The sequence below is a fragment of the Variovorax sp. EBFNA2 genome, assembly GCF_033802765.1.
GTDB lineage: Bacteria > Pseudomonadota > Gammaproteobacteria > Burkholderiales > Burkholderiaceae_C > Variovorax > Variovorax paradoxus_H.
This window is the reverse complement of the sequence record NZ_CP138496.1, coordinates 3,167,705-4,060,146: the sequence shown is the minus strand read 5'-3', so window position 1 is coordinate 4,060,146 and position 892,442 is coordinate 3,167,705. Positions and strand designations below refer to the sequence as shown.

Genomic DNA, 892,442 nt, shown 5'->3' with positions numbered 1-892,442 from the left:
GTGTTCTGCTTCTTCGAGCTGTTCCCGCACCATCCCGTGGGCGTGTCCGAGGTGCACCTGATCCTGGGCACCACGCTGATGCTCCTGTTCGGGCTTGCGCCCGCGGCCATTGGCCTGGCGGGCGGGTTGCTCATCCAGAGCCTGTTCTTCGCACCGCCCGATCTGCCCCAGTACGGCATGAACGTCACGACCTTGCTCGTGCCGCTGTTCGCCACCGCCGCGCTGGCACGCCGCATCATTCCCGCGAACATGGCCTATGTGGACATCAGCTACCAGCAGGCTTTCAAGCTGTCGGTGGCCTACCAGGGCGGCATCGTGGTGTGGGTCGGCTTCTGGGCGCTCTACGGCCGCGGCACCGGCCTCGAGAACATCAGCCAGATCGCCAGCTTCGGCGCGGCCTACATGACCGTCGTGCTGATCGAGCCGCTGGTCGACCTGGGCGTGCTGGCTGCGGCCAAGGCCTGGCGCCGCCTGCAGGGCACGGCCCTCGTCGAGCGCCGCCTGTACAGCGCCGTCTGATTCGCGCCCATCTGAAGAGGGGGCGCCGCTCGCCGGCGCCCGGTTCCCTGTGCGCCCTCGGCGCCTGAAAGCATCCATTCCATGACATCCAACAGCAACGCCAAGATCCCCGTCACCATCGTCACGGGCTTCCTCGGCAGCGGCAAGACCACGCTGCTGCGCCACATCCTCGGCAATGCCGAGGGCCGCCGCATCGCGGTGGTGGTCAACGAGTTCGGCGAACTCGGCATCGACGGCGACATCCTGCGCGGTTGCGGCATCGGCTGCGACGATGAAGGCAACGAGCGCGAAGGCGCGCTCTACGAGCTGGCCAACGGCTGCGTCTGCTGCACCGTGCAGGAGGAGTTCCTGCCCGTGATGCTGCAGCTGGCCGAACGCCGCGGCGACATCGATGCGGTGATCATCGAAACCTCGGGCCTGGCGCTGCCCAAGCCGCTGGTGCAGGCCTTCCAGTGGCCCGACATCGCGAACATCTTCACCGTCGATTCGGTGGTGACGGTGGTCGATGGCCCCGCCGCCGCGTCGGGCCAGTTCGCCGCGAACCCCGCGCAGGTCGACGTGCAACGCCGCGCCGACCCCAACCTCGACCACGAGTCGCCGCTGCATGAGCTGTTCGAAGACCAGCTCTCGGCCGCCGACCTCGTGGTGCTCAACAAGACCGACCTGATGGACGCCGCCGCGCGCGCGCAGGTCGAGGCGCTGGTGCGCGAGGAGCTGCCGCCCGAGGTGAAGATCGTCGGCGCCACCGAAGGCAAGCTGCCGCTCGCGCTGCTGCTGGGCCAGGGCCGCGCCGCCGAAAGCACCATCCACCTGCGCGAGAGCCACCACGACCACGAGGAAGACCACGACCACGACGAGTTCGACTCGATCGTGATCGAGCTGCCGCCCGTGGACCGCGACCAGCTCATCGCCGTGCTGACCACGCTGGTCGAGCAACACACCATCTACCGCGTGAAGGGCTTCGTCGCCGTGCCGAACAAGCCGATGCGCCTGCTGGTGCAAGGTGTGGGTCGCCGCTTCGACCACCACTTCGACCGCCGCTGGCGCGACGGCGAAGCACAGCGCACGCGGCTCGTGTTCATCGGCGAAGACCTCGACGAGGCCGCGCTGCGCACGGCGCTCGAAGGCGTGGCCGCCGTGCCCGCCTGATCAACGCATGCACCTGCTGAGCACCCAGCCCGGACGCTTCGTCGAGGACGATCCGAGCGTCGTCACCCGGCTCGACCAGACGCCGGGCGACATCGTGGTGCTCAGCTCGGCCGACACCACGCTCGCGCTGCTCGCCGCCGCGCGCACGGCGCTGGCGGCCACCGACCCCGGCTACCCGTCGCTGCGGCTGGCCAATCTCATGCACCTGCGCCAGCCGGCGTCGCTCGACCTGTACGTCGACGAGGTGCTGCGGCATGCGCGCGTGGTGGTGGTCGATCACCTGGGGGCCGAATCGGCCTGGGCCTACGGGCTGCAGCAGCTCGAGAAGCTCGCCAAGCGCCAGGGCCAGCAGCTCGCGATGTTCTCGGGCGACCTGCAGGAAGACGAAGACCTGCTCGCGCGCGGCACCGCGGCGCGCGGCGTGAGCCGGCAGCTCTGGCAGTACCTGCGCTCGGGCGGCGCGGGCAACGCGGCGCAGTTCCTGCGCGCGGTGGCCTTCCATGGCCTGGGCCATGGCGAGGCGCCGTTGCCGCCGCGCAGCCTGCCGCAGGTGGCGCTGCATGTGCCCGGTGGCATCGACGCGACGCACACGGTTGTGGGCATCGACGACCTGCGGGCCGGCTGGCATGCGGATGCGCCCGTGGTGGCGCTGGTGTTCTATCGCTCGCACCTGCTGTCGGGCAACACCGAGGCCTTCGATGCGCTGGCCGTCGCGTTGCATGCCGAAGGACTGAACCCGCTGCCCGTGGCGCTCGATTCGCTGAAAGACCCGCTGTGCCTCTCCGCACTGCGCGCGTTGTGCATCGCGCACGACGTGCAGCTGGTGCTCAACACCACGGCGTTCGCTGCGTTGGGGCAGGGCGCTTCGGACGAGAGCGGTGAGCCCCCGGCGCTGGCCGGCGATGCGCCCGTGCTGCAGGTGATCGTGAGCGGCGGCAACCGCGAAGATTGGCTGGCTGACAGCCAGGGCCTGCGCCCGCGCGACATCGCGATGCAGATCGCCCTGCCCGAGATGGACGGCCGCATCATCACGCGCGCCGTGAGCTTCAAGGGCCTGTCGCACCGCTGCGAACTCACGCAGACCGAGGTGGTGGGCTACCGGCCCGAGCCTGATCGCATCGCCTTCGTGGCCGAGCTGGCGCGTCGCTGGTGCCGGCTGCGCAGCCTGCGCGCCGACGAGAAGCGCGTCGCGCTGATCCTGGCGAACTACCCCGGCAGCGAAGGCCGCATCGGCAGCGGCGTGGGGCTGGACACACCGGCCTCGGTGATGGCCATCCTGCGCACGATGCAGGCCGAGGGCTACACGCTCGACGCACTGCCCGCGAACGGCGACGCGCTGATGCGCACGCTGCAGGAAGGCATCGCCAACGACTCCGCCCAATGGGCCGCGCGGCCCGCGTGGCAGAGCTACGCGCTCGCCGACTACCGCACTCGACTCGCGGCGCTGCCCGAGGGCATGGCCGCCGCCATCGAAGCGCAATGGGGCCCGCCCGAGCACGACCCGATGCTGCGCCAAGGCCGCTTCATGATCGCCGGGCTGCGGCTGGGTCGCGTGTTCGTGGGCATCCAGCCGGCGCGTGCGCTCGGGCCACTGGGCCTGGCCGACTACGCGAGTTACCACGACGCCGAGCTGGTGCCGCCGCACAGTTATCTCGCGTTCTACTTCTGGCTGCGCGATGTGTTCGCCATCGACGCGGTCGTCCACGTCGGCAAGCACGGCAATCTCGAATGGCTGCCGGGCAAGAGCCTGGCGCTGTCGGCCACCTGCTGGCCCGACGCGATCCTCGGGCCGCTGCCCAACGTGTATCCCTTCATCGTCAACGACCCCGGCGAGGGCGCGCAGGCCAAGCGCCGCACGCAGGCCGTGATCGTCGACCACCTGATGCCGCCGCTCACGCGCGCCGAGAACCACGGCCCACTGCAGGACCTGGAGCGGCAGGTCGACGAGTACTACGACGCGCTGCTGGTCGACGCGCGCCGCGCCAAGGTGCTGCGCGCTCAGATCCTTACGACCGTGCGCGCTCAGCACCTCGTCGAAGAACTGGGCATGCCGGGCGCGGAAGACGATGCCGTGCTCGCGCGCGTCGATGCGTACCTGTGCGAGCTGAAAGAAACCCAGATCCGCGACGGCCTGCATGTGTTCGGCGACTCGCCGCGCGCGCGGCTGCGGCGCGACACGCTGCTCGCGCTCGCGCGCTACCCGGCCGGCGACGGCGCGGGCGAGAACGCCGGGCTGCTCGGCGCGCTCGCGGCCGACCTGTTGCCGGGCGAAGCCTTCGACCCGCTCGACATCGACGCGGCGAAGCCCTGGCAGGGCGCGCGGCCCGCGCTGCTGGCGGCCGTGAGCGACGAGGCGTGGCGCCACCAGGGCGACACCCGCGAGCGGCTGGAGCTGCTGGCCCAGCAGCTGCTCGAAGCGGAAGCCTGTCCGCCCGATCTGCCGCGCACCGCTGCCGTGATGGGTCGCATCGAACGCCACCTCGCACCCGCGCTCGATGCGTGCGGCGGGGAAGAACTGCGTCAGCTGTCGCGTGCACTGCAAGGCCGCTTCGTGCCGCCGGGCCCGAGCGGATCGCCTTCGCGCGGTCGGCCCGACGTGTTGCCGACCGGGCGCAACTTCTACGCGGTCGACACGCGCGCCATCCCCACGCCCACGGCCTGGATGCTGGGGCTCAAATCCGCCGCGCAGCTGGTCGAACGCCATCTGCAGGAGCACGGCGACTACCCGGTCGCGCTGGGCCTGTCGGTGTGGGGCACCGCCACCATGCGCACCGGCGGCGACGATCTGGCGCAGGCCTTCGCGCTCATCGGCGTGCGCCCCAAGTGGGCGCCGGGCAGCCAGCGCGTGGTCGATTTCGAGGTGCTGCCCACGGTCGGCATCGGGCGTCCGCGCATCGACGTCACGCTGCGCATCTCGGGTTTCTTCCGCGATGCCTTTCCCAACGCCGTGCAGATGTTCGACGCCGCCGTGCAGGCCGTGGCCGCGCAGGAAGACGAAGACGCCGAGCGCAACCCGATCCGCGCACGCATCCTGCGCGAGGCCGCGGCGCTCGAAGCGCAGGGCGTGGCGCCCGGTGAGGCGCGCATGCAGGCCGGCTGGCGCGTGTTCGGCTCCGCGCCCGGCAGCTACGGCTCGGGGCTGCAGCCGCTGTTCGACCACGGCGATTGGCAGACCGACGACGACCTGTCGAGGGCCTACGTCGGCGGCAGCGCCCACGCCTACGGGCAGGGCAGCGACGGCGTGCCTGCGGGCGATGCGCTGGTGCGCCGACTGCGCACGATGAACGTCGTGCTGCAGAACCAGGACAGCCGCGAGCACGACCTGCTCGACTCCAACGACTACTACCAGTTCCAGGGCGGCATGGCCGCCGCCGTGCGCCACCTGAGCGGACAGCAACCGGCGATGTACCACGGCGACCACGGCAACCCGCAGGCGCCGCGCGTGCGCACGCTGAAGGAAGAAATCAGCCGCGTGATCCGTTCGCGCGTGGTCAACCCCAAGTGGATCGACGGCGTGAAGCGCCACGGCTACAAGGGCGCCTTCGAGATGGCCGCCACGGTTGACTACCTCTTCGGCTTCGACGCCACCGCGCGCGTGGTGGGCGACCACCAGTACGCGATGGTGGCCGACGCCTACGTGCTCGACGAGGCCACCCGCGACTTCGTGACCGCGCACAATCCGCGCGCGCTGCAGGACATGCTCAACCGCTTGCTCGAAGCCATGCAGCGCGGCCTCTGGCAGTCGCCCGGCGACTACAAGAACCAATTGGAAAACCTGTTGCTCGACCACGAGCAGCAGATGGAAGGAAGCCCCCGATGACCACAGCCGCCCCGATGCCGGTGCCGTTCCCTTTTGCCGCGATTGCCGGCCAGCCGCAGCTGCGCCAGGCGCTGCTGCTGGCCGCGGTCGATCCCGCGCTGGGCGGCGTGCTCATCGAAGGTCCGCGCGGCACCGCCAAGACCACGGCCGCGCGCGCGCTGGCCGAGCTGCTGCCCGGCGCGCCCTTCGTCACGTTGCCGCTGGGCGCGAGCCTCGAAAGCCTCGTGGGCACGCTCGACCTCGGGCAGGCGCTGGCCGGCCACGAACTCAGGTTCGCGCCGGGCCTGCTGGCGCGCGCGCACGGCGGCGTGCTGTACGTCGATGAAATCAACCTGCTACCCGACGCGTTGATCGACTCGCTGCTCGATGCGGCGGCCAGCGGCGTCAACGTGGTGGAGCGCGACGGCATCTCGCACCGGCATGCCGCGCGCTTCGTGCTGGTCGGCACCATGAACCCGGAAGAGGGCACCTTGCGACCGCAGCTGCTCGACCGCTTCGGCCTGTGCGTGCGGCTGCGCAACCTGCAGGATGCGGCCGAGCGGCAGGCCATCGTGCGGGCACGGCTGGCTTTCGATGCCGATCCGCAGGGCTTTCGTGCGGCGCATGCGGATGAAGAAGCTGCGCTCGCTGCTGCGCTGGCGCGTGCGCGCGGCCTTGTGTCAGACGCTGCGGCACTGTCGTATGGCGATGCGGTGCACGAAGCCGTCGGCGCGCTGTGCATCGCGGCCGGCGTGGACGGCCTGCGTGCCGACCTCGTGATGCTGCGGTCCGCACGCGCGCTCGCGGCGTGGGAAGGTGCGGCATCGATCACTGATGACCATGTGCAGCGCGTCGCCGAGGCGGTGCTGCTGCATAGGCGCCATCCAGCGGCCGAGGCGGCGGCGGAACCCCCGATGCCATCGCCTGGCCGCAACCCGGCAGATGCACCCGCGCGCGGTGCGGGCGACGGCGACTGGGGCGCCATGCCGCCCGAGCCCGTCGGCATCGAGCGCGTGAAGCCGCTGCGTCCGCTGATCTCCACTCAGCAGGCCGTCCCAAAAAAAGCCTGAGCCTCCGGGACGCCGCACCCGCTGGCGCACGCCAGGGTGACCGGAGGCAGGGCACGCAACGGGACGCATGGCACGGCGCCGCCGCGCCCGGCACCGCCTTCGACTGGCCGCGCACGCTCGTCGCGCGCGGCGCCGATCGATTGAGCGCCGCGCACCTGCGCCATCGCCCACAAGAGGCGCGCAGCGGCACGCTGCACTGCTTCCTGCTCGACTGCTCGGCTTCGATGCGCCACGACGGCCAGCTGGCGCGCGCCAAGGGTCAGCTGCTCGCGCTGATGCAGGAGGCCTACCAGCGGCGCGACCAGGTGGCGTTGCTGTGCTTTGCCGGCGACGTGGTCGAGCTGCGCTTGCCGCCGCGCCGTGCGAGCGCCTGGAACGACGACTGGGTCGCGCCCATCGCGGCTGGCGGCGGCACGCCGTTGGCGCTGGGCGTGCAACGCGCGCAGCAACTGCTGGCGAAGCACGAGACCCGCCAGCGCTGGCTCTGGCTGCTGACCGACGGCCGCAGCAACGAAAGCCCCACGCGCCCCGCGGCGGCGGACGTCGCCTGCGTGATGGACTTCGAGCGCGCCCGCACGCCGCTGCACCGGGCCCGGCAATTGGCGGCGCAGTGGGATGCGCGCTACCTCAGCGCCTGAATCACAGGTGCGACCTTGGCCGACCGGAACGGCTGCGATCTGAAGGGGTGAAGGCCTGTTCCGTCGGGGAGTTCAGGTACCGTACGGCATGCGTCCGAAACCCCGTCTCCTGGCCCTTGCGTTGACCCTGGCAATGCCCATCGCCTCTGCACAAGCCGAACCCCCCGCACAGCCGTTGAATGCCGAAAACTGCGTGGCGCAAGAAGCGGTGCTCGAGCGCGACATGGCCCTGGCCCGTTCGCGCGGCCAGATGCTGCGCCGGCGCGAGCTGGCCGACACCCTGAGCGCGCTGCAGCTTCGCTGCCAGGCGCTGGCGCCGCTGAGCCGCGAAGCGCGCATCGAGAAGCTGGAACAAGAGATCCGCACGCTGCGCACCGAACTCGAACGCGCCGAGGCGCAACTGCGCAGCGTGAAGAGCGAGTCGCCCTGAGCCTGGGCGACTGAGGCGGCGTCACCAGGGCAGCTCGTTGAGCGGCCTGCGCGGGTCTGAAACGGCCGGCGCCACATCGGTCGCGGTGGCCGACCCGTCTTTCTCCGCCACAGCCTCCACCGGCGCCAGCATCGTCCCGCGGCAGTTCGGCGAGCCGCAGTGGCAGGGGTACTTCGAGGGTGGCGAGCCGTCGTCCGCCGTGAGCGAGTAGTCGATGAACAGTTCGTCGCCGGCCTCCACCGCCTCCATCGTCTGGAACCGCAGCACCATCTCGCCCGCCTCGTCGAACTCCTCGACTGCTTCGCAGTTCGGCTCGCAGGAATGGTTGAGGTGGCGCGTGGCGTTGCCGCCCTTGGCGCCGTCGATGGTTTCGCCGGTCGTCAACGTGAACAGGTAGGTGAGCTGGTCGTCCCAGACCTTGGCCGCGACTTCCTGCTTGGTGTAGCGGCGGCCTTCGTAGAGGCCGAGGAAGGCTTCGGCCGGCAGGTCGCGCGTGGCGAAGGCGCCGAGGCCGTGCACGCCGCTGGGGCCCACGCGGATGAACGGGGTGGACGAGGTTCGCTTGTGGGGCTTCATGAACGGACGGGGCGCGAGGAGTCGGAAGAGGAATCGGAAGAGGTGGGCTGGAGTGTCGCGGTCATCTCGATCTGGCGGATGACAAGCGTGGCGCCGCGTGCGGTCAGCGCGCGGTGCATCGGGCTGCCCTCGGGCTCGTCGACCAGCCGCCAGCGTGCGCCGGGGCGCGCCTGGGCGAGCGCGTCGAGCAGCGCATGGGCCGAGGCCTCGTCGGGCGCGGCGGCATCGAGCAGCGTGTTCAGCGGCAGCGGTGTGGGCAGAAGGACGGCGTAGCCGCCCGTTGCGGTCCCCAGCGCGAGGGCACCGTCGTGCGCCAGCGCACCTTGCACGGTCGGCCACTCGCGGCGCCAGGTCGGGCGCGAGAGGGCGGTGCAGGCCGCATGCACAGCGGCGAGCGTGCCGGTGTCGGGCGTCGTCGGGTTCGCGGCATTGGCGGGAGATTCGAAGCTGCCTTCGAGCACCTCGAGCGTGCGAACTTCAACGAAACCCGCCTGCTCATAAAGCTGCCGCGCCGGGTTCTGTTCGATGACTTCGAGCTGCACCTGCGCGATGCCGGCCGCCGACAGGTCGCGCAGCTGCGCCTCGATGAGCTGCTTGGCCAGCCCCCGGCGCCGCTGCGCGCTCGCGATGCCGAAGCCCGCGAGATAGGCACGCGGCCCGCGCCGGCCGACGAGCGAGAGGCCGCAGGCGTCGCCATCGACGACGATCACGCGCGAGAGTGCGAGGTCGGCTTCGGCGCGCCGCACATGGCGCTCGAACATCGCGCGGTCGAACGCGATCGGCACGAAGTAGTCCTCGTAGGAACGGTTCCAGAGCGCGGTGAGTTCGTCGGTGCCGAAGTGGGCGGCGGGAACGATGTCGAGGTTCATGGGGTGGATGGGCAAGTCAGTTGCGCGGCGCATCCAGCGACGCAAGGCAATTCACGATGGCATCGGCCGCCTCGTCGAGCCGCGGGCCGGGCCGCATCATCAGGTCGAAGCGCGCCGAGGCAAAGCTGCAGACGCGTCCGCGCTGGATGGCCGACATGGCCGACCAGCCGGGCCGCGAAGCCATGGCCGAGATTTCGCCGAGGGCCGAGACCATCAGCACGTCGGGGTTGGCGCGCACCACGAACTCGGGGTTCATCTTGGGGAAGGGGCCGAGCGAGCCCGGCACCGCATTGGCCAGGCCCAGGCGCGCCAGCGTCTCGCCGATGAAGGAGCTTTCGCTCGCCGCCGCCACGCCGCCATGCACCTCGAAGTACACGCGCCGCCCCTGCCAGTTCAGCGGCACGCGGGCGCGGGCTGCGTTCAGGCGGGTATCGAGGGTGCGCCAGAAGGCCTCGCCCGCCCCCGGCTTGCCGGTGGCGCGGGCCACCGTTTCCATCACGCGGCGCATGTCGGCATGGGTCTTGGCGTCGAGCGCCAGCACCTTGATGCCCAGGCGCTCCAGCGTCTCGGCGGCGCGGCTGCGCGGGCGCAGCAGCACGAGGTCGGGCTTGAGCGCGACGATGCGCTCGATGTTCGCGTCGTCCATGCCGCCCACCTGCGGCAGGCCCTTCACCGCCGCCGGCCAGTTGGCGTGGCGGTCGATGCCCACGAGCCGGTCGCAGGCGTCGAGCGCGCAGACCGTTTCGGTGAGCGAGGGCATCAGCGAGACGATGCGTTTGGCGGGCGCCTGCAGCTCGAGCACGCGGCCGCGGTCGTCTTCCAGGCGGATGGTGCCCGCGTGCGCCGCCGGGCCCAGGCCCAGTGCCACGAAGGCCGCGGCCCGGGCGATGTGGCGGGCGGCGGTTGAAAAGGGTTGGCGCTGGGGCAGGGCGTGGGAAGTCATCGGGGCGGGCGGAAGCAGCCCGCTATTGTCGCGGCGTCTGCATCCGCAGCAGCCGCGCCGCTTCTTCCGCACGCGCGTCGTCCACCTCGCGCAGCACATTGCTGAGATCCACGGGGCCGGTCTCGCGCACGAAGGTGCCCGTGAGCTCGGTTTCCGGCCGCAGCAGGCCGCGCTCGTAGAGCTGCCAGATCTCGTCGCCGTAGTGCGTCTTCAGCAGCGCGGGCGCGTACTGTCCGAAGAAGTTGCGCAGGTTCTCCACGTCGCGCAGCAGCATGCGCTTGGCGTGGTTGTTGCCGGCTGCGTCGACCGCCTGCGGCAGATCGATGATGACCGGGCCGTCTTCGGCCAGCAGCACGTTGAACTCCGACAGGTCGCCGTGCACGATGCCCGCGCAGAGCATGCGCATCACTTCCTTGAGCAGGCTGGCGTGGTGCAGCAGCGCGTCTTCGGGCGAGAAGGCCACGTCGTTCAGGCGCGGGGCGGCGTCGCCATGGGCGTCGGTCACCAGGTCCATCAGCAGCACGCCTTCGAGAAAGTTGTGCGGCGTGGGCACGCGCACGCCGGCCGCGGCGAGGCGGTAGAGCGCATCGACCTCGGCGCTCTGCCAGATGGCCTCGGTGACCTGGCGGCCGAACTTCGTGCCCTTGGCCATGGCGCGCGCTTCGCGCGTGTTCTTCACGCGGCGGTTCTCGGTGTAGTCGACGGCCTGGCGGAAGCTGCGCTTGTCGGCTTCCTTGTAGATCTTGGCGCAGCGGGTTTCGTCGCCGCAGCGCACGACGTAGACCATGGCTTCCTTGCCGCTCATGAGCTGGCGCACGACGCTGTCGATCAGGCCCTCGTCGACGAGGGATTGCAGTCTGGGGGGTGTCTTCATGCGTGCGCCTCCGGCACAGCCAGGGGGTGGGTCGAGAGGAAGGCCCTCAGGCTTTCCGTGCCGATCTGGTAGACCGCATCATGCCTGTGCGCGGCGAAGCCGAGCCGGCGGTTGATGGCGAGCATGGGCGCGTTGGCCTCTGCGTTGGTGGTGACGGCCATCACCACCTCGGGGTGCCGCTCGCGCACGAGCTGCAACATGATCGCCTTCACGCCCTTGGCCAGGCCCTTGCCACGCCAATGGCGGGCAACCCCGGTGAGGCGCTGGAACATGCGGTCGGGGTACAGCTGGTTCCAGCTGGCGTCGCACACGGCGGCCACCTCGTCGTTGGCGTCGCGCAGCAGCACGAGAAAGTGCTCACCACCGCGGCGGTCGATTTCGGCGTACCAGGCGTGAAAGCCTTCGAGCTCGAAGCGCATCGGCGCGCGTTCGAGCGCGCTGGTGGGCGCGTCTTCGAGCAGCGCGGACAGCGGCGCCATCAGCGTGGCCAACCGATCGAAGGGCACGCGGCCGGCGTGGATCTCGAGGCGCAGCCCGTGCGCGGGTGCGAGGGCATCGGCGCGCCAGCGGGCGAGCGCCGCCCAGTCGAGGCTGTCGAAGGCCATGCGGTTCTCGATGCTGCGGTGCTTCTCGGTCGCACCGATGGCTGCGAGAAACGCCCGGCCTTCCGGCAGGTGGGCCTTGAAGGTCGCGGTGGTGGGGTCGCGGGCCTCCATCAGCGCCAGAAGCCGGTGCAGCAAGGTGCTGGCCACGCCCTGGCGCTGGTGCGATCGCAGCACGCCGCCCCACACGTCGATGAAAGGCGCGAAGGTCGCGTAGTCGGGCGAGCCTTCGCGGCGCACGCCCATGTTGAGGCTGCCGACGATGCGCCCCTGCGCGTCTCGCGCGAGCACGCGATGCACCACGTGCAGCGGCGTGTGCTGTTGCACGTTCTGCTGGGTGTGGGCGTCTGCGGGCTGCGGCTCGCCCGGAAAGTCTTCGTCGTGGCGCTGGCGCCAGTAGGCCAGCGCCTGCGTCCATTCTTCAGCGGACGCCTGCTGCGGATCGAAAGAAAAAGTCGTGAACTGCCGCGCATCGGCGGCACGGGTTTCAAGCATGGTGAGCCTTGATTCGAAAAGGGAACTAACCGCACGCGGCACTTAGGTGCCGGCGTGGCGTTGTCTGAATCGGACGGCGTGTCGCGGCAGAACACCGCGAGGGTCGAACGGGCTGGCTGGTGGTGCCTTCAGCGGCACCTGGGGCGCGGAAAGCGCTTCAGCAGCAGTTCGGATGCGACCCGGCAAACCGTACGGGGGCGGGAGAGTGAATAGCAGTGTCTTCCATCGCGCACCTCCAGTCCGGTTTGTTGATCGAGGCGTCGAATGTAGCGAGGTTCGCACGGTCTGTGAAGTGCAGCGCGCCTGCGGCAGAATCCAAAAAAACCAACAGGGGATGCCATGAATCCGAAGAAGATCTTCGACGCGGCGAGCGAAGCCGATGTCGACACGGTGCGCGCGTGCATCGAGGCCGGGGCCGACCTGGCCGCCGTCAACAAGCAAGGCTTCACCGCACTGCAGTGCGCCGCGATGGGCACGAACGAGGCGGAGCTCGAACCGATCCTTGCCGTGCTGCAACTGCTGCTCGACGCCGGCAGCCCGCTCGAATACGCCGGCACCGACAGCCGCACCGCGCTGTACCTCGCGGCCGAGTTCTCGCCGACCACAGAGCCCGTGCAACTGCTCATCGATGCGGGCGCGAACCCCGACGTGAGCGACAGCCACGGCAACCACATCACGGAGAACGCGATGGAGGAAGAGGTCGCCGAGTTGCTGTCGCGCATCACCGGCCACGCGCTGCCCGAGCCGCCGCCGCCCGAACCCGACCCGGTGAAGATGAGCACCGCGCAGTGGCGCGCGGCCGAAGCGCGCATCGCCGAGGTGTTCGACGCGCTGACGCAAGCTGGCCTGGTCGCACTGCAGGATGCGGGCGACACGCAGTCCGATGGCTTCTCCGATTGCTCCGAAGCGTTCCGCGAGCGCGGCGGCAAGAAGGCCGGCGTGCACGGCTTCTGCTTCTACACACGGCAGGACCAGAACCGCGCCAAGCGCACGAGCCAGCTCTCGCTCGCGTTCTGGGGCGCGCCCGAAGGCGGCGATGCCGACATGCAGCGCGTCGGCGAACTCGTGGTCGGCGAGTTCCGCAACGCGGGCTTCGAGGTGCGCTGGAACGGCGCGTCGTCGATGCGGCCTGAAGTCGATCTGCGCGCCTGAGCCTCAGCCCAACGCCGCGCGCAACCGCGTGGCGAGCTGTCGCGCCTGGGTCGGCGTGGCAACGTTGGTGAAACCCATCAGCAGTCCTTGGCCGTCGAAGGCCGCTGTCCCCCGGGCCGACAGCGGCTGGCAGTTCAGGCCGGCCTCTTGCGCGCGACGGGCCAGCACGAGGTCGCTCTCGGTGCGCGCATCGAAGCGCGCAATCAGATGCATGCCGCCAGCCTGCAGATCGATGCGCACGCCGTCGCCGAAAGCCTTCTGCAATGCCTCGACCAGCAGGGCGCGTCGGCGCGCATAGAGCAGGCGCATCTTCTTCAGGTGGCGCGAGAAATGCCCGTCACGCATGAAGTCAGCCACCGTGGCCTGCGTGATCTGCGGGCAGCCGTTGGAGGCGATGCGCGCCGCCTCCTCGAAGCGCGCACGCAGCGATTCGGGCACCACCAGGTAGCCCAGCGCCAGCCCGGGATACAGCACCTTCGAGAAGCTGCCCGCGTACAGCACGCGGTCGTGCCCGTCGAGGCTCTTGAGCGCGGGCAGCGGCGCGCCGGCGTAGCGGTACTCGCCGTCGTAGTCGTCTTCGACGATCCAGGCCTTGGCGCGCGAGGCCCATTCGAGCAGCTGCAGCCGGCGCGCCAGCGACATCGACACGCCCAGCGGCGCCTGGTGCGAGGGCGTGACGATCGCCATGCGCGCCTTCGGCAAGTGGCGCACGCCCCGCGCGACGACCAGCCCTTCGTCGTCCACCGGCACGGGCACCACGCGCTGGCCGGCGCTGCGCAGCACGTCGTGTGTGGGGGCGAAGCCGGGGTCTTCGGTCCACACGCGATCGTCCTTCGCGAGCAGCGTGCGCGCCACGAGCGCGAGCGACGCGCGGTAGCCGCCGGTGACGAAGACCTGCGCGGGCTGGCAAGCCACGCCGCGCGACACCAGCAGGTAGGCCGCGATGGTCTCGCGCAGCGGCGCGTAGCCCGCGGGGTCGCCATAGAACAGGTCGGCCGCACCCATGGCGCGCGCGCGGCGGGCGACCAGGCGCGCCCAGAGCTTGCGCGGAAAGGCATCGAGTGCAGGGATGCCGAGTTGCAGCGGGGGCGGGGCGATCGGTCCGGCCAGTGCAGGCCCCTCGACGACGGGGCGCGAGCCGGCGCGCACGGCGCGCTGCACCGGCAGCGACGGCGACACCACCGTGCCCGCCTGCCCCTGAGCAGAAAAATAGCCTTCGCCCGCGAGCTGGCTGTAGGCCGCCTCGACCGTGCCGCGCGCCACGCCCAGTTCGCCCGCCAGGCTGCGTGCCGACGCCACGCGGTCGCCGGGGCGGAGCACGCCGCGCTCGATCGCCGTGCGAAAGCGCTCGTAGACCTGGCGGTGCAGCGGGGTCAACGTCGAGCGGTCGATGCCGGGGAGGGCATTGCTTGGTGGGTTGATCATGGCCCAGTAATTCTGACGATTCTTGGTTCTTTCGTCTGGTGCATCGAAATCCTAAGCTCGTGGCTTCGAACAGCCAGCAGGAAAGAAGGACACGCCATGGGCGAGAAGGTATTCGTGGCGGGCGCGACCGGGGCCGTGGGCTCCGCGCTGATCCCGCTGTTGATCGAGGCCGGCCACGCGGTGTACGGCGGCACCCGCCGTGCCGATCGCGCGGCGGTACTGGAGGCGCGCGGTGTGACACCGGTCGTCGTCGATGTGTTCGACGCGCAGGCCTTGCGCGACGCGTTGGTGCGCATCGCGCCCACGGTCGTCATCCACCAGCTCACCGATTTGCCGCAGGACCTGAACCCGGCGCTCATGGCCGAGGCGGTGGTGCGCAATGCGCGTGTGCGCATCGAGGGCACGCGGCACCTCGTCGCGGCGGCGCTGGCGGCCGGTGCGAAGCAGGTGATTGCGCAGAGCATCGCCTGGGCCTATGCACCCGGACCGACGCCGCACACCGAAGCGGATCCGCTCGACCTCGGGGCCGAAGGCGGTCGCCGCATCAGCATCGACGGCGTGGTGGCGCTGGAGCGCAGCGTGCGCGGTGCCGTCGGGCTCACGGGAACGGTGCTGCGCTATGGGCAACTCTATGGGCCCGGCACGTCGAATGCGGCACCCAAGGGCGCGAGCCCGGTGCATGTCGAGGCCGCGGCCTGGGCCGCGTTGCTCGCGATGCGGCATGCGCGCGGCGGCGTCTTCAACATTGCAGAGGGCAGCCCCGAGGTCAGCAGCGAGAAGGCCAAGCGCGAGCTGGGCTGGCATGCGGCGCTGCGGCGGTCGCAGGAGGTGGCGTCATGAAGGCCGTGCGTCTGTCTCACACACCGTCGATCCTTGCTGGGCTGTCGCTGGTGCTCGCCGCCAGTTGGGCGCTGATGCCGCGCACGGGCCAGCAGGAGGCCGTGCAGTGGTTCTCCGATGTGTGCAGTTCGGTGGCGCGGCCAATGTTCGCGTCCGCGCCGGTGCCCGCGGGCTCGGAAGCGACGGCGCGGCCGGCCACGCAGGTCAAGGTGCTGTCGTGCGAGGCACTGCCGAATGTGCCCGGCAAGTCGGTGACGACGGTGCTGGTCGACTTTCCGCCGCTGGCCTATTCGCCGGCGCATCGGCATCCGGGCTCGGTGACGGCGATCATTCTCGAAGGCACCATCCGCTCGCAACTGGGCGGCGGCCCCGTGGGCACCTTCCAGAGCGGAGAGACCTTCTTCGAGCCGCCCAACACGCTGCACATGTTCGCGGAGAACCCCGACCCGGTGAAGCCCGCGAAGCTGATGGCGGTGTTCGTCACCGACACCAACTGCGGACCGCTGCTGCTGCCGCCCTGATCGGCCTCGCATCGCGCGCGATTAAAGTCCGGCGATGACCTTGACCTATGCCTACCTCGCTGTCGCGATCGTCGTCGAAGTGCTCGCGACCAGCTTTCTCAAGGCCTCGGACAGCTTCACGAAACTCTGGCCCAGTGTGGCCACGGTGGTGGGCTACGCGGTGTCGTTCTACTTTCTCTCGCTCGCGCTGCGTGTGCTGCCCACCGGTATCGCCTACGCGATCTGGTCGGGCGTGGGCATCGTGCTGATTTCGGTGGTGAGCTGGCTCTGGTTCGGCCAGACGCTCGACGCACCGGCCATCCTCGGGCTGGGGCTGATTATCGCGGGCGTGGTGGTGGTCAACGTGTTCTCGAAGTCGGTGGGGCACTGACCTGGGGGTTGAGGCTCCGGCGCGCCGCATTGTTTCCGTTTCGGGAACGCCGTGGTTCCTTTTGCCGCGGGTTTTTACCTAGATATCGCCGCACAATTCATCTCACGGACCGGCCCCCAAGCAGATCCGGATGAACAGGCCCCGAGCGAGTTGGCCGCCCTTCAAAAAAGAGGGACGGTGACCCACCCAAGACCGGTTCAACCCCTCCAAGTCAAACACTTGAACCACTGAACTGAATTGAAGAAGGAAACCGACATGACCGCCTCCAAGCTCCTCTCCGCCGTTGCTGTTGCCCTGATGGCCGTTGCCGGCGCCGCCCACGCTGAAACCTACGAAGGCGTGCATCGCCTGACCTCGGCCGCCAGCCGCGCCGATGTCGCCGCAGAAGCCGTGGTGGCCGCACGCAGCGCCAACCCCTACGCTACCGGCGCCGATGCAGGCCCCGCCCAGGTGTTCGTTTCGACCGTGAGCCGCGACGCCGTCCGCGCCCAGGCCGTGGTCGCTGCGCGCAGTGAGAACCCCTACAGCGAAGCCGTGACCTCCCGCGTGGCCCCGGTGCTGGCCAGCGGCCTGGACCGCGCCTCGGTGCGTGCCGAAGCCCGCGCCGCTGCACGCGGTGACGCACTGCCGCTGTAATTGATGGGTATCAGGCGCGCGCACCTTGCCCCATGGCGAGGTGTCAGCGGGTCAGAGAAAGAAAAACCGGCCTTGCGAAAGCAAGGGCCGGTTTTTTCACGAACGGGGTGAAGCCGTCGTCAGAAGCAGCGTTCTTCGATCGTGCCCACGCGGTCCGGATAGAAGGCCACGTAGTCCTTGATCGGTGCGACCGATTCGTAGGGCGACTCGTAGGTCCACACCGCATTCACTGAGCGTTCGCCGCCGGCCGGAATGCTGTAGTAGGCGCACTCGCCCTTGTACGGGCAGTAGGTTGCGTGCGCGGTGCGCTCCAGCAGCGACATGCGAACGTCCTTGCGCGGGAGGTAGTGCACCGTGCCGAAATGCGATTCGCGCAATGTCAGCGCATCGCGCGAGTCGGCAATCACATGCCCTCCCACGGACACCACCACGCGCATCGGATTCGGCGTGATGGCGATCGCATGGTCGGGGCCCGGAATCTTGACGGTGCGTTCTGGCGTGGCGAACATGGACAAGCTCCTTCGGACGAATCGGCGGATGCGCATCTTGCTGCGTTGTCGCGACGATTTGAAGTCTCCTGCAAATCCACCTGTTCTCGGCGTGGTTAAAGGCGGCCGCGTTCGGAAACCAAAGTTTCAGATTCGCTGCTTTTGCGGTGTACCCCGAAGCCTGCGCGCCCCGGCGCGATGTGTTCGCGCAGCGTTAGTGCGGGAATTTCGTAGTCGCCGCCGTTCTGCGGGCGGAACGGAATCGGGTCGGTGGTCCACAGCGTATCGAGCCGCTCGCCCAGCTCGCCGGTGATGCGCTCATAGGCTGCGGCATCGACCTTGTCCGTGCGGTGCACCACGAACGGCGGCAGCACGTCGAAGCCCGGGTAGTAGAGGATGCCGTGGTGAATGGGAAACAGCAGCTCGTCCATCGGCCCATTGATGCCGCGGGGGGTGTAGTGTGAGGCCCAGCCGCCGGTCGTCACCACCAGCATCGCGCGCTTGCCGGCCAGCGTGCCTTCGCCGAAGCGATCGCCCCAGTGTGTGTCTGAATGTTCGCCCACGCCGTAGGCAAAGCCATAGGCGTAGATACGCTCGATCCAGCCCTTGAGGATGGCGGGCATCGAGTACCACCACAGCGGGAACTGCAGGATCACCGCGTCGGCCCACAGCAGCTTCTCTTGCTCTGCGGCGATGTCCGCGGTCTGCGTGCCGCCCTCGAAAGCCTGCAGTGAATCGCGCACGGGGTCGAAGGGCGCGGTGGTGTCGCGCGCCGGAAAGTCGTCGGCGTCGAGCGCGGGCTTCCAGCGCATCGCGTACAGGTCGGACACGCGCACGGAGTGGCCCGCACGGGTGAGGCGTTCGACCATGAAGCGATGGAGCGAGCCGTTCAGCGAGGCGGCTTCGGGATGGGCAATGACCAGCAGGATGTTCACGGTGTGATGAGGTTCGAGTGAAGATGCCCTCAGGTTAGGAGCCGTGGCGCTATATTGGAAATGAATAGTTTGAATGCCAGGTATCGCCATGAACAATTTCAACCGCCTCGACCTCAACCTGCTGGTCACGCTCGACACCTTGCTGGCCGAGCGCAACGTGACCCGCGCGGCCGAGCGCCTGAACCTTTCGCAGCCCTCGGTGAGCGTGCAGCTCGCCAAGCTGCGCGAGCTCTTCAACGACCCGCTGCTCGTGCCCGCGCAACGCGGCATGCGGCCCACCGCGCGCGCCGACGAACTGCGCGAGCCGCTGCGCGAAGCCCTCGCGTCGCTGGGCCGCGCGCTGGCGCCCAGCCAGCCCTTCGACCCCGCGCAGGCCACCACCACCTGGCGCGTGGCCGCGGCCGACTACGCCGAGTCGGCCATCCTGCTGCCGGCGCTGGCCGGGCTGCGTGAGGCCGCACCGAACACCCGGCTCGCCGTGGTCGAGGCCGTGCCGACGCGCATGGCGCGCCAGCTCGAGCAGGCGGAGATCGACCTGTTCTTTCACACCAGCGTCGGCGCGCCGCCCGGCCTGCACCGGCGCGTGCTGTTCCACGAGCGCTATGTGCTGGCCGGCCGGGCAGGGCACCCGCGTCTGAAGCACCGGCCCACGCTCGCGCAGTTCTGTGCGCTGGAGCATGTGGTGGTGTCGCTGGGCGGCGGCGGCTTTGTCGGCCCCACCGACGAGGCGCTGGCGGCGCAGGGCCTCACGCGGCGCGTGGCGCTGTCGGTGCCGCACTTCCTGTTCATGATGTCCGTGCTCGCCAGCACCGACATGGTCGCGATGCTGCCCGAGCGCCTGGCGCGCGGCGCGCCGGGGCTGCGCGTGGTGGAGGCGCCGCTGGAGGTGCCGGGCTACGAGATGGCGATGCTGTGGCACGAGCGGCGGCATCGCGACCCGGGGCATCGGTGGCTGCGGGAGCAGATTGCGGGGAGCTTGTAGATGCTTTCGCAGGCGCCGCCCTTCGCGTGCGTCGGCTTTTCGGAATGACGCAAGAGAACTTGCTGCCGCGGGCGTACAGTCGAACCGCAGCCCTGTCGGAGCGCTACACGAATGGAGGTCGAAGATGGCCCAGCATGCAATTACCGCGGTTCACTTCACGGACGGGAAGATGGATCTCGTCGCCATTCACCCGGTCGTGGAGAAGGAGTTCGGTTCGACAGAGTTTTCCCTTGGCACGGCACAGCGAATCAGCGTCGGCGACTGCGTCAAGCTCATTGCTGCCGGCGAGGAGGTCTGCCTTGCCCGGCGCACCGAAAGCCACGGCTGGGACATCATCTGCGACGTGAGGCTCTTGCCGGGCGGGACCGAACTCACCGGCGTCGACATCGTGGATCGTCCCAACGACGCCTTGCAGCACCTTCCTGCGTGGGACTAGTGGGGTGCCCCGCAAATGGCTGTGCACCAGAAGTTGCCTTCCGTATCCTTTTGCCGTGTTCGGTGACGCGCGGCCGTTCCATCAGGTGTGCATGAAGCAGCGCGTCGTCGCCATCATCCGCACGTTCTTCGTCGCGTTGACCGAGGGCGTGTGCAAGAGGCGCAGGTCCATCAGGAAGACGTCGCCTGCGCGCCCCGACATCTCGACGAGGCCGATGCCCAGCGGGTGAAGTTGCTGCTTCAGGTCGCCGGTCGTCTTCAGCACCTGCCGCAGCGCCGAAGCCGAAGGCCATCCCGGCGTGCCGACGCGATGCGAGCCGGCCAGCGCCAGGGTCGCGCCGCCGCCCGGCGCCACATCGTCGATCAGGAAGAAGGCCTGGATGCCCGGTAGGGGATCTTGCGGTGATGCCGAGACGTCGACATGCCAGTTCAAGCCTGTGAAGGTCGAAGCGCCTTGAAGAGGCGGCGAGAGCAGAAGCTGCGTGTCCTGGATGGCTGTGGGCGCGCGCCCGCCGAGTTGGGTGACGCAGTCGATCAGCAGCGGCGTCACCAGCGCTTCATGCACGCCGGGCACCTTGACGAGCGCAGACAGCTTGCCGATCTGCTGGAAGAGCGGGAATTTCTGCAGCGAGCTCGACAGGCCCTTGCCGCCAGGCAAGGCCTTCAGTCGCTTGATCTCATCGTGCAACTTCTGCCGCAGGCCCGCGATCTGTTTCTGCGGATGGAAGCCTTCCAGCCGCACGTAGCCTTTGTCGATGAAGAAGTCGGCCTGGGTTGGTTGCATTGCAAGAAACTGCCGCGCGCTCTGTCCACGCAGTCGCATCGGGTTGGAGTTCATGACGAGAAGATTTTCCACGCTTTGGCGGCGCAAGAAAGAGGGGCACGCCGACCGCATGCCCCTTTCCCACCTTCACAGCTTCGGCGTGTACTTCACCGTGAACAGCACATTGCGCGGATCGCCGTAGTTGTTGTTCCCGTTGGTCTCGTTGTAGGCCGGGATGTAGTAGCGCTTGTCGAAGATGTTGTTGATGTTGACGGCCAGTGCCACCTCCGGCGTCAGCTGGTAGGCCAGGCGCGCGCTCCACACCGCGAAGCCGGGCACCTTGTACGTGCGGTCGTAGCCCAGCGTGTGGCTCTGGATGCTGAAGCCGCCGCCCACGCTGAGCCGGCTCCAGTCGCCGGGCAGTTGGTAGTTGCTCCACACGCGCAGCATGTGCTTGGGCGTCCACTGGCCGAAGACCTGGCCCTTGTTGTCGGGGTCTTCGAGGAACTTGGTGGTGTTGTAGGTGTAGCCGGCAGTGAGCTGCAGGCGCGGCGCGACCTCGCCGCTGACCTCGGCTTCGAAGCCCTGGCTGCGCACCTTGCCCGACGACTTGGAGCAGTACCAGCCGTCGCAGGCAAAGCCGCCGTCGCGGTCGGTCACGGCGCGGTTGGTGTGGTCGTAGCGGAACACGGCCAGCGAGGTGTTCAGGCGGCCGTCCATCAGCTCGCCCTTCAGACCCACCTCGTAGTTGCTGCCGATGATGGGCTTGAGCCCTTCACCCGAGACGGTGCGTTCGGTCTGCGGCTCGAACACGTCGGTGTAGCTCGCGTAGGCCGACCATTGCTTGTTGAGCGCGAACACGAGGCCGACGTATGGCGTCACTTCGGCCGACGTGCTGACGGTGCTTGTGAAGCCCGCGGACTGGCTCGCGTAGAGGTAGTCGTACCAGCTCAGGCGCGCGCCGACGATGGCCGTGAGCGGCTCGGCGAGCTTGGCCCGCCAGCTGCCGTAGATGCCCTTTTGCCGCACGTCGTAGTGCGTGTGGCTCTTCGTGCCGCCGGCGGCCAGGATGGTGTCGTAGCTCTGCGCCGGGCGGTTGTGGTCGATGGCGAAGATGTTGCCGCCGCCGCTGAACCGGCGCGCATACCGGTCGGTCGACACAAACTTCGAGTAGTTGGCGCCGAGGGTCACGTCGTGTTCCATCGACAGCGCATCGAAGCGCCCGCGCAGGTAGACGTCGAAGCCCTGCTTGCGCGAATCGAAGCGGGTGCGCAATCAACGCGGGCCAACTGCGCACATCGAACTCGAATCCAAACGGCACCTGCGCTCCCAAGCCTTCCTCGAAGATCAGCTGCTTCTGAAGGCTGTTGGTGGCCGTCAATTCCACCTGCGTGATGTCCTCGGTTCTGAGTGCCATCAGGCCGTCCAGTCGGAAGTCGTAGACGTACTGAATCAGGACCAGTTCTGACGAGACCGCCAACACGAAGCCTTGGATTTGCGAATCGTCGATGCCCGTCCGGTAGATCGAGACGAGATCACGGTCCTCCAAATGCTGTTCGAGTTGCTGCTTCTGGGGTGTCATTGAGGAGCGGTAGGGCCAGTGTTACTTCTTCGCAAGAAATGCGGCAACCAACGCATTCGCATGCCCATGACCTATCTTGTGCTGGGTCTTGAGTTGGCTCACAAGCTCCATGTGCTTCAGAGGGCCAGCAGCCTGAAGAATGTCCATCCAATGCGAAATCGGCTGGCCGTAGTTCTTCTCGATGGAGGGGAAGTACGAGGCGGGTCCTTTTACCTTGGCGGTCTCGGTCATGAGCGGCTCTTTCGTAGGTTGGGAGTGCGATTCGTGCAAAGCCCGAAGAAAAAATCAGCGATGGTAAAGCGATGAATCGCCGCGAGGCTCTGAACTCAGTTCGTAGTCCGCCGCATGCGGAACTCGCCGCCTGCGTACAACACCAGCGCGATCACCTGGCCATTGGCAGCGCGTTCAAACTACAGTTGGATGCGCGCGTTCTTCACCAGCCCGGCGGCCAGTTCGTCTTCAACGACGAAGAAGGAAAAGTTCGTAGTCACTTGCGTACTCGTCGCCGCTAAACGCTTTGCAAGCTCCAATAGATTTCGGTTTCGGGAGCGCACACGAAACCTTCCAGGGTGGGATGTCGGGCAAGGCGTTCGACGTTCGGCCTCGACGAGCAAAAAATTGTGAAGTGGCTGTCCCAATGGACAGTCCAGAGGTTGGCCTTGTCTGGGGTGAACACACTTCCGCTCGTGAGCGCGACCTTGGCGCTTGCTGGTTTTAGATCGTCGATCCAGCAGAGCTTGCGTTCAGTGCAGAACTCGTCACCCACCCAAAGCCATTCCTGCGCGAGCGACTGTATGAACGACAGGACCGGATCCTGAATCAACTCTGGAAAAAGACCTTCAACAGGGGCAAGCAATCTGTGCTGGCTCAGCGAATTCGCTAGTACGTCGGCAAGTTCCTCGTCGGCAAAGTCCTTTCTCAGGCCGCCGATCATTGTCCTCAGTGCCACATCGATTGACGCGATCGAAGGAAATCCACAGAGGTCACGCACCTGCGACCACCGGACTGATTCAAATGTTTGGCAAAGCTCGTCCGCACTCCAGTCTTCCCGCGCGGCATTGGTCAGGTCGAACGTGGTCGACTTGGGACGCATGAACGGACTAAGAAGCACATAGGCGGCTTCAAATGCACCGTCGTAGAAGGGTAAGACGGGGCCTTCCAGTGGGCAAATGGCGTATCGGTCTGGATCGGGAAACACGCGTTGATTCATGGGCTCAGTCTAGAGCGGTCGGACCTGCCCGGTTGTGGCCGAACGGTGCTCAGGTCTATGAGCGGCGGATAGCTCAGCCGCTCACAGTCAAGCCATCTTTCCCACGGAAGATGGCTGCCAGTGCGTCCTCAACACTCTGTCGGCTCCAGTTTCCTGGCAGAAACTCGATCTCATATTTCGAGTGACCGTCGAGTAACGAAGCCGCCTGCGTACTCAGCGTTCCGTCGTCACGGCATGTTCGTCGAACTGGAGGCTCGTGCAGGCGGCTCGGCGATACTTCCGGGCAACTTCGATACTTCGCTCCGACCAAACAAATGCGATTACTTGCAACTGTCAGTGCCTCGGTAAAGAGCGGTTCCTACGATGGAATGGCATACATCTACTGCCACGACCCGAAGCAGGACTATTGTTTCTCGCTAGCTCGTAGAGTCGACTCCAGTGACATCGAAGTGATGGTTGTTGACCAGGTAGTACATCGTGTCGACCAGTTGGAGGTTGCCCTTCATGCGTCTGGCCTCGTCGCAACTTCACGATGCCGCCGCACAACCTTCCGGCTTGAACACCCGCGTGGTCGAACCCGGAAACTTCTCAAGCTTGGCAGCCGGCCGCGACGGGCGCGGAAGCAACTCTCCGCCGCAGTTCGGGCACGTGCCTGCGAGACGCCCGCTCGCGCACTCGCTGCAGAACGTGCACTCGAAAGAACAGATGCGGGCATCGGCTGAATCCGGCGGCAAGTCTCGGTTGCAGCATTCACACCCGGGGCGCATTTGGAGCATGGCGAAACCTCTGAGAGAGTTTTGTCGCTTGAGCTTAAACGAAGGCCATGTGGCCGATGACGGAAGTCAGTCCGTCGATCCGATGGGGCCGAGCGTGACCGTCGACCAGCCTCATCGAGATCGAGCGGCTGACCAACGAACCAAAAAGCAATGCGTGTCGTTGGAGCTCTCGTGCACAAACCCATGACGCCCGTAGAGCGCTCCCACCGGGTTCCACTTCAGATGCTCCAGTCGCACCGCTTGGTGGTCCCGGTCACCTTGCTCCAACACGTGACGAAGCACCGCTGAACCAATGCCCGCGCGCTGAAAGGCCGGCAAGACGTAGAAATCGCCAATCCGGCGGTGACCATCGACCTCCCATGTGGCGATCGTGCCGACCGGCGTTGCACCTTTGAGAATGACCGACCACGGGCGCTCTCGCCATCTGCTCAGATGCAGGTTCCGCTGGAAGTCGTCATCCCATCCCCATCGCGCAGCAATGTAGGGGCCGAGTGCCTGTCGCTTGGTATCGAACGCAAACTCGCAATCCGAGTCGAGGGCGGCGCGCAGAGTTGGGTTCATTGAAGCTCGCTGGTTCCCATTCACAGACGGATGCCGCGACGCATGCGGTTCAAGCGGCTGCTCATCATCCACGCAACCACCGGCCCGATCACCATGCCAGCCAGGCAGCTCCACAAAACGACATGGCTCCTGAGTTCCAGCAGCCACGTGAGAACCGGGTACTGAGCGCTCACGGCCTCCGAGAAGCTCCACCAATACGAGGCGCCGCGTCCGGGTCCCGTTCGATGTTTAGTGCCGTCGAGCCAGTAGGCGGCAAGCGGTGCGAGGCCCAGATAGGCAAACATCGCCGCCCAGGGGCCGAGCACGATGGCGCCCAGAAAGGCATCGACGAAACGGGACCGCATCGATCTACCGCTCACGCACTCGCCGCCAGATCAAGTCCGCCGCCTCACCCGCACTCACAAGCGCCGAATCAACCACCAAGCGCTCCGTGCCCCAAGCCTCGTAGTCATGCCGAAGCACAGCCTCCCAGCTCGGCAACGCAAAGCCCGCAATGTCGGCCTCCCGGCTCTCCACGCGTCGGCGGTGTTCCGCAACGTCAGAGCACACGACTTCAACCTCCACCAGATGCGATGACGTCTCCGTCGCCACGGCACGCCACGCTTCACGCGTGACCGACAGCGGGTTGACGCAATCAGCAACGACGGACATGCCGAGTGAGAGGTTGAACCGAGCCAGTGCGTACGCGACGACATAGCCCGCCGGGCCCACGTCTTCAGCGTTTTCACTCGCAGTCTTCAGCGCGTGTTCGATAGCGTCGATGCGCAGGTACACCGAAGGAACACGCGCCACGAGTTCGCGCGCGATGGTGGTCTTGCCTGTGCCGGGCAGTCCGCTCAGGGCAATCAGCGTTCGATGCTTGGGTTCTCCGATCACGCTCGACCATCCTTCTTTTTGCGCGTCACTGAATCCACTTCATCCGGCGCACTCAACGCATAAAACTCATGCAACTTCGCCGCCAGCATCTGCTTGTCTGGCAGCTGCGTCTGGTATTGCGCCACCAACGCAGGCGAGAGTGTGCGGCTCAGCGCGTACTCCACCACCTCGCTGTCCTTGCTGGCGCACAGCAGCAGGCCGATGGCCGGGTTCTCGTGCGGCTTCTTCACATCGCGGTCCAGGGCTTCCAGGTAGAAGTTCAGCTTGCCCAGATGCTCGGGTTCGAAGGCGGTGACCTTCAACTCGATGGCCACCAGGCAGTTCAGGCCACGATGGAAGAACAGCAGGTCCAACGCAAAGTCTTGTGCGCCCACCTGCACCGGGTATTCGCTGCCGATGTAGCAGAAGTCCCGCCCCAGCTCGGTCAGGAACCGGCCCAGGTTCATCAAGAGGCTGCGGTGCAGCTCGGCCTCGGAGTGCGGGTCTGGCAGGGCCAGAAAGTCCAGCAGGTAGGCGTCCTTGAAGTGCTGCGCAGCCTGCGGCTGTATTTCTCTCAACGCTGTTGAGACTTTGGGCGGGTGGAGCACGGCGCGCTCGAACAGGCCGCTGTCGATCTGCCGCGCCACTTCACGCACCTGCCAGCCTTGCTGCGCCGTCATGCGCAGGTAGAACTCGCGTTCCTCCTCGCGCTTGGTGCGACTGAGAATGTGCAAATGCGAGGACCACGGAATTTCTCTCAACAGTGTTGAGAGTTTTGACCCCGGCGGATACGCCTGAAAAAACTGCCGCATGCGCCACAGGTTCTGGGCTGAAAAGCCGCGCCGGCCTGGCTCCCGCTGGGCGATGTAGGCCGCCAGTTGCTCCACGGTTCCCTTGGCCCAGCCATCGGCTTCGATGCGTTGATGCAGATACTGGCCAATGCGCCAATAGAGCTCGATCACTTCGGCGTTGACCACCTTGGCCACGCGCTGCCGCGCCCCCTGGATCAACTGGACCACCTCGCCGAAGGCGGCCTCTGAACTCGCGGCCACCGCGCGGCGCGTTGGCTTGGTCGTCTTGCTCATGCCTTCGAGCCCATCAGCAGTCCATCGAGCGGGCCGTCGGCTGCCAGGATGAAGGAGGCAATCTTGTGGTGGGTGGCTTGATCCATTTTTAGATTCTCTCGCAGCCCGGGGAGCGCTTCTCGGGGCAAGAGGTGGCGGACGGCCAAGCGAAATGGCGCATGGCTGCACGTGCGCCGTCCCCTTTTTGCCATCGCCCGCATCACCCCTGCGCAGCTCTCCCCACCTCACACGCCTGAAACAACCCCATCGCATCGCGCGCCAACTCCGCCGCAATCCACAGCACGTTGTCCAGATGCTCCGGCCCCGCGTCTTCGAACCATCGGTTGCCGTCGCCGTGGCAGCACCACAGCAGCGAATTCAGTTGCGCGAGTTTGTTTTCGAGGAGGTCCGACGGGGTGGGCCCGCAGGCGGTGTCGGGGGATGCCGGCGTGCGAGGCCGGGCTATAGTTGAAGTAGCCATTTGGTGTGCTCTCTTTCCAAAGTGTGTGCACGTCATGTGGTTAGACGGTCAGGGTGTGTCAGCACCCTGGCCGTCGCCTTTTCTGCCTCGCGTTCGCACCGATGCGCGTTGCCGCATCGATAGCCCGCCGCGAGGCGAAGCGGTCCTGCCTTCCTTGCCCCACATAGAAGGGCGTCGGGTGACAGGGGCATCCACTGTAGAGAAGCGCGGCACCCGCTGGTGGACCGAATGCGCCAGTAAGTCTCGAATCGCGCGGATAAGTGACGTGGCGGGCAGAAAGAGAAGAGCAGGGCGCCGTCAGATCAGCGGCACGGTCGCTTCCTTCAGCACACGCAGCACGAAGTGCGATTTGCTGTGGCGAATGCCGGGGATCTTGTAGAGCTTCTCGCGCAGCAGCCGCTCGTAGTCGCGCGTGTCGCGCACGGCGATGCGGATGTAGTAGTCGTAGTCGCCCGACACGAGGTAGGCCTCCTGGATCTCGGGAATGGTGGCGAGGGTGCGGCCGAAGTCGTACAGGGTTTCGTCGGTGTGGCTCTCGAGCGTGACCTGCACGATGACCGAGTCGTGGTACCCCAGCTTGGCCGGGTCGATGTCGACGGTGTAGCGCTTGATGACGCCCGAGGCCTCGAGTTTCTTGATGCGCGTCCAGCAGCTGGTGGGCGACAGGCCGACCTCGTTGCCGATCTCCTGCAGGGTCTTGCGCGAGTCGAGCAGCAGCACCCGCAAGATCGCCAGATCGGTCTTGTCGAAAGATCCTTCGCTGTCTGACGATGTTTGGCGATTGGTTTTCATGTTTCGAGCTTAAACAGCCAAAAGAAAGAAGCAAATTTTGCCTCAAGAGCGGAAGAATTGACGGCATGCGACTGCTCGACCTTCCCCCCACATCCTCGCCCTCCCTCTCGCCGGCCCTGCCCGAGATCGAGACCCCACCCCGCGTGCGCAACGGCGCCGAAGCGCTGCTCGACACGCTGGTCGCGTGCGGCGTCGACACGATCTTCGGCTACCCCGGTGGCGCGGCGCTGCCGCTGTACGACGCGCTGCACGGCGAACCCCGGCTGCGCCATGTGCTGGTGCGCCACGAACAGGCGGCGGTGCATGCGGCCGAGGGCTATGCGCGCAGCACGGGCCGCGTGGGCGTGGTGCTGGTCACGTCGGGGCCGGGCGTGGGCAACACGATCACGGGGCTGCTCGACGCCATGAGCGATTCGGTGCCGGTGCTGTGCATCAGCGGGCAGGTGGCGACGGCGGTGATCGGCACGCAGGCTTTCCAGGAAAGCGATGCGCTGGGCATGTCGCGCCCGGTGACCAAGTGGAACCGCCAGGTGCGCGCGGCCGACGACGTGCCCGCGCTGGTGCGCCGCGCGCTCGACATCGCCACCACCGGCCGTCCGGGCCCAGTGCTGCTCGACGTGCCGAAGGACATCCAGTTGATGCGCCTCACGCACGGCAGCGCGCCGACACCGCTGCGCGCGTTGCGCACGGGCCGCGCGCCGCTGCCGCCGCGGGCGATGCTGCAGCGCGCCGCAGACCTGATCTCGACCGCGCGCCGGCCGGTGCTCTATGGCGGCGGCGGGCTCATCAACTCGGGGCCGGCGGCCTGCGAGGCGTTCACGCAACTCGTGCACCGGCTGCACGCGCCGTGCACGCTCACGCTGATGGGGCTGGGCGCGTTCCCCGCGTCCGACCCGAAGTTCGTCGGCATGCTGGGCATGCACGGCATGCTCGAAGCCAACCTCGCGATGCACGAGGCCGACCTGGTGGTGTGCGTGGGCGCGCGCTTCGACGACCGCGTGACGGGCAAGCTCGACGAGTTCTGTCCGCACGCCCGCAAGATCCACATCGACATCGACCCCGGCAGCATCAACAAGGTGGTGCACGTCGACGTGCCGATGGTGGGCGACTGCGGCGCCATCGTCGAAGCGCTGCTGGGGCTGCTGCCTGAAGAGTTTGCGCCCGAGCGGCTGGCGCCGTGGTGGGCGCGCATCGAGCGCTGGCGCGCCGAAGACTGCCTGGCCTTCACGCCGTCGACCGAAGAAATCCTGCCGCAGCACCTCATGTCGTCGCTGCAGCGGGCCATCGCGGGGCGTGATGCGATCGTCTCGACCGACGTGGGCCAGCATCAGATGTGGGCCGCGCAATACCTGCGCTTCGACAGCCCGCGCCACTGGCTCACCTCGGGCGGCGCCGGCACCATGGGTTATGGGCTGCCCGCAGCCATCGGCGCACAGATCGCGCACCCCGACGCGCTCACGGTGTGCGTGAGCGGTGACGCGTCGGTGCTGATGAACATCCAGGAGCTGTCGACTGCCATGCAGCACGGCACGGCGGTGAAGCTGGTGCTGAGCAACAACGGCTACATGGGCATGGTGCGCCAGTGGCAGGAGTTGAACCACGGCAACCGCCTGAGCCACAGCTGGAACGAGGCGCTGCCTGACTTCGTGGCGCTGGCCAAGGCCTTCGGCTGGGGGGCGCGGCGGGTGTCCGATCCGGCGGAGCTGGAAGAGGCGCTGGCCGAATGCCTGGAGAGCAAGGGGCCGTTCTTTCTCGACGTGCAGGTGGCGGCGCAGGAGAACTGTTTTCCGATGATGCCGTCGGGGTGTGGGCACCACCGGGTGATGTTGGGGAAGGATCGGTGGTATGAGGAGAAGGCTCAGGCCTGAGCTTGCGCCTGCGCTTTGCGGAAGGCGCCGGGCGGCGCGCCGAAATGGCTGCTGAACGCCCGGTTGAAGTGGCTCGCGTCGCCGAAGCCGTGGCGGTAGGCGATCTCGGCCACGCTCAGGTGGGCCAGTTGGCGGTTGGCCAGCTCGTGCTTTGCGCGTTCCAGCCGGCGCGCCTTGAGGTACGCGCCGTAGCGGGTGTGGCGTTGCTCGAACAGGCGGTGCACCAGCCGGCGCGAGATGCCCAGCGCCTTCGACACGCCATCGACCGACAGTTCGGGGTCGCCCAGATGCGCTTCGACGAATGCAGCGAGCTGCTGCCAGCGGTCGCGTTCGCGGTGTTGGCCGGCCGTGGCGTTGTTGTCGATCGATTCGCAGTAGGTAGCGGCCAGCAGCGAGACGAAAGACTGCTCCGAAAAATAGGCCTGCGCTGGCGCCAGCTGGGCCGGTCCCGGAAACACCTGTGCCATGTGCGTGCGAGCGGCCTCGGCCAGCCGTGAATCCGGTTGCGCGATGGCAGCGACGAAGCGCTCGTGCAGGTCGGTGTAGATGCCGAAGAAGCGCTCGGACGGCACGCGCAACATCACGAGCTTGCCGGGCGTGGCCAGCGTGCAGGTGGACGGCTGCCGTGTGGTGCGGAAGGTGATGTCGCCGGGGCGAAAGGGCAGCTGCCGGCCGCCCTGCTCGACGCTGCCTTCGCCTTCGACGGCAATCATGGCCAGCACATCGCCGGCGCCGTGGGGGGCCGCGTGCGTGTCGTCGTGGCGCACCTCGAGCGGAGTGGACGTGAAGCTGATGGCAACGCCGCCGCCCACGAGGCGGCAGGCCTCCAGGCTCATGCGCGGATTGTGGTCCTGCACGCGCAGCGCACCGGGATAAACCAGCGAGTCGAGCGCACTGGAATAGCCCTGAACGTCGCCCGGATAGAACGGGCGGAAACGGGGCGCAAGGCTCAGGTCGGGTGCCGTGTCGTGGTGCATGGGTGGGGCTCTTGCCGTGTTGCCGTAGTGCCCGCACGCTTCGTGCCAAGCGGGGGCAGTCTAGGGCGGCGAGCGCAGCGCATGCATCGAGACTTTCCACTACCGCCCAGGCAGGCGGTCGACACCGTTGTCACGCGGTTGGCGCGCAGGGTCAATGCGCGTGCACCCACGCGCAAGAGGAAACCGCCGCGTGCTTCCTACAGTGGCCGCCATCCGTCCATGTACAGGAGCCATCGCGTGAGAGACAAGAATCCAGACACCCACGACACCACCCCCGCGCCGTCGTTCGACGGCCTCAGCTACGGCCGATGGAGCGAGGCCGAGAAGCTCGCACTGAGCTGCCGCATCCTCGCGAAGGAAGGGCACTCCGAGACCTTGGCAGGTCAGATCACGGTGCGCCAGAGCGACGGCACGTTCCTGACGACGCCGCTGGCGCATGCTTTCGGCGAGATCCGCGCGCAATCGGTCATGCGAATCGACGATTCGCTGCGCGTGCTCGAAGGCCGGGGCGTGCCCAACCCGGCCGTACGCTTTCACCTGTGGGTCTACAAGCGACGGCCCGACGTGAACTGCGTGATCCACACGCACCCGCCGTATATCTCGGCGCTGTCGATGACCGGCGAGCCGCTGCAGGTTGCGCACATGGACGCCACGCCGTTCTTCGACGATTGCGCCTTCCTGGCCGAATGGCCCGGCCTGCCGATCGCCGACGTCGAGGGCGACCTCATCTCTGCCGCGCTGGGCAGCAAGCGCTGCGTGCTGCTCGCAAACCACGGTTTCCTGGCGGCCACGCCGACCATCGAGGAGTCGCTCTACCTGTCGGTGTTGATCGAGCGCGCGGCTCGCAACCAACTGATCGCGCAAGCAGCCTACGGCCGGTTGAAGCCGGTTGATCCGGTGCTGGCGAAGGAGTCGCACGACTTCCTGCTGCAGCGGAGCATCGTCAACGCCAGCTTCGCGATGTTCGCGCGGCAGATCACCGGGGAGCAGCCATGAGCAGCATCGCCTCGCCCGTCGCGGGCACCGTCGCCAAGCCGCACCCGAGCGTGTGGAAGATCGGCGTGGCCACCATGGTCGGCACGGCCATCGAGGCCTTCGACTTCCTGGCCTACGGCACCGCCGCGGCGCTGGTGTTCAACAAGCTCTTCTTCCCCCACTTCGACCCCACCGTGGGCACGCTGGCCGCCTTCGGCACTTTTGCTAGCGGCATGCTGGCGCGCCCGATCGGCGGCATCGTCTTCGGGCACTACGGCGACCGGCTGGGCCGCAAGTCGATGCTCACGCTGAGCCTTCTGCTGATGGGCATCTGCACGGTGCTGATCGGGCTGCTGCCCACCTACGAGTCGATCGGGCTGTGGGCCGCCGTGCTGCTGGTGCTGCTGCGCATCGGGCAGGGCCTGTCGTTCGGCGGCGAGCTCGGCGGCGCGATGCTGATGGCGGTGGAGCACGCGCCGCCCAAGTGGAAGTCGCTGGTCGGGAGCATGCCGCAGATGGGCGCCCCCATCGGGGTGCTGCTGTCGTCGGGGGCCTTCGCACTGGTCACACAGCTGCCCGAGGACAGCTTCCTGAGCTGGGGCTGGCGCCTGCCGTTCCTGGCCAGTGCGGTGTTGATCGTGCTGGGCGTGTTCATTCGCATGAAGGTAGACGAGTCGCCGGAGTTCGTGCAGGTCAAGATGCGCCAGAAGACGGCGGTGCTGCCGGCGCGCGAGGTGCTGGTGGCGCACTGGCGTCCGCTGCTGCTGACCATCGGAGGAAAGCTGGCGGAGGTCACGCTGATCTACACGATCCTGGTGTTCTCCATCTCGTACGCGACCACGCGGCTGGGGTTCTCGCGGGCGGACGCGCTGCATGCGCTGATCGTCGGCTCGGGGGTCATGGTCTTTACCATTCCGGCCAGCGGCTGGCTCGCGGACAAGGTGGGCGCGCGGCGGCTCTACGTGTTCGGCGGCGTGCTGCTGGCGGCGATGGCCGTGCCGCTCTTCCAGGCGATCGGCAGCGGCTCGCTCACGGCCTACACCGTGGCGATGGTGGTGGCATTGGGGCTGAACTACGCGCTGATGTTCGCGCCGCAGTCCAACCTCTACGCGGCGCAGTTTCCGCCGGAGCTGCGCTACTCAGGCCTGTCGATCGGCATCCAGTTTGCGGCGGCGATCGGCGGCGGGCTGGCACCGATCATCGCGGCCACGCTGGTGGCGACCTATTCGAGCATCGTGCCCGTGGGCATCTATGTGGCGGTGCTGGGCGTGCTGGCCGCAGTCTCCTCGTACCTGATGCGCCCCACGTCGAACGAGTGAGCGCGGCGGGTGCTCAGGAGTGCCCGTCCACCCGCATCTGGAACAGGAAGTAGGGCGGAATGCACGCCCCGCGTCCTTCCGGCTGCCCCTCCGCCTGCGCGCAGATGTAGTCCTCGCGACAAGGCTTCTGCGCCGAGCAACTGCGCAGATTCCCCGGTCGCGTGTGCTTGCTCAGGCAATCGCCAAACGGCTGCTTCGCCGCCAGACACTGATTGAAGTCGCTAAGGATGGCGATGCCCCCGCAGGTGCCGTTCGGGTCTTTCGGATCGCAGCGGCCCGAGCACATGCCCCCAGGAAAGCCGACTGATGTCTTCTCGCAGACCGAATCCGCGCCCTCGCAAGTCGTGGCTGCGGTGCGCGGCAGTTTCTGCGCGCGATCACGCCACGGGTCGGCCGATGCGGTGATGCGCGTGGGCTCGCAGCTCGCACCCACGGTGGCCTTTTCGGGCGCGGCGTTCTCGTCGTCCGGCGAGGCCAGCGGGCGGAACGGGTCAGGCACGGGCGTTGTCAGCGCGGCCTTCACATAGCGTTCGCGTCGCGCCAACTCATCCTGCAGATGCGGCGAGTGCGGCAGCGCGAGGGCGTTGCCGGTCGTGAAGGTGCGCGAGGCGCCGCGCCGGTCCAGGCCCAGCAGGTGAAAGCCCGCGACCGCGCGGCTCTGGTGGCAACCTGCGCAGCTCAGGTCGTCGAGCCGGCGCAGAACGGCCTGCGGTGACTGCAGCGTGCGGCTGCCGGGCACGGGCTGCCAGTCGCCGGGCGCGAACAACTGTTCGAAGGGGCGGTTCGCCAGGCGCTCGAGCCCACGCGGCGCGACGGAGACAGACTCGGTCGCCAGAAAACGATCAGGGATGCGCACGGTGGCGCTGTCGAGCGCGCGCAGCGTGTCGGGCTGCTGCAGCCATTGCAGCAGCGCCTTGCGCAGCGGCACGTCGGCCTTGAGCTTCGCGATATCGGGTGTGTTCTCCAACGGGCCTGCGTCGAAGCGCTGCGCGCCCGCGTTCCAGCGGAAGGCGCGCAGCAGGTACTCGGCATGGCCGCCGAGGTCGGGCCGCACGGCCGAGGGCCAGCGCACGCTCTGCAGGTTGGTCGTCACCTGCGCGATGCGGGCTTGTGCAAGCTGCTGCGGCGCAAGCGGGCCGTCGGCCGACACGAGCCAGCGGCCAAGGGCTTCGTCCTTCATGGCTGCCTGCGGCGGTTGCCAGCGCCGTGCGGCGCTGGCGCAGCTGCCGTCGGCATCGGGCGCATCGCCGCGCAGCTCGACGGCGACGGTCATCGGCAGGCGCGACTGCATCGCGGCCGAGCGGTACGCCAGCCGGTACACGAGCCGTGTCTCGCCACAGGCGCCGGGCTGGAAGGGGCGGCGGTCCATGCGATTGGCGACGCCGACCAGTTCGAAGAAAGCGTCGGGGCTGGCAAGCCAGCGCGCGTCGAAGATCCGGTGCGGGTAGCGTGCGATGCCGACGCCGGCTTGCGGGTCGCGGCGCTGCAGGGCGGCGAGGCTGCCCTTCAGTGGATCGGCGATCGATTGCCAGGCCGGCGAGCGCACGAGCGCTTGATTGGTGGCGATGCCGCTCGCAGCGACGGGCACGTTGAACCAGCGGCCGAAGCCGGCGCCGGATTTCTCGGCGGCCTGCAGCGCGACGGGCGAGGTGACGAGCAGCACCGGGTCGGCGGCATGGGCGAAGGAGGACGCGAGCGCGAGGCCGGCGATCAGGAGGTGAAGTAGGCGTGGCACGCGCACGATTGTGCCGCCGCGAATCAGCTCACCAGCATCTGCTGCCGCATGAGCCCCGGCCACGGCAACGCCCTGCGGATCGCCCCACCGTTCCAGCGCTTCACGCAAACACTTTCTCGCGCGGACGGGAGACAGCTTCGTCCAGCGACGCGAGCGGCCGTGGCGTGGCCGCCAGCAGCGCCCGCGTGTACGCATGGCTCGGCTGGTCGAACACGGCGTCGCGCGGGCCTTGCTCGACGATGCGGCCGCGCTCCATCACGACGACGCGGTCGGCGATCTGCTCGACGGCCGCGAGGTCGTGGCTGATGAACAGGCACGCAAAGCCGTGGTGCGCCTGCAGGCTCTGAAAGAGGCGCAGCACCTGCGCCTGGATGGTCATGTCGAGCGCAGACACGGGCTCGTCGGCCACCACGAACGCGGGCCGGCGCACCAGCGCACGCGCAATCGCCACGCGCTGGCGCTGGCCGCCCGAAAGCTCGTGCGGGTAGCGCGCGCCCAGGCCGTCCAGGCCCACTTCGTCAAGCGTCTCGTGCACGCGCTTCAGGCGCGCGGCAGCATCGAGCGCGGGCAGGTGGCGCAGCGGCTCGGCCACGATCTCCTGCACGCGCATGCGCGGGTCGAGCGACGAGAACGGGTCTTGAAACACCAGCTGGCAGGCGAGCCGGAAGCGGTGCAGCGCGGCGCGGTCGGCGCTGCGCACGTCGTCGCCGCGAAACAGAATCTGCCCCGCGCGCGACGGCGCGAGCCGCAGGATGGCGCGGCCCAGCGTGGTCTTGCCCGAGCCGCTGCCGCCCACCAGCGCGACCATCTCGCCGGGGTGGATGTCCAGGTCGAGCTGGTCGATGACCTGCACCGGCGCATGGCGCTTGAAGAAGCCCGCGCGCGGGCCGGGGTAGCTCACGCACAGGCCCCGCACCTGCACCAGCGGCTGCTGCTGCATGGACTGGGCCGGCTTCGCGGCCTGGCGGCGCGGCAGGGCATCGACCAGCTTGCGCGTGTAGGGCTGCTTCGGGTCGACGAGGATGGCGGGCACGTCGCCCGTCTCCACCATCCGGCCTTTTTCGAGCACGATGGCGCGCTGCGCATAGCGCCCGACCAGGCCGAGGTTGTGTGTGATGAGCAGCACGGCCGTGCCCTGGTCTTTCGCGAGGCCGACCATGAGGTCGAGCACTTCGCGCTGGCTCAGCGTGTCGAGCGCGGTGGTCGGCTCGTCGGCAATCAGCAGGCGTGGCTTGAGCAGCATCACGCTGGCCAGCATGATGCGCTGGCGCATGCCGCCCGAAAATTCGTGCGGGTAGGCGTGCATGCAGCGCTCGGGGTCGGCGATCTGCACGCGGCGCAGCATGTCGAGGCAGCGCGCGCGAATCTCGGCGGCCGACAGCTGGGTGTGCATGCGCAGGCCCTCCGCCATCTGCTCGCCGATGCGGTGCACCGGGTTGAGCGAGACCATCGGCTCCTGGAACACCATGCCGATGCCGGGCCCGCGGATGGGGCGCATGGCTTTCACGTCGCGCGTGCTCAGGTCTTCGCCATCGAACACGATCTGCCCGCCGCTTTGCGCGATGCCGGGCGGCAGCAGCTGCAGGATGGCGCGCGCGGCCATGGTCTTGCCGCTGCCCGATTCGCCGACCACGGCAAGGAACTCGCCGGGGCGCACGTCGAACGAGAGGTCGTGCACCAGCGTCTGCGCGCCGCCGTGCAGGTCGATCTTCAGGTGCCGCACCGAAAGCACGGGCGCTGTGGAAGAGGAGGAATGGGTCATGACTTCTCCGTGCGCGGATCGAGCCGGTCGCGCAGCGATTCGCCCAAGAGGTTGATGCCCAGCAGCGTGAGCGCGATGCACAGGCCCGGCACCAGGCACAGCCACACGGCCGAGGCCATGTAGGGGCGTGCGCTGGAGAGCATGTTGCCCCAGGTGGGCGCGGGCGGCGGCACGCCCAGGCCGAGGAAGCTCAGGGCGCTTTCCGACAGCAGCACCCAGCCGAACATGCTGGTGGCCAGCACGGCGACGGGCGCCACGCAGTTGGGCAGGATGTGGCGCCACATGGTGTAGATCTCGCCGTTGCCGATCATTCGCGAGGCCTCGACGTACTCGCGCTCGCGCAGCGACAGCACGGTGCCGCGCACCACGCGCACCACCGAGGGCGCATAGGCCATGCTCAGCGCGAGCACGATGCCCCACTGGTTGGCGCCCACGATCACCATCACGCCCAGCGCCAGCAGCAGGCCCGGAAAGGCCAGCAGCGTGTCGTTGAAGGCCATGAGCACGCGGTCGGTCCAGCCGCGCACGAAGCCGGCGACCACGCCCACCACGAGGCCGATGGCGGTGGCCAGCGCCACCGTGAGCAGCGCGATGAGGCAGCTGGTGGAGGCCGCGCGCATGGCGCGGCTGGCCACGTCGCGCCCGAACTCGTCGGTGCCCAGCCAGTGCGCCATCGACGGCGGCTGCAGCTTGCCGCGCAGGTCGATGCCCAGCGGGTTGTAGGGCGTCCACAGCGCGGCCACCAGTGCCAGCACCAGCAGCACGCCGATGAGCACGCCGCCCACGAGGGTATGGGTCTTGATCTTTTTCACTGCACCGACACCCGGGGATCGAAGAGGGGATAGCACATGTCCACGATCAGGTTGATGACCACGTAGATGCAGGCCGTGAACAGCAGGCAGCCCTGCAGCACCGGGTAGTCGCGCGCGAAGATCGAATCGATCATCAGGCGACCCAGGCCGGGCAGGGTGAACACCGTTTCGAGCACCGCGATGCCGCTCAGCAGATGGCCCAGGATGAGGCCGATCATGGTGAGCGTGGGGTTGAAGGCGTTGGGCAGCACGTGGCGGCGCAGCACCTGCGACTCGGGCACGCCCTTGGCGCGCGCATGCGTCACGTATTCGAGCCGCAGCACTTCGATGGTGCTGGCGCGCGACATGCGCGTGAGCACGCCGGTCTCGACCAGCACCAGCGTGACGATCGGCAAGATCACGTAGAGCAGGCCCTGCGAGAAGTCTTCCGACATGGGCACGTAGCCCACCACCGGCAGCCAGTGCAGGTACTGGCCGAAGAACATCAGCAGCAGCAGGCCGAGCCAGAAGCTCGGCACCGACAGCATCAGCGTGGCCGCGCCGATGATGGCGAGGTCGGTCGGCCGGTCCTTGCGCCAGGCGGCGATAAGGCCGGCGGGCACGGCGATCAGCGAGGCCAGCGCCACGGCGGTGAGCACGATGACGGCACTTACGTGAAAGCGCTCCCAGATCAGCGGCAGCACGGCCAGGCCGTTGGTGGTCGACACGCCCAGGTCGCCGGCGAGCGCCTGGCGCAGCCACACGAAGTACTGGGTGACCAGGGGTTGGTCGAGCCCCATCTGCTGGCGTGCGAGTTCGAGCTGCGCGGGGTCGGCGCCTTCGCCGAGCATGAGCTGCACCGGGTCGCCCGGAATCAGCCGCATGAGCGTGAAGACGGCAATCGACACCAGCAGCAGCGTCGGGACCGTCATGGCGATCCGGCGCAAGAGGTAGGCAAGCATGGCGGCGGCGCCCCGTCAGCCGCGCGCGTCGAGCCGGACGTTCCAGAACCGCGGCTTGGCCGGCGCCCAGCCCTTGAAGCCGGTCACGCTCTTGCGCATGGCGGTGGCGTCGCTGGCGTTGAAGAGCACGACCATCGGCACGTCCTGCAGCATCTGCTTGTGCATCTCGTCGAACAGCACCTGGCGGCGCGCCTTGTCGCGCGAGACCATGCTCTCGGTGAGCCGGGTCTGCGCGGCGGGGTTGTCCCACACCTTGCGCGGCTGCGCGGCCTTGTCGCCGGACACCATCTCGTAGTTGAGCGAGGGGTCGATGCGCGCCGAGTAGATGAAGGCCATGCTCTGGTACTGGCCCTTGGTGTAGCGGTCGAGCTGCGTGGCCCAGTCGAGCACTTCGAGTTCGACGTTGATGCCGGCCTCGGAGGCCATGGCCTGTACCAGCACGGCGGCCGAGTACAGCGCCTCGTAGCGCTTGTTGGCGACGAGCTTGATCGGCTGGCCGCGGTAGCCGGCTTCGGCCAGCAGCTTCTTCGCACCGGCGATGTCGCGCTTGTAGCCGCCGGCCTGCACGGCGCTGTAGAACGGGCTGGACGAAGGCACGACCGAGTTGTTGACAGCCGACAGGCCCTCGGTGACCGTCTTGGCGATTTCGGGCGTGTCGAGCGCCAAGGCCAGTGCACGGCGGATGCGCACGTCTTTCAGCAGCGGGTCGGTGGTCTGCAGCAGCAGCGCCACCATGGTCATCACCGGCGTGGTGTCGACGCGCACGTCACTGCGACCGCGCATCTCGACCACGTCGGCAGGGCTGGGGCTGATGAAGGCATCGATGCCGCCGCTGTAGAGCGCCGCCTTGGCCGCGGCCGAGTCGGGAATGACGACGAAGCGCAGGTTCTCGATCTCGGCCTTCTTGCCGCCCGTGAGGCCGTCGCGCGCTTCGGGGCGCGCGCTGTAGCCGTCGAAGCGCGTGAGCTCGATGTACTGGCCGCGCTTCCACTCCTTGATCTTGTAGGGGCCGGTGCCCACGGGCTCCTTCCACTGGCCGTCGGCGCCGAGCGAACTGCGATGCACGATGGCGGCGCCACCGCAGTCGGGGCGCGCCATCATCGTGAGAAACAGCGCGCTCGGGCGCTCGATCTTGAAGACCACGGTCTTCGGCGTGGGCGCTTCCACCGCGAGCACCTTGGTCATGCCCTTGCCGTCGAACTCGGGCAGGCAGCGCCAGCCGCTGTTGGGCTTGAGGTAGCGCTGCCAGCTCCACACCACGTCGTCGGCGGTGAGCACCGCGCCGTTCTGGAGCTTCACGCCGTCGCGCAGCGTGAAGGTGTAGGTCAGGCCGTCGGCCGAGGTGTCGACCTTGCTCGCGAGCATCGGGCCGACCGAGGTGTCTTCGCGCAGCGCGACCAGGCCTTCGACGACGTGGATGAGCACGTTGTCGGTGTTGTCGTCGCGGTTGCCGCCGGGGTCGGTGGAGCGGATGTCGGAGTTGATCTGGATCCGCATCGTCTGGCCGGCACCGACGGGCGCTTGGGCAAAGGCCGCGCTGGCAGCCAGGCCGAGGCCGAGGGCCAGCGCGGCAGCGGCGCGCGCAGCGGGAGGGAGGGACGGGGGCGTGGGCAGGTTCATGGCAACACTCCTGGCGATGGCTGGGCGGGGCGGGCGGATCAGAGGGAATACTCGGTGAAGCGGTGCGCCTTGAAGGGCGCCGGCGCGATGCGCATCTTTCGTGCCGCCGGGTCCATGACGATGGTCGCCACGGTGGCCGATGAGGCACCGCCGGGGCCCGCGCTCGGGCTGCGGCACACGGCGCGCGGCGCGCCGAAGCGGTCTTGCAGCGCATCGAGCACGTCCTGTTCGGTGAGCAGGCCCACGGCGCGCTTGTTGTGCAGCGCCTCGGTCACGCGGCGGTCGCGGTAGAGCGAATCGGGCGTGGTCTCCAGGCTGCGGTCGACCACGCGCGCCAGCGCCGCCGGGGTCTTGAAGTGGTTGGCGTGCACCAGGATGCCGCCTTCGGGCTGCTGCCAGAACACCTGCTCGGGGCAGGTCTCCAGGCTCACGGCCTCGCCTTCGGCGTGCGTGATGATCATGTTGTTGGAGATCGAGCGCGCGCTGCGGCACACCACGCCCAGTGCGTTGGCGTACAGCGTCGACTGCAGGATACCGCGGCGAATGAGCGCCAGCGGCACGCCTTGCTGCTTGCCGTCGTTGTCGGCCTTGATGAAGTTGCCGGTGACGGCGATGCCCGCGCTGTTGAGGCCCGCGCGTGCCAGCGTGCCGGCCTCGGCGAAGGTGAGCATGGCCGGGCCTTCGTCGGGCTGGATGCGCAGCACCACACCGAGTTCGAGGCTCTCGACGCGCCAGTCCCAGTTCTGCGCGTGGATGAGCTTGCCGTCGCGCGCGGCCGAGGGCATGACGACCACGCCGGTGCAGCCGTCGGGCGGCTCGGTGGCTTCGAGCTGCTGGAAGGCGTAGAGCATTTCGCTGCGCGCGTTGAGCGCCACGATGTCTTCGGCCGGCACGCCCGCGCCTTCGGCCACGCCCTCGATCTCGCGCAGCATGCCGGCGTCGAAAGCTTCGACCATCGGCATGAAGCGGCGTGCCAGCGCGCGCGTGCGCTCCCAGCTCAGGCCCACGCGCTCGAACGCGGCGCGGTAGGTGCGCAGGCTCAGGTCGATGCGGTCGCCGGCGGCGCGGCCGTACTGGCGCCCGCGCTGCTGTGCGTCGCCTTCGATGTCGTAGAGGGGGAACGATTCGATGTCCATGGTGTGTCTGGTCTCCGGGGCTTGTCTTGTCGGTGCAGCGTGAGGGACTCAGGCTGCGATGTCGGTGGCTTGTGCGGTCTGCGCGATGGCGGCGCGCAGGCTGTCGATGATCTGGTCGATGTGCCGGCGCTCCAGCGTGAACGGCGGCGACAGCGCAATGGTGTCGCCCACCGAGCGCACCAGCACGCCGCTTTGGTCCAGGCAATGTTGCGCCACGGCCTGCGCATGCGTGCCGGGGCCCGAGGCCCAGCCTTGCAGCTCGACGCCGGCCAGCAGGCCGACGTTGCGCACGTCGATCACGCCCGGCAGGCCGCGCAGGCTGTGCAGGCCGTCTTCGAAATAGGGCGACAGTTCGGCGGCGCGGGCGATGAGGCCGTCTTCGGTGTAGGCGTCGAGCGTGGCCAGGGCGGCGGCGCAGGCCAGCGGATGGCCCGAGTAGGTGTAGCCGTGCGAGAGCTCGACCGCGCTCACGCTGCCGTGCATGAAGGCGTCGTGCACCGCGCCGCGCATGAGCACGGCGCCCATCGGCACGGCGCCGTTGGTCAGGCCCTTGGCGGTGGTGATGAGGTCGGGCGTCACGCCGAACAGGTCGGACGCGAAGTTGCTGCCCACGCGCCCGAAGCCGGTGATGACCTCGTCGAAGATCAGCAGGATGCCGTGCTTGTCGCAGATGTCGCGCAGGCGCTTCAGGTAGCCGCGCGGCGGCGGCAGCACGCCGGTGGAGCCGGCCACGGGCTCGACGATCACGGCGGCGATGGTGGAGGCGTCGTGCAGCGAGACCAGCGCTTCGAGCGCGTCGGCCTTGTCGATGCCGTGCGCCGGCTCGCCGCGCGAGAAGGCGTTGCGCGCCAGGTCGAGCGTGTGCGGCAGGTGGTCCACGCCGTTGAGCAGCGGTCCGAAGGTGCTGCGCTGGCGCCCGATGCCGCCCACCGAGATGCCGCCGAAGCCCACGCCGTGGTACGAGCGCTCGCGCCCGATGAGGCGGTAGCGGCCCGCGTCGCCGCGCGCCCGGTGGTAGGCCACGGCGATCTTCAGCGCGGTGTCGACCGACTCCGAACCCGAGTTGGTGAAGAACACGTGGTCCATGCCGGCCGGCGCCATCTGCGTGAGGCGCTGAGCCAGCGTGAAGGCGGCGGGGTGGCCGATCTGGAAGTTGGAGGCGTAGTCGAGCACGTCGATCTGCGCCTTCATCGCCGCGCTGACCCGCGGGTTGCGGTGCCCGGCGTTCACGCACCACAGGCCGGCAATGGCGTCGAGCACGCGGCGGCCATCGGCCAGGTCGTAGTACAGGCCCTCGCTGCCGACGATGAGGCGCGGCGCTTGCTTGAACTTGCGGTTGGGCGTGAAGGGCATCCAGAACGCGTCGAGCGAACCGGGTGGCGTTGTCAGGGTATCGGCGGAAGCCACGATGTTTTTCTCCTTGGGAAACGACCCGTCGTCCGGGTCGGCGTGGGGCCGATCTTGAAATCCAAATTGTATTTTTGGCGCGGGATGTACATGGTTTTTTTGGCCCAAAAATACAAAACACCCGCGATGATTGGCACCCAGCCCGTGTTTCCGGAGACCCATGGATGGCCCCGCAGCAGCAGATGCCGATGCAGACGCAGATGGACAACAAGTCGGTCCCGCCGCTCACCCAGCGCGTGAGCCGCTACATCCTCGACCAGGCCCTGGCCGGCGGCTACGAGAACGGCCGCCACATGACGGAGACCGACCTCGCGGGCCGGCTCGGCATTTCGCGCACGCCGGTGCGCGCCGCGCTGCGCCTCTTGCACGAGCGTACGCTGCTGGCGCATGTGCCCAACCGCGGCTACACGCTGGTGGCCGACCGCGAGGCGCTCGACCGTGCGCGCCGCGAGATGCCGGAAGACGAAGAGAAAACGCTCTACTACCGCGTGCTGCGCGACCGCCTCGCGGGCAAGCTGCCGACGCGCGTCAACGAGCTCGAGTTGGCCCAGACCTACGGCGTGCCGCGCCCGCTGCTGCGCAACGTGATGACCACGCTGCTGCAGGACGGCGTGCTGCGCGGTCGCCACTACCAGCGCTGGGAGTTCACCGAAACCCTCGACTCGGTCGAGAGCGAGCGCGAGAGCTACCGCTTTCGCTTGGTGGTCGAATGCGCGTCGCTGCGCGAGCCCGGCTTCAAGGTCGAGCACGAGCGGCTGCTGGCCTGCCGCGAACAACAGCAGAGCTTGCTCGCGCACGCCTCGCGCCATTCGTGGATGGAGTTCTTCGAGGCCAACGCACAGTTCCACGAGCTGCTGGCCAGCGCATCGGGCAACCGCTTCATCCTCGATGCGGTGAAGCAGCAGAACCGGCTGCGCCGCATCTCCGATCTGTCGGACTACCCGCTGGTGAACATCGACCTGCTGCGCAAGTCGTGCCGCGAGCACCTGCAGATCCTCGATGCGGTCGAGGAGAACAAGCTCGAAGTCGCCGCCAAGCACATGCACGCCCACCTGAGCCGTGCCAGCGACATCCTGGAGCGCCGCGTGATGGGCGACCTGGATGCGCTCGGCGAATGAGCCACGACGCCCTCATGACCACCCACGAAACGACGGCGCCCGATGCCGCGCTGGCCGACGGCTGGCGCGATGGTGGCGGTGGAGTTTCGCAATCCGTCCGGAGCGGTTGTTGAAGAAGGGCTGGGGCTTGCTGGCCGAGTCGATTCGCGCGGCCAGCGCGTAGTCGTTCAGCGACGCGTCTGGATGCCGAGCGTGCGGCAGAAGTCGTAGAAGTCTTCGAGCTGCAGCGACTTGTCGAACACCGCATCGACGCCCGCCGACAGCGCACCTTCACGCACTTCGGAGGTCGCGTGATTCATGAAGACCACCGTGCGTTGCACGGGCGACTTGCGTTCCTTCAGATGGTTGGCCACCGTCAGGCCGTTGCCCTTCGCGAGGAACACATCAATCACGGCGGCGTCCCACGCATCGGGGTTCGAGTCGAGCCAGTCGATGGCTTCGTCGGAGGTGCTGGCAGTGGCAACGACTTCGCATCCGGAGAATTCCCGCAGTCCATCGGTCAGGGTGGTGGCGATCAGGGGGTTGTCTTCTATGAGGTAGATGCGGGTCATCGGTGCGGAGCCTGGAAATGAAATGCGTGGCCTGTGTGCGCGGGGCGCCTCTGCCAAGCCGCCCCATTGTCTCGACACGGCGGCGGCGCGGAGTCGGACAACGCCGCCACATGGTGTCCCCCGTGCCCACGACACGCAGGTTTGTGCAGCGCATCACTGGCGTACAAGACGCGGGCGCGGGCGGTGCCTATCGTGCGGGGCTTCTTGGACTCCGCTACGACAGGTTGTTCGATGTCGCTTTCCTCCTGGTCTTCTTTCGCTGCGCCCTTCACCGCTTCGGGCCGCAGCGCGCTCGTGCAGGCGCCGCCGTGGCACTACGCCGGGTGGCTGGTCAATGTGGGTTTTTCGTTCGATGCCGCACGCGGCGCGGCGCTGGTGCCGCCGGACGTCGGCGTGGCGACGGGCCATGGCTGCGTGCATTTCGCCGACTGGCAATCCTGCGGCGACCACGGGCGCGAAATGCTCGACCCGGTGTACGCGCAGTACCGCGAGACCATCGTGGTGCTCGAGATCGAACCGGCGCGCGGCGACACGTCGAGCCGCTGCTTCTACTGCCCGCTCATCTACGTCGACCAGGACATCTCGATGCTGCGCGGCTGGCTGCAGGGCTGGCCCAAGAAGATCGGCCAGACCTGGCTCACGCGCAGCCTGCCGTTGATCCATCCGGCCGCCGCACCGATGGCGGCCGGCAGCCAGCTCGGCGCGAGCCTCAGCGTGAAAGAGCGGCGGCTGGTGGATGCCACGGTCACGTTGTCGGGCGAGGCGAGCGGGCCGCTCGGCTTCCTGGCCGCGCCCACCATCGGCGCCATCGGCTGGCCCGACCTGACACAAGCAGGCAGCGTCGCCGTGCCGCGCTACCTGCGCGCCGACATCATCGACCGCGTCGAAACAGGCTGGGTGCAAGGCGAGGCCACGCTGCGTTTCCACGAGCACCCGGTCGAAGAACTCGCGCTGCTCGGCCCCGTGCAGGCGACACAGGCCAGCGCGGGCTGGATGGGCCTCACGGTGCGCGGCGCGATCGCGGTGTGACGAGGGCGCTGCCCCAGGCGGGCGGCTGCGCTACCCTCGGCGGGCCATGACGTTTCCCGCCCCGACGACCTCGCACGTGATCGGCCTGCCGCTGAGCGACGGCACGCCGGTCGAGGTGATGTTCGCGGGCGATCCCAAGGCGCACTTCGCGCTGCATTGGCACGCCGAGTGGAGCGTGGGCGCGATCCTCGAAGGCCGCTGCGAGTTCGTCTGCGCGGGCGCGCCCCGGTCGGCACAAGCGGGTGAGCTGGTGCTGATGCCGCCGTTCGCGCTGCACACGGCCGGCGTGAGCGCCCAAGGCTTTCTCATGGTGATGCTGTACGTGCCGCACGCCTGGGTGGCGGCGCGCAGGGGCTGGCCGGCGGACCGGCGCGGGTCGCTGCGGCAGGACGTCTGGCGCGACGAAGCGACCGTCGATGCGCTCGCGCAGGCGGCGTCGGTGGCCGACGGTGCGCGGGTCGGCGATCTGCTCGACCCCATCTTCCACACACAGACGACCGACCCGCTCGTGGCGGTCGCGCGCGCCGCGGGCGATGCGCGCGTCGAAGCCGTGTGCGACCTGCTCGCGACCGAAGACGCCTGCCGCATCGAACCCGCATCGCTGGCCGAACGACTCGGCGTGTCGCGCGAGCACTTCCATCGCCTGTTCCGCGCGGCGGTCGGCATGGCGCCGGCCCAGTACGCGCGGCTGGCGCGCATCGCCCGCGCCAAGGTGCTGCTGCGCGAAGGCCACGGGCCGGCCGAGGTGGCGGCGCAATGCGGCTTTGCCGACCAGGCGCATTTCTCGCGCTGGTTCCGCCGATGCTTCGGCGTGACGCCGGGGAACTACCGGGCGAGCGGCTCGCCAAAAACCGTCGCGTGAGAAACTACGCCCCCGAGCGAGCGCCCCGCGTATGAACGACAAGTCCTTGAATCTGAAAGAAAAAATCATCTCCGTCGCGCCCATGATGGACTGGACCGACAGGCATTGCCGCGTCTTCCACCGCCTCATGACGCGCCATGCGCTGCTCTACACGGAGATGGTGACCACCGGCGCGCTGATCCACGGCGACGTGCCGCGCCACCTGCGTTTTCATGCCGAGGAACACCCCGTGGCGTTGCAGCTCGGCGGCAGCGAGCCGAACGACCTCGCGCATTGCGCGAAGCTCGGTGAGGAGTGGGGCTACGACGAGATCAACCTGAACTGCGGCTGCCCTAGCGAGCGCGTGCAGCGCGGCGCTTTCGGGGCCTGCCTCATGAACGAGCCGCAGCTGGTGGCCGATTGCGTGAAGGCGATGGTCGACGTGGTCGATGTGCCGGTCACGGTGAAGCACCGCATCGGCATCGACAAGATCGAGAGCTACGAGTTCGTGCGCGACTTTGTCGGCGCGGTGAGCGAGGCGGGCTGCGGCACGTTCATCGTGCACGCGCGCAACGCCTGGCTGCAGGGCCTGAGCCCGAAGCAGAACCGCGAGATTCCGCCGCTGCGCTACGCGCTGGTGCACCGCCTGAAGCACGACTTTCCGGCGCTGCAGTTTTCGATCAATGGTGGCATCGCCACCAACGCCCAGGTGCACGAGCACCTGCGGCTGCTCGACGGCGCCATGATCGGCCGCGAGGCGTACCACAACCCCTGGTGGCTGGCCGAGTGGGACGCCGAGTTCTACGGCGAGGCCCCGCAGACGCTCACGCGCGAAGACATCGAGGCGCAGATGTGCGACTACATGGTCCGCGAGGCGACCGAACACGGCACGAACTGGTGGTCGATCGCGCGCCACATGCTGGGCCTGCGCAACGGACTGCCCGGCGCGCGCCGCTGGCGCCAGGTCTGGAGCGACCATCGCCTGAAGACCCGCCCGCCGCACGAAGTGATGGCGCTGGCGCACGAACCCGTCGCCGCCCAAGCCGCCTGATCTTCTTCGCCGTTGCTCCCGACTTTGTAGACAGTCAACACAATTGAGTGAAGTTGACGTGCGATGAAATACAGTTTCATGACAATGCAACAACAAGTGTGATCCAAGCACGTGTTTTTGCTCAAGAATAAGACGGTCAGGGAAACAAGAAAAAGGTTCTGTCTTATGAGTGAAGCTGTGGGCGGCAAGGAAGAAGTCAGTGCGCTTGCCAGGGGGTTGTCGTTGCTGAAGGTCATCGGGATGTCAGCGGCACCCGTCGGAAACCGGGAACTGGCCGACACCACCGGCATCCCGAAGGCCACGGTGTCGCGCCTCACGGCGACGCTGGTCGGTGCGGGGTACCTGCGGCAGTCGCAGGACAGCGAGCGCTTCAGCCTGGGGCCGGTGCTGCTCGACATGAGCAGCCGCTACCTGCGCAATTTCGACCTGAGGTCGTTGGCGCGTCCGCACCTCAGCAACCTGGCCGAGCTGTCGGGCGCCAGCATCCACATGGCGGTGCGCGACGACCTCGACATGCTGGTCATCGATTCATTGCGGCCGCGCTCGGCGCTCATCAGCTCCCGCATCGACGTCGGCTCGCGCATGTCGATCGCCACCTCGGCTTCCGGCCGCGCCTACATCGGCGCCTTGCCCGGGCCTGAGCAGTCGGCATTGCTGGAGCAGATCCGGCTCGAAACCGGCGAGAACTGGCACACCATCGAGCCGCGCCTCATCGCCAGCCTCGAAGAGCACGCCCGCCTGGGCTACTGCACCTCTTTTGGCGAATGGAACCCCCAGATCCACGCCCTGGGCTTCGCGCTCGCAGGCCCGCGCGGCGAGCGTTACGGCGTCAGCTGCGGCGGCCCCGCCTACCTGCTGCCGAGGGAGACCATGCTGACCCGCGTCGCCCCCCGCATGCTGGAAATCGCCCACCGCATAGCCACCGAAGCCGGCACCCTCACTCTGGATTGAACGAGGCCGCGCCGCAGGCGCAGGCCCTCTCGTGGGACGCCGCGGAACCGGCTCTGCCGGGCCGCAGGCGTCGCCCCCGGAAGGGGGTTGGCGAAGCGACACGAAGTGCGCGCAGCCTGGGGGCGAGCCTTATACAGCGGCTTCGAGGCCGTTGAGGAAGTGCTCGCGCATGCGCGCCATGGCGGTGGCGGCGTCGCGCGCCTCGATGGCCGCCATCACCGCGCGGTGCTCCGCGAGCGATTCGGCAATGCGCCCCGCCTTCAGCAGCGAGTTGTGGCGATTCAGCTTCATCACCTTGCGCAGGTCGGCCACCATCTGGTCGCGCCATTTGTTGTTGGCAATGGCCAGCAGGCTCATGTGGAAGCGCTCGTTCACCGCAAAGAAGTGCTCGCGGTCTTCCTTGCCGGGGGCGGCGGCGGCTTCCAGCTCGGCGTGCAGCGCCTTCAGCTCGGCGCGCTGGTCGTCGGTGGCGCGCTCGGCCACCACGCCGGCGGCGTCGCTTTCGAGCAGCGAGAGCAGGTGGTACACATCGGCCAAATCTTGTTCCGACACCTCGGTGACGTACGCACCGCGGCGCACCTTCATCGTCACCAGCCCTTCGGCGGCCAGCACCTTCAACGCCTCGCGCAGGGGCGTGCGGCTGATGCCGTATTCCTCGGCCAGCTTGAGTTCGTCGATCCAGCTGCCGGGCTCCAGCTCGCGGCGGAAAATTCGCTGGCGCAGGAGCTCGGCCACCTCTTCATAGAGGGCGCGGGGGGTCAGGGTGACGGCGGACATGGGCTGCACTGTACTTCAAAAAATGCGTTTGAATTAATAATTACGGATGGGTTAGACTCGCGAACGGCTTGCAAATCCGTGCAAGCGTCCTTGCGAATCCCGTCAGACCACCGCCTGGAGCGGCGCCTTCCATGAGCAGCAGCACACCCGAACCCACCTACAAGCCGGCCGATCTCGACGCCTGGGCCAAGTCCGCCGCCAAGTCGGCGCCCGGCGGCGACGTGAATGCGCTGAACTGGATCACGCCTGACGGCATCAGCGTGAAGCCGCTGTACACCGCGGCCGACCTGCAAGGCCTGAAGTACACCGACACGCTGCCCGGCTTCGAGCCCTACCTGCGCGGCCCGCAGGCCACCATGTACGCGGTGCGCCCCTGGACCATCCGCCAGTACGCCGGCTTCTCGACCGCCGAAGAATCGAACGCGTTCTACCGCAAGGCGCTGGCCGCCGGCGGGCAGGGCGTGAGCGTGGCCTTCGACCTGGCCACCCACCGCGGCTACGACAGCGACCATCCGCGCGTGACCGGCGACGTCGGCAAGGCCGGCGTGGCGATCGATTCGGTCGAGGACATGAAGATCCTGTTCGACCAGATCCCGCTCGACAAGGTCTCCGTGTCGATGACGATGAACGGCGCGGTGCTGCCGGTGCTGGCGGGCTACGTGGTCGCGGCCGAAGAGCAGGGCGTGGCGCAAGACCAGCTGAGCGGAACCATCCAGAACGACATCCTCAAGGAGTTCATGGTCCGCAACACGTACATCTTTCCGCCGGCGCCGAGCATGCGGATCATTGGCGACATCATCGAGTACACGGCGCAGAAGATGCCGAAGTTCAACTCGATCAGCATCAGCGGCTATCACATGCAGGAAGCCGGCGCCAACCAGGCGCTGGAGCTTGCGTTCACGCTGGCCGACGGCAAGGAATACGTGAAGACCGCGCTGGCCAAGGGCCTCGACGTCGACGGCTTTGCCGGGCGCCTGAGCTTCTTCTGGGCCATCGGCATGAACTTCTATCTTGAAGTGGCGAAGATGCGCGCGGCGCGTCTGCTGTGGTGCCGCATCATGAAGGAGTTCAACCCCAAGAACCCCAAGAGCCTGATGCTGCGCACGCACTGCCAGACCTCGGGCTGGAGCCTCACCGAGCAGGACCCGTACAACAACGTGGTGCGCACGACCATCGAGGCGATGGCCGCGGTGTTCGGCGGCACGCAGTCGCTGCACACCAACGCGCTCGACGAAGCCATTGCGCTGCCCACCGAGTTCAGCTCGCGCATCGCGCGCAACACGCAGCTCATCATCCAGGAAGAGACGCACATCACGAACGTGATCGACCCCTGGGCCGGCAGCTACATGATGGAAAAGCTCACGCAGGACATGGCCGACGCCGCCTGGACCATCATCGAAGAGGTCGAGGCCATGGGCGGCATGACCAAGGCTGTCGACAGCGGCTGGGCCAAGCTCAAGATCGAAGCCGCCGCCGCCGAGAAGCAGGCGCGCATCGATTCGGGCAAGGACGTGATCGTCGGCGTCAACAAGTACAAGCTCAAGACCGAAGACGCGATCGACAGCCTGTCGATCGACAACGTCAAGGTGCGCGACCAGCAGGTGGCGCGCCTGCAGAGCATTCGCGCCTCGCGCGACAACGCCAAGGTGCAGGCCACGCTCGACGCGCTCACCGAAGCCGCCGAAAACAACACCGGCAACCTGCTAGCACTGAGCATCGACGCGGTGCGTGCGCGCGCCACCGTCGGCGAGATTTCCGACGCCCTCGAAAAATCATTCGGCCGCCATCGCGCCGACACGCAAAAGGTGACCGGTGTGTACGCTGCCGCCTATGACTCGGCCGAAGGCTGGGAAACGCTCAAGACCGAGATCAACGCCTTTGCTGAAGCACAAGGCCGCCGTCCGCGCGTGATGATTTCCAAGCTTGGGCAAGACGGGCATGACCGCGGCGCGAAGGTGGTTGCCACCGCGTTCGCCGATCTGGGCTTCGACGTCGACATGGGCCCGCTGTTCCAGACGCCCGAAGAGTGCGCGCGCCAGGCCATCGAGAACGACGTGCATGCCGTGGGGGTGAGCACGCTCGCCGCGGGCCACAAGACGCTGGTGCCGGCCATCATCGAAGAGCTGCGCAAGCAGGGCGCGGACGACATCATCGTCTTCGTCGGCGGCGTGATTCCGCGCCAGGACTACGACTTCCTCTACGAAGCCGGCGTGAAGGGCATCTACGGCCCGGGCACGCCCATTCCGGCCAGCGCCAAGGACGTGCTGGAGCAGATCCGCGCGGCCGTCGCCGCCTGACCGGTCGAGGTACATCGTGGGCGATCTTCTGCCACGGCTGTCCCTGCAGCCGGTGGACTCCAATGACTTCGAGGACATGCTGGCCCTGCGCATCGATGCGATGCGCCCGAGCCTGGAGCGTGTCGGCCGTTTCGATGCCGCGCGTTCGCGCGAACGCCTGAGCGCGGGCTTCGTGGTGCCCTTCATGCACCACATCGTGCTCGACGGCAGCCAGCGTGTGGGCTTCGTCACGCTCAAGCCCGAAGGCGCCGATGCCTTGCGGCTCGATCACCTCTACCTGCGCACCGGCTTCCAGGGCCTGGGCATCGGCGAATGGGTGATCGACTGGGCGCAGGCCCAGGCGCGCGAACAGCGCCGCGACATCAAGCTCACCGCGCTCGTGCAGAGCGACGCCAACCGCTTCTACCTGCGCCACGGCTTCGTGCTTGAGGGCGAAGAGGGCGTCGACCTGCACTACCGCTGGCGCTGCACGGAACTGGCCTGCGGATGAGCGGCACGGTTCAGACCCTCGAACGCGCCATTGCCGCGACCGACGGCATGGTGCAGCGGCGTGCCATCGCCAAGGCGATCACGCTGCTCGAATCGACGCGCACCGACCACCGCGCACAGGCCGACGAGCTGCTCACGGCGCTGCTGCCGCGCACCGGCCAGTCGTTCCGCCTGGGCATCTCGGGCGTGCCCGGCGTGGGCAAGTCGACCTTCATCGAAACGCTGGGCCTGCTGCTGATCGGCAAGGGCCACCGCGTGGCCGTGCTCACCATCGACCCGTCGTCCACCGTGTCGGGCGGCTCCATCCTCGGCGACAAGACGCGCATGGAGCGCCTGTCGGTGCACGAGCGCGCCTACATCCGGCCCAGCCCCTCGAGCGGCACGCTCGGCGGCGTGGCCGAGAAGACGCGCGAGGCCATGCTGGTCTGCGAGGCCGCGGGCTACGACATCGTCATCGTCGAGACCGTCGGCGTGGGCCAGAGCGAAACGGCCGTGGCCGGCATGACCGACATGTTCGTGCTGCTGCAGCTGCCCAACGCGGGCGACGACCTGCAGGCGATCAAGAAGGGCGTGATGGAGCTGGCCGACCTGGTCGCCATCAACAAGGCCGACATCGACCGCGACGCCGCCACGCGCGCGCAGGCCCAGATCACTTCCGCGCTGCGCCTCTTCGGCCACCAGGGCAACCCCGACCACGCGCACGCGGTGCACGACGCCCACAGCGGCGTGGAGCGCCGCTTCTGGCTGCCCAAGGTGCTGCAGCTGAGCGCACTGGCAGGCACCGGCGTCGACGCCTTCTGGGACGCTGTGCTCGAATTCAAGACGCTGCAGACCGCCAACGGCAAGCTCGCGAAGCGCCGCGAAAAACAGGCGACCGCGTGGATGTGGGAACGCATCGACGCCGGGCTCAAGCAGGCGTTTCGCCAGCATGCGCAGGTGCGCGAGCTGCTGCCGCTGCTCACGCAGCAGGTGGCGCAGGGCAGCCTGCCGGCCTCGACGGCGGCGCGCCAGCTGCTCGCGGCGGCAGCCATCACCGCCCGGGTGTGACACCTCGGCCCCCACAAGACTCTCCCAGCAATCCAGAACCACAGCTTCGGAAGCACACACCATGCAAGAACTGATCGAACAACTCGAAAAGAAGCGCGCCCAGGCGCGACTCGGCGGCGGGCAGAAGCGCATCGACGCGCAGCACGCCAAGGGCAAGCTCACGGCGCGCGAACGCATCGAGCTGCTGCTCGACGACGGCACGTTTGAAGAATGGGACATGTTCGTCGAGCACCGCTCGGTCGACTTCGGCATGGCCGAACAGAAGATCCCCGGCGACGGCGTGGTCACGGGCTACGGCATGATCAACGGCCGCCTCGTGTTCGTGTTCAGCCAGGACTTCACGGTCTTCGGCGGCGCGCTCAGCGAAGCCCACGCCGAAAAAATCTGCAAGGTGATGGACCAGGCCATGAAGGTCGGCGCACCGGTCATCGGCCTGAACGATTCGGGCGGCGCCCGCATCCAGGAAGGCGTGGCGTCGCTGGGCGGCTATGCCGACGTGTTCCAGCGCAACGTGATGGCCTCGGGCGTGGTGCCGCAGATCAGCATGATCATGGGCCCCTGCGCCGGCGGCGCCGTGTATTCGCCCGCCATGACCGACTTCATCTTCATGGTGAAGGACAGCAGCTACATGTTCGTCACCGGCCCCGAGGTGGTGAAGACCGTGACGCACGAGAGCGTGACGGCCGAGGAACTCGGCGGCGCCATCACCCACACCACGCGCAGCGGCGTGGCCGACATGGCGTTCGAGAACGACGTCGAGGCGCTGATGATGCTGCGCCGCCTGTACAACTACCTGCCGCTGAACAACCGCGAGAAGCCGCCGGTGCGCCTGGGCAACGACGGCCAGGGTGATCCGGCCGACCGGCCCGACTACTCGCTGGACACGCTGGTGCCCGACAACCCGAACAAGCCCTACGACATCAAGGAACTGATCCTGAAGGTGGTGGACGACGGCGACTTCTTCGAGCTGCAGCCCGACTACGCGAAGAACATCGTGATCGGCTTCGCGCGCATGGAAGGCCAGACCATCGGCATCGTGGCCAACCAGCCGCTGGTGCTGGCGGGCTGCCTGGACATCAAGAGCAGCATCAAGGCCGCGCGCTTCGTGCGCTTCTGCGATGCCTTCAACATTCCGGTCGTCACCTTCGTCGACGTGCCCGGTTTCATGCCCGGCACCGGCCAGGAGTACGGCGGCATCATCAAGCACGGCGCCAAGCTGCTCTATGCGTACGCCGAGTGCACGGTGCCGAAGATCACCGTCATCACGCGCAAGGCCTACGGCGGCGCGTACGACGTGATGGCCTCCAAGCACCTGCGCGGCGACGTCAACCTGGCCTGGCCGCGCGCCGAGATCGCGGTGATGGGTGCGAAGGGCGCGGTGGAAATCATCTTCCGCGAAGACAAGAACGATCCCGAGAAGCTCGCCGCCCGAGAGGCCGAGTACAAGGCCCGCTTTGCGAACCCGTACGTGGCCGGCGCGCGTGGCTACATCGACGACGTGATCCTGCCGCACGAAACGCGCAAGCGCATCTGCCGCTCGCTCGTGATGCTGCGCGAGAAGAAGCTCGAGAACCCGTGGCGCAAGCACGGCAACATCCCCCTGTGAGCGCGGAGAAGAACATGTTCAAGAAGATCCTGATTGCCAACCGCGGCGACCAGCCGCGAAGCGGCGCAGCGACGAAGTCAAATTGCATGGCACGCGCAGCGTGCGGCGGTTTCACCGCGGAGACCACAAATGTTTAAGAAGATCCTGATTGCGAACCGCGGTGAAATCGCCTGCCGTGTGATCCAGACCGCCAAGAAGATGGGCATCCTCACGGTGGCCGTCTACTCCGATGCCGACAAGGAAGCCCGCCACGTCGAGCTGGCCGACGAGGCCGTGCACATCGGTGCCGCGCCCAGCCGTGAGAGCTATCTGCAGGCCGACCGCATCATCGCGGCCTGCAAGCAGACGGGCGCCGAGGCCGTGCACCCGGGCTACGGCTTCCTGTCGGAGAACGAAGCCTTTGCGCGCAAGGTCGAGGAAGAGGGCATTGCCTTCATCGGCCCGAAGCACTATTCGATCGCAGCGATGGGCGACAAGATCGCCTCGAAGAAGCTCGCGAACGAAGCCCAGGTCAACACGATCCCCGGCTGGAACGACGCCATCGAGACGGCCGAGCGCGCCGTCGAGATCGCGAAGGACATCGGCTACCCCGTGATGATCAAGGCCTCGGCCGGCGGCGGTGGCAAGGGCCTGCGCGTGGCCTTTAACGACAAGGAAGCTTTCGAGGGCTTCACCTCGTGCCGCAACGAAGCGCGCAATTCTTTCGGCGATGACCGCGTGTTCATCGAGAAGTTCGTCGAGGAGCCGCGCCACATCGAGATCCAGGTGCTGGGCGATTCGCACGGCAACGTCATTTACCTGAACGAGCGCGAGTGCTCCATTCAGCGGCGCCACCAGAAGGTGATCGAGGAGGCGCCGTCGCCCTTCATCACCGACGCCACGCGCAAGGCGATGGGCGAGCAGGCGGTGCAATTGGCCAAGGCCGTGAAGTACCAGAGCGCGGGCACGGTGGAGTTCGTGGTCGGCAAGGACCAGAGCTTCTACTTCCTGGAGATGAACACGCGCCTGCAGGTGGAGCACCCGGTGACCGAGTGCATCACCGGCCTGGACCTGGTCGAGCTGATGATCCGCGTGGCGGCCGGCGAGAAGCTGCCGCTGGCGCAGGCCGACGTGAAGCGCGACGGCTGGGCCATCGAGTGCCGCATCAACGCCGAAGACCCGTTCCGCAACTTCCTGCCGTCGACGGGCCGCCTGGTGAAGTTCCAGCCGCCGGCCGAGAGCATGTTCGCGAGCGACACCGGCCACCTGCACGGCGTGCGCGTGGACACCGGCGTGTACGACGGCGGCGAGATCCCGATGTACTACGACTCGATGATCGCCAAGCTCATCGTGCACGGCAAGGACCGCACCGAGGCCATCGCGCTCATGCGCGAAGCGCTCAACGGCTTCGTGATCCGCGGCATCAGCAGCAACATCCCGTTCCAGGCGGCGCTGCTGGCACATCCGAAGTTCGTGGCGGGCGATTTCAACACCGGCTTTATCGCCGAGCACTACGGCAAGGGCTTCCATGCGGAAGACGTGCCGCACGCCGATCCGTCGTTCCTGGTGGCGCTGGCCGCCTTCGTCAACCGCCGCTACCGCGCGCGCGCCTCGGGCATCACCGGGCAGCTCGCGGGCCACGGCGTGAAGGTGGGCGAGAAATTCGTGGTGGTCGAGCTGGGCCCTGAAGGCAAGCACGTGCACCACGCGGTGTCGGTGAGCGACTTCCAGGGCAAGACCGGCGCCAGCAGCGTCACGGTGGGCGACAAGCGCTACCAGATCGACAGTGCATTCGCGCTGGGCGCGGCGCGCGTGCAGGGCACCGTCAACGGCAAGCCGTTCACGGCGCAGGTGGAGCGCGGCGCGGGCAAGAACCCGCTGGCACTGCGCGTGTCGCATGACGGCACGCAGATCGAGGCCATGGTGCTGTCGCCGCTGGGCGCGCGCCTGCTCGAGCTGATGCCTTACAAGGCACCGCCCGACCTCAGCAAGTTCCTGATGTCGCCGATGCCGGGCCTGCTGGTCGAGGTGGCGGTGCAGCCGGGGCAGCAGGTCCAGGCCGGCGAGAAGCTGGCCGTGATCGAGGCCATGAAGATGGAAAACGTGCTGTTCGCCGCGCAGGATGGCGTGGTGGGCAAGATCTCGGCGGCCAAGGGCGAATCGCTCGCCGTCGACCAAATCATTCTGGAGTTCAACTGATGGGTGCCAACGACCTGCAACAGGCAGCAATCACGCTGCACCGCCCGGCCAAGGCCGTAACGACGCCCCAGGGCCCCTGGTCCGTCGAGGCGATCCAGGCGCTGCTCGACAAGCCTTTCATGGAACTGCTGTTCGAGGCGCAGACCGTGCACCGCCGGCATTTCCCCGAAGGCGACATCGAGCTGGCCACGCTGCTGTCGGTGAAGACCGGCGGCTGCCCCGAGAACTGCGGCTACTGCCCGCAGTCGGCCGAGTTCGACACTGGCGTGAAGGCGCAGAAGCTCATGGAGGTCGACGAGGTGGTGCGCGCCGCGCAGGCCGCCAAGGACGCCGGCGCCACGCGCTTCTGCATGGGCGCCGCCTGGCGCGCGCCCAAGGACCGCGACGTCGAGAAGGTGGCGGTGCTGGTCGAGGCCGTGAAGGGCCTGGGCCTGCAGACGTGCGCCACGCTCGGCATGCTGGAGCCGCACCACGCGCAGCAGCTCAAGGCGGCCGGCCTGGACTACTACAACCACAACCTGGACACCGCGCCCGAGTACTACACCGACGTGGTCGACACGCGCACCTACCAGGACCGCCTGGACACGCTGGCGGCTGTGCGCAGCGCCGGCATCAGCGTGTGCTGCGGCGGCATCGTGGGCATGGGCGAGCAGCCGGTGCACCGCGCCGGGCTGATCGCGCAGCTCGCCAACATGGACCCGTACCCGGAGTCGGTGCCGATCAACAGCCTGGTGCGCGTGCCCGGCACGCCGCTGGCCGACTCGGAGCCGGTCGATCCCTTCGACTTCGTGCGCATGATCGCCGTGGCGCGCATCACCATGCCGACCGCGCGCGTGCGCCTGTCGGCCGGCCGCCAGCAGATGGGCGAGGCGGTGCAGGCCCTGTGCTTCATGGCCGGCGCCAACTCGATCTTCTACGGCGACAAGCTGCTCGTTACCGGCAACCCCGACGCCGATGCCGACGTGCAGCTGCTGCGCAAGCTCGGCCTGCGCTCGCACCGCACGCAGGAGCAGGCGGCACAAGAAGGCGGCTGCGCATGACCACGCCGCGTCCCTTCAAGGTGCTGGGCATCCAGCAGATCGCCATCGGCGGCCCCGACAAGCTGCGGCTGCAGAAGCTGTGGGTCGACATGCTGGGGCTCGAGGTGACGGGCACTTTCCGCAGCGAGCGCGAGAACGTCGACGAAGACATCTGCGCCATCGGCAGCGGCCCGTTCAAGGTCGAGGTCGACCTGATGCAGCCGCTCGACCCCGAGAAGAAGCCGGCGGTGCACACCACGCCGCTGAATCACGTCGGCCTGTGGATCGACGACCTGCCGAAGGCCGTCGAATGGCTCACGGCGCAGGGCGTGCGCTTTGCGCCGGGCGGCATCCGCACGGGCGCGGCGGGTTTCGACATCTGCTTTTTGCACCCCAAGGCCAACGACGAGTTCCCGATTTCGGGCGAGGGCGTGCTGGTCGAGATGGTGCAGGCGCCGCCCGAGGTGGTGACGGCCTTCAACGCGCTCGCCGCTACGCGCTGAGCGCTTTGCGCATCGGCGGCTTCACGTCGGCGCGTTGCGGCGGCAGCATCGGCTGGTGCTCGCGCGCCGGGTTCAGGATGATCGAGGTCGCGGTCTCGGTCAGGATGCAGAACTTGGCGAGCACTGCGTCGAGGTGCGGCACGTCGATCACCGCGATCTCGAGGATCCAGCTGTCCTCGCCGGTCACGTTGTAGGCATTGACGCACTCGGGCGTTTCCTGCACCAGCTTCACCACGAGGTCGTAGTCGGCCCGCCCGACGCGGATGATCCCGCGGATGCCGTAGCCCAGCCGCGTGAGGTTCACGGTGGCGCGGTAGCCGGTGATGACGCCGGCGGCTTCCAGCTTCTTCACGCGCTCGGTCACGGCCGGCTGGCTCAGGTGCACGCGACGGCCCAGCTCGGCCATGCTCAGGCGGGCGTCGGCCTGCAGTTCGGCCAGGATGCGGGTGTCATGGGCGTCCAGCGTGGGGGTCAAGGTGAAGTCCATGGAAGTCCTTTAAATCGACGGTGCGGTGCGAGCAGAACCATGAAATTCGCATGGCTGCCGGCGGGTGGCTTTCATACCATGACAGCCACCACATACCAAGAAGAGACACCCTCGCCATGTCGACACTCGCACCGTCCGCACCACCTGTGCCGCCCGCGCCTGCTTCTTCACGCCCCCGGCTGACGCCGCTGCTCTGGCTCTGCCTGGCCGCCACCTGGGTGGTCTGGGGCTCGACCTACCTGGCCATCAAGTACGCGCTGATCAGCTTTCCGCCGTTCCTGCAGATGGGCTCGCGCTTCCTGGTCGCGGGCGTGCTGCTGGCCGCATGGATGCGTTGGCGCGGCACGCCCTGGCCGACGCGCCTGCAGTGGCGCAATGCGCTGGTCGTCGGCGCGCTGATGCTCGGCGGCGGCATGGGCGGCACGGCGTTGGCCGAGGTGTCGATCGGCTCGGGGCTGGTGGTGGCGTTCATCGCCGTCATTCCATTGCTCATCGCGCTGCTGAACCTGATCTGGGGCGTGAAGCCCGCGCGGCTCGAAGCGGCGGGCATTGCGCTCGGGCTGGCCGGCGTGCTGATGCTCACGCAGGGCAGCGGCTTCAAGGCCTCGCCCGAGGGGCTGATCGCGATCTGCGTGGCCTGCGTGTGCTGGTCGCTCGGCAGCGTGCTGAGCCAGCGCAGCCTGCCGCTGGCGCCCGGCGCGATGGGCTTCGCGAGCGAGATGCTGTGCGGCGGCGTGGTGCTGATGGTGCTGGCCGCGGTGTCGGGCGAAACGATGAGCTGGCCGCCGCAGCCCGTGGCGCTGGGGGCGTGGGTCTACCTCGTGGTGTTCGGCTCGCTGATTGCCTTCAACGCCTACATGGTGCTGCTCGCGCAGGCGCCGGCCGGGCTGGCGGCGAGCTACACCTTTGTCAATCCGGTGATCGCGATGCTGCTGGGCGTGTGGATCGCCCACGAGACGGTCACGCGCTTCGAGTGGTACGCCGTGGGCGTGGTGCTGGCGGGCGTGCTGCTGTTGCTCTTCAAGCGCCCGCAGAAGGGCTGAGTTCGATAGGGCTCAGGTCGGGCGGCGCCAGAAGGCGAGGGTGGCGGCAAGCAGCCACATGCCGACGGCGCAGCTGCGGTTGAGCACCTTGAGGCCGCGGCGCGAGAGCCAGCGCACGGCCTGCGTGCCGGCGCCGGCATAGGCCAGCATCACGCAGGTGTCGAGCACCACGAAGATCGCGCCCAGCACGAGGTACTGCATACCCTGGGGCTTGGCGGTGTCGATGAACTGCGGCAGGAAGGCGGCGAAGAACAGCACCGTCTTCGGATTCGACAGCGCCACCATCAGGCTGCGCACGAGGGCGATGCGGCCATGCGGACGGACCTCGATGGCCGACTTGGCCAGCGCGGTGCCCAAGTCGGTCGCTTCGCTGCGCCACAGCTTGATGCCGAGCCACACCAGGTAGGCCACGCCCGCGACGCGGATCGCGTTGAAGAGCCATTCCGAGGCCGCGAGCAGCGAGCCCAGTCCGAGCGCCACGACCGCGATCAGCGAGACGCTGCCCAGCGATGCGCCCGCGATGCCCCAGCTGGCCCGTCGCATGCCGCCGTCAATGCCGTTGGACAGCGCCAGCAGCATGGTCGGGCCGGGAATCACCGCCAGGGCGAGCGAGGCGACGGCATAGACCAGCAAGGTGTCGAGGGTCATGGTTTCGTGGCGCGTTGTTCGGCGGCGGCGCGGGCGCGTGCCAGCGCGGCTTCGACGATGGAGCGCTTGCGCGTGTCGGCGGCTTGCGGTTCGGCGGCGGCGGGCGCCGGTTCGGCCTCGCGCTTCGCGGTGTCGCGGTGTTGGGCATGCAGCTTGTAGCGTTGCAGTGCGGCCTCGGCCTGCGCCTGCGACCACGCCTGCCAGCCACTGCGGCCTGGTGTCTCGACTTCGAGTGAGATGCAATCGACCGGGCAGACCGGAATGCACAGCTCGCATCCCGTGCAGTGCGCCTCGATCACTGTGTGCATGCGCTTGTTGATGCCGATGATCGCGTCGGTCGGGCAGGCATCGAGGCAGAGCGTGCAGCCGATGCACCAGGCTTCGTCGATGACCGCCATGGCGCGCGGGCCTTCGGTGCCGAACTGCGGATCGAGTGGTTGTGCGGGGCGGCCCGTGAGCAGCGCGAGGCGCTCGATGCCCTCGGCGCCGCCCGGCGGGCACTGGTTGATGTCGGCCTCGCCGTCGGCGATGGCCTGCGCGTAGCCCGCGCAATCGGGGTAGCCGCACCGTGTGCACTGCGTTTGAGGCAGTGCGTCGTTGATGCGTGCGGCCAGCCCGTTCACGGTGGGTGATGCGCGCGGCTCAGCGCGCGGCGCTGGCGCGGGGCTTCTTCTTTGCGGCCGGCGCCTTCGTGGCGGCCGGCACGGCCTTCACGGCAACCGCCTTCTTGGCGGCGACCGGCGTCTTGCGGGCCGCAGCGGTTGCCACGGCCTTCAGCTTCTGGCCCGGCTTGACGCGGTCTTCGGCCGGCAGCGCTTCGCGCGCACCGGCGCGGCGCTGGGGCTCGTCGCTGGCGGCGATGAAGTTGCGCACCTTCGGGTAGACGAGGTCGCGCCAGCGGCGTCCGCTGAAGATGCCGTAGTGGCCCGCGCCCTTGACCTCGTAGTGCTCGCGCTTGGCATCGGCGATGCCGGTGCACAGGCTGTGCGCGGCCTGGGTCTGGCCCGAGCCGGAGATGTCGTCCAGTTCGCCTTCGACGGTGAGCAGGGCGGTGGCGTGGATGTCCTGCGGACGCACGCGCTCCACCTGGCCGGCGGGGTTCTTCACGTCCCACGTGCCGTTGACCAGGTCGAAGTCCTGGAAGACGGTGCGGATGGTCTCGAGGTAGTAGTCCGCGTCCATGTCGAGCACGGCGTTGTACTCGTCGTAGAACTTGCGGTGGGCTTCGGCGCTGGCGTCGTCACCCTTGATCAGGTCCTTGAAGTAGTCGTAGTGGCTGGTGGCGTGGCGATCGGGGTTCATGGCCACGAAGCCCGTGTGCTGCAGGAAGCCCGGGTAGACCTTGCGGCCCGCGCCCGGGAAGCCTTGCGGCACGCGGTAGATCACGTTGTTCTCGAACCACTCGAAGCTCTTGTTGGTCGCGAGGTTGTTGACCGCCGTGGGCGATTTGCGCGCGTCGATGGGGCCGCCCATCATGGTCATCGTGAGGGGCAGCGCCTCGCCGCGGCTGGCCATGAGCGACACGGCGGCGAGCACGGGCACGGTGGGCTGGCACACGCTCACCACGTGGCAGTTGCCGTACTCGGCCTGCAGGCGGCGGATGAACTCCTGCACGTAGTTGATGTAGTCGTCGAGGTGGAACTCGCCTTCGGACAGCGGCACCAGGCGCGCGTTCTTCCAGTCGGTGATGTAGACCTTGTGGTCCTGCAGCATGGTGCGCACGGTGTCGCGCAGCAGCGTGGCGTAGTGGCCCGACAGCGGCGCCACGATCAGCACCACGGGCTGGCTCTTGAGCGTCTTGAGAATGTGCGGTTCGTCGGTGAAGCGCTTGAAGCGGCGCAGTTCGCAGAAAGGCTTGTCGAGCTCGACGGCCTCCTGGATGACGACGTCTTCGCCTTCGACCTTGACGGACTTGATGTTGAACTCGGGCTTCTCGTAGTCCTTGCCCAGCCGGTACATCAGGTCATAGCCGGCGGCCATGCGCTGTGCCATCGGCAGTTGGCTCCAGACGGCGCCAGGGCCGTAGAGCTTGGAGGCGGCCTGGGCGAAGTCCGAAAAGGGCTCCATCAGGGAACGCTGGGCTTCGTAGAGTTGATAGAGCATCGCGGGTCTTTGAGTGGATGTTGCAGTGCAATATATCAGTGCATTTGCCGCGGCGCAGGGGGCCGAACCCTAGCCCGGAGCGGGCTGGATTCGCCTTCTGTGGCCGAATGTGAACGAATCGTCAAAAAGTCGATTCACTCACACCCGGTTGTCACCTAGATGACCTTCGCAATCGACGCGCAGACGTAGTCGATGTTCTTGCTGTTGAGCGCGGCGACGCACATGCGGCCGGTGTCGGTGCCGTACACGCCGAACTCGTTGCGCAGGCGAACCATCTGGTCCTTGGAGAGGCCCGAGTAGCTGAACATGCCGATCTGGGTGGTGATGAAGCTCATGTCTTCCTTCACGCCGGCGGCCTTCAGGCCGTCGACCAGCTTCTGGCGCATGGCCTTGATGCGCACGCGCATCTCGCCCAGCTCTTTTTCCCACAGGGTGCGCAGCTCGGGGGTGCCGAGCACCGCGGCCACCACGGCGCCGCCGTGGATCGGCGGGTTGCTGTAGTTGGTGCGGATGGCGATCTTGAGTTGCGACAGCACGCGGCCGGCTTCTTCCTTGCTCTCGCACAGCACCGACAGGGCACCGACGCGCTCGCCGTACAGGCTGAAGCTCTTGGAGAACGAGGTCGAGACGAAGAAGGTCAGGCCGGCGTCGACGAACTTGGCAACGGCTGCGCCGTCTTCCTTCAGGCCGTAGCCGAAGCCCTGGTAGGCCATGTCGAGGAAGGGCACGAGGCCCTTGGCCTTGACGGCGGCGACTACCTGGTCCCACTGCTCGGGCGTGATGTCGTAGCCGGTCGGGTTGTGGCAGCAGGCGTGCAGCACGACGATGGTGCCGGCCGGCGCTGCGTTCAGGGCGGCCAGCATGCCGTCGAAGTTGATGCCGCGCTGGGCGGCATCGTAGTAGGGGTAGCTTTCGACGGTGAAGCCGGCGTTGGTGAACAGCGCGCGGTGGTTTTCCCAGCTCGGGTCGCTGATCAGCACCGTGGCGTTGGGGTTGAGCTTCTTGAGGAAGTCGGCGCCGACCTTCAGGCCGCCGGTACCGCCGATGGCCTGGATGGTGGCCACGCGGCCCGAGGTGACGGGTTCGCTGTCGGTGCCGAAGACCAGGCCCTTGACGGCGTTGTCGTAGGCCACGATGCCGTCGATCGGCAGGTAGCCGCGGGCCGAGGGGGCCTTCATCATGTTCTGCTCTGCGGCCTGCACGCATTGGAGCAGGGGCAGCTTGCCGTTGTCGTCGTAATACACGCCGACGCCGAGATTGACCTTGAGGGGGTTGGTGTCGGCTGCAAATTGCTCGTTGAGGCCGAGGATCGGGTCGCGCGGCGCCATTTCGACCGCGGTGAACATAGACATGGAAAGGTCCTTTGGGATGAAAGCTTCGCTGGCAACCGGAGGAGGCTTTATCCTTTCCGGTTGCCTTGAATTTTACCGGCGCCACGCCACCTGTCGGGAACAGCCATGCCAGAGAACACCGAAGCCATAGCAGACCTGAAGAAAGTCGACCCGATCGGGCCGGCCAAACCCGGCGAATTCATCCGCTACCCCGGCTCGCCGTTCGAGCTGTTCCAGCCCTATCCGCCGGCGGGCGACCAGCCCAAGGCGATCGAGGGGCTGGTGGCGGGCGTGCTCGACGGCGAGGTGTACCAGACCCTGCTGGGCGTGACGGGCTCGGGCAAGACCTTCACCATGGCCAACGTGATCGCCCGGCTGGGCCGTCCGGCCATCGTGTTCGCGCCCAACAAGACGCTGGCGGCGCAGCTTTACAGCGAATTCCGCGAGTTCTTCCCGAAGAACGCCGTCGAGTATTTCGTGAGCTATTACGACTACTACCAGCCCGAGGCCTACGTGCCGCAGCGCGACCTGTTCATCGAGAAGGACTCGTCGATCAACGAGCACATCGAGCAGATGCGCCTGTCGGCCACCAAGAGCGTGCTGGAGCGGCGCGACACGGTCATCGTGGCCACGGTGAGCGCCATCTACGGCATCGGCACGCCCGAGGACTACATGGAGATGCGGCTGATTGCCCGCGTCGGCGACAAGGTCGGCCAGCGCGACCTGATCTCGCGGCTCATTCGCATGCAGTACACGCGCAACGAGCAGGACTTTGCGCGGGGCACGTTCCGGGTGCGCGGCGACACGATCGACGTGTTTCCGGCCGAGCACAGCGAGCTGGCGATCCGCTTCGAGCTGTTCGACGACGAGATCGAGTCGCTGCAGCTGTTCGACCCGCTCACCGGGCGCATCCGCCAGAAGGTGCCGCGATTCACGGTGTACCCGTCGAGCCACTACGTGACTCCGCGCGACAAGGTGCTGGCGGCGGTGGAAACCATCAAGATCGAGCTGGCCGGCCGGCTCAAGGAGCTGACCGGCTCCGGCAAGCTGGTCGAGGCGCAGCGGCTGGAGCAGCGCACGCGTTTCGACCTCGAAATGCTGGCCGAAATCGGCCACTGCAAGGGCATCGAGAACTACACGCGGCACCTCTCGGGCGCGGAGCCCGGCGACCCGCCGGCCACGCTCACCGACTACATGCCGAAGGACTCGTTGATGTTCCTTGACGAGAGCCATCAGATGATGGGCCAGCTCAGCGCCATGTACAACGGCGACCGGGCGCGCAAGGTCACGCTGGTTGAGTACGGCTTTCGCCTGCCGAGCGCGCTGGACAACCGGCCGCTCAAGCTCGAGGAGTTCGAAAAGCGGGTGCGCCAATGCATCTTCGTGTCGGCCACGCCCGCGCAGTACGAAAAAGACCACGCCGGCAACGTCGTCGAGCAGCTGGTGCGGCCCACCGGGTTGATCGACCCCGAAGTCGAGGTGCGTCCCGCCACGCACCAGGTCGACGACGTGCTGGGCGAGATCCGCATCCGCGTCGAGAAGAACGAGCGCGTGCTGATCACCACGCTGACCAAGCGCATGGCCGAACAGCTCACCGACTACCTGGGCGACAACGGCGTGAAGGTGCGCTACCTGCACAGCGACGTCGACACGGTCGAGCGGGTCGAAATCCTGCGCGACCTGCGCCTGGGCGCCTTCGACGTGCTGGTGGGCATCAACCTGCTGCGCGAAGGGCTGGACATTCCCGAGGTGTCGCTGGTGGCGATCCTCGACGCCGACAAGGAAGGTTTCCTGCGTGCCGAGCGTTCGCTGATCCAGACCATCGGCCGGGCGGCGCGCAACCTGAACGGCAAGGCCATCCTCTACGCCGACCGGATGACCGAGTCGATGAAGAAGGCTATCGGCGAAACCGAGCGCCGCCGCACCCGGCAGATCGCCCACAACGAGGCGAACGGCATCACGCCGCGCAGCATCGTGAAGCAGGTGCGCGACCTGATCGACGGCGTTTACAGCGAGAAGACCGGCAAGGAAATGGCCAAGCTCGACCTGGAACGCGCCAAGGTCGAGGACATGAGCGAGAAAGACATCGCGCGGGAAATCAAGCGCCTCGAAAAGCAGATGCTGGAGCACGCCCGCAACCTCGAATTCGAGAAAGCGGCCCGGGTGCGCGACCAGTTGGCGCTGCTGCGCGAGCAGGCATTCGGGGCATCGGGCGGCGACAACATTCCGGGGCTGGCGGCCTGATTTTGGCTAGGTCATAAGTTCGCTTTCTTCAAGCGAGCCGCGCTGGGGTTTACCCGAGCAGAACTCAGGGGCTTCTGCTATACTTGACCGAAATACTCAACAACAAAGAACTTCGCGATGAAGGACCGACTCCTACCGACTGGTTCACCAGCGTCAGGGGCGGGCAGGGCGGAGACGAAGTCACCGCGGCCCAAGGCTGTGGTGTCATTTCAACGGTAAGCACTTGAAGGAGCTTGCGATGCGTCTCACTACCAAAGGCCGTTTTGCGGTCACAGCAATGATCGATCTGGCGTTGCGTCAGAACACCGGTCCGGTCACGCTGGCTGCGATCAGCCAGCGGCAGCAGATTTCGCTGTCGTACCTCGAACAGCTGTTCGGCAAACTGCGCCGCCACGAGCTGGTCGAGTCGACCCGCGGCCCCGGCGGCGGCTACAGCCTCGGACGCAAGGCGGCAGACATCACGGTCGCCGACATCATCGTGTCCGTCGACGAGCCGATCGATGCCACGCAGTGCGGCGGCAAGGAAAACTGCCTCGGTGAGCAGGGTCGCTGCATGACACACGAACTCTGGGCCTCGCTGAACCAGCGCATGGTCGAGTTCCTCGACTCCGTCACGCTGCAGAAGCTGGTCGACGACCAGATCGCCAAGGGCGTGCAGATCGAGAACAAGCCGGTCGTCAAGCGCGCCATCTCGGCCCAGCCGGTGGTCAAACCCATTCGCGTGAATGCGCCGAATTCGGTCTTCGCTCTCGGCAACGTCTTCGCGAAGTCCTGACCTGATGAGTCCGGCGGTGCCCGCGGGCATCGCCTGAGTTTGCCCCGATCCCAGAACACAACCCCCACGCCAGCCCGAGCCAGCCATGGACGTCACTCCTCATTTCCCGATCTATCTCGATTACGGCGCCACCACGCCGGCCGACCCGCGTGTGGTCGACGCCATGATTCCCTGGTTGCGCGAACACTTCGGCAACCCGGCATCGCGCAGCCACGCCTGGGGCTGGGAAGCCGAAGAAGCGGTCGAAAAGGCGCGCGGCCAGGTCGCCGAGCTCATCAATGCCGACCCGCGTGAAATCGTCTGGTCGTCGGGCGCCACCGAGTCGATCAACCTGGCCCTCAAGGGCGCGGCCCAGTTCTACAAGGGCAAGGGCAAGCACCTGATCACCCTGAAGACCGAGCACAAGGCCGTGCTCGACACCATGCGCGAACTCGAGCGCCAGGGTTTCGAAGTGACCTACCTCGACGTCGAGGAAAACGGCCTCGTCGATCTGGAGAAGTTCAAGGCGGCCATCCGTCCCGACACCATCCTGGCCAGCGTGCTGTTCGTGAACAACGAAATCGGCGTGATCCAGGACGTGGTTGCGCTGGGCAACGTCTGCCGCGAAAAGGGCGTGATCTTCCACGTCGACGCGGCCCAGGCCACCGGCAAGGTCGAGATCGACATCACGACGCTGCCCATCGATCTGATGAGCCTTGCCTCGCACAAGACCTACGGCCCCAAGGGCATCGGCGCCCTGTACGTGCGTCGCAAGCCGCGCATCCGCCTGGAAGCGCAGATGCACGGCGGTGGCCACGAGCGCGGCATGCGTTCGGGCACGCTGCCCACGCACCAGATCGTCGGCATGGGCGAGGCCTATCGCATCGCCAAGCTCGAGATGAAGGACGACATCGCTCATGCGGCGCGCCTGCAGAAGCGCCTGCTCGACGGCCTGAAGGATGTCGAACAGGTCTTCATCAACGGCGACCTCGAGCGCCGCGTGCCGCACAACCTGAACATGAGCTTCAACTACGTCGAAGGCGAGTCGCTGATCATGGGCATCAAGGGCCTGGCGGTGTCGTCGGGTTCGGCTTGCACCTCGGCCAGCCTGGAGCCCAGCTATGTGCTGCGCGCCCTGGGCCGCAGCGACGAGCTGGCCCACAGCAGCCTGCGCATGACCATCGGCCGTTTCACGACCGAAGAAGAAATCGACTACGCCATCTCGACCATCAAGCACAACGTCGCCAAGCTGCGCGAGCTGAGCCCCCTGTGGGAGATGTTCAAGGACGGCGTCGACATCAGCACGATCCAGTGGTCGGCCCACTGACCCAGGCCAGCCCACGGCTCCACGATTGAACAAAGTTTGAGAGGTACACCATGGCATATTCTTCCAAGGTCATCGACCACTACGAAAATCCCCGCAACGTCGGCTCCTTCGAAAAGGGCGACGACTCGGTAGGCACCGGCATGGTCGGCGCACCGGCTTGCGGCGACGTGATGAAGCTGCAGATCAAGGTCAATCCCGAAACCGGTGTGATTGAAGACGCGCGCTTCAAGACCTACGGCTGCGGTTCGGCCATCGCTTCCTCGTCGCTCGTGACCGAATGGGTCAAGGGCAAGACGCTCGACGAAGCTGCGGCCCTCAAGAACGCGCAAATCGCCGAAGAACTGGCGCTGCCGCCGGTCAAGATCCACTGCTCGATCCTCGCGGAAGACGCCATCAAGGCGGCCGTGAGCGACTACAAGGCGAAGCACGGCGTGAAGACCGAGTCGACCGCCGAAGCTGCTGTTCACTGAGATGGCCGTCACGCTGACCGAAGCCGCTGCGCGCCACGTCACCCGCTACCTCGGCAAACGGGGCAAGGGCGTGGGCGTGCGGCTGGGCGTGAAGACCACCGGCTGCTCGGGCCTGGCCTACAAGCTCGAGTACGTCGACGAGTTCACGCCTGAAGACGTGGTGTTCGAAGACCACGGCGTGAAGGTGCTGGTCGACCCGAAGAGCCTGGCCTACATCGACGGCACGCAGCTCGACTTCGTGCGCGAAGGCCTGAACGAGGGCTTCAAGTTCATCAATCCGAACGAACGCGACCGTTGCGGCTGCGGCGAAAGTTTTCGCATCTGATGCGTCGTCGCTGACTGCGACCACAGCCGCCACCATGTCATGTGCTGGCGGCTTTTTATTGCCATGAACCTCAACGACACCGACTTCCAATTGTTCGCCGTCCCGGCAACTTTCGCGCAGGACCGCGCCGTGCTCGACGCGCGCTGGAAGGAACTGCAGCGCGAGGTGCATCCGGACCGCTTTGCCGCGCAAGGCGCCGCGGCGCAGCGCGTGGCCATGCAGTGGTCGGTGCGCATCAATGAGGCCTACCAGCGGCTCAAGGACCCGATCCGTCGCGCGAGCTATCTCTGCGAACTCAACGGCGCACCGCTGAATGCGGAGAACAACACAGCGATGCCGGGTGCCTTTCTCATGCAGCAGATGGAATGGCGCGAAGCGCTCGACGACGCCTGCGACATCGCCGCCGTCGAGGTGCTGCAAGCGGACGTCGAAAGCACCCGCGCCCGCGCACTCTCGTCGCTCGACTGGCTGATCGACGAGAAGGGCGACTACCCCGGTGCCGTTCAGCAAGTGAGAGCCCTCATGTTCATTGAGCGCTTCGGCGAGGACGTCGAAAAAAAATTCGATCAGTTGGGACAATAAGCCCTTATGGCTCTTCTTCAGATTTCCGAACCCGGCCAGGCGCCCGACCCGCACCAGCGCCGCATCGCCGTGGGCATCGACCTGGGCACCACGCATTCGCTGGTGGCCTCGGTGCGCAACGGCGTGGCCGAATGCCTGCCCGACGACCAGGGCCGCGTGCTGCTGCCCTCGGCCGTGCGCTACCTCGACGGCGACCGCCGCCAGATCGGCTTCGATGCCGTGGCCGCGCGCGCACAGGACCCCGCCAACACCATTACGTCGGTCAAGCGGCTCATGGGCCGCGGCCTGGCCGACATCGCGAACCGCGAGGCCATGTCGTACCGCATCGGCGGTGACGACGGCGGCATGGTCAAGGTGCAGACCTCGGCCGGCGAGAAGTCGCCCGTCGAGATCAGCGCCGAGATCCTGGCCACGCTGCGCTACCGCGCCGAAGACACCTTCGACGACGAGCTCTACGGCGCGGTCATCACCGTGCCGGCGTACTTCGACGAAGGCCAGCGCCAGGCGACCAAGGATGCGGCGCAACTCGCGGGCTTGAACGTGCTGCGCCTGATCAGCGAGCCGACCGCCGCAGCCATTGCCTACGGCCTCGATAACGCGAGCGAAGGCGTCTACGCGGTCTATGACCTCGGTGGTGGCACCTTCGACATCTCGATTCTTCGGCTCACGCAAGGCGTGTTCGAGGTGATCGCGACAGGTGGCGACTCGGCCCTCGGCGGCGACGACTACGACCACGCCATCGCCGACTTCGTGCTCGCGCAGACCGATCGACAAGCTGGCAACGACAACGACCGCGCGGCACTGCTCGTGGCCGCGCGCGCCGCGAAAGAAGCACTGACCGACGCCGAGTCTGTCCTCTTCAGCGCCGCGCTCACAGGCGGCAATGTCGAGTTCACGCTGACCCGCGCGCAATTCTTTGCTGCCACGCGGGCACTCACCGACCGCACACTCGCCGCCGTGCGCAAGGCCCTGCGCGATGCGAAGCTCAAGCCCGAAGACCTGCAGGGCATCGTGCTCGTCGGCGGCTCCACGCGCATGCCGCAGATCCGCAGCGCCGTGGCCGAGCATTTCGGTCGCGAGCCGCTGATCAACCTGAACCCTGACGAGGTCGTGGCGCTCGGCGCCGCGATCCAGGCCAACCAGTTGGCCGGCAACAACGGCGCGGGTGAGCTGCTGCTGCTCGACGTGATCCCGCTGTCGCTCGGCATCGAGACGATGGGCGGCCTGGTCGAGCGCATCGTGCCGCGCAACCAGACCATCCCGACCGCGATGGCGCAGGACTTCACGACCTACCAGGACGGCCAGACGGCGCTGGCGCTGCACGTGGTGCAGGGCGAGCGCGACCTCGTGTCCGACTGCCGCAGCCTCGCACGCTTCACGCTGCGCGGCATTCCGCCGATGGCGGCCGGCGCAGCACGCATCCGCGTCACGTTCACCGTCGACGCCGACGGCCTGCTGAGCGTGAGCGCCAAGGAGCAGGGCAGCGGTGTCGAGGCCAGCGTGGCGGTCAAGCCCTCGTACGGCCTGTCGGACGACCAGATCGCGACCATGCTGCAGGAGAGCTTCTCCACCGCCCAGCAGGACATGCAGGCCCGCGCGCTGGTCGAGTCGCGCGTCGATGCCGATCGCATGCTGCTGGCCACGCAGAGTGCGCTCGATGCCGACGGCGACCTGCTGAGCAGCGAAGAACGCGCTGTCATCGACGCCTCGATGGCGCGGCTGCGCGAAACAGCCAAGAGCAGCAACGAAGCCGCGGCCATCGAAGCCGCCACCAAGGCGCTGGCCAACGACACCGAAGCCTTCGCCGCCCAGCGCATGAACGCGGGCATTGCGCGCGCGCTCGCAGGCCGCAAGGTCGAATCCCTGTAGACAGAACAATTTCATGCCCACGATCAAGATCTACCCGCATCCCGAGTACTGCCCGCAAGGCGCCGAGATCACCGCGCCCGCCGGCACCTCGATCTGCGAGGCCCTGCTCGACAACGACATCAACATCGAGCACGCCTGCGAGATGAGCTGCGCCTGCACCACCTGCCACGTGATCGTGCGCGCGGGCCTCGACTCGTTGAACGAAGCCGAAGAAGGCGAAGAAGACCTGCTCGACCGTGCCTGGGGCCTCGAGCCGCAGTCGCGCCTGAGCTGCCAGACCATCCTGGCGCAGGACAATGTGACGATCGAGATTCCCAAGTACACGATCAACCACGCCAAGGAAAACCACTGATGTCACGTCAGATCGTTCTTGATACGGAAACCACGGGCCTGTCTGCAGAGAACGGCGACCGCGTCATCGAGCTGGGCTGCGTGGAGCTGTTCGCGCGCAAGCTCACCGGCAACGACCTGCACATCTACTTCAACCCGGAGCGCGAGAGCCACGAAGACGCGCTCAAGGTCCACGGCCTGACCACCGACTTCCTGCGCGACAAGCCGAAGTTCGCCACGCTGGCCAAGGACATCGTCGAGTACCTGCGCGATGCCGAGCTGATCATCCACAACGCGGCCTTCGACGTCGGCTTTCTCAACAAGGAATTCGAGCGCGCCGGCCTGCCGCCGCTCAGGACCTTCGTGAGCGAAGTGACCGACACGCTGGCCATGGCCAAGCTGGTCTACCCTGGCAAGCGCAACTCGCTCGACGCCTTGTGCGACCGCTTCGGTGTCGACCGCTCGAACCGCACCTTCCACGGCGCCAAGCTCGACGCGCAGCTGCTTGCCGACGTGTACATCAATCTCACGCGCGGGCAGGATGCGCTGCTGATCGATGTGGCCTCGAACGAGCCTGCCCAAGGCATGACGGTCGTGGCGGTCGACCTGAGCCAGTTCGAGCTGCCGGTGATCGCGGCGGCCGAGCATGAACTCGCCGCGCACGAGGCGGTGTTGTCGCAACTCGACAAATCCAGCGGTGGAAAAACGGTGTTCCGCCAAAACGCTTGAAAAGCTGTGGCATAATCTGAGGCTTCGCACAGCGCGAAACGTGTTCAAGACACTGAACTCAAAAGCAGTGTCTCAGGGCGGTTAGCTCAGGGGTAGAGCACAGCATTCACACTGCTGGGGTCGGAGGTTCGAAACCTCCACCGCCCACCAATCAGACCTACGACAAACGGCACCTTCGGGTGCCGTTTTCGTTTGTCCTGTGCAATCGCAGTGCCATTCTGAACGGGCCCGCCGCGCGGCCAGCGCACTCCGGTGCGCTCAGAAGGAGTGGCCTTCGCGGTTGCGCCGCAGGTCGGCCTCCACCATCATCGTGCACAGTTCCTCCAGCGTCGTGCGGGGCTCCCAGCCCAACGTCTTCCTGGCATGCGACGCATCGCCGATGAGCAGTTCCACTTCCGCCGGGCGATAGAACTTGGGATCGATCTTCACGAGGACCTTGCCGGTCTTGCGGTCGATGGCGACTTCTTCCTGTCCCACCCCTTCGAACTGCAGCTCGCAGTCCGCGGCCCTGAACGCCATGTCGACGAACTCCCGCACGGTTTCCGCGCGCTGGGTGGCCAGCACATAGTTGTCGGGTTTGTCGGCCTGCAGCATGCGCCACATGCCGTCGACGTACTCCTTCGCATAGCCCCAGTCGCGCTTGGCGTCCAGGTTGCCCAGCGTGAGCACGTCGAGCTTGCCGAGCCTGATCTTCGCCGCCGCGTCGGTGATCTTGCGCGTCACGAATTCGCGGCCGCGCAACGGGCTCTCGTGATTGAAGAGGATGCCGCAGCAACCGAAGATGCCGTAGCTCTCGCGGTAGTTCATCGTCATCCAGTGGGCGAAGAGCTTGGAGACGCCGTACGGGCTGCGCGGGTAGAAGGGCGTGTCTTCCTTCTGCGGAACGGCCTGGACCTTGCCGAACATCTCCGAGGTCGATGCCTGGTAGTACTTGATCTTGCGGTTCGTCAGGCGAATCGCTTCGAGCAGGTGAAGGGTGCCCAGGCCGTTGATGTTCGTGGTGGCTTCGGGCTGGTTGAAGCTCGCGCCCACGAAGCTCTGCGCCGCCAGGTTGTAGATCTCGTCGGGCTCCGCGTCCCTGAGGAGCGTGAGCGAACTGCCCAGGTCCGTCAGGTCGTACTCCACCAGATGAAGCTCCGGATGGTCCTGGATGCCGAGCGACTCGATGCGCCAGAAGTTCACCGAACTGGTTCGGCGAAAGGTCCCGTAGACGGTGTAGCCCTTGCCCAGCAGCAGCTCGGCCAGGTACGCCCCGTCTTGTCCGGTTATGCCAGTGACGACAGCACGTTTTTTCATGGCTTCAGTCAGGTGAGGTGAGATGAGATGAGGGACGGCTCAGGCCGGCGCATCGACGCCGCGTTCGACCGCAAGCGGTACAGCAGATGGCATCGCGAGCGCGTCGCGCTTCTCGGCCGCGGGACAGCGGCCGTAGGTATCGTCGAAACGAACGATGTCGTCTTCGCCGAGGTAGCTGCCGGTCTGCACCTCGATCACTTCCAGCAGGGTCTTGCCGGGGTTTTCGAGCCGGTGGATGGTGCCCGAGGGCAGGTAGATCGACTCGTTCTCCCGCACCAGCAGCACTTCGCCGCCGCGCGTGGCCTTGGCAGTGCCCTTGACGACGATCCAGTGCTCGGCGCGGTGGTGGTGCATCTGCAGCGACAGCTTGCCGCCGGGCTTGACGGTCAGGTGCTTCACCTGGAAGCGCTCGCCCGTGTCGATGCTGTCGTAGGCGCCCCAGGGCCGCACCACGCGGCGATGCTCGGTGGCTTCGACCGTGCCTTCGCGTGCCAGCATGCGCACCACCTCGGCCACCTGTTCGGCGCAGTCCGCACCTGCGACCAGCACCGCGTCCGGCGTGTCCACGATGATCAGGTCCTCGGTGCCGAGCGCCACCACCGGCCGATGCGGCGCGTGGACAAAGGTGTTGCGCGAGTTCAGCACGCTTCCCGCGCCGCTCACGCGGTTGCCCGCCTCGTCGGCCGGGTGCAGTTGGGCCACCGCGTTCCAGCTGCCCACGTCGCTCCAGGCGCCCTCGAAGCGCACCACCGCGACGTCGGCGTGCTTCTCGAGCACCGCGTAGTCGATGCTCTCGCTGCGGCAGCCTTCGAAGGCTTCGGGGTCCAGGCGCACGAAGCTGCCATCGACCGATACTGCGGCGGTCGCGCGTTCGCAGGTGGCGAGGATGTCGGGCGCATGCGTGCGCAGTGCCTCGACCAGCGTGCGGGCCTGGACCAGGAAGATGCCCGCGTTCCAGCAGTAGTTGCCCTGCAGGATCAGCGTTGCGGCCACCGCCGCCGTCGGCTTTTCGACGAAGCGCGCCACGGCGTGGCTGGCGCCATGGCCCGTGGCCCCGGCCGCCTCGATGTACCCGTAGGCGGTGCTCGGAAAACTGGGCGCCACGCCGAAGGTGACGATCCGGCCGGCCAGGGCCGCTTCCACGCCGCTGCGCATCGTGGCCTCGAACAGCGCCACGTCGGGAATGTGGTGGTCCGCGGGCGCAAAGAGCAGCAGGTCGTCGGGGTCGGCCAGCAGGGCCGCCGCGGCCATGGCGGCGGCCGTGTTGCGGGGCACGGGCTCGAGGATCTGGCGGCCCAGCGTGTGCGCGTTCTCGATCGCTTCGCGCACCAGGAACCGGTGCTCTTCCGACGCCACGCAGGTGATCGTCCGGTTCAGCGTCGCGAGCCGTTCGAGCGTGAGGTGCAGCAGGCTCTTGGTGCCCACGAGCGGCGCGAACTGCTTGGGAAACGCCTTGCGCGACAGCGGCCACAGCCGCGTGCCGCTGCCGCCGCACAGGACCACGGGATGGATGGTGGGGGTGTTCATGGGGACCAGCCTTTGTGCAGGGGGTGATGGATCGGATCGCTTCGAAGGCGTGTCGCCCGGTTCAGATGAGGCCGGTGTGAACGGCGAAGTTCACGGCCTGGGCGCGCGAATGCACGTGCAGCTTCTTGTAGATGCTCTTGATGTGCACGTTGACCGTCTGGCCGGTGATGCCGAGCCTGGCGCCGATCTCCGCGGAGACGCAGCCCGACGCGACGTGGCGAAGGACCTGGCTCTCGCGCGGCGTCAGCGTGGCCCCGTGCGGCGGCGACGCGCCGCCGAAGGGCTGCTGTTGCTGCTGCTCGCGGGGCTGGTGGTTCAGTCGGTGCAGCAGGCGCCGCGCCAGCCGCGGCGTGATGACGGCGCCGCCGTTCACCACGTGCAGCACCGCATCGGCAAAGCTCTGCAGCCAGGCGTTCTTCAGCAGATAGCCCGTGGCGCCCAGCTCGAAGGCGCGCAGCACGTGCGCATCGTCCTCGAGCGCGGAGATGACGATGATCTCGCCGTTGCCATGCTGACGGCGCGCCTCGGCGATCAGCTCGAAGCCCATGCCGTCGCTCAGGCGCAGGTCGACCATCAGCACGTCGAACGCGTGCGTGGCCAGCAGCTTGCGTCCCTCGCGGATGCTGTCCGCCTGGCCTTCGAGCTGGATGCGCAGGTCCGACAGCAGCTCCTGGGCGATCACACGGCGCATGTACTCGTCGTCGTCGATGAGCAGCACGCGCACCGGCGATTTTTCCTGGCCCGTCAGGAAGTCGGGCCACAGCCTGGCGGCGGGCGCGCACACGGGGGTGGCGGTGCCCTGGTGGCGCGGCGGCATCACGGCGGAGGCGGGGTCGCCAGAAGAAACGAGCGTGTGATCAGCCATGGTCTTGCCCCGGTTGGAGTGGGTGAGGAAGGGACGCCGGCGCAGTGCCATCGGCGGTGCGGACCGGGAAGTCCGGCACCGGCCCGTCGAAGCCGCGTGGGTTCGCCAGCTGCCACCGCCAGCTGTCGGCGCACATCTGGTCCAGGCTTCGCTGCGCGCGCCAGCCGAGCCGGTCCTGGGCATGCTGCACGTCCGCCCAGTAGGCCGCGGCATCGCCGGGACGGCGCGCCCCGATGTGCACCGCGATGCGGTGTCCGCACGCGCGTTCGAACGCCGCAATCACGTCGAGCACCGACGCGCCCTGGCCCGTGCCCAGGTTCACCGTGAGCAGGCCCCGATGCAGCGCCGCGTACCGCAGGGCCGCCACATGGCCCTCGGCCACGTCCATCACATGCACGTAGTCGCGCACCCCCGTGCCGTCGTGCGTCTCGTAGTCGTTGCCGTGCACGACGACGTGCCCGCGCTCGCCCACCGCGACCTGCGAGACGTACGGCACGAGGTTGTCGGGCGGCCCCTGGGGGTGTTCGCCCAGCAGGCCGCTCTCGTGCGCGCCGATGGGGTTGAAGAAGCGCAGGCACGCGATGCCCCAGCGGGGATCGGAGCGCGAGAGGTCCGCGAGCATGCGCTCCACCATCACCTTGGAGCGCCCGTAGGGATTGACGGCCGCGTACGACGCGCTCTCCCGTATCGGCGAGCGCGCGATGTCGCCGTAGACCGTGGCCGAAGACGAGAAGATCAGCGTGCGCACGCCGGCGCGCGCCATGGCACGCGCCAGTGCGAGGCTGCCCGCCACGTTGACGTCGTAGTAGCCGAGCGGGTCGCTCACCGAGCGGCTGACCGCCTTCAGCCCCGCGAGATGCAGCACCGCGTCGACCCCGTGCTCGGCGAACACGCGGTCGAGCACCGCCGCGTCGCGCACGTCGCCGCGCACGAGCTGCGGCTGCACGCCGCAGATGCGTCCCACGCGCTCCAGCGAACGCGGGTCGCTGTTGACCAGCGTGTCCAGCACCACCGGCAGGAAGCCGGCCGCGATCAACGCCACGCAGGCGTGGCTTCCGACGAAGCCCGCGCCACCCGTCACGAGAATCTTTGAATGGGTCATGGTTGGGACTCGCGCAAGGGGGACGGCGTTGTCGTGCCTCGGTCTGCCACGCAGCGAACCAGCGCTTGCTCGAAGCGCGACAGGATCGCGTCCTGGTCGAGCTCCGCCTGCGCGAACGCACGGCCCGCCGCACCGAGCGTTTCGCGCAGGACCGGCGACACCGCGAGCTGCGCGATGGCGTCGGCCAGCACGGCCGCATCGCCCGGTGGCACCACGAGGCCGCGGCCCGCCACCGCGTTGCCGAGTTCGGTGCCGGGGTGCGCGGTGGCGATCACGGCTTTGCCGCTCGCGAACATGCCGGCCAGCTTCGAGGGCATCACGAGGTCCGCGGCATCGGCGCGCTGGGGCAGCACGTGGATGTCGGCCATGCCCAGCAACTCGTTGAGCCGCTCGGCGGGCTGCAGGTCCAGAAAGTGCACGCGGTCCAGGCCGGCACAGGCCGACATCAGCGGGCCGCGGCTGGGGCCGTTGCCGCAGATGACGAAGTGGATGTTCGGCCGGCCGGCGAGCAGGCCTGCCGCTTCGGCCAGCAGCTCGATGCCCTGCTTGGTGCCCAGGCTGCCCGCATAGAGCACGACCACGGCCTCGGGCGCAATGCCCAGTTCGGCCCGGTACCCGCCGTCCGCAACGGGCACAGGATGGATGGCCGAGATGTCCACCCAGTTCGGAAAGAACACCAGCCGGCCTTCGTCGACGCCCTTGCTTCTGGCCTTCTCCATCATGGCTGCGGAGATGGTCGACACGCGGTCGAACCGCGTCAGCAGCCATCGCTCGATCGACTGCGCGAGGCGCCGCACGACCGCACCGCGCAGGTGGCCCAGGCTGAATGCCGCATCGACTTCATGGTCCTGGATGTGCAGCCACGACCGGATGCCGAGCATCTTCGCGAAGCACAGCACTGCAGGCGCGCAGAACAGCGGCGGTTCCACGACGAACACGAGGTCGGGCTTCCAGCGCGCCTGCGCCAGCAGCAGCGGCAGGCTCGACAGCATGAATGAGACCAGGTGCGCCACGCGCGCCAGCGCACGCGGCTGCGCGGGCACCCAGGTGGGCGCGCGCCAGACCGTGAGGCTGTTGTGTTCGGTCTTGCGATAGGCCCAGGCCGAATGTCCCTCGAACACCGCCCAGTGCGGAAAGAAAGGCGGCGCCGCGATCACGCGCACATCGTGGCCCTTGGCCTGGAGCCAGTCGGCCATCTCGCCGGAGTACTTGCCGATGCCGGCCAGCTCGGGCGCGAAGTTCATCGAGTACAGCAGGATCTTCACGGCGACCTCTCAGTGACCGGGCGCAGCAGGCGCACGATCGGAAAGAAGCCGAACAGCGCGCGCATGCGCAGCTCGTACAGCAGGAAGTCGGAGACGAAGGCAATGAAGAAGACGTAGTGCGGCTTGTCCGGAAAGAGCGAGATCACGACGCCGTACGAGGCCATGCGCAGTGCGAACTCCAGCAGCGTCCACCATCCGAGCGAGCCCATCGTGGCGTTGAGCGAGAGCATCATTTCGTGATGGACCGTGTAGGTCCTCAGCAGGAAGTACGGCGCAATGCACACGAAGATGTCGCGCGCCTCGGGGCCGAGCTTCAGCAGCGGCGCGGCCACCGCCAGCAGGCCTGCCAGCCCCACGAAGAGCACGCAGCCGAGCAGGAACGAATGCCGCGCCAGCCGCAGCTTTTCGGTCGTGAGGTTGGCTGCGTTGGCGTCCAGCATCGCCGGCGTCTTCGTGACGAGAAAGGCCTGCACGAACTGCGAAGGCGCCTCCGCAAGAAGAAAGGCCAGCTTGAACGCGCCCACGTAGCCCAGCGGCATGAAGAGCGCCACGAGCAGCAGGTCCGACTTGCGCAGCAGGAATGTCAGCAGCGCATACACCGTGGCGCTGGCCTGCGACGCGAGCGCCAGCACGGGCGGCCCGGCCGGCGGCGATGCGCCGTTCGCCGGCAGCACGATGGCCGCGCCCACGAGCAGCAAGGCCAGCAGGTTGATGGCGAGCAGGTGCGCCACGCCGATCTCCAGACCGAGCACCGCGAGCGCCGCCACGCCCAGCACCAGAACGGTCGCGCGCACGCCCGACTCCAGGTTGAGCAGGCCCGCATGGCCCAGGCCCCGGCTGAACGACAGGCGCAGGCTGTTGAAGGCGAAGACCGCGAGCGACAACACGATCAGCACGAAGGGCGCGCCGGCCACCGGCAGGCGCTGTGCACCCACGACGCCGGCTGCGAGCAGCGCGGCCAGCGGAAGCCCGATCGCCAGCGTGCGCACCAGGTCGCCGCGGGTCACCCGGGGCGGCACGCTCGCGGCATTGCGCGAGAACAGCAGCGCGCTTCCCAGCGTGCCCACGACCAGCGCTACTTCCAGCACCGACTGGTAGATGGAGTACTCGCCGAAGCGCGCAGGCGCCACCTGGGCCGCGATGAGAAAGATCGCCAGGAAACCCGAAAGGTACACGTACAGCCGCGACGCAAGCGCTCCCAGGCCGAAGCGCTGCGCAAGGCGCACGCCGGGCAGCGCGAACGAGGTGCCTGCGGCCGGCTTCATGGCGTGCTCCCGTCCGCGGGGTGCTTCGCCGCCGGCGCGTGCGCCAAGCCCAGGCTGTCGGCCATGCGCCGCGCGCGCGAGGCGACGCGGTGCGCGCGGTTCTTCGCCCTGCGCGCCATCTGCAGGGCCCAGGTCAGCACCGCGACCGTGTACACCCGGCGACGCAGCGCGGGCTGCATCGCCATCTTGGCGGCGCCCTGGAAGTGCAGCGCGAGCACGCGCACCGTTTCGCCCGCCGGCGTCTGCAGGCAGGGCTGGCCGTCGACGAAGGCCAGGCGCTTGGCGCCGCCACGCACGCGGAACTCGCGCACGAAGTGGTTGGTGCCGCCGTTGACGTTGTGGTCGATCACCTGGCCGTCGAGCATGCGGTTGATCGGCACGGTGTTGCCCGTGGCCTGCGCCCACAGGTACAGCAGCGTCATGTCGGACACCCCGCCGCGCACGCTGCGGGCCGCGAAGCGCTCGGCAATGTCGCGCAGCTGGTGCAGGCCCGCGGGCGTGCTGTACATCTGCATGAGGCAGGCGACGAAGTCGCGCAGGCCGCCCGCTGTCCAGTAGCTCACGTGCGGCGAGATCTGGCAGGGGTTCCAGCCGTCCGTGGGCAGGATGCCGGAGCCGGAAAAGTCGGCGGTGCCCACCAGGCGCGCAATGTGCGCGCCGACGCCGCGAAACAGCAGCACGTCGCTGTCGATCAGCACGAAGGCGCGGCAGTCGGGGTGCGCCGCCAGATGGTTGGCCAGCAGAAAGTAGCGCCGGAAGCAGATCTTCTCGAACGCCGGCGTGTTGCTCGACAGGTGAACGTAGGCCTGGCAGAAGCGTTCGTACGCCGGCCCGGCGTCGGTGTCCGACAGAACGACCAGGTGCTCCGCCGCCATGGCCGCGGATTCGCAGCACAGGCGCAGGGCCTTGTTCTGGCGGTCTTCCACAACGATGAAGGGGAGAGCTTGGTCCATGGTCGGCGGGGTTTTCGCGATACGTGTCAGGGCCGCGGCGCGGTCGCGCTGCGTACCAGCGCGACGTGGGCGGGAATAAAGCGGAAGTCGGCGTCCAGCGGCATGTCGAGCGTGAGCATTCCGCCCCGGGCGTTGGCGTCGCCGATCCAGCCGCGCAGCTGCGCCGCCGAGAAACGCGGCGCGCTCGGCTGGGCCCACGAAGCGCCCAGCGGCGTCAGCACATGCAGCCGGAGTTCGGAGGGCGGCGAGGCCAGGCGCGCGGTGGGCTGCAGGTACTCGCCCGCCATGAGGTTCTGGCACGGCGCGCTCTTGAGGGCGAAGCGCGCCGCCCCCTCGCCGGCATTGAAGGCCAGCCATCGGGTCGGGGCACCGCTGCGTGCGGCCGCGCAGAGCCTGTTCCAGCCGAGCGGCGCCATGCCCGTCGTGTTGTAGACACCGTCGAACCACCAGCCCGTGGCCAGCGCGCCGTAGTGCTGCGACCAGCTCTCGACCACGGCCGACCAGGCGGTGATGAAGCGCGGCGGCGGCGGCAGCTGTTCGGACACGTCGCCCAGGCAGTCCATCAGGTAGGGGTCGCCTTGCGGCGCGCGGAACGGCAGGTAGAGGATCAGCGCGATGCCGTGGCGCCGCAGCGCGCGGCCGATCTCCAGCGGCAGGTCGCGCGGCGAACGGTGCGCGGCGCTGCGCGGGCACAGCGCTTCGAGCGCGGCATTCGGCGCGATGAACTGGCCGTTGTTCTGGCCGAGCGTCAGGATGAGGTGGTGGGCGCGCATCTCGGCGAGCGCGGCGGCGAAGGCCTCGACGTCGAAGCGTCCGATGCCGGCGATGGACTGCTTGTCGGGCAGGTAATGCACCATCACGCCGAAGCCCTGCGTGCCCTGCGCGTGGGGCGCATCCGGCGGAGCCGGCCGCGTCGCGACGGCCAGCCCCGCCCACGCGACCAGCCCGAGCGCCAGCACTGCAAGCGCGCGAAGAAGGGGCAGGGCGCGGTTCGTCATGACGTGGCCTGCGCCAGCGAAGCGGCGTTGCGCTTCAACGTGAAGTAGCTCGCGGCCACCGCGCCCGGCGTGCAGGCCCGCGAGAGCGACCAGGTGGGGCGTGCGCGCTCGTGGTGGGCCAGGTAGCGCTCGATGCCGCCGAGGCCGCCGAATTCGTTGCCGATGAAGAACGCGTAGCCCGCGAAGAGCTCCCGGTGCACCGGCAGGTCCGAGAGCAGCAGCGGCACGCCCAGCGTGGCCGCCTCCGCGGCCGACAGGTTGAAGCCCTCGAAGGTGGACAGCGAGATGAAGGCGGTCGCTCCCTGGTACAGACGCAGGAGTTCTCCCCGCGACACCAGCCCCCGATGGCGCACGCAGGCGCGGAACGCGGGCGCCATGGCCGAGACCATGCGTTCGACCTCGCGCGCGCCGTTGCCCGTGATGTCCAGGTAGTCGACCAGGCCCTGGCGCTTCATGCGCACGAAGAGCTTCAGGATGCCCTCGAAGTTCTTGTGCGGGTAGTAGTGGTACGCGGCGATCAGGTAGCGCCCGCCGGGCGCGATCAGGCTGCCGGCGCTATGGGCGACGGCGCCCGCATCCACGGGATTGAAGATCACCGCGGCGTGCGCGCAGCGCGTGAAGTGCCGCTCGAAATCCTGCTGGCTGCTGCGGCTGATGAAGACCACGTCGGCGGCGCTGCGCGCGAGGCGGTGCAGGTTCCAGTCGAGCCACAGGCGCTTGAGCAGCGTGAAGTACTGCGGGTACGACTTGTACTGCACGTCGTGCACCACCACGATCGAATCCCGATGGCGGCCGAAGGGCGCCAGCAGCGAGAAAGGCAGGAAGTAGTTCGGGAACAGCGAGTACACCCGCTCCCCGCGCAGCCACCCGAGCGCCAGGTGGACGTTGTAGAGCAGCGTGTCGAGGATGAAGCGGCTGATCTTCAGCCGCCGTGCCGCCGCGTAGAGGCGCGGATGGCGCTCGCTGATCGGCTGCACGTGGTGCTCCGGTGCGCCGCGCATGCTCTGCAGCAGCACCTCGGACACGTTCAGCACCCCGCCCGCCGACGCGTTGAGCCGGATGGTGTCGTAGAAGAGATAGGTGGCCATGGTCGCTCCCGTTTGCGTGCGTTCTCATGCCGTCGGCAGGCCGGCGCGTGCCGGGCCTGTCGGTGGTGTGGGGCGGGCTGCCGGTCTGCGGAACCCCGACGCGAGGCTGCCGGCGACGACGGCCGCGACCAGCCCCGAGACGGCGAACGGTCCCCAGCCGAGGATCGGCCCGCGCAAAAAGGGCACGTAGGCGGCCAGCAGCACCAGTGCGCAGAGGTAGCCGGTCGTCAGCGTGCGCTGCGGGTCGATGGCCTTGTCGACGAAGCGAAAGCCCGCCGAGACCGCGAAGCCCAGCAGCACCGGGCCCGCCAGGCCGAAGTCGAAGTACGCGGTGGTGAAGGGCGGCAGCGACAGGTTGCTCTGCGAGAAGTTGCCCAGCACGGCCGGCCAGCCGAGCGGGTCGAACTCCGGGAACATCTTCAGCTCGCGCGGCAGGACGAAGGAAAAGGCCGAGAGCAGGTAGCGCCCGTAGCCGAGATCGGGGGAAGGCGCACGCTCCAGGATGCCCGCGACGACGAACATCGCATCGAAGTCCAGGCTGAAGGGGTAGGTCGCCAGCTCCGCCCCCCACATGGCGTCCCGCGAGATCAGGTTCAGCACCGGGCCCAGGCCGGCAATGGCGCCGAAGATCACGCCGGCGAGCGTCCACCGGTGGCTGCGCCCCAGGGCATGGATGAGCAGCGGCAGCAGCCCGATCAGGATCACCTGCCGCGCCGTGTTGACCGGGTTCGCGGCGAAGGCGGCCAGCGCGAAGGCAAGGCCCGCGGCGCACCAGGCCCGCAGCGTGCGCTGGCGCAGGGCGTGGATCGCGAGCACCACGAAGCACATCAGCACCACGAGCTTGGGCATCGTGGAATAGACGATGTACTGGACCGGCGTGCTCTCTTCTCCCCCCAGCGTGCCGCGCGCCACGAAGTTCATGTCGGTATGAAGGAAGAGCGCGGCGAACGCCACCTCCAGGCAGCCCAGCAGCAGGAAGGGGTGGGCGACGCCGGCGGCGCGCGCGCGCTGCGCCGGCCAGGGCGCGGCCGTCGGCGCGGGCAGGCCCAGCCGAGCGGCTTCCACCCCGGCCATGTACAGCAGCACGAGCATCAGTGCCTGCGTGTGCGCGGCCGGCCCGACGATGCCGACCTCCCAGAAGTCGACATCGGCCGCAATCTGCATCGCCGGGGCCAGCGAGAAGTAGACGAGAACCACCGTGTAGTGAAGCAGCAGGAACACGCTGCCGCCGGCGGCGCCCAGCATCGACAACTGCACCAGCGCCAGCACGCACACGACCCCGTAACCCCAGACGGGATCGATGAGCCCGCACAGCGCGGCGCAGACGATGCCGGACCAGAAGACGAGGGTTCTCATGGCAGGGTCCGGTTCTTCAGGCGTGCGCGGCCTCGGCGGCGGTCCGGGGGATCGCCTGGTAGTCCGCATAGGTGCGGCGCAGGCCTTCGGCCAGCGGCACCGTCGCGCGCCACCCGAAGCTGGCCGCGCGCGACACGTCCAGCAGCTTGCGCGGGGCGCCGTCGGGCTGTGCCAGGTCGTAGCGGATGCTGCCCTCGTAGCCCACGACCTCACGGATGTGCTCCACCAGCTCGGCGATCGAGACGTCCTCGCCCGTTCCGAGATTGATGTGGCCGCGCATCGGGTCGGTGTGCTGGTCGTAGGCGGCGCGCGACAGGTTCATCACGTCCAGGCAGCCCTCGACCATGTCGTCCACGTACAGGAACTCGCGCCGCGCCCGGCCGCTGCCCCAGATCAGCACGCTCGGCGTGCGGCTGATCTTGGCCAGGTGAAAGCGCTGGATCAGCGCGGGCACCACGTGGCTGTTCTCCAGGTGGTAGTTGTCGCCGGGGCCGTAGAGGTTGCTCGGCATCACGCTGCGGAAGTCGACGCCGTGCGTGGCGCCGTACTGCCGGTTGTAGCTCTCGCAGAGCTTGATGCCCGCGATCTTGGCGATCGCGTAGGGCTCGTTGGTGGGCTCGAGCTTGCCGGTGAGCAGGGCGTCTTCGCGGATCGGCTGGTCGGCCAGCCGCGGGTAGATGCAGCTCGAGCCGAGGAACAGCAGCCGCTTGATGTTGGCCAGAAAGGCCTGGTGCGTGAGGTTCGCCGCGATCAGCAGGTTCTCGTAGATGAACTGCGCGGGGTAGGTCATGTTGGCGTGGATGCCGCCGACCTTCGCCGCCGCCACGTAGACCTGGTCGACGGGCTCGCTCGCGAAGAAGCGCGCAACGGCCGCCTGGTCGAGCAGGTCGAGCTCGGCGTGGCTGCGCGTGACGACGTCGTGGCCCAGCTCGCGCAGGCGCCTCGTGAGCGTCTGGCCCACCATCCCGCGATGACCGGCAACATAGATTCGCATGGCGTTCTTTCAGTGAAGGAGGGGGTGAGCTCGGGTCTCAGCGCGAACCGCGCGCTCCGAGCACGACACGGAAGGTCTTCAGCAGGATCACGAGGTCGCGCAGCAGCGAGAGCGTGGCGACGTACTCGGCGTCCATGGCCGCGCGGCGGCGGTAGCTCACTTCGTTGCGCCCGCTGATCTGCCACAGGCCGGTGATGCCCGGGCGCACGGCGCAGTAGTACGCCCAGTAGGGTCCGTACAGTTCCTTCTGGGCAAACATGCACGGGCGCGGGCCGACCATGCTCATGTCGCCCTTGAGCACGTTCCAGAACTGCGGGAATTCGTCGATGCTGTAGCGGCGCAGGAAGGCACCGAAGCGCGTGATGCGCGGGTCGTGTTCGAGCTTCTGGAACTTCTCCCATTCGCGCCGGGCCGCGTCGTTCTCGCGCAGGTGCCGCGCCAGCACGGCATCGGCGTTGGGCGCCATGGTGCGGAACTTGTAGAAGCGGAAGATCCGTCCGTTGCGGCCGTAGCGCGGCTGCACGTAGATGGCCGGGGCGCCCGAGGTCAGCAGCACGCCGACGGCGATCAGCGCGTAGGCCCAACCCAGGAACAGGAAGAAGGCGCCCGCCAGGACGATGTCCATCGTGCGCTTGGCAACCTGCAGGAGCCGCGAGCCGCCCACCGGCACGGGGCGGGCGGCGGTACGCTGCGGCGTGCGTGACAGGTGCGTGCTCATGATGTCGCGCGCTCCGGTTCGGCGTGGGCGGTGTGCCCCAGCGCGGGCGGATAGATGTTCGGCGGCAGGCGGTGGGGGCCGTAGTCGTAGCCGTAGGCGCTGTGGCGTTGCCGCGCGTCCTGCGCGTTGAGCACCACGCCGTGGAACGACGCGCCCACGTGCGCCAGCCGCTTCGCACTCTCCACCAGGTCGCCCAGCTCGCTGTCGCCGGCGCGGGCCACGAGCATCAGCGTGCCCATGTCCGGCGCCATCGCCACGGTCTCGGTCGCCAGCAGGATGGGCGGTGCATCGACGACCACGGCGTCGTAGAGCGCCGAGAGGGTTTCCAGCAAGCGCGTGAACGCGCTGGCGCCCAGCATCGTGGCGGGATCGAGCGGCAGCTTGCCGGTGGTGATCACGTCCAGGTGCGGCAGCACCTGCACGTGAACCGCCTGTGCGAGCGTGCAGGTGCCGGCGATCAGCTCCGACAGGCCGGCGGCGGGCTTCAGCCCGAACTGGCTCGCCACGGTGCCGCGGCGCATGTCGGCATCGATCAGCAGCACGCGCTTGCCCGAGGTCGCCAGCACGGCCGAGAAATTCGTCGACAGGAAGGTCTTGCCCGCGCCCGGCGTCGCGCTGGTCAGCAGGATGCGGTTGTTCGGTGCCGCGGCCGTCAGGAAGCCCAGCGTGGTGCGCAGCCTGCGCACGCCTTCGAGCGCCGGGTCGTCCGGGTGCTGGGCCGCCAGCAGCTTCAGCCCGGGCCGGCCCTGGCGGATGGCGCGATCGAGCGCGCCTTGCCGCGTGCTGAGCGCGATCGTGCTGTAGACGTTCAGGCCCGTGCGCATCTCGATCTCGTCGGGGGTGGCGACCGTGTTCTTGAGCACCTTGCGCAGGATCGCGATGAGCGCGCCCAGGAACAGCCCCACGACCAGCGCCAGCGCCATCACGATCACCGCCTTGGGCCGCACCGGCTTCTCCGGCGACAGCGCCTGGTCGAGCACGCGCACGTTGCCGATGCGGCCTTCGCGGGCCAGGCGCATCTGCAGTGAGCTGTTCAGGAGCGATGCGTAGAGCTCGGTGTTGACCTTGATGTCGCGCTGCATGCGCAGCGAGTTCTGCTGCAGCATCGGCATGCGGCGGATGCGGGTGTCCACGCCGCCCAGCTCCCTGCGCAACGAGGCGATCTGCGCGTCGAGCGTGATCAGCATCGGGTGCGCGCTGGTGAAGCGGCTCGCCAGGTCGAGGCGCTTCTGGCGCGCGTCGAGCAGCTTGGCCTGCAGGTCGACGTTCTGCGACAGCGCGTTGCGCGCCTCGTCGTCCAGGCTGATGGTTCCGTTCTGGTTGCGGTACTGGTTGTAGGCCTCTTCGGACTGTTCCAGCTGCTGCTTGAACTTGGGCAGCTCGGTGCCCAGAAAGTCCAGCGTGCGCTCGGCCTGCGCGGTCTTCTGGTCGATGTTCTGGCGCATGTACAGGCGCGCCACCTCGTTGAGCAGGTTCGCCAGATGGGCGCGGTCGTCGGTCTGCCAGCTCACATCGATCACGCTGGACTGCTTGCCCTTCTCGATCACGCGCAGCTCGCGCTGCAGCTCGAGCATGGTGAGCTGCGTGGAATGCCGCGTCAGCTCGAAGGCGCCGCCGGGCCGGGCGTCGAACGAGGCCACCAGCAGGTGGACCGTGCCGCCGGGCACCGAGCTGTCCAGCGGCACGCCGGCCTGGCCCTGCAGCGGCGTGTCGAGGTCGGGGTGCGTCAGGGTGTATTTGCCGTCGGTGCCGGCAGTCAGCAGGAACTTCTTGCCCTCGAGGGCCGGCGGCACGTCCATCTGCGCGACCGCGATCTGCTCGGTGCCCGACACATAGCCGCGCAGGCCGAAGAAGCCCGGCGTGGACAGCGTCTTCGAATGCCGCGCCATGAAGGCGCCCACGACCGGGATGTAGTGCGGCCGCGCCTCGATGAACAGCTTGGTGTTGTCGATCGCCTGGCCGAGCACCAGCCGCGACTTCAGGATCTCGGCCTCGCCCGAGGTCGGCGTCTTCACGCCCACGCCGTTGACCGCGGCATCGCCCGCGCCGGCGGGCGCACGGTCGGCATCCTCGAGCTGGATCAGCACGTTGGCTTCGTACACCCGCGGCCCGAAGAGCGCGTAGCCCGCGCCCAGCACCAGCACCACGGCAGTCACCGAGGCGATCAGCCACCGGTTGTCCAGCAGCAGGTCGACGTGCTCCTTGAACCGCGAGTGGGCGCGCTCGGGTTCCGGGCTGAAAGGAGCGGGAAGCGGGGGGTACCAACGCGCATTCATGGGCTTCACCTTCTTGTTCGTTTTCGGGCCGGGGCGCCGTGCGGCTTACCTGCTGCGGGCGGTGTCGCGCGCGAGGTTGACCACCTGGGCGGCGGGAAGAATCAGGTTGGCGACCCGGTTCCACGAGACCAGCGGCACGCGGTCGACGTAGACCACGTCGCGCGGCTTCAGCTCGAAGCGGTCGGCCAGCGCGAGCGCGGTCGGGTTCTTCGCGTTCAGGCTGAAGATCTGCGGCGCGTCGGACGTCTGCGGCGAGTTGCGGATCACGTAGATCTGTCCGGGGTCGGCCGAGAACAGGTCGGGCCCGCCCGCATCGCCGAGGGCCTCGTTCAGGCTCATGCGGCCGTTGCGCATCAGCAGCGCCGAGGGCCGCACGATCTCGCCCATCACGTAGATGCGGCTGTCGTCCCGGCTGCCGACGTACACGACGTCCCCGTTGCGCAGCGGAATGTTGTTGGCGTCGGCGCCGAAGCGCTTGAGCTGCAGCATGTCGATGGCCACCGTGCGCTCGCCGCGCGTGAGCATCACCTGCGAACGGTCGCCCACGGCGGTGATGCTGCCCGCGCGGTTGAGTGCCTCGGACAGCGTCATCGGGATGTCCGTGAAGATCTGCAGACCCGGCGTGCGCACCTCGCCCTCGACATAGGCGCGCTGGCTGCGGAACGACTGGATGCGCACGCTGACCAGGGGCGCCTTGATGATCTTGCCGATGCGGTTCGCGATCAGCTCCGACGCGCCGCTCTCGGTCAGCCCCTGCAGCCGGGTGCGGCCGATGTAGGGAAAGCTGATCTCTCCCGCGGCATCGACGATGAAGCCCGGCGCCACGGTGACGCCGGTCGGGTCGCTCTGCTGCGCGATCACCGCGCCCAGGTTGGGCTGCAGCTCGGGGTTGTTGTAGACGGTGATGCCCACCACGTCTCCCGGCCCGATGGTGTAGGCCGAGGGCCGGCCGAACAACGCCTTCACCTCGGGCGGGAGGCCCGTGTTCAGGGCGAGCTGCGCGCGGATCAGCTCCGGCGTGATGGCCTCCACCCGACCGGTGCCGCCGGCTGTGCCGTTGCCCGATTGCAGCGGGCCCGGCGTGCCGAAGCCGGGCGCGCAGCCGCACAACCCGAGCGACAGCAGCAGCGCCATGGCGCGCGACCGGAAGCGGCCACCGGGCAGGGCGCGGGCGCCCTCGGTGGCGAGGAGGCGCTCGCCGCGCGGATTCGCTGGGGTGACGGTTTTCATGAGTCTCTCCTTGGCTTCGGTTGTTGTTTCAAGGCGCGGCCAGCGTGGCCGCCATGGCGCGCGGGGTGCCTGCCGCCGGGCGGCCCTTCCGCTCGGGGCCGGGGGTGGCCAGGCAGTGCGCGGCGACCCAGTCGCCGACGGATTGCAGAAAGAGCTGCTGGCCCTTCACCGTGCAGACGGTGTGGTCCACCTCGCGCATGAACTCGTACTGCAGGCCCTGCATGAACGGTTCACGGCGCAGGGCGCCGAGCTGGTCGCGGTCGCGGTCGCACACGTGCAGCGATCCCGAGTACAGGAGCTGCACCGCCACCTCGCGTTCGACCAGCCGCTTCATCGTGGCTTCGAACCAGAGCGCATTGACGTTGGGCGGTCGCCGGTCCACGAAGTAGCCCGGCAGCGCCTGGGTGGCCGTGTTGCCCGGCAGATGCCGCAGCACCCAGCGCCGTGCCTTGCCCGGGAACGACGGGTGCAGCGGCGCCGCGAGCGCACGGCGCACCGTGAGCTCCCAGCGCGTGCGCCGCTGGGGAAAGGCAAAGCCGTCGAACAGCGAGAGCGCCACCATGCGCGCGTCCACCGCGGCCGCCGACATGGCGTGCTCCACGCCCGAGCACATGGCCACGGTCACGAACTGGCCGACGCCCAGCATGCGCTGCGCGACATCCATGGCGGCCTGCAGGCTGTGCACGGCGCGCGTCTGCAGGTCGGGCCCGGTGTCCAGCGCGTCGCTGTCGCCGATGCCGCCCAGGTCGAAGCGCAGGCTGCTCACGCCGCGCGCGGCGAGCACGTGCGCCAGCTTCACGTTGATGCGGCGCGGCCCGACGCGGTGGTTCGCGCCCATGTTGAACATCAGGCAGGCGACGGGCGCCGGCACCCGCTGCGCGGGGACGGTGAGCATGCCCATCAGTGCGTTGCCGGGGCCGAAGCACACCGGGGTTTGCGTCAGGTCACTCATGGATGGCTCCCTGCAGGCGGCTGAGCGCATCGGCCGGGACCATCGCGCTGTGCGGATAGGGGTCGGACGTCCAGTCCAGCGGATGGCTCAGGTAGGCCAGGCGCACCGGCATGTGGCGCGACTGCTGCTCGGCCGCCCATTGCGCGGTGGGCGTGTCGTCGGGCGGGGCCAGCACCAGGGTCTCGTGCAGCGCGGTGAGCGGCAGCGATTGCGGTGTGAGGGCGCGCAGCTGCGCCTGCAGCGCCGGCGAGAGACGCACGCCGAGCGCTTCTTCTGGCAGCGCGTCCGGCTCCCGCTCGAGGCTGCGGCGCCACGACAGGTCGGGGATGCAGAAGGTCGTGTCGATCGCCGCGACATGCCGCTCGCGCAGCAGGCGCGCATAGCCCTGGCCGTCGATCACCGGCTCCCAGAGCACCAGCCGCGCCGGATCGCACAGCCCGTTGCGTGCGGCCAGCACGGCCAGTGTGGCGCCCAGCCGCGCGCCGATCCACACGATGGCGGCGTCGGGCGCGTGCCGCCGCAACTCCTCGTGCGCGGCGCACAGGTCGCGGCGCCAGCCGTCGAGTTCGCCTTCGCTCTCGTCGCCCGGCGAGTCGCCGGAGCCGTAGAAGTCGAAGCGCAGGGTGGCGACGCCGGCGCGCGCGAGGCGTTCGGCCAGCACCTTGAAGAAGCGATGGGTGCGCAGGCCCTCCTGCCCGAAGGGCGGGCACAGCAGCACCGCGGTGTGTTCGCCGCGGTCTTCGTCGGGGGCGTGGAACAGGCCGAAGACCTGGCGCGAGGCCGGTCCGAACATGAGCGGCGTGAAGAGGGTCATGCGACACCCCCTGCGCATCGCGCGTCGGCCATTCCCCTGAGCGCGCTCAGGGAGGGCATGGGACCCATGGGACCGCCCTCGAAGCCGGCCCCCGAGGCCTGGACGCGGGCTTCGGTGTGGCGCCATTCGGCGAGCGAGCCCACGCTGTCCGCCCGCGCGGGTGCCGGCCCCAGCACCAGCACCAGCGTGCGGCCGGCCACCGGCAGCTCGACGCTGCGGCAGTCCGGCGCCAGGCCCACCTCGAAGCTTTGCGACGACACCAGCAGGCCCACGCCGATGGCCTTCAGGCAGGCTTCCTTGCGGGTCCAGCAGGTCAGGAAGGCGCGGTCGCGTTCGTGCGCGGGCAGGGCGGCCAGTGCCTCCTGCTCGCGCCGTGTGAAATGCGCCGCCGCGAGGGATGCCGCATCCGGCACCGGGCGCAGCAGCTCGACATCGGCGCCCAAGGGCCCGCGCCCGCCGATGGCGATCAAGGCCAGGCCCTGGCTGTGGCTCAGCGAAAACTGGGTGCGCGGATGGCCCGCGAGCGACGGCTTGCCGAAGGCGCCGGTGGTCAGTGCCAGCGCGGCGTGCGGCAGGCCGGTGTGGTCGCACAGCGCCTGGCGCAGCGCGACATGGGCCGCCTCGAAGCGCTGCCGGTCGACGGGAAACCGCAGGCGCCCGGCGCGCGCGCGCTCGTCGTCCGACAGGACCCGGGCGGCCAGGGCGTCGGTGAAGTTGTCCAGGTCGACGTACCGGCAGACCGGTGCGTCGATGGTCAGTGCGCTGGCGGCGCTGGTCATGGTCACCCCTTGCGCAGCCAGCTGCCGAGTGCGCCGAGCAGCCCGCCGCGCTGCGCATGCACGGCCGTGCCTGCGGCCAGGTCGGCGAGGTCCGAGGGCACGCCGTGCGGGGTGCCGTGCGCCGAAGAGGCGATCTGCCCGAGGTTCTCGAACAGGTAGCGACGCGGCTCCACGCGGTGCCCCAGCGTCTGCGCGGCCTGCTGCACGGCGCGCAGCACCAGCAGCGAGTCGCCGCCGAGGTCGAAGAAGTTGTCGCTGGCGCGGATCTCGTCGACGTCGATGCCGATCACGTCGGCCCAGATCTGCGCGAGTTGTGCGTGCTCGGGGCTGAGCAGGCCCCGCTTCGCCTCGCGCGCGTCGCTGTCGCTGTCATCGACCGGCGCGCTCTTGTCCGTATCTTCGGCTGCCAGCTTGCGCAGATAGCGCGCGCTGGGCGAGCCTTCGGTGCTGGCGATTTCCGCGAGCGTGGCCTCCGGATGGTCGGCGACGCGGGCCAGCACTTCGAGATAACGCTCGCGCAGCTGGGCGCCGGTCTCGCGCAGGTACACGTCGGCGTTGTAGAGCAGCGCGCCTTCCAGGCCGTGCGGCTTGTCCATCAGCCACACGCCGATGTCGTCGGTGGCGCCGTGCTGCATCACGTGCACCTGGCGGGTCTGCAGGCTGCCGACGGTGCGCGCGCGTTCGCGTGCGTCCTGGAACGAGAACATCGCCTGGTAGGGCCCGGCGTGCTTGATCTGCCCCGCATAGCCGGGCTCGGCCATCAGGCGCTCGAAAGGCACCTGCTGGTGGTTCATCATCGACAGCAGCTCCTGCTTCACGTAGCGCATGAAGTCGGGCAGCGGCAGCGCCATGTCGACCGCGAGCGAGACCGGCAGCACGTTGTTGAAGAAGCCCATGACGTCTTCGGTCTCGGCCTGCTGGCGACCGCGCACCGGGTTCGCGATGACGATGGCGTCGTTGCCGGTCGCCTGGGCCATGGTCAGCGCATAGATGCCGAAGGTCAGCATGCTGAGCGTGACGTCCATGTCGCGCGCCACCTCGCGCAGCCGCTGCGTGCTCTGCAGGTCGATGTGGATCCAGTGCGCGCCGCCTTGGCCGCTCTTGCCCGCGCGGCGCGGCATGTCGGTCCGGGGCGGCCGCACGGCTTTGGCGCCCGCGAGCCGGCCGCGCCAGAACGCGAGCTGCTCCTCGCAAGCAGGCTCGGTCAGCCACTTCTCCAGCCACTCGGCATAGTCGCCGTGGGTGGTGGCGAGCGCGGGCAGGTTATGGGGGCGGCCGCGTTCGGCGGCGTCGTAGAACGCGCCCAGCTCGCGCTGCATCAGGTCGAAGGACCAGCCGTCCCAGATCAGGTGGTGCGGCACGAACAGGAAGACGTGCTCGTTGTCGTCGAGCTGGAACAGGGTCGCGCGCATCATCGGCGCGCTGTGGATGTCGATCGGCTGGTCTGCCAGCACCTGCATCTGCTCGGCCAGCTCGGCCTCGCGCTGGTCAGCGGGCAGGCCGCGCAGGTCGACCCGCGGCAAGGTGAATTCCACCGACGCCGCGATCGACTGGATCGGCCGGCCGCTGTCCTCGTCGAAGCCGATGCACGTGCGCAGCGAGGGCTGGCGGCGGATCATCTCGCGCAGTGCGCCTTCGAAGCGCGCCGCGTCCAGCTTGCCGGTGAGCCGCTGCGCCGAGGGGGCGTTGTAGACCGAGCGGCCCGTGTACAGCTGCTCCATGAAGCGGATGCGTTCCTGCGAGGGCGTGAGCGGCGCGCTGCGGCGATCGGGGTGGCAGGCAATGGGCGCCTGCAGGCCGACGCCCGCGCCCTGCAGGGCCTCGATGACCGCGGCCAGCTTCTCGGCCGTGGGCGCCTCGAACAGCGAGCGCAGTGGCAGCGTGACCTGGAACTCGCGGCTCAGCAGCGTGGTGAGCCGCGCGGCCAGCAGCGAGTGGCCGCCCATGGTGAAGAAGTTGTCGTGCATGTCCAGGCCGGGCAGGCTCAGCACCTTCTCCATGATCGCGAGCACCTGGCGCTCGTGCGCGTTGCGCGGACCGGCGCCGCGCCGCACTTCGTCGCGTGCCACCGCCTGCGGCGGCGGCAGCGAGACGCGGTCGACCTTGCCGTTGGGCAGCGTCGGCAGGGCGTCGAGCGTCACCACGTGCTGCGGCAGCATGAAGGCCGGCAGGTGCTTGCGCAGGTGCACCATCAGCGCATCGAGGTCGAAGCCGGCGCCCGGCACCAGCGCCAGGTAGGCCACCAGGCGCACGTCGCCGGGGGTGTCCTCGCGGGCCACGACCACGCTGCGCGAGACGCCGGCGACTTCGCAGCAGCGCACCTCGATCTCGCCGGGCTCGATGCGGTAGCCGCGCACCTTCACCTGGAAGTCGAGCCGGCCGAGGTGGTCGAGCAGCCCGTCGTTGCGCCAGCGGCCGCGGTCGCCGGAGCGGTAGACCTTCTTCGTGGTGCCGAAGATGCGCACCGTGACGAAGCGCTCGGCAGTCAGCGCGGGGCGGTCGAGGTAGCCCAGCGCGACGCCTTCGCCCGCGATGCAGATTTCGCCGGGCACGCCGATCGGGCACGGTTGCAGGTCGGCATCGAGGATCCAGATCTCGGTGTTGTCGACGGGCCTGCCGATCGACACGCCGCGCGAAGCGATCTCTTCGGGGCGCACATGCCAGGCCGTGGAGTACACGGTGGTCTCGGTCGGGCCGTAGCCGTTCCACAGCCCTTCCATGCGCTCGCACAGCGCCAGCGCCATGCTTGGGCGCAGCGCCTCGCCGCCGGTCCAGCCGCGGAAGCCGGGCGTGCCGCCGGCCCACTGGGCATCGAGCAGCAGCTGCCACATGCCGGGCGTGGCCTGCAGCAGCGTGATCTGTTCGTCGTCGAGCGCCTGCGAGAGGCGGTTGCCGTCCATGGCGACCTCGCGCTGCACCATCACGAGCTCGGCGCCCGTTGCCAGCGGCAGCAGCAGGTCGGGCACGGCCATGTCGAACGACAGCGTGGTGACGGCGGCGATGCGGTCGGACGGGCCGACGCCCGATTCGCGCTGCATCCACTGCAGCAGGTGCGCCACGCCCCGGTGGTGCGCAATGACGCCCTTGGGCAGGCCGGTCGAGCCGGAGGTGTAGATCACATAGGCGGCGTCTTCGGAGCCCGGGTCGTCGCTGCTCGGCGGCAGGGCGTCGCCCGACAGGTGGCGCCAGGCGGTGTCGCGATCGATCTCGAAGATCCGCTGCTCGGCGTCGGCGCGCCAGTCGCGAGGCGCCACCGCGATGTCGGACGAGGTCAGCATCAGGCTGAGGGTGGCGTCGCTGGCGTAGTGGTCCAGCCGCGCCTGCGGAAACGCGGTGTCCAGCGGCACGTAGGACGCGCCCGCCTTGAGGATGCCCAGCATCGCGACGACCATCTCCAGGCTGCGCTCGAGGCACAGCCCCACGCGTTGGCCGCGGCCCACGCCGCGCGCGCGCAACGCACGCGCCAGGCGGTTGGACAGCGCATCGAGTTCGCCGTAGCTGCAGCTGCGCGCACCGTCGCGCACCGCCGGGCGGTGGGGCTGCAGCGGCACGCGCGCCACGAAGCCGGCATGCGCCAGCGGCGCGCCGCGCAGCGGCACGCGCGCGGGCTGCAGCGCCAGCAGCGCGCGCGCGGCGCCGGCCGACAGCACCTCGAGCCCGCCGATGGTTTCGTCGGGCTTGTGCGCGGCCGACTGCAGCACGCACTCGAACATGTCGAGCCAGCGCTCCACGCTCACGTCGTCGAACAGGTCGGTGTTGTATTGCGCCTCGATCTGCAGGCTGCCGGCGTGCGGGCGCAGGTTCACGAAGAGTTCGAAGTTCTCGTAGCGGCGGGCGATGGTGTCCTGCACCACGTCCAGCGTGGTGAACGCCTGCGCGCTGCTCGCCACGTCGGGGTCCACGTTGAAGGCCACGCTCACCAGCGGCAGCCGGCTCGGGTCGCGCACGAGCGACAACTGGCCCAGCAACGCGCCATAGGTGAGGGCCTGGTGGTCGAAGGCGTCGAGCACGGCGGTGCTGCATTCGTCCATCAGCGCGTCGAAGCGCGTGGCGGCATGCACGGCGATGCGCAGCGGCAGCAGGTTCACGCAATGGCCGACGAGGCCGGGCACGTCGTGCGCGAGCTGGCCCGAGGTCGGGATGCCGACGACGATGTCTTCCTGGCCCGTGAGGCGGTGCAGCGTCGCGATGAAGCCGCTGAACAGGCCCGTGAACAGGCTGACGCCGGCCTTGGTGCTCGCGGTGCGCACGGCGCCGACCACGCGCCGGTCGAGCAGGCGTTCGGCGCGGCGCGAGTTGAAGGTGCGGGCGGCCGGGCGGGGGCGGTCCAGCGGCAGGTCGAGCACCGGCTGCGTGGTGCCGGAAAAGCGCGCCAGCCAGTAGTCGATGTGCGCCTGCATGTCGGGGCTCGCGGCGGCGACGGCTTCCTCGGCGGCGAAGTCCGCGAACAGCGGCGCGGCCTTGAGCTTCAGCCCGGTGCCGGTTTCTTCGGCATAGAGATGGCCCAGCTGCTCGGTGATGACCGCCCACGACCAGCCGTCGCAGACCACGTGGTGCGCCGACATCACGAGTTCGTGCTCGGCATCGCCCAGGCGGTACAGCACCGCCCGGAACAGCGGACCGTGTTCGAGCGAGAACGGCGTGCACACCGCCTCGGCGTGGGCCGCGCCCAGCGCCTGCGTGAGGGCTTCCGGCGCCAGCCCGCCCAGGTCCTGCCGGACCAGGTGGTTCCCGCCGGCGGGGCTGACCAGCATGAAGGTGCCGTCCGGCGAGATCGTGGCGCGCAGCGCCTGGTGGCGCTCGAGCAGGCGGTCGGTGGCGCGCGCCAGGGCCGTGCCGTCGAGCATGCCGCGCAGGCGCAGCACGACCGATTCGTTGTAGGCCATCGAGGCCTCGGTGCTCATCGTGGCGCCGAGCCAGATTTCGCGTTGCGATTCGGTCGTCGGAATGATGCATTCGACGAGGCCACCACTCGCGGTGGGCTTGAGTGCGGCGTTCATGCTGCGGCCTTTCCGTTGATGAGGCGCTCGTGCGAGGCGGCGTCTTCGGGTACGTGCCAGAACGGCCGGCCGTCGCTGTCGCGGGCCAGCACGCTGCCGTCTTCGACGGGCTTGCGCGCATCGAAGCGGGTGGGGGCGGGAGCGCGGCGCGGAAGGAAGCCGGACTCCTGCATCTCGGCGACCGATTCCTTGAAGGCGCTCTGAATGAAAGCGATGTCCTCGGCGCTGTGCGCGCTCGTGAGGAAGCACGGGAAGTTGTCCAGGATGTGCACGCCGCGGCTGCGCATCATGGCGAACAGCAGGTCCTGCAGCGGGTGGTCTTCGAGCCAGCTCACGCGCCACAGCGACGAGAAATGACGGATCGCGAGCGGCGCGCCGACCTCCTCGCACCAGCCCGAGAGTTCCGCGGCCATGGCGGTCGTGCTGGCGTTGAGCCCGGCCTGCAGCGCGGGCCCGGCCTCCTTCAGGTGCATGAGCGAGGCCTTGGCCGCGGCGAGCGCGAGCGGATGGCGCACGAAGGTGCCGGCGAAGTAGGTGACGCCGACGCCCGGGATCGAGTCGTCGCCGTACTGCCAGGCGCCGCCGTCGAGCGCGTCCATGAACTCGCGCTTGCCGGCGATCACGCCGACCGGGAAGCCGCCGCCGATCACCTTGCCGTAGGTGGCGAGGTCGGCGCGCACGCCGAACAGTTCCTGCGCGCCGCCCAGCGCGGTGCGAAAGCCGGTGATGACCTCGTCGAAGATGAGGCAGCAGCCGTTCTTCGCGGTGATGTCGCGCACGTCGTGCAGGAACTCGCGCGGCTGGAAGTCGGGGCGGCGGCTTTGCACCGGCTCGACCAGCACGGCCGCCAGGTCTGCGGCGTTGTCGCGGATGAAGGCGAGCGCCTCGGGCGTGCCGTAGTCGAGCACGCGGATGTCGCCGAACATGCCGCTCATCACGCCGGGCGCGGCCGACAGGCCCTTGCCGCCCTTGCCGGCGCGCACCAGCACTTCGTCGAAGGTGCCGTGGTAGGAGCCCGTGAAGGCCACCACCGTGCTGCGTCCGGTGACGGTGCGCGCGATGCGCAGCGCCGCCATCACGGCTTCGGAGCCGGTGTTGCACAGGCCGGCGCGCTCGCTGCCCGTGAGTTCGCAGATGAGGCGGGTCACGTCGGCCGCAAGCGGATGCTGCGGCCCGATCTCGTAGCCCGCATCGAGCTGGGCCCGCACGGCGTCCTGCACGAAATCGGGTTGCCAGCCGAACAGGTTCAGCCCGAAGCCGTTGAGTGCGTCGACGTACGCGTTGCCGTCGATGTCCCACATCTTCGAGCCCTTGGAGCGCTCGATCACGATCTGGTAGGTGATCTCCTTGGTCAGCGGGCGAAAGCCGTTGACCACGCGCGGGTCCGCCATGTGGGCGCGGTTCTCCTCGGTGAAGCGCTTGCTCTTCTGCGTGCGTTCGACATAGCGCCGCACGAAGGTGGCCAGCCGCGCCTTCTGCCGCGCGCTGGGTTCGGCGCTGCGCTGGGTGTGGATGCGGGCGATGGCGCCGAAGGCCTTGTTGACGTCGTAGCGCAGCGGTGCCTCCGTGGGCTGTGGCTGTGGCTGCGCGACGGGCACGGCCTCTGCCACCACGGGCAGCGCTGCCGCCACCGGAACGGCGGCGCCGGACAGGAGCGCGAGCTGCTGGCGCATCAGTTCCATCTGCTGCGCGATCACCTGGTTCAGCAGGCCGGTGGGCTGCGGGAGCCCTTGCGATGGGGCTTGCATGGCGGTTTGCACCACAGGTGTCGCAGGCACGTCGGCCGTGACGGGCGCGGCCACCGGCTCGGCCTCGGGCGGCAGGCTCTGCAGCAGGTATGCGGCCAGCGCGTCGAAGCTGCGGTAGGTTTCCATGAGCTGGCGGAAGCTCAGCTCGACCTTGAAGCGCTTCTTGATCTGCGTGGCGGCCTGGGTCAGCGTGAGCGAGTCCATGCCGATCTCGCCGAACGGGGCGTGGCCCTCGGCCTGCGCCATGTCGATGCCCGAGATGTCTTCGAACAGGGCTCGCAATCGGGCGTCGACCGACGCCGCGCGCGACGCATCGGGCGGCTGGGGAGAAGGCTGGGGCAGGTGAGGCGAGGGCGCGGCAGCGGTCACGATCGGCTCCAATGAAACAGGCAGGACAGACAGAAGGGGCAGGACAGGCGCAAGGGCGGGCGACACCGGCGCGGCAGGCGCGATGTCGACCCACAGACGCTTGCGTTCGAACGGGTAGGTGGGAAGGCACACGCGCCGGGCTCCGGCGCGCGGTGCGAGCAGGGCGAGGTCGACCTCGGCGCCGCAGGTCCACAGGCGCGCGGCGGCGAGGCGCAGGGTCCGGGTTTCGTCGGCCGGTTCGCCGTGCAGCAGCGACACCGCCACGGCGCCGGCCTTCGATGCCGGGGCAAGGCCTGGCAGGCGGTGCTGGCGCACGAGAGCGGCCAGCGTGTTGCGGGGACCGACTTCCACGAAGACCGGATGGGTGGCGTCGCCCGCCGCGTTCTGCAGGGCCGGCGAGAAGCGCACGGTGCCGCGCAGGTGCTGCGCCCAGTAGGCCGGGCTCGTGGCCTCTGCGCTTTCGAGCAGGCGGCCGGTGAACGTGGAGTAGATCGGGATCTGCGGCGCGTGCAGCGCCACCTGGCGCACGAGCGCTTCGAAGGGCGCCACGGCGGCGTCCATCATGGCGGAGTGAAAGGCGTGCGAGGTCTGCAGCAGCCGGCAGGCGACGCCCTCGGCTTCGAGCGCGGCCTGCAGTTCGGCGATGGCCTCGGACGGACCGGCGGCCACGCAGGCGCCGGGTGCGTTCTCCGCGGCGAGCGAGAGCTGGGGCGAGGCCGCGAGCCGAGGGGCCAGCGCCTCCGCGCCGAGCCGCACCGACAGCATGACCCCGGCGGGCTGTGCCTGCATGAGCGCGCCGCGGCGGGCGATGAGCCGGGCGGCATCTTCCAGCCGCATCACGCCGGCGATCACGGCCGCGACGAACTCGCCGACGCTGTGGCCGATGAGCGCGTGCGGACGCAGGCCCAGCGACAGCAGCCGCCGTGCGAGCGCGTACTCAAGCGTGAAGAGCGCGGGCTGCGTGACGGCCGTCGGCGCGAGCGCCTGCGGGTCGGCGGCGAACATGCGCTCGCGCAGGTCGAAGTCCAGTGCGCCGTCGAAGGCGCGCAAGGCGTTGTCGAACGCGGCCGCGAACACCGGGTCGCCGGCATGCAGCGCGCGGCCCATGCCCGGGTACTGCGCACCCTGGCCCGGGAACATCAGCACGGGCTGCGGCGCGCGCTCGGCGATCCGGTCGCTCACGCGCCACGCCGCGTTCTCCGAGCGCAGGGCCTCGATGGCCTGCGCCGCATCGCCGGCCACCACGGCGCGGCGGAAGGCATGGGCCTTGCGGCCGACGCACAGGGTGAACGCCGCGTCGCCGAGGCCCAGCCCGGGCTGTTCTTCCAGGTGCGTCGCCAGCTGCTGCGCCGCGACCGCCAGGGCGGCCTCCGAGCGGGCCGACAGCGCCAGCACATGGACGCCCGGCTGCATGGCGCGCAGCGGCTGCGCCGGCGCTTCCTCGAGCACGACGTGCGCATTGGTGCCCCCGACACCGAAGGCGCTGACCCCCGCGCGGCGCGGCAGGTCGGCCCGTGGCCACGGCTGCAGCTGGTTGCTGACGTGGAACGGCGTGCGCGCAAAGTCGATCGCCGGGTTCGGTGCCGTGAAATGCGCGGTGGGCGGAATCAGTTCGTGGTGCAGCGCCAGCGCCGTCTTGATGAGGCCGGCGGCGCCCGCGGCCGTGACCATGTGGCCCACGTTGCTCTTGAGCGAGCCCAGCGTGCAGTAGCCGCGCGCGTCGGTGTGCTCGGCGTATGCAACGGCCAGCGCCTCGACCTCGACCGGGTCGCCCATCGGCGTGGCGGTGCCGTGCGCTTCCACGTACGAAATGCTGCGTGCGTCCACGTCCGCCGCAGCCAGCGCGGCGCGGATCACCGCGGCCTGGCCGTCCACGCTGGGCGCCGTGAAGCTGGCCTTGGCGCCGCCGTCGTTGTTGACGCAGGCGCTGCGCAGCACGGCATAGATGGTGTCGCCGTCGGCCTGCGCGTCGGACAGCCGCTTGAGCAGCACCACGGCCGCACCGTCGCTGAACACGGTGCCCTTGGCCTGCGCGTCGAAGCTGCGCGTGTGGCCGTCGGGCGAGAGCATCGAGCCCTCGTTGTAGAGGTAGCCGCTGCGCGGCGGGCAGGTGACCGACGCGCCGCCCGCGAGCGCCATGTAGCACTGGCCCGTGCGCAGCGCGTGAAAGGCCTGGGCGATGGCGACCAGCGAGGTCGAGCAGGCGGTGTTGACGCTCACGGCCGGCCCGCGCAGGTTGAGCCGGTTGGCCACGCGGGTGGTGATGTAGTCCTTCTCGTTGGCCAGCATCACCTGGAACTCGCCGACGGCCTCCACGAGGTCGGGCCGCGAGGCCACGTGGCGCTGGAAGTAGGTGGCGTTGTACGTGCCCGCATACACGCCCACGGGGCCCGGCGCTTCGTCGGGCACGTAGCCCGCGCGCTCCAGGCACTCCCAGCAGATCTCGAGGAACACGCGATGCTGCGGATCCATGAGCGCGGCTTCCTTCGGGCCGAGGCCGAAGAAGGCGGCATCGAAGCCCTCGATGCCGTCGATCACGCCGCGTGCCCGCACATAGGCCGGATCGCGGCGCAGCGACTCGCTGACGCCGGCGTCCAGGCTCGCGTCGTCGAAGAAGCTGACGGTGTCGCGCCCGGCCACGAGGTTGTCCCAGAACTGCTCCACGTCGCCCGCGCCGGGGAAGCGGCCGGCGGTGGCGATGAGGGCGATCGGTTCCGGGGCGTCGGCGGCGGCGCGGGCAACGTCTTTTCGCACGGGCAGGGGCTGCAGAACCGGCGATGTCTCCTGGGCCGGCTGCAACTGCGCCGCGATGGCGCCGGGCGTCGGATGGCGGAAGAACAGGTTGGTCGACAGCGGCGGCGCGCCCTCGCGCTGCAGGTCTGCGAGCACCTGCAGCACGAGCAGCGAACTGCCGCCCAGGTCGAAGAAGTTGTCGTTGCGCCCGGCCGTGTCGATGCCCAGCGCGCGCGCGAAGGCGTCGCACACCTGCTGCTCGAGCGCGTCGCGCGCGGCCTCGAAAGGCTGCGCGAGTTCGGGGCGCTCGGCGGCCGGCTCGGGCAAGGCATTGCGGTCGAGCTTGCCGTTGGGCGTGACGGGGAGTTGCGCAAGCCACACCTGCGCCGACGGAAGCATCACCGCGGGCAGGCGGGCCGCCAGGTGCGCGCGCAGCGTGTCCCACGCGAGCTTCTGCGTGCGTGCGACGAGGTAGGCGACCAGGCGCAGCTGGCCGTCGCGACCGGGCCGCGCGACCACGGCGCAGGACTGCACGGCGGGATGCGCAAGGATCGCGGCCTCGACCTCGCCGGTCTCGATGCGGTGGCCATGGATCTTGACCTGGCCATCGATGCGGCCGATGAACTCGAGGGTGCCGTCGGGCAGCCAGCGGGCGAGGTCGCCGGTGCGGTAGAGCCGGTCGCCGGGCGCGCCGAACGGGTCGGGCACGAAGCGCGCGGCCGTGAGTTCGGGTTGCCCCAGGTACCCGCGGGCCAGGCCGTGCCCGCCGATGCACAGCTCGCCCACGAGTCCGCTGGGCAGCAGGGCCAGCGTCGGGCTCAGCACGCGCAGCACGGTGTCCTTGATCGGACGCCCGAGCGGCACCGAGCGCAGGCCCGCCGCGATGGCGGCGCGCTCGATGCGATGGGTGGTCGCGAAGGTCGTGCACTCGGTCGGTCCGTAGCCGTTGCTGAGCGTGAGCCCGGGGAGGGCGTCGAGCGCGCGCTGCACATGGGGTACCGACAGCGCCTCGCCACCCGTGAAGAGGTGCGCCAGGCCCGCGAGGTGCTGCGGATCGCCGTCGACCACGGCGTTGAAGAGCGAGGCCGTGAGCCAGGCGGTGTGCACCTCGTGGCGGGCGATGGTGCGTGCGAGGCCGGCGCCGGTGGGTACCCCTTCGTCGTGGATTACGCAGCGCCCGCCGTTCAGCAACGGTCCCCAGACTTCGAGCGTCGAGGCGTCGAAGGCGAGCGGCGCCGCGTGCAGCATCGCGCGCCCGGGTGCGAGTTCGATGTAGTCGACATCGACCACCAGCCGCAGGACGGCGCGATGGCTGATCTCGATGCCCTTGGGTACGCCGGTCGAACCCGAGGTGTACATGAGGTACGCCAGCGATTCGCCGTCGAGGGCCGGCGGCGTCCACGGTGCAAGGTCCGCGGGGTCTTCGTCAGGCCCGTCGATGCGTACGGCGGCGCGGTTGGCCGGCACGAGAGAGGCGAGCGCATCGGTCGTCACCACCCGGGTCACGCCGGCCTGGTCGAACATGGTGGCGATCCGTTCGGGCGGGAAGTCGGTCGGCACGGGCACATAGGCCGCGCCGGCCTTGAGGATGCCGAGCATGGCGACGATGGCAGCCATCGACCGCTCGAACACCATCCCGACGTTGTCGCCCGCCCGCACGCCCGATTGCTGCAGGCGCCGTGCGAGCCGGTCGCTGCGCGCGTCGAGCTCGCCGTAGCGCATGGCTTCGTCGCTTTCCACCAGCGCCACCGCGTCGGGCGTGGCCGCGGCCCGGCGACGGAACACGGCAGGCACCGTGAGCGACAGGTCGGGCGCGGCGGGCGGTGTGGTCCATGCAGTGAGCTGGTCGTCGCGGTCGGCGTCGGGCAGGGCGCGGATGGTGTCGAGCGCTGCGTCGGGGCGCGCCAGCAGATCGGCAGCGGTGTCGGCGATGGCGGCGAGCAGGCGGGTGGCGCAGGGCGCGTCCATCAGGCGCGCGTCGACGTCCAGATGCAGGCTCGCGGGCAGTTCCGTGCGGGCGTCGAGCCGCAGGTGCCGCAGGTGCGGCAGGGTTTCCGAAGTGCGCTGCATGGCGCGCCGGTCGAGGTCGAACTGGGCCAGCCACGCGCCTGCGGTGGCGGACGCCGGCACTGGCAGGGCCGTGCCCAGCCAGTGCGATTGCAGCAGCACCCAGGCGCCCACGAACAACGTGTCGGGCAGGTGCCCCGTGGCACCCAGCGACGCCAGCCAGCGCTGCGCGAAGCCGGCGTCGAGGGCCAGCGAGACGCCGAGCCGTTCGCCCGCTGCCGCGCGCGCAGGCGGCGAGACGAAAAGATCGCCCAGCGTGGTCTCCGAAGCCATGGTGACTTCCGGTGACGAAGCAATGTGGGTTTCCATGCAATTGCCCGGCTGCAGACTGTGAGTGAAAAAACAATTAATTCGATCGAATTGAATTCAATTGAAAATTGGCCCTGGTTTGTCGCGATCCTAGGAACTTGAGGGAGCGATCGTTGGGGTCTTTTCTCTTTGTTTACATCTGGACATACATATTTCTGAATAGAACTACCTAAATCGTGACGTTTGAGGTACCACGGCCATTGGTCATGGGCGGTTTGTCACCCACTTGTGGAGTCGCGGCGACAGGTCGGTTCGAAACCTCGGCCACGTTTCGCTGGTAAGGCGCTTCTGTTGAAAGTCCGAGTTGCTACATTTTTTCTGTTCAAACCGCGCATTCAAGCCAAAACTTGACGGTTGTTCGGAGATTTTTCGCAAAATGAGTCAAGTTGGATGGCGGTGGCATTCAAGATGCCGACGACTCAAATGGGGTAGATATTTTTCTCCAACGGAAAATTTGATCTGGCTTTCAATTCGTTTTTGATCTATTCATCAATTCGCGTGAAGCCACGAAAATTCGACGAACCTGTTACTTGGTTGCGTTGGATTGTTCAAAAAAAGCAATATCCCGAAGTCACGGGAGAGGGTTTCAATTGAGGTGATGTCAATTGATCTCGAGGAATGAATGGCTACAGAAAATGGGGTACTTTCCCCTCTGTCAGCACACGGAACGCCCGAATACCCCGTGACTGCTTCCGACGGAATTCAGGAAAGCAGCCGCGTTGCGGACCTGGGCATTGATCCCGTTTGATTTCTTTCGCGTGGGCCGGAGGGCCCGGGCGGGCCCGGGATATCGACGCCGCGGGCCCCGCCATTCCGTCCGGAATTCGCCGCCGGACGGTGGCGGCCGTGTTTTGCGGAGGCGGATTTTTCAGGTCGAACGGTCTGCTTTTTTCGACGCCGATGTGCCGCGCGATGCACGACCAGACCCCACACGCAGCGGCCACCGGAACGCGCCCGCCGCCATCGCTGTGGCCGGCACGGTCTCGGGCAGGCGCTTTGTCACGCGCGCAGGCGCGCCAGGGCAGGGCGCATGGCTCCCTCTCAAAAGGGCGCTTCGCTCATGTGCGAAGCCAGGGCGATTCCTAGAATGGCCCTGCGATGCATCGTGAAAAGGGAGTCTTCTCGTTGAAGTGTTGAAGTGTTGAAGTGTTGAAGTGTTGAAGTGTTGAAGGGGAGCCTGAGCGGAGGGCTGCTGTCGGTGCGCACCGACGACGCCTTCCGCCGTGGGCTGCTTGCAGGCGCGTGAGAACGCGCTAGAACGACGAGATCGAACGAAGGAGTGCAGCCATGGCCACCCAACCCGATCTTCCGTCTCCGATCACGCCCGACCTGCCGGTCGAGCCCGACGAAGGGCCGGAGCACGCGCCCGACGAGCCCACCGATCCCGAGCCGCCGCCCAGCGCGAGGTGAGACCAGCGCCTGTTGCGCCTCTTGCTCCGCTCGCGCCGCGCTAAGCTCGCGCGATGGATGAAGTCGATTGCGCCGTCATCGGCGCTGGCGTGGTGGGTCTGGCCGTGGCGCGCGCGTTGGCGCTCGCGGGCCGGGAGGTGTGGGTGCTGGAGTCCGAAGGGGCGATCGGCACCGGAACGAGTTCCCGCAACAGCGAGGTGATTCACGCGGGCATCTACTACCCGCAGGGGTCGTTGAAGGCCACGCTGTGCGTGGAAGGCCGCGACGCTCTCTATGGCTACGCGCAGGCGCGCGGCGTGCCGCACCACCGCTGCGGCAAGCTCATCGTGGCGACGTCCGCCGAACAGGTGAGCCAACTCGACGTGATCCGCGCCAAGGCCGCGGCCAACGGCGTGGACGACCTGGTCCTGCTCACCGCGCAGCAAGCCCTCGCGATGGAACCGCAACTGCATTGCGTTGCGGCGCTGCATTCACCGAGCACGGGCATCGTCGACAGCCACGCGCTCATGCTGAGCCTGCTCGGCGACCTCGAGAACGCGGGCGGCATTCTGGCGCTCAGGTCGCCCATCGCGCGTGCCGAATGCGTGGACGGCGCGGTCGTGCTGATCGCCGCCGATGGTACGGCCCTGCGCTGCCGCACCGTGGTCAACGCCGCAGGACTGGGCGCACCGGCGTTGGCACGCCGCTTCGAAGGCATGCCGGCATCGGCGGTGCCGCGCGAGCACTTCGCCAAGGGCAGCTACTTCACGCTCGCGGGCCGCGCGCCTTTCGGCCGGCTCATCTATCCCGTGCCGGAGCCCGGCGGGCTCGGCGTGCACCTGACGCTCGACCTCGGCGGCCAGGCCAAGTTCGGGCCCGACGTGCAGTGGGTCGAGAGCGTCGACGATCTCGTGGTCGATCCGGCGCGCGGCGATCGCTTCTACGACGAGGTGCGCAGGTACTGGCCGGCATTGCCCGACGGTGCGTTGATTGCCGGCTATGCGGGCATGCGCCCGAAGATCTCGGGGCCGGACGAGCCCGCGGCCGACTTCATGATTTCGGGGCCGGCGTCGCATGGGGTGCCGGGGCTGGTCCATCTCTTCGGCATCGAGTCACCGGGCCTCACCAGTTCCCTGGCCATCGGACGGCATGTCGCGCAGTTGCTCGCCGAGGCCTGATCGCACGCGCTCGGCACAACTGAGCACATCTCTGTCGCGCATGAGGGGCTTTCGAGCCTGTAACATGACAGCACGCCATATGCTGGCGTGAAGCCGCCGGCGCGGTGCCGGTGTCATCACGGAGGAAAGATTCCAATGAGTGCATCCAACAATCTTGAAGCAGCAGCCGAAGACATCGCAAGCGACGTGCGCGGCGTGCTGGCCAGCAAGGACCTGGACTCGGTTCCCCACATCAAGGCGCTGCGCCAACGCATCGACACCAAGCTCGCCATTGCGCGCGAACTGGCTTCCGAAAAGAGCAAGCTGGCCGCCAAGAAGGCGCGCCAGGCGGCCACCGCGACCAACACCTACGCCCACGACGAACCTTGGCAGGTTGCCGGTGCTGCACTGGCCGTCGGCGTGCTGGTGGGCCTGTTGCTTGGCCGCCGCTGAGCGTCACCGCACCGGCCTGAGCGCGCACCGTCGTCCGTTCATTCGCCGTTGCCACGCTGACGTGGCCGGTGAGGGCGGAGGCGGCGCATGAAACTGCTGTCCCTGTTCGGGCTCGATGCCCGCATCCGCCGGTTGCGCATCGCCGCGGCCGAAGGTGCGCTGGCGGCCGAGGACCGGGTGCAGTTGCTGCGCATGGCCTGGGAGGACGAGAAGCAGCGCCTGAAGCTGACCCTGGTCCTGATCGTCGCCGTGCTGGGGTTGACCACCGTTGCGGTGGCGCTGCTCTCGATGGCGGTGGTCGTGCACTACTGGGACACGCCGTACCGCGTCACCGCCGCCTGGGTGGTGGCCGGTGTCTGGACGGTGCTGTGGCTGGCGGCCGCCATCGGCCTGATGCGCAGCCTGAGCAACGCCTCCAGCAGTTTCATTCCGACCTTTCAGGAGTTCGAGCGCGACTGGGCCTGGGTCCAGGACCGTTTCAACCTCGGCAAGGACCCGGAGCTGGATGACGAGGCGCCGCGTCCGCCGCGCCCCGCCACGCGCGAAGAGCTGCTGGCCCGCATGGAGCGTCAGCGTGAACGCATCGCCACCCTGCAGGGCGGTCGCGACACGCAACCGGCTTCGGGCGAGCCGGTCAACGAATCGCCTGCGGCCACGGCGTTGCGCCTTGCGCGCGAACACCCGGTGGCCGTCGGCGTCGCTGCTGCTGCGGCGGTGGCGGTGATTCGCCCGAAGCGGCTGTTGCGCTGGGCCACGGTCATTGCGCCCGTGCTCTGGCGCATGCGCCGCGGCTGAGGCGACAAGAAGAACCGGCTCAGGCCTTGCGGCGGTCCTGCTGCAGCGCCTGGGCCGTTTCGCGGACCAGCCCGGGGCCGCGATAGATCAGGCCGGTGTAGATCTGCACCACGTCCGCGCCTGCGGCGATCTTGGCCTTGGCATCCGCCGCACTCAGGATGCCGCCCACCCCGATGATCGGAAAGTCCTTGCCCAGTGCCGCGCGCAGTTGCGCGATCACCCGGTTGCTGGCTTCGCGCACCGGTGCGCCCGAGAGGCCGCCGGCTTCCTGCGCGTGCGGCAGGCCCGCCACCGCGTCGCGCGCGAGCGTGGTGTTGGTGGCGATCACGCCGTCCATGCCGTGGCGCTGCAGCGTGGCGGCGATCACCGCGACCTGGGCGTCGTCGAGATCGGGTGCGATCTTCACGAACAGCGGCGCGCGCTTGCCGTGGCGCGTGGCCAGTGCCTCGCGCCGTTCGGCCACGGCGCCCAGCAGGGCGTCGAGGGCTTCGTCGCTCTGCAGCGAGCGCAGGTTGGCCGTGTTGGGGCTGGAGATGTTGATCGTCACGTAGTCCGCGTGCGGGTAGACACCGTCCAGGCAGGCCAGGTAGTCGTCGACCGCGCGTTCGATCGGCGTGGCCGCGTTCTTGCCGATGTTCAGGCCCAGCAGCATGGGCGACTTGCCGCCGCCCGCCTGCTTGCGGAAGCGCGCCTTCTGCACGTTGGCGAGGAAGGCATCGAGCCCTTCGTTGTTGAAGCCGAGCCGGTTGATCAGCGCGTCGCGCTGCGGCAGGCGGAACATGCGCGGCTTCGGGTTGCCGGGCTGGCCCTTGGGCGTGACCGTGCCGACCTCGACGAAACCGAAGCCCATGGCCGCGAAGGCGTCGATGCAGCGCGCGTTCTTGTCCAGCCCGGCGGCCAGGCCGACGCGGTTGGGGAAATTCAGGCCTGCGAGCTGGATGGGGTCTTCGACGCGCGTCGCGGCGTAGGCGCAGGCCAGTGGCGTGTTCTGGGTGCGGGCCAGCCCGTCGAGGGTGATTTCATGGGCGTGCTCGGGATCGAAACCGAACAGAAAAGGGCGGGCCAGGCCATAGAGCGAAGAGGGCAGCAGCAGGGGCATCGGATAATTCTCGACTTCAATGAGCCAAGGATTCTCCGCGATGACCGCACCCACCTCCCCAAGCCCTCTTTCCCAGGATGAACTCAAGGCCCAGGTCGGCCTTGCCGCGCTGGCCTACGTGGTCAAGGGCGAGATCGTCGGCGTGGGCACCGGCTCCACGGTCAACAAGTTCATCGACGCGCTGGCCACGATCAAGGACGAGATCAAGGGCGCCGTCTCCAGTTCGGTCGCGTCCACCGAGCGCCTGCGCGCGCTGGGCATCCCGGTGTTCGACAGCAACGAGGTGGAAGAGCTGGCCGTCTACATCGACGGCGCCGACGAGATCGACCACCAGGGCTTCATGGTGAAGGGCGGCGGCGCGGCGCTGACGCGCGAGAAGATCGTCGCGGCGCAGTCGAAGCGCTTCGTCTGCATTGCCGACGCTTCCAAGCTGGTCGAGACGCTCGGCGACTTTCCGCTGCCGGTGGAAGTGATCCCGATGGCGGTGCGCCGCGTGATGCGCCAGTTCGCCAGCCTGGGCGGCATTGCCCAGGTGCGCGAGAAAGACGGCCTGCCGCTGGTGACCGACAACGGCCAGCACATCGTCGACGTGACCGGCCTGCGGATCACCGACCCGCGCGCCTTCGAGTCCGAAGTGAGCCAGTGGCCCGGCGTGGTGACGGTGGGGGTCTTCGCCCATCAGAAGGCCAACGTGTGCCTGCTGGGCACGGCGTCGGGCGTGAAGACGATGCAGTTCGCCGGCTGACCGGCGGCGATGCAAAACGGGGGCCAAGGCCCCCGTCATTTTTTAGAACTTGATGCCGGCCGGGTTGCTCGGGCCCGGTGCGTTCGAAGGCGGAGCCGGCGCGGGGTTCGGGGGCTGCAGCGGCGTGTCGGCTGCACGGGGCGCTGCTGCCGCCGGGGCTTGCTGCGCGACGAGTGGGCGTGCGGCAGGCGGGCGGTAGCCGGCGGGCAGGCTGTTGCTCTTGGGGTAACCGGCTGCATCGAGGTAGCGCGACCATTCCACATCCGAGAAGCCCTTGAGCTGCTGCGACCCGACCGTCAGCAGCGGCAGCGCGTTCTGTCCACTCAGGCGCTGCAGGGCCTCGACGTCCTCGTTGCTCTTGATGGTGCGTTCCTCGAACGGAATGCCGCGCGTAGTGAGCAGCGTGCGCGCCTCGTTGCAGGGGCCGCAGCTTTCGCCGCTGTACAGCGTGACGGGGTAGCGCTGCGCCACCTGACGCAGTTCATACGGAAGCCCGCTGTTGGCCGGTGCATTGACGCCGGCCGGTTGCGGCCCGCCCGTCGGCGCGTTGGTGACGACGGGGGGCTGATCCGAAAACGTGACCTTGCCGTTCTTGTCGACCTGGCGGTAGACCGGCTGCGCCAGCACGCTGGCAGCAGCCGAAAGCAGCAAGACGGCCAGGCCGATCAGGCGGCGCGAGGGGAGTTTGTAAAAAGTCGGATACATCCTCCCGAGTATCGCAAGCTTCCGCGCCGTATCAAGCGGGCTGGGCCTGCGCCATGCCCTGATGTCGCAGCAGCGCATCAAGCTGCGGCTCGCGGCCGCGGAAGGCCTTGAACGAATCCATCGCGCTGCGGCTGCCGCCGGCCTCGAGGATGGCCTGGCGGTACTTGCGGCCAGTCTCGATGTTCGGCTCGCCGTTGGCGCCCACGGTTTCCTCGAAGGCCGCGTAGGCGTCGGCGCTCAGCACCTCGGCCCACTTGTAGCTGTAGTAGCCGGCCGCGTAGCCGCCCGAGAAGATGTGGCTGAAGGTGTTCGGCGTGCGGCTGAACGGCGGCGAGGGCATCACGGCCACTTCGGCGCGCACCTTGCCGAGCAGCGTCATCACGGCGCCCGTCGGGGCGGCGGCGGCCTGGTGTTCGGTGTGCAGCAGCATGTCGAACAGCGAGAACTCGATCTGGCGCAGCGTCTGCAGCCCGCTCTGGAAGTTCTTGGCGGCGGTCATCTTGTCGAACAGCGCGCGCGGCAGCGGCTCGCCGGTGTCGACGTGGGCCGTCATGTGGGTGAGCACGTCCCACTCCCAGCAGAAATTTTCCATGAACTGGCTCGGCAGCTCGACCGCGTCCCACTCGACGCCGCTGATGCCCGACACGTCGCGCTCGTTCACCTGCGTGAGCATGTGGTGCAGGCCGTGACCGAACTCATGGAAGAGGGTGGTCACGTCGTCGTGCGTGAGCAGCGGCGGCTTGCCGTCGACGCCGCTGGCGAAGTTGCAGACCAGCTGCGCGACCGGCGTCTGCAGCACGCCGTCGTCGGGGCGCAGCCAGCGGGCGCGCACGTCGTCCATCCAGGCGCCGCCGCGCTTGGCGGCGCGGGCGGAGGGGTCGAGGTAGAACTGGCCGACCTTCTGGCCGGCGCGTTCGATGCGGTAGAACTCGACGCTCGGGTGCCAGGTGGGGGCGCTGTCGCGACGGATCGACACTTCGAACAGCGTCTCGACGATCTTGAACAGGCCCGCCATCACCTTCGGCGCCGGGAAGTACTGCTTCACCTCCTGCTCGCTGAAGGCGTAGCGCGCTTCCTTGAGTTTTTCGCCGACATAGGTCCAGTCCCAGGCCTGCGGATCGACAAGGTTCAGTTGCTCGGCAGCGAAGGCGCGCAGGTCGGCGAGGTCGCGCTCGCCGTAGGGCTTGGCCTTGGCGGCGAGGTCGCGCAGGAACTTGACGACCTGCTCGGGCGATTCGGCCATCTTGGGCACGACCGAGAGTTCGCCGAAGTTCTTGTAGCCCAGCAGCTTCGATTCTTCTTCGCGCAGCGCGAGGATCTCGGTGATGAGCGCGGTGTTGTCGAACTTCGGATCGCCGAGTTCGCTGGCGCGCGTGACGTAGGCGCGGTAAAGCGTTTCGCGCAGCGCGCTGCTCTTGGCGAACTGCATCACCGGCAGGTAGCACGGCATCTTGAGCGTGAGCTTGTAGCCTTGCTTGCCTTCAGCCTCGGCGGCCGCGCGTGCGGCGCTCACCACGTCTTCGGGCACGCCGTCGAGTTCACCCAGCTGCGCGTAGTGCGCGAAGGCGTCGGTGGCGTCGAGTGCGTTCTCGCTGAACTTCTGGCTCAGCTCGGCCTGGCGTTCCTGGATGTCGGCAAAGCGCTGCTTGGCCTCGCCCTGCAGCTCGGCGCCGCCGAGCACGAAGTTGCGCACCGCGTTCTTGTGCGCCTGGCGCTGCTCGGGGTTGAGCGTGGCCGGATCGATGGCCTTGTACTTGGCGTACAGGCGCTCATCGGAACCCAGGCGGGTCCAGAAGGCGGTGACGCGCGGCATGGCCTCGTTGTAGGCGGCACGCAGTTCGGGCGTATCGGCCACGGCGTTGAGGTGGCCGACGGCGCCCCAGGCGCGGCTGAAGCGTTCGGAGGCCACGTCGAGCACCTTGGAGATCGCGAGCCAGTCGGCCGGGAACTCGGGCGCGGTCACCGTCTGCAGCGCAGCCTCGGCCTCGGCCAGCAGCGTGTCGACTGCGGGCGACACATGTTCGGGCGTGATGCGGTCGAACAGCGGGAGGTCGGTGAAGTCGAGGAGGGGGTTGTTCGTCATGGCCATGGAAATTACTTGGCGGCGCGTTCGGCCGCTTCAAGGGTGTTGACCAAAAGCATGGCGCGCGTCATCGGGCCGACGCCGCCGGGCACGGGGGTGATCCAGCCGGCCACTTCCTTCACGCCGTCGAAATCGACGTCGCCGGCCAGCTTGCCGTCCGCCTTGCGGTTCATGCCCACGTCGATGACGACCGCGCCGGGCTTGACCATGTCGGCCGTCAGCAGGTCGAGCTTGCCCACGGCAGCGACGATCACGTCGGCCTGGCGCGTGATGGCGCCCAGGTCTTGCGTGGCGCTGTGGCAGATGGTCACGGTGGCGCTTTGGGCGAGCAGCATCATGGCCATCGGCTTGCCGACGATGTTGCTGCGGCCAATGACGACGGCGTGCTTGCCGCGCAGGTCGTAGCCGATCGATTCGAGCATCTTCATGCAGCCGTGCGGCGTGCAGGGCCAGAAGCCGGGGGCGCCGGTCATCAGCGCGCCGGCACTGGCCACGTGGAAGCCGTCGACGTCCTTGGCGGGCGAGATGGTCTCGATGACCTTCTGGCTGTCCATGTGCTTCGGCAGCGGCAGCTGCACCAGAATGCCGTGCACCTTCGGGTCGTCGTTGAGGGCGCGGATGCGCGCCAGCAGGTCGGCCTCGCTCAGGTCGGCGGGGTAGGTCTCGAGCGTGGCCTGCAAGCCGGTCTCGGTGCTGTCGTTAACCTTGTGCTTGGTGTAGACCTGGCTCGCCGGATCGCTGCCCACCAGGATGATGGACAAGGCCGGGTTCACGCCGCGGGCCTTCAACGCAGCGGTGCGGCCGGACACCTCGGCGCGGATGGTTTTGGCGAGGGCGTTGCCGTCAATCAGTTGGGCGGTCATCGGTTTTGATTTTCCAAGTAAAAACGCCCGCTTGCGCAGGCGTGGGGAAGGTGCGTGGCTATCGGAGGGATAGCTGCAGCTCAGGAGGCCTTGGCCGCGGGGGCCGCTTGCCCGAGCGCAATCTTGAGCAGATCGGCCACGGTGTTGGCGTTGAGCTTTTCCATGATGTTGGCGCGGTGCGCCTCCACCGTCTTGATGCTGATGCCCAGGTCGTCGGCGATCTGCTTGTTCAGGCGGCCGGCGACGATGCGCTCGAGCACCTGGGCCTCGCGCCCCGTGAGCTTGGACAGCAGCGCATCGCGGCTGGCCGACTGCTGGTGCTGCGTGAAGGCGCCGCGTGCGTGTTCGAGCATGCGCTCGACCAGCGACACGAGTTCTTCGTCGTTGAAGGGCTTCTGGATGAAATCCATGGCGCCCTTCTTCATGCTGTCGACCGCCATCGGCACGTCGCCGTGGCCGGTGATGACCACGATCGGCAACGGAGAACGCCGTTCGATCAGTCGATCCTGCAATTCGAGGCCGGTCATGCCGGCCATGCGGATATCGACGATCAGACAGGCGACTTCGCGCGGGTCGTATCGGGAGAGAAAGGATTCGGCGGACTCGAAACAGCGGACTCTGTAGTCCTTGCCTTCGAGCAGCCATTGCAGTGAATCGCGGACGGCTTCGTCGTCATCGACGACATAGACCGTGCCCTTCTTCGGAATCAAACTCATGCAGGTACCTTTGCCTCGTCGCTTGCTACGGAACTGATAGCGTCCAACACCGGAATCCAGAAGGAAAAACGGCATCCGATCACATCCGGGCCATTGTAGATGTTCTCCGCCTGCATCCGGCCGCGGTGCGACTCGACGATGGTGCGGCACAAATTGAGCCCGATGCCCATGCCCTCGGGCTTGGTGGAGAAGAAGGCCTCGTAGAGCCGGTCCATCACTTCCGGCGAGAGGCCCTTGCCCGTGTCCTGCACCGAGAACTCGATGGCATTCTGCCCCTCGATCACCTTGGGCAGCACGCGCAGCTCGACGCTGCGGCGTGCCAGCGGGCGGTCGGCGATGTCGATGGATTCGGCCGCGTTCTTCAGCAGGTTGACCATCACCTGCTCGATGAGGATCGGGTCGACGCGCACCACCGGCAGCCGCGCGGCCACGTAGTGGTTCAGGCGCACGTTGCGCCGACGCAGTTCGATGCCCGCGAGTTCGACCGCCTCGCTCACCATGGTGGCGACGTCGGCCGGCGTGCGGTTGGGCTCGCTGCGCTTCACGAAGGAGCGGATGCGCTGGATGATCTGGCCCGCGCGCTGCGCCTGCTTCGAGGTTTTTTCGAGTGCGGCGAGCAGGGCGTCGTTGTCGATCGTCTGCCCCTTGATGCGCGACATCATCCCGTTGCAGTAGTTGGCGATGGCCGTGAGCGGCTGGTTGAGTTCGTGCGCCACGCTGGAGGCCATTTCGCCCATGGTGATCAGGCGGCTTGCGGCCTGGGCCTTGTCGGCCTGTGCGGCGGCTTGCTCTTCGGCATCGCGGCGCGGCGTGATGTCGGTGGCAATCACCAGCTGTGCCAGTCGACCGTCGACCCAGGTCAGGTAGCGCGAGCGCACCTCGAGCCACTTGCCCAGGTGCGGCACGAAGATCTCGTTGTTCGCGGTCTGGGCGGCGGTGAGTGTGTCGATCGGCAGGCCGGCGTAGGGGTCGACGTCGTCCAGGCCCTCGTCGTGCGCATTCGACGGCGGCACGCCAGCCTGCGCCACCATGCCCAGGTGGCCCACGGTGTCGGAGCCGAACCACAGGCGGTACAGCTTGTTGGCGAACAGCAGTTCTTCGCTGCCGATGGGCGCCACCGACACGGCGGCGTCAAGTGCTTCGAGGACGGTGGTGAAGCGTTCGTACGAGGCGGACAGCTGCTCGCGAATGCGCGTCGGCTCGGTGATGTCGGTCATCGACGTCATCCAGCCGGTCTGGTGGCCGCGCGCGTCGATGAGCGGCGACACATACAGGCGCGCATTGAAGACGCTGCCGTTCTTGCGCTTCACGCGCACCTGGAAGCCGCCGGGCAGGGCGCGGCCGTGCAGTTCTTCTTCGAGGCGCTCGTTCATCACCTCGCGGTCGGATTCGAGCCAGTATGGGAAGGGCGGCGTCTGGCCGACCAGCTCGTCTTCGCTCCAGCCCGTCATGGCGCAGAACGCGGCGTTCACGTAGGTGATGCGGCCTTGCAGATCGAGCACGCGCATGCCGGTCAGCATGGAGTTTTCCATCGCGCGGCGGAAGTTGGTTTCGGCCACCAGCCGCTGCTGCGCCTGCAGTCGGCGCCGCGTGTGGCGCCAGGTGCCGATCAGCATCCAGCTGGTCATCACGCTGAGGGCGCACACAAGCCAGAAGAGCCCGTTGCCCACCACGCCCTGCGAGGTGCGGTAGGCCTGCGCGCGCAGCATCAGCGCATTGCCCACGGGCGACACCGGCACTTCGTATTCGTTGGTGGCTTCGGTCCAGGGCAGCAGGCGGGTGCCGCTGTTCTTCAGCGGCGTGGTGTTGCCGGCGATCACGTTGCCCTTGGCGTCGAGCAGCGAGACGGCGTAGCGCGCCTGCACTTCGGAAGGCATGCCGTAGCGCAGCAGGCCGTCGATGGAGAACTCGCCGAGCACGACGCCCGCGAACAGGCCCTGGTCGAACAGCGGAATGTGCAGCTGCAGCATCGCGGCGGGCTCGCCGCCGGCCACGGGTTGCGAGTACACCGGCTGGCGCAGCTCGCGCGCCAGTGCGTAGTTGCTTTCGATGTCGCCGGGGCGCAGCACGTCGCCGATCAGGTGCTGCTGCGCCGGGTGGACGCTCGGTGCGGCATAGCCGGCCTTGAAGCGGCGGCGGTCGTCGATCCAGCTGATGGTCTGCAGCTCGGGGAACTGGCTCACCAGCGACTCGGCACGGCTCGTGAATTCGACGGGGTCGATCTCGCGGTTGGAGGCATCGCGTGCGATGCGCATCAGCTGTTCCTGGCGCTCCAGCAAGCGCAGGCGCATGCGCTGCTGGGCGTACTCGACGTCGCGTCGCACCGACTCCTGTTCGCGCTCGACTTCTTCAGTACGCAGGTACCAGAACGCGGACACGATGGCCGCGAGAAACAACAGCACGGCCGCCATCGGCGCGAGCATCGCGACGGCGTCCTGCAGCACGGGCGTCTGCTTGCGCCACCACGTGCGCCACCAAGACAGCGGCGAGGCTTTGACGGCACTGCGGGCGACCGCGAGCGGGGAGGAAAGGGGCATGCGCGGAGTTTAGGGGATGGCCCTCCCGGCGAAGAGGCCCTGCCAGAGACGTGCTTCATCGATATTTCATAATAAGAAATCAACAAGCACTATTTGAAATAGGGAAACTTCTATGCGAAACTCCGGCGCGCTCGGTGCCCAGCGCACTAAATTACAGCCACAGCCCTAAAAGGAGAGACAAGCATGTCGGCAAATCCCGAGAACCTGTTCGGCTCGGCCGCAAACGATGCGGACGCCCAGGAAACGCGTGAATGGATGGATGCGCTGTCTTCCGTCATCCAGAGCGAAGGGCCCGAGCGGGCGCACTTCCTGCTCGAACAACTGCTCGAACATGCGCGCCAGAACAGCGTCGACATGCCGTTCTCGGCCAACACCGGCTACGTGAACACCATCGAGCCCGGCGTGGAGGCTCGCAGCCCCGGCAACCTCGAGATCGAACAGCGCCTGCGCGCCTACATGCGCTGGAACGCCATGGCGATGGTCGTCAAGGCCAACCGCATCCACCCGCCCGAAGGCGGCGACCTGGGCGGCCACATCGGCTCCTTTGCCTCGCTGGCCAGCATGTTCGGCGCCGGCTTCAACCACTTCTGGCGCGCCGAGAGCGAAAACCACGGCGGCGACCTGCTGTACATCCAGGGCCACGTGTCGCCCGGCATCTACGCCCGCGCCTACCTGGAAGGCCGCCTCTCCGAAGACCAGCTGCTCAACTTCCGCCAGGAAGTAGACGGCAAGGGCCTGTCGAGCTACCCGCATCCCAAGCTGATGCCCGAGTTCTGGCAGTTCCCCACGGTGTCGATGGGCCTGGGCCCGCTGATGGCGATCTACCAGGCGCGCTTCCTGAAGTACCTGCATGCCCGCGGCATCGCCGACACCGAGAACCGCAAGGTATGGGTGTTCTGCGGCGACGGCGAAATGGACGAAGTCGAATCGCTCGGCGCCATCGGCCTGGCCGCGCGCGAGAACCTCGACAACCTGATCTTCGTCATCAACTGCAACCTGCAGCGCCTGGACGGCCCGGTGCGCGGCAACGGCAAGATCATCCAGGAGCTCGAAGGCGAGTTCCGCGGCGCCAACTGGAACGTCATCAAGCTGATCTGGGGCAAGGGCTGGGACGCCCTGCTCGAGAAGGACCATGACGGCGCGCTGCGCAAGATCATGATGGAGTGCAACGACGGCGACTACCAGTCGTTCAAGGCCAACGACGGCGCCTACGTGCGCAAGAACTTCTTCGGCCGCGATCCGCGCACGCTGAAGATGGTCGAGCACCTGACCGACGACGAGGTCTGGAACCTGCAGCGCGGCGGCCACGATTCGCAGAAGGTGTACGCCGCCTTCCACGCCGCCCAGAACCACAAGCGCCAGCCCACCGTGCTGCTCGTCAAGACCGTCAAGGGCTTCGGCATGGGCAAGATCGGCGAAGGCAAGAACACGGTCCACCAGACCAAGAAGCTCGGCGACGAGGACATCAAGGCCTTCCGCGACCGCTTCAACATTCCGATTCCCGACAGCCAGATCGCCGAGCTGCCGTTCTACAAGCCGGCGGACGACACGCCCGAAATGCGTTACCTGCACGAGCGCCGCAAGGCCCTCGGCGGCTACCTGCCGCACCGTCGCACCAAGGCCGACGAGAGCTTCACGGTGCCCTCGCTCGACGTCTTCAAGTCGGTGATGGAGCCCACGGCCGAAGGCCGCGAGATATCGACCACGCAAGCCTACGTGCGCTTTCTCACGCAGCTGCTGCGCGACAAGGCCCTGGGCCCGCGCGTCGTGCCCATCCTGGTGGACGAGGCCCGCACCTTCGGCATGGAAGGCCTGTTCCGCCAGATCGGCATCTACAACCCGCACGGTCAGCAGTACACCCCGGTCGATAAAGACCAAGTCATGTACTACAAGGAAGACAAGGCCGGCCAGATCCTGCAAGAGGGCATCAACGAAGCCGGCGGCATGTCCAGCTGGATCGCGGCGGCCACGTCGTACAGCACCAACAACCGCATCATGGTGCCGTTCTATGTGTACTACTCGATGTTCGGCTTCCAGCGCATCGGCGACCTGGCCTGGGCGGCCGGCGACATGCAGGCCCGCGGCTTCCTGCTGGGCGGCACCTCGGGACGCACCACGCTGAACGGCGAAGGCCTGCAGCACGAAGACGGCCACAGCCACATCCTGGCCAACACCATCCCGAACTGCGTGAGCTACGACCCGACCTTCGCACACGAAGTCGGCGTGATCCTGCACCACGGCTTGAAGCGCATGGTCGAGAAGCAGGACAACGTCTATTACTACCTGACGCTGCTCAACGAAAACTACGCGATGCCCGGCCTGCAGCCCGGCACCGAAGAGCAGATCATCAAGGGCATGTACCTGTCCAAGCAGGGCCCGGTGGTCAAGGCCGCCAAGGGCGCCAAAGAAGCGCCGACCGTGCAACTGCTGGGCAGCGGCACCATCCTGCGCGAGAGCTTTGCCGCGCAAGAGCTGCTCGAGAAAGAGTGGGGCGTGTCGGCTTCGGTGTGGAGCTGCCCGAGCTTCAACGAACTGACCCGCGACGGCCAGGACGCCGACCGCTGGAACCTGCTGCATCCCGACCAGACGCCGCGCGTGCCCTTCGTGGCCGAGCAGCTCGGTGCCACGACCGGCCCGGTGGTCGCGTCGACCGACTACATGAAGGCCTACGCCGAGCAGATCCGTCCGTTCGTGCCGAAGGGCCGTACCTACAAGGTGCTGGGCACCGACGGTTTCGGTCGCAGCGACTTCCGCGCCAAGCTGCGCGAGCACTTTGAAATCAATCGTCACTACATCGTGGTGGCTGCGCTCAAGGCACTGAGCGAAGATGGCACCGTGCCGGTGGCCAAGGTGGTGGAAGCGATCAAGAAGTACGGCATCAATGTCGACAAGGTCAACCCGCTCTACGCTTGAACATCAACAACCAACGAACGAACGGCGCCTGACGGCGGGAGACAACGATATGGCAGCAGTGGAAGTGAAAGTGCCCGACATCGGCGACTTCGATGAAGTCGCGGTGATCGAGGTGCTCGTGAAGGTGGGCGACACGGTCAAGGCCGAGCAGTCGCTCATCACGGTCGAATCGGACAAGGCGTCGATGGAAATCCCGTCGTCCACGGCCGGTGTGGTCAAGGAAATCAAGATCGCCGTGGGCGACAAGGTCAAGCAAGGCTCGGTGGTGCTGGTGGTCGAGGCCGAGGGCGCGGCTGCCGCCGCTCCGGCACCGGCCGCTGCGCCTGCTGCAGCGGCACCCGCTCCGGCGGCTGCGGCGTCTGCGCCCGCAGCAGCCGCACCGGCTGCTGCCTCGGGCCCGGTCGAAATCAAGGTGCCGGACATCGGCGACTTCAAGGACGTCGCGGTCATCGAACTGCTCGTGAAGGTGGGTGACACCATCGCCGCCGAGCAGTCGCTGATCACGGTCGAGTCGGACAAGGCCTCGATGGAAATCCCGTCGTCGGGCGCCGGCGTGCTGAAGGAGCTCAAGGTCAAGGTCGGCGACACCGTCAACATCGGCGACCTGATCGCGGTGCTCGAAGGCGCCGCAGGTGCTGCCCCCGCGCCCGCATCGGCGCCCGCGCCGGCACAGGCCGCGGCTGCCGCGCCCGCCGCTGCAACCGCCAGCGCACCTGCGCCGGCGGCCGCCGCACCGGCAACGGCCGCGCCGGCCCACCAGCCGACGTCTGCCCCCACCGGCAGCCTGCCGCACGCCTCGCCCTCGGTGCGCAAGTTCGCACGTGAACTCGGCGTGCCGCTCGAAGAGGTCAAGGGTTCCGGCCTCAAGGGCCGCATCACGCAGGACGACGTCCAGAACTTCACCAAGGCCGTGATGAGCGGCGCGGCCAGCACCAAGGCCTCGGCAGCCAAGGCGCCGGCAGGTGGCGGTGACGGTGCGGCACTGGGCCTCATTCCGTGGCCGAAGGTCGACTTCACGAAGTTCGGCACGGTCGAGCGCAAGGACCTGTCGCGCATCAAGAAGCTCAGCGGCGCGAACCTGCACCGCAACTGGGTGATGATTCCGCACGTCACCAACAACGACGAAGCCGACATCACCGAGCTCGAAGCCTTCCGCGTCTCCACCAACAAGGAGAACGAGAAGTCGGGCATCAAGGTCACGATGCTGGCCTTCGTGATCAAGGCGGTGGTCGCGGCGCTGAAGAAATTCCCCGACTTCAACGCCAGCCTGGACGGCGACCAGCTCGTCTACAAGCAGTACTACAACATCGGCTTCGCAGCCGACACGCCCAACGGGCTCGTGGTGCCGGTGCTGAAAGATGCCGACAAGAAGGGCATCCTGCAGATCAGCGCCGAGATGGGCGAACTCGCCAAGAAGGCGCGCGACGGCAAGCTCGGTTCGGCCGACATGCAGGGCGGCTGCATGTCGATCAGCTCGCTCGGCGGCATCGGCGGCACGCACTTCACGCCCATCATCAACGCCCCCGAAGTGGCCATCCTCGGCCTCTCCAAGGGCCAGATGAAGCCGGTGTGGGACGGCAAGCAGTTCGTGCCGCGTCTCACGCTGCCGCTGTCGCTGTCGTACGACCACCGCGTGATCGACGGCGCCCTGGCTGCGCGTTTCAACGCCTACCTGGGGCAAGTGCTCGCAGACTACCGCCGCATCCTGCTATGACCACGGTTGTGGCCGTCCGCAAAGGCGGCCAGGTCACGATGGCGGCGGATTCGCTGGTGACCTTCGGCGACACGCGCATGTCGCACAACGCCGAAGCCAACCAGAAAATCTTCACCGTCGAGGATGCCGCCGGCCAGAGCCTGTTTGCAGTGGCCGGCGCCGCGGCGCACTTCCTGGCGCTGCAGCACGCGCTGGCTGCGCAGGATCGCGAGAAGCTGTTGTTCGGCAGCAAGCACGAGATCTTCCGCACCTTCACGATGCTGCATCCGGTGCTCAAGGACTCGTTCTTCATGCAGACCAAGGAAGACGAGCACGAGCCCTACGAGTCGAGCCAGTTCACGATGCTGCTGGCCAACCCGAGCGGCATCTACGGCATCTACAGCTACCGCGAGGTGTTCGAGTTCAAGCAGTACTGGGCCATCGGCTCGGGACGCAGCTTCGCGCTCGGCGCCATGCACGCGGCCTATGACAACAAGTCGCGCACCGCGCGCGACGTGGCGGAAGCGGGCATCGCCGCCGCCTGCGAATTCGATCGCAATTCGGCCCTGCCGGCCGACGTTCTCACACTCAAACTGAAAGTGTCCAAATGAGCGAACAACACATCAAGGTGCCGGACATCGGCGACTTCGACGAAGTCGCGGTGATCGAGGTGCTGGTCAACGTCGGCGACACGGTCAAGGCCGAGCAGTCGCTCATCACGGTCGAATCGGACAAGGCCTCGATGGAAATTCCGTCCTCGGCAGCCGGCGTGGTGAAGTCGCTGGCCGTGAAGGTCGGCGACAAGGTCAAGCAAGGTTCGGTGGTGCTGACGCTCGAAGTCGACGGGGCCGCCGCGCCTGCGCCGGCTGCCGCAGCACCCGCACCTGCGGCGGCCGCTGCACCCGCGCCCAAGGCGGTTGCGCCGGCTCCGGCCGCAGCGGCGCCCGTGGCGGCGTCCAGCTACGGCGGCAAGGTCGATGTCGAATGCGACGTGGTCGTGCTCGGCGCCGGCCCCGGCGGCTACTCGGCCGCCTTCCGCGCGGCCGACCTCGGGCTGAAGGTCGTGCTGATCGAACGCTACGCCACGCTCGGCGGCGTGTGCCTGAACGTCGGCTGCATTCCGTCGAAGGCGCTGCTGCATGTGGCGTCCGTCATGGACGAGGTGAAGCACTTCGCCGACCTCGGGGTGAGCTTCGCAGCACCCACCGTCGACCGCGCCAAGCTGCTCGGCCACAAGAACAAGGTGGTGGGCAAGCTCACCGGCGGTCTCACGGCCATGGCGAAGATGCGCAAGGTGACGGTGCTTCGCGGCGTCGGCAACTTCATCGACCCGTACCACCTGGAAGTCGAAGAAACCTCGGGCACGAGCTGGGACACCACCGGCAAGAAGCAGACCGTCAAGTTCCGCAACGCGATCATCGCGGCCGGTTCGCAGTCGGTGAGCCTGCCCTTCATGCCGAAGGACCCGCGCGTGGTCGACTCGACCGGCGCGCTCGAGATGGGCACCGACCCCAAGCGCATGCTGGTGCTGGGCGGCGGCATCATCGGCCTCGAAATGGGCACCGTGTATTCCACGCTCGGCGCGCGCCTCGATGTGGTCGAAATGCTCGACGGCCTGATGCAGGGCGCCGACCGCGACCTCGTGAAGGTCTGGCAGAAGATGAACGCGCCGCGCTTCGACAACATCATGCTCAAGACCAAGACGGTCGGCGCTGAAGCCACGAAAGAAGGCATCAAGGTCACCTTCGAGGGCGAGAACGCGCCGAAGGAGCCGCAGGTGTACGACCTCGTGCTGCAGGCCGTGGGCCGCAGTCCGAACGGCAAGAAGATCGGCGCCGAGAAGGCCGGCATCGCGGTGAGCGACCGCGGCTTCATTCCGGTCGACATCCAGATGCGCACCAACGTGCCGCATATCTTCGCTATCGGCGACATCGTGGGCCAACCCATGCTGGCGCACAAGGCGGTGCACGAGGCGCATGTGGCGGCCGAAGTGATTGCCGGAGAGCAGAAGGGCGACAAGGAACTGTCCAGCGCCGCCTTCAATGCCCGCGTGATCCCGAGCGTGGCCTACACCGACCCTGAAGTGGCGTGGGTGGGCCTCACGGAAGACCAGGCCAAGGCCGAAGGCATCAAGGTCAAGAAGGGCCACTTCCCGTGGACCGCGTCGGGCCGCGCGATCGCCAACGGCCGCGACGAAGGTTTCACCAAGCTGCTGTTCGACGCCCGTCCTGAAGGTGGGCACCGCATCCTGGGTGGCGGCATCGTCGGCACGCACGCCGGCGACATGATCGGCGAGATCGCGCTGGCCATCGAAATGGGCGCAGACGAGATCGACATCGGCAAGACCATCCACCCGCACCCGACGCTGGGCGAAAGCATCGGCATGGCGGCGGAAGTGGCGCACGGCACCTGTACCGACCTGCCGCCGGCGAAGAAGGCGGCCTGATCGAAAGGCGCCACCGCGCCTTTCGATCGCCCACAAAAAATCCCGCCGCGGCGGGATTTTTTTCGTCCTGGATTCGGGGAAATCGAATCAGTCGCTGGCGTTGGCCATGGCCGCAGCCTTGACCTCGTCGCCCTGGCCGCTGAGCACGCGGCGGGCGCCGTCGAAGCGACGCTGCCAGTAGCTGCCGTTCATGTCTTCCACACGGACCTGGGCGCCGGAGCGGGGCGAGTGGATGAACTTGCCTTCGCCGACGTAGATGCCGACGTGGCTGAAGGTGCGGCGCATGGTGTTGAAGAACACGAGGTCGCCGGGCTTGAGCTGGCTGCGATCGATCTTCTCGGTGGCGGCGGCCTGCTCTTCGGCGCGGCGCGGGAGCATGTGGCCCACCGTCTGGTTGTACATGGCGCGAACGAAGCCGCTGCAGTCGAAACCGGATTCTGCGGTGTTGCCGCCGCGGCGGTAGGGGACGCCCAAGAAACCGATGGCGGTCACCACCAAGTCGGAAGTGCGCTCTGTGACGGTTTGGCGAACCTGCTTGAGCTGCCCGATGATGCCTTTGTCGGCCAGCATTCGTGCCAACTCGTCATCGGTCTTTTCCTGTTGAGGGGCCGCATGAACAGCGACGGCAAATAGGAGGGACGCGGGTAGGACGAAAAAACGCATGGCGCGTAGGATATTGATGACGCGCAGTTATGTCAATTTAATCTGAATTGTTGAATGCGTGCGTAAACCATTGATTTACATGAGTTTTTTCGATCCGGCGGAAGAAAAAATGTAACGGTGAACGTTTATGCGGCATAAGGATTCGAATGTAAACGACTCGGCTGATATGACTTCGCAGTCTTAAAAGTCGACATGTATGTTCCATTTGTTGTCAAGATGTCCTCAAATTCAGGAAATCTTCATGAACTTGCGAAATTTCTCCTTTCGCCGCTCCCTGGGAAGCCTCGTGGTGCTCGCAGGCTGCACCCTGGCTGTCACGGCCTTGGCGCAGGTGCGAACCGAAACCGTCGCCTCCGGTCTTGAGAACCCTTGGGGCGTCGCCTTCCTGCCGGAGGGCCGTTTCGTGGTCACCGAGAAGTCGGGTCGCCTGCGGCTGGTGGCGGCAGACGGCAAGCTGGGCGCACCGATCCAGGGCCTGCCGCCCGTCGCGGCGGGCGGGCAGGGCGGGCTGCTCGATGTGCTGGCCGACAGCGGCTTCGCGCAGAACCGCACCCTGTACTTCTGCTATTCGGAACCAGAGGCTTCCGGCGGATCGGCCAACAGCACCGCGCTCGCACGCGCCCGCCTGTCGGCCGATGGCACGAAGCTGGAGGCGCTGAAGGTCATCTTCAGCCAGAAGCCCAAGGTCGCGAGCCGCGCGCATTTCGGCTGTCGCATCGTCGAGACCCGCGACGGCCATCTCTTTCTCACGCTCGGCGACCGCTTCAGCCGCAAGGAAGACGCGCAGACGCTCGACAACCACCACGGCAAGATGGTGCGCATCGCCAAGGACGGCAGCGTGCCCAAAGACAACCCCTTCGTCGGCAAGGCGGGCGCGCTGCCCGAGATCTGGAGCTACGGTCACCGCAACGGGCAAGGCGCGGCCCTCGCGCCCGATGGCCGCTTCTGGATGACGGAGCACGGCCCGCAGGGCGGCGACGAGATCAACATCCCGCGCGCCGGCGTCAACCACGGCTGGCCGGTGATCACCTATGGCGAGAACTACGGCGGCGGCAAGATCGGCGAGGGCATCACCCGCAAGGACGGCATGGAACAGCCGCTGCATTACTGGGTGCCGTCGATCGCGCCCTCGGGCATGGCCTTCCTGACCAGCGACCGCTACGGCGCCGCTTGGAAGGGCAACCTGTTCGTGGGCTCGCTGAAGTTCGGGTATCTCGACCGCATCGAGCTGAAGGACGACAAGGTCGTCGCCGAGCACAAGCTGCTGGCGGACGGCCGGGCCCGCATCCGCGACGTGAAGCAGGGGCCGGATGGGCTGCTCTACGTGCTCACCGACGAGTCGGACGGCAAGCTGCTGCGCCTGCGTCCGAACTGAAGGCTCAGCCGGGGCAACCCGGCAACGGGAGCGTCGGCAGCAGGCGGCGCCAGAGCCGCCGCCATTCGGGCCAGTCGTGTCCTCCGTCGGTCGTGACCACGCGTTCCACCGGCAGCGCGCCCGCCAGCAACCGGTGGCTGAAGGCAAAGCGGTCGTCGAGCGCGTAGCCCAGGTACAGCGGCGGTCGGTCGCCGAACGTGCGGGTGTGGCCGACATAGCCGCGCAGCCATTGCCAGAGCTGCGTTTCGCTGGGCGTGCGCGGGTCGCTGCCTGGCGGCGCGTCGAGCGGTCCGCGCCAGCGCGACAGGCCGCCGGCATTGGCGATGTCCTGGCTCAGCACGCGTTCGCCCAGATACGGCGCCAGCACGACCAGGCCGGCAAGGTCGCCGGGGTGCGTCTGGGCGTACAGCAGCCCGCCGAAACCGCCGACCGAGATGCCCGCGATCCAGATCGCCTTGTAGCCCTGGCGGCGCGCCGGCGCGATCACTTCCCGTTCCAGCCGTTCGAGGATGGTCCTGTCGTGGTAGTAGCCCATGTGGGCGTCGACGCGCAGCGTGTCGACCGCGAGTCGGTTCTCGTTCAGTGCGTCGATGAAGCCTTCGCGCACGAACTCCTCGGGCGTCGAGTACGCGCCGGGCAGCAGCACGATCAGCGTGTCGGCGTTTCGGCTGCAGCTGCTTTTTTCCAGCGTGGTGGCCATTGGCGTCTCGGCCGCACGCAACCCGCCGCAGCTGGCGAGCAGCAGCAGCGAGGCGGCGCCGAAGAGCAGGGCGAGGTGGCGGCGCAGGAGTGACAAGGTCTGCATCCGCCGGAGTCTAGGCCCGCGATGTCTTCGTCGGCAGGTCGACCATCACGGGTTGCTCGGGCACGGTGCAGCCGGTGTCGCAGCATTTGCCGGGCTGGCGGTTCTTCGTGATGGCGCGTGCCGGGTCGTGCGGCGCGGCGGCCGGCGTGCCGTCGGCCGCGATGCCGCGTTCGAGCAAACGCTCGACCAGTTCGACCTTCGAGCCCACCGGGTAGTTGCGCCAGATCTCCTGCTTCATCGCCGCAGGCGAGCCGCCGCCGTGCAGGCTGATCACGCTGTACCAACCGCCCTGGTAACCGGCCGTGAGGTCTTCGATGAAGCGGGCTGTCTCGATGCGCTGTTCGTAGGGAATGGCGGGGTTGGCGCGCAGCACGTCCGACAGCCGCGCCGCGGTCTCGGGGTTGTGGTCTTCGTCGGGGCCGGGCAGGGTGACGATGAGGCCGCCGCTCACGTAGTGCGCGATGCGGTGCATGTCGTAGATTTTGGTGGCGAGCAGCAGCTTGCCGATGTTGCTGAACACCGGGTCGGGCATGAAGACCTCGCAGTGGTCGTCGACCTTGCCGTAGACGCTGGCCGCCACGCCGCAGGCAAAGAAGCCCTCGGTGATGGTGATGAGTTCGACCATCTGCTCGCGCAGGTGGCTCTCCTTGCCGGGGTCGAAGCCGTTGGCCTCGCACATCAGCGCGCCGGCGCCGATCAGCAGGTCGCCGAAGCCGGCGCGGGCCGCGATGCAGCTGTGGCGGTGGTGCGTGGCGTAGCTGTAGGTCAGGTGGCCCGAGTGTTCCCACTCGCCCGCATAGAAGACGCGCTCCCACGGCACGAACACGCGGTCGAACATGCACACGCCGGTGCTCTGGCCGTACTTGCGGCTGAAGAGGGCGTCGCCGTGCTCGAGCTTCTCGCCGGGCCGCCCGGCCGGCCGCGCGACGATGGTGAGCCCGGGCGCATCGAGCGGCACGGCGCAGCAGACGGCGAAGTCGGCGTCTTCCTTGCCCATGTTGCGACAGGGCATGACCAGCAGTTCGTGCACATAGGGCGCGCCGGTCACGATGGCCTTGGTGCCCGAGATGACGATGCCGCGCGCGTTGCGCTCGACCACGTGCAGGTAGCTGTCGACGTTCGCCTGTTCGTGCGGCCGGCGGCTGCGGTCGCCCTTGGCGTCGGTCATGGCGACGCCCAGGGTCAGGTCCTGGTCCTGGATGCGGTGCAGGTAGTCGTGGAAGCGGGCCGTGTGTTCGGTGCTGCCGCGCGCGTCGTCGATGCGCGCCGACACCTGGGCGATGGCGTTGAGCGCGTCGTGCGTCAGGTAGCGCTGGGCGCAGCCGGTTTCCTGGCACACGAGCCGCACGGCCTCGAGCTTGTTCAGCAGGTCGCCCGAACTCGTGTTGATGTGCGAGAGCCGGTTCACCCGCTTGCCGCTGGTGTGCTGCACGGCGGTCATGAGCGGCGCGTACCCGGACTTCAGCGCGTGGTCGTAGGTGAGGGCGATGGCGTTGATGCCGGGCTGGAAGGCGGGCTCGTCGGCCACGCTGGCAACGCGGCGACCGTCGACGAACACAGTGGGCGTGTAGCGCCGCAGCGATTCACGGTAGTCGGCGCCGGACATCAAGAGGGCGTCGGAAGGCGGGGCATTCATGGGGGTTGTCTCCAGGGGCTCGTGGGGATCTTTTTCTGACCGTTGGCTTGAAGATTTAAACATTGTTCAATTTTTAGATCAACGTTTGAAAAATTGATCGGCGAACGGGTCGAGAGCTATAGTCCCGCCTATGCACGCCAAGCTCCAACGCCGCCAGACCCTCACCGACGCCCGCCGCGCCCTGGTGCTCGACGCCGCCCGCACGGTGTTCGCGGAGGCCGGCATCGAGGGCGCGAGCATCCGTGAAATCGCCAGGAAAGCCGGCTACACGCCGGGCGCCATCTATTCGTACTTCGAGAGCAAGGAGGCGATCTACGCGGCCTTGCTCGACGAGTCGCTGCTGCGCCTGCAGGCCGCCGTGGCCGAGGTGGCGGTGTCCGAGAGCCGTCCCGACCAGACCCTGGCCGCCAAGGCCCAGGCCTGGTTCGACTTCTACGCGGCGAACCCGCGCGACCTCGACCTCGGCTTCTATCTGGTGCACGGCATGCGTCCCCGGGGACTGACGCACGCGCTCGACCACGAACTGAACGACCGCCTCTACGACGCCCTGCGTCCCTGCGAAGAGGCGCTGCTGGCGTTGGGCCTCGATGCCGACCTCGCGCTGCAGGAGAACACGGCGTTGTTTGCGCACGGCGTCGGCCTGCTGCTGATGCAGCACACGGGGCGCATCCGCATGTTCAAGCAGTCGGCCGATGCGCTGTTCAAGACCTACCTCGCGCAGCTGGTGCAGCGGTCGAGCCCTCCAGCAACAGCGGAAGACGCAGTGAAACCCGCTCTTTTCGGTGGTACGGTTCAGCCCAGTTCAACCGATACCTGAAAGAAGAAGTCCATGCTGCTCGACGCCACGCAATCCCAACTCGTCCTGGTCGATTACCAGGCGCGGCTGATGCCGGCGATCTTCGAAGGCGAAGCGGCGGCGCGCAATGCAGCACGCCTGGGCCAGATGGCGCAGTGGGTCGACGTGCCGGTCTGGGGCACGGAGCAGAACCCGTCCAAGCTGGGCGAGAACCTGCCCGAGATCCGTGCCTTCTGCCGCAAGACGCTGGCCAAGATGCATTTCAGCGGCGTGGAAGAGGGGCTCGGCGAATGGCTGCGCCCGCCCGCCAAGGCAGCGCCGCAGGGCAACGCCCGCAGCCTGCCCAAGCACCTGCAGAAGCCCCCGGCCGAAGCCGAAGAGCGCAATACCATCGTGATCGCCGGCTGCGAAGCCCATGTCTGCCTGCTGCAGACCGCGCTCGACCTGCTCGAGGACGAGTTCGACGTGTGGGTCGTCACCGATGCCTGCAGCTCGCGCACCGAGCGCAACCGCGACGCCGCCTTCGACCGGCTGGCCGGCGCGGGCGCCGAGCTCGTGACCACCGAGATGGTCGGCTTCGAGTGGCTGCGCACCGCCGAGCACCCGGCGTTTCGCGATCTGCAGGCGCTGATTCGCTGAATCTCTACGGAAGGGCGGCCCGGCAACCGGGTGCCGCCCGGATTGCCGCGGCTGTCAGCTTCCAGCAAGATCGACTCCCATAATTATGAATTCAGTTTCGGCGCCGCCCCGAAATGGAATCCATAAAACAGGAGACAGATCCCGATGAGCCGCTATGAAGAGTTCTACCGCCAGTCCGTCGATGCGCCCGAGGCCTTCTGGGCCGAGCAGGCGAAGCTGATCGACTGGCACACGCCCGCGCAGCAGATCCTCGACGCCAGCCAGCCGCCGTTCGCGCGCTGGTTCGTCGGCGGCACCACCAACCTGTGTCACAACGCCGTCGACCGGCACCTGGCCACGCGGGGCGACCAGCCGGCGCTGATCTTCGTGTCGACCGAAACCGGCGTCGAAAAAAGCTACAGCTTCACCGAGCTGCACGCCGAGGTGCAGCGCACTGCCGCCAGCCTCGTCGAACTGGGCGTGGGCAAGGGCGACCGCGTGCTCATCTACATGCCGATGATTCCCGAGGCCGCCTTCGCGATGCTGGCCTGCGCGCGCATCGGCGCCATCCACTGCGTGGTGTTCGGCGGTTTCGCCAGCGGCTCGCTGGCCACCCGCATCGAGGACGCCGAACCCAAGGTGGTCGTGAGCGCGGACGCAGGGTCGCGCGGCGGCAAGGTCATCGCGTACAAGCCGCTGCTCGACGAAGCCATCCGCCTGTCGAAGTACAAGCCTGAAGCCGTGCTGCTGGCCGACCGCAGCCTGGCGCCGATGGACCTGGTCGCCGGCCGCGACCATCTGGCCGGCGAACTGAGGCAAAGGCACCTCGATGCACAGGTGCCCTGCACCTGGCTGGCATCGACGGACATCAGCTACACGATCTACACGAGCGGCACGACCGGCAAGCCCAAGGGCGTGCAGCGCGACGTGGGCGGCTACGCCGTGGCGCTGGCCGCGAGCATGAAGCACATCTTCGACGGCCGCCCCGGCGAAACCTACTTTTCGACCAGCGACATCGGCTGGGTGGTGGGCCACAGCTACATCGTCTACGGTCCGCTGATCGCGGGCATGGCGACGATCATGTACGAGGGCCTGCCGACGCAGGGCATCGACCAGCAACCCGACGGCGGCATCTGGTGGCGCCTGGTCGAGAAGTACAAGGTGACGGTGATGTTCAGCGCGCCCACCGCGGTGCGTGTGCTCAAGAAGCAAGACCCGGCGCTGCTCAAGAAGTACGACCTGTCGACCCTGCGCGCGCTGTTCCTGGCCGGCGAACCGCTGGACGAACCGACCGCGCGCTGGATCAGCGACGGCCTGGGCGTGCCGATCATCGACAACTACTGGCAGACCGAATCGGGCTGGCCGATGATCACCATCGCCAATGGCGTGGAAGCCAAGCCCAGCAAGTTCGGCAGCCCGGGCGTGCCGATGTACGGCTACCGCATCAAGATCCTGCACGAGTCGACCGGCGAGGAACTCACCGGCGCGAACGAGAAGGGCGTGGTCGTGGTCGAGGGCCCGACGCCACCGGGTTTCATGCAGACCATATGGAAGGACGACGCACGCTTCGTCAACACCTACTGGAAGAGCGTGCCGGGCAAGATGGTCTATTCGACCTTCGACTGGGGCATCCGCGATGCCGACGGCTACTTCTACATCCTGGGTCGTACCGACGACGTGATCAACGTCGCCGGCCACCGCCTGGGCACCCGCGAGATCGAAGAGAGCATCTCGGGCCACGCCAACGTGGCCGAGGTGGCGGTGGTCGGCGTGGCCGACACGCTCAAGGGGCAGGTGGCGATGGCCTTCGTCGTGCCGAAAGACGGCCTGGCCGTGACCGACGCCGACGCGGCGCTCCAGCTCGAGGGCGAGATCATGAAGGTCGTAGCCGACCAGCTCGGCGCCCTGGCGCGGCCCGCGCGCGTGCGCTTCGTGAGCGGCCTGCCCAAGACCCGCAGCGGCAAGCTGCTGCGCCGCGCCATCCAGGCCGTGTGCGAGCAGCGCGACCCGGGCGACCTGACCACCATCGACGATCCGGCCACGCTGCAGCAGATCAAGCAGTTGCTGTCCGCCACCTGACCGACGCCGTGAACCGGGGCCGGGTTGCGGGCCTTGCGTAGCAGCGTTCAGCCGTCATATGGTTGACGTGGCACAATGCCAAGGTACTCAGGCCCTTCCCCAGCCACAGTCGCATCCGCCAATCGGTCCAGCCGTGTCGCGGAAGGTTTCTTAACCAGCTAGTGCTTCCTCCAGGGAAGCGAAGGTCAGCGGAATATGAGCGATTCTTCTACGCCCACGGCGTACACCGCCTATCAAGGCAACACCTACCTCTTCGGCGGCAATGCGCCCTATGTCGAGGAGATGTACGAAAACTACCTTTCCAATCCCGGCAGCGTTCCTGACAACTGGCGCACGTATTTCGACGCCCTGCAGAACGTTCCCGCCGCCGACGGCACGAGCGCCCGCGACGTCCCCCACCTGCCGGTCATCAACGCCTTTGCCGAACTGGCAAAGCAGGGCACGACCAAGGTCGTGCAGGCCAGCGGTGCCGACTCCGAACTCGGCCGCAAGCGCACCGCCGTCCAGCAGCTGATTGCCGCCTACCGCAATGTCGGCGCCCGCTGGGCCGACCTTGACCCGCTCAAGCGCGCCGAGCGTCCCGCCATTCCGGAACTCGAGCCCTCGTTCTACGGCTTCACCGACGCCGACCTCGAGACGGTGTTCAACACCAGCAACACCTTCTTCGGCAAAGAGACCATGTCGCTGCGCGACCTGCTCAATGCGCTGCGTGAAACGTACTGCGGCACGATGGGTGCCGAGTACATGTACACCACCGACCAGAACCACAAGCGCTGGTGGCAGCAGAAGCTCGAAAGCGCCCGCACGAACCCCAAGCTCAGCGCCGAGCAGAAGAAGCACGTGCTGAACCGCCTGACGGCCGCTGAAGGCCTCGAGCGCTTCCTGCACACCAAGTACGTCGGCCAGAAGCGCTTCTCGCTCGAAGGCGGCGAGAGCTTCATCGTCTCGATGGACGAGCTGATCAACCAGGCCGGCATCAAGGGCGTGCAGGAGATCGTGATCGGCATGGCCCACCGCGGCCGCCTGAACGTGCTCGTGAACTCGCTGGGCAAGATGCCCGCCGACCTGTTCGCCGAGTTCGACCACACCGCTCCCGAAGACCTGCCCTCCGGCGACGTCAAGTACCACCAGGGCTTCAGCTCGGACGTGACCACCCCCGGCGGCCCGGTCCACCTGAGCCTGGCGTTCAACCCCTCGCACCTGGAAATCGTGAACCCCGTGGTCGAAGGCTCGGTGCGCGCCCGCATGGACCGCCGCGGCGATCCGCTGGGCAAGCAGGTGCTGCCCGTGATCGTTCACGGCGACGCCGCCTTCGCAGGCCAGGGCGTCGTGATGGAAACGCTGGCGCTGGCCGAGACCCGTGGTTATTCCACCGGCGGCACGGTGCACATCGTCATCAACAACCAGATTGGCTTCACCACCAGCGACCCGCGCGACAGCCGCTCGACGCTGTACTGCTCGGACATCGTCAAGATGATCGAAGCGCCGGTGCTGCACGTGAACGGCGACGATCCCGAAGCCGTGGTGCTCGCCACCCAGTTCGCTCTCGACTTCCGCATGGAATTCCAGAAGGACGTGGTCGTCGACATCATCTGCTTCCGCAAGCTGGGCCACAACGAGCAGGACACGCCTTCGCTCACCCAGCCGCTGATGTACAAGAAGATCGCCCAGCACCCCGGCACGCGCAAGCTGTACGCCGACAAGCTGGCCGCGCAAGGCCTGGGCGACACGCTCGGCGACGACATGGTCAAGGCGCAGCGCGCCGCCTTCGACGAAGGCAAGAACACCGTCGACCCCGTGCTCACCAACTTCAAGAGCAAGTACGCCGTCGACTGGAGCCCGTACCTCAACAAGAAGTGGACCGACGCTGGCGACACCGCCATTCCGACCACCGAGTGGAAGCGTCTGGCCGAGAAGATCACGACGCCGCCCGAAGGCTTCACCGTGCACCCGCTCGTCAAGAAGGTGCTGGACGACCGCGCCGCCATGGGCCGCGGCGACGTGAACGTCGACTGGGGCATGGGCGAGCACATGGCGTTCGCCTCGCTCGTGGCCAGCGGCTATCCGGTGCGTCTGTCGGGTGAAGACTGCGGGCGCGGCACGTTCACGCACCGCCACGCCGTGCTGCACGACCAGAACCGCGAGAAGTTCGACACCGGCACCTACACGCCGCTGCAGAACGTGGCCGAGAACCAGGCCCCGTTCGTCGTCATCGACTCGATCCTGTCCGAAGAAGCCGTGCTGGCCTTCGAATACGGCTACGCCTCGAACGACCCCAACACGCTCGTCATCTGGGAAGCCCAGTTCGGCGACTTCGTGAACGGCGCGCAAGTGGTGATCGACCAGTTCATCGCCTCGGGCGAAGTGAAGTGGGGCCGCGTCAACGGCATCACGTTGATGCTGCCGCACGGCTACGAAGGCCAGGGTCCCGAGCACAGCTCGGCCCGCCTGGAGCGCTTCATGCAGCTGAGCGCCGACACCAACATGCAGGTGGTGCAGCCCACCACGGCCAGCCAGATCTTCCACATCCTGCGCCGCCAGATGGTGCGCAACCTGCGCAAGCCGCTGATCATCCTCACGCCCAAGTCGCTGCTGCGCAACAAGGACGCGACCTCGCCGCTGTCCGAGTTCACCAAGGGCAGCTTCCAGACTGTCATTCCCGACAGCAAGGGCCTGAAGGCCGAGAAGGTCAAGCGCCTGATCGCCTGCTCGGGCAAGGTCTACTACGACCTCGCCAAGAAGCGCGAAGAGCAGGGCAACGACGACGTGGCGATCATCCGCGTCGAGCAGCTGTACCCGTTCCCGCACAAGGCCTTCGCCGCCGAGGTCAAGAAGTACCCCAACCTCGTGGACATCGTGTGGTGCCAGGACGAGCCGCAGAACCAGGGCGCCTGGTTCTTCGTGCAGCACTACATCCACGAAAACATGCAGGACGGCCAGAAGCTCGGCTACTCCGGCCGTGCCGCTTCGGCATCGCCTGCAGTCGGTTACTCGCACCTGCACCAGGAGCAGCAGAAGGCGCTGGTCGATGGCGCATTTGGCAAGCTCAAGGGCTTCGTGCTGACCAAGTAAGAACCGCCCCTTTTCACACGAACACCCTCAAGAACAAAACGGAGCTCACTCCAAATGTCTATCGTAGAAGTCAAAGTCCCCCAGCTTTCCGAATCCGTGGCCGAAGCCACCATGCTCACCTGGAAGAAGAAAGCCGGCGAAGCCGTCGCCGTCGATGAAATCCTGATCGAGATCGAAACCGACAAGGTCGTGCTCGAAGTGCCGGCTCCCTCGGCCGGCGTGCTGGTCGAGATCATCCAGCCCGACGGCGCCACCGTGGTCGCCGAGCAGTTGATCGCCAAGATCGACACCGACGGCAAGGCCGCCGCCGCAGCGCCCGCTGCTGCAGCTGCTGCCCCCGCCGCCGCACCGGCCGCTGTTGCGCCCGCAGCGGCAGCCGCCGCCACCGGTGGTTCGAAGTCCGACGTCGCCATGCCCGCCGCTGCCAAGCTGCTGGCCGACAACAACCTGAAGACCAGCGACGTGGCCGGCACGGGCAAAGATGGCCGCGTGACCAAGGGCGACGTGCTCGGCGCGGTTGCTGCCGGCGCCAAGCCAGCCGCCGCCATCGCCGCACCGGCTGCCAAGCCCGCGCTGCAACAGGTGGCCGCGCCTGCCGCGCCTGACCTGGGCGAGCGCCCGGAACAGCGCGTGCCGATGAGCCGCCTGCGCGCCCGCATCGCCGAGCGCCTGCTGCAATCGCAATCGACCAACGCCATCCTCACGACCTTCAACGAAGTGAACATGGCCCCGGTCATGGACCTGCGCAAGAAGTTCCAGGACGCGTTCACCAAGGAACACGGCGTGAAGCTCGGCTTCATGAGCTTCTTCGTGAAGGCCGCGGTGCATGCGCTGAAGAAGTACCCGGTGATCAACGCCTCGGTCGACGGCAACGACATCCTGTACCACGGCTACTTCGACATCGGCATCGCCGTCGGTTCGCCGCGCGGCCTGGTGGTGCCCATCCTGCGCAATGCCGACCAGATGAGCTTTGCCGACATCGAGAAGAAGATCGCCGAGTACGGCAAGAAGGCCCAAGACGGCAAGCTGGGCATTGAAGAAATGACCGGCGGCACGTTCTCCATCTCGAACGGCGGCACCTTCGGTTCGATGCTCTCGACCCCGATCATCAACCCGCCCCAGTCGGCCATCCTCGGCGTGCACGCCACCAAGGACCGCGCCGTGGTCGAAAACGGCCAGATCGTCGTTCGCCCGATGAACTACCTCGCCATGAGCTACGACCACCGCATCATCGACGGCCGCGAAGCCGTGCTGGGCCTGGTCGCCATGAAGGAAGCGCTGGAAGATCCGTCGCGCCTGTTGTTCGACATCTGATCCGGGGAGCAAGACACAGATGGCAAACAAGCAATTCGACGTCGTCGTTATCGGCGGCGGTCCTGGCGGCTACATCGCGGCAATCCGCGCTGCGCAGCTCGGCTTCAACGTGGCCTGCATCGACGAGTGGAAGAACGGCAAGGGCGGCCCCGCACCGGGCGGCACCTGCACCAACGTCGGCTGCATCCCGTCGAAGGCGCTGCTGCAATCGTCGGAGCACTTCGAGCAGGCCGGCCACCACTTTGCGGACCACGGCATCAAGGTCGAAGGCCTCGGCCTCGACGTCGAGAAGATGCTGGCCCGCAAGGACCAGGTCGTGAAGCAGAACAACGACGGCATCCTGTACCTGTTCAAGAAGAACAAGATCAGCTTCTTCCATGGCCGTGGTTCGTTCGTGAAGGCGGACGAAGCCGGCTACGAGATCAAGGTGACGGGCGCCGCTGAAGAATCGATCAGCGGCAAGCACATCATCCTGGCCACGGGCTCCAACGCCCGCGCGCTGCCGGGCACGCCGTTCGACGAGGAAAACATCCTCTCGAACGACGGTGCGCTGCGCATCGGCGCCGTGCCGAAGAAGCTGGGCCTGATCGGCTCGGGCGTCATCGGCCTCGAAATGGGCTCGGTGTGGCGCCGCCTCGGTGCCGAAGTCACGGTGCTCGAAGCACTGCCGACTTTCCTGGGCGCCGTGGACGAGCAGATCGCCAAGGAAGCCAAGAAGGCCTTCGACAAGCAGAAGCTGAAGATCGAACTCGGCGTCAAGGTCGGCGAGATCAAGTCGTCGAAGAAGGGCGTGAGCGTCGCCTGGACCAACGCCAAGGGCGAAGCCCAGACGCTGGAAGTCGACAAGCTGATCGTCTCGATCGGTCGCGTGCCCAACACCATCGGCCTGAACGCCGAAGCCGTGGGCCTGAAGCTCGACGAGCGCGGCGCCATCGCCGTGGACGACGACTGCAAGACCAGCCTGCCCAACGTGTGGGCGATCGGCGACGTGGTGCGCGGCCCGATGCTGGCGCACAAGGCCGAGGAAGAAGGCGTGGCCGTGGCGGAGCGCATCGCGGGCCAGCATGGCCACGTGAACTTCAACACCGTGCCGTGGGTGATCTACACCAGCCCCGAGATCGCATGGGTCGGCCAGACCGAGCAGCAGCTCAAGGCCGCGGGCCGCGCCTACAAGGCCGGCACCTTCCCGTTCCTGGCGAACGGCCGCGCACGCGCGCTGGGCGACACGACCGGCATGGTCAAGTTCCTGGCCGATGCCACCACCGACGAGATCCTGGGCGTGCACATCGTGGGTCCGCAGGCCAGCGAGCTGATCTCCGAAGCCGTGGTGGCCATGGAGTTCAAGGCGAGCGCCGAAGACATCGCGCGCATCTGCCATGCGCACCCGTCGCTGTCGGAAGCCACGAAGGAAGCGGCCCTGGCCGTGGACAAGCGCACGCTCAACTTCTGATCTCCGGTTCTTGAGCGAACCCGGCCCCGATCGACCCTCGCGGGGCGGTCGGGGTTCTCCATTTTTGAAGCGATCCGATCCCTTGAGCGTCAAACAGGCTTACGAAGCGGAACTCGCGGTACGCGGGTTCAAGAGCGATCCCGCACAACTCGCGGCCGTCGAGGCGCTCGACCGTTGCGCCACCGAGTGGGGCGAGTACAAGGCCCGGCGCTCCAACGCGCTGAAGAAGCTCATCAACCGGCCGGAGCTGCCGCGCGGCGTTTACATGTATGGCGGCGTGGGGCGCGGCAAGAGCTTCCTGATGGACCTGTTCTTCAATGCCGTGCCGCTGCGGCGCAAGACGCGCCTGCACTTCCACGAGTTCATGCGCGAAGTGCACCGCGAGCTGCGCGACCTGCAGGGCACCGTGAACCCGCTCGACGAGCTGGGACTGCGCATCTCCAAGCGCTACAAGCTGATCTGCTTCGACGAGTTCCACGTGGCGGATATCACCGACGCGATGATCCTGCACCGGCTGCTCGTGTCGCTGTTCGACAACGGCGTGGGCTTTGTCACCACCTCGAACTTCAAGCCCGACGACCTGTACCCGGGCGGCCTGCACCGCGACCGCATCCTGCCCGCCATTGCACTGCTCAACCAGAAGCTCGAAGTTCTGAGCGTGGACAACGGCACCGACTACCGGCGCCGCACGCTGGAGCAGCTGCGCATGTACCTCACGCCGAACGACGCGGCGGCCGAGAAGGAATTGCGCCACGCCTTCGACAAGCTGGCCGAGACGGCCGACGAAAACCCGATCCTGCACATCGAGCAGCGCGAGATCCGCGCGCGGCGCAAGGCCGGCGGCGTGGTGTGGTTCGACTTCAAGACGCTGTGCGGCGGGCCGCGCTCGCAGAACGACTACCTGGAAATCGCGAGCCAGTTCCACACCGTGCTGCTGTCCGACGTGCCGCACATGCCCGTGCGCATGGCCTCGGAAGCACGCCGTTTCACCTGGCTGGTCGATGTCTTGTACGACCGGCGCTGCAAGCTCATCATGTCGGCTGAGGTTCCGCCCGAGGCGTTGTACACGGAGGGCCCGCTGGCGCACGAGTTTCCGCGCACGGTGTCCCGGCTCACCGAAATGCAGTCGAGCGAATTCCTCGCCCTGGAACGCCGCATCGTCGACACCCGACTCACATGAAAAAAACCGCTCTTGCCCTGTTCCTGGCGTTGGTCAGCCTGCCGCTCTGGGCCCAGTCCAATGCGGCCTCGGGCAGCGCCGACCTCGAAGCCGAACGCAGCCGCCTGGCCACTGAACGCGAGGCCATCGAGTCGCGCTACGCGAAGGAGCGCGCGGCCTGCTACAAGAAATTCGCGGTCGAAGACTGCCTGCGCGAAAGCCGCAGCCGCCGTCGCAAGGAAACCGACCACATCAAGCGGCAGGAAACCGCGATCAACGACATCCAGCGCCAGCGCAGCGGCGCCGCCGAGCTGCAGAAGCTCGACCAGAAGGCCGCCAATCAGCGCCCACAGGATTCGCGCGAACAGCGCGAGAAGTCGCAAGAAGACCAGAAGGCGCGCGAACAGCGTGCCGCCGATCACGCGGCAAGCCGCGCCGCGACGGCGGCCGACGCGGACGCGCGCCAGCGCCAGTTCAAGGACAAGCAGAAGGCCCATGCCGACGAGCAGGCCAAGGCGGCGCAGCGCCGCGCCGAAGCGCCGGCCGCGACCACGCGCTTCGAAGAAAAGCAAAGGCGGGCGGCGGAACACCGCGCCAACCGCGAACGCCAGAACGCCGAGCGCACCAAGCCGCGCGGTGCGCCGTTGCCGCCAGCACCGGCGCCCTGACAAAGGGCGGGGGCGCTCAGGCCGCCGCAGGCAGCGGGTCGAGCTTGAGCACCGCGATCGAGATGTTGTCGCCCGTGCCGCGTGCGCGGCGCCGGGCTTCCCCCACGAGAATTTCGACCGCATCGCGCGGGGGCTGCGCGTACAGCACGCTGGCCAGCTCTTCCGGCGAGAAGTAGTGCCAGAGCCCGTCGCTGCACGCCATCAGCAGATCGCCCGGCTGCAGCTTGGGAATGTGGTGCGGATCGACGGGCGGCGGCGTGGTCGTCATGCCCAGGCAGCCCAGCAGGATGTTGCCTTGCGGATGGATGTTGGCCTCGGCCTCGCTGATCTGGCCGCGATCGACCAGCGCCTGCACATACGAATGGTCGCGCGTGCGCTTGACCAGCGCGCCGTCGTTGAAGTGATAGATGCGCGAGTCGCCTGCGTGGATCCACGCGCAGTCGCCCTGGGGCGTCATGAGGAAGGCGGCCAGCGTGCTGTGCGGCTCCTGCTCGCTGGACAGCGCCGTGAGCTTGATGACCGTGTGGGCGTCTTCGAGCAGCTGGCGCAGCACGACAGCAGGGTCGTCGCGCTCGGGGCTGAAACGGGTGAAGAGCTGGCGCGCGGTCATCAGCACCTGGTCGGACGCCTTGCGCCCGCCGCTGCGCCCGCCCATGCCGTCGGCGATGACGCCGAGCACGCAGCCCGGCGTGCGCGGATGGCTCATCAACAGCACCTGGTCCTGCTGGTAGGGGCGGTCCCCCTTGTGGAGGCCGGTGGCTGCGGCGAGTCGAAAGCCTTGGGTCATGAGCGCTGGGGCGCCAGAGGCGCGCTTTCTGTCTTCTCTGGGGTTCGTGTCAGGACGTATTATCGAATGAACACGCGCGGCCCCATGCGGCACGCGCACCCCCACCGTTGGACTCCAATCTTCATTCCCTTTCCCGTCAGCTGATCGAGCTGCGCATGGCGCATGCCGACCTCGACGCCACCATCGACCGGCTCTCGGAAGACAGTGCGCCGCCCGACGAATTGCTGATGCGCCGCCTGAAAAAACGCCGCCTCGCCCTGCGCGACCAGATCGCCCGGCTCGAGAACGCGCTCGACCCGAAAGAGCCGGCGTGACGTCGCCGCTCGAAAACCAGGTGCGCGACGCGTTCGCGCAGGACGGGGTGCTGTCGCAGGCCGCCGAGCAGTTCCGCGAGCGCGGCGGCCAGACCGAGATGGCCATGGCCGTGGCCCGCACCATCTCCGACGGCGGCATCCTCGTGGTCGAGGCCGGCACCGGCGTGGGCAAGACTTTTTCGTACCTCGTGCCCGCGCTGCTGAGCGGCGAGCGCGTGCTGCTCTCGACCGCCACCAAGACCCTGCAGGACCAGCTGTTCGGCCGCGACCTGCCGCGCCTCGTCGAAGCCTTCGCACTGCCGATACGCACGGCGCTGCTGAAAGGGCGGGGCAGCTACCTGTGCCTGCACCGGCTCGACATGGCGCGCCACGACGCTTCGCTGCCCGAGCGCGGCAGCCTGCGCACGCTGGCAAAGATCGAGCAGTGGTCGAAAGCCACGCGCACCGGCGACTTGGCTGAGCTGCCGGGGCTCGACGAACGTTCGCCGTTGATCCCGCTGATCACTTCCACGCGCGAGAACTGCCTGGGCGCGCAGTGCCCGCAGTTCAAGTCATGCCACGTCAACCTGGCGCGGCGCGAGGCGCTGGCGGCCGACATCGTGGTCATCAACCACCATCTGTTCTTTGCCGACCTCGCGGTGCGCGAGACCGGCATGGCTGAGTTGCTGCCGACCGTGAGCGTCGTCGTGTTCGACGAGGCGCACCAGCTCAACGAAACCGGCGTGCAGTTCCTCGGCGCGCAGCTCGGCAGTGGACAGGCGCTCGACTTTGCGCGCGACATGCTCGGCGCGGGCCTGCAGCATGCGCGTGGGCTGGTCGACTGGCAGCAGTTGGTGGCGGGCGTCGAACGCGCGGCGCGCGAACTGCGCCTGGTGGTCGGCAAGCAGTGGCCGGGCGCCAAGCTGCGCTGGATCGGCCCTGCACCCGAGGGCGTGAATGCCGAGGCCTGGCAGGGCGCGCTCGACGACTTGCAAGACGCCTTCGTACAGGCCGCCGACGGGCTGGACACGGTGAGCGAAATCTCGCCCGACTTCGTGCGCCTGCACGAGCGCGCGCGCCAGCTCGCCAAGCGCACCGCGCGTTTCGCGCAACCCTGCGAACTCGACTCGGTGCGCTGGGTCGACGTGGGTACGCAGCTGCGCCTGATCGAGTCGCCGCTCGACATCGCCGATGCGATGCGCAAACGGGTGCTCAAGCTGGCCGACGAGCCTGTGGAGTCCGACTTGCCATACGGGAATGAGGGCGATGACGACGAAGACCCCGAGCACGGCGCGGTCCCGCCGCCACCGCAGGAAGACAGCCGCCGCGCCTGGGTGTTCACCTCCGCCACGTTGGGCGACGACCCCACGCTGCGCTGGTTCACCGAGCCCTGCGGCCTGCGCGACGCCGAAGTGCTGCGCGTCCAGAGCCCGTTCGACTACGCCTCGCAGGCAGCGATCTACGTGCCGCGGGCTTTTCCGAAGCCCAACGATCCCACGCACAGCCAGCAGGTGGCCAAGCTGGCCGCGCATGGCGCTGCCGAACTTGGCGGTCGCACGCTGGTGCTGACCACCACGCTGCGCGCGCTGCGCACCATCGGTGATGCGATGCGTCAGCAGTTCGAACTGCTCCAGACGGAGGCGCGGCCCGAGGTGCTGGTGCAGGGCGAGCTGCCCAAGCGCGTGCTCATGGACCGCTTCCGCGAAGGCGCGAGCAACGGGCGCGCGGGCTGCGTGCTGGTCGCGTCGGCGTCGTTCTGGGAAGGCTTCGATGCGCCGGGCGACGCGCTGCAGTTCGTGGTGATCGACAAGCTGCCGTTCCCGCCGCCCAACGACCCCTTGGTGGAGGCGCGTTCGCAGCGGCTCGAAGCGCAGGGGCGCAGCTCGTTCAGCGATTACTCGCTGCCCGAAGCGGCCGTGGCGTTGAAACAGGGAGCGGGGCGCCTCATTCGCCGAGAAACCGACAGCGGCGTGCTCGCGATCTGCGACACGCGCCTCGTGGCGATGGGCTATGGCCGGCGGCTGCTGGCGGCGTTGCCGCCGATGCGCCGGCTGGAAACCGAAGCGGATTTCGAGAGCGCGATCGACGCGCTCAAGAAACCCGACTGAGATCTACCTAACGGGTCGGCTGGCTCTGGGTTACCAGAGCTTCCACCACGGGTCGTCCTTGCCCTTGAAGCCGTTGGCCAGGTAGGAACTCTTCGGGTAGTTGGTGGTCAGCACGCGCTGCGCATCGTCGCGCAGGTCCTTCATGCCGAGCGCGTCGTACGACTTCACCATGATGTACAGGGCTTCTTCGAGCGCCGGCACTTCGCGGTAGTCGGCCAGCGCGATCTGTGCCCGGTTGATCGCCGCCAGGTAGGCGCCGCGCGAGTAGTAGTAGCGGGCCACGTGAACCTCGTACTGCGCGAGCGAGTTCACGATGTAGTTCATGCGCTGCCGCGCGTCGGGCGCGTAGCGCGACTCGGGGAAGCGCGTCACGAGGTCGCGGAAGGACTCGAACGATTCCTTGGCGGCCTTCTGGTCGCGCTCCGACAGGTCCTGGCGCGTCAGGAACGCGAACATGCCCAGGTCGTCGTTGAAGTTGATCACGCCCTTCAGGTAGAGCGCGTAGTCGAACGCCGGGCTGGCCGGGTGCAGCTTCATGAAGCGGTCGAGCGTGGCGATGGCGTTGGCTTTTTCGCCTGCCTTGTGCTGGGCGTAGGCCTTCTCGAGCTGGGCCTGTTGGGCCAGCGGCGTGCCGGCGGCACGGCCTTCGAGCTTCTCGTACAGCGGCACTGCCTTGTCGTAGGCGCCGGAGCCGACTTCGTCCTTGGCTTCCGAGTAGATGCGGTTGGGGCTCCAGTTCGCGGTCTTGTCTTCCTTGGTGGTGGAACCACAGCCGGCGACGAGAAGGGCCGCCGCGCTGAGCGCGATCCAGGCAGGGACCGATAATTTGGCGCGAAACATCACATACGGCTTTCGTGAAACAGTTGCCCTCAATTATATCGACCGACCCCCTGACCGATCCTCCGGAAGGGCCTGAAGCTGAAGAGGGCGCCGATCTCGCGGAGCCGAGCGAGCTGCGGCCCTTCGCCATCGACCAGGCGCAGCATGGCCAGCGGCTCGATCGCGCGCTGGCCGCCCTGGTGCCGGAGTTTTCGCGCAGTTACCTTCAGCAACTCATCGAGGCCGGCGCCGTCGAGCTGCAAGGGCGCACGCTCACCAAGGTGTCTGCCACGGTGCGCGTCGGGCAGGCGGGGCGCATCGAGTTGCGGCCCACGCCTCAGAGCCAGGCCTTCCGGCCCGAGGCGATGGACCTGGTCACCGTCCATGAAGACGAGCACCTGCGGATCATCGACAAGCCGGCCGGCCTGGTGGTGCACCCGGCGCCCGGCCACTGGAGCGGCACGCTGCTGAACGGACTGCTGGCGCTCGACCCGAAGGCCGTGCTGCTGCCGCGCGCGGGCATCGTGCACCGCCTCGACCGCGACACCAGCGGCCTGATGGTGGTGGCGCGCACGCGGGCCGCGATGGACGCCATGGTGGCGCTGATCGCCGCGCGCGACGTGAAGCGGCAGTACCTGGCGATGGGGCACAAGGCTTGGGAAGGCGCGGCGGCCCGGCAGGTCGATGCGCCAATCGGCCGCGATCCGCGCAACCGGCTGCGCATGGCCGTGGTCGACCTGGAGCGCCACGCGGGCAAGACGGCACGCACGCTGATCGAGCGGCTCGACAGCCACACCGACGGCTGCGCGGTGCGCTGCACGCTCGAAACCGGTCGCACCCACCAGATCCGCGTGCACATGGCGTCGATCGGTCATCCGCTGGTCGGCGACGCGTTGTATGGCGGCGCCCCCGCAGTGGGCCTGTCGCGGCAGGCGCTGCATGCGTTCCGGCTGGCGTTTGTGCATCCCGTCACGCAGCAGGTGATGGAGTTCCGCTCGCCGCCGCCGCCCGATCTGGCCCAGGCTTTGCAGACCTGGGGGCTGGATTACAATCGCGCCTGACGGCCCGAGGGCCGCGCCGGCCACCCGATGCCGGCCTTGCGTTGCACTCGCCGCGTGCCGGCAACGCCTACCCCTTCCATCCATCTGAACAAGCGTCGCCAGGCGCCTTTTTCCGGATAACGCGAACCATGAATACGGCGGATGCCAAGCGCATTCTCGAAACCGCCTTGATCTGTTCGAGCCAGCCGCTGCCGGTGCGCGACATGCGCGTGCTGTTCGACGACGAGCTGGGCGTGGACACCATCAAGGTGCTGTTGCTCGAACTGCAGGAAGACTGGGCGCAACGCGGCCTGGAGCTGGTGAGCGTCGGCAGCGGCTGGCGTTTCCAGAGCCGGCCCGAGATGCGCGACGCCCTCGATCGCCTACATCCCGAGAAGCCGCCGCGCTACACGCGCGCCGCCCTCGAGACCTTGGCCATCATTGCCTACCGGCAGCCGGCCACGCGCGGCGACATGGAAGACATCCGCGGCGTCACGATCAACTCGCTGATCCTCAAGCAGCTCGAAGACCGCGGCTGGGTCGAGGTGATCGGCCACCGCGAAACGGTCGGCCGGCCCGCGCTCTACGCGACGACCCGCCAGTTTCTCGACGACCTTGGGCTGGCCTCGCTGGACCAGTTGCCGCTGGTGGAAACGCCCGCGCAGCAGGCGGCGCTGGTCGATGCACTGCAGCAGGCCTCGGGCGACCAGCCGGGACTGCCGATGGATGTCGACGCGGCGGAAGACGCCGTGGCCGAATCCGCAGACGCCGCCGTGCGCGTGGCCGAAGAGGGCGTGCAGCCCGAACTCGACATGGTCGATGCGCCGCCCGAGTCGGCTGAGCTGGCCGAGGTCGTTTCGACCGATGCGGCGGAGTTTGCCGAAGAGGTGGTGGCGATCACCGAGGGCGACGAAGCCGTCGAGCCCGTAGATGAAGCGCCCCAGGCGTCCGAGCCAGAAGCCGGCAAGTTGCCCGCCGACCCCGAAGGGGCCATCGCGCCCGAAGAACCCCCATCCGACGTCCCGTCCCCCGCAGCGGACGAGGCCGATCCCCACGATCCCCACGCTGTTTCTCCCGGAAAAACCCCATGAGCTCATCCGACACCGACGACGCAGCGAAGCTGCCGGTCGAACCCGAAGTCAAGAAGCGGAAGCGGACAGCCACGCCCAAGCAGGCGACGGAAGTTGCGGTTGAATCCGTGGTTGCGCCCGCAGAGGCAGCAGGGGCCGAGGCCGAAGCAGCGCCGAAGAAGCCGCGTGCGCCCCGCAAGAAGAAGGCGGTCGAGGTTCCGGCTGCCGATGAGCAATTGCAGAGTGCGGCGGAAGTCGCTCCTGCGGCCGAAGCTCCCGCGGCGGTGGAGCCCGATGTGGCGCCCGTGGTTGCCAAAGCCGCGACGGCCGACGAAGACGAGCCCGCACCGGTCGAAACGAAGCGTCCCCAGGCGTCCGATCAGGACGACGACCGCGCGGACGATGACGAGGAAGACGAGGAAGACGAGCCCGACGAAGAGGAAGACGACCTCGACCGTGCCCGTCGCGCCGCCGAGCGCGAGCAGCGCAATGCGCTGCCGCCCGAGCCGATCCGTTTCTCCGACGTCATTTCGGGCCAGTTCGATGCCGACGAAGAGAGCCCCGAGGTGCCGCCGCTCAAGCGCGTGCTGCTGCCCGAAGCCGATTCGCCCAAGCTGCACAAGGTGCTGGCGCAGGCCGGTCTGGGTTCGCGCCTCGAGATGGAGCAGCTGATCCTGCAGGGCCGCATCTCGGTCAACAACGAGCCGGCCCACATCGGCCAGCGCATCCAGTACGGCGACCAGGTCAAGATCAACGGCAAGCCGATCCGCTACCGCATCGCACCGCCGCCGCCGCGCGTGATCGCGTACCACAAGCCTGTGGGCGAGGTCGTCACGCACGACGACCCGCAGAACCGCCCGACGGTGTTCCGCAAGCTCCCGCGTCTGCAGCAGGGCAAGTGGCAATCGGTCGGCCGGCTCGACCTGAACACCGAAGGCCTGCTGCTGTTCAGCAGCTCCGGCGATCTGGCCAACCAGCTCATGCACCCGCGCTTCGGCCTGGAGCGTGAGTACGCGGTGCGCGTGCTGGGCGCGCTCACCGCCGAAGAAAAGAAAAAGCTGATCGAAGGCGTGCGCCTGGAAGACGGCATGGCGCAGTTCGGCACCATCGAAGACGGCGGCGGCGAAGGCTCCAACTGCTGGTACCGCGTGACCATTTCCGAAGGCCGCAACCGCGAAGTGCGTCGCCTGTTCGAGTCGGTGGGCCACGCGGTCAGCCGGCTCATCCGCATCCGCTACGGCGCGATGGTGCTGCCGCGCGGTCTCAAGCGCGGTGCCTGGATGGAGCTCGATGAGCGCGATATTCAAGCGCTGTTCCAGGCCTCCGGCGGTGCGCAGGCGCGCCCGGCCGGTCCGTCGCAGCAACGTGGCCCCGGTGGTCCGGAGGGCGGCGGTCGCAACGGCCGGAACAAGAAGCGCCGTGGCAACAACAACAACCGAAACGGCAACAACGTCGGCGGCATGGGCGGCGGTCAGCCGCGTGAAGCACGCGGCGAAGCACCGATCCCGAGCCCGTTGGGCGACGGTCGTCCGCCGCGCGGCGAGCGCGGAGGACGCGGTGGCCCGAACCGGGGCGGCGGCAACGGCGGTCCGCCGCAGCAACAAGGGCGCCGCGGCAACGCAGGCCCCGGCAACCGCCAGGGCGGCCAGGGGCAAGGGCAGGGCGGCGGTGGCAATCGGGCGCCAGGTGGCGGCGCTGCGAACCAGCCCGATCCGATGAAGACGTCGGTCGGCTACATCGGTGCCGACAGCTTCTCGCGCCAGCGCAAGGAACAGCGCGGTGGTCCGGGACGTCGCGGCGGTGGTGGGGGCTCGCAAGGCGGTGGCGGCTTCGGTGGCCCGGCCGGCAGCCGCCGCCGCGGACGCTGAAAACCAGCCGTCGCAGCGCGGCCTTTCGCGGGGTTTTCACCAATCCCGCAGGTCGCGCCGGTTAAAATCAGAGGCTTTGTCGACGGGCCGCGAAACAAATTCGCTGCAGTTGTGACAAAACACTTCAAAATCAAAGCTCAGGAAGCATTTCAATGGCTATCGAACGTACCCTTTCCATCATCAAGCCCGACGCCGTCGCCAAGAACGTCATCGGCAAGATCGTCTCCCGCTTCGAGGCTGCCGGCCTCAAGGTTGTCGCTGCCAAGCTGGTTCACCTGTCGCGCAACGAAGCCGAACAGTTCTACTCGGTGCACAAGGAGCGTCCCTTCTTCAAGGACCTCGTCGAGTTCATGATCTCGGGCCCCGTGTTCGTGCAAGCACTCGAAGGCGAGAACGCCATCGCCAAGAACCGTGACCTGATGGGCGCCACGGACCCGAAGAAGGCAGCCGCCGGCACCATCCGCGCCGACTTCGCCGACAGCATCGACGCCAACGCCGTTCACGGCTCGGACGCGCCCGAAACGGCTGCCGCCGAAGTCGCTTTCTTCTTCGCCGGCCTCAACGTCTACGCACGCTGAAGCCGTTTCTCGCCTGAATTCATGACCACAGCCAATCTGCTCGAATTCGATCTCGACGGGCTGGCTGCGTTCTGCGAAAAACTCGGCGAGAAAAAATTCCGCGCCACGCAGCTGTTTCGCTGGATCCACCAGCGTGGCGCCGCCGACTTCACCCAGATGACCGATCTGGCGAAGTCGCTGCGCGAGAAACTCGCGACCACCGCGCGCGTGGAGGCCCTGTCGGTCCTCACGCAGCATGAATCCAAGGACGGCACGATCAAGTGGCTGTTCGACGTCGGCGGCGGTGATGCGGTCGAGGCCGTGTTCATTCCCGAAGACGATCGCGGCACGCTGTGCGTGTCGTCGCAGGCCGGTTGCGCCGTGGGCTGCCGCTTTTGCTCGACCGGGCATCAGGGCTTCAGCCGCAACCTCACCACGGGCGAAATCGTCGCCCAGCTCTGGTTCGCCGAGCACTTCCTGCGCAAGCACCTCAAGCGCAACGAGCGCGTCATCTCCAACGTGGTGATGATGGGCATGGGCGAGCCGCTGCAGAACTACTCGGCGCTGGTGCCCGCATTGCGCACCATGCTCGATGACAACGCCTACGGGCTGTCGCGCCGCCGTGTCACGGTGTCGACTTCCGGCGTGGTGCCGATGATCGACCGCCTGGGTGCCGATTGCGCCGTGGCCATGGCCGTCTCGCTGCATGCGCCCAACGATGCGCTGCGCGACGACCTCGTGCCGCTCAACCGCAAGTACCCGATCGCCGAACTGCTCGAGGCCTGCAAGCGCTACCTCGTGCATGCGCCGCGCGATTTCATCACCTTCGAATACTGCATGCTCGACGGCGTCAACGACCAGCCCGAGCACGCGCGTCAGCTGATCGAGCTCGTGCGCAAGCACGACGTCTCGTGCAAGTTCAACCTGATTCCGTTCAACCCGTTTCCTGCGTCGGGCCTGCTGCGCTCGCCGCAACCGCGTGTGCTGGCCTTTGCCCGCACGTTGAGCGAAGCGGGCCTCGTGACCACCGTGCGCAAAACGCGCGGTGACGACATCGACGCCGCCTGCGGACAACTCGCCGGCGACGTGAAGGATCGCACCCGTGCGGCCGAGCGCATGGCCCAGCGCCGTGCGGAGGTGGCCGAGCGCCCCGTCGTGCTGCACCCTCGCGCCAAGACCCCCAAAACAACCGTTCCCCAGGAGCATTGACGCAATGAGCATGGCCTTACCGACGACGACCGCGAGCGTGCAGCGAGTGCTGAGCGCAGGAATCGCGAGCGTCGCCGTGGCGCTTCTTCTCGCGGGCTGCGTCAACACGCGAACCACCACCACCGGGCTTGTCGGCAGCGGAGCCGACAGTGGCGCCCCTGTCGTGACCCACACCGACGAAAACAACCGCCGACGCGCCCGCCTGCGGATGGAGCTGGCTGCCGGTTACTTCGAACAGGGCCAGACCTCGGTTGCCCTCGAAGAACTCAAGCAGGTGCTGGCCATCGATCCGGGTTACGCCGATGCCTACAACCTGCGCGGGCTGGTCTACATGCGGCTCGAGGACGCGGCCCAGGCGGAAGACAGCTTCCGCCGCGCGGTCGCGATCAATCCGCGCGACGCCAACACGCGCCACAACTACGGCTGGTTGCTGTGCCAGCAGAACCGCTACGGCGACGCCGCGCAGCAGTTCGCCGCGGCACTGGCCGTGCCCAGCTATGCCGACCGCGCCAAGACGCTCATGACCCAGGGGGTTTGCGAGCTCAAGGCCGGCCAGCGGCAGCAAGCTGAACGCAGCCTGCTGCAGGCCTACGAACTCGACGCCGGCAATCCGGTGATCGGCTTCAACCTGGCCTCGGTGCTGGCGCAGCGCGAAGAGTGGTCGCGCGCGCAGTTCTACGCTCGACGTGTCAACAACAGCCCGTCGGCCAATGCCGAGACGCTCTGGCTGGGCGTCAAGATCGAACGGAAGCTCAACAACCGTGAGGCTGTCGCGCAGCTGGGCGGTCAACTGCAACGACGTTTCCCTCAATCGCGGGAGGCAATGGCGTACGAGCGCGGGAATTTCAATGACTGAACGGGTTTCGGAGTTCGGGACGTCCGCGGCACTGCCGCTGGCAGAGGCCGACGTCGCGGAAAAAACGGCCGGCGACATGCTGCGCGAAGCGCGCGAAGCACATGGCCTGCACATCGAGATGGTGGCCGCGGCGCTCAAGGTGCCGCCGCAAAAGCTGCTCGCGCTTGAAGCCAACGACATCGCCTCGCTGCCCGACCCCGTCTTTGCGCGGGCCCTCGCCAGCAGCGTGTGCCGCGCACTGCGCGTCGATCCGGCGCCGGTGCTCGCCAAGCTGCCGGGCGCCCAGCGCGCACCGCTGGCCGAAACCAATCGGACGCTGAACGCCCGTGTGGTCTCCGACACGCCGCGCTGGAACGGTGGGCGCTCCGGCGGCCTGCCGTCGCGCGCGCTGCTGACGGTCGTGGTGCTGCTGCTGATCGGCGCCGGCGTGCTGTTCTGGATGCCGCAATCGGCGTTTGACCAGATCGGCGCTTCCGTTGGCCGACTGACGGCGAAGAACGAGGCCGAGACCATGCCGCCTCCCGATCAGGGCGGGGTCTCGGAGCCTGTGCCGACGCAGGCCGTGGCCCCGACCGGTCCGGTGGATGCCGCACCGGCTGCTGGTGTCCTGGCCGCCGTGCCGGCCGTCCCGGCCTCTGCGCCCCTGGCGGCGGTCGCCAACACCAGCACCGCGATCAGCCAGCAGCTCGTCTTCGTGGCGCGCGAGGAATGCTGGGTCACCGTCACCGAGGCCGGCGGCAAGCAGTTGCTGCGCCGCAGCCTGCAGGTCGGCGAAACCGTCGGGCTGTCGGGCACGCTGCCGCTGTCCGTGGTGGTGGGGCGTGCATCGGCGGTCGATGTGCAGGTGAACGGAAAGCCCTACGATCTGAAGCCTGTCACCCGCGGAGGCGGCGTGGCGCGTTTCGAGGTGAAATCGTGACAACCGACTGCACTCCCCAACCCATTGAATCGGCCGCGCCCAAGGCGCGCCGCTCGCGCCAGGCCAGTGTGGTCTGGGGACCGCGCACGGTCACGGTGGGGGGCGACGCGCCCACGCGCGTGCAATCGATGACCAACACCGACACGGTCGATGCCATCGGCACCGCGATCCAGGTCAAGGAGCTCGCCATTGCGGGTTCCGAGATGGTCCGCATCACCGTCAACACGCCCGAAGCCGCCGCGCAGGTGCCCTACATCCGCGAGCAGCTCGACCGCATGGGCATCGACGTGCCGCTGATCGGCGACTTCCATTACAACGGCCACCGCCTGCTCACCGACTATCCGGCCTGCGCCGAGGCGCTGAGCAAGTACCGCATCAACCCCGGCAACGTGGGCAAGGGCGACAAGAAGGACAAGCAGTTCGGCCAGATGATCGACGCGGCCATGCGCTGGAACAAGCCGGTGCGCATCGGCGTGAACTGGGGCAGCCTCGACCAGGAACTGCTCGCCAGCCTGATGGACACCAACAGCCAGCGCGCCACGCCCTGGGACGCCAAGCAGGTGATGTACGAGGCGCTGATCACCTCGGCCATCGAATCCGCCAAGCTGGCCGAGTCGATGGGCATGGCCGGCAACCAGGTCATCCTGTCGTGCAAGGTGAGCGGCGTTCAAGACCTGATTTCGGTGTACCGCGAACTCGCGCGGCGCTGCGACAACCCGCTGCACCTGGGTCTGACCGAAGCCGGCATGGGCACCAAGGGCACGGTGGCCTCGGCCACGGCGCTGTCGATCCTGCTGCAGGAGGGCATCGGCGACACGATTCGCGTGTCGCTCACGCCGCAGCCGGGCGAGTCGCGCACGCAGGAAGTGCTGATCGCCAACGAAATTCTTCAGGCCCTGGGCCTGCGCGTGTTCGTGCCCAGCGTCACGGCCTGCCCGGGCTGCGGCCGCACCACGAGCACCACGTTTCAAGAGCTGGCCAAGCAGATCGACGACTACCTGCGCCTGCAGATGCCGGTCTGGCGCAAGAAGTACCCGGGCGTCGAGACGCTGAAGGTGGCCGTCATGGGCTGCATCGTCAACGGTCCCGGCGAGAGCAAGCACGCCGACATCGGCATCAGCCTGCCCGGTACCGGCGAAGCGCCTGCGGCGCCGGTCTTCATCGACGGCGAAAAGGCCCTCACGCTGCGCGGCGACAATATCGCCAACGAGTTCCACCAGCTCGTCGAAACCTACATCGAAAAGCGCTTCGGCAGCGATCACGCTGTCCTGGCCTGACACCTCCGCAGACTCATGGCTGAAAAACTGAATGCCGTCAAAGGCATGAACGACATATTGCCGCCCGAATCGGCGCGCTGGGAGTGGCTCGAAGCCACCGTGCGCGACCTGATGGGGCGCTATGCGTACCGCAACGTCCGCACCCCGATCCTGGAGCACACGGCGCTGTTCGTGCGCGGCATCGGCGAGGTGACGGACATCGTCGAGAAGGAGATGTACGCCTTCGAAGACCGCTCGGACAAGCATGGGCAGTCGGAGCATCTGGCGATGCGGCCGGAGAATACGGCCGGCCTCGTGCGCGCCGTGATCGAGCACAACATGCTCTACGAAGGACCCAAGCGCCTTTGGTACATCGGCCCGATGTTCCGTCGCGAAAAGCCGCAGCGCGGGCGCTTCCGCCAGTTCCATCAGATCGGCGCCGAGGCGCTCGGCTTCGCCGGCCCCGATGTCGATGCCGAATTGATCCTGCTGGCCACCGCGCTGTGGAAGGCCATCGGCCTGACCGACGTGCGCCTGGAGCTCAACAGCCTGGGCCAGCCCGCCGAGCGCGCGCTGCACCGCGCGCAGCTCATCGCCCACTTCGAGCAGCACGCCGACAAGCTCGACGAGGACGGCAAGCGCCGTCTGCACAGCAACCCGCTGCGCATCCTCGACACGAAGAATCCGGCGATGAAAGAGGTGGTCGAGTCGGCGCCGAAGCTGATCGATTTCCTCGGCGCCGAATCGCTGGCGCACTTCGAGGGGCTGCAGGCCATCCTCAAGGCCAATGACATCGCCTTCACGATCAACCCGCGCCTCGTGCGCGGTCTCGACTACTACAACCTCACGGTATTCGAGTTCGTGACCGACCGCCTCGGCGCGCAGGGCACGGTGTGCGCTGGCGGCCGCTACGACGACCTCATCGCGCAGATCGGCGGCAAGCCGGCGCCCGCGGTGGGCTGGGCCATCGGCGTCGAGCGCGTGCTCGACCTGCTGAAAGAGCAGGGCGCCGAAGTGCCCGCGCCGGTGCCCGACGTCTATGCCATCGTGCCCGACGCCGCCTCGATGCCTGTCGTGCTGCGCGCCTTGCAGCAACTGCGCGAGACCGGCGTGCGCGTGCAGATGCACGCCAGCACGGCCGAAGGCTTGGCGAGCTTCAAGGCACAGATGCGAAAGGCGGACGCCAGTGGCGCCGCCTACGCCCTGATCTTCGGCGCCGATGAACTTGCGCGCGGTGAAGTGACTCTCAAGGCCTTGCGCGACGCCAGCGTCGCGCAGTCCGCCCGTTCACTTGCTGAAGTGACCACCTGGGCCGCCACCCTACAATCGCCGGCTCCCAACCTCTGACAGCGCATGGCCACCCATCTCGACCTCGAAGAACAGGAACAGCTCGACCAGCTCAAGCATTTCTGGAACACCTACGGCACCCTGATCACTTGGGCCGTGCTGCTCGTCGCCGGCGCCTTCGTGGCCTGGAACGGTTGGCAGTACTACCAGCGCACCAAGGCAGCCCAGGCCGCGGCCCTTTATGACGAGGTCGAGCGCAGCACGCAGTCCGGCGACGTCGAGCGCATCCAGCGCGTGATGACCGACATGAAGGAACGCTTCGCGGGCACCGCCTACGCGCAGCAGGCCGGCCTGCTGGTCGCCAAGACGCTGTTCGACAAGGGCAATGCCGACGGCTCGCGTGCAGCGCTGGGCTGGGTCGCGCAGAACGCCGTCGACCCGGGCTACCAGGCCATCGCCAAGCTGCGTCTCGCGGCCGAACTGCTCGATGCCAAGTCCTACGACGACGCGCTCAAGCAACTCGACGGCAAGGTGCCGACCGAATTCGAACCGCTGGTGGCCGACCGCAAGGGCGACATCTACATGGCGCAAGGCAAGCGCGACGAGGCGCAGGCCGAGTACCGCAAGGCCTGGACCGGCCTCGGCGCGGGCTCGGACTACCGCCGACTGGTCGAGATCAAGCTCAACGCGGTCGGTGTCGACCCGAAGACCCTGGCGCCGACCGTCACCGTGACGCCCGCCGTCCCCAAGAACTCCTGATCGCACACCTCCATGAATTTCAAGCGTTTCATGCCTGAATCGACCGCCCTGCGTGCGGGTTCTGCTCTTGTTCTGGTCGCGCTGCTGGCCGCCTGCTCGGGCTCCGGCAAGCCCAAGCCCGCCGAGTTGCCGGCCAACCCGTCCCTGATGGGCGTGCGCCAGGCCTGGAACGTGCGGATTCCAGGCGTCGAATTCCCGCTCACCGCCGATGTCAGCGGTGACATCGTGACCGTGGCAGGCAGCGACGGCACGGTCGTCGCCATCGACGCCCGCGCCGGTCGCGAAACCTGGCGCGCCAGCGCCGGTGCGCCGCTGGCGGCCGGTGTCGGCAGCGACGGTTCGCTGACGGCCGTGGTCACCACCAACAACGAAGTGGTCGCCATCGAAAACGGCAAGGTGCTGTGGAAGCAGCGCCTGTCGGCCCAGGCCTTCACCGCACCGCTGGTGGCCGGCCGCCGCGTCTTCGTACAGACCGCCGACCGCAGCGTCAGTGCCTGGGACGGCCAGAGCGGCCGCCGCCTGTGGCAACAGCAGCGCCCGGGCGAAAACCTCGTGCTGCGCAAGTCGGGCGTGCTGATCGCAGTCGGTGACACGCTGGTTGCCGGTCTGGGCGGCCGACTCGTCGGCATGAACCCCGGCAACGGCAGCTCGCGCTGGGAAGCCCCCATCGCCGCGCCGCGCGGCACCAACGACGTGGAACGCCTGGTCGACCTGACCGGCAGCGTGAGCCGTTACGGCGACACGGTCTGCGCGCGCGCCTACTACGCGAGCGTCGGCTGCGTCGACACCCTGCGCGGGCAGCTGCTCTGGAGCAAGCCGGCCTCGGGTGCCGACGGCGTGAGCGGCGACGAGCGCTTTCTCTATGGCACTGAATCCGACGGCAGCGTCACCGCCTGGCGCCGCGCCGACGGCGAACGCGCCTGGCAGATGAGCCGCCTGAAGAACCGCGAACTGACCGCGCCGCTGGCCGTGGGCCGTTCGCTGATCATCGGCGAGAGCACCGGCACGCTGCACTTCGTGTCGCGCGAAGACGGTGCGCTGCTGAATCGCGTCACGCCCGATGGTTCGGCCATCACCGTGACGCCGGTCCTGGCCGGCAACACGGTGGTTGTCGTGACCGCCAAGGGCGGCGTCTTCGGTTACCGCCCTGAATAATCATTTTTTGTCTTTCTCTTACTTCCAAGGCCCGACCATGAAAACCGCGCCATCGAAAGGCCGGCCATGAAGCCGGTCGTGGCCCTGGTCGGCCGTCCCAACGTCGGCAAGTCGACGCTCTTCAACCGCCTGACCCAGACGCGCGACGCCATCGTCGCCGACTTCGCCGGCCTCACGCGCGACCGCCATTACGGCAACGGCCGCCTGGGCAAGCACGAGTTCATCGTGATCGACACCGGTGGTTTCGAGCCCGATGCCGGCAGCGGCATCTACAAGGAAATGGCCAAGCAGACGCGGCAGGCCGTGGCCGAGGCCGACGTCGTGATCTTCGTGGTCGATGCCCGCGAAGGTCTCTCGGCGCAAGACCACGACATCGCCAACGAGCTGCGCCGGCTGGGCAAACCCTGCGTGCTGGCGGCCAACAAGGCCGAAGGCATGCACGACGGCACCAAGCTGGTCGACTTCTACGAGCTGGGCTTCGGCGACGTGCACGGCGTGTCCGCGGCGCACGGGCAGGGCATGCGCGACCTGGTCGAACTGGCGCTCGAGCCGCTGAATCTGCCCGACCCGGACGACGAGGAAGACGAAGACGACGTCAACAAGCCGATCAAGCTCGCAGTGGCTGGCCGTCCCAACGTCGGCAAGTCCACACTGATCAACACCTGGCTCGGCGAAGAACGCCTGGTGGCGTTCGACATGCCGGGCACGACGCGCGACGCCATCTCGGTGCCGTTCGAGCGCAACGGGCAGCGCTTCGAGCTGATCGACACCGCCGGCCTGCGCCGCAAGGGCAAGGTGTTCGAGGCGATCGAGAAGTTCTCGGTGGTCAAGACGCTGCAGGCCATCGAGTCGGCCAACGTGGTGCTGCTGTTGCTCGACGCCACGCAGGGCGTGACCGACCAGGACGCGCACATTGCCGGCTACATCCTCGAAAGCGGACGTGCCGTGGTGATCGCCATCAACAAGTGGGACGCGGTCGACAGCTACCAGCGCGAGCAGATCCAGCGGCAAATCGAAACCCGGTTGCCGTTCCTGAAATTCGCGTCATTGCATTTCATATCGGCCATCAAGCGCCAGGGCCTCGGCCCGGTGTGGCAGGCCATTGCCCAGGCCCACAAGTCGGCCACGCGCAAGATGTCGACGCCGGTGCTGACGCGCCTGCTGCTGGAGGCGGTGCAATTCCAAGCGCCCCAACGCGGTGGCATGTACCGACCCAAGCTGCGCTATGCGCACCAAGGCGGCATGAATCCGCCCGTGATCATCATTCACGGCAATTCGCTGGAGCACGTGACCGACGCTTACAAGCGTTTCCTGGAAGGGCGTTTCCGCAAGGAATTCGACCTCGTGGGCACGCCCTTGCGGATCCAGTTCAAAAGCTCGCAAAATCCGTTTGCGGACAAGGACAAGTAGGGGAGCTTGGCCGCCGATGGCAGCCGATGAGCCGCAGCAGGAGTGGAAGTTCCGTCTTTTGAGAACCGTTATTTTCTCAAGGCTTTTGACCCCGATTGCTGCGGCGCAGAAACCCTGTGTTAAGGTCATCTCTCCAACAACTACTCTTGAACACGGAGAATATCGTGAGCAATAAAGGGCAACTTCTGCAAGACCCGTTTCTGAACACCTTGCGTCGCGAGCATGTGCCGGTTTCCATTTATTTGGTGAACGGCATCAAGCTGCAAGGCCAGATCGAGTCCTTCGATCAATACGTCGTGTTGCTCCGCAATACAGTGACGCAAATGGTCTACAAGCACGCCATTTCCACCATCGTGCCGGGTCGTGCCGTCAACTTCTCGGCCAACGAGAACGACGACGCCGCCGCCTGATCGCGCGGAGCGCGGCGGCAACCCCGCCGCGCTTTTTCCTTATTCTGATTCCGCTTGTCTGATTCGATCCCCCGCCAGGAAGGCGCCGCCGTTCTCGTCGGCGTCGATTTCGGGCTGCCCCATTTCGACAGCGAGCTCGAAGAACTCGGCCTGCTCGCACAAACCGCGGGCCTCACGCCTGTCGCCCGCCTGGCCTGCAAGCGCAAGGCGCCCGATGCGGCGCTTTTCGTCGGCAGCGGCAAGGCCGAAGAGATCAAGGAGCTTGCCGCCATGCACCGGGCGAGCGAGGTCATCTTCGACCAGTCGCTGAGCCCTGCGCAGCAGCGCAACCTCGAACGCCAGCTCGATGTCGCGGTCTACGACCGCACCTTCCTCATCCTCGAAATCTTCGCCCAGCGCGCCCGTTCGCACGAAGGCAAGCTTCAGGTCGAGCTGGCTCGTCTGCAGTACCTGAGCACGCGGCTGGTCCGTCGCTGGTCCCACCTGGAGCGCCAGACCGGCGGTGCAGGTGTGCGCGGCGGCCCCGGCGAAAAGCAGATCGAGCTCGACCGCCGAATGATCAACGAGTCGATCAAGCGCACGCGCGAGCGCCTGGCCAAGGTGCAGAAGCAGCGCAGCACGCAGCGCCGGCAGCGCGAGCGCCGCGAGACCTTCAACATCTCGCTCGTCGGCTACACCAACGCGGGCAAGTCGTCGATCTTCAATGCGATGGTCAAGGCCCGCGCCTATGCGGCCGACCAGCTGTTCGCCACGCTCGACACCACCACCCGCAATCTCTATCTGGGCGATGCACGCCGGCAGGTGTCGATCTCCGACACGGTGGGCTTCATCCGCGACCTGCCGCACGGCCTGGTCGATGCGTTCAAGGCCACCTTGCAGGAGGCGGTCGATGCCGACCTGCTGCTGCACGTGATCGACGCCTCCAACCCGCACTATCCCGAGCAGATGGCCGAGGTGCAATCGGTGCTGCAGGACATCGGCGCGGGCGACGTGCCGCAATTGCTGGTGTTCAACAAGCTCGACGCCCTTGAAAGCGCGCAACATCCGCTGCATCTGCAGGACGAGATGGAAATCGACGGCGTGCAGGTTCCCCGCATCTTCCTCAGCGCCAAGACCGGTGAGGGCCTGCCGTTGCTGCGGGCCGAGCTGGCCCGGCGGTCGGGTTCCGTCGCCGATACGATGACCCCTGAGGCGGACGCTGAATTGCACGATGCGGCCCCTTGATTGGGCACAATCCCGCCACTGACACGAGAACGAAGCGAATGAATGCAAAGCCAGCGCGGAGAGGGTTTCTGGGCATGTTCAACCTGAACGATGGCCGATGGGGTCGCGGCGACGAGCCGTCCTCCAACGGCGACCGCCCGGCCGGCAACCGGCCACCCGATGCCGACCCCCCCGGCGCCCCGATCCCGCCGCCTTCGAGCGGCAACCAGAACAACAACGGCAACGGCAATCGCCCGCGCGGCCAAGGCCCCAACCAGGGCCCGCCCGACCTCGACGAACTCTGGCGCGATCTCAATCGCAAGCTCGGTGGTTTCTTCGGCGGCGGCAAGGGTGGCGGCAACCGCCCCAATGGCACCGGCGGCGGTGGCGGCAACGGCTACAAGCCCGACATGAAGAATGCCGGTTTCGGCATCGGCCTCGTGGCCGCAGTGGCGGTCCTGATCTGGCTCGGCACCGGCTTCTTCATCGTGAACGAAGGCCAGCAGGCCGTGGTCACGCAGTTCGGTCGCTACAAGTCGACGGTGAATGCCGGCTTCAACTGGCGCCTGCCGTACCCCATTCAACGCCACGAAGTGGTGGTGACCACGCAGATCCGCTCGACCGACGTGGGCCGCGACGCCATCGTGCGTTCCACGGGCCTGCGCGAATCGGCCATGCTGACCGAAGACGAGAACATCGTCGAAATCAAGTTCGCCGTGCAGTACCGCCTGAGCGACGCGCGCGCCTGGCTCTACGAGAGCAAGTCGCCCGCTGAAACCATCGTGCAGGTGGCTGAAAGCTCCGTGCGCGAAGTGGTCGGCAAGATGAAGATGGATGCAGCGCTCGCCGAAGAGCGCGACCAGATCGCACCCCGCGTGCGCGCACTGATGCAGACCATCCTCGACCGCTACAAGGTCGGTGTCGAAGTTGTCGGCATCAACCTGCAGCAGGGCGGCGTGCGTCCGCCCGAGCAGGTGCAGGCCGCCTTCGACGACGTGCTCAAGGCCGGCCAGGAGCGCGAACGCGCCAAGAACGACGCCGAGGCTTACGCCAACAACGTCGTGCCGCTGGCCACCGGTACCTCGTCGCGCCTGAAGGAAGAATCCGAGGCCTACAAGGCGCGGATCGTCGCGCAGGCACAGGGTGACGCGGGTCGCTTCAGCTCGGTGCTGACCGAGTACCAGAAGGCACCGCAGGTGACGCGCGACCGCATGTACACCGACGCCATGCAACAGATCTACGCCAGCACGACCAAGGTGCTGGTCGACAGCAAGCAGGGCTCCAACCTGCTGTACCTGCCGCTCGACAAGCTGATGCAGCAAGGCGGTGGCAACGCGGCCACGCCTGTGGACGCCGCCAGCCCCAGCGTGGCCGGCACCGCACCGGCCCAGTCGTCGGTGATCCCGGTGGCTCCCGCCACCACCGACGTGCGCGCCCGTGACGGCCGCTCGCGTGACCGCGACGTGCGCTGAGAAAGGCCCGGAACAACATGAACAGAATCGGTTTCATCGCCACCTCGGTCCTCGTCCTGCTCGTGCTGCTGAGCTCGACCCTCTTCGTGGTCGACCAGCGCCAGTTCGGCGTGGTCTATGCCCTCGGCCAGATCAAGCAGGTCATCACCGAGCCCGGCCTCAACTTCAAGCTGCCGCCGCCGTTCCAGAACGTGTCGTACATCGACAAGCGCCTGCTGACGCTCTCCAGCCTCGACACCGAGCCCATGCTCACCGCTGAAAAGCAACGCGTGGTGATCGACTGGTACGTGCGCTGGCGCATTTCCGACCCGCAGGCCTACATCCGCAACGTCGGTCTCGACGAGAACGCGGGCGCCATGCAGCTGAACCGCGTGGTGCGCAACGCCTTCCAGGAAAACATCAACAAGCGCACCGTGCGCGACCTGATCTCCGTGCGCCGCGAGGCCCTGATGGCCGACGTGCAGCGCGAAGTGCTGGCCGTCGTGAAGGGCGCCAAGCCCTGGGGCGTCGACGTGGTCGACGTGCGCATCACCCGCGTCGATTACGTGGAAGCCATCACCGAATCGGTCTACCGCCGCATGGAAGCCGAGCGCAAGCGCGTGGCCAACGAGCTGCGCTCCACCGGCACGGCCGAAGGCGAAAAGATCCGCGCCGATGCCGACCGCCAGCGCGAAGTGATCGTGGCCAATGCCTACCGCGACGCCCAGAAGATCAAGGGCGAGGGCGATGCCCAGGCTGCCGCGACCTACAGCGAGGCCTTCGGCCGCGATCCGCAGTTCGCCCAGTTCTATCGCAGCCTCGAGGCCTACAAGCAGAGCTTCAACAAGAAGAGCGACGTGATGGTGCTCGACCCGTCCTCGGACTTCTTCCGCGCCATGCAGAGCTCCGGCTCGGGCGGCGCGGCGCGCAAGTAGCAAGTAACAACGGGTCTTCCGTTTCTCTGCTTTCCTGTCTGGAGCCGTGAGCGCCGACACCTTCTGGAGCGCGTTGGCGCTGGTCCTGGTGATCGAAGGCATCCTGCCTTTCGTCTCGCCGGGCGGGTGGCGGCGCGGCTTCAGCCAACTGCTGCAGCTGCGCGACGGCCAGCTGCGTTTCTTCGGTCTTTGTAGCATCCTGCTGGGTTTGGCATTGCTCTGGGTACTGGGGTAGCGCAGGCCCGGTAGAATCCCGGTTTAACCACGCCCCCGATCCCCATGTCCGCCTGGGTCCTCCCGGATCACATTGCCGATGTGCTGCCTTCCGAGGCGCGCCACATCGAAGAACTTCGACGCCAGCTGCTCGATACCGCCCGTGGCTATGGCTACGAGCTGGTGATGCCGCCGCTGCTCGAGCACCTGGAGTCGCTGCTTTCGGGCACCGGCGAGGCGCTCGACCTCCAAACCTTCAAGCTTGTCGACCAGCTCTCCGGCCGCAGCATGGGCCTTCGCGCCGACACCACCCCCCAGGTGGCGCGCATCGACGCCCACCTGCTGAACCGTGATGGCGTGGCCCGGCTGTGCTACTGCGGCCCGGTGGTCCATACCCGACCCGACCGCCCGCATGCCACCCGCGAGCCGCTGCAGTTCGGTGCCGAAATCTACGGCCACGCCGGCCTCGAAGCCGACACCGAAACCCTGCTGCTGGCGCTCGACTGCCTCGACGCCGCCGGCCTGCGCGACGGCGTGATCGTCGACTTGGCCGACGCCCGCATCGTGCGCGCGCTGTTCGCCGGCGTGCCGGTCGATGCCGCCGCGATCGCCCGCGTGCACGCCGCACTGGCCGCCAAGGACGCGAGCGAGCTGCAGGCGCTCACCCAGGATTTTCCCGCTGCGTCACGCGACGGCCTGCGCGCCCTCGTGGGCCTGTACGGTGACGTCGCCGTGCTCGACGAGGCCGCCAAGGCCCTGAAGAACACGCCCGCCGTGACCACAGCGCTGGCCGATCTGAAGCAGCTCGCCGCCGGGCTGAATGGCCTGAACGGCACGGCAGGGCGCCAGATCAGCTTCGACCTGGCCGACCTGCGCGGCTACGCCTACTACAGCGGCATGCGTTTCGGCATCTACGTGCCGGGCGCGGCCGATTCGCTGGTGCGCGGTGGCCGCTACGACGAGGTAGGCGCCGTGTTCGGCCGCAACCGTCCGGCCGTCGGCTTCAGCCTCGATGTGCGCGAACTCGTCGGCGTGCTGCCGGCGCGTCCGCTGCGCGCTGCCATCCGTGCGCCCTGGAGCGACGCGGCCGGCCTGCGTCAGGCGATTGCCCAATTGCGCAAGGCCGGCGAAACGGTAGTCTGCGTGCTGCCCGGCCACGGCAGCGAAATCGATGAATTCCATTGCGACCGCGAGCTCGTCGAGCAGGCCGGCCAATGGAATGTCCGAGCGATCTGAATTTTTGAAGCAATGGAACGAGCATGAGCGTAACCACCGGAAGAAACGTGGTCGTCGTCGGGACCCAATGGGGCGACGAAGGCAAGGGCAAGCTGGTTGACTGGCTGACGGAAAGCGCCCAGGGCGTGGTCCGTTTCCAGGGCGGCCACAACGCGGGCCACACGCTGGTCATCAACGGCGTGAAGACCGCGCTGCACCTGATCCCGAGCGGCATCATGCGGCCCGGCGTCAAGTGCTACATCGGCAACGGCGTGGTGCTGTCGGCGGCCAAGCTCTTCGAGGAAATCGAGGGCCTGGAAAAAGCCGGCGTCGAGGTGCGTTCGCGCCTGCGCATCAGCGAGGCCTGCCCGCTGATCCTGCCGTTCCACGCCGCGCTGGACATCGCGCGCGAGGCCTACCGTGAAAAGGGCGGCATCGAAAAGATCGGCACCACCGGTCGCGGCATCGGCCCGGCCTACGAAGACAAGATCGCGCGCCGCGCGCTGCGCGTGCAGGACCTGAAGCACCCCGAGCGCTTCGCGGCCAAGCTGCGCGTGCTGCTCGAGCTGCACAACCACGTGCTGACCCAGGTGCTGGGTGCGCCCGCCATCGACTACGACACGGTGTTCGACGAGGCCATGCGCCACGCTGCGCTGCTCAAGCCCATGATGGCCGACGTGTCGCGCGAGCTGAACGACGCCCACAAGGCCGGCGCCAACCTGCTGTTCGAAGGCGCACAGGGCACGCTGCTCGACGTCGATCACGGCACCTACCCGTACGTCACCTCGAGCAACTGCGTGGCCGGCAACGCCGCTGCCGGTTCGGGCGTAGGCCCGGGCATGCTGCACTACGTGCTCGGCATCACCAAGGCCTACTGCACCCGCGTGGGCGGCGGTCCGTTCCCCACCGAACTCGATTGGGCCACGCCGGGCACCCCCGGCTATCACATGAGCACCGTGGGCGCCGAAAAGGGCGTGACCACCGGCCGCAGCCGCCGTTGCGGCTGGTTCGACGCCGCGCTGCTCAAGCGCTCGGCGCAGGTCAACGGCCTGTCGGGCCTGTGCATCACCAAGCTCGACGTGCTCGACGGCCTCGAGAAGCTGGAGCTGTGCACCGGCTACGAGCTCGACGGCGAAATCACCGACATCCTGCCGATGGGCGCCGACGAAATCGAGCGCTGCACGCCGATCTACGAAACCCTCGAAGGTTGGACCGAGAGCACCGTCGGTGTCACGCAGCACGACAAGCTGCCGGTCAATGCGCGCCTGTACCTGCAGCGCATCGAGCAGATCACCGGCGTGCCGATCCACATGGTGTCGACCAGCCCCGATCGCGATCACACGATCATGATGCGCCACCCTTACCTCGCAGACTGAACAGGAACGAACCAGACCATGTTGACCGAAGACGGCAAGCATCTCTACGTCAGCTACGACGAGTACCACAACCTGATCGAGAAGCTCGCGATCAAGGTGCACCAGTCGGGCTGGGAGTTCGACACCATCCTGTGCCTGGCGCGTGGCGGCATGCGTCCGGGCGATGTGCTCTCGCGCATCTTCGACAAGCCGCTGGCGATCATGTCGACCAGCTCCTACCGCGCCGACGCTGGCACGGTCCAGGGCCATCTCGACATCGCCCGCTTCATCACGACCCCCAAGGGCGAGATCGCCGGCAAGGTGCTGCTGGTGGACGACCTGGCCGATTCGGGCCACACGCTGCACGCCGTGATGGACATGCTGCGCAACAACTACAAGCCGATCACCGAGTTGCGCAGCGCGGTCATCTGGACCAAGGCAATGTCGACCTTCACGCCCGACTACTCGGTCGAGTTCCTGGCCACCAACCCGTGGATCCACCAGCCCTTCGAGGGCTACGACTCGCTCGGCGCCGAGAAGCTGATCGAGAAGTGGTCGGTCTGACGACCGGCCCTGGCACCACCGGCCGGCGCGCTCAACTGCTGCCGCCGCCGGGGGTGTCGAACATCGCGGTGTAGCGCCGCTGCATTTCCTCCGGCGTCACCTTCTCGATGCTGTGACCCACGTTCCACCGGTGACCGAACGGGTCGCGGAAGACGCCGGAACGCTCCCCATAGAACTGATCCTGCGGTGCCATGTCCAGCGTGGCCCCCGCGGCGACCGCGCGCGCAACCAGCGCGTCGGCGTCGTCCACGTGCAGGTGCAGCGTCACGGCGCTGCCGCCGAGCGCCTTGGGCGAGCGGATGTTGAACTCGGCGAACTCGTCCGAGATCATCAGGATCGCGCCGTTGTGAAAGTCCAGCTCGACGTGCCCGATGCGGCCGCTGGGCTCGGTCAGTCGAAAGATTTCCTTCACTTCGAACACGTGGCAATAGAAGTCGACGGCGGCGGCGGCGTTGTCGACGCAGAGGTACGGAAACAGCTCGTGGATGGCCATAACGGGACCTGCCTTTCTTTCTTGAATCGGGTGTTGAAACGGGGACCGTGGCGCCGATTCTGCGCAGCCCCGGCGCTAGCGTCTTGAAGGAATTTGACCTGCCGCACGGAGGGCCGGCACATGGCGTGGCGACGCAGCGCCGGTCTGTCGCCAGGCCTGCGGCGAGAGGCCGGCCAGCGCGGAGAACTCGCGGCTCAGGTGCGCCTGATCGCTGTAGCCCGCGACGAGCGCGATGTCGGCCCAGGCGCGCGCGGGATCGTCGGCGGCCAACGCCAGCACGCGGTCGAAGCGCATCACGCGGGCGTATTCCTTGGGCGCAAGCCCGATTGACGCACGGAACAGCGCAATGAAGCGCCGATGGCTGTAGCCGCTGTGCGCCACCAGCGTGGCGATCGATGCGGGCGTGTCGTGGCTCATCTGTCCGAGCGAGGCGGCCACGGCGGGGTGCAGGCCGCGCGGGCTGGTGCGGGGCAGGGCGGCGGCGGTCAGGCGCTGGGTCAGCAAGGCTTCGAACACGTCCAATTGCCGGGCTGGGTCGTCGGACGATGCATACAGCTGTTCGAGCGCATCACCGGTCTGGCGTTCGCCCCACAGCGCGTCGAGTGGGATGTGGCGGCCGCTCAGGGCGTCTTCAGGCGCGCCCAGCAGCAGGCGTGCGGCACCGGGGTGCAATTGCGCGCCGACCGAGCGTGTCGCCACCGACACATCGCGCAGGTAGAAAGCGGCGCGTGCACCGCCGACGATCGCGTAGCCGACCGTGTGGCCGCGCAGGTCGCGTGTGTCGTCGAAGAGTCGCAGCGGCGGCCCTGAAAGCCGGAAGACGAGGTGCATGCCGCCCGTGGGCAGCACGTGTTCGCGCGCGCCGGTGCGTGTTGGGGGTTCGCCCTCGGGCGCCGAGGCCCACAGCAGCCGCAGGAAGGGCCGCAAATGAGGGGACGGGGGCCGCGTCAGCTGCATGGCGCGACGGGCCCCGGAAAGGGCGGGCGGGTGACCATCGGCGCATTGTGCGCCGACGGGCCGCTTCGCCCGGGCTGCTTACTTGCTCGTTGCGAGGCGCTTCTGGATGTTGGCTGCGCGGTCGCCGGAGGCCGGGTGCGAGCTGAGCATCGAGCTCTTGCCGCCGTCGAGCTTGGCCAGTTTCTGGAACGCGGTGACGAGGCCTTCGCGCTTGAGCTTCTGCGTGGTCAGCAGGTCGAAGGCGTAGTTGTCGGAGTCGGTTTCCTGCGATTGCGAGAACTGCGCGTTGACCAGCTTCTCGGCGAAGTCGCCGATCTGCGAGGACGACAGCTGCGTGATCGCCGCATTGCCGGTGGCGCCGGCGATGCCGCGCGCGGCCGACACGGCGTAGGCGGTCTGCATGGCCTTCTTGCTGTGGCCCAGGGCGACGTGGCCGATCTCGTGGCCGATGATTCCGCGCAGCTCGTCATCGTTCATGAGGTCCATGAGGCCGCTGTAGACGCGGATGCAGCCGTTGCCCATGGCCCAGGCATTCACGTCCTTCGTGAGGTAGACCTTGTAGCTGGCGGGCTGGCCGCCGATGGTGGTCGGCAGGCCCTGGCGCACGCGCTCCAGGCGCTTGCTGTAGGCATCGGTCGCGGGGGCGACCTTGGAGCTCTTGTCGAGTTCGGCACACGACTGGTTGGCCAGTGCCTGCACGTCGCCGTCGGTGAGCGACATGGCCTTGAAGGCGCTGCCGCCCGCGCCCGCGAGCGCGTTCGAATCCAGGTTCTTCATGCCGCCGCAGGCGGACAGGGCCGCAGCGGCCGTGAGGGTGATGAGCAGATGACGCATTGAGAAAATCCTCCCTTTATTTTCGGAGCCCGAACTCTATCCGCAATGCGCGGGCGATCCGGCCAAGGCCGTCGATATCGCACGGAGAATGTCACGGCCGTCGAGGGTTCCTTGAGGGGCGCTAGCATCTGCACATGAGCAAGCCTTCCACGACCCTGATCCACCATCCCTACACGCCGCCGGCCGCCTTCGCCGCGCCGCAGCCCGGCGTATTCAAGGCCTCGACCGTGTTCTTCGCCGACGTTGCTGCCATGCGCGCGCGCGACTGGAAGACCAAGGCCGGCTACACCTACGGCCTGCACGGTACGCCCACCACCTTCACGCTCGAAGAACGCCTGGCCACGCTCGAAGGCGGCACTGAATGCCTGCTCGTGCCGAGCGGGCTGGCCGCGATCTCGCTGGTCTCGTTCGCGTTCCTGAAGACCGGCGACGAGGTGCTGATTCCCGACAACGCCTACGGCCCCAACAAGGCGCTGGCCACTGGCGAGCTCGCGAACTTCGGCATCACGCACCGCCTGTACGACGCGATGAATCCGTCCGACCTGGAGGCCAAGCTCTCGCACCGCACACGGCTGGTGTGGCTCGAAGCGGCGGGTTCGGTGACGATGGAATTCCCCAACCTGCCGGCGCTCGCCGAGGTCTGCCGCGAGCGCGGCGTGATGACCGCGCTCGACAACACCTGGGGCGCGGGCCTGGCCTTCGCGCCCTTCGATTTCAACGGCACGGGGCAGGGCGTCGACGTGTCGGTGCACGCGCTCACCAAGTACCCGAGCGGCGGCGGCGATGTGCTCATGGGCAGCGTCGTCACGCGCGACGAGCGCCTGCACCGCGCGCTCAAGCTCACCCACATGCGCATGGGCTTCGGCATCGGCGTGGGCGACGTCGAAACTCTGCTGCGCTCGCTGCCGAGCATGGCGCTGCGCTTCGGCGCGCACGACCGCGCGGCGCGCGAGTTGGCTGGCTGGCTCAACGGCTGCGAAGAGATCGCGCAGGTGCTGCATCCCGCGCTGGAAGACTCACCGGGCCACGCCAACTGGCGCGCGCTGTGCGGCGCCACCGACCTCGCCGCGGGTCTGTTCTCGGTGGTGTTCGACGAGCGCTTCAGCACCGAGCAGGTCGACCGCTTCTGCGACAGCCTCAAGCTCTTCCGCCTCGGTTATTCGTGGGGCGGCCCGATCAGCCTCGTCGTGCCCTACGACATCGGTTTGATGCGCGACGCCAGCGTCGCCCGCTGGCCGTACAAGGGCACCCTGGTGCGTTTCTCGGTCGGCCTGGAAGACGTGGACGACCTGCGTGCCGACCTGCAACAGGCATTGCTGCAGATGTAAGCAAAGCGCCGGGCCCGGGCCGTCGCCGGGCTGGGGGTGCACCGTTATCGCTTACAGTAGGCCGAATCGCAGTCACCCTGACTGCCTCGCCTGAAGGAAAAGCAGTGGCAACACCCAATTACGGCTACGAGAAGCGTCAGAAAGAGCTGGCCAAGAAGAAGAAGAAGGAAGAAAAGCTTCGAGAGAAGGCGAACCGCAAGCTCAGCCCGAGCAGCGACGGACTGGCGCCCGGAGATCCGGAGACCGACGTGGCGTCGCTCGAGCGCGATCCCCCCACGGTGCCCGAGCTGCCGACCAAGAACGGGTGATTGCCCGTTTCCCGCACCCCCGGACATAGAAAAGCCGCAGCAGGCGAAGGCCTGCTGCGGCTTTTTCTTTGGTCGCGCGAGGGCGCGTTATTTGGGCAGCAGCTTGCGCAGCTCCGGCCAGACGTTGTCCAGGATCTGCGGCTGCGCCGCGGCGGTCGGGTGGATGCGATCGGCCTGGAACAGCGTCATGGCGTCGGGCGCATCGGCCACGCCCTTGAGCAGGAACGGCACCAGCGCCGACTTGGTCGTGCCCGCCACTTTGGCAAACACCGCCTCGAAGCGCCGCGTGTAGTCGCCGCCGTAGTTCGGCGGCACCTGGATGCCGACAATCAGCACCCGCGCGCCCGCGGCCTGCGCGGCCTTGGTGATCTGCAGCAGGTTGTCTTCGGTGTTCGAGAGCGGCAGGCCGCGCAGGGCGTCGTTGGCGCCGAGCTCCAGCACCACGTGGCTGGGCTTGTGCTGTGCCAGCAGGGCCGGGAAGCGGGCGCGCCCGCCGGAGCTGGTGTCGCCGCTGATGCTGGCGTTGACCACCGAGGCTGCGATCTTCTGCTGCGCAAGCCTTTTTTCCAGCAAGGGTACCCAGCCTTCGCCGCGCTTGAGGCCGTACTCTGCGCTCAGCGAATCTCCGAGCACGAGGATCACCGGCTTGCCGGTCGATGCCGCCTGCGCCTGGGCCGCAGCACCCGACCATGTCCCCGCGCTGCCGAGCGCGGCGGTGGTCAAGATAAAGTCACGTCGATTCAAAACGAAAAGCCTTTCATGTCCCAACCTCCGTCTGATGCCATTGTCGCCGTCGAGCATGTCTTCAAGTCCGTCACCGACTCGGCCGGCACGCTGGACATTCTGCAGGACATCCATTTCACCCTGGGCGCGCGGGAAACCGCCGCCATCGTCGGCGCCTCGGGCTCCGGCAAGAGCACCTTGCTGTCGATCATTGCCGGACTCGACACGCCCACGCGCGGCACCGTGAAGCTTGCGGGCGACGACATCTTCGCCATCGACGAGGACGAGCGCGCCGCGCTGCGCGCTCAGCGCGTGGGCTTCGTGTTCCAGAGCTTCCAGTTGCTGGGCAACCTGAGCGCCCTCGAAAACGTCATGCTGCCGCTGGAACTGGCCAACCGCAAGGACGCGCGCAAGGCCGCCACCGAGATGCTGGGCCGCGTCGGCCTGGGCCAGCGCCTGGGCCACTACCCCAAGGTGCTGTCGGGCGGCGAGCAGCAGCGCGTGGCGCTGGCGCGGGCCTTCGTGGTCCAGCCGGCCCTGCTGCTGGCCGACGAGCCCACCGGCAGCCTCGACTTCGCGACCGGCGAGCAGGTCATGAAGCTGATGTTCGACCTGAACCGCGAACTGGGAACCACGCTGGTGCTGGTCACGCACGACCGCAGCATCGCCTCGCAGTGCGAGCGGCGCATCACCATCGAGGCCGGGCGCGTGGCGCTCAACGAAAAAACACCCGAATCGACGGTCGCGCAGGCGGCCTGAGCCAGCAAGAAGACAGCGCCCGGCCCCCGCGGCGCTCGCCCTGAACACAGAGGATAGTTCATGACCCAGCTTCCCCCCGAAGCCATTGCCGCGCTGGAGCGCGGCAACCTGATCGAGGCCATCAAGATCGTGCGCGATCGCACCGGCATGGACCTCAAGTCGTCCAAGGAAGCCGTCGAGCGCTATGCCAACAGTGGCGCGCTCATCACCGGCGCGCCGGCCGATTGGCAGGAAGGCGACTGGGGCCGGGGCGAGGCGGCCGCCGAGACGGGCAACGGCATGCAGGGCAACGGCCCCGCCGCGGTGCCGGCGGCCGCACTCGCAGCCCTGGCGCGGGGCCAGAAGGTCGAGGCCGTGCGCCTCACGCGCGAGGCCACCGGCCTGGGCCTGGCCGAAGCCAAGCAACTCGTCGAGGCGCACCAGAACCCTGCCGTGGGCGACTTCGGGCACTTGCCGTCGAGCGCGGCGGTGAACCCGATGGCCGAGCCGGGCCGGGTGACGGGCGGCGGCTTCAAGTGGCTGCCGGTGATCGTCGTGCTGCTGATTGCGGCCGCGGCGTGGTCGTATTTCAAGGGCGCCTGAGCGCATGATCGTTCCCCAGTTCTGGGCCGAAGGCCGCATCCAGGAGCGTGTGGGCAGCCAGCAGTTCACCGTGCGCCGTTTCGGTTGGTCCGACGACAGCCCGTTGGCCGCACAGGCCCATGCTGACCAGCGCACCCGCGAGGCGTTCGACCGCATCGTGGTGGGCGGCGAAAAACTGGAGCGCCGCGAGCGCAAGCTGGCCTACAACGGCGCCAACGGCATGCCGATCCGCGAGGAGATCGTCGAACGCCAGGGCGACGCCGTCGTCACCCGCAACGGCTACGGCGCGCGCTGCCTCAACACGCCCGACGTGCTGTTCGTCGATGTCGACTTCGACGGCCCAGGCTCACGCGGCAGCGCACGCGGGTTGACGGTGATCGGCGCGGCATTCATCGGTTCGCTGGTCGCGGGCTACGCCACGCGCTCGGCGATGGCCGGCGTGGCCGCCTTCATGCTGGTGGCGGCCTTCGGCTTCTGGCGCGCCCACAAAGAGGGTCTGCCCGCGGTCGAGGACAAGAGCGATCCGCTGGCGGGTGCCCGTGCGCGTGTCGAGCGCTTCATCCACCAGCATCCCGACTGGCACCTGCGCCTGTACCGCACGCCGGCCGGCCTGCGCGTGCTGGCGATGCACGATGTCTTCGCACCGTCCGACGCCGCCGTGACCGACGCGTTCCAGACGCTGGGCGCCGACAAGGTCTACGCGCGCATGTGCCGCAACCAGAACTGCTTTCGCGCCCGCCTGAGCGCCAAGCCCTGGCGCGTCGGCATCGGCGAGCACCTGAAGCCTCAGCCGGGCGTCTGGCCGGTGTCGCCCGACCGGCTGCCCGCCCGCGATGCCTGGGTGGCGCGCTACGAAAAGGCCGCCGAGGGGTATGCCGCCTGCCAGTACCTGGGGAGCGTGGGCAACACGCTGAAGGTGCACATGAACGCCCTGGTGGTGCAGGAACTGCACGACGAACGCACCCGCGCGAACAGCGGATTGCCGCTGGCGTGAGGGCGAAGGCGTCGCGCCCTTGATAATCGGGGCATGTCTTCCCCTAAAGTGATCTTCGGCTTCCATGCCGTGGGCGTGCGCATCAAGACCGCGCCGAAATCGGTGCTCGAGGTTCTGTTCGATGCCAGCCGGCGCGATGCGCGCATGAAACAGTTCATTGCGCGTGCGCAAGAAGCCGGCGTGCGGCTGGTCGAGGCCGACAGCCTGCGCATTGCCAAGCTGGCCGGCAGCCACGGCCACCAAGGCGTGGCGGCGCGGGTCGAACCCACCGCGCAAATCCATTCGCTCGACGAACTGCTCGAAGGCCTCGAAGAGGCCGGCACCGTGCCGCTGCTGCTGGTGCTCGACGGCGTGACCGATCCGCACAACCTCGGCGCCTGCCTGCGCGTGGCCGACGGCGCCGGCGCCCATGCGGTGATTGCGCCCAAGGACCATGCGGCCGGCATCAACGCCACCGTCGCCAAGGTGGCGAGCGGTGCGGCCGAGACCGTGCCGTACTTCATGGTGACCAACCTGGCGCGCACGCTCAACGAACTCAAGGAACGCAGCATCTGGTGCGTGGGTACGAGCGACGACGCGCCGGGCACGATCTACCAGAGCGACTTCAAGCGCCCGCTGGCGCTGGTGCTGGGCGCCGAGGGCGAGGGCATGCGCCAGCTCACGCGCAAGACCTGCGACGAACTCGTCAGCATCCCGATGGCCGGCGCGGTCGAGAGCCTGAACGTGTCGGTGGCCAGCGGCGTGTGCCTCTACGAGGCCATGCGCCAGCGCGGCCTCTGAGCCTCACCTGAGGGCTAGCGGGCCAGCGCCCCGCGGCCCTTGCGGTGGAAGTACACCAGCTCCGCCGCACGCCGCATCGGCGCCGTGCCGAGCAGGCGGTTGAACATCCAGTCGCTCTGGAAGTGGTCGAAGGCCCACCGCAGCGTGCGCTTCATCAAAAAGCGCGGGTAGCCGCGCACGAACCATGTGGCGGGGTCGTCCACCTCGCCGCGCACGAAGCGCGCCACGGCCTCGCCGGCACGCTCTCCGTGCTGCAGCGCCGTGTGGATGCCGCCGGCCGTCACGGGCGACACCATGCCCGCCGCATCGCCCACCAGCAACGCCCGTTCGCGGGCCACCACCGGCAGCACGCCGCCGCAGGGAATCATTCCGGCGCGCACGGCGACCGGCGGCGCGTCGCCGGGCGACACCACGGGGGCGATCTTGCGCAAGAGCGGGTCGAGCCGCAGCGCGCCCGTGTCGTGGTGCCCCATGCGGCGCGCCAGGCCGATCTGGCTCACGCCGACGCCGTCGAGCGCCCAGCCGATGTAGCCCGGTGCCAGTTGTTTGTCGATGAAGCAATGCAGCAGGTCGGGCGCCATGCGCGCGCCCCGGTACTCGTGCTCCACGCCGTAGAGGAAGCGCGTGTTGCGCGACAGGCCCAGCGCCTTGGCCACGCGCGAATGCGGGCCGTCGGCGCCGACAAGGTAGGTCGCGCGGATGCAAGGGCCTTGCGCCACCGGCACCTCCCAGCGGCCGTTCACCCAGAGCGCCTGCTCGAACAGCGTGCCCAGGCGCACCTCGACGCCGCAGGCCCGGGTGGAGTCCACCATCCAGTCGAGCAGTGCGGGCGCGTCGGTGGCCCAGAACCAGTAGCCGGGCGCGTGCAGGTCGACGTGGTGCATGTCGGGTGCGTACAGCCGCACGCCGTCGATGCGTCGCACCAGCGCGGGCGGCACTTCGGCCAGCCATGGCACGCTGTCGACCGCGTCCTTGACGATGATCCCGGTGGTGTGCAGCTTGGCGCCGGCGGCGGCTTTCTTTTCGAGCACCATCACGCTGAGGCCCGCCTTGGCGGCGGCGCGCGCGCAGGCCAGCCCGGCAAAGCTTGCACCGATGACGAGCAGGTCGACCTGGGTGCAGGCCAGACCGGGGTCGGTCACGAAAGCTGGTGCGGGGCAGGGCGCGGCCGACGAGGAAGGCGCGTGGGGAGAAAAGAGACAGGAAGAAGAGGCGTACATGGGCGGCTGACTTGCAAAGCGCACCACGGGGTGTGGTGCGCCTGCGAAGTTAGCGACGCCATGTGCGCCGGGCGTGAAGCCTGTGTGAACTGATCTGTGAAGCCGGCAGGCTCGTTCAGGACGGGTCTTTGCTGCGCGTGCGGGCCACGGCGCTGAAGACGCCGATGCCCAGCAGGATCAGCGCACCGATGCCGATGTAGAGCGTGGGCACGCCGGCCACCGAGGCGCCCCAGGCGACCCCGGCCAGGAAGATCAGAAAGCCGATCATGTAAAGCGCAAAGGACATCGTGTGGCTCCGTTAGCTGAGATGCCTTGCAGTATCCCGACGCGCCCCCGGGCCCGAACCGGCCTGAATCGTCTCTGCGTGTGGGAGCTTGCCTACCGTGCGGGTACGGTCAATCGGGCACGGCGACCAGCAGGTAGCGGCAGGCGGTGCGCCCCAGCGCCTTGAAGACCAGCGGCCGGTCGACGCCGAAGTCGAGGCAGTCGCCCGGCGCGAGTTCGAAGCGCTCGTCGCCGTAGTCGACCTGCAGCGCGCCGTCGAGCATCCACAGGCTCTGCCGGTACGGCGTGCCGCTCCATCGCGGATAGCCGACCTGCGCACCGCGTGGCAGCTCGACCTCGACCAGCTCCACGCCGCTGCCCGCGCCCCGCTCGGCGACCTGACGGCGCAAATAGCCCGCGTCGGGATCGCGCCAGACCTCCTGCATGGCCCGCGTGCGCAGCCGCTGCGGCTGCACCTTGTCTTCGGTGAGAAGCTGCGCCAGCGAGACCCCGAGGCCGGCGGCGAGCTTTCCCAGCAGCACGGCCGTCGGGCTGCTCTGCGCGCGCTCGACCTTGGAGATCATTGCCTTGCTCACGCCCGACAACCCGGCCAGGTCCGCAAGGCTGAGCCCCTGCGCCTGGCGCAGCGCCAACAGCCGGGTGGCGATGAGCGCGTCGATGTGGCCGTCGGCCGGCGCTGCCGGCGAGGTGGAAGGTGAAGCGTTTCCCATATGAGATTATTATTCTCTTATATTGAACGACAGAGAAACACCATGCGTCTCATCGCCTGCACCGAAGAAGCCCATTCAGGCGCCATCCTGGCGATCCTGAACGAGGCCATCGTCAATTCCACCGCGCTGTACGACTACAAGCCGCGCACGGCCGAGAACATGGTGACGTGGTTCGCCACCAAGCGCGCCAACGGCTTCCCGGTGATCGGCGCGGAAGACGACAACGGCAAGCTGCTGGGCTTCGCGAGCTACGGCAGCTTTCGCGCGTTTCCGGCCTACAAGTACACGGTGGAGCACTCGGTGTACGTCGATGCCGCGCACCGCGGCGAGGGCCTTGGCCGCACGCTGATGGAGGCGATCGTGGCCGAGGCGATCGCGCGCGAAGTGCATGTGATGGTCGGCGCCATCGATGCGTCGAACGCCGGCAGCATCGCGCTGCACGAGCGCCTGGGCTTCACGCATTCAGGCACCGTGCAGCAGGCCGGTTTCAAGTTCGGTCGCTGGCTCGACGTGGCGTTCTACCAGCGGATTCTGGCGACGCCGCTGAACCCGGTCGACGGCTAGCCGAGACTCAGGCCGGCGTCTCGGCGCTGGCCCGGTCGAGCATGTCGATGGTGCCCGCGTCCAGCTTGAGCTGCGTGGCGACCACCAGTTCTTCGAGCTGCGCCAGCGAGGTCGCGCTGGCGATGGGTGCCGTCACGCCGGGCCGTGCGATCTGCCACGCAATGGCGACCTGGCCGGGCTTGGCGTTGTACTGCTGCGCCACCTTGTCGAGCGCGTCGAGGATGCGCAGGCCGCGCGGGTTCAGGTACTTCTTCGTGGTGTTGGCGCCGCGCGCGCTCTTGGCCGCATCGGCCTCGGTGCGGTACTTGCCGGTGAGAAAGCCCGCCGCCAGCGCGTAGAAGTTGATCACGCCCACTTCACGCTTGATGCACAGCGGCTCGAGCTCGTCTTCGAACACCGCGCGGTCGTACAGGTTGTACAGCGGCTGCAGGCTCTCGTAACGCGCGATGCCCAGGCGCTCCGACACGTCGAGCGCCTCGGCCAGCCGTGGTGCCGTGTAGTTCGAGGCGCCGATGGCGCGCACCTTGCCCTCCTTGATGAGCGCGTCGAAGGTGCCCAGCGTGTCTTCGAGCGGCGTGTTCGCGTCGTCGTCGTGCGACTGGTACAGGTCGATGTAGTCGGTCTGCAGGCGCTTCAGCGAGGCGTCGACGGCCTCGCGGATGTACGCGGGCGACAGGCCCACCTTGCCTTCGCCCATCGGCTTGCCGACCTTGGTGGCCAGCACCACGCGGTTGCGTTTGCCGCTCTGCTTGAGCCACTTGCCGATGATCGTTTCCGATTCGCCGCCCACATGGCCCGGCACCCAGGCCGAGTAGACGTCGGCGGTGTCGACGAAGTTGAAACCGGCGTCGAGCCAGGCATCGAGCAGCTTGAACGAGGCCGCCTCGTCGACGGTCCAGCCGAACACGTTGCCACCGAAAGCGAGGGGAGACACCCGAAGGCTGGAACGGCCGAGCGGACGAAGTTGCGACATGGCAGAGGGCTCCTGAAAGAAAAAAGTGTGCAGAAGGGAAAGGTGCTCAGACGAAGCCTACCGCGCCCAGCGCCGCGCCGCAGCCCAGCAGCCACAGCAGGTGGATGCGCGTGCGCCACACCACCAGTGCGGCCACGCCGCTGAGCAGCCACAGGTGCCAGGCCGGCACGCCGGGCGACTGGTTGCCGCCAGCCAGCACCCAGCCGGTGGCGATGAGCAGCCCAACCACGACGGGTGCCATGCCCTGCTTGAAGGCGCGCACCTCGCGGCGCGTGCGGTTGCGGTGGCCCCAGCGCGTGGCGAAATAGGTGAGGGTGGTGCTCGGCAGCATGATGCCGACCATGGTGATCATCAGGCCGAAGAAGCCGAGCAGCCAGGCCATCGGGCCGGCGCCGATGCCGCCGCCCGCGTTGAGCCCGACGTTCCAGCCCATCAGCGCGACGAACAGCACGTTGGGCCCGGGCGCGGCCTGGGCGATGGCGACCGACGAGGTGAACTGCGCCTCGGTGAGCCAGCCGTGCTGCGCCACGAGGTAGCGGTGCATGTCGGGCACCGTGGTGATCGCGCCGCTGATCGACAGCAGCGACAGCAGCAGGTACTGGCCGAAGAGGGCCAGCCAGTCGTGCCATTGCATGACGATGGTCATGGGGAGATCTTCTTCCAGGTCCACACGCAGGCCACGCCGCCCACCGCGAGCAGCACCCACCCCAGCGGAATCTTCAGCAGCGCGATGGCCGCGAACACCAGCGCCACGAACCCCAGGCAGGTCGCAAAGCCCAACGGGTGCTTGCGCAGCTGCGGAATCAGCTTGATGCCCGTGGCCGCAATCAGCCCACCCGACACCGCGCCCATGCCGCGCAGCGCGGCCGCCACCTGCGGGTTGGCGGCGTAGTGCGCGTAGAGCACGGCCAGCGCGAGGATCACGAACAGCGGCACGGTGAGCATGCCCGCCACCGCGGCGATGGCGCCGCGCAGGCCGAAGTAGCGGTCGCCGATCATCAGCGCGAGGTTGACCACGTTCGGCCCCGGCATCACCTGGGCCACGGCCCAGTCTTCGAGGAACTGGTCGGGCGTGAGCCACTTCTTCTTTTCGACCATCTCGCGCTGGACGATGGCGAGAACGCCGCCGAAGCCCTGCAGCGCGAGCCAGGTGAAGGAAACAAAAAGGTCGCGTGGCGACGCGGGCTGCGGGTGCGGGTGGTCTGGCGGCGGGGCCGCGGCGGGTGCGGACGGGTGCATGTGCGAGCGATTATCGTAGGCAGCCTGTCAACATGCCGGGCGCCGCGCTGACAGACGCGGGGCCCACCCGAGGAACACTTCATGCTCATGCAACTACGCGCTCTCTTCGATCTCTGCCGGCGCGCCTTCGCTTCCTGGTCGAACGACTACGCCCCGAGCATGGGCGCGGCGCTGGCCTACTACACGGTGTTCTCGATTGCGCCGCTGCTGCTGATCGTGATCGCGGTGGCCGGCCTCGTCTTCGGTCAGGAGGCCGCGCGCGGCGAGATCTTCGCGCAGCTCTCGGGCCTCATGGGCGCGCAGGGCGCGGCGGCGGTGCAGGGCATGCTGCAGGCAGTCAACAAGCCGACCGAGGGCATCGTGGCCACGGTGGTCGGCATCGGCCTCCTGGTAGTGGGCGCGACCACCGTTTTCGGCGAACTGCAGGACGCGCTCGACCGCATCTGGCGCGCGCCCGCGCGCACGCAGAGCAAGGGCCTCTTCAACCTGTTGCGCGTGCGGCTGCTGTCGTTCAGCATGATCATGGGCATCGGCTTTTTGCTGATGGTGTCGCTGGTGGCGAGCGCCGCACTGGCCGCGCTGGGCAAGTGGTGGTCGCCGATGTTCGGTGCCTGGGCCACGCTGGCGCAGGTGGTGAACTTCGCCTTCAGCTTCGCGATGGTCACGGTGATCTTCGCGATGATCTACAAGATCATGCCGCGCGCCAGGGTGCAGTGGCGCGACGTGTGGGTGGGCGCGGCGGTGACGGCGCTGCTGTTCACCGTGGGCAAGCACCTCATCGGCCTGTACATCGGCAAGAGCAGCGTGGCTTCGGGCTACGGCGCAGCCGGCTCGCTGGTGGTGGTGCTGGTGTGGGTGTACTACTCGGCGCAGATCTTCCTGCTGGGCGCCGAGTTCACCTGGGTCTATGCGCGCACCTACGGCTCGATGAAGGACGCTGCGGCCGAGCCGGCAGGCCACGCGTCGCCGACGCGCGACGTGCCGCTGCCGGCGCATGCCGACACGCCCTAGCCGGCGAAGCCGCCTTCGTCGAGAAACTTCTGCTCTTCCGGCGTGGATGTGCGCCCGAGCATCCGGTTGCGGTGCGGAAAGCGCCCGAAGCGCGCCACGATGTCGCGGTGCAGCACGGCAAAGCGCTGCGTGTTGGCGTCCTGCGTGGCGTTGAGCGCGACCGAGCGTTCCTGCTCGGCCAGCACCTCCGAGTGCATGAAAGGCAGGTAGAAGAAGCGCTGCATCAGGGCGTCGGCCTGCGTGTCGAAGCCGGCTTCGACGGCGCGGCGCGCCACGGCCAGCGCGAGGCCGTCGGTGGCGAGCATGTGCGGGTTCTGGCGCCAGGCGTTGCGCGGGAACTGGTCGAGCAGCACCAGCAAGGCCAAGGCGCCTTCGCCGGTGTCGGCCCAGTGGTCGAGCCGTCCGCTGGCCGCAGCCTGGTGGGCGGCGGCCAGGCGGTCGATGCAGGCGGCATCGAAGGCATCGCTTTTCGCGAACCAGCGCTCGGGTCCGGCATCGCGCCAGAACGCGACCACGTCGTGTGCACAAGGGAGGGTGTCGTCGGAAATCATCGTTGCATTCTCTTGCACAGGCGTGCGAAGAAGGGGCGCTGACCGACAAGGCCGCAGGCGTCGTCTGCCTATGCTGAATGCTTTCATCCACAGGAGACCCCGACCATGAACAACAGCACTCGCACACTCTGGCGCACCACCCTCGTCGCGGGCCTGGCCGCCGTCGCGCTGGCCGGCTGCGGAATGATGTCGAAGTCGAACGTCGCGAGTTTCAGCGGCGCGATGAACGCGGCGAGCGAAGTGCCGCCCAACATGACGCGCGGCAGCGGCATGGCCGAGGCCTGGCTCAACCGCGACACCAACGTGCTCAAGTACAAGATCACCTACAACGGCCTGAGCGGCCCGGCCACGGCGGCCCACTTCCACGGACCTGCCGCCGCGGGCGCGAATGCCGGCGTGGTGCTGCCCTTCGCGAATGCGGCCAGCCCGATCGAGGGCCAGGCCACGCTCACGCCGGCACAGGCCGCCGACCTCGTGGCCGGCAAGTGGTATGCCAACATCCACACGGCGGCCAACCCGGCCGGCGAGATCCGCGGCCAGATGCTGCCGAAGATGTGAGATCCGTCCGGGGCTGAGTGACGCAGCGAAAAGGCCCCTGGTCAGGTAGCTGTCGCGGGGCTGGTGTCCAATGAACGCATGACGACGACACCCAAGAAAAAGCCTCGCGCCGCCACCGCTGCTTCCTCTTCTTCTCCCGCTTCCTCCACCGCACCACCCCATCCGTTCATCGCCCGCCGCGAAGGCATGCGCGCTGCCCGCAAGGCGCTCGTGCTGCAGGGCGGCGGCGCGCTCGGGGCCTACCAGGCGGGCGTGTACGCCGCGCTCAGCGAGACCGACCTGCAGCCGCACTGGATTGCGGGCGTGTCGATCGGCGCCATCAATGCCGCACTCATCGCCGGCAACGCGCCCGCACAGCGCGTCGACCGGCTGCGCGAGTTCTGGCACCTGGTGTCTTCGGGGCCGGCGCAGCGCCTGCCGTCGTGGCTGGGCGACCGCGCCACGCAGAACCAGTGGAGCGCCACCATGGCCTCGCTGGTCGGCATTCCGGGCTTCTTCGAGCCGCGCTATTCGCCGGCCTTGCTGATGGGCGGCGCTGCGCCGTTGCTGAGCTACTACGACACCGCGCCGCTCAAGGCCACGCTGGAGCGGCTCATCGACTTCGACCGCATCAACGCCTGCGAGGCGCGCTTCAGTGTGGGCGCCGTCAACGTGCGCACCGGCAACTCGGTGTACTTCGACAACACGCGCCAGCGCATCGGCCCCGAGCACATCATGGCCAGCGGCGCATTGCCACCGGGCTTTGCGCCCGTGCACATCGACGGCGACGATTACTGGGACGGCGGCATCGTGTCGAACACGCCCCTGCAGTACGTGCTCGACACGCATCCACGCTCCGAGGCGCTGGTGGTGCTGCAGGTCGACCTGTTCAACGCGCGCGGCGAAATGCCGCACACGCTGGCGGGCGTGATGGAGCGGCAGAAGGACATCACCTACTCGAGCCGCACGCGCATGAACACCGATGCGCTCGCGGCCAACATGAACCTGCAGCAGGCCATTGCCGACCTGATCGCCAAGCTGCCGCCGGGCCTGCGCAACGACCCGAGCGTGGTCGAGGTGCAGGCGCAGCTCACGCACGAGCCGATCGACATCTTTCACCTGATCTACCGCGACAAGTCGTACGAGCTGGAGTCGAAGGACTACGAGTTCTCGCGCGCCGCGGTGGAAGAGCACTGGGAATCGGGCGTGCGCGACATGGGCAAGACGCTCGCCCACCCCGAGACGCTGCGCGCCGACGCCACGGTGAACGGCGTGACCACCTTCGACCTCGGCGAGCCGGGCACCGGGCGCATCAAGCGGCCGGGGCTGTCGCGCTGAGGGCAGGCGGCCGGGCGCTTGCCCGGTTCTTGCTCGCTTTTTTCCTATCCACCACTTCCAAGGACGCTTCACCATGCAACTCAAGGACAAGGTCGCCTACATCACCGGCTCGGCCAGCGGCATCGGCAAGGAAATCGCCGTGCTGTTCGCGCAGGAAGGCGCAAAGATCATCATTGCCGACCTCAACAAGGAAGCCGCCGACGCCACCGCCGCCGAACTGAAGGCGACGGGCGCGCAGGCCATCGGCGTGGGCGTCGACGTGACGAACGAGGACCAGGTCAATGCTTCGGTGGAAGAGGGCGCCAAAGCCTTCGGCGGCATCGACATCCTCATCAGCAATGCCGGCATCCAGATCGTGCATCCGGTCGAAGAGTTCAGTTTTGCCGACTGGAAGAAGATGCTCGCGATTCACCTCGACGGTGCGTTCCTCACCACCAAGGCCTGCCTCGAGCACATGTACGCGCAAGGCCGCGGCGGCAGCGTGATCTACATGGGCTCGGTGCACTCGAAGGAAGCCTCGCTGCTGAAGGCGCCCTACGTGACGGCCAAGCACGGCCTCATCGGGCTGTCCAAGACGGTCGCGAAAGAGGGCGCCAAGCACGGCGTGCGCGCCAACGTGATCTGCCCGGGCTTCGTGCGCACGCCGCTGGTCGAAAAGCAGATTCCCGAGCAGGCGAAGACGCTGGGCATCACCGAGGAGCAGGTCATCAAGAACGTGATGCTCAAGGAAACGGTGGATGGCGAGTTCACCACCACGGACGACGTGGCGCGTGTGGCGCTGATGTTCGCGGCGTTTCCGACGAATGCGTTGACGGGGCAGTCGCTCGTGGTGAGCCACGGCTGGTACATGCAGTGAGTTTCTCCCTCCCCCTCTGGGGGAGGGCGGGGGTGGGGGCACGGCGGCGCTTGTTCAGGCGCGGCACTTGATCGAAGGCCTGCCCCCATCCCAACCTTCCCCCAGAGGGGGAAGGAGTAAGACCTCCGGCTACAGCTTCAACTCCCAGGTCTCTCCGACCAGCGGCTGCCCGTAGCCTTCGTGCGGCTCCGAATGCGTGAGCTGGAAGCCGCGCTTGGCGTAGATGCTGCGCGCGGCCGTGAGGCAACTGTTGGTCCACAGCGTCATCTTCTTGTAGCCCTTGCGGCGCGCGAAGGCGATGCACTCGTCGACGAGGCGACCGCCCAGGCCCAGCCCGCGCGCGGCCGGCGTGAGGAGCAGCATGCGCAACTGCGCCACGGTGGCCGACTTGCGCACCACGAAGATCGCGCCGACGCGCTCGCCGTTGAGCTCGGCGATCCAGCAGCGCTCCCACTCGGGCTGGAACTTGAGCAAAAACTCGCCCGCGATGCCCGCCACAAGCGCCTCGAAGCGCTGGTCCCAGCAGTATTCGCGCGCATACAGTTCGCCATGCTGCTGCACCACCCAGCCGATGTCGCCGGGCGCCGGATCGCGCAGCACGGCGGCCTGGGTGCGGGCCGGCGGCGTGGCCGGATCGAGCAGCGACTGCACCGTGCCCATGGCCTGCACCAGCTGGTTTTGCTGCGCCGGCGGCAGCGCGGCGAGCAGGGCGGCGGCTTCGTCGCGCGATTTCTGTTGCAACGGCGCAAATGCCGCGTGGCCGGCCTCGGTCAGGCGCAGCACGCTCTGGCGCGCGTCGCGGGCGTGCGGCTCGCGCGTGAGCCAGCCCTGGGTTTCGAAGCGCCGCAGGATGCGGCTGAGGTAGCCGGCGTCGAAGCCCAGATCGCGCCCGATCTCGCTGGCGACCGGGGTTTCGCGGTGCGCCAGCTCGTAGAGCACGCGCACGTCGGTCAGCGACATCTCGCTGCCGAGGTAGGGATCGAGGGCGCCGATGCGGCGCGTGTAGAAGCGGTTGAACTGGCGGATCGCCTTGACGGCGAGCGGATCGACGGGGCTGGCAGAAGCGGTCATGGTTGCCATTGTCATTTGGTTGGTTGACTTTGGCAATCAAATGCCGACCTTGCTGATCGCGGGGCACTGCCTGACAGAGGCGACAGAGATGATGGAAAACCCTAAAATCAAGGGTTGCCCTTCACGGCGCCACCGAAGCGCTGTTAACTCCCACCGATGAACGCCCCCGTCGACGTCTCCTTTTTCGCGCGTGCCGCCAAGCCGCTGACCAGCTACCGCAAGTACTGGGCGGCCCGTTTTGGCACGGCCAAGTTCCTGCCGACCTCGCGCAAGGAGATGGACGCGCTCGGCTGGGACAGCTGCGACATCATCGTGGTCACGGGCGATGCCTACGTCGACCACCCCAGCTTCGGCATGTCGGTCATCGGCCGCATGCTCGAGGCGCAGGGCTTCCGCGTGGGCATCATTGCGCAGCCCGACTGGCAAAGCGCCGAGCCCTTCAAGGTGCTGGGCAAACCGAACCTGTTCTTCGGCGTCACCGCCGGCAACATGGATTCGATGATCAACCGCTACACGGCGGACCGAAAGATCCGCAGCGACGACGCCTACACGCCCGGCGACGTCGGCGGCTCGCGCCCAGACCGCGCGGCCATCGTGTATTCGCAGCGCTGCAAGGAAGCCTGGAACGACGTGCCGATCATCCTCGGCGGCATCGAAGGCTCGCTGCGCCGCATCGCGCACTACGACTACTGGTCGGACAAGGTGCGCCGTTCCATCGTCGTCGACGCCAAGTGCGACCTGCTGCTGTACGGCAACGCCGAGCGCGCCATCGTCGAAATCGCGCACCGCCTGGCCGCCAAGGAGCCGGTGCAGCAGATCACCGACGTGCGCGGCACCGCCTATGTGCGCCGCGAAACGCCTGAAGGCTGGTTCGAGATCAATTCCACCAGCGTCGACGAACCCGGCCGCGTCGAGGCGCACGTCAACCCGTACCTGATGGTGTCGGACCAGGCCAAGGCCAACGGCGCCACGTGCGCGAAGGAAGACGAGGCCGAAGCCGTCGCCAAGGCCGCCGAAGCCGCGGGCTCTGCCGCCGGCTCGGTCGTCAACCCGGCCATCAAGCCGCTGACCTTCGTGCCCAACCCCGCGCTGCAAGGCCGCGGAAAGATCAGCGTGCCGCCGCGCGACCGTTCGGTGATCCGCCTGCCTTCCTACGAGCAGGTGCGCAGCGACCCGGTGCTCTATGCCCACGCCAACCGCGTGCTGCACCTCGAGACCAACCCTGGCAACGCCCGCGCGCTCGTGCAGGCGCACGGCGAGGGCGCCACGGCGCGCGACGTGTGGATCAACCCGCCGCCCATTCCGCTCACCACGGCCGAGATGGACCACGTGTTCGACCTGCCGTATGCGCGAAGCCCGCATCCGCGTTACGCCGACGAGAACGGCAGCCACGACGGCGCGACCAAGATCCCCGCGTGGGAAATGATCCGCTTCAGCGTGAACATCATGCGCGGCTGCTTCGGCGGCTGCACCTTCTGCTCGATCACCGAGCACGAGGGCCGCATCATCCAGAGCCGCTCGGAAGAATCGATCATCAAGGAGGTCGAGGCCATCCGCGATTCGGTGAGCGGCTTCACCGGCACCATCTCCGACCTCGGCGGCCCCACGGCCAACATGTACCGCCTCGGCTGCAAGAGCCCCGAGATCGAATCGGCGTGCCGCAAGCCCAGCTGCGTGTACCCGGGGATCTGCCCGAACCTGGGCACCAACCACGATCCGCTCATCAAGATCTATCGCCGCGCGCGTGCGCTCAAGGGCATCAAGAAGATCCTGATCGGTTCCGGCCTGCGCTACGACCTCGCCGTGCAGTCGCCCGAGTACGTGAAAGAGCTGGTGCAGCACCACGTCGGCGGCTATCTGAAGATCGCGCCCGAGCACACCGAGCAGGGCCCGCTCACGAAGATGATGAAGCCCGGCATCGGCAGCTACGACAAGTTCAAGCAGATGTTCGAGAAGTACTCGGCCGAGGCGGGCAAAAAGCAGTACCTCATTCCGTACTTCATCGCCGCGCACCCGGGCACCAGCGACGAGGACATGATGAACCTCGCGATCTGGCTCAAGAAGAACGGCTTCCGCGCCGACCAGGTGCAAACGTTCTATCCGTCGCCCATGGCCACCGCGACGACGATGTACCACACCAACAAGAACCCGCTGCGCAAGATCACGCGCGAGAGCGAGACGGTGGACATCGTGCGTGGCGACAAGCGCCGCCGCCTGCACAAGGCGTTCCTGCGCTACCACGATGCCAACAACTGGCCGCTGCTGCGCGAAGCTTTGAAGAGCATGGGCCGCGCCGACCTCATCGGCAATGGCAAGCATCACCTGATCCCGACGTGGCAGCCGCTGACCGACGGCGGCTACACGAGTGCGCGCCGCAAGAACTCGACCTCTGCGCCGGTGGCTGCCAAGGCCGCTGCGCCGGTCAGGCTGACGCCCGTGAAGCCCTCGAAGGGCCGCATCCTCACGCAGCACACCGGCCTGCCGCCGCGCGACAACGGCAGCGGTGGCAAGCCGCTCAACAAGCCTTCACGCAAGGTGCGTTGATGCGTTGAGTCGAAGGCGCGGTCAGGCAAAGACCGCTTGCTTCGACAGCCAGAACACCCACGCCCCCAGCGCCGCGCCATGCAGCGCGACCGTGACGCGGAACATCGCGAGGAAACTCGCCTTGCTCGACTTGTGCCGCAGCAGCCGCTGCGCGCACCACGCGCCCGGCCAGCCGCCCGCGAGCGCGAGCAGGTGCAGCGTGCTTTCCTGCGTGCGCCAGCGCCCGGCCTGCGCCGCGCTCTTGTCGAAGGCATAGGCCGCGAAGGTGAGCAGGCTCAGCCCCGCGACGACCGCCAGCGCGAGCAGCGGCAGTCGACCGAGCCACACGGCGGCGCCCAGGCCAGCGGCATAGATCACGATCAGCCACGCGCCCCACGGCGTGCCGGCCGCTCGGCGACTCGAAGGCTGGCGCGGCTGCGCGCGTGATGCTACGCGGGGCATGGCAGCCGCCGTGGTCGCAGCCTCCACAGCCACCGCCCGCGGCCCTTTGCCGCCGACATGTATTTCGTCGAAGCGCACCGCCATGCCGACCTGCGGCTTCAGCTGTCGATCGCGAAAGTCGCGCAGGTGCACGAACACATCGGCCGACACCTCCGGGCTGCGGATGAAACCGAAGCCGCGTTCGGCCTCCCAACGAACGAGTCGACCTTGGCGCTTCATGAAGTGAGGTGAAAGAGGGCAGGGCACATGCGGGCGATTCTCTCTTGTGGGCCTGCGGTCGCGCTTCTATCATCGGCCGCTCATGCACCTGCATCACTCTCCCCCTCCGTCGACCCGCCGCTGACGTTCGCGCGCGTCTCGCGCCGCGCCCGTCAGACCCGCAAGTGGTCGCTGCCGTCCGCCTCCTTCGCTGAATGAAGAACGCCGGGCGGTGGCCGGATGGTCATGCCCGCCCCGCAATGCGTCGACACAACGCCGCGGCCGTGGGCTTCACGGAGAGTTCCAACATGAATGCAAGAACAACGGCCGCCCTGGCCTGGGGCGGCGTGCTGCTGGCCGGCGTGCTCTGGGGCGGCGGCGCCCTGGTGGCGCAATTCCTGATCTATGGCGGCATCGCGCCGCACAGCCTGTCGCTCGCACGCTTTGCGCTGGGCATGCCGCTGCTGTGGTGGCTGCACTGGCAGGCGACCCGGCGCTCACCGGCTGCCGATGCCGGATGGCGCCATCTGACGCGACGCGAGCAAGGCCACGTCGTCGGCACCGGCGCCGCGATGGCGCTGAACGTGAGCTGCTGGTTCGCGGGCATCGCGCACCTGGGTGCGGCGTTGCCGACGGTGATCTCGATCTGCTGCGCACCGTTGATCGTCGCCTGCGTGTCGGTGCTGCGCGGCTACGAGCCCTTCGGCGCGCGCCTGCTCGGTGGCCTTGTGCTGGCGCTGGCGGGCGTGCTGCTGCTGGTGATGCCGGCCGGCAGTTGGGGCGCCTTGCCGGCGGGCTACGGCGCAGGGCTGGCGTGGTCCTTCGGCTCGGCCGTCTGCTACGCGCTGGTGGTGCTGGGCAACGCGCGCATGCCGGCGCGGGTGCCGGCCGTGACCGCGTCCGCCTGGGGCATGAGCGCCGCGGCGCTGTGCATGCTCGGCGTCGCCGTCGCGAACGGCATCACCTGGCCCGCGGGCGCGGCGCAATGGACGGGCGCGGCCTACACCGGGGTGGCGACCACGTCGGTGGCCTACCTGGCCTTCGCCTGGGGCGCGCGCCGGCTGTCGCCGACGGCGGCGGTGGTCGGCACGCTGATCGAGCCCTTGGTGGCCGCGTGGCTCGCGGCGCTGTGGCTCGCGCAGCCGATGGCGCCGCGGCAATGGCTGGGCGCGGCGTTGCTGGCGGGCGCGATGCTGCTGCTGGTGCGGCGGAACCGGGGTATCGTGTAGCCCCATGATGAGCAGTTCGCCCCCCGTGCCGGTTTCGTGGAAGCGCATCCTCGCGACGGCCGCCTGCTGTGGCGTGTCGCTGCTGGCGCAGGCGGCGGCACCCGAGGCCTCCGCGCCCACCGGCCCGCAGGCGCTGCGTGCCGAGCACCAGAAGCTCAGCGACAAGCTCGACCAGAGCCGCTTCGGGCGCCCCGTGCAGCTCAACTCCACCGAAACGCCGGGCGGCCTCGAGGGCGACATCTATGCCGTGGTCGAGCACCCGCTGTCGAAGGTCAGCGCGGCGCTCAAGGGTTCGGACCACTGGTGCGAACTGCTCACGCTGCACATCAACAACCGGCGCTGCCGCGTGAGCACTTCGCCGCAGGGCAAGGAGACGCTCACGCTGTTCGTGGTGCGCCGCTACGACAAGCCGGTCGACCAGGCTTTCGAACTGCCTTTCGTCTACCGCGTGGCCAGTGCCACGCCCGAGCACCTGCAGGTCGAGATGTCGGCCGACACCGGCCCGTTCGGCACCAGCAACTACCGCGTGCGGCTCGAGGCGGTGGCGCTCGACGAGCGCAAGACCTTCCTGCACTTCAGCTACGGCTACGACCACAACACGATGGTGCGGCTCGCCACGCAGGCCTACCTGGCCACCTTCGGGAGCAGCAAGGTCGGGTTCACCGTGGTGGGCAAGGGCGCCGACGGCCAGCCCGAGTACATCCGGGGCCTGCGCGGGCTGGTGGAGCGCAATGCGATGCGCTACTTCCTCACGCTCGACGCCTACCTGGCCACCGGCAGCAACGATCCGGCCGAGCGCCGGCAGCGCTACTGGTTCGCGGCGGCCGAGCGCTATCCGCGCCAGTTGCACGAGGTCGACCTCGACACCTACCTCGCGGTGAAGCGCGAAGACCGCCAGCGCGACGGCCGCTGAAAACACGGCGCCGACCACGCAACCTTTCGGTTGCAGTTTCACGAGCTTGTCATCTGCCTCGGCATTAATCGCCGGGGCTTGCGCCTTTGCGCGGGCGCATCACAAGGACAACAGGCAATGCGCAAGACAACAAGAGGATCGAGGATGGGATGGCTGGCACTCGTGGGTGCTGGCGCGGTGCTGACCGCTTGCGGCGGCGGCAGCGGCGGCGGGGGCGGCTGGTCGTTCCCCGTGGGTGGCGGTGGCGGCACGACCAACCCGCCCGCTGCGCAATCGAAGACCGGCACCTTCCTCGATGCCGCCGTGGAAGGCCTCGACTACGTGGCCGGCAACGCCGCCAAGGCTGCCACCAACGCCAAGGGCGAGTTCAGCTGCATCGACGGCGAGACCGTCACTTTCAGCGCCGGCGCGCTGGCGCTCGGCAGCGCCGCATGCGGCGAGACGATCACCCCATTGACCCTGGCCGGCGGCAGCGACGTGAAGGCCGATGCGGTGGTCAACCGCCTGCTCGCGCTGCAGAGCTTCGACGACGACCGCGACCCCGCCAACGGCATCCGCCTGACGCCCGCGCTCAAGGCCGCGCTGACGGCCGGCGCGCTCGACTTCAATGCCGCGCCCGACGCCTTCCATACCGCGCTCAACGCGGTGCTGGCCGCGCTGCCCGCTCCCTACAATGCCCGCATGGTCGACTCGAACCGCCGCATGCTGGCCCGCGAACACTTCGAGGACACGCTGGCCTCGCGCCTGGCCGCACCGGTCACCGAAGCCTCGACGCAAACCAACCAGCTCGGCGCCATCGGCATTGCCGTCACGCGCTACCAGCTGCAGGCCGAGGCCCGCTTCCACGTGCCCTACGAGGGCGACAACCCGAACATCAAGGCCGACTTTCCGCAAGGCTTCCTGCCGGCCTACGGCTCGGGCCTGGCGTTCAAAGGCAAGGCCGACGACGGCGCGCTCGAGTTCTACGCCATCACCGACCGCGGCCCGAACGGCGACGGACCGACCGCCCCCGTGCCCGGCGCCGGCGATGGTGTCACCAGCACCAGCAAGGTGTTCCCCGCGCCATCGTTCGCGCCGAGCTTCGGCATCGTGCGCATCGGCAAGACCGGCGCCGTGCTCAGCACCAGCGTGCCGCTCAAGCGCGACGCCAACACGAAGATCACCGGCCTGCCGCCGCGCTCGGGCGTGGGCTCGACCGGCGAGACCCCGCTGAACGACCAATACAAGTTCGACGAGGCCAAGGCCGGCTACGACGCCCACGGCCTCGACCCCGAGACGCTGGTGCTCGACAAGGCGCGCAACGTGCTGTGGACCAGCGACGAGTACGGCCCTTTCATCGCGCGCCTGAACATCGCCACCGGCCTGGTCGAGAAGAAGTACGCGCCCGGCCCCGGCGCCACCGACCTGCCGGCGGTGCTGGCCCAGCGCCGCCCCAACCGCGGCATGGAAGGCCTGGCGCTCGACGCGGCCAGCGGCGTGCTGCATGGCTTCCTGCAGAGCCCGATCGATCCGCGCGATGCCAACGGCAAGTCGATCAAGGCCAAGCCGCCCGGCGGCACCAACACCGACGTGCGCCACATCGCGAAGTTCACGCGCTGGCTCGCGTTCGATCCGGCCACCGAGACTTCGAAGCTCTACGCCTACCCGATCGACGGCAGCCAGTACGACAAGGACCGCACCGGCAACGCCAAGCTCGGCGACGTGGTGAGCCTGGGCAACGGCCGCTTCATCGTCATCGAGCAGGGCGCGCGCAAGAGCGACGGCAAGGTGTTCAACAAGCTGATGCTGGTGGAGCTGCCGGCCAACGCGACGAACATCGCCGCCCCCGAGTTCGATCACAACCTCGAGATCAGCAGCATCACGCAGGCACCGTCGAACGGCATCGACTATTCGACCGTGGTGACGATGCGCAAGACCGAACTGCTAGACCTCAACGTGCTGGGCTGGCTGGCCGAGAAGGCCGAGGGCCTGACGGTCGTCGACGACCAGACGCTGGCGCTGGTGAACGACAACGACTTCGGCCTGGGCACCGTGCTGCTCGGCGCCGATGGCAAGACCGTGGCCGGCAGCGTCGAAGACTGCACGGTCGATGTCAAGGGCGAGCTCAGCAAGTGCCCCGCGGGCACCGTCAGCGCGCGCATCACGCGCGGCTCCGACCTGGAGCGGCCGACGCGCATCTGGCTCATCAAGCTCGATCGCAAGTTGAGCGAGCTGCGCCTGCCGGCGCTCTGAGCGCCGTCAGTCGGCCAGCGTGAGCAGCGGCACGTCGCGCTCGCGGCCCATGGCTTCCAGCTCGGCGCGCGTGCGCGTCGCGAGCCAGGCGGCCAGCGCTGTGTGCGTGGCCGGCGCCATCATGTCCGGCGGCGCCACGCCGGCCACGTCGCACAGGCGCGCCGCGAAATGCGGCTCCAACGCCGCCACCGCCACGCGGCCGTCGGCGCAGGGATAGACGCGGTAGCCCGCGTGCGCGCCGCCCACCGCACCTTCGGGCTTCGTCAGGCCCCAGGTGCGGGGCAGGGCGAGCCAGTCGGCCGAGGCGTTCAGCGCCACTTCGAGGTACACGCCGCCGCGCTGGCGGGTCTGCTGCAGCATGGCCTTGAGCACCGCCTCGCTCGCGAGCAGCGCACCGCCCATGTCGGCGTACAGCGTGGGCGGCAGCTGGGTGCCGGTGACGAGGCCGCTTTCGGCAAGGTAGGTGAGGTCGTGGCCCGGCTCCTCGGCGCGCTCGCCGGGCGCGCCGACGATGGCGACCTGCGACAGCGCCGGGTGGCGCGCCTGCAGCGTGGCCCAGTCGAGCTTCAGCTTCTGAAGTGCGGACGGGCGGAACGAGGTCAGCAGCACGTCGGTGCTGGCGAGCTCGGCGTGCAGCAGCTCCTGCCCAGCCTCGCTCTTCAGGTCGACCGTGCGGACCTCGACGCCCTCGTGCAGCGCGGTGTAGGCGGGCCGGTTGTACAGCCCCATCGGATCGCCACCGGGCGGCTCCAGCTTGAGGCAGGTCGCGCCCATCGCGCGGCAGCGCAGCAGCGCGGCGGGGCCCGGCAGGTTGAGCGCGAGACTCAGCACGCGCACGCCGTCGAGCGGCAGGAAGGAAGCATCGGCGGAACGGGGCATGGGTCGTGTGTCCGGAAGGTGCAGGGAAAAGGGGGCGCGGCCATTTTCACCCGTCGGCAAAGCCAGATTCCGCAAGCCACGGCACGCTGTCGGTCGTAGCATGCGGCGATGGCAGCACGCGCTCCTGCCGCTGCCGCAACGCCAAGGAGACCTCTCATGTACGAAGCATCCCTGATGCGCGGCCAGCGCATCCTCGTCACCGGCGGCGGCACCGGCCTGGGCCGCGCCATGGCCGAGCGATTCCTGAGCCTGGGCGCCGACGTCGCCATCTGCGGCCGACGCCAGGCGGTCTGCGAGGAAACCGCCGCTGCCTGGCGCCAGCAGTTTCCCGATCGGCGCATCGACGCCTTCGGCGTCGACATCCGCATCGCGCAGCAGGTCGACGACATGGTCGAGAGCCTGTTCCAGAGCGGCGGGCTCACGGGCCTCGTCAACAACGCGGCGGGCAACTTCGTCTCGCCGACCGAGAGCCTGTCGCCGCGCGCCTTCGACGCCGTGGCCAACATCGTGTTCCACGGCAGCTTCTACGTGACGCAGGCCGTGGGCAAGCGCTGGGTGGCGCAGGCCAAGTCGGGCCAATGGAAGCCGGGCGACGCCTATCGCAGCGTGATGAGCATCATCGTCACCTGGGTCGACAACGGCAGCCCCTACGTCGTGCCTTCGGCGATGAGCAAGGCCGGCATCGAGGTCATGACCAAGTCGCTCGCGGTGGAGTGGGCGCGCCACGGCATCCGCCTGAACGCGGTGGGCCCCGGCGAGATCCCGACCGAAGGCATGAGCAAGCGCCTGAACCCCGGCGAAGAGCCCGGTGCGCGCAGCATCAAGACCAACCCGATGGCACGCGTGGGACGCATGAGCGAGCTGCAGAACCTCGCGTCGTTCCTGATGGCGCCGGGCCAGTGCGACTGGCTCACGGGCCAGAGCATCATGATGGACGGCGGCAATGCGCTGGCCACCGGCGGCAACTTCTACGAGCTGCGCGAGTGGAGCGACGCCGACTGGCTGGCCGCGCGCGAACGCATCGAGGCGCAGAACCAGAAGGACAAGGCGCAGCGCTGAAGGTCGCGTTATCGTGGCGTTCTTTTGTCAGGAGAACCCATGCAACTCGTCGGCATGCTCGACTCGCCTTTTGTCCGCCGCGCCGCCATCTCGCTGCGGTTGCTCGGCCTTGATTTCGAGCACCGCTCGATCTCGGTCTTCAGCACCTTCGAACAGTTCCGCGCGATCAACCCGGTGGTCAAGGCCCCGACGCTGGTGTGCGACGACGGCACGGTGCTGATGGACTCGACACTCATCATCGACCATGCGCAATCGGTCGCGGGTCGCAGCTTGTTTCCTGCCGATCCGGCGGGTCGGCTGCGCGACCTGCGCCTCACGGGGCTCGCGCTCGCGGCCTGTGAGAAGACGGTGCAGATCGTCTACGAGCGCAACCTGCGGCCTGCCGAGAAGCTGCACCAGCCATGGGTCGATCGCGTGCAGGGTCAGCTGAACACGGCGTATGCGGAACTGGAGCGCGAACTGGCTGTCGCGCCGCTGGCGGCACCTGCGGAACGCACGATCACGCAGGGCGGCATTTCGGCGGCGGTGGCCTGGACCTTCACGCAATTCATCCTGCCCGAAGTGGTGCGCCCGTCGGACTTTCCGCTGCTCGCCGCCTACACGGCGCAGGCCGAGCAACTGCCCGTGTTCGTCGGCGCGCCGCTGGTCTGAGCGACCGCGCTCAGGCTGCGATGTCCGCCCCCCGCTCGGCCAGCAGGCCGCGCAGCAGCGAGCGGTGGCAGCGCGACTCGTCCTCGCAGTAGCAGCCGACCGCCAGCGCGGCGGTGTGCGAGAGCGCCGCGAGCAGGTCGAGGCTGCGGCTCGCGTCGGCCTCGCCCATCTCGGTCTTGTACTTGCGCATGAAGGCGTTCCATTGCGCGGGAGTCTCGGCTTCCTGACCCAGCTTCATTGTCTCGGCGGACGGTGCGAGGTTGGGGTACCACACGTCGTACCAGTTCTGCGAGGCGAACTCGGTCTTCGGCACACCGCGCGGCGGACGGCGCACGGTGCCGATGCGCAGGCCCTCGCCGGGTGCGCGCGGGGTGCCGAGGCGGACGATGCGGATGCTCATGACAGGGGTCTCCTGGGGCTGTTGTTGTGATGTGCGTGACGGTCAGGTGCCGACGATACCGCCGTCGCGCCGGCGGATCGCCAGCGTGGCCGAGCGAGGTCGCGCACTGCCGGGCGCCGTGCCATCGGGCCAGGCGCTGTTGTGCGTCGCGTCGCCGTCGTCGCGCGACTCGCCCGGGTGCTGGATGTTGACGAACAGCGTGCGCCGGTCGGGTGTGACCACGCAGCCCGTGATCTCGCAGCCGTTGGGCCCGGTCAGAAAGCGCTGGATGCGGCCCGTGGCCGGGTCGGCGCACAGCATCTGGTTGTTGCCGAGCGCGGCATAGGGCGGCTTGCCGATGGCCTGGCCGCTCATGTCGGTCTGGATCCAGAGCAGCCCGCCGCTGTCGAAGTGCAGGCCGTCGGGGCAGCCGAACGCGTCGGCACTGTCGCTGGGGTAGCGCGTGCCGGCGCCGGGCTGCGCGGGGTCGCCCGCGAGCGCGTAGTGGTCCCAGGCGAAGGCGGTGCTCGCCGCGTCGCCGCCGTCTTCGCGCCAGCGCAGGATGCCGCCGAAGAAGTTGGGCGCGCGCGGGTTGGCAGCATCGGCGCCGGGCTTGCCGAGGTCGCCGCGCTGCGCGTTGTTGGTGAGCGTGACGTACACCTCGCCGCTGTGCGGATGCACGGCGATCCATTCGGGCCGGTCCATCTTCGTGCCGCCGACGATGTCGCCTGCGAGCCGCGCGTGGACCAGCACTTCGGCTTGGTCGGCAAAGCCGCTGGCCGCGTCGATGCCGCGGCGGCCGTGCACGAGTTCGAGCCAGCGCCCGCGACCGTCGGCATCGAAGCGCGCGACATGCAGCGTGCCCTCGTCGAGCAGGTGCCGGTTGGCCGCACGCGCGGCCGCATCGGTGCCGGGGCGCACGGTGTCGCGGCTCACGAACTTGTAGATGTATTCGAAGCGCGCGTCGTCGCCCATGTAGACCACCACGCGGCCGTCCTTCGCCACGGTGCAGGTCGCGCTTTCCTGTCGCTTGCGGCCGAGCGCGGTGCGCTTGACGGGCACCGATTCGGGGTCGAAGGGATCGATCTCGACCACCCAGCCGAAGCGGTTCGGCTCGTTCGGATGACGGCTCAGGTCGAAGCGCTCGTCGAAGCGCCAGTACTCGACCCACTGCGCGCCTGGCACCGTGCCGTAGCGACGCTGCGCGGGTGTCGCGTTCTTGGCTGCCTCTTTCGGGCCGCCGAAATAGCCGTGGAAGTTTTCTTCGCAGGTCAGGTAGGTGCCCCAGGGCGTGACGCCCATCGCGCAGTTGGCGAAGGTGCCGAAGACCGTGGTGCCCGCCGGGTCGGCGGCGGTGCGCATCAATGGCGTGCCCGCGGCGGGGCCGGCGATGCGCATCGGCGTGCGGCCGTGCACGCGGCGCGCGTAGGGCGAGGGCAGCACCTGGCGCCAGCCTTCTTGTGTGCGGCGGACCTCGATCACCGACACGCCCATCGCATGCAGCGACTTGCGAACCTTGTCGGCGTTCCAGACCTTCACGCCGTCGGTGTGCAGCAGTTGCTCGTCGGTGTACTCGTGGTTTATCACGAGCAGGCCGCGCTCGCCGCGCGCATCGAGCGCGAAGAAGTGCATGCCGTCGTGGTGCATGCCTGCCTGCAGGGCCTGCTCGTCGGCGCTGTTGGCGGCGTCGGGTGCGAAGGCCGGCATGCGGCTCGCCAGGCCCGTGGGCGCGCCCCACGGGTAGAGCACCTGCCACTCGTACTCTGGCGGCACCACCACCGCATCGCGTTGTGAGATCGGCACGCTGGTGAAGAAGCCCGATGGGTTCGCCGCGCCTGTGGAAGGCGGCAACTGCGAACGCGCGCAGCCTTGTCCGAACAGCGCGACCACGGCGGCGGTCGCGCCCGATTGCAGGAGAAAGTGACGGCGGTCCAGAGACATGGCGAAGGAGCAGAGGTGTTGGGTCGGCGACAGTCCGCATCATCGCCCAGCGGTCCACCCGCGCGATACTGGACCGATACCCCCTAGCGACATAGAGACCGACAGGAGACATGCAATGAGCGACCGTATCGAATGGACCCGCCACGCCGACGGCGTGGTGGAAGTGCAGTTGGCGCGCGCCGACAAGATGAACGCGCTCGACCCCGCGATGTTCGACGCGCTGGTCGAAGCCGGCGAAGCTTTGCGCGACGACAGGAGCGTGCGCGCCGTGGTCATCGCGGGCCGTGGCAAGGCCTTCTGCGCGGGGCTCGACATGGCCTCGTTCGAACGCATGGGGCAGGGCGCCGCCAGCGACGTGGTGGGCGCGGCGGCCGGCGGCACCGACCTCATTGCGCGCACGCATGGCATCGCGAATGCCGCGCAGCAGGTGGCGATGGTGTGGCGCGACGTGCCGGTGCCGGTCATTGCGGCCGTGCATGGCGTGGCCTTCGGCGGCGGGCTTCAGGTGGCGCTGGGCGCCGACATCCGGCTCGTGGCGGCCGACGCCAAGCTGTCGGTGATGGAGATCAAGTGGGGCCTCGTGCCCGACATGGCGGGCATGGTGCTGATGCGCGAGCTGGCGCGCACCGACGTCGTGCGCGAACTCACGTTCACCGGCCGCATCTTCTCGGGCGAAGAGGCCGTGCGACTGGGCCTGGCCACGCGCGTGGCCGCCGATCCGCTGGCCGAGGCGCTGCAGATGGCGCATGAGATTGCGGCCAGGAGCCCCGATGCGATCCGCGCCGGCAAGCGGCTGCTGAACGCCTCGCTCGCGCACAGCGCCGCCGAGTTGCTGATCGCCGAGTCGGTCGAGCAGCAGGCGCTCATCGGCAGCCCGAACCAGCTCGAAGCCGTGAAGGCCAACATCGAGCGGCGCGCGCCGCAGTTCAGCGCGCCGGCCTGAGCATCTCTCGCTCGTTGTCTTCAAGCGCCTCGCGTTGCAAAAACAACGCGAGGCGCGCCTGTTTTGCGCGCCCAATTCGGGCCGCAAAAGGTGCCATGACAACATTTCGTATGCCAAAAATCGTACACAAAGTGCGCGCTCCGTGTCTTTATGTAAGAATTAAGTAGTTGTTTTCCCGAGCAATTCGACGGAATTGGCGGCACTTTGTGTGCAGAAGGTCACGTCTTGCCGTATGCCCGCGGTCGGGAAAATGGGTATCGGAGTCACACTCGAAAACAATTAATCAACTTTTTGCTTTGGCTGGCGACGGCGTTCTGCATGTCGACGAATACGTTTTTCTGCAATCTCAGCGTGCCCATCCTCGTTGGCGAGGACCGCTACAAGTACGTCCCGATCGTGGGGGTGTTTCGCAGCATCCCCATCGAGCAGGTCGATGAGTGGGTGATGCACCCCGACGGCCGTCCGCGCAGCGATCGCGAACTCGCCGCCGAAGTGCTGATCGAAATCCGCAAGCCGCTCGGCACCAGCGGCCACACGGCGCCGAACGCCTTCGACGTGGCCGACATCCTGCAGCTCGATCGCGCGGCGGCCATCGTGGTGTCGACTTTTCTCGCGGCGCTGCCGCGGGTCTGAACACCTTCATCGCCGCGCGTCTCAGCTCGCGATGGCTCCCACGGCCCAGTAGAAGGTCGGCCGCGCGCCATTGAGCAGGTGGTCGCCCACCACGCGCCCCTTGTAGACCGTCGGGTTGTGCGATGCCAGCGTGCGTGCATTGCGCCAGTGCCGGTCGAGCCGCCGGTCTTCCTGCAAGGCCGAGGCGCCCCCGATATCGAACAGCCGCGTGCCCGCCAGCAGCACCGCATCGACGATGCCGGCCTGCGCCTTGGCGGTGTTCAGCTCCACCTCGAACAGCAGCTGCTCAGGTACGGCCTCGCCGCGCTGCAGATGCCGATCGACCTCGCCGAGGCCGCGCGCCACCGCTTGCACGGTTGACGCGGCCACGAAGGCCGTGCTCGCGAGCTGGCCGATCACCTGCTGCACCAATGGGTCTTCGCGCGGCGTGGCACCGCTGCCGTGGCTGTAGACGCGCTTGCGCGGCTGCACGAAGGCCACCGCATCGCGCACGATGGCGCGCGCGATGCCGGCCAGCGTGGCGAGGTGCGTGAGCTGGAAGTGCGCGGTGAGCGGGGTGGGTTGGTCGCGCACGTACAGCAGCACATGCTCTGGCTTCACGCGCACCTGCCGAAAGCGCGTCGTGCCCGAGGCGCTCAGGCGCTGTCCGAAGCCGCGCCAGTCGTCGACACGCTCGACACCTGCTGCCTCCGCAGGCACGAGGGCGATCACGCGGTCGCTGCTGCCGTCGTCGTTCAGGCGTTGCGCCGCGACCGAGATCCAGTCGGCGTAGAGCGTGCCGGTGCTGTAGAACTTGTCGCCGTCGAGCTGCCACGCATCGGCGCTGCGCTTCTTGTCGCGCGTCAACGTGGTTTTCAGGGCGCCGAGCGCGCCTTCGCCGAGTTCGGTGGTGGCGTTGCCGAAGATCACGCCGTCGGCCGCGAGGCGCATCCACGGACCGTGCAGCGCGGGGTCGATCTCGGCGAACAGGCGCTCGATGAAGCCGAGGTGCGCGCGAAGAATCTGCGGCAGGTTGGAGTCGGCTTCGCCGAGTTCGATGAGCAGGTCGTACAGCTGCTCGACCGACGCGCCCAGGCCGCCATGTTCGAGCGGCACGCGCAGCGCACCGAAGCGCGCGGCCTTGAGCCAGGCCACAGGCGCGTAGGCCAACTCGCGCTCGTTCTCGCGCTGCGCCGCGTGTTCGGCGATGCGGTCGAAGACGGGGCGAAAGCGCTCGGCCAGTTGCTGCGAAGAGGGCGCGAGCGGGGAAGGGCGGGCGGAAGCCGTGGGCGCGGCAGGGCGCGTCGGCGTGTCGTGGATGGATGACATGGCGAGCCAGGCGGCCCCGAGGGCGCGCCGGGAAAAGAGCGATACAGGCGTGGGACTGTGCCCGCGCCACACCCTTGCAGGGAAATACGCTTTTCGTGTTTTCTTATGCGCGTCCGGGGTGGATGCGCACAGGGCCGCAGTTCAGACCGCCTTGACCTCGAAGTACGCCTCGTCCGTGTCGCCCAGGTCGCGAAAGCCTGCCTTGCGCGCGGTGTCGTAGGCCTTGATCCAGCGCGCGGCCAGGGCGATCTCGGTCTTGGTGAGGTCGGTGTCGCTCGATTCGCTGGCGTTCTGGAAGGCGCGCATCACCGGAAGCACGTCGGCGCCCAGTTGCTTCTCGAGTTCGCGCCGGAAGCGTTGTTCTGCGATCCTGACCGCGTCGGCCGACGAATGGGGGTAGTCGATCAGCTTGGCGGAGAAGGCTTCGCGCAGCTCGTCTTTTTCGGATGCCTCAGGCAGGACCATGGGGGCGGGCTCGTGAAAGTGGAAGACGGTCGAGGGCGGCGTGGCCGGCCGGGGGAAGAAGAGTTCAGCTTGGGTCATGGCTCACCCACGCGTTGGACTGGGATGCGTTCTTCTGCATGTGGATTCCTTGAGAATACTGTTTAAATGTACAGTATTGAATCAACAATTCAAATGGCAAACAGCAGGCATGTGCGCTGCAAACCCTCTGCTCTAATGGCGCCTCGCCGGGGAGGCCCAGGCTTGTTTCGCAGAGGAAGGCGACGTGCAGATGGATTGGATAACCGTCCTTGGGACCGTCGGAGTGATCGTCTTTCAGGGGCTGTCGTTCTGGTTCCTCTACTGGCTCTGGAAGAAGCTTCGCACGCCCAAGGCGCCCCGTGCGGGTGCTGCGCCGCTCGCGATCAAAGGTGGGGTGATTCCCGTCGTGGCCACGTTCACTGGCCTGCGCGGACTGCCGTGGGTGGCGCTGGCGACCAACAGCATGAACCCTGTCTTGCGCATCGAAAGCGGGCAGCTCGTGTACCGCGTCCTGCGCCAGCGCCAGCGTCCGTTCGCGGACATCCGCGAGGTCGATGTGCGCGAGGCCTACGGCACCTTCAACCTGATCTTCGAGTTCCACGACGCGCGGCGGACCTTCGTGGCCAATGTGGGCACCGCGGCGCGTGGCGCACAGGCGTTGTCGTTGTTGCCCGAGAGCGTGCCGCTCTCTGGTCGTGCGCGGGAGGCGTTGCTGCCGGCGGGTGCCAAGTCCGGGGCGTGACTCTGAGGGCATCGGCAGCCGGTGTCGATGATCTGTGAGCTGCGATGCATGCATCGCTACTACCATCGCGCCATGCGCCTCACCTTCCTCGCCAGCCTTCTCCTGATCGCCAGCGGCATGGCCCAGGCCCAGCAGGTCTACCGATGCGGCAACCAGTACAACGGCGAGCCGTGTGGCGCTGGTGGAGGCCGCGTGATCGATGTGTCGCCGCCGGTGCGCAACCTCGAGGCGGCAGGCGCGTCCCAGGTGTTTCTCTGCGTGAGCAACAGCGGCGGGCGGTTCTGGTCGGCGAACCACTGCCGCGAGCGGGGTGCGCTGGTCGAGCGCATCGAGCCGGTCCCCGCCGGCCTGCCGTGGGAGCAGCAGGTGGAGGTTGCCGACCGGCAAACCAGGCAAGGCTATGCAGTGCAGCAACAGGCTGCGCAGCAACGCGGTGCGATGTCGCCGGGCGTGACGGGGGGCGGCACCTCGCGTTGCGCACACTTCAATGAGCGGGTGGCGTACTACGACCGCTTGGCACGGCAGCCGCAGAGCGGCGCGACCCAATCGTGGATCGCCGAGCAGCGCAAGGAGGCGCGCGATCAGCAGTTCAGGGCGCGGTGCTGAGCGTCAGGCACTGCATTCGAGCGACACGGAGGCCGTGCATTCCGTTCGCGTCGTTGGCAGTGATGCAAGAGGCGCTTGGGGTCCCGCAGATGGGGAAGCGGCATCGCAAGTTAGAGAAACCTGCTGCGGCCAGGGGCGCAATTGGCCCCCCGGAGGGGATCGAATATCGAGCTATTTGAGTTGAGAATCATGGATTCTCATGGTTCGAAATCTTGTTTGTTCCCCTTTTTGTTCCCCTGCTCTGACGGCGCTGGAGAAGCTGCGACAGCAGCCGAACTGTTTCAGCACTTCATATGCCATGCCAATACAGGCTTACTGCTGTGAAGTGGCTGGCGTACGTTGGCGGGCGCCTTGATCGACTCTTTCGGTAGTACGCCAGGCGATGTGCGCGAACGGGATAGTTTTGTAAGACGCCATCACGGAGGGCGGATGGCTGCTCCGTGATCCACGGCCAGCGCGCGCCGCCCCAGGGCGCGGGCACGGTAGTGATGTGGGATATTTTTTTCCGCTTTATCAACCTCGATTTGAGGTAAGCTTTCCGGAAACACGAAAGGAATTGCCGTGCGGAAATTTGAGCTGACAGCCCCTAACGCCTTCGTTCGCCGTGCCACGATCGTAGATGATCCGGCGCTGGTGGACGCACGGTTGCGAGAACTGCATCTGGACCTGAAGGCCAACCTCTTCAAGGATGCCATCAGGGGTGGTCTGGCGGGGCGCAACGAGGTCACGCGCGCTTCGGCTCCGACGGCAGCAGGCGTGCAGCAGTGGCTGAAGACCGTTGAAGATCTGCGTACTTTGTTGGCGGCACTTCAGTGGCATATCCACGAGCAGAAAAACTGCCCCTTCATCAGTTCGCCCGATCGTTCCATTTCCATCGTGGTGATGACGGGCAACAGCGAAACGGGGAAGAACGGTTTTGAGGATCCCACGAACCAAGCCGAGAAGGGGGCCGTGGCGGAGAACTTCATTCAGCAGAACAGTCAGTTGGAACTCTTCAACCTGGACTCGTTCAAGCTCGCTAAAGAAAAGCAGAAAGAAACTCAAGTTTGGGCTCTGCTGTACCACTATGACAAGGTGTTGAACGAGGTCCGTTTCGAGCTGTCTCTGCCGACCGGCTTCGACAACAAGAAAATCACGGAGTGGGGTCTTCGTCTGATTCTGGGCAGCATCCCCAACAACCCAGCTGACTTCACTATCCGCAAGGACGAGCCTAACGCGCCGGCCGCAGTGGACGTCGAGCCAAAGACGGGTACGTTTTGAGCAGTTGACCATGTCTGAAATCAATCCCAAGCAAATTGCATTTGCCAGGGTGAGAAGGCGCTTAACCAAGGCGCAGTTAGCCAAGGAGTTGGGTGTCACCAGCCGTAGCTTGCAGAACTACGAGACTGGAGCATCTGCTCCTGACCTGGAACTTCTGGCCCGTATAGCGAAGCTGCTGAAATTCCCTCAGCAGTTTTTTTTCATTGACGATGACATGCCGGAGATCAGAGAGCATGCGGTGAGTTTTCGCAAGCTCTCAAAAATGACGGATGCCATGAAGGCCTGCGCCTTTGCGGCAGGCGCGATTGCCTTCAAGGTCAACCAGTGGATTGAAGAACGCTTCACGCTGCCGCAGGCGGATCTGCCGGATCTGAGCGACCTGGGCCCTGAAGAGGCGGCAGCGACCCTGCGCAGGGCATGGGGTCTGGGCAATGCGCCAATTCCCAACATGGTTCATCTGCTGGAGTCCAAAGGCATCCGCGTGTTCTCCCTAGCCGAAGAAACCCGTGAGGTGGACGCATTCTGTACCTGGTACGAAGGCAAGCCCTTTGTCTTCCTCAACACCGTCAAATCTTCCGAGCGCAGCCGCTTCGATGCGGCTCACGAACTCGGTCATCTGGTGAGAGACGTCTACACCATGCAGCATGGTCAGGTCCATGGGCCGGAGATGGAGCGCCAAGCTGATGCGTTTGCCTCAGCCTTTCTCATGCCAAAGGAAAGCGTAGCGGCCAACCAGCCACCCGCCTACACCATCAAGTATCTGATGAAGCTGAAGCACTATTGGGGGGTGTCGCTAGCCGCGTTGGCGTATCGATTCAACTCCCTTGGGCTGGTCAGTGAGTGGAACTATCGAAGCTTGTGCATAGAGATTGCCAAAAGCGGCTATCGCACGAATGAGCCAGAGCCGATGGAGAGAGAAACCTCCCAACTTCTCACCAAGGTGCTCGAAATTCTGCATAGCCGCAAGCAAGGGCGCCGTGAAATCGCAGAGAGCTTGAGTCTGAGCGTGGATGAAATCAATGCGCTGACCTTCCAGCTGACCAGGCTATCCGTAGTTTCGGGGGCAGCTGATGTTGACTCAGCGCCAAGGGTTCCGCCGAAATTGCGCTTGGTATAGGCGAATCGACTTCGACCCATCTGAGTTTTACGTGAGAGTGCGTCCGCTCGGTATGAGCCGCCATTGCTGATAGCCGACTCAGTGCCAAGTTAATCGCGTGCGTGACACGTAATCTCTTCCGTCCGTGCCATTGAAATATTCGGCATGCTGACTGCGTATACCTGCGGGAGAATGGGGCAGGAACGATTCCAGACAAGTAAAGGGGACACGGTGGGAGAACTTCTTTCTCTCCTGCGCTTCAGCGCCGGCTCGGGCCATATTTGGCTGGACGAGCAGCGCATGCTGCTCATGCATGCCCGTGCCTTCGCTGAACTGCGCCGCGAACTGCTCGACTCACTGGGCATCGAGCGCGCGCGCGGGCTGTTGGTGCGCATGGGCTTTGCTTCGGGCCTGCGCGACGGTGAGGTGGCCGTGCGCGAGCGCCTTGCCGGCATGCGCGCGGAAGACGCCTTCATGCTCGGGCCGCGCCTGCATTCCATCGAGGGCATCGTCTCGGTGCAGAAGGTGCAGGTCGACCTGGACGTGGCCACCAAGCATTTCTATGGCGAATTCCTCTGGGAGAACTCCTGGGAATGCGAAGCCCACGTGGCCGACTTCGGCTACGGGGAAGATCCGCAGTGTTGGTCGCAGATCGGCTATGCCTCGGGCTACACCACCGCCTTCATGGGACGGCTCGTGGTGTTCAAAGAAGTCGAATGCACCAGCATGGGCGACAGCCGCTGCCGCATCGTCGGCCAACCGGCCGAGGCGTGGAACGACGAGCACTACCTCGAGTACTTCCGCCAGCACCATGTGGCCGAGAAGCTCATCGATTTCAACCTCGGCCTGCAGCACCTGCGCCGCCTGCAGCCGCGCCGCGAGTACGACCAGAAGCTGGTCGGCGTGTCGCCGGGTTTCCGTGCCGCCTTCGAACTTATGCGCAGCGCGGTCGACAGCGCCATCACCGTGTTGCTGCTCGGCGAAACAGGCGTCGGCAAGGAGGTGTTCGCTCGCTGGCTGCATGACAACGGGCCCCGCGGCAAGCAGCCTTTCATTGCCGTCAACTGCGCGGCGATTCCGGCCGACCTGATCGAGGCCGAACTGTTCGGCGTGGAGAAGGGTGCCTACACCGGCGCCCACCATGCGCGCGCCGGTCGCTTCGAGCGCGCCCACGGCGGCACCCTGTTCCTGGACGAGGTGGGCGACCTGCCGCTGGCCGCGCAGGTCAAGTTGCTGCGCGTGCTGCAGACCGGCGAAGTCGAGCGCCTGGGCGCCGAGCAGCCGACCAAGGTCGACGTGCGCATCGTGGCGGCCACCAACGTCAACCTGCAGCAGGCCATGCAGGCGGGCAAGTTCCGCACCGACCTGTTCTATCGGCTCAACACCTTCCCGATCCAGATTCCGCCGCTGCGCGAGCGCACCGCCGACATTCCGGCGCTCGTGGCGCGCTTCGTCGAAAAGTACAGCGCGCTGTACGGCAAGAAGCTGCGCGGCCTCACCGACAAGGCCGCGCTCGACGTGCAAAAGCATGCCTGGCCCGGCAACATCCGTGAACTCGAAAATGTGATCGAGCGCGCGGTGCTGCTGGCGCCCGACCACGGTGACATCGAGGCCTGTCACCTGTGGATGCACCCGCCGGGCGCGATGCCCGGCGACCAGCTCGACGCCAGCGGCAAGGTCGCCACTGGGGCCGCTGCTTCAGGTGCTGACGCGAGCGAGCTCGACGCGCTGTGCCAGCGCGTCCTCGAGCAGAACATCGACATCGCCTCGCTCGAGCAGCGCCTCATGCAGACCGCGATGCAGCGTGCCAAGGGTAACCTGTCGCAGGCCGCGCGCCTGTTGGGCATCACGCGCCCGCAGTTGGCCTACCGGCTCAAGAAGGAAGGCCTGCCGACGTCCTGAACGGGCGCCGGCGGCGCCCGGTGTTTTTCCGGTTTTCACCATTTGATCAAGCTGCACTGCAGCAAATGATCAAACCAGCATCCGGGACTTCCCGGTGCTTCTGGCCCGCAGGCGCAGCGGGTCCATGTAAATCAATCACTTAGCCACGCTGGCACGCCCGTTGCCCTTATCAGGCCGGGCGGCGCTGGTGCCGTCCACCTGTTGATGGATTGAACAAGTGATGCGCTCGATGCAGCCCGACCCTCGCAGCGGCAGTGCCGGACAGATGACCGGCCAGCCGTGTTTCGTGCGCGTCACCGGCACGCGCAACGCCCGCTTCGTGGAGTTCGAGTTCGCCATCGGCGACCCCGAGTTGGCCGTGGAGCTGGTGCTGCAGTTCGACCAGTTCCGCGAGTTCTGCGCGCGCCACGAGGTGCGCCACCTGAGCACCGAAGAGGGCGCGCGACTGGACTTCGAGCGCATGAAGTGGCGCTTCGGCGCGCCCGGTATCGACCACTGACGACCCCGTATTTTTCCCGCGATAACCAAGGAGACACCACGTGCAAGTCGACATCAAAACTTCCGACGTCCGGCCGATCCGGCAGACCTTCTCGCATGTGGCGCGGCGCCTCGGCGACAAGCCGGCTTCGCGTTACCAAGAGGCCACGCTCGACATGCAGCCCACGGCCAACTTTCACTACCGGCCGCTGTGGGACCCGCAGCACGCGCTGTACGACAAGCGCCGCACGGCCCTCGTGATGGCCGACTGGTACAGCTTCAAGGACCCGCGCCACTATTACTACGGCGTGTACACGATGACCCGCGCGCGCCAGGGGGAAGGCGCCGACCGCCAGTTCGAGTTCGCCGAGAAGCGCCAGCTGCTGGCCCAGGCCGATGCGGGCGTGCGCGAGTCGCTGCAGCAGGTGCTGGTGCCGCTGCGCCACTACGAGTGGGGCGCCAACATGAACCACAGCTACTGCTGCGGCTACGGCTACGGCACGGCGATCACGCAGCCCTTCATCTATGCGGCCATGGACCGGCTGGGCATCGCGCAGTACCTCTCGCGTGTCGGCCTGCAGATCGACGGCAACTCGGGCCGCGCGCTGGACGCCGGCAAGGAAGCCTGGCTCGCGCACCCGGCCTGGCAGGGCGTGCGCCGCCTGATGGAAAACCTGTTCGTCACGAAAGACTGGTTCGAGGTGTTCGTGGCCCAGAACCTCGTGCTCGACGGCCTGCTGTACCCGCTGATCTACCGCCACTACGTGAACGCGAACAGCGCCGCCACCGGCAACGCGCTGGCGATGCTGACCGAGTTCATGAACGAATGGTTCGACGAGAACGTGCGCTGGGTCGACGCCACGCTGAAGACCGCCGCCGAGGAGTCGCCCGCCAACGCCGCGCTGCTCGCGCAGTGGTACGCAACCTGGCGTGACCAGGCTGTGCAGGCGCTGACACCGCTGGCCGCGCTGGCGCTCGGTGCGCAGGGCGCCGAGGTGCTGAAGACGCTGCACACCGCGCTCGATGCGCGCGTGGCCCGGCTGGTGCGCACGGGCGCTGCCGCCTGAACCGATCGAACCAAGGAGACCAACCATGATCACCGCCACCTTGTCCCGACCGCCCGTCTTCATCGCGCTGCAAACCGGCGAAGCCGCGCGCGCCATCGTCGAAGCCATCGTCACCGACAACCCCGAGGCCACCGTCACCGAGTACCCCGCGATGGTGAAGATCGATGCGCCCGGCCGCCTCGTGATCCGCCGCGAGAGCGTCGAAGCCCTGGTCGGCCGCCGCTGGGACCTGCAGGAGCTGCACCTGAGCCTGATCTCGCTGTCCGGAAGCATCGAAGAGACCGACGACGAATTCACCCTTCACTGGGGCGCCTGAGTACAGGCCTCACCGGATCACGACCAAGGACAACGCCATGACCACCCAAGCAGCAGCAAAGACCTCCGCGACCCCGCGCCTCGGCCTGAAGGAGCGCTACGCCATGATGACGCGCGGCCTCGGCTGGGAGACCACCTACCAGTCGATGGACGACGTGTTCCCGTTCGACAAGTTCGAGGGCATCAAGATCCACGACTGGGACAAGTGGGAAGACCCGTTCCGCCTGACGATGGACGCCTACTGGAAGTTCCAGGGCGAGAAGGAGAAGAAGCTCTACGCCATCATCGATGCGTTCCAGCAGAACAACGGCCAGTTCAACATCAGCGACCCGCGCTACCTGAACACGCTCAAGCTGTTCCTCACCGGCGTCTCGCCGCTGGAGTACGCGGCGCACCGCGGCTATGCCATGGCCGGGCGTTCGCTGCGCGGCGTGGGCGCGCGCGTCGCCTGCCAGATGCAGTCGATCGACGAGTTGCGCCATGCGCAGACGCAGTTCCACACCATCAGCCACTTCAACAAGTACTTCAACGGCCTGCACGACCCGCAGCACATGCACGACCGCGTGTGGTACCTGTCGGTGCCCAAGAGCTACTTTGAAGACGCGATGAGCGCGGGGCCCTTCGAGTTCATCACCGCCATCTCGTTCTCGTTCGAGTACGTGCTGACCAACCTGCTGTTCATGCCCTTCATGAGCGGCGCCGCCTACAACGGCGACATGGCCACAGTCACCTTCGGCTTCTCGGCGCAGAGCGACGAGTCGCGCCACATGACGCTGGGCCTGGAGGTGGTGAAGTTCATCCTCGAGCAGGACCCGGACAACGTGCCCATCGTGCAGAAGTGGGTCGACAAGTGGTTCTGGCGCGGCTATCGCCTGCTCACGCTGGTCGCGATGATGATGGACTACATGCTGCCCAAGCGCGTGATGAGCTGGTCCGAGGCCTGGGAGATGTACTTCGAGAAGAACGGCGGCGCGCTGTTCGAAGACCTCGCGCGCTACGGCATCCGCATGCCCAAGTACCACGAGGTCGCCTCGAAGGAAAAGAGCCGCATCTCGCACGAGGCCTGGGCCATCTTCAACAACTACGGCCACGCCGCCAACTTCAATGTCTGGGTGCCCAAGCCCGACGAGATGACCTGGTTGGCCGAGAAGTACCCCGAGACCTTCGACAGCCTGTACCGCCCGCGCTTCGAGTGGCTGGCCGAGCAGGAGAAGCAGGGCAAGCGCTGGTTCAACAACACGCTGCCGATGCTGTGCCAGACCTGCCAGATCCCGATGGCCTTCACCGAGCCTGACGATCCCACCAAGATCTGCTACCGAGAGAGCAGCTACCACGGCATGAAGTACCACTTCTGCTCCGACGGCTGCAAGGACGTGTTCGACGGCGAGCCCGAGAAGTACGTGCAGGCCTGGCTGCCGGTGCATCAGATCTACCAGGGCAACTGCTTCCCTGAGGGCACCGACCCGACGGTGGAAGGCTTCAACCCGCTGGCGGCCGTGCTCGACTACTACCACATCAACGCCGGCGCCGACAACGGCGAGTTCAACACCTCGCCCGACAAGGCCAACTGGGAACGCTGGACAGGGCAGGACCTGTCGGCGGCCGAGCCCAAGGTGGCCTGAGCACCCAGGACCAGGCCTCACCCGACCCCCATCGACCCCCGCGCTCCCGCCGTGCCTCACGCACGGCGCGGGCGGCGCTCACCCCAAAAAAAAGGAGACCGACATGTCTGTTGTTGCACTCGCCCCCGGCTACACCGGCACCGTCATGGACAGCGAAGACCGCTTCCACGGCAATCGCCTGCTCTACATCGGCTGGGAAGACCACCTGCTCTTCTGCTCCCCCGTGTGCCTGCCGCTGCCCGCGGCCATGCCCTTCGGCGCGCTCCTGCGCGACGTGCTGCCCGGCGTGTACGGCAGCCACCCCGACTTCGGCCAGATCGACTGGTCGCGCGCCGAGTGGTTCGACTCCGGCAAGCCCTTCACGCCCGACGCGTCGAAGTCGCTGGCCGACAACGGCCTGGTCCACAAGTCGGCACTGCGCTTTCGCACGCCCGGGCTCACGGGCATCGGCGGCTCGTTCAGCTGAGCACGGGAGGGCCTTGCCATGAGCTTCCAGATCATGATCGAGCCGCTCGGCCAGGCCGTGGCGGTGCGCGACGGCCAGACCGTGCTCGACGCCTGCCTGCGCGCCGGCGTGTGGCTGCCCCACGCCTGCGGCCACGGCGTGTGCGGCACCTGCAAGGTGCAGGTGCTCGAAGGCGAATGCGAGCACGGCGACGCCTCCAACTTCGCGCTCATGGACTTCGAGCGCGACGACGGCAAGGTCCTCGCGTGCTGCGCGACGGCGCAGGCCGACCTGGTCATCGAAGCCGAGATCGACGAAGACCCCGACGCGCAGTTCCTGCCGCTGGAAGACTTCGACGCCGAGCTGGTCGAGGCCCGCATGCTCACGCCCACCATCCGCGGCCTGTGGCTGCGCACCGACCGGCCGGCGCCGTTCCAGGCCGGCCAGTACGTGATGCTGCACGTGCCGGGCGTGGAGGGCGCACGCGCCTTTTCGATCGCGAATGCACCCGACGACCACCTCGTCGAGCTGCACATCCGCCGCGTGCCCAACGGCCGCGCGACGGGCTGGCTGCACGACGAGTTGCAGGTAGGCCAGCGCCTGCGTTTCACCGCGCCCAACGGCCGCTTCTTCGTGCGCAAGTCGGCGGGACTGCCGATGATCTTCGTGGCCGGCGGCTCGGGCCTGTCGAGCCCGAAGTCGATGGTGCTGGACCTGCTCGCCGAAGGCTGCACCTTGCCGATCACGCTCGTGCAGGGCGCACGCAATCCCGAAGAGCTGTACTTCCGCGAACTCTTCGAGCAGTTGGCCGACCAGCACCCCAACTTCACCTACGTGCCCGTTCTGTCCAACCTGCCCGCCGACAGCGACTGGCGCGGCGCGCGCGGCTTTGCGCACGAGGCACTGAAGGCGCAATTCGCGAACGACTTCCGCGGCCACAAGGCCTACCTGTGCGGGCCGCCGCCGATGACCGAGGCCTGCATCGCCACGCTGATGCAGGGCCGCCTGTTCGAGCGCGACATCTACACCGAGAAGTTCTTCACCGCCGCCGATGCCGCTTCCGCGGCGCCGCGCAGCCCGCTGTTCAAGGCGCTGTGAGGTGGAGCCGGCCATGAGCTTTTCTGTCGCCATCGGCAACACCCACGAGCGCTATAGCTGCCGCACCGACCAGACACTGCTCGGCGGCATGGAGCAGCTCGGCCGCAAGGGCATCCCGGTGGGCTGCCGCGGCGGCGGCTGCGGTGTCTGCAAGGTGCGCATCGAGTCGGGTGCCGTGCGCCGCGAGCGCATGAGCCGCTGCCACGTGAGCGTCGAAGAAGAAGCCCAGGGCTACGTGCTGGCCTGCCGCGCCTACCCGCAAAGCGACCTGTCCTTGCGTGCGGTCGAGAAGCTGGCGCGCTGCATCGAACGGCGCCTGGCGGTGTCGATGCCATCGCCATCCGATTCCCGTTCCCCCACCTGAACCGTTCCCCTCACCAACCAAAGGAGACTTCCATGGCACTCACTGGCGTCATTCGCCCCGGACACGTGCAACTGCGCGTGCTCGACCTCGGGGCTGCCCTCACGCACTACCGCGACGTGCTGGGCCTGATCGAAACCGGCCGCGATGCGCAGGGCCGCATCTACCTCAAGGCCTGGGACGAGCACGATCACCACAGCGTCGTGCTGCGCGAGGCCGACGAGGCCGGCATGGATTTCATGGGCTTTCGCGTCGATTCGCCCGCCACGCTCGACAAGCTCGCCGCTGACCTGAAGGCCAGCGGCCTGGCCACCGACATGCAGTGGATCGAAGCCGGCGAGCACCTGCGCACTGGCCCGCGCTTCCGCTTCACCGTGCCCACCGGCCACGCCATCGAACTCTTCGCCGAGAAGGAAAAGGTCGGCAACGGCATGCCCTACGAAAACCCCGAGGTCTACCCCGACGACCTCAAGGGCATGGCGCCTTCGCGCTTCGACCACTGCCTGTTGTACGGCGACGACCTCGACGGCACCATGAAGCTGTTCACCGAGGTGTTGGGCTTTCACCTGGCCGAGAGCGTGGTGGCCGGCCCTGAGCGCATGTATATCGCGGCCTTCCTCACCTGCTCGACCAAGCCGCACGACATCGCGTTCATCCGCCACCCCGAGAAAAACAAGTTCCACCACGCCTCGTTCCTGCTCGACAACTGGGGCGAGGTGCTCAAGGCGGCCGACCTCATCACCAAGCGGCGCGTGTCGCTCGACATCGGTCCCACGCGCCACGGCATCACGCGCGGCGAAACCATCTACTTCTTCGACCCGAGCGGCAACCGCAACGAGGTTTTCTCGGGCGGCTACATCTTCTACCCCGACAAGCCGCCGCTGGTGTGGACCGACGACGAACTCGGGCGCGCGATCTTCTATCACGACCGCAAGCTCAACGAAAACTTCCTGAGCGTGGTGACCTGAAAGAGAGGCTGCGATGAAACAGTTCATGAACTTCATCGGCGGCGCATTCGTCGCCACCCCGAAGACTTTCGACAACCGCGCGCCGGTGGACAACCGCGTCATCGGCAAGGTGCACGAGGCCGGCCGCAGCGAGGTCGATGCGGCCGTGCGCGCCGCGCGTGCGGCGCTCAACGGCGAGTGGGGGCGCATGAGCGTCGCGCGCCGCGTCGAACTGCTGCATGCCGTGGCCGACGAGATCAACCGGCGCTTCGACGACTTCCTGGCGGCCGAGATGGCCGACACCGGCAAGCCGCACGCGCTGGCCTCGCACGTCGACATTCCGCGCGGCGCGGCCAACTTCAAGGTGTTTGCCGACATCGTGAAGAACGTGCCCACCGAGAGCTTCGAGATGACCACGCCCGACGGCGGGCAGGCGCTGAACTACGCCGTGCGCTCGCCGCTGGGCGTGATCGGCGTCGTGTGCCCGTGGAACCTGCCCCTGCTGCTCATGACCTGGAAGGTCGGCCCGGCGCTCGCCTGCGGCAACACCGTGGTGGTCAAGCCCTCGGAAGAAACGCCCGCCACCGCCACGCTGCTGGGCGAGGTGATGAATGCGGTCGGCATTCCGCCGGGCGTCTACAACGTGGTGCATGGCTTCGGACCCGATTCGGCCGGCGAGTTCCTCACCACGCACCCGGGCGTGGACGGCATCACCTTCACGGGCGAGACGCGCACCGGCGAGGCCATCATGGGCGCCGCCGCCAAGGGCGTGCGGCCCGTGTCCTTCGAGCTCGGCGGCAAGAACGCCGGCATCGTGTTCGCCGACGCCGATTTCGACAAGGCCGTCGCCGGCACCACGCGTTCGGCCTTCGAGAACTGCGGCCAAGTGTGCCTGGGCACCGAGCGTGTCTACGTGCAGCGACCCATCTTCGACAGGTTCGTCGCGGCGCTCAAGGCCAAGGCCGAAGCGCTCAAACCGGGTCCGTCGGAAGAGGCCGGTGTGGGTATCGGCCCGCTGATCTCGCGCGAGCACCAGCAGAAGGTGCTGTCGTACTACCGCAAGGCGAAAGACGAAGGCGCCACCGTCGTCACCGGCGGCGGCGTGCCGGCGATGCAAGGCGCGCTGGCCGAGGGTCACTGGGTGCAGCCCACCATCTGGACCGGCCTGCCCGAGACGGCCTCGGTGATCCGCGAGGAAATCTTCGGCCCCTGCTGCCACATCGCGCCCTTCGACACCGAGGAAGAAGCCATCGCGCTGGCCAACGCCACCGACTACGGCCTGGCAACCACCGTGTGGACCGAGAACCTGGGTCGCGCGCACCGCGTGGCCAAGCAGGTGCAGGTCGGCATCTGCTGGGTCAACAGCTGGTTCCTGCGCGACCTGCGCACCGCCTTCGGCGGCGCCAAGTCGTCGGGCATCGGCCGGGAAGGTGGCGTGCATTCGCTCGAGTTCTATACCGAGCTGCGCAACGTCTGCATCAAGCTGTGAGGGCCTGGTGGTGAGCAACCCCGAAATCGCGAACAGCATCCGCACGGGTGCATTCCACACCAACGTGCAGGACCTGGGGGAGGGCGCACCGGTGCTCTTCATCCACGGCTCGGGACCGGGCGTGAGTGCATGGGCCAACTGGCGGCTGGTGCTGCCGGTGCTGGCGCAGACGCGCCGCGTGATCGCACCCGACATGGCCGGCTTCGGTTTCACCGAGCGCGTGCCCGGCGCGGCCTACACGATGAACGCCTGGGTGCAGCAGGCGCTCGACCTGCTCGACGCGCTCGACATCGAACATGCCGACGTGGTGGGCAACTCCTTCGGCGGTGCGTTGGCGTTGGCACTCGCCATTCGCGCACCGCACCGCGTGCGCCGGCTGGTGCTCATGGGCAGCGTGGGCGTGCCCTTCGCGATCACGCCGGGGCTCGACGCGGTGTGGGGCTACATGCCCTCGTTCGCGAACATGCGCCGGATCATGGACGTGTTCGCGTTCGACCGCGCCCTCGTCACCGACGAGCTCGCGCAGTTGCGCTACGAGGCCAGCACGCGGCCCGGCTTCCAGGAGACCTTCGGCGCGATGTTCCCGGCGCCGCGCCAGCGCTGGGTCGACGCCATGGCGAGCCCGGAGGCCGCGATTCGCGCACTGCCGCACGAGACGCTGCTGATCCACGGCCGCGAAGACCAGGTGATTCCGCTGGCCACCTCGCTCACGCTGAGCCAGTGGATTCCCAACAGCCAGCTGCATGTGTTCGGCCGCTGCGGCCACTGGACGCAGATCGAGCACAGCGCGCGCTTCGCCCGCCTGGTCGGCGACTTCCTCAACGAAGCCGATTGATTGATTGATTCACCCCCCGAGAGAGAGCAAAGGAAAAGACCCCCATGGACCCCACCCTCATCCAGCGGCTCGGCGACGAGCTCTACGACGCGCTGCGCGAGCGCAGCGTCGTGGACCCGCTCACCAGCCGGCATGAAGGCATCACCATCGCCGACGCCTACGGCATCCAGCAGCGCATGATCGCGCGCCGCCTCGACGCCGGCGAGCGCATCGTCGGCAAGAAGATCGGCGTGACCTCGCGCGCCGTGATGAACATGCTGGGCGTGTTCCAGCCCGACTTCGGCTACCTGCTCGACGGCATGATCGTCGGCGAGGGCGAGTCGATCGACAGCAGCACGCTCATCCAGCCCAAGGCCGAGGGCGAGATCGCCTTTTTGCTCAAGCGCGACCTCATGGGCCCCGGCATCGGCAACGCCGACGTGCTGGCCGCCACCGAGTGCGTGATGCCCTGCTTCGAGATCGTCGATTCGCGCATTCGCGACTGGAAGATCCAGATCGCCGACACCGTGGCCGACAACGCCTCGTGCGGCGTGTTCGTGCTAGGCGACCACGCGATCGATCCACGCCGCATCGACCTGGCGACCTGCGGCATGGTGCTCGAGAAGAACGGCGAAATCATCGCCACCGGCGCGGGCGCCGCCGCGCTCGGCTCGCCGGTGAACGCAGTCGCGTGGCTGGCCAACACTCTGGGCGCGCTGGGCATCGGGCTCAAGGCGGGCGAGGTGATCCTGTCGGGCGCGCTCGCCGCGATGTTCCCCGCCAAGGCCGGCGACAACTTCCGCGTCTCGATCGGCGGCCTGGGCGGCTGCTCGGTGCGCTTCCATTGAAGGAGACAACCCCATGACGAACCCAACCAAGATCAAGTGCGCGCTGATCGGCCCCGGCAACATCGGCACCGACCTGCTCGCCAAGCTGCAGCGCAGCCCGGTGCTCGAACCCGTGTGGATGGTGGGCATCGACCCCGAGTCCGACGGCCTGAAGCGTGCCCGCGAGATGGGCCTGAAGACCACGGCCGAGGGCGTGGACGGCCTGCTGCCGCATGTGAAGGCCGATGGCGTGCAGATCGCTTTCGACGCCACCAGCGCCTACGTGCATGCGGAGAACAGCGCCAAGCTCAATGCCCTGGGCGTGCTCATGATCGACCTGACGCCTGCAGCCATCGGCCCGTTCTGCGTGCCGCCGGTCAACCTCAAGAGCCTGCTCATGGCGGGCGGTGCGCGGCCGGCCAACGTCAACATGGTCACCTGCGGCGGGCAGGCCACCATCCCGATGGTGGCGGCGGTGTCGCGCGTGCAACCCGTGGCCTACGGCGAGATCGTGGCCACCGTGTCCAGCCGCTCGGTTGGTCCTGGCACGCGCAGGAACATCGACGAGTTCACGCGCACCACGGCCGGTGCGGTCGAGCGCGTGGGCGGTGCGGCCAAGGGCAAGGCGATCATCATCGTCAACCCGGCCGAGCCGCCGCTGATCATGCGCGACACGGTGCACTGCCTGACCGAAGGCCCGCCCGACGAGGCGCGCATCACGGCCTCGGTGCACGAGATGATCGCCGAGGTGCGCAAGTACGTGCCGGGCTACAGGCTCGTGAACGGGCCCGTGTTCGACGGCAACCGCGTGTCGATCTACCTGGAGGTGGAAGGCCTGGGCGACTACCTGCCCAAGTACGCCGGCAACCTCGACATCATGACCGCCGCCGCGGCGCGCACGGCCGAAATGTTCGCCGAAGCGATGCTCGCCAGCCTCCCGCAACCCGAGCCCGCCGTGGCCTAGGAGCACACCCATGACCACCCCAACGCACACGAACCTGAAGGGCCGCCGCGTCACCCTGCACGACATGACGCTGCGCGACGGCATGCACCCCAAGCGCCACCTGATGACGCTCGAACAGATGAAGCACATCGCCAGCGGGCTCGACGAAGCGGGCGTGCCGCTGATCGAAGTGACACACGGCGACGGCCTGGGCGGCAGCTCGGTCAACTACGGCTTTCCCGCACACTCCGACGAGGAATACTTGGGCGCCGTGATCCCGCTGATGAAGCAAGCCAAGGTGTCGGCCCTGCTGATTCCTGGTATCGGCACCGTGGACCACCTGCGCATGGCACACGGGCTGGGCGTGCACACCGTGCGTGTGGCCACGCACTGCACTGAAGCCGACGTGTCCGAGCAGCACATCGCCATGGCGCGCCGGCTCGACATGGACACGGTGGGCTTTCTCATGATGGCCCACATGGCCTCGCCCGAAATGCTCGTGCGCCAGGCGCTGCTCATGGAAGGCTACGGCGCTAACTGCATCTACGTGACCGACTCGGCGGGCTACATGCTGCCGGACGACGTCACGGCACGCATCGGCGCGGTGCGCGCGGCACTCAAGGCCGACACCGAGCTGGGCTTCCATGGCCACCACAATCTCGCGATGGGCGTGGCCAACTCGGTCGCGGCCGTTGCGGCCGGCGCCAACCGCATCGATGCCGCTGCCGCAGGTCTAGGCGCGGGCGCGGGCAACACGCCGATGGAGGTGTTCGTGGCGGTGTGCGACCGCATGGGCATCGAGACCGGCGTCGATGTGTTCCGCATCCAGGACGTGGCCGAGGACCGCGTCGTCCCCATCATGGACCACGTGATCCGTGTCGACCGCGACTCACTCACGCTGGGATACGCGGGCGTGTACTCGAGCTTCCTGCTGTTCGCCAAGCGCGCCGAGAAAAAGTACGGCGTGCCTGCGCGAGAAATATTGGTGGAACTGGGCCGGCGCGGGATGGTCGGCGGCCAGGAAGACATGATCGAAGACACGGCCATTACGCTGGCCCGCGCACGCAAGGCCGTGCAGCAACAAGAAGGAGTGACGGCATGAAGCTCGACAAGAACACCATCGCCGCGCTCGCCGAGCACCTGGAAACCTGCGAGCTGGAGGCACGCGACACGCCCAAGATCACCGACGAGTATCCCGAGATGGACTGGGACGACGCCTACGCCATCCAGAACGAGATTCGCCGCCGCAAGCTCGCACGTGGGCATCGCATCATCGGACTGAAGGCCGGGCTCACCTCGCACGCGAAGATGAAGCAGATGGGCGTGACCACGCCGGTCTTCGGCTTCATGGCCGACAACTACGCCGTGCCCGAAGGCGGCGAATGCAAGGTGAGCGAGCTCATCCACCCCAAGGTCGAGCCCGAGATCGCGTTCATCACCAAGCGCGCGCTCAGCGGCCCGGGCTGTCACATCGGTTCTGTGCTTGCGGCCACCGACTTTGTGCTGCCAGGTATCGAGGTGATCGACAGCCGCTACCGCGACTTCAAGTTCGATCTCAAGAGCGTGGTGGCCGACAACACCTCGGCCTCGCGCTTCGTGGTGGGCGGTCGCGCCGTGCCCGCGAGCGAGGTCGACCTGCGCACCGTCGGCATCGTGCTCGAGAAGAACGGCCAGCCCGTGGCGTTCGGCGCAGGCGCCGCCGTGCTCGGCCACCCGGCCGCTGCCATTGCGATGCTGGCCAATCACCTGGGCGCGCGCGGCGAAGAGATCCCGGCGGGCACGCTGATTCTGTCGGGCGGCATCACCGAGGCCGTCGCCGTGCAGGCCGGCGATGCCATCACGCTGAAGGTGCAGGGCATGGGCAGCGTGGGCCTGCGCTTCGTCTGACCGGCATCAACCCCCGAAGCGCACACCACAGGAGTACACGGATGCCCTTTGCACAGATCTACCTCATCGAAGGCCGCACCGAAGAGCAGAAGCGCGCGCTGATCGAGAAAGTGACCCGCGCCATCGTCGAGGCCGTCGACGCGCCGAGAGAAAACGTGCGCGTGTGGCTGCACGACATGCCCAAGGAAAACTGGGGCATCGGTGGCGTGTCCGCCAAAGACCTCGGACGCTGAGTGGCTCGCGCCGGCGCGTCGATCAGGATCGGTTCGCCCCGCTTGGGATCCCCTCACACCACATGAACCCGGGCTCTCAACGGGCGGCCATTGGTATCGCCAGACTGCCAGCATCATGGACGGTCGGGACTACGCGTGTACGAAAGCCTCCTCCGGCGATCTGCTAGCGATGACGACCTGGGTGAGGCTCGGCGGCAGAAGGCGAAGGATTTTCTTTGAATCGCCGAAAGTCACGCCCATCCCCCGCTTTGGTATCGGTCCCTGGAAACGGGGGCGTGCAAAAAATGGATCAGAGGCGGGCGAGTTCCGCCACGGCAGCCGCGAACGCCTGGGGCGCCTCTTGGGGCAGGTTGTGACCGATCCCGCCGTTGGCCACGCGATGTTCGTATCTGCCTGAGAACTTCCCGGCATAGGCGCTCGCCTCCGGGTGCGGCGCACCGTTGGCATCGCCTTCGAAAGTGATCGTGGGAACGGTGATGACTGGGGCCTTGGCGAGCCGGTTCTCCAACTCGTCGTACTTTGATTCGCCTTCAGCCAGGCCGAGTCGCCAGCGATAGTTGTGGATCACTACCGCGACATGGTCGGGATTCTCCAGGGCAGCAGAGCTGCGGTCGAAGGTGGCATCGTCGAAAGCCCATTTGGGAGAAGCAATCTGCCAGATCAGCTTCGAGAAGTCGTGCCGATTCTTCTCGTAGCCGGCACGGCCGCGCTCGGTGGCGAAGTAGTACTGGTACCACCACTGAAGTTCGGCTTTTGGTGACAAAGGAGCTTTGCCCGACTCCCTGTTGCCGATCAGATAACCACTGACGGAGACCAGAGCCTTGACGCGCTCCGGCCACAAGGCTGCGAGGATGCAGGCCGTCCGAGCGCCCCAGTCGCAGCCGCCGACAGTGGCCTTCTGGATCATCAATGCATCCATCAACGCAATGATGTCAACGGCGAGCACCGCCTGTTGGCCGTTGCGAGGCATGTCGCTGGAAATGAATTGCGTCGTGCCATAGCCGCGCACATACGGAACGATGACTCTGTACCCTTGTGAGGCCAGGACCGGCGCAACCTCGGCATAGGTATGGATGTCGTAGGGCCAGCCATGCAAAAGAAGGATCGGCGCGCCGTTGGCAGGCCCCAGTTCCGCGTAGCCGACGTTCAGCACGCCGGCCTCGATGCTCTTGAGCGGCCCGAGGCGGCTGAGCGGCGTCGACGCGACACGCGTCTGCGAAAAAGCTGGAACGCTTGCTGCGAGTTGGGAGGCAACGACACCGACTGCTGCCTTTTCCAGAAATGAGCGGCGGGGCAAATTGTTGGGATCGGACATCGGGAGATCCTGCTCAGTGAAGAATGCTTCTCCCGGGAGCGGGAGTGCGGTGCCGTGAACGGTCTGGGCTTCGCTCCATGGCGTTTGCCGAGTACACGAATCAGAAGGTCTCGCCGACCATGTCCTCGCTGCGACGCCAAAGCAGCGTGGCTGTCTTGGGGTCCAACGCGTAGGAGCGAACGCCTTCGGCAAAAGGGCTGAGAGGCCCGTCGTTCACTTCGGAGACGTGGCAGTTCTCGCAATAGCGTCCTCCCACCTCCGCCGGCGCGGCGACCAGGCCGGCCCATAGGGTGGTCGCAGCCCCTTGCGCCACACTTTTCCACTGGAATGGCGCTTGCCCCTCGGCCACGAGCGACGCGCTGATTTGCGCGATAGCCGTTTCCATGGCTTCCTGCCCCATGTGCCGTCCGAGTCCGGTGCGAATGGTTCCGGGATGGACAGCGACGGCCCGGACACCACGCCCGCGATGACGGCGGTCGAATTCCACTGCGAACAGGATGTTCGCCGTCTTTGATCGCGCATACGCAAGTTGAGGCTCGTAGGCGGTGTGTTCGAAGTTCAGGTCGTCGAGGCTGAAAGGGGCGGAGCGATGGGACGCGGACGCCACGACCACGACCCTGCCGCCGTCAGCGATTCTTGCTTCCAAGCGGTTCACGAGGAGGAAGTGACCGAGATGGTTCGTACCGAACTGCGTTTCGAAACCGTCGCGTGTGCGCCCTGCGGGCGTGGCCATGACTCCCGCGTTGGCGATGATCACGTCGAAACGCGAGTCGTCCTTTCCGATACCGTCCGCACATCTGCGCACGCTCTCCAGAGACGACAGGTCGAGCTCCACTAGATCGAAGCTTCCCCCATTCGCCGCACTCGAAAGGACGGCAGTCCTGACAGCCTGAGCGTTGCGCAGATCACGCGCCGTTCCAATCACGTGCGCGCCATGCGCCACCAGTGAGCGCGCCGTTTCGACGCCGAGGCCGGATGAAACCCCCGTCAGAAGGACTCTTTTGCCTCGAAGGTCAACACCATCAAGAACGTCGTCAGCCGTAGAACTCGCATTGAAAGTTTGATTCATCAAGTCACCCTTGAAATGATTTCGATCCATGGAGGTTGGCGCTCAATGAACCGTGCATGTGAGTAGTTCCAGGTGTTGCCTGCAAGGAGCTGCTGGTCACTGACTCAGTGCACCCGATGCTATTGACGAGAATCGCACGCCGGTAGATGGCCAGAGTGCATCACCCTGTTGTCTCGTAGACACCAAAGATGCGAGGAAGGCGAGAAGAGCCTCTGCGGTTTGGCTCTGAGTTCGACGCCCTTGTGGCTTGGAGCGAATCTCACGGAGGAAGACGCGGGCGCAATCCCGCGTTTGTCGTCGAGCGCCTTAACAACGTTTGACACCTTCTGACGTGCACGCCGTGCCGCAGACCTCGATGAGGGTATCGGTGGTTTCGACGCAACCCCCTGTCGTGGCGATGAAGCGGGCTGACGCCGCGCAGTGCGCAGAGACGGCTGGGCACCTGTTCTAGCGCCGTGCCATATCCAGCAGAAGCCGGTCCAAGCCTTCTTCCGTTCCACGGATGCGCTCGGCGCGATCTTCATGACCGTCCAGGTACGTGAGCTGTTCCTTGTAGACCATGCGAGTCCCATGCTTGTGCGCCAAGAACTCGACCGTTACGAGCGACACCGACAGTCGGCGTGCGTCGAGCTGGATGTCGTAGGCGAAGACGATGCGCCGTGCGGGTTCGATGTCGAAAAAGACTTTCTCGAGCTGCTGGATGCGGCCATCGGGATAGGCGACCCGATGCGTTTCATGGCCGAACGGCCTGAAGTCCAGTCGGTACTCGGTTGTGTACTCGGCATGGCAGTCGGACCAGCGGCGCTTTGCCTCGGGATCGGCCCAGGCCTGAAAAACGTCCTCGGGCGAGGCGTCGAGTTCGCGTTCGATGGCGAAGTCGGTGTGTGCGGCGGGGATGTGCTTCATGACTTGCCTTTTTGCTCGGCCAGATAGGCATCGAGTTGGTCGAATTGCGCGTGGAGCAGCGTCTTGCGCTTCGCGACCCACGATTCCATGGCATCGAACGCCTCAGGTTCGGCCGTGTAGGTGCGCACACGGCCGCTCTTTTGGGAGGCGACGAACCCGCCTTCAACAAGCACGGCGAGGTGCTTGACGGCCGAAGGGAGCGCCATGCCGAGCGTTGCGGCCAGCTCGGACACCGAGGCCGGTCCGCGGCTCAGGCGATCGAGCATGCCGCGGCGGTATGCGTCGGCAAGTGCGAAGAACATGCGGTCGAGCTGCGCGGGCTCGGCGATCGCTGCTCGCATCTCAGGCGCTCGCCGGATCGAAGAAGCGGCGCGACAGACCGGCGCGCCCGGGATAGAACTTGAACCAGGGTCGCGTCGCATCAATGGTGGCTGCCACCGAGGGATGGTCCATCAACCGCTCAAAGTAGGCGGCCAGCTGCACATGCTGCACCGGCAGCGGCACGTAGGTCACTGCATAGAACAAAGCGGGCGCCGCAGCGCAGTCGGCCATGCTGAAGGCATTGCCGGCAACCCAGGTTCGCCCTTCCAGGTGGCGGTCGATGAACGCGTAGGCCGACGACAAGCCTTCTCGCGCCTTGGCTACCCCGCGTGCATCACGTCCGCCTTCGGGCCGCAGAAGGTCGGCGGTCAGCGCTTGCATCGGCGTCATCACCTGCAGGTCGAACAGGCGATCCCACAAGCGCACGTCGAGCGCGACGTCCGGGTCTTCCGGAATGAGGGTGCGGCCCGAGGCTGCATGGTGACGCTGGAGGTACTCGATGATGATGCTCGATTCGGGCACGGGCCGAAGCCGGTCTACCAGCAGCGGCATCTTGCCTGTGGGCCACAGCGCGAGGTGCGCGGCACGTTCTTCGGGGTCACCCAGGTTGAGCAACCGCTTCTCTACGTCGATCCCCAGCGCGTCGACCGCGATCAGCACCTTGTGGCAGTAGGACGAGAGCGGGTGGTAGTGCAGTGTGAGGGCGTTCATGAGGAGTTAATACTTTCCTGTTTTGGAAAGTATAGGATCGGCGGCGCACCGAATCAAGCACCGCCTCGAGGCACGATGTTGCTCAAGCTCAACGCGTGCGACGGTCCGCGCGCACGAGCTCGAGCACCGCGTCCGCAAACGCGCTCGGCGCCTCTTGCGGCAGATTGTGCCCCGCCCCCGGTATCACGCGATGTGTGCGTGGCCCCGTGAACTTCGCCGCCTGGGCCGAACCGTCGGTCGGTGCATGGGCGCCATCGTCGCCGCCGTCCAGCGTCACCGTGCGCACCGGTATCGCAGGCAGCAAGGCCAGCTTGCGATCGATCTCGGCATAGGCCGGGTCTCCTTTGACTGCGCCGAAGCGGTGACGGAATGAATGGATTGAGATATCGACGTGATCGGGGTTGTCGAACGATGCGGCGGTGCGGGCGAAGGTCGCGTCGTCGAAGCGCCACGTCGGCGACCATTGCTTCCAGAAGATCCGGTTGAGTTCGCGGCGGTACTTCGCGTAGCCGGCGCGTCCTCTCTCGGTCTGGAAATAGAACTGCCACCAGAGTGGAATTTCGCTGTCGGGCTTCGCGGGGATCAATGCCGTAGCCGGATCGGCGAATGCATAGCCGTTGCCCGACACCAACCCTGCGCAGCGCTCGGGCCAGAGGGCGGCGACGGCACTGGCCGCCTTGCCGCCCCAGTCGTATCCCGCCAACACGGCGCGCGGCAACGCCAATGCGTCGAGCAGCGCCAGCAGATCCGCACCGAACGCCGCGAATTCGCCCGAACGAAGCGTGCTTGCGTCAAGGAAGCGTGTGGGGCCGAAGCCGCGCAGATAGGGGACGATCACCCGGCAACCCGCGGCCGCCAGGATGGGGGCGACTTCTGCGTAGGCCTCGATGTCATACGGAAAGCCGTGCAGAAGCACCACCGCGGGGCCGTCCGCCGGCCCTGCTTCGTAGTAGGCGATGTTCAGGACGCCAGCATCGACGTTCTTCAGGTGCGCCAGGGCCAGGGCCGGTGATCCGATGCCCTTCGCGAATGCCACCTTGCCACCGAAGGCGAGGTTCAGCCCGGCGATGCCGGTACCCGCCACGGCGCTGCGCAGCAGGCCGCGTCGCAGAAAGTCCACGCGATCGTTCATGCCGGGTTCATCCCGTCGCTGTCGCAGTGAAACGCGGCGGCGCGTCCGGCCTTCCGGCATGCGCCTTTCAATGGGGTCACTGAATCCATCATCTGAATCTTTCCGTCGTCGAGTCGCACATGAAGTCGATGGCCTGGACCTTCGATAGGGTGCGTGTGTGGGGATATTGAAGGCCGCGTCGATCGTAGGTTCCGGCGAGGCCTGTCACTAGCCACGCGAGAGGCCGCACCGTGTTGAGCGACGGACATCAATTGGTTCGGTGGCGCGGTACGCATTCGCCAAACGCAGTCACAAGACAGAGTCGGCCCGGGTGTACTTTCCGGGGCACAACGTTTGTCGTGTGAAGGACTGTCGGTGACGCAGCAATGCCCTAACATCGCCACCCGCCGCCGATCCAGCAAGCCCCTGAGTACACGAACCATGAAGAAGTTCATCGTCGCCGCCATCACGCTCACCACGGCTTTCGTCACGTCGCTCGCAGCACATGGGCAGGATGTCCTGCTGGATCCCGACACGGGCCTGCCCGCGTCGCGGCCTTTCGATTTCCCCGCGCAGGGGCCGGCCGCACCGTTCTGGGCGAAGCGCATTGCTGGCTACTTCACGACCTCCGACGGCGTCAGGCTGCGCTACAGCGTGCTGCTGCCGAAGGCATCGGGAAGGTTCCCGGTCATCCTGAGCATCAACGGCTACGACGCCGGATCGATCGGCGGCACGCCCTACCTCCACTACAAGACGTCGATGTCCGTCGAGCTCGACCAGCGCCTCGTCGAGGCCGGCTATGCGGTGATGGGCGTCAACGCCGCGGGCAGTGGCTGTTCCACAGGCCCGCTCGAGTACACGCGTCCGCAACTCGGAAGACATGGCGCCGAAGCCGTCGAATTCGCGGCGTCGCAACCCTGGTCCGACACCAAGGTCGGCATGGTCAACTGGTCGTACGGTGGGGCGTCCCAACTGGCGACCGCGCAGCAACGCCCGCCGCACCTTCGGGCCATCGTGCCCGGCATGGTGCTGACGGACTTTCGCGATGCACTGATGCCCGGCGGCGTGCCGGCGCCCGGTTTCATCACGCCCTTGCGTGGCTCCATGCGCGCGTACTGGGAGAAGGTGGCTGCGCAGACAGCCATGGAAGAGGGCGATGCGGCCTGCCTGGAGCAGATCCCGAAGAACCTCGCGGCCGAGGATGCGAACTCCGTGATGCACCTGTTCCTGGCGCATCCCCTGCGGGACGACCATATGAAGAGCTTCGACCTGGCACCGCATGCCGACCGCGTGCAGGTTCCCGTGCTGTCGCTCGAAGCGTTCCAGGACCAGGCCATCACGCCGCGCAGTGGCTACTACCAGTCCCGGCTCGATCCGGCCATGCTGTGGTCGGTGCAGACCAACGGCCGGCATGACATGTACCTGGCCTCGGATTTCCAGGCGATGGCGGTGCGATTTCTCGACCGATTCGTCAAGGGCGAAAACAACGGATTCGAACGCGACACGCCGCGCACCACCGTGTGGATGGAGACCGCCGAAGCAAGCGCGAGCGCCAATGCGCTGGAGCGACGCGTCTCTCCCAAGCCGCGCTGGGTGGTGCAACGGGGGCCGATCCGCAGCGATGACCTGTCCGTCAAGGCGTTCCACCTGGCTGCGGGCCAAGCCCTCGCCGATGCGCCTGGTTCCGGAGCCGCCGACGGCTTCGACTATCCCGGCGCCGGTGTGGTCGTCAACGACATTGCGGGAAGAAGCTTCTGGGGGCCGCTGTCCGCCGACTGGAAGACCACGGGCGTGGCCTACACCTCTACACCGTTGGGTGAAGACATGATGGTCTACGGACCGGGCAGCGCCGACCTCTGGGTCACGGCCGGTGCCGGCGACGCCGACCTGCAGGTCACCGTCACCGAACTGCGGCCCGATGGGCAGGAGACGTATGTCCAGCGGGGCTGGTTGCGCTTGTCGAACCGCGCCCTGGACACTGCGCGCTCGACGCCGTTGTTGCCCATCCGGCTTGAACGCCCCGAGCAGCCAATGCCGCTGCTGCCGGGCCGGCCGGTCCTTGCCCGTGTCGAGATCCAAAAGATGGGCCACTACTTTCGCAAGGGCTCGCGACTGCGGATCTGGATCGACACGCCCGCCCAAACCGGGGGCCTGGTGTTCGACACCTTCACGCAGAAGCAGCGCCTTCATGTGCTGCACAACGCGACGTACGACTCCGTGGTGCGGCTCGGCGTACTGAAGGACGTCAGGGGGCCGGCAAGCTATCCGGCGTGCGGTGCCACGATCCTGCAGCCGTGCAGGCCGGACCCGCTGGCCACTCGCTGAGCGCGGACAGATGTCCTTGCCCTACAACCCTGCGCTCGACGGCATTCGCGCGCTGTCCATCCTCTCGGTGGTCCTGTTCCACTGCGAGGTCCCCGGTGCGCATGGCGGCTTCATCGGGCTGGACGTCTTCTTCGTCTTGTCGGGCTATCTCATCACTTCGCTGCTGACGGCGGAGCACCGCCACGGCGGCATCGAGATCGGCCGTTTCTACGCGCGCCGGGCGTTGCGGCTGTATCCGACGCTGCTGCTCATGATCGCGGTCTACGTGGGGCTGGCCCCCATCCTCTGGCCGGCGGAAGATCGCTGGCTGTCTGCCGTGCTCGCCGCACTCTACGTCTACGACTATGCGCTGGCCTTTTGGGAGCTGGCCTACACCATCGGGCACACGTGGTCCCTCGGCGTGGAGGAGAAGTTCTACCTGCTGTGGCCGCTGGTACTGCCGCTGCTTCTGCGAACGCGGCATCCTGTCCGATGGCTTGTGTTTGCATTCCTTGCCGTGACGGCATGGCGGTTCTTCGTGGCCATGAACTGGACCTGGTCGCAGGCGTATTTCCGCTTCGACACGCGGATGAGCGGAATCCTGCTCGGAGCCATTGCGGCGCTGACCCATTTCAAGGTATCGAAGCATGTGCTTGCGATGGCTTGCGTGGCGCTGCTGGTCCTCATGGCCCTGCCTTCGCTGCCGACGAGCCACCAGACCGAGGCGGTCACGCTGAGCATCACGTTGGCCGAGTTGTCCGCGTTCGTGCTGATCTGCTACGCCGCAGAGCACGGAAGAGCGAAGTTTCTCGCCTCGGCGCCCATGGTCTACATCGGCCGGCTGTCCTACGGTATCTACCTCTGGCATTTCCCGTTGGCGCTGCTGCTGCGCGATACGCAGCCGTTGTGGATCACGCTGAGCGCGACCCTTGCGTTCTCGTTCACGATGGCCGCCATCTGCCTGCATCTGGTGGACACGCCTCTGAAGCGATGGCGCCAGAAGGCATGGCCGCAGGTCCGGAGCACCGCGTGATCGTCCGGCATTGATGCCGCAACGGAACCAGCGCGCGTCCCTGCGCGGACCTACCGCAGCGACGCAGCCCTTCCTACGATGAAAGCCTCGAGCATCGACGTGCTCGCCGACACCGGAAGCCACTACCGGATGGATGAAATGGAAGCGCTCTACACCGAAGACCTCGGCTTCCTGGTACTGACGCCCCAGGGAGAGATCGCCCGTTTTTCCAAGTCGGAGATGATGGCCGAATTCAGAAGCCGTCGCGATGCGGGCGAGGCACCGCTGTCGACGGAACAACGCATCCTGCACATCGAGGAGCAGGGCGATGAGGCCACCGCGATCCTCTTTCGGCGCATGAGCCGGAACGCCGATCCGGCGCTCTACGAACTGCGGCTTCGGCGCAAGGGCGGCAAGTGGCTGGTCGCCGGCGAAACCGTGATGCCGTGGCCCGACCTGGCCCATGCGAAGGGATTTCTCCCTCCGCGCACCGTGGCTCCGGCCTGACAACCGAGCGCCGTGTTTTCAGGCATGGCGCGCGGCCTGTCAGGTCAGCGCCATGCCGCCGTCGACGCTCAGGTTGACGCCCGTGACGAACACGCTGTCGTCGCTCGCCAGAAACAGCGCCGCTTGCGCCAGATCGTGCGGCTGGCCCATGCGGCCCAACGGGATCGCTGCCGCCATGCTCTTGTCGAACTCAGGCCGCGCAGCGTCCGTGATGCCCAGCTTCCCGAGGATCGGCGTGTCGACGGGACCCGGGCTCAGTACGTTGACGCGGATGCGGCGCTCCTTGAGCTCGAGCGCCCAGTTGCGTGCGAAGGCTTCGATGGCTGCCTTGCTGCCGGCGTAAACCGCGTGGTTGTCCATCACCTTGTTGCCGGCGATTGAGCTCGTGAGGATGATCGATCCGCCATCGCGCATGAACGGCAGTGCCTTGGTCACGCCGAAGAACACCGCGCGCGTGTTGGTCGCGAACTGCACGTCGTAGGTGTGGATGGTGACGGCAGACGATGGCTCGAGGATGGCCGTTCCTGCATTCGCCACATAGATGTCGATGGCGCCGAAGCGTGCCTTCACCGCTGCGAGCAGGCGGTCGTGCATCGCTAGGTCGGCCACGTCGCCGACGAAGCCCATCGCGTCCGGGCCGATGCTGGCCAGCGCTGTGTCCACTGCGTCCTGGCGGCGCCCCACGATGACGACGTGGGCGCCCTCCGCCGCGAAAGTCTGGGCGTAGGCCAGGCCGATGCCGCTGTTGCCGCCGGTGATCACGGCCACCTTGCCAGTGAGTTTTTGCATGATGCGTTTCCTTGTTCAACGAAGAGAGAAGTCTTCAATCTAGGGTCTCCACGCGAACTCCAGTAGTGGGCAAAAATGGAAAGACTTGTGCCTCGGAGTCTTCAATGAATGTTCTAGCTCACGCACCCGGATTGATGGCCTTTGCCACTGCTGTCGAGGCCGGCTCGTTCAGTGCGGCCGCGCGGGTGCTGGGCACCTCACCATCGGCGGTTTCCAAGGGCGTGGCGCGGTTGGAGCAACGCTTCGGTGTGCGCCTTTTCCAGCGTTCGACGCGGGTGCTGTCGCTCACGCAGGAAGGCGCCGCTTGCTACGAGCGCATCGCGCCGCTGCTGCGCGCGCTCGACGAGGCCGGCGACGTGATGCAGCCCGCTGGCGTCGCGCAGGGCGTGCTGCGCATCACGGCGCCCGGTGATCTGGGGCGCATCCTCCTGGAGCCGGTGGTCGGCAGGTTCCTGCCCCAACACCCGGAGCTGAAGCTCGAGATGAGTCTGGCCGACCGCCACGTCGACCTGATCCGCGAGGGCTATGACATCGCCATTCGCGCAGGGCAGGTGGCCGACTCCGACCTCACCGCGCGACGCCTCGCTGACCTGCCGCTCGTGCTGGTGGCGTCGCCCGGCTACCTGGCGCGTCGCGGCGCGCTCGCGTCGATCGAGGCTCTGCACAGCCACGCGCATGTGCGCTACATGCTGGCCGGCAAGGCCTTTCCGATCCGCTTTGCCGATGGCACCGTGTTGAATCCGCCCGGCGTGTTCGATACGGACAACAGCGTCGCACTGCGCATCGCAGCGCTCGGCGACCTGGGCATCGTGCAGATCCTGCGCCTGTTTGTGCAGGACGACATCGATGCCGGTCGACTGGTGCCCGTGCTGCCATCGCAGCCGTTGCCGCGTGTGACCATATCGGCCCTGCATGCCTTCGGGCGCCAGGCGCCGGCGCGCGCGCGGCTGTTCATCGAGTTCCTCGCGGCGCAGCTCGAACTTCTGTCCTGAGGCAGCGCGGCCTTACAGACCCAGCGCCTTTGCCACGCCTGCGCCGTAGGCCGAATCGGCCCGGGTGCAGTTCTCGATGTGGCGGCGCTTGATGAACTCCGGGGCATCGCCCATTGCGCGCGCCGTGTTGTCGAACAGCACGTGTTGCTGCGCGGGGCTCATCAGGCGGAACAGGTCGCCGGGCTGCTTGTAGTAGTCGGCATCGTCCTCGCGGAAGTTCCAGAAGTCCGCGTCACCGCACAACTTCAGCGGCGGCTCGCGGTGGTCGGGTTGTTCCTGCCACTGGCCGAAGCTGTTGGGCTCGTAGTGGGGCGTGCCGCCATAGTTGCCATCGACGCGCATCGTGCCGTCACGGTGGTTGCTGTGCACCGGGCAGCGCGCTGCATTCACCGGAATCTGGTGATGGTTCACGCCCAGGCGGTAGCGCTGCGCGTCCGAGTATGCGAACAGGCGCGCCTGCAACATCTTGTCGGGCGACACGCCGATGCCCGGCACCAGGTTGCCCGGCGCGAAGGCGCTCTGCTCCACGTCGGCGAAGAAGTTCTCGGGGTTGCGGTTGAGCTCCATGACGCCCACTTCGATCAGCGGGTAGTCCTTCTTGGGCCAGACCTTGGTGAGGTCGAAGGGATGGTAGGGCACCTTCTGTGCATCAGCTTCGGCCATGACCTGCACGTACAAAGTCCACTTGGGAAAGTCGCCGCGGCCGATCGAATCGAACAGGTCGCGCTGATGGCTTTCGCGGTCGCCGCCCACGAGGGCCGAAGCCTCGGCATCGGTGAGGTTCTTGATGCCCTGCTGCGTCCTGAAGTGGAACTTGACCCAGAAGCGCTCGTTGGCCGCATTGATGAAGCTGTAGGTGTGCGAGCCGAAGCCGTGCATGTGTCGGTAGCTCGCGGGAATGCCGCGGTCGCTCATCACGATGGTGACCTGGTGCAGCGCCTCGGGCAGCAGGGTCCAGAAGTCCCAGTTGTTGGTGGCGCTGCGCAGGTTGGTCTTGGGGTCGCGCTTCACGGCCTTGTTCAGGTCCGGAAACTTGCGCGGGTCACGCAGGAAGAACACGGGCGTGTTGTTGCCCACCAGGTCCCAGTTGCCTTCTTCGGTGTAGAACTTGAGCGCGAAACCGCGGATGTCGCGCTCGGCATCGGCCGCGCCGCGTTCGCCGGCCACGGTGGTGAAGCGGGCGAACATCTCGGTCTTCTTGCCCACGGCGCTGAAGAGTTTGGCGCGCGTGAACCTCGTGATGTCGTGCGTGACGGTGAAGGTGCCGAAGGCGCCCGAGCCCTTGGCATGCATGCGGCGCTCGGGGATGACCTCGCGATTGAAGTTGGCGAGCTTCTCGAGCAGCCACACGTCCTGCATCAGCAGGGGACCTCGCGGGCCGGCGGTGAGGCTGTTCTGGTTGTCGACCACGGGGGCGCCGAAGGCAGTGGTCAGAGGCGTCTTGCGCGGCGTGTCGGAGGGATTGCTCATGAAGTACTTCTCGAGGCAAGGTATGGATGCGCCGTCGAGGGGGCGCGGAGGGGAGACTCCTAGGTTGCCAGTGCCACGATGGTGGTGATGCCGCTGCGCGCCATCTTGGCGTACGGACAGAACCTCTCGGTGCTGCGTACCAGTTCCTCGGCCACGCTTTTTTCGACGTCGGGCAAGTGAATCCGGACATCGGCCGTGAGCATGAACAGCCCGTCGACGGGGTCGCGACCGAAAGCGACGGACATCTGCACGTTGGCGTCGTGAACCGGAATCCTTCTTTTCGCGGCCAGCAGGTTCAAGGCTCCATGGAAGCACGCGGCATACGCGGCTGCAAACAGCTGCTCCGGGTTGGTGCCGTCGCCGTTGCCGCCCAGGGCGGTGGGAAGGCGAAGCTGCACGTTCAGGTTGCCGTCGTCAGAGCGCGCCACGCCCGAAGCCCGTCCGTGTTCGGCTTCGCCGCCGCTCACTGTGACGACCGTCGAATAGATCGGGTCGAATTCCTGCCCCTTGTACCTGTCGAGCAGCGCGACGGAAGGGGGTTGTAATCGGCCGCGTTGCGCCGCTTTCGCTGCGACGACGCCGGCTTTGTCTTTCTGCGTGGGCATTCCAGGCTTCCGTTCAATTCGAGGAGAGGAGCGCTGCGCTCAGGCCGCCGAAACTTCGAGTTCGAAGGCCGCGCTGATGACGAGGCCGAGTTCGTCGCCAATCATCGGAAGCGCGGTGGTGACGCCGTACTCGCTGCGGCGAATGCGCCCCCGGATGTCGAACCCGATCGTGTAAATCTGCTTGGCCGGATTCATGCCGGCGCCGACAAAGCTCACGTCGAACGTGAGGTTGCGCGTCACGCCGTGCAAGGTGAGTGCGCCAGCCACCTGAAACGAATTTTCGGACAGGGAAAGAGGCGCAGCGAAATCGAACGCGATCGATGGAAACCGCTCACCATCGAGCCACTCGCGGCTTCTGAGTTCGTCGTCGAGGATCCGGCTCGTCGTTCTCACGTTGGCGACCGGTACGGACACCGCCAGGCGCGTCTGGCTGCCATTTGCAGACAGTGGAATGTCGAGTGTGCCGGAAGGCGCGGTGAATTCGCCGTGGTAGGTCGAGATGCCGAAGTGCGACACGCTGAACAGCACATGCGAATGGACGGGATCGATGACATAGCGCCCGCGGCTGACGTCGGCCAGGTTCGATGAGGCGAATGTGGAGCGCTGGAGGCTGTCGGGCATGGGGTTCACCAGGAGGGGGAGGGGAGCCTTGGGGCAGCAGCCCCCGGTCGCGTCAGGGCGCGGCCGAGGGCGGGCTTCGTGTCAGCGTGCGGGCTTGGGCAGCGCGTACCAGGCTTCGAAGTTGAGCGCACCGATGCGCGGGTTGGGGCCCGGCACGAGCGTGTCGTCCTTCAGTTCCGCGCCGAAGTAACGCGCGTGCACGTCCTGGACGACCTTGCGCGGATCGTTGGTCTTGGCGAGAAAACGCTGCACCAGATCGGACAAGCGAACACGCTCTGGGCCCGCAATCTCGACCACACCGTTCACGGGGCTGCCGAGGGTGTAGTCCGCGACGGCGGCGGCGACGTCATCCGATGCGATCGGTTGCACGAAGGCCGGCGAGAGGTGCACGGTGTCGCCGTCGGTGCCCGACTGAGCGATGCCGCCGAGGAACTCGAAGAACTGGGTCGAATGGACGATGGTGTAAGGAATCTTCGATTCGCGGATCAGCTTCTCCTGCGCGATCTTGCCGCGGAAGTAGCCACTCTCGGAAAGGCGATCGGTGCCGACCACCGACAGCGCCACATGGTGCTTCACGCCGGCCACGGCTTCCGCGGCGAGCAGGTTGCGTCCCGAGGTTTCGAAGAACTCGAGCACGGCCTTGTCCTCGAACGAAGGCGAGTTCGCCACGTCCAGCACCACCTGCGTGCCTTGCAGGGCCTCGGCCAGGCCTTCGCCGGTGATGGTGTTCACGCCCGAGGCAGGCGATGCGGCGACGACCTCATGGCCGGCGTCGCGCAGCTTGCTGACGACCTTCGAACCGATGAGGCCCGAGCCGCCGATGACAACGATCTTCATGATGATTTCCTTGTAGCCCGCAAGGGGCCGGGTGGTTGATGGGAAACGGTTCCTGCCAGCGGGGCTCAGGCGAGCTTCGCCTTGTCCAGGCCGAAGACCTTGTCGGAGGCGCCGGGCACGCTCTTGAAGGCGATGTTCAGACGGCTCCAGGCGTTCGTCGACATGACGAGGAAGGTGAGGTCGGAGATTTCCTTTTCCGACAGCTGTGTGCGCACGCGCTCGTAGATGTCGTCGGGCACGCCTTGCTCGGGCAGCTTGGTCAGCACTTCGGTCCAGGCCAGCGCCGCACGCTCGCGCGGGATGAACAGCGTCGATTCGCGCCATGCGGCCAGGTGGTACAGGCGCAGCTCGCGCTCGCCCTGGATCTTGGCCTGCTTGACGTGCATGTCCAGGCAGAAGGTGCAGCCGTTGAGCTGCGACGTGCGGATCGACACGAGGTTGCGAAGCGGCTCTTCGATCGCGCCCTCCTTGATGGCATTGAGGAACTCGACGAACTTCTTGAAGAGTTCGGGCGACTGCTCGACATAGTTGACACGTTGGGTCATGACTGGCTCCTGGGAATGGGTGGCGCATGCCTGGACTCAGAATCGGCTGAGTCGTCCGTTTGCGAAGATCGCTTAGACAGGGACGTAGCGTAGGTTCGGGAGGTCGCGACCGGTAGCCACGCGCGAGGCCTCACGGTGTTGCCCCACGCGCAACAATCCCGCGGGGGACTCGGCATGTTTCCGAAATGGCACCAGTCGAAAGTGAAAAGCGGCGAGACCGCGTCCTAGAATTTTTTGGGGCGCCCGGGCCAACGCGGCGTCATCCCATTCACTTTCGGAAAGCCAATCCCATGTTCAAGCACATCACCGTCATGACCGCCGCCTTCCTGGCCGCGGCGAGCGTCTTCGCACAATCGGCGGAGAACCAGCCCATCACCGACAGCAAGCCACAGGTGCGCGCGCAGGCCAGGGTGGCGGCCAAGACGCAGGGCAAGATCGCCCCCCCCACGGGCGACACGGACAAGACCGCCGAAGGAGGCGCGATCGGAACGGACAGGGCCGCCGTCGCCGGTGAGAAGCGCCACCAGACGCGCGACGCGCGCAAGCCGAATCGCCGCAAGCCCGTTCCCGGCGGCACGCCCAACTGAGCCACGCACGTTGGGTCCGAGCGAAGGAAGCCTGCCAGTCCTTGGCGGGCTTCATCGCATTGGGGCGCTGCAGCCGTCAGCTGCCGGTCGCCACCGAAAGAGCACGGGCGTTCACCATGTCTGCGATGACGTGCAACACATCGGCCGGCTCCGCGCGCTTTCGAATGTCTTCCTCGATGTGGGCGAAACGGATGCGGCCTTCCTCGTCAATCACATAGGTCGCCGGAACTGGCAGAACCCACAAGCCATTGCCGTTCAGCACGGGAATGTCGGTGCCCACCGAACCGTAGAAGTTCACAAGCTCGGGCGGCAGCGTGAAGGCCAGCTCAAAGCCATTGGCGGCCTCGAGGTTCGAATCGCTGAGCACGGTAAACGCGAGCTGGTTGTCCTCGGCCGTGCGCATCGAGTGGTCGGGCGTCTGCGGCGAGATCGCCAGCAGCGTGGCACCGAGTCGTGCCAGCTCGTCTGCGCGCTGATGCCAGGCCCGCAGCTGGAGGCTGCAGTAGCCGCACCAGCCGCCGCGGTAGAAGACCAGCACGAGCGGTCCCTTGCGCCACACGTCCGACAGACGAACCAGGCGGCCAGAGCCGTCCGGCAGCGTCGCGTCAGCCGCCAGGTCGCCGGCGCGCTTGGCGCGGGCAGCGATGCCCGTGGCGTCGAACACCGCATCGGCGGTGTCGTTGTGATCAAAAGCGGAAAGTTGCGGGCTCATGGGAAGGCTCTGAAAAGTAGGTGGAGATCGATCGCATCGCAGCCGAGGCTCAGACAAGCTGCTTGTCGACATAGCACCATCGCCAGGATTCGCCGGGCTCTACGGACTGCACGACCGGATGGCCGGTCTCGTGGAAATGTTCGGTCGCGTGCTTTCCCTGGGACGAGTCGCAACACCCGACGTGCCCGCAGGTCAGGCACATGCGCAAGTGAACCCAGCGGCCGCCGGTGCGCAGGCATTCCTCGCATCCATTGGTGTTCGGCGTGACGGGGCGGATCTGGGCCAAGTGCGTGCAGCCGGCGGTCATGCGCGCACCTGCGGCTGGGACGATGGCAAGGGGAGGGGGATCTTCATGGCATGGGCTCCTTGGCGTTCGCCGGCGGCGAACAGGTCGATCTACATGGATGCATAGGTGGGACCGTCGCCCCCTTCGGGCGCGATCCACACGATGTTCTGGGTCGGGTCCTTGATGTCGCAGGTCTTGCAATGGATGCAGTTCTGCGCATTGATCTGCAGCCGGTCCTCGCCCTTGTCGTTCTGCAGGAACTCGTAGACGCCGGCGGGGCAGTAGCGGCTTTCGGGGCCGGCGTACATGCGCAAGTTGACGTCGACCGGCACCGCCGCATCGCGCAGCGTCAGGTGCACCGGCTGGTCTTCCGCATGGTGCGTGTTGCTCAGATAGACCGAGCTCAGGCGGTCGAAGCTGCGCACGCCGTCCGGCTTCGGATACGCGACGGGCTGGCATTGGTCCGCAGGCCGCAGGCTCGCGTGGTCCGGGCGCGTGTTGTGCAGCGTCCAGGGCGGCGCGGCAATGCCCAGCTTGGGCATGAGCCACTGCTCGACGCCGGTCATCAGCGTGCCGGCGAGCGAGCCCTTCTTGAACCACAGCTTGAAGTTGCGGGACTGGTGCAGCTCCGTGCGCAGCCAGCTGCCTTCGAAGGCGCGCGGATAGTCCGCAAGTTCGTCGCCCGAACGCCCGGCGTGCAGCGCCGCGCAGGCGGCTTCCGCGGCCAGCATGCCGGTCTTGAGGGCCGCATGGCTGCCCTTGATGCGCGCGGCGTTAAGATAGCCCGCCTCGCAACCGACCAGCGCACCACCGGGAAACACGGTGCGCGGCAGGCTCTGCGGCAAGCCGTTGTTGATGGCCCGTGCGCCGTAGCCGATGCGCTTGCCGCCATCGAGATGCCGGCGGATTGCAGGGTGCGTCTTCCAGCGCTGGAACTCTTCGAACGGGCTCAGCCAGGGGTTGCGGTAGTCGAGCCCGAGGACAAAGCCCAGCGCCAGCTGGTTGCCGTCGAGGTGATAGAGAAAGCCGCCGCCGAACGTTTCGCGGTCCATGGGCCAGCCTGCGGTGTGCACGACCAGGCCCGGTTCGGCGCGGGAAGGGGCGACTTCCCACAGCTCCTTCAGGCCGATGGCGTAGCTGGGCGCATCCCGCCCTGCGTCCAGCCCGAACCTGGCGATCAATTGCCGCCCGAGCTGTCCGCGCGCGCCCTCGGCAAAGATCGTGTACTTGCCCCGAAGCTCGACGCCGGGCTGGAACGCGGCCGTCGGCTCGCCGTCGCGGCCCACACCCATGTTGCCGGTGGCCACGCCCGCCACGCGTCCTTGCGGGTCGTAGAGGATCTCAGTCGCCGCAAAGCCCGCGAAGATCTCGACGCCAAGGCTCTCCGCGTGCGCAGCCAGCCACTTGACCAGCAGGCCGAGGCGCACGACGAAGTTGCCTTCGTTGCGAAAGCACTGCGGTGTCAGGAAACGGGGCGCGCGCATCGCACGTTGCTTGCCAAGGAACAGGAACTCATCGCGCGTGACCGGTTGACTCAGGGGCGCGCCCAAGGTGCGCCAGTCGGGCAGTAGCTCGTCGATGGCGCGAGGGTCCATCACCGCCCCTGAGAGCGTGTGCACACCGGGCTCGCTGCCTTTTTCGAGCACCGCGACCGAGAGGCCTGCATCGATCTGCTTGATTCGGATGGCCGCCGCCATGCCGGCGGGTCCACCGCCCACGATGACGACGTCGTAGTCCATCGACTCACGCGGCACGGGCACGGACGGCTCGGAGGGGGCCGGGGCTGGGGTCATGGAGGGGCCTAGAGGTCGAGCCGGATCGCGCCATTGCTGACGTAACGCGAGAAGTTCTGGAACGGAATGGCCGCCTGCGCACGGTAGTTCTCGTCCTGCCAGCTGAAGACTGTGTCCATCCGGGCGACTTCGACCTGCACGAGACCACGGCGCACTTCGAGCTCGGGGCCGTCGCCTTCGCTGTACTCGACCACGCCGACCACTTCGGCGGCCAGTGTGGTGGCCAGGTTGTCGCGGATTCGTTCGTTCAGGCGCATCAGCTGATCCGGGGCGCTGCGCGCATGTTGGGTACGCGGCGCCAGCCCTTCCTCCATCACGAGCGCCGCATGCACGCCTTCATCGGCATGCATGCGGCGAACGAAGGCCGTCAGGTGGTCCAAGCCGTGCAAGCCGACCTTCGTGCCGATGGCCCAGCGCAGCATCACGAAGTGATAGGCATCGGCGATGGAGCGCTGGCCCGTGAGCCATGCGCGTCCGGCGAGTTGCGCATCGAGCCGCGCGAGGTACTCGCGCACGTGGCTGCGCGCAGTGGCAGCCAGTCGCGCCGCCTGGCCGTCGTCCGGCAGGTAGCGCTCGGGAAAGAAGATCGGCCTGAACGCCTTGTGCACATCGGAGTTCAGGAAACCGAGCCAGCGCATCACCTCCGCCCGCGCGCGCGGCGAACCGTCGCCAGCCAGCTGCAGTTGCGGATGCAGGTCCGCAAGGTAGCCAAGGATGGCGACGTTCTCGGTCAGCGTGAAGTCGCCATCCACAAGCAGCGGTACTGTGCCCGTCGGGTTGAGCGCCAGGTACTCCGGCGTCTTGATGCTGTGGCGGTCCATGCGCACCGTCTCGTACGGCTGGCCGGACCACTCGAGCACGATGTGATCGGCCAGCGCACTGGCGCCTGGCATGTAGAAGAGTTTCATGGCGGGGTCCTGTATGCGTGTGCCGGCTTCCTGTTGCAGGAAGCAAGGGATGCCTTCCACCCGCCGCGTCGCCGTGTTGCTGGTCGGATTTACGCGGGGACACCGCGCCGACGTGAGTCTGTCCCGTGCACGAACGGGTGGAAAGTGCACGCCTCATTACAGCCGCCTCGGCGATCTGACACCCGTCATCTTCGTTGCGGCGGGTGGAATGCAACCGGTGGGTTATTTCACTGGAATGAAGAACTCGGCGCCCTTGTTCTTCACGAGCATGACGACGAACTTCGCAGGTTTGGTCTTGCTTGCGTTGCGTCCGACGGTGTGGATGTCGTCGGGGCCTTCGTAGAAAGTGTCGCCGGGCTTGAGTGTGACTTCCTTGCCGCCTTTGACGCCCATCACGATCGAGCCTTCGAGCACGTACACGTAGCTGTGGGCGTCATGACGATGCACGGGGTCGGCGGCGCCGGGCGGATAGTCCACCGTGATCATCAGCACTTCCTTGCCGGGGATGTCCTTCATCTCTTGGGTCAGCAGCGGCGTCACCTTGGCGTCCTTGGGCCCGCCGTGCGCGGCGGCGTGCTGTGACAGGGCAGCGCCTGCGGCGAGCAGGAATGTGAGCCCGAGGCTTCTTGCGATCTTGATCATGGTCTTGCCTTTGTTGATGCGATGGATGAATCGTAGGATCGGGTCCTGGGGTGCGGTAGGCCTGTGCGATGGATCACGGTGTTGTCTGCAAGGCACCAATCGCGCGTTGGCAGCACGTCCTGGTGCGCCGGCACCAGCCGCAGCGACGAGTGCAGTCATCGTTGGTCCTTTCCCTGATGCAGCGGTCGCTGGTGTCGGCCGCCCTGTGCAGGCGTGCGGGTCGGCTGGCTCAGTGCGTTCTCCAGTGCGATGGCAAGGCTCAAGCCCACCAGCGCTTCTTGCCCCATCAGCGCGAGGATTTCCTGGCAGAGCGCATCGTGAGCGGGTGTCGTGCCTCGCCGCGCCAGCGCCTCCGCCCATGCGAGCGCGGTCTGCTCCTGTGGCCGCAGTGCCGCGCCCGCTTCGCGCCAATCGGCCACCAGCACGAGCTTGTCGATCGAAAAGCCCGCATCGATCAGGGACAGGAAGTGGGCGTCGATGCGCGCGTCGCATCCATGAACCTGGGCGACACGCAGCTTGGCCAGCCCGACCAGGCCCATGCATAGGCCGCTGCGTTCGACGCACCGATGAATGAGATCTGCGGCCGCTTCGTGAGAGGAAGGCGGGCTCCGCGGGGGACCTTCGGGTGTCGCAAGGCGGTGTGTGCTTGCTTGGCGCGGCGCCTCGCTCATGCCGGGGGCTCCCCTTCCACAGGCTCGAAACGCGCGCCCGCTTCGAGCGTTCGGTGAACGGGGCATCGCTGCGCCATTTCAAGAAGCTCCTCGCGTTGCGCTTGCGTGAGGGTGCCCTCGATGGACACCCGGCGGCTGAAGACATCGGGCGGGGCGGCCGACTTGTCCTTTCGGTGGCTCACCGCGGTGCGGATGCGCGCGACCGGCCAGCCCTTGCTGTCGGCGTAGTGGCGCAGCGTCATGGTCGTGCAGGCGGCGAGCGCGGACGACAGGAGGTTGTAGGGTGTCGGTCCTGAACCGAGCCCGCCCACCGTGGCGGGTTCGTCGGCGAGCCAGCGCGAGCCGCCCGAGCGCAGCGCGAGTTGGAATTTGCCCAAGCCCGTTTCTTCGGCCTCGGCATCCGCCGCGATGGGGTGCCCGGCGGGCGGCTCGGGCAGGTAGGGGGCCGCCCAGGTCGCGATGAGGTGCGCGACCTGTTCGGCGTCTTCGCGCTTGGACAGCAGATGGTCCGCATCATCGAGCGAGACGAAACTCTTCGGGTGCCTTGCTGCCAGAAAGATGCGCGTGGCGTTCTCGATGTCGACCGTCCGGTCCTGCGGCGCGTGCAACAGCAGCAGCGGCCGATGCAGTGCCGCGATGCGCGCACCCGGGTCGTGTGCGCGCAAGTCGTCCACGAAGGCCCTGCCCACCGCCATGGGCCGTCCGACCACCTGGACCAGCGCATGCCCCTCGGTCTCCAGGCGCGCAAGACCCGCCGGGTCCAGCAGGTGCAGCACCTGGGCCACGTCGAACGGCGCGGCAATGGTCGCAATCGCTCGCGCGGTCGCGATGCGGCCTGCCGCGGCGAGCACGGCGGAGCCGCCCAGGCTGTGACCGATGAGCAGGCGCGCCGGCATGCCGGCGGCTTTCATGGCATCGGCGGCGCACACGAGGTCCTGCACGTTCAGCGAGAAGCTCGCATCGGCGAAGCTGCCCTCGCTGTCACCCAGCCCGGTTAAATCGAAGCGAAGTACGCCGATACCCGCGCTGGCCAGCGCGCGAGCGATGCGCACGGCCGCGAGGTTGTTCTTGCCGCAGGTGAAACAGTGCGCGAAAAGCGCCCAACCCCGCTGAATGCCCTCTGGCATTTCGAGGCTGCCTGACAGGCGGTGTCCCTGGGCATTGATGACTTCGAAGGGGCGTGTTGGCACGGGGCGAGTTCCTGTGTCTAGAGCAGATGCGTTCGGATTGGGATGCCGGCCTTGAGCGTCAGGGTCACCGGGGTTCGCTCGGCGATGTCGACCAGGCGCGCCTTCTGGGCGTCGTCCACACCGAGCAGGCGCAGCGATCTTTCGATCACCATGGCGTTGTCTTCCCGGGACAGGTGCAGGTCGACCTGCACCGATTCGAGAGGCCAGCTCCTCAGGTCGGCATACATGCGCAGCGTGATGGCGGTGCATGCCCCCAGGCCGGCGATCACCAGTTCGTAGGGCGTGGCTCCGGCGCCTTCGCCGCCAAGAACGGAGGGCTCGTCCGAGACGAGCGTTTGGCCGCTGGCCAGGTCGATCTGCGTGCGGTAGTGGTCGCGTCCGATGCGCGCTGTGCCTTGGGCCATGATCGAGCCTCTTTCTTCACGCCGAAGCGGAGCCTGCGGGCGGCGTGTCCGCAGGCAGGGGGATGAATTCGCTGTCGCCGGGTACGCCCGCAAAGCGCTGTGCACGCCAGTCGTCCTTGGCCTGTGCGATGCGCTCGGCGCGAGAAGAGACAAAGTTCCACTCGATGTACCGTGGCTCGGCAAACGGCTCCCCACCAATCAGCATCAGCCGCGCAGCGCCGGCCGCGCGCAACACGAGTTCGGCGTCGGGCTTGAAAACCACGAGTTCTCCGGCTTCGAAGCGGCCGGCTTGGCCAATGACCTCGAGGGCGCCTGACACCACATAGACCGCGCGCTCCATGTGCTCTGCCTTCACCTGGTAGCGCGCGGCGTCCTCGAGCACGATGTCGGCGTACACCATGTCGGAGTACGTGCGCACCGGTGATACCAGACCATCGCTGCGTCCGGCGATCAGCGTCAATGTGGCGCCCTCCGATGCCGTGCGGGGAATGGTCGTGGCGGCGTGATGAAAGAAGCCCGGCTCGGCCTCCTCGTGCGCTGTCGGAAGCGCCACCCAGGCCTGGATGCCGAAGAGCGACGCGCCGGCCCGGCGCTGCGTGGGGGGCGTGCGCTCGGAGTGGACGATGCCTGAACCCGCGGTCATCCAGTTGACCTCGCCCGGGCGGATGACCTGCACGTTGCCCAGGCCGTCGCGGTGCGTGATCTCGCCCGCGATCAGGTACGTGACCGTGGCCAGACCGATGTGTGGGTGCGGTCGCACGTCGAAGGCCTGGCCAGCGGCGAAGGTCGCAGGTCCCATGTGGTCGAAGAAGATGAACGGCCCGACCATCCGCCGGTGCGCCGACGGCAAGGCACGCCGAACCTTGAACCCGTCTCCGAGATCGCGCACTGGCGGCAGGATGACGGCCTCGACACCAGCGACTTCACTCTGGCGAGTGGACATGGCAGTCTCAGCCTGCCAGGCGCGCCGCGAGCCGCGCCACGTGTTCACCCTGGAAGCGGGCGATCGACAGCTCGTTATCCGAGGGCGTGCGCTTGCCGTCGGAGCCGGCCAGCGTGGCGGCGCCGTAGGGCGAACCGCCGGTGATCTCGGCCATGTTCGTCAGGCCTGTGCACGAGTACGGCACGCCAGCGACCAGCATGCCGTGATGCAGCAGCGTCGAATGCAGCGACACGAGGGTGGTTTCCTGTCCGCCATGCTGCGTGCCTGTCGAGGTGAAGGCGCTGCCGATCTTGTTGATGAGCGCGCCCAAGGCCCACAGGCCGCCGGTCTGGTCGAGGAAGGTGCGCATCTGCCCGGCGATGTTGCCGAAGCGCGTGGGTGCGCCAAAGATGATCGCGTCGTAGTCCGGCAACTCCGCCACCGTGGCAATCGGTGCCGCTTGATCGGCCTTGCCGCCGGCCTGGCGGAACGCGTCGGCCGGCATGGTCTCGGGCACGCGCTTGAGGGCTACTTCGCAGCCTTCGACCGATCGCGCGCCATCGGCGATCGCGTGGGCCATCGTTTCGAGGTGGCCGTACATGCTGTAGTAGAGAACGAGAACTTTGCTCATGGTGAAGGTCCGGGTGTGGTGTGAGGGAAAAGGGAAAGGGTTCAGGCGTCGGGCGCGGTCGAATCGCGCCAGCACAGCGCCGCAAGTACGGCACCTTCGCCTTCGATCTCGAACTCGTCGGGCAACGGCCCGTCGATGCGTTCCAGTTGCACGGTGCCGGCCAGCCGTTCGCGCAGATCGCGCGCCCAACGGCTGCCGTGCGCCATCCAGGCGGGGCTGATCTCGTCGCCGTCCAGCGAGGGTTCCAGCATGACGATGACCCGCAGCATGGGCTCGTCCGTCGCCTGGACGGCCCACAGCCGCCGCACGGCGGGCTGTTCGGCGTACCAGCGGGCGAGCGCGCCCGAGGTGGCGCAACGCGGTTCGCAGGCTTGGGGGCAAACGGCCAGCGAAAGTCTCATGGCGTTCCGGCTTGCTGCGGCATATCGCGCTCTGCGTCCAGCGCGGCTTGCACGCCGGCGTCGCCGTCCATCATCCGGACAAAGCGTGCGAGGTTGTCCAGTCCCTGCATGTCGACCTTCTTGGCGGCCGACCAGCGCGAGAGCACGAACAGGTACGGGTCGGCGATGGAACGTTCGCCGGTGAGCCAGTCGCGCCCTTCGAGTTGGTCGTCGAGTCGCGCGAGATAGTCGCGCACATGGCCGCGCGCGTTGTCGGCCAGCACGGGCGCCATCGCCGCGTCCTTCAGGAAACGCTGGGGCACGAAGATCGGCTTGAAGGCCTTGTGCACATCCGAGTTGAGAAAGCCCAGCCAGCGCATGACCTCGGCGCGGGCGCGCGGCGAGCCGTCGCCCAGCAGGCGCGCCTCGGGGTACAGGTCCGCCAGGTAGCCGAGGATGGCGACGTTCTCGGTGAGCGTCAGGTCGCCATGTGCCAGCAGCGGCACCGTGCCGCCCGCGTTGATGGCAAGGTAGTCGGGCGACTTGATGCTTTCCAGGCTCATGCGCACGGGCTCGTGGTCTGCGCCGATCCACTGGAGAACGATCAGGTCGGCGAGGGAGCATGCGCCGGGCATGTGATAGAGCTTCATGAGGAATCCGTTGGTTTGAAGTGAGTTCTTCGCTTTCGGCGGGGCGGTCGGCCTCGCGTCGTGAAGGAGGAGCTGGCGAACGAGTCGATGCTAGGCAGGCGTGCGCAGAGGCGGTAGGCATTTGCCGGGGTGCGCCGTGTTGTCGCCGGCGCACCAATCGCGGTGACGGTGCGCGGCGCATTGGTGCGCGCAGGGCAACACCGCGGTCACGCCATGGCACCTACCGCGGTCGACGAGGTGCTTCTACGATCCCTGTGAACCCCGACACCTGGAGCACGCATGTCGCCCATCGAGCCCGGCGAATCGGACAGCGACGTGAAGGTCCTGAGCGGCGCGCAGCGGGCCGTGGCGCACATGCAGCCCGCGGGCTGTGTGGCTTCGGGCGCAGCCGTATCAATGGCCGATGTGCACGGCTCGGCCCACCGACAGCCCGAGTCCGCACATCGCCAGGCACAGCACCAGGCAGACCGCCAGCGGCATCGTCCAGTTGCCCGCAGCTTCATGCAGGAAGCCGATCAAGGTCGGGCCGACGGCCGCCAGCAGGTAGCCGATGCACTGCGACATGCCCGAGAGCGATGCGGCAATTTGCTGGCTGCCGGCGCGCAGTCCGACGAAGGCCAGGCTCAGGATCAGTGCCGATCCCATGCCCATGCCGAAGGCGAAGATCCACAGCGGCGTCAGTGCAGGCACGACCAGCAGGCCCGCCAAGCCAAAGGCACTCAGCGCGGGCGAGGCGAAGGCGAGCCAGCGTTGGTCAGGCATGCGATGCAGCAGCGGCATCAACAACAGCGCGGGCACGGCCCCCGCCAGTTGCATCCATCCGTGCAGCGTGCCAGCGCGCGCGCTCGAGAAGCCGGCCTCCTGCAGGATCGAAGGCAGCCATGCAATCGCCGCGAAGTAGATGAAGCAGGTGAGACCCAGGTACCCGGCCACTTGCCAGGCCAGCGAAGCCTTCCACACCGATGCTCCCCGCGCGCCTGTGGGAAGGCCGGGCGCCGAGACCGTACGAAAACGCAGTTGCGGCAGCCACAGCAACGCGGCGACGAAGGGCAGCACGGCGACGATGCCCAACGAGGCCGGCCACCCGGCGCCCAGTGCATGGTCCAGTGGCACGGCAACGGCCGATGCGATGCCCGCGGCGGCGATCATCGCCAACGCGTAGCAGGCGGTGAGCTTGGCCACATGGTGGGGAAAGTCTCGTTTGAGAAGACTGGGCAACAGGACGTTGGCGATGGCGATCGCGCCGCCGATCACGCAGGTGCCCGCATACAGCGCCGACACGGTGCCGGCCGAGCGCACGGCGATGCCGGCAACCAGCAGCGCCAGCGACACGAAGAGCACGCGCTCCAGGCCGAACCGGTGTGCCAGGGGCGCGGCAAGCGGCGACACCAACGCGAACGCGAGAAGGGGCAGCGTGGTCAGAAGGCCGGCCTGCGACGCATTGAGGGCGAAGCTCTCGCGCACGGGTTCGAGCAAGGGGCCCAGAGTGGTGATCGGTGCCCTGAGGCTGGCCGCAATGAGCAGGATGCCTGCGATGAGAAGCGCGGCGCGGGGCGAGGAGTCAGCGGGTTGAGAAGAATGCATGGAGGTCCGAGGAGATGCGGGATGCCACGGTCGAATCTAGTGACGATGCGCCAATTCGAATGCCTGTGGTCCGACTGAATATGCGCAAATCCGGTCAACATGACTCAGGGGATGCGCATGCGCAAGGCCCCTGGTCCTTCGAGTTCGACAAGATGCAGGCCCGCGTGGCCGCCGTGCGCATTCACGCCCATGCACTGGCCGAAGAGCTGCCGACGCACCAGCATCGGCAGGGACAGTTGGCGATGGTGCTGCGCGGCACCGTGACCTGCGAGGTGCCGGGCGCGCTGTGGATGGCGCCGCTGCACGGTGGCTTCTGGATTCCCGGCGGCGTGCCCCACAGCCTGCGTGTGTCGCCGGGCGGGAATGTCTGTTTTCTGTTCGTTGAAGACGCTGCCGCGGTCATGCCGCCGACCTGCTGCGCGCTGGGCATCAGCCCCTTGCTTCGCGAACTCATTCTTCGCCTGGTCGTCATGGCCGGGGACCCACAGTGCGAACCGCGGGCGCAGCGGCTGCATGCCGTGCTGCTGGACGAGCTGGTGCGCATGCCGACCGAGGCCCTGTACCTGCCGGTGTCGGAGGAGCCGCGCCTGCGTCGGCTCCTCGATGCGTTGATGCGCGACCCGTCGGACCGGACCACCGCAGCGCAGTGGGCGTCGCGCCTGGCCATGAGCGAGCGGACGCTGACCCGCCTGGTGCAGCTCGAAACGGGCATGTCCTTCGGCCGCTGGAGCCAACGCCTGCGTCTGATCGTGGCTCTCCAATGGCTGACCTCAGGCCTTTCGGTGCAGCAGGTGGCCAATGACCTGGGCTACGACTCGGTGAGTGCCTTCATCGCCATGTTCAGGAAGGCCATGGGCCAGCCACCGGCGCGCTATCTCGCGCAGCGCCGCTAGAACCTGCGTGCGTAGCGCAGCTGCAGGAAGTTCTCACCGGGGTTGGGGTGCTTGATGCCTGCGTTCGAGAAATGCTCCAGGCGCAGCGCGATCTCGTGTTCGCGCTGCGCGCCGAAGCTGCGGCCGACCGCCAGGTGCGTGCTGAAGTTGAAGCTGGTCGAGAAGCTCTTTTGCCGGGTCCTGTAGCGCGACGAGGTGGCGGTCAACCCGACGCCGGTTTCGAAGAACCACGGCGAGGAGCCTTCGTCAGGGCGGTAACGCAGCACGGGAACCAGCGCGAGCTGCGACAGGTGCGACAGCCCGGCGCGGTCTGCCGCCTGGATCCGCCAGTACGCGTAAGAGGTCTCCAGATAGCTGCTCAGCTCGCCCGGCCCCAGTTGCCATCGATAGGGCAGGTCCCAGGTCAGCCCCGCGGTCAGCGTGCGGGTACCGTGCGCCGAGCCGAACTGAGAGAAGAGGGAAGAGGGGTGGTGCGCAGGCGTGTCAGCGCGCGCCGCCTGCGAAATGCAGGCGACGATGCCGAGAAGGACCATCGCCGCGCCATGTCGCTTGCGACGCAGTTGCGGTAGCCGGAGGCTGAAGTGGAAAGTAGGATCGGACATTTGATTTGCGGGTGCTTCGAGCAGCGCGGGGCTCGCGGTGTCGTCGAATGCATGAGGCTCGGCAGTTCAAGGGCGACGCGCGCTGGCCAATGACGAGGTCGAGCCCACGGTGAATGCAAGTGCGGCATCGGCGAGTGCAGCCGCCGGCGCATCTGCGGGCGTTTCGAAGCGTCCGCCAAGGCGATTGCCGGCCGGGTCTTCGAGGGTGCCGCGGGCGATCAATCGGTATTCGCCTGCGCGCCATGCGGTGTATGGCGTGAACGACCAAGTGCGCTCGCCGTTTTTCAGCAGGGCTTGGCCGCTTACGCGCCGGCCGTGTGGGTCTGCGATCGCGATGTAGTTGGCTTCCCGGCCATCGATGGCTTCGTCCAGCGTCACGACCAGTGCTTGTTTCGATGCGGCGCGCACGGACGACAGGCGCCATGCCGACACCACGGGACCGCTCGTGTCCGGGGGGCCAACGCGCCAGCGATGGATGGGATGGTCGTCAAGCGTCAAGGTCACGTCGTCTCCGTCGACCAAGATCGGCCCCAGGGAGTCACGCGCGTTCAAGCCGGTCTTGACGCGGCCTGGATGCATCAGCACGGTCAAGACTCGACCGCTGGGCGACCAGAGTTCCTGCTCGAGAAACGGTTGCGTGAGCGACTTTCCGTCGGGGCGCAGCAGTGCGAGCCTCGGCAGCACCGGGCCTTCGATCCGTGTCGCGAACTCGATGAACAGGCGCAGCAGGTTGGCCGGCACCTGGCCAGCGGACGGCTGAACGCGCACCATTTGCGTAACTGCGGGGGATGGCGCGGCTGGTCCGGCGTGCGACGCGCCCAGCGTCACGGCGAGCGCCACGGCACCGCATAGTCGGCGAAGACGCACGGCTTACTCCGATGCCTTGATCAGGTCCGGGAAGCCTTCGTCCTTTAGCAGGATGTCCTGCCGGGGTTTGATGTTCTGCAGCTGGAAGTTATCGCCCTTGAAGCTGTACTCTGCGAAGGCGTACTCCGAGACGTGGTCGGTCAGCCGAAAACTCAGTTCCTTGCCGATGGAAACGAGCTGCAGCGCGTCCTTCTCGAGCCGGCGACGCACGACGACGAACGATTTCTCGTCGAGATTGTCCAGCCGCAGCGTACCGGCCAGCGGGGCCTGCATGACTTCGACACCCGCGAGCTGGCCGAAAGGCACCTGCTTCTCGATGCCAGGACGCGAACCCGTCGCCTCCAGTTGCGACACGGGGATGACGTTAGACACACGGTCGAAGTTCGCCAGTAGCAGGAAGTCTTCGGTCTTGCCTTGCTCGGTGCGCGGATAGGCAATCATGTCAGCCGGCGTGTTGCCGTACCCGAGTTCGGCGACGGTCTTGCCGCGGATATGCGAGCCGTCCTTCAGGTCATCCAGTGGGATCGTCACCAGCGGCGTGCAGGTGTAGGCGGCCACCAGGTAGGGCTTGCCGCCCCAGCTCGCAAAGCTCATCGCGCGGATCGGCGCGCGCGTCTCGATCAGGTTGTGGCCCGCGTGGTAGATCTCCACCGAGGTGATCGACTGCTTCGCGTCGAAGGGGTACTTCACCCGGCGCAGCGTCGAGGCGAAGTCCTGGTTGGAGAGACCGGCAACGAAGAGTTCGCGTTCGCGCCACTTCATGTCGGTGACGGTGAAGCTGCGCTCAGGCGTTTCCTTCCAGAAGCTGTAGTCCGAGGTGGGCGCGTCGCGCAGCGCGACCGACGTAGAGGCCGCCGCCTTCAAGTCGACGCGGCGCGCCTTCTTGTCGCTGGTGACCATGATGAGTGCCGGCGTCTTCGCGGCGCCGTAGCTCACAGCCACGTACACCTGCGCGGTGCCAGGCCGCACGACCATGTCCTCGACGGTGACCTTGGCGCCGCCGACCTGGGCGGAGAGCAGGCTCTCCAGGTCAAGGATGTTGAACGCCGTGCCTGCCGGCTGCTGATGTGCCGCAGGTAGCGAGAGCGCGTGGACGCGCGCGGCTTTCCAGTCGGCGATGAACAGGATGTTGCCGGGGCCCGCGGCAAGGCGGGAGATGGACTTCACATCCGCCGCGACGGCGTTGAGGGAGGCACCGAGGCAGCAGGCGAGGGCGGTGACGATGGTGCGCAGACGCATGGGGGCTCCTTGAAGGGTGGGATGGACCCATCGATCCTAGGAACGGCCGGCCCTCGGCGGTAGGTATGCGAGAGGGAGCACGGCGTTGTCTGCAAGGCACCAATGCGTTCGCGGCCGGGCTCTCACCATGGACTTACCAGAGGCTCTCGAGCAGCGTGTCGAGCTTGACGCTCGCGTTGTTGCCCAGGTCGGCGACTTCGTTGGGGTAGTTCTTCTTCAGCAGTCGAGCGACCTCGGGGAGTTTGGCCCGGTCGAGATCGAAGGCGCCGATGCGATCGGGCAAGCCGAGCGACCGCACCACCTGCGAGATGCTGTCGGCCAAGTGAGCGGGGGCATCCACGTCGCGCGAAGCGCCGGCATTGCCCGCGATGAAGATGCCGAGCTTGTCGCCGTAGAAATCCGCGCAGGCGCGAATCACCGGTGCCAGCGTGATGCAGGACGTCGCGCTGTGAGGCAGGCCGAAGGTGCCACCCAGGATGTGGCCGATGCGATGGCTCAGCCCGTAGATGACCGAAGCCGGCGAGAAGTAGCACTGCCAGGCCGCCAGCTGCAGCTGCAGCAGGTCGTCAGGGGTCACCAGCCCCTTGTCCAGTGCCTCGCGCGTGTTCATGGCCTGCGGCCACTTCTGCAGCACCTTCAGGAACCGTTCCAGCCCGCTGGCCGCCATGATTGCGTGGGGGTGTTCCTTCGTCACCTTGCGCATGCCCTCCACCGCATGGTCCATGCCCTTGATGGCGGACGACAGCAGCAATGCGCGCGGCGTGTCGGACACGAGCACAGGATCGATCACGACCACCTTAGGCACCGTTTCGCGTACCGCGTAGCTGCGTTTGAATTTCTCTGGACCGTCTGTCTCGGTGATGCCGAAGTAGTGAGAGAACTCGGAGCCCGAGAGCGTTGTAGGCAGGGCCGCGATGGGCAGGTAGCGACCGGTCTTTTCCTGGTGAAGGTGCGAAACAGCCTTGGCCGCATCGAGCACCGAGCCGCCGCCCAGCGCTACGATCGATTCGGCACCGGCCTGCAGGCAGGCGTCGAGGCCGGCCTGCACCGCCACGTCGGGCACATGTGCCGGCAGTTCCATGAAGCTGCCCACGGACTGCTTCAGGTTGGGCCGCACGCACTCCTGGTAGAGCTTGGTCAACGGTTCGACGGTGAACGTCATCGGCCGATGGATGCCGTGCTCGCCGAGCCGTGCCACGGCGCCTTGCAGGATGTGCTGGCCCCAGAAAATGCCGTCTTGCGGCAAGCAATTCAAATGATTCATCTCGATCGGCCTTGTGGAAGTCAAGGCCGAAAAGATAGGCCCTTCACCTGCCGCTCACAAGCCGCTCTTTGCCAGACACAGCGTCCATGTTCGTGGACGACGCAGCCTTGCGCCGCGGGCGCGTCACTCGAAGCTGCGCGGGTGGTCGAAGGCGGTGACGACCGGCATTTCGACGGCGAGAAAATCGACCAGCGAACGCACCGCGGGAAGCAGCCCGGTGCGAAACGGAATCAGCGCCGAGATGCGCGCATCCGCCGCCGACCAGTCGGGCAGCAGCTGCTGCAAGGTTCCGTCCCTCAGCTCCGACCTGCAGATATAGCCCGGCAGCGCCGCGATGCCGAGGTTGGCGCACGCCGCCTCCTTCAGCGCGACCATGTTGTTGCTTTGAAAGCGCGGGTCGATGGGCATGACGAGTTCTTCGTTGTCCGGCCCTTTCAGTTGCCACTCCAGCGGCCCGTTGCGCGCCATCGCGACGCTGGCGTGCTGCGCAAGGTCCGCGGGGCTATCAGGCACACCGTGTTGCGCAAGGTAGGCCGGGCTTGCGAACAGGTACCAGGGCACATCGGCGAGCGCGCGCTGCACCAGCGTGGAGTTCTGCAGCGATGCCGTATGCCCGCGTATCGCAAGGTCGAAGCCTTCGCCCACGATGTCCACGTACCGGTCGGTCGCGATCTCGACGATGCGCACCTTCGGGTACCGGTTCAAGAAAACGGGAAGAATCTCGCGCAGTGCAAACTGCGCAATCTCAACGGCCGTGGTCAGCCGGATCACGCCGCTAGGTTCGGCCAGGCGCTGGCGCACCGCCTCTTCGGCCACGTCGGAGCTGTGCAGCATCGCGACCGCGTACTGGTAGAACTCCTTGCCGATGTCGGTCATGCCGAACTGGCGCGACGTGCGGTTGAGCAGGCGCACACCCAGGTAGCCCTCGAGTTCCTGGACGCGATGGCTCAGCGTCGACTTCGGCAGGCGAAGCGCCGACCCGGCGGCCGTGAAGCCTCCGCGGTCGACGACTTGGACGAAATAGAAGACATCCTTCAGATCCAGCATCGCAATCCTGGTGAGAGAGCAGGGAGGCTTTGCAGCATGAGCAGCAGCGCCAGCGCTGTCGTCGAGGATAGCGCTGCAACCCTCCGCTTGCTATCCCTGTCTCAGGCGGCTTCGGCCACCGGCTGCGCCACCCGCAGCGAGCGCGCCACCGAGGCGACTCGCCGGCCTTGATAGGTTGCAACGGCGAGGTCTTCGGCGCCGGGCATCACGGAGTCTCGGTTGGAGACGTGGGTCGCGCCATAGGGCGTGCCGGCCGCGAACATCGCCGGATCGGCGTAGCCGAGCGGCACGATGATCAGGCCCAGGTGCGCCATCGGGCCGTAGAGCGACAGCAGCGTCGCCTCGTTGCCGCCGTGTTTGGAAGAGGTCGAACCGAATACCGAGCCGGCCTTGCCGTTCAGCTTGCCCTGGAACCAGAGGCCGCCGAGCGAGTCGATGTAGGCCTTGAGCTCGGCGGCAATGGAGCCGAAGCGCGTCGGCGTGCCGAAGACAATCGCATCCGCCCAGTCCGCGTCGGCTTCGGTCGGGGCTTCGTACTTCGCGTTCATCTCGCTGGCCCGTTCGGACCACTCGGGCACCTGGCGCATGACCTCCGGTGCAACGAACTCCCGCGCGCGGCGAAGGCGCACTTCGGCGCCCTCGGCCATGGCGCCTTGCGCGACGGCCTTGGCCAGAAGCTCGGTGGAGCTGTTGCGGGAATAGAAAGCGATGAGAACCTTGGGTTTGGACATGGGTTGACCTGTGTGGGAATCTAAAAAATGAAAGGGTCTTGTGCGCCGTCAGACGGCAATGGGTTCCAGGCGCGCGAGCAGCTCGTCCTTGCGCTCGCGCAGCCATGGCGGCAGTTGGAACTCCGCACCGAAGTGGCCGGGTTCTTCGTCGATGGCAAAGCCGATGTCGGTGGTCGCGGCCTCGAACATCACGCCGCCGGGCATCTTGAAATACATCGAGCGGAAGTAGTTGCGGTTGACCGATTCGGAGGTGTCGATGTGCCCCATCGACATCAGCTTGTCCTTGATCTGCATCTGCTGCTCGACGTTGTCCACCGCAAAGGCCACGTGGTGGATCGTGCCCTCGCCGTAGATCGACGATCCTTGCAGGCGGTCGGGTTCGTGCACGAATTCGACGATGGTGCCCGGCTTGCCGTCCGCGGTTTCGAAGCGGTGGTGCGGCCCGGATTGGCCGGCGTAGTGGAAGTCCAGCGCCTCCTTCATGAAGATGATGGATTCATCGACCTCGCGCAGCGACAGCGTGATGCTGTGCACGCCGCGGATCGCGAACTGCGCGGGAATGTCGTCTGCGATGCACGGCGGACGCGTGTCGTTGTCGGAGGCCACGAGGTCGAACTCGATGCCGCAGGGGTGCTGGAAGCGCTGGCGCTGCTCGCCGAAGCGCTCGACGGTGGCCTTGTCGAAGGTCACGCCGCGGGCGGCGAAGCGTTCGCGCCAGAAGTCCAGCGAGCCCGCCGGCACCGAGTAGTTGATGACCTTGATCTGCCCCGAACCGCGGCGTCCCTTCACGCCTTTCTGCTTGAAAGGAAACGACGTGACCAGCGTGCCGGCGTCGCCCTGTGCATTGCCGTAGTAGAGGTGGTAGACCGGCTCGTCGCCGTCCAGCAGCACCGTTTTCTTGACCAGGCTCTGGCCCAGCAGCTTCACGTAGAAATCCACGTCCTCCTGCGCGCCGCTGACGCACGCGGTCAGGTGATGAAAGCCCTTGATGATCGACATGTGAGTGCCCTTGTGTGAGTGTGGTGGGTGGCTAGTGGGTGAACGAGGCGAATTGCTCGACCGGCGTTTTCTGCAGGGCCATACGGTTCTCTGGCATGCCGTTGTTGGCCCAGCCCAGCGACATGCCGGCAATCACCATCTCGTCCTGAGGAATGCCGAGTTCTGCGCGCAGCACATGGTGTTGCAACGACCAGATCTGTTGCGGGCAGGTGTCCAGGCCGCGGCCCCTGGCGGCCAGCATGACGTTCTGCAGGAAGCAGCCGTAGCAGAGAAAGCTCGCCCATTCGAGGCGGCGGTCCATCGTGAAGATGATCCCCACCGGTGCATCGAAGAAAAGGAACTGGCGCTCCACGTCGCGCAGGCGTCCGGTCTTGTCGCTGCGATGCACGCCTTGTGCGTCGCCGAGCTGGCCGCGGAACGTGTTGAAGCGGGCGGCGTATGGGTCGTGCAGCGGCTGGGGGAAGAAGGGGTATTCCGGGACCAGCGTGGCGTGGTTGGCACGGAACTCCGCCACGGCAGCCCGGGTGACGCGGTCGCGGGATTCCCCGGTCACGACGTAGCAGCGCCAGGGTTGCGTGTTGCTCGAGCTGGGCGCATGGCTCGCGGTCGACAGGATGTCTTTCACTGTCTCGATCGGCACGGGTCGATCGAGAAAGCCTCGCTTGCTGCGTCGATCCCGGATGAGGTTATCGATGAAAGGTGCCGTGTTCATTTCCAGAATCTCCATCAGTAGGTTGGCTGACATGGTTGTCTCTTGAGGTCTTGTTATTGCGTTCACGCGATCTCGTGAACGTTGGGGAAATCGTAGGGAGGCGGTCGGTGCCTGAGAAGCCGTTGCTTCTTGCACGCACGGTCCGAAAATCGCGAACGATCAGGGCGTTCATTTCCCCTGCCGCGCCATGTGCGGGCACACGGGCGGCGGGTCGCCGATGAAGGTGCGCGCCGACCAGAGTTCGGGAAACGGAATCTCGTCCATCGTGGGCGCGAGCCACGCTACGCCTTCGGTGCCGAAATACGCCGGCCGGGCACCGAAGGTTCGCCGGGTCGCCATCAGGTGGCGGAATTTCCAGTTGCAGAAGCCTTCGGCAATGTCGGCCAGGGTCTCGCCGAGCTGCTGCAGTTCGAGGTTCGCGTGCGGGTCGGCATAGACATCGCGCCAGACCTGCTCGACGTCGGGGCTGGGCTTGTAGGGCGTGCGCAGGTCGCGTGCGAGCACCTCGGCCGGTACTTTCAGCCCCCGGCGCCGGAGGAAGGCGAGCACGTCGTCGTACAGGCTGGGTTCGGCCAGCGTTTGGTTGAGCTGTTCCCTGCGATGAGGTTGCGGCTCGAAATGCTGCAGATGCTCGGCCTGCTTGATGCCCAGCAGATAGACCATCTGCCGGTAGGTCCACCCCTGCAGCGCCGTGTCCTTACCGTGCGTGGCGACCGCGCGCGACAAAATCGCGAGCAGGTCGTTCGGTGTCATCCAGTCGATCGAACGCCAGATGGCGTCCAGCGGTGCATGGTGCGCAACGACGCGCTGCAACGTGCGCCAGGCCTGCGGGAGATCGTCGGCCCGCAGGAACGCCTGCGCCGACTGGATCTCCTTGATGATGAGCATCCAGTAGAGCTCGGACACCTGCACATGCACGATCCATGCGTGCTCGCCCGGATGGTCGCTGACCGTGCGCTGCAGCGAGTGCAGCGTGTCGGTTTGCATCCACGCGCTGTAGGGTGTCTGGCCGGTCGCCGCAGCGGCGGACGCGGGGCGTTCGGTGGTCTGAGGGGTGGGGGTGTCTCTCACTGTGTGCTCCTGGTAGTGTGGGAATGCGTCGATGCGTCGGCGTGCAGCACGCGCTCGATCTGTTGTGCGATCTGCAACAGGGCGCCGTCGTGGCCGGGCTTCGCCACGATCTGCAGCCCTGCGGGAAGCAGGCCGTCGCGGGCGGCGAGGGGGATCGAAATGGCGGGGAACCCCGCGACGTTGAAAGGCGCCGTGTAGGTCATCAGCGCCTCGCGCACCGTGCCCGACCAGTCGCCGATGTCGATCGATGCCTGGCCCACCCGTGGTGCAGTGCAAGGGCAGGTCGGCAGCAAGAGACAGTCGACCGCCGACATGGCGCGGTACAGCCGGGCGGTGAAGTCGCGCCGTGTCTGCTGCGCGCGTGCGTAGTCGCCCAGCGTGAGGGTCTTGGCGCGTTCGAGCCGCTCGATGGTCTCGCACCCATAGTCGGCCGCGATGCGGTCAGCGTCGTTATGGCGGAAGTGCCCGACCCCGCCTTCGGTGAGGACGATGTGGGCAAAGGCCTCGAAGACGCCATCGAACAGCCCGGGCGCATCGAGCGTCGCGCACGCGAAGAGGGGACCGAGGCGGGCGACGGCGGTGTCGAACGCGGCCGCGACGTTGGCATCCAGCGGCACGGGCGCAATTTCTCGCAACACCCCGAGGCGCACGGAGGCAGGCACGTCGTGTGGCGGCATGTCGATGTGGAATGCCTCCGCCAGCATCGCGACATCGTCCACTGTCGCGCCAAGAAAGCCGGGATGATCCAGCGTCGGAGCCAGCGGGAAGATGCCACGGGTGGGCAGCGCGCCGAAGGTCGGCTTGAAGCCGACGACGCCGCACAGCGCGGCCGGAATGCGCACCGATCCGCCTGTGTCTGTGCCGAGGCCGGCCGCCACGGCGCCACAGGCAATGGCCGCCGCCGCGCCGCCGCTGGATCCGCCGGGAATGCGCGTGCGGTCCAGCGGATTCAAGGTGTCGCCGAAGGTGGCGCTGGCCGTGGTCACGCCCCATGCGAACTCGTGCGTGGCCGTCTTGCCGACGGGAATGGCGCCGCGTTCGGTCAGCGCGCGCACGACGTCGGCGTCGGCGGTCGGCAGGTGTCCGAGCCAGGCGGCCGAGCCGTAGCCGGTTTCGATGCCCTGGGTGTCGATCAGGTCCTTGATGCCGATGGGCAATCCTTCCAGCGTCCGTGGCCGGCCTTGTGCATAGCGTGCGTCGCTTTCTGCCGCGCGGGCCAGCGCGCCGTCCCGGTCGATGGCGGCGAACGCGCGCAGCTCGCGCTTGCTGGCTTGTGCGGCGTCGAGCGCTTGTTCGATCAACGCCACGGCCGTGGTGCGCCGGGCGGCCAGGGCGTCCAGCGCGGGGCGCAGGCCGGGTGCACGAGGGGGCACGGGGTGGGGCGGGCGGTCGGCGTTCAAGGTTGTTCTCCGTGTTCGGGAAGGCGTGGGACGACCGCACCCGCCATCACGACGTGACGGGTGAGGGGAAGGAGCGTGGTGAGCGCAGCGGCTTCGCTGCGCCGCGAGGCGTCAGGCCGGGGCTTCGGCCCGGCAGTCCGCCATGGCATCCATGTAGCGGGCGTGCGGCATCGAGTCGATCGACGCCTGGATCGCTTCCCTGCACAAGGAAGGTCGCTTGGCCAGCGCATCGACATAGCGCGCGACACGGGGCAGCGCGTCCCACATCGACGCCAGACCGAGGTAGTTCAGGCGCACGAGGTTGACGCCCCAGAACGCGTCGGCCAGCGAAAAGGTGTGGCCGTTCAGGCACGCGAACGACCCTGCGGCCAGGTCGCGCTCCAGGTCGATCAGCAGTTGCTTCGTCTGCTCGCGCGCCGCGCGTTGGAACGCCGGGTCGTGGCACACCTTCTTGCCACCGCTTTCCTTCACGATCTTGGCGCGGTAAGCCGCCACCAGTTCGGGCTCGCCCGCGTTGTCGCCGATCAATCGCTCCAGCGCCATGACCTTGTAGTCATAGACTGTCTGCATCGACGCCTTGAGCGCGTCGGGCCGCAGGTCCGCATCCGGATGAAAACCGTAGAGCAGCGCGCCGTTCGCGATCCTGTCGACGATGCCGACCTGGCGCATCACCTCGGCACGGGCATCGGGCGCATCGGGAACGAGCTGGACGGGGGCGCGCGACACGCCGTCGAGGTAGATGCAGATGCGCTGCGAATCGGCAATCACGCGGCCGGTGTCGTGGTCGACGAGCAGCGGCACGACGCAGGGGTCGAAGCCTTCCGATTCGACCGAGGTCCGTCCGCTGTAGCCGCTGACGTAGGCACGGTTCAATTCACGCGCGGCGACCAGGCGCAGGCGGATGTAGGCGGGGTTGTAGTGTTCGGCCGCCACCAACCCGTCGCTTGCCATGGTGCTCAGGATCCGCATGTCGTTGGAGCGGTACGGCAGCGCCTTCTCGAGCAACACCGTGCGCACCTTCTGCGAGCACAGCGAGCTTGCCGCATGGAAGAGCTCGAAGCGCGGTTGCGAGCCAGCGCCCACGGTGGTGATGCGGGCGGGGTCCGCAACGGCGGCGCGCGCGGCGGCGGCCATTTCGATCAGCAAGGCACGACTCGTCATCACATTCCTCATCTGCCTGCGCGGCAGGCACACCAACCAACAATCAATGAGCAGCTTTTCGTTCGATCCGTCTGTGGATGAACGCAGGCAAATCGTAGGGAGGCGGCCGGTGATTGAGAAGGCGTCGGACCTTGTACGCACGGTCCCGGAATGTCGAACGATCGAGGGCGCGGTTCAGCTTTCGGATGCCTGGCCGGCTTCGGGAGTCAAGGGTACCCACCCGCGCTGGGCGCGCACGCGCACCAGCCAGTCCCGGATGCCGGCAAAGCGGGTCATGTCGTAGCCGCCCTGGTCGGCCAGTGACACATACGCGGAAAGTGCCAGGTCGGCGACGGTGTAGTGCGTGTCCACGAGCCATGTGCGGCCGCGCAGCCACTGGTCGAGTTTTTCGAGGCCTGCGTACCCGTCGACGCGCAGCCGTTCGATGTCCTGCTGCCTTTCCTGGGCAAGGCCGTGCAGGTGAAGCACGCGCGGGATGGCAATGGCTTTCTGGAGGTCGGCCTGTTCGAAGAAGAGCCAGCTCATGACCTCCGCCTGCAGGTACGGGTCGTCGGGAAGGTAGGGCGTTCCTCGGGCAAGATGCAGAAGGATCGCGCCCGATTCGACGATCGGGCGCCCGTCGTCGAGTACCAGGACCGGCACGCGTGAGAACCGGCTGATCTGGCCAAACGCGGGTTCGCGCGTCTCGCCCTTCTGCAGATCCAGTGTGACGCGTTCGTACGCCAGGCCCAGTTGGCTCAGCAGGATGCGGATCTTCCAGGAGTTGCCCGACAGACGGCTGTCGTAGAGACGCAGCATGGTTGACTCCATCAAGTGATGGCCCGCGAAAGGCCGTGCCGCGATTTTCGCTGGAGAAAGCCGTTGCTGCTACGGGTGCATCAGGCGTTTCAGTGCGGCTGCAGATGAAGGGCCAGGAAATCCGCGGTCCTGCGGTTGGCCAGGGCCGCCGCTTCCGCGTTGTAGGCCGTGCCGCGGTGCCGTGCAAACGCGTGGCCACATCCGGGATAGCTGTAGACCTGCACCTGCGACTGTCCGTTCAACGCAGATGCGATCTGCCGCTGCGCATCGGCGGGAATGTACTCGTCCTTCTGCGCGAGGTGAACGATCAGTGGGTTGGCGATCCGGTCCGCTTCGCGGACATGCTTGTCCGCGTTGCCGGGGTAGTACGCCACCGTTGCGTCGGGTCTCGCACGCGCGGCCGTGAGGAAGGCCAGCAGGCCGCCCAGGCAGTAACCGACCACGCCGATCTTGCCCGTGACCTCCGGCATCGCACGGGTGGCCTGTACGGTGGCGGCGATGTCGCTCACACCCGCATCGAGATCGAAGGCGTTGTACAGGACCTGGGCTTGCGCGAGCTCCGCTTGCGTGCGGTCGGAGAGGTCGAGGCCCGGCGCGATCCGCCAGAACAGGTCGGGGCAGACAGCCAGGTAACCTTGCGCCGCGAGTTCATCACAGGTCTGGCGCATGTCGGCGTTGACGCCAAAGACTTCGTGGATGACGACGATGGCCGGCGCGGGGAGTTTCTGCGGACGGGCGACGTACGCGTTGAAGCTGCCCCCCGTGGTGGCGATCCGAAAGGGCGCGTGCATGGTTTTCTCCTCAGGCGGGCTGGTCGGCGCTGAGCCAGAAGGCAACGTTGCGCACGTATTGCTTCGTCGAACGAAGCGCTTCGGAGAAGCGGATGATTCCATCGCCGGCCGGTTCCGCCACGAAGGAAGGACAACCGGCCGAAGGGTCCCAGTTGTAGTCGGCGAAATGGTGAAAGGTCGACTGCGCGATGGCCCGACCACCGTGCTCGGAGTGCTCGAACGCGACCGCGATGTTGAAGCGCCTGCCGGACAGCGAGCTCTGCCCTTCCATGACGACGCGGCAGCTCGAATCACCGGGCGGTACGCCGACCGTGCCTTCATGCGGATGCGCGGGAAGGTACTGGATCACGCCCGTGGCCGAGCGCCTGTCGCGCATCACCGGGTGAATGCTGCCGACCGACCGGATGCGCTGATAGTCGCCGTTTGCGCCCGAGTGGTAGTTGGGCCACGAGATGGCGCCCGAGAACGGGTTGTCGACGCACTGGCGGTTCGTATCGGGCTCGCAGTTGCGGCTGTGAAAGTGGTGTGCGGCGCCGACGCCACTGAGGTTGCAGATCGAACTGCCCAGGTCCATGTGGTCACGCGTGACCATGAGGCCACCGCCGCGACGGCGGAATCGGCTGATGCTCGCGCAGTCCTCCGGTGTCAGGCCGTCGCCGGTATCGACGGCAAAGAGCCAGAGCTGGTCGAAGTCCGATTCATCCAGCGTCGACAGCACGGGGTCGGGAGCAGTGCGCGACGAACGGTCGCGCGCAGTCACCTGGAAGGCGGGGCGACCGTTGTCGTCCTGAAGCTGCGAGAGAAACGAACCCAGGCGACTGAATCGCGAAATGTTCCAGTCGTCCGGGTCTCCTTCGATCGTGGTTTGCAGCAAAAGATTCAGCATGGTGCAGGTTCGAGGTCGGTCGGTCGTGGGCGTGGTTCAGCTCTTGAGGAAGGCAAGCAGGTCTGCATTGATCTTGTCTTGCATCGTGGCGGTGAGCCCGTGCGGAGCGCCGGGGTAGTAGATCGCCTTGGCGCCTTTGACGAGCTGAACGGACTTCTTTGCCGAGTCGTGGATGGGCACGATCTGGTCGTCCTCGCCGTGCATGATCAACGTGGGCACATCGATCTTTTTCAGGTCTTCGGTGAAGTCGGTTTCGGAGAAGGCCTTGATGCACTCGTAGGAGTTCTTCTGGCCGCATTGCATGCTCCAGAGCCAGAACTGGTCCAGGATGCCCTGCGACACCTTCGCGCCCGGGCGGTTGGCGCCGAAGAATGGGAGAGCGAACTCCTTGTAGAACTGCGAGCGATCGCCGGCGACCCCGGCGCGAAGGCCGTCGAACACCTCGATCGGCAGGCCTTCGGGGTTTGCCGCCGACTTCAACATGACAGGGGGAACAGCGCCGATGAGCACGGCCTTGGCCACGCGCTTGCTGCCGTGGCGTCCGATGTAGCGCGCCACCTCGCCGCCGCCCGTGGAATGGCCGACCATCGTGGCCCTCTTCAGGTCGAGTGCCTCGAAGAGAACCGCGAGGTCGTCGGCGTAGCCGTTCATGTCATTGCCCGACGAAGACTGGCTCGAGCGGCCGTGCCCGCGCCGGTCGTGCGCGATGACGCGGAAGCCGTTGCGCGCCAGGAAGAGCATCTGTCCGTCCCATGCATCGGCGTTGAGCGGCCATCCGTGAGAAAAGGTCACGACGGGACCTTCTCCCCAGTCCTTGTAGTAGATCTGCGTGCCATCGGGGGTGGTGATGGTGTTGCTCGTCCGCGAAGGGCTCGAAGGCTGGAGGGGCCGAGTGCGGGTTGCTGCGCCGGCTGCTTCTTGCATGCCGAAGGCGAGGGTGCCGGTGGCGACGGCAGCGCCGGTCGCGATCAGGTGTCGGCGCGAAGGATTCTGTGTGGTCTTCATGGTTTCCTGCGGTTGAAATTGAAACGTCGCACCACGGTGCGCGAGTGCTGGGAAAGAGGCCGTGGAACGATTGAAATGCTAGGTTCGCCGAGGGCGAGCGAGTAGGCCTGCGCAGGGACTCACGCTGTTGTCGCGTCGGCACCAATCCCGGCCTCGGTCTGCAGCTTCGGGCTGAGGTCGGTGAGGCAAGCCAGGTCGGCGGCCCGGATCTTCGAGGTCATGAAGTCGATGAACACGCGCATGCGCGAAGGCAGGTGCTGGCGGCTCAGATAGCAGATGTAGTGGCCGCTGTCGTCGGGCGCGTACTGGGTCAGGCACGCGACAAGCGCACCGGTCCTGAGCGCCTCGCAGGCCAGGTAGCCTGGCAGCTGGGCGATGCCGTGCCCGTCAAGCACGGCCTGCAGCACCAGGTCCGCATCGTTGTAGGTGAGCTTGGCCTGCGGAACGAGCTTGCGTGGCTGACCCCCGACCTTGAACTCCCACTCGAAGATCCGGCCGGATGAATAGCGGAAGTTGATGCACTCGTGCCCGGCCAGGGCTTCCACGCTGTCGGGCAGTCCGTGGGCTGCCTGGTAGGCGGGTGAGGCGCACAGCAGCAACTGCATGGGGATGATCTGCTTGGCGATGATCTGGGCGTCTTCCATGCGGCCGTTGCGAAACGCGATGTCCACGCGGTCGGAGGTGAAGTCGGTCGGCTTGTCGTTCAGCAACAGGTCGATGGTGACCTCCGGGTAGGTTGCGCGAAATTCGCCCAGCAGCGGCGCGACGACCCGGCGGCCGAACCCGACTGCGGCGTTGATGCGCAGGTGCCCGCGGGGCGGGCCTTGCCGCAGGTCCCGCATTTCTTCGACGGCCTGCACGATCCGGTCGACGCCGGTGTGGCAATTGGCGTAGAAGAGGTCGCCTTCGCGTGTGAGCGTGGTGCTTCGCGTGGTGCGCAGGAAGAGCCGCACGTTCAGCTGGTCTTCCAGCTTCTGAACGCTGCGGCTCACGGCGGAGCGGCCGATGCCCAGCCGATCGGCGGCCCGTGCGAAGCTGCCTTCCGTGACAACGGCAATGAAGGCAACCACCCCGGCATAGCTGGTGGCAAAGCTGGAGGCCAGCGGGTCCGCGCGTGGCGCGAGGGGGAGGGAAGAGGGCGAAGGAAGGGCAGAGGTTGTCATGAGTCGGCTTCTCGGTTCGAGGGATCGGGTGTCCAGATCCCCCCATGAAAGCGAAGCGGTCACTCTGCGCGCAAAGCCGTGACGGGGCCAGTTAAGCCCTGTCAATGTTTGTTATGCCCGGCCTTCAGGCCCTGTCCCCGTGAGCCCGATGCGGCGCAAAGTCTGTCAGGTCCGGGAGAGCGCGCTGCGCAGTGCGCGGGCCTGCGCAAGGCCGGGGTGCTCTCCGTGCGGCGCCGCGCGCGCGCAGATCTCGTCCAGCAATTCGAGGGCATCCTTCCTCTTGCCTCGGCGATCCCACAGCCGGGCGGTGCTGATCGCCGCACGAAACTCCCATCCCAGGGCGCCTTGCTGCCTGGCGGTGCCGATGGCACGCAGGTAGAACACCTCGGCTTCGTCGTCAAGGCCGCGCTGCTCGCAGCGCCTGCCCGCAGCGCGCCAGGTCTCGGCCGCGCTCCATTGGCCGTGTCCGGCGCCGGCGCGCGCGATCGTGTCGTCGTCGATCCAGTCGGCGCAGAAGGTCACGAGCATTTCTTTGCGTGGTGCGTCAAATTCGTCGAGTTGCTGCGCCACCTGCCGGACATGCCGATGGGCGTCGTGCGCGGTGAGCGCCTGCAGGCCGAGTGCATAGCAGTGCGCCCACTGGTGCCAGTACACCAGCCCTCTGCGCCGGGCCTCGTCCAGCAGCATGCGCACCCATTTGCGCGCCAGTTCCAGCTCGCCCGACCACAGGGCGACCGGGCATGTGCCGAACAGCGCGAAGCACAGCGACAGCGCATTGCCTCCGGCCTCGGCAAGAGCCACCGCGTGGGTGGCGGTGGCCATGGCCTTCGCCGCATCGCCCTGGAGCCAGAGCGTACGGGCCAGAAAGGCGTTCGATGCGACGGCGGCATCGACCTGGAACAGATTGACGGGTGTCTGGCGCACGGTGCCGCCCACAATGATCGCCGCCTGGGCGCCGGCACTGGCCGCAGAAAAGTTGCCGCAGAAGTGACTCGCCAGCGCGGTCATGCGATGTGCCAGATTGAGCGCGGCGGGATCGGGGGTCGATTGCGCGAATTCGAACAGCACCTGCGAGTGGTGCAGCGCGGCCGCGTATTCGCCCCGGATCGCATGCAGCACGCAGATGCCCCAGCGGGCCTGGAGTTCCAGCACGACCGACCCGACCGACATGGCCACGGCAAGCGCCCGATCGTAGGCAGCGCCCATCTCGGGGACCGGTCCGCGGGTGTGCCACAGCGCATTGCCCAGAGCGATCTGCAGCCATGCCTCTGTCTCTGTGCCCCCATCAGGCGGTTGCGCGAGGCATGCGAGCGCGGCGATGACCCGGTCGCGATACTCCTCGACCTGCGAGACGTGAAACCACAAGGGCGCCGAAGCGATGGTGAGCGCGGCGCCGGTTTCCCAGTCGTTCTGCTGCGCCAGGCAGGCGTCCAGCGCGCTGCGCACGTCGTCCAGCCGGTGCGCGTAGCGTGCGTTCCAGGCCTGTACCGTGAGTTCGCCCGAATCCGACGTCGCGGCGCTCATCAGCTCGCGCATGAAGAGCGCATGGCGCCGGCCCAACGCCGGGCCTTCATCGGTCTGCGCGAGCAGTGCGGCGGCGTAGCTGCGCGTCGTATCGAGCAGCCGGTAGGGCGCGATGCTGTCGCTGTTGTCGAACGACACCAGCGACTTGTTCGCCAGCGAGATCAATGCATCGAACGCCACTTCGGAATCCATGTCCGCCCGGGTGACGCTCAGCGCCGACTCGACATCGAAGCGCCCCCGAAAGACCGAGAGCCGCCGAAAGAGTCGCAGTTCCGCGTCGTCGAGCAGTGCAATGCTCCAATCCAGGGCGGCCGCGAGCGTGCTGTGCCGAGGCAGAGCGGCCCGACTGCCCGCGGAGTACAGCCGCATGTGGTCATTCAGTCGGAAAGCAAGGTCGCCGATCGGCTGGACGCCCAGGCGTGCCGCCACCAGTTCGATGGCCAGCGGGATGCCATCAACCTGCCGGGCGACTGCGGCGAGCAGCCGGCCGTCGGAATCCTCGAACGCGCGGGCACCCACGGCCTTCGCACGCTCAACCAGCAGTTCGACCGCCGGCGACGCCATGGCTTCGGCCAGATCGGCACACTGCGCGCCGGGCAGCGCGAGCGGCGACAGCCGTTCGACGTGTTCTCCCTCGATGCGAATCGCCTCCCGGCTGGTTGCGAGAACGCGCAAGCCGGGCAGGGCGCCGAGCAGTTCGGTGACAAGAAGCGCCAGCGCGTCGAGCACGTGCTCGCAGTTGTCGATCAGCAGGAGCACGTCGCGGTCCTCCAGGCGCTGCAGGATCGCCCGCGTCGTGTCGGGGGTGTCCGCCGGTGCGCCGAGCGCGCGGGCCACCGTGCTCACCAAATGGGCCTGCGAGACGAGCGATGAAAGGTCGATGAAAGCCAGCTGCATGGCCGTGCGTTCTGCGTGGCATTCGGCCGCATGGATGGCGACACGGGTCTTCCCGATACCGCCGGTGCCGACGAGGGTGACCAGCCGGCACGTGGCGAGTGAAGCCAGCACGCGCTCCATGTCGGCGTCGCGGCCGACCAGCCGGGTGAGGCGCTCCGGCAGCTTGGCGAAAGACAGCGCGGGCAGAGCCGCCGTCCGCGGCCGATCCTCGGTCGGCATGCCGACCTGTTCGCGAAAAACCGTGCCATTGAACCGATAGCCGCGCAGGGGAATGTTCGAAATCCATTCCTTGCAGTTGTCCCGGTCTCGAGGCTCACCCAACGCCTTGCGGAGCGCGGAGATGTGGACCCGCACACTGGACTCCTCGACCACCACCCCGGCCCAGACGGTGGCGAGCAGCTCGTCCTTGCCCACGACTTCGCCCACACGTCTGAGCAGTTGCAGCAACAGCTCGAACGAGCGCGAGCCCAGGCGCACGCTGGCCCCGAGTCTTTCCAGCCGGCGCTGGGACTCCCAGAGAATGAATGCGCCAAAGCGCCAGCGAACTTCGCCCGGCCCCTGCGCCGCGCCGGCATGCGTCTCCTCTGGCGTCGAGCGCGCCGCGATGTCATACATGTCACCCACTCGCGAGCCCTCGCAAGGCCTGCGCTGCGGGTGGGCCCGCGCGGCGTCGGACGGCGGCGACCCGCCAGCCCGCCATGGGAAATACCTCGAGCGCAGATTTTTTCATTCGATGGTCCAGTCAAGAAGCTGAAGGCGGCAGACGTTCGGGCCCCGCGATGCGGGAGGAACTGACTACCGGCAGGGATGAGCCCCCTTCGATATGCAAGACGGCCAGCCCCGGCGGTTTGTGACAGGGATCGCGATGTGCGCTTTGCATGGGCAGCAATCACCGCCGTCGGCGATGTCGGGGCGATTGGACGCGATGAGGGGCCGTTCAGGAACCCGGTTCGGGTGAACGAAGCGTCCTGAGATCGCGAACGATGTACCGCGCCGGCTCTCGCCGATTGGTGTTCCGCCGGCAACACGGTGCGCCACCGCAGCGCCCTTCTGCGAGGAGATGCGGCTGCCTACGATCGGTGTCATCGCGAAAAACCAGAGAACAACATCGTTCGTCACAGAGGCCCCCCGCCGCGATGAATCCGGGGCGGCCGCATCAAGAAGCACGGATTTCTCGTGAACCTTTATCACACCGAGGGCGCGCAATCCGCCCTTCAGACCCCGCACGACGTTCGAGCCGCAACGGGCTTGCGCTGCACGATCCGGGACCGGGCGCTGGCCGTCATCTCGCACGAACTCAGGCAGCCTCTGAATGTCATTCAGATGAACGCCAGCCTGCTGCAGCGCCTGCCTGCATCCGCGGAGCCCTCGCAACTGCAGCGCATCGCTCAGGCGATGCAGCGCGCCATCGAAAGCCAGACGCGGCTCATCGACGACCTGCTCGATTTCTCGCGCCTGCGAACGGGCAAGCTGGCGCTGCGCCGCGCGGAGGTCGACTTCGGCGCCCTCGCGCTGGACCTTGTCACCGCCTTCGGTGCGCGCTGGTCCTCGGGGCGCTTGCGCGCGCAGATGCAGACGGCCGATCCGTTGATCTGCCATGCCGACTCGGTGCGGCTGGAGCAGGTCGTGGGCAACCTGCTGGACAACGCGATGAAGTTCTCACCCGAGGGCGCGGAGGTTCAGGTGCGCCTTTCTTCCGAAGATGGCTTCGCCCGTCTCGCGGTGGCGGACAGTGGTTGCGGCATCGCGCGTGAGTTCCTTCCGCATGTCTTCGGCCTGTTCAGCCAAGCCGGCACGGGGGACGGCGGCTCGCGCGGTGGGCTGGGCATCGGTCTGGCGCTGGTTCACGGTCTGGCGGTCGCCCATGGTGGTTTCGTGAAGGCGACGTCCGCGGGACCCGGACGCGGCGCCGAGTTCAACGTGTGGCTTCCTCTTCATCGACGCGCCTGACGGTGCGCCGCACATTGATGCCGGGCATGCAACACGGCAGTACCTGCGGCATGCCTACCGCAACCGAGATGCGAAAACTAGCATTTGAGCCGTGCCGCGATGTTCGCGAACCGGAGCCCAGCCGTCCTGAGGTCAGGGCAATCACGCCCTTGAGGAGTCACCATGACGCAGCGCATTCATTCCTGCGCGCCATCAGGCGCGACACGCCGCACGCTCAAGGCGCGAGCGCAGTCCCTGCAGGCGGCCGCGGAGGCTGCGCCGCGAGGCGCGATCGACCGAATCTGGAGCGCGGGGTATATGAGTATCTCGCTGCTGGCCATCGTGGCCGCCTGCGCGGTCGCCGCCGGTGAGGCGGCGCACGCGGAACTGCGATTTGCGACCGCGGCCATCGGTGCCACACCGCCCGTGCATGACATCTGCTCCGCAGCCGCCGCCCGCCAGGCCAACCCTGCGCCGGCGTGCGCCAGCGCCCATGCGCACAGAAGCCACATTTCCGGCGCATGTTGAGCCCCGCTCATTGCCGCTGCCCGATTTTCAGAACGAACGAAGGCCAACGCCTGGACCTGTCGCTCGCGATGCATCCCGCAAGGGATGCGCTTTTTTCAAGTCAGGCCATTCATTCATCAAAGGACATCAGCATGAAGAATTTTTCCAAACTCGCAAGCGCATTCACAGCCATCGGCATCCTGTCGCTGCACCTGTCGGCACCTGCAAGCGCGGCCACATCGGGCGCGCCGGCAAAACCCACTGTCGTGCTGGTCCACGGCGCCTTCGCCGAATCGGCCAGCTGGAACGACGTGGCGCGCGACCTTCGTGCGCGCAGCTTTCCCGTTGTCGCGGTCGCCAATCCGCTTCGCGGCGTGAAGTCCGACGCGGACTACGTTGCAGCCCTCGTGGGGTCGATCCCTGGGCCCGTCGTGCTGGTCGGACATTCGTATGGCGGGTTGGTGATTTCCGCTGCGGCGGTGGGAAAGCCCAATGTCCAGGGCCTGGTCTTCGTCGCTGCATTCGCCCCCGAGGTTGGTGAATCGGCGGCCGACTTGTCGGGCAAGTTTCCCGGCAGCACGCTCGGCTCGGCGCTGGCTGCACCGGTGCTCCTGCCGGAGGGCGCCAAGGACCTCTACATCCAGCAGGAGAAGTTCAGCAAGCAATTCGCCGAAGATGTGCCACCGGCGCTTGCCCGGTTGATGGCTGTGTCGCAACGCCCCATCACAGAGGGCGCCCTGGGCGAAGCGTCGCCTGCTGCCGCGTGGAAGAACCTGCCCTCCTGGTTCATCTACGGCGACCAAGACAAGAACATTCCGGCTGCCGCGCAGGCCTTCATGGCCGAGCGTGCGAAGTCGATGAAGACGGTCGTGGTCAAGGGTGCTTCCCACGTGGTCATGATTTCGCGGCCGAAGCTCGTGACCCGGCTGATCGCCGAAGCCGCAGACGCGGTCGCTAAGGCACAGCCCTGAGGCTGCGCGCCGCTCGTGTCCTGGCGCTTGCATACCAATGAAGGTCTCGCTGCCTCCTCGCCGCGTCTGGTTGGAATGGCTCAAGAACGTTGCCAGCGCCGTGATCGTGACGGTCGCGGTCGCCGCAGGTGCGGTGATCGCCGCCTCCGAGTCGCAGCAGCCAACGAGCGGGAGTGCCGTCGCCTTGCTCTGCGGTGCGCTCGGGCGCTGCCGGGGCGCGCTGCAACCGCAGGCTCCCGTCACCCGGGGCGCCGTCGCGCAGGCCCTGGCGCATCCGGACCCTTAACAAGGCTTGACACGGTTTAACTGGCGGCGCGACTGCCAACTGCACAGACTTTCACCCATGACTTCCAGAAGGAATTGAAGCCCATGACCGCGCCTACCCAGGCCAGGCCGATCCATGTGGCGGTCGCGCACCGAGACCCCTACGTGGCCGCCGGCATCGCATCGCTGCTGCGCTCCCGTGCTGACTTCGTCGTTCAATCGGGCCTCCCCGACCTCGATGGCGGCGGCGACGCTGTCGACGTGCTCGTCACGGATTACGCAACCGGCGTTCACAGGGCAACGAATGTCCCTCCTGGCCGGGGCGGCTCCGGGCCGAGGTCTTTCCTTGTGGTCACGGACCAGAGCACCGGATGGCAGATTCGCCGCGCCGTGGACGCCGGCGTGCGCGGCTACCTTCTGCATGATTGCTCGGTCGAGGAACTCTCGGACGCGGTGCGCTGCGTTGCAGGGGGACGCAGGTACCTGTCCTGCCCGGTGGCCGACCAGTTGCTGGACAATTTCTCGTCCGCCGCGCCGACCGCCCGTGAATTCGAGGTGCTCCATCTCATGGCGCAGGGCCTGGCCAACAAGGACATCGGCCGGCGCCTGAGCATCGGCGAAGGCACCGTCAAGACCCATGTGAAGGCGATCCTGCGCAAGCTCCAGAAGCCGACGCGGATCGCCGCGATCGGCGAAGCCTTTCGCCGCGGCCTGCTGCTGGAGGCATCGCCATGATCGGCTCCATCGATCTGTCTGTGCGTGTGTGCCATGGTGACCCGCTCGTCATGGCCGGTCTCGTCGCGCTCATCGACCAGGAACCGGGGTTGCACGTGCCGGCGGGGGGCGGGCCCGACGAGGGCGTTGTGGACGTGGTCGTGGCTGACCACGCCTGCGCACTGAGCCTGCTTGCTTCGGCCTCGGCGTCGGCGTCGGCATCGGATCCGACGGGCGTGGCCGGCGGCCTGCATGCGCCGCGCGTCATCGTCGTGACGCGGCGGGACAAGGAAGGGCAGGTCATGCAGGCGCTCGCCAGCGGGGCGCGCGGCTATCTGCGCCAGGACGCGGACCCGGCCGAGCTGATGGAGGCCATCCGCCAGGTGGCACGAGGAGGTCCTCTCTACCTGTGCAAGCGCACGAAGACGCTTTTCAGGCACGGCGCCCCGCGCACGGGCTTCACCGCCCGGGAGGAAGACGTGCTGCGCTTCCTGGTGAACGGCGATTGCAACAAGCGCATCGCTCGCAAGCTGGACATTTCCGCCACCACCGTCAAGGCACACGTCTCCAGAATCTGCGAGAAGCTGCATGTCGGCTCGAGGGTGCAGGTGGCCGTGAAGGCGACACAGCGCGGGCTGGTCCGTGTCTGAGAGTCGCCGGTGGCGCTTCGGTGCCTTCGCCCTGTCGGAAGCCGAGCCAAGGCTCGAGCGCGACGGCCAGCCAGTGCGGCTCGGATCGCGTGCCCTCGGACTGCTGGTCGCGCTCGTGGGTCGCGCCGGCGAAGTGATCGGCAAGGATGAGCTGCTCGCGGCGGTCTGGCCTGACACGGTGGTCGAGGAGGCGAGCGTTCGCGTCCATATGTCGATCCTGCGCAAGGCCCTGGGTCGGCCCGGTGCTCAGGACGGGTGCCTGGAATGGATCGCCAACATCCCATTGCGCGGCTATCGCTTCCTGGGGCGGGTGCACGGCGAGTTCGTGCCGACCGCTGCCGTGACGCAAGTAGCCCATGCGTCGCCGGGAGATGCGCCGGCCGGGTTGCCCGCTCGCTTCTCCAGGCTCGTGGGACGCGAGGCGGAGGTCGAGCGCCTGCTCGGCATGCTTGCGGCGAGCAGGCTGGTCACGGTCGCCGGACCCGGCGGCGTGGGCAAGACCAGCGTTGCCATCTGCGTGGCCGCGCGCTATCCGGAAAGGCCGCCGCACGCCCAGGTCTGCTTCGTCGATCTCGCGCCGCTGACTTCGCAGGACCACGTGCTGACGACCATGGCGCGCGCCATCGGCGTGCGAGGCGGTGTGCCGGACATCGAGGAAGCCATGGTCCAACGCCTCGAAGGGCGGGCGACGCTGCTGCTCGTGGACAACTGCGAACATGTCATCGAGAGGCTGTCGCCGCTCCTGGGTAGATTCCTCGCCGCGTTGCCCGGGTTGCAGGTTCTTGCCACCAGCCGCGAGGTGCTTCGCGTGGGGGGCGAACATGTCTTTCGCTTGATGCCCCTGGCGGTCGAGCAGTCCCCGCCCATTTCCCTGGCGCATGCGTTGCGCTCGCCGGCGGTGCAGTTGCTCATCGAAAGGGCGGAGGCCGCGGGCGCGCGCGGATTCGACGACGCGAGCAGCGGTCCGTTGATCCGGATCTGCCAGCAGGTGGACGGCATCCCACTGGCGATCGAGTTGGTCGCGGCTCGCCTGGGCTCACAACCCGTGAGCGAGCTGGCATTCAGGCTCGACGATCACATGCGCTTGCATTCGACGGCCGGGCGGGCTGTGCTGGCAAGACAACGCACGCTGGCTGCGACGCTGGACTGGAGCATCGGCCTGCTGGGCGATGCCGAGCTGCTCCTGTTTCGCAGGTTGTCCGTGTTTCGTGCTTACTTCGGCGTCGCGGCGGCGCTGAGCGTGGCAGCCAGTGCGCTGGACCCGGACGTGGCGTCCGACGCGTTGCTGAGCCTGGCCAGCAAGTCGCTCGTCGTCTACGACACCGATCAGGCCGCGGACTCGCCCTACCGCCTGCTTGACACCACCCGCAGCTACGCGCACGCGCTGCTCGTGCGGGCGGGCGAGAAAGACGCGGTGTCGAAAAGCCACGCCCTTTTCATGCTGGACCTCATGGGCATTGCCACCGCGGAGCTCGCGTCGCTGGACGCCGATGCCTGGACGCAGCGCTACCGCGGCTCCCTGGACGACGTTCGTGCGGCGCTGGATGCGTGTATCGGCCACCACGACGACATGACGATCGCCGGAGCGCTCACCGTCGCGTCCGCACCGCTGTGGTTCCGCCTGTCTGAGGTCAGTGAATACCGGGATCGGGTTCGCGCGGCACTGGATCACGTCGATGCGCTGAAGGTACCTGACCGCCTGACGGCCGGGCGGCTGGAGATCGCGCTCTACAACGCGCTGTGGCACACCGGCGGCACGGTGTCGGAGATGACGCAGGCGTGCGAGCGGGCGCTGGGTTGCGCGCTGGAATTCAGGATGAAGACGCTTGAATTCCAGGCTCGGTGGGGCCTTTGTGCGCTGAACGTCACGCGCGGCGCGTACCCGCCGGCGTTGCAGCATGCGCAGATCCTGAGCGAGTTCGCGAGCCACTCGACCAACGCGGTGACACGCAATCTCTCGCACCGCATGCTGGCGCTCGCCAGTCACTTCTGCGGCGTGTTCGCCCAGGCCAGGATGCACGCGGAAGCGGCGGCGGACGCGGACGACGCGATCCGGCGCAACCATGTCAACGCGTTCCAGCCCGACGCACGCACCACCGCCTTGGCCATTCTTGCCAGGACGCTGTGGATCCAGGGCGAGAGCCGTCTTGCCATGGCCACTGCCATCCGGTGTGTGCAGGAGGCGCAGGCGCTGGAGCACGCGCTGTCCCTGTGCGTTGCGCTCTTCTGGATCTGTCCGATGGCCATATGGGCCGGCGAATGGCGGGCAGCGCGCGCCTGGGTCGACACGATGCTGCAGCAGACCCGTTCCAAGGGCTTCGCCTACTGGCACGACTGGGCCCTTTGCTACGCCGACGCCATGAAGCTCGGCGAGGTCGACGACGTCGGCGCGCACATCGATGCCGTTGCGGCAAAGGTCCTGGCCATGGACGAACCCCGCAGGGAAATGATGGTCACGTTCTGCGACCGGTGGGTGGACGATCGATTGGTGGCTCGCGCAGAGCAGGGCGAAGGCCAGTGGAGTGCTGCCGAGGTTTGCCGTGCTGCCGGGCGGCGCATGGAACTGCAGGGCAACGATGCCGAAGCCGAGACGCTTTATCTACAGGCCCATGCCCTTGCACGTTCGCAAGGCGCACTTGCCTGGGAGTTGCGTGCGGCGCAGACGCTGGAAGCATTTCGCGCCCGGACGTGTCAGCGTTGAACGGATCGCGCCTCCGGCGGGCGGGTCCGTGCCAGTGAGGCGCGCTGTTCCCAGGCGACGGCGCCCTGTCGCCTGGCGGTTTCGATGGCCCGCAGGTAGAAGACCTCGGCCTCGTCGGGCGCAGCGTTGTGCGCCGCGCGCCACCCGGCAGCGCGCCAGACTTCCGCGGCGACCCATGGACTGCCTCCGCGCGAGACGCGCTCGATCATCTCGTCGTCGACCCAGTCGACGCAGAAGGTCGCGAGCATCTCCCGGTGGGGCGCGTCATAGGTCGCGAGCTGGCCGGCCACCTCGCGCACGTACAGGTCCCGGTCCGGCGCGATGCCCAACTGCAGCCCCTGGGAGAACCACTCGGCATAGCGCAGCCAGCCCACCAGGCCCTTGCGCTGTGCTTCGTCCGTCATCAAATGGATCCATTGAGCGGCAAGCTCGAGTTCGCCGGCCCACAGCGCAACCGGGCAGGCGCCATACAGCGCGGAGCACAAAGAGACGGACTTTCCGGCCGCTTGCGCGCGGTCCACCGCGTCGCTGGCCTCTTCGAGGGCCTTGGCCGTTTCCCCTTGCACCCAAAGCGTTCGGCTCAGCATGGCTTTTGCCGCAACGATGGCGTTCACTCCCACCATGTTGGCCCGGGCATGGCCGAGGCCGCCGCCCACGCGCACGGAGGCTTCGCTGTGCAGTCTTGCCACACCAAAGTGGCCGCAAAAGTGGTTCGCCATCGCCATCACGCGGTGAGCGAGATTGAGCGCCGCAGGGTCGGACCAGGATTGCGCGGCCGCCATGAGAGTGTGGGCCTGATCCAGGGCCGCCGAATACTCCCCGCGGAACATGTCGTGCGTGCACCGGCCCCAACGAGCTTGCAGTTCCAGCACGGGGATCTTGACGGCAAGCGCGCCGGCCAGGGCTTGGTCCGCGGCAGCCTCCAGCTCAGGCGAGGACCTGCCGGTGTGGAGCAGGGCACTGACCAGCGCCGTGTTCAACCAGGTCGCCGTTTCCGTGTCGCGCGTGGGTTGCCGATCGACCAGCGCTAGCGCTGCCGAGACCCGGTCGCGGTACTCCACAACCTGGGCCAGGTGAAACCACAAGGGCGCGGAAGCCGTCACCAGAGAGGCGGCCATCTTCGTGTCGGGTTGCTGCGTGAGGCAGACTTCGAGTGCAAAGCGCACGTCGTCCAGGCGGTGCGCATAGCGATCGGCCCAAGCCTCTTCGGTCAGGTCCGAAAGCTCCGCCGCCGCGGCCTTCATGAGATCGCGCATGAGCATCGCATGGCGCCGCAGCAACGCCGGCCGTTCGTCGCTCTGCGCGAGCAGCGCGGCGGCATAGCTTCGCGTCGTGTCCAGCAGCCGGTAGGGCGCGACAGGGTCGCTGCTGTCGAAGAAGACCAGCGACTTGTTGACCAGCGAGATCAGTGCGTCGAATGCCACCTCGGTGTCCATGCCGCCGGCGCTCACGCCGAGCGCGGACTCGACATCGAAACGGCCCCGGAACACCGACAGCCAGCGAAAGAGCCGCAGTTCGGTATCGCTGAGCAGCGCGATGCTCCAGTCCAGGGCAGCGGCGAGCGTTCGGTGTCGTGCAAGCGCGGCGCGGCTGAAGGCATAGAGGCGCATGTGGTCGTCGAGCCTGCGCGCCAGATCGGCGACCGGTTGGACGCCCAGGCGCGCGGCCACCAGTTCGATTGCCAGGGGAATGCCGTCGACCTGTCTGGTGATCTGGGCCAACAGGGGACCGTGCGATTCGTCGAACGCACCCGCACCTGCGGCCTTGGCCCGCTCGACAAGCAATTCGACGGAGGGCCAGTGCAGCGCCTGCGAGAGCGAAATCTGCTCGACGTCCGGAATTGCGAGCGCGGGCAATCGGAAGACATACTCGCCCGCTACGCGAAGCGCCTCACGGCTGGTCGCGAGGATGCGCAAGCCGGGGAGCACGGAAAGCAGGCCGTCGATCGGCGGCGCCAGTGAATCCACCACGTGCTCGCAGTTGTCGATCAACAACAGCACGGCGCGCCCCGCCAGCCGCTGTGTGATGGCTTCGACGATGTTCGGCAGGTCGGCCGGCACCCCCACGGCGCGTGCCAACGTGCCGAGCACGTGATCCTGGGAAATCAGCGACGACAGATCGATGAAGGCGATCTCCGTGCCGTGCCGGTGCTGATGGTTCTGCGCCACGTGGATCGCGAGCCGGGTCTTGCCGATGCCGCCCGTGCCTGCGATCGTGACCAGCCGGTGGGCTGCGAGCGATTCGAGAGCGTTCGCCACATCGGCTTCGCGACCGACAAGTTCGGTCAGCCGAACCGGCAGCGGTGTGAAACCGGGATCGGGCGGTGGTGCCGCGGGCCTGGTCAAGATGCCGCTAGCCTCGCGTCGGACACGTCCATTGAAGCGGTAGCCGCGCAGCGGAATGTTGGAGATCCACTCCTTGCATTCGTCGCTCCCACCCGGCTCTCCCAGTGCCTTGCGCAGCGTGGACATGTGGACGCGCACGCTGGCCTCTTCGACCACCACGCCCGCCCAGACTGCCGCAAGCAGGTCGACCTTGCTCACGAATTCGCCGGCGCGCTTGATCAGTTGCAGCAGCAGATCGAAAGAGCGCGGCCCCAGCCGCACGGCCTCGCCGGCGCGCTCGAGTCGGCGCTGCGCCTCCCAGAGAACGAAAACGCCGAAGTACCACCGGACTTCTGCCGACGCCAGGTCAGGTGACTCCTCGGGCTTCATTTGAATGATGGGGTACGGGCCACCTCACGTCGTCGCCGGCTCGGCGCGCGCGTCGCAAGGCGGTTGACTGGGAAGGCGGATCGGGTCGACGGTTTCCATGGGCAGAGACTCAAGTATCCGTTTGATCGTAGCCGGAGGCTGCGCGGCATCGGCCTAGGCCCTGCTGCCCATGGGCCATAGGGGCATGCGGTGCGAAGCGGCCGCTTGGATTCGGCTCTGGCACTGCGCAGACCCGCTTCACTCCGTCGATCAAGGCGCTGTGACAGCCGACCGAAGGTGTGCCCGGCGTGCAAGGCGTCGGCCGCCGGGCAGTTGTCCGCTATCGCAGCGTCTTCAAATACCTGACGAGTTCCGCGACCTCGCCGGCATCGGGGACGCCCGCAAAAGGCATCCGGTTGCCCGGCACGGCTTGCTGCGGATCGCTGAGAAAGGCCGCCAAGGATTTGTCGTCCCAGGTGATCTGTGCGTTCTTCATGGCTCGGCTGTAGCCGAACCCCGGCGACGAGCCGGCCTTTCGGCCCACCACGCCGGCCAGTGGCGGCCCGATGGCGGCCGCGCCTTGCGCTGTATGGCATGCCGCACAGGTCGTCCATGTCTTGGGCGGCTGCACGGCCGCTTGGCCATGCGCCAGGTTCATGAAAGCTGCGGCGCAGGCGGTGAGCAGGAGTGTTCGCATCTCAGTCTCCTCAAAGCATGCGCGGCTGCTTCGCATAGCGCACCAGGTCGTCGCCCAGGCGCAGCGCCAATGCCGCGAGCGGACCCGTGGGGTTGTATCCCGCGTTGTGTGCGTACACAGAGGCGCCAACCACGAAGAGGTTCTGCGCATCCCAGTGCTGAAGTCGCGGCGACACCACGCTCGTTGCGGGGTCGGCGCCCATGACCGTTCCCCCCGTGGTGTGCGTTGTCTGGTATTGGCGCGTATCGAAGTCGCCTTGCCGCGGTTGCGGTGCACCGACCGCGGTGGCACCCATGGCGCGCGCGATCCCGGCGGCCTTGTTCGTGACGTACTCGCTCATTCGGTGATCGTTTTCGTGAAAGTTGAAGGTCATGCGCAGCAGGGGCAGGCCGTACGCGTCGCGGTACGTCGGATCGAGGTCGAGGTAGTTCTGGCTGTGCGGGTAGTTGCTGCCGTGCACCGCGACGTTGAAGGCGTGCGCATACCAGTCGGCGTTGGCTTGCTTCCACGCCGATCCCCAGCGGGGCGTTCCGGCCGGGTGGAGCCGGGAATTGATGGGGCGGCCGTTCGTCACGTTCGAGTAGATGTAGCCGCCGCCGAAGAAACCGAGCCCTGCGTGGTCGAAGTTGTCGCCGTTGAACTCGTCCACCACCATCTGCGAGGCGCCCGACGCCATGAACGGGTTGATGAACCGGTCCTTGAAGAACACCGGTACCGACGACATCACCTGGTAGCAGAAGTTCTTGCCGACCACACCCTTGCCCGTCTTCGGGTCATAGGGGCGCCCGATGCCGCTCGTGAGCAGAAGCTTGGTGTTGGTCATGGTGAAGCCGGACAGCACGACGACATCGGCCGGCTGCTCATACGTTTGCGCGGTCTGCAGGTCGATGAACTGCACGGCGGTCACGCGCCGGGCGTGCTTGTCGTAGACGAGCCCGGTCACCTGCGAGTGAAGGCGGACCTCGAAACTGCGTTGCTTCTGCAGCAGCGGATACAGCAGCACTGCCGGGCTGGCCTTTGCATTGGCCTCGCAGATGAAACGCTCGCAATGGCCGCAGTATTGGCACGGTGCGAGACTTGCACCATCGGGGTTGGTGTAGGCGCGCGGCGAGTTGGCGGCGGGCAACGGAAACGGTTTGTAGCCAAGGCGTTGAGCGGCCGCCTTGAAGATGCGGCCCGACTCGAGAATTTCGAGCGGGGGCTGCGGGAAGTCGCGTTTTCGGGGGGCCTCGAAGGGGTTGCCGCCTTCGATCAGCTGCCCGCCGACATTGCCGGCCTGCCCCGCGATGCCGAAGAGCTGCTCGAACAGGTCGTGGTACGGCTCCATCTCCGCGTAGCTGACGCCCCAGTCCTGCACCGTCATCTCGCGCGGTATCGCCGCCTTGCCGTAGCGCGTCTCGAGCCGGGTGCGCAGGGCCGGGTCGTACTCGGCCCAGCGCCAGGTCTGTCCGTTCCAGTGATTGGCCGCGCCGCCCATGCCTTCGCCGGGAAGGAAGGCTTCCATGCGGCGTACCGGCAGCGCGCTCTCGCCGATTGAATGACGCAATGTGTAGGTCTCGTTGGCCCAGTTCTGCACGAGGCTGTTGCGCACGGCCCAGCGCAGTTCGTCACGCTGATTGGGCAACGTGGCGGCCGCACTGCCGGCGAGATCTCCACCGCGCTCGAGCACCAGAACGTCGATGCCGGAATCCATCATCTGCCGCGCCGCCAAGCCGGCGGTGAGGCCGCCGCCAACGAAGACGACGGCGCGTTTGGGAAGTTTGTGAGTCATGGGAACAGACCTTCAGCTGAAGTCATCGATCGACTGCGGCTTGGCCGCGCCAGGGAAGGGCAGGCCGCGGTACTGGACCACGTTCCGGCCGTGAAAAGCGGGCAGGCCGGGAAAGCCAACGGCGCGCCAAAAGGCCTTGTCGCGGTTGCCGCCGTACATCGGGTCGGCAAAGCAGGCCTGAACGAACAGCGGATAGAAGAAGTCGTTGAACCAGGCACCGAGCGCATAGCGCTCGTCATCCACCTGGCCGGCAGAGACCTCCTGCAGCAGGGCGTCGAGCCGCCCGGCTTCGAGCTGCTCGATGGGCTTGCCGGTGCGTTGACCGGCCGCGCGGCGCAGCACCGCAAGACCGGCCTTGAAGTGCTGCCCGGGTGTGAGGGGCGACTGGTAGCCATGCTGCGGCTTGCCGGGGCGCCAAGGGCCTTGTCGGTAGAGCTGGTCACCACGCCCCCAGCCACCGGCCAGCTGGTGATCGATGTACAGATGCAAGCCGCAGTCGACCCCATTCGGTGTCATTGCATCGGCCGGGCACATCACGTTGACGAGGGCCTCGACGCAGGCGGCTTCCTGAGGGCCCAGCGACAGGTAGCCAGTGGAGCGAGCGATACCGGTCGACTGCGTTGCGCTGCCCTGCGCCGAAGCGAGCGGGCTGCCGAGGCCGCTCAGCAGTGCGGGCGCCGCAAGCGCTGCGACGCTGGAAGCGCCGCCGATCTGGCGTAGAAAGAGACGTCGCGCGGGGGGCTCTTGGTCAATCAGGGACATGGGGGGCTTTCTTCGTGGGGGGCAGAGTTCGTGCAGACACATCGATCAGAAGGGCTCGTAGGGCGCGGCACCCACTGTTTCTGTCGGCGTGATCGGCGTGTGGTCCAAAGGCTCCTGGGGCGCCGGATACGACTGATCGAGCGAATGGAACGCGCTGGCGACCGGAGTCTCGACCGTCGCCGGCGCAGGCGCGACAGCACCGGCTGCGTGGATCGCATAGATCGATATCGATGTGGCGAGGCTGGCCAGCAGCGCCGCGAGGAGAATTCTTTTCGTCATCAACTGCTCCAAAAATTTGAGAGAGCCATCGGGCGGAAAAACCGTTGACGGCGGATGGACAGGCATAGCGTGCGATGAGGAAAACGGGTTCGCGCGTTCTGCATCTGTTGCACTCAAATCTAGGTTTCGACAGTTCGATGCGGTAGCCCTTTCGAGCGAAACGCCGCAGTGAGCCAGTGGCATCAATGGCGCCGTATCACTGCTTGAGTGCGATTGAAAGCGCGCTGTTCAAAGACGCACGGCTGCGCCTCCGCGATGGCGAGAGAAGGAATTCGAAGCGGGGAAAAAGGGAATGGTCTGCGAGGCGCAGCCATCGAGGGCGAAGGAGGCTGTGCTCCCGAGACGCCATCGGTCTTCGGCGCGAGGGGTGGATCGCGCAGGAAGAGCAAGCGGCACCGCCAGCGGCGGCGACGCCTGCGAAAGAAACTCAGGAGAGGTTGGCCTTGTCCAGGCCGAAGGCCTTGTCGGACGATCCAGGCACGGTCTGGAACGCGATGTTCACGCGGTTCCATGCGTTGATGGCCATGACGCTGAAGGTCAGTTCCGAGAGTTCTTTTTCCGACAGCTGGGTGCGCACGCGCTCGTAGATGTCGTCGGGCACGCCCTGCTCGGGCAGCTTGGTCAGCACCTCGGTCCAGGCCAGGGCCGCGCGTTCGCGGGGAACGAACAGCGTCGATTCGCGCCATGCGGCCAGATGGTGAATGCGCAGTTCGCGTTCGCCGTGGATCTTGGCTTCCTTGATGTGCATGTCGAGGCAGAACGCGCAGCCGTTGATCTGCGAGGCGCGGATGGCGACGAGGTCCCGAATCGTCTGCTCGATGATGCCGTTGTCTACGAGCGTGCTGAACTCGATCAGCTTCTTGAAGAGCTCGGGCGATTGCTTGATGTAGTTGAGGCGATGAGTCATGTGTGGCTCCGCCCTCAGTGCGGCTGAGGTACCCGTTCGCGAAGAGCGCGAGAGAGAAGAAAAATTCTGTGCATCGACGATCCGGCGCAACAGGCCGGCGGCCTGCTTGCGCGCCGCAGGCCGCGATCAGTAGTCCCAGATGATCGGAACCCAGCGAAAGATGTCCCCGTCGATCGCCACCCGGCCAAGGGAAGGGAAGGGCAGGTGAGCGGCCACCAGCAGCCCGCGGTTCTGCGCCATTTCGCGCAGGAGGCCGATGCGAACTTCGGCCGCTTTCTCCGGGTCGTGCTCGAAGCCGTTCTGCCAGTCAGGGTGGTCGAACGCGACCGGGAACATGGCGTCGCCGGCGAACGTCAGGCGCTCACCGCCCGACACCAGGTCGACCACGCTGTGCCCTGGTGTGTGGCCGCCGGTACGGCGGACCACCACGCCTGGTGCCACTTCGCGGTGCTCCTCGAAGGTCTGGATGCGATCGCGGTATTCGTTGTAGAAGCTCTTGGCAGTCGAGCGCAGCACCTCCGGCACCGGCTTGGGCATCACTGTGTGGGAGAAATCGGGCGAGATCCAGAAATCCACCTCTGCCTTGGCCACGTGGATGCGGACGTCGGGGCGCAGGCGTTCCTTGATGCCGGGAACGAGCAGCCCGCCCACGTGGTCCATGTGCATGTGGGTGAAGATCACGTCGGTGACGGACTCGAGTTCGATGCCGGCCGCGGCCAGACGCTGGGGAAACTGCCCGGCCCGGGGAAAGCCCGGAAACTGACCGCCCAGGCCGGCGTCGATGAGGATGGTCTGGTCGCCGCTGCGGGCCACCATCACGTTCAGCGGCCAGTCGTACTTGTCGGGCGGCATGAACATCTGGTCCAGCCAGCTCGCCAGGTCCGCCGGGTCGGCGTTGGTGGCCATCGTCGAGGTGGGCAGCGGCAGTACGCCGTCGCTGACCACCAGCGCGTCGATATCGCCGATGCGCAGCGCGTAACGGGAGGGCACCGGATCTTTCGGCTTCTCGCGCGTGGGTTGCAAGGTGTCATCTGTGGGGGACATGGCGGAATCTCCAAAAGGGCGGCCCGGTTGCGCGGGCCTAATCTGCCAGGCGACTGGCAGCAAGTTGCCGTTCAACTCCCAGGGGTTGTCAGGCACGGGTCACGGCAGAAGGCCGCATGCCGTTGATCGTAGGGAGGGGGTGCGCGCGCCGGTAGGCTCGTGAACGGACGCACAGTGGTGCCTGATACGCAACAAACACATCAATCTCTTAATCGGTGGTGACAGTCTTCAGTCACGGTTCGAGGCGAGACCGTGAGAAGCCGCGTTGACTGCGAAACGTCAACGCGCGCAGACCGAGGGCCTTGAGTTCCCTTCGCAGCTGGGTCGTTCCAGCCCTGCTGCGTGTGGCAATCAGTCTTCGATCAACCCAAGGAAATCTCGCGAGCGCTGGCTTGCGGACGGTCCGAAGAAATGATCGGGCGACGTGTCTTCCGCGATCACGCCGCCTTCCATGAACACGATGCGGTCGGCGACGTCCTTCGCGAATCGTGTCTCGTGTGTCACGACCAGCATCGTCATGCCTTTTTCCGCAAGGTCGCGCATCACCTTGAGCACCTCGCCGCGCAGCTCAGGATCGAGCGCGGAGGTCGGCTCGTCAAAGAGAATGACCTCGGGGTTCATGGCCAGGGCGCGTGCGATGGCCACGCGCTGTTTCTGCCCGCCCGAAAGGCGTCCCGGGTACTCGTTGGCCTTCTCCAAGAGACCGACCTGCGCGAGCAGGTCGAGTCCGCGTGGCAACGCCGCCGATTTGCGGATGCCCTGTACCGACACCATTCCCTCGATCACGTTCTCCACTGCCGTCATGTGTCCGAACAGGTTGAACGACTGGAACACCATCGCGGTCTTCTTGCGGATCTCGCGCATCTTGCGACGGGTGTCCCCCGAAGGCTTCGGGCCCGCGTCGCCAATCTCGATGCCGCACATGCGGATGGTGCCGCGGTCGGGCATCTCCAGAAAGTTGAGTGAGCGGATCAGCGTGGTCTTGCCAGAACCCGAGGGGCCCATGATGACCACGACCTCACCGCGTGCCACGGTGAGATCGATCTGCCGAAGCACGTGGTTCGCGCCGAAGCTCTTGGCCAGGCCTTGCACCTGCACCGGGGCAGTGATGTGAGTGGAGGATGTGTTCATGTGTAGCGCTTCGAGAGATGGCTTTCGAGCCAGGTCTGCAGGATGGTGAGCACCTGGTTGATGAACCAGTAGATGGCTCCGACGATGAGGAACATCTCCATGTAGCGAAAGGTCGTGGCGCCCAACTGCTCGGCCACGCGAGTGAGCTCTACGACAGTGACGGTCGATGCGAGCGACGTGTCCTTCATGAGACCGATGAGCCTGCTGCCCACCGGGGGCAGGGCGATGCGGAAGGCCTGCGGCAACACGATGCGAAACAGCGTCTTCCAGTAACCCATGCCCATGGCCCACGCAGCCTCCCACTGGCCCTTTTCCACGGCCATGATTCCGGAGCGGAAGTTTTCACTGAGGTAGGCCGCGGCGAACAGGCTCAGCGCAAGCAGCGCAGAGGGAATCGGAGAGATCACGATGCCGTAGCTCGGCAGACCGAAGTAGATCAGCAGGATCTGTATCAGAAGCGGCGTGCCGCGAAAGATCGAAACGTACGAAAAGGCGAACCAGCGCAATGGCCGAAACGGAGAGATCCGCGCCAGCGCTATCAGCAGCCCCAGCACGCAGCCACAGAAGAATGCAGACAGGCCGAGGCCGAGGGTGACCAGCACCGCCTTCTCGAGCAAGGGCAATGCCCTTAGGAACAGGTCGAGCATCTTGTCCTCCTCAACCTGCGGGCAACAGCGCGCCGTAGCCCGCCAACCCCGCCTCCAGGTCGGCGATGAGGTCGTCGGTGTCCTCCAGCCCGATCGACAGGCGGATCACCGGCTGGTCGGTGGCAGGGAACACGCGTCCGGCCTGCAACGCCGCGGGATAGTAGGCCGCCAGGCTGTGCACGCCGCCCCAGCTCGCGCCGATGACGAACTGCTTCAGCGAATCGAAGAAGCCATGGAAGGCGCGCTCGGGCCCGGGCTTGAGCACCAGGGAGAACAGGCAGCCATTGGTGCGGAAATCGCGCTTCCACAAGGCGTGGCCGGGGTCGGATTCAAGCGGTGGGTACAGCAGCCGCTCCACCTCGGGTTGATCGGCCAGCCACCGCGCCACGCGCAGAGTGGATGCGCTCTGGGCTTCGAGCCGCAACTTGAGGGTCTCCAGTCCGCGTAGCACGAGGAAACAGTCGTCCGGGCTCACTTGCTGGCCGAGGATGCTTTGCGTCTCGCGCAGCACGTCGTAGTGTGCATGGTCGTTCATGCTGATGCTGCCCATCAGCAGGTCGGAGTGGCCGCCGAGGAACTTGGTCGCAGCCTCGATGCTGAAGTCGACGCCGTGATCCAGCGGCCTGAAGCCCAGTGGGCTGGCCCAGGTGTTGTCCATCATCGTGAGCACGCCGCGGCGGCGCGCCACCGCTGCGATGGCGGGCGTGTCCTGCATTTCCATGGTCACGGTGCCGGGCGACTCCATGCAGATCATTCGAGTGTTTGGACGAATCAGCGATTCGATTTCCGCGCCGATGGCAGGCGGGTAGAACTCCACCTCCACATCCATTTGCGCGAGCCACTTCAGCGCGAAGGACTTGAGCGCGCCGTAGCACGCGGCCGATACCAGCAAGTGGTCTCCGCCGCGCACGAAGCCCATGACAGTGGTCATCAGTGCCGATTGCCCCGAAGGCGTGACGACGCAATGTCGCCCCCCCTCCAGTGCCGCGATCTTTCTCTCGAGGCCTCGCGCCGTCGGCGTGCCGGTGATGCCGTAGCTGAAGCCGTCGGGCTGCCGACTTTTGCGTTGGACGAAGTCGTCGAAGGTCTTGAAGACGACCGTCGATGCGCGCATCACCGGCGGCGACAGGCTCTCGAACTGGTCATTAGTTGTGGCAATTGATTGCATCTATGCTATTCGTCCAGGTTAGGTTGTCTTTCGGTGCGCTGGAGTATTTGTCAGGCGTTCGATCAACTCAAGAGCGTGGATTACTCGCTCGATAAACGGAGGTTATGGATGGAAAAGCGCGACATCGAGGTCTTTCGCGCGGTGATGCGCGCCGGCACTACCAGCCAGGCTGCGAACCTGCTGGGCGTGTCGCAACCGGCGGTGAGTCAGTCGCTGCGCAAGTTCGAGCAGGCCTGTGAACTGCGCCTGTTCGAGCGCGTGCGGGGGCGGCTCGTGCCGACACAGGAGGCCGTGGCGCTGATGGTGGAAGTGGACCGCTACTTCACTGGCCTGGAAATGATCGAGCACCGCATCCGCAGCCTCAAGTCGTTCGGGCTCGGACGTCTGGCCATCGGCTCGCTCCCGGCGCTGGGCACCGGCTTCATGCCGCGCGCCATCGCGGCGTTCGGGCTCGACAAGCGGCAGATCCAGCTGTCGTTCCAGGTCATGAGTTCGCGCGAGGTCTACCAGCAGGTGTCTGCCGGGCAACTCGACTTCGGCCTCATGGCGGAAGAGTTGTCGGTGACGGGCCTCGAGCACTCGCCCTTCGCATCGGTGTGCGGCGTCATCGTCATGAACGCGCAGCATCCGCTGGCCAGGAAAAAAGTGCTCGACGCCAACGATCTGGCGGAGCACCCGTTCATTGCGCTCAATCCAGAAGACGTGGGACGACGCGCATTGGAGGAGGCGCTGGCGGCGCAGGGCAAGGTCCTGCGGCCTGTGATCGAGACGCCTTATTCGAACTCGGTGTGCGAGTTCGCGCTGAACGGTGTCGGCATGGGAATGGCGCATCCGGTCATGGCCCTGGACTACCTGTCGCGCGGCCTGCTGCTCAAGCCGATGGCCTTCGACATTCCCGCGACTTCGCTGCTTGTGTTTCGGCCCGGCATGCCGCTGTCGGACAACGCCAAAGAACTGCTGCGCGTCATGCGTATCCAGCTGGATGCGGACTTCAAGCGATTGCGCGAGGTCCTCGGTCGCTCTCCGGTCTCTGCGGTCAGCAGGGCACCTAAAAGGGGATAGTAGTTTCCCTGATTGGTGCATAAGTTCAGCTTATCGAGCAACTAGCGACGCCGGATTGCGGCAGGGCGGTGCAGCGCGACAAGATGGCGCCCACTGGATCGACCTACAACTCTGGACCGCGACATGAATCGAACACGCCCCCTGCATCGAAGACTGCTCTGCACACTGGTTGCCGCTTCGGCGATTGCCACTGTGCTGGCCACGCCCGCTTGGGCACAACAGCAACCGCGTGACATCCTCGCGAGTGCGAGAGCAGCGGGCGTGATCCGGATCGCGAACACACAGGCCAGCCCGCCGTGGAGCATGCTGGACGACAAGAACCAGCCTGCGGGATACGACGTCGAAGTGGCGAAGGAAGTGGCCAAGCGCATCGGCGTGGCCCGGGTCGAGTTTGTGGCCGACCTTTTCAAGAACTTCGTCGAGGGGCTCAAGGCCGGCAAGTACGACCTCGTGATGAACGACCTCACGCCAACGGCCGAGCGCGAGAAACAGGTCGACTTCAGCACAGCATACGGCCTGGAGGATTTCCGAATCTTCGTGCGCACTGCCAACAACGACATCAAGGACCGGCCCGACCTGAAGGGCAAGCGCATTGGCGTGACCGCCGGCACCAGCAACGAATCATGGTCTCGCGAAAATCTGTTGGGGTCCGAGATCGTCACTTACGACAACGGTGGACTCGTGTTCAACGATCTCGCCATCGGCCGCGTCGACGCGCTCATCAGCTCGCATTTCGGGGGCATGAAGTACGCCACCGTGAACAAGCTGCCAATCAAGGAGGTCGGCCCAATCCTCACGTATCAACTCTCGGCCGCAGCCATGGCTAAGAATCAGCCAGCCTTGCGTGAAGCCGTGAGCAAGGCCGTCAAGGACATGCGCGCTGATGGCACCATCGATCGGCTGTCGAATCGCTGGCTGGGCGTGAGCTACCAGATGTCCGTTGAGATCGCCAAGGCGGAAAGGCCGTGAAAGTCGCTCGGCGGAGCTTCGCGATGAGAACGCTCGGCCGTGCGCGCGTGATCAGTAGCGTTGCCCCGACTGATGAATTTTTTTCGAGCCTTCAGAAGAAGATTGTTACTTGGTGCCTAAGGGGTCGGAACTCCGGATCTTGGCCTATCGCAGGACTAAGAACTTTTTAGCCTACAACTGCCTAAGAAGCACGGCGCTGAAAATACCTTCCGGTATCAGCGAATCGACGTACAGGGCGCGCTGGAAATTTCAGAGCAGGCTGGAACATGGCGCGAAGCCCGGCATCTGTATCTTCGGCGTTGGCAGTCGGGTATGGGCCTCAATGCAGACATCGTGCCGCGCGTGATCGACGGCAGACGGTTCGTTGCTGGCGTCCGTAGACAGCTGCTTTTCAGTCTGTTTGCCGACATCGGGTATTTGTGTGAAAAGTATTATCGGCAGTGAATGCCTATTACTCAATACACACCTCGCGGCCATATCAGCAATTGATGTTGTTCAAATCGATGTTGATTGCTGCCGAAAATTGACCCACTAAACGCAGTAAGGGGGTGCGGATAAAAACTTGGACTGGTTTTATGCCGCAAGTCCAAGGCTCACCCGGTATTCGATAGGGCTGAGAGAGCCAAGAGAGATCTTGATCCGCTTCTCGTTGTACCAGCGGATGTACGAGTCGACCGCCTCGATGAATTGCTCGATGGTGGCGTTCTTCCAGTCTCGAGGATAGAACAGCTCGTTCTTCAGCCGACCGAAGAAGCCTTCGCAAGCTGCGTTATCAGGTGAGCATGCCTTGCGAGACATCGAGCGAGTGAAGTTCGCGTCGCTCATTCTTGATAGCCAACCTGGCCAGCGGTAGTGGCCGCCCCGATCGGAGTGAACCACAGGCCGGTCAGTAGTTTCGGCCACTGTCTCGATGGCCGCATCCAGCATCGTGTTGACCAACTCAGCGTCCGGACTGGTCCCAATGGTCCAGCTGACGACCATTCCATCGAAGCAGTCGATGATGGGCGAGAGGTACACCTTGCCAGCCGGGATCTGGAACTCCGTGATGTCCGTGAGCCATTTCTCGTTGGGGACCGCGGCCTGGAAGTCGCGGTTGATGAGGTTCTCAGGCGCTGGACTGATCTCGCCAAGGTATGACGCATACCTGCGCTTCCTGGGCTTTGGAACAACCAGGCTTTCCTGCTTCATCAACCGCTGCACGACCTTCTCGGAGATCGCGACGTCCTGTCTGGTGAGCGATGCTTGCAGTCTGCGGTAGCCATAGCAGCGGTGGTTCGACTCAAAGATGTCGGTGATGGATTGCCGCACCTTCAGGTACTTGTCGCCCACCGCTGCGCGGGCCCGATGGTAGAAGTACGAACTACGCGCAAGGTCCAACTGTGCAAGGAGCTCTGGCAGGCCATAGTGCTCCCTGAGGGCGTCAATCAGCAGTGTCTTCTCCCGGTTGGACAGGAGCTGCAGGTCGACGCCCAGGCCTTTTTTTAACAGTTCGTTGGCCTTGTTCAAGAGGTCCTGCTCAAGGCGAAGTTGCCTGACTTCGCGGCGCAGTGACTCAACCTGGCGCTCAAGGTCGTCGCGCTCTTGCGACGGCGGAGATTGATTGGTGCTTTTCATGGATGCGGGTGCCTCACGTCCCAGAAGTTGGTTCTTCCAGTTGTACAGCGTTGGCCGGCACACGCCGAACTTGTCGGCTACAGCCTGCGCACTTTCCTCACGCGTGCAAAGCTCCATGACTCCCGCATGCATCAGCTCCCCGGAATACCTTCGTCGCCCCACACTTCCAACGACAGCCCTTCTGGCCTCAGGAATGGCCTCGCGAACCCACGCGGTTAGTGTCCCTCTGCCGGGATAGCCCAATGCCCTCATGGTGGCAGCAATGCAGCGGTCGTGAGTGAGGTAGTGCTCGATAGCTGCCGCTTTTTGCTCCTGCGAGAACTTGGGTCGCCGGCCCGCATAGCCCGCTGGCAAGTCGAGCTTCTGCTGGTATTCGTTATACCAGCCCTTCAGAGAATTTTTTGTTGGGTAACCCAGCTGACGGATAGTGGGTCTGACGCGTTTGCCGAGCTTGATGTAGAGCTCAACGGCTCGAATCCGATCTTCGTAGGAATACATGAACTACCTCCTGGTAGTCCAAGTTTTCCGCCGCACCCCCCTAGGGTCAGAGATCGGCGGAATCCAACACCCCTGGATTTGATAGGACGCGAACGGAGGTTGATGGACAAACGCTCGAGCTTTTCAGAGGGAGAAGAGCGATCCACAAGACACCAATGGACGTTGATGGATGCTGAATTGGCCTGCCCGGAGGGGATCGAACCCCCGACAACCTGCTTAGAAGGCAGCAGAAATACAACACTGACAACGACTTAGCGGTTTGCGACCCGTTTTCGCTACCCGGTGAGAGGAATGAGGTCAGGCCGGGGCCTCGTTCGGCTGTTGTTCGCGGCCTTGCGGCGGCTGGGTTGCGCGATGAAGGCGTGAGCACCGGCAGCGTGTTCGGCGGGCGGTGCTGGCGCCGCAGGGGCGCGTAGTGCCGCCTTCAAGTTCGCGAGCGCTTCGAGGCGCAGAGCCTCGAACAAGGCGTCCTCAGGAAACAACCATTCGCGGCCGTACTGGATGCCAGGCAACCGACCGGCGCGCGCGGCGACCTCCACCGACTGCGCTGTGCAACGAAGCAGCTCTGCCACTTCGGTCGACGTGAGCAGCCGCACACTCAATTCAGGCATGTTGTGTGTCCTTCAATTTTCGATTTGCTGTGCGTGGTGCGCGTCGGCGCACCAGTTGGTTTTCGTTGGGTGGCACCGTGTCGTCGCCCGCCGGCGCCGGGGGCATCTGCGGCTCGGGGTCGCCGCAGATCCAGACCAGCGCCTGGCGCGGCAGGGTGCGCTCGGCCGGGAAGGGCCAGCCCGGGGTGTGCGTGCGCAGGCGCACCAGGTCGCCGGTGCGCTCCAGCTCGACGCCGAACTCGTCCTTGCCCTTGACCTTGTAGGTGCGCGTCACGCTCGGGCTCCGTAGCTGGTCGGCGCGAGCGCGTCGCGCATCCGGCTGCGCTTCGTGTAGAGCGCGCCGCGTGTGAGCGGCGGCCGCGGCGCGTTGGGGCCAGGGCCCGCAACGTAGACCGCGATGGGCTTGCCGCCGCGCGGCTGGGTGAGCCATTCGCCGATGTGCGCTTCGCGCCCGACTGTCACCAGCGCGCCCAGCTCCACGCAAACGGTCCTTCGACTGCGCTGCACGCACTGCGCGACCTCGGCCTGGGTGCCCGGCAGTGCCTGGATGATGATGTCGCGGCAGCTCATGCGTGGTCGCTCCCGTCCAGTCGGGCGCCGATGGCGCGGCAGACCTCGACTCGGTCGTCGCTGTGCAGCACCGGCATGCCGATACCTTCCACGGTTCGCCAGTGGCCCAGGGACGAGCCAGGCTGCCGGCGACCGTCGTAGACCACCAGCACGCCGCGGTACAGCCAGCGGTTGGGCTCGCCGGTCGGGTCCATCGGGTACCGTGCGGCGTCGGTGCGTGGTAGAGCCGCGGCCGCTGCCTGGGCGGGTGGCGCGGCCTTTGGCTCAAGGTCTGCGAATAGATCGAAGGTCATGGCTGTGGCCATCCCTTTGCATCCATCGAGAGATGCGCCAGGCGGTTGGCTTTTGCATCCGCGAGTGCGTTGTGCGGCAGTTGCGAGACGGCATCGATATCCCGCCGCACTTCCATGAAGAGCGGCGGCGTGTTGATGCGACGGCCTGGCCCTGTGATCAGCACGCGGCAGAAGTGTTCGATGTCCTCAGGCCAGTCGGCGACTACATGGATGAAGGTGTACAGCGACAGCCACGCCTGCAGGCGTTGCTGCAACAGCGGGAGCGGGATCGGCGCCTGCCCCAAGATCGGCATGACGTTCGCAGCCACCCAAGCGCCGGGCTCAGGGCACTCCAGCACCTCGTAGAACTCGCGGCCCACTTCGTCTACCAGTGCCAGCGAGATCAGCGCGCCCTGGAACTCGTTGAATTCGGTGTCGATCCAGAGCTTCACAGCATCGCTCCCTTGGAAGGGCTCGTCGTTGCCTGAATGGGGGCGGCAAGGACGAGCACTGCCCGGGCGAACTGCAGCACACCAGGCTTGCCCGCGTGGTACTGGGTGCCGAAGCCGGCTTCCGGGTACTTCGATGGCGACTCGCTGAAGAAGCGTTCACCAGCGTTCAGCGCCAAGATGGCTTCATCGGTCACGGCCTGCAGTGCTGCTGCATGTGCGGCGGCGTTTTGCGCGGCGCCGGCCAGCCAAGCCTCCCATGCCTCTTTCAAATCTTCGCCCGCCTCGCGGTCGATGTTCGCGCGTGCTTTCTCCCGAAGGATCTCTCTATGCGGATCGGGAGTGCCTTCCACCCAGTGGTCAAGGAAGGCTTCGAACTGCCCTGCTTCGGCCCTCACATTCGCGACGAGCGCGTCCTGCTGGGCAAGGGCGGCGGACCATCGCGCACCTTCACCGAAAGCGATGCGCTCATCGCGACTCTCGGGGAACATGCGGCAGGCCTCGCGATTCACGAGAATGGCAAATTCCCGCGTCACCCCCGCGCTCGGTGCGGCCGGTGTCGCGACGAGCGGCAGTCGGTAGGCGGCGGCGCTAAGCAGATCGCGAGCATGGCTCCCGATGCCGTGCGGCACCAGCGCGCCCCTCGCATCGAGGTTGAGCAGGGCTTGGATGCATCGCACCAGGTGGGCGTTGTCGCCCTTGAACTTGTCGGCGACGGGCGCCGCATCCGTCTCGAGCGCGGGCCGGGCGGTCGCAACCGCGCCGCGCGGCGCCCACGGCAGGGCTTCGGATTCGCTGGTTTCAATCGAAATGGTCATGCTGTCTTTTCCTCCTGGTGTTCGGCGATCCATCGCCGCACGGCGCGCGCGGCGGCGACATAGGCATCGCTCGGGGTCTTCGTGACTTCCTGGCCGGGCCGGTACGTGCGCCAGATGTCGTCGCGCAGTGGCTTGGGTAGGGTGAACCAGTGCGGGCTGCATCCCCACATGGCCGGCGGGACGTCGCGCTCGCAGCCGGGCCAGTGGCAGGTGTGGCGTTGCTTCGGTGCTGGGCCGCGCGCCCGAATCGCCGCCACGACGGCACGGCACTGCGCGACACCGAACCACGCGATGTGGCATTCCTCGACCTTGGCGATGCCGAGCGCGGCGGCGAGCCAGCCGTAGGCGGCGGTGCGGGTCATCTGGGCCCGGTCGCCCTCCCACAGCGGGTTGAAGGCGGCCTTGGCCGCCTTGCGGGCGGCGCGGATCTCGGGCGTGGCCAGCGTGCCGAGCGGAATGCCCGTGAAGGGGTGCAGCCCCACGTAGGAATCGCAGCCGGTGCACATGAGAGCCCAGGGCCATTCCCCGTGCTCACGTCCGTAGATGCAACTGTTCGAGTCGATAAAGACCGGCGAGCGGCAGTTCGGGCAGCACTCGGGCACGGGCAGTGGGTTTCTCACGCGCGCGGTGGCGCTGCGCGACGGGTTCCACGGGGTGATCGGGTCGCGGGGAGCGTTCACGGCTTTAACCTCCGAAATTCGACAGTCCACACCCACGGGTTGTCGGCGGCACTGCCGGCTCCGTTGATGGCGCTCCAGAGCGCCAGGTAGGCCTCGCGTGCGCTGTTGTGAATGGGCTCTCCGGAAATGGCATCGAGATACCGAACCCATCGCAGGGGGCCGGCGTAGCGCTCGATGCCTTCCGCCATGCTGTCGGCCTCGCTGATGCTCAGCAGGCGCTCGATGCGCACGGTCGTGATCTCGAGCAGGATGCGGCTCGCGGCGCGTGGCATGAAGATGGCTGGGCGCTTCCACCACCTCGGTGTGACGCCGCCGTCGCGTTTGCCGCCGAGCGGCTGTGGCCGCGGGCCATCGGCGGCGTAGAGGTAGGTCTTGCCACACTCCAGCGTCATGTCCACGAAGTGCCACTCGTCGCGGCCCTTCTTGGCGCTGTAGCGGGTTTCCCAGCGGCCCCAGGCGTAGAAAGTCTCGCGGCCCCAGAGACGGTCCCCGGGTTGCCCGTATGGGCAGCGCATCGGGCTGCTGCGGCGCTCCCAGGCCCCGTCACGCCGCTGGCCTTCCAGCGTGTAGAGGCCCGGGGCGTAGCTGTACACGGCCAGACCTGAGAAGCCGAGGTTCAAGCCGGCGGGCACATTGCGCCACTTCACGCCCCGCCGTGTCTGCGTCTTTGGGTTCGCGTCGCGCAGCGTGGCGCGCGCCATAGGTGCGCTGAAGAGGATGGGGCGCTCGGTCATACTTCGGGCTCCCAACCTCGGAGGGGTAGATGCGGAAGGAACTCGGAACACCAGGCGCGGTCGTCGGCGCCCTCGCGCTGGTGCTGCTTTTTGGCGGCCTTGCTCTCGCGATCTACCCGGGCTGGGACGCGATTGGCATATGGGCGTCGAAAAGCGATGCGCCTGCTTGGGTGCAGGCTGTCGGGTCGCTGATTGCGATCTCGGTCGCAATCGCCGTGCCGGCAGGGCAGTACAAGGGAGAGTCGCTGCGTCGGTCGCGAGAGGAGGCCGCGCACCGCGCTAGGCAGGTCGGAGTGCATGTGGCCATCGCTGAGCGAGCGATGGGCGCGCTTCAGCGAGCTGAGGCGCACGTCGCCCGCAATGTCGGCTTCGGGGATGACTGGAGTTCCACTCTGTCGCTTGTCGATGAGGCTGACCTTGAGGTTGCGCGATTGGGCCAGCTCCCATTTCAAGATTTGCCGAGCTACGAGGAAGTCAGGACGGCATACAACCTCCTTGATGCGCTTCGGGAGGCCTCTGCAGAAATGCGTCAACTGGCCAAGCGTCGCGACAAGACTTTTAGCGTTTCCATGGCGCAGCGCCAGGCGTTCACTTTCGCCCTCGGAAAGGCCCAGATTTCCTACGGCACGCTTGCGAATCAGTACATCGCAGAGATTACGCACGCGCAGGCGCGCAAGGCTACGAACTGAGATCATGCTGGCACCTCGTTCCATTCGCGGCCGTCCAGCAGTCGGCCGCCGTGCGAGCGGTATGCTGGCGCATGGCTCAAACCCCCGAAGGTGCACTGAAGATCGCGGCCAAGAAGGCCGGCTTGGAACTCTCCGAGTTCCTGGAGCGAAAGGCCGCCGGCCTGAAGCGCTGCACGTGTTGTAAGGAGTGGAAGTCGATCGCCCTTTTTGATGCGGATCGATCTCGACATGATGGACGCACGGCGAGCTGCAAGACCTGCCGACGCGCTCCAGACCCGTACTCGTCGCTGCGGGGACGGGTTTCCACGTTCAAGGGGCGCACGCACTCGCCCGAGGCCCGAGCGGCCATGAGCACAGCGGCGAGAGCACGGCCGAGCCAGCGCCTGGGGAAGCGGCATAGCGCAGAGACAAGAGCCCGAATCAGCAAGATCGTGAGAGAGCGGGCACCGCGCGGAGCCCAGTGCCACAGCTATGTCGACGGTAAGAACGCCGAGCGACATGGGGAACGACTCACCGAGGCCTACAAGCGCTGGCGCTACGACGTAATGCTCCGGGATCTCTTCACGTGCCAGCACTGCGGTGACGCTCGTGGCCGCAACTTGAACGCGCACCATCTCAAGCCATTCGCCAGCTATCCTGAGCTGCGCTTGGATCTTGCGAACGGGATCACTCTTTGCAAGCCGTGCCACAAGGCGGTGCACGCAGCAGAGTAGCCGTGTGGAGTGGGTGGCCCACTCGATCTTGGTGTTCTCGCTCATGGCCGCCTCAGTCGAATTGCTCGGCTGCTGCCGCTTCCACGTCGTCGGCGTCGATGTCGATCTCCAGGCGCGTGCGGCCGACGTACATGGACATCAAAATCGCATCGAAGCGGCTGATGACGTCGGGCCGCGAGGCCGGGGTGATCTGGCGGCCGTCCAGCTTTAGGGCGTACACCTCTCCCTCTTTCAAGATCGATAGCCGGTACTGCGCCTGGTACTTGCCGTCTTCTCGACTTCTGCTGCTCCCGTAGCCAGAGGATGATCCGGGAGCGGGGTCGCCGTGCAGGTACAGGTAGTGAGTGCCGTAGTCCGACGTTTCCAGCAGGGCGTAGAACGGCTCGTGTTGGTCCTTGCGAAAGCCGACGCGCGCGTGCTGCATCAGTTCGGACAGCTTCACCACTGCCGGCACATCGGGCAGAGCCTCGCCCGCGACCTTGCGCAACGCGGTGTTGATGGACTCGGCGTTCATGCCCCCGACCAGACTGGCCAGTGACTGGTTCAGCACCTGCTGGAACTTGGCGACGTCGTCGACCGCCAGCCCGTGAGGGAGCACAGCTCCGAGCTGATTCTTCAAGGCCTTGCGGAATTCGCTGTTGTAGCCCGTCACCTCGCTGATCGCGTCCTTGATGGCCTCGGCGAGGTGCTTGTCGAGGATTGGGCCCAGCTTCTCGGGCGTCAGTGCGGCAGCGACGGCTGCCTCGAGGTCGAGGTTGATTCGGATTTCCATGGTGTTCACCTGTGGTGTGCGAGGAATGAAATTGGGTGCCGCTTGCGCGGGCCGGCCGGGAAGGGAGGAGGGATGGAGGAGGAGCTGCCCGGCCGACGAATCACCCGAAACTGGTCAAGCGGCCTTGGGCGGCGCGAACTTCTTGAAGGGCCGCGTCTTGATGTGCTTGCCGAAGAACGTGCCGATGGATTCGGCAGCGAGAAAGTCGGCGTGCACCTTGGCGTCGACGCCCGGGTACTGGTAGACGGTGCCGGGCCCGCGGGTGAAGGTCACGGCGAGGGTCTTGCTGCCGGCGTCGTAGCCGATGGAGGCCACCTGCTGAGACTTCACGGGCTTCATCGCGATCACGATGAGTTCGGCTTCGTCGTTGTGGGCGGCGGGTGCGGAAGTGGTCACGGGCATGGTTGCTCCTGGTGGTGGACGGTCAAGCGGCCAGGCGCAGCGCGTGCGCGGCCTTGGCTTCGGTGGCGCGGCGCGCGAGGGCGTCGCAGATGGCGGGGAACTGGTGCTCGTGAAAGAGCGTGGCGCCGCGCTCGCGGGTTGCGGGCTCGACGCCCAGGCCCCGCAGCTGCTCGGCGGTCAACGTGAAGCCCAAGCGCGCGGCGATGTCGCCGATGCGCAGAGTGGGGGCGCCGGCCGGCGCGGCCTCGTTGGCGGCCACGGCGCCCGCGGCGAACTGGCGGACCGGCACGGAGGCGGGAGCGGGGTCCGTCGCATGCGTGATGCGACCGCGCGAAGGCGCAGCAACTGCCGGTGGCTGGCTCGGTGGCTCGGCCGACGCACTCGTTTCGACGGCTTCTTCCTGCGCTGCAGGTGCCGCGGCGGGCGTCGGTGCGGGCGCTGGCACCGGGGCCGGTGCTTGTTGGCGTCTCAGTTCCTCGAGCTGGGCCTGTAGCCGCTCGTTCTCAGCGCGCAGCTCTTCCGCGGCGGCGCGCTCCCGGGCGTCGGCGATCATCTTTTCCAGCGCGCGGATGGTCACGTCCTTCTGGGCCGCGGCGCGCACCGTGAAGTCTTCAAAGACAGCGGCGCTCACGTCGATCTCGCGCACGTAGGCCAGGCCGGCTTCGATTCGTTCGATGGGCAGGCCCTCGGCCTTGGCCGCGTAGCCTTCGATCTTGGCGATGGCGTCCAGGTACCCCTGCGCGCGCTCGGCTTCCTTTCGGTCGCGCTCGGCCTTCTCGGCGGCGAGCTTGTTTTCATGCACCGTGATCTGCTCATCGACGGCGGTTTCGATGGGCTTCACGATCTCGATCAGGCGCGCGGCCTCTCCATCGACCACCTTCTTGCAGTCGTTGAGCTGTTCCTTGGTCCTGTCGCGCAGGCGCTGCAGGGCAAAGCGGCCCGATTCGCGCAGCTCGAGCCGTGCGTCCTTGGCGGACTTGAAGCCCTTCGGCGTGCTCATGTCGAAGGCGACATCGCGGTACCGCTCCGCGAGGGTCTTGACCTCGGTTTCGAGTGGGGAGAAGAGCGCGAGCGCGGCCTGCGCAATGGTCTGCGGCTGGGCGGCAACTGCGTTCGGGGTGACGGTGGAAAGTTCGGACATAGGGCCTCTCAGAAGGGGTTGTCGATGACTGCATTGCCGGCGCGCACAAGCGGCGCGGGGTCTGCGAAAAGGGTGGGTTGGGGGGCGGGCATGGCCTCAGCGGCAGCGGTGCTGGTGCTGGTGTCGGCGGCCGGGAGCGATGCCGCTGCGACCTTGTCGGCGCCGGACATCTTTTTCGGCGTGCGCAGGATCTCGAGATAGCTCTCGACGAGCCGGCTGAAGTCGATCAAGTCCGCTTCGAGGGCTTCGATGGCGTCCTCGTTGCGGTAGATGCGCTTCACGAACAGGTCTTTGCCGACGGGCTCCAGCCAGGGGCAGTACACGACCAGGTCGCACCACTTGCGGCCGGTGATCCACAGGCCGCCGTTGATCTGGTCGAGGTACTCCAGGTGAGCCGTCTCCGGGCTCGCCCAGACCTGGCCCAGCTTGTCGCAGGCCAGCGGGCACTTGATCTCGACCATGCCGTCGTCGTCGATCAGGCCGTCCGAGGAGTACCCGAAGCGCTCGTCGTCGGTCAGGATCAGGCTGACCTCTTCGACCATCGCGCCAGTGCGCACCTCGTAGACCATGCGGGCCCTGGGCTCGAGGTCGCGGCCACGGCGCATCGCGTAGGTGACGAACGTGTCGTCGAGCGGCTCGCGGCTGATCGTCTCGAACGCGACCAGCCAGGCGTACTTGATCGCGGCCGCGCCTGGCTCCGTGGTCGGCTCACCGTTGAGGGCCTTGGTGATGGCGCCGGCCGACGGCTTCATCTTGTAGCCCGCCTTGGCGCGCGCGTCCGGTTCGTTCATGCCCAGCTGCAGCGCCTCGACGTAGAGGCGCTGCTGGTCGGTGAGCCCGCCCACGCGCTCTCTCGCGTCGGAGAAGCGCGATGCCGTGGGCACGCCGCAACGCGCGCGCAACCAGTCTTCGCTCCCCTGGGGGTAGTTCAGCAGGATCACGGACGAACTCCTGCCTTCAGCCGCTGGCGATGGGCGATCACCGCATCCTTGAACTCGGTGTAGAGGTCGCGGCGCTGTGTCGCCGCCAGCGCGCTCGCCCCTTCCGCCCACAGCGCCGCGGCTGCCTTGTCGGTCTTCGTTTCGCGGAGGCGATGGAACAACGAATCGGTGAGTCGGTCGGCGTCGGTCGCTTGCCTCACGTCGCCAGGGTCGGCGCCGGCGCCGGCGCCGTTGCCATCGTCGTCGTTCTCGCCGATGGCCACGTTGAAGATCAGCTTCAGCAAGTAGCGCTGGGAGTAGGTCATCGCCGAGCCGTGGGCGTGGGTCTTCGTCATGACGTCGCCGCCCTTGGCGCCTTTGCCGTCGGCCGGCATGTCGCACTTGTAGGTGCGCACGTGCCCGGCAGCGTGCGACACGTAGCACAGCACGCGGATGTGGTTCTCCTTCGGGCTGTCGTCGGTGTCGAAGCTGAGCGCGAAGCCGTTCTTCGTGTAGATGGGGCGCAGGGCGCGGTTGAGCTGCGCGTAGCTGGCGTAGGTGCTGCGCGTCTGCGGATTGACCGCGTCGGCCGAGATCGGGCCCATCGCGGCTTGTGCCTTCGTCATCGCCGCGTTGAACTTTTGTTCGTTGGCGCGGGCGTGCATGCGCTCGTGCATGTTCAGCAGCCGCTCCATCTTGTCGACGTCGACGTTCGGGTCGTTGGCTGCGGCAGTGATGGCGTGCATCACCGTCGCTATCTCGTTGCGCGGCGCCAGGATCACGGGCGCCTTGGTCACGAGAACCTCGGGCTCCGAGTGAGCGAGTGCGGCGCTCACTTCGCGATGCCCCACAGAGAGAACCAAGAATCGCGTGGGCCTTCGCCGTACATGCCGAGCAGCACGGCGGCCAGGATCAGCAGCAGCACCAGTGCGCCGACATAAAGGTTGTCGCGGCCGGTGGACGGAAACCAGAGGCCGCCGATGGCCTCGTCGTTGGCGGCCGGCGGGAAGCCGGGCGGCGTGGTGGCGGCGCCGGTCTGCGGGCGCGGCGGGTGGACAAGGCGAACGCTCACGATGCGATCCTTTCGAAGATGAGAAGGGCGATGACGAAGAGGCCGGCGAGGGCGGATACCGCGATCACCGCTGCTTCTTCAACCTGCTGGCGGCGCGGCACTTCGACGAAGAGGCGCGCGGTGCTGGAGCGCTGCCCGGGGCCGAAGGCGTCTTCGAGCGAGCGGGGGAGGCAGCCGGGGCGGTGGTCGTCCGCGTTCACGGTGCCCACCAGCGTGGGCTGGTCGGCGGGCGCGGGGACGAGGGGGAAGGCGTAGCCGAGCTGCTTCACTGGGCGTCTCCCTTCATGGCGCGTTCGATACGCTCGGCCGCTTCCTGCATGCGCAGCGCCGAATCTTCGAATGCGCGCACGAGACGTTCCGCCGTGCCTTCGAGCGACGAGGCAGCGCGGCGCATTTCGTCGGCGGCCTGCTGCATGTTGTGGCCGGCGCGGGCAACGTCTTCCGCGCCCACGAGGGTGATGTGGCCGCTCATGCCGCGCTCCCGGTGGCCTTGGCGATGGCGGCGCGAGAAAGCGCACGGGCCTGTGCCTTCTGCTCTGCTTCGCACGCACGGCACCACGGGGCCAAGCGGCTTGGCTGGCCTGTCTTGGGCTGCGACCGGAAAAAGCCGGTATCAGCAGGCCATTCTTCGTTGCAGCGTGTGCACAGCTTCTCCTCCGGCGCAGCACCGACGCGCAGTCGCTCAGCCACGGCGCCCGTGATCGAGCTGCTATTCAACTGGCCGCACAAGACCATCGCAGTCAGCTCGTCGGCGCAGTAGAAGGTGACGCGGCATTCGTCGCTCGTGCCGACAATGTCGAACACACTCGATCCATCGGAGAGCACGCGCTCGCTGATGTCCCACGAGATCACCGCAGCGTCCGGCGTGTGCTGCGCGGCGCTCACGATGCTTTCCCCTCGGCGTTCACGGGCTGTTGCGCCTCGCGCTCCAGCATGTCCTGGTGCTGGGCCGCGAGCTTTTCGAGCAACTTCGCGCGGGTCTTGGGCTTGCTCTGTAGGGCGCAGAAGGCGAGTTCGATGCCGTCGGCGGTCGAGCCCTGGAAGTCCATCACCATCGTCAGGGTGCGGAGCTTCATGGTCATCGGAATGGCTGGCTTGCGGGCGGTGCTCATGCTGCGCACCATCCGAAGTGAGCCGACATGGCGCGCACGCGGCGCGCATCGGCGTAACGCTGGCGCAATGCCGCGATCTGGCGCTGCAGCTCCAGCCCGTGGGCGATCAGCGTCGCCATCATGCGAGCCTCGCCGAACGGTTGTGCGACAGATCGAGGTTCAGCGCGGCCAAGGCCTGCGTGCGGTCGAGCGCACCGGTGTCCTTTGCGGCCGCATAGCCGCGGTCGAAGGCGATCAGCTGTTCTTCGCTGAAATCGGGGCAGGGGGCCGGCAGTGCTGCTGGCCGGGTGAGGGCTGTGTGCCCTGGGTTGCTGTGCATTTGCGCTCCTCATCGGCTCGAAGTGGCCGTGAGCGGTAATTTAGCGAAACGCAAAATGAAGGTCAATAGCGAAACGCGAAAAGTTTTGCGATACTTTGACCGCCCGGCTTGGTTGGGCGAAAAAAAACCCGCGCGGCGCGGGCGAAGAAAAGGATGTCTATGGAGCAGTCAGCGCGTGCGCAGGAGTTCCTGCGCTCCCTCGACCCAGAGGGTTTGAAGGTCGGCGATGGAGGCGACCATCTGCCGGTGTGGATCGGCGTAGATGCCGAGGCCGGGAGGGTCTACAAGGTCTATGCCAGCGGCCTGGCGACAGGCTTTGGCGATGGCCGCCTGGAAATCACGAATGGTCTGCAGCTGGCGCAATGGCGAGTGCGGCAGGGTGCCCAGGTCACAGCGGGCCGTCAGATCGTTTTGGGTGGTGAGAGCGGTCTTCGAATCGTCGAGGCCGACGCAACACCGATCAGGTCAGCGCGGAATCCACTCTGACATCATGGTGCTGCGGGCAACCCCGTGACCGTCCCCGCCCAGCTCGTTCTGCTTCGGCGCGCGCATCACATACAGGCGATCTGGCCCCGATGCCTGTGCCTGCTTGCTCGCCTTCGCCCTCGCTTCGCTGCGAGTGCTTTCGACCATGTTCAGAATCACCTGTTCGGCTACTTCATCGATGAAGAAGTGGGTGCAATTCACGCATTCGAAGCGCTTCCCGCGATGAGGTCGCTGCGTCTCGACGTAGCTGGCGGGACGGTTGCAAAGAGGGCAGGGCTCTACGCCTGGCATGGTCGTCCTTTTAAGGTGATCAGTACTGTTCGCTCTTCCACACGGTCAGGATCTTTCCGATCACGTGGAAGTCGGGGTTTGCAGGGGAGATGTCGTAGGGCGGGAAGTCTTCCTTGTTCTTAGAGTGAATGCGCAACACGAAGCCTGGCTTGTCGAAATTGGGCACGCGCTGAATGATCTTGATGTAGCCCTGGTCGCCGATCCGAAAGAAGTAGATTCCCTCATGGTCGACCAGCTTGACCCCTCGATCCATGAGCAACGGGTCGCCAGGATTGAACATCGGTTTCATGGACGGGCCGAACCCAGTGACGATGCACAAGTTCTGCAGGCTGGTGTAGACGGGGACGTGCACCCTCAGCCACTCGCGGTCGACTCGCCAGCTCTTGATTTCGCCCGAAGTCTCGCCATCGAGAACCAGGCGTCCGCGGGTGTCCATGCCGCCGCTGATGTCGTACTGGACGATCACAACCTCGTCGGCGGTCGCGTGCGGGGCGGCGGCGGGCGTTGCTGGAGCTACGGCGTTTCCGTTCGCGTTGTGCTCTGTATCCAGCCAACCTTCCGGCTTGCCGGCGGCGACCTCGATACGGCGGGCCGTCTCTTTACGCATGCCACGAGGCTTGCCAGTCTTCGAGTCCTTGGCGCCATCGCGGAGGTTCGCGAACTGCGCGAGCGACATCGCAACTAGTCGTGCGGCTTCCGCTGGGCCTCCTGCCTCCTTCTCCACGAGCTTGAGGTTCAGGCGTCTGATTTCGTCGATGTCCTTCATGGGCAGGCATTCGATAGCAAAACGCGAAAAGCGTATATGCGCGTTGCGCTATTGACGCTTATTTTGCGTAACGCTAAAGTGCAGGGTATGGACCTTCGCACATACCTTTCCGCCGCCCGTCGTGGCGAGGCTTCTCGCCTGAGCAAGAAGATCGGCGTTTCGCCCGTCTTGATCTCGCAGTGGGCCTCCGGCACCCGTCCGGTGCCGGCCGAGCATTGCCCAGCCCTCGAGCTTGAGACAGGCGGCGCAGTGAACTGCGAGGCGCTCAACGCGAGCGAACCGTGGCGCCGCATTGCTGACAAGTCCTGGCCGCACCCGAAGGGGCGCCCGGTGCTGGATTTCGCGCAGCAGGGCGCCTGACCCGTGAGCGAGTTCGAAGCCATAGGCGCGGCTGCGCTCTTCATCGTGATCGTCGGCGTGGTGCTCTGGTGCGCCGGCGTCCTCAACGTGTCGATCGATCGCGACCAGGACGGGGAGGGCTGATGCGCTGTTCCGCCACACCTCACCACCTCATTCCTTCGAAGGCCCGCTGATGCACGTCAAGTCTCTTTCCACGCTCGCTCACGCCGAAGTCGTCGAACTCGCCACGCACGCGGCCGAGCGGGGCGACGACATCGCGCACGCCAACCCGTTTCCGTCGGGCTGCTGGCGCCACACCGTCTTCCGCGACGTGTTCTTCGCGCGCACCGCCGACCTCCAGCCGGTCGGCTGACCACTTCAACCCAACCAGCAATTCCAGATGTCCACCATCGACCATGACCAAGAGCCGGCTTTCGCCCGCGGCATCGCCGGGCCGCTCGGGAAGCTGACCGAAGACCTGAAGACCAAGGTTGACGAGACGACTCACAAGATATTCCTGCAGCACTGCGCCGCGAGCGACACGGACACCTCCACGCTGTTGCGGGACTTCGTTTACATGTGCAGCTACGGGAAGACCTGGCGCCAGATGGTTGCGGAGAGGCTGATTCATGACGGGGAGCGTACCGACGCGATGCGCAAACTGACAGGGCCTTTTGAGGGCCCCGAATTCGGCGCGAAGGGAGCGCGCGCATGCTGATGCAGTGCACCGATGCAGTACTCGACGACGGAACGCCGTTCTTCGCGCCTGCCGCCACCGATGCGCTCGAGCCGCTGATAGGCTCCTACGAGTTCCATCGCCAGCGTATCGCGGATGTCTCTGCATTCCTGGGCGGCGACGTGCCGCGCAGCGTGATGCACTACTTCCTCGATGGCAACCGCAACGAGGACCGCGGGCGCCACAGCCTGGAGGTGTCCGCTGAGCAGCTGTTCGACCAGGACGGGGCCGTCAGCGCGCTCAACGCGGCGTACTGGAGCAAGGCGCTTCAGCTGACCGACGTTTTGGACATGATGCCCCAGCAGCGGCGCAACGAGTGGAATGAGCAGATGCGGGCTCCGCGCGGCCAGAAGAAGGACTGGCACGCCGTGCGCCGCGAGCGGGACCAATGGCCCGAGCGTTTCGATGCCGCCGGCAACTACCTCGATCCCGAGCAGCAGTGGGCGATGCGGCCGCTACCGGACTTCACCGGTGACACGGTGCGCAGCACGTTGTCGTCCCTCATCAACATGCGCTCGCAGTTCCTGGCCGAGCGGGTCGACGGCATCTTCCGTGCGCTCTCCGGCGGTCACGTGACCAACGTGCCCGAGGGCTTCGGCCGGCGGATGATCATTGCGCGCATCCTCACTTGTTACGACACCGTGGAAAGCTCGCGGGTCGGCTACATCAACGACCTGCGCTGCGTGATCGCGAAGTTCATGGGGCGTGGTGAACCCAGGTATCAGGCCAGCGACGAGGTGGTCCGCATTGCGCGTCAGCGCCGCGGCGAGTGGTTGCTGATCGACGGCGGCGCGCTGCGCATTCGTGTCTACAAGGTGGGGACCGCCCATCTCGAGGTGCACCCTGACATGGCGTGGCGCCTGAACATGGTATTGGCTCACCTGCACCCACTCGCGATTCCAGCGCAGTTCCGGATGAAGCCGAAGAAGCAGCCGAAGGCCTTTCGGATGATGGGCCGGCCATTGCCCTTCGCCGTGGTCGAAATGTTGACGCGCATGCGCATCGTGCGCGAGCGCATTCCGGACAGCTTCCCGGAGCGGCATCGCGAGGTGCGCAACGCCCGTGCTTTCGACTTCGGCGAATACGACGCGGCAGTCCGCGCCGCAGCCGAAAAAGTGCTGATGGCGGTCGGCGGCACGCCCGCCGTGCTCGGCAAAGCCTTCGACTACTTCCAGTTCGACTACGAGCCCGGCGACGTGCTCAACGAGATCATCGCGAGCGGCTGCATTCCAGACCAGAAGTCGCACCAGTTTTACCCAACGCCTGGTCCAGTGGCGCGCGCAGCTGTCGAGCTGGCCGACGTGCAGCCTGGGCACGCCGTGCTCGAGCCCAGCGCGGGGCAGGGTGCGCTCGCCGAGCACCTCACAGCTGGCGACCTCACCTGCATCGAGATCGCGCCATTGCACTGCGAAATTCTGCGTGCGAGAGGATTCAACGTCGTACAGGCGGACTTCGTTCTCTGGGCAGACGCTCAACATCCCGACGGCGCGCGCTTCGACCGGATCGTCATGAACCCGCCCTACAGCGAGGGCCGCTGGAAGCGGCACACAGAGCGGGCGGCTGGGCTGCTCAAGCCGCGCGGCGTACTGGTGGCGGTGCTGCCTGCATCGGCGCGCGGCAAGGCCTACCTGCCCGGCGGCGCGACGCACTGGTCGGAGGTGCTCGAGAACCAGTTCGAAGGAACCACCACCGACGTGGTGTTGATGAAGTGGGAGGCATCTTGATGGACTGGCTCAACCGCTGCCACTTCGGGGACGTGCGTGTCGTGCTGCGCCAGATGATTGCTGACGGCGTGCAGGTGCATGCCATTGTGACCTCTCCGCCGTACTGGGCCCTGCGTTCCTATCTTCCGGATGGGCACGCCGACAAGGCGTTCGAGATCGGCAGCGAGCCCACGCTGCAGGAGTTCGTCGCGACCATGGTTGAGGTGTTCGACCTGTGCCGCCGGGTGCTGCGCGATGACGGAACCATGTGGATGAACATGGGTGATAGCTACGCCACAGCTTCGGGGCCGCAGCCGAGCGACGGCGGCGATGTCGGCCGTAGGGAAGGGCAGAAGCGCAAGCCAGCGCGAGGCACCTTGAAGCCCAAGGATCTCGTGGGGCAGCCGTGGCGGCTCGCGTTCGCATTGCAGGATGCCGGCTGGTGGCTGCGCCAGGACATCGTTTGGCACAAGCCGAACCCGATGCCCGAGAGCGCGAAAGACCGCTGCACGAAGGCGCACGAGTACCTGTTCCTGATGGCCAAGTCAGAGCGCTACTACTGGGACTTCGACGCGATGCAGGAGCCCGTGACCGGCGGTGCGCATGCGCGCCGCTCGGCTGAGGCATTGGGCCTGAAGCGACCCGGCTTTGGGCACGGCTACGACGCAGAGGCGAAGCCACGCTACAAGACGCCGGACGGCTGGGCCACTCACGCAGGCTCGCACGGCGCCTTTCACAAGGACGGCCGAGAGAAAGGGCTGTACCCGGCGCTTCCGCCAAAGCGCGCGGAGGCTGGCAACGACAGTGCCTACGGCGACGGCAAGAGTGAGCGCATGGGGCGCGGCCCAGGCTGGCGCGCGCGCAAGTTGGCTGAAGCTGGAAGTGGAACGAAGTTGAACGCCAGCTTCGACGAGGCCGTCGCAGACCTGGTGGCGACGCGCAACCGCCGCAGCGTCTGGACGATCCCGAGCGAGCCATACAAGGGCGCGCACTTCGCCACGTTCCCCCGTGCCCTCATCGAGCCTTGCATCCTGGCCAGCTGCCCGGCCGGCGGCATCGTCCTCGACCCATTTTTCGGTTCCGGCACCACCGGGCAGGTCGCCCAGCAGCTGGGCCGTCAGTTCATTGGCATTGACCTCAATGCAGCGAACGAGCCGCTTCAGGCCGACCGCCTGCGTCAGCAATCTCTTCGACTGGAGGCCGCGTGACTGCAGCACTGACCATCAAGCGTCCACTTCTGGTGGCCCGGCAACACGCCGCACAGTTCACGCCGGCCTTCATGGCCTACCTGCCCGAGAACCTGCATGTCTACGACGCCTTCGAGAGCGAGGCCATGCGCGTGGCGCGCCGCGGCTTCGAGCACTACAGCGCGCGCACCATCATCGAGGTGCTGCGCCACAACTCGGCGCTGGCCGAGCGCGCGGGCCCGTGGAAGCTGAACGACTGGCACACGCCATACCTGGCGCGCCTGTTCGCGCTGCTGAACCCGGCTTTCGCCGGCCTGTTCGAGTTTCGCGTCACGAAGGCCGTGGGCCGCGGCCGCGCTGCTGCAGCGAATGATCCATCGATGGGGGGCGCGGACTGACGTGACGAAGACAGTTCCATACCCCGCAGACACCCGCGCGAAGGGCTGGCGCTTCGAGCTGGACCACGAGCGCATCGAACAGTCGGACACCTGGGCATTGGCGCCCGCCGATGTGCGCCCATGGCTGCTGATGCTGTGGCTCTCGGCTTGGCGCCAGGAGCCCTGCGGCTCGCTGCCCAACGAAGATGAGCTGATCGCGGTGCGCATCGGCATGCCCATGAAGACCTTCGCCAAGGTGCGCTCCAAGCTCATGCGCGGCTGGTGGGAGGCCGAGGACGGCCGCCTGTACCACGACACGGTCACGAAGCGTGTCCTGGAAATGCTGTCCGCCCGCGAGGCGGAGCGCCGCCGGAAGGCTGAGTACCGCCAACGGAAGGAGGCGGAAAGGACGGGTCTGTCCCATGGGACAGCCGACGGACACCAGCAGGACGACACCCGGAGTGACACCGGGAGAGACGGCACCGGAACCGGAACCGGAACCAGTACCGGTAAAGAAGAAACCACCACCACCTCCCGAACTACGGCCGGAGAGGTGGGGGGTGATCGGCAAAGCCCAACGAAGGCGGGGTCCATCTGCAAGGCCATCCGAGCGAAGGGCATCGCCGATGTGGGCCCGTCGAACCCGGAGCTTCTGGCCCTCATCGCCAAGGGCGTGCCCGTCGAGACGTTCGAGGCCGCGGCCGAAATCTGCGCCAAGGCCACGCCTCCCAAGGGCTTCGCCTATCTGCTCGGCATCGTCAAGCGCCAGCTCGGCGAGGCCGCGGCCATCGCTTCCGGCGTCGGCATGCCCGCGAAGCCCTGGGACGAGTCCCGCACGTCCATCGAGGCGAAGGGCGAGGAGGTCGGCGTGGGCCGTTGGAACGAGCACGACCTGAGCGTCAACCGCGAAACCTTTCCCCAGTACACGGCCCGCGTGCGCCGGGCCGTCGAGCAACGACAAGGAGAACCCGCATGACCAGCATCGCGCACGTCGCCTCCATCGCACTCGGCGCTCAGCGCCGCCTGCACGTCCTCTCGTGCGCCGAGCGCCAGCTGCGCGGCCAGGGGCAGCTGTCCACCGCGGCCGCGCACGGCATCAGCGCCTACCGCGCTGTCGAGCGCAGCAGCCTCGACGTTTGCGCCGAGAACCTCGCCAACCTGGCTCCGGCAAACGACGGTGCCTTCACCCCAACCCCGGAGCCCGAACTGGCATGACCACGCGCCGCCCCAAGTTTGAATTCGACGCCGACGAGGTGTTCGCCCGCATCCGCACCAAGCCGGTTCGCTGGAATGACCTCGCAAGGACCAAGACTGCACGCAGCCAACTGCGACCGATCATCGACAACCTGCTGGCCAGCGGCGCCGTCAAGTTCGTGCGCCTTGGTGGCAGTCGGCACCTTGCTGCAGCAGCTTGGAACCCGTCGAAGCAGGAGGAGCTGGACGAGATCTACGGGCGCTGCCGGGCGGTCGACGGCTGCATGCTGTGGACCGGGCGCATCGACCCTGACCGTGGTCCGGCCATGTACGCCGCATGGGGCGGAACCGAGCGCTCTGCTCGTCGGCGTGTCTGGGGAATCCGGCAGCGCAAGCTCGACCGCGCGAGCACCATTGCGATGACCTGCGCCAACCCCTCCGACTGTGTGCTGTTCGAGCACATGCAGCGTTCCAACAGCGGCGCGAAGATGAAGGGCAAGCCCAAGACCCTGCTACACCGGATTGCCATCGCGACAGCGAAGCGCAAGACCTCGGGAAAGCTCACGGACGAGAAGGTCGCGCGCATCCTCGAGGGTGATGAGAGCACCAGGTGCCTCGCACGTGAGCTGGACGTGAGCCAAGCCACGGTACAGGCAGTGCGCTCGCGTGATCGCTGGCGCAGCTACCGTGCGACGCCGTTCTCTGGCCTCGACGCCGCCAACGATTCGGGGAGGCGCCGCGCATGAGCTGCCCGAACTGCGACCTGGCTGCCGTGCGCGCCGATCACCCGGGCTACACGGCCAACTGCCGCGAGTGCCTTGCCCGTGGCATTGCCAACGGCCCCGAGTTCTGGCGCTCGCGCCAGGACGGTGCCATGAGGCCCGAGTACGTCTCCGCGCTCAAGAGCATCTGGGGCGAAGACTGGGAGGCTGGCAACGCGGCTGTGAAACCGGCGCACGTGCGGTTGCGCGCGCTGCGCACTTCGCTGCAGGGGGCGCTCCTGTGACGGCGCGCATCCTTGGCATGGACCCTGGCGCCAGCACGGGGCTGGCCTGCTACGAAGACGGCGTGCTGACTTGGCTGCGCACCATCGAGCCGCACGCCATCGATCACTTCCTTCGCGACCTGATGCCGGCGCGCGTGGTGTTCGAAGACAGCCGTCTCGAGAAGCGGGCGTGGAATGCGCGCACGAAGAAGGACTACGGCGCGGCGCTGGCCACGGCTCGTTCGCTGGGCCAGGTGGACGCCTGGTGCAGCTTGATCACTTCGATCTGCGCCAACCTGGGCATCCCTGCCCACGGTATCAGCCCGACCGCGAAGGGCGCCAAGTTGGACGCGGCCGCCTTCGCCGTCGTCACTGGCTGGACCGCGCGCAGCAACCAACACGAACGCGACGCCGCGATGCTGGCGCGCCTTTACCGGAGATCGATTCGATGAGCGACCTTGCCCTGCATGTTGTCTGGCCGGACCAGGAGCGTGCGCGCTCCAGCTTCCTCGAGCGCGTGGCTCCGTGGTGCAAGCAGCAGTGGGCCGCTGGCCGCCGCCTGGAGCTGGAAATCCGGTTGCACGAGGACGCCAAGACCGACCGCCAGCGGAAGTACTACCACGGCGTGGTGCTGAAGACGATTGCGACCCAGGCGCGGCCGCAGGGCGCGCAGTTCCCGCTTGCGGTGTGGAAAGAGCATTTCCGCGCCGAGTACCTGGGCCACAAGACCGTCACGACGAAGAACCCGCTCACCGGCAAGAAGGTGCGCCGGCGCGAGCGTGTCAGCACCGAAGACCTCGGCGTGAAGGGCTACAGCCAGCTCATCGACCGAGTGAGCGCCTTCGCCGCCACCGAGCTGGGCGTGAGCTTCCCCGCCAGCTACGAGCAATGGGAGCGCATGCAGGTGGACCCGGACACCGGCGAGATCGTCGGGGCCATCACCGCATGACAGCAGTCTTCATCGCATGGATGCACGACCCTTCGCCACTGGTCGGCCTGGGCGTCATCGTGGGCCTGATCGTCGCCATCGTTGAGGAGTGGTGGTGCAAGAAATGACAGCAACCCGATTCCCGCGCCCGGCCGTGGCGCAGCTCGACGGCGGCATCACCCATGCACAAGCGATGGAGGTGCATCGCCGGTACTTCGAGAGCATGCAGGCCGTGCCGACCATCGCCTACGAAATGAACATTGCCTACGTTGTCGCGTGCGACGTCATGGATGGCAAGGCGTGGCCCGGCGTGCGGGAGCACTGGGTAGATCGGGTTCTGCCATGAAGCGCATCCTCTTCGGCCTGGACTACGACGACACCTTCACCGCCGACCCGGATCTGTGGCGCCAGTTCATCGCGACGGCGCAGGCGCGCGGCCATGCTGTGGTGTGCGTCACAGCGCGCCGCACGCCGCCCGACTTCGCGCGCGAGCCGCGCATGCCTGACAGCGTGCCCATCGTGTGCACGGGCGGCCAGCCCTACAAGAAGCACGCGGCGGCCAAGGCCGGCTTCGCCGTGAATGTGTGGATCGACGACATGCCGGGCCTGATAGAGCCGTCGCTGGTGCTGGACTTCGGCCTATGAAGCGCAGCACGCCCATGAAGCGAACCGCGTTCAAGCGACCTCGGCCCAAGGTCGTCGGCGTGGACCTGGCCGCGGGCCCGGACATCACGGTGCTGGTCCGCGTGCAGCAGGTGTCGGGCCACATCGTTCGCATGGCTGCGATCAACGATGCGGACTTCCGGGGCGGCATGCCGAAGACCGAGGCACAGCGCAACCCGGCGCTCTTGGCGATGGCGCGCGGCCAGCGCTGCCTGCTGACTGTGCCCGGCGTCTGCCGGCCGGACCCGGCCACCACGGTCGCGTGCCACAGCAACCAGTCGGTGCACGGCAAGGCCGGCGCGCGCAAGGCAGACGACCAGTGGCACGTGTATGGCTGCGACGCCTGCCACCGCTGGCTCGACCAGGGCCCAGCGCCGGCGGCCGAGAAGATCGAGCGCTTCGCCGCGGCTCACAGCTGGATGGTTTCCATCTGGCACGACATCGTTGCCGGCATGCAGTCGGCGACGCCGAAGGAACGGAAGGCCGCCCAGTGGGCGCTCGACCGCATTGAACCCAGACGAGGAGAAAAAATAAATGGCTGATGCCCGGAAATCAACAACCGCACTGGTGCTCGAGGCCGTGCAAGACCTGCACGCCAAGGAGCAGATCGTTACCCGCGAGACGCTGGCCGAGCTCACCGGCCTGAAGCTCACGGTGATCGACGACCGCCTTGGCACGCTGGTCGACGACGGTGCCATCCTGCGCGTGCAGCGCGGGGTGTTCGTGCCGGCACAGCAGCACCCGCCGGCCCGGCCCATGTCGAAGACGGTCATGCCCGACGGCATGGTCAAGATCGAGATCGGCGACGAGGTGCTCCAGCTGACGCCCCGTGAAGACCGGGCGCTGGCGAACCTGATGGCCGGCGCTGCTGCGCAGGCCGTGGCCATCGAGACGGGCCGCAACACCGCCATCCTGGCCGCGGAGCTGGGCGAGCAAATCAAACAGCTGCGGCGTCAAGTCTCGGCGCTGGAGGCCAAGGTGGACCCGAACCAGGCCCAGCTGTTCGAGGCCCCGGCCCGGGCGGTCAAGCCGGCGGCCAATGGCGCACGCTACGGCTGACGGTGGAAGGCCTGCATCCGCAACGGAGCGGGCTAGATTCGCTCGCTCCCGTGATAGCCCTCAAGCGTCTCGCGCGCGGGCACCAGGACCCAGGTCTGGGCGTAGTCGAGAGCGCCGCCGAGGCCATCGTCGATGCGTTCGATGCCGCCGAAGGTCCAGAAGTCCACACTCATCTCGATAGGCTGGATGTCCCACAGGGGCGGTGGTGCCGGCGCCTTGGGGTCGACCATGTACATGCGCCCGACCTGCGCAAAGCGGTGCAGGGGCGCCAGGTGCTGGGTCGTGATCAGTAGGAAGCCCCGGAACGGCCGCAGCCGGCCGCGCTGCCAGCCAGGAATAACCCGCCCGGCATCCCGTGACCGCACCATGTCCATGATCTGCATTCGGCTCATGCTGTATAAATATACAGTATTACTTTTGGGCGCGAAATGAAGGTTTCTGAGCTGGCGGGCGAGACGCTGGAGCGGTGGGTGGCGAGCGCGCTGGGAGAGGCGCCGGGCACGCCGTACACCACGAACTGGGCCGGCTTTGCCCAAGCACTGGAGCGGCACGCCATTCACGTCGCGCCGATGCCGGGCAAGCACTACCAGTGGTGCTCCGTCGTGGTGGGCAAACCAGGCGGACGTCTTCCCGAGGGGCGAGGTGGGTGGATGGAGGGACCGGGCCCGCTGGTGGCCGTGTGCCGCGCCATCGTGTCGGCGCGCAATGGGAGCGAAGTGCCAGACGACCCCCTGTAGGGCGCGCATCTGTCCGGCAGCCGTCGCACACTGCACTCGCGGTGTGGCGCACCGGTAGCGCGCAGGGCTCATAACCCAGAGGTAGGCGGTTCGATTCCGTCCTCCGCAACCAGACACCATGAAGATGGCCCCCGGAAGGGGAAGCCGCCAGCGGATTCCGCCCATGTGGTGGTGCAGCTGGCGCCGGGCGGCAACCGGCCTCGATACTTTGTGAAGCGTGACTGCCGGACGTACCTGCATTCGACCCGGGCAACGGGTGAAGGGACGGAGGAAGGGAAGGGGAGAGCCGAGGCGAGCAGGCGCCGGCCCCACGGATGCCCCGAGTCGGGGCCATCATCGAAGCAGCGGCGTGGAAGGACACGCACGGCCACAAGGCGGTCCGCAACCTTGTGGGTCAACCGACAAGGCCCTGAGCCGGTTTCAAGTCCGGCCTGCTTCGATGATGGTGAATGCGCAGGCTGATGCGCGGCGAATGGAAGCAACCAGGTGGACAGACATCCTAGGCCGGAGCGCCGGCTGCCATGAAAACATGCGCGCCACCCTGAGCCGGGAAGCCAGCACCGGCCACCATCGACACCCCCTGTAGGGATTCGCCGCCTGGCGGTCCCGCGAGAACATTCCCTCGGCGCTTTTGCCGGACAGTTGTCTCCTCGCCTGCTACCTTGCGGGTGATTCGCCCGCCGGGTTCGCTCGGCGGGCTTTTTTCAACTATGGGGCGTACTGCCGCCACACTTTCCAGATGGTCTTCGCAGGCATGACACCGAACCACTCGCCGCAGTCGATGAAGGCCAGCTCATGCTCGTTGAACAGCTTCACTCCAATACGGTGGAGCGTTGATTGTTCAAGCTGCTTCCTACCTGCGAGATTCCGCAGGTCTTCCTTGAAGATGCAGAACTTCCCGCGCTTCTTCCCTCCGAACTCTTCGCGATAGAGATTGGCGAGACGCTCGGCGATCTCCTGAGGGGTTGGATACGGCATTGCGATGGCCTCCAGTGGTTGTTGTGCCCCGATCATCCCCTGAAAGGGCTTCACCTTCAGGTGCGAGCACACCCCTGTAGGGTTCGACCCCTCGCCGTGCGCCCGGAACACTCGCGAGCATGGCAACTCGCAAGCCGGCCAAGAAGCCAGCCCCCGCAACGAAGAAGACCACCAAGACCCCCGCCGCCCTGAAGAAGGCTGCGGGTGTTCCTGCGCGCAAGAAGGCAGCAGCCGCGCCTGTGAAGCCCAAGAGGGCACCGCGGAAGGTCAAACCCGCACCTGTCGAGAGCCCACAGGTCAGCCTCACCCCCCTGCAGCAGCGCTTCATCGACGAGTACCTCGTGGACCTGAATGGCACGCAGGCAGCCATCCGGGCGGGCTACAGCGTCGACACCGCACGGCAGATGGGTTCCGAGAACCTGTCAAAACCGTACATATGGGCTGCCATCGCTGATGCGCGGAAGCAGCAGCAAGAGCGAACCCAGGTCAATGCTGATCGCGTGGTGACGGAAGCGTGGAACATCATGGTGGCCGACCCGCGCGAGCTGGTGCAGGTCAAGGTCGGGTGCTGCCGGCATTGCCACGGTGAAGGCTTCAAGTTCCAGCGCACCATCGGCGAGTTCAACCACGACCAGGAGCACCACGCCGCGAAGGCTGGCAGCCTGGCTGACTTCGACGAGAAGGGCGGCATCGGCTTCGACCCGCTCAAGCCACCGCATCCAGCTTGCCCGGACTGCGGCGGCGACGGCTATCCACGCACCGTGCTGGCCGACACGCGCCTGCTGTCGCCCCGAGCCCTCGCGCTCTACGCCGGCGCCAAGATGACGAAGTACGGCATCGAGATCGCCATGCACGACAAGGGCGCGGCGATGGAGAAGCTGTTCAAGCACCTGGGCCTGTACGAGAAGGACAACCAGCAGAAGACCGACCCGCTCGCATCGCTGCTGCATGCCATTGCGAAGGGCAACGGCAACGGGTTCAAGCCCGTGGCAGACGACCCGGAGCACGACGGGGACTGATCGGTGGCTGTCGTCTCCGACACCCCTCTGCTGCCCCTCCCAACGAACGAGGAGGAGCTGCAGCGCTGCCTGGCAGATCCAGAGTGGCGGGTCTTCAGCGGATGCCTCTACAAGATCATGGTCAAGGGCGACGACAAGGTCGGCCCTGATGGCCAGATCGAGGAGGGCGACTCCTACGTGCTGCCGTTCCGGCCCAACCGGGCCCAGAAGCGATTCGTCCGGCGGCTGTGGCATCGGAACCTCATCCTGAAGGCGCGACAGCTCGGCTTCACCACGCTCATCGCCATCCTGTGGCTCGACCACGCGCTGTTCAATGCCGACCAGCGCTGCGGCATCATTGCCCAGGACCGCGAGGCGGCCGAGACGATCTTCCGGGACAAGGTCCGCTTCGCCTACAACAGCCTGCCGGAGGAGATTCGCGACCGCTTTCCGCTGGCGCGCGACAGCGCGGTCGAGCTGCTGTTCGCGCACAACAACAGCAGCATCCGCGTGGCCACGTCCATGCGCTCGGGCACGATTCACCGGCTGCACGTTTCCGAGTTCGGGAAGATCTGCGCGAAGTTCCCAGACAAGGCGCAGGAGGTGGTCACGGGCTCGATCCCGGCCGTGCCCACCACTGGCATCTTGGTCATCGAGAGCACGGCCGAGGGCCGCGACGGCGCCTTCTACAAGATGGTGCAGGACTCGCAGGCCACGCACGCCAGCAAGGCCAAGCTGACGCCGCGCGACTACCGCTTCCACTTCTACGCCTGGTGGCAGGAGCCGCGGTACCGGCTCGACAGCACCACGGTGGCGATCAGCCGCGAGGAACACGAGTACTTCGATGGCATCGAGACGGCAATGGACTGCCGGATCGACCTCGACCAGCGTGCCTGGTACGTGGCCACGAAGCGGGCCGACTTCGCCGGTGCCGAGGAGAAGATGTGGCAGGAATACCCGTCCACCCCGGACGAGGCTTTCCAGATCAGCACCGAAGGCAACTACTACGCCAAGGACATGCTGGCCCTGCGCCGGCGCGGCGGCGTGACCCGCGTGCCGGTGCTCGACGTGCCCGTCAACACCTTTTGGGACATCGGAAACAGCGACGGCTGCGCCATCTGGTTCCACCAGGACCTGCGCGGCGAAGACCGTTTCATCGACTACGAGGAGGCGCACAACGAAGATCTGCGCTTCTACGTGGTCGAAATGCGCAAGCGTGGCTACCTCTTCGGAACGCACTTCCTGCCGCACGACGCGGACCACAAGCGGCTCGGTGACACCAACCGCAGCACGAAGGAAATGCTGCAGGACCTGATGCCCGGTGAGCGCTTCCTGGTCGTGCCGCGCGTGACCGAACTCATCACGGGCATCAACACCACGCGGAAGCACATGAAGGGCGCCTACCTCGACGAGGGCCGGTGCAAGAAGGGCATTGCTCGGCTCGAGGGCTACCGCAAGAAGTTCAGCCGCGCCGACAACCGCTACATCGACCAGCCCGACAAGTCCAACGGGTGCAGCGAGGGCGCCGACGCATACCGACAGTGGGCCCAGGCCAAGGAGCTGGGGATGCTGGAGAGCGCCGCGGGCACCAAGGGCTACCAAGAAGCGCCGCCAGCGGACTGGCGAACCTGAGGAACAACATGACGAACGACACTACCACCACCACCAACGAACTGCTGGCCGACGCCGAGCGGCCCATGAGCACCGAGGACTACGAGTCCATCCTGTTCGAAATCGAACAGCAGGCAGCGTGGCGGGCGACCGCCGACAAGGAGATGGACTACGCCGACGGCAATCAGCTCGACAGCGAACTCTTGCGCCGCCAGCAGGCGCTCGGTATTCCGCCGGCCGTCGAGGACAACATCGGACCCGCGCTGCTGTCTCTCCAGGGCTACGAGGCACGCACGCGCACCGACTGGCGCGTGACGCCCAACGGACAAGCGGGCGGCCAGGAGGTGGCCGCCGCGATCAACTTCCGGCTCAACGAAGCCGAGCGGCAGAGCAAGGCCGACAAGGCCATGTCCGAAGCCTTCCGCTCGATGATCGCGTGCGGCATCGGCTGGGTGGAGGTCACGCGCGACAGCGATCCGTTCGGCTATCCGTACCGGTGCCGCATGGTCCACCGCAACGAGATCCACTGGGACATGACGACGACCGACCCGGACAAGTGGAGCTTCCTGCGCCGCCAGCAGTGGACACGCCCGGAGCGGTTGGCTCGGATGTTCCCAGCGCACGCGGAACTGATCACCCAGGTGTCGAAGGCGGGCCCGGCCTGGCACGACACGTTCGCCAACCTCGACGGTGGCGCGTCGACGGGCCTGCAGAACGCCTGGAACACTGCGCGCGCGTGGACCTGGGACGAGAACCGCTGGTACAACCTGACCAGCCGCGAGGTGTGCGTCGCTGAGGTCTGGTACCGCCGCTGGTCTGACGTGATGGTGCTGAACCTGCCCGACGGCCGTGTGGTCGAGTTCGACGACAGCAACCGGGCCCACCTGGTGGCCGCCAGCCTGGCGCGGTCGCAGCTTCGAGCAGCCGTCGTGCCGCGCGTGCGCCGTGCGTTCTGGCTCGGGCCCTACCTGCTGCTGGACGGCCCGACGCCGTTCCCTCATCGTTCCTTCCCCTACGTGCCTTTCATCGCCTTCCAGGAGGACATGACCGGCATCCCCTACGGCTACGTGCGGGGCATGAAGTACGCGCAGGATGCGATCAACAGCGGTGCCAGCAAGCTGCGCTGGGGCATGAGCGTGGTCCGCGTCGAGCGCACGAAGGGCGCGGTGGACATGACCGACGAACAGCTGCGCCGGCAGATCGCGCGGCCCGATGCCGACGTGGTGCTCAATGCCGAGCACTTCAGGAACAACCCTGGCGCCCGCTTCGAGGTGAAGCGCGACTACACCCTGAGCGAGCAGCACTTCCGCCTGCTGGACGACAGCCGCGCAACCATCGAGCGCACGAGCGCGATCACCTCGGGCTTCATCGGGCGCCAGGGCTCGGCGCGCTCGGGCGTTCAGGAGCAGACTCAGGTCGAGCAGTCGAACCAATCCATCGCCGACGTGATGGACCATTTCAAATCGGCACGGCAGCTCGTGGGCGAGCAGCTCATGGCAATGGTGGTGGAAGACATCGGGGAAGAGGAGACGACCGTGGTCATCGAGGGCGATGCGCTGCGCGAAGACCGCACCGTGGTGCTGAACCGGCTCGAGAAGGACGCAGCGGGCTACACCTACCTGAGCAACGACCTGCAGCGCACGCGCCTGCTTGTCAGCCTCGAGGACGTGCCCAGCACCAGCAGCTTCCGCGGCCAGCAGCTCAACTCCATGTCCGAGGCGGTCAAGAGCCTGCCCGCGCAGTATCAGGCCGCGGCCATGCCGTTCCTGGCCAGCCTCATGGACGTTCCCTTCAAGCGCGAACTGGTGGAGGCGCTGCGCGCGGCGGGTCAGCAGGCCTCGCCCGAGGAGATCGAGAAGCAGATCCAGGAGCGCGTGGCCCAGGAGATCAAGATGGCGGGCCACGACCTGAAGGCGCGCGAGCTGGACATGAAGGAGCGGCTGACCGACGCCCAAATCGAGAAGTTGATGGCCGATGCCGTGCAGGTGGGCGTGCAGGCCGCCTTCGCGGCGATGCAGGGTGGCGCGCAGGTGGCACAGATGCCGATGATCGCTCCCATCGCCGACGCCATCATGCAGGGCGCTGGCTACCGGCGGCCGAGCCCGGGCGGGGACGATCCGAACTTCCCGACACCGGCGCAAACGGCGGCGATGAACATCAAGAGCCCCTATATCCAGGGGCAAGACCAGAAGCAGCCGGCGGCCGTGGCCCAAAAAGAGGCTGCTGCAGCCGCGGCGCCGGTGCGCGAGAACACCAGCCCGACATTCCCTCCGCGGCCGCAGACGGGCTCGTTGGGCATGGACGGTATCGAGACCGCACGTGCTTTTGACAATTTCGATGTCACATCAGCGTAGCGAGTGCGGAGCCCCAATGTGTGTCGGTGTGCGGAGGATGCGAGATCGAAACCGGGTCGCTCAAATGAGGTACTGCACAATCGCGACAACCTGTACCAACCCGTAACGCCATGGATCGCATCACAAAATCACTGCTGGACGAGTCATCTGCGGAGCACGACCTTTCTTCCCTCGCCGAAGACAAGCGGTTCGAGCATTTCGCAGCCCTCTTGACAGTTGGCAGATTCGTTTCAGAAGCGCTCGACACCACAGATGTAGTCATTGGGGCATCTGGCGATTCTGGAATTGATGCGATTGCCATTATTGCGAATGGCGCGCTAATAGAGAATTCTTCTGAAATTGATGAGCTGGCTGAGCGAAATGGTTATTTGGATGTAACCTTTGTATTTGTTCAGGCTGAGCGGTCCTCTGCATTTGAGACTGCAAAGATTGGGCAATTTTCCTTCGGGGTGCAAGATTTTTTCAAAGAGAAGCCTTCGCTGCCCCGCGGGCGGGATGTTATCGAACTCGCAAATATAATGTCGGCTGTTTATAAGCAAAGCAGCAAATTTAAGCGTGGAAACCCAGTGTGTCGTATGTACTACGTGACCACTGGCACGTGGACTGGAGACGCTGCATTGGAGGCGCGACGTAAGGCTGCGATAGATGATCTCACTGCGCTGAGGATATTTAGGACAGTGGAGTTTCAACCCGTAGATGCTGAAGGTATTCAGCGTTTGTACCGGGAAAGTAGAAATTCCGTTTCCCGGGAGTTTGAGTTTGCTCAAAAAACTGTGATTCCAACGATTGAAGGCGTAACTGAAGCATATGTAGGTCTGTTGCCTGCGCGTGAATTTTTACGGCTGATAGAAGACGAGAGTGGGGAAATGCTTAAAGGCATTTTTTATGACAACGTGCGTGACTGGCAAGACTTCAATGCAGTCAACAGTGAAATGCGAAGTACATTGGAGTCAAAAAATACCCGAGCCCGTTTTGCGCTTATGAATAACGGTGTCACTGTCATCGCTAAGACGATGCGGACGACGGCCAACCGGTTTTACATTGAAGATTATCAAGTCGTGAATGGCTGTCAAACGAGTCACGTAATTCACGATCAGAGAGCTTCAATAGATGATTCTGTAATGATTCCATTGCGATTGATCGCAACGCAAGACGATGAGATTATTGGGTCTATCGTTAAGGCGACAAATCGCCAGACGGAGGTTCGCGAAGAGCAACTACTGGCTCTTTCGGACTTTCAAAAGAAACTTGAAGCCTACTTCAATGCCTTTGAAGAAGGTCAGCGGCTCTATTATGAGCGTCGCTCGCGTCAATATAGTAATGCGGGAGGCATCGAAAAAACACGCATTGTCACCCCGGGGGGACTTATTCGTGCCTATGCTTCAATGTTTTTAGAAGAGCCGCATCGTGCAACGAGAAGTTATCGACGAATCCTTGATCGTGTAGGCGTCGATCTTTTTGCCGAAGGGGACAAACTCGAACCCTATTACCTTGCAGCCCTCGCAGCATATCGATTGGAATACCTCTTTAGAAATCAAGCTTTGCATGGAAGCTTGAGGGCGGCGCGGTATGAAATTCTTCTGGCCGTTCGGTTGTTGGAGATGCCTTCTCCTTTGCCGCGAATGAACTCTCATGACATGGAGCGGCTATGCAAGCAGTTGAGCGCCAAGCTATGGGATGCAGGTGAAGCAGAACAAATATTCGCAAAAGCTTCAACTATGGTCTTGAAGGCGGCAAATGGTGACTTGGACGCGGCCTCACTGAGGACGGAACCCTTTACCGACGCGCTCAAAGCATTTAGCACGCCTCCACGGAGACCTCCAGTCAAGCGCACTCGGTTGAATTGAAGCGCTAAGTCAGATTCGCCTCACAGACTGCGTTGATAGCCGCCCTCGAGGCGGCTTTTTCGTTTCTACCCCCTGTAGGGTTTCCCGAGTAGGCACATCCTCGGCAAAGTCACTCCCAAGCGAGACGCGAAAGCGATTCGTGAAGCAGCCCGCTCGTGAGAGCCGGCGCCTCCCTCGAAAGAGAGCGGGGCAATCCCACTGCTGGAGGTGTGCAGGGTGGGGCGAAAGCCCTACCCAGCGCTCCGAATGCTGATGTCCTTTGCTGCCACAGCGAAATGTGGCGGACATGCATGACCACAAAAGTTGAACAGTTCATTGCAACGCACGCGGAAAGCGGCGGACTGAATCCGGAACAGGCGGCCCAGCTTCTCGAGCTGACCGTAGAGGGCGATACCAGCGCGCAAGCGCCGGAACAGGTGACGCAGCCCGACGCCACCACTGAACCCGATCAGGCTGCAGCACCTGCTGCGCAGACGCCGAACAACGGCGAACAACAACCCGCTGCCGAACAGCAGCCAGACCCGGCCACGGCCGTGATCCTGGCGAAGGACGGCAAGCACACCATCCCGTACCAGAAGTTGGTGGACGCCCGCGAGGGCGAACAGCGATGGAAGGCGACGGCGGAAGCGACGCAGGCAAAGCTCCTGGCCCTCGAGGCCGAAGCCCAGCAGCGTGCTGATGCCGGCCAGGCGCCGACGAACCAGGACAAGCAGGTGGCGGCCGCGCAAGCGGCCATCGATGCAGGTGCTGATCCGGCGCTCTTCGGAGACTTCTCCGAGGAGTCCTTGGCCAAAGGCATCGAGTCCCTTGTGGATGCCCGAGTGGCGGCCCGAGTGGATGCGGAAGTGGCGAAGGCGCTGGCTCCCCTGCGAGCGCAACAGGCACAGACCGCTTCCACCGGCCACATCGATGCGATCTACAAGGCGCACCCCGATGCGGATTCGATGGTGGAGAGCGCGGAACTGAATGCGTGGATCGACACGCAGCCCAGCTTCGTGCGCGATGGCTTTCGCGATGTCCTCAAGCAGGGCACCTCGCAACAGGTCATCGAGTTGTTCGATTCGTTCAAGAAGGCGACGAATGCAGTGAACGAGCCCGCGCCGTCGAGCGCGGGTAAGGCAACTGCGCCGAAGGCTGCAGTAGCCGTCCCCGCAACGCTGTCGGATCTCCCCGGCGGCCGAGCAGGTCCGGCAAGCGCAGACGAGGTGCTGGACAGCCTGTCCGGGCCTGACCTGACCGAGCGCCTCATGGCGATGACGCAGGACCAGCGCGACGCATTTTTGAACCGTCGCGGCTAACGCCGCGCAAGGCACCGCCGGGATGGCGGAGCCCTTCCCATCGAAGGAGATTCGCATGACCGCGACCAAGACGCACATGGCAGTGGGCGACCCCAATGCCATGATTCAGCAGGCAGCTGGCCTATTCGCCACGCACTGCGCACGCAACAGCACCATCGCTCGCCTGACCGGCAAGATGCCCAAGGGCGAGGCCGGCGCGACCGCGACCATCCGCAAGCAGACCACGCAGCACATGCCCATCGTGCGCGCGCAGGATCTGGGCAAAGGCACCGGCGACGAGGTGGAGTTCCACCTCCTGAACCCCGTGGGTGCGAAGCCCATCATGGGCGGCAAGATGGCCGAAGGCCGTGGCGTCGGCATGAAGTTGTCCAAGGACCGGCTGCGCGTCAACCAGGCACGCTTCCCGGTCAACCTGGGCGACACCATGACCAGCATCCGCAGCCCTGCGGACTTCCGTAATCTGGGCCGCCCGGTCGCACAAGCGCTGATGGACAAGTATGTCGACCAGTCGCTGACGGTCCATATGGCCGGCGCGCGTGGCTTCCACAACAACATCGAATGGGTGGTGCCGACCGAGGCCGATTCGGACTTCGCCGACATCATGGTGAATCCGGTGCGCGCTCCGTCGAAGAACCGGCACTTCATCGCCGACGGCGGGGTCATCAAGCCGTTCGCCGTGAACGCGGGCGAGGCCGACATCGCGTCGACCGATGTGCTCGACATGGACGTGGTGGACACGCTGCGCTCGTACATGGAGCAGATCGCTCTGCCGCCGCCCCCGGTGAAGTTCGAGGGCGACATCATGGCCGACGACGCGCCCATCCGCGTGTTGCTGGTCTCGCCGGCGCAGTACTTCAAGTTCGCCACCGACCCGGACTTCCGTCAGTTCCAGGCGGCCGCCATGTCGCGTGCGGCCCGCGCGCAGAACCACCCGCTGTTCCTGGGTGACGTGGGGCTGTGGAACGGCATCCTGATCGTCAAGCAGAACCGGCCCATCCGGTTCTACGCCGGCGACACGATCCGCTACTGCGCCGACGTCGCCACCGAGGTCGAAAGCACCTGCATCGTGCCGGCGAGCTTCGGCACCGACTTCGCAATCGACCGCGCCATCCTGCTGGGCGGCCAGGCCGTCGCTGAAGCGCTGGCCAGCGCTGGCGAGAAGCGCGGCGGCATCCCGTTCTTCTGGTCCGAAAAGGAACTGGACCACGGCGACAAGCTGGAGCTGCTCATCGGTGCCATCCGCGGCGTTTCCAAGATCCGCTTTGAGGTGGACCACGGTGATGGCAAGCAGATCACCGACTACGGCGTGACCGTCATCGACACCGCCGTCAAGACGCTCGGCGCTCGCAACTAAGCCCGTAGGGCGGGTTCGCCCGCCCTCGCGCGTTGCCGCACTGAACCCACATCAATTTCAGGAGCCCAGACATGGCCACCGTGAAGATCAATCAATTCCGCACTCGTCAGTTCGGGGACACGCCGTACGGCAACGTCACCGCGCTGGTGTTCCCGCTGCAGACCACCGCCACCGGCGCGGCCGCCAACAGCAACAGCGTCGCCGCCATCGGCATCGGCGATGTCCTGGACCTCGGCCCGCTGCCCGCCGGCTTCCGCCTCGACGATGCGCAAGTCCTCGTGACCACGGGCATGACCGCCACTATCACCGGCTCGTTGGGCTTCGCCTACGAGGACGGCGTCGACGTGGCTTCGGTCCCCCAGGACGCGGCTTACTTCGGTGCCGGCATCGACCTCGCCGCCGCTGGTCGCAAGCGCGCCACCGGCTCAAAGCTGGTGACGCTGCCCAAGCCCGCCCGTCTGACCCTGACCACGGCAGTCGTTGCCAACGCCAAGGTCAGCGACATCAAGGTGGTGGTGTCCGGCGAGCTGCTCGGTTCGCTGTAAGCCATCTGCGTGACGGGTCCGGCTATGCGCCGGCCCTTCGCGCCATTTCCACTTCAAGGACACCACCATGAGTGAAGCTACGACCGTAGCCGTGCGCTACATCGGGCGGAAGCCCGACTACACCGACCGCCTCTACAAGAGCGGCCTGACCTTCACCCCGCGGCAAGAGCGTTCCATTCCGGCCACGCTGGCCCAGCGCTTTCTCAAGCACAAGGACTCGTTCGAGCAGGTCGAAGCGGCCGTGGTCGAGCCCAAGGGCGAGAAAACGACCGAGGCGGGCACGTCGACCGACCCGGGACAGAATGGCGACGACACCGACGCACTGTTGGCCGAGGCTGACAAGAAGGAGCAGGACAAGAAGGCGGCCGTGGCCAAACTCATGGACCTGAAGGACCAGGTCAACCAGATGGAGAAAGATGCGGTCCAGCAGTTCGCACGTGAAAAATACGACCAAGCCATCCCGAAGACCCTGACTCTGCCGAACATGCGGGCCAAGGCCCTCGAGCTGATCGACCAGTTCGGCGCACGATGAACGTCGAAGACCTCATCGAGTCTTTCCGAATCGAGTCGGGGGACCTGGCGCGTAGTGAAGGCGGCGGCCAGAGCGATGTGCTCTGGTGCGACGACGAGATCGCGCGCTGGCTCACCGAAGCGGAGGAAGAGGCGGCAATCCGCAAGCGGTTGCTGCCTGATGAGGTCTCGCTTCCGATTGCGGCGCCGACGCGGTCCTACCCGTTCACCAGCTTCTTCGAGATCACCTACGCAGAGCTGGTGCCGGTCTCGGGCGATCCCATCATCCTGAAGATCGTCAGCCGCGACGCCATGAACCGCATTGAGCCGGAATGGCGCCGCGCAACCTGCAAGCCGGCTCACCTGATCCAGGAGGACGTGCGCATCGTGCTGGCCGGCGAGGTTTCCCAGCCCTGCACCCTGTTCCTCGAAGGCCTGCGTCTACCGAAAGAGCCGCTATCTCCTGATGTGCCGGCCGAGCCAGAAATTGCGTCCGTGCATCACCGATTCCTGCTGCACTGGGCACTTCATCGCGCCTATGGCATTCAGGATGCAGAGGCCTTCGATGCGGCGCGCTCACAGCGTGAATTGGCGGCATTCGAACGATATTTCGGCCTGCGCCCCGATGCGGACCTACGCAAGGATGCCCGCGCCGACGTGCCGCACCATTGCGCCGCGTGGTGGCCCTGATGGCGCGCGATGTACCAGTCGGCCCCTTTCTTGGCCTGAACAACAAGCTCCGCCCCACGGAGCTGGACGCGGCACAGCGCGACTCCAAGGGCGCGCGCTTCCTCTGGGGCGCTGACAACGTGGACCTGACGGGCCGGGGCGGTCTCAAGCGCCGCGAGGGATTCGACCGGCAGCTGCCCGGCAACTGGCATTCGCTGTGGGGCGATGCGCACGGAGCCTTTTCTGTCGTCGACGATGCCCTGTGCGCACTGGCCCCGAGCGATGGCGGCATCGCGTCGACGGTGCTGCGCGCCGGGCTGCCCAAGCTGCCCCTGAGCTACGCGCGCGCAGCCAACGGCATCGTGACCTGGAGCAACGGCCTCGAGCTGCGTTGCATCGTGGGCGCGGCGGACTACCCGATGTCGGCAGCGCCGGCGCTGGCGCCCACGGTGGTGGCCAGCGCTGGCGGTTCGTTGCCGCAGGGCCTGTACATCGTCGCCTTCACCTGGGCTGGACCGCAAGGAGAGAGTGCTCCGACGCACGCCGTGCAGGTGGACGTGCCGGCCGGCGGGCGCATCGACATAGCCGACGCCGCCGGCGCCACGGTGTGGGTGTCCGGCCCCAACGGCGATCACGTCTCCAGCTACGGCGCGGTCACGTCGGTGCCTGTGCTGTCGCCCGGTGGCCGTGTCTCACGCACGCTCAACACCGCCCCCATGCCGGCCGGCCACATCGTGCGCATGCACAACGGCAGCCTGCTCGTGGCGCACGAGAACGTGCTGTTCGTGTCGGTGCCCTACGCCAGCGGCATCTACCAGCCTTCCCGTGGCTATGTGCCGTTCCCCTCGAAGCTCACGGTGGTGGAGCCGGTCGAGGGCGGTGTCTACGTGTGCACCGAGCAGCAGACGTACTGGATCACCGACTTCTTCGGCGAAGCGGCCCTGGTGCCGCGCTTCCCCTTCGGCGCCATCGCTGGCACCGGCGTCTTCTCGCCCGAGGAGATCAAGGCGTATTGGCAGACGCCGCAGGGCCTCGCTGCCGGCGACGCCTTCGGCGCTGTCGAGCTGCTGCAGGCCAAGTACCTGCGCCTGCCGCCGGCGTCCTTCGGCGCAACCCTGTACCGCATGCGCGACGGCCTTTCCAGCGTCATCACCACTCGCGCCGGCGTTCAACCAAACCGAGCGGCGGCCCTTGCGTGGGCCGACGCCGATGTCATCCGAAAGGAAACCAGCAATGACCTCTGAAATCAAGAGCGGCGCGACCTACACCGTCGAGGTGGTGGCGCCGGACGGCACCGTGTCGCAATGCTCTGTCGAGCACAACAAGGTGCCGACCGAAGGCCTCAACCATATGGCGGCCGTGATCTTCAAGAACGGTGCCCAGGTCGGCACGTGGTTCATTGCGCCCTTCGAGGGCGACTTCACGCCCACCGATGCAGACACCGCAGCAACCATCGCCGCGGCCTCGCAGGAGAGCACGGCCTACGACGCTGTCGCGCGCCTCGAGTTCATCGAAGGGGCCGTGGCCGCCGGCGCGGTGGACAACACCGCGAACAAGGCGGAGTTCGTCTTCAACGCCACCAAGACCATCCGAGGCGTGTTCCTCGTGTCGGCTTCCCCCAAGGCGGCCACGACCGGCACGCTGATCTCGGTGGTGCGCTTCGCCTCCCCCAAGGCCGTCGACGCAGGCAGCACGCTGCGCGTGGTCGCGGGCTTCGCTTTCGCTTCCGTTTAAGGAGATATCCATGAAACTCTCAACTGGCCTGCGCAACGGACTGCTGTCCGGCGGCTCGCTCAAGTCGCTGCTGGACGGCGGCGAAATCCGCATCTACGACACGGTCGCCGTGCCGGCCTCGGCCGACGACGCCATCGGCGGCGCCACGCTGCTGGTGGTCATCAAGAATGGCGGCAGCGGCATCACCTTCGCCGCGGCTGCTGGCGGCGTGATGCAGAAGGCTCCGGGCGAGGTCTGGTCGGGCGTCAACGCGGCCACCGGCAACGCGCTCTTCTACCGGCACGTCCTTTCGGCCGACGACGGCAGCGCGTCGACCGCGGCTGTGCGCATCCAGGGATCGGTTGGGCTGGCCGGCGCCGACATGAACCTGTCTTCGGTCGCGCTCACGGGCGGCGCCACGCAGAGCCTGAACTTCTACTCGGTCGCGATGCCGGCAGGTTGAGCACATGCCGACCGGTACGCCGCCGAGCGCCGACGCGCTGTTCTACGACACCTTCGATGGGCCCGCGGGCCCCTCCGCTGGCCACGTCCCCGACTACAACGTCGCGGGCGATGCTGCGTGGGTGCCGGGCGCGACGCAGCAAAGCGGCACCGCGTGGGGTGACGCACCGTGGGACGCAGTCTCAACTTTCCCTGCGGTGCTGACGGGCAGCGGTGGCATCGTGGGCGCCGACGATTTCTACCCGGCGAACCCGCGTGTCCTGTATCCGGGGTATGCGTCGGACCCGAACGCGCCCCACGCGCAACCGCCCGAGGTTGTGCTCGATCGCTTCGTGCTGACGTTCGACCTCACGTTCGACATCGACTCGTCGACGCCGCCGGGAACCGATGGCATGTGCGTCATCTCAATCGGGCGGCGTGCCTCCTACACTGATCCCGGCGACCCAGGGTCGCCTCTCGAGTTCACCCCCTATGCCGAGGTGAACGTGCGCCGCTTCATGTCGGAGTACCGGTTGCTGCTGCGTTCCAGCAGCGAGGTCGATGACTTCGGATTCGATTTCGATGCCAACACGCCGTACACCTGCAAACTCACCGTGGGGCCGGACGAATGCCTCTTCGAGGGGTTCGGCACCACGCGCACCGTCACGCCTCCGCCAGGGCCCGCCAGCGACGTGCTCCCCGAGGACTCGAAGCCGGCCTTCGCGCCGCTTTCGCTCCTCCTGACCCGCCACGCAACAATCTCGCGCGTGCTGGTGGAGCGGGTCGGCGGCCCCGACCCTGAGCCTCCCAAGACCCAGTTCTGGACTGGCCTGGTGAACGCCTACGAGGTGTTCGTCGCCACGACCCCACCAGACTCGGGCGGCGCCGTGCCGCCCGAAGACGCCATCGAGGTCGACACGGTTCCCTACGAGACGACGCTGGGCGCGCTGGACGGCACGCCGATCTGGTATCGCGTGCCGCTGGGTCCGGGCAACTGGAAGTTCTCTACCGTCGCGTCGCCGAACCCTGACGACTACGACACCTATCTCGCGCTCTTCGATTCCGATGGCAACGTCGTGGGTGAAAGCGAGGACGCAGTCGGCGGTGGACTTCGATCCGAGATCGTTGAGGCGCTTCCCGCTGGCACCTACTACCTCGCGCTTTCGACCTTCGAGGGCGCAGCCGGCCCAGGCTTCGATCTGACTGCCGGAGATACCAATGTGCCGGCAGGAACGATCCTTCAGATCGAGGCCGCATGACCGACGAGTTTCCGAAGAACCGGGGAGGGTGGAGCGGCCCAGGTCGCACGGCTGCCTATTCGTTGGCCGGCGAGGGCGACAACAGCCTGAGCTGGAGCCGCAAGCGCCGCTTCAGCGCCGAGGCCCGTAACAAGGGCGGGCACCTCGTTGTGAAGGTCGACGCCAACGCGGTGGACGGGTTCTACTCCCTCGGCATCGAAGAGGGCGCAACGGTGGTGCGCGGCTCCACGAACGCCCGCGGCTCGTTCTTCTTGCGTGGCCCTGCGCCAGCGTCTGAGCTGGGCATCCCGCAGCTGCTGTCGCGCGGCAACGGCACGGCCTGGACCCTCTCCGGCTTCACCTACGTGGGCGACGTGAACACCGCGTTCGGCTTGAATCGGCTGTACCGCGTGGACTCCTACATCACGCGCGACGGCAAGACGCCGACGCCACGGCCGCCGCTGGCCTCTGTGGGCGCGAACGACGGCGCGGGCACGCGCGTCAGCGCGGCGTTCTCGACCATCGGCGCACGGCGGGAAGGGCGCTACGAGCACGCCATGTGCTACGGGGCGGTGAACACAGATGGCGACCACGTCATCGCCGCAGCGTTCGACGACGGCGAGACGCAGCGCGTCGTGATCGCTGCCCAGATTCCCGGCCAGATCATTTTCCCCATCGCCTTCAACCGGCTGGGTCCGAGCACCTTCCTGGGCATGGGCGGTGCGTTCTTCTGGCGCGGCGCGGCCATCCCGGGCTACGACCGCACCGGGCACCCGGGCCTGTTCTTCTTCGCGTCGACCGACGGCGGCCATAGCTGGGTGACGTTCGCGGCCCCCGCGATGACGGCACATGAACAGGCGCAGTACCTGGCCAACACCGGGCCGCTGGGCGCCTGGGAGCTGTGCAACCGCACCACGATGAACACGGGCGCCGTCATCGTGCCGCTGTCGCGCACCACGGCGCTGGTGTACGCCGTGCTGTCGTCGCCGGATGAGGCCCCGCCCGGCCCGTGGACGCCTGGCACTCGCTACCCGAATGCGCGTGTGCGCGTGGGCGTGGCCGACCTCGAGGCCGGCACCGTGTCGCTGCTCGGCACGCTCTTCGATCCGCCTTTCGCGGCGCCGGGCACCGACTACCTTGCGCTGGCGTTTCCTCGCTGGGAGCGCGGCGCGTGCATCGCGCCAGGCGGCGGCGCGCTGCTGTTCTTCAACGACGCCGACTACAGCGCCAACTGGACGGCGCAGCCGACCATCTACCAGACCACCGGCGGCCCGCTCGCACTGGTGGGCAACATGCCGCTGCAGGCGGGCAGAGCAGGCGTGCCGCTCGCTGTCTCGCCGACGCAGCTTTTCATGCCCGTCTACGACGATGGGGCGCATGCGCTCTTCGAGTCGAAGAACCGCGGGCTGACGTGGACCAAGCGCGCCACCATCTCCACGAAGAGCACCGAGACGCTGCCCGGCCCGGCAGGTGCCAACACCGGCCCGCGCTCGTTCGGCGCCGTCGTGTACCTGCGCGATGACGGCCGCCCCAAGAATGCGACACCCGGCGCACCGTGGCTGTCCGACGACAGGATCACCCCACCATGAGCAACACCCTCAAGCGCCTGGGCTACGGCTACACCATCGCCGCGATCCCCTACGTCCCCTTCCGGCCGGCCTACAGCTACGCCGAGCCGATCTTCGGCTACATCCAGCCCAACGGATGGTCGATGGATATCGGCGCGCCCAGCGCGTCGACGTCGGGTTCGTCGGGCTCGGGCATCAAGTTGCCAGACGGCACCTGGCTGCCTGCCGGCTACTCGGTGATCGTGAAGGGCGTCAAGCCGCCCAGCACCGGAGGCGTCACGATCCCGGCGGGCGGCACTCAGCCGACTTACGGCATCGTCGGCTTCCGAATCGTCACGGTGCCAGAGCAGGCAGAGCGGCAGGGCGTGCCCGGTGGCCGCGTCTCCGTGCCTCCGGCGGGCTGGACCTCCTTTGCGCGTTCAACGAAGGGCATTCCGGCTGGCGTGGCGCGCTTCACCGTACCCGTCGGCGTCAGCGGCGTGGTCATCGGCCTGGCCGAGTACTCGGTACCCAACGGCGGCTACGGGCATATCCGGCACGGCCTGCGCTTCGGCGGCGATCGCGTCTACAACGCGCGCACGGGCGCGGAACTCGGCGAGTTCCTGACCGACGACGAGTTCGAGATCCGCTACGACGGCGCCGAGGTGCTGTTCCGGCAGAACGGCGACGAGATCGACTCCGAGCCCGGGACCTATCGACCCGAGCCGCTGTACCTCACGGCCACGATGTACGACGTGGGCGACCTGGTGGACAACCCGGCGTTGGTCGAAGAAGGGCACGGACACAGCGCGGGCACGCTGCCGCCGCTGACGGTGTTCGCATTCGAGGACGACTACGCCCAGGCCCTCACGGTCCTGCCGGCGCTCGACGGCGAAGCAGGCAGCGGCACCGACTACGCGCACGCTGCGCTGCCCGCGCTGGTGGGCCTGTCCGGCAGCGCCAGCGTGTACGGCGCCGCCATCGGCCTGCTGCCCGCGCTCACGGGCATGAGCTACGGCGGCATGGCCCCCGGCGTTGGTGCCAACGGCGCCGACATCTCGCTGCCGGTGCTGATGGGCTCGGCTGTGGGGCTGACTGGCGAAATCGGGAACGTGCAGGCCGAACTGCCGGCTCTCGCCGGGCTGGTGGCCGAAGGCCCCTACGGTGAGGCTCGCGCCACGCTGCCCATGATGACGGTGTTTGCTTTCACCGAGGGCAACAACGAGGCCTATGCGTTGGAGACGCTGGCCACCAGCACCACGGCGGCCAGCACCGCCACGCTGCTGGTCACGGTGCTGGAACACATCACGCTCGGCGGCACCGCCGTCCCCTCGACCCTGCTGGATGCAGTGATTCGGGAGGTCATCAGCGCTGCACCCTCGGTTGCGGTTGAGCAGCTGCTCGAGGTGGTGGCGCGCACCTTCATTCAGGCGGGCTCCACCGGTGTGTTGGAGGGCGCCACGGGGCGCACCGACCAGGACACCTGGGTCTGGCACGCCGACGCCAAAGGCAGCACGGTCTACCGCAGCTACCCGTTCAACAGCTTCGCGGTGATCAACGGCAAGCACTACGGCGCCAGCGCTGACGGCCTGTTCCTGCTGGAAGGCGACGACGACGCGGGCGCGCCGATCCGCGCGAGCGTTGACCTCGGGAAGCTGGACTTCGGCACGTCCTCGCAGAAGACCATCGCCGAGTGCTACGTGGGCATGTCCGCCAGCGGGAACCTGTTCCTCAAGGTCATCGTCGAGGGGCGCGAGTTCATCTACAAGACCCGCGGCTTCTCGGAGCACATGCAACAGCAGCGCTTCTCGCCGGGCAAAGGCCTGAAGTCCAACTACGTCACGGTGCAGTTCTTCAACGAAGACGGCGCCGACTTCGAAATCGACACGGTCAACTTCCTTGTGGCCGACCTTCAACGAAAGATTTAGCAATGCCCATCGTCACCGTTCCCGATCCGATCACCGGCGGCGCCGGCGCCGCGGTCACGACCACGCAGGTCATCAACGCGATGTGGGACAACTCCCAGACGCGCACCAACGAATCGAACGCGCGCATCGCCACCGGGCTCGGCGACATCGGTCCGGCGCCAATCATCGGCGTGCCCGTGCTCGACAAGAGCTACGTGCCGCCGCTGCCGCCGCAGCTGCAAGACCCGAACATCATGAACGGGGAGGCGATGTACAACACCCAGCTGCAGAAGCTGGTGAACCTCATCGGGCAGGGTATCGCCGACTTCTTCCAGAACTACTTCCCGCTCGGGCCCTACGACCAGGCGGTGGAGTGGCTTCGCAAGGCCATCGTGGACGGCGGGACCGGTATCAATGCCGGCGTCGAACAGCAGCTCTGGCAGCGCGGCAAGGCCCGCGTGCTGGAAGAGAGCATGGAGGCCGAGGACAACCTGACCGCGGGCTGGGCCGCGCGCGGCTACCCGCTGCCGCCCGGCGCGCTGGTCCACGGGCTGCAGCGCATCCAGCTGGACCGCAGCCGCAAGCTGGCCGAGATCAGCCGCGACATCGCCATCAAGAGCTTCGACACCGAGATCGAGAACGTGCGCTTCGCGGTTCTGCAGACGCTGGACCTGCGCTCGAAGGCCATGAGCGCAATGGCCGACTACATCCGCACACTGATGATGGGCCCGCAGACCGCCATGCAGCTGGCGACCGGCCTGGCCGGGCTCGAGCTCGACGTGAACCGTTCGATGGTCGCGCTGTACTCGGCCGAGGTGCAGGCGCTGCAGCCGCGTGTTCAGCTGGCCATCGAGGATGCCCGGTTGCAGGCTGGCACGAACGAAGCGAACCAGCGCTCCATCGTGGCGACCGCTCAGGCTCGGGCGGATCTGGCGAAGGCTTCAGCTCAGATGTTGGGCTCCCAGGCCTCCGCTGGCATCAACGCAATCAATGCCTCCTCGTCCATCAGTGGTGGAGACAGCTCTGCCGTTTAACTTGCAGTCGCTTCGACGGTTTTCCACGAATCCTTTGGCACCAAAAATATTGGAGTGGATTCCGATTGAAAAATAAAGGAACGCCGAGGATCGAGATTAACGAAAAGAGTAACCAAAAAGATCACGGTAACCATGAGGAAGTGTATGAAAAACTTCACTTTCTCTTTATTGCTTTCCATTTCGCTTCGTTGCAAATAAAAAAACCCAGCAAAAAGAATGAATAGCGCGGCTGAAAGAAAGCGGGGAAAGTATTTGAAGAATGTATCAAAGAAGTTGGCGCTTGAACCAGTGCCACTTTTCACTTCCGCCAGCATCGTATTGATGTCAAATGGAGTGTACTTTATCTTTGTTCCGATAACTTCGCCAGAAACGGAGAACTTCGGATAGGCACTTCCGGTGTAGATAACCGCCACACTGCATCCGTCATGCTGCTCTAAGACGCGGAATTCAATCGTGAAAGAGGTTGGGCTAACGCTATTTATCTTGCATTGAACAACGTCTCGACTTTGCTGTTCTGGTTTGACCATCATCAACTCGGCATCAGCGACGGTTACGGTTATTGGCGTCAAGACATCGGCTGCCAATATTGGCAACTTTCCCTGATTCAAGATAACGTGTCGTGAAACATGGACGCTTTTATCCAAAGGCGTTCCGTCCTCTTTGGAAACTTTCAAAGGGATCTTCTGATTATTTACAGGATTGAATATGAGCTGTGGGAAAGGCTCGGTAAAGTACACGGGCTCTCGATTTTGGATGCTTTTTTCATAAAAATACCAAGAGATATAGACGGAAATAAGTATCGAAACTAATCCGATCAAATACCCAAGGTAGTCGCGAGATTTGGGGTCAAAAGGTTGAGCCATGAACCTTAAACAAAAAATTGCGGTAATTTATTGTAACGAGTGATCCGTCGCGCCCCCCTATGGGGTTTTGGTCTGTTTTCTTCGAGATAAAGAATCACGCGATGCGACACAAAAAAGGTTAGCTCATGCAAGGCTTTCAACCGCGCTCGGCACGCAAGGCCGAGCCCAAGACGAACGGCGGGCCCATCCGTGGGTCCGGTACCGGCACGTCCGATTCCATCGAGAAGACGGTGCCGGTGGGCAGCTACATCATGCCGGCCGACTCCACCGCGCAACTCGGCGAGGGAAACCTGGCCACCATGGGCGCGCCAGTGCCGGTGCGCGTCAGCAATGGCGAGTACGAGCTGCCGCCCGAGCAGGTGCATGCTGTCGGCGTTCAGGCGCTCGACGCCATGAAGGGCGCCACGCATGCCCCGGCCGGCGGTGCGCGCGGGTTCAAGCCACGAGGCGCAGAGCCGCCCATGTTCTTCGCCAACGGCGGCGACGTGACGCGCGTTGGCAACTCGTACAGCGGCGGCGACGTCTCAGGGCCGGCCTCGATCAATGGCGGCGCGCCGCGTGGCACCATGAGCGTGGTGGACCCGTACTCGACGCCGCCGGCACCAGCGCCCGCGCCGACCGTTCGCACTGTCGCGGTCACGCTCCCTCCGCCGCGCACCGCGCCAGCGCCAGTCGCTGCCGCTGCTGGCCCTGGCGCCATCGACAGCTCGGCGCAGCGTCAGCAGTTCTTCGACCAAGCGACGGCGGGTACGGCGGCCACGCAGGGGTTCGCGCCACGTAGCGCGCGCGCACCCAGCGCGCCTGTGCCTGTGGTGCCGGGTGCTGGTCGCGGCTTCCAGCCGCCCGGCGCAGCAGCGACGCCTGCCGATGGCCTGCCGGGTGCGTCGGAGCAGGACGGATTCGGCTACCAGCCGCGTGGCTTCGCGAATGGCGGAGCCGTGAAAGAGGAAGAGGGCGGTGGCGCAGTCTTCGGTGTCTACCCGAAGCCAAGTAGCACGCGCAGCACGAATTCCAACGACGCGGCACTGCGGCGCGGCGTGGTGGCCACTGGCCCCTCGAGCTTCCAGCCGGCCAACGACCTGCCGGCGGCCACCGCGCCTGTGCGAATGAACAACCTGACCGATCCGCGAAGCACTCAGTTCGCCGGACCGGCGTCCGAGCGCGCGCCGGTCGGTTTCGCACCACCTGGCATGGCGACGCCGCAGCCGCTCGACCAGGAGCCGTCGGCGACAGTCGCCACCACCCCAACTGCCGCGCCGGCACCGGTCGCCGACGTTTCGCCGGCGAGCACGCAAGGTTTCGCGCCCACTCAGCGGCGCAACGCCTTGGGGTCGACGGAGGATGCGAATGCGCAGGCCGCCGAGATCCGCGCCGCCAACGCCACGCTACCTCAGGGCGGTGCAACCATCATCGACGGGGCTGGCGACGCGCAGGCCGCGCGCCAGCGCTTCTTCGACGATGCGAACCTGCGCACGGCCGCCGCACGCGGTTCCTGGTCGCCGCGCCGTGGCTTCCAGGCCGACGAGGGTGCCGTGCGAGCCGCAGCGGTGCCGGTGCAGGCGCGAGCGGCGGCTGACATCGAGCAGGTCCGCCAGGATGGCGGCCTGCAGCGCGCGGCCGTGGGCTTCCAGTCGCTCGCGCAGCGCGAAGCAGCCGCCGCGCGCATGCAGGGTGAACGTATCGCCGCTGAGGACCGCCGCGCAGCCGATACCAACTCGATCCGGCGCGACGAGGTGGCCGGTGCAAACCGGCTGCGCGATGTGCAGGTGTCGGCGGCCCAGGATGAGGCCGCGCTGCGCCGCACGCTGCTGGACCCGAATGCGTCGACGGCCGACCGTGCGAAGGCGCAGCAGGCCTTGCTGGCGGCCCAGGGCAAGGTGGCGTCGCCGGAGTGGAGCGTGCAGGTCACTCCCACGACGAAGAACGCGGACGGCAGCTCAACCGAGGGCAGCATCTACCGGGTCAACAAGACCACGGGCGATGTGCAGCGGGTGGATGGGCAGGGCAGTAGTAGCCAACGTGCTGCAACTCCTGCCGAGCTTGCCTCGCCCGCGACACGCCCTGTGGGGACGATCTCCACCGTCGCCGGGAAGAGCGCGCGATGGAGCGGGAAAACTTGGGAGCCCTTGTAGGCTACTTCGGAGAATTGGGTGAAGGAGCGCTCGTTGTTCCTCTCTCCCTTTCATGTGGAAACGAAGGGTAACAGGGGGTTGGAGCGGCAGTTTTGCATACACGGCGAGGAGAATTGCTCTTCGGCCTACAAAGCTCACTCGCCAAGTCAGACGACGGCGTAAAACTTAGTGAGTACGATCTGGGAAGAATTCACAGTTTGAAAGCAGCCACCATGAAGCTCAATCGTCATTTCTTCCTCGCTGCTCTGTTCGCAGGCAGTTTGGTCGCTCCCGCCGTGGCTGATCCGCACAAGGACGAAAGTGGGCACGGGCGCGGCAAAGGTCGGCACAGCGACCGTGAATACAAAGAAGAGTACTGGGATGGCCGCTGTAAGGTTGAGCGGAAGTGGGAGAAAGGTGAATACAAGGAAGAGCGAAAGTGCAAAGGGGGTTCATCGCGCTCGCGCCAATCCGATGGTCCTTACTATGCTGCGCAGCCTGTCTATCCCGCGCCGCAGCCTGGGGTGATTGTGGAACGCCCGGCCGTAGTCATTCAGCCCCAAATCGTGATTCGACCTTGAGCTGCCACGTTCCATTTTTCCCTCGTCACGTCTGACTTTGAAACGGCCCGCGAGGGCCGTTTGCATTTGCCCCCTCTAGGGTTCGACGCCTGAGGCCCCGGGCGGAAGACTGGGGGGATGAGCGATACCGAATGGGAAAAGGGCGACCTCCGCCCGCCAAGCACCTCTGCCACGGACTGGGAAAGTGGGGACCTCAAACCGCCGTCAAGTCGCAGTGCCCTTGCCGTCGCGAACGACACGGTGATCGAGGCCGCCAACGCGGTGGCCGGTGGCGTCTCCGCCGCGGCCAACTTCGTGAAGCCCGGCAATGCCGTCTCGAAGTTCATCGACGACAAGATCATCAAGGCCGGCGAGGAATCGCAGAGCGATGTGGTCAAGGCGTCGAAGAAGAAATTCCGCGACGACGTGGAAGGCGCCGACGGTGTCGGCGATGAGCTGAAGGCGGCCGGCGGCTACGTGCTGGAGAACCCGCTGCTGTCGGCGGCCCAGGCCGCGGGCTCGTTCGTCGGGCCCGGCGCGGCGATCAAGGGCGCCGGAGCGGCTGCGCGCGCTGTCGGTGCTGGTGCGAAGGCAGTGGAGCGCGCTGGCCTTGCTGGTGGTGCGGCTGCTGGTGCCGCGATGGCCGGCGGCGATGCAGCCGGCACGGCCTACGACCTCGCGTCGAAGGCGGGCGCGACCGATGACCAGGCCACGGCCGCGGGCCGGCAGGCCAGCGTGATCCCGGCCGTGGTCGGCGCCGCCGGCAGTCTGGTCGGCGCAGAGCGCCTGGTGGCCGGCGCCAAGGGCTTCGGCGGCGGTGCACTCGCGCGCGCAGGCAAGACGGCAGCCATCGAAGCCGTGCAGGAAGGGTTCGAAGAAGGCATCACGCAGTACGAGGGCCAGCGCGCGGCAGTGCCGTTCGATCCGACCATCGACCCGACGAAGGGCGTGGCAGCCGCGGCCGGCATGGGCGCTGCGCTGGGCGGCATCACCGGCGGCGGCGTTTCGCTGCTGACCGGCGGGCATGGGGGCGCTGCGCCCGCGCCGGCCGCTGCACCGCTGCTGCTCACGAATGAACCCGACCCACTGGTGGGCTTCCCCGACGGCACGGTGGGGCGGCAATCCGAGATCGACGCCTATCTGGCAAGCCTTCCCGAGGAGCAGCGTGCGGCAGAGCGCGCTCGCATGATGGGCTTGGCGCCCGAGGCGGTTGCACCTGCACCAGCGCCCGACACCGCAGGCGCCGAGGATGCGCGCCGCACCGCCATCACCCGACTCAACGAGCTGAACCAGCAGGAACGCGGCGAGCCCAGCGTGGCCCAAGTTGCGCCCCCTGACGGCGCGGCCGTGCTGGCGCAGCAGCGCGCAGCCGAAGAGGCGGCGCGCCAGGCCGAGATCGAAGCGTCGCGTGCCGTGACCGGTCCCGATGACGAGATCCTTCAATCCATCGGTGCGGCCGATGCCGCACCCTTGCTGCCTTCGCAGCGCATGGGCCTGGACCCGGCCGCCGGGCCGCTGTCGTCCGCGGCTGTGGTCGCGGTGGACAGCGGCGCGTCGCAGCAGCTGGCCGAGGAGGCGGCGTTGCAACAGGCGGCTGAGGTGGCGAAGGAGCAGGGCGATGCCGAGCAAGTGGGCCTCGATTTCTCCGCTGAACGACCGGGTCGCGAGCAGCTTGTCGAAGCGCACGCAGCCGACCTGCAGGAGCGTCTCGACTTCTTGCACCAGCAGGGCCGCACCACCGGCTGGGATGCCCGGCTCATCGCAGAGCGTGACCGTGTGCAGGCTGAGCTGGCCGCGCTGGCCCCCGCCGTGGCTGCCCCTGCGCCCGCGCCTGCACCCACCACTGTGAAGGAAGGCGTTGCACAGGCCCGCGCGCGCCGTGGTGCTTCGAAGGGCGAGGCACCTGCGCCGGCCCAGGGCGCCGCCGTGCCTTATGACGCGGCGGCGCGGCCGAGCGCCTGGCGCACGAACGCGCTGCAGGCGCGCAAGGTCGCGAAGTCGCTTGGCATCGACCCCAACGGCCTGCGCACGCCGCAGATCGTTGCGGCCATCGATGCGCGCGATGCGCAGGTCCAAACCCAACCCCAAGGAGGTGAAGATGTTGCAGCCGCACGTGGTGTTCGGGTGGCAGATGACGGCGCACGCAGCCCTGCTGGTACTGCGCCGGACACGGCAGGCCGGCCGGCACGAGACACGCAGCCTGATGGAGCTGCTGCCGCGCGAGGCGCCGATACCGGCGGAGCTGTTTCCCCTGTGCTCGAAGCTGTACCTGATGCAGCTCGCGGCAGCGAGCGCCAGCCTGCACTGAGCGAGGAAGCCGCGCCCGCCGCCGCTGTGGACGCTGCGGCGCACGAGGCCGCCACGAGCCCACGGAACGACACGGCCGAACCGACGCAGGCGCAGAAGGAGGCCGGCAACTACAAGCTGGGCCACCTCTCTGGCCCGGACGTACAGGGCCTGCGCATCAGCATCGAGAACCCGCAGGGCAGCACGCGCAGCGGCACGTCGCCGGACGGCACCGAATGGAGTAACACGATGGCCGCTCACTACGGCTACGTGAAGGGCACCGAGGCCGCAGACGGCGATCACGTCGACGTGTTCGTCGGCCCGCACGCTGCCACCGCGTCGACGGTCTACGTGGTGGACCAGCTCAACGCCGATGGCTCCTACGACGAGGCCAAGGCCCTGCTCGGGTTCAACACCGAGGCCGAGGCCGTGGCCGCCTACAAGGGCAGCTACGACGCTGACTGGAAGGTGGGCCCCATCACCGCGATGTCGGTGGACGAATTCAAGGCCGGCCTGGCGGCGGGCCGCTTCAAGAAGGCGTTGTCGCCGAGCCTGCAACCGGTCGCCAAGCCAGCCCGCGGCGTGCTGGCCAAGATGCAGAAGGCGAAGGTGCAGCGCGAGACGAAGGCTGTGCGCGCCGTGCGTGAGGCCGAAGAGGCGCGCGCCACCTACTTCACGCCTGGCAACGTGGTGCGCGGCTACGGCGGCTTCGACCGAGTCGTCAGCTATCAGCCAGCCGACGGTGAGGGGCGGTGGAGCGTGACCGTGCAGGAGGTACGCAAGACCGGCTCGGCGACGTTCGAGGACGTGCCCGATGCTGACCCGCGCACCCACAGCACGCAGCCTGACCCGCGGGCAATGAAGACGGGGCCGGCGGGTCGGGTGGCGGTGCCGGCGGCCGCCGCGCCCGTTCCCCAGCCTGTTGAAAACGGGGAGTCGTTCGGTGAGCTCTACCACGGCACACCGCTGCCGTTCGAGAGGTTCGACGCGGACCGGCTCGGGAAGATGGGTTCGGGCGAGGACCACCAAGGGCGCGCGGTCTACCTGACGTCCGACCGCACCGGCTATGCCCGCTTCTTCGCGCGCAATGCTGTGGCGAAGAGGGCGAACAAGGACACCAGTCTTTCCGAGGAGCAGCGCGAGGCGCTGTACGACAGTGACGGTGTTGTCCTGCGCGTGCGGCTTTCGCCGGAAGCCCGGATCTACGACATGCGCGCTGGCGGGCAACCCGCCGAGCTGCAGCGCCTCTTCGGTGCCGCGAATTCGGACAAGGCTGCCGGGGAGGAGTTTCGCAAGCGGCTGATGGACATGGGGTATGACGGCGTGGCGTTCAATGAGCCGGTGGCCCCGGAAGGCTGGCAGACCGCCCCGAACGCGACCACGGTGGCCGTCTACCGGACCGAATTGGCACAGATTCAGGGGAGTGAGGCCCCGACCCGACCGACGCAATCCGACGCGCCCCCGGCTTCGGGTGAGACTGCGCCGCGCGATGATCGGATCGTGGACTTCGGCGAGAAGATCGGCGGAGCCCGGAAGGATCGAGCCGAGAAGACCGGAACGCGCGCATCGGCCGCGCCGAAGGACGACCGGCCCGCCTGGGCTCGGCGATTCGAGGTCTCGCAGATCGCCAAGAGCCGGAACGCCGCCGAAGAGGGGCGTTGGGTCATTCGCGACAAGCGCTCGCTGGACTTTATGAAGCAGCCGCGACAGGTCGGGCGCGACAACTTCGCCACGCGCGAGGCGGCCGAGGCGGCCATCCCGCTGGCGGCCGTCAGCCTCAAGCACCGACCGGTGCCCACGCGCGATGGCAAGTTCGAAATCTGGCGCGACGTGACGGATCGCAAGCGCGTGAAGGTGGTTGAGCAGGCCTTCGAGAGCCGCGAGGCTGCGCTGCGCTACATGGCCGAGAACGCTCAGGCCATCATCGAGACCAACACCACTTTCGGCGAGGCCGACCTGCCGCGGCCATCCAGCGAGCAGCGTGTCGGCGTCGAGCGCCGCACCGGCGACGTGAAGGACGGTGACTTCGGCGGCACCTTCGGCTTCCGTGGCGTGGAGTTCGGCAACTGGAACAACCAGGTCGACCGTCAGCAGCTGCTGAACGATGCCTACGACGGCCTGCTGGACCTGGCCGAGGTCATGGGCATTCCGCCGCGGGCCATCAGCCTCGACGGCGAGCTGGCCCTGGCCTTCGGCGCCCGGGGCAGCGGGCTGAGCGGCGCCCGCGCGCACTACGAGCCTGCGAAGGCGGTCATCAACCTGACGAAGATGAACGGCGCCGGCTCGCTCGCGCACGAGTGGTTCCATGCCATGGACCACTATTTCGGTCGCCAGGACGGCAAGTCCTCGACCGAGTGGGTGACGGACAAGGACGGCACGCGCTCTCTGCAGGTCGGACCCGCGTTCGAGGGCGAAGCAGCGAGCGGCGGCCTGCGCGGCGAGCGCTCAGGTGTGCGTGCGGAGGTGCGCGAAGCCTACGACGGCCTGATGCGAACCATCGCCAAGAAGGCCGAGCACTACGTGGAAGACACGGCGAATGCCGACCGCTTCGTGGCGCGGGCGCGCGAAGGTGTGCAGCAGCGGCTCGCGGATATCCGCACGGGCCTTGCCCAGGCGCTCGATGCCCGCTACTACAAGCGAAACAACAAGCCGGCCACGGCCGAGCAGCTTGCAGAGTTCGACACGGTGGCCCAGCAGATCCTCGACGGCATCGCGCTCGACCTGCGCCTCGGGGAGAAGACTGCGAAGTCCCGTGGCGTGCTGGCCGGCGTGCGCTGGACCAACGACGCGCTCGAGAAGGTCAGCGCGATCATGAAGACCACGCGAGGTCGCAACGGCTTTGGCGCCGACGGCAATGGCCCGTTGGACAAGCTGCGCGTCGACATGCAGCTGTACAGCGCCCGGCTCAAGATGCTGGCCGATGCGCAGCAGGGCAGCGAGAAGACCCGCATGGTGCCCACCCAGTTCGTGATGGACGCGAAGGAGCTGGACCAGGGGCGCGGCACCGACTACTGGACCACGCCGCACGAGATGGCGGCGCGGGCCTTTCAGGGCTACGTCGAAGACAGGATCGCGGAGCGCGGCGGTGCGAGCCCGTTCCTCAATTTCGGCCCCGAGAACGTCGCCATCCCGACGCCGTGGGGCTTCAAGCGCCCGTTCCCGCACGGCGCAGAGCGTGTCGCCATCAACAAGGCACTCGACAGGCTCGTGAAGGTCATCCAGACCCGGGAAGGTGAGGGCGGGAACGTTGCACTGTTCCGCCGTTCGGACGACGGCCTGGCAGGCCTGACGCCTGCGGTGGCGAACGCAATGCGTGCGCTCAGTCGCCCGTCCTATTCGCCGGAGGCCCGCATGCAGGCAGTCACCGGCGTGCAGAAGACCGTGGACGCCATTCGTGCGGCTTGGGGCAATGGGCCTGACGTCGTGGTCGCGTTCGACATGGGCGATCCTGTGGTGCCGGCCGCTGCGCGGCGCGCTGACCTGAAGCAGCGCAGCGGCGGCGCACGCGGCGCGCCGGAGGGCTTCTACTACCGCGGCAAGGCCTACCTGATGGCGTCGCGCCTGCCGAGCGCCGAAGACGCCGCCCGCGTGCTCTATCACGAGGTGCTGGGCCACCACGGGCTGCGCGGCCAGTTCGGCAAGCAACTCGACGGCGTGCTCAACCAGATCGCGACGATGCGACGCGCGGAGGTCGACGCCAAGATCAAGGAATACGGCCTGCGCGGCGTGAACAAGTTGGATCGACGCGCGGCGGCCGAGGAGGTGCTTGCCGAAATGGCGCAGCGCACGCCCGAGCTGCACTTCGTGCGGCGCGCGGTGGCAGCGATCCGCGCCTGGCTGCGCGAGCACGTGCCGGGCTTCCGTGGGCTGCGCTTGACCGACGACGAGATCGTCCGCAACTTCATCCTGCCGGCGCGCCAGTTCGTTGAGCGTGGCGCCGGAACGGACGCGCCGGACGCCGGACCGAGCTTTAGTCGCGCGAAGGATGACGCAACGCCGCAGCGCCAAGCATCGACCTTCGCAGAGGCCGATGACGCCGACATCATGTTCAGCCGTTCGAAGGTGGCGGGGTATGCCCGGACGGCCACGGCCGAGCTGAACAAGACCTTCAGCGCGCCGGGCACGCTTTCCTGGTGGCACAAGACCGTGGGCACCATGTACAACCTCGCCGAACGCTCGCCCGCCTTCAAACCGGTGTTCGAGGCCGCCCAGGGCTTCGTGGACGACGTGAGCTTCTTCGCCAACGACGCTGCGGAGCTGGCACCGAAGCTGCTGCCGAAGCTCGAGACGTGGCGCGACATCAAGAAGTCGCCCGTGGCCGCGGCAGACAACAAGGCTGTCGCCAAGCCGGTGTTTGAGGGCACGCTGACATGGGCCCGCGACGAACAGGGCAAGGCCGTGCAGGTGCAGAGCTTGATCGATGCAGCCGCCGGCCTGACGGCCGAGCAGAAGGCGCAGCGCCTGCTGCGCAATGGCCATCTCGACGAGCGCATGCTGAAGGCGTGGCAGGGCATGCCTCTGGAGTCCTACGAGAAGGCAGTGGGCACGCGCTTCGAGTCGCGCATGCTGCAGCCGGGCGTGGTCTGGAGCGATGCCGAGCTGCGCTCCATGTTCAACCTCAACGATGGCCAGGTGGAGCTCTACCGCGAGTTCCGCGATGCCACCGACCGCAGCCTGGACACGATGGCGCGCGCCGACATGCTGCGCTACGCAGGCGACGACGCCAAGGGCCTGCGCGGCATGGTGATGGATGCGCCGGATGCGCAGACGGCCGCGGTGCTGATCCGCGACCACCTGGTGCAGCTGGCGGGCGACCAGCCCGACCGCGCGACCCTGCTGCTGAACACCGCCAACGGCATCATCGACCGCGCGGACAAGGTTCGCGACCTTCAGGCCCGCGGATATGCGCCGCTGTCGCGCTTCGGGCGCTTCACCGTCGATGCAGTGAACGCCGCCGGCGAGCGCCAGTACTTCGGCCTGTTCGAGACTGCGCGCGAAGCCAACACGATGGCGGCGCGCATGCGCGAGGAGTTCGGCGAAGCCGGCGTCAGCCAGGGCACGCTGTCGGAGGAGGCCTTCAAGATGTTCGCCGGTGTGACGCCGGAGACGCTGGAGCTGTTCGGCAATGCCCTCGGCCTCGACTCCACCGGCGACAGCGCGCAGGACAAGGCCTTCCAGGACTACCTGCGCCTCACGAAGACCAACCGCAGCGCCATGCGCCGGCTGATCCACCGCAAGGGCATCGCCGGCTTCAGCGAAGACGTGGGCCGCGTGCTGGCGACGTTCGTCTACAGCAACGCGCGGCAGACCGCCGCCGGCCTGCACATGGGCGACCTCGGCGAGGCCGTGACCGCAATCCCGAAGGCGCAGGGCGAGCTGAAGGACGCCGCGGTGCGCTTGGCCGAGTATGTGAAGAACCCGCAGGAAGAAGCGCAGGCGGTGCGCGGTCTGTTGTTCGCGCAGTACCTGGGCGGCTCGATTGCATCGGCGCTGGTGAATGCGCTGCAGCCCGTGCAGGTGACGTTCCCCTGGTTGAGCCAGTACGGCGGCGCGAAGGCGGCGGCCGCGCAGATTGGGCGGGCTGCGAAGGATCTGGCAGCGCGTGGCAAGAACTTCGAACCCGACCTTGCCGCGGCGCTGAAGCGCGCCGAGGCCGAGGGCGTCGTGGCGCCGCAGGAGGTGCACCAGCTCATGGCGCAGGCGCGTGGCGCGGGCACGCTGCGCTCCGGTGATGGAACCCAGGCCGGTGACCTGCGCGCGCTGGGCCAGAACGCGCTGTCGCGCGTGTCGCTGGCGTGGGGCAAGGTGTTCGGTGCGGCCGAGCAGCTGAACCGCCGCATCACCTTCATCGCGGCCTACCGCACCGCGAAGGCGCAGGGCATTGCCGATCCTGCTGGGTTCGCGCGCCAGGCCATCACCGAGACGCAGTTCCTGTACTCGAAGGCCAACAAGATGGAGTGGGGCCGCGGCGCCGTCGGCGGCACGCTGATGACCTTCAAGACCTATTCGGTCGCCTACCTGGAGCTGCTGCACCGCATGTACACGCAGGGCGGGCCCGAGGGCAAGCGCGCGGCGCTGTTGGCGCTGGGCATGCTGATGCTGATGGGCGGCGCCGGTGGCCTTCCGTTCGCTGAAGACCTGGAGGATGCGGCGGACGGCCTGGCGCAGATGATGGGCTACAACTTCTCATCGAAGAAGGCTCGGCAAGAGTTCCTGGAGAGCATGCTGCCGCGCGGTATCGCGCAGTTCATCGACAAGGGCGTGAGCGGCCTGCCGGGCGCGCCGCTCGACGTGTCGGGCCGCCTGGGCATGGGCAACCTGATTCCCGGCACCGGGCTGCTGCTGGAGAAGACCAGCCACGCGCGCGATGTGCTCGAGATCGCGGGCCCGGCCGGCGACTTCGCCAGCCGCATTCTTTCCGGCGGCCGCAGCGTGCTCACCGGTGACGTGGGCGCCGGCGTGCTGGAGATGTCACCGGCGGCGGTGCGTAATGCCGCGAAGGGCGCCGACATGGCGGCCACCGGCATGTATCGCGACGCCAAGGGTTACAAGGTGCTCGACACCGGCGCGCTGGAAGCGGCGATGAAAGGCATCGGCTTCCAGCCGGGCAGTGTGGCCACCATCCAGGAGGCGAATCGCATCAGCCAGGGGGCGAAGGCCTTCTACAACCTGCGCGCCCAGGAGATTCGCGCGCTGTGGGCGCAGGGCATCTTCGAGGGCGACGCGAAGAAGGTGCAGGCCGCGCGCGACCAGGTCGCAACGTGGAACGAGAAGAACCCTGAGCAGCCGATGCAGGTGCGCATCCCCGACGTGATGCGGCGCGTGCGCGAGATGCGGAAGTCGAAGGATGAGCGGATCGCGGACACAGCGCCGAAGGCGATGCGCGCGCAGCTGAAGGAGGACGCAGCGCGCGCTCGCGCTGACCTGGGCGTGTAGCCCCCTGTGGGGTTCGACGCCAGGAGGGGCCATTGACACCATGACGAGCATCCAAGGAGCTCTTCATGTCAGTCCAAAACTCCGACGCCGTGCGGAACGCCTACGGGGATGCCTGGGAGGGCACCATCGGCACCTCGGCAAAAATTCAGCTGCGCACCGGCGCGCAACCTGCGAACTGCGCTGCAGCTGCAGCGGGCACGCTCCTTGTCGAATTCGCGCTGGGTAGCGACTGGGCACCGGCCGCCGTGGGCGGCGTGAAGTCGCTCGGCGGCACGCCCATCGCTGGGACGGCGGTGGCCGCTGGTACGGCCGCCCACTATCGCATCTACAACACCGCGGGCACGGTCTGCCATGAGCAGGGCACGGTGACGATCACCGGCGGCGGTGGCGACGCGACCGTCGACAACCCCTCCATCGTGTTGGGCCAGACGGTCAACATCACCGGCTGGTCCAAGACGTTCCCGGGGGCGTGATGGCGCAGAAGTACTACCACAGTGGGCTCGCGGGAGCGCCGGTCCTCACCGGAGCCGCAGGCAGTCTGATTTCCGTGATTGATGCGGTCAACGACGGTTGGGGTACAGCGACGGCGACCTCCCTCGTGGTCAGCGGGGGCATCGCCACGGCAACCTTTTCTTCGCCACATGATGCCGACGTGGACATCACTGTGCGCGTGGCCGGGGCCACGCCGAGCGGGTTGAATGGCGATTGGATGCTGACGGCCAAGGGAGGTAGCACGATCTCCTGGCCGACCGCCGTGGCCGATGGCGCCGCGACGGGGACCATCACAGTCAAGATCGCGCCGCTGGGCTTGCTGAAGGCTTTTACGGGCGCGGGCAAGGCGGTCTACAAGTCGACTGCGCCGAGTGCCACCGGCTTCTGCCTGCGCGTGGACGACACGGGCACCACGTCGGCGCGTGTTGTGGCCTATGAGTCCATGACAGACGTGGACACCGGCACCAATGCCTTTCCCACGGCCGCGCAGGTCAGTGGTGGGATGTTCTGGAACAAGTCAGCGACGGCGGGCAGCACGGCGATCCCTTGGGAAATCCTCGGCGACGAGCGCGGCTTCTACTTCATGAAGGCGGTTCGAGTGCCCGCGAGCTCGACCTATCTCGGGCGCGACTGCAACTGGTTCGGCGACATCAACAACATCAAGTCCGCCGACGCATATGCATGCGTTCTTGTGGGGTCCACCTCGTTGACTGATGACGCTGGCGGGAATATTGGCTGGCTCGCATCCCCCTCGCAGGCCGCAGTCACGCCTTCGTACGTCGCACGTTCGCTGACACAGATCGGAACGTCGGCGCGCGGATACCGTACCGCAGCTATCGCGCCCTCCGCTTCCGCGACCTCAAATGTCTTCTCGGGAGGCACTGTGGATGCTTGCTTTGGGACCTACCCGGCAGCGGCCGATCTCTCTGCTCGAACAACTCCAATCATGTTCTCGGAGAACCCGGGCGTGACCGCGACCGACTCGCAACTGCGTGGCCTGTTCCCGGGCGCGTATTCGAGCTTGCTGCGGATTCCAGGCGGCACGTTCTCCGCGCGCGACACCATCGACGCGACGGGCGATATGGCGGGGAAGAAGCTGCTGGTTTGCCCGGCCTGGTCGGCTGCCGCGATACCAAGTTCCATGGCCGGCGCTTTCTTTCTCGACATCAAGGGGGCATGGCGTTGACCAACTACACCGTGCCTGTAGGCGTCATCAGCCCGCTGGCTGTGACGACCACCAGCCGGGAGGCGACGAGACCCGTTCTCATGCCCACGCTGTTCGTTCGCGACATCTACCATGGCGGTCTTGGGCGCATCGGTCCTTTCACTATCAAGGTGGATGCCGAACCGACGGATCTGCCGCTGCGTCGGCGCGTGCGCCTGTTTCGAGATCGTGATGGCCTCTTCATCCGTGAGGCGTGGAGCGACGCGGCCACCGGCCTGTATCAGTTCGACTGGATCGACCAGCGCGAGCGATACACGGCCATCGCCTACGACTACGAGCATGCCTTCGAGTCTCTGGTGGCCAGCAACCTCGCACCGACGTTGATCCCATGAGCGGCAACTTCGTCTTCAAACGCGCGCCCCAGGGCCACGGCAACTTCGTTTTCGGCGAGTCGGAAGAGGCTGGCGCTGTCGTGAGCGTATCGCAGCTGGTTGGTCAAGCGGCGCAGTCGGTGCTGGTCGCGGTGCTCTCCGCTATCGCTGTGAGTCAGGCTGTGCCGCAGCATGCCCAGGCGGCGTCCTTCCGGGCCGTGCCGGAGGTGGCCGCTGCGCAACTTGAGTCCGCGGCCTCCCAATCGGCGCTCCTGTCCACCGACGTGGATTCGGCGAGCCTGTCAGCCGGGCAATCGGCGGCGCCGACTGCGCAATCCGCTGCGTTCGGTGTCTTGGCGCGTGCTGCGGTGAGCCAGTCCGCCCTCGACGCTTCGCAGCTCGCGGCTTTCAGCGTGCCTGCAGCCACGGTCGCCGCTCAAGCGTCCGAGGCGGTAGTGCAGGACGGCCATTTCTCCGCACCGGCCGGCATCAACGCGGATCAGTCCGCAGCGCTCGACGGCCAGACCGTTGTTCTGCGGGCTGTGGTTGGCGTCTCTGTTGCGCATCTGCAGTTGCCCGAGACGCAGATTGTTGACCTCCACCATGTGTATCCCTTCGAGCGCAACGAACGCACCCTCATCGTCGCCGCTGAACGCCGGCGCTGCGCCTTCGCGCGCGAGGTCAGAAGCATGGCGGCCACGCCCGAGCTGCGCACCGCTGAATTCCAGGGCGAGCGGCGGCGCATCGCCGTGACTGACTGAAAGACCAGCATGGCCACACTGAAGCCCACCACCTACGTCGCTGACTCGAGGGGCGACCTTGTCATCGACCGCGACACCGACGCGCAGCTCGACTATTCCTTCGACTGGTCGGCTTGGCTGGCGCTGAATCCAGGCGACGCCATTGCATCGGTCGAGTTCAACGTCGACTCGTCGCTGACGGTGGTGAACCAGTCGCACGACGCCACCACGGCCACCGTGTGGCTCACCGGCGGCACCAAGCCTGTTACGGGCCCGAACAAGCTGCGCGTGACCTGCCGCATCACCACCACCAACACCCCGCCGCGGATCGATGATCGATCTGTGTTCCTGCGGATCGTTGAACGCTGATCCCCTGTAGGGTTTCACAGCGCGAGCTGCGCCCGGAATGATCCGGGCTCATGAGAAACGAAACCATCGATACCCTGGCCGCCGTCGGCGGCAAGGCTTCCGCGACCGGCGTAGGCATGACCGGCGTCGGATGGTTCCTCTCCAACGAGTTCTTCGGTCTGGTCGGTGCGTTCGTCGCCGTCGGCGGCCTAGTGCTGGCGTGGTACTACAAGCGCGAGGCCAACCGCCGGCAATTGGTCGAGCACGAGCTGCGCGTTGCGCGCCTGCGCCGGGGCATGAAGTCGGACACCGACCTGGCCGCCCTGGGGGAGGACGACTGATGCAGCGCATCCGCATCGCAGTTGCCGCCTTGACCCTTTCCGTCGCTGGATTCGCTGCATGGCAGGCCCACGAAGGCGACGGCCCGGTGACGGTGCGCGCAGACGGCACCGAGGTGCTGCATCCCTACGTTCCGACCCAAGGCGACGTGCCGACCATCGGCCACGGCTCGACCCGCTACGAAGACGGCACGCGAGTGACGCTTGCAGACCCCCCGATCACGCGCTGGCGCGCCGTCCAACTCGCGCGCAACTTGCACCGTGCCGAGGAGCGGCGCTTCGCCGCCTCTTTGCCAAATGTGGAGCTGTTCCAGGAGGAATACGACCTCTACATGGACTTCGAGGGGCAGTATGGAATCGGCAACTGGCTGAAGCCCAAGTCGCCGCGGACGTGGCTGTTGCGTGGGGACTACCTCGGCGCCTGTGAAGCGCTGCTGGCCTGGCGCTTCCAGGCCGGCCGCGACTGCCGACTGCAGCAGAACTGGGGCCCCAAGGGCTGCAAGGGCGTGTGGGTGCGGCAGCAGGCCCGACACAGCGCCTGCCTCGCTGCGCAATAGGAGAGGGCCATGCCTGACCTGCGCAACATCGCTATCTGGCTGCTGCTGGCCCTCGCCGTCGCGGGCTGGGGCACAGGCTGCGTGGAGCGCACGCGCGCGGCCGGCGCCCGCGCTGACCTTGCCGCTGAGAAGCGCAGCCGGACCGAAGAGAGTACCGCCCGCGCGCTGGCTGCGCTGGCCGACCTGCAGCGCACCGTCACGCTGATGGCGACACACGCCGAAATCCAGAAGGAGAACGCTGATGCATACGAAGCGCGCCTCGCGGTGCTGGCCAGCCGTGGCCGCACTGTTGCTGCTGAGCTTGGCCGGGTGCGCGAGCAATACCGCACCTTCGCCGCCCTTGATCGCGAGCAGGCCCTCAGCGACCCCGCTGCCTGCCAGCGTGTTGCAGATCGATCCGCAGTCCTCGCGGCCATGGCTGCACAAAGTCGAGAGCTTCTTGAGCGAGGCCGACTCATTGTTGAAGGGCGAGACAACGAAGTGCAGCTTCTGCTCGACACCGTGAAGAACGACCGCGCGCTGATCGCGCAGCCGTAGCGCCAAGATTGCCAGTCAACCCTCCGCCCAGGCCAACGCTGGGCGAAGGATTTTTTCGCTTTGTGCCTACGGCTTGCCCAGTCATCTGGCCGACAGCCGAGCCGCTCGAACGGTTGCACCTTGGCGCCATGCCGACGCTCGCCGACTACCCGCCCATGCTGCTCGAGGAGCGGCCCATCGACTTCGCGGAGCCGGGGTGGATCTACGAGATCAAGTTCGATGGTTACCGGATGACCGCTGAGTCCGACGGCGCCGTGCAGCTGCGCACCCGCAACGGGGCTGACGCAACGAAGTGGTTCCCAGAGGTGGCCTACAGCCTCGCGCGCGTGAAGGGTGGCCAGTACATCGTCGACGGGGAGGTCTGCGTGCTCGATGAGCTGGGCCGCAGCGACTTCGACAAGCTCCAAGACCGCGCCAAGCGCCGGCGCTGGTACGAGGGCGCCTCACCGGTCGTCTACTGCGTCTTCGACCTGCTGGTGAGCCGTGGCGTGGACATCACGCAGCAACCTCTGGTGCAGCGCAAGGCGGCGCTGGCCAAGCTATTCAAGCCAGCGCGGCCGGGGCTCCTTGTCGTCGGCCACTTCGACAGCCAGCCGGAGCGGCTCTTTGCCGAGGCGGTGATCCCGTTGAAGCTTGAGGGCCTGGTGGCCAAGAGGGCCGACAGTGTCTACCTGCCGGGCGTGCGCTCACCGGACTGGGTGAAGGTCAAGCGGCCCGGCGCCATCCCGGCGCAGCGGTTCAAGCGCGGGGCGCGGTGAATAGATACTTTCGCCGCTCGCCCCCTCGCCGGAGCCGGTGACGTCGGGCGTTTTGTGAATAGATACTCGCCGGCCGATACCATCTGCGGGTGGTATTTCGCGTTTACTGCCTACGGGTGGTATCGGGCTAGAACAGGCCCGGCTCTTCGGGCGGCTCGGCAGCCGGCGGCGCTGAGCTGGGACTCGCCTTCTTCGCGCGCGGCGGGAGCGGCGCCGGGTAGGTATCAAGCTGCCCCATCCACTGCTGGAAGAACTTCGGTGCTTCGGCCATAGGGCAGGTCAGCCAGCGGTCGTATTCCTCAGGGTCGAGGATCACGACCATGCGCTTCTCTTCACCCCACTTGTGAAAGCGGGACATGACCGGGTGCCCGTCGGCGTTCACGGTCAGCATGGCGAAGCTGAAGGCGGCTTCCCCGGTCTCGGGGTTGTTCCAGGTTTCCCAGATGCCGGCGATGCCCATGGGCACCTCGCCGGGCTGCTGGATGCGCCACCGCACGGGCTTGCTTTCGGCTGTCTCGTAGAAGGGTTCGAAGATGGCCTCGGCGGGCACGATGCAGCGTTGCCCCTTGCGCCAGGCGTTGCGGAAGCTCGGCAGCTTGGCGACCGTCTCGGTGCGGGCGTTGTAGGTCTTGCGGCCGTAGGCCAACTCCTTGGCGAAACCGGGCACCAAGCCGAATGCGCCGTCGTCCACGCGGCGATTGCCCGAGCCGTCCTCGGCCAAGCGGATGAACGGCGCCAGCCCGGTGGGCCACGTGACCTGCGGCGGCTCTTCACCCTTGCGCGCGACACCGAAGAACGACAGCAGGCGATCGGCGCGCGTGACGGTTTCGTAGTTGCTGCACATTCCAGAAGGATATGGGCAAGCTGCGCTGATGGCTACTTCCGCTGGTACAGGAGCACCGCCAGAGCCTGGATGGCTTCAGCTGCCGTCGGCACGATGACCGCCGAGCACGCGAGCATGAGATTCAGGGGGAGGCCGAAGTCTTCGACCGCGGCGCCGGCGGCATCGCGCAGGATTCCGTGCGCGTCAGGCGATGAGGGAACGCGGCCGGCGTAGCTGCCCGAGGGCACTCCATAAGCCACGACAGGCAAGCCCAGCATGATGGCCGCGCCGACCTCGAACACGGTGCCCGAGTCGGGCTCAGGGCCTCGGAATGGAGCCAAGTTTGCAATGAGGCCGTGGGCGCTCCGCAGCCGCTTCATGTTCTCCCGGTAGATGCGCCGGGCAATATTTTCAGGCGGGACTTGTGGCCCTGCCGGTTCGTGCTCGTCCGCGGGCAGGACCGCGCGAAGTTGATGCGCTTCGCAGATGGTCGCCAGGCCTTTGAGGTGGGCGGCTGCATCGGCTCGGAACACGTCCGGGCCGGCGACGTAGACACGCGGCCAGGAGCGAGGAATGGGCATGACGTGAGTATGCAGGTCAGGTCGACGGATCTGGTGCAAGAACTGAATCAGGCGGCCATGCGGGCCGCGAGGTCCTCGCCACGGATAGAGGCGTAGCGAAGCACCATCGAGTAGTCGGACCAGCCCATGATCTTGCAAATCTCGACGTCGCTGTACAGCCAGTGGCCGTCCTTGCCGCGCAGTTCGAACCACCGGCAGCAGGCCTCGTGCCGGAGGTCGTGCTCTTTGAAGTCCGGCACACGTGCGTGCGCGAACAGGCGCCGAAACGCCTGCACCAGCGCGCGGGTCGCAAGCTTCTTCCCTTTCTCGGTGCCGTCCCAGAACGGGAAAAGGAGCCCTGTCTTGCCTTCGACGTAGGGACGAAGCTTCGCGATCAGTGCCGGCTTCAGCGGAACGATGCGGGGCTTCGCCACGCCGCCGCGGCCCTTGGTCCCGTCGACCCTGGTGAAGCCGCGGTCGAGCTGGAGATACTCGACCTTCACTGTGTAGCCCTCGCGCAGCCGCACGCCGGAGTCGACGATGAGCTCGTAGAGCATCTGCAGGTCTGGATGGGGCGGTCGCACCCACTTCGCACCCGGGAGGCGCTCCCCACGCAGCGCCATGTCGATGCGGTCGCCTTCGCCCGGGCCGAAACGGCGTTCACGAGACTGGTCGCGCTTGGCTTTCTTCGGCTTTTCGGTGCTCGATGGGTCGGTGGCCAAACGCTCGCTCTCCTTGCGCAGCGCTTCGGCCTCATCGGCTGTGTAGGTGCTGTAGCCGTTCGGCAGGCCGCGGAAAGGGTTGGTCTGCTTGTGCGCGCCGTGGGCCGTGGTGCGCCGGATGTGCCAGTCCAAGATGCGGCCGTACACCCCGACCTTCTTGCGGATCGTGCCAGGAGAGTTGTTCGCCACCATCTTGAGCTTCTTCACGAAGGCGTCGACCCACTCGGCTGTCAGGCTGGAAACGCGCACCCCGAGGAACTCGCCCATCGTGGCGCTGAGCATTTCGGCATCGAAGGGCGTGACGGGCCCCAGCTTTTCATATGACCGGATCACCTCGACCACGAGCGGATCTTTGACCGCTGGCGCATCTGGCTGCAGGCCCTGGGGCACCATGCCGCGCCGAAGGTAGGACTTCAGGGTGTCGCGATACGTGATCGCCGCCTGCTCGCTCTCGAAAGTCGAGAAGTAGGGGCGCTCCAGCAGCTTGTGCTTGATGCGGAGTTGGAAGCGGCCGTCTCGCTCTTGAATGTTCTGCGCCATAGGGCAGAAGCGTACGAGAAATTGAGGGTAGCACCGCTACCTTTTTGGGTAGCGTGACAGCGCTTTGAACCGCTTTTAGTCGTTCGAATTTTCTCCGTGATCTGAGAAAATCCTTTTAAATCAACCACTTAGGTGGCCTGCCCGGAGGGGATCGAACCCCCGACAACCTGCTTAGAAGGCAGGTGCTCTATCCAACTGAGCTACGGGCAGATTCCGGTTGAGATGCGAGGGCCGGAGCCTTCAATTCTCGGGCCGCAAGAAATGCGGGAACAGACCGAAAAATCAACGGCCTGAACGCTTCTGCCTCTGACCGGGGAAGCGCGGATTCTACCTACATCCCTCCATGCACGACGCCTCCGCCGAGGGGCGCTGCTGGAGGAGGGAATGCGCCTGGATGGCTCGGGAGGAGACCCTGGCCGTCTCGACTGCCTGCTTCGACACGAGCTGCTTCTTGCAGCAGGCACGGCACCGATACAACCTGAGGGTCGGCAGCACCCTCATCCATGCTCGCCGCTCAATGCGACGAAGGCCTGCCAGGCCGCAGGAACATCGGAGAAACAGATTCAGCAGCATCACAGAAGAGTTCAAACCGGGAAGGTGTCGACACTCTTTCCCCGACGCTGCTTCGCGGTTTGCGCAACCGTGAAGCACCCGCGTTCGATTCTGTGGGTGCGAAGGGCCTGCAGCGAAAGGGCTGCACGCGCAACAGATTGCTAAGGACGGCCGTTTGGGCCGTGCGATGTCCTGCCGGGTCGCTGCGGTGGAGGGCTGTCAGGGGTTTTGCGAACGGTATTTCCACACGGCGTCGTTCACCGCGCGTTCGGACGCCAGTTGCTTTTTTCCGCAGGCGCCGCATTGGTAGAAGCGCTGGCTCGAGAAGAGACGCATCCATGGCCGGCGCTCGATGCGAACGAGATGCCTGAGGCCGCAAGAACAGCGGGAAAAGTAATTCAGCATCGGAAAGGGGTCCAGGGGTGATGAGGGTTTGCTGCGACGTCCATCCCTGACTCAGCTCTTCGGCTTTGTAAACGCAACTCAGCTTACTTTGTAAACAAGATCACGATTGAGTCGATTCTGCGTGACCGCCGAGTGTCACGCGGGTAGTCCCGTAAGAAAAAAGTTGCAGTCGCCGTGTAACAGCAAGGCAGTGGCGTTGCCTGATGTACGGAAACCAGTGGTTCGTGCTACGAAACGTCTAAAGGGCGCTTGAAACTCGCTGTGATGGCGACCGGCCCGGAAAAGAAAAAAGCCTGCAACGACTTTCATCGTTGCAGGCTTTCACTTTTCTTTTGGTCGGGGCGAAAGGATTCGAACCTTCGACCCTCTGGTCCCAAACCAGATGCGCTACCAGGCTGCGCTACACCCCGCCAAGCCTTCCATTCTAGCCCGAATAAGGGGCCGATCAGCGCTTCTCGTACTGGGTCTTGCCAAAAAGGATCTCGCGGGCCTTGTCATCGGTGATCGGGCGGCGCAGGTCGGCCAGCACTTTCACGCCGCGTTGCACGGCCGGGCGCGCGGCGATGCCGTCGAACCAGGCCTTCAGGTGCGGGTGGTCGGTGAGGGTGATGCCCTGGTTTTCCCAGCTGCGCAGCCACGGGAAGATGGCGATGTCGGCAATCGAATAGCTTTGGCCGGCGATGAACTTGTGCCTGGCCAATTGCCGGTCGATCACGCCGTACAGGCGCTTGGCCTCGTTGGTGTAGCGGTCGACGGCATAGGCGATTTTTTCGGGCGCGTAGATGCGGAAGTGATGCGCTTGGCCGAGCATCGGGCCGACGCCGCCCATCTGGAACATGAGCCACTGCAGCACGTCGTAGCGTTCGCGGTCGCCCGTGGGCAGGAACTTGCCGGTCTTGCCCGCGAGGTACACGAGGATGGCGCCTGATTCGAACAGCGAGATCGGCTGGCCGTCCGGTCCGTCGGGGTCGGTGATGGCGGGAATCTTGTTGTTCGGGCTGATCTTCAGGAACTCGGGTGCGAACTGGTCGCCGGTGCCGATGTTCACCGGGTGCGCGTGGTACGGCAGGCCGCACTCCTCGAGCATGATGTGAATCTTGTGGCCGTTCGGCGTGGGCCAGGAATAGACCTCGATGGGCGATGCGGGCATGTCGCGGAGCTCCAGATTGAGAGGGTTGTGACGGGAGAACGGCAGCATATACACGCGCATCCGGACGCGTGCGGGTGCGGGCATTGGCCGTTTGCCAGCTCGCCCTGGCTTGGTCACCCCACCTGTCGTTCGTGCGCGTTGCACCACATCCAGTGTTCGCCGGGCTCGATCGACTGGATCACGGGATGTTCTTCGGCCCGCGCGTGCTTCGTGGCGTGGCGGTTCTTCGACGAGTCGCAGCAGCCCACATGGCCGCAGTGCACGCACAGGCGCAGATGGACCCAGGTGTCGCCGGTCTTCAGGCAGTCTTCGCAGCCGCGGGGCGTGTGCGGTGGCGCGAGGTCGGCGGGAACGTGTTCGCAGGCTTGAATGGGCATGGGGTATGTCTGGAAAAAGTTCAGGCCACGGCCGAACTCGACGACAGGTGCTGGTGAATCAGCGCCACCACCGCGGCGCCTTCGCCGATCGCGCCGCCCACGCGCTTGACCGAGCCCGAGCGCACATCGCCCACGGCGAACACGCCGGACACGCTCGATTCGAGCGCCGCAGCGGGGCGCGCCGGAAAGCCGCTGCTCGCGGCCGGGCCCGTCAGCACGAAACCGTGGCGGTCGACCGACACGCCGCAGCCGTCGAGCCATGACGTTTCGGGCTCCGCGCCGACGAACAGGAAGATGTTGCGCGCCGGGCAGTCGTGCTCCTGGCCCGAGGTGTGGCAGCGCCACGTGGCGCCGGTCAGGCCTTCTTCGGGCGCGCCGTGCAGCCGCACGAGTTCGGTGTGCGGTTGCAGCGAGATGTTGGGCGTGGCCTCGATGCGGTCGATGAGGTAGCGCGACATGCTGGCCGCCAGCGACGGCCCGCGCACCAGCACGTTGACCTTGGCCGCGTGGCGCGACAGGAACACCGCCGCCTGGCCGGCCGAGTTGCCGCCGCCCACCAGCGCGACCTCTTGCTGCGCGCAGATCTTGGCCTCGATGGCCGAGGCCCAGTACCAGATGCCGCGGCCTTCGAATTCGGCCAGGCGCGGCACGCCGGGTCGGCGGTAGCGGGCACCGCTTGCAATGACCACCGTGCGCGCGCTGATCGTGCGACCGTCGGTGAGCTTCAGTGCGAGGCTGCCCAGCGCGTTCTCGCGCGAGCAGTCGAGCGCTTCCACCTGCGCCGGAATCAGCATCTCGACGCCGAACTTCTGCGCCTGAACGAACGCACGGCCCGCCAGCGCCTGCCCCGAGATGCCGGTCGGAAAGCCCAGGTAGTTCTCGATGCGCGCGCTCGCGCCGGCCTGTCCGCCGAAGGCGCGGCAGTCGAGCACGATCACGCGCAGCCCTTCGGAGGCCGCGTACACCGCGGTCGCAAGGCCGGCGGGCCCGGCGCCGACCACGGCCACGTCGTAGAGCTCGTCGCGCGCCGCGGTGTCGACCATGCCGAGGCAGCGCGCCAGGCCTTCGTCGCTCGGGTTGACGAGCACGGAACCATCGGGGCATACGGCCAGCAATTTGTCGGAGCCATATTGCGCGAGCAGCGCGGCGGCATCGGCGTCGGCGGCTGCATCGACCAGGTGATACGGATGGCCATTGCGGCGCAGGAAGTTCTCCAGCCGCGCCATCTCGGGCGAGTCGGGCCGGCCGATCAGCACCGGCCCCGCCGCACCCGATTCGATGAGCGCCACGCGCCGCAAGATCAGCGCGCGCGTGATGCGCTCGCCCAGGTCGGCCTCGGCCACGAGCAGCGCGCGCAAGCGGTCGGGTGGCACGACGAGCGCCTCAACCTCTTCGTCGGCATGCCCGTCGACCAGGGCAGGGCGCCCGCTGAGCTGGCCGACCTCGGCGAGGAATTCGCCCGGCCCCTGGCGTGCGATCGGCACCACATGGCCCAGGCCGTCGCGCTGCGTGACGGCGACCACGCCCTTGAGCAGCACGAACATGCCGGCGCCGGTCTCGCCGGCGGTGAACAGGCGCTCGCCGCGCGCAAAGCGCTGCACGCTGCCGAAGCTGGCGATGCGTGCCATCTCGGCGTCACTGAGGACGGGGAAAGTCTGGTGCAGGCGGCTGTTGGCGCCTGGTGCATCGGTGGCCATGGGATCGAACTCCGTGTCGCGAATGCCCCGCATTAGACGCCGAAGCGGCGCCAAAGCGACGCTGACGCGCGCTGTAACAACGTCATGTGGCTGCCACGCCGCTGACATGCCGCTTTCATTGCGCGTGTCCAGACTCGGTCAGCAGAAAGGGATTTCCCATGAAAGAACTGCCGAACCCGACGTTTCCGCTCTCGCAGCTCGGACTGCGCGCAGCCCTGTGGCCCGCACCCGCAGCCGGAACCCCCGCCGTTGTTGCCGCTGCCGCCGCCGCCGCCGCAACCGTCGCCGCACTGGCCACCCGCACATCGGTGCCCGAGGCGCCGCTGGCCGTCATCGTGCCGCCCGCCGCCGAGGCCAGCAAGCCGGGCATCACGGTGAGCTGGGGGCGTCATCTGGACGACGTGCGCGCCGCGCAACGCCTGCGTCACGACGTGTTCGTCGGCGAGATGGGCGCGCGCCTGAGCACGCCGCTGGCCGGCCACGACATCGACCTGTTCGACGACTTCTGCGAACACCTGCTGGTGCGCGACGAACTCACGGGCCAGGTCATCGGCACCTACCGCGTGCTGACCCCCGCCCAGGCCCGCCGCGTCGGCAGCACCTACAGCGACACCGAATTCGACCTGACCCGCCTGCGCGACCTGCGCGAGCGCATGGTCGAACTGGGCCGCAGCTGCGTACACGCCGAGCACCGCCAGGGCGGCGTGATCCTCGCGCTGTGGGGCGCGCTGGCCGGCTTCATGCACCGCAACAAGCTCGACACCATGATCGGCTGCGCGAGCATTCCGATGTCGCACAACGGCGTGACCAGCGGCGACGCGGCGGCCAGCATCTGGCGCCAGCTCTCGGCCAGCCACCTCGCGCCGATTCAATACCAGGTGCAGCCGCGCCTGCCGCTGCCGGTCGAACGGCTCGACAGCGCGCTCGACGTGGAACCGCCCGCGCTCATCAAGGGTTACCTGCGGCTGGGCGCCAAGGTGCTCGGCGCGCCGGCCTGGGACCCTGACTTCAACACCGCCGACCTGCCGATGCTCATGCGCATCGACGACCTGCCGGCGCGCTACCGCAAGCACTTCCTCGGCGCATGAAGCCGGCGGCCATCCGGCCCGACGCCGGGCCGCACGTTGCTTCGCTGCCGCCGAATGTGTCAGGTTCGCTCTCTGCGGGAGAGGGCGCGTCACGCGAATGTCATGGAACTGTCACGGACGACGTTGACACTGTCATATTTCAGCCGTCGTGTTCTCCCGTGCCGCTTGCTCCAGAATCAGTGCCCATGCCCTCCCTCTCCGCTGACCCTTTGCGCGTCGGTGAAGCGCCTCCGTTCGCATTGCTGGACCGCGACCACAGCATCCTCTCGTTCAACGAACGTGTGCTCGACTGGGCCCACCGGCCCGAAGTGCCGCTGATCGAACGGCTGCGCTATCTGTGCATCGTGTCGTCGAATCTCGACGAGTTCTTCGAGGTCCGTGCCGCGCCGCACCTGAGCGCGGGCAGCGCCGGCGACCGCAAGGGCACCTACACGGTCGAGTCGTTCGAGCGCCTGTCCGAAGCCGCCCATGCACTCGTGGCGCGCCAGTACGCGCTGTACAACGACGAGCTGATGCCGACCTTTGCCACGCATGGCATCCACATCGTGTCGCATGGCGAGCGCAATCCGGCCCAGCGCAAGTGGGTCGGCGAGTATTTCGAGCGCGAGGTGCGCCCGTTGCTGATTCCGGTGGGGCTCGATCCGGCGCACCCGTTTCCGCAGGTGGCGAACAAGTCGCTGAACTTCATCGTGCGCCTGGGCGGCAAGGACGCCTTCGGCCGCGAGAACCCGATCCAGATCGTCAAGCTGCCGCGCGTGCTGCCGCGCCTCATCAAGATGCCGGCCAAGGTGTCTGACGGCAAGACGCTGTTCGTGGCGCTGTCGAGCGTGGTGCGCGCGCACCTGTCGAGCATGTTCCCGGGCCGCGAGGTGGGCGACTTCTCGCAGTTCCGCGTGACGCGCCACTCCGACCTTGCGGTCGACGAGGAAGACGTCAAGAACCTGCGCACCGCCCTGCGCCAGGGCCTGCAGCATCGCCACTACGGCCAGGCCGTGCGGCTCGAGGTGTCGGCCAGCTGCGCCGAATCGCTCGCGAGCTTTTTGCTCGCGCAGTTCAACCTGCCGCCGCAGGCGCTGTACCGCGTGCACGGGCCGGTGAACCTGGCGCGGCTCACGCAGCTCATCGACCTGATCGGCGAGCCGCAGCTGCGCTTCCCGCCGTATGTGGCGTCGTTCCCCGTCACGCTGTCGCCCGCGCAGTCGTTTTTCGACCGGCTGCAGCGCGGCGACGTGCTGATCCACCAGCCCTTCGAAAGCTTCGACGGCGTGCTGGCTTTCCTGCGCGACGCGGTGCTCGACCCGCAGGTGCTGGCCATCAAGCAGACCATCTACCGCACCGGCCCCGACTCGGAACTCATGGACCTGCTGCGCGAAGCCGTGCGCCGCGGCAAGGAAGTGACGGTGGTGGTCGAGCTGAAGGCGCGCTTCGACGAAGAGGCCAATATCAACTGGGCCGAGATGCTCGAGTCGATCGGCGCGCAGGTGGTGTACGGCGTGGTGGGCCTGAAGACCCACGCCAAGATGCTCCTGGTCACGCGCCGCGAGGGCAAGCAGCTGCGCCGCTACGGCCACCTGTCGACCGGCAACTACAACCCGCGCACGGCGCGGCTGTACACCGACATCAGCCACCTCACAGCCGACCCGGCGCTCACGGCCGACATGGAGGCCGTGTTCGTCCACCTGGCCAGCCAGAGCCGCCTGCCCAAGCTCAACCGCATGTGGCTCGCGCCCTTCGACCTGCACAAGAACCTGGTCGCGCGCATCGATGCGCTGGGGCAGGCTGCTGCGAACGGCGAGCCGACGCGCATCGTCGCCAAGATGAACGCGCTGACCGACGAGGAAATCATCGGCGCGCTCATTCGCGCGGGGCAGAAGGGCGTGAAGATCGACCTCATCGTGCGCGGCGCCTGCACGCTGCCGGCGCAGGTGCCGGGGCTCACCGACAACGTGCGCGTGCGCTCGGTGATCGGGCGCTTCCTCGAGCATTCGCGGGTGTTCTATTTCCGCCATGGCGAGGACGAGTCGCTTTACCTGTCGAGCGCCGACTGGATGAACCGCAACATGATGCGGCGCATCGAGCTGGCCTGGCCCGTGACCGATCCCACCCTGCGCCAGCGCCTCATCGACGAGTGCCTGGTGGCTTACCTGCACGATGGCCGCGACGCCTGGGACCTGGGCGGCGACGGCGTCTACCGGCGTGTCGACCACGACACGCACCCCGGCGAGGCGGGTGCGTCCCCCGCGATCGAAGCGCATGGCGCCCAGGCCGCCTTGATGGGCCGCTATGCATCGCGAGGAAACCACCGTGATGCGTCCGCCAATTGAAATTGAAGAAGAAGTTCGAAAGACGATGAGCATGGACTTGATCTTCTGGCGTCACGCCGAAGCCGAGGACTGGACCGAAGGGTGTGACGACATGCAGCGCTCGCTCACGCCGCGCGGCGAAAAACAGGCCAAGCGCATGGCCTCCTGGCTCGACCGGCAGCTGCCCGACGGCACACGCATCGTGTGCAGCCCGGCGCGCCGCTGCGAGCAGACCGCGCTGGCACTGGGCCGCAAGTACAAGCTGCGTTCCGAGCTGTCGCCCGACACCACGCCCGACGAACTGCTGGCTGCCACCGGTTGGCCCAACGGCAAGTCGGTGGTGCTGGTGATTGGCCACCAGCCGTCGCTGGGGCAGGCGATCTCGTTGCTGCTCGGCCTGAAGCAGGACAGCTGCCCCGTGCGCAAGGGCTCGCTGTGGTGGATCCGCACCCGCGAGCGCGACGGCGATGTGCAGACCGTCGTCGTGACGGTGCAGGCGCCCGAGCTTCTCTAGCTGCTACAGCGGTCCTTCGCCGCCAACACCCCCGCCTGACGCTTCCGGGCGGGCGCTTTGTCACGGTCGCGGACCGAGGCGGCAGGGCGCTTGTCTCCCGGAAAAAGGGGCGAACCACTCATGCGCGCGTGCGGCGCAATTTCTACAGTGTGACTCCACGGCAACGTGCTTTTGCCCCGATGCGAGAAGAAGCGGTGCCGGTCGACCACCTCACTGGGGGACACGCATGAAACTGCTCCACACACTGCCAAGAAGCTTCAAGAACATGCCGCGTGAAGACGCGGACATGCGGTTGAAAACGCTGATTTCTCTGCTTGTTGCTGCAGCCCTGCTGTCGGGGTGCGCGGCGAACAGCGTCGCGCCTGCGCTGCAGACCCGCCACGATGCCACCCGGTCGATCGAGAAGGTCGAGGTCATCTACAACGCGCAGGACCAGCTGATCGTCACGGATGGCGGCGGGTCGGGGCTGACGGGCTTCGCAGGGTTTTTTGGGCCCATCGCTGCGCTGTTGGCAATCTCCGTCGATACCGGCAGCCGAATGACGATGGCCGCCCGGACCGACCAGCGCAGCAAGGAGTTCACGGCCGCAGTGAAGAACAGCGGAGCGACCATGGCGCTCAACAGGCAGTTCGCCGAGCGACTGGCGGCGCGCCTGCGGGAGAGTGGCCGCGAGGTGAAGCTGACGCCTTTCATGCGCGCGACCGGAGAGCATGCGCAGATGCAGGTGCAGGAACTCCCGCCTACGCCCGGCTACAGCACCTTGATCCTGCGGATCACGACGTCCTATGGCGCGGCCGATGCGACATCGAGCTTCAAGCCGTACGTCTGGGTGGAACAGCTGCTGAGGGACGAGAAGCAGTCCGTCGTGGGCCAGACCTTGCAGGTCGCCGACGTGAGCGAGCCGACCTACCTCCTGTACGACGGCCTGCTCAAGGACACCGCAGGCGCTCGCGAAGGGTTGAAGCGCGGGCTTGACCAGATCGTGCAGCCGGCCTATGTCGAGATGTTCGGGGAAGAGGTGCTGCACAAGGCCGGCGCAGCGGCCGTCACGCAGACGGCCGGCATCGACACGAAGTGAAACGGCTCAGGCGCCGCTGAGTTCCACGCGCCAGTTGCTGGTTTTCTGCCAGGCCAGCACTTCCTCGCGCAGCAGGTGTGCCGACTGCGGATAGGCGTCGGCCCAATCGGGCGCGCAGGCGATCGTGAAGGCCCTGGCACCGAGTGCCGCGAGGTTCAGCGCCTTCGGGTCGGGGTCGCGGCGCGCATGGCACAGGATCACGGCCAGCCGCAGCGCAAGCAGCTGCGTCACGAAAGTCTCGTCGTCCAGCGAGGCTTCGAGCTTGCGCAGCTTGCCGCGCTGGCCCAGCACCAGCTGGCCGAGCGCGTGCAGCTCGTTCACCGCAAAGCCCGGCGCGTCGGCGTTGTCGAGGATGTAGGCACCGTGCTTGTGATAGTCGCTGTGAGAGACCAGCGCGCCGATCTCGTGCAGTTGCGCGGCCCAGCCGAGCTTGCGCAGCGCGCGGCCGGCGCGGCTCGAGGTGCTGCCGCCACGCGCGGCGGGGGCGAGCTGCACGAACAGCGCGGCGGCGGTCTCGCTCACGCGCTTGGCCTGGGCCGGATCGACCGCGAAGCGGGTGGCGAGCCGGGTCACCGTGGCACTGCGCATGTCGGCCACGCTCTCGTCGCGCTCGAGCAACTCGTACAGCACGCCGTGGCGCAGGGCGCCCTGGGCGACCTTCATTTCCTGGATGTCGAGCAGATCGAACACCGCCCGCAGCACGCTCAGGCCGCCGCCGATCACGGCCTTGCGGTCTTCGCGCATGCCGTCGATGCGCAGCTTGTCGATGCTGCCGGCCTTGAGCAGGCGGTCGAGCAGCCAGTCGAGGCCGTCGCGCGTGACGAGGCCGGCCTCGCCGCCGGCCGCCGCGAGCACGTCGCCCACCGCGCCGATGGTGCCGGAGGCGCCATAGGCCACGTCCCACTGGTCGCGGGTGTAGCTGGAGAGTGCGTCGTCCAGCACGGCCTTGGCCGCCACTTCGGCGGCGCGGAAGGCGGGGGCGGTGAACTGGCCTTCGCCGAAATGCTTCATCGACCAGGCGACGCTGCCCACGCGGTACGACTCCATGCGCTCGGCCTCGAGCGCGTGGCCGATGATCATTTCGGTGGATCGCCCGCCGATGTCGATGACCAAGCGGCGTTCCTGGTCGGACGCGTCGGTGTGCGGCAGATGGTGCGCCACGCCCTGATAGATCAGGCGGGCTTCTTCGCGGCCCGGGATCACGTCGATGCCGAAGCCGAGGATGGTGCGCGCACGCAACAGAAATTCTTCGCGGTTGCGCGCTTCGCGCAAGGTTTGCGTGGCCACGGCGCGCACCTGCGAGCGCTTGAAGCCGGCCAGCCGCTCGCCGAAGCGGGCGAGGGCGTCCCAGCCGCGCTGCATGGCTTCGGTCGTGAGGTTGCGCGCGCTGTCCAGGCCATTGCCCTGGCGCACGGTTTCCTTGAGGTACTCGGTGCGGTGGATCTGTCCGTGGTCGACCTGGCCGATTTCCAGCCTGAAGCTGTTGGAGCCGAGATCGACTGCTGCGAGGCGGGTGCCGTTTTGCATTGTTCTAGTGAAGAGGGCGGTTCTCTGATCGTAGCGCCGTGACAGCAGGCGCCGCCTCCCCAAATCGCGTCACGGCAAGGGCTGGAGGTTAGGCGGGGCGAATGACGGTTATGTGACAGCGTCACACACAACCCGGCCGGCGCAGCGGCATTTTCCCTCGACAGGAGGGGTGTCACATCGATGTCACAAAAGCTTTTTAGAGTCCGTTCGAGCCCCAAAAGGGACTACTTCTTACTTCTCAAGGAAGCTTTATGAAAACGACGTTCAAATTTGCAACCGCCGGCCTCGTGACCGCGCTGTTCTCCCTTCCCGCCCTCGCCCAAGACGTGACCGGCGCCGGCGCCAGCTTCCCGGCACCGCTGTACGCCAAGTGGGCGTCCGATTTCAACAAGGCCACCGGCGTCAAGATCAACTACCAGTCGGTCGGTTCGGGCGCTGGTCTGAAGCAGATCGAAGCCAAGACCGTCGATTTCGGCGCCTCGGACGCTCCCCTGAAGGACGAAGAGCTGCAAGCCAAGGGCCTGATGCAGTTCCCCACCGTCATCGGCGGCGTGATCCCCGTGGTGAACATTCCCGGCATCAAGCCAGGCGAACTGAAGCTCAACGGCCAGGTGCTGGGCGACATCTACCTGGGCAAGATCACCAAGTGGAACGACCCCGCCATCAAGGCACTGAACGGTTCGCTGGCCCTGCCTGACGCCGCCATCGCCCCGGTTCGCCGCGCCGACGGTTCGGGCACCAGCTTCCTGTTCACCAACTACCTGAGCAAGGTCAACGCCGAGTGGAAGTCGAAGGTCGGCGAAGGCACGGCCGTGAACTGGCCCACCGGCGCGGGTGGCAAGGGCAACGAAGGCGTCGCCGCTTTCGTGAACCGCCTGCCCAACTCGATCGGCTACGTCGAGTACGCCTACGTCAAGCAGAACAAGATGACCTACGCGCAGCTGCAGAACGCCGCCGGCTCGTTCGTCTCGCCCGACGACACCGCCTTCAAGGCTGCCGCCGCCGGTGCCGACTGGAACAAGAGCTTCTACCAGGTGCTGACCAACCAGGCTGGCAAGGATTCGTGGCCCATCACCGGCGCCACCTTCATCCTGATGCACAAGGTGCAGGACAAGCCCGCCAGCGCCACCACCGTGCTGAAGTTCTTCGACTGGGCCTACAAGGGCGGCGACAAGACGGCCGACGACCTCGACTACGTGCCGATGCCCGACGCCGTGAAGGCCACCATCGCCAAGGCATGGGGTGAAGTGAAGGACGCATCGGGCAAGCCGGTCGCGTTCAAGTAAGAAGCAACCCTTCATCCACCCTCCAGGACGGCGCGCCCATGAGCAACTCTTCGCTCCAGGACGCGCCGCTTTCGTCTTTGCCGGAGCGACCCGTGTCATCCACCTTTCCTGCTGCTGCCGCCTCCCTCGACCTTGCGGCCGAGCGCGCGCGCACCTCTGCCGCTCCTCCTCCGCCCGTGAAGGCGCCCCGTTCCGGCCCCATGGCCGACCGCATCTTCGGCTGGGCCGCCAAGGGCGCCGCGCTGCTGACGCTCGCGATGCTCATCGGCATCCTGCTGTCGCTGGTCGTCGGCGCCTGGCCCGCCATTGCGAAGTACGGCCTCGGCTTCCTCACGAGCAGCGTGTGGGACCCGGTGAAGGACGAGTACGGCGGCCTCGTGATGATCTACGGCACGCTGGCCACCTCGTTCATCGCACTGGTGATCGCCGTGCCGGTGAGCTTCGGCATCGCGCTGTTCCTGACCGAACTCTCGCCCAACTGGCTCAAGCGCCCGCTGGGCACCGCCATTGAACTGCTGGCTGCCGTGCCGTCCATCGTGTACGGCATGTGGGGCCTGCTGGTCTTCGGCCCCATTCTTTCGACCTGGGTGCAGCAGCCGCTGCAGAAGCTGCTGGCCGGCGTGCCGTACCTCGGCGCCCTGGTGTCGGGCCCGCCCGTGGGCATCGGCATTCTGTCTGCCGGCATCATCCTGGCGATCATGATCATTCCGTTCATCGCCTCGGTGATGCGCGACGTGTTCGAAGTGACGCCCGCGCTGCTCAAGGAGTCGGCCTACGGCCTGGGCTCCACCACCTGGGAAGTTGTCTCGAAGGTCGTGCTGCCCTACACCAAGGCCGGCGTGATCGGCGGCATTATGCTCGGCCTCGGCCGCGCACTGGGCGAGACCATGGCCGTCACGTTCGTGATCGGCAACATGAACCAGCTCAACTCCCTGTCGGTGTTCGAGGCTGCCAACAGCATCACCTCGGCACTGGCCAATGAATTCGCCGAAGCCGGCGCGGGCCTGCACCAGGCCGCGCTGATGTACCTCGGCCTCGTGCTGTTCTTCATCACCTTCGTCGTGCTGTCGCTGTCGAAGATGCTGCTGGCGCAGATGAAGAAGAGCGAAGGAACCAAGACATGAGCTGCCGGGCCGTTCCCAAAGCGAATACCGTCGCGCGTAGCGCAGAGGTTATTTAATGAGCACCACTGCGCAAAACCTGATCAACGCCAAGACCTTGGCCGAGACGCGCCAGGCGAGGTTCGCCGCGCGCAACCGCGTCAACAAGATCGCACTCACGCTGTCGCTCGCCGCGATGGCGTTCGGCGTGTTCTGGCTGGTGTGGATCCTCTGGGAAACGCTGCGCCAGGGCATCGGCGGCCTGGCGCTCGCCACGTTCACCGAAATGACGCCGCCGCCGAACGAGGCGGGCGGCATCGCCAACGCCATCTTCGGCTCGTTCGTGATGGTGATGCTGGCGACCTTCGTGGGCACGCCCATCGGCATCATGGCCGGCATCTACCTGGCCGAATACAACCCCAAGGGCCTGCTGGCTTCGGTCACGCGCTTCGTCAACGACATCCTGCTGTCGGCGCCGTCGATCGTGATCGGCCTGTTCGTCTACGCGGTGGTGGTGGCCTACTTCAAGACCTTCTCGGGCCTGGCCGGCGCACTGTCGCTGGCGCTCATCGTGATTCCGGTGGTGATCCGCACCACCGAGAACATGCTGCAGCTGGTGCCGCCGGGCCTGCGTGAAGCGGCCTACGCGCTGGGCACGCCGAAGTGGAAGGTCATTCTGAGCATCACGCTGCGTGCCGCGCGCGCCGGTGTGGTCACGGGCATCCTGCTGGCCGTGGCGCGCATCGCGGGCGAGACCGCGCCGCTGCTCTTCACCGCGCTGAACAACCAGTTCTGGACCGCCGACGTGAGCCAGCCCATGGCCAGCCTGCCGGTCACGATCTTCAAGTTCGCCATGAGCCCGTACGAGAACTGGCAACAACTGGCCTGGGCCGGCGTGTTCCTGATCACCGTCGCCGTGCTTGCCCTCAACATCCTGGCGCGCGTGCTGACGCGCAACAAACACTAAATCAAGAAGGCGCCCATATGCCAAACACCGTCGCACAACAACAACCGTCGCGCTCGAAGATCTCGGTCAAGGACCTGAACTTCTACTACGGCAAGTTCCACGCACTCAAGGGCATCAACCTCGAGATTCCCGAGAACAAGGTCACGGCCTTCATCGGCCCGTCGGGCTGCGGCAAGTCGACCCTGCTGCGCACCTTCAACCGCATGTTCGAGCTGTACCCCGAGCAGCGCGCCGAAGGCACCATTGCCCTGGACGGCGAGAACCTGCTCACGTCCAAGCAGGACGTGGCGCTGATCCGCGCCAAGGTCGGCATGGTGTTCCAGAAGCCCACGCCGTTCCCGATGTCGATCTACGACAACATCGCCTTCGGCGTGAAGCTGTTCGAGAACCTCTCGGCCAGCGAGATGGACGACCGCGTCGAATGGGCCCTGAAGAAGGCGGCCCTGTGGACCGAAGTGCGCGACAAGCTGCAGCAAAGCGGCTCGGGCCTGTCGGGCGGCCAGCAGCAGCGCCTGTGCATTGCACGCGGCATCGCGATCAAGCCTGAAGTGCTGCTGCTCGACGAACCCTGTTCCGCCCTGGACCCGATTTCGACCGCGAAGATCGAAGAGTTGATTGCCGAGCTGAAAAACGAGTACACCGTGGTCATCGTGACCCACAACATGCAGCAAGCTGCCCGCTGCAGCGACTACACCGCCTACATGTACCTCGGCGACCTGATCGAGTTCGGTGCCACCGAACAGATGTTCTTCAAGCCGCAGCGCAAGGAGACCGAGGACTACATCACCGGCCGCTTCGGTTGAGTTGAAGTCAAAGGAAACAACACCATGACCGAGAAACACCTTTCCAGCCAGTTCGACAGCGAACTCAACGGCGTCTCGTCGCGCGTGATGGAGCTCGGCGGCATGGTCGAGTCGCAGATCCACCAGGCCGTGTACGCCCTGCTGCAGTTCGACGCCGAAGCCGCCGACCGCGTGATGGAGACCGAGCACCGCGTCAACGCGATGGAGATCGAGATCGACCGCGAGCTGTCGTCGATCATTGCGCGTCGCCAGCCCACGGCACGCGACCTGCGCCTGCTCATCGCCATCAGCAAGACCACCGCCAACCTGGAGCGCGTGGGCGACGAGGCCAACAAGATCGCGCGCATGGTCAAGTCGATCATCGAAAGCGGATCGGCCCGCCAGCTGCCCACCACCGAGCTGCGCATTGCCGCCGACCTGGCCTCGAACCTGCTGCGCACTGCCCTGGACGCCTTCGCGCGCCTGGACACGGCCGCCGCGCTGTCGATCCTGAAAGACGACGACCTCATCGACAAGGAGTTCGACGGCTTCGTGCGCAAGCTGGTCACCTACATGATGGAAGACCCGCGCACCATCTCCGCCAGCCTGGACCTGCTGTTCCTGGCCAAGGCCATCGAACGCATCGGCGACCACGCCAAGAACATCGCCGAGTTCATCATCTACATCGTCAAGGGCGCCGATGTGCGGCACACTTCGATGGAGGAAATCGAGTCGGCATTGCAGTGACGACCGTCGCCGCAAAGACTCCCAAGAACGCATGAAGAAACCAAGAGTCCTGATCGTCGAAGACGAATCCTCGATCGCCGAGCTGATCGCCGTCAACCTGCGCCACAACGGCTTCGAGCCGATCTGGTCCGAAGACGGCGCCGCCGCCCAGCGCGAAATCGACGCCTTCCTGCCGGACCTGATCCTGCTCGACTGGATGCTGCCGGGCCAGAGCGGCCTGCAGCTCGCGCGCCAGTGGCGCAAAGACCCGCGCACCAAGGCCATCCCGATCCTGATGCTGACGGCGCGTGGCGACGAGCCCGACAAGGTCGCCGGCCTTGATGCCGGTGCCGACGACTACATCACCAAGCCGTTCTCCACCCAGGAAATGCTGGCGCGCATCCGCGCCGTGCTGCGCCGCCGCGCGCCCGAGGTGGTGACCGAGCGCGTCGAGATCGGCGAGCTTGCCCTCGACACCTCCACCCACCGCGTCACGTGGCAGGGCGGGGCGCTGAAGGTCGGCCCGACCGAGTTCAAGCTGCTGGCCTACCTGATGCAGCACGCTGAGCGCGTGCACAGCCGCGCACAGCTGCTCGACAAGGTGTGGGGCGACCACGTCTACATCGAGGAACGCACGGTCGACGTGCACGTCAAGCGCCTGCGCGAGTCGCTGGGTGCGGCCGCGCCCATGGTGGAAACCGTGCGCGGCGCGGGTTACCGGCTGACGGCCCAAGTCACGGTGTGAGCAGCGCCGTGAGCCTCGGCGGCGGGCGCGGATAATCGCCCGCCATGCCTTTTCGTATTGCTACTTTTTTTATAGCGTCCCTCGCAGTCGCGGCGGGCGCTGTCGGCCTTTTCGGCTGGAAGTACGGCTGGCTGGGCGCCTGGTTGGGCGCGGTGCTCTGGCTGGGCTTCGATGCCTGGCGCGCCGAACGCCTGCTGCGCGTGCTGCGCAACGACGCGGCCGGGCTGCCGTCGCGCGGACCGGGCGTGTGGGGCGAGCTGTCGGAGCGCATCCGCAAGCTGCTGCGCGAGCGTGAACAACAGACCCGGCAGGCCGAAGACCGGCTGCAGGAGTTCCTGGCCGCGATCCAGGCTTCGCCCAACGGCGTGGTGCTGCTCGACGAGCAGGGCCGCATCGAATGGTGCAACCAGACGGCGGCGGGGCAGTTCGGCATCGATGCCGAGCGCGACCTGCTGCAGCACCTGGCGAATCTCGTGCGCGATCCGGCGTTCGTGGCCTACCTGGCCTCGTGGAACTACAGCCGCGATGTGGTCATCGATGCGCCCGGCCTCGTGCATGCGCAGCATCGCGGCCATCCGGTGCGGCTGTCGGTGCAGGTGCATCCGTACGCCGGCAACCGGCGCATGCTGCTCACGCGCGACATCACGGCGCTGGAGCAGGCCGAGGCCATGCGGCGCGACTTCGTGGCCAACGTGTCGCACGAGATCCGCACGCCGCTCACGGTGCTGGCGGGTTTCGTCGAGACGCTGCAGAACCTGCCGCTCGATGCCGACGAGCGCACGCGTTATTTGTCGCTCATGGGGCAGCAGTCGCACCGCATGGAAACGCTGGTGAACGACCTGCTGACGCTGTCGCGGCTCGAAGGCAGTGCGGCGCCGTCGGGCAACCAGTGGGTGCGCATGCGCGCGCTGCTGGCGCAGTGCGAAGACGAAGGGCGCGGGCTGTCAGGGCGGCTCACGCCGCAAGGGCACAAGCTCACGTTCACGTCGGAGGCCGAATCCGAACTGTCTGGCGCGCCGACCGAACTGCAGAGCGCGATGTCGAACCTCGTGACCAACGCCATCCGCTACACGCCCGGCGGCGGCGAGGTGGCCGTGACGTGGCGGGTGCTGCCCGATGGGCGCGGTGAATACGCCGTGCGCGACACGGGTCCGGGCATTGCCGCCGAGCACATTCCGCGGCTCACCGAGCGCTTCTATCGCATCGACCGCAGCCGCTCGCGCGAGACCGGCGGAACCGGGCTCGGGTTGGCCATCGTGAAGCACATCGCGCAGCGCCACGGGGCGGAGTTGCGCATCGAGAGCACGGTCGGCAAGGGCAGCCGCTTTGCGCTGCTGTTCCCGGCGACGCGCGTGCGCGAAGCACGCGTGATGGTCAAGTGAGCAGGCGGCGCGGGCTTCAGCGGGCCCGCGCCTTCATCGTCCAGCGCAGCAGCGCGACGAACAGCAATGCGGTGAGCGCCAGCGCTGCGGCGCTCATGAGCCAGAAAGCCAGCGGCGACTGCATGGCGGGCCACGGCCCCAGGCCGCGGTAGGCCAGCAGGTAGCTGCCGCCCAGGCCCATGCCCCAGAGCATCGCGCAGTAGATGACCAGCGGCGCCAGCGTCACGCGGTAGCAGCGCAGCACGAAGACGCACAGCGTCTGGAACGCATCGGCGATGTGATACAGCGCCACCGTGACCAGCAGCGCCGAGGCCATCGCGATCACGGCCGGGTTGTCGGAATACACGTTGGCGAGCTGCGTGCGGAACGCGGCCATGGCGCCGGCATAGAGCAGCGCGAACAGCGCCGTGAGTTCGAAGCCCAGGCGGCAGGCATGGCGCGCCTTGGCGGTGTCGCCGGCCCCGAGCCAGAAGCTCACGCGCGCACTGGTCGCGATGGCGAGCGACAGCGGCGTCATGTAGGCCACGGCCAGCAGGTTCGAGGCGATCTGGTGCGCAGCCGCCGCGGCGGTGCCCAGGCGCGCGATGAAGAGCGCCATCAGCGTGAACGACGTCACTTCGACCAGCACCGCGAGGCCGCCGGGCACACCCAGCCGCGCGAACAGGCGGATCTGGCGCCAGTCGGGCGCCTCGAGGCGCTCCCACAGCTGGTAGCCGCGGTAGAACGCGCCGTGGCGCAGCAGCCAGACCGCGCAGCCCAGCATGGCCCAGTTCACGCACAGCGTGGCCCAGGCGCAGCCCACCAGCCCCATCGCCGGCAGGCCGGCACCCCCGAAGGTGAACCAGACCGACAGCGGCAGCTTCACGAGCAGCGAGGCGAGCTGCAGCCAGGTCACGAGCTTGGGTTTGCCCAGGCTCTGGTTCAGCGTGCTGAAGAGGCGAAAGAGCAGGGCGGGCGCCAGCGCAAAGGCCAGCACCGCGAGGTAGGCCTCGACCTCGCCGCGCATGTCGGCGGGCACCTGGGTCCAGCGCAGCGCCGCGCCGGGCAGCAGCAGCACGGTCATGCCGACCACGACGGCGATGGCTGCGAGGTAGAGCGACTGGCGCACCGAGCGGCCGATTTCGCCGCCCCGGTTGGCGCCGTGCAGTTCGGCCCACACCGGCAGCAGCGCCTGCAGCACGCCCATCAGCGAGACATACACGCTGACGAAGATCGCGGCGCCCACCGAGAGTGCAGCCAGCGCGCCTTCGGAGTAGCGGCCCGCGATGATGGTGTCGGCCACGCCGAAGGCCATCACGGCCAGCTGGCCGATCAGCACCGTGCCGGCGTGCCGTGCGATGAGTCCGCGTTCGCTCCCGTTCGTGCTGCTCACGGGTCAGCGCACGATCTTCTCGTAGAGCAGCAGGTCGTCCGCGGGGCTGCTGGGGCGGCGCAGGGTGCCGCTGAAGCGCCATTGGTCCATCGGGATGATGGTGTGCAGCCGCTCGATGGTGTCGGGGCTCACGAGCAGCCACGGGCAGTCGTTGCCCAGCAGCATCGGCTGCAGGTTCAGGTTGCCGTGGTGGCGCAGCGCCGCGATGTGCGGCCGGCTCAGCGCCAGTTCGGCGACGCAGCGCGGGTGGCCGATGCGCTCGGTCACGGCGCGCACCTGCGGGATGTAGCTGCGCGCGTAGTCGATGGGCGGCAGCCAGAGCGTCATCAGCAGCATCCAGCACAGGGCGGTGCCGCCGGCCGGCAGCACCAGCGTCTTCCAGAGCGCGGCGCGATGGCGACCGGTGCGCCAGCGCACCAGCCAGCACCAGGCCAGCGTGGCGGCCAGCGCGAGCACGAAGGCGACCGGCGAGAACGCGGCCTCGAAGCCCGGCACCAGCCGCGCGACGCTCGCGGCCGGCTTGCGCGGCGCGCCGGTCAACATGGCGATCCAGTACATCCAGCCGAGCACGGCCAGGCCGCTGAAGAACAGCACGTTGAACCAGTCGATCAGCGCCGCCGCACTGCGACGGAAGGTCGGCAGCGCAAAGGCCGCCAGCGTGGCGAAGGCGGGCAGGGCCAGCAGCAGGGAGCGGTCGGAGAAATCGGTGGTCCAGGTGGCGGCCAGCGGCACCAGCGCAAACCACAGTGGCAGCGCCACGTGGCGCTCGAGCCATTGGCGGCGCCAGCGCCAGAGCGTCCAGAGCGCGAGCGGCCAGACCGGCCAGGTGAACCACAGCAGCAGCTTGGCCTGGCTGCGCACGTCGGACAGCAGCGAGTTGCCCAGCGTGATCTTCCATTGCGCCAGGCCCAGGCCGAAGACCAGCGCGGCGGCCAGCACGGTGATGCCGACCATCGTCAGCAGGGCGGGCAGCGTGAAGCCGGGGCTCTCGTCGTCGCTGCGGCCTTCTGCAACACGGTTGGCGCGCTGGTGGCGTTCGTAAGCCATGTACACGGCGCTGCCGATCGCCAGCGCGAGGCCGACCGTCGGCCCGCCGCTCAGCGTCATGCCGAGCGTGCCGACCACGAGCGCGATCACCGGGCCGACGCGGCGGTAGGGCAGTGCGGCCACGCCGTAGAACAGGTGCGAGGCGAAGTACAGCTGCGCCAGCGCGGGCGTGGTTTCATGCCCGAGTTGGGCCAGGCCCAGCGAAGCGATCAGCGCCAGCAGGCCGCCGTCGGCGATGGCGCGGGCGTAATCGGTGGGACGTGCCTCGCCGCCGAAGGCAAAGGCCACGGGCTGGGCGCGCGGCGTGCGGGCCAGGTAGTAGACGGCGTACCAGGTCGCGGTGAAGGTGCCCCACAGCATCAGCGCGAACACGAAGCGCACGGCCAGGTCGGGGTTGACCCACGACGGGGCGAGCTGGATCGCCCAGGCGCCGATCCAGTAGGGGATCAGCGCGGGGGTCTCGGGGCGCATGCCCAGCAGCAGCGGGTCGAACCAGCGGGCGAGGCCCTCGGTGCTGCGGGCCAGCTCGGCCATGTAGCCGAAGGCCGTGATGTCGGCGCTCTTCCAGGGGCCCCGGCCGAGCAGGCCCGGCAGCAGGTAGGCCGCGCACAGCAGCAGCAACGCGACGCGCGGCAGCCGGCGTACGGCATTCTGGGCAACGATCGCGGGGGTCGGCTGGTTCAAGGGGCAGGTGGAAGAGGCGGACGGGTGATTGGAAAGAAAAAGGGCAGCGCGGTAAACCGGGCTGCCCTCGACGCCAGAGCGCGTGCCTGATTACTTGGCAGCGGTCTTGCCGAAACGGTTGCGGAACTTCTCGACGCGACCGCCCATGTTGTCCACCGACTTTTGGGTGCCGGTGTAGAAGGGGTGCGATTCGCTGGTGGTGTCGAGCTTGTACAGGGGCAGCTCGCGACCGTCGTCGGTCTTGCCCATTTCCTTGGTGCTAGCGCACGAACGGGTCACGAACTTGAAGCCGTTCGACATGTCGACGAACAGAACTTCGCGGTAATTCGGGTGGATGCCTTCTTTTGCCATGGTGTTTCCTTTTGCGCTGTTGGAATCAATGCGCGGTCGATGCGAGAGCCACCAGCGTGCCAGCAATCTGGCGCGCCGCCCTGAGGCCTTTGACGTGAAGTGTGAGGGCCAAGGAAGCCGGGCGACGTGCCCAGCCGCACTTTTCGCGGAGCCCATGATTATCGCATACTGCCCCAATTGCGAGCAAACCGGGCCCACCCATGATTTCCACACCCCTTCGCGCCGGTCTTGTCGGCTACGGTTTTGCCGGCCAGACCTTTCATGCGCCCGTGCTTTCGGCCGTTCCGGGGCTCGAACTGGCGGCCGTGGCGAGTTCGCAGCCGCACAAGGTGCACGCCGACTGGCCGGACGTGGCCGTGGTGCCCGACGTGGCGGCGCTGGTCGCCCGGGCGGACATCGACCTCGTGGTGGTGGCAACGCCCAACGCCCAGCACCATCCGGTTGCCAAGGCGGCCCTGGAGGCGGGCAAGCACGTGGTGGTCGACAAGCCGTTCACGCTCGATGTGGCCGAGGCGCGGGAGCTTGAGCTGTTGTCGAGGCGCAACAATCGCGTGCTCTCGGTCTACCAGAACCGGCGCTTCGACGCCGACTTCCTGACGCTCCAGCAGGTTCTGGCGTCCGGCGACCTGGGTCGCCCGGTGTACCTGGAATCGCATTTCGACCGCTTCAGGCCCCAGGTGCGCGAGCGCTGGCGGGAACAGCCCGTGCCGGGTTCGGGCTTGTGGGTGGACCTGGGCGCGCATCTGGTCGATCAGGCCGTGCAGCTCTTCGGCCGGCCCGACACGCTGCAGCTCGACACCGCTGCCTTGCGCGATGGCGCGCTGGTCGAAGACTATTTCCACGCCGTGCTGCGCTACGAGCGGGGCCCCCATGCGCCGCTGCGCGTGGTGCTGCACGCCACGACGCTCGCCGCCCATGCGGCGCCGCGCTACATCGTGCACGGCACGCGCGGCAGCTACGTCAAGCACGGCGTCGATCCGCAGGAAGACGCGCTGCGCGCCGGCCAACGACCGCCGGCCGAAGGGTGGGGCGCCGATCCGATCGATGGCGAACTCACTTTGATCGGCAGCGATGGCGCGCCGCACTTTCACGCAGTGCCGACGCAGTCTGGAAACTACGTCGACTACTACGCGGCGGTTCGCGATGCGATCCTCGGCAAGGGGCCGAATCCCGTGCCGCCCGAGCAGGCTGTCGCATTGATGGAATTGCTCGACATCGGCCGCCAGAGCGCCACCGAAGGCCGCGCCATCCGTATCGAACGCCCATGAAAAAAGCGCGTTGACCCGTGGGGCCAACGCGCTTTTGCGGGAGAGCCTGAAGCTCAGCCGCCGCGACGCATCATGTCGAAGAACTCGACATTGGTCTTGGTCGCCTTCATGTTCTTGAGCATCAGCTCCATCGACTCGATCTCGTCCATGTTGTACATGAGCTGACGCAGGATGCGGGTCTTTTGAAGGATCTCGGGCGCCAGCAGCAACTCTTCGCGGCGCGTGCCGCTGCGGTTGAGCTGGATCGACGGGAACACGCGCTTTTCGTACAGGCGGCGGTCCAAGTGGATTTCGGAGTTGCCGGTGCCCTTGAACTCTTCGAAGATCACTTCGTCCATGCGGCTGCCGGTGTCGATCAGCGCGGTGCCGATGATGGTCAGCGAGCCGCCTTCTTCCACATTGCGCGCAGCGCCCAGGAAGCGCTTGGGACGCTGCAGCGCGTTGGAGTCGACACCGCCGGTCAGCACCTTGCCCGACGAGGGTACGACGTTGTTGTAGGCGCGGGCCAGACGGGTGATGGAGTCCAGCAGGATCACCACGTCCTTCTTGAGCTCGACCAGGCGCTTGGCGCGCTCGATCACCATTTCGGCGACGTGCACGTGGCGCGCTGCGGGCTCGTCGAAGGTCGAAGCAATGACTTCGCCCTTCACCGTGCGCTGCATTTCGGTCACTTCTTCAGGGCGCTCGTCCACGAGCAGCACCATCATGTGCACGTCGGGGTAGTTGGCGCTGATCGCGTGGGCGATGTGCTGCATCATCACCGTCTTGCCGCTCTTGGGCGGTGCCACGAGCAGGGCGCGCTGGCCTTTGCCGATGGGGGCGATGATGTCGATGATGCGGCCGGTGAGGTTCTCTTCGCCCTTGACGCCTTCGCGCTCCAGCTTCATCTGTTCCTTGGGGAACAGCGGCGTCAGGTTCTCGAACATCACCTTGTGCTTGTTGGCTTCGGGTGCGCCGTCGTTGACCTTGTCGAGCTTGGTCAGTGCAAAGTAGCGCTCGCCGTCCTTGGGCGTGCGCACTTCACCTTCGATCATGTCGCCGGTGTGCAGGTTGAAGCGCCGCACCTGGCTGGGCGAGATGTAGATGTCGTCGGTGCTGGCCGTGAAGCTGGTGTCGGGACTGCGCAGGAAGCCGAAGCCGTCGGGCAGGATTTCGAGCACGCCGTCGGCGAAGACCTGTTCGCCGGCCTTGGCGCGCTTCTTGATGATCGCGAACATCAGCTCCTGCTTGCGCATGCGGCCGATGTTTTCGATTTCAAGCGCCTCAGCCTGCTTGAAGACTTCAGACACGTGGAGTGCCTTGAGTTCGTTTAAGTGCATGGAACGACCCCTGGAGGGGTAATCGAAACGGGAACGGGGGGAGGTTTGATGTGGGGCAAGAACTGCCTCACGAACCGGGGAACTCGAACCGGTTGCCTGATGAAAGGCCCGGTGAACTGAGGGCGATTATGACAGGAAAATCGCCCCGGCCAACGCATTGCGCGCTGGCCGGAAGAAATGCCTCAGGCGAGTTGCTGGTCGATGAAGGCCGTGAGTTGCGCCTTGCTCATGGCGCCGACCTTGGTGGCGGCCAGCTGGCCGTCCTTGAACAGCATCAGCGTGGGGATGCCGCGGATGCCGAACTTGGCGGGGATGTCGCGGTTTTCGTCGACGTTGAGCTTGGCGATCTGCAGCTTGCCTTCGTACGTGGCCGAGACCTCGTCCAGGATGGGGGCGATCATCTTGCAGGGACCGCACCATTCGGCCCAGTAGTCGACCAGAACCGGCTGGCTGGACTTGAGCACGTCGGCCTCGAAGGAAGAATCGGAGATGTGTTTGATCAGTTCGCTGGCCATGTGATGTGTCCTTGTGCGCAGAGAGAGTTTCGGTGCAGCTAAAGTGCTGGTCATTGTGACAGAAACCAAGGGGTGACGTGCCATGCGGCCCGGCTATGGCGGCGATAGCCAAAGCCCTTTGCGGCCCTGCCGCCGACCCCCTCAACCCCCTCGATAGAACATGAACGAAGGCCACCCCGTCCAGGCCCTGTGGTGCGATCCCGCCGACGGCGTCGTCGCGCGGATCGTCCGCGCGCTCGGCGAACGGCAGCTGCATGCGGCGCGCACCGTGGTGCTGGTGCCGTATGCGCAGCTGATGGCGGTCGCGCGCGGCATGTGGGCGCGCTGCGGCAGCCCGGGCTTCGTGCCGCGCTTCGAAACCACGCACAACTGGGCGCGCAGCGCGGGCGGTTTCCTGCCCTCCGGCTACGACATCGCCTTCGACATGGCGCGCGACCTGGTCACGGCGCAGGGCCTGCTCGCGCAGTCGGGCTTCCAGTCCGAACGCTTCGCGCTCGCGGGACGCGTGGTCGAGCTGGCCTACCAACTGGCGCCGTTGGCCGCTGCCGTGGCGCCGGAGCTGCGCAGCAGCGACTGGGCACAGAGCGCGGCCAAGGTGGCTGAAGCGGGCAGCGAGTCGGAATGGTTCCGCATCGAAAGCGCGTTGATCCGCGTCGCCGTGGCCTGGGCCGCGAACTCGGGCTACGCGACCGACGTGCTGCTGCGCGACGCGGCACGCACCCAGGTCGATGCGCTGATCGTGCTCGAGGGCTTCCAGACCGACCCGCTGACACAGGCGTTGTGCGCGCTGTGGGGCGATCGCGCGATCCGCATTCCGCTCGTGCCCGCCGACGCACCGCCGTCTGCCGCGCACGCCCACGTGGCGCTCGACCCCGAAGACGAGGCCCAGCTCGCAGCCGCCTGCGTGCTGCAGCACCTGGCCGAGGGCCGCGCGCCCGTCGCGCTCGTCGCCACCGACCGCGCGCTCACCCGCCGCATCAGCGCGCAGCTGAGCACGCAAGGCATCGTCACGCACGACGAAACCGGCTGGAAGCTCTCCACCACGCGCGCCGCCGCCACGCTGATGAGCGCACTGCGCGCCTGTGCATACGACGCCGCCACCGACCAGGTGCTCGAATGGCTCAAGAGCGGCGCCGAGGTCGATGTGCTCGCCGTCCAGTCGCTCGAAATGCGCCTGCGACGCGAAGGCGTGCGCGACTGGCAGGCCTGGTGCGCGTTGATCGCGCGCAGCGACAAACCGCAGGACGAAGGCCTGCGCGCCTTCACCCTCACCATCGAAGCCCGTCGCGCCCCGATGGCGCGCGCGCGCTCCCTGGCCGACTGGCACCGCGCGCTGCGCGAGCTGCTGACAGCCGGCGAACAGTGGGACGCGCTCACCGCCGACTTCGCAGGCGCCAAGGTCATCGGAGCCCTCTGGCTTGATGCCGACGCGCACGGCGAAGAAGACGAGTTCCCCGGCGGGCGCCACAGCCTCGCTGAATTCACGGCCTGGGCGCGCGACGTGCTCGAAGACGCCAGCTTCGTGCCGCCCGCCGGCGACGAGACCCCCAAGGTGTCCGTGCTGCCGATGAACCAGCTGTTGGGCCGCGTCTTCGGCGCGGTCGTCATTCCCGGCTGCGACGACCGCCGCATGCCCGCGTCACCCGAACCGCCGGGCAACTGGAGCGCGGCGCAGCGCCTTGACCTGGGGCTGGCGTCGCGTGAGGTGCTGGAGGTTGCGCAGCGTGCAGCCTGGGCCATGGCCACGCGCAACCCGTGCTGCGACCTGGTCTGGCGCCATTCCGACGCCAGCGGCGAACCCGTGCGGCCGAGTCCGCTCGTGCAGGCCCTGCAACTTGCCCATGTGCTGCAGCCCGGCGTTGATCCGCGCACGCCACGCGATGTCGCTGTCACGCCGACCCTGCGGCCCACGCCGTCGGGCGCGCAGCTGCCGCTCACCAACGTGTCGACCAGCGTCTACGAAGACCTGCGCCGCTGCCCCTATCGCTTCTTCGCGCTGCGCCAACTGGGCCTGCGCACCGCCGACGAGCTCGATGCCGAGGTCGACAAGCGCGACTTCGGCAACTGGCTGCACGCGGTGCTCGGCCAGTTCCACGAGACCTTGCGCGACGCACCGACCAACGATGCCCAAGCGCGTGCTGCGCTGCTCGCTGACACCGCACGCGATGTCACGCAGACGCTCGGCTATTCCGATGCCGAGTTCCTGCCCTTCGCCGCCGCGTGGCCGGCGGTGCGCGACGGTTACCTCGAATGGCTCGTGAAGCATGAAGCGGGTGGGGCGGTCTTCGTCGAGGCCGAACCCTGGAAAGAGCAACCCCTGGGCACCTTGCGGCTGGTCGGCCGGCTCGACCGCGTCGACCGCACCGCCGACGGCCAGCCCTTCGTGATCGACTACAAGACCGAGACTGCCTCCGTCACCAAGGAGCGCGTGAAAGACCCGACCGAAGACACGCAGCTCGCCTTCTATGCCGCGCTGGTGGCTGACGACACCCTGCATGCGGCCTACGTCAACGTCGGCGAGAAGTCGTCCGGCACGCAGACCGTCGAGCAGCCGGCCGTGGTCGAGGCGCGCGATGCGCTGGTCGCCGGCATCATCGACGACTTCGCGCGCATCGCGCAGGGCGCGCCGCTGCCGCCGCTGGGCGAGGGGAGCGTGTGCGATTTCTGCGCCGCGCGCGGCCTGTGCCGCAAGGATTTCTGGGAGGTCACGCCATGAACGGCGCTGCCTACGAACACAACGGCCGGCACGTCGCGCGCGAGGCCTTCTACACCGTCGCCTGCGACCCGCGGCGCTCGGTCGCGGTCGAGGCTTGCGCAGGCGCCGGCAAGACCTGGATGCTGGTGTCTCGCATCGTGCGTGCGCTGCTCGAAGAGGGCGAGTCGGCCTGCGAGCCGCACGAGATCCTGGCCATCACCTTCACCAAGAAGGCCGCCGGCGAAATGCGCGAGCGGCTCGACCAGTGGCTCGCGCTGTTCGCCGAGCTCGACCCCGCCGCCTCGCAGCGCGAACTCGTGATGCGCGGCATGACGCCCGAGGCCGCGCAGGCGGCTGTGCCGCGCCTGCAGGGGCTCTACCGGCGCTTGCTCGAAGGCGGGCGGCCCGTGCAGTTTCGCACCTTCCACGCGTGGTTTGCGGGCCTGCTGCGCAACGCGCCGCTCGCCGTGCTGCGCGAGCTGGGCCTGCCGGCGAACTACGAACTGCTCGAAGACGATGCCGAGGCGCGCACCCACACGTGGCGGCCATTCTTCGAAGCCGTGACCGGCGACGCGCGCGCGCTGGCCGACTACTACGCCGTCGTCGCCACCCACGGCCGCTCGCAGACGGCGAAGGCGCTGGGCGAGGCGCTGTCGAAGCGCGTCGAGTTCACGCTGTCCGATGCTGAGAATGCGGTGACGCCTTTCGACGTGCTGTACCCGACCCTGCAGGGGCTGGACGTGCCGACCGATGCGCTGCGCGGCGAGGCCGTGCGCCGTCGCTGGCTCGACCGCGCCGCCGCCCTCGGTCGCGAGGCCAACAAGACGCCGCAGAAGGCGGCCGAAGCCATCATCGATGTCTTTGGCACCGGCGAGCCCGCACCCGAGGCGCTGACCGACGCGCTCGCCGTGCTGCGCAAGACCTTCTTCGTCGCGAGCGAAGATCGGCTCACCAAGAACCTGCAGAAATTCCCTGCCGCGCAAGAGGCCGAAACCGAGCTGCAGCTGCTGTGCGCTGCGCAGGCCCAGCACGCGGCCTGGCTGTACCAGCAGCGCATGACGCGGCTCACGCGCCTGCTGATCAGCGCCTTCGGCGAGGTCAAGCGCGCGCACGGCTGGGTCGACATGAACGACGTCGAGCAGGCCGCGCAACTCCTGCTGGGCCAGTCCGCGCTGTCGGGCTGGGTGCAGGAGCGGCTTGATGCCCGCGTCGCGCACCTGCTGATCGACGAATTTCAGGACACCAACCCGCTGCAGTGGCAGGCGCTCTATGGCTGGCTCAGCGCCTACACGGGTGCGGGCGGCAGTGCGCCGCGCGTGTTCATCGTGGGCGACCCCAAGCAGAGCATCTACCGCTTCCGCCGCGCCGAGCCGCAGGTGTTCATCGCCGCCAAGAAGTTCGTGCGCGAAGGGCTGGGCGGCGAACTGCTCAACTGCGACCACACGCACCGCAATGCGCGCGCCGTGGTCGGCCTCGTCAACAGCGCGATGCTGGCCGCACAGGCGGCCGGCGAGTTCGACGGCTACCGCGCCCACACCACCGAGCGTGGCGACGACGGCGAACTGCTGAAGCTGCCCGCCATCGACCGCGACGCAGTGGACACCGCCGCGGTCGCCGCGCCGGCCGACGACGGCATGCTGCACTGGCGCGACAGCCTCGTCACGCCGCGCGTGCTGCCCGAAGAGCAGCTGCTGCAGAAGGAATGCGAGCAGGCCGCGCGCTGGGTCGCGCAACGCATCGCCGACGGCACGCCGCCGCGCCAGATCATGGTGCTGGCGCGCCGCCGCAGCCGGCTGTCCGCCATGCAGGACGTGCTGCGCCGCCGCCACATTCCCGTGCAACAGCCAGAGAAGAACGACCTGAACGATGCGCCCGAAGTGCAGGATGTGGTCGCGCTGCTTGATGCGCTGGTGTCGCCCGCGCACGACCTGTCGCTGGCACGCGCGCTCAAGTCGCCGCTCTTCGGCATCGACGACGACACGCTGGTGCAACTGGCCCGCTGCCAGCGCGAGACGCCGGGGGCCAGCTGGTTCTCGCTGATCCAGAAAGGCGAGGGTTTGCCGCCCGTGCTGATCGAGGCGGGCGTGCAGCTGCGCCGCTGGCAGCGCTGGCTGATGGCGATGCCGCCGCACGATGCGCTGGACGCGATCTTTCACGACGGCGACGTGCTCGCGAAGTTCGGTGCCGCGGTGCCGGCAGCCTTGCGCCAGAGCGCGCTGGCCAACCTGCGCGGGCTGGTCGCTGCCTCGCTCGACATCGACGGTGCGCGCTTCGCGACGCCTTACGCGTTGGTGCGGGCCTTGCGCGCGGGCGGCGTGCGCGCGCCCACCGTGGCCGCGCCCGAGGCCGTGCAGCTGCTGACCGTGCACGGTGCCAAGGGCCTCGAAGCCGACACCGTACTGATGCTCGACTGCGATGCCCCGCCGCCACGCGCGCAGACCATGGGCGTGCTGGTCGAATGGAAGGGCAGCGACAGCGCGCCGACGCGCTTCGTGTTCCTGGCCAGCGAGAAGACGCCGCCGGCCTGCGCCGCCGCGTTGCTCGAAGAAGAGCAGCACGCGCGCCACCGCGAAGAACTCAACGGCCTCTACGTCGCGACCACGCGGGCGCGCGAGCGGCTGGTGCTGTCGTCGGTGAAGCCATCGCGCGCCAACGAGGGCAGCTGGTGGACGCGGCTGGAGCCGCTGTGCGAGCCGACCGAGGCCGACGAGCCGCTGGTCGAAGCGTCCGCCGCCGCGGAAGCCGCATCGGCTACCTTCGCGATGAAGCGCCTGCCCGCGCCGCTCGTGGCTGCAACCGATGCGGTGCCCGAAAAGAAGAAGGCGCAAGACGCCACGGTCGACGCGCGCGCCGCCGCGTTCGGCCAGGCCATGCACCGGCTGCTCGAATGGGCGGTGCCCGGCGAGGCGCTGCCACCGGCCCATGTGCGGGCGGCTGCGCGCGAGTTCATGCTCGATCCGCAACAGGCGCGCGGTGCCGCGGCGCTGGCCCAGCGCATCCGCGCGGGCGCCGGGGCCTGGGTGTGGGACGATCGCAGCATCGACTGGCATGGCAATGAAGTCACGCTGGTCCATGAGGGCGACACCTTGCGCATCGACCGGCTGGTGCGCGAGCGCGCCACCGGCGCATGGTGGATCCTCGACTACAAATCGGCCGCGCGCCCCGAACGGGACGCGGCCCTGATCGCACAGATGCAGCGCTACCGCGCTGCCGTGCAACATGCCTACCCCGGTGCCACGGTGCGCGCCGCGTTCCTGACCGGGCAGGGCGAACTGGTGAATCTCGAATGACTGTTTCCTCTACCGTCGCCGTCATCGGCGGCGGACCTGCCGGCCTGATGGCGGCCGAAGTGCTGAGCGCGTCCGGCGCGCAGGTGCATGTGTATGACGCGATGCCCTCGGTGGGCCGCAAGTTCTTGCTGGCCGGCCGCGGTGGCCTCAACCTCACGCACTCGGAACCCTTCGACGTGTTCGTGACGCGCTTCGGCGAACGCCGTGCGCTGCTCGAACCGCTGCTCGCAGCCTTCGGCCCGCAGCAGGCGCGCGAATGGGCGGCGGGGCTGGGCATCGAGACCTTCGTCGGCACGTCGGGCCGCGTGTTCCCGACCGACATGAAGGCCGCGCCCTTGCTGCGCGCGTGGCTGCATCGCCTGCGCGCCGCGGGCGTGCAGTTCCATATGCGCCATCGCTGGGTGGGCGACGGGCCCTTCGATGCGAACGCACTGCGCTTTGCGACGCCGACAGGCGAAGTCACGGCCAAGGCCGATGCTGTGGTGCTCGCTCTGGGCGGCGCAAGCTGGGCGCGCCTGGGCTCCGACGGTGCGTGGGCACCGTGGCTTCAGGCGCAGGGTGTGGCGGTCGCGCCGCTGCTGCCCGCCAATTGCGGTTTCGACGGTGCAGGCTGGAGCGAGCATTTTTCGAGCCGCTTCGCGGGGCAGCCCTTCAAGTCGGTCGCGATCGCTTTCACCGACAGCCAGGGGCGCCACTTCGCGCGAAAGGGCGAGTTCGTCGCCACGGCCACGGGCATCGAAGGCAGCCTGGTCTATGCGGCGTCGGCGCTGCTGCGCGACGAGATCGCTGCCCACGGCAGCGCGACGTTGCTGCTCGACCTGCTGCCGGATCGCAGTGCCGAACAGGTGCTCGCCGCGGTGAAGCATCCGCGCGGCGCTCGCTCGCTGAGCAGCCATCTCAAGAGCCGACTCGGCATCGAAGGCATCAAGGCGGGCGTGCTGCACGAAGCGCTGAGCAAGGAAGCGATGCAGGACCCGGCGCAGCTTGCCGCCACGATCAAGGCCGTGCCGCTGAAACTCGTCGCAACGCGCCCGGTCGACGAGGCGATCAGCACGGCGGGTGGTGTGCGCTTCGACGCGCTCGATCCGGCGCTGATGGCGACGGCGCTGCCCGGCGTGTTCGCGGCAGGGGAAATGCTCGATTGGGAGGCGCCGACGGGGGGCTACCTGCTCACGGCGGCCATGGCCAGCGGGGCGGCTGCCGCGCGCGGCGCGATCGCGCGGCTGGGGCTGTAGCCGCAGGCGTACTCAGCGGACGCAGGGCCAAAAGAACACCTGCTCGGGGTCGGCCGCATCGAGGTTGTCGATGTGGCCGCTCTCCCGGAAGCCAGCTTCTTTCAGCAGCGATTGCATCGCCCCGTTGGAGCGGTTCGTGGAAGTGAAAAGCTTGGGGCGTTCGCAGATCGACTGGAAGTGCGCGACGAGCTTCAGGCCGAGTCGCCGGCGGCGAAACTTCTCGCCGACCATCAGCATCTCGATGAAGCCGCAGTCGAAGAAGTGGTGGTGCAGGACGCCGTAGGCGGCGATGTCGCCATCGACCTCGATCACATGGCAGAAGCGGTCCTCGATCCACCCCTGGATCTGCACGGCGCGGCGCGCATCGTGCGCGGCCACGGTGTCGAGGCGCACCAGCGCTTTAAGGTCGCTCAGGCGGGCGGGCCGGATGTCCATGTTCATGGCGGGCTGCGCGAAATTCTGGGAGGTTGGCGTGCCCGGGGTTGGTAACCCCTGGACACAGCGCGTGAGTTCTCTGAAAAAGGAACTCACGGCTTCTGGATGTTAGGTTGACGAGCCTTACCCCTGGCACTGACTACGCAGTTAGGGCTGCTTGGTTCCCCACCTGACCCGGTTGGCCACTTCACCATGCAGGGAGGCCCGTCAACCTGCATTCTAACCGCGTGAATTTGCCCCCTTTGCCGGGGCGTGAATCATTTCGAGGGGACGGGAAACAAGCGTGAAGTGACCCCCGCCGCGCCTTTTAGAATGCCCGCAATGTCTTATCTCGTGCTCGCTCGCAAGTTCCGTCCGAAAACCTTCGGTGAGATGGTCGGTCAGGGGCATGTGGTCCAGGCGCTGGAAAACGCGCTGACGACGCAGCGCCTGCACCACGCCTATCTGTTCACCGGCACGCGAGGCGTGGGCAAGACCACGGTGTCGCGCATCCTGGCCAAGTCGCTCAACTGCCAGGGCCCGGACGGGCAGGGCGGCATCACGGCCACGCCGTGTGGTGTGTGCCAGGCCTGTCGCGACATCGATTCGGGCCGCTTCGTCGACTACACCGAGCTCGATGCGGCCTCCAACCGCGGCGTCGACGAGGTGCAGTCGCTGCTCGAACAGGCCGTCTACAAGCCGGTGCAAGGGCGCTTCAAGGTCTTCATGATCGACGAAGTGCACATGCTCACGAACACCGCGTTCAACGCGATGCTCAAGACGCTCGAGGAGCCGCCCGAGTACCTCAAGTTCGTGCTGGCCACGACCGATCCGCAGAAGGTGCCGGTGACGGTGCTCTCGCGCTGCCTGCAGTTCAACCTGCGGCCGATGGCGCCCGAGACGATCCTCGAACACCTGGCAGGCGTGCTGCAGACCGAGCAGGTGCCGGCCGAGGCGCAGGCGCTGCGTCTGCTGGCGCGCGCCGCGCGCGGCTCGATGCGCGACGCGCTCTCGCTCACCGACCAGGCCATCGCGTTCGGCAACGGCGAGCTGCTCGAAACCGGCGTGCGCCAGATGCTCGGCAGCGTCGATCGCGGCCATGTGTTCCGCCTCATCGAAGCCCTCGCACAAGGCGACGGCAAGACGGTGGTCGACACCTCCGAGGCGCTGCGCCGCGACGGCATGTCCGCCGCGTCGACGCTCGAAGAAATGACGTCGGTGCTGCAGGCCATGGCCGTGCTGCAGGCCGTGCCCTCGCGCGCCGAATCGGCCGATGCGGCCACCGACCCCGACGCGGCCGACACGGCGCGCCTGGCGTCGCTGATGCCCGCCGACGAGACCCAACTGCTCTACAGCCTGTGCCTGCATGGGCGCGGCGAGCTGGGCCTGGCGCCCGACGAGTACGCGGCACTGACCATGGTGCTGCTGCGGCTGCTGGCCTTCAAGCCCTCCCAAGCGGCCGCTTCGGCGGCCTCCACGGAAAAAAAAACTCTGAATGACGCCGGTGGCGCCGCGCCGCGGGCTCCCGCGCGCGAAGCCGCCCCGGTTTCCCGGCCTCCGGTGCCCGATTCGGCACCCGCTGCCGCGCCTTCCACGCCCGCCTTTTCGCAGCAACCGCCCGCGCAGTCGATGCCGGCCGGCCAGCGGCTGACGGTGGTCGATGCCCCGCAGCGCCAGCCCATGCCCCGGCCTGCCGCGCAGGAGGCGTCCGACGCGCCCGCAGCTCATGTGGTCGGCGTGCCGATCCGCGTGCAGCCACCACCCGGCCAGCGCGACGTGCCGCGCGAAGAAGAACAGCGCAGCACCTACACCCCGATCCCGCCGAGCGAAGAGGGCGATTTCTGGCACACCACGGTGATGCAGCTCGTCGCCGCCGAAAGCGTGGCGGCGCTGGCGCGCGAACTGGCGCTGCAGTCGCAGTTGGTGGCGCGCGACACCGACCAGTGGATGCTGCGCATCGAGCGCGAAACCCTCAATCAGCCCTCCAGCCGCGAGAAGCTCACGGCGGCGCTGCAGGGCCTCGGCCACAATGTGAGGCTGGCCATCGAGATCGGCGGCGTGGTCGACAGCCCGGCGCGCCGCAACAAGCAGGCCGCCGACGAGCGCCAGCGGGTGGCCGAGGAAGCCATTCGCAGCGACCCCGAGGTGCAGATGCTGATGCGCGACTTCGATGCGAAGATCGTGCCCGGATCGCTGAAGCCCCTCTGAAGCCGGCGCCGCCCTCGCCGCATTTTTCGACCGTATTCTTTCCATCACCAACCCATCACAGACAGGACCAACGATGTTCAACAAAGGACAACTGGCCGGCCTCATGAAGCAGGCGCAGGCAATGCAGGACAACCTCAAGAAGGCCCAGGAAGAACTGGCGCACATCGAGGTCGAAGGCGAGTCGGGCGCCGGTCTTGTCAAGGTCGTCATGACCTGCAAGCACGACGTCAAGCGCATCACCATCGACCCCAGCCTGCTGGCCGACGACAAGGACATGCTCGAAGACCTCGTGGCTGCCGCCTTCAACGCCGCCGTGCGCAAGGCCGAGGAAACCAGCGAGCAGAAGATGGGCAAGCTGACAGCCGGCATGCCCGGCCTGCCGCCCGGCATGAAGCTGCCTTTCTAAGCGAGGCATGGCAGACGCCAGTTCGCTCGACGCCTTGGTCGATGCGCTGCGCCGGTTGCCCGGTGTCGGTGTCAAGTCGGCCTCGCGCATGGCGTTCCATCTGCTGCAGCACGACCGCGAGGGCGCGCAGCTGCTCGCGCGCGCATTGCAGCAGGCGGCAGGCCAGGTGCGGCATTGCGAGCTGTGCAACACCTTCACCGAAGCGCCGATCTGCCATGTCTGCATGGACTCGCGGCGCGACGGTACCAAGCTCTGCGTGGTCGAGACACCGGCCGACCAGGCCGCGCTCGAACGCACGAACGCCTTTCGCGGCTACTACTTCGTGCTCATGGGCAAGCTCAGTCCGCTCGACGGCATCGGGCCGAAGGACATCGGCCTGCAGAAGCTGTTCGACCGTGCACGCGACGGCACGGTGAGCGAGGTCATCCTCGCGACCAACTTCACGGCCGAAGGCGAGGCCACCGCGCACGTGATCGGCGAAGCGCTCAAGCAGCACGGGCTCACCGTGACGCGCCTCGCGCGCGGCGTGCCGGCCGGCAGCGAGCTCGAGTACGTCGACCTCGGCACCATTGCGCACGCGCTCGTCGATCGCCGGTGAAGCGCGGCCTCACGCAGGCCGCGTTCGTTCTTCCTCCTTGTTGTCGCCATCATGACCCTCTCCTTGCTCACCGTCGCCTACTGGTGCGTGTTCGTCGCCTGCGGCCTGCCGTACCTCGCGGCATGGACTGCGAAGGCGGGCAGCTTCGGTCCGCGCGACAACCTGCAGCCGCGCGACTGGGCCGCCAAGCAAAGCGGCTGGCGCGCGCGTGCCAACAGCGCGCAGGCCAACAGCTTCGAGGGTCTGCCGTTCTTCATCGGTGCGGTGCTCATTGCGCACCAGCTCGGCGTGGCGCAGGCGCGGCTCGACATGCTCGCGGTGGCCTACGTGGTGCTGCGCGTGATCTATCTCGGCCTGTACATCCGCGGCGCGGCGAGTGCGCGCAGCGCGGTCTGGGCACTCGCGTTTCTGGTCAACATCGCGATACTTTTTCTGGCCCGATAACGCGTTGGCGAAGGCTTCTCCAGGAGGCCTTCATGCTTACGTGAAAACCCGCACGGGATGACCCCGATGCAGGCGGGCGGCGCGCACGCCTAAGCTCGATTCACTTCACAAGAATCACAGAGCCCGCAGGACCGCGCCATGCTTCATCGCAGAACCCTCATTTCCGCCTCCGCCGTCGCTGCCGCAGCGATTGCATTGCCGCGGGTCTTTGCGCAGCAGGCCAAGCTGGAGAAGACCAAGGTCTCCATCGCAGTGGGCGGCAAGGCGGCGTTTTATTACCTCCCGCTCACCATCTCCGAACAGCTGGGCTACTTCAAGGCCGAAGGACTCGAGGTCGAAATTTCCGACTTCGCCGGCGGCGCGCGTGCATTGCAGGCTGTGGTGGGCGGTTCGGCCGATGTCTGCTCGGGCGCTTACGAACACACGATCAACCTGCAGGCCAAGAACCAGTTCTTTCAGGCCTTCGTGCTGCAGGGCCGCGCACCGCAGATCGCGGTGGGCGTGTCGACGAAGAACATGGCGGGCTACACCGGCATCCAGGACCTGAAGGGCAAGAAGATCGGTGTCTCGGCACCGGGCTCCTCGACCAACATGGTGGCCAACCTCGTGCTCTCGCGCGGTGGCCTCAAGGCCAGCGACGTGAGCTTCATCGGCGTGGGCGTGGCGGCCGGTGCGCTCACAGCGTTGCGCTCGGGCCAGATCGACGCCATCAGCAACACCGACCCCGTGATGACGATGCTCGAGCAGAAGGGCGACGTGAAGATCATCAGCGACACGCGCACGCTCAAGGGCACCGAGCAGGTGTTCGGCGGGCCGATGCCCGCGGCCTGCCTCTATGCGCCGGCCGACTTCATCCAGAAGTACCCCAACACCTGCCAGGCGCTGGCCAACGCGATCGTGCGCGGCCTCAAGTGGCTGCAGACGGCGGGGCCGGGCGACATCATCAAGACGGTGCCCGAGACGTATCTGCTCGGCGACCGCGCGCTGTACCTCGCGTCGTTCGACAAGGTGCGCGAGTCCATCGCCACCGACGGCCTCGTGCCGGCCGAAGGGCCGAAGACGGCGCTCAATGCCATCGCGAGCTTCGACACTGCGGTGAAATCCGACAAGATCGACCTTGCCAGGACCTACACCAACGATTTTGCAAAGCGTGCGAAAGACAGGTTCAAAGCCTGATTGCGAACGTCCAGCAACCCGGCTCCGGCCGGGTTTTTTCTTCCGGAGCGCCATGTCCGACTACGCCCTCGAACTCCTCTCCATCCGCTGCACCTTCCATTCGAAGGACGACCCGGGCCAGCGCTACACGGCGGTGGACGACACCACGCTGCGCATCGGCGCGGGCGAGTTTGTCTCCGTCGTCGGGCCCACGGGCTGCGGCAAGTCGACACTGCTGAATGTGGGCGCGGGGCTGCTCGAGCCGTCGTCGGGCGGGGTGAAGGTCTTCGGCCAGGCGCTCACGGGCGTCAACAAGCGCGCCGGCTACATGTTCCAGACCGAGGCGCTGATGCCGTGGCGCAGCGCCATCGACAACGTGAAGGTGGGGCTGCAGTACCGCGGCGTGCCCGACGCCGAGGCGCAGGCGCAGGCCGAGGCCTGGCTCTCGCGCGTGGGCCTCACGGGTTTCGGCGACCGCTATCCGCACCAGCTCTCGGGCGGCATGCGCAAGCGTGTGGCGCTCGCGCAGACGCTGGTGCTCGACCCCGACATCATCCTCATGGACGAGCCCTTCAGCGCGCTCGATGTGCAGACGCGACAGCTGATGGAAAACGAAGTGCTCGAACTCTGGAGTGCGAAGAAGAAGGCCGTGCTCTTCATCACGCACGACCTCGACGAGGCCATTGCAATGAGCGATCGCGTGGTCGTGCTGTCGGCCGGCCCGGCGACACGGCCGATCGGCGAGTTCGTGATCGACCTGCCGCGTCCGCGCGACGTGGCCGAGGTGCGCACGCAGCCGCGCTTCGTCGAGCTGCACCGCCAGATCTGGGAGGTGCTGCGCGACGAGGTGCTCAAGGGCTACGCGCAGCAACTGAGAAAGGCCGCATGATGCCGCGCCTCGACGCACGCCACGCGCGCTTCTGGCAGCTCATGCTGCTGGCCGTGATCCTCGTGACCTGGCACGTGGCCTCGCGCAACGACCAGATCGCCTTCTTCCTCGGCCAGCCGATCGTGGTGGCGGGGCGCATCTGGAGCTGGTTCCTGCCCTTCGAGGTGCCGCCGAACCTGCTGTTTCCCGAAGGCCTGAAGGGCAACGCCGACATCTACCGCCACCTGGGCACCACGCTGCTCGAAACGGTGCTGGCCTTCGGTATCGGCACGGCGCTCGGGCTGGGCTGCGGCCTGTGGCTTGCGCTGGCGCCCACGGCGAGCCTGATCCTCGACCCGTACATCAAGGCCGCCAACTCGATGCCGCGCGTGATCCTTGCGCCGATCTTCGCGCTGTGGTTCGGCCTGGGCATCTGGAGCAAGGTGGCGCTGGCGGTCACGCTGGTGTTCTTCATCGTGTTCTTCAACGTCTACCAGGGCGTGCGCGAAGTGAGCCCGGTGGTGCTGGCCAACGCGAAGATGCTGGGCGCCAACCAGCGGCAGCTGCTGCGCACGGTGTACCTGCCAAGCGCCACGAGCTGGGTGTTTTCCAGCCTGCACACCTCGGTGGGCCTGGCCTTCGTCGGTGCGGTGGTGGGGGAATACCTGGGATCGGCGCGCGGCGTGGGCTACCTGATCCTGCAGGCCGAGGGCACCTTCGACGTGAACACGGTCTTTGCCGGCATCGTGGTGCTCACGGCCTTTGCGCTGGCGCTCGACGCGCTCGTGGGGCTGATCGAGAAGCGGCTCATGAAGTGGCAGCCGCGCAGCGGGGAAACCGAAAAGCTCTGAGCCGCGTGCGCGGTCAGCGCCTTCAGTGGGGCTGGCGCGTCTCGGTGTTGACCTGCACCAGCGCGCGCCCTGCGAAGAGGCCGCCGGACGTCTCGAGCACCAGCCGTTCCTTGTCGCGTCGGCGCAGGTCGTCGATCACTGCGTCGGCTTCCTCGGGCGTGGCGCCCAATGCGACCACGCCCTGGCGACCGAAGGCCATCGCCGATTCGAAGGTCTCGCGGATCTGGTAGTCGACGTCGAGCTTCACGAGCGCGACCGCATGCTCCCGGTCGAAGGCGCGCACCATCAGGTGCGCATGCGGGAACTCGGCCTTCACAAGTTCCGCGATGCGCGTGGCCACGGCGCGGTCGTCGATGCACACCATGATCGCGCGCGCGGTGTGCGCGCCGGCTGCGTGCAGCACGTCGGCCCGCGCACCGTCGCCGTAGTACACCTTGAAGCCGAACTCGGCGGCGTCGCGGATCGTCTGCGTGTCGTTGTCGATGATCGAGATCGACGCGCCGCGCGCCAGCGCGCCCTGGATCGCGATCTGCCCGAAGCGGCCGAAGCCGATGACGAGCACGTTGCCGGCGAGTTCCTCGGCCTTCTCGACGCCTTCCATCGAAGCCGGCACGGCGGGCGCGAAGCGGCGGTGCACCAGCACCACCAGCGGCGTGAGCGCCATCGACAGCACCACCACCGCCGTCATGTTGGCGTTGACTGTCGGGCTGATGACCTTGACGGCGAGCGCCGACGAGAACAGCACGAAGGCGAATTCGCCGCCTTGCGCCATGAGCACGGCGCGGTCGATCGCGTCGGCGGGCGAACTCTTGGCGAGCCGGGCCACGCCGTAGATGCACAGCGCCTTGACGACCATCATGGACACCACGCCCGCGACGATGAGCTGCCAGTTCTGCGCCACCACCGCGAGGTCGAGCGACATGCCCACGCCGATGAAGAACAGGCCGAGCAGCAGCCCGCGGAAGGGCTCGATGTCGGCTTCGAGCTGGTGGCGGAAGGTCGATTCCGACAGCAGCACGCCGGCGAGGAAGGCGCCCATGGCCATCGACAGGCCGCCGAGCTGCATCAGCAGCGCCGCGCCCAGCACCACGAGCAATGCCGCGGCCGTCATGACCTCGCGCGCCTTGGAATTGGCGAGCACGCGGAACAGCGGGTTGAGCAGCCAGATGCCGGCCGCCACCAGCGCTGCGAGCGCACCCACGCCGATGCCGACGCCGACCCAGCGCGAGGGCGCCGCGGCCTGCTGCGCCGCATCGACCGGCGCGATGAAGGCGACGATGGCCAGGAGCGGCACGATGAGCAGGTCTTCGAACAGCAGCACGGCGACGATCTTCTGGCCGCGCGGCGCGGCGATGTCGCCACGCTCGCCGAGCAGCTGCATCACGATGGCCGTGGAGGTGAGCACGAAGCCCATCGCGCACACGAACGAGACGGCGAGCGGAAAGCCGAAGGCCATGCCCACGCCAGTCAGCAGGAGCCCGCACACCACCACCTGCAGGCTGCCCAGGCCGAAGATGTCGCGCCGCATGCTCCACAGGTGCGAGGGCCGCATCTCGAGGCCGATCACGAAGAGGAACATCACGACGCCGAGTTCGGCCGTGTGCAGGATGGTCTGGGGATCGGTGAAGAGACCGAAGCCGAAGGGGCCGATGGCCAGGCCTGCCGCCAGGTAGCCGAGCACCGAGCCCAGCCCGAGCCGCTTGAACAGCGGCACGGCGACGACGGCCGCACCCAACAACGTGACGACCTTGATGAGATCGCCCGCGCTTCCTTCGACTGCCATGGCCTGTCCTCCTGATATCGCTTTTTTCGTCGAGGCCCGGCACCGCCCGCCGGCAGGGCGGTGGTCAGCGCTTGCGCTTGGACGGCGTGCCGCCGCGCGGCTGGCGCGCCACGACTTGCTTGGCGCTGCTGCTGCCGCGTGCGGCAGTCTTGCTCGGCGTGCCGCCGCGCTTGGAGGCGGCGACGGCGCCGCGTCCGCGGGCCGCGCCCGTGCCGACGCGCGCCGAGGCCGACGCGCGCACCGGCAGGTAGACGACCACGCTGTAGCCGCGCTTGAAGGCGTGGTTCGTGTTGACGTCGTTCCAGTCGGCCACGGCGGCAGGCTTGAGGTTGTAGCGGCGCGCGATGCTCGCCACGTTGTCCGAGCGGCCGGCCTTGACGGTGGTGCGGCGCGTGACGATCTCGGGCTGGAAGCTCAGGTGGCCGCCGTCGGCCACGACCGCCGCCACGTCTTCCTTCACGCGCGCGCCGCGCGGCACGATGAGCGTGGAGCCGGCCTTGATGAGCATGCGCGGCGGCACGTTGTTGAGCGCGCGCAGGTCCGACTCGCTCATGCCCGAGCGCTGGGCCGCGTCGGCCACCGTCATGGTGCTGGGCACGACCCAGGCCGTCCAGCTGGCGTACTGGCCCTGCGTGTAGGCGTCGAAGTTGCGCTTGAAGACCGCCGCGTTGTCCCAGGGCAGCAGGATCTCGGGGGTGCCGGCCGCGATCAGCACGGGCTTGTGGGCGGCGGGGTTGAGCGCGCGGAAGTCTTCGATGCGCACGTCGGCCAGCTTGGCCGCCAGTTCCACGTCGAGGTCGCGCGTGAGCGGCACGGTCTGGAAGTACGGGTGGTTGGCGATCAGCGGCAGCTCGGCGTTGAAAGCTTGCGGGTTGGCCACGATGTTCTTCACGGCCTGCAGCTTGGGCACGTAGAGCCGCGTTTCGGCCGGCATCGACAGGTCGCTGTAGGTGGTGGGCAGGCCCAGGCGCTGGTTCTTGGCGATGGCGCGTCCCACGCTGCCTTCACCCCAGTTGTAGGCAGCCAGCGCGAGCTGCCAGTCGCCGAACATGCCGTAGAGCTTCTGCAGGTAGTCGAGTGCGGCGCGGGTGGAGGCCACCACGTCGCGGCGGTCGTCGCGGAAGATGTTCTGCTTGAGATCGAAGTCGGTGCCGGTGGCGGGCATGAACTGCCACATGCCGGCGGCGCGCGCACTCGACACGGCCTGCGGGTTGAAGGCGCTCTCGATGTACGGCAGCAGCGCGAGCTCGGTCGGCATGTTGCGGCGCTCGAGCTCCTCGACGATGTGGAAGATGTACTTGTTCGAGCGCTCGGTCATGCGCTGGATGTAGTCGGGCCGGCTGGCGTACCACTGCTCGCGATCGCGTACCAGGTCGCTCTCGAGGTTGGGCATCTTGAAGCCGCGGCGGATGCGGTCCCACATGTCGGCGGGCGGTGCCAGCGTGACCACGCTTTGCGAATGCGCCTGGCCGCTGGTCAGCGGGCTGAGGTTGGGGTCGCGCGGATAGACCGGCGTGGCGCTGCCCGACGGGCGGGCGCCCGTGCCGCCGGCGGCGGTGCCGGCCTTGGCCGTGGTGGAGGAGGAAGAAGCGCTGTTGTCCGTGCTCGCGCAGCCCGCGAGTACCAGTGAACCTGCGAGGCAGGTGGCAACAATAAATTTCATCGGAAGTCGTTTTTCCATTGGCGCAGCGCGGCGAACACCTCGGCTTCGGCGGCATCCGCGGAAAGCTCGGCATGGGCCCGCACTGCTCGAAGGACAGTGGCTTCGCGGCTGCGAAGAAAGGGGTTGATCCGGCGTTCGATCGCCAGTTGGGAGGGCAGCGTGGGCTGGCCTTGTGCGCGCAGGCTTTCGCAACGCGCGTTGTAGTGAGTGAGTTCGTCGTTGCCGGGTTCCACGGCGCGGGCGAACTTCAGGTTAGCAAGTGTGTATTCGTGGGCGCAGCACACACGTGTGTCGCCGGGCAGCGCCGCCAGCGCGTCGAGCGAGGCGAGCATCTGCGCGGGCGTGCCCTCGAACAGGCGGCCGCAGCCGCCGGAGAAGAGGGTGTCGCCGCAGAACAGCACGGGGGCCTGCGCGGCCGAGGCCGGCAGGAAGTAGGCGATGTGCCCGGCCGTGTGGCCCGGCACGTCGATGACCTCGAAGCGCAGGCCCAGGGCCTGTGCAACGTCGCCCTGCACCAGCGGCGTGAAGGGCTCGGGGATGCGCTCGCGCGCGGGGCCCCACACCTTCGCACCCGTGGCCGCATGCAGCGCGGCCACGCCGCCCGTGTGATCGGCGTGGTGGTGCGTGACTAGAATCGCGGCCAGCTGCAGCTTGTGGTGCGCCAACGCATCGAACACCGGTTGGGCATCGCCCGGGTCCACCACGAGGGCGTGGTGCCCGTCGTGCAGCATCCAGAGGTAGTTGTCAGCAAAAGCGGGCAGCGGAACAAGGGTCATGAGCGGTCAAATTATAGGTTTGCAGGATTGGTTCGCGACCCCCCCGGGCCGTTACCTCCTGGCTTGGGAACAGGCCCAGTTCGACGAGGCGGTGGCCGATGTTTTCGGTTACCACGCCTTGCAGCTCGGCGCCGCCGAGGTCGACGGGCTGCGCACCAACCGCATGCCGCACCGCTGGCTGGCGCTGACCGATCCGGTGCGGGCCGGCAAGGCCACGCTGGTGACCGATTTCACCGCCTTGCCGTTCGGGGCCAACAGCCTCGATCTCGTGGTACTGCCGCATGCTCTGGAACTCAGTCCCGATCCGCACGCCACGCTGCGCGAGGTCGAGCGGGTGCTGGTGCCCGAAGGGCGCGTGGTGATCTGCGGGCTGAACCCGACCAGCCTGTGGGGCCTGCGGCAGCGCCGCGGCCACCTCTACCGCCGGCTGGGCCTGGGCGAGACCTTCCTGCCCGAGGCGGGCGAGTTCATCGGCTACTGGCGCATGCGCGACTGGCTTCGGCTCCTGAGCTTCGAGGTGGAGTCGGGCCGCTTCGGCATCTACCGGCCCGCGGTGCGCAGCGAAGCGTGGCTGGAGCGCTCGCGCTGGATGGACGCCGCCGGCGAGCGCTGGTGGCCGATCTTCGGCGCGGCCTACTTCCTGGTGGCGGTGAAGCGTGTGCGCGGCATGCGCCTGCTGAGCGCCGACTGGCGCCGGGCGGCTGCGCGGGCGACGGCGCCGGTGCCCATCGCAGGCAAGGTGCACCGCAGCAAAGCGGGCAAGAATTGAATTGAACAGAACACAGACGCGGGCGGCGTCGCCCGCATCGAGCAGCCACAGAAACAAGGAACAGTCAGTTTGAACGAAGTCGTGATCTACACCGATGGCGCGTGCAAGGGCAACCCGGGACCGGGCGGCTGGGGCGCGTGGCTCAAGTCGGGGCCCACCGAGAAGGAATTGTTCGGCGGTGAACTCAACACCACCAACAACCGCATGGAACTCACGGCCGTGATCGAAGGCCTGGCCGCGCTCAAGCGGCCCTGCAAGGTGCTGCTGTACCTCGACAGCCAGTACGTGCGCATGGGCATCACCGAGTGGATTCGCGGCTGGAAAGCCAAGGGCTGGATGACCGCCAGCAAGCAACCCGTGAAGAACGTCGAGCTCTGGCAGAAGCTCGACAAGCTGGTGGCCGAAGGCGGTCACCAGATCGAATGGCGCTGGGTGAAGGGCCATTCGGGCGACCCGGGCAACGAGCGCGCCGACATGCTGGCCAACAAGGGCGTGGACAAGGCATTGGGGCGGATCTGACCGCCGGTCTTCTCGGCTAGATCAGCCCTTCGAAGATCATCACGTCGACCTCCTGGCCGGCGTCCACATGGCCCAGGTCGTGGTGCAGCACCACGAGCCCGTTGGCCTCGACCATCGAACTCAGAACACCCGACCCCTGGTGCACCGCCACCTGCACCTCGGGCAGCGTGCCCGGCACCTGCCGGACGAAACCGCGCTGGTACTCCGTGCGGCCCGGCTTCTTGCGGATGGGCCCGGCGCTGCGCGCGCGCAGCAGCGGCGGCGGGGCGGCGGCTGCGTCGTGGCAGCCCATGAGCCGCAGCAGCGCCGGCCGCACGAAGGCCAGGAAGGCGACCATCGCCGCCACCGGATTGCCCGGCAGGCCGAACAGCACGACGGGCGTGGATGCGGTCTCGCGTGGAATCAGCCCCACCGCGAGCGGCCGTCCGGGCCGCATCGCGACCCGCCAGAAGGCCATGTCGCCCAGCTGCTGCATCACGTCGCGCGTGTGGTCGGCCGCGCCCGCGCTCACGCCGCCGCTGGTGACGATGGCGTCGGCCGCGCGCGCCGCCCGCTGCAGCGTGGCCGCGAGCGTGGCGGGGTCGTCGTGCACCAGTCCGAGGTCGACCACCTCGCAGCCCAGCCGCGTGAGCAGGCCGAACAGCGTGTAGCGATTGCTGTCGTACACGGCGCCTTCGCGCGGCGTGTCGCCCAGGCAGAGGATTTCGTCGCCGGTCGAGAAGTACGCCACGCGCAGCCGGCGCCGCACGGTCACGCGCGCCAGGCCGAGGCTGGCGACCATGCCGAGCGCGGCCGGTGACAGGCGCTCGCCGCGCCGCAGCGCCGGCTGGCCCTGCATCAGGTCTTCGCCGGCGAGGCGGCGGTTGTCACCGCGACCCAGCACACGCGCCGGAAAGCAGACCTGGTCGCCGTCGACCTTGCAGAACTCCTGCGGGATCACCGTGTCGAGGCCGGCCGGCATCATCGCGCCGGTCATGATGCGCACCGCGTCGCGTGGTCCCAGCGTGCCGCGCCAGGCCGACCCGGCCAGCGCCGTGCCCGCCACGCGCAGCGTGAGCGAATGGTCGATGGGCGCGTTGGCCGGCAGCAGCGCGCCGTCGAAGGCGTAGCCGTCCATCGCGGAGTTGTCGTGCGGCGGCACGCTCACGGGCGAGATGAGGTCGTCGGCCAGCACGCGGCCGAGCGCGTCGCGCAGCGCGAGGTCTTCGGATTCGGCCACGGCCAGCGGCGTGACGAGGCGCGAAAGAAAGGTGGTGACGGTGTCGACGTCGAGGTCGCCCGCGTCGCAGTCCGCGAGATCGGCGGCAATGGCGGCGATGCGGCTCATGGCTGTTCGAGCGTCTGCAGTTCGGCCAGCGTGTTCGCGTTGAAGAAAGCGTCGGGGGCGTCGCCGGGGCGATCGAAGGGCACGGTCACGGCGCCGTGCTGCGCAGTCCAGGCGCCGACCTTGCGGCCGCCGTCTTCGACAAAGCGCCGCAGGCTGTCGCGCAGTTCGATGTGCACGAGGCAGAACACCGGCTGCGGGCGCAGCACCGTGCGGCCGTCGGGGCCGGTTTCGGGTGCGCTGGCCATGGCGATGCGCGCGTGGTGGCCGTCCGCGGCGAGGGCCTCGGCCAGCCGCGCCGCCAGGTCGGGCGGAAAGCGCGGCGTGTCGCAGGGCACGGTGAGCAGCCAGGGCGTGGGGCAGTGTTCGAGCCCGCTCAACATGCCGGCCAGCGGCCCGGGGTGGTCGGGCACGCTGTCGGCGAACACCGGCACGCCCAGCGCTTCGTAGGCGGCGAAGTTCCGGTTGGCGTTGATGAGCACGCCGCCGACCTGCGGGCGCAGCCGTTGCACCGCGTGCGCGGCGAGCGTCTCGCCCTGGAGCAGCTGCAGGCCCTTGTCGACCCCGCCCATGCGCGTGCCGCGTCCGCCGGCGAGCACGAGGCCCGTGATGTCGGCCGGTGCGATGGCCGGTGCGGTACCCATGGCTGGCGGCCTCATCCGCCGATGTAGCTCATCTCGACGCGCCGGGGCGCCGCCGCGTCGGGGGCGCTGTCGTCGGGGCCGCGCAGTGCGCGCAGCTCGGAATAACGGTCGGCGCGGCCTTGCCAGATGTGGCCGATGGCGGAGGTGATGTCTTCATCGCTCGCGGGGCCGCGCAGCAGCGGCCGCAGGTCGTGGCCGGCGTTCGCGAACAGGCACAGGTACAGCTTGCCCTCGGTCGACAGGCGCGCGCGGCTGCAGTCGTGGCAGAAGGCCTGGGTCACGCTGCTGATCACGCCGACTTCGCCGCCGCCGTCGGCATAAGCCCAGCGCTGGGCGGTTTCGCCGGGCGTGGTGGCCTCAAGGGGCACCAGCGGAAACTCCGCCGCGATGCGCGCGATGACCTCGGCCGAGGGCAGCACCTCGTCCATGCGCCAGCCGTTGGTGGCGCCCACGTCCATGTATTCGATGAATCGCAGCACGACCTTGCCGCCGTGGTGGTCGCGGAAGTAGCGCGCCATCGGCAGGATTTCTTGCTCGTTGGTGCCGCGCTTGACCACCATGTTGACCTTGATCGGGCCCAGGCCCGCTGCAATGGCGGCGTCGATGCCGGCCAGCACGTCGGCGACCGGAAAGTCGACGTCGTTCATGTGGCGGAACACGGCGTCGTCGAGGCTGTCCAGGCTCACCGTCACGCGCTGCAGGCCGGCGGCTTTCAGCGCGGCGGCCTTGCGCTTGAGCAGCGAGCCGTTGGTGGTGAGCGTGAGTTCGAGCGGATCGCCGTCGGGCGTGCGCAACTCGGCGAGTTGGGCGATGAGCCCTTCGATGTGCTTGCGCAGCAGCGGCTCGCCGCCGGTGAGGCGGATCTTGCGCACGCCGTGCGAGGCAAAGAGGCGCGCCAGGCGCGTGATTTCCTCGAAGCTCAGCAGGGCGCTGTGCGGCAGGTACTGGTAGTCCTTGTCGAACACGTCCTTCGGCATGCAGTAGCTGCAGCGGAAGTTGCAGCGGTCGGTCACGCTGATGCGCAGGTCGGTCAGCGGACGGCCGAGCCGGTCGGCCAGCAGGCCGGTGGCGGGCACGACGACATCGGGCGCGGCCACGACGGCGTGGCCCGCGGGGGCGATCGGAATGACGGTGCTGCTGCTGTTCTTCATGGGGCGATGCCGATTTTGCGCCAAGGCCCGCGGCTGCGTGCCATGCGGGCTACTTCAGCACCGCCGCATAGACCATGTTGCGCGCAAGGCTGCGGTAGTGGGTGCGGTGCTTGGGCGACTGCAGCATCAGCACGACGAACATCTCGTTCTTCGGATCGACCCACATGTAGGTGCCGCCTGCGCCGCCCCAGTTGTACTCGCCGCCGCCGGACGGGTAGGGCGCTTCGCCGTCGTTGCGGCGCACCGCGAAGCCCAGGCCGAAGCCGTAGCCCGGGCCCGGCAGGTAGAGCGGGCCCGGCGCAATGCCGGCGCCGGCATTCGAGTGGTCGCTGGTCATCAGCGCCAGCGTGCGCGGGCCGAGGTAGCGCGTGCCGTCGAGCGTGCCGCCGTTGAGCAGCATCTGCAGGAAGCGCGCGTAGTCGGACGCAGTCGACACCAGCCCGCCGCCGCCCGATTCGAACTTGCGCACGACACGCGGATCGTTCAGGTCGGCGCCCACGCCGAAGCTGCGGTCGTTCGGCAGCGGCTCGGCAATGCGCGGCTGGCGCGCGGGCTCGGGCACGTAGTACGTCGTGTCCTTCATGCCCAGCGGGTCGAACAGGCGCGCCTTTTCGAACTGGTACAGCGACTGGCCCGACACCACCTCGACCACGCGGCCCAGGATGTCGGTGGAGTAGCTGTAGTCCCAGGTCGTGCCGGGCTGGTAGGCCAGCGGCAGCTTGGCCAGGCGCTGCGAGAACTCGGCGCTGGTCGGGTCGCCGGCTGCGAGGTCGGCGGTGTTGTAGGCCTGCTTGACCAGCCCCGGGCCGAAGAAGCCGTAGGTCAGGCCCGAGGTGTGGCGCATCAGGTCCTGTACGGTGATCGGGCGGCGCGCGGGCACGGTCTCGAGCACCGGCTTGCCGTCGGCGCCGGGCTTCTCGACGCCCACCGTCATGCGGGCGTACTCGGGCAGGTACATCGCCACGGGGTCGTCGAGCTTCATGCGGCCGTCTTCGACCAGCATCATCGCGGCGACCGTGGTGACGGGCTTGCTCATCGAGTAGATGCGGAAGATGCCGTCGCGCGGCATCGGCGTGCCGGCGGTGGGGTCGAGCTTGCCGACCGGTTCGAACCACGCGACCTTGCCCTGGCGCGCGACCAGCAGCACCGCGCCAGGAATCTTGCCGGCGGCCACATCGGCCTTGAGCACGTCGGTGAGCTTCTGCAGGCGTTCGGTCGACAGGCCCACGGATTCGGGCCGGGCGGTGGGCAGCGACTGGGCGGTGGCGAGCAGCGGCAGGGCGAGGCTCAGGCCGAGCAGGGCCGAGCGCACCAGGGCGCGGCGCTTCAGGAAGGTCATGCGTGTTGTCTCCGTCGGTGGTGGAAGGATGGAACCGGCAGGACGGTCTTGACGCCGTCCGTTCGAACCGGTCGCGGGGCAGTGTATCGGCGGAACGGTGCGGACGAGCTGGCCGATTGGCGGTATCTATGCCGCCGATATCTTGACGCAGACAATGAGAATTACTATCATTTGAGCGCCTGAGTACGCAGCACAAGCACCACGCAAAGGGCTCTCTTCAACCAAGGAGCTTTCGACCGTGCCGTACACCCTGCCAGCCTTGCCCTATGCCTTCGATGCGCTCGAACCCCACATCGACGCGCAGACGATGGAAATCCACCATGGCAAGCACCATCAAACCTACGTGAACAACCTCAATGCGGCGTTCAAAGACACGCCGCACGCGGACACGCCGGTCGAAGCTCTCATTGCCGGTGTCGAGGAACTGCCCGAGGCGCTGCGCGCGCCGGTGCGCAACAACGGCGGCGGCCATGCCAACCACAGCCTGTTCTGGACCGTCATGGCCCCGGTGGGCGAGGGCGGCGGCGGGGCGCCCTCGGGCGCGCTCGCGAAAGCGATCGACGCCGACCTGGGCGGCCTCGACGCCTTCAAGGACGCCTTCACCAAGGCCGCGCTCACGCGCTTCGGCAGCGGCTGGGCCTGGCTCGTCGTCGGCGCCGACGGCAAGCTCGCCGTGGAGAGCAGCGGCAACCAGGACAGCCCGCTGATGCGCGGCATCGGCTCCGGCAAGACGCCGATCCTGGGCCTGGACGTGTGGGAGCACGCCTACTACCTGAAGTACCAGAACCGCCGCCCCGAATACATCGCGGCCTTCTACAACGTGGTGCACTGGGCCGAAGTGGCCCGCCGCCTTGCCGCCGCGACCGGCGGCTGATGATTCGACAAGGAGCCCGCCCATGAACGACTCGCCGCAGGGCACGATGGCGACACAGCCGCCGCACAGGTCGACGCGCACGGTGCGCGAATGGATCGGCTTTGCCATCGTCGCGGCCGGCGCGCTGGCGCTGGCGTCGCAGTTCTGGTCTTTCGTGCGCGCCGACCCGATGGTGTGGAACGCGCTGCGCGGCGGTTCGGTGGCGGCGCTCGCGACCGCGCTGGGCACGCTGCCGGTGCTGTTCTCGCAGCGGCTGCCCGACAAGCTGCAGGACACGCTGTTCGGCTTCGGCGCCGGCGTGATGCTCGCGGCCTGCGCCTTCTCGCTGATCATTCCCGGGCTGGACGCGGCCAAGTCGACCGGCGTCTTCGGCGGGGGCGACTGGGCAGCGGGCGGCGTGATCGGCGCGGCCATCCTGCTCGGCGGCCTGGTGCTGATGACCATGGACCGCGTGCTGCCGCACGAGCATTTCATCAAGGGCCGCGAAGGGCAGAGCGGGCGGCAGCTGCGCCGCACCTGGCTCTTCGTGTTCGCGATTGCGCTGCACAACGTGCCCGAGGGTCTGGCCATCGGCGTCGGCTACGCGGCCAACAACGGCGTGCGCGCCGATGCGCTCGCCACCGGCATCGCGATCCAGGACGTGCCCGAAGGTCTGGTGGTGGCCGTGGCGCTGCTGGCGGCCGGCTACAGCCGTTTGTTCGCGGTGCTGATCGGCATGGCTTCAGGGCTGGTCGAGCCGCTCGGTGCCGTGCTCGGCGCGGCGGTGGTCGGGCACTCGGCGATGCTGTTGCCCTGGGGGCTGGGCTTCGCGGCGGGTGCGATGCTGTTCGTGATCAGCCACGAGATCATTCCCGAATCGCACCGCAAGGGGCACGAAACCTATGCGACCAGCGGGCTGATGATCGGCTTCGTGCTCATGATGTTGCTGGACACCGCGCTGGGCTGACGCCCGGGCGCGGCGTCGTCAGACTCAGCCGTGCTTGATGGCGATGGTCTTCAAAGTGGTGAAACCGTACAGCGCCTCGAAGCCCTTCTCGCGCCCGTAGCCCGACGACTTCACGCCGCCGAACGGCAGCTCGACACCGCCACCCGCGCCGTAGTTGTTGATGAACACCTGGCCGCTCTTCACGCGCTTGGCCATGCGGAACTGGCGCGCGCCGTCGGCGGTCCAGACGCCGGCCACGAGGCCGAACTGGGTGGCGTTGGCGAGTGCCACGGCTTCGTCTTCGTCGGCGAACTGCATGGCAGCGAGCACGGGGCCGAACACTTCTTCCTGTGCGAGGCGATGGCCCACGGGCACATCGCGCAGCAACGTCGGGGCCTGGTAGAAGCCGGTCTCGGGCGCTTCTTCGACGACAACGCCCTGCGCCACCATCGGGATGCCGGCGTGTTGCGCGTCGCTCAGGAAGTCCCACACGCGCTGCTGCTGTGTCTGGCGGATCAGCGGGCCGACGTCGAGGTCCATCGCGGCGGGGCCGACGCGCAGGGCTTCGAAGGCATGGCCCAGGCGTTCGAGCAGGGGCTCGTAGATGTCGCGCTGGATCAGCACGCGCGAACCCGCCGAGCAGGTCTGGCCGGCGTTCTGCACGATGGCGTTGATGATCACGGGAATGGCCGCGTCGAGGTCGGCATCCGCAAAGATGATCTGCGGGCTCTTGCCTCCCAGCTCCAGCGTGACCGGGCAGTGCCGCTCGGCCGCCACCTGCTGGATCAGCGTGCCGATCTTCGGGCTGCCCGTGAAGCTGATGTGGTCGATGCCTTCGTGGCGTGCGAGCGCGTCGCCGACTTCATGGCCGTAACCCGTCACGATGTTGAGCGCGCCGGCCGGAAAGCCGACCTCGGCCGCCAGCCGTGCCACGCGGATCAGCGACAGGCACGCGTCTTCGGCCGGCTTCACCACGCACACGTTGCCGGCCGCCAGCGCGCCGCCCACGCTGCGCCCGAAGATCTGCATCGGGTAGTTCCACGGAATGACGTGGCCCGTGACGCCGTGCGGCTCGCGCCAGGTGAAGACGCTGTAGCCGTCCTGGTAGGGAATGGTCTCGCCGTGCAGCTTGTCGCAGGCGCCGGCGTAGAACTCGAAGTAGCGCACCAGTGCCACCGCGTCGGCGCGGGCCTGCTTCACGGGCTTGCCGCAGTCGCGCTGTTCGATGAGCGCGAGTTCGTCGACGTGCTCGGCGATCTTCTGCGAGAGCTTGAAGAGCAGGCGCCCGCGGTCGGCGGCGCTGACCTTGTGCCACACGCCCTCGAAGCAGTCGCGCGCGGCGCGCACGGCGGCGTCGATGTCGGCGGCGTTGCTGCGCTGGATCTCGTCGAAGGGCTGGCCGTCCGACGGGTCGATGACGGGGAGGGTGCGGCCAGAGGCGGAAGGAACGTCCGCGTTGGCGATGTAGTTGAGCTGCATGGGGCGAGATTTTGCGCGAAGCACGCCGCGCGCGTGGCGCCCCGGCCGGCCCGCCTTATTTCGCCGCGGTGGCTTTGGGCAGCGCGCGCACGGCGTTCAGCATGCGCTCGACGTGCTTGTCGGGGTTGAGGTTCTGGTAGTAGTAGGCGACCTTGCCGTCGGTCGCGATCACGTACGACAGGCGGTTGGCGAAGTCGGGCCGGGTCTGCATCAGCGCGTCGAAGCCCTGGATCACGGTCTTGCCCTGGTCGGACGCCACCGGAAAGCGGCTCTGGCACGACTTGACCGAGAACTTGGAGAGCGTGTCGATGTCGTCCGCCGAAACGCCGATCACCGTGGCCCCGAGCGCGGAGAATTTGTCGATGGCTTCGGCGAAGGCGTGGGCCTCGATGGAGCAGTCGTTGGAGTCGGCCGCCGGAAAGAAGTACAGCACCACCGGTCCCTTGGCCAGCGCCTCGGCCAGCGAGTAGCGGAAGGTCTTGCCGCCGAGCGCGGCCGTGGCCGTGAACTTGGGCGCGGGCTCGCCGATGTCGAGTGCGGCGTGGGCACTGGGTACCCCGGCGGCGAGGGCGGCGGCCCACAAAGCGGTGCGCAGAAGGAGCGATCGGGCCATGATGTAACTCCGAAGCGAAGTGAACCGAATTCTAGGACGGTGCTTCGAAAAACGGGCTCCGGTGAAACCACCGAGGAAGCGCCGGCGTACATCAGGTCAATGGCAGCCACAACGACAAGAGGAACCCGATGATCATGAATGCCTGGGCCCGGTCTTTCCTGCACACGTTGCTGGCCGGCGTGCTGCTGGCTTTGCTCGGCGCGTGCGGCTCCTTGCCGCCGGCGCGCGAACGCCCGGCCGAGCACGCGGCCACGGCCGACCCGGGCACGGCGCTCGCCAAGATCGTCGCGGCCTCCACGCCGCCCGGTGAGCATTCGGGCTTCCGGCTCATGCCGCTGGGCGTGTACTCGCTCGACGCGCGCCTGCAACTCGCGCAGCGCGCCGAGCACTCGTTGGTGGTGCAGTACTACCAGCTCGAGAACGACGCCGTCGGCCGGCTGCTGCTGCGCACGCTGCGCGAGGCGGCGGCGCGCGGCGTGAAGGTGCGGGTGCTGGTGGACGACCTGTACACGGTGAAGAGCCAGCAGCTCTTGCTGGCGCTGTCCGAGACGCCCAATGTGTCGGTGCGCCTGTTCAACCCGTTCTGCTGCGCGCGCAACGGCTTTCTCTCGCGCTTCGTGGTGTCGATCTTCGACATCCACCGGCTCAATCACCGCATGCACAACAAGCTCTTCATTGCCGACGGCGCGATGGCGGTGGTGGGCGGGCGCAACATCGCCGACGAGTATTTCGTGCTGAGCGAGGCGCAGAACTTCATCGACATGGATGCGCTGGTGGTCGGCAAAGTCGTGCCGCAGCTCGAGAGCATCTTCGACGCCTACTGGAACAGCGACCAGATCTGGCCCATTGCCGAAATCGTGCGCAAAGAGGCCGGTGCCGCCACCTTCGACGACGAGGTCGGCATGGCCGGGCCGCCGCCGAAGGTCGTGCTGCCGCCTTCGGACATCCTCGGCTACGGGCCCATCGCCGAAGAGCTCGACGGCGGCCGCATGGGCCTGCTGTGGGGCGAGGCGCGCGCCATTGCCGACCCGCCGTCCAAGCCCACGACGCTGACGGCCGAAGACGCGATTGCCACCAGCGTGACCATGAAGGTCTGGGCGCTGCTGCTCGACGCCAAGACCGAGGTCGACCTGACCTCGCCCTACCTCGTGCCTGGCGAGCGCGGCATGGCCGCCTTCGAGGACCTGGCCCGGCGCAAGGTCAAGCTCACGCTGCTGACCAATTCGCTCGCCGCCAACGACGAGCCGCTGGTGCACACCGGCTACGCACGCTACCGCGAGCGCCTGCTGAAAGGCGGCGCCGACCTGTACGAGCTGAGCCCGCAGCGCACCACCGCGAGCATGCGTTTCGGCAGCTTCGGCACCTCGCTGGGCCGGCTGCACGCCAAGACCGCCGCCATCGACAAGACGCGCATCTTCGTCGGCTCGATGAACCTCGACCCGCGCTCGGCCAGCCAGAACACCGAGATGGGCGTGGTGGTCGACAGCCCGCAGCTGGCGCGCGAGATGCTGCGCATCATCCACGTGAGCAAGCTGCAGAACTCGTACCGGCTGCGGCTGTCGAAGGAGGGCGGCACGCTCGAATGGCTCACGAACGACGGCGAGAAAGAAGTGATCCTCACCTCGGAGCCCGAGTCGGGTTTCTTCCAGCGCCTGTACAACACCCTGATCTCCCCGCTGGTGCCCGAGATGCTGTTGTAGCCTCGGGGGATGGCGCAGACCTTCACTTCTCTTTCGGCCCCGCAGGTCATGCTGTGGGGCCTGCTTTTTTTCGGCGGCATCTACCTGGGTTTCGGCGCGCTCACCTGGCTGCTCACGAAGCGGGTGCTGCCGACGATGGGCATTGGGCGCGTGCTCGACCCGCGACCGTTGCAGCCCGGCCAGCTGCGGCGCGAACTCACGCAGTCGGGCATCTCGGTGCTGATCTTCGGGCTGGGCATGGTGTTTCCGTGGGGGCTTCTGCAACTGGGCTGGGCGCGGCTCGAGCCCGATGCGGGCTGGCAACGCATCGGCATCGAGATCCTCGTGCTCGCGGTGTGGAACGACGTGCATTTCTGGCTCAACCACCGGCTGCTGCACACGCGCTGGCTGCGCCGCTTTCACGGCCCGCACCACCGCTCGTTCGTGACCACGCCGTGGGCCACCTACAGCTTTCACCCGATCGAGGCGCTGATGCTCGGCAACGTGATCCTGCTGCCGATGGTGCTGCACGACTTCAGCTTCTGGTCGCTGGCGTCGGTGCCGGTGTTCAGTTTGTTCTTCAACTGCATCGGGCATTCGAACTACGACTTCGTGCCCGGCGTGTCGTACAGCCACTGGTTCGCCGCGAGCCGTCGGCATCACCTGCACCACGCCGTGCACAACGGCAACTACGGCTTCCAGTTCACGTTCATGGACCGGCTGTTCCGCACGCGCATCGCGGCGGATGCGGCCGAGCCGCTGTTCCAGGCTTTTCGAAAGAAGCATGGCGCCACGACTGCCTGACGCGCGCCATCGGTTGCCGAGGCTGCGGCACTGGCGCGACTGGCAAAGCCTTGCGTACCTCGTCGCCTTGCCTGCACTGGCGGCGTGGCAGTGGGTGCACGGCTTTCATGTGGTGCTGTACGCGCTGATGCTGTTTCTCACGCTCGGCATCGGTGTGATCCATCACAACCATGTGCACCTGCGCATGTGGCGCGGTCGGCGCATGAATCGGCTGACCGACTTCTGGATCACGCTGCTGCAGGGCCACCCGACCTTCGTCTTCTGGCCCGCGCATGTGGCCAACCACCACCGCCACCGGCACGGACCGAAGGATGTGGCGCGCACCTACCGCTTTGGCGGCGACACCAACCACCTGTGGGGCTACCTGCTGCATCCGTTCCAGGCCGTGTGGGTGTTGGTGCCTGTCTTCGTCGGCTGGCTCGCGCGGCTGCATCAACATCACCGCGGCGCCTGGCGCTACTGCATGGCGCAGTACGCGCTGTGGCTGGTCAGCTGGACCGTGCTGCTGGCGATCGACTGGCCCAAGGCATTGCTGTTCGTGATCGTGCCGCAGCTGCACGGCCTGCACTGGCTGCTGGCCACCAACTACCTGCAGCACGCGCACGCCGACGGCCGCAAGACGCCGCGCAAGGAGGCACCCGGTGATACCCGCGGTAGCCAGCTGAACTACGCCCGCAATTTCGAGGGGCTGGTGAACCCCTTGCTGTTCAACATCGGCCTGCACACCGCACACCACGAGAACCCGCATGCCCATTGGTCCGAGCTCACGCACCTGCACCACACGCGTTACCGCGCGCAGGTGGCACCCGCGCTCAACGAGGGCGGGCTGGTGCCGTACATGGTGCGCGTCTTTGTGCTGGGGACCGTGTGGCCGCGTTTTCGCAGCCGCTCGCTGATGCCTCCCGATTCACCTATTGCCTGAACCCATGCCCGTTTCATTCCAACGCGTGTACCTCGAAAGCGCCGGCTACTTCATGCCCGGCGAGCCTGTTCCCAACGACCGCATGGACGCGTACATCGCACCGCTCAACCGCATGTCGGAGCGCATCAAGCGCCGCATCCTGGCCGAGAACGGCATCCTTACGCGGCATTACGCGATCGACGAAGAAGGCGTGACGCGCCACACCAACGCGCAGCTGGCGGCCGGCGCGATCCGCGACTGCCTGCAGCGCGGCGGCGCCGAGCTGTCGCGCGTGTCGCTGCTGGCCAGCGGCTCCTCGGGCGGCGACACGCTGATGCCCGGCTTCGCCAACATGATCCAGGGCGAGCTGGCGGCGCAGCCGATGGAAACGCATTCGGTGCACGGCATCTGCGCGGCCGGCGTCTCGGCGATCCAGACGGCTGCGCAAGGCATCGAGCTGGGCGCGCACCGCTCGGCGCTGGCGGTGGCGAGCGAAATGCCGTCGCGCCTGTTCAAGCGTTCGCGCTTCGCGGCGCGCGGCTACGAGACCGATTTCGACTCGCACTTCCTGCGCTGGATGCTGTCCGATGGCGCGGGCGCGCTGCTGCTGTCCGACGGCACGCCCGCGCTGGCCGGCAAGCCGGGGCTGCGCCTCAAGCTGAAGTGGGTGCACCAGCGCGCCTTCTCGGGCGACTACCCGGTGTGCATGCAGCTGGGCCTCACCGAAGACCGTGCGCGGGGCCATCTCGATTTCGGCTCGTGGGCCGAAGCCGAGGCGGCCGGTGCGTTGTCGCTGCGCCAGGACATCCGCCTCTTGCCGCATCTGTTCGACATCGGCATCCACGAGTACGCGGGGCTGGTGCGCGACGGCTGGGTCGATCCGAAGCGGGTCGACCATTTCCTGTGCCACTACTCGTCGGAAAAATTCATCCCGGTGGTCGAAGACCTGATGGCCAAGGCCGACCTGGCGATTCCGCGCGAGCGCTGGTGGAGCAACCTGGCGTGGCGCGGCAACACCGGTGCGGCGTCGATCCTCGTGATGCTGGCGGAGTTCCTGCACACCAAGGCGCTGAAGCCGGGCGAGCAGATCTTCTGCTACGTGCCGGAGTCGGGGCGCTTCATGGCGGCGTACATGCTGCTCGAGGTCGAGGCGGTCGATGCGGCGCCTGTCGTGATCGCGCCCCGCGCTGCGGCGGTCGTGCCTGACGACGACCTTGTCATCGCACCGCCGCACGACCCGGCCGCTGCACCGGAAGGCCTGGGCGCCTTGCTGACGGAACTCGCCGCCATCTGGCACGACTACCGCTCGCGCGTGTGGCGCACGCCGCTGATCCGCCAGATCCGCGAGCGCCGTTTTGCCGTACCCGACTACCTGAACTGGATGGAGCAGTGGGTGCCGCAGGTGCGCGAAGGCAGCCTGTGGATGCGCGAAGGCGCCGCCTCGCTGAGCGCGCCGTACCGCATGCTGTCGTCGCTGATCGACGTGCACGCGGGCGAGGAGCAGAACGACTTCAACATCCTCTTCAGCGACTACCGCAAGGCCGGCGGCACGGTCGAGTCGATCGACGAGTTGCGCCGCAACCCGGGCGGTGAAGCGCTCAACGCCTATTTGCACGGCCTGGCCGCCACGCGCGATCCGATCGGCCTCTTGGGCGCGATCTACATCATCGAAGGCACGGGCCAGCGCATCGTGCCGGCGCTGCTGCCGCTGCTCAAGGCCAGCCTGAAGCTGCCGCCCGAGGCCTTCCGTTTTCTCGAGTACCACGGCCACAACGACGAGCACCACCTGAACCGCTGGCTCGCCGCGGTCGAGATGGTGATGGCCGTGGAAGGGCAGGCCCGCGCCGCCCGGCAGATTGCCGACACCGCGCGCCACACGGCGGCGCTGTACCTGATGCAGTTCCAGCACATCACCGAACGAATGCCGCATGAGCCGAACGCCTGAATTCCTGACGCAAGCGCACGACGAGCGCGACCCCAGCCCGTGGCTGGCGCTGTACCTCGACCAGAGCACGCCGCTGCCCGACGACGTCAAGTCCGCGTGGCTGGCCGATTCGAGCTCGGCGTCGCGCCAGTACCTGCTGCCGTTCCTGCGGCCGATTGCACGGCTGACGATCATCCTGATCCAGATCGTGAAGGTGTTCGTGCCGCGCAACTGGTCGCACTCGATGCTGCTGCACCGCTTTCTGGCGTGGGGGCTCAAGCGCTTCGTGTCGCCCGAGGCCAACTGGCTGATCCTGCGGCACTTTCACCTGGGCTCGCAGGTGTTGAGCTTCATCGGGCGCAACTCGCCCGCGCCCGTGGGCACGTCGCCGCTGGAGCCGGCCGACATCGACGCGCTGAAGGACGAGATGTTCCTGAAGCACGACCTGAATTTGTTCAACTTCGTGATCCGGCTGAACACGGCGCTGCGCGACAAGGGGCTGGCGCTGTGCAAGGCCGAGCAGGTCGATTTCTCGATGATCCAGTCGCCGGCGTTGCGGCTGGAAGACATGCCCCAGGGCAAGCTGAATTTTCTCGACCTGCAAAGCGCCATCGAGCTGTTCACGCCGCTGTACCAGCTGATGCTGACCGACAACGATTTCTGGCGCGCGGCCAACTCCTTGCAACTGGACGAAACCATCGGCATCTACGCGGCCACGATCCTGAACGCGCCGGAGCACCTGATCCTGGTCAACAACAAGCATCCGCTGGTGCCGCTGTCGACCTTGCGGGCCGGGCACCGGCTGGTGATCCATGGCTTGTCGACCGAAATGCTTCACAGCCTGCTCCAGCGCATGCGCGCGGCGCAGGAGGGCGGGGCGCCAGAACCACTTCGGCGCGACCCGCCCCTTGCATAGGGGTATGCTGTCCCCACATGCAAACCATGAACACGACCCGAAATCCGTCTCCCAAGACCGATCTGGCAGTGACCCACGTGCTGGCTCAACTGCTGGAGAGGCTTGAGCACAGCGCCGTGCCGGTGGGCGCCGCGCAGTACCGCTCGGTGGTCGAGCATCTGGTGCATGAGTTCGAAGACGTCGAACCCGGTGCCGAATTGGGCCAGTTGCTCGATGCCTACCCGGCCGCCCCCCGAGGTCTACGAAAATATGAATTACCAGCACGCCGGCCTTTGCCGCTCGGCGCTGGACGTTTCCCTGGCCGCCGAAGGCGCAGCCAAGGAAGCCATTGCCCGCGCCATGCGCGGTGACGAATCGAACAAGGACAAGATGCATGGCCAAGGGTGAAGTGAAAACGGCAGTGGTGGCGGACGGGCTGCGCTACAAATCGAAGGCGCCGGGCTCTCCGTTCCGCGCCTCGGCGTCGTTCAGCGGGGCCACGATGTCCTGCTTCATGTGCGGCAAGCACCGCGTGCGTTCGCAGCTGCGCACGCGCCAGGTGCTGGGCAAGTCGCAGACCGTCTGCGCACCTTCGTGCAAGGCGCTCGACGAGGCCCTGGAGGCCGAAGCATCGTCGAGCTGAACCCCTAGCACGACGCCGCGTCGCGTTGGCGACATGGCCTCATCGGCGTATCGTCGATTGCCTTCCCTCCTGGCTGCAATCGATATACAGTTGGACACAAATGATGCAAGTAATTGCATCTAATCTAAAGTTCTAATTTGTAGCCGATGACCACTCAAATCCAGCAAGAAGGCGATCGGTGCCCCGCAGCGGGCGTGGATTTTTCTGTGCGTGGAGGGCCTGAGCTGTGAACAAGCCGCGCCACGTCGTCATGCAGGTCGTCAAGCGCTCGTCCGGCAGCGCGACGCACCACGTCGAATTCCTGATGGACGACAACTTCGCGGAGCGCCTGCGTCAGTTGCGCTCGCTGGTGCCGCCGCTGGGTGCCCTCAACAAGCAACGCGACCTCGTGATCGACAAGGTCCGCGTGCGCCTGCCCAACGCCATCTGGCGCTCGGGCAACGAGATCGCCATCGACGGCGGGGTGGACGGCTCCTGCATCGTGATCGCGGCCGAGGGCTCGTTCAACTGCGGCGGCAAGGACCGCCGCACGCGCGAAAAGCTCGTGACCTACAACTTCTCGATCGCACGCCTGATCGAGCTGCACGGCGAACGCCCCGAAGGCGAAACGCTCTACATCCGCGACGGCGTGTTCGCCAACGACGAACCGGCAGAATCACCGGCGGGTCGCTGGGTGGCTTCCATGCACGAACTCGAAGTGGTGATGCGCGTGCCCGACGCCCCGTCGGATTTCGACACGCTGCACGACCTCACGCTGCGCGCCGACGGGCAGCCGACGCAGGCGGGAGCGCTGAGCCCGCACCGCGCCAGCATCTACTGACTGACGAACTCAGGCCGACGTTGCCGCAGCAGCGCCCACGGGCGTGAACTGCGCGCCGTTGTCGGCCAGCCATCGCGCCGAGAGGCTGCTGTCCTGTTGGTCGGGATGAAAGTCGCTGCGCAGGTACAGGCGCCAGCCCGCGAGATTGCCCCGCAGCAGACCACCGCGGCCCAGCAGGATGCGCGCGGCGCTCTTCCAGGTGGCCCACTTCCACAATTGCTTTTCATGCCGCAGGTTGTCGACCGTCTGGCGCATCAGGTCGCCGAGGAACATCACAGTCACGCGGCGGAACCAGCGCGTGCGCCATTCGTCGGAGCCGCCCGCGGCCTTGTAGATGTCGAAGGCGACGCTCTTGTGCTCCAGCTCTTCCGCGCTGTGCCACAGCCACATCGTGCGCAGCCGGGGCTCGGCGCCGTCGAGGATCTCGGGACGGGCCAGCAGCCACTCGGCGAACATGGCCGTGAAGTGCTCGGTGGCGGCCGTCACGGCCAGCGCGTGGCGCGGATCGGCGCCGTCCATCAGTTCCATGCGCTGACTGGCGCGCGCGGTCCAGCGGTCGACCAGGCCCTGCCGGTCGAGGTGCGCGTTGAACAGCGAATGGATGCGCCGGTGCGTGGCCTCCTGGCCGATGAAGCCGCGCACGTCGGCGCGGTGGCGCTCCTGCAGCTCGGGCGGCAGCGTGGCCATGGCGTCGCGCACGGCGTCGATGAAGAACTGCTCGCCGAAGGGGAAGCTCATCGACAGGGCGTTGAAGAAAGCCGTCGAAAAGGCATCACCGCCGCACCAGTCGCGCGAGAAGGGCGGTTGCAGGTCGATCAGCAGGCGGCGGACAACGAGTTCGGTCATGGGGAGGCAATTCCTGAGGTCGTGGGCAAAAGTTGGTACAACTCCGTACCGCGTGCCGCCATGGTGCAATTGTGAATTGGTACTGTCAAGTACCGAGGCGTAGGAAAATGAATCCGACATGACTGCCACCATCGACAAACCCGTCACGCCCGATGCCGCCGACGGCGCGCCCAGCGAGCACTACACGCGGCTGCTGCAGGGCATGGCGCATGCCGTGGCGGCCAGGGGCTACGCAGACACGACCATCGCCGACATCGTGCGCGAGGCGGCCGTGTCGCGGCGCACGTTCTACGAGCACTTCAGCACCAAGACCGAGTGCCTGATCGCGCTGTACGAAACGGCCAGCCGGCTCGGCCTGCAGGCCGTGAGCGAGGCCTTCGACCCGGCCCAGCCCTGGCACACGCAGGTGGAGCAGGCGATGACCGCGTACATGGACTACCTCGCGCAAGACCCAGTGCTGCTGCGCACGCTGTTCGTCGAGATCCTGGGGCTGGGCCTGCCGGGCCTCGCGGCGCGGCGGCGCGTGAACGGCGAGATCGCCAACTTCATCCAGGTGGCGATCAACAGCAGCGATTCAGGCGAGGCGCCCGCGGCGCACATGAGCAGCCAGATGGCGATGACGGTGGTGGGCGGCATCAATGAACTCGTGCTGCAGGCCATCGAGCAGGACCGCGTGGGCGACCTGCGCGAGTTGGTGGCGCCGGCCACGCGGCTGGTGCGCGCCGTGGCGGCGGACAGCCGCCGTTAGACCCGTTCGATCTTGCGCGGCGTGGCCGCGATCCACAGCACGAGCAGGCCCGCCACCACCATCGCCGCCAGCGCGCCCAGGTACGGCAACACGTCGTGCAGCGGCGCCCCCATCTGGTTGAGCCGCAGCGAGGCCTGGATGCCCGCTGTGCTCGGGAACAGCCAGCGCAGTGCCTGCAGCGGCGCGGGCAGGGCCTCGACGGGCCACGAGAAGCCCGAGAGAAAAGCCATCGGCAACGCAGTGAACAGCAGCACCTGCAACGCGCGCTCGCGGTCGCGGAACCAGCAGCCCAGCAACAGGCCGAGCACGCAGATCGCGGGCACGTAGAACAGCAGCAGCACCAGCGCCCCGAACGGATTGCCGCCGCGCGGATAGTCCTGCAGGAAGAACACCCAGCCGAAATAGAACACGCCGCTCAGCACGCCGAAGCCCGACAGCGTGCCCAGCCGCCCGAGCCACGCGCCCATGCCCGCGCGCAGGCGCCGGGCCTCGGCCCAGGTGCCGGCCAGCATCGCGGCGCCCATCAGCAGCGTCTGCTGCAGGATCAGCAGGGCCACCGCCGGCACCACGTAGCTGCCGTAGCCTTCGCTCGGGTTGAACAGCGGTACGAGCTGCGTGTTGAGCGGGCTGCGGCTGCGCGCCGCCTGGACAGCGCTCTGCCCGCCGGCCTGCAGCTTGCGGATCTCGACGCCAGCCGACACCGTGCCCACCGCTTCCGAGAAGCCGTACAGCACCGCCTTGTTCAGCAGCGCATACGCGCCGTTGCCCTCGATGGTCACCACCGCCGGGGTGCCGCGCAGCACGTTGCGTTTGAGGTCCTGCGGCAGCAGCGCATAGCCTTCGATCTCGCCGCGCCACAGCGCCTGCTGCGCTTCGTGCACGTCGGACGTGACCATGCGCACATCGAGCCGCGGGCTGGCCATCGCGAAGCGCGCGATCTGCCGCGACAGCCCGCTGTGGTCCTGGTCGACCACCGCCACCGGCACCCGCGTGACGGCCTGCGTGCCGTAGGGCCAGGGGTAGAAGAAGCCGTAGATGATGGGCGCGAGCAGCATGATCAGCAGCACGCCTTTGTCGCGCAGCACGGCGAGCGCGGTGTCGCGCCAAGCGGCGGTGAAGCCTTGGGTGGGTTCGCTCATCAGCGGCCTCCCCACGTGTCCGGTGCAGCGGCTGCACGCATCAGCAGCGTGGCCGACACGGCCAGCAGCACCGCGGTGCCCACCACCATCCACAGCGGCGTCGCGGCCGAGTACGCCACGGGCGCGCCCATCTGCAGCTGCTCCATCTGCACGCGGATGTAATGCGTGTAGGGCAGCAGGCTGGCCCACAGCTGCGCGAGCATCGGCATGGCGACCAGCGGAAAGCCCACGCCGCCGAACGCAAAGGCCGGCGCGGTGATGAAGCCGGTGGCCGACAGCGCGGTGCGCAGCGAGCGCGTGAGGCTCGACACGAAGGCGCCGAGTGCGATCGACAGCGCCACGAACACCACCAGCGCGAACAGCGTCCATCCCACCGAGCCGACCGGGTGCCAGCCGCGGCCCGCGGTGATCCACAGCATGGCGGCGATGCCCACGGCCGACAGGCTCGCGAACGGCAGCGCCAGCTTGCCCGCCAGCGCGGCCAGCGCCTCGGGCCAGCGCGGCGCGGCGCCGAGCCAGCCGCCGAGGCTGCGGTCGCGCAGCTCGCGGCCCACGCCCCAGGCGCCGGCCGTCATCGCGAGGATGTGCAGCAGCGCTGGAATGAGCGCGGCGCCGAGAAACTGCTCGTAGTCGGTGGAGGTGTTGAACAGCGCCACCATGCTGGCCTTGACCGGGTCCATGCTCACGCGCGCGGCCTTCATCGACTCGCCGCGCTTGTTGCGCACCGCGAGCTCGACGCCGCCCGACACCGTGGCGACGGCGGTGCGCACGTCGCGCTGGATCAGGCTGGAATGCGTGCCCAGCTGCGCGTTGTGCAGCAGCACGATCTGGCCGACGCGGCCCTGCTTGACGTCACGGCTCAGCTCGCGCGGCACCTGCACCGCCGCATCGACCGCGCCGCTCGTGAGCGCGCGCTGCATCTCGCCCTCGTCGGCGTACTGCTGCGTCACGCGCAGGCCCGGCGTGGCGTCCAGGAAGCGCACCAGCTGGCGCGAGAGCGCGGAGTGGTCCTGGTCGAGCACGCCGATCGGCAGGCGCTCGGGCAGGCCGGCCGAGAAGATCCACCAGATCAGGAACACCGCGAGCAGCGGCACCCACGAGATCATGGCCAGGTCCCACGGGCGCGTGCGCAGTAGCGCGAACTCGCGCCGGGCGCTGGCGGTGGAAAAGCCGCGCAGGCTCATGGCGGGTGCGGCTTCAGTCGACCAGAACGCTCATGCCGGGGCGCGCGCCCTCGATGGGCTTGAGCGGCCGGGCGCGGACCTCGAAGGTGCGCACGTCGAAGCCGGCACCGCCGCGCGTGGCGCGCCAGGTGGCGAAGTCCGGCAGCACGCCGCTGTAGTACACCTTGAAGCGGGCCGTGCGCCGGTCTTCGGGCAGGGCGGGCAGGCGGGCGTCGAATTCCTTGTCGAGCGCGAAGCGGGCCAGCCGGTCTTCGCGCACGTTGAGCACCACCCACTGGTCGTTCAGGTCGACCACTGTGACCACCGCCACGCCCTGCGGCGAGAGTTCGCCGACCTTGGCGAGCACCTTGGCCACTTCGCCGGCGACCGGGCTGCGCAGCTCGGTCTCGGCCCTGGCGGCTTCCGCTTCGGCGACCACGCCGGCCACCTGCCGCACCTGGGCGTTGGCGGCGGCCTTGTCTTCGGTGCGTGCGCCGGTGCGTGCCATGTCGTACTGCGCCTTGGCCGCCACGGCGGCGTCGCGCGAGGCCTTCCAGTTGGCTTCGGCCTCGTCGCGCTTCTGGTCGGCCACGAGACCGTCGCGGGCCAGGCCGTCGACGCGGCGGAACGAGGTCTGCGCGAGCTGTGCGGCGGTTTCAGCGCGCTGCCATTGCATGCGCGCCATTTCGATTTCTTGCGGGCGGGCGCCGTGCTGCGCCTTGTCGGCCACGGCCTGCGCGGCCTGTTCGGCGGCGGTGGCCTGCGCCAACTTGGCGCGAACCTCGGGGCTGTCCATGCGCACGAGCAGGGCGCCGGCCTGGATGCGGTCGCCTTCCTTCACGGCCACTTCGGCGATGCGCGCCGTGACCTTGCCGGCCACGTCGGTCTCGCGCGCTTCCATCTGGCCCTGGAACACCTCGGGCGCCGGCTGCGCGGCGCGCCAGAAGCCCCAGACGAGCAGCACCAGCACAAGCAGCGCGGCGGCGATGGCGATCAGTCGGCGGGTCTTGGCACTCATCATGGTCAGTTCACCTTCACGTCGGCGCGCGCGATGTAGTCGGAAAAAGTCTCGGACAGGCCCGCGCTCTCGAGCAGCTGCGCGAGCGCTTGCACGTAGTCGTTGGCGGCCTGCGCGCGTTCGGTCAGCACCTTGGCCTGGTTGGTCTCGGCGTCGATGAGGTCGAGCGTGGTGCTGGTGCCTTCGCGTAGCCCGGCGGTGCGCAGCTTGACGACCTCTTGTGCGAGTTCGACGGAGACTTTCATCTCGAGGTACTGGCGGCGCGCGTTGTCCAGCGCGCGCCAGTTGCGTTCGACCAGCAGCGAGATGTCGCTGCGCGCCTGAAGGTCGGTGCGCTCGGCCTGTTCGACCTGCTTGTGCGAGGCGGCCGAGAGCGCGTTGCGGTCGACCGAGTCGTACAGCGTCCAGCGCACGCCGAGGCCGGCGACCCAGTCGGCGTTGCCGCTCTTGATCTCGCGCGTGCCGAAGGCGATGACCTGCGGGCGACGCAAAGCTTCTTCGCCTTCATGCAGCTGCTCGGCCTGCGCCTTCTTGGCCGCGACTTTGCCCAGGCCCGGATGCCGCGTGAGCGCCGCATCGATGAAGTGGCCGAGCGGTTCGATCGGCGCGCTGATGAGAAACAGCGGCGTCTGCGGCGTGACGCTGCCCTCGGCGCGCACGGTGCGCGCCAGGGCCACGCCCGCGAGCGCGGCGTCGTTCTCGGCCTTGCGGGCGTTGCGGCGCGCCTCTTCGTAGGCGGCGCTGGCCTGCAGCCGCTCGACGCGCGAGATCACGCCGGCCGCGAGCATCTTCTGCGCGGCCGCGTCGTGTTGGGCGATGGTGCGCTCGGCCTGCAGGCGCAGCGTGGCGGCGCGCTGTGCGAGCTGGGCGCCGAAGTAGCGTTGCACCAGCAGCGTGTCGACCTCGTGGCCCGCCTGTTCGGCGTCGGCCTGGGCCTCACGCGCCTGGGCCGAGACGAAGCCGCGCACCGCGTCGGTCGCGCCGCCCAGGTAGAGCGGCCACACGGCCGACACCGAGGCGTTGGCGCCCGTGTCGTGGCGGTTCAGCGTGTAGCTGTTGGGGAGCTGCGGAATCGGCACGCGCGAGACGAAGCTCTGGATCGACGGCGGCAGCGACGAGCCGATCTGGCCGAGCCTCTGGTTGAGCGGATCGAGATCGAGGTTCAGGTTCGCGTTGTACGCATAGGCCAGCCCCGAGATGCTGACCACCGGCCCGCCCAGGCGTTTGACGCCTTCGCTCTGCAGCTCCTTGGCCTCGACGGCGATGCGCGCAGCGGCCAGCTTGTCGGAGCGCTCGACCATGCGCAGGCGCGCCGCATCGAAGCTCAGTGCCAGGGCGTTGGTGTCGCCGCGGGCCTGCTGCTGCGCGAAGGCCGCGCCGCCCATGAGGGCAGGCAACAACAGCAGCAGGGACGGAAGAAGAGCGAGGCGAGGGCGTGTCATCGGCATCAGGCGGTCTTGTGCAGCAGGGCGTCGAGCTCCTGCTGCAGGATCACGGGAAAGGCGGCCTGCACCGCCCCGGTGGCCAACGGCCGTGCTTTCTCGAGCAGTTGCGCGGCGCGGCCGGCATCGAGGGTGTCGCCGGAAAGCAGGCTGTCGGCCAGCGTGCGCAGCCAGCGCCGCGCCACGGTGCGCAGCGTGCGGACCATGGTTTCCTGCATGCCGATGACCGCTTCGAGCGGCAGGCCGAGAGCGGCCAGCTGTTCGGCGACCTGGCCGAGCGCCGGGCTCAGCACCTGCACCTGGCCGTCGGGCAGCTCGCGCATGAGGCCGGCGCGGGTGGCGCGACCGAGCAGGGCGGGCGTCATCTGGCCTTGCCACTTGGTGGCCAACGCCTGGGCCGACACCACCACGGGCGTTTCTTCGGCAAACAGGCTGCCCGACACCGAGCGCGCCACGGCCAGCAGGTCAGGCCAGGTGGAGGCCGGCGCGCGCGTGAAGATGCGGCGGATCGCCTCGATGCCGAAGCCCTGTTCGCGCAGTTCGCGGATCAGCGCCAGGCGTTGAATGTGGTCGGGGCCGTACAGGCCGAGCCGGCCCTGCAGCCGCGGCGGCGGCAGCAGGCCGCTCGTGGTGTAGGCGCGGATGTTGCGCACCGTGACGCCCGAGCGCGCCGCCAGGGCCTCGATGGAGAGGTCCTGCGGGGCGGTGGAATCGGGGGCGGTGGTGGATGTGTTCATGTGACAGTTTCAATGTTACATCGAAAATGTTGCATAGAACCAGCCCGGATCGCGCGGTCCGGGCGCCGCATCCTCAGCCCGGCTTGCGCTGCGCCGGGTCGTAGAAGAACTGCTCTTCGGCGATGCGTTCGCCGTCCCAGCGCTGCCAGGCAATTTCTTCCATGCGCATGCGGCCGCCGCCCTTGAAGGCGAACTCGAAGATCCAGTGGATGGCGATGTGGTCGCCGTTCACCAGCACCGGCCGCACGCAGGTCGACACCACCGACTCGGTACGCGCGAGCACGGCGCTTTCCTGCGAGACCAGCGTGCTGCGCCCGCGCCGCGGCTCGGCCTGGTTCTCGCGCATCGTGGCGTCTTCGGCGTAGAAATCTTCGATGACCTGGGCATGCGCGCCGCCTTCGACGGCGGCAATGAAGGCTTCGAGCCGGGCGGCGGTCGGCATGTCAGGACTTCACTTTCACTTCGACGCGACGCGCTTCCGAGGCTGGCCCGTCCGCCTGCGACTGCTCGGGCTTGGCGAGTTCGATCTTGTCCTCGGGTGCGCCCGCCGCCTTGATCGCATCGCGCACGGCCATGGCGCGCTGCTTGGCCAGTTCAGCGTTCTTGGCCGGGTCGCCGCTGGCGTCGTGATAGCCGCTCACCAGCACGGTGCCGCCGCTCTGCACGGCCTTGATGACATCGGACAGCGCCTCCCTGGCGTTGGGCGCGACCTCGGCGCTGGCGCTCGCGAAGTAGAACTTCACGATGCCGTTCTCGACCTTCACCGCCGCGGCTTCGGTGGCCCCCACGGCTGCCGAGGCGAGGGTGGCGGCCGGCGTGGCTGCCGGTGCCGTCGCAGCGGGTGCGGTGGCTGCGGGCGGCATCTCGACCTTCGCCGGCAAGGCAGCTGCCGCATCGCCGGCGTGGAACTTGACCACCAGCGGCACGATGAGCAGCGCCACGATGTTGATGATCTTGATCAGCGGGTTCACCGCCGGGCCGGCCGTGTCCTTGTAGGGGTCGCCCACGGTGTCGCCGGTGACGGCCGCCTTGTGCGCCTCGGAGCCCTTGCCGCCGTGGTGGCCGTCTTCGATGTACTTCTTGGCGTTGTCCCATGCGCCGCCGCCCGTGCACATGCTGATCGCGACGAACAGGCCCGTGACGATGGTGCCCATCAGCAGGCCGCCCAGCGCCTTCGGTCCGAGCAGCAGGCCCACCACGATCGGCACCACCACCGGAAGCAGCGACGGGATCATCATTTCCTTGATGGCCGCGCCGGTCAGCATGCCCACGGCCTTGCCGTACTCGGGCTTGCCGGTGCCTTCCATGATCCCGGGGATCTCGCGGAACTGGCGGCGCACTTCTTCCACCACCGCACCGGCCGCGCGGCCCACGGCTTCCATCGCCATCGCGCCGAACAGGTAGGGGATCAGGCCGCCGATGAACAGGCCCACGATCACCATCGGGTCGCTCAGGTTGAAGCTGATGTTCAGCCCGAAGCTCTCGAGCTTGTGGGTGTAGTCGGCAAAGAGCACCAGCGAGGCGAGGCCGGCCGAACCGATGGCGTAGCCCTTGGTCACGGCCTTGGTCGTGTTGCCGACCGCGTCGAGCGGATCGGTCACGGCGCGCACGCTGGCGGGCAGGTCGCTCATCTCGGCAATGCCGCCGGCGTTGTCGGTGATGGGGCCGTAGGCGTCCAGCGCGACCACGATGCCGGCCATGCTCAGCATCGACGTGGCCGCCACCGCAATGCCGTACAGGCCGGCCAGCGAATACGACGCCAGGATCGCGATGCACACGAAGATCACCGGCCAGGCCGTCGAACGCATCGACACGCCCAGGCCCGCGATGATGTTGGTGCCGTGGCCCGTGGTCGAGGCTTGCGCGATGTGCTGCACGGGCTTGTACTGCGTGCCCGTGTAGTACTCGGTGACCCACACCAGCGCGGCCGTGAGCGCCAGGCCCACGAAGCAGGCGCCGAACAGCTTCAGCTGGCTGCCGCTGGTGGCGATGGCGTTGTCGGGAATGATCCAGCTCGTGACGAACCAGAACGCGATCAGCGACAGGATGCCCGCGACCGCCAGGCCCTTGTAGAGCGCCGGCATCACGTTGACCATGCCCGGCGAAGCCTTCACGAAGAAGCAGCCGATGATCGACGCGATGATCGACACGCCGCCCAGCGCGAGCGGGTACAGCACCGCGTCCAGCGGCGCTGCCGTGACCATCAGCGCGCCCAGCACCATGGTGGCGATGAGCGTCACGGCGTAGGTCTCGAACAGGTCGGCCGCCATGCCGGCGCAGTCGCCGACGTTGTCGCCCACGTTGTCGGCGATCACGGCCGGGTTGCGCGGGTCGTCTTCCGGAATGCCGGCCTCGACCTTGCCCACCAGGTCGGCGCCGACGTCAGCGCCCTTGGTGAAGATGCCGCCGCCCAGGCGCGCGAAGATCGAGATCAGCGAGGAGCCGAAGGCAAAGCCGATCAGCGGATTGAGCAGGGCCGCCAGGCTGTGGTCCGCCTTCGGTGCACTGCCGGCCAGGAACCAGTAGAAGCCCGTCACGCCCAAGAGGCCCAGGCCCACCACCAGCATGCCGGTGATGGCGCCGCCGCGAAACGCCACGTCGAGCGCCGGGCCGATGCCCTTGGTCGCGGCCTGCGCGGTGCGTACGTTGGCGCGCACCGACACGTTCATGCCGATGAAGCCGCAGGCGCCCGAGAGCACCGCGCCGACCACGAAGCCGACGGCCGTCGTCAGGTCGAGGAAGAGGGCGATGAGTACCGCGAGCACCACGCCGACCACCGCGATGGTGGTGTATTGCTTGGCGAGGTAGGCGGAGGCGCCGGCCTGGATGGCCGCGGCGATTTCCTGCATCCGGGCGTTGCCCGGGTCCTTGGCGAGAATCCAACTTCGGGCCCAGAAACCGTAGCCCACGGCCACGAGGCCGCAGACGATGGCAAGAATCAGGGGGGTGTTGCCGCTCATGCTTTGCTTCTCCATTCGTTCGTTGTGACTTGTGGAGACGGACAGCCTGGGCCCTGCGCGCAACGCGTACGGGACCATGTTCTCCGCCGCGTTGCTTCCTCGAAGCTCACTGCACCGGAGGTGCGGAGCCGATTGGCCAACGGTTGCAATTTACAGGCAAAAACACACGTGCGTGCGACCGGCCCGTGACACGGAAAGTAAACTCCGGGTTTGTCCCCATCCGTCTCATACTTTTCAACTACTCGAAAAACGTCATGTCCTTCGACAAAGTCTCCCCCGGCAAGAACGTTCCCGACGCATTCAATGTCGTGATCGAAATCCCGATGAACGCCGACCCGATCAAGTACGAAGTCGACAAGGAATCGGGCGCGATCTTCGTGGACCGCTTCATGACGACGGCCATGTACTACCCCGCCAACTACGGCTACGTGCCGCAGACCCTGTCGGGCGACGGCGACCCGGTCGACGTGCTCGTCATTGCTCCGTACCCGCTGCTGCCGGGCGTGGTCGTGCCCTGCCGCCCCCTGGGCATCCTCATGATGGAAGACGAAGCCGGCGTCGACGGCAAGGTGCTGGCCGTGCCCACCGACAAGGTGCTGCCCATCTACAGCCACTGGAAGTCGGTCGACGACGTGAACCCGATGCGCCTGAAGGCCATCAGCCACTTCTTCGAGCACTACAAGGACCTGGAAGCCGGCAAGTGGGTCAAGGTGCTGGGCTGGGAAGGCATCGACGCCGCCAAGAAGGAAATTCTTGACGGCATCGCCGCCTACAAGAAGTAATTTTTTCTTTCGTTTGAGCGACGGCCTGGATGCTCCGGGCCGTCAGCCCTGGACCGCATCCCCGGCCAGCCGCATCCATTCGCGGTTGATGCCTCGCGCATGCGAGTTCCAGTGGCGCGCCGCCTGCTGCAGCTCGCCCCACAGGCGCTGCGCACCGGCGGTGTCGCCCTGCTGGGCCAGCCACGCGATGTAGCGGGCACGTATTTCCACGGTGTTGTAGGTGTTCAGCGCAGTCTCGAAGGCTTCGCGCGCTTCCGGCGTGCGGCCCTCGGCGGCGAGCGCGCGGGCGTTCAGTACGGCCACCTCGTCCTTGCGGTAGTCGTCGCGCGTGGCACGCAGGGCCTGCAACGCCAGCTGCGCTTCGCGGCCCGAGGCCGGGCTGCCTTCGGCGACCAGGGCGCTGGCCAGGCCGAACTGCAACTCGGGGTCGGAAGCGAAGGGGCCTTTCAGCGCGTCGCGGTAGTGCCCGACGGCATCGGCCGCCTGACCGCGGTCGAGGGCGGCCTTGGCCAGGCGCAGCTTGTTCTGCGCCGTGGGTGCCAGGTCGTAGGCGTCGGCGGCGGCGCGGTATTCGCGTTCGGGGTCGATGAAACCGATGGCCGCGTTCGCGACCTTGCCGGCGGTGCGCTGCATGCGCGAGGCGGGCAGGTACTCGACGACGAAGTACACGATGCTGCCGAGCAATGGAAAGCTGAAAAGGATGATGAGCCAGTACATCTGCTTGCCGTGGCGCATGGCATGCACGGCGAAATACAGCGCGATGAGGATGTGCAGTCCCAGTCCGACGAATGGCATCGGTGCTCCCTGTGTGTTGTGTGTGGTTGTTTGAGTGCCGGGCGGGTTTATAGCAGCCCCCGGCGCTCCCACGCCGCTCAGGTCGCCTTGAATGGACTGCGCTCGCCGAGGTGGTCCATGTAGTTCTCGATGCCGGCGCCCTCGCGCTCGAGAAAGCGCTCGACGGCGTCCGCGAACGACGGGTGCGCGAGCCAGTGGGCGCTCGTGGTGCGCACCGGCATCAGCGCGCGGGCCATCTTGTGCTCGCCCTGCGCGCCGCCCTCGAAGCGCGCGGCGCCGTGCGCGATGCACCAGGCGATCGGCTGGTAGTAGCAGGCCTCGAAATGCAGGCAGTCGACGCGCTCCAGCGCCCCCCAGTAGCGGCCGTAGGCCACCAGCGGTTGGGCCTCGTCGGTGGAGAGCGCGATCAGGCTGGTGGCGATGGGGCGTCCGTCGCGTTCCGCGACGAACAGCAGCCACGCCTCGGGCAGCGTGCCGGCCATGCGCTGGAAGAAGTCGCGCGTAAGGTAGGGCGGGTTGCCGTGCTCGCGGTAGGTGCGCTCATAGCAGCGGTAGAAGAAATCCCAATCGGCGGTCGCGATGTCGGCGCCGCGCGACCAGCGGAAGCTGACGCCGGCGTCGGCCACCTTGCGGCGCTCCTGGCGGATCTTCTTGCGCTTGTCGTGCGAGAGGCTCGCGAGGAAGGCGTCGAAGTCGGCGTAGCCGGCCTGTGTGCCAATCGAGGGGGTTGTGTTCGTCCAGTGGAATTGCACCGTGTGGCGCAGCATGAGCCCGGCTTCGGTGCACGCGGCGATGTCGGCGTCGGCACCGAACAGCAGATGCAGAGACGAAAGTTCCTGTTCTTTGCAGACGGCCACCAGCCCCTGCACCAGCAGCGTGCGGCTTTGCGCGTCGCGCGCCAGCAGACGGGCGCCGGGCACGGGCGTGAAGGGCACCGCCACCACGGCCTTCGGGTAGTAGGCGAGCCCGTGCTGCTCGTAGGCGTTGGCCCAGGCCCAGTCGAACACGTACTCGCCGTAGGAATGGTCCTTGAGATAGAGCGCGCAGGCGGCTTCGAGCACCTCGCCGCGCCACAGCGTGACGAACTGCGGTGTCCATCCGCGCTCGGGCGAGGCGCTGCCGCTGTCGTGCATCGCCGCGAGGTATTCGTGGCGCATGAAGGGCGAGGGCTCGGGCTGCGCCGCGAGCAGTGTGTTCCAGGCTTGCGGGTCGATGTCCGACGGCGACGCCAGAACCCGAATGACATAATCGTTCAAGCCTTTTTCTTCCTTCTGTATGACGCTCAAGCTCGCCATCGCGCAACTCAATTTTGTGGTGGGCGACCTCGCCGGCAATGCGCAGAAGATCGTCGGCGCCGCCCGCGAGGCCTACGCGCAAGGCGCGCGCCTTCTGCTGACACCCGAACTCTCGATTGCCGGCTATGCGGCGGAGGACCTGTTCCTCCGTCCCGCCTTCACCGAAGCCTGTGATGATGCCGTGAAAGGCATCGCCGCCGCGCTGGCCGACCTCAAAGACATGGTCGTGGTGGTGGGGCATCCCAGCGGCGGCAGCCTGCGCAGCCGATCTGTGGCCGTGCAGCTGCGCCACAACGCGGCCAGCGTGATCAAGGAAGGCCGCATCCTCGAGACCTACGCCAAGCGTGAGCTGCCGAACTACCAGGTGTTCGACGAACGCCGCTACTTCACGCCGGGGCAGGGCACCTGCGTGTTCGAGGCGGGCGGCGTGTCGGTCGGCCTGCTGATCTGCGAAGACGCCTGGTTCGACGCGCCGGCCGAGCTGGCGCGCGCCGGCGGCGCCGAGGTGCTGGCGGTGATCAACGCCTCCCCGTACCACGTGGGCAAGGAAGGCGAGCGCGTGGCGCGCATGGCCGACCGCGCACGCGCCGTGGGCCTGCCGCTGGTCTACGCCCACCTGGTGGGCGGGCAGGACGAGGTGGTGTTCGACGGCGCCTCGTTCGCGCTGCAGGCCGACGGTGCACTGGCCGCGCAGGCCGAGAGCTTTCGCGAGCGGCTGGTTTTCATGGAACTCGCACATGGAGCGCAGGGCGGCGTCGCTGTCGTGGCCGATCCGTCGGCCATCGCCGCGCCACGAGACGCCGAAGCGCAGCTGTGGGACGCCCTGGTGCTCGGCGTGCGCGACTACATCGGCAAGAACGGTTTTCCGGGCGCGATCCTTGGGCTCTCGGGCGGCATCGACTCCGCGCTGGTGCTCGCGATCGCGGTCGACGCGCTGGGCAAGGACAAGGTCCGCGCGGTAATGATGCCCTCGCCCTACACGGCCGACATCAGCTGGATCGATGCGCGCGACATGGCGGGCCGGCTGGGCGTGCGCTACGACGAGATTTCGATCAAGGACACCTTCGAGTCCTTCAAGGCCGCGCTGGCCGGGGAGTTCAAGGGTCGGCCCGAAGACACGGCCGAAGAGAACATCCAGGCCCGCATCCGCGGCACGCTGCTCATGGGGCTGTCGAACAAGTTCGGCGCGATCGTGCTGACCACCGGCAACAAGAGCGAGATGGCCACCGGCTATTGCACGCTCTACGGCGACATGGCGGGCGGCTTCGCGGTCATCAAGGACCTGCTGAAGACCACGGTGTTCGCGCTGGCGCGCTGGCGCAACGCCCACGACCCGTACGGCACCGGCGCGGCGCCGATTCCCGAGCGCATCATCACGCGCCCCCCCAGCGCCGAACTGCGCCCCGACCAGACCGACCAGGACAGCCTGCCGCCGTACGACGTGCTGGACGGCATCCTGGCACGCTACATGCAGGACGATGAAGGCATCGACGAGATCATTGCCGCGGGCTACGACCGCGCGGTGGTCGAGCGGGTTGCGCGGCTCATCAGGATCAACGAATACAAGCGGCGCCAGGCGCCCGTAGGCATCCGGGTCACCCACCGAAGCTTCGGCAAGGATTGGCGTTACCCTATCACCAGCAAGTTCAACGAAACCGCCGGAGCACCAAAACCATGAAGCAGATCACCGCCATCGTCAAACCCTTCAAGCTCGAGGACGTGCGCGAAGCCCTGGCCGAAGTGGGCGTCACCGGCCTCACGGTGACAGAGGTCAAGGGCTTCGGCCGCCAGAAGGGCCACACCGAGCTGTACCGCGGCGCCGAGTACGTGGTCGACTTCCTGCCCAAGATGAAGGTCGAAGTGGTCGTCAACGAGAGCGACGTCGAGCGCTGCATCGAAGCCATCGTGAGCTCGGCGCGCACGGGCAAGATCGGCGACGGCAAGATCTTCGTGACCGAGGTGGAGCGCATCGTGCGCATCCGCACCGGCGAAGAAAACGAAAACGCAGTCTAGAGCTCGCCCCCAGGCTGCGCGCACTTCGTGTCGCTTCGCCAACCCCCTGCCGGGGGCAACACCAGAGGCCCGGCAAAGCCGGTTCCTCGGTGTTCGCTGGAATGGGGCCGGAGGCTGCCTTTGGGGCTCTCGGGTCAGAGGTTCTCTGACAGCTTGTCGTCGCGGGGGTGCAGGGGGACTTCGGCGCGCAGCGCGGTCAGCAGTTCGGGCACGTCGGTGCCGGTGCGGACCAGATCCATCTGCCATTCGCCCATGAAACCCTCGCGCACGCTGTGCGCCAGGAAGCCCAGCAGGCCGTCGTAATAACCGGCGGTGTTGAGGATGCCGGTCGGCTTGTCGTGGTAGCCGAGCTGGCGCCAGGTCCAGATCTCGAACAGTTCTTCAAAGGTGCCGATGCCGCCCGCCATCGCGAGGAAGGCGTCGGCGCGCTCGCCCATCATGGCCTTGCGCTCGTGCATGGTGTCGACCACGTGCAGCTCGTCGCACAGGGGGTTGGCCAATTCCTTGTCGACCAGGGCCTTGGGAATGATGCCGACGACGCGGCCGCCGGCCAGCCGGGTGGCCTCGGCCACGGTACCCATCAGGCCGGTGCGGCCGCCGCCGTAGACGAGCTGGCCGCCGTTCTGGCCGATCCAGTGGCCCACGGCCTGGGCGGCCTGGGAAAACTCGGGGCGCTCGCCGGGGCGCGAGCCGCAATACACGCAAATCGAAAATTCAGGAGTCATCTTGCGATCATGCCGCAGGCGGCAGACCCGCTCATGACACGAAGCGTTGCCACAGGGCCGCGGCCCAGATGCCACCGCACAGCGTGAGCGACAGCAGAACGGCGGCGCTGCCCATGTCCTTCGCGCGCTTGGAGAGGTCGTGCCACTCGGGGCCGATGCGGTCGATGGCGGCTTCGACGGCCGTGTTGAGCAGCTCGACGATCATCACCAGGATGGCGCTGCCGGCGAGCAGTGCCACCTCGACCCAGCTGCGTCCCAGCCAGAACGCGGCCGGGATCATGAGCATCGACAGGATGGCTTCCTGGCGGAACGCCGGCTCGCTCCAGCCGGCGCGCAGGCCGTGCAGCGAGATCAGGGTGGCATGCCAGACGCGTTCGAAGCCCTTGCGGGCCTTCTGCGGGTTCACGGCGGGGTCGGGCAGGGCACTCATTGGCGGCTCATCGGCTTGGAGGTGATGAGCCGCGTACCGGCCCAGGCGTCGTGCCAGAACTGGCGGTCGGGGTGAAAACGGGCCAGCAGGGCCCAGACAGCGACCCAGCCGAAGATCAGGACGGTCGATTCGCCGCCCGACAGCTTGAACGGGGCAATGGCGGCGAGCGGCGGCAGGAACCAGACCCAGCTCAGCAGGTAGCGCGCCAGTGCGCGGCCCTGGGTGACGGGCTGGCCACGGCGGTCGACGATGCGGATGTTCCAGGTCTTCATGGCCAGCGTCTGGCCCTTGGCCCAGAACCAGACGAAGTAGACGCCGAACACCACGAAGAGAAACGCCTGGAGCAGGTGACGTCGCTCGTCCATGGCGTCGCGCATCTGGCCCAGCGTGCTGAACAGCCAGCCGGACACGAACACGACCGCGAACAGCAGCATGCCTTCATAGAGCCAGCAGGCCATGCGCCGCCACAGGCCGGGCACTGCGGGAGCGGGGGCGTTGGGCGTGGAAGCGGAGGGCGAGGCGGACTGGCCGGGTCCCGAGGCCTCGGGCGAACTGGAAACCATCGAAACCTTCGGTCAGGGGGCGGAGGACGTGGCCGTGGGCGCCGACGCTGCGGACGGCGCCGGCACCTGGGCCTCAGCGGGCACCGGCGGAGGCGTGAGGCCGCCCGGTGCAGACGCAGCGGGAGCGGCGATGGTGCTGGCCGGCGTGGCGGTGCGCTCCGTGACGGCAGGCGGCGTTGCCGGCGAGTTCACCACGATGGATGACGACGGCAGCACGGGCGTGGGGGGCGTGGCCGGCACGATGCGGGGCGTGTGCTGCCCCGGCGGCGTGACGGCCGGCACCGGCACCAGTTTTTGCGACGAAACCGGGCGCACCGGCAGGGCGGCGCCGCGCGGCTTGGGCGGTGCGCGCTCGGCGAGCTTGCGTTTTTCTTCTTCGCTCAGCGCCTGGTATTGCTCCCATTTGAGCCGGCGCTCATCGGCGGGGACCCGCTTGACCTCGGCGAAGTTCAGGCGGGCCTGGGCGCGCTGCTGGTTGCTCAGTGCCGCCCACTCGATCATGCGGCTGTGCAGGGTGACCTGGTCGTCGGCGGGCATGTTCGCGTAGTTGCGCGACAGGGCAAGCCATTTGCGCTTTTGGCCGACGTTCAGCGTGTTCCAGTGCGAAGCCAGGGGCTTCAGGGCGTGCTGCTGTTCGGTGCTCAGGTCGCTCCAGAGGGGCTTGGTCGTCGCGACGGCCTTGGGGCTTGCCGCGCCATTGGTGGCTGCGGCATGCGCGGCGGGCTTGGTGGCCTCGGACAGCGTCTGGGCATCGGCCAGCGTCAGGCCGAAGGCGGCGGCTGCCAGCGCACCCGCCCAAACAACGGCGCCCGCCGGAAGCGGGCGCAACGGAAGCAGGGTTTTCGCACGGGAAACGGAGCGGCGTCGCATTCGGTCGGGCAAGGTGTTCAGTCGGAGGCGCTGTCGGACTTCAGGAATTGGGCGAAGCCCGGATCGGTATAGGCGGCGGGCGGCAGGTCGCCCGTCAGCAGGGCCGAGTCGACGTCGGCAAGTTCGCTGGCGCGGTCGTCGTCCTGAAACACGCTGATGGTGATCAGGCCGGCCACCAGGGCGATGAGGGGCACCACCGAACCGATGCGCGTCCACCAGCTGCCGCCCAGCGTGACCGTGTGGCCAGACTGGACCGCGGCGGATGCCGTGCGCAGCTGCGGCGCTTGCTTGCGCGCAGCCACGGCCTGCGAACGGGCAATGCGCAGACGCTCGCTGATGTCGTGCGGCAACGCCTGGTTGGCGTCCGACAGCCGGGCCGCCAGCCGTTGGCCGAAGCGGTCTTCTGCTGCGCTGGATTGAGAGGTTGGAACCTTAGTGTTCATAGCGATATTCCCTTGGCCTTGAGCGCCTTGCTCAGAGCGTGGACAGCTCGCGAACAATGGGTTTTGACGCTGCCCTCGGAGCAGCCCATTGCGGCGGCCGTCTCTGCGACGTCCATTTCCTCCCAGTAACGCATCAGGAAAGCCTCGCGTTGACGGCCGGGCAAAGCCGCGATCTGTTCTTCGATTTCGTGAAAGACCTGGCTGCGGCGGGTGGTGTCTTCGGCGCTCTCCGATTCCCTGGAGTCGGTTGGCGAGACAAAGTTCTCCAGCAGATCGAAATCTTCGCCGTTGTCGGCCGGTTCGAAGTCGCTGAGGTTGGAGAAAAGGGCGCGGCGGGTCTTCTGGCGGCGGAACCAGTCGAGCGTGCAGTTCGACAGGATGCGCTGGAACAGCATCGGCAGTTCCTCGGCAGGCTTGTCGCCGTAATGCTGGGCCAGCTTCATCATGCTGTCCTGCACGATGTCCAGGGCCGCTTCTTCGTCCCGCACGTGATAGACCGAGCGCTTGAAGGCCCGTCGTTCGACGTTTTTCAGGAAGTCGGAGAGTTCGTGTTCAGTAGCCAAATGAGAGGGGGCGGCGGGACGCGCCGCGTGGGGAGGATGTTTGGCGAACGCTCATGTTTTTATGCCGCGGATTATGCCTTTGTGCCAAGACAGGGCACCTGAAGCGAGTCTGAACGCGCCGGTAGTGTCATAATCCGCGTTGCAAGTCAAAAGGCAAACGGGTCACGGTCCGGCGGAACATCAGTCCGCTCATGGCTTTGGCCTCAAGTCCTGGCGCGGCCCCACAAGGGCTGGCAAGGGGCACCCAAGGTTTTTCGTTCCCGAAAAAACACAAAGGTTGATCATGGAAATCTCGAAGGCGGAACTCGCTTCCGCAGCAGCCGCGTCCTCTGGCGCCGGCAACACCACGCAAGAACTCATGGGCGCTGAAGTGCTGGTCAAGGCACTGCAGGCCGAAGGCGTCCAGTACATCTGGGGCTACCCGGGCGGCGCGGTTCTCTACATCTACGACGCGTTCTACAAGCAGGACACCATCCAGCACGTGCTGGTGCGCCACGAGCAGGCTGCCGTCCACGCAGCTGACGGCTATGCGCGCGCCACCGGCGAAGTCGGCGTGGCCCTGGTCACCTCCGGCCCCGGCCTGACCAATGCGGTCACGGGCATCGCGACGGCGTACATGGACTCGATCCCGATGGTGATCATTTCCGGCCAGGTGCCGACGGCCGCCATCGGCCTCGACGCCTTCCAAGAATGCGACACGGTCGGCATCACCCGCCCCATCGTCAAGCACAACTTCCTCGTCAAGGATCCGAAGGATCTGGCCATGACGATGAAGAAAGCCTTCCACATCGCACGCAGCGGCCGTCCCGGCCCCGTGGTGGTGGATGTGCCGAAGGACGTGTCCTTCAAGAAGACCCCGTACAGCGGCTATCCCGACAAGGTCGAGATGCGCTCGTACAACCCGGTGCGCAAGGGCCACGGCGGGCAGATCCGCAAGGCACTGCAACTGCTGCTCGCGGCCAAGCGCCCGTATATCTACACCGGCGGCGGCGTGCTCCTGGGCAACGCCTGCAACGAACTGCGCACGCTGGTCGACATGCTCGGCTACCCGGTCACGAACACACTGATGGGCCTGGGTGCCTACCCGGCGAGCGATCGCAAGTTCCTCGGCATGCTGGGCATGCACGGCACCATCGAAGCCAACAACGCGATGCAGAACTGCGACGTGCTGCTGGCCGTCGGCGCGCGCTTCGATGACCGCGTGATCGGCAATCCGAAGCACTTCGCGCAGAACGAACGCAAGATCATCCACGTCGACATCGACCCGTCGAGCATTTCCAAGCGCGTGAAGGTCGACATTCCGATCGTTGGCGACGTGAAGGACGTGCTCACCGAACTGATCTCGATGATCCGCGAGAGCACCGCCAAGCCCGACGCTGGCGCGCTGGCCGACTGGTGGAAGACCATCGAGAGCTGGCGCTCGCGCGACTGCCTCAAGTACGACCGCGACAACAAGGACGTGATCAAGCCGCAGTTCGTGGTCGAAACCCTCTGGAACATGACCAAGGACGCCGACACGTACATCACGTCGGACGTCGGTCAGCACCAGATGTGGGCTGCTCAGTACTACCGCTTCGACGAGCCGCGTCGCTGGATCAATTCGGGTGGCCTGGGCACCATGGGCGTGGGCATTCCCTATGCCATGGGCATCAAGCTCGCGAAGCCCGATTCGGAAGTGTTCACCATCACCGGCGAAGGCTCGGTGCAGATGTGCATCCAGGAACTCTCCACCTGCCTGCAATACAACACGCCGATCAAGATCTGCTCGCTCAACAACCGCTACCTGGGCATGGTGCGCCAGTGGCAAGAGATCGAATACTCCGGTCGCTACAGCCACAGCTACATGGACGCGTTGCCCAACTTCGTGAAGCTCGCCGAGGCTTATGGCCACGTCGGCATGCTGATCGAGCGTCCACAAGACGTGGAGCCCGCGCTGCGTGAGGCGCGCAAGCTCAAGGACCGCACGGTCTTCATGGATTTCCGTACCGATCCCACCGAGAACGTGTTCCCGATGGTGAAGGCCGGCATGGGCATCACCGAGATGCTGCTGGGTTCCGAAGATCTCTGATCCGGAACGTTCGTTCGCTCAACTTTTATTGACGAATCTATTGCCCGCCAAGCCCGCGCATTACCGTGCGCGGGGGAGGGCGGCGAAAAGAGGAGTCACGCCAACATGAAACACATCATTGCAGTGCTGCTGGAAAACGAGCCGGGTGCTCTTTCCCGCGTGGTGGGCCTGTTCTCGGCCCGTGGCTACAACATCGAATCGCTGACCGTGGCGCCGACCGAGGACGCAAGCCTCTCGCGCATGACCATCGTCACCAACGGCTCGGACGACGTAATCGAGCAGATCACCAAGCACCTGAACCGCCTCATCGAGGTCGTGAAGGTGGTCGACCTGACCGAAGGCGCCTACACCGAGCGCGAGCTCATGATGGTGAAGGTGCGTGCAGTGGGCAAGGAACGCGAGGAAATGATGCGCATGGCGGAAATCTTCCGCGGCCGCATCATCGACGTGACCGACAAGAGCTACACCATCGAGCTCACCGGCGATCACGGCAAGAACGACGCGTTTCTTGAGGCGATCGACCGCAGTGCCATTCTGGAGACGGTTCGCACCGGCGCCAGCGGCATCGGACGCGGCGAACGCATCCTGCGGGTCTGACACCATGATTCGGAGCTCAGTCGCTGCCCGTTCGGGCTGAGCTTGTCGAAGCCTCCGCGCGAGCGGGGACTGCATTGAGCCCTTCGACAGGCTCAGGACGAACGGCACAACAACACACTGCAACTCGCATATCTATCTGGAGAACATCATGAAGGTTTATTACGACAAGGACGCGGACCTCAGCCTCATCAAGGGCAAGACGGTTGCCATCATCGGCTACGGCTCGCAAGGTCACGCACACGCGCAGAACCTGAACGACAGCGGCGTCAAGGTCGTGGTCGGCCTGCGCAAGGGCGGCGCTTCGTGGGACAAGGTCGGCAAGGCTGGCCTGCAGGTCGCTGAAGTCGCTGACGCCGTGAAGTCGGCCGACGTCGTCATGATCCTGCTGCCCGACGAGCAGATCGCCGCCGTCTACAAGAACGACGTGGCTCCGAACATCAAGGAAGGCGCTTCGCTCGTCTTCGCGCACGGCTTCAACGTGCACTACGGTTTCGTGCAGCCGCGCGCCGACCTCGACGTGTGGATGGTCGCTCCCAAGGCCCCGGGCCACACCGTGCGCGGCACGTACACGCAAGGTGGCGGCGTGCCGCACCTGATCGCGGTGCACCAGGACAAGAGCGGCAAGGCGCGTGACCTCGCGCTGAGCTATGCCACCGCCAACGGCGGCGGCAAGGCCGGCATCATCGAGACCAACTTCCGCGAAGAAACCGAGACCGACCTGTTCGGCGAACAGGCGGTTCTGTGCGGCGGTACGGTCGAGCTGATCAAGGCCGGTTTCGAAACGCTGGTGGAAGCCGGCTATGCGCCCGAAATGGCGTACTTCGAATGCCTGCACGAGCTGAAGCTGATCGTCGACCTGATCTATGAAGGCGGCATCGCCAACATGAACTACTCGATCTCGAACAACGCTGAATACGGCGAGTACGTCACGGGCCCGCGCATCGTGAACGACGAGACCAAGAAGGCCATGAAGAAGGTCCTGCAGGACATCCAGACCGGCGAATATGCCAAGAGCTTCGTGCTCGAAGCCGCTGCCGGCCAGCCGGTGCTGATCAGCCGCCGTCGCCTGAACGCCGAGCATCAGATCGAAGTCGTCGGCGAAAAGCTGCGCGCGATGATGCCCTGGATCAAGAAGAACAAGCTGGTCGACCAGACCCGCAACTGATCTTCAGAGGCAAGAGCCAGCAGGGTGTTTCGGCACCCTGTTTCAGACCTGTTTCAGAGGGCCACCCATCGCGGTGGCCCTTTTGTTTGAAGGGGAGCCCACGGGCCCCCTGAACTACACTGCGAAACATGCGATTCACAGACCAAGAAGCCATCGAATGGATGGCTGACCGGGCGGTTCCCACGAGGGACGGAGGCCATTTCAATGCATGACGACACGCTCCCCGACGATGTGCAGCCGCGCAAGCGTCGCAAGGGCATTTACATCCTGCCGAACCTGTTCACGCTGGCGGCGTTGTTCGGCGGCTTCTACTCGGTCGTGATGGCCATGAACGCGCGCTTCGACCTCGCCGCGCTCGGCGTGTTCGCCGCGATGATCCTCGACAGCCTCGATGGCCGCGTCGCGCGCATGACCAACACGCAGAGCGCATTCGGCGAGCAGATGGACTCGCTGTCCGACATGGTGTCGTTCGGCGCCGCGCCGGCGCTCATCGCCTACGAATGGTCGCTCAAGGGACTGGGGCGCTGGGGCTGGATCGCCGCCTTCGTGTACTGCGCCTGCGCGGCATTGCGGCTTGCGCGCTTCAACGTCAACACCGGCGTGGTCGACAAGCGCTGGTTCCAGGGGTTGCCGTCGCCGGCGGCCGCAGCACTCGTGGCCGGCTTCATCTGGCTCATGACCGAGTGGGGCAAGCGCGGCGGCGAGGTGCTGTATCTCTCGTGGACGCAGATCACGTGGATCACTTTCGCGTTCACGCTCTATGCCGGACTCTCGATGGTCACCAACGCGCCGTTCTACAGCTTCAAGGACGTCCAGATGAAGAAGAGCGTGCCCTTCGTCGTGATCGTGCTGATCGCGCTGGGCATCGCGGTCATCAACATCCATCCGCCGACGGTGCTGTTCGGCGTGTTCGTGGCCTACGGTTTGAGCGGCTACGTGGTGTACGCGTGGCGCAAGGCCAAGGGCCAGCCGGTGAGCGTGATCAGCACCTCGACCGAAGAGCCCGACGAGCGGGGGCTGCACAACTGAAGTCCGGGCCTTCACAGGCTCGCAAAGGCTGTGCTACATTCGCAACCCTCATGACCAAGATTTCGCTGCTGGCCCTACTAGCCCTCCCTCACGGGCGGAGACGGTAGCGCACGCGCTAATCCCTCATCACGGCCCGTTCGCACCAGCAACGGGCCGTTTGTCTTTTGGGGTTGCTGGTTGAGTTCCAACCATCACAGAGAAATCGACATGTTGAAGCAACCTCAAGCTAAGTACCGCGCATTCGCCCCGATCGGCCTCAAGGACCGCACCTGGCCCGACGCCGTGCTGACCAAGGCCCCGATCTGGCTGTCGACGGACCTGCGTGATGGCAACCAGGCGCTGGTCGAGCCCATGGACATCCCGCGCAAGATGCGCATGTTCGAGACGCTCGTGGCCATCGGCTTCAAGGAAATCGAAGTCGGCTTTCCCTCGGCGTCGCAGGTCGAATTCGACTTCGTGCGCAAGCTCATCGAAGAAGACCGCATTCCCGACGACGTGACGATCCAGGTGCTCACGCAAGCGCGCGACCATCTCATCGAACGCACCTTCGAAGCACTGCAAGGCGCGCCGCGCGCCATCGTGCACCTCTACAACGCAGTGGCTCCGGTGATGCGTCGCGTGGTACTCGGCATGGACGAAGACCAGATCGTCGAACTCGCGAGCAGCCATGCGCGCATGTTCAATGACTTCGCCGCCAGGCAGCCGGCCACGCAGTGGACCTTCCAGTACTCGCCCGAAATGTTCTCGGGCACCGACGTCGTGTTCTCCAAGCGCGTGGTCGATGCGGTCACCGCGGTGTGGGCGCCGACGCCCGAGCGCAAGTGCATCGTCAACCTGCCCACGACGGTCGAGCATTCCACGCCGAACATCTTCGCGGACATGATCGAGTGGATGCATCGCAACCTCGAGCGTCGCGATTCGATCGTGTTGTGCGTGCATCCGCACAACGACCGCGGCACCGGCACGGCAGCCGGCGAACTGGCCTTGATGGCGGGCGCCGAGCGCATCGAAGGCTGCCTCTTTGGCAACGGCGAGCGCACCGGCAACCTCGACCTCGTGAACGTTGCGCTCAACCTCTACACGCAGGGCGTTTCGCCCGAGCTTGATTTCTCGAACATCGACGAGATCCGCGCCACGGTCGAGCACTGCAACCAGATTCCCGTACACCCGCGCCATCCGTATGTGGGCGACCTCGTCTACACCTCGTTCTCGGGCTCGCACCAGGACGCGATCAAGAAGGCCTTCGCCGCGCGCAAGGACGGCGACATCTGGGACATCCCGTACCTCCCCATCGATCCGAAGGACGTGGGCCGCAGCTACGAAGCCGTGATCCGCGTGAACAGCCAGTCGGGCAAGGGCGGCATGGCCTACCTGCTCGAGAGCGAATACGGCCTCGAGATGCCGCGTCGCCTGCAGATGGAGTTCATGCAGGTCGTGCAGCGCGTGATGGACGTGGGCGGCAAGGAACTCACCGCCGCCGACCTCTGGCAGATCTTCGTGAACGAATACGGCATCGAGACGGCCAAGGCCTTGCAGCACCGCGTGATCCAGGAAGAAGGCGAGGGCGCCGAGGCCACGGTGGTGCTGCGCGGCGACCTGCCCTGGGACGGTGAAACGCGTGCCATCGAAGGCCGCGGCAACGGCCCGATCGACGCCTTCACGCAGGCGCTGAGCCAGGCCACCGGCCACACGGTGCGGGTCATGGACTACCACCAGCACGCCATCGGCGCGGGCGCCGATGCCAAGTCGGTGGCCTACCTCGAACTGCGCGTCGACGAGTCGCAGACCCTGTTCGGCGTCGGCATCGATGCCAACGTGATCTCGGCCTCGCTGAAGGCGATCGTGTCGGGCGTGCAGCGCGCACGGACCCGGGGCGCGCACAGCGCACAATCGGCGGTTGAAGTCGCCTGACGCACCGGCACCAGCCGCACGCGCAAGGTGGGAACGAACAAAGGAGATCCACGATGACCGACCAACTCATTATTTTCGACACCACCTTGCGCGACGGCGAGCAGTCGCCTGGCGCCTCGATGACGCGTGACGAGAAGCTGCGTATCGCCAAGCTGCTGGAGCGGCTCAAGGTCGACGTCATCGAAGCAGGCTTTCCGGCCAGCTCGAACGGCGACTTCGAGGCCGTGAAGGCCATCGCCAACGCGATCAAGGACGCGACGGTGTGCGGCCTCTCGCGTGCCAACGACCGCGACATCGCACGCGCGGCCGAAGCCCTGAAGGGCGCGGCGCGCGGGCGCATCCACACCTTCATTGCGACTTCGCCGCTGCACATGGAGAAGAAGCTGCGCATGACGCCCGACGAGGTGCATGAGCAGGCCAAGCTGGCCGTGCGCTTTGCACGCAACCAGATCGCCGACGTGGAGTTCAGCCCCGAAGACGGCTACCGCAGCGACCCCGACTTCCTGTGCCGCGTGCTCGAAACCGTGATCAACGAAGGCGCCACCACCATCAACGTGCCCGACACGGTCGGCTACGCCATTCCCGAGCTGTACGGCAACTTCATCAAGATGCTGCGCGAGCGCATTCCCAACAGCGACAAGGCGATCTGGTCGGTGCATTGCCACAACGACCTCGGCATGGCCGTGGCGAACTCGCTGGCCGGCGTGAAGATCGGCGGCGCGCGCCAGGTCGAGTGCACGATCAACGGCCTGGGCGAGCGCGCGGGCAACTGCTCGCTCGAAGAAGTGGTCATGGCCGTGAAGACGCGCAGGGACTACTTCGGGCTCGACCTGAACATCGACACCCAGCACATCGTGGCCGCCAGCCGCATGGTGAGCCAGACCACCGGCTTCGTCGTACAGCCCAACAAGGCCGTGGTGGGCGCCAACGCGTTCGCGCACGCCTCGGGCATCCACCAGGACGGCGTGCTCAAGGCGCGCGACACCTACGAAATCATGCGGGCCGAAGACGTGGGCTGGAGCGCCAACAAGATCGTGCTGGGCAAGCTCAGCGGCCGCAACGCCTTCAAGCAACGCCTGCAGGACCTGGGCGTGACGATGGAAAGCGAAACCGAGGTCAACGCCGCGTTCTCGCGCTTCAAGGAGCTGGCCGACCGCAAGTCCGAAATTTTCGACGAAGACATCCTGGCGCTGGTCAGCGCGGAAGAGTTGTCAAACGTTGGTGAACAGTTCGCTTTTGTCTCTCTCTCCCAGCACAGCGAAACCGGTGAACGGCCCCAGGCCAAGATCGTGTTCACGATCCAGGGCAAGGAAGTCACCAGCGAATCCGACGGCAACGGGCCGGTCGATGCGTCTCTCAAGGCCATCGAGGCCCACGTCAAGAGCGGCGCTGAGATGGTTCTTTACTCTGTAAATGCCATCAGCGGCTCGACGGAAAGCCAGGGAGAAGTTACAGTCCGGTTACAAAACGCAGGGCGGGTGGTCAATGGTGTGGGCGCAGACCCCGACATCGTGGTCGCTTCGGCAAAGGCTTATTTGAGTGCGCTCAACAAGTTACAGAGCCAAGCTGAGAGAGTGGCGGCACAAGGTTAGGTTTTGAGGCGTTCCTTGGTATTCGAATGAAGAAGGGGATGCAAGTAACTGATATTGCGTGCCTTTTTTGATTTCGATACACTGCGGTCCTCGTTTGTTGCCGCTGGAGATTTATTGATGCCTGAAACCCGTCTACGTCGAGTTTCCATCCAGCGGTTCCTACCCGCCTTCAAGTTCCTCGCCGTGGCGCTGTGCGCCTCGGCGTTTTTGCTGCCTGGTGCCCAGGCCGCGAAGAAGGAAAAACCCGCCGCCGCCAAGTCTGCCGTCGCCAAGAAGGCGAAGGCACCCGTCGAAGCCAAACGCAATGCGTCGGCTTCCAAAGTGGCGCGCGGCGGTCGCACCGAGCAGGCCGACAAGGTCGTGCGCGGCGGCCGCAACGTCGTGGCCACCATCCGCAAGAAAAACGGCAAGACCGTCGTCGCCGTGCAGCGCCGTTCGGTGGTGCGCGTCGAGACGCCGGCCCGCCAGTCCTTCGGCCAGATGGCCGGTTTGCACGGCACCGAAGACGTGCTCGACCTGAAGTCGAGCGTCGCCCTGGTGATCGACCAGGACACCCACGAAGTGCTGTTCAGCAAGAACGACCACGCCGTGCTGCCCATCGCCTCGCTCACCAAGCTCATGACCGGCCTGCTGATCAGCGAAGCCCGTCTGCCGAACGACGAACTCATCACCATCACGCAAGACGACGTCGACACCGAAAAGGGCAGCCGTTCGCGCCTGACCGTCGGCACCACGCTGTCGCGCGGCGAGCTGCTGCACCTGGCGCTGATGTCGAGTGAGAACCGCGCCGCGCACGCGCTGGGCCGAACCTACCCGGGCGGCCTCACGACCTTCGTGAGCATCATGAACGCCAAGGCCCGCATGCTCGGCATGAAGGACACGCGCTACGTGGAGCCCACGGGCCTGTCGAGCCGCAACCAGTCGAGCGCGCAAGACCTGGCGCTGCTGGTGAACGCGGCCTATTCCGATGCCACGGTGCGCTCGCTGTCCACGTCGCCGGAATACCAGGTCGAGGTCGGCAACCGCGTGCTGCAGTTCAACACCACCAACCGCCTCGTGCGCAGCCCCGAGTGGGAGATCGGCCTGCAGAAGACCGGCTACATCTCCGAAGCCGGTCAGTGCCTCGTGATGCAGGCCAAGGTGGCCGGGCGCAAGCTGATCATGGTGTTCCTGGATTCGGCCGGCAAGTTCAGCCGCATCGCCGACGCCGAGCGGGTTCGCCGCTGGGTCGAAGCCACGCACGCCGTGTCGGGTCCGCGCGGCTTCCAGGTCGCCGGCTGACCTGAGCGGGGAGGCCGCTCAGCGGGCTGTCTGCAGCCCTGGCGGAGGGCCAACCGGCTGACTCGCCGGAAAGCAGAGAGAAGAAAGAGTCGAAGAAAACGGGCACTCAGGCGCCCGTTGTCACGTTCGCGCCCGACGCAGGCGTGGCAGCCATGCCGTCCTTGAAGCCCAGCGCGCCCGAGATCTCGTTGGCGGTGGCCTGCAGCTTGGGCAGCCAGCCTTCGTCGAGGCGATCGGCCGGGGCCGAAATCGACAGGCCCGCCACCAGCTTGCCCTGGTCGTCGTAGATGCCGGCGGCCATGCAGCGCACCCCCAGTTCCAGTTCTTCGTTGTCGCGGGCGATCCCGTACTGGCGTGCCTTCGACAGCTCGCGCTCGAGCGCGGGCAGCTGCGTGATGCTGTTGCGCGTGTGGCCGGCCAGGCCGGTGCGCGTGGCGTAGGTGCGCACGCGCTGGGGATCGTCGGCCGCCAGGAACAGCTTGCCGGTGGAGGTCAGGTGCAGGGCGGCACGGCCGCCGATGGCGCGCACCACCTGCATGCCCGAGCGTTCGCTGTAGGCCCGTTCGATGTACACGATCTCGTCGCCCTGGCGCATGCTGAGGTTGACCGGCTGCTGCGTGAGCTTGTGCAGCTCGCGCATCGGGCCCAGGGCCGCGTCGCGCACGTTCAGGCGGCCCTTGACCAGGTTGCCCAGCTCCAGCAGGCGCATACCGAGGCGGTAGCTGCCGGCTTCCGGCCGGTCGACGAAGCGACCGACCGCGAGGTCATTGAGGATGCGGTGCGTGGTCGACGGGTGAAGCCCCGTCTTTTCGCTGATTTCCTTCAGCGAAATGGCCTCTTCGCGCGAGGCCAGAACATCGATCAGCGAGAACATGCGCTCGATGACCTGGATGACGGGAGTGGCGGGAACGTCGGATAGGTTTTTTCTCATGGCGCTGGGCGGTGATGACCGGACGCCAATTTTACCTTGTGAAATTGCTCGGTGCCTGCCAGTGGCCGTCCACCAACACTTCGTGCGGGGAAAAGCGCGCCTTGTAGTTCATCTTGGCGCTGTGCTCGATCCAGTAGCCCAAATAGACGTGTGGCAGCCCCAGCTTGCGGGCCTGCTCGATCTGCCAGAGCACGCTGTAGGTGCCGTAGCCGGCGCCGTCTTCGGGCTCGTAGAAGGTGTAGACGGCTGAGATCCCGTCGCTCAGCACGTCGAGGATCGACACCATCTTCAGCGCGCCCGGGCTGCCGTCGGGCAGGGTTTCGCGGAACTCGACCAGCCGCGAGTTGACGCGGCTTTGCAGCAGAAACTGGGTGTACTGGTCGATGCTGTCGTGGTCCATGCCGCCGCCCGAGTGGCGGCCGGTCTGGTAGCGCAGGTAGAGCTGGTAGTGCTCGGGCACGAAGCACAGCTTGAGCACGCGCGCCTGCAGATCGGCGTGCTGCTTGGCCGTGCGCCGCTGGCTGCGGTTCGGCTGGAAGCTGTGCGCCAGCACGCGCAGTGGGATGCAGGCGCGGCAACCGTCGCAATACGGCCGGTAGGTGAACATGCCGCTGCGCCGGAAGCCGCTGAGCACCAGGTCGGAATACGCGTCGTTGTGGATCAGATGGCTGGGCGTGGCCACCTGCGAGCGGGCCTGGCGATCCGGCAGGTAGCTGCAGGGATAGGGCGCCGTCGCGTAGAACTGCAGCGTGTGAAGCGGAAGATCCTTGAGGTGCGTCACGTCACGTCACGTCGAAAGAGAGGGTCGCTCGGAAAGGAGTTCGGACCAGTATACGGGGTCGAATTGCCACTGTGGACCTTCCTGTTTTCGGGCCTTGGCCACGTGCGCGACAAAGCGCGCGCGCGGCATTTCGCGGGCGCCGAGGCTGGCCAGGTGGGCGGTGTTCTGCTGGCAGTCGATCATTTCGACACCGGCGCGGCGGCACAGCGCGACCAGGCCGGCCAGCGCGATCTTCGAGGCGTCGGGCCGCCGCGTGAACATCGACTCGCCGAACACCGCCTGGCCCAGCGCCACGCAATAAAGCCCGCCCGCCAGCTCGCCGTCGATCCAGGTTTCCACGCTGTGTGCGTGCCCCGCGCGGTGCAATTGCGTATAGGCCTGCACCATGTCCGGCACGATCCACGTGCCCGACTGGCCGGCGCGCGCCGACTGCGAACACGCCTGGATCACCGTTCCAAAATCGTGATCGACGCGCAGCTCGCAGCCGGGCGTCATGGCGAATCGGCTCAGGGTCTTGCGCAGCGAGCGATGCAGCCGGAAGTCTTTCACGCGCAGCACCATGCGTGGGTCGGGGCTCCACCACAGGATGGGCTGGTCGTCGCTGAACCACGGGAAAACGCAGCGGCTGTAGGCCTGCATCAAAGTATCGACATCGAGCGATCCGCCGGCCGCCAGCAGGCCGGGCACGGGGTCTCTTTCGTCCCATGCCGAGGCGGGGTCGGGCAGTGTGTCTCCGGGTTCGAGCCAAGGCAGTTGTCGCATGGTTGCAGGTATACACGGCTTCTCGCAACGCCCGCCACTTGAGGGAAAATCCCGCTCACACGGGAACAGTCCACAAGGCTGCGGCCCTGGTGCCACCGCCGATGGCACAAGAGACACCCCACAAGACCCGTCGAAAAACCTATAGTGCTCAGCTTGCTTTCGCAGTACACAGCGGATCCGGCAGGCATGAGCAGGCGCCGGGGATCAGCACAAGAGGACCACGTTGACCACTGAATCCAACCCCACGCGCTTCGGCAGCGGCCAGGCGGTGCGCCGTCTCGAAGATGAAAGCCTGCTCGCAGGCGCCGGCCGTTACACCGACGACGTCACGCTCGCCGAACAGGCGCATCTCGTTTTTCTCCGCTCCCCGTATCCGCATGCGCGCATCGCGTCCGTCGACACGTCCGCGGCTGTCGGCATGCCCGGCGTGCTGCGCGTGATCACCGGGGCCGATCTCGCAGAGGCCGGCGTCAAACCCATGCCCGGCGCCGCGGGCTTCAAGCGCGCGGACGGCAGCGACAGCGCCAGCCCGCCGCGCCGCGCCATGGCGCACGAACGTGCGCGCTTCGTCGGCGAACCGGTGGCGTGCGTCATTGCCGACACCGTGCAGCAGGCGCGCGATGCGGCCGAGGCTGTCATGGTCGACTACGAAGAACTGCCGATGGTGGTCGACCTCCCCGGTGCCACCGCCGACGGCGCGCCGCTCCTGTGCGACGAGGCCACGGGCAACATCGCCGCGGAGATGCGCCATGGCAGCAGCGAAGCCGCCACCGCCGCGTTCGAGCGTGCCGCCCATGTGATTGCACTGGACGTGAACAACCAGCGCGTGGTCGCGCTCACCATCGAGCCGCGTGCCGTGCTCGCCACGCACGACAGCAAGACCGACCGCCTCACCATCCGCATGAGCACCCAGATGCCGTCCGGCGTGCGCGATTCGGTCTGCGCGGCCATCGGCCTCGCGAAAGAAAAAGTGCGCGTGGTCGTGGGCGACGTCGGCGGCGGTTTCGGCATGAAGACCGGCGCCTACCCCGAGGACATCGCCGTGGCCTACGCCGCGCTGCAGGTGGGCCGGCCCGTGAAGTGGGTGGCCGACCGCAGCGAAGAGTTCCTGTCGAGCGCGCACGGCCGCGACATCGAGGCGCGTGCCGAAATGGCGCTCGACGCCGACGGCAAGATCCTCGCCCTGCGCATCAAGACGCTCGCCAACGTGGGCGCCTACGCCACCGGCACCGGCGTCGCGATCCAGCTGCTGATCGGCCCGTGGGTGCAGACCAGCGTCTACGACATCCAGACCATCGACTTCCATTTCAAGGCGGTGCTCACCAACACCGCGCCCACCGGCGCCTACCGCGGCGCGGGCCGGCCCGAGGCCATCTTCACCATCGAACGCCTGATGGACGAGGCCGCGCGCCAGACCGGCATCGACCGCATCGCGCTGCGCCGGCGCAACTTTATCCGCCCCGAGCAGATGCCCTATAAGAACCCGATGGCGCAGACCTACGACACCGGCCAGTTCGAGTCGGTGATGGACCAGGCATTGCAACTGGCCGACTGGCAGGGCTTCGAGGCCCGCGCGGCCGAGTCTGCGGCGCGCGGCAAGCAGCGCGGCCTGGGCATCGCCACCTTTCTTGAATGGACCGGCGGCAACGTGTTCGAAGAGCGCGTGACCGTGTCGGTGCAGGCCGATGGCGTGATCGAGGTGTTCTCGGCCGTCAACGCGATGGGACAGGGCATTGCGACCTCGCTCGCGCAGCTGGCCGTCGATGCCTTCGGCGTGCCCATCGAAAAAGTGCGCGTGGTGCTCGGCGACACCGACCGCGGCGACGGCTTCGGCAGCGCCGGCTCGCGCTCGCTCTTCACGGGCGGCTCGGCCGTGCGCATCGGTGCCGAGCGCACCATCGACAAGGCGCGCGAACTCGCGGCGCAGGAGTTCGAGGCGTCCATCGACGACATCGTCTACAGCCGCGGCACCTTCATCGTGGCCGGCACCGACCTCGAACTCGACCTGTTCACCCTGGCCGCCAAGCAGCCGGGGCGCGAAATCTTTGTCGATTCCACCAGCACCGTGGCCGGCCCGAGCTGGCCCAACGGCTGCCACATCTGCGAGATCGAACTCGATCCGCCCACCGGCGAGATCAGCGTCGTGGCCTACAGCTCCGTCAACGACGTGGGCCGCGTGGTCAACCCGATGATCGTGCGCGGCCAGCTCGAAGGCGGCGCGGTGCAGGGCATCGGGCAGGCGCTGTACGAGCAGGTGGTCTACGACACCGAGACCGGCCAGCCCGTGACCGGCAGCCTCATGGACTACGCCGCACCGCGCGCCGACATCGTCGACACCATGTTCCAGATGGAAATGGACGAATCGACGCCCTGCAAGAACAACCCGCTGGGCGTGAAGGGCGTCGGCGAGCTGGGCACCATCGGCGCCACGCCGGCCATCGTCAACGCGGTGGCTGACGCCTTCGCGCGCAACGGGCTCGGGGCCCGCGCACCTCGCCTGCACATGCCGCTGAGCCCGTCGCGCGTGTGGCAGGCCATGCAGACGATCGACTGAGCGCCACCGGCCGGTGATCGAAGGGCGACGAAAGTCATCATGCGTGTCACCACCGAACTGCAGACCGACGCGATCCGCGTCTCGACCTACCGCTGCGATGCGGGCGTCGGCGCGGCGCCGTTCACCGAGATGCACGAGACGCACTCGGTCTCGTACGTGCGCAAAGGCAGCTTCGGCTGCCGCGCGCTCGGCCGCGACTACGAACTGGTGGCCGGCTCGGTCTTGGTCGGCGCACCGGGCGACGACTACGTCTGCACCCACGAGCACTTTGCCTGCGGCGACGAGTGCCTGTCGTTCCACTTCTCGCCGGGCTTCGTCGACCTGATCGGCGGCGACCGGCGCAGTTGGCGCGCCTCGGGGCTGCCGCCGCTGCCCGAACTCATGGTGCTCGGCGAACTCGCGCAGGTCGCAGTCGAAGGCGGCAGCGACGTGGGCCTGGACGAGCTGGGCATGGGCTTCGCCAGCCGTTTCCTCGACGTGGTGAAAGGGCGCGGCAAGCCCAAAGCGCCGCCGTCGGCCACGCCGCGCGATCGCCGCCGTGCGGTCGAAGCCGCGACATGGATCGAGGCCCACGCCGCGGGCGAGATCGGCCTGGAAGACGCGGCCGCCCAGGCCGGCCTGAGCGCCTTCCACTTCCTGCGCCTGTTCTCGCAGGTGCTCGGCGTCACGCCGCACCAGTACCTCGTGCGCTCCCGGCTGCGCCGCGCGGCGCGCCTGCTGGCGGACAGCGACCTTTCCGTGACCGAGGTCGCCTTCGAGGCCGGCTTTGCCGACCTGAGCAACTTCGTGCGCACCTTCCATCGCGCGGCCGGCGTGTCGCCGCGCGGTTTCCGGCTCGCTGCCAAGGGCGACCGCAAGATTTTCCAAGACCGCTTGGCCGCGCTGCTTCACGATGACCGCTTGATCCACCCTTCAAGCAGAAAGTCATCGCCATGTACGACCACATCGGACTGAAAGTCAAAGACCTCGCCGCGAGCCGGCGCTTCTACGAAGCCGCGCTCGCGCCGCTCGGCCACGTGCTGGGCTCCCACGACGACGAAAGCTACGCCGGCCTCGGCCCCGCCGGCGAACCGGCGTTGTGGCTCTACGCCGCGAAAGGTGCCAAGGGCCCGGGCACGCACGTCGCATTCCGCGCGCCCGACCACGCAGCCGTCGCCGCCTTCCACAAGGCCGGCTTGAAAGCCGGCGGCACCGACAACGGCGGCGCGGGGCCGCGCGCCGACTACAGCCCGACCTACTACGCGGCCTTCCTCATCGACCCCGACGGCAACAACGTCGAGGCCGTCTGTCCCTGACACGAAAGGCACCGACCCATGGCCACCATCTACAAGGAATTCATCGTCGAGCGCGATGTGGCGCAGGTGTGGGATGCGCTGCGCGACTTCGGCGCCGTGCACACGCGCCTCGCGCCGGGCTTTCTCACCGGCTGCGAACTCGACGGGCAGGGCGCCCGCATCGTCCACTTTGCCAACGGCCTCGTGGCGCGCGAGCTGCTCGTGGCCCTCGACGACGAGCACCGCCGGCTGGCCTACACCGTGACCGACGGCAAGGCCACGCACCACCACGCCTCGGCGCAGGTGTTCGCGGACGGCGAAGGCCGCGCGCGCTTCGTCTGGATCACCGACGTGCTGCCCGACGGGCTCGCGGCGTACATCGAACCCATGATGGCGCACGGCGGCGCTGCGATGAAGCAGACGCTGGAGCGCGCTCAGAAGTCTTCGAGCGGCAGCCCCACATAGTTTTCCGCCAGCGCGGTGGACGCCGCGCGCGAATGCACGAGGTAGTCGAGCTCGGCTTCCTGGATCTTCTGGCCGAAGGCGCCGGTCTCGGGGAAGCGGTGCATCAGCGAGGTGAACCACCACGAGAAGCGCTCGGCCTTCCAGACCCGGCGCAGGCACAGGTCGGAGTAGCGGTCCAGCGCCGAGGCCGACTTCTCGTTGTAGAAAATCTCCAGGGCGCGCGAGAGGTACCCCACGTCGGCCGTCGCGAGGTTGAGCCCCTTGGCGCCGGTCGGCGGCACGATGTGCGCGGCGTCGCCGGCCAGGAACAGCGAGCCGAAGCGCATCGGCTCGGCCACGAAGCTGCGCAGCGGCGCAATGCTCTTTTCGAGCGACGGGCCCGTCACCAGGCGCTCGCGTGCTTCGGGGTCGAGGCGCGCGCGCAGCTCGTTCCAGAAGGCCTCGTCGCTCCAGTTCTCCACCTTTTCTTCGGTCGGTACCTGCACGTAGTAGCGCGAGCGCGTGGCGCTGCGCATGCTGCACAGCGCGAAGCCGCGCTCGGTGTTGGCGTAGATGAGTTCGTGCGACACCGGCGGCACGTCGGCCAGCACGCCGAGCCAGCCGAAGGGGTAGACCTTCTCGTAGGTCTGGATCGCGTCGGCCGGCACGCTGGCGCGGCTCACGCCGTGGTAGCCGTCGCAGCCGGCGATGAAGTCGCACTCGATCTCGTGCGTCTGGCCGTCCTTCTCGTAACGCACACGCGGACGGCCGGTGTCGAAGTCGCGCAGGCTCACGTTCGCCGCGCTGTAGATGGTCGTGAGGCCTTCGGCCGTGCGCGCTTCCATCAGGTCGCGCGTCACCTCGGTCTGGCCGTACACCGTGACCTGCTTGCCGCCCGTGAGGCCGTGCATGTCGATGCGGTGGCGTGCGCCCTTGAACAGCAGCTCGATGCCGTCGTGCGGCAGGCCTTCGGCCTTGGCGCGCATGTCGACGCCTGCGCGCGCCAGCAGGTCCATCGTGACCTGTTCGAGCACGCCGGCGCGGATGCGGCCCAGCACGTAGTCGCCGCTCTGGCGCTCCAGGATGATGTTGTCGATGCCTGCCTTGTGCAGCAGCTGGCCGAGCAGAAGGCCGGCGGGGCCTGCGCCGATGATGGCGACCTGGGTGCGCATGTTTCGTGTCTCCGAAAGGGTTTTGCGAAGCGTAGGGCGCGGCCGGCCGGTTGGGGCGGCGGTCGGCGAGGCTCTGTGCGATCATGCGAACGCGTGCGCGATCATCGCGCAACACTTCTTCGGCCGACCGATCGACCGACCCACGACGACGAACTCCCGACGACGAATGACCATCGCCCGCGCCGACTTCATCGAGGGCATCGCCAAGGGGATGGCGGTGCTCGAAAGCTTCGACACCGAGCGCCAGCGCCTCAACGCCACTTTGGCAGCCGAGCGTGCCGGCCTCACGCGCGCCGCCGCCCGGCGCCACCTGCTCACGCTGGCCCACCTGGGCTACCTGGAAACCGACGGCAGCTACTTCTGGATGGCGCCGAAGGTGCTGCGCTTCTCGGGCAGCTACCTGGCCTCGTCGCGCCTGCCGCGTGCGCTGCAGCCCACGCTGAACCGGCTCGCGGCGCAAACGGGCGAGTCGTTCTCGGCCGTGGTGCTCGACGGCGAAGAGGTGGTCATCGTCGCGCGCAGCGGCAGCTACGGCACGCCGACGCGTGTGCTGGCCTACGGCCTGCACCTCGGTGCGCGCCTGCCGGCCCACGCGACCTCGACCGGCCGCGTGCTGCTGGCCGCGATGGCTCCCACGCAGCTCACGCAGTGGCTCAAGGGCCGGCACCTCCCACGCCTCACGCCGCAAACCATCACGCAGGCGCGTGCCCTGCGCCAGCGGATCGTGCAGGTGCGCAAGGACGACTACTGTTTCGCCAGCGAAGAGCACGAGCTCGGCGTGCAGGCGCTCGCGGTGCCGCTGCGCGGCATGCAGGGCCACACGGTGGCGGCGCTCAACGTGGTGCTGTCGGGCACGCGCTACCAGGAAGAGACCTTGCAGCGCGAGATGCTGCCGCTGCTGTTCGAGGCCGCACGCGAAGTGCGCTCCCTCCTGTGAACTGAGGCGCGCTGAACTTTCGGCGCCGGCGCGGCCTCGAACCCCCGACAACGGACATCCACCATGCGACTCCTGCTTCTCGAAGACGACGTGATGATCGGCGAGGCCGTGCTCGACCTGTTGCGGGCCGAGCAGTACGCCGTCGATTGGGTGAAGGACGGCGACGCGGCGGAATCGGCCTTGCGCATCCAGCAGTACGACCTCGTGCTGCTCGACCTGGGCGTGCCGCGCCGCGATGGCCTGGAAGTGCTGCGCGCCCTGCGCGCGCGCAAGCAGCGCATGCCGGTGCTGATCGCCACCGCGCGCGATTCGGTGCAGCAGCGCATCGAAGGCCTCGACGCGGGTGCCGACGATTACGTGCTCAAGCCCTACGACCTCGACGAGCTGCTGGCGCGCATCCGCGCCTTGCTGCGGCGCGCATCGGGGCGCGCCGAACCGGTGTACGAACACATGGGCGTGAGCATCAACCCGGCCACGCGCGAGGTCGCGGTGAATGGCGAACCGGTCGTTCTGTCGGCGCGCGAATGGGCGGTGCTCGAGCCGCTGCTGGCCCGTCCGGGCATGGTGCTCTCGCGCGCGCAGCTTGAGGAAAAGCTCTACGGCTGGAAGGACGAGATCAGCAGCAACGCGGTCGAGGTCTATGTGCACGGCCTGCGCAAAAAACTCGGTGCGGAGCTGATCCGCAATGTGCGCGGCGTCGGCTACATGGTGCCAAAACTATGACTCCCCCCCAGGCTTCGCGCACTTCGTGTCGCTTCTCCAACCCCCTACCGGGGGCGACGCCTACGGCCCGGCGAAGCCGGTTCCGTGGCGTCCCACGAACGGAGCGCGCATGAACAAAGTTCTGAGCAGTCTGACCGGATCGCTGCGCGCGCGGCTGCTGGTGTTCCTGCTCGCAGCCATCGTGCTCGCCGCCGGCGCGCAGGCGCTGGTGGCCTACCGCACGGTGCTGAAAGAAGCCGACGATATCTTCGACTATCACATGCAGCAGATGGCGCTGTCGCTGCGCGCGGGCCTGCCGCCGAGTGCGGCCGTGGGCGGGCTCGGCGGCGCGGAGCAGAACTTCGACTTCGTGGTGCAGGTGTGGACGGTCGATGGCGTGCGCATCTTCGAATCGGCGGAAGAGGCCGCGCTGCCGCAGCTCGCGGTGCTGGGTTTTGCCGACGTGCGCGCGCGCGGCACGACCTACCGCGTGTTCTCGATGCAGACGCGCGGGCTGGTGATCCAGGTGGCGCAGGACATGGCGGCACGGCGGAACATGGCCGGCTCGCTCGCGCTGCGCACCATCGTGCCCGTGGCGCTGATGGCGCCGCTCTTGATGCTGGTCGTGTGGTGGGTGGTGAGTCTGTCGCTGGCGCCCGTGGCACGCGTGCGCCGGCAGGTGGCATCGCGGCAGGCCGACGATCTCTCGCCCGTGAGCGAGGAGAACCTGCCCGAAGAAGTGCGCCCGCTGGTGCAGGAACTCAACCTGCTGTTCGGCCGCGTGCGCCATGCCTTCGACGCACAGAAGCACTTCGTGGCCGATGCCGCGCATGAACTGCGCTCGCCGCTGGCCGCGCTCAAGCTGCAGGTGCAGGGCCTGCAGCGTGCGCCCGACGATGCGGCGCGCACGCTCGCCGTGAGTCGGCTGTCGGCCGGCATCGACCGTGCCACGCGCCTCGTCGAGCAGATGCTGGCGCTGGCCCGTCACGAGGCCAGCATGGCCGCGGGCGCGAAGCCCGAGACGGTCGATCTGGCCGAGGTGGCGCGCCTGGCGATCTCCGATGCAGTGGCGGCCGCGCAGGCGCGTCGCATCGACATCGGCGTCGCGCAATCCGATGCGGGCGCGACCGTGAGCGGCCAGCCCGAGGCGCTGCGCATGCTGCTGCGCAACCTGATCGACAACGCTGTGAAGTACACACCCGAAGACGGGCGGGTCGATGTCGGCATCGTGAAGCGCGCCGATGCGGTGGAGCTGCGCGTGGACGACAGCGGCCCGGGGCTGCCCGAGGCCGAGCGCGCACGCGTGCTCGATCGGTTCTACCGCTCGGGGGAGCCGCAGGCGCCGGGCAGCGGGCTGGGGCTGGCCATCGTGAAGTCGATCGCCGATTTGCATGGCGCCACGGTGGCGCTGGAAGAGTCCCAAAGCCTCGGTGGGCTGTGCGTGCGCGTGGTGTTCGCTTCCCCAGAGAAAGTGAATTCCGTTTAAGCGACGCCTAAGTCAAGGCCGCGACATTCCTTTCATCGTGTTTGCGCTCCGGCGCAGGATTGAAAGGAATCGAAGAATGAAAACCGCCCTGATTTCTCCCCGTGCCCTCGTCATCGCGTTGGCCGCCGCCGGCGTGATCGGTGCCGTCGGCGCCGGGGCCTACACCAGCGCGCGCGCCGTGGGCGCGCCGGCCACCACCTCCGCCGTGGCCGCGCCAGCCGCCATGGTCACCTTGCCCGACTTCTCGACCATCACTTCGCGCGACGGCCCGGCCGTGGTCAACATCAGCGTGACCGGCACCGAGAAAGCCCCGGACGACGACACCATGGCGCAGCTGCAGGGCATCGACCCCGACGATCCGATGTTCCAGTTCTTCCGCCACTTCCAGGGACAGATGGGACCGCGAGGCCAACAGCAGCAACCACAGCGCGCCGTGCCGGTGCGCTCGCAGGGCTCGGGCTTCATCGTGGATCCGAGCGGGATCATCATGACCAACGCCCACGTCGTGAAGGACGCGAAGGAAGTCACCGTCAAGCTGACCGACCGCCGCGAGTACCGCGCCAAGGTGCTCGGCGCCGACGCCAAGACCGACATCGCGGTGCTCAAGATCGACGCGAAGAACCTGCCCGTGCTCGCGCTGGGCAACACCAAGGACCTGAAGGTCGGCGAATGGGTGCTGGCCATCGGCTCGCCCTTCGGCTTCGAGAACACGGTGACGGCCGGCGTGGTGAGCGCCAAGGGCCGCTCGCTGCCCGACGACAGCTACGTGCCCTTCATCCAGACCGACGTGGCCGTGAACCCTGGCAACTCGGGCGGGCCGCTGCTCAATGCGCGCGGCGAGGTGGTCGGCATCAATTCGCAGATCTACAGCCGCAGTGGCGGTTACCAGGGCGTGTCGTTCGCCATTCCGATCGACGTGGCCGTGCAGGTGAAGGACCAGATCGTTGCCACCGGCAAGGCCACGCATGCGCGCCTGGGCGTGGCGGTGCAGGAGGTGAACCAGGCCTTCGCCGATTCGTTCAAGCTCGACAAGCCCGAGGGCGCGCTGGTCTCGAACATCGAGAAGGGCGGCCCCGGCGACCATGCCGGTCTGAAGGCGGGCGACGTGATCCGCAAGGTCGACGGCCAGGCGATCGTGTCCTCGGGCGACCTGCCCGCCGTGATCGGCCAGCAGGCGCCGGGCAAGAAGGTCACGCTCGAGGTGTGGCGCCAGGGCGAGCGCCAGGAGTTGCAGGCCAAGCTGGGCGATGCGAGCGACAAGCCGGCGCAGGTTGCCAAGGCCGACAACACGGCGGGGCAGGGCAAGCTCGGCCTTGCGCTGCGCCCGCTGCAGCCGCAGGAACAGCGCGCGGCCTCGGTCGACGGCGGCCTGCTGATCGAGGACGTGGCCGGCCCGTCGGCGATGGCCGGGGTGCAGGCCGGCGACGTGCTGCTGGCGATCAACGGCACGCCGGCCAAGAGCCTGGAGCAGGTGCGCCAGGCGGTGGCCAAGGCGGACAAGTCGGTGGCGCTGTTGATCCAGCGCGGCGAAGACAAGATCTTCGTGCCGGTGCGCCTGGGCTGACCGACCGATCTGGCGCGCTCAGGGCAGCGCGCAGGGCCAGTCGAGCGAGACGCGTGTGCCGCCGGCCTGCGCGTCGGCCCGCTCGATCTGCAGCCGCGCCCCGATGGCCTGTGCCCGCGAACGCATGTTCGCGAGGCCGTGGCCGCCGGGGCGTTCGTTCGCCTGCAGCCCGCGGCCGTTGTCGGTGAGCACGATGCGCACCAGCGGCGGCGTCTGTTCGCCATGCCAGCCCACGTGCATCACGATGCGCGTGGCGGCCGCATGCTTCAGGACGTTGGTGAAAGCCTCGAGGAGGATGCGTTGCAGCTGCAGCGCGGCCTGCGCGGCAAAGGGCGCGAGCGTGGGGATGAGCGCGACGTCCCAGACCAGTTCGATGCCGGCGGCGTCCAGCCGGGGCTGCAGGCGGTAGCGCAGCGTGGCCAGCACGGTGGTCAGGTCGTCGTGCATGGGCTGCAGCGAATCGACGGCCATGCGCATCTCGTCGAGCGCGAGCTTCACGTGCTCCTCGACCACGTCGCGGTCGGGCGCGGGCTGGTTCACCACGTTGAGCAGGCCCACGAGCTGCGAGCCCACGCCGTCGTGGATCTCCCGCATGATGCGCTGGCGCTCCAGCAGCACGGCCTGTTCTTCCTGCTGCTTGCGCACGGTTTCGAAGGCGCCGCGCAGTTGCTCTTCGCGCTCTGCCACGCGCGCGGCGAGGTTGGCGTTGAGCGAGCGGTAGTCGGCCACGGTGCGGCTGTAGCGCTCGACCACGAGGCCGGCCAGGATCATCACGAAGAAGAAGATCGCGTGCGAGGTGAGCGTGTAGTAGGCGCCGCCGAAGAGGCCCATGCGCACCAGCAGCAGGTCGTGCGCGCCGGCCAGGATGGCCAACGTGCCCGCCGCCATCAGCACGCCCGCGATGCGCCGACGCGCCACCAGCGCACCGTGCACCACGTAGGGCAGGCAGATGGTGCTCGTGACCTGCAGGATCGCCAGCCCCGTGGTCCACAGCACCGGCCGTGCGAACGCAAAGGAGGCGCAGGCCAGCGTGACCGACAACGCCAACGCGCCGTAGATCGATCGCACCAGCCACGGCGGGTTGCGGTCGAGCACGAGCAGCACGAAGCGCGCGATCAACCCGATGTGGCAGGCATAGCAGACCGCCACCACCGCGCCCCACAGCGGCCAGGGCAGGGGCGCTTCGGTCAGCACGCGGTCGAGGTTGCGTGCCACGCCCGAGAGCGCGGCCAGGGCGAAGCAGCCGTAGAGCGCGTCGCGCTGGCGCAGCCACAGCCCGGCGGCCAGGCCGCCCATCAGCAGCAGGCTCACGGCGTAGACGATGGCCGAGGTGTTGCGCCAGTTCTGCTGCGAGCGGTGCAGCGGGGCCAGGGACGCCTCGGGGCCGTAGAGCACGCTGGCCAGCCCGCCGCCGCGCTGGCGCTGCAGGGTGGCGTGGATGTGCAGCTCCTGCGTCTGGCCGTTGCCGCGGCGCAGCGCGGCGGCCAGCGGCACCAGGTGGTTGGCCTTGGCGGCGTCGTAGGTGGGGTCGCCGAGCACGCCGTAGTTCGCGACCAGTGCGCCGTTGAACCAGACCGTGACCTGGTTGCCCAGCCCCGACATCAGCAGCGCCTGGGCCTCGCCCTCGCGGACGGCGTCCGCCGGCAGCACGATTCGGTAGCTGGCCTTGCCGCCGCGCCCCGGAAACTCGTGGTCCCAGCGAAAGGGCAGTGCCACCTGCCGCACCTGCAACGGCAGGCCGTCGGGTTCGAGGCTGGCTTCGGCCGATCGCACGTCGGTGGTGCCTGGCGGGGTGGCGGCATGCGCGAAGGGCGGCGCAAAGGCCAGCCACAGCAGCAGTAGCAGCACGGCCCGCAGGGAGGGAAAGAAAAGGGCGGGGCGGTTCACGAGGCTAGGAAAGCCGGCCTGGAAGACCGGTCGCCAGCACGGCTTGCGAGGGTGGGGGCGCATCCAGCTTGCCGTAGATGTTTCTGATGTGGGTTTGAACCGTCGATGCGGAGACTCCCATCTGCGCGCCGATTTCGGCATAGGTGAAACCACGAGAGACCCGGTCGAGCACTTCGGCCTCGGGCGACGAGAGGTGGCCGGGCGCACCGTCGGACGCTTGCCAGCGGCGCAGCAACTGCCGCGCGATGCCCGGCGGCAGCGGCGAGCCGCCGGCGCCCAGGTGGCGCAGGTGCGCGGCGAGGTCGGCCTCGGTGCCGTCTTTCAGCAGGTAGCCGCGCGCGCCGGCCTCGAAGGCCTGCACCATGTGGGTCTCGTCGCCGAAGATCGTCAGCACCATCACCGCGCAGGCCGGCTGCATGCGGCGGCATTGGCGGATCACCTGCAGGCCGGGGTGGTCGGGCAGGCCGAGGTCGACCAGCAGCACATCGACCGGGTTGTCCGTGAGCCAGTTCAGGATGTCGACCGCATTCGAGGCGCTGAAGGCCAGCGCCAGCGAGGGGTCGGCGCCGATCACGCGCCCGATGCGCTCGCGCATGCCGCTGTCGTCCTCGACCACGGCGACCTGGGTGGCGGTCAGGGGCATGGCGGGCTTCCGAAAGCGAGACCGAGGCCGAGGCGCATGGGCAGATCCGTTTCCGATCGGGAGGGTTGCAGGTGCCGCAAGGCTAGCTACAGGTATCGGTGGCGCCCATCCTATAGACGAGGGAGGGAGGTACCCTGCTGGCGCGCGATGCTGTCCAGCCGTGTGGCGCTGCGCGCCGCCCACCCGACCGGTAGCGCCCACGCTTTCGGCAGAGAATGCCCATTGCTTCACCTGCTGCAAACGAAACCAATGAACGACGAACTGGAAGCCCGCATCCGCTCGGGCCAGGCCCTGTCCGAATCGATGGGCAACTTCCACGTGACTGGCTGGGACGCCGAGCACAAGACGCTGAAGGCCGCTTTCACCGTGCGGCGCGAGTACTGCCACACGAACGGCACGATCGCCCAGGGCGGCTTCATCACCGCCTGGCTCGACGCCGCCATGGCCCATGCGGTCATGCACGACACCGATCAATCGCAGACGGTCTTCAGCCTGGAGATCAAGGTGAGCTTCTACGAGAAGGTCGGCCCCGGCGAGGGGCGTGTCGAAGGGCGCGTGATCCGGCGCGGCAAGCGCGTGGCGTTTCTTGAAGCGGCGCTCTACAACCCCGATGGGAAGCTGGCTGCGGAGGCCACGTCGACCGGGATACTGGCGAGCCTCTAGCTCTAGGCTAGGCCCGCTCGATCTGGGCCTGTATCTCGCGGATCACCGCTTCCTTTTCCCGGTTGTAGATCTGCGGGTTGGCCGGGTCGATGCCGTGCGCGCGGTCCTTGGCTTCTTCGTACTTCTTGCGCAGGTCCGGGCGCCGGTCGAGGACTGCCATGAACGCCAGCGAGTCCACGTGCACCGGATCGCCGCGATGGCAGATGTGCAGGTTGACGTTGAACCTGCGGCCGCTGTGCAGAACGGCCGCGCAGACATAGGGCTTCTCATCCGTGTCGACCCACACAGGGCGGCGATGAAACCCGATCGCTTCGAATTCCGTCTGGGCCGTGCGCAGGTTTTCTTGGGGCGTGATCGCCGCGATATCCACCATCGGCTTTCCCCGCAAACCGACGATGGCCGTGCTCCCGATGTGCACGAGTTCCAAGCCCCCGAACTGCGCTTGCACATACCGCTGCACCTGCGCGAACACCTCGGCATATGCCGGGTCGTAGGGCAGGATGTGGCGCTGGTCCAGGCCCTCGTCGAAGGCGAGGAGTTTCATCGCACGATGCGCGCCAGCCAGGCCAGCAGCACGGCCACGACTTCGTCGCGGTTGGTCTCGTTCAGCGTCTCGTGGCGCGCACCGCCGAACACGTGGCACGACACATCGTGCAGGCCGGCGTCGCGGTAGCGCTGCACCAGCGGATAGAACCATTCGGCCTTGTTGCTGACCGGGTCCTGGTCGCCGATGAACAGGTACAGCGGCAGCGCGGGGCGGATGCGCGTCTGCATCGCGGCGGGCGTGAGTTCGTCGAGGTTCGCGAACATGGTGCCCATGCCTTCCGCCGACACGGTGAAGCCGCACAGCGGATCGGCGATGTAGGCATCGACCTGCGCCGGGTCGCGGCTGAGCCAGTCGAAGGGCGTGCGCACGTCGGGCAGCGCGGCGTTCATGTCTTCGAGCCGGAAGCCGCTTTGCAGCGCGCCGCCCAGCAGGTCGAGCGCCGAGGTGCCCGACAGCACCGCGCCCGACAGCAGCTCGCTGTGCCGCACGAGGTAGTACTGCGTGGCGAACGAGCCCATGCTGTGGCCGAGGAGGATGAGCGGCAGGCCGGGGTGTTCGGCGCGCGCGTGTCGGCTCAGCAGCGCCATGTCGTCCACGAGGCCTGCGAATCCGCGCGGGCCGAACTCGCCGAGTTCCTTGCGCGCTGCGGCGCCTTCGCCATGGCCGCGATGTTCGTTCGCGTAGACGACGTAGCCGGCCTGCGTGAGCGCGTCGGCCAACGGACGATAGCGCAGCGAATGTTCGCCCATGCCGTGCGCCAGTTGCACGATGCCCCGCGGCGCGGTGCCCTGCCAGCGGTGGGCCTCCACCGGGTAGCCGTCGTTGGCGGTCAGTTCGAAGTGGGTCTCGGTGCTCGGCATGCGGGGTCCTCCAGGAAGTGGATTGGCATCCTAATCGTTGACGGCCCGCAGCATGGCCTTGCGCAGCCACACCTGCGCCGGGTCCTTGTCGGTCACTGCGCGCCAGGCCATCTGCAGTGGGTAGCTCGGGCTGTCGAAGGGCAGGGCCTCGCAACGCAGGCCGCTTTGCGCCGACAGCGCCATCGCCACATGCTCGGGCACCGTGGCCAGCAGGTTGGTGCCGGCGAGCACGGCAGGCAGGCTGCCGAACTGCGGCACCGAGAAGACCACGTCGCGCTGCCGTCCGAGTTCGCCCAGCGTTTCGTCGACGGTGCCGCAGAGGTCGCCGGCGTAGGTCACGAGAACGTGGCGACGCCGGCAGTAGTCGTCGAGCGAGAGCTTGCCGGGCGCGGTGTCGGCGCGCAGCACAGCGAAGCGCGCGGTGCGGACCTTGCGCACCTTCGCATCGGCGGGCAGGTCTTTCAGGAACGACATCACCGCGCTGACGCGGCCCTGGTCGAGATAGCGCATGGCGTTGCGGTAGCAGACGGTGAGTGTCACCAGCTTGGCGCCGGGCACTTCGGCGCTCAGGGCGCGCAGCAGGCGGGGCAGCATCGCGATCTGCAGGTCGTCGGTCAGGCCGATGCGGAACACCGGCGCGGCGCGCTCGGGTTCGAAGTCGGCCTGCGCGCGGAAGGTGGCCTCGATCTGCGCGAGCGCGGGGCCCAGGCCCTGCATCAGGGCGAGCGCCCGCGCGGTCGGCTCCATCACGCGGCCCTGGCGCACCAGCAGCGGATCGCCGGTGAGTTCGCGCAGCCGCGCCAGCGCATGGCTCACCGCGGGCTGGCCGAGGTTGAGCCGTTCCGCTGCGCGGCTGACATGGCGCTCGCGCATGAGCGCGGCCAGCACGGTGAGCAGGTTCAGGTCGATGCGGTTGAGTTCGATGGGTTTCATCGGGGTACTGGCGTGATCGATGGTGCGCATAGCGACTATCCCTTGAATCGATTTCCTTGATGGCGCTGCGGCCTCTAGATTGAAGCCATCGGTCATTCAAGAAGGAGAGTTTCATGAGCAGGATGGTTCGCTTCCATGCGTTCGGCGGTGCCGAGGTGCTGAAGGTTGAAGAGGTGGCGGTGCCGGCGCCGGGCATTGGTGAAGTGCGCATCGCAGTGCAGGCCATCGGACTGAACCGGGCCGACGCGCTGTGGCGCGAGAAGCTGTACATCGAAGACGCGACGCTGCCGGCCGGGCTGGGCAACGAGGCTGCCGGTGTCATCGAGGCTGTGGGCGAGGGCGTCGAAGGGCTGGGCGTGGGCGACAAGGTCGCTGTGCTGCCGGGGGCGGGCCAGGGGCTGTATCCGACCTACGGCGACCGCATCCTCTTTCCGGCCTCGCATGTGGTGCGGTATCCCGCCAACCTGTCGGCCGCGCAGGCTGCGGGCGCGTACATGGCGTACCTCACGGGCTACTTCCCGATGTTCGAGATGGCGCGGCTGCAGCGCGGTCGGGTGATGCTGGTCACCGGGGCTTCATCGGGCACCGGCATCGCGGCGCTGCAGATGGCGCGCGCAGCGGGCATCGTCGCCATCGCTGTCACGCGTACGGCCGCCAAGCGCGACGCGCTGCGGGAAGCGGGCGCGATGCATGTGGTCGTGACGGACGACGAAGACGTGGTCGCGCGCGTGCTGACGCTCACCGAGGGCCGCGGTGTCGACCTGGTGTACGACGGCGTGGGTGGCGCGCAGGTCGAGCGGCTCGGCGACCTGGTCGCGCATCGCGGGTGGTACGTGTTGTATGGCCTGTCGGGCGGTGCCGAGTTCAGATTTCCGGTGGTGACGCAGTTCCGCAAGAGCTGGCGCTTCCACGTCTACAAGGTGCTGGAGCACACGGGCGCAGCCACCATGGGGTTGCCACGCGACGAGGGCGCGTTGGGTCGCGCGCTGGCCTTCATCGATGCAGGCCTTGCCGATGGCTCGCTGCATGTGCGCATCGACCGGACCTTCGCGCTCGACGAGGTGGTGCAGGCCCACCGCTACCTCGAGCGTGCCGGGCACATCGGCAAGGTCGTGCTCGAGGTCTGAGCGTCGCTCAGGCGGTGGACGTCAGCCGGTACCAGGCCACGCCGTCGTCGGCGATGTCGCACGCGATCTCGCCCCGATGCCGCAGGTAGTTGAGGCAGGCGAGGCTTTCACCGGTCGCCATGCCGAGCAACGGCACGTCGGACTCGGCGATGCTGCGCGCGAAGAGGCTCGTGAACACATCGACCGCGCGCTTGGGCGTTTTCAAGGTGTTGCGCAAGCGGTCGAGCGAGCGCTCCTGCCCGTGCTGCAACCGGTCGATGCGCGCATGCAGGCCGCGGAAGCACTCGTTGTGCGATGGCAGCACCAGCACATCGTCGGGCACTTCGCGCTTGAGCTTGGCGAGCGATGCGAGCCAGTCGGCCATCGGGTCGGCATCGGGCTCCACGGGCGAGACCGACACGTTGGACGAGATGCGCGGCAGGATCTGGTCGCCCGAGATCAGCACCTTCAGGTCGGGGCAGTACAGGCACGCGTGCTCGGGCGAATGGCCGTTGCCGGTGACGACGCGCCAGTCGTGCGCGCCGATGCGCAGCACCTCGCCGTCGCGCAGGCGGCGGAAGCTGTCGGGCAGCGGATGGATGTGCTTGCCGAAGTTGCCGAAGCGCGTGCGGTAGGTCTCGATGGCCGCCTCGCCCCAACCGGCGCGCCGGTAGAAGGCGATGGCGTCGTCGGGGGCTTCGCGGCCGGTGTCGGACACCATCACGCGGCACATGAGGTATTCGGAGCGGGTCATCCACAGTCGCACGCCGAACTTGCGGGTGAGCCAGCCGGCCATGCCGACGTGGTCGGGGTGCATGTGCGTCACGAAAACGCGGGTGAGGCCGCGCGTGTCGGGCGAATGGGCGAAGAGCTCGCGCCACACGGCCGCCGTTTCCTCGGTGCGCACGCCGGTGTCGACCACCGCCCAGCCTTCGCCGTCGTCCAGCGCCCACAGGTTGATGTGGTCGAGCGAGTAGGGCAGCGGCATGCGAATCCAGTGGACGCCCGTGGCGACCTCGATCGACTTGCCGCGTGGCGGAAGCTCCGCAAAGGGATAAACGAGCTTGCCCTTGGCTGCTTGCGCCGACTCTTCCAGACCATCCATCGTGTTCACCTCCAGAGGAGATGAATTGTGCCCTTCGGCCGATGCGGTCAGACGGCTGCGACGATGGCAGCCTCGCTCGCGCCACCGGCCAGCGTCGGCGGCGTGCGAACGATCGAGGTGAGCGCCGGCTCGGCGGGGCGCAGCAGCGAAAGGTCGGGGCGCGGGCGGCGCAGTTGCACGTCGGCAGCGAATGCCTTCTCCATCGCGTGCGCGGCGCCCAGCACCTGGTGGTCGGCGCGGAAGCCGCCCACCACCTGCAGCCCGAAGGGCATGCCCGCATGGTCGACGCCGCAGGGCAGCGTGATCGCCGGATGCGTCGTGAGGGTGACGACATAGGTCAACGCCAGCCAGCGGTAGTAGTTCGCCTGCTTCTCGCCGTTGATGGTGTCCGCATACGGCTGCGTCCACGGAAAGGGCGAGACCGGCGTGGTCGGCGAGAGCACGAGGTCGTAGTCGGCGAAGGTGGACTGGAAGCGCTTGATGAGGCGCGTCTGCTCGGCCTGCGCCCAGGCGCTGTCCAGCAGGCTCATGCGCGCACCCATCTCATAGTTTGCGCGCGGGTTCGGGCCCAGGCTCTGCGGATCGCGCTCGTAGGCGGCGTGCATGCCCGCCACGAAGGCCTCGGCGCGCAGCACGTCGAAGCAGCGGTGCGCATCGCCCAGATCGAAGCGCACTTCGTCGCAGCGGCGGAACAGGTGCCGCATCGACGCGATCTTGCGGCGCATCGTGGCGCGGATGCTGTCGTTCACCGCGCAAGTGCCGAAGTCTTCGGTCCATGCCACGCGAAGCCCGCCGAGGTCGATGTCCATCGGCTTGAGAAAGGACAAGGGGTCCAGCGGGTAGCTCAGCGGATCGCCCGCGTTCATCCCGGCCGAGGCCGCGAGCTGCAGGCAGGCGTCTTCCACGGTGCGACCCATCGGCCCGACCACCGAGATCGGCGTCCAGCCCAGCGGCTTTCGCACGCTGGGCACGACCCCCGGCGAGGGCCGGAAGCCCACCACCCCGCACTTGGCGGCCGGAATGCGCAGCGAGCCGCCGGTGTCGGAGCCGGTGCACACGGGCAGCATGTCGCACGCCAAGGCCGCGGCCGATCCGCCCGAAGAGCCACCCGCATTCAGGTTCGGATCGAAGGGGTTGCCGGTGGCACCCCAGACCTCGTTGCGCGAATTGGCGCCCGCGCCCATCTCGGGCACGTTGGTCTTGCTGGCCACGATGGCACCGGCCTTGCGAAGGCGTGCGACCAGCTCGATGTCTTCCTGCGGCACGTGGTCGCGGTAGATCGGCGAACCCCATGTGGTGAGCAGGCCCTCGGTCGGCTCCAGGTCCTTCACGCCCAGGGGCAAGCCGTGCAGCAGCCCGAGCGGCTCGCCCTGCATCACGGCGGTTTCGGCGGCGGCGGCTTCCGATCGCGCGCGGTCGAAGCAGGTCGCGGTCACCGCATTGACGAAGGGATTCGTCTGCGCGATGCGCGCGATGCAGGCTTCGAGCAATTCGACGGGCGAGATCGCCTTGCTGCCGATGAGGCGGCGCAGTTCGACGGCGGAGTGTTCGACGAGTTCGTTGGGTGTGGACATCGCGAGGGGCTATGGATCAATCGGCGGTGATGTTGGCGCGGGCAGCAACGGCGCGCATCACAGGCAGTTCCCGGTGGATGAGCTCGCTGGCCGCCGCGGCATTGCTGTAGACCGGCTCCAGCCCCTGGGCGCTCAGCCTGGCCCGCGTGTCCGGATCGGCCATGGTCGCGGCGAGCGCCTTCTCGAGCCGGCTCTTCGCCTCGGCGGGCAGGCCGCGCGGTGCGGCGAGGATCAGCCAGGAGTCCATGTCGATGTCGGGATAGCCGCTCTCGGCGAGGCTGGGCACGTCGGGCAGCAGCGTGGAGCGCTTGGCCGTCGTCACCGCGATGGCCTTGATCTTGCCGCTCTTGAGTTGCGGGATGGCGGCGCTCACGGTGTCGACGCTGAACGCGACCTGCCCGCCCATCAGGTCCGTCATGGCCGGCGCGCTGCCCTTGTAGGGCACGTGCGTCATCTTCAGGCCGGCCGCATGCAGGATGCTCTCGCCGACGAAATGCGAGGTCGTGCCGGTGCCGTAGGAGGCGTAGGAATACGTGCCGGGCGAGGCCTTCACGTAGTCCACGAACTGCTTGACGGTCTTCACCGGCACCTCGCTGTTGGCCAGGAGGATGAGCGCAAGCCGCCCGGCAATGCCGATCGGCTCGAAGCCCTTGACCGGGTCGTACGGCAGGTTGGGGCGGATGGCGGGGTTGACGGTGAAGGTTGTGCCCGAGCTCACGAGCAGCGTGTAGCCGTCGGGCACCGCCTTCGAGACATAGGTGGCGCCGATGAGCGTGCCGGCACCGGCGCGGTTCTCGATGACGACGGGCTGGCCCAGCTCCTTGGCGAGGCGCTGGCCGATGATCCGGCCGTTCACGTCCGTGGCGCCGCCCGGCGGAAACGGAATCACGAGCGTGACCGGCCGCGACGGGAAAACCGGCTCCGCGGCGAAGGCGGCCAGCGAGGCAAGACCGAGGCAAGAGACCAGCGCGATGCGGGCCAGTGCAAAGAGACGTTTCATGGATGGTGCTCCTGTGAAATTCCATCGTAGGAGCGGACTTCGGCTGCCACAAGCGCAATGTTTAGAATCATTCGTTGCCGAATCGGCAATCGACGCGATGCGTTGGCCATCGTGCAGCCCGGAGGAATCCATGCGACTTCAAGCCCTGCAGGAGCCGGCCGTCCGGTACTTTCTCGAGGTCGTGAAAAGCGGCTCGGTGAAGGAAGCGGCGCTCAGGCTCAACGTTGCGCCCTCGGCGGTGAGCCGGCAGGTGGCGCGCCTGGAACGCGAACTCGACACGCTGCTGTTCGACCGCCACGCGCGCGGCATGGTGCCCAATGCGGCCGGCGAACTGCTGGCCGCGCATGCCAAGCGGACGCAGCAGGACATCGAACGGGTGGCGAGCGACATCGCCGGGCTGCGCGGCCTGCGCAGCGGGCATGTGCGCGTGGTGAGCACCGAGGGCTTCGCCTTCGACTTCCTGCCCACGCTGATCTCGCGCTTTCGCGAGAAGTACGAAGGCATCCGCTTTCACCTGGAAGTCAGCACGCCGACCGACATCCCGCGCCGCATCCGCGACGGCGAAGCCGATGTGGGCATGACACTGAGCGCGCTGCCCGAGCCCGGCATCAAGGTCGAGCTGCGGCATCCCAGCCCGATCTTCGCGGTGATGGCGAAGGGGCATCCGCTGGCGGCGCAGCGGCAGTTGTCGCTGCGCCAGGTGGTGGGCTATCCGTTGGGGTTGCCGCCGGAGGGCAGCTCGATCCGGCAGCTGCTGGACATCAGCTGCGGCCGGCAGGGCCTGCAGTATGTGCAGGCCATGTCCAGCAACCATGCGAATGCGCTGGTGAGCTTCGCGGCCGCGGGCGGCGGCAGCATCGCCTTCTATGGCGCGCTGTCGATCCGCACGCTGCTCAAGACACGGGCGCTGGTCGCGATTCCGCTGAAGGACAGGGAAATGAACGAGCGCCACCTCGAGGTCGAGACCCTGGCGGGGCGCTCGCTGCCCGATGCGGGCAGGGCGTTCGTGCGGTTCCTGACGGAGGCGATCGAAGAGACCGCCTGAACGGCCTGAAGGGGCCCGTGTGCCTGCTTACTTGCGGCGGTTGCGAGCGGCCGGTGCCGAGGTTTGCGACGGCGCCGCGCCGCCGTCCACGCCCAGCCGGCCGCCGCCGCCGAGGCCTTGGCCGCGCACCGTCTGCGCCTTGTAGTTGCGCAGCGAACGGACCATCTGGTTGAAGGCGTCCATGAACGCCGCCGCGATCACTTTGCCCTGCGCGGTGTTGGTGTAGCCGCCGATGCCGCCGGCGCCGCTGCGGCCACCGAGGCCGCCGAAGCCCGCGAAATCGGTCTTGGAGGCGCTGCCTTCCGAGGCCGCGACCTGCACGCCCGAGCGGTTGTCGATGAGCGTCAGCAGCGCGCTGGCTTCCTTGGTCTGCAGGCTGGCGCCGACGGCCGCGATGGCCCGGCCACGGCCGCCGCCCACGAGGCCACCGAGCGCGCCACCGAGGCCGCCAGCATCGTTGTTGCTGAACACGATCTCGGGCGACAGGCCGTAGTCGGACGCCACCATCTGGCCGCGGCCGAAGTTGCTGCCGCCGCGCATCTCGCCCGATTGCATCAGCGCGCGCTCGCGCGTCATGGCGTTCATGCCGGCCGCGCCGCGCTCCACCACCACGAAGCAGTTCGACTGCTGCACCAGCAGGCGCAGCAGGTTGGCCGTGGGCGGCAGGCGGTATTCACCCGTGAGGATGGTGTACCAGCCGGCGTTGACGTTCTCGATCAGCGAGACGGTGCCCAGCGGCGAGTCGCAGCGCTCGAGCTGGCTGCTCTCGCCCGAAGTGGCGCCACCGGCGGCACTGCCCGTGGCCGTGGTCTTGGCCGACGGGGCGCCCATCTGCATGTCCATGGTCTGGCAACCGGAAAGTGCCAGCAGGCCCGCGAGTGCGCTGGCGAGAGAGAGTTTGGAAAAAGGCATGTCCCTGTCCGTCATCAAATGAAAACAATGTGGCGCCCCGATCCACCGGCAGGCGCCGCGCCCGCGCGACGATACGGGCCGCCCGATGCGGCAGCCAGTGTCGAAAGTCACAGTCAGGAACATTCGTGGCACTTCTTGGGTGCTTGGTTACAGTCCGGACTCCATTCGCAGGAGTTTTCAGATGGCCACAAAGAAGAGGAATGTCGTGGGAGAAGCCGCCGTCGAGCTGACGACGCAGCAGGTGGCGCAGGCCTTGGCCATTGCCGGGGCGTCGGGCTACAGCGGCAGCGCCGATCCGTCGTTCGTGGGTGCGGTGCTGGTGGCGCTGGCGGTCAACACGAGTTCCGTCAGCGCGACCATCGACAGCGCGAAGAGCAGGGGCCCCGGCGTCGCGGGCGTTCTGCAGCACTGACCGGCCGGCGGGACGCCGGCCTTCGACCTGAACCGGTGCACTGTCAGCTCGTGTAGTCGCCGCTGGCTTCGGGCTGGAACAGCACAGCGATCACGCGCGCGCTGTGTTCGCCGCCGCCGGGCGTCTTCCAGTGCGCAACCGCGCCGGTCTTCTGGCCGAGCAGGCCGATGCCGACGGGCGAAAACACCGAGATGTAGCCCGTGGTCGGGTTCGCGTCGGCGGGATAGCAGATCACGATCTTCTGCCGCTGTCCGGCGGGCAGTTCCTCGATTTCCACCTGCGTGTACATCGTCACGATGTCCGAGGGCATTTCGCGCGAGGGAAGGATGTCGGCCGTGTCGAGCAGATCGGACAGGGCCGGGGGAAGAGGCGCGTCCGCGAATTTGCTGAGACGGACGTAATCGAGTTCGGTGAGCGTGCGCTCCCCGTGAACGGTTGAAAGCATGAAGCACTCCAGATGAACGCAACCCGCCTTCGAAACAGACAGGGTCGCTACCGCGCGGTGTGGTGCCCGGCGGTCAAGGTGTGCGCATCAAGAAGAAGGTAGCGGACCGCCGGGCTCAGGAATGTGCGGACGTGCGTCGGAGGACCGACGTGGTCGCCGCCGCGACGACGCCCACACGACGACCGGCCGCTGCCATGGGCAGGGCTGCGCGTGCAGGGTGTAGACGGGGCGAAGAGGAGGCCATGGGGCGCGAGTGTAGGTGATTCTGGCCAGATTGGCCAATTGTGGCCCTACTGGTCCGCCGTCGCACCGCCACGGAAATCCGCCATCTGCTGGAAAGCATGAATGCAGAGTTGTCGGCGGATCCGCTGGGAAAGCATGGCTCGGCGGTTGGGAGCCTGTTTTTTTACGCCGGAGAAGCGTCAGTCGCAAACGGCTTGGGTTCTCGCTTTTCAATGAATTGAATGTGCTGGTGTGGTTGGTTTTCTTCTTTCAAATAAAACCATTTGATTGGATTTAAGAATTGAGGAATAAAAAATCAACGAAAAATAGAAATTGATTCTTGTTGGAAATAGATCATTCGAAAATTCACACTTCTTCTCAAATGAAAGCGAATCTCAACAAATGCAGCCGTCAAATCCCTCTTGTACTCAGTAGTTTGCGATTGGAGCGAATTGTTCGCATTGGCATGTAAGTGAAAGGGTTGTCGCCAATTAACTAAAAAAGAGTGAAAAACCATTGATCAGTGTGCGATCAATATTTCTCGTTTTCGGGGTTTCTCATGTTTTGACGGTTGTAATGAAAGGCTAATGGCGCAAGAATTCGGCACGCAAGAGTTTGTCGATTCAATGGTGTCAAGCAAATGAGAAATCATCTGTTTACGTGTGATGAGCTGGTTTCTGTTGCGGGCAATTGCGATGTGATTGTTGAATATTGTTAATTAAGGGATTTTTGAATGACAGCATCCACATGGATTGGGCTTCCGGCAACGGCGCGAGGCGACCGGGGCGGGGTTCGTCGGATGGTCCGGGCAGGGCTGGGCCTTCTTGCCGCAGGGGGAGTGGCTGTGGCTTTGGCACAACCTGCGGCATCGGTGGAAGCTCCACGGGCACCAGCCACCACAAAGGCCGTGACTGTGGCGTTGACCCAATCGAAGGTCGTCAAGGGGCCGGACGGCAACGAGCAGTTCCAGGACGCGGCGACGATCAAACCGGGCGACGTCATCGAATACAAGGCTACCTATACCAACAACACCGGCAAACCGGTGAAAGGCCTGGTGGCCGATCTGCCGATTCCCGAAGGGCTCGAGTACCTGCCACGCAGCGCCAAGCCGGGTGCGAGCCTCGTGAAAGCCGCCACCAAGACAGCCGTTTTCGAAACCGAGCCGCTCGTTCGCAAATTGCCCGATGGCAAAACTGAGCCTGTTCCCTACAACGAATACCGCATGTTGCGCTGGAGCCTGGGCCAATTGCCCGCCAACGGCAGCGCAGCTGTGAGCGCGCGCGCCAAGGTCGAAGCCGTCGCACCGCCGACGGCAGCACCTGCGCCCACCACGCCGCCCCCGCGCGGCAAGTAAATAAAGGCCGCGCCGCACCTCGCGCATTGCGCGAGGCGAGGGCGCCAGCCTTTCCCCCGATCTCCGTTTTCGAGTGCCAGTCGGCAGGTACGCGTTCGCCCAACCAGTTCTATACCGTGGCCATCACCGTGTCGAACACCGCGACCACGGCGCCGATCACGCTGGCGGACACCTTGCCCGCGGGCATCACCCTGGCCGGCCCGCCGACCCTGATCGCAGGGACGAGCACCGGAGTGGTCCTGAGTGCATGCGCTGCAGCGGGCTCCAGCGCGACGGGGTGCAGCATCGGCACCGGCGTCACGCCGGGGAATTTTTCCGTCAAGATTCCCGTCAACGTCGCCGCACTGGCCGCGGGGGTCACCGGCGGCACGAACACAGTCAACCTCGGCGGTGGTGGAGACCCGGCGTGCACGAACGCAAGCGCAGAGGCCTGCGACGCCACCACACCGGCGACGCGGGTGATATCGGATGTTCCATGGGTCAGGATCATCAAGCAGGTGATCAGCGGGGCCGGGAGCAATCAGTTCAGCTTCGCGTTGTCCGGTTTGAGCCAGTTCAGCGACTCCGTCACTGTGGCGGGGGCGACAACCGCAACGGGCTCGCTCACGATCACCGGGGCGGTGGGTGTGGGGGCCAGCATCACGGAATCCTCTCCCGCGGGGTGGCCCGCGAATCCGGTGAGCGCCAGTTGCGTCGACGCTGCGAGCGCCACGCCGACGGCTGCTTTCGGCACGCTGACGGGGAACGTCCTCACGATTCCCGCCAGTCGCATGGTGGCAGGGGCCGACATTCAATGCACGTTCGTCAACAGCGCAGGCTTCGCGGTGAACTGAGCAGGCGCCTGTGGGGGCCAGCATCACGGAATCCTCTCCCGCGGGGTGGCCCGCGAATCCGGTGAGCGCCAGTTGCGTCGACGCTGCGAGCGCCACGCCGACGGCTGCTTTTGGCACGCTGACGGGAAACGTCCTCACGATTCCCGCCAGTCGCATGGTGGCAGGGGCCGACATTCAATGCACGTTCGTCAACAGCGCAGGCTTCGCGGTGACGGGGCGGGTCTTCGACGACAACGGCTGGGGTTCGGGCGTGCCGAACGACGGGCTGCTCAATGGCGGCGAAAAGGGACTGGGGGGCGTGGCCGTGCGGCTGACGAACTGCGCGGCGGTCGTTCTTTCGAGCGCCACGACGGATGGCCTGGGCAACTACAGCCTGCCCGTGCCGCTTTCGACGGCCATGGGCGCGGCCTTGTGCGTCGAAGAGTCAACGCCGGCCGGCCACCTTTCGACGGGAGCCTCTGTCGGCCCCACGCAGTTGCCCTCGGGTGCCAGCATCGGCGGCGGCGGCAAGACCTACACCTACACGCGGGCGCCGGCGGGCACCGCGGATCGCATCGCGTTCACCTGGAATGGCACGAGCAGTAGCGGCTTGAACTTCGGCGATGTTCCCTTCAACACCTTCGGTGCGGACAGCGTCAAGAGCGGAATGTCCGGCGCCAACGTCAACCACCCGCACATCTTCACGGCGCAAACGGGCGGTTCGATGAGCTTCGACATTGCCAGCCAGGTGGCCACGCCGCCAATGGCCGGCTGGAGTTCCAGGGTGCTTGCCGACCCCGGGTGCACCGGCGTGCCGCAAGCCGGCGCAGCAGTGCTGTATCCGCCCGCGGTGGCAATGACCACGACGGCGGGACAAAACGTCTGCGTCGTGTTGCAGACCTTCGTTCCGGGCAATGCAATGGACGGCGATCGCAACAACGCGACGGTGCAGGCCAACTTCGTGTTCACGAATGCGTCGCCTGGCCTGAACGCGAGCTATACGGTGCACGACACCACGACGGTGTCGAGCATGGCGCTGGAGCTCAAGAAGGAAGTGCGCAATGTGACGAAGGGCGGCACCTTCGGACTCAACAACGAGGCCAGGTCGGGCGAGACGCTGGAGTACCGCATCACCTACACCAACAACGGCGCGACACCGATCAGCGGCCTGACGGTGAACGATGCGACGCCGGTCTATACGAGGTTTGCCGGTTCGCAGGAGGACACGACCCCGGCGACGCTGACGGCGTGCGCGAAGAACACGCCCGCCAACGTGGCGCCCGCGCCGCCGGTGGCGTGCGCGGCGACACAGGTGGTCGGTGGTGCGGGGGCGTTGGACTGGAAGTTCACCGGGCAGCTCGCGCCTGGCGGCACGGGCGCGGTCCTCTTCAAGGTGACTGTGAACTGACCGGATGGCCTTCCGAAAAGGAAGGCGCCGCGATCAGCAACGGCCCTTCTTGGCCTGGCCGGGCGGGCAGTGACCGCCGCCACGGTGATCGTCGTCATGGTCGTAGCGGTCGCCGCGGTCATGGTGGTGGCGATCGCTGCGTCGTTCTTCACGGCGCTCGGCGCGGCGCCAGTCGCCTTCACGCCAGCGCCAGCCGCCGTCGGCACGCACCCAGCCACCCGGGGCGTAGGCGTAATCGGGGCGGGCCGCCACGTAATAGCCCGGGCGCCATGCGTAGGCGCGGTCGTTCCATTGCCAATGGCCGGGCACCCAGACCTGGCCGCTGCGCGGTCTCGGTGCGGGTTCGTAACGCGGTGCGGGCGGCGCGACCTGGATCAGGCCGGGCACGTTGATGTTGACGGAGACCTGCGCCACGGCGGGCAAGGTGGCGGCGGCCACGGCGGCGGCCAGAAGAATTCTTGTGAGTTTCATCGTGATGCCCTTTGGTTGTTATGAGTGACTGAGCCCGAACAACGCCCGACCGGCGGAGCGCGTGGACGGGGTTGTCCTGGGTGGGGCCGCAGAAGTTGTTAACAAAGAGGGAGTTTTGCACGCAGAGTGGCGTGTCCGTGTGGGACAGGCCCGCGAGCCGCGAAACGGCGGCCGATGTGTGGCGCAAAAAGCGAAAAGGCCCGTTACCTTGTGAGTAACGGGCCTTCAGCAAATGGTGGCTCCTCGACCTGGGCTCGAACCAGGGACCTACGGATTAACAGTCCGGCGCTCTACCAACTGAGCTATCGAGGAACAAGCCTTCAATTATATTCAATGAATTCGCCGTTCTGAGACGGCGGCGATCATTTTTGATGGGTGAAGCGCGCAGAGCGATTGATTTTTTTCGCGTCTTCCAAGTCTTCGCCCCCGCGTGCTTCGTTCGCGTGGGGCTCCACAAATGAAAAGGCCCGCTACCTTGTGAGTAGCGGGCCATTCAGAGGCCTTGCGGCTTTGTTCTGGCTCCTCGACCTGGGCTCGAACCAGGGACCTACGGATTAACAGTCCGGCGCTCTACCAACTGAGCTATCGAGGAACAAGCCTTAGATTATAGCGTGTTTTTTGGGGCTTCCAAAAACTCCGGGAAGCATCGAGGCGCGAGCGCAACGAATTCGTGGCGGCGAGGCCGTGACGAAGACGAAGCGCCTCGTTCGTATCGTCACATCGCGATGCTCACGCCCAGGCGCAGCGTGCGCGGCGCGCCCGGGAACAGGTAGACGTGGCTGAACTGGTAGGGCGACTCCTTCCAGTAGCGACGGTCGAACAGGTTGTCGACGGCCAGCGTCCAGCTCGTGGCCATGCCGGCCAGCTTGGTGTCGTAGCGCAGCACCGCATCGAGGCGCGTCCACGACGGCAGCCGGATCGAGCCGTCGGGCAGCACGTTGCGGCGGCCTTCGTACGACAGCTGTCCCGCGAGCTCAAGGCCCGGCACCGACGCGAAGCGGTACGCGGCCTGCGCGCGCAGCACCTGCTTGGGCACGTTGGTGGGCGCTTGTCCGTTGAGTTCGGGCGCGGTCGTGCTGCCGCGCCGCTTGGCGTCGATCAGCGCGACGCTGCCGCCCAGGCGCCAGGGGCCGCCGGTCCATTGCGCGCCGGCCTCGAGGCCGCGGTGCACCGCGCGGCCGTCGTTGCGCACCGTGCAGAACTCGCCGCACAGGTCGAGGTTGGTCATCGGGCGCGAGATGTCGAACCACGCGACCTGCCAGTTGAACGCCGCGTCGCCGCCCTTCAGGCCCAGTTCCCACTGGCGCGATTGCAGCGCGGGCAGCGCCTCGCCCGCGTTCGCGTACTGCGAGCTCTTGTTCGGCACGACCTGCGATTCGACGCCCTTGCCCCAGCTCGCATACGCGAGCAGCCCGGGCTGGATCGTGTAGCTGGCCGCGATCCACGGCGTGGTGATGCCGTCGCTATAGCCAGTGGGGCGCGAACCGTCGGTGCGGATGCTGTCGCGCGACAGCCGCGTGTGACGTGCGCCGACCCAGGTCGTGAAGCGGTCGTTCCAGCGGATGGCGTCCTGCACCGACAGCTCGGTCGAGCGCTCGTTGCGGTTTGTGTTGGCGTCGGTCAGCCGCGGGTCGGCCGGCGTCATCGCGGTCGCCCAGATGTTGCCGGTGCCGACGTAGTTGTAGGCCTGGTCCTGGAAGCGGTTGCGCACGCGGCTTTGCAGCAGGCCGAAGCCCAGTTCGTGCCGCACGCTGCCCGTCATCACGTTGCCCTTGAGGTTCAGGCTGCCCGCGGTCTGCGTGCGGCGCTCGTTCTCGCTGCGGAAGTCGTACACGTCGAAGGTGCCATCGGAGCAGTAGCGGTCGTAGTTGCCTTCGGCACCGCAACCGAAGGCGTAGGCCAGCCGGTCGTCGGTCTTCAGGCGCTGCTGGCCGATCTGCGCGCTCCAGCGCCAATCGGCATTCAGTGCCTGGCTGAAGCGCACCGTGCCGGTCAGCGCCTTGAACACCGAGGGCTGCGACCACGGCTGGTTGTTCAGGTTGATGCGCGGGTCGACCGGCGCGGGCAGCGTGTTGCCCAGCAGGCTGTAGCCGTTCTGGCTCGGCTGTGTCTTGCGGCTTTGCTCAACCTCGAATTCGAGCACCGAGTCGCGCGTGATGCGCCAGTCGGCCGCGAGCGAGAAGATGCGGCGGCTGCCGTCGAGGTTGTGCGTGAGCGGGTTGAGCTTTTCGGCGGCCATGTTGAGCCGGTAGCCGAACTGGCGGTTCTCGCCGAAGCGCCCACCGAAGTCGAGTGCGCCGAGCACGCTGCCGCGGCTCGTGGTTTCGAGGCGGACCGTGCGCAGGTCTTGCTCGGTCGGGCGCTTGACCACGTAGTTGACGAGCCCGCCCGGTGCGCTGGTGCCGGCCTGGATGCCGCTGGTGCCGCGCAGGATTTCGATGCGCTCTTTGTTGTCGAGCGGAATCGCCGTCTCGGCGCTGATCGGCAGGCCCTCGCGCCGGTAGTTGAAGCGGTTGTCGAGCACGAAGCCGCGCACCGTGAGGTAGTCCCAGTAGCCGGCCGAGTTGTAGGCGTCGGTGACCGAGGCGTCGAACTGCGTCAGGTCGGCGAGGCGGCGTGCGCCGCTGGTGCGCAGCTGCTGGCTGTCGATGATCGTGGCCGACAGCGGCAGCTCGCGCAGCGGCACGTCACCGAAGCCGCTGATGTCGGCCTGCGGCGCGGCGGCGCCGTCGTTCACGGTGACTTCGGGCAAGGCCTGCGATTGCGCATGCGCGCCGCAGGCACCGAAAGTAAGAAGGGCGGCGGCGAGCGCGCGCGAGAGCGGGGAGTGCGAGAAAAGTCGAGCGTTCATTCTGTGCGTTCAGGGGAAACCGGGGCGGCGTGCATCGCCGTCATCCATTGCGCGGCCGTGGCCTCGGGATCGTCGGCGGCGACCAGCGCGCGCACCACGGCGACCGAGCCGACGCCGGTGGCGAGCACCTCGGGCAGCCGCACGGCATCGACGCCGCCGATGCCCACCTGCGGGTAGCCGCGCAGCAGGCGCGCATAAGCTGCGAGTCGCGCCACGCCCTGCGGCGCGGTCGCCATCCGCTTGAGCGTGGTCGGGTAGATCGCGCCCATCGCGATGTAGCTCGGGCTCACCGCGTCGGCGCGCACCATCTCGGCGTAGCCATGGGTGCTCACGCCGAGCCGCAGGCCGGAAGTGCGCAACTGCTGCAGTTCATCGGGCGACAGCGCGTCGAGGTCTTCCTGCCCGAGATGGATGCCATAGGCCCCGGCCGCGATCGCGACCTGCCAGTGGTCGTTGATGAAGAGCAGCGCCCCCGTGCCGCGCACCGCGTCGACGGCGGCCTGCACTTCGCGTGCAACGGCGGCTGCGTCGTCCGACTTGAAGCGCAGCTGCACTGTCGGCACGCCGGCGCGCGCCATGCGGCCGACCCAGGCGGCATCCGGCAGCACGGCGTAGAGGCCGAGCCGTTCGGGGCAGGGCGGAAAGGCGTCGGCGCGCGCGGTCGGCGGAAACGGGCCCATGCCGAAATCGACCGGCGCATCGGGCCATGCCGATGCGTCGAACTGACTGAGCCGTTCGGTCTGCGCGCGCCACGCGTGGGCAAGGCATTCAGCATCGATCTCGATGAAGCCGAGCCCGGTGCAGGCCTGCTTCGCGCCGCGGTAGACAGCGTCGTCCGACGTGAAGTGCGGCGCGCCGCTCACGGCCGTGGATGTGGCAGCGCCGAAGCGCAGGCCGTGGGTCGCGACGATGGCTTGCGCCACGGCGCGGGCGTTGGAGGTGTCGACGGTGTTCATCGTGTTCACGGTGCGTGGTGCCAGAAGGGCGTGCCGAGCACGGGCGTGCTGGGTTGCGCGGCATCCTGCGCGGCCATCGCGCCGGCGCGATACGCAGTGCGACCGGCCTGCACCGCATCGGCAAAGGCGCCGGCCATCGCGACCGGTTCCTGCGCGAGCGCGACGGCGGTGTTGAGCAGCACGCCGTCGTAGCCCCACTCCATCACCTGGCAGGCATGCGAGGGCAGGCCGAGGCCGGCGTCGACCAGCATCGGCACCTTCAGCCGCTCGCGCAGCAGGCGCAGCGCATACGGGTTGACCGGCCCGCGTCCGGTGCCGATGGGCGCGGCCCACGGCATCACGGCCTGGCAGCCGACATCGACGAGGCGCTGGCACAGCACGAGGTCTTCGGTGCAGTACGGCAGCACATGGAAGCCATCGCGGATCAGCTGAGATGCCGCATCGACGAGGTTCAGCGTGTCGGGCTGCAGCGTGTAGTCGTCGCCGATGAGCTCGAGCTTGATCCACGGCGTGTCGAACAGCTCGCGCGCCATCTGCGCGGTGGCGACCACCTCCTGCACGCTGTGGCAGCCGGCGGTGTTGGGGAGCACCGGCACGCCCAGCTTGCGCAGCAGCTCCCAGAAGCCGTTGCCGAGGTCGCTGTTGCCGGAGCCCTGGTTGGCGGTCTGACGGCGCAGCGAGGCAGTCAGCATCGCGGGCTTGGCGCGCTGCACAGCTGCTTCGAGCACGTCGGGCGACGGGTAGCGCGCGGTGCCCAACAGCAGGCGGCTGTGGAAGGTCTGGCCGTAGAGGACCAGCGGATCGGGATTGGTCATGGGTGTCGTCTCCATCGTCTTGTCTCTGGTGCGTTCGTTCAGCCGCCCGTCACCGGGCGGATCACCTCGACGCGGTCGTCGGCGTGCAGCGGGTGCGTGGCATAGGCCGAGCGCGGCACGAACTCGCGGTTCACCGCCACTGCGAAAGGCGGCACGGCCTGCAGCACGGCGAGCGCGTCGGCGAGCAGCGCGCCCTCGGGCAGCGTGCAGGGCTTGTCGTTGATCAGGATGTTCATCGTTGCAAAGGTCGTCGTCATGCGTCGGGCACGTCCATGCCGAAGTCACGCGCGAGCGTGGAGCGGCCGTGCACCAGCAGCTCCATCGCCGCGTCGAGCAGCGCGGGCGCGATCATGAAACCGTGGCGGTACAGGCCGTTGATCTGCAGCACGCGCGGTTGCGGCTGGCGGATGGCCGGCAGGTTGTCGGGCAGGGTGGGTCGGCATTGCGTCGCGATCTCGACGATGCGCGCTTCGGCAAAACCGCTGTGCACCGCGTAGGCCGCGCTCAACAGCTCGAGCGTGGAGCGCACGCTGGCGGGCGACATGTCGTCCGACTCGATCTCGGTCGCGCCGATCACGAACAGGTGGTCGGGCTTGGGCGCGATGTACAGCGGGTAGCGCGGATGCACGAGGCGCGTGGGGCGCTGCAGCGTGACCTCGGGCGCATGCACGCGGATCACTTCGCCGCGCACGCCGCGCAGTGCGTTCCATTGCGGCTTGGCGCCGAGGCCGCGACAGTCGATCACCCAGTCGGGCTGGCCCGCCGCGCCGGGCGAAAAGTCGGACGGTGCACGCGGCGACTGCCAGTGCAGCGTCACGCGCGCATCGGCTTCGAGCGTGGCGCGCAGCGACGCCAGCAGCGCGCGGTTGTCGAGCTGGCCTTCGCCCGGCAAGTACAGGCCGCGGGCGAAGCGCGTGCCCAGCGAAGGCTCCAGTTCGGCGATGGCGGCGGGGGTGTCGAGTGCCTGCATCGGTGCAAGCTCGGGCACCTGCGCGCCGGTGCGCGCCAGCACGCCCGCGAGCCGCGTGGCTTCGGCGGCATCTTGCCGGTGCCACAGCACCAGCGTGCCTTCGCGCTGGAAGAACACGGGCTGCGCCAGCGGTGCGAGCAGCTCGGGCCAGCGCGACAGCGCGTGCTGGCCCATGCGCACGACCGACACCGGCGCAACGGCCGACTCGGCCAGCGGCGCGAGCATGGCCGCGGCCACGCGTGCGGCTGCGCCTTCGGCTTCGGGGCTGCCTGCTTCGTACAGCGCGACCTTGCAACCCGCCTGCGCGAGCGTGACTGCCATCAGGCGACCCATGAGGCCCGCGCCGAGGATGGCCGCAGATTGGAATGGCACGCTCATGGTCTTTCTCCGCGGCTGTTGCTCCCTCTCCCCTTGGGGAGAGGGCTGGGGTGAGGGCCGACGGCGATGGCGAAGGCCGTGCGCTCGCAAAGGCCCATGCCCTCACCCCGACCCTCTCCCCAAGGGGAGAGGGAGCAAGACCGCTGAGGCGCGGGCCAAAGCACGCGTCGCCGATAATTTTCAACATGACCCCCGCACCCACCCAACGCTACGCACGCGTGCTTTCCATCGCCGGCTCGGACAGCGGCGGCGGCGCCGGCATCCAGGCTGATCTCAAGACCTTCGCGGCGCTCGGCTGCTACGGCATGACGGCCATCACCGCGCTCACCGCGCAGAACACGGTGGGCGTCTCGGGCATCCACGGCGTGCCGCCCGATTTCCTGAAGGCGCAGATCCAGGCCGTGGTGGAAGACATCGGCGTCGACGCCGTCAAGCTCGGCATGCTGCACGCGCCCGAGGTGGTCGAGGTGGTGGCCTGGGCCATCGACCGCTACCAGCTGAAGAACGTGGTGCTCGACCCCGTGATGATCGCCACCAGCGGCGACCGCCTCATCGCAGCCGAGACCGTGCAGGTGCTGGTGCGCGAGCTGTTCCCGCGTGCCGTGGTGGTCACGCCCAACCTCGACGAGGCCGCCTTGCTGGTCGGCCATGCCATCGGCGGCATCGACGCGCTCGACGGCGCGGCGGACGAGCTGCTCGCGCTCGGCGCGAAGGCCGTGCTGCTCAAGGGCGGTCACCTGCCGGGCGACGAAGTGGTCGACGTGTTGCTGGAGCGCAGCGGCGCGCGCAAGCGGCTCGCGTCGCAGCGCATCGCCAGCCGCAACCTGCACGGCACCGGCTGCACGCTCTCGTCGGCCATCGCCGCGCACCTGGCACTGGGGTTGGCGCTGCCCGAGGCGGTCGAGCGCGCACGCGCGTACATCCTCGGCGCGATGAGCGCCGGTGCGAACGTACAGGTGGGCGCGGGCCACGGTCCGCTCAACCACGGCTTTGCGCCAGTGCCGACCCACCGCTTGCCGCTGTCGGCCGGCTGAGCCACGCCAGAACGAAAGTCGCCGCCAGCGTCGGCAGCGCCGAACCGAACTGCGGCGCCCACTTGGCCAGCGCGTGGTAAGCCGCAATGCCTGCGAGCCAGATCAGCGCCGCGCCCCAGTCGATGGTGCGCGTGCCGCCCGCCGACACGGCGTTCCCGCTGCCCAGTCGGCCGAGGATCACGCCGTAGAGCGGCACGAACACCGAACTCAGCAGCAGCAGGAAGGGTTCGAGCGTGTGCATCGGCAGCACCAGCGCGAGGCCGATGCACAGCACCGCCAGCAGCAGGCCCCAGCGCTTCACGCTCCAGCGCGGCAGCAGGCTGTGCGTGGACACCGAGCCCGAGTACACGTCGCCATAGGCGTTGTCGAGTTCGTCGATGAGGATCAGGCCCAGCGCTACCAGGCCACCCTGGGCCAGCAGCAGCGCCATGACCAGGCTGGTGCCCGGCTCGGCCACGCTCACGACCATCACGCCGAGCGCGTAGCACCAGATGTTGGCGAGCGCGTAGCCGATCCACGTGCCGCTGAACGCGCTGCCCAGACCGCCGGCGGCGCTGCGCTTGCCGTGGCGCGCGTAGTCGGCCACCAGCGGCAGCCACGACACCGGCATTGCAATCACCAGGTCGAGCGCGCTGAACATGCCCATGCTGCCGTTGCCAGGCCGTGCCCAGAAGGCGTCCAGGCCCTTGGCGTGCAGCTGTGTCGCGAACTGCCAGCTGAGCCACAGCAGGGACAGCACCACCAGCGGCAGCCCGAAGCGGCTCACGAAGCGGCGCACCAGCTTGACCATCGAGCCTGCGAGCAACGCCAGCAGCACCGCGCCCCACAGCAGCGTGGTCAGCACGCCGCCCCAGGCCGTGCCGAGTGCGGGGCCGAAGGCCTGCTGCCCGATGGCCTGCGTGCCCTCGCGCATGATCACGAGCTCGAAGGTGGTCCAACCTACCAGCTGCACGATGTTGAGCAGCACGGGCAACCGCGCGAAGGCGCTGCCGTAGGTGGCGTGCATCAGGCCGGCGCTGGCCAGCCCGGTTTCGCAGCCCAGCCGCGCGGTCCAGGCCAGCAGCCCGGCGCCGAGCAGCGAGCCCAGCACGATGGCCAGCGCCGCGTCGCGCGTGCCCACGGCCGGCACCAGGTAGGCGCCGATCTGCATCACCAGCAGCCCCACGCCGAGGCTGAACCACAGCGAGGCGTGGTCGTGCCAGCCGAAGACGCGCCGGGAGACGGGCAGGGGCGTGAGCGCTTCGTTGCCGGACGAAGCGGAACTGTCGTTGTCGTTGTGTGCCATCCGTTTGCTCCAGTGCAAAAGGTTTGGCAGGTGGGCGAGGCTCCAGTGGCGTGGCCGTCACGCGAGAGAACGTGAGAGGCCACCGGACCAGCTTCCCTGCGCGAGGATTACCTCAAGCCATGCAAATAAACATGGCGGAACAGGTTCAAAGGGTGTTTTCTCAGCCGGGCCGACAAGTCGGGCCAGCACCCCTAGCGAGCAACGATTCTAGGCGCTTGCGCGCGTCTGCGAAATATCTGGCCTATGCGACTACAGGCTGCGCGCTGTGTCGTTGCCAGAACATGCCTAATTCGAGAGAAAGAGCAGAGAACGACTCTTGCAACTCCCTGAGGTCGTGCGTGTGCAGTCGAGTCCTTTTATACGGCTGACGAGGATCTCCCACGAAAATTTTCCGTCGCTCGCTAGCCTCGCGCCCAAAATAAACAGTCCCGTGGGCCAGGTGATTTCGGCGCTTGGAACTTCTGGTGGCACTCTGTCGCAGGGTGGCCCAGGTTTTCTTTTCTTCTTCACCAACACGTTTCGAGTTGGTGACTACGGCATCAACCATGTCTAGCTTCGAGCGAAAACCAGTCGTCGAATAAAACGAGGAGGACATTGCCTCGTAGTCTGGGGACCTGATCAGACAGGCAAATATCGCGAACAGCCTGAGTTCGACCTCGGACCATATGGAAAAGCATTCGCCGTACGCGACATAAAACTCTTCGTATTCCAGCTTATCTGGAGTCGCCCCGTCGCCACGGTCGGCCGTCGGGCCAATGGGCATGAATCGAAACTGATTGGGTGCTGACATATCAAGTTGGAGAACGGGTTAACGGGCGGTTGGAGATTCGCTGCTTCCACATTGGTGGCACTCGCTGCATTAGCCGGCGAATTGTATTTGGCTCATAAAGCTCAACGCCCGCAATTGCGGGCGTTTTCTTCTTCAGATCCGAGAGATGCTCGGCCCGGTTCTTGTGCTCAGGTTTTCGTGGCGGTCTTAGCCAATGGCACGCTGAGCACGCGCAGGAAGCCTTTGCCCTGCAGCTGGTTGCGGTAGCAGTTCACCGCGACCGCTTCCGCCTCGCGCGCCACGTCGTCGCCAGCGCTGACTACTGTGCCGTCATCGAGCACGATGGCCAGCCGCGCCGGCTTCCCGTTGACGCTGACTCGCAAGCCCTCATGCGAAACCGCTGTGATGACCACGCCTTGAATGGCGCCGGTCTGCTGGTGGCCGATCATAGAAGTGACCCTTGTTGGCCCTCAGCCCGGGCGACCAGGTCGATGGCAATCTTCATGACGCGCAGGTACTCGGTCGACGGCCGCTTGTCGACCTCCTGGCCAGGACGATAGTGCCGCCAGATCTCGTTCTTCTGCGACTGGGGCACCATGGCCCAATGCCGGCCGCACATCAGGTGCTTGGGCGGGCAGGCCTTGCTGCAGCCCTCGGCGTGGCAGGTGTGGGTCATTGAGGCAGCTCCACGTCGAAGAACCCGAGCGCGCCCTTGAGCGGGATGAAGGGCAGCGGCTTGGCATCGCGCAGCACGAACCCGATGTAACCCATGTACCAAGGCGACCACAGCTGCACGTCGGTTTCGACCAGGTGCGCCGATCCGACGATGCCGCCGCGCTCGAGTTCGCCCGCCGGCGGCAGGATCTCGACCAGGTGCTTCAGGCGATGGTCGGTTGCGAGAAAGCGGCGCGCCTCCTGGTACTCGCGCGCCGTCATGCCCTTGCTGGCGTGCACGAGGAATTCACCGCGGTGGGCCGTCGACCAGGTCCGGTTCTCGACGTCCTTGTGGGCGTTCACGATGAGCCATGCCCACGGCTGGCGGATCGACAGCGCCTTCATGATCGTGCCTCGATCACGCGGCCGCCGGCGGCGCGCACACGGCCCTTGGCCAGGTCGATCGCCTTCACGGCCTCGGCGGAGCTGAGCTGCTCGAGCTGGAAGCGATGCAGTTCGACGGCGGCCTTCACGTCGTCCAGTTCTTGGTAGTACAGCGCGGTGGGGAACCACTCGCCCGTGGCCATGGCGCGCAGCTTGATGCCCTGCAGGGCTCGTTCGGCGGCCTCGAGGTGGCCGCGCATGCCGCGCACGACGCCCTTGTCTTCGATGGCGATCGCGATCTCGACGGAGCTGGCCAGGATCGACCATTGCAGCTCCGAGGCCACGCCTTCACGCAGCGCGGTCAGGCTGGATTCGATCGGGCCCAGCACCTGGCCGAGTTCGTGGGCGGTCAGCCGCGTGACCTTGCGCACGACCAGGCTCATCGTGTGGGCGGTCGGCGCGTAGCGTACGCGGCGGGGAGGGCGGCCGTGGCTCATGATGCGGGCACCTCGACCACTTCCAGCACCTCGGCGTCGAACTCGGCGATCTTCGGCCAGCGGCCCACGCGGCTGATACCGGTGAAGTTCACCTGCCAGCGCGGAGTGCCGGCGCCCATCACCTCGCCGCTGACCTTGCCTTCCTTGTCGAGGTAGGCGCTGTTCGCGCCGTGCGACATGGTCGGACGCACCCGCACGCGCTTGCCCAGGGCGATCGGCTCCTGCACCACCTTGCTGCGAGCCTCTTTCGGAAACGGCCATGCCTGCAGCGGAGTGAGCGAACGCGCGGCAGGTGCCGCGCCTTCCTCTTCAGCTGCGCCGCCAGGCGCCTGGACTGGTTCCCGAGCGGCGTCAGCCGCGCTTTCCTGCCCTGCGCCGTCAGGCGCCTGATCGATGGCCTGGAACGCGTCAGCGATCTGCGCCTGGACCTCCTCAGCCGAAGGCTTCCTCGCGCGTGGTTTCTGCGCCGCAGGCGGGGCGGTCGATTTTTTTGCGCCTTGGGCCTTTGCGCTCGCCGGCGCGCTGTCCTCGGACTTCTGAGCCTTGACCTTCGGCCGCGCGGCTTCCTCGAGTTCGTCCTTGACCGCCTTCTTGATCGGCGCCAGGTCGACCGCGTAGTCTTCGGCCACGGCCGCGATGCGCTTGGCCTCGATCGGCGTGCCGTTCGACCAGCTCACCAGCTGGAGCATGTCTTGCTGCATGAGCAGTAGGTACATCGCCTGTTCCGCGCGCAGGACGTCGGCGTTCGCGAGGTAGTCCTCGATGGCGGCCTGGTCTGCGACCTTGCCCAGCCCGAGCAGCTCGCACACGTGCTGCCGTTCATCGCCGCGCAGTCCGCTGAGCAGCTCCGAGGCGATCAGGCGAGCGACCTTCTCGCCGATCTCGCTGCCGTGGACGGAATCGGCCATGACCTGGTGCACCACCGCGATCGCGCGCTTGCGCCAGGTCTTCTCGTACTTCGCCGCGGCATTGCGCTTGGCCTCGTCGGCCGAGATGACGCGATCGCTGCGTGACTGCTGGGGCGTGATGCGGCCGCTTTCCTTGAGCAACTTGGTGACCTTCTCCGCTGGCGCCACTTCGATCAGTTCGCCGCCCTTGTGCGGGTTCTGCATGAGGATCGGCTCGGGCGCATCCTTGCCCAGGATCGTCTTGAGCATCTTGCTGCCGCCCACGCGTTCATCGGGCCGGTCGAGCCGCACGTAGCCGTCGATCTTGCCGTGCTCCCAGGACCACAGCTTCTTCGCCTCTCGCTCGCCGATGATCTTCTGCCCCCGCGCCTTGGCCACGGCGAGCACGGCCTCCTCGTGCGCGGCCGCCTTCGCATGGAAGCACTTCGGGTCGACGCACACGTCGGCACTGTCGACGTCGGCGAACAGATCCGGCGCCGCTCCCGTGCGCTTCGTGCAGTCCTTGCAGCTGCCGGCCTCCGGCACCAGCGAGGCGTCGGTGATCTTGAAGCGGGCTGCATCGAGCCGCAGCATGACGTTCTGCTGGGCCCAGCGCACGAAGGCTCGAAAGCTGGGCACCGCGTCGTTGAAGTCCTTGCGCGTGGCTTCCTGCAGGGCCTTGTGCTGCAGGGCTGCATCGGGGATGCGGGCGATCACCAGCGCGCGGCTGGCGTCGATCTTGTCCTCGTAGAAGGCCGCGCGTGCGTCAGAGGTCAGTTCGAGCAGCTTGAGCCGTGCATAGACGTAGCTGCGGCTCTTGCCCACCTTGTCGGCCAGCTGCTCCTTCGTGACGCTGGTTTCCTTGCACAGCCGCTCGTAGCCCTCGGCCTCTTCCATCGGGTGCAGGTCGTCGCGCTGCAGGTTCTCGATGAGCTGGACCTCGAGCACCTGCGCGTCGGTCATCTTCTTGACGATGGCCGGGATCTTGGCCCGGCCGGCCATCGTGTTCGCGCGCTTTCTACGGGCGCCCATGATGACCTCATGCGAGGGCAGGGGCGCGCCCTTGCGTCGGCCTTCGAACGTCTCGTGCAGCCGGCTCGCGGGCAGCACGCGGACCACGATCGGTTGCTGCACACCGTGCACTTTCACGCTCTCGGCGAGTTCCTTGAGGCGTGGCAGGTTGAATGTCTGGCGTGGGTTGGTCAGGCTTTCGACGACCATGTCGTCGTCGAGCATGACGAACTCGCCGTCATCGAGTTCGGTGTCCTCGATCGCCGCGCCGCTGTCGGCAGAAAATTCTTTGGTGGACATGGTTCAGCCTTGCAGCGTGTGACGCGTGATCGCGGTGATGCCGTTGCCGGGACCATCGCGGTGGACAGTGGACGGGGTGTGGCCAACTGCGGTCGGCGTGCCTGCGAGGGGGGGGGCTTCGAGGAACGGCGCGCTCGCCTGATTGGTGGCCCTGAGGTAGTCGACTTCGACCTTGGCGCTGTCGACCAGGACGGACGCCACCTGCGCGATCGCGCGGGCGCGATCGGGCTCCATGGGGTGCTCGCGGTTGCGCAGATCCGCGAGCGTGTCGAGCAGCTGCGTGCGCAGCTGGGTGATGTGGGGGGTGCTCATGACGATGACCTTTCCTCGTGCTCGCGAGCGATGCGGTTGACCTGGCGGGTGATGGCGCCCTTGAGCTGCACGAGCTTGGCCAGCTCGGGCGATCTGGCGCGGGGATGGTTGCGCTCGGCGCTCGCGCCGCGCGTGATGCACTCGAGGCGATCGACGGTGATCTCCTCGAGCACGTTGGTGCGCATGCCCGGCTTGAACACCACGATGTGGTCGTCGGGCACCGGGCCGTTGGCCGCGATCCAGACCACTCGGTGCACCGGATGCCAGCGCACATGGTTCGGGCCGGGCAGGTCGTTGGCCTTGACCTGGAGAACCAGCTGCTTCGAGCCGCTGCCGCCCGGCACCAGGCGCATGGTGCCGACCGGCACCCAGGTGTGCGGCCGCTGGCCGGGCTTGAATCGCGTCTCGGCGGACCTGCCGCCCGCGACGACGTGCTTCCCCTTGTTCCACGGCGTGTGGCCTTTCTGGAACCTCTTGGCCACCATCGCCTGGTGCTGCATGCCGCGCTGGATGCGGCCGGCCATGTCGCTCGCGAGGTACTCCGGCGACTTCGACAGCCCGAGGGCGTTGGCCTTCGCGTAGACCCGAGCGAGCGGGACGTCGAGCGCGCCGGCGACGACGGCCGATGCATAGATCGGGTACCAGTCGCGCAGCAGCTGGACCATCACAGGCGTCCAGCGCACGCGGTTCTGAATGATGCCGCGCGACTTCGTCATGCCGGCACCGTGACGGATGCGCCGGCAATGCCGGTCTCGGTGGACAGGAACTCGCTGAGCACCAGCTGCTGCAGGTGGCGCACGTCGTGGCTGTTCGCCAGAATCACGTCGGGCATGAACTCGCTGCCGTCGGTCGCGCTCACGTGCGAGCCCTCGGAGGTCGTGGTGCTGTTGATGCCTGGGCGCGTCACCTTCCAGATGTGGCCCCCGAGAAAGCGGACTGTGTCGGCTTCGTTCCGGAAGCGGCAGTCGGTGATGACGAACCGCTTCTCGCCGTCGCGTATGTAGTTGGCCAGGCGCTTCAGCAGCAGGCGTGCCCAGTAGTGCGAATGGGTGGCGCGCCGGTACTCGGTGCCCCACCACTGCAGGATCTGGCGCGGTGCGCGCGGCTGATCGAGCCATTCGTCAGCGGGTTGGCCGGAGCCATTGCGCGGAATCTCGATCCCACTGAGCGCGATGGCGGCGAGCAGCTCGCGCGGCGCGCGGCGCAGCGCCAGCGCGCTGATGGGGTGGTTCTTCGTGCTCGGGTGCGCGAGGTGCAGGATCTCGACGCCGAAGCCGTCTGCCACCTCGGCGCGCAGCGCGTCGGCGAAAGCGACTTTCCGAAAGCCGAGGTGCGCAACCAGGAGGTCGGCGATGGTGTCCTTGCCGACGCCGGCGTAGCCGGTCAGCGCGATGATGTGCTTCTTCATGGGTGGGCCTTGGGGGAGGGGAGAAGGGCCACCGAGCGCACGTCGGGCAGGCAGTCCCGGCGGATGCCCTTCAGCGGCGTGGTGATGGCGACGCAGGCACCCTTGTGCAGGGTCCCCGCCTTCGTCTGGGCCTTGCCGAACTCGGGCTTCGAGAACACGAGTTCGGCATGGACCTTCAGGTCGGCGCCGGACAGCGGCCGCAGGTCCATGCTGATGACAGGCACGTCGACGCCGTCGGGCCCGTGACGGGTGACGACTTCGGCGGCCTCGAGCAGAACGCCCTCGACGCGGAGGTGGAAGGCGTCCAGATCGGCGCCGGCCGGCAGCGGCGCGTCGCCGAACAGGTCGGGCTCGTGCGCCTGTGCAGACGTCTGCACGGCCGGGGCGATCACGGACGACCCCCGGGAACCTCGGCGAGCGCGAGGGCCAGCATGCACAGGGCAAGCGTGGCGACGACGCCCAGGCCGAGGCTGTAGCGCAGGATGGCGTGCACCATCTGCTCGAAGGGCGTGAGCGTGGGGCGCAGGGCCTCGCGCGCCAGGGCCTCGAAGGCCCGCGGATCGGGGCCGCGCTTCATGGTGCCGCCCTCGAGTAGCGCGCGGCCTGGAGGCCGCTGCACGCCGTGGAGGCGACAGCGGAGACGGCGCCGTCGGTGAGCCGGTTCGCGCCGTCGACCGTCGCGCCCCAGCCGTAGAGCGCGATCACGATGCACGTGGCCGCAAGGGCTTGAAGGATGCTCATGCGCGCGGTCCTCCGCTTTGCTTTTCGTCGCCGCGGCTACCATGGCGGCTTCCACACAAGGAGGAACCAGCGATGGACGGAACCGACGAATTCGATGGCCGCTTGACCACCCTGTACAAGAAGGCGAGGGCCAGCGAGACAGCGGCAGCAACCGACACGTACGAGCGCCTGCGCACGGCCAAGGCCATCGCGCGGTCGCTGTTGGACAAGCCGTCCAACGCTGACGTGTTGGCGGTGCTTGCGTCGCTCACTGCGGCCGGGATCGCGGGAGACAACTTGTCCGCGTCGACCAAGACGGTCGAGGGCGACTCCGCGTAGGGCAGGCGAAGCGACACCGCCAGCAAGCGCTGGCCTGGCTGGGGGACGTCGACCACGGCCGCCAGCAATGCATCCTTGCTGTAGGGGTGCTCAGTTCGTCCCCAGTTCATGCTGCGCTCCCGGTGGCCTTGGCGATCACGGTGCGGGCGGCATCAAACTCAACCGTTGCTCGATCGGCGACGCGCACCACACCGTGAAGTGCGGCGAGCATTTCGGCGATCAGTTCGTCGCGGTCATCGAACGGAGCCAACTCGTGCGCGGGGACATGCTGGCGCCAGATGCTGAGCGCCCGGTCTTCCTCATTGCGCGCTGGGACGACGATCGGGGCGTCGAGCACGATGTCGGCTTCCAGCACGCGATCAGAGTCGAGCGAGAGGCCGTGCACGATGCCTGTGACCCGCTGCCCCTTGTAGTCACGATGGCGAACGCGCTGGCCGATGTGCAGCGAGATCACGATGCCGTGCCCGGGCGTGTCTTGCGCGGCACTCACGCTGGCACCTCGACCAGGTTGCCAAAGTCGTCCACAACGCCGAGCCCGCTGGTGAACCACACGCGCCCGGCGTCGTCATAGCGCTGAGCGCTCCAGTGGTAGCGCCCCATGGCGTCGCAGCCGTGCTGTCGCCTTGTGAGAAACGCGAACTCCTTGCTGCCCGCGTGGCAGACAACGGTGCATTCGCTGTCGGCATACGCCAAGGTGCGCCCGACGTTTGGCACCTGCAGCATGTGCAAGCCGTCGGCGCTGACGCGGCGCAGCTGGTTGAGCAGCGGCGCGACGCGGTGCTCGGGGTCGTCCTCGAAGCCCTCGAGGAAGCCGATGCAGCTGTCGAGCAGGACAGCGATCGGCTGGGGGGCCGCGTGCGCGGCGGGGAAGGGAATGACCATTTCGGCCTCCGTCGTTGATGACGGGGTCGACAATACCTACAGGTAAATTACCTGTCAATACCCACGGGTAAACTTCTCAATCGCTGCGGCGGCGTTGCCGCATGAGGCCTGGGAAGGGGATGATCTGAGCGGATTTCTTGACTACTGGCTGGCCCTCTTCGGCCGAGCCGACTCCGAATCAGGAGGAATGAGCAGGAGGATTGTTCGTTCGATATGGTCGCGTTGGTCTGCGCTCAGCCGGTTGTATTGGTGGGGGGTTACGCGAACGAAGGGCCATGCCACGCCACGTGAGATCGGAGAGGGAGGGGCCGCGTTGTGGGCTTGGCCCGTGGCCTTTCCCTGGGCGCTTGGCATTGCAGCGCCCAGCGGGAGATCGAACCAATCGGGCTGCAGTTCGAAGGCCTTCGTGGCATTGCGCAGCGTTTGCAGGCCTAGATTCTTTCGTCCCTTCTTGCCGGGCTCGTACAGCAGCCTCGATACGTAGTCGGGAGACTTTTCCAACTTCGCGGCGAGAGCTGCTTGGGTGAGGGCCAGGTCGGCTTTCAACTCGAGAAGTCGTTGACGCCAGTGCTCGGTCAGATCCATACCTGAATTCTTCAGTCTGATTACCATAAGGTAAATGACCTGAAGGTATTGACCTCATCTATACCCACGGGTAAAGTGCCGGCCTTATGGACACTTTGCGCGCCTACTTGAGCAGCCTCTCGACCGCCGAACAGGCGGCCTACGCGAAGCGCTGCGGGACTTCGATCGGATACCTCCGCAAGGCGATATCGAAGGGGCAGCGCCTGGGGGCGACCCTTTGCATCAGCCTGGATCGCGAGAGCGGCCGGGCCGTGCGTTTCGAAGACCTGCGGCCGGATTCCGACTGGAACTATGTGCGCAGCACTGCCGACGGTGCAGACGTGTGCATGGCCGGCGTCGCAGCCGAGGAGGGCGCTTGATGTCAGTCCCTGAAGATTTCCCGTTTGCAGACCGGGCAAGCCCAGTTGGAGAAGGAGTCGCCGGTATCGGTGAACCCGAGCACTGCCTTGACCCCCTTGTGAAAACAAGGCTGGCAGACATAGTGCACCGGCTCTGCATCGACTGGGTTCCCCGTACCGGAGGCCTCGACTTTGGACTTCAGGGCGAAGTTCCCCTTGGCGATTTCGACAAGCGAGTAGCGGCCGCGCTCCTGCAGGGCTGTCTCCAATTCCAGGTTCTTCTGCTGAGCATCGACCAGTTGCTGCTGCAGAGCCCACGCCGCCCCGGAGATAGCGAAGAGGCGCTGCTGCGCGTCGAGCAACTTGTTGTTCATCTCGACGACGGCCTCCGAGAGCTTGTTCGCGTCGCGCACGCCAATGGCTGCGTTGCCGAGGTCGTATGTCGCTTTCAACGAGCCGACGAGTCCGCTGATCAGGGTGAAGTCCATGGCTGAAATGTACTTCGCTACCTACTGTTGCGAGCGGGTGCTGGCCGGGGAGGGCGCCTGACATGTGGCCCTTTACCAAGAAGGCCGTAGAGCCCATCCATCTCGAAGCACTCGTCGCGCCGCCCGGCAGCACGGTGGTCCTGCGCAGCCCGCGGCCTTTGAGTCCTGAGCAGAGGGCTGACTTGAGGGCGTACGCAATGAAGCGACGCAACGAGGTCGGCGTGCACATCGTGCTGCTCGATGGGGAGTGGGAAGCCGTCGTTATCGGAGCGCCTGAATGAGGCTGGCCAACGCCCCCACGGCGCCGATCACTGCGGCCGTCAACGCCCAGCCGTTGCGGCGCATCCAGCGCGCTGCCTTTCGTAGCGGTGGAGCTACGGGATACCCCAGGGAAGTCCACATGGGCCCGCTGAACGCGTCCGCGATGCGCTCGTCCCAATGCTTCGCCTTCCAGCGCTGCCAGATTGATTTCTTCTCCATGCGCGGATTGTCGTCCGACGCACAGGCTGAGGGCATCTGAGATGAAGCCCAAGAAGCCCATCGCCTGGCGCCGCCGCATGGAGGCTGGCGTCCTTGCTGCGAGTCGGTCAGCGCATGTCGGCTGGCACTTCACCACCGGAGAAGTCGCCACCGCGCACATGGTGCGTGAGGCGGTGCGTGCTAGTGAGCGCGTTCCGGGGCAATCGAAAAGAGCGTGTCCCGGAACAGGTTGCGCGATTCGTCCGGAATGGTCGTCACGAGTGACAGCTCGAGATACGAATCTGCGAGCCCTCTCAACGAAGCGGAAAGCCCTGCTGGTGCTCCTGCGTAGAGCATTTGGAGCGCTGCGTGGTGTGCTGCGTCGCGGATTCTCATCCGATTGAGCTCGGCCGTGATCTCTTCCAAGTTCATTTTGTCCGCCCCTCGCGGGGTCCGTGTTGTGGAACTCGGACTCTACCCCGCGAGGGTGCGGGCACCCCTTTCCCCCCGCCGCCGACCACTTCGGCGCGCCTGCTTGCCATTTCCCTTCTCCTCCTTCGCCGCGCGCGGGCAGGTGCGCGGTGTTGGGCATGCCGAGGCGGCGGGGTCTTTGTGTTGTTGTCATGGCCCGAGTCTCTCCAGTCCGGAGCGCGACGGCTATGGCGTTTTTTGAGTTCGACGGATATGAACGTACCTGACGCACTGCGCCGCATGACGAAGACCTACCCGGGCGGCACCCTCGCGCTCGCGCGCCGGATCACCACGTCGGAGAAGGCCGCCTCGACGATGGACAAGGAGCTGCGAGGAGCGCCGGGCTTCAAGCTGGGCGTCTTCGATGCGCTCGAGATGTCGGCCCTGTGCATCGAGATGCGCACGCCGGGCTCCCTCGACTTCATGACGGCGCTGGCCGCCGAGCTGGGCGTGTTGATCATCCCGCTACCGAGAACGGAGGGCGCGAACACGCCAGAGGCGGTTCGTGCGCTGGCCAGCCACTCGAGCCAGTCTGCGGCGCTGCTCGCCGAGGCCTGCAATTCGCTCGCCGACAACGACATTTCGGACAACGAGCTGCTGCGATGCCAGCGGCGAGCAGCTGATGCGGTCGCCAGCATTCAGGCGCTGCTGCAGGCCATGGCCGAGATCAACCTGGCGGGCAAGCCGCAGGGAGGCGCATGAGGCCCGCCGGCGAGGTTCGGCAGGTGCTGTTGAAGGCGGCGGAAGAACTGACGACGGCCGACAAGTCGCCCACGCTGCTCGAGATGGCCTGCCACGCGAAGGTCGGGTTCATGGACGCGCGCCGCACCGTCAGCAACATGAACCGCGCGCGCGTCCTGGTCGTGGTGCGCACGCGCAAGGTTCCGTACCGGAATCGGCCTGTGGCCGAGTACGCCCCGCGTCAGCAGATCGAAGCCCTCCGCATCCAGTGCACGCCCCTGCTCGAGATGTTCGCGAGCTGGGCAACCCCCATCGTCTGACGCATGACAGACAAGTCTCAGCAGCGCCCCGATATCAACTTCGCGGCACTGGCGGATGCGCTGCTTTCGCAGGCGAAAACTCTCGTTGCGCAGTGGCTGCCCGGTGGCAAGCTGGAGAGCGGTGAGTGGGCCGTACACAGCATCTGGCGCACCGAGAAATCGGCAAGCCTGAAGGTGTGCGTCGAGGGCGTGAACATCGGGAAATGGGCCGACTTCGGTGGTGACCAGCGCGGCAACGACCTGATCAGCCTCTACGCTGCGATCCACGGCCTGAACATGGGCCAGGCGGCCAAGCAGCTCGCGCAGGACTACGGCCTGGAGCGAGAAGCGAACATCGTCACTTCGGCGAGCGGCGCGCCGCGGCCGCCGCCTCCACCGGCGCCACCTGCGCCGCCGCCTTCGTCACGGCCGGAGCGAGAGCCCGAGGGCTGGACAACGCAGGTGCCCGTGCCCGAGAACGCGCCGGCCGCGACTTTGCGCCACCACTACCGCACGCACGCCGACATCGACCACAAGGCCGAGTACCGCGTCGACGGCTTCCTGCTCGGCTACGTGGTGCGCTTTCGCACCAGCGATGGCGGCAAGGAGACGTTGCCGTACACCTGGTGCGTGAGCGCGAGGGACGGCGGCGCCCGGTGGCACTGGCGGCAATGGGACGCGCCGCGGCCGCTGTACTACCCCGGCGGCAAGCACCCCGAGGGCCGCACGGTCATCCTGGTGGAAGGCGAGCGGAAGGCCGAGGCGCTGCAGCAGCTGCTCGACGCGGGCGCGCCAGGTGTGTACTGCGTGGCCAGCTGGCCGGGCGGGTGCAAGGCCTGGAAGAAGGCGCACTGGAAGTGGCTGGCCGGCGCCACGGTGCTCCTCTGGCCCGACTGCGACGGCAAGCGCGAGATCCTGAACAAGGCCGAGCGCGCGCAGTGCGGTGATGACCCGATGGCCCTGGCCGCCGCGCAGGCCATGAAGCCGCTGCTGCCCGCGGCCAAGCAGCCGGGCATGTCGGCCATGCTGGGTATCGGCGCCACGCTCCAGTCGGCCCATGCCTGCACCGTCAGCATGCTGCCGATCCCCGAGCCGCTCGACGTGCCCGACGGCTGGGACTGCTACGACGCCATCCACACTGACGGGTGGGACTTCGACCGCGTGCTGGCCTTCTTCGGCGGGGCCGAGCGGCTGAAGACGGTCGACCTGCTGGAGGCCGCGCCGGCGCCGGGCGTCGAGCAGGAAAAAAAATCGGACCCTCCAGCTGCCGCAGGGGCCAAGTCCGAGCTGCCCTGGTGGTTGGAGATGTTCGTCGACGAGAAGACCGGCTCGGTGCGCATGACGCGCAAGACGGTCATCGCCTGCCTTCGCAACGACCCGGTGCTCGAGCCGTGCCTCGGCTTCAATCAGCTGAGCGGCGAGATGTCGACGCGCACCGCCTGGCCGTGGCGCTCCGCCGGCGGCCCGATGGACGACAACGACGATCTCCGTCTGAGCGACTGGCTGAGCACCACCTACCGCGTGCCTGGCGCTGCCCGGGCGGCCGTGACCGAGGCGATACACACGGTGGCCGACTCTCGTCCCTTCCACCCCGTTCGCGACTACCTCAATGGCCTGAAGCATGACGGCAAGCCGCGATCCGAGAAGTGGCTCATGCACTGCGCGCAGATCGACCCGTCGACCTTGACGCCCCAGCGGCTGAAGTACTTCCAGATGATCAGCAAGTTCTGGCTCATCGGCATGGTGGCTCGCATCATGGAGCCGGGCTGCAAGTTCGACTACTCGCTGGTCCTGGAAGGCCTGACGGGCCGGCGCAAGAGCACGCTGGCAGAGGTGATGGCAGGCAAGGACTGCTACAGCGACACGCACTTCGACATCGGCGGCAACAAGGACGGCTTCGACCAGCTGCAGGGCCTGTGGGTCTACGAGCTGTCGGAGATGAGCGCACTGCGCAAGGCGGACTCGGAACAGGTCAAGGCATTCTTCTCGAGCTCGAGCGACCGATACCGGGCCAGCTACGGGCGCTACGTGCAGAACCACCCGCGCCAGTGCGTGATCATCTGCACGACCAACAAGCGGCAGTACCTCTACGACACCACCGGCAACCGGCGCTTCTGGCCGATCTGGATCGATATGCCGCTGCGCATCGAGTGGTTCATGCGGTGGCGAGATCAGCTCTTCGCGGAGGCTGTGGCGCTCTATCGCGCCGGCGGCGAAGCGGGGCGGTTCGCGCCCACGCTCGAGGAGGAGCAGCTGTACTTCGTGCCCGAGCAGGAGCTGCGCCTGGTAGAGACCGGCGTGCAGGGCGAGCTGCTGCGCCTTCTGACCCGCCCGGGCGCTGCGTCGACCGACAAGGGCGACACGATGCTGGTGAACGAGCTGTGCAACTTCGTGACGATGCCGATGCTGATTCGCGCACTGGGCACGGACGTGGGCAAGAGCACCGCGCAGCTGGAGTCGCAGATCCGAGGCTGGCTCGATGCGCAGGGCTGGGAGCGCAAGCGCTCCCCGGTGCCGATCGCAGGCTCGCGCCCGTATGGCTGGGTGCGACCGAAGAACTGGCCACCAGAGCCGCCAGCTGAAGCCAATGCAGCGCCGGGGCCGGAGAGCCCGAAGCCCGGCAACGACGACGACGACGACAGCCGCCACGCGCAGGCGGCTTCAACGCAGGACGATGATGACGTGCCGATCTGAGCAGCGAAGGCCATGCGCGGCCGAAAAGCTCAGTGCACGACAAATGCGCTGTGCCGCATCACCCATGGGAGGCGAGATTCGCGATGGGTGCCGGGAACCGGCGGGGGCAGTGCGCCTCCGATGTGGCGCAACCGCAGGGAAGTCATCGCATAGCCCCATGACGTAGCCCGATCCGTCCATCCGTCCATGCGTCTGCATGGAGACCTTGCGGCGCCGTTTCTCCACAACGGTCAGTCGAGGCCGCTGCATTGTCGCGGCGCGGATGGTCACCAATGCGCAGGCATGCGTATGTGGGTGGGCAGGCGGGCGCTCGCGCGCTCGCGCCCGAGCCCGAACTTGTGTGTGTTGTCTCTATAGAAATCAATGGACGGATGGACGGAAAGGACGGATCAGCATGACTCAGGCAGCAAAGAAGGTCGATATGCGCAGTGCCATGCCGAAGACGGCATCGATGGTCGATATGCGCCGCGCTGAGTGGGGCAAGGAGTACGTGCACGCCATGATCAAGCGAGGCGTGGCTGGCGAGCCGAACTGCTTCTATGCCGCTGAGGCAGGCCACACGCTCGGCACGCCGTTCGCGGGCCCGATCGCCGAAGACGTGGCCTGGCACATGGTCACGTTCGGCGTCGACGCGATGTGCTTCTTCCAGGCTCCGAAGGCGACCGATGGCACGCATTGAGTACATGCGGCTTCGGCTCAACAACTGGGCGCTGTGGAAGGTGCGCGAGTCCAGCGGTGGCCTGGGCTGGAGCACCCAGTCGGTCCTGCTGAGCGAGCCTGCCAGCGGCTACCGCGAATCAATCATCCCGATTGACGATGTCGACGCCGAGCTGACCAACACCGCGGTCGAGGCGCTGCGGCCTGCGCGACAGCACCTGTACGACACGCTGCAGCACGTGTACCCGCAGGGCTACACGCTGGCCGGCGCGGCCGCAGCGCTCGGCGTTGCGCCGTCGACGATCAGCGCGAGGCTTGAGCAGGCCGACATGGCCCTGATGCTGTGGTTCCGTGAGCGTCGCGAGAAGGCGCAGGCAAAAAGGAGTTTTACGACATAGAAGGTTTCGGTACATTTCAGGCACTCTGAGTGACACGTACCTGGAACTCATGCATCCGAGCCCGGCAGCACCCGCTGACCGGGCTTTTTCATTGGGGGTGTCGAATGGCATCAGCAGCACCGAGGCCGTGCACCCATCCCGGCTGCGGGCGATTGGTGCGCGATGGCAGCGGCCGTTGTGTGCTTCACCCTGCGCCGATGTGGCTGAAGAAGCCGAATGCAACGAAGCGCGTGACGGGCCGGCGCCTGCAGGCGATGCGCGCCGCGCTGTTCCAAGAGAACCCGCTGTGCGTGACGTGTCAGGCGCTCGGCCTGGTGGTGCTGGCAACGCAGCGAGATCACATCCTGTCGCTCGAAGAGGGCGGCGCTGACAGCGTGGAGAACACGCAGGGGCTGTGCGAGCCGTGCCACGAGGCCAAGTCGCTCGCCGAGGCGCTCAGAGCCCGCACGGGCCGCTCTCGCGGGCCCTGATTCGCCTCTGGCTCAATAATGCAACAGTGTTGCGTTTTTGCGACGGTAGGGGGGTCAAAAGTCCGGCCCCTCCCAAAGGGAAACCGGGCGTCTAGTCGGATTTTTACGCGCGCAAGTTTCGGGGGGAGGGGGTACCTCCACCGAGGGGTGCAACCATTTTTTTGAAGGATTTTTGAGCCATGACAGGATCGCGAGGACCGCTGCCGAAGCCGAATGTGCTGAAGCTGCTGTCCGGGAACCCGGGCAAGCGCCCGCTCAACCTTGCAGACGGGGTGAACCCGCGCGTTGAGATCCCGAGCGCGCCGCGTCATCTGGGCAAGGAAGCCGCGAAGGAATGGAAGCGCATCACGCCGCTGCTCGAGGAGCTGGGCTTGATCAGCGGCCTCGACCGTGCGGCACTGGCGCTGTACTGCCAGGCGGTGGGCCGTCTCACCGAGCTGGAGATGGCATTCAACGCCAAGGTCAAAGGGCACACCGACAACGGCATGGACTACGCCGAGGCTGTCTACCAGGTGAGCCACGGCCTGACGCCGAATGGCTTCGCCCAGCAGTCGGTGCTCTTCCAGATCCTGCGGGCTCACCGCGAGGAAGTGAACCGGTATCTCGGCCACTTCGGCCTGTCGCCCTCGGCACGCGCACGCGTCACGCCGTCCAACTTCCTGCAGCCGGATCTGCCGGGCATGCCCGAGGCGCCGACGCCGGGCGCCGGCTTCGCCAAGTTCGCCCAGCCACAGCGATGACCTACCACGTGGAACGCGCCGCGCAGTACATGCGCGACGTGGTCGCGGGCGTTCGCCCGGCAGCGAAGTGGGAGAAGCTGGCCGTGAAGCGCCAGCTCGCCGACCTGGCGCGCGCGCAGGGCGACGGCTGGCCCTGGCGCTTCGACCCGGAGCTGGCGAGCAGGCCGTGCGAGTTCATCGAGCTGCTGCCGCACATCAAGGGGCAATGGGCACGAGACCGGAAGCTGTTGTCGCTGGAGCCGTGGCAGTGCTTCATCCTGACAACCGTGTTCGGCTGGGTGCACAACGTGACCGGCCTGCGGCGCTTCCGCGAGGCCTATATCGAGGTGCCGCGCAAGAACGGCAAGTCGGCGCTGTCGAGCGGCGTGGGCCTGTATATGCTCGCGGCCGACGGCGAGGAGGGCGCAGAGATCTACAGCGCGGCTACGACGCGCGACCAGGCGCGCATCGTCTTCGACGATGCGAAGTTGATGGCCGAGCGCACGCCCGGCCTGCGCACGTACTGCGGCGTCGCGATCATGCAGCACTGCATCACGGTCGCGAACACTGCCAGCAAGTTCTCTCCGCTGGCCGCCGAGGGCAGCACGCTGGACGGCCTGAACGTTCACTGCGCCGTGATCGACGAGCTGCACGCACACAAGACCCGCGCCGTGTATGACGTGATCGACTCCGCGCGCGGCGCGCGCACGCAGTCGCTGCTGTGGAGCATCACGACCAGCGGCAGCAACCGCGCCGGCATCTGCTACGAGCGGCGCACGCACATCACGAAGATGCTGCAGGGGGTGATCGTTGACGAGACCACCTTCGGCATCGTGTACACGATCGACGAGAAGGACGATCCGCTCGACCCGGCGAACTGGGCGAAGGCGAACCCGAACTGGCTGGTGTCGGTGCTGCGCGATGACATGGAGGCTGCGGCGCGCAAGGCTTCGGCCATGCCGTCGGCGATGGCCGGCTTCCTGACGAAGCGCCTTGACGTCTGGGTGAGTTCCGACAGCGCCTGGATGGACATGGTCGCATGGGAAAAATGCGCCGACCCAAGCCTGCGGCGCCAGGACTACGAGCATCTGCCGTGCTGGATTCCTCTGGACCTGGCCAGCAAGGTCGACGTCGCGGCCGCGCCGATCCTGTTCTACGACCGTGAGATCGACCACTACTACCTGTTCAGCCGGTTCTACCTGCCAGAGCGGGCGATCGAGCGCTCGACGAACAGCCAGTACGAGGGCTGGCGCCTGTCGAAGCACCTGAAGGTGACCGAAGGGGACGTCACCGACTTCGACGTCATCGAAGACGACCTGCGTGCAGACGTCTCCACGCTGAACGTCGAGGAACTGCCCTTCGACCCTTGGCAGGCCACGCAGCTTGCGAGCCACCTGCTGAGCGAGGGCGCGCCGATGGTGGAGTACCGCCAGACGGTGCAGAACATGAGCGAGCCGATGAAGACCTTCGAGGCTCTCGTGCTGCAAGGAAAGATCACGCACGACGATAACCCGATGATGAACTGGATGCTCAGCAACGTCGTCTGCCACCGGGACGCCAAGGACAACATCTACCCGCGCAAGGAGCGCGAGGAAAACAAGATCGACGGCCCCGTGGCGGTGATCATGGGCTTCGGCCGGGCCATAGCTGTTCGAGTGGCAGAGAACCTCGACGACTTCATCAACGAACCTATCAGCAGCTAATGGCCTACAGCCTCGCATCCTTCATCGGTTGGTTTGGTTGGGGCAGCGGCGCCCTGGCCGAACGAATCGGGCAGCAGCAGCTGCAGCCGGCCACCGCCATCGTTCCCAACCAGCCGAGCCAGGGCGTCGACAGCGCGCTGCAGATCAGCACGGTGTGGGCATGCATCGATCGCCGCGCGACCCTGATCGCGAGCTTGCCGTTCTTCGCCTACGACCAGACCAACGGTCAGAAGACGTTGGCCAGGTCCAGCCGGCTGTTTGGCCTGCTGCACGAGTCGCCGAACGGCCGAATGACCCCGTTCGAGTTCTGGCGGGCGATGATGATGAACCACGATCTGCGGGGCAATGCATACGCCCGCGTCGACCGGGATGAGCGCACAGGCGAGGCCATCTCGCTGTGGCCGATGCCCGCTGACCAGGTGGAGGTTCGCGTCCTCGACGACGGGACCATGGTCTATGCCTACCGACTCGGCGACGACCTGGCGGTGCTCGCCGAATCCAGCGTGTTGCACCTGAAGAACCTGGGCAACGGCACGATGGGGCTGTCGAAGCTTGAGTTCATGCGGGCATCGATGAACGAGGCCGTCTCTGCGCAAGGCGCTGCGACCACGTGGTTCGCGAATGGCGGCAAGCCGACCGGCGTGCTCATGATCGACCGCCTGCTGACGAAGGAGCAGCGCGCAACGCTCAAGGTGAACTTCGCAGACCTGGCCGACGGCTCGACCTCGCGGCTGAAGGTGCTCGAGGCGGACATGAAGTACGCGCAGGTCAGCATGACGCCGGAGCAGCAGCAGCTGCTCGAGACGCGCAAGTACGGCGTCGAGGAGCTGTGCCGCTGGTACGACACGCCCCCGGTGCTGGTGCACCACGCCAACGTGACGGCATGGGGAACGGGCATCGAGCAGATCTTCGACGGCTTCTACAAGCTGACGATCCGGCCGATGGCCGTGAACATCGAGCAGGCGGTGCGCAAGCGGGTGATGACACCCGCGCAGCGAGCGCGCATGGCGATCGAGTTCAACCTCGACGCGCTGCTTCGCGGAAACGCGAAGGACCGGGCCGAGATCGCGGCCAAGAAGGTGCAGAACGGGCTGGCCACCCGCAACGAAATGCGCCAGCTCGAGAACGAGCAGCCGCTGCCGGGCGGCGACGTGCTGACCGTGCAGGCCAACCTGTTGCCGATCGCACTGCTCGGCAAAGTCAAACCAACCATTTCCGGAGGCACAGATGCTTCTTCGCAAGACCCTCAAGCTCAGTGATGTCAGCCTGAAGATGGAGGGCGAGACCGGCAAGTTCTCCGGCTACGCCTCTGTCTTCGGCGGCGTCGACAGCTACGGCGACACGCTCATCAAGGGCGCCTTCGAGTCGACGCTCCGCACCTACGGCAAGCCGAAGATGTTCTTCAACCATGAGTGGTCGATGCCGATCGGCAAGTACCTGGTGGCCAAGGAAGACGACCACGGCCTGTTCGTCGACGGCGAGTTGACGCCCGGCCTGGGGCTGAGCGCCGATGTGCGCGCGGCCATGGTCCACGGCACGCTGGACGGGCTGAGCATCGGCGGCTACGTGAAGGCGGGCGACTACGAAGACACGGAGCAGGGTCGCGTCATCCGCAAGTGGACCAAGCTGATGGAAATCTCGCCGGTCGTGTTCCCGGCCGACGGTGCCGCGCGCATCGACGCGGCCAGCGTGAAGGGCGGCGACTTCGTGGAGATCATCGAAGGCATCGAATCGATCCGAGATCTTGAGAGCTTCTTGCGGGATGCAGGCGGCCTCAGCAAAGGGGCCGCCGTAGCGCTGGTGGCTCGCGTCAAGAAGGTGATGGGCGTCGTGGGGGAACCCGACGTCAAGACCATCGAGGCGAAGGCTCTGACCGAGCTGCACGACCGGCTCGCCCGGATCTCGCAGATCGGCGCATAGCAGCGCGCATTCCGCAACCAGCAGCCGCCCACGGGCGGCTTTTTTATTTCTGAGAGGTAATTCACATGAACCGCATCCGTACCCGTTCCATCCTCGGCCTGGCCGTCTGCGCCCTGGCCTTCGTATCGATCACCGCGCAGGCCGCGGGTGTCGATGTTGTCGGCTTCGTCGCCGCGCACCCGAACCTGTTCGCGACGCTCGGCCTCATGGGCATGGTCGGCGAGATCGATCTGAAGACCGTGACGCAGCAACTCGACAAGATCGAGACCAACCTGAAGGCGATGTCCGACAAGGCCGAGGGCGAAATGAAGACCCTGGGCAAGGTCAGCGAAGACACGAAGACCGCGCTCGACAGGCTGGGCACTTCGCAACGCGAGTTCGCTGATCGGCTCACGCAGCTCGAGCAGAAGGGCCTCGTGACGCCCGAGCCGAAGCTGGTCGAAACCTGGGGTTCGCAGGTGGTCAAGTCCGATTCGCTGAAGGCCTTCCAGAACGGTGGTGCGCAGAAGGCGCGCATCGAAGTGAAGAACACGCTCGTCGGCTCCGACGCCACGGTGGCCCCTGATCGCCGCGTGGGCATCGTGGCCGGTGCCGCGCAGATGCTGACCATGGAATCCTTCCTGAACTCGCTGCCGACCTCCAGCAACGCGATCGAGTTCACGAAGGAATCGTCGTTCACCAACAACGCGGGCGAGACTGCTGAAGGTGTGGCCAAGCCCGAATCCGCGATCACCTTCGCGCTGGTGAACATGCCGATCTCGACCGTCGCGCACTGGATCAAGATCAGCCGCCAGCTGGCCGCCGACAACGCGGCGCTCGCCGCGTACGTGAACAACCGCATGCGCTATGGCGTCAACCGCAAGGTCGAGACGCAGCTCGTGACCGGTGACGGGGTTGCCCCGAACATCTCGGGCATCTTCGATGCCGGCAACTTCACCGCACACGGCATCGCCGACGCGGCGCTGGGCACGGTGCTGAAGAAGGTGGTCCTGATCCGCAAGGTGATGGCTGCCTCGTGGGCCGCGGGCTACCCGGCCGACGCGGTGCTGCTCAACCCGATCGACTGGGCCGAGATCGAGATCGAGTTGCTGGTCACGCCTGGCGGCCAGTCGCGCGTGTCGGTCGACGAAGCCGGCGTGACCCGCCTGTTCGGCATCCCGGTGATCCAGTCGGTGGGCGTCGCCGCTGACACCTTCGCCGTCGGCGCTTTCGGCCAGGCCTACACGGTCTACAACCGCGAGGGCGTGACGGTCGAGCTGTCGGAATCCGACGCCGACAACTTCACCAAGAACCTGGTGACGATTCGCGCGGAACGCCGGCTTGCGCTGGCGACCGAAGTGCCGGCCGCTGTGCGCGGCGGCGACCTGACCCCGGCCTGATGACGACGGGGTGGCTCCAGCAGCCACCCCATTCCATCGACAAGCTCTTCAAGGAGAAACACATGCGAGTGAAATTCATCAAGTTCGGCTCGAACAGCGCCGTCGGCGGCTTCGCACCCGGCGACGTCGCGACGGTGTCGGACGAACTGGCGAAGCACCTGGTCGACGAGGCCGGTGTTGCCAAGTACGACGACGGCAAGGCCGTGGCCACGGCTGCGCCCGAGAAGAAGCCGTCGGACGGGCTCACCATTCCGCAGCTGCGCGAGGCGCTTGCGGCTCTGAAGATCGAGATCCCCGAGGGCACCACGCTCAAGGCCGATCTCGCGGCGCTGCTCGACGGCGGGGCCCCGCAGTGAGCATCACGCCATTGGCCGACGTGAAGGCGGCGCTGCGGTACATCCACAGCGCAGACGACGTCATGCTGCAGAAGCACCTGGATGCCAGCGAATCGGAGATCTGCCGGTTCCTGAATCGCACCCAGCTGCCCACGCTGCCGCAGGACTTCCCGCCCCTGTACGACGCCAGTGGCGTGCTCCAGCCCGAGATCGTGGCCACGCCCGCCAATGTCGCCCCCGAGGTGTTTCCTGCGGTGTGCCTGCTGGTGCAGGCGAAGGTTGATGCCGCATCGCCCGAAGACATCCCGGCGCTGCGCAAGGCCGCCGAAGGCATGGTGATGCCGTACCGCGTGGAGATGGGAATCTGATGCTCGCCCCCAAGTACCGCCACCGCGTGACGATCCAGGACCAGGTGTCCGTGCAGGACCAGTCCGCCGGCGACGAAACGCTGCAGTGGGTCGACGTTTACGTCGACGTGCCCGCCGAGTGCCTGACTGGCGCCGGCCGCGAGGCGATTCATGCGCAGACGGTCGAGGCGCCCACGGACGCACGCATCAATTTCCGTTGGCTTCCCGGCGTCGAGCAGCGCATGCGCGTCGTATGGGACGGCGCGAACTACAACATCACGGGCATGGACACCGACAGCACCGGCCGCCGTGAGTTGCGGCTGAAATGCCAGAAGGGGCTGACCGATGGCCGATAACCTGCTTCGCGGGGCCAGCCGCGTCGCCTTAGCCGCAGCTGGAGCGCCCCATGGCTGACACCGAAACCATGAAGGGCCTCGACGGCGTGCTGGCCAAGCTGAAGTCACTGCCACCCGCGGTGGTGAGCCAGCGCGGCGGGCCCGTGAAGACGGCGCTGCGAAAGGGTGGCGTCGTCATCCAGAAGGCCGCGCAGTCCCAGATCCGACGCGTGACGCAGAACACGGAGGAGGCGGGCTACGAGAGCACCCTGACCCTCGAGAAGGCCGTTGTCGTGCGGCGCGACCCGAACCCCCAGCGCAGCGGCGCGAACGAGCGCTATCGCGTACTGGTCAGCCGCAAGAAGTACGACGGACGCGACACCAAGGCCATTGCGACCGGTCGCTACCTGGAGATCGGCACCGAGCAGCAGCCGGCCGAACCCTGGATGACGCCGGCTTACATGAGCGCGCGCCAGAAAGCGCTGGACACGACCGTCAGCGAGTTGGGCAAGGGCATCGACCGCATCGTCAAGAAGCTCGAGCAGGGGGGCAAGTAATGCTGCCCGCCATCTTCCCCTTCCTGAAGGCCTCGCCGGCGGTCACGGCGCTCATCGGCGCCGGCACCGACCCGATCACCGATCCCGTGCGCGTCTACCGGCACGGCTCGGCGAAGCAGAACGTCGTCAAGCCGTATGTGACGTGGAGCGTGCCGGCCGGAGATGCGCAGATCACCTTTGAGGGCGCCGACGCCGACACGTTCCGCGTGCAGGTCGACTGCTGGTCCGACGACGGCCAGGAGATCGACGTGCTGGCCGGGGCCGTGCGCGACGCGCTCGAACCGCACGCCCACCTCGTGGCCTACCTGGCTGACGAGCGCGACCCCGAGACGAAGCGCTACCGGATCAGCTTCGCATTCGACTTCATCGAACCCCGCTGAAGTCTCAGTTTCTGCAACCACAGGCCGCCTTTGAGCGGCCTTTTTCATTTCTGGAAGGAAAGTCATGGCAACGCAAAAAGTCATCAAGAGCCAGAAGACCGAGGTCTTCTGGGCATCCGCTCCCACCGCCGCGACGCGCGCGGTGTGCGTGTCGAGCATCGTGGGCCTCGGCGGGCCCCGCAGTCAGATTCCGACGACCTGCCTGGATGACGACGAGGACGAAACCTTCGTCGGCGGCCTCGGCTCGCCCGGCCAGGTGACCCTGGCATTCAACGTGCACAAGTCCGAGCTGAGCCACGAAGCGCTGCTCGCACTGAAGGCCTCCGGCGCCGAGGTGTCCTGGGGCGTCTACAGCTCGGGGGCGACCGCACCGACGGCTGTCGATTCGGAAATGCAAGTCGCGGTCGGCCGCGTGTCGGCGATCTTCCTGGGCTACGTGTCCGACGTGAGCGTGGAGATCGGCGCGAACGACATCTGGAAGGGCACCGTGATCGTCCAGCGCAGCGGCCCGATCTCCTGGGACCTGCAAACGGCATGAGCGACTACAGCGACCTGTTTGTATCGGACACGGTGCACGAGCGCGAGGTCACGCTCAAAAAAGGCGTCAAGCGGAAGCTCTTCTTTCGCGAGGTGCCGGCCGTCGTCTTCCGCAAGTTCCAGATCGCGGAGCGCTCCGACGACGTGGACGTGCGCGCCGGCAGCCTGGCGCGCCTGATCTGCGCCGGCCTGTGCGAGGCCGATGGCTCGCCGGCGATGACCTACGAACAAGCCTGCGCGCTGAAACCGGCTGCGTCAGGTGCGCTGCTCGACATCATCCTGGAGATGAACGGGCAGGACGCGGGAAACGAATAGCGGCCAGGGGCGAGGACTGGTTCTGGCACGTCCTCGCCCTCGCGCTCGGCGGCCGCACGGTCTCCGAGTGGCAAAGCGTGATGACGCAGAACGAGTTCGCTGCCTGGCAAGAGTTCCACAACGACGCGCCGTTCGATGACCTTCACCGATACCACCGGCCCGCGGCGTTGATGGCCACCTCCTTCGGCGGTGGCGACTTCGACCGCGTGCTCGACTTTCTCGCACCCCCGCCCGAGGACGGATTCACCGACGCCGATCGCGACCTCTTCAAGGCCGCCGGACTTTCACGACAGGGCAAACGCACATGAGCATCGGCAGCATCACCGTCGACCTGCTGGCGAAAACCGGCAGTTTCGAGACGGACATGAACCGCTCGGCCAAGTTGGCGCAGCGGCGCGCGAAGGAGATCGACGACGCCGTGGCGAAGGCCGGCGAGCGGGTCAGCCTCGCGCTGGGGTCCGCCGGCGTGGCGGCGATCTACTTCGGCAAGCAACTCATCGACGGCATCGACGCGCTCAACGACGTGTCGGACGCGACCGGCGCGACCGTCGAGAAGATCAGCGCGCTGGAGGATATCGGGCTGCGCACGGGCACGAGCCTGGACACGGTTTCGGGCATCCTGACGAAGTTCAACGGCGCCTTGAAAGAGGCCGACGGCAAGAACGGCGTATCGCTCGCTCTGAAGGCGATCGGCCTGGACGTCGCGGAGCTGCGCAAGCTGGACCCGGCCGAGGCGCTGCGCGTCACCGCCGCGGCGCTGGCCACCTACGCCGACGACGGCGACAAGGCGCGGATGGTCCAGGAGTTGTTCGGCAAGTCGGTGAAAGAAACGGCGCCGTTCCTGAAGGACCTGGCCGAGCAAACGCAGTTGGTGGGCAAGGTGAGCGCCGAGGAAGCCGCGCAGGCTGAGGCGTTCAACAAGCAGATCTTCGCGCTGCAGAAGTACGCCATCGACGCCGGGCGCGCGCTGCTGAAGGACTTGCTGCCGGCGGTCAACGAGATCTTGCAGGCCATGTCGAACGGCGGCGTCATGTCCGCCCTCGACAAGTTCGGCGAGCGTGCCTTCGGTTGGACCAGCAACGCGCAGAGCAAGCGCATCGAGAGCCTGCGCAAGGAGCTGGGCGCCCTTAACGACGAGGCGGCCGCGATCAAGTTCGACGTGTTCGGCAGTAAGGCGGGCATCGCCAAGGACATCGAGGCGAAAACCGCTGAGCTGCGCAGCGCCGAGAAGGCCTTCCTGAACCTGAAGGACAAGAGCTATGAAGCGCAGGGCGGCATCAATCCCAAGCCGCCGGAGGAAAAGCCGTCGGTGGGCACGCTGCCGACGCCGAAGGCGGGCGGGAAGTCCCCGCGAGAGTCGGAGCTGCAGCGCTACATCGAGAACCTGCAGAAGCAGCTGCAGACCACCCAGGAGCTGAGCGCGGCCGAGACCGTGCTCGCCGACATCCAGTCAGGGCGCCTCAAGCTTGCGAAGGGTGAGAGCGCCGACCGTGCGGTGGCGCTGGCCCGCGACCTCGACGCCGCCAAGGCGCGGGCCGCGCAGCAGAAGGCCGACATGGAGGGCGCGAATGCCCGGCACGATGCGCTGCTCAAGGACGCCAAAACGCAGGAAGACCAGGTCAGGTCGCTGGCCGAGAGCAACAAGAGCCTCGAGCAAGAAATCCAGCTGATTGGCAAGAGCGCCGAGGCCATTGCCGCCATCGAGAAGGCCCGCAACAGCAGCAACATCGCGCTCAAGGAAGAGCAGCTCGCGCGGATGACGAACGGCGACTACATGAGCCGGGAGGCCGCAGCGCTGGAAGAGCAGATTCGGTTGCTTCGCGAGCGCGGCGCGCTGATCGACAAGAAGGGTATCGCCGAGAAGGCGGCCGAGGATGCGAAGGCGACCGAGCAGCTCGCGAGCAGTCTGGGCTCATCGTTCGAGAGCGCCTTCGAGAAGATCGCCACGGATGGCGGCAAGGCCTCGGACGTGCTGCGGGCGCTGCTGGCAGACACCGCGAAGATCGTCCTGCGGCTCACGGTGACGAAGCCGCTCATCGACACGCTCACGAAGTCCATCTCCGGCGGGGGCGCAAAGGGTGACGGCGCCGGCGGGGGCGGGTTCGATCTCGGGAAGATGATGGGCTCGTTCGGCGGGTGGCTGAGCGGGCTGATGAAGTTCGCCGACGGTGGCGATCCGCCCGTGGGCCGCGCGAGCATCGTCGGTGAGCGCGGCGCCGAACTCTTCGTGCCGCGCACCGCCGGCACCATCATCCCCAACCACGCACTGGGCCGCGCCGGCGGCGGCGGATGGGGTGCGCCTGTCATCAACAACTACGGATCGAGCAAGGTGTCCGTGACGCGCCGCCCCGACGGCCGTCCCGAGATCGCCATCCGTGAGATGGAAGCCGCACTTGCCGACCCCAACAGCCGGGTCAGCAAGAGTCTCCAGCGCAACTACAACCTGCAGCGGTCGCGGTAATGGCAAATCCCAGAATTCCAAACGGCTTCAAGCCGCTGATCGATGAGTACTCGGGCGGTGCGCCCACGGGCGTCTTCAACACCGAGGTCGCTGGTGGCCTGCCTCGCGCGGGTCTGATGTGGGATCGAGGCCCGCGGCAGTACTCCGTGGCCATGGTGCTGTCGCCGGAGAAGTTCAACGTGTGGGCGGTGTTCCTCGCCCGCATCATTGACGGCGGCGCGATCAGCTTCTACATGCCGATCGACAGCGGGCAAGGCCTCGAAGATCACCTCTGCACCATGGTCGCCGGCAGCTATGCGGAACGGCGGGCCGAGCGCAGCGTCTTCACTCGCATCTCGTTCTCGGTGCTCGCGGAGCCAGCGGTCTATCAGTACACCAGGGAGGATGCGCAGGCGCTGATCGACCTCTGGAACTTGGAGGGCGAGCAGGGCGACGATCTGCTGCGCCGGATCGCGCAGTTTGCGAATGTCGACACCACCGTGCTGGACTTCGACTGATGGCCCTCGACCTCGAGCACCAGCTGCGCGTGTTTCTGGCTTCGGCGCCGCAGAACATTCGATCGATCCAAACCATCGAGCTCAGCCACTCGGCGATGACGAAGGTGTGGCGGCTCTGGCGCGAGCCTTACGCCGGCGAGATCGTCACCGAAGACGGCCTCGTCGAAATTTTGCCGGCGAACCTGGAAATCAAGCTCGCCGGCACCGAGGGAAATCTCGATCAGAAATTCAACATCAACCTCGACACGACCGACATCAACGACGAGTTTCGCCGGGAGATGGACCGGATCCCGTTGGACACGAGCGAGAAGGTGCGAGCGGTATATCGCGAGTACCTCAGCGACGACCTGGCCAACGCGCAGACGACGGCCGTGCTGCAGGTCGAGTCGGTGGCCTACAAGATCGGTGCCGCGACGCTGTCGGCAGTGTCGCCTCGCTTCAACGTCACGCGCACCGGCGAGACCTACACCCCCCGCGACATCCCCATGCTGAGGAGCTTTCTGTGAACGTCAACGACTATCTCGGCCGACAGTACGAGAACCCCCCGTGCTGGCGTCTCGTGGCCGACGTGTATGCGAACGAGCGCGGGGAGGGCGTGTCCGAATTCCGCACGATCAACAACACGGTGCGGCAGATCGCGGCCACGTTCCGCTTGGCGCTCTTCAAGGGCGAGCACGGGTTCCAGCAGGTCGAGGTCCCCTCGAACTACACCGTCGTGCTGCTGAGTCGTTTCCCGAAGCTGGGCTGGCACCACTGCGGCGTGTTCTACGAGGGCAAGGTGCTGCACGGCAAGGCTGATGGCAACCTGTACCAGGACATGGCCAGCCTCGGCGATACCTACCCGCAAATGCAGTTCTGGGGCCGGCCATGAGAATCCGCATCTTCGAGCATCCCTTCGCGCCGTGCGCGCCTATCGAGGCGACTGCGGACAGCCTGGCGCAGTGGCTGCTGGACTACTACGGCGCGGCGCCGCAGAAGACGCTGCAGATCTTCGAGGGTGAGCCGTCGGCGGAAACCGAGATCAGCAAAGACATCGAGGCGATCCTCTGTGCTTGCGGAGATGACTACGTGATCTTGGAGAGCCCTGGCGCGGCGCTGCCAGCCTGGGCGGCGAACCTGCTCATCACGGCAGTTCTGACCGTCGCCCAGGCGATCCTCGCCCCGTCGCGCAAGCCGCTGTCGAACGTCAACCGGACACAGCAGAGCCCGAATAACGCCCTGGGTGCACGCGAGAATCAGGCGCGGATTCTTCAGCGCGTCGAGGACATCTACGGCACGGTCAAGAGCGTCCCTTCGCTGATGATGCCCTCGTACGTCAAGTACCAGAGCAATCAGCGAGTCGAGTACGGCTACTACTGCATCGGCCGCGGCTACTACAACGTGTCCGACGTCCGCGATGGTGAAACCGAAATCGGCACGATCACCGATGCGAGCGCGGCGGTGTATCCGCCATTCCACAGTCCGAACGATGGCAGTGCGCCTCAGCTCCAGATCGGGCCCGCCATCATCGACGACATCGTGTCGGTGCGCAGGTCGGTGGAGACGGACGGCATCACCTTGAAGGCGATGAACCAGCTGCAACTGCCGGCACAGGACTACTACATGTACGCGGCGCCAGGGCCAACGCGAACGATCACGACCGAGATGGGGATGATCGAGGTCCCGGGAAGCGCCAACGATCAGGTGCTGCAGTTCACTGGGAAGCCGAACTTCAACGCGATTGCCGAGGTCGGGCAGACCATCACGATCTCTGGCCTCGATGAGTACTACTCGCTCGACGGGATTGTTGAGGTGGTGGCCGGGGAGCGCCGCTACATCGACAACACAGCAGGTGGGCCAATCCTGTTCCTGCGGCTGGGGGTGGGCGACCTGGTGGGGTTTTCGGGCTTTCCGGACGCAGGGAACAACGGCACCTTCACCGTGGCTTCAAAGCCGTCTGATGCGGAGATCACGGTGACGACTGGCTCGCAAGTCGATTGGAACGGATTCCCCTTTCCGCCCACGATCCATGTGGACGGAGTCGTGCTTCACCCGGGCTATGCCGGGACGCGAACGATCACGGGGGTGCTGAATGGCGGCGTGGTACTTGCCGGCGCCACGTTCCCCGAGGACTACGGTTTCGAGCCCAGAATCCAGACCACGGTGGTCGTCAACAACGGTCTCACCGACTGGACCGACTGGGTGACGTTGCCTGCAGCGGATCGGACACAGGTCTGGATCAATGTCGTGGCCCCGCAAGGCATGTACGTCGACAACGGCGGCCGCTCGCCAACGTCCGTCATCTACAACCTGGAGATCGAAAAGCTCGACGGCAGCCTCAATCCCACGGGCATCGTGGAGACGGCGACAGGAGATCTCTCTGGAGCGATCACGGACGAGATCGGGGAAACGCTTGAGCGCGTGACCTCATGGGTGGGGCCGGCCAGGGTGAGGGTCCGGCGTTTCACGCCTTACAACTGGTATTTCAATGGGACCGTGGTCGACGAGATCAAGTGGGCAGATCTCTACAGCGTCTCGCCCGTCAGCAAGGCTCACTTCGGCAACAAGACGACCGTCCACACGGTCACTCGCGCGACGCCTCGCGCTACCGCCGTGCGCAACCGGCAACTCAACTGCATTGCGAGTCGGCTGCTGCCGCGCTGGACGGGTAGTGGCTTCACCGGTGCGTTCGATCCGGAGGGGCGCCACGTTTCCGGCACGCTGGAGCCGACGGCATTGATCCACGACATCATCGCCGCCGTGACGCTGGATCCGAAGATCGGCAACCGGCCGCTGGCGGAGCTCGACATGGTGCAGATGTCTGCACAGGTCGGCCTTGCCTATGCCATGCACCCGGAGGCGCCCACTTTCAACTACACCTTCGACAGCGACGGCACCAGCTTGGAAGAGACCATCCTGACGATCGCCAACGCTGGCTTCTGCGATGCGTACCGGCAGAGTGGAAAGATCCGGCTTGCCTTCGATCGCCCTCAGGCGAACAGCGTTGCGCTGTACACGCACCGCAACAAGCGGCCGGATGCCGAGACCTTCATGCGGTCGTTCGTCAACGACGCCGACTACGACGGTGTCGAGTTCGTCTACCAGGATCCCGACACAGGGCAGGCCGAAACGATCACGCTCCCGCTCGACGACAGCTACACCAAGCTCAAAAAATTCGAGATCCCCGGGATCCGATCTTTCCCGCAGGCCTGGCTGCGAGCCAACCGCGAGTACCGGAAGCTGGTTGGCCAGCGCATCACGGGCACCACGGGTGTGACGACCGATGCACGGTCGCTGTTGCCCAACTCGCGCATCGACCTGGTCGACAGCACCCGGTTCGTAGCCTACGACGGCGACGTGCGCGCACAGAGCGGCCTCGAGCTGACGCTGAGCCGCGAGGTCGCGTTCGTGCCGGGCGAAGTCCACGGCATCGTGCTGATGCGCCGTGACGGGACGCTGCAGAGCATTCCGGTGACGCCCGGCTCGGCTGCAAACAAGGTCGTGCTGCAGAGCATTCCAAGCGAAGCCATCGAGACCGAGGGAGGGCAGGACGGCATCCGAACGATATTTTCCTTCGGCAGCGACGGCGCCCGGGACCGTCAGGCTTTTCTCGTGCAGAGCATCGGGGTCCCTGATGGTCAGTACATCGAACTCTCGGTAGTGAACTACAGCGACAGCTACTACGCGGCCGACGACGAACCGATTCCACCGAAAGATTCGGTCATCAACTGACCGCAGATCACAACAACCAATGAGCGCCCATCGAGGCGCTTTTTCTTTGCCTGAAGGATCAAAATGCCAGCTATCAAGATCAGTGATCTGAACAACGCGAAGGTCGACATCGACTTCATTGGAGAGTTCGCCACCTCCGAAGACGAAACGGCGATCGACCGGATGGGTCGCACTCGCCGCACGCTCGCTGGTGTGGAGGCCTACATCAGCGATCACGGAATTTTGGCCGAATCGTTGGCCGCGCAAGCGGGGGCCGAGGCATACGCCGTTTCTGCTGCAACGGCCTCGCAGGTCGCCCTGGCCCGCGGCAAAACTTATCCGACGCCCGCGGCAGGCGTAGACGCGGGAGGCACTCCACCTGGCGTTGGCTTTGGCGAATACTTCACGGTCCCGAGTCCTTCGTCGCGGGACTCGCTCGACCTGTACCGCAACGTTGGAGGTGCGGCTGTGCTGCAGGTCGGCAAGTCGATCCCAGCCGCTGATGCCGTCAACAAGCCGAGTCAGTCGGGAAAAGTGAACGGCTGGCCAGATCTTTTCTTTCGTCGCTCGGCCTTCGGCGAATCGTTCCTCGGGCGCCGGCGGTACTTTGAGTACACGCCAGGCAACTTCAGCGGCTATCAGCTAGTTCCAAATCCCGCGTTTGACGGCTATGCGGTACGTCGGGTCATTGATGGCACGACCATTCCAGCAGGGCCACTCATCTGGCTCGACGAATTGGGCGCAGGCGAGGGTGACACGGTCACGGTCTACATCCTCGTGTCATCGGCGAATGCCGGTACTGCATACGGAGCTGGACGTTTTCTGGGGGAAGCCTTCAACGGTCTCGGCACGCAAATCAACATGCAGCGAAGCACTGGCGAATTGGGGGTCATTGCATCTGCGATTCCCCAGTTTCTTCGACTCTCGGAGGTGGTGCCGCCCGGCGCTAAGTCCATCGGCATTTTTCACTACTCGCAGACCGCGGGAGCTCGCCCCGAAATGGTTGCCTGCTGGGCGTTCAAAGGTGGCGTCGCGGCTGGCCCGGCCTGGCCCGTGTTTGACGAGACCACTTGGCTCACCCTTCGAGGTGAGCAGCAGCAGGCGACCATCGTGGCGCAGGCTGCACAGCTCACTGCCGCGAATACGAAAATTCTCCAGCTCGAGAAGTCGTCGCCAGCGAAGGGGCTGAGAGAGCTGAAGCTCGCACTGTGCAACCCGCTGTGCCAGTTCAATGGCGTCGTTCTGATTGGGGACAGCATCACGTTTGGCCTCACCACAACGGGCCAAAACCCTATCCAGCCCATGCCCCCGCGAAACGGAACGCTAGCTGATGCACGAAACAACGGGGCTTCGCCAAGCTGGGCGAATCTGCTGCACAAGTACCTGGGGCTGCAGTACTACAACGATTCTTCCGCCACCGAGTCGGCTTGGCCCGGCACACCTTCAGGCGTGGCGATCTTCGAGTACAGCGACTCGGTGGATTTGTTTCCAGGATACGACCCATTCATTCGTTCCAACACGAACGCGGTGGCACCCGTCGGGCTTTGGAACCAGGTCTACAGCCCCACGACGAAGCTTGGCTTCTACGTCCAAGGCAACGTCGCGAGTAGTCAGGACAACATGCGGCTTTCTTGGACGATGACCGGCTATGAGTTCGACTTGGTGTTCGCAGCGCAAGCGAACGGAGCCAAATACGAGTTGATCGTGAATGGGGTAACGCTCGGGACCTATTCGACACAAACCGGCGATACCGGTCTGCCTGTGTCGTTCGGCAACGTTCGTACTCATGCTCTTGGTGGTTTCAAACGCGATGCCCTTGTCGAGTTGCGGCTCGTGCCTGGCGATGGAGCGCGCTACAACTTCCGGGTGGAGGCAATCACGATCAACCGCAAGTTGCGGGTTACCAACCAAGGAATCATCGGCATCACCGCCGCGAAGTACGTTGACACTGACATGGTCGCCGCGGCCTGCCAGGAAGGTGACCAGTTCGCGATCGTGCAGCTTGGAACCAATGACCGCGCGATCTTGTCGTCCTATGGGCGGCCCGAGAGCCCCTCGACGCTTCGCTACAACATGGATCGGATCGCTGACGCCCTGGCGGTGATGGAGGTTCAGCCCGTGGTGATGTGCGCAAATGCCGTCCCGGCAGTGGTCGATGTGCCGCCGACCTACCGATACGGGATGGCGAAGGTGCGTGAAGCACTCCGGCAATTCGCCGACGACAGAAAGTTCGATTTCATCGACCACTTTGCATCCACGCGCGCGCTGTTCGCTGCTGGGGATACGGCTTGGTGCGAGCCTGCTGGTCCTCATCCTTTCGACGCTGGCCATTTGCTGATGTTCAACAACATCAAAGAGCGTCTCGACGCAGCATGAGCGTTTCCACGATCGCCGACCATTCGGCTCAAACCTTCAACCCGCGTCGGCGGGTTTTTTCTTTTCTGGAGGCTCATGAACCAGCCAAACCTTGATCCGGTGGCGGTGCTGATCCTGTTCGCGACGGCCGTGTTCAGCCCGGCCGTCGCGGCCGTGGTTGGGCCGTACCTTGTGATCCTGCTCGGCTCAACGCTCGGCGCGTACTTTCGCCTCGGCCAGCGTCCGTCATCGACGCGCGCAGAAGGTCTGCGGTTCTTTCTCGCGGCCAATTGCGCAGCGATCTTGTTCACGGTGCCGCTCGCGGTGGTCGCGAACAAGTACCTCCCCGGTGTCGAGGTGAACTGGCTTCTGGGCCCGATGGCCTTTGGGATCGGGCTGATCGGTGACCGCTGGCCGCAGATCGGCCAGTGGATCGCGCGCAAGGTCGCAATGCTGGTCGACGTGCTCATCCGCGCGAGGGCCAGCGACCACAAGACGGGAGACGGCAATGGCTCGTGAATACATCTTTGCAACCGTCACGCTGCTCGTCTGCCTCGGCATCGCAGGCGTGAGCCTGTGCCGGCTGCGGCTGACCGACATCAACACCCGGCGAGGAGTCCGAATCAAGTACTCGGCCCTCGGCGCCGGCGCACTCATGTTCGGCGTGTCGCCTTGGACAGGCGAGTTCCCCGGCTGGACCGGGATGACCTTTGCGATCGCGGTCCTCGTGGGATTGCTCACCAGCTGGGGCCGTTGGCGCACGCGGCCACCGCTCGAAACCCGCACCGACCACACACCTATCGGAGACAAATGATGGACGCAAACACACTCGCGCGCTGCACGGGCTCGACGCCCGGTGCTGCAGCCCTATACGCCGGGCACCTGACGGTGCAGATGGAGCGCTTCGAGATCGACACCTGCGCACGCTCGGCGGCATTCCTGGCGAACGTGGCGGCAGAGACGCAGCGTCTCGCGGCCGTGGAAGAGGACCTGAACTACAGAACCGCCGATCGCCTGCGCTTGATCTTCCCGAGCCTCTTCGTTGCGGCAAAAGGAGGGAAGCACCGAGCCGAAGACTACGTGCGCCGGCCGGACGCTCTGAGCGAGCTGCGGTATCGCGGTTATCACGGCCGAGGACTGCTGCATTTGACCTGGCTCGATGCCTACGCCGCCGCCGGCGCCGCGCTCGGCTTCGACTACGTGGGCAAGCCCAGCCTCGTGTCGCTGCCCGAGCATGCCGCTGCGACAGCGTGCTGGTTCTGGGCCGAGTTCAAGAAGCTCAACCCGGCCGCCGATCGTGGCGACATGTACGAGATCCGCGGCAAGGTCAACGGCCCCGCACGACTGCAGCTGGCCGAGACCATGAGCCTGCGCACCACGGCCCTGCGGGTGCTGGGGGCGGGCTGATGTACCGCTACGTCGCAATCGCGCTGCTGGGCCTCGTCTTGGGCTTTGGCGGTGGCTGGAAGACGCAGGCCTGGCGCTACGACTCGGCCGAGCTGGACCGCTCGCGTGCGGCGTCGCGTGACCAAGTCAAAAAGATCGAGCGCGGCGACGAGGCCGCTGCAAAACACGAAACCTTCAAAGCCAAGGAACAGATCCGCTATGTCTACCGCACTCAGCAGGTCGACCGCATTGTCGAGCGCCCTGTGTATCGCGATGCTTGCTTCGACGATGACGGGCTGCGCATCCTCAACGACGCGATCGCCGGACGTGAACCTGCAGGCGAGCCTGCGTCAGCCGTGCCCGGACCTGCCGCCGGTGCCCGATAGCTCAGGCAAGACGCTGCTGCATTGGGCACTAGCCACGATTCAGGAATACCGCGTGTGCCGAGACCGGGCTTTGCGCGCGGTTGAGGCTTTACAAATAGAGCCCTAGTGGGCCATTTGCGGGATCTTCAAAGCAATCTAATCTGCCGCCGGTGCCGGCTTCCGCCATTTCGCCGTTGCATCGATAACCTTGTCCAACTTCGAGAAGCTCTCCATGACTTCTTGGAGTGGAGTTCCGGGGTCGCTGGGGATGTTGTATATCCTAAGCGGGTTTTCTGAGAACGTCTGGATGGCCGATTCCATTAATTTTATTTTCATCTCCTCGTTTATTTGAGTTGCCTCTTTTTTGTATGCCTCATACGAGGTGGCAGATGCAACCTTGAATTCGTAATCCTCTTGAAGTCGAGATGCGTATCCGTATTGCCTGGCAGCAAACCACGCCGCCCACACCAGCGGTAACGAAAGAAGAGATCGCACGAGAAGTTGTGGCCATTTCACTTCCGCTTGTAGAGCCGAGATTAAGGAGTTTCCAGTGCAGTACATAGCCACAAGCGAGGCGCCCAGTAGGAGTACCCATCCGAACTTCGCTAACGAGAGACGGCGTGCTCGAGCACTAAATGCACCCGAAAGGCCAACCTTGCTGGATTTTCCAAGTACATCGTTGAGGCGCGGCTCTTGAGCCAGATATCTATCTATAGTTGCAGCAAAATCTGTACTGCTTTTGGCGAGTTCGGATTTTAATAAAGATATTTCGAGTTTTGCTTGAGATAGAAATTTTGCTAAGTCTACCTGCGCGGATTCTAAGTCCGAAATTTGCTGCGCGAGTCGATAGCGAAGTCCCTGCGTTTCCTCTTCTAGCTTAAGTGTTTGCGAAAGCCTTGCTTTTGCGGCTGTGCTTGTAATATTCCATTTCTTTTGCACTAACTGAATTAGTTGTCCCAGCGCTTGGTAAGCTTGAGACTCTTCCATTGAACCGGACGGAACGTCTGCTGCTGCTGCCCTTATCAGGCTAAGATGATTTACTATTTCTTGAGCATCTTCTGATGGGATGTACATCTCAAGATTGGTTAAATCCCCTTCAATTTCAAAGGTAAAGGCTCCCCAGAGTTGAACCAGTTGTCGAGGATTTCCGGCGTCTGGGCCTTCTCGCCTAAAAAACGCTGCAAGCGCCTTTTGGGTTTCGGCAAGTGAAGCTCTTAACGCTCCCAGCTCTGTGGATTCCATATTTTCCTTTTGGAGGCGCCCTGTGCAAACGCGACTTGTTATCTCAGCAACAAATCTTAACGCTGTATCCGAGTTCGATTCTTCTCGTTTGCTCAGCTGAGCGATGCGGGCTTTGGATGGTCGGATTTCGTTCCATGCGGCCCACCTGCATCGTTAAGAGCCTTGCCGGCCAGCGGGTCAGGATGTCCGTCGGGTCGGCCAGCGGTTGAGTGCCGCGCTGATGTCCTCGGCATGCCGACGCGCCTCGAGGCGCACGCCAGCAGCACAGCTGGCGGCCGGTCGTGGCACCGGTCGGCAGAACCATCGTTGAGGGTAGTCATCCGACTTGATGTTCTTGCTGCCACGGCCGCGCGGGATCACCTCGAGCCCGTCGACGCATATGCCGCCGCGCACCTGGTAGATCTGCGCGCGATCGAGCGCGGGGACGAGGTAGGTCTGCCGGTCGTCCGCGAGAAGCATGGCCAGCATCAGGCTGCGGCCTGGCCGAGGGTCGTGGATACGCTCCATGTAGACGAACTCGCCGACCCTGCGGGTGTTCCGCACCGCCTCCTTGGTGGGCAATGCCGCGCCCTCGTAGTGGTATCTGAAGACTTCGCAATACACTGTTTAAATATACAGTAGTATTTCGGTCATGGAAAACGTTCCAGAAGAGCTGTGGGTAGCGGCCTGCGCCCACCGGCTGCAGCGGCAGTGGCATACCGTCGACCCTGAGCAGCTCGAGGAGGTCGCCCGCGACCTGGCACGCGATCCGCGCCTGCGAGCGATGGACCCGGGATCGGCCGCGCTCGACTGGCTGCGGCCGCTTCACCAAGCCGACTAGCCGGCCTGCGTCAGAGGCTGGCTGTGGAAGCGACTTCGTCCCACGCAGTGAGCGTGTTGTCTGCGGTGATTCGCAGCTGTCGGGCAGTGCCGCCTTTTGCCTGCAAGATGACGTCGATGGAGTTCTTGCCGGCGGCCGGCCGCATTCCTCTGTGATACACGACGATTCGTTCGAAGGTGTCGGCTACGAGCTGGCGCGCTCGCATGCGCGCCTCGTAGTCCAAGTTTTCAACGCCCTCGATGAGCGCCTTCCAACGCTCGTCGGCCCCGGTCAGATCTGACCGCGCGGCCTCGGCCATGGCGCGCTCGGCAAGTTTGACCTGATTGCGTGCAAGATCACGATCGGCCTCGAGCTCACGAGCTCGGCGGATGAACGTCGTCGGCGCGCCCTCTGTGCTCTCGAGCAGCGCCTCTGTAATGCGCTCGAGCTTCGTTTCGATCTCCTGCAGCCGGGCTGATGCCACCGCCAGTTCGCTGCGAGGAAGCGCGCCCCGATCGCCCTCATACAGCGATTGGAGATTGACCATGTCCGAGCAGTAGCGCATCAGTGCACGCTCGATCGGGGCGGATGAGCAAGAGCCCTTCACCGCGCAGCTTTCGCCGCTGTTGACGCGAACACACTGCAGCCGCCGGTGGCCGTCGGCCAAGGTGCCATTGTTGCGACGCTTGTTCGCCATCGTCTGGCTCTTCATCGGCGAGCCGCAGTACCCGCACACGGCCACGCCAAAGCCAGTAAGCAGCGACGGGATCTGACCCCGAACGTGCCGCCGGCTTCGAAGGCCCACGAGTTGCTGCAGCTCGTTCCAGACGTCTGCATCGATGACGGCCGGATAGTAGCCCTCGAGCACGTGCGTGTCCGGCTCGAGCACCAGGTGCTTCTCTCCCTTGAGCGCGGGGTTGGCCAACAAGCGCACCAGGTGGCCCGAGGTCGGCATGCCTGCGCTCATCGACAGGCCGGCGTCGTGGAGCGTCTTGGCTATGTGGCCAGTGCCCAGACCTCGGCGGAACATGTCGACGGCGGTGCGGATCGCTTCGGTACGCTCTGGAATCACTTCCCAGCGGCCGTCGACCACGTGCAGCCAACCCGGGGCCTTGCCATAGCGAATGAGGCCGCGATACGTGCCTGCGATCCATCCCTGGCACTGCCGGCGGATCGCATCGCGCACCCGCTTGCTCTTCGTATCGGATTCCTCGTGCGCCCGGATCATCACCAGGAGGCTGTAGACCAGGTCCATCGGATTGGCCTTGAGCCGATCGCGGCTGTAGACCTTGCCGTCACTGGCCGTGACAACCGAGATGCCGGCCGAGATGATGGCGGTCAACTGCGCTTGCGCCTGGATGGGTTCGGCGCGCGAGAGGCGGTCCAGGCCTTCAACGACCAGGTACGAGCCGGCGGGCACCTTGCCGTCCTCGACGGCCTTCAGGAAGACGCCGAGCGCGCCCTTCTTGACGTGGCGCTGGTGGAAGGCCGAAAGGCCTTCGTCGCGCATCGAGAGCGTCTCGTCGAGGAGGAGGGAGTGTTCGCGTGCCCACGCTGCAGCGTAGGCGCCCTGACGCTCAGAACTGGCGCCGCCTGCCTGGCGGGCGTCACTGAACCGCATGTAGCTGTAAACCTTGGCCGTCATTCGGCGCAGTTTACTTTGCGTGCGTGAGGCTTACCTCAGTCAGGTTCAAAGGGACTTTCTCAGCCACACCGGTCGAAACCGGCGCAGCACCCCTAGCGAGATGTCATTTTAGGCGCGTGTGTCGCAGACGCACCGAAAAGTTCCTGCGCACGGAAGAATCCGGCCACGGCGGGCATTGCACCCGCCGCACCGGCGGCGTGCCGCGACCGAGGACCTATTCCTCGTGCTTTCCCGCGCCCTCGGCGGAAAAATTCTTGACCACCGATTCGAGCCACCGGCCGACGACTTCCATTTCTTCGTCGCTGAAGCCTTGGGTCAGCCGTGCATTCAACGCGCCGAGCCCGGCCTTTGCACGCTGTCCGGCAAGCCGCCCTTCCTCGGTCTGGTAGAGGCGGAATGCGCGCCCGTCGTTCGGGTCTTGCGCGCGGGTCAGGTAGCCGGCCTTTTCGAGCCGCGCGGCAAGGCCGGACATGGCCGGGGCACCGATGTTCAGTGCCTGTGCGACTTCTCCCGTCAAGGCACCGTCGTGGGCCGACAGGAAGAACATCGTGCCGGCCTGGGCTGCCGACAACGCGGGCAGGGCGTCGCCGCGGGTTTCTTTCCATCGCTGCACCGCCCGCTGGGCGACGTTCAGAAGAAACACCAGCCTGTATTTTTTTTGAGCTTTCATCGGATTCCTGTGGCCTAGGGCGAAGGCGCTGCAGGTTACATCTTATCTGCATTTTATTTCGCACGCGAAGCATATACTTTGCATGCGAATTAAATTCCACCCCTCTCGCACGGTGCGAGCGGGCAACCAGGAGAACCTATGACCGAACACGTGATCGTCGAATCCACCCAGGGTGTCCTGACCCTCACGCTGGCCAGGCCGGAGAAGATGAACGCACTGACCAATGCGATGTATGGCCGCCTGGCCGATGCCATCGCAGGCGCCGAGAGCGACCCGTCCGTGCGGGCCATCGTGATTCGAGGCGAAGGCGGCATGTTCACCTCGGGCAACGACCTGGGCGAATTCGCCGCCGTGGCTGCCGGGAAGGCCGGCAACGAAGAACGCCATGTCGCTCGTTTCCTGCGTGCACTGGCGAGTTCGACACGCCCGCTGATCGCGGCGGTCAACGGGCGCGCGGTCGGGGTGGGGACCACCTTGCTGTTGCACTGCGACTTCGTGGTGCTGGCTGAAGATGCGCTGCTGTCCACGCCGTTCGTCAACCTGGCGCTGGTTCCCGAGGCGGCGTCGAGCCTCCTGCTGCCTGCCCGCATCGGCCATGTGCGCGCCTACGAGATGTTCGCGCTGGGCATGCCGGTGTCCGCTGCGCAGGCCCTGGCCTGGGGCATCGCGAACCGGGTCGTGCCGGTGTCGGACCTGCATGGCGAGGCCCGGAAGATTGCCGAGCTTCTCGCCGCCCGGGCCGCGGGCTCGTTGAAGGCGACGAAGGGTCTGATGAAGCAAGGCGCGTCCGTTGCAGCCCAGATGGACCTCGAAGGCGCACAGTTCGTGGAGCGCCTCCAGAGTCCCGAAGCACGCGAAGCCTTCACGGCGTTCGCCGAGAAGCGTGCTCCCGACTTCTCGAAGACTGCGGCGTAGCGACGACCGCTCGGCGCCCGCTCACTGCGCCGGCTTGAGCCTGCGCGCGAAAGCCTCCAACCCGTCGATCGTGATCTGGATGTGCCGCTCGAAGCTGCTGTCGAGCGGCACGGTGGTGCCGTTGTCCCAGCGCAGGATGAAGGCCTGGTTCGCCAACTGCGGCAGGTGGCGCGCGAGCACTGGGTGGTCGAGCGGGCGGATCGTGTGGACGCGCTCGCGCAGCTCTTCGGCCCAGGCCTGCGTGTTGTCGGCGGGCAGCGGCGAGAACTCCATCGTCAGGAAGCCCAGCATCGCGGCGATCACGCAGTTGTAGGCCTCCCGCAGCGGTTCGCCGTCGAAGCCGGCCTCGGTCAGCGCCGTCAGCACGCCTTCGACCAGTTCGGTCGGCAGGCTGCCGTTCGACACCAGCTGCGCCCCGAGCAGCTGCGCCACGTTCGGGTGCTGCCGCACCGCCGCGCGGCAGCGGTGGAACAGCTCGGCGATCCATGCCTGCCAGGCGAGCGTGCCTTTGGGCGGCGTGACCTGTGCCATGACCGTGGCAGCAACCTCGGCGAGCAGCGCTTCGCGCGTGCTGACGTGCCAGTGCACCGTGGCCGGGTACACGCCGAGCTGCGCCGCGATCTCGCGCATGCTGAAGGCGCCGAGGCCGAACGCGTCGATGTGCGCCAGCGCTGCTTCGGCGATGCGCTGCTTCGACAGCGCCGCACCGCCGGCGGGGCGGCCGGCCGTTCGGGGGCGAGGCTCGGGGGCTTTTTTCTTCATGGATGCGCGCATTGTGCAGCGGGTGAATTGATTGTATAAATATTATTAATTGAGCATTGATCAATTGGGCGCGCCAACCCAGGCGCACCCCAACCCAAAGGATGTCTCCCATGACGACCGCCGCCGATACCGCCATCGACCAAGCCCTTGCCGAGGCCCATCAACGCTTCACCGACGGCAACCCGCTGAGCCTCAGCCGCTTCGAGGCGCAGACGCGCTACATGCCCGGCGCCAACAGCCGCTCGGTGCTGTTCTACGCGCCGTTCCCGCTCACCATCGCGAAGGGCGAGGGCGCCACGCTCTGGGACGCGGACGGCCATCCGTACACCGACTTCATCGCCGAGTACACGGCCGGCGTCTACGGCCACTCGGCGCCCGAGATCCGCGATGCCGTCATCGAGGCGATGCAGGGCGGCATCAACCTCACGGGCCACAACCTGCTCGAAGGCCGGCTCGCGCAGACGATCTGCGAGCGCTTTCCGCAGGTCGAGCAACTGCGCTTCACCAACTCGGGCACGGAGGCGAACCTGATGGCGCTCACGGCTGCGCTGCGCTTCACGGGGCGACGCAAGATCGTCGTGTTCTCGGGCGGCTACCACGGCGGTGTGCTCGGCTTCGGCGACCAGCCGTCGCCGACGACCGTGCCTTTCGATTTCCTCGTGCTGCCGTACAACGATGCAGACACGGCGCGCGCGCAGATCGACGCGTACGCAGCAGACATCGCCGCGATCCTGGTCGAGCCGATGCAGGGCGCGAGCGGCTGCATTCCGGGCGGGCGCGAGTTCCTGCAGGCACTGCGCGACGGGGCCACGCGGGTCGGCGCGCTGTTGATCTTCGACGAGGTGATGACCTCGCGGCTCGGACCGCATGGTCTCGCGAACGGCCTGGGCATCCGCGCCGACCTCACGACGCTGGGCAAGTACATCGGCGGCGGCATGTCCTTCGGCGCGTTCGGCGGGCGCTCTGACGTGATGGCGCAGTTCGATCCGCGCACCGGCGCGCTCGCGCATTCGGGCACCTTCAACAACAACGTGATGACGATGGCGGCCGGCTATGCAGGCCTCACGCAGCTGTTCACGCCCGAGGCGGCGGCAGCATTGGCCGAGCGCGGCGAGGCGATGCGGTCAGGGCTCAACGCACTCTGCGAACGCGAAGGCGTCGCGATGCAGTTCACCGGCGTGGGCTCGTTGATGAATGCGCATTTCCTGCGGGGCGAGGTGCGGCGCGTGGCCGACCTGGCGGCGGTGGACGGGCGCTTGCGGCAGCTGCTGTTCTTCCACTTGCTGAGCCAGGGGATCTATACCTCGCCGCGTGGATTTGTCGTGCTCTCGCTGCCGTTGTCGGCGGAGGATATCGACCGCTATGTTGCTGCCGTGGGCAGCTTCATCGAGGCCTACCGGCCGGTGCTCAGCGCGGGGTAGTACCGGCCACGCCCAGCAGCTCGTGCAGCCGCGTGCTGGTGGTCGTGTACTGCAGCGGGATCGCCTTGCCGGGGAACACCCGTGCGGCGGCGCCCCAGGCGGCCAGCGTGGCCTCGTGGAAGCCGCAGACGATGAGCTTCTTCTTGCCCGGGTAGGTGTTGATGTCGCCCACCGCGAACACGCCGGGCTCGCGGGTTTCGTACTTCTCGGTGTCGACGGGCACCTGCTTGCGTTCGAGTTCGAGACCCCAGTCGGCGATGGGGCCGAGGCGCGGCGAAATGCCCAGGCAGGCGACCAGCGCGTCGAGCGGCAGGTCGACCGTGGTGGCGTCGGGCGTGGTGATCTGCAATTGCTTGCCATCGAAGGCGCTCGGTTGGCCGACCCGGAAGGCCAGCTTGCCGTCGGCCACGAGGGCGCGCATGGCGGTCACGTTCGCCTCGTCGGCCTGGAAGCCGTCGCGGCGGTGGACCAGCGTCACCTGCTTGGCGATGGCCGTGAGGGCGATGGCGGTTTCCAGCGCGATGTCGTCGCCGCCATTGACCACGACCGTCTGGCCGGCGAAGCGGTCGAGCGAATCGGGGTGATAGAAAAGCGTCGAGCCTTCGAACTGCGCGATGCCGTCGACGGTGATGCGCTTGGGCACGAAGGCGCCGACGCCGGCCGCGATGAACACCGTCTTCGCGAGGAAGGCGGTGCCAGTCGAGGTGGTCAGCAAGAGCCGGTCGTCAGCTTGGCGGGCCAGCGTAGAAACCTGCTCGCCGAAGTGGAATTGCGGCTTGAACGGCGCCACCTGCTGCAGCAGCGACTGCGCCAGATCGCGCCCGCTGGTGACCGGGGTGCCGGGAATGTCGTAGATCGGCTTGTGGCCGTACAGCGCCACGCACTGGCCGCCCGCGGCGGGCAGCGCATCGACGATGTGGCAGGAAATCTCGAGCAGGCCCAGTTGGAAGGCCTGGAACAGGCCGACCGGACCGGCGCCGATGATCAGCGCGTCGGTCTCGATCGGTGCGGGCGCCTGGCTCAGCGCACGAGCTCCGAGATCTTGCCCGTCTTGTCCTTCCACTCCTCGGCTTCAGGCAGGGCGGGCTTGCGCTTGGTGATGCTCTTCCAGCCGTCGGCCAGAGCCAGCTCGGCGTTGAGCTTGATGAAGGCGAGCTGGTCGGCCGGGAGGTCTTCCTCGGCGTAGATCGCATTGACCGGGCATTCGGGGATGCAGACAGCGCAGTCGATGCATTCGTCCGGGTCGATCACCAGCATGTTGGGACCTTCGCGGAAGCAGTCGACGGGGCAAACGTCCACGCAGTCGGTGTATTTGCAACGGATGCAGGCTTCGGAGACGACGTGGGTCATTTGTCTTGTAGCGTCAGGAGAAGGGGCTGGAAAACCCTAGATTTTAGGCCTTTGCGGCGGGTGTCTGCACGAGCACGGCGGCGGCGGTGCGATGGGAGGCCGTATCGACCAGCACCAGCGACCCCAGCGCACGCGATTGGGCGAAGGGCAGAACGGCCAGCGGCTGCTGCAGCGCAAGCACCACATCGCCGATGGCATTGGCCTCGAGCTGGGTCGCCGGCTCGGACTCGAGCGTCGTGATGTTCACGCGATCGACGATGCGCGCCACCTTGGCCTTGACCCAGCGATGGCCTTGCAGCGCCCAGTACACGCGGCCCGCGACCAGCGGCTCGTCGTCGAGCCAGGCCACGGTGGCGGTGATCTCGCGCACGGGCTCGAAGGCCTCGGGCGCCAGCAGCCAGTCGCCGCGCGACACGTCGAGCTCGCGGTCGAGCACGATGCCGGCGCTGTGGCCCGCATGCACGCTTTGGGGCTGGCGCGTGTGGCTCAGCACCTGGGCCACGGTGGCGGTCTGGTTGCTCGGCAGCACGGTGACGCGCTGGCCGGGCTCCACATGGCCCGAGGCGACGCGGCCCCAGAACACGCGGCGGCCCTGCGAGGTGTCGGCCGAGGCCGAGAATTTTTCGACCCACTGCACCGGGAAGGCGAAGGGCACGTCTTCGTCAGGGGCGGTCACGGGCAGGTCTTCGAGCAGCTCGAGCAGGCTCGGGCCGTCGTAGCCGACCCAGTCGGCGTGGCGCGTGGCCACGTTCCAGCCCTTGAGGGCCGAGATCGGCACGATGGCCGCGACCTTCACGCCCGCCGCTTCGGCAAAGGCGTTCAGCGCGGTCGAGATGCGCTCGAAGGCGAGGCCGGCGTCGTCGATGGCGTCGAGCTTGTTGACCGCGAACACGATCGACTGCACGCGCAGCAGGTTGGCGAGCAGCGTGTGGCGGCGCGTCTGCGGCAGCAGCTCGCGCTTGACCACGGTGCCGTCTTCCACTTCAGCGGCCCAGGCCAGCTTGGTGGCATCGACCAGCACCACGGCCGCGTCGGCGGCCGAGACGGCCGTGACCATGTTGCGCGTGTACTGCTCGTGGCCCGGCGCGTCGCCGATGATGAACTTGCGTTTGGCGGTCGAGAAGTAGCGGTACGCCACGTCGATCGTGATGCCTTGCTCGCGCTCGGCCGAGAGGCCGTCGGTCAGCAGGGCCAGGTCGGTTTCGCCGCCGCGCTGCACGCCGGCCAGCTGGTCCTGCAGCACGGTCTTGCTATCCACCAGCAGGCGGCCGATGAGCGTGCTCTTGCCGTCATCGACCGAGCCGCAGGTGATGAAGCGCAGGGCGGTGCCGGTGTCGCCGTGAAGGGCGTTGGTGTCGAGGGTTGCCGTCGTCGTGCTCATCAGAAATATCCGTCTTTCTTGCGCTTCTCCATCGAAGCTTCCGAAGTCATGTCGTCCATGCGCGTGGCGCCGCGCTCGCTGACGTCGACCGTCAGCGTTTCGATCACCACGTCGCCCGCGCCTGCGGCCAGGCTCTCGACCGGGCAGGTGGTCGTGATGTCGCCCACGGTGCGAAAGCGCACGTCGCGCACCTGCACGGTTTCGCCGTCGCGCGGCGGCGTGAGTTCGGTCACGGGCACGAGCAGGCCGCGGCGCTCGACCACTTCACGCTTGTGCGTGTAGTAGATCGACGGCAGGCCGATGTTCTCGCGCTCGATGTATTGCCACACGTCGAGCTCGGTCCAGTTCGAGATCGGGAACACGCGGAAGTGCTCGCCCGGGGCCAGGCGCGTGTTGAACAGCGTCCACAACTCGGGGCGCTGGTCCTTGGGTTGCCACTGGCCGAAGGCGTCGCGGTGCGAAAAGATGCGCTCCTTGGCGCGGGCCTTTTCTTCGTCGCGGCGGGCGCCGCCGATCAGCGCGTCGAAGCGGAATTCTTCAATCGCTTCGAGCAGCGTCACCGACTGGTGCGCGTTGCGCGATTCGCCCGGATGCGCCAGGCGCACGGTGCCGCGCTTCATCGAGTCTTCGACGCTGCGCACGATGAGTTCGGCGCCCAGTTCCTGCGCGCGCTGGTCGCGGTAGGCCGTCACTTCGGGGAAGTTGTGGCCCGTGTCGATCATCAGCAGCGGGTAGGGAATGCGGCCGACGCCGAAGGCTTTTTCAGCGCACTTGAGCAGCACCAGCGAATCCTTGCCGCCCGAGAACAGCAGGGTGGGGCGCTCGAAGGCGGCAGCCACTTCGCGCAGGATGAAAATGGTTTCTTCTTCCAGCGCGTCGAGGTGCGTGTTGGACAGGTTCGCGGGTGAATGCATGGGCGGCTGCAGCAGGTCGGCTTCGGTACGGGCGTTCATCGGATGGGGTCCTGGAGGCGGAGATCGATCGTTCAGTGCGACAGATGCAAGCCGCATTCGCGGTTGTCTTCGCCCTTGGTCGGGTCCACGTAATCGAAGTTGTTGGGCAGGCCGTTGGCTTCGCAGTATTCGTAGAGTTCCTTGGACGACCAGTGCAGCAGCGGCGCCACCTTGATGAGGCCGTCCGGGTTGACGCTGACCGGGTCCATCTGCGCGCGCACGGCCGTGTCGGTGGCCCGCAGTGCGGTGAACCAGACCTTGGGTGCCGTTTCGCGCAGCGCGCGGGCAAAGGGCTCCAGCTTCACTTCTTCGGTGAAGGCGGCGTGGCGCGGATCGTCGAGCGCCGGCGTCGGGCCTTCGACCGCTTCGCGGTGCGCGCGCGAGCGGCGCGGCAGGTAGATGTGCAAGTCCAGGCCCAGGAGCTTCGTCACCTCGTCGGCAAAACGGTAGGTGGCCTCGGTGTTGTAGCCGTTGTCCATCCAGACCACCGGAACGTCCCGCTTGGCGCGCGTGACCATGTGCAGGATCACGGCCTCGAACGGTCGGAAGTTGGTGGTGATGATCGCGGGCTGGCCCAGGCCGACGGCCCAGTCCACCAGGCCGTCGGCGTTGCGGCCGAGTTCGGTGTTGATGCGTGCGAAGTCGATGTCGGTTGCGATGCTCATGGGACTCTCTTGTCTGCTCAGGCGCCGGCCACGAAGTGCGGCGCGGTCTTCACGGCGTCGCCCTGGTAGAACGCGGCGAAGCGGTCGAACTGGCGCTGTGCGTCGGAGGCGTCCACGCCTTCCTTGAGCACGGCGCTGGAGAAGCCGGTGCGTTCCATCTGCACCAGCTGGTCGATCAGCACGTCGCCCGTGGCGCGGATGTCGCCCGTGAACCCGAGGCGGCGGCGCAGCAGGAAGGCCTGGCTGTAGGCGCGGCCGTCGGTGAATTTCGGAAAGTGCAGGTCGATGCGTTCGATGTCGGCCAGGCAGACCTCGATGGCGAGCGGGTCGGCATCGTTGGCCAGTTGCAAAACCTTCGGGTCGCCGTCGTCGATGTGGTCTTCGGCGGCCAGGATGTTCAGAGTCTTTTTCATGCTGCTTCCTCCACCTTGAATCGCGCACCGTTGGCCGCGGCCTTGAACGGGTCGGGGCCGACGCGGCGCAGGGTGTCGATGAAGGTCTCGCCGTTTTCGCGGGTGTCGCGGTAGGTGGTGAGCACGGCCTCGATCACGCCCGGCACTTCGGCCGCCGAGAACGAGGGGCCGACCACTTTGCCGGCCTGCGGTGCGCCGCTGAGCGCGGAGCCGTCGGAGCCGCCGAGGGTGACCTGGTACCACTCCTTGCCGTCCTTGTCGACGCCCAGGATGCCGATGTGGCCGCTGTGGTGGTGGCCGCACGAATTGATGCAGCCGCTGATGTGCAGGTCGATCTCGCCCAGGTCGTCGAGCTCGTCGAGGTCTTGATAGCGCTCGGTGATGGCTTCAGCGATGGGAATGGAGCGGGCGTTCGCCAGCGAGCAGAAATCGCCGCCGGGGCAGGCGATCATGTCGGTCAGCAGCTGCACGTTGGCGCTGGCGAAACCGGCGGCGCGGGCGGCGAGCCACAGCGCGTGCAGGTCTTCGGCGTGCACCCAGGGCAGCACGATGTTCTGGTCATGCGTCACGCGGGCTTCGCCGGCCGAGAAGCGGTCGGCCAGCTCGGCGATGGTGTCGAGCTGGTCGCCCGAGGCGTCGCCGGGCGCCTGCTTGAGGCGCTTGAACGACAGCGTGACGGCGCGCAGCGCGGGGTTCTTGTGGGCGTCGACGTTGCGGGCCAGCCAGCGCGCGAACATGACGTCGTCGGCGGCGAAGGCACGCAGCTCGGCGTCGGTCTTCTCGGCGCTTTGCAGCACGCGGGTGGCCAGCGTCGGCGGCACGAAGGAGGCGGCCACGCGGTCGTACTCTTCCTGCGTGATGGTGTGCGGCGCGCCGTCGTGCTCGATGATCTGCTTGTACTCGGCCTCGACGTCGTCGATGTAGCGCTGGCCTTCGGCCTTCACCAGGATCTTGATGCGCGCCTTGTAGATGTTGTCGCGGCGGCCATAGCGGTTGTAGACACGAATCACCGCTTCGAGGTAATTCATGATCTGCTGCCAGGGCAGGAACTCGCGCAGCACGGTGCCGATGATCGGCGTGCGGCCCATGCCGCCACCCACCTGCACGCGAAAGCCGATGTCGCCGGCCTCGTTCTTCACCACGTGCAGGCCCACGTCGTGCCAGCCGGTGGCGGCGCGGTCTTCGGTGGCGCCGGTGATGGCGATCTTGAACTTGCGCGGCAGGAACGCGAACTCGGGGTGCAGCGTGCTCCACTGGCGCATGATTTCCGCGAACGGGCGCGGGTCGGCGATCTCGTCGACGGCAATGCCGGCGCGCTCGTCGCTCGTGATGTTGCGGATGCAGTTGCCGCTGGTCTGGATGCCGTGCATGTCGACCGAAGCCAGCAGGTCCATCACGTCGGCCGACTTGGCCAGCGGAATCCAGTTGTACTGGACGTTCTGGCGCGTCGTGAAGTGGGCGTAGTGGGTGGGCAGCTTGTGGCTGCCGAGCTGGCCCTGGATCTCGATGGCCTTGCGGTAGACCTCGGCTTCGGGCTCGTCGTACTCGCGGGCGATGCGGGCCAGCACGCGCAGCTGCTTGCTCGACAGCTCGCCGTACGGCACGGCCACGCGCAGCATCGGCGCGTAGCGCTGCACGTACCAGCCGTTTTGCAGGCGCAGGGGGCGGAACTCGTCCTCGTGCAGGCGGCCCTTTTGCCAGCGCTCGAGCTGGTCTCGGAACTGGGCAGCGCGTTGGTGAACGAACTGGCGATCGAATTCTGTGTATTGGTACATCGTGCGTGTGTGTCTTGAGGAAGTGCGGTGCCGATCGTGAAACGGGGCGCCCCAGCAAGAAGCCGAGATTCTGAAAGCGGGCCTTATGGAAACAAACTATTTTTTGGTTCGCGCCTTATCCGGATAAGCATATTCACCAGCATCCATGCGGGTTTCCGGACGATTGGATGCTTATTCCGGATAAGGCGCGGCCGCCCATGCGAGGCTGGCCGACCCGGGAATTCTAGGAACAGAACGAGGTTCGGGCAGGCGTGCGATCGGCCGCCGCACGTTGTGGCGGACGTTGCCTAAAGTTTTCACCCGGCCTGCCGATATCCAGCCATGGAGAGCCGCCACCGTGCCGCTCTTTTTTCCCGATTTCGACGGCGCTGCCCATGCCTTGCGCCGTCGTTCCGTTCCCCTTGAGTTTCTGGAGTCCGATCATGTTCCTGAGCAATGTCTCAATTGGCAAGCGCCTCGCCCTCGTGCTGGGCGCCATCCTGGCGCTGTTTCTCGCCACCAGCGTCGCCGCGGTGCTGAAGCTGCAGCAGCTGAGCCTGGAGATCGACGCCATGATCCAGGACAACGTCAAGACCGAGCGCGCGGGCTCCGACTGGCTGCGCCACACCACCTCGGGCGTGCAGCGCGCGGCCGCCATCGCCAAGAGCAGCGACGCCAGCCTGATCGATTACTTCGCGCCCGCCACGGCCAAGTCGATCAAGGACACCAACGAGCTGCAGAAATTCATCGAGACCAAGCTGGTCAAGCCCGCGGAGCGCGAGCTGTTCGAGAAGGTCGGCAACCTGCGCAAGGCCTACCTGGCGTCGCGGGAAGAAGTAAGCAAGCTCAAGCTGACGGGCGACCTGGCAGGCGCCAACCGCGCCTTCGACGCCCAGTTCCAGCCCACCTCCACCAGCTACCTGGCTGGCGTGCAGCAGGTGGTGGACATGCAGCGCGAACAACTCGATGCCGCCGCGGCCCGTGCCAACGACCTGCAGGCGCAGACACGCACGCTGCTGATCGTCTGTTCCACCGTGAGCCTGGTGCTGGGCGCGCTGCTGGCCTGGCTGCTGGCCCGCAGCATCACGCACCCGCTGCGCAGTGCCGAAGCCATTGCGCAGTCCATCGCCGACATGGATCTGACGGGTGCGCCGCAGGCTAGCTATGCCAAGGATGAAACGGGCCGCCTGCTGCACGCGCTCGACCTGATGCGCTCGGCCCTGCAAGGCTCGCTGTTGCAGGTGCACGGCGTGGTGATGACCGTTTCGACGGCCAGCACGCAGATCGCCATGGGCAACCAGGACCTGTCGTCGCGCACGGAAGCACAGGCCAGCGCGCTGGAGCAGACCGCCGCGTCGATCGAAGAGCTCACCTCGACCGTCAAGCAGAACGCCGACAACGCGCGCCAAGCCAACCAGCTGGCGACGTCCGCGTCGGAAGTGGCGGTGAAGGGCGGCAGCGTGGTGTCGCAGGTGGTCGACACCATGGGCTCGATCAACGCCTCGTCCAAGAAGATCGTCGACATCATCGGCGTGATCGACGGCATCGCCTTCCAGACCAACATCCTGGCGCTGAACGCGGCCGTCGAAGCGGCCCGTGCCGGCGATCAAGGTCGGGGCTTTGCGGTGGTGGCTTCCGAAGTGCGCAGCCTGGCGCAACGCTCGGCCGCTGCCGCAAAGGAAATCAAGACGCTGATCGGCAACTCCGTCGAAAAGGTCGAAGAGGGCAGCCGGCAGGTGGCCGATGCCGGCCGCACCATGGACGAGATCGTCGGCAGTGTGAAGCGCGTGACCGACATCATGGGCGAGATCAGTGCGGCGAGCCAGGAGCAGACCTCGGGCATCGAGCAGATCAACCAGGCCATCACGCAAATGGACCAGGCGACACAGCAGAATGCGGCGCTGGTCGAAGAGGCTTCGGCGGCGGCCCAGTCGCTTCAGGAGCAGGCGGGCAGCCTGTCGAAAATCGTCGGCGGGTTCAAGCTGGAACAGGGCGGCCGACGTGCGGCGCTGGCCCTGGGCTACGCCGGATAAGAGCGAGCTCGGGAAAGCGAGCCTGAGAAAGCGTCAGCGCAGCATCGCCGACATCGCCGAGCAGCAGTTCAGCATGCGCACGGCGGCTTCCACCGAGTCGGCGCTGAAGCGCAGCGTGACGCCATCGACGCGCTCGAAGCTTGGCCACTGGCAGAACAGGTCGGCCATCATCGGCGACTGGGTGCGCAGCGTGACGATCTGCGGGCCCTTGAAGACCAGCGGGCGGGCGTTGGCAGGCGCGGCCAGCGCTTCGATCACGCCAGCACGGATTGCCTGGCGCGATTGCTCGGGCGAGAGCGACACGCCGCTGTTGAAGCCGGTCGCTTTCTTGGTCTGCACGAAGGTCGCGTGCGGAAAGAGCGCGCGGTTCTCGGCGATGAACACGTCGTCGCCGCTGCCCATCACGACCGGCACGCCGTACTCGCCGGCCAACGCGCCGTAGAGGCCGGCCTCGCCGAGTTCCTGATCGCCGAGCGAGATGCTCGCGAAGGCGAAGCTGTTGATCGTGTGCGCGAGGATGCCGCGGCCCTGCGCGCGCGAGTGGTAGCCCACCATGCACAGCGCGTCCACGCCTTCTTCCACGCCGGCCACCATGCTGAGGTAGCGCGGCTTGCCTTGCACGACACGGGCGCGCGCATCGAGCACGTCGGGCGGCATGTTGCGAAAGCCGCCGTGCGAGTCGTTCACCAGCACCTCGGTGGCGTCGGCGTCGAACGCGCCGGCAATCGCGGCGTTGGCTTCCTGCGCCATCAGCACGCGGGCGCGTTCGTACTCGGGGTTGCCCTGGCGCGCCTGCTCGTGGTGGTAGACGCCGGCCACGCCTTCGATGTCGGTGGAGATCAGGACTTTCATGGACGTGTGTTTCAGGCGAGAGGTGAAAGGGAAGACGCCGGCAGCAGCTCGCCGAGCGCGGCGCGGTGGTTGCCATCGCGGCCCGTGACGGGCGTGGCGCGCCACAGCGCATGAAGAATGGCCTGCTCGGTGCTGTCGGCCGCAGCCTGGAACAGCCCGTCGAGGAGCGTGTCGTGCAGCATCGCGACGGCCGGCATGGGCCGGTCGGCGCGGTCGGGCACGGTGTAGGCCGTGGAAAACGCCAGCACGAGGTCGCCGCTGCCGTGGCCGAAGACCGAGCCCGTGCGGGCCAGCCCCGCGCCCGCGCGCAGTGCGAGGCGGCGCAGCTGGCGCGCGTCGAGCGGCGCATCGGTGGCGACGACGATGATGATCGAGCCCTTCTCGGGCTCCGACGCTTCCGTCGATGCTTGTTGTTGCAGGGCCGCGAGCCGTTCGCCCACCGCATGGCCGGCCAGCACCAGCTGAGGCTGGCGCCCGTAGTTTGCGAGCACGAGCGCGCCGACCGTGTACGTCGCGCCGTCGGCCATCGCCACGCGACGCGATGCGCTGCCGATGCCGCCCTTCAGCTGGAAGCTCGACATGCCGCGCCCCGCGCCGACCGAGCCTTGCGCAAAGTCCGCATCGGTGGCGGCCAGCGCCTGCAGGTAGTCGGCCTCGGTCACGGCCAGCCGCTGGATGTCGTTGAGGAAACCGTCGTTGCACTCGAAGACCAGCGGGTTCACCGTGGGCAGCGCGCGCCCGGTCTCGGGGTTGGCTGCGGCGCAGTCGCGGATCTGCGCCGTCGCCACCGTGCCGACCGAGAAGGTGTTGGTCAGCGCGATCGGCGTTTCCAGCACGCCGAGCTCGGCCAGCTGCACCAGCCCCACGCTCTTGCCGAAGCCGTTGAGCACCACGGCCGCGGCCGGCACCTTGTCGCGGAACGGGTCGCCCGCGTGCGGGCGGATCACGGTCACGCCGGTCTGCACCGGGCCGTCGGCCAGCGTGCGGTGGCCGACCGTGACGCCCGCGACGTCGGTGATGGCGTCGCGTGTGCCCGCAGGCAGGGTGCCGATGAAGGGCAGGGAGGTCGTCGAGGCCATGAAGAGAGCGAAGAATTTACTGGCGGTCGATCTTCGGATCGAGCGCGTCGCGCAGGGCGTCGCCCAGCAGGTTGAAGGCCAGCACGGTGAAGAAGATGGCCAGGCTCGGGAACAGCGCCACGTGCGGCGAGGTCACCATGTCGGCGCGCGCTTCGTTGAGCATTGCGCCCCACTCGGGTGTCGGCGGTTGCGCGCCCATGCCCAGGAACGACAGGCTGGCCGCCGTGATGATCGAGGTGCCCACGCGCATCGAGAAGTACACGACGATCGACGAGATCGTGCCCGGCAGGATGTGCCGCACGATGATGGTCCAGTCGGACGCGCCGATGCTGCGCTCGGCCTCGATGTAGGTCTGCTGCTTGAGCACCAGCGTGTTGCCGCGCACCAGGCGCGCAAAGGCCGGCACGCTGAACACCGACACGGCCACCACCACGTTGGTCATGCTGCTGCCCAGAATGGCGACCACGCCCAGCGCCAGCAGGATGCCGGGGAAGGCGAAAAGCACGTCCGAGATGCGCATCACGATGCGGTCCCACCAGCCTTCGTAGTAGCCCGCCAGCAGGCCGAAGGCCGTGCCGATGAAGCCGCCCACGAGCACCGACAGAAAGCCGGCCGCCAGCGAGATGCGCGTGCCCGCCAGGATGCGGCTGAAGATGTCGCGGCCCAGCGGGTCGACGCCGAACCAGTGCGTGGCCGAGGGCCCGCTGTTCAGCATGTCGTAGTCGAAGAAGTTCTCGGGGTCGAAGGGCACGATCCACGGTGCGAACACCGCGATGAACACCAGCAGCCCCACGAAGATGGCCGCGACGATGCCCACGGGCTGCTTCTTGAAGCGGCGCCAGCACTCGCCCCAGGGCGTGCGGACCTTGCCCGCGGTTTGCACCACGGCCACGGGAGAAAGAGGAACGATGGATTCGGCAGACACGCCGGAAGCTTGCGTCATGGCTGCGTGCTCACTTGTAGCGAATGGTCGGGTTGATGTAGCCGTACAGCACATCGACCACGAGGTTGATCAGGATGAATTCGAGCGAGAACAGCAGCACCAGCGTCTGGATCACGGGGTAGTCGCGCATCTGCACGGCATCGACCAGCAGGCGGCCCAGGCCGGGCCAGTTGAACACCGCCTCCACAAGAATCGAGCCGCCCAGCAGAAAGCCGAACTGCAGGCCCATCATCGTGACCACCGGAATCAGCGCATTGCGCAGGCAGTGCTTGATGATCACCGTGCGCTCGCGCACGCCCTTGGCGCGCGCGGTGCGCACAAAATCTTCCTGGATCACTTCGACGAACGAGGCGCGCGTGAAGCGGGCCATCACGGCGGCCACCGCCGCGCCCAGCGTGATCGAGGGCAGGATGTAGTGCTGCCAGGTTGCGGCGCCCACCGTGGGCAGCCAGCCGAGCTGCACCGAGAAGATCTGCATGAGCAGCATGCCCAGTGCAAATGCGGGGAATGAGATGCCCGACACCGCAAGCGTCATGCCGATGCGGTCGGGCCATTGGTTGCGGAACACGGCCGACACGATGCCGATGCCCATGCCGAAAATCACCGCCCACACCATGCTGGTGATGGTCAGCATCACCGTCGGGAAAAAGCGCTCGGCAATCTCCGTCGACACCGGCCGCCGCGTGCGGATCGAGGTGCCGAAGTCGCCTTGCACCATGTGGGTGAAGAAGCTCACGAACTGCTGCGGCAGCGGCTTGTCGAGCCCGAGGTCCGCGCGCACCATGGCCACGGTCTGCTCGTCGGCATCCTGGCCGGCGGCAAGGCGCGCCGGGTCGCCGGGGAGCATGTGGACGAACAGGAACACCAGCACTGCCACGATGAGCAGTGTCGGGATCAGGCCCAACAGTCGTTTGAGAAAGTAATTCAGCATGGGGAGCGGGCAGTCAAATCCTCATTCGGGGAACACCGCGGAACCGGCTTTGCCGGGCCGCAGGTGTTGCCCCCGGTGAGGGGGTTGGCGTAGCGACACGAAGTGCGCGAAGCCTGGGGGAGGTCTTAGTTAGACACCGACATGGCATCGATGTTGATGTTCGCGTCGGGCATCACGAACACACCCGACAGGCGCTTGGCGTGCGCCGACAGGTTCTGCTCGGTGACCAGCGGCACGCGCGGCAGGTCCTTGCGGATCTCGTCCTGCGCGGTCTTGTACAGCGCGGCCTTTTCCTTGTCGTCCACGGTGATCAGCGCCTTGGCGATGGCGCCGTCGACCACGTCGCTCTTGTAGAACGACATGTTGTTGAGCTTCGGTGCCCACGACTCCGAAGCGAACAGCGGGCGCAGGCCCCAGTCGGCTTCGCCGGTCGACGACGACCAGCCCGTGTAGTACATGCGGACCTTGGCCGTCTTCGGATCGGGCCATGCATCGACCATCTCGGTGCGCTGGCCCACTTCGAGCGCCTGCACCTGCAGCTTGATGCCCACCTGTGCGAGCTGCTGCTGGACGAACTGGATCGTCTTTTGGCTGGTCGTGTTGTTGTAGGCGCTCCACAGCACCGACTCGAAGCCGTTCGGGTAGCCGGCTTCGGCCAGCAGGGCCTTGGCCTTCTTCACGTCGTAGGGAATGGGTGCCATCTTCTCGGCGAACTTCACGCCCTGGGGCATCACGCCCTGTGCGGGGAAGGCGTAGCCGCCGAAGGCGACCTTCGACAGCGCTTCCTTGTTGATGGCGTAGCCGATGGCTTCGCGCACCTTCGGGTTGTCATACGGCTTTTGCAGCATGTTGAAGGCCAGGAAGCGCGTGATGATCGAGGGCGATGCCACCACTTCGAGCTTGTCGCTCTTCTTCAGCAGCTCGGCCTGCTCGTAGGGAATGGGGAAGGCAAAGTCGGCTTCGCCGGTCTGCAGCATCGCGGCGCGCGTGTTGTTCTCGAGCACCGGCTTCCATTGCAGGTTGTCGATCTTCGGGAAGCCCTTCTTCCAGTAGCCGTCGAACTTCTTGGCCTTCACGGCGTCGGTCTGCTTCCACTCGACGAACTCGAAGGGGCCGGTGCCCACGGGGTGGAAGGCGATGTCCTTGTTGCCCCACTTCTTCAGCGCGGTGGGCGAGATCATGGCGGCCGAGGCGTGGGCCAGCGAGTTGATGAAGGGGCCGAAGGGCTCCTTCAGCGTGATGCGCACGGTGGTGGGGTTCAGCGCTTCGACCTTGCCGACGCGGTTGAACTGGTTGTAGCGCAGCAGCTTGTTGTCCTGGTTCAGCACGCGGTCGAGCGTGACCTTCACGGCTTCGGCGTTGAAGTCGGTGCCGTCGTGGAACTTGACGCCGCTGCGCAGCTTGATCGTGTAGACCAGGCCGTCCTTCGACACCTCGTAGCCCTCGGCGAGCACGTTCTGGACCTTCAGGTCCTTGTCGAACTGGAACAGGCCTTCATAGAAGGTCTTGGTCACGGCCGTGGTGATGGTCGTGTTGGTGTTGTACGGGTCCAGCGTTTCCGGCTGGTAGCCGATGGCCAGCACCACGTCTTTGGCAGCCAGTGCCGAGCCCGAGGCGGCCAGCGCGGCCAGGCCCAGCAGTGCGGATGCCCAGCGCAGGGAGGAAGAAGATTGCTTCATTGAAGAACTCCAGTCGGTTCGTGGAAAAAATGCAGGGGGCCTGCGGGTGAAAAAACGGGGTCGGATTCGGAAGATCAGAAGGCGCCGCCAATGGCGTGCCGTGCCACGAAATGGCCCGGTGCGACCTGCACCAGCGGCGGCACATCGGGCTCGTCGCCCACGGCGCGGATCGGGCTGGGAATCTCGCCTTCGAGCAGCGCGCGCGGCTTGTGGCGGCGCGACGGGTCGGCCACCGGCACGGCCGCCATCAGCTTGCGGGTGTAGGCGTGCTGCGGCGCTTCGAACACCGCGCGGCGCGGGCCGATCTCGACGATCTGGCCCAGGTACATCACGGCCACGCGGTGGCTGATGCGCTCGACCACGGCCATGTCGTGCGAGATGAACAGAAACGCCACGCCCAGCTCGCGCTGCAGGTCGAGCATGAGGTTGACGATCTGCGCCTGAATCGACACGTCGAGTGCCGACACCGATTCGTCCGCCACCACCACCTTCGGGTTCAGTGCGAGCGCGCGCGCAATCGCGATGCGCTGGCGCTGGCCGCCCGAGAACTCGTGCGGGTAGCGCTGCGCCACTTCGGGCGGCAGGCCGACCTTCTGCAGCAGCCAGTCGACGCGCTGCTGCGCTTCGGCGCCCTTGGCGATGCCGTGGATGAGCAGCGGCTCCATGATCGAGAAGCCCACCGTCACACGCGGATCGAGCGACGCGAACGGGTCCTGGAAGATGAACTGGATGTTGCGGCGCAGTGCCTGCAGCTCGCGCGTGGGCAGTTCGCGGATGTTCTTGCCGCCGAATTCGATGGCACCGCTCTGGCTTTCGACCAGGCGCAGCAGCGAGCGGCCGGTGGTCGACTTGCCGCAACCCGATTCGCCGACCAGCGCGAGCGTCTCGCCGGGGTAGAGGTCGAAGCTGATTTTCTCGACCGCATGCACGCGGCGCTTCACGCGGCCGAAGATGCCGCTGCGCACGTCGAAGCGCGTGACGAGGTCGCGCACGCGCAGGATCGGGCCGGCGTCTTCGCGCACGGTGGTCTGCGGCGTGGTGTTCGTGCAGGGCACGGTCTCGGTGCTGTCTTCGGTGCCGGACTCGGTACGAAGGAGCTCGAACTTGGCCGGCAGGTCGGTACCCTGCATCGCGCCCAGCTTGGGCACGGCCGACAGCAGCGCCTTCGTGTAGGGGTGCTGCGGCGACGCGAACACCTGGTCGGAGGTGCCGGCTTCGACCTTGTCGCCGCGGTACATCACGAGCACGCGGTCGGCAATTTCGGCCACCACGCCCATGTCGTGCGTGATGAAGAGCACGCCCATGCGCATCTCTTTCTGCAGCTCGCGAATCAGCTGAAGAATCTGCGCCTGGATCGTCACGTCGAGCGCGGTGGTGGGCTCGTCGGCAATCAGCAGCTGCGGCTTGCACGACAGGGCCATCGCGATCATCACGCGCTGGCGCATGCCGCCCGAGAGCTGGTGCGGAAAGCGGTCGAGCACGTTGCGCGCTTCAGGGATGCGCACGAGTTCGAGCATGCGCAGCGCCTCGGCGCGTGCGGCCGAATTGCTCTTGCCCTGGTGGATGCGGATGGCCTCGGCGATCTGGTCGCCGGCGGTGAACACCGGGTTCAGCGAGGTCATCGGCTCCTGAAAAATCATCGCGATGTCCGCGCCGCGGATGCCGCGCATCGTGCTGTCGCGTGCCTGCGCCAGGTCGAGCACGTCGCCGTTGCGCCGGCGGAAGGCCATGCTGCCGCCGAGGATGCGACCGCCGCCGTGCTCCACCAGCCGCATCAGCGCGAGCGAGGTCACCGACTTGCCCGACCCCGATTCACCCACCACCGCGAGCGTTTCGCCGTGGTCGACGTGAAAGGACAGATTCTTGACGGCATCGACGGTGCGCTCGGACGTCGAGAAGCGCACGGTGAGGTCGTCGACGGCGAGGACGCGGCCGTCGGGCAGATTCAGGGCAGGGGAGGACATGGCGGGTGCGGGAGAAAAGAGGGGCAGATGCGTCAGGCGAAGATGGCGGTGACCGGGGCTTCATCGCCGCGCGCGTGGCCGCGGTACATGCCTTCGGTGTTGAAGGCCAGGCTCAGGTTGCCGTGGCGGTCGACGGCGATCAGGCCGCCGGTGCCGCCGATGGCGGGCAGCGACTGGTGCACCACGGCGTGCGTGGCCGCTGCTAGCGTGGCGCCGCCGTAGGCCATGCGCGCGCAGATGTCGTGCGCGGCCGCGACGCGGATGAACATTTCGCCGCTGCCGGTGCACGAGATGGCGGCGGTGCGGTCGTCGGCGTAGGTGCCGGAGCCGATGAGCGGCGTGTCGCCGACGCGGCCCACGCGCTTGTTGGTCATGCCGCCGGTCGAGGTGGCGGCGGCCAGGTGGCCGTGGATGTCGAGCGCCACGGCGCCGACGGTGCCGAACTTCTTGTCTTCGTCCAGCGGCGGCTTGGTCATGGCGGCGCCTTCGTGGTCAGTCACCACGCGGCCCGTGTCGCGCACGCGGTACAGCTGCTGTCGGCGCGCGTCGGTCGAGAAGAAGAAGGGCTCGACCATCTCCAGCCCACGGTCGCGCGCGAAGGCTTCGGCGCCCGCGCCGGCCAGCAGCACATGGGCGCCGTCTTCGAGCACGGCACGCGCGGCGCGCACCGGGCGGCGCACGTGGCTCACGCCTGCAATGGCGCCGGCCGCGAGCGTGGCACCGTCCATCACGGCCGCGTCGAGCTCGTGCGTTTCTTCGTGCGTGAACACCGCGCCGTAGCCGGCATTGAAGAGCGGGCAGTCTTCGAGCATCTCGACCGCGAGGCAGGTGGCGTCGAGCGCCGACATGCCCTTGAGCAGTGCGGCCTGCGCGGCGCGCACGATGGTCTGCAGCGCGTCGTGATACGCCTGCGCCTGCTCGGGGTTGGTCGTCGAGGCGCTGATGGTGCCGGCGCCGCCGTGGATGGCGATGACGGGCGTGACGTTCTTCATCGGGAAGCTTTCTTCTTTTTCTTGCCGGCGTCGGAAGCGACGGCGGCGGGGAGGAGGGGAGGCATGGAAACCTGGCCGCGCGCATGGCCCTGGCCCAGTCCGCCATGCAGCCACGGACGCACCGCCTGCAGGATGCGGCCGGCCGACTGCGCCGCGCCGGGCGCGCGCAGGGCGACCGCGCTGGTCAGTGCCTCGATCAGCGCGAGCACGCTGGTCTCGCAGTTGGGGCGGTAGCTGGTTTCGGTCTGGCAATAGAGCACCACGTCGGCCAGCGGCGCGAGGGGCGAACTGGGGCGATCGGTCAGCGCGAGCACCGCGCAGCCCTGGCTGCGCGCGATCTGCGCCAGCGCCACCGTGTCGGTCAGGTAGCGCGGAAAGGTGAGGCCGATGAACAGGTCCTGCGGGCCCGAGTGCATCAGCGAGCGCGCCGAATGCGTCACGCCGCTCACGCTGGAGAGCATGCGCACGTCGTTGCACGAACCGTCGAGCCCGTGCTGCAGCAACCCCGCGAGCCATGCGCTGGCGCCGAAGCCGCCGATGTAGATCGAGCGCGCCTTCAGGATGCGCTGCACGGCGGCTTCGCAGGCGGCGTAGTCGAGCGACTGGCGCGTGGCTTCGATGTTGCGGCGGCTCTCGTCGAGCGCCGTGGCGAACACCTCGGCCACCGTGGTCGGGTGCTCCAGGTTGCCGCGCAGCCGTTCGACCGGCGCCACCAGCGACTCGAAGCCGCGCACGAGCTCGGCGCGGAAGGCGGCGTAGCCGTCGAACTCCAGCGCGCGCGCAAACCGGTTGGCCGTGGCGACCGAGACGCCCGCCGCAGCGGCCAGCTCATCGATCGGCAGCGTCGCGACCTGCAGCGGGTGCTCGAGCACGAAGTCGGCCACCTGCCGGTGCGAACGCGTCAGCCGCGGCAACGCCTGCGCAATGCGCTGGGCCACGGTGGTGCCTGGGGTGTCGACGTTGGTGCTCATGGGGCGGGCGATGCACCGGGGTGGGTGCGGGTGATGAAAATCGGTTTACAAATATATGACAGATATGAAAATTTTCTGTCATTTCCGATCGATATCGCAAGTAGCGGGCCAGGAGCGAGGGGCTTTGGCGAGCACGCGATCGGGCGTGTTTCCCTTGCGGGGCGGCGTGTTCGGGGCTGTTGGGGCGCGACGTTCAGGGATTACCCTGATGTTGTCTTTTCATCCCTTGGGCGGGGTCTGGCGCGTTGAAAACGAACGAATTAACTGCGGTGCCGGGGTCGCATGGCGACATTGACGGCCTTCTGGTCAGCCCTGAGTATCCCGAGCGGCGCGTCTTGCGTCGGGGAACGAGGAACCAACATGAGACTGGAATGGCTTCGCCGCGCGCTCGCGGTGATGGGCTGCTGTGTGGTGTTCGCGGGCGTGTCCGCATGCGGTGGCGGAGGGGGCGGTGGCGGGGGCGGTGTGCCGATCCTGCCGCCGACCGCAGGGCCCGTGCCTCAGCAGCCGGCGCCAGCGCCGACACCGACCGACCGTGTGGTGTCCGAATCCATCCAGTCGGGCTTCACAGGCGCGCCTTATCCTCTTTCTGTCTACCTGCCCGCCGGGTACGACCAGGGCACCGATGCCTACCCCGTCATCTATGCGCTCGACGGCGATGCCGTCAACGGCTTGCCGCAAACACGGTTCGCGAATCTCAAGGACATCCTGGTGAAGCGTGGAACGAAGGCCATCCTCGTCGGCATCGGGAACACCGGGCGGCGCCAGGAGGACTACAACTTTCCCGGGGCCTTCAAGTACCACGACTTCCTGGCGAAGGAGCTGATTCCCTTCATCGATTCGAAGTACCGGACCAACCCCAAGAACCGGATGCTCACGGGCCTGTCGACCAGTGGCAACCTGGCGGCCACGGCGCTCTTTCTCGAAGCGCCGGACAACCTGGTGTTTTCTTCCTTCGTGTCGATCGAGGGCGCTTTCTGGCAACAGGAGGCTCAGAACAACGATCTGGAACAGAAGATGTTCGATGCGTTGGCGGGTCGGCCCCTGCCTGTCACGCTGATCCTGGCGAGCTGCATCAGTAGCTGCAATCAACAGTACGTGAAGCAGCTGTACCAACGGATGGCAGCGCGAGGGTACGTCGGGCTGCAGCTCCTGCATACGGAGTTCAACGCCACGCACGTCGGCGCCGATGTGCTGGCGTTCGAAGACGCGGTGGTGCGGATCTACAAATAGGTGCCGTGGCCGCGCTGCGAACCCGAAACTAGGGGTTCGCGCGCGGTGTGCTCATGCGGGCAGCGGTTTGGGTGGGTAGCCCGCCTCTGTCAGCACGGCCATCACGGAAGGGCCGTCTTCGGTGGTGTCGATGCGTACCGTTCTGTTCTTCAAGTCCACCTCGAGCCTGGCCTGCGGGTCGAGGTCTTTGATGGCCTTGGTGATGCGGCCGGCGCAGCTGCCGCAGGTCATCGACTGGATTTCAAACGCTTGCATGAGAGTCGTCCTTTCAAAAGAGTGACGCTCAGTGTCAAGCTTGCCATCGTGTGAAGGTCAAGCGTGGCGAACGCCTGACCCCTGACACGCCAAGGTCATGCGACTGCCTGAGTTTGACTCTCTCATGGTGTCAAGCTTGAGACTTCGCGCTTTGGCTCGAAGGAGAACTCCATGGAACATCCCACGGCGCCGGCTGCTGCGGCGCACTTGTCCCTTGCTGATGTGGTTGCGCGCTCCGGTGCGTCCGCGCAGCTGCTGCAAGACTGCAAATCGCTCGGGCTGCTCGATGACACGGCACACGGCGGCCACTACGACGAACGCGCCGTGTCGACACTGCGCTTTGCGCGGCGGGCGCACACGCTGGGTTTTGATACGCCGGAAGTCGTCGAGCTGCACGCCTTGTGGCAAGACGGGCGCCGCGCAAGCTTCGATGTGAAGCGCGTTGCGCTCGAACGCGCCGACGATCTGGCGCAGCGCATCGAGGAACTCTCACACATGAAGCAATTGCTGGAGCGTCTCGCTCATTGCTGCGAAGGTGACGAGCGCCCCGAATGCCCCATCCTCGATGAGCTTGCGGGGCTCAAGGGATTCGCCGGCTGTGAAGCGCGGCGTGCGTGAAGCCGCCCCTCAACCCGGAATGTTCGGCTCGACCAGCTGGGCCAGCGCGACCAGCGATTCCTGCCAGCCCAGGTAGCACATCTCGACAGGAATCATCTCGGGGATGCCTTCCTGCACGATGGACACGTCCGTGCCGCACGAGACCGCGGTCAGGGTCACGGTGGTCTTCATCGTGCCTGGCAGGTTGGCATCGTCGAAGCTCGCGTCGTAGGCAATGCGCTGGCCTGGAACAAGCTCCAGGTACTTGCCGCCGAACGAATGACTGTGGCCGCTGGTGAAGTTGGTGAAGGACATGCGCCACGCGCCGCCCACCACAGGCTCCATGCTGTGGACCTTGCCGGTGAACCCGAAGGGCGGCAGCCAGCGCTCGAACGCGCTGGCCTCCACGAAGGCGCGGTAGAGCTTGTCGGGGGACGTGCGCAGGACGCGATGCAGACGAACGGTGTTGGTAGCCATGGTTGCTTTCTCCTGAAGTACAGAGGACGACCCTCTGTGATGACGTCGGATGAGCGCGCTGCGATTCGACACGTTCAAGGATCAGGAAAAACCCTGATCCCACACGCCGCGCGTCAATCGATGAATCGCGCCACGATGTCCTCGAACGACGGCAAGTCCATCGGCGTGTGTCCCCCGGGGTAGCCCTTCACGCTCAACTGCAGGCCTTTGTAGTTGCGCGCTGCGATCTTGTCGTGCATGGCTGTGATCTCCGGGCCGCCGGTGTTGGCAACGGCGAAGCCCAACAGCAAGGTCACGGGAATCTCCCGCGTGCTGCTGTTGGCGTACATCTGGCTTTCGAGCGGTTCGAGTTGCGCGCTTGCGCCTTTGACGGGGGGATCGGAGGGGAAGAAGTACTGGAAGGTGAACTTGCCGGCCGCGCCTTCCGTGAAGAAGGCGATGAGCGTGAAGACGCCGCCGTTCGACAGGCCCGAGAGCATGCGCTTGGCCGGGTTGGCGCGGTAGTTCGACTCGACATACGGCACCAGCTGGTCGGTCAGAAAGTCGTGGTACGGCTGGGCGCCGGGCATCAGGTAGTCGGTGTTGCGGCGCGCCGTGCCGCCGATGCCGACCACGATGGCTTTCTTGCCGGCCTTCTCGAGGATGTCGGTGAAGTTCTGGAAGCGCGTCACGCTCTGGTTGAAGATCGCATCGCCATCGGTGATGTAGATCGCGGGGTAGGCCGTCGTCGCGCTGTCGTAGCCGGACGGCAGGTAGATGTGCAGAGGGTAGGTTGCACCCGTGGCCTCCGACTTCACCGAGGCCTGGACCACCCGGCTGCGCCCGGTGTCCGCGGGCGGTGGTGTCGGTGTGCCGCCGACCGGTGGCAACGGCAGCATCGCCGCACCGCCGCCGCCGCCTCCACCCCCTCCGCCGCCGCAACCTGACAACCCCAGCAGCAAGGCACAGCTCGCTGTGAACATGAGCCGGCGAAGAATCCCTCTTGTCTGCATGTGGTGTTCCTTGATGGTGATGGCCGTGGTGGCGGAAGCCGGGCGATCTTAGAGGTGATGGGGGGCCGCTGTCGCGATCGTCTTCTGCATGAACACACTCAACGGATCGTTCGGATAGTCGCCGAAGCGCTCGCGCCGCGCATACCCCGCACGCGCATAGAACGCCAGTGCCTCGGGCTGGCTCACGCCCGTCTCCAGCCGGAACATTGCGCAGCCGCGCGCCGCCGCTTCGCCCTCGAGAAAGCCCAGCACCTTCGCCGCGACGCCTTGCCCGCGGTTCTGCGGGCGCACGTACATGCGCTTGAGTTCGCCGTAGCCGGGGTTCATGACGAGCGCGCCGCAGCCGACGGCCGTGCCCGCGTCGTCGCGCGCGACCGCGAACAGCACATGCGCCGCCGACAGTGCCGCAAGGTCGATGCCGTAGTGGCTCTCGGGCGGGTACAGCGGCTTCTGGTACGCATCGAGGTCGTCGATCAGCTGGATGACGTCGGCCTGGTTCGGGTTTTCAATCGAGATCTGCATCGTTCGATCGTAGCGAGCCGAAGGCCGCAAAGCCCGACGCGCGACGGGGTTCCCCGCGACGGCCAACAATGGCCGCGTCATTCATCCCGTTCGTCTGTTCGTTCGATTCAAGGAGTAGCACTTTGGAATACCGTCATCTGGGCAAATCGGGCCTCAAGGTCCCCGTGCTGAGCTTCGGCACCGGCACTTTCGGCGGCAAGGGCGAGTTTTTCAGCGCGTGGGGCAGCACCGACGTGGCCGAGGCGCGCACGCTGATCGACATCTGCATGGACGCCGGCGTGAACATGTTCGATAGCGCCGACATCTACTCGGGCGGCGCCGCCGAATCGGTGCTGGGCGAGGCGCTCAAGGGCCGGCCGCGCGACCGGCTGCTGATCTCGACCAAGGCCACCTTCCGCAGCGGCGACGGGCCGAACGACGTGGGCTCGTCGCGCCAACACCTCGTGCAGGCGGTCGATGCCTCGCTCAAGCGTCTGGGCACCGACTACATCGACCTGTTCCAGCTGCACGGCTTCGATGCGAGCACGCCGGTCGAAGAAACGCTGTCCACGCTCGACGACCTCGTGCGCGCGGGCAAGCTGCGCTATGTGGGCGCGTCGAACTTCTCGGGCTGGCACCTGATGAAGTCGCTGGCGGTGTCGGAGCAGCGCGGCTATGCGCGCTACGTGGCGCACCAGGCGTATTACTCGCTGGTGGGCCGCGAGTACGAGTGGGAGCTGATGCCGCTGGCGCAAGACCAGGGCGTGGGCGCCGTGGTCTGGAGTCCGCTGGGCTAGGGCCGGCTCACGGGCAAGATCCGCCGCGGCCAACCGCTGCCCGCCAACAGCCGCCTGCACGTGACGGCCGACATGGGCCCGCCCGTGCCCGACGAACTGCTGTATCGCGTGGTCGAGGCGCTCGAAAAAGTCGGCGCCGAGGTCGGCAAGACGGTGCCGCAGGTCGCGCTCAACTGGCTGCTGCAACGCCCGACGGTGTCGAGCGTGGTGGTCGGCGCGCGCGACGAAGCGCAGCTGCGACAGAACCTCGGCGCGGTGGGCTGGAACCTCACGCCCGCGCAGGTCGCTGAACTCGACGCGGCCAGCGCCACGACGCGCGCCTATCCGTACTGGCACCAGCAGGGCTTCCTGGAGCGCAACCCGAACCCCGTCTGACGCGGTTCACCGGTCAGGCGGGTGTCAGCCCCAGCACCCACTGCTTGAACTGCTCCAGCGCCCCGGAGGCCGGCCGGCCTTCGGGGTACGCGAAGTAGTAGCCCTGGTGCACGTCGAGGTGCCGGTCCACAGGAATGACGAGTTCGCCGGTGCGCAGTTCCTGCTCGACCAGGATGCGCGGCGCCAGCCCCACGCCCATGCCCGCCGCCGCGGCGGCCACCACCATGGTGAACAGCTCGTAGCGCGGCCCGCGCGACGCGTGCACCGTGTATTCCCATTCCTGCTGCGCGTACCAGTCGCGCCACGCATGGGCGCGCGTGCTCAGGTGCACATGGCGGCAGCGCTCGAAGCCGGCTTCGTCCCACTGGGCATGCGCGTCGCGGAACGCAGGGCTGCAGATGGGCACCATCTCGCCTTCGGAAAAGATCAGCCCGCCGCGCGTGTTCGGCCAGAACTGGTCTCCGAAGTAGATCGCCGCGTCGTACGCGTGCTCCTGGAACGAGAAGGGCTGCGAGCGCGCCGACAGGTTCACCGTGACGTTCGGGTGCAGCCGGCTGAAATCGGGCAGCCGCGGAATGAGCCATTGCGTGGCGAAGGTCGGCACCACGGCCAGCTCGAGCACGAAGCCCATCTCGTGGCCGGCGCTGATCTCCAGCGTGTCGCGGCGGATCTGGTCGAGGTGGCGGCGGATGCGTGCGGCGTACTCGCGACCCACGTCGGTGAGCGTCAGCCGTTTGCGCACGCGCGAGAACAGCGGCACGCCCAGGCGCTGCTCCAGCATCGCCACCTGGCGGCCGACGGCGCTTTGCGTGAGCGCCAGCTCGGTCGCCGCGCGGGTGAAGCTCCCCAGGCGTGCCGAGGCCTCGAAGGCCTGCAGCGCGCCGAGGTTGGGAATGTCTTTTCTCATCGCGCTATTCTGGCGGGAGCGTGCGCAGCCCCGGCAACGGCCGGGGCCAGGCACCGAAGACACGGAAAGGCATCTCATGCGGCGTGTGGCGATCATCGGCGGCGGGGCCATCGGCTCGGCCATCGCGTACTTCCTGGGCGCCGACCCGGCAGGCGAGGCCTTCGACATCACGGTGGTGGAGCGCGACTTCTCGTACCGGCAGGCCTCGTCGGCGCTGTCGGCCAGCTCGATCCGCCAGCAGTTTTCCACCGCCATCAACATCGAGATGTCGCTGTACGGCATCGACTTCTTTCGCACGCTCGGCGAGACGCTGCGCGTGGGCGACGACGTGCCGGACATTGGCCTCGTCGAGCCCGGCTACCTGTACCTGGCCTCGGCGGCAGGTGTCGACGTGCTGCGAGAGAACCACGCGATGCAGAAGGCGCACGCAGTGGACGTGGCGCTGCTGACGCCCGATGAACTGAAGGCGCGCTTCCCGTGGCTCTCGACCGAGGGCATCGCGCTCGCATCGCTCGGCCTTTCGGGCGAGGGCTGGTACGACGGCTACAGCCTGCTGCAGGCCTTTCGCAAGAAGGCCGCATCGCAGGGCGCACGGTACGTGCAGGCGCATGCCATGGGGCTGTGCCGCAAAAGCCGCAGCGTGACCGGCGTGCAACTCGACCACGGCGAGACGATCGACGCCGACATCGTCGTCAACGCCGCCGGCGCCTGGGCCGCGAAGGTGGCCGAATGGGCGGGCATCGACCTGCCGGTGCGGGGACGACGCCGCAGTGTGTTCAGCTTCTCATGCCCCGAGACCTTGCCCGGCTGCCCGCTGGTCATCGACACCTCCGGCATCTGGCTGCGGCCCGAAGGTCGCCAGTTCATCTGCGGCTTTGCGCCGCCGGAAGACCAGGACCCCGACGACGCGCCACTCGAAGTCGACCACGAGGCCTTCGACAGCTTCATCTGGCCGACGCTGGCCGAACGCATTCCGGCCTTCGAAGCCGTCCGCATGACGGGCGCCTGGGCCGGCTATTACGAGATGAATCTGTTCGACCACAACGCGATCCTCGGCCTGCACCCGGACTGCGACAACCTCTACTTCGCGAACGGCTTTTCGGGTCACGGGCTGCAGCAGTGCCCGGCGGTGGGGCGGGGTATCGCCGAGCTGATCCGCTTCGGTGACTACCGCAGCCTCGACCTGTCGCCGCTGTCGTTCGCGCGCATCCTGGAGAACCGGCCGTTGATCGAGAAGAACATCATCTAGCGTTGTTGCTCCGCCGGCTTGATGTCCCCCACGGGCGACAGCAGCGCCGGATCGAAGGCGGCGAGCGCGCGGCCTTCCTTGAGTCGCTTCGGCCAGTCAGCGTTCGACAGCGCGCCCCGTCCCAGTGCCACGAAATCGGCGCCCTCCGCGAGCGCTGCTTCGGCGCGCCGCGGGTCGTGCAGGCTGCCGTTGGCGACGATCGCAATCCTTGGCGCATGGTGGCGCGCGAGCTGCAGCAGGCTCGGCCCCGCAGCATCGCCGAAGGCCGGGCGCCAGGCTTCGAATTCGGTGATGTGCAGGTAGTCGATGCCGCTGTGCGCCAGCGCCCCGAACACCGTCGCCGCACCGGCTTCGGTTTCCGGCCACTTGTGGCTGAAGTCGTTGACCTTGCCTTGCGAGATGCGCACGCCGACCGGCGCCGATGCGCCCAGCATCTGCCGCACGGCGCGCACCACCTCGACGGTCAGCTGCACGCGCTGCGCGAGGGCGCCGCCCCAGCGGTCGGTGCGCGTGTTGGTGTGGCCGGTCATGAACTGGTCGAGCAGGTAGCCGTTCGCGCCGTGAATCTCCACGCCGTCGAAGCCCGCCACCTCCATCGCCAGCAGCGCGGCCCGGGCGAAGCCGCGAATCGCCTCGGCGATGTCCGCATCGTTCATTGCGTGGGGCTCTGGGTACTCGCCTTCGCCGCGGTAGGCCGTCATCTGCGTGCCGCGGGGGCGAATCGCCGACGGTCCCGCCGTGTGGTCGCGAAAGCGGTTGAACTGCGACAGCGCGCCCGCATGCATGAGCTGCGCGATGACGCGCCCGCCCGCGCCCTGGATCGCCTTCACCACCGGCTGCCACGCGCGGGCTTGTTCGCGATCGCTCAGGCCGGGCTGGCGGAAATAGCCTTGCGAATACGCCGCGTCGGTGTAGATGCCTTCGGTGATGAGGAGGCCGAAGCCGCCCCGCGCAAAGCGTTCGTAGTAGCGCGCCATGGTGCCGTTGGCGTGGCCCTCGGGCGAGGCGCTGACGCGCGTCATCGGCGCCACGGCCAAGCGGTTGGGCAACTGCAGTCCGTTCAAATTCGTTGGCGCGAACAGCGGTGTGCTCATCGCGCGTCTCCGGGTGCGACGGCGATGGCCTCGATCTCGATCATCGCGTCGGGCGAGTACAGGCCCGAGACCTCGACGATGGTGTCGGCCGGGTAGGGCGCCGAAAACCATTGGCGGCGCAGTTCGACGATCTTCGGAAAGTGGCTCATCGAGGTCAGGAAGATCGTCACCTTGACCACGCTGCCCAGGCCCGTGCCGGCGGCTCGCAACACGCGGTCGAGGTTCTTGAAGGCCTGCTCGGCCTGGCGGTCGAAGTCGCCCTTGCCGACGATCTCACCGTCGTCACCGATGGCAGCCTGGCCGGACACGAAGACCAGGTTGCCGAGCTGGATGGCCTGCGACAGCAGGAAGGGCGCGTAGGGGTCAGGTTGCGTATGGATTTGCTTGGGTTGCAGTTGCATGACGGGTGCCTTTGATGGTGAATTTCAGATCAGCCGTGGAAGTGTTTTCTTCCTGCGACCACTGGAATTTAGGGATGAAGAGGGCGCCCGACAAAGGCTGATTTTTCAGTCGATGGATGAGTTGAGCTAATCTGTCCGCATGCGAAGACTTCCTCCCCTGGGCGCATTGCGCGTGTTCGAGGCCGCGGCGCGTCGGCTGAGCTTCAAGGCGGCGGCCGACGAGCTGCACGTCACGCCGACCGCCGTCAGCCACCAGATCAAGCAGCTGGAAGAAGCGCTCGACGTGCGCCTGTTCGAACGCGGCACGCGGCAGGTTCACCTGACGGCCGCCGGCCATCAGCTGTTCCCCGCGCTGCGCGACGGCTTTGACAGCTTCGAGCGCGCCGTCGACGGCGTGCGCCGACTCAAGGGCACGCGCATCGCCACGCTGTCGTCCACGGTCGGTTTCATGGCCCGCCGGCTGGCGCCGCGTGCGGGAACGTTTCGCGACCTGCATCCCGAATGGACGCTGCGGCTGGACGCCACCAACCAGGTTGTCGACCTCGACACCGAGGCCGACGCGGCCATCCGCTATGGCAACGGTCGTTATGCCGACCTGGTCGTCGAGCCGCTGTTTCAGGACCACTACGCGCCGGTCTGCAGCCCCGCGCTGGCGGTCGCGGCCAGGAAGGACCTGCGCGCCGTTTCGCTGATTCACTTCGAATGGGGGCGCGCGGGGCGCGACGAAACGCTGGCGCCGGTGTGGCGCACGTGGCTCGCGCGCGCGGGCCGCACCGACGTCGATGCGCAGGCCGGCCTGTCGTTCACCGAAGAGATTCACGCGGTGCAGGCCACGGTCGCGGGGCAGGGCGTCGGCCTGCTGAGCCTGGCGCTGGTGGCCGACGAGCTCGCGTCGGGCCTGCTGGTGCAGCCCTTCGCGCTGTCGGTCGAAAGCTACCGCTACGACCTCGTGTACAGCCCGCGCGCCGCGAGCCGGCCCGCGACGATGGTGCTGCGCGACTGGGTGCACCGCGAGTTCGGCGCCACGCCGGTCCCGCAAGCGACAGCACCCGCGCTACAGCCCGGAAAGAAGGCATAGTGGCAGGCATGACTGCCCAGACCCTGTACGCGCAGAAGCGCGTCTTAGCCGCCGATGCCGTGCGCCAGGTGCGCAACGGCGACATGATCATCGTGCCCACCGGCGTCGGCGAACCGCCGTCGCTGCTCACGGCGTTGTCCGAGCAGCGCCGCGACTTCCGCGACGTGAAGGTCGCGCAGATTCTTGCGATGCGCAAGTACGCCTACATCGACCCGGAGACGGTCGAGCATGTGCGCCACGTCGCGCTGTTCTTCGGCGGCGCCACGCGCGCCGGCGGGCAGGCCGGCTGGATCGACTTCATTCCCAACTACTTCTCCGAGATTCCCGCGCAGATCGATCGGGGGCAGATCGCGGCCGACGTTGTGTTCAGCATGGCCTCGCCGATGGACGCGCACGGCTACTTCGCGCTGAGCCTGGGCCCCGACTACACGATGGCCGCCGTGGCGAAGGCGCGCGCGGTCGTGCTCGAGGTGAACCCGAACGTGCCCTATGCGCACGGCAATTGCCACGTGCACATCTCGCAGGTGGCGGCGCTCGTCGAGAGTACCGAGCCGGTGATGGAAGTCGGCCTGCCCAAGATCGGCCCGGTGCAGGAAGCCATCGGCAGGCACGTGGCCGACCTGATCGACGACGGCGCCACCTTGCAGATCGGCTACGGCGGCATTCCCGACGCGGTGGTGATGCAGCTCACGGGCAAGCGCGACCTGGGCATCCACACCGAGATGATCGGCGACGGCATCCTCACGCTGGTGGAAAGCGGCGCGGTCACCAACCGCCGCAAGAATTACCTGCCGGGCAAGTCGGTCGCAACCTTCGCGCTGGGCTCGAACAAGCTGTACCGCTTCATGGACCGCAACCCGGGGCTGGAGATGCATCCGGTCAACTTCACCAACGACCCGGCGCTGGCGGGGCTCAACGACAACCTCATCGCCATCAACGCCACCATGCAGATCGACCTGCTGGGCCAGTGCGGCTCCGAGAGCCTGGGCCATGCGCCGTACTCGGGCACGGGCGGGCAGTCGGACTTCGTGCGCGCTGCCAATCGCTCGCGCGGCGGCAAGGCCTTCATCGTGCTGCCCTCGACGGCGAAGAACGACACCATCTCGCGCATCGTGCCGTCGCTGTCGCCGGGCACGCATGTGAGCACGAGCAAGAACGACATCAACTACGTCGTCACCGAATACGGTGTGGCGCAGCTGCGCGGCAAGTCGGCCAAGCAGCGCGCGCAGGAGCTGATTGCGATTGCGCATCCGAACTTCCGGGCGGAGCTGATGGAGCAGGCGAAGCAGGCCAGGCTGCTTTGAATTTCACAGGGCGGTGGGAGTGACTTAGGGCACTCCTGCGCGGCCCGGGCGACGGCTACATTCGCTGCGATGAGCATCTCGTTGCGACACCTTTTTCTGCTGGGCGCGGCCTGCGTGTTGTCTGGCACGGCGCTCGCCTGCAGCGGGCCGGGCCAGCCCGGATGCCCGCCGCCGAACGCGCCGGGCTGGCCCCACAACAGCCGGCCGCCACCCCGGGACCCCGTGCTCGTGATCCCCGGCGGCACGGGCCGTTACAGCGACCCCGACGAGTACCTGGCGCCCCCACCGCCGGACCCCACCTTCTCGTACAAGTGGGGTGCGTATGTCATCGACAAGTCGAAGGGTGCTTTCGGCGGCGTCGACAACCGGGCGACCCAGGCCGACGCCGAAAGCAACGCCATCGCCCAGTGCGTGGGCAACGGCGGCACCGCCACCGGCTGCCGCAGCATGACGCTGGTCTGGCAGGAAGGCTGCGGCGTGGTCGTGATGGGCCGCAACGTGCTCTCGATGAAAGCCAACAAGCTGCAGAGCGCGGCACAGGCGGAAGCGATGGCGGAATGCTCCGCGCACGCGAAGGACTGCAAGGTCGTCACCGCGCGCTGCAACGCGCTGGTCGTCAATCGCTGATCAGCTGGCCTTGGCCGCCCGCACCAGCGACGGCGTGGCCTTGTAGCTCTCGGGGAACAGCTTCTTCAGGTCGTCGATCTTCGGCAGGTCGTGCATCACGATGTAGGGCTGGTTGGGGTGCAGCGTGAGGTAGTCCTGGTGGTAGTCCTCGGCCGCATAGAAGGGCTTGGCCGTCTCGACCGTGGTGGCCAGCGGCTTGTTGCCGAAGGTCTTGGCCTGGTTCAGTTGGGCGATGTAGGCGTTGGCGATGCGGGCCTGCTCGGCGTTTTCGGCGAACACGGTGGAGCGGTACTGCGGGCCGGTGTCGGGGCCCTGGCGGTTGAGCTGGGTGGGGTCGTGCGCCACCGAGAAGTAAATCTGCAGCAGCTTGCCGTAGCTGACCTTGCGCGGGTCGTAGCTGATGCGCACGGCCTCGGCATGGCCGGTGCGGCCGGAGCCGACCTCGTTGTAGCGCGCGGTGCGGGCCTCGCCGCCCGCATAGCCCGAGAGCGCATTGCTCACGCCCTCGATGCGCTGGAACACGCCCTGCACGCCCCAGAAGCAGCCGCCTGCGAACACGGCGGTGGCGGTGGTGGCGTCGGCGGGTGTGGCCAGGTCGACCGTCGGCGCGGGCACGCGGCGCGTGGTCTCTGCAAAGGAAGGGGCCGCGTGCCAGGCGAAAGCGGCGGCGGCGAGCGTGCCGGCGGCGATGGCGAAGGATTTCATGGCGGTCTTTCGTAGGGAACGCAGATGAGAGAGACAGTGGCCCCGATCCCGCCGGCCGTCAATGGCGGCGGGTCGGGCGGAAAAAGAGGCTTACTTCTTCATCTCGTCCTTGCCCATCGCGTCCTTCTTCATTTCATCCTTGCCCATGGCATCTTTCTTCATGCCGTCCTTGGCCATGCCGTCCTTCTTCATGGCGTCCTTGCCCATGGCGTCTTTCTTCATCCCGTCCTTGGCCATGCTGTCCTTCTTCATGCCGTCCTTGGCCATGTCGTCCGCGGCAAAGGCCGAGGCACCGGCGAAGGCCATGCAGGTGGCGAGGAGGGTGGCGGTGAGCTTGTTCATTTGAATCTTCCTGAGTTGAGGTTGGGTTTCTTTGTCATCAAGATCGGCGCGGTCCCACGCTGGAACACGGCCTCGCGCTTTCTTCGGCAGTCGAGCGGCTGTGGCAGCCCCTCAGCTCCCTCCGAACCAGTTGTAGCCCTGGTCTTCCCAGTAGCCACCGGGATAGGTGTTCGTCACATACATCGCCTGGATGTGCTTCGGGTTCTTGTAGCCAAGCTTGGTCGGCATGCGCAGCTTCATCGGGAAGCCGTACTTCGGCGGCAGCGGCTGGTCGTCGTAGCTCAGCGCCAGCAGCGTCTGCGGGTGCAGCGCGGTCGGCATGTCGATGCTGGTGTGGTAGTCGTCCGCGCACTGGAAGCCGACGTACTTCGCGCTCAGGTCCGCGCCCACGTGGCGCAGGAAGTCGGCAAAGCGCACGCCGCCCCATTTGCCGATGGCGCTCCAGCCTTCCACGCAGATGTGGCGCGTGATCTGGTCTTCTTGCGGCAGCGCGCGCAGTTCGGCGAGCGTCCAGCGGCGCTTGTCGGCGACCATGCCGCTCACTTCGAGGCGGTAGGTGGCCTCGTCGACCTCGCGGATCTCGTCTTCGCCGTAGTAGGCGTTGAATGGAAAGGGGCGCGTGATCTCGGCCGCGGTGTAGGTCGGCGCCAGCCGCGTCGGGCTGAAGAGCCAGCCCTGCACCTCGTCGTTGAAGCGCGAGACTTTGTTCAGCGCGGCTTCCACGTGGCTGTCGTCGCTGATGCTGCAACCGGTGAGCATCGACAGGCCGCCCAGCGTCAGCGAACGGCGCAGGAACATGCGGCGCGAGGGGGCGTCGAGCTGGCGTTCGATGAGGGCGCGGGCTTCGCGCACCACGGCATCGCCGTCGACACCGACCAGGGGAGGGCGTTTGAAAAAGAGGCTCATGGGGTGTGGGGCGCGCGACCGCGCAGCATGGTGAGCAGGGTGCGGGGCACGAGCGCCACCATCACGAGGTGCACGGCAACGAAGGCCACCAGGGCTGCCATCGCAATGAAGTGGACGCGGCGCGCGGCTTCGTAGCCGCCCATCAGTTCGCGCAGGATGGGAAACTGCACCGACTTCCACAGCACCAGCCCCGACAGAACGATCGCGACCAGGTCGACGATCACGAACAGGTAGGCCAGCTTCTGCACATGGTTGTAGTGGCGCGGGTCGGCGTGCGAGAGCTTGCCGCCGAGCGCGGCCCGCGCATCGCGCCAGAGGCCGGCCGGCGTGAGCGGGAAGAACTTGCGCGCGAAGCGGCCACTGGCAATGTTCAGGCCCAGGTAGACCAGCCCGTTGGACACCAGCAGCCACATCGCCGCGAAGTGCCACTGCAGCGCACCGCCGAGCCAGCCGCCCAGCGTGATCGATGCAGGAAAGCGAAAGTCGAAGAAGGGCGCCGCGTTGTAGATGCGCCAGCCGCTGGCCACCAGCACGAGCACGGCCAGCGCGTTGAGCCAGTGCGTGGCGCGCATCCACAGCGGGTGGATCGGTCGCTTGTCAGGGGCGGTGCGTGTCTGCATGGGCTGGATTGTTGGGCGCACCCCCTCGCCGATTCATCACGCAAAGTTCAAAGAATCGTGATAACTCCGGGGCCCGTCTCGCGGGACAATCGCGGCCATGGACACCGCCAAACGCGTGCTGATCGTCGAAGACGACGCCCACATTGCCGAACTGCTGCGCATGCACCTGCGCGACGAGGGCTATGCGGTCGAGCACGCCGCCGACGGCAACGCCGGCCTGCGCGCACTGGAGCGCGGCCAGTGGGACGCGCTGGTGCTCGACCTCATGCTGCCCGGCATCGACGGCCTCGAAATCTGCCGCCGCGCTCGCGCCATGGCGCGCTACACGCCCATCATCATCGTGAGCGCACGCTCGAGCGAAGTGCACCGCATCCTCGGGCTCGAACTGGGCGCCGACGACTACCTGGCCAAGCCCTTCTCGGTGCTGGAACTGGTGGCGCGCGTGAAGGCGCTGCTGCGGCGCACCGATGCGCTGGCGCGCAACGCCCGTCTCGATTCGGGCAGCCTCACGCTGGGCAACCTCGACATCGAGCCGTTGGCGCGCGAAGTGCGCGTCGACGGCAAGCCCATCGAGCTCACGCCGCGCGAGTTCGACCTGCTGTACTTCTTCGCGCGCCACCCCGGCAAGGTGTTCTCGCGGCTCGACCTGCTCAACCAGGTCTGGGGCTACCAGCACGATGGCTACGAGCACACGGTCAACACGCACATCAACCGGTTGCGCACCAAGGTCGAGGCCGATCCGGCCGCGCCGCGGCGCATCCTCACGGTGTGGGGGCGTGGGTACAAGCTTGCGGCGGACGACGCTGCACCCAAAGGTGACGCGCCATGATGGCTTGGGCCACGTTGTCGCGGCGCCTGTCGATCGCCTTCGCGGTGCTGCTGCTGGCCTGCTGCGGCGCTTCGGCGTGGCTGCAGATGCGCGCGGGCGCACAGCACGCGCAAGAGGTGACGCAGCGGCTGTCGCTCGGGCTCGCGGCCCACATCGCGCAGAACACCGAACTCATGAAGCCCGGCGGCCTCGACCCGGTGGCGGTGAAAGACCTGTTCGACAAGCTCATGACCGTCAACCCCAGCGTCGAGGTCTACGTGCTGGGACTCGACGGCCGCATCGAGGCCCAGGCCGCGCCGCCGGGGCACCTCAAGCGCGACAAGGTGGCGCTCGGCCCCATCCGCCAGCTGCTGGCCGGTGAGCGCCTGCCCATTGCGGGCGACGATCCGCGCAGCCCCGACGGCACCAAGGTCTTCAGCGCCGCGCCGCTGCGCATGGGCGGGCGCGACGCCGGTTATGTGTACGTGGTGCTGCAAGGCGAAGACCACGACGCGCTGGCCGCCAACCTCTCGGCCGACACCGTGCTGCGCACCACGCTGTGGTCGATGGCATTGGTGGCGCTGTTGGGGCTCATCGCCGGGCTGGTGGCGTTCCGCCTCATCACGCGGCCGCTGCGCGAGCTGACGGCGGCGGTGCGCCGTTTCGAAGCCGAGGGCATCGAGGCGCTGGAGCGCGAGGCGCCCATGCCCGCGCCGCCGCGCCGCGCCGACGACGAGATCGCGCAGCTGCAGCAGGCCTTTGAACAGATGACGCGCCGCATCGCCGAGCAATGGCGCGAACTCAGCCTGCAGGACCGCCAGCGGCGCGAGCTCTTCGCCAACATCTCGCACGACCTGCGCACGCCGCTCACTTCGCTGCATGGCTACCTCGAGACGCTGCTGCTCAAGGCCGGCACGCTCAGCGAAGATGAACGTCGTCGCTACCTGGAGATTGCGCTCGGCCAGAGCCGCAAGGTCGGTCGGCTCGCGCAAGAGGTGTTCGAGCTGGCGCGGCTCGAGTACGGCGTGGTCAAGCCCGAGAAAGAAAACTTCGCGCTCGCCGACCTCGTGCAGGACGTGTTCCAGAAGTTCGAACTCGCGGCCGAGGCGCGGCGCCAGCAGCTCAAGCCCGACATCGCGCCGAACCTGCCCGTGGTGTCGGCCGACCTCGGCATGATCGAACGCGTGCTGACCAACCTGCTGGACAACGCCATCCGCCACACGCCGGCCGGCGGCGAGATCGAGGTGCGCCTGCGCCCGTCCGACGCCGGCGTGGCGGTGCAGGTGAGCGACACCGGGCCCGGCATTCCTGGCGAGCTGCAGAAGGGCCTGTTCACGCGGCCGGCCTTTGCCGACGGTGGCACGCGCGGCGGCGGGCTGGGGCTGATGATCGTGCAACGCATCCTGCAACTGCACGGCAGCGACATCCGGCTCGTGCCGCAGCCGGGCAAGGGCGCGGTGTTCCTGTTTCGGCTCGGGAGCGCAACGGGACGCTGAGGGTCGTTGAACCCGGCGGTCGGCGGGTTTGCCAGCGGGCGGCGGGCGATGCTACAAGCGAAGCGGCATCCCCCAAAAGAACCGAAGGAGACCCCCGACCATGCCCGCTTTCGAGACCGTCCTGATCGACAAGGACCCGCAGCACCCGCGCATCGCGCGCCTCGTGCTCAACCGCCCCGAGAAGCTCAACGCCATCGGCGACAGCACGCCCACCGACATCCGCCGCGCCGTCGAATGGGCCGAGGCCGACGACGAGGTGCATGTGATCGTGGTCGAAGGCGCGGGCCGCGCCTTCTGCGCCGGCTACGACCTGGGCGACTACGCTGAGGGCCACGGCCGCGAAGGCCAGGGCGACCATCCCTGCCGGCAAGAGAAAACGCCGTGGGACCCGATGCTCGACTACGCCGCCATGAAGCGCAACACCGAAGACTTCATGTCGCTGTGGCGCTGCCGGAAGCCCACCATCGCCAAGGTGCACGGCTACGCGGTGGCGGGCGGCAGCGACATCGCGCTGTGCTGCGACCTGCTCACCATGGCCGACGACGCGCGCATCGGCTACATGCCCACGCGCGTGTGGGGCTGCCCGACCACCGCGATGTGGACTTACCGCCTCGGCGCGCTGCGCGCCAAGCAGCTCATGTTCACCGGCGACACCATCACCGGCACGCAGGCGGCCGACTGGGGGCTGGCCAATTTCGCGGTGCCGGCGGCGCAGCTCGACGACGCCACGCTGAAGCTCGCGCAGCGCATCGCAGGCGTGCCGAGTTCGCACCTCATGATGCACAAGATGGTCGTCAACCAGGTCTGGCATTCGATGGGGCTGGAGCAGACGCAGATGTTCGCGACCGTGTTCGACGGCATCACGCGGCACAACCCCGAGGGGATGTGGTTTCGCCGGCAGGCGGAAGCCGAAGGCTTCAAGAGCGCTGTCGCATGGCGCGACAGCGGCCGGAATATTCCGGAAGGCGACGAGGCGAGGGCGCTCGTCGCGGAGCTGGAAGCGAAGCTCGCAGCGGCGCGGGCGGCGGTGCCGCCCGCGCGCTGAGGCGCCTTCCTCAGGGAGGGCAGGCAGCCGAGTTGGCCAGGGCGTACGGACGGGACGATGTCGTCGGTGCCCTGTCGTCCACGCCGATCGTGCTGCGCGAGAAGGTGCAGCCGTAGGTCGGTGCTGCCACGGTGGCGGCGGTGACGACGTCGTCGCCCGCGGGTTTCGGCCCGCCTTGCTCCCACTTGACCATCGCGTCGAAGGCTTCTGTCTGCTCCTGAACGGTGAAGTCGCAGTGCGTGATCCCGCGGATCGCGCGCTGCACCAACCACTCGCTGTTGCCCTTGGCGGCCACGCGCTTCTGGTAGATCTGTTGCATGCTGAAGGGCACATACAGATCGCCGAGCGTGTGCAGAGACACCACCGGAACCTTGAATTCGCCGTTGGCCTTGGGAATCCAGCGCAGCCCGTCGGTGCGCAGGCGGTTGGCGTCGGCGGCCGCAGTGAGCTTGAGCACCGAGCTGTTGAGCGCTGTCGAGCCCGGCACGTCGCCGTCGATGGTGTAGGTGAAGCGGTTGGTGTCCAGCGTGTTCCGGTTCAGGATGCCGTTCACGGTGCCGTCGCTGCCGAACACGCCCCACACCGCCGCGAACGAGCCGCCCGCCGCCATGCCGAGGCCGAACATCGGACGCTCGCCACCGGTCAGGTTCTTCACCACCGAGACGAACTTCATGCCTGTGGCCGTGGGCACGGAGGGGAAGTTGGTGAACAGCGTGTTGGTGACCTGCGCGGAGATGTCCGACCAGTTCGGCGTCGGATACTTCGGCAGGCCCGCCAGCGCCTGCGCCGTGACTTGCGCGCCGGCGAAGTAGTCGAAGAGTTCGGTATCGCCGACCACGCCGCACATCGGCACCGCGCCGTTGTACTTCACCTTGTGGTTGGCGGTGGCGAGAGCTTCGTCCTCGATCGCCGCCGCCGTGATGTGGCCACCCATGGAGTGGCCGGTGATGTATGTCTTCGTCGGCGCGGCCAGCTCGCGGCCGTTGGCCTTGGCGATCTCGTTGAACTCCAGTGCCAGCGCGTTGGTGTCTTCCACCCCCACCCGCACGTCATAGAAGTTCTTGCTGTAGCTCGATGCGGCCCAGGCGTAGCCGTTCTGGATCAGGTAGCGGCGGATCGACGGGTTGTTCACCGACAGCAGGTTGCTTTCGCCCGCATAGCCGTGCGCGTACATCACCAGCTTGCCGTTCCAGTTGGCCGGCACTTCGACGTGGTACTGCGCGCCGCCCAGCATGCCGGCCCAGCGGCTGGTGGTGGTGTTGTCGACCAGGTCGCTGGCGTCGGCATTGAGCGCCGCGAAGGTGGTGGCCGATGGGTCGGCGGGCGCGAAGGCGTTGCGGGTGTCCTGCACGCGCGTTTCTTCGGGCGGGGGTGGCGGCGGTGCGGGAGGCGGTGGCGCCGGCGGCGCGGGTGCTGGCGCGGGCGGCAGGGGCGTGAAGGCAAAACCGTTGCCACCGCCGCCACCGCCGCAGGATGTGACGGCGAGGCTGGTTGCGAGGGCCAGGAGTGTCAGGCGTGCGGAATGCATGGGTTGTCTCTCTCCGTTCTTATGGGCGTTTGTCGAGAAGTGCCCGGCGCAGCGCTGTGCATCGTCCGTTCGTGGTGAACGACCGTGCTATTTCACTGACCCGGCGGCGCAGCGTAGGGGCGTTGCCGGGCGCGTCGGCCCGGGCTTTCCCGTAGCTGCTATCTCCTGCGCGACATCTGCGCGGGCGCAGTCAACCCTTGCGGCGTTTCACGATCACCGTGGCCTCGAGGCCTTCGTAGGCCTCGGCGTCGCCGTACCAACTGCCGGAGATGGGCGCTGCCAGCGCGGGGTCGCGCGCCACGCCCACGCGGATCAGCTGGCCGCTGCCCATGAGGTTGTTGGTCGGGTCGAAGGCCAGCCAGCCCGCGCCCGGCAGGTAGGCCTGCAGCCACGCATGGGTGGTGCCGGCGCCGGTGACGGATTCACCGGGCGCCTGCTGCGCGGTGTCGTTGTCGAGTGACGCGTCGTAGAGGTAGCCCGAGACGAAGCGTGTCGCGATGCCCAGGCGGCGCGTGGCTTCCATCATCAGCAGCGCGTAGTCGCGGCAGCTGCCGCTGCCCAGCGCGAGCGTCTCGAGCGGCGTCTGCGTGCCTTCTTCGTCGCGCGCCTTGTACTGGAAGCTCTGGCCGATGTGCGCGTTCATGCGCGTGAGCACGTCGCGCGTGCTGTTGGGCTGGTCGGTGTGCAGGAACTGGTGCGCCCAGCGGATCAGCGTGCCGTTGGCATCGTCGTCGTGGTACGGGCGCAGGTAGTGCTCCAGGTCCAGCCGCTCTTCCACCGAGTAGGCAAAGGGCAGGAACTCGGCCGACGGGTCGAGCGTGAGCAGGTCGCGCTGCGACGGCGGCACATGCTCGATGGTGAACGAGCACACGATGCGCAGCTCGGTCGCTTCGCCCAGCGGCTGCACCAGCGCGACGGAGTTCGAGTACGGGTCTTGAATGAGCCGCGTGAGGGCCTGCGGGCTCACCTGCAGGTCGGTGGCGAGCACGCGCAGGTCGTGGCTGTCACGTGGACGGAACATCACGCGGTGCAAGCCGAAGGTGACCGGCTTGTTGTAGCGGTAGACGGTGGTGTGGGTGATGTCGTACTGGATGGCCATCGTGCATTGTGCGGTGCGCGCGTGACGGCGGGGGAGCGGGTCAGTCCGATCCGGGCCAGAGCCGCTGCGTGCCCAGCGCCTTGGCGAGCGTTGCGGGCAGCGGCAGCGGCTCCCCGTGCCACTGTGCCGCCAGCAACTCGGCGCACAGCGTGGCAAAGCTCAGCCCGCGCGAGCCCAGCGCGGTGCAGGCCCAGAGGCCGTCGTCGGCACCCGGCGCCAGTGGGCCGACCAGCGGCCGGCGGTCGCCCGAGGCGCAGCGCACGCCGACCCAGGCGTGGGTTTCTCCGCGCGCGAAGGCGGGCGCGAGCGCGGCGGCGGCGCCGGGGTGCAGGCGCGTGAGCCGTTCGCGGTTGGCAAGGCGGTCGGCGTCGGTGGGGGCGAGGTCGGTGCTGTCGCGGTCGAAGGTGGCGCCGATCAGCCACAGCGGCTGCGGCGCCGCGCCGTCGGTCACGCCGGCGATCAGGTGTCCGTCGCCGTTGATGGGGGTGACGGGCAGGGCGCTGTCGTCCGCCCGGCCCCAGGCGACCTGGCCGCGCACGGGCTGCAGCGGCAGGTCGGGCGCGAAGTCGTGCGATTCGAAGCCTGCGGCCACGACCACGCGGTCGGCTTCGGCGAGCAGGGTGCCGGCGTCGTCGAACAGCTGCCAGCCGCCGTCTGTGCGTGCGAGGCGCGCTACGTGGCTGCCGCCACGGAACTCGATGCCCGGTTGGCTCAGCCACGCAGCGATCAGCCGGTGCGGTCGCACCCAGGCCGCGCGCGCATGCCAGAGCGCCGGCGTGTCGGGCGGCAGGCCGGCCGCTGCGAGCCGGTCGGCTTCAGCAGGCCACGATTCGTTCGGCCCGTCCGTGCTCCAGCCGGGCGGCACGCGCACGTCGCCGTCGGGCCGGCGTTCGAGCGATCCGTAAGCGCCCCAGTCGCGGCCGTGGTCGAGCCGTTGCGCGAGTTCGGTCCAGGTCGCACGGATGCCGGCGCGCGTGAGCCGTGACAGCAGGGCGTCGTCGGACGACACATGCGGCGCCAGCAGTCCGACCGGCAGGCCTGAGGCGCCCGAGGCCGGCGCATCGGCCGCATCGAGCACCGTGACCCGCCAGCCGCGCCGCGCAAGGCTGGCCGCGACCGCGGCGCCCGCGAGCCCGGCGCCGATCACCGCGCAATGGCCGGACGCGTCGACGCCTTCACGCACCGGCTGGCGGCGCCGGACGGTCCAGGCGGGCGCGAACACGCCGCGCAGGCTGCCGGGACGTGGATCGAGCTGGAAGCCGTTCTGTGCCAGCGCATGACGCACCCCGTCGTCGTCGGTGCGGGCCGCGAGGCCGGTGCCCTGGCGGGCGAAGCGCGACACCGCCTTGAGCGTATCGGGCAAGGCGGTCGCGGGGCCGAAGCCGTCGAGAAAGAGGCTGTCGGCCTCGAAGCGCTGGGCGCGCAGCATCGGCTGCAGCTCACCGATGCACAGCGTGAGCAGCACGCGGCCGTCGTCGAAGGCCAGCCGGTGGAAGCCTGGCAGCAGCCCGGTCCATTGGCGGGCCAGTTGCTCGGCGAGCGGCGCCAGCGCCGGGTCGATTTCAGCCGCGCGCAGCAGATCGCCGGCCGGCGCCGGATGGGCGTCGACCGCAACGTAATGCAGCAGGCGCGGCCGGCGCGGGTCAGCGCGCCAAGCCTGCCAGGTTGTCAGGAAATGAAGGCCCGGCCCGAAGCCGGTTTCGAGAATCCGCCATTGCGGACGCCCGGACCAGGCGGGGGGCAGGCCGCAGCCGTCCAGAAACACACGGCGCGAAAGCGCCGATGTGTCGATGTCGAGGGGGGAGGGGTCGCCGGAGCGCGCGCCGAGCGGGGTGCCGTCGGCGGCCACGCCGAATTCAGGCTGCAGGAGGGGGAACGTAGCCTTGCGCCACGTCGGCGCCTTCGCCGAAGAAGTGCTTTTCCATCTGGCGCGCCAGGTACTGGCGGGCGCGCAGGTCGGCCAGGTTCAGCCGGTTTTCATTGACCAGCATGGTCTGTTGCTTGAGCCAGGCGGCCCAGGCTTCCTTGCTGACGTTTTCCCACAGGCGCTTGCCCAGGTCGCCGGGGTACGGCGGAAAGTCGAGTCCTTCGGCCTCTTTGCCGAGCTTGATGCACTGAACCATGCGTGCCATTTGATTGCCTCTTGTGGGGGAAAGCGGGTGCTTAGTTGATTTGGCTATTTAGAACTGAGAACTTGGTCGTTCCAGTTCCTATATGTCGTATTCAGAATACGCAGCTTCATTGATATGCCTTTTTAAGAGCAAGACACCATGAGCCTTCGCCGCGACTTTATCAAGCTTTCCCTGGGTGCCGGCGTGGCCGGTGCCTTGGCCCTGTCAGCATTGCCGTCGTTGTCTCAGGGCGCGGCGGGTGCCAAGGGCCCCGTGACACTGCTCAACGTGTCGTACGACCCGACGCGCGAGCTGTATGTGGACTACAACCAGGCCTTCGCCAAGTACTGGAAGGCCAAGGCCGGCCAGGACGTGAGCGTCAAGCAGTCGCACGGCGGCTCGGGCAAGCAGGCCCGCTCGATCATCGACGGCATCGATTCGGACGTGGCCACGCTGGCGTTGGGCGGGGACATCGACGCGCTGGCCAAGCACGGCGGCCTCGTCAAGGCCGACTGGCAAAAGCGCCTGCCGCACAACTCCGCGCCCTACACCTCGACCATCGTGTTCCTGGTGAAGAAGGGCAACCCCAAGGGCCTGAAGGACTGGAGCGACCTGGTCAAGCCCGGCGTGCAGGTGATCACGCCCAACCCCAAGACCTCGGGCGGCGCCCGCTGGAACTACCTGGCCGCCTGGGAATTCGCCAAGCGCAAGTACGGCGGCGAGGCGCAGGCCAAGGAATTCGTCGGCAACCTGTACAAGAACGTGCCCGTGCTCGACACCGGCGCGCGCGGCTCGACCATCACCTTCGTGCAACGCGGCGTGGGCGACGTGCTGCTGGCCTGGGAAAACGAAGCCTTCCTGGCGCTGAAGGAGTTCGGCCCCGAGAAGTTCGAGATCGTCGTGCCGTCCATCTCCATCCTGGCCGAGCCCAGCGTGGCGGTGGTCGACAAGGTGGTCGACAAGAAGGGCACGCGCGCCGTGGCCGAGGAGTACCTGAAGTACCTGTACTCCGACGAAGGCCAGGACATCGCGGGCCGCAACTTCTACCGCCCGACCTCGGACAAGGCCAAGGCCAAGTACGACAAGCAGTTCCCCAAGCTCACGCTGGTGACCATCGACGAGGCCTTCGGTGGCTGGGCCAAGGCCGACAAGGCGCATTTCGCCGATGGCGGCTCCTTCGATCAAATTTACGCGCCGAAGCAAAAGTAACCCCCCAGGCTGCGCGCACTTCGTGTCGCTTCGCCAACCCCCCTGCTGGGGGCGGGCCGGCCGCTTCGGGCGGCCGTGCGCGGCGGCCCCCACGCAATAGCGCTCCTCTTCATCGAACCAAGGTTTCCTGTGTCCGTTCTCCTGATTGCCGGCAGCCCTTCGGCCCCGTCCCGTTCCACCGCCTTGCTCGACGCGGTGGGCGAGCGGCTGGCCCAACGCCATGCGCGCATCGAGCGGCTCGCGATCCGCGACCTGCCGGCGCAAGCGCTGCTGCTGGCCGAGTGGGCGCATCCGGCCATCGAGCGTGCCATTGCCCAGGTGGCGGCGGCCCGCGTGATCGTGGTGGCCACGCCGGTCTACAAGGCGGCCTACAGCGGTGTGCTGAAGGTCTTTCTCGATCTCCTCGCGCAGAACGCGCTCAAGGGCAAGACGGTGCTGCCACTGGCCACCGGCGGCAGCCCGCACCACATGCTCGCGCTCGACTACGCACTGCGCCCCGTGCTGCAGTCGCTGTCGGCGCGCCACATCCTGCCGGGCGTCTACGCGAGCGATTCGCAGATCGCGCTGACGCCCGAGAACGCCTACCAGGTGCACCACGACCTGGCGGAGCGCCTGAACGAGGCCGTCGAGGTGCTCGCGACCGAAGGCCTCAAGTTGCCGGCGACCCATGGCTTCGAGCCGGTGCCCTTTTCTCGTGTGCGATGTAGCGTTTGACGACCGGGTTCCTCGCTGAACCCGGCCCCGGCCAGACCTCTTTCCGTTCCCCGTTTTTCGAAGCCGCCTGCGTGCGGCCGGGGGATCGCTTTGCCTCACGTTTTTGCACCAAGGAATTCCGCATGAACCCCGTCGCTCCCGAAGACTCCGTGTTCGAAGTCGCGCCGCGCTCCTTCTGGCAGGCGCTGCGCGACCTGGCCATCAGCGCCATCGTCGTCACCGCCATCGCGCTGATCGTGAGCTTCATCTCCGCCGCCTCGGCGCATGCGCAAGGCAAGCCCATCAAGGTCAGCGACGCGGTCGTCACCGCCCAGCCCTGAAAAAGTTTCAAAGGATCACCTTCCATGACCCGCATTGCCATTCCCCGCCGCCGCCTGCTTCAAGGCGCGGCTGCCGCGCTCGCGCTGCCGTCGTCGTTCGCCGCCTTGGCGCAGAGCCCCGCGCGCCAGTTGCGCATCGGCCACCAGAAGGGCTACCTGAGCGTGCTCAAGGCGCGCGGCACGCTCGAGAAGCGGCTCGCGCCGCTGGGCGCCACGGTGAAGTGGACCGAGTTCACAGCCGGCCCGGTGCAGCTCGAGGCGCTGAACGTCGGCTCGATCGACTTCGGCGATGTCGGCGAAGCGCCGCCCATCTTTGCGCAGGCCGCCGGCGCGCCGCTGGCCTACGTGGGCGCCACGGTGCAGCGCCCGAAGGCCGAGGCGGTGCTCGTGCCCAAGGGCTCGGCGCTGCGGACCGTGGCCGACCTCAAGGGCAAGAAGATCGCGCTCAACAAGGGCTCGAACGTCCACTACTTCATCGTCAAGCTGTTCGAGAAGCACGGCCTGGCGTACAGCGACCTGAACCTGGTCTACCTGCCGCCGGCCGATGCGCGTGCCGCCTTCGAAAAAGGCTCGGTCGACGCCTGGGTGATCTGGGACCCGTTCCTGGCCGCCGCGCAGCAGTCGCTCGACGCGCGCATCCTGGCCGACGCCGTGGGCGTGGTCGGCAACCGCGCCTACTACTTCTCGTCGCTCGACTACGTGGCGAAGAACGCCGACGTGCTGGCCGTTGCGATCGAAGAGGTCAACAAGATCGACCAATGGGGCGCCGCCCACCGCAACGAACTGGCCGCCGAGCTGTCGGCGATCTGGGGCCTGCCCAAGGCCGTGGCCGACCTGTCGCAAGGCCGCACCGCCTACGGCACCGGCCCGATCACCAAGGCCATCCTGGCCGAGCAGCAACAGATTGCCGACACCTTCTTCGCGCTCAAGCTGATCCCCAAAAAGATCAACGTGCTCGAAGCCGCCGGCGCGGGGATCGCGTGATGCAGATCTTCTGGTTCCTCCCCACGCACGGCGACAGCCGTTACCTCGGCACGAGCGAAGGCGCGCGCGCCGTCGACCTGCCGTACCTGCAACAGATCGCCGGCGCGGCCGATCACCTCGGCTACGAAGGCGTACTGATTCCCACCGGCCGCTCCTGCGAAGACCCGTGGGTGATCGCGTCCAGCCTGATCGGCGCAACGAAGAAGCTCAAATTTTTGGTGGCCGTGCGCCCGGGCCTGCACCAGCCCAGCCTGGCCGCGCGCATGGCCGCGACCTTCGACCGGCTCTCGGGCGGGCGCCTGCTCGTGAACCTCGTCACCGGCGGCGACCAGGCCGAGCTGGAAGGCGACGGCGTGTACCTCGACCATGCAGCGCGCTACGAGCAGTCGGCCGAGTTCATCCGCATCTGGCGCGAGATCATTGCGCGCAGCCACGAGACCGGCACCTACGACTACGAAGGCAAGCACCTGAGCGTGAAGGGCGCGCGGCTGCTGTTTCCGCCGGTGCAGAAGCCGCATCCGCCCGTGTGGTTCGGTGGCTCGTCGGCCGCGGCGCACGACCTGGCCGCCGAGCAGGTCGATGCCTACCTGACCTGGGGCGAGCCGCCCGCGGAAGTGTCGAAAAAGATCGCCGACGTGCGCGCACGCGCCGAACGCCAGGGCCGCACCGTGCAGTTCGGCATCCGCCTGCACGTGATCGCGCGCGAGACCGAAGACGCCGCCTGGAAGGCCGCCGAAGAACTCATCAGCCGCGTCGACGACGACACCGTCGCACGCGCCCAGGCCGCCTTTGCGCGCATGGACTCCGAAGGCCAGCGCCGCATGGCCGCGCTGCATGCCGGCGGCGCCAAGCGCGGGCGCGCCGACCTGGAGATTGCGCCCAACCTCTGGGCCGGCGTGGGCCTGGTGCGCGGCGGCGCGGGCACGGCGCTGGTCGGCGATGCCAGGACCGTGGCGGCGCGCATCGAGGAGTACGCGGCGCTGGGCATCGACAAGTTCATCTTCTCGGGCTACCCGCACCTCGAAGAGGCCTACCGCTTCGCCGAGCTGGTGTTCCCGCTGCTCTCGCGCAAGGCGAAGACGCAACTCGCGGGCGGCTCGCTGAGCGGCCCCTTCGGCGAGGTCGTCGCCAACCTCGATGCGCCGTCGCGCCTCGTCTCCCAAAGCTAGAGGACACGCATGACCCAACAAGTACAGGAACTGCCGGCGGTGGCGCCGGCATCGAACACCGCAGGGGACGCAGGCAGCGCGCTGCGAGGCTTCGGCCTCAACGTCGCGAAGCGGCTCATTCCGTGGCTGGTGCCCGTGGGGCTGATCGTCGCCTGGCAGATCGCGTCGTCGCTGGGCTGGCTCTCGACGCGTGTGCTGCCGGCACCGGTCGACGTGGTCAAGGCCGCGTGGGCGCTCACCGTGTCCGGCGAGCTCTGGACGCACGTGAAGGTGAGCGCGGGCCGTACGCTCGCGGGGCTCGCCATCGGCGGCGGCGCGGGGCTGGCGCTGGGCCTGCTGACCGGCTCGGTGAAGTTCTTCGAAACGCTGCTCGACTCCACCATCCAGATGGTGCGCAACATCCCGGCGCTGGCGCTGATTCCGCTCGTGATCCTGTGGTTCGGCATCGACGAATCGGCCAAGCTGTTCCTGATCTCGGTGTCGGTGTTCTTCCCGATCTACCTGAACACCTTCCACGGCATCCGCAACGTCGACCCGCAACTCATCGAGATGGGGCGCACCTACGGCCTGTCGCGCTGGCAGCTGTACCGCGAGGTGATCCTGCCGGGCGCGCTGTCGTCCATCCTGGTGGGCCTGCGCTTCTCGCTGGGCCTGATGTGGGTGATCCTCATCGTGGCCGAGACCATCTCGGCGCAGGCCGGCATCGGCTACCTCACGATGAACGCCCGCGAGTTTTTGCAGACCGACATCGTGCTGGTGGGCATCCTGCTGTACGCGCTGCTTGGCAAGCTGGCCGACCTGTTCGCACGCGGTCTGGAGCAGTGGTGGCTGCGCTGGCATCCGGGCTACCAGAAGAAGTCGGCGAAGTGAGGGCAGGGCGCATGAACCACCTCCTCATCAATCGCCGCACCGCCATTGCGACGCTGGGTGCGCTCAGCGCCGGTGCCGTGCTGGCGCAGCAACAACGGCCCGCCACCGTGCGGCTCGGCTACCAGAAGTCGTCCACGCTGATCGCGCTCTTGAAGGTGCAGGGCACGCTCGAGAAGCAGCTCGCGCCGCTCAACGTGGCACTGAGCTGGCACGAGTTCACCAGCGGCCTGCCGCTGCTCGAGGCGCTGAACCTCGACAACCTCGACATCAGCGCCGACGTGGCCGACACCGTGCCCGTGTTCGCACAAGCGGCGGGTGCCGACCTGACCTTTCTGGCGCAGGAGGCCCCGTCGCCGGCCGCGCAGGCCATCGTCGTGCGCGACGACTCGCCGCTCAAGACCGTGGCCGATCTCAAGGGCAAGAAGGTCGGCTTTGCGAAAGCGGCCGGCGCGCACTACCTGCTGATCGCCGCATTGGAGAAGGCCGGCCTGTCGTTCAAGGACATCGAGCCTGCATACCTCACGCCGGCCGATGGCCGTGCGGCCTTCGAGAAGGGCGCCATCGACGCCTGGGTTGTGTGGGACCCGTTCCTGGCCGCCGCGCAGCGCCAGTCGAAGGTGCGCATCCTGGCCGACGGCACGGGCATCGCGTCGTACCAGCGCTACTACCTGGCGAGCACCAAGTTCGCGAAGGCACGGCCCGACGTGCTGCGCGTGGTCTACGCCGAGCTGGAAAAAACCGGTAAGTGGGTCAAGCAGAACCCGAAGGAAGCGGCGGCCTTGCTGGCGCCCGTGTGGGGCCTTGACGCCCCGACCATCGAACACGCCAACAGCCGCCGCAGCTATGCGGTGCGGCCCGTGGCGGCCGGCGGCCTGGCCGAACAGCAGCGCATCGCCGATGCCTTCTTCGCCGAAAAGCTGCTGCCCAGAAAAATCAATGCGCTGAACGTGGCGCTGTTCAACCCCGGGGCCTGAATTCATGAGTGCCGTTCTGAAAGACATCCAACCGCCCGCCATTGCCGGCGGCGTGCGCCTCGAGGCGCGCGGCCTGCACAAGCGCTATGGCGAGCGCGAGGTGCTGCGCAACACGCAGCTCACCATCGAGCCGGGCCAGTTCATCGCCATCGTCGGGCGCAGCGGTTGCGGCAAGAGCACGCTGCTGCGGCTCATCGCGGGCCTCGAAGAAGCCACCTCTGGTGGCCTGTACACCGACGGCAAGGCCGTGAGCGGCCTGCACGACGACACGCGCATCATGTTCCAGGAGGCACGCCTCCTGCCCTGGCGCCGCGTGCTCGACAACGTGACGCTGGGCCTGCCGAACGACGCCAAGGCGCGCGGCAAGGAAGTGCTGGCACATGTCGGTCTGGCCGACCGTGAGAACGAATGGCCGGCGCGCCTGTCGGGCGGGCAGCGCCAGCGCGTGGCCCTGGCGCGTGCGCTGGTGCACCACCCGCGCCTGCTTCTGCTCGACGAGCCGCTGGGTGCGCTCGACGCGCTCACGCGCATCGAGATGCACCGCCTCATCGAGAACCTGTGGCAGCGCCACCGCTTCACCGCGCTGCTGGTGACACACGACGTGCAGGAAGCCGTGGCGCTGGCCGACCGCGTGATCCTCATCGAAGACGGCCGCATCGCGCTCGACGAGAACATCGCGCTGGCCCGCCCGCGCTCGCAGGGCGACCCGGCCTTTGCCGCCATCGAAAAACGAATCCTCGACCGGGTGCTGCAGAAGTCCGAAGAGACCGATGTCGAAAGCACCGATGCCAGCTGGCTCACACCCCAAGCCCATGCCTTGCGCTGGGCGATCTGAGTCGTTTCATTCCTTCCCCATTTGAAAGGCAGTCGCATGTCGCAGAACTGGAAATTCGAAACCCTGTCGGTCCACGCCGGCTATTCGCCCGAGCCCACCACGCGCGCCGTGGCGCCGCCGATCTACCAGACCGTGGCCTACGCCTTCGACAGCGCGCAGCACGGCGCGGACCTGTTCGACCTGAAGGTGCCGGGCAACATCTACACCCGCATCAACAACCCGACGCAGGACGTGCTGGAGCAGCGCGTGGCCGCGCTCGAAGGTGGCATTGCCGCGCTGGCACTGGCCTCGGGCCAGGCGGCCGTGACCTACGCGATCCAGACGATCGCCGAGGCCGGTGACAACATCATCAGCAGCACCGCGCTTTACGGCGGCACCTACAACCTCTTTGCGCACACGCTGCCGCAGTTCGGCATCACGACGCGCTTCGCGGACCACCGCGACCCGAGCAGCTTCGAGAAGCTGTTCGACGAGAAGACCAAGGCGGTGTTCGTCGAGTCGCTGGGCAACCCTGCCGGCAACGTGACCGACATCGCGGCCATCGCCGAAATTGCGCACCGCCACGGCGTGCCGCTCATCGTCGACAACACCGTGCCCTCGCCGTACCTGAGCCGGCCCATCGAGCACGGCGCCGACATCGTGGTGCACTCGCTCACCAAGTACCTCGGCGGCCACGGCACCAGCATCGGCGGTGCCATCGTCGATTCGGGCAAGTTCCCGTGGGCCGAGCACAAGCAGCGCTTCAAGCGCCTGAACGAGCCCGACGTGAGCTACCACGGCGTGGTCTACACCGAGGCGCTGGGCCCGGCCGCCTACATCGGCCGTGCGCGCGTGGTGCCGCTGCGCAACATGGGCGCGGCCATCTCGCCGTTCAACGCCTTCCTGATCCTGCAGGGCATCGAGACGCTGGCGCTGCGCATGGACCGCATCAGCAGCAATGCGCTGGCGGTGGCGCAGCACCTGAAGCAGAGCAAGGCCGTCAACTGGGTGAACTACGCCGCACTCGAAGACCATCCCGACTACGCACTGGCCAAGAAGTACTTCGGCGGTCGTTCGAGCGGTGTGCTGACCTTCGGCATCGGCGCCGGCCGCGAGGGTGGGGCGAAGTTCCTCGATGCGCTGAAGCTCTTCACGCGCCTCGTGAACATCGGCGACGTGCGCTCGCTGGCCACGCACCCCGCATCGACCACGCACCGGCAGCTGTCGCCCGAAGAACTGGCCAGGGCCGGCGTCACGGAAGACACGGTGCGTCTGTCGGTGGGCATCGAGCACATCGACGACCTGATTGCCGACCTCGACCAGGCGCTCGCCGCCGCGTCGAACTGATGCAGCGTTGCAAGCCATGACCACATTGCAAGCCATTCCCGACGCCGCGCTCGACCAGCTGTTCCGCAAGGCGCGCACCGTGCACGCCTTCAAGCCGGTGCCGGTGACCGATGCGCTGATCCATCAGCTGTATGACCTCGTGAAGTGGGGCCCGACCGCTTACAACGCCCAGCCCGCGCGCTACGTGTTCGTGCGCAGCGAAGAGGCCAAGGCCAGGCTGAAGCCAGCCGTGTCGGCGGGCAACACCGCGCAGACGCTGCAGGCCGGCGTGACGGTGATCGTGGCGCACGACACGCGCTTCTACGAGCACCTGCCCACGCAGTTTCCCGCCTACGACGCCAAGCCCTTCTTCGAGAAGAGCGCCGACGCCGCGCAGGCCACGGCCTTCCGCAACAGCAGCCTGCAAGGCGCCTACCTGATCCTGGCGGCGCGCTCGCTCGGGCTCGACGCGGGGCCGCAGTCGGGCTTCAACGCCGACCTGGTCGACAAGGCCTTCTTCCCCGACGGCCGCTATCGCGCGAACTTCCTCGTCAACCTCGGCGTGGCCGACCACGCCGGCACCTTCGAACGCGGGCCCCGGCTGGCGTTCGACGACGTGGCCGAGATCGTCTGAGCGCCGTTCGCTTTTTACTCACAACCCCTGCCAACCCTGAAAGAGAAATCACCATGTCCATCCAAGCCATCAACGTCCGCAACCAGTTCAAGGGCAAGGTCCGCGAGATCATCCGCGGCGACGTCGTCTCCGAAGTCGATGTCGAAACCGCCTGGGGCATCGTCACCTCGGTCATCACCACACGCTCGGTCGATGAGCTGCAGCTGAAGGTGGGCTCCGATGTGGTCGCCCTCGTGAAGTCGACCGAAGTTTCGATCGCCAAGCTCTGACGGACCCTCGGGCTTTGCGATTCCCCGGTGCTGTCTTTGGTGCCGGGGTTTTTCACGTCTGGTGGTTCAGGGCGTGTGCGCAGGCCACCGGGTACTTCCCTCCGCGAATGTCCTCCGGCCTGCGGCCTCCCCCTTGTACCGGGACTTCTCGCGCGGTCAAGCACGGGTTCAGGGTTGTTTTCTTGCCATGCTGTATTGCCTGCAAGGCGGTGAGGAACCAGGCGCAACGAAACGAGGAACAGACTGCACATCTACCGACGGTCTTGTTGCACTGGCACTTGGCCGTGCGGACCCAGATACGAACCGCTCAGCGGGGCTCCATTCATTTCTCGTGATGCCCATTTCGATCGGCATCACCAAGGGGGAGTCGAGCTTGCCCGCTGCCGGTCTGACCTGTTCATTGCATCTTGGAACTCACGTCTGGCAAACAAATAGACAACAAAGGCTTTTCAAACGGATCGCGCTACACCGCGATGACCGCAGCGACAGCGCCTGGTGGTTTGGTACTGACGTGGTGCGCATCGAAGGCCCGCCCGCGTGCGAATACCGCCCACAGGATGCGCGCATTCTTGTTGGCCAACGCCACCACGGCCTTCTGCCAGCCAGAGCGCTCGCGCAAGGCCTGCACCCAGCGCGAGATCGGATCGTCGCGTCTGTGCGCCGTCAACACGATCGACTTGGCCCCCTGGATCAGCAGCGTGCGCAGGTACGCGTCGCCTCGCTTGGTAATGCGCCCCAGGTTGTTCTTGCCACCGCTGGAATTCTGTCGGGGCGTCAGACCCAGCCAGGCGCCGAACTGCGCACCGTTCTTGAATTGCTTGAAGTCGCCCACGGTAGCCACCACCGCGGATGCCGTGACCGGCCCCACGCCCAACAACTGCTCGGCCTGGCGCACCTGATCGCTGGCCTTGCCGTGTGCGGCGATGCGCTCGTCGCACCATCGCAGGTGTGCATCGAGTTCTTGCCATTGCGCATAGGCCCGCTGCAGCGTCAACCGGGCCAGAGCGCCCAGTTCATTGCTGGCATCTTCCATCGCGTCGGGAAGCGCCTGGCGCAACGCCTCAGGGCTTTGGGCGAACACCAATCCGAACTCCGCCAACAGGCCCCGGATGCGGTTGATGCAGGCGGTACGGTCCGCCTTGACGCCCTCTCGCAGGCGGTGGATGCACAGCATGCTTTGCTGCTCCACGCTCTTGATCGGCACGAAGTGCATGTGCGGGCGCGAGGCGGCCTCGCAGATGGCAGCGGCATCGTTGGCGTCGTTCTTGCCGCTCTTGCCTTGCAGGCGATAGGGCACGACGTGCGGGGCTGCGATGATGCGAGCATCCAGCCCCAAGGCCTGCAGCTTGCGCGCCCAGTAATGGGCGCTGGAGCTGGCCTCCATGGCAACCAGGCAGCCCGCGGGCAGTTGCGCGCACCAAGCCAGGAATTTATCGCGTGCCAAGGCGCGCCCGGTGACGCGCAAGCCCGCGGCATCGACCGCAAAGACCTGGATCACGCGCTTTGCCAAATCCACGCCGACTCGGGTAATCTCGTTCATGGGGCTTCTCCTTTCAAAGGTTTCAGATTGACTTCGCAAATCAATCTTGGCACTCGATGCCGTGACCAGAAAGCGAGAAGTCCCTTCGCATTCATTTCGCTGCGGGAAGCACCCAGTGTCCTGCGCACACTGAGCGCGGTCGTTGTACTGCGCGATCAATCACCGCACTGCCCAGCGCTCACGTCGATGGGGTGCCTTGCGCAGCGAAATCAAGGGGGAGCCCGAAGGGCGGAGGACATTCGCGGAGCAAGGTACCCCGTCGGCGGGAGTGCGCCCTGAAGCACCCGGGCCCAAAACTCCATAGATCACAAGGTTGTTAAGAATCGACTTTTGAGTTGTTTGACCTTCTTCAATGCACTCCTACAGTGGTGGTTATCGCCATCAAGGAAGATGGAATGACCAACGCACAACAGGAGTCGAACCGCATGTCCGTGGAAATTGAAGATGTCATCGCCTTGCCGCCCGCCCTCGAACAGGCCAAGGCCCAAGCGGCCGAAGCCGGCTGGCCCTACGCCGGCGGCGTGACGCCCCCCGTGGCCTGGCAACTGGTGCAGAACGGTCAGGCGGTGCTCGTCGACGTGCGCTCCGGTGAAGAGCGCAAGTTCGTCGGCCATGTGCCCGAGAGCCTGCATGTGGCATGGGCCACAGGCACGGCGCTCACGCGCAACCCGCGCTTCGTGCGCGAACTCGAAGCCAGGCTGGCCAAGGACGGCGGCAAGGAGGCCGTGGTGCTGCTGCTGTGCCGCAGCGGCAAGCGCTCCGCACTGGCGGCCGAGGTCGCTGCCAAAGCGGGCTTCACGCAGGTGTTCAACGTGCTTGAAGGCTTCGAGGGCGAGATCGATGCGCGGCAGCACCGCGGCGGTTCCGACGGCTGGCGCTTCCATGGCCTGCCGTGGGTACAGGACTGAATCCGAAAAACACAGGCACACAGGGGAGGAAAAAACGCATGGCTCAATTCGAAGTGAGCGACATCGTGCGCGCGCTGCACGAGGTGCGCGACGAATGGCGCGATTCGCAGCGCCGTTCGCGCGAGCCCGGTGCGCGCGAGTTTCCGTCGCGCGATGCATTGGCGCAGATCGTCGAATCGCTCAAGGGCGCGCTCTTTCCGATGCGGCTCGGCCCCCCGGACCTGCGCCACGAGAGCGAGGATTTCTATGTCGGCCACACGCTCGATTCCGCCTTGCAGGCGCTGCTGGTGCAGGCCCGGCTCGAGCTGAACTTCAACGCACGGCTCGCACCGCGCCCCGCGAGCGAGATCGATGCGTCGGCCACCGAGGCGGTGCGCCAGTTCGCGAACGCGTTGCCAAGCCTGCGCCGGCTGCTCGACAGCGACGTGCTCGCGGCCTACCAGGGCGACCCGGCCGCGCGCAGTGTCGACGAGGTGCTGCTGTGCTACCCGGGTGTGCTGGCGATGATCCATCACCGCCTTGCGCATCGACTCTACGAGCTCGACCTGCCGCTGCTTGCGCGCATCGTGGCCGAGCTGGCGCATGCGCAGACCGGTATCGACATCCACCCGGGCGCGACGATCGACGCGGGCTTCTTCATGGACCACGGCACCGGCGTCGTGATCGGCGAGACGGCCGTCATCGGCAAGCGCGTGCGGCTGTACCAGGCCGTCACGCTCGGCGCCAAGCGCTTCCCGACCGACGCCGAAGGCAACCTGCAGAAGGGCTTGCCGCGGCATCCGGTGGTGGAGGACGACGTGGTCATCTATGCGGGCGCGACCATTTTGGGCCGCGTGACCCTGGGCAAGGGCGCGGTCATCGGCGGCAACGTGTGGATCACCGACGACGTGAAGCCCGGCGCCAGCGTCACGCAGGCCAGCCTGCAGAACAACAGCGCACCGAAGGCGGGCAGCGCATGAAGGCCTTTGTCGAAGACTTCGGCGTTACCGTGCGCCAGCTGCGTGAAGGGCAGGGCTGGTCGCAGGAGCAGCTGGCAGAGCGTTCCGATCTGAACCGCTCGTACGTGGGCGAGATCGAGCGCGGGCGCGTGATTCCATCGATCGTCACGGCACAGAAATTGGCCACCGCACTGGGCATCAACATCGTCAACCTGCTCGCACGTTGCGAGCAACTGGAACAGTCGCGCCTTGCACGACGGATCAACTTGGCGGCTATAGCCTGTTGAGGGGAAACCCGTGGTCCCCGGACACTGGGGACCACAGTGCTTTCTTCTTTCTCTCAACCCACGGAGCCTTGATCCATGAGTGCAACAGTCGGTGGTACCACCGCCCTTGGCGACAACGCCGCCCGCCAGCTGGCCAACGCCACCAAGACCGTTCCCCAACTCGAGACCATCAGCCCGCGCTGGCTGACGCACCTGCTGCAGTGGGTGCCGGTGGAAGCGGGCATCTACCGCGTCAACAAGGTCAAGAACCCCGAGTCGATCAAGGTCACGTGCACCTCGCGCGAAGAAGAGAACCAGCTGCCGCGCACCTTCGTCGACTACGAAGAGAACCCGCGCGAGCACTACCTGAATGCCGTGAGCACCGTGCTCGACGTGCACACCCGCATCTCCGACCTGTACAGCAGCCCGCACGACCAGATCAAGGAGCAGCTGCGCCTCACGATCGAGACGATCAAGGAGAACCAGGAGAGCGAGCTCATCAACAACCCCGACTACGGCCTGCTGGCGCAGGTGAGCGAAGAGCAGCGCATCTTTCCGCTGACCGGCGCACCCACGCCCGACGACCTGGACGAGCTGCTGACCAAGGTGTGGAAGGAGCCCGCGTTCTTCCTCACGCACCCGCTGGCCATTGCTGCCTTCGGGCGTGAAGCCACGCGCCGCGGCACGCCGCCGCCGACCGTGAGCCTCTTCGGTTCGCAGTTCATCACCTGGCGCGGCATTCCGTTGATTCCGTCGAACAAGGTGCCGGTGGCCGATGGCAAGAGCAAGATTTTGCTGCTGCGCGTGGGCGATAAGCGCCAGGGCGTGGTCGGCCTCTTTCAGACGGGGCTCTCGGGCGAACAGAGCCCGGGCCTGTCGGTGCGTTTCATGGGCATCAACAACCATGCGATCGCGTCGTACCTGATCTCGCTGTACTGCTCGCTCGCGGTGCTGACCACCGACGCGCTGGCCGTACTCGACGACGTCGAGATCGGCAAGTACCACGACTATCCCGACACCTACAAGTAAGCCGCGGTGAGCAGCACACCCCCGATCCCGGGCGAAGCGCCGTTCGATCCGGCCGTCCTCGCGCGCATAGCGAGCGCCATGTTCTCCGCGCCGCCGGGCGCGCAGTTTCCCGCCAACATCGCACCGCCGGGCTCGCCGCTGGTGAGCCCTGCAGGCTTCGGGCCGAGCGTGCCGGGCACGCCGATTCCGCAGGGCCAGATTCCGGGCGCCAATGTGCTGCCTGCATCGCCGACCCAACTGCCTTCGCTCGCGAACCGCGCGCCGGCCTTGCTGCCGCATGCGGTGGCGGGCAATGGTGTGCCGGACAACGTGTTGTCCGTGGCGCCGGCTTTCGAGCCGCGTTCGGGCGGTGTGGTGCAGGGCGTGCCGCAGCAAGTCGGAGCACCCGTGGCGCCGCAGGCTGCGGCCTCGCCGTTCTACTTCCTGAGCGAGAGCCATGGCGATCCGTCGGCTGGAGCGACCCCCGCTATCTCACCCCCCGGGCAGGTCTTGCCCCCTCTCCCGCTTGCGGGAGAGGGTTGGGGTGAGGGTCTGCGGACGAGTCAAAGTGCAGGGTCGCCCCTCACCCCAACCCTCTCCCCAGAGGGGCGAGGGAGCCAATCCCAGGTGCAAGGGAGTGAGAAGCCGCAGTTCTACTTCGTCGATGCAGTGCGCCTGCCCAGCGGCTTCGTCACACCGGCCAAGCCCGATCCGCGCGGCCCTGATGCGGCACCGATCGCCGGCACCGGCCAGCATCCCCCGTTCGATGTCCACGCCGTGCGCCGCGACTTCCCGATCCTGCAGGAGCGCGTGAACGGCAAGCAGCTCGTGTGGTTCGACAACGCGGCCACCACGCACAAACCACAGTCGGTCATCGACCGCATCGCGTACTTCTACGCACACGAGAACTCGAACATCCACCGCGCGGCGCATGAGCTGGCCGCGCGCGCGACCGACGCTTATGAGGGCGCACGGGAGCGCGTGCGCAAGTTCATCAACGCGCCCGAAGTCGAAGAAGTGATCTTCGTGCGCGGCACCACCGAGGCCATCAACCTCGTGGCCAAGAGCTGGGGCGGCCAGCACGTGGGCGAGGGCGACGAGATCATCGTGTCGAACCTGGAGCACCACGCCAACATCGTGCCGTGGCAGCAGCTTGCCGCTGCCAAGGGCGCGAAGCTGCGCGTGATTCCGGTGGACGACTCGGGCCAGGTGCTGCTCGACGAATACCGCAAGCTGCTCAACGACCGCACGAAGATCGTCGCGGTCACGCAGGTCTCCAACGCGCTGGGCACGGTGGTGCCGGTGAAGGAGATCGTCGAACTGGCGCACCGCGCGGGCGCGAAAGCGCTGGTCGATGGGGCGCAGTCGGTCTCGCACATGCGGGTCGACGTGCAGGACCTCGGCGCCGACTTCTTCGTGTTCTCAGGCCACAAGGTGTTCGGCCCGACCGGCATCGGCGTGGTCTGGGGCAAGCGCGAGGTGCTCGAAGACATGCCCCCGTGGCAGGGCGGCGGCAACATGATTGCTGACGTGACCTTCGAGAAGACCGTGTTCCAGCCGATCCCGAACAAGTTCGAGGCCGGCACCGGCAACATCGCCGACGCCGTGGGCTTGGGCGCGGCCATCGACTACGTCAACAAGGTCGGCATCGAGAACATCGCGCGCTACGAGCACGACCTGCTGGTGTACGGCATGGCGCAACTGGGTGCGATTCCCGGTGTGCGGCTCATCGGCACGGCGGCCGACAAGGCGAGCGTGATGTCCTTCGTGCTCGACGGCTACACCACCGAGGAGGTGGGCCACGCGCTCAACGACGAAGGCATCGCGGTGCGCACGGGGCACCACTGCGCGCAGCCGATCCTGCGGCGCTTCGGCGTCGAGACCACGGTGCGGCCTTCGCTGGCGTTCTACAACACCTTCGACGAGATCGATCGACTGGTGACGGTGGTGCGGCGGCTTGCCGGCCAGCGGCGCATGCGCTGAGCCGGCTCAGGGCTTCGATGCCAGGTGCTGCCTGAAGAAGGCGAGCGCCTTGGCATTGAAGTCGGCGTGGAAGGCGACGCGGTCGAAGCCGCCGGCGTCGTTGCAGATTTCCGGCAAGGCCTTGGCCATGGCGGGTGCGCAGGGTGCGAGGAACGCGAAGTGCGCGGTGTTCGCGGGCATGTGCCAGTCCGGCGTTGGAGGCAGGTTGCGCCGGACTGCTTCGACGTCGTCCAGCGTGACCCCGTCGCCACCTCGCGCAGAGGCCCAGAGCTGGACGGGCACCGCGACCTGCTTCAACCCCTCGGCATCGAAGAAGCTCAACGGATCGACGATCACCGCCGCCTTGATGCGCGCATCGCGCACCGGGGGCGCTGGCAGTTCCTGGCGCTGGATCTGGCCGCAGAACGGAATCTTCGGGGTCGGCGTGCAAAAGCGCAGGCCGAGCTTGAAGTCGGGCACCGCGCCCGTTGCCACGAGGCCGGTGTAGCCGCCGCGGGAGAAGCCGAAGAAGCCGACCTTTTCTTTGGCGATCTTTGTGCGCCCCGGCCACGCGTCGAGCATGTGATCCGCCAGCCGGCGCATGTCGACAGGCCGCGCGGCAAAGGTCGAGAGATGGCCCCGGCGTTCCATGTCCTGGAAGTTGTCGTTCGGGTGGTTGATGGCGGCGACCACGAAGCCTGCATCGGCCAGCGCCGCCGCCGTATCGTGGTGCCCGAGGAACGAGCCGCCCGAGCCGTGCGACATCAGCACCAGCGGCAGCCCCGTGCCGGCGACGGGGCAGTCCTTGGTGGCCGAGATCGCGATCAGGCCGAACGCGATCTCGCCGGGTGCTGCCTCGCAAGGCCGGCCCGTCCTTGTCGGCCGGCACCTCGATGAAGCTGAAGCCTGCCGCGTGGCTCCATGCGGCAGGCAGGCAGAGGGCGGCAAGCAGGGCGAGGCGATGCAAGGTCATGGCGCGCAAGGGTTCGAGGGCAGAAAGGGTCGCCAGTGTGCCGCCTCACGGTCCGTGCCGCCAGCCCGTTTTGCGTCGTGCGATGCGGGCGCGCTATGCTCTGTCGCTGTCCATCACGCAGCTTGTCTTCGCATGTCCCAGCCTCAGGTTTCTTCTTCTTCCGGCGCTCCTTCTGTCAGCGCGGTCAGCGAGTCGTGCGACGTGTTCGTGATCGGTGGCGGTCCGGCCGGCTCGACCGTCGCGGCGCTGCTGGCGCAGCAGGGCCGCCAGGTGGTGCTGGTCGAAAAAGAGCACCACCCGCGTTTTCACATCGGCGAATCGCTGCTGCCCGCGAACGTCGAGCTGTTCGACAGGCTCGGCGTGCGCGACCAGGTCGAGAAGATCGGCATGCCGAAGTTCGGCATCGAGTTCGTGTCGCCCGAGCATGAGCACCGCAGCTACGTGGAGTTCGCCGAAGGCTGGGACAAGTCGCTCGACTCCGCCTGGCAGGTGCGCCGCTCCGAACTCGACGAACTGCTGTTCCGCAACGCCGCCACGCGCGGCGCCCAGACTTTCGAGGGCTGCAAGGTGCGCGACGTGGCCTTCGACGCCGACGGCGCAACCGTGCAGGCCGTGATGGACGACGGGGCCAAGCGCAGCTGGCGCGCGCGCTTCGTGATCGACGCCACGGGCCGCGACACGCTGCTGGCCAACAAATTCCGCTGCAAGCAGAAGAACCCCGACCACAACAGCACCGCGCTGTTCGGCCACTTCACGAATGCCGAGCGGCTCGAGGGCAAGAAGGAAGGCAACATCAGCATCTGCTGGTTTCCGCACGGCTGGTTCTGGTTCATCCCGCTGGCCGATGGCACGACCAGCGTGGGCGCGGTGTGCTGGCCCTACTACCTGAAGACGCGCGAAAAATCGCTGAAGGAATTCTTCTACGACACCATCGCGCTGTGCCCCGTGCTGGCCGACCGCCTGAAAAACGCCACGCTGATCGACGACGCGGTGCACGCCACGGGCAACTTCTCGTACTCGAGCACACACGCCACGGGCGACAACTATCTGCTGCTGGGCGACGCCTTCACCTTCATCGACCCGATGTTCTCTTCGGGCGTGTACCTTGCGATGCACAGCGCCTTCGACGGCGCCGAACTGGTGGCCACCGCACTCGACCAGCCGGCCGAACTGGCCCGCGCCCGCGAGGGCTTCGAGGCCATGATGCGCAAGGGCCCGCGCGAGTACTCGTGGTTCATCTACCGCGTGACCAACCCGACCATCCGCGACATGTTCATGTACCCCGGCAACCCGTTCCGCGTGAAGGAAGCGCTGATGTCGCTGCTGGCCGGCGACATCTACAAGGGCACGCCGATGTGGGGCGCGCTGCGCATGTTCAAGGTGCTGTACTACGGCATCTCCCTGGCCAACTTCCGCCGCACCATGGCGGGGTGGAAGCAGCACCGCTTCAACATCCGCGACATGGGGGCGTTGAAGGGGGAGACGATTCAGAAGTCTGAGGGCTAGGCGACTGGCAGTTCGGCAATGAGCCGACGGTTCTGCCGGGCCAGTGTCCGAAACGGTCCGGAGAGTCGGTCGTCGCCCGCCAAGGTTTCCCAGTAGGCGCCCGCCAGTTGCCGGGCATGCGGCCACTCCTGCAAGGTGTCCACCGTCGGCGCCAGCCCGATCGCCGCCAGGTCGCGTGCGGGCAATTCGCCGCTGGTCGGCGCGTACAGCGTGGGCAGCACGTCGTAGGCGGGCGCCAGACGCCATTCGTTCCCTTCGATGAGCAGCGAGATGTTGCCGTAGTGCCGGTCGGTGTTGCCGATGAGGCGACCGAAGGCTTCGAGAAAGCGCAGGCGCTGCGCATCGTCGGCGCGCAGCAGGCCGCGCGAAGCCATCCGGTTGGCCGTGGCCGCCCAGTTGTCGATCTTGCCGATGTGCTGTGCGTCGTACGCCATCAGCGACACCATGCCGATGCGGCCATGGGCCGAGCGGTCGAAGCGCTCGACCTCCAGGAACACGCGGCCGCCTTCGATGAAGATGCGCGTGGTGGCCGCTGAGACGCCCGCTTGCGCCAAAGTGCTCAGTGCCAGGTGCTCGCTGACGAGCAGATCGCGCGAGCGCCGGTCGAGTGCCGACGTGCCTGCCAGTGAGAACTTGACGATGACCTGCCGGCCGTCGCGCACTGTGCAGAACTTCGGCTGTTCGCCGCCGGCCGAAGAGCCGGGCAGGGTGCCCTGCATCGCGCGCTCCGCCATGGCGGGGTAGTCGCTCACCGAGACAGGGCGGGCGGCGCGTGCGCTCAACGCATGGAAGCGCTGGAAGGATTCGGCGCCCACCACGAGGTTGCCGGGCAGGTCTTCGCCGCACAGCGCGAGCGCTTGAAGCACGTCGTCGTCATTCCAGTGTTCGGGGTTGGCGGGCAATCCGAGTTCGGGGTGCCCCTGCGCGAAGGCACGGCCGATGAAGCCCTGAGGGCGCATGTCCGAAAGGAACCACGGCAAGCCGTCGTGCAAGGCGCTGCGGCCTTGCTGCTCGTCCATCCAGCAACGCCCGCCTTGCAGCGGCACGATGCGCCCGAACGGCGAGGCCTGGCCGGCGGCATCGACCTTGACGACCGGCACCTCGGCGCCGACGCGCTCGACGTGCCGCGGCGCCACATACATCTGGGAGCGCGCCGCACCGACCTTCAGGACCTGCGCACTGCGAACGAGCGGCGCCAGCGTGCGCGAGGCGGTGGCCTGGCTGATGCCCAGCCGCACCTGCAGTTCGGCGCTCGTGGCGGCGCCTTGCGAACGGATGAAGGCGAGGGCGGTGGCGCTCAGGGACGACGGGTTGGACGGCGGCATTGCATATCTATGTGAATAGATAAATTATCCCACCCGTCATTGGGAAATTCAAACCAAATGAATTTCTAAGTGAATAGATACTGTGAGTCCGAAGCGTGTCCGATTCTTACGAATTCAGCGCCGCGTGCCGGGCCCGCATTGTTGCCACCGCATGCGCCACCCCCAACTGCGGGCTGCTGAGCACATCGACTCCCAGGTCCGCCAGCAACGCCGTCACCGGCGCCATCGACGCCTGCGCCAGCACGATCACGTCGGTGCCCTCGGCTGCGGCGCGGATCGAATCGGCCAGTGTGGCGATGTAGCGCGCGGTGTCGCCCGACTGGAAATGCACCCAGGCGCCTTCGACCAGCAGCGTGCTGGCGCGGATGCCGACGCCGGCCTGCCGCGCCGCTGAAAGCACGAGCGACAGGGTCGGGTCGATGGTGCTCTCGACGGCGCCGACGATCAGCACGCGCGGGCCGTTGCGTACGGCGCGATCGGCCATGGCGCGGTCGATGCGCAGGGCGGCAAAGGCGCCGCCGGTGGCGGTCTTTTCGGCGATGCCGCCGATGGTCGAGCAGGTACACACGACGACGGAGGCGCCGTCCGAGGCGGCATCGCGCATGGCCTCGTGAACGCGCGTCACCAGCCCGGCGTGGTCGACGCCCAGCGTGCGCGCATCGGCCAGCAGCTCTTCCATCACCACATGCTGCACGCGCAGCTCGGGCGCGATCTCGCGGGCCAGGCCGCCGAAGGTCTGCACATGCACCTCGGCCGTGTGGAGGAAGGCGAGCGTGTCGGTCATGGCGTGGTGGCCGTTCAACCGGCCTCGCGGGCGCGCCGGAACTCGTAGGCCTTGAGATGCACGTACGCCGTGCGCAGCACCGACGGCGTGGGCGATGCGCTGCACGGTGCGCGGGCCAGCAGGTCGCCCAGGATGTGGTCGGCCTCGACGCGTGCGCCGCGGGCCATGTCCTTGTACATCGAGGCGGTCATGGGCGAGCCGGCGCTCGTGACCACCGCGCGGCCGCGCGTGATGGCACCGGGCCGTGGGGCGAAGCCGTTGTGGGCGGCGATGGCGCAGCACTCGTCGAAGATCGCGAGCGCCACGTCTTCGCCGCCGGCGGCCACGATGTCGCCGATGGAGGCGTGCATGAGGCTCGTGAGGCCCGCGGCCGAAGCGATGAAGACCCACTTCTCCCACATGTCCTGCGCGATGGTTTCGCTCGCGGTGGCAGCGAAGTTCGCGCCGGCGAACTGGGCCGCGATGGCGTCGATGCGCGGCGAGCGGCCGCCGGCGCGTTCGCCGTAGCTCAGGCTGTGCATGTCGTTCAGGTGCAGCACGCGGCCTTCGTCGTCCAGCGTGGCGGAGATCATGCACAGGCCGCCGAGCACGCGCGCGTCGCCGAAGCGCGCGACCAGCCGGTCGATGTGGCCGAGGCCGTTGAGCAGGGGAAGGATGACGGTGTCGGGTCCGACGGCCGGTGCGAACGAGTCCATGGTGGCGTCGAGGTCGTAGGCCTTGCAGCCGACGACGACCACGTCGTACGGGCCGTCGATCTGCTCGGCCAGCACGTGCTTCGGCGTCGGCAGGTCGAGGTCGCCGCAGGGGCTGCGCACCACGAGGCCGGTCGTGGCCAGCTGGGCCACGCGGCCCGGACGCAGTAGAAAGGTCACATCGCGGCCTGCTGCAAGCAGGCGTGCGCCGAAATAACCACCGAGTGCACCGGCACCCACCATCAGGAATCGCATCGCGCGTTGCCTCCGAAGAAACTGAAGATCGGAAGCGATGATGCCCCGGATCGCGCGCGGACGCCTCAGGGGTGTTGCGAGGCCACCAGTCGCTCGCGGGCAAAGGGCCGCAGGTCGAGGCCGTGCGCGTTCTCGCGGCCCAGCACCCGGTCGGCGATGGCGTCGCCCAGCCCGGCCGAGTGCTTGAAGCCGTGGCCGGAGCAGGCCGAGACGATCAGCACATTCGGCAGGCCGTCGAGCGCGTCGATCACGAAGCGGCGGTCGGGCGTCACGGTGTACATGCAGGCACGGGCCTTGAGCGCATGCCCGGCGATCTGCGGAAAGCGCCCGGCCACGCGGTCGCGGTACATGGCGGCGGTTTCCTCGGCGCTCACGTCGCGTTCGAGCGCGTCGGGCGTGGTGGCGTCGACGTACTGCTCGGTGGCGACCTTCAACGCGGGTTGCGACGCGTCGGAGGCCGGAAAGCCGTACATGTAGTCTTCCTGCGCGTCGCCGAACATCCAGATGAAGATGGGAAAACGCCCGGGCGCGAAGTCGGCCGCAGCGGTGGGGCCGGTGTCGAACCAGTGCATCACCTGCCGGTGCACGGAGAAGTCGGCCTGCCAGTCGGTGCGCGCTTGCCGGCCGAGGAACTCGGGCAGCCAGGCGCCGGCCGCGACCACCACCTGGTCGGCGGTGAAGCTGGCGGTTTCGGTGCGCACGCGCACGGTGTCGCCATTGCCCACGGGCTCGACGCCCAGCACGCGTTCGCCGGTGCGGGTCTGTGCGCCGTCGGCGCGGGCCACGGCGAGCTGGGCGGCGATGGCGTCTTCGGGCCGCACGAAGCCGGCGTCGCGCTCGAGGTAGCCGATCTCGTCGCCCTGCAGATGGAACTGCGGGTAGCGCGTGCGGATGCCGGCCGCGTCGAGCACCTCATGCGCGATGCCGAAGCGCTCGGCGCAGGCGATGGTGCGGCGCACGAAGTCGGACTTGCCGTGGTGTGCGGCCACGCGGTCGCGCGGTGCGAGCACGAGGCCGCCGGTGGTGGTCATCAGCGTGCGGCTGGTGCGCGCCTCGAGTTCGCGCCAGATGGCGTGCGAGCGGTGCACCAGCGGCACGTACTCGTCGCCTTCGCCGACGGCCAGCCGCGTGATGCGCGAATCGCCGTGCGAAGAGCCGCGGTCGTGCGGCGGTGCGAACTGGTCGATGCCGAGCACGCGCGCGCCGCGTTGCGAGAGCTGGTAGAGGGTGGCCGCGCCGAGGGCGCCCAGACCGATGACGATCGCGTCGTAGTGGATGGGGGAACGGTTGGAACGGGTCACGGGGCGAGAGGTGTCGTCGTCACACAAGGTTCAGGTCGAGAAATGCATCCTTCACCGCAATGGGCTGGGGAATGAGCTTCAGCTGCGCGAACACGTCGGCCAGGCCCTGCTGCTCGCGGGCGATGGCGGGCGTGAGCGCCACGACGCCATAGTGCCGCCGTTCGGTCGCCAGCGCCAGCACCTTGGGCTCGACCTTGAGCTGCGGTGCGAGCGTGGCCACCACGTCGCCGGGGTGGGCCTGCGCCCAGTCGTTGGCCTTGCGCAGTTCGGCGAACACGGTGCGCAAGGTGTCGGCGTTCGTGCGCGCGAAGGCGGGCTGCGCGAAGTGGTAGGTGCGGTTGCCGCTCAGGCCGGTGCCGTCGAACAGCAGGCGCGATTCGGTCGCCACCTGCGCGCCGGCCAGGAACGGGTCCCACAGGCCGATGGCCGCGACGCTGCCCGACTGGTAGGCGGCCACGGTGTCGGAGGCCGTGACGATGTAGACCGGCTCGATGTCTTCATAGCGCAGGCCGGCCGCTTCGAGCGCGCGGATCAGCACGTACTGCGTGTTGTAGCCGCGGCCCGTGACGACCTTCTTGCCTTTCAGGTCGCGCAAGCTGCGGATCGGCGAGTCGCGCGGCACCAGGAAGCCGACGCCGCCGGGGTAGGGGCTTTCGGCCGCGAGGTAGACCAGGCCCTTGCCGCTGGCCTGCTGGAACACGCCGATGCCGTCGGAGGCATGGCCGAAGTCGATGGCGCCGGCCGCCAGCGCTTCCGACAGCTGGCTGCCGCCCAGGAACTCGCGCCACTCGACGCTCACGCCGGCCGGCGCGAGCGCTTTCTCAAGTTGGCCCGTGCCCTTGAGGATGTTGAGCGTGTTGAACTTCTGGTAGCCGATGCGCAGCGTGCGGGCGCGCGTCTGGGCGAACAGCGGAGCCGAGGCCGCGACAAGGGCTGCGGCGGTGCCGGCCTGGAGCAGGCGGCGGCGGGAAGGCGAGGACAGGGTGTGCATGGCGTCGGCGAAAAATCGGCGACTGTAGGTGCGGGCGGCGCGCCGGGCCACGAAGCTTTTGTCATGTGCTCATGCACAAACTGGCGCACGTCGCTACAAAGCGATGCATGAACTTTTCCGGAAAAGGTCATGGGGTCTTCGCATAATCGCCTTCGTCATTCCGACCCTCTCACTCAAGGAGCTTCATTCATGGCACAGACCCGGATCGCCGTCATCGTCGGCAGCCTGCGCAAGGATTCGTTCAACCACAAGCTCGCTCTGGCGCTGGCGCACCTGGCGCCGTCGGACTTCACTTTCGAAACCCTGCGCATCGATGACCTGCCGCTGTACAACCAGGACGACGACGGCAACCAGGCCGCTTCGGTGAAGCGCCTGAAGAGCGAGGTTGCGGCCGCGCAGGGCGTGCTGTTCGTCACGCCCGAATACAACCGCTCGATTCCCGGCGTGCTGAAGAACGCCATCGACCACGCCTCGCGCCCCTACGGCCAGAGCGTCTGGGGCGGCAAGCCGACCGGCGTGGTCGGCATTTCCGTCGGCGCCATCGGCACCGCGCTCGCGCAGCAGCACCTGCGCAACATCCTGGCCTACCTCGACGCGCCCACGATGGGCGGCCCCGAAGTGTTCCTGCAGGCCAAGGAAGGCCTGTTCGACGACAAGGGCCACATCGGCAACGAAGGCACGCAGAAATTCCTGCAGGGCTGGATGGACAAGTACGTGGCCTGGGTGAAGAGCCATTCGGCCGCCTGACGAACTGGGCGCCGATCGACGCCCATGAAAAAGCCGCCCCTTTGGAGGGCGGCTTTCTTTTTGGGGCTGACGATCTGGCTGTTTGCTATTCCAGCTGAATTGATGGATTGAATTTCAATGTCAATTGATTTGCGGCCAGCAGTTATCGAACCGTATTTCCAACGACATAGCCGCCGTCGACCGGCAAATCGGTGGCCGTAATGAACGAGGCGGCCGGGCTGGCATAGAAAATCGCGGCGCCAACCAGGTCTTCGGTCGATCCCCAGCGCTTGAGCGCGGAATGACCGGCAATCAGGTCGTGGCTCTTCGGCACGCTCCATAGAACTTTCGTCATGTCGGTCTTGTGGTACCCCGGAGAAATCGTGTTGACCCGCACGCCATGGGGACCGTATGCGTGCGCCAGTGTTCGGGTCAAGCCGAGAAGCCCGGTCTTGCTCGCGGCATAGGCGGGAATTTCGGGCTCGACAAGGTAGCTGAGCATCGAAGAGATATTGATGATGCTGCCCTTCGCGCGGATCAGGTGCTCGCGAAAGGCGTAGGACATGCGCATGACGCCATTGAGGTTGACGTCGATCACATCGAGGAAGACTTCCTCGGTATGTTCCGCCTCGCCGCAAAGAATGCCCTGTGCATTGACCAGAACGTCGAGCGTTTCAAAGGTTGCGGCAAACGCCTTGATGCCGTCGCCATCGCGTGCATCGAGGAGTTCGAAGCGAATGGATTGATTTGCCGGGTTCTGCCTTTCCCTGGCGATCTTTTCAGGACTGCTTCCGGTGGCCACGACCGACGCGCCGAGCCTTGCAAAGCCGTGCGCAATTGCGAGCCCGATGCCACTGGTGGCGCCCGATACCACAATGGACTTTCCATTGAAGAGGTCGCAGCGAAAGGTGTCGAGCAGGGTGTCTCTGTCTGTCTGATTTTCTTGCATGATTGGCCGAGGAAGTGGTTGACTGCCGAATTGGCCAAAAAAGATTATCAGTGTTGGATTGTTTTGGGTATTTGATTCAAATGGAATTAACCAAAGACCTAAATGTTTGCAAAGGTCTGTTGTTTTTGGCGATTTGAGGCGTGCGCGGTGAAATGGGGTGCGCGCCGCACTGGCCCAGCGCGAAGGCACCCCGTGGCGAGGTCCTCGGCAACAGAAAGGCCCAAAAGCCGCGTTGGGTCCCAGTCACTGAGACCCAACGGGCTGTGGGCTGGCCGGCAAGACTCAGGCAGCTTGCGCGACGCTCTTCTGGTTCGCGGCTTCGGCCGTGGCCACGAGGATGTCGGCGCGGGCGGCGGCCAGCGCGGCGGCCTTGGGGGCGTCACCCATCGCGATGCCTTCGGCGCGCACGAAGCGCACGTCGGTGATGCCGAAGAAGCCGAAGATCACCTTCAGGTAGCTCTCCTGGTGTTCAGCCGCTTGACCACCTTCGGAGGTCGAGTAGATGCCGCCGCGGCTCGACGCCACGATGATGGTCTTGCCGCCGGCCAGGCCCACGGCGCCCTTGTCGGTGTACTTGAAGGTGCGGCCGGCTTGCGCGAGGCGGTCGATCCAGGCCTTGAGCTGGGTCGGGATGGTGAAGTTGTACAGCGGGGCGCCGATCACGACGACGTCGGCGGCCAGGAACTGGGTCACCAGCTTTTCCGACAGGGCGTTCTCGCGCAGTTGCGCTTCGGTCGGCTGGGCCTGCACGCCGGTCTTGATGCCCAGGGCGTCGGGGCCGAAGTGCGAGGGCGCGTCCACGGCGAGGTCGAGGTATTCGACCTGGGTGTTGGGGTGGGCGGCGCGCCAGGCGGCGACGGTTTCGGCCGTGAGCTGGCGCGAGGTGGAGCCGGCGGCCAGGATGCTGGAGTCGATGTGGAGCAGCTTCATGTCAGTCAATCACTTTCTGTGCAAGGTGTCGGCGCTGAGAAGTGGCCGGCGTTGGAAGAATTCTATTTTTGATGCGAGTGATTGATAAGTAGCCAAAATTTGATCAGATCGTTCTGTTTGCAGGACAATGAAGCGATGCAAGACCTCAACGACATGGTGTTCTTCGCCGAGGTGGCCGAACGGGGCGGCTTTGCCGCCGCCAGCCGGGCGCTGGGCATTCCCAAATCGCGCCTGTCGCGCCGCGTGGCCGAGCTCGAGGAGCGGCTGGGCGTGCAGCTGATGCAGCGCAGCACGCGGCGCCTGTCGCTCACGCCAGCCGGCGAGATCTATCTGCGGCACGCCTCGGCGATGCGCGACGCAGCGCAGGCGGCCGCCGAGGCGGTGGCGCAGGTGCAGACCGAGCCGAGCGGGCTGGTGCGGTTGACCTGCCCGGTCACCATCGCGCACAGCGGGTTGGCGCAGCTGATCCCGCTGTTCATGGAACGCTACCCCGCGGTGCGCGTCGACATCCGGGTCATCAACCGGCCGGTGGACCTGATCGAGGAGGGCATCGACATCGCGCTGCGCGTGCGCCCGGCGATCGAGGACAGCACCGTGCTCGTCGCCAAGACCTTCGGTCACAGCCGCGGCGTGCTGGTCGCGAGTCCGGCGCTGCTGGCGCAGCACGGGCCGATCGGCACGCCCGCCGATCTCGCGAAGCTGCCGACCGCGGCCATGTCGGTCAACGGAGAAGGGCGCGCCGAATGGCGGCTCGAAGGTCCGGAAGGCCGCAGCCACCTGCATGTGCACACGCCGCGCTACGTGGCCGACGACCTCGCCACGCTGCAGTTCGGCGCGCTGGGCGGCGTCGGCGCGACCCTGCTCCCCGACTACATGTGCAGCGCCGACGTCGAGGCGGGCCGGCTGGTGCGGGTGCTGCCCGGCTGGGGGCCGTCGCCCGTGGTGGCGCACATGGTGTTTCCGGCGCGGCGGGCGCTGGTGCCGGCGGTGCGGCGGCTGATCGACTTCCTGTCCGAGCACCTGCAAAGCGAGCAGATGCGGATGTTCTGAGGCCGGATTGCTATCGAAAAGATAGCGTCACGCCAAGGCTTCGCAAGTTCTATATGCAAAAAACGTCATATCCAAACAAACAGATATTCGTTTGCCATTGAAGCAGCGGTTCGCACAATCCAGGGCTTCACCCCCTCCTTGGAGCGACCATGGCAACCCTGCGACTCGGCGACACCGCCCCCAATTTCACCCAGGACTCCAGCGAAGGCCCGATCGACTTCTATCAGTGGGCCGGCGATTCGTGGATCGTGTTCTTCTCGCACCCGGCCGATTTCACGCCCGTGTGCACCACCGAACTCGGCAAGACGGCGGCGCTGTCGGGCGAGTTCGCCAAGCGCGGCGTCAAGCCCATCGCGCTGAGCGTCGACCCGGCCACCAAGCACAAGGAGTGGATCTCGGACATCAACGAGACGCAAAACACCACCGTCAACTTCCCGATCATTGCGGACGCCGACCGCAAGGTGGCCGACCTGTACGACCTGATCCACCCGAACGCCTCGGCCACGGCCACCGTTCGCAGCGTGTTCATCATCGACCCCAAGAAGGTCATCCGCACCACGATCACCTACCCGGCGTCCACCGGCCGCAACTTCGACGAGATCCTGCGCGTGATCGACTCGCTGCAGCTCACTGACAGCCACAAGGTGGCTACGCCCGTGAACTGGAAGGACGGCGACGACGTCGTCATCGTGCCGAGCATCCAGGACCCGGCCGAGCTGGCCGAGCGCTTCCCCAAGGGTTTCAAGGCCGTCAAGCCTTACCTGCGCATCACGCCGCAGCCCAACAAGTAAGAAGCAGCAGGACCGCGCCGTCATGCAGACTCGTGTCGTCATCGTGCCCGGCTGGCGCGACTCCGGGCCCGGCCATTGGCAGAGCCTGTGGGAAGCGCGCATTCCGGGCGCGGCGCGGGTCGCGCAGGACGACTGGGCCTCGCCCAAGCGCGATGCCTGGGTGCCCGCGCTGGCCAGGCTGGTGCTCGAAAGCGAAGGCCCCGTGGTCATCGCGGCGCACAGCCTGGGCTGCATTGCCACGGCGCACCTGCCGCCCGAGGCCGCCGCCCGCATCCAGGGTGCGCTGCTGGTGGCGCCGGCCGACCCGGAGCGTCGCGCGGTGCTGTCCGACTTCGCGCCCGTGCCGTATGCGGCGCTGCCGTACCGCAGCATCGTGGTGGCGAGCAGCAACGATCCCTATTGCCCTATCCGCCTCGCGGGTGCCTATTCGCGCGCCTGGGGCAGCGAGTTCGTGCGCATGCAGAATGCGGGGCACATCAACATCGATTCGGGGCACGGAGACTGGCCGCTCGGCCTGGCCCTGCTGCAATCGTTGACCGACGAACCCGCCGCCTGGTCGGCCGGTCGTGAATTTTCAGACAACCTGGCAACCACATGACTTCCAGAATCAAGACCCTCGTCGCCGTGCTCGCGCTGGCGTCCTCCGCACTCGCCGGCAGCAACGCCTTCGCCCAAGGCACGGGGTTGCTGAACGCCTCGTACGACGTGGCGCGCGAGTTCTACAAGGACTACAACGCGGCCTTCGTGGCGCACTACAAGAAGACGACGGGCAAGGACGTCAAGATCGATCAGTCGCACGGTGGCTCCAGCGCCCAGGCGCGCGCCGTGGCCGACGGCCTCGATGCCGATGTGGTCACCATGAACACCTCGACCGACATCGACTTCCTGGCCGGCACCGGCGTGGTCGCCAAGGACTGGAACAAGAAGTTCCCCGACAACGCATCGCCCACCACGTCGACCATGCTGCTGCTGGTGCGCAACGGCAACCCCAAGGGCATCAAGGACTGGGACGACCTGATCAAGCCGGGCGTGCAGGTCGTGATCGTCAACCCCAAGACCGGCGGCAACGGCCGCTACGCCTACCTGGCTGCCTGGGGCTACATCAAGAAGAAGGGCGGCACCGACGCCCAGGCTGCCGAGTTCGTCGGCAAGCTGTTCAAGAACGTGCCGGTGCTGGCACGCGGCGGCCGCGACGCGACCACCGCCTTCCTGCAACGCAACATCGGCGACGCGCTGATTACCTTCGAATCCGAAGTGGTCTCGATCGACCGTGAATTCGGCACCGGCAAGGTCGACTCGGTGTACCCGTCGATCTCCATCGTGGCCGAGAACCCGGTTGCCATCGTCGAGCGCACCGTCAAGAAGAAGGGCACGGGCGAACTCGCCAAGGCCTACCTCGACTGGCTGTACTCCGAAGAAGCGCAGGAAATCGCCGCCAAGCATGCACTGCGTCCGCGTTCGCCGGCCGTGCTCAAGAAGCACGCCGCGACCTTCAAGCCGCTGCAGCTGTTCACGGTACAGGAACTGTTCGGCAGCCTGACCGAAGCGCAGAAGGTGCACTTCAATGACGGCGGTCAGTTCGACAAGCTCTACACGCCTGGCGCAAAGTAAATGAGTGGCGCTGCTTCTTCGGCGCTCCCGGCAGCGGGAGCGCCTTTTTCACGTTCCAACCGGGCAGGAGGCGCCAAGCGCGTGCTGCCCGGTTTCCACATCACGCTCGGCTTCACGGTCTTCTACCTGTGCCTGATCGTGCTGATCCCGCTGTCGGCGCTGGTCTTCAAGACCTTCACCATGACCTGGGAGCATTTCTGGGTGTCGGTGACCGCGCCGCGCGTGATGGCCTCGTACCGCCTGACCTTCGGCGCCTCGCTGATCGCGGCCATGGTGAATGCGGTGTTCGGCCTGCTCGTGGCGTGGGTGCTGGTGCGCTACAAGTTCCCGGGCAAGCGCATCGTCGATGCGCTGGTCGACCTGCCGTTCGCGCTGCCCACGGCCGTGGCCGGCATCTCGCTCACGGCGCTGCTCGCAGGCAACGGCTGGATCGGGCAATTGCTCGAGCCGTACGGCATCAAGCTGGCGTTCACGCCGGCGGGCATCGTGATTGCGCTGATCTTCATCGGGCTGCCGTTCGTGGTGCGCACGGTGCAGCCGGTGCTCGAAGACACCGAGAAAGAACTGGAAGAAGCCGCGACGTCGCTGGGCGCCACGCGCTTGCAGACCTTCACCCGGGTGATCTTTCCGGCGATTGCGCCGGCATTGCTCACGGGCTTTGCCATGGCGTTCGCACGTGCCATCGGCGAGTACGGCTCGGTGATCTTCATCGCCGGCAACATGCCGATGATTTCCGAGATCACGCCGCTCATCATCATCGGCAAGCTGGAACAGTACGACTACACGGGCGCCACCGCGGTCGCGCTGGTGATGCTGGTGCTGTCGTTCATCCTGCTGCTGGTCATCAACGGCCTGCAAGCCTGGCAACGCAAGCGCGCAGGAGCCTGACATGAGCGCACCTTCCAAGATCATCCGCCGCGCACAGGCCGGCACCACCGAGTCGGCCTGGGTCCGCTGGACGCTGATCGGCATCGCGCTCGCGTTCATGTTCCTGTTCCTCGTGCTGCCGCTGGCGGCCGTGGCGGTCGAAGCGCTGCGCAAGGGTCTCAACGCTTATCTCGAGGCGCTGAAGGAGCCCGATGCGTGGAGTGCGATCCGACTCACGCTCATCACCGCCGCCATCGCCGTGCCGATGAACCTCGTCTTCGGCGTGGCCGCGGCCTGGGCCATCGCCAAGTTCGAGTTCCGTGGCAAGGCCTTCTTGACCACGCTGATCGACCTGCCGTTCGCGGTGTCGCCGGTGGTCGCGGGCCTGATCTACGTGCTGGTGTTCGGCGCGCAGGGCTGGTTTGGCCCGTGGCTGGCGGAGCACGACATCAAGATCATCTTCGCCGTGCCCGGCATCGTGCTGGCCACCGTGTTCGTGACCTTTCCCTTCATTGCGCGCGAACTCATTCCGCTGATGCAGGCGCAGGGCACCGACGAAGAGCAGGCCGCCATCGTGCTCGGCGCGACCGGCTGGCAGACCTTCTGGCGCGTGACCTTGCCCAACATCAAGTGGGGCCTGCTGTACGGCGTGATCCTGTGCAACGCGCGCGCCATGGGTGAGTTCGGCGCGGTGTCGGTGGTGTCGGGCCACATCCGCGGCCAGACCAACACGATGCCGCTGCACGTCGAAGTGCTCTACAACGAATACCAGTCGGTGGCTGCGTTTGCCGTGGCTTCGCTGCTGGCGATCCTGGCGCTGGTCACCCTGGTGATCAAGTCGGTCATCGAGTGGCGCCATGAGCGCGAAATGAAAGCCATCGCCGAGCTGCCGCCCGAGCGTCCCCCCGAGCCTTCGGCGGCCTGAGAAGACGAGAGAACAAGACCATGAGCATCGAAATCCGCAACATCAGCAAGCAGTTCGGCGACTTCCGGGCGCTGAACAACGTGAACCTCGACGTCGAGTCGGGCGAACTCGTCGCGCTGCTCGGCCCCTCGGGCTGCGGCAAGACCACGCTGCTGCGCATCATCGCGGGCCTGGAAACGGCCGACACCGGCAGCATCCATTTCTCGGGCGAAGACACGACCGACGTGCACGTGCGCGAACGCCAGGTGGGCTTCGTGTTTCAGCACTACGCGCTGTTCCGCCACATGACCGTGTTCGAGAACGTGGCCTTCGGCCTGCGCGTGAAGCCGCGCAAGGAGCGCCCGAGCGACGCGCAGATCAAGCAGAAGGTGACCGACCTGCTCAAGCTGGTGCAGCTCGACTGGCTGGCCGACCGCTACCCGTCGCAGCTGTCCGGCGGCCAGCGCCAGCGCATCGCGCTGGCCCGTGCGCTGGCGGTGGAGCCCAAGGTGCTGCTGCTCGACGAACCCTTCGGCGCGCTCGACGCCAAGGTGCGCAAGGAACTGCGCCGCTGGCTGCGCCGGCTGCACGATGAGCTGCACGTCACCTCGATCTTCGTCACGCACGACCAGGAAGAAGCGCTCGAAGTGGCCGACCGCGTGGTGGTCATCAACAAGGGCCGCATCGAGCAGGTCGGCTCGCCGCAGGACGTGTGGGACAAGCCCGCGAGCCCGTTCGTCTACGGCTTCCTGGGCGACGTGAACCTGTTCCACGGCCGGGCCGACAACGGCGCCGTGCAACTGGATGGCATGCGCATCGACTCGCCCGAGCACAGCACCGCGCGCGACGCCAAGGCACTGGCCTACGTGCGCCCGCACGACCTGGACGTGACCCGCTACGTGGCGGGGGCCACCGGCATCGTCGCCACGCTGTCGCGCGCGATTGTGGTCGGACCGATCGCGCGGCTGGAACTTGAGCCCACTGAAACGAATCCAGATAATCCGGGCTCCGGAACCATCATCGAAGCGCAACTCCCTGCGCAACAGTTCCGCGACCTGGACTTGAAGGAAGGCGACACCGTCGTCGCCAACCCCCGCAAGGCCAGGGTGTTCGTAGAAGAAGATTGGGTGTCTCCTTGATCCATTGGTACTTCGGCGCGCCGCGCCGCGCGCTCGCGCTGATCTGCCTGGCCTGTGTCCTGATGCTGGCCTTCGGGCTGTATCTGCAACACGTGGTCGGGCTCGAACCCTGTCCCATGTGCATCGTGCAGCGCTACGCGCTGATGCTCGTGGCGCTCTTCACGGGCCTGGCGGCGCTGTTCAACAGCCGCGGCCTGCAGGTGACGGGCGGGGTGCTGGCGCTGGCGGCGGCGGTGGGCGGTGCCTACACGGCGGCGCAGCAAAGCTGGCTGCAGTGGTATCCGCCCGAAGTCGTTTCGTGCGGGCGTGACCTGTACGGAATGATCGAGACCTTCCCGCTCAAGCGCGCGCTGCCGATGATCTTCCGCGGCGGCGGCGACTGCTCCAAGATCGACTGGTCGCTGTTCGGCCTGACGCTGGCGAACTGGTCGTTCATTGCATTCACGGTGCTGGCGCTGTTGCTCCTCACCTTGCTGCTGCGTCGGCGCACGGCGCGCTGAGTTCTTTTTCAGTAATTTTTGCGGCGTGGCCCGCTGCCTTTCGAGGGCAGCGGGCCACGCCGTTTTCAATGGCTGCGCCGCTGCGGGCCGAGGCGAAGGCCCGTCGAAATTGCGTGCTTTAGCAGGCCTTCAGCAACCGGGGCTAGGATCAATCGCATCCTTTCCCGGGTTCCGCCGCCCGTTTCATCCCACTGTCACTGCATGCCCACCACTCCCTCGCGACGATCGCGCAAGCTCCTTGTCGGCCTGGCCTTGCTCGTCGTGCTGGCCATCGCGGCCTTCTTCTGGCTGAGCCCGCCGAAGAAAACCGACTACCTCACCGCCACCGTGCAGCGCGGCGACCTCGAGAACGCGGTGCTCGCCAGCGGCGTGCTGCAGGCCTTCAAGCAGGTCGAGGTGGGTGCGCAGGTGTCGGGCCAACTCAAGTCGCTGAAGGTGGTGCTCGGCCAGCCCGTGAAGAAGGGCGACTGGCTCGCCGAGATCGACCCCGTCATCTCGCAGAACACCCTCGCGCAGGAGCAGGCCAAGCTCGAGAACCTGCAGGCGCAGAAGCTCGCGAAGGAAGTCCGCGTGAAGCAGGCCGAGCTCACCTGGGCGCGCCAACGCGACATGCTGGCGCAGGACGCCGCCGCGCGCCAGGACCTGGAAGGCGCCGACACCGAACTGCGCGCGCTGCGCGCCGACGCCGTGTCGCTCGACGCGCAGATCCGCCAGCAGAAGCTGGCCCTGGCCTCGGCGCAGACCAACCTGTCGTACACGCGCATCATGGCGCCCATCGATGGCGACGTGGTGTCGATCAACACGCTCGAAGGCCAGACCGTGGTGGCCTCGTTCCAGGTGCCCACGCTCATGAAGCTGGCCGACCTGTCGACCATGACCGTGAAGGCCCAGGTGTCCGAGGCCGACGTGGTGCGCGTGAAGGCGGGCCAGCCCGTGTACTTCACCATCCTCGGCGACCCCGACACGCGCTACCACGGCACGCTGCGCGCGGTGCAGCCGTCGCCAGAGAAGATCAACAACGCCGTGTTCTTCAACGCGCTGTTCGACGTGCCCAACCCCGACCGCACGCTGCGCGTCGACATGACGGCGCAGGTCGCCATCCTGCTGGGCGAGGCGAAGCAGGCGCTGACCGTGCCGCTCACTGCGCTCGGCACGCGCGACAAGGACGGCCGCCATGAAGTGCGCGTGCTCCTGCCCGACCAGCGCGTGGAAAAGCGGCAGGTGCGTCTCGGCATCCGCAACAACTTCCAGGCCCAGGTGCTCGAAGGCCTGGAGGAGGGCGACAACGTCATCACCGGCGACGCGTCGGCATTGGAGAAGACCGACGGCAGCGGCAACGACAGCGGCAACCGGAGGCCGCGCCAGTGACGCAGCCGTTGCTGACCCTGCGCGGCATCGGCCGCAGCTTTCCCTCGGGCGAGCAGGAGGTCCAGGTGCTGAAAGATGTCGACCTGGACATCGGCCACGGCGAAATGCTGGCCATCGTCGGCGCCTCGGGTTCGGGCAAGTCGACGCTCATGAACATCCTCGGCTGCCTCGACCGGCCGACCACCGGCACCTACACCGTGTCGGGCCAGGACGTGGGCACGCTCGACAGCGACGCGCTCGCTGCACTGCGGCGCGAGCACTTCGGCTTCATCTTCCAGCGCTACCACCTCATGCAGCACCTGACGGCCACCGGCAACGTCGAGGTGCCCGCCGTCTACGCCGGCACCGAGGGCACGGCGCGCGATGCGCGGGCGCGGCAACTGCTCGCGCGCCTGGGCCTCGAAGACCGCACCGAGCACCGGCCGAGCCAGCTCTCGGGCGGCCAGCAGCAGCGCGTGAGCATTGCGCGCGCGCTGATGAACGGCGGGCAGGTCATCCTGGCCGACGAGCCCACCGGCGCGCTCGACAGCAAGAGTGGCCAGGAGGTCATCGGCATCCTGCGCGAGCTGCATGCGCAGGGGCACACCATCATCATCGTGACGCACGACATGCAGGTGGCGCGCTGCACCGAACGCATCATCGAGATCGCCGACGGCGTGATCGTCGGCGACCGGCCGAACGTACCGACCGTGGCCGCACCCGCGCAGACGGTGGGGGACGACACCCCGGCACCACCCGCGATGACGCGCCCCACGCTCGGCATCGCGCGCTTCAGCACCGGCTGGGCGCGTTTTTCCGAAGCCTTCCGCATGGCTTGGCGTTCGATGATGGCGCACCGCATGCGCACGGCGCTGACCATGCTGGGCATCATCATCGGCATCACCTCGGTCGTGTCGATCGTGGCCATCGGGGAGGGCGCCAAGCGCTTCGTGCTGGCCGACATCAAGGCCATCGGCACCAGCACGCTCGACATCTACCCGGGCCGCGACTTCGGCGACGACAAGGCCGCGAGCATTCGCACGCTGCTGCCCGCCGATCTGCAGGCCATTGCCGCGCAGCCCTTCGTGCACAGCGTCACGCCCACCACCCTGCGCAGCCTGCGCTTGCGCTACCGCAGCGCCGACGTGAGCGGCAACGTGAATGGCGTCAGCGACAACTTCTTCAGCGTGCGCGACATCCAGATGGCCAGCGGCGCGCCGTTCAACGCCAACGACGTGCGGCAGCAGTCGCAGGTGGTGGTGATCGACCAGAACACGCGGCGCAAGCTCTTTCCCGAGGGCACCGACCCGATCGGCAAGGTCATCCTCGTGGGCAGCCTGCCGTGCACCGTGATTGGCGTGGCGCAGGAAAAGAAGAGCATGTTCAGCGAGAACAAGTCGCTCAACATCTGGCTGCCCTACAGCACCGGCGCGAGCCGCCTGTTCGGCCAGCAGCACTTCGACGGCATCACCGTGCGCATCCGCGACGACCAGCCCACCAAGGCGGCCGAAGAGAGCATCGTGCGGCTGCTCACGCTGCGCCACGGCGGCAAGGACTTTTTCACCTTCAACATGGACAGCATCGTGAAGACGGCCGAGCGCACGAGCCAGTCGCTCACCCTGCTGCTGTCGCTGATCGCGGTGATCTCTCTGGTGGTGGGCGGCATCGGCGTGATGAACATCATGCTGGTGTCAGTGACCGAGCGCACCCGAGAGATCGGCATCCGCATGGCCGTGGGCGCGCGCCAGAGCGACGTGCTCCAGCAGTTCCTGACCGAGGCCGTGCTCGTGTGCCTGGTCGGTGGATTCATCGGTGTGCTGCTGTCGTACGGCATCAGCTTTCTGTTCTCGGTGTTCGTGAAGCAATGGCAAATGATCTTTTCGCTGGGGGCGGTGGTGTCGGCCTTCCTGTGCGCGTCGCTCATCGGCGTGCTCTTCGGGTACCTGCCGGCGCGCAACGCCGCGCGGCTCGACCCGATCGAGGCACTGGCCCGTGAGTAGCGCGCGCCTGACCTTGGGAGCGCTCGCCATCGCGCTGGTGCTCGGCGGCTGCACGCTGTTCCAACCGGAGCGGCGCGAACAGCGACCGCTCGGCGTGCCGCAGGCGTGGCAACAGCAGCAGCCCATGCCGCAGAACGCGGCGGTCATACCGCAGAACGCGGCGGTCATACCGCAGACCCGTTGGTGGACCGCCTTCAACGATGCGCGGCTCGACACCCTCATCGACAACGCCCTGCGCACCAACAACAACCTGGCGGCCGCAAGCATCCGCGTGCAGCGCGCGCAGTTGCAGGCCGGCTTGGCGAACACGAACCTCACGCCGGGCGTGGCGGGGCAAGTCGGCACCAGCCGCAGCTTCGACCTGAAGCGCGGCAACGTGGCCGGGTCGAGCGCGAACTCCTCGCTGAACCTGAGCTACGAAATCGACCTGTGGGGCCGCCTGTCGGCGCAACGCAGCGTCGCCGACTGGGAGCTGCAGGCCACCCGGTCCGACCGCGAGGCCACGGCGTTGGCGCTGGTGGGCACGACTGCCGGGCTGTACTGGCAGACCGGCTACCTGAACCACCGCATCGCGCTGAGCGAAGCTGGCATGGCCGATGCGCGGCGCATCCAGGCGCTGGTGCGCGCCAAGTACGCGGCGGGGGCAGTGTCCGGGCTCGACGTCGCGCAGGCCGGCCAGAACCTCGCGAGCCAGGAAGCAGCGCACACGCAGCTGCTGCAGCAGCGCGTCGAAGCGCGCAACGCCTTGGCGATCCTGTTCGACATGCCGCCCGACACTCCGAGAGAGGAGCCGTCGCAACTGCCGGATACGGCTTTGCCAGTGATCGATGCCGGCCTGCCCGCGAACCTGCTCGGAAGTCGTCCCGATCTGCGTGCCGCGGAACAGCGGCTGCGCGCGTCGCTGGCGAACGTCGATGCGACGCGCACCAGCTTCTATCCCGTGCTGAGTCTCACCGGCTCGCTGGGCGCGGGGAGCAATGCACTGGGCGAGGTGCTAAAAAACCCGATCGCCACGCTGGGTGTCGGCCTGGTGTTGCCTTTCCTGCAATGGAACACCGCGCGGCTGACCGTCGCTGTGTCGCAGACGCAGTACGAAGAAGCGGTCATCGGATTCCGCCAGTCGCTCTACACCGCGTTGTCCGAGGTGGAGAACGCGCTGTCGTCACGGACTCAGCTGCAGGACGAAAGCGTGAAGCTGGCGGTGGCGCTGCAGCAGGCGCAGCGCGCGGAAGCGCTGTCGGAAGTGCGCTACCGCGCCGGCGCCACCGCGCTGCAGCCGGTGCTCGATGCCAAGGACAAACGCCGCATCGCAGAGGTGTCCGTGGCGCAGAACCGGTTGAACCAGCTCAACGCCACGATGACGTTGTACAAGGCGCTGGGCGGCGCAGCCATCGCCGAGTAGGAAGAGGAAGAGGGGAAGAGCTCCCACACCACAGCAGGTGCCCGGCAGGCGGTGCGGTGTGGGCGGCCCCTCTGTGCCGCCGAGGAGCGCAGCGTTTCGCGGATCAGGGCTTGCAGCTGTTTGAGCCGAAGGCGAGTTCTGCAAGACCCCGCGAAACGCGAGCACCGCAGGGGAGCCGCGAAGCGACCGGCACAGTGGGGCCGACCGCGCCGTACCGCCTGTCGGGCGCCCCTCAAAAGAGACCTAAGCCTGAAACGGCGGCGCGCCTCGCAGCTTGCGCAGCAACAGGCCCGGCAGCCGCAAGACAAACTCGACCATCAACCGCGTGTGCATCCAAGTCAGCAGCACGTTGTCGCGGCCATAACGAAAGTGCGACACCCCGCCTTCCTCGGCCGTCAGGTACTTCACAGGCGCATCGATATTCACCGGCTTGACCCCGCGCCAGGCCAGTCGCACGACCGCCTCGGTGTCGAAGTCGAACCGCCGCATCCACGGTTGCCGCGCCATCACCGCGATCAGGTCGACCACCGGGTACACGCGAAAGCCGTAGAGCGAATCGCCCACGCCCGCGAACAGCGTTTCGAGTTGCGTCCAGCCATTCGACACCCGCCGCCCGCGTACCCGCAGCAGCGGCGCGCTGGCGTCGAACACGGGCCGGCCCAGCACCATCGTCTCGGGCCGCGCCAGCGAGGCTTGCATGAAAGAGGGGATCAGGTCCGCCGGATGCTGCCCGTCGGAATCCATCGTGAGCGCGTGCGTGAAGCCGGCTTCTTTCGCGGCCCGCAAGCCGTGCAGCACCGCCGAGCCCTTGCCCTGGTTCTGCGGCAGCACCCACACGCGCAGACCGGGGTCGCCGGCCGCCATCTGCTGCAGCCGCTCGCCCGTGCCGTCGTTGCTGCCGTCGATCACCACCCACACCGGGTTCCATTGGGCCCGCGCCGCGGCGACCGTCGAGAACAGGCGCTCGCCCGTGTTGTAGCTGGGGATCAGGACAAGGTGGGTGCGCGAGGCGTCTGCTGGCATTCGGGGGGCGCGTCGGTGGCGCGCTGCTCCATGTGTTGACGGAAATAGTGTTCCAGCTCGACCTGCAACGCATCGCTGTCCTGCGTCGGCGCAAAGCGCTTGCCCAGCCGCAGCGTGAAGACGATGGGCAGCGGTGGCACGCGCCACAGCGGCCAGCCCTTGCCCAGGTAGGGCGAGTCGGTGTCGATGAACACGGTCTGGATCGGCGCTTGCGCCAGCTTGGCGATCAGCGTGGTGCCGGGACGAAACGGGTTGAGCGGCGGCGTCACTGTGCGCGTGCCTTCAGGGAAGATCACGAGCTGGCCGCCCTGGCGCAAGTCGTTGACCGCCAGGCGCACCATGGTGCGGGCCGACTTGTTGCTGATGTAGCGCGCCAGCCGGGCGCCCGCGCCGAGGAAGATGTTGCCCATCAGCTCGGCCTTCATGATGCAGGCGCTGCGCGGCAGCCGTGCCACCAGCAGCAGCGCATCGAGCATGGTCGGGTGGTTGGCCACGAAGATCACGCCGGGTTCGTTGCGCATCGGGTCCAGGCACGAGGCGTCGATGCGCATCATGCCGGTGACAGACGCGAGCCACCAGAACATCCGGTAGGCAAAGGCGATGGTCATGCGGCCCAGCGCGCGCGCCGGTGCGGCCGGCAGCACCGGGTACAGCAGCATGGCGACGAAGTTCCAGACCAGCGAGATCAGGCCGAGGAACAGGAGCAGCGCGTAGAGCATCAGCGCGAGCGGGATCGACGTGAGAAAACGCAGCACGTTCATGGGTGGTGTCGGTCGGACGGGCGGCGGACCGCTCAGGCGGCCTGCAGCTGGCCGGCGGCGACCGTGTGGGCCTCGATCTCGACCAGCAGATCGCTGCGGCAGATGTCGGCTTCCAGGTACACCGCGTGGCGGGCCATCGGCGCGTGCGCGCCGAGCGCGGCTTCGATCACCTCGCGCACGGCCTCGGTGTCCGACGGATGCCGCACGTACACCACGCCATCGAGCGCGTCGAGCGAGAACCGCGCGGTGGTCTGCGCAAGGGCGGAGGCGATCACGGCCTCGAGGTTGCGCAGCGTTTCGCGGGTTTGCTCACGCACGTCGCCATGGTGCACGGTTTCGTGGCCGACGATGCTTGCCGTGCCCGAGATAAAGAGCGCGACCTGGCCGTCGCCGATGTCCGCCAGCGCGGCGCGCGAAAAGGTCGGCGAGCGCGGGCCGTAGGTTTCGGGATAGCGGTAGGCCGACACCTGCCGCGGGTTTTCAACCGGCAGCGGCGCGGCGCGTCCCGCGAGGAATCGGATCGACAGCGCGCCCTGACGGATGCCCAGCGCGCAGGCGGCCGGTGCGCCCTCGAAGGCGGCACGGCCGGCTTCGAAGAAAGCCTCTTGCCGGCCCAGGTTGAACTGGCGGTAGCGTTCGAGCCCGCCGCCGTCGGCATTGATGCGCGGCAGATAGTTCCAGATGCGCTGCAGGTGCGGCGTGCCGGCCTGCTCGAGCGTGCGGAACAGGTCGCGGTAGGCGCGCTGTGCAAGCTCGGTCAGGCTCTGGCCTTCCACAGCTTCATCGAGGTCGATGGCGCCGAGCAGCCAGTGCCCGTCGGTGCGCCAGCGCGCGATGCCGGTGGTGCCCGATCGGACCTGGGTTCCGTCGCCCACGTGCCACACGTCGGCCATCGCGCCTTGCGGCGACAGCACGCGCGCATTGACCGTGGGCATCCAGGCGACACCGTGCGGCGTGCCGTAGCCGAGTGCGGCAAAGGGGGCATGGCTGTGCGTGGCCAGCGCGAGGCTGTCCGGCAGCGAGAGGCGCTCCACGCGCAAAGGGGAATGAAGGTGGTCGTCCTGGGGGCGCACGTTCAGCGAACCTCGTCGGCGGTGGATTCGGGTTTGCGGCCGGTGTAGGCCGAGAAGACCCCGAGGCTCGCGTAGCGGCGCACCTCGCCGAAACCGGCGGCGCCCAGCGCCTGCATGACGCGCTCGGGCGGGATGCAGGCCTCGATGGTGTCCCAGTAATAGCGCCACAGTTCCGAGGTGTCGCTGCGGCGGCCGACCACGCGGGCGATCAGCGGCACCACGGCGCGCATGTAGCCCTTGAGCAGCGCCGTGGCGATGCGGCCTTCGGGCTTGGTGATCTCGAGCACCACCACGCGGCCGCCGGGGCGCAGCACGCGGTGGAATTCGGAAAAGGCGGCGGCCACATCGCTGATGTGGCGCATGGCGTAGCCCATGCTCACGAAATCGCAGCTGGCGTCGGGCCGGGGCAGGGCCTCGGCGACGCCTTGAATCAGTTCGACGCCGGGCAGCCGGACCTGGCCCATCATCCCGACGCTGGGGTCGACGCCGGTCAGTTTGCCGGTAGGGCCGATGATCTTCAGGGCCTCGCGGGCGACGAGCCCGGTGCCGATGCCCACGTCGAGCACCTGTGCGCCCGCCGCGAGGCCGGCCTGCTTCAGCGCGTCGCGCCGGTACGCGGGGCCGGTGCCGAAGGCCAGCACGGCTTCGATGCGGTCGTAGTCCGCGGCCGTGCTGTCGAAGATGCGCCGCAGGAATGCCTGATGCTCCGCTTCGGTGTTGTAGTACAGCGGCAGCGGGGCGTGCGGCGGCAGGGCGTCGGGATTTCCCGTACCGGCAATAGGCGATGGCGTCATCGAACAATTATCACCAATTGGTCCGGGCGGAAATCCCGGGCGCCGGGGGAGCGTTGTGTGCGCCGGACAGTAAACTCCACACTTGCTTTGAAAACACACGACAGCGAGAGAGATAGCCATGGCCGGACATAGCAAGTGGGCAAACATTCAGCACCGCAAGGGCCGCCAGGACGAGAAACGGGGCAAGCTCTGGACCCGTGCCATCCGTGAAATCACGGTGGCGGCACGCGCCGGCGGCGCCGACCTCAGCGCCAACCCCCGGCTGCGGCTGGCGGTCGAAAAGGCCAAGGCGGTCAACCTGCCGATCGACACCGTCAAGCGCAACATCGACAAGGCCACGGGCAACCTCGAAGGCGTCAACTACGAAGAAATTCGTTACGAAGGGTACGGCATCGGCGGCGCGGCGATCATCGTCGACACCATGACCGACAACCGCGTGCGCACCGTGGCCGAAGTGCGCCACGCCTTCTCCAAGTACGGCGGCAACATGGGCACCGAAGGCTCGGTGGCCTTCCAGTTCAAGCACTGCGGCCAGATCATCTTTGCGCCCGGCACCAGCGAGGACAAGGTCATGGAAGTGGCCCTCGAAGCCGGCGCCGAAGACGTCATCACCGACGACGACGGCGCCATCGAGGTGCTCACCGCCATCGGCGACTTCGAGGCCGTGAAAAACGCGCTCGAAGCCGCAGGCCTGAAGCCCGACGCCGCCGAAATCACGATGCGCGCCGAGAACACCGTGGACGTGACCGGCGAAGACGCCGCCAAGATGCAGAAGCTCCTCGACGTGCTCGAGGACCTGGACGACGTGCAGGACGTTTATCACAACGCCGCACTGTCCGACTGAGCGAATCAATGATGCAACCACAGCGACAAACGAAAGCCCGCGAATGAAGGTACTGGTGATTGGAGGAGGAGGCCGCGAGCACGCACTGGCGTGGCGGCTGGCGCAGGGCAACCGGGTCAGCCGCGTCTACGTGGCACCCGGCAACGGCGGCACCGTGAGCGACGAACGCTACGACTGCATCGACATCACCGAACCCGCCGCGCTGCGCGAGTGGGCGATGGCCGAGAAAATCGCGCTGACCGTGGTCGGTCCCGAGGGGCCACTGGCGGCCGGCGTGGTGGACGAGTTCCGCGCGCACGGCCTGCGCATCTTCGGCCCGACGCAGGCGGCTGCGCAGCTCGAAAGCTCGAAGGCCTTCTCGAAGGCCTTCATGAAGCGCCACAAGATTCCGACGGCCGAATACGAGGCCTTCACCGACGCAGCCGCGGCCCATGCGTACATCGACGCCAAGGGCGCGCCGATCGTCGTCAAGGCCGACGGCCTGGCCGCCGGCAAGGGCGTGGTGGTCGCCATGACCGCGCAGGAAGCCCACGAAGCCGTCGACTTCATGCTGGTCGACAACAAGTTCGGCGTGTCGCACAACGAGGGCGGCGCGCGCGTCGTCATCGAAGAATTCCTGCAAGGCGAAGAAGCCAGCTTCATCGTGATGTGCGACGGCAAGAACGTCGCCGCGCTCGCCACCAGCCAGGACCACAAGCGACTGCTCGATGGCGACGAAGGCCCGAACACCGGCGGCATGGGGGCGTATTCGCCCGCGCCCGTGGTCACGGCCGAGGTGCATGCGCGCGCGATGCGCGAGATCATCCTGCCGACCATCCGCGGCATGGAAAAGGACGGCATTCCGTTCACCGGCTTCCTCTATGCCGGTCTCATGATCGACGCCAACGGCCAGCCCAAGACGCTCGAATTCAACTGCCGCATGGGCGACCCCGAGACGCAGCCGATCATGATGCGGCTCAAGTCCGACCTGTTCGAGGTGTTCTGGCACGCCACCGACGGCACGCTCGACCAGGTCGAGCTGCAGTGGGACCGTCGCGTGGCGCTCGGTGTGGTGATGGCCGCGCACGGCTACCCGCTGTCGCCGCGCAAGGGCGACCGCATCAGCGGCATCCCGGCCGAGGCGCCCGATGCCGTGGTGTTCCACGCGGGCACCACGCTCGAGAACGGCGAGCTCAAGACCAGCGGCGGCCGCGTGCTCTGCGTGACCGTGCTGGCCGACAGCGTCAAGCAGGCGCAGCAGCGCGCCTACGAAGTCGCGGCACGCGTGCAGTTCGACGGTGCGCAGTACCGCAAGGACATCGGCTACCGCGCCCTGAGCGCGCGCAACACGCCCCAATCCTGATGCCAGCCACCCAGCCGAAGGCGGTCGGCGACTACCTGCGCGGACTGCAGCAATCGATCATCTCGGCGGTCGAGGCGGCGGACGGCGGCAGCGCGGTGCGCGATGCCTGGCAGAAAGAGCCCGGCGAGCCGCTGCAGGGCAGCGGCCTGACCTGCATCCTCGAAGGTGGCGCGCTGTTCGAGCGTGCCGGCGTCGGCTTCTCGCAGGTGCGCGGCGCCAAGCTGCCGCCCTCGGCCACGCAGAACCGCCCCGAGCTGTCGGGCGCGCCGTTCGAGGCCATGGGCGTGTCGCTGGTGTTCCACCCGCGCAATCCGTACGTGCCGATCGTCCATATGAACGTGCGCATGCTGGCCGCGCAACCCGCGGGCGGCGGCGAGCCCGTGTGCTGGTTCGGCGGTGGCATGGACCTCACGCCGTGTTACGGCTTCGAAGAAGACGCGGTGCACTTTCACACCGCGTGCCGCGACGCACTCGCACCCTGTGGCGCCGACAAGTACCCGCGCTTCAAGACCTGGTGCGACGAGTATTTCTTTTTGAAGCACCGCAACGAGCAGCGCGGCATCGGCGGCATCTTTTTCGACGACTTCGCCGACGGCGGCATCGAGAACGGCTTTGCGCTGATCCGCTCGGTCGGCGATGCCTTCCTGCAGGCCTACCTGCCGATCGTCGAGCGTCGCCGCGGCATGCCATACGGCGAGCGCGAACGCGAATTCCAGCTGTACCGGCGCGGACGCTACGTCGAGTTCAACCTCGTGTGGGACCGCGGCACGCACTTCGGCCTGCAGTCGGGCGGACGCACCGAATCGATCCTGCTGTCGATGCCGCCGCTCGCGAGCTGGGCGTATCGGCAAGAGCCCGAAGCGGGCAGCCCCGAAGCCGCGCTGTACAGCGACTTCATCGTGCGCCGGGACTGGGTGTGAGCCCCTCCGGTTCCGCTCTGCGCATCGGCGTCTTCGGCGGGGCCTTCGACCCGCCGCACAACGCGCACGTTGCCTTGGCCGAAGCTGCATTGGCGCAACTCGATCTGACGGAGCTGCACGTCATTCCCACAGGGCAGGCCTGGCACAAGAGCCGCACGCTCACGCCGAAGGAAGACCGCCTCGCGATGGCGCAGCTGGCTTTCGGCAAACTGAAAGGCAAGGTCGTCATCGACAGCCGCGAAGTGTTGCGCGATGGCCCGACCTACACGCTCGACACGCTGCACGAATTGCAGAAAGAGCAACCCGGCGCACAGCTCGTTCTGGTGATGGGCGCCGACCAAGCCAGGGCCTTGCCGACCTGGCACGGCTGGCAGGATATACTCGGCATTGCTATCGTTTCTGTAGCGTATCGCGCACTATCGACGGGTGACGTCACTCGTTTTGATCCGAAACAGCTGCCCGGCCTCCCGGCTGGCGCGCGTTTCGAGGCGCTTGAACTGCCTGCCGCCATGGACACCAGCGCCACCGACATTCGGCGGCGTGTGGCGTCGGGTGTGGACATTTCCTCGCTGGTTCCGCCCACGGTTGCACGCTATATTGACCAACACCACCTCTACCGTTCTGCCTGATGACCACTGAAGCCGCCGCCAAAAAAGACATCCAAAAACTCCAGCGAGCCATCATCGATGGTCTCGAAGACGTCAAGGCGCAGGACATCCAGGTATTCGACACGGAGCACCTCTCGCCGCTGTTCGAGCGCGTGATCGTGGCGTCGGGCACCTCCAACCGCCAGACCAAGGCGCTCGCTTCGAGCGTGCGCGACGCCGTGCGTGAAGCCGGCTTTGCCAAGCCGCGCACCGAGGGCGAGGAAAACGGCGAGTGGATCATCGTGGACTGCGGCGCGGCCGTGGCGCACATCATGCAGCCCGCCATCCGCCAGTACTACCACCTCGAAGAGATCTGGGGCGACAAGCCGGTGCGCGCCAAGCTCGGCGCCACCAAGCCCGCGCTGGCCACCGCGTCGTCCGTGAAGGGCGCCGAAGAGAAGAAGACGGCCGCCGCCAAGACGCCGAGCCTGCGCCGTTCGAGCGCCGCCAAGACCGCAATCCGCGCGGCCGAGCAGGAAGCCAAGGCCGCCAAGGCCCCGGCGAAGCGCGCGCCCGCGAAGAAGACCGCGGGCAAGACCGTCGCCAAGAAGGCGCCTGCGAAGAAGTCCGCCACGGGCACCGCACGCGTGCCGGTGAAGGTTGTCGGCAAGCCGGCTGCCAAGAAGGTCGCTGCAAAGAAGGCGCCGGCCAAGAAGGCACCCGCCCGCCGCGCATGAAGCTGCTGGTGGTCGCCGTCGGGCAGCGCATGCCCGACTGGGCGCAGACTGCCTGGGACGACTACGCCAAGCGCTTCCCGCCCGAGCTCAAGCTCGAGCTGCGCGCCGTCAAGACCGAGCCGCGCGGCTCCAAGACGCTCGAAACGCTGTATGCCGCCGAGCGCGAGCGCATCGAGGGCGCCATCGCCCGCGGCATGCGCATCGTGGTGCTCGACGAGCGCGGCACCGCGCTCACCACCAAGGCGCTGGCCACACGGCTGCAGACCTGGCAGGTCGAGGGCGACGACGTCGCGCTGGTCATCGGCGGCCCCGACGGGCTCGACCCGGCCTTCAAGGCCGCGGCGCACGAACGCATCCGCCTGTCCGACCTGACCCTGCCGCACGCCATGGCGCGCGTGCTGCTGGTCGAACAGCTCTACCGGGCGTGGTCGGTCAACGCGGGCCATCCCTACCACCGGGAATGACCACGGGGCCGGCGGTGGGGCCCACCACGGAGACCTGAACGTGCCTGACTTCATCTACCTCGCGTCGCAAAGCCCGCGTCGCGCCCAATTGCTCGGCCAGCTCGGCGTGCGCCACGAACTCCTGCTGGCCGGCCCCGACGAAGACGCCGAGGCGCTCGAAGCCTTGCTGCCGAACGAGTCGCCGACCGCCTACGTGCAGCGCGTCACCGCCCTCAAGCTCGATGCCGCCGTTGCGCGTCGCAAGCGCCTCGGCCTGGCCGATGCGCCGGTGCTCTGCGCCGACACCACGGTCGCGCTCGGCCGCACCATCCTCGGCAAGCCCGAGGACGCGCGCGACGCCGAACGCATGCTCGCGCACCTGTCCGGCGCCACGCACCGCGTGCTCACCGCCGTCGCGCTGCAACACGGCCGTCGCCGCCATGCGGCGCTGAGCGTGTCGCGCGTGCGCTTCGCCCCACTCACGAAGAAACAGATCGCGGCGTACGCGGCCAGCGGCGAGCCGCTCGGCAAGGCCGGCGCCTATGCGATTCAAGGTGCGGCGGCTGCGTTCGTCGAGCACATCAGCGGCTCCTATTCGGGCATCATGGGACTTCCGATGTTCGAGACCGCGCAGCTGCTTCGTGATGCGCGTCTGGCCGGTTTCAATACTTAAGAATTCCATGCAAGACATCCTGATCAACTGGTCTCCGCAAGAGACCCGTGTGGCGCTGGTCGAGCACGGCGCGGTGCAAGAGCTGCACGTCGAGCGCACGCTCGAGCGCGGGCTGGTCGGCAACATCTACCTGGGCAAGGTCTCGCGCGTGCTGCCGGGCATGCAGTCGGCCTTCATCGACATCGGCCTGGAACGCACCGCCTTCCTGCACGTGGCCGACATCGTCTCGCCGTTCACGCCGGGCTCGCGCCCGAGCGCCACGCCGCCCGAGCGCGACCACCGCAACGGCGGGCCGATGGTGCCCATCGAGAAGCAGGTGTTCGAAGGCCAGTCGCTGCTGGTGCAGGTCATCAAGGACCCGATCGGCACCAAGGGCGCGCGGCTGTCCACGCAGATCAGCATTGCCGGCCGGCTGCTGGTGTTCCTGCCGCAGGACAACCACATCGGCGTGTCGCAGAAGATTCCGCCCGACCAGCGCGAGTCGCTGCGCAACCGCATGCTGGCGCTCATCGAAGCGGCCGCGGCTGCAGAGAGCGGCGGCGTGGTGCCCGTGAACACGGGCGGCTTCATCCTGCGCACCAACGGCGAAGACGCGGCCGACGCCGAGCTGGCCGAAGACATCGCCTACCTGCGCAAGACCTGGACGCGCATCCGCGAGGCCTCGGGCCGGATGCCGGCCATGTCGCTGCTGCACCAGGACCTGAGCCTGCTGCAGCGCGTGCTGCGCGACATGACGAGCGAAGACACGCAGACGATCCGCATCGACTCGCGCGAGCAGTTCGAGGTGCTGCTGAAGTTCGGCCTCGAATTCATGCCCCAGGCGGCCGGCAAGCTGCAGCACTACAAGGGCGAGCGGCCGATCTTCGACCTGTATTCGGTCGACGAAGAAATCGCGAAGGCACTCGGCCGGCGCGTCGACCTGAAGTCGGGCGGCTACCTCGTGGTCGACCAGACCGAGGCGCTGACCACGGTCGACGTGAACACCGGCGGCTTCGTCGGTGCGCGCAATTTCGACGACACCATCTTCAAGACCAACCTCGAGGCCGCACAAGCGATTGCGCGGCAGCTGCGCCTGCGCAACCTGGGCGGGATCATCATCGTCGACTTCATCGACATGGCCCGCGACGACCACCGCGAGCAGGTGCTGGCCGAGTTCCGCAAGCAGCTCGCACGCGACCGCGTGAAGACCACGGCCGGCGGTTTCTCGCAGCTCGGCCTGGTCGAGATGACGCGCAAGCGCACGCGCGAATCGCTGGCCCACATGCTGTGCGAGCCCTGCGTGGCCTGCAGCGGGCAAGGCATCGTGAAGACCGCGCGCAGCGTGGCCTACGACGTGATGCGCGAAATCTTGCGCGAGGCGCGGCAGTTCACGCCGCGCGAGTTCCGCATCGTCTCGTCGCCGCAAGTCATCGAGCTCTTCCTCGACGAGGAGAGCCAGCACCTCGCGGGGCTGAGCGACTTCATCGGCAAGCCGATCTCGCTGCAGTCGGAACCGGCGATCGGGCAGGGGCAGTACGACATCGTGCTGCTATAGCCTGGAGCGTTTGCGGTGGCGTAGGATGTACGGAATTCTGTCCTGAATAAAGGAGCTCCGCATGACCTTCACCGCCGCCGACGTGATCCCGCTGACCCAGGCGCGTGCCAACTTGTCCGAGCTGGCGGACCAGGTGAAGGCGGGTTCCGAAAAGATCATCACCAAGAATGGCGAAAGCTACGTGGCACTGATCGATGCAGCCCGGCTCGACTATTACCACCGTCTGGAACGCGAACGCATTCACCTCGTGCTGATCGATGAGGTCGAGAACGGTTTGGCTGACGTGGCGGCGGGCCGCACGCGCGGCGCACGCGAAGCACTGGGCGAATTGAAGCGGGCAGCAAAAAAATCGCCGGGCGCGAGCGGCAAGGGTCGCTGAGGCGTGGCATCCGCCAAAGCGGTGGTCCGGTTCACTGCGAACTTTGAAACCAATCTGGCGCAGATCGCCGATTTCTGGGGCGCGGCCGGCGCACTGCACGCCTACGAGCAGCTGCTGGAAGCGCTGGGCGATACCGTCATTGGCAATCTGGAGAGCCACCCCCGCATCGGACGCCGGTTCTTCGCGCGCACGGCGCATTCACTCGAGGTTCGCCAGCGCCTCGCGGCGTTGACGCAGCGCCACGACGGCGCGGAGGTGCGCGAATACCTTTCCGGCGATTACCTGCTGCTGTATCGCGTCGCGGACGACAACCACCAGACGACGGTCGACCTCCTGGCCATCCGCCATCACCGGCAGCTGTCTTTCGACTTCGAGGGTTTCTGGCAGGTCAATCGTTCGGAAGACGATTGACGGGGCGTTCAGAGCGTCGGGTCCTGCCCCGGCGCCGCGCTGCGCACCGCCAGCGTCTGCAGCCGTGCATAAAGCCCATCGCGCGACATGAGTTGCTCGTGGCTGCCTTGCTCGGCGATGCGGCCTTGCTCCATCACGATGATGCGGTCGGCATGCTGGATGGTCGACAGGCGGTGCGCCACGATCAGCGTGGTGCGGCCCTGCATCAGGCGCTGCAGGGCGTCCTGCACCAGCCGTTCCGATTCGGTGTCGAGCGCCGACGTGGCTTCGTCGAGCAGCAGCACGGGCGCGTTCTTGTAGAGCGCGCGGGCAATCGCCAGCCGCTGGCGCTGGCCGCCCGACAGCTGCGTGGCGTTGTGGCCGAGCACGGTCTCGATGCCTTGCGGCAGTGTCGCGACATGCGCGCTAAGGTTGGCCGCCTCGAGACACGACTGCACGCGCGCGATGTCGATGTCACCGCCGAGCGCCACGTTGGCGGCGAGCGTGTCGTTGAGCATCACCACGTCCTGGCTCACCATCGCGAACTGGGCGCGCAGGCTCTTGAGCTGCCACTCGCTGGTGTCGTGGCCGTCGAGCAGCACCTGGCCGCCGCTGGGCTGCACGAAGCGCGGCAGCAGGTTGACCAGCGTGGTCTTGCCCGAGCCCGACGGGCCGACGAAAGCAACCACCTGGCCCGGCTCGATGACGAGGTTCACGCCGTCGAGGGCGCGCAGTCCGTCTTCGCCGCGATAGCTGACTTCGACATTGCGCAGCTCGATGTGGCCCTTTGCGTGCTCGATGCGGTAGTCGCCCTGGGATTCCGGTGCCACCTCGTCGATGAGGATCAAGCCGCGCTCGAGCGCCGCCAGGCCGCGTGTGATGGGCCCGGCCACTTCGGCGAGGCGGCGGATCGGCGCGATCAGCATCAGCATGGCCGTGATGTAGGCGACGAAGCCGCCCACCGTGAAGCCCTGCTTGCCGCTTTGCCAGAGCGCGATCATCACCACGATCGACAGCGCCAGCGAAGCCATCATCTGCGTGAGTGGCGTGGTGGCGGCCTGGGCGATGGTGGACTTCACGGCCAGCCGGTTGAGGCGCTGGCTCAGCTGCTCGAAGCGCCGCTCCTGCGCCTGCTCGGCGCCGTGCAGGCGCACCACGCGGTGGGCCAGCACGTTTTCCTCGACCACGTAGGCCAGCTCGTCGGTGGCCTGCTGGCCTTGCTGCGTGAGCTTGTACAGGCGCTTGGAGAACACCTTCATGATCCACGAGATGCTGGGCACCAGGAAGGCCACGATGAGCGTGAGCTTCCAGTTCAGGTAGACCAGGTAGCCCAGCAGCGCAATGAGCGTGAAGCCGTCGCGCGAGAGTCCGAGCAGCGCCTGCACCAGCAGCATGGCGCCGGTCTGCACCTCGTACACCACCGTGTTCGACAGCGCGCTGGCCGACTGCCGCGCGAACAGCGCCAGCTCGGCGCCGAGCAGCCGTTCGAACAGCACGCGGCGCAATTTCTGCATGCCTTCGTTGGCGATGCGCGAGAGTGCGTACTGCGAAATGAACTGCGCGATGCCACGCACCGCGAACAGCAGCAGCACCGCGGCCGGAATGAACCACAGCGGCATCTCGCCGCGCGTGAAGCCCCGGTCGAGCAGCGGCTTGAGCAGGGCGGCCATCAGCGGCTCGGTGAGCGCAGCCAGCAGGGCGCCGATCAGCCCCACGGCCCACCATTGGCGCGAACTGCCGAACCAGGTCATGAGTCGCGCCAGCCGGCGCATGAGGGGAGGGCGGGCGCTCTCGCTGCCGGGGGATGCTTGCATATGGCCGCGGATTTTACGGGGCGGCTCCGGCCGCCTTTCAGAGCCTCTGTAGGACCATTTCGCCGGATAAACGTTTTGTGACGGCGTGTCCAAACCAGTGTGTAACATGTGGCCCGTGAAACGCCGGGGAGAAACTTTTTACCCGGAAACCTCTCCGAACCGCATGAACAAGCCGTTGCCAGATCTTTCCCCAACTCCTTCTTCATCGTTGATTGCGCGCCGCAGCCTCATCGCGGCCCTTGCTGCTTCTCCCATGCTTCCCGCCATGGCCCAGTTCCGGGTCGAGGTCTCGGGCGTGGGGCTGACGCAGCTGCCGATCGCGCTCGTGCCTTTCAGGGGGCAGGACGCCTCGCCCCAGAAGATTTCCGACATCGTCCAGGCCGACCTCGAACGCAGTGGCCAGTTCCGCGGCGTCGATGCCTCGGGCCAGGCGCTCGATGAATCCTCCCGACCCGATCTCGCCCTGTGGCGCCAGCGCACGGCCGATTCGCTCGTCGTGGGCAGCGTCAGCCGGATGGGCGACGGGCGCTACGACGTGCGCTTTCGCCTGTGGGACGTCGTCAAAGACCGCGACCTCGGCGGCCAGAGCTACACCGTGCCGCAGGGCGACCTGCGCCTGGCGGCGCACCGCATCGCCGACTACGTGTACGAGAAGCTGACCGGCGACAAGGGCATCTTCTCGACCCGCATCGCCTACGTCACCAAGGGCGGCAGCCGCTACTCGCTGTGGGTGGCAGACGCCGACGGCGAGAACGCGCAGGCCGCGCTGGCCAGCCCCGAGCCGATCATCTCGCCCTGCTGGTCGTCCAACGGCCAGCAGCTGGCGTATGTGTCCTTCGAGTCGCGCAAGCCCGTGGTCTACGTGCACAACGTGGCCAGCGGCCAGCGCCGGCTGCTCGCCAACTTCAAGGGCTCCAACAGCGCCCCGGCCTGGGCACCCGACGGCCGCTCGCTGGCCGTCACGCTCAGCCGCGACGGCGGCTCGCAGCTGTTCACCATTCCGGCCAGCGGCGGCGAACCGCGCCGCCTCACGCAAAGCTCGAGCATCGACACCGAGCCGGTGTACTCGGCCGACGGCAGCACGATCTACTTCGTGAGCGACCGCGGCGGCGCGCCCCAGATCTACAAGATGGGCGCCGGCGGCGGCAACCCGACCCGGGTCACCTTCAGCGGCACCTACAACATTTCTCCATCTGTCAGCGGCGATGGCCGGTGGTTGGCCTACATCTCGCGGGTCGGCGGTGCGTTCAAACTCCACGTGATGGAGTTGGCCTCCGGCAATGTCGCCGCGATCACCGACACCACGGCCGACGAGAGCCCGAGCTTCGCACCCAACAGCAAGCTGATCGTCTATGCCACGCACCTGCAAGGTCGCGAGGCGCTCATGACGACCACGCTGGACGGAAAAATCAAGGCCCGTTTGGCGGGCCAGGCGGGAGACATCCGCGAACCGGACTGGGGTCCGTTTCAAAAGCAATAAGCATTGACCAGATAAATTTACTTGAGGAGTTCGCACATGTTGAAACGCACCATCTATTCGCTCGCCATCGTGGCGCTCATCGCCGGTTGCTCGTCGGGCACCAAGCTCAACGAAACGCCGGTCTCCGACCGCAGCGGCACGGCCGGCGGCCAGCAGGGCGGCGCTGCCGCCGTGGCGCCCGTGACCATCGACCCGAACGCCAACACGGCGCAAGGTCCGGTCGGCGTCGAGCGCATCGTGTACTTCGACTACGACAGCTACACCGTCAAGCCCGAGTTCCAGTCGGTGATCGACGGCCATGCGCGCTTCCTCAAGGGCGCCACGCAACGTCGCATCTCGATCGAAGGCCACACCGACGAGCGCGGCGGCCGCGAGTACAACCTGGCCCTCGGCCAGAAGCGTTCCGAAGCCGTGCGCCGTGCGCTCACGCTGCTGGGCGTGAACGACAGCCAGATCGAAGCCGTGAGCTTCGGCAAGGAAAAGCCCGCGGCTCAGGGCTCTGGTGAAGAAGTGTGGGCGCAGAACCGCCGCGCTGAAATCCGCTACACCCGGTGATGCAACCACGTGCACTGTGGCGAGGCGCGGCCCTCGCCGCCGCCTTGCTCTGCGCGTCGGCCGGCTCGCAGGCTGCGCTGTTCGAGGACGACGAGGCGCGCCGCGCCATCCTCGACCTGCGCCAGCGCGTCGAAGCCATGCGCCAGCAGACCGACCAGCGCCTGGCCGACGAAAATGGCCAGCTGCGCCGCAGCCTGCTCGACCTGCAAAGCCAGATCGAGCAGATGCGCGGCGAACTGGCGCGCATGACCGGCCAGAACGAGCAGCTCACGCGCACGCTGAGCGAAATGCAGTCGCGCCAGACCACCATCGACGACAAGCTGCGCCAGAACGAGCCTTCCAAGGTCTCGATCGACGGCCGCGAGTTCAACGCCGATCCGAAGGAAAAGGCCGATTTCGAAGCAGCGCTGGGCATCTTCCGCTCAGGCCAGTTCGCACAGGCGCAAACCGCTTTTGCCGAGTTCGTGAAGCGCTACCCGCAAAGCGGCTACAACGCGTCCGCGCTGTTCTGGCTCGGCAATGCGCAGTACGCCACGCGCAACTACAACGAAGCCATCGCCAATTTCCGCTCGATGCTCTCGCTCGCACCCGACCACGCCAAGGCGCCCGAAGCCGTGCTGTCGATCGCGAACTGCCAGATCGAACTGAAAGACACGCGCGCCGCACGTCGCACGCTGGAAGACCTGACCAAGGCCTACCCTCAGTCGGAAGCCGCGCAGGCGGGTCGCGAGCGTCTGTCGCGCCTGCGTTGATGCAATGACCGTTTCAGCGGAGCTGTCCGCTTGAGCGCTTCGCCCGAAGCCTCGTCCCTCCCCATGGCCGCCGCGGATGTCTTGACCGACACCGCGGCGCCTGACTTTGCGCGCCGCTTCGGCGGCCTTGAGCGCCTGTACGGCGTGGCCGGCGCCGCGCGCATCCGCCATGTCCATGTGCTGGTCGTCGGCATCGGCGGCGTGGGTTCGTGGGCGGTCGAGGCGCTGGCACGCAGCGGGGTGGGGCGCCTGACGTTGATTGACCTCGATCACGTGTCGGAGTCGAACATCAACCGCCAGATCCACGCGCTCGATTCGACCGTGGGGCAGGCCAAGGTCGAGGCCATGCGCGAGCGCATCGCGCAGATCAACCCCGAGTGCCAGGTGCTCGCCATCGACGAGTTCGTCGAGCCCGACAACTGGGCGTCGATGCTGGAGACGGCGCAGGCCGCCCATGGGCCGGTCCACGCGGTCATCGACGCGTGCGACCAGGTGAAGGCCAAGCTGGCCATGGCCGCATGGGCGCGCACGGTGTCGCGCAGCACGACGTTCATCACGGTCGGTGCGGCGGGCGGCAAGCGGCAGGCGCACAAGGTCGACATCGACGACCTGTCGCTCGTCACGCACGACCCGCTGCTGGCCCAGCTTCGCCAGCGGCTGCGCAAGCTGCATGGCGCACCGCGCGAAGGCCGCAAGATCGGCGTCACCTGCGTGTTCAGCCGCGAGAGCGTGGCACCGCCCGATGCGTCGTGCCAGATCGATTCGGGCGACGGTTCGCTCAACTGCCACGGCTACGGATCGGTGGTCAGCGTGACCGCCACCTTCGGTCAATGTGCGGCAGGGTGGGTGCTCGACGAAATTGCGAGAAACAGCACGCTATAATCCGAGGCTTTGCCGGATTCAACGTCGGCAAGAAGCAAGAAAAATGGTTCCGGGACGTTAGCTCAGTTGGTAGAGCAGCGGACTTTTAATCCGTTGGTCACTGGTTCGAATCCAGTACGTCCTACCACCGAACCGTGCGATATATAAAAAGCCAGCAATCATCTCTGATCGCTGGCTTTTTCTTTGGCTTAACGCGTTATCGAACGCGCCTTCCAGTGCCGGTCAGACCATCGCAAACCCGCCCGACGCGCCAATCGTCTGCCCCGTGATGAAGAGCGCGCGGTCCGACGCCAGGAAAGCGACCAGGCCCGAAATGTCTTCCGGCCGCGAGAGCCGGCCGACACCCTTCGAGATCGGGTACACGTTCAGCATCTTCCCCAGCCGTTCGTCGTTCTCGACCGTCGCGTGGATGTTGAGCGGTCCGTCCTTGATGCCCGCGTGCGACACCGCACCGAGCGCGACCGAATTCACCGTGATCGCATGCCGACCGTGCTCGCGCGCCAGCGCCTTGCCGAAGCCTGCAATGGCTGCCTTGGCGCCCGAATACACGGCCATGTTGGCCTCGCCGATGCGTCCGGCTTCCGAGATGATGTTGACGATGCGTCCGTGCTTGCGACCGACCATGCCCGGCAGCACGGCGCGGCAGCAGTGCATGGTGCCGTAGACATTGAGGTTGACGATCTTGGCCCAGTCGACCGTGGGCATGTCGAGAAAGGGCGGCGTGCGTCCGCCTTTTTCGCGGCGCTCGGGAATGATGCCGGCGTTGTTCACCAGCACCGTCACGAGTGCGTCGAAGTGCTGCGTGCCTTTCTCGACCATGGCGTCGACTTCTTCCGCGCGCGTGATGTCGGCGGGGGCGGCGAGTGCCTGGCCGCCGGCGTCGGTGATCTCTTTCGCCACCGCCTCGGCGCGTTCCGCGAAGAGGTCGTTGACGATGACGCGCGCGCCTTCGGCTGCGAGTTCGATGCAGATCTGCCGGCCCACGCCCTGGCCGCCGCCGGTGACCAGCGCGACCTGGCCTTCCAATCCGAGTTTCATGTGTTGTTCCTTGAGGGTCGTCGTTCAAAAAATGGGAAAGGTTCAGCGACCGGTGAACACCGGCTTGCGCTTCTCGACGAACGCCCGCATGCCTTCCTTGCGGTCCTCGCTGTCGATGATCATGGCGGCCGCGTAGCGTTCGTACTCGAGGCCTGAGTCGAGGTCGGTCTGCATGCCGCGGTTGATGGCGCGCTTGGCGAAGCGCACCGCGAGCGGCGGGTGCTCGGCGATGCGCTGCGCGAGGGCGAAGGCCTCGGGCATCAGGTCGGCCTGCGGCAGCACGCGGCTCACGATGCCGTAGCGCAGCGCGGTCTCGGCATCGACGAGGTCGGCGGTGAGGATCAACTCCTTGGCGCGCGCCTCGCCGATCAGGCGTGGCAGGCGCTGCGTGCCACCGGCGGCCGGTATCACGCCGAGCTTGATCTCGGGCAGGCCGAAGCGTGCGGTGTCCGAGGCGATGCGGATGTCGCAGCACAGCGCGATCTCCAGGCCTCCGCCGAGCGCCACGCCGTTGATCGCGGCGATCACCGGTTTCTCGAACTCCTCGATGTTGCGGAACAGGTCGTGCGTGGCTTTCTGGGCGACGAAGTACGCGGTGCCGGTGGCCTGGCTGCCGGCGCGTTCCTTGATGTCGGCGCCGGCGCAGAAGGCACGGTCGCCGCTGCCGGTGACAAGCACCGCGCGCACGCGGTCGTCGGCACGGGCGTACTCGAAGAAGGCGCGCGCGAGGTCGGGCTTCATCGAGCCGCCGAGCGTGTTCATGCGGTCCGGGCGGTTGAGTGTGACGATGGCGACGTTGTCGCGCACCTCGTACTGCAGCGTTTCCAGCGGGGGATGGGGTGTGGTGGTCATGGGCGTGAGGTGTCTTCCTGTGTCGTGTGCATTCAGGCCTGTGCCGCGGACAGCACGTGCGCAATGGCCACCGAGCCGAGGCCGATCATGTGAGCCATGCCCCAGCGTGCGTTCGGGTGCTGGCGGCCTTCGGCCTCGCCGCGGATCTGGCGCGTGATCTCCGCGATCTGTCCGATGCCGGTCGGCCCGAGCGGGTGGCCCATGCCGATCAGCCCGCCCGAGGCGTTGATGGCGCAGCGCCCGCCGATCTGCGAGTCGCCGCGCTCAAGGTACGCCGCGCCTTCGCCGGGCGCGCACACGCCGACCGCTTCGCTGTAGAGCAGTTCTTCCACGGAGAAGGCGTCGTGCAGCTCGAGCAGGTCGAGCTGCGTGGCGCCAATGCCGGCGGCCTCCAGCGCAGCCTGCGCGCTGCTGCGCACGAGGTCGATGGGGCCTTGGCCGTACGTGGTTTCGTCGCGCTCGCTGTTGGCGAACGAGGCGCGCACGCGCACGCAGCGCTTCGGGTCCAGGCCCAGGCGTTTCAGCGCGCGGCCCGACACCAGCAGCGTGGCCGCCGCGCCTTCGCCGCGCGGGCAGCACTGCTGCACCGTGAGGTCGCCCGCGACCTTCGGCGAGGCGAGCACCTGTTCGAGCGTGCGCGGCTTGCGGAATTGCGCGTACGGGTTGCGTGAAGCATTGGCGTGGTTCTTCACCGCGACCTTCGCCATCGACGCCATGCCGGCGCCGCGTTCGCGCAGGTAGCTGCGCGCCATCAGCGCGAACTTCACGGCCGGGATGGTGGCGGTGTCGCTCAGGCGTTCAAGGCCGTCCTTGTTGGCGGCGCGGCGGCCGTCGCCGTGCTTGTCGACGCCCATCGCCAGCACCACGTCACTGATGCCGTGTGCCACTTCCATGCAGGCCTGGCGAAAGGCGAAGGAGCCCGAAGCCGAGGCGTTCTCGACCTGCGTGACCGAGAGGCCGGTCGAACCCAGGTGGCGGAACATCACGCGGCCCGCGGCCATGCCGATGGAGGTGGTGCCGACATATGCGCTTTGCACCTGCTTCCAGTCCAGCCCCGCGTCGGCCAGCGCTCCGCGCACCGCCGCGAGGCCGAGGTGGGTGTAGGGCGTGTCGCTCGGGAACTGGTACGGATGCAGGCCGATGCCCGCGACGTAGACGCCGTCGCTGCCGTCGAGCCAGTTGCTGTTGGTGTTGCTGCTCATCGCGCAGCCTCCTGTGCAGGCACGAACGTGCAGCCGTAGCTGTCGCCCGACGCCAGCGGCGCGGCCACCGCCCGCAGGGCCATGCCGGGGTGCAACGCGCTTTCGTCATCGACGGCGATCACGCCTTCTTCCACCACCTGTTCTGCGATGCGGATGTCGCCCGCGATGCTCGGCGCGGGCATGCCCGGAACGAGCGGCACATGCAGCGTCACGTATTCGAGCAGCGTGCCGCCGCCGGGGCGTGCCACCTGTTCGGCGTCGGCCGTCGGGTGGCCGCAGTGCATGCAGCCCGGCGCATTGGCCGGAAAGCTCAGCGCGTGGCAGGCGGGGCACTGCGTGAAGAGAAAGTCGAGCGAACGGCCGTCCGCGGCCAATCGGTAGAGCGAAGGCCGCTGCGGCTTCATTGAAGTCAGGTCTTGGGTCATGGGTGTCGGAAGAAGGGGAAAACGCAGACTCATTCCAGCTTGGCGCCGGATGCCTGGACGACGTAGCGCCAGCGGACCATTTCTGTCTTGACGAACTCGCCGAGCTTGGCGTCGCGCAGGTCCTTGAGCGGCACGCTGCCGAATTTCTCGGTCACCTGCAGCATTTCGGGGTCGACGATGGCCTGCGCGATCGCATCGCCCAGGCGCTTGGCGATCTCGGGCGGTGTCTTGGCGGGCAGAAACACCGCGCTCCAGGCGCTCGATTCGGCCTTGGGAAAACCAAGCTCGCCCACGGCTGGAATCTCGGGCGCGGCGGTGAGCCGGCCCTTGCCGGTCACGGCCAGCGGCTTGAGCTTGCCGGCCTTGACGAAGGGCATCACGACCACCGGGTAGTCGAACATCAGGTCGAGGTTGCCGGCCATCAGGTCGGTGAGGGCGGGGCTGCTGCCCTTGTAGGGCACGTGGGTCATCTTGGTGCCGGTGGCGACCTGGAACAGCTCCGCCGTCAGGTGCGTGCCAGTGCCCGGGCCGGCCGAGCCGAAGTTGAGTTTGCCGGGGTGGGCCTTGGCGTAGGCGATGAGCTCGGGCACCGTCTTGAAGGGCCGCGCGGGGTTGATCACCAGGATCAGCGGCGTTTCCGACATCGCATGCACCGGCACGAAGTCTTTCACCGGGTCGTAGCGGATGTTCTTGTACAGCGCGAGGTTGGCGGCCTGCGTGCCCTGGGTGCCGTAGATCATGGTGTAACCGTCGGGCGGCTGGCGCGAGGCCGCCTCCACGCCGATCGAGCCGCCGGCGCCCGGCCGGTTGTCGACCACCACCGGCTGGCCCAGCTTGTCGCCCAGGATCTTCGCCAGCAGCCGGGAGGTGTTGTCCGTGATGCCGCCGGGCGTGAACGGCACGACGAAGGTGATCGGTCGCGTCGGCCAGGCCTCGCCGGCCGCGTGCGCGGCGCTCATTCCCAGCGATCCCAGCGTTGCGGCCACGGTGCAAAGGCTGCCGAGCGCCCGTTTCCAGAACTTGTCCATGCATGTCTCCAGTTGGTTTTTGGCTTCTGATTCCTACGAGCAATCGCAATATACTTCGATTGATCGTAGAAAAACAAGAGAGGATGTGCCGATGAGTTTCAGCACGCATCGCTGGAAACTAAGGAAACGGAAGGGAAGAGATTCCTTCATCGCTCCGCTAATATTCGTGCTTGTCTACGAAATATCGGAGGAAATATGCCAACCCTAGTCCCCGCCGCCGCCCGCACCATGTCCTTGCTCGAACTGTTCGCCCGCGAGAAGCGAGAGCTGTCCAACTCGGACCTCGCGCGCCTCATGGACCTGCCCGAGAGCAGTTGCTCCGACCTGCTGCACACGCTGCATGAGCTCGGCTACCTGCTGCGCACCGCGCGCAGCCGGCGCTTCTATCCGACGGCGCGGCTGCTGTCGGTGGCGAAAGAAATCTCTGCGAGCGATCCGCTCTACGCCGTGGCCTCCGAAGCCGCCGAGCTGCTGCGCGACAAGACCGGCGAGACCGGCCTGTGCGGCCGTGTCGAAGGCGGCGTGGTCAAGGTGCTGGCCTTCACCGAAGGGCGGCATCCGCTGCGCTACATGCAGAACGTCGGCGACAAGCTGAGCCTGCACGTGTCGGCGCTGGGCAAGGCCATCCTGGCGCTCGGCACGCCCGAAGAAGCGGCGCGGCAGCTGCGGCTCAAGCCGCTGCGCAAGATCGCCGAAGGCACCATCGTCGACCTCGCCGTGCTCGAGGCGCAGGTCGAGCAGACGCGCGCGCAAGGCTGGATCTGGGTCGAGAACGAGGGCGGCGACGGCCTCTCGGCGCTCGCCGTTGCGGGCTACGTGGGCGGCGAGCCCATGGCGCTGTCGGTGGCCGGGCCCACCGACCGCCTGCGCCAGCAGCGCGAACCTTTTCTTGCGGCCCTGCAGGAAGTGCAGGCCCTCGTTTTTCGTCCACGCAACGCCAAGGACCCCGCCACGCCGTAGCGCGTGCGGGGCGTGGCGCGCGCTCTTTTTCTTCTTCCCAACCTCCAGGAGACCTCTCGATGAATTTCACCCCGGACGCCGACCAGGCACTGCTGCGCGACAGCATTCGCCGCTTCATGAAAAGCGAGGTGACGCCGCTCATCGCGAAGCACGACGTCGAGAAGACCTTTCCTTTCGAGATCCTGAAGGGGCTGGCGCAGTTCGGCTACATCGGCGGGCGCCTGCCGGAGTCCGAAGGCGGCATGGGCATGGACCAGCTCACCTGGGCCCTGCTCATGGAAGAGGCCGGCTACGCCTGGCTGTCGCTGCGCACCATGCTCAACATCACGAACGGCCCGATCCACAAGATCGCGTCGGAAGGCACGCCCGAGCAGAAGGAGCGCTTTCTCAAGCCGCTGCTGGCCTCGCAGCGCCGCTGCTTCACCGCCATCAGCGAGCCCGGCACGGGCTCCAACATCGCGCAGGTCCAGACCCGCGCCGACCTGAAGGACGACCACTACGTGCTCAGCGGCCGCAAGCTGTGGATCACCAACGGCGCCTTCGCCGACTTCGGCATCGTGGTCGCGCGCACCTTCAGCCCCGACTGCCAGGGCCAGCTGTCGACCTTCCTGGTCGAGCGCGACATCTCGCCCTACGAGGTGCGCCGCGTCGACACCATGGTGCTGCGCAGCACCGGCACCGCCGAACTGCACTTCGACAACGTGAAGGTGCCGCGCGCCAACCTGCTGGGCGAGGAGGGCAGCGCGCTCAAGCGCATGCTGGTGGGCCTGGACAGTGCACGCGTCAACATCGCGATGGGCGCGGTCGGCGCGGCGCAATCGGCGCTCGACCTGTCGATCGACTACGCGCGCACGCGCACCCAGTTCGGCAAGCCCATCGGCAGCTTCCAGCTGGTGCAGAAACTCATCGTCGACATGACGGTGCGCGTGGAGGCCGCGCGCGCGCTCGGCCTGCGCGCCGCCGCCGCGCTCGATGCCCAGCACGATGCGCGCATGGCCTGCTCCATCGCCAAGCTGTACGCCACCGAGGCGGCGCACGAGGTGGCGAGCATGGCGCTGCAGGTGCACGGCGGCCTGGGCTACTCGACCGACTACCCGATCGAGCGCATCTTCCGCGACACGCGCGGCGGCACCATTCCCGAAGGCACGACCGAGGTGCAGACCCTGATCGTCGGGCGCGAGATCCTCGGCATCTCGGCCATTGCGTGACGCGGCAAGGAACACGCACCATGGAGAAACGCACCCACAACACCCCGGCCGACCTGTCGCGCCTCATCAACCCGCGTTCCATCGCACTCGTCGGTGCGTCCGACCGCGAAGGCAGCATCGGCGAACGCACACTCACCAACCTGCTCACGCACTCGGCGTTCGGCGGCGAGGTCTACCTCGTCAATCCGACGAAGCCCGAGATTCGTGGCCGGCGCTGCTGGCCCAGCGTGGCCGCGCTGCCCGATACGCCCGACGTGGCCGTCGTCGCCGTGCCCGCGAGCGGCGTGCTCACGGTCATCGAGGAATGCGCCGCGCGCGGCGTGGCCTTCGCGGTGATCCTGAGCTCGGGCTTCGGCGAAGCCGGCGCCGAGGGCGAGCGCGAACAGCAGCGCATGAAGGAGATCGCCGAGCGCAGCGGCCTGCGCCTGTACGGTCCCAACTGCCCGGGGCTCACCAACGTCAACGGCCGCCTGGGCCTGACCTTCTCGCCCTCGTTCCCGCACGACCTGGTGCAGGGCCCCATCGGCCTGGCGACGCAGGGCGGCGGCCTCGGGCGCAACGTCATGCAGGCCATGGAGCGCGGCATCGGCATCGGCCTGTGGGCCTCGACCGGCAACGAGGTCGACCTGCAGGTGGCCGACTTCATCCACTACATGGCGGACGCGCCCGACATCAAGGTCATCGTCACCTTGCTCGAGGGCATCAAGGACGGCCCGAAGTTCGTGGCGGCGGTGCAGCGCGCGGCGGCCAACGGCAAGCCGGTGATCGGGTTGAAGGTCGGCAAGTCGGAGTACGGCCGGCGCGCGGCGCAGTCGCACACCGCCTCGCTCACGGGCTCGGCCGAAGTCAACAGCGCGGTGTTCCGCCAGTTCGGCGTGATCGAGGTCGACGATATCGACGAGCTGGTCGACACCGCCTGGCTGTTCGCCCGCGCCATGCCGGGCGCGCAGGAGGCGCTGGGCATCTATTGCTCGTCGGGCGGTACGGCAGCGCTCGCGGCCGATGCCGTGGGCTCGGCCGGGCTCACGCTCGCCACCTTCACGCCCGAGACCACGGCGGTGCTGCGCGCCAAGCTGCCGGATTACGCGGCCATCGACAACCCGGTCGACACCACCGCCATGGTGCTGAGCGACAAGACCGTGGTGGAAACCACGCTCGGCTGCGTGGCCAACGACGCGAACCTGGGCCTGACCATCGTGCCGATCGCGCTCGACTACGGCGAGACGACCACGCGCATGGCCGACAACATCATCAATGCGCAGAAAGGCTGCGCTGCGCCGATCGTGCCGATCTGGATGAGCGACCGCCTCGGCGAGGGCTACCAGCGGCTGGTGGCCGCAGGGTTCGCACCCCCGCGCTCGGTGGGCAAGGCGATCTCGGCCATCCAGCGCTGGGTCGACTACGGGCGCTGGAAGCGTGCGAATCCCGACATCCAGCCGGTCGCGCTGCCGCCGCTGGCCGCACCGCTCGGCGAAGGCGCCACGCGCAGCCTCTCTGAAGCGCAGGCCAAGCAGCAGCTGCGCGACGCGGGCATCGCCTTGCTGCCGAACGCGCTGGCTACAACCGCCGAGGAGGCGCGCGCACAGGCTGATCGCATGGGCTTCCCCGTGGTCGCCAAGATCGCGAGCCAGCAGATCGTGCACAAGTCCGACATCGGCGGCGTGCAGGTCGGCCTGCAGGATGCGGCACAGGTGGCCGCGGCGTGGCGCGACATCATGGCCTCTGTGGCGAAGCACCAGCCCGAGGCCGCCATCGACGGCCTGCTGATCGAGAAGATGGCGCCGCGCGGCGGTGTCGAACTGATGATCGGCGTGACGCGCGACCCGGTGTTCGGCCATGTGATGACCTTCGGCCTCGGCGGCATCTATGTCGAGATCTTCCGCGACGTCACGCGCCGGCTGCTGCCCATCGGACCGCGCGACGCGGCGGCGATGGTGCGCGAGATGCGGTGTTTTCCGCTGCTCGACGGCGCGCGCGGCCGGCCCGCGGCCGACGTGACCGCGCTCGAGGCGCTGCTCGTGCGCATCTCCGACTTCGTGGTGCGCCACGCGGACCGCATCGAGGAGATGGACCTGAACCCGGTCTGGGTCGGCGCGAAGGGCGAGGGCGCGATGCCGCTCGATGCCGTGATCATCGAGCGCGTGGAGCAGGGCGCATGAGCAGCGCCAGCGTGCAGCAGCCGCCGCTGGCCGGCATCACCGTCGTCGATTTCAGCGAGCTGCTGCCCGGCCCCTTCTTCACGCAGAGCCTGGCCGAGCTGGGCGCGCGCGTGATCAAGATCGAGCGCCCGCCCGGCGGCGACAACGTGCGTCGCATGGGCCCCGGTGTGTTCGAGGCGGTCAACCGCGGCAAGCAGAGCCTGCTGGCCGACCTGAAGGACGACGCGCAGCGCTCAGAGGTGCGCGCGCTCATCGCCACCGCTGACGTGGTGGTCGAGTCGTACCGGCCCGGCGTGATGGCGCGCCTGGGGCTCGACGCGGCCAGCTTGCGGGCAGACTTTCCGCGCCTCGTGTACGTGTCGCTGAGCGGTTATGGGCAGACCGGGCCGTGGGCCGACCTGCCGGGCCACGACATCAACTATCTGGCCGCGGCCGGCGTGCTGGCCGTGTCGGGCGTGCCCGATGGCGGGCCGGCGCAGAGCTTCGGCCTGCCGGTGGCGGACCTGTGCGGCGCGATGTATGCGCTGTCGTCCACGCTCGCCGCGCTGTACCAGCGCCAGCACACGGGCCAGGGGCAGCACCTGGACGTGGCGCTGGCCGACTGCGCGCTGCACTGGATGAACCCGCGCGTCGGCGCCTGGCGTGAGGCCGGCGCGCACAGCCTCGACGCGCAGCGCGAAGCCACGCTGGTCAAGACGGCCTACGGCGCGTTCGCGTGCCGCGACGGGCGGCATGTGTCCATCGCCGCGCTCGAAGACCACTTCTGGGTCCGCCTGTGCGAAGCGCTCGACCTGGCGCCCTACGGCGGCGAGGCCTTCCGCGCGATGAAGGCACGCAAGTCCGTGGCAGGCGTCATCAACGCACGCATCGCCGAAGCGCTTGCGGATCGCGACGCGGACGAGGTCTTCGCGCTGCTGCAAAGGCACGACGTGCCCGCCGCGCCGGTGGTCGAACCCTCGCGCGTTGCCGCGTTGCCGCAGTTCGCGCAGCGCGACAAGTTCGAGGCCGGCGACGTGCTGCCCGTGGCGCGCTATCCGGTGCCCATGGCCGGTGTGCAACCCGGCCGACTCGGCGGCGCACCGGCCCTCGACAGCGCACGGAACTGACGCCGTGGCGCCGGTCTTCAGAACGCGCATCACCGACCTGTTCGGCATCGCGCACCCGATCCTGGGCGGCGGGCTGATGTGGCTGTCGGACGCGGACTACGTCGCCGCGCTCGTCAACGCCGGCTGCATGGGCTTCATCACGCCGCGCTCGTTCGACAGCGACGAAGACTTTGCGAAGGCGTTGGTGCGCTGCGCATCGCTCACCGACGGCAAGCCCTTCGGCGTGAACCTCACGCTGTCGAGCCGCCCCGAGGCCAATGCGGCGGTGCGGCGCTGGCTCGACATCGCGCTGGCGCACGGCGTGCGCTTCTTCGAGACGGCCGGCTACGCGCCGACGGAACTGATCGGCACGCTGCACGAGGCCGGCGCCGTCGTGCTTCACAAGGCGCCGAGCATCCGTCACGCGCTCTCGGCCGAACGCGCGGGCGCCGATGCGGTCGCGCTCATCGGCATGGAGGAGGGCGGCCATCCCGGCACCAACGAGCTGCCCACCATGCTGATGGGCGCATTGGCCGTCGAACGGTTTCGCGTGCCCGTGGTGCTGGGCGGCGGTATCGGCCATGGGCGCCAGCTGGCCGCCGTGCTCGCGCAGGGCCATGAGGGCGTGATGATGGGCAGTCGCTTTCTCGTGTGCGAAGAGATCGGCGCGCACCGTCGCTACAAGGAGCACCTGCTTGGCTGCGACGAGCATTCCACCGTGCGCCTGCTGCACACGCTGGGCAACACCTGGCGCGTGCTGCGCAACGACACCGCGCGGCGCATCGACGAGATCGAGCGTGCCGGCGCGGCCGACCACGCGGCCTTCGGCGACCTGATCAGCGGGCGCACGGCGCGCGACCACTGCTACGCGAACGGCGACTGGCAGCGCGGCATGTTGTCGCTCGGACCGTCCATCGCGTTCGCGCAGCGCATCGAACCCCTGTCGGCCATCGTGGCCCAACTGCTCGGCGAAGCGCGCACCGCGCTCGGCCGGCTGTCTTCCATGGAGCTGCAACCCACGCCATGACCACCACCAACACCACCGAACGCCTTCTTCCCAGCCATGCCGAACCGGCCAGCAGCAGCCTGGCCGGTCGCGTCGCGATCGTCACGGGCGCCGGCTCGCGCAGCGCCGACATCGGCAACGGCCGCGCCTGCGCGATCCTGCTCGCGCGCCGTGGCGCACGGGTGCTGCTGCTCGACGCGCAGCTTGCGGCGGCGCAGGCCACCGAACGGATGATCGCGGCGGAGGGCGGCACGTCGATCGCGGCACAGGTCGATGTCGCCGACGCCGCGCAGTGCCAACAGGCCGTCGCGATGGCCGTGGCGGCCTGGCGTCGCGTCGACATCCTCGTGAACAACGTCGGCATCGGCGGACCGGCCGGCAACGCGGTCGACCTGGACCTCGAGGAATGGGACCGCGCCCTGCGCATCAACGTCACCTCGATGATGCTGATGGCGAAGTACGCGATTCCCGAGATGCGCAAGGTGGGCGGGGGCGCCATCGTCAACATCGCCTCCGTCGCGGGGCTCATCGGCGGCACGCCGGCGTTGCTGTATCCGACGTCGAAGGGCGCGGTGGTGAACATGACCCGCGCCATGGCGGCGCACCACGGCACCGAGGGCATTCGCGTCAACTGCGTCGCGCCTGGCATGGTCTACACGCCCATGGTCGCGGACCGGATGACGCCCGAGGCAAGGGAGCGGCGCCGCCTGCGCTCGCTGCTGCAGACCGAAGGCTCGGGCTGGGACGTCGGCCAGGCCGTGGCCTACCTTGCGAGCGACGAGGCGCGCTGGGTTACCGGCGTGATCCTGCCGGTCGATGCGGGCGCGACAGCGGGCAACGCCCCGTCGCCCGACCTGAAGCCCGATGCCCGGGCGTCCTGATCTTCCAAGGAGACGCCATGCCCCGTGTGCCCCTTCTGCCCGAGCAGCCGTCGAACCCCGATGCGCGCGCCTTGTTCGACCAGGTGCGTCAGGCCCGTGGTCCCGACTTCCATCTGCCTCACCTGTACCGCGTGCTCGGCACGGCGCCGGCCCTGTTCAAGGGCTGGCTCGACTTCGCGTGGCCGCTGCGCCTGGAGGCGAAGACACCGCGACCGATTCGCGAACTGCTGATCTTGCGCGGCGCGCAGGTGTCGGGCGCGGCCTACGAATGGGCGCATCACGTGCCGATGGCCCTGGCGGCGGGCGTCGCCGAAGCGCAGATCGATGCGCTGCGCGATTGGTGCAATTCCGACCGCTTCAACGCACAGGAGCGCGCGGTGCTGCAACTGGCTGATGAAGTCACGCGCGGGCCTGCGGCTTCGGCGCAGACGATCGCGCAACTGAAGGCGAACGGGTTCGACGACGAAGCGGTGGTCGAGCTCGTGCTCACGGCCAGCTTCTATGTCTGCGTGAGCCGCTTTCTTCAGTCGATGGATGTGGAGATCGAGCCTGGGTATGAGGAGGTACTGCCGCGCATGGAAAGCGCTGGCGCCGCCGGGCCCTGATTCCCCTCCCTACGCTGCAGCGTGCAAATCTTGCGCTGCCTGCGGCGCGAGGTTCGCCGTGCTTTCGCTGCACGGCTGAACCTCCAGCGGATCGCACGGGCTGCTGATCTGCCGCCCGTCGAATTTGATGCGGATGTGCGAATTGCTCGCGCCGGCGACGGTTCCGAGCCGGCCACCGCAGATGACGCGGCTTCCTCTTTCGAAGCTCACGCCGTAGCGTTCGCGGATGTCCCTGAGGCTCATGTGATTCCCTTTTTATTCGCTGTGCTGACAGTGAACGAATCGTCTCCCGTGGCCGCGTGGAACCGCGTAAGCCGCATTCCGTTACATCGTGTAGGAAATAAGAGGGGTTGACGGAAGGCGGGCGCCTTGGCGCCGCCAGCGCGCCACAAATGAAAAAGCCCTCACGAGGAGGGCTTTGTTCGGAATGTGGTCGTGAACTCTTACGCGGTCCACGCTACGGCAAAGATTCGTTTGCGGAAGTCATTGTTGTTTTTCTCGTCGCTATGACTTCGACGCGCTGGTATGAGATTCAGCTTGCCTGGCCAGGCAAATGCCCGAGCATTTCGGGCAACCGTCGATCATATACCAGAACCGAGAGAGCCCTTGAAAGCCATCAAGGCGGGTGCGTAGCGGGCAGGCAAAAAAACAGCCCGCCCAAGGGCGGGCTGGAAGGTGACCTGCTGGAGGAGGGAGGATCAGAGGTGCAGGCCACTGGGAGAAACCTCACTGTGCCCAGCGAATCTGTACGCAACCTGACCTCGCGAAAAGAGGCCCTTTCGGTCCTCGGTCTTCGCTCAGTCTTCGTCTTCCCACTTGCCGATCACGGTGCCCAGCACGGTGAAGGGGACGCGCACCGCTTCGTGCGCGGGGTTGAGCGGCAGCAGCCAGCGGCGGCCCGCGTCGGCTTTGTAGACCTTGAAGGTGACTTCGCCGCTCGCGTCGTCGTCGAGCTTGGCGATCACGCGCTCGCCGTCGTCGGGCGTGGTGTGTTGCGGGTCGACAAAAATGATCGATCCGGCTGGGTAGCTCTTCAGGTGGCCGTGCGGCGACGTCATGCTGTCGCCGCGCACGCGCAGCGCGTAGCTGCCGGCGCTGTGGTGGGCGATGCAGGGAATCCAGCGTTCGGCCAGCGTGGGCCGGGGCGGCGATTCGGCGCCGCGCCATTCGCCCGCGTGCTCCCACGTGATCAGCGGCACGGTGCCGGGCGTCTGCGGTGCAAAGCCCGGGCCCGCGGGCGGGATGCGGGTAACGCGGTAGGGGCCGGGCGGCTCGTGGGCGTTGTCGCGTGCCAGGCGAATCTGTACCTCGTCCCACGGGGCGGGGCCGTCACCGGTGTCGAGCCAGTTGGGGTCGGCGCGGTAGGCGCGCGCCAGGGCGAGCACGCTCATCGACCGGCTGGTGTCGCCCCGCTCGATCTTCGAGATGCTCGACTGCTTGACGCCCGAAGCGGCCTCGGCCTGCTTCTGCGTCATCTTGGCGAATTTGCGTGCGGCCAGGGCACGAGAAGCAATAGTCTCCATGGGGTGGAGATTCAAGCGCAGATGAATATTCGTATTGGACTCTAGAATATTAAAAAAAGGGAGGGTTCGATATGAAGCCACGCGAGTTGGTGCAGGCGCTGCGGGCGCTGGGATTGACGCAAAAGCAGATCCAGGAACGCACGGGCATTCCGCAGCCCACGGTCAGCAAGATCGGGCTGGGGCGGGTGAGCGACGTGATGTCGCGCCACTACGTCGCGCTGCTGAAGGCCTACGAGCAGCGGATGAAGGAAGAGGCACTGCGGCCCCCTGCGCACTACGCGCCGCCGCCCGCCGGCGACTGAGGCGGCAGGCTCAGGCCGGCTTGAGCCGTTCGGCAGGCTCAGGCGGTGTCAGGGCCAGCGTGGTGCTCACGCGCACGCAGTCCTTGATGTGCTGTTCGCCCAGCGCGCGCAGCGCCGCATAGCCGAGCGCGGCCGACACGACCTGCCCGGCAATGGGCACGTACTTGGTGGCCTGCTTGGCGGTGAGGCGGATGCCCGCGTGGCGGGCGAGCTTGATGAGCAGCTCGCGCGTGACGAGCCGTCCCACGAGCAGGGCGCCGAGGGTGGTGGCGGCCTTCTGGATGCGCTCGCGCTGGTGCGGCGCGAGCTTTTCGACCTGGGTGACCGAAAGGCCGAACTCGGAACTGATCTGCGGCACGAGGCGCGAGAGCAGCGCGGCGTCGGCCATCCAGTCGATGCCGGGCAGCGGAATGGCGCTGGCGGCGGCGGCCATGAGGGCCTTGCGGCCGATCAGGCGTCGGCTGCGGTGGATGGCCGCGATGAGTTTTTCATCGCCCCGGGCGAGTTCGATCGAAGAAGGCATGCGGCGTGGCTCCTTGGCGGGTTCCCTGACCTTGCCATGCTACCCGGCCCGCGCAGGCCGGCCCGTTGCAAGCCGCGCGCGGGCAGGGGGCTTAGGCTGCCAGTGCTTCCAACTGGTCGGACAGCGCCAGCCAGCGTTCTTCCAACTGCGCGATCTCGTCGTTGAGCGCCTTCAAGCGCTTGCCGGCGTCGGCGATCTCGGCGGGCGGCAGCGGCTCGGCCAGTTTGGCTTCGAGCGTGCTGCGCTCGGTGCTGGCCGCCGCCATGCGTTCGTCGATCCTGGCGAGTTCCTTCTTCAGCGGCTTGGCCTGCTCGCTGCGCTGCTGGCGCTCCTGGGCGTCCTGCTTGCGCTGCTCGGGGGTGTGGCTGCTGCTGCTCTTGGTCGATGCTTGGGCGGCGGCTGCAGCGGCGGCCGCAGCCGCTGCCGCGGCGTCCGCCTCGCGCACGGCCACCTTGGCCTCTTCGCGCAGGCGCTTGGCCTCGTCGAGCAGGTAGCGCTGGTAGTCGTCCAGGTCGCCGTCGAAGTCGGTGACGACGCCGCGGCCCACGAGCCAGAACTCGTCGCACACCGAACGCAGCAGCGCACGGTCGTGGCTCACCAGCATCAGCGTGCCTTCGAACTCGTTGAGCGCCACGGCCAGGGCTTCGCGGGTGGCGAGGTCCAGGTGGTTGGTGGGCTCGTCCAGCAGCAGCAGGTTGGGGCGCTGCCAGACCATCATCGCGAGCACGAGGCGGGCCTTTTCGCCGCCGCTCATGGTGCCCACGGGCTGCTTGACCATGTCGCCGCTGAAGTTGAAGCTGCCCAGGTAGCCGCGCAGGGCCTGCTCGCCGGTGGCTTCCTTGGCATTGCTGCCGAGTTCGCGCGCCATGCGCACCATGTGCTCGAGCGGGTTGTCTTGTGGGCGCAGCACGTCGAGTTCCTGCTGCGCGAAGTAGCCGATGTTCAGGCCCTTGCCCTCGGTGACTTCGCCGGCCAGTGCGCCCATTTCGCGCGCAATGGTCTTCACCAGCGTCGACTTGCCCTGGCCGTTGGCGCCCAGGATGCCGATGCGCTGGCCCGCCAGCACCGAGCGGCTCACGCCGCGCAGGATGGTCTTGGGCGCTTCGCCTTCGACCTCATAGCCGAAGCTCGCCTTGTCGATCGAGAGCATCGGGTTCGGGATGTTGCCTGGCTCCTTGAACTCGAAGGTGAAGTCGGCCTCGGCCAAGAGCGGCGCCACGCGCTCCATGCGCTCCAGCGCCTTGACGCGGCTTTGCGCCTGCTTGGCCTTGCTGGCCTTGGCCTTGAAGCGGTCGATGAACTTCTGCAGGTGGGCGATCTTGTCCTGCTGTTTGCTGAAGGCCACCTGCTGCTGCTCCATCTGCAGCGCGCGCATGTCCTCGAACTTGCTGTAGTTGCCGCCGTAGCGCGTGAGTTGGGCGTTGGCGATGTGCAGCGTGACGTCGGTCACGGCGTCGAGGAACTCGCGGTCGTGGCTGATGACGATCATGGTGCCGGCGTACTTCTGCAGCCAGGCTTCGAGCCAGACGAGCGCGTCCAGGTCCAGGTGGTTGGTCGGTTCGTCGAGCAGCAGCAGGTCGCTCGGGCACATCAGCGCGCGGGCCAGTTGCAGGCGCATGCGCCAGCCGCCCGAGAAGCTGTTGACGGGCTCGTCGAGCTCGTGCGACTTGAAGCCCAGGCCCAGCACCAGTGCCTGCGCGCGCGGCTCGGCGTCGTGCTCGCCGGCATCGGCCAGGTCGGTGTAGGCGTGGGCCAGTTCCATGCCGATGTCGGGATCGTCGGGGTTCTCGGCGTAGGCAGCTTCGATGGCGGCCAGCGTGGCGCGCAGCTCGGTCAGGCGGGTGTCGCCGCCGACCACGAAGTCGGTGGCCGACTCCTCGGTCTCGGGCATGTCCTGCGCGACCTGGGCCATGCGCCACTGCTTGGGAATGTAGAAATCGCCGCCGTCTTCGTGCAGCGTGCCGTTGAACAGCGCGAACAGCGACGACTTGCCGGCGCCGTTGCGTCCCACCAGGCCGACCTTTTCGCCGGGGTTGAGATTGACGGTGGCGCCGTCGAGCAGTTTCTTGGCGCTGCGGCGAAGAATGACGTTTTTGAGAGTAATCATGAAATAGGAACCGTAGGGGGGATTATCCCGTCCGACCTTCAGCGAGCCGGCGCGAAGGGGCAAAGGCGGACATCACCCGATGAAAGGGGGCGCAGCCACGAGGCTGCATGCAAGGCGAAAAAGAGGGGCTTGGGCGGGCGCCGCTAACGCACGCCGGCGCCGGCCAGCAGCGCCGTCCGGGTGACCAGCAGCACCTGGTCTTCGCCGGCCGAGGTTTCGAGCCAGACCACCTCGAGCTGCGGAAACGCCGCCTCGAAGTAGTCGCGCTCGTTTCCGATTTCCAGCACCAGCACGGCCTGCTCGCTCATGCGGGCGGGCGCGTCGGTGAACAGTTGGCGCACGAAGTCCATGCCGTCGGTGCCGCCGGCCAGCGCCAGTTCGGGCTCGGCGCGGTATTCGGCGGGCAGCGCAGCCATGCTGGCGCTGTTCACGTAGGGCGGGTTGCACAGCACGAGGTCGTACGTACCGGGCACGTTCTTCAGGCCGTCCGATGCGATCAACTTGACGCGCGCGTCGAGCGCGTGGCGCGTGACGTTGATGGCGGCCACTTCGAGCGCTTCGGTCGACAGATCGGCCGCATCGACCGTCACGTCCGGGTAGGTGAGCGCCGCCAGCACCGCGAGGCTGCCGTTGCCGGTGCACAGGTCGAGCACGCGCTGCGTGTGTTCGCCCAGCCAGTAGTCGATGCTGCCGTCCGCGATGAGCTCGGCAATGAAGCTGCGCGGCACGATGGTGCGCTCGTCCACGTAGAAGGGCACGCCTTGCAGCCAGGCTTCCTTCGTGAGGTAGGCCGCGGGCTTGCGCGTGGCGATGCGCTCGTCGATGAGCGCGGCCACCTTGGCCGCATCGGCCGGCGACACAGCGGTGTCGGCCACGGCGTCGATGTCGTCCAGCGGCTGCTTCAGCCGCCACAGCACGAGCCAGGCGGCTTCGTCGAAGGCGTTGGCGGTGCCATGGCCGAACGCGACGCCGGCTTCTTCGAGCCGTTTGGCACCGGCTTCGATGAGTTCGATGACGGTGCTCATCGCGCGCCTTGGGTAAGCGCCGCGTCGAGCCCGCGCAGCGTGCGCAGGTAGATGTTCTTCAGCGTCTCGATCTCGGCGACCTCGATGTGCTCGTCGATCTTGTGGATGCTGGCGTTCACCGGGCCGCACTCGACGACCTGCTTGCAGATCTTGGCGATGAAGCGCGCGTCGCTGGTACCGCCGCTGGTCGACAGCTCGGTGTCCAGGCCGGTTTCTTCGCGGATCGCCGCCTGCACGGCCGTGACGAGTTCGCCGGGCGTGGTCAGGAAGGGCAGGCCGCCGACGGTCCAGGCCAGCGTGTAGTCGACGCCGTGCGCGTCGAGCACGGCGTGCACGCGCTGCTGCAGCGATTCGGGCGTCGATTCGGTCGAGAAGCGGAAGTTGAAGTCGATCACCGCGCTGCCCGGAATGACGTTGCTTGCGCCGGTGCCCGAATGGAAATTGCTGATCTGCCAGCTGGTGGGCTGGAAGTAGGGATTGCTTTGCGCGTCCCAACCGCCGGCGGCGTTGATCGCCACGAGCTCGGCCAGCGCCGGCGCCACCGCGTGCACCGGGTTCTTCGCCAAATGCGGGTAGGCGATGTGACCCTGCACGCCGTTCACCGTGAGCTTGCCGCTCATGGTGCCGCGGCGGCCGTTCTTGATCATGTCGCCGCAGCGCGCAACCGAGGTGGGCTCGCCGACGATGCAGTAGTCGATGGTTTCACCGCGTGCGGTCAGCGCGTTGCAGACGATCACGGTGCCGTCGACGCCCGGGCCTTCCTCGTCGCTGGTGAGCAGCAGCGCCAGCGTGAGCGCCGGGTCGGGCTCGCCCTGCAAAAACTCTTCGATGGAGGTCACGAAGGCCGCGACCGAGGTCTTCATGTCGCAGGCGCCGCGGCCGTAGAGCTTGCCGTCGCGGTGCGTGGGCGTGAACGGGTGGCTGCTCCACTGGTCGAGTGGGCCGGTGGGCACGACGTCGGTGTGGCCGGCGAAGACCAGCGTCTTCGTTGCCTTGCTATTCGCAGGACGGCGCACGGCCCAGAGGTTGGTGACCCGGAAATCGGCCGGGCCGCTCTCGATGGTTTCCAGCGTGAAGCCCAGCGCGGTAAGGCGTTCGCCCAGGATCTGTTGGCAACCCGCGTCGTCGGGGGTGACGGAAGGGCGCGAGATCAGTTGTTCGGCGAGCTGGAGCGTACGGGACATCGAGGGAGCGGGGATTAAGGGGCGGTCAGAACTTCACGTCGAGCGTGATGTCGGTGAAAGTCGGTTCGTCGAGCTGGTCGGTCAGGTCGCGATCCTCGGCCTGCTTCTTGGGCGCGTCGCGGTTCTGCAGGCGCCACATCAGGTTGGTGGGCGAGTCGGCGTTGGCCAGGCCTTCTTCGCGGGTCACGCGCTCCTCGGTGATGAGGCGGGCGATGTCTTCCTCGAAGGTCTGCGAGCCTTCGGCCATCGACTGCTCCATGGCCTCCTTGACGCCGGAGAAGTCGCCCTTTTCGATCAGGTCGGCCACCAGCGCGGTGTTCAGCATCACTTCGAGTGCGGGCACGCGTGCGCCGGCCGGCGTGCGCAGCAGGCGCTGCGACACCACGGCGCGCAGCGCCGAGCCCAGGTCGCCCAGCAGGGTGGGGCGCACCTCGACCGGGAAGAAGCTCAGGATGCGGTTCAGCGCGCGGTAGCTGTTGTTGGCATGCAGCGTGGCCACGCACAGGTGGCCCGACTGCGCGTAGGCAATGGCGGCCGTCATGGTGTCGCGGTCGCGGATTTCGCCGATCTGGATCACGTCGGGCGCCTGGCGCAGCGCGTTCTTCAGGGCCACCTGCAACGAGGTGGTGTCGCTGCCCACGTCGCGCTGGTTCACAAGCGATTTCTTGTTGGTGTAGGTGAACTCGATCGGCTCTTCGACCGTGAGGATGTGGCCGCTGGCGTGCTCGTTGCGGTAATCGAGCATCGAGGCCAGCGTGGTCGTCTTGCCCGCGCCGGTGGCGCCCACCATCAGGATCAGCCCGCGCTTTTCCATGATGAGCGACTTCAGGATGTCGGGCAGGTTCAGCTCGTCGAAGCTGGGGATGACCGAGGCGATGTGGCGCACCACCACGGCGTAGCTGCCGCGCTGGCGCATGGCGCTGATGCGGTAGTTGCCGGCGCCTTCGAGGGCGACGGCCATGTTGAGTTCGCCCGTGTTTTCCAGTTCCTGGATGCGGGCTTCGGGCACCACTTCCGACAGCAGCGCCAGCGGCGCGGTCGGCGGCAGCACCTGCGCATTGATCGGCAGGCAGTTGCCGTTGATGCGGATCATCACCGGGGAGTTGGCCGAGAGGTAGATGTCAGAGGCCTTGCGCTCGGCCATCAAACGAAGAATCCGTTCCATCATGTTCATCGGTCTCTCTCCTCGGTTGTTCTCTGAATTATTCGCAGACTGCGCAAGCACGGGACTCTTCGCGCGGAACGCCGCGGAACCGGCTTTGCCGGGCCGCTGGCGTTGCCCCCTGCAAGGGGGTGTGCGAAGCGACACGCAGTGCGCGCAGCATGGGGGTGTGCTTAGGTCAATCGCGCAGCAGGTCGTTCAGGCTGGTCTTGGAGCGCGTCTGCGCGTCGACCGTCTTCACGATGATGGCGGCGTAGGTGCTGTAGTCCTGGCCCGACTTGGTCTTCTTGGGCAGGTTGCCGCTGATGACCACGCTGCCGCTGGGCACGCGGCCGTACGAGATTTCGCCGGTTTCGCGGTTGAAGATCGGGGTGCTCTGGCCGAGGTACACGCCCATGCCCAGCACCGAGTTCTCTTCGACGACCACGCCTTCGACGACTTCGGAGCGTGCGCCGATGAAGCAGTTGTCTTCGATGATGGTCGGGCCGGCCTGCAGCGGCTCGAGCACGCCGCCGATGCCGACGCCGCCCGACAGGTGCACGTTGGCGCCGATCTGTGCGCACGAACCGACGGTGGCCCAGGTGTCGACCATGGTGCCTTCGCCCACGTAGGCGCCGATGTTCACGTACGAGGGCATCAGGATCGCGCCCTTGGCGATGAAGCTGCCGCGGCGGGCCACGGCCGGCGGCACGATGCGCACGCCCGATTCCTTCAGCTCGGCGGCCGACAGGTGCGAGAACTTGGTCGCCACCTTGTCGTAGAAGCCCAGCGAGCCGGCCTGGATCTGTTCGTTGTCCTTGAGGCGGAACGACAGCAGCACGGCCTTCTTGATCCACTGGTGCACGGTCCACTGGCCCACGCCTTCGCGGGTGGCCACGCGCAGCTTGCCGTTGTTCAGCTCGGTGATCACGTGCTCGACGGCGTCACGCACTTCGGCGGGGGCAGCGGCGGGCGAGATGTTGGCGCGGTCTTCCCACGCGGCGTCGATGGTCTGTTGCAGTTGCTGTGTCATGGAGAAAGTCTCGGGTGAAAAAGGGGGCAGGGAAGCGGGGCGACAGGGGGTCAGCGGCGGCCGTCTTTGACGAAACGGACGATGCGCCGGGCGGCCTCGACGCACTCGGCCGTTTCGGCCACCAGTGCCATGCGGATGCGGCCGCGGCCCGGGTTGGCGCTGTGGTCGGTGTCGCGCGCCAGATAGCTCCCCGGCAAAACCGTGACATTGTATTGAGCGTAGAGCGCGCGGGCGAAGGCTTCGTCGTCGCCAGCCCACACTTCGGGCACGCCGGCCCAGAGGTAGAAGCTGGCGTCGGGCAGGCGCACGTCGAGCACGGGTTCGAGCAGCGGCGTGACGGCGGCGAACTTGGCGCGGTACTGGGCGCGGTTGTCGACCACGTGCGACTCGTCGCCCCAGGCCGCGATGCTGGCGGCGGCCACGGCGCCGCTCATGGCGCTGCCGTGGTAGGTGCGGTAGAGCAAAAATTTCTTGATGAGGGCCGCGTCGCCGGCCACGAAGCCGCTGCGCAGGCCGGGCACGTTGCTGCGCTTGGACAGGGATGTGAGCGCGATCAGGTTCTTGAAGTCGGGCCGGCCGAGCTTCATCGAGGCTTCGAGGCCGCTCAGCGGCGGTTCGTCGCGGAAGTAGATTTCGCTGTAGCACTCGTCGGCGGCGATCACGAAGCCGTGGCGGTCGGACAGCGCGAAGAGCTTCTGCCACTCGTCCAGCGCCATCACGGCGCCCGTGGGATTGCCCGGCGAGCAGACGAACACGAGCTGGGTGCGGGCCCACACAGCCTCGGGCACGCTGTCCCAGTCGACGGCAAAGTTGCGCGCGGGCACGCTCGGCACGTAGTACGGCTCGGCGCCCGAGAGCAGCGCCGCGCCCTCGTAGATTTGATAGAACGGGTTGGGCGACATCACCACCGGCTTGGGGCTGGCGCTGGGGTCGACCACGGTCTGGGCGAGCGAGAACAGCGCCTCGCGCGAGCCGTTGACCGGGAGCACCTGGGTGGCCGGGGCGAGCGACAGGCTGTAGCGGCGATGCAGCCAGTCGGTGAAGGCGGTGCGCAGTTTCAGTTCGCCGGCGGTGGCGGGGTAGGCGGCGAGGGCGCCGAGGCCGGCGCTCAGGGCGTCCTTGATGAAGGCCGGCGTGGCGTGCTTGGGCTCGCCGATGCCCAGGCTGATGGGCGCGAATTCGGGGGCGGGCGTGACGCCCGCGAACAGTTGCTTCAGCCGCTCGAAGGGGTACGGCTGCAATTTGGAAAGCAAGGGATTCATGCCCCGGATTATCGGCGACGGGCCGTGCGGCCCGCACGCCCCGCGCCCCTTGTCCCGCTCAGCAGAGCGGGCGGTTGAACTGGCCGATCATGTTGGCGAAGTTCTGGTTGTAGCGGTTGGCCGCGTCGACGATGCCCGAGCGGCCCATGCGGGCCATCGCACCGGTTTCCTTGCGCTTGAACACACCGTCCTTGGCGTCCTTGATCAGCGAGCGCGACTGGCCGATGAAATCGTTGATCTGCAGCATGCCGCCGCTGCAGCTCTTGCCGCTCTGGGCCGACTGCTCGCCGGTCTTCTTGCTCCAGCCCGCGGCCGAGTCGGCCACCAGCGCCAGCGAGGCCTCGAAGGCGGCCAGGGCCTGCGGGTCGTTGGGCGCGGCGAACAGCGCCATGGCGTCGGCGTGGTTGAGCTTGCCGTGATAGATCAGGCCGGCGCGGTAGTAGGCGGCGGTGTCCTTGGGCGCCTTCTCGAAGGCTTCCTTGGTGAGCGCCTGGTCGCGGGCGCTCAGGCCCTTGTCGAAGGCCGCTTCGGCCTGCGCGACGGTGGTGAGCGCGGCCAGGTAGCTGTCGCTGAGCTGGCGCGCCTTGTCGCCGTTGTCGGCGAGGTAGCCCTTGGAATTGGCGTAGTCGTTCAGCTCGCGGCTCAGGGGCGACAGCACCTTGAGCGCGGCCGAGAAAGCCTTGGCCGATTCGTCGATCTCGGGCAGCGGCGCGGCGATGGCGGCGGCGGCATCGAGCTTCTTGGCCGAGCGGTCGACCAGGATGTCGTTCTGGATGCGCAGGCTGGTGAGCGGCGCCTTGGCCTGCAGCAGCGGCACCTGGTCGGTCACGTAGCTCTCGCGGGCTTCCTGGAACGAGGTGCGCAGGTTGTTCGAGACGTCGACGTAGAGGTTGTACTTTTCGACGAGCTTCTGGTCGTTGGGGGCGGGGGCGGCCGGCTTGGCTTCGGTGGCAGAGGCCGAGGGCTGGGCGGCTTTGTCCGCCTTGTCGCCGCAGCCCGCGACGAGCGCCGACACGGCGACGAGGGTGGCACCCAGAAGGGTTTGGTACTTCTTCATTCTTTCATTTCCTCCGTTGAAAAAAACAGCACGGGCAGGCCGCGGGATGGCGCGGTCGGCCGGAAAAACATCGTGGGGGAGCGCCGCTGCCTGAAGACAGCGGTCGGGGGGCGAGGTGTCAGACGGCGGCGGCCGCGCTGCGCCGGTAGAAGGCGAGCGAGCCCGCCAGCGCCAGCAGCATGCCGCCGCAGGCGCGGTCGATCCAGCGCGTGGCCGACACCGTGAGCAGTCGGATCGCGCGGGCGCCGACGAAGGCGTAGGCCAGCATCACCCCCATGTCGAGGCCCGCGAAGATCAGCGCAATGACCACGTACTGCGGCGCCTGCGCGGCGGCCGGGTCGATGAACTGCGGCAGCAGCGCCGAGCAGAAGATGTAGCCCTTGGGGTTGGTCACCGCGACCAGGAACGACTTGAAGAAGATGCGCCGGCTTTCGCCCGCCGTGACGGTGGCCGCCGCGTCTGCGTTCGGCAACTGGAAGCCGCCCTTGGAACGCAGCATGCGCAGCCCGAGCCAGGCCAGGTAGGCCGCGCCGACCCACTTGAGCATCGAGAACCAGAACTCCGAAGCCGCCAGCAGCGCGCCCAGGCCGAGCGCCACGGCGCCGACCAGCACGAAATCGGACAGCACCGCGCCGAGCATGCCCGGCAGCGCCCGTCGCACGCCGTGGCGCGAACCGTTGCTGAGCGCCAGCAGCACTGTGGGACCGGGTGTGGCGATGGCGGCGAACGCCACGATGGCGAACAGCAGGGCGGTGGCGAGCGTCATCGGGGCGTCTTTCTTTCTTCAGATTTTTTTGACCAGCACCTGGCTCTTGCGATCCCAGTTGTACTTGCGCTTGCGCGCCTCGGGCAACCAGTCGGGATTCACCTGCTGGAAGCCGCGCTTGAGGAACCAGTGCATCGTGACCGTGGTGAGCACGAAGATGCTTTCCAGGCCCATGGCCTTGGCGCGATGCTCGATGCGCTTGAGGATGCGTTCGCCGTCGCCCTGCGACTGCGATTGCGGCGACACCGTGAGCGCGGCCATCTCGGCGGTTTTCGCCTCGGGGTACGGGTAGAGCGCCGCGCAGCCGAAGATCACGCCGTCGTGCTCGATGACCGTGTAGTGGCCCACGTCGCGCTCGATCTCGGTGCGGTCGCGCTTGACCAGCGTGCCGTCGCGCTCGAAGGGTTCGATGAGCTGCAGGATGCCGCCGATGTCGTCCACCGTGGCTTCGCGCAGGCTCTCGAGCTTCTCGTCGATCACCATCGTGCCGACGCCGTCGTGCACGTAGATTTCGAGCAGCAGCGAGCCGTCGAGCGCAAACGGCAGGATGTGGTTGCGCTCCACGCCGCCCTTGCAGGCCTTCACGCAGTGCTGCAGATAGAAGGCGGTGTCGGTCGGCTTCTGCGCGGGCGGCAGCGAGGCCAGCAGCTTCTCGGCGGCGGCCAGTGGCAGCTCGGTGTCGATCGGGTTGTCTTCGCTCTCGGGCAACTCGCTGTCCACGCGGATGCCCGGCACTTCGGTCAAAAAGATCAGCTTGTCGGCCTGGATCGAGATGGCCACGCTGGTCGCGACCTCTTCCATCGTCAGGTTGAACGCCTCGCCGGTCGGCGAGAAGCCGAAGGGCGACATGAGCACCATCGCGCCGAAGTCGAGCGTGCGGCGGATGCCGGCCGCATCGACCTTGCGCACCAGGCCCGAGTGCTTGAAGTCCACCCCGTCGACCACGCCCACGGGGCGCGCGGTGATGAAGTTGCCCGAGATCACGCGCACCGTCGAGCCGGCCATGGGCGTGTTCGGCAGGCCCTGGCTGAAGGCGGCCTCGATCTCGTAGCGCAGCTGGCCGGCGGCCTCTTGCGCCGAGTCGAGTGCCACGGCGTCGGTGATGCGGATGCCGTGCGAGTACTTGGCCTCGTGGCCTTTGGCCGCGAGCTGCTCGTTGACCTGCGGCCGGAAGCCGTGCACCAGCACGATCTTGACGCCCATGCTCTGGATCAGGGCCAGGTCTTGCGCGATGTTCTGCAGCTTGCCCGCCGCGATGGCCTCACCCGCGAGCGCGACCACGAACGTCTTGCCGCGGTGCGTGTGGATGTAGGGCGCGACCGAGCGGAACCAGGGCACGAAGGTGAAATTGAAGACGGTGGACATGGGGCGTGATTGTGCATTCTTGGCAAGGTTTTGGTGCAGCGCGTCATGCCAGGGCGCGCAGCAGCCGGCCGGCCCCGGCCGCGGCGGGCGTGCCGCGGGCCTTGAAGGCCTCAAGCTGGTCGGCGTAGGCGTCCAGCGGCTCCACCGCCGCCTCGGCCGAGCCCGCCGGCGTGACCGGCGCCAGCGGCAGACCGAGCAGCGCGGCAAGCTCGTCCGGCGCGATCGAACCGTGCGCCATCAGCGCATCGACCACTGCCATGAAGGCCGTCGCGTGCGCTTCGAGCAGGCCGAGCGCGCGGGTGTGTTCGCGCGCCAGAATGGCCTCGATCTCGCGGTTGGTGGCGGCCACGTCGGTGTTGAGGTTGTCGTTCGAATCGGTCGTCACGTCGGTGCGGCTCCAGCGCGTGCCGAAGCCCAGGTGCCGCACGTAGCGCGCCGCTGTGGCCGTGGCCTGCATCAGGTCGCGCTCGGCGCCGGTGGTGCAGCCCGATTCGCCGAACACCAGCCGCTCGGCCGCGCGGCCGGCCAGGCTCACGCACACGCTGTCGAGCAGGTTGCGCTTGGACCACGCCTTGCGCTTCACGTAGCTGTTGTAGCCGCCCTCGAACGACGCCACGTTGATGCGAATCTCTTGCGGCGCGCGGCCGAAGAGCAGGGCGTACACCAGGCCGTGGCCGGCCTCGTGCACCGCGAGCAGCGCACGGAAGTCGGCGTTGGCGCGCTGCTTGAGCCGGTTCAGCTCCAGCGCCACGGGGAACTCGTGCCGCGCCAGCCGGAAGCGCGCGACCAGGCGCGGGCCGCCGGGCGTGACTTCGCCGGGGTCGAGCATCAGCCACACGGGCTCGCTGCCATGCGCGCCCTGTTCGAGCGCCCACAGCGCGGCGTTGACCAGCGTCGCGCTCAGGATCGCGTGGATCGACGAGAACAGCGGCCGCGTGCCCTGCGCCGGGAACACGGCGTTGGCGTAGATCTGCTCGTACACGCTCGCGTCGAGCACGAAGCGCACGCCCGAGCTTTCCTGGATCTCGCCCACGTAGCGGTCGCAGATCGACAGGATCAGGCGCACGTAGGTGGCGCGGCTGAACGACGGGTAGATCACGTGGTTGTTGCCCAGCCGCGCCACCTGCTCGGGCTTGAAGCGTTCGGCCAGCGCCCTCTTCACGTCGATGAGCGAGAGCTTCCTGGTCAGCGCGTGGAAGATGTCGGCGTCGGTGTCGCAGTCTTCCACCCGCTTGGCGGTCTCGGCGTACATCTCGTCGAGGTTGCCCGAGACGAAGACCAGCAGCTTGGAGTAGTCGGTTTCCCAGTTGTCCTGCGACGCGCGAAAGGCGCGCAGCCGCGCCTGGATCTCGTCGGGCTTCCAGGTCATGATTTCGAGCAGCGACTCGCGCAGCTTCAGGCAGCGCTTGAACTCCTGCGCTTCCCAGGGCGAGAGCTGCAGGCGGCGCTTGCGCTTGGTCTTGCCTGCCTTGGCACCTTCATCTTCGTCTTCATCGTCGTCGTCATCGGTGCGGCGGTCCTGGTCGTACTCGGCCCAGGCCAGCGACGACTCGATCTCGCTGAGCACCGAGAGCGACGGCGGCAGGCGGCCGTCGGACAGCAGCGCCCACACGTCCTGGTAGCGCTCCACGCGCGCTTCCTTGCCGTTGGCGTCCACGGTGCGAAAGCGCTGGAACTCGTCGAGCACGAGGATGCCGGGCGCGCCCTCGGCGATGCCCGACTCGGCGAGCATGGCCGAGATGGAGCCGGCGGTGCGGTGGCCCGAGCCGTGGCTGAAGCCGTCCATCTGCACTTCGATGAAGCGGTCGTAAAAGCCCAGGTGCTGCGCCAGGCGCCGCACGAGTTGCGTCTTGCCGGTGCCGGTCAGGCCCCACAGGCAGATGACGACCGGGCGGCTGATGAGCTGCGGCAGCACGTACCAGGCGCGCAGCGAATCGATCACGCGATCGATGATCTCGTCGATGCCGAACAGCTCGGCCTTCAGCGAATGGGCAATGGCCTGCAGGTGGCGCGTGCGCTCGGCCAGCGTGGCATGCAGGTCACGGGAAATGTCTTGTTGCGACATGAGGTTCTTTTTTCTTCGAATGATTCGGGGACACGGAAACAGGAATGCGGCCGCTTCTCCTCGCCGCATGCAAAGAGGGCGAGGAGGGCGGTGGTGCAGGCGCTGTGCGGGTCAGGGCTGGCGCGCTTCGACCGATGCGAAGCACGCGAGCGGTGGGCGTTCAGTTCCGCAAAGGAAGCTGAAGCCGGCGCGCGGGCTTCGTCAGGCCGGGCGGGTCGCCTTGACCCCGCCACGTGCAGCGACGTGGCTTGCGCAGCGGATGCGCATCGAGAGGGGGGCAAGGAAGGAGGTCATGCCGCGATCGTAGCGGCGGCATGCGGTAGAGTAAAGAGTCTTTACGAAATTTTCTGCGCCACCTGCCGCCTGCGGCCTTGCTGTGGATGCCATGCAACAGCGGCGGGGCCCCGCGATAATTGGCGGTTTGCCCGCCTGCCGCCGCGCGCAACGACCGACGACTGCCTTGCCTTGACGACCCTCACACCTCCCGCCCCCCTGCGCATCGAGTTCCCAGAATCGCTCCCGGTCTCCGGCCGGCGCGAGGAGATCATGGCCGCCATCGCGGCGCACCAGGTCGTGATCGTCTGCGGCGAAACGGGCTCGGGCAAGACCACGCAGCTGCCGAAGATCGCGCTGGCGCTCGGGCGCGGCAAGCTAAACGCCGAGCCCGGCAAGGGCCGCCTCATCGGCCACACGCAGCCGCGCCGCATTGCCGCAAGCTCGGTCGCCAAGCGCATCGCCGAAGAGCTGAAGACGCCGCTGGGCGATGTGGTCGGCTTCAAGGTGCGCTTTCAGGATCGGCTGAGCCGCGACGCCTCGGTGAAGCTGATGACCGACGGCATCCTGCTGGCCGAGACGCAGACCGATCCGCTGCTGAAGGCCTACGACACGCTAATCATCGACGAGGCCCACGAGCGCTCGCTGAACATCGACTTCCTGCTCGGCTACCTGCGCGAGATTCTTCCGCGCCGGCCCGACCTGAAGGTGATCGTCACCTCGGCCACCATCGATGCCGACCGCTTCGCGCAGCACTTCGCCTCGGCCAAAGGCCCCGCGCCGACGATCATGGTGTCGGGCCGCACCTTCCCGGTCGAGCAGCGCTACCGGCCGTTCGAAGAGTCGCGCGAGCACGACCTGAACGACGCCATTGCCGACGCGGTCGACGAGCTCTGGCGCGACCCGCACAACGCGGGCGACATCCTGATCTTCCTGCCCGGCGAACGCGAGATTCGCGAGGCCGCCGACCACCTGCGCCGCCACGTCAGCCACCAGCCGCTGTTCCGGAATGCCGAGGTGCTGCCGCTGTTCGCGCGGCTGTCTGGCCCCGAGCAGGACCGCATCTTCGAAAGCCACCACGGCCGGCGCATCGTGCTGGCTACCAACGTGGCCGAGACCTCGCTCACCGTGCCGGGCATCCGCTACGTGATCGACACCGGCACGGCGCGCGTCAAGCGCTACAGCTTCCGCAGCAAGGTCGAGCAGCTGCTGGTCGAGCCGATCAGCCAGGCCGCGGCCAACCAGCGCGCAGGCCGATGCGGGCGTGTGGCGAACGGCATCTGCATCCGCCTGTACGACGAGAAGGACTTTGCGGGGCGCCCGCGCTTCACCGATCCGGAAATTCTGCGTTCGTCGCTTGCGGGCGTGATCCTGCGCATGAAGTCGCTGCGGCTGGGCGACGTGGCGCGCTTTCCGTTCCTCGAAGCGCCATCGCCGCGTGCGATTGCCGACGGCTACCAGCTGCTGAACGAACTCGGCGCAGTCGACGACGCCAACGAACTCACGGCCACCGGCGGCGAACTGGCGAAGCTGCCACTCGATCCGCGCGTCGGCCGGATGATCCTGGAAGCGCGCACGCGCGGCGCGCTCGAAGAAGTGCTCATCATTGCCTCGGCGCTCAGCGTGCAGGACGTGCGCGACCGGCCGATGGAGGCGCAGCAGCAGGCCGACCAGGCGCACTCGAAATTCGACGACGAGAAGAGCGAGTTCAGCGGCTACCTGCGGCTGTGGAAGTGGATCGCCGACGCGCGCGGCGGCCACGGCGACACGCACAAGCTCAGCAACCGCCAGTACGAGCAGCTGCTGCGCCAGAACTTCATCAACATCCGCCGCGTGCGCGAATGGCGCGACATCCATTCGCAGCTGCTCACGGTGGTCACCGAGCACAAGTGGCGCATCAACGCCACGCCGGCCGGCTACGAGCCGCTGCACCTGTCGATGCTCGCGGGCCTGCTCGGCAACGTCGGCTGGAAGCTCGAGGACGACGAGGCCTACCTCGGCGCGCGCGGCATCAAGTTCTACAAGCACCCCGGCGCGCACTTGAAGAAGAAGCCCGGGCGCTGGATCGTCGCGGCCGAGCTGGTCGAGACCACGCGGCTGTTCGGGCGCGGCATCGCCAACATCGAGCCGCAGTGGCTCGAGCAGGTGGCGGAGCATCTGCTGAAGAAGCAGCTGCTCGATCCGCACTGGGAGAAGAAGGGCGCGCAGGTCTCGGCGCTGGAGCGCGCGACGCTGTACGGCCTGGTGGTCTACAGCGGTCGGCGCGTCGATTTCACCAAGGTCGATCCGGTCTCGGCGCGCGAGATCTTCATCCGCGAAGCGCTGGTCGGCGGCCAGTGGGAAAGCAAGTTCCCGTTCCTCACGGCCAACCGCAAGCTGGTGCGCGAGGTCGAAGGCCTGGAGCACAAGGCGCGCCGGCAGGACGTGCTGGTCGACGACGAACTGATCTTCGCCTTCTACGACGCGCAGCTGCCGGCCGACGTGGCCAGCGGCATCACCTTCGAGAACTGGTACCGCCACGCGTCGAAGGACCAGCCGCGGCTGTTGTATCTCACGCGCGACGAGCTGATGCGCCACCAGGCGGCCGGCATCACGACGCAGTCGTTCCCGCCCACGCTGCGTCTGGGCGGCGTCGATTGCGCCGCGAGCTACCTGCATGAACCGGGCGATGCGAAAGACGGCCTCACGGTCAGCGTGCCGCTGTTCGTGCTCAACCAGGTGAACGAAGAGCGCTGCGAGTGGCTGGTGACCGGCATGCTCAAGGACAAGATCCAGGCGCTGCTCAAAAGCCTGCCGCAGCGCCCGCGCTCGCGGCTGGTGCCGCTGCCCGAGTCGGCGACGAAGCTGGCCGAGGAACTGTCGGCGCCCGAACTCTTCGGCACCGGTTCGCTCACCGACGTGCTGCTCAAGCGCGTGCGCGATATGACCAGCATCGACGTGAAGCGTGCCGACTTCAAGCTCGACATGCTGCCGCCGCACCTCTTCATGAACCTGCGCATCGTCGACGAGCACGGCCGCCAGCTCGGCATGGGCCGCAACCTCGGCGCGCTGAAGGCGGAGCTGGGCGCGCAGGCGCGCGGTGCGTTCCAGGCGCTCGCGGGGCTCAACGTGAAGGCGTCGCCGACCGCCAAGGCTGCGCCTGCAGCCGAAGGCCAGGCGCCTGCGAAGAACGCTGCGCCCGAGAAGGCCACGCCCGCGCTGCCCGCCGGCCAGCGCTACACGACCTGGGCTTTCGGCGAGCTGCCCGAGCTGATGGAAGTGCGGCGCGGTTCGCAGTCGCTCATCGGCTTCCCGGCGCTGCGCGACGAGGGCGATGCCGTGACCATCGAGGTGTTCGACGAGCCCGCCGTGGCCGCCGCGAAGCACCGCGCCGGCCTGCGCCGCCTGTTCGCGCTGCAGCTGAAGGACGCGCTCAAGTACCTCGAGAAGAACATCCCCGACCTGCAGAAGATGTCGGTCGCCTACATGCCGCTGGGCACGTCGGAAGAGTTGCGCACGCAGATCATCGACGTGGCGGTCGACCGCGCGTTCCTGCAGGAGCCGCTGCCGACCGACGAGTTCGCCTTCAAGAAGCGGCTCGAAGAAGGGCGCGGGCGGCTCACGCTGATCGCCAACGAAGTGGCACGGCTCGCGGGCGTCATCCTCGTGGAGTACGCGGCGGCTGCGCGCAAGATCAAGGACACGAAGATCCAGCCCGAGGCGGTGCAGGACGCGGCGCAGCAGCTGCAGAAGCTCGTCGGCAAGCGCTTCATCGCCGACGCGCCGTGGACGCAGCTGCAGCACTTCGCGCGCTACCTCAAGGCCATCGTGCTGCGTCTGGACAAGCTGCGTGCCGACCCCGCGCGCGACGCCGCCAAGCTGGCCGAGCTGAAGCCGCAGGAGCAGCGCTACTGGCGCCTCGTGGCCGAGCGCAAGGGCGTGGTGGACGACCGCATGCTCGAGTTCCGCTGGCTGCTCGAGGAACTGCGCGTGAGCTTTTTCGCGCAGGAGCTGCGCACGCCGCAGCCGGTGAGCGTGAAGCGGCTCGACAAGGCCTGGGCGCAACTGCAGGCGTAAAAAAGCCCGCGGCGACGCGGGCTTTCTTCATGGCAGCGTGGGCGCTATATGCGGCCCATGAGCACGAGGACCACCACGATCAGCAGCACGAGCCCGAGGCCGCCGCTGGGCCCGTAGCCCCAGGACCGGCTGTAACCCCAGCTCGGCAGCGCGCCGATCAGCAGCAGGATCAGGACGATCAGCAGAATGAACGAGAGAGACATGGTTTTCTCCTGGGACGTTTGTTGTAACGAGCCTTCATGCTCATCGCCCCGGGGCGCCGCAAGCGCCGGAGAGCCGCCCCTTCGGCGGTCAGGACTGTCCTACCGTGCGCGTCGGCGCTTGGCGCGTGCGCCGTCGGAGAGCAGGACGTTCAGCCCCGTGCCCAGACCCGTGTGACGAGGCGGGCGGAGGTCATCCGGGCGGCTTTCAGCTTCGCATGAACTCGATCGACAAGGTACCCACGGCAGCCAGCACCAGGCCCATCACGAGGAATCCCGCGGCGCCCAGCGTGGCCAGCAGCGCCCGTCGCCACGGTCGTGTGCGAAAGAAGTAGACCGGAATGCCCAGCACCGGAAAGACGCCCGCAAGCAGCGCCGAGCGGCCGGGCGCGGGCACGCCGCGCACCAAGCCGTCGGCCCGGCACCACATGTAGCACAGCGCCGAAATGAGGAACACATGCACCACGTCGAGCGCGGTGTAGTCCTTGCCGTGCAGTGGCGGCATGAACGCGTCGGCCACGCCCACCAGGAAGAACGACAGGCCCAGGGCCAGCAGGATCCAGCGCGGCCGGTTCATCGCCATTGCGGTGCCTGGATGCTCTGGCCCGCCGGCGTCAGAGCTTCGCGAGGCGGTCGAGCGCGGCGAGCAGCGTCTCGTCCTTCTTGGCGAAGCAGAAGCGCACCACGCGCTGGTCGAAGCCGTCGCCGTAGAAGGCCGACAGGGGAATGGCCGCCACGCCGATCTCGCGCGTGAGCCAGAGGCAGAAGTCGGCTTCCGACAGGTCGCTCACGGCCGAGATGTCGACGCACTGGAAGTAGCTGCCCTCGCTGCGCAGCAGCTTGAAGCGGGTCTTCTCGGCCAGGCCGGCCGCGAACAGGTCGCGCTTGCGCTGGTAGAAGGCCGGCAGCTCCAGGTACGGCTCGGGCCGCGCCATGTACTGCGCGAGCGCGTGCTGCATCGGCGTGTTCACGGTGAACACGTTGAACTGGTGCACCTTGCGGAACTCGGCCATCAGCGGCGCGGGCGCGGCCACGAAGCCGACCTTCCAGCCGGTGACGTGGTAGGTCTTGCCGAAGCTGCTGACGATGAAGCTGCGCGCCGCGAGGCCGGGGAAGCGCGCCACGCTTTCATGGCGTGCGTCGTCGAACACCATGTGCTCGTAGACCTCGTCGCTGATCACGAACACGTCGGTGGGCGCGAGCAGGTCTTCGAGCCTACGCATCTCGGCCGCGGTCCAGACCGTGGCGCTCGGGTTGTGCGGCGTGTTGATGATGATCGCGCGCGTCTTCGGCGTGAGCGCGGCGGCGATCTTGTCGAAGTCGGGGCGGAAGGTGCCGGGCACGAGCGGCACGCGCACGACCTTGCCGCCGGCCAGGTCGATGTTGGGCACGTAGCTGTCGTAGCAGGGCTCCAGCACGATCACTTCGTCGCCCGGGCGCACGATGGCCAGGATGGCCGTGATGATGGCCTGCGTGGCGCCGGCCGTGACCGTGATCTCGGTCGCGGCGCTGTAGCTGCGGCCGTAGAGCGCCTCGATCTTGGCGGAAATGGCGTCGCGCAGCGACGGAATGCCCGGCATCGGCGGGTACTGGTTGTAGCCGGCCGCCATGGCGGCGGTCACGTCTTCGAGCAGTTTCGGATCGCAGTGGAAATCGGGGAAGCCCTGGCCGAGGTTCACGGCGTTCTTCTCGGCCGCGAGCGTGGACATCACGGTGAAGATGGTGGTGCCGACAGCCGGCAGCTTGGTGGTGATCTCGGGCGTGCGGGGAGAAGACGAAGGGGTGGCGGTGCTCATGGTCGGTCGTCGCGGGGGAAAAAGCGAAAGGTCAGAGTTCGTAATCTTGCTGGTGGCCGCTGAGGGCCTTCGCGATCAGGTTGCGGTCGAGGCGGTCGGACAGCAGCTCGGCGAACTTGAAGACAAAGTTGCGCAGGTAGGCGCTGCGCTTGAACGCAACGCGCGCGATGTTCTGGCCGAACACGTGGCCCATCGGGCGCACCACGAGGTCGGCGTTCGACTCGTCGCGCACGGCCATCTCGGCCACGATGCCCACGCCCAGGCCGAGGCGCACGTAGGTCTTGATCACGTCGGAGTCGATGGCTTCGAGCGCGATGCGCGGCGTCAGCTTCTTCTGTGCAAACGCATGGTCGATGCGCGTGCGACCGGTGAACGACGGGTGGTACGTGATGATCGGCTCGAGCGCCAGGTCTTCGAGCGACACGCGCTCCTTGGCCGCCAGCGGGTGGTCCTTGGGCAGCACCAGCACGTGCTGCCATTCGTAGCAGGGCAGCGTGACCAGCTCGGCGTATCCGTCGAGCGATTCGGTGGCGATGCCGATTTCGGCGATTTCGTCGATCACCATGCGCGCCACCTGGTCGGGCGAGCCCTGGTGCAGGCTCACGTTGACCTTCGGATAAGCCTCGCGCAGGTTGGCCACGGGCACCGGCAGCACATAGCGCGCCTGGGTGTGCGTGGTGGCGATGGAGAGGGTGCCGCTGTCTTGCGCGCTGAACTGCTCGCCGATGCGCTTGAGGTTGCCCACCTCGCGCATGATGAGTTCGATGCTCGCGATGACGTGCTGGCCGGGTTCGGTGATGCGCTTCAGGCGCTTGCCGTGGCGGGCGAAGATCTCGACGCCGAGCTCTTCCTCAAGTTCGATGATCGCCTTGGAGACGCCGGGCTGCGAGGTGTGCAGTGCCTTGGCCGCCTCGGTGAGGTTCAGGCCGCGCCGCACGGCTTCCTGAACAAACTTGAACTGGTGCAGATTCATATCAAATTCCGTCTGATTGCGGAATTCATTATGCCTTTGAAGTCTATAAAAATGACCGGGACTTCAGGATTTGATGGCAAGCCGGGCCAGCAAGGCGACCAGTTCAGGCGATTCGCCGACGATCGGGGCGAGCGAGAACGCGACCTTGGGCCAACGCTCGCGCAGCGCGTCGAGCTGCAGCGGAAGGTCTTCGCGGGCGTGCTTGCCCATGCCGAGGAACAGCGGCACCACATGGACTGCGGTGGCCCCGTCGGCAATCAGCGCGGCGGCGGCGGTCGGCAGGTCGGGCGCGGCCAGTTCCATGTAGGCACACAGCACGCGCACGGCGGGGTCGTCTTCGCGCATGCGGGCTGCAACGGCCTCGATGGGCTCGCGCCAGCGCGCGTCGCGCGAGCCGTGCGCGAGCAGCACCGTGCCCGGCACCTGCGTGGTCGTCATCGCCTGAGAACCAGCCAGCTGAAGGCTGTGAGCGAGAGCACCGAATAGATGAGCCCTGGCGCCGCCGCCGTGAGCCAGGGCGACCAGTTGCTGAGGTTGCCCAGATAGCCGAACACGTTGTTCAGCAGGAAGAAGCTGATGCCGATCATCACGCCGCCGAACACGTAGGTCGTGATGCCGGCCTGGCGGAAGTGCAGGTAGGCGAAGGGCAGGGCGAGCACGACCATCACCAGGCACGAGAGCGGGTAGAACACCTTGCGCCAGAACTCGATCTCGTAGCGTTGGGCGGTCTGGCCGTTGGCGTTCAGGTGCCGGATGTAGTCGAACAGGTCGATGGTGCTCATGCGGTCGGGCCGCAGTAGCGCGACCGACACCATTTCGGCGGTGAGCGAGGTGGGCCAGTCCATCTTCGGGATCTGGGTGGTGACGATGCGGGCCTTCTCGGTGTTGCGCGTCTGGTAGTCCTGCTGCTCGACGTCGGAGAGCGTCCATTTGTCGTCGAGGATGTTCGCCGACCGGGCCACCAGTTGCTTGCTCACATAGCCGTCGGCATCGAATTCGAAGATGCGGGTGGTCGTGAGCGAGCCACCACGCGAGATCGACAGCACGTTGACCGCATACGACGTGTCGCCGCGCTTTTCCTTGAGCCAGGCCCCGGTGTTGCCCACCAGCGAGAACGTGCCCTGGTAGCGCGACTTCAGCAGCTGGCCGGTGCGTCCCGACAGCGGCGCGATGTAGTCGCCGATGGCAAAGGTGAGCACCACGAAGCCCAGCCCCAGCAGCAGCAGCGTGCGCAGCGCGCGCCACGGCCCCAGGCCGCTGGTGCGCAGGATCGTGTATTCGGAGCTTTGCGCCAGGCGCGCCATCACGAAGATGCAGCCGATCAGCACCGTGATCGGCAGCAGCTCGTAGAGGTGGCTGGGCACCAGCAGCAGCACGTACATCAGCGCCTGCACCGGGCCGTAGGCCAGGCTTTCGGGCTTGCCCACGGACTGCAACTCGTCGACGAAGTCGAAGAAGAAAAACAGGCTCAAAAAGCCGAGCGTCACGAAGGCCACGGCCTTCAGCGCCTCGACGTAGATCAGTTGGCGGATGGTTTTCACGCAGAGGGCTCGATCTTGGAAGGCGGCGCGGTCGGCAGGCCGCCGGCGATCACGCGCGGGGACTTGCTGCGACGGGTCCAGTTGTTGTTGCGCAGCGTGAGCCAGGCCGTGGCGAACACGAAGACGCCGCCGTGCAGCAGCAACATGAACGAGCCCATGCCGTAGCGCCCGGAACTGACCCAGCTCTGGCCGAGGTTCAGCAGGTTGTAGTAGACGACGAAGGCGAACAGCGCGAACACCAGGTTGCCGCTGCGTCCCACGCGCGGGTTGACGCTGGACACGGTCAGTGCCAGCAGCACGAAGTTGATGGCGGCCAACAGCATGCCGAAGCGCCAGCCCAGTTCGCCCGAGTTGGCGTCGCTGCGGTCGCGCAGCAGCGAAAGGGTGGAGCGGGCGCGCGTGGGCGTGTTGTCGGTGGTGGTCGCGGCACTGCCGCCAGCACGTGTGCCGTAGGTCTTGAACTCACTGATCTTCAGGCCCGACTCCGTGAACAGGGGGCGTTCGAGGCGCTGGCCGTTGCTCAGCATCAGGTAGCGCTGCGTGCCGACATCCTCGATGCGCCCGCTGCGCGCCGACGTGGTGATCTGCAGCCCGCGCTCGACGGCCCAGATGAACACGTTGGTGGCGGTGGCGCCGTCGGGCGTGTCCTTGTCGATGAAGAACACGCGCAGCCGGCCCGAGGACTCGCGGAACTCACCCGGCGTGACGCGCTCGATGTCGCTGCGCTGCTCGTACTGCTGGCGCATGCCGATGGTCTGCGAGTTGGCCCAGGGCCAGCCCACCAGCGCCATGGCCGCAATGAGCAGCAGCACCGGCCAGGCAAAGCGGAACAGCGGCTGGACGAAATCGGCCAGGCCGCGCCCGCTGGAGAACCAGATCACCATTTCGCTGTCGCGGTACATGCGCGAGAGCGTGCCGACGATGGCGATGAACAGGCTCAGGCTCAGGATGGTCGGCATGTAGCCGAGCACCGTGTACGCCATCACGAGGAACACCTCCTGTGGGTTCACGCTGCCCTTGGACGCCAGCCCGAGCGTACGGATGAGCATCATGGTCATCACGATGGTGACCAGGACGACGAGGGTCGCTCCGAAGCTGCGCGACAGCTCCTTGCGTAGGGAAGAATGGAATAACATCGTTCGAGGAAAAAAAGGATTATGGACTTTCAACTCAAGACCCTCACCGTCGCCCAGGCCGCCGCCGAGAAATCCGACCTCCTCATCGTGCTGGTCGGCAGCGCTCTCCCCATCGCCAAAGACCCCGTTTCCGTGCTCGCCGCCAGCGCCCGCAAGGCCGGTGACCTGCCCGACAAGGCCGGCAAGCTGCTCGCGCTGTACCGCCCCGAGGCCGTGGTGCCGTCGCGCGTGCTGCTCGCCGCCATCGGCGACGGCAAGGCCGCTTCGGTGCGCAGCGCCGTGAGCGCGGCGGTCGCCGCAGCCAAGGCCAACGGCCCCAAGCGCGTCGTGATCGTCTTCGCCCAGCCGGCCGATGCCGCTGCCGTCGCTGCGGCCGTCACCGCCGCGGCCGATGCCAGTTATGTCTACACCACGACCAAGTCGAAGGCCGAGCCGCGCAGCATCCGCCACCTGACGCTGGGTGTGCCCGATGCCGCCGCGGCGGTCACCAAGGCCTTCGACGACGCCCGCGCCACGGTCGCCGGCATCGAGCTGGCCAAGGAGTGGGGCAACCGTCCCGCCAACCACGCCACGCCCACGCTGCTGGCCGAAGCCGCCAAGGGGCTGGCAAAGCTGCCGCGCATCAAGTGCGAAGTGCTGGGCCCGAAGGAAGTCGAAAAGCTCGGCATGGGCGCGTTCGCTGCCGTGGCCCAAGGCTCGGCCGAACCGCTGCGCTTCATCGTGCTGCGCTACCAGGGCGGCGCGAAAGACGACGCACCCGTGGTGCTCGTGGGCAAGGGCATCACCTTCGACACCGGCGGCGTCTCGCTCAAGCCCGCGGCCGAGATGGACGAAATGAAGTTCGACATGTGCGGCGCCGCCAGCGTGCTCGGCACCTTCCGCGCGCTCGGCGCGATCCAGCCGGCGATCAACGTCGTCGGCCTCATTCCTTCGTGCGAGAACATGAACGACGGCAAGGCCGTCAAGCCTGGCGACGTGGTCACCAGCATGAGCGGGCAGACCATCGAGATCCTGAACACCGACGCCGAAGGCCGGCTGATCCTGTGCGACGCGCTCAGCTATGCCAAGCGCTTCGACCCCGCTGCCGTCATCGACATCGCGACGCTCACGGGCGCCTGCGTGGTGGCTTTGGGCGGCGTGCGCAGCGGCCTGTTCGCAAGCGACGAGTCGCTGGCTTCCGCGCTGGAGTCGGCCGGCGAAGCCTCGCAAGACCGCTGCTGGCGCCTGCCGCTGGACGACGATTACGCCGAAGGCCTCAAGAGCAACTTCGCCGATGTCGCCAACATCGCCGGCCGTGCCGGCGGCGCGATCACCGCGGCCAAGTTTTTGCAGCGCTTCACGGCCGACTACGCCTGGGCGCATCTGGACATCGCAGGCACGGCCTGGAAGAGCGGGGCGGCCAAGGGCTCGACCGGCCGGCCCGTCGGTCTGCTGGTGTCGTACCTGACAAACCGCGCGGGCAGCAGCAATGCCGCTGTTGCCGCGTCGAAGGCCGAGAAGGCTGCCAAGCCAGTGAAGAAGGTCGCTTCGCCCAAGGCCCCGGCCAAGCCGACCCGAAAGGCCCGGTCCGCGCAGTGACCGACATCGGCTTTCACTACAACGCGCCCGACAAGCTCACCTACGCTTGCCGGCTCGTTCGCAAGGCCGTGAACACACGCGGCCTGCGCGTGGTGGTGGTGGGCGATGCGCGCGCGCTCGACACGGTCGACGCCGCGCTCTGGCAGATGTCGCCGGTCGACTTCGTCGCGCACTGCCGCGCCGATGCGCCGGCCCATGTGGTCGCGCGTTCGCCCGTCATCCTGTGCGCCGAAGGCGGGGACGCGGCTTCGCTGCCGCACCGCGAGATGCTGGTCAACCTCGGCCTCGAAGTGCCGGCCGGCTTCGAGCGCTTCGAACGCATGATCGACATCGTGAGCGACGAGGCCAACGACCGCCAGGTCGGGCGCACACGCTGGCGCCATTACGCCGACCGCGGCTACACGATCCAGCCGCACGATTTCGCAAGGAGCGCTTCCTGATGGCCAGCACGCTGCGCACGCCGCCGCGGTTCGTCCCGACGCTGACGACCGTGCTCGAAATTCCGGCCGAGCCCGTGCCGGTCGCCGAGACGCCGAGGCCCACGGGCGCACCCGTGTCGCAGCCTGCGCCGCCCGACCCTGCGAGCGTTGTCGCGTTGCCGCCTTCGGTGTCGCTCACGCCGGCTGAAATCGTCAGCCTCGAAGAGCAGTTGCTGCACCGCGTACTGCAGCGTGTCGACCTGTCGCTCGAAGAGCGTTTGAGCGACGCCGTGTCGGCGGCCGTTCAGCATCAGCTCGACGAAATGGTGCCGCGTCTGCGCGGCGAAATCGAGGCCGTGCTGCGCGCGCTCGTCATCGAATCCATGGCCGCTGAACTCTGTGAAAACACAGGGGAAAACACAGGGTCTACGCCAGCTTCCGGCGCATAAATCCTCGGCTAAACTGCGCCGCAGGTCGGAATGGCGTGAGGGTGCCGCTGGTCTGCGGCGCGAAACTTGCGAGGTCTGAACGCCCGGATCGAACGACCGGTTTTTATATCTTTTCATCCAAGTTCTGGAGGTTCTCATGCAATTGAAATGGACTGCGGTCGCACTGGCTGCACTCACGCTCGTGGCTTGCGGCAAGAAAGAAGAAGCTGCTGCGCCGGCGGCGACGCCGGCACCCACGGCTGCGGCCCCGGCCCCTGCTGCGCCTCCTGCCGATGCCCTGATCGTCAAGATCGGCCACGTCGGCCCGACCAGCGGTCCCATTGCCCACCTCGGCAAGGACAACGAGCTCGGCGCCAAGATGGCCATCGAAGACCTGAATGCCAAGGGCATGAAGATCGGCGACAAGGTTGCCAAGTTCGTGCTGGTTCCCGAAGACGACGCAGGCGATCCGAAGCAAGGCACGGCCGTCGCCCAGAAGCTGGTCGATGAAAAGGTCAACGGCATCGTCGGTCACCTGAACTCGGGCACCACCATCCCCGCTTCCAAGCTGTACAGCGACGCCGGCATTCCGCAGGTCTCGCCGTCGGCCACGAACCCCAAGTACACGCGCCAGGGCTTCAAGACCACGTTCCGCGTGGTGGCCGACGACACGCAGCTCGGCGGCACGCTGGGCAAGTACGCCGTCGAAACGCTCAAGGGCAAGAACATCGCCGTGATCGACGACCGCACGGCCTACGGCCAGGGCGTTGCCGAAGAGTTCGAGAAGGCTGCCAAGGCGGCCGGCGCGACCATCGTGGGCCACGAGTTCACCACCGACAAGTCGACCGACTTCAACGCCATCCTGACCAAGCTGAAGGCCACCAAGCCCGACGTGCTGTTCTTCGGCGGCATGGACGCCGTGGGCGGCCCGATGCTCAAGCAGGTCAAGCAACTCGGCCTGAACGTCAAGTTCATGGGCGGCGACGGCCTGTGCACCGGCGAACTGCCGAAGCTGGCAGGCGACGCCATCGGTGAAGACATGGTGGTCTGCGCCGAAGCCGGCGGTGTCGACGGCGACTTCAAGCAGCCGCTGGAAGACTTCAAGGCCAAGTTCAAGACCAAGAACGGCGTCGAAGTGCAGATCTACGCTCCGTACGTGTACGACGCGGTCAACGTGCTGGCCGAAGCCATGGCCAAGGCCGGCTCGTCCGACCCGGAAAAGTACCTGCCTGAAGTCGGCAAGGTGCAATACAAGGGCGTGACCGGCCCGATCGCCTTCGACGAAAAGGGCGACATCAAGAACGGCGCCCTGACGCTCTTCACCTACAAGGGTGGCGTGCGCACGCAGATCGCCGTGGTGCGCTGATCGCATCGCTGAATACGACCCTTCGGGTCGTTCAATGAGAAAGGGCCTTCGGGCCCTTTTTTCATGGGCGCGCGCAGACGCCGCGTACGTTTGTTTTCAGAGCGCGGCCATGCCCGAGGGACGGTCGGCATTGCAGTACTCGATGAAGGCGTCGAGGTCGCGCGACTTGTCGAACACCGCGTCGGCGCCCAGTGCCAGGCAGCGCGTGCGGATGTCCGAGGTGACGTAGTTGCTCAGCACCACCACGCGCTGGTGCGGGCGCCGCTCACGGCAGCCCGACAGCACGCCGAGGCCGGAGCCTTCTTTCAGGAACAGGTCGACGATCAGCAGCTGCCAAGCGTCAGGATGGGCGGCGAGCCAGGCGAGGGCGCCCGATTCGGTTTCGGCATAGCCGACGACATGGCCGTTGACGAGGTCCTCGAGGGCTGGGACCAGGTTGTCCCTGATGGTCTTGTTGTCCTCGACGAGGAACGTGATGAGGGCCATGCCGCGTTTTTGATCTGTGAATCAATAGCGTAGCGTGGCGCAAGCGGTCTTTGCGTAGGAGAAGGGAGAACGACGCACGGAAACCGTGCCGGAAACAACGCCGGTCAGTGCTTGCCCGACGGCTCCTGGGCGCGCAGGCGGGCCTTGAGCTGCTCGGCCAGCGCCTGGCTCTCGTTGCGCTCGGCGGTCGCTTCGATGCGCTTCTCGATTTCCTCGCTCAGCGCCGCATTCACCTCGGCCAGCTTCTCGGCCGACTGGGCCAGCTTTTCCTCGAGCTGGCTGGTGTGCTCGATGGCCTGCGCCACCTCGCCGACCTGGACGTCGTCCGGCAGTTCCTGCTCGAGCACGGTGCTCACGACGGCCAGGTCGTCGGAGGCGCTTTGCACGTCTGCGGCCACCTGCTCGCTCTTTTTCAGGGTCTTGTCCAGCGGGGTGGTGCCGCGCGGCAAGGTGGGGGAAGGTCCGGCCATCGAGGCTCCTTTTGCGGCAGGTGAGGGGGGAATGTCGGGGTCGATGCCGCGCATCGTACCGCCAGATGCGAACTCGCTCAGGATTGGCAACAGTTGTTGCGCGGCAACAGGGTTCAGCCGCAGTCCTATGGAACGGGCCGCGACTTTCGGACGGGGCCGATGGGGGATTCTTGCCGTGCCCGGGAAGATGCAACACATCCTCTTCCACTCCCAGCCCGCCATGATCAGAAACGCACTCGTGATCGACCAGGTCGAACGCACCGGCTTCGCGCTGGCCACCTTCATGCGCTATGCGGGCATTCCGCGCGTCGACGTGACGCGCAGCGGCCATGGCTTTGTCGAGGCGGTGCAGCATCGGCGCCACGACCTGCTGGTGGTGGACATCGACACGCCCGAGGTGACCGGGCTGCAGATGATCGACGCCGTGGTCGAGTCCGGCAGCCCCGCGGCGCTGGTGCTCATGAGCGCCCAGCCGACGCGCATCCTGCAGGCGGCGCAAGACTACGCCCGGGCCCGCGGGGCGCGCGTGCTCTCGGCCATCGCCAAGCCGTGCACCATGCGAACGATGGCCACGGCGGCGCAGGCGATGGCGCGCGGACGGCGCCACCGCGCGCCGCCGAGGGACGGCGTCACGCTGTCAACGACGGGCGCACCGGATTTCACCGCGGAGGTCCTGCGCGAAGCACTGGCCACGCGCCAGATCGCCGCCCACTTCCAGCCCCGGCATTGCACGCGCACCGGCGTGCTGCACGGCGCCGAGCTGCAGCCCTGCTGGTACCGGCCCGACGACACCTGGCTGCCCGCCGCCGATTTCCTGCCCGCCGTGGCGCACGCCGGCCTGTGCGAAGCGCTGGTGCAACGCATGCTGGACTGCGCCTTCGAGTTGCTCGGCTACATGCACAAGGACCACGGCGTGCGTCTGGGCGTGCGCGTGCCTGCGTCGGTCGCGGCCTCGGTCGCCTGGGCGCAGGGCGTGGCAGACCAGGCCGAGCGCGCCGGCATTGCCGCCGACCGGCTCGTGCTGGAGATCGCCGAAGACGGCGGCGCGCGCTGCAACGACGTGCTGGCCGGTGCGGTCGCGCACCTGCGGCTGCGCGGCTTCCATTGCGCCATCGATCGCTTCGGCCTGGGCGATTCGACCCTGAGCCGCTGGTTCAAGGTGCCGTTCAGCGAACTGCAGATCGGCGCGCGCCAGCTGCTGCAGGCGCGCGAGAACCCGCATGCACGCCACATCCTCGCCAGCATCATCGCGATGGCCCGCGAGCAGGACGCGACGCTGCTGGTGAAGGGCGTCGACGGTGAACAGGATCTCGCGCTGGCCCGCAGCCTCGGCTGCCACTTCACGCAGGGTGCGCAGCACGCCGACGCGATGCCCGAGCAGGCCTTCGTGCAGTACGCGGCGTTGCTGCGCTACGCGGCGCGGCGCCAGGCCGTCACCGGTTGAGCTTCGAGCCGGGCGCGCTCAGGCCGCGCGCCGTGCCAGTGCCGCTTCGGCGGCCGCTTGCAGTTCGACCCAGCGAGGGGCGAGCACGGCCATCTCCTCGCGCTTCGCCGAAGCGCTGAGCCGGGCGCACATCGCGGCGATGGCCGGCTCGCCGATCATGGCGAAGGCGCCCCGCACCGCATGCAGCTGGTCGCCGATGACGCGCCGGTCGCCTGTTTCCAGCGCCTGGCGGACCTGCCCGGCGGATGACACCAGCGACGAGACCATCGCCTCGTGCAGGTGCGCGTCGAGCGGTGTGTTCTGCGTGTTCGGCGTGTACGGCGTGCTGTCCGCGGGGGCGACCGGGGCCGGGGCCGTCAGGGGCGACGAGGCCGCACCCAGCGTCTTGAGGATGGCCTGTTCCAGCGCCGGCAGCAGCACCGGCTTGAGCAGCACGCCCGCAAAGCCCGCCAGCGAGCATTGCTGGTAGCCCTCCTGCTCGAGGTGCGCCGTGATGGCGATGAGCGGCATCGATGGCATGCGCTCGCGCAGCCGCCGCGCCAGCGTGTAGCCGTCCATGCGGGGCATGTTCAGGTCGGTCAGCACCAGGTCGTAGCGCTGCGTGGCGAGCAGGGCCAGCGCGGCCTCGCCGTCCGGCGCCACGTCGGCATCGAAGCCCAGCGCACCCAGTTGGTCGCCGATGAGCGCGCGGTTGGCCGGATGGTCGTCCACGACCAGCAGGCGCACGGGTCGTGGGGGCAGGGACGCGACGGGCCTGGGTTCCGGTGCGGCGGCAACGTTGTCGGCCAGCGGCACCAGCGGCACTTCCACCGTGAAGCACGAGCCCGCGCCGGGCTGGCTGCTGACGGTGATCGTGCCGCCCATCTTGTGCGTCAGCCGCTGGCAGATCGACAGCCCCAGCCCCGAGCCGCCGAACTCGCGCGCGGTCGAGGCCGAGGCTTGCATGTAGATCTCGAACAGGTGGGGAATCTGCTCGGCCGGCACGCCCATGCCGGTGTCGCTCACGCGGATCATGACCGGCGAGGCTTGCCCCGCCGACCGCGGGCCGACCTCGAGCGTCACCGAGCCGGTCGTCGTGAACTTGATCGCGTTGCTCAGCAGGTTGACGACGATCTGGCGGATGCGTGTCGGGTCGCCTTCGTAGCCGGCCGCCAGGCCCGGGTGCACCACGCAGTCCAGCCGCAGCCCCTTGGCATGCGCCGACGGCTCGAACATTTCCACGCTGGCGCGCGCGATGTCGGGCAGCGCCACGCGCACGGTTTCGAGCGTCAGGTGGCCCGACTCCATCTTCGACAGGTCGAGGATGTTGTTCACGATGTCCAGCAGCGTGCGCGAGGCCTGGCGCACCGACTGCAGGCGGCGCGCCTGCACCTCGGGCCGTGCGTTCTGGCCGAGCAGTTCGAGGTTGCCCAGCACCGCGTTCAGCGGTGTGCGGATCTCGTGGCTCATGGTGGCGATGAACACCGACTTGGCGCGATTGGCAGCCTCGGCCGCCTCGCGGGCCTCCTCGCGCTTCTTCTCGAGTTCCTTGCGCTCGGTGGCATCGGAGAAACCGCAGAGCAGGGCGTCGGTGCCCTGGTAGCGCACGAGGGTGCATTGCAACAGCAGGTCGCAGGCCTGGCCGTTTTTCAGTGCGAGGCGCATGTCCGCGTCATGCAGCGTGCGATCGCGGGCCCGCGCCCGAAAGAGCGCAACCATCTGCTGGTGCAACGGGTCGGGCGAGGCGGCGGCTGCCGTGTACGCCTGCATCATGGCGTTCTGCAGCAGCACGCGCTCGTTGTCGAGCGCGATCAGGCAGACCCCGAACGACGAGGTGTCGATGATCGCGCGGTTGAGTTGCTCGCTCTCGAATACCCGCTGCGAGCGGCGGTACGCGGGTTCCAGCAGCTTGCGCTTGAACAGCAGCAGCAGGCCCCAGAGCGCGCCGAGCACCACGAGGGTGGCGATGCCGTAGCGCAGCAACTGCGGCTGCAGGGTATGGAAGACCGTGCGCCACGAGTAGGCGTACACCATCGACCAGTCGGTGCCGTTCAGCGGCGTCGACAGGCTGAACACGCCCGCGCGGTAGGTTTCGCGGGGCAGGGCGGGGCTGGCCTTGCGCAGGCTGTGCGCCAGTGCGGTTTCCATCAGCGCGGGCCCGTCGATGGCGGCGCCCGTGTGGTCGGCCGAGAGCAGCACGCGGCCCTGGCGATCGACCAGCATGGCGGCCGTGTCTTCCGGCGTGTGGCGCAGGCGGCTGGCCAGCACGCTCGACGGCAGGTTGCTCACGAACACCATGAAGGGCTTGCCCTGCGCGTCGAAGCCGGGCTGCACGAGCTTGAACGGGGCGTCGTCGGGCATCAGCAGATCGGGCGCCGGCGGTTGCCAGGCCACGCGCCGCTGCGTGCGCCACAGGTCGGCCAACGCCGGGTCGTGGGCGATGTCGCCGAGGTCGAAGCTCAGGCTTTCGATGAGCGTGGCGGTGTCGGGCAGGCCGGTGCGGGCCAGCACGCCCGCGAGGCCGCCTTCGGGCGCGGGCATCAGCGTGAGCAGGCGGTGGTCGGGCGAGTAGCCGTAGGCGCCGAGCGGCGAATTGCGCAGCTGCGCGACGGCGGTGACGCTGTAGGCCTGCATTTCGAGCATGCCCAGGTACGGCGCGAATTCGTGCAGGTCCTGGGTGCGTGCGGGGTCGACGGCGGCGATGGCCGGTGTCAGGTGCGCCCCGGCTTGCAGGGTCACCTGCCCGCCGTCGCGCACGAAAGCCTCCAGGGTGCCCGCACCCGGCGGCGCATGGTTGTTCCAGAGCAGCTCGGCGTTCACCACGCCACGGCGCATGGCCGCCTGCTTTTCCTCGATGTCGAGTTGCATCAGCGCGCTGTGCGTGGCCAGCGTGGTCCGCAGGTTCGCGAACGCGTTGCTGGCGGCGTTGTACAGCACGAGGCCGGCGGCCAGCACGATGAGCAGCGACAGCAGCGCGCCGCCGCCGAAGAGCAGCGCGTGCTGGTAGCGGCGCAGCAGATTCAGCTCGTGCGCCTGCCGGGCGGACGTCGAACCGGCGTTGCTGGAAAAGGGCAGCGGAAACATGTGAATAGGAAAAAGCAGGCGACTCGAATGGTAGGTCGAATTGCGCTGGGTTTCTATTTATTTCTCGACACCCTTTTGTTTATAGGACGGGTCCTATGTTCGAGGCCGCGTTTTAGTCCCGGGCCTATGGGGAAGCACAGGTGTATTGAATAAACTGGATTTGTTCACTCGAAACCGCTTGCATCACGAATTGAAATCGCAATGACGGCTGCGGTGGGCATTTTTTATTCACCTTTCATTTCTCGAGACTCCCCATGAAAAAGAACTTCCTTTCGCTCGCGACCGTCGCCGCCTTCGGTGTCGGCTTCGGTATCGGCATGCTCGTCCTGGCGCCCGCCGCCCACGCCGCCGACGGCCAGATCGACTTCTCAGGCAGCGTCGTGTCGAGCTCGTGCACCGTCAACGGCGGCGCGCCCAACTTCACGATCACCCTGCCGCCGGTCTCCACCCAGTCGCTGGGCGAAGCAGGCAAGACGGCGGGGCGCGTGCCCGTGCCGATCACGTTGACCAATTGCACCGCGGGCAGCAAGGTGCGCGCGCATTTCGATTCGGGCCTGACCACCAAGAGCATCGGCCGTCTGGCCGTGGATGCCGGCGGCGCCGCCAACGTCGACCTGCAGCTGTTGAACGACGGCTTCACCCCGGTGGTTGCCGGTGCTGCCCCGGGCGCGCAGAACACCAGTTTCATTCCGGTGTCGGGCACGGGCGCGGCCGACCTGCAGTACTACGTCGAGTACTTCTCCACCGGTGCGGCCACGGCCGGCGTGGTGAAGTCGCGCGTCATGTATTCGATCTCCTACGAATAAGCCTTTCGACCAGCGAATGGCCGATTTCCAAAGTCTTTGGTTTATCGGATTCGTCCTATGCGAAGCGCTATTCTTTTAGGCATTGGCTGATTAAGAAATCTCTGATAGGCCAATAAACTTCATTCACTCATTCGGAACACCTTGTGTCTGACGCGAAAAGCGGAATGGCAGCTTCGAAGAGTGTTTTTCAATTCACCTTTTATTTTTTGAGTACTACCATGCAAAAGAACCTCCTTTCCATCGCCGCCGCAGCTTCCCTCGGTCTGCTCGCCCTGGCGCCCGCCGCTCATGCCGCTGACGGCCAGATCGACTTTTCGGGCAGCGTCGTGTCCAGCTCGTGCGTCATCAACGGCGGTGCGCCCAGCTTCACGGTCAGCCTGCCGCCGGTCTCGACCAAGACGCTGCTCAACGCAGGTGAAGTCGCCGGCCGCGTGCCCGTGCCGATCACGCTGACCGGTTGCACGCCGGACACCAAGGTTCGCGCGCATTTCGAATCGGGCCTGACCACCAATGGCGCCGGTCGCCTGACGGCGGACGCTGGCGCCGGCAACGCCGCCAACGTCGAACTGCAGCTGCTCAACGACGGTTTCCAGCCCGTGAAGGCCGGCGCTGCCGAAGGCACGCAGAACACGAACCTCGTGGACGTCCCGGCTTCCGGCAATGCCGACCTGAAGTACTACGTCGAGTACTACTCGAACGGCGCAGCCACCGCCGGTGCCGTCAAGTCGCGCGTCATGTACTCGATCACCTACGAGTAAGCCCTTTCCATTCATCCAGGCCGTCCCGCAAGGGCGGCCGGGCCGAACTCGCAGGCCTTTCAAGCCGTTTCAGGTGCCCCCGAGAGACGGTTTGGCAGGAGCGGGCATTCCGCAGATCCACCCCACACCCCACACCCCACCCATCACCCCCGGAAGGAAGAAGACCATGAAGAAGATGTTCCGCAAGCTGTGCATCCTGGCTGCCATCGGCGCAGGCCTTGGCGCCAACCTCGCCAACGTCGCACACGCCAGCGTCATCATCGAAGGCACGCGGGTCATCTTCCCGGGGCAGGAGCGCGAGGTCACGCTCAAGGTCAAGAACACCGGCAAGCAGCCCGGCCTCGTGCAGGCCTGGTTCGACGAGGGCGACCCCAGCGTCGCGCCCGAGAAGCTCGACGTGCCGTTCACGCTGACGCCCGCCGTGTTCCGACTCGATCCCGACAAGGGCCAGACCCTGCGGATCATCTACACCAAGGAGCCGCTGGCCCAGGACCGCGAATCGCTGTTCTGGCTCAACGTGCTCGAGGTGCCGCCCAAGAGCGACGCGTCCAACCAGCTCCAGCTGGCGTTCCGCTCGCGCATCAAGCTGATGTTCCGCCCCCAGGGCCTGCCGGGCAGCTCGGAAGAAGCGCCCGCCCAGGTGAGCTGGGAAGTGGTTCCCACCGAAGCAGGCAAGGGCTATGCGCTGCGCGCCAGCAACCCCACGCCGTACCACGTGAACCTGGGCGAGCTCGAACTGGTCGTCGGCGGCAAGCGCTTCGACGCCGGCGCGGGCTATGTGCCGCCGCTGGGGTCGCAGCTGTTCCCGCTCGGCGGCCTGAACGAACGGCCCGTGGGCGATGCCCGCATCGACTACTCCGCCATCAACGACTTCGGTGGTCCCGTGAAGGGCCAGCGGCCCGTGCGCTAGGAGGGGCCGCCGGTTCGTGGGCCCTCGCCGGGTCTGCCTTTCCACCCCTCTTCATCCACACGCCATTTTCGGAAGCCGGTGCGCCGGCCTCCCGGGGACGGCTGCGTCCAGCCCCTGTCCCTTTGCACTGAGTACCGCCATGAACAGCCACTTCCAGCCCCGATCTTCCCGCCAGGACTTCTTGCTCAGCCCCGTCTGCGCGATGGTGCTGCTTGCGCTGTCGGCCTGGCAGGTGGGCGCGCATGCGGACACGGCGGCCACCCAGGTCGCACAGGTCGAGTTCGAAACCACCTTCCTCGCACCGGGCAGCAGCCAGGGCGTCGACCTGAGCCGCTTCAGCAAGGGCAACATCGTGGCGCCCGGCAAGTACAGCGTCGACCTGCTCGTGAACGACGGCTGGATCGGCCGCACCGATGTGACCTTCAAGCGCGAACACGGCGCCGCCGACGGCGCCAGCGCGCAGCCCTGCCTGGGCAAGCGCGAGCTGGAGCGCGCGGGCGTCGACCTGAAGAAGCTTCCCGCCGACGTGCTCGAGCGCCTGGCCGATGCCGGCACCTGCCTGCCCATCGGGCAGATCGTTCCCGGCGCCAGCGCCGATTTCGACTTCGGCGACCAACGCCTCAAGCTGAGCATTCCGCAGGTGGCCATGAACCGCCAGGCGCGCGGCTACGTGAGCCCCGAGTTCTGGGACAAGGGCGTCACCGCCGGCTTTCTGGACTACAGCTTCAACCTCTACGCCAACCACTCGCGCCGCCTGGGGCAGACCCAGACGCAGGCGTACCTCGGCACGCGCTGGGGTTTCAACGCCGACGTCTGGCGCTTTCGCCACGACGGCGCGTTGCTGTGGAGCTCCGAGACCGGCAGCCGCTACCAGCGCATCTCGACCTTCGTGCAGCGCGACCTGCCGTCGCTGTCGGCCCAGCTGACGATCGGCGAAACCCACACCTCGGGTGAGCTGTTCGACTCGACCGCCTTCCGCGGCGTGCGCCTGGCCACCGACGACCGCATGGTGCCGGAGTCGCTGCGCGGCTACGCGCCCACCGTGCGCGGCACCGCGCGCAGCAACGCGAAGGTCACCATCAAGCAAAGCGGCTCCGTCGTCTACGACACCACCGTGGCCCCGGGCGCCTTCGAGATCAACGACCTGTACGCCACCGGCTACGGCGGTGACCTGGCGGTGACCGTCGCCGAGGCGGACGGCAGCGAGCACACTTTTCTCGTGCCGTACGCGGCCGTGCCGATGTCGCTGCGCGTGGGCGCCAACCGCTTCAGCGTGTCGGCCGGCGTGGTGCGCAACAACCAGCTGCTGGGCAGCCCCGCCCTCGTGCAGGCCACCTGGCAGCGCGGCATCTCCAACATGCTCACCGCCTACGGCGGCGTGAACCTGTCGCAGGGCTACACCGCGCTGATGCTCGGCGGCGCCTTCAACACCTCGTTCGGCGCCATCGGCGTGGACTACACGCAGTCGTCGACCACGCTGGCCAACCTGCCGCGCATGGGCGGCGGCAGCGCGCGCGTCAGCTACTCGAAAGACCTGCCCAGCACCGGCGGCAACATCGCGCTGGCCGCGTACCGCTACTCGACCGAGGGCTACATGGACCTGAACACCGCGCTGCGCGTGCGCGACGTGGCCGAGCGCGGCCAGTCCATCGAATCGGTGAGCCGCCAGCGCAACCGCGCGCAGGCCACCTACAGCCAGCAGCTGGGCGACAACTGGGGCCAGCTGCAGGCGACCGTGTCGGCCACCAGCTACTGGAACCGCCCGGCCTCCGATGTCGGCTACACGCTGGGCTACAACAACCGCTTCAAGAGCGTGAGCTACGGCGTGCAGGTGTCGCGCCAGCGCGCGGCCGACGGCAAGTCGAGCACCATGTACAGCGCCAGCCTGTCGATTCCGCTGGGCAAGACGAACCCGGTGTCGGTCAGCGCCAACATGTCGCGCGACGGCGCGGGCCGCCTCGCCATGCAGTCGACGGTGTCGGGCTCGCTGGGCGAAGCCAGCGACCTGTCGTACGGCGCCAGCTTCACCCACGGCTCCGGCGCGGGGCAGGAGCGCCAGACGGCGGCCAGCGCCAACCTGTTCTACCGCACCTCGGTCGGCGACCTGTCGGGCACCGTGGGCGTGGGCTCGAGTCATACGCAGGCCTCCGTTGGCATGCGCGGCGGTGTGGTCGCCCACCCGGGCGGCATCACGCTGGCGCCTTCGCTGTCGGAAACCTTCGGCATCGTCGAAGCCCCGGACGCCGAAGGCGCACGCCTCATCAACGCACCCGGCGTGAAGGTCAACGGCAGCGGCTATGTCGTCGTGCCGTACCTCACGCCCTACAGCAGCAACGGCGTCGAGCTCGACCCCAAGGGCATGTCGACCGACGTCGAACTGCAGGTGACGAGCCAGCAGGTGGCGCCGCGCGCCGGCGCCATCGTGCTGCTGAAGTACGAGACCAAGTCGGGCCGCACGGCGCTGTTCCAGGTGAAGCAGGCGGACGGTTCCGCGCTGCCCTTCGGCGCGACGGTGCTCGATGAAAAGCAGGAGCCGATCGGCGTGGTGGGCCAGGGCAGCAAGTTCATTGCGCGCGGGCTGCAGGACAAGGGGCAACTGACCGTGATGGCGGCCGAGGGCGGTGCGGCGATGTGCCGAATCAGCTACGAGATGCCGGTGCGGGAGAAGGGCGCGAAGGCCGATGGGTATGAGCGGGTCGAGGCGAGCTGCGATCTGGTCAATCGTGCGGCATCTACCGCGCGCTGAGCGTATTCATTTTCTGATTGCTCAGAAGCAAGATGCCCCGATGCGGCGTTGGGCGGTGGTGCGGCGCCCGGATCGCGCAGGGTCAGCTGCCGCACGGTCTGCTCGAGCGTGTCGAGCAGGATGGGCTTGATCAGCGCGGTGTCGATGCCGGCCGATTCGCAGCGCTCGCGCTCGCGCACCGCCACGTCGGCCGTGAGTGCCACGATGGGCACGCGCGAGCCCTGGGCACGCAGCGCGCGCGCCAGCGTGTAGCCGTCCATGCCCGGCATGTTGATGTCGGTGATGATGAGGTCGTGCCGGCGCGTGGCGAACAGGTCGAGCGCCTGCAGCCCGCCCGAGGCCTGGTCGGAGGTGTAGCCCAGCGCTTCGAGCTGCATCTTCACCAGCTCGCGGTTGGCCGGATGGTCGTCGACCACGAGGATGTGCGCTGTGGGCGCGGCGGCCTGCGTATCGGCGATCGGCGGCGCGGCCACGCGCGCGGGCAGGGCGGGTGCGGCTGGCAGCGGCAGCGTGACGAGGAAGGTGCTGCCCTTGCCCGGCGCACTCACGACCTGGATGTCGCCGCCCATGAGTCCGGTCAGCTTGCGGCACAGCGCCAGCCCCAGGCCGGTGCCGCCGAAGCGGCGCGCGATGCTGCTGTCGGCCTGCGTGAAGGGCTGGAACAGCGCCTGCTGCTGCGCCACGGTCATGCCGATGCCGGTGTCGCTCACGCCGATCACCACGGGCGACGCGGGGTCGGTGTCGTCCTTCAGGTAGACCTCGAGCAGCACGTCGCCGGTGTCGGTGAACTTGATGGCGTTGCTCAGCAGGTTCATCAGCAGCTGGCGGATGCGTGTCGGGTCGCCCAGGTAGTGCGGGGCGAGGTCGTCGCCGACCACGCAGTCGAGCGCGAGTCGCTTGGACTGCGCCAGCGGCGTGAAGACGGTGATCACCTGCCGTGCGGTGTCGGCGAGGTCGAAGCGGATCGACTCCAGCCGCATCTGGTCCGACTCGATCTTCGAGAAGTCGAGGATGTCGTTGATGATGCCCAGCAGTGCGGTCGACGACGACGTGACGGCGCCCAGCCGCTCGTTCTGCGCGGCCGACAGCGGCGAGCGCTGCAGCAGCTCGAGGTTGCCCATGATCGCGTTCAGCGGCGTGCGGATTTCGTGGCTCATCATGGCCAGGAAGGCCGACTTCGCGTGGTTGGCCTGGTGCGCGGCCTCGCGGGCGCTCTCGAGTGCGCGCTCGGCGTTCTTGCGCGTCGTGATGTCGGAGAAGTTGCACAGCAGCACGTCGCTGCCCTGGTACTTGGTGCGCACGACGCTCACGAGCAGTTCGGTGACGTCGCCGCTGGCCAGCGTCACCGGCAGCTCCAGGTCGGGCAGCCATTCGGGCGCGCCCGGGGCGTCGTCGTACAGGCGCAGCAGGCGCTGCGGCAGCGGCGGGTCGCCGGGCCGCGCGTTGTCGGTGCAGGCCTGCATCACCTGGTTCTGCAGCAGCACCTCGCCCGAGGGATAGCGCAGCAGCGCCAGGCCCGACGGCGTGGTCGCGACCATGGTGCGGTTGAGGTTCTCGCTCTCGACGATGCGCTGCGAGCGCGCATAGCCGGGCCGGAACACCTTGCGATCGAGCAGGATCAGGGCGGCCCAGACGAAGGCGATGAGCAGCAGCATGGCGCCCGCGTAGAGCGCGAGCCGCAGGCCGAGTTCGGACGCGATGGTGCGCCACGAAAAGGCGTAGAGGTAGGTCCAGCCCGCGTCGGCAATGGGCGCGCGCAGCGTGAAGAGGCCGTCGCCGTACTGCAGCGTCGCGCCGTTCGGGGCCAGCGAGGCCTGCGAGCGTTGCAGCGCGCGCGCCTGCAGGCCCTCGGTGCTGGTGGGGCCGTGCGTCTCGGCGATCACGCGGCCCGACGCGCCCACGAACATCGAGACCTCGTCGTGGCGCTCGTTCGACAGGTGCGCGGTGATGATGTCCAGCGGGTAGTCGTTCACCAGCACCACGAAGGGCTTGCCGTCGTGAAAGCCGGGCTGCGCCAGCCGCAGCACCGTCTCGCCCGTGAAGGGGCTCACGGCCGGCGGCAGCCACACGGCCGTGCCGCTGTCGCGCAGGCGGGCGACCACGGCCGGGTCGTTCAGGTCGCCGAGTTCGGGGGGCGCGATGCGCCGGATCAGGTCTTCGGTGCTGCGCGCGCCGTGGCGCTCGAACAGGTCGGCCGCGGCGGGGGCGGGCACCACGGCCAGAAAGCTCAGGTCGGGCGCGTAGAAGTAGCTGGAGTGCAGCGTCAGCGTCTTGGTGTAGGCCGCCGAGCGGTAGCCGACCTCCTCGGCCAGCCCGAGGTACTGCGAGAAGGCGTCGGCCGGGCGCTGCGGCGAAAGATCGCCCAGCAGCAGCATCGGCGGGAAGTCCTTGTTGCTCGGCAGCACCAGCCGGCCGTCGTGCGCGGCGAAGCTGTCCACCAGCGACTGCGGCGCGCGGGCCCGCCGCTCCCAGGCGCCTTCCTCGTGAAAGATGTTGATGCGCACCGAGCCTTGGCGCACGAAGAGTTCGAGATGGAGCAGGGCCCTGCGCGCGTTGAACTCGCCCTGCCGTTCGGCCACGTAGTCGCGCACCTGCGAAGAGAGCATCACGCCGGTGGCGGCCAGCAGCACGAGCGAGGTGACGGTGCCGCCCACGTACAGCAGCGCGCGCTGGTAGCGGTTCAGCAGGCTGATCACGCCGCGTGGGGTGGCGCGCGAGGCGCCGAAGCCGAAGAAACGCGGGAGATCGCTGGGCATCATGGCTTCCGTTGACCGGAGCGGGCAGGAGATGCCCGCCATGGTAGGGCCTTGCGTGCCCGGTCAAGGAAAAACCGGGCGTGTTCGGGCGGGCTACGACGGTTTCGCTGCCGGCGCGAAGCGGTAGAACAGGTTGGGCTCGGACAGCAGGTACAGCGTGCCGTCGGGCCCGACGGCTACGCCCTCGGGCTGCGGCACCTTCCGCCGCAGGCCGTTGAACCCCCGCCACAGCGGCAGCATGCTGACCGGGCGGCCATCCGGCGCGTATTCCACGACCAGCGCCGATTCGTCGCTGAGCAGCAGCAGATGGCCGGTCTCGTCGTGCACCGTGACCGACGACAGGTCGCTCATGAACAGCGACGATGCGCGCGACGATTTCCATTCGCTGATGTCGATGTTGAAACCGGAGGACGGCATGGTGGGGTCCAGCCCCGTGATCACCAGCACGCGCATGGGCAGCTTCTCGCGCACCACGTACAGGCGCTTGTGTACGCTGTCCCACGAGACGCCCTCGAAGCTGCTGTTGTGCAGCTTGTCGATCCCGATGCCCAGGCTCCGTCGGCCGACCACCGACACGCGCTGCGTCTCGCGGGCGATCTGCACCCAGTGCATGCGGTGGCTGTCTTCGTCCGAGATCACGTAGCTGTCGCCCTGCAGGTAGGTAATGCCCTCGGGGTCTTTCACGCCGTCGAGCGCGATGACGCGCAGCAGCCGCCCGTCGGTGGTGAGCTCCGCGATCTGCGGCGGGCGGTTGATCACCGTGAAAAGGGTGCCGGTCTCGGTGTTGAAGGTCAGCCCCGAGGTGTTGCGCGTGAGGCCCTGGATCGGCATGCCCTCGATCGCGACCTGGTAGCCCGGCAGCCACAGCGAGGTGCCGGCCCACTGCGATGCGCCCAGCGTGGTGCTCAGCCAGTAATAGCCGAGCGCCAGCACCTTGAAGTACCAGACGATGAGCGCGCCCAGGCCGAAGACGACGGCGAAGAAAACGAGGGGCTTGCGGGAGCTCTTGCGCGTCATGCGGTCGAGTCTAGAGTCTTCGAAAGAGCGGAAGGTGCGCCACTGCAGCAGTGGGCTGAAAGATGAGCGCCAAAGAAAAACGGGGCACAAGGCCCCGTTTTCATGACTTCTCTGGCGGAGCAGGCGGGATTCGAACCCGCGGAGGGCTATTAACCCTCACACGCTTTCCAGGCGTGCGACTTAAACCGCTCATCCACCGCTCCTGAGCCCACGATTGTAGCGCGGGTTTTCAGCGGTTTCAGTTCGGGTCGGCGCTTTTGCCGGTTTGGATCATGCGCATGGCCGACGAGATCAGCGCGGCCGTCTCGGTCATGTTGCTCGGCACGATGAGCGTGGTCTTCGAATCGGCAGCGACCTTGCCGTAGGCATCGACGGCGCGCTCGGCCACCTTCAGCTGCACGGCCTGTTCGCCGCCCGGCTTCTGGATGGCAGCGGCCACGCGTTCGATGGCGTCTGCCGTGGCCGTGGCCACTGCGGTGATGGCGGCAGCTTCACCTTGTGCGTTGTTGATCTGGGCCTGCTTCTCGCCCTCGGAGCGGGCAATGAAGGCTTCGCGTTCGCCGGTGGCGATGTTGATCTGTTCCTGGCGACGGCCTTCCGAGGCGGCAATGAGCGCGCGCTTGCCGCGTTCGGCGGTGATCTGCGCCTGCATGGCCAGCAGAATTTCCTTCGGCGGCGTCAGGTCCTTGATTTCGTAGCGCAGCACCTTCACGCCCCAGTTGAGCGCGGCCTCGTCGATGGCGGCCACGACCTGGGCGTTGATCACGTCGCGCTCTTCAAAAGTCTTGTCGAGCTCGAGCTTGCCGATCACGCTGCGCAGCGAGGTCTGTGCGAGCTGGGTCACGGCCACGATGTAGTTCGACGAGCCGTAGCTCGCGCGCATCGGGTCGGTCACCTGGAAGTACAGGATGCCGTCGACCTGCAGCTGCGTGTTGTCGCGCGTGATGCAGATCTGGCTGGGCACGTCGAGCGGGATTTCCTTCAGGCTGTGCTTGTAGGCCACGCGGTCGATGAAGGGGATCAGGAAGTTCGGGCCGGGCGTCATGGTGCCGTGGTACTTGCCCAGGCGCTCGCGCACCCAGGCGTTCTGCTGCGGCACGAACTTGACGGACTGGCTGATGAAGATGATCGCGATGACCAGGATGATGAGAGGAACGGAAAATTCCATGGTGTGCTTCCTTTTCGAATACGTTTTTCTGACTGACCGATTGAACTGCTAGATCTTGTCGACCACGAGGCGACTGCCGATGACCTCGACCACGCGATGTTCGCCGGTAGAGGGTGCATGGCCCGCGCGCAGCACGACGGTCCATTGCGAGCCGCGGTAGCGCACGGTGGCGGTGCCGTCGGGGTTCCAGGCATCGACGAACACGCTCTCGCCGATGTCCAGGTTGAGATCGCTGGAGGGCGCAGCCGGACGGTTGCGCCGGATCAGGTACCAGGTCACGACCGAGCCCACGCCGACCACGGCGGCCACCAGCAACTGCGTGACGAGGCCGAAGCCCAGGTGCGCGGCGATGGCGGCGGCCGCGAAGCCCGTGGCCAGCAGCAGCAGGTACACCGTGCCGGACAACAACTCGGCCACGATGGCCGCGCCTGCGATCAGCCACCAGAAGGTGGGATGTCCCATGGCAACTCCTCTCTTGTTTTGTTACTTGGACCGTCGCCATTCTGCTGCATGGCGTGCCATGCGCCTGTGTCGCGTAGGGGTATGGCGCCCGCTGGGGCGCTTCACGATCGCGCGCCTCTGCGGGCTTGAACGGGGCGGCCGCAACCCGTCATCCGAATTCCGTACACTTCGCGCCTCGCTCATTGCCTGTCTGACCGCCTGTCCGGAGCCCCGCTCATGAAATTTCGCTTTCCCATCGTCATCATCGACGAGGACTTCCGCTCCGAAAACACTTCGGGCCTTGGCATTCGCGCGCTCGCGCAGGCCTTCGAAAGCGAGGGCTTCGAGGTGCTGGGCGTCACGAGCTACGGCGACCTGAGCCAGTTCGCGCAGCAGCAAAGCCGCGCCAGCGCCTTCATCCTGTCGATCGACGACGAAGAGTTTTCGGTCGGCCCCGACCTCGATCCGGCCGTGCTGAGCCTGCGCAGCTTCATCGGCGAGGTGCGTCGCAAGAACGCCGACGTGCCGATCTACATCTACGGCGAGACCAAGACCTCGCGCCACATTCCCAACGACATCCTGCGCGAGCTGCACGGCTTCATCCACATGTTCGAGGACACCCCCGAATTCGTGGCGCGCCACATCATCCGCGAGGCCAAGAGCTATCTTGAAGGCGTGCAGCCGCCGTTCTTCAAGGCGCTGATCGACTACGCCGAAGACGGTTCGTACTCGTGGCACTGCCCGGGCCATTCGGGTGGCGTGGCATTCCTGAAGAGCCCGGTGGGCCAGATGTTCCACCAGTTCTTCGGCGAGAACATGCTGCGTGCCGACGTCTGCAACGCCGTGGAAGAACTGGGCCAGCTGCTCGATCACACCGGCCCGGTGGCGGCCAGCGAGCGCAACGCGGCGCGCATCTTCAATGCCGACCACTGCTTCTTCGTGACCAACGGCACCAGCACCAGCAACAAGATGGTCTGGCACCACACGGTGGCGCCCGATGACGTGGTGGTGGTCGACCGCAACTGCCACAAGTCGATCCTGCACGCGATCATCATGACCGGCGCGATCCCGGTGTTCATGAAGCCCACGCGCAACCACTTCGGCATCATCGGACCGATTCCGAAGAGCGAGTTCGAGCAGAGCGCGATCAAGGCCAAGATCAAGGCCAACCCGCTGCTGGCCGACGTGGACCCGAACAAGGTCAAGCCGCGCGTGATGACGCTCACGCAGTCGACCTACGACGGCGTGATCTACAACACCGAGACCATCAAGAACATGCTCGACGGCTACGTCGACACGCTGCACTTCGACGAAGCCTGGCTGCCGCACGCCGCCTTCCATCCGTTCTACGGTGCGTACCACGCGATGGGCAAGCGCCGCGTGCGCCCGAAGGAATCGCTGGTGTTCGCCACCCAGTCGACGCACAAGCTGCTGGCCGGCATCAGCCAGGCCAGCCACGTGCTGGTGCAGGATTCGCAGAACCGCGCGCTCGACCGCGACCTCTTCAACGAGGCCTACCTGATGCACTCGTCGACCAGCCCGCAGTACGCGATCATCGCGAGCTGCGACGTGGCCGCCGCCATGATGGAGCCGCCCGGCGGCACCGCGCTGGTGGAAGAGAGCATCCTGGAGGCGCTCGACTTCCGCCGCGCCATGCGCAAGGTCGAGGAAGAGTTCGGCAAGGATGAGTGGTGGTTCAAGGTCTGGGGCCCCGAGAAGCTCGTCGACGAAGGCATCGGCCGCGCCGAAGACTGGATCATGACGGGCGAGAAGAACGGCAAGCCGGGCAAGACCAGGAGCAAGAGCAGCAAGTCGCCGCGCAACTGGCACGGCTTCGGCGAGCTGGCCGACGGCTTCAACATGCTCGACCCGATCAAGTCGACCATCGTCACGCCCGGCCTCGACCTCGAGGGCAACTTCGCCGAGACCGGCATCCCCGCCAGCGTGGTGACCAAATTCCTCGCCGAGCACGGCGTGATCGTGGAGAAGACGGGCCTGTACAGCTTCTTCATCATGTTCACCATCGGCATCACCAAGGGCCGCTGGAACACGCTGCTCACGGCGCTGCAGCAGTTCAAGGACGACTACGCGCGCAACCAGCCGATGTGGCGCATCCTGCCCGAGTTCTGCCAGCAGCACCCCGGCTACGAGCGCCTGGGCCTGCGCGACCTGTGCCAGCACATCCACCAGCTGTACGCGCGCTACGACGTGGCGCGTCTCACGACCGAGATGTACCTGAGCGACCTCACGCCGGCCATGAAGCCCAGCGACGCCTTCGCCCACATTGCGCACCGCAAGACCGAGCGCGTGGAGATCGACGAGCTCGAAGGCCGCATCACCACGAGCCTCATCACGCCGTACCCGCCGGGCATTCCGCTGCTGATTCCGGGCGAAGTGTTCAACAAGAAGATCGTCGACTACCTGAAGTTCTCGCGCGAGTTCAACCTGCAGTGCCCGGGCTTCGAGACCGACATCCACGGCCTCGTGGCGCGGATCGACGAGACGGGCAAGAAGCGGTACTACGCGGACTGCGTGCGTCAGCCGGCAAAGTAAGCCGCACAACCAACGGCTCGGGGCCGTTCGTGGAACACCGCGGAACCGGCTTTGCCGGGCCGCAGGTGTTGCCCCCGGCGAGGGGGTTGGCGCAGCGACACGAAGTGCGCGAAGCCTGGGGGAGTGCCTGGTCCTAGCCTTCGCGTATCCGCATGAAGCGGGCGAACTTCGGCAGCCCGCTCGGGTGCGTGCCGTTGTAGCGGTAGGTCACCAGGCTGCCGATCGGCGGCGGTTGATCGCGTTCGGCGTCGGTCAGGCCGGTGCCGAGGCGGAAGCGCAGGCCGCCGGGCATCTCGACCATCAACGCGCCGAGCCGGCCCTGGTGTTTGCCTTTGCCGGGCAGGTGCGCAACGACGCGGGCCTCGGCGTCTTCAAAGGGCTTGACCTTGAGCAGGTCGTTGTTGCGCTCGCCGCGGTACATCGACGCGCCCCGGTGCAGCATCAGGCCTTCGCCACCCATCTTCACGGTCTTGTCGAGCAGCGCCTGCAGCTCTTCGTGCGTGGTCGCGGGCTGCTGCGGCACGGCCATGACCCACGGGGCATCGGTGATCGGCAGCAGCTTGCGTAGCACGGCAAGGCGGGTGTTGAAGTCGCCGCCCTGGGCCGGCAGGTCGAACACCATGAAACGGATTTCCTGCCAGGCGGCATCGTTGGGCGTCTGGCTGCGCACGGTCGACAGCGCGTGATTGAAGCGACCGCGCCCCGCCCACAGTTCGCCGTCGAGCGGCTGCTTGGGCAGCGAGGCGGTGAACCAGATGGGCGCCACGACGGGCTCGCCGCCGCGGGTCCAGAGTTTCTGGCCGTCCCAGTAGCCACGCAGGCCGTCGAACTTCTCGCTGACCCAGTAGCCCGCGAGCGACATGCCGGGGCGGTACACCTCGGCCAGCATCAGGGCGGGCGCGGCCGCGCCCGCGAAGGTGGCATGGCCGAAAAGGGCCGTGCCCAGTCCCGCGAACAGGAGAAGGGAGCGTCGGTTCAACACGGTGAGTGCGCTGGAGTGGAGCGTGGGTGGGCGCCGTGCGCCCGAGGGTGCGAATTACTCCGCCATGCCTCCGACCACGTTGCTGAAGCCGCCGTCGACATAGGTGATCTCGGCGGTCACGCCGCTGGCGAGGTCGCTCAGCAGGAAGGCGGCCACGTTGCCGACTTCCTCGATGGTCACGTTGCGGCCGATGGGCGAAGCGTCGGCCACGGCCGCGAGCATCTTGCCGAAGCCCTTGATGCCGCTCGCCGCGAGCGTCTTGATCGGGCCGGCGCTGATGCCGTTCACGCGCATGCCCTTGGGGCCGAGCGACGCGGCGGTGTAGCGCACCGAGGCTTCGAGCGAAGCCTTGGCCAGGCCCATGGTGTTGTAGTTGGGCAGTGCGCGCGCAGCGCCCAGGTAGGTCAGCGTGAGCAGGGCCGACTTGGCGTTGAGGTAGGGGAGGGCCGCCTTGGCCATGGCCGGGAAGCTGTACGCACTGATGTCGTGCGCGATCTTGAAGCCTTCGCGCGAGAGACCGTCCAGGAAGTCGCCGGAGATCGACTCGCGCGTGGCGAAACCGATGCTGTGCACGAAGCCGTCGAAGGTGGGCCAGGTCTGGGCGAGGTCGGCAAAGAGCTTGTCGATCTGCGCGTCGTCGCTCACGTCGCAGTCAAAAATGAGTTTCGAGCCGAAGTCTGCGGCATATTCGGTGATACGGTCCTTGAATCGCTCGCCGACATAACTGAAGGCGAGTTCCGCGCCCTGGTCGTGACAGGCCTTGGCAATGCCATATGCAATGGAGCGATTGCTCAACACACCGGTGATCAACAGTTTCTTGCCGGAAAGAAAGCCCATGAAGTTGCCTCGTGAAAATCTTGGGCAGAATTCTCGCATGCGAGGTTGGCTGCTCTGGATGTTGGCGCTCCTGGCGCTGCCCTCGTGGGCAGCGCACGGACTGGGCATGGGTTACGAACCCAAGTACCCGGCGTCGTTCACGCATTTCGACTACGTGAATCCCAACGCGCCGAAGGGCGGCGACCTCACGTTGTCGGCCGCCGGCGGCTTCGACAAGCTCAACCCCTTCACCTTGCGCGGCGTGCCGCCGGTGGGCATGGGCTACAGCGCCAACGGCTTCGTGTTCTCGGAGTACGGCCTGCTCTTCGACTCGCTGACCACGCCGAGCGAGGACGAGCCTTTCTCGCAGTACGGCCTGCTGGCCGAAGACATCCAGCTGGCGCCCGACCGCCTGAGCGTCACGTTCCGGCTGAATCCCAAGGCGCGGTTTTCCGACGGCTCGCCGGTGCTCGCGAAAGACGTGAAGTACTCCTTCGACACCCTGCGCAGCAAGGCGGCCGGGCCGACCTTCCGCTCGTACTGGGCCGACATCAAGGAGGCCGTGGTGACGGGCGAGCGCTCCATCCGCTTCGACTTCGTGCGCCAGAACGCCGAACTGCACATGATCATCGGCGGACTGCCGGTGTTCTCCAGCGCCTGGGGCAAGGGCAAGCCTTTCGACCAGATCGTGACTGAGCCGCCGATCGCGAGCGGGCCTTACGCGGTGGACAAGGTCGACTACGGCAAGTTCATCTCGTACCGCCGGCGCCCGGACTACTGGGCCGCCAACCTGCCCGTGCGCAAGGGGATGTTCAACTACGACACGGTGTCGTACCAGTACTTCAAGGACTCGCTCGGCGAGGAAGAATCGCTCAAGGCCGGCGCGCTCGACGCGATGGAAGAGCGCTCGATCATCGCGTGGGTGCGTCGCTACAAGGGACGCCGCTTCGACTCCGGCGAGCTGGTCAAGGAAGAGATCGATCACCGCCGCTTCACGGGCATGCAGGGCCTGGCGCCGAACCTGCGGCAGCCCCGCTTCGCCGACATGCGCGTGCGCAGGGCGCTGGCGCTGGCCTTCGATTTCGACTGGCTCAACGCCCACCTGTTCTACGGACGCCGCGGGCGCACGCAGAGCTACTTCCAGAACAGCAACGACCTCATGGCCCAGCCCACGGTCAGCCCCGAGGAGCAGGCGCTGATCGACAAGCTCAAGAACAGGCAGCGCTATCTCGACAACACCCAGGGCGAGCTGCCGCGCCCCGACAGCAGCGGAGACACCGCCGATGGCCTGCGGCGCAACCTCGTGAAGGCGCAGGCGTTGCTGAAGGAGGCCGGCTGGACCTACCGCGACGGCGCGCTGCGCGACAAGGCCGGCACGCCGTTCGTGATCACCATCGACATCGCCGACCGCAGTTCCAACGTGGTGCTGGCGCCGTATGCGCGCAACCTCGGCAAGCTGGGCATCCGGCTGGAGTACCGCCTGCGCGACCCGAGCCTTTTGAAGAAGAAGCTGGATGACTTCGATTTCGACATGGCCATCAGCCTCGTGGGCGGCTCGTCGAGTCCGGGCAACGAGCTGTACGACGATTTCGGCTCGAAATCGGCGAGCGAGAAGGGCAGCCAGAATCTGAGCGGCATCAGCGATCCGGTGATCGACGAGATCGTCGAGGTGATCGTCAACAGCCATGACCGCGCCTCGCTCGCAGCGGCAGCGCGGCTGCTGGACCGCTACTTGCTCCACCAGCACTACGTGACCCCGATGTACTACGGCAAGCAGTATTTCATTGCCCACAAGCGAAAGCTGCGCCGACCCGACGCGCCCTTGCCGCAGCGCCTGCTGGCAGGCTCGGCGATGCTGACGATGTGGTGGATCGACCCGAGCGCCAAGTAGAAGAACACCCATGGCCGCCTACCTGATCCGACGCCTCCTGCTGATCGTGCCCACGCTGTTCGGCGTGCTGCTGCTCAATTTCGCCATCGTGCAGTTCGTGCCGGGCGGTCCGGCCGAGCAGCTGCTCTCGCAACTCACCAACAAAGAGAACCGCATCTCCGGCGGTCCCACCGGCCGCACGCTCGACGCCAAGCAGGTGGCCGAGATCAAGGCACTGTACGGTTTCGACAAGCCGGCTCCCGAGCGCTTCTGGCAGATGCTCAAGCAGTTCGCGCGCTTCGACCTGGGCAAGAGCTTCTTCCAGAGCAAGGACGTGTGGCAGCTCATCAAGGAGAAGCTGCCGGTGTCGATCAGCCTGGGGCTGTGGACCTTCTTCATCAGCTACCTCATCGCGGTGCCGCTGGGCGTGGCCAAGGCCGTGCGCGCGGGCTCGCGCTTCGACTTCTTCACGACGCTGCTGGTGCTCGTCGGCTATGCCATTCCAGGCTTCGTGCTGGGCGTGGCGCTGCTGGTGATCTTCGGCGGGCAGCTGCAGTGGTTTCCGCTGCGCGGGCTGACCTCGCCGAACTGGGAGTCGCTGAGCTGGGGCGCCCGCATCGTCGACTACCTGTGGCACATCACCTTGCCGGTGACGGCCATGGTGCTGGGCAGCTTCGCGATCACCGCGATGCTCACCAAGAACTCCTTCCTCGAGGAGATCCGCAAGCAGTACGTGCTGACGGCGCGCGCCAAGGGGCTGGCCGAGCGGCAGGTGCTGTGGAAGCACGTGTTCCGCAATGCGCTGATCCCGATCATCACGGGCTTTCCGACGGCGTTCATCGGCGCCTTCTTCTCGGGCGCGCTGCTCATCGAGACGCTGTTCTCGCTCGACGGCATGGGCCTGCTCAGCTACGAGAGCGTGCTGCGGCGCGACTACCCGGTGTTCCTGGGCACGCTTTACTTGTTCACGCTGATCGGGCTGGTGACCAAGCTCATTTCCGATCTTTGCTACGTCTGGGTCGATCCGAGGGTGAAGTTTGACTGAAGCCGCCGCCGTGTCCGTGAGCCCCGGGCGCCGTGCCTGGCGCCGTTTCCGCCGCAACCCACTGGGGTTCTGGAGCCTGGTCGTCTTCTCGACGCTGGTGGTGCTGAGCCTCTTCGCCGACGTGCTCTCCACCGACAAGCCGCTGGTGGTGCGCTATGAAGGCCAGACCTACTTCCCTGTGCTGCGCGACTATTCCGAGAAGACCTTCGGCGGCGACTTCGAAACCCCCGCCGACTACCTCGACCCCTTCATCGAGCAGCGCATCACCCAGGGCGACAACTGGGCGCTGTATGCGCCCAATCGCTACGGCCCGGCCACGCTCAACTACTTCTCGAAGCCGCCGAACCCGGCTGCGCCCTCGCATGAAAACCTGCTCGGCACCGACGAGCGCGGGCGCGACCTGCTGGCCCAGCTGATCTACGGCTTTCGCGTGAGCGTGCTGTTCGCGCTGGCGCTCACGGTGGTCGGCGTGGTGCTGGGCATCGCGACCGGTGCCGTGCAGGGCTTCTTCGGCGGCAAGATCGACCTGACCTTCCAGCGCCTCATCGAGATCTGGAGCGCGATGCCCGAGCTGTACCTGCTGATCATCTTCAGCGCGATCTTCACGCCCAGCGTGTCGCTGCTCTTGATCTTGCTGAGCCTGTTCGGCTGGATGGGACTGTCGGACTACGTGCGCGCCGAGTTTCTGCGCAACCGCCAGATGGACTACGTGCGCGCCGCACGGGCGCTCGGCGTGGGCAACCTGCAGATCATGTGGCGCCACATCCTGCCCAACAGCATGGTGCCGGTCGTCACCTTCCTGCCGTTCCGCATGAGCGCGGCCATCCTCGCGCTGACCTCGCTCGACTTCCTCGGGCTCGGCGTTCCGCCCGGCACGCCGTCGCTCGGCGAACTGCTGAGCCAGGGCAAGGGGAACATCGACGCCTGGTGGATTTCGCTGTCCACCTTCTGCGTGCTGGTCGTCACGCTGATGCTGCTGACCTTCATGGGCGACGCACTGCGCGATGCGCTCGACCCGCGGAAGGCCGACAAATGACGACGATGCGCGACACGAACAACAAACCCCTGCTCGACGTGAAGGGACTGAGCGTCTCGTTCGGCGGCAAGCCGGTGGTGCACGGCATCGACCTGCAGATCGCGGCGGGCGAAAAGCTCGCGCTGGTCGGCGAGTCGGGCTCGGGCAAGACGGTCACGGCGCTCTCGCTGCTGCGGTTGGTGCAGAACGCCGAACTCGCTGGCGTGGCAACCCTGTCGGGCTCGCAAGATCAGCGCGGGGCGCGCGACCTGCTGTCGATTCCTGAGCGCGAGCTGCGCGGCATCCGCGGCAAGGAGATCGCGATGATCTTCCAGGAGCCGATGACCGCGCTCAATGCGCTCTACACCGTGGGCGACCAGATCGCCGAAGTGCTCGAGCTGCACGAAGGGCTGTCGGCGCGCGCCGCGCAAGAGGCGGCCGTGCAGCTGCTGGCTGACACAGGCATCCCCGAGCCGGCACGGCGGGCGAGGGCGTTCCCGCACCAGCTGTCGGGCGGGCAGCGCCAGCGCGCGATGATCGCGATGGCACTGGCCTGCAAGCCGCGCCTGCTGCTGGCCGACGAGCCGACCACGGCGCTCGACGTCACGGTGCGCGCGCAGATCCTCGAACTGCTGGCCGACCTGCAGCGCAAATACGGCATGGCCGTGCTGCTCATCACCCACGACCTGAACCTGGTGCGCCGCTTCGCCGACCGCGTGGCGGTGATGGAGCGCGGCCACATCGTCGAGCACGGCCCGGTCGATACGGTGTTCGAGGCGCCGCAACACGCGTACACCCGCAAGCTGATCGACAGCCATCCATCGCGCGACGTGGCCGAAGCCGCCGTTGACGGCGCAGCGCCGCCGGTGCTCGAAGCGCGGGCGCTGCGCGTGAGCTATCCGGTGCCGCGCCCCGGTTTTGCGGGCTGGTTCCGCAAGGGCGAGTTCGTCGCCGTGCAGGGCGCTGATTTCCGGATCGCCCCGGGTGAAACGCTGGGCGTGGTCGGCGAATCGGGCTCGGGCAAGTCGACGCTGGCGCTGGCCGCGTTGGGCCTGCTCAAGCACCAGGGCGAGCTGCAGGTGACGGGGAAGGGCTGGGCGGTGGACCGCGCCTGCGACCTCGCGCTGCGTCGCACGATGCAGGTGGTGTTCCAGGATCCGTTCTCGTCGCTGTCGCCGCGCATGACGGTGGAGCAGATCGTGGGCGAGGGACTGCGCGTGCATGTGCCCGAGCTCGACACCGCCGCGCGCCGGGTGCGCGCGCTCGCGGCGCTGGCCGACGTGGGGCTGAGCGAGGCGCAGTTTCCCGCGCTGCTCGACCGCTATCCGCACGAGTTCTCTGGCGGACAGCGTCAACGCCTGGCGATCGCCCGGGCGCTCATCGTCGATCCGCGGTTGCTGGTGCTCGACGAGCCCACGAGCGCACTCGACGTGACCATCCAGAAGCAGGTGCTCGGCCTGCTGCAGCGGCTGCAGCGCGAACGAGGGCTGAGCTACCTGCTGATCACGCACGACGTCGAGGTGATCCGCGCCATGGCGCACCAGGTCATCGTGATGAAGGACGGCGCGATCCTCGAATCCGGACCGGCCCTGCGCGTTCTCGATGCCCCCGAGCATCCCTACACACAGAAGCTGGTGGCCGCGGCGCTGCTGGAATAAAAACACGGAGATCGCAAGCAATGTCGGGAATCGGACACGACCGGCGCGGCGCCTGGCGCGCGGCGCTGGCCTGCATGGTCACGCTGGCAGTGGCCATGGGCCTGGGGCGCTTTGCCTTCACGCCCATGCTGCCCATCATGCTGAGCGAGGGAAAACTCGAGCTGGCCGGCGGTGGGCTATTGGCCTCTCTTAATTACCTGGGCTATTTCTTTGGCGCGGTCAGTTGCGCGGCCATCGGCATCAAGGCGTCGAGTATGGTGCGCGGCGGCCTGCTGGCCACGGCGGCGCTGTTGGTCGGCATGGGAGTGCTGCACAGCTTCATCGGATGGGGCGTGCTGCGCGCAGCGGCCGGGGTGATGAGCGCCTGGGTCTTCGTGTTCGCTTCGGGCTGGGGGCTGCGCCGGCTGGCGGAGACGAACGCGCCCATGCTGGCCGGCGTGATCTATACGGGGCCGGGCATCGGGATCGCCATGACCGGGCTGCTGGGCGGTGCGCTCGGTCGTTGGGGTTCGGAGGCGGGCTGGATCGGGCTCGGGTTGCTGGCCGTGGTGCTGATCGCCGTGATCTGGCGGGTGTTCGACGATGGCGAGCGGGTGGCAACGGCGACCGGCGGGGCGGCTGCCGTCCCGGTCGCGGCCGCTGGCGCCGCCGGATCGGCCTCGGCGCGCAGCGATGCGATCTGGCTGGTCGCGCTCTATGGACTGGCAGGCTTTGGTTACATCATTACGGCCACCTTTCTGCCAGTGATCGCCCGGCAGGCGCTCCCGGGGTCGCCGTGGCCGGATTTCTTCTGGCCGTTGTTCGGCGCGGCCATCATTCCGGGTGCATTGATCGGCGCCCGCGCCCCGGTGCATTGGGACAACCGGCTGCTGCTGGCCGCAGCCTATGCATTGCAGGCGCTCGGCGTCGTGTTTTCGGTGGTCTGGCCGACCATTGCAGGTTTTGCAGTGGGTAGCCTGTTGCTCGGCATGCCTTTCACCGCGATCACGCTTTTCGCCATGCGGGAGGCCCGCCGGCTGCGCGGTAACGCGGCGGCCGGGCTGATCGGCTATGCCACGGCGTCCTACGGGGTGGGGCAGATCATCGGGCCGCTGTTTGCCGCGCCACTGGCGCAGCGCACCGGCTCTTTCCAGCTGCCTTTGCTGGTGGCGGCGGCTGCTTTGGCGCTGGGCGCGGTGCTGTTTGCCGTGGTCTGGTCGAAATACAGGCGCCCGTTGGCCGTTTGAATAGCGGATGCCCTTCATTTATGCACGCGAATAGCATATAATTCGAGGCTCACGACCAAACGGGCGGGTACCAACCGCCCGTTTTTTTTGGTCTATGCATTCTCAAGCAGCAATTATTTGGCGTCGTGGCATCCGTGGTGGGCGGGTGCTGCGGCTTGGGCATTGATTCAGAAGGCGCTTTCAAACACGTGGCATTGCAGCAAACAGTAGAACAAACCGTGGCCGGTCTCGGCTACGACCTGGTCGAGGTCGAGCGCTCGGCCGGTGGATTGCTGCGCGTGACGATTGATTTGCCCTGGACGCCCCCCACCTCCGAAGCTGTGGCGGCCGGCACGCCCGAGCCCTTCGTGACGGTGGAAGACTGCGAGAAGGTGACGCGCCAGCTGCAATTCGCGCTGGAAGTCGATGCGGTCGATTACAAGCGGCTCGAGGTCTCCTCGCCCGGTATCGACCGACCCTTGCGCAATGAACAGGATTTCGAGCGATTCGTGGGCGCGGTGATCGACATCACCCTCAAGGCGCCCATGGGCGCTGCCGCGGCGGGCCAGGTGTCGGCCACGCGCAAGAAGTTTCGCGGCACGCTGGAGCGTGCGGAGAGCGGTTCGGGCTGGCAGCTCGTATGGAGCGACGAGGCCAAGATCAAGCCCGGTCAAAAAGTGAGCAAGAAGCGCACGCCTGCACCGTTGCATGCGCTGGGCTTCGTATTGGACGAGCTGCGTGATGCGCGGCTCGCGCCGATTGTGAATTTCAAGGGCCGCAAGGCCAAAACCCAACCGGGTTTTTCGGATATTGACGACGGAACGAGTGTTCCGGACTGAACAAGAGGAGTGGTGGCATGAATCGCGAAATGTTGATGTTGGTGGATGCGATCTCGCGCGAGAAGAACGTCGAGCGCGACGTGGTCTTCGGCGCGGTCGAATCCGCACTGGCGCAAGCCACCAAGAAGCTCCATCAGGGTGATGTGGATATCCGCGTGGCAGTCGATCGCGACAGCGGCGACTACGAAACTTTCCGTCGTTGGCACGTCGTTCCCGACGAAGCCGGCCTGCAGCTGCCCGACCAGGAGATCCTGCTCTTCGAGGCCAAGGAAGAGATGTCCGACATCGAAGTCGGCGAGTACATCGAGGAAGCGGTGGACTCGGTGCCGATCGGCCGCATCGGCGCCATGGCTGCCAAGCAGGTGATCCTGCAGAAGATCCGCGACGCCGAGCGCGAGATGCTGCTCAACGACTTCATGTCGCGCGGCGACAAGATCTTCGTGGGCACCGTCAAGCGCCTGGACAAGGGCGACATCATCGTGGAAGCCGGGCGCGTCGAAGGCCGCCTGCGCCGCAGCGAGATGATCGCCAAGGAAAACCTGCGCAACGGCGACCGCGTGCGGGCCATGATCATGGAGGTCGACCTGACGCTGCGCGGCGCGCCGATCATCCTGTCGCGCTCGGCCCCCGAGTTCATGATCGAGCTGTTCCGCCAGGAAGTGCCCGAAATCGAACAAGGCCTGCTCGAAATCAAGAGCTGCGCCCGCGACCCCGGTTCGCGCGCCAAGATCGCCGTGCTCTCGCATGACAAGCGTGTCGACCCGATCGGCACCTGCGTCGGCGTGCGCGGCACCCGCGTCAACGCCGTCACGAACGAACTCGCCGGCGAGCGCGTGGACATCGTGCTGTGGAGCGAAGACCCGGCCCAGTTCGTGATCGGCGCCCTGGCACCTGCGAACGTCTCGTCGATCGTGGTCGACGAAGAAAAGCACGCCATGGACGTGGTGGTCGACGAGGAAAACCTCGCCATCGCCATCGGCCGCGGCGGCCAGAACGTGCGCCTGGCTTCCGACCTCACCGGTTGGAAGATCAACATCATGGACGCGAACGAGTCGGCCCAGAAGCAGGCCGTCGAGACCGATGCCAGCCGCAAGCTCTTCATGGAAAAGCTCGATGTCGACGAAGAAATCGCCGACATCCTGATTTCGGAAGGTTTCAACAGCCTCGAAGAAGTGGCCTACGTGCCGATTTCCGAGATGCTTGAGATCGAGGCCTTCGACGAAGACACCATCAATGAGCTGCGCGCCCGTGCAAAGGATGCGCTGCTGACCATGGAAATCGCCAAGGAAGAAGGTGTCGAGACCGTTTCGCAGAACCTGCGCGACCTCGAAGGCCTCAATCCCGACCTGATTCCGCAGCTGGCTGAAGCGGGTGTGAACACCCGTGACGACCTGGCCGACCTCGCGGTCGATGAACTCACCGAAATCACCGGCCTGAGCGCCGATGACGCCAAAGCCCTCATCTTGAAAGCCCGCGAACATTGGTTCGCCGGCCAAGAGTGACGGTATGGAGGCACGAAAGCAATATGTCCAGTACCACTGTCGCCGAGTTCGCGAACGAGCTCAAGAAGACTCCCGAAACCTTGCTTGACCAGCTCAAGAGCGCAGGCGTGCCCAAAGCGGCCGCCACCGATGCACTCACGGAGGCCGACAAGCAGCGCTTGCTCGGTTTCCTGAAGGCCAGCCACGGCACGGCCGAGCCCGAGCGCAAGAAGATCACGCTGACCAAGAAGTCGACCAGCGAGATCAAGCAGGCCGATGCCACCGGCCGCGCCCGCACCATCCAGGTCGAGGTGCGCAAGAAGCGCACCTTCATCCAGCGAGATGAGGGTCACCCGGCCACGGCCGAGAGCTCGCAGCAGCAGGCGGCCGAAACGTCCGCCGCACCGAGCGCACCTCAGATCGACGAAGCCGAACTGGCCCGTCGCGAGGAAGACGCACGCCGCCAGGCCGAGCTGATCCGCCGCCAGGAAGAAGAGCTGGCCGAGAAGCGTCGCCAGCGCGAAGAAACCGAAGCCCGCGAACGCGAGCAGGCCGAGAAGGCCGAGCGCGCAGAGCAGGCCGAGCAGGAAGCTGCACGTCTCAACGCCGAGAAGAAGGCCGCTGAAGCCGCTGCTGCGTCCGCCAAGGAAGCTGCGAAGCAGCCGGTGGCTGCCCCCGCCGCGCCGGCCGCCGTTGCTGCCGCCGCCGCTGCCGCAGAAACCGCTGCCGCCGCTGAAAAGCAGGCTGCCGACACGAAGCTGGCCGCGCAAAACGCTGCGAACCAGGCCAAGGAAGACGCCAAGGCCAAGGCCGCTGCTGAATCGAAGGCCCGTGCCGACGAAGAGGCTGCCCGCGCCAAGGACCTCGACGAGCGTCGCCGCAAGGCCCTCGCCGAAGCCGAGGCCATCCGCGCCATGATGAACGCACCGGCCCGCGTGCTGGTGCCGCACAAGGCGCCCGAGAAGCCGCAACCCGAAAAGTCGGCGGTCAAGGGCACGCTGCACAAGCCGGCCACGCCGCCCGCACGTCCTGGCGCGCCTGCCGCGGCAGGCGCAGCGGCAGCACCCGGCGCAGCCGGTGCAGGCAAGGAAGTCAAGTCCGCCAAGCTCTCGTCGAGCTGGGCCGGCGATCCTGCCAAGAAGAAGGAAATCAAGACCCGCGGCGATGCCAGCGGCGGTGTCGGTCGCGGCAACTGGCGCGGAGGCCCGCGCGGCCGTCGCGGCAACGACCGTGGCGGTCACGACGAGCAGCACGCACCGGCCGCACCGGTCGAGGCGCGCATTCTGGAAGTGCACGTGCCCGAGACCATCACGGTCGCCGAGCTCGCGCACAAGATGGCCGTGAAGGCACAGGAAGTCATCAAGCAGCTGATGAAGCTGGGCATGATGGCGACCATCAACCAGTCGCTCGACCAGGACACCGCGATGATCATCGTGGAGGAAATGGGCCACAACGCGGTGGTTGCCGCGCTGGACGACCCGGAAGCCTTCACCGACGAGGACGTGTCGGCGCAACAGGCGGAAGCCCTGCCGCGCGCACCGGTCGTGACCGTCATGGGTCACGTCGACCACGGCAAGACCTCGCTGCTGGACTACATCCGCCGCGCCAAGGTCGCTGCGGGCGAAGCCGGCGGCATCACGCAGCACATCGGTGCGTACCACGTCGAAACCGAACGCGGCATGGTGTCGTTCCTCGACACCCCGGGTCACGAGGCGTTCACCGCCATGCGTGCCCGCGGTGCGCAGGCCACCGACATCGTGATCCTGGTGGTGGCGGCCGACGACGGCGTCATGCCCCAGACCAAGGAAGCCATCAAGCACGCCAAGGCGGCCGGTGTGCCGATCGTGGTTGCCATCAACAAGGTGGACAAGCCCGACGCCAACCTGGACCGCGTGAAGCAGGAACTGGTGGCCGAAGAAGTCGTGCCTGAAGAGTACGGCGGCGACGTGCCGTTCGTGCCCGTGTCCGCCAAGACGGGCCAGGGCATCGACGACCTGCTCGAGCAGGTGCTGTTGCAGGCCGAAGTGCTGGAACTCAAGGCGCCGGTCGAAGCCGCCGCCAAGGGCCTGGTCATCGAAGCGCAGCTCGACAAGGGCCGCGGCCCGGTCGCGACGGTGCTGGTGCAGTCCGGCACGCTCAAGACCGGCGACGTGGTGCTGGCCGGTTCGACCTATGGCCGCGTGCGCGCCATGCTGGACGAAGACGGCAAGGCCACCAAGTCGGCAGGTCCGTCGATCCCGGTCGAAATCCAGGGTCTGACCGAAGTGCCGCAAGCGGGCGACGAGTTCATGGTGATGGCCGACGAGCGCCGTGCGCGCGAAATCGCCACCTACCGTGCCGGCAAGTTCCGCAACACCAAGCTGGCGAAGGCGCAAGCCGCGAACCTGCAGAACATGTTCACCGACCTGTCGGCGGGCGAAGTGCAGACGCTGCGCATCATCATCAAGGCCGACGTGCAGGGCTCGCAGGAAGCACTGGCCCAGTCGCTGCTCAAGCTGGCGACCGAAGAAGTCAAGGTGCAGATCGTGTACGCCGGCGTCGGCGGCATCAGCGAAAGCGACATCAACCTCGCGATCGCGTCGAAGGCTGTGGTCATCGGCTTCAATGTGCGGGCCGATTCCGGTGCGCGCAAGCTGGCCGAAGGCAACGGCGTGCAGCTGAACTACTACAGCATCATTTACGACGCCGTCGACGAGATCAAGGTCGCGATGTCGGGCATGCTGGCACCGGAGCGCCGCGAAGAGATCATCGGCTCGGCCGAGATCCGCACGGTGTTCGTGGCTTCGAAGATCGGCACTGTGGCCGGCTCGTACGTCACTTCGGGCTCGGTCAACCGCAGCGCGCATTTCCGCCTGCTGCGCGACAACGTGGTGATCTACACCGGCGAAGTCGACTCGATCAAGCGCATGAAGGACGATGTCCGCGAAGTCCGCGAAGGTTTTGAGTGCGGTATCAAGCTCAAGAACTACAACGACATCAAGGAAGGCGATCAGCTCGAGTTCTTCGAAATCAAGGAGATTGCGCGTACGTTGTGACGCGCGCCGCGATATCGAGCTCATTGCCGCGTTGCAGCCGTCTTGCCGTACTGAAGTACTGTCTGCGACGGCGCGCCTTGCACTGAGCCCGATCTCGCGACGCTAGTGATTGATCAAATGCCCAAAAGAAAAGCAGCCGCACCCAACCGTGCCTTCAAGGTCGCCGATCAGATCCAGCGGGATCTGACGGAGTTGATCGCGCGCGAGTTGAAGGACCCGCGCGTGGGCATGGTCACGATCCAGGCGGTCGAGGTCACGCCCGACTATGCGCACGCGAAGATCTTCTTCAGCCTGCTCACAGGCGACGTGGCCGAGACCACCGAAGCGCTGAACCAGGCCGCAGGCTTTCTGCGCAACGGCCTGTTCAAGCGCCTGCACATCCACACCGTGCCGACGCTGCACTTCCTGTTCGACCGCACCACCGAGCGTGCGGCCGACATGAATGCGCTCATCGCACAGGCCGTTGCTTCGCGCTCGAAAGACGACTAGCGATGAACGCGCCACGCACACGGGTGCAGCGGCGCCCTGTGCATGGGGTGTTGCTGCTCGACAAGCCGCTGGGGTTTTCCAGCAACCAGGCCTTGCAAAAGGCCAAGTGGTTGCTGCGCGCCGAAAAAGCGGGCCATACCGGCACGCTCGATCCGCTCGCCACAGGCGTGCTGCCGCTTTGTTTCGGCGCCGCCACCAAATTCAGTCAATTGCACCTCGACGCCGACAAGACGTACGAGGCGATTGCGCGCCTGGGCGTCAAGACGTCCACCGGTGACGCCGAGGGCGAGGTGATCGCCGAGCGCCCGGTGCAGGTTTCGCCAGAAGACCTGGCTCGCGTCGAAGCGCTGTTTACAGGCCCGATCCGCCAGGTGCCGCCGATGCACAGCGCGCTCAAGAAAGACGGCAAGGCGCTGTACGAGTACGCCCGCGAAGGCATCGAGATCGAGCGCGCGCCCCGCGACGTCGTCATTTACAAGCTCGCACTGACGCGGCTGGACGACACAAGCATCCGCATCGTTGCGAGCGTGAGCAAGGGCACCTACATTCGCACCCTGGGCGAAGACATCGGCGAGGCACTGGGCTGCGGCGCGCACCTGACCTTCCTGCGCCGCACGGCCACGGGCGGTTTCGGGCAGGCGCAGTGCGTCTCGATCGAGGCGCTCGAAGCCATGACCGAAGACGAGCGCCTGGCACGCCTGTTGCCTGCCGAAGCGCTGGTCGAGGGCCACAGCCGCGTCACGCTCGCCGCCGAAGATGCGGCACGTTTTCTTTCGGGCCTGCGCCGCCGCGGCGGCTGGGCCGATGCCGAAGCGGTGGCCGTGTTCGGCACCGACCCGCAGGCGTTCCTGGGCACCGCCCATGTGAGCGCTGGCGAACTGATCCCGGGGCGCTTGCTGAACCCCATCGAAATTCAGCAAATTCTTTTGAACGCACCACAGACCGAAGCGACACCATGAGTACCAAGCAAATCCGCAATATCGCCATCATTGCCCACGTGGACCATGGCAAGACCACCATGGTCGACCAGCTGCTGCGCCAGTCGGGCACCTTCGCCGAGCACGAGAAGGTCGTCGACACGGTGATGGACAACAACGCGATCGAAAAAGAGCGCGGCATCACCATTCTTGCCAAGAACTGCGCCGTGACCTGGGAAGGCACGCACATCAACATCGTCGACACCCCGGGCCACGCGGACTTCGGCGGTGAAGTGGAACGCGCGCTGTCGATGGTCGACGGCGTGGTGCTGCTGATCGACGCGCAGGAAGGCCCGATGCCCCAGACGCGTTTCGTGACCAAGAAGGCACTGGCCCTGGGCCTGAAGCCGATCCTGGTCGTGAACAAGGTCGACAAGCCGGGTGCCAACCCCGACAAGGTCGTCAACGCCGCTTTCGACCTGTTCGACAAGCTCGGCGCGACCGACGAACAGCTCGACTTCCCCGTGGTGTACGCCTCGGGCATCAACGGCTGGTCGTCGCTCGAAGAAGGCGCAGCCGGTGAGCAGTGGGGCCCCGACATGTCGGCCCTGTTCAACACCATCCTGAAGCACGTGCCGTCGCAAAAGGGTGATCCGAACGCGCCGCTGCAGCTGCAGATTTCCGCGCTCGACTTCTCGACTTTCGTCGGCCGCATCGGCGTGGGCCGCATCAGCCAGGGCACGCTCAAGCCCATGACCGACGTGCTGGTCATGGAAGGTCCGGACGGCAAGACCGTCAAGGGCCGCGTCAACCAGGTGCTGACCTTCCAGGGCCTGGACCGCGTGCAATCGACCGAAGCCGGCCCCGGCGAAATCGTGCTGATCAACGGCATCACCGACATCGGCATCGGCGTCACCGTGACCGACAAGGACAAGCCAGCGCCGCTGCCCATGCTCAAGGTCGACGAACCGACCCTGACCATGAACTTCTGCGTGAACACCAGCCCGCTGGCCGGCCGCGAAGGCAAGTTCGTCACCAGCCGCCAGATCTGGGACCGCCTGCAAAAGGAACTGCAGCACAACGTGGCACTGCGCGTGAGCGAGACCGACGAAGAAGGCATCTTCGAAGTCATGGGCCGCGGCGAACTGCACCTGACCATCCTGCTGGAAAACATGCGCCGCGAAGGCTATGAAATGGCCGTGTCGAAGCCGCGCGTGGTGTTCCGCACCGTGAACGGCGAGAAGCACGAGCCCATCGAATTGGTCACGGCCGACATCGAGGAAACCCACCAGGGCGGCGTGATGCAGGCACTGGGCGAGCGCAAGGGCGAACTGGTCAACATGGAACCGGACGGCCGTGGTCGCGTGCGCCTGGAGTACCGCATTCCGGCGCGTGGCCTGATCGGCTTCACGAATGAATTCCTGAACCTGACGCGCGGCTCGGGCCTCATCAGCAACATCTTCGACAGCTACGAAGCCCACAAGGGCGAGATCGGCAGCCGCAAGAACGGCGTGCTGATCTCGATGGACGACGGTGAAATCTTCACCTACGCGCTGGGTAAGCTGGACGACCGCGGCCGCATGTTCGTGAAGGCGAACGATCCGGTGTACGAAGGCATGATCGTCGGCATCCACAGCCGCGACAACGACCTCGTGGTGAACGCCACGCGCACCAAGCAGCTGACCAACTTCCGCGTGAGCGGCAAGGAAGACGCGATCAAGATCACGCCCCCGATCGACCTCACGCTGGAATACGGCGTCGAGTTCATCGAGGACGACGAGCTGGTCGAAATCACGCCCAAGAGCGTGCGCCTGCGCAAGCGTTTCCTGAAGGAAAGCGACCGCAAGCGCGCCGGCCGCGACACGTCGAACGGCTGATCGCCTTCGATCGGCCATGCGCCTGACGCACGGCGCCGCAGTCGGGCTGATGGCCGTCGTGACCCTCATGTGGGGCACGGCGGGCGTCGTCACACGGCACCTCGCGCAGGCCCACAGTTTCGAGATCACCTTCTGGCGCAGCTTCTTCACGATGCTGGCGCTGCTGGTGATCTTGCCGCTTTGGCGGGGGCGTGCGGTGTTCTCGCAGCTTCGCCGAGGCGGGCAGTCGCTCTGGATCTCGGGCGTCTGCTGGGCCGTGATGTTCACGGCCTTCATGGTGGCGCTGACCCTCACCTCCACCGCGAGCGTGCTGGTCACGATGTCGCTCGGGCCGCTCTTCACCGCGCTCGCTGCGCGTCTCTTCATCGGGCACAAGCTGCCCGCACGCACCTGGGCGGCCATCGTGGTCGCCGGGCTGGGTATCGGCTGGATGTACGGCACGCAGCTGCTGGGCGGTGGCGGCGGGTCGCTCGCCGGCACGCTGGTGGCGCTGTGCGTGCCGCTGGCGGGCGCGACGCAATGGACCGTGGTCCAGCATGCGCACGCCAAGGGGCAGGAGGTCGACCTCGTGCCCGCGGTGCTGATTGGCGCTGCCATCTCCGCGCTCGTCACTTTGCCGCTGGCCTGGCCGTTCCGCGCCGGCCTGCATGACCTGGGGCTGCTGGCCTTCCTCGGTGTCTTTCAGCTGGCGATTCCCTGCGTGCTCTCGGTGCTGTGCGCGCAGGTTCTCAAAGCGCCCGAGGTGGCGTTGCTGGCGCTGCTCGAGGTGATCTTCGGCATCGCATTGGCCTGGCTCGGCGCGGGCGAAACGCCCGCGGCCAGCGTGCTGACGGGCGGCGTGCTGGTGATCGGGGCGCTGGTGTTCAACGAGCTGCTCGCGCTGCGCGGGCGCCGCACCACACTGGCGGACAGCGCGCTGCCGGGCGCGCACTGACGCACAGCGGCCCTTAGCGGCCGAAGAAGTACCAGCCGATCACGATCACGACGGCCACCACGATCATTCCGAAATTGCGCCAGCTGGCTTGTTGGCTGCGCGCGAACTCTTTGAGCATGTCGGCGGTCTCCTGCTCGTCGGCGGCGACGATCGCCTGAGCCTCGTCGAGGATGCGCCGATGGTCGGCTGCCGTCGCAAAGGCTGGCTCGGCGGCGACACGGGCGCGGAGCGCCTCGAACGGTTCCGTATCGAGCAGACCGTCGGTCACCAGCCAGCCCAGCGCGGGCCCCAGGGCGGCGGGCGCGCCGGTGAGGGGCGCGGCACTCAGCGCCAGGTCGCGGGTCTCGGTGTCGATCAGTCCTTCGTTGAACAGCGCGACCACGGCCTCGTGCGTGATGCCGGTCGTGCCGATCTCCAGCAGGTCCTCCGCGTCCCAGGCGATGTCTTCCGCGTCGGTGAACGCTGCGTCGGCGGGCGATGCGGCTTCGATGCGGTCCACGGCGGCATCGACTTCTTCCTCGGTGATCAGGTTCTTGAGGCGCATCCAGGCCAGGGCGTGCGCGGGGCCGGGAATCGGCGGCAGGGCGGGGGCCTCGGGGTGCGCGAGCGCGGCATCGTGCTGCGCGTCGGTGATGAGGCCGTGGGACAGAAGCGCCTGGAAGGCATCCGGGTGGGTGTCGGCAAAAGTCATCGGGCCATTCTGCCGTGCGCGCCCATGAAAAAAGCCCCGGCGGATGCCGAGGCTTGGGTCGCTGAAAGCGCCGGTTCAGACCGACGCCATCACTTCAGCGGCATCAGGGACGGGCGACCTTCCAGGCGCCGTTGGCCACGCCGTCGCCGGTCTTGTCACCGGCCTTGGTGTCCTTGGCCCAGTAGTACAGCGGCCAGCCCTTGTAGGCCCACTGCTTCTTGCCGTCTTCACGCACGACGATGGTGTAGCCGCCCATGGGCTTGGCGGCATCGGCCACGCCGAGCGGCGGCCAGTTGGTGGCGCATTGGCCGTTGCAGGCCGAGGTGCCGGCGTTGGCGGTGTCACGGGCGAAGGTGTAGAGCGTCATGCCGTTCGGGCCGACCAGCACGCCGTCGGCGGTGCGGGTGGGCGTGTCGGGCGCTCCAGCGGTCTTGGTGGACATGCCACCGCAGCCGGCGAGCAGAGCCGCTGCGAGGATCGAGGCGCTGAGCAATTTCATGCAGTTTCTCCTTCAGTTGAAAAATCAATCGCGAAAACAAGCCAGGTGAATGCGCGAACCGGCAGTTTATGCCGTCGCTACGATAACTCGCGGTAGGCCAGGGTCGCGAGTCTCAACAGCGCATCGCGCGGCAGGCGACCGGCCACGGCGTAGCCGAAACCCCGGTCGATCCAGTAAAAGCTCGGCACGGCGCCGTCCGAGGTGAAGCGGAAGGCGGTTTCGCGCGAGGCTGCGGCGTCCGCGGACTGCGCGTCGAGCGTGCCGATGTAGAGCGTGATGCGTTCGCCCGCCGCATCCTCGAACATGAACTGGGCGCGCGCGCCGGTTTCGCCGGGCAGCAGGCGCCCGCCGACCAGCGTGTAGCCGAGCGGGGACAGGTCGGGCACCTTGAGCGGATGGTCGAGGCGCTTGGACAGCCACTGCACGAGGTGCTGCTGCTCGGCGGCGGCCACTTCGACGGGGTGCCGTTTTTCGGGCGTGTAGACGACGTGGGCCACCGAGGCGTCGCGGACGAATTCGCGCACGGCCGGTGCGCGGGCCAAGGTCGCGCCAGAGGCGCGCGGCGCGCCCGACCATTGGGCATTGCCGAGCCAGCCCGCGGTGAAGGCGATGAGCAGGCCGGCGGCCATGCCGCCCCAGCGCAGCCAGGGGGCAGAGCGACCGGTCTCGGCACGACGCCGTTCGAGCACGCCCATCAGCGGCGCAGGCGCGGGCTCATCGAGCAGACCGCCATGCAGGCGGCGCAAGGCGTCCCGCTGGGCATGCCAGGCTGCCACGCGGGCCGCCACGGCCGGATCGCGCGCGATGGCATCTTCGACCACTTCACGGCGTTCCGGCGGCAGCTGGCCGTCGACCCAGGCGTGCAGCTCGTCGTCGGTAGGGGGCAGGGTGGGGCGGTTCATGGCGAGAGCTTCAAATCACTTGAGGCGGCGCAGGCCAGGGCGGCTGGGCGCGGCGGCGCCGTCCATCAGTTCCTTCAGGCGATGGCGGGCCCGCGAGAGGCGCGACATCACGGTGCCGATCGGGATGCCGAGCACTTTTGCGACTTCGGCATAGGACAGGTCTTCGAGCGTCACCAGCAGCAGCACGGCGCGTTGCTCCTCGGGCAGCTGCATCAGGCAGCGCTGCAGGTCGAGCCCGAGGCCCGGGTCGCGGCCCGGATCGGAACCCCTTTGCAGCAGCTCAGGAGCCACATCGTCCAGCGGCACGACCGCATGCGGCGGCGGCCGGCGCCGCACCTGGCTGGCGAAGAGGTTGTGCATGACCGTGAAGAGCCAGGCGCGCAGGTCGCTGCCCACCACCCAGAGCCGCCACTTGCCGCAGGCGCGCTCGAGCGTGTCCTGCACCAGGTCGTCGGCCGCCCAGGCATCGCCCGTCAGCGCGCGCGCATAGCGGCGCAAGCTCGGGATGTGGTCGATCAGCAGGCGGACGTCCATGGGCAGCGATGGCAGGGCGGCTCAGCGCCCGGCAGACCCGGCAATGGAGCGGACAACAACAGCAGGCAACGGCGGCATGGAACACTCCTGGGCGATGGTGTCGTCACCGGCACGGTCCGATGTCGACAACCGCACAAACGCCACGGGGGCGTCTTTTATTCCCTGCGCGCGAAAAGAAAAAGAATCAGCGGTTGCGGCTCTTCATGGCGCGCTCGACTTCGCGCTTGCCTTCGCGGTCCTTGATGGTGTCGCGCTTGTCGTGCTCGGCCTTGCCCTTGGCCAGTGCGATGTCGCACTTCACCTTGCCGGCCTTCCAGTGCAAATTGAGCGGCACCAGCGTGTAGCCCTTTTGTTCGACCTTGCCGACGAGGCGCTTGATCTCTTCCTTGTGCAGCAGCAACTTCTTGGTGCGGATCGAGTCAGGATTGACGTGCGTCGAGGCGCTCTTGAGCGGGTTGATCTGCAGGCCCACGACGAACAGCTCGCCGTCGCGGATCACCACGTAGCCGTCGGTCAGCTGCACCTTGCCTTCGCGCAGCGATTTGACTTCCCAACCCTCGAGGACCATGCCGGCCTCGAAGCGTTCTTCGAAGAAATAGTTGTAGGCGGCCTTCTTGTTGTCGGCGATGCGGGAGGAGGTGTCTTGTTTCTTGGTGGCCATGGCTCGAGAAGTTGGGGGCGCATGGCTTCAATACAATCCGTCGCGCACGCGGTGCCGATTCTATGAAAACAGTCCACAAGTCCGTCCTCATCTGGTACAGCGCCGAAGAAATGTACGCGCTCGTCACCGATGTGGCGAAGTACCCGCAGTTTTTGCCCTGGTGCGACAAGTCGCGCGTCATCGAGCAGGACGAGGCCGGCATGACCGCCGAAGTCGGCCTGGCCTTTGCCGGGCTGCACCAGAGTTTCACCACCCGCAACACCCACATCCCCGGCCGCGAGGTCCAGCTGAAGCTGGTTGACGGGCCGTTCTCCAACCTCGATGGCACCTGGAAATTCCACCCCGTGGGCGAGCAGGGCGAACGCGCCTGCCGCGTCGAACTGCAGATGAGCTACGGCTTCAGCAACTTCGCATTGCAGGCCCTGGTGGGGCCGGTGTTCGACACCATTGCGTCGAGCCTGGTCGAGGCCTTCGTCAAGCGCGCCGAACAGGTCTACGGCGAAGGCTGATGGCCGACAGCCGCATTGAGGTCACGCTGAGCTGTTCGCCGGCGGCGCGCGAGGTGTTCGAGCAGGCTCTGCAGCTCGCGCCCGGCACCGCGGTGAGCGAGGCGGTGAAGGCCAGCGACCTCATGCAACGCTTTCCCGATCTGGACTGGCGGCACACGATGACGCCCGGTGTCTGGGGCCGGGCGGTGGCGTGGGAACAGCTGTTGAAGGACGGTGACCGCATCGAGCTGTGCCGTCCGCTCACGGTCGATCCGAAGGTGGCGCGCCGTGAACGCTTCCAGCGTCAGGGCGCGCGGGGCACGGGCCTGTTCGCGAACAAGCGCAAGGGTGGCAAGGACGGCTATTGAGCCGCCTGCACTGGGCGAGTCGGCGGCTTACTTACTTGCAGTCGCTGTCGATGACCGACTGAACCCGCTTCTGCTCGGCTGCGCGCGCAGCGTCGTCCATGATTTCGCGCTCGCCCTTGGCGTTGACCTTGGCAAGGCGGATGCCACTGTCGATCGTGGCCTTGCCCTCGCGTGCGCGGGCACAGCTCTCGGCCTTGGCCTTGGCGACCTTTGCTGTTTCAGCCGCTTCCTTGGCCTTCTGCTCGGCCTCGGCCTTCTTGGTCTTTTCCTCGAGTTCCTTGTCCACGCCCGTGGGCTTGGGGGCTGCCGCCGTCTCGCTGCTTCCCTCGGCGGCCGGCGTGACCGGGGCGGGTGCGCGGGCTGACGGCGAAGGGCCGGCGCGGCGCAGGATGTTTTTCTCGGGGATGTCGGTGGGCGGCGGCTGGTCGCTGAAGACCTTCTTGCCGCTGTTGTCGACCCATTGCCATTGCGCGCTCGCCGAGAGCGGCAGCGCGCACGCGCAACCCAATACCAGCCAATGCAGGAAATTCATGCGCGGAGTTTAGCTGCGCCTTACGTTTGGCAACATCCGTAGTCGGCGGTTTTGCAACGGTCAGAAAAAACCCGTGCCGGCGAAGCGGGCGGAGCCCTCGTTACAATCCGTCTTTTGGAGCCTCACCCATGCGCCTTCTAGGCAAAGCGCTCACCTTCGACGACGTGTTGTTGGTGCCAGCATTCTCCCAAGTCCTGCCCAAGGACACGTCCCTCGCCACCAAGTTCTCCCGCAACATCACGTTGAACCTGCCGCTCGTCTCTGCGGCCATGGACACCGTGACCGAAGCCCGCCTCGCGATCGCCATCGCGCAGGAAGGCGGCATCGGGATCGTGCACAAGAACCTCACCGCGCAACAGCAGGCCGCCGAAGTGGCCCGTGTGAAGCGCTATGAGTCCGGTGTTTTGCGAGATCCGGTGGTGATCACGCCGACGCACTCCGTGCGCCAGGTGATGGCACTGTCCGACCAGCTCGGCATCTCGGGTTTCCCGGTGATCGACGCCGGCAAGGTCGTCGGCATCGTCACGGGGCGCGACCTGCGCTTCGAGAACCGCTACGACGTGCCCGTCAGCGAAATCATGACGCAGCGCGACCGGCTCATCACCGTGCCCGACGGCACCACGCTGGCCGAAGCCAAGGCGCTGCTGAACAAGCACAAGCTCGAGCGCCTGCTCGTCATCAACAGCGACTGGGAGCTCAAGGGCCTCATCACTGTCAAGGACATCACCAAGCAGACCAGCTTCCCCAACGCCGCACGCGACGCCAGTGGCCGCCTGCGCGTGGGCGCGGCGGTCGGCGTGGGTGACGGCACCGAAGAGCGCGTCGAAGCCCTCGTGAAGGCCGGCGTCGACGCCATCGTGGTCGACACCGCGCACGGCCACAGCGCCGGCGTGATCGAGCGCGTGCGCTGGGTCAAGAAGAACTACCCGCAGGTCGACGTCATCGGCGGCAACATCGCCACCGGCGACGCCGCACGTGCACTGGCCGACGTCGGCGCCGACGCCGTCAAGGTCGGCATCGGCCCGGGCTCCATCTGTACCACCCGCATCGTGGCCGGCGTGGGCGTGCCGCAGATCATGGCGGTCGACAGCGTCGCCACCGCACTGCACGGCACGGGCATTCCGCTCATTTCCGACGGCGGCGTGCGCTACTCGGGCGACATCGCCAAGGCGATTGCAGCCGGTGCCAGCACCGTCATGATGGGCAGCATGTTCGCCGGCACCGAAGAGGCGCCGGGCGAAATCGTGCTGTACCAGGGCCGCAGCTACAAGAGCTACCGCGGCATGGGCTCCATCGGTGCGATGCAGCAGGGCAGTGCCGACCGGTACTTCCAGGAATCGACCACCGGCAACCCCAACACCGACAAGCTCGTGCCCGAAGGCATCGAAGGCCGCGTGCCCTACAAGGGCTCGATCGTCTCCATCGTCTACCAGATGGCCGGCGGCGTGCGTGCCAGCATGGGCTACTGCGGCTGCGCGACCATCGAGGACATGCAGAACAAGGCCGAGTTCGTCGAGATCACCACGGCCGGCATCCGTGAGAGCCACGTCCACGACGTGCAGATCACCAAGGAAGCGCCGAACTACCGCGCAGAGTAATGTGGCCCCCACGCGCCCCCACTGCGTGTGGGGCGCTGCCCCCCAAGGGGGCCGCAGGCCGCCTTGGGGCGGCCCGGCGCCGGCCTTAACCCCAATCTGGCCAGACCTTGAAAGTCAGGCCAGACTCGGTTTAGAATTTGGGCCAGATTCAAAATTTCTGGCCCAAATGCAATCCATCGGTATCGCTGAAGCCAAGAACAACTTCTCGGCCCTGATCGACTCGGTCGAAAAGGGCGAAGAGGTTCGCATCACCCGCCACGGCAAGGAAGTCGTGCGCATGCTGCCGGTGCGCCGCAAGCCCGTCATCACCGACGAGCAGATCGCCCGCGAGCTCGGGCAGATCGACGCGCTGCACGCCACCATCCAGCCCGGCCCCACGACCCGCGAGCTCCTGAACCAAGGACGCCAGCCATGACCGCCTTCGTCATGGACGCCTCGGTCACCGCCGCCTGGCTTCTGCCCGACCAGGCCAGCGAACACACCCGCAGGCTCTACGCCGCCATTCGCCGCGACGAGGTCGAGCCGCAGGCGCCCAATGCCTGGCAATGGGAGTGCGCCAACATCCTCGCCAACGGCGTGCGCAGCGGCCGTATTCCGGCGTCGGCCGTCGAAGGCCTGTGGAGCGTGCTCGATGCCATTCGCCACCGCGTGGAGCTGCACGACCTCGCGCCGGCCCAGCACAAGGCCGTGCTCGCGGTGGCCATCGACGCGGGCGTCTCGCTCTACGATGCGGGCTATCTCTGGCTCGCCAAGTCGCTCAACCTTCCGCTCGCCACCTTCGACGAGCACCTCATCCAGGCGGCGCCGCAAGCGGGCGTCAAGCTGTTCGACATTTCAACGCTCTGAGTCCTTTCGCCATGCAACACGACAAGATCCTCATCCTCGACTTCGGCTCGCAAGTCACCCAGCTCATCGCACGCCGCGTGCGCGAAGCGCATGTGCTCAGCGAAGTGCATCCCTGCGACGTGACCGACGAATGGGTGCGCGAATACGCGGCCGACGGCCACCTCAAGGGCGTGATCCTTTCGGGCAGCCACGCCAGCGTGTACGAAGAGACCACCGACAAGTGCCCGCAAGCCGTGTTCGATCTCGGCATTCCCGTGCTCGGCATCTGCTACGGCATGCAGACCATGGCGCACCAGCTCGGCGGCAAGGTCGAAGGCGGCCACAAGCGCGAGTTCGGCTTCGCGGCCGTGCGCGCGCATGGCCACTCGGCGCTGCTGAAGGACATCGCCGACTTCACCACGCCTGAAGGCCACGGCATGCTCAACGTGTGGATGAGCCACGGCGACAAGGTCACCGAGCTGCCGCCCGGCTTCAAGCTCATGGCCAGCACCGACAGCTGCCCCATCGCCGGCATGGCCGACGAGGCGCGCCGCTACTACGCGCTGCAGTTCCACCCCGAAGTCACGCACACCGTGCAGGGCAAGGCCATCATCGACCGCTTCGTGCTCGGCATCTGCGAAGCCAAGCCCGACTGGGTCATGCGCGACCACATCGCTGAAGCCGTGCAGAAGATCCGCGAGCAGGTGGGCGATGAAGAAGTCATCCTTGGTCTGTCGGGTGGTGTCGATTCGAGCGTGGCTGCTGCGCTGATCCACCGCGCCATCGGCGATCAATTGACTTGCGTGTTCGTCGACCACGGCCTCTTGCGCCTGAACGAAGGCGACATGGTCATGGAGATGTTCGAAGGCAAGCTGCACGCGAAGGTCATTCGCGTCGATGCCAGCGACCTGTTCCTCGGCAAGCTCGCCGGCGTGAGCGACCCCGAAGCCAAGCGCAAGATCATCGGCGGCGAATTCGTCACCGTGTTCAAGCAGGAGGCCGCCAAGCTCAAGGCCGGCGATGGCGGCCACAAGGGCGCGACCTTCCTGGCGCAAGGCACGATCTACCCCGACGTCATTGAGTCGGGCGGTGCCAAGAGCAAGAAGGCCGTCACCATCAAGAGCCACCACAACGTGGGCGGCCTGCCCGAACAGCTCGGCCTGAAGCTGCTCGAGCCGCTACGCGACCTGTTCAAGGACGAAGTGCGCGAACTCGGCGTCGCCCTCGGCCTGCCGCCCGAGATGGTCTACCGCCATCCGTTCCCCGGCCCGGGCCTGGGCGTGCGCATCCTGGGTGAGGTGAAGAAGGAATACGCCGACCTGCTGCGCCGCGCCGACGCGATCTTCATCGAGGAACTGCGCAACTTCAAGGACGAAACCGGCAAAAGCTGGTACGACCTCACGAGCCAAGCCTTCACCGTGTTCCTGCCCGTGAAGAGCGTGGGCGTGATGGGCGACGGCCGCACCTACGACTACGTCGTCGCACTGCGCGCCGTGCAGACCAGCGACTTCATGACCGCCGACTGGGCCGAGCTGCCGTACGCGCTGCTCAAGAAGGTGTCGGGCCGCATCATCAACGAGGTGCGCGGCATCAACCGCGTGACCTACGACGTGTCGAGCAAGCCGCCGGCGACGATCGAGTGGGAGTGAACTCCTGAAAAGAAGAAAGGCGCCGCAAGGCGCCTTTCTTCTTTGGCGGGTGACCCGTCGATCAGAAGTTCGCCTTCAACCCCACCGTGAACATCCCGCCCTTGGCCTGCTTCGACAGCTTGCCGAAGTAGTCGTAGTCGGCCGTGATCGCGAGGTTCTGCGTCATGCGGTACTCGGCGCCGACACCGACCATCAGGCCCGTGCTGGTGCCCGAGAGGCGCTGGTTGGCCGGGGCCCAGTTGCTGTCGCCGGAGATGCGTCCGCGTGCCACGCCGAGGCGGCCGTTGAGGGCGAAGGCGTCGCCCAGCGGCATGCGTGCGGTGGCGGCTGCGTAGAAGACCTGGCCGGTGCCGGTCTGCAGTTTGGAACCGCCGTAGTTCGAGCTCCACTGGCTCACGCGGCCGAGGCGGGCGTAGCCGGCTTCCACGCCGAAGTGTTCGGTCAGGCGGTAGCCGCCGTACAGCTTGTAGGCGGTGCCGCTCTTGTTGGCCTTCTGGCCGCCCCATGGCACGGGCACGTGGTTCTTCGAGGACGACAGGCTGTAGCTGGAGCGGCCGATGGCGCCGCCGACATACAGCCCGGTGTCCTTGTCGAGACCGGCGGCTTGGGCGCCGATGGCGGCGGTGCCGAGGCAGAGGGCTGCGAGTGCGAGGCGGGCTTGCGTTTTCGTCAAGATGAAATCCTGTTGGTTAATTGATTGAATGCGTGGATGAGCGGCGAGTCGTTGTTCGCCTTGCCGCCACCGTCCGACGATTCTCAAAAACCAAGCTGAAGACGGGCTTCGCGTTTGCTGAAGGTCTCATGAAGGGCCCTTGCCATGGGCGATGATCGAGGCATGTCAGCCCAGCTTCTTCTTCCCGGAATCGATCCCCCGCCGCGGCCCCTGCCGCGACCGCGCGGCACCAAGGCAGCTCGCAAGGCGCCGCTGCCGCACTCGCTTTTCTTCGCACTGCTTCCCGACACCCAAGACGCCGCGACGATCGCCGCGCTCGGCGAGCGCATGAATTCTCAACACGCCCTGAAGGGCACGGTGGTCGAGGCGCAGCGCCTGCATGTCACGCTGTTCGACCTCGGCGACCACGACCAGGTGCCCGCCGACAAGGTGGCCCAGGCGTCGAATGCTGCCGCCGCAGTGCGCGTGCCGGCACTCGATGTCGTTTTCGAAAAATCCATGAGCTACGCCAAGGGCGCGCTGGTGCTGTGCGCTGACGACGAAGCCAATGTCGCGGCGTTGCGGGAATTCAGGCAACGCCTGGGCGAAGCGCTGGCCGATGTCGGCCTGAAGCCCTCGCGCGCGTTCACGCCGCACATGACCGTCGCCTATGCACGGCGCAAGCTCGAAAAGCACGCACTCGAAGCGCCCGTGCGGTGGACCGCCCATTCACTGGTGCTCATCGATAGCCACGTGGGCGAGGGCGTGCACGAGGTGCTGGGCCGCTGGCCCGCTGAGGTGGCCGCCTAAGCGCCGTCGTCGTCCGCGAAGGTGTCGAACAGCAGCCCGCGCAGCCACTGGTTGCCCGGGTCGCGGTGCACCTTCGCGTGCCAGAACAGGTTGATCGCGATCTGCGGCAGCGCCACCGGGTGCGGGCGCCACACCAGCCCGAAGGGCTCGGCGATGCTGCGGGCCAGGCGCTCGGGCACGGTCGCGATCATTTCGCTCGACTGCAGGATGTGGCCGATGGCCACGAAGTGCGGCACCTTGAGCCGGATGCGGCGCTGGATGCCCTGTGCCGCCATCACGTCGTCGGCCTTGCCGTGGCCCGTGCCGGCGGCCTGCACCTGCACGTGGTCGGCCGCGCTGAAGTCTTTCAGTGACACGCTGCGCTTGCGCGCCAGCGGATGTGTGCCGGAGAACAGGCACACGTAGCGCTGCAGGAACAGCCGGCGCTGGAACACGCCCGACTTGAGTTGCGGCAGCAGGCCGATGGCAATGTCGACCTGGCCGGCCTCCAGCTCGTCGCGCAGGTTGGTCGCGGTGTTGTTGCGCAGCGTGCTGATGGTCACGCCCGGCGCGGCGGCCGAGAGCGTTTCCATGAGCCGCGGCGTGAAGTAGATCTCGCCGATGTCGGTCATCGCGAGCGTGAAGCTGCGCGTGCTCGTGGCGGGGTCGAACACCACCTGCTGGTTGAGCGCCGTGTGCAGCGCGCCCATGGCGTAGGCCACGGGCTCGGCCAGCTGCAGCGCGAAGGGCGTGGGCTCCATGCCGCGCGCGGTGCGCAGAAAAAGCTCGTCGCCCAGCAGCTTGCGCAGGCGCGCCAGCGCGTTGCTGATGGCCGGCTGCGAGAGGCCCAGCGATGCGGCCACGGCCGACACGCGCTTCTCGGCCAGCATGCGGTCGAACACCAGCAGCAGGTTGAGGTCGATGTCCTTGAGTTGCATGGCGCACCTTTATTCACGTTGGTGATACAGCCGATTCACCAGATTCTATTGGTCAATTTTCAAGCGCCGCGCATCATCCGTTCCCAGAGACAAGCCGGCCCGCCGCCGGCGCGAGAAAAAGAGAGCCCGACGATGGACCTGCACATTCACCCCCTTGCCCGCACCCTCGAGGTCCGCCCCGGCGCGAACCTGCTCGAGGTGCTGCGCGAGCACCAGGTGCCGGTGTCGTACAGCTGCATGTCGGGGCGTTGCGGCACCTGCCGCTGCAAGGTGGTGTCGGGCCAGCTGCTCGACGGCGGCCAGAACGCGATCCGGCCCGACGGGCAGGGCGAGCGCTACGTGCTCGCCTGCCAGAGCACGCTGACCGAAAGCTGCACCATCGAGATCCCCGAGCCCGACGAGGTCGTGGTGCATCCGGCGCGCGTGCTCAAGGCCACGGTCACGGGCATCGATGTGCTCACGCACGACATCCGCCGCCTGCGCCTCAAGCCCAACAAGCCGCTGGAGTTTTCACCGGGGCAGTACGCACAGCTGCAGTTCGGCCCCGAGCTGGCGCGGCCGTATTCGATGGCCGGGCTGAGCCGCGACGCGGAGCTTGAATTTCATGTGCGCCGCGTGCCGGGCGGCCGCGTCACCGCCCACATCTTCGAACAACTGCGCGTGGGTGACACCGTGCGCGTGAGCGGGCCGCTGGGCACCGCCTATTTGCGCACCAAGCACCGCGGACCGATGCTCTGCGCGGCGGGCGGCACGGGGCTCGCGCCTATCCTGTCGATCGTGCGCGGTGCGGTCGCGGCGGGGCTGCTGCAGCCGATCCATGTCTACCTCGGCGTGCGTTCCGACGCCGACGTGTACGGCCTGCCCGAACTGCGCGAGCTGCAGGCGCAGCACCCGGGCCTGAAGGTGCACGTGGTGGTGGTCGCGGGCCCCGCGCGCGACGGCCAGCGGCTGGGGCTCATCACCGACGCGATCCGCGCCGACCTGCCCGCGGGGCTCGACGGCTGGCGTGCCTACCTCTGCGGCTCACCGCCGATGGTGGAGGCCGCGAGCCGGCTGGTGCAGGCGCACGGCCTGGCGCCCGAGCAGACACACGCCGATGCCTTCTATCTGCAAGGCACCTGAAGAACCGACACAAGAAAAGGAGTCCCGATGACCACGCAAGCCGTCTTCCCCATCGAGCTGCGCTGGGAGAGCGAAAAGACCAGCCGCATTCCCTTCATGGCCTACACCGACGAGGCGCTGCATAAGAAGGAGCTGCAGCGCTTCTTCTACGACAAGCACTGGTGCTACGTCGGCCTGGAGGCCGAGATCCCGAACCCGGGCGACTTCAAGCGCACCGCCATCGGCGAGCGCTCGGTCATCCTGTCGCGTGACGAAGCCGGCGCCATCCACGTGTTCGAGAACGTCTGCGCCCACCGCGGCATGCAGTTCTGCCGCGAGCGTCATGGCAACAAGAAAGAGTTTGTCTGCCCCTACCACCAGTGGAACTACACGCTCAAGGGCGACCTGCAGGGCGTGCCGTTCCGCCGCGGCGTGAAGCAGGACGGCAAGGTGCACGGCGGCATGCCGGCCGACTTCAAGACCGAGGACCATGGGCTCACCAAGCTCAAGGTGGCCTCGCGCGGCGGCGTGGTGTTTGCGTCGTTCGACCATGACGTCGAATCGTTCGAGGACTTTCTCGGCCCCGACATCCTTCATTATTTCGACCGCCTGTTCGACGGCCGCAAGCTCACCATTTTGGGCTACAGCCGCCAGCGCATTCCGGGCAACTGGAAGCTCATGCAGGAGAACATCAAGGACCCGTACCACCCGGGCCTGCTGCACACCTGGTTCGTGACCTTCGGGCTCTGGCGCGCCGACAACAAGTCGGAGCTGAAGATGGACGCGCGCGGCCGCCACGCCGCCATGATCTCCACGCGCGGCAGCGCCGGCAAGGCCGCGCAGGTGACGCAGGTCTCGAGCTTCAAGGAGAGCATGCAGCTCAAGGACCCGCGCTTTCTGGACATCGTGCCCGAGCCCTGGTGGGGCGGGCCGACGGCGGTGATGATGACGCTGTTCCCCAGCCTCATCCTGCAGCAGCAGGTGAACAGCGTGTCGACGCGGCACATCCAGCCCGTGGGCCATGACGCCTTCGATTTCGTCTGGACGCACTTCGGCTTCGAGGACGACACGCCCGAAATGACGCAGCGCCGCCTGCGCCAGGCCAACCTGTTCGGCCCGGCGGGCTTTGTGTCGGCCGACGACGGCGAGGTGATCGAGTTCTCGCAGGAAGGCTTCGAGCAGAAGCCGTTTCACCGCACGCTGGCCGAGCTCGGCGGGCGCGAGGTCGAAAACACCGATCACATGGTGACCGAGACGCTGATCCGCGGCATGTACCGCTACTGGCGCGAGGTGATGGAGGCCGCATGAGCACGCTCGACCCTTCCACCTACCTCGATCTGTCGCGCCTGTACGCGGCCTATGCCCACGCCGTCGATTCGGGCGACTGGGACCTGTGGCCCGCGTTCTTCACCGAAGCGTGCAGCTACCGCCTGCAGCCGCGTGAGAACCACGAACGCGGCCTGCCGCTGGCCACGCTCTCGTTCGAGAGCCGCGGCATGCTCGAAGACCGTGTCTACGGCATCAAGGAGACGCTGTTCCACGACCCGTACTACCAGCGCCATGTGGTGGGCCTGCCGCTGGTGCACCGTGTCGACGATGACGGCGCGATCCACAGCGAGGCCAACTACGCGGTGTTCCGCACCAAGCTCGACGGCCCTTCGACCGTGTTCAATGTCGGTCGCTACATCGACAAGGTCGTGCAGACCCCTGAGGGCTTGAAGCTCGCGTCGCGCCTCTGTGTGTTCGACAGCGAAATGATCCCGAACTCCATCATTTACCCCATCTGAAACCCAGCCATGCCAGAAAAAGAACCAGAGACCCACGGTGCGCCCCTGCGCCGCTTCACCGACCCCGCGTATGTGCCGCTGTGCGCCAACCTCGCCGAGGTGCGCGAGAACATCGACCGGCTCGACCGCCAGATCGTCGCGCTGCTGGCCGAGCGCGGCCGCTATGTGAAGGACGCGGCCCGCTTCAAGCGCGATGCCTTCCAGGTGTCGGCGCCGCAGCGCCAGCAGGAAGTGATCGACAAGGTGAAGGCGCTGGCCGAAAAGGAGGGCGCCTACCCGGAGGTGGTCGAAGCCGCCTACCGCGCGCTCATCGCGGGCTTCATCGCGCGCGAGCAGCAGGACCATCGGGGCATGGCCGACGTGGAGGTGCAGCCATGACGCGCGCACGCCTCTTCGTCGCCTTCACCGCCGTGGCGATGGCTGCGGCCGCCCATGCACAGGACTGGCCGCAGCGCCCCGTGCGCATCGTCGTGCCGTTCGCGGCGGGCTCGTCGCCCGACATCCTCGCGCGCATCGTCAACGACAAGCTCGCGGCGCGCGTCGGCCAGCCGCTCATCGTCGAGAACAAGCCCGGCGCGGGCGGCAACAGCGGCACCGACATGGTCTCGAAGGCGCAGCCCGACGGCTACACCTTCCTGCTGTCGGTGAATGCGCCGCTGGTCTACAACACCATCCTCTACAAGAACCTGCCGTACGACCCGTTCAAGGACCTCATGCCCGTGTCGCTGGCCGCGACCACGCCGAACGTCTGCGCGGTCTCCAATTCGATGGGCGTCGATTCGGTCAAGGGCTGGCTCGCCGCGATGAAGAAGAACCCCGGCAAGTTCAACTTCGCTTCGACCGGCAACGGCTCGATCTCGCACCTGGGCGTGGAACTCATCAAGGCCAAGACGCAGTCGTTCGCGGTGCACATTCCGTACGCGTCGTCAGGCCAGGCCGTGACCGCGATCGTGCAGGGCGATGTGCAGTACGCCTGCCTGCCGCCGGTCACGGTGATGCCGCAGGTCAAGGCCGGGCGCATCAAGGCGCTGGCCGTCACTTCGGCCGAGCGCTCGGCGCTGCTGCCCGACCTGCCCACGCTGCGCGAATCGGGCCTGCCCGACATTCAGGCCGTGCCATGGTTCGCCTACATGGCGCCCAAGGGCACGCCGAACGACGTGGTGCAGCGCATGAGCCGCGAGATCGCTGCCACGCTGAAAGACCCCGAAACCGTCAAGCGCCTGCAGACCGCGTACTTCGACCCGGTGGGCAGCACGCCCGAAGGCTTGTCGAAGTTCATGGACGAGGAACTGCGCCGCTGGAAACCGGTGATCGACCGCGCCGGCCTCAAGCCTGATTGAGAGAACAAGAGGACACCACACGATGAGCACGATGACCTGGGTCGACGCCGCGGCGGTCGACGACGTTCCCGCCGACGACGTGGTCGGCATCGAGGTGCAGGGGCGCGACATCGCGCTGTACGGCACCGACGACGGCATCCACGCCACCGACAACATCTGCACGCACGGCCATGCACGGCTGTGCGACGGTTTCCTCGAGGACCACGAGATCGAATGCCCGCTGCACCAGGGCCGCTTCGACGTGCGCAGCGGCAAGGCCATGTGCGCGCCGCTCACGGAAGACCTGCGCGTCTACCCGGTGAAGATCGAGGGCGGACGGGTGTTCCTGGCGTTCGAAGGCTGAACTGTTCTGCCTCCGGCGAGGGCAATCTGTCCCTGTTCGCGTCGGACCGGTTGGCGACAATCGAGGCCCGTTTTCCTGGACATCCGATGACAGAACCACACAGCCGCGACCAGATCGCTGACCGCATCGCCGCCGAGCTGGGCCACAGCTTCGACGGCGAGATCCTGGCCGGCGGCCACTACGTGCCGCTGGTGCGCGATGGCCGCACCGTTTATCTCAGCGGGCAGGTGCCGCGCGTGGGCACCACCGTGGTCGTCACCGGCCGCGTGGGCGATGCCGTGTCGCTCGATACCGCGCGCGAAGGCGCCCAGATCTGCGCACTGCGCAGCCTCGCGCTGCTGCGCCGGGCGCTCGGTTCGCTCGATGCGGTCGAGAAGGTGCTGCGCGTCGGCGTGTTCGTGCAGTGCACGGCCGACTTCACGCAGCAGAGCGAGGTGGCCGATGCCGCGTCCGACCTGTTGCACCGCGTGTTCGGCGAAGCCGGCGTGCATGTGCGCACGGCGGTCGGTGTCTATGCGCTGCCGAAGAATGCGACGGTCGAGGTCGAGATGACCGTCGCGACCACGCACGCGGCCTGAGCGGGCCCCCTCGGTCGCGGCGAGCGACCGGCGATCAATGCTCGCCGAGCATCCAGCGCGTGCGGTCGCCGCGTCCCGGCAGGTGCAGCGCGGCGGTGGCCGCGGGGGTCTCGGCCAGCAGCCGGCCCTTGCGGAACACCTTGAGCCGCGTCGCGCGCAGGCGGATGGCCTCGACCGGGTCGCGCGCCTGCAGCAGCACGAAGCTGGCGTCGCAGCCGGCCTCCAGGCCGTAGCCGTCCAGGTGCATCACGCGCGCCGCGCGCGTGGTCACGGCTTCGAAGCACTGGTGGATGCCGGCCTGGCCGGTCATCTGCGCCACGTGCAGGCCCATGTGGGCCACCTCGAGCATGTCGCCCGAGCCCATGCCGTACCACGGGTCCATCACGCAGTCGTGGCCGAAGGCGACGTTGACGCCGGCCGCCAGCAGCTCGGGCACGCGCGTCATGCCGCGGCGCTTGGGGTAGCTGTCGTGGCGGCCCTGCAGCGTGATGTTGATGAGCGGGTTCGACACCACGCTCACGCCGCTTTCGGCGATGAGCGGCAGCAGCTTGCTCACGTAGTAGTTGTCCATCGAGTGCATCGACGTGCAGTGCGAGCCCGTCACGCGGCCCTGCAGGCCCAGGCGCAGCGTCTCGGCGGCCAGGGTCTCGATGTGGCGCGAGAGCGGGTCGTCCGACTCGTCGCAGTGCATGTCGACCAGCTTGCCGCGCTCGGCGGCCAGCTCGCACAGCAGCTTCACGCTGGCGGCGCCGTCGGCCATGGTGCGCTCGAAATGCGGAATGCCACCGACCACGTCCACGCCCTTGTCGAGCGCGCGCGTGAGGTTGTCGACGCCACCCGGCGAGCGCAGCACGCCATCTTGCGGAAACGCGACCAGCTGCAGGTCGAGGTACGGCGCCACCTGGCGCTTCACCTCGAGCAGCGCATCGACCGCGAGCAGGCTGGGGTCGCTCGTGTCCACGTGCGAGCGGATCGCCAGCAGGCCCTTGGCCACGGCCCAGTCGCAGTACGCGAGCGCGCGTTCGATGAGCGCATCGGCCGTGAGCAGCGGCTTGAGCTCGCCCCACAGCGCAATGCCTTCGAGCAGCGTGCCGCTCTGGTTGACGCGCGGCTGGCCGTAGCTCAGCGTGGCGTCCATGTGGAAATGCGGGTCGACGAAATGCGGCGAGAGCAGCAGGCCTTGCGCGTCGAGCGTTTCGTGCGCGGGCGCGGCGAGGCCGGGCGTGACCTCGGCGATGCGGCCATCCTGCACGGCGACCGACATGCCGGTGCGGCCGTCGGGGAGGGTGGCGTTGGTGATGAGGAGGTCGAGCATCGGTGGGGTGTCTTTTTTGAGGGGCGTTCAGCGCGTACGTTGCGCGCGGAAGCGGTACTGTCCAGGCGCCGGCCCGACCTCGATGGTCACGCGGCGCAGCTTGTCGTCGTGGCCCGCGTCGGCCTTGGCGGTCACCACGATGCCGCGCGGCGTGGCGCGGCAGGTCAGGTCGCTCAGTGAAATCTCTGCGTGGTCGTTGTCGAGCTCGGCGATGGCGGTGGTGTGCACGGCGTACAGGCTGTAGTTGCGGTCGGCCTCGCCGCGCGCCATCCACTGCACGTAGAGGAACGATTGCGCGAAGGCTTCGGCGTGGATCACGCGGTAGGTGCCGTGGTGGTCGGGGCCCCAGGTGCCGCAGGTCTGCACCCAGGTGACGGCATCGTGGGTGGCGAAGCGCTCGGCGCCGTAGTCGGCACCGAGTGCATGGGCGCCGCTGCCGGCCATGGCGAGCAGCGTGGCGGCCAGCAGGCGACGGAGGCGGCGCAGCGTCATTGGCATGTCAGCGTTCCCCCTTGCGATAGGGTTTCATCAGCGCCTGCGGGTAGCTGGCCTTGCGGGCCACCAGCACCAGCGCCAGGATCGACAGCAGGTAGGGCAGCATCAGGTACAGCTGGTAAGGCAGCACGGCATCGCCCGATTGTTGCAGCCGCAGCTGCAGCGCGTCGAAGAACGCAAACAGCAGCGCGCCGAGCAGGGCCTTGCCGGGCCGCCACGACGCGAACACCACCAGCGCCACGCAGATCCATCCGCGGCCGTTCACCATGTTGAAGAAGAAGGCGTTGAAGGCCGACAGCGTGAGGAACGCGCCGGCCACGCCCATCAGCGCCGAGCCCGCCACGATGGCGCCGGTGCGCGTGACCGCGACCGACACGCCCTGGCTCTCGGCCGCCTGCGGGTTCTCGCCCACCATGCGCAGCGCCAGGCCGAGCGGCGTGCGGTACAGCACCCAGGCCACGGCCGGCACCAGCAGCAGCGCGAACAGCGTGAGCGCGGTCTGCGCATTGAGGATGGGCACGGGCAGCCAGTCCATGGGCGCGAAAGGCGTGATGGTCGGCGGCGTGTTCACCTTCGGAAAGCTCACGCGGTAGCCGAAGTAGCTCAGCGCCGTCGCCAGCAGCGTGATGCCCAGCCCCGAGACGTGCTGCGACAGCGCCAGCCCGACGGTCAGAAAGGCATGCAGCAGGCCGAACGCCATGCCCGTGAGCGCGGCCACGCCGACGCCGGCCCAGAGCGGCGCGCCGGCGTACACCGCGAGCCAGCCGGTGAAGGCGCCCGCGACCATGATCCCTTCGATGCCGAGGTTGAGCACGCCCGCGCGTTCGCACAGCAGCACGCCCAGCGTGCCCAGGATGAGCGGCGTGGCGATGCGCAGCACCGCGACCCAGAAGGCGGGGTTGGAAAGAATGTCGAGCAGGTCGGTCATGGGGCGTTTCTCCCTCCCCTTCCGGGGGAGGGCCGGGGTGGGGGCACGCGGCGCTCGCTGTGGAGGCCGTTGCCCCCATCCCAGCCTTCCCCCGGAAGGGGAAGGGGCAAGACCGAAGTCACGGGCGCCGTCATTTGGTCATCCGCACGCGGTACTGCGTGAGCAGCGTCGCCACCAGCACCGCGATCAGCGAGGCCGCGACGATCACGTCGGCGATGTAGGTCGGCACGCCCACGGCGCGGCTCATGGTGTCGGCGCCGACGAGCACGCCGGCCACGAACACGCCGGCGGCGATCACGCCCAGCGGGTGCAGGCCCGCGAGCATCGCGATCACGATGCCGGTGTAGCCGTAGCCCGGCGACATGTCGAGCGTGACGTAGCTGGTGCGGCCCGCCACCTCGATGGCGCCGGCCAGCCCGGCGAGCGCGCCCGAGAGCAGCGCGACCATCACCACGGTGCGCGTCACCGGCACGCCGGCGAAGGCGGCGGCACGGGCATTCGCACCGACCGCGCGGATGTCGAAGCCCAGCACCGTGTACTTGAAGATCGCCCACACGCACACTGCGAGCGACACGGCCCACAGCAGCCCGGTGTGCACGCGCGTCTGCGCGATGAGCTTGCCCAGCTCGAGGTCGGACTGCAGCGACACGCTCTGCGGCCAGCCCATCGCTGTCGGGTCTTTCATCGGCCCGTCGAGCAGCGCCGACACGCCGAGCAGCACGATGAAGTTGATGAGCAGCGTGGTGACCACTTCGTCGACGCCGAGCTTGTTCTTCATGAGCGCCGGGCCCAGCAGCATCAGCGCGCCGGCCACCGCAGCGGCCAGCATCATCAGCGGGAACAGCACCCACGGCGACAGCTCGAAGCCCGTGCCGCCGTGCATGCCGCCCACGGCCACGGCGGCGAGCGCGCCCGCGAACAGCTGGCCTTCGGCGCCGATGTTGAAGAGCCGCGCCTTGAACGCGACCGTGGCGGCCAGGCCGGTGAGGATCAGCGGAATCGCCCGCGTCAGCGTTTCGCTCCATGCGAACACCGAGCCGAAGCCGCCCTGCAGCAGCAGCGCGTAGGTGCGCCCGACCGGCGCACCGGCCCAGCGCACGAGCAGCGCGCTCACCAGCAGCGTGAACACGACCGCGCCGATGGGGGCCAGCACCAGCGCAGCGCGCGAGCTTTCGTGGCGTCGTTCGAGGCGCATCATGCGGCGGCTCCCGGGCGTTGCGGCGCCGTGGCGCCGGCCATCGCCAGGCCGATGGCCTCGCGCGTCCAGGCCACAGCCGGGCGTGCTTCGCCGAGGTGGCCGCCGTGCATCACGGCCACGCGGTCGCCGAGCGCGAGCACTTCGTCGAGGTCGTCGGAAATGACGAGCACCGCTGCGCCGGCATCGCGCGCGGCGATGAGCTGCTGCTGCACGTAGGCGACGGCGCCGATGTCCAGGCCCCAGGTCGGCTGGTGCGCGACGATGAGGCGCGGTGCGCGGTTCGGGTACTTCTTGTTGTCGGTGTCTTGTTCCATTGGCTCGGGCGCCAGCAGCGCCCGCCCCAGGATCAGTTTCTGCATGTTGCCGCCCGAGAGCGAACGGGCCGGCGCCAGGAGGCCGGCACCGCGCACGTCGAAGGCTTTCTCGATGCGCCGGGCATGCAGCCGCGCGGCGGCACGCCGCACGATGAACGACCAGCGCGAGAACACCGGGCTGCGCAGCCGCTCGGACACGGCGTTCTCCCACACCGGCAGGTCGCCGACCACGCCGACCGCATGCCGGTCTTCGGGAATGCGTGCCACGCCGCGCTGCGCCAGGCGGGCGGGCGAGGGCGGCAGCGCGCGGCCCATGAATTGCGCGGTGCCGGAGACGGCGCGGCGCGTGCCGCTCAGCAGCTCGGCGAGCGCGACCTGGCCGTTGCCGGAGACGCCTGCGATGGCGGTGATTTCGCCCGCGCGCAGCGTGAGCGACACCTCGCGCAGCCGGTCTTGCCCGCCGTCTTTTGCCGACGCGGTACTCACATGGTCGAGCACGCAGACCGCGTCGCCCACCGATTTCGCAGGCCGGCGTTGCGGCGCTTCGACCGCATGGCCGACCATCCACAGCGCGAGCTGCGCCTGCGTGGTGTCGGCCGTGCGCGCCTCGGCCACGAGCTTGCCGCCGCGCAGCACCGCGATGCGCTGCGACACCCGCAGCACCTCGCCGAGCTTGTGGCTGATGAAGATCACCGACAGGCCCTGCGCCACCATCTGCGCGAGCGTCGCGAACAGTGCTTCGCTCTCCTGCGGCGTGAGCACGGCCGTCGGCTCGTCGAGGATCAGGATGCGCGCGCCGCGGTACAGCGCCTTGAGAATTTCCACGCGCTGGCGCTCGCCGACCGAGAGGCTGCCGATGGTCGCGTCGGGCTGCACCGGCAGGCCGAAGCGCTGTGCGACCTCGAGCAGCCGCGCACGGGCGGCGGCGCGGCGCGAGCGCAGGCGCCACAGCGGCTCGGTGCCCATCATCACGTTGTCGAGCACGCTGAGGTTGTCGGCCAGCGTGAAGTGCTGGTGCACCATGCCCACGCCCGCCGCCAGCGCGGCCTTGGGGTTGCCCGGGGGCAGCGGGGCGCCGAACACCTCGATGCGGCCTTCGTCGGCGACGTAGTGGCCGAACAGGATCGACATCAGCGTCGACTTGCCAGCGCCGTTCTCGCCGAGCAGCGCGAGCACTTCGCCGGCCTGCAAGTCGAGGGAGATGGCGTCGTTGGCGACGAGGGCGCCAAAACGCTTGGTGATGCCCTGGAGGCGGAGCACGGTGGGGTTCATGGGGAAACGGATGACGGCGGCAGGCCGCGGCAGAAATTTTCGATGGCCCGGGCGGACGCGGCGGGCGAGGCCTGCAGCAGGCCGTGGGGGCCGTCGAGCTGTACGAGGTGCAGCGCCGACAGCCCGCGCTGAATAGCCCTTGCCGCACCGCGCGGCACCACACGGTCCTGCATCGCCTGCAGGTACATCGCCGGCACACGCACCAGCGGCAGCTTGTCGCGCACGTCGACGCGCTGCACCTCCTTCATGCGGCGGGTCATGACGGCGACCGACACCTGCTTCAGCGAGGCCTGGAGCATGTCCGACAGATGCGGCGCCGACGAGCCGCCCAGCAGCAGGTGCCGCATCGGCACGCGCATCAGCTTCGAATGCAGCAGGTTCATCGACAGGTCGAGCAGGCCCGCGCGCATCAACGCGAGGCCAGGCGCGGGCCGGCGCGCGAAGCTGCAGCACAGGATGAGGCCTTGCAGCCCTGGCGGGCGCGAGGCCGCGATGGAAATGGCCAGTGGCCCGGAAAACGATTCGCCGAGCAGCACGAAGGGCTGCTGCGTGGGCAGTTGCGCGCGCACCAGCGGTTCGAGTTCGTCGTAGCCCAGCACTTGGCGGCCCGGGTAGCGCACGACGTCGATGGAAGCATGCGGTCCCAGGGCCTGCGCCAGCGGCGCGAAGAGATCGCCGGTGCCGTCCATGCCCGGCAGCAACACAAGACGAAGGGGCCGCTCGGGCGCCACCGTCACTTCCAGGCGGCCAGGAATGCCAGCATGACCTTGGCCGAGTTGTCGGCCGCGATGCTCATGAAGGTGCCCATCTCGTTCTCGCCGTCGCCGCCGCCCGCGAGGTCGCTGAGCGAGCGGAAAGCGATGTAGGGCACGCCGTTGCTGTAGGCGACCATGCCGACGGCGGCGGTTTCCATGTCGAGCACGTTGGCCTGGAAGGTCTTGTAGGTGTATTCGCGGTAGGCCTTGTTGTCCATGAAGGCCTGGCCCGACACGCCATTGCCGCCCACCACGAGCTGCGGCTTGCGCGGCAGGCACTTGCCGGCGCCGCAGTTCGCCAGCTCGACGTTGCGGATGCTGCGCGCCACTTCGAGCATCTTCGGATCGGCCGCGAACCAGAACTTGCGCTCGATGCCCGGCCTGGCCGCCGAGCGCACCTCGACCGGGCGCGGGAAGTTCATGCCGTAGTTGGGCAGCGTGGCGTCGGTGATGAAGGGCGGCGCGCTGTACTTGCCAGGCGCGGTTTCGCGTGCCATGAGCACTTCGAGGTACTGGCCCCACTGGGCCGGCACCGTCACGTCGCCCACATGCAGCGACGGGTTCACGCCGCCCGCGATGCCGCTGAACACGATGCCGGTGATGCGAAAGCGGTTGAGCACGAGCTGCGTGTTCATGGTCGCGTTCGTCATGCTGATGCCCGAGAGGAACAGCACCACCGGCTTGCCTTCGAGCGTGCCGGTGGTGAACTCGACGCCGTTCACGCTGTGTTTTCGAGGGCCTTGCACGCGCGTCAGCAGCAGCTTGAGCTCGGGCTCGAAGGCCGAGATCACGGCCAGGCGCGGCGTGTCGTCCAGCCGCGTGCTGCTGTTGATGCTGACGACGTCCGACGACTTGTAGACGCCGACGCAGCCCGTCAGCACGAGGCCGAGCGCGGCGGCCAGGACCGGGGCGCGCAGGCGCTGGAGAAGCGAAGAAGTGTTCATCGTCGTCATCATGAGTGGGTGGGCGGGAGTGGAGGGCGGTGTTCGGCGTCGGGTGTGGCGATCCAGGTCTGCAGCGCGGCAACGCGCGCGTGCTTCGGTGCCAGGCCGACGAAGGTGGTGTAGGCGGCGAGCGCCTTGGCATCGTTGCCGGCCTGCAGGTACGCATCGCCCAGGTTCAGGTAGGCGAGGGCGCGGCTGCCGTCCATGTCGATGGCCTGCTCGAACCAGCGCGCGGCCTCGACCGGCTTGCCGCGCTTGAAGTACACGAAGCCGAGGTTGTTGGCCGCCAGCGCAAAGCGCGGCTGCAGCTTCAGCGCCTCGGTGAAGGCGGCTTCGGCCTCGTCGTAGCGGCGCTCGCGGTACAGCTGCAGGCCGCGGTCGTTGGCGCGCTGGGCGGCCACGCGCGGTGTGAGCGGCGCGGCGGCCGGCATGGTCAGCTTGGTGTCGGCGCCTTCGAGGTTCTTCACCACGACCTCAACGGCGGCCGGGCCGGCTTTGGTCGTCTTGGTGGCCTTCGGTGCTGCGGCGGCATGCACGGCCTGCTCGTTGGCCTGGTCGATGCGCTTGTTGACCTGGCTCGCGGCGGCATCGAGCTGCAGGCTGTCGCCGCTGAGGCCTTCGCGCTCGACGGGCAGCGCGAACACGAACTCGCCGCCCTCCGAGCCCGGCAGGCTGCCGAAGGCCGGCGTCTGCCGCGCGATGGCCGAGACCGCCGGCGCCACGTAGGCCGCGAGTTCGGTGCCGGTGATGACGCTGTCGCCGTTCAGGTCGGCCTTGCCCGACAGCGCCTGCAACATCGTCCAGGTGAAGACCGAGTGGCCGCCGGGGCCGTCGTCGGCCACCTGCTGGTTGGCGCCGCCGGCGGTGAGCATCTGGCGGCCGATGCGGCGCGCGTTGTCGGTCAGGAAGTTCTTGTTGCCCTGCGAGGCACCGCCGCGCGTGAGGCCCAGGCCCGAGTAGCAGGCGTCCACCAGAAACAGCACATGCTTGGCCGACAGCGCCTCGGCCACTTCTTGCAGTTGCGGCATCGAGATGGCGTCGGACGGCAGGTTGTCGAGCGCGGCATCGACCGGCACGATGTAGCCGACGTCGCGCCCGCTCGCGAGCTTGCGGGTGCTGCCATGGCCGGCAAAGAACACGAGCACGCGGTCGTCGCGCTTCACGCGCTTGCCGTCGGTCAGCTTTTCATTCAGCGCGCGCAGGATGTTGGCGCGCGTCGCCTGGTCGTCGTACAGCGCCGTGACGTTCTCGGGCTTGAAGCCGAAGCGCGTGACGAGGATTTGCTCCATCGCCTTGGCGTCGGGCACGGCGTGGTGCAGGCCAGGCCACTTGGCGTACTTGTCGATGCCGATCACCAGCGCGTGGCTTTCGCGGTAGAGCGTGTCGCCCGAGGTGGCGGCCACGCCGTCGTCGGGCGCCGCCTTTTTCGACGCGCTGACGACGAACTTGCCGTCGCGCCAGGTGGCGAAGCGGTAGCCGTCGGCCACCAGCTGGTCGAGCACCGTGGGCAGGGCCTGCACGGTGCGGCCCTGGATGTCGTGGAACAGGATGACGCCGCGCTTGGCCTTGTCGACCTCGGCCAGCACGCGGTCGGCGATCGACTTGGGCACGGGGTCGGCCCAGTCCATCGAGTCGACGGTCCACATCATCGAGCGCAGCTTGAGCGCCTCGACCGTGCTCAGCTTGGCTTCGTTGCGCGCGCCGTAGGGAAAGCGAAAGAGCGTGGACTGCGGCCGGCCGGTGGCGTCGAGCAGCGTTTCGGTTTCGCTGGCCTCGACGCGCACCGCGTCGTCGGTCATCTTGGCCATCATGCCGTGGCTGAAACTGTGGTTGGCGAGCACGTGGCCGGCGGCGAGCACGCGCTTGGCCGTCGCGCCGTTGGCGTTGAGCTGGGCCTTGCCCTGTGCGTCGAGCTTGCCCAGGTTGCGGCCGAGCTGGAAGAAGATGGCGGGTGCGTCGTAGCGCTTCAGGATCTCGAGGATCTCGTCGGTGTGCTTGGCGTGCGGGCCGTCGTCGAAGGTCAGCACCACGGTCTTGGCGGGCAGCGAGGTGCCGAAGATCTCGCGCGCGTCTGCGCTTTCCTTTTCCTTGGCACCGCCGGGTTGCTGCGTGTAGGGAACGATGGCGCCGAAGTCTTTCAAAATCTGCTCGCGCGAGTACAGGCCCTGCAGCTTGGCGACGTAGTCGGCCCACTTCTCGCGCTTGGGCTCGATGCCGCGCTGCGCAAAGCGGCCGAACACGTCCTTCAGCTCGCGGTCGTAGGCCTGTTCGATCTCGGCGAGCACGGCCAGGTCTTCGCTGGCGCGCCGGCCGAGCTTGAGCCCCGACAGCGACTGCGCCTGGCTGTAACGCGTGCTCAGTTCGCCGAGGAATTCCTTGAACGCCAGCCGGTCGGCGTCGAACCAGCTCGGCTCGCTTTCGATGCGGTCGAGCAGCGCGTTCAGGCCCGCCACCGTGGCCGGGTCGGTCGTGTTGTCGGCCTGGGCGATCAGCGCCTGCTGACGCTCCTGCATCTCGTGAAACAGCTGCTGCCCGACGGCGCTGACGGCGCGCTTCTCGGCCGCGTCGAGCGCACGTTCGCCGGTCATCAGCACGATCATCTGGCGGTGCGCGGCGAGCAGGGCGTCGGCGCGCGTCTGCAGCGCCGCCGGAATGCCGACCGGTGCCGCGACCGCAGGCGGCGCAACGGCAGCGGCTGCCGAGGCAGGTGCCGCCGCCGGGGTTATTGCCGCCGGCTCAGGTTGACAGGCGGCGAGCGCGGCGGCCAACGCCGCGACGGCCACACCATGGATTGCGGTCTGCCATCGCGCACGCGTCATAGGTTCGAGCAACTCCCTGTGTTCTTGTTTTATTTCGCGGTCGACTTCGGCTGCGAATCGTCCACCTTCACGGTGAACTTGCCGGCCAGGATGTCGGCCTGCTTGGCCTTCACCTTGGCCGCGATGTCGGCCGGCACCTTCTTCTCGAACGTGCCCAGCGGCGCGAGTTCGGAGCCCTTGTGCTTCATGTGCGAGTACACGCCGTAGTCTTCGGCGGCGAACTTGCCTTCCTTCACGAGCTTGATCGCGCGGTCGGCCGAAGGCTCGAAATTCCACAGCGCCGAGGCGATCACCGTGTCGGGGTACTGGGCCTGCGTGTCGATCACGTTGCCGATCGCGAGCTTGCCCTTTTCCTTGGCCGCGTCGGACACGCCGAAGCGCTCGGCGTACATCACGTCGGCGCCCTTGTCGATCATCGCGAAGGCCGCTTCCTTGGCCTTCGGCGGGTCGAACCAGCTGTTGATGAAGCTCACGCTGAACTCCACCTTCGGATTCGTTTCCTTCGCGCCCGCCATGAACGCGTTCATGAGGCGATTGACTTCGGGAATCGGGAAACCGCCGACCATCCCGATGCGGTTGCTCTTGGTCATGCCGCCCGCGACCATGCCGCTGAGGTAGGCCGGTTCCTGGATGTAGTTGTCGAACACCGAGAAGTTGGGCGCCTGCGGCTTCAGCGACGAGCCCATGAGAAACGCGACCTTGGGAAAGTCTTTCGCGACCTTGCGCGCCGCCGCTTCCACGCCGAACACCTCACCCAGGATCAGCTGGTTGCCGCCCGTGGCGTACTCGCGCATCACGCGCTCGTAGTCGGCATTGCTCACGTTTTCGGTCGCCTTGTATTCGATCTCCCCCCGCGCCTCGGCCGCCTTCAGCGCCTTGTGGATGCGGCCCACCCATTGCTGCTCGAAAGGCACGGTGTACACGGCCGCCACCTTGAGCTTGGCCTGCGCGAGCGCAAGGCCCGGAGCGCCCGCCGCAAGGGCTGCGGCAACGGCGATGGAACGAACGATCAACTGACGGCGTGCTGTCACGGTCTTCTCCTCGATAAATGAAAGAAACCAGCGCTGCAATCCCCATGCCCACCCAACAGAGCCCGCCCTCGCGGCGGGCTCCCTTCCAGCAAACACCGAGGAACTGGCTCTGCCAGGCCTCAGGTGTTGCCCCCGGTAGGGGGTTGGCGAAGCGACACGAAGTGCGCGAAGCCTGGGGGCGAGCCTTACTTCGTGCCGAAGATGCGGTCGCCGGCGTCGCCGAGGCCCGGCAGGATGTAGCCGTGGCTGTCGAGTTCGCGGTCGATGGCGGCGGTGTAGATCGGCACGTCGGGGTGCGCGGCCTGCATCGTCTTGATGCCTTCGGGGCAGGTCAGCAGGCAGACGAACTTGATCGACTTGGGGTTGAGCTCTTTCAACCGCTCGACCGCGGCCACGGCCGAGTTGCCGGTGGCCAGCATCGGGTCGACGACGATCACGTCGCGGCTGTCCATCTCGCCGGGCATCTTGAAGTAGTACTCGACGGCCGTCAGCGTCTTGGGGTCGCGGTACAGGCCGATGTGGCCGACGCGCGCGCCCGGCACCACCGTGAGCATGCCGTCCAGGATGCCGGTGCCGGCACGCAGTATCGACACCAGCACCACCTTCTTGCCGTCGATGACCTTGGCCTGCATGGTCTCCAGCGGGGTCTCGACCTCGATGTCCTGCATCGGCATGTCGCGCGTGACCTCGTAGGCCATGAGCATGCTGATTTCGTTCAGGAGCCGGCGGAAGCTGTTGGTGGAGGCGTCCTTGCGGCGCATCAGCGTGAGCTTGTGCTGGACGAGGGGGTGGTCGACGAGGTGGACGTTGCTCATTGGAGTCTTCTTTTGGTGTGCCGTTGCGGAAAAGCAGGAGAGTCTAAAAGACTAGAAGACGGTGCCGTCACTCTCGATCAGCAGCGGTGGTGCACCGTCTCGCAAACGCTGTGCCAGCACCCGGCCCGCGGCCCAGGTGCCGCCTTCGAGCACGCAGGCCAGGGGCAGCTCTTCCGCGGTGCGGTCGAGCACCTTGCGCACGCGCGGCGCAATCTCGTCGAGCAGCGCGACGGTGAGGGCGCGCCATTCGACGATGAACTCGTCGCCTGCCTTCCAGCGGCGGGTGAGAAAGGCCGCCTCGCGCGGCACGATCACGCCGCTGTCGATCAGGAGGCCGCCGTTGCGGTATTCGGGCAGGGCGGTGAGCGCGTCGAGCTGGCGCACCTTCACGCCGGCCCATTCGAAGGGTTCGAGCAGCGAATACGTGAGCCACTGCGACAGCTTGTGGAACGGCATCCAGCCGTTGGTGAGCCCGGGCCCGCGCACGGCGCTGTGGCGCCAGCAGTCGCCCAGCGCGAAGGCCGGGTCGCCGGTGCCGCCCAGGTTGTCGCTGCCGTCGGCCGCCAGGCTGTCGATGGCATTGGCCGCGGGCCAGATGCGCGAGAGCGTCTCGAGCAGCAGCGACAGGATCTGGTGCGCGGTGATCTCGGCCGTGGGCGGCGAGGCCGCACCGAAGGGCGCCACGAGCGCATCGAACATTCCGGCGGGCCGGCCGTCGTCGCCGAAGGTTTCGGGCTGCTCGCTCATCGCTTCGCCGAGCCGGCGCAGCAGCACGGTGCGCCCGGCCAGGCCGACGAGCGGGTTGACGTCGCTCACCTGGAAGGCGTCGCCCAGCCGGTCGGTCACGAGGCCGCGCAGCCCGGCCGCGTCGACCTGCAGCGGATGGTCGGGGTCGGACGAGAAAAGCCCGCTCGTGAACGCATGGAAGCTCGCCACGCCCAGGCCTTCGGAGCGCGTGAAGCGCTGGCCGCTGGCCGATTCGGTGTAGTGCCAGGTGGGGCCGGCGCCGGCGTCGAGCAGCACGCTCACGAGCACGAGGTCGATGTAGGCGCGGGCGCGCTGGCGGGCGTCGATGCCTTGGCCGAGCAGCGCGTCGAGTTGCTGGCGGCGGTCGACGCCGCCGGCCTCGAAGTGGCGCCAGCGGCTGTGGTACGGGATGGTGTCCCACGGATAGCGCTCGCGCGTGACCTCGGCCACGGTGCGCGCGGCGTCTTCGAGCGCGTCGTCGTTGCCGATGCGGAACCACTGCGATTCGTCGCGGCGCGCGCGCGCCAGCAGGGCGCCGGCACGCTGGCGGATGGCGGTGGTGGTGCGCAGCAAGGTGGCGGCGCCGGCCGGGTGGGCGGTGTCGGGCGTGAATTCGATCGACGGATCGACATCGCCCGCGCCGCCGGGGCGCAGGCTGCCGGAACCATCGGCGGGCAGGTTGATGTCGGTGCTTCGGCTCATTCGCTCAGTCCCCGGCCCTTGGCCTTTTTCAGTTCCTCTGCGTCCGGCACGGGGCCGGGGGTGAAGTAGCCGGCCGCCATCTTGGCGTCCATCTCGACGCGGGCGTCGGCCGGGATCAGTGCGTCGGGAATGTTCACGCGCTCGCCGATCTCGATGCCCGAGCCGGTGATGGCGTCGAACTTCATGTTGCTCATCGACACGAGGCGGTGGATTTTCTTGATGCCGAGCCAGTGGAAGACGTCGGGCATCAGCTCCTGGAAGCGCATGTCCTGCACGCCGGCGACGCACTCGGTGCGCGCGAAATACTGGTCGGCCGTGTCGCCGCCGACCTGGCGCTTGCGGGCGTTGTAGACGAGGAATTTGGTCACCTCGCCGAGCGCGCGGCCTTCCTTGCGCGAGTAGGCAATGAGGCCCACGCCACCGCGCTGCGCGCCCTGGATGCATTCCTCGATGGCGTGCGTGAGGTAGGGCCGGCAGGTGCAGATGTCGGAGCCGAACACGTCGGAGCCGTTGCACTCGTCGTGGATGCGCGCGGTGAGTTCGACGGCGGGGTTCGCCAGGTCGCGCGGGTTGCCGAAGATGTAGAGCGTCTGCCCGCCGATGGGCGGCAAAAACACCTCGAGGTCGGAGCGCGTGACGAGTTCGGGGTACATGCCGCCGGTCTCTTCGAAGAGCGTGCGGCGCAGGTCGGTCTCGGAGCAGCCGAAGCGGCGCGCCACCTCGGGCAGGTACCACACGGGTTCGATGGCCGCCTTGGTCACCATCGCGGCGCCGCCTGTGGTGAGGAAGTGGCCGTCGGCCTTGAGGCGACCGCTTTGCAGCGCCTCGATCACCTCGGGCAGGATCACGTGGGCCTTGGTGATCGCGATGGTCGGGCGGATGTCGTAGCCGGCCGCGAGTTCGGTGGAGAACACGTCGGCCACCAGCGCACCCCAGGGGTCGAGCGAGACGATGCGCCCGGGCTCGCTCCACTGCGGATAGGGGCCGATGACGTCGGTGGGCGCGGTGTTGGTGAGATCGGCCTTGTGCTCGCGCTTCAGGGCGCCGGCCGCCACGGCGAGGGCGCGGTAGACGCTGTACGAGCCGCTGTGGGTGCCGATGACGTTGCGGTGTGCGCGTTTGGTTGTTGTGCCGACCACGGGCCCGCGCTCGGTGGCGGTGGCCGCGCCCCACTGGATGGGCAGGGCGCCGAAACCGCCGGCGTGCGAGGTCAGGCGGATGTGGCCTGTCGACGTGGAGGGATGCAGCGCAGGGTGGGGTGCCGTGCCAGCCGGCAATGCGGAAGGGATCGCGGTGCTATCTACGGACATTGGGAGCCCTCAAAAAATGCAATGTACCGAGCACTTGTGCGGCTGGCAAGCGAGGGCCCCGCGCGCTCCGGCCGCGCTGTCGCGCGCAGAGCTTCAGGCGGGCGACGAGCGCAGGCCGTAGGTCTTGCCGTGCACGAACAGGTACTCGGCACGCAGCACCGCGTCGCCTTTTTCGCCGGTGAAGGTGAAACCGAGCACCGCCACCGGCGTGCCGGGCTTGATCTCCTCGACGCCCCAGGCCTGCAGCCGCGTGAGCGGCGCCAGCTCGACCTGCCACTTGCGATCGCGCCGTGTCGGCAGTTGCGCCTTGGCCAGCAGCGCCGGGCCGTCGACCGATGCGCTCTGGTTGGGCAGGGGCCGCTGTTTCAGGTCGGGCGGCAGCGCGAGGTTCTCGGGCAGCTCGAGTTCCAGCTCCCCGTGCGGATTGCGCCAGCTCACCTTGGTGGCACGGCCTTCCACGTACAGCGGGCGCTCCTGGTCAAAACTGCTCCAGCCGTGGTGGGCCCAGGCGGGCAGGGCGAGGCCGATCGAACCGGCCACGAACATGCGTCGATGCAGCATCGCGTTCTCCTTGGTCAGACATAGGCAATCCAGCGCCCGCAGATGATGACAGCGAGCCAAAACCCCAGCGAGAGAAGGCATTGCACCTTGCCGACGCGGTCGATGGCGGCAGCGCCGCCGCGCCAGTGAAAGAGCGCCGCATTGGCGCCAGCCAGCGCGATCAGGCCCAGCTTGATGCGAAAGGCGTTGTTCGCCAGCAGTTCGTCGGGCTGGCCGGAGAACATCGTGAGTCCGGTGACGGCGCACAGCCCGAAGCCGACGAGGGCCGGCCGCAGCGTGAGGCGGGCCAGCAACGGCGCCGGCAGCTCGCGGCCCAGGCCGAGGGCGCGCAACTCGAACACCAGCAGGCCGCCGAACAGCAGCGCAATGCCCACGATGTGCACCGCCTCCAGCGCCGGGTAGGCCCAGGGGTGCGAGACGAGTCCGGCCAGCATCGGCGCAGCTTAGCGGAGCCCCGCCGGGGAGGGCACAATCGCTTGCAATCTTTTTGACAACGGCTGTAACCGGCCCGCCGGATGGCACGAACCACTGCAGGACGCACGACGGATTGGGGCGACGCAGAAGCGGCGCTGCGCAGCCTGTTCCTTCGCGGGCTCGGGGGCGATGCTGACGCGTACCGCGAGTTTCTGCAGAAGCTCAGCGCGCACCTGCGCGCCTTTCTGGGCAAGCGCCTTTTTGGGTGGCCCGATGAAGTGGAAGACCTTGTCCAGGAATGCCTGCTCGCCATGCACAACCAGCGCCACACGTACCAGACCGACCAGCCGTTGACGGCCTGGGTGCATGCGATTGCGCGCTACAAGATGATCGACCTGCTGCGCGCCAAGTCGGTCCGCGAAGACCTGCATGACCCGCTGGACGACGACCTGGCCGTGTTCGCCGATTCCGCCACCGAGGCCAGCGACGCGAAACGCGACCTCGGCGGCCTGCTGCAGACTTTGCCCGAACGCCAGCGTCTGCCGATCGTGCACGTGAAGATCGACGGCCTCTCGGTGGCCGAGACGGCGCGCCTCACGGGCATGTCGGAGTCGGCCGTGAAGGTCGGCATCCACCGGGGCCTGAAAGCCCTGGCCGCGAAGTTCGCAGGTGCAGCCTCATGAAGACGGACGACCTCATCGACCTGCTGGCCGCCGGCGACGTGGCCGTGCAGCGTCGCAGCGCCAGCGGGCGCATCGGGTGGGCGGTGCTTGCGGCGCTCCCGCTGTCTTTCGTGATCCTGTTCGCCGCGTACGGGCTGCGGCGCGATCTGGTGCAGGCGATGTTCTGGCCGATGTTCTGGGTCAAGGTGCTGTTTCCGCTGTGCGTCGCGGCCGCCGCCTTCGTGACGCTGCAGCGGCTGGCCCGGCCCGGCGTGCGTGTTCGTCACGCGTGGTGGGGCGGGGTGCTGCCGGTGTTGGGAATCTGGGCGCTGGCGGCGCTCGCCTGGTTTTCACTGCCGGCCGAGGAGCGCATGCCGTCGCTGATGGGGCAGTCGTGGCGCATCTGTGCGTTGAGCATCGGCGTGATGGCACTGCCCGTGTTCGCGGCCACCTTCGTGGCGCTGCGCGGGTTGGCGCCGACGCGGCCCGGGTGGGCGGGTGCTGCGGCAGGGGCGCTGGCCGGCGGGCTCGGCGCGGCGGTCTATGCGCTGCGCTGCCCCGAACTCACGGCGCCGTTCCTGGCGGTCTGGTATGTGAGCGGAATCGCCGTACCGATGCTGCTGGGCGCGGCACTGGGGCCGCGCCTGCTGCGCTGGTAGCGGGGGCGCTGTTTCAGCGCTTCTTGCTGCCGAAGATCCCGCCCAGCACGCCGCGCAGGATCTCCTTGCCCACCGACGTGCCCATGGTGCGAACCGCTGACTTGGCCATCGTCTGCACGAGGCCGTCGCGCTTGCCGCCGCGCGGGCCGGTGCTGCCGAAGAGCATGTCGTTGAGCATGCCGCCCATGCCGGACGATTCTTCGGCCGCCGCGCCCTTGCCGGCTGCGGCCGGCGCATCGGGTGCGCTCTCGGCGCGGCCCTTGATCTTTTCGTAGGCCGATTCGCGGTCGACCGTCTTTTCGTACACGCCGGCCACCAGCGAGTTGGCGATCAGCGCCTTGCGCTGGTCGGGCGTGATCGGGCCGAGCTGGCTGCCCGGCGGCAGCACGTACACGCGCTCGGTGATGCTCGGGCGGCCCTTGGAATCCAGAAAGCTCACGAGCGCCTCGCCCACGGCGAGTTCGGTGATGGCGGTCTCGATGTCCAGGCCGGGCTTCTGGCGCATGGTGCTGGCAGCAGCCTTCACGGCCTTCTGGTCGCGCGGCGTGAAGGCGCGCAGCGCGTGCTGCACGCGGTTGCCCAGTTGGGCCAGCACCGAATCAGGAATGTCCAACGGGTTCTGCGTGACGAAGTACACCCCGACACCCTTCGAGCGCACCAGCCGCACCACCAGTTCGATGCGTTCGACCAGCGCCTTGGGCGCCTCGTTGAACAGCAGGTGGGCCTCGTCGAAGAAGAAGGCCAGCTTCGGCTGCTCGGGGTCGCCGATTTCGGGCAGTTGCTCGAACAGTTCGGACAGCATCCACAGCAGAAAGGTGGCGTACAGGCGCGGCGAGTTCATGAGCTTGTCGGCCGCCAGGATGTTCACCACCCCCTTGCCGCCCACCGTCTGCATGAAGTCGGAGATGTTGAGCATCGGCTCGCCGAAGAACTTGTCGCCGCCCTGGGTCTCGATCTGCAGCAGGCCGCGTTGAATGGCGCCCACACTGGCGGCGCTGATGTTGCCGTACTCGGTGGTGAACTGGCTCGCGTTCTCGCCCACGTGCTGCAGCATGGCGCGCAGGTCTTTCAGGTCGAGCAGCAGCATGCCGTTGTCGTCGGCGATCTTGAATACCAGGTTCAGCACGCCGGCCTGGGTTTCGTTCACGTCGAGCATGCGGCCCAGCAGCAGCGGGCCCATGTCGGACACCGTGGCCCGCACCGGATGGCCCTGTTCGCCGAACACGTCCCACAGCGTGACGGGACAGGCGGCGGGCTCGGGCACGTCGATGCCGCGTTCCTTGAGCGTGGCGGCCAGCTTTTCGCCGACGGCGCCTTTCTGGCTGATGCCGGTCAGGTCGCCCTTGACGTCGGCCATGAACACCGGCACGCCGATGTTCGACAGCTGCTCGGCGATGGTCTGGAGCGAGACGGTCTTGCCGGTGCCGGTGGCGCCGGTGATCAGGCCGTGGCGGTTGGCCAGGCCGGGCAGCAGGGCGCACTCGATGGTGTCGTGGCGTGCGATCAGAAGGGGGTCGGCCATGGGGCGCTCCGGGTCGTATCGAAGCGCGCAGTCTAATCAACCGCCACTCCTATAATTCACGACCCCGCACGGTCGTCCAGGAAAAAAGTTCAGGAGGTTTTTTTGTCATCGACTGCTCAGCCCCCCATTCCCGCCACTGGCGATGCATCCGAACAGTCGCCGATCGAAAAAGAGCTGGCCGTGTTGCTCGTGAACGCGCTCAATCTCGAAGTCGCGCCTGAAGAGATCGTTCCCACCGCCCCGCTGTACGGCGAAGGTCTGGGCCTCGACTCCATCGACATCCTCGAAGTCGCGCTCGAAGTTTCGCGACGCTACGGTTTCCAGCTGCGCTCGGACGACGAGCGCAACCAGCAGATCTTCCAGTCGCTGCGTACGCTCGCGACCCACGTCGCCGAGCACCGCAGCGCCACCTGATCCATGTCTCGATGGCGACTCGTCCTCCTGCTGCTGGTGGGGGTCACGTATGCCGGGCTCTCCCATTGGATGACGCTGTTCCACGCCACCGAGCCCTGGGCCGTGGTGGTGTTGCTCGGCCCGCTGTGGATCGCGGCCATGGGCTTTGCCGCCAGCTGGTTCGGCCGCTGGGGCCTGGCCGCTGCCGCGGCGCTGGGCATCGGCGGTTTCTCGCTCGTCTTCCTCGGTGAGGCGGGCGACACCAACCGTCTGTATGTGCTGCAGCACGTCGGCATCAACGGCGCGCTCTGCGGCTGGTTCGGCTCGACGCTGCGCGGCAAGGGCTTGCCGCTGATCACCCAGTTCGCGCAGCGCGTGCACCCGCTGAAGGGGCACATGCTGTCGTACACGACGCATCTCACGCAGGTGTGGACGGTGTACTTCGCCGTGGTGGTCGTGTCGTCGATCGTGGTCTACCTGACGATGTCGTTCTCGGCCTGGTCGCTGCTGGCCAACGTGCTGTCGCCGCTGAGCGTGGCGCTGCTGTTCGTGGGCGAGCACCTCGTGCGCTACCGCCTGCACCCCGAATTCGAACGCACGCGGCTCGTCGATGCAGTGCGCGCGTTCTACGGCACCTCGACGGTGGACCACGGCGCCGGCGGCCAATGAAACAGGCGCAGGCAGCCCGCGTGACCATCGACACCGCTTCTTCCTCTTTCCTGCCGCTGCTCGCGGACCGCAACCCCGACGCCCCGCTGGCCTGGCGAGGCGGCCAACCGGTCAGCGCGCGCCAGTTCCTGGCCGACGTCGCGCGCCTGGCGCCCGTGCTGCCCGCCGAAGGTCCGGCCGTCAATCTGTGCCTGGACCGCTACGCCTTCGCCGTGAGCCTGGGCGCCGCGCTGGTGCGCGGCCATGCGAGCCTGCTGCCGCCCGATGCGCGGCCCGACACGCTGGCGCGCCTGACCGAAACCGGCGGTCCGCATCTGTTTGCACTGACCGACGACACCCAGCTCGACACCCCCGGCATGCGGCGCCTGCCGGTCGAGGCCGTTCCGGGACCGGCGGGCGATGCACCGGTGCCTGTCATCGACGGCGGCCGGCATGCGGCCAGCCTGCTCACGTCGGGCTCCACCGGCGTGCCGCAGCCGCACGCGAAAGCCTGGCGCACGCTGGTCGGCGATGTCGAAGTCGCGGTCGAGCGGCTGTGCCGCGTGCTGCAGCGGCCCACGCTCGAAGGGCTCACGCTGGTCGCGACCGTGCCGGTGCAACACAGCTACGGGCTCGAGTCCTCGGTGCTGCTCGCGATGCTCGGCGGCGCGGCCTTCGAAACCGGGCGACCGTTCTTCCCGGCCGACGTCGCGAAGGCGCTGGCCTCGGTGCCGCGCCCGCGCGCGCTGGTGACCACACCGTTCCATCTGAAGACGCTGCTGCTGTCGGGCATCGAGTTGCCGTCGGTCGACCTGATCCTGTCGGCCACCGCGCCGCTCTCGCCGCAACTGGCCTTGCAGGCCGAGCAGGCATTGGGCGGTGTGCTGCTCGAAATCTACGGCAGCACCGAGTCAGGCCAGGTCGCCACGCGCCGCACGACCGACAGCGAAATCTGGGAAACCTTCGGCGAGATCCGCGTGCACGCGGAGCCGGGAGAGGGCGACGGCCCCGAGCGCTTCATCTTCAGCGGCGATTTCATTCCCGAACCCACGCCGATGGCCGACGTGCTCGAACTGCTCGACGCACGACGCTTCCGGCTGTTCGGCCGCGCCAACGATTTGATTCACGTCGCCGGGCGGCGCAGCTCGCTGGCGCACCTGAACTACCACCTCAACAGCATCGCGGGCGTCGAAGACGGCGCCTTCTGGCTGCCCGACGAGGTGGCCGACGGCGTGGTGCGCCCGGTGGCGTTCGTCGTCGCGCCGACGCTGTCGGCGACCGACATCATTGCTGCATTGCGGCAACGCCTGGAGCCCGTGTTCGTGCCGCGCCGCGTGGTGCAGGTCAAGGCCTTCCCGCGCGAAGGCACGGGCAAGCTCACGGTGCGGGCGCTGCGCGAATTTGCGCTGGCCCAACTCGCCGACGACCAGACGCCGGTGCAGATGGCGCACACGGTGCCGGTCGACCATCCGGCCTTCGCCGGCCATTTCCCCGGCCAGCCGCTGGTGCCCGGCGCGTTGCTGCTGGCCGAAGTCATGGAGGTCGTGCGGCGTGTGCCGGCCTTGTCGGCGCGGCTCGGCCCGAGCCCGACGCTGGCGGCCGCCAAGTTCCTCGCGCCGGTGCGACCCGGCAGCACCCTCTCCATCGAGCTGCAACCGGAGGCCGGAACGGGCCGCGGGGTGCGCTTCGACGTGCGCTGCGACGGCGTGGTGGCTGTCACCGGCCGCTGGACGGCTGTGCCAGAGTCGGCGCAATGAAGCACACCGACGCCGAGACGCGCGCCCTGGACGAAGCGGCGCGGCAGACTGCCCGCCCGACGGCGCAGCAGGGCGACTGGGCGCGCGCGCCCGAGCGCAGCAACATGCTGGCGCTGCGCTTCATCTGCCTGATGGCGCTGGTGTGCGGGCGCCATGTCACGCGGCTGCTGCTGCCGCCGATCAGCCTGTACTTTTTGCTGTTTGCGCCCGCGCCGCGCCGCCATATCAAGCGCTACCTGTTCCGCGCCATCGGTCCGCGTGCGGGCTGGGTCGACGGCTACCGTTTGCTGCACGCGTTTTCTTCGACCGTGCTCGACCGCGTGTACTTCCTGCGCGGGCGCATGGACCTGTTCAAGCTGAAGATCGAAGGCAATGCCCCGATCGAGGCCGAGGTGGCCGAAGGGCGGGGCGCTTTCCTGCTCGGCGCGCACATCGGCAGCTTCGAGGTGCTTGGCGCCTGCAAGCAGCAGGCGCCCCAGAACCACCTGCGGCTGGCGATGCTGATGTATCCCGACAACGCGCAGCGCATCACCGCCATCCTGAACGCGATCGCGCTGCCCGAGATGCGGCCGCATGTGATCTCGCTGGGCCGCCCGCATTCCATGCTCGCGCTGCGCGACTGGCTCGACGGCGGCGGCCTCGGCGGCATGCTGGCCGACCGCACGCTGCCGGGCAGCGAGGAGCAGCCGGCGAACCAGCGCGGCAACAACATCGTGCTGCCTTTTCTGGGGCAGCCGGCCGTCTTCAACGACGGTCCGTTCCGGCTTGCGGCGCTGTTGCGCCGCAAGGTGTTCTTCATGGCCGGCATGTACGGCGGCGGTGCCCGCTACGATGTCCGGTTCGACCCGCTGGCCGACTTCGGCACGCCGTTCGCCGATGCCGCGGAACGTGAACGCCGCATCCGCAGCGCGGTCGAAGCCTATGTGGCCCGCCTCGAGGCGCTGTGCCGCGCCTACCCGTACAACTGGTTCAACTTTCATGATTTCTGGCTCGAAGATGCGGCTTGATCGGCTTTGCAAGGTGTTGGTGCTCGCCGTGGCTTTCTGCGCCGCGCCGGCGTGGGCGGCGTTCGACCTGCCCGAACTGATGGGCCTGCTGTCCAGGCAAAAGAGCGGCGAGGCGCGCTTCACCGAGCAACGCTTCGTGCACGGCCTCGAAGGCCCGCTCGACGCGAGCGGCACGCTGAGCTTCGAGGCGCCCGACAAGCTGGTGCGTCGCACGCTCTCGCCGCGCATCGAAACCATGGCGGTCGACGGCAACACGCTGACCTTGTCGCGCGGCAACCGCAACCGCACGCTCGCGCTGGACAGCATGCCCGAGCTGCTGGGCCTGGTCGAAGCCATGCGCGGCACCCTGACCGGCGACGGCACCACGTTGCAGCGCTATTTCAAGAGCACGGTGTCCGGCGCCGCCAACCAGTGGACGCTCGACCTGACCCCCAATGACAGTCGCCTGGCCGCGCAGGTGCGCAGCATGCGCATCACGGGCCGCGGCGGCGAGGTGCTGGGGCTGGAGATGGAGTTCGTGGGCGGCGACCGCTCGGTCATGAACATCTCGCCCAAAGCCGCCCCGTCGGCGGTGCCGGCCAGCGCCCCCGGGCGCGCGACGCCGTGAGCCTGGCGCAGGCGGGCGGGCCGCCCGGGTGGTCGCGCCGCATCGTCGTTCTTCTGGCGTGGCTGCTGGTCGTGGGCCTGGGCGCGGTCGTCATTGCGCGCACCCAGATCGGCGCCGATCTGTCGGCCTTTCTCCCCAAGAGCCCGGATCTGCGTCAGCGCGTGCTGATCGAGCAGCTGCAAAGCGGCGTCGCCTCGCGCACGCTGATGCTGGGTTTTGAAGGCGGCAGCGTCGAACAGCGTGCTGAAGTCTCGCGCGCCGTCGGCAAGGCGATGCGCGAGAGCAAGCTCTTCGACCTGGTACAGAACGGCGACGTGAGCGACTGGAGCGAGGCCGGCACCTGGGTGTTCGAGCACCGCTACCAGCTGTCGTCCGGCGTGATGCCGGGGCAGTTCACGGTGGCGGGGTTGCGCGACGCCATCATCGACACGCTGTCGATGCTCGGCACGCCGGCTGGCAACGCGATCAAGCCCTTGCTCGACCGCGACCCGACCGGCGAGACCCAGCGCGTCGCGATGGAGCTGGTGCCGGCGAGTGCGCCGCGCAGCGAAGGCGGCGTCTGGATGTCGCGCGACGCGCCGCGCGCACTCATGATCGCCACGACGCGTGCGGCCGGCGGCGACCTCGATGCGCAGGCCGTCGCCATCGCGCGTGTGCAGGCCGCCTATGAAGCTGCCGCGCGCGGCATGGGGGAGGCTTCGCCCAAGCTGCTGCTGAGCGGAGCGCCCGTGTTCTCGGTGATGAGCCGCGAAAAGATCAAGACCGAGGCCATGCACCTCGCGGTGGTCGGCGGCATCGTCATGAGCGTGTTGCTGCTGCTGGCTTTTGCCTCGCCGCGCGCGCTCGTCATCGCCTTCCTGCCGGTGGCCACGGGCGTGGTGGTCGGCACGGCGTCGGTCAGCCTCGTGTTCGGCTCGGTGCACGGGCTCACGCTGGGCTTCGGCAGCACGCTGATCGGCGAAACGGTCGACTACGCCATCTATTACCTGATCCAGGCGCGCGGCGCGGCCGTGGCCGGCACCGGCTGGCAACGCTGGCGCGAGGTGCATTGGCCCACGGTGCGCCTCGGCCTGCTGACCTCCGTGTGCGGCTTTGCGGCGCTGGTGTTCTCGGGCTTTCCGGGGCTGGCGCAGCTGGGCGTGTTCTCGATCGCCGGACTGGTGTCGGCCGCATTGGCCACGCGCTACGTGCTGCCGGTGCTGGCGCCCGATGGCGCGACCGGCATGGGCATGCGCCGACACATGGCGCGACTGGCCGGCCTGCTGGTGCGCGGCCTGCCGCGCCTGCGCTGGCCGCTGGCAGCGCTCGGCGTCGCTGCGCTGGCGCTGGTGCTGTGGCAGGGCGGCCATCTGTGGCGCGCCGACCTGAGTGCGATGAGCCCGGTGCCGCGCTCGGCCCAGCAGCTCGACGAGATGCTGCGCAAGGACATCGGCGCGAGCGACGGCGGCGTGCTGGTCGTGGCCTTCGGCGACGACGAACAGGCCGCGCTGCGCCACACCGAGGCCGCGGCCGCGCGCCTCGACGCGCTGGTCGACAAGGGCGAGCTCAGCGGCTACGAAACCGTGACCCGCGTGCTGCCGAGCGTGGCGGCGCAGACCGCGCGCCTGGCCAGCCTGCCCGATGCCGACACGCTGCGCGCCAACTTGGCCGAAGCGACGAAAGGCCTGCCGCTGCCGGCGTCCCGGCTCGGCGCCTTCGTGACCGACGTGGAGGCCGCGCGCAAGCAAGCGCCCGTGCAGCGCGCCGACCTCATCGGCGGCCCCCTGGGCTCCGTGGTCAACACGCTGATGTACGAGCGGCCGGGCGGTGGCTGGTCCACGCTGGTCGTGCTGCATCCCGGCCCGGGCTTCGACCAGGGGCGCCTCGAAGCCGCACTGGCCGGGCTGCCCGAGGTGCAGGTGGTGGACGTCGGCCGCGAACTCGGCGGCCTCTACAAGCGCTACCTGCACGAGGCCTTCGTGCAGGTGCTGCTGGGCGCGCTGGCGGTGGTGGTGCTGCTGGGCGTGTACCTGCGCTCGTGGCGCCGTCTGCTGGCCGTGTGCCAGCCGCTGCTGTTCGCGGTGGTGCTCACGCTGGGCGGCATGGCGCTGGCGCAGGCCGCGCTCGGCATCCTGCACCTCGTGGGGCTGTTGCTGATCGTTGCCGTGGGCTCGAACTACGCGCTGTTCTTCGACCAGCTGCGCACGACCGGGCGCGCCGACGAAGACACGCTGGCCTCGCTGATGCTGGCCAATCTCACGACGGTGGTGTCGTTCGGGCTGATCGCGATCTCGGACATCCCGGCGCTGTCGTCCATCGGCCGCGTGGTGGCGCCGGGCGCCTTGCTGGCGCTGCTGCTGTCGGCCGCGTTCGCACGCAACGTGATGCCCGGGAAGGGCCCGAGCCCGCAGCGACCGCGCTGATGGGAAAATCCGGCCCCACCATGTCGTCGCCTTCTGTCCCCGTCGTTGCCTCCGGATCCTGGCCCTGGCCGCCGGCCATGCGCGCCAGCGCGGCCGTGCATGCGGCGGCCCTCGGCGCGGGCGTTCTGATGCCCGGCACATGGCCCTGGGCCCTCGGCGCGGTGGTGCTGAACCATGCGCTGATCACCGGCGCGGGGCTCACGCCGCGCAGCAACCTGCTCGGCCCGAACGTCACGCGCTTGCCTGAGGCCGCCGGTGCGCGTCGCGAGGTGGCGATCACGATCGACGACGGGCCCGAGCCCGACGTCACCCCCCGTGTGCTCGACCTGCTGGACGCCCACGGCCAGCGCGCCACCTTCTTCTGCATCGCCGAGCGCGTGCAGGCGCACCCGGTACTGGCGCGCGAGATCGTCGCGCGCGGCCACAGCATCCAGAACCACACGGCGCAGCACCGGCACAACTTCTCCTTCCTCGGGCCGCGCGGCTTCGCGGCGGAGATCGCGCGCGCGCAGGACATCCTGACCGACGTGACCGGCCAGCGCCCGACCTGTTTTCGCGCACCCGCCGGCCTGCGCAACCCTTTTCTCGAACCCGTGCTGCACCGCCTCGGCCTCTCGCTCGTGAGCTGGACGCGGCGCGGTTTCGACACCCGCGAAGGCGACGCCGCCAAGGTGATGGCGCGCCTCGCCCGCAACCTGCTGGCGCGCGACATCCTGCTGCTGCACGACGGCAACGCCGCGCGCAACGCGGCAGGACAACCGGTTCTGCTCGAGGTCCTGCCCTTGTTGTTCCAACGCCTGCGCACCGACGGATTGCGTGCCGTGACCCTGCCTGAAGGATTGAAGACCGCATGAGCGCCGTGATGCCATCGACGATGACCACTGACAACGCCTGGCGCGAGCTGCACGAAGCCGCGACCGTTCCCTACAAGAAGGGGGGCACCTTCGCCTGGCAGTTCGCCCGCGGCAAGCTCGGGCGCGACCCGGTGTTCCGCGGCCTGCTCGAACGCGGGCTGATCGACGCGCAGCATCGGCGCGTGGTCGACATCGGCTGCGGCCAGGGCCTCTTCGTGAGCCTGCTGGCGTCGATGAGCGCGATGCAGCAGCAAGGACGCTGGCCCGCGTCATGGGCCGCCACGCCGGCCGCCGCGGACTACACGGGCATCGAGCTGATGCCGAAGGACGTCGCGCGCGCCGAAGCGTCGGTCGGTCACCTGAAGCCCACGCCGCGGCTCGTGTGCGCCGACATGTGCACGGCCGCCTTGCCCGATTGCGACCTGGTCGTGATCCTCGACGTGCTGCACTACGTGGACCTCACCGCGCAGGAGGGTGTGTTGACGCGCGTGCGCGACGCGCTTCGTCGCGGCGGCAACCCGAAGGCGCGCCTGCTGCTGCGCGTGGGCGACGCGTCGAGCACGCGCGGTTTCGCGATCAGCCAGTGGGTCGATCGCACCGTGACGCGCATCCGCGGCCACAAGGTTTCGCCGACCTGGGGCCGGCCGTTGACCGAATGGTCCGCGCTGCTGCAGCGCCTGGGGTTCCGCGTGCAGAGCATTCCGATGAGCGAAGGCACGCCGTTTGCCAACGTGCTGCTGGTGGCCGACCTGGAGGCCGTCGCTTGACGGCACCGCAGACGCTCGACCGCGCAGGCATTGCGCAGCGCATTCCGCACAGCGGCAGCATGTGCCTGCTGGAGCGCCTCGAAGGCTGGGACGCCGAGTCGATCCATTGCAGCACCACGACGCACAGCCAGGCGGACAACCCGCTGCGCACCGACAGCGGGCTGCTCGCGCCGAACGCCATCGAGTACGCGGCGCAAGCGATGGCGCTGCACGGTGGCCTGCTGGCCGCCGAAGGCAGCACGCCATCGGCCGGATTCCTGGCCAGCGCACGCAACGTGAAGCTCGCGGTGGCGCGGCTGGACGACATCGACGGGGCGTTGCAGGTGTGCGCCCAGCGGCTGTCCGGCGACGACCGGCAGGTCTTGTATGAATTCACGGTGGCAGCCGACGACGGCCGCCTGCTGGCCGAGGGCCGCGCCGTGGTGGTCTTGAACACGCCGCTGGCGGACATGGGAAGCACACCGTCATGAGTTTCGAAGGAAAACGCACACTGATCACCGGCGCCAGCGGCGCGCTCGGCGCGGCCATGGCGGAGCGTTTTGCACGCGACGGCGCGACCGTGCTGCTGCACGCGAATTCGCGGCCCGAGGCGATCGAGCAACTGGCCGCATCGATCACCGCCGCCGGCGGCAAGGCGGAATGCCATGTGTACGATCTGCGCAGCGACGAGGCCTGTGCGGCCGGCTGCGCGCGCATTCTCGAAGGCGGGGCGGTGCAGATACTCGTCAACAACGCGGGCGTGCACGACGACGCCGTGCTGCCCGGCATGCGCGCCGAGCAATGGCACAAGGTGATCGACGTATCGCTGAACGGCTTCTTCCGCGTGACGCAACCGCTGCTGTTGCCGATGATGCGCACCCGCTGGGGTCGCGTGCTGAACATCTCGTCCGTCGCCGCCATCGCGGGGAACCGGGGGCAGGTGAACTATGCCGCGGCCAAGGGGGCGTTGAACAGCGCAACCAAGGCGCTGTCGCTCGAAGTGGCGTCGCGCGGCGTGACGGTGAACGCGATCGCGCCGGGGATCATCGCCTCGCCGATGGCCGATGCAGTGTTCGACCCTGCGCTCATCAACCAGATGGTGCCCGTGAAGCGCGCCGGCACGCCGCAGGAAGTGGCGGCGCTGGCAGCGTTCCTGGCAAGCGATGAAGCCGCGTACATCACGGGGCAGGTGATCTCGATCAACGGCGGGATGATCTGAAGCATCGGCGCCTCCAAGAGGGGGCGCTCCAGATTCGTCTTTCTCGTTGAAGGACGGGGCACTCATGCATCCCCGGAGCCCGGCAGGCGGTGCGGTGTGGGCGGCCCCTCTGTGCCGCCGAGGAGCACAGCGTTTCGCGGATCAGGGCTCGCAGCTGTCTGAGCCGAAGGCGAGTTCTGCGAGACCCCGCGAAACGCGAGCACCGCAGGGAAGCCCGAAGGGCCGGCACAGTGGGGCCGACCGCGCCGTGCCGCCTGTCGGGCGCCCGTAAAAGATCTAGAGCGGCAGCGTATCGAACGCAGCGTAAGCCGTAGCCAGCCAAGACTTCACACGCTGCCGCTCCAGCAACCCGAGCGCATGCGCGCCTTCGCGGTCGTTCACGGCCTTCCAGAAGCTCGTGTTCTGCGCATCGATCTTGCGCATGCTGGCTTCGTGCAGGCGCGGCAGTGCAATGACGCGCGCGCCGTTCGCATTGGCCTTCGACAGCGACTGCGACGCCAGCAGCATCCCGAAGTCGCTGCCGCGTCCGTAGTTCTGCACCACGATGTAGTTGGGGCGGTTGCCGAAGGTGTCGATCAGCGTGCCGAGCAGGTCGGTGGAGTCCTTGCCGTCGTCCAGCACGTGCCAGAAGTTGACCGTGACATCGATTTCCTCGAACACGTCGAACAGGTCGGATTCCTTGATCCAGCGTGACAGTGGCGCCAGCGTTTGCGCCGCGAGGTCGACGATCACGCTCTGCTTCGGGTTGGTCTCGAAGCCGTTGACCACCGTGTCCAGGCCCTCGAAGCTGTCGACCACCACGGGCGAGGCAAAGCCCTCGTAGAAGCGCGTGAAAGAGCTGTGCGAACGGTCGGTGTCGAAGCCGGTGAAAGGGCGGCTGCGATCGATGAAGTACTGGGCCAGCACGCGTGCGGTGACCGATTTGCCGACACCGCCTTTTTCGCCGCCGATGAAATTGATGGAGCTCATGACTGGTTGCTGCCTCGAATGGGTTGAGGGGTGGAGGAGGGCGGATTCATTCTAGGGTTCGCTTGCGGCGCCACTGTGGCTAGCGGCCTCGCTTGCTCATGCCTTGCAGCAAGGGATGTGCCTGCAAGCGCTGCTGCAGCCGTTTCTTCCACGGAGCCGGCAGCGCCGAGGCGTCGATCATCGCGGGCCACTGGTCGCGCGCGAGGCGGGCCGTGTCGGCGACGACGCGCCGCATGCGCGGCTCGTGCACGCCGGCCGAGAAACAGAAGGCGCGCACGTTGGTCGGTGTGAACATGGCGGTGCGACGTACAGCGGCTGCACCCACCGGGGTCGGCAGCAGCGGGAGCGCATGGCCTTCGACGCCCTGCAGCGCTGCGTAAGCCACGATGTCGTAGGCCGGCGCCAGACGCGGGGCGATGCCATCGGGGTATAGCACGCCGAAGTTCTTCAGGTGCGCATCGGGGTTGCCCAGCAGATCGTTGACCACGAGCCGCCGCACCAGTTCGAGCACGGCGTCTTCGCCCAGCGACGGAAAGGCGCGCATCGCGAGCGCCATGTCGAGGTAGCTTCCGCTGTACTTGTGCATCGGATCGACCGCAAGCACCTGGGCGAAATCTTCGAAGTGGATGCGGCGCGCGCCATCGCGGTCGAAGCGCGTGACCGCCAGGAACTCGGGCTCGTCCGGCAGCGCATAGCTGTGTTCCGCCGCGATGGCCGACAGCGGCGCGAGTTCGGCGTGGCACACCTCGACGCCCGCCGCCCCGGCCATCTGCAGCGAGAGCATTTCGAGTTGCGGCATGTGGGGCCGTCCGGCTACCGGCAGTTTGGCGATCACGCGCGTGCTGGCGCCCGATCGCACGCGCGCCACGTAGCGACCGCCCTGGCGGCGCAGGCCCAGCTTGGGTTGCACGCCCGAGACCGAAATGCCCTGCGGCATCGGCAGCTCGACCACCGACATCTCGAGCGCGTCCTGGTCCTGCGTGATGAGCCGTTGCAATGTGCCGCGGTCCACCGACACCGGGCGTGCGGCCACGGCGCCGGGCAGGTCGCCGCCACAGGCCGCCAGCAATTCGAAGTGGTCGTTGTCGCGGCAGCCGCGCAGCTGCGCGATGTGGCTGCGCAGCACGCCCTCGGGCAACAGGTTCTGGAAGAAGCCGGGCAATTGGCCGCCCTGAGCGTTGAACAGCGGGTTCTTCACGTCGCTCCACAGCGCAGCCTGGGCCGCCGGGTCGCTCGCCACCATCGACAGCGACAGCACGCCCGGCGGCGGGCTGGCGATCAGCTCGGGCTCCGCCACGAAGCGGCACAGGTCGGCGTACTGGAACAGCTTGCCGAGGCGGTGCGCGCCGAGGGAAATCTCGAGGATCTTGACGTTCATGGCGGTGAGCGGCGGCCTCGCACGTAGGGCGGCGCGGCGGGCGCTTCAGCCAGCGCCCGGCCGACACGCGTGGCGACCGGGCGGTAGCCGGGATCGACCGCGGTGCCTTCGCCGAAACCCTTGGGCGCGAGCTGCAGTTCGAGCCCCAGCGCATCGACCAGCGCGAGCAGCGACGACAGCTGCGGATTGCCCTTCAGGCTCAGGGCGTTGCGCACCGAGCGCTCGGTGAGCCCGGAGCGCAGTGCGATCTCGGCGTTCGTGAGGCCGGTGGCCCCGCGTCGGGCCGTGAGGGCGGTGATGAGTTCCTGCTTGTCCACGGAAAGATATTACCGCAAATGCCTATTTGGGAAACATATTTCCGATGCAAAAGCTACTTGGGGATCAGCGTGAAGAGTGGCATGACCACGCCCATCACCCAGTTCTGGCCGAAATCCAGGGCTGCCCGGCGGTATTTCTCGTCGGCTTGCGCGGCCAGAAGGTCGAGCCGTGCCACCACCTTCGACAGCTCGCGGTCGGCCACGAGGTTGCGCCCGCGATCGCTGATCTCGGTGGCCAGCAGCAGCGGTTGGCCGTCGGGGCCGGTCTTGGAGGAGATCAGCCAGAGCGAAATTTCGAAGTTGCGCGCCGTGCGGTAGCTGTTCTCGGCGTCGACCCCGTCGATCATGGTCTGGTCCCAGGTGTTGCCGTTGGCCTGCTTGAGCATGGAAGCCCAGCCGACGACCAGCGCCGCCACGCGGTCGCCCTGGTAGGCCTGCGGGCCGGTCTCGAAGGCCAATCGGATGGCATCGATGCCGGTCGCGCCGCGCAGTTCGGGCAAGGGCGTGCCCTGCATCACGGCGTCCCAGGTGCGCTGCGTGGCTTCTTCCATGCTGGCGGCCGATTTGCGCCATTCGCGTGGGTTGCGCCGGTACAGCGTGGTCTGTACGCGACGCACCGACTGCAGGTTGTCGCGCAACGACAAATTGGCGATGCGGTTGGTGGCGGATTGCAGCCACTCCTGGTTGCCGTAGGGTTCGGCGCGCTCGGTGGATCGAAGGGATGAACAGCCCGTCAGCGCCAGCGGTGCGAGCAGGGCGGCCGCGGTGCCCGCCAGCAGGCAGGTGCGTCGCGCCGCGAGGGGAGAAGCCAGGGAATCACTCATGCCCTGACGTTATCATCCACCGCTGGGGCGGCGGCCCGCTTCAAGCTGCGGGCCCGTGCAATTTTCCTTACAAATCAATACCTTGGCGCTAAGCCAAGGCAGGGCGACAAGTCGTGCGTCTTAACTCCATCAAGCTCTCGGGCTTCAAGTCGTTCGCCGAACCCACCAACTTCCTGCTGCCGGGCCAACTGGTCGGGGTGGTGGGGCCGAACGGCTGCGGCAAGTCGAACATCATGGATGCCGTGCGTTGGGTGCTCGGCGAGTCGCGTGCGTCGGAACTGCGCGGCGAGTCGATGCAGGACGTGATCTTCAACGGCACGACCACGCGCAAGCAGGCCAGCCGTTCGAGCGTCGAACTGGTGTTCGACAACGCCGACCACCGCGCCGGCGGGCAGTGGAACCAGTTCACCGAAATCGCCGTGCGCCGCGTGCTCACGCGCGACGGCACCAGCAGCTACTACATCAACAACCAACCGGTGCGTCGCCGTGACGTGCAGGACGTGTTCCTGGGCACGGGCCTCGGGCCGCGCGCCTACGCCATCATCGGACAGGGCACGATCAGCCGGATCATCGAATCCAAGCCCGAAGAACTGCGCCTGTTCCTCGAAGAAGCCGCGGGTGTCTCCAAGTACAAGGAGCGCCGCCGCGAAACCGAGAACCGTCTGGGCGACACGCGCGAGAACCTCACGCGCGTCGAAGACATCCTGCGCGAGCTCAACGCCAACCTCGAAAAGCTCGAGAAGCAGGCCGAGGTGGCGGCGCGCTACAACGCGCTGCAGGGCGATGCCACGAAGAAGCAGCATCAGCTGTGGTTCCTCAAGCGCGGCGAAAGCGACGCCGACCAGGCCAAGATCAAGGCCGATTCGGAAAAGGCCATCAACGACCTCGAATCGCGCACCGCCGACCTGCGCCGCATCGAGTCCGAACTCGAAACCGTGCGCCAGGCCCACTACGGTGCCGGCGACCTGGTGAACCAGGCGCAGGGCAAGCTCTACGAAGCCAGCGCCGAAGTCGGCCGGCTCGAAGGCGAGATCCGCTTCGTGGTCGAAGGCCGTCAGCGCGTCGAGCAGCGCCTGGTGCAACTGCGCGAACAGATGGGTCAATGGGGCCGCCGCCGCGAAGAAGCCGAAGCCGAGATCGAGACGCTGGCCGGTGCCGGCGTCGATGCCGAAGAGCAGGCCATCCTGCTGGCCGCGCAGCTCGAAGAGCACGACGCGCGCCTGCCCGACCTCGAAGAGGCCGTGCAGCGTGCACAGAACGAAGCCAACACCCAGCGCGCCACGGTGTCGCAGGTGCAGCAGCAGATCCAGGTGCTGGCCGCCGACCAGCGCAACATCGAAGACCAGAGCCGCCAGCTCACGCTGCGCAGCGAGCGCCTGCGCGCCGACCAGAACGCGCTGGCCGCGCCCGATGAAGACCGGCTGACCGAAATGCAGGAGCAGCTGGCTGCGGCGCAAGAAGCTGCCAGCGAATCCGACGCCCGCCTGCAGGAACTGCAGGAAGCCGTGCCGCAGCTCGACGAAGACCGTCGCGCCAAGCAGCAGGCCGTCAACACCGAGGGCGCCCGCCACGCCGAGTTCTCGGCCCGCCTCGAAGCGCTGCGTGCGCTGCAAGAGAAGGTCAAGACCGACGGCAAGCTCGCGCCCTGGCTCGCCAAGCACGGCCTCGACGGCCTGCAGGGCCTGTGGAGCCGCATCCACATCGAGCAGGGCTGGGAGAACGCGCTCGAGTCCGCGCTGCGCGAGCGCCTGGGCGCGCTCGAAGTCAGCCGGCTCGACATGGTGCGAGCCTTCGGCAACGACGCGCCGCCCGCCAAGCTGGCCTTCTACAGCCCACCCGCCGCCGGCGTGCCGCAGGGCGCGGGCGCACTGCCCAAGCTGTCGAGCCTGCTGCGCCTGAACGACGCCGGCCAGCAAGCGCTGCTGAACGACTGGCTGCACGGCTGCTTCACGGCCGAGACTTTCGAAGAAGCGCTGGCCCAGCGTGCCACCTTGCAGCCCGGCGAAGTGATCTACGTGCGCAGCGGCCACGCCGTGTCGTCGCACAGCGTGAACTTCTACGCGCCCGATTCCGAGCAGGCCGGCCTCCTGGCCCGCCAGCAGGAAATGGAAAACCTCGAGCGCCAGCTCAAGGCCCAGACGCTCATCAACGAAGAGGCGCGCACCGCGCTGGTCCGCGCCGAAGCCGCCTACGGCGACGCCGCGCAGCGCCTTGTCGCCGCGCGCCGGGAAGCCGCCGAAACGCAGTCGCGCGCCCATGAACTGCAGGTCGAGACGCTGCGCATGACGCAGCTTGCCGAACAGACCCGCGCGCGCAGCCAGCAACTGGCCGCCGACCTCGGCGAGGTCGACGCCCAGCTCGAAGAACTGCAGGAAAAACGCATCGCCGCCGAAGGTCGCTTCGAAGAGCTCGACATGCAACTGGCCGACAGCCAGGAACGCCATGCGCAGCTCGACGAGCGCGTCATCGAAGCCGGCCGCGCGCTCACGGCCAGCCGCGAGCAGCACCGCAGCCTCGAGCGGCAGGCACAGGAAGCCACCTTCTCGCAGCGCACGCTCGAAGCGCGCCGCGGCGAACTGAACCGCAGCATCGAAACCGCCGCGCAACAGATCGTGGCGCTCACCGATGAAGACGAGCGCGCCCGCGCCGAGCTGAGTCGCCTGTCGGATGCCGCCGCGCAAGCCGGCCTGCAGGATGCGCTGTCGCTCAAGCTGGAGCGCGAGACCGCCTTGGGCGCCGCTCGCAGCCAGTACGACGACCTCACGCTCAAGTTGCGCGCCAGCGACGAGCGCCGGCTGCAGCTGGAGCGCGAACTCGATCCGCTGCGCCAGCGCATCACCGAGTTCCAGCTCAAGGAACAGGCTGCGCGCCTGGGTGTCGAGCAGTACCAGCAGCTGCTGGACGATGCCGGCGCCGACCTCGAAGCGGTCGCGCAATCGATCGAGACCGAGAAGGTGCGCCTGACCGGCCTGCAAAGCGAAATCGACCGCCTGAACCGCGAAGTGGTCGCGCTCGGCGCCGTCAACCTCGCCGCGCTCGACGAACTCGCGATTGCAAGCGAGCGCAAGATATTCCTCGACGCCCAGTCTGCCGACCTGAACGAAGCGATCGGCACGCTCGAAGACGCCATTCGCAAGATCGACGCCGAAACGCGCGACCTGCTCGGCGGCACCTTCAAGATCGTCAACGAGCACTTCAGCCGCATGTTCCCCGAGCTGTTTGGCGGCGGCAATGCACGCCTCGTGATGACCGGCGACGAAATCCTCGACGCTGGCGTGCAGGTGCTCGCGCAGCCGCCCGGCAAGAAGAACCAGACCATCCACCTGCTCTCGGGCGGCGAGAAGGCGCTCACGGCCATTGCGCTCGTGTTTGCCATCTTCCAACTCAACCCGGCGCCTTTCTGTCTGCTGGACGAAGTGGACGCGCCGCTGGACGACGCCAACACCGAACGCTACGCCAAACTCGTGACCGCCATGAGCCGTGAAACCCAGTTCCTTTTCATCAGCCACAACAAGATCGCCATGGAAATGGCCGAACAGCTGATCGGCGTGACCATGCAGGAGCAGGGCGTGTCGCGCATCGTTGCGGTCGACATGGAGTCGGCGGCCTCGATGGTCGAAGCGGCATAAGGCAGGCGCGCGCATGAGCAATCTCACCCTCGCCCTGGCGATCCTCGGCGGCCTCGTTCTCGCGGCCGTCGTGGCCTACAACACCCTGATGTCGCGCCGCAATGCGCCGCGCCAACCCGACGCGGTCGATGTCGCCTTGGCCGAAGCCGAACGCGCGCTGGCCGGCGGCAGCGACGGCGGCGTGGAGCCGATGCTCCATGCCGATCCGAGCCAGGTGGCCGGCAGCGACCGCCACGAGCCACTGTTCGATCCCGACCTGCCCGCGCCCAGCGGCGTGCCCGTGCCCACGGGCGAGCGCCGCGGCGGGCTCGATCCGCTGATCGACGTGATCGCGCCCATTTCGCTCGAAGGCCTGGCCTCGGGCGATGCCGCGCTGGCGGCCATGCCGTCGACGCGCCGCGCCGGCAGCAAGCCGGTGGCCATCGAAGGTTTGAACGACTTCACCAGCCAGTGGGAACCGCCGGCACCGGGGCAGCGCTACCGCGCTTTCCAGGTCGGCGTGCAACTGGCCAATCGCACGGGGGCACTCAACGAGATTGAATACTCCGAGTTCGTGGTCAAGGCGCAGGCCTTCGCCGACGCGGTGAACGGCGCACCCGAGTTTCCCGAGATGCTCGACGAAGTGGCGCGCGCGCGCGAACTCGACCAGTTCGCCAGCGCGCACGACGCGCAACTGGGCTTCGTGCTGCGCGCCCTGCACGCGGCCTGGAGCCCGGGCTACGTGCAGCAGAACGCCGCGCGGCTGGGCTTCGTCGCCGGGATCATCCCGGGGCGCATGGTGCTGCCGACCAGCGAGGCCGGCCTGCCGCCGATCCTCGGGCTCTCGTTCGACACCCAGGCCGCGCTGGCCGACGATCCGGCGCAATCGGCCATTCGCGAACTCAGCCTGAGCCTCGATGTGCCGCAGGTCGATCGCGGTGAAGAGCCGTTCCGCCGCATGCGCGAAGCCGCTGCCACGCTCGCCCGCGAGATGGACGGCGTGGTGACCGACAGCGACGGCCAGTTGCTGCGCGACGAAACCATGGACGTGATCGGCACCGACCTCGAGCAGCTGTACGACACGCTCGACGCACGCGACCTCGCCGCGGGCTCGCCGCTCGCGCGGCGCCTCTTCAGCTGATCCGTCTTTTTCCCGAGGGACCCCCAATGACCACGCGCGACGAAGCGGCACGCGAAGCCGCCGCACTGAGCGAGCAGCTGCATCGCCACGCCCACCTCTACTACGTGCTCGATGCGCCCGAACTGCCCGACGCCGAGTACGACAAGATGTTCCAGCGCCTGCAGGCGCTGGAAACCGAGTTTCCCGAGCTGCGCACACCCGATTCGCCGACGCAGCGCGTGGGTGGTGCGGTGCTCGACGGACTGGCCAAGGTGCGCCACCGGGTGCCGATGCTGTCGATCCGCACCGAGACCGACATCACGCCGACCGGCGCCAGCGCCTTCGATGCACGTGTGCGCCGCGAACTGGGCTTGGCCGAAGACGCAGCGCAGATCGCCTACGTCTGCGAACTCAAGTTCGACGGGCTGGCCATGAGCCTGCGCTACGAGCACGGCGTGCTGGTGCTGGCCGCCACGCGCGGCGACGGCGAGGTGGGCGAGGACGTCACGCAGAACATCCGCACCATCCGTGAGATTCCGCTGAAGCTCAAAGGCGCGGCGCCGCCCGTGGTCGAGGTGCGCGGCGAGGTCTACATGAAGCGCGCCGATTTCGATGCCCTCAACGAACGCCAGCGCGAGAAGATCGCCGCCGGGCAGAAGAACGAGAAGGTGTTCGTCAACCCGCGCAACGCGGCGGCCGGCGCGGTGCGCCAGCACGATCCCGCGATCGCGGCGGCGCGGCCGCTGAGCTTCTTCGCCTACGGCCTCGGCGAGGTTTCGCCCGCGAGCGACGGCGGGCCCGAGATTGCCACCCAGTTCGACTGGCTGCAGCAGTTCCATGCCTGGGGCTTCCCGGTCGCGACGCAGACCGCGCGGGCGACTGGCGCTATTGAACTGATAGCGTTCCACGAAACCATCGGCCGCCAGCGCGATGCGCTGCCGTACGACATCGACGGTGTGGTCTACAAGGTCGACAGCCTGGCGCTGCAGCGGCAACTGGGCTTTGTCTCGCGCGAACCGCGCTGGGCCGTGGCCCACAAGTACCCGGCGCAGGAGCAGCTCACCGAGGTGGTCGGCATCGAGATCCAGGTGGGCCGCACCGGCAAGCTCACGCCGGTCGCCAAGCTGGCGCCGGTGTTCGTCGGCGGCGTGACCGTGACCAACGCCACGCTGCACAACGAGGACGAAGCCCGCCGCAAGGACGTGCGCATCGGCGACACCGTGATCGTGCGGCGCGCCGGCGACGTGATTCCCGAAGTGGTCGGCGTCGCCCCCGACAGCCTGGCCAAGCCCGACGACCAGCGCGGCGCCATCTTCACGATGCCGCACACCTGCCCCGTGTGCGATTCCGAGGCGGTGCGGGAGGAGGGCGAGGTCGACTACCGCTGCACCGGCGGCCTGTTCTGCGCAGCGCAGCGCAAGGAAGCCATCCTGCATTTCGCGGCGCGGCGCGCGGTCGATGTCGACGGGCTGGGCGACAAGCTGGTCGAGCAGCTGGTCGATGCCAACCTGATCCGCACCTTGCCCGATCTCTACAAGCTCGGCTTCGTCACGCTGGCGGGCCTGGACCGCATGGCGGAAAAGTCGGCCAAGAACCTCGTCGACTCGCTCGAAGCCTCGAAGAAGACGACGCTGCCGCGCTTCCTGTTCGGCCTGGGCATTCGTCATGTCGGCGAGAGCACGGCCAAGGACCTCGCCAAGCATTTCGGCAAGCTGGACGCGATCATGGATGCGACTGAAGAGCAACTGCTCGAAGTGAACGACGTCGGCCCCGTGGTGGCGCAAAGCCTGCGCACCTTCTTCGACCAGCCGCACAACCGAGAAGTGGTCGAGCAACTGCGGGCCTGCGGCCTGACCTGGGAAGAGTTCGAGCCCGAAGTCCGCGCGCCCAAGCCTTTGGCGGGGCTGACCTTCGTCATCACCGGCACCCTTCCTACGCTGAGCCGCGACGATGCGAAGGATAAATTGGAGGCAGCCGGCGCCAAGGTGGCCGGTTCCGTCAGCAAGAAGACCCACTACCTCGTGGCCGGGGAAGAAGCCGGCAGCAAGCTCGACAAGGCGCGCGACATCGGCGTTACCGTGATCGACGAGGCGCGTATGCTGGAGATTCTCGCGAGCGGGGTTCCGCCGGCTTCCGAGGCCTGAAGCGGTCGGCGGCGTTGACTGTGGCCCTTACCGGCCGTTACGCGACTTCACATCCGCGCAGTCAACAGGGTCTACAAGCGGGCGTTGAACGATTACAGAAGGCCGACAAGGAGTCCCTCATGCAAAAAATTCGTGTTCTCGCGACCAGCCTCGCACTCGGCGGCATCGCGCTGCTGGGCGGCTGCGTGGCCGTTCCTGGCGATCCGTATTACTCCGGCGGCTATTCCGATCCGTACTACTCCGATCCTGGTCCCGTTGTGGTGCCGGCGCCGGTCTACATCCAGGGTGGCGGCTACTACGACAACCGTCGCCCGTACTACGACCGCCGTCCCTACTATGGCCGACCCGGCTATCCCGCGGTGCGTCCCAGCTATCCAGCCGTGCGGCCGACCTATCCATCCGGCCGTCCGCCGGTTCAGATGCGTCCGCCGGCCGTTTCGCCTGCGCACCCGGGCGTGTCGCCCAACTACCCGAGCAACGCGATGCGCCCGCCGCCGGGCGTGCCGTGGCGTGACGCGCCGGCGCTGGCCGACAAGCCCTGACACAAGGCAAGCACACGCCCCAGCGAGGGCGTGGCGCGCTGGCCATAATCCCGCATGGCCTTCCGCGAAATCCTCAAGATGGGCGACCCCCGGCTGCTGCGCACTGCGCAGCCGGTCGCCGCTTTCGACACCGACGAACTGCACCTGCTGGTGCGCGACATGTTCGAGACCATGAAAGCGGTCAACGGCGCCGGCCTCGCGGCGCCGCAGATCGGCGTCGATCTGCAACTGGTGATCTTCGGCACCGACACCCTCAACCCCCGCTACCCCGACGCACCGCCGGTGCCGCGCACCGTGCTGCTCAACCCCGTCATCACGCCGCTGGGCGACGAAGAGGAAGATGGCTGGGAAGGTTGCCTGTCGGTGCCGGGCCTGCGCGGCGTGGTGCCGCGCTTCGCCCACATCCGCTACACGGGCTTCGACCTGTACGGCGACCCGATCGACCGCACCGCCGACGGCTTTCATGCGCGCGTGGTGCAGCATGAAGTCGACCACCTGTTCGGCAAGCTGTACCCGATGCGGGTGCGCGATTTCTCGCGCTTCGGCTACACCGAGGTCCTGTTTCCAGGCCTCGATGCGGCCGACGACGACTGAGTCGTCGCCTGCTTGCTTACTTGTTGTTGAGCCCGAAGCGACCGCCGCCCGTGAGCGCGAGCGAGATCGCCGCGAACAGGAACATGCCCTGCAGCTCCAGCGCCCATCCGCCTTGGGCGTTCAGCGCGCCCAGGTCCTTGCGGTGCGCCAGCCAGATCGCGACGATCATGTTGACGGCCACGACCAGCGCTGCGGGCCGCGTGAACAGGCCGACGATCAGCAGCACCGGCGCCAGGATCTCGCCGATGTAGACCCCGTAGGCCAGCACCGCGGGCAGGCCGTGCGACGCGAGCATGCCGCCGATGCCGTCGACGCCCTTGCCAACTTTGGCAATGCCGTGCAGCAGGATGAGGATGCCCAGCGCAACGCGCAGGATGAGCTTGCCGGTGTCGTCGGACTTGACCATGGTGTGATTCCTGTTCAGGAGTGATGAAAGGGCCGTATGGTAGTGAAACTCGCCGCGCCGCCAACCGGTCGCCCGCGAACGGATCGACATATGTATCCAACGCGGGGTTCTTTGTCGCCGGCCTGCATCGCCCCGTACACTGCCTTTTGCCTACTGTTGAGGAGCACACACCCATGATGAAAAACACCCGATTCCGCCCGGCACTGCTGGCCGCCGCCTCCGTTTTCGCGCTGGCCGCCACGGCCCCGGCCTTCGCCGGCAAGACGCTCGACGCGGTCAAGCAGCGCGGCACCGTCAAGTGCGGCGTGACGAACGGCGTGGCCGGTTTTTCGGCCCCCGACACGCAGGGCAACTGGTCGGGCCTGGACGTCGACACCTGCCGCGCCATCGCCGCGGCCGTGCTGGGCGATCCGAAGAAGGTCGACTTCGTGCCGCTCAATTCGCAGCAGCGCTTCTCGGCCCTGCAGGCCGGCGAGATCGACATCCTGGCGCGCAACACCACCTGGACGCTCACGCGCGACGCTTCCCTGGGTTTCAACTTCACCACCATCACCTACTACGACGGCCAGGGCTTCCTGGTGCCCAAGAAGCTCAAGGTGACGAGCGCCAAGCAGCTCAAGAACGCCACCATCTGCACGCAGTCGGGCACCACCAACGAGAAGAACGTGTCGGACTACTTCCGCGCGCAGAACATCCCGGTGAAGACCGTGGTGTTCGAGAGCTTCGAAGCCTCGTTCAAGGCCTTCTTCTCGGGCCGCTGCCAGGCTTTCACCACCGACGCCTCGGCGCTGGCTGGCCTGCGCAACAAGGAAGCGCCGAACCCCGACGACTACCTGATCCTGCCCGAGCTGATCTCCAAGGAACCGCTCGCACCCCTGGTGCGCCGCGGCGACGACGAGTGGTTCGCCATCGCCAAGTGGGTGCCCAACGCGCTCATCGAGGCCGAAGAGTTCGGTGTCACCCAAGCCAATGCCGACCAGCTCAAGGCCGGCAGCAAAGACCCGGCGCAGCAGCGCCTGCTCGGCGCCGGTGAAGACCTCGGCAAGCTGCTGGGTCTGGACAAGGACTGGTCGTACCGCGCCATCAAGGCCGTGGGCAACTACGGCGAGATGTTCGAGCGCAACGTCGGACCCAAGTCGGTGCTCAAGCTGCCGCGCGGCTCCAACAACCTGTGGAGCAAAGGCGGCCTGATCTACGCACCTCCTGTTCGATGAGTGGGCAGGCCTCGCGCCGCGGCGCCTGGCTGGCCTGGCTCGTGCAGGCCCTTTTGGTGCTGGCCGTCGTGGCGGGCGCCGCCTGGGTGGTGAACCATGCACTCGAGGTGCTGCGCGCACGCGGCGTGCGCTCGGGCTTCGACTTTCTCACCGAGCCCGCAGGCTTTTCGATCAGCGAAGGCTGGCTCGATTTCGATGCCAGCCAACCTTCGTGGCGCGCGTTTCTTGCGGGCCTGATCAACACCGTGCGCGCAGCCGTGCCGGCCGCCATCTTCGCGGTGGTGCTCGGCACGCTGATCGGCATCGGCCGGCTCGCGCCGCACGTGCTGCTGCGCGGCATCTGCACCGCGTACGTGGAGCTGCTGCGCAACGTGCCGCTGCTGGTGCAGCTGCTGATGCTGGCCTTCGCGATGGCCAACCTGCTGCCCGACCCGACCGAGCCCGTGCACCTGCTGCCGGGCGTGTGGCTCAGCAAGGGCGGGCTCAGCGTGCCTTGGCCCGTGGCGGGCGAGGGCGGTTGGTGGCCCACGCATTTCGAATGGCCCGAGCGCGGTGATTTCGGCGTGAGCGGCGGCGCCGCGCTGAGCCCGGAATACGTCACCATCGTCGCCGGGCTGTCGCTGTACTCGGCAGCCTTCGTCGCGGAAATCGTTCGCGCCGGCATCCTGTCGGTGTCGCAGGGGCAGGTGCTGGCGGGGCAGGCGCTGGGGCTGTCGTCGGTGCAGCAGCTGCGCATCGTGATCCTGCCGCAGGCGCTGCGCGTGATCGTGCCCTCGCTCACCAACCAGTTGCTGAGCCTCACCAAGAATTCATCGCTCGCGGTGGCCGTGGGCTATCCGGAGCTGGTGTCGGTGGCCAACACCACCATCGGCTCGAACGGACGCGCCTTCGAGTGCATCGCGATCATCATGACGGTGTATTTGCTGCTGTCGCTCGTGATCTCCTTTGGCATGAACCGCTACAACGCGCGCGTCGCGCTGCGAGGCTGGCGATGAGAAACGTCGCTCAAGGCCCCATCGCATGGCGCAGCGAGCTGTGGGGTTCGCCGCTGCGCGCGCTCGCCACGGTGCTGTTGTTGGGCTTGCTCGCGTGGGCCGGCTTCCACGCGTTCGAATGGGGCGTGGTGCACGCCGTGTTCCGCCCCGACGCGGATGCCTGCCGCGCCGTTCAGCACGGCGCCTGCTGGGGCGTGGTCGCCGAGAAGTGGCGGCCGATGCTGTTCGGTCGCTTTCCGTATGAAGAGCAATGGCGTCCGGCCGTCGCGGTGGTCGTGCTGTCTGCGGTGACCGTGCTCAGCGCCTGGCCGCGCAGCTGGCGCTGGTGGCTGGTGCCGCTGTGGCTCGTGGCGCTCTTGCTGTTCGTCGGGCTGATGCACGGTGGCGTGGCCGGGTTGAGCACGGTGCCGACCAGCCGCTGGGGTGGCCTGCCGCTCACCATCGGTCTGGCCGTGGTCGGGCTGGCGCTGGCCTTTCCGCTGGCGTTGCTGCTCGCGATGGGGCGGCGCTCCGAATGGCCGGTGGTGCGCACGCTGAGCGCGAGCTACATCGAGCTGGTGCGCGGCGTGCCGCTGATCTCGGTGCTGTTCATGGCCTCGTTCCTGCTGCCGCTGCTGTGGCCCGCAGGTTGGCAGCCTGACGTGCTGGTGCGCGTGCTGATGGGGCTCACGCTGTTCGTTGCGGCGTATCTGGCGGAGATCATCCGTGGCGGCCTGCAGGCCGTGCCGCGCGGCCAGACCGAGGTGGCGATGGCGCTGGGCTTCGGCCGCTGGCCGGTGCAGCGCGACATCGTGCTGCCGCAGGCGCTGCGCCTCGTGGTGCCCGCGCTGACCAACAGCGTGGTCGGTACGCTGAAGGACACCTCGCTGGTCACCGTGGTCGGCCTGTTCGAGTTGACCGGCGCGCTCGGGCTCGCGCTGGGCGGCGATCCGGTCTGGCGGCCGTTCTACCTCGAGGGCTACCTGTTCGTCGCGGCCGTCTACTGGCTGCTGTGCTTCGGGCTGTCGCGCTACAGCGTCTGGCTGGAGCGGCGCCTGGGCGCCAGCTCGGCGTAGCCGGTCTGCGCGTCGGGCTCGCGCGAGAAGCGCCATTCGGGCAGCACCGCGACGAGGACCTCGGCTGTGGTCCGTACCACGCAGCCCGGTGCGGCATGGCCGCCCGACACCCGGCCGGCGGCATCCGACACGCTGAGATGCAGGTGCGAGCCATCGGGCGACAGCGTGCCGGCGAGCGTAAGGATTTCAAGATCGCCTTCGATCCGCGTCACCGTCTCTGCGCCCGCGAAACGAATGCGCGCGCCGCGCAGGCTGCCGATGCCCGAGACCACGAAGGCCGCGTCGCCGATGCCGTTTTGCTTCAGCACGGCATCGAGCGCCGCGCGCACGTCGTCGCCGGGTTGCAGCCGCAGCACGAGCGTGTCCATGCGCTGTTGCCTCGCGTCAGCTCGCCGACAGCGCCTTGTCGACCACCTGCTGCGCCTCGCCGAGGATGCGTGCAAGGTGGTCGTCGCCGAGAAAGCTCTCGCCGTAGATTTTGTAGATGTTCTCCGTGCCCGACGGTCGCGCCGCGAACCAGCCGTTCTCGGTGACGACCTTCACGCCGCCGATGGCCGCGCCGTTGCCCGGTGCGTGGCTCAGCACGTTCTCGATCTTCTCGCCCGCCAGCGTGGTCGAGGTGATCTGCTGCGGCGACAGGGCCGACAGGCGCTTCTTCTGCTCGGGCGTGGCGGGCGCGTCCACGCGATCGGACACGGGGCGCCCCAGCGCCTGCGTCAGTTCGTTGAAGCGCTCGCCGGGGTCGCGCCCGGTGCGCGCGGCGATCTCGGCCGAGAGCAGGGCGGGCACGATGCCGTCCTTGTCGGTGGTCCACGCGCTGCCGTCGTGGCGCAGGAAGGTGGCGCCCGCGCTTTCTTCGCCACCGAAACCGAGCGAGCCGTCGACCAGCCCGTCGACGAACCACTTGAAGCCCACGGGCACTTCGTACAGCGGGCGGCCCAGTTGCGCGGCCACGCGGTCGATCATGCGGCTGCTGACCGCCGTCTTGCCGACGGCCGCCTGCGCCGGCCAGTGCGGACGGTGCGTGAAGAGGTAGTCGATCATCACCGCGAGGTAGTTGTTCGGCTGCATGAGGCCCGCGCTGCGCGTGACCACGCCGTGGCGGTCGTGGTCGGTGTCGCAGGCGAAGGCGATGCCGAAGCGGTCTTTGAGCGCGACCAGGCCGTGCATCGCGTCGGGCGACGACGGGTCCATGCGGATGCGGCCGTCCCAGTCAAGCGACATGAAGCGGAACGTCGGGTCGACCGCCTGGCTCAGCACGTTCAGGCGCTGGAGCTTGTAGCGCGCGGCAATGGCCGGCCAGTAGTGCACGCCGGCGCCGCCCAGCGGATCAACGCCCAAGTCGATGCTGCCGCCGCGGATCGCGTCCATGTCGAGCACCTGGGCCAGGTCGTCGACGTAGGTGTTCAGGTAGTCGTGGCGGTGCGTGGTGGACGCCTTCAGCGCTTGCGCGAGCGGCATGCGCTTCACGCCTTCGAGCTGGTTCGCCAGCATCTGGTTGGCGGCCGCTTCGACGGCGGAGGTGATGTCGGTGCCTGCCGGTCCGCCGTTCGGCGGGTTGTATTTGAAGCCGCCGCTTTCGGGTGGGTTGTGCGAGGGCGTGATGACGATGCCGTCGGCCAGCCCTGTCGTGCGTCCGCGGTTGTAGACCAGGATCGCATGGGACACGGCCGGCGTTGGCGTGTACTCGTCGTCCTTCGAGAGCATCAGCTCGACGCCGTTGGCCGCCAGCACCTCGACCGCGCTCGCGAACGCGGGCGTGGACAGCGCGTGCGTGTCGATGCCCAAAAACAGCGGACCGTCGATGCCTTTCTGTTTGCGGTAGTCGCAGATGGCCTGGCTGATCGCCAGCACGTGCCATTCGTTGAACGCGTCGTCGAACGAGGAGCCGCGATGGCCCGAGGTGCCGAAGGCCACGCGCTGGCTCGGCACGGCCGGGTCGGGCCGCCCGGTGTAGTAGGCCGAGACGAGGCGCGGCACGTCCACCAGCAGATCAGACGGGGCCGGCTGGCCCGTGAGGGGATGGGAAGAAGTGCTCATGTCGAAAGCGGGTGATGAAAGGGAGCGTGCCGGCGGTGCCGTGCACGGGCTTTCAGCATACGCCATGGCCGAGGCCGGCTTGCCGCCTGCGCGCCCGTTCGCAGCGGTTCGCTTACAACCCTTTCAATGTGAGCGCCGTGCGCGGACCCGCTCCGGGCCGTCGCCTGTGGCCAGCCATCGGGCGGGCACTTTGAAGTACGCCGCGATCGCATGCAGGTGCAGGGTGCCGGCGCAGCTGTGGCGGTCGGTGAGCCAGCGGATCACCGTGGGAGCGCTGACGCCGCACTGGCGGGCGAGTTCGGATTTCCACTGGGGCTGCGATTCGGCGACGAGCGAGATCAGGCGGTCTTGAAAGCTGGCGTTCATGGTCGGCCTCCTTTGGCGGCAACAGCGGTCGGAGGGGAATCTCCTCCAATCGCACCAGGGGCCCAACCCCTCCTTCGCAGGGGGCTGATAGTTTTTTGCGTGGAGGGTGATCTAGTTCCAAGGCCTTGCGGGTTCACTCGTCCTCGCCGGCGTCAGAATGGGGCTGCATATCGACCAACAAGGTCGAAGGGGGTGTGCCATGAAAGTGATGACGCTGGACGATCACGCGTTGTTTCGTGCGGGCCTGCGCATGCTGCTCGAGAGCATGGAAAGCCGCGCCGAAATCTTCGAAGCTGCCACGGTCGACGAGGCCTGCGTATTGGCGCTGCGCCACCCGGACCTGGCGATCTGCCTGCTGGACCTCGAACTCAAGGGCGAGTACGGCCTGGATGCGCTGGTGCGCCTGAAAGCGGCGGCACCCGACATCGCGGTGGTGGTGGTGTCGGCATCGACCGATGTCGACATCATCCGTGGCTGCCTGGAGGCCGGTGCCATGAGCTTCGTGCCCAAGAGCATGCCGGCCGATTTCCTGAAGCGGGCCTTCGAGACCGTGCTCGCGGGAGAGGTCTACCTTCCTCAGGAGATCCTGCACCTGGGGCCGAAGAGCGTCGCCAGGCCCGCGCTCAGTCCGCGGCAGGCCGACACCTTGCACGGCCTGGCGCGCGGGCTGCCGACCAAGTCGATCGCGCGCGAACTCGGTCTTTCGGAGCACACGGTGAAGGAGTACATCGGCACCTTGTTCCAGGCGCTGGGTGTGCACAATCGCACCGAGGCCGTGATCACGGGCATCCGCCTGGGGCTGCTGTCCCCGTTGCAACGCAAGGGGTCATGAGCGGGCCGCCGCGGGCGGCTAAGCTTCAGGCTGGTTTCAAGGAGCAAGACAAGATGCGCATGACGTTTGGCCGGCACGGGGTTCTTCTGATGGCTCTGGCTGCTGTGCTCGCGGGCTGCGAGGCCCCGCCCAAGGACCGCCCGCTGACCTCCGACGTGCCGGCGCCGCCGAGCTTCACGCCGCCGCCCGAGAGTTGCCAGGCCCCCGAAGTGCGCTTTGCGCTCGGCATGCAGGCCACGCGCCCCTTGCTCGACGAGATGCGCCAGCGCGCCGGTGCAAAGACCGCCCGCACGGTGCCCGCCACGGCCCCCGCCGATCCGGCACAGGACGCCACGCGGCTCAACGCACAGGTCGATCCCACGGGGCGCATCCTCGGCGCCTATTGCGGCTAGCAGCCGCCGGTCATCCGGAGCGCCGCGACATGCGCGGCATGCGCGACATGCGTGTCGGCGAGGCCGACCGCGCGATCGTGCAGGGCATCCAGCCGCTCGCGCCCCTCCTCAGAGCAGCGGCGTATAGGGCGAGACCAGCGGACGCAGCGTCGTGCCGCTCGGCACGCCCAGCGTCCCGGCGCCGTCGAACACGTAGCGAAGGTACACGCCGCCCGTCAGCTGGCGGTAGTTCTGCGCGTTGTTCAGGCCGATCGATCCGCCCAGGAACATCTTGGGTGCGAGCTGGTACTCGAGGATCGCGGCCAGGTTGTAGGCCAGGCCGGTCTTCGACGTCTTCTCGTACATGCCGGTGAAGGGCACGCTGCTCAGCCCCAGCGAGGCGGCGTAGGCGGCCGCGCCTCCCGCATCGCGCGCGCGTGCGCTGTCGGTCGGAAAGTAGGGCGACGCCTTCTGGGTGAACGACTGCACGCCCAGCGAGGCGTTCAGGCGCCACGACAGACGGTCGCTGCGCCCGCTCCAGTCGACCGGGAAGGCCACGCTCACGAAGCTCTGCGGACTGAAGTAGCCGCCCTGCCCGAAGGTGTAGTAGCTCAGGTTCTTGTCGTAGCCCATGAGGCCCAGGTTCATGCCCAGCGTGAGCTTGGAGCCCGGGTTGTTGACCAGGTGCAGGTACGCGCCGCCGCCGGTCTCGAAGCGGCTGTTGCTCGCGACGTTCTTGCCCGTGATGCCGTGCATCGCGGCATAGCCGTACACGCCGTAGGTGCCGTCGTCGTAGCCGATGTCGCCGCGCACGCCGGTGGCGACCACGCCGCCCCAGCGCTCGTTGGTGCGCTGGTCCTTGGCGCCCGCGAACGACAGCAGGCTGTCGGTGACCGCGCGGCGCGACACGTCGACCTTGGCGTTCCACGAATCGCCGAACGAGCCGGCATACGACACGTTGCCGACCACGTTGGTCTCGGGAAAGCCCAGCGGCGTGGTGCCGATGCTCGCGCCGAAGTTCTTGCCTTCGTAGCCCACGCTCAGCCCGACGCCGGCCGCATTCTGCTGGCCTGCGCTGGTGCCGGCCAGCAGGCCGTTGATCGCCGCACCGGGGCCGCCGCCGAAGCGGCTGCCCGTGGCGTAGTCGGCGGACGGCGTACCCGCATCGAGCACCGTCGGCGTGACGCCCACGACGACCTTGCCTTCGCCGACCGGGAAGCGCGCCTGGATCGGAATCTGAAAGTCCGACAGCTGGCTCAGCCCGGCTTCGCCGGCGCGGTTGCGGTAGACGGTGCCGGCGGTCAGGTCGATCGAGCGCTGCGCCTGCAGTTCGCGCAGTTCCGCCGCCACCGTGTCGGCGGGCGCGGCGGTGCGCAGCGGCGCGTTCCAGCCCGAAGCGGACGTGCCGGGAACCGGCAGCGGGGCGATGCCGCCGGCCTGCGCATACGCAGCGGTGGGCGAAGGATAGGCGCCGGCCGGCGCGTTCGCGACCGGGTACGGCTGCACCGGCGTCGCGATGTAGGCCGTGGCCTGCGGCGTGTTGCGTGCCTCGGCGTTGGCATGGCGCGATGACGCCTTGGCCGCGGTGCGTCGGCCCTTGCCGCCGGTGGCCGGGGCCGGCCCCGCGCCGGAGGTCCAGGGCAGCGCACCCGGCGCCGCGCCTGCGACCGGGTAGCCAGGGCTTGCGGGCGCGGCGGGATACACCGGCGCCGCCGCATAGGCCATCGGATGCATGCGCGGCTGCGCAAAGGGATTGCCGCCCGCGCCGGGATGGCTGGCCGGCACGACCGCGCCTGGCGCGCCGCCCGTCATGCCTGCGAACGGATTGGCCGCGGGCAGGCCCGCCGGCGCCGCGCCGGGCACGCCGCCCGTGGCCACGCGGCTGTCGGCTTCCACGGCGGCGCGCAGGTACTGCTCCGCCTTGCGGCTGTCGCCGGCATTGCGGTAGACGCGGCCCGCGGCGGCCAGCACACGCGACTGGTCGGGCGCCTGCTTCAGTGCGGCCATCACGTAGTTCTCGGCCTCGCTGTGCTGACGCAGCGCGCTGGCGCTGGCGGCCGCGGCGAGCAGCGCGTCCAGGTCGGTGGGGCTGCGCTGCAGCACGCGCTGGTAGAGCGCCAGCGCCTGGGTTTCATCGCGTGCGGCCGAATAGAGGCGCGCGAGTGCCGCCAGCGCGCGCGGATCGTCCGGCCGCTCGGCCAGCACGGGGGCCATCGCGTTGTAGGCGGCCTCGAGGTTGCCGGCCTCGCGCAGCGCATCGGTCTGACGCAACGCGAAGGCGATGCGCAGGCTGTCGAAGTCGCTGCGCTGCGCGGCGGTCATGCCGGCAGGCTGCAGCTGGCGCAGCACCGCCGACAGCTCGACGTCCTGCTTCGTCTTGAGCAGCACCGACGCATAGAGCAGCCGGTCGCCGATGCCCGGGTTGGGGCTGCGCGCGAGCAGCTGGCGGCTCATGGCGAGCGCGCGCGGCGCATCGCCGATTTCCGCATAGGCGCCGGCGAGCTGGCCCCAGATCTCGGCGGGCATGTCGCTGCTGAGCGCCGCCTCGGCCTGGCCGAGCACCTGCCGCGCGGCATCGATTTGTCCCTGGCGTGCCAGCGCCTGCGCGCGCTGCGCCTGCGATTGGGCCCAGAGCCGGCGCTGCAGCGCCGCCATGTCGCGCGTTCGCGAGGCGGCGGGAATGCGCTCCAGGTACTGGATGCCGCCGGCTGCGTCGCCGGTTTCGGAGGCGAGCAGGGCGCTTGCGTAGAGCGCGTCGGGCATGTCGGGCTGCGACATCAGCAGGCCTTCCATCACGCCGCGCGCCTCGGCCACCAGGCCCTGGCGGCGGTAGATGTTCGCGAGGTCGAGGCGCACCCACGGGCTGTCGGGCGCGGCGAGCATCGCGTCTTCGAGCGTGCGCTGCGCACCGGCCGCGTCGCCCGCGTCGGCCTGTTGGCGAGCCTTGGCGCGCGCCTGCTCGACCTGGATCTCGCGCAGGCCGCCAAGCTGGCCGGCCTGTTCGGGCGGGAGCTGGCGCGCCAGCGCGAGCGCGTCGTCGGCGCGGCCCTGGCGCCCGTACACGGTGATGAGCCCGCGCAGCGCCTGCGCGTTCGACGGCTTGCTGTCGAGCACGCGCTTGTAGCCCTGCTCGGCCTGCGGCAGGTCGCCGGCCGCGGCGCGCAGGTCGGCCAGCGCAATCTGGCCGACGCTTTCGCGCGGGTCGATGCGCACCGCGCGCTCGAGCAGCGCCTGCGCGCCGCGCGTGTCGTTCTTCTCGCGCGCCGTGCGTGCCTGGCCAACCAGGCTCCAGTAGGTGGCGCTTTGCAGCGCCGAATTCCATTTGCTGCCGCCCGAGCCGCGTGCGGCGCGTTCCAGCAGCTCCTGTGCTTCGCCGAAACGCTCCTGACGCAGCCGCACCAGGCCCAGGCCGCCCAGGGCTTCAGGGTCATCGGCCTTCGCGCGCAGCGCCTGCTGGAAGCGCTGTTCGGCGGTGGCGGGGTCGCCGCGGTCCAGTGCGCGGAAGCCTTCGCCCAGCGGCACGCCGGGCGAGGCGGCCGCAGCGGCCTTGCCGGCGGTCAGCGTTTCCAGGCGCGCCGACACGGCGGCATCGTTCGGGTTGCTCGCCAGATAGTCCTGGTAGAGCGCAATGTCGGGCGCGCGCGCATCGAGCCAGATGAGCGCCTGGCGCCAGCTCGCGCGCGCGGCGGCGCCCACGGTGGGTTGCTTCGCCAGCTCCACGAGGCTGCGGATGCCTTCGCGCCGTGTCGATTCGCTGTAGGTGCGCAGCTGGGCGAGCGCGAGCTTGTAGCTCGCGTTGTCGGGCTGGTCCTTCACGAGTTGCTCAATGCCCTTGCGCGCTTCGTCGGCGCCTTGCGGCGTGGCACTGAGCACCTGGTAGTACTCCAGCGCCAGCGCTTGCGGCGGCGGGCGGTTGTCGAACTGACTGCGGTACAACTCGACCGCCTCGGCGCTGCGGCCCGCGCGGGCCGCAGCGCGGGCACGCTGCAGCGTGCTGCCCTGGCCGGGTTGCTGGGCCTGCTGCTGCAGGCGCGCGATGCGGCCGTCGTTCGGGTGCGCGGTGCGCAGCCGCGAGATCCACGTGCGCGCCGGCTCGGCATTGCCGCGCGACAGCTCGACCTGCGCCATGCCGTACATGGCATCGGCCGACTGCGGATCGACGCGCAGCAGCTTGCGCCAGCTTTCCTCCGCGAGGTCCGCGCGCCCTTGGGCCTGCCAGTAGTTGCCTTGCTCGACGAGCGCAGCGCTGGCGCTCGCCTGCGCCCGCGCGGGGTCGCTCGCGCAGACCGCTGCGAGCAGGCCCAGGCAGGCCATCCATTGCGCGGCGGGAATGCGTCCCGGGCCCCGGCGCAGCGCCGGTGGACACAACGGCTTCATGCCGCTCGGGTGGATCGACATAGCAGTCTCCAGGAGGTTTGCAACTGGCCGTCGCGATCGAATTCGTAACGGCCGTCGAGCCAGGCCTGGCCGAAGACCGCCAGCACCTGCTCGTAATACGGCAGCGGCGGGGTTGGCGCCGCTGAGGAAGAGCTTTCGGCGCGACCGCCCGGCAGCCGGGCCGATTCGGTGGCCAGCGCCTCGGGCAGCTCCTGCGCCTTCAGGTACGGCAGCAGCGCGCCCCCAAAGCCCGCAGGGCCCGTGCCGCGCCCGGCGCCGGTGGCGGTGTCCACCGATTCGGGCATGGGATGGCGTTCGGCAAGCAACTGGCGCGGGCCATTCAGGCGCTGCAGCAGCGCCTTGCGCTCAGGCGCGCGCGGCGACAGCATGCCGGCCCACAGGTAGACGCGGATGGCGTCGTAGCTGCCCACCGCGCCCTTCTCGGGATCGGCGACGAAGGCGTTGGCCGTTTGCGACCAGGCGCACCAGTCCGGCGCAAAGCCCTTGGGCGCCACCGCGTCGAGCATGCGCAGCGTGTTGTCCGAAACTTCGCGCCACGGTCCGCGCGGATCGGCCTGCTGAAAGTAGCGCAGCAGCTGCAGCGGCATGTAGCTCGGGTTGAGCCGCCACAGCGGCCCGCTGGCCACCGACGCGGGCCACGGCAGCAGCATGCGGCCGAGTCCCGGCAGCGCCACCACTTCGTCGCGCACCACCAGCTCCAGCAGGCTGCGGCCGAGCTTCGCGTAGCGCGGCTCGTTCCAGAGGCGGCCGGCTTCCATGAGCGCATAGGCGATCCACAGGTCGGCGTCGGAGGCGGCGTTCGCATCGAGCACGCCCCAGCCGCCATCGGCCTTCTTGCCCCATTGCCAGGCCGGCAGGTCGGTGGCCAGGCTGCCTTGTGCCAGGTTGGCTTCGGTCCATGCGAGCACGCGCGCGAACGTCGGCTTGTCGTTGTGAACGAGGGCGAAGAACAGGCTGTACGACTGGCCTTCGGAGGTCGATTGCTGCTGCGGCGTGTGGAAGTCGATCACGCGACCGTCGCGCTGGATATGCCGCGCGGCGAAGGTGGCCCAGTCGGAGGCGGGATGGCACGGTGCGGCGGCCGGCGCCGCAGAGGCGGCGCGCGAGGCGGCCCAGCCCAGCGCGGTCGCCATGAGCAGGGGGCGTCGGCCGATGTGCAGGGGGGAAGACGGTGCGGTGCGTGTCATGGGCATCCTCGTCAATGCAAACGGCGCCGCGCCCGCAACTGCAGGCTGGCAAACGCCACCGCCGCGGTCAGCAAGGCCAGCGCCACGACCAGCCCGGCGAGCAGCAGCGGGCTGCGCGACAGGTTCCATTTCAGCCAGGCGATCGGCGGCAGCCGGCCCACGTAGTAGGTGTCCTGGCCGAGCACGCTGTGCACCTGCGCGTCGCGCACGATGGTCATGCTGCCCTGCACGCGCTTGAGCAGGTCGGGCGTCATCAGCGCAGCCAGCAGGGCTTCTTTCGAGGCCGCGTTGGTGACGGCGGCGACCACGCTGCGCCCGCTGCGCAGCGGCGACTCGAAGCCCGCCAGCACCGCGTCGCGGCCGTCGTCGCTCATGGCGATCTGCATCGCGCCGGGCAGGTCTTCGCGCTGGCGCGCCCCGATGACGAAGTCGATGGCGGTGTCCAGCCAGCTGTTGAGTTTCAGCTGCGGCGACGTGCCGTTGCGCTGCAGCGGCATCTGGGCAGACCACTGCGCGAACAGCGGCTGGTTCTGCAGGTTGCCGATCACCAGCAGGTCCTTGTCGGCCCACTGCGCAACCTCTGCCGGGCGCCCGACCTTCACGCGCAGCGCGGGGTAGCCGGTGGCATGCCCGATCTGCCCGAGCAGGCCCAGGTAGGTTTCGGTGTCGGCGGCGTCGGGCGCGTCCGGCAGGATGACGGCCGTTTCCGAAAGGTCGGCCATGCGCGAGAACGGAAAGCCGCCGTTGGCGTAAGCCGCCAGGTCAGGCATCGCGATGTAGTGCGCAAAGCCCGACACGTCGATGGTCGAGGTCGGGTCGATCGCGCCGCGCACGTTGTCCAGCAGCGGCTGGCACCGACCGCCCGAGGGTTCGAAGTAGTAGTGCAAACGCAGCTGGCTGCGCGGGCCCAAGGCCAGCGGCGGCAGCATGACCTGCCGGTTTTCGGCCACCGTGCCGTCGGGCATGACCTTCACGGCCAGCGGGTTCCACCAGCGGTCGCCGGCCGGGTTGGCCGCGCGCAGCGGCAGTGCGCCGATGAAGTTGTTGTCGACGTTCACGTTGAGCGTCGACTGGTCGGGTCGCACGCGCGGCGTGTAGCGGTACTGCAGGTCGAGCGGGATGCCGCGGCTGCGCCAGGTGAAGAGGTCGGGCGGCAGCTGCAGGTTCACGCGCGCCACGTCGGGCGTGTAGCCCGAGACCGACAGGTCGGCGGCGGCGGCGAGTTCGCCCAGTTGCAGCGGGCGGTCGCTTGGCACCCAGCGCGGCGCGTCGTAGGGCTTGCGCGGCGGCGGTTCCTGGAACGCGGTGATGCTGGTGCGCTCGCCCGAGAACGCGCGGCTGTTCAGTGCCAGTGCCGCCGCGGCGGTGCGCAGTTCGGCGGCGTCGCGGCCCATCACCAGCAGCAGCTTTGACGCCGCGTCCTGCGGATGGTCGACCACCGCCAGCGCCGGGCCCTGGACGGCCGGCAGCGTGAGGTTGGCGATGCGCGTGTCGGGCAGCACGAACACCACGGCGTGCCCGGCCGGCAGTTCGCCGCGCGTCACCGGGAAGGTGGCGCCGCGGTAGTCGGCGAGGGCGCCGAACCAGGACGACACGATGCCGGCCGCCTCGAGCAACGGCGGCGATTCGGCGTCCCCGAACACGAAGGGAATGCGCGCGCGCCGCACGTCGCGTCGGTCGAAGAAGGGCTGCGGCAGCGTGGCCAGGTCGCTCGTGAGCTTGAGCGGCGACACATTCAGCCGCAGCGTGCTCGACGCGTCGATGCGCGCCCACAGGCTGGTGTGGGCCGGGTCTTCGCATTCGCGCGTGTAGTGCCCCACCAGCTCGACGTTGATGCGGTTGAACTCGGTGATCAGGCGCCGGTCGATCGGGATGTCCTGCGTCTGGGGCTTGCCGGCCTCGGCGCGGCTCACCGGCAGCGTGGCGACGAGCACGTCGTTCACCGTGACCTTCAGGTGCGAGAGCTCGGGGATGAGCGAGGGCGAGTAGGCGTAGTTGAGCTTGAGCGACGCGGCGGTGACCAGCTCGTCGGCGCGCACGTTGAACGGAATGCCCACGGTGCCGCTGATGCCGCGCAGCTGCACGGCGTAGTCGATGCCCAGCTGCGTGAGGTTGAGCTCGCGCACCGCGCCGCCGGGGGCGGCCGCGGTCGCCACCGGCGTGGCCGGCCGTGCCGGTGCGGGTGAAGGGGCCTGGGGCTGTTGCGGTTGGGCCCACGCGCCGCCCGATGCCGCGGCAGCCAGCGCGAGCGCCACCAGGGTGGCGCCGCGGCGCGATGCCGGCCGCGGAAGGGTCGCCATGCCGCCGGGCACATGCAGGGAGGTCGTCACACAGGGTCCTTCGCTTCGACAGGCGGCTTCGGGGACGAAGCCGCGGAGGGGCGCAGCCGGGAGGTGGCGGCGCGGTAGTAGTGGGCGAACATGTTGCGAAAGCCCGTGGCGCTGATGCGCACGAGGTGGCTGAGCACGCGGTGAATGCCCACGCGCGGGTAGTTGCCCCAGCGCGCGGCCCAGATGTCGGCGCGCGCCATCGTGCATTGCACCAGCGCGCGTTCCTGCACGAGCGTCATCGGCGCAAAGCGCAGGCCCAGGCGTCGTCCGCTGCTGAAGCGCACGGTGGCGGCAAAGCGCGACTCGGTCTCGCCGCGGTACAGCGCCACCACCACCTTCGCGTCCTGCGCGAGCGGGACGTCGGCCGGCAGCGCGATGCCCAGGCCGCCGCTGGAAAAGTCGAAGGTGCTGCAGCGCATCGAGGTGCCGTCTTCGAAGTACAGCGTGGCCGGCACCTCCAGCGCCACGCGGTGCGCGCTGCGCACCTGGCGCGACTCGTTGGCCGCCGCCACGCAGGCGCCCAGGATCATCAGGTTGTAGACGGTCCAGGCCAGCGTGAGCCACACGGTGGCGATGTTCTGCGGATCGACCCAGGTCAGGCGCCAGACGCCCGCGCACACGCCCAGGAAGTTCAGCATCAGCAGCACCAGGCTGGCGCGGGCGATCTGGGTGTCGAAGTACGCCTCCTGCACCAGGCCGCCCTTGGCCGTCACGTTGAAGCTGCCGAGCTTGGGATTGATGAGCGCCACCAGCGTGGGCCGGAAGATGTACCAGGCCAGCACCGCCTCGTAGACCTCGTTCCACAACAGGTAGCGAAAGCGCCCCTGGATGCGGCTGTTGGTGAGGTTGGCATGCAGGATGTGCGGCAGCGCGAAGGCGAAGATCATCGACGCCGACGCGTGGATCACGCTCGCGCCGAAGAACAGGTAGGCCAGCGGCGCCGTGAGGTAGATCAGGCGCGGCAGGCCGTACAGGAAGTGCAGCATCGCGTTCAGGTAGCACAGCCGCTGCGCCCAGTGCAGGCCACGCCCGAACAGCGGGTTGTCGATGCGGAAGATCTGCGCCATGCCGCGCGCCCAGCGGATGCGCTGGCCGACGTGGCCCGACAGGCTTTCGGTGGCCAGCCCGGCCGCCTGCGGCAGCGCCAGGTAGGCGGTGTTGTAGCCGCGGCGGTGCATCTTGAGCGCGGTGTGGGCGTCTTCGGTGACGGTTTCCACCGCGATGCCGCCGACCTCTTCGACGATGGTCCGGCGCAGCACCGCGCACGAACCGCAGAAGAAGGTCGCGTTCCAAAGGTCGTTGCCGTCCTGGATCAGTCCGTAGAACAGCTCGCCCTCGTTGGGCACGCGGCCGAAGGTGTCCAGGTTGCGCTCGAACGGGTCGGCCGAGAAGAAGTAGTGGGGCAGCTGCACCATGCCCAGCTTCGGGTCGCGGCCGAACCAGCCCATGGCGATCTGCATGAACGAGCGCGTCGGGATGTGGTCGCAATCGAAGATCGCGACGAATTCGGCCGTGGTGTTCTTCAGCGCCGCGTTGATGTTGCCGGCCTTCGCATGGCGGTTGTTGTCGCGCGTGACGTGGGTCACGCCGAGCTCTTCGCAGAAGGTGCGGAACTCCTCGCGCCGGCCGTCGTCGAGCACGAAGATCTTGATCTTGTCGCGCGGCCAGTCGATCGACTGGGCCGCCAGCACCGTCGGGCGCACCACCGACAGCGGCTCGTTGTAGGTCGGAATGAAGAGGTCGATGGTCGGCCACAGCGCCGTGTCTTCCGGGAGCGGGACCGGCTTGCGCTCCAGCGGCCAGGCGGTCTGCACATAACCCAGCAGCAGCACCACGAACGCGTAGAGCTCGGCCATCAGCAGGCCCACGCCCAGCACGAGGTCCAGCAGGTTGTCCATGTACATGGTCTCGGTCACGCGCCAGTAGGTGTAGCGCGAGGACACGACGACCGACAGCACGATCATCACCAGCCCGGCAAAGCGGCCGCGGAAGCGGTTCGTCACCAGCGCCGCGGCGAAGATGCCGACCGACAGCACGAGTTGCTGCTCGAAGGTCATCGGTGCGATGACCAGCGCCGGCAGCACGGCCAGCGCCACGAGCCAGCCCAGCAGGCGCACCGGCCACAGGCGCAGGAAGCCGGGCGCTTCGCGCGGCACGTAGCCGGTGTCGCCGGTATTGCTTTTCATCGGGTCGGTTCCTGGCGTGGCGCAAAGGCCTGCGCGGACGAGGGCAAGGGCGAGGCAAGGCGCGCGAGGAGCCGCTCGGCGATCACCGACACGTCCTCGGCCGCCTGGCTCAGGGGCGCGTAGTGCCGCACGGGCAGGGCCGAGGCGAGCGCCTCCGACACCGAGGCGTCCAGGTGCAGCACGCCCAGCAGCTCCTGCTGCAGGCGCACGCGCAGCATCGCGAACACGTCGTGGTTCAGGCGCCGGCCGGGATCGACCTGGTTGATGACATAGGCGCTGCCCCGGTAGCCGGCGCGGGCGCGGCAGTACTTGTCGACCATGCGCTCGACGATCGGCAGCGTGGCGAACGAGCCGGCGTCGGCGAGCACCGGGATCACGCAGACGTCGGCCGCACGCAGCGCCTGCTGCAGATAGACGGTGGGACCGGGCGGCGTGTCGACGATCACCAGCATGTCGGGCGGCAACCCGAAGCGCGTGAGCGTGTCGCCCAGCCACCCGGGGCGGCGGGACAGTTCGTGCTCGAAGCCGATCAGCCGCTCGTCGTCCACCGTGCCGAAGGGCAGCAGCACCACGCCGCCGTGCGCGGGGCACATCGCCTGCGTCCAGGGCAGCTGGCCGGCCGCCGCAGCCAGCAGGCCCTCTTCACCGCCGTGGTGCGGGTCGTTCGCCACATGAAAGCGCAGCGCGTTCTGCGGATCGAGGTCGATGGCCAGCACCTGGCGTCCGCGCGCCGCGAGGGTGGTGGCGAGGTTCGCGGCAATGGTCGTCTTGCCGACACCGCCCTTGGAGGAAATGACAGGGATGACGACCATCGTCACGTCGGCCGGCGCCAGCGTGACATGGGACCCGGCGGCACCGCGGTGCGCGCGGGCTCCGCGAGCCGGGCAAACAACGCCTGCAGTTCGTTCGGCGCAGGGCCGGCAGCCGCGGAAAACAGCGGCGCCACCGGCGCGGCAAAGGGCGCCGGCGGAACGGACGGAGCGGGTGGCATGGGCGCCATCGCGGGCGCCGCCGCCGGCGTGCGATCGATCGGCCCGCCCGAGAGCAGCGGCCAGGGGCTCGCGGCCTGCGCCTGTGCCTCGGGGGGCTCGAACTCCTTGTACGCGTGGGCGTCGCCGCCGAACTTGCGAAACAGGCCGGCGACGTCTTCGGCAGAGCGGTCGTCGGGGTTCATGGCGAGCTCCTCGCGAGGCGCAGCGCGACGACGGGGCCTGCCGGCGCATGGCGTTCGAGCGCCGTCACGCGCAGCGAGGGCGGCATGCGCTGGGCGTCGAACCAGGCCTGGTAGACGCCTTCGAAGAAGCCGCTGCTCCAGCCCAGTGCCTCGGGGCCGAAGGCCATGGCCAGGGGGCTGCACGCGTGCGTGATGGCGAGGCAGTCGGCCTCTTCGCGCAGGCTGCTGAAGCCCCAGTCGATGCCGTCCCAGCGCGCATTGAACTGCGACTGCAGGTCGGCCAGCGTGTCGCACGGGGACACGGGCAAGGCGTTGGCCACGCGCTGGCCGATGCGGAAGAAAAGCTGGCGAATGTCTTCAGGCGGCAGACCGGCACTCAGTTCGGAGGCCATGCCCCGGTTGAATGCCAACCACTGTGCGCTGCACGCGCGCCGTTCGTAGTGCTGAAAAACGGGCTCTGCGATGTCCATACCGGGGCATTGTGTTGGAGCTGTTAATAATCGACAACAAATGTCGAACGGCGTTCACAATCGGAAACCGTTTAACTCACCCCTACGCAACACCTGCCGCGCTGGATCTCGGGAAAGCGAATTTTTGTGCGCCGCTCAGGCGAGCGCGGCCATCAGTTCGGTCTCGATGGCCAGCTGCGTCTTCTGGCCCTGCAGCTCCGGCCCGCTGATCAGGAAGGTGTCTTCCACCCGTTCGCCCAAGGTCGTCACCTTCGCCAATTGCAGGTTCAGGTGATGCCGCGCGAGCACGCGCGCCACGGAATACAGCAGCCCCGCGCGGTCGCTGGCCGAGATGCTGAGCAGCCAGCGCTGCGCCTTGTCGTCGGGCACGAGGCTGATGCGCGGCTTGATCGGAAAACTGCGCACCCGGCGTGACACGCGTCCCATGCTCGGCGCGGGCAGGGCGCCGGCCTCGGTGAGCGTTTGCGCCAGGCCCGTCTCGACCATGCTGATGAGGTCGCGGTAGTGATCGGGCTGGAAGGTCGTGACCACCTGGAAGGTGTCGAGCGCGTAGCCGTTGCTCGTGGTGTGGACCTTGGCGTCCAGGATGCTGAACGACGACTGGTCGAAGTAGCCACAGATGCGCGCGAACAGGTCGGACTGGTCGGGCGTGTAGACCACCACCTGCAGGCCTTCGCCCACCGGCGACAGGTGCGCGCGCACGATGGGCAGCGCCTTCGGGTCGATGGGCACGTTTTTCGGCGGCACGAAGCGCGAGAGCTGCTTGGCGTGCCAGGCGATCTCGGTGGCGTCGTGGCGCATGAAGTAGCCGACGTCGAGCGTGTCCCACAGCGCCTTGTGCGCCTCGAAGCGCTGCGCGTGCAGCGCGAGCAGCACCAGCGCCTCGCGCTTGCGCGACTCGACCTCGGCGTCGGGGTCGGGCATGCGCCCGCCGAGCGCGCGCAGCGTGAAGCGGTACAGGTCTTCGAGCAGCTTGCCCTTCCACGCATTCCACACCCGCGGCGAGGTGCCGCGGATGTCGGCAATGGTCAGCAGATACAGGGCGGTGAGGTAGCGCTCGTTGCCCACGCGCTTGGCGAAGGCGCCGATGACTTCGGGGTCGCTCAGGTCCTGCTTCTGCGCGACCTGGCTCATCACCAGGTGTTCGGCCACGAGGAACTCGATGAGCTTCGCGTCTTCGCGTGCGATGCCGTGCTGCTTGCAGAACCGTTGCACGTCGCGTGCGCCGAGGGTGGAGTGGTCGCCGCCGCGGCCCTTGGCGATGTCGTGGAAGAGGGCGGCGACGTACAGGATCCAGGGCTTGTCCCAACCGGCCGCAAGCTGCGAGCAGAACGGATACTCGTGCGCATGCTCGGCAATGAAGAAGCGGCGCACGTTGCGCAGCACCATCAGAATGTGCTGGTCGACTGTGTACACATGGAACAGGTCGTGCTGCATCTGTCCCACGATGCTGCGGAACACGCGCAGGTAGCGCCCCAGCACCGAGGTCTGGTTCATCAGCCGGAAGGCATGCGTGATGCCGTAGGGCTGCTGCAGGATCCGCATGAAGGTCACGTGGTTGACCGGGTCGTTGCGGAACTTGCTGTCCATGACGTGGCGCGCGTTGTACAGCGCGCGCAGCGTGCGCGCCGACAGGCCCTTCACGCCGATGGTCTTCTGGTACAGCAGGAAGGTCTCGAGCACCGCATGCGGCTCGCGCTCGTACAAGTCGTCGCTCGCAATCTCGATGAGGCCGGCGCGTTCGTAGAAGCGCTCGTTGATGGTCGTGGGCTGCTCGTCGATGGGCTGCAGCCGCTCGGAAATATTGAGCAGCAGGATCTGGTTGAGCTGCGACACCGCCTTGGCCGCCCAGTAGTAGCGGCGCATCAGCGCTTCGCTCGACTTGCGCTGCGACTCGCTCTCGTAGCCGAAGCTCGCGGCCACGGCGGTCTGCAGGTCGAACACCAGCCGGTCTTCGCGGCGGTTGGCAATCACGTGCAGGCGGGCGCGAATCAGCGAGAGCAAGGCTTCGTTGCGCTTGATCTGCTGTGCCTCGAAGGGCGTGGCCAGGCCGTTCTTCGCCAGGTCGTCCCAGCGGCTGCCGAAGCCGGCGGCCTTGCTCATCCAGAGGATGGTCTGCAGGTCGCGCAGGCCGCCCGGCGATTCCTTGCAGTTGGGTTCGAGCGCGTACGGTGTGTTGTCGAACTTCTGGTGGCGGTGCCGCATTTCCTGCGACTTGGCCACGAAGAAGGCCTGTGGGTCGATGGCCTGCGTGAACTGGCGGCGGAAGGACGCAAAGAGCTTCTTGTCGCCCGTGATCAGGCGCGATTCGAGCAGCGAGGTCTGGACCGTGATGTCCTTGGCGGCCTCGTCCAGGCACTCGTCGAGCGTGCGCACGCTCGAGCCGATTTCCAGGCCGGCGTCCCAGCACTGGCCGATGAAGGCCTCGATGCGCGCCGGCTCGATGCCGCTGTCCTGGCCGTCGGGCGGCAGCAGCAGCAGCACGTCGACGTCGGAGTAGGGGAACAGCTCGCCGCGCCCGAAACCGCCGACCGCGGCCAGCGCAAAGGCGTCGCCGAAGCCGGCTTCGTTCCAGAGCGCAGTGAGCGTCTGGTCGGCCAGCGCCGAGAGCTGGCGCAGCACCGTGTGGACGCTGCGGGTGGGCGCGCGTGCGAAGCGCAGGGTGTCGAAAAGGGCGAGCTTTTTCGCGCGATAGGCTTCGCGCAGCGTCGCCACGTCGATCTTGGCTGCTTCGATCACGGCGGGGGCGCGCTGGGGCGCGTCAGGTTTTGGTCGAGGTGACGAAGGCCGGCAGCGGCGGGCTGCCTTCGGAGAGCGTCAGCACCTCGTAGCCGGTTTCGGTGACGAGCACCGTGTGCTCCCACTGGGCGGACAGCGAGTGGTCGCGGGTGACGATGGTCCAGCCGTCGTACTGGCCGCCCTTGAAGTCTTCCTTCACGTCGCGCTTGCCGGCGTTGATCATCGGCTCGATCGTGAAGATCATGCCGGGCTTGAGCTCTTCCATGGTGCCGGGGCGGCCGTAGTGCAGTACCTGGGGTTCTTCGTGAAAGCGCTGGCCCACGCCGTGGCCGCAGAATTCGCGCACGATCGAGAAGCCCTGGCCTTCGGCGAACTTCTGGATCGCATGACCCACGTCGCCCAGGTGGCCGCCGGGGCGCACCTGCAGGATGCCGTGCCACATGGCTTCGAAGGTGACGCTGCACAGGCGCTTGGCGGCAATGGAGGCGTCGCCGATCACGAACATGCGGCTGTTGTCGCCGAACCAGCCGTCCTTGATGACGGTGACGTCGACGTTCATGATGTCGCCCTTCTTCAGGGGCTTGTCATTGGGGATGCCGTGGCACACCACGTGGTTCACCGAGGTACACAGCGACTTCGGGAACGGGACGCTGCTGGCGCCCATGTAGCCCACCGTGGCCGAGGTGGTGCCCTGCTTGACCATGTATTCGGCGGCCAGCCGGTCCACATCGTTGGTCGTGATGCCGGGCTTGATGAAGGGCGTGAGGTAGTCCAGCACCTCGGAACCGAGGCGGCAGGCGACCCGCATGGCTTCGATGCCTGCGGCGTCTTTGTAGGTAATGCTCATGCCCCGAATTATCCCATTGACCCGGCTAAAATCCCGGGTTAACGCGGATGACCCCAGTCAGCGGCCCTCCGCCCAGATTCCTTGATTCCCAACGCGGCCCCCAGGCCCCCCATCGACCGTGACGCAGCCCGCATCCCAAGCCCTTCCTGTCGTAACCCTGTTCGAGGGCGGCAGCGCACTCAGCGATTTCCGCGCACGGCAGCTGCTGCCGAAACTGCAGGCCATCGAGCCGCGCATCGAGGGCATCTCGGCCCGCTTCGTCCATCTGGTGGTCACCGACGGGTCGCTCGATGCGGCCGACCGTGATCGCTTTGCCGCATTGCTGACCTATGGCGAGCCCTTCGAGGCGCAGTCGGCCAAAGCAAGCGCCTCGGTCGTGGTCACGCCCCGCCTGGGCACCGTCTCGCCGTGGGCCTCGAAGGCCACCGACATTGCCCACAACTGCGGCCTGGCGCTGCGCCGCGTGGAGCGCGTCACCCAGTACCACCTGAAGCTCAAGTCGCCGCTGATCGGCAAGGCCCCCGTGCTCGAGGGCGACGCCCTCGCCGCCGTGGCCGGCCCGCTGCATGACCGCATGACCGAATCGGTGCTCGCCGCGGTCGAGCAGGCGGCCAGCCTGTTCAGCGAACTGCCGGCCCAGCCGATGGCGCAGGTCGACGTGCAAACCGGCGGCCGCGACGCCCTGGTGGCGGCCAACACAGGCTTCGGCCTGGCGCTGGCCGAGGACGAAATCGACTACCTCGTCGAAGCCTTCACCCGCCTGGGCCGCAACCCCAGCGACGTCGAGCTGATGATGTTCGCGCAGGCCAACAGCGAGCACTGCCGCCACAAGATCTTCAACGCCAACTTCACCATCGACGGCGTGGCCCAGCCGCAGAGCCTGTTCTCGATGATCCGCCATACCGAGAAGCAGAACCCGCAGCACACGGTGATCGCCTATGCGGACAACGCCTCGGTCATGGAAGGCGCGACCATCGAGCGCTTCATTCCCGTCGAAGGCTCGCAGAGCTATCAAAAAGATAGCACCCTGAGCCATGTGCTGATGAAGGTCGAGACGCACAACCACCCGACCGCCATTTCCCCGTTCCCCGGCGCCTCGACCGGCGCAGGCGGCGAGATCCGCGACGAAGGCGCCACCGGCCGCGGCTCCAAGCCCAAGGCCGGCCTGACCGGCTTCACGGTGTCGAAGCTGTGGCCTGAAGACGGCCACTACGGCAAGCCCGAGCACATCGCCAGCCCGCTGCAGATCATGACCGAGGGCCCGCTGGGCGGCGCCGCGTTCAACAACGAATTCGGCCGTCCCAACCTCCTGGGCTACTTCCGCGAGTACGAGCAGGCCGTGACCAGCGACCTCGACACCGTGCAGCGCGGCTACCACAAGCCCATCATGATCGCGGGCGGCCTGGGCAGCATCGACGCCACGCAGACCAAGAAGATCCTGTTCCCGGCCGGCTCGCTGCTGATTCAGCTCGGCGGCCCTGGCATGCGCATCGGCATGGGCGGCAGCGCCGCCAGCTCGATGGCCACCGGCGCCAACGCGGCCGAGCTCGACTTCGACTCGGTGCAGCGCGGCAACCCCGAAATCGAACGCCGTGCGCAGGAGGTCATCAACCACTGCTGGCAGCAGGGCGCGGCCAACCCGATCCTCGCGATCCACGACGTGGGCGCCGGCGGCCTGAGCAATGCCTTCCCCGAGCTGACCAACGACGCCGGCCGTGGCGCGCGCTTCGACCTGCGCGCCGTGCCGCTCGAAGAATCGGGCATGGCGCCCAAGGAAATCTGGTGCAACGAAAGCCAGGAGCGCTACGTGCTGGCCATCGCGCCGGAATCGCTCGAACAGTTCAAGGCCTTCTGCGAGCGCGAGCGCTGCCCGTTCTCGGTGGTCGGCGTGGCGACCGAAGAGCGCCAGCTGCTGGTGGCCGACGAAGGCGCCGCCGTGCAGCCCGTCGACATGCCGATGGATGTGCTGCTCGGCAAGCCGCCCAAGATGCACCGCGACGTGAAGACCGTGGCGCGCAGCTTCAAGCCGCTCGACCTCACGGGCGTCGACCTGCAGAAGGCCGCCATCGATGTGCTCGCGCACCCGACCGTGGCTTCGAAGCGTTTCCTCATCACCATCGGCGACCGCACCGTCGGCGGCCTGACGCACCGCGACCAGATGGTCGGCCCATGGCAGGTGCCCGTGGCCGATTGCGCCGTGACGCTGGCCGACTACAAGGGCTTTGCCGGCGAAGCCATGAGCATGGGCGAGCGCACGCCGCTGGCTGCGCTCGACGCGCCGGCCTCGGGCCGCATGGCCGTGGCCGAAGCCATCACCAACCTGCTGGCCGCGCCGATCGAGCTGTCGCGCGTCAAGCTGTCGGCCAACTGGATGGCTGCGTGCGGCGAGCCCGGCGAAGACGCCGCGCTGTACGAAACCGTCAAGGCCGTGGGCCTGGAACTGTGCCCGGCGCTGGGCGTGTCGATTCCGGTCGGCAAGGATTCGCTGTCGATGCGCACGCAGTGGAAGGACGATGGCGAAGCCAAGAAGGTCACCTCGCCCGTGAGCCTGATCGTCACCGCCTTCGCCTCACTGGCCGACGTGCGCGGCACGCTCACGCCGCAGCTCGACGCGACCGAAGACGACACCACGCTCGTGCTCATCGACCTCGGCCGTGGCCAGCACCGCATGGCCGGCAGCATCCTGTCGCAGACGCTCAACCAGAGCGGCGACACCGTGCCCGACCTCGACGATCCGGCGCAGCTCGTGGCGCTGGTCAACGCCGTGAACGCGCTGCGCGCCGACGGCAAGATCCTCGCGATGCACGACCGCAGCGACGGCGGCCTGTTCGCCACCGCCTGCGAAATGGCCTTTGCCGGCCACGTGGGCGTGGCGCTGAATGTCGACATGCTCGTCACCGAAGGCGACGGCATTTCCGACAGCCGCATGGAAACCGGCGACGCCAAGAACTGGGCGCAGCAGGTCAGCGCACGCCGCGAAGAACTCACGCTCAAGGCGCTGTTCAACGAAGAGCTGGGCATGGTGCTGCAGGTGCGCACGGCCGAGCGCAACGACGTCATGCAGGTGCTGCGCGCCCACGGCCTCAGCGCGCACAGCCATTTTGTCGGCAAGACGCGGCCCGCAAGTTCCACGATGGACGCCGGCAAGGGCAAGCTCGAAGTCTGGCGCGATGCCAAGTCGGTGTTCAGCGCCAGCCTGCACGACCTGCACCAGGTCTGGGATTCGGTCAGCTGGAAGATCGCCCGCGAGCGCGACAACCCGGCCTGCGCCGATGCCGAGCACGCCGCCGCCGGTGTGCCGAGCGATCCGGGCATGCATGTGTTCCTGCCGAACGCGCAGCCCGCAGCGCCGGCCATCCTGCAGTCGCGTCCCAAGGTCGCGATCCTGCGGGAGCAGGGTGTCAACTCGCACGTCGAGATGGCGTACGCCTTCACCGAAGCCGGCTTCGAGGCCTACGACGTCCACATGACCGACCTGCAGACGGGCAGGGCGGACCTTGCCAACTTCAAGGGCGTGGTCGCCTGCGGCGGCTTCAGCTACGGCGACACGCTGGGCGCCGGCATCGGCTGGGCGCGCAGCATCACCTTCAACCCGAAGCTGGCCGAGCAGTTCAAGACCTTCTTCGGCCGCACCGACACCTTCGGCCTGGGCGTGTGCAACGGCTGCCAGATGTTCGCCGAGCTGGCCGACATCATTCCGGGCGCCGACGCCTGGCCGCGCTTCACCACCAACCAGAGCGAGCGTTTCGAGGCGCGCCTGTCGATGGTCGAGGTGCTCGAATCGCCGAGCATCTTCTTCGCGGGCATGGCCGGCAGCCGCCTGCCGATCGCGGTGGCGCATGGCGAGGGCTATGCCAACTTCAAGCACCGCGGCGACGCCGCCAAGGCCATCGGCGCGATGCGCTTCGTGGACAACCACGGCCAGCCGACCGAGCAGTACCCGTTCAACCCGAACGGCAGCGCGGGTGGCCTGACCTCGGTGACCACGCCGGACGGCCGATTCACCGCCGTGATGCCGCACCCCGAGCGCGTGTTCCGCAACATCCAGACGAGCTGGACCTCGGGCGACAAGAGCGACCTGAGCCCGTGGATGCAGATCTGGCGCAACGCGCGCAAGTGGGTGGGTTGATCGGGCACCCTCAGGCCGTGCGAGCGGCCTGAATCAGGTCAACAAGAAATGCCCTCCAGGCTTGGGTCTGGAGGGCATTTTTCATGGGGGTTGGTGCGCCCGAAGCGCTGTCGATCAGCGCTGGCTGTTCAGCATCGACGCCTTGAACGACAGCACATGCGTCTTCGCCGCTTCGGCCGCCGCGTCGGCGTCGTGCCGCTGCAGCGTGGCGACGATGGTGCGGTGCTCTTCGATCACCTCCGCCAGGTGCCCCTCGGCGGCCAGTGAAATCGCCCAGAAGCGCTGCGAGCGCGCGTGCAGCACGCTCAGGATGTCCTGCAGCATCGCGTTGCGCGCCGCCGCCGCGATCTTCTCGTGGAAGAGGCGGTCGAGGTTCATCACCGACATCGCATCGCGCCGCTGCGCCGCCGCTTCGAACTGCTCGGCGATGGCCTGCAGCTCGGCCAGTTCGCCTTCGGTGATGGCCGCCGCGGCCAGGCGCATGCACAGCACTTCGTTCACCAGCCGGACCTCGATGAGCTCCAGCGCGTCGTTGATCGACAGCGGCGAGGCCATCGCACCCTTGCGTGGAATGATGCGGACCAGGCCCTCGGCCGACAGGCGGTGCAGCGCCTGGTTGACCGGCGTGCGGCCCACGCCCAGCCGCTCCATCACCTGGGCGGTATTGAGGTACTCCCCGGGCTTGTAGGCCAGGGTCACCAGGGCTTCCTTCAGGCGCAGGTAGGCCGTCTCGTTGAGGGAGATGGCTGCTTCGGGCCGCCGGGCGGGGGCTTTGCGGGCGGGCGTGGCTGCTTTCATCGGCGCGAGGTCTTCATGGTGGGGTGCCCTGATGGTACCTGTGGGAAATCCCTTTGAAGTTTTTGTGGACTCACTGTAATATCGTTGTGAAATTTCACTGAAACTTCAACAAGCGCCGCCATGAACCTGTCTTTCGAACTTCCCCAGGGGAATGCCCCGCACACGCTGAGCTTCGAGGCCAGGCACCTCGTGATCGCCGGCTGGACCGGGCGCGACACCGCCGCCATCGAGCACCACATCGAGGAACTCGCCGAGCTGGGCGTGCCCGCGCCCAGCGCCGTGCCGCTGTTCTACCGGGTGGCCACCCAGCAGCTGAGCCAGTCCGACGTCGTGCAGGTGGTGGGGGGCGACACCTCGGGCGAGGTCGAACCGCTGCTGTTCCTGCACGGGGGCGAGTTCTTCGTCTCGATCGGCTCGGACCACACCGACCGCGCGCTGGAAGCGCACAGCGTGGCGCTGTCCAAGCAGATCTGCGTCAAGCCCGTGGCGCGCAGCGCTTGGCGGCTGGCCGACGTGCAGGAGCGCTGGGACACGCTGGTGCTGCGTTCGTGGATCGAGGAGGGCGGTGAATGGCGCCTGTACCAGGAAGGCACGCTGGCCGCGCTGCGCCCGCCGGCCGATCTGCTGGCGCGCTGCGCCGCGGCCGACGGTGAACCGGGCGACGGTTTCGCGATGACCTGCGGCACGGTCGGCGCCATCGGCGGCATCCGTCCGGCCGCGCGCTTTCGCATGGAACTGGTGGACGAGCACACTGGCCGCCGCATCGCGCACGAGTACCGCGCGGTCTCGCTCCCCATCGTCGCCTGACGCACAAGGGACCACCGCACATGCCCGCCGCGATCTCCCTCGCAGCCGCCCGCGCCGATCTGGCCGCGGGCCGTGTCACCTCCGCCGAACTGACTGCATCGGCGCTGCAACGCATCGCCGATCCTTCCGGCGAAGGCTTGCGCACCTTCACCCGTGTGCTGGCAGACCGCGCCCAGCACCTGGCGCGCGCCTCCGACAGCCTGCGCGAAGCCGGCTTCGTGCGCTCGCCGCTCGAAGGCCTGCCGGTCTCCGTCAAGGACCTGTTCGACGTGGCCGGCGAAACCACGACCGCCGGCTCCGTCGTGCTGCGCGATGCGCCGCCCGCCGCGCATGACGCCGAGGCCGTGCAGCGCCTGCTGTCGGCGGGTGCGGTGCTGGTCGGCAAGACGAACATGACCGAGTTCGCGTACTCAGGCCTCGGCCTCAATCCGCACTACGGGACACCGGCCAATCCGTGGCAGCGCGGCGAACGGCGCATTCCCGGCGGCTCGTCGTCGGGCGCGGCGGTGGCCGTGGCCGACGGCATGTGCGTCGCGAGCGTCGGCAGCGACACCGGCGGCTCGGCGCGCATTCCGGCGGCGCTGTGCGGCATCACCGGCTTCAAGCCGACAGCGCGCCGCATGCCCGGCACCGGGCTCGTGCCGCTCTCGCACAGCCTCGATGCGGTCGGCGTGATGGCGCTCGACGTGGCCGGTTGCGCGGCGATGGACGCGGTGCTGTCCGGCGTGTCCGAGACACCTCGGCCGCAGCACCTGCGCCAGGCTCGCTTCGCGGTGCCGACCACGCTGGTGCAGGACGGCATGGACGCCCATGTCGCCGCCACGTTCCAACGTGCGCTGCAGCGCCTCTCGGCCGCCGGTGCGGAACTGGTCGAGCTGGCGGTGCCCGAGTTCGACGAGCTCGCCGCCATCAACGCCGCAGGCGGCTTCAGCGCCGCCGAGTCATGGGCGTGGCATGCCGAGCTGATCGAACGCAGCGGCAGCGGCTATGACCCGCGCGTGCTCAACCGCATCCTGCGCGGCAAGGACTTCACGGCGCGCGCCTACCTCACGCTGCAGGCGCAGCGGGCCGACTGGCAACGCCGCGTGGCGATGCGCCTGGGCGAGTTCGACGGCTGGCTCATGCCGACCGTGCCGCTGGTGGCGCCGCGCATCGAGGCGCTCGAAGCCGACGAGGCGCAGTACTTCGCGGTCAACGCCGCGATGTTGCGCAATCCCTCCATCGTCAACTTCATGGACGGCTGCGCCATCTCCTTGCCCTGCCATGCGGCGGGCGAAGCGCCCGTGGGCCTGAGCCTTGCAGGCCTGCCGATGCGCGATGCCGCGCTGCTCGCGTGGGCTGCCGACATCGAACGCGCCCTGCGCGCCACCGCCGATTGACCCGTCTGCCAACCCTCAAGAAACTCCGGAGAACTCCATGACCCAGCGCTTTCGTTTCCCGCTCGCCTCGTTCGCATGCTTTGCCGCCGGCCTGGCGTGCATCGTGCCTGTCGCCCACGCGCAGGACGCCTATCCGTCCAAGCCGATCCGCATGGTGGTGCCGTTCCCGCCGGGCGGCAGCATCGACATGACGGCGCGCCTGGTCGGCCAGAAGCTCTCGACGGCGCTGGGTCAGCCCGTGCTGGTGGACAACCGTCCTGGTGCCAGCGGCAACATCGGCATGGACTACGTCGCCAAGGCGCCCAAGGACGGCTACACCTTGTTGATGGTGCACACCGGCCTGGCTTCCAACGCCCACATGTTCGCGAAGCTGCCCTACGACCCGATCAAGGACCTGGCACCGGTGATCCGCGTGGCCGACCAGCCCAACGTGCTCATCATGAATCCCAAGTGGGCGTTCAAGAACGTCGGCGAACTGGTGGCCTATGCCAAGGCCAACCCCGGCAAGCTCAGCGTCGGCACCTCGGGCGTGGGCGGCCCGCAGGACGTGGCCGCGCGCCGCTTCATGCAGATGACCGGCACCGACTTGCTCAACGTCGCCTACAAGGGCGGAGCGCCCGCGCTGTCCGACCTGGTCGGCGGCCAGATCGACATGATGTTCGAAACCTCGCCGACCGCCGTTCCCTACGCCAGGAGCGGCAAGCTGAAGGCGCTGGCGGTCACGGGCGACAAGCGCGTTTCGACCTTGCCCGACGTGCCGACGGTGGCCGAGTCCGGCGTGCCGGGTTACCGGTTCATGGGCTGGGTCGGCCTGGTGGCGCCGGCCGGAACGCCGGCGCCGGTCATCGCCAAGCTCAACGAGCAGGTGCAAGCACTGCTCAAGAACGCCGACACGCAGAAGCAGTTCACCGACCTCAGCCTCGAGGTCATCGGCGGCTCGGCGGCGGACTTCACGGGCTTCGTGCGCAAGGAGTCGAACGACTACGCCCGGTTCGTCAAAGACTTCAACATCACGCCGCAATGAAAAAAGCCCCGCGACTGCGGGGCTTCTTCGTTGGGCGATGGGCCGAGGCTTACTCGACCTTGGCCTTCGCGCGCAGCTCTTCTTGGTACTTCTGCAGGCGCTGCTGTTGCAGCTGCTGCGTGATCTGCGGCTTCACTTCTTCCAGCTTCGGCAGTTGGGCCTGACGGATGTCGTCGACGCGGATGATGTGATAACCGAACTGGGTCTTGATCGGGGCAGGGGTGGTCTCGCCCTTCTTGAGCTTGATCATCGCTTCCGAGAACTCGGGCACGAAGCTGGCGGGGTTGGCCCAGTCGAGGTCGCCGCCGTTGGCGCCCGAACCCGGGTCCTTGCTCTGCTTCTTGGCGATGTCTTCGAACTTGGCGCCCTTCTTCAGGTCGGCCATGATCTTCTTGGCCTGGTCTTCGGTCTCGACCAGGATGTGGCGGGCCTTGAATTCCTTGCCGCCGTTGGCAGCCACGAACTTGTCGTACTCGGCCTTCACGTCGGCGTCGGACACCGCGTTGGTCTTGCGGTAGTTCTCGAACAGCGCGCGGATCAGGATGGCCTGGCGGGCGAGTTCGAGCTGGTTCTTGTAGTCCTCGGTGGCGTCCAGGCCTTGCTTCTGCGCTTCCTGCATGAACACTTCGCGCGCCACGATTTCCTCGCGCAGCTGGTTTTGCATTTCAGGCGTCACCGGGCGGCCGGCGGCAGCCAGCTGCTGGGCCAGGACGTCCATGCGGGCCTTGGGCACCGCCTTGCCGTTGACGATGGCGGCGTTCTGCGCCAGGGCCGTCAGGGGGAGTGCACCGATCAGCGCTGCGGCCGCAACGGCCTGCAAGATGTGTTTTTTCATGAAAATGAATATCAGGCTGGAGAGGAAATGCGCGTGTAGGAAAAGGCGCGGGAAAGAAAGCAGGAATCAGGAGGAAAGAAGGAGAGGGGTGGGCGGCCGCGGCGAACGCGGCAAGCAACCGATTGGACGACTCAGAGCACCTCGATGGCGATGGCGTGCAGACCCTGTGCGATAAAAACTTGGAGGGCATCATACACAAGCCGATGCCGCGCCACGCGGGGCTTTCCGTCGAACAGCGGGGAGGCGATGCGCACCCGGAAATGGGTGCCGTAGCCCTCGGCGTTGGCGCCCGCATGGCCCGCATGGGACGCGCTTTCGTCGATCACTTCGAGCTGCGTGGGCGAAAGCGATGCGCGCAGCGCCGCTTCGAGGGCGGCCACGGTGGGCAGGGGAAAGGTGGTGGCGTCGGTCATGCGGTCGGCTTGTCTTCCTTGAGGTGCGGTGCGATGTACAGGCCCTGCGCCACCAGGAAGACGATCGGGAACACATAGCCCCAGAGCTTGAAGTTGACCCAGGCCTCGGTCGTGAAGTACGCCGCCACGTAGCCGTTGATGAGTGCCATGAAGAGGCAATAACCGATCCACGCCACATTGAGCCGGGCCCAGATGCGCTCGGGCAGCTCGAGCTGTGCGCCCAGCAGCATCTTCAGGAAGTTCTTCTTCAGCGCCCACAGCGCCACCGCCAGTGCGATCGCCATGGCGCCGTACAGCACCGTCGGCTTCCACTTGATGAAGCGGTCGTCGTGCAGCACCAGCGTGAGCGTGCCGAACAGCAGGATCAGCACCAGCGTGGCCTTCTGCATCGCCTGCAGCTTGCGTTCCATGGCGTAGATGACGGCCATCTGCACCACGGTGGCGGCCATGAGCACGCCGGTGGCGGTGTAGATGTCGGCGAACTTGTAGGCGCCGAAGAACAGCAGGATCGGGAAGAAGTCGAGGAGCAGTTTCATTTCTTGTGGAAGTCGAGCGACGCCGAGTTCATGCAGTAGCGCAGGCCGGTTTCGGTGGGGCCGTCGGGAAACACGTGGCCCAGGTGGGCGCCGCAATTGGCGCACACGTTTTCGGTGCGCACCATGCCGTGCGAACGGTCGACGATGTTGCGGATGGCGCCGGGCACGGCTTCTTCCGAGAAGCTGGGCCAGCCGCAGCCGGCGTCGAACTTGGTGGCCGCTTCGAACAGCTTGGCACCGCAGCAGATGCAGTGGTAGGTGCCGTCGTCCCAGTGGGCTTCGTACTTGCCGGTGAAGGGGCGTTCGGTGGCGGCGTGACGCGTCACCTCGAAGGCGGCGGGTTCGGCGCCCTTTTCAGCGAGCAGGGCTTTCCATTCGGCGTCGGTTTTCTGTACGGGCGTGGTCATGATGAGCAGCTGATTTCGATCGTGGAGGCCCAATCGGGCGGGAAGCCGGCGTAGTCGTCGGCACCGGGGTGTTCTTCACATGGGGTTTGGAGCAGCGTCAGCAAGGTTGCCACACCCGCGTGGTCCTTTTGCTGACTGGCTTCGATGGCCTGCTGGCCCAGGTGGTTGCGCAGCACGAACTTGGGGTTCGTCCGCAGCATCAATTCTGCCGCCGCGGCCCGCTGCAATGGCGCATGCCGCTCTGAAAAAGAGAGCATCCAGGCATCGAAGCCGGGCCGGTCGAGGAACAGGTCGCGCACCGGCTCGACATTGCCGTCGGCCATCTGGTTCGACAGGCGGCGCCAGAAGATGGTGTGGTCGACCTTCTCGGCCGCCAGCAGCTTGAGCACGCCCTCGATGAGCGCGCGGTCGCCCTCGGCGGGCGTGGCCAGGCCCAGCTTGGCGCGCATCCGGTCTTCGAAGGCGTTGGGGAACACGGTCTTGTATGACTCCAGCGCGGCCACGGCGACTTCCTGGTCGCCGATGAGCGGCAGCACTGCCTGCGCCAGGCAGAACAGGTTCCAGTAGGCGACGTTGGGTTGCTGGTTGAAGGCGTAGCGGCCCTGGGTGTCGCTGTGGTTGCAGATGTGGCGCGGGTCGAAGCCATCGAGGAACTGGAACGGCCCGTAGTCGATGGTGAGCCCGAGGATGCTCATGTTGTCGGTGTTCATCACCCCGTGGCAGAAACCCACGGACTGCCACCGGGCGAGCAGGGCGGCGGTGCGCTCGCTCACGGCTTCGAGGAACGCCGCATACGCGTTGCCATTGAAGCGCGCGGTATTGCGGCATTCGGGGTAATAGCGGTCGATGACGTAGTCGGCCAGCGCGCGCAGCTCGTCTTCGCGCTGGTTGGCGGCGAAGTGCTCGAAATGCCCGAAGCGCACGAAGCTCGGCGCGACGCGGGTCACGACGGCGGCGCTTTCGGCGGTCTCGCGGTAGATGGGCGCGTCGGAGCCGGTCACGCACAGTGCGCGCGTGGTCGGAATGCCCAGGCCGTGCATGGCTTCGCTGCACAGGAACTCGCGGATGCTCGAACGCAGCACGGCGCGGCCGTCGCCGCCGCGCGAATACGGCGTGCGCCCCGCGCCCTTGAGCTGCACCTCGAGCCCGCCCTCGGTCTCGCCGAGCAGGATCGCGCGGCCATCGCCCAACTGCCCGGCCCAGACGCCGAATTGGTGGCCGCTGTAGACCGTGGCAATAGGCCGCGTGCCGGCGACCGGCAGGCTGCCGGTGAGTGCGGCGAGCGTGGTGTCCGAGTCGCGCCAGCCAGGCGGCAGGCCCAGCTGGCGCGCCACGGCGTCGCTGTGGCAGACCCAGTACGGGTCGGGCAGCGGCGTGGGGCGCAGTTCGGTGAAAAAGGCGGGGCCCAGCGTCGAGAAGCCGGGCTTCCAGCGCAGGCCCAGGTCGGCGACCGGGGTGTCTTCGGCTAGCAAGCTCATGCCCGGATTGTCCGGCAGCCCACGAAACCCCGGGCCGCAGAGGCCATCGGCGACGTGGGGTGGATGGCTTCGATCAGTTCAGCAGCGCGCCGCGCAGCGCCCCGGCGCCGTCGAGCGCGAGGCTGGCGCGGTACTGGGCTGGCGGCAGACCGAACCAGCGCTTGCAGGCGCGGAAGAAGTTGCTGACGTCCACGAAGCCCAGCCGGTCGGCCACGTCCGCGAGTGTGTGGCGCTGTTCGGCCAGGTACTGCTTGGCGAGTTCGCGGCGCGTGCGGTCGAGCAGCGACTGGAACGACACCGACTCTTCCTGCAAGCGGCGCTGCAGCGTGCGGTCGGCCAGTCCGAGGCCCGAGGCCACGTCCTGGCGGCGCGGCTCGCCGTGCTGCAGCCGGCGCGCGATTTCGGCGCACACCAGGCTGGCGGTGGTGGTCTGGCCCAGCAGGTTGAGCTGGTCGTCGAGCAGGTGCTCCTGCATCTCGCCCAGCGCCGCGTGGTGGGTCGGCAGCGGCATCGTCATGTCGGCCGACGACAGCAGCAGGCGGTTGGCGGGCGCGTTGAAGCGGATCTCGCAGCCGAAGGCTTCGCGGTGCAGCCGGTCGTCGGCCGGCGGCGGGTAGACGAACTCCATGGCCAGCGGCTGCAGCTCGCGCCGTGTGAGCCACTGGCACTGCATGAAGACGGTGAGCAGCGCGTATTCAACGCGCTGGCGCGGAATCGGCAGCGTGCCGCCGGTGTGCTCCATGACCATCCAGCAGCCGCGCGCGTCGGACTGCAGCGAGAAAGCGGTGGCGTCGGAAATCACGGCCATGTAGCGCGCGAGCCGCGTGAGCGCCGCGCCCAGGTTGGGGCTGCAGGCCATGGCGTGGCCCACGGTGCCCAGCTTGCTGTGCGTGGCGGCCAGGTCGCGGTCCAGGCCCAGCGTGGGCCGGCCGGCGTGCGCCACGGCCACCTGCCACAGCACCGAGATTTCGTCGACCGGGAAGCGGGCGTTCTGGCGGTGCAGCGACTCGGGGTCGAAGCCGGCGTCGCGCAGCAGCGAGGGCACGTTCAGCCCCTCGGCCTGGAACATCGACAGCACGCCTTCCAGCCATGCGGCCGAGCTGGTGCGCAGCTCCGGCTGCGGACAGCCGGGGCGGCGCGGCGGCCGGCGCGAATGGCGCGGCAGGGAGGCTTCTGAAGTCATTCGATTGGCTCGCTTGCGATAGCGGTGAAAACGGCGCCGGTTCCTAGAATTTTTCCAGTGCATGGCGGCCCGCAGTATGGGTGCCGAGCGCCGAGCCAGGAATTCCGATTAACCCGGTGTGGAGACAAAACATGAAGACAACGACAACAGCACAAAACCAGGGTGCGGCAGGACAAACGGCGATGGCGCGCGCCATTGCAACGGTGGCCACGCTGGCCGCCGCAGCGGCGCTCGCGGCCTGCGGCGGCGGCTCGTCGGGGTCGCCGGGCTTCCCGATCCTGCCGCCCGCACCGGCGCCGGCACCGGCCCCCGCTCCAGCACCTGCCGCCGACGGCCCCATGGTGCGCCAGACCACGGCCGGCAAGGTCGAAGGCGTGGACGACAGCGCCAAGACCGGCACCTGGTCCTGGAAAGGCGTTCCATTTGCCCAGCCCCCGGTCGGCGCGCTGCGCTGGCGCGCACCGGTCGAGCCCGAGGCGTGGACCGGCATCCGCCTGGCCAAGGCCTTCGGCAACGCCTGTCTGCAGATCGGCCGGCTCTTCAGCCCGGGCACCAACAACACCTACGACGCCACCATCGGCACCAACCTAGGCAAGCCGGTCGGCAGCGAGGACTGCCTGTTCGTCAACATCTGGCGTCCGGCCACCACCGACAAGAACCTGCCGGTGCTGTTGTTCATCCACGGCGGCAGCAATATTTCAGGCTACACGGCCGATCCGCTGTACGACGGCGCGGCGCTGGCCAAGGCCACCAATGCGGTGGTCATCACCGCCAGCTACCGGCTGGGCATCCTGGGCTTCCTGAACATGCCGCAGCTGCGGCCGGGCGGCAGCGCGGGCGACGATTCGGGCAACTTCGCGCTGCTGGACAACATGGCGGCGCTGCGCTTCATTCAAGGCAATGTCGCCAACTTCGGTGGCGACCCGGGCAACGTCACGCTGTCGGGCGAATCGGCCGGCGCGACCAACCTGCTGGCGGTGATGACCTCGCCGATGGCCAAGGGCCTGTTCCACAAGGCCTTCGAGATGAGCGGCGGCATTTCGCTCGCGACCAACCTGCCGGCGAGGACGCTGCCGACGCTGCAGCCAGTGTCGGTGTCGCTGACGCAGGGCCAGACGATCCTCGAAAAGCTGCTTGTCGCCGACGGTACTGTGGCCGATGACGCGGCGGCCAAGGTGTACATCGGCACGCGCACGCCGGTGCAGATTGCCGAGTACCTGCGTGCGCAGGAGGGCGGGGCGCTGCTGACCAAGGTCGCTGCAGCCGGCCTGGGGGCCGTTGCGCCCATTCCCGACGGCACGGTACTGCCGGCCGACCCGATCGGCGCCATCGCGGCCGACAAGTACGTCAAGGTGCCCATGCTCGCGGGAAACACGCGCGACGAAGGCAAGCTCTTCGCGTCGCTGCTGAAGACCATCGGCTACCCGGACCCCGGCTGGATCGTCACCGACGCCCAGCGCTTCTCGATGATGTTCGGCTTCAACCCCGATGCCGCGCCCACGCTCACGGTGGCCGACATCATCCACCCGACCTACCTGCCGGTAGGTGCGGTTGGCCTGGGCTACAACGCGGCCACGGACACCATCACGCAGGGCCTGTTCGGCGCCAACCGCGACAACCTGCTCAACACCATGAAGACGCGCCAGTCGAACCTCTGGCACTACCGCCTCGACTGGTCGCAAGAGGCCGCGCCGTGGAACGACGTGTACGGCGCCGCGCACGCCTTCGACCTGCCGTTCGTGTTCGGCAACTTCGAGGGCTCGCTGCTCAGCAACGTGATGGGCGGCAAGGCCAACGAGAAGGGGCGCGTGGCGCTGTCGAAGGCCGTCATGGCCAGCGTCGGTGCGTTCATGCGCAACGGCGATCCGAACACGCCCGAACTCGGTGCAACCTGGGGCACGTGGCCTTCGCAGATGCTGCTCGACGCGACGCCGACGGCCGCCAGGATCACGCCGGTGACGGTCCCTTGAAGAGCCGCTTCGTTCAATCATGCAGTGCGGGTTTGTGTCATTGTGCAAGTGGCCGAAGCTTGCGTGAATCTCTCGTTCGCAAAGCTTTCTGAAGTCATTTCACATAGGAGTCCGTAGATGCTGGGTTTGATGCAAGACCAACCGCTTTTGATCTCGTCGCTGATCGAGTTCGTCGAGCGCCACAACGGCGACGGCGAGATCGTCTCGCGTCGTGTCGAGGGTGATATCCACCGCTGCACCTGGAGCGACATCGCATCGCGCGCCCGGCAGGTGGCCAACGCGCTGGACGGCGAGCAACTGCTGTTCAGCGACCGCATCGCCACCCTGGCCTGGAACGGCTACCGCCACCTGGAGCTGTACTACGGCGTGAGCGGCAGCGGCCGCGTGCTGCACACCATCAACCCGCGCCTGCACCCCGACCAGATCGCGTGGATCGCCAACCATGCCGAAGACCAGATCCTGTGCTTCGATCTGAGCTTCCTGCCGCTGGTGCAGGCGGTGCATGCGCGTTGTCCCACGATCCGGAAATGGGTTGCACTGTGTGACGCCGACAAGCTGCCGGCCGACAGCGGCGTGCCCAATCTCGTGAGCTACGAAACCTGGATGGGCGCGCAGTCCACCGATTACGACTGGCCCACCTTCGACGAGAACTCGGCCTCGAGCATGTGCTACACGAGCGGCACCACGGGCAACCCGAAGGCCGCGCTGTACAGCCACCGTTCGACCATGCTGCACGCCTACGCTGCCGCGCTGCCCGACGTCATGCGCATCTCGGCGCAAGACTCGGTGCTGCCGGTGGTGCCGATGTTCCACGTCAACGCCTGGGGCATTCCGTATTCGGCCGCGCTGGTGGGCTGCAAGCTCGTGTTCCCGGGCCCGTCGCTCGACGGCAAGTCGGTGTACGAACTCATCGAAGCCGAGGGCGTGACCTTCGCGGCCGGCGTGCCTACGGTCTGGCAGATGATGCTGGGCCACATGCAGGCCAACGGCCTGAAGTTCAGCAAGCTCAACCGCACCGTCATCGGCGGCTCGGCCTGCCCGCCGGCCATGATCACGGCGTTCCAGGAGAACTACAACGTCGAGGTGCTGCATGCCTGGGGCATGACCGAGATGAGCCCGCTGGGCACGCTGTGCACGCTGAAGAACAAGCACCTGTCGCTGCCCGCCGACGCGCAGTTGCAGATCCGCATGAAGCAGGGCCGCGCCATCTTCGGCGTCGACATGAAGATCGTCGACGGCAACGGCGACGAGCTGCCCTGGGACGGCAAGGCCTACGGCGACCTGCTGGTCAAGGGCCCCTGGGTCGTCAAGGAGTACTTCAAGGGCGAGGGCGGCAACCCGCTGGTCGTCGACGCCGCGGGCCGGGGCTGGTTCCCCACCGGCGACGTGGCCACCATCGATGCCGAGGGCTACCTGCAGATCACCGACCGCAGCAAGGACGTGATCAAGTCCGGTGGCGAATGGATCAGCTCCATCGAGATCGAGAACATCGCCGTCGCGCACCCGGCCATTGCCATGGCGGCCTGCATCGGTGTGTTCCATCCCAAGTGGGACGAGCGCCCGATCATCGCCGTCGTGAAGAAGCCCGGCGCCGAAGTCACCCGTGAGGAGCTGCTGAAGTTCTACGAGGGCAAGACCGCCAAGTGGCAGATCCCCGACGACGTGGTGTTCGTCGAGGCCATTCCGATCGGCGCCACCGGCAAGATCCTCAAGACCAAGCTTCGCGAACTGCTCAAGGACTACAAGCTGCCGGGCCTCTGAAGCACGGCCAAAGCCCACCCGCACTGTCGCGCACGCGATAGGAAGGCCGCTTCGGCGGCCTTCCTTCCGGGCAATCCCTGTGCGGCGAAGAAAAGGGCGCTTGTACGCTGGCGTCCCCCGGCTCTTTCACTCAGGAGACTCTTCATGCACTTCGGTATCAAGTCAGTGGCAGCCTGTGCCATGTTGGTGAGCGTTTCAGCGTCATTCGCCCAGAAGGGCGAGACCGTCAAGATCGCCTGGCTCGACCCGCTGTCGGGTCTCATGGCCGCGGTGGGCACCAACCAGCTCAAGACCACGCAGTTCCTGGCTGAGGAGTTCAACAAGAAGAATGCCTCGGGCGTGAAGTTCGAGATCATCGCGATCGACAACAAGCTCAGCCCGCAGGAGACCACCGCCGCGCTGCGCTCGGCGCAAGACCAGGGCGCGCGCTACATCACCCAGGGCAACGGCTCGGGCCCGGCGCTGGCGATCATCGATGCCATCGAGAAGAACAACGCGCGCAACCCCGGCAAGGAACTGCTCTACCTGAACTACGCGGCGGTCGATCCCGACCTCACGAACAGCAAGTGCAGCTACTGGCACTTCCGCCTCGATGCCGACACCTCCATGAAGATGGAAGCGCTGACCACCTGGATGAAGGACCAGACCGACATCAAGAAGGTCTACATCCTCGGCCAGAACTACGCGCACGGCGTGCAGGTGTCCAAGTACGCCAAGGAAGACCTGAAGGTCAAGCGCCCCGACATCCAGATCGTGGGCGACGACCTGCACCCGCTCGCGCAGGTGCGCGATTTCTCGCCCTACATCGCCAAGATCAAGGCCTCGGGCGCCGACACGGTCATCACCGGCAACTGGGGCTCCGACCTCTCGCTGCTCATCAAGGCGGCCAACGACTCGGGCCTGGACGTCAAGTTCCTCACGTACTACGCACCGGGCGCCGGCACGCCCACGGCCATGGGCGCCACCTCGGCAGGCAAGGTCTACACCGTGGCCTATGCCCACTACAACATGGGCGGCGAAATCCAGAAGCTGCTGACCGGCTACAAGAAGAAGATGAACGACGACCTCACGCAGTCGTCGATCTATCACACCTTCGCATTGCTCGATGCCGCTTTCGTGCAGACCAAGTCGACCGACCCCGTCAAGGTGGCCGCGGCGCTCGAAGGCATGAAGATCAAGAGCTTCAACGGCGAGGTCGAGATGCGCAAGGCCGACCACCAGCTGCAGCAGGGCCTGTACATCTCGCGCTGGGAGAAGGCCAGCGCCAAGTACCCCTACGACGCCGAGAACACCGGCTACACCAACGTCCCCGTGAAGTATTACGAGTCGTATGTGGCGAGCACGCCCACGACCTGCCAGATGAAGCGCCCCTAGGCGTCTTTGTGAACGCATTTCCTACCCATCGGTAGAAGAAACCTACCGACGGGTAGTAAATCAGGAAATGCACTGTCGCCTGCGCGATAGATACGTGCCCTTGCGGCCCCTTCCTTACGGGCATTCCCTGAGGGGTGGGGTGGCAAAGACTTGTACGCTTGTGCAGCGTTTTTGATATCGGTTCTGACCAGGAGATATAGATTGAAGTTCGCTCTGAAGATCGCTACCGCCGCCGTGCTCGCGGCAACTGCCGCCGGTGCATTTGCCCAGAAGGGTGAGACCGTCAAGATCGCGTGGCTCGACCCGCTGTCGGGCCTGATGGCGGCGGTCGGCACCAACCAGCTCAAGACCTTCCAGTTCCTGGCCGAAGAATTCAACAAGAAGAACGCGGCCGGCGTGAAGTTCGAGGTCATCGGCATCGACAACAAGCTCAGCCCGCAGGAAACCACCGCCGCGCTGCGCTCGGCCATGGACCAGGGCGCGCGCTACGTGGTGCAGGGCAACGGCTCCGGCCCGGCGCTGGCCATCATGGACGCGCTCGAAAAGCACAACGCCCGCAACCCGGGCAAGGAAGTCGTGTACTTCAACTACGCGGCCGTCGATCCCGACCTGACCAACAGCAAGTGCAGCTACTGGCACTTCCGCCTGGATGCCGACACTTCCATGAAGATGGAAGCGCTGACCACCTTCATGAAGGACCAGACCGACATCAAGAAGGTCTACCTGATCAACCAGAACTACTCGCACGGCCAGCAGGTCTCGAAGTACGCCAAGGACAACCTCAAGAGCAAGCGCCCCGACGTGCAGATCGTCGGCGACGACCTGCACCCGCTGGCCCAGGTGCGCGACTTCGCACCCTACATCGCGAAGATCAAGGCATCGGGCGCCGACACCGTCATTACCGGCAACTGGGGTTCCGACCTCGCGCTGCTCATCAAGTCGGCCAACGACTCGGGCCTGAACGTCAAGTTCTACACCTACTACGCCGTGACCAACGGCACGCCGACCGCCATGGGCGCGGCCTCGGACGGCAAGGTGTACATGGTGGGCTACAGCCACTACAACGCCCCGGGCCCGATCGCGCCGATGATGAACGAGTTCAAGAAGCGCTTCAACGAAGACCTGTACACGACCTCGCCGTACACCGTGTACGCGATGCTCGCCGAAGCCTTCGTGCGCACCAAGTCGACCGACCCCGTCAAGGTGGCCGCCGCCATGGAAGGCATGAAGTTCAAGAGCTTCAACGGCGACGTCGAGATGCGCAAGTCCGACCACCAGCTGCAGCAGGGCCTGTGGATCACGCGCTGGCAGAAGGCCGACGCGAAGAGCCCGTACAGCCCGGAAAACACCGGCTACACGCTGGCCCCGGTGAAGTACTACGAGCCCTACGTCTCGAGCACGCCCACCTCGTGCCAGATGAAGCGACCCGGCGGCGCCTCCTGATCGGCGTCTGATCGCCCCCTGACCGGTCGAGGCCCGACTTCAACACTCGGGCCTCTTTCTTTTTCAACCGACACGGAAGACCGATGAACGTCGAATTCTTCGTCATCTCACTGCTCAACGGCGTCAGCTACGGCTTGCTGTTGTTCATGCTGAGCTCTGGCCTTACGCTGATCTTCAGCATGATGGGTGTGCTCAACTTTGCACACGCCAGTTTCTACATGCTGGGCGCCTATTTCGCCTACACCCTGTCAGGCGTCGTCGGCTTCTGGCCTGCGCTCTTCCTGTCGCCGCTGCTGGTGGGCGCACTGGGTGCGGCCTTCGAGCGCTACAGCCTGCGCCGGGTCCACAAGTTCGGCCACGTGCCCGAACTGCTGGTGACCTTCGGCCTTTCGTACCTCATCCTCGAGCTGGTCCAGCTGGTCTGGGGCCGCTCCACGGTGCCCTACGGCCTGCCCGAGGCGCTGCAGGGGCCGCTCTTCACGCTGTACGGCACCCAGTTCCCCAAGTCGCGCTCGTTCATCATGCTGGTGGCGCTGCTGATGCTGGTGTCCGTGTGGCTGCTGCTCACGCGCACGCGCATCGGCCTGGTGATCCAGGCGGCGCTGAAGCACCCCGACATGGTCGAGGCGCTGGGCCACAACGTGCCGCGCGTGTTCATGCTGGTGTTCGGCGGCGGTGCCGCGCTCGCCGGCCTGGCGGGCGTGGTCGGCGGCAACACCTACGTCACCGAACCGGCCATGGCGGGTTCGGTCGGCTCCATCATCTTCGTGGTGGTGGTGGTCGGCGGCATGGGCTCGCTGGCGGGCGCCTTCCTGGCGTCGCTGCTGATCGGCATCATCCAGACCTTCGCCGTGGCGCTGGACCACTCGCTGGCCACCGCGCTGCAGGCGCTGGGCGTGGCCGTGACCGACCAGACCTTCGGCTACGAGCTGCTCAAGCTCACGATCTCGCAGGTCGCGCCGATCCTGCCGTACCTGTTCCTCGTGCTGATCCTCATCTTCCGCCCGAAGGGTCTTCTGGGCACCCGGGAGGACTGACACCATGACCACCGCAACCACCACTTCCCCGACCCCGACGCGGTACTACCGCTTCAAACCCTGGAACATCGGGCGCTACCTGATCTGGGCGCTGTTCGCGCTGGTGCTGATCATCTCGCCGATGCTGTTCAAGAGCAGCCTGGCGCTGACGATGCTCTCGCAGATGGGCTACCTGATCATCATCTGCCTGAGCTACAACATCCTGCTGGGGCAGGGCGGCATGCTGAGCTTCGGCCATGCCGTCTACACCGGCCTGGGCTCGTTCATCGCCATCCATGCGATGAACCTGGCGACCAAGGGCGGCCCGACGATTCCGCTGGTGCTCATTCCGCTCGTCGGCGGTCTGGCGGGGATGTTCTTCGCCATCCTGCTGGGCTTCGTGACCACCAAGAAATCGGGCACCACCTTTGCCATGATCACCATGGGCATCGGCGAGCTCGTGGCCTCGATGGCGCTGATGTTCCCGAGCTTCTTCGGCGGCGAGGGCGGCATCACCACCGACCGCGTGTACGGCCCGACCTTCTTCGGCTTCAACTTCGGTTCGCAGATCCAGGTGTACTACCTGATCGCCGCGTACTGCTTCGTGTGCACCGCCCTGATGTATGCCTTCACCGGCACGCCGCTGGGCCGCATGCTGAACGCGGTGCGCGACAACCCGGAGCGCGTGGAGTTCATCGGCTACAACACGCAGCGCGTGCGCTACTTCGCGTTCATCATCGCGGGCTTCTTTGCCGGCATCGGCGGCGGCCTGGCCTCGATCAACTTCGAGATCGTGAATGCGGCCGACAGCCTGAACGCCATCCGCTCGGGCGGCTACCTGCTGTTCACCTTCCTGGGCGGCGCGGTGTTCTTCTTCGGTCCGATCATCGGCGCGGTGCTGCTGGTGTTCGCCTCGATCCTGCTGTCCGAACTGTCGAAGGCCTGGCAGCTGTACTTCGGCCTGGTGTTCGTGTTCATGGTGATGTTCGCCCCGGGCGGCATCGCCAGCCTGGTCATGATGAACCTGCGCGTGGCCAAGTTCGGCAAGTTCAACCGCTTCTGGGGCCTGTACGCCGCGCTCGCCGTGGCACTGGTGCCGGTCGTCATCGGTGCGGCTGCGCTGATCGAGATGATCTATCACATCCAGCTCAACGCGGCGATGGGCCCGGACCTGAAGTTCTTCGGCACCATGCTGAACACGGCGGGCATGAGCAGCTGGCTCGGCGCCATCGCGATCCTGGCCGTCGGCCTGGGCCTGCTCGAGGTGGCACGGCGCCGCTTCGTGCGGGTCTGGGGCCAGGCGCAGGAAGAGATCGAAGCAGAAATCAAACGTCGGGAGGCGGCGTAAATGAGCGCGCAATACGCATTGGAACTGAAGGCGCTGCGCAAGAATTTCGGCAAAACCGAAATCATCCGCGGCGTGGACCTGGCGGTGAAGGCCGGCGAACGCATCGCCGTGATCGGGCCGAACGGCGCGGGCAAGTCGACGCTGTTCAACCTGATCAGCGGGCGGCTCACGCCCACCAGCGGCGAGGTGCTGCTCAACGGCCAGCGCATCGACGGCAAGAAGCCGTATGAAATCAACCGCCTGGGGCTGTCGCGCAGCTTCCAGATCACCAACATCTTCCCGAAGCTCAGCGTCTTCGAGAACCTGCGCTGCGGCGTGCTGTGGAGCCTGGGCTACAAGTACACCTTCCTGCGCTTTCTCTCGAACCTGGACGACGCCAACGCGCGCACCGAAGAGCTCATCAAGCAGATCGGCCTGGAGCGCAAGCGCGACGTGCATGCGGTGAACCTCACCTATGCCGAACAGCGCGCGCTCGAGATCGGCGTGACGATCGCCGGCGGCGCCGGCGTCATCCTGCTGGACGAGCCCACGGCCGGCATGAGCAAGACCGAGACCTCGCACTTCATCTCGCTCATCAAGCACGTCACCGTCGGCAAGACGCTGTTGACGGTGGAGCACGACATGGGCGTGGTCTTCGGGCTGGCCGACAAGATCGCCGTGGTGGTCTACGGCGAAGTCATCGCCTTCGACACGCCGGCGGCGGTTCGCGCCAATGCGCGGGTTCAAGAGGCGTATCTGGGGTCCTCTGTGGCCGATGCACAGGGAGCGGGACACTGACATGCTGAAGCTTCACGACATCCACGCCTACTACGGCAAGAGCCATGTGCTGCATGGCGTTTCCTTCGACGTCCGCCCGGGCGAAATCGTGGCCCTGCTGGGTCGCAACGGCTCGGGCCGTTCGACCACTGCCAAGGCCATCATGGGCCTGGTGCATGCCGAGGGCACGCTGCAGTGGAAGGGCAACGACATCCTGCGCCGCAAGGCCTACGAGATCGCGCACATGGGCATCGGCTACGTGCCCGAAAACCGCGAGATCTTTCCCAAGCTCACGGTGCACCAGAACCTGCTGCTGGGGCAGAAGGGCACGGGCAAGGGCAGCCGCTGGCAGTTCGACGACATGTACACCATGTTCCCGCGCCTGAAGGAGCGCCAGCACACCGAGGCCGGCGTGCTCTCGGGCGGCGAGCAGCAGATGCTCACGCTGTGCCGCACGCTCATGGGCGACCCCGACCTGATCATCATCGACGAGCCGACCGAAGGCCTTGCGCCCAAGATCGTCGAGCTGGTGGGGCAGTACCTGCGCACGCTGAAGGACAAGGGCATCTCGGTGCTCCTCATCGAGCAGAAGCTCACCATCGCGATGCAGATTTCGGACCGTGCGCTCGTCATGGGCCACGGCAGCATCGTGTTCGACGGCACGCCCGACAGCCTGCGCGCCGATGGCAATACACGCCGGGAGTGGCTGGAGGTCTGATCCAGCCGGGAGTCCGGGCTACGCCCCGGATTCCCCTTGTCCCGACAGCGACTGCGTGCCATTGTTGCGACGCGCAAAACGCCTAGAATCCTCGAAAAAGAACACTCGTGCTTTTTCTTCTTTTTCTTCACACACCAAGGAACGCAGCATGACGGCTGAATACAAAGTGCTCGGCGATGTCGCCGTGATCACCCTGACCAACCCGCCGGTCAACGGTCTCGGCTTCTCGACACGCATCGGCATCACCGACGGCCTGTCCAAGGCCAATGCCGACAGCGCCGTCAAGGCCATCGTCATCACGGGCGCCGGCAAGGCGTTCTCGGGCGGTGCGGACATCAAGGAATTCGGCACGCCCAAGGCGCTGCAAGAGCCCAACCTGCTGAGCGTGATCCTCTCGCTCGAAGCCTCTCCCAAGCCCATCGTCGCAGCCATCCATTCGGTGTGCATGGGCGGCGGCCTCGAGCTGGCCCTGGGCTGCCACTACCGCGTGGCCGCTCCCGGCACCAGCGTGGCACTGCCTGAAGTCAAGCTCGGCCTGCTGCCGGGCGCCGGTGGCACGCAGCGCCTGCCGCGCGTGCTCGGCGTGGAAACTGCCCTGAACATGATCGTCAGCGGCGAGCCGGTGAAGAGCGAACTGCTCGCGAGCCTGCCGGGCCAGAAGCTGTTCGACAAGCTGGCCGCATCGGCCGAGTCGGTGTTCGACGAAGCCGTCGAGCTCGCCAAGTCGGTCGCAGCGAAGGGCGGCGACCTGCCGCTGGTGCGCAACCTGCCGTGCAAGCACCCGCAAGGCGATGCCTACTTCCAGTTCGCGAAGAACATGGTCGGCGGCATGTCGAAGAACTACCCCGCGCCGCTGAAGTGCGTCGACGCTGTGCAGGCCGCAACGAAGATGAAGTTCGACGACGGCATGGCCGAAGAGCGCCGCCTCTTCACCGCGCTGATGTTCACGCCCGAATCGCTGGCGCTGCGCCACCTGTTCATGGCCGAGCGCGCCGCGAGCAAGATCCCTGACGTGCCCGAAGACACGCCCCAGCGCGACATCAAGGCCGTCGGCGTCATCGGCGCCGGCACCATGGGCGGCGGCATCTCGATGAACTTCCTGAACGCGGGCATCCCCGTCAAGATCCTCGAGATGAAGCAAGAGGCACTCGACCGCGGCATTGCCACCATCAAGAAGAACTACGAAGCCCAGGTCAAGAAGGGCAAGCTCAAGCAGGACAAGTACGAGCAACGCATGGCGCTGTTGAGCACCACGCTGAGCTACGACGACCTGAAGGACGCCGACCTCATCATCGAAGCGGTGTTCGAAGAAATCGGCGTCAAGGAAAAGGTCTTCAAGGAACTCGATCGCGTCGCCAAGAAGGGCGCCATCCTGGCCTCGAACACCTCGACGCTCGACGTCGACAAGATCGCCTCGTTCACCGACCGCCCGCAAGACGTGGTCGGCATGCACTTCTTCAGCCCGGCCAACGTGATGAAGCTGCTCGAAGTGGTGCGCGGCAAGGCCACGTCCAAGGACGTGCTGGCCACCGTGATGGCCATCGGCAAGAAGATCAAGAAGACCTCGGTCGTGTCGGGCGTGTGCGACGGCTTCATCGGCAACCGCATGATCGAGCAGTACAGCCGCCAGGCCGGCTTCCTGCTGGACGAAGGCGCCACGCCGCAGCAGGTCGACAAGGCCGTCGAGAAGTTCGGCTTTGCCATGGGCCCGTTCCGCATGGGCGACCTGGCCGGCAACGACATCGGCTGGGCGATTCGCAAGCGCCGCGCCACCGAGCGCGCCGACATGAAGTACAGCCGCACGGCCGACAAGCTCTGCGAACTGGGCCGCTTCGGCCAGAAGACCGGGGCAGGGTGGTACGACTACCAGGCCGGCAAGCGCGACGCCATTCCGTCGGACCTCGTCAACAAGATGATCGAGGACCACCGCAAGGAACTGGGCATCACGCCGCGCAAGATCTCCGACACGGAAATCGTGCAGCGCCTGGTGTTCGCGCTCGTCAACGAAGGCGCGCACATCCTGGAAGACGGCATTGCCTCCAAGTCGGGCGACATCGACATGGTGTACCTCACCGGCTACGGCTTCCCGATCTACCGCGGTGGCCCGATGCACTACGCCTCGCAGGTCGGCCTGTACAACGTGGCCGAGACGATGAAGCGCTTTGCGCAGAACCCGCGCGACGACGCCGAGTTCTGGCAGCCCGCACCGCTGATCCAGAAGCTGGTGGCCGAAGGCAAGTCCTTCAGCTGAGACTGAACTGAACCCAGATCAAGACCGCCCATGTTGAAACGCATCTTCCTCGGGCTGCTGCTGGTGCTGCTGGCACTCGTGGCGGCCGTGGCGGTCAAGACCTGGACCACGCCATCGCAACAGCTTGCGGTGGCGCCCGCACCGAAGCTCGAGATCGACCTGCAGGCCGCTGCGAAGCGGCTGGCCGGTGCGATCCCGATCCGCACGGTGTCGAGCCTGGACGATCCGGCCGCCAACCTGGCCGAGTTCGACAAGCTGCACGCCTACCTGGCGCAGCAGTACCCGAAGGTCCACGCCACCCTCAAGAAGGAAGTGGTGGGCCAGAAGGCCTTGCTCTATACCTGGACCGGCACCGACCCGTCGGCCAAGCCGATCGCGCTCATGGCGCACCAGGACATGGTGCCCATCGCGTCCGGCACCGAAAAGGCCTGGTCGGTCGATCCCTTCGCGGGCGAGATCAAGGACGGCTTCGTCTGGGGCCGCGGCACGCTCGACAACAAGAGCAATCTTTTCGCGCAGATGGAAGCCATCGAGCTTCTCATTGGCGCCGGCTTCCAGCCGAAGCAGACCGTCTACCTCGTGATGGGTGACGACGAAGAGGTGAGCGGCCTGCGCGGCGCGCTGCCCATCGCCGAGCTGCTCAAGTCGCGCAACGTGCGCCTCGACTGGGTGCTCGACGAAGGCCTGCTCGTGCTCGACGGCGTGCTGCCCGGCCTGAGCAAGCCCGCGGCGCTCATCGGCCTGGCCGAAAAAGGCTACGGCACCTTCTTCCTCTCGCTGGACACCGCACCCGGCCATTCGTCGATGCCGCCGCAAAAAAGCGCCATCGGCCGCATGAGCGCCGCGCTCGCGCGCCTCGAAGCCAACCAGATGCCCGGCGGTATCCAGGGCGTGGCCGGCCAGATGTTCGGTGCGCTCGCCCCCGAGATGGGCGGCGTCAACCGCGTCATGCTGTCGAACCTGTGGCTCACCGAGCCGCTCGTGCGTGGCCAGCTCGAGAAGAGCCCGAGCAGCAATGCCATGCTGCGCACCACCACCGCGCTGACCATCGTGCGCGCCGGCAACAAGGACAACGTGCTGCCCGGCCGCGCCGAGGCTGCCGTCAACTTCCGCGTGCTGCCCGGCGACACGCTCGCCAGCGTCGAGGCGCACCTGCGCAAGGCATTGGGCGACGACGAGATCAAGATCAAGCCGTACCCCGGCAACTCGGAGCCCTCGCCGGTGTCGCCCACCGACAGCACCGGCTACCGCGCGATCCAGCAGGCCGTGCGCCAGAGCTTCCCCGACGCCGTGGTGGCGCCCGGCCTCATGACCGCCGCCACCGATTCCCGTCACTTCAGCCTCGTGAGCGATGCCGTCTTCCGCTTCTCGCCGTTCCGCGTGAAGGGCGAAGACCTGGCGCGCTTCCACGGCAACAACGAACGCCTGGCCATCTCGAACTACGGCGAGATGATCGGCTTCTACCACCAGCTCCTGCGCAACACGAACGCTGCCGCGCCGGCGCAATGACGACCCCGTCTTCTTCCTCTTTTCCCTTCCATCTTCAAAGGACCTCACCATGACCAGCGCCGTCATCGTTTCCACCGCCCGCACGCCGCTCGCGAAGAGCTGGAAGGGTGCCTTCAACATGACGCACGGCGCCACGCTGGGCGGCCATGCCGTGCAGCACGCGGTGCAGCGCGCCGGCATCGACCCGGCTTCGGTCGACGACGTCATCATGGGTTGCGCCACGCCTGAAGGCGCCACCGGCTCCAACATCGCGCGCCAGATCGCACTGCGCGCCGGCCTGCCGGTCACCACCTCGGGCATGACCATCAACCGCTTCTGCTCGTCGGGCCTGCAGACCATCGCCACCGCCGCCCAGCGCATCATCGCGGGCGAGGGCGAGGTGTACGTGGCCGGCGGCGTCGAGAGCATCTCGTGCGTGCAGAACGAAGCCAACACGCACATGCTGGCCGACCCGTGGCTCGTGAAGCACAAGCCCGAGATCTACTGGAACATGCTGCAGACCGCCGAGCAGGTCGCCAAGCGCTACAACATCGGCCGCGACGCCATGGACGAATACGGCGCACAGAGCCAGCAGCGCGCCACCGCCGCGCTCGAGGCCGGCCTGTTCAAGGCAGAAATCGCTCCCATCACCGTGCTGGCCGGCGTGGCCGACCCCGTGATGGGCCTGCGCACCAAGGAAGTCACGATCGAGAACGACGAAGGCATCCGCCCCGGCACCACCAAGGAAGGCATCAGCGGCATCCGCCCGGCCATGCCCGGCGGCCTGATCTCGGCCGGCAACGCCAGCCAGTTCTCGGACGGCGGCGGCGCCTGCGTGCTGGTCGACGAGAAGTACGCGCAGCAGAAGGGCCTGGCGCCCATCGGCCGTTTCCTCGGCTTTGCCGTGGCCGGTTGCGAGCCCGACGAAATGGGCATCGGCCCGGTCTTCGCCATCCCCAAGGTGCTCAAGCGCCTGGGCCTCACGGTCAACGACATCGACCTGTGGGAGCTGAACGAAGCCTTCGCCGTGCAGGTCATCTACTGCCGCGACAAGCTGGGCATTCCGGGCGATCGCCTGAACGTGAACGGCGGCGCCATCGCCGTGGGTCACCCCTACGGCGTGAGCGGCCAGCGCCTCACGGGCCACGCGCTCATCGAAGGCAAACGCCGCGGCGCCAAGAAGGTCGTGGTCACGATGTGCATCGGCGGCGGCATGGGCGCTGCGGGCGTGTTCGAGGTCCTGTAACCATGTCCGGCTTGGGCATTGACCAGGAGGTCTCGCCCGAAGCCGTCCTGGAATATGGGCGCAGCGTGCTCGCTGCGCAGCCCTTCAGCGTGCTGATCGGCGCCGAGCTGCACGCGCTCGCGCCGGGCCATGCCGAGCTTCAGCTGCCGCTCACCGCGCAGCTGAAGCAGCAGCACGGTTTCGCCCATGGCGGCATCGTGAGCTACATGGCCGACAACGCGCTGACCTTTGCGGGCGGCAGCGCCTTGCGCGTGCCGGTCGTGACCTCCGAATTCAAGATCAACTACGTGCGGCCCGCCATCGGCCAGCGGCTGATTGCGCGCGCCCGGGCCGTCCACACCGGCAGCTCGCAGGCCGTGTGCACCTGCGAGGTGGTGGCGGTGGCCGACGACGGCACCGAGAAGCTCTGCGCGCTGGCGCAGGGCACCATCGCCACGCTGCCCGATTCCCCGAAGAAGAAGACTTCGTCACCCGCGAAGTCGTAGCCTGAAGAAGACATCACCATGAGCCTGCGTCCCACCCTCGACTTTCTGCTTTACGACTGGCTCGACGCCGAGAAGCTCAACCAGAGCGAGCGTTTTGCCGACCACTCGCGCGAGACCTTCGACGCCGTGCTCGACACCTGCGAACGCATTGCGCGCGAAAAATACGCGCCGTTCAACCGCACCGTCGACACGCAGGAGCCGCATTTCGACGGCGAGAAGGTCATCCTGCCGCAGGCCACGCACGACGCGCACAAGGCCTTCGTCGAGTCCGGGATGATGAGCGCCGCGCAAGACTACGACATCGGCGGCATGCAGCTGCCCTACACGGTGCAGGCGGCGGCCAACAGCTTCTTCGCGATGGCCTCGGTGAGCATCGGCTCGAACATGCTCACCAGCGGCAATGCCAACCTGCTCATGGTGCACGGCACCGAGATGCAGAAAGAGGTGTTCGCGAAGAACGAGTTTTCGGGCCGCTGGGCCGGCACCATGTGCCTGTCGGAGCCGCAAGCCGGCTCGTCGCTGAGCGACGTGGCCACGCGCGCCGTGCCCGATGGTGCCGACTACCAGAACGATCCGCTGGGCCCGCGCTATCGGCTCACCGGCAACAAGATGTGGATCTCGGCCGGCGACCACGAGCTGACCGAGAACATCGTGCACATCGTGCTCGCCAAGATCCCGGACGAGAACGGCAAGCTGGTGCCGGGCACGCGCGGCATCTCGCTGTTCATCGTGCCCAAGCGCATGGTCGACACGCAGGGCGAACTCACGGGCGAGCGTAACGACGTGGCGCTGGCCGGCCTGAACCACAAGCTCGGCTGGCGCGGCACCACCAACACGCTGCTGAACTTCGGCGAAGGCAAGTACCCGGTCGGCGGCAAGGCCGGCGCGGTGGGCTACCTGGTCGGTGCGCCCGGCAAGGGCCTGCACTGCATGTTCCACATGATGAATGAGGCCCGCATCGGCGTCGGCACCGCCGCCACCATGCTCGGCATGGCCGGCTACTACGCCTCGCTCGATTACGCCAGGAGCCGCCCGCAGGGCCGGCTGGTGAAGAAGCCTGAAGCGGCCGGCGCCGCCGTGGTGAAGGACTCGGCCGCGCCGCAGGTGCGCATCATCGAGCACGCCGACGTGCGCCGCATGCTGCTGGCCCAGAAGGCGTACTGCGAGGGCGCGCTGGCGCTGGAGCTGTACTGCGCCCGCCTGGTCGACACGCAGAAGACCGGCGATGCGCAGACGGCCGACGACGCCCGCCTGCTGCTGGAGGTGCTCACGCCCATCGCCAAGAGCTGGCCCAGCGAGTGGTGCCTGGAGGCCAATTCGCTGGCGATCCAGGTGCACGGCGGCTACGGCTACACGCGCGACTTTCCGGTGGAGCAGTACTGGCGCGACAACCGCCTGAACATGATCCACGAGGGCACGCACGGCATCCAGGCGGCCGATCTGCTGGGCCGCAAGGTGCTGATGGAAAAGGGCCGCGGCCTGCAGTTGCTGGCCGGCCGCGTCACCGACACCATCGGCCGCGCCGCCCAGGTGCCCGCGCTGGCGCCGCACGCCAAGGCGCTGGGCGCCGCGCTGCAGCGCATCGGCAGCGCCACCGAGGCCGCCTGGTCCACCGGTGACCCGGCCGACGCGCTGGCCAACGCCGTGCCCTACATGCAGGCCTTCGGCCACACCGTGCTGGCCTGGCTCTGGCTCGACGTGGCCCTGCGGGCCCTGGAAATCGACGCGCAGAAGGAGAGGGCGGTAACAGCTGGCAAGATCGGCGCCACGGACTACTTCTTCCACTACGAGCTGCCGAAAATCGGTGCCTGGCTCAACGTGGTGGAGAGCCGTGACCCGACCTGTACCGCTTTGCCCGAGGACGCTTTCTGACAATGGCCAACGCCGCCCCGAACTCACCCCCGCCCGCCGCCCCACCGCCGACACCACCCAAGCCGCACGCGCGGCTCGAGAAGTGGATCTGGATATTGATCTACGGCGGCCTGTTTCTTGTGATCCTGGGGCTGGCCACGGGCCGCACCGAGCCCGCACTGGGCTGGTCGATGGCTGTGCCCGGCGTCGTCGTCACCGCGGTGGGCATCGTGCTCATCTACGTGCGTTCGCGGCTCAAGTAAAAAAACAAGGCAAGGACCCGACCATGCTCAAGCACATCGTGATGTGGAAGTTCAAGGAGCACGCGGAAGGCGCCGACAAGGCGACCAACCTGCTCAAGGCCAAGGCGCTGCTCGATGCCTGCGCGAAGCTCTCGCCCGGCACGCACCGTTTCGAGGTGGTCATTGCCCAGCCCGGGCTCGAGGCCACCTACGACCTGATCCTCAACTCGGAATTCACCGACGCCGCCGCGCTCGCGGCCTATGCGGACCATCCGCAGCACGTGGCGCTCAAGCCCTTCATCGGCGCCGTGCGAGAAGCCCGCCAGTGCATGGACTATGAGCTCTGAAGCCCACGCGCCCGACGCCACGGCCTCACCGGCCGAGCGGCGGGCGTTCGGCCGTGCACAGCGCACGCGTTGCGCGCTCGGCCAGTGGGCGCAGGCGCCCCAACCCGACGCCAAGGACCGCGATCCGCTCGGCTGGCTGAAGGCGTCCAACCGCGGCCGCGTGCCCGAGCTGGTGCCGGTGCGCCACGGCCGCATGCTGGTCAGCCCGTTCACCTTCTACCGCGGCGCCGCGAGCCTGATGGCGAACGACCTCGCCAGGCTGCCGCACAGCGGCATCGCGACGCAGTTGTGCGGCGATGCGCACCTCGCGAACTTCGGCTTCTTTGCCAGCCCCGAGCGGGCGCTGGTCTTCGACATCAACGACTTCGACGAGACCCTGCAGGGGCCCTTCGACTGGGACGTGCGCCGGCTGGCCACCTCGTTCGTGGTGGCCGCGCGCGACCGGGGTTTCAAGCCGCGCATCGGGCGCGAGGCCGTGGAGCACCTGGCCGAGGCCTACCGCGACCGCATGCGGGCCTTTGCGCGCATGGACACGCTGGAGGCCTGGTACGCGCGGCTCACGTCGCAAACCCTGCTGAAGCTCGGCGCCGAAGACGCGACCGAGCTCGCGGTCATCAAGAAGGCGCGCCGCAGCACCTCGCGCGTGTTCGCCGACAGCGCGACCGAGACGGTCGACGGCCGCCTCATGATCCGCGACCAGCCGCCGTTCGTGTACCACGACGCCCGCGCAACGGCGCGTGAAATCAAGCGCTTTCGCGCCGGGCTGCCGGCCTTCCTGGCGCAGTACCGCGACAGCCTGCCGCCCGAGCGCCAGCGGCTGTTCGACCGCTACGAACTGCACGACGTCGCGGTGCTCACGCCTGGCGTCGGCTCGGTCGGCCGGCGCTGCTTCTTGCTGCTGTTCGTGGCCGACCGCGCGCACCCGCTGTTCCTGCAGTGCAAGGAGGCCGGCGATTCGGTGCTCGAAGCCCCGCTGGGCGCGGCACCGGGCGCAGCGTCGCCGGGCCAGCGCGTGGTGCCGGGCCAGCGCGTGGTGCCGGGCCAGCGCGTGGTGCAGGGCCAGCGCGTGGTGCCGGGCCAGCGCGTGGTGCCGGGCCAGCGCCTGGTGCAGGGCCAGCGCGTGGTGCAGGGCCAGCGCGTGGTGCAGGGCCAGCGGCTGGCACAGGCCGCCAGCGACGTCTTCCTGGGCTGGGCGCAGGGACCGGGCGGGCGCGGCTTCTACGTGCGGCAGCTGCGCGACATGAAGGCCTCCTACAAGCTCGAAGACTTCAAGCCGGTCGACCTGCTCGAGTTTGCCGAAGCCTGCGGCTACAGCCTGGCCCGTGCGCATGCCAAGGGTGGCGACGCCTGGGCCATCGACGGCTACCTGGGGCGCTCCAAGACCTTCAACACAGCGCTCGCCGACTTCGCCGAAGGCTATGCCGACGTGAACCAGGCCGACTGGCGCCGGCTGAAGAAAGCCGTGGCCGCCGGCAAGGCTGCCGCCGTCGAAGCCGACGACGCTGCGTCCTGACGGCCCGAAGTCACCGCCAACAGAACCCTCTTCTTTCATCATCCACACCGGAGACACCGACATGACGAAGCCCCGCACCACCCAACAGCTGTTCGACCTCACGGGCCAGACAGCGCTCATCACCGGCGGCTCGCGCGGCCTGGGCCTGCAGATGGCCCATGCGCTCGGCGAAGCCGGCGCGAAGATCATGCTGAGCTCGCGCAAGGCCGAAGACCTGGAGCAGGCCGCCGCCGAGCTGCAGGCCGCCGGCATCGACGCGCGCTGGATCGCCGCCGACTGCTCGAAAGAAGAAGACACCCGCCGCCTGGCCGACGAAACGCTGGAGCGCATGGGCGGCGTCGACATCCTCATCAACAACGCCGGCGCGAGCTGGGGTTCGCCGGCCGAGAGCCATCCGGTCGAGGCCTGGGACAAGGTGATGAACCTCAACGTGCGCGGCTACTTCATCCTCGCGCAGCACGTCGCCAATGGCTACATGATCCCGAAGAAGCGCGGTCGCATCATCAACATCGCCTCGATCGCGGGGCTGAACGGCAACCCGCCCGGCATGCAGACGCTGGCCTACAACACCTCGAAGACCGCGGTGATCGGCTTCACGAAGACGCTGGCCGCCGAATGGGGCAAGTACAACATCAACGTGAACGCGATCTGCCCGGGCTTCTTCATGACGAAGATGGCGGCCGGCCTCATCAAGTCGCTGGGCGAAGAGCACATGGCCGCTTCGGCGCCGCTGGGCCGCCTGGGCGACGACGAAGACCTGAAGGGCCTGACCTTGCTGTACGCGAGCGATGCCGGCAAGCACATCACCGGCCAATGGGTGGCGGTGGACGGTGGCGTGAGCGTGGTGCTGGGTGCGGCCTGACATGTCCGATTCGCCCGAAACGTCCAGCGACATCAACATCCGCTCGTACACGACCCAGATTCCGTTCGCGCGCCACCTTGGCTTCGAGCTCACGAAGTTCGAGGGCGGTGAATCGGAGATCTTGTACACGGCCAAGCCCGAGCACCTGAACACCTTCGACGTGACGCACGGCGGCGCCTGCATGACGCTGCTCGACATCGCCATGGCCGCCGCTGCACGCAGCGTGACGCCCGAGACCGGCGTGGTCACCATCGAGATGAAGACCAGCTTCATGCAGCCTTCGGTCGGCCCGCTGCATGCGCGCGGCACGCTGCTGCATCGCACCGCGACGCTGGCTTTTACCGAAGCCAAGATCTACGACGAGCAGGAGCGCGTGTGCGCCCACGCGACCGGCACCTTCAAGTACGTGAAGCGCCGGCTGCCGACCGGCCCCGCGAGCGCGAACGCGATGCGTCCGCCCTCGACCGACTGACCCACAACCCCATTCCCTTTCCGGAGACACCTTCATGCCCACCAACAAGCAGATCCACCTCGACAACCGCCCCGATGGCGAAGCCGTTGCCAGCAACTTCAAGCTCGTGACGAGCGAGACGCCTGCGCTGCAAGACAACCAGGTGCTGGTGCGCCACCACTTCATGAGCCTCGACCCGTACATGCGCGGGCGCATGAACGACGCCAAGAGCTACGCGCAACCGCAGCCGCTGGGCCAGGTGATGCAGGGCGGCACGGTCGGCGAAGTGGTCGAGAGCAAGCACCCCAAGTACGCCGTCGGCGACAAGGTCGTCGGCTTCGGCGGCTGGCAGGAATACAGCGTGGTCGATGGCTCGCAGCCCGGCGCGCTGAAAAAGGTCGACACCACGCACGTGCCGCTGTCGCACTACCTCGGCGCGGTCGGCATGCCCGGCGTGACGGCCTGGTACGGCCTCGTGAAGATCATTGCGCCCAAGGCCGGTGAAACCGTGGTTATCACCGCCGCCAGCGGCGCCGTGGGCAGTGCCTTCGGTGCGCTGGCCAAGGCGCGCGGCTGCCGCGTGGTCGGCATTGCGGGCGGCCCCGACAAGTGCAAGTACGTGACCGACGAACTCGGCTTTGATGCCTGCATCGACTACCGCCAGCACCCCGACGTGAAGACCATGAGCGCTGCGCTCAAGGAAGCCTGCCCGAACGGCATCGACGGCTACTTCGAGAACGTCGGCGGCTACATCTTCGACGCCGTGCTGCTGCGCACCAACGCCTTTGCGCGCGTGGCGCTGTGCGGAATGATCGCCGGCTACGACGGTGCGCCGCTGCCGCTCGCGAACCCGGCGCTGATCCTCATCAACCGCCTGAAGATCGAGGGCTTCATCGTCAGCGAGCACATGGAAGTGTGGCCCGAGGCGCTGACCGAACTCGGCACGCTCGTCGGCACGGGCAAGCTCAAGCCGCGCGAGTCGGTGGCGCAGGGCATCGAAGCTGCCCCTGAGGCCTTCCTGGGTTTGCTCAAGGGCAAGAATTTCGGCAAGCAACTGGTGAAGCTCATTTGATGTTTTGAAACGCACGGCAAGGAGGCCGGTTATGCGCGCCGCGCCGGGCCGCCCCAAGCAAGCGCGCACCGCAATGCGAAGCATGGAGGTATGCGAATGCACTCGACACACGAGGTCTTCAACCAGCCCACACCGCTGGTCGACTACAACCTCTTCGACACCAACCGCCCCCTGCGCGATGCGCTGACGTTCAACGCGCCCGCGCTGCAGACCACGCAGCTGCAGGAGCTGGGCGCCACGCTCGGCACGGCCGCCATGCAGGCGCATGCGCGGCTGGCCAACATCCACACGCCGCAGCTGCACACGCACGACCGCTTCGGCCGGCGCATCGACGAGGTGGAGTTCCATCCGAGCTACCACGCGTTGATGCAAACGGCCGTGGGCGCGGGCCTGCATGGCACGCCGTGGACGGGCATGTCGGCCTCGCCGCACGTGCTGCGCGCGGCGGGCTTCATGCTCTTCACCGAGCTGGAACCGTCGGTGCTGTGCCCGATCTCGATGACCTACGCCGTCACGCCCGCGTTGCGCGGCAATGCGGGCGTGCATGCCGAGTGGGGCCCGAAGCTCGCCAGCCTCTGGTACGACCCCGCGCTGAAGCCGCTGCAGGACAAGCCCGGCGTGACCATGGGCATGGGCATGACCGAGAAGCAGGGCGGCTCCGACGTGCGGGCCAACACCACGCAGGCCGTTCGAGAGGGCAGCGACGCCTGGGGCGAGCGCTACGCCATCACCGGCCACAAGTGGTTCTTCTCTGCGCCCATGTGCGACGCCTTCCTCATCCTTGCGCAGGCGCCGGCCGGGCTGTCGTGCTTCTTCCTGCCGCGCGTGCTGCCGGATTGGATGGGAAAGGGCACGCGCAACGCCATCCACATCCAGCGCCTGAAGGACAAGCTCGGCAACAAGGCCAACGCCAGCTCCGAGGTCGAGTTCCACGGCGCGAGCGCGTGGCTCGTGGGCGAAGAAGGGCGCGGCATTCCGCAGATCCTCGAGATGGGCACGATGACGCGGCTCGACTGCTCGCTCGGCACCAGCGGCCTCATGCGCCAGGCGCTGGGCATTGCGCTGAACCACACGGCGCAGCGCCACGCCTTCGGCAAGCCGTTGATCAAACAGCCGCTCATGAAGAATGTGCTGGCCGACCTCGCGCTCGAAAGCGAAGCTGCGACAGCACTGGCGATTCGGCTGGCCCGCGCCTTCGACCAGCAAGGCGACGAACACGAGCGCCTGATGGCGCGCCTGCTCACGCCAGTCGCCAAGTTCTGGATCTGCAAGCGCGGCAGCCACTTCGCGCAGGAGGCCATGGAGTGCCTGGGCGGCAACGGCTACGTGGAAGAGGGCGGCGAGGGCGTCATGGCGCGCATCTACCGCGAGATGCCGCTCAACTCCATCTGGGAAGGCGCCGGCAACATCATGGCGCTCGACCTGCTGCGCGGCCTGCGCAAGGGTGACGCCGTGGCCGCGCTGGCACACGAACTGACCCCGGCGCGCGGCCAGCAGGCCGCACTCGACCGCCTGGCCGACGCCTTGCCCGCGCGCATCGAGGCCATGGCCTCCGAGACCGAGGCACGCCGCCTCGCGCAAGACGTGGCGCTGGCCGTGCAGGCCGCCTTGCTGGTGCAGACCGCACCCGCCGCCGTGGCCGACGCCTTCTGCGCCTCGCGCCTGGGCGGCGACTGGGGCCAGGCCTTCGGCACGCTGGGCGCGGGCACCGATTTCGATTCGATCATCCAGCGCGCGATGCCGCGCTGACCACCCACAAGAACACCTCCACGAAAGACACCATGGCCGACCTCATCCTTCACCACTACACCACCTCGCCGTTCTCGGAAAAGGTGCGGCTGATCCTCGGCGCCAAGAAGCTGCCGTGGAAGTCGGTCTTCATTCCACCGATCATGCCCAAGCCTGATGTGGAAGCGCTCACGGGTGGCTACCGCAAGACGCCGTTCCTGCAGATCGGTGCCGACATGTACTGCGACAGCGCGCTCATCGCCGACGTGCTGGAGCACCTGCAGCCCGAGCCCACGCTCTACCCCGAGCCCGAGAAGGGTATGTCGCGCATCCTCGCGCAGTGGGCCGACACCAGCCTGTTCTGGGCCGCGATGGCGTGGAACCTGCAGCCCAAGGGTGCGGCCGAAGTGTTTGCCAAGGCACCGCCCGAAGCCATCAAGGCCTTCGGCGAAGACCGCGGCAAGATGAGCGCAGGCAACATGACGCGCCTGCGTCCGGCCGACGCCACCAGCGCCTACAAGTCGTACCTGCGCCGCCTGTCGGACATGCTCGACGACAAGCCCTTCCTGCTCGGCGAAGTGCCCAGCATTGCCGACTTCTCGGCCTACCACCCGCTCTGGTACACGCGCCGCATCGAGGCGGTGAAGGGCATCCTGGAACTCACGCCCGCGGTGCTCGACTGGATGGACCGCATGGCGGCCATCGGCCACGGCGCGTCGTCGAAGTTCACGAGCGACGAGGCCGTCGCCGTCGCCAAGGCCGCCACGCCGCACACGCTGCTGACCGACAGCACCTTCCAGGACGACCACGGCATTCCGCTGGGCAGCGCCGTCACCCTGCGCGCCGAGAGCTTCGGCCTCGAAGAGACGCCGGGCCTCCTGGTGGCCGCCACGCGCACGCACTACACGCTGGAGCGCAACAGCGAGCGCACGGGCCGGGTGCATGTGCACTTTCCGCGCATCGGCTACGTGCTGAAAAAAGCAGAAGCCTGACGTGATGACCGAAAAGTCGGCGTGCAGCGGGCACCTTCGTGACTGCGCGCGCGGCGGTTCCGTATTTCAATAGCGGCTTCCGCTTCAACGTCAGACACATTCAGCAAGAAGGACACCGGCAAATGATCCAGGACTTCAAGGGCAAGACCGCCGTACTCACCGGCGCAGGCTCGGGCTTCGGCCTCGAATGCGCGCGCATCGGCGCCGCCCGCGGCATGAACCTCGTGCTGGTCGATGTGCAGCAGGACGCACTCGACAAGGCCCAGGCCGAAATGGAGGCCCTGGGCGTCCAGGTACTCGCGCGCAAGGTCGACGTGTCCGACGCGGCCCAGATGGAAGCGCTGGCCGCGGCCGTCAAGGAACGCTTCGGCGCGCCGCACTTCGTGTTCAACAACGCCGGCGTCGGCGCCGGCGGCCTGGTGTGGGAAAACACCGTGGCCGACTGGGAATGGGTGCTGGGCGTCGACCTGTGGGGCGTGATCCACGGCGTGCGCCTGTTCACGCCGATGATGCTCGAGGCCGCCGCCAAGGACCCGAGCTACCGCGGCCACATCACCAACACCGCCAGCATGGCGGGCCTGCTCACGCCGCCCAACATGGGCATCTACAACGCGGCCAAGGCGGCCGTCGTGAGCCTGACCGAAACCCTGTACCAGGACCTGAATCTGGTCACCGACCAGATCGGCGCCAGCCTGCTGTGTCCGTACTTCGTGCCCACCGGCATCACGAGCAGCGAGCGCAACCGCCCGAACGCACCGAAGGACACCGAGCTCACCAAGAGCCAGCTCATCGGCCAGGCCATGAGCAACAAGGCGGTGAGCAGCGGCAAGATCACGGCGGCCGAAGTCGCGGCGAAGGTGTTCGACGCCATCAGCGACAACCAGTTCTACGTGTTCAGCCACCCCAAGGCGCTGGGCAACGTGAAGAGCCGCATGGAGAACATCGTGTCGATCACCAACCCGGCCGACCCGTTCCTGGAGCGCCCCGAGATCGGCCAGAAGCTGCGCGAGCAGCTTCGTTCGAACTGATCTTTTCCCAATGAGGCGGCCCATCGCGGGCCGCCTTCAGCCGGCCTGCACCTCCGCCTGCAGGTCGCGCACCAGTTGCTCGATGCCCGACAGCGCCTCGGCCATCGAGCGGTCCAGCAGATGGCCGCGGTCTTCCGCGTGCTCGACCGCGATGTCGTGCACCTCGCGAAGCCCGACCAGGCCCAGTGCGGCCTTCACGCCCGGCACCAGAAAATTCAGATGCGCCTGCATGCCGCCAGGCCCGAAGCCGCTGCTGCCGTGCGCGGTGAGCAGCACCGTGCGGCGTGGGCGCTCGGCCAGCAGCGGCACATAGGGATCGTCCAGACCCGGATCCATGTCGAAGGTTTCGCCGACGCGCACGATGTTGTCGATCCACGCCTTCACGGTGGCCGGGGCGCTGTAGTTGTACATGGGCGTGCCCATCACGATCACGTCGGCACGGCGCAGCTCGGCGATGAAGGCATCGCTCTCGGCCAGCACCTCGTGCATCCACGGTTCGCGCGCTTCGGCGGGCGTGTAGGCGCTGTGGATCCAGTCGCCGGTGACCGCCTGCGGCGGCGTGCTGCCGAAGTCGCGGTAGATCACTTCATCGCGCGGGCGGGCCGCTTGCCACGTGCTGACGAAGTGGTGGCTCAGGCGGCGCGAATGCGAGCCGTGGACGACCGCGCCCGAACGGCCGGAACGGGGGCTGGCATCGATGTGGAGCAGGGTGGTGGTGGTCATGGCGGGGTCCTCGGTTGGATGAAGGGAATTCAGCTGTCTGCTTGACATGGTTCTCAATTTATCGAAGCATCCAGCGACGGACAAACGACGAATTTTTCTCTCTGCAGAAAATTCAATTCATCCATTCGCCACGCCGAACACCATGGCCCTCCTGCATTCCCTGCCTCCGCTGGCCTCGCTGCGCGCCTTCGAGGCCGCCGCGCGCCATTGCAGCGCCAAGCTCGCGGCGAACGAACTGTCGGTCACACCCACGGCCATCAGCCACCAGGTGCGACAGCTCGAAGACTCGCTGGGCGTGGCGCTGTTCATCCGGCAGCCGCGGCAACTGGTGCTCACGCCGCAGGGGCGCGAGCTGCAGGCGGTGCTGAGCGAGTCGTTCGGCGCCATGGCCAATGCGGTCGCGCGGCTGCGCGCACCGCCTGCGCGGCAGGCCATCACGCTGTCGGCCACGCCGGCCGTCGCGGCACGCTGGCTGCTGCCGCGCGTGAGCACGCTGCGTGCGCTTCACCCCAAGCTCGACCTGCGCATCCATGCATCGCACGACGCGGTGGCGCTCGACGGCGTCACGGCCGACATCGCCATCCGCTACGGCCGCGGCCAGTGGCCCGGCATGGTGGCCGAGAAGCTGTTCGACAACGTCTTTGCGCCGGCTTGCAGTCCCGCACTCAAGCTGCGCCGCCGCGCCGACCTGACGCGGCACACGCTGCTGCATTTCGCGGCGCCCAGCAGCAAGAGCCCACCGGGCACCTGGCTCGAATGGCAGCAGCAGACGCAGGTGCCGGGCCTGGACGTGTCGGCCGGCCCGGTGTTCTCGGACGAGACGCACACCGTGTCCGCTGCGCTGCAGGGGCAGGGCGTGGCATTGATGAGCCTGGCGCTGATCGCAGACGAGCTGCGCGCCGGCAACCTCGTGCAGCCCTTCGGGCCCGAGCTGCCGGGACTGCCGTTCTATCTGGTGTGCCAGGAGGGGCGGCGCGCGGAGCCGGCGGTGGCGGCGGTGTTCGAGTGGGTGAGGGGGTTGCAGCCGTTGGGCGGCCCCACGCCCTGAGCCACCGCGGCGACACAATCGCGTTCACTGCTGTTTCGATACGTCATTTCCCATGAGACTTTCCCCGACTTCTTCCCTCCTTCAGATCGAGAACCTGCACTTCGCCTACCCCGACCAGCCCGCGCTGGCCAACGGCTGGTCCGCCACCGTCGGCGAGGGTGTCACCCAGCTGTACGGCGACACCGGCAGTGGCAAGTCGACCTTGCTGCGCGTGCTCGCGGGCCAGCAGCCCGCATCGGCCGGGCACTTGCGCGTGGCCGGCGTGGCGCTCGACGCCGAACCCGAGGCCTACCGGCGCCAGGTCTTCTTCTGCGAGCCGGCGTCGGAAGCCTTCGACCCGCTCAGCGTGCAGGCTTGCACGGCCTTGCTGGGCGAGGGCGATGCGGGTTTCGACAAGGCCGAGTGGCAGCGCCTCGTCGAGGCCTTCTCTCTCACGCCGCATCTCGAAAAGCAGATGTTCATGCTGTCGACAGGCTCCCGCCGCAAGGTCGGGCTGGCCGCCGCGCTGGCGTCGGGGCGGCCCGTGGTGCTGCTGGACGATCCGGTGGGCGCGCTCGATGCGCGTTCGATCCATGGCCTGTGGCAGGCGATCGAGCGGCGCATGGCGCAGCCGGGGCGGGGGGTGGTGGTGGCGAGCAGCGAGCGCATCACCGAGGTGCCGCTGGCGGCGAGCATCGAGCTGCCGCTGGGCTGATACGCGCGTTCAGCGGCCCGACGTGGCCATCACGTGGTTGTCGTGTCGTTCGTCGCCGAGCACGAACTGCGTCAGCCCCGTCACGGCGAGCCCTTGCTTTTCGTAGAACGCGCAGGCGCGCAGGTTCTTCACATTCACCGTGAGCCACAGGCCGTCGCTGCCCGTGCGTGCGTGGGCGGCGCTGCGGGCTTCGTGCAGCAGCATTGAACCGACGCCGCTGCGTTGGAAGGGTGACTGCACATAGAGCGTGCGCAGTTCGGTGTCACGGCCCGGCGCGAGCGGCTGTGCGGCGCCGAATTGCAGCAACGCGTAACCGACGAGATGGCCATCGACCTGCGCCACGCGCAACGCGACTTCGGCCGATTCCGACCATGCAGCAAACGCCGCGGGCGTGAAGGTCGACAGCACGTAGTGTCCGAGCAGGTCGTTCACGCCGTCGGTGGCGTAGGTGTCGAGCCACACCTGGATTGCGAGCGCGGCCAAGGTGTGAGCATCGGCTGCGGTAGCGGGACGAACGGTGACAAGCGGACGGGTCATGGTGCGGCGCATTCTGCGGCAACCGCGTCAGTCCGTCTGCAAGGCCGACCGGAAGCGGCTCGGCGGCGCGCCGGCCGACTTGCGCATCAACCGCCGCAGCGCCGTGGCGTCTTCGTAGCCGACCTGCGTCGCGACCTGGTCGATGGTCATGCGGCTGCTCTCGATGAGCATGCGGGCGCGGTTGAGCCGCACGCTCTGCACGAGCGCCAGCGCGCCCAGCCCGGTGGCGGCGCGCACGCGGCGGGCCAGCGTGCGCTGCGACATCGCGAACTCGTCGGCCAGCGCGGCCACGCTGGGCGGTGTGGGCAGCGCGGCTTCGATGCGTTGCGTGAGGCGCGAAATCAGCGCGTTGCCGTTGGACAGGATCGACGGCACGACGAACGGGGCCTGCGCCTGGCGGCCGTCTATCAACAGCACCTTGCTCACGGCCTCGGCCAACGCGGGGCCGAAGCGCGTGCGCAGCAGATGGAGCATGAGGTCGGACTGCGCGAAGGCCGCGCCCGCGGTGCTCACCGGCCCGTCGGCACACACCATGCGGTCGGCGTCGACATGGCAATCGGGCTCCAGACGGCGCAGCTCGGGCGCCAGCCACCACGAGGTCGTGACGCGGCGCGCCTGCAGCAGTCCAGCCGCTTGCAGCAGGAACACGGCCGAGCACGAGGCCGCAACAGCGCCGCCGCGTGCCGCATGGCGTCGCACCGCGTCGATGGCGGCACGGGCGTTGTCGTCGGTGAGGCGCAATGCAAGGTCGGCGGGCTTGTCGACCCCGAGGCCGGGCACGATCCACGTCGAGCCGTCGGTGCGCGCGCGGCGGGGCATGGCGAGGGTGTCGATCTGCAGCGCGTTGCTCAGCGGCACCATGCCGCCTTCGGGCGACACCACGCGCCAGGTGGGGCGGGGCATCTTGTGGCGCGGTGCGAGCGTGGCGGCTGCGGCGAGCACGTCGAGCGTGACGGCGGTGCTGGTGCCGAAGCTGCCCGGAAGGACGAGAACGGTGAAATCGTGCATGGCTGAAATAGCCTGATCAATGTCTAAACGGACACTGGCAGTCTAGCGCCGCACCGGGTGCAATGGCAGCCATCTCAACCTTCTGGATTTCGACCATGACGCAGCCCATGGACAGGACCGATCCGCTCGACGACTTCACGCGCCGCGAGATCACGCTCGCCAGCGCCACCAAGGCGGTCTACGTGGCCGGCGCCGGCCCGGCGGTGATCGTGATGACCGAGATGCCCGGCATCAGCCCGCACGCGGCGCGCTTCGCCCGCTGGGTGCGCGAGGCCGGCTTCACGGTCTACATGCCGTCGATGTTCGGTCGCGACGGCGCCGTGCCGGACGCGGAGGAGGGCAAGGCCGTGTTCCAGCGCGCCTGCGTGAGCGCCGAGTTCCGCGCCTTCGCGGGCAACGCCTCGAGCCCGGTGACGCAGTGGCTGCGCGCGTTGGCGCGCCTGGCGCATGCGGAGTGCGGCGGGCCGGGCGTGGGTGCGATCGGCATGTGCTTCACCGGCAACTTCGCGCTCACGATGATGCTGGAGCCCGCGGTGCTGGCGCCCGTGCTGTCGCAGCCGTCGCTGCCGCTGGACAACCCCGGCGGCATCGAGATTTCTCCGGAAGAGATCGCCCAGGTGCGGCAGCGCCTGGAGCGCGAAGACCTGACCGTGATGGCCTATCGCTTCGAGGGCGACCGCTTCTGCCGGGCCCAGCGTTTCGCGGCGTATGCAGACGCGCTGGGCGACCGTTTCGTGGCCCGCGTGCTGCCCGACAGCGCAGCCAACACGCGCGACCTGCCGTCGTTCTTTTCGCAGGTGGTGGAAAGCCCGCACAGCGTGGTGACGGCGCACCTGATCGACGAAGCCGGCCAGCCGACGATCGCGGCGCGCGACGAGATCCTTTCGTTCTTCGCGCGCCGGTTGCTGGGTGTGCCGGGTCAGGCCCGTGCGGAGGCGCCGTCGGCCGGCAGCTGACCGGCCTTTTGCGCACGGCGGTCGAGCGAACGGCTCCAGAGCGCAATCGCCAGGCCCACGAGCGTGAGCAGTGCAGCCACCCAGCCCAGGGCGTGCAGGCCCGGGCCGTGGTCGATCGTCACGCCGCCGACCCAGGCGCCGAGTGCATTGCCGAGGTTGAAGGCCGCGATGTTGAGGCTCGACGCGAGGTTCTGGCCCGCACCCGAAGCCTTCTCCAACACGCGCAGCTGCATCGGCGCCACGGTCGCGAACGAGGCCACGCCGAGCAGGCCGACGAACACCACGGCGGTGAACGGCGTGCCGATGGTGAACTGCATTGCGCCGAGCACCACGGCCAGCGCCACCAGCGTGCCGAGCACCGCGGCCATCGGTGCGCGGTCGGCCAGCTTGCCGCCGAGGATGTTGCCGACGGCCAGGCCGCCGCCGAACACCAGCAGGATCGGCGACACGGCCGACTCCGACAGGCCGGTGAGCTGCGTGAGCAGCGGCTGGATGTAGGTGAACACCACGAACACGCCGGCAAAGCCGAGCACCGTCATCGCCAGGCCGAGCAGCACCTGCGGGCGCGCCAGCACGGCGAGCTCCTCACGCAGCGGCGCGGGCTTGGCTTCGCCCTTCACGCGTGGCACGAACACGGCGAGCACGATGAGGGCCAGCACGCCGATCACCGTGACCGCCCAGAAGGCCGAGCGCCAGCCGAACTGCAGGCCGAGCCAGGCGCCGGCGGGCACGCCGAGCAGCGTGGCGGCGGTGAGGCCGGTGAACATGATCGCGATGGCCGAAGCGCGGCGCTCGGGCGCCACGAGGCCGGTAGCGACCACCGAGCCGACGCCGAAGAAGGTGCCGTGCGCCAGTGAGGTGATGACGCGCGCGGCCATCAGCATTTCGTAGTTGGGCGCGAGCGCACAGGCGAGGTTGCCGAGCGTGAAGATCGCCATCAGCGCGAGCAGCACGGTCTTGCGCGGCAGCTTGCGGGTGGCGATGGTGAGCACGGGCGCGCCGACCGCGACCCCGAGCGCGTAGCCCGAGATCAGCAGGCCAGCAGCCGTAATGGAGACCTGAAGGTCCGTCGATACCTGCATGAGCAGGCCCATGATGAGGAATTCGGTGGTGCCTATTCCGAAGGCACCAGCGGTGAGGGCAAGAAGAGCGATGGGCATGATGCCTGTACTGTGCGGACAATCGGACTCGATGACTAGAATGCCGCGAGTACATGCACTTGTGAATTCAAGTCACAACCGAAGGAGAGCCATGCCGCGCATCGACGTCAACCGCTCCGGTGAAATGGAGGCTTTCGTGCAGGTGGTGGAGGCGGGCGGTTTTTCGGCGGCGGCGCGGCTGCTGGACATGACGCCCTCCGCCGTCAGCAAGCTGGTGGCGCGGCTCGAGCTGCGCCTGGGCATCCAACTGGTGCACCGTTCCACGCGCAAGCTGCAGCTCACGCCCGAGGGGTTGCATTTTTATGAGCGCAGCACGCGCGTGCTGGCCGACATGGACGAGGCCGAGCGTTGTGCCGCGGCCGGGGCGGCGCCGCGCGGGCGCGTCAGCATCAACGCGAGCGTGTCCTTCGGCCATCACAAGCTGGTGCCGCTGGTGCCGCGTCTGCTCGAGATGCATCCGCAGATCACGCTCGACATTGCGCTGACCGACCGCATCGTCGATCTGATGGACGAGCGCGCCGACATCGCGATCCGCTGGGGCCAGCTGCCGTCGTCCGACCTGGTGGCGCGGCGCCTCGGCGAAACCAGCCAGTCCATCGTGGCGGCGCCGGACTACCTGGCGAAGTACGGCACGCCGCGCACGCCGCAGGAACTGGAGGCGCACAACCGGCTGGGCTGGAGCTACCGCCGCAACACGCCCGACTGGCCGTTGCGTGTCGACGGCCGCATGGTGATGCTGCCGGTGGCGGGGCCGGTGCGCGCGGGCGACGGCGAGACGCTGCGGCAGCTGGCGATTGCAGGGGCGGGCGTGGCGCGGTTGTCGCTGTATCACATCCAGCACGACATCGATGCCGGCCGGCTGGTGCCGTTGCTCGAAGAGTTCAACCCGGGCGAGATCGAGCCGATCCACGCGGTGTACATCGGCAAGGCTGGCACGCTGCCCGCGCGGGTGCGGGCGGTGCTCGATTTTCTGGTGGCGTGCTCGGGCGTGAGCGGTGGGCGTTACACGCTCAAGCGTACGGCGCCGATGCCGGGGAACTCTGCCGTCACCTGATCGCCGCGGCGGCAGGGCAACACGCCGACCCACGAGCCGGTGGTGACGACGGTGCCGGCGGGGACGGTCTGGCCGTGGCGCGTGAGGTGGCGCAGCCAGATCGGCAGCAGCCACGCCGGGTCGGCCAGCGGATGCGTGCCTTCGCGCACGACCGTTTCGGCGTCGCCGATCTTCGTTTCGCAGCGCTGCGAGGCCCAGTCGACGGCGGCGTACGGTTGCCAGTCGCCGAGCACGAGCGCGCCGTGTACCTGCGAGTCGGCCAGGCGCAGCAAGGCGGGTGTGGCGGCGAGGTCTTGCCAGCGGGCATCGACGATTTCGACGGAGACGGCCATGGCGTCGATGAGCGCGGCCGAGTTGTCGTGGTCGAGTGCTGCGGCTTGGGCGGGTGTGACGTCCTGGCCGAGCCTTAGTGCAATCTCTGCTTCGATGCCAGGGGTGTGGAATGTGAGGTCGCTGAAGTTGGCAGGGCTCTGGCGCACACCGTGCGGGGGCAGCGGAGCATGTGTGAGCGTGGCGCTGCGGGAGCCGCCGCCGGACTTCCAGGTCTTCGGAACACCGTCGAACCAGCCGAGGGCTGCGGCTACGGCGTCTTGCACTTCGTAAGCCTGCGTTGCGTCTGGCAGTGCGTCGGTCCAGGGCGTGGCGTCGAGCGTGCGGTTGGCCTGGCGTGCGGCGATGAGGGCTTCGGTGAGGGCTTTTTGGTCGGGCGTCATTCTTTGATCTTCTCAGTTTCTCTTGTGGTTCGTTCAGGGCGCGTGCCCAGGCCACCGGGTACTTCCCTCCGCGAATGTCCCCCGCTTCGCTCCTCCTTGATTTCGCTGCGGGAAGCACCCAGTGTCCTGAGCACGCCGGGCGCTGTCGTTGTGCTCGCCGATCAACCGGTGCTCTGAACACGCTCACGTCGATGCGGTGCCTTGCGCAGCGAAATCAAGGAGGAGCCGAAGGCGGGGGACATTCGCGGAGCAAGGTACCGCGTCGGCGGGAGCGTCGCCCTGAACAACAGCGCAAGAACTCAGGTCTCGACCTGCACCTTGCCGTCTTTCACGACCTTCGCCCACTTGGCGATCTCGGTGTTGATGAACTGCTTGAACTTGTCCTGCGAACCGCCGCCGTCTTCCGCGCCGTAGGTGTCAAGCCGCTCCTGCACGTCGGGCATCGCGAGCACGGTGTTGACGTCGCGGTTCACCTTCTGCGCGATGGCCGGTGGCAGCTTGCCGGGGCCGGCGAGGCCGTACCAGGTGGTCGCTTCGAAGCCGGCAAAGCCCTGCTCCTGCATCGTCGGCACGTTCGGATGGCCCTTGGCGCGCTTGGTGCGCGTCTGCGCCACGGCGAGCACGCGGCCGTTCTTCACGTGCGGGGTGGCGGCGGTCATGGTCTCGAAGCTGAACTGGATCTGTCCGCCCATCAGGTCGGCAAGCAGCGGGCCGCTGCCTTTGTACGGCACGTGCAGCGCATCGACGCCGCCCTGCAGCTTGAACATCTCCAGCGCCAGGTGCTGTGCCGAGCCCGGGCCGGCCGAGCCGAAGCTCACGGTGCCGGGGGCGGCCTTGCAGGCGGCGACGATGTCTTTCACGCTGAGGGCCTTCTGCGTGGGGTTGGCGATGAGCAGGTTGGGCGTGACGCCCACGAGCACGATCGGCACGAAGTCGCGCTCGACGTTGTAGCGCAGCTTGGGCTGCAGGCTGGGCGCGAGCGCGTGGCTGTTGATGTGGGCCATGAGCAGGGTGCTGCCGTCGCTGGGCTGCTGCGCCACGTAGTCGGCCGCGAGCACGCCGGCGACGCCGCCCTTGTTCTCGACGATGACCTGCTGGCCCCACATGATCGTGAGCTTCTGCGCGACCACGCGTGCCAGCGCGTCGGTGCCGCCGCCCGGTGGAAAGCCCACCACGATGCGCACCGGGCCGGTGGGCCACTCCTGCGCGAACAGCCGGGGCACGCCCAGCGTGGCGGCCGCACCGGCGGCGGCCTGGATCAGGGAACGTCTTTGCATCTTCGTTGTCTCCGTCGGTTGGGGAATCCGATGCGTGCCGGGAGCCGCTTGCGCAGGCCCGGCAGGGTTGGGGGGCCGCCGCATCGTTCGAGCGATGCGCTGCGGCCGGTGTGGGTTGGCGGGCGCCCGGTTCAGGCTGCTTTTTGCAGGCCGACCGGAGCGGCCTGGTGGCTCGCGAAATAGTCCATCGCCGCCTGCACGCCGCTGCCCGCCAACTTGATGCCGCTGAGCTTCATGCCCATCTCGACACCCGCGACCATCGCCACGAGCGTCAGGTCGTTGCTGTCGCCCAGGTGGCCCATGCGGAACATGCGGCCCTTGAGCTTGCCCAGGCCCGTGCCCAGCGAGAGGTCGAAGCGCTGGTGGATCAGGCGGCGCACGGCGTCGGCATCGACGCCTTCGGGCGTGATCACGCCGGTGAGCACGGGCGAGTACACGGCCGGGTCGGCGCACTGGATCGGCAGGCCCCAGGCGTTGACCGCGGCGCGCACGCCGGCAGCCCAGCGCTGGTGGCGCGCGAACACGTGGTCCAGGCCTTCGCCGAGGATCATGTCGAGCGATTCAGACAGGCCGTAGAGCAGGTTGGTGTTCGGCGTGTAGGGCCAGTAGCCGTCCTTGTTCATCTCGACGATCTCGTCCCAGGCCCAGAAGGCCTTGGGCAGCTTGGCGGTCTTCGAGACTTCGAGCGCGCGCGGCGAGAGCGCGTTGAAGCTGATGCCGGGCGGCAGCATGAGGCCCTTTTGCGAGCCGCTCACGCAGACGTCGACACCCCATTCGTCATGGCGGTAGTCCGCACTGGCCAGCCCCGAGATGCTGTCGACCAACAGCAGCGCGGGGTGGCCCGCCGCATCGATGGCCTTGCGCACCGAAGCGATGTCGGAGGTGACGCCGGTGGAGGTTTCGTTGTGCACCACGCACACGGCCTTGATCTTCTTCTCGGTGTCCTTGCGCAGGCGCGCCTCGATGAGCTCGGCCTGCACGCCGCGGCGCCAGCTGGGCGCGTTGGGCAGGTGGGCGTCGGTGCCGGTGTAGGCCAGGAACTCGGTCGACAGGCCCAGGCGCGTGGCCATCTTCTGCCAGAGCGACGCGAAGTGGCCGGTCTCGTACATGAGCACGTGGTCGCCGGGGCTGAGCGTGTTGGCGAGTGCGGCTTCCCATGCACCGGTGCCCGAGGCGGGATAGATCGCGACCGGGTGCTTCGTCTTGAAGATCTCCTTGATGCCGCCGAGCACCTTCAAGCCGAGCGTGCCGAACTCGGGCCCGCGGTGGTCGATGGTGGGCAGGCTCATGGCCCGCAGGATGCGGTCGGGCACCGGGCTGGGGCCGGGAATCTGGAGGAAGTGACGGCCGGTGGGATGGATGTCGAGTTGCAGCATGGGCTCTCCTTTTGCAGCTAGTTTTGCATTCAAAATGCATTTAAGTACGCTGGTTTACACCTATCAACCTGTGTTGTGGCGGCTATTTTTTGCATTCAAAATGCAAGCAAGGGAACATCACATGACCGCTGAAATCATCGAAATCTCCAGGCTGGCCTTGCATGACCAGGTCGCGTCGCGCCTGCGCACCATGCTGGTCGAAGGGCGCATTGCGCCGGGCGCCAAGCTCAACGAACGCGAACTGTGCCTGCAGCTGAACGTGTCGCGCACGCCGCTGCGCGAGGCCATCAAATTGCTGGCGGCCGAAGGGCTGGTCGACCTGCTGCCCAACCGCGGCGCGGTGGCGGTGAAGCTCACCGAGGCCGACGTGCTCAACACCTTCGAGGTGCTGGCGATGCTCGAGGGCATGTCGGGCGAGCTGGCGGCCAAGCGCATCACCGACGAAGAACTGGCCGAGGTGCGCGCGCTGCACTACGAAATGATGGCCTGCTTCGCGCGCCGCGACCTGTCGGGCTACTACCGCCTGAATGCGCGCATCCACACGGCCATCAACGACGCGGCGGCGAATCCGGTGCTGTCGAATACGTACCGCTCGATCAACGCCCGCGTGCAGTCGCTGCGCTTTCGCACCAACCAGGACGAGACCAAGTGGCAGCACGCGGTCGAGGAGCACGAGCAGATGGTGCAGGCGCTGGCCGCGCGCGACGCGCAGGCCATGCGCAAGGTGCTCACGGCGCACGTGCTGCGCAAGCGCGACACCGTGCTGGAGCTGCTGCGCGCCGGCCAGATCTATCCCGCTGCCAAGAGCAAGAGCAAGACCACGAGCAACAACGCGAGCTAAGCACCCACCATGCGCATCGATCCCGCCAGCCACATGCAGCCAGCCGGAACCGTTCTTCCGCCCAATGACACCTGCGAACTGCTGGCACGCCGGCTGCGCACCGACACGCAGGGCGAGGTGCTGTTCGACGACGGCTCGCGCGGGCGCTACGCCACCGACGCGTCGATCTACCAGATCATGCCGGTCGGCGCCTTCGTGCCGACGAACGAACGCGACATCGCCACCGCCATCGACATCGCACGCGACCTGAAGGTGCCGGTGCTCGCGCGCGGCGGCGGCACCAGCCAGTGCGGCCAGACCACGGGCGCGGCGCTGGTGATCGACAACAGCAAGCACTTCCGCAAGGTGCTCGATGTGAACGTGGAAGAGGGCACCGCAACGGTCGAGCCGGGCCTGGTGCTCGATCACCTGAACGCGCAGCTCAAGCCGCACGGGCTCTGGTACCCGGTCGACGTGTCGACCAGCGCGCAGGCCACGCTGGGCGGCATGGCGGGCAACAACTCCTGCGGCTCGCGGTCCATCGCCTACGGCAACATGGTGCACAACGTGCTGGGCGCGAGCGCGTGGCTGTCGAGTGGCGAGCTGGTCGAGTTCGGTCCGGTCGGCACGCTCGGCGCGCGCGCGGCCGGCATTGCGCAGTTCGTGCACGGGCTGGCGCAGGAGCATCGCGACGCCATGGCGCAACACTGGCCCAAGGTGATGCGCCGCGTGGCGGGCTACAACCTCGACATCTTCGACAACCAGAGCGAGCGGCCCTACACCGCCGACAGCAGCGTGAACCTTGCGCACCTGCTGATCGGCGCCGAAGGCACGCTGGCCTACACGCGCAGCCTGAAGCTCAAGCTCGCGCCGCTGCCGCGCGCCAAGGTGCTGGGCATCGTGAACTTCCCGACCTTCCATGCGGCCATGGATGCGGCGCAGCACATCGTGAAGCTCGGGCCGACGGCGGTGGAGCTGGTCGACCGCACGATGATCGAACTGAGCCTGGCCAATCCGGCGTTCAAGCCGACGGTGGAGACGGCGCTGATCGGCAAGCCCGCCGCCATCCTGCTCGTCGAGTTCTCGGGCGCCGACAAGGCCGCGCTGCTGCCGCAACTGAAGCAGCTGGTCGAACTGATGGGCGACCTCGGCCTGCCCGGCAGCGTGGTCGAGATGGCCGACGACGCGCGGCAGAAGAACCTGTGGGAGGTGCGCAAGGCCGGCCTCAACATCATGATGAGCCTCAAGGGCGACGGCAAACCCGTGAGCTTCATCGAAGACTGCGCCGTGCCGCTCGAGCACCTGGCCGAATACACCGACGGGCTGACCGAGGTGTTCGCGAAGTACGGCAGCCGCGGCACCTGGTACGCGCACGCCTCGGTCGGCACGCTGCATGTGCGGCCGATTCTCGACATGCGCGCCGACGGCGGCGCCAAGATGCGCGCCATTGCCGAAGAGGCCAGCGCGCTGGTGCGCAAGTACAAGGGCGCGTTCAGCGGCGAGCACGGCGACGGGCTGTGCCGCGGCGAATGGATCGAATGGCAGTTCGGGCCGGCGATCAACGAGGCCTTTCGCGCGATCAAGCAGCAGCTCGACCCCATCGGGCTGTTCAACCCCGGCAAGATCATCGACCCGCCGCGCATGGATGACGGCGCGCTGTTCCGCTTTGCGCCACCCACGGCGCCCAAGCCCTACCGCCGCATCGAACTGAAGCCGGTGCTCGACTGGTCGGGCTGGAACGTCAACGCCGACCCCGTGACCGAGCTGACCACCGCGCCCGGCACCGGCGGCGACAGCACCGGCGGCCTCGCGAAGGCTGTCGAGATGTGCAACAACAACGGCCACTGCCGCAAGTTCGACGCCGGCACCATGTGCCCGAGCTACCGCGTGACGCGCGACGAGCAGCACCTGACGCGCGGCCGCGCCAACACGCTGCGCCTGGCGCTGTCGGGCCAGCTCGGCGCCGATGCCTTCACCAGCGAAGCCATGCACGAGACCATGGACCTGTGCGTCGGCTGCAAGGGTTGCAAGCGCGACTGCCCGACGGGTGTCGACATGGCGAAGATGAAGGTCGAGTTTCTCGACCACTACAAGAAGCGCCACGGCCACACGCTGAAAGACAAGCTGGTCGCCTACATGCCCGACTACGCGCACCGCGCCAGCCGCATGCCGTGGCTGCTGAACCTGCGCAACCGCGTGCCGGGTGCGGCGTGGCTGGGCGAGAAGATGCTGGGCTTTTCAGCCAAGCGCTCGCTGCCCGAATGGCGCACCGACACCTTCTGGCGCGGCAAGGACACGGTGGCCGCCGGCTTGTTTTCCGATCAGGCCTCGGTGCTGGCTGCTGCAGCGCGCGGCGAGAAGGTCGCCGTGCTGTTCGTCGACACCTTCAACGGCACTTTCGAAAGCGAGAACGTCTTTGCAGCCGCACGCGTGCTGCACGCCGCAGGCTATGCGCTGCACACGGTGGAGAAGGGCGGCGGGCACCACTGCTGCGGCCGGACCTTCCTGGCCAGCGGCATGGTGGACGAGGCCAAGGTGCGCGCCGGAGCGCTGATCGACGCGCTGCTGCCGCTGGCACAGGCAGGCGTTCCCATCGTCGGGCTCGAGCCCTCGTGCCTGCTCACGCTGCGCGACGAAACGCTGGTGATGGGCTTCGGCGACAAGGCGCAAGTCGTCGCGAAGCAGGCGCTGCTGTTCGAGGAGTTCATCGCCCGCGAACGCAAGGCCGGCCGCTTCGAACTCGCGCTGAAGCCGGCCACCGCGCCCATCCTGCTGCACGGCCACTGCCACCAGAAGGCCTTCGGCGCGGTGACTCCGATCATGGAAGTGCTGAAGCTGATTCCGGGCGCCGAGCCCGAGCTGATCGAGAGCTCATGCTGCGGCATGGCCGGCAGCTTCGGCTACGAGGCGAGCCACTTCGAGGTGTCGATGCAGATGGCCGAGGCGAGCCTGCTGCCCGCCATTCGCGCCAGGCCCGATGCGATCGTGGTGGCGGACGGCACGAGCTGCCGGCACCAGATCGAAGATGGGGCGCAGCGCGAGGCGGTGCATGTGGCGGTGCTGTTGGCGCGGCACATGGTGCTCTGAGGCCGCTGAGGCTTTCTTCTTCGGAACTCAAAAGGGTGGAGAGACCACCTGGCGCCAGCTGCGGCGCCAGGTTCGCGAATCCGAGCAGCCATCGCCGGCTTTCTGCGTGCCGCCCACGCCGGTCAGGAAGCCGGTTTCGTTGGTGCAACTGGTCCTGGGCTTGCCGTCCGGATGGCCCTCGTTGGGCTGGCCGACCATGTTGCGCGAGTTCACGTTGCCGCGCGTGAAGCCGCCGCCGGAGATCGAGACCACCGAGTACGCGTCGAAGCTGCCGTTGCCATCGACATCGAAGGAGTTCTTGTTCTTGCCGGTGAGCGCGTCCAGCACGTAGATGATGTTGGGCAGGCTGCCCGTGGCCGTGCAGGACTCGATGCCCTGCGCCTTGTCCTCCGGCAGGAAGGACGAGACGATCACGCTGCTGCCCAGGTTGGCCAGGTCGCCGACCACGCGCTCGCCGTTGAGCATGGCGCCGGGGTGGGTGATGGTGCCGAGGTTCAGCAGCCATCCCTTCTTGGTATTCCAGTCGACGGCGCTCGAGCTGAGCTGATAGAAGTTCTTCCCGCCTTCGAGGCCGGCACCCAGCTTGGCCAGGGGGGTGATGGTTTGTGCGACGAGATTCGAGGTCGTGAACGGGACGGCGCCGGTCTTGTCGTCGCCCCCGATCGGTGTCTGGTCCCAGATGCCGTACAGGGCCTGCTTCGTGGCCGGCATCAGCAGATCGTCTTCGTCCAGCAGGATGCCTGTGCCGATCACCACGATGGCGCCGCACGACGAGGTGGCGCTGTAGGTGCAGGTGCTGCCGTCGCCAGGGTGGACCTGCCATGCCGGGGCGGCGTAGATGGGCTGCGCCTTGCCGCCCGATGTGGTGAACAGCCGCCTTGGCACACTCGTCGTCAGCTTGGCGCTTCGCAGATCGAAACGCCACAGATTGCCATTGGCGTCGCCGGCGTACGCCGCCACGATGCGGCGGGTGGTGTCTCGCACTGCGACCACGCCGCCCAGGCCGCGGTTGCCGCCCGTGGCGCCGCTGCCGAACGCCGAGGGAAGTTCAACAAAGGCCTTCCTTTTTCCGGTGAGCGCCTCCACCACATACAGCCCGACCTTCTTGGTTTCCGGGTAGTGACCGTTGCCCGTCAACATGACCCAGGTGCCGTCGTCGAGTTGGCCCGCGGCAGGGTTGTTGGTGATGTGGGCCAGACCGAGGTAGTCGTTGTGCTTGTTGTTCACTTCCCAGAGAAAGTGGTTCTGCGTAGGCGTTCGGTTGGCGGTGTCCAAAGGCGACTCCAGGCCGTATATGAAGGGGCCCGCGCGCCCCCCTGTTCCGAGCACCAGTTGGCGCCATGTGTTCTTTCCAGCGACCGGGGTATCGCCAGCTTTGTCGTACACATCCTGCTCGACCAGCGGACCGTCGAGCGTGTAACGGAAACGGAAGTTCGGGTTGGCCAGATCGATCTGCGCGGCCATGGCGCCCTTGGGCATGAAGGCGGCCAGCTCGGTGCCGCCTGCCTCGTTCCTGGCGGCGTTCAGCACATGGACCTTGCCGTTGTTGGTGGCGGCAAAGATGGTGGGCGCTTGCGTGGTCTTGAGCGCCTTGTAGGCCACGTAGCTGTCCTTGCCATCGACCGAACTGAGCGCTGCGCCATAGCCCATGTCGAAACGTCCGCCCACGAACACCGGCGGCGAGTTGACGGAGGCGCCGATGGGCTGCTTGCGCAGCCGGTAAACCGTGCCGTCGATAGCTTTCTGCGGGTCCTGTCCCAGCATGTAGCGGACAAAGCTCTCATCGCTGGCTTGCTGCTTGTCGGCATTCAGCAGGGCCTGCAAGTCGGTGGGCAGATTGCTCAGCTTCGTGCCGTGGGTGAGCGAAGTGCGCAGGGCCGTGGCAGGCGTGTTGGGGTCGTAGTTCGACAACGCGAAGATCGTTCGCTTGTCGACGGTCGGCATCCTGGCATTGGCGGACCAGGCTGGCTTCGGCTTGCCTGCCTCGATCGTCCTGTAGCCGCCATTGGCATCCAGCTCGAAGGCCTTGATGTCGCCGCTGTTGTCCGCTGTCTGGTACTCGGTCGTGTACTTGTACTGGCCTTCCAGCGTCTGGAACTCGTTGCTGTTGCCTGACACCGCCACGCCCGCGTCGTTGCCGGAACCGACCATGCTGCTCAAGGCGTTGTCGAGCGCGCGGCGCACGTCGTCGCCCGAGTACACGCTGTAGGCACGGCCGCCGCCGGTGAAGCCTGCACGGATGAAGTCGTCGACGCGCCGGGCGGTGTCCGCATCCGTGGTGCCCGTATTCAGATTGCCGGTTGCCCACTGCGGCGGCGTCACCGGGTTGCCGGCGAGCCAGTCGTTGTTGTACTTTTCGATCTGGCCCCAATTCAATCCAGTGCTCTTGCCCTCTCCGGACGGCGTCAGGCCCCAGCCAATGGTGAACGTGGTCATGTTCTGCCAGAACGTGGGGTTGTGCTGGCCTTCCATTGTGGGAACGTTGTTGGCCAGGGCACCGGAAAAATCCGTGTGCCAGAAGTAGCGGGCCGTCAGGTCGGCGAAGCCGTTGCTGCTGCTGCCACCGATGTAGGGGATATAGAGATTCCTGGCGCGCAGTTTTTGGGCCAGATCCGCACTGTCGTAGCCGATGGCGCCTTTCGGGTCGTACTGAAACTTCGTCGCGTTTCCGGAGGGCGTGCCGTCATAGTTGATGCTTCCCGCGGTGGCTGCGTAGCGCGTGTCGATCTCTTGGGCAGTGCCCGCGTTCCAGGCGCCATCGGACAGCACGATGGCGTAGGCACGCCTGCAACTCAGTTCGCCGCTCGTCAGGTCGTTGGGATCGTTTTTCCAGGGACTGCTCAGTGGGGCCGAGGTGATGGACGTCGTTACGTTGCCGGCATAGTAGTTGGCGGCGAGCACAAGGGCGTTGTGGCTCGGTGTTCCTCCTCCCGGGTTGATGCCGTAGATCCATTCGTAGAAATTGGTTTTCCATTTCCTCCCGGTGGCGCCCGCTTCGTCCCTGAAGTAATTGACGCCACTCACGATGCTCGACGCCTTGCTTCCGCCGTTGTTGTATTGCGTGTAGCCCACCCTGAACTTGTTGTCGTAGCTTTGCATCGCCAAGCCCAGCGCGCTACTGACCGCAAGCGCGCGAGAGCGGTACCACTCGTACCAGTTCGCGATGTTCTGGCGCTCCAGCGCTGCAGTGCACTCGGTGGTACTCCCGCAGTCCGTTCGTTTGTGCCCCGCGGGCAGTGGAACGGTGCCTGTGTCGGACGACTGAATGATGCGGACAGTCCTGTTGGCCTCAATGGAGCAGATGTCGCTTTTGCACAGGACGTAGGTGAATTTCTTTGCGCCTGCGGTCCATCCGGTTTCGTGCTGAGGCTTGGAATTATTTGACGATTGGTTGTCCACGAAAGTGGTCGAATTGATTTGCTTGCTGCGGTCTGCGTTGACCCTGGCAGCGTAGGTGATGGCCGGGTTGTAGTACTGGGTGTTGACGCTGCTGGATCGCATGGCATACCAGCCGTACCTGGTCCCGCAATTCCATCCACTTTTTGGGCAGTTGTCGTCGACCGCATACCCGTCCTGAGCTTCGAAGTCCATCGATCCCGAGTTGTCCAGCACAAACATCAGGTTGGGCTTGGCGCCCGGCACGGCGTTGTAGAGCGGGGTCTGGCTCGGTGTGGTGGCGGCGAGCGCGCCGCCGAGGGGCAGGAGCACCGCACCCAGAGCCGCAGCGAGGCCGGCAAACGCCCGTCCCATGCGCGAGGCTGTGGCAGAGGCGGGAACAAGAATGTGGCGCGTGGTGGTCATGCGATCTTCCCTGGCGTTCGGAGGAGGAGGAGCTTCGTGCGGGTAGGGCATGCGTGGTTCACCGCCAGCAATCTTTGGCCCCAAGGCCCGTGGCCTGGTTTGTGACGCCCTTGGCCCCCAGGCTGTTCAAGGTCTGCGTGCCGCACCTATCGCCGCTCATGCTTCCGGTGCCTGTGGCCTTGAGGGTGTAGGAGGGCGGGTTGTCGCGCGCGACCACGGAGAAGGTGTAGTTGGCGGCGGCGCCCGATCGGGGCGACTGGCGCAACGCGGCGGGCAGCATGCTGTCGGTGCCGATCTTCTGTTCGGCTTCGACGGCGATCTTTCCTGCGACGGCGGTGTAGCGGTCGTTGGCTGAGTAGTAGCGCTGCATGTACTGGGCGGCTTCCATCAGGAGGCCCTGGGCCTCGGCGCGCTTGGAGCGGCGCACGTGTTCCTGGTAGTTCGGCAGCGCAATCGCCGCCAGGATGGCGACGATCGCGACGACGACCATGACTTCGATCAGCGTGAAGCCGTGGTCGGCGCGAGGGGAAACGGAAGGTGGGTGTGTCATGGCGAGGAGGGGGGCATAAGGTCATTTGTCGCGTGTCAGCACGGACTGCAGCCATGCTTCGGCGCCCTGCGTGGCTTTCCCGGTCGTGCCGTCGAAACTGGCGTTGTTGGCGAAGCCCCGCGCGGTGATCAGGTATCCGGTCAGCTGGGGCGTCGAGGTCGTCGCAATCTTCTGGACGAGGCAGCGCGGTTGAATCTCCAGCTGCACGGCGTCGACCTGGGTGCCGGTGGACTTCTTGTTGATGTAGTCCTTCGGAACGAGGATCGCGCTGTTGCCGACCCAGCTGCTGCTGTCGCGCCATGCCGCGCCCACATCGAACTCCGAGCCGATGGTGGTCGCAATGATCCGGGCGCGCATGCCGGTGGTGCCGTACTCGGTGTAGTCCTTGCCGTCGCCGTCAAACATGGCCACCTGCTCGCAAAAACGCAGCGCCGTCTCAGCCGCCTCGCGGGCGACTTCGGCCGAACGGATGCCGTTGATGCTGCGTTCGCTCTGCGTGGCATTGCGAATAGCGAAGGTGCCGACCAGCGAAAGAATCACGACCAGGATCAACGTGACGACCAGCACCACGCCGCGTTCGTTCGTGCCGGTGTTGCGGCGCACAGGAGGGGGCGGCTTCGTGTTCATGGGGTGATCATTCGGTTGCGCAGCAGCACCGTGGTGGTGAAGGTCCTGCGCAGGTAGCCATCGGTGCCGGTGTGGTCGGTGTTGTCGCATCGCTTGTAGGCAAAGCCGCCGGCAGGCACGTCGCGCACGGGCCGGTCGCTGCGCATCTGCAGGCACATGCGCACGCTCAGCACGCGGCCCCAGCGGTCTTCGGCGAGGTCGGCAAGGACGCCGCTGCTGACCTGGGCATCGACACCCGCGGCATCCAGGTACTTGACGATCTGATGCCGCTGCGGGTCGTAGGTGGCCGCGAGTTCGATGCTGGGCCGGTTGGCGACGCCATACAGGATCCGCATGCTCTCGACGTTGGCCAGCAGCGGCTGGGAGGTGCCGATCGCGTTGACGGCATCGCGCTTCTCCATGCCGCGGCAAGACAGCATGGGGGCTGTGCTCGCATCGGTCACCAGATAGCGGTTGTCGGCGAGTGCGTAGCTGCCCGGCGGGGTCGTGCCGGGTGCCGGCGTGGGAGGCGGGCTCACCTGCGACGCCGTGAGCGCGTTGATGCCGTTGCCCAGGCAGTTCGTCGCCAGCTTGGCATCGGTGCCCGTGGGCATGGTGTTGTCGGTGGTGGCTTCGTAACGGATGGCGATGGCGTCGCTGCCTTTGCCCGTGCACGAGAGCTTGTCGAAGGCGGCTGCGGCGTCGGTGAATGCGCCGTCGCAGCCGCGCACCGCAGATCCGGCGAAATTGCCCATCACTGTGGCGCCGCTGCCCGGGATGAGCTGCTGCGAATAGCCGGCCTGCTTGAGCTGCTGCTGGATCAGGTTGAGCGCAAGGATGCCGTCCTCGTTCAACTGCGTCTCGGCCTGCGACAGCTGGCTGCTGCGGCTGGAGGTCGAGAACGTGGACAGGGCGGCTGCCAGGATCACCAGTCCGATCGTCAGCGAGATCATCAGCTCGATGAGCGTGAAGCCGCGGGCCGGGTTGCGCATGCGCGAGGGAACAGCAAAGGCGGCACTCATAGCGTGATCCGGAAGTACATGCAGTTCACCTCTTCCGGGGCCGAGATGTTGGCGCCGGCTACGGGGCAGGTCTGGCGCTGCCCGAAGCCCGTGTCTTCGGCGATGGCGCTCCAGATCAGCCAGATGTTCAGCACGCGCGTGGCCGGCAGGCCGTTCACGCCGGAGGGCGCATCGACCAGTTCCGTGGTCACGTAGGCCGTGCCGCCCGGCAGCCTGTTCTCGACATTGGTGAGCCACTGCGCCAGATCGTAGGTGGCAATGGCCGCCCCGCAGGTGTTGACCGGTTTGTCGGGAACGGAGGTGTCGATCTTGCAGGCGACGGGCAGCGTGGTGGGGTCGGTGGATGCCGCCTCTCGCACACTGGCGTTGTAGGCCTTGGTGTGGGCGTAGCCGGCAAAGCCCGCGAGGTTGGCGCGGGCGCGCTCCGCGTAGTCGTTCACGAGGCTCAGTCCGGTGGCGCGCATGCGCGAGAACTGGTTGTACTTGAGGGCCGCCGACGTGAGCCCCGCCATGCCGAACAGGGCGATGGCCAGCACCACGATGGCCACCAGTACCTCGATCAGCGTGGCGCCGCGTTGTGTGGGGTGCTTCATTCGTCGTTGCCCGAGCAATCGACGCCATCCGCTGCATGGCGGATTCGCCCCGGCTTGCTGATGCACAGAGTCCTGCGCGCCCACGGGGTGGTGACGAGCGTGTCGAAGCCGGGGGCCTCGACGGCGACGCTGTTGCTTCCCGAGCTCACCAGGCCGTTGGGCAGGAAGACGAAGTCTGCGGCTTTGCCCAGCGTGATCTTCGCGATGCCGGGCAGTGCGCTCTGTCGCAGCAGCAGCTCGTCGCCCGCCGATTCCGAATAGGCGGAGGCCGCGTCGCGGTCGTTGTTGACGAAGACGATCCAGCCAACCGCGAAATCCCTGGCGCCTGCACCGGTTTCGCAGCCGACCGTGGTTCCCGCGCGCAATTGGCAGACGATGACGGGGCGCGCACGCGCGATGGCTTCGGTGCGTGCGGTGCGCAGCGAGCCTGTCAGCGCATTCACCGTATTGGACAGCCGCCACTGCACGATGAAGCGCGTCATCGACGGAGCCGCCAGCCCGAGCAGGATCGCCAGGATCGCGAGCGTGACCATCAGCTCGATGGCCGTCAGTCCCCGCTGGTTGCGCAGCCTCGTCGGCCGCGAAGAATCGCGTCGCCTCATGTGCATTTCCTCCCTGTCGTTCTGGAATGTCAGCCGACAACTTCTGGGCGCGAGACTAGTGGCCGATGCACATGTCCGACAACGGCTTGCCGACGTTCGGTCCGTTCGAAACGATGAGCGGAAAGGCCTCGAAGCGCCGAATCAAAGTCCGGTATTTCGGGGTGTTTGGCCGGTACTTTTCCTCTTCTGCGGAAGAGGGTTTCAAGCGCTTGTTCGCGCCTCGTTTTTCAACCTTCAATCACAATGCTTCGATGACTGCCGCATCCCTTGTCGAACCCGGCTTTGCCTTGTTCCCGACCGCCATCGGCGTCTGTGCGCTGGCGTGGGGTCCGCAAGGGCTCGTCGGCGTGCAACTGCCTGAAGAGCGGGGCGAAGCCGCGACGCGTGCGCGCATGCGCCGGCGCTTTCCTGACTTGGAGGAAGCCCCACCGTCGCAGCATGCGCAGCACGCCATCGCGGGCGTGCAGGCGCTGCTCGAAGGCGCGACCGACGACCTGTGCGATATCGCGCTCGACATGCGCGGCGTGTCCGAATTCCATCAGCGCGTCTATGCGATCGCGCGGCGCATTCCGCCGGGGCAGACGCGCACCTACGGAGAGGTGGCCGAAGAACTGGGTGACAAGGGCCTCTCGCGCGCGGTCGGCCAGGCCATGGGCCACAACCCCTTCGCGCCCGTCGTGCCGTGCCATCGCGTGCTGGCTGCGGGCAACAAGCCGGGCGGCTTCTCGGCGGGCGGCGGCGCGTTGACCAAGCTGCGCATGCTCGACATCGAAGGCGCCACGCCGAGCGGAACGCGCTCGCTGTTCTGAGCGGCAAGGCTCAGGCTGCCGGCACGGGCAGGCGGTGCAACCCCGCAATGCGTGAGCCAAAGATGATCGCGGCCTGCAGCACAAAACCCGCGAGCGCCAGCAGCAGGCAGGCGGGCTCGCCCCACATCGCACCGGCTACGCCGCCGAGCGCCGCACCCACGGGGCGCGCGCCTGCATTCACCGTCAGGAACACCGCCGATACCCGGCCCAGCATCGCCGAGGCCGTCACGCTCTGGCGCAGCGTGGTCGAGGCGATAACCCAGACCATCGGCCCCGCGCCGAACAGGAAGAACGAAAGCGCGGCCAGCGACGCGCTCGGCACGAGGAGCGTGGCCGCCATCGTCGCGGCTGCGGCGACCGCCACCGCCGGCCCGACCTGGATCGCGCGCCCGAAGGGCAGCCGCGCTGTCACGCGCGAAGTCAGCAGCGCGCCGACGACCATGCCCGCGCCGTACATCGCGAGCGTGAAGCCGACGGCCTGCGCGCCGAGGCCGAGCACGCGCACGGCATAAGGCACATAGCCCGCCTGCAGCACGAACCACGAGATGTTGAAGACCGCACCGGTCATCAGCATGGGCCGCAGGAACGCGTGCTGCCAGACGAAGCGCGCGCCGTCGTGTACGTCGCGCAGCGGATGGCGTGACGGGGCCGCGGGGCGGGGCGCTTCGTTCAGGCGCAGCAAGAGGCCCACGGCCGCCACCGACAGCACCGCCGCCAGCACGAAGGCCGACGAGGCGCCGGCCGATGCGACGAGCGCGCCCGCGAGCGCAGGCCCGGCCGTGAAGGCGGCACTGCGTGCCAGTTCCAGTCGACCGTTGGCGAGCGCCAGCGCGTCGCGCGGCACAAGGGCTGGCACCAGCGCGGGCGCCGCGACGCTGAAGCCCACGGTGCCGACCGCGCCGAGAAACCCGAGCACAGCCAGCCCGCCGATGCCGAGCGTCGACGACAGCACCATGCCGAGCAAGGCCAGCAGCGACACGGCACGCAGCCCCTCGGCCCACACCATCAACCGTCGGCGCGACATGCGGTCCGCGAGCAGCCCCATCGGCAGCGAGACCAGCAGGAAGGGCAGCGTCTGCACCGCCGCAAGAAACCCGATCTCGCCGGGCCCGGCACCGAGCGCGAGCACGGCCACCAGCGGCACGGCCGCGAGGCTCAGTTGTTCGGCGGACTGCGCCGCGAGGTTGGCCCACGCGAGGTGGGAGAAGGAGCGGGGAAGGGGCGAGGGCATGTGGCGGAACACGAAAGCAAAGACTGCATCGTGCGTTCCGCACCCCTCTGTCGCTGGCCGTTTACGGACGCGGAAGCGTCAGCCCGAGTTCATCTGCTCGAACCACCCGGCAACGCACACCGCTTCGGGTGCCGCGTCAGGCGCGAGGCCGTAGTAGTAACGCTCCAGCGTCATCCGCAACGCAGGCAACGGCGACTGCAGTCGCCCCGACGCCAGGTCATGCGCCACCAGCGAGGTCGGCGCCAGCGCAATGCCCAGCCCGTCGACCGCGGCCTGCAGCACGAAGTGCAGGTGATCGAACTGCAGCTGCCCGGCCGGCCGCGCGCGCGGTGCGCCGACCTGCTTCTTCCAGCCGTCCCAATCGTCCTTGCGCGTGCGCGCCGACAGCAGCACATGCGAGGCGAGGGCGCGCAGGTCGGGCAGCGGCTGCGTCTTGAACAGCGCGGGCGCACCGACCACCAGCACCTCGTCTTCGAGGAAGGGCCGCACCTTGATCGACGACGGCCAGCCCTCGAGGCCGCGGCGCACGGCGATGTCGAAGCTGTCGGCCGCCTGCTCGGGCATGACGGTGCTGGTGACGACCTGCGGCTCGATGTCGGGATGCCGTTCCACGAACGACGGCAGACGGGGAATCAGCCAGCGCACGGCGAACGACGGCCGCACGTTGATGCGCACCGCACGCGCCGGCCCCTGCAGCTGCAGCGCACGCGCCGCCGCATGGATCTGCGCGAGCGCGGGTTCGGTCTCCGCAAAGAACTGCTGGCCCTCGGGCGTCAGCGTGACCTGCCGGATGCGGCGCTCGAACAGCGCCACGCCCAGGCAGGCTTCGAGGCTCTTGATCTGTCGGCTCACCGCGCTGTGCGTCACATGCAACTCGACCGCGGCGCGCGTGAAGCTCAGGTGGCGGGCCGCCGCCACGAAGGCACGCACGGCATGAAGGGGCGGTTCGCGAAGCGGCATGCGTGCGATTTTCTCACGCATGCCGCGCGGGAATGTCGGTTGTCGGCGGGTGGCGCGAGCGGGCACGATACGGGCTCGATGTCCGCCGCACCACCGCCTTCCCCCACGGTTCCCGCCCGATCCACCGACCTGGATTCCCGCCACGCCGCCATGGCGCTCGGCCTGTCGCTGCCGGCCGATGTGGTGCTGTACCTGCTGCTGCCCATGTACGCGTCGCAGTTCGGCGTTTCGCTGGCCGAGGTCGGTCTGCTGCTCGCGGCCAACCGGCTGGTGCGCATCGCGGGCTACGGCTGGGTGGCGCGTTTCTATGCGCGCCATGGCGACCGGGCGAGCTGCACGCTGGCTGTGGTCGCTGCCGCGTGCTGCGGGCTGGGCTACGCCACGCTCTCGGGTTTCTGGGCGCTGCTGCCGTTGCGGTTGACCTGGGGCCTGTGCTTTGCGGCGCTCAATCTGTCGACGCAGGCCCTGGCCACGGCCGACCCGATCGGCGCCGCGCGGCGCAGCGGGCGGTCGCGCGCCTTCATCGCGACCGGGCCGGTGTTGGCGTTGCCGCTCGGCGCGCTGCTGGCGTACACGGTCGGGCCGCGCGCGATCTTCGGCGTGCTGGCGGTGGTGTCATTGCTCGCGCTGCTCGTCACGCGGCGGCTGCCGTCGAAGCCGCATCACAGTGCGACATCGACGGTCGCGACGCGGCGCTTCTCGCGGCCGAATGCGCTGGACGGCTGGTCCTTCATGGAAGGGCTGGCGCTCGACGGCCTCTTCATCGTCGGCCTCTCATACCTCGGCAAGGACCTGCTGCCCGGTGGCGCGGTGATCGTGGCCGGCGTGCTGATGGCGCTGCGCTACCTCGCGGAAATCTTTCTCGGGCCGGTGGGCGGGCGCATGGCGGAGCATTTCGGCGCCGAGCGCCTGCTCGTGACCCTGTCGCTGGTGACGTCGCTCGCGCTCGTGGGCTTCGGCCTGGGCTGGCTGTGGAGCTGTGCGGCGCTGATCGTGGTGCTGCGCGCGCTGCAGCTGCCGCTCTTGCCGCCCATCGTGGCGCGTCGCACGCCCGGGCCGGAGCGCGTGCGGGCGCTCGCGGCCCGCGCAATCTGGCGCGACATCGGCGCGGGTGCCGGGCCGTTGCTGGCCGGCGTGCTGCTGCCCATTGCTTCGGCGCCGTGGATCTACGGCACCGCCGCGCTGCTGCTGGCGGTTGCGGCACTCGCGTGCGTGCGGCGCGCCTCGGCACCAAACCCGATTCAGGAGAACATCGCCCCATGACCACCATCATCGACACCGTTGCGCAACTCGAAGCCCTGTTCGGCCAGCCCGGCGAGGCCTCGCTCAAGAAAGAGGTGCCATACCTGCACCCGAGCTATCAGGCGCTGATTGCCGCATCACCGTTCGCGGTGCTCGCGACCCTCGGCCCCGGCGGGCTCGATGCCTCGCCACGCGGCGACGCCCCGGGCTTCGTCGCGGTGCAGGACGAGAGGACCTTGCTGCTGCCCGAACGGCGCGGCAACAACCGCATCGACAGCCTGCGCAACATCGTGACCGACCCGCGCGTGGCCTTGCTGTTCCTGATCCCGGGCGTGGGCGAAACGCTGCGCGTGAACGGACGCGCACGCATCACCGCAGCGCCCGAATTGCTGGCGCGCTTCGCGGTGGAAGGGCGCATGCCGCAGTGCGTGATCGAGATCAGCGTCGAGACCGTGTTCTTCCAGTGCGCCCGCGCCATCCAGCGTTCGAAGCTCTGGGCGCCGGTGCCGGAAGACGAACCGCGCACGGTGCCGACGCCGGGCGCCATCCTTTCCGCGCTGACCGATGCGGCCTTCGACGGCGTCACGTACGACCGCGAACTGCCCGCGCGGCAGCGATCAACGCTGTACTGAACACGGCGCCGTACCGCCCGGTAGAACGAATGCACTAGCGGCGAAAGCCGCCGACCCCACGCCTGCACCGATTGCGAGCCTTCGCCACAATCGACCCGATGCGTTCTTCTCCGTTCTTCAAAATGGCCCTGCTGCTGGGCCTGCTCTCCGCCATCGGGCCTTTCGCGATCGACATGTACCTCCCGGCTTTGCCTGCCATCGGGCAGAGCCTGCATGCGGACATCGGCGCGGTGCAGATGAGCCTCACCGCCTTCTTCCTGTCGCTCGGCGCGGGGCAGCTGCTCTACGGCCCGATCTCCGACATGGTCGGGCGCAAGCCCCCGCTGTATGCCGGGCTGGTGCTGTTCGCGCTCGCCAGCGTGGGCTGCGCGTTGGCGACCGACATCCAGACGCTGATTGCGTTGCGCTTCGTGCAGGGCCTGGGCGCGGCCGCCGGCATGGCGATTCCGCGCGCCGTGGTGCGTGACCTGCACACCGGCACCGACGCCGCGCGGCTCATGTCGCTGCTGATACTGGTGTTCAGCGTGTCGCCGATTCTTGCGCCGCTCGCGGGCAGCGTGGTCATCGCGTTCACCGGCTGGCGCGGCGTGTTCTGGGCCGTCACCATCGCGGCGGTGGCGGGCCTGGCCATGATGGTCAAGCTGCTCGACGAAACACGCCCGGCCTCGGAGCGCGTCGAAAGCAGCCTGGGCAGCGCGCTGTCCGCCTACTGGCTGCTGCTGCGCGACTGGCACTACCTCGGGCTGGTGTTCATCGGCGGCTTCGCGATGGCGGGCTTCTTCACCTACCTGGCGAACTCGTCGTTCGTGATGATCGACCACTACGGCCTGTCGCCCGCGATGTACAGCGTGGCCTTCGGCGTGAACGCGGCGGCCTTCATTGCGGCCTCGCAGTTCACGGGCTCGCTGGGCGAGCGCTACGGGTTGGTCAACCTCGTCAAGTTCGGCGTGGTCTGCTGCGGCGTGGCGATGGTCGCGATGTTCGTCTACTTCGCGATGGGCGGCGACAACCTCTGGGTGCTGATCGTCCTGTACTTCATCGCCTCGGGCTTCATGGGCCTCGTGATCCCGACCACCGGCGTGCTGGCGCTCGAGATGCACGGCGCCATTGCCGGCACGGCCTCGGCGCTGCTGGGCACGCTGCAGATGCTGACCGGCGCGCTCGCGATGGCGGTGGTGGGCCTGTTCTCCAACGGTCGTCCGCTGCCGATGGTGGCGGGAATGGCCGCCGGCGCGCTCATCGCGCTGGTGCTGACCTGGCTCACGCTCGGCGGTGTGCGCTCCGAGCCGACCGAGGGCAGGGCGCAAGGAGCCTGACATGCCGGCAGCCGCGACAGCAAGCGACGCCAAGCCGCTTCCCCTCGACGGCTTGGCCGCGCCCGCGCGGGGCTGGGCGATGCTGGTCATCATCCTCGGGCTCACGGTGTCGGTGCTCGACGGCACCATCGTCAACCTCGCGCTGCCGGGCATCGCGCGCGAGCTGCAGGCCACGCCGGCGCAGGCGATCTGGGTGGTCAACGCCTACCAGATCGCCACGCTGGTGATGCTGCTGCCGCTGGCATCGCTGGGCGACCTCGTGGGTTACCGGCGCGTGTACCTCGTGGGCATGGCGGTGTTTACGGTGTCGTCGCTGGCCGCGACCTTTGCGAACTCGCTCGGCACGCTGATCGCGTCGCGCGCGCTCCAGGGGTTGGGTGCGGCGGGGATCATGAGCGTCAACGCGGCGCTGGTGCGGCTCACGTACCCCTCGGCACAGCTGGGCAAGGGCATGGCGATCAACTCGCTGGTGGTTGCCACCTCGTCGGTGGCCGGGCCTTCGGTGGCGGCGGCGATCTTGTCGGTGGCGTCGTGGCCGTGGCTCTTTGCCATCAACGTGCCGCTGGGCATCGTCACCTTCGCGCTGGGCATGCGGGCGCTGCCGTTCAACCGCTCGGCGCCGGCGGCGGGCGCGCGCTTCTCGCTGCTCGACGTGACGCTCAACGTGCTGATGTTCTCGCTGGTGTTCCTGGGCGTCGACCAGCTGGGCGTGCGCGAGGGCGGGGTGCAGGCCGCAGGCACGCCGTGGTTGGCCTGGGCCACGCTGTTGGCCGGGCTGACTGTGGGCTTTGTCTATCTGCGGCGCCAACGCAAGCTGGCGGTGCCGCTCTTTCCCATCGACCTGCTGCGCATTCCGGTGTTCGCGCTGTCGATGGGCACGTCGGTGGCCGCGTTCTGCGCGCAGATGCTGGCCTACATCGCGCTGCCGTTTTTGCTGCTCGACGTGTACGGCCGCAGCCACATCGAGGCCGGGCTGCTCATCACCGCATGGCCGCTGGCCATCGTGGTGATGGCGCCCATCGCCGGGCGGCTGATCGGGCGCTATCCCGACGGGCTGCTCGGCGGCATCGGCCTGGGTCTGCTGGCCGCCGGCCTTGCGCTGCTGGCGGCGCTGCCGGCGCATCCGGGCAATGCCGACATCGCCTGGCGCATGGCGCTGTGCGGCTTGGGCTTTGGCCTGTTCCAGTCGCCCAACAACCACACGATCGTGAGCTCGCCGCCCGCGCACCGAAGTGGTGCGGCCAGCGGCATGCTGGGCACGGCGCGGCTCACGGGGCAGACGCTGGGCGCCGTGGTGCTGGCGGCGGTGTTCAGCATCTGGAGCCCACACGGCGGACATGGTCCGGTGGTGGCGCTGGTGCTGGCGGCGGGCTGCGCGGCGGTGGCTGCGGTTTTCAGCAGTCTGCGGCTGAAGACGACAAGCCCGCACGCCTGAATAAGGTAGGGTACGGCCTCATGAAGGAAGTACCTGACACCGTGGTCTGCCCCGGCTGCGACGCGGTCTATGCCCGTGCGCCGCTGGCGCCGCGCGACGTGGCCGAGTGCCCGCGCTGCGGCACCGAGCTCGACCGCCACCCGGGTGCGCAGCAGCGGCGCATCCTGCCGCTGACGGTCGCCAGCCTGATCATGTTCGCCATTGCCAACCTGTTTCCCATCGTCGAGATCGAGCTGCAGGGCCTGCGCAGCCAGACCACGCTGGCCGGCGCGGTGGTAGTGCTGAGCACCGAGGGCATGTCGCCGGTGGCGCTGCTGGTGCTGGCCACGACCATTCTCTTTCCGCTGCTGCAGCTGTGCATCCTGGCCTACCTGCTGATCCCGCTGGCCCGCGCGCACCGGCCCTGGGGTTTTGCGATGCTGGTGCGCATGATGCAGTCGCTGCGGCCCTGGGGAATGATCGAAGTCTTCCTGCTCGGCGTGCTGGTGGCGATCGTCAAGCTGTCGAGCATGGCGACGGTGGTGCCGGGGCCTGCGCTGTGGGCGTTCGTGGCGCTCACCGTGACGCTCACGGCGGTGCTGTCGTTCAACCCCGGCGCGTTCTGGGAAATGACCTTCCGTCAGGCCGATGAGGAAGATGCGGCCGCCGCCGCCGCGGCAGCAGGCGCGGGCGCAGAGGCGCCGGAGGTGCGCGCATGAACGTGCGCGGGCTGCCCGCCCGCCTGGCCTCGGCCCGCCCCTGGGAGGCGCAGGCCGACGACGAGCACGACCACGAGAACCCCGTGCCGACGGCCGCCGGGCTCGGTCTGCACGTCTGCCCGCACTGCACCGCCGTCTGGCGCGACGCTGAAGACGGCGACGCCTGCGCCCGCTGCGGCACGCACCTGCACACGCGCAAGCCGCAGAGCCTGAACCGCACCTGGGCCTTCCTGATCGCGGCCTGCATCATGTACATCCCGGCCAACCTGCTGCCGGTGATGATCACGCGCACGCTGTTCGGCGCGCAGTACGACACCATCCTGAGCGGCGTCATCTATTTCTGGGTGTCGGGCGCCTGGGGGCTGGCGGCCATCGTGTTCATCGCGAGCTTCCTGGTGCCGCTGTTCAAGCTGGCGGTACTGCTCTTGCTTGTGGTGCTGGCGCAGCGGCGCAGCAACTGGCGCCGCCGCGAGCGGGCCAAGCTGTATCACATCATCGAGATCATCGGACGCTGGTCGATGCTCGACGTGTTCGTGGTGTCGCTGCTCACCGGGCTGGTGCAGATCCAGGGCTTTGCGGTCATCACCGCGGGCGTGGGCATTGCGGCCTTCGGCGCGGTGGTGGTGCTGACCATGCTGGCGTCGCTGAGCTTCGACCCGCGCCTGACGTGGGACGGCCCGGTGCCGCAAGCCGACGCGGACGCAACCGAATTTGAAAGCAGGGAAGAAAAAATCGCATGAGTGAAGAAGACACGCAACCGCAAGACCGTCCGGCAGCGTCGGCCCCGCCCGCGCTGCCGAAACCCAAAGTGGCGCGCCGCCGCGAGTGGCTGCCCTCGCTGATCTGGCTGATCCCCATCGTCGCCGCGCTGGTCGGCGTGACGCTGGTGGCTCGCATCCTCATGGAGCGCGGCCCCGAGATCGTGCTCACCTTCAAGACGGCCGAAGGCCTCGAAGCCGGCAAGACCGCCGTGAAGTACAAGGACGTGCAGATCGGCCTGGTGCAGAGCCTGCGCCTGGCACGCGACCGCTCGCATGTGCGCGTGCTGGTGCAACTCAACAAGGAAGCCGAGGGCTTCACCTCGGCCGACTCGCGCTTCTGGGTGGTGCGGCCGCGGCTCGACACCTCGGGCATCTCGGGCCTGGGCACGCTGCTGTCGGGCGCCTACATCGGCGCCGACGCGGGCGTCGAGAAAGAAACGTCGGGCGAATTCACCGGCCTCGAAACGCCGCCCATCGTCACGCGCGGCGACTCGGGCCAGCAGTTTTTGCTGCGTGCGCGCGACGTGGGCTCGCTCGACGTCGGCTCGCCCGTGTACTTCCGGCGCATCAAGGTCGGGCAGGTGGCGGCCTACGAGCTCGACGGCGACGGCCGCGGCGTCACGCTGCGGGTGTTCGTGAACGCGCCATACGACAAGTTCGTCGGCATGAACACGCGCTTCTGGCAAGCCAGCGGCATCGACGCGCAGCTGAGCGCCAGCGGCTTCACGCTGCGCACGCAATCGCTGGCGACCATCCTGCTCGGTGGCATCGCCTTCCAGGCGCCCGACGACGCCATGGGCCCGCTGGCCAAGGAGAACACGGCCTTCGTGCTGGCGCAGGACGAAGCCACCGCCATGAAGGAGCCCGACGGGCCTTCGCAGACCTTGCTGATGTACTTCAACCAGTCGCTGCGAGGGCTGACGCCGGGCGCGCCGGTCGACTTCCGCGGCGTGGTGCTGGGCGAGGTGAAATCCATCGGCGTCGAGTTCGACCGCGCCGAGCGCGAGTTCCGCATGCCGGTGCTCGTGCAGATCTACCCCGACCGCCTGCGCCGCCGCGAGAGCGGGGCCGGTGCGCAGGGGGTGGAGTCGCGCGCGACGCAGCAGGAACGGCTGCGCTTCCTGGCCGAGAAGGGCCTGCGCGCGCAGCTGCGCAACGGCAACCTGCTGACCGGCCAGGTCTACGTGGCACTCGACTTCTTCCCGAAGTCGCCGCCCGCGAAGATCGACCTGTCGAAGAGCCCGATCGAGCTGCCGACCGTGGCCAACGGCCTGGACGAGATCCAGTCGCAGGTGCAGGAAATCGCGACCAAGCTCAACAAGGTGCCCTACGAGCAGATCGCCACCGACCTGCGCACCACGCTGGCCACGCTCAACAAGACGCTCACGAGCGCCGAGCAGACCGTCAGCCGCATCAACACCGACGTGACGCCCGAACTGGCCGCCGCCATGAAGGACGTGCGCAAGACCGTCAACACGGCCGAACGCACGCTGGCCGACGACTCGCCGCTGCAGCAGGACATGCGCCAGACCTTGCGTGAACTGACGCGCGCCGCAGGCTCGGTGCGCGTGCTGACCGACTACCTCGAACGCCATCCCGAATCGCTGCTGCGCGGCAAACCGGACGACAAGAAATGAAGACGACGACCTTCGCGCTCGCGTGTGCCGCCGCTGCGGTGCTGCTGGCAGGCTGCGCGAGCAAGCCCGACAACTACTACACGCTGGCGAGCCCGCCCGCGCTCACCGACGCCGCGCCGCGTGTGCCCAATGCGGCGTCGCCGACGTACATCGAACTCGCCCCCGTGGCCGTGCCCGAGCGGTTGGCGCGCCCGCAGATGGTGGTGCGCCGCCCGACCGGCGGCGTGCAGGTCGACGTGCTCGAGCAGCACCGCTGGGCTTCGTCGTTCGAGAACGAGTTGCGCGATGCGCTCGGCAGCGGCATCGCCGGCCGGCTCGGCGCGCTCGACGTGACCCAGGGCGGCCGCCAGACCTCGCAGCCCGTGTGGCGCGTCGCGGTGCAGGTGCGGCAGTTCGACCTGGTGGACGGCGGGCGCGTGGACGCCGGCTTCAGCTGGACGCTGCGCCGCTCCGACGAAGCGCGCACTGTGGTGTGCCGGCTCGATGCGGGCGAGGCGACCGGCAGCGGCATGGACGCGCTGGCGCAGGGCGCGCAGCGCGTGACGGCAGCGGCTGCGGCGGCCATGGCGCGCAGCGTGAACGCAGCGCAGACCAATCCGAGCGCGACGGCGTGCGCGATCTGACGCGTTGCCTTTGTCTTTCTCCCTCCCCCTCTGGGGGAGGGCAGGGGTGGGGGCACGACGGCGCTCGAAAAAGCATGGCGCTCAGTTGGAAGACGCCCCCATCCCAACCTTCCCCCAAAGGGGGAAGGCGCAACACCGGCAACCCCTGAACCGGAGGCCCTATGGCACAGATCGGCAAAGCGCCCTGCGACGACACGCTGATCCTGCATGGGCCGAATCCACCCACGGAAGAGGGCGCCTGCCCCGAAGCCTCCAAGCCCTGGGTGCTCGCCGCGGCCATCGTCGGCTCGAGCATGGCCTTCATCGACGGCACCGTGGTCAACGTCGCGTTGCCGGCCATCCAGTCCGACCTGCACGCCACGGCGTTCCAGGCGCAATGGGTGGTCGAGTCGTACGCCTTGTTGCTCGCGGCGCTGTTGCTGGTGGGCGGCGCGCTCGGCGACCACTATGGAAGGCGGCGCATCTTTGCCATCGGCGTCGTCGTGTTCGCCCTGTCGTCGGTCGGCTGCGCGCTCGCGGCCGACGTGCAACAGCTCATCGCCGCACGCGCGATTCAAGGCATCGGCGGCGCGCTGCTCGTGCCGGGCAGCCTGGCGCTCATCAGCGCCTCGTTTCCCGAGAAGGAGCGCGGCAAGGCCATCGGCACCTGGTCGGGCTTCAGCGGCATCACCGCGGCGGTGGGGCCGGTGCTGGGCGGCTTTCTCGTCGATCACTTCTCGTGGATCTGGGCTTTTCTCATCAACGTGCCGATGGCGCTGCTCGTGCTGTGGATCGTGCGGCGTCACGTGCCCGAGAGCAAAGGCGCTGCGGCACGCGGCGGGCTCGACCTGTGGGGCGCGCTGCTCGCGACCGCGGGGCTGGGCGGCATCGTCTACGCCTTCATCGAGGCGCCGACGCAGAGCTGGCGTTCGCCGGCCGTGCTTGCGGCGCTGGCCATCGGTGTCGCGGGCAGCATCGGCTTCGTCGTCGCTGAACGCCGGGCGCGCACACCGATGTTGCCGCTGTCGCTGCTGCGCATCGGCAACTTCAGCGGCGCCAACCTGCTGACCTTGCTGCTGTATGCGGCGCTGGGCGGCGGGCTGTATTTCTTCCCGCTCAACCTGATCCAGGTGCAGGGCTACTCGGCCACCGTGGCCGGCGCGGCGCTGTTGCCGTTCATCTTCCTGATGTTCGCGCTCTCGGGCTGGGCCGGGCAGCTGGTCGATCGCTTCGGGCCGCGCCTGCCGCTGGTCATCGGGCCGGCCATCGCGGCGGTGGGCTTTGCGCTGTTCGCATTGCCGGGCGTGGGCGCGAGCTACTGGAGCGGCTTTCTGCCCGCGGTGGTGGTGCTGGGTTTCGGCATGACGGTGACGGTCGCGCCGCTCACCACCACGGTCATGAACGCGGTCGGTCCCGACCTTGCGGGCGTGGCCTCGGGCGTGAACAACGCGGTGTCGCGCGCGGCGGCGGTGCTGGCGATTGCGGTGTTCGGCGCCATCATGGCCTGGGCCTTCGACGCGGCGCTGGCCGAGCGGCTGCAGGCGATGGGCGCGTCGGACGAGGTGCGGTCTTTTCTCGCGTCCGAGCGCGACCGATTGGCCGCGGCCGGCGCACCACCGGGTGCCGATGCGGCCACTGCCGCTGCCGTGAAGCGCGCGGTGGCCGAATCGTTCGTCGCGGGCTTCCGCTGGGTGATGCTGCTGAGCGCCGGCCTGGCCGTGCTGAGTGCGGTGAGTGCCTGGCTGATGATCCGTCGCGCGCCCACAGCAAAGTCAGACAACAACAAGCCATGAGCCAGGAGACAAGCCCCCGATGGAAGCAGAAAACCCGGCCAACGCGCCGCATGTCGATGTCCTGATCGTCGGCGCCGGCCTCTCCGGCATCGGCGCCGCGTGCCACCTGCAGGCGCAGTGCCCGGGCCGCAGCTACGCGATCCTCGAAGGGCGCGAACGCAGCGGCGGCACCTGGGACCTGTTCCGCTACCCGGGCGTGCGTTCCGACTCCGACATGTACACGCTGGGCTACGTGTTCCGCCCGTGGACGCAGGCCAAGGCGATCGCCGACGGACCGTCGATCCTGGAGTACGTGCGCGACACCGCGCGCCAGCATGGCGTGGACGACAAGATCCACTACCAGCACCGCGTGGTGCGCGCCGCCTGGTCGAGCGCCGACGCCTGCTGGACGGTCGATGTGGAGCAGGGGCCCGACAAGCAGCTCGCGCAGTGGCGCTGCAACTTCCTCTTCCTGTGCAGCGGCTACTACCGCTACGAGGCGGGCTACACGCCCGACTTCGCCGGCATGGGCGACTTCAAGGGCCGCATCGTCCATCCGCAGCACTGGCCCGCCGACCTGGACCACAGCGGCCAGCGCGTGGTCGTGATCGGCAGCGGCGCCACCGCGATGACGCTGGTGCCTGCGATGGCGAAGACCGCCGCGCACGTCACGCTGCTGCAGCGCTCGCCGACGTACGTGGTGGCGCGCCCGGCCGAAGACCCGATGGCCAACCGCCTGCGGCGCCTGTTGCCGGCGATGGCCGCGTACCGCCTCACGCGTTGGAAGAACGTGACGCTCGGCATGCTGTTCTTCCGGCTCGCGCGGCGCAAGCCGGCGCGCGTCAAGCGCATGCTGCTGGGCGGTGTGAGCCACGCGCTCGGGCCGGGCTACGACATCGCCACGCACTTCACGCCGCGCTACAACCCATGGGACCAGCGCCTGTGCCTCGTGCCCGACGGCGACCTGTTCGCGGCACTCAACGCGGGCCGCGCCTCGATGGTCACGGACCACATCGACACCTTCACGCCCAAGGGCCTGCGACTGAAGTCGGGTCGCGAGCTCGAGGCCGACCTCATCGTCACCGCCACAGGCCTCGAACTGCAGGTGCTCGGCGGCATCGAACTGAGCGTGGACGGCCGCCGCATCGACCCCGCTACCACCTTCAACTACAAGGGAATGATGTACAGCGACGTGCCAAACCTGGCCTCGTCCTTCGGCTACACCAACGCCTCGTGGACGCTCAAGTGCGACCTGACCTGCGCCTACGTCTGCCGGCTGCTGAACCACATGCGCAAGCACGGGTGGCGCCAATGCACGCCGCACAACACCGGCCCCGATCTGTCGCCCGAACCGTGGATCGATTTCAGCTCAGGCTACGTGCAGCGCTCGCTCGACAAGTTTCCGAAACAGGGCGCGCATACGCCGTGGAAGCTGCACCAGAACTACCTGCGCGACATCTTCCTGCTGAGGCTCGGGCGCGTGGACGACGGCGTGATGGCGTTCTCGAATCGCGCGCGTTAGCGGCTGTTTCGTGACACGGCGATGTATAGCTCTGCTCAATACAACATCGAATATTTTTGAATTGGATCGATGGCAGGCGCCGGTGATTTACTCCGCCCGGCGTTGCACTCACCGTGCGAAAGACGGTGAGGCAGCTCCCGGGAATCACCCCACGACCCTGTGATGAGGAGACCTCATGAAGTCATCGATCCGTGCATCCCTGGCGGGCCTGCTGTTCGCAGCGCTTGCGGGCCATGCAAGCGCCGCCTCGCTGGACGCTTTCGCGACCACGTCGAACGCGGCCATCTCCGGCAACAACATCGAGAACCTGACGCAGTCGACGCCCGAGATGTGCGCGTCGGCCTGCCTGGGCGCGCCACGCGGCGCCTGGTGCGTCTCGTTCGACTACAACAAGACCAACCAGAGCTGCGACCTGAGCGACAAGCGCGCCGCCGACGTGGGCGGCCTGAAGACCGACTACGCCGGCAACCCCTATGACCACTACAGCCTCAAGCCCGATCCGCTGAAGCCTTTCGCGCACACGCCCAATGCGGCCATCAGCGGCTACAACGTCGAGGCCCTGCAGACCGTGACGCCTGCCGACTGCGCCAACGCCTGCACCGACGCAAGCCGCACGGCGTGGTGCAAGTCCTTCGACTACAACAAGACCCAGCAGCGCTGCGACCTGAGCGACAAGCGCGCCGGCGACGTGGGCGGCCTGAAGACCGACTACGCCGGCAACCCTTACGACCACTATTCGCTGATTGCGGGCGAGGGCATTCCCAACCCCGTGCCCGGCAACAAGCACATCCTGCTGATCGGCCTGGACGGTCTGCGCGGCGACGCCATCCAGTGCGCGGGCTGCGTGCAGACGCCGGCGATGTCGGCGCTGATTGCCGGCGGCGCCTTCCACGGCAACGTGCTGGCGGGCGGCACCAAGCAGGCGACCGTGAGCGGGCCCGGCTGGTCGTCGGTGTTCACCGGCTTCTGGGCCGACAAGCACGGCGTGACCTCGAACACCACCACCTTGCCGCTGAAGAAGACGCACGTGTTCGACCAGATCAAGGCGGCCTGGCCGACGGCCACGACCGCGGTGGTGGGCGACTGGTTCAACATCACCCACAACCTGCGCCCGGCCCTGGCCGACTTCGTGGTCGCCAATGCCGCCAAGAATTCGCAGCAGGCCACCGACACCGTGAAAGGCTGGCTGAGCTGGAAGCACCCGCCGACGGCCATCTTCTATTACCTGCACAACGCCGACATCCACGCGCCGAGCTACGAGCCGCTCAATGCGTTCTACCAGGGCAAGATCGCCGGCGAAGACCAGCAGATCCAGCAGGTGCTCACGGCGCTCACGTCGCGGCCGAACTACGCGAATGAAGAATGGCTGATCGTTGTCACCTCCGACCACGGCGGCACCGGCAGCGGGCACGGCGGGCAGACGGCGGGGGAGCGCAGCACGCTGCTGATCCTGAACAACAACCACCAGAACCCGCTCAAGCCCAGCTACTGCCTGGGCAACCTCGGGGGTACCGCATTGACGCAGGTGGACGGCACGACGCCGCACATCCTCGACTTCCTGGGCTTGCCGAACGCCACCGAAGGGCAGAAGCACCCCGCGTGCGGCAACTGAGGCCGGGCGAATCTGGCGCGCGCCGAAGGGGAGGGTAGCCCGCGCGAATGCCGTGCGCGGCAGGCGAAATGCCTACCCTTCGGCGATGTGCGGGTTGAACCCGCACATAATCTCGCGTTTTCTTTTGTTGTGAATCTCTCAGGTAGCCACGCCGTGTCGAAGCCAACCTGCCCCTGGACTTCGATCCGCCTTTTCCGGCTGTGGTGCGCCTGTGTTCGAACACTATTACCGCGAGCTGCTGAGCTTTCTGTCCCGCAAGGTATCCGACCGCGCCACCGCGGCCGACCTGGCGCAGGAGAGCTACGTGCGGGTGTACGAGGCGCAGCGCACCGGCAGCGTGGTGCGCGACCCGCGCGCGCTGCTCTACCGCACGGCCCGCAACCTCGTCACCGACCACCACCGCCGCACCAGCGTGCGCGCGGGCGGCGACACGGCAGCGCCGGATGAGGCACCGCCCGACGCCGACGACTGCATCGGTCCGCAGACCTTCGAGCCCGACGCCATCCTGTCGTCCAGCCAGGGCATGGCGGCCATGGTCGCGACCATCGACCGGCTGCCGCCGCGCTGCCGCGAAGCCTTCGTGCTCTACAAGTTCGACGGGCTTTCGTACGCCGAGGTCGCCGAGCGCATGGGCATTTCGGTGCGCACGGTCGAGATGCAGTTACGCATTGCGATGGAGGCATGCTGGGCGTGCCTGGAGCGAAGCCGTGATTCGCCGTGAGATGAGCGACCGCAGAACACGCACCATTACAGGGTTTGACCACGCTCGTGCGTCTACCCCCATGAGAACGACAAGAACGATCCCCACGCCATGACCCTCACGTCGCCACCGTCCGAAGAAGCCCAGCGCCTGCGACAAGACGTGCTGGACTGGTTCGTCCGCCGCCAGCGTGCGCACTGGGGCGCGTCCGACGAGCGTGCGTTCCAGGCCTGGCTCGGCGCCGATGCGCGGCATGGCGCGGCGTTTCGCGAATGGGAGTCGCGCTGGCGTGCCTTCGACGCGATCGCGCCCGAGACGGTCGCAGGCTGGCGCAGCGGCTTCGAGGGCAGCGCGCCCGCCACGCCCACACGCCGCGGCTTCCTGAAACCGGCTTTCGTGCTGGCCGCCTCCGGCATGGCGGTCGGCGCCGGCTACCTCGGGTGGCACCACGTGCAGGCCCAGCCCGTGTTCGAACAGGCCTTCGCCACCCGGCGCGGCCAGCAGCTCGAAGTGCCGCTGCCCGACGGCTCCCGGCTGCGGCTGGACACCGCTACCCGCCTCGAAGTGCGCCTGTTCCGCGACCGCCGCGAGGTGACGTTGATCGACGGCCAGGCGGTGTTCGCGGTGCAGTCCGATGCGAAACGCCCCTTCGACGTGCTGGCCGGTCCGCTGCGCGTGCGGGTGGTCGGCACGCGCTTTGCCGTGCGCCACACCCCCGGCATGCCGGGCGCCGACGGCACGCGGGTGTCGGTGGAAGAGGGCAAGGTGCGCGTGCTGCGCCGGGCGCCGGATGCGACGAGCGAAGTCTTCCTGACCGCCGGCCGCCAGGTGGAGAGCGATGCGCAGGGTGTCTTCTCCGCCGTCTCGGCCGTGCCGCGCGACGGCATCGCGCCCTGGCGCGAGCACCGCCTGAGCTTCGTCGACACGCCGCTGGCCCGCGCGCTGGCCGAGCTGGAGCGCTACGGCAGCACCGGCCTGGTGGTGAACGACCCGGCCGTGGCGGCGCTGCGCCTGAGCGGCACCTTCGATCCGCGAGACGCGCGCACGCTGCGGCGCGCCCTGGCCAGCGCCTTGCCCGTGCGGCTGAAGGAAAACGGCGCGGTCGCGGAGCTCGTGCCGGCCCTCTAAAACAAAAGAAGCAAAGATTTTTTAGTCGGCACTACGGGGATTCCGCCGGCTCGTGCGTCAGCCCAGATAGGAACCATTTGCATTCACTACCTGGAAGACGTTCGATGACGAAGCGCTTGATAACAAAGATCACACCCGCGCCGCTGGCCCTGGCCGTTGCATTGGCCCTGGCGAACGCGCCTTTGCTGGCCCGCGCGCAGGGCGCGCCGCAGCCGATCAGCATCGCCGCGCAGCCGCTGGCCGAGGCGCTGAACGACTGGGCGCGGCAGACCCGCATCCAGCTCGTCGTGCAGCAGAACCTGGTCGCGGGCAAGTCTGCGCCGGCCATCTCGGGCAGCCTCACGGCCCGGCAGGCGCTCGACCGGCTGCTGGCCGGCAGCGGCCTGGCTGCCACGATGGAAGGCAACGCAGCCGTCATCAAGACCGCGCCCGCCACGGGCGGCACCTCCACGCTGCCGGCCGTGACGGTCGTGGCCGACGGCGAAGAAAGCGCCACGGGCCGCGTGCAGGGCTACGTCGCCAGGCGCAGCGCCACCGGCACCAAGACCGACACGCCGATCATCGAGACGCCGCAATCGATCTCGGTGATCACGGCCGACCGCATCGAGGCCATGGGCGCTGCCAATCTCAAGGACGCGCTGGGCTACACGCCGGGCGTGTCGACCACCACCTACGGCGCCGATTCGCGCTACGACTGGATCTCGCTGCGCGGCTTCGACGCCTATTCGCCGGGCTTCTATCTCGACGGCCTGCCGCTGCGCAACAACAGCACCTGGGGCGTGTGGCGCACCGAGAACTACGGCGCCGAGCGCATCGAGCTGCTGCGCGGCCCGTCGTCGGTGCTGTACGGCATGAGCGGCCCCGGCGGGGTGGTGAACGTGGTCAGCAAACGCCCCACGGCGGAGCCCGTGCGCGAGCTGCAACTGCAGGTGGGCGACCACGCCCGCAAGCAGGTGTCGGGCGACTTCTCGGGCGCGATCGATGCCGACGGCAAGCTGCTGTACCGCATCACCGGCCTCGTGCGCGACGCGCAGCTGCCGGCGGGCAAGGAGGCCGACGACCGCATGTACATCGCGCCCGCGCTCACGTGGAAGCCGTCGAGCGACACCACGCTCACGCTGTTGTCGCAGTTCTCGCGCACGCGCGCCGGCGTCTACACGCGCGCACGGCCGCAGGTCGGCTCGCTCGATCCGACCGCCATCGGCACCCGCATTCCCTCGAAACTGTTCGTCGGCGAGCCCGGCTTCGACCGCTTCAATCAAGACCAGGAGATGGTCGGCTACCAGTTCGAGCACCGCATCAACGACACCTTCACGGTGCGGCAGAACGCGCGCTACGCGCACCAGAAGCTCGACTACACGGGCACGCAGCTGACAGGCTTCATGGCGCTGAACCCCGAGGTGCCGAACGACCCGCTCAACTTCCAGCAGATGTCGCGCAGCGTGTTCGGCAGCCGCGAGAACATCGGCGCGCTGGCGCTCGACAACCAGTTGCAGGCCGACTTCCGCCTGGGCCAGACGCAGCACAAGGTGCTGGTCGGGCTGGACTACCAGCGCACGCGCATCGACCAGGTCACCTTCAGCGGCGGCAGCGCCTCGCCCCTGAACATCTACGCGCCGCGCTACGGCGGTCCGATCGAACTGCCCGCGCCGTACTTCAATGGCATCACCCGGCTCGCCCAGACCGGCGTCTACCTGCAGGACCAGATCAAGTGGGGCGACCGCTGGACGCTGACGCTGGGCGGGCGCTACGACACCGCCGACAGCACCGTGGACAGCCGCCTCGACGGCGCGCGCCAGCGCATTCGCGACCACAAGTTCACCAGCCGCGCGGGCCTGGTCTACCTGCACCCGAGCGGCTGGGCGCCGTACCTGAGCTACTCGGAGTCGTTCGCGCCCACGGCCACCATCGACCCGGTGTCGGGCGACCCGTTCAAGCCCGAAAGCGGCAAGCAATACGAGGCCGGCGTGCGCTACCAGCCCACGGGCAGCAAGGCGATGTACAGCGCCGCCATCTTCGATCTGCGGCGCAAGAACTACATCAGCTACGACGCCGAGTTCATGCCCAAGCAGACAGGCGAAATTTCGGTGCGCGGGCTGGAGCTCGAGGCCACGGCCGAGATCGCTTCGCGCCTGAACCTCACGGCGTCGTACAGCTACACGCCGCGGGCCATCGTCACGGCCAGCAGCAAAGCGAGCGAGATCGGCAAGCAGGCCACGGCCGTGCCGCGCCACCGGGTGTCGGTGTGGGCGGACTACCGCTTTGCGAATGGCGTGAAGGTGGGGCTGGGCGCGCGCTACACGGGCTCGAACTACGGCGACGGCGAAGCCGCGTGGCCGAGCAAGGTGCCGGCGTCGACGGTGTTCGACGCCATGCTCGGCTACGACATCGACCGCTGGAGCCTGGCGCTGAACCTGCGCAACCTCACCAACAAGACCTACTTCGCGAACTGCGGCTACCGCAACTGCTACTACGGCCATCCGCGCACGGCGACGGCCACGGCGACCTACCGTTGGTGAACGCGTGCGGCGACGGGCTTCGGGCCGCCGCCGTGCGTGCGAACTTCTCGGTGACAGCGGCCGCACGGGTTGACAACGCGCGGTTCGGGCTTTGATACTGAACCCTTCAGTTCATCATCCAACCCAAGGAGATTCCATGCAGAAGATCATTCCCTGCCTCTGGTTCGACGGCAACGGCGAGGACGCGGTCAAGTTCTACACCGCCATCTTTCCGAAGTCGCGCCTCACCGACACGCTGCTCTGGGGCGACGTGAATCCCGCCAAGAAGGGCCAGCTGCTCACGGCCACCTTCGAGCTCGACGGCCAGTCGTTCATGGTGCTCAACGGCGGGCCCGAGTACAAGATCACGCCGGCCATTTCGCTCATCGTGACGTGCGAAACGCAGGAAGAGGTCGACTACTACTGGGACAAGCTGCTCGAGGGCGGCGGCCAGCCCGTGCAGTGCGGCTGGCTCACCGACCGCTTCGGCGTGTCGTGGCAGGTCACGCCGATGCCGCTGATCCGCATGTTCCAGGACAAGGACCCGGCCAAGGCCGCGCGCGCGATGGCGGCCATGATGAAGATGATCAAGCTCGACATTGCCACGGTGAAGAAGGCCTTCGACGGGGAGTGACCCCCGCCGGGGCGCCGGTCAGACCAGCCGGCCGATCGACTTCTTGCGCCACACCAGCCGGTAGTACGCGGTCTGCAGCAGCAGCATCGCGCCGAAGGTGACCGGGTAGGCGATCCAGATGCCGTCCAGGCCGAGGCCGAAGTGGCGACTCATGAGCCAGGCCACCGGCACTTCGACACCCAGGATGCAGGCGATGGTGATGAGCGTCGGCACCAGCACCGAACCGCTGGCGCGCATGATCCCCGACACCGCCGAGGCCATGCCGAACAGCACCATGCTCCACAGCATGATGTGCAGCAGGTTCTGCGCAATTTCGATCACCGGCGCGCTGGTGATGAAGAAGCCCATGAGCGGGCGTGAGAACAGGTAGCCCAGCAGCACCAGCCCGCCCGTGAGGACGAGGTTCATGCCGAGCGCGGTCTGCACGATGGCGCCGAGCCGGTGGGCGCGGCCCGCGCCGATGGCCTGCGCGCCGAGGATCGACGTGGTGATGGCGATCGAGATGGCCGGAAACTGCACGTAGGCCACCACCTGATTCACCGCGCCGTAGGCGGCCGTGGCATTGGAGCCGTAGCTGTTGACCATCGACAGCAGCACCACTTCGGCCAGCGCCACCACGATCATCTGCACGCCCGTGGGCACGCCGATTTTCAGCACGGCCTTCAACAGCTGCGGCTGGATGCGAAGAGAGCGGAAGAACTCCGCGTCGGGCGCGAGCGGGCTCTTTTTCTGGCGCAGCCGGAAGCCCAGCCACGTGGTCGCGACCGCGAACGACAGCACCGAGGCCCACGCGCCGGCCGCCACGCCGAGCTGCGGCAGCCCGCCCCAGCCGCGGATGAGCGCGGGCGTGACGACGAGGCCGATGGCCGTGGAAATCAGCAGCGTCAGCAGCGGCGTGATGGTGTCGCCCACGCCGCGCAGCATGGCCGTGGCCAGCAGGAACAGGAACACGCCGGGCATCGCGATCAGCATGATGCGGGCGTAGCGCGTGGAGTCGGCCAGCACGTCGGGCGGTGTGCCCAGCATGGCCAGCATCGGCGTGGTGAAGACGCCGCCGAACACCGCGATCGCCAGGCCCAGCAGCAGGCCTACCGTGAGCGTGGTGCCCGCCACCGCCTTGGCCTTGGCCGCGTCGCGCGCGCCCCAGGCCTGGCCGATGAGCACCGAGGCACCGGCGCCCAGGCCGATGATGAAGGCGATGAAGAAGAACATCACCGGGAAGAAGCTCGAGACCGCCGCCAGCGCGCTCACGCCGAGCATCTGCCCGACGTAGACGTTGTTGATGGTGCCGGAGAGCGACTGCAGGATGTTGCTGAGCAACATCGGCGCCAGGAAAAACAGGAACACCTTCCACAGCGGACGCGCCGCACCCGCGGGCGCCACGGGGACGCCCCGCAGGCCGCTCGGGTTGCCGGGGCTGCTGGTGGTGGTGGTGCTGCTGCTGTCGGGCGCCGCGCTCATGCAGCACCCCAGCCACCGGCCGACAGCTTGTGCAGGTGCACGCGCAGGTCGGTGGGCCAGGGTTCCACGAGGTCGGTGAAGCGCTGGTGCTCGCCCGCGAACAGGGCGCGCGTGGCTTCCTCGAAGCCGGGCAGGTTGCCCGCGATGGCGGTCATGAAGCGGTAGGTGGCTTCGCGCGCGGCACGCACGGTGTCGCGGTCGGCGTGCACATGGCGTGCGTCGTCGACCAGCTTGCGCAGCGCCACGGAGGCGCCGCCCGGCTGGCGGCCGAGCCAGTCCCAGTGGCGCGGCAGCAGCGTGACTTCGCGCGCCACCACGCCCAGGCGCGGACGGCCGACGCCACGGGGCGCGTCTTCGTGTTTTTCGGCTTCGAGCGCGGAGGTTTCAATGGCCTTCGGGTCGCGCAGATCGACATCGAGCTGCTCGCCGGTCTGGTCGTCGAACACGAGGCAGGCGGCGGCGTCGCCGCGCTCGCGCAGTTGCGTGAGCACCTGGGCCTTGGTGCCGGCAGCGACACGCTGGAAGCCGGCAAACGCAGTGAATGTGGTCGGTAGTTCGTCGGGTGACATGCGGATTCTTTTCGGGTTGTCGATCCGGGCGGAACGAAACGAGGTTCGTAATCTACCCGCAGGACGGTTCAGGCGTGCGGCGTGTCGTGATCGCACAGCACCCGCAGCGCGGCATGGAGGTCTGGCAGGCGTTGCGGGTCCAGCGATTTCACGGCGTCGGCGCAGATCGCCTCGACGGTCGGGAGGGCGGCCTGCATCAATTGCTTGCCGCCGCCGCGAATCACCGCGTGGCGCCGGTTGTCGCCCTCCGTTCCCGTCATGCGCTCGGCCAGGCCGGTCTTTTCGAGCAGCACCATCTTGCGGATCAACGCCGACATTGGCAACCCCAGCGTGTGCGCAAGTTCGACCATCGGCATGTGGCCGTTGCCGGCACGCAGCAACAGGTGGAGCAGGGTGAAGTCTTCGTAGTCCAGGCCATGGAAGGCGCCCAGGTCTTCGTTGAGTTGGAGGCTCAGGCTGGCGTGGGCGCGGCCCAGGTCGAGGCAAAAGCCCAGTGCGTCGGTGCTCATGGTGTGTTGTAGCCCTTGTCACCGGTGCAGGGGAGTTCTTCGCGCCAAAGCTCGAGCAGCTTTTCGAGCTCGGCCGCGCGGTCGAAGGCGGGGTCGTCGCGCTCCTTCACCCGGTCGATCACCTCGAAGCTGAAGTGCGTCGCGCCCTGCGCCACCCAGTCGCGCTGCAATGCCTTGTTGCGGTGCGAGCGCAGGTTCAGTTCGAAGCGGGCTCGGTTCATGGCACCTTCTACGTCGAGGCTGCCGGCCACGTAGACGCGGCCGTCCGTCAGGTTGCGGACGACGAAGACGCCCGCGGGGCGCACGCTGTCCTTGTACTGCTTGATGAGGGTACGTCGCGTGGTGGGAGATGGATTCATCTCCAAATATTACCCGGGCAAAATATAAAACACAATACACCCGGGTAAAAATAGATTCACTCGGCCCGCAGCCGGTGCCATCCTCGAAGCACGCGCCGGTGCACCGCCCGCACGATGCGCCAAGGGCGGCTCTCGCGCACCCGCGTCAGCACGAGGTCTTTCCATGCCTTCCAGCGCGGGTACCAGCGGGCGAACCAGGCCAGCTGCATCAGCGAGCCTTCGACCAGTTGGAAGATCCGCGCGACCACGGCCGTGCCCGCGAGCTTGGCCAGCAACAGCACGGCCATGCCGCTGAGCGCGTGGCCGCGCCCGAAAAGAAACAGCGCCAGCAGCTTCACCGGAAAGAGCAGCAGCACCGGCACGAGGAACGCGAGCAAAGCGCCCCACGGCGGCAGGGCGCGCAGCAGGTTTTCGAGCCGCGCCCAGAAGGGCAAACGCGACAGCCGCGCGACCAGCGCCGCGAGCGGTGCCCAGCCCCATTCCTCGAACAGCAGCACCGGCACGAGGATCGTGGTGGCAACGGCGCGAAACAGGGCGCGCAAGGCGCGCACGAGGGGGTGGTGCATCCGCGAAGGGTATCCGCACATGGCCGCGCGCCGCCGGAACCTTGCGGACCCGGCGGCGCATCGTGCGGAAAGGCGATGCCTGCTATGGTTACTTGCGGCCGACGCTGCTGTCTTCGGCCGGCCGGAAGAACAGGTACTCGCCCCGGCCCAGTTCAGGCGTCACTTCATAGCCGCTGCAGCGCGCGACGCTGCACTGGATGATCACGACGCGCGGCCAGATCGTGGCCGAGGTCGGAAACCCCGGCATGTACTGCGGCACGTGCCAGACGCCGTAGTCGCCCACCGGCTCGGCGTTCTCCGTGCCGCTGGCGTTCTGCAGGCCGCTGCCCAGTGGCATCCGCTCGATGCGGATGATCGGCGTGGCGGCGACCGACGCCGTCGCCACGCAACAGGCGGCCAGCCAGAGAGGGACGGTCCTGGTGTTCATGGTGATGGACTCCGGATCCGGCCTCATTGCGCGTCGGCCGGTGCGGCTGCCACCTCGTCGGCCGGGTCAGCCGGCAGGCGGCGCGTGATGCGCGCTTCCAGGATGTCCGGCTGCGGGGCCAGCGCGACCGGTGCCACGGCGCTCACCATCACCGGTGCCGGTTGCGCGGCTTCCACGGCCGGCGCGGGTTGCGGCGCCGGGGTTGCCATGGGCATCGCCTCGACCAGCGTGGCCGGTGCGGCGGGCTGTTGCACCGCCGCGACCGGTGCGGGCGCCGGGGCCAATGCGACAGGCGCTGCAGGCGCGACGGGCGCCGCGGCCACCGGTGTCACCGGCGCCGCCGGACGTGCCGCCACCGGTGCGCCGCTGCCCGATGCCTGCGGTCCGAAGGCGCTCACGCGCTCTTCGGCGGTCATCGACTGCGGGCACTTCGAGCCGGTCATCTCCAGGGCCGCCTGCGCCTGCGGGTCCATGCAGTCCATGGCCAGCGACGCGGCCTTCATGCCCTTGTTCCAGAGCTCGCGGCTCATCTTCAGGCGCTTGCAGTGTTCGTCCGTCCAGGTGGTGCCGAAGCTCAGCCCGACCCCTGGGCCGTTGGCACTGGCGCTCGAGCTGCCCATGCAGGTGTCATTGCTGGTCGTCAGGTTCGGGCCGCTCACGGAGGGCACGTTCTTGACGGTGTAGCTGCCGCGGTAGTCGACGACGCTGGTCGTCGCGCCGGTGTTGTTGATGTTCTGTGTGCTGTCCAGCGTCGAGCGCGTGGTGACGTCCGAGGGGGCCGAACTGTTGAAGTTCACCGCCTGGGTGTTGCCTTGCGCCGATGTGGTGGCCGAACTCGACGACTGGTTGTTGGCACCACCCGCCGTTGTTTGCGCCAAGGCGCCCGCCGACAAGCCCAGCAAGGTCAGGGCGATCAATGTTTTCATTTTTTCGACTCCTTTGGGAAACAGGGGAGGGGCGTGCCCCTCCCCATGGGTGGTCCACAACCGATGGTCCGGATCGCTCAGGGCGCGTTGGCCGTTGCGCCGGAGATCGCGCCACCCGCGGTGCCGCCGCCGTTGCTGAAGCCCGCTGCGTTGCCCACGGCGAAGTTGATGACGCCCGAGGAGCCGCCGGTCGAACCCGAGGTGGCCGAGGTCGTCGTGCCGTTGACGATGCCGTTGACCGCACCCGAATTGGCGCTGAAGCCAGCCGTCGTGCCCGAGGTGCGCGTCACCACGGCGAGACCGCCGCCGGGGCCTGCAGCGGTGGCTGCGGTGTTGTTGGTGGTCGAGCCGGCTGCGCCGCCCGCAGCACCGCTCACGGGGTTCGCACCGCCGCCGGCGTAGTTGGCATTGGCGCTCGAGGTCGCATTGGCCTGTGCATTCGCACCGCCTGCGGCCACGCCGTTGCCGGTCGTTGCAGCCACGCTGGTCACGCGGCCTTGCGTGGTGGCCGCGCCGCTGGCCGTGGCGCCACCGAAGCGCAGGAACGAATTGCCCGCTGCGCCACCCGCCGCGTTGGCCGTGGCCGACGAGGTGGAGCTGGCGGCGTTGTAACTGAGTGCGCTGCCCGTTCCGGAGCTGGCGGCGACCGAGCCCGCCGAGCTGGAGGAACCGGTCGTGGTGTTGGTGACGGCGAGCGCCACGCTGCTGCCGGTTGCGGTCCCGATGCCAGCCACGAGAACCACTGCCATGGCGATAAGAGTCTTCTTCATGATGCTTCCTCGATAGTGTTGAAACGAACCCGATGGCCGGCGAATCCGGCCATCAGCGACGGTCAGCGAGCACGGAGTGAAGGGATTCCGTTGCGACCGGAAGGCAGTTTCAGCGGGGGGAAGCGAACGAAAAATGCCTCAGGCTGGGTAGAGGAAGGCTATGGCGAAAGCAATGCCCGAAGGCGTTTTCGGCGGAGGCAAGCAGCCGGTTTCAGGCCCTGTTCCCCTCGCGGGGACTATCACTTTGGTTCACAATCTGGCAATATTGCAACCGAAAGAAACCAAGGTAATCAAAAAAACCGATAGACGGAAAAAGAGTAGAAATCGATTAACTTTTGTTCACGAAGTCGCAACTTTTATCTGTGACAAGGGGGCGTAAATGGAAAACGATCTCGACATTTCATTGACCGATGTCGGTGGTGGCGCTAGGAAATTCTCCAATCCTGGCCAGTTCGGAGGGCTCCTCGCGCCCTCGGCAGATACCCTGCCGTGGCCGGACTACCTCATGGGCCAGGAAACCAAGCCCGTTCGTGTCCTGCTCGTCGACGACGACCCCTTTGTCCGCCGCGTCATCGCCCAGGAACTGCTGGGCGACCTGCGCATCCAGCTCGAAGGCCAGGCCGGCTCCCTGCGCGAGGGCCGGCGCCTCCTGATGCAGCATGAATTCGATGTACTCATGGTCGACATCCGCCTCGGAGACGGCAGCGGATTCGAGCTCATCGAAGAAGCCAAGAAGCACCGCAGCGCCGCCGAGATCATCGTCATTTCCGCGCTGGAAGACGAGCCTCAGGTGCTGCACGCCTTCGAGCTCGGCGCCTCGGGTTACCTGGTGAAGAACGCCTGGTTCCAGAGCTACGCCCAAGCCGTGCTGCAGGTGGTGAACGGCGGTGCCGCAATCACCCCCCGGCTGGCGCGCCGGCTGCTCGTGCACCTGGACCACCAGCGCGCCAATCCGAGCCCGGTGCGCCCGCCGGACAGCAAGGCGACCCTGTCGGCACGGGAGCGCGAAGTGTTGCGACTTGTAGCCACGGGGTACGTGACCGAAGAGATCGCGCTGCAGCTCACCATCAGCGCCCAGACGGTGAACGCGCACGTCAAGAACATCTACCGCAAGCTGCACGCCCACACCCGCGCGCAGGCCGTGAGCTTCGCCTCGCACCGGGGGCTGCTCTAGGGCGCGCTTCGGGCGCGCCGCGTTCGCAGCGGAGCCACCGATGCTCGCGCCCGCGCCCCAGCTCCCGCCGTACTTCCTGGAGGACCAGTTCGTGTGGCTTTCGATCGCTGCCTGGTGTGTGCTCCTGATCTGGCTCTGGCCGCACGCCTCACGCCAGCGGAGGATGCTGTGGGTGTGGCTGGCATTCGCGCTGCACCTGACACCGGTGGCGGGGCAGGCGATTCGCGCGACCTCTGCGATCACCACGCTGGGTACCGAGGCGCCGATCGCCTTCTGGGCCCTGCAGGGGGTCAACGCCGCCGTACTTTGCATGATCGTCGGCACGTGGTACCTCACGCGGCGTCGCCTGCAGCGCAACCGCCAGGCGCAGGCCGTGCTCGCGGAGCGCCGCCGCATCGCCAGCGACCTGCATGACGGCGTCGGCTCGCGGCTGGTGGCGCTCATGGCCAGCTACGACCCGCGCTCCGCCGACGCCCGCGAGCTGTCGATGGCCCTGCAGGCCTGCCTGCTGGAGCTGCAGATGACGGTCGACTCCCTCGACGACCAGGCCGACACCAGCATCGGCGAGCGTCTGGGTCATTTGCGTTACCGCCTGCAACCGGCGTTCGACCGGCTCGGCATCGCGCTCGTGTGGAACGTGCAGGACGTGGCGCTGTCGCCGCCGCTGTCTTCCGAAGCCGCGATGCAGCTGTGCCGCATCGCGCAGGAGGCCCTGTCGAATGTGCTGCGCCATTCGCAGGCCACCCGCGTCGAAGTGCGCTTCGGCCCGCGCGAGCGCTCGCACGGGCTGGTGCTCGAAGTGCTCGACGACGGCCGCGGCCTGGGTGCGGCGGCCGGCCAGGCCGGGGGCAAGGGGTTGCGCAGCATGCGCGAGCGCGCCGACGCGCTGCACGGCGAGCTGGCCGTCATGGACGCGGTGCCGCGCGGGTTGCGCGTCCGGCTCGTGATGCCGGGTGACGTGCTGCCACAGGCGGGGGTCGCGGCGCAGGCCGAGCGCACGTTGTAACCATGCCGCGGGGGTACCCGGCCGGCGGTGTCTTCGCCTATGGCAAACTTCCGCGCTTTGCCAGGGACGCGCTCAAGACATGCAGAAAATCATTCGCCAGCTCGCCGTTGAAATCAAGGTCGGCGAGCACCAGGTGAAGGCCGCCGTCGAACTGCTCGACGAAGGCGCCACGGTTCCGTTCATTGCCCGCTATCGCAAGGAAGTCACGGGCGGCCTCGACGACATCCAGCTGCGCGAACTGGAAGCCCGCCTGTCTTACCTGCGCGAACTTGAAGACCGCCGCGTGGCGGTGCTCAAGGCCATCGACGAGCAGGGCAAGCTGACCCCCGAGCTGCGCGCCGCGATCGAATTCGCGCCCACCAAGCAGGAACTCGAAGACCTGTACCTGCCGTTCAAGCAGAAGCGCCGCACCAAGGGCCAGATCGCCCGCGAATTCGGCATCGAGCCGCTGGCCGACAAGCTGCTGGCCGACCCGACGCTCGACCCGGCCGCCGAAGCCCAGGCCTTCCTGCAGCCCGCCACCACACTCGACGACGGCAAGCCGGGCCCCGATTTCTCCACCGTGCCGCTCGTGCTCGACGGCGTGCGCGACATTCTTTCCGAGCGCTGGGCCGAAGACGCCGTGCTCGTGCAGAGCCTGCGCGAATGGCTCTGGAACGAAGGCCTGCTCAAGTCCAGCCTGATGAGCGGCAAGGACGAGAACAACGCCGACATCGCCAAGTTCCGCGACTACTTCGACTACGACGAGCCCATCGGCCGCGTGCCCTCGCACCGCGCACTGGCCGTGTTCCGCGGCCGCGCGCTCGAAGTGCTCGATGCCAAGCTCGTGCTGCCCGTCGAGCCCGAACCGGGCAAGCCCAGCATCGCCGAAGGCAAGATCGCGCTGCACCTGGGCTGGAGCCATGCCGGCCGCCCGGCCGACGACCTGCTGCGCAAATGCGTGGCCTGGACCTGGCGCGTGAAGCTGGCGCTCTCGACCGAGCGCGACCTGTTCACCCGCCTGCGCGAAGACGCCGAAAAAGTCGCCATCAAGGTGTTCGCCGACAACCTGCGCGACCTGCTGCTGGCCGCGCCCGCCGGCCGGCGCGTCGTGATGGGCCTGGACCCCGGCATCCGCACCGGCGTGAAGGTGGCCGTGGTCGATTCGACCGGCAAGCTGGTCGAAACCGCCACCGTGTTCCCGCACGAGCCGCGCAAGGACTGGGAAGGCTCGCTGCACACGCTGGGCAAGCTGTGCGCCAAGCACGGCGTGAACCTCATCGCCATCGGCAACGGCACCGCCAGCCGCGAGACCGACAAGCTCGCCGGCGACCTCATCAAGCTGCTGGCCAAGATGGCCGCGCAGGCCGGCGCACCCGAAATGACGGTCGACAAGGTCGTCGTCAGCGAAGCCGGTGCCTCGGTGTACTCCGCCAGCGAATTCGCCTCGCAGGAAATGCCCGATGTCGACGTGAGCCTGCGCGGCGCCGCCTCGATTGCGCGCCGCCTGCAGGACCCGCTGGCCGAGCTCGTGAAGATCGACCCCAAGAGCATCGGCGTGGGCCAGTACCAGCACGACGTGAACCAGAGCGAACTTGCGCGCACCCTGCAGACCGTGGTCGAAGACTGCGTGAACTCGGTGGGTGTCGACCTGAACACCGCCAGCGTGCCGCTGCTCAGCCGCGTGTCCGGCCTGTCGGCCAGCGTGGCCAAGGCCGTGGTGCGCTGGCGCGAAGCCAACGGTGCGTTTTCCACCCGCAAGCAGCTGCTCGACGTGACCGGCTTCGGCCCCAAGGCCTTCGAGCAGAGCGCCGGCTTCCTGCGCATCCGCGACGGCGCCGACCCGCTGGACATCACCGGCGTGCACCCGGAAACCTACCCGCTGGTCGAGCAGATCATCGTGAAGACCGGCAAGCCGATCGCCGAGCTGATGGGCCGCGCCGACATGCTCAAGACGCTCAAGCCCGAGCTGTTCGCGAACGAGAAATTCGGCGTCATCACGGTCAAGGACATCCTGGGCGAACTCGAGAAGCCCGGCCGCGACCCGCGCCCCGACTTCAAGGTGGCGCGCTTCAACGACGGCGTGGACGACATCTCCGACCTCACCGAGGGCATGATCCTCGAGGGCACCGTGAGCAACGTCGCCCAGTTCGGCGCCTTTGTCGACCTCGGCGTGCACCAGGACGGCCTGGTCCACGTGAGCCAGCTGAGCCACAAGTTCGTCAACGACGCCCGCGAAGTCGTCAAGACCGGCGACATCGTCAAGGTCAAGGTGATGGAAGTCGACGTGGCCCGCAAGCGCATCGGCCTGTCGATGAAGCTCGACGCGGCCCCCGCACGCCGCGACGGCCCGCGCGACAACCGCTTCGAAGGCGCAGGCCGCGGTCAGCAGCAGCAAGGCCGGCGCGACAACGCGCCGCAGCCGGCGGGGCAGATGGCGAGTGCGTTTGCCAAGTTGCAGGGGTTGCGCAAGTAAGCCGGCAGTTCGCAGCATCGGAAGTCGATGCTGCGAGCCGGCGCACGGTCGCTAACCAGCTCGAAAACAGCCTGAGGGAGCGACCGACATGACATCCTGGCCAGTGCAGGACGCGAAGGCGAACTTCGACGAGATTCTTGAAGCCAGCCTGGCCGATGGACCGCAAGTGCTCACGAGGCGCGGCGACGCAGTCGCCGTGCTGGTGAAGGCGACGGAATGGCGGCGGTTGCAGGCGACGGTAAAACCGTCGCTCAAGGACCTGCTGCTCTCAGCCCATGCGCGGACAGAATCCCTCGTTCCTGCGAGAGATGCAGCGCATCCACGCCATGCTGCACGTTTCTTGCAGACACCGCCGGCATGAAAGCCCTGCGCATCTACGCCGGCCCCGCGGCCCGCCAGCACATCGAGCAACACGGCCTGCGCCCGCAGGACGTGCGCACCATCCCCGGCGCGGCGGGTGGGCCCAAGGGGTTGATCCTCGGGCCGCTCGATCGCTTCATCTTCGGGCGTTGGCTCACGCAGTCGAGCCAGCCGGTGGACCTGGTGGGTGCGTCGATCGGCGCGTGGCGGCTGGCGACGGCGTGCCTGTCGGACCCGGAGGCGGCGTTCGGGCGCTTCGAGCACGACTACGTACGCCAGCAGTTCGAAGTGCCGCCGGGCCAGAAGCGGCTCAGTCCGCACCAGCTCAGCGAGCGCTTCGCAGAAAGCCTCGACACCTTCTATGGCGGACGCATCGGCGAGGTGCTGGGCCATTCGCGCTACCGGCTGCATGTGGTGACCTCGCGCGGGCGCCACATCCTCGGGCGCGAGGGCAGGGCGCGCACGCCGGTCGGCTACCTGGGCGCTTTCGCGAGCAACAGCCTGCACCGCAAGAGCCTGGGCGCGTGGCTGGAGCGCTGCGTGTTCTCCACGCCCGGCGCGGCCTTGCCGTTCGGCACGACCGACTTCCGTACGCGACAGCACGCGCTGAGCGAGGCCAACTTCAACCGGGTGCTGCAGGCCTCGTGCTCCATTCCGTTTTTGCTGGCCGCGGTGCACGACATTCCGGGCGCGCCGCGCGGCGCCTACTGGGATGGCGGCATCACCGACTACCACCTGCACCTCGACTATCAGCCGGCCGACGAAGGCATCGTGCTGTACCCGCATTTCCAGCAGGCCGTGGTGCCGGGCTGGCTCGACAAGGGGCTGCGCTGGCGCCACAAGTCGACGCGCTTTCTCGACCGCATGGTGGTGCTCGCGCCGAATCCCGACTGGGTGAAGACGCTGCCGCACGGCAAGCTGCCCGACCGCAAGGATTTCATCCGCTTCGCGAACGACGCCCAGGCGCGCATCTCTGCGTGGGGCCAAGCCACGCGCGAGGCGACGCGGCTGTCGGACGAGTTCGAGGCCTGGCTCGGCGACGACGGGCGTTCGCGCGACATCCTGCCGCTCTGAGCGCACCTTGTCCCTTCGGGGACAAACCCTGAGCGCTGGCGGATGAGGGCGCTTCGAGAATGGTCTGATCCATGCCATCCGAAGGGTTCCCGACCATGCCGCACGCCACGCTCTCCCGCCGCCGTTTTTCCCTTGCCACGGCCGCCGCCGCTGCCAGCCTCGCCGCACCGTCTTTCGCGCAGAGTGCGTGGCCGAACAAGCCGATCCGCATCGTCGTGCCCTACACGCCGGGCGGCTTCACCGACCAGATGGCGCGGCTGGTGCAGGTGGGCCTGCAGACGCGGCTCGGCCAGCCCGTGGTGATCGACAACAAGCCCGGCGCCAACAGCCTGATCGGCGTCGATGCCGTGGCCAAGGCCGCGCCCGACGGCAGCACCTTCGGCGTCGTCATCGCGGCCTACACGGCCAACACCACGCTGTACCCCAAGCTGCCCTACGACCCGCGCAAGGACCTCGTGGGCGTGTCGCTCATGGGCGTGTCGCCGCTGCTCGCGGCGGTGAACAACGACGCGCCGTTCAAGACCGCGCGCGAGCTCATCGACTACGCGCGCGCGCATCCCGGCAAGATCAGCTTCGGCTCGTCGGGCAACGGCTCGGCGGCGCACCTCACGAGCGAGCTGTGGAAGTCGCTCACGCAGACCTACATGATCCACATCCCGTACCGCGGCGCGGTGCCTGCGCTGACCGACCTGATGGGCGGGCAGATCCAGCTGTTCTTCGACGCGCCCACGGGCCTCATCAACCAGGGCAAGGCCGGCAAGGTGCGGCTGATCGGCGTGGCCGGCGACAAGCGCCTGCCGGCCGTGCCCGACGTGCCCACCTTCATCGAGCAGGGCTTCGCGGGCTTCACCGGCAGCACATGGGCCGGCATGCTGGCACCGGCAGGCACGCCGCGCGACATCGTCAAGCGCATGTCCGAAGAGGTGGCGCGCATCATCAAGAGCGACGAGACGCGCGCCAAGCTCGATGCCATGGGCACCTTCCCGGCGGGCAGCACGCCCGAGGAGTTCGACGCGTTCATCGCGGCAGAGACCACCAAGTGGGGCAAGGTGATCCGCACGGCGGGCGTCAAGCTGGAGTGATCGCCCCTCGCTGCTTCAGGGCGCCAGCACCAGCACCTTGAACTGGCTGGGCACGATGCGCATGCCCACGATGTTGCAGCGGTTCTGCACCGCCAGGCTGGTCATGCGCGTGCAGGGCGTGCCCTTGAGCAGCACCGTGAACGCGCCGGTGATGTGGCGCGACGGCCCCATCACGGTCTGCGACACCACGCCCATCAGCACGCCGGCGTTGTCGCCGTTGGTGATCGGCGTGGTGGTCGCCATGTTGTGCACGGGCGTGCCGCCGTACAGGATGTTCCAGGCGTTGGGCAGGGCCGTCGGCCCGAGCGCGATGTTGGGGTAGGGCACGGGCAGCGCGGGCGGTGTCTTGCAGACATCGGGAAACGCGAGGTCCATTCCCATCATCTGTGCGTTGGCGAACATGGCGAAAGCTCCTTTTTCTCTGTCTGCATCAACCCATGTGGATCTGTTCGGCGTCGACCTTCACCAGCGCCTGGCTGGTCACGAAGGTGTTCTTCGCGTGCAGGCGCAGGCTTTCCGAGGCCTGCATGTCGATCTGGCCCGCGCGCACCTGCTCGACCTCTTCGGTGAGCCGAAAGCTCGAGCGCGTGAGCAGGCTCAGGCGGTCGAGCACGGTCTCGAGCGTGCGGCCCACGAAGCGCGCGACCAGCGTGGTCACGCGCACTTCGGCGCCGCGGTAGGCCATGTCGGTGATGTCGACGGTGGCCTTTTCGGCCTGAAGTGCGAATGCTGACGCTTGCAGCGCGATGCCGCCGCGGTGCGAGCGGATCGTGAGGTCGCCGTCGCTCACGAGCTGCGACTGGCTGGGGTCCGCCTGCGTGACGACGGCGATCAGGAACAGCTGGTCGCGCTGCGGCCCGGCCACGAGCACGACGTCGCCGGTGTGGGGCTGCAGCAGGCAGCTCGCGGCGCGCGGGCAGTGCCAGGGCGCGCCGCCTTGCTGCGGGTCGACGACGAAGCGGCCGTCGGGCAGCGATTGCACGACGGTGCCGAGCGCGCTGCCGGTCCAGGCCGGGGCGGCGATCGACGGCAGCGGCTTGCGCAGCAGCGCGTGCATCTCGGTCTCAGGCGTATCCGATAGCGGCGAGACAAGCTCGCGAACGGCGCGGTGGTTCATGGCAGGGTGTCCTGTGGATCGGTCGGCAGCGGCCGCCCGAAGGTGTCGCGGCCGGCGCGTTGTGGGCGGCTCGCGCGGGCCGCGGAAAAGCGCTCGGCCTCGAACAGCGCCGGGTCGCTGTCGAGCACGCCGAGACGATCGCTCCAGCGCACGCCGGTCTCGATCACGCGGTGCATCTGGGTCCGATGGAAGGTGGCGCCGCGCAGGTCGGCGTCGCTGAGGTCGGCGTATGAGAAGTCCGCGTACACGAGGTGGCTGCGGGCGAACGCGGTGCGGCGGCAGCTCGCGCGATGGAACACGCACTGTTCGAGCCGCGCGTCCGACAGGTCGGCGTCGTCGAGCCGCGCACCGACCCACAGGCTCTGGTCGAAGTGCCCGCCGCGCGCATCGGCCCGGCGCAGATCGGCTTCAGGGAACAGGCACTGGGGCGCCTGCACGCCCGACAGCACCGCGCCTTCGAGCTTCGCGCCCTTGAAGTTGCACTGACTCAGCCGTGCACCGGCGAAGTTGCAGCCCGTCAGGTCGGCATCGATGAACTGGCAGAGATGAAAGGACTGAGTCGAGAAGTCCTGCCCCGCGAGGTCGGCCTCGCCGAAGATCACGTTGTGAAAACTCGCGCCCCGGAAGTGCGTGCCGCGCAGCGCCGCGCGGTAGAAGACGGTGGTGTTCAGCGCCACGGCGCCGAAGCGCGTGCCGTCGAGGCGGCATTCGCCGAACACCGACTTGGTGAGGTCCGCGCGCTCGAAGCCCGCGCCGTCGAGCGTGCTCTGGTGAAAGGTGGCCTGGCCCGCCTGCGCTTCGGCCATGTCGGCACCGCACAGGTCGGCTTCGTTGAAGACTGCGTGCGCCATCGCCGCTGACCGCAGGTGCGCGCGGGGCAGGGCGCATCGGTTGAAGGCGGCGTGCTGCAGGTCGGCGGCGTCGAGCACCGCGTCGTCGAAGCGGCAGCTGTCGAACACCGATTCGCCCAATCGCGCGGCATGCAGGTTGGCGCGGCGGAAGTCGCAGGCGCCGAAGCTGCCGCCACGCAGGTCCATGCCGTCGAAGTTCATGCCCTGGAAGTCCTGGTCCTGGATGTGTTCGCCGCCGCGGATCTTCGCTGCCAGCTCGGCCGGCGTCATCGGGCCGAATCCGCGGCGCGGCGCGGGAGGGTCTTGGCCTGTTCGAGGTACGCGCCGTGCGTGTCGGTCACGCTGTCGATCAGGGTCTGCGAGACGTCGGCGCGGAACAGGTTGGCCTCGCGCAGGTCGGTGCGGACCAGGCGGGCTTTCTGGAGGCTGGCATGCATGAGGTTGGCGCCGCGCAGCGAAGCCTGCGTGAAGTCGGCGCGGATGAACAGGCTTTCGGGCGCATCGCAGCCGCTCAGGTCGGCGCCGGTGAGGCTACAGGCCGACAGGTCGCACGTGTCGAGCGTGGCGCGCACGAAGCGCGCGCCGTCCAGCGGCATCTCGCGCAGGCCGCACTGCACCAGCGTCGCGTCTTCGAAGTCCATGGTGCGCAGGCTGCTGCTGCCGACGAAGCAGGTGGTGTGCAGGGTCGCGCCGCGAAAGACGATGCCGGTATCGCCCGGCGTGTGGGCCCAGGCGCAGGCTTCGAGCCTGGCGCCGGTGAAGTCGAGCCGCTCGGCGATGCACGAGATCAGCCCGACCTTGTGGAGCACGGCGCCGCGAAAGCTGCAGTCCTGCAGGCGGGTCTGTTCGATGAAGGTCACGTAGGAAAAGCGTGCGGTGTCGAAGCGGCAGTGTGAAACCTGCAGGCCGAGCACGGTCAGGTGTTCCAGCGAAGCCTGCGAGAAATCGCAGTGGTCGAAGTGCGTCTGCTCGAGCGTGGTGTGATGCAGCTGCGCGTCGGTGAAATCGGTGTGGACGCAATGGGCCACGCTGAGGTTCGCGCGGTGCAGCACGCAGCCCGCGAGCGAGGCGCGCGAAAGGCGCGCACGCACGAGCACGGCCTCGGTGGCATCGGCGCCATCGAGCCGGGCGCCTTCGAGGTTCGCGTGTTCGAGCAGCGTGCGGTGCAGGCGCGCGCTGCGCAGGTCCATGCCCGACAGGTCAGCGCCCGTGAGGTCCATCTCCGAGAGGTCGCGCGTGGTGGCCATCGCGTCCTGCACACGCCGACGCGCCTCGTCGGCGCGTTCGCCTTCGAGCACGTCGGCCGGCAACTGGTGCTGCGCGTCCATGCGGTACATGTCGATCAGCCCACGCTGGCCTTTCTCGACCACCTCTGCGAAGGCCTGCTGCTGCGCGGGCGGCAGCGCGGCCGTGCCCGTGGCAGCAGCGATGCCGAACATGCCCTGCAGCACGGTCTGTGCATCGAAGGCGGGCGGGCCTTTGGTCGTGGTGCGGTCGATGCCGGCCACCAGCGCGGCCGAGTCGAACCCGACCTGGCGCGACTCGACCGCGTTGAGTTGCCCCGCGCGTTCGAGTTCGCGCCGACCGTCTTCGAGCGCCTTGCGTTGGTCCTCGGTGAAGCGCTTCGTTCGCTCGACGAATTCCGGCAGTTCGGCAAGCGTCGGCATCTTTCGGAATGGCTCTGGCATTGGCCGTTCGCGCAGCAGACGCGGATCGTGACCGGCCTCGCTCGCCTTCTGCATCATGTCCGCGCGCAGCCGGTCGCCGCGCTCGCGCATGTTGCGCACCAGGGCGGATTCCTCGCCCTCGTCCAGCGTGTCGAGCCAGGGGCCGATGGCTTGTGCGGGCAGCAGTTCGTCGTCGCGCGCCGCATGCAGCGCGCCGGTCTCGGGATCGCAGCGGCGCTGGAGCAGGGCGAAGTAGTGCGCCAGCGGGCGCGGCGCATCGCTCGCGGCTTCAATCGCCGGCATGACATGCGTCACGTCATCGGCGTCGTCTTCCACGATGTCGATCTCGCCGTGGTGTATCAGCGCCACCTGTCCGCGGTGCGGAAAGAACCACGCCGTGGTGAGGCGCATGGGCACTTCGTCGAACTGCTCGGGCTCGCGACCGCGACCGCTCCGCCGCGCGATGAAGGCGCGCGCACGCCAGTCGGGCAGGCGCCCGCGCTGCACCGGTTGCGTGGGGTGCATGTGCAAGATTTCGTAGGGCGTATCGCCGGGGATGTGGTCGCGCGCGGGCCAGCGCTGCTGCGGCGGCGCGGCGTTGAAGAAGCGCCAGTCCATGTCCTCCGCAAAACCGGGGAACAGGTGCTCACGCCAGTGGCCGTCGTACTGCCGGCCGATCAGGCGCATGCGGCTGGGCCGCGTCAGGTCGATCGCGCCGAAGCCGGCCGGTTCGGTCTCGCGGTCGGGCCGGTCGATGCGCTGCTTCGGGACTTCGATGTTCGGCAGGCGCTGCACCTGAAGGCCGTTGACGATTTCGTGCGCGTGCCCGATGCCCTGCGGGTTCTCGGCGAAGCCGGGGCCGCCATAGGCGCGGGTGGCGTCGAGCCGCATCGACTCGAAGGGCTGCGGCGCGGTGGCGCGGCCGTCGAGCCAGAAGCGGTCGCCGAACACCAGCAGCTGGCGCGAAAGCTCACCCACGCGCATCGCGACGGCGCACGCGGTCTTGTCGTCCTGGTGGTGCGTGTAGGCGTGGCCGGTGGCCAGGAACTCGGCGTGAGGTTTGGGAATGCCCAGGTCGATGGCGCCCGTGGGGCCGAGCTCTTCGGCGGCGATCTTCCAGAAGTCCGGCTCGGGCAGCAGCACGGGCGCGGCGTCCATCGACACCATGCCCATCAGCGTGACGCCCAGGCGTTGCTGGCGGCCCCGCAGGAAGGGGCGCGTGATGACGCTCAGCCGCAGCGGCTTGACGGTTTTCAAGGCGCGGCTAGCTCCGTGCAGGTGCCATTTCGAGCGGCGTGCGCTGCCGGTCGACCGACACCACGTCGGGATGTGCCGGGTCCTGGACCAGGTGCAGCGTGGCGCCCGGCACCGCGAGGCGGGGCAGCAGCAGCTCGTCGACCAGCGTGCGCAGCACCACGGTCGGCACGGGGGACGTGGGCGGCATCTGCAGCGTGAATTCGAGCGCGACCATGCACTGGCCGTGGCTGCCCGGGCTCGTGAGCTGGTGTTCGGAGCGCCGCACCTGTGCCACGACGCCGTGCGTGGCCACGCCCGCAAAGCCCAGGCGCTTGCCGATGCGCCGCTCCTGCGTGTACTTGCGCTGCTCGCGCGTGGCGGTGACGACCACTGCGACGCCGGCCAGCAGCGCCCCGCCCATCATCACGGCGAAGACGCTCCAGAGGATTTGCTCCCAGACGGGCATCGGCAATTCAGACCTTCACGGTCATCGCCTTGGCGGCGAAGGCCAGGCCGCCGCTCGCGATCTTCATGCCGATGTTCGCGACCTTGAGGTACTTTCCCTCGATCTCGGTGGCCGAGTTCTGCGAGCGGAACACCGCCACGTCGAGCCGAATGCCCGAGAACTGCGAGTTGAGGAGGTAGTTCTGCTGGCGCAGCCCCCACAGGTCGAGCGCCACCCCGACCGCCGAGAAACGTGCCCCCACGCCGCCCGCGCGGTACCAGCGCCAGTCGTTGCTCTTGGCGTAGTTGTTGATGTAGGTCTTCGAGTTGTTCGTGTAGTCGTTCGTGATGTTCTTGTAGGTGTTCGACGTCGTGTTGTAGACGTTGGTGTTGATCACGTGCTGCGTCGTGTTGTGGATGTGGTTCGTGGTGTTGAAGGTCACGTCCGGCGAGGTGTGCACGGTGGGGCCGGTCACCGTGGTGTTCGACGGGCCGTTGACGTGCACGGTGTTCGACGTGTTGATCGTGTCGTTGCGGCCCGCGCTCACGAAGCGGATTTCCTGCCCGTCGATGGTGCCGTTGAAGCCGCCGCTGATCGCGAGCGTCACGCCGCCGGAGATGGTGTCCGTGAGCCCGCCGCTGAGCGTGCGCGTCTTGCCGCCCGTGATGCGCTGCGTCACGCCGCCGCTCACGGTTTCGCTGAAGCCGCCGGTCACGTCGCGCGTGTCGCCGCCGGTGATGGTTTCTGTCGCGCCCGCGGTGATGTCGCGCGTTTCGCCGTCCTGATAAGTGGCCGACTCGTGGCCCTTGATGAGCGTGGTGCGTGTGCCGTCGGTGGTGTGGGTTTCGTCGGCTTCCACTTCGACGTCGAGGTTGCGCTCGGCGTGCAGCAGGATCTGCTCGGCGCCCGCGCGGTCTTCGAAGCGCAGCATGTTGGCCTGGTTGGCCGCACCGCCGGTGCTGGAGCGCGTGAGGATGCCGCTGGCCGTTGCGTTGGCGGGCAGCTCCCATGGCGGCATCTGGTCGCTGTTGTAGACGCGGCCGGTGATGATGGGCCGGTCGGGCTGGCCGCCGATGAAATCGACGATCACTTCCTGGCCCACGCGCGGCATGTGCAGGGTGCCGTAGTTGGCGCCGGCCCAGTTGCTCGACACGCGCACCCAGCACGAACTGTTTTCGTCCGACTGGCCGTAGCGGTCCCAGCGGAACTGCAGCTTCACGCGGCCGAAGCGGTCGGTCCAGATCTCTTCGGGGCCGACCACGGTGGCGGTCTGCGGGCCGTTGGTGCGCGGGCGCGGCGTGGTGCGCGCCGGGCGATAGGGCACGCCCGAAGGCAGCACGGTGAAGTCGAACTCGCACACCGATTCGCTGCTGCCGCCGCTCGAATATTCGGGCTCGCGCAGGTCGTAGCGCGTCTCGGTGACGAGGTACTCGCGGTTGTCGGCCTCGCGCGGGCAGTGCGTCATCTCGAACAGGTGGCCCGGCGCCATGCCGACCACGTTGGTATGGCCCGAGGCCAGCTCGTGCGCGCACTGCAGCTCTTGCAGGCGGATCTTCGCGTAGGCATCGCCTTGCTGGTGCTCGCTGTAGCCGCCCAGCCATTCATAGACTTCGTAGGTCGCGTGGTCGTGGCCCTTGGGATCTTGCTGCACGCTTTGCAGCGAGGCGCGCGACTTGCGGAAGTCGAAGTCGTCGAGCATCACGCGGCCCGAGGTGATCTGCTCGGCCACGCGCCAACGGTCGATGCAGGGCTCCAGCGCATTCACCACGCGGTCGCGCGGACGGTACGGAATGCGGGCATGGCCCGGCAGCTTGGCGTAGCCGCCGGCGTCGTCGGCCAGCACCAGCAGGTGCGAGCCGTTGCTGTGCTCGAAGTGGTAGGCGATGCCTTCGTGCTCCATGAGACGGCTCACGAAGGCGAAGTCGCTCTCCTGGTACTGCACGCAGTATTCCCAGGGGCGGTAGCTGCCGGTGAGGCGCTTCTCGAACTGGAAGCCGTACTTGCCCAGCACCGCGTCGAGCACCTCGGGCACGCTCTGGTTCTGGAAGATGCGGCAGTCGGTGGTGCGCGTGAGATACCACAGCCAGGGCTGCACGAGCGCGCGGTAGATGTAGTGGCGGCCGGTTTCATTGGCGCGCCCGACCAGCTCGAAGCGCACCACGGTGCCGTTGAGGTAGCGCGGCGCGCCGTCGTCGGCAATGGCCAGCGTGAGCGAGGTGCCGAGCAGGCGCTTCAAATCGAGGTTGAAGCTGGTGCTGACCATGTCGACCTCGAACTCGAAGAGTTGCGAGAGTCCTTCGTGTCCCCGCATCGCGCGGAACTTGAGCTGCTCGGTGCTCAGGACGGTATGGACTTGAACGGTACGCGGCATTCGGCACTTCCCTGACCCCTCGGGCTTTCACGGATGCGAAGCCTCTGCAGATGGGGCTGGGACAGTATGAAAACGCCGCGTGTCATGTCCATGACGCGCCCATGCAAAAGGCCGTCGAAACGGCCTTTTACAAACGGGAATGCACGCCTGCGCGGCAGGAGTGACGCAAAGGTTTTACATCGACGCTTCGAGCATGGCCTTGTAGTCGTCGCGCGTGGCCAGCCGCGGGTTGGTCTTGTGGCAATGGTCGGCCATGGCGCCGTCGATGATCTGTTCGAACATCGCGGGCGTCACGCCCACTTCGGCCAGGCCGGCGGGCAGGCCGAGGCGCGCGTTCATGTCGCGGATCGCATCGCCGAGGTCACCGGCCGAATCCAGGTGCATGGCCTGCGCCATGCGCTGCAGGCGCTGTTCTTTCTGCACCGACTCGGCACCGGCGTTGAAGTGGATCACCGCGGGCAGGAAGAGGGCGTTGAGCGTGCCGTGGTGCAGGCGCGGATCGACGCCGCCCAGGCTGTGGCTCAGCGAATGCACGCAGCCCAGGCCCTTCTGGAAGGCCATGGCGCCCTGCATCGACGCGCTCATGAGGTTCAGGCGCGCCTCGCGGTCGCTGCCGTCTTTGGTGGCGCGTTCGATGTGGCCCCAGGCGCGCTCCAGGCCATCGAGGCCGATGCCGTCGGCCGGCGGGTTGAAGGCGGCCGACATGAAGGTTTCCATGCAGTGCGCAATGGCGTCCATGCCGGTGGCGGCCGTGAGCCGGGGCGGCAGGCCGAGCGTGAGCTCGGGGTCGCAGATGGCGGCCTTGGGCATGAGGAACCAGCTGTGGAAGCCCAGCTTGCGGTGGTCGTCGACGATGACGATGGCGCCGCGCGCCACCTCGCTGCCAGTGCCGCTGGTGGTGGGCACGGCAATGAGCGGCACCGCGCGCTCGGTGATCTTGGGCGAGCCGCCTTCGATGGTGGCGTAGGTCTTGAGCGGGCCTTCGTGCGTGGCCGCGATGGCCACGCCCTTGGCGCAGTCGATGGCCGAGCCGCCGCCTACGGCGATGAGGCCGTCGCAGCGGCCGCTGCGGTAGAGCTCGACGGCGGCGCGCACGGCGGCCTCGGTCGGGTTGGACGGCGTCTGGTCGAACACCGAGACCTCGAGATCGGCGATGGCATCGAGCGCCTTCTGCAGCACGCCGGCCGCGCGAACGCCGGCGTCGGTAACGATCAGGGGGCGGTGGATGCCGATGCGCGCGCACTCGCTCGACAGGAGCTTGATGGCGCCGAATTCGAACTGGATCTGGGTGAGGTATTGGATGAGAGCCATGAGGGTGAACGCCCGAGGGCAGTACGATTGCTGACCGTTCGAATCTAACAAGAGGGGACATTCTTGCCCACCAACAAAACCCTTGCGTCTGTCGCCCTCGGCACAGTGCTGCTGGCGGCCTCCGCGCACGCCGCCTGCCTCAGCGACACCCAGGTGGCCGACTTCGCCGCCGCGCAGGCGGCACGCACGCCCGCCGCCGACATCGAGAACCTCAACGAGGCCGACGCCGCCTGCACGCGCGCCAAGCTCAACGTGCTGCATGCGCGCAACCTGGGCGAGGTGGTCGGCTACAAGGCCGGCCTCACCAACCCCGCGGTGCAGAAGCGCTTCAACTACGACCAGCCGGTGTGGGGCGTGCTCTACCAGCGCATGCTGCTCGACAGCGGCGCGGTGGTCGATGCGGCCTTCGGTGCGCGGCCGCTGTTCGAAGCCGACATGCTGGTGCGCGTGAAGAGCGCCGACATCCACAAGGCCAGGACGCCGGCCGAGGTGCTGGCCAACATCGACCAGCTGATTCCCTTCATCGAGCTGCCCGACCTCGCGGTGCAGACGCCGTCCAAGCTCAACGGCCCGGGCGTGGCGGCCATCAACGTCGGTGCGCGGCTCGGTGTGCGTGGCCTGCCGGTCGATGTGCCGGCCACGGCCGACGGCCAGTCGGGGATGCTCGAGAGCCTGCGCGACATGCGCGTGGTCATGAAGGACGGGCAGGGCAAGGAGCTGGCCACCGGCAAGGGCTCGGACATCCTCGAGCACCCGCTCAATGCCGTGGTGTGGCTGGCCGGTGCACTGGCCAAGGAAGGCATCGCGCTGAAACCGGGCGACCTGATCAGCCTGGGCTCGTTCTCGCCGCTGCTGCCGCCCAAGGCGGGGTTGACGGTGGTGGTGAGCTACGAAGGGCTGTCGCGCATGCAACCGGTGGTGGTGTCTTTCAAGTGAGTACGACCACTACAACGAACAACCGTCTCGCTCAGCCCGCACTCACCGCGAAGATGGCCGGCGTGGTCGAACGCATGGGCCGCGCGGGCCATCCGCCACTGGACCGCCTCACGCCCGACGAAGCCAAGGCCTCGTACGAAAAGGGCGCGGGCGTGCTCGAGGTGCCCAAGCCCGAGCTGGCGCGCATCGAAGACTTCCACATCGCCGCGCGCGACGGCCATGCCATTCCCGCGCGGCTCTATGCGCCGTCGGCCGAGGTGCTGCCGGTGCTCGTGTACTTCCACGGCGGCGGCTTCACGGTCGGCAACATCCGCACGCACGACACGCTGTGCCGCGTGCTGAGCCAGAAAAGCGGCTGCGCGGTGGTGTCGATCGACTACCGGCTTGCGCCCGCACACAAGTTTCCGACCGCATCGAACGATGCGTGGGACGCCTTTCAGCTCATCGCCACGCAGGGTGCGAGCCTGGGCCTCGACGGCTCGCGCCTGGCGGTGGGCGGCGACAGCGCCGGCGGCACGCTGGCGGCCGTGTGCGCGATCTTGGCGCGCGATGCCGGCCTGCCGGTGGCGCTGCAGCTGCTCATTTATCCGGGCATGGCCGCGCACCAGGACACCGACTCGCACCGACGCCATGTCGACGGTCCGCTGCTGACCAAGGCCATGATCGACTTCTTCTTCGGCCAGTACGTGAACACGCCCGCCGACCGCGACGACTGGCGCTTTGCGCCCTTGCTGGCCGACGACGTCGACGGCGTGGCGCCGGCCTGGATCGGGCTGGCCGAGGCCGACCCGGTGGTGGACGAAGGCATCGCCTACGCCGACAAGCTGCGCGCCGCGGGCGTGGCGGTCGAGCTGGAAATCTACCGTGGCGTGATCCACGAATTCATCAAGATGGGCCGCGCGATTCCCGAAGCGCTGCAAGCGCAGAACGACGCGGCCCGCGCACTGAAAGAGGCATTGAACCCATGAGCACCCCCACCAACGACACCCCCGTCCGCGCGGACTTCCGCTTCTTCCACCGCCTGCGCGTGCGCTGGGCCGAGGTGGACATGCAGAAGATCGTCTTCAACGCGCACTACCTGATGTACTTCGACACCGCCATCGCCGACTACTGGCGGGCGATGGCGCTGCCTTACGAAGAGGCCATGCTGGAGCTGGGCGGCGACCTGTACGTGCGCAAGGCGACCATCGACTTCCGCGCTTCGGCGCGCATGGACGACGTGATCGACGTGGGCATGAAGTGCGCGCGCATCGGCAATTCGTCGATCGTGTTCCAGGGCGGGCTGTTCCGCCAGGACCAGTTCCTGGTCGGCTGCGAACTCGTCTACGTGTTTGCCGACCCGGCCACGCAGACCTCGAAGCCGGTGCCCGCCGCGCTGCGCGAGACGCTGATGGCCTTCGAGGCCGGCGAGCCGATGCGCACGGTCGAGACCGGCGACTGGGCCGCACTCGGCGAAGGCGCGAGCGCGTTGCGTCGCGCCGTGTTCATCGAGGAGCAGAACATTCCCAAGGAGCTGGAGTGGGACGCGCACGATGCTGTCGTGCTGCATGCGGCGGCGCGCAACCGCCTCGGGCAGGTCATCGGCACGGGCCGGCTGCTGCCCGCCGAAGACGGCGTGTCGCACATCGGCCGCATGGCGGTGCACCGCACCTTGCGCAGCGGCGGCCACGGCGCGGCTGTGGTGCAGGCGCTCGAAGACGCGGCCCGCGCGCGCGGCGACCGCGAGGTGGCGCTCAACGCGCAGCGCAGCGCCGAGCGCTTCTATGCGCGGCTCGGCTACGCGGTGCACGGTCAGCCTTTTGAGGAAGCCGGCATTCCGCACATCGAGATGCGGCGCGCGCTGCGCTGAGCAAGCCGATCAGTAGCGGGCTGGCGGGTCCGGCACGTAGCCGGGGTCCGAGCCGGGGAACGGCGACGGACCTGACGGGCGCGGCCAGCGCTGCGGCATCGGAATGACGCCCGCGGCAACCAGGTTCTCGCGGCTGTCGTAGCGGATGCGGATCACCTCGTCGGGCTGCGAACTGGCGCGCTCGAAGGTCGTCTTGCCGACGTAAGAAGTCTCGCGCCGTCCATGCGCCGTTCCCAGGCTCGGGCTGGGCGCCGACTGGCGGGCCATGGCGCCGGCCGACGACTCCGCGGCCATGTCGGCGTTGCCGGCGGGCGGGGCCGCCTTGGCGCGCGCATCGCCCATCGACGGCGGAACCTCGCTGCGCCGCTCGCGATCGAGGCCGCCGTTGTACTCGTCGCGCGACGGATAAGGCGTCACGACCGGCGGCGGCGGTTCCGGTCGGCGCTCGCGGAACATCGCGACGCCGATCACGCCGACGTCGTCGGGGCGGCCCGTGCGGCTCGCGTACGAGTTGCCGGACGCGGCGAACTCGAAGGCCGCGATCTGCGAATCGCTCTTGCGCCAGCCCGTGATGTCGCTGCGTTCGCGCGGGCCGAACACGTAGCCGTTCTGGCCGATGCCGGCGGTTTCGCCGGTGACGACGTTGACGCCGTCCACCGACATCACGGCCATGACGCGTTCGCCCATCGCGTTGCGCGCCCGGATCGCGTAGCGCGCGCCGGGCCGGCCGGCCACCCAGTACTCGCCGCGGTGGCGGTAGACCGGCAGCTCGGCGCCGTTCGTGCGGTCGACGATGCTGATGTGCATCAGCCCGCCGATGCGGCTGGCCGGCGGCGGCGCGTACGGCCGGACAACCGGGCTTTCCGCCCCCGCCGACAGCGCGGTCAGGGCCAGGACGGTGGAAAGAAGAAGTCTGCGCTGCATCATGGTGGCTTCCTTGCCAGGAGTGGATCGATGCAGGCTTCTACGGCGGGGCCTCGCGAACGGGGTTAAGCGCCGCGCAAAAAAATGGCGCTGTCGTTGAGACAGCGCCAAGCGCCCCCGGAAACAAAACAGGGACGCAGGGGGAATCAGATGTCTTCGAGCAGCGGGTACGGCAGCGGGTCGATCGACAGCACCGGCCCATCGGGCGTGCCGGCGTGCAGGCCGCCGGCTTCGAGCGCGGCGATCTGGATGGAGATGAGCGCCGACCAGCCGCCGTCGGGCGCGGGTGCGGCCTGCGCCACGGTGCCCACGGGCTGTTCGGCGTCGTTGGCGGCAAACACCTCCTGGCCCGCGGCCAGCGGCGCGTCGGTCTGCGCGATGTAGGTGCGGCGCTTGAGCGTGCCGCGGAACTGGCTGCGCGCCACGATTTCCTGGCCGGGGTAGCAGCCCTTCTTGAAGTTCACGCCCCCCACGGATTCGTAATTGATCATCTGCGGCACGAAGGCTTCGATGACCGGCGTGGTCAGCGTGACGATGCCGCTGCGCACCTCGCTCCACGGCCACAGGGCGACGTCGAGCGTCGGGCCCACGGGCGCCTTCTGGCCGGTCGGGGCGATCCACAGCGCGCGCGGCACGCCGTCGGCCGGGTAGAGCGACACCACGCTGATGTCTTCGCCGATGGCCGTGCGGCGCCCCGGCGGCACGGCCGCGTCGAGGCCGTTGGCGGTCAGGGCAGTGCCGGCCAGGCCGTGCAGCGCGAACTGCTCGGTGGCATCGGTCAGCTTGACCTTGGCGCGCAGCACGTACATCGACAGGCGCTTGAGCGTGGCCGCGAGGATGTCGCGGCTGCACACCAGCAGGATGAGTTCGGGTTGCGGCCGGATGCCGATGAAACTGGCGATCACGCGGCCCTTGGCCGTGCAAAGCGCCGCCAGGCGGGCCTCGGTGGCGCCGAGCAGAGAAAAATCCTGCGTGAGCTGGCCGTGCAAGAAGCTGGCGGCATCGGGGCCTTCGGCGCGAATCACGCCGAGGTGGGGCAGGGTGCTCACCCCGTTGAGAACGACTGTGGTCATCGCTGAATTATCATGGCCGTGCCTGTTCCTTCGGGGCGGCAGGGATTCCCCGTCGCAGCGATGGGGCCGGTCTTTCCCGCGGGTCTGTGTCCATCGTCTGGCAGGCCCTTTTTCTTCCTCCGTCTTTTCCTCGGATTCGTGCGCAGCTTCTTCCTCACGCTCTTCCTGCTCGTGGCCCTGGCCGTTCTGGCGCTCGGCGGCGCCGGTCTCTGGTGGGTGCACCAGCCGCTCAAGTTGCCGACGCCCAGCGTCGACCTGTCCGTGGAGCCCGGCACCACGCCGCGCGGCATCGCCCAGGCCGTGGCCGACGCGGGCGCCGACGTGCAGCCGCAGCTGCTGTACTGGTGGTTCCGCATCTCGGGGCAAGACCGCCAGATGCGCGCCGGCAGTTACGAACTGGAACGCGGCGTCACGCCCAAGCTGCTGCTCAACATCCTGGTGCGCGGCGAGGAAGCCACGCGCAGCGTGGTGCTGGTCGAGGGCTGGAACATCCGCCAGGTGCGCGCCGCGCTCGCCAAGGCTGAACAGCTCAAGCCCGAAAGCGTGGGCATGACCGAAGACGCATTGATGGCCGCGCTGGGCAAGCCGGGCGTGCACCCCGAAGGCCGCTTCTTCCCGGACACCTACACCTACTCGAAGGGCTCGACCGACATCGCGCTGCTGCAGCGCGCCATGCGGGCCATGGACAAGAAGCTCGAAGCCGCCTGGGCGGCCCGCGCAGCCGATCTGCCGCTCAAATCGGCCGATGAAGCGCTGATTCTGGCCAGCATTGTCGAGAAGGAGACAGGCAAGGCCAACGACCGCACGGAGATCGCGGCCGTCTTCACCAACCGGCTGCGCGTCGGCATGCCGCTGCAGACCGACCCGACCGTGATCTACGGCATGGGCGCCACCTTCGACGGCAACCTGCGCAAGCGCGACCTGCAGACCGACACGCCCTGGAACACCTACACCCGCGGCGGCCTGCCGCCCACGCCGATCGCCATGCCCGGCAAGGCCGCGCTGCTGGCGGCCGTGCAGCCGGCGCAGAGCAAGTCGCTGTACTTCGTTTCGCGCGGCGACGGCACGAGCCAGTTCAGCAGCTCGCTCGACGACCACAACCGCGCGGTCAACCGCTACCAGCGTGGCGGTGGCGGCAGCAGCGCCCAACCCAAGGCGACCCAATGAGCTCGATCGGCAATGGCGGTCTGTTTCTGACGCTGGAAGGCATCGACGGCGCGGGCAAGTCCAGCCACCTCGACGCGCTGGAAGCCCGCTTCCAGGCGCAAGGCCGCACCGTGGTGCGCACGCGCGAACCCGGCGGCACGCCGCTGGCCGAGACGCTGCGCGGGCTGGTGCTCGAACAGCCGATGAATCCGCTGACCGAATCGCTGCTGGTGTTCGCGGCCCGCTGCGACCACATCGCGCAGGTCATCGAACCGGCGCTGGCGCGCGGCGAGGTCGTGCTGTGCGATCGTTTCACTGACGCCACCTTCGCCTACCAGGGCGCGGGACGCGGCTTCGACACCGCCGTGCTCTCGACGCTCGAGCAGTGGGTGCAGGCCGGTCGCGCCGGTCTGCCGGCGTCGCAACTGCTGCAGCCGCAACTGACCGTGTGGTTCGACCTCGCTCCTGAAATCGCCGCCCAGCGCCTGGCCGGCGCGCGCGTGCCCGACAAGTTCGAGGCCCAGCCGGTCGAGTTCTTCCGCCGCGTGGCGCAGGGCTATGCGGCCCGCGCCGCCGCCGATGCGTCGCGCTTCGTGCGCATCGACGCGAGCCAGGCGCGTGACCAGGTCTGGCAGCAAATCGACACCGCGCTGGTGGCGCGCGGCGTGCTGTCGCCGGTGCAGGGAGCCGCCCGATGAGCGAGCCGGTGAACACCTTGACGCCCTGGCTGCGCCAGCCGCTGGCCGAGCTGCTGCGCCAGCGCGGCCATGCCTGGCTGCTGCAAGGCCCGTCGGGCATCGGCCAGTACGAACTCGCGCTGGCGCTCGCCGCCGCCTGGCTGTGCGAACAGCCAGTGGAGGAGGGCGGTGCCGCCTGCGGCCACTGCCCCAGCTGCCACGCCATCGAGGTCCGCACCCACGCCGACCTGTGCGTGCTGATGCCCGAAGTCGCCATGGGCGAACTCGGCTGGCCGCTCGACGAAAAGGCCCAGTCCGACATCGACGACAAGAAGCGCAAGGCCAGCCGCGAGATCCGCGTCGAAGCGATGCGCGACGCGGTCGGCTTTGCGCAGCGCACGAGCGCGCGCGGCCGCGGCAAGGTCGTGCTGGTGTATCCGGCCGAGCGCATGAACACCATCACTGCCAACGCGCTGCTCAAGACGCTCGAAGAACCCGTCGGGGACGTGCGCTTCGTGCTCGCGAGCGAAGCCGCTTGGCAGCTGTTGCCGACCATCCGCAGCCGCTGCCTCGGCTTCACGCTGCCGTGGCCCGAAACCGCCGAGGCCGAAGCCTGGCTCGTGGCGCAAGACGTGCCGCCCGCCGATGCAGCGCAACTGCTGCGTGCCGCGGGCGGACGGCCCAGCGATGCGCTGCGGCTGGCACGCTCGGGCCAGTCGCCCAAGGCGTGGTCGCTGCTGCCCAAGGCCGTGTCGCGCGGCGACGTGGGCGCGCTGACCGACCAGGCACCCGCCCAGGCCGTCGTCGCGCTGCAGAAGCTCTGCCACGACCTGATGGCCGTGGGCCACGGCGCCGAACCCCGTTTCTTCGACGCGGCCGACCTGCCGCCGGTGCCGCACAAGCTGGCGCTGGCGCGCTGGTCGAAATCGCTCGCCAGCGCCGCGCGAACCGCCGAACATCCGTTCAACGCCGGCCTCATGCTCGAAGCGCTTGTGAGCGAGGCGCGAAGCACCCTAAACTCTGCCGCTCGCCGCCCATGAACCCACCTGCCGCTCCTGTTCCAGCCTCTGCCGCCGCTGCCGCGTTGTCTGCCACGCCGGCCCGGCCGAGCGTCATCCAGCTCGCCATCAAGGAAAAGGGCGCGCTCTACGCGGCCTACATCCCGCTGTTTGCCGAAGGCGGCATCTTCATTCCGACCACGCGCGAGTACCGGCTCGGCGACGACGTCTACGTGCTGCTCACGCTGCCCGAAGACCCGCAGCGCTACCCGGTCGCCGGCAAGGTCGCCTGGATCACGCCGGCCCGTGCCGCCGGCAACCGGGCGCCGGGCGTCGGCGTGCGCTTTCCGTCAGACGAGAAGTCGCGCCAGCTGAAAGCGCGCATCGAAGCCGCGCTCGGTGGCTCCATGGCCTCCGACCGCGCCACTCAGACCATCTGAGTTCTTTCTCCGCCGCGCCTCGTGGCGCGGAACTCCGGACACGGCGCGATCTCCCACAGGCGCGCCGCACTTCACCCTTTCCGATGTTCACCGACTCCCACTGCCACCTGACCTTTCCCGAGTTCGCGGACCAGATGCCGCAAATCCGCGCTGCCATGGCCGCCGCCAAGGTCGACCGGGCGCTGTGCATCTGCACCAAGCTCGAAGAGTTCGACGACGTGCAGGCCCTGGCCGCCCGCTACGACAACTTCTGGGCCAGCGTGGGCGTGCACCCCGACAACGAGGACATCGCAGAGCCCACCGTGGAAGACCTGGTGCGCCTGTCGGCACGGCCGCGTGTCGTGGCCATCGGCGAAACCGGCCTCGACTACTACCAGATGGAAGAGCGCAAGGGCGGCCGCAGCATCGCCGACATGGAATGGCAACGCGACCGCTTTCGCGTGCACATCCGCGCCGCACAGCAATCGCGCAAGCCGCTCATCATCCACACCCGCGACGCATCGGCCGACACACTGGCGATCCTCAAGGAGGAGGGCGAAGACGGCGCGGGCAGGGCGGCCGGCGGCGTGTTCCATTGCTTCACCGAAACCGCCGAGGTGGCACGCGCCGCACTCGACCTGGGTTTCTACATTTCCTTTTCGGGCATCCTGACCTTCAAGAAGGCCCAGGACCTGCGCGACGTGGCGGCTTTCGTGCCACTGGACCGCATGCTGATCGAGACGGACAGCCCGTACCTCGCGCCCGTGCCGTACCGCGGCAAGACCAACAATCCGTCGTATGTGCCCTTCGTGGCGCAACAGATCGCCGAACTGCGACACGTGCCCGTAGAGGACATCGCCAAGGCGACAAGCGACAACTTCGAAGCTTTGTTCAGGGAAGTCAAACTATGAAAAATTACTTTAAGAAGTCGATATATCTTGTTGTCATGGCTGCATCTTTTGCAGCGCATGCCGGGTCGTTCGAAGACTTTTTCCGGGCCGTGCGCGGCGACAACGCCAGTGGTGTCCGCACCCTGCTGAACCGCGGTTTCGACCCGAATACGCGCGACGAACACGGCCAGACCGGCTTGCTGCTCGCACTGCGCGAGCCGTCGCCGAAAGTCGTCCAGGTGCTGATGGAATCGCCGCAACTCAACGTCGACCTGGCCAACGCCAAGGACGAAACGCCGCTGATGCTGGCGTCGATCAAGGGCCAGCAGGACCTGGTCGTGCAGCTGCTCAAGCGCGACGCCGCCGTCAACAAGACCGGCTGGGCGCCGCTGCATTACGCGGCCAGCAGCGGGCAACTGTCGATCATGAAACTGCTGCTCGAGAACCACGCCTTCATCGACGCCCAGTCGCCCAACGGCACCACGCCGCTGATGATGGCCGCGATGTACGGATCGAACGACGCCGTGAAGCTGCTGCTGGCCGAAGGCGCGGACACGGCGATGAAGAACCAGCTCGGCATGACGGCGGTCGACTTTGCGGTGAAAGCGAATCGGGCGGAGTCGGCGGAGCTGATCAAGGCGGCTGGGGATGCGAAGGCGAATGCGGTGAAGGCCGTGCCGAAGGATGGGAAGTGGTGAGTGGCCAGACGGGTTGATTGAGGCTGGAATCGTCCATCCTTAATCAACACAATGTATATAAGGCCGAATTCGCAGATACAAAAACGGTTATGTCAAGCGCCAGTAGCTTGAAATTATGTAAATCTCTGAAAGACTAGCATCAATGAAAAGGCCCCTCGAGAGGGGCCTTTCTTGTTTCTGGCGATCGACGGGAAAGTATCGCCATACGCCCCGAAATCTCGCCTCGAGTGCGCGCCTGGCTAGGTTTTCAGTACACCTACGTGATACCGAGGTGATTTCACTACAGGAGCCCGCCAGCGGGCGTTTTCCTGGCCGGCCAGAGATAGGGCAGGGGCACGTAAGGCGCTCAGCACCAGAGAGCAGATGCCTCCGCCACAAGGGCTACGGCGTTTTGTCTTCTAGCAGGGAAGCATGAGAGCAACGCCGCTATTGCGTGACCTCGCGCAACCAGCGCCGAAAGTCCTTCACGAGCCAGCAGATAAGCGCGCCGCACATCGACGCCTCGACCACGGTGATCACCACGGAAAGCAGCATGCAACGGTCCTACTTCGCCTGGAAGGACCACGGCGAGTTGCCCTTGACCCTGGGTTGCGAGAACCCGTTTTCGCTCGACTGCCGTTCAAGCGGCGCAGCAGGCTCACGCCGTGGCGAATCGATGATCGACAGCCCTGAGGGCCCAGCCGGCGCGGAAACGGTCTGCATCGATCCCCCTCGGCCATCAACACCACCGCGAATCGCATCCTGTCGCGCCTCGGAGACACGGCCCACCGCGTCTTCTACCGGCCACATCGTGGCGAGGGCAGACCACTCACCGACACGCAGCCGCACAGTGGGGCCAGTGACGATGACGGCCACGCCAAGATCGCGCAGCGTGTCGAGGCTTTGCCGCTCGACCACACGCGTATTCCCGTCGAGCCACTCGACCACGCCAGCAACGTGCCCGCGACCTGCGAGCAAGCCAGAGAGACGAATCCGGTACTTTCCGCTCAGGTCTTCGAAATAGCGTTCCTGCGGCGACTTGTTCGCATCGGCTACCTTGGCCTGCACCTGGGCCGTTTGCGCGCTTGGCGGGGCCGTTCCGTTCGTCGGCGATGGCCTCGGGCCGGTCGATGCCGCTACAGCTTTCGGCGTCGTCACCTCAGGGTGGAAAAACTGCCAGAGCTTCCAGCACCCGGCAATGAACAACACCATCATCACCGGCACGCCGTATTTGATCGTCGCTCCTTTCCAGAACACCGCGCGGTTGTCGGTGTACGTCTCGGTGTTGGTGTCTTCGGACACATGGCTCTTGTACGTGCCGAAGTATTTCGGGTCGTACTTGCCGAGCTTGTCGGCGACCTTGACGAATTCGTCATTGCCCTGGCCCTTGAACACAGTGACGCGATAGCGCTTGTCGGTGCCCAAGGCCGTGAGCTTGAGGAACGTGAACTTCTGATCCACGCGACGACGCCAGAGCGCGAGCACGTCAAGCAGCGATTGGCCCATCAACAGAATGTCAATGCCACGGTGCCGATGCTCGGTCACGAACTGCGTCAACCCCTCCGAGGCTCGGTGACGATTCGGCCACCAGTTTTGCGCTTCATCGAAGACGTGAAACGCGTTGTCGCGCACTTTCTCGATCCATAGCCCATCGACGGCCACCGTCTTTTTGCCGTCTTTCTTTTCGCGCGGGCGCATGTCCTCACGCGTGATGACAAACAGCAGTTCGCGAACGCGTTCCTCAGGCAGATCCGCGGCAACCGCAATCTTCGCGTGGTCCAGGCCCTCGATGTACGCAACGACCTCGCGGCCTTTCTGCAGCATCGGAATGATCTGCGTTGCCATCGCTTCGTAAGACTTGCCAGCACCGGGCAGACCTTCGTAATACAGGATTGCCATGTGCTGCTACCACTGAAAGAGGGTGAGGAACTTGCGCGCCAACCTGAACGCATAGCCGCCGCCGAGCACGGCGAACGCTGCGGGCACTCCCGCTTCACTCAGCAGGTACACCATGCCCGGGTCCATTTGCGCCCAGAGACTGCCCAGGCCACCCGAGATGAAGGCGGGCACAGGGATCGCCGCGACGAGACTTGCGAACCCGTTCACGACCAGGGTGAAGAACGCAATGAATGCGTCCTGTAGAAGGCCCCACACCGCGCCGAAGGCCGCGACGATCAGGGACCAAAGCCAGTCAGTAAATTGCTTGAGCATGCGGCCTCACTCGATTGCGATGCGGAACGCCATCCAGCTTGCGATCAGCAACAGCACGATGCGTAGCAGAAGCAGGGCGTTCGTTGCGAAGCTGGTGCAGTAGAAGTCGAGCGTGATAGTCCGCTCAAGAAACGGAATCATGGCCGTGGCCGTGGGGCACGAGCCACCACTACCGACGACGAAAAAGCCGGTGACCGCAGCACCGACAGGTGAGCCCCTGAGCGTAGCCGCAGCACTCTCAAGAGCGCCCTTTACCGTGGCCTCCTTCTTCGTGTACAGGCCATTCGAGTCAACCGCTTTTGGATCGCCGCCGCAGCCGGTGTCGGACGAGTTTTTCTCGCATTTCTCGGCCTTCTTGTCTTTGTCGTCGGCCTCCTTCGTCACGCCGCTGCCCGTTGTGGTGCTGCTGGAGCTTCGCTTGCTACCGTCCGGGTTGTAGGTGTCGACGGTCTTCGTGGTGGTGCTGGTGCCGTCCACGCCACGTGTCGTCGTAGTCGTGGTAACCGTCTTCGAGCCGTCCGGGTTGGTCTGCGACTCGATGTCCGTTTGACTGGTCTTCTTGTCGTCGGACGTTGGCGCCTCCGGCGTCTTCGGCGGCGTCGTGCCGTCCCCCGGCTGGGACATGTCAGGCGCGCACACAGCTTTGCCGTTGACGACACCCGGCGCTTCCCCAGGTCCGCACGTGTCCGGAGGGACAGCTTCATTAGGATCGGGCGCGTTGCCGTCACCAGTGGGGACGCCAGGACCACCACCAGAGTCGCAATTGCTGCCATTGTTGGCGTACTGACCCTGAGCGAAATAGTGCCTCTTTCCGCCGACTAGCGCAGTGCCTGCTGGGAACTCGCCATCAAAAGCCGCAGCACAGCCAGCAGAGCAAACGATGTAAGGCGGGCCCTTGGCAATCTCACTACCCGTATCGAAGAAGCCGCTGCTGATGACCTGTCCGACAGTGCACGTAACCTTCTTGGGTTCGCAAGCAGTCTGCGTCGCGTTGTCAACAAAACCAACATTGCACTGACACCCACCAGTGACAGACGTACTGTTAGCAGGGCAAGAGAGCCCACTGTAGATAGTCCGCTCAACCCAAGGGTTGCCAGCATCGTCAGTTTGACGAACCTCGCACTTGAGGGCCGGCGCAGTGCCAGTCACACGGTACGCATAGGGCTTGCCAGTTGCAGCAGCCCGAGAGTCAGCCCAAGCAGAACATGCTGCGGCATAGGTCGAATACACCGGCGCGGCCAAAGATGCATTGAACGAGTAAACCGTGCCCTTAGACACAAGCGCATGCGTCGAAAACGACAGCGACGCCAAGAACACTACAGCGATAAGACGGAAGACATGAGCGAAGCCACCGAGCCGATTGCGATGGTGCAGCATGTCAAGTGTTCCAGAGTCCTGCGACACATGCGCAGCCGCAGCAGACGCCGCAGAAGAAAGCGAGGATGAGCCACATGGCAAAAATGCCCAGGCCCGAAGGCCCGGGCGAGCCGCTTAACCGCGGAAGAAGCCGAGCACCTTCTTCGCGCCATACGACGCGACCTTGGGGCCCATCATGATGACGGCGATGGCCAGGATGGCGACGCCAACGGTGCTCAGATCGATTGCGCCAGTGAGAGACGAGAAGTCCATGATTTTTCCTTTACTTGAAGAAGCGCAGCACCGCCCCGGCACCCCACGAAAGCACGTAGGAACCGACCACGAGAGAAAAGCCCCACACCCAGGCGATGCCAAAGTCGGCAGGCGAGGGGACTGTGAAACCAGACGCAATCGCGATCTCGGAGCCCGAGACCAGCAAGTACGAACAGGTTGAAAGATCGGCGGGTTGAGCCGCCGTGATCGCGAGCGGCTTAGCGCCGTCCGCCAATGCTGGAAGTTCCTGCGCGCAAATCACGCTGAGTCCTTCCAGGTGATCTGCGGGACCGTCGAGTGGTCCCGACGCCTCGCTTTGAAGATGCGTTGACCACGCTGCGCGGCTCGCTCGACAGCGCCGCCCAACATCAGCAGCAACGCCGGGAGAGCCATGACGACCACAACAAGGCAGAGGAACCCGAGGCCGGTCATCGCGTGCCCTCGCTGTAGTCGTCAGACGTACCGAGGCGGTCGAGGTCGATCACCTGAACCGGCTCGCCTTGCTCGGCGTACTCGATAGCCATGTCGAGCGCTTCGTCTTCATCAGTGACGACACCGCCGCCAGCCTCCCGCAGCGAGCGCACCCATTCCGGCTGTCCGTCCGCTAGGGAAGGGCAGAGGAACCGCCCGGTTTCGAGAGACTGAACGACGAAGCGCATCACGATGCCTGCGGAGCCTTGGACGGTTGCTGCTTCATGTCGATGGGCTTGATCGCCACGAGCACGAGCTTCGAGCCGTCCTCGCGTGCAGCCTCGATTTCGAACGTGGCTTGAGCGCGGATCGGGCCAGCGTTGAGGGTCGCGCCGAGGTGGGCCCACTTTTCGAACTCGCTGTGATCACCGAGCTTGAAAGGGCGCGTGACGTGCCCGATTGCACGGCCTGCACCGTTCTCTTTCATGTCCACTTCGCAGTGGAAGACGGTCGAGCTAAACGCCCGGCCTTCGAAGGTCCCGGTACTTTCCTTGATGCCGTGCACAAGCACTTCCGATTGCATTTGCATGGTGATTTCCTTGTGGCCGAGTTACGCCGATTGCATGGCGGGGCCAGCGCCTGCGAGCGAAGAAAACGTCTGAACTTGCGTACTGAATGCTTGACGCAACTCGGTTGCGTTGAAGCTTCGCAGGCGGCCTGGACGGTTGGTCCCGCCGACCAGTTCCAAGAACTCATCGCCGAGGTATTCCCATGCGGCGGCGATGGTTGGTGCGGCTGTGTTGAAGGCCCACCGAAGGTTGCGTGACACCTCCGCTGCGACCGTCTCGATAGCGAGGCGCGGGCGTGTCTTCATCGGGATGGGCTCTGCATGCTGATCGGCGAGCGCCAGCATTTGCGCATGCCAGGACGACGAACCCGCGAAGAAGTCAGCGGCACGCCGCAACACGTCTACCGGTAGCTCGCGCAGCTTGTTCCCATACCGAATCTCGATGCGAATCCAGGGGTTGCCCGACTCCGGACCAAATAGCTGATGGCCCTTTTCGTACACGTTCGTTTCTTTGCCCGCCTGCTTGCTGCCGGTGTAGAAACTGCGTTCGCGATTGTTGATCCAGTCGCCGTGTTGATGCGTCTTCGGGCGCTTGCCGTAGACGTCCATTGCTCCCGAGAGATAGTCATCCTTCAAGCGGTCCATGCCACCGGGCATGCCATCGAAGAAATCAAGCGCGAGATCTACGCGGGTGATTTCAGCTTTCTCGTCTTCGACCAACTTGGACACGCGGTCATGCCAACCGTGCGCAGCGAACGTGCATGCCGCTCCGTAGAGGTTGCAATGGATGGTCTTCGCCTGCGCCTGCTGGCGAGGGCTTTCGCTGCTCGCAAGGAAGCCGACCCATCCGCATTCCTGGCCGTTGCGCTCGATGCTCCAACGATGACGGTAGAAATCGTGACCCTTGCGAAGCTCAGGACAGACAGCGAAATCAGAGCCGAGCGCCGCTGCCACGTCCTGGGCTAGCTGCATCGCCTGAGCACCAGCCCAATGGTCTTCGTTCGGCAGATCGGCCAACACCTTGTGGACCCGGTACTCTGCCGCTTCCCAAATGTTGAACGGCTCAGGGCCGAACAGCAGCGCGGCGGAAGGCACTGCGGCATAGCGACGTTGGACGGTGAACCGAAGCCAGTCGATATGGACCTTAGAACGTGAGGCCGTGCGTGCGGCTTGCAGCCGGACCTTGACCTCAGAACCGTCCAAAACCAGGGCGTTACGAGCCGCGCGGGTCATTCAAACGTTCTCCCCGTGATTACCAACGGGGAGGGCCGACACCGGCCCGGTGGCCGCGCAGGCGCGTCCCTCCGGGCCGCTGCAACCCTCGCTTTTCGAGCCCTGCTGAACGGGCGGCATCCAACCGGACAGCATTCCTGCCCCGGATTGGCCCTGCCTGAGGCGGTAGGTCATGCCTTCGCCCTGTTTCCCTGTCTTCAAGATCAGCGCCATAATCCCTCAACGACTTCGTTTATATAAACAATCGTGTTTATAAACGAAACAGTTAATGAAAGGGCGTAACCATGTCCGACACGACCGCACTAAATTTACTGATCGACAAGGCACGGGCCATAGCCGGAAGCGATGCTGCGCTCGCCCGCGCGCTTGGCGTGCTGCCGCAAAGGCTCGCCAACTGGCGGAATGGATCGGCGTCTTGCGCGCCAGAAGATCAGGCGCTGATCGCCTCTGTAGCCGGGCTTGACCCAGCGGAATTTCTTGTGCGTGCCGTTGTGCTCAAGCACCAGGGCACAGCCAAGGGGGACCGCCTGATGAAGGTCCTGGGAAAGTCTTCAATAGCGATTGGCGCGGTACTCGGTTCCGTTGGCGCCTCGGCACATCAGATTTTTTCGATGGTCCCGACAGCTACGACCTGGACAACCGCCGCTGAGTGGCTATCTGCGATTTACACAATGTATATTATGTAAAATCACATAAGCCAAGGCCAAGGTTCAAATCCACAAAGGTGGGATTCAAGAAGCTGACGGCCGCACGCCGCAAACCTGATCAGGCCGCTCTCACGGGACTGCATCCGTACTACCAGCCGGACGCCGTAGTCCAAAGCGTTCACTTCAACGGGGTTACGCAGGACAATGTCACGTTGATGGCGTAGCGGCGACGCCTCCAAGTCCCGCTTGAATCGCACGTTCAGGAAGCGGCTTCATGGAACAACGGCTGGACTGGGCCCTTGCGGCCTGCTCACGCATCCTGCGACCGGTGGTCAGGCTCGCCCTCGCGATGGGGGTCAAGCATCCCCACCTGGAGGAGTTGCTGCGCGACCTGCTGATCGAGGAAGCCCAGCGCTCATGGCGCACCCAGGGCATTCCCAAGCCCAACCTGAGCCAGCTGTCCGTCACCACAGGCCTGAACCGCAAGGCGGTGACCGCCAAGGTCCGCTCCACCGGAGACCCCCTGCCCCACACCGAACTGTCGGCCGCTGCCAAGACGTTCACGCTGTGGCTGCAGATGCTCACCGAAGACGCCTCGTTCCGGCGCCTGCCCGTCACGGCGGGACACACAGCGCCCTCGTTCGAGGCGGTCGCGCGCCTGAGCAGCCGCGGCAATGTTCACCACCGCACGATCCTTGACGAGTTGATCCGGTTGAACATGGTGACCGAAAACGAAGGCGTGGCCGAACTCACCACCGACGGTTTCGTGCCCGTGCAAGACCTGCAATCGATGCTGGCTTTCCTGGGCGACAACGGGCGGGACCACCTGCTGGCGGCCGTCGCCAACACGCTGGGCGAGCAGCCCCGCATGCTCGAGCGCGCGGTGTACGCGCGCGGGCTGTCGTTGAACGATTGCGAACAGATCCACCGCCTGGTGCGTGAACGCTGGTCCGCCCTGCATCACGACCTCGCGCAGGAAATGGCGCAAGCGGTCAGTCGTGCGCCGGCCCGCGCCAAAGGGCAAATCCGGGTCGGCATCTACACGTACTACGAAGACGAGGGCACACCGCCCACGTCCACGCCCACGTCCACGTCCACGTCCACGCCCACGTCCACGCCCACGTCCTCTGAAAGCGAGCGCACATCATGAGCACGATGAAGACACCCCGCCGGCTCATGCTTGGCTTGTTATCTGTCGGACTCACGGCCTTGTTGATGTCGTGCGGAGGCGATGGCCGCGGGTCGGCAACGCACCAGGGCGTGGGAACGGGCACCGCAATCGGCGGCGACAGCCCGGGCGGCGCGGGCACGGGTTTAGGCGGGGATGCGACCGGGACCGGTGCAGGCACCGGCGCGGGCTCTGGCGACACCGCCGGCAACAGCAACACCGACGGCTCCGGTGTCGGTTCGGGCGGCACCGGCGTGACGGCGGACGCCGCGGGCATCGGCGCGGCGGACGGCCTGGGCAGCATCATCCTGAACGGCCTGCGCTACACGACGGACACCGCAACGATCGCCGTCGAGGACGCCACCGAACTCCAGATCGGCATGAGCGCGCGGGTCGCCGGCAAGGTCGACCCCGACTTCACCCGCGGCATTGCGACGCAGGTCGTGTCGGGGGCCGAACTGCGCGGTGCCGTCTCGCGCATCGACGTGGGGACCGGCAGCTTCGTCGTGATGGGCATCCGCGTGAGCATCGATTCGGCCACGGTCTGGGCCGACGCGAGCGGGCTCGCCAGCGTGGCTGACGGCAGCCTCATCCAGGTGTGGGGCCTGCCCGGCGCGCCCGGCACGCTGCGCGCCACCCGCGTGCAGATTGCGCCCCCACTGACCGCCCCGCTGGTCACGGCCGCCATCCAGAACCTCGATGCAGCGAACCAGACCTTCATGCTCGGCGAACTGACCGTCAACTACAGCGGCGCCAGCTTCGCGGGCATCGACACCTCCTCGCTGGCCAACGGCGTCATCGTGCGCGCCCGGGGCACCGCCGCGCCGATCGGGAACGCGTTCACCGCGACCAAGGTGGAGGGGTGGTACGCAATACCGGTGAGCAACGGCATCGCGCTCCAGCTCGCGGGGGTCATCACCGATTTCGCTTCGCGCGGCGCCTTCGAGGTGCTGGGCACGCCGGTGGACGCCACCAATGCACTGATCACCGGCGGCCCCGTCGCTTCGCTCGGCAACGGCGTGAAGGTGGAGGTCGACGGCTTCATGTCCGGCGGGGTGCTGGTCGTCAAGAAGCTGCGCATCCGGCATGTGCCGGGGACGGGCGGGCCGGCCTCGTTCATGCTCATCGGCGCCATCGGCAGTTATCTCTCCCCTGCCAGTTTCAGGGTCCAGGGCCAGCCGGTGGACGCCAGCGGCCCGGGTACCGTGTTCGAGAACGGTACCGCTGTGAACCTGGCCAACGGCCGGAGCGTGACCGTCGTGGGAGACCGCGTGATCGACGGCATCCTGATCGCCCAGCGGGTGAAATTCACCCCTTGAAGCAGCGGCAGAGCGCCCCGCGCCGTCCCTCCTCTCTGGCGGGGCTTTCCCCCATGCGGCTCGACATCGCCACTCCGCGGTGGCTGCATGCGCGCGGGCCCCCTAGCACCTTTGGCCATCTATCGCCAAATTCGTGGCGAAAGTACGAAAAAGGGACTAAAGTGAAAAAATCACATTTTTTACTTTGGTGGCTTCCGTGTCTGTTCCTGCGAGTTCAGTGCGACCGTTGCTCCCCGCTGGTACCGCAGGCCGATGCCTGGTGGGTGCCACCCCTTGCGGGGCTGCGCATCGGATGACTGTTCGTTGCCGGCGCAGCCGGCACCGCTGACATTGCGAGGAGCACCGCATGCCGCTCGTCCTTCTTCTTCGGCTTCTGAACAAGCGTTTTCCGGTCATGCTCACTGCGGAAGCAGACATCCGGCACGCCTCGGTGCTGGTCGCCACCGGACTCATCGAAGCCGAGTTCCACGTCGACAACTTCGGTTACCAGCGGTACGAAAGCGCCCAGGTCTTTGCCATCACGGACGAAGGCCATGCGGAGGCCGCCACGCTGTGCGGCGGCGGCGCTTCGGTTCATGAAGAACGCCCGCAATGGAGCGTGATGCCGCTCGACTACCTGCGCAGGATCGGCAACTCGACCTTTCCCCTCCACACCGAGGACCCGTCGGAGATCAACTCCGTGGCGGTTCTTGAAGCCGCCGGGATGGTGGAAGCCACCCTCCCCCCGATCTGCCGCGCACGGCAGAAGCTGCGGCAGGCCACCGTCCTGCGGGTCACGCCCCTGGGACGGACGGCGCTGGTGCCACGGCGAACCTGAATCCCGGCCCGAGTCGCGCGGCGTGCCGGTCCTGGCGCGCTGATGGATGTGCGCGTCCGGCGCACACGCCCCATCGCCCTTCGCGCGCCCTCCCCCCTACCTCCATGAAACGGGTACCCGTTCGCCATGCCGCGGCCCCCGGCCGCGGCGGACGCTCCTCGTGCAGCGATCGAAAAGGCCCGTCGGCGACGCAAGTGCAACCAGGCGCAACAGACGTCACAGATCACCGGCGAGGTTCCTTTCGAAAACCAAAGCAGTAATGTGAAACCTTCACATACACGACGTCATCGGCAATAAGAAATGAACGCCACGCTGTTACAGCCCGGTTTCGAACTTTGCGGCGCATGAACCGGTTCATGCGAAGGATGCCATTCCATGCGTGCCCCCGTCTCCGCCCCGAGCCTCGACAGCAGCCTGTCGACGGATGCCCTCATGGCCGCCCGGATGCGGCTCGTGCTGT

At 67.2% G+C, this 892,442-nt stretch carries 870 protein-coding genes, 8 tRNA genes, 1 other RNA gene, 2 pseudogenes and 1 riboswitch (2 of these 882 running past the window's edge); of the genes and pseudogenes, 469 read left to right on the top strand and 412 right to left on the bottom strand.

Annotated features, from left to right (window positions below):
• The 6 genes from RZE79_RS19225 to RZE79_RS19200 form a co-directional block, all read left to right on the top strand.
• Positions 1–519 carry the 3' portion of an energy-coupling factor ABC transporter permease gene (locus tag RZE79_RS19225; protein WP_319356019.1) on the top strand. Its footprint begins 159 nt before the window's first position, so only the last 519 of its 678 coding nucleotides appear in the window; its start codon lies beyond the left edge, outside the window; the stop codon is at positions 517–519.
• Between the two features lie 81 nt (positions 520–600).
• Positions 601–1,668, top strand: coding sequence for a cobalamin biosynthesis protein CobW (gene cobW, locus RZE79_RS19220; RefSeq protein WP_319356017.1), 1,068 nt, complete (start codon positions 601–603; stop codon positions 1,666–1,668).
• A gap of 7 nt (positions 1,669–1,675) precedes the next feature.
• On the top strand, positions 1,676–5,488 hold the full coding sequence (gene cobN, locus RZE79_RS19215) for a cobaltochelatase subunit CobN (protein WP_319356015.1): 3,813 nt from the start codon (positions 1,676–1,678) through the stop codon (positions 5,486–5,488).
• On the top strand, positions 5,485–6,537 hold the full coding sequence (locus RZE79_RS19210) for an ATP-binding protein (RefSeq protein WP_319356014.1): 1,053 nt from the start codon (positions 5,485–5,487) through the stop codon (positions 6,535–6,537). The genes cobN and RZE79_RS19210 overlap by 4 nt, the downstream gene beginning before the upstream one ends.
• 140 nt (positions 6,538–6,677) lie before the next feature.
• Positions 6,678–7,175 carry a VWA domain-containing protein gene (locus RZE79_RS19205; RefSeq protein WP_319356012.1) on the top strand — a complete coding sequence of 166 codons (498 nt, stop codon included), beginning with the start codon at positions 6,678–6,680 and terminating at the stop codon, positions 7,173–7,175.
• Between the two features lie 175 nt (positions 7,176–7,350).
• Positions 7,351–7,605: a DUF1090 family protein gene (locus RZE79_RS19200; protein ID WP_319356011.1), complete on the top strand. Its 255-nt coding sequence runs from the start codon at positions 7,351–7,353 to the stop codon at positions 7,603–7,605.
• 21 nt (positions 7,606–7,626) lie between these two features.
• On the opposite strand, the gene RZE79_RS19195 is transcribed toward RZE79_RS19200, so the two are convergent.
• From RZE79_RS19195 to RZE79_RS19175, 5 genes are read right to left on the bottom strand one after another with little or no spacing between them, the layout of a single operon-like run.
• Positions 7,627–8,181, bottom strand: coding sequence for an SET domain-containing protein-lysine N-methyltransferase (locus RZE79_RS19195; protein ID WP_319356009.1), 555 nt, complete (start codon positions 8,179–8,181; stop codon positions 7,627–7,629).
• Entirely contained in the window at positions 8,178–9,050 is an 873-nt protein-coding gene (locus RZE79_RS19190) for an N-acetyltransferase (protein ID WP_319356007.1), read from the bottom strand. Before RZE79_RS19190 ends, RZE79_RS19195 begins: the two co-directional genes overlap by 4 nt.
• 16 nt (positions 9,051–9,066) lie before the next feature.
• A complete protein-coding gene (locus tag RZE79_RS19185; protein ID WP_319356006.1) occupies positions 9,067–9,993 on the bottom strand; it encodes a helical backbone metal receptor in 927 nt (308 codons plus the stop codon).
• Positions 9,994–10,015: 22 nt separating this feature from the next.
• Positions 10,016–10,867, bottom strand: coding sequence for a PA4780 family RIO1-like protein kinase (locus tag RZE79_RS19180; RefSeq protein ID WP_153283587.1), 852 nt, complete (start codon positions 10,865–10,867; stop codon positions 10,016–10,018).
• Complete coding sequence (locus RZE79_RS19175; RefSeq protein WP_319356003.1) at positions 10,864–11,964, bottom strand: N-acetyltransferase; 1,101 nt, start codon at positions 11,962–11,964, stop codon at positions 10,864–10,866. The genes RZE79_RS19180 and RZE79_RS19175 overlap by 4 nt, the downstream gene beginning before the upstream one ends.
• A gap of 339 nt (positions 11,965–12,303) precedes the next feature.
• Between RZE79_RS19175 and RZE79_RS19170 the strand changes: the two genes are divergently transcribed.
• Entirely contained in the window at positions 12,304–13,116 is an 813-nt protein-coding gene (locus RZE79_RS19170; RefSeq protein WP_319356002.1) for an ankyrin repeat domain-containing protein, read from the top strand.
• 3 nt (positions 13,117–13,119) lie between these two features.
• On the opposite strand, the gene RZE79_RS19165 is transcribed toward RZE79_RS19170, so the two are convergent.
• Complete coding sequence (locus tag RZE79_RS19165) at positions 13,120–14,541, bottom strand: PLP-dependent aminotransferase family protein (protein WP_319356000.1); 1,422 nt, start codon at positions 14,539–14,541, stop codon at positions 13,120–13,122.
• Positions 14,542–14,637: 96 nt separating this feature from the next.
• Between RZE79_RS19165 and RZE79_RS19160 the strand changes: the two genes are divergently transcribed.
• The 4 genes from RZE79_RS19160 to RZE79_RS19145 all read left to right on the top strand — a co-directional run bounded on the left by RZE79_RS19160 (position 14,638) and on the right by RZE79_RS19145 (position 16,908).
• Complete coding sequence (locus RZE79_RS19160; protein WP_319355998.1) at positions 14,638–15,381, top strand: NAD(P)-dependent oxidoreductase; 744 nt, start codon at positions 14,638–14,640, stop codon at positions 15,379–15,381.
• Entirely contained in the window at positions 15,378–15,902 is a 525-nt protein-coding gene (locus tag RZE79_RS19155; RefSeq protein WP_319355996.1) for a cupin domain-containing protein, read from the top strand. The genes RZE79_RS19160 and RZE79_RS19155 overlap by 4 nt, the downstream gene beginning before the upstream one ends.
• A 34-nt stretch (positions 15,903–15,936) precedes the next feature.
• Positions 15,937–16,272 carry an SMR family transporter gene (locus RZE79_RS19150; protein WP_319355994.1) on the top strand — a complete coding sequence of 112 codons (336 nt, stop codon included), beginning with the start codon at positions 15,937–15,939 and terminating at the stop codon, positions 16,270–16,272.
• Between the two features lie 255 nt (positions 16,273–16,527).
• On the top strand, positions 16,528–16,908 hold the full coding sequence (locus RZE79_RS19145) for a helicase SNF2 (RefSeq protein ID WP_153283593.1): 381 nt from the start codon (positions 16,528–16,530) through the stop codon (positions 16,906–16,908).
• Between the two features lie 119 nt (positions 16,909–17,027).
• On the opposite strand, the gene RZE79_RS19140 is transcribed toward RZE79_RS19145, so the two are convergent.
• Together RZE79_RS19140 and RZE79_RS19135 are read right to left on the bottom strand one after the other, a co-directional pair.
• Positions 17,028–17,417, bottom strand: a complete 390-nt coding sequence (locus RZE79_RS19140) for a DUF427 domain-containing protein (protein WP_319355992.1) — start codon at positions 17,415–17,417, stop codon at positions 17,028–17,030.
• 95 nt (positions 17,418–17,512) lie between these two features.
• A complete protein-coding gene (locus RZE79_RS19135; protein WP_319355990.1) occupies positions 17,513–18,331 on the bottom strand; it encodes an NAD(P)H-dependent oxidoreductase in 819 nt (272 codons plus the stop codon).
• Between the two features lie 88 nt (positions 18,332–18,419).
• On the opposite strand from RZE79_RS19135, the gene RZE79_RS19130 reads away from it, so the two are divergent.
• Together RZE79_RS19130 and RZE79_RS19125 are read left to right on the top strand one after the other, a co-directional pair.
• Positions 18,420–19,313: a LysR family transcriptional regulator gene (locus tag RZE79_RS19130; RefSeq protein WP_319355988.1), complete on the top strand. Its 894-nt coding sequence runs from the start codon at positions 18,420–18,422 to the stop codon at positions 19,311–19,313.
• 124 nt (positions 19,314–19,437) lie between these two features.
• Positions 19,438–19,749 (top strand): hypothetical protein, encoded by a 312-nt coding sequence (locus tag RZE79_RS19125; RefSeq protein WP_319355986.1) that lies wholly within the window; start codon positions 19,438–19,440, stop codon positions 19,747–19,749.
• Between the two features lie 81 nt (positions 19,750–19,830).
• Here the strand turns inward: RZE79_RS19125 and RZE79_RS19120 are convergent, their stop codons facing one another.
• The 11 genes from RZE79_RS19120 to RZE79_RS19070 form a co-directional block, all read right to left on the bottom strand.
• Positions 19,831–20,532 carry a phytanoyl-CoA dioxygenase family protein gene (locus tag RZE79_RS19120; protein ID WP_319355985.1) on the bottom strand — a complete coding sequence of 234 codons (702 nt, stop codon included), beginning with the start codon at positions 20,530–20,532 and terminating at the stop codon, positions 19,831–19,833.
• Positions 20,533–20,658: 126 nt separating this feature from the next.
• Positions 20,659–21,786 carry a TonB-dependent receptor domain-containing protein gene (locus tag RZE79_RS19115; RefSeq protein WP_319355984.1) on the bottom strand — a complete coding sequence of 376 codons (1,128 nt, stop codon included), beginning with the start codon at positions 21,784–21,786 and terminating at the stop codon, positions 20,659–20,661.
• Positions 21,787–22,114: 328 nt separating this feature from the next.
• Positions 22,115–22,324 carry a DUF4287 domain-containing protein gene (locus RZE79_RS19110; protein WP_319355983.1) on the bottom strand — a complete coding sequence of 70 codons (210 nt, stop codon included), beginning with the start codon at positions 22,322–22,324 and terminating at the stop codon, positions 22,115–22,117.
• A gap of 277 nt (positions 22,325–22,601) precedes the next feature.
• Positions 22,602–23,303: a DUF2711 family protein gene (locus RZE79_RS19105; RefSeq protein ID WP_319355982.1), complete on the bottom strand. Its 702-nt coding sequence runs from the start codon at positions 23,301–23,303 to the stop codon at positions 22,602–22,604.
• A gap of 527 nt (positions 23,304–23,830) precedes the next feature.
• Positions 23,831–24,079, bottom strand: coding sequence for a DUF1272 domain-containing protein (locus RZE79_RS19100; protein ID WP_319355981.1), 249 nt, complete (start codon positions 24,077–24,079; stop codon positions 23,831–23,833).
• Between the two features lie 111 nt (positions 24,080–24,190).
• Positions 24,191–24,640: a GNAT family N-acetyltransferase gene (locus tag RZE79_RS19095; protein ID WP_319355980.1), complete on the bottom strand. Its 450-nt coding sequence runs from the start codon at positions 24,638–24,640 to the stop codon at positions 24,191–24,193.
• A gap of 20 nt (positions 24,641–24,660) precedes the next feature.
• Positions 24,661–24,984 (bottom strand): hypothetical protein, encoded by a 324-nt coding sequence (locus RZE79_RS19090; RefSeq protein ID WP_153283610.1) that lies wholly within the window; start codon positions 24,982–24,984, stop codon positions 24,661–24,663.
• 4 nt (positions 24,985–24,988) lie between these two features.
• Positions 24,989–25,516 carry an AAA family ATPase gene (locus tag RZE79_RS19085; RefSeq protein WP_319355978.1) on the bottom strand — a complete coding sequence of 176 codons (528 nt, stop codon included), beginning with the start codon at positions 25,514–25,516 and terminating at the stop codon, positions 24,989–24,991.
• A complete protein-coding gene (locus RZE79_RS19080) occupies positions 25,513–26,580 on the bottom strand; it encodes a PDDEXK nuclease domain-containing protein (protein WP_319355977.1) in 1,068 nt (355 codons plus the stop codon). Before RZE79_RS19080 ends, RZE79_RS19085 begins: the two co-directional genes overlap by 4 nt.
• A gap of 199 nt (positions 26,581–26,779) precedes the next feature.
• The gene (locus tag RZE79_RS19075) at positions 26,780–27,040 is read right to left on the bottom strand and encodes a hypothetical protein (protein WP_319355976.1); all 261 of its coding nucleotides are present in this window, start codon (positions 27,038–27,040) and stop codon (positions 26,780–26,782) included.
• Positions 27,041–27,337: 297 nt separating this feature from the next.
• Positions 27,338–27,832, bottom strand: coding sequence for an Lrp/AsnC family transcriptional regulator (locus tag RZE79_RS19070; protein WP_180288514.1), 495 nt, complete (start codon positions 27,830–27,832; stop codon positions 27,338–27,340).
• Between the two features lie 65 nt (positions 27,833–27,897).
• Between RZE79_RS19070 and ilvB the strand changes: the two genes are divergently transcribed.
• Complete coding sequence (gene ilvB, locus RZE79_RS19065) at positions 27,898–29,700, top strand: biosynthetic-type acetolactate synthase large subunit (protein ID WP_319355974.1); 1,803 nt, start codon at positions 27,898–27,900, stop codon at positions 29,698–29,700.
• Here the strand turns inward: ilvB and RZE79_RS19060 are convergent.
• On the bottom strand, positions 29,691–30,677 hold the full coding sequence (locus tag RZE79_RS19060) for an AraC family transcriptional regulator (RefSeq protein WP_319355972.1): 987 nt from the start codon (positions 30,675–30,677) through the stop codon (positions 29,691–29,693). The two genes, ilvB and RZE79_RS19060, sit on opposite strands and share 10 nt — an antisense overlap.
• Positions 30,678–30,914: 237 nt before the next feature.
• Here RZE79_RS19060 and RZE79_RS19055 point away from each other — a divergent pair, with 237 nt between their 5' ends.
• Both RZE79_RS19055 and RZE79_RS19050 read left to right on the top strand, forming a co-directional pair.
• Positions 30,915–31,673, top strand: a complete 759-nt coding sequence (locus RZE79_RS19055) for an aldolase (protein ID WP_319355971.1) — start codon at positions 30,915–30,917, stop codon at positions 31,671–31,673.
• A 74-nt stretch (positions 31,674–31,747) separates the two neighbouring features.
• Entirely contained in the window at positions 31,748–32,971 is a 1,224-nt protein-coding gene (locus tag RZE79_RS19050) for an MFS transporter (protein ID WP_373696578.1), read from the top strand.
• Positions 32,972–32,984: 13 nt separating this feature from the next.
• On the opposite strand, the gene RZE79_RS19045 is transcribed toward RZE79_RS19050, so the two are convergent.
• The 7 genes from RZE79_RS19045 to RZE79_RS19015 all read right to left on the bottom strand — a co-directional run bounded on the left by RZE79_RS19045 (position 32,985) and on the right by RZE79_RS19015 (position 42,384).
• On the bottom strand, positions 32,985–34,706 hold the full coding sequence (locus tag RZE79_RS19045; protein ID WP_319355967.1) for a hypothetical protein: 1,722 nt from the start codon (positions 34,704–34,706) through the stop codon (positions 32,985–32,987).
• Between the two features lie 100 nt (positions 34,707–34,806).
• Positions 34,807–36,468 carry an ABC transporter ATP-binding protein gene (locus tag RZE79_RS19040; RefSeq protein WP_319355965.1) on the bottom strand — a complete coding sequence of 554 codons (1,662 nt, stop codon included), beginning with the start codon at positions 36,466–36,468 and terminating at the stop codon, positions 34,807–34,809.
• On the bottom strand, positions 36,465–37,280 hold the full coding sequence (locus tag RZE79_RS19035; protein ID WP_319355964.1) for an ABC transporter permease: 816 nt from the start codon (positions 37,278–37,280) through the stop codon (positions 36,465–36,467). Before RZE79_RS19035 ends, RZE79_RS19040 begins: the two co-directional genes overlap by 4 nt.
• Positions 37,277–38,221, bottom strand: coding sequence for an ABC transporter permease (locus RZE79_RS19030; RefSeq protein ID WP_319355962.1), 945 nt, complete (start codon positions 38,219–38,221; stop codon positions 37,277–37,279). The genes RZE79_RS19035 and RZE79_RS19030 overlap by 4 nt, the downstream gene beginning before the upstream one ends.
• Before the next feature lie 15 nt (positions 38,222–38,236).
• Positions 38,237–39,841 carry an ABC transporter substrate-binding protein gene (locus tag RZE79_RS19025; RefSeq protein ID WP_319355960.1) on the bottom strand — a complete coding sequence of 535 codons (1,605 nt, stop codon included), beginning with the start codon at positions 39,839–39,841 and terminating at the stop codon, positions 38,237–38,239.
• Positions 39,842–39,879: 38 nt separating this feature from the next.
• Positions 39,880–40,977: a C45 family peptidase gene (locus RZE79_RS19020; protein ID WP_319355959.1), complete on the bottom strand. Its 1,098-nt coding sequence runs from the start codon at positions 40,975–40,977 to the stop codon at positions 39,880–39,882.
• A 48-nt stretch (positions 40,978–41,025) separates the two neighbouring features.
• Positions 41,026–42,384 carry an aspartate aminotransferase family protein gene (locus RZE79_RS19015; protein ID WP_319355958.1) on the bottom strand — a complete coding sequence of 453 codons (1,359 nt, stop codon included), beginning with the start codon at positions 42,382–42,384 and terminating at the stop codon, positions 41,026–41,028.
• 164 nt (positions 42,385–42,548) lie between these two features.
• Here RZE79_RS19015 and RZE79_RS19010 point away from each other — a divergent pair, with 164 nt between their 5' ends.
• Positions 42,549–43,502 (top strand): GntR family transcriptional regulator, encoded by a 954-nt coding sequence (locus RZE79_RS19010; RefSeq protein WP_319355956.1) that lies wholly within the window; start codon positions 42,549–42,551, stop codon positions 43,500–43,502.
• Positions 43,503–43,669: 167 nt separating this feature from the next.
• Here the strand turns inward: RZE79_RS19010 and RZE79_RS19005 are convergent, their stop codons facing one another.
• Complete coding sequence (locus tag RZE79_RS19005; protein WP_319355954.1) at positions 43,670–44,053, bottom strand: response regulator; 384 nt, start codon at positions 44,051–44,053, stop codon at positions 43,670–43,672.
• A gap of 231 nt (positions 44,054–44,284) precedes the next feature.
• On the opposite strand from RZE79_RS19005, the gene RZE79_RS19000 reads away from it, so the two are divergent.
• The 4 genes from RZE79_RS19000 to RZE79_RS18985 all read left to right on the top strand — a co-directional run bounded on the left by RZE79_RS19000 (position 44,285) and on the right by RZE79_RS18985 (position 47,925).
• Positions 44,285–45,082, top strand: a complete 798-nt coding sequence (locus RZE79_RS19000) for an acetoacetate decarboxylase family protein (protein ID WP_319355952.1) — start codon at positions 44,285–44,287, stop codon at positions 45,080–45,082.
• A 46-nt stretch (positions 45,083–45,128) separates the two neighbouring features.
• Positions 45,129–45,944: an AraC family transcriptional regulator gene (locus RZE79_RS18995; RefSeq protein WP_319355951.1), complete on the top strand. Its 816-nt coding sequence runs from the start codon at positions 45,129–45,131 to the stop codon at positions 45,942–45,944.
• Between the two features lie 31 nt (positions 45,945–45,975).
• Positions 45,976–46,974 carry a tRNA dihydrouridine(20/20a) synthase DusA gene (dusA, locus tag RZE79_RS18990; protein ID WP_099790217.1) on the top strand — a complete coding sequence of 333 codons (999 nt, stop codon included), beginning with the start codon at positions 45,976–45,978 and terminating at the stop codon, positions 46,972–46,974.
• 165 nt (positions 46,975–47,139) lie between these two features.
• A complete protein-coding gene (locus RZE79_RS18985) occupies positions 47,140–47,925 on the top strand; it encodes an IclR family transcriptional regulator (protein ID WP_319355949.1) in 786 nt (261 codons plus the stop codon).
• 129 nt (positions 47,926–48,054) lie between these two features.
• Here the strand turns inward: RZE79_RS18985 and RZE79_RS18980 are convergent, their stop codons facing one another.
• Entirely contained in the window at positions 48,055–48,702 is a 648-nt protein-coding gene (locus tag RZE79_RS18980) for a GntR family transcriptional regulator (RefSeq protein ID WP_101490001.1), read from the bottom strand.
• 131 nt (positions 48,703–48,833) lie between these two features.
• On the opposite strand from RZE79_RS18980, the gene scpA reads away from it, so the two are divergent.
• The 7 genes from scpA to RZE79_RS18945 all read left to right on the top strand — a co-directional run bounded on the left by scpA (position 48,834) and on the right by RZE79_RS18945 (position 57,841).
• Entirely contained in the window at positions 48,834–50,999 is a 2,166-nt protein-coding gene (gene scpA, locus RZE79_RS18975) for a methylmalonyl-CoA mutase (RefSeq protein ID WP_319355946.1), read from the top strand.
• Between the two features lie 16 nt (positions 51,000–51,015).
• Positions 51,016–51,489, top strand: a complete 474-nt coding sequence (locus RZE79_RS18970) for a GNAT family N-acetyltransferase (protein ID WP_099790209.1) — start codon at positions 51,016–51,018, stop codon at positions 51,487–51,489.
• Complete coding sequence (meaB, locus tag RZE79_RS18965) at positions 51,486–52,535, top strand: methylmalonyl Co-A mutase-associated GTPase MeaB (RefSeq protein WP_319355943.1); 1,050 nt, start codon at positions 51,486–51,488, stop codon at positions 52,533–52,535. The genes RZE79_RS18970 and meaB overlap by 4 nt, the downstream gene beginning before the upstream one ends.
• Before the next feature lie 61 nt (positions 52,536–52,596).
• Positions 52,597–54,141 carry an acyl-CoA carboxylase subunit beta gene (locus tag RZE79_RS18960; RefSeq protein WP_056580044.1) on the top strand — a complete coding sequence of 515 codons (1,545 nt, stop codon included), beginning with the start codon at positions 52,597–52,599 and terminating at the stop codon, positions 54,139–54,141.
• A 129-nt stretch (positions 54,142–54,270) separates the two neighbouring features.
• Entirely contained in the window at positions 54,271–56,319 is a 2,049-nt protein-coding gene (gene accC / locus RZE79_RS18955; protein ID WP_319355941.1) for an acetyl-CoA carboxylase biotin carboxylase subunit, read from the top strand.
• Positions 56,319–57,359 carry a biotin synthase BioB gene (bioB, locus tag RZE79_RS18950; RefSeq protein ID WP_319355939.1) on the top strand — a complete coding sequence of 347 codons (1,041 nt, stop codon included), beginning with the start codon at positions 56,319–56,321 and terminating at the stop codon, positions 57,357–57,359. The genes accC and bioB overlap by 1 nt, the downstream gene beginning before the upstream one ends.
• Entirely contained in the window at positions 57,356–57,841 is a 486-nt protein-coding gene (locus RZE79_RS18945) for a VOC family protein (protein ID WP_319355938.1), read from the top strand. Before bioB ends, RZE79_RS18945 begins: the two co-directional genes overlap by 4 nt.
• On the opposite strand, the gene RZE79_RS18940 is transcribed toward RZE79_RS18945, so the two are convergent.
• Positions 57,831–58,328, bottom strand: coding sequence for an Lrp/AsnC family transcriptional regulator (locus RZE79_RS18940; protein ID WP_319355936.1), 498 nt, complete (start codon positions 58,326–58,328; stop codon positions 57,831–57,833). The two genes, RZE79_RS18945 and RZE79_RS18940, sit on opposite strands and share 11 nt — an antisense overlap.
• 116 nt (positions 58,329–58,444) lie before the next feature.
• On the opposite strand from RZE79_RS18940, the gene yedA reads away from it, so the two are divergent.
• The gene (yedA, locus tag RZE79_RS18935) at positions 58,445–59,371 is read left to right on the top strand and encodes a drug/metabolite exporter YedA (protein ID WP_319355934.1); all 927 of its coding nucleotides are present in this window, start codon (positions 58,445–58,447) and stop codon (positions 59,369–59,371) included.
• A gap of 12 nt (positions 59,372–59,383) precedes the next feature.
• Here the strand turns inward: yedA and RZE79_RS18930 are convergent, their stop codons facing one another.
• The 4 genes from RZE79_RS18930 to RZE79_RS18915 all read right to left on the bottom strand — a co-directional run bounded on the left by RZE79_RS18930 (position 59,384) and on the right by RZE79_RS18915 (position 63,474).
• A complete protein-coding gene (locus RZE79_RS18930; protein WP_319355932.1) occupies positions 59,384–60,019 on the bottom strand; it encodes a LysE family transporter in 636 nt (211 codons plus the stop codon).
• Complete coding sequence (locus RZE79_RS18925; protein WP_319355930.1) at positions 60,016–60,642, bottom strand: RnfABCDGE type electron transport complex subunit B; 627 nt, start codon at positions 60,640–60,642, stop codon at positions 60,016–60,018. The genes RZE79_RS18930 and RZE79_RS18925 overlap by 4 nt, the downstream gene beginning before the upstream one ends.
• A gap of 19 nt (positions 60,643–60,661) precedes the next feature.
• The gene (locus tag RZE79_RS18920) at positions 60,662–62,122 is read right to left on the bottom strand and encodes a polyhydroxyalkanoate depolymerase (RefSeq protein WP_319355928.1); all 1,461 of its coding nucleotides are present in this window, start codon (positions 62,120–62,122) and stop codon (positions 60,662–60,664) included.
• Between the two features lie 155 nt (positions 62,123–62,277).
• Positions 62,278–63,474: an amino acid aminotransferase gene (locus tag RZE79_RS18915; protein WP_319355926.1), complete on the bottom strand. Its 1,197-nt coding sequence runs from the start codon at positions 63,472–63,474 to the stop codon at positions 62,278–62,280.
• A gap of 105 nt (positions 63,475–63,579) precedes the next feature.
• Here RZE79_RS18915 and uvrB point away from each other — a divergent pair, with 105 nt between their 5' ends.
• The 10 genes from uvrB (at position 63,580) to RZE79_RS18865 (ending at position 72,233) form a co-directional block, all read left to right on the top strand.
• Complete coding sequence (uvrB, locus tag RZE79_RS18910) at positions 63,580–65,697, top strand: excinuclease ABC subunit UvrB (protein WP_319355924.1); 2,118 nt, start codon at positions 63,580–63,582, stop codon at positions 65,695–65,697.
• 238 nt (positions 65,698–65,935) lie between these two features.
• A complete protein-coding gene (iscR, locus tag RZE79_RS18905; protein ID WP_056580055.1) occupies positions 65,936–66,472 on the top strand; it encodes a Fe-S cluster assembly transcriptional regulator IscR in 537 nt (178 codons plus the stop codon).
• 85 nt (positions 66,473–66,557) lie between these two features.
• Positions 66,558–67,778 (top strand): IscS subfamily cysteine desulfurase, encoded by a 1,221-nt coding sequence (locus RZE79_RS18900; protein ID WP_319355919.1) that lies wholly within the window; start codon positions 66,558–66,560, stop codon positions 67,776–67,778.
• Positions 67,779–67,828: 50 nt separating this feature from the next.
• Entirely contained in the window at positions 67,829–68,248 is a 420-nt protein-coding gene (gene iscU, locus RZE79_RS18895) for a Fe-S cluster assembly scaffold IscU (protein WP_153283850.1), read from the top strand.
• Position 68,249: 1 nt separating this feature from the next.
• Positions 68,250–68,573, top strand: coding sequence for an iron-sulfur cluster assembly protein IscA (iscA, locus tag RZE79_RS18890; RefSeq protein WP_007828190.1), 324 nt, complete (start codon positions 68,250–68,252; stop codon positions 68,571–68,573).
• A 63-nt stretch (positions 68,574–68,636) separates the two neighbouring features.
• The gene (gene hscB / locus RZE79_RS18885; protein WP_153283851.1) at positions 68,637–69,155 is read left to right on the top strand and encodes a Fe-S protein assembly co-chaperone HscB; all 519 of its coding nucleotides are present in this window, start codon (positions 68,637–68,639) and stop codon (positions 69,153–69,155) included.
• A gap of 6 nt (positions 69,156–69,161) precedes the next feature.
• The gene (gene hscA / locus RZE79_RS18880) at positions 69,162–71,024 is read left to right on the top strand and encodes a Fe-S protein assembly chaperone HscA (RefSeq protein WP_319355908.1); all 1,863 of its coding nucleotides are present in this window, start codon (positions 69,162–69,164) and stop codon (positions 71,022–71,024) included.
• 13 nt (positions 71,025–71,037) lie between these two features.
• Complete coding sequence (gene fdx, locus RZE79_RS18875; RefSeq protein ID WP_056580060.1) at positions 71,038–71,376, top strand: ISC system 2Fe-2S type ferredoxin; 339 nt, start codon at positions 71,038–71,040, stop codon at positions 71,374–71,376.
• A complete protein-coding gene (gene dnaQ / locus RZE79_RS18870; protein ID WP_319355907.1) occupies positions 71,376–72,083 on the top strand; it encodes a DNA polymerase III subunit epsilon in 708 nt (235 codons plus the stop codon). The genes fdx and dnaQ overlap by 1 nt, the downstream gene beginning before the upstream one ends.
• A 75-nt stretch (positions 72,084–72,158) precedes the next feature.
• A tRNA-Val gene (locus tag RZE79_RS18865) sits at positions 72,159–72,233 on the top strand.
• A gap of 108 nt (positions 72,234–72,341) precedes the next feature.
• Here RZE79_RS18865 and gmd read toward each other — a convergent pair.
• The 19 genes from gmd to RZE79_RS18770 form a co-directional block, all read right to left on the bottom strand.
• A complete protein-coding gene (gene gmd / locus RZE79_RS18860; protein ID WP_319355905.1) occupies positions 72,342–73,379 on the bottom strand; it encodes a GDP-mannose 4,6-dehydratase in 1,038 nt (345 codons plus the stop codon).
• Positions 73,380–73,418: 39 nt separating this feature from the next.
• Complete coding sequence (locus tag RZE79_RS18855) at positions 73,419–74,906, bottom strand: mannose-1-phosphate guanylyltransferase/mannose-6-phosphate isomerase (RefSeq protein ID WP_319355904.1); 1,488 nt, start codon at positions 74,904–74,906, stop codon at positions 73,419–73,421.
• A 61-nt stretch (positions 74,907–74,967) separates the two neighbouring features.
• Complete coding sequence (locus RZE79_RS18850) at positions 74,968–75,771, bottom strand: LuxR C-terminal-related transcriptional regulator (RefSeq protein ID WP_373696490.1); 804 nt, start codon at positions 75,769–75,771, stop codon at positions 74,968–74,970.
• Positions 75,764–76,873 carry a UDP-glucose 4-epimerase GalE gene (galE, locus tag RZE79_RS18845; RefSeq protein ID WP_153283856.1) on the bottom strand — a complete coding sequence of 370 codons (1,110 nt, stop codon included), beginning with the start codon at positions 76,871–76,873 and terminating at the stop codon, positions 75,764–75,766. The genes RZE79_RS18850 and galE overlap by 8 nt, the downstream gene beginning before the upstream one ends.
• Entirely contained in the window at positions 76,870–78,138 is a 1,269-nt protein-coding gene (locus RZE79_RS18840) for a glycosyltransferase WbuB (protein ID WP_319355901.1), read from the bottom strand. Before RZE79_RS18840 ends, galE begins: the two co-directional genes overlap by 4 nt.
• Entirely contained in the window at positions 78,135–79,403 is a 1,269-nt protein-coding gene (locus RZE79_RS18835) for a polysaccharide biosynthesis protein (protein WP_319355899.1), read from the bottom strand. The genes RZE79_RS18840 and RZE79_RS18835 overlap by 4 nt, the downstream gene beginning before the upstream one ends.
• Complete coding sequence (locus RZE79_RS18830; protein ID WP_319355898.1) at positions 79,400–80,356, bottom strand: hypothetical protein; 957 nt, start codon at positions 80,354–80,356, stop codon at positions 79,400–79,402. The genes RZE79_RS18835 and RZE79_RS18830 overlap by 4 nt, the downstream gene beginning before the upstream one ends.
• Before the next feature lie 26 nt (positions 80,357–80,382).
• Positions 80,383–81,354 (bottom strand): hypothetical protein, encoded by a 972-nt coding sequence (locus RZE79_RS18825; protein ID WP_319355896.1) that lies wholly within the window; start codon positions 81,352–81,354, stop codon positions 80,383–80,385.
• Positions 81,351–82,442 carry a glycosyltransferase gene (locus tag RZE79_RS18820; protein WP_319355895.1) on the bottom strand — a complete coding sequence of 364 codons (1,092 nt, stop codon included), beginning with the start codon at positions 82,440–82,442 and terminating at the stop codon, positions 81,351–81,353. Before RZE79_RS18820 ends, RZE79_RS18825 begins: the two co-directional genes overlap by 4 nt.
• A 24-nt stretch (positions 82,443–82,466) precedes the next feature.
• Positions 82,467–83,798 (bottom strand): hypothetical protein, encoded by a 1,332-nt coding sequence (locus RZE79_RS18815; protein ID WP_319355893.1) that lies wholly within the window; start codon positions 83,796–83,798, stop codon positions 82,467–82,469.
• A gap of 16 nt (positions 83,799–83,814) precedes the next feature.
• A complete protein-coding gene (locus RZE79_RS18810; RefSeq protein WP_319355892.1) occupies positions 83,815–84,792 on the bottom strand; it encodes a GDP-L-fucose synthase in 978 nt (325 codons plus the stop codon).
• Between the two features lie 37 nt (positions 84,793–84,829).
• Positions 84,830–85,510, bottom strand: a complete 681-nt coding sequence (locus RZE79_RS18805) for a sugar transferase (RefSeq protein ID WP_319355890.1) — start codon at positions 85,508–85,510, stop codon at positions 84,830–84,832.
• Positions 85,507–87,786 (bottom strand): polysaccharide biosynthesis tyrosine autokinase, encoded by a 2,280-nt coding sequence (locus tag RZE79_RS18800; RefSeq protein ID WP_319355888.1) that lies wholly within the window; start codon positions 87,784–87,786, stop codon positions 85,507–85,509. Before RZE79_RS18800 ends, RZE79_RS18805 begins: the two co-directional genes overlap by 4 nt.
• A 45-nt stretch (positions 87,787–87,831) precedes the next feature.
• A complete protein-coding gene (locus RZE79_RS18795) occupies positions 87,832–89,016 on the bottom strand; it encodes a polysaccharide biosynthesis/export family protein (RefSeq protein WP_373696489.1) in 1,185 nt (394 codons plus the stop codon).
• A 28-nt stretch (positions 89,017–89,044) separates the two neighbouring features.
• A complete protein-coding gene (locus RZE79_RS18790; RefSeq protein WP_319355887.1) occupies positions 89,045–89,968 on the bottom strand; it encodes a hypothetical protein in 924 nt (307 codons plus the stop codon).
• Complete coding sequence (locus RZE79_RS18785; RefSeq protein WP_319355885.1) at positions 89,961–90,782, bottom strand: alpha/beta fold hydrolase; 822 nt, start codon at positions 90,780–90,782, stop codon at positions 89,961–89,963. Before RZE79_RS18785 ends, RZE79_RS18790 begins: the two co-directional genes overlap by 8 nt.
• Positions 90,779–91,561 (bottom strand): 4'-phosphopantetheinyl transferase superfamily protein, encoded by a 783-nt coding sequence (locus RZE79_RS18780; RefSeq protein ID WP_319355883.1) that lies wholly within the window; start codon positions 91,559–91,561, stop codon positions 90,779–90,781. The genes RZE79_RS18785 and RZE79_RS18780 overlap by 4 nt, the downstream gene beginning before the upstream one ends.
• Positions 91,562–91,563: 2 nt before the next feature.
• Positions 91,564–96,561 (bottom strand): non-ribosomal peptide synthetase, encoded by a 4,998-nt coding sequence (locus RZE79_RS18775; RefSeq protein ID WP_319355881.1) that lies wholly within the window; start codon positions 96,559–96,561, stop codon positions 91,564–91,566.
• Positions 96,558–103,751 (bottom strand): polyketide synthase, encoded by a 7,194-nt coding sequence (locus RZE79_RS18770; RefSeq protein ID WP_319355880.1) that lies wholly within the window; start codon positions 103,749–103,751, stop codon positions 96,558–96,560. The genes RZE79_RS18775 and RZE79_RS18770 overlap by 4 nt, the downstream gene beginning before the upstream one ends.
• Before the next feature lie 1,323 nt (positions 103,752–105,074).
• Between RZE79_RS18770 and RZE79_RS18765 the strand changes: the two genes are divergently transcribed.
• The 4 genes from RZE79_RS18765 (at position 105,075) to RZE79_RS18750 (ending at position 107,581) form a co-directional block, all read left to right on the top strand.
• The gene (locus RZE79_RS18765) at positions 105,075–105,197 is read left to right on the top strand and encodes a hypothetical protein (RefSeq protein WP_062479916.1); all 123 of its coding nucleotides are present in this window, start codon (positions 105,075–105,077) and stop codon (positions 105,195–105,197) included.
• Positions 105,198–105,250: 53 nt separating this feature from the next.
• Positions 105,251–106,354 carry an NAD(P)/FAD-dependent oxidoreductase gene (locus RZE79_RS18760; protein ID WP_319355878.1) on the top strand — a complete coding sequence of 368 codons (1,104 nt, stop codon included), beginning with the start codon at positions 105,251–105,253 and terminating at the stop codon, positions 106,352–106,354.
• A gap of 135 nt (positions 106,355–106,489) precedes the next feature.
• Positions 106,490–106,786, top strand: coding sequence for a DUF883 family protein (locus RZE79_RS18755; RefSeq protein ID WP_056580064.1), 297 nt, complete (start codon positions 106,490–106,492; stop codon positions 106,784–106,786).
• Between the two features lie 87 nt (positions 106,787–106,873).
• Positions 106,874–107,581 (top strand): phage holin family protein, encoded by a 708-nt coding sequence (locus RZE79_RS18750; protein WP_319355876.1) that lies wholly within the window; start codon positions 106,874–106,876, stop codon positions 107,579–107,581.
• A gap of 19 nt (positions 107,582–107,600) precedes the next feature.
• Here the strand turns inward: RZE79_RS18750 and RZE79_RS18745 are convergent, their stop codons facing one another.
• On the bottom strand, positions 107,601–108,680 hold the full coding sequence (locus RZE79_RS18745) for a quinone-dependent dihydroorotate dehydrogenase (protein WP_319355874.1): 1,080 nt from the start codon (positions 108,678–108,680) through the stop codon (positions 107,601–107,603).
• Positions 108,681–108,720: 40 nt separating this feature from the next.
• On the opposite strand from RZE79_RS18745, the gene rpiA reads away from it, so the two are divergent.
• Positions 108,721–109,425, top strand: coding sequence for a ribose-5-phosphate isomerase RpiA (gene rpiA / locus RZE79_RS18740; protein ID WP_319355873.1), 705 nt, complete (start codon positions 108,721–108,723; stop codon positions 109,423–109,425).
• Between the two features lie 42 nt (positions 109,426–109,467).
• Here rpiA and RZE79_RS18735 read toward each other — a convergent pair whose 3' ends face one another.
• The 5 genes from RZE79_RS18735 to RZE79_RS18715 form a co-directional block, all read right to left on the bottom strand.
• Positions 109,468–110,130 (bottom strand): glutaredoxin domain-containing protein, encoded by a 663-nt coding sequence (locus tag RZE79_RS18735; protein ID WP_319355872.1) that lies wholly within the window; start codon positions 110,128–110,130, stop codon positions 109,468–109,470.
• Positions 110,131–110,161: 31 nt separating this feature from the next.
• On the bottom strand, positions 110,162–112,219 hold the full coding sequence (locus RZE79_RS18730) for a M3 family metallopeptidase (protein WP_319355870.1): 2,058 nt from the start codon (positions 112,217–112,219) through the stop codon (positions 110,162–110,164).
• A 5-nt stretch (positions 112,220–112,224) separates the two neighbouring features.
• Positions 112,225–113,076, bottom strand: coding sequence for a bifunctional methylenetetrahydrofolate dehydrogenase/methenyltetrahydrofolate cyclohydrolase FolD (gene folD, locus RZE79_RS18725; protein WP_319355868.1), 852 nt, complete (start codon positions 113,074–113,076; stop codon positions 112,225–112,227).
• Between the two features lie 80 nt (positions 113,077–113,156).
• Positions 113,157–113,792 carry a response regulator transcription factor gene (locus tag RZE79_RS18720; RefSeq protein ID WP_056580071.1) on the bottom strand — a complete coding sequence of 212 codons (636 nt, stop codon included), beginning with the start codon at positions 113,790–113,792 and terminating at the stop codon, positions 113,157–113,159.
• A complete protein-coding gene (locus RZE79_RS18715; protein WP_099790120.1) occupies positions 113,789–116,329 on the bottom strand; it encodes a PAS domain S-box protein in 2,541 nt (846 codons plus the stop codon). Before RZE79_RS18715 ends, RZE79_RS18720 begins: the two co-directional genes overlap by 4 nt.
• Before the next feature lie 183 nt (positions 116,330–116,512).
• On the opposite strand from RZE79_RS18715, the gene aceE reads away from it, so the two are divergent.
• From aceE to lpdA (RZE79_RS18695), 4 genes are read left to right on the top strand one after another with little or no spacing between them, the layout of a single operon-like run.
• Entirely contained in the window at positions 116,513–119,242 is a 2,730-nt protein-coding gene (gene aceE / locus RZE79_RS18710; protein WP_319355864.1) for a pyruvate dehydrogenase (acetyl-transferring), homodimeric type, read from the top strand.
• 49 nt (positions 119,243–119,291) lie between these two features.
• Positions 119,292–120,956, top strand: coding sequence for a dihydrolipoyllysine-residue acetyltransferase (aceF, locus tag RZE79_RS18705; RefSeq protein ID WP_319355863.1), 1,665 nt, complete (start codon positions 119,292–119,294; stop codon positions 120,954–120,956).
• Positions 120,953–121,546, top strand: coding sequence for an MFS transporter (locus tag RZE79_RS18700; protein WP_153283880.1), 594 nt, complete (start codon positions 120,953–120,955; stop codon positions 121,544–121,546). Before aceF ends, RZE79_RS18700 begins: the two co-directional genes overlap by 4 nt.
• Positions 121,543–123,381, top strand: a complete 1,839-nt coding sequence (gene lpdA / locus RZE79_RS18695) for a dihydrolipoyl dehydrogenase (RefSeq protein ID WP_319355861.1) — start codon at positions 121,543–121,545, stop codon at positions 123,379–123,381. The genes RZE79_RS18700 and lpdA (RZE79_RS18695) overlap by 4 nt, the downstream gene beginning before the upstream one ends.
• A gap of 87 nt (positions 123,382–123,468) precedes the next feature.
• Here the strand turns inward: lpdA (RZE79_RS18695) and RZE79_RS18690 are convergent, their stop codons facing one another.
• On the bottom strand, positions 123,469–124,044 hold the full coding sequence (locus tag RZE79_RS18690) for a C40 family peptidase (protein WP_153283882.1): 576 nt from the start codon (positions 124,042–124,044) through the stop codon (positions 123,469–123,471).
• A 241-nt stretch (positions 124,045–124,285) separates the two neighbouring features.
• Between RZE79_RS18690 and RZE79_RS18685 the strand changes: the two genes are divergently transcribed.
• Entirely contained in the window at positions 124,286–125,419 is a 1,134-nt protein-coding gene (locus tag RZE79_RS18685; RefSeq protein ID WP_319355858.1) for a PQQ-dependent sugar dehydrogenase, read from the top strand.
• Between the two features lie 4 nt (positions 125,420–125,423).
• Here the strand turns inward: RZE79_RS18685 and RZE79_RS18680 are convergent, their stop codons facing one another.
• Positions 125,424–126,215 carry an alpha/beta hydrolase gene (locus tag RZE79_RS18680; protein WP_319355857.1) on the bottom strand — a complete coding sequence of 264 codons (792 nt, stop codon included), beginning with the start codon at positions 126,213–126,215 and terminating at the stop codon, positions 125,424–125,426.
• A 19-nt stretch (positions 126,216–126,234) separates the two neighbouring features.
• On the bottom strand, positions 126,235–127,860 hold the full coding sequence (locus tag RZE79_RS18675; protein WP_319355856.1) for a 4-hydroxyphenylacetate 3-hydroxylase N-terminal domain-containing protein: 1,626 nt from the start codon (positions 127,858–127,860) through the stop codon (positions 126,235–126,237).
• A gap of 130 nt (positions 127,861–127,990) precedes the next feature.
• Here RZE79_RS18675 and RZE79_RS18670 point away from each other — a divergent pair, with 130 nt between their 5' ends.
• From RZE79_RS18670 to RZE79_RS18635, 8 genes are all read left to right on the top strand, one after another.
• Positions 127,991–128,677, top strand: a complete 687-nt coding sequence (locus RZE79_RS18670) for a TetR/AcrR family transcriptional regulator (RefSeq protein ID WP_319355854.1) — start codon at positions 127,991–127,993, stop codon at positions 128,675–128,677.
• 12 nt (positions 128,678–128,689) lie between these two features.
• A complete protein-coding gene (locus RZE79_RS18665; protein ID WP_153283887.1) occupies positions 128,690–129,295 on the top strand; it encodes an isochorismatase family protein in 606 nt (201 codons plus the stop codon).
• Positions 129,296–129,439: 144 nt separating this feature from the next.
• A complete protein-coding gene (locus RZE79_RS18660) occupies positions 129,440–131,353 on the top strand; it encodes a propionate--CoA ligase (protein WP_319355852.1) in 1,914 nt (637 codons plus the stop codon).
• Positions 131,354–131,548: 195 nt separating this feature from the next.
• The gene (locus RZE79_RS18655) at positions 131,549–134,425 is read left to right on the top strand and encodes a 2-oxoglutarate dehydrogenase E1 component (RefSeq protein WP_153283889.1); all 2,877 of its coding nucleotides are present in this window, start codon (positions 131,549–131,551) and stop codon (positions 134,423–134,425) included.
• A gap of 54 nt (positions 134,426–134,479) precedes the next feature.
• Complete coding sequence (gene odhB, locus RZE79_RS18650) at positions 134,480–135,739, top strand: 2-oxoglutarate dehydrogenase complex dihydrolipoyllysine-residue succinyltransferase (protein ID WP_319355850.1); 1,260 nt, start codon at positions 134,480–134,482, stop codon at positions 135,737–135,739.
• Between the two features lie 19 nt (positions 135,740–135,758).
• The gene (gene lpdA, locus RZE79_RS18645) at positions 135,759–137,189 is read left to right on the top strand and encodes a dihydrolipoyl dehydrogenase (protein WP_319355848.1); all 1,431 of its coding nucleotides are present in this window, start codon (positions 135,759–135,761) and stop codon (positions 137,187–137,189) included.
• Positions 137,190–137,271: 82 nt separating this feature from the next.
• On the top strand, positions 137,272–138,369 hold the full coding sequence (gene zapE, locus RZE79_RS18640; RefSeq protein ID WP_153283892.1) for a cell division protein ZapE: 1,098 nt from the start codon (positions 137,272–137,274) through the stop codon (positions 138,367–138,369).
• Positions 138,366–139,016: a hypothetical protein gene (locus RZE79_RS18635; protein WP_319355847.1), complete on the top strand. Its 651-nt coding sequence runs from the start codon at positions 138,366–138,368 to the stop codon at positions 139,014–139,016. Before zapE ends, RZE79_RS18635 begins: the two co-directional genes overlap by 4 nt.
• Before the next feature lie 16 nt (positions 139,017–139,032).
• Here RZE79_RS18635 and RZE79_RS18630 read toward each other — a convergent pair whose 3' ends face one another.
• Positions 139,033–139,803, bottom strand: a complete 771-nt coding sequence (locus RZE79_RS18630; RefSeq protein ID WP_319355845.1) for a protein phosphatase 2C domain-containing protein — start codon at positions 139,801–139,803, stop codon at positions 139,033–139,035.
• Positions 139,804–139,910: 107 nt separating this feature from the next.
• Between RZE79_RS18630 and RZE79_RS18625 the strand changes: the two genes are divergently transcribed.
• Both RZE79_RS18625 and RZE79_RS18620 read left to right on the top strand, forming a co-directional pair.
• Positions 139,911–140,117: a YdcH family protein gene (locus tag RZE79_RS18625; protein WP_319355844.1), complete on the top strand. Its 207-nt coding sequence runs from the start codon at positions 139,911–139,913 to the stop codon at positions 140,115–140,117.
• Positions 140,114–142,204: an ATP-dependent DNA helicase gene (locus tag RZE79_RS18620; RefSeq protein ID WP_319355842.1), complete on the top strand. Its 2,091-nt coding sequence runs from the start codon at positions 140,114–140,116 to the stop codon at positions 142,202–142,204. Before RZE79_RS18625 ends, RZE79_RS18620 begins: the two co-directional genes overlap by 4 nt.
• Positions 142,205–142,234: 30 nt before the next feature.
• Here RZE79_RS18620 and RZE79_RS18615 read toward each other — a convergent pair whose 3' ends face one another.
• Positions 142,235–143,044: an outer membrane protein assembly factor BamD gene (locus tag RZE79_RS18615; protein ID WP_153283897.1), complete on the bottom strand. Its 810-nt coding sequence runs from the start codon at positions 143,042–143,044 to the stop codon at positions 142,235–142,237.
• A gap of 23 nt (positions 143,045–143,067) precedes the next feature.
• Between RZE79_RS18615 and RZE79_RS18610 the strand changes: the two genes are divergently transcribed.
• From RZE79_RS18610 to RZE79_RS18515, 20 genes are all read left to right on the top strand, one after another.
• The gene (locus RZE79_RS18610) at positions 143,068–144,084 is read left to right on the top strand and encodes an RluA family pseudouridine synthase (RefSeq protein WP_373696577.1); all 1,017 of its coding nucleotides are present in this window, start codon (positions 143,068–143,070) and stop codon (positions 144,082–144,084) included.
• Positions 144,085–144,212: 128 nt separating this feature from the next.
• Positions 144,213–145,154 carry an SMC-Scp complex subunit ScpB gene (gene scpB / locus RZE79_RS18605; protein WP_319355839.1) on the top strand — a complete coding sequence of 314 codons (942 nt, stop codon included), beginning with the start codon at positions 144,213–144,215 and terminating at the stop codon, positions 145,152–145,154.
• Complete coding sequence (locus tag RZE79_RS18600) at positions 145,151–147,001, top strand: pseudouridine synthase (protein WP_319355837.1); 1,851 nt, start codon at positions 145,151–145,153, stop codon at positions 146,999–147,001. Before scpB ends, RZE79_RS18600 begins: the two co-directional genes overlap by 4 nt.
• Before the next feature lie 152 nt (positions 147,002–147,153).
• Positions 147,154–147,579: a nucleoside-diphosphate kinase gene (ndk, locus tag RZE79_RS18595; protein ID WP_099790074.1), complete on the top strand. Its 426-nt coding sequence runs from the start codon at positions 147,154–147,156 to the stop codon at positions 147,577–147,579.
• A 21-nt stretch (positions 147,580–147,600) separates the two neighbouring features.
• Positions 147,601–148,767, top strand: coding sequence for a 23S rRNA (adenine(2503)-C(2))-methyltransferase RlmN (gene rlmN / locus RZE79_RS18590; protein WP_319355835.1), 1,167 nt, complete (start codon positions 147,601–147,603; stop codon positions 148,765–148,767).
• A gap of 4 nt (positions 148,768–148,771) precedes the next feature.
• The gene (pilW, locus tag RZE79_RS18585; RefSeq protein ID WP_153283901.1) at positions 148,772–149,623 is read left to right on the top strand and encodes a type IV pilus biogenesis/stability protein PilW; all 852 of its coding nucleotides are present in this window, start codon (positions 148,772–148,774) and stop codon (positions 149,621–149,623) included.
• On the top strand, positions 149,616–150,542 hold the full coding sequence (locus RZE79_RS18580) for a helix-turn-helix domain-containing protein (protein ID WP_319355833.1): 927 nt from the start codon (positions 149,616–149,618) through the stop codon (positions 150,540–150,542). Before pilW ends, RZE79_RS18580 begins: the two co-directional genes overlap by 8 nt.
• Entirely contained in the window at positions 150,539–151,819 is a 1,281-nt protein-coding gene (gene ispG, locus RZE79_RS18575; RefSeq protein ID WP_153283903.1) for a flavodoxin-dependent (E)-4-hydroxy-3-methylbut-2-enyl-diphosphate synthase, read from the top strand. Before RZE79_RS18580 ends, ispG begins: the two co-directional genes overlap by 4 nt.
• A gap of 15 nt (positions 151,820–151,834) precedes the next feature.
• Positions 151,835–153,145: a histidine--tRNA ligase gene (hisS, locus tag RZE79_RS18570; protein ID WP_319355831.1), complete on the top strand. Its 1,311-nt coding sequence runs from the start codon at positions 151,835–151,837 to the stop codon at positions 153,143–153,145.
• Between the two features lie 6 nt (positions 153,146–153,151).
• Positions 153,152–153,844 (top strand): tetratricopeptide repeat protein, encoded by a 693-nt coding sequence (locus tag RZE79_RS18565; RefSeq protein ID WP_099790062.1) that lies wholly within the window; start codon positions 153,152–153,154, stop codon positions 153,842–153,844.
• A 12-nt stretch (positions 153,845–153,856) separates the two neighbouring features.
• Complete coding sequence (bamB, locus tag RZE79_RS18560) at positions 153,857–154,999, top strand: outer membrane protein assembly factor BamB (RefSeq protein ID WP_062480765.1); 1,143 nt, start codon at positions 153,857–153,859, stop codon at positions 154,997–154,999.
• 66 nt (positions 155,000–155,065) lie between these two features.
• Positions 155,066–156,409, top strand: coding sequence for a ribosome biogenesis GTPase Der (der, locus tag RZE79_RS18555; RefSeq protein ID WP_153283905.1), 1,344 nt, complete (start codon positions 155,066–155,068; stop codon positions 156,407–156,409).
• A 164-nt stretch (positions 156,410–156,573) separates the two neighbouring features.
• Positions 156,574–156,819 carry an RNA chaperone Hfq gene (gene hfq / locus RZE79_RS18550; protein ID WP_056582504.1) on the top strand — a complete coding sequence of 82 codons (246 nt, stop codon included), beginning with the start codon at positions 156,574–156,576 and terminating at the stop codon, positions 156,817–156,819.
• Between the two features lie 54 nt (positions 156,820–156,873).
• Positions 156,874–158,043, top strand: a complete 1,170-nt coding sequence (gene hflX, locus RZE79_RS18545; RefSeq protein WP_319355826.1) for a GTPase HflX — start codon at positions 156,874–156,876, stop codon at positions 158,041–158,043.
• 74 nt (positions 158,044–158,117) lie between these two features.
• On the top strand, positions 158,118–159,494 hold the full coding sequence (gene hflK, locus RZE79_RS18540; RefSeq protein WP_153283907.1) for an FtsH protease activity modulator HflK: 1,377 nt from the start codon (positions 158,118–158,120) through the stop codon (positions 159,492–159,494).
• Between the two features lie 17 nt (positions 159,495–159,511).
• Positions 159,512–160,408 carry a protease modulator HflC gene (gene hflC, locus RZE79_RS18535; RefSeq protein WP_056580103.1) on the top strand — a complete coding sequence of 299 codons (897 nt, stop codon included), beginning with the start codon at positions 159,512–159,514 and terminating at the stop codon, positions 160,406–160,408.
• A 46-nt stretch (positions 160,409–160,454) separates the two neighbouring features.
• Complete coding sequence (locus RZE79_RS18530) at positions 160,455–160,643, top strand: DUF2065 domain-containing protein (RefSeq protein ID WP_319355823.1); 189 nt, start codon at positions 160,455–160,457, stop codon at positions 160,641–160,643.
• Positions 160,644–160,687: 44 nt separating this feature from the next.
• The gene (locus RZE79_RS18525; protein WP_319355822.1) at positions 160,688–161,857 is read left to right on the top strand and encodes an ATP phosphoribosyltransferase regulatory subunit; all 1,170 of its coding nucleotides are present in this window, start codon (positions 160,688–160,690) and stop codon (positions 161,855–161,857) included.
• 23 nt (positions 161,858–161,880) lie between these two features.
• Positions 161,881–163,212, top strand: a complete 1,332-nt coding sequence (locus RZE79_RS18520) for an adenylosuccinate synthase (RefSeq protein ID WP_153283909.1) — start codon at positions 161,881–161,883, stop codon at positions 163,210–163,212.
• An 18-nt stretch (positions 163,213–163,230) separates the two neighbouring features.
• A complete protein-coding gene (locus tag RZE79_RS18515; RefSeq protein ID WP_101490322.1) occupies positions 163,231–163,755 on the top strand; it encodes a phosphoribosyltransferase in 525 nt (174 codons plus the stop codon).
• 31 nt (positions 163,756–163,786) lie between these two features.
• On the opposite strand, the gene RZE79_RS18510 is transcribed toward RZE79_RS18515, so the two are convergent.
• The 3 genes from RZE79_RS18510 to RZE79_RS18500 form a co-directional block, all read right to left on the bottom strand.
• On the bottom strand, positions 163,787–164,248 hold the full coding sequence (locus RZE79_RS18510) for a VOC family protein (protein WP_319355819.1): 462 nt from the start codon (positions 164,246–164,248) through the stop codon (positions 163,787–163,789).
• A gap of 75 nt (positions 164,249–164,323) precedes the next feature.
• A complete protein-coding gene (locus tag RZE79_RS18505; RefSeq protein ID WP_319355818.1) occupies positions 164,324–165,205 on the bottom strand; it encodes an AraC family transcriptional regulator in 882 nt (293 codons plus the stop codon).
• 78 nt (positions 165,206–165,283) lie between these two features.
• A complete protein-coding gene (locus RZE79_RS18500) occupies positions 165,284–166,039 on the bottom strand; it encodes a M48 family metallopeptidase (protein ID WP_319355817.1) in 756 nt (251 codons plus the stop codon).
• Positions 166,040–166,173: 134 nt separating this feature from the next.
• Between RZE79_RS18500 and RZE79_RS18495 the strand changes: the two genes are divergently transcribed.
• Both RZE79_RS18495 and RZE79_RS18490 read left to right on the top strand, forming a co-directional pair.
• Positions 166,174–167,367, top strand: coding sequence for a PLP-dependent transferase (locus RZE79_RS18495; RefSeq protein WP_319355815.1), 1,194 nt, complete (start codon positions 166,174–166,176; stop codon positions 167,365–167,367).
• A gap of 104 nt (positions 167,368–167,471) precedes the next feature.
• Positions 167,472–167,675, top strand: coding sequence for a hypothetical protein (locus tag RZE79_RS18490; RefSeq protein WP_055796387.1), 204 nt, complete (start codon positions 167,472–167,474; stop codon positions 167,673–167,675).
• An 87-nt stretch (positions 167,676–167,762) separates the two neighbouring features.
• On the opposite strand, the gene RZE79_RS18485 is transcribed toward RZE79_RS18490, so the two are convergent.
• Entirely contained in the window at positions 167,763–168,398 is a 636-nt protein-coding gene (locus tag RZE79_RS18485) for an arylesterase (protein WP_319355813.1), read from the bottom strand.
• Positions 168,399–168,434: 36 nt separating this feature from the next.
• On the opposite strand from RZE79_RS18485, the gene RZE79_RS18480 reads away from it, so the two are divergent.
• The 4 genes from RZE79_RS18480 to rlmB are packed head-to-tail and all read left to right on the top strand — an operon-like array spanning position 168,435 to position 171,513.
• A complete protein-coding gene (locus tag RZE79_RS18480) occupies positions 168,435–169,157 on the top strand; it encodes an ABC transporter ATP-binding protein (RefSeq protein ID WP_062480734.1) in 723 nt (240 codons plus the stop codon).
• Positions 169,158–169,217: 60 nt separating this feature from the next.
• Positions 169,218–169,739 (top strand): ribosomal protein L7/L12, encoded by a 522-nt coding sequence (locus RZE79_RS18475; RefSeq protein ID WP_153283915.1) that lies wholly within the window; start codon positions 169,218–169,220, stop codon positions 169,737–169,739.
• Positions 169,740–169,743: 4 nt separating this feature from the next.
• Entirely contained in the window at positions 169,744–170,733 is a 990-nt protein-coding gene (locus RZE79_RS18470) for a hypothetical protein (RefSeq protein ID WP_319355810.1), read from the top strand.
• A gap of 33 nt (positions 170,734–170,766) precedes the next feature.
• Positions 170,767–171,513 (top strand): 23S rRNA (guanosine(2251)-2'-O)-methyltransferase RlmB, encoded by a 747-nt coding sequence (rlmB, locus tag RZE79_RS18465; protein ID WP_153283917.1) that lies wholly within the window; start codon positions 170,767–170,769, stop codon positions 171,511–171,513.
• Between the two features lie 14 nt (positions 171,514–171,527).
• Here rlmB and RZE79_RS18460 read toward each other — a convergent pair whose 3' ends face one another.
• The 3 genes from RZE79_RS18460 to RZE79_RS18450 form a co-directional block, all read right to left on the bottom strand.
• A complete protein-coding gene (locus RZE79_RS18460; RefSeq protein WP_319355809.1) occupies positions 171,528–172,655 on the bottom strand; it encodes an NAD(P)/FAD-dependent oxidoreductase in 1,128 nt (375 codons plus the stop codon).
• Positions 172,656–172,848: 193 nt separating this feature from the next.
• Positions 172,849–173,019: a hypothetical protein gene (locus RZE79_RS18455; RefSeq protein WP_167395039.1), complete on the bottom strand. Its 171-nt coding sequence runs from the start codon at positions 173,017–173,019 to the stop codon at positions 172,849–172,851.
• A gap of 109 nt (positions 173,020–173,128) precedes the next feature.
• Positions 173,129–173,728: a helix-turn-helix domain-containing protein gene (locus RZE79_RS18450; RefSeq protein ID WP_319355806.1), complete on the bottom strand. Its 600-nt coding sequence runs from the start codon at positions 173,726–173,728 to the stop codon at positions 173,129–173,131.
• A gap of 42 nt (positions 173,729–173,770) precedes the next feature.
• Between RZE79_RS18450 and RZE79_RS18445 the strand changes: the two genes are divergently transcribed.
• A complete protein-coding gene (locus RZE79_RS18445) occupies positions 173,771–174,292 on the top strand; it encodes a GNAT family N-acetyltransferase (RefSeq protein ID WP_319355805.1) in 522 nt (173 codons plus the stop codon).
• Between the two features lie 7 nt (positions 174,293–174,299).
• Here RZE79_RS18445 and RZE79_RS18440 read toward each other — a convergent pair whose 3' ends face one another.
• From RZE79_RS18440 to RZE79_RS18430, 3 genes are read right to left on the bottom strand one after another with little or no spacing between them, the layout of a single operon-like run.
• A complete protein-coding gene (locus tag RZE79_RS18440) occupies positions 174,300–175,265 on the bottom strand; it encodes an aldo/keto reductase (protein ID WP_101490084.1) in 966 nt (321 codons plus the stop codon).
• A gap of 46 nt (positions 175,266–175,311) precedes the next feature.
• Complete coding sequence (locus tag RZE79_RS18435; protein ID WP_319355802.1) at positions 175,312–175,911, bottom strand: chromate transporter; 600 nt, start codon at positions 175,909–175,911, stop codon at positions 175,312–175,314.
• Positions 175,908–176,504: a chromate transporter gene (locus tag RZE79_RS18430; RefSeq protein WP_319355801.1), complete on the bottom strand. Its 597-nt coding sequence runs from the start codon at positions 176,502–176,504 to the stop codon at positions 175,908–175,910. Before RZE79_RS18430 ends, RZE79_RS18435 begins: the two co-directional genes overlap by 4 nt.
• Positions 176,505–176,585: 81 nt before the next feature.
• On the opposite strand from RZE79_RS18430, the gene RZE79_RS18425 reads away from it, so the two are divergent.
• Positions 176,586–177,515, top strand: coding sequence for a YihY/virulence factor BrkB family protein (locus RZE79_RS18425; RefSeq protein WP_194273937.1), 930 nt, complete (start codon positions 176,586–176,588; stop codon positions 177,513–177,515).
• Here RZE79_RS18425 and RZE79_RS18420 read toward each other — a convergent pair.
• Positions 177,512–178,066: a DUF924 family protein gene (locus RZE79_RS18420; protein ID WP_153283923.1), complete on the bottom strand. Its 555-nt coding sequence runs from the start codon at positions 178,064–178,066 to the stop codon at positions 177,512–177,514. The genes RZE79_RS18425 and RZE79_RS18420 overlap by 4 nt on opposite strands.
• A gap of 105 nt (positions 178,067–178,171) precedes the next feature.
• Between RZE79_RS18420 and RZE79_RS18415 the strand changes: the two genes are divergently transcribed.
• The 3 genes from RZE79_RS18415 to RZE79_RS18405 all read left to right on the top strand — a co-directional run bounded on the left by RZE79_RS18415 (position 178,172) and on the right by RZE79_RS18405 (position 180,797).
• Positions 178,172–178,624, top strand: a complete 453-nt coding sequence (locus tag RZE79_RS18415; protein ID WP_153283924.1) for a CHRD domain-containing protein — start codon at positions 178,172–178,174, stop codon at positions 178,622–178,624.
• 78 nt (positions 178,625–178,702) lie between these two features.
• Entirely contained in the window at positions 178,703–179,941 is a 1,239-nt protein-coding gene (locus tag RZE79_RS18410) for a patatin-like phospholipase family protein (RefSeq protein WP_319355798.1), read from the top strand.
• A gap of 73 nt (positions 179,942–180,014) precedes the next feature.
• Positions 180,015–180,797, top strand: a complete 783-nt coding sequence (locus RZE79_RS18405; protein ID WP_319355797.1) for a 3-hydroxybutyrate dehydrogenase — start codon at positions 180,015–180,017, stop codon at positions 180,795–180,797.
• A 129-nt stretch (positions 180,798–180,926) separates the two neighbouring features.
• Here the strand turns inward: RZE79_RS18405 and RZE79_RS18400 are convergent, their stop codons facing one another.
• Positions 180,927–181,883, bottom strand: coding sequence for a GNAT family N-acetyltransferase (locus tag RZE79_RS18400; protein WP_373696488.1), 957 nt, complete (start codon positions 181,881–181,883; stop codon positions 180,927–180,929).
• Positions 181,884–182,024: 141 nt separating this feature from the next.
• Here RZE79_RS18400 and RZE79_RS18395 point away from each other — a divergent pair, with 141 nt between their 5' ends.
• On the top strand, positions 182,025–184,412 hold the full coding sequence (locus RZE79_RS18395) for a YgiQ family radical SAM protein (RefSeq protein ID WP_319355795.1): 2,388 nt from the start codon (positions 182,025–182,027) through the stop codon (positions 184,410–184,412).
• A gap of 21 nt (positions 184,413–184,433) precedes the next feature.
• Here RZE79_RS18395 and RZE79_RS18390 read toward each other — a convergent pair whose 3' ends face one another.
• Complete coding sequence (locus RZE79_RS18390; RefSeq protein ID WP_319355793.1) at positions 184,434–185,072, bottom strand: cold shock and DUF1294 domain-containing protein; 639 nt, start codon at positions 185,070–185,072, stop codon at positions 184,434–184,436.
• Between the two features lie 287 nt (positions 185,073–185,359).
• Between RZE79_RS18390 and RZE79_RS18385 the strand changes: the two genes are divergently transcribed.
• The 3 genes from RZE79_RS18385 to RZE79_RS18375 all read left to right on the top strand — a co-directional run bounded on the left by RZE79_RS18385 (position 185,360) and on the right by RZE79_RS18375 (position 189,425).
• Positions 185,360–186,280: a DMT family transporter gene (locus tag RZE79_RS18385; protein WP_319355791.1), complete on the top strand. Its 921-nt coding sequence runs from the start codon at positions 185,360–185,362 to the stop codon at positions 186,278–186,280.
• Between the two features lie 7 nt (positions 186,281–186,287).
• On the top strand, positions 186,288–187,193 hold the full coding sequence (locus RZE79_RS18380; RefSeq protein WP_319355790.1) for a hypothetical protein: 906 nt from the start codon (positions 186,288–186,290) through the stop codon (positions 187,191–187,193).
• Between the two features lie 144 nt (positions 187,194–187,337).
• Complete coding sequence (locus RZE79_RS18375) at positions 187,338–189,425, top strand: esterase-like activity of phytase family protein (RefSeq protein ID WP_319355788.1); 2,088 nt, start codon at positions 187,338–187,340, stop codon at positions 189,423–189,425.
• A gap of 6 nt (positions 189,426–189,431) precedes the next feature.
• Here the strand turns inward: RZE79_RS18375 and RZE79_RS18370 are convergent, their stop codons facing one another.
• A complete protein-coding gene (locus RZE79_RS18370; RefSeq protein WP_319355787.1) occupies positions 189,432–190,304 on the bottom strand; it encodes a CoA transferase in 873 nt (290 codons plus the stop codon).
• Positions 190,305–190,460: 156 nt separating this feature from the next.
• Between RZE79_RS18370 and RZE79_RS18365 the strand changes: the two genes are divergently transcribed.
• Together RZE79_RS18365 and RZE79_RS18360 are read left to right on the top strand one after the other, a co-directional pair.
• Complete coding sequence (locus RZE79_RS18365; RefSeq protein WP_319355785.1) at positions 190,461–191,363, top strand: SDR family oxidoreductase; 903 nt, start codon at positions 190,461–190,463, stop codon at positions 191,361–191,363.
• Between the two features lie 39 nt (positions 191,364–191,402).
• Positions 191,403–192,014, top strand: coding sequence for a glutathione S-transferase (locus tag RZE79_RS18360; RefSeq protein WP_319355784.1), 612 nt, complete (start codon positions 191,403–191,405; stop codon positions 192,012–192,014).
• A 10-nt stretch (positions 192,015–192,024) separates the two neighbouring features.
• On the opposite strand, the gene RZE79_RS18355 is transcribed toward RZE79_RS18360, so the two are convergent.
• Both RZE79_RS18355 and RZE79_RS18350 read right to left on the bottom strand, forming a co-directional pair.
• The gene (locus RZE79_RS18355) at positions 192,025–192,414 is read right to left on the bottom strand and encodes a DUF488 family protein (protein WP_319355783.1); all 390 of its coding nucleotides are present in this window, start codon (positions 192,412–192,414) and stop codon (positions 192,025–192,027) included.
• A gap of 42 nt (positions 192,415–192,456) precedes the next feature.
• Entirely contained in the window at positions 192,457–194,334 is a 1,878-nt protein-coding gene (locus tag RZE79_RS18350) for a PhoX family phosphatase (RefSeq protein WP_319355781.1), read from the bottom strand.
• A gap of 115 nt (positions 194,335–194,449) precedes the next feature.
• Here RZE79_RS18350 and RZE79_RS18345 point away from each other — a divergent pair, with 115 nt between their 5' ends.
• Together RZE79_RS18345 and RZE79_RS18340 are read left to right on the top strand one after the other, a co-directional pair.
• A complete protein-coding gene (locus RZE79_RS18345; RefSeq protein WP_319355779.1) occupies positions 194,450–195,277 on the top strand; it encodes a crotonase/enoyl-CoA hydratase family protein in 828 nt (275 codons plus the stop codon).
• Positions 195,278–195,628: 351 nt separating this feature from the next.
• Positions 195,629–195,910, top strand: a complete 282-nt coding sequence (locus RZE79_RS18340) for a hypothetical protein (RefSeq protein ID WP_255221227.1) — start codon at positions 195,629–195,631, stop codon at positions 195,908–195,910.
• Positions 195,911–195,931: 21 nt separating this feature from the next.
• Here the strand turns inward: RZE79_RS18340 and RZE79_RS18335 are convergent, their stop codons facing one another.
• Both RZE79_RS18335 and RZE79_RS18330 read right to left on the bottom strand, forming a co-directional pair.
• On the bottom strand, positions 195,932–197,218 hold the full coding sequence (locus RZE79_RS18335; protein WP_319355776.1) for an acyl-CoA dehydrogenase: 1,287 nt from the start codon (positions 197,216–197,218) through the stop codon (positions 195,932–195,934).
• Between the two features lie 141 nt (positions 197,219–197,359).
• Complete coding sequence (locus tag RZE79_RS18330; RefSeq protein WP_319355774.1) at positions 197,360–197,761, bottom strand: hypothetical protein; 402 nt, start codon at positions 197,759–197,761, stop codon at positions 197,360–197,362.
• Positions 197,762–197,951: 190 nt separating this feature from the next.
• Here RZE79_RS18330 and RZE79_RS18325 point away from each other — a divergent pair, with 190 nt between their 5' ends.
• From RZE79_RS18325 to RZE79_RS18230, 20 genes are all read left to right on the top strand, one after another.
• The gene (locus RZE79_RS18325; protein WP_319355773.1) at positions 197,952–198,443 is read left to right on the top strand and encodes a hypothetical protein; all 492 of its coding nucleotides are present in this window, start codon (positions 197,952–197,954) and stop codon (positions 198,441–198,443) included.
• 72 nt (positions 198,444–198,515) lie between these two features.
• The gene (locus tag RZE79_RS18320; protein ID WP_319355772.1) at positions 198,516–199,049 is read left to right on the top strand and encodes a hypothetical protein; all 534 of its coding nucleotides are present in this window, start codon (positions 198,516–198,518) and stop codon (positions 199,047–199,049) included.
• A gap of 561 nt (positions 199,050–199,610) precedes the next feature.
• On the top strand, positions 199,611–200,309 hold the full coding sequence (locus RZE79_RS18315; RefSeq protein WP_319355770.1) for a hypothetical protein: 699 nt from the start codon (positions 199,611–199,613) through the stop codon (positions 200,307–200,309).
• Positions 200,310–200,319: 10 nt separating this feature from the next.
• Positions 200,320–201,426 (top strand): XRE family transcriptional regulator, encoded by a 1,107-nt coding sequence (locus RZE79_RS18310; protein WP_319355768.1) that lies wholly within the window; start codon positions 200,320–200,322, stop codon positions 201,424–201,426.
• A 171-nt stretch (positions 201,427–201,597) separates the two neighbouring features.
• Complete coding sequence (locus RZE79_RS18305) at positions 201,598–203,307, top strand: sigma 54-interacting transcriptional regulator (RefSeq protein WP_373696576.1); 1,710 nt, start codon at positions 201,598–201,600, stop codon at positions 203,305–203,307.
• 229 nt (positions 203,308–203,536) lie between these two features.
• Complete coding sequence (locus tag RZE79_RS18300) at positions 203,537–203,806, top strand: phenol hydroxylase subunit (RefSeq protein WP_319355764.1); 270 nt, start codon at positions 203,537–203,539, stop codon at positions 203,804–203,806.
• A 40-nt stretch (positions 203,807–203,846) separates the two neighbouring features.
• Positions 203,847–204,851, top strand: a complete 1,005-nt coding sequence (locus RZE79_RS18295) for an aromatic/alkene monooxygenase hydroxylase subunit beta (RefSeq protein ID WP_192195721.1) — start codon at positions 203,847–203,849, stop codon at positions 204,849–204,851.
• A 25-nt stretch (positions 204,852–204,876) separates the two neighbouring features.
• Positions 204,877–205,167, top strand: coding sequence for an MmoB/DmpM family protein (locus tag RZE79_RS18290; RefSeq protein WP_319355763.1), 291 nt, complete (start codon positions 204,877–204,879; stop codon positions 205,165–205,167).
• Positions 205,168–205,204: 37 nt separating this feature from the next.
• Positions 205,205–206,788 carry an aromatic/alkene/methane monooxygenase hydroxylase/oxygenase subunit alpha gene (locus tag RZE79_RS18285; RefSeq protein WP_319355762.1) on the top strand — a complete coding sequence of 528 codons (1,584 nt, stop codon included), beginning with the start codon at positions 205,205–205,207 and terminating at the stop codon, positions 206,786–206,788.
• A 103-nt stretch (positions 206,789–206,891) separates the two neighbouring features.
• Positions 206,892–207,254 (top strand): phenol hydroxylase subunit P4, encoded by a 363-nt coding sequence (locus RZE79_RS18280; RefSeq protein WP_319355761.1) that lies wholly within the window; start codon positions 206,892–206,894, stop codon positions 207,252–207,254.
• An 18-nt stretch (positions 207,255–207,272) separates the two neighbouring features.
• The gene (locus RZE79_RS18275) at positions 207,273–208,331 is read left to right on the top strand and encodes a phenol 2-monooxygenase domain-containing protein (RefSeq protein ID WP_319355760.1); all 1,059 of its coding nucleotides are present in this window, start codon (positions 207,273–207,275) and stop codon (positions 208,329–208,331) included.
• Positions 208,332–208,344: 13 nt separating this feature from the next.
• Positions 208,345–208,695 carry a 2Fe-2S iron-sulfur cluster binding domain-containing protein gene (locus RZE79_RS18270; RefSeq protein ID WP_319355759.1) on the top strand — a complete coding sequence of 117 codons (351 nt, stop codon included), beginning with the start codon at positions 208,345–208,347 and terminating at the stop codon, positions 208,693–208,695.
• Between the two features lie 32 nt (positions 208,696–208,727).
• Positions 208,728–209,660 (top strand): catechol 2,3-dioxygenase, encoded by a 933-nt coding sequence (locus tag RZE79_RS18265; protein ID WP_192195727.1) that lies wholly within the window; start codon positions 208,728–208,730, stop codon positions 209,658–209,660.
• Between the two features lie 13 nt (positions 209,661–209,673).
• The gene (locus RZE79_RS18260; RefSeq protein WP_319355757.1) at positions 209,674–211,128 is read left to right on the top strand and encodes a 2-hydroxymuconic semialdehyde dehydrogenase; all 1,455 of its coding nucleotides are present in this window, start codon (positions 209,674–209,676) and stop codon (positions 211,126–211,128) included.
• 7 nt (positions 211,129–211,135) lie between these two features.
• Positions 211,136–211,963 carry an alpha/beta fold hydrolase gene (locus RZE79_RS18255; RefSeq protein ID WP_373696487.1) on the top strand — a complete coding sequence of 276 codons (828 nt, stop codon included), beginning with the start codon at positions 211,136–211,138 and terminating at the stop codon, positions 211,961–211,963.
• Between the two features lie 44 nt (positions 211,964–212,007).
• Complete coding sequence (dmpE, locus tag RZE79_RS18250) at positions 212,008–212,790, top strand: 2-oxopent-4-enoate hydratase (RefSeq protein WP_192195729.1); 783 nt, start codon at positions 212,008–212,010, stop codon at positions 212,788–212,790.
• A gap of 13 nt (positions 212,791–212,803) precedes the next feature.
• Positions 212,804–213,733 (top strand): acetaldehyde dehydrogenase (acetylating), encoded by a 930-nt coding sequence (locus tag RZE79_RS18245; protein WP_319355756.1) that lies wholly within the window; start codon positions 212,804–212,806, stop codon positions 213,731–213,733.
• Positions 213,734–213,743: 10 nt separating this feature from the next.
• Positions 213,744–214,814, top strand: a complete 1,071-nt coding sequence (gene dmpG, locus RZE79_RS18240) for a 4-hydroxy-2-oxovalerate aldolase (RefSeq protein ID WP_319355755.1) — start codon at positions 213,744–213,746, stop codon at positions 214,812–214,814.
• Positions 214,811–215,599, top strand: coding sequence for a 2-oxo-3-hexenedioate decarboxylase (gene dmpH, locus RZE79_RS18235; RefSeq protein WP_319355754.1), 789 nt, complete (start codon positions 214,811–214,813; stop codon positions 215,597–215,599). Before dmpG ends, dmpH begins: the two co-directional genes overlap by 4 nt.
• Positions 215,600–215,640: 41 nt before the next feature.
• The gene (locus RZE79_RS18230; protein ID WP_056577722.1) at positions 215,641–215,832 is read left to right on the top strand and encodes a 2-hydroxymuconate tautomerase; all 192 of its coding nucleotides are present in this window, start codon (positions 215,641–215,643) and stop codon (positions 215,830–215,832) included.
• A 289-nt stretch (positions 215,833–216,121) separates the two neighbouring features.
• Here the strand turns inward: RZE79_RS18230 and RZE79_RS18225 are convergent, their stop codons facing one another.
• From RZE79_RS18225 to RZE79_RS18200, 6 genes are all read right to left on the bottom strand, one after another.
• Positions 216,122–217,147 (bottom strand): alpha/beta hydrolase, encoded by a 1,026-nt coding sequence (locus tag RZE79_RS18225; RefSeq protein WP_319355753.1) that lies wholly within the window; start codon positions 217,145–217,147, stop codon positions 216,122–216,124.
• A gap of 100 nt (positions 217,148–217,247) precedes the next feature.
• A complete protein-coding gene (locus tag RZE79_RS18220; RefSeq protein WP_373696575.1) occupies positions 217,248–218,216 on the bottom strand; it encodes an SDR family NAD(P)-dependent oxidoreductase in 969 nt (322 codons plus the stop codon).
• Positions 218,217–218,663: 447 nt separating this feature from the next.
• The gene (locus tag RZE79_RS18215; RefSeq protein ID WP_319355751.1) at positions 218,664–219,122 is read right to left on the bottom strand and encodes an SRPBCC domain-containing protein; all 459 of its coding nucleotides are present in this window, start codon (positions 219,120–219,122) and stop codon (positions 218,664–218,666) included.
• Positions 219,119–219,463, bottom strand: coding sequence for a helix-turn-helix transcriptional regulator (locus tag RZE79_RS18210; protein ID WP_162587716.1), 345 nt, complete (start codon positions 219,461–219,463; stop codon positions 219,119–219,121). The genes RZE79_RS18215 and RZE79_RS18210 overlap by 4 nt, the downstream gene beginning before the upstream one ends.
• 1 nt (position 219,464) lies before the next feature.
• Positions 219,465–220,154, bottom strand: a complete 690-nt coding sequence (locus RZE79_RS18205) for a glutathione S-transferase family protein (RefSeq protein ID WP_319355750.1) — start codon at positions 220,152–220,154, stop codon at positions 219,465–219,467.
• A gap of 88 nt (positions 220,155–220,242) precedes the next feature.
• Complete coding sequence (locus tag RZE79_RS18200; protein WP_319355749.1) at positions 220,243–221,286, bottom strand: alpha/beta hydrolase; 1,044 nt, start codon at positions 221,284–221,286, stop codon at positions 220,243–220,245.
• Positions 221,287–221,706: 420 nt separating this feature from the next.
• Between RZE79_RS18200 and RZE79_RS18195 the strand changes: the two genes are divergently transcribed.
• From RZE79_RS18195 to RZE79_RS18185, 3 genes are all read left to right on the top strand, one after another.
• Positions 221,707–223,590 carry a CocE/NonD family hydrolase gene (locus tag RZE79_RS18195; RefSeq protein ID WP_319355748.1) on the top strand — a complete coding sequence of 628 codons (1,884 nt, stop codon included), beginning with the start codon at positions 221,707–221,709 and terminating at the stop codon, positions 223,588–223,590.
• A 10-nt stretch (positions 223,591–223,600) separates the two neighbouring features.
• A complete protein-coding gene (locus RZE79_RS18190; RefSeq protein ID WP_319355747.1) occupies positions 223,601–224,602 on the top strand; it encodes an acyltransferase in 1,002 nt (333 codons plus the stop codon).
• A gap of 99 nt (positions 224,603–224,701) precedes the next feature.
• A complete protein-coding gene (locus tag RZE79_RS18185; RefSeq protein WP_319355746.1) occupies positions 224,702–225,088 on the top strand; it encodes a hypothetical protein in 387 nt (128 codons plus the stop codon).
• Between the two features lie 39 nt (positions 225,089–225,127).
• Here RZE79_RS18185 and RZE79_RS18180 read toward each other — a convergent pair whose 3' ends face one another.
• Complete coding sequence (locus RZE79_RS18180) at positions 225,128–225,877, bottom strand: glucose 1-dehydrogenase (protein WP_319355744.1); 750 nt, start codon at positions 225,875–225,877, stop codon at positions 225,128–225,130.
• Positions 225,878–225,981: 104 nt separating this feature from the next.
• Between RZE79_RS18180 and RZE79_RS18175 the strand changes: the two genes are divergently transcribed.
• Positions 225,982–226,869, top strand: coding sequence for a LysR family transcriptional regulator (locus tag RZE79_RS18175; RefSeq protein ID WP_319355743.1), 888 nt, complete (start codon positions 225,982–225,984; stop codon positions 226,867–226,869).
• A 12-nt stretch (positions 226,870–226,881) separates the two neighbouring features.
• On the opposite strand, the gene RZE79_RS18170 is transcribed toward RZE79_RS18175, so the two are convergent.
• From RZE79_RS18170 to RZE79_RS18150, 5 genes are all read right to left on the bottom strand, one after another.
• Positions 226,882–228,339: a catalase gene (locus RZE79_RS18170; protein WP_319355742.1), complete on the bottom strand. Its 1,458-nt coding sequence runs from the start codon at positions 228,337–228,339 to the stop codon at positions 226,882–226,884.
• A 59-nt stretch (positions 228,340–228,398) separates the two neighbouring features.
• Positions 228,399–228,944, bottom strand: coding sequence for an Ohr family peroxiredoxin (locus RZE79_RS18165; RefSeq protein ID WP_319355740.1), 546 nt, complete (start codon positions 228,942–228,944; stop codon positions 228,399–228,401).
• 39 nt (positions 228,945–228,983) lie between these two features.
• Positions 228,984–229,565: a YceI family protein gene (locus RZE79_RS18160; protein ID WP_319355739.1), complete on the bottom strand. Its 582-nt coding sequence runs from the start codon at positions 229,563–229,565 to the stop codon at positions 228,984–228,986.
• 81 nt (positions 229,566–229,646) lie between these two features.
• On the bottom strand, positions 229,647–230,402 hold the full coding sequence (locus RZE79_RS18155; RefSeq protein WP_162587707.1) for an SDR family oxidoreductase: 756 nt from the start codon (positions 230,400–230,402) through the stop codon (positions 229,647–229,649).
• A gap of 65 nt (positions 230,403–230,467) precedes the next feature.
• The gene (locus tag RZE79_RS18150) at positions 230,468–230,947 is read right to left on the bottom strand and encodes a carboxymuconolactone decarboxylase family protein (RefSeq protein WP_192195745.1); all 480 of its coding nucleotides are present in this window, start codon (positions 230,945–230,947) and stop codon (positions 230,468–230,470) included.
• Between the two features lie 290 nt (positions 230,948–231,237).
• Between RZE79_RS18150 and RZE79_RS18145 the strand changes: the two genes are divergently transcribed.
• On the top strand, positions 231,238–231,534 hold the full coding sequence (locus RZE79_RS18145) for a hypothetical protein (protein WP_192195746.1): 297 nt from the start codon (positions 231,238–231,240) through the stop codon (positions 231,532–231,534).
• Between the two features lie 76 nt (positions 231,535–231,610).
• Here the strand turns inward: RZE79_RS18145 and RZE79_RS18140 are convergent, their stop codons facing one another.
• The 13 genes from RZE79_RS18140 to RZE79_RS18080 all read right to left on the bottom strand — a co-directional run bounded on the left by RZE79_RS18140 (position 231,611) and on the right by RZE79_RS18080 (position 242,307).
• The gene (locus RZE79_RS18140) at positions 231,611–232,246 is read right to left on the bottom strand and encodes a peroxiredoxin-like family protein (RefSeq protein ID WP_319355735.1); all 636 of its coding nucleotides are present in this window, start codon (positions 232,244–232,246) and stop codon (positions 231,611–231,613) included.
• Between the two features lie 49 nt (positions 232,247–232,295).
• Entirely contained in the window at positions 232,296–232,553 is a 258-nt protein-coding gene (locus RZE79_RS18135) for a ubiquitin carboxyl-terminal hydrolase 14 (RefSeq protein ID WP_192195748.1), read from the bottom strand.
• Between the two features lie 89 nt (positions 232,554–232,642).
• A complete protein-coding gene (locus RZE79_RS18130; protein ID WP_319355733.1) occupies positions 232,643–234,325 on the bottom strand; it encodes an electron transfer flavoprotein-ubiquinone oxidoreductase in 1,683 nt (560 codons plus the stop codon).
• Between the two features lie 8 nt (positions 234,326–234,333).
• On the bottom strand, positions 234,334–235,233 hold the full coding sequence (locus RZE79_RS18125) for a glutathione S-transferase N-terminal domain-containing protein (RefSeq protein ID WP_319355732.1): 900 nt from the start codon (positions 235,231–235,233) through the stop codon (positions 234,334–234,336).
• A gap of 222 nt (positions 235,234–235,455) precedes the next feature.
• Entirely contained in the window at positions 235,456–235,875 is a 420-nt protein-coding gene (locus RZE79_RS18120; protein WP_319355731.1) for a cupin domain-containing protein, read from the bottom strand.
• A 155-nt stretch (positions 235,876–236,030) separates the two neighbouring features.
• The gene (locus RZE79_RS18115; RefSeq protein ID WP_319355730.1) at positions 236,031–236,414 is read right to left on the bottom strand and encodes a carboxymuconolactone decarboxylase family protein; all 384 of its coding nucleotides are present in this window, start codon (positions 236,412–236,414) and stop codon (positions 236,031–236,033) included.
• 128 nt (positions 236,415–236,542) lie between these two features.
• Entirely contained in the window at positions 236,543–237,736 is a 1,194-nt protein-coding gene (locus RZE79_RS18110; RefSeq protein ID WP_319355729.1) for a bifunctional alpha/beta hydrolase/OsmC family protein, read from the bottom strand.
• 17 nt (positions 237,737–237,753) lie between these two features.
• A complete protein-coding gene (locus RZE79_RS18105; RefSeq protein WP_319355728.1) occupies positions 237,754–238,140 on the bottom strand; it encodes an OsmC family protein in 387 nt (128 codons plus the stop codon).
• A 16-nt stretch (positions 238,141–238,156) separates the two neighbouring features.
• Complete coding sequence (locus RZE79_RS18100; RefSeq protein ID WP_319355726.1) at positions 238,157–239,083, bottom strand: pirin family protein; 927 nt, start codon at positions 239,081–239,083, stop codon at positions 238,157–238,159.
• A 7-nt stretch (positions 239,084–239,090) separates the two neighbouring features.
• Positions 239,091–239,693, bottom strand: a complete 603-nt coding sequence (gene wrbA / locus RZE79_RS18095) for an NAD(P)H:quinone oxidoreductase (protein WP_319355725.1) — start codon at positions 239,691–239,693, stop codon at positions 239,091–239,093.
• Between the two features lie 41 nt (positions 239,694–239,734).
• Positions 239,735–240,094: a hypothetical protein gene (locus RZE79_RS18090; RefSeq protein ID WP_319355724.1), complete on the bottom strand. Its 360-nt coding sequence runs from the start codon at positions 240,092–240,094 to the stop codon at positions 239,735–239,737.
• Complete coding sequence (locus RZE79_RS18085) at positions 240,091–240,723, bottom strand: glutathione S-transferase family protein (RefSeq protein WP_192195757.1); 633 nt, start codon at positions 240,721–240,723, stop codon at positions 240,091–240,093. Before RZE79_RS18085 ends, RZE79_RS18090 begins: the two co-directional genes overlap by 4 nt.
• Positions 240,724–241,116: 393 nt before the next feature.
• On the bottom strand, positions 241,117–242,307 hold the full coding sequence (locus RZE79_RS18080; protein ID WP_319355723.1) for an MFS transporter: 1,191 nt from the start codon (positions 242,305–242,307) through the stop codon (positions 241,117–241,119).
• An 80-nt stretch (positions 242,308–242,387) separates the two neighbouring features.
• On the opposite strand from RZE79_RS18080, the gene RZE79_RS18075 reads away from it, so the two are divergent.
• Positions 242,388–243,200 (top strand): helix-turn-helix transcriptional regulator, encoded by an 813-nt coding sequence (locus RZE79_RS18075; protein WP_319355722.1) that lies wholly within the window; start codon positions 242,388–242,390, stop codon positions 243,198–243,200.
• Here RZE79_RS18075 and RZE79_RS18070 read toward each other — a convergent pair.
• The 17 genes from RZE79_RS18070 to RZE79_RS17990 form a co-directional block, all read right to left on the bottom strand.
• On the bottom strand, positions 243,197–243,802 hold the full coding sequence (locus RZE79_RS18070) for an acyloxyacyl hydrolase (RefSeq protein WP_319355721.1): 606 nt from the start codon (positions 243,800–243,802) through the stop codon (positions 243,197–243,199). The two genes, RZE79_RS18075 and RZE79_RS18070, sit on opposite strands and share 4 nt — an antisense overlap.
• 66 nt (positions 243,803–243,868) lie before the next feature.
• Positions 243,869–244,573, bottom strand: a complete 705-nt coding sequence (locus RZE79_RS18065; protein ID WP_319355720.1) for a hypothetical protein — start codon at positions 244,571–244,573, stop codon at positions 243,869–243,871.
• A gap of 99 nt (positions 244,574–244,672) precedes the next feature.
• Positions 244,673–245,908 (bottom strand): hypothetical protein, encoded by a 1,236-nt coding sequence (locus RZE79_RS18060; RefSeq protein ID WP_319355719.1) that lies wholly within the window; start codon positions 245,906–245,908, stop codon positions 244,673–244,675.
• A gap of 133 nt (positions 245,909–246,041) precedes the next feature.
• The gene (locus RZE79_RS18055; RefSeq protein ID WP_319355718.1) at positions 246,042–247,172 is read right to left on the bottom strand and encodes an iron-containing alcohol dehydrogenase; all 1,131 of its coding nucleotides are present in this window, start codon (positions 247,170–247,172) and stop codon (positions 246,042–246,044) included.
• Between the two features lie 123 nt (positions 247,173–247,295).
• Complete coding sequence (locus tag RZE79_RS18050; protein WP_319355717.1) at positions 247,296–248,219, bottom strand: LysR substrate-binding domain-containing protein; 924 nt, start codon at positions 248,217–248,219, stop codon at positions 247,296–247,298.
• A gap of 101 nt (positions 248,220–248,320) precedes the next feature.
• Positions 248,321–248,950, bottom strand: a complete 630-nt coding sequence (gene wrbA, locus RZE79_RS18045) for an NAD(P)H:quinone oxidoreductase (protein ID WP_319355716.1) — start codon at positions 248,948–248,950, stop codon at positions 248,321–248,323.
• A 48-nt stretch (positions 248,951–248,998) separates the two neighbouring features.
• Positions 248,999–249,949, bottom strand: coding sequence for a ring-cleaving dioxygenase (locus RZE79_RS18040; RefSeq protein WP_319355715.1), 951 nt, complete (start codon positions 249,947–249,949; stop codon positions 248,999–249,001).
• 31 nt (positions 249,950–249,980) lie between these two features.
• Positions 249,981–250,661: a nitroreductase gene (locus RZE79_RS18035; protein ID WP_319361214.1), complete on the bottom strand. Its 681-nt coding sequence runs from the start codon at positions 250,659–250,661 to the stop codon at positions 249,981–249,983.
• Positions 250,662–250,829: 168 nt separating this feature from the next.
• A complete protein-coding gene (locus RZE79_RS18030; protein ID WP_319355714.1) occupies positions 250,830–251,732 on the bottom strand; it encodes a tryptophan 2,3-dioxygenase family protein in 903 nt (300 codons plus the stop codon).
• Positions 251,729–253,132: an amidase gene (locus tag RZE79_RS18025; protein WP_319355713.1), complete on the bottom strand. Its 1,404-nt coding sequence runs from the start codon at positions 253,130–253,132 to the stop codon at positions 251,729–251,731. The genes RZE79_RS18030 and RZE79_RS18025 overlap by 4 nt, the downstream gene beginning before the upstream one ends.
• Before the next feature lie 111 nt (positions 253,133–253,243).
• The gene (locus RZE79_RS18020) at positions 253,244–254,293 is read right to left on the bottom strand and encodes a glutathione S-transferase family protein (RefSeq protein ID WP_319355711.1); all 1,050 of its coding nucleotides are present in this window, start codon (positions 254,291–254,293) and stop codon (positions 253,244–253,246) included.
• A gap of 174 nt (positions 254,294–254,467) precedes the next feature.
• A complete protein-coding gene (locus tag RZE79_RS18015) occupies positions 254,468–255,091 on the bottom strand; it encodes a glutathione S-transferase family protein (protein WP_319355710.1) in 624 nt (207 codons plus the stop codon).
• Positions 255,092–255,180: 89 nt separating this feature from the next.
• Positions 255,181–255,882 carry a dienelactone hydrolase family protein gene (locus RZE79_RS18010; protein WP_192195771.1) on the bottom strand — a complete coding sequence of 234 codons (702 nt, stop codon included), beginning with the start codon at positions 255,880–255,882 and terminating at the stop codon, positions 255,181–255,183.
• Positions 255,883–255,892: 10 nt separating this feature from the next.
• A complete protein-coding gene (locus RZE79_RS18005; protein ID WP_192195772.1) occupies positions 255,893–256,768 on the bottom strand; it encodes a hypothetical protein in 876 nt (291 codons plus the stop codon).
• Between the two features lie 36 nt (positions 256,769–256,804).
• Positions 256,805–257,773, bottom strand: a complete 969-nt coding sequence (locus RZE79_RS18000) for an alpha/beta hydrolase (RefSeq protein ID WP_319355707.1) — start codon at positions 257,771–257,773, stop codon at positions 256,805–256,807.
• Between the two features lie 119 nt (positions 257,774–257,892).
• The gene (locus tag RZE79_RS17995; protein ID WP_319355706.1) at positions 257,893–258,936 is read right to left on the bottom strand and encodes a LysR family transcriptional regulator; all 1,044 of its coding nucleotides are present in this window, start codon (positions 258,934–258,936) and stop codon (positions 257,893–257,895) included.
• Between the two features lie 165 nt (positions 258,937–259,101).
• The gene (locus RZE79_RS17990; protein ID WP_319355705.1) at positions 259,102–261,972 is read right to left on the bottom strand and encodes a winged helix-turn-helix domain-containing protein; all 2,871 of its coding nucleotides are present in this window, start codon (positions 261,970–261,972) and stop codon (positions 259,102–259,104) included.
• 561 nt (positions 261,973–262,533) lie between these two features.
• Between RZE79_RS17990 and RZE79_RS17985 the strand changes: the two genes are divergently transcribed.
• The 7 genes from RZE79_RS17985 to RZE79_RS17955 all read left to right on the top strand — a co-directional run bounded on the left by RZE79_RS17985 (position 262,534) and on the right by RZE79_RS17955 (position 269,093).
• Positions 262,534–263,307 carry a HAMP domain-containing sensor histidine kinase gene (locus RZE79_RS17985; protein WP_319355703.1) on the top strand — a complete coding sequence of 258 codons (774 nt, stop codon included), beginning with the start codon at positions 262,534–262,536 and terminating at the stop codon, positions 263,305–263,307.
• Between the two features lie 162 nt (positions 263,308–263,469).
• Positions 263,470–263,814: a hypothetical protein gene (locus RZE79_RS17980; protein ID WP_319355701.1), complete on the top strand. Its 345-nt coding sequence runs from the start codon at positions 263,470–263,472 to the stop codon at positions 263,812–263,814.
• Positions 263,808–264,764 (top strand): alpha/beta hydrolase, encoded by a 957-nt coding sequence (locus tag RZE79_RS17975; protein WP_319355700.1) that lies wholly within the window; start codon positions 263,808–263,810, stop codon positions 264,762–264,764. The genes RZE79_RS17980 and RZE79_RS17975 overlap by 7 nt, the downstream gene beginning before the upstream one ends.
• 37 nt (positions 264,765–264,801) lie before the next feature.
• Positions 264,802–265,050 (top strand): hypothetical protein, encoded by a 249-nt coding sequence (locus RZE79_RS17970; RefSeq protein WP_192195778.1) that lies wholly within the window; start codon positions 264,802–264,804, stop codon positions 265,048–265,050.
• An 83-nt stretch (positions 265,051–265,133) separates the two neighbouring features.
• Positions 265,134–265,763: a response regulator transcription factor gene (locus RZE79_RS17965; RefSeq protein ID WP_319355697.1), complete on the top strand. Its 630-nt coding sequence runs from the start codon at positions 265,134–265,136 to the stop codon at positions 265,761–265,763.
• Positions 265,760–266,392, top strand: a complete 633-nt coding sequence (locus tag RZE79_RS17960) for a response regulator transcription factor (protein ID WP_319355696.1) — start codon at positions 265,760–265,762, stop codon at positions 266,390–266,392. Before RZE79_RS17965 ends, RZE79_RS17960 begins: the two co-directional genes overlap by 4 nt.
• Complete coding sequence (locus RZE79_RS17955) at positions 266,385–269,093, top strand: winged helix-turn-helix domain-containing protein (RefSeq protein WP_319355694.1); 2,709 nt, start codon at positions 266,385–266,387, stop codon at positions 269,091–269,093. Before RZE79_RS17960 ends, RZE79_RS17955 begins: the two co-directional genes overlap by 8 nt.
• On the opposite strand, the gene RZE79_RS17950 is transcribed toward RZE79_RS17955, so the two are convergent.
• The 10 genes from RZE79_RS17950 to metC form a co-directional block, all read right to left on the bottom strand.
• On the bottom strand, positions 269,084–271,807 hold the full coding sequence (locus RZE79_RS17950) for a winged helix-turn-helix domain-containing protein (RefSeq protein WP_319355693.1): 2,724 nt from the start codon (positions 271,805–271,807) through the stop codon (positions 269,084–269,086). The two genes, RZE79_RS17955 and RZE79_RS17950, sit on opposite strands and share 10 nt — an antisense overlap.
• A gap of 319 nt (positions 271,808–272,126) precedes the next feature.
• Entirely contained in the window at positions 272,127–272,483 is a 357-nt protein-coding gene (locus RZE79_RS17945) for a cytochrome c family protein (protein ID WP_232073229.1), read from the bottom strand.
• A gap of 10 nt (positions 272,484–272,493) precedes the next feature.
• Positions 272,494–274,254, bottom strand: a complete 1,761-nt coding sequence (locus RZE79_RS17940; protein ID WP_319355691.1) for a GMC family oxidoreductase — start codon at positions 274,252–274,254, stop codon at positions 272,494–272,496.
• A gap of 12 nt (positions 274,255–274,266) precedes the next feature.
• A complete protein-coding gene (locus RZE79_RS17935; RefSeq protein WP_319355690.1) occupies positions 274,267–275,016 on the bottom strand; it encodes a gluconate 2-dehydrogenase subunit 3 family protein in 750 nt (249 codons plus the stop codon).
• Positions 275,017–275,061: 45 nt separating this feature from the next.
• Positions 275,062–275,361, bottom strand: coding sequence for a hypothetical protein (locus RZE79_RS17930; protein ID WP_319355688.1), 300 nt, complete (start codon positions 275,359–275,361; stop codon positions 275,062–275,064).
• 361 nt (positions 275,362–275,722) lie between these two features.
• Entirely contained in the window at positions 275,723–276,202 is a 480-nt protein-coding gene (locus RZE79_RS17925; protein WP_192195784.1) for a carboxymuconolactone decarboxylase family protein, read from the bottom strand.
• A 126-nt stretch (positions 276,203–276,328) separates the two neighbouring features.
• Positions 276,329–277,246 (bottom strand): MBL fold metallo-hydrolase, encoded by a 918-nt coding sequence (locus tag RZE79_RS17920; RefSeq protein WP_319355686.1) that lies wholly within the window; start codon positions 277,244–277,246, stop codon positions 276,329–276,331.
• A 351-nt stretch (positions 277,247–277,597) separates the two neighbouring features.
• Positions 277,598–278,377, bottom strand: coding sequence for an amino acid ABC transporter ATP-binding protein (locus RZE79_RS17915; protein ID WP_319355685.1), 780 nt, complete (start codon positions 278,375–278,377; stop codon positions 277,598–277,600).
• Complete coding sequence (locus tag RZE79_RS17910) at positions 278,374–279,024, bottom strand: amino acid ABC transporter permease (protein WP_192195787.1); 651 nt, start codon at positions 279,022–279,024, stop codon at positions 278,374–278,376. Before RZE79_RS17910 ends, RZE79_RS17915 begins: the two co-directional genes overlap by 4 nt.
• A gap of 10 nt (positions 279,025–279,034) precedes the next feature.
• Entirely contained in the window at positions 279,035–280,192 is a 1,158-nt protein-coding gene (gene metC / locus RZE79_RS17905; RefSeq protein WP_319355683.1) for a cystathionine beta-lyase, read from the bottom strand.
• A gap of 108 nt (positions 280,193–280,300) precedes the next feature.
• Here metC and RZE79_RS17900 point away from each other — a divergent pair, with 108 nt between their 5' ends.
• Both RZE79_RS17900 and RZE79_RS17895 read left to right on the top strand, forming a co-directional pair.
• Complete coding sequence (locus tag RZE79_RS17900; protein ID WP_319361213.1) at positions 280,301–281,254, top strand: LysR substrate-binding domain-containing protein; 954 nt, start codon at positions 280,301–280,303, stop codon at positions 281,252–281,254.
• Positions 281,255–281,377: 123 nt separating this feature from the next.
• The gene (locus RZE79_RS17895; protein WP_319355681.1) at positions 281,378–282,223 is read left to right on the top strand and encodes a transporter substrate-binding domain-containing protein; all 846 of its coding nucleotides are present in this window, start codon (positions 281,378–281,380) and stop codon (positions 282,221–282,223) included.
• A gap of 573 nt (positions 282,224–282,796) precedes the next feature.
• On the opposite strand, the gene RZE79_RS17890 is transcribed toward RZE79_RS17895, so the two are convergent.
• From RZE79_RS17890 to RZE79_RS17850, 9 genes are all read right to left on the bottom strand, one after another.
• Complete coding sequence (locus RZE79_RS17890; protein ID WP_319355680.1) at positions 282,797–284,335, bottom strand: IS3 family transposase; 1,539 nt, start codon at positions 284,333–284,335, stop codon at positions 282,797–282,799.
• Between the two features lie 275 nt (positions 284,336–284,610).
• The gene (locus RZE79_RS17885) at positions 284,611–284,946 is read right to left on the bottom strand and encodes a helix-turn-helix domain-containing protein (protein ID WP_319355678.1); all 336 of its coding nucleotides are present in this window, start codon (positions 284,944–284,946) and stop codon (positions 284,611–284,613) included.
• Positions 284,939–285,220, bottom strand: a complete 282-nt coding sequence (locus RZE79_RS17880) for a hypothetical protein (protein WP_319355676.1) — start codon at positions 285,218–285,220, stop codon at positions 284,939–284,941. Before RZE79_RS17880 ends, RZE79_RS17885 begins: the two co-directional genes overlap by 8 nt.
• A complete protein-coding gene (locus RZE79_RS17875) occupies positions 285,217–285,516 on the bottom strand; it encodes a hypothetical protein (RefSeq protein WP_319355675.1) in 300 nt (99 codons plus the stop codon). Before RZE79_RS17875 ends, RZE79_RS17880 begins: the two co-directional genes overlap by 4 nt.
• Positions 285,513–285,809 (bottom strand): hypothetical protein, encoded by a 297-nt coding sequence (locus tag RZE79_RS17870; protein ID WP_319355673.1) that lies wholly within the window; start codon positions 285,807–285,809, stop codon positions 285,513–285,515. Before RZE79_RS17870 ends, RZE79_RS17875 begins: the two co-directional genes overlap by 4 nt.
• A complete protein-coding gene (locus tag RZE79_RS17865; protein WP_319355672.1) occupies positions 285,806–286,240 on the bottom strand; it encodes a hypothetical protein in 435 nt (144 codons plus the stop codon). Before RZE79_RS17865 ends, RZE79_RS17870 begins: the two co-directional genes overlap by 4 nt.
• Positions 286,237–287,055, bottom strand: coding sequence for a hypothetical protein (locus tag RZE79_RS17860; protein WP_319355671.1), 819 nt, complete (start codon positions 287,053–287,055; stop codon positions 286,237–286,239). Before RZE79_RS17860 ends, RZE79_RS17865 begins: the two co-directional genes overlap by 4 nt.
• Positions 287,052–287,735, bottom strand: a complete 684-nt coding sequence (locus RZE79_RS17855; RefSeq protein ID WP_319355670.1) for a zinc-finger-containing protein — start codon at positions 287,733–287,735, stop codon at positions 287,052–287,054. The genes RZE79_RS17860 and RZE79_RS17855 overlap by 4 nt, the downstream gene beginning before the upstream one ends.
• Positions 287,732–288,469 carry a hypothetical protein gene (locus RZE79_RS17850; RefSeq protein ID WP_319355669.1) on the bottom strand — a complete coding sequence of 246 codons (738 nt, stop codon included), beginning with the start codon at positions 288,467–288,469 and terminating at the stop codon, positions 287,732–287,734. The genes RZE79_RS17855 and RZE79_RS17850 overlap by 4 nt, the downstream gene beginning before the upstream one ends.
• Positions 288,470–288,498: 29 nt before the next feature.
• Here RZE79_RS17850 and RZE79_RS17845 point away from each other — a divergent pair, with 29 nt between their 5' ends.
• Complete coding sequence (locus RZE79_RS17845) at positions 288,499–289,158, top strand: hypothetical protein (RefSeq protein ID WP_319355667.1); 660 nt, start codon at positions 288,499–288,501, stop codon at positions 289,156–289,158.
• Positions 289,159–289,229: 71 nt separating this feature from the next.
• Positions 289,230–289,871 (top strand): HNH endonuclease, encoded by a 642-nt coding sequence (locus tag RZE79_RS34775; protein WP_373696486.1) that lies wholly within the window; start codon positions 289,230–289,232, stop codon positions 289,869–289,871.
• Positions 289,872–289,923: 52 nt separating this feature from the next.
• Here the strand turns inward: RZE79_RS34775 and RZE79_RS17840 are convergent, their stop codons facing one another.
• From RZE79_RS17840 to RZE79_RS17785, 12 genes are all read right to left on the bottom strand, one after another.
• A complete protein-coding gene (locus RZE79_RS17840) occupies positions 289,924–290,643 on the bottom strand; it encodes a hypothetical protein (protein ID WP_319355666.1) in 720 nt (239 codons plus the stop codon).
• Between the two features lie 114 nt (positions 290,644–290,757).
• A complete protein-coding gene (locus tag RZE79_RS17835; RefSeq protein ID WP_319355665.1) occupies positions 290,758–291,045 on the bottom strand; it encodes a KTSC domain-containing protein in 288 nt (95 codons plus the stop codon).
• Positions 291,046–291,067: 22 nt separating this feature from the next.
• A complete protein-coding gene (locus tag RZE79_RS17830) occupies positions 291,068–292,186 on the bottom strand; it encodes a hypothetical protein (protein WP_319355663.1) in 1,119 nt (372 codons plus the stop codon).
• 8 nt (positions 292,187–292,194) lie between these two features.
• Complete coding sequence (locus RZE79_RS17825; RefSeq protein ID WP_319355662.1) at positions 292,195–293,127, bottom strand: YqaJ viral recombinase family protein; 933 nt, start codon at positions 293,125–293,127, stop codon at positions 292,195–292,197.
• A complete protein-coding gene (locus RZE79_RS17820) occupies positions 293,124–293,942 on the bottom strand; it encodes an ERF family protein (RefSeq protein ID WP_319355660.1) in 819 nt (272 codons plus the stop codon). Before RZE79_RS17820 ends, RZE79_RS17825 begins: the two co-directional genes overlap by 4 nt.
• A complete protein-coding gene (locus RZE79_RS17815) occupies positions 293,939–294,178 on the bottom strand; it encodes a hypothetical protein (RefSeq protein ID WP_319355659.1) in 240 nt (79 codons plus the stop codon). The genes RZE79_RS17820 and RZE79_RS17815 overlap by 4 nt, the downstream gene beginning before the upstream one ends.
• Complete coding sequence (locus RZE79_RS17810) at positions 294,175–294,447, bottom strand: hypothetical protein (RefSeq protein WP_319355658.1); 273 nt, start codon at positions 294,445–294,447, stop codon at positions 294,175–294,177. Before RZE79_RS17810 ends, RZE79_RS17815 begins: the two co-directional genes overlap by 4 nt.
• The gene (locus RZE79_RS17805; protein WP_319355657.1) at positions 294,444–294,650 is read right to left on the bottom strand and encodes a hypothetical protein; all 207 of its coding nucleotides are present in this window, start codon (positions 294,648–294,650) and stop codon (positions 294,444–294,446) included. Before RZE79_RS17805 ends, RZE79_RS17810 begins: the two co-directional genes overlap by 4 nt.
• On the bottom strand, positions 294,647–295,063 hold the full coding sequence (locus RZE79_RS17800; RefSeq protein WP_319355656.1) for a hypothetical protein: 417 nt from the start codon (positions 295,061–295,063) through the stop codon (positions 294,647–294,649). Before RZE79_RS17800 ends, RZE79_RS17805 begins: the two co-directional genes overlap by 4 nt.
• Positions 295,060–295,290 (bottom strand): hypothetical protein, encoded by a 231-nt coding sequence (locus tag RZE79_RS17795; RefSeq protein ID WP_319355655.1) that lies wholly within the window; start codon positions 295,288–295,290, stop codon positions 295,060–295,062. Before RZE79_RS17795 ends, RZE79_RS17800 begins: the two co-directional genes overlap by 4 nt.
• Positions 295,287–295,412 carry a hypothetical protein gene (locus tag RZE79_RS17790; RefSeq protein WP_319355654.1) on the bottom strand — a complete coding sequence of 42 codons (126 nt, stop codon included), beginning with the start codon at positions 295,410–295,412 and terminating at the stop codon, positions 295,287–295,289. Before RZE79_RS17790 ends, RZE79_RS17795 begins: the two co-directional genes overlap by 4 nt.
• The gene (locus RZE79_RS17785; RefSeq protein ID WP_319355653.1) at positions 295,409–295,609 is read right to left on the bottom strand and encodes a hypothetical protein; all 201 of its coding nucleotides are present in this window, start codon (positions 295,607–295,609) and stop codon (positions 295,409–295,411) included. Before RZE79_RS17785 ends, RZE79_RS17790 begins: the two co-directional genes overlap by 4 nt.
• A gap of 159 nt (positions 295,610–295,768) precedes the next feature.
• Between RZE79_RS17785 and RZE79_RS17780 the strand changes: the two genes are divergently transcribed.
• On the top strand, positions 295,769–296,095 hold the full coding sequence (locus tag RZE79_RS17780) for a hypothetical protein (RefSeq protein ID WP_319355652.1): 327 nt from the start codon (positions 295,769–295,771) through the stop codon (positions 296,093–296,095).
• Here the strand turns inward: RZE79_RS17780 and RZE79_RS17775 are convergent.
• Both RZE79_RS17775 and RZE79_RS17770 read right to left on the bottom strand, forming a co-directional pair.
• Positions 296,075–296,386, bottom strand: a complete 312-nt coding sequence (locus RZE79_RS17775) for a hypothetical protein (protein ID WP_319355651.1) — start codon at positions 296,384–296,386, stop codon at positions 296,075–296,077. The genes RZE79_RS17780 and RZE79_RS17775 overlap by 21 nt on opposite strands.
• 19 nt (positions 296,387–296,405) lie before the next feature.
• Positions 296,406–297,152 (bottom strand): S24 family peptidase, encoded by a 747-nt coding sequence (locus RZE79_RS17770; protein WP_319355650.1) that lies wholly within the window; start codon positions 297,150–297,152, stop codon positions 296,406–296,408.
• A gap of 87 nt (positions 297,153–297,239) precedes the next feature.
• Between RZE79_RS17770 and RZE79_RS17765 the strand changes: the two genes are divergently transcribed.
• From RZE79_RS17765 to RZE79_RS17690, 16 genes are all read left to right on the top strand, one after another.
• The gene (locus RZE79_RS17765) at positions 297,240–297,512 is read left to right on the top strand and encodes a YdaS family helix-turn-helix protein (protein ID WP_319355649.1); all 273 of its coding nucleotides are present in this window, start codon (positions 297,240–297,242) and stop codon (positions 297,510–297,512) included.
• A gap of 172 nt (positions 297,513–297,684) precedes the next feature.
• Complete coding sequence (locus RZE79_RS17760; RefSeq protein ID WP_319355648.1) at positions 297,685–297,864, top strand: hypothetical protein; 180 nt, start codon at positions 297,685–297,687, stop codon at positions 297,862–297,864.
• 27 nt (positions 297,865–297,891) lie between these two features.
• Complete coding sequence (locus RZE79_RS17755) at positions 297,892–298,209, top strand: hypothetical protein (RefSeq protein ID WP_319355647.1); 318 nt, start codon at positions 297,892–297,894, stop codon at positions 298,207–298,209.
• Positions 298,203–299,951, top strand: coding sequence for a DUF4942 domain-containing protein (locus RZE79_RS17750; RefSeq protein ID WP_319355646.1), 1,749 nt, complete (start codon positions 298,203–298,205; stop codon positions 299,949–299,951). Before RZE79_RS17755 ends, RZE79_RS17750 begins: the two co-directional genes overlap by 7 nt.
• Positions 299,951–301,138, top strand: coding sequence for a site-specific DNA-methyltransferase (locus RZE79_RS17745; protein ID WP_319355645.1), 1,188 nt, complete (start codon positions 299,951–299,953; stop codon positions 301,136–301,138). The genes RZE79_RS17750 and RZE79_RS17745 overlap by 1 nt, the downstream gene beginning before the upstream one ends.
• Positions 301,135–301,515 (top strand): hypothetical protein, encoded by a 381-nt coding sequence (locus RZE79_RS17740; protein WP_319355644.1) that lies wholly within the window; start codon positions 301,135–301,137, stop codon positions 301,513–301,515. The genes RZE79_RS17745 and RZE79_RS17740 overlap by 4 nt, the downstream gene beginning before the upstream one ends.
• Before the next feature lies 1 nt (position 301,516).
• A complete protein-coding gene (locus RZE79_RS17735; RefSeq protein WP_319355643.1) occupies positions 301,517–302,470 on the top strand; it encodes a hypothetical protein in 954 nt (317 codons plus the stop codon).
• Entirely contained in the window at positions 302,467–302,709 is a 243-nt protein-coding gene (locus RZE79_RS17730; RefSeq protein WP_319355642.1) for a hypothetical protein, read from the top strand. The genes RZE79_RS17735 and RZE79_RS17730 overlap by 4 nt, the downstream gene beginning before the upstream one ends.
• Complete coding sequence (locus RZE79_RS17725) at positions 302,706–303,434, top strand: hypothetical protein (RefSeq protein WP_319355641.1); 729 nt, start codon at positions 302,706–302,708, stop codon at positions 303,432–303,434. Before RZE79_RS17730 ends, RZE79_RS17725 begins: the two co-directional genes overlap by 4 nt.
• Positions 303,431–303,694 carry a hypothetical protein gene (locus RZE79_RS17720; protein ID WP_319355640.1) on the top strand — a complete coding sequence of 88 codons (264 nt, stop codon included), beginning with the start codon at positions 303,431–303,433 and terminating at the stop codon, positions 303,692–303,694. Before RZE79_RS17725 ends, RZE79_RS17720 begins: the two co-directional genes overlap by 4 nt.
• Positions 303,691–304,125: a hypothetical protein gene (locus tag RZE79_RS17715; RefSeq protein ID WP_319355639.1), complete on the top strand. Its 435-nt coding sequence runs from the start codon at positions 303,691–303,693 to the stop codon at positions 304,123–304,125. The genes RZE79_RS17720 and RZE79_RS17715 overlap by 4 nt, the downstream gene beginning before the upstream one ends.
• Entirely contained in the window at positions 304,122–304,622 is a 501-nt protein-coding gene (locus RZE79_RS17710; RefSeq protein ID WP_319355638.1) for a hypothetical protein, read from the top strand. The genes RZE79_RS17715 and RZE79_RS17710 overlap by 4 nt, the downstream gene beginning before the upstream one ends.
• Positions 304,623–304,725: 103 nt before the next feature.
• Positions 304,726–304,947, top strand: coding sequence for a hypothetical protein (locus tag RZE79_RS17705; RefSeq protein ID WP_319355637.1), 222 nt, complete (start codon positions 304,726–304,728; stop codon positions 304,945–304,947).
• Positions 304,944–305,246: a hypothetical protein gene (locus RZE79_RS17700; protein WP_319355636.1), complete on the top strand. Its 303-nt coding sequence runs from the start codon at positions 304,944–304,946 to the stop codon at positions 305,244–305,246. Before RZE79_RS17705 ends, RZE79_RS17700 begins: the two co-directional genes overlap by 4 nt.
• A 14-nt stretch (positions 305,247–305,260) precedes the next feature.
• The gene (locus RZE79_RS17695) at positions 305,261–305,806 is read left to right on the top strand and encodes a nuclease domain-containing protein (RefSeq protein WP_319355635.1); all 546 of its coding nucleotides are present in this window, start codon (positions 305,261–305,263) and stop codon (positions 305,804–305,806) included.
• Positions 305,799–306,323 (top strand): hypothetical protein, encoded by a 525-nt coding sequence (locus tag RZE79_RS17690; RefSeq protein ID WP_319355634.1) that lies wholly within the window; start codon positions 305,799–305,801, stop codon positions 306,321–306,323. The genes RZE79_RS17695 and RZE79_RS17690 overlap by 8 nt, the downstream gene beginning before the upstream one ends.
• A gap of 32 nt (positions 306,324–306,355) precedes the next feature.
• Here RZE79_RS17690 and RZE79_RS17685 read toward each other — a convergent pair whose 3' ends face one another.
• Positions 306,356–306,706, bottom strand: a complete 351-nt coding sequence (locus tag RZE79_RS17685; protein WP_319355633.1) for a hypothetical protein — start codon at positions 306,704–306,706, stop codon at positions 306,356–306,358.
• 45 nt (positions 306,707–306,751) lie between these two features.
• Between RZE79_RS17685 and RZE79_RS17680 the strand changes: the two genes are divergently transcribed.
• Together RZE79_RS17680 and RZE79_RS17675 are read left to right on the top strand one after the other, a co-directional pair.
• Positions 306,752–307,060 carry a hypothetical protein gene (locus RZE79_RS17680; RefSeq protein WP_319355632.1) on the top strand — a complete coding sequence of 103 codons (309 nt, stop codon included), beginning with the start codon at positions 306,752–306,754 and terminating at the stop codon, positions 307,058–307,060.
• Between the two features lie 37 nt (positions 307,061–307,097).
• Positions 307,098–307,172: transfer RNA gene (locus RZE79_RS17675), tRNA-Met, on the top strand.
• A 596-nt stretch (positions 307,173–307,768) separates the two neighbouring features.
• On the opposite strand, the gene RZE79_RS17670 is transcribed toward RZE79_RS17675, so the two are convergent.
• The gene (locus RZE79_RS17670) at positions 307,769–308,092 is read right to left on the bottom strand and encodes a hypothetical protein (RefSeq protein WP_319355631.1); all 324 of its coding nucleotides are present in this window, start codon (positions 308,090–308,092) and stop codon (positions 307,769–307,771) included.
• 65 nt (positions 308,093–308,157) lie between these two features.
• Here RZE79_RS17670 and RZE79_RS17665 point away from each other — a divergent pair, with 65 nt between their 5' ends.
• The 16 genes from RZE79_RS17665 to RZE79_RS17590 all read left to right on the top strand — a co-directional run bounded on the left by RZE79_RS17665 (position 308,158) and on the right by RZE79_RS17590 (position 327,104).
• The gene (locus RZE79_RS17665; protein ID WP_319355630.1) at positions 308,158–309,057 is read left to right on the top strand and encodes a terminase small subunit; all 900 of its coding nucleotides are present in this window, start codon (positions 308,158–308,160) and stop codon (positions 309,055–309,057) included.
• 3 nt (positions 309,058–309,060) lie between these two features.
• Positions 309,061–310,668, top strand: a complete 1,608-nt coding sequence (locus tag RZE79_RS17660; RefSeq protein WP_319355629.1) for a terminase — start codon at positions 309,061–309,063, stop codon at positions 310,666–310,668.
• An 8-nt stretch (positions 310,669–310,676) separates the two neighbouring features.
• Entirely contained in the window at positions 310,677–313,001 is a 2,325-nt protein-coding gene (locus RZE79_RS17655) for a hypothetical protein (protein WP_319355628.1), read from the top strand.
• Between the two features lie 110 nt (positions 313,002–313,111).
• Positions 313,112–314,848 carry an AIPR family protein gene (locus RZE79_RS17650; protein WP_319355627.1) on the top strand — a complete coding sequence of 579 codons (1,737 nt, stop codon included), beginning with the start codon at positions 313,112–313,114 and terminating at the stop codon, positions 314,846–314,848.
• Between the two features lie 290 nt (positions 314,849–315,138).
• Positions 315,139–316,146 (top strand): hypothetical protein, encoded by a 1,008-nt coding sequence (locus tag RZE79_RS17645; protein ID WP_319355626.1) that lies wholly within the window; start codon positions 315,139–315,141, stop codon positions 316,144–316,146.
• Positions 316,147–316,201: 55 nt separating this feature from the next.
• The gene (locus tag RZE79_RS17640) at positions 316,202–317,500 is read left to right on the top strand and encodes a DUF4043 family protein (RefSeq protein WP_319355625.1); all 1,299 of its coding nucleotides are present in this window, start codon (positions 316,202–316,204) and stop codon (positions 317,498–317,500) included.
• Positions 317,501–317,571: 71 nt separating this feature from the next.
• The gene (locus RZE79_RS17635; RefSeq protein WP_319355624.1) at positions 317,572–318,045 is read left to right on the top strand and encodes a hypothetical protein; all 474 of its coding nucleotides are present in this window, start codon (positions 317,572–317,574) and stop codon (positions 318,043–318,045) included.
• 67 nt (positions 318,046–318,112) lie between these two features.
• Positions 318,113–318,577: a hypothetical protein gene (locus RZE79_RS17630; RefSeq protein WP_319355623.1), complete on the top strand. Its 465-nt coding sequence runs from the start codon at positions 318,113–318,115 to the stop codon at positions 318,575–318,577.
• The gene (locus RZE79_RS17625; protein WP_319355622.1) at positions 318,574–319,245 is read left to right on the top strand and encodes a hypothetical protein; all 672 of its coding nucleotides are present in this window, start codon (positions 318,574–318,576) and stop codon (positions 319,243–319,245) included. The genes RZE79_RS17630 and RZE79_RS17625 overlap by 4 nt, the downstream gene beginning before the upstream one ends.
• Positions 319,245–320,468: a hypothetical protein gene (locus RZE79_RS17620; protein WP_319355621.1), complete on the top strand. Its 1,224-nt coding sequence runs from the start codon at positions 319,245–319,247 to the stop codon at positions 320,466–320,468. Before RZE79_RS17625 ends, RZE79_RS17620 begins: the two co-directional genes overlap by 1 nt.
• Positions 320,458–320,958, top strand: a complete 501-nt coding sequence (locus tag RZE79_RS17615) for a hypothetical protein (RefSeq protein WP_319355620.1) — start codon at positions 320,458–320,460, stop codon at positions 320,956–320,958. Before RZE79_RS17620 ends, RZE79_RS17615 begins: the two co-directional genes overlap by 11 nt.
• A 10-nt stretch (positions 320,959–320,968) precedes the next feature.
• Complete coding sequence (locus tag RZE79_RS17610; RefSeq protein WP_319355619.1) at positions 320,969–321,400, top strand: hypothetical protein; 432 nt, start codon at positions 320,969–320,971, stop codon at positions 321,398–321,400.
• Between the two features lie 4 nt (positions 321,401–321,404).
• Positions 321,405–322,637, top strand: a complete 1,233-nt coding sequence (locus RZE79_RS17605) for a hypothetical protein (protein WP_319355618.1) — start codon at positions 321,405–321,407, stop codon at positions 322,635–322,637.
• Positions 322,634–324,205, top strand: coding sequence for a hypothetical protein (locus RZE79_RS17600; protein ID WP_319355617.1), 1,572 nt, complete (start codon positions 322,634–322,636; stop codon positions 324,203–324,205). Before RZE79_RS17605 ends, RZE79_RS17600 begins: the two co-directional genes overlap by 4 nt.
• A complete protein-coding gene (locus RZE79_RS17595) occupies positions 324,202–326,091 on the top strand; it encodes a hypothetical protein (protein ID WP_319355616.1) in 1,890 nt (629 codons plus the stop codon). Before RZE79_RS17600 ends, RZE79_RS17595 begins: the two co-directional genes overlap by 4 nt.
• Before the next feature lie 2 nt (positions 326,092–326,093).
• Positions 326,094–327,104 (top strand): hypothetical protein, encoded by a 1,011-nt coding sequence (locus RZE79_RS17590; protein ID WP_319355615.1) that lies wholly within the window; start codon positions 326,094–326,096, stop codon positions 327,102–327,104.
• Here the strand turns inward: RZE79_RS17590 and RZE79_RS17585 are convergent.
• Complete coding sequence (locus tag RZE79_RS17585; protein WP_319355614.1) at positions 327,101–327,967, bottom strand: hypothetical protein; 867 nt, start codon at positions 327,965–327,967, stop codon at positions 327,101–327,103. The two genes, RZE79_RS17590 and RZE79_RS17585, sit on opposite strands and share 4 nt — an antisense overlap.
• A 125-nt stretch (positions 327,968–328,092) precedes the next feature.
• On the opposite strand from RZE79_RS17585, the gene RZE79_RS17580 reads away from it, so the two are divergent.
• The 12 genes from RZE79_RS17580 (at position 328,093) to RZE79_RS17525 (ending at position 345,166) form a co-directional block, all read left to right on the top strand.
• Positions 328,093–330,099, top strand: a complete 2,007-nt coding sequence (locus RZE79_RS17580; RefSeq protein ID WP_319355613.1) for a hypothetical protein — start codon at positions 328,093–328,095, stop codon at positions 330,097–330,099.
• Positions 330,100–330,311: 212 nt separating this feature from the next.
• The gene (locus RZE79_RS17575) at positions 330,312–330,659 is read left to right on the top strand and encodes a hypothetical protein (protein ID WP_319355612.1); all 348 of its coding nucleotides are present in this window, start codon (positions 330,312–330,314) and stop codon (positions 330,657–330,659) included.
• A 117-nt stretch (positions 330,660–330,776) separates the two neighbouring features.
• Entirely contained in the window at positions 330,777–339,860 is a 9,084-nt protein-coding gene (locus RZE79_RS17570; RefSeq protein WP_319355611.1) for a PLxRFG domain-containing protein, read from the top strand.
• A 65-nt stretch (positions 339,861–339,925) separates the two neighbouring features.
• Complete coding sequence (locus RZE79_RS17565; protein ID WP_319355610.1) at positions 339,926–340,333, top strand: hypothetical protein; 408 nt, start codon at positions 339,926–339,928, stop codon at positions 340,331–340,333.
• On the top strand, positions 340,333–341,538 hold the full coding sequence (locus RZE79_RS17560) for a hypothetical protein (protein WP_319355609.1): 1,206 nt from the start codon (positions 340,333–340,335) through the stop codon (positions 341,536–341,538). Before RZE79_RS17565 ends, RZE79_RS17560 begins: the two co-directional genes overlap by 1 nt.
• The gene (locus RZE79_RS17555; RefSeq protein WP_319355608.1) at positions 341,529–341,909 is read left to right on the top strand and encodes a hypothetical protein; all 381 of its coding nucleotides are present in this window, start codon (positions 341,529–341,531) and stop codon (positions 341,907–341,909) included. Before RZE79_RS17560 ends, RZE79_RS17555 begins: the two co-directional genes overlap by 10 nt.
• The gene (locus RZE79_RS17550; RefSeq protein ID WP_319355607.1) at positions 341,906–342,649 is read left to right on the top strand and encodes a hypothetical protein; all 744 of its coding nucleotides are present in this window, start codon (positions 341,906–341,908) and stop codon (positions 342,647–342,649) included. The genes RZE79_RS17555 and RZE79_RS17550 overlap by 4 nt, the downstream gene beginning before the upstream one ends.
• A gap of 9 nt (positions 342,650–342,658) precedes the next feature.
• Positions 342,659–342,997, top strand: coding sequence for a hypothetical protein (locus tag RZE79_RS17545; protein WP_319355606.1), 339 nt, complete (start codon positions 342,659–342,661; stop codon positions 342,995–342,997).
• Positions 342,998–343,047: 50 nt separating this feature from the next.
• Positions 343,048–343,317 carry a holin gene (locus RZE79_RS17540; RefSeq protein ID WP_319355605.1) on the top strand — a complete coding sequence of 90 codons (270 nt, stop codon included), beginning with the start codon at positions 343,048–343,050 and terminating at the stop codon, positions 343,315–343,317.
• On the top strand, positions 343,317–343,871 hold the full coding sequence (locus tag RZE79_RS17535; protein WP_319355604.1) for a glycoside hydrolase family protein: 555 nt from the start codon (positions 343,317–343,319) through the stop codon (positions 343,869–343,871). Before RZE79_RS17540 ends, RZE79_RS17535 begins: the two co-directional genes overlap by 1 nt.
• A gap of 9 nt (positions 343,872–343,880) precedes the next feature.
• Complete coding sequence (locus RZE79_RS17530) at positions 343,881–344,408, top strand: hypothetical protein (RefSeq protein WP_319355603.1); 528 nt, start codon at positions 343,881–343,883, stop codon at positions 344,406–344,408.
• A 128-nt stretch (positions 344,409–344,536) separates the two neighbouring features.
• On the top strand, positions 344,537–345,166 hold the full coding sequence (locus tag RZE79_RS17525) for an RNA ligase family protein (RefSeq protein WP_319355602.1): 630 nt from the start codon (positions 344,537–344,539) through the stop codon (positions 345,164–345,166).
• A gap of 127 nt (positions 345,167–345,293) precedes the next feature.
• Here the strand turns inward: RZE79_RS17525 and RZE79_RS17520 are convergent, their stop codons facing one another.
• From RZE79_RS17520 to RZE79_RS17480, 9 genes are all read right to left on the bottom strand, one after another.
• Positions 345,294–346,010: an SOS response-associated peptidase family protein gene (locus tag RZE79_RS17520; protein ID WP_319355601.1), complete on the bottom strand. Its 717-nt coding sequence runs from the start codon at positions 346,008–346,010 to the stop codon at positions 345,294–345,296.
• A gap of 32 nt (positions 346,011–346,042) precedes the next feature.
• Complete coding sequence (locus tag RZE79_RS17515; protein WP_319355600.1) at positions 346,043–346,570, bottom strand: nucleoside 2-deoxyribosyltransferase; 528 nt, start codon at positions 346,568–346,570, stop codon at positions 346,043–346,045.
• A gap of 47 nt (positions 346,571–346,617) precedes the next feature.
• On the bottom strand, positions 346,618–347,811 hold the full coding sequence (locus tag RZE79_RS17510; protein WP_319355599.1) for a tyrosine-type recombinase/integrase: 1,194 nt from the start codon (positions 347,809–347,811) through the stop codon (positions 346,618–346,620).
• Between the two features lie 133 nt (positions 347,812–347,944).
• Positions 347,945–348,021: transfer RNA gene (locus RZE79_RS17505), tRNA-Arg, on the bottom strand.
• Positions 348,022–348,582: 561 nt separating this feature from the next.
• Positions 348,583–348,768 (bottom strand): hypothetical protein, encoded by a 186-nt coding sequence (locus tag RZE79_RS17500; RefSeq protein ID WP_153283943.1) that lies wholly within the window; start codon positions 348,766–348,768, stop codon positions 348,583–348,585.
• A 333-nt stretch (positions 348,769–349,101) separates the two neighbouring features.
• A tRNA-Pro gene (locus RZE79_RS17495) sits at positions 349,102–349,178 on the bottom strand.
• A gap of 35 nt (positions 349,179–349,213) precedes the next feature.
• Positions 349,214–349,918, bottom strand: a complete 705-nt coding sequence (locus RZE79_RS17490; protein WP_319355598.1) for a glutathione binding-like protein — start codon at positions 349,916–349,918, stop codon at positions 349,214–349,216.
• A gap of 113 nt (positions 349,919–350,031) precedes the next feature.
• Positions 350,032–350,295 (bottom strand): UBP-type zinc finger domain-containing protein, encoded by a 264-nt coding sequence (locus RZE79_RS17485; protein WP_319355597.1) that lies wholly within the window; start codon positions 350,293–350,295, stop codon positions 350,032–350,034.
• Positions 350,296–350,315: 20 nt separating this feature from the next.
• The gene (locus tag RZE79_RS17480; RefSeq protein ID WP_319355596.1) at positions 350,316–351,992 is read right to left on the bottom strand and encodes an FAD-dependent oxidoreductase; all 1,677 of its coding nucleotides are present in this window, start codon (positions 351,990–351,992) and stop codon (positions 350,316–350,318) included.
• A 158-nt stretch (positions 351,993–352,150) separates the two neighbouring features.
• On the opposite strand from RZE79_RS17480, the gene RZE79_RS17475 reads away from it, so the two are divergent.
• From RZE79_RS17475 to RZE79_RS17460, 4 genes are all read left to right on the top strand, one after another.
• A complete protein-coding gene (locus RZE79_RS17475; protein ID WP_319355595.1) occupies positions 352,151–353,080 on the top strand; it encodes a GNAT family N-acyltransferase in 930 nt (309 codons plus the stop codon).
• Positions 353,077–355,404 carry a polyphosphate kinase 1 gene (gene ppk1, locus RZE79_RS17470; RefSeq protein WP_373696485.1) on the top strand — a complete coding sequence of 776 codons (2,328 nt, stop codon included), beginning with the start codon at positions 353,077–353,079 and terminating at the stop codon, positions 355,402–355,404. The genes RZE79_RS17475 and ppk1 overlap by 4 nt, the downstream gene beginning before the upstream one ends.
• Before the next feature lie 31 nt (positions 355,405–355,435).
• Positions 355,436–355,897, top strand: coding sequence for a histidine phosphatase family protein (locus RZE79_RS17465; protein ID WP_194274138.1), 462 nt, complete (start codon positions 355,436–355,438; stop codon positions 355,895–355,897).
• Positions 355,898–356,123: 226 nt separating this feature from the next.
• Positions 356,124–356,975: a hypothetical protein gene (locus tag RZE79_RS17460; RefSeq protein WP_319355593.1), complete on the top strand. Its 852-nt coding sequence runs from the start codon at positions 356,124–356,126 to the stop codon at positions 356,973–356,975.
• Positions 356,976–356,981: 6 nt separating this feature from the next.
• On the opposite strand, the gene RZE79_RS17455 is transcribed toward RZE79_RS17460, so the two are convergent.
• Positions 356,982–358,502: a Ppx/GppA phosphatase family protein gene (locus tag RZE79_RS17455; RefSeq protein ID WP_319355592.1), complete on the bottom strand. Its 1,521-nt coding sequence runs from the start codon at positions 358,500–358,502 to the stop codon at positions 356,982–356,984.
• A gap of 251 nt (positions 358,503–358,753) precedes the next feature.
• Here RZE79_RS17455 and pstS point away from each other — a divergent pair, with 251 nt between their 5' ends.
• From pstS to phoR, 7 genes are read left to right on the top strand one after another with little or no spacing between them, the layout of a single operon-like run.
• Positions 358,754–359,788: a phosphate ABC transporter substrate-binding protein PstS gene (gene pstS, locus RZE79_RS17450; RefSeq protein WP_319355591.1), complete on the top strand. Its 1,035-nt coding sequence runs from the start codon at positions 358,754–358,756 to the stop codon at positions 359,786–359,788.
• A gap of 38 nt (positions 359,789–359,826) precedes the next feature.
• Complete coding sequence (gene pstC / locus RZE79_RS17445) at positions 359,827–360,912, top strand: phosphate ABC transporter permease subunit PstC (protein WP_153283953.1); 1,086 nt, start codon at positions 359,827–359,829, stop codon at positions 360,910–360,912.
• 55 nt (positions 360,913–360,967) lie between these two features.
• Positions 360,968–361,855 carry a phosphate ABC transporter permease PstA gene (gene pstA, locus RZE79_RS17440; RefSeq protein WP_153283954.1) on the top strand — a complete coding sequence of 296 codons (888 nt, stop codon included), beginning with the start codon at positions 360,968–360,970 and terminating at the stop codon, positions 361,853–361,855.
• Between the two features lie 17 nt (positions 361,856–361,872).
• The gene (gene pstB, locus RZE79_RS17435) at positions 361,873–362,658 is read left to right on the top strand and encodes a phosphate ABC transporter ATP-binding protein PstB (RefSeq protein WP_056580144.1); all 786 of its coding nucleotides are present in this window, start codon (positions 361,873–361,875) and stop codon (positions 362,656–362,658) included.
• 24 nt (positions 362,659–362,682) lie between these two features.
• The gene (gene phoU / locus RZE79_RS17430) at positions 362,683–363,384 is read left to right on the top strand and encodes a phosphate signaling complex protein PhoU (protein ID WP_062473142.1); all 702 of its coding nucleotides are present in this window, start codon (positions 362,683–362,685) and stop codon (positions 363,382–363,384) included.
• A 31-nt stretch (positions 363,385–363,415) separates the two neighbouring features.
• Positions 363,416–364,108 carry a phosphate regulon transcriptional regulator PhoB gene (phoB, locus tag RZE79_RS17425; RefSeq protein WP_007836652.1) on the top strand — a complete coding sequence of 231 codons (693 nt, stop codon included), beginning with the start codon at positions 363,416–363,418 and terminating at the stop codon, positions 364,106–364,108.
• A 44-nt stretch (positions 364,109–364,152) separates the two neighbouring features.
• Positions 364,153–365,490, top strand: coding sequence for a phosphate regulon sensor histidine kinase PhoR (gene phoR, locus RZE79_RS17420; protein WP_319355590.1), 1,338 nt, complete (start codon positions 364,153–364,155; stop codon positions 365,488–365,490).
• Between the two features lie 16 nt (positions 365,491–365,506).
• Here phoR and RZE79_RS17415 read toward each other — a convergent pair whose 3' ends face one another.
• From RZE79_RS17415 to RZE79_RS17405, 3 genes are all read right to left on the bottom strand, one after another.
• Positions 365,507–366,862 (bottom strand): MATE family efflux transporter, encoded by a 1,356-nt coding sequence (locus RZE79_RS17415; RefSeq protein WP_319355589.1) that lies wholly within the window; start codon positions 366,860–366,862, stop codon positions 365,507–365,509.
• A gap of 3 nt (positions 366,863–366,865) precedes the next feature.
• Entirely contained in the window at positions 366,866–368,593 is a 1,728-nt protein-coding gene (locus RZE79_RS17410) for a hypothetical protein (protein ID WP_319355588.1), read from the bottom strand.
• A gap of 90 nt (positions 368,594–368,683) precedes the next feature.
• On the bottom strand, positions 368,684–368,944 hold the full coding sequence (locus RZE79_RS17405) for a type B 50S ribosomal protein L31 (protein WP_319355587.1): 261 nt from the start codon (positions 368,942–368,944) through the stop codon (positions 368,684–368,686).
• A gap of 200 nt (positions 368,945–369,144) precedes the next feature.
• Between RZE79_RS17405 and RZE79_RS17400 the strand changes: the two genes are divergently transcribed.
• Positions 369,145–370,212: an oxidoreductase gene (locus RZE79_RS17400; protein ID WP_319355586.1), complete on the top strand. Its 1,068-nt coding sequence runs from the start codon at positions 369,145–369,147 to the stop codon at positions 370,210–370,212.
• A gap of 53 nt (positions 370,213–370,265) precedes the next feature.
• Here RZE79_RS17400 and rho read toward each other — a convergent pair whose 3' ends face one another.
• Positions 370,266–371,531 carry a transcription termination factor Rho gene (gene rho, locus RZE79_RS17395; RefSeq protein WP_062473130.1) on the bottom strand — a complete coding sequence of 422 codons (1,266 nt, stop codon included), beginning with the start codon at positions 371,529–371,531 and terminating at the stop codon, positions 370,266–370,268.
• Between the two features lie 182 nt (positions 371,532–371,713).
• Complete coding sequence (gene trxA / locus RZE79_RS17390) at positions 371,714–372,046, bottom strand: thioredoxin TrxA (RefSeq protein ID WP_042578306.1); 333 nt, start codon at positions 372,044–372,046, stop codon at positions 371,714–371,716.
• 160 nt (positions 372,047–372,206) lie between these two features.
• Between trxA and RZE79_RS17385 the strand changes: the two genes are divergently transcribed.
• Genes RZE79_RS17385 through RZE79_RS17375 form a run of 3 tightly spaced genes read left to right on the top strand, consistent with a single transcriptional unit; the run spans position 372,207 to position 379,266 of the window.
• A complete protein-coding gene (locus tag RZE79_RS17385) occupies positions 372,207–374,762 on the top strand; it encodes a PD-(D/E)XK nuclease family protein (protein WP_319355585.1) in 2,556 nt (851 codons plus the stop codon).
• On the top strand, positions 374,759–378,031 hold the full coding sequence (locus RZE79_RS17380; RefSeq protein WP_319355584.1) for a UvrD-helicase domain-containing protein: 3,273 nt from the start codon (positions 374,759–374,761) through the stop codon (positions 378,029–378,031). Before RZE79_RS17385 ends, RZE79_RS17380 begins: the two co-directional genes overlap by 4 nt.
• On the top strand, positions 378,028–379,266 hold the full coding sequence (locus RZE79_RS17375; protein WP_319355583.1) for a TIGR03862 family flavoprotein: 1,239 nt from the start codon (positions 378,028–378,030) through the stop codon (positions 379,264–379,266). Before RZE79_RS17380 ends, RZE79_RS17375 begins: the two co-directional genes overlap by 4 nt.
• 12 nt (positions 379,267–379,278) lie before the next feature.
• Here RZE79_RS17375 and RZE79_RS17370 read toward each other — a convergent pair whose 3' ends face one another.
• On the bottom strand, positions 379,279–379,707 hold the full coding sequence (locus RZE79_RS17370; RefSeq protein WP_319355582.1) for a GNAT family N-acetyltransferase: 429 nt from the start codon (positions 379,705–379,707) through the stop codon (positions 379,279–379,281).
• A gap of 106 nt (positions 379,708–379,813) precedes the next feature.
• Positions 379,814–379,910: signal recognition particle sRNA small type (ffs, locus tag RZE79_RS17365), an RNA gene on the bottom strand.
• Positions 379,911–380,022: 112 nt separating this feature from the next.
• On the opposite strand from ffs, the gene dnaX reads away from it, so the two are divergent.
• The 7 genes from dnaX (at position 380,023) to RZE79_RS17330 (ending at position 386,210) form a co-directional block, all read left to right on the top strand.
• Positions 380,023–381,888, top strand: a complete 1,866-nt coding sequence (dnaX, locus tag RZE79_RS17360) for a DNA polymerase III subunit gamma/tau (RefSeq protein ID WP_319355581.1) — start codon at positions 380,023–380,025, stop codon at positions 381,886–381,888.
• A gap of 73 nt (positions 381,889–381,961) precedes the next feature.
• Positions 381,962–382,294: a YbaB/EbfC family nucleoid-associated protein gene (locus RZE79_RS17355; RefSeq protein ID WP_007836669.1), complete on the top strand. Its 333-nt coding sequence runs from the start codon at positions 381,962–381,964 to the stop codon at positions 382,292–382,294.
• 7 nt (positions 382,295–382,301) lie between these two features.
• On the top strand, positions 382,302–382,892 hold the full coding sequence (gene recR, locus RZE79_RS17350; RefSeq protein WP_101491888.1) for a recombination mediator RecR: 591 nt from the start codon (positions 382,302–382,304) through the stop codon (positions 382,890–382,892).
• A gap of 51 nt (positions 382,893–382,943) precedes the next feature.
• Positions 382,944–383,336, top strand: a complete 393-nt coding sequence (locus RZE79_RS17345; RefSeq protein ID WP_319355580.1) for an MAPEG family protein — start codon at positions 382,944–382,946, stop codon at positions 383,334–383,336.
• 138 nt (positions 383,337–383,474) lie between these two features.
• Positions 383,475–384,512, top strand: a complete 1,038-nt coding sequence (locus RZE79_RS17340) for an ABC transporter substrate-binding protein (RefSeq protein WP_319355579.1) — start codon at positions 383,475–383,477, stop codon at positions 384,510–384,512.
• 52 nt (positions 384,513–384,564) lie between these two features.
• Entirely contained in the window at positions 384,565–385,380 is an 816-nt protein-coding gene (locus tag RZE79_RS17335) for an ABC transporter ATP-binding protein (protein ID WP_153283964.1), read from the top strand.
• Positions 385,377–386,210, top strand: coding sequence for an ABC transporter permease (locus tag RZE79_RS17330; RefSeq protein WP_319355578.1), 834 nt, complete (start codon positions 385,377–385,379; stop codon positions 386,208–386,210). The genes RZE79_RS17335 and RZE79_RS17330 overlap by 4 nt, the downstream gene beginning before the upstream one ends.
• A gap of 22 nt (positions 386,211–386,232) precedes the next feature.
• Here RZE79_RS17330 and RZE79_RS17325 read toward each other — a convergent pair whose 3' ends face one another.
• From RZE79_RS17325 to gloB, 3 genes are all read right to left on the bottom strand, one after another.
• Positions 386,233–387,993: a monovalent cation:proton antiporter-2 (CPA2) family protein gene (locus RZE79_RS17325; RefSeq protein WP_319355577.1), complete on the bottom strand. Its 1,761-nt coding sequence runs from the start codon at positions 387,991–387,993 to the stop codon at positions 386,233–386,235.
• A 64-nt stretch (positions 387,994–388,057) separates the two neighbouring features.
• Positions 388,058–389,656, bottom strand: coding sequence for a transglycosylase SLT domain-containing protein (locus RZE79_RS17320; protein ID WP_319355576.1), 1,599 nt, complete (start codon positions 389,654–389,656; stop codon positions 388,058–388,060).
• Positions 389,653–390,432, bottom strand: coding sequence for a hydroxyacylglutathione hydrolase (gloB, locus tag RZE79_RS17315; RefSeq protein WP_319355575.1), 780 nt, complete (start codon positions 390,430–390,432; stop codon positions 389,653–389,655). The genes RZE79_RS17320 and gloB overlap by 4 nt, the downstream gene beginning before the upstream one ends.
• Here gloB and RZE79_RS17310 point away from each other — a divergent pair.
• Positions 390,431–391,201 (top strand): methyltransferase domain-containing protein, encoded by a 771-nt coding sequence (locus tag RZE79_RS17310; RefSeq protein ID WP_319355574.1) that lies wholly within the window; start codon positions 390,431–390,433, stop codon positions 391,199–391,201. The two genes, gloB and RZE79_RS17310, sit on opposite strands and share 2 nt — an antisense overlap.
• A 69-nt stretch (positions 391,202–391,270) precedes the next feature.
• A complete protein-coding gene (gene rnhA, locus RZE79_RS17305; RefSeq protein WP_099789916.1) occupies positions 391,271–391,720 on the top strand; it encodes a ribonuclease HI in 450 nt (149 codons plus the stop codon).
• A gap of 16 nt (positions 391,721–391,736) precedes the next feature.
• Here rnhA and glp read toward each other — a convergent pair whose 3' ends face one another.
• From glp to RZE79_RS17285, 4 genes are read right to left on the bottom strand one after another with little or no spacing between them, the layout of a single operon-like run.
• Positions 391,737–393,047 (bottom strand): gephyrin-like molybdotransferase Glp, encoded by a 1,311-nt coding sequence (gene glp / locus RZE79_RS17300; protein ID WP_319355573.1) that lies wholly within the window; start codon positions 393,045–393,047, stop codon positions 391,737–391,739.
• On the bottom strand, positions 393,044–393,688 hold the full coding sequence (gene mobA / locus RZE79_RS17295) for a molybdenum cofactor guanylyltransferase MobA (RefSeq protein WP_319355572.1): 645 nt from the start codon (positions 393,686–393,688) through the stop codon (positions 393,044–393,046). The genes glp and mobA overlap by 4 nt, the downstream gene beginning before the upstream one ends.
• A gap of 11 nt (positions 393,689–393,699) precedes the next feature.
• On the bottom strand, positions 393,700–394,839 hold the full coding sequence (gene moaA / locus RZE79_RS17290; RefSeq protein WP_319355571.1) for a GTP 3',8-cyclase MoaA: 1,140 nt from the start codon (positions 394,837–394,839) through the stop codon (positions 393,700–393,702).
• 49 nt (positions 394,840–394,888) lie between these two features.
• Positions 394,889–396,178: a serine hydrolase domain-containing protein gene (locus RZE79_RS17285; protein WP_319355570.1), complete on the bottom strand. Its 1,290-nt coding sequence runs from the start codon at positions 396,176–396,178 to the stop codon at positions 394,889–394,891.
• 238 nt (positions 396,179–396,416) lie between these two features.
• On the opposite strand from RZE79_RS17285, the gene RZE79_RS17280 reads away from it, so the two are divergent.
• Both RZE79_RS17280 and RZE79_RS17275 read left to right on the top strand, forming a co-directional pair.
• Positions 396,417–397,052, top strand: a complete 636-nt coding sequence (locus tag RZE79_RS17280) for a superoxide dismutase (RefSeq protein WP_319355569.1) — start codon at positions 396,417–396,419, stop codon at positions 397,050–397,052.
• A gap of 46 nt (positions 397,053–397,098) precedes the next feature.
• Positions 397,099–397,998, top strand: a complete 900-nt coding sequence (locus RZE79_RS17275) for a ZIP family metal transporter (RefSeq protein WP_319361212.1) — start codon at positions 397,099–397,101, stop codon at positions 397,996–397,998.
• Between the two features lie 24 nt (positions 397,999–398,022).
• Here the strand turns inward: RZE79_RS17275 and RZE79_RS17270 are convergent, their stop codons facing one another.
• Both RZE79_RS17270 and RZE79_RS17265 read right to left on the bottom strand, forming a co-directional pair.
• Positions 398,023–399,456: an aldehyde dehydrogenase family protein gene (locus RZE79_RS17270; RefSeq protein WP_319355568.1), complete on the bottom strand. Its 1,434-nt coding sequence runs from the start codon at positions 399,454–399,456 to the stop codon at positions 398,023–398,025.
• Between the two features lie 55 nt (positions 399,457–399,511).
• On the bottom strand, positions 399,512–400,069 hold the full coding sequence (locus tag RZE79_RS17265; protein WP_153283975.1) for a peroxiredoxin: 558 nt from the start codon (positions 400,067–400,069) through the stop codon (positions 399,512–399,514).
• Between the two features lie 134 nt (positions 400,070–400,203).
• On the opposite strand from RZE79_RS17265, the gene RZE79_RS17260 reads away from it, so the two are divergent.
• From RZE79_RS17260 to RZE79_RS17225, 8 genes and pseudogenes are all read left to right on the top strand, one after another.
• A complete protein-coding gene (locus tag RZE79_RS17260) occupies positions 400,204–401,769 on the top strand; it encodes a phospholipase D family protein (RefSeq protein WP_373696574.1) in 1,566 nt (521 codons plus the stop codon).
• Positions 401,770–401,778: 9 nt separating this feature from the next.
• Positions 401,779–402,552: a sterol desaturase family protein gene (locus tag RZE79_RS17255; RefSeq protein ID WP_319355566.1), complete on the top strand. Its 774-nt coding sequence runs from the start codon at positions 401,779–401,781 to the stop codon at positions 402,550–402,552.
• Positions 402,533–403,474 (top strand): fatty acid desaturase, encoded by a 942-nt coding sequence (locus tag RZE79_RS17250; protein ID WP_319355565.1) that lies wholly within the window; start codon positions 402,533–402,535, stop codon positions 403,472–403,474. Before RZE79_RS17255 ends, RZE79_RS17250 begins: the two co-directional genes overlap by 20 nt.
• A 4-nt stretch (positions 403,475–403,478) precedes the next feature.
• Positions 403,479–405,398: a StlD/DarB family beta-ketosynthase gene (locus RZE79_RS17245; protein ID WP_099789892.1), complete on the top strand. Its 1,920-nt coding sequence runs from the start codon at positions 403,479–403,481 to the stop codon at positions 405,396–405,398.
• On the top strand, positions 405,382–406,293 hold the full coding sequence (locus RZE79_RS17240) for a hypothetical protein (protein WP_319355564.1): 912 nt from the start codon (positions 405,382–405,384) through the stop codon (positions 406,291–406,293). Before RZE79_RS17245 ends, RZE79_RS17240 begins: the two co-directional genes overlap by 17 nt.
• A 17-nt stretch (positions 406,294–406,310) precedes the next feature.
• Positions 406,311–406,680: pseudogene (locus tag RZE79_RS17235) on the top strand (hypothetical protein).
• Positions 406,667–406,915, top strand: coding sequence for a hypothetical protein (locus RZE79_RS17230; RefSeq protein ID WP_056580179.1), 249 nt, complete (start codon positions 406,667–406,669; stop codon positions 406,913–406,915). The pseudogene RZE79_RS17235 and the gene RZE79_RS17230 overlap by 14 nt, the downstream one beginning before the upstream one ends.
• A 226-nt stretch (positions 406,916–407,141) precedes the next feature.
• A complete protein-coding gene (locus RZE79_RS17225; protein WP_070060930.1) occupies positions 407,142–407,735 on the top strand; it encodes a hypothetical protein in 594 nt (197 codons plus the stop codon).
• Positions 407,736–407,744: 9 nt separating this feature from the next.
• Here RZE79_RS17225 and RZE79_RS17220 read toward each other — a convergent pair whose 3' ends face one another.
• On the bottom strand, positions 407,745–408,581 hold the full coding sequence (locus RZE79_RS17220; RefSeq protein ID WP_319355563.1) for a metal-dependent hydrolase: 837 nt from the start codon (positions 408,579–408,581) through the stop codon (positions 407,745–407,747).
• Positions 408,582–408,699: 118 nt separating this feature from the next.
• On the opposite strand from RZE79_RS17220, the gene RZE79_RS17215 reads away from it, so the two are divergent.
• Positions 408,700–409,329 (top strand): helix-turn-helix domain-containing protein, encoded by a 630-nt coding sequence (locus RZE79_RS17215; protein WP_319355562.1) that lies wholly within the window; start codon positions 408,700–408,702, stop codon positions 409,327–409,329.
• Here the strand turns inward: RZE79_RS17215 and RZE79_RS17210 are convergent.
• The 7 genes from RZE79_RS17210 to RZE79_RS17180 all read right to left on the bottom strand — a co-directional run bounded on the left by RZE79_RS17210 (position 409,326) and on the right by RZE79_RS17180 (position 417,788).
• Positions 409,326–410,468, bottom strand: coding sequence for an ABC transporter permease (locus tag RZE79_RS17210; protein ID WP_319355561.1), 1,143 nt, complete (start codon positions 410,466–410,468; stop codon positions 409,326–409,328). The two genes, RZE79_RS17215 and RZE79_RS17210, sit on opposite strands and share 4 nt — an antisense overlap.
• On the bottom strand, positions 410,468–411,652 hold the full coding sequence (locus RZE79_RS17205; protein ID WP_319355560.1) for an ABC transporter permease: 1,185 nt from the start codon (positions 411,650–411,652) through the stop codon (positions 410,468–410,470). The genes RZE79_RS17210 and RZE79_RS17205 overlap by 1 nt, the downstream gene beginning before the upstream one ends.
• A 13-nt stretch (positions 411,653–411,665) precedes the next feature.
• Complete coding sequence (locus RZE79_RS17200) at positions 411,666–412,652, bottom strand: HlyD family secretion protein (protein ID WP_373696484.1); 987 nt, start codon at positions 412,650–412,652, stop codon at positions 411,666–411,668.
• A gap of 2 nt (positions 412,653–412,654) precedes the next feature.
• On the bottom strand, positions 412,655–414,091 hold the full coding sequence (locus RZE79_RS17195) for a TolC family protein (protein ID WP_319355558.1): 1,437 nt from the start codon (positions 414,089–414,091) through the stop codon (positions 412,655–412,657).
• Between the two features lie 5 nt (positions 414,092–414,096).
• Positions 414,097–414,828 carry a MerR family transcriptional regulator gene (locus RZE79_RS17190; protein ID WP_319355557.1) on the bottom strand — a complete coding sequence of 244 codons (732 nt, stop codon included), beginning with the start codon at positions 414,826–414,828 and terminating at the stop codon, positions 414,097–414,099.
• 73 nt (positions 414,829–414,901) lie between these two features.
• Positions 414,902–415,270, bottom strand: a complete 369-nt coding sequence (locus RZE79_RS17185; protein WP_319355556.1) for a nuclear transport factor 2 family protein — start codon at positions 415,268–415,270, stop codon at positions 414,902–414,904.
• Position 415,271: 1 nt separating this feature from the next.
• Complete coding sequence (locus tag RZE79_RS17180; RefSeq protein WP_319355555.1) at positions 415,272–417,788, bottom strand: sodium-translocating pyrophosphatase; 2,517 nt, start codon at positions 417,786–417,788, stop codon at positions 415,272–415,274.
• 254 nt (positions 417,789–418,042) lie between these two features.
• Between RZE79_RS17180 and ppa the strand changes: the two genes are divergently transcribed.
• Positions 418,043–418,570, top strand: a complete 528-nt coding sequence (ppa, locus tag RZE79_RS17175; protein ID WP_056518061.1) for an inorganic diphosphatase — start codon at positions 418,043–418,045, stop codon at positions 418,568–418,570.
• 42 nt (positions 418,571–418,612) lie between these two features.
• Here ppa and RZE79_RS17170 read toward each other — a convergent pair whose 3' ends face one another.
• Both RZE79_RS17170 and RZE79_RS17165 read right to left on the bottom strand, forming a co-directional pair.
• On the bottom strand, positions 418,613–419,365 hold the full coding sequence (locus RZE79_RS17170; RefSeq protein WP_319355554.1) for a hypothetical protein: 753 nt from the start codon (positions 419,363–419,365) through the stop codon (positions 418,613–418,615).
• A gap of 77 nt (positions 419,366–419,442) precedes the next feature.
• Positions 419,443–420,621: a GNAT family N-acetyltransferase gene (locus tag RZE79_RS17165; protein ID WP_319355553.1), complete on the bottom strand. Its 1,179-nt coding sequence runs from the start codon at positions 420,619–420,621 to the stop codon at positions 419,443–419,445.
• Positions 420,622–420,640: 19 nt separating this feature from the next.
• Between RZE79_RS17165 and RZE79_RS17160 the strand changes: the two genes are divergently transcribed.
• Both RZE79_RS17160 and RZE79_RS17155 read left to right on the top strand, forming a co-directional pair.
• The gene (locus RZE79_RS17160) at positions 420,641–422,338 is read left to right on the top strand and encodes an NAD+ synthase (protein WP_319355552.1); all 1,698 of its coding nucleotides are present in this window, start codon (positions 420,641–420,643) and stop codon (positions 422,336–422,338) included.
• A complete protein-coding gene (locus RZE79_RS17155; protein WP_056580191.1) occupies positions 422,335–422,673 on the top strand; it encodes a P-II family nitrogen regulator in 339 nt (112 codons plus the stop codon). The genes RZE79_RS17160 and RZE79_RS17155 overlap by 4 nt, the downstream gene beginning before the upstream one ends.
• A 134-nt stretch (positions 422,674–422,807) precedes the next feature.
• On the opposite strand, the gene RZE79_RS17150 is transcribed toward RZE79_RS17155, so the two are convergent.
• The 6 genes from RZE79_RS17150 to RZE79_RS17125 are packed head-to-tail and all read right to left on the bottom strand — an operon-like array spanning position 422,808 to position 426,267.
• On the bottom strand, positions 422,808–423,398 hold the full coding sequence (locus tag RZE79_RS17150) for a TIGR00730 family Rossman fold protein (protein ID WP_153283992.1): 591 nt from the start codon (positions 423,396–423,398) through the stop codon (positions 422,808–422,810).
• A gap of 31 nt (positions 423,399–423,429) precedes the next feature.
• Positions 423,430–423,828, bottom strand: a complete 399-nt coding sequence (locus RZE79_RS17145; protein ID WP_062481435.1) for a diacylglycerol kinase — start codon at positions 423,826–423,828, stop codon at positions 423,430–423,432.
• Entirely contained in the window at positions 423,825–424,391 is a 567-nt protein-coding gene (locus RZE79_RS17140; RefSeq protein ID WP_319355551.1) for an RDD family protein, read from the bottom strand. Before RZE79_RS17140 ends, RZE79_RS17145 begins: the two co-directional genes overlap by 4 nt.
• Before the next feature lie 12 nt (positions 424,392–424,403).
• The gene (locus RZE79_RS17135) at positions 424,404–425,219 is read right to left on the bottom strand and encodes a DUF3106 domain-containing protein (protein ID WP_319355550.1); all 816 of its coding nucleotides are present in this window, start codon (positions 425,217–425,219) and stop codon (positions 424,404–424,406) included.
• A 59-nt stretch (positions 425,220–425,278) separates the two neighbouring features.
• A complete protein-coding gene (locus RZE79_RS17130; RefSeq protein ID WP_319355549.1) occupies positions 425,279–425,704 on the bottom strand; it encodes a DUF3619 family protein in 426 nt (141 codons plus the stop codon).
• On the bottom strand, positions 425,701–426,267 hold the full coding sequence (locus tag RZE79_RS17125) for an RNA polymerase sigma factor (RefSeq protein ID WP_062478063.1): 567 nt from the start codon (positions 426,265–426,267) through the stop codon (positions 425,701–425,703). Before RZE79_RS17125 ends, RZE79_RS17130 begins: the two co-directional genes overlap by 4 nt.
• A gap of 283 nt (positions 426,268–426,550) precedes the next feature.
• Here RZE79_RS17125 and RZE79_RS17120 point away from each other — a divergent pair, with 283 nt between their 5' ends.
• The 7 genes from RZE79_RS17120 (at position 426,551) to RZE79_RS17090 (ending at position 435,910) form a co-directional block, all read left to right on the top strand.
• A complete protein-coding gene (locus RZE79_RS17120) occupies positions 426,551–428,335 on the top strand; it encodes an acetolactate synthase 3 catalytic subunit (RefSeq protein WP_153283995.1) in 1,785 nt (594 codons plus the stop codon).
• A 105-nt stretch (positions 428,336–428,440) separates the two neighbouring features.
• Positions 428,441–428,932: an acetolactate synthase small subunit gene (gene ilvN, locus RZE79_RS17115; protein ID WP_099789850.1), complete on the top strand. Its 492-nt coding sequence runs from the start codon at positions 428,441–428,443 to the stop codon at positions 428,930–428,932.
• A gap of 148 nt (positions 428,933–429,080) precedes the next feature.
• Complete coding sequence (ilvC, locus tag RZE79_RS17110) at positions 429,081–430,097, top strand: ketol-acid reductoisomerase (protein ID WP_153283996.1); 1,017 nt, start codon at positions 429,081–429,083, stop codon at positions 430,095–430,097.
• 204 nt (positions 430,098–430,301) lie between these two features.
• Positions 430,302–431,126, top strand: coding sequence for a CDP-diacylglycerol--serine O-phosphatidyltransferase (gene pssA, locus RZE79_RS17105; protein WP_153283997.1), 825 nt, complete (start codon positions 430,302–430,304; stop codon positions 431,124–431,126).
• A 207-nt stretch (positions 431,127–431,333) separates the two neighbouring features.
• Positions 431,334–433,037, top strand: a complete 1,704-nt coding sequence (gene leuA / locus RZE79_RS17100; protein ID WP_153283998.1) for a 2-isopropylmalate synthase — start codon at positions 431,334–431,336, stop codon at positions 433,035–433,037.
• Between the two features lie 53 nt (positions 433,038–433,090).
• Positions 433,091–434,629 carry a 2-isopropylmalate synthase gene (locus tag RZE79_RS17095; RefSeq protein ID WP_153283999.1) on the top strand — a complete coding sequence of 513 codons (1,539 nt, stop codon included), beginning with the start codon at positions 433,091–433,093 and terminating at the stop codon, positions 434,627–434,629.
• Between the two features lie 117 nt (positions 434,630–434,746).
• Positions 434,747–435,910 (top strand): serine hydrolase, encoded by a 1,164-nt coding sequence (locus RZE79_RS17090; protein ID WP_319355548.1) that lies wholly within the window; start codon positions 434,747–434,749, stop codon positions 435,908–435,910.
• Positions 435,911–436,016: 106 nt separating this feature from the next.
• Here RZE79_RS17090 and RZE79_RS17085 read toward each other — a convergent pair whose 3' ends face one another.
• The 3 genes from RZE79_RS17085 to aat are packed head-to-tail and all read right to left on the bottom strand — an operon-like array spanning position 436,017 to position 438,384.
• Complete coding sequence (locus RZE79_RS17085; RefSeq protein ID WP_153284001.1) at positions 436,017–436,841, bottom strand: IclR family transcriptional regulator; 825 nt, start codon at positions 436,839–436,841, stop codon at positions 436,017–436,019.
• A 31-nt stretch (positions 436,842–436,872) separates the two neighbouring features.
• Positions 436,873–437,622 (bottom strand): arginyltransferase, encoded by a 750-nt coding sequence (locus tag RZE79_RS17080; RefSeq protein WP_101491846.1) that lies wholly within the window; start codon positions 437,620–437,622, stop codon positions 436,873–436,875.
• Positions 437,623–437,628: 6 nt separating this feature from the next.
• Positions 437,629–438,384 carry a leucyl/phenylalanyl-tRNA--protein transferase gene (gene aat / locus RZE79_RS17075; RefSeq protein WP_319355547.1) on the bottom strand — a complete coding sequence of 252 codons (756 nt, stop codon included), beginning with the start codon at positions 438,382–438,384 and terminating at the stop codon, positions 437,629–437,631.
• Between the two features lie 223 nt (positions 438,385–438,607).
• On the opposite strand from aat, the gene RZE79_RS17070 reads away from it, so the two are divergent.
• From RZE79_RS17070 to RZE79_RS17055, 4 genes are read left to right on the top strand one after another with little or no spacing between them, the layout of a single operon-like run.
• Complete coding sequence (locus RZE79_RS17070; protein WP_319355546.1) at positions 438,608–440,938, top strand: xanthine dehydrogenase family protein molybdopterin-binding subunit; 2,331 nt, start codon at positions 438,608–438,610, stop codon at positions 440,936–440,938.
• Positions 440,939–440,977: 39 nt separating this feature from the next.
• Complete coding sequence (locus tag RZE79_RS17065; protein WP_319355545.1) at positions 440,978–441,892, top strand: AraC family transcriptional regulator; 915 nt, start codon at positions 440,978–440,980, stop codon at positions 441,890–441,892.
• Positions 441,871–442,233: a VOC family protein gene (locus RZE79_RS17060; RefSeq protein ID WP_153284006.1), complete on the top strand. Its 363-nt coding sequence runs from the start codon at positions 441,871–441,873 to the stop codon at positions 442,231–442,233. Before RZE79_RS17065 ends, RZE79_RS17060 begins: the two co-directional genes overlap by 22 nt.
• Positions 442,234–442,251: 18 nt before the next feature.
• Positions 442,252–442,677: an SRPBCC family protein gene (locus RZE79_RS17055; protein ID WP_319355544.1), complete on the top strand. Its 426-nt coding sequence runs from the start codon at positions 442,252–442,254 to the stop codon at positions 442,675–442,677.
• Here RZE79_RS17055 and pobA read toward each other — a convergent pair.
• Positions 442,647–443,828, bottom strand: a complete 1,182-nt coding sequence (gene pobA, locus RZE79_RS17050; protein ID WP_319355543.1) for a 4-hydroxybenzoate 3-monooxygenase — start codon at positions 443,826–443,828, stop codon at positions 442,647–442,649. The two genes, RZE79_RS17055 and pobA, sit on opposite strands and share 31 nt — an antisense overlap.
• Positions 443,829–443,994: 166 nt before the next feature.
• Between pobA and RZE79_RS17045 the strand changes: the two genes are divergently transcribed.
• The 4 genes from RZE79_RS17045 to RZE79_RS17030 all read left to right on the top strand — a co-directional run bounded on the left by RZE79_RS17045 (position 443,995) and on the right by RZE79_RS17030 (position 448,517).
• Complete coding sequence (locus RZE79_RS17045) at positions 443,995–444,765, top strand: IclR family transcriptional regulator C-terminal domain-containing protein (RefSeq protein ID WP_319355542.1); 771 nt, start codon at positions 443,995–443,997, stop codon at positions 444,763–444,765.
• A 63-nt stretch (positions 444,766–444,828) separates the two neighbouring features.
• Complete coding sequence (locus tag RZE79_RS17040; protein WP_319355541.1) at positions 444,829–445,488, top strand: response regulator transcription factor; 660 nt, start codon at positions 444,829–444,831, stop codon at positions 445,486–445,488.
• 109 nt (positions 445,489–445,597) lie between these two features.
• On the top strand, positions 445,598–446,953 hold the full coding sequence (locus RZE79_RS17035; RefSeq protein WP_319355540.1) for an ATP-binding protein: 1,356 nt from the start codon (positions 445,598–445,600) through the stop codon (positions 446,951–446,953).
• Between the two features lie 76 nt (positions 446,954–447,029).
• Positions 447,030–448,517: a Do family serine endopeptidase gene (locus RZE79_RS17030; protein WP_319355539.1), complete on the top strand. Its 1,488-nt coding sequence runs from the start codon at positions 447,030–447,032 to the stop codon at positions 448,515–448,517.
• Positions 448,518–448,535: 18 nt separating this feature from the next.
• On the opposite strand, the gene RZE79_RS17025 is transcribed toward RZE79_RS17030, so the two are convergent.
• Complete coding sequence (locus RZE79_RS17025; protein ID WP_319355538.1) at positions 448,536–450,404, bottom strand: ATP-binding protein; 1,869 nt, start codon at positions 450,402–450,404, stop codon at positions 448,536–448,538.
• A gap of 4 nt (positions 450,405–450,408) precedes the next feature.
• Entirely contained in the window at positions 450,409–451,047 is a 639-nt protein-coding gene (locus RZE79_RS17020) for a response regulator transcription factor (protein WP_319355537.1), read from the bottom strand.
• Positions 451,048–451,296: 249 nt separating this feature from the next.
• Between RZE79_RS17020 and RZE79_RS17015 the strand changes: the two genes are divergently transcribed.
• Positions 451,297–451,710: a PaaI family thioesterase gene (locus RZE79_RS17015; RefSeq protein ID WP_056580239.1), complete on the top strand. Its 414-nt coding sequence runs from the start codon at positions 451,297–451,299 to the stop codon at positions 451,708–451,710.
• A gap of 7 nt (positions 451,711–451,717) precedes the next feature.
• Here the strand turns inward: RZE79_RS17015 and RZE79_RS17010 are convergent, their stop codons facing one another.
• The 3 genes from RZE79_RS17010 to RZE79_RS17000 are packed head-to-tail and all read right to left on the bottom strand — an operon-like array spanning position 451,718 to position 454,050.
• The gene (locus tag RZE79_RS17010; protein ID WP_319355536.1) at positions 451,718–452,254 is read right to left on the bottom strand and encodes a GrpB family protein; all 537 of its coding nucleotides are present in this window, start codon (positions 452,252–452,254) and stop codon (positions 451,718–451,720) included.
• The gene (locus RZE79_RS17005; protein WP_319355535.1) at positions 452,251–453,117 is read right to left on the bottom strand and encodes an alpha/beta hydrolase; all 867 of its coding nucleotides are present in this window, start codon (positions 453,115–453,117) and stop codon (positions 452,251–452,253) included. The genes RZE79_RS17010 and RZE79_RS17005 overlap by 4 nt, the downstream gene beginning before the upstream one ends.
• A gap of 30 nt (positions 453,118–453,147) precedes the next feature.
• Positions 453,148–454,050 carry a LysR family transcriptional regulator gene (locus RZE79_RS17000; protein WP_319355534.1) on the bottom strand — a complete coding sequence of 301 codons (903 nt, stop codon included), beginning with the start codon at positions 454,048–454,050 and terminating at the stop codon, positions 453,148–453,150.
• A gap of 113 nt (positions 454,051–454,163) precedes the next feature.
• Between RZE79_RS17000 and RZE79_RS16995 the strand changes: the two genes are divergently transcribed.
• Positions 454,164–455,177, top strand: coding sequence for a zinc-dependent alcohol dehydrogenase family protein (locus RZE79_RS16995; RefSeq protein WP_319355533.1), 1,014 nt, complete (start codon positions 454,164–454,166; stop codon positions 455,175–455,177).
• A 7-nt stretch (positions 455,178–455,184) separates the two neighbouring features.
• On the opposite strand, the gene RZE79_RS16990 is transcribed toward RZE79_RS16995, so the two are convergent.
• The 3 genes from RZE79_RS16990 to RZE79_RS16980 are packed head-to-tail and all read right to left on the bottom strand — an operon-like array spanning position 455,185 to position 458,835.
• Positions 455,185–456,261, bottom strand: coding sequence for an MBL fold metallo-hydrolase (locus RZE79_RS16990; RefSeq protein ID WP_319355532.1), 1,077 nt, complete (start codon positions 456,259–456,261; stop codon positions 455,185–455,187).
• A gap of 47 nt (positions 456,262–456,308) precedes the next feature.
• Entirely contained in the window at positions 456,309–457,835 is a 1,527-nt protein-coding gene (locus tag RZE79_RS16985; RefSeq protein ID WP_319355531.1) for an amidase family protein, read from the bottom strand.
• 16 nt (positions 457,836–457,851) lie between these two features.
• On the bottom strand, positions 457,852–458,835 hold the full coding sequence (locus tag RZE79_RS16980; protein ID WP_319355530.1) for a tripartite tricarboxylate transporter substrate binding protein: 984 nt from the start codon (positions 458,833–458,835) through the stop codon (positions 457,852–457,854).
• Positions 458,836–458,965: 130 nt separating this feature from the next.
• On the opposite strand from RZE79_RS16980, the gene RZE79_RS16975 reads away from it, so the two are divergent.
• Entirely contained in the window at positions 458,966–459,880 is a 915-nt protein-coding gene (locus RZE79_RS16975) for a LysR family transcriptional regulator (protein WP_153284020.1), read from the top strand.
• Between the two features lie 27 nt (positions 459,881–459,907).
• On the opposite strand, the gene RZE79_RS16970 is transcribed toward RZE79_RS16975, so the two are convergent.
• Positions 459,908–460,792, bottom strand: a complete 885-nt coding sequence (locus tag RZE79_RS16970) for a peptidoglycan-binding protein (RefSeq protein WP_319355529.1) — start codon at positions 460,790–460,792, stop codon at positions 459,908–459,910.
• A gap of 181 nt (positions 460,793–460,973) precedes the next feature.
• Here RZE79_RS16970 and RZE79_RS16965 point away from each other — a divergent pair, with 181 nt between their 5' ends.
• Positions 460,974–461,204, top strand: coding sequence for a hypothetical protein (locus RZE79_RS16965; RefSeq protein WP_070060895.1), 231 nt, complete (start codon positions 460,974–460,976; stop codon positions 461,202–461,204).
• Positions 461,205–461,247: 43 nt separating this feature from the next.
• On the opposite strand, the gene RZE79_RS16960 is transcribed toward RZE79_RS16965, so the two are convergent.
• Positions 461,248–461,649, bottom strand: coding sequence for a GreA/GreB family elongation factor (locus tag RZE79_RS16960; RefSeq protein ID WP_153284022.1), 402 nt, complete (start codon positions 461,647–461,649; stop codon positions 461,248–461,250).
• A 1,135-nt stretch (positions 461,650–462,784) separates the two neighbouring features.
• Here RZE79_RS16960 and RZE79_RS16955 point away from each other — a divergent pair.
• The 3 genes from RZE79_RS16955 to RZE79_RS16945 all read left to right on the top strand — a co-directional run bounded on the left by RZE79_RS16955 (position 462,785) and on the right by RZE79_RS16945 (position 465,445).
• On the top strand, positions 462,785–463,225 hold the full coding sequence (locus tag RZE79_RS16955; protein WP_319355528.1) for a hypothetical protein: 441 nt from the start codon (positions 462,785–462,787) through the stop codon (positions 463,223–463,225).
• A 116-nt stretch (positions 463,226–463,341) separates the two neighbouring features.
• Positions 463,342–464,058: a hypothetical protein gene (locus tag RZE79_RS16950; protein ID WP_319355527.1), complete on the top strand. Its 717-nt coding sequence runs from the start codon at positions 463,342–463,344 to the stop codon at positions 464,056–464,058.
• A 61-nt stretch (positions 464,059–464,119) separates the two neighbouring features.
• Complete coding sequence (locus tag RZE79_RS16945; RefSeq protein ID WP_319355526.1) at positions 464,120–465,445, top strand: hypothetical protein; 1,326 nt, start codon at positions 464,120–464,122, stop codon at positions 465,443–465,445.
• A 33-nt stretch (positions 465,446–465,478) separates the two neighbouring features.
• Here the strand turns inward: RZE79_RS16945 and RZE79_RS16940 are convergent, their stop codons facing one another.
• From RZE79_RS16940 to RZE79_RS16905, 8 genes are all read right to left on the bottom strand, one after another.
• Complete coding sequence (locus RZE79_RS16940; RefSeq protein WP_319355525.1) at positions 465,479–465,916, bottom strand: hypothetical protein; 438 nt, start codon at positions 465,914–465,916, stop codon at positions 465,479–465,481.
• A 236-nt stretch (positions 465,917–466,152) separates the two neighbouring features.
• A tRNA-Asn gene (locus RZE79_RS16935) sits at positions 466,153–466,228 on the bottom strand.
• 204 nt (positions 466,229–466,432) lie between these two features.
• Positions 466,433–466,508 (bottom strand) — tRNA-Asn (locus RZE79_RS16930).
• A gap of 123 nt (positions 466,509–466,631) precedes the next feature.
• The gene (locus RZE79_RS16925; RefSeq protein ID WP_319355524.1) at positions 466,632–468,767 is read right to left on the bottom strand and encodes a TonB-dependent siderophore receptor; all 2,136 of its coding nucleotides are present in this window, start codon (positions 468,765–468,767) and stop codon (positions 466,632–466,634) included.
• Entirely contained in the window at positions 468,764–469,723 is a 960-nt protein-coding gene (gene thiE / locus RZE79_RS16920) for a thiamine phosphate synthase (protein WP_319355523.1), read from the bottom strand. Before thiE ends, RZE79_RS16925 begins: the two co-directional genes overlap by 4 nt.
• A gap of 5 nt (positions 469,724–469,728) precedes the next feature.
• Positions 469,729–470,538 carry a thiazole synthase gene (locus tag RZE79_RS16915; RefSeq protein ID WP_180838993.1) on the bottom strand — a complete coding sequence of 270 codons (810 nt, stop codon included), beginning with the start codon at positions 470,536–470,538 and terminating at the stop codon, positions 469,729–469,731.
• Between the two features lie 38 nt (positions 470,539–470,576).
• Positions 470,577–470,774: a sulfur carrier protein ThiS gene (thiS, locus tag RZE79_RS16910; protein WP_062472460.1), complete on the bottom strand. Its 198-nt coding sequence runs from the start codon at positions 470,772–470,774 to the stop codon at positions 470,577–470,579.
• A gap of 17 nt (positions 470,775–470,791) precedes the next feature.
• Positions 470,792–471,886, bottom strand: coding sequence for an FAD-dependent oxidoreductase (locus tag RZE79_RS16905; RefSeq protein WP_319355522.1), 1,095 nt, complete (start codon positions 471,884–471,886; stop codon positions 470,792–470,794).
• A 185-nt stretch (positions 471,887–472,071) separates the two neighbouring features.
• Here RZE79_RS16905 and thiD point away from each other — a divergent pair, with 185 nt between their 5' ends.
• Entirely contained in the window at positions 472,072–472,920 is an 849-nt protein-coding gene (gene thiD, locus RZE79_RS16900; RefSeq protein ID WP_319355521.1) for a bifunctional hydroxymethylpyrimidine kinase/phosphomethylpyrimidine kinase, read from the top strand.
• On the opposite strand, the gene RZE79_RS16895 is transcribed toward thiD, so the two are convergent.
• The 13 genes from RZE79_RS16895 to RZE79_RS16835 form a co-directional block, all read right to left on the bottom strand.
• On the bottom strand, positions 472,865–474,205 hold the full coding sequence (locus RZE79_RS16895; protein ID WP_319355520.1) for a cytosine permease: 1,341 nt from the start codon (positions 474,203–474,205) through the stop codon (positions 472,865–472,867). The two genes, thiD and RZE79_RS16895, sit on opposite strands and share 56 nt — an antisense overlap.
• 241 nt (positions 474,206–474,446) lie before the next feature.
• Entirely contained in the window at positions 474,447–474,995 is a 549-nt protein-coding gene (locus RZE79_RS16890) for a hypothetical protein (protein ID WP_319355519.1), read from the bottom strand.
• 167 nt (positions 474,996–475,162) lie between these two features.
• The gene (locus tag RZE79_RS16885; protein ID WP_319355518.1) at positions 475,163–475,423 is read right to left on the bottom strand and encodes a hypothetical protein; all 261 of its coding nucleotides are present in this window, start codon (positions 475,421–475,423) and stop codon (positions 475,163–475,165) included.
• The gene (locus tag RZE79_RS16880) at positions 475,420–475,650 is read right to left on the bottom strand and encodes a hypothetical protein (protein WP_319355517.1); all 231 of its coding nucleotides are present in this window, start codon (positions 475,648–475,650) and stop codon (positions 475,420–475,422) included. The genes RZE79_RS16885 and RZE79_RS16880 overlap by 4 nt, the downstream gene beginning before the upstream one ends.
• Positions 475,647–476,033, bottom strand: a complete 387-nt coding sequence (locus tag RZE79_RS16875) for an ASCH domain-containing protein (protein WP_319355516.1) — start codon at positions 476,031–476,033, stop codon at positions 475,647–475,649. Before RZE79_RS16875 ends, RZE79_RS16880 begins: the two co-directional genes overlap by 4 nt.
• Positions 476,030–476,509 (bottom strand): hypothetical protein, encoded by a 480-nt coding sequence (locus RZE79_RS16870; RefSeq protein WP_319355515.1) that lies wholly within the window; start codon positions 476,507–476,509, stop codon positions 476,030–476,032. Before RZE79_RS16870 ends, RZE79_RS16875 begins: the two co-directional genes overlap by 4 nt.
• A complete protein-coding gene (locus RZE79_RS16865) occupies positions 476,506–478,707 on the bottom strand; it encodes a ParB/RepB/Spo0J family partition protein (RefSeq protein WP_319355514.1) in 2,202 nt (733 codons plus the stop codon). The genes RZE79_RS16870 and RZE79_RS16865 overlap by 4 nt, the downstream gene beginning before the upstream one ends.
• Positions 478,708–478,710: 3 nt before the next feature.
• On the bottom strand, positions 478,711–479,019 hold the full coding sequence (locus RZE79_RS16860; protein ID WP_319355513.1) for a hypothetical protein: 309 nt from the start codon (positions 479,017–479,019) through the stop codon (positions 478,711–478,713).
• Positions 479,016–479,735 (bottom strand): HNH endonuclease, encoded by a 720-nt coding sequence (locus RZE79_RS16855; RefSeq protein WP_319355512.1) that lies wholly within the window; start codon positions 479,733–479,735, stop codon positions 479,016–479,018. Before RZE79_RS16855 ends, RZE79_RS16860 begins: the two co-directional genes overlap by 4 nt.
• Positions 479,732–480,427, bottom strand: coding sequence for a hypothetical protein (locus RZE79_RS16850; RefSeq protein ID WP_319355511.1), 696 nt, complete (start codon positions 480,425–480,427; stop codon positions 479,732–479,734). The genes RZE79_RS16855 and RZE79_RS16850 overlap by 4 nt, the downstream gene beginning before the upstream one ends.
• On the bottom strand, positions 480,424–480,819 hold the full coding sequence (locus RZE79_RS16845; protein WP_319355510.1) for a hypothetical protein: 396 nt from the start codon (positions 480,817–480,819) through the stop codon (positions 480,424–480,426). Before RZE79_RS16845 ends, RZE79_RS16850 begins: the two co-directional genes overlap by 4 nt.
• The gene (locus RZE79_RS16840) at positions 480,816–481,004 is read right to left on the bottom strand and encodes a hypothetical protein (protein WP_319355509.1); all 189 of its coding nucleotides are present in this window, start codon (positions 481,002–481,004) and stop codon (positions 480,816–480,818) included. The genes RZE79_RS16845 and RZE79_RS16840 overlap by 4 nt, the downstream gene beginning before the upstream one ends.
• Positions 481,001–481,168 carry a hypothetical protein gene (locus RZE79_RS16835; RefSeq protein WP_319355508.1) on the bottom strand — a complete coding sequence of 56 codons (168 nt, stop codon included), beginning with the start codon at positions 481,166–481,168 and terminating at the stop codon, positions 481,001–481,003. The genes RZE79_RS16840 and RZE79_RS16835 overlap by 4 nt, the downstream gene beginning before the upstream one ends.
• Positions 481,169–481,240: 72 nt before the next feature.
• Between RZE79_RS16835 and RZE79_RS16830 the strand changes: the two genes are divergently transcribed.
• Complete coding sequence (locus RZE79_RS16830) at positions 481,241–481,486, top strand: hypothetical protein (protein ID WP_319355507.1); 246 nt, start codon at positions 481,241–481,243, stop codon at positions 481,484–481,486.
• 106 nt (positions 481,487–481,592) lie between these two features.
• On the opposite strand, the gene RZE79_RS16825 is transcribed toward RZE79_RS16830, so the two are convergent.
• The 3 genes from RZE79_RS16825 to RZE79_RS16815 all read right to left on the bottom strand — a co-directional run bounded on the left by RZE79_RS16825 (position 481,593) and on the right by RZE79_RS16815 (position 482,953).
• A complete protein-coding gene (locus tag RZE79_RS16825) occupies positions 481,593–481,976 on the bottom strand; it encodes a hypothetical protein (protein WP_319355506.1) in 384 nt (127 codons plus the stop codon).
• Positions 481,973–482,368 carry a hypothetical protein gene (locus RZE79_RS16820; RefSeq protein ID WP_319355505.1) on the bottom strand — a complete coding sequence of 132 codons (396 nt, stop codon included), beginning with the start codon at positions 482,366–482,368 and terminating at the stop codon, positions 481,973–481,975. The genes RZE79_RS16825 and RZE79_RS16820 overlap by 4 nt, the downstream gene beginning before the upstream one ends.
• Before the next feature lie 141 nt (positions 482,369–482,509).
• Positions 482,510–482,953 carry a hypothetical protein gene (locus RZE79_RS16815; protein ID WP_319355504.1) on the bottom strand — a complete coding sequence of 148 codons (444 nt, stop codon included), beginning with the start codon at positions 482,951–482,953 and terminating at the stop codon, positions 482,510–482,512.
• Between the two features lie 86 nt (positions 482,954–483,039).
• Between RZE79_RS16815 and RZE79_RS16810 the strand changes: the two genes are divergently transcribed.
• Positions 483,040–483,312 carry a YdaS family helix-turn-helix protein gene (locus RZE79_RS16810; RefSeq protein ID WP_319355503.1) on the top strand — a complete coding sequence of 91 codons (273 nt, stop codon included), beginning with the start codon at positions 483,040–483,042 and terminating at the stop codon, positions 483,310–483,312.
• Positions 483,313–483,314: 2 nt separating this feature from the next.
• On the opposite strand, the gene RZE79_RS16805 is transcribed toward RZE79_RS16810, so the two are convergent.
• Positions 483,315–483,779: a hypothetical protein gene (locus RZE79_RS16805; RefSeq protein WP_319355502.1), complete on the bottom strand. Its 465-nt coding sequence runs from the start codon at positions 483,777–483,779 to the stop codon at positions 483,315–483,317.
• A gap of 62 nt (positions 483,780–483,841) precedes the next feature.
• On the opposite strand from RZE79_RS16805, the gene RZE79_RS16800 reads away from it, so the two are divergent.
• The 31 genes from RZE79_RS16800 to RZE79_RS16650 all read left to right on the top strand — a co-directional run bounded on the left by RZE79_RS16800 (position 483,842) and on the right by RZE79_RS16650 (position 509,210).
• Positions 483,842–484,060 carry a hypothetical protein gene (locus RZE79_RS16800; protein WP_319355501.1) on the top strand — a complete coding sequence of 73 codons (219 nt, stop codon included), beginning with the start codon at positions 483,842–483,844 and terminating at the stop codon, positions 484,058–484,060.
• A complete protein-coding gene (locus RZE79_RS16795; RefSeq protein WP_319355500.1) occupies positions 484,057–484,299 on the top strand; it encodes a hypothetical protein in 243 nt (80 codons plus the stop codon). The genes RZE79_RS16800 and RZE79_RS16795 overlap by 4 nt, the downstream gene beginning before the upstream one ends.
• Before the next feature lie 650 nt (positions 484,300–484,949).
• Positions 484,950–485,411 (top strand): phage regulatory CII family protein, encoded by a 462-nt coding sequence (locus RZE79_RS16790; RefSeq protein ID WP_319355499.1) that lies wholly within the window; start codon positions 484,950–484,952, stop codon positions 485,409–485,411.
• Entirely contained in the window at positions 485,408–485,710 is a 303-nt protein-coding gene (locus RZE79_RS16785) for a hypothetical protein (protein ID WP_319355498.1), read from the top strand. The genes RZE79_RS16790 and RZE79_RS16785 overlap by 4 nt, the downstream gene beginning before the upstream one ends.
• A gap of 3 nt (positions 485,711–485,713) precedes the next feature.
• Positions 485,714–488,383, top strand: coding sequence for a VapE domain-containing protein (locus tag RZE79_RS16780; protein WP_319355497.1), 2,670 nt, complete (start codon positions 485,714–485,716; stop codon positions 488,381–488,383).
• Between the two features lie 394 nt (positions 488,384–488,777).
• The gene (locus tag RZE79_RS16775) at positions 488,778–489,062 is read left to right on the top strand and encodes a hypothetical protein (protein ID WP_319355496.1); all 285 of its coding nucleotides are present in this window, start codon (positions 488,778–488,780) and stop codon (positions 489,060–489,062) included.
• Complete coding sequence (locus RZE79_RS16770; RefSeq protein ID WP_319355495.1) at positions 489,049–489,438, top strand: hypothetical protein; 390 nt, start codon at positions 489,049–489,051, stop codon at positions 489,436–489,438. The genes RZE79_RS16775 and RZE79_RS16770 overlap by 14 nt, the downstream gene beginning before the upstream one ends.
• 197 nt (positions 489,439–489,635) lie before the next feature.
• Positions 489,636–489,908: an HNH endonuclease gene (locus RZE79_RS16765; protein WP_319355494.1), complete on the top strand. Its 273-nt coding sequence runs from the start codon at positions 489,636–489,638 to the stop codon at positions 489,906–489,908.
• 179 nt (positions 489,909–490,087) lie between these two features.
• Positions 490,088–490,648 (top strand): phage terminase small subunit P27 family, encoded by a 561-nt coding sequence (locus RZE79_RS16760; RefSeq protein WP_319355493.1) that lies wholly within the window; start codon positions 490,088–490,090, stop codon positions 490,646–490,648.
• A complete protein-coding gene (locus RZE79_RS16755; RefSeq protein WP_319355492.1) occupies positions 490,645–492,330 on the top strand; it encodes a terminase TerL endonuclease subunit in 1,686 nt (561 codons plus the stop codon). Before RZE79_RS16760 ends, RZE79_RS16755 begins: the two co-directional genes overlap by 4 nt.
• Positions 492,330–493,589 (top strand): phage portal protein, encoded by a 1,260-nt coding sequence (locus RZE79_RS16750; RefSeq protein ID WP_319355491.1) that lies wholly within the window; start codon positions 492,330–492,332, stop codon positions 493,587–493,589. Before RZE79_RS16755 ends, RZE79_RS16750 begins: the two co-directional genes overlap by 1 nt.
• Entirely contained in the window at positions 493,558–494,250 is a 693-nt protein-coding gene (locus tag RZE79_RS16745; RefSeq protein WP_319355490.1) for an HK97 family phage prohead protease, read from the top strand. The genes RZE79_RS16750 and RZE79_RS16745 overlap by 32 nt, the downstream gene beginning before the upstream one ends.
• A 65-nt stretch (positions 494,251–494,315) precedes the next feature.
• The gene (locus RZE79_RS16740; RefSeq protein WP_319355489.1) at positions 494,316–495,629 is read left to right on the top strand and encodes a phage major capsid protein; all 1,314 of its coding nucleotides are present in this window, start codon (positions 494,316–494,318) and stop codon (positions 495,627–495,629) included.
• Positions 495,630–495,691: 62 nt separating this feature from the next.
• Positions 495,692–495,985 carry a hypothetical protein gene (locus tag RZE79_RS16735; protein WP_319355488.1) on the top strand — a complete coding sequence of 98 codons (294 nt, stop codon included), beginning with the start codon at positions 495,692–495,694 and terminating at the stop codon, positions 495,983–495,985.
• Positions 495,982–496,332 (top strand): head-tail connector protein, encoded by a 351-nt coding sequence (locus RZE79_RS16730; RefSeq protein ID WP_319355487.1) that lies wholly within the window; start codon positions 495,982–495,984, stop codon positions 496,330–496,332. Before RZE79_RS16735 ends, RZE79_RS16730 begins: the two co-directional genes overlap by 4 nt.
• Positions 496,332–496,667 (top strand): phage head closure protein, encoded by a 336-nt coding sequence (locus RZE79_RS16725; protein ID WP_319355486.1) that lies wholly within the window; start codon positions 496,332–496,334, stop codon positions 496,665–496,667. The genes RZE79_RS16730 and RZE79_RS16725 overlap by 1 nt, the downstream gene beginning before the upstream one ends.
• Before the next feature lie 50 nt (positions 496,668–496,717).
• Positions 496,718–497,203, top strand: coding sequence for an HK97-gp10 family putative phage morphogenesis protein (locus RZE79_RS16720; protein WP_319355485.1), 486 nt, complete (start codon positions 496,718–496,720; stop codon positions 497,201–497,203).
• Positions 497,203–497,583 carry a DUF3168 domain-containing protein gene (locus tag RZE79_RS16715; RefSeq protein ID WP_319355484.1) on the top strand — a complete coding sequence of 127 codons (381 nt, stop codon included), beginning with the start codon at positions 497,203–497,205 and terminating at the stop codon, positions 497,581–497,583. The genes RZE79_RS16720 and RZE79_RS16715 overlap by 1 nt, the downstream gene beginning before the upstream one ends.
• A gap of 64 nt (positions 497,584–497,647) precedes the next feature.
• Entirely contained in the window at positions 497,648–498,121 is a 474-nt protein-coding gene (locus RZE79_RS16710; RefSeq protein ID WP_319355483.1) for a phage tail tube protein, read from the top strand.
• Entirely contained in the window at positions 498,118–498,435 is a 318-nt protein-coding gene (locus RZE79_RS16705) for a hypothetical protein (RefSeq protein WP_319355482.1), read from the top strand. The genes RZE79_RS16710 and RZE79_RS16705 overlap by 4 nt, the downstream gene beginning before the upstream one ends.
• Positions 498,436–498,515: 80 nt before the next feature.
• Complete coding sequence (locus RZE79_RS16700) at positions 498,516–498,743, top strand: hypothetical protein (protein WP_319355481.1); 228 nt, start codon at positions 498,516–498,518, stop codon at positions 498,741–498,743.
• A 74-nt stretch (positions 498,744–498,817) separates the two neighbouring features.
• Positions 498,818–500,896, top strand: coding sequence for a hypothetical protein (locus tag RZE79_RS16695; RefSeq protein WP_319355480.1), 2,079 nt, complete (start codon positions 498,818–498,820; stop codon positions 500,894–500,896).
• Positions 500,896–501,393, top strand: coding sequence for a hypothetical protein (locus tag RZE79_RS16690; protein WP_319355479.1), 498 nt, complete (start codon positions 500,896–500,898; stop codon positions 501,391–501,393). Before RZE79_RS16695 ends, RZE79_RS16690 begins: the two co-directional genes overlap by 1 nt.
• Positions 501,393–501,899 (top strand): hypothetical protein, encoded by a 507-nt coding sequence (locus RZE79_RS16685; protein WP_319355478.1) that lies wholly within the window; start codon positions 501,393–501,395, stop codon positions 501,897–501,899. The genes RZE79_RS16690 and RZE79_RS16685 overlap by 1 nt, the downstream gene beginning before the upstream one ends.
• Positions 501,896–502,264, top strand: a complete 369-nt coding sequence (locus RZE79_RS16680; RefSeq protein WP_319355477.1) for a hypothetical protein — start codon at positions 501,896–501,898, stop codon at positions 502,262–502,264. The genes RZE79_RS16685 and RZE79_RS16680 overlap by 4 nt, the downstream gene beginning before the upstream one ends.
• A complete protein-coding gene (locus RZE79_RS16675) occupies positions 502,261–505,104 on the top strand; it encodes a host specificity factor TipJ family phage tail protein (protein WP_319355476.1) in 2,844 nt (947 codons plus the stop codon). The genes RZE79_RS16680 and RZE79_RS16675 overlap by 4 nt, the downstream gene beginning before the upstream one ends.
• A gap of 63 nt (positions 505,105–505,167) precedes the next feature.
• On the top strand, positions 505,168–507,459 hold the full coding sequence (locus tag RZE79_RS16670; RefSeq protein ID WP_319355475.1) for an SGNH/GDSL hydrolase family protein: 2,292 nt from the start codon (positions 505,168–505,170) through the stop codon (positions 507,457–507,459).
• A 75-nt stretch (positions 507,460–507,534) separates the two neighbouring features.
• The gene (locus RZE79_RS16665) at positions 507,535–507,957 is read left to right on the top strand and encodes a hypothetical protein (protein WP_319355474.1); all 423 of its coding nucleotides are present in this window, start codon (positions 507,535–507,537) and stop codon (positions 507,955–507,957) included.
• Complete coding sequence (locus tag RZE79_RS16660) at positions 507,947–508,252, top strand: hypothetical protein (RefSeq protein ID WP_319355473.1); 306 nt, start codon at positions 507,947–507,949, stop codon at positions 508,250–508,252. The genes RZE79_RS16665 and RZE79_RS16660 overlap by 11 nt, the downstream gene beginning before the upstream one ends.
• The gene (locus tag RZE79_RS16655) at positions 508,252–508,845 is read left to right on the top strand and encodes a glycoside hydrolase family 19 protein (RefSeq protein ID WP_319355472.1); all 594 of its coding nucleotides are present in this window, start codon (positions 508,252–508,254) and stop codon (positions 508,843–508,845) included. Before RZE79_RS16660 ends, RZE79_RS16655 begins: the two co-directional genes overlap by 1 nt.
• Positions 508,845–509,210: a hypothetical protein gene (locus RZE79_RS16650; RefSeq protein WP_319355471.1), complete on the top strand. Its 366-nt coding sequence runs from the start codon at positions 508,845–508,847 to the stop codon at positions 509,208–509,210. The genes RZE79_RS16655 and RZE79_RS16650 overlap by 1 nt, the downstream gene beginning before the upstream one ends.
• A 135-nt stretch (positions 509,211–509,345) precedes the next feature.
• On the opposite strand, the gene RZE79_RS16645 is transcribed toward RZE79_RS16650, so the two are convergent.
• Together RZE79_RS16645 and RZE79_RS16640 are read right to left on the bottom strand one after the other, a co-directional pair.
• Positions 509,346–510,431, bottom strand: coding sequence for a hypothetical protein (locus RZE79_RS16645; protein WP_319355470.1), 1,086 nt, complete (start codon positions 510,429–510,431; stop codon positions 509,346–509,348).
• 177 nt (positions 510,432–510,608) lie between these two features.
• Complete coding sequence (locus tag RZE79_RS16640) at positions 510,609–510,992, bottom strand: hypothetical protein (RefSeq protein WP_319355469.1); 384 nt, start codon at positions 510,990–510,992, stop codon at positions 510,609–510,611.
• A gap of 70 nt (positions 510,993–511,062) precedes the next feature.
• Here RZE79_RS16640 and RZE79_RS16635 point away from each other — a divergent pair, with 70 nt between their 5' ends.
• On the top strand, positions 511,063–511,251 hold the full coding sequence (locus RZE79_RS16635) for a hypothetical protein (RefSeq protein WP_319355468.1): 189 nt from the start codon (positions 511,063–511,065) through the stop codon (positions 511,249–511,251).
• A 10-nt stretch (positions 511,252–511,261) separates the two neighbouring features.
• On the opposite strand, the gene RZE79_RS16630 is transcribed toward RZE79_RS16635, so the two are convergent.
• Both RZE79_RS16630 and RZE79_RS16625 read right to left on the bottom strand, forming a co-directional pair.
• Complete coding sequence (locus RZE79_RS16630; protein WP_319355467.1) at positions 511,262–512,875, bottom strand: recombinase family protein; 1,614 nt, start codon at positions 512,873–512,875, stop codon at positions 511,262–511,264.
• Positions 512,874–512,979: riboswitch (TPP riboswitch) on the bottom strand. Its footprint overlaps the gene before it by 2 nt.
• A 110-nt stretch (positions 512,980–513,089) precedes the next feature.
• A complete protein-coding gene (locus RZE79_RS16625) occupies positions 513,090–513,545 on the bottom strand; it encodes a MarR family transcriptional regulator (protein WP_319355466.1) in 456 nt (151 codons plus the stop codon).
• 138 nt (positions 513,546–513,683) lie between these two features.
• On the opposite strand from RZE79_RS16625, the gene RZE79_RS16620 reads away from it, so the two are divergent.
• Entirely contained in the window at positions 513,684–514,460 is a 777-nt protein-coding gene (locus RZE79_RS16620) for an enoyl-CoA hydratase (RefSeq protein ID WP_319355465.1), read from the top strand.
• A gap of 21 nt (positions 514,461–514,481) precedes the next feature.
• On the opposite strand, the gene RZE79_RS16615 is transcribed toward RZE79_RS16620, so the two are convergent.
• Positions 514,482–515,222, bottom strand: coding sequence for a TetR/AcrR family transcriptional regulator C-terminal domain-containing protein (locus RZE79_RS16615; protein ID WP_319355464.1), 741 nt, complete (start codon positions 515,220–515,222; stop codon positions 514,482–514,484).
• Positions 515,223–515,332: 110 nt separating this feature from the next.
• On the opposite strand from RZE79_RS16615, the gene RZE79_RS16610 reads away from it, so the two are divergent.
• Positions 515,333–516,643, top strand: coding sequence for an aminotransferase class III-fold pyridoxal phosphate-dependent enzyme (locus RZE79_RS16610; protein WP_319355463.1), 1,311 nt, complete (start codon positions 515,333–515,335; stop codon positions 516,641–516,643).
• Here the strand turns inward: RZE79_RS16610 and RZE79_RS16605 are convergent.
• From RZE79_RS16605 to RZE79_RS16575, 7 genes are read right to left on the bottom strand one after another with little or no spacing between them, the layout of a single operon-like run.
• A complete protein-coding gene (locus RZE79_RS16605; protein WP_319355462.1) occupies positions 516,630–517,706 on the bottom strand; it encodes an NAD(P)/FAD-dependent oxidoreductase in 1,077 nt (358 codons plus the stop codon). The two genes, RZE79_RS16610 and RZE79_RS16605, sit on opposite strands and share 14 nt — an antisense overlap.
• A complete protein-coding gene (fdxA, locus tag RZE79_RS16600) occupies positions 517,664–517,993 on the bottom strand; it encodes a ferredoxin FdxA (protein ID WP_056580277.1) in 330 nt (109 codons plus the stop codon). Before fdxA ends, RZE79_RS16605 begins: the two co-directional genes overlap by 43 nt.
• Positions 517,994–518,036: 43 nt before the next feature.
• Complete coding sequence (locus RZE79_RS16595; protein WP_319355461.1) at positions 518,037–519,374, bottom strand: GTP-binding protein; 1,338 nt, start codon at positions 519,372–519,374, stop codon at positions 518,037–518,039.
• On the bottom strand, positions 519,374–520,327 hold the full coding sequence (gene cysD, locus RZE79_RS16590) for a sulfate adenylyltransferase subunit CysD (RefSeq protein ID WP_099789718.1): 954 nt from the start codon (positions 520,325–520,327) through the stop codon (positions 519,374–519,376). The genes RZE79_RS16595 and cysD overlap by 1 nt, the downstream gene beginning before the upstream one ends.
• Positions 520,328–520,359: 32 nt before the next feature.
• Positions 520,360–520,992: a phosphoadenosine phosphosulfate reductase family protein gene (locus RZE79_RS16585; protein ID WP_319355460.1), complete on the bottom strand. Its 633-nt coding sequence runs from the start codon at positions 520,990–520,992 to the stop codon at positions 520,360–520,362.
• A gap of 17 nt (positions 520,993–521,009) precedes the next feature.
• Positions 521,010–521,405, bottom strand: a complete 396-nt coding sequence (locus RZE79_RS16580) for a DUF934 domain-containing protein (protein WP_319355459.1) — start codon at positions 521,403–521,405, stop codon at positions 521,010–521,012.
• Entirely contained in the window at positions 521,402–523,180 is a 1,779-nt protein-coding gene (locus tag RZE79_RS16575) for a nitrite/sulfite reductase (RefSeq protein ID WP_153284045.1), read from the bottom strand. Before RZE79_RS16575 ends, RZE79_RS16580 begins: the two co-directional genes overlap by 4 nt.
• A gap of 422 nt (positions 523,181–523,602) precedes the next feature.
• On the opposite strand from RZE79_RS16575, the gene RZE79_RS16570 reads away from it, so the two are divergent.
• On the top strand, positions 523,603–525,192 hold the full coding sequence (locus tag RZE79_RS16570) for a methyl-accepting chemotaxis protein (protein WP_319355458.1): 1,590 nt from the start codon (positions 523,603–523,605) through the stop codon (positions 525,190–525,192).
• 33 nt (positions 525,193–525,225) lie between these two features.
• Here the strand turns inward: RZE79_RS16570 and RZE79_RS16565 are convergent, their stop codons facing one another.
• The 8 genes from RZE79_RS16565 to RZE79_RS16530 form a co-directional block, all read right to left on the bottom strand.
• On the bottom strand, positions 525,226–526,044 hold the full coding sequence (locus tag RZE79_RS16565) for a M55 family metallopeptidase (protein ID WP_319355457.1): 819 nt from the start codon (positions 526,042–526,044) through the stop codon (positions 525,226–525,228).
• An 11-nt stretch (positions 526,045–526,055) separates the two neighbouring features.
• Positions 526,056–527,123 carry a P1 family peptidase gene (locus RZE79_RS16560; protein WP_319355456.1) on the bottom strand — a complete coding sequence of 356 codons (1,068 nt, stop codon included), beginning with the start codon at positions 527,121–527,123 and terminating at the stop codon, positions 526,056–526,058.
• A 16-nt stretch (positions 527,124–527,139) separates the two neighbouring features.
• Entirely contained in the window at positions 527,140–528,066 is a 927-nt protein-coding gene (gsiD, locus tag RZE79_RS16555) for a glutathione ABC transporter permease GsiD (protein ID WP_101491793.1), read from the bottom strand.
• A gap of 10 nt (positions 528,067–528,076) precedes the next feature.
• A complete protein-coding gene (gene gsiC / locus RZE79_RS16550; RefSeq protein WP_099789688.1) occupies positions 528,077–528,997 on the bottom strand; it encodes a glutathione ABC transporter permease GsiC in 921 nt (306 codons plus the stop codon).
• 125 nt (positions 528,998–529,122) lie between these two features.
• Positions 529,123–530,676: a glutathione ABC transporter substrate-binding protein GsiB gene (gene gsiB, locus RZE79_RS16545; protein ID WP_153284050.1), complete on the bottom strand. Its 1,554-nt coding sequence runs from the start codon at positions 530,674–530,676 to the stop codon at positions 529,123–529,125.
• Positions 530,677–530,750: 74 nt separating this feature from the next.
• A complete protein-coding gene (locus RZE79_RS16540) occupies positions 530,751–532,640 on the bottom strand; it encodes a dipeptide ABC transporter ATP-binding protein (protein WP_319355455.1) in 1,890 nt (629 codons plus the stop codon).
• A gap of 32 nt (positions 532,641–532,672) precedes the next feature.
• A complete protein-coding gene (locus tag RZE79_RS16535) occupies positions 532,673–533,632 on the bottom strand; it encodes an isoaspartyl peptidase/L-asparaginase (protein ID WP_319355454.1) in 960 nt (319 codons plus the stop codon).
• Complete coding sequence (locus RZE79_RS16530; RefSeq protein WP_319355453.1) at positions 533,629–534,603, bottom strand: MurR/RpiR family transcriptional regulator; 975 nt, start codon at positions 534,601–534,603, stop codon at positions 533,629–533,631. The genes RZE79_RS16535 and RZE79_RS16530 overlap by 4 nt, the downstream gene beginning before the upstream one ends.
• Before the next feature lie 282 nt (positions 534,604–534,885).
• Between RZE79_RS16530 and RZE79_RS16525 the strand changes: the two genes are divergently transcribed.
• Entirely contained in the window at positions 534,886–535,836 is a 951-nt protein-coding gene (locus tag RZE79_RS16525) for an alpha/beta hydrolase-fold protein (RefSeq protein WP_319355452.1), read from the top strand.
• A gap of 51 nt (positions 535,837–535,887) precedes the next feature.
• Here the strand turns inward: RZE79_RS16525 and RZE79_RS16520 are convergent, their stop codons facing one another.
• Positions 535,888–536,091 carry a heavy-metal-associated domain-containing protein gene (locus RZE79_RS16520; RefSeq protein ID WP_319355451.1) on the bottom strand — a complete coding sequence of 68 codons (204 nt, stop codon included), beginning with the start codon at positions 536,089–536,091 and terminating at the stop codon, positions 535,888–535,890.
• A gap of 171 nt (positions 536,092–536,262) precedes the next feature.
• Here RZE79_RS16520 and RZE79_RS16515 point away from each other — a divergent pair, with 171 nt between their 5' ends.
• Positions 536,263–536,709, top strand: a complete 447-nt coding sequence (locus tag RZE79_RS16515) for a MerR family DNA-binding protein (RefSeq protein ID WP_319355450.1) — start codon at positions 536,263–536,265, stop codon at positions 536,707–536,709.
• A 9-nt stretch (positions 536,710–536,718) separates the two neighbouring features.
• Here RZE79_RS16515 and RZE79_RS16510 read toward each other — a convergent pair whose 3' ends face one another.
• From RZE79_RS16510 to RZE79_RS16500, 3 genes are all read right to left on the bottom strand, one after another.
• Positions 536,719–537,165, bottom strand: coding sequence for an SRPBCC family protein (locus tag RZE79_RS16510; protein ID WP_319355449.1), 447 nt, complete (start codon positions 537,163–537,165; stop codon positions 536,719–536,721).
• A 113-nt stretch (positions 537,166–537,278) separates the two neighbouring features.
• Positions 537,279–538,157 carry an alpha/beta hydrolase-fold protein gene (locus RZE79_RS16505; protein WP_319355448.1) on the bottom strand — a complete coding sequence of 293 codons (879 nt, stop codon included), beginning with the start codon at positions 538,155–538,157 and terminating at the stop codon, positions 537,279–537,281.
• Between the two features lie 48 nt (positions 538,158–538,205).
• Positions 538,206–538,679, bottom strand: a complete 474-nt coding sequence (locus RZE79_RS16500) for a GNAT family N-acetyltransferase (RefSeq protein ID WP_319355447.1) — start codon at positions 538,677–538,679, stop codon at positions 538,206–538,208.
• Between the two features lie 122 nt (positions 538,680–538,801).
• Between RZE79_RS16500 and RZE79_RS16495 the strand changes: the two are divergent.
• Positions 538,802–539,830, top strand: a pseudogene (locus tag RZE79_RS16495) (aldo/keto reductase).
• Positions 539,831–539,843: 13 nt separating this feature from the next.
• Here RZE79_RS16495 and RZE79_RS16490 read toward each other — a convergent pair.
• On the bottom strand, positions 539,844–540,737 hold the full coding sequence (locus RZE79_RS16490) for a LysR substrate-binding domain-containing protein (protein WP_319355446.1): 894 nt from the start codon (positions 540,735–540,737) through the stop codon (positions 539,844–539,846).
• 76 nt (positions 540,738–540,813) lie between these two features.
• On the opposite strand from RZE79_RS16490, the gene RZE79_RS16485 reads away from it, so the two are divergent.
• The gene (locus tag RZE79_RS16485; protein WP_319355445.1) at positions 540,814–541,986 is read left to right on the top strand and encodes an FAD-binding oxidoreductase; all 1,173 of its coding nucleotides are present in this window, start codon (positions 540,814–540,816) and stop codon (positions 541,984–541,986) included.
• Here the strand turns inward: RZE79_RS16485 and RZE79_RS16480 are convergent.
• Both RZE79_RS16480 and RZE79_RS16475 read right to left on the bottom strand, forming a co-directional pair.
• Positions 541,983–543,080 (bottom strand): NADH:flavin oxidoreductase, encoded by a 1,098-nt coding sequence (locus tag RZE79_RS16480; RefSeq protein WP_319355444.1) that lies wholly within the window; start codon positions 543,078–543,080, stop codon positions 541,983–541,985. The two genes, RZE79_RS16485 and RZE79_RS16480, sit on opposite strands and share 4 nt — an antisense overlap.
• Positions 543,077–543,481: a RidA family protein gene (locus RZE79_RS16475; protein ID WP_373696483.1), complete on the bottom strand. Its 405-nt coding sequence runs from the start codon at positions 543,479–543,481 to the stop codon at positions 543,077–543,079. The genes RZE79_RS16480 and RZE79_RS16475 overlap by 4 nt, the downstream gene beginning before the upstream one ends.
• Before the next feature lie 139 nt (positions 543,482–543,620).
• Between RZE79_RS16475 and RZE79_RS16470 the strand changes: the two genes are divergently transcribed.
• From RZE79_RS16470 to RZE79_RS16460, 3 genes are all read left to right on the top strand, one after another.
• Positions 543,621–544,559 (top strand): LysR substrate-binding domain-containing protein, encoded by a 939-nt coding sequence (locus RZE79_RS16470; protein ID WP_319355443.1) that lies wholly within the window; start codon positions 543,621–543,623, stop codon positions 544,557–544,559.
• A gap of 8 nt (positions 544,560–544,567) precedes the next feature.
• Positions 544,568–545,863 (top strand): acetyl-CoA hydrolase/transferase C-terminal domain-containing protein, encoded by a 1,296-nt coding sequence (locus tag RZE79_RS16465; RefSeq protein WP_319355442.1) that lies wholly within the window; start codon positions 544,568–544,570, stop codon positions 545,861–545,863.
• An 81-nt stretch (positions 545,864–545,944) separates the two neighbouring features.
• Positions 545,945–546,490, top strand: a complete 546-nt coding sequence (locus RZE79_RS16460) for a DUF4189 domain-containing protein (protein WP_319355441.1) — start codon at positions 545,945–545,947, stop codon at positions 546,488–546,490.
• Here RZE79_RS16460 and msrA read toward each other — a convergent pair whose 3' ends face one another.
• The 4 genes from msrA to RZE79_RS16440 form a co-directional block, all read right to left on the bottom strand.
• A complete protein-coding gene (gene msrA / locus RZE79_RS16455) occupies positions 546,491–547,195 on the bottom strand; it encodes a peptide-methionine (S)-S-oxide reductase MsrA (protein WP_319355440.1) in 705 nt (234 codons plus the stop codon).
• 90 nt (positions 547,196–547,285) lie between these two features.
• Positions 547,286–547,537, bottom strand: coding sequence for a pentapeptide MXKDX repeat protein (locus RZE79_RS16450; RefSeq protein ID WP_070060850.1), 252 nt, complete (start codon positions 547,535–547,537; stop codon positions 547,286–547,288).
• A gap of 111 nt (positions 547,538–547,648) precedes the next feature.
• Positions 547,649–548,443, bottom strand: coding sequence for a molybdopterin-dependent oxidoreductase (locus RZE79_RS16445; RefSeq protein ID WP_319355439.1), 795 nt, complete (start codon positions 548,441–548,443; stop codon positions 547,649–547,651).
• Positions 548,440–549,063, bottom strand: coding sequence for a cytochrome b/b6 domain-containing protein (locus tag RZE79_RS16440; protein WP_319355438.1), 624 nt, complete (start codon positions 549,061–549,063; stop codon positions 548,440–548,442). Before RZE79_RS16440 ends, RZE79_RS16445 begins: the two co-directional genes overlap by 4 nt.
• A gap of 97 nt (positions 549,064–549,160) precedes the next feature.
• Here RZE79_RS16440 and RZE79_RS16435 point away from each other — a divergent pair, with 97 nt between their 5' ends.
• The 3 genes from RZE79_RS16435 (at position 549,161) to RZE79_RS16425 (ending at position 552,412) form a co-directional block, all read left to right on the top strand.
• Positions 549,161–549,892 carry a response regulator transcription factor gene (locus RZE79_RS16435; RefSeq protein ID WP_101491772.1) on the top strand — a complete coding sequence of 244 codons (732 nt, stop codon included), beginning with the start codon at positions 549,161–549,163 and terminating at the stop codon, positions 549,890–549,892.
• A complete protein-coding gene (locus tag RZE79_RS16430; RefSeq protein WP_319361207.1) occupies positions 549,892–551,367 on the top strand; it encodes a HAMP domain-containing sensor histidine kinase in 1,476 nt (491 codons plus the stop codon). Before RZE79_RS16435 ends, RZE79_RS16430 begins: the two co-directional genes overlap by 1 nt.
• A gap of 100 nt (positions 551,368–551,467) precedes the next feature.
• Positions 551,468–552,412, top strand: coding sequence for a crotonase/enoyl-CoA hydratase family protein (locus tag RZE79_RS16425; protein WP_319355437.1), 945 nt, complete (start codon positions 551,468–551,470; stop codon positions 552,410–552,412).
• Between the two features lie 10 nt (positions 552,413–552,422).
• Here the strand turns inward: RZE79_RS16425 and RZE79_RS16420 are convergent, their stop codons facing one another.
• The 4 genes from RZE79_RS16420 to RZE79_RS16405 all read right to left on the bottom strand — a co-directional run bounded on the left by RZE79_RS16420 (position 552,423) and on the right by RZE79_RS16405 (position 557,171).
• Positions 552,423–553,940 carry an alpha/beta hydrolase gene (locus RZE79_RS16420; RefSeq protein ID WP_319355436.1) on the bottom strand — a complete coding sequence of 506 codons (1,518 nt, stop codon included), beginning with the start codon at positions 553,938–553,940 and terminating at the stop codon, positions 552,423–552,425.
• Positions 553,941–554,130: 190 nt separating this feature from the next.
• The gene (locus tag RZE79_RS16415; RefSeq protein WP_153284077.1) at positions 554,131–555,039 is read right to left on the bottom strand and encodes a transglutaminase family protein; all 909 of its coding nucleotides are present in this window, start codon (positions 555,037–555,039) and stop codon (positions 554,131–554,133) included.
• A gap of 40 nt (positions 555,040–555,079) precedes the next feature.
• The gene (gene mnmC, locus RZE79_RS16410; protein ID WP_319355435.1) at positions 555,080–556,888 is read right to left on the bottom strand and encodes an FAD-dependent 5-carboxymethylaminomethyl-2-thiouridine(34) oxidoreductase MnmC; all 1,809 of its coding nucleotides are present in this window, start codon (positions 556,886–556,888) and stop codon (positions 555,080–555,082) included.
• A 7-nt stretch (positions 556,889–556,895) separates the two neighbouring features.
• Positions 556,896–557,171: an oxidative damage protection protein gene (locus RZE79_RS16405; RefSeq protein ID WP_013541095.1), complete on the bottom strand. Its 276-nt coding sequence runs from the start codon at positions 557,169–557,171 to the stop codon at positions 556,896–556,898.
• A gap of 138 nt (positions 557,172–557,309) precedes the next feature.
• On the opposite strand from RZE79_RS16405, the gene RZE79_RS16400 reads away from it, so the two are divergent.
• The 11 genes from RZE79_RS16400 (at position 557,310) to RZE79_RS16350 (ending at position 566,433) form a co-directional block, all read left to right on the top strand.
• On the top strand, positions 557,310–558,359 hold the full coding sequence (locus RZE79_RS16400) for a sulfate ABC transporter substrate-binding protein (protein WP_319355434.1): 1,050 nt from the start codon (positions 557,310–557,312) through the stop codon (positions 558,357–558,359).
• Between the two features lie 129 nt (positions 558,360–558,488).
• On the top strand, positions 558,489–559,073 hold the full coding sequence (gene ssuE, locus RZE79_RS16395) for an NADPH-dependent FMN reductase (protein WP_319355433.1): 585 nt from the start codon (positions 558,489–558,491) through the stop codon (positions 559,071–559,073).
• 122 nt (positions 559,074–559,195) lie between these two features.
• On the top strand, positions 559,196–559,393 hold the full coding sequence (locus RZE79_RS16390) for a hypothetical protein (protein ID WP_319355432.1): 198 nt from the start codon (positions 559,196–559,198) through the stop codon (positions 559,391–559,393).
• Between the two features lie 24 nt (positions 559,394–559,417).
• Entirely contained in the window at positions 559,418–560,377 is a 960-nt protein-coding gene (locus RZE79_RS16385) for a sulfonate ABC transporter substrate-binding protein (RefSeq protein WP_319355431.1), read from the top strand.
• The gene (gene ssuD / locus RZE79_RS16380) at positions 560,377–561,546 is read left to right on the top strand and encodes an FMNH2-dependent alkanesulfonate monooxygenase (protein WP_319355430.1); all 1,170 of its coding nucleotides are present in this window, start codon (positions 560,377–560,379) and stop codon (positions 561,544–561,546) included. The genes RZE79_RS16385 and ssuD overlap by 1 nt, the downstream gene beginning before the upstream one ends.
• A gap of 9 nt (positions 561,547–561,555) precedes the next feature.
• Positions 561,556–562,416 (top strand): aliphatic sulfonate ABC transporter permease SsuC, encoded by an 861-nt coding sequence (gene ssuC, locus RZE79_RS16375; RefSeq protein WP_319355429.1) that lies wholly within the window; start codon positions 561,556–561,558, stop codon positions 562,414–562,416.
• An 11-nt stretch (positions 562,417–562,427) separates the two neighbouring features.
• The gene (locus RZE79_RS16370) at positions 562,428–563,390 is read left to right on the top strand and encodes an aliphatic sulfonate ABC transporter substrate-binding protein (protein ID WP_319355428.1); all 963 of its coding nucleotides are present in this window, start codon (positions 562,428–562,430) and stop codon (positions 563,388–563,390) included.
• Between the two features lie 4 nt (positions 563,391–563,394).
• Positions 563,395–564,225, top strand: a complete 831-nt coding sequence (locus tag RZE79_RS16365; protein WP_319355427.1) for an ATP-binding cassette domain-containing protein — start codon at positions 563,395–563,397, stop codon at positions 564,223–564,225.
• Between the two features lie 36 nt (positions 564,226–564,261).
• Positions 564,262–565,551 carry an aminotransferase class I/II-fold pyridoxal phosphate-dependent enzyme gene (locus RZE79_RS16360; protein WP_319355426.1) on the top strand — a complete coding sequence of 430 codons (1,290 nt, stop codon included), beginning with the start codon at positions 564,262–564,264 and terminating at the stop codon, positions 565,549–565,551.
• A 16-nt stretch (positions 565,552–565,567) separates the two neighbouring features.
• Positions 565,568–566,164, top strand: coding sequence for a malonic semialdehyde reductase (locus tag RZE79_RS16355; protein ID WP_319355425.1), 597 nt, complete (start codon positions 565,568–565,570; stop codon positions 566,162–566,164).
• Positions 566,165–566,217: 53 nt separating this feature from the next.
• On the top strand, positions 566,218–566,433 hold the full coding sequence (locus RZE79_RS16350; RefSeq protein WP_007829250.1) for a molybdopterin-binding protein: 216 nt from the start codon (positions 566,218–566,220) through the stop codon (positions 566,431–566,433).
• Positions 566,434–566,896: 463 nt separating this feature from the next.
• Here the strand turns inward: RZE79_RS16350 and RZE79_RS16345 are convergent, their stop codons facing one another.
• Complete coding sequence (locus RZE79_RS16345) at positions 566,897–567,973, bottom strand: IS110 family transposase (RefSeq protein ID WP_319355424.1); 1,077 nt, start codon at positions 567,971–567,973, stop codon at positions 566,897–566,899.
• 425 nt (positions 567,974–568,398) lie between these two features.
• On the opposite strand from RZE79_RS16345, the gene RZE79_RS16340 reads away from it, so the two are divergent.
• The 5 genes from RZE79_RS16340 (at position 568,399) to RZE79_RS16320 (ending at position 573,076) form a co-directional block, all read left to right on the top strand.
• Positions 568,399–568,881 carry a rhodanese-like domain-containing protein gene (locus RZE79_RS16340; protein ID WP_319361206.1) on the top strand — a complete coding sequence of 161 codons (483 nt, stop codon included), beginning with the start codon at positions 568,399–568,401 and terminating at the stop codon, positions 568,879–568,881.
• A 38-nt stretch (positions 568,882–568,919) separates the two neighbouring features.
• Entirely contained in the window at positions 568,920–569,840 is a 921-nt protein-coding gene (gene epsC / locus RZE79_RS16335; protein WP_319355423.1) for a serine O-acetyltransferase EpsC, read from the top strand.
• On the top strand, positions 569,837–570,106 hold the full coding sequence (locus RZE79_RS16330) for a helix-turn-helix domain-containing protein (RefSeq protein ID WP_099789595.1): 270 nt from the start codon (positions 569,837–569,839) through the stop codon (positions 570,104–570,106). Before epsC ends, RZE79_RS16330 begins: the two co-directional genes overlap by 4 nt.
• A gap of 75 nt (positions 570,107–570,181) precedes the next feature.
• Complete coding sequence (locus RZE79_RS16325) at positions 570,182–571,114, top strand: family 2A encapsulin nanocompartment shell protein (protein WP_319355422.1); 933 nt, start codon at positions 570,182–570,184, stop codon at positions 571,112–571,114.
• A gap of 78 nt (positions 571,115–571,192) precedes the next feature.
• Positions 571,193–573,076, top strand: coding sequence for a family 2A encapsulin nanocompartment cargo protein cysteine desulfurase (locus tag RZE79_RS16320; RefSeq protein ID WP_319361204.1), 1,884 nt, complete (start codon positions 571,193–571,195; stop codon positions 573,074–573,076).
• A 6-nt stretch (positions 573,077–573,082) separates the two neighbouring features.
• Here the strand turns inward: RZE79_RS16320 and RZE79_RS16315 are convergent, their stop codons facing one another.
• Positions 573,083–574,003, bottom strand: a complete 921-nt coding sequence (locus tag RZE79_RS16315) for a dienelactone hydrolase (protein WP_319355421.1) — start codon at positions 574,001–574,003, stop codon at positions 573,083–573,085.
• A 157-nt stretch (positions 574,004–574,160) separates the two neighbouring features.
• Here RZE79_RS16315 and RZE79_RS16310 point away from each other — a divergent pair, with 157 nt between their 5' ends.
• Entirely contained in the window at positions 574,161–575,534 is a 1,374-nt protein-coding gene (locus tag RZE79_RS16310) for an NAD(P)/FAD-dependent oxidoreductase (RefSeq protein WP_319355420.1), read from the top strand.
• Here RZE79_RS16310 and yjjJ read toward each other — a convergent pair.
• The 5 genes from yjjJ to RZE79_RS16285 all read right to left on the bottom strand — a co-directional run bounded on the left by yjjJ (position 575,531) and on the right by RZE79_RS16285 (position 580,882).
• Complete coding sequence (gene yjjJ / locus RZE79_RS16305) at positions 575,531–576,859, bottom strand: type II toxin-antitoxin system HipA family toxin YjjJ (RefSeq protein WP_319355419.1); 1,329 nt, start codon at positions 576,857–576,859, stop codon at positions 575,531–575,533. The two genes, RZE79_RS16310 and yjjJ, sit on opposite strands and share 4 nt — an antisense overlap.
• A gap of 106 nt (positions 576,860–576,965) precedes the next feature.
• A complete protein-coding gene (locus tag RZE79_RS16300) occupies positions 576,966–577,643 on the bottom strand; it encodes an aspartate/glutamate racemase family protein (protein ID WP_319355418.1) in 678 nt (225 codons plus the stop codon).
• A gap of 14 nt (positions 577,644–577,657) precedes the next feature.
• Positions 577,658–578,590: a 2-dehydropantoate 2-reductase gene (gene panE, locus RZE79_RS16295; RefSeq protein WP_319355417.1), complete on the bottom strand. Its 933-nt coding sequence runs from the start codon at positions 578,588–578,590 to the stop codon at positions 577,658–577,660.
• Between the two features lie 65 nt (positions 578,591–578,655).
• Positions 578,656–579,891, bottom strand: a complete 1,236-nt coding sequence (gene solA / locus RZE79_RS16290; protein ID WP_319355416.1) for an N-methyl-L-tryptophan oxidase — start codon at positions 579,889–579,891, stop codon at positions 578,656–578,658.
• 19 nt (positions 579,892–579,910) lie between these two features.
• Complete coding sequence (locus tag RZE79_RS16285) at positions 579,911–580,882, bottom strand: aliphatic sulfonate ABC transporter substrate-binding protein (protein WP_319355415.1); 972 nt, start codon at positions 580,880–580,882, stop codon at positions 579,911–579,913.
• 189 nt (positions 580,883–581,071) lie between these two features.
• On the opposite strand from RZE79_RS16285, the gene RZE79_RS16280 reads away from it, so the two are divergent.
• Positions 581,072–581,629, top strand: a complete 558-nt coding sequence (locus RZE79_RS16280; RefSeq protein WP_153284097.1) for an NADPH-dependent FMN reductase — start codon at positions 581,072–581,074, stop codon at positions 581,627–581,629.
• Between the two features lie 142 nt (positions 581,630–581,771).
• Here the strand turns inward: RZE79_RS16280 and RZE79_RS16275 are convergent, their stop codons facing one another.
• Together RZE79_RS16275 and RZE79_RS16270 are read right to left on the bottom strand one after the other, a co-directional pair.
• A complete protein-coding gene (locus RZE79_RS16275; protein WP_319355414.1) occupies positions 581,772–582,557 on the bottom strand; it encodes an SDR family oxidoreductase in 786 nt (261 codons plus the stop codon).
• Positions 582,558–582,839: 282 nt separating this feature from the next.
• Positions 582,840–583,487, bottom strand: a complete 648-nt coding sequence (locus tag RZE79_RS16270) for an FMN-dependent NADH-azoreductase (RefSeq protein WP_153284099.1) — start codon at positions 583,485–583,487, stop codon at positions 582,840–582,842.
• A gap of 135 nt (positions 583,488–583,622) precedes the next feature.
• On the opposite strand from RZE79_RS16270, the gene RZE79_RS16265 reads away from it, so the two are divergent.
• The 11 genes from RZE79_RS16265 (at position 583,623) to RZE79_RS16215 (ending at position 595,098) form a co-directional block, all read left to right on the top strand.
• Positions 583,623–584,537, top strand: coding sequence for a LysR family transcriptional regulator (locus tag RZE79_RS16265; RefSeq protein WP_319355413.1), 915 nt, complete (start codon positions 583,623–583,625; stop codon positions 584,535–584,537).
• A 149-nt stretch (positions 584,538–584,686) separates the two neighbouring features.
• Entirely contained in the window at positions 584,687–585,328 is a 642-nt protein-coding gene (locus RZE79_RS16260) for a peroxiredoxin (protein ID WP_099789561.1), read from the top strand.
• A gap of 22 nt (positions 585,329–585,350) precedes the next feature.
• Entirely contained in the window at positions 585,351–585,926 is a 576-nt protein-coding gene (locus RZE79_RS16255) for an alpha/beta hydrolase (protein ID WP_319355412.1), read from the top strand.
• Positions 585,923–586,939 carry a sulfate ABC transporter substrate-binding protein gene (locus RZE79_RS16250; RefSeq protein WP_319355411.1) on the top strand — a complete coding sequence of 339 codons (1,017 nt, stop codon included), beginning with the start codon at positions 585,923–585,925 and terminating at the stop codon, positions 586,937–586,939. The genes RZE79_RS16255 and RZE79_RS16250 overlap by 4 nt, the downstream gene beginning before the upstream one ends.
• Positions 586,940–587,827, top strand: a complete 888-nt coding sequence (gene cysT / locus RZE79_RS16245; RefSeq protein ID WP_319355410.1) for a sulfate ABC transporter permease subunit CysT — start codon at positions 586,940–586,942, stop codon at positions 587,825–587,827. It begins immediately after the preceding gene.
• Position 587,828: 1 nt separating this feature from the next.
• Entirely contained in the window at positions 587,829–588,731 is a 903-nt protein-coding gene (gene cysW, locus RZE79_RS16240) for a sulfate ABC transporter permease subunit CysW (RefSeq protein WP_153284104.1), read from the top strand.
• Positions 588,732–588,751: 20 nt separating this feature from the next.
• Positions 588,752–589,849 (top strand): sulfate/molybdate ABC transporter ATP-binding protein, encoded by a 1,098-nt coding sequence (locus RZE79_RS16235; protein ID WP_099789544.1) that lies wholly within the window; start codon positions 588,752–588,754, stop codon positions 589,847–589,849.
• Positions 589,846–590,349: a disulfide bond formation protein B gene (locus tag RZE79_RS16230; protein ID WP_153284105.1), complete on the top strand. Its 504-nt coding sequence runs from the start codon at positions 589,846–589,848 to the stop codon at positions 590,347–590,349. Before RZE79_RS16235 ends, RZE79_RS16230 begins: the two co-directional genes overlap by 4 nt.
• Positions 590,350–590,550: 201 nt before the next feature.
• Positions 590,551–591,717, top strand: coding sequence for a macrolide transporter subunit MacA (gene macA / locus RZE79_RS16225; protein ID WP_319355409.1), 1,167 nt, complete (start codon positions 590,551–590,553; stop codon positions 591,715–591,717).
• Positions 591,714–593,696, top strand: a complete 1,983-nt coding sequence (gene macB, locus RZE79_RS16220) for a macrolide ABC transporter ATP-binding protein/permease MacB (protein ID WP_319355408.1) — start codon at positions 591,714–591,716, stop codon at positions 593,694–593,696. The genes macA and macB overlap by 4 nt, the downstream gene beginning before the upstream one ends.
• Positions 593,689–595,098 (top strand): efflux transporter outer membrane subunit, encoded by a 1,410-nt coding sequence (locus RZE79_RS16215; protein WP_319355407.1) that lies wholly within the window; start codon positions 593,689–593,691, stop codon positions 595,096–595,098. Before macB ends, RZE79_RS16215 begins: the two co-directional genes overlap by 8 nt.
• A gap of 243 nt (positions 595,099–595,341) precedes the next feature.
• On the opposite strand, the gene RZE79_RS16210 is transcribed toward RZE79_RS16215, so the two are convergent.
• From RZE79_RS16210 to RZE79_RS16195, 4 genes are read right to left on the bottom strand one after another with little or no spacing between them, the layout of a single operon-like run.
• Entirely contained in the window at positions 595,342–596,121 is a 780-nt protein-coding gene (locus RZE79_RS16210) for a glycosyltransferase family 2 protein (protein ID WP_319355406.1), read from the bottom strand.
• Positions 596,085–596,882: a lysophospholipid acyltransferase family protein gene (locus tag RZE79_RS16205; protein ID WP_319355405.1), complete on the bottom strand. Its 798-nt coding sequence runs from the start codon at positions 596,880–596,882 to the stop codon at positions 596,085–596,087. Before RZE79_RS16205 ends, RZE79_RS16210 begins: the two co-directional genes overlap by 37 nt.
• A 32-nt stretch (positions 596,883–596,914) precedes the next feature.
• Positions 596,915–597,955 carry a Rid family hydrolase gene (locus RZE79_RS16200; RefSeq protein ID WP_319355404.1) on the bottom strand — a complete coding sequence of 347 codons (1,041 nt, stop codon included), beginning with the start codon at positions 597,953–597,955 and terminating at the stop codon, positions 596,915–596,917.
• Between the two features lie 2 nt (positions 597,956–597,957).
• Complete coding sequence (locus RZE79_RS16195; RefSeq protein WP_319355403.1) at positions 597,958–598,749, bottom strand: class I SAM-dependent methyltransferase; 792 nt, start codon at positions 598,747–598,749, stop codon at positions 597,958–597,960.
• A gap of 118 nt (positions 598,750–598,867) precedes the next feature.
• Between RZE79_RS16195 and RZE79_RS16190 the strand changes: the two genes are divergently transcribed.
• The 10 genes from RZE79_RS16190 to RZE79_RS16145 all read left to right on the top strand — a co-directional run bounded on the left by RZE79_RS16190 (position 598,868) and on the right by RZE79_RS16145 (position 606,619).
• Positions 598,868–599,593, top strand: coding sequence for a YebC/PmpR family DNA-binding transcriptional regulator (locus RZE79_RS16190; protein WP_153284113.1), 726 nt, complete (start codon positions 598,868–598,870; stop codon positions 599,591–599,593).
• 43 nt (positions 599,594–599,636) lie between these two features.
• Positions 599,637–600,935 carry a phosphoribosylamine--glycine ligase gene (gene purD, locus RZE79_RS16185; RefSeq protein ID WP_319355402.1) on the top strand — a complete coding sequence of 433 codons (1,299 nt, stop codon included), beginning with the start codon at positions 599,637–599,639 and terminating at the stop codon, positions 600,933–600,935.
• Positions 600,935–601,855 (top strand): oxygen-dependent coproporphyrinogen oxidase, encoded by a 921-nt coding sequence (gene hemF / locus RZE79_RS16180; RefSeq protein WP_319355401.1) that lies wholly within the window; start codon positions 600,935–600,937, stop codon positions 601,853–601,855. Before purD ends, hemF begins: the two co-directional genes overlap by 1 nt.
• Positions 601,852–602,484 carry a nicotinate (nicotinamide) nucleotide adenylyltransferase gene (nadD, locus tag RZE79_RS16175; RefSeq protein ID WP_319355400.1) on the top strand — a complete coding sequence of 211 codons (633 nt, stop codon included), beginning with the start codon at positions 601,852–601,854 and terminating at the stop codon, positions 602,482–602,484. The genes hemF and nadD overlap by 4 nt, the downstream gene beginning before the upstream one ends.
• Positions 602,484–603,179 (top strand): ribosome silencing factor, encoded by a 696-nt coding sequence (gene rsfS, locus RZE79_RS16170; protein ID WP_319355399.1) that lies wholly within the window; start codon positions 602,484–602,486, stop codon positions 603,177–603,179. The genes nadD and rsfS overlap by 1 nt, the downstream gene beginning before the upstream one ends.
• Positions 603,176–603,643: a 23S rRNA (pseudouridine(1915)-N(3))-methyltransferase RlmH gene (rlmH, locus tag RZE79_RS16165; protein ID WP_062470115.1), complete on the top strand. Its 468-nt coding sequence runs from the start codon at positions 603,176–603,178 to the stop codon at positions 603,641–603,643. Before rsfS ends, rlmH begins: the two co-directional genes overlap by 4 nt.
• Before the next feature lie 40 nt (positions 603,644–603,683).
• On the top strand, positions 603,684–604,295 hold the full coding sequence (locus RZE79_RS16160) for a nucleoside triphosphate pyrophosphatase (RefSeq protein WP_319355398.1): 612 nt from the start codon (positions 603,684–603,686) through the stop codon (positions 604,293–604,295).
• The gene (gene rng / locus RZE79_RS16155) at positions 604,267–605,829 is read left to right on the top strand and encodes a ribonuclease G (protein WP_373696573.1); all 1,563 of its coding nucleotides are present in this window, start codon (positions 604,267–604,269) and stop codon (positions 605,827–605,829) included. Before RZE79_RS16160 ends, rng begins: the two co-directional genes overlap by 29 nt.
• Positions 605,830–605,890: 61 nt before the next feature.
• A complete protein-coding gene (locus RZE79_RS16150; protein WP_319355397.1) occupies positions 605,891–606,208 on the top strand; it encodes a type II toxin-antitoxin system Phd/YefM family antitoxin in 318 nt (105 codons plus the stop codon).
• 3 nt (positions 606,209–606,211) lie between these two features.
• Entirely contained in the window at positions 606,212–606,619 is a 408-nt protein-coding gene (locus tag RZE79_RS16145; RefSeq protein WP_319355396.1) for a type II toxin-antitoxin system RelE/ParE family toxin, read from the top strand.
• Between the two features lie 8 nt (positions 606,620–606,627).
• Here RZE79_RS16145 and msbA read toward each other — a convergent pair whose 3' ends face one another.
• Positions 606,628–608,412, bottom strand: coding sequence for a lipid A export permease/ATP-binding protein MsbA (gene msbA / locus RZE79_RS16140; RefSeq protein ID WP_319355395.1), 1,785 nt, complete (start codon positions 608,410–608,412; stop codon positions 606,628–606,630).
• Positions 608,413–608,665: 253 nt separating this feature from the next.
• Here msbA and tolB point away from each other — a divergent pair, with 253 nt between their 5' ends.
• The 5 genes from tolB to RZE79_RS16115 all read left to right on the top strand — a co-directional run bounded on the left by tolB (position 608,666) and on the right by RZE79_RS16115 (position 612,208).
• The gene (gene tolB, locus RZE79_RS16135) at positions 608,666–609,892 is read left to right on the top strand and encodes a Tol-Pal system beta propeller repeat protein TolB (protein ID WP_319355394.1); all 1,227 of its coding nucleotides are present in this window, start codon (positions 608,666–608,668) and stop codon (positions 609,890–609,892) included.
• A 36-nt stretch (positions 609,893–609,928) separates the two neighbouring features.
• Complete coding sequence (gene pal / locus RZE79_RS16130) at positions 609,929–610,447, top strand: peptidoglycan-associated lipoprotein Pal (protein ID WP_153284126.1); 519 nt, start codon at positions 609,929–609,931, stop codon at positions 610,445–610,447.
• Complete coding sequence (gene ybgF, locus RZE79_RS16125; RefSeq protein WP_153284127.1) at positions 610,447–611,199, top strand: tol-pal system protein YbgF; 753 nt, start codon at positions 610,447–610,449, stop codon at positions 611,197–611,199. Before pal ends, ybgF begins: the two co-directional genes overlap by 1 nt.
• A gap of 63 nt (positions 611,200–611,262) precedes the next feature.
• Positions 611,263–612,081 (top strand): tRNA threonylcarbamoyladenosine dehydratase, encoded by an 819-nt coding sequence (locus RZE79_RS16120; RefSeq protein WP_319361202.1) that lies wholly within the window; start codon positions 611,263–611,265, stop codon positions 612,079–612,081.
• A 51-nt stretch (positions 612,082–612,132) separates the two neighbouring features.
• Positions 612,133–612,208, top strand: a tRNA-Lys gene (locus tag RZE79_RS16115).
• A gap of 95 nt (positions 612,209–612,303) precedes the next feature.
• On the opposite strand, the gene RZE79_RS16110 is transcribed toward RZE79_RS16115, so the two are convergent.
• Genes RZE79_RS16110 through RZE79_RS16090 form a run of 5 tightly spaced genes read right to left on the bottom strand, consistent with a single transcriptional unit; the run spans position 612,304 to position 616,626 of the window.
• Complete coding sequence (locus RZE79_RS16110; RefSeq protein WP_319355393.1) at positions 612,304–613,119, bottom strand: SDR family NAD(P)-dependent oxidoreductase; 816 nt, start codon at positions 613,117–613,119, stop codon at positions 612,304–612,306.
• Positions 613,120–613,161: 42 nt separating this feature from the next.
• A complete protein-coding gene (locus tag RZE79_RS16105; protein WP_319355392.1) occupies positions 613,162–613,971 on the bottom strand; it encodes an enoyl-CoA hydratase-related protein in 810 nt (269 codons plus the stop codon).
• A 32-nt stretch (positions 613,972–614,003) separates the two neighbouring features.
• Positions 614,004–615,173: a thiolase family protein gene (locus tag RZE79_RS16100; RefSeq protein ID WP_319355391.1), complete on the bottom strand. Its 1,170-nt coding sequence runs from the start codon at positions 615,171–615,173 to the stop codon at positions 614,004–614,006.
• Positions 615,170–615,598, bottom strand: coding sequence for an OB-fold domain-containing protein (locus tag RZE79_RS16095; RefSeq protein WP_319355390.1), 429 nt, complete (start codon positions 615,596–615,598; stop codon positions 615,170–615,172). Before RZE79_RS16095 ends, RZE79_RS16100 begins: the two co-directional genes overlap by 4 nt.
• Before the next feature lie 29 nt (positions 615,599–615,627).
• Positions 615,628–616,626 (bottom strand): tripartite tricarboxylate transporter substrate binding protein, encoded by a 999-nt coding sequence (locus tag RZE79_RS16090; RefSeq protein ID WP_319355389.1) that lies wholly within the window; start codon positions 616,624–616,626, stop codon positions 615,628–615,630.
• Between the two features lie 195 nt (positions 616,627–616,821).
• Here RZE79_RS16090 and RZE79_RS16085 point away from each other — a divergent pair, with 195 nt between their 5' ends.
• Genes RZE79_RS16085 through RZE79_RS16055 form a run of 7 tightly spaced genes read left to right on the top strand, consistent with a single transcriptional unit; the run spans position 616,822 to position 624,530 of the window.
• Positions 616,822–617,586 carry an IclR family transcriptional regulator gene (locus RZE79_RS16085; protein WP_319355388.1) on the top strand — a complete coding sequence of 255 codons (765 nt, stop codon included), beginning with the start codon at positions 616,822–616,824 and terminating at the stop codon, positions 617,584–617,586.
• Positions 617,587–617,645: 59 nt separating this feature from the next.
• On the top strand, positions 617,646–618,794 hold the full coding sequence (locus RZE79_RS16080) for an acyl-CoA dehydrogenase family protein (protein ID WP_319355387.1): 1,149 nt from the start codon (positions 617,646–617,648) through the stop codon (positions 618,792–618,794).
• A 20-nt stretch (positions 618,795–618,814) separates the two neighbouring features.
• On the top strand, positions 618,815–620,953 hold the full coding sequence (locus RZE79_RS16075) for an acetate--CoA ligase family protein (protein WP_319355386.1): 2,139 nt from the start codon (positions 618,815–618,817) through the stop codon (positions 620,951–620,953).
• Positions 620,950–622,059 carry a CaiB/BaiF CoA-transferase family protein gene (locus RZE79_RS16070; protein WP_319355385.1) on the top strand — a complete coding sequence of 370 codons (1,110 nt, stop codon included), beginning with the start codon at positions 620,950–620,952 and terminating at the stop codon, positions 622,057–622,059. The genes RZE79_RS16075 and RZE79_RS16070 overlap by 4 nt, the downstream gene beginning before the upstream one ends.
• A gap of 4 nt (positions 622,060–622,063) precedes the next feature.
• Complete coding sequence (locus RZE79_RS16065; protein WP_319355384.1) at positions 622,064–623,065, top strand: nitronate monooxygenase; 1,002 nt, start codon at positions 622,064–622,066, stop codon at positions 623,063–623,065.
• A complete protein-coding gene (locus RZE79_RS16060) occupies positions 623,062–623,925 on the top strand; it encodes an SDR family NAD(P)-dependent oxidoreductase (RefSeq protein WP_153284137.1) in 864 nt (287 codons plus the stop codon). The genes RZE79_RS16065 and RZE79_RS16060 overlap by 4 nt, the downstream gene beginning before the upstream one ends.
• A 17-nt stretch (positions 623,926–623,942) precedes the next feature.
• Positions 623,943–624,530 carry a carboxymuconolactone decarboxylase family protein gene (locus RZE79_RS16055; protein ID WP_319355383.1) on the top strand — a complete coding sequence of 196 codons (588 nt, stop codon included), beginning with the start codon at positions 623,943–623,945 and terminating at the stop codon, positions 624,528–624,530.
• Positions 624,531–624,539: 9 nt separating this feature from the next.
• Here RZE79_RS16055 and RZE79_RS16050 read toward each other — a convergent pair whose 3' ends face one another.
• The gene (locus RZE79_RS16050; protein WP_319355382.1) at positions 624,540–624,773 is read right to left on the bottom strand and encodes a hypothetical protein; all 234 of its coding nucleotides are present in this window, start codon (positions 624,771–624,773) and stop codon (positions 624,540–624,542) included.
• 554 nt (positions 624,774–625,327) lie between these two features.
• Positions 625,328–626,053 (bottom strand): LexA family transcriptional regulator, encoded by a 726-nt coding sequence (locus RZE79_RS16045; RefSeq protein WP_319355381.1) that lies wholly within the window; start codon positions 626,051–626,053, stop codon positions 625,328–625,330.
• 71 nt (positions 626,054–626,124) lie between these two features.
• Here RZE79_RS16045 and RZE79_RS16040 point away from each other — a divergent pair, with 71 nt between their 5' ends.
• Positions 626,125–626,355: a helix-turn-helix domain-containing protein gene (locus RZE79_RS16040; RefSeq protein WP_319355380.1), complete on the top strand. Its 231-nt coding sequence runs from the start codon at positions 626,125–626,127 to the stop codon at positions 626,353–626,355.
• A 10-nt stretch (positions 626,356–626,365) separates the two neighbouring features.
• Here the strand turns inward: RZE79_RS16040 and RZE79_RS16035 are convergent, their stop codons facing one another.
• From RZE79_RS16035 to RZE79_RS15985, 11 genes are all read right to left on the bottom strand, one after another.
• Complete coding sequence (locus tag RZE79_RS16035) at positions 626,366–626,878, bottom strand: hypothetical protein (protein WP_319355379.1); 513 nt, start codon at positions 626,876–626,878, stop codon at positions 626,366–626,368.
• 91 nt (positions 626,879–626,969) lie between these two features.
• Complete coding sequence (locus tag RZE79_RS16030; protein ID WP_319355378.1) at positions 626,970–628,985, bottom strand: ATP-binding cassette domain-containing protein; 2,016 nt, start codon at positions 628,983–628,985, stop codon at positions 626,970–626,972.
• Between the two features lie 143 nt (positions 628,986–629,128).
• Positions 629,129–630,010: a 50S ribosomal protein L3 N(5)-glutamine methyltransferase gene (gene prmB / locus RZE79_RS16025; protein ID WP_319355377.1), complete on the bottom strand. Its 882-nt coding sequence runs from the start codon at positions 630,008–630,010 to the stop codon at positions 629,129–629,131.
• Positions 630,007–631,194 (bottom strand): succinyl-diaminopimelate desuccinylase, encoded by a 1,188-nt coding sequence (gene dapE, locus RZE79_RS16020; RefSeq protein ID WP_319355376.1) that lies wholly within the window; start codon positions 631,192–631,194, stop codon positions 630,007–630,009. The genes prmB and dapE overlap by 4 nt, the downstream gene beginning before the upstream one ends.
• 25 nt (positions 631,195–631,219) lie before the next feature.
• The gene (locus RZE79_RS16015; protein ID WP_319355375.1) at positions 631,220–632,368 is read right to left on the bottom strand and encodes a PilT/PilU family type 4a pilus ATPase; all 1,149 of its coding nucleotides are present in this window, start codon (positions 632,366–632,368) and stop codon (positions 631,220–631,222) included.
• 166 nt (positions 632,369–632,534) lie between these two features.
• Positions 632,535–633,368 (bottom strand): 2,3,4,5-tetrahydropyridine-2,6-dicarboxylate N-succinyltransferase, encoded by an 834-nt coding sequence (gene dapD / locus RZE79_RS16010; protein WP_099789398.1) that lies wholly within the window; start codon positions 633,366–633,368, stop codon positions 632,535–632,537.
• 50 nt (positions 633,369–633,418) lie between these two features.
• Positions 633,419–634,630, bottom strand: coding sequence for a succinyldiaminopimelate transaminase (gene dapC, locus RZE79_RS16005; protein ID WP_319355374.1), 1,212 nt, complete (start codon positions 634,628–634,630; stop codon positions 633,419–633,421).
• 58 nt (positions 634,631–634,688) lie between these two features.
• The gene (locus RZE79_RS16000; protein ID WP_319355373.1) at positions 634,689–635,687 is read right to left on the bottom strand and encodes a DUF3829 domain-containing protein; all 999 of its coding nucleotides are present in this window, start codon (positions 635,685–635,687) and stop codon (positions 634,689–634,691) included.
• Between the two features lie 118 nt (positions 635,688–635,805).
• A complete protein-coding gene (locus tag RZE79_RS15995) occupies positions 635,806–636,453 on the bottom strand; it encodes a LysE family translocator (protein WP_319355372.1) in 648 nt (215 codons plus the stop codon).
• A gap of 18 nt (positions 636,454–636,471) precedes the next feature.
• Positions 636,472–637,818 (bottom strand): amino-acid N-acetyltransferase, encoded by a 1,347-nt coding sequence (argA, locus tag RZE79_RS15990; protein ID WP_062470199.1) that lies wholly within the window; start codon positions 637,816–637,818, stop codon positions 636,472–636,474.
• Positions 637,819–637,861: 43 nt separating this feature from the next.
• The gene (locus RZE79_RS15985) at positions 637,862–639,883 is read right to left on the bottom strand and encodes an AAA family ATPase (RefSeq protein ID WP_319355371.1); all 2,022 of its coding nucleotides are present in this window, start codon (positions 639,881–639,883) and stop codon (positions 637,862–637,864) included.
• Between the two features lie 546 nt (positions 639,884–640,429).
• On the opposite strand from RZE79_RS15985, the gene hrpA reads away from it, so the two are divergent.
• A complete protein-coding gene (hrpA, locus tag RZE79_RS15980) occupies positions 640,430–644,212 on the top strand; it encodes an ATP-dependent RNA helicase HrpA (RefSeq protein WP_319361201.1) in 3,783 nt (1,260 codons plus the stop codon).
• A gap of 44 nt (positions 644,213–644,256) precedes the next feature.
• On the opposite strand, the gene RZE79_RS15975 is transcribed toward hrpA, so the two are convergent.
• From RZE79_RS15975 to lptF, 7 genes are all read right to left on the bottom strand, one after another.
• Positions 644,257–644,415, bottom strand: a complete 159-nt coding sequence (locus RZE79_RS15975; protein WP_153284152.1) for a DUF3309 family protein — start codon at positions 644,413–644,415, stop codon at positions 644,257–644,259.
• A gap of 205 nt (positions 644,416–644,620) precedes the next feature.
• Positions 644,621–644,995 (bottom strand): rard protein, encoded by a 375-nt coding sequence (locus RZE79_RS15970; protein ID WP_153284153.1) that lies wholly within the window; start codon positions 644,993–644,995, stop codon positions 644,621–644,623.
• Between the two features lie 31 nt (positions 644,996–645,026).
• Positions 645,027–646,208: a pyridoxal phosphate-dependent aminotransferase gene (locus RZE79_RS15965; RefSeq protein ID WP_319355370.1), complete on the bottom strand. Its 1,182-nt coding sequence runs from the start codon at positions 646,206–646,208 to the stop codon at positions 645,027–645,029.
• Positions 646,209–646,239: 31 nt separating this feature from the next.
• Positions 646,240–647,181 (bottom strand): CysB family HTH-type transcriptional regulator, encoded by a 942-nt coding sequence (locus RZE79_RS15960; protein ID WP_099789369.1) that lies wholly within the window; start codon positions 647,179–647,181, stop codon positions 646,240–646,242.
• A 63-nt stretch (positions 647,182–647,244) separates the two neighbouring features.
• Positions 647,245–647,619, bottom strand: a complete 375-nt coding sequence (locus RZE79_RS15955) for a CbiX/SirB N-terminal domain-containing protein (RefSeq protein ID WP_319355369.1) — start codon at positions 647,617–647,619, stop codon at positions 647,245–647,247.
• On the bottom strand, positions 647,616–648,722 hold the full coding sequence (gene lptG, locus RZE79_RS15950) for an LPS export ABC transporter permease LptG (protein WP_153284157.1): 1,107 nt from the start codon (positions 648,720–648,722) through the stop codon (positions 647,616–647,618). Before lptG ends, RZE79_RS15955 begins: the two co-directional genes overlap by 4 nt.
• On the bottom strand, positions 648,719–649,858 hold the full coding sequence (gene lptF / locus RZE79_RS15945; RefSeq protein WP_319355368.1) for an LPS export ABC transporter permease LptF: 1,140 nt from the start codon (positions 649,856–649,858) through the stop codon (positions 648,719–648,721). The genes lptG and lptF overlap by 4 nt, the downstream gene beginning before the upstream one ends.
• A 21-nt stretch (positions 649,859–649,879) precedes the next feature.
• On the opposite strand from lptF, the gene RZE79_RS15940 reads away from it, so the two are divergent.
• The 4 genes from RZE79_RS15940 (at position 649,880) to RZE79_RS15925 (ending at position 653,649) form a co-directional block, all read left to right on the top strand.
• Complete coding sequence (locus RZE79_RS15940) at positions 649,880–651,436, top strand: leucyl aminopeptidase (RefSeq protein ID WP_319355367.1); 1,557 nt, start codon at positions 649,880–649,882, stop codon at positions 651,434–651,436.
• Positions 651,433–651,876, top strand: a complete 444-nt coding sequence (locus RZE79_RS15935; RefSeq protein ID WP_101491699.1) for a DNA polymerase III subunit chi — start codon at positions 651,433–651,435, stop codon at positions 651,874–651,876. Before RZE79_RS15940 ends, RZE79_RS15935 begins: the two co-directional genes overlap by 4 nt.
• The gene (locus RZE79_RS15930) at positions 651,876–652,304 is read left to right on the top strand and encodes a hypothetical protein (RefSeq protein WP_319355366.1); all 429 of its coding nucleotides are present in this window, start codon (positions 651,876–651,878) and stop codon (positions 652,302–652,304) included. Before RZE79_RS15935 ends, RZE79_RS15930 begins: the two co-directional genes overlap by 1 nt.
• A gap of 136 nt (positions 652,305–652,440) precedes the next feature.
• Positions 652,441–653,649: a branched-chain amino acid ABC transporter substrate-binding protein gene (locus tag RZE79_RS15925; protein ID WP_153284161.1), complete on the top strand. Its 1,209-nt coding sequence runs from the start codon at positions 652,441–652,443 to the stop codon at positions 653,647–653,649.
• Between the two features lie 96 nt (positions 653,650–653,745).
• Here RZE79_RS15925 and RZE79_RS15920 read toward each other — a convergent pair whose 3' ends face one another.
• Together RZE79_RS15920 and RZE79_RS15915 are read right to left on the bottom strand one after the other, a co-directional pair.
• Positions 653,746–654,135, bottom strand: coding sequence for a response regulator (locus RZE79_RS15920; protein ID WP_153284162.1), 390 nt, complete (start codon positions 654,133–654,135; stop codon positions 653,746–653,748).
• Positions 654,136–654,239: 104 nt separating this feature from the next.
• Entirely contained in the window at positions 654,240–654,605 is a 366-nt protein-coding gene (locus RZE79_RS15915) for a hypothetical protein (protein ID WP_153284163.1), read from the bottom strand.
• A gap of 220 nt (positions 654,606–654,825) precedes the next feature.
• Here RZE79_RS15915 and RZE79_RS15910 point away from each other — a divergent pair, with 220 nt between their 5' ends.
• The gene (locus RZE79_RS15910) at positions 654,826–656,049 is read left to right on the top strand and encodes an EAL domain-containing protein (RefSeq protein WP_319355365.1); all 1,224 of its coding nucleotides are present in this window, start codon (positions 654,826–654,828) and stop codon (positions 656,047–656,049) included.
• A gap of 18 nt (positions 656,050–656,067) precedes the next feature.
• On the opposite strand, the gene RZE79_RS15905 is transcribed toward RZE79_RS15910, so the two are convergent.
• Positions 656,068–659,112, bottom strand: a complete 3,045-nt coding sequence (locus RZE79_RS15905; protein ID WP_319355364.1) for an ATP-binding protein — start codon at positions 659,110–659,112, stop codon at positions 656,068–656,070.
• A gap of 254 nt (positions 659,113–659,366) precedes the next feature.
• On the opposite strand from RZE79_RS15905, the gene RZE79_RS15900 reads away from it, so the two are divergent.
• From RZE79_RS15900 to RZE79_RS15885, 4 genes are all read left to right on the top strand, one after another.
• Positions 659,367–659,918 carry a fimbrial protein gene (locus RZE79_RS15900; protein WP_319355363.1) on the top strand — a complete coding sequence of 184 codons (552 nt, stop codon included), beginning with the start codon at positions 659,367–659,369 and terminating at the stop codon, positions 659,916–659,918.
• Between the two features lie 218 nt (positions 659,919–660,136).
• Complete coding sequence (locus RZE79_RS15895) at positions 660,137–660,676, top strand: fimbrial protein (protein ID WP_319355362.1); 540 nt, start codon at positions 660,137–660,139, stop codon at positions 660,674–660,676.
• 166 nt (positions 660,677–660,842) lie between these two features.
• Positions 660,843–661,586, top strand: coding sequence for a fimbria/pilus periplasmic chaperone (locus RZE79_RS15890; protein WP_319355361.1), 744 nt, complete (start codon positions 660,843–660,845; stop codon positions 661,584–661,586).
• Between the two features lie 139 nt (positions 661,587–661,725).
• On the top strand, positions 661,726–664,332 hold the full coding sequence (locus tag RZE79_RS15885) for a fimbria/pilus outer membrane usher protein (protein WP_319355360.1): 2,607 nt from the start codon (positions 661,726–661,728) through the stop codon (positions 664,330–664,332).
• Here RZE79_RS15885 and RZE79_RS15880 read toward each other — a convergent pair.
• From RZE79_RS15880 to RZE79_RS15860, 5 genes are all read right to left on the bottom strand, one after another.
• Entirely contained in the window at positions 664,230–667,088 is a 2,859-nt protein-coding gene (locus tag RZE79_RS15880) for an ATP-binding protein (protein ID WP_319355359.1), read from the bottom strand. The two genes, RZE79_RS15885 and RZE79_RS15880, sit on opposite strands and share 103 nt — an antisense overlap.
• A gap of 93 nt (positions 667,089–667,181) precedes the next feature.
• Positions 667,182–668,105, bottom strand: a complete 924-nt coding sequence (locus RZE79_RS15875; RefSeq protein WP_319355358.1) for an SdiA-regulated domain-containing protein — start codon at positions 668,103–668,105, stop codon at positions 667,182–667,184.
• A gap of 112 nt (positions 668,106–668,217) precedes the next feature.
• Positions 668,218–668,308 (bottom strand) — tRNA-Ser (locus RZE79_RS15870).
• A 35-nt stretch (positions 668,309–668,343) separates the two neighbouring features.
• Positions 668,344–669,273: a stomatin-like protein gene (locus tag RZE79_RS15865; protein ID WP_319355357.1), complete on the bottom strand. Its 930-nt coding sequence runs from the start codon at positions 669,271–669,273 to the stop codon at positions 668,344–668,346.
• 48 nt (positions 669,274–669,321) lie between these two features.
• Complete coding sequence (locus tag RZE79_RS15860) at positions 669,322–669,735, bottom strand: NfeD family protein (RefSeq protein WP_319355356.1); 414 nt, start codon at positions 669,733–669,735, stop codon at positions 669,322–669,324.
• Between the two features lie 216 nt (positions 669,736–669,951).
• On the opposite strand from RZE79_RS15860, the gene RZE79_RS15855 reads away from it, so the two are divergent.
• On the top strand, positions 669,952–672,267 hold the full coding sequence (locus RZE79_RS15855; RefSeq protein ID WP_319355355.1) for an arginine/lysine/ornithine decarboxylase: 2,316 nt from the start codon (positions 669,952–669,954) through the stop codon (positions 672,265–672,267).
• 133 nt (positions 672,268–672,400) lie between these two features.
• On the opposite strand, the gene RZE79_RS15850 is transcribed toward RZE79_RS15855, so the two are convergent.
• Both RZE79_RS15850 and fabI read right to left on the bottom strand, forming a co-directional pair.
• Positions 672,401–673,249, bottom strand: coding sequence for a DNA ligase (locus RZE79_RS15850; RefSeq protein ID WP_319355354.1), 849 nt, complete (start codon positions 673,247–673,249; stop codon positions 672,401–672,403).
• Positions 673,250–673,303: 54 nt separating this feature from the next.
• The gene (gene fabI, locus RZE79_RS15845) at positions 673,304–674,086 is read right to left on the bottom strand and encodes an enoyl-ACP reductase FabI (RefSeq protein ID WP_056580549.1); all 783 of its coding nucleotides are present in this window, start codon (positions 674,084–674,086) and stop codon (positions 673,304–673,306) included.
• Positions 674,087–674,123: 37 nt separating this feature from the next.
• Here fabI and RZE79_RS15840 point away from each other — a divergent pair, with 37 nt between their 5' ends.
• The 12 genes from RZE79_RS15840 to RZE79_RS15785 all read left to right on the top strand — a co-directional run bounded on the left by RZE79_RS15840 (position 674,124) and on the right by RZE79_RS15785 (position 690,430).
• A complete protein-coding gene (locus tag RZE79_RS15840; protein WP_319355353.1) occupies positions 674,124–675,956 on the top strand; it encodes an extracellular solute-binding protein in 1,833 nt (610 codons plus the stop codon).
• A gap of 10 nt (positions 675,957–675,966) precedes the next feature.
• Positions 675,967–676,980, top strand: coding sequence for a microcin C ABC transporter permease YejB (locus tag RZE79_RS15835; RefSeq protein ID WP_062479827.1), 1,014 nt, complete (start codon positions 675,967–675,969; stop codon positions 676,978–676,980).
• Positions 676,973–678,016: an ABC transporter permease gene (locus tag RZE79_RS15830; RefSeq protein WP_319355352.1), complete on the top strand. Its 1,044-nt coding sequence runs from the start codon at positions 676,973–676,975 to the stop codon at positions 678,014–678,016. Before RZE79_RS15835 ends, RZE79_RS15830 begins: the two co-directional genes overlap by 8 nt.
• A 5-nt stretch (positions 678,017–678,021) precedes the next feature.
• Positions 678,022–679,653, top strand: coding sequence for an ABC transporter ATP-binding protein (locus RZE79_RS15825; RefSeq protein ID WP_373696572.1), 1,632 nt, complete (start codon positions 678,022–678,024; stop codon positions 679,651–679,653).
• Between the two features lie 20 nt (positions 679,654–679,673).
• The gene (locus RZE79_RS15820; RefSeq protein ID WP_319355350.1) at positions 679,674–680,879 is read left to right on the top strand and encodes a YbfB/YjiJ family MFS transporter; all 1,206 of its coding nucleotides are present in this window, start codon (positions 679,674–679,676) and stop codon (positions 680,877–680,879) included.
• A 188-nt stretch (positions 680,880–681,067) separates the two neighbouring features.
• Entirely contained in the window at positions 681,068–681,697 is a 630-nt protein-coding gene (gene rimP / locus RZE79_RS15815) for a ribosome maturation factor RimP (RefSeq protein WP_319355349.1), read from the top strand.
• A gap of 17 nt (positions 681,698–681,714) precedes the next feature.
• A complete protein-coding gene (gene nusA, locus RZE79_RS15810; RefSeq protein ID WP_153284184.1) occupies positions 681,715–683,199 on the top strand; it encodes a transcription termination factor NusA in 1,485 nt (494 codons plus the stop codon).
• Positions 683,200–683,222: 23 nt separating this feature from the next.
• Positions 683,223–686,213 carry a translation initiation factor IF-2 gene (gene infB / locus RZE79_RS15805; protein ID WP_153284185.1) on the top strand — a complete coding sequence of 997 codons (2,991 nt, stop codon included), beginning with the start codon at positions 683,223–683,225 and terminating at the stop codon, positions 686,211–686,213.
• Between the two features lie 117 nt (positions 686,214–686,330).
• Complete coding sequence (gene rbfA / locus RZE79_RS15800) at positions 686,331–686,702, top strand: 30S ribosome-binding factor RbfA (RefSeq protein WP_062479819.1); 372 nt, start codon at positions 686,331–686,333, stop codon at positions 686,700–686,702.
• Positions 686,703–686,704: 2 nt separating this feature from the next.
• Entirely contained in the window at positions 686,705–687,661 is a 957-nt protein-coding gene (gene truB / locus RZE79_RS15795; protein ID WP_319355348.1) for a tRNA pseudouridine(55) synthase TruB, read from the top strand.
• Positions 687,658–689,496, top strand: a complete 1,839-nt coding sequence (gene typA, locus RZE79_RS15790) for a translational GTPase TypA (RefSeq protein ID WP_319355347.1) — start codon at positions 687,658–687,660, stop codon at positions 689,494–689,496. Before truB ends, typA begins: the two co-directional genes overlap by 4 nt.
• 16 nt (positions 689,497–689,512) lie before the next feature.
• Positions 689,513–690,430: a DMT family transporter gene (locus tag RZE79_RS15785; protein ID WP_319355346.1), complete on the top strand. Its 918-nt coding sequence runs from the start codon at positions 689,513–689,515 to the stop codon at positions 690,428–690,430.
• Positions 690,431–690,443: 13 nt separating this feature from the next.
• Here the strand turns inward: RZE79_RS15785 and RZE79_RS15780 are convergent, their stop codons facing one another.
• From RZE79_RS15780 to smpB, 5 genes are all read right to left on the bottom strand, one after another.
• Complete coding sequence (locus RZE79_RS15780; RefSeq protein WP_319355345.1) at positions 690,444–691,121, bottom strand: hypothetical protein; 678 nt, start codon at positions 691,119–691,121, stop codon at positions 690,444–690,446.
• A gap of 103 nt (positions 691,122–691,224) precedes the next feature.
• Positions 691,225–691,620 (bottom strand): ATP-binding protein, encoded by a 396-nt coding sequence (locus tag RZE79_RS15775; RefSeq protein WP_119556624.1) that lies wholly within the window; start codon positions 691,618–691,620, stop codon positions 691,225–691,227.
• Positions 691,621–691,697: 77 nt separating this feature from the next.
• Positions 691,698–692,522 (bottom strand): anti-sigma factor, encoded by an 825-nt coding sequence (locus RZE79_RS15770; RefSeq protein ID WP_319355344.1) that lies wholly within the window; start codon positions 692,520–692,522, stop codon positions 691,698–691,700.
• Between the two features lie 15 nt (positions 692,523–692,537).
• Entirely contained in the window at positions 692,538–693,056 is a 519-nt protein-coding gene (locus RZE79_RS15765) for a sigma-70 family RNA polymerase sigma factor (protein ID WP_319355343.1), read from the bottom strand.
• Between the two features lie 184 nt (positions 693,057–693,240).
• Entirely contained in the window at positions 693,241–693,717 is a 477-nt protein-coding gene (smpB, locus tag RZE79_RS15760; protein ID WP_101491670.1) for an SsrA-binding protein SmpB, read from the bottom strand.
• Positions 693,718–693,779: 62 nt separating this feature from the next.
• On the opposite strand from smpB, the gene RZE79_RS15755 reads away from it, so the two are divergent.
• Together RZE79_RS15755 and RZE79_RS15750 are read left to right on the top strand one after the other, a co-directional pair.
• Positions 693,780–694,226 carry a type II toxin-antitoxin system RatA family toxin gene (locus tag RZE79_RS15755; protein ID WP_056580600.1) on the top strand — a complete coding sequence of 149 codons (447 nt, stop codon included), beginning with the start codon at positions 693,780–693,782 and terminating at the stop codon, positions 694,224–694,226.
• On the top strand, positions 694,226–694,573 hold the full coding sequence (locus RZE79_RS15750; RefSeq protein WP_319355342.1) for an RnfH family protein: 348 nt from the start codon (positions 694,226–694,228) through the stop codon (positions 694,571–694,573). Before RZE79_RS15755 ends, RZE79_RS15750 begins: the two co-directional genes overlap by 1 nt.
• 31 nt (positions 694,574–694,604) lie before the next feature.
• Here RZE79_RS15750 and RZE79_RS15745 read toward each other — a convergent pair whose 3' ends face one another.
• Positions 694,605–695,105 carry a DUF4124 domain-containing protein gene (locus RZE79_RS15745; protein ID WP_319355341.1) on the bottom strand — a complete coding sequence of 167 codons (501 nt, stop codon included), beginning with the start codon at positions 695,103–695,105 and terminating at the stop codon, positions 694,605–694,607.
• Positions 695,106–695,233: 128 nt separating this feature from the next.
• On the opposite strand from RZE79_RS15745, the gene guaB reads away from it, so the two are divergent.
• The 4 genes from guaB to guaA all read left to right on the top strand — a co-directional run bounded on the left by guaB (position 695,234) and on the right by guaA (position 699,177).
• Positions 695,234–696,703 (top strand): IMP dehydrogenase, encoded by a 1,470-nt coding sequence (gene guaB, locus RZE79_RS15740; RefSeq protein WP_099789269.1) that lies wholly within the window; start codon positions 695,234–695,236, stop codon positions 696,701–696,703.
• 166 nt (positions 696,704–696,869) lie between these two features.
• Positions 696,870–697,118, top strand: coding sequence for a type II toxin-antitoxin system Phd/YefM family antitoxin (locus RZE79_RS15735; protein WP_099789267.1), 249 nt, complete (start codon positions 696,870–696,872; stop codon positions 697,116–697,118).
• Positions 697,115–697,549: a type II toxin-antitoxin system VapC family toxin gene (locus RZE79_RS15730; RefSeq protein WP_194273944.1), complete on the top strand. Its 435-nt coding sequence runs from the start codon at positions 697,115–697,117 to the stop codon at positions 697,547–697,549. Before RZE79_RS15735 ends, RZE79_RS15730 begins: the two co-directional genes overlap by 4 nt.
• Before the next feature lie 11 nt (positions 697,550–697,560).
• A complete protein-coding gene (gene guaA / locus RZE79_RS15725) occupies positions 697,561–699,177 on the top strand; it encodes a glutamine-hydrolyzing GMP synthase (RefSeq protein ID WP_319355340.1) in 1,617 nt (538 codons plus the stop codon).
• Positions 699,178–699,238: 61 nt separating this feature from the next.
• On the opposite strand, the gene RZE79_RS15720 is transcribed toward guaA, so the two are convergent.
• The gene (locus RZE79_RS15720; RefSeq protein ID WP_319355339.1) at positions 699,239–699,850 is read right to left on the bottom strand and encodes a porin family protein; all 612 of its coding nucleotides are present in this window, start codon (positions 699,848–699,850) and stop codon (positions 699,239–699,241) included.
• A 327-nt stretch (positions 699,851–700,177) separates the two neighbouring features.
• Between RZE79_RS15720 and RZE79_RS15715 the strand changes: the two genes are divergently transcribed.
• Entirely contained in the window at positions 700,178–700,639 is a 462-nt protein-coding gene (locus RZE79_RS15715) for a 2'-5' RNA ligase family protein (RefSeq protein ID WP_319355338.1), read from the top strand.
• Here RZE79_RS15715 and RZE79_RS15710 read toward each other — a convergent pair.
• Positions 700,636–701,556 (bottom strand): LysR family transcriptional regulator, encoded by a 921-nt coding sequence (locus RZE79_RS15710; RefSeq protein WP_153284196.1) that lies wholly within the window; start codon positions 701,554–701,556, stop codon positions 700,636–700,638. The two genes, RZE79_RS15715 and RZE79_RS15710, sit on opposite strands and share 4 nt — an antisense overlap.
• A 132-nt stretch (positions 701,557–701,688) precedes the next feature.
• On the opposite strand from RZE79_RS15710, the gene RZE79_RS15705 reads away from it, so the two are divergent.
• From RZE79_RS15705 to RZE79_RS15675, 7 genes are all read left to right on the top strand, one after another.
• Positions 701,689–702,678 carry a 2Fe-2S iron-sulfur cluster-binding protein gene (locus tag RZE79_RS15705; protein WP_319355337.1) on the top strand — a complete coding sequence of 330 codons (990 nt, stop codon included), beginning with the start codon at positions 701,689–701,691 and terminating at the stop codon, positions 702,676–702,678.
• 27 nt (positions 702,679–702,705) lie between these two features.
• Positions 702,706–703,965 carry an aromatic ring-hydroxylating dioxygenase subunit alpha gene (locus RZE79_RS15700; protein ID WP_319355336.1) on the top strand — a complete coding sequence of 420 codons (1,260 nt, stop codon included), beginning with the start codon at positions 702,706–702,708 and terminating at the stop codon, positions 703,963–703,965.
• The gene (locus tag RZE79_RS15695; protein ID WP_319355335.1) at positions 703,962–704,444 is read left to right on the top strand and encodes an aromatic-ring-hydroxylating dioxygenase subunit beta; all 483 of its coding nucleotides are present in this window, start codon (positions 703,962–703,964) and stop codon (positions 704,442–704,444) included. Before RZE79_RS15700 ends, RZE79_RS15695 begins: the two co-directional genes overlap by 4 nt.
• A gap of 9 nt (positions 704,445–704,453) precedes the next feature.
• Positions 704,454–704,822 carry a chorismate mutase gene (locus RZE79_RS15690; protein WP_319355334.1) on the top strand — a complete coding sequence of 123 codons (369 nt, stop codon included), beginning with the start codon at positions 704,454–704,456 and terminating at the stop codon, positions 704,820–704,822.
• Positions 704,819–705,784, top strand: coding sequence for a tripartite tricarboxylate transporter substrate binding protein (locus tag RZE79_RS15685; protein WP_319355333.1), 966 nt, complete (start codon positions 704,819–704,821; stop codon positions 705,782–705,784). Before RZE79_RS15690 ends, RZE79_RS15685 begins: the two co-directional genes overlap by 4 nt.
• A gap of 22 nt (positions 705,785–705,806) precedes the next feature.
• A complete protein-coding gene (locus RZE79_RS15680) occupies positions 705,807–706,127 on the top strand; it encodes a non-heme iron oxygenase ferredoxin subunit (protein WP_319355332.1) in 321 nt (106 codons plus the stop codon).
• Positions 706,128–706,213: 86 nt separating this feature from the next.
• On the top strand, positions 706,214–706,705 hold the full coding sequence (locus tag RZE79_RS15675) for a RidA family protein (protein ID WP_319355331.1): 492 nt from the start codon (positions 706,214–706,216) through the stop codon (positions 706,703–706,705).
• 34 nt (positions 706,706–706,739) lie between these two features.
• Here RZE79_RS15675 and RZE79_RS15670 read toward each other — a convergent pair whose 3' ends face one another.
• The 14 genes from RZE79_RS15670 to RZE79_RS15605 form a co-directional block, all read right to left on the bottom strand.
• Positions 706,740–708,020, bottom strand: a complete 1,281-nt coding sequence (locus RZE79_RS15670) for an amidohydrolase family protein (protein WP_319355330.1) — start codon at positions 708,018–708,020, stop codon at positions 706,740–706,742.
• A gap of 27 nt (positions 708,021–708,047) precedes the next feature.
• The gene (locus RZE79_RS15665) at positions 708,048–708,518 is read right to left on the bottom strand and encodes a hypothetical protein (RefSeq protein ID WP_228121762.1); all 471 of its coding nucleotides are present in this window, start codon (positions 708,516–708,518) and stop codon (positions 708,048–708,050) included.
• Position 708,519: 1 nt separating this feature from the next.
• Positions 708,520–709,443: an ABC transporter permease gene (locus RZE79_RS15660; protein WP_319355329.1), complete on the bottom strand. Its 924-nt coding sequence runs from the start codon at positions 709,441–709,443 to the stop codon at positions 708,520–708,522.
• 130 nt (positions 709,444–709,573) lie between these two features.
• A complete protein-coding gene (locus tag RZE79_RS15655) occupies positions 709,574–710,638 on the bottom strand; it encodes an ABC transporter permease (RefSeq protein ID WP_319361199.1) in 1,065 nt (354 codons plus the stop codon).
• A complete protein-coding gene (locus RZE79_RS15650; protein ID WP_319355328.1) occupies positions 710,638–712,227 on the bottom strand; it encodes an ABC transporter ATP-binding protein in 1,590 nt (529 codons plus the stop codon). The genes RZE79_RS15655 and RZE79_RS15650 overlap by 1 nt, the downstream gene beginning before the upstream one ends.
• Complete coding sequence (locus tag RZE79_RS15645) at positions 712,224–712,916, bottom strand: alpha/beta hydrolase (protein WP_319355327.1); 693 nt, start codon at positions 712,914–712,916, stop codon at positions 712,224–712,226. The genes RZE79_RS15650 and RZE79_RS15645 overlap by 4 nt, the downstream gene beginning before the upstream one ends.
• 44 nt (positions 712,917–712,960) lie before the next feature.
• Positions 712,961–713,926: a 5'-methylthioadenosine/S-adenosylhomocysteine nucleosidase gene (locus tag RZE79_RS15640; RefSeq protein WP_319355326.1), complete on the bottom strand. Its 966-nt coding sequence runs from the start codon at positions 713,924–713,926 to the stop codon at positions 712,961–712,963.
• 8 nt (positions 713,927–713,934) lie between these two features.
• On the bottom strand, positions 713,935–716,745 hold the full coding sequence (locus RZE79_RS15635) for a polysaccharide deacetylase family protein (protein ID WP_319355325.1): 2,811 nt from the start codon (positions 716,743–716,745) through the stop codon (positions 713,935–713,937).
• A gap of 29 nt (positions 716,746–716,774) precedes the next feature.
• On the bottom strand, positions 716,775–717,776 hold the full coding sequence (locus RZE79_RS15630) for a BMP family protein (protein ID WP_319355324.1): 1,002 nt from the start codon (positions 717,774–717,776) through the stop codon (positions 716,775–716,777).
• 185 nt (positions 717,777–717,961) lie between these two features.
• On the bottom strand, positions 717,962–718,591 hold the full coding sequence (upp, locus tag RZE79_RS15625; RefSeq protein ID WP_056580676.1) for a uracil phosphoribosyltransferase: 630 nt from the start codon (positions 718,589–718,591) through the stop codon (positions 717,962–717,964).
• A 51-nt stretch (positions 718,592–718,642) separates the two neighbouring features.
• Complete coding sequence (locus RZE79_RS15620; protein WP_319355323.1) at positions 718,643–720,040, bottom strand: URC4/urg3 family protein; 1,398 nt, start codon at positions 720,038–720,040, stop codon at positions 718,643–718,645.
• Positions 720,037–721,350, bottom strand: a complete 1,314-nt coding sequence (locus tag RZE79_RS15615) for a GTP cyclohydrolase II (RefSeq protein WP_319355322.1) — start codon at positions 721,348–721,350, stop codon at positions 720,037–720,039. The genes RZE79_RS15620 and RZE79_RS15615 overlap by 4 nt, the downstream gene beginning before the upstream one ends.
• Before the next feature lie 93 nt (positions 721,351–721,443).
• Positions 721,444–721,911 (bottom strand): DUF6152 family protein, encoded by a 468-nt coding sequence (locus RZE79_RS15610; RefSeq protein ID WP_319355321.1) that lies wholly within the window; start codon positions 721,909–721,911, stop codon positions 721,444–721,446.
• Between the two features lie 14 nt (positions 721,912–721,925).
• Positions 721,926–722,345 carry a hypothetical protein gene (locus tag RZE79_RS15605; protein WP_319355320.1) on the bottom strand — a complete coding sequence of 140 codons (420 nt, stop codon included), beginning with the start codon at positions 722,343–722,345 and terminating at the stop codon, positions 721,926–721,928.
• Between the two features lie 81 nt (positions 722,346–722,426).
• Here RZE79_RS15605 and RZE79_RS15600 point away from each other — a divergent pair, with 81 nt between their 5' ends.
• The gene (locus RZE79_RS15600; RefSeq protein ID WP_319355319.1) at positions 722,427–723,008 is read left to right on the top strand and encodes a sigma-70 family RNA polymerase sigma factor; all 582 of its coding nucleotides are present in this window, start codon (positions 722,427–722,429) and stop codon (positions 723,006–723,008) included.
• Positions 723,005–723,646 carry an NrsF family protein gene (locus RZE79_RS15595; RefSeq protein ID WP_153284214.1) on the top strand — a complete coding sequence of 214 codons (642 nt, stop codon included), beginning with the start codon at positions 723,005–723,007 and terminating at the stop codon, positions 723,644–723,646. The genes RZE79_RS15600 and RZE79_RS15595 overlap by 4 nt, the downstream gene beginning before the upstream one ends.
• 13 nt (positions 723,647–723,659) lie before the next feature.
• On the opposite strand, the gene RZE79_RS15590 is transcribed toward RZE79_RS15595, so the two are convergent.
• Positions 723,660–725,168 (bottom strand): DUF853 domain-containing protein, encoded by a 1,509-nt coding sequence (locus RZE79_RS15590; protein WP_319355318.1) that lies wholly within the window; start codon positions 725,166–725,168, stop codon positions 723,660–723,662.
• A 102-nt stretch (positions 725,169–725,270) separates the two neighbouring features.
• Between RZE79_RS15590 and RZE79_RS15585 the strand changes: the two genes are divergently transcribed.
• From RZE79_RS15585 to fabG, 10 genes are read left to right on the top strand one after another with little or no spacing between them, the layout of a single operon-like run.
• A complete protein-coding gene (locus tag RZE79_RS15585) occupies positions 725,271–725,582 on the top strand; it encodes a phosphopantetheine-binding protein (RefSeq protein ID WP_101491636.1) in 312 nt (103 codons plus the stop codon).
• A 3-nt stretch (positions 725,583–725,585) separates the two neighbouring features.
• The gene (locus tag RZE79_RS15580; RefSeq protein WP_319355317.1) at positions 725,586–726,230 is read left to right on the top strand and encodes a hypothetical protein; all 645 of its coding nucleotides are present in this window, start codon (positions 725,586–725,588) and stop codon (positions 726,228–726,230) included.
• A complete protein-coding gene (locus tag RZE79_RS15575) occupies positions 726,227–727,966 on the top strand; it encodes an AMP-binding protein (protein ID WP_319355316.1) in 1,740 nt (579 codons plus the stop codon). The genes RZE79_RS15580 and RZE79_RS15575 overlap by 4 nt, the downstream gene beginning before the upstream one ends.
• On the top strand, positions 727,963–728,973 hold the full coding sequence (locus tag RZE79_RS15570; RefSeq protein ID WP_153284218.1) for an acyl-CoA synthetase: 1,011 nt from the start codon (positions 727,963–727,965) through the stop codon (positions 728,971–728,973). The genes RZE79_RS15575 and RZE79_RS15570 overlap by 4 nt, the downstream gene beginning before the upstream one ends.
• Positions 728,945–729,580 carry a LolA-related protein gene (locus tag RZE79_RS15565; protein WP_319355315.1) on the top strand — a complete coding sequence of 212 codons (636 nt, stop codon included), beginning with the start codon at positions 728,945–728,947 and terminating at the stop codon, positions 729,578–729,580. The genes RZE79_RS15570 and RZE79_RS15565 overlap by 29 nt, the downstream gene beginning before the upstream one ends.
• Positions 729,577–731,982: a transporter gene (locus RZE79_RS15560; RefSeq protein WP_319355314.1), complete on the top strand. Its 2,406-nt coding sequence runs from the start codon at positions 729,577–729,579 to the stop codon at positions 731,980–731,982. Before RZE79_RS15565 ends, RZE79_RS15560 begins: the two co-directional genes overlap by 4 nt.
• Complete coding sequence (locus tag RZE79_RS15555) at positions 731,982–732,836, top strand: polysaccharide deacetylase family protein (protein WP_319355313.1); 855 nt, start codon at positions 731,982–731,984, stop codon at positions 732,834–732,836. Before RZE79_RS15560 ends, RZE79_RS15555 begins: the two co-directional genes overlap by 1 nt.
• A complete protein-coding gene (locus RZE79_RS15550) occupies positions 732,833–733,603 on the top strand; it encodes a class I SAM-dependent methyltransferase (RefSeq protein WP_319355312.1) in 771 nt (256 codons plus the stop codon). Before RZE79_RS15555 ends, RZE79_RS15550 begins: the two co-directional genes overlap by 4 nt.
• The gene (locus tag RZE79_RS15545) at positions 733,600–734,073 is read left to right on the top strand and encodes a hydroxymyristoyl-ACP dehydratase (RefSeq protein ID WP_319355311.1); all 474 of its coding nucleotides are present in this window, start codon (positions 733,600–733,602) and stop codon (positions 734,071–734,073) included. Before RZE79_RS15550 ends, RZE79_RS15545 begins: the two co-directional genes overlap by 4 nt.
• Positions 734,070–734,801: a 3-oxoacyl-ACP reductase FabG gene (gene fabG, locus RZE79_RS15540; RefSeq protein WP_319355310.1), complete on the top strand. Its 732-nt coding sequence runs from the start codon at positions 734,070–734,072 to the stop codon at positions 734,799–734,801. The genes RZE79_RS15545 and fabG overlap by 4 nt, the downstream gene beginning before the upstream one ends.
• A gap of 276 nt (positions 734,802–735,077) precedes the next feature.
• Here fabG and RZE79_RS15535 read toward each other — a convergent pair whose 3' ends face one another.
• The 4 genes from RZE79_RS15535 to RZE79_RS15520 all read right to left on the bottom strand — a co-directional run bounded on the left by RZE79_RS15535 (position 735,078) and on the right by RZE79_RS15520 (position 738,289).
• Entirely contained in the window at positions 735,078–735,770 is a 693-nt protein-coding gene (locus RZE79_RS15535; RefSeq protein WP_095948584.1) for a mobilization protein, read from the bottom strand.
• A gap of 79 nt (positions 735,771–735,849) precedes the next feature.
• Positions 735,850–737,148, bottom strand: a complete 1,299-nt coding sequence (locus RZE79_RS15530; protein ID WP_319355309.1) for a type II toxin-antitoxin system HipA family toxin — start codon at positions 737,146–737,148, stop codon at positions 735,850–735,852.
• Entirely contained in the window at positions 737,145–737,465 is a 321-nt protein-coding gene (locus RZE79_RS15525; RefSeq protein WP_070060699.1) for a transcriptional regulator, read from the bottom strand. Before RZE79_RS15525 ends, RZE79_RS15530 begins: the two co-directional genes overlap by 4 nt.
• A 53-nt stretch (positions 737,466–737,518) precedes the next feature.
• Complete coding sequence (locus RZE79_RS15520) at positions 737,519–738,289, bottom strand: hypothetical protein (RefSeq protein ID WP_319355308.1); 771 nt, start codon at positions 738,287–738,289, stop codon at positions 737,519–737,521.
• A gap of 113 nt (positions 738,290–738,402) precedes the next feature.
• Between RZE79_RS15520 and smc the strand changes: the two genes are divergently transcribed.
• From smc to def, 5 genes are all read left to right on the top strand, one after another.
• Positions 738,403–741,918: a chromosome segregation protein SMC gene (gene smc, locus RZE79_RS15515; protein WP_319355307.1), complete on the top strand. Its 3,516-nt coding sequence runs from the start codon at positions 738,403–738,405 to the stop codon at positions 741,916–741,918.
• A gap of 13 nt (positions 741,919–741,931) precedes the next feature.
• Positions 741,932–743,038, top strand: coding sequence for a cell division protein ZipA C-terminal FtsZ-binding domain-containing protein (locus RZE79_RS15510; protein ID WP_099789182.1), 1,107 nt, complete (start codon positions 741,932–741,934; stop codon positions 743,036–743,038).
• Between the two features lie 26 nt (positions 743,039–743,064).
• Positions 743,065–745,161 carry an NAD-dependent DNA ligase LigA gene (gene ligA, locus RZE79_RS15505; RefSeq protein WP_319355306.1) on the top strand — a complete coding sequence of 699 codons (2,097 nt, stop codon included), beginning with the start codon at positions 743,065–743,067 and terminating at the stop codon, positions 745,159–745,161.
• A 119-nt stretch (positions 745,162–745,280) separates the two neighbouring features.
• The gene (locus RZE79_RS15500; protein ID WP_228121768.1) at positions 745,281–745,703 is read left to right on the top strand and encodes a hypothetical protein; all 423 of its coding nucleotides are present in this window, start codon (positions 745,281–745,283) and stop codon (positions 745,701–745,703) included.
• A 54-nt stretch (positions 745,704–745,757) separates the two neighbouring features.
• A complete protein-coding gene (gene def, locus RZE79_RS15495; protein WP_319355305.1) occupies positions 745,758–746,297 on the top strand; it encodes a peptide deformylase in 540 nt (179 codons plus the stop codon).
• Positions 746,298–746,313: 16 nt separating this feature from the next.
• Here the strand turns inward: def and RZE79_RS15490 are convergent, their stop codons facing one another.
• Positions 746,314–746,703 carry a DoxX family protein gene (locus tag RZE79_RS15490; protein WP_319355304.1) on the bottom strand — a complete coding sequence of 130 codons (390 nt, stop codon included), beginning with the start codon at positions 746,701–746,703 and terminating at the stop codon, positions 746,314–746,316.
• A 176-nt stretch (positions 746,704–746,879) separates the two neighbouring features.
• Here RZE79_RS15490 and RZE79_RS15485 point away from each other — a divergent pair, with 176 nt between their 5' ends.
• From RZE79_RS15485 to RZE79_RS15475, 3 genes are read left to right on the top strand one after another with little or no spacing between them, the layout of a single operon-like run.
• Complete coding sequence (locus tag RZE79_RS15485) at positions 746,880–747,917, top strand: amino acid ABC transporter substrate-binding protein (RefSeq protein ID WP_319361198.1); 1,038 nt, start codon at positions 746,880–746,882, stop codon at positions 747,915–747,917.
• Positions 747,914–748,912 carry an ABC transporter permease subunit gene (locus RZE79_RS15480; protein ID WP_319355303.1) on the top strand — a complete coding sequence of 333 codons (999 nt, stop codon included), beginning with the start codon at positions 747,914–747,916 and terminating at the stop codon, positions 748,910–748,912. Before RZE79_RS15485 ends, RZE79_RS15480 begins: the two co-directional genes overlap by 4 nt.
• On the top strand, positions 748,909–749,967 hold the full coding sequence (locus RZE79_RS15475; protein WP_319355302.1) for an amino acid ABC transporter permease: 1,059 nt from the start codon (positions 748,909–748,911) through the stop codon (positions 749,965–749,967). The genes RZE79_RS15480 and RZE79_RS15475 overlap by 4 nt, the downstream gene beginning before the upstream one ends.
• Here the strand turns inward: RZE79_RS15475 and RZE79_RS15470 are convergent.
• The 3 genes from RZE79_RS15470 to RZE79_RS15460 all read right to left on the bottom strand — a co-directional run bounded on the left by RZE79_RS15470 (position 749,922) and on the right by RZE79_RS15460 (position 752,373).
• On the bottom strand, positions 749,922–750,335 hold the full coding sequence (locus RZE79_RS15470; RefSeq protein WP_319355301.1) for a PPC domain-containing DNA-binding protein: 414 nt from the start codon (positions 750,333–750,335) through the stop codon (positions 749,922–749,924). The two genes, RZE79_RS15475 and RZE79_RS15470, sit on opposite strands and share 46 nt — an antisense overlap.
• A 16-nt stretch (positions 750,336–750,351) precedes the next feature.
• Positions 750,352–752,007 (bottom strand): phosphoglucomutase (alpha-D-glucose-1,6-bisphosphate-dependent), encoded by a 1,656-nt coding sequence (pgm, locus tag RZE79_RS15465; RefSeq protein WP_319355300.1) that lies wholly within the window; start codon positions 752,005–752,007, stop codon positions 750,352–750,354.
• Between the two features lie 123 nt (positions 752,008–752,130).
• Complete coding sequence (locus RZE79_RS15460) at positions 752,131–752,373, bottom strand: helix-turn-helix transcriptional regulator (protein ID WP_153284236.1); 243 nt, start codon at positions 752,371–752,373, stop codon at positions 752,131–752,133.
• Positions 752,374–752,572: 199 nt separating this feature from the next.
• On the opposite strand from RZE79_RS15460, the gene RZE79_RS15455 reads away from it, so the two are divergent.
• Positions 752,573–753,205 carry a response regulator transcription factor gene (locus tag RZE79_RS15455; RefSeq protein ID WP_319355299.1) on the top strand — a complete coding sequence of 211 codons (633 nt, stop codon included), beginning with the start codon at positions 752,573–752,575 and terminating at the stop codon, positions 753,203–753,205.
• An 89-nt stretch (positions 753,206–753,294) separates the two neighbouring features.
• On the top strand, positions 753,295–753,597 hold the full coding sequence (locus tag RZE79_RS15450; RefSeq protein ID WP_228121769.1) for a hypothetical protein: 303 nt from the start codon (positions 753,295–753,297) through the stop codon (positions 753,595–753,597).
• 108 nt (positions 753,598–753,705) lie between these two features.
• Here the strand turns inward: RZE79_RS15450 and RZE79_RS15445 are convergent, their stop codons facing one another.
• The 9 genes from RZE79_RS15445 to map form a co-directional block, all read right to left on the bottom strand.
• Complete coding sequence (locus tag RZE79_RS15445; RefSeq protein WP_319355298.1) at positions 753,706–757,974, bottom strand: cellulose synthase subunit BcsC-related outer membrane protein; 4,269 nt, start codon at positions 757,972–757,974, stop codon at positions 753,706–753,708.
• On the bottom strand, positions 757,950–759,161 hold the full coding sequence (bcsZ, locus tag RZE79_RS15440) for a cellulose synthase complex periplasmic endoglucanase BcsZ (RefSeq protein ID WP_319355297.1): 1,212 nt from the start codon (positions 759,159–759,161) through the stop codon (positions 757,950–757,952). The genes RZE79_RS15445 and bcsZ overlap by 25 nt, the downstream gene beginning before the upstream one ends.
• 11 nt (positions 759,162–759,172) lie before the next feature.
• A complete protein-coding gene (gene bcsB, locus RZE79_RS15435; RefSeq protein WP_319355296.1) occupies positions 759,173–761,491 on the bottom strand; it encodes a cellulose biosynthesis cyclic di-GMP-binding regulatory protein BcsB in 2,319 nt (772 codons plus the stop codon).
• Positions 761,488–763,677: a UDP-forming cellulose synthase catalytic subunit gene (gene bcsA, locus RZE79_RS15430; RefSeq protein ID WP_319355295.1), complete on the bottom strand. Its 2,190-nt coding sequence runs from the start codon at positions 763,675–763,677 to the stop codon at positions 761,488–761,490. The genes bcsB and bcsA overlap by 4 nt, the downstream gene beginning before the upstream one ends.
• Positions 763,674–764,489, bottom strand: coding sequence for a cellulose biosynthesis protein BcsQ (bcsQ, locus tag RZE79_RS15425; RefSeq protein WP_319355294.1), 816 nt, complete (start codon positions 764,487–764,489; stop codon positions 763,674–763,676). Before bcsQ ends, bcsA begins: the two co-directional genes overlap by 4 nt.
• Before the next feature lie 2 nt (positions 764,490–764,491).
• Positions 764,492–764,851, bottom strand: a complete 360-nt coding sequence (gene bcsR / locus RZE79_RS15420) for a BcsR/BcsP family cellulose biosynthesis protein (RefSeq protein ID WP_153284244.1) — start codon at positions 764,849–764,851, stop codon at positions 764,492–764,494.
• Positions 764,848–765,243 carry a cellulose biosynthesis protein BcsD gene (bcsD, locus tag RZE79_RS15415; RefSeq protein ID WP_319355293.1) on the bottom strand — a complete coding sequence of 132 codons (396 nt, stop codon included), beginning with the start codon at positions 765,241–765,243 and terminating at the stop codon, positions 764,848–764,850. Before bcsD ends, bcsR begins: the two co-directional genes overlap by 4 nt.
• 213 nt (positions 765,244–765,456) lie before the next feature.
• Positions 765,457–768,060: a [protein-PII] uridylyltransferase gene (locus tag RZE79_RS15410; RefSeq protein WP_319355292.1), complete on the bottom strand. Its 2,604-nt coding sequence runs from the start codon at positions 768,058–768,060 to the stop codon at positions 765,457–765,459.
• Positions 768,061–768,082: 22 nt separating this feature from the next.
• Entirely contained in the window at positions 768,083–768,907 is an 825-nt protein-coding gene (gene map, locus RZE79_RS15405; RefSeq protein WP_319355291.1) for a type I methionyl aminopeptidase, read from the bottom strand.
• Between the two features lie 118 nt (positions 768,908–769,025).
• On the opposite strand from map, the gene purL reads away from it, so the two are divergent.
• Positions 769,026–773,036 (top strand): phosphoribosylformylglycinamidine synthase, encoded by a 4,011-nt coding sequence (gene purL, locus RZE79_RS15400; protein ID WP_319355290.1) that lies wholly within the window; start codon positions 769,026–769,028, stop codon positions 773,034–773,036.
• A gap of 114 nt (positions 773,037–773,150) precedes the next feature.
• Here the strand turns inward: purL and RZE79_RS15395 are convergent, their stop codons facing one another.
• Positions 773,151–773,834: a GntR family transcriptional regulator gene (locus tag RZE79_RS15395; protein ID WP_319355289.1), complete on the bottom strand. Its 684-nt coding sequence runs from the start codon at positions 773,832–773,834 to the stop codon at positions 773,151–773,153.
• A 120-nt stretch (positions 773,835–773,954) separates the two neighbouring features.
• On the opposite strand from RZE79_RS15395, the gene RZE79_RS15390 reads away from it, so the two are divergent.
• The 3 genes from RZE79_RS15390 to RZE79_RS15380 are packed head-to-tail and all read left to right on the top strand — an operon-like array spanning position 773,955 to position 777,044.
• On the top strand, positions 773,955–774,641 hold the full coding sequence (locus RZE79_RS15390) for a DUF2848 domain-containing protein (protein ID WP_319355288.1): 687 nt from the start codon (positions 773,955–773,957) through the stop codon (positions 774,639–774,641).
• Between the two features lie 20 nt (positions 774,642–774,661).
• Positions 774,662–776,020, top strand: a complete 1,359-nt coding sequence (locus RZE79_RS15385; RefSeq protein ID WP_319355287.1) for an amidase — start codon at positions 774,662–774,664, stop codon at positions 776,018–776,020.
• A 37-nt stretch (positions 776,021–776,057) separates the two neighbouring features.
• Entirely contained in the window at positions 776,058–777,044 is a 987-nt protein-coding gene (locus tag RZE79_RS15380; RefSeq protein WP_319355286.1) for a tripartite tricarboxylate transporter substrate binding protein, read from the top strand.
• Between the two features lie 49 nt (positions 777,045–777,093).
• Here the strand turns inward: RZE79_RS15380 and RZE79_RS15375 are convergent, their stop codons facing one another.
• The 6 genes from RZE79_RS15375 to RZE79_RS15350 all read right to left on the bottom strand — a co-directional run bounded on the left by RZE79_RS15375 (position 777,094) and on the right by RZE79_RS15350 (position 781,878).
• Positions 777,094–777,879 (bottom strand): peptidylprolyl isomerase, encoded by a 786-nt coding sequence (locus RZE79_RS15375; RefSeq protein WP_319355285.1) that lies wholly within the window; start codon positions 777,877–777,879, stop codon positions 777,094–777,096.
• Between the two features lie 131 nt (positions 777,880–778,010).
• The gene (locus tag RZE79_RS15370) at positions 778,011–778,292 is read right to left on the bottom strand and encodes a BolA family protein (protein WP_319355284.1); all 282 of its coding nucleotides are present in this window, start codon (positions 778,290–778,292) and stop codon (positions 778,011–778,013) included.
• Positions 778,289–778,828: a septation protein A gene (locus tag RZE79_RS15365; protein ID WP_153284253.1), complete on the bottom strand. Its 540-nt coding sequence runs from the start codon at positions 778,826–778,828 to the stop codon at positions 778,289–778,291. The genes RZE79_RS15370 and RZE79_RS15365 overlap by 4 nt, the downstream gene beginning before the upstream one ends.
• Positions 778,825–779,235, bottom strand: a complete 411-nt coding sequence (msrB, locus tag RZE79_RS15360; protein ID WP_056580797.1) for a peptide-methionine (R)-S-oxide reductase MsrB — start codon at positions 779,233–779,235, stop codon at positions 778,825–778,827. The genes RZE79_RS15365 and msrB overlap by 4 nt, the downstream gene beginning before the upstream one ends.
• Positions 779,232–780,713, bottom strand: coding sequence for a protein adenylyltransferase SelO family protein (locus tag RZE79_RS15355; RefSeq protein WP_319355283.1), 1,482 nt, complete (start codon positions 780,711–780,713; stop codon positions 779,232–779,234). Before RZE79_RS15355 ends, msrB begins: the two co-directional genes overlap by 4 nt.
• A 73-nt stretch (positions 780,714–780,786) precedes the next feature.
• Complete coding sequence (locus RZE79_RS15350; RefSeq protein WP_319361197.1) at positions 780,787–781,878, bottom strand: AraC family transcriptional regulator; 1,092 nt, start codon at positions 781,876–781,878, stop codon at positions 780,787–780,789.
• A gap of 200 nt (positions 781,879–782,078) precedes the next feature.
• Here RZE79_RS15350 and RZE79_RS15345 point away from each other — a divergent pair, with 200 nt between their 5' ends.
• The 22 genes from RZE79_RS15345 to RZE79_RS15240 all read left to right on the top strand — a co-directional run bounded on the left by RZE79_RS15345 (position 782,079) and on the right by RZE79_RS15240 (position 807,838).
• The gene (locus RZE79_RS15345) at positions 782,079–783,866 is read left to right on the top strand and encodes a carboxylesterase family protein (protein WP_319355282.1); all 1,788 of its coding nucleotides are present in this window, start codon (positions 782,079–782,081) and stop codon (positions 783,864–783,866) included.
• A 117-nt stretch (positions 783,867–783,983) separates the two neighbouring features.
• Positions 783,984–785,627 carry a 3-(methylthio)propionyl-CoA ligase gene (locus tag RZE79_RS15340; RefSeq protein ID WP_319355281.1) on the top strand — a complete coding sequence of 548 codons (1,644 nt, stop codon included), beginning with the start codon at positions 783,984–783,986 and terminating at the stop codon, positions 785,625–785,627.
• Positions 785,628–785,771: 144 nt separating this feature from the next.
• The gene (locus RZE79_RS15335) at positions 785,772–787,001 is read left to right on the top strand and encodes a branched-chain amino acid ABC transporter substrate-binding protein (protein WP_153284257.1); all 1,230 of its coding nucleotides are present in this window, start codon (positions 785,772–785,774) and stop codon (positions 786,999–787,001) included.
• Positions 787,002–787,202: 201 nt separating this feature from the next.
• On the top strand, positions 787,203–788,444 hold the full coding sequence (locus RZE79_RS15330; protein ID WP_153284258.1) for a branched-chain amino acid ABC transporter substrate-binding protein: 1,242 nt from the start codon (positions 787,203–787,205) through the stop codon (positions 788,442–788,444).
• Between the two features lie 83 nt (positions 788,445–788,527).
• Positions 788,528–789,481: a branched-chain amino acid ABC transporter permease gene (locus RZE79_RS15325; protein WP_056580816.1), complete on the top strand. Its 954-nt coding sequence runs from the start codon at positions 788,528–788,530 to the stop codon at positions 789,479–789,481.
• A gap of 4 nt (positions 789,482–789,485) precedes the next feature.
• Positions 789,486–790,808: a branched-chain amino acid ABC transporter permease gene (locus RZE79_RS15320; protein ID WP_319355280.1), complete on the top strand. Its 1,323-nt coding sequence runs from the start codon at positions 789,486–789,488 to the stop codon at positions 790,806–790,808.
• Positions 790,809–791,585: an ABC transporter ATP-binding protein gene (locus RZE79_RS15315; RefSeq protein ID WP_062471315.1), complete on the top strand. Its 777-nt coding sequence runs from the start codon at positions 790,809–790,811 to the stop codon at positions 791,583–791,585. It abuts the gene before it with no gap.
• Position 791,586: 1 nt separating this feature from the next.
• A complete protein-coding gene (locus RZE79_RS15310) occupies positions 791,587–792,282 on the top strand; it encodes an ABC transporter ATP-binding protein (protein ID WP_101491595.1) in 696 nt (231 codons plus the stop codon).
• A 148-nt stretch (positions 792,283–792,430) separates the two neighbouring features.
• Positions 792,431–794,533, top strand: a complete 2,103-nt coding sequence (locus RZE79_RS15305) for a 3-hydroxyacyl-CoA dehydrogenase NAD-binding domain-containing protein (RefSeq protein ID WP_319355279.1) — start codon at positions 792,431–792,433, stop codon at positions 794,531–794,533.
• Between the two features lie 30 nt (positions 794,534–794,563).
• Positions 794,564–796,042 carry a M20 family peptidase gene (locus tag RZE79_RS15300; protein WP_319355278.1) on the top strand — a complete coding sequence of 493 codons (1,479 nt, stop codon included), beginning with the start codon at positions 794,564–794,566 and terminating at the stop codon, positions 796,040–796,042.
• A gap of 49 nt (positions 796,043–796,091) precedes the next feature.
• On the top strand, positions 796,092–797,267 hold the full coding sequence (locus RZE79_RS15295) for an acetyl-CoA C-acyltransferase (protein ID WP_099797034.1): 1,176 nt from the start codon (positions 796,092–796,094) through the stop codon (positions 797,265–797,267).
• Between the two features lie 2 nt (positions 797,268–797,269).
• Positions 797,270–797,752 carry a PaaI family thioesterase gene (locus tag RZE79_RS15290; protein ID WP_153284263.1) on the top strand — a complete coding sequence of 161 codons (483 nt, stop codon included), beginning with the start codon at positions 797,270–797,272 and terminating at the stop codon, positions 797,750–797,752.
• 18 nt (positions 797,753–797,770) lie between these two features.
• Positions 797,771–799,624 carry an acyl-CoA dehydrogenase gene (locus RZE79_RS15285; protein ID WP_319355277.1) on the top strand — a complete coding sequence of 618 codons (1,854 nt, stop codon included), beginning with the start codon at positions 797,771–797,773 and terminating at the stop codon, positions 799,622–799,624.
• A gap of 2 nt (positions 799,625–799,626) precedes the next feature.
• Positions 799,627–799,866: a hypothetical protein gene (locus RZE79_RS15280; protein ID WP_319355276.1), complete on the top strand. Its 240-nt coding sequence runs from the start codon at positions 799,627–799,629 to the stop codon at positions 799,864–799,866.
• Between the two features lie 23 nt (positions 799,867–799,889).
• Positions 799,890–800,192: a Dabb family protein gene (locus tag RZE79_RS15275; protein ID WP_307638155.1), complete on the top strand. Its 303-nt coding sequence runs from the start codon at positions 799,890–799,892 to the stop codon at positions 800,190–800,192.
• On the top strand, positions 800,182–801,705 hold the full coding sequence (locus RZE79_RS15270; protein ID WP_319355275.1) for a DUF2252 domain-containing protein: 1,524 nt from the start codon (positions 800,182–800,184) through the stop codon (positions 801,703–801,705). The genes RZE79_RS15275 and RZE79_RS15270 overlap by 11 nt, the downstream gene beginning before the upstream one ends.
• Before the next feature lie 61 nt (positions 801,706–801,766).
• On the top strand, positions 801,767–802,567 hold the full coding sequence (locus tag RZE79_RS15265) for an SDR family oxidoreductase (RefSeq protein ID WP_319355274.1): 801 nt from the start codon (positions 801,767–801,769) through the stop codon (positions 802,565–802,567).
• Between the two features lies 1 nt (position 802,568).
• Complete coding sequence (locus RZE79_RS15260) at positions 802,569–803,039, top strand: PaaI family thioesterase (RefSeq protein ID WP_099797028.1); 471 nt, start codon at positions 802,569–802,571, stop codon at positions 803,037–803,039.
• A gap of 34 nt (positions 803,040–803,073) precedes the next feature.
• Positions 803,074–804,090, top strand: a complete 1,017-nt coding sequence (locus RZE79_RS15255; RefSeq protein WP_319355273.1) for an NADP-dependent oxidoreductase — start codon at positions 803,074–803,076, stop codon at positions 804,088–804,090.
• Between the two features lie 96 nt (positions 804,091–804,186).
• Positions 804,187–805,839 (top strand): isovaleryl-CoA dehydrogenase, encoded by a 1,653-nt coding sequence (locus tag RZE79_RS15250; protein ID WP_319355272.1) that lies wholly within the window; start codon positions 804,187–804,189, stop codon positions 805,837–805,839.
• Positions 805,840–805,871: 32 nt separating this feature from the next.
• Complete coding sequence (locus tag RZE79_RS15245; protein ID WP_319355271.1) at positions 805,872–806,810, top strand: glutathione S-transferase family protein; 939 nt, start codon at positions 805,872–805,874, stop codon at positions 806,808–806,810.
• A gap of 122 nt (positions 806,811–806,932) precedes the next feature.
• Positions 806,933–807,838 carry an SDR family oxidoreductase gene (locus RZE79_RS15240; protein WP_319355270.1) on the top strand — a complete coding sequence of 302 codons (906 nt, stop codon included), beginning with the start codon at positions 806,933–806,935 and terminating at the stop codon, positions 807,836–807,838.
• A 36-nt stretch (positions 807,839–807,874) separates the two neighbouring features.
• Here RZE79_RS15240 and RZE79_RS15235 read toward each other — a convergent pair whose 3' ends face one another.
• Positions 807,875–808,561, bottom strand: a complete 687-nt coding sequence (locus tag RZE79_RS15235; protein WP_319355269.1) for an NAD(P)H-dependent oxidoreductase — start codon at positions 808,559–808,561, stop codon at positions 807,875–807,877.
• Positions 808,562–808,703: 142 nt separating this feature from the next.
• Here RZE79_RS15235 and RZE79_RS15230 point away from each other — a divergent pair, with 142 nt between their 5' ends.
• Positions 808,704–809,609, top strand: coding sequence for a LysR substrate-binding domain-containing protein (locus RZE79_RS15230; RefSeq protein WP_319355268.1), 906 nt, complete (start codon positions 808,704–808,706; stop codon positions 809,607–809,609).
• Between the two features lie 52 nt (positions 809,610–809,661).
• Positions 809,662–810,303 carry an ATP-binding cassette domain-containing protein gene (locus RZE79_RS15225; protein ID WP_319355267.1) on the top strand — a complete coding sequence of 214 codons (642 nt, stop codon included), beginning with the start codon at positions 809,662–809,664 and terminating at the stop codon, positions 810,301–810,303.
• A 9-nt stretch (positions 810,304–810,312) separates the two neighbouring features.
• On the opposite strand, the gene RZE79_RS15220 is transcribed toward RZE79_RS15225, so the two are convergent.
• Complete coding sequence (locus tag RZE79_RS15220) at positions 810,313–810,840, bottom strand: GNAT family N-acetyltransferase (RefSeq protein WP_319355266.1); 528 nt, start codon at positions 810,838–810,840, stop codon at positions 810,313–810,315.
• A gap of 27 nt (positions 810,841–810,867) precedes the next feature.
• Positions 810,868–811,848, bottom strand: coding sequence for a helix-turn-helix domain-containing protein (locus tag RZE79_RS15215; RefSeq protein ID WP_319355265.1), 981 nt, complete (start codon positions 811,846–811,848; stop codon positions 810,868–810,870).
• Between the two features lie 95 nt (positions 811,849–811,943).
• On the opposite strand from RZE79_RS15215, the gene RZE79_RS15210 reads away from it, so the two are divergent.
• Complete coding sequence (locus RZE79_RS15210; protein ID WP_319355264.1) at positions 811,944–812,804, top strand: dienelactone hydrolase family protein; 861 nt, start codon at positions 811,944–811,946, stop codon at positions 812,802–812,804.
• Here RZE79_RS15210 and RZE79_RS15205 read toward each other — a convergent pair.
• Positions 812,768–813,964, bottom strand: a complete 1,197-nt coding sequence (locus RZE79_RS15205) for an MFS transporter (protein ID WP_319355263.1) — start codon at positions 813,962–813,964, stop codon at positions 812,768–812,770. The genes RZE79_RS15210 and RZE79_RS15205 overlap by 37 nt on opposite strands.
• 91 nt (positions 813,965–814,055) lie before the next feature.
• Between RZE79_RS15205 and RZE79_RS15200 the strand changes: the two genes are divergently transcribed.
• Positions 814,056–815,018, top strand: coding sequence for a LysR substrate-binding domain-containing protein (locus RZE79_RS15200; protein WP_319355262.1), 963 nt, complete (start codon positions 814,056–814,058; stop codon positions 815,016–815,018).
• On the opposite strand, the gene RZE79_RS15195 is transcribed toward RZE79_RS15200, so the two are convergent.
• The 3 genes from RZE79_RS15195 to RZE79_RS15185 all read right to left on the bottom strand — a co-directional run bounded on the left by RZE79_RS15195 (position 814,967) and on the right by RZE79_RS15185 (position 818,384).
• Positions 814,967–815,731, bottom strand: a complete 765-nt coding sequence (locus RZE79_RS15195) for a fumarylacetoacetate hydrolase family protein (protein WP_319355261.1) — start codon at positions 815,729–815,731, stop codon at positions 814,967–814,969. The genes RZE79_RS15200 and RZE79_RS15195 overlap by 52 nt on opposite strands.
• Before the next feature lie 299 nt (positions 815,732–816,030).
• The gene (locus RZE79_RS15190; protein WP_153284281.1) at positions 816,031–817,008 is read right to left on the bottom strand and encodes a tripartite tricarboxylate transporter substrate binding protein; all 978 of its coding nucleotides are present in this window, start codon (positions 817,006–817,008) and stop codon (positions 816,031–816,033) included.
• Positions 817,009–817,139: 131 nt separating this feature from the next.
• Positions 817,140–818,384: an aminotransferase class V-fold PLP-dependent enzyme gene (locus RZE79_RS15185; RefSeq protein WP_319355260.1), complete on the bottom strand. Its 1,245-nt coding sequence runs from the start codon at positions 818,382–818,384 to the stop codon at positions 817,140–817,142.
• A gap of 121 nt (positions 818,385–818,505) precedes the next feature.
• On the opposite strand from RZE79_RS15185, the gene RZE79_RS15180 reads away from it, so the two are divergent.
• Positions 818,506–819,225: a GntR family transcriptional regulator gene (locus RZE79_RS15180; protein WP_319355259.1), complete on the top strand. Its 720-nt coding sequence runs from the start codon at positions 818,506–818,508 to the stop codon at positions 819,223–819,225.
• Between the two features lie 9 nt (positions 819,226–819,234).
• Positions 819,235–822,291, top strand: a complete 3,057-nt coding sequence (locus tag RZE79_RS15175) for an FAD-linked oxidase C-terminal domain-containing protein (RefSeq protein WP_319355258.1) — start codon at positions 819,235–819,237, stop codon at positions 822,289–822,291.
• Positions 822,292–822,318: 27 nt separating this feature from the next.
• Here the strand turns inward: RZE79_RS15175 and RZE79_RS15170 are convergent, their stop codons facing one another.
• The 6 genes from RZE79_RS15170 to RZE79_RS15145 are packed head-to-tail and all read right to left on the bottom strand — an operon-like array spanning position 822,319 to position 829,465.
• On the bottom strand, positions 822,319–826,092 hold the full coding sequence (locus tag RZE79_RS15170) for a PilC/PilY family type IV pilus protein (protein WP_319355257.1): 3,774 nt from the start codon (positions 826,090–826,092) through the stop codon (positions 822,319–822,321).
• A gap of 58 nt (positions 826,093–826,150) precedes the next feature.
• Positions 826,151–826,642 (bottom strand): type IV pilin protein, encoded by a 492-nt coding sequence (locus RZE79_RS15165; RefSeq protein ID WP_319355256.1) that lies wholly within the window; start codon positions 826,640–826,642, stop codon positions 826,151–826,153.
• A 21-nt stretch (positions 826,643–826,663) separates the two neighbouring features.
• Complete coding sequence (locus RZE79_RS15160; RefSeq protein WP_319355255.1) at positions 826,664–827,269, bottom strand: PilX N-terminal domain-containing pilus assembly protein; 606 nt, start codon at positions 827,267–827,269, stop codon at positions 826,664–826,666.
• Positions 827,266–828,270, bottom strand: a complete 1,005-nt coding sequence (locus RZE79_RS15155) for a PilW family protein (RefSeq protein ID WP_319361053.1) — start codon at positions 828,268–828,270, stop codon at positions 827,266–827,268. The genes RZE79_RS15160 and RZE79_RS15155 overlap by 4 nt, the downstream gene beginning before the upstream one ends.
• The gene (pilV, locus tag RZE79_RS15150) at positions 828,267–828,863 is read right to left on the bottom strand and encodes a type IV pilus modification protein PilV (protein ID WP_319361052.1); all 597 of its coding nucleotides are present in this window, start codon (positions 828,861–828,863) and stop codon (positions 828,267–828,269) included. Before pilV ends, RZE79_RS15155 begins: the two co-directional genes overlap by 4 nt.
• The gene (locus RZE79_RS15145) at positions 828,860–829,465 is read right to left on the bottom strand and encodes a GspH/FimT family pseudopilin (protein ID WP_319361051.1); all 606 of its coding nucleotides are present in this window, start codon (positions 829,463–829,465) and stop codon (positions 828,860–828,862) included. Before RZE79_RS15145 ends, pilV begins: the two co-directional genes overlap by 4 nt.
• A 251-nt stretch (positions 829,466–829,716) precedes the next feature.
• Here RZE79_RS15145 and RZE79_RS15140 point away from each other — a divergent pair, with 251 nt between their 5' ends.
• On the top strand, positions 829,717–830,274 hold the full coding sequence (locus RZE79_RS15140; protein WP_319361196.1) for a methylated-DNA--[protein]-cysteine S-methyltransferase: 558 nt from the start codon (positions 829,717–829,719) through the stop codon (positions 830,272–830,274).
• Positions 830,275–830,284: 10 nt separating this feature from the next.
• On the opposite strand, the gene RZE79_RS15135 is transcribed toward RZE79_RS15140, so the two are convergent.
• The gene (locus RZE79_RS15135; protein WP_319361050.1) at positions 830,285–831,505 is read right to left on the bottom strand and encodes an MFS transporter; all 1,221 of its coding nucleotides are present in this window, start codon (positions 831,503–831,505) and stop codon (positions 830,285–830,287) included.
• 78 nt (positions 831,506–831,583) lie between these two features.
• Positions 831,584–832,465, bottom strand: coding sequence for a LysR substrate-binding domain-containing protein (locus tag RZE79_RS15130; protein WP_319361048.1), 882 nt, complete (start codon positions 832,463–832,465; stop codon positions 831,584–831,586).
• Positions 832,466–832,543: 78 nt separating this feature from the next.
• Here RZE79_RS15130 and RZE79_RS15125 point away from each other — a divergent pair, with 78 nt between their 5' ends.
• The 15 genes from RZE79_RS15125 to RZE79_RS15055 all read left to right on the top strand — a co-directional run bounded on the left by RZE79_RS15125 (position 832,544) and on the right by RZE79_RS15055 (position 850,654).
• Positions 832,544–833,728, top strand: coding sequence for an MFS transporter (locus tag RZE79_RS15125; RefSeq protein ID WP_319361046.1), 1,185 nt, complete (start codon positions 832,544–832,546; stop codon positions 833,726–833,728).
• Positions 833,725–834,339, top strand: coding sequence for a pyridoxamine 5'-phosphate oxidase family protein (locus RZE79_RS15120; protein ID WP_319361045.1), 615 nt, complete (start codon positions 833,725–833,727; stop codon positions 834,337–834,339). The genes RZE79_RS15125 and RZE79_RS15120 overlap by 4 nt, the downstream gene beginning before the upstream one ends.
• Before the next feature lie 98 nt (positions 834,340–834,437).
• Entirely contained in the window at positions 834,438–835,655 is a 1,218-nt protein-coding gene (locus RZE79_RS15115) for a multidrug effflux MFS transporter (RefSeq protein WP_319361044.1), read from the top strand.
• A gap of 1 nt (position 835,656) precedes the next feature.
• Positions 835,657–837,090 carry an MFS transporter gene (locus RZE79_RS15110; protein WP_319361042.1) on the top strand — a complete coding sequence of 478 codons (1,434 nt, stop codon included), beginning with the start codon at positions 835,657–835,659 and terminating at the stop codon, positions 837,088–837,090.
• Positions 837,091–837,110: 20 nt separating this feature from the next.
• A complete protein-coding gene (locus RZE79_RS15105; protein WP_319361041.1) occupies positions 837,111–837,788 on the top strand; it encodes a paraquat-inducible protein A in 678 nt (225 codons plus the stop codon).
• Positions 837,785–838,528, top strand: coding sequence for a paraquat-inducible protein A (locus tag RZE79_RS15100; RefSeq protein WP_319361040.1), 744 nt, complete (start codon positions 837,785–837,787; stop codon positions 838,526–838,528). The genes RZE79_RS15105 and RZE79_RS15100 overlap by 4 nt, the downstream gene beginning before the upstream one ends.
• Positions 838,525–840,186 (top strand): MlaD family protein, encoded by a 1,662-nt coding sequence (locus tag RZE79_RS15095; protein WP_319361039.1) that lies wholly within the window; start codon positions 838,525–838,527, stop codon positions 840,184–840,186. The genes RZE79_RS15100 and RZE79_RS15095 overlap by 4 nt, the downstream gene beginning before the upstream one ends.
• Positions 840,183–840,809, top strand: coding sequence for a PqiC family protein (locus tag RZE79_RS15090; protein ID WP_319361037.1), 627 nt, complete (start codon positions 840,183–840,185; stop codon positions 840,807–840,809). The genes RZE79_RS15095 and RZE79_RS15090 overlap by 4 nt, the downstream gene beginning before the upstream one ends.
• Before the next feature lie 161 nt (positions 840,810–840,970).
• On the top strand, positions 840,971–842,581 hold the full coding sequence (locus tag RZE79_RS15085; RefSeq protein ID WP_319361036.1) for an MFS transporter: 1,611 nt from the start codon (positions 840,971–840,973) through the stop codon (positions 842,579–842,581).
• 19 nt (positions 842,582–842,600) lie between these two features.
• The gene (locus RZE79_RS15080) at positions 842,601–844,082 is read left to right on the top strand and encodes an NAD(P)/FAD-dependent oxidoreductase (RefSeq protein WP_319361035.1); all 1,482 of its coding nucleotides are present in this window, start codon (positions 842,601–842,603) and stop codon (positions 844,080–844,082) included.
• A gap of 175 nt (positions 844,083–844,257) precedes the next feature.
• A complete protein-coding gene (locus tag RZE79_RS15075; protein ID WP_319361034.1) occupies positions 844,258–845,694 on the top strand; it encodes a PAN domain-containing protein in 1,437 nt (478 codons plus the stop codon).
• Positions 845,695–845,905: 211 nt separating this feature from the next.
• Positions 845,906–846,415 carry a sigma-70 family RNA polymerase sigma factor gene (locus RZE79_RS15070; RefSeq protein ID WP_319361033.1) on the top strand — a complete coding sequence of 170 codons (510 nt, stop codon included), beginning with the start codon at positions 845,906–845,908 and terminating at the stop codon, positions 846,413–846,415.
• Positions 846,416–846,505: 90 nt separating this feature from the next.
• Positions 846,506–847,522: a FecR domain-containing protein gene (locus tag RZE79_RS15065; RefSeq protein ID WP_319361032.1), complete on the top strand. Its 1,017-nt coding sequence runs from the start codon at positions 846,506–846,508 to the stop codon at positions 847,520–847,522.
• Positions 847,523–847,626: 104 nt separating this feature from the next.
• Positions 847,627–850,041: a TonB-dependent siderophore receptor gene (locus RZE79_RS15060; protein ID WP_319361031.1), complete on the top strand. Its 2,415-nt coding sequence runs from the start codon at positions 847,627–847,629 to the stop codon at positions 850,039–850,041.
• Between the two features lie 136 nt (positions 850,042–850,177).
• Complete coding sequence (locus tag RZE79_RS15055; RefSeq protein WP_319361030.1) at positions 850,178–850,654, top strand: VOC family protein; 477 nt, start codon at positions 850,178–850,180, stop codon at positions 850,652–850,654.
• A gap of 18 nt (positions 850,655–850,672) precedes the next feature.
• Here the strand turns inward: RZE79_RS15055 and RZE79_RS15050 are convergent, their stop codons facing one another.
• From RZE79_RS15050 to RZE79_RS15015, 8 genes are all read right to left on the bottom strand, one after another.
• A complete protein-coding gene (locus RZE79_RS15050; protein WP_319361029.1) occupies positions 850,673–852,115 on the bottom strand; it encodes an MATE family efflux transporter in 1,443 nt (480 codons plus the stop codon).
• Positions 852,112–852,684, bottom strand: coding sequence for a DUF2239 family protein (locus RZE79_RS15045; protein WP_319361028.1), 573 nt, complete (start codon positions 852,682–852,684; stop codon positions 852,112–852,114). Before RZE79_RS15045 ends, RZE79_RS15050 begins: the two co-directional genes overlap by 4 nt.
• 68 nt (positions 852,685–852,752) lie before the next feature.
• Positions 852,753–853,193, bottom strand: a complete 441-nt coding sequence (locus tag RZE79_RS15040; protein WP_319361027.1) for an AsnC family transcriptional regulator — start codon at positions 853,191–853,193, stop codon at positions 852,753–852,755.
• On the bottom strand, positions 853,190–853,552 hold the full coding sequence (locus RZE79_RS15035; protein WP_319361026.1) for a GIY-YIG nuclease family protein: 363 nt from the start codon (positions 853,550–853,552) through the stop codon (positions 853,190–853,192). The genes RZE79_RS15040 and RZE79_RS15035 overlap by 4 nt, the downstream gene beginning before the upstream one ends.
• A gap of 56 nt (positions 853,553–853,608) precedes the next feature.
• Positions 853,609–854,118, bottom strand: a complete 510-nt coding sequence (locus RZE79_RS15030) for a hypothetical protein (protein WP_319361025.1) — start codon at positions 854,116–854,118, stop codon at positions 853,609–853,611.
• Between the two features lie 88 nt (positions 854,119–854,206).
• Positions 854,207–854,545, bottom strand: coding sequence for a hypothetical protein (locus RZE79_RS15025; protein ID WP_153284310.1), 339 nt, complete (start codon positions 854,543–854,545; stop codon positions 854,207–854,209).
• Between the two features lie 23 nt (positions 854,546–854,568).
• Positions 854,569–855,471 (bottom strand): hypothetical protein, encoded by a 903-nt coding sequence (locus RZE79_RS15020; RefSeq protein WP_319361024.1) that lies wholly within the window; start codon positions 855,469–855,471, stop codon positions 854,569–854,571.
• A gap of 77 nt (positions 855,472–855,548) precedes the next feature.
• Positions 855,549–856,241: a hypothetical protein gene (locus RZE79_RS15015; protein WP_153284311.1), complete on the bottom strand. Its 693-nt coding sequence runs from the start codon at positions 856,239–856,241 to the stop codon at positions 855,549–855,551.
• Between the two features lie 379 nt (positions 856,242–856,620).
• On the opposite strand from RZE79_RS15015, the gene RZE79_RS15010 reads away from it, so the two are divergent.
• The 6 genes from RZE79_RS15010 to RZE79_RS14985 all read left to right on the top strand — a co-directional run bounded on the left by RZE79_RS15010 (position 856,621) and on the right by RZE79_RS14985 (position 863,392).
• Positions 856,621–857,415, top strand: coding sequence for a response regulator transcription factor (locus tag RZE79_RS15010; protein ID WP_153284312.1), 795 nt, complete (start codon positions 856,621–856,623; stop codon positions 857,413–857,415).
• Between the two features lie 40 nt (positions 857,416–857,455).
• Positions 857,456–858,421 carry an ATP-binding protein gene (locus RZE79_RS15005; RefSeq protein WP_319361023.1) on the top strand — a complete coding sequence of 322 codons (966 nt, stop codon included), beginning with the start codon at positions 857,456–857,458 and terminating at the stop codon, positions 858,419–858,421.
• 79 nt (positions 858,422–858,500) lie between these two features.
• Positions 858,501–860,876: a Tex family protein gene (locus RZE79_RS15000; protein ID WP_319361022.1), complete on the top strand. Its 2,376-nt coding sequence runs from the start codon at positions 858,501–858,503 to the stop codon at positions 860,874–860,876.
• An 88-nt stretch (positions 860,877–860,964) separates the two neighbouring features.
• The gene (locus tag RZE79_RS14995) at positions 860,965–861,237 is read left to right on the top strand and encodes a type II toxin-antitoxin system Phd/YefM family antitoxin (protein ID WP_319361021.1); all 273 of its coding nucleotides are present in this window, start codon (positions 860,965–860,967) and stop codon (positions 861,235–861,237) included.
• Positions 861,234–862,310 (top strand): phospholipase, encoded by a 1,077-nt coding sequence (locus tag RZE79_RS14990; RefSeq protein WP_319361020.1) that lies wholly within the window; start codon positions 861,234–861,236, stop codon positions 862,308–862,310. Before RZE79_RS14995 ends, RZE79_RS14990 begins: the two co-directional genes overlap by 4 nt.
• A gap of 95 nt (positions 862,311–862,405) precedes the next feature.
• A complete protein-coding gene (locus tag RZE79_RS14985; protein WP_319361195.1) occupies positions 862,406–863,392 on the top strand; it encodes a tripartite tricarboxylate transporter substrate binding protein in 987 nt (328 codons plus the stop codon).
• A gap of 15 nt (positions 863,393–863,407) precedes the next feature.
• Here RZE79_RS14985 and RZE79_RS14980 read toward each other — a convergent pair whose 3' ends face one another.
• The 7 genes from RZE79_RS14980 to RZE79_RS14950 all read right to left on the bottom strand — a co-directional run bounded on the left by RZE79_RS14980 (position 863,408) and on the right by RZE79_RS14950 (position 872,390).
• Positions 863,408–863,794 (bottom strand): DUF4150 domain-containing protein, encoded by a 387-nt coding sequence (locus RZE79_RS14980; RefSeq protein ID WP_056580973.1) that lies wholly within the window; start codon positions 863,792–863,794, stop codon positions 863,408–863,410.
• A gap of 28 nt (positions 863,795–863,822) precedes the next feature.
• Entirely contained in the window at positions 863,823–864,509 is a 687-nt protein-coding gene (locus tag RZE79_RS14975; protein WP_319361019.1) for a DUF3540 domain-containing protein, read from the bottom strand.
• Positions 864,506–865,630, bottom strand: coding sequence for a pentapeptide repeat-containing protein (locus RZE79_RS14970; protein WP_319361018.1), 1,125 nt, complete (start codon positions 865,628–865,630; stop codon positions 864,506–864,508). Before RZE79_RS14970 ends, RZE79_RS14975 begins: the two co-directional genes overlap by 4 nt.
• Positions 865,627–868,284: a DUF2169 domain-containing protein gene (locus tag RZE79_RS14965; RefSeq protein ID WP_319361017.1), complete on the bottom strand. Its 2,658-nt coding sequence runs from the start codon at positions 868,282–868,284 to the stop codon at positions 865,627–865,629. The genes RZE79_RS14970 and RZE79_RS14965 overlap by 4 nt, the downstream gene beginning before the upstream one ends.
• Before the next feature lie 7 nt (positions 868,285–868,291).
• Positions 868,292–868,729 (bottom strand): hypothetical protein, encoded by a 438-nt coding sequence (locus RZE79_RS14960; protein ID WP_319361016.1) that lies wholly within the window; start codon positions 868,727–868,729, stop codon positions 868,292–868,294.
• Between the two features lie 7 nt (positions 868,730–868,736).
• Entirely contained in the window at positions 868,737–871,079 is a 2,343-nt protein-coding gene (locus RZE79_RS14955) for a type VI secretion system tip protein TssI/VgrG (protein ID WP_319361015.1), read from the bottom strand.
• Between the two features lie 174 nt (positions 871,080–871,253).
• Positions 871,254–872,390 carry an iron-containing alcohol dehydrogenase gene (locus tag RZE79_RS14950; protein ID WP_319361014.1) on the bottom strand — a complete coding sequence of 379 codons (1,137 nt, stop codon included), beginning with the start codon at positions 872,388–872,390 and terminating at the stop codon, positions 871,254–871,256.
• Positions 872,391–872,453: 63 nt separating this feature from the next.
• Between RZE79_RS14950 and RZE79_RS14945 the strand changes: the two genes are divergently transcribed.
• The 3 genes from RZE79_RS14945 to RZE79_RS14935 are packed head-to-tail and all read left to right on the top strand — an operon-like array spanning position 872,454 to position 875,175.
• Positions 872,454–873,326, top strand: coding sequence for a fumarylacetoacetate hydrolase (locus tag RZE79_RS14945; RefSeq protein ID WP_319361013.1), 873 nt, complete (start codon positions 872,454–872,456; stop codon positions 873,324–873,326).
• Between the two features lie 53 nt (positions 873,327–873,379).
• Positions 873,380–874,294, top strand: coding sequence for an alpha/beta hydrolase (locus tag RZE79_RS14940; RefSeq protein WP_319361193.1), 915 nt, complete (start codon positions 873,380–873,382; stop codon positions 874,292–874,294).
• Entirely contained in the window at positions 874,291–875,175 is an 885-nt protein-coding gene (locus RZE79_RS14935; RefSeq protein WP_319361012.1) for a YbgC/FadM family acyl-CoA thioesterase, read from the top strand. Before RZE79_RS14940 ends, RZE79_RS14935 begins: the two co-directional genes overlap by 4 nt.
• Before the next feature lie 9 nt (positions 875,176–875,184).
• Here the strand turns inward: RZE79_RS14935 and RZE79_RS14930 are convergent, their stop codons facing one another.
• Positions 875,185–876,099: a hypothetical protein gene (locus RZE79_RS14930; protein WP_319361191.1), complete on the bottom strand. Its 915-nt coding sequence runs from the start codon at positions 876,097–876,099 to the stop codon at positions 875,185–875,187.
• 146 nt (positions 876,100–876,245) lie between these two features.
• On the bottom strand, positions 876,246–877,172 hold the full coding sequence (locus tag RZE79_RS14925; protein WP_319361011.1) for a folate-binding protein: 927 nt from the start codon (positions 877,170–877,172) through the stop codon (positions 876,246–876,248).
• Positions 877,173–877,310: 138 nt separating this feature from the next.
• On the opposite strand from RZE79_RS14925, the gene mltG reads away from it, so the two are divergent.
• The 6 genes from mltG to RZE79_RS14895 all read left to right on the top strand — a co-directional run bounded on the left by mltG (position 877,311) and on the right by RZE79_RS14895 (position 882,000).
• On the top strand, positions 877,311–878,339 hold the full coding sequence (gene mltG, locus RZE79_RS14920) for an endolytic transglycosylase MltG (RefSeq protein WP_319361010.1): 1,029 nt from the start codon (positions 877,311–877,313) through the stop codon (positions 878,337–878,339).
• Entirely contained in the window at positions 878,336–879,016 is a 681-nt protein-coding gene (tmk, locus tag RZE79_RS14915; RefSeq protein WP_373696559.1) for a dTMP kinase, read from the top strand. Before mltG ends, tmk begins: the two co-directional genes overlap by 4 nt.
• Positions 879,013–880,035, top strand: a complete 1,023-nt coding sequence (locus RZE79_RS14910) for a DNA polymerase III subunit delta' (protein WP_319361009.1) — start codon at positions 879,013–879,015, stop codon at positions 880,033–880,035. The genes tmk and RZE79_RS14910 overlap by 4 nt, the downstream gene beginning before the upstream one ends.
• Positions 880,032–880,433, top strand: coding sequence for a PilZ domain-containing protein (locus tag RZE79_RS14905; RefSeq protein ID WP_153284329.1), 402 nt, complete (start codon positions 880,032–880,034; stop codon positions 880,431–880,433). Before RZE79_RS14910 ends, RZE79_RS14905 begins: the two co-directional genes overlap by 4 nt.
• An 83-nt stretch (positions 880,434–880,516) precedes the next feature.
• Complete coding sequence (locus RZE79_RS14900) at positions 880,517–881,323, top strand: TatD family hydrolase (protein ID WP_319361008.1); 807 nt, start codon at positions 880,517–880,519, stop codon at positions 881,321–881,323.
• Positions 881,320–882,000, top strand: coding sequence for an ankyrin repeat domain-containing protein (locus RZE79_RS14895; protein WP_319361007.1), 681 nt, complete (start codon positions 881,320–881,322; stop codon positions 881,998–882,000). The genes RZE79_RS14900 and RZE79_RS14895 overlap by 4 nt, the downstream gene beginning before the upstream one ends.
• A 543-nt stretch (positions 882,001–882,543) precedes the next feature.
• Here RZE79_RS14895 and RZE79_RS14890 read toward each other — a convergent pair.
• From RZE79_RS14890 to RZE79_RS14855, 8 genes are all read right to left on the bottom strand, one after another.
• Complete coding sequence (locus RZE79_RS14890; RefSeq protein ID WP_319361006.1) at positions 882,544–883,878, bottom strand: zonular occludens toxin domain-containing protein; 1,335 nt, start codon at positions 883,876–883,878, stop codon at positions 882,544–882,546.
• Positions 883,879–883,884: 6 nt separating this feature from the next.
• Entirely contained in the window at positions 883,885–884,190 is a 306-nt protein-coding gene (locus RZE79_RS14885) for a hypothetical protein (protein ID WP_101488780.1), read from the bottom strand.
• 6 nt (positions 884,191–884,196) lie between these two features.
• The gene (locus RZE79_RS14880; RefSeq protein WP_319361005.1) at positions 884,197–885,567 is read right to left on the bottom strand and encodes a hypothetical protein; all 1,371 of its coding nucleotides are present in this window, start codon (positions 885,565–885,567) and stop codon (positions 884,197–884,199) included.
• Between the two features lie 114 nt (positions 885,568–885,681).
• A complete protein-coding gene (locus RZE79_RS14875; RefSeq protein WP_180838847.1) occupies positions 885,682–885,819 on the bottom strand; it encodes a hypothetical protein in 138 nt (45 codons plus the stop codon).
• 10 nt (positions 885,820–885,829) lie between these two features.
• Positions 885,830–886,081, bottom strand: coding sequence for a hypothetical protein (locus RZE79_RS14870; RefSeq protein WP_319361004.1), 252 nt, complete (start codon positions 886,079–886,081; stop codon positions 885,830–885,832).
• Between the two features lie 166 nt (positions 886,082–886,247).
• A complete protein-coding gene (locus tag RZE79_RS14865; RefSeq protein ID WP_319361003.1) occupies positions 886,248–886,478 on the bottom strand; it encodes a hypothetical protein in 231 nt (76 codons plus the stop codon).
• A complete protein-coding gene (locus RZE79_RS14860) occupies positions 886,478–886,819 on the bottom strand; it encodes a hypothetical protein (protein ID WP_319361002.1) in 342 nt (113 codons plus the stop codon). Before RZE79_RS14860 ends, RZE79_RS14865 begins: the two co-directional genes overlap by 1 nt.
• A gap of 21 nt (positions 886,820–886,840) precedes the next feature.
• Complete coding sequence (locus RZE79_RS14855; RefSeq protein ID WP_319361001.1) at positions 886,841–888,031, bottom strand: replication initiation factor domain-containing protein; 1,191 nt, start codon at positions 888,029–888,031, stop codon at positions 886,841–886,843.
• 284 nt (positions 888,032–888,315) lie between these two features.
• Between RZE79_RS14855 and RZE79_RS14850 the strand changes: the two genes are divergently transcribed.
• The 5 genes from RZE79_RS14850 to RZE79_RS14830 form a co-directional block, all read left to right on the top strand.
• Positions 888,316–888,717 carry a hypothetical protein gene (locus tag RZE79_RS14850; RefSeq protein ID WP_319361000.1) on the top strand — a complete coding sequence of 134 codons (402 nt, stop codon included), beginning with the start codon at positions 888,316–888,318 and terminating at the stop codon, positions 888,715–888,717.
• A 235-nt stretch (positions 888,718–888,952) separates the two neighbouring features.
• Positions 888,953–889,828 carry a DUF6502 family protein gene (locus tag RZE79_RS14845; RefSeq protein ID WP_319360999.1) on the top strand — a complete coding sequence of 292 codons (876 nt, stop codon included), beginning with the start codon at positions 888,953–888,955 and terminating at the stop codon, positions 889,826–889,828.
• Positions 889,825–891,165 carry a DUF5666 domain-containing protein gene (locus RZE79_RS14840; protein ID WP_319360998.1) on the top strand — a complete coding sequence of 447 codons (1,341 nt, stop codon included), beginning with the start codon at positions 889,825–889,827 and terminating at the stop codon, positions 891,163–891,165. The genes RZE79_RS14845 and RZE79_RS14840 overlap by 4 nt, the downstream gene beginning before the upstream one ends.
• 346 nt (positions 891,166–891,511) lie before the next feature.
• Entirely contained in the window at positions 891,512–891,982 is a 471-nt protein-coding gene (locus tag RZE79_RS14835; RefSeq protein ID WP_153284335.1) for a hypothetical protein, read from the top strand.
• Positions 891,983–892,357: 375 nt separating this feature from the next.
• Positions 892,358–892,442 carry the 5' end (the start) of a histidine kinase gene (locus tag RZE79_RS14830; protein ID WP_319360997.1) on the top strand. Its footprint extends 1,598 nt past the window's final position, so 85 of the gene's 1,683 nt are visible here — the first part of the coding sequence; it begins with the start codon at positions 892,358–892,360; the stop codon falls past the right edge of the window.

What these genes read in the sequence shown, in the direction of transcription:
- RZE79_RS16530 (WP_319355453.1), bottom strand. Translation starts at nt 534,603, where the DNA reads ATGAGCACCAACGTCGACACCCCAGGCACCACCGTGGCCCAGCGCATT.
- RZE79_RS19030 (WP_319355962.1), bottom strand. Translation starts at nt 38,221, where the DNA reads ATGCTTGCCTACCTCTTGCGCCGGATCGCCATGACGGTCCCGACGCTG.
- RZE79_RS18985 (WP_319355949.1), top strand. Translation starts at nt 47,140, where the DNA reads ATGAGTGAAGCTGTGGGCGGCAAGGAAGAAGTCAGTGCGCTTGCCAGG.
- RZE79_RS15315 (WP_062471315.1), top strand. Translation starts at nt 790,809, where the DNA reads ATGAGCGCGCAATACGCATTGGAACTGAAGGCGCTGCGCAAGAATTTC.
- RZE79_RS17215 (WP_319355562.1), top strand. Translation starts at nt 408,700, where the DNA reads ATGACTGCCACCATCGACAAACCCGTCACGCCCGATGCCGCCGACGGC.
- RZE79_RS16800 (WP_319355501.1), top strand. Translation starts at nt 483,842, where the DNA reads ATGTGGCCCTTTACCAAGAAGGCCGTAGAGCCCATCCATCTCGAAGCA.
- RZE79_RS15680 (WP_319355332.1), top strand. Translation starts at nt 705,807, where the DNA reads ATGAGCACGATGACCTGGGTCGACGCCGCGGCGGTCGACGACGTTCCC.
- RZE79_RS18730 (WP_319355870.1), bottom strand. Translation starts at nt 112,219, where the DNA reads ATGGCCATGACGAACAACCCCCTCCTCGACTTCACCGACCTCCCGCTG.
- RZE79_RS19145 (WP_153283593.1), top strand. Translation starts at nt 16,528, where the DNA reads ATGACCGCCTCCAAGCTCCTCTCCGCCGTTGCTGTTGCCCTGATGGCC.
- RZE79_RS16725 (WP_319355486.1), top strand. Translation starts at nt 496,332, where the DNA reads ATGCTCGCCCCCAAGTACCGCCACCGCGTGACGATCCAGGACCAGGTG.
- upp (WP_056580676.1), bottom strand. Translation starts at nt 718,591, where the DNA reads ATGAGCAACGTCCACCTCGTCGACCACCCCCTCGTCCAGCACAAGCTC.
- RZE79_RS18120 (WP_319355731.1), bottom strand. Translation starts at nt 235,875, where the DNA reads ATGATCAAGATCGCAAGAAGCCTCGGGCTCACATTCCTGCTCGCCGCA.
- RZE79_RS15825 (WP_373696572.1), top strand. Translation starts at nt 678,022, where the DNA reads ATGCGCGACACGAACAACAAACCCCTGCTCGACGTGAAGGGACTGAGC.
- RZE79_RS16045 (WP_319355381.1), bottom strand. Translation starts at nt 626,053, where the DNA reads ATGGAGACTATTGCTTCTCGTGCCCTGGCCGCACGCAAATTCGCCAAG.
- RZE79_RS17990 (WP_319355705.1), bottom strand. Translation starts at nt 261,972, where the DNA reads ATGTATGACATCGCGGCGCGCTCGACGCCAGAGGAGACGCATGCCGGC.
- RZE79_RS14880 (WP_319361005.1), bottom strand. Translation starts at nt 885,567, where the DNA reads ATGCTGCACCATCGCAATCGGCTCGGTGGCTTCGCTCATGTCTTCCGT.
- RZE79_RS16425 (WP_319355437.1), top strand. Translation starts at nt 551,468, where the DNA reads ATGCCCGCTTTCGAGACCGTCCTGATCGACAAGGACCCGCAGCACCCG.
- RZE79_RS15905 (WP_319355364.1), bottom strand. Translation starts at nt 659,112, where the DNA reads ATGTTTCCGCTGCCCTTTTCCAGCAACGCCGGTTCGACGTCCGCCCGG.
- rng (WP_373696573.1), top strand. Translation starts at nt 604,267, where the DNA reads ATGCGCGTCTGGCCGGTTTCAATACTTAAGAATTCCATGCAAGACATC.
- RZE79_RS16670 (WP_319355475.1), top strand. Translation starts at nt 505,168, where the DNA reads ATGCCAGCTATCAAGATCAGTGATCTGAACAACGCGAAGGTCGACATC.
- RZE79_RS17210 (WP_319355561.1), bottom strand. Translation starts at nt 410,468, where the DNA reads ATGAGCGAACCCACCCAAGGCTTCACCGCCGCTTGGCGCGACACCGCG.
- RZE79_RS16480 (WP_319355444.1), bottom strand. Translation starts at nt 543,080, where the DNA reads ATGAGCACACCGCTGTTCGCGCCAACGAATTTGAACGGACTGCAGTTG.
- RZE79_RS18510 (WP_319355819.1), bottom strand. Translation starts at nt 164,248, where the DNA reads ATGGCCATCCACGAGCTGTTTCCGTACCTCTGCGTCGACAACGCCGCC.
- RZE79_RS15355 (WP_319355283.1), bottom strand. Translation starts at nt 780,713, where the DNA reads ATGAGCTTGCTAGCCGAAGACACCCCGGTCGCCGACCTGGGCCTGCGC.
- RZE79_RS15040 (WP_319361027.1), bottom strand. Translation starts at nt 853,193, where the DNA reads ATGAGCACCGACGCACTGGGCTTTTGCCTCGACCTGGGCCGCGCCCAC.
- RZE79_RS16060 (WP_153284137.1), top strand. Translation starts at nt 623,062, where the DNA reads ATGACCACCACCAACACCACCGAACGCCTTCTTCCCAGCCATGCCGAA.
- RZE79_RS18080 (WP_319355723.1), bottom strand. Translation starts at nt 242,307, where the DNA reads ATGCATTCTTCTCAACCCGCTGACTCCTCGCCCCGCGCCGCGCTTCTC.
- RZE79_RS19175 (WP_319356003.1), bottom strand. Translation starts at nt 11,964, where the DNA reads ATGCTTGAAACCCGTGCCGCCGATGCGCGGCAGTTCACGACTTTTTCT.
- hisS (WP_319355831.1), top strand. Translation starts at nt 151,835, where the DNA reads ATGGCTGAAAAACTGAATGCCGTCAAAGGCATGAACGACATATTGCCG.
- RZE79_RS16390 (WP_319355432.1), top strand. Translation starts at nt 559,196, where the DNA reads ATGAACCCCGTCGCTCCCGAAGACTCCGTGTTCGAAGTCGCGCCGCGC.
- RZE79_RS15940 (WP_319355367.1), top strand. Translation starts at nt 649,880, where the DNA reads ATGGACTTTCAACTCAAGACCCTCACCGTCGCCCAGGCCGCCGCCGAG.
- pilW (WP_153283901.1), top strand. Translation starts at nt 148,772, where the DNA reads ATGAGCATGGCCTTACCGACGACGACCGCGAGCGTGCAGCGAGTGCTG.
- RZE79_RS17665 (WP_319355630.1), top strand. Translation starts at nt 308,158, where the DNA reads ATGGCAACTCGCAAGCCGGCCAAGAAGCCAGCCCCCGCAACGAAGAAG.
- RZE79_RS16085 (WP_319355388.1), top strand. Translation starts at nt 616,822, where the DNA reads ATGCCAACCCTAGTCCCCGCCGCCGCCCGCACCATGTCCTTGCTCGAA.
- RZE79_RS16865 (WP_319355514.1), bottom strand. Translation starts at nt 478,707, where the DNA reads ATGTCCACCAAAGAATTTTCTGCCGACAGCGGCGCGGCGATCGAGGAC.
- RZE79_RS17515 (WP_319355600.1), bottom strand. Translation starts at nt 346,570, where the DNA reads ATGCCCATTCCTCGCTCCTGGCCGCGTGTCTACGTCGCCGGCCCGGAC.
- RZE79_RS18855 (WP_319355904.1), bottom strand. Translation starts at nt 74,906, where the DNA reads ATGAACACCCCCACCATCCATCCCGTGGTCCTGTGCGGCGGCAGCGGC.
- wrbA (WP_319355716.1), bottom strand. Translation starts at nt 248,950, where the DNA reads ATGTCCAAACCCAAGGTTCTCATCGCTTTCTATTCCCGCAACAGCTCC.
- RZE79_RS18675 (WP_319355856.1), bottom strand. Translation starts at nt 127,860, where the DNA reads ATGAATGCCCCGCCTTCCGACGCCCTCTTGATGTCCGGCGCCGACTAC.
- RZE79_RS17330 (WP_319355578.1), top strand. Translation starts at nt 385,377, where the DNA reads ATGATGCCGCGCCTCGACGCACGCCACGCGCGCTTCTGGCAGCTCATG.
- RZE79_RS18335 (WP_319355776.1), bottom strand. Translation starts at nt 197,218, where the DNA reads ATGTCATCCATCCACGACACGCCGACGCGCCCTGCCGCGCCCACGGCT.
- cobN (WP_319356015.1), top strand. Translation starts at nt 1,676, where the DNA reads ATGCACCTGCTGAGCACCCAGCCCGGACGCTTCGTCGAGGACGATCCG.
- RZE79_RS16475 (WP_373696483.1), bottom strand. Translation starts at nt 543,481, where the DNA reads ATGCAACTGCAACCCAAGCAAATCCATACGCAACCTGACCCCTACGCG.
- RZE79_RS17945 (WP_232073229.1), bottom strand. Translation starts at nt 272,483, where the DNA reads ATGCGAACACTCCTGCTCACCGCCTGCGCCGCAGCTTTCATGAACCTG.
- RZE79_RS17155 (WP_056580191.1), top strand. Translation starts at nt 422,335, where the DNA reads ATGAAGCAGATCACCGCCATCGTCAAACCCTTCAAGCTCGAGGACGTG.
- RZE79_RS18215 (WP_319355751.1), bottom strand. Translation starts at nt 219,122, where the DNA reads ATGAAGCACATCCCCGCCGCACACACCGACTTCGCCATCGAACGCGAA.
- RZE79_RS17585 (WP_319355614.1), bottom strand. Translation starts at nt 327,967, where the DNA reads ATGGCTCAACCTTTTGACCCCAAATCTCGCGACTACCTTGGGTATTTG.
- RZE79_RS19155 (WP_319355996.1), top strand. Translation starts at nt 15,378, where the DNA reads ATGAAGGCCGTGCGTCTGTCTCACACACCGTCGATCCTTGCTGGGCTG.
- RZE79_RS16810 (WP_319355503.1), top strand. Translation starts at nt 483,040, where the DNA reads ATGGACACTTTGCGCGCCTACTTGAGCAGCCTCTCGACCGCCGAACAG.
- RZE79_RS18660 (WP_319355852.1), top strand. Translation starts at nt 129,440, where the DNA reads ATGAGCCGCTATGAAGAGTTCTACCGCCAGTCCGTCGATGCGCCCGAG.
- RZE79_RS18430 (WP_319355801.1), bottom strand. Translation starts at nt 176,504, where the DNA reads ATGCACCCGTCCGCACCCGCCGCGGCCCCGCCGCCAGACCACCCGCAC.
- RZE79_RS16615 (WP_319355464.1), bottom strand. Translation starts at nt 515,222, where the DNA reads ATGAAGAAAAAAGCCCCCGAGCCTCGCCCCCGAACGGCCGGCCGCCCC.
- ligA (WP_319355306.1), top strand. Translation starts at nt 743,065, where the DNA reads ATGACCACGCGCGACGAAGCGGCACGCGAAGCCGCCGCACTGAGCGAG.
- gmd (WP_319355905.1), bottom strand. Translation starts at nt 73,379, where the DNA reads ATGAAAAAACGTGCTGTCGTCACTGGCATAACCGGACAAGACGGGGCG.
- bcsD (WP_319355293.1), bottom strand. Translation starts at nt 765,243, where the DNA reads ATGGCCTCCGAACTGAGTGCCGGTCTGCCGCCTGAAGACATTCGCCAG.
- RZE79_RS16150 (WP_319355397.1), top strand. Translation starts at nt 605,891, where the DNA reads ATGACCTTCACCGCCGCCGACGTGATCCCGCTGACCCAGGCGCGTGCC.
- RZE79_RS17405 (WP_319355587.1), bottom strand. Translation starts at nt 368,944, where the DNA reads ATGGCAAAAGAAGGCATCCACCCGAATTACCGCGAAGTTCTGTTCGTC.
- msbA (WP_319355395.1), bottom strand. Translation starts at nt 608,412, where the DNA reads ATGCAAGCATCCCCCGGCAGCGAGAGCGCCCGCCCTCCCCTCATGCGC.
- RZE79_RS17960 (WP_319355696.1), top strand. Translation starts at nt 265,760, where the DNA reads ATGATCGGCTCCATCGATCTGTCTGTGCGTGTGTGCCATGGTGACCCG.
- RZE79_RS17570 (WP_319355611.1), top strand. Translation starts at nt 330,777, where the DNA reads ATGAGCGATACCGAATGGGAAAAGGGCGACCTCCGCCCGCCAAGCACC.
- RZE79_RS17890 (WP_319355680.1), bottom strand. Translation starts at nt 284,335, where the DNA reads ATGTATTCCTACGAAGATCGGATTCGAGCCGTTGAGCTCTACATCAAG.
- RZE79_RS16890 (WP_319355519.1), bottom strand. Translation starts at nt 474,995, where the DNA reads ATGTCAGCACCCAATCAGTTTCGATTCATGCCCATTGGCCCGACGGCC.
- dmpE (WP_192195729.1), top strand. Translation starts at nt 212,008, where the DNA reads ATGGACCCCACCCTCATCCAGCGGCTCGGCGACGAGCTCTACGACGCG.
- dapD (WP_099789398.1), bottom strand. Translation starts at nt 633,368, where the DNA reads ATGACACAGCAACTGCAACAGACCATCGACGCCGCGTGGGAAGACCGC.
- RZE79_RS17725 (WP_319355641.1), top strand. Translation starts at nt 302,706, where the DNA reads ATGACCACGCGCCGCCCCAAGTTTGAATTCGACGCCGACGAGGTGTTC.
- RZE79_RS15175 (WP_319355258.1), top strand. Translation starts at nt 819,235, where the DNA reads ATGCGCATCGATCCCGCCAGCCACATGCAGCCAGCCGGAACCGTTCTT.
- bcsR (WP_153284244.1), bottom strand. Translation starts at nt 764,851, where the DNA reads ATGAACCCCGACGACCGCTCTGCCGAAGACGTCGCCGGCCTGTTTCGC.
- RZE79_RS18475 (WP_153283915.1), top strand. Translation starts at nt 169,218, where the DNA reads ATGACCCAGCTTCCCCCCGAAGCCATTGCCGCGCTGGAGCGCGGCAAC.
- RZE79_RS18945 (WP_319355938.1), top strand. Translation starts at nt 57,356, where the DNA reads ATGACCACGCCGCGTCCCTTCAAGGTGCTGGGCATCCAGCAGATCGCC.
- RZE79_RS16210 (WP_319355406.1), bottom strand. Translation starts at nt 596,121, where the DNA reads ATGCCAGCAGACGCCTCGCGCACCCACCTTGTCCTGATCCCCAGCTAC.
- RZE79_RS16990 (WP_319355532.1), bottom strand. Translation starts at nt 456,261, where the DNA reads ATGGATGGTCTGGAAGAGTCGGCGCAAGCAGCCAAGGGCAAGCTCGTT.
- RZE79_RS15920 (WP_153284162.1), bottom strand. Translation starts at nt 654,135, where the DNA reads ATGGCCCTCATCACGTTCCTCGTCGAGGACAACAAGACCATCAGGGAC.
- RZE79_RS16345 (WP_319355424.1), bottom strand. Translation starts at nt 567,973, where the DNA reads ATGAACGAGATTACCCGAGTCGGCGTGGATTTGGCAAAGCGCGTGATC.
- tolB (WP_319355394.1), top strand. Translation starts at nt 608,666, where the DNA reads ATGCTTCCCGCCATGGCCCAGTTCCGGGTCGAGGTCTCGGGCGTGGGG.
- RZE79_RS16580 (WP_319355459.1), bottom strand. Translation starts at nt 521,405, where the DNA reads ATGAAAAAGACTCTGAACATCCTGGCCGCCGAAGACCACATCGACGAC.
- RZE79_RS15735 (WP_099789267.1), top strand. Translation starts at nt 696,870, where the DNA reads ATGCAATCCATCGGTATCGCTGAAGCCAAGAACAACTTCTCGGCCCTG.
- RZE79_RS16610 (WP_319355463.1), top strand. Translation starts at nt 515,333, where the DNA reads ATGACGACCGCCGCCGATACCGCCATCGACCAAGCCCTTGCCGAGGCC.
- cysW (WP_153284104.1), top strand. Translation starts at nt 587,829, where the DNA reads ATGAGCGCACCTTCCAAGATCATCCGCCGCGCACAGGCCGGCACCACC.
- RZE79_RS17690 (WP_319355634.1), top strand. Translation starts at nt 305,799, where the DNA reads ATGGCTGATGCCCGGAAATCAACAACCGCACTGGTGCTCGAGGCCGTG.
- RZE79_RS17780 (WP_319355652.1), top strand. Translation starts at nt 295,769, where the DNA reads ATGGAGCAGTCAGCGCGTGCGCAGGAGTTCCTGCGCTCCCTCGACCCA.
- RZE79_RS17480 (WP_319355596.1), bottom strand. Translation starts at nt 351,992, where the DNA reads ATGGCCACCGATGCACCAGGCGCCAACAGCCGCCTGCACCAGACTTTC.
- RZE79_RS18785 (WP_319355885.1), bottom strand. Translation starts at nt 90,782, where the DNA reads ATGACCCTCTTCACGCCGCTCATGTTCGGACCGGCCTCGCGCCAGGTC.
- RZE79_RS18170 (WP_319355742.1), bottom strand. Translation starts at nt 228,339, where the DNA reads ATGAGCAATCCCTCCGACACGCCGCGCAAGACGCCTCTGACCACTGCC.
- RZE79_RS17580 (WP_319355613.1), top strand. Translation starts at nt 328,093, where the DNA reads ATGCAAGGCTTTCAACCGCGCTCGGCACGCAAGGCCGAGCCCAAGACG.
- RZE79_RS16755 (WP_319355492.1), top strand. Translation starts at nt 490,645, where the DNA reads ATGACCTACCACGTGGAACGCGCCGCGCAGTACATGCGCGACGTGGTC.
- RZE79_RS14900 (WP_319361008.1), top strand. Translation starts at nt 880,517, where the DNA reads ATGTTCACCGACTCCCACTGCCACCTGACCTTTCCCGAGTTCGCGGAC.
- aceF (WP_319355863.1), top strand. Translation starts at nt 119,292, where the DNA reads ATGGCAGCAGTGGAAGTGAAAGTGCCCGACATCGGCGACTTCGATGAA.
- RZE79_RS15885 (WP_319355360.1), top strand. Translation starts at nt 661,726, where the DNA reads ATGAACAGCCACTTCCAGCCCCGATCTTCCCGCCAGGACTTCTTGCTC.
- RZE79_RS18165 (WP_319355740.1), bottom strand. Translation starts at nt 228,944, where the DNA reads ATGCCCACGCAGAAAGACAAAGCCGGCGTCGTCGCAGCGAAAGCGGCG.
- purD (WP_319355402.1), top strand. Translation starts at nt 599,637, where the DNA reads ATGAAGGTACTGGTGATTGGAGGAGGAGGCCGCGAGCACGCACTGGCG.
- RZE79_RS18635 (WP_319355847.1), top strand. Translation starts at nt 138,366, where the DNA reads ATGAAAAAAACCGCTCTTGCCCTGTTCCTGGCGTTGGTCAGCCTGCCG.
- RZE79_RS15910 (WP_319355365.1), top strand. Translation starts at nt 654,826, where the DNA reads ATGATCAGAAACGCACTCGTGATCGACCAGGTCGAACGCACCGGCTTC.
- RZE79_RS17130 (WP_319355549.1), bottom strand. Translation starts at nt 425,704, where the DNA reads ATGAACACTAAGGTTCCAACCTCTCAATCCAGCGCAGCAGAAGACCGC.
- RZE79_RS18290 (WP_319355763.1), top strand. Translation starts at nt 204,877, where the DNA reads ATGATCACCGCCACCTTGTCCCGACCGCCCGTCTTCATCGCGCTGCAA.
- RZE79_RS18795 (WP_373696489.1), bottom strand. Translation starts at nt 89,016, where the DNA reads ATGAAAACCGTCACCCCAGCGAATCCGCGCGGCGAGCGCCTCCTCGCC.
- RZE79_RS17895 (WP_319355681.1), top strand. Translation starts at nt 281,378, where the DNA reads ATGAATCGAACACGCCCCCTGCATCGAAGACTGCTCTGCACACTGGTT.
- RZE79_RS18140 (WP_319355735.1), bottom strand. Translation starts at nt 232,246, where the DNA reads ATGAGCCCGCAACTTTCCGCTTTTGATCACAACGACACCGCCGATGCG.
- RZE79_RS15600 (WP_319355319.1), top strand. Translation starts at nt 722,427, where the DNA reads ATGGCACGAACCACTGCAGGACGCACGACGGATTGGGGCGACGCAGAA.
- RZE79_RS18835 (WP_319355899.1), bottom strand. Translation starts at nt 79,403, where the DNA reads ATGAAGCCGGCCGCAGGCACCTCGTTCGCGCTGCCCGGCGTGCGCCTT.
- RZE79_RS19210 (WP_319356014.1), top strand. Translation starts at nt 5,485, where the DNA reads ATGACCACAGCCGCCCCGATGCCGGTGCCGTTCCCTTTTGCCGCGATT.
- RZE79_RS15880 (WP_319355359.1), bottom strand. Translation starts at nt 667,088, where the DNA reads ATGCCCAGCGATCTCCCGCGTTTCTTCGGCTTCGGCGCCTCGCGCGCC.
- RZE79_RS15115 (WP_319361044.1), top strand. Translation starts at nt 834,438, where the DNA reads ATGCGTTCTTCTCCGTTCTTCAAAATGGCCCTGCTGCTGGGCCTGCTC.
- RZE79_RS16880 (WP_319355517.1), bottom strand. Translation starts at nt 475,650, where the DNA reads ATGACCCACACCTGCCACGCCGAGGGCTGCAGCAAGGCCTGCCCGCCC.
- RZE79_RS17270 (WP_319355568.1), bottom strand. Translation starts at nt 399,456, where the DNA reads ATGCAGCTCAACTACATCGCCAACGCGGACGTTCCTTCCGCCTCTGGC.
- RZE79_RS17995 (WP_319355706.1), bottom strand. Translation starts at nt 258,936, where the DNA reads ATGACAACCTCTGCCCTTCCTTCGCCCTCTTCCCTCCCCCTCGCGCCA.
- RZE79_RS17695 (WP_319355635.1), top strand. Translation starts at nt 305,261, where the DNA reads ATGAAGCGAACCGCGTTCAAGCGACCTCGGCCCAAGGTCGTCGGCGTG.
- RZE79_RS18600 (WP_319355837.1), top strand. Translation starts at nt 145,151, where the DNA reads ATGAGCTCATCCGACACCGACGACGCAGCGAAGCTGCCGGTCGAACCC.
- RZE79_RS14925 (WP_319361011.1), bottom strand. Translation starts at nt 877,172, where the DNA reads ATGACCACAGTCGTTCTCAACGGGGTGAGCACCCTGCCCCACCTCGGC.
- RZE79_RS18050 (WP_319355717.1), bottom strand. Translation starts at nt 248,219, where the DNA reads ATGCTGGATCTGAAGGATGTCTTCTATTTCGTCCAAGTCGTCGACCGC.
- RZE79_RS17355 (WP_007836669.1), top strand. Translation starts at nt 381,962, where the DNA reads ATGTTCAACAAAGGACAACTGGCCGGCCTCATGAAGCAGGCGCAGGCA.
- RZE79_RS16790 (WP_319355499.1), top strand. Translation starts at nt 484,950, where the DNA reads ATGACGAAGACCTACCCGGGCGGCACCCTCGCGCTCGCGCGCCGGATC.
- RZE79_RS15490 (WP_319355304.1), bottom strand. Translation starts at nt 746,703, where the DNA reads ATGGTCAAGTCCGACGACACCGGCAAGCTCATCCTGCGCGTTGCGCTG.
- cysD (WP_099789718.1), bottom strand. Translation starts at nt 520,327, where the DNA reads ATGAACGCCCGTACCGAAGCCGACCTGCTGCAGCCGCCCATGCATTCA.
- RZE79_RS19120 (WP_319355985.1), bottom strand. Translation starts at nt 20,532, where the DNA reads ATGCAACCAACCCAGGCCGACTTCTTCATCGACAAAGGCTACGTGCGG.
- RZE79_RS15230 (WP_319355268.1), top strand. Translation starts at nt 808,704, where the DNA reads ATGGCCCTCCTGCATTCCCTGCCTCCGCTGGCCTCGCTGCGCGCCTTC.
- RZE79_RS18195 (WP_319355748.1), top strand. Translation starts at nt 221,707, where the DNA reads ATGAAGAAGTTCATCGTCGCCGCCATCACGCTCACCACGGCTTTCGTC.
- RZE79_RS19110 (WP_319355983.1), bottom strand. Translation starts at nt 22,324, where the DNA reads ATGACCGAGACCGCCAAGGTAAAAGGACCCGCCTCGTACTTCCCCTCC.
- RZE79_RS18010 (WP_192195771.1), bottom strand. Translation starts at nt 255,882, where the DNA reads ATGCACGCGCCCTTTCGGATCGCCACCACGGGGGGCAGCTTCAACGCG.
- RZE79_RS17650 (WP_319355627.1), top strand. Translation starts at nt 313,112, where the DNA reads ATGGATCGCATCACAAAATCACTGCTGGACGAGTCATCTGCGGAGCAC.
- RZE79_RS16775 (WP_319355496.1), top strand. Translation starts at nt 488,778, where the DNA reads ATGACTCAGGCAGCAAAGAAGGTCGATATGCGCAGTGCCATGCCGAAG.
- RZE79_RS16120 (WP_319361202.1), top strand. Translation starts at nt 611,263, where the DNA reads ATGGCCGCCGCGGATGTCTTGACCGACACCGCGGCGCCTGACTTTGCG.
- RZE79_RS17750 (WP_319355646.1), top strand. Translation starts at nt 298,203, where the DNA reads ATGCTGATGCAGTGCACCGATGCAGTACTCGACGACGGAACGCCGTTC.
- rlmN (WP_319355835.1), top strand. Translation starts at nt 147,601, where the DNA reads ATGACCACAGCCAATCTGCTCGAATTCGATCTCGACGGGCTGGCTGCG.
- RZE79_RS15715 (WP_319355338.1), top strand. Translation starts at nt 700,178, where the DNA reads ATGAATTCTCAACACGCCCTGAAGGGCACGGTGGTCGAGGCGCAGCGC.
- RZE79_RS15750 (WP_319355342.1), top strand. Translation starts at nt 694,226, where the DNA reads ATGGCCGACAGCCGCATTGAGGTCACGCTGAGCTGTTCGCCGGCGGCG.
- RZE79_RS16320 (WP_319361204.1), top strand. Translation starts at nt 571,193, where the DNA reads ATGTTCTCCGCGCCGCCGGGCGCGCAGTTTCCCGCCAACATCGCACCG.
- RZE79_RS18515 (WP_101490322.1), top strand. Translation starts at nt 163,231, where the DNA reads ATGTTGACCGAAGACGGCAAGCATCTCTACGTCAGCTACGACGAGTAC.
- lptF (WP_319355368.1), bottom strand. Translation starts at nt 649,858, where the DNA reads ATGTTATTCCATTCTTCCCTACGCAAGGAGCTGTCGCGCAGCTTCGGA.
- scpB (WP_319355839.1), top strand. Translation starts at nt 144,213, where the DNA reads ATGAATACGGCGGATGCCAAGCGCATTCTCGAAACCGCCTTGATCTGT.
- RZE79_RS17940 (WP_319355691.1), bottom strand. Translation starts at nt 274,254, where the DNA reads ATGACTCACAAACTTCCCAAACGCGCCGTCGTCTTCGTTGGCGGCGGC.
- RZE79_RS18900 (WP_319355919.1), top strand. Translation starts at nt 66,558, where the DNA reads ATGGACGTCACTCCTCATTTCCCGATCTATCTCGATTACGGCGCCACC.
- RZE79_RS15580 (WP_319355317.1), top strand. Translation starts at nt 725,586, where the DNA reads ATGTCTCGATGGCGACTCGTCCTCCTGCTGCTGGTGGGGGTCACGTAT.
- rlmB (WP_153283917.1), top strand. Translation starts at nt 170,767, where the DNA reads ATGTCTTCCCCTAAAGTGATCTTCGGCTTCCATGCCGTGGGCGTGCGC.
- RZE79_RS16100 (WP_319355391.1), bottom strand. Translation starts at nt 615,173, where the DNA reads ATGAGCAGCAACACCAACAGCAACTGGCTCGACGGCAGCGACGGCGTC.
- RZE79_RS16505 (WP_319355448.1), bottom strand. Translation starts at nt 538,157, where the DNA reads ATGCAGACAAGAGGGATTCTTCGCCGGCTCATGTTCACAGCGAGCTGT.
- RZE79_RS16585 (WP_319355460.1), bottom strand. Translation starts at nt 520,992, where the DNA reads ATGAGCATCGCAACCGACATCGACTTCGCACGCATCAACACCGAACTC.
- RZE79_RS15235 (WP_319355269.1), bottom strand. Translation starts at nt 808,561, where the DNA reads ATGACCACCACCACCCTGCTCCACATCGATGCCAGCCCCCGTTCCGGC.
- RZE79_RS16630 (WP_319355467.1), bottom strand. Translation starts at nt 512,875, where the DNA reads ATGACGGCCAAGGTTTACAGCTACATGCGGTTCAGTGACGCCCGCCAG.
- RZE79_RS15085 (WP_319361036.1), top strand. Translation starts at nt 840,971, where the DNA reads ATGGCACAGATCGGCAAAGCGCCCTGCGACGACACGCTGATCCTGCAT.
- RZE79_RS18500 (WP_319355817.1), bottom strand. Translation starts at nt 166,039, where the DNA reads ATGCGTCATCTGCTCATCACCCTCACGGCCGCTGCGGCCCTGTCCGCC.
- RZE79_RS17535 (WP_319355604.1), top strand. Translation starts at nt 343,317, where the DNA reads ATGCAGCGCATCCGCATCGCAGTTGCCGCCTTGACCCTTTCCGTCGCT.
- RZE79_RS15685 (WP_319355333.1), top strand. Translation starts at nt 704,819, where the DNA reads ATGACGCGCGCACGCCTCTTCGTCGCCTTCACCGCCGTGGCGATGGCT.
- RZE79_RS19080 (WP_319355977.1), bottom strand. Translation starts at nt 26,580, where the DNA reads ATGAGCAAGACGACCAAGCCAACGCGCCGCGCGGTGGCCGCGAGTTCA.
- RZE79_RS15610 (WP_319355321.1), bottom strand. Translation starts at nt 721,911, where the DNA reads ATGCTGCATCGACGCATGTTCGTGGCCGGTTCGATCGGCCTCGCCCTG.
- thiE (WP_319355523.1), bottom strand. Translation starts at nt 469,723, where the DNA reads ATGAACACCGTCGACACCTCCAACGCCCGCGCCGTGGCGCAAGCCATC.
- recR (WP_101491888.1), top strand. Translation starts at nt 382,302, where the DNA reads ATGGCAGACGCCAGTTCGCTCGACGCCTTGGTCGATGCGCTGCGCCGG.
- RZE79_RS17260 (WP_373696574.1), top strand. Translation starts at nt 400,204, where the DNA reads ATGAATGCCTGGGCCCGGTCTTTCCTGCACACGTTGCTGGCCGGCGTG.
- RZE79_RS17625 (WP_319355622.1), top strand. Translation starts at nt 318,574, where the DNA reads ATGAACGTCGAAGACCTCATCGAGTCTTTCCGAATCGAGTCGGGGGAC.
- RZE79_RS18440 (WP_101490084.1), bottom strand. Translation starts at nt 175,265, where the DNA reads ATGTCGCAACTTCGTCCGCTCGGCCGTTCCAGCCTTCGGGTGTCTCCC.
- RZE79_RS16095 (WP_319355390.1), bottom strand. Translation starts at nt 615,598, where the DNA reads ATGACCCAAGACCTGACTTCAATGAAGCCGCAGCGGCCTTCGCTCTAC.
- RZE79_RS16195 (WP_319355403.1), bottom strand. Translation starts at nt 598,749, where the DNA reads ATGACGCCATCGCCTATTGCCGGTACGGGAAATCCCGACGCCCTGCCG.
- RZE79_RS18810 (WP_319355892.1), bottom strand. Translation starts at nt 84,792, where the DNA reads ATGCGAATCTATGTTGCCGGTCATCGCGGGATGGTGGGCCAGACGCTC.
- RZE79_RS15190 (WP_153284281.1), bottom strand. Translation starts at nt 817,008, where the DNA reads ATGCAAAGACGTTCCCTGATCCAGGCCGCCGCCGGTGCGGCCGCCACG.
- fdxA (WP_056580277.1), bottom strand. Translation starts at nt 517,993, where the DNA reads ATGACCCACGTCGTCTCCGAAGCCTGCATCCGTTGCAAATACACCGAC.
- RZE79_RS17645 (WP_319355626.1), top strand. Translation starts at nt 315,139, where the DNA reads ATGACCACAAAAGTTGAACAGTTCATTGCAACGCACGCGGAAAGCGGC.
- RZE79_RS17530 (WP_319355603.1), top strand. Translation starts at nt 343,881, where the DNA reads ATGCCTGACCTGCGCAACATCGCTATCTGGCTGCTGCTGGCCCTCGCC.
- RZE79_RS16350 (WP_007829250.1), top strand. Translation starts at nt 566,218, where the DNA reads ATGTCCATCCAAGCCATCAACGTCCGCAACCAGTTCAAGGGCAAGGTC.
- RZE79_RS15670 (WP_319355330.1), bottom strand. Translation starts at nt 708,020, where the DNA reads ATGCTCGACCTCCTCATCACCAACGCCACCCTCCCCGACGGCCGCACC.
- RZE79_RS16975 (WP_153284020.1), top strand. Translation starts at nt 458,966, where the DNA reads ATGCGACTTCAAGCCCTGCAGGAGCCGGCCGTCCGGTACTTTCTCGAG.
- RZE79_RS17010 (WP_319355536.1), bottom strand. Translation starts at nt 452,254, where the DNA reads ATGAAACTCCTCGCCTTCGACGAGGGCCTGGACCAGCGCCACATCCTG.
- RZE79_RS17975 (WP_319355700.1), top strand. Translation starts at nt 263,808, where the DNA reads ATGTTGAGCCCCGCTCATTGCCGCTGCCCGATTTTCAGAACGAACGAA.
- RZE79_RS15500 (WP_228121768.1), top strand. Translation starts at nt 745,281, where the DNA reads ATGCAAAAAATTCGTGTTCTCGCGACCAGCCTCGCACTCGGCGGCATC.
- RZE79_RS16255 (WP_319355412.1), top strand. Translation starts at nt 585,351, where the DNA reads ATGCAGACTCGTGTCGTCATCGTGCCCGGCTGGCGCGACTCCGGGCCC.
- RZE79_RS15100 (WP_319361040.1), top strand. Translation starts at nt 837,785, where the DNA reads ATGAACGTGCGCGGGCTGCCCGCCCGCCTGGCCTCGGCCCGCCCCTGG.
- RZE79_RS16265 (WP_319355413.1), top strand. Translation starts at nt 583,623, where the DNA reads ATGCAAGACCTCAACGACATGGTGTTCTTCGCCGAGGTGGCCGAACGG.
- guaB (WP_099789269.1), top strand. Translation starts at nt 695,234, where the DNA reads ATGCGCCTTCTAGGCAAAGCGCTCACCTTCGACGACGTGTTGTTGGTG.
- RZE79_RS18930 (WP_319355932.1), bottom strand. Translation starts at nt 60,019, where the DNA reads ATGACCCTCGACACCTTGCTGGTCTATGCCGTCGCCTCGCTCGCCCTG.
- RZE79_RS15200 (WP_319355262.1), top strand. Translation starts at nt 814,056, where the DNA reads ATGCCGCGCATCGACGTCAACCGCTCCGGTGAAATGGAGGCTTTCGTG.
- RZE79_RS16565 (WP_319355457.1), bottom strand. Translation starts at nt 526,044, where the DNA reads ATGAAAGTCCTGATCTCCACCGACATCGAAGGCGTGGCCGGCGTCTAC.
- RZE79_RS18390 (WP_319355793.1), bottom strand. Translation starts at nt 185,072, where the DNA reads ATGAAGCGCCAAGGTCGACTCGTTCGTTGGGAGGCCGAACGCGGCTTC.
- thiS (WP_062472460.1), bottom strand. Translation starts at nt 470,774, where the DNA reads ATGAACATCCTGATCAACGACAAGCCCTGCACGCTGCCCGAGGGCGCG.
- RZE79_RS16655 (WP_319355472.1), top strand. Translation starts at nt 508,252, where the DNA reads ATGGACGCAAACACACTCGCGCGCTGCACGGGCTCGACGCCCGGTGCT.
- RZE79_RS16360 (WP_319355426.1), top strand. Translation starts at nt 564,262, where the DNA reads ATGTCGCAGAACTGGAAATTCGAAACCCTGTCGGTCCACGCCGGCTAT.
- RZE79_RS18420 (WP_153283923.1), bottom strand. Translation starts at nt 178,066, where the DNA reads ATGATTTCCGACGACACCCTCCCTTGTGCACACGACGTGGTCGCGTTC.
- RZE79_RS18760 (WP_319355878.1), top strand. Translation starts at nt 105,251, where the DNA reads ATGGATGAAGTCGATTGCGCCGTCATCGGCGCTGGCGTGGTGGGTCTG.
- yjjJ (WP_319355419.1), bottom strand. Translation starts at nt 576,859, where the DNA reads ATGCCGCCGTCCAACCCGTCGTCCCTGAGCGCCACCGCCCTCGCCTTC.
- RZE79_RS17140 (WP_319355551.1), bottom strand. Translation starts at nt 424,391, where the DNA reads ATGGTTTCCAGTTCGCCCGAGGCCTCGGGACCCGGCCAGTCCGCCTCG.
- RZE79_RS17655 (WP_319355628.1), top strand. Translation starts at nt 310,677, where the DNA reads ATGACGAACGACACTACCACCACCACCAACGAACTGCTGGCCGACGCC.
- RZE79_RS16500 (WP_319355447.1), bottom strand. Translation starts at nt 538,679, where the DNA reads ATGCAGATCTCGATTGAAAACCCGAACCAGGCCGACGTCATCCAGCTG.
- RZE79_RS18415 (WP_153283924.1), top strand. Translation starts at nt 178,172, where the DNA reads ATGAACAACAGCACTCGCACACTCTGGCGCACCACCCTCGTCGCGGGC.
- RZE79_RS15015 (WP_153284311.1), bottom strand. Translation starts at nt 856,241, where the DNA reads ATGAAGAAGACTCTTATCGCCATGGCAGTGGTTCTCGTGGCTGGCATC.
- RZE79_RS17710 (WP_319355638.1), top strand. Translation starts at nt 304,122, where the DNA reads ATGAGCGACCTTGCCCTGCATGTTGTCTGGCCGGACCAGGAGCGTGCG.
- RZE79_RS14865 (WP_319361003.1), bottom strand. Translation starts at nt 886,478, where the DNA reads ATGCGCTTCGTCGTTCAGTCTCTCGAAACCGGGCGGTTCCTCTGCCCT.
- ppk1 (WP_373696485.1), top strand. Translation starts at nt 353,077, where the DNA reads ATGAAGCCGGCGGCCATCCGGCCCGACGCCGGGCCGCACGTTGCTTCG.
- RZE79_RS15025 (WP_153284310.1), bottom strand. Translation starts at nt 854,545, where the DNA reads ATGAACACCAGGACCGTCCCTCTCTGGCTGGCCGCCTGTTGCGTGGCG.
- RZE79_RS17205 (WP_319355560.1), bottom strand. Translation starts at nt 411,652, where the DNA reads ATGAGCCTGCGCGGCTTTTCCACCGCCAGCGCCCGGCGCGAGTTCGCG.
- RZE79_RS15840 (WP_319355353.1), top strand. Translation starts at nt 674,124, where the DNA reads ATGCGAGGTTGGCTGCTCTGGATGTTGGCGCTCCTGGCGCTGCCCTCG.
- RZE79_RS17700 (WP_319355636.1), top strand. Translation starts at nt 304,944, where the DNA reads ATGAAGCGCATCCTCTTCGGCCTGGACTACGACGACACCTTCACCGCC.
- RZE79_RS18775 (WP_319355881.1), bottom strand. Translation starts at nt 96,561, where the DNA reads ATGAACGCCGCACTCAAGCCCACCGCGAGTGGTGGCCTCGTCGAATGC.
- RZE79_RS15165 (WP_319355256.1), bottom strand. Translation starts at nt 826,642, where the DNA reads ATGACACACCCACCTTCCGTTTCCCCTCGCGCCGACCACGGCTTCACG.
- RZE79_RS17185 (WP_319355556.1), bottom strand. Translation starts at nt 415,270, where the DNA reads ATGCCGACCGCCGCCCGGCTCGAAGCCTTCATTGCCGCCGTCGAAGGC.
- RZE79_RS15650 (WP_319355328.1), bottom strand. Translation starts at nt 712,227, where the DNA reads ATGAACCCCACCGTGCTCCGCCTCCAGGGCATCACCAAGCGTTTTGGC.
- RZE79_RS19125 (WP_319355986.1), top strand. Translation starts at nt 19,438, where the DNA reads ATGGCCCAGCATGCAATTACCGCGGTTCACTTCACGGACGGGAAGATG.
- RZE79_RS15590 (WP_319355318.1), bottom strand. Translation starts at nt 725,168, where the DNA reads ATGGCCGACCCCCTTCTGATCGCACGCCACGACACCATCGAGTGCGCC.
- RZE79_RS15325 (WP_056580816.1), top strand. Translation starts at nt 788,528, where the DNA reads ATGAACGTCGAATTCTTCGTCATCTCACTGCTCAACGGCGTCAGCTAC.
- RZE79_RS18305 (WP_373696576.1), top strand. Translation starts at nt 201,598, where the DNA reads ATGGGGCAGGAACGATTCCAGACAAGTAAAGGGGACACGGTGGGAGAA.
- RZE79_RS18410 (WP_319355798.1), top strand. Translation starts at nt 178,703, where the DNA reads ATGACGACGACACCCAAGAAAAAGCCTCGCGCCGCCACCGCTGCTTCC.
- RZE79_RS15615 (WP_319355322.1), bottom strand. Translation starts at nt 721,350, where the DNA reads ATGTCCGTAGATAGCACCGCGATCCCTTCCGCATTGCCGGCTGGCACG.
- RZE79_RS14980 (WP_056580973.1), bottom strand. Translation starts at nt 863,794, where the DNA reads ATGTTCGCCAACGCACAGATGATGGGAATGGACCTCGCGTTTCCCGAT.
- RZE79_RS19020 (WP_319355959.1), bottom strand. Translation starts at nt 40,977, where the DNA reads ATGGACATCGAATCGTTCCCCCTCTACGACATCGAAGGCGACGCACAG.
- RZE79_RS15310 (WP_101491595.1), top strand. Translation starts at nt 791,587, where the DNA reads ATGCTGAAGCTTCACGACATCCACGCCTACTACGGCAAGAGCCATGTG.
- RZE79_RS15255 (WP_319355273.1), top strand. Translation starts at nt 803,074, where the DNA reads ATGCCCACCAACAAGCAGATCCACCTCGACAACCGCCCCGATGGCGAA.
- dapC (WP_319355374.1), bottom strand. Translation starts at nt 634,630, where the DNA reads ATGAATCCCTTGCTTTCCAAATTGCAGCCGTACCCCTTCGAGCGGCTG.
- RZE79_RS17275 (WP_319361212.1), top strand. Translation starts at nt 397,099, where the DNA reads ATGGCGACACAGCCGCCGCACAGGTCGACGCGCACGGTGCGCGAATGG.
- RZE79_RS16980 (WP_319355530.1), bottom strand. Translation starts at nt 458,835, where the DNA reads ATGAAACGTCTCTTTGCACTGGCCCGCATCGCGCTGGTCTCTTGCCTC.
- rbfA (WP_062479819.1), top strand. Translation starts at nt 686,331, where the DNA reads ATGCCCAAAAGAAAAGCAGCCGCACCCAACCGTGCCTTCAAGGTCGCC.
- RZE79_RS14975 (WP_319361019.1), bottom strand. Translation starts at nt 864,509, where the DNA reads ATGAACCACCGCGCCGTTCGCGAGCTTGTCTCGCCGCTATCGGATACG.
- RZE79_RS15275 (WP_307638155.1), top strand. Translation starts at nt 799,890, where the DNA reads ATGCTCAAGCACATCGTGATGTGGAAGTTCAAGGAGCACGCGGAAGGC.
- RZE79_RS18960 (WP_056580044.1), top strand. Translation starts at nt 52,597, where the DNA reads ATGCAAGAACTGATCGAACAACTCGAAAAGAAGCGCGCCCAGGCGCGA.
- RZE79_RS14895 (WP_319361007.1), top strand. Translation starts at nt 881,320, where the DNA reads ATGAAAAATTACTTTAAGAAGTCGATATATCTTGTTGTCATGGCTGCA.
- RZE79_RS15860 (WP_319355356.1), bottom strand. Translation starts at nt 669,735, where the DNA reads ATGGGACATCCCACCTTCTGGTGGCTGATCGCAGGCGCGGCCATCGTG.
- RZE79_RS16510 (WP_319355449.1), bottom strand. Translation starts at nt 537,165, where the DNA reads ATGGCTACCAACACCGTTCGTCTGCATCGCGTCCTGCGCACGTCCCCC.
- ppa (WP_056518061.1), top strand. Translation starts at nt 418,043, where the DNA reads ATGTCCTTCGACAAAGTCTCCCCCGGCAAGAACGTTCCCGACGCATTC.
- RZE79_RS17560 (WP_319355609.1), top strand. Translation starts at nt 340,333, where the DNA reads ATGGCGCAGAAGTACTACCACAGTGGGCTCGCGGGAGCGCCGGTCCTC.
- RZE79_RS16925 (WP_319355524.1), bottom strand. Translation starts at nt 468,767, where the DNA reads ATGAACGCTCGACTTTTCTCGCACTCCCCGCTCTCGCGCGCGCTCGCC.
- RZE79_RS16915 (WP_180838993.1), bottom strand. Translation starts at nt 470,538, where the DNA reads ATGACCAATCCCGATCCGCTGGTCCTCTACGGCCAGACCTTCCACAGC.
- der (WP_153283905.1), top strand. Translation starts at nt 155,066, where the DNA reads ATGAAGCCGGTCGTGGCCCTGGTCGGCCGTCCCAACGTCGGCAAGTCG.
- dnaQ (WP_319355907.1), top strand. Translation starts at nt 71,376, where the DNA reads ATGTCACGTCAGATCGTTCTTGATACGGAAACCACGGGCCTGTCTGCA.
- dmpH (WP_319355754.1), top strand. Translation starts at nt 214,811, where the DNA reads ATGAAGCTCGACAAGAACACCATCGCCGCGCTCGCCGAGCACCTGGAA.
- RZE79_RS18655 (WP_153283889.1), top strand. Translation starts at nt 131,549, where the DNA reads ATGAGCGATTCTTCTACGCCCACGGCGTACACCGCCTATCAAGGCAAC.
- RZE79_RS16575 (WP_153284045.1), bottom strand. Translation starts at nt 523,180, where the DNA reads ATGTACCAATACACAGAATTCGATCGCCAGTTCGTTCACCAACGCGCT.
- RZE79_RS18915 (WP_319355926.1), bottom strand. Translation starts at nt 63,474, where the DNA reads ATGTCTATGTTCACCGCGGTCGAAATGGCGCCGCGCGACCCGATCCTC.
- RZE79_RS15205 (WP_319355263.1), bottom strand. Translation starts at nt 813,964, where the DNA reads ATGCCCATCGCTCTTCTTGCCCTCACCGCTGGTGCCTTCGGAATAGGC.
- RZE79_RS16815 (WP_319355504.1), bottom strand. Translation starts at nt 482,953, where the DNA reads ATGGATCTGACCGAGCACTGGCGTCAACGACTTCTCGAGTTGAAAGCC.
- bioB (WP_319355939.1), top strand. Translation starts at nt 56,319, where the DNA reads ATGGGTGCCAACGACCTGCAACAGGCAGCAATCACGCTGCACCGCCCG.
- RZE79_RS16740 (WP_319355489.1), top strand. Translation starts at nt 494,316, where the DNA reads ATGAACCGCATCCGTACCCGTTCCATCCTCGGCCTGGCCGTCTGCGCC.
- RZE79_RS16105 (WP_319355392.1), bottom strand. Translation starts at nt 613,971, where the DNA reads ATGACCACCACACCCCATCCCCCGCTGGAAACGCTGCAGTACGAGGTG.
- RZE79_RS16885 (WP_319355518.1), bottom strand. Translation starts at nt 475,423, where the DNA reads ATGATCGGCCACCAGCAGACCGGCGCCATTCAAGGCGTGGTCATCACA.
- bcsQ (WP_319355294.1), bottom strand. Translation starts at nt 764,489, where the DNA reads ATGGTCGTCATCCCTGTCATTTCCTCCAAGGGCGGTGTCGGCAAGACG.
- RZE79_RS15995 (WP_319355372.1), bottom strand. Translation starts at nt 636,453, where the DNA reads ATGACGCTCGCCACCGCCCTGCTGTTCGCCATCGTGGCGTTCGCCGCC.
- RZE79_RS19010 (WP_319355956.1), top strand. Translation starts at nt 42,549, where the DNA reads ATGGCCCCGCAGCAGCAGATGCCGATGCAGACGCAGATGGACAACAAG.
- RZE79_RS18300 (WP_319355764.1), top strand. Translation starts at nt 203,537, where the DNA reads ATGCAGCCCGACCCTCGCAGCGGCAGTGCCGGACAGATGACCGGCCAG.
- RZE79_RS15765 (WP_319355343.1), bottom strand. Translation starts at nt 693,056, where the DNA reads ATGGACGTCCGCCTGCTGATCGACCACATCCCGAGCTTGCGCCGCTAT.
- RZE79_RS17160 (WP_319355552.1), top strand. Translation starts at nt 420,641, where the DNA reads ATGACGCTCAAGCTCGCCATCGCGCAACTCAATTTTGTGGTGGGCGAC.
- RZE79_RS17540 (WP_319355605.1), top strand. Translation starts at nt 343,048, where the DNA reads ATGAGAAACGAAACCATCGATACCCTGGCCGCCGTCGGCGGCAAGGCT.
- RZE79_RS16470 (WP_319355443.1), top strand. Translation starts at nt 543,621, where the DNA reads ATGCGAAGACTTCCTCCCCTGGGCGCATTGCGCGTGTTCGAGGCCGCG.
- RZE79_RS16285 (WP_319355415.1), bottom strand. Translation starts at nt 580,882, where the DNA reads ATGCACACCCTGTCCTCGCCTTCCCGCCGCCGCCTGCTCCAGGCCGGC.
- RZE79_RS15245 (WP_319355271.1), top strand. Translation starts at nt 805,872, where the DNA reads ATGGCCGACCTCATCCTTCACCACTACACCACCTCGCCGTTCTCGGAA.
- RZE79_RS15960 (WP_099789369.1), bottom strand. Translation starts at nt 647,181, where the DNA reads ATGAATCTGCACCAGTTCAAGTTTGTTCAGGAAGCCGTGCGGCGCGGC.
- RZE79_RS18190 (WP_319355747.1), top strand. Translation starts at nt 223,601, where the DNA reads ATGTCCTTGCCCTACAACCCTGCGCTCGACGGCATTCGCGCGCTGTCC.
- RZE79_RS14960 (WP_319361016.1), bottom strand. Translation starts at nt 868,729, where the DNA reads ATGCCCGTCTGGGAGCAAATCCTCTGGAGCGTCTTCGCCGTGATGATG.
- RZE79_RS16560 (WP_319355456.1), bottom strand. Translation starts at nt 527,123, where the DNA reads ATGGCCTCGACGACCTCCCTGCCCTTCATCGGCACCCTGCCTGCGGGC.
- RZE79_RS18175 (WP_319355743.1), top strand. Translation starts at nt 225,982, where the DNA reads ATGAATGTTCTAGCTCACGCACCCGGATTGATGGCCTTTGCCACTGCT.
- RZE79_RS17475 (WP_319355595.1), top strand. Translation starts at nt 352,151, where the DNA reads ATGAAAGAACTGCCGAACCCGACGTTTCCGCTCTCGCAGCTCGGACTG.
- RZE79_RS15530 (WP_319355309.1), bottom strand. Translation starts at nt 737,148, where the DNA reads ATGAACGTCAAGATCCTCGAGATTTCCCTCGGCGCGCACCGCCTCGGC.
- RZE79_RS16355 (WP_319355425.1), top strand. Translation starts at nt 565,568, where the DNA reads ATGACCACATTGCAAGCCATTCCCGACGCCGCGCTCGACCAGCTGTTC.
- RZE79_RS17485 (WP_319355597.1), bottom strand. Translation starts at nt 350,295, where the DNA reads ATGCCCATTCAAGCCTGCGAACACGTTCCCGCCGACCTCGCGCCACCG.
- RZE79_RS18805 (WP_319355890.1), bottom strand. Translation starts at nt 85,510, where the DNA reads ATGAGCACGCACCTGTCACGCACGCCGCAGCGTACCGCCGCCCGCCCC.
- RZE79_RS18480 (WP_062480734.1), top strand. Translation starts at nt 168,435, where the DNA reads ATGTCCCAACCTCCGTCTGATGCCATTGTCGCCGTCGAGCATGTCTTC.
- RZE79_RS17285 (WP_319355570.1), bottom strand. Translation starts at nt 396,178, where the DNA reads ATGACCTTCCTGAAGCGCCGCGCCCTGGTGCGCTCGGCCCTGCTCGGC.
- RZE79_RS34775 (WP_373696486.1), top strand. Translation starts at nt 289,230, where the DNA reads ATGGCTCAAACCCCCGAAGGTGCACTGAAGATCGCGGCCAAGAAGGCC.
- RZE79_RS15125 (WP_319361046.1), top strand. Translation starts at nt 832,544, where the DNA reads ATGTCCGCCGCACCACCGCCTTCCCCCACGGTTCCCGCCCGATCCACC.
- RZE79_RS16400 (WP_319355434.1), top strand. Translation starts at nt 557,310, where the DNA reads ATGAGCCTTCGCCGCGACTTTATCAAGCTTTCCCTGGGTGCCGGCGTG.
- RZE79_RS16985 (WP_319355531.1), bottom strand. Translation starts at nt 457,835, where the DNA reads ATGTCCACACCCAACGAACTCGTCGAACACTCCGCCGTCGAACTGCGC.
- RZE79_RS18360 (WP_319355784.1), top strand. Translation starts at nt 191,403, where the DNA reads ATGCAACTCGTCGGCATGCTCGACTCGCCTTTTGTCCGCCGCGCCGCC.
- RZE79_RS15965 (WP_319355370.1), bottom strand. Translation starts at nt 646,208, where the DNA reads ATGAGCACCGCCACCCCTTCGTCTTCTCCCCGCACGCCCGAGATCACC.
- RZE79_RS17145 (WP_062481435.1), bottom strand. Translation starts at nt 423,828, where the DNA reads ATGAGTGCCCTGCCCGACCCCGCCGTGAACCCGCAGAAGGCCCGCAAG.
- RZE79_RS15390 (WP_319355288.1), top strand. Translation starts at nt 773,955, where the DNA reads ATGAACCTGTCTTTCGAACTTCCCCAGGGGAATGCCCCGCACACGCTG.
- RZE79_RS16850 (WP_319355511.1), bottom strand. Translation starts at nt 480,427, where the DNA reads ATGAAGAAGCACATCATCGCGCTGACCGGCTACGCCGGCGTCGGCAAG.
- RZE79_RS18525 (WP_319355822.1), top strand. Translation starts at nt 160,688, where the DNA reads ATGTCCGCCTGGGTCCTCCCGGATCACATTGCCGATGTGCTGCCTTCC.
- RZE79_RS18715 (WP_099790120.1), bottom strand. Translation starts at nt 116,329, where the DNA reads ATGCCCCTTTCCTCCCCGCTCGCGGTCGCCCGCAGTGCCGTCAAAGCC.
- RZE79_RS15295 (WP_099797034.1), top strand. Translation starts at nt 796,092, where the DNA reads ATGACCAGCGCCGTCATCGTTTCCACCGCCCGCACGCCGCTCGCGAAG.
- RZE79_RS17565 (WP_319355610.1), top strand. Translation starts at nt 339,926, where the DNA reads ATGTCAGTCCAAAACTCCGACGCCGTGCGGAACGCCTACGGGGATGCC.
- iscR (WP_056580055.1), top strand. Translation starts at nt 65,936, where the DNA reads ATGCGTCTCACTACCAAAGGCCGTTTTGCGGTCACAGCAATGATCGAT.
- RZE79_RS16075 (WP_319355386.1), top strand. Translation starts at nt 618,815, where the DNA reads ATGGAGAAACGCACCCACAACACCCCGGCCGACCTGTCGCGCCTCATC.
- RZE79_RS19195 (WP_319356009.1), bottom strand. Translation starts at nt 8,181, where the DNA reads ATGAAGCCCCACAAGCGAACCTCGTCCACCCCGTTCATCCGCGTGGGC.
- RZE79_RS16365 (WP_319355427.1), top strand. Translation starts at nt 563,395, where the DNA reads ATGAGTGCCGTTCTGAAAGACATCCAACCGCCCGCCATTGCCGGCGGC.
- RZE79_RS17245 (WP_099789892.1), top strand. Translation starts at nt 403,479, where the DNA reads ATGCCCGTTTCATTCCAACGCGTGTACCTCGAAAGCGCCGGCTACTTC.
- RZE79_RS17600 (WP_319355617.1), top strand. Translation starts at nt 322,634, where the DNA reads ATGACCGACGAGTTTCCGAAGAACCGGGGAGGGTGGAGCGGCCCAGGT.
- RZE79_RS17590 (WP_319355615.1), top strand. Translation starts at nt 326,094, where the DNA reads ATGCCCATCGTCACCGTTCCCGATCCGATCACCGGCGGCGCCGGCGCC.
- rlmH (WP_062470115.1), top strand. Translation starts at nt 603,176, where the DNA reads ATGAAGCTGCTGGTGGTCGCCGTCGGGCAGCGCATGCCCGACTGGGCG.
- RZE79_RS15460 (WP_153284236.1), bottom strand. Translation starts at nt 752,373, where the DNA reads ATGAACGCCAGCTTTCAAGACCGCCTGATCTCGCTCGTCGCCGAATCG.
- RZE79_RS17400 (WP_319355586.1), top strand. Translation starts at nt 369,145, where the DNA reads ATGATTTCCACACCCCTTCGCGCCGGTCTTGTCGGCTACGGTTTTGCC.
- RZE79_RS15565 (WP_319355315.1), top strand. Translation starts at nt 728,945, where the DNA reads ATGATTTCTGGCTCGAAGATGCGGCTTGATCGGCTTTGCAAGGTGTTG.
- RZE79_RS17490 (WP_319355598.1), bottom strand. Translation starts at nt 349,918, where the DNA reads ATGCCCGCATCGCCCATCGAGGTCTATTCCTGGCCCACGCCGAACGGC.
- nusA (WP_153284184.1), top strand. Translation starts at nt 681,715, where the DNA reads ATGAATCGCGAAATGTTGATGTTGGTGGATGCGATCTCGCGCGAGAAG.
- RZE79_RS15865 (WP_319355357.1), bottom strand. Translation starts at nt 669,273, where the DNA reads ATGGAATTTTCCGTTCCTCTCATCATCCTGGTCATCGCGATCATCTTC.
- RZE79_RS16830 (WP_319355507.1), top strand. Translation starts at nt 481,241, where the DNA reads ATGGACGGAACCGACGAATTCGATGGCCGCTTGACCACCCTGTACAAG.
- mobA (WP_319355572.1), bottom strand. Translation starts at nt 393,688, where the DNA reads ATGGGTACCGCACCGGCCATCGCACCGGCCGACATCACGGGCCTCGTG.
- RZE79_RS15445 (WP_319355298.1), bottom strand. Translation starts at nt 757,974, where the DNA reads ATGTCGATCCACCCGAGCGGCATGAAGCCGTTGTGTCCACCGGCGCTG.
- RZE79_RS16205 (WP_319355405.1), bottom strand. Translation starts at nt 596,882, where the DNA reads ATGAACGTGCTGCGTTTTCTCACGTCGATCCCGCTCGCGCTGATGCTC.
- macA (WP_319355409.1), top strand. Translation starts at nt 590,551, where the DNA reads ATGCCCACCACTCCCTCGCGACGATCGCGCAAGCTCCTTGTCGGCCTG.
- RZE79_RS15170 (WP_319355257.1), bottom strand. Translation starts at nt 826,092, where the DNA reads ATGACCACCACGCGCCACATTCTTGTTCCCGCCTCTGCCACAGCCTCG.
- RZE79_RS15510 (WP_099789182.1), top strand. Translation starts at nt 741,932, where the DNA reads ATGAGCAATCTCACCCTCGCCCTGGCGATCCTCGGCGGCCTCGTTCTC.
- hrpA (WP_319361201.1), top strand. Translation starts at nt 640,430, where the DNA reads ATGGCCGCCATCGCGGCGCACCAGGTCGTGATCGTCTGCGGCGAAACG.
- RZE79_RS16515 (WP_319355450.1), top strand. Translation starts at nt 536,263, where the DNA reads ATGGAACATCCCACGGCGCCGGCTGCTGCGGCGCACTTGTCCCTTGCT.
- RZE79_RS16595 (WP_319355461.1), bottom strand. Translation starts at nt 519,374, where the DNA reads ATGAGCACGACGACGGCAACCCTCGACACCAACGCCCTTCACGGCGAC.
- msrB (WP_056580797.1), bottom strand. Translation starts at nt 779,235, where the DNA reads ATGACCACGCCCGTACAGAAAACCGACGCCGAATGGAAAGCCCTGCTC.
- RZE79_RS18750 (WP_319355876.1), top strand. Translation starts at nt 106,874, where the DNA reads ATGAAACTGCTGTCCCTGTTCGGGCTCGATGCCCGCATCCGCCGGTTG.
- RZE79_RS15475 (WP_319355302.1), top strand. Translation starts at nt 748,909, where the DNA reads ATGAGAAACGTCGCTCAAGGCCCCATCGCATGGCGCAGCGAGCTGTGG.
- RZE79_RS15285 (WP_319355277.1), top strand. Translation starts at nt 797,771, where the DNA reads ATGAGCCTGCGTCCCACCCTCGACTTTCTGCTTTACGACTGGCTCGAC.
- RZE79_RS18060 (WP_319355719.1), bottom strand. Translation starts at nt 245,908, where the DNA reads ATGCGTCTGCGCACCATCGTCACCGCCCTCGCCTGCTGCCTCGGTGCC.
- RZE79_RS18450 (WP_319355806.1), bottom strand. Translation starts at nt 173,728, where the DNA reads ATGGGAAACGCTTCACCTTCCACCTCGCCGGCAGCGCCGGCCGACGGC.
- RZE79_RS18260 (WP_319355757.1), top strand. Translation starts at nt 209,674, where the DNA reads ATGAAACAGTTCATGAACTTCATCGGCGGCGCATTCGTCGCCACCCCG.
- phoR (WP_319355590.1), top strand. Translation starts at nt 364,153, where the DNA reads ATGCCTTTTCGTATTGCTACTTTTTTTATAGCGTCCCTCGCAGTCGCG.
- panE (WP_319355417.1), bottom strand. Translation starts at nt 578,590, where the DNA reads ATGCGATTCCTGATGGTGGGTGCCGGTGCACTCGGTGGTTATTTCGGC.
- RZE79_RS17850 (WP_319355669.1), bottom strand. Translation starts at nt 288,469, where the DNA reads ATGACCGAGCGCCCCATCCTCTTCAGCGCACCTATGGCGCGCGCCACG.
- RZE79_RS17970 (WP_192195778.1), top strand. Translation starts at nt 264,802, where the DNA reads ATGAAGGTCTCGCTGCCTCCTCGCCGCGTCTGGTTGGAATGGCTCAAG.
- RZE79_RS18280 (WP_319355761.1), top strand. Translation starts at nt 206,892, where the DNA reads ATGTCTGTTGTTGCACTCGCCCCCGGCTACACCGGCACCGTCATGGAC.
- RZE79_RS17765 (WP_319355649.1), top strand. Translation starts at nt 297,240, where the DNA reads ATGGACCTTCGCACATACCTTTCCGCCGCCCGTCGTGGCGAGGCTTCT.
- RZE79_RS15345 (WP_319355282.1), top strand. Translation starts at nt 782,079, where the DNA reads ATGGCGCGCGCCATTGCAACGGTGGCCACGCTGGCCGCCGCAGCGGCG.
- RZE79_RS19165 (WP_319356000.1), bottom strand. Translation starts at nt 14,541, where the DNA reads ATGATCAACCCACCAAGCAATGCCCTCCCCGGCATCGACCGCTCGACG.
- RZE79_RS18495 (WP_319355815.1), top strand. Translation starts at nt 166,174, where the DNA reads ATGAGCAAGCCTTCCACGACCCTGATCCACCATCCCTACACGCCGCCG.
- RZE79_RS15300 (WP_319355278.1), top strand. Translation starts at nt 794,564, where the DNA reads ATGTTGAAACGCATCTTCCTCGGGCTGCTGCTGGTGCTGCTGGCACTC.
- RZE79_RS17340 (WP_319355579.1), top strand. Translation starts at nt 383,475, where the DNA reads ATGCTTCATCGCAGAACCCTCATTTCCGCCTCCGCCGTCGCTGCCGCA.
- RZE79_RS18780 (WP_319355883.1), bottom strand. Translation starts at nt 91,561, where the DNA reads ATGACCAGCGCCGCCAGCGCACTGACCATCGACGCACCGGTCTGCCGG.
- RZE79_RS15215 (WP_319355265.1), bottom strand. Translation starts at nt 811,848, where the DNA reads ATGCACGATTTCACCGTTCTCGTCCTTCCGGGCAGCTTCGGCACCAGC.
- RZE79_RS15225 (WP_319355267.1), top strand. Translation starts at nt 809,662, where the DNA reads ATGAGACTTTCCCCGACTTCTTCCCTCCTTCAGATCGAGAACCTGCAC.
- RZE79_RS18160 (WP_319355739.1), bottom strand. Translation starts at nt 229,565, where the DNA reads ATGCCCGACAGCCTCCAGCGCTCCACATTCGCCTCATCGAACCTGGCC.
- RZE79_RS15075 (WP_319361034.1), top strand. Translation starts at nt 844,258, where the DNA reads ATGAAGTCATCGATCCGTGCATCCCTGGCGGGCCTGCTGTTCGCAGCG.
- RZE79_RS17045 (WP_319355542.1), top strand. Translation starts at nt 443,995, where the DNA reads ATGACCATCGCCCGCGCCGACTTCATCGAGGGCATCGCCAAGGGGATG.
- RZE79_RS16535 (WP_319355454.1), bottom strand. Translation starts at nt 533,632, where the DNA reads ATGAAGAACGTCACGCCCGTCATCGCCATCCACGGCGGCGCCGGCACC.
- RZE79_RS17525 (WP_319355602.1), top strand. Translation starts at nt 344,537, where the DNA reads ATGCCGACGCTCGCCGACTACCCGCCCATGCTGCTCGAGGAGCGGCCC.
- RZE79_RS15595 (WP_153284214.1), top strand. Translation starts at nt 723,005, where the DNA reads ATGAAGACGGACGACCTCATCGACCTGCTGGCCGCCGGCGACGTGGCC.
- pal (WP_153284126.1), top strand. Translation starts at nt 609,929, where the DNA reads ATGTTGAAACGCACCATCTATTCGCTCGCCATCGTGGCGCTCATCGCC.
- RZE79_RS17755 (WP_319355647.1), top strand. Translation starts at nt 297,892, where the DNA reads ATGTCCACCATCGACCATGACCAAGAGCCGGCTTTCGCCCGCGGCATC.
- RZE79_RS16250 (WP_319355411.1), top strand. Translation starts at nt 585,923, where the DNA reads ATGACTTCCAGAATCAAGACCCTCGTCGCCGTGCTCGCGCTGGCGTCC.
- RZE79_RS17065 (WP_319355545.1), top strand. Translation starts at nt 440,978, where the DNA reads ATGCGTGTCACCACCGAACTGCAGACCGACGCGATCCGCGTCTCGACC.
- RZE79_RS19130 (WP_319355988.1), top strand. Translation starts at nt 18,420, where the DNA reads ATGAACAATTTCAACCGCCTCGACCTCAACCTGCTGGTCACGCTCGAC.
- RZE79_RS17760 (WP_319355648.1), top strand. Translation starts at nt 297,685, where the DNA reads ATGCACGTCAAGTCTCTTTCCACGCTCGCTCACGCCGAAGTCGTCGAA.
- RZE79_RS15385 (WP_319355287.1), top strand. Translation starts at nt 774,662, where the DNA reads ATGCCCGCCGCGATCTCCCTCGCAGCCGCCCGCGCCGATCTGGCCGCG.
- RZE79_RS17055 (WP_319355544.1), top strand. Translation starts at nt 442,252, where the DNA reads ATGGCCACCATCTACAAGGAATTCATCGTCGAGCGCGATGTGGCGCAG.
- RZE79_RS16420 (WP_319355436.1), bottom strand. Translation starts at nt 553,940, where the DNA reads ATGCATTCCGCACGCCTGACACTCCTGGCCCTCGCAACCAGCCTCGCC.
- RZE79_RS15340 (WP_319355281.1), top strand. Translation starts at nt 783,984, where the DNA reads ATGCTGGGTTTGATGCAAGACCAACCGCTTTTGATCTCGTCGCTGATC.
- RZE79_RS17705 (WP_319355637.1), top strand. Translation starts at nt 304,726, where the DNA reads ATGACAGCAACCCGATTCCCGCGCCCGGCCGTGGCGCAGCTCGACGGC.
- RZE79_RS16860 (WP_319355513.1), bottom strand. Translation starts at nt 479,019, where the DNA reads ATGAGCACCCCCCACATCACCCAGCTGCGCACGCAGCTGCTCGACACG.
- RZE79_RS16310 (WP_319355420.1), top strand. Translation starts at nt 574,161, where the DNA reads ATGTCCCAGCCTCAGGTTTCTTCTTCTTCCGGCGCTCCTTCTGTCAGC.
- RZE79_RS15890 (WP_319355361.1), top strand. Translation starts at nt 660,843, where the DNA reads ATGAAGAAGATGTTCCGCAAGCTGTGCATCCTGGCTGCCATCGGCGCA.
- RZE79_RS14860 (WP_319361002.1), bottom strand. Translation starts at nt 886,819, where the DNA reads ATGCAAATGCAATCGGAAGTGCTTGTGCACGGCATCAAGGAAAGTACC.
- RZE79_RS18055 (WP_319355718.1), bottom strand. Translation starts at nt 247,172, where the DNA reads ATGAATCATTTGAATTGCTTGCCGCAAGACGGCATTTTCTGGGGCCAG.
- RZE79_RS17555 (WP_319355608.1), top strand. Translation starts at nt 341,529, where the DNA reads ATGGCGTTGACCAACTACACCGTGCCTGTAGGCGTCATCAGCCCGCTG.
- RZE79_RS15605 (WP_319355320.1), bottom strand. Translation starts at nt 722,345, where the DNA reads ATGCTGGCCGGACTCGTCTCGCACCCCTGGGCCTACCCGGCGCTGGAG.
- RZE79_RS19005 (WP_319355954.1), bottom strand. Translation starts at nt 44,053, where the DNA reads ATGACCCGCATCTACCTCATAGAAGACAACCCCCTGATCGCCACCACC.
- RZE79_RS16275 (WP_319355414.1), bottom strand. Translation starts at nt 582,557, where the DNA reads ATGCAAGAAAATCAGACAGACAGAGACACCCTGCTCGACACCTTTCGC.
- RZE79_RS16970 (WP_319355529.1), bottom strand. Translation starts at nt 460,792, where the DNA reads ATGCCTTTTTCCAAACTCTCTCTCGCCAGCGCACTCGCGGGCCTGCTG.
- RZE79_RS15645 (WP_319355327.1), bottom strand. Translation starts at nt 712,916, where the DNA reads ATGGACGGCACCGGCGATCTCTTCGCGCCGCTGGCGCAGGCCCTGGGA.
- aat (WP_319355547.1), bottom strand. Translation starts at nt 438,384, where the DNA reads ATGCGACAACTGCCTTGGCTCGAACCCGGAGACACACTGCCCGACCCC.
- aceE (WP_319355864.1), top strand. Translation starts at nt 116,513, where the DNA reads ATGTCGGCAAATCCCGAGAACCTGTTCGGCTCGGCCGCAAACGATGCG.
- RZE79_RS18130 (WP_319355733.1), bottom strand. Translation starts at nt 234,325, where the DNA reads ATGACCCCAGCCCCGGCCCCCTCCGAGCCGTCCGTGCCCGTGCCGCGT.
- RZE79_RS16995 (WP_319355533.1), top strand. Translation starts at nt 454,164, where the DNA reads ATGAGCAGGATGGTTCGCTTCCATGCGTTCGGCGGTGCCGAGGTGCTG.
- RZE79_RS17385 (WP_319355585.1), top strand. Translation starts at nt 372,207, where the DNA reads ATGAACGAAGGCCACCCCGTCCAGGCCCTGTGGTGCGATCCCGCCGAC.
- bamB (WP_062480765.1), top strand. Translation starts at nt 153,857, where the DNA reads ATGAATTTCAAGCGTTTCATGCCTGAATCGACCGCCCTGCGTGCGGGT.
- RZE79_RS16465 (WP_319355442.1), top strand. Translation starts at nt 544,568, where the DNA reads ATGACTGCCCAGACCCTGTACGCGCAGAAGCGCGTCTTAGCCGCCGAT.
- RZE79_RS19025 (WP_319355960.1), bottom strand. Translation starts at nt 39,841, where the DNA reads ATGAACCTGCCCACGCCCCCGTCCCTCCCTCCCGCTGCGCGCGCCGCT.
- RZE79_RS14875 (WP_180838847.1), bottom strand. Translation starts at nt 885,819, where the DNA reads ATGGACTTCTCGTCTCTCACTGGCGCAATCGATCTGAGCACCGTTGGC.
- ilvC (WP_153283996.1), top strand. Translation starts at nt 429,081, where the DNA reads ATGAAGGTTTATTACGACAAGGACGCGGACCTCAGCCTCATCAAGGGC.
- RZE79_RS15780 (WP_319355345.1), bottom strand. Translation starts at nt 691,121, where the DNA reads ATGACTTTTGCCGACACCCACCCGGATGCCTTCCAGGCGCTTCTGTCC.
- RZE79_RS16015 (WP_319355375.1), bottom strand. Translation starts at nt 632,368, where the DNA reads ATGAACATGATGGAACGGATTCTTCGTTTGATGGCCGAGCGCAAGGCC.
- RZE79_RS16190 (WP_153284113.1), top strand. Translation starts at nt 598,868, where the DNA reads ATGGCCGGACATAGCAAGTGGGCAAACATTCAGCACCGCAAGGGCCGC.
- RZE79_RS18265 (WP_192195727.1), top strand. Translation starts at nt 208,728, where the DNA reads ATGGCACTCACTGGCGTCATTCGCCCCGGACACGTGCAACTGCGCGTG.
- RZE79_RS15660 (WP_319355329.1), bottom strand. Translation starts at nt 709,443, where the DNA reads ATGACCGACCTGCTCGACATTCTTTCCAACCCCGCCTTCTGGGTCGCG.
- RZE79_RS17325 (WP_319355577.1), bottom strand. Translation starts at nt 387,993, where the DNA reads ATGGCAGTCGAAGGAAGCGCGGGCGATCTCATCAAGGTCGTCACGTTG.
- RZE79_RS15550 (WP_319355312.1), top strand. Translation starts at nt 732,833, where the DNA reads ATGAGCGCCGTGATGCCATCGACGATGACCACTGACAACGCCTGGCGC.
- smpB (WP_101491670.1), bottom strand. Translation starts at nt 693,717, where the DNA reads ATGGCCACCAAGAAACAAGACACCTCCTCCCGCATCGCCGACAACAAG.
- RZE79_RS14985 (WP_319361195.1), top strand. Translation starts at nt 862,406, where the DNA reads ATGCCGCACGCCACGCTCTCCCGCCGCCGTTTTTCCCTTGCCACGGCC.
- RZE79_RS18285 (WP_319355762.1), top strand. Translation starts at nt 205,205, where the DNA reads ATGACCACCCAAGCAGCAGCAAAGACCTCCGCGACCCCGCGCCTCGGC.
- RZE79_RS17900 (WP_319361213.1), top strand. Translation starts at nt 280,301, where the DNA reads ATGGAAAAGCGCGACATCGAGGTCTTTCGCGCGGTGATGCGCGCCGGC.
- RZE79_RS17840 (WP_319355666.1), bottom strand. Translation starts at nt 290,643, where the DNA reads ATGGAAATCCGAATCAACCTCGACCTCGAGGCAGCCGTCGCTGCCGCA.
- RZE79_RS15785 (WP_319355346.1), top strand. Translation starts at nt 689,513, where the DNA reads ATGCGCCTGACGCACGGCGCCGCAGTCGGGCTGATGGCCGTCGTGACC.
- pobA (WP_319355543.1), bottom strand. Translation starts at nt 443,828, where the DNA reads ATGCGCACCCAGGTCGCCATCATCGGCGCAGGCCCCGCCGGCCTTCTG.
- RZE79_RS19160 (WP_319355998.1), top strand. Translation starts at nt 14,638, where the DNA reads ATGGGCGAGAAGGTATTCGTGGCGGGCGCGACCGGGGCCGTGGGCTCC.
- RZE79_RS17250 (WP_319355565.1), top strand. Translation starts at nt 402,533, where the DNA reads ATGGCGCCACGACTGCCTGACGCGCGCCATCGGTTGCCGAGGCTGCGG.
- ybgF (WP_153284127.1), top strand. Translation starts at nt 610,447, where the DNA reads ATGCAACCACGTGCACTGTGGCGAGGCGCGGCCCTCGCCGCCGCCTTG.
- epsC (WP_319355423.1), top strand. Translation starts at nt 568,920, where the DNA reads ATGGCTCAATTCGAAGTGAGCGACATCGTGCGCGCGCTGCACGAGGTG.
- RZE79_RS18145 (WP_192195746.1), top strand. Translation starts at nt 231,238, where the DNA reads ATGTTCAAGCACATCACCGTCATGACCGCCGCCTTCCTGGCCGCGGCG.
- RZE79_RS17915 (WP_319355685.1), bottom strand. Translation starts at nt 278,377, where the DNA reads ATGAACACATCCTCCACTCACATCACTGCCCCGGTGCAGGTGCAAGGC.
- lpdA (WP_319355861.1), top strand. Translation starts at nt 121,543, where the DNA reads ATGAGCGAACAACACATCAAGGTGCCGGACATCGGCGACTTCGACGAA.
- RZE79_RS18815 (WP_319355893.1), bottom strand. Translation starts at nt 83,798, where the DNA reads ATGAGAACCCTCGTCTTCTGGTCCGGCATCGTCTGCGCCGCGCTGTGC.
- RZE79_RS16280 (WP_153284097.1), top strand. Translation starts at nt 581,072, where the DNA reads ATGGCACAGACCCGGATCGCCGTCATCGTCGGCAGCCTGCGCAAGGAT.
- RZE79_RS15260 (WP_099797028.1), top strand. Translation starts at nt 802,569, where the DNA reads ATGTCCGATTCGCCCGAAACGTCCAGCGACATCAACATCCGCTCGTAC.
- RZE79_RS15930 (WP_319355366.1), top strand. Translation starts at nt 651,876, where the DNA reads ATGGCCAGCACGCTGCGCACGCCGCCGCGGTTCGTCCCGACGCTGACG.
- RZE79_RS14850 (WP_319361000.1), top strand. Translation starts at nt 888,316, where the DNA reads ATGTCCGACACGACCGCACTAAATTTACTGATCGACAAGGCACGGGCC.
- RZE79_RS17375 (WP_319355583.1), top strand. Translation starts at nt 378,028, where the DNA reads ATGACTGTTTCCTCTACCGTCGCCGTCATCGGCGGCGGACCTGCCGGC.
- RZE79_RS15145 (WP_319361051.1), bottom strand. Translation starts at nt 829,465, where the DNA reads ATGAGGCGACGCGATTCTTCGCGGCCGACGAGGCTGCGCAACCAGCGG.
- RZE79_RS17935 (WP_319355690.1), bottom strand. Translation starts at nt 275,016, where the DNA reads ATGTCCCTGATTGACCAAGAGCCCCCCGCGCGACGTCTCTTTCTACGC.
- RZE79_RS18940 (WP_319355936.1), bottom strand. Translation starts at nt 58,328, where the DNA reads ATGGACTTCACCTTGACCCCCACGCTGGACGCCCATGACACCCGCATC.
- RZE79_RS16940 (WP_319355525.1), bottom strand. Translation starts at nt 465,916, where the DNA reads ATGAAACTCACAAGAATTCTTCTGGCCGCCGCCGTGGCCGCCGCCACC.
- RZE79_RS15895 (WP_319355362.1), top strand. Translation starts at nt 660,137, where the DNA reads ATGCAAAAGAACCTCCTTTCCATCGCCGCCGCAGCTTCCCTCGGTCTG.
- RZE79_RS18210 (WP_162587716.1), bottom strand. Translation starts at nt 219,463, where the DNA reads ATGCGAGCAGCGATCGCCGAGCCCGCGCAGCTCGACCGCATGTTCTTC.
- RZE79_RS16835 (WP_319355508.1), bottom strand. Translation starts at nt 481,168, where the DNA reads ATGAGCATCCTTCAAGCCCTTGCGGCCACGTGCATCGTGATCGCGCTC.
- pstB (WP_056580144.1), top strand. Translation starts at nt 361,873, where the DNA reads ATGCCAAACACCGTCGCACAACAACAACCGTCGCGCTCGAAGATCTCG.
- thiD (WP_319355521.1), top strand. Translation starts at nt 472,072, where the DNA reads ATGACCCCCGCACCCACCCAACGCTACGCACGCGTGCTTTCCATCGCC.
- RZE79_RS15120 (WP_319361045.1), top strand. Translation starts at nt 833,725, where the DNA reads ATGACCACCATCATCGACACCGTTGCGCAACTCGAAGCCCTGTTCGGC.
- RZE79_RS16645 (WP_319355470.1), bottom strand. Translation starts at nt 510,431, where the DNA reads ATGGAATCCACAGAGCTGGGAGCGTTAAGAGCTTCACTTGCCGAAACC.
- RZE79_RS15055 (WP_319361030.1), top strand. Translation starts at nt 850,178, where the DNA reads ATGCAGAAGATCATTCCCTGCCTCTGGTTCGACGGCAACGGCGAGGAC.
- RZE79_RS17830 (WP_319355663.1), bottom strand. Translation starts at nt 292,186, where the DNA reads ATGTCCGAACTTTCCACCGTCACCCCGAACGCAGTTGCCGCCCAGCCG.
- RZE79_RS14995 (WP_319361021.1), top strand. Translation starts at nt 860,965, where the DNA reads ATGACATCCTGGCCAGTGCAGGACGCGAAGGCGAACTTCGACGAGATT.
- RZE79_RS17380 (WP_319355584.1), top strand. Translation starts at nt 374,759, where the DNA reads ATGAACGGCGCTGCCTACGAACACAACGGCCGGCACGTCGCGCGCGAG.
- pstS (WP_319355591.1), top strand. Translation starts at nt 358,754, where the DNA reads ATGAAAACGACGTTCAAATTTGCAACCGCCGGCCTCGTGACCGCGCTG.
- RZE79_RS16330 (WP_099789595.1), top strand. Translation starts at nt 569,837, where the DNA reads ATGAAGGCCTTTGTCGAAGACTTCGGCGTTACCGTGCGCCAGCTGCGT.
- RZE79_RS16300 (WP_319355418.1), bottom strand. Translation starts at nt 577,643, where the DNA reads ATGACCGACACGCTCGCCTTCCTCCACACGGCCGAGGTGCATGTGCAG.
- RZE79_RS18100 (WP_319355726.1), bottom strand. Translation starts at nt 239,083, where the DNA reads ATGTCCACTCGCCAGAGTGAAGTCGCTGGTGTCGAGGCCGTCATCCTG.
- RZE79_RS16840 (WP_319355509.1), bottom strand. Translation starts at nt 481,004, where the DNA reads ATGAAGCGCGGCCCCGATCCGCGGGCCTTCGAGGCCCTGGCGCGCGAG.
- RZE79_RS18520 (WP_153283909.1), top strand. Translation starts at nt 161,881, where the DNA reads ATGAGCGTAACCACCGGAAGAAACGTGGTCGTCGTCGGGACCCAATGG.
- RZE79_RS15710 (WP_153284196.1), bottom strand. Translation starts at nt 701,556, where the DNA reads ATGCAACTCAAGGACATCGACCTCAACCTGCTGCTGGTGTTCGACCGC.
- RZE79_RS18405 (WP_319355797.1), top strand. Translation starts at nt 180,015, where the DNA reads ATGCAACTCAAGGACAAGGTCGCCTACATCACCGGCTCGGCCAGCGGC.
- RZE79_RS18700 (WP_153283880.1), top strand. Translation starts at nt 120,953, where the DNA reads ATGACCACGGTTGTGGCCGTCCGCAAAGGCGGCCAGGTCACGATGGCG.
- RZE79_RS16660 (WP_319355473.1), top strand. Translation starts at nt 507,947, where the DNA reads ATGGCTCGTGAATACATCTTTGCAACCGTCACGCTGCTCGTCTGCCTC.
- RZE79_RS17465 (WP_194274138.1), top strand. Translation starts at nt 355,436, where the DNA reads ATGGACTTGATCTTCTGGCGTCACGCCGAAGCCGAGGACTGGACCGAA.
- RZE79_RS18205 (WP_319355750.1), bottom strand. Translation starts at nt 220,154, where the DNA reads ATGAACGCCCTCACACTGCACTACCACCCGCTCTCGTCCTACTGCCAC.
- RZE79_RS18380 (WP_319355790.1), top strand. Translation starts at nt 186,288, where the DNA reads ATGAGCAGTTCGCCCCCCGTGCCGGTTTCGTGGAAGCGCATCCTCGCG.
- ilvB (WP_319355974.1), top strand. Translation starts at nt 27,898, where the DNA reads ATGCGACTGCTCGACCTTCCCCCCACATCCTCGCCCTCCCTCTCGCCG.
- scpA (WP_319355946.1), top strand. Translation starts at nt 48,834, where the DNA reads ATGAGCAGCAGCACACCCGAACCCACCTACAAGCCGGCCGATCTCGAC.
- RZE79_RS16770 (WP_319355495.1), top strand. Translation starts at nt 489,049, where the DNA reads ATGGCACGCATTGAGTACATGCGGCTTCGGCTCAACAACTGGGCGCTG.
- RZE79_RS17335 (WP_153283964.1), top strand. Translation starts at nt 384,565, where the DNA reads ATGTCCGACTACGCCCTCGAACTCCTCTCCATCCGCTGCACCTTCCAT.
- odhB (WP_319355850.1), top strand. Translation starts at nt 134,480, where the DNA reads ATGTCTATCGTAGAAGTCAAAGTCCCCCAGCTTTCCGAATCCGTGGCC.
- rpiA (WP_319355873.1), top strand. Translation starts at nt 108,721, where the DNA reads ATGACCGCACCCACCTCCCCAAGCCCTCTTTCCCAGGATGAACTCAAG.
- RZE79_RS15470 (WP_319355301.1), bottom strand. Translation starts at nt 750,335, where the DNA reads ATGGACACGCTCGTGCTGCGGCTGCAACCCGGCGACGACGTGCGCGCG.
- RZE79_RS15305 (WP_319355279.1), top strand. Translation starts at nt 792,431, where the DNA reads ATGACGGCTGAATACAAAGTGCTCGGCGATGTCGCCGTGATCACCCTG.
- RZE79_RS18325 (WP_319355773.1), top strand. Translation starts at nt 197,952, where the DNA reads ATGGATTGGATAACCGTCCTTGGGACCGTCGGAGTGATCGTCTTTCAG.
- RZE79_RS15535 (WP_095948584.1), bottom strand. Translation starts at nt 735,770, where the DNA reads ATGAGCTCCATCAATTTCATCGGCGGCGAAAAAGGCGGTGTCGGCAAA.
- RZE79_RS17510 (WP_319355599.1), bottom strand. Translation starts at nt 347,811, where the DNA reads ATGGCGCAGAACATTCAAGAGCGAGACGGCCGCTTCCAACTCCGCATC.
- hscA (WP_319355908.1), top strand. Translation starts at nt 69,162, where the DNA reads ATGGCTCTTCTTCAGATTTCCGAACCCGGCCAGGCGCCCGACCCGCAC.
- RZE79_RS16690 (WP_319355479.1), top strand. Translation starts at nt 500,896, where the DNA reads ATGGCAAATCCCAGAATTCCAAACGGCTTCAAGCCGCTGATCGATGAG.
- galE (WP_153283856.1), bottom strand. Translation starts at nt 76,873, where the DNA reads ATGACCCATTCAAAGATTCTCGTGACGGGTGGCGCGGGCTTCGTCGGA.
- RZE79_RS18180 (WP_319355744.1), bottom strand. Translation starts at nt 225,877, where the DNA reads ATGCAAAAACTCACTGGCAAGGTGGCCGTGATCACCGGCGGCAACAGC.
- infB (WP_153284185.1), top strand. Translation starts at nt 683,223, where the DNA reads ATGTCCAGTACCACTGTCGCCGAGTTCGCGAACGAGCTCAAGAAGACT.
- RZE79_RS18790 (WP_319355887.1), bottom strand. Translation starts at nt 89,968, where the DNA reads ATGAGTGACCTGACGCAAACCCCGGTGTGCTTCGGCCCCGGCAACGCA.
- RZE79_RS15395 (WP_319355289.1), bottom strand. Translation starts at nt 773,834, where the DNA reads ATGAAAGCAGCCACGCCCGCCCGCAAAGCCCCCGCCCGGCGGCCCGAA.
- tmk (WP_373696559.1), top strand. Translation starts at nt 878,336, where the DNA reads ATGAGCTCGATCGGCAATGGCGGTCTGTTTCTGACGCTGGAAGGCATC.
- RZE79_RS16035 (WP_319355379.1), bottom strand. Translation starts at nt 626,878, where the DNA reads ATGCCTTCTTCGATCGAACTCGCCCGGGGCGATGAAAAACTCATCGCG.
- RZE79_RS15240 (WP_319355270.1), top strand. Translation starts at nt 806,933, where the DNA reads ATGATCCAGGACTTCAAGGGCAAGACCGCCGTACTCACCGGCGCAGGC.
- RZE79_RS16965 (WP_070060895.1), top strand. Translation starts at nt 460,974, where the DNA reads ATGGCCACAAAGAAGAGGAATGTCGTGGGAGAAGCCGCCGTCGAGCTG.
- RZE79_RS15485 (WP_319361198.1), top strand. Translation starts at nt 746,880, where the DNA reads ATGAAAAACACCCGATTCCGCCCGGCACTGCTGGCCGCCGCCTCCGTT.
- RZE79_RS15250 (WP_319355272.1), top strand. Translation starts at nt 804,187, where the DNA reads ATGCACTCGACACACGAGGTCTTCAACCAGCCCACACCGCTGGTCGAC.
- rsfS (WP_319355399.1), top strand. Translation starts at nt 602,484, where the DNA reads ATGACCACTGAAGCCGCCGCCAAAAAAGACATCCAAAAACTCCAGCGA.
- cobW (WP_319356017.1), top strand. Translation starts at nt 601, where the DNA reads ATGACATCCAACAGCAACGCCAAGATCCCCGTCACCATCGTCACGGGC.
- RZE79_RS14905 (WP_153284329.1), top strand. Translation starts at nt 880,032, where the DNA reads ATGAACCCACCTGCCGCTCCTGTTCCAGCCTCTGCCGCCGCTGCCGCG.
- RZE79_RS17885 (WP_319355678.1), bottom strand. Translation starts at nt 284,946, where the DNA reads ATGCCTGAATTGAGTGTGCGGCTGCTCACGTCGACCGAAGTGGCAGAG.
- RZE79_RS15060 (WP_319361031.1), top strand. Translation starts at nt 847,627, where the DNA reads ATGACGAAGCGCTTGATAACAAAGATCACACCCGCGCCGCTGGCCCTG.
- RZE79_RS15555 (WP_319355313.1), top strand. Translation starts at nt 731,982, where the DNA reads ATGGGAAAATCCGGCCCCACCATGTCGTCGCCTTCTGTCCCCGTCGTT.
- RZE79_RS18565 (WP_099790062.1), top strand. Translation starts at nt 153,152, where the DNA reads ATGGCCACCCATCTCGACCTCGAAGAACAGGAACAGCTCGACCAGCTC.
- RZE79_RS18355 (WP_319355783.1), bottom strand. Translation starts at nt 192,414, where the DNA reads ATGAGCATCCGCATCGTCCGCCTCGGCACCCCGCGCGCACCCGGCGAG.
- RZE79_RS15975 (WP_153284152.1), bottom strand. Translation starts at nt 644,415, where the DNA reads ATGTCTCTCTCGTTCATTCTGCTGATCGTCCTGATCCTGCTGCTGATC.
- RZE79_RS17015 (WP_056580239.1), top strand. Translation starts at nt 451,297, where the DNA reads ATGAACGACGAACTGGAAGCCCGCATCCGCTCGGGCCAGGCCCTGTCC.
- RZE79_RS18720 (WP_056580071.1), bottom strand. Translation starts at nt 113,792, where the DNA reads ATGAGTTTGATTCCGAAGAAGGGCACGGTCTATGTCGTCGATGACGAC.
- pgm (WP_319355300.1), bottom strand. Translation starts at nt 752,007, where the DNA reads ATGAGCACTTCTTCCCATCCCCTCACGGGCCAGCCGGCCCCGTCTGAT.
- RZE79_RS15520 (WP_319355308.1), bottom strand. Translation starts at nt 738,289, where the DNA reads ATGAGTGATTCCCTGGCTTCTCCCCTCGCGGCGCGACGCACCTGCCTG.
- RZE79_RS15620 (WP_319355323.1), bottom strand. Translation starts at nt 720,040, where the DNA reads ATGAGCCGAAGCACCGACATCAACCTGCCCGCCGATGGTTCCGGCAGC.
- RZE79_RS15030 (WP_319361025.1), bottom strand. Translation starts at nt 854,118, where the DNA reads ATGCACCACCCCCTCGTGCGCGCCTTGCGCGCCCTGTTTCGCGCCGTT.
- RZE79_RS16870 (WP_319355515.1), bottom strand. Translation starts at nt 476,509, where the DNA reads ATGAGCCACGGCCGCCCTCCCCGCCGCGTACGCTACGCGCCGACCGCC.
- RZE79_RS16760 (WP_319355493.1), top strand. Translation starts at nt 490,088, where the DNA reads ATGACAGGATCGCGAGGACCGCTGCCGAAGCCGAATGTGCTGAAGCTG.
- RZE79_RS18040 (WP_319355715.1), bottom strand. Translation starts at nt 249,949, where the DNA reads ATGTCGATCATCAAGGGCTTTCATCACCTGACCGCGTGCGTCAGCGGC.
- RZE79_RS15730 (WP_194273944.1), top strand. Translation starts at nt 697,115, where the DNA reads ATGACCGCCTTCGTCATGGACGCCTCGGTCACCGCCGCCTGGCTTCTG.
- RZE79_RS17005 (WP_319355535.1), bottom strand. Translation starts at nt 453,117, where the DNA reads ATGCCGAGCACCGAGACCCACTTCGAACTGACCGCCAACGACGGCTAC.
- RZE79_RS15375 (WP_319355285.1), bottom strand. Translation starts at nt 777,879, where the DNA reads ATGAAAAAACACATCTTGCAGGCCGTTGCGGCCGCAGCGCTGATCGGT.
- RZE79_RS18735 (WP_319355872.1), bottom strand. Translation starts at nt 110,130, where the DNA reads ATGTATCCGACTTTTTACAAACTCCCCTCGCGCCGCCTGATCGGCCTG.
- RZE79_RS15370 (WP_319355284.1), bottom strand. Translation starts at nt 778,292, where the DNA reads ATGACCGACGCCACCACCTTTCCCCTGCCCACCGTGGCCGCCCTCGAA.
- RZE79_RS16445 (WP_319355439.1), bottom strand. Translation starts at nt 548,443, where the DNA reads ATGAGCCTCTTTTTCAAACGCCCTCCCCTGGTCGGTGTCGACGGCGAT.
- RZE79_RS14855 (WP_319361001.1), bottom strand. Translation starts at nt 888,031, where the DNA reads ATGACCCGCGCGGCTCGTAACGCCCTGGTTTTGGACGGTTCTGAGGTC.
- RZE79_RS17965 (WP_319355697.1), top strand. Translation starts at nt 265,134, where the DNA reads ATGACCGCGCCTACCCAGGCCAGGCCGATCCATGTGGCGGTCGCGCAC.
- RZE79_RS17345 (WP_319355580.1), top strand. Translation starts at nt 382,944, where the DNA reads ATGACCCTCTCCTTGCTCACCGTCGCCTACTGGTGCGTGTTCGTCGCC.
- RZE79_RS17605 (WP_319355618.1), top strand. Translation starts at nt 321,405, where the DNA reads ATGCCGACCGGTACGCCGCCGAGCGCCGACGCGCTGTTCTACGACACC.
- RZE79_RS18090 (WP_319355724.1), bottom strand. Translation starts at nt 240,094, where the DNA reads ATGAGACTTTCGCTGGCCGTTTGCCCCCAAGCCTGCGAACCGCGTTGC.
- RZE79_RS18320 (WP_319355772.1), top strand. Translation starts at nt 198,516, where the DNA reads ATGCGCCTCACCTTCCTCGCCAGCCTTCTCCTGATCGCCAGCGGCATG.
- gsiD (WP_101491793.1), bottom strand. Translation starts at nt 528,066, where the DNA reads ATGACGCAAGCTTCCGGCGTGTCTGCCGAATCCATCGTTCCTCTTTCT.
- RZE79_RS15010 (WP_153284312.1), top strand. Translation starts at nt 856,621, where the DNA reads ATGGAAAACGATCTCGACATTTCATTGACCGATGTCGGTGGTGGCGCT.
- guaA (WP_319355340.1), top strand. Translation starts at nt 697,561, where the DNA reads ATGCAACACGACAAGATCCTCATCCTCGACTTCGGCTCGCAAGTCACC.
- RZE79_RS17040 (WP_319355541.1), top strand. Translation starts at nt 444,829, where the DNA reads ATGCGACTCCTGCTTCTCGAAGACGACGTGATGATCGGCGAGGCCGTG.
- RZE79_RS16570 (WP_319355458.1), top strand. Translation starts at nt 523,603, where the DNA reads ATGTTCCTGAGCAATGTCTCAATTGGCAAGCGCCTCGCCCTCGTGCTG.
- RZE79_RS16260 (WP_099789561.1), top strand. Translation starts at nt 584,687, where the DNA reads ATGGCAACCCTGCGACTCGGCGACACCGCCCCCAATTTCACCCAGGAC.
- RZE79_RS16090 (WP_319355389.1), bottom strand. Translation starts at nt 616,626, where the DNA reads ATGGACAAGTTCTGGAAACGGGCGCTCGGCAGCCTTTGCACCGTGGCC.
- gloB (WP_319355575.1), bottom strand. Translation starts at nt 390,432, where the DNA reads ATGACCCTTGTTCCGCTGCCCGCTTTTGCTGACAACTACCTCTGGATG.
- RZE79_RS16820 (WP_319355505.1), bottom strand. Translation starts at nt 482,368, where the DNA reads ATGGTCATTCCCTTCCCCGCCGCGCACGCGGCCCCCCAGCCGATCGCT.
- RZE79_RS16055 (WP_319355383.1), top strand. Translation starts at nt 623,943, where the DNA reads ATGCCCCGTGTGCCCCTTCTGCCCGAGCAGCCGTCGAACCCCGATGCG.
- RZE79_RS15480 (WP_319355303.1), top strand. Translation starts at nt 747,914, where the DNA reads ATGAGTGGGCAGGCCTCGCGCCGCGGCGCCTGGCTGGCCTGGCTCGTG.
- RZE79_RS16000 (WP_319355373.1), bottom strand. Translation starts at nt 635,687, where the DNA reads ATGAAGAAGTACCAAACCCTTCTGGGTGCCACCCTCGTCGCCGTGTCG.
- cysT (WP_319355410.1), top strand. Translation starts at nt 586,940, where the DNA reads ATGAGTGGCGCTGCTTCTTCGGCGCTCCCGGCAGCGGGAGCGCCTTTT.
- RZE79_RS14835 (WP_153284335.1), top strand. Translation starts at nt 891,512, where the DNA reads ATGCCGCTCGTCCTTCTTCTTCGGCTTCTGAACAAGCGTTTTCCGGTC.
- gsiB (WP_153284050.1), bottom strand. Translation starts at nt 530,676, where the DNA reads ATGAAGCAATCTTCTTCCTCCCTGCGCTGGGCATCCGCACTGCTGGGC.
- RZE79_RS18065 (WP_319355720.1), bottom strand. Translation starts at nt 244,573, where the DNA reads ATGGTGCGCGTTCAGCCGTCCGCTGGCCAGGTGCCGGCCAACCTGCTG.
- RZE79_RS15855 (WP_319355355.1), top strand. Translation starts at nt 669,952, where the DNA reads ATGAAATTTCGCTTTCCCATCGTCATCATCGACGAGGACTTCCGCTCC.
- phoB (WP_007836652.1), top strand. Translation starts at nt 363,416, where the DNA reads ATGAAGAAACCAAGAGTCCTGATCGTCGAAGACGAATCCTCGATCGCC.
- RZE79_RS17240 (WP_319355564.1), top strand. Translation starts at nt 405,382, where the DNA reads ATGAGCCGAACGCCTGAATTCCTGACGCAAGCGCACGACGAGCGCGAC.
- RZE79_RS18070 (WP_319355721.1), bottom strand. Translation starts at nt 243,802, where the DNA reads ATGTCCGATCCTACTTTCCACTTCAGCCTCCGGCTACCGCAACTGCGT.
- RZE79_RS15835 (WP_062479827.1), top strand. Translation starts at nt 675,967, where the DNA reads ATGGCCGCCTACCTGATCCGACGCCTCCTGCTGATCGTGCCCACGCTG.
- RZE79_RS15160 (WP_319355255.1), bottom strand. Translation starts at nt 827,269, where the DNA reads ATGAACACGAAGCCGCCCCCTCCTGTGCGCCGCAACACCGGCACGAAC.
- RZE79_RS15155 (WP_319361053.1), bottom strand. Translation starts at nt 828,270, where the DNA reads ATGAGTGCCGCCTTTGCTGTTCCCTCGCGCATGCGCAACCCGGCCCGC.
- argA (WP_062470199.1), bottom strand. Translation starts at nt 637,818, where the DNA reads ATGTCCACCGTCTTCAATTTCACCTTCGTGCCCTGGTTCCGCTCGGTC.
- RZE79_RS15335 (WP_153284257.1), top strand. Translation starts at nt 785,772, where the DNA reads ATGCACTTCGGTATCAAGTCAGTGGCAGCCTGTGCCATGTTGGTGAGC.
- RZE79_RS17805 (WP_319355657.1), bottom strand. Translation starts at nt 294,650, where the DNA reads ATGAGCGGCCACATCACCCTCGTGGGCGCGGAAGACGTTGCCCGCGCC.
- RZE79_RS18005 (WP_192195772.1), bottom strand. Translation starts at nt 256,768, where the DNA reads ATGCTGAATCTTTTGCTGCAAACCACGATCGAAGGAGACCCGGACGAC.
- RZE79_RS15915 (WP_153284163.1), bottom strand. Translation starts at nt 654,605, where the DNA reads ATGGCCGGACCTTCCCCCACCTTGCCGCGCGGCACCACCCCGCTGGAC.
- RZE79_RS15655 (WP_319361199.1), bottom strand. Translation starts at nt 710,638, where the DNA reads ATGCGCCTCGAACGACGCCACGAAAGCTCGCGCGCTGCGCTGGTGCTG.
- RZE79_RS16435 (WP_101491772.1), top strand. Translation starts at nt 549,161, where the DNA reads ATGGACACCGCCAAACGCGTGCTGATCGTCGAAGACGACGCCCACATT.
- RZE79_RS18995 (WP_319355951.1), top strand. Translation starts at nt 45,129, where the DNA reads ATGACGTTTCCCGCCCCGACGACCTCGCACGTGATCGGCCTGCCGCTG.
- RZE79_RS19040 (WP_319355965.1), bottom strand. Translation starts at nt 36,468, where the DNA reads ATGACCCATTCCTCCTCTTCCACAGCGCCCGTGCTTTCGGTGCGGCAC.
- RZE79_RS14840 (WP_319360998.1), top strand. Translation starts at nt 889,825, where the DNA reads ATGAGCACGATGAAGACACCCCGCCGGCTCATGCTTGGCTTGTTATCT.
- bcsA (WP_319355295.1), bottom strand. Translation starts at nt 763,677, where the DNA reads ATGAAAAGCAATACCGGCGACACCGGCTACGTGCCGCGCGAAGCGCCC.
- RZE79_RS16895 (WP_319355520.1), bottom strand. Translation starts at nt 474,205, where the DNA reads ATGGCACACAACGACAACGACAGTTCCGCTTCGTCCGGCAACGAAGCG.
- RZE79_RS17195 (WP_319355558.1), bottom strand. Translation starts at nt 414,091, where the DNA reads ATGACACGCCCTCGCCTCGCTCTTCTTCCGTCCCTGCTGCTGTTGTTG.
- RZE79_RS18385 (WP_319355791.1), top strand. Translation starts at nt 185,360, where the DNA reads ATGAATGCAAGAACAACGGCCGCCCTGGCCTGGGGCGGCGTGCTGCTG.
- RZE79_RS18455 (WP_167395039.1), bottom strand. Translation starts at nt 173,019, where the DNA reads ATGTCCTTTGCGCTTTACATGATCGGCTTTCTGATCTTCCTGGCCGGG.
- RZE79_RS17255 (WP_319355566.1), top strand. Translation starts at nt 401,779, where the DNA reads ATGGCGCAGACCTTCACTTCTCTTTCGGCCCCGCAGGTCATGCTGTGG.
- pstC (WP_153283953.1), top strand. Translation starts at nt 359,827, where the DNA reads ATGAGCAACTCTTCGCTCCAGGACGCGCCGCTTTCGTCTTTGCCGGAG.
- RZE79_RS17720 (WP_319355640.1), top strand. Translation starts at nt 303,431, where the DNA reads ATGAGCTGCCCGAACTGCGACCTGGCTGCCGTGCGCGCCGATCACCCG.
- RZE79_RS17610 (WP_319355619.1), top strand. Translation starts at nt 320,969, where the DNA reads ATGAAACTCTCAACTGGCCTGCGCAACGGACTGCTGTCCGGCGGCTCG.
- RZE79_RS14990 (WP_319361020.1), top strand. Translation starts at nt 861,234, where the DNA reads ATGAAAGCCCTGCGCATCTACGCCGGCCCCGCGGCCCGCCAGCACATC.
- RZE79_RS16855 (WP_319355512.1), bottom strand. Translation starts at nt 479,735, where the DNA reads ATGACGAAGTCGCGCGGCATCATTCAGAACCGCGTGCGCTGGACGCCT.
- RZE79_RS14935 (WP_319361012.1), top strand. Translation starts at nt 874,291, where the DNA reads ATGAGCACCCCCACCAACGACACCCCCGTCCGCGCGGACTTCCGCTTC.
- RZE79_RS16080 (WP_319355387.1), top strand. Translation starts at nt 617,646, where the DNA reads ATGAATTTCACCCCGGACGCCGACCAGGCACTGCTGCGCGACAGCATT.
- RZE79_RS16765 (WP_319355494.1), top strand. Translation starts at nt 489,636, where the DNA reads ATGTGGCTGAAGAAGCCGAATGCAACGAAGCGCGTGACGGGCCGGCGC.
- dapE (WP_319355376.1), bottom strand. Translation starts at nt 631,194, where the DNA reads ATGTCCCGTACGCTCCAGCTCGCCGAACAACTGATCTCGCGCCCTTCC.
- RZE79_RS18230 (WP_056577722.1), top strand. Translation starts at nt 215,641, where the DNA reads ATGCCCTTTGCACAGATCTACCTCATCGAAGGCCGCACCGAAGAGCAG.
- RZE79_RS15195 (WP_319355261.1), bottom strand. Translation starts at nt 815,731, where the DNA reads ATGACGCCCGACCAAAAAGCCCTCACCGAAGCCCTCATCGCCGCACGC.
- msrA (WP_319355440.1), bottom strand. Translation starts at nt 547,195, where the DNA reads ATGAAATCCTTCGCCATCGCCGCCGGCACGCTCGCCGCCGCCGCTTTC.
- RZE79_RS15290 (WP_153284263.1), top strand. Translation starts at nt 797,270, where the DNA reads ATGTCCGGCTTGGGCATTGACCAGGAGGTCTCGCCCGAAGCCGTCCTG.
- folD (WP_319355868.1), bottom strand. Translation starts at nt 113,076, where the DNA reads ATGACCGCCCAACTGATTGACGGCAACGCCCTCGCCAAAACCATCCGC.
- RZE79_RS14845 (WP_319360999.1), top strand. Translation starts at nt 888,953, where the DNA reads ATGGAACAACGGCTGGACTGGGCCCTTGCGGCCTGCTCACGCATCCTG.
- RZE79_RS18470 (WP_319355810.1), top strand. Translation starts at nt 169,744, where the DNA reads ATGATCGTTCCCCAGTTCTGGGCCGAAGGCCGCATCCAGGAGCGTGTG.
- RZE79_RS18330 (WP_319355774.1), bottom strand. Translation starts at nt 197,761, where the DNA reads ATGACCCAAGCTGAACTCTTCTTCCCCCGGCCGGCCACGCCGCCCTCG.
- ilvN (WP_099789850.1), top strand. Translation starts at nt 428,441, where the DNA reads ATGAAACACATCATTGCAGTGCTGCTGGAAAACGAGCCGGGTGCTCTT.
- RZE79_RS19180 (WP_153283587.1), bottom strand. Translation starts at nt 10,867, where the DNA reads ATGAAGACACCCCCCAGACTGCAATCCCTCGTCGACGAGGGCCTGATC.
- RZE79_RS17635 (WP_319355624.1), top strand. Translation starts at nt 317,572, where the DNA reads ATGGCCACCGTGAAGATCAATCAATTCCGCACTCGTCAGTTCGGGGAC.
- ssuC (WP_319355429.1), top strand. Translation starts at nt 561,556, where the DNA reads ATGACCCAACAAGTACAGGAACTGCCGGCGGTGGCGCCGGCATCGAAC.
- RZE79_RS18800 (WP_319355888.1), bottom strand. Translation starts at nt 87,786, where the DNA reads ATGAATGCGCGTTGGTACCCCCCGCTTCCCGCTCCTTTCAGCCCGGAA.
- RZE79_RS18580 (WP_319355833.1), top strand. Translation starts at nt 149,616, where the DNA reads ATGACTGAACGGGTTTCGGAGTTCGGGACGTCCGCGGCACTGCCGCTG.
- RZE79_RS16430 (WP_319361207.1), top strand. Translation starts at nt 549,892, where the DNA reads ATGGCTTGGGCCACGTTGTCGCGGCGCCTGTCGATCGCCTTCGCGGTG.
- RZE79_RS17930 (WP_319355688.1), bottom strand. Translation starts at nt 275,361, where the DNA reads ATGCCTGTCCATCCGCCGTCAACGGTTTTTCCGCCCGATGGCTCTCTC.
- RZE79_RS15180 (WP_319355259.1), top strand. Translation starts at nt 818,506, where the DNA reads ATGACCGCTGAAATCATCGAAATCTCCAGGCTGGCCTTGCATGACCAG.
- RZE79_RS17545 (WP_319355606.1), top strand. Translation starts at nt 342,659, where the DNA reads ATGGCCACACTGAAGCCCACCACCTACGTCGCTGACTCGAGGGGCGAC.
- RZE79_RS16450 (WP_070060850.1), bottom strand. Translation starts at nt 547,537, where the DNA reads ATGAACAAGCTCACCGCCACCCTCCTCGCCACCTGCATGGCCTTCGCC.
- RZE79_RS17520 (WP_319355601.1), bottom strand. Translation starts at nt 346,010, where the DNA reads ATGTGCAGCAACTACGAAACCGTCACGCGCGCCGATCGCCTGCTGTCG.
- iscU (WP_153283850.1), top strand. Translation starts at nt 67,829, where the DNA reads ATGGCATATTCTTCCAAGGTCATCGACCACTACGAAAATCCCCGCAAC.
- RZE79_RS17620 (WP_319355621.1), top strand. Translation starts at nt 319,245, where the DNA reads ATGGCGCGCGATGTACCAGTCGGCCCCTTTCTTGGCCTGAACAACAAG.
- RZE79_RS17220 (WP_319355563.1), bottom strand. Translation starts at nt 408,581, where the DNA reads ATGACCGAACTCGTTGTCCGCCGCCTGCTGATCGACCTGCAACCGCCC.
- truB (WP_319355348.1), top strand. Translation starts at nt 686,705, where the DNA reads ATGAACGCGCCACGCACACGGGTGCAGCGGCGCCCTGTGCATGGGGTG.
- RZE79_RS17460 (WP_319355593.1), top strand. Translation starts at nt 356,124, where the DNA reads ATGAAACTGCTCCACACACTGCCAAGAAGCTTCAAGAACATGCCGCGT.
- RZE79_RS19070 (WP_180288514.1), bottom strand. Translation starts at nt 27,832, where the DNA reads ATGAAAACCAATCGCCAAACATCGTCAGACAGCGAAGGATCTTTCGAC.
- RZE79_RS16440 (WP_319355438.1), bottom strand. Translation starts at nt 549,063, where the DNA reads ATGCAGACACGCACCGCCCCTGACAAGCGACCGATCCACCCGCTGTGG.
- iscA (WP_007828190.1), top strand. Translation starts at nt 68,250, where the DNA reads ATGGCCGTCACGCTGACCGAAGCCGCTGCGCGCCACGTCACCCGCTAC.
- RZE79_RS16525 (WP_319355452.1), top strand. Translation starts at nt 534,886, where the DNA reads ATGGCGACATTGACGGCCTTCTGGTCAGCCCTGAGTATCCCGAGCGGC.
- RZE79_RS17150 (WP_153283992.1), bottom strand. Translation starts at nt 423,398, where the DNA reads ATGACTCCTGAATTTTCGATTTGCGTGTATTGCGGCTCGCGCCCCGGC.
- RZE79_RS17455 (WP_319355592.1), bottom strand. Translation starts at nt 358,502, where the DNA reads ATGCAAAACGGCACCCGCCTCGCAGCAGTCGATCTCGGCTCCAACAGC.
- RZE79_RS15220 (WP_319355266.1), bottom strand. Translation starts at nt 810,840, where the DNA reads ATGACCCGTCCGCTTGTCACCGTTCGTCCCGCTACCGCAGCCGATGCT.
- RZE79_RS18825 (WP_319355896.1), bottom strand. Translation starts at nt 81,354, where the DNA reads ATGACGAACCGCGCCCTGCCCCTTCTTCGCGCGCTTGCAGTGCTGGCG.
- RZE79_RS17795 (WP_319355655.1), bottom strand. Translation starts at nt 295,290, where the DNA reads ATGAGCACCGCCCGCAAGCCAGCCATTCCGATGACCATGAAGCTCCGC.
- bcsZ (WP_319355297.1), bottom strand. Translation starts at nt 759,161, where the DNA reads ATGACACGCACCGCACCGTCTTCCCCCCTGCACATCGGCCGACGCCCC.
- RZE79_RS17265 (WP_153283975.1), bottom strand. Translation starts at nt 400,069, where the DNA reads ATGGCCCGATCGCTCCTTCTGCGCACCGCTTTGTGGGCCGCCGCCCTC.
- RZE79_RS18505 (WP_319355818.1), bottom strand. Translation starts at nt 165,205, where the DNA reads ATGCAGCTGACGCGGCCCCCGTCCCCTCATTTGCGGCCCTTCCTGCGG.
- rho (WP_062473130.1), bottom strand. Translation starts at nt 371,531, where the DNA reads ATGCACTTAAACGAACTCAAGGCACTCCACGTGTCTGAAGTCTTCAAG.
- RZE79_RS17730 (WP_319355642.1), top strand. Translation starts at nt 302,467, where the DNA reads ATGACCAGCATCGCGCACGTCGCCTCCATCGCACTCGGCGCTCAGCGC.
- RZE79_RS15770 (WP_319355344.1), bottom strand. Translation starts at nt 692,522, where the DNA reads ATGAACCGCCCCACCCTGCCCCCTACCGACGACGAGCTGCACGCCTGG.
- RZE79_RS15020 (WP_319361024.1), bottom strand. Translation starts at nt 855,471, where the DNA reads ATGAAAACATTGATCGCCCTGACCTTGCTGGGCTTGTCGGCGGGCGCC.
- RZE79_RS15690 (WP_319355334.1), top strand. Translation starts at nt 704,454, where the DNA reads ATGCCAGAAAAAGAACCAGAGACCCACGGTGCGCCCCTGCGCCGCTTC.
- RZE79_RS16650 (WP_319355471.1), top strand. Translation starts at nt 508,845, where the DNA reads ATGTACCGCTACGTCGCAATCGCGCTGCTGGGCCTCGTCTTGGGCTTT.
- RZE79_RS19050 (WP_373696578.1), top strand. Translation starts at nt 31,748, where the DNA reads ATGGTCGGCACGGCCATCGAGGCCTTCGACTTCCTGGCCTACGGCACC.
- RZE79_RS15000 (WP_319361022.1), top strand. Translation starts at nt 858,501, where the DNA reads ATGCAGAAAATCATTCGCCAGCTCGCCGTTGAAATCAAGGTCGGCGAG.
- RZE79_RS15035 (WP_319361026.1), bottom strand. Translation starts at nt 853,552, where the DNA reads ATGAATCCATCTCCCACCACGCGACGTACCCTCATCAAGCAGTACAAG.
- RZE79_RS18820 (WP_319355895.1), bottom strand. Translation starts at nt 82,442, where the DNA reads ATGGCCACCTATCTCTTCTACGACACCATCCGGCTCAACGCGTCGGCG.
- RZE79_RS16270 (WP_153284099.1), bottom strand. Translation starts at nt 583,487, where the DNA reads ATGAAGCTGCTCCACATCGACTCCAGCATCCTGGCCGCCGGCTCCACC.
- RZE79_RS19170 (WP_319356002.1), top strand. Translation starts at nt 12,304, where the DNA reads ATGAATCCGAAGAAGATCTTCGACGCGGCGAGCGAAGCCGATGTCGAC.
- RZE79_RS19100 (WP_319355981.1), bottom strand. Translation starts at nt 24,079, where the DNA reads ATGCTCCAAATGCGCCCCGGGTGTGAATGCTGCAACCGAGACTTGCCG.
- RZE79_RS18115 (WP_319355730.1), bottom strand. Translation starts at nt 236,414, where the DNA reads ATGGGCCTGGTCGGGCTGGCCAAGCTGCGTGTCGCCCAGGTTCATGGA.
- RZE79_RS15745 (WP_319355341.1), bottom strand. Translation starts at nt 695,105, where the DNA reads ATGAATTTCCTGCATTGGCTGGTATTGGGTTGCGCGTGCGCGCTGCCG.
- hemF (WP_319355401.1), top strand. Translation starts at nt 600,935, where the DNA reads ATGCCAGCCACCCAGCCGAAGGCGGTCGGCGACTACCTGCGCGGACTG.
- leuA (WP_153283998.1), top strand. Translation starts at nt 431,334, where the DNA reads ATGTTGAAGCAACCTCAAGCTAAGTACCGCGCATTCGCCCCGATCGGC.
- RZE79_RS18365 (WP_319355785.1), top strand. Translation starts at nt 190,461, where the DNA reads ATGTACGAAGCATCCCTGATGCGCGGCCAGCGCATCCTCGTCACCGGC.
- RZE79_RS15365 (WP_153284253.1), bottom strand. Translation starts at nt 778,828, where the DNA reads ATGAAACTGCTCCTCGACTTCTTCCCGATCCTGCTGTTCTTCGGCGCC.
- RZE79_RS15695 (WP_319355335.1), top strand. Translation starts at nt 703,962, where the DNA reads ATGAGCACGCTCGACCCTTCCACCTACCTCGATCTGTCGCGCCTGTAC.
- RZE79_RS15005 (WP_319361023.1), top strand. Translation starts at nt 857,456, where the DNA reads ATGCTCGCGCCCGCGCCCCAGCTCCCGCCGTACTTCCTGGAGGACCAG.
- def (WP_319355305.1), top strand. Translation starts at nt 745,758, where the DNA reads ATGGCCTTCCGCGAAATCCTCAAGATGGGCGACCCCCGGCTGCTGCGC.
- RZE79_RS17090 (WP_319355548.1), top strand. Translation starts at nt 434,747, where the DNA reads ATGCCTGAAACCCGTCTACGTCGAGTTTCCATCCAGCGGTTCCTACCC.
- RZE79_RS18850 (WP_373696490.1), bottom strand. Translation starts at nt 75,771, where the DNA reads ATGGCTGATCACACGCTCGTTTCTTCTGGCGACCCCGCCTCCGCCGTG.
- RZE79_RS16750 (WP_319355491.1), top strand. Translation starts at nt 492,330, where the DNA reads ATGGCCTACAGCCTCGCATCCTTCATCGGTTGGTTTGGTTGGGGCAGC.
- RZE79_RS17640 (WP_319355625.1), top strand. Translation starts at nt 316,202, where the DNA reads ATGACCGCGACCAAGACGCACATGGCAGTGGGCGACCCCAATGCCATG.
- RZE79_RS17230 (WP_056580179.1), top strand. Translation starts at nt 406,667, where the DNA reads ATGGCCAAGGGTGAAGTGAAAACGGCAGTGGTGGCGGACGGGCTGCGC.
- RZE79_RS14955 (WP_319361015.1), bottom strand. Translation starts at nt 871,079, where the DNA reads ATGCCGCGTACCGTTCAAGTCCATACCGTCCTGAGCACCGAGCAGCTC.
- RZE79_RS16415 (WP_153284077.1), bottom strand. Translation starts at nt 555,039, where the DNA reads ATGGCCATCCAGTACGACATCACCCACACCACCGTCTACCGCTACAAC.
- RZE79_RS15700 (WP_319355336.1), top strand. Translation starts at nt 702,706, where the DNA reads ATGACCACGCAAGCCGTCTTCCCCATCGAGCTGCGCTGGGAGAGCGAA.
- RZE79_RS18350 (WP_319355781.1), bottom strand. Translation starts at nt 194,334, where the DNA reads ATGTCTCTGGACCGCCGTCACTTTCTCCTGCAATCGGGCGCGACCGCC.
- RZE79_RS15640 (WP_319355326.1), bottom strand. Translation starts at nt 713,926, where the DNA reads ATGAACACTTCTTCGCTTCTCCAGCGCCTGCGCGCCCCGGTCCTGGCC.
- RZE79_RS15755 (WP_056580600.1), top strand. Translation starts at nt 693,780, where the DNA reads ATGAAAACAGTCCACAAGTCCGTCCTCATCTGGTACAGCGCCGAAGAA.
- RZE79_RS18445 (WP_319355805.1), top strand. Translation starts at nt 173,771, where the DNA reads ATGCGTCTCATCGCCTGCACCGAAGAAGCCCATTCAGGCGCCATCCTG.
- RZE79_RS18345 (WP_319355779.1), top strand. Translation starts at nt 194,450, where the DNA reads ATGAGCGACCGTATCGAATGGACCCGCCACGCCGACGGCGTGGTGGAA.
- RZE79_RS16795 (WP_319355500.1), top strand. Translation starts at nt 484,057, where the DNA reads ATGAGGCTGGCCAACGCCCCCACGGCGCCGATCACTGCGGCCGTCAAC.
- RZE79_RS15665 (WP_228121762.1), bottom strand. Translation starts at nt 708,518, where the DNA reads ATGCCAATGACGCTGCGCCGCCTCCGTCGCCTGCTGGCCGCCACGCTG.
- RZE79_RS17920 (WP_319355686.1), bottom strand. Translation starts at nt 277,246, where the DNA reads ATGTCCCCCACAGATGACACCTTGCAACCCACGCGCGAGAAGCCGAAA.
- RZE79_RS16490 (WP_319355446.1), bottom strand. Translation starts at nt 540,737, where the DNA reads ATGAGAAAAGACATTCCCAACCTCGGCGCGCTGCAGGCCTTCGAGGCC.
- fdx (WP_056580060.1), top strand. Translation starts at nt 71,038, where the DNA reads ATGCCCACGATCAAGATCTACCCGCATCCCGAGTACTGCCCGCAAGGC.
- ssuD (WP_319355430.1), top strand. Translation starts at nt 560,377, where the DNA reads ATGCAGATCTTCTGGTTCCTCCCCACGCACGGCGACAGCCGTTACCTC.
- RZE79_RS16710 (WP_319355483.1), top strand. Translation starts at nt 497,648, where the DNA reads ATGGCAACGCAAAAAGTCATCAAGAGCCAGAAGACCGAGGTCTTCTGG.
- pilV (WP_319361052.1), bottom strand. Translation starts at nt 828,863, where the DNA reads ATGAAGCACCCCACACAACGCGGCGCCACGCTGATCGAGGTACTGGTG.
- RZE79_RS17060 (WP_153284006.1), top strand. Translation starts at nt 441,871, where the DNA reads ATGTACGACCACATCGGACTGAAAGTCAAAGACCTCGCCGCGAGCCGG.
- RZE79_RS18375 (WP_319355788.1), top strand. Translation starts at nt 187,338, where the DNA reads ATGGGATGGCTGGCACTCGTGGGTGCTGGCGCGGTGCTGACCGCTTGC.
- RZE79_RS17180 (WP_319355555.1), bottom strand. Translation starts at nt 417,788, where the DNA reads ATGAGCGGCAACACCCCCCTGATTCTTGCCATCGTCTGCGGCCTCGTG.
- RZE79_RS16960 (WP_153284022.1), bottom strand. Translation starts at nt 461,649, where the DNA reads ATGCTTTCAACCGTTCACGGGGAGCGCACGCTCACCGAACTCGATTAC.
- RZE79_RS15635 (WP_319355325.1), bottom strand. Translation starts at nt 716,745, where the DNA reads ATGACGCGTGCGCGATGGCAGACCGCAATCCATGGTGTGGCCGTCGCG.
- RZE79_RS15775 (WP_119556624.1), bottom strand. Translation starts at nt 691,620, where the DNA reads ATGAAATTGCTCAGCGCCTCGATCCTCGCAGCGGCTCTGCTCGCCGGC.
- RZE79_RS16385 (WP_319355431.1), top strand. Translation starts at nt 559,418, where the DNA reads ATGACCCGCATTGCCATTCCCCGCCGCCGCCTGCTTCAAGGCGCGGCT.
- RZE79_RS15270 (WP_319355275.1), top strand. Translation starts at nt 800,182, where the DNA reads ATGAGCTCTGAAGCCCACGCGCCCGACGCCACGGCCTCACCGGCCGAG.
- RZE79_RS17980 (WP_319355701.1), top strand. Translation starts at nt 263,470, where the DNA reads ATGACGCAGCGCATTCATTCCTGCGCGCCATCAGGCGCGACACGCCGC.
- RZE79_RS15970 (WP_153284153.1), bottom strand. Translation starts at nt 644,995, where the DNA reads ATGGCGATGAACCGGCCGCGCTGGATCCTGCTGGCCCTGGGCCTGTCG.
- RZE79_RS17910 (WP_192195787.1), bottom strand. Translation starts at nt 279,024, where the DNA reads ATGCTCGACCTGTTCCTAAGGGCATTGCCCTTGCTCGAGAAGGCGGTG.
- RZE79_RS15140 (WP_319361196.1), top strand. Translation starts at nt 829,717, where the DNA reads ATGACTGCCGCATCCCTTGTCGAACCCGGCTTTGCCTTGTTCCCGACC.
- RZE79_RS17785 (WP_319355653.1), bottom strand. Translation starts at nt 295,609, where the DNA reads ATGCACAGCAACCCAGGGCACACAGCCCTCACCCGGCCAGCAGCACTG.
- map (WP_319355291.1), bottom strand. Translation starts at nt 768,907, where the DNA reads ATGAGCATTACCTACAAAGACGCCGCAGGCATCGAAGCCATGCGGGTC.
- RZE79_RS16235 (WP_099789544.1), top strand. Translation starts at nt 588,752, where the DNA reads ATGAGCATCGAAATCCGCAACATCAGCAAGCAGTTCGGCGACTTCCGG.
- RZE79_RS17500 (WP_153283943.1), bottom strand. Translation starts at nt 348,768, where the DNA reads ATGCTGAATTACTTTTCCCGCTGTTCTTGCGGCCTCAGGCATCTCGTT.
- RZE79_RS18155 (WP_162587707.1), bottom strand. Translation starts at nt 230,402, where the DNA reads ATGAAGATCGTTGTCATCGGCGGCTCGGGCCTCATCGGTTCGAAGGTC.
- ndk (WP_099790074.1), top strand. Translation starts at nt 147,154, where the DNA reads ATGGCTATCGAACGTACCCTTTCCATCATCAAGCCCGACGCCGTCGCC.
- fabI (WP_056580549.1), bottom strand. Translation starts at nt 674,086, where the DNA reads ATGGGCTTTCTTTCCGGCAAGAAACTGTTGATCACCGGTGTGTTGAGC.
- RZE79_RS16875 (WP_319355516.1), bottom strand. Translation starts at nt 476,033, where the DNA reads ATGAAGGCGCTGTCGATCCGCCAGCCGTGGGCATGGCTCATCGTGAAC.
- hflK (WP_153283907.1), top strand. Translation starts at nt 158,118, where the DNA reads ATGTTCAACCTGAACGATGGCCGATGGGGTCGCGGCGACGAGCCGTCC.
- RZE79_RS18745 (WP_319355874.1), bottom strand. Translation starts at nt 108,680, where the DNA reads ATGCCCCTGCTGCTGCCCTCTTCGCTCTATGGCCTGGCCCGCCCTTTT.
- RZE79_RS16040 (WP_319355380.1), top strand. Translation starts at nt 626,125, where the DNA reads ATGAAGCCACGCGAGTTGGTGCAGGCGCTGCGGGCGCTGGGATTGACG.
- RZE79_RS18020 (WP_319355711.1), bottom strand. Translation starts at nt 254,293, where the DNA reads ATGACGAGTCGTGCCTTGCTGATCGAAATGGCCGCCGCCGCGCGCGCC.
- RZE79_RS19140 (WP_319355992.1), bottom strand. Translation starts at nt 17,417, where the DNA reads ATGTTCGCCACGCCAGAACGCACCGTCAAGATTCCGGGCCCCGACCAT.
- RZE79_RS18370 (WP_319355787.1), bottom strand. Translation starts at nt 190,304, where the DNA reads ATGCCCCGTTCCGCCGATGCTTCCTTCCTGCCGCTCGACGGCGTGCGC.
- RZE79_RS15955 (WP_319355369.1), bottom strand. Translation starts at nt 647,619, where the DNA reads ATGACGACCACGCAGGTGCCGGGCACGGTGCTGCTCGCGCACGGCTCG.
- metC (WP_319355683.1), bottom strand. Translation starts at nt 280,192, where the DNA reads ATGCAATCAATTGCCACAACTAATGACCAGTTCGAGAGCCTGTCGCCG.
- RZE79_RS16485 (WP_319355445.1), top strand. Translation starts at nt 540,814, where the DNA reads ATGCGGCGTGTGGCGATCATCGGCGGCGGGGCCATCGGCTCGGCCATC.
- RZE79_RS16070 (WP_319355385.1), top strand. Translation starts at nt 620,950, where the DNA reads ATGAGCAGCGCCAGCGTGCAGCAGCCGCCGCTGGCCGGCATCACCGTC.
- RZE79_RS17685 (WP_319355633.1), bottom strand. Translation starts at nt 306,706, where the DNA reads ATGCAGATCATGGACATGGTGCGGTCACGGGATGCCGGGCGGGTTATT.
- RZE79_RS17860 (WP_319355671.1), bottom strand. Translation starts at nt 287,055, where the DNA reads ATGACCATTTCGATTGAAACCAGCGAATCCGAAGCCCTGCCGTGGGCG.
- RZE79_RS15705 (WP_319355337.1), top strand. Translation starts at nt 701,689, where the DNA reads ATGGACCTGCACATTCACCCCCTTGCCCGCACCCTCGAGGTCCGCCCC.
- RZE79_RS18765 (WP_062479916.1), top strand. Translation starts at nt 105,075, where the DNA reads ATGGCCACCCAACCCGATCTTCCGTCTCCGATCACGCCCGACCTGCCG.
- RZE79_RS17835 (WP_319355665.1), bottom strand. Translation starts at nt 291,045, where the DNA reads ATGCCCGTGACCACTTCCGCACCCGCCGCCCACAACGACGAAGCCGAA.
- RZE79_RS18105 (WP_319355728.1), bottom strand. Translation starts at nt 238,140, where the DNA reads ATGGCCCAAGGCACAGCGCGCATCGGACGCGACCACTACCGCACGCAG.
- RZE79_RS19075 (WP_319355976.1), bottom strand. Translation starts at nt 27,040, where the DNA reads ATGGCTACTTCAACTATAGCCCGGCCTCGCACGCCGGCATCCCCCGAC.
- RZE79_RS15875 (WP_319355358.1), bottom strand. Translation starts at nt 668,105, where the DNA reads ATGACGCGCAAGAGCTCCCGCAAGCCCCTCGTTTTCTTCGCCGTCGTC.
- RZE79_RS17550 (WP_319355607.1), top strand. Translation starts at nt 341,906, where the DNA reads ATGAGCGGCAACTTCGTCTTCAAACGCGCGCCCCAGGGCCACGGCAAC.
- RZE79_RS17770 (WP_319355650.1), bottom strand. Translation starts at nt 297,152, where the DNA reads ATGAAGGACATCGACGAAATCAGACGCCTGAACCTCAAGCTCGTGGAG.
- pssA (WP_153283997.1), top strand. Translation starts at nt 430,302, where the DNA reads ATGCATGACGACACGCTCCCCGACGATGTGCAGCCGCGCAAGCGTCGC.
- meaB (WP_319355943.1), top strand. Translation starts at nt 51,486, where the DNA reads ATGAGCGGCACGGTTCAGACCCTCGAACGCGCCATTGCCGCGACCGAC.
- RZE79_RS17845 (WP_319355667.1), top strand. Translation starts at nt 288,499, where the DNA reads ATGCGGAAGGAACTCGGAACACCAGGCGCGGTCGTCGGCGCCCTCGCG.
- RZE79_RS16030 (WP_319355378.1), bottom strand. Translation starts at nt 628,985, where the DNA reads ATGATTACTCTCAAAAACGTCATTCTTCGCCGCAGCGCCAAGAAACTG.
- RZE79_RS18150 (WP_192195745.1), bottom strand. Translation starts at nt 230,947, where the DNA reads ATGACCCAACGTGTCAACTATGTCGAGCAGTCGCCCGAACTCTTCAAG.
- RZE79_RS16370 (WP_319355428.1), top strand. Translation starts at nt 562,428, where the DNA reads ATGAACCACCTCCTCATCAATCGCCGCACCGCCATTGCGACGCTGGGT.
- RZE79_RS16620 (WP_319355465.1), top strand. Translation starts at nt 513,684, where the DNA reads ATGACCGAACACGTGATCGTCGAATCCACCCAGGGTGTCCTGACCCTC.
- RZE79_RS15185 (WP_319355260.1), bottom strand. Translation starts at nt 818,384, where the DNA reads ATGCTGCAACTCGACATCCATCCCACCGGCCGTCACTTCCTCCAGATT.
- RZE79_RS16325 (WP_319355422.1), top strand. Translation starts at nt 570,182, where the DNA reads ATGAGTGCAACAGTCGGTGGTACCACCGCCCTTGGCGACAACGCCGCC.
- RZE79_RS18220 (WP_373696575.1), bottom strand. Translation starts at nt 218,216, where the DNA reads ATGAATCAAACTTTCAATGCGAGTTCTACGGCTGACGACGTTCTTGAT.
- RZE79_RS15985 (WP_319355371.1), bottom strand. Translation starts at nt 639,883, where the DNA reads ATGTCGCAACAAGACATTTCCCGTGACCTGCATGCCACGCTGGCCGAG.
- RZE79_RS19095 (WP_319355980.1), bottom strand. Translation starts at nt 24,640, where the DNA reads ATGAACCCAACTCTGCGCGCCGCCCTCGACTCGGATTGCGAGTTTGCG.
- RZE79_RS17575 (WP_319355612.1), top strand. Translation starts at nt 330,312, where the DNA reads ATGAAGCTCAATCGTCATTTCTTCCTCGCTGCTCTGTTCGCAGGCAGT.
- RZE79_RS17615 (WP_319355620.1), top strand. Translation starts at nt 320,458, where the DNA reads ATGACCTCTGAAATCAAGAGCGGCGCGACCTACACCGTCGAGGTGGTG.
- RZE79_RS17745 (WP_319355645.1), top strand. Translation starts at nt 299,951, where the DNA reads ATGGACTGGCTCAACCGCTGCCACTTCGGGGACGTGCGTGTCGTGCTG.
- RZE79_RS18690 (WP_153283882.1), bottom strand. Translation starts at nt 124,044, where the DNA reads ATGCGTTTTTTCGTCCTACCCGCGTCCCTCCTATTTGCCGTCGCTGTT.
- RZE79_RS16540 (WP_319355455.1), bottom strand. Translation starts at nt 532,640, where the DNA reads ATGTCCTCCCCTGCCCTGAATCTGCCCGACGGCCGCGTCCTCGCCGTC.
- RZE79_RS14930 (WP_319361191.1), bottom strand. Translation starts at nt 876,099, where the DNA reads ATGCAGCGCAGACTTCTTCTTTCCACCGTCCTGGCCCTGACCGCGCTG.
- RZE79_RS15110 (WP_319361042.1), top strand. Translation starts at nt 835,657, where the DNA reads ATGCCGGCAGCCGCGACAGCAAGCGACGCCAAGCCGCTTCCCCTCGAC.
- glp (WP_319355573.1), bottom strand. Translation starts at nt 393,047, where the DNA reads ATGAGCCGCATCGCCGCCATTGCCGCCGATCTCGCGGACTGCGACGCG.
- uvrB (WP_319355924.1), top strand. Translation starts at nt 63,580, where the DNA reads ATGCCAGAGAACACCGAAGCCATAGCAGACCTGAAGAAAGTCGACCCG.
- RZE79_RS16720 (WP_319355485.1), top strand. Translation starts at nt 496,718, where the DNA reads ATGGCTGACACCGAAACCATGAAGGGCCTCGACGGCGTGCTGGCCAAG.
- RZE79_RS18085 (WP_192195757.1), bottom strand. Translation starts at nt 240,723, where the DNA reads ATGAAGCTCTATCACATGCCCGGCGCATGCTCCCTCGCCGACCTGATC.
- RZE79_RS18425 (WP_194273937.1), top strand. Translation starts at nt 176,586, where the DNA reads ATGCTCATGCAACTACGCGCTCTCTTCGATCTCTGCCGGCGCGCCTTC.
- RZE79_RS17775 (WP_319355651.1), bottom strand. Translation starts at nt 296,386, where the DNA reads ATGCCAGGCGTAGAGCCCTGCCCTCTTTGCAACCGTCCCGCCAGCTAC.
- phoU (WP_062473142.1), top strand. Translation starts at nt 362,683, where the DNA reads ATGACCGAGAAACACCTTTCCAGCCAGTTCGACAGCGAACTCAACGGC.
- RZE79_RS16625 (WP_319355466.1), bottom strand. Translation starts at nt 513,545, where the DNA reads ATGAAAGCTCAAAAAAAATACAGGCTGGTGTTTCTTCTGAACGTCGCC.
- RZE79_RS17370 (WP_319355582.1), bottom strand. Translation starts at nt 379,707, where the DNA reads ATGAACATGGACATCCGGCCCGCCCGCCTGAGCGACCTTAAAGCGCTG.
- RZE79_RS16735 (WP_319355488.1), top strand. Translation starts at nt 495,692, where the DNA reads ATGCGAGTGAAATTCATCAAGTTCGGCTCGAACAGCGCCGTCGGCGGC.
- RZE79_RS18685 (WP_319355858.1), top strand. Translation starts at nt 124,286, where the DNA reads ATGAACTTGCGAAATTTCTCCTTTCGCCGCTCCCTGGGAAGCCTCGTG.
- RZE79_RS17680 (WP_319355632.1), top strand. Translation starts at nt 306,752, where the DNA reads ATGAAGGTTTCTGAGCTGGCGGGCGAGACGCTGGAGCGGTGGGTGGCG.
- RZE79_RS17200 (WP_373696484.1), bottom strand. Translation starts at nt 412,652, where the DNA reads ATGATGAGTGCCAAGACCCGCCGACTGATCGCCATCGCCGCCGCGCTG.
- RZE79_RS16675 (WP_319355476.1), top strand. Translation starts at nt 502,261, where the DNA reads ATGAGAATCCGCATCTTCGAGCATCCCTTCGCGCCGTGCGCGCCTATC.
- RZE79_RS16405 (WP_013541095.1), bottom strand. Translation starts at nt 557,171, where the DNA reads ATGGCACGCATGGTTCAGTGCATCAAGCTCGGCAAAGAGGCCGAAGGA.
- RZE79_RS18665 (WP_153283887.1), top strand. Translation starts at nt 128,690, where the DNA reads ATGCTGCTCGACGCCACGCAATCCCAACTCGTCCTGGTCGATTACCAG.
- RZE79_RS16700 (WP_319355481.1), top strand. Translation starts at nt 498,516, where the DNA reads ATGACGCAGAACGAGTTCGCTGCCTGGCAAGAGTTCCACAACGACGCG.
- RZE79_RS15925 (WP_153284161.1), top strand. Translation starts at nt 652,441, where the DNA reads ATGCAATTGAAATGGACTGCGGTCGCACTGGCTGCACTCACGCTCGTG.
- RZE79_RS17595 (WP_319355616.1), top strand. Translation starts at nt 324,202, where the DNA reads ATGAGCAACACCCTCAAGCGCCTGGGCTACGGCTACACCATCGCCGCG.
- RZE79_RS18225 (WP_319355753.1), bottom strand. Translation starts at nt 217,147, where the DNA reads ATGTCCGATCCCAACAATTTGCCCCGCCGCTCATTTCTGGAAAAGGCA.
- RZE79_RS16340 (WP_319361206.1), top strand. Translation starts at nt 568,399, where the DNA reads ATGTCCGTGGAAATTGAAGATGTCATCGCCTTGCCGCCCGCCCTCGAA.
- RZE79_RS18075 (WP_319355722.1), top strand. Translation starts at nt 242,388, where the DNA reads ATGCGCAAATCCGGTCAACATGACTCAGGGGATGCGCATGCGCAAGGC.
- RZE79_RS17085 (WP_153284001.1), bottom strand. Translation starts at nt 436,841, where the DNA reads ATGAGAAAAAACCTATCCGACGTTCCCGCCACTCCCGTCATCCAGGTC.
- RZE79_RS16805 (WP_319355502.1), bottom strand. Translation starts at nt 483,779, where the DNA reads ATGGACTTCACCCTGATCAGCGGACTCGTCGGCTCGTTGAAAGCGACA.
- RZE79_RS17035 (WP_319355540.1), top strand. Translation starts at nt 445,598, where the DNA reads ATGAACAAAGTTCTGAGCAGTCTGACCGGATCGCTGCGCGCGCGGCTG.
- RZE79_RS14885 (WP_101488780.1), bottom strand. Translation starts at nt 884,190, where the DNA reads ATGCTCAAGCAATTTACTGACTGGCTTTGGTCCCTGATCGTCGCGGCC.
- moaA (WP_319355571.1), bottom strand. Translation starts at nt 394,839, where the DNA reads ATGAAGAACAGCAGCAGCACCGTCATTCCGATCGCCCCCGCGGGCCAC.
- RZE79_RS16520 (WP_319355451.1), bottom strand. Translation starts at nt 536,091, where the DNA reads ATGCAAGCGTTTGAAATCCAGTCGATGACCTGCGGCAGCTGCGCCGGC.
- RZE79_RS15065 (WP_319361032.1), top strand. Translation starts at nt 846,506, where the DNA reads ATGACCCTCACGTCGCCACCGTCCGAAGAAGCCCAGCGCCTGCGACAA.
- RZE79_RS15045 (WP_319361028.1), bottom strand. Translation starts at nt 852,684, where the DNA reads ATGTCACCCGACGAACTACCGACCACATTCACTGCGTTTGCCGGCTTC.
- RZE79_RS15450 (WP_228121769.1), top strand. Translation starts at nt 753,295, where the DNA reads ATGGCTCTGGCTGCTGTGCTCGCGGGCTGCGAGGCCCCGCCCAAGGAC.
- wrbA (WP_319355725.1), bottom strand. Translation starts at nt 239,693, where the DNA reads ATGAGCAAAGTTCTCGTTCTCTACTACAGCATGTACGGCCACCTCGAA.
- RZE79_RS15900 (WP_319355363.1), top strand. Translation starts at nt 659,367, where the DNA reads ATGAAAAAGAACTTCCTTTCGCTCGCGACCGTCGCCGCCTTCGGTGTC.
- RZE79_RS17000 (WP_319355534.1), bottom strand. Translation starts at nt 454,050, where the DNA reads ATGAAACCCATCGAACTCAACCGCATCGACCTGAACCTGCTCACCGTG.
- RZE79_RS17120 (WP_153283995.1), top strand. Translation starts at nt 426,551, where the DNA reads ATGGAAATCTCGAAGGCGGAACTCGCTTCCGCAGCAGCCGCGTCCTCT.
- RZE79_RS16905 (WP_319355522.1), bottom strand. Translation starts at nt 471,886, where the DNA reads ATGAGCGTGCCATTCCAATCTGCGGCCATCCTCGGCGCGGGCCTCATG.
- RZE79_RS15570 (WP_153284218.1), top strand. Translation starts at nt 727,963, where the DNA reads ATGAAGCACACCGACGCCGAGACGCGCGCCCTGGACGAAGCGGCGCGG.
- RZE79_RS18770 (WP_319355880.1), bottom strand. Translation starts at nt 103,751, where the DNA reads ATGGCTTCGGAGACCACGCTGGGCGATCTTTTCGTCTCGCCGCCTGCG.
- RZE79_RS15090 (WP_319361037.1), top strand. Translation starts at nt 840,183, where the DNA reads ATGAAGACGACGACCTTCGCGCTCGCGTGTGCCGCCGCTGCGGTGCTG.
- RZE79_RS19190 (WP_319356007.1), bottom strand. Translation starts at nt 9,050, where the DNA reads ATGAACCTCGACATCGTTCCCGCCGCCCACTTCGGCACCGACGAACTC.
- RZE79_RS17790 (WP_319355654.1), bottom strand. Translation starts at nt 295,412, where the DNA reads ATGATGGCGACGCTGATCGCCCACGGGCTGGAGCTGCAGCGCCAGATC.
- RZE79_RS19090 (WP_153283610.1), bottom strand. Translation starts at nt 24,984, where the DNA reads ATGCGGTCCCGTTTCGTCGATGCCTTTCTGGGCGCCATCGTGCTCGGC.
- RZE79_RS16785 (WP_319355498.1), top strand. Translation starts at nt 485,408, where the DNA reads ATGAGGCCCGCCGGCGAGGTTCGGCAGGTGCTGTTGAAGGCGGCGGAA.
- RZE79_RS18270 (WP_319355759.1), top strand. Translation starts at nt 208,345, where the DNA reads ATGAGCTTTTCTGTCGCCATCGGCAACACCCACGAGCGCTATAGCTGC.
- RZE79_RS18920 (WP_319355928.1), bottom strand. Translation starts at nt 62,122, where the DNA reads ATGCTCTATCAACTCTACGAAGCCCAGCGTTCCCTGATGGAGCCCTTT.
- hflC (WP_056580103.1), top strand. Translation starts at nt 159,512, where the DNA reads ATGAACAGAATCGGTTTCATCGCCACCTCGGTCCTCGTCCTGCTCGTG.
- RZE79_RS17630 (WP_319355623.1), top strand. Translation starts at nt 318,113, where the DNA reads ATGAGTGAAGCTACGACCGTAGCCGTGCGCTACATCGGGCGGAAGCCC.
- RZE79_RS18125 (WP_319355732.1), bottom strand. Translation starts at nt 235,233, where the DNA reads ATGAAACTCTTCTACATGCCAGGCGCCAGTGCGCTGGCCGATCACATC.
- RZE79_RS15095 (WP_319361039.1), top strand. Translation starts at nt 838,525, where the DNA reads ATGAGTGAAGAAGACACGCAACCGCAAGACCGTCCGGCAGCGTCGGCC.
- RZE79_RS15265 (WP_319355274.1), top strand. Translation starts at nt 801,767, where the DNA reads ATGACGAAGCCCCGCACCACCCAACAGCTGTTCGACCTCACGGGCCAG.
- RZE79_RS19150 (WP_319355994.1), top strand. Translation starts at nt 15,937, where the DNA reads ATGACCTTGACCTATGCCTACCTCGCTGTCGCGATCGTCGTCGAAGTG.
- RZE79_RS16780 (WP_319355497.1), top strand. Translation starts at nt 485,714, where the DNA reads ATGACAGACAAGTCTCAGCAGCGCCCCGATATCAACTTCGCGGCACTG.
- RZE79_RS16110 (WP_319355393.1), bottom strand. Translation starts at nt 613,119, where the DNA reads ATGAAACTCGGATTGGAAGGCCAGGTCGCGCTGGTCACCGGCGGCGGC.
- RZE79_RS18310 (WP_319355768.1), top strand. Translation starts at nt 200,320, where the DNA reads ATGTCTGAAATCAATCCCAAGCAAATTGCATTTGCCAGGGTGAGAAGG.
- RZE79_RS19000 (WP_319355952.1), top strand. Translation starts at nt 44,285, where the DNA reads ATGTCGCTTTCCTCCTGGTCTTCTTTCGCTGCGCCCTTCACCGCTTCG.
- typA (WP_319355347.1), top strand. Translation starts at nt 687,658, where the DNA reads ATGAGTACCAAGCAAATCCGCAATATCGCCATCATTGCCCACGTGGAC.
- RZE79_RS16705 (WP_319355482.1), top strand. Translation starts at nt 498,118, where the DNA reads ATGAGCGACTACAGCGACCTGTTTGTATCGGACACGGTGCACGAGCGC.
- RZE79_RS15820 (WP_319355350.1), top strand. Translation starts at nt 679,674, where the DNA reads ATGTCGGGAATCGGACACGACCGGCGCGGCGCCTGGCGCGCGGCGCTG.
- RZE79_RS18200 (WP_319355749.1), bottom strand. Translation starts at nt 221,286, where the DNA reads ATGAACGATCGCGTGGACTTTCTGCGACGCGGCCTGCTGCGCAGCGCC.
- RZE79_RS15675 (WP_319355331.1), top strand. Translation starts at nt 706,214, where the DNA reads ATGACAGAACCACACAGCCGCGACCAGATCGCTGACCGCATCGCCGCC.
- RZE79_RS14940 (WP_319361193.1), top strand. Translation starts at nt 873,380, where the DNA reads ATGGCCGGCGTGGTCGAACGCATGGGCCGCGCGGGCCATCCGCCACTG.
- dmpG (WP_319355755.1), top strand. Translation starts at nt 213,744, where the DNA reads ATGACCACCCCAACGCACACGAACCTGAAGGGCCGCCGCGTCACCCTG.
- prmB (WP_319355377.1), bottom strand. Translation starts at nt 630,010, where the DNA reads ATGAGCACCGTCATCGAACTCATCGAAGCCGGTGCCAAACGGCTCGAA.
- RZE79_RS18830 (WP_319355898.1), bottom strand. Translation starts at nt 80,356, where the DNA reads ATGGACCAAGCTCTCCCCTTCATCGTTGTGGAAGACCGCCAGAACAAG.
- pstA (WP_153283954.1), top strand. Translation starts at nt 360,968, where the DNA reads ATGAGCACCACTGCGCAAAACCTGATCAACGCCAAGACCTTGGCCGAG.
- RZE79_RS18400 (WP_373696488.1), bottom strand. Translation starts at nt 181,883, where the DNA reads ATGACAATGGCAACCATGACCGCTTCTGCCAGCCCCGTCGATCCGCTC.
- RZE79_RS18275 (WP_319355760.1), top strand. Translation starts at nt 207,273, where the DNA reads ATGAGCTTCCAGATCATGATCGAGCCGCTCGGCCAGGCCGTGGCGGTG.
- RZE79_RS15210 (WP_319355264.1), top strand. Translation starts at nt 811,944, where the DNA reads ATGACGCAGCCCATGGACAGGACCGATCCGCTCGACGACTTCACGCGC.
- RZE79_RS19060 (WP_319355972.1), bottom strand. Translation starts at nt 30,677, where the DNA reads ATGCACCACGACACGGCACCCGACCTGAGCCTTGCGCCCCGTTTCCGC.
- RZE79_RS14970 (WP_319361018.1), bottom strand. Translation starts at nt 865,630, where the DNA reads ATGACGCCGGCCGAGCTGGCAGCGAAGATCCGCGGCGGCGAACACATC.
- RZE79_RS17875 (WP_319355675.1), bottom strand. Translation starts at nt 285,516, where the DNA reads ATGAGCTGCCGCGACATCATCATCCAGGCACTGCCGGGCACCCAGGCC.
- RZE79_RS18755 (WP_056580064.1), top strand. Translation starts at nt 106,490, where the DNA reads ATGAGTGCATCCAACAATCTTGAAGCAGCAGCCGAAGACATCGCAAGC.
- RZE79_RS15575 (WP_319355316.1), top strand. Translation starts at nt 726,227, where the DNA reads ATGAAACAGGCGCAGGCAGCCCGCGTGACCATCGACACCGCTTCTTCC.
- RZE79_RS14950 (WP_319361014.1), bottom strand. Translation starts at nt 872,390, where the DNA reads ATGGCTCTCATCCAATACCTCACCCAGATCCAGTTCGAATTCGGCGCC.
- RZE79_RS17925 (WP_192195784.1), bottom strand. Translation starts at nt 276,202, where the DNA reads ATGACTCATCGCCTCAACTACATCAAGCAATCGCCCGAGCTCTTCAAG.
- accC (WP_319355941.1), top strand. Translation starts at nt 54,271, where the DNA reads ATGTTTAAGAAGATCCTGATTGCGAACCGCGGTGAAATCGCCTGCCGT.
- trxA (WP_042578306.1), bottom strand. Translation starts at nt 372,046, where the DNA reads ATGGCCAGCGAACTGATCAAACACATCTCCGATTCTTCCTTCGAGGCC.
- RZE79_RS15280 (WP_319355276.1), top strand. Translation starts at nt 799,627, where the DNA reads ATGGCCAACGCCGCCCCGAACTCACCCCCGCCCGCCGCCCCACCGCCG.
- RZE79_RS16635 (WP_319355468.1), top strand. Translation starts at nt 511,063, where the DNA reads ATGGAAAACGTTCCAGAAGAGCTGTGGGTAGCGGCCTGCGCCCACCGG.
- RZE79_RS18245 (WP_319355756.1), top strand. Translation starts at nt 212,804, where the DNA reads ATGACGAACCCAACCAAGATCAAGTGCGCGCTGATCGGCCCCGGCAAC.
- yedA (WP_319355934.1), top strand. Translation starts at nt 58,445, where the DNA reads ATGTCGACACTCGCACCGTCCGCACCACCTGTGCCGCCCGCGCCTGCT.
- RZE79_RS18615 (WP_153283897.1), bottom strand. Translation starts at nt 143,044, where the DNA reads ATGTTTCGCGCCAAATTATCGGTCCCTGCCTGGATCGCGCTCAGCGCG.
- RZE79_RS17310 (WP_319355574.1), top strand. Translation starts at nt 390,431, where the DNA reads ATGAGCGGTCAAATTATAGGTTTGCAGGATTGGTTCGCGACCCCCCCG.
- RZE79_RS16665 (WP_319355474.1), top strand. Translation starts at nt 507,535, where the DNA reads ATGAACCAGCCAAACCTTGATCCGGTGGCGGTGCTGATCCTGTTCGCG.
- RZE79_RS17170 (WP_319355554.1), bottom strand. Translation starts at nt 419,365, where the DNA reads ATGCCATTCGTCGGACTGGGACTGCACATCCTCATCGCGCTGTATTTC.
- RZE79_RS18000 (WP_319355707.1), bottom strand. Translation starts at nt 257,773, where the DNA reads ATGAAGACCACACAGAATCCTTCGCGCCGACACCTGATCGCGACCGGC.
- RZE79_RS17020 (WP_319355537.1), bottom strand. Translation starts at nt 451,047, where the DNA reads ATGCCCCTGACCGCCACCCAGGTCGCCGTGGTCGAGGACGACAGCGGC.
- RZE79_RS16685 (WP_319355478.1), top strand. Translation starts at nt 501,393, where the DNA reads ATGGCCCTCGACCTCGAGCACCAGCTGCGCGTGTTTCTGGCTTCGGCG.
- RZE79_RS17950 (WP_319355693.1), bottom strand. Translation starts at nt 271,807, where the DNA reads ATGAAGCCCGAGGAGTCACCTGACCTGGCGTCGGCAGAAGTCCGGTGG.
- RZE79_RS17030 (WP_319355539.1), top strand. Translation starts at nt 447,030, where the DNA reads ATGAAAACCGCCCTGATTTCTCCCCGTGCCCTCGTCATCGCGTTGGCC.
- RZE79_RS16050 (WP_319355382.1), bottom strand. Translation starts at nt 624,773, where the DNA reads ATGAGCCTCAGGGACATCCGCGAACGCTACGGCGTGAGCTTCGAAAGA.
- RZE79_RS18015 (WP_319355710.1), bottom strand. Translation starts at nt 255,091, where the DNA reads ATGCTGCGTCTCTACGACAGCCGTCTGTCGGGCAACTCCTGGAAGATC.
- RZE79_RS15380 (WP_319355286.1), top strand. Translation starts at nt 776,058, where the DNA reads ATGACCCAGCGCTTTCGTTTCCCGCTCGCCTCGTTCGCATGCTTTGCC.
- RZE79_RS16745 (WP_319355490.1), top strand. Translation starts at nt 493,558, where the DNA reads ATGCTTCTTCGCAAGACCCTCAAGCTCAGTGATGTCAGCCTGAAGATG.
- RZE79_RS18435 (WP_319355802.1), bottom strand. Translation starts at nt 175,911, where the DNA reads ATGACCATCGTCATGCAATGGCACGACTGGCTGGCCCTCTTCGGCCAG.
- RZE79_RS15050 (WP_319361029.1), bottom strand. Translation starts at nt 852,115, where the DNA reads ATGAGCGCGGCGCCCGACAGCAGCAGCACCACCACCACCAGCAGCCCC.
- RZE79_RS18395 (WP_319355795.1), top strand. Translation starts at nt 182,025, where the DNA reads ATGAACGCCCCCGTCGACGTCTCCTTTTTCGCGCGTGCCGCCAAGCCG.
- fabG (WP_319355310.1), top strand. Translation starts at nt 734,070, where the DNA reads ATGAGTTTCGAAGGAAAACGCACACTGATCACCGGCGCCAGCGGCGCG.
- RZE79_RS17870 (WP_319355673.1), bottom strand. Translation starts at nt 285,809, where the DNA reads ATGACCTTCGATCTATTCGCAGACCTTGAGCCAAAGGCCGCGCCACCC.
- RZE79_RS18035 (WP_319361214.1), bottom strand. Translation starts at nt 250,661, where the DNA reads ATGAACACGGCACCTTTCATCGATAACCTCATCCGGGATCGACGCAGC.
- RZE79_RS15135 (WP_319361050.1), bottom strand. Translation starts at nt 831,505, where the DNA reads ATGCCCTCGCCCCTTCCCCGCTCCTTCTCCCACCTCGCGTGGGCCAAC.
- RZE79_RS18670 (WP_319355854.1), top strand. Translation starts at nt 127,991, where the DNA reads ATGCACGCCAAGCTCCAACGCCGCCAGACCCTCACCGACGCCCGCCGC.
- lpdA (WP_319355848.1), top strand. Translation starts at nt 135,759, where the DNA reads ATGGCAAACAAGCAATTCGACGTCGTCGTTATCGGCGGCGGTCCTGGC.
- RZE79_RS15455 (WP_319355299.1), top strand. Translation starts at nt 752,573, where the DNA reads ATGAAAGTGATGACGCTGGACGATCACGCGTTGTTTCGTGCGGGCCTG.
- RZE79_RS17320 (WP_319355576.1), bottom strand. Translation starts at nt 389,656, where the DNA reads ATGAAATTTATTGTTGCCACCTGCCTCGCAGGTTCACTGGTACTCGCG.
- RZE79_RS14910 (WP_319361009.1), top strand. Translation starts at nt 879,013, where the DNA reads ATGAGCGAGCCGGTGAACACCTTGACGCCCTGGCTGCGCCAGCCGCTG.
- RZE79_RS15105 (WP_319361041.1), top strand. Translation starts at nt 837,111, where the DNA reads ATGAAGGAAGTACCTGACACCGTGGTCTGCCCCGGCTGCGACGCGGTC.
- dusA (WP_099790217.1), top strand. Translation starts at nt 45,976, where the DNA reads ATGAACGACAAGTCCTTGAATCTGAAAGAAAAAATCATCTCCGTCGCG.
- hscB (WP_153283851.1), top strand. Translation starts at nt 68,637, where the DNA reads ATGAACCTCAACGACACCGACTTCCAATTGTTCGCCGTCCCGGCAACT.
- RZE79_RS14890 (WP_319361006.1), bottom strand. Translation starts at nt 883,878, where the DNA reads ATGGCAATCCTGTATTACGAAGGTCTGCCCGGTGCTGGCAAGTCTTAC.
- RZE79_RS17095 (WP_153283999.1), top strand. Translation starts at nt 433,091, where the DNA reads ATGACCGACCAACTCATTATTTTCGACACCACCTTGCGCGACGGCGAG.
- gsiC (WP_099789688.1), bottom strand. Translation starts at nt 528,997, where the DNA reads ATGCTGAATTACTTTCTCAAACGACTGTTGGGCCTGATCCCGACACTG.
- RZE79_RS15130 (WP_319361048.1), bottom strand. Translation starts at nt 832,465, where the DNA reads ATGCCGCTTCGCGAACCGCCCCTTCATGCCGTGCGTGCCTTCGTGGCG.
- RZE79_RS19185 (WP_319356006.1), bottom strand. Translation starts at nt 9,993, where the DNA reads ATGACTTCCCACGCCCTGCCCCAGCGCCAACCCTTTTCAACCGCCGCC.
- RZE79_RS18135 (WP_192195748.1), bottom strand. Translation starts at nt 232,553, where the DNA reads ATGACCGCCGGCTGCACGCACTTGGCCCAGATCCGCCCCGTCACGCCG.
- RZE79_RS15080 (WP_319361035.1), top strand. Translation starts at nt 842,601, where the DNA reads ATGGAAGCAGAAAACCCGGCCAACGCGCCGCATGTCGATGTCCTGATC.
- RZE79_RS17190 (WP_319355557.1), bottom strand. Translation starts at nt 414,828, where the DNA reads ATGAACACATCCACCACCGCCCCCGATTCCACCGCCCCGCAGGACCTC.
- RZE79_RS16715 (WP_319355484.1), top strand. Translation starts at nt 497,203, where the DNA reads ATGCTGCCCGCCATCTTCCCCTTCCTGAAGGCCTCGCCGGCGGTCACG.
- RZE79_RS18980 (WP_101490001.1), bottom strand. Translation starts at nt 48,702, where the DNA reads ATGTCCGCCGTCACCCTGACCCCCCGCGCCCTCTATGAAGAGGTGGCC.
- RZE79_RS18630 (WP_319355845.1), bottom strand. Translation starts at nt 139,803, where the DNA reads ATGACCCAAGGCTTTCGACTCGCCGCAGCCACCGGCCTCCACAAGGGG.
- RZE79_RS19105 (WP_319355982.1), bottom strand. Translation starts at nt 23,303, where the DNA reads ATGAATCAACGCGTGTTTCCCGATCCAGACCGATACGCCATTTGCCCA.
- RZE79_RS15320 (WP_319355280.1), top strand. Translation starts at nt 789,486, where the DNA reads ATGACCACCGCAACCACCACTTCCCCGACCCCGACGCGGTACTACCGC.
- dnaX (WP_319355581.1), top strand. Translation starts at nt 380,023, where the DNA reads ATGTCTTATCTCGTGCTCGCTCGCAAGTTCCGTCCGAAAACCTTCGGT.